Origin of the sequence: Comamonas testosteroni TK102 (assembly GCF_000739375.1) — a bacterium.
In the GTDB taxonomy this organism is placed as follows: Bacteria; Pseudomonadota; Gammaproteobacteria; order Burkholderiales; family Burkholderiaceae_C; genus Comamonas; species Comamonas brasiliensis.
Map to the genome: position 1 here is coordinate 684,482 of NZ_CP006704.1, position 910,235 is coordinate 1,594,716.

Below are 910,235 nucleotides of genomic sequence, written 5' to 3' on the forward strand. Positions count from 1 at the left end.
CATGAAGATGGAAATGCAGGTTTCGGCCCACAAGAGCGGCCGCATCACGCTGGCCGTGCAGCCAGGCACTGCTCAGGCCTTGAGCGCCGTGATCGCGCATATCCGGTAGGCCCGGCCAGGTCAGGTCAGGCCCGGCCAGGTCAGGCACGGCCCGCACAAAGCGCGACCTCCGTGTCGCGCTTTGTTTTTCTGGCCTTGCTGCACTCAAGCCAAACTCCGCCTGTTTGCACCCTGCCGAAAGAGGTTTTTGCCGGGGGCTTGACCTTTACATGATGTCAATCTCTACAGTGGCCTTCAACGTGAATGGAGAACGCGATGAATGCACTGACCAAAAGCGGAGCCTTTGAGCTGTCTGTGGAAGGAATGACCTGCGCTTCCTGCGTGGGCCGGGTGGAGCGGGCGCTCAAGAAAGTGCCCGGTGTGCAGGAGGCCGTGGTCAATCTGGCCACGGAAAAGGCCAGCCTCACCGTGGCCGATCCGGCGCAGGCTGCGGCCATCCTGCCGCAGGCTGTGGCGGCGATCGAAAAAGCGGGCTACGCGGTGCCCGCGCAAAGCGTGGATCTGCAGGTGAACGGCATGACCTGCGCGTCCTGCGTCGGCCGTGTGGAGCGTGCGCTCAAGAAGGTGCCCGGAGTGCAGGAGGCGGTGGTGAATCTCGCGACCGAACGTGCCAGCGTGCAGCTGCAGGGCGGCGTGACGGTGGGCGCCCTGATCGCGGCGATTGAAAAGGCCGGCTATGAAGCGCAGCCCGTGGCGCACAGCGCCGGCGCGACTGGCGAGGACGCCACAGCCCAGCGCCAGGCACAGGAGCTCGAATCGCTCAAGCGTTCCCTGATCTTTGCGACCCTGTTCGCACTGCCCGTGTTTCTGCTGGAAATGGGCGGTCACATGGTGCCCGCGTTTCACCACTGGATTGCGGGCAGCATCGGCACGCAGAACAGCTGGTACATCCAGTTCGCGCTGACGGCCGTGGTGCTGTTCGGGCCGGGGCGGCGCTTTTTCGAGAAAGGCGTGCCCGCGCTGCTGCGCGCAGCGCCCGACATGAATTCGCTGGTCGCGGTGGGCACCTCGGCGGCATTCACCTATTCGGTGGTCGCGACCTTTGTGCCGCAATGGCTGCCTGCAGGCACCGTGAATGTGTACTTCGAAGCCGCGGCCGTCATCGTGGCACTGATCCTGCTGGGCCGCTTTCTGGAGGCGCGTGCCAAGGGCAATACCTCGGAGGCCATTCGCCGCCTGGTGCAGCTGCAGGCCAAGACCGCGCGCGTGCGCAAGGGCGGCCATGTCCAGGAAATCGATATCGCCCAGGTGCGTGCCGGCGATCTGATCGAAGTGCGTCCCGGCGAGCGCATTCCCGTCGATGGTGAGGTCATTGAAGGCCGCAGCTTTGTCGACGAATCCATGATCAGCGGCGAGCCCGTGCCGGTCGAGAAGGTCGAGGGCGCCGAAGTGGTGGGCGGCACGGTCAATCAGAACGGTGCGCTGGCTTTCAGAGCCACCAAGGTGGGTGCCGATACGCTGTTGGCACAGATCATTCGCATGGTGGAGCAGGCCCAGGGCAGCAAGCTGCCGATCCAGGCGCTGGTGGACAAGATCACCATGTGGTTTGTGCCGGCCGTCATGGCCGCGGCCCTGCTGACCTTTGTCATATGGCTGATCTGGGGTCCCGACCCCGCGCTGAGCTTTGCCCTGGTCAATGCCGTGGCCGTGCTCATCATTGCCTGCCCCTGTGCCATGGGGCTGGCCACGCCGACTTCCATCATGGTGGGAACCGGGCGTGCCGCGCAAATGGGAGTGCTGCTGCGCAAGGGCGAGGCACTGCAGCAGCTCAAGGATGCCAGGGTGGTGGCGGTGGACAAGACCGGCACGCTGACCCGTGGCCGTCCCGAGCTGACCGATCTGGTGCTGGCCGACGGCTTTGAGCGCGGCGCCGTGCTGGCGCAGGTGGCTGCCGTGGAAGACCGTAGCGAGCACCCGATTGCGCGTGCCATTGTCGATGCGGCCAAGGCCGAAGGGCTGGAGATTCCGGCCATCAGCGATTTCGCATCGGTGACCGGTTTCGGCGTGCGTGCCGTGGTGCTGGGCGACCAGGTGGAGATCGGCGCCGACCGGTTCATGCGCGAAATTGGCCTGAGCGTTGACGGTTTTGCGGCCGAGGCCGAGCGCCTGGGCAGCGAAGGCAAGACGCCGCTGTATGCAGCCATCGGCGGACGGGTGGCGGCCATGATTGCCGTGGCCGATCCGATCAAGCCCACCAGCAAAGCCGCGATCGATGCCTTGCACGCTCTGGGCCTGAAGGTGGCCATGATCACCGGCGACAACCGTCACACGGCCGAGGCGATCGCCAGGCAGCTGGGCATTGACGAGGTGGTGGCCGAGGTGCTGCCCGGCGGCAAGGTCGAGAGCGTGAAGCGCCTCAAGGCCGAGCATGGCACGCTGGCCTATGTGGGCGATGGCATCAACGACGCACCGGCCCTGGCCGAAGCCGATGTGGGCATTGCCATAGGCACGGGCACCGATATCGCCATCGAGGCGGCCGATGTGGTGCTGATGTCGGGCGATCTCTCGGGTGTGCCGAATGCGATCGCGCTGTCCAAGGCCACCATGAAGAACATTGGCGAGAACCTGTTCTGGGCCTTTGCCTACAACGTGGCGCTGATACCGGTGGCGGCTGGGCTGCTCTATCCGTTCAACGGCATGCTGCTGTCGCCCGTGTTTGCCGCTGGGGCCATGGCGCTGTCCAGCGTATTCGTGCTCTCCAACGCACTGCGGCTCAAGCGCTTCAAACCCGCTCTCTGACAAGAGGGCCGGCAGCAACGGATGGACAGGCGCCGGAAGATGTTCCGGCGCTTATCCCTTGGCCAGGGCTATTGTCTGGGCAGTTGTGGCACGTCCACGAAGTCGTCAAGGCTCAGTCCTTTTTCCTGCAGCAGGGCTTCGAGCACGGGCTTGAGCCGGCCCAGGCTGGCTTCCACGGTTTCGCGCACGGTATCGACCACCACCTGGGTGCTGCGCTCGATCTCGATATTGACCAGATCGCCGACCTTCTTGTCGCCGAACACCGTCATGCGCAGGGTTTCGGGAATCAGCCAGACCTCGAACCAGCCCTCCTTGCGGTTCACCTCCGCCACCGTCAGGCTGGCGCCGTTGACGGCGATATAGCCCTTGGCAAACACATAGGGGCGAAAGGCCTCGGGAATGCCGAAGCGGATCTTGTGATTGGTCTCGGTCTGCATCACCTCCAGCAGCGGCGCCATGAAGTCCACATGGCCCGACAGCGGGTGGCCGCCAATCTCGGCACCGTCCTTGGCGGCGCGCTCCACATTGAGCGTGTCGCCGGCCTTGCAGCTGCCCAGCGTGGTGATGTTCAGGCTTTGCAGCATCACATCAAAGCTGGCGCTGGTGGGCGAGAGGTTTTCGGTCACCGTCAGGCAGACGCCGTCATGCGAGACGCTGGCGCCAATGGCCAGATCCTGGCAGAAGCCTTCGGGGAACTCCATGATGAAGGTGCGCAGGCCGTCCTGGTCGCGCAGCGCGGCAATCTTTGCCACGGCCTGAATGATGCCGGTAAACACGGGGCAGACTCTCTTATCAACAGGCGGGCGCCGGGCGCCAGCCTTGGGTCAAAACGGCTATTTTGCCTGTTTGCCCGGTAACCCGGCCAGCGTCTAGGCGAAGGTCGGTCGGCCTTCCCAGAAGCCGCTGATCAGCGCCTCGGGCTTTTTGAGCGCACGCACCCAGGCGCAGTCCGGCCAGGCCTGCATCTGCACATTCATGCCCGCAAACACGCCATAGCCCGGGCCTGCCGCGATTTCGCCAGCGGCCTGCAGGGTCTCGCCGCTGCGGATGCTGCAGGCCGCGCGGATATCGCCCTGGGCCTTGATGCCCCAGCCGGCCTGAATATGGTTGCCGCAGAGGATGGCGTCGTTGCCGGCAATGCCGTGGCCTACATCGAGCAGGCCCTGCACCTCGATGGCGCCGCCTGCTTTCAGGCCCTTGCCGCAGTGCATATCGCCTTGCACCTGCACCTCCTGGCCGATATGGGCATTGCCCTTGAGCTTTACATGGCCGCCGCCGCGCAGCTCCCAGCCACAGCGCAGGTCTTCGGCGCGCACCTCGCCTTGCACCTCCACGCTCCAGGCCGCCTTGATGCTGCCGCCGGCCTGCAGAAGTTCACTGGCAAAGATGGCGCCGCCGCATTGAATCTCTTCGCCCGCTTCGAGCTTGCCCGCCCGTATGCCGCCGCCCGCCTGCAGGCAGCGGCCTACCAGCAGCTGGCCGGTGACGCGCACATCGCCGTGCACGATCAGTGTGCCGGCATAGACGAAGTGGTCGGCCTCCAGATGCTCGAGCTCCAGCACGCTGTTGGTGGAGCCGAAGTTCTCCAGCAGCCAGCGTGCATCTTCCACACGGCCTGCGGCCACCTGGGTGTCCATGGCAGCCTGGTAGTCCCCGCCGGCCAGGTTGTTGCGCACAAACCAGCGGTAACCCATGGCACAGGGATTTTTGCCGCGCAAGAAATTTTGAGTGAGTTCCATGTCCATGGCTGACCTCCGGATCGTCCTTTGAGCAAGATGCGGTGCGCGTGGCAGTACAGGGCCGCGAAGGCGTGGACGTACCTCTCCCATGCACCAGGGAAATGCTGTTCTGGAAGGCCGTGCGGAGGATGTGAGCTGTGTGCTTCAAGCCTTCCGCACGGCGGCGGAAAGCATGGCCGTGACACCGCTCAGGCTCACGAATGCGGTGGGAATGCCATGGCGGCGGGTGTGTAGCGCACGCAGCACGCAGGCACGCGCGGACAGCTCTGCAGCAAGGGCAAAGCGGCGCAGGCGGGCGGCGGTGGACAGGTGCAGGCAGGCCATGGCAGGGAAGGTGTAAGAGCCCCGATTATGCCGCGCGGCCCGGGCTGGTGCAGATGACCCCCTGCTTGTCCGTTATTTCATGGCGCTGTGCATGGCCGGGCGCCGCGCAAGGGCCGCCCCGCAGCGTCGGTGCCGTCCCCCTCCGGCGAAGCCGGAGAGGGGGAAGACGCGCAGCGGCACAGGAGGGCTCTATCTCAGCGGCTTTGCGCTGCGGCCTGGCACAGACGCTCAACGGCCTGTGCGATCTGCGGCACTTCGGGTGCGGCAAACGACATGCGCAGCGTGTGCAGGTCGGGGTCGGCCGGATAGAAGGCCTTGCCTGGCACATAAATCACGCCCAGGGCCACGGCGGCGTCGAAGAGCTTTTGAGGATCGATGCGGCGGTCCAGCTCGGCCCAGACAAACATGCCGCCTGCGGGGCGCGAGCAGCGTATGCCGCTGTCCGGCGCCGCGTTCAAGCCCTGGACCAGGGCCTGCATGCGTCGCTGGTATTCCTGGCGCGCGCGCTGCACGGTGGCCGGGTAGCGCCCGCTGCCCAGATAGCAGGCGGCGACCGACTGCGTCAGCGGCGAGGTGCACAGGTCGGCGGTTTGCTTGGCCACCGTGCAGCGGCGCAGCAGCGGCGCGTCGGCCAGCATCCAGCCCACGCGCAGCGCGGGCGCAACGGTCTTGGACAGGCTGGACAGATAGACCACCGGGTTGCTGCCGCCCGCCGCCAGCCGCTCGCCCGCGGCGCGTACGGTGCCAGGCATGGCCTGGGGGAGACTGTCGGCATCGTCGAAGCGCAGCTCGCCATAGGGATCGTCCTCGACCACCCAGAAGCCGTGCTGCCTGGCCAGTTGCACCAGAGCCTCGCGGCGCTCGGCCGCCAGCAGCGTGCCGCGCGGGTTGGAGAAGTTCGGCACGGTGTAGAGCAGCTTGGGGTGCTGGTCGACGGGCAATGCGGCCAGCAGATCGGCCAGGGCTTTGGTCTGCAGGCCTTGCTCGTCCATGGGAATGGGCAGGATGCGCGCCTGCGCCAGACGCAGAGCCTGCAGCGTGGCCGGATAGGCGGGCACCTCGACCAGCACCGTGTCGCCGGGCTCGACGAGCACGCGCACCAGCAGGTCAAAGGCCTGCTGCGATCCGGTGGTCACGAGGATGTCGGCGGCCGTCGCCTGCATGCCGCGCTCGCGCGCCTGCTGCGCCAGGGCCTCACGCAGTTCGCTCAGGCCTTCGGTGGCGCCATATTGCAGCGCGCCCGGACCCTGTGTCATGGCCTGCGCGGCGGCCTGGGCCAGGCCTTCGGCATCGAAGAGGCTGGGCGATGGATAGCCGCCGGCCAGCGAGATCATGCCGGGGCGAGAAAGATAGGGAAACAGCTCGCGTATCGGCGATCCCGCAGGCTCGGCAAACACGGCGGCAAAGGGTGCCAGTGCGCTGTCCTGACTCATGCCGCAGCTCCCGACAGCAGCCCGAGAACCTGGGCCCTGGATTGTTGCTCGCTGGCCTCGTACAAGGCGATTTCGTCATGCACGCGTGCGCCCAGTGCGCTCTCGAAGACCTGCTGCGCGGCATGGGCCTGGTATTGCTTTTGCTCCTCGCCGCCGAGGTTGGACTGGAAGATGCCGGCCGCGCTCACGGGCAGGAAATCCTCATAGGTGATCGGCTCGGCCTGCACCAGTCCCTTGCCGATCAGCGCTTCCAGATCTGCCTCGGCAGCGTCCTGGGGCAACTGAGCCTGAGCATGTTCGGTCAGGCTGTAGCGGTAGAAGGCCAGACCCTGGCGGCGAAGTTCCTCGTGGGTGTCGGGAAACTGCGTGAAGACCTGTTGCAGGCGGTGTGCATAGTCGGGCGCGGCGCTGCCCGCGCTGTCTATGCCGCGCACCAGACCCAGCAGCTCGTCGTACAGAGCGCGGCCCTTGCGTGTCAGCGCGACGCCGCGCTGCTCGATCTCGCCAAAGCGGGCGGTATGGGCGCCGGCATTGTCCGCGTTGGCGTCGGCATCGGTAAAGCGCACGGCCTCCTTGAGCGCCTTGAAGCTGGTCTGGCGCAGCAGGATCGGGCAGGCGCGCTGCGGCGGGCCTTCGACCACGTCCTTGGCATCCATGCCGCGCGCGGGCATATCGGCCTGGGCCAGGTCGATGTCCAGCGTGCGCGGCGTCAGATGGTTGATGTGGGGTCCCTTGAAGCACACCACATCGGCCACCAGGCGGTGGGCTTTCTGCAGGGCGTTGTAGGTCGCGGCATCCACGGTGGCGTCGCTGTGCCAGCGGAAGGTCTCCAGGGCCTGCTGCACAAAGGCGTCGGCATCGCCGCTGTCCAGGCCGCCGTCACGCTCGGCCTGGGCAATGAGCTCCAGTGCGCGCGGCGTGAAGATGCGACGGCGCTGGAGGATCTCGGCGGCCTGCGCGCGCAGCGCCTCATCGGCGATCAGCTCCAGACGCAGCAGCGAGGTGAAGACGCGAAACGGGTTGGCCAGCAGTGCCTCGTCGTGAACGGGGCGAAAGGCGGTGGAGTGCACTGGAACGCCGGCCACCGAGAGGTCGTAATAGCCCACGGGCTCCATGCCCATCACGGCGAACAGGCGGCGCAGCGTGGCCAGTTCCTCGGCCGTGCCCACGCGGATGGCGCCATGGCGCTCCACATCCAGGCGTTCAAGCTCGCCGCTGCTGCTCATGCGCTGGCGCAGCTCGGGATCGGCCTGCAGCGTCAGAGCGTTGACATCGGCAACCAGGTCGATCAGCGTGCCGTACTGGGGCACTTCCTTGCGGTACATCTCGGACATGGCGCGCGAGAAGCGCGTGCGGATCTCGTTGGAGGAGACAAATCGGGCAGCTGTGGAAGAGGCGTGGGGCGTGGCGCTCATGACGGAACAGAAGGGTCTTGGGGGTCGTGGGATGGCCGCGCCGCTGGCGTGGCCGCAGGAATATGCAGGATGTTGTGCGTCGCCATGACTTTGGTCAAACGATAATCCTGCCTCCAGGTCATACCTAAACGGAATGAACCTGCTGGCAGCCCCCACACTTACCGGTTCGTTCCATGCAGCTATCCCGTCGCTTTCTGCCCCCCATGTCCCTGCTTTGCGCCTTCGAGGCTTCGGCGCGGCACCAGAGCTTTACTGCGGCGGCCGCCGAGCTGCACCTCACGCAAAGTGCCGTCAGCCGCCAGATCCGCGCGCTGGAAGAGCGGCTGGGCACGGAGCTGTTCGTGCGCGAGCGCCAGACCGTGCGCCTGAGCGCTGCGGGTCAGGTCTATGCGCAGGAGATTCGTGCGGCCCTGGCGCGCATCTCCAATGCCACGCTGGGCTTTCGCACCAATCCCCAAGGCGGGAGCCTGAACCTGGCCATCCTGCCGACCTTCGGCACGCGCTGGCTGGCGCCTCGGCTGCCGCAGTTCTTCAGTGCCCACCCGGGCATCACCATCAATCTGACCACGCGGCTGTCGCAGTTCGATTTCCAGCTCGAAGCCGTGGATGCCGCCATTCATTTCGGCCTGCCGAACTGGCCGGGCGCGGAGCTGGAGTTCCTCATGAGCGAGACCGTAGTGCCGGCCTGCAGCCCCGATGTGGCGGCCCGCCATGGTTTTGCCCGGCCCCAGGACCTGCTGCGCGCGCCGCTGCTGCATCTGGCGTCGCGTCCCGACGCGTGGCAGCGCTGGTTTGGCAGTCAGGGCTGCCAGGGCGGTGATATGCAGGGCATGCTGTTCGATCAGTTCGCCACGGCGGCGCAGGCGGCGATTGCCGGCGTGGGCGTGGCGCTGCTGCCCAAGTTTCTGATCCTGCGCGAGCTGCAGGCTGGCGATCTGGTCCAGGCCCTGCCGCAACTGCCCGAGGTGCAAAGCGCCGAACGCTACTACCTGGCCTGGCCGACCAGCCGCTCGGCCTATCCGCCACTGCAGGCCTTCCAGGGCTTGCTCAAGCAGGTCGCGCAGGAGTTCGCTTCCTCTGCACCGCTGTAATGTAAAAAAGGAGCTGCTAGCGCAGCTCCTTCAAGGGATTCAGCAATGAATATGTCTGAAGTGCTTTACCAGCATGCGCAACCAGCTATCAATAAAGCATGGATCCAAGCGCAGGCCGGTGGTTGCTTCAGCTGTTGTAGGCTTCCAGCGGCTTGTCATTGGGTGCTTGCAGCAGCTGCTTGAGCGTCTCGCTCATGGGCAGGTTCAGCGGCATCTCCTTGGGCGGAATGGGCTGCATAAACCATTTGTCGTAGATCTTTGCTACTTCGCCGGACTTCATCATGCGCACCAGGGCATCGTCCACGGCCTTCTTGAAGCCGGGATCGTCCTTGCGCATGAGCAGCGCGATGGGCTCCGATCCCAGCGCCTCGCCCACGATCTTGTAGCCCTTGGGGTCCTTGGCGTTGGCGATCACCCCGGCCAGCAGGTTGTCGTCGAGCACGAAGGCGTCCGCGCGGCCGGACTCCAGCATCAGAAAGCTCTCGAAGTGGTCCTTGCCCAGCTGGGTCGGCAGCTTGACATTGTTCTCATGGCTGTATTTGCGCAGCAGCTGCACGGCGGTGGTGCCGGCCGAGGCTGCCACGGTCTTGCCGTCGAGCTGCTTGAACGAGGTCACGGGCGAGTCCGCACGCACGGCCATGCGCACCTGGCTGACATAGGTGGTGACGGCAAAGGCGACCTGCTTCTGGCGGCTGAGGTTGTTGGTCGTGGGGCCGCAGCCCAGATCCACCGTGCCGTTCTGCACCAGAGGCATGGTGTTCTGCGCGGTAATGGCCATGTATTCGATCTTGGCGCTGGGCGCTATCTGGGCCAGAACCTTCTCGCACAGCTCCACGTGGTAGCCGGTGAAGCGGTGGTTGGCGCCTATGGCATAGGCCATGGGGGCGGAGCTCTCGCGCACGCCTATGACCACCTTGCCGGTCTTTTGCAGCTTCTCCAGCGTGCTGCCGGGGGCGGTCTGGGCCTGGGCACCGAAGGTGGTCATGGCGGCTACAAGGGCGGTACATGCCAGCGTCAGGTTCGCGGTCATCAGGCGCATGGGGGGTCTCCTCGGAAAGTGGGCGTATGGAAAACGCAATGCTGTTGTTGTTCGGTCGTTCCTGGTGCCGCGCATTGCTGCAGCCCGTGAACCGGCAGGACCTGTGGCCGCAACGGCCTGTCTGTCAATGTCCTGCAGCAACTATCCGGCAAATGGCGGCGGCTTCATAACGATGAAACGGAAGAAGGTCATGCTTGCGGCGTATGACCCTGCAGCGCGCGCTTCGGTGCGGCCGCAGGTGCGGCCACAGGCGCGGCAAAGCCATAGCGGGAAGGCAGATCGGGCTTTTTGGGTAATATCTGCGCCTATTGCACAGGCCCGCGCGCATCCATTTGCGACGCGTGCAGCCTTGTGTCGCCAGGGCCGGCCGTGCTGCTGCCGCCTGGTCAGGCTCCGTTTTCGGTTCGCGCAGCCCAGCCCGCAAGGGCGCCACAGAATGATTGTGCGTGCGTGAACCCGTTTTGAGACAGACTCCATGACTGCCAATACTCCCCCCTCATTCCTGAGCCGCATCGCCATCGCGATCGGCAGTTTCTTTGCCATCCTCGGTAACGGCCGTCTGGCCGCCGACGTGACCCGTGTGCGCGCCGGTGAGGCCTTTGCCGCCGACGTCGCGCCCAAGGAAGTGCGCGTGGAAGTGCCGGTCGAGAAGATCGTCGAGGTCCGCGTCGAAGTGCCGGTCGAGAAAATCGTGGAGAAGACCGTCGAGGTTCCGGTCGAAAAACGCGTCGAGGTGGAAAAACTCGTCGTCACCGACAGCGCCGCCCTGCAGTTGCTGGGACTGATGCAGCGCGAAGCCCGCTTTGTGGACTTCATCCAGGAAGACGTCGCCCCCTATACCGATGCCGAAATCGGCGCTGCCGCACGCGTGGTGCATGAAGGCTGCCGCAAGGTGCTGCGCGAGCATTTCACACTGAGCCCCGTGCGCAGCGAAGCCGAAGGTTCGCGCATCACATTGCTGGCCGGCTTTGACGCCGCTGCCGTGCGCCTGACAGGCAATGTGGTCGGTCATGCACCGTTCACCGGCACGCTGTCCCACCGTGGCTGGCTGGTGACGGAGGTCAAGCTGCCTCAGCTCATCGACAGCCAGGCCGCCAAGGTCATCGCCCAGGCCGAAGTGGAGCTGTAAACCATGAACATGTTTGCCTCCATCGCCGCATCCGGTGCGGCCCCCCAGGCCGCGCCCGTGGCTGCTGGCGCTCAGCCGCAAGGCGCTGCTGCACAGGTCGATGTTCCATCTGCCGGCGCTCGGTTCAGCATCGGCATCGATCTGGGCACCACGCACTGCGCGCTGTCCTATGTGAACAAGACCGCCAGCGATGGCGAGAAGGTGGTGCAGGGCGTGCTGGACATCCCCCAGCTCACGGCTCCCGGCAGTGTCGAGGCCAGGCCCCTGCTGCCGTCCTTTCTCTATCTGCCGCACCAGAGCGAGCTGACCGAGGCCGAGCGCAGCTTGCCCGGCGCGCCCGGCGATTTCATCACCGGTGAATTCGCCCGCAGCCGTGGCGCGGCCACGCCCATCCGTCTGGTGAGCAGCGCCAAGAGCTGGCTCTGCCACCCCGGCGTCGATCGCCGCGCCGGCATTCTCCCCGCCGATGCCCCCGAGGAAGTCAGCCGCATCTCGCCGCTGACCGCTTCCACCCGCTATCTCGAGCATCTGCGCCGCGCCTGGAAGCAAGCCCATCCAGAGGCCCCGTTCGAGCAGCAGGACATTACCGTCACCATCCCGGCATCGTTCGACCCCGCCGCGCGCGAGCTGACGGCCGAGGCCTGCAAGGCCGCAGGTTTTGCCAGACTGACGCTGCTCGAAGAACCCCAGGCCGCGCTGTACAGCTGGATCCAGGCCAGCGGCGGCCAATGGCGCAAGCAGGTCCGGCATGGTGACATCATCCTCGTCGTGGACGTGGGCGGCGGCACCACCGACCTGTCGCTGATCGCCGTGCTGGAGCGCGAAGGCAATCTGGAGCTGCAGCGCATTGCCGTGGGCGAGCACATTCTGCTGGGCGGCGACAACATGGATCTGGCCCTGGCCTATGGCGTGGCGCGCAAGCTGGCGGCCGAGGGCAAGCAGCTCGATGCCTGGCAAACCCGCGCGCTGGCCCATGGCTGCCGCGCTGCCAAGGAGCAGTTGCTGGCAGATAGCAACCTGCAGGCCGTGCCCGTGGTCGTGCCCAGCCGGGGCAGCAAGCTCATCGGCGGCAGCATCCGCACCGAAGTCACCAAGGACGAAGTGCTGGCCATGCTGGTCGAGGGCTTTTTCCCCAAGGTGGCCGTCAGCGACAAACCCAAGACCCGTGCGCGCGGCGCGCTCACGCAGCTGGGCCTGCCCTATGCGCAGGATGCCGCCGTCACGCGCCATCTGGCGGCCTTTCTGAGCCGCCAGGTTCATGCGCTGGCCGAGATCGAGGGCCTGAACGGCGATCAGATCGACGGCTCCACCTTTCTGCATCCCACGGCCATTCTGTTCAACGGCGGCGTGCTCAAGGCGCCGCAGATCGAGCAGCGCATTCTGGAAGTCATCAACGGCTGGCTGGACGACGAGGCCTGCGAGCCCGCGCGTCTGCTGGACGGTGCCAACCTCGATCTGGCCGTGGCGCGTGGCGCGGCCTATTACGGCCATATCGCCACCAGCGGCCGCGGCGTGCGCATTCGCGGCGGCACGGCCCAGTCCTACTACGTGGGCGTGGAGAGCAATATGCCCGCCATCCCCGGCATGGAGCCGCCCCTGTCCGCCCTGTGCCTGGCACCGTTCGGCATGGAAGAGGGCACGGAAGTCGCGCTGCCTGACGAAGAGTTCGGCCTGGTCGTGGGCGAGCCCGTGCGTCTGCGCTTCTTCGGCTCGTCCGTGCGCCGCACCGATCAGGTCGGCGCCATGCTGGACTTCTGGTCGCCCGAAGAGCTGGTGGAGCTGCAGGAGATCGAGCTGAATCTGCCCGCCGCCGGCCGTGCGGCCGGCGAGGTGGTGCCCGTGACCCTGGAGGCGCGCGTGACCGATATCGGCACCCTGGAACTCAATGCCGTTCCCGTGGGCGGAAGCGAGCGCTGGAAGGTGGAATTCGATGTGCGCGCGGAGACCTCTGCAGAGGTTGCCGAGTAAGGCCGTTGAGCCGCTTGGCTGCGAAAGCCCGCTGGTCGATTGGTTGGCGGGCTTTTTTGTTCTGGACACGGCTTACGCAGAAGCGGGTTCAGGCTGGGCGACTGCTTCTGCACCCAGGCCCTTGTTGCATTCTTGTTGGCGTAAGTTCTGCCGGAGTTTGCGGTCGCCTGTCTGCCCGTGTCCAAGGCATGTCGCCCAAACCAGCCAGTGGCAGAAGCGATCTGAAACAGAAACTTCAGGCCAGATCAGCCTCTGGCCCCGTCACAGAAAGCGCGATCAGCTCATTTTTTTGAGGAAGCAGGGCGCGCACCATGCCCACCAGCAACATGGCACGCGCCCGCCACTCAAGCAGAGGTCTAGAACGCGTGGCGCAGACCGATGCTCAGGCTGCTGGCATCCTGCCCATGGCCCACACCACCCTTGAAGTTATAGCCATAGGCCACGCCGGATCCGTTGTCGATGCGCGTGTAGGCCGCGTAGAGCTTGGTGCGCTTGCTCAGGTGGTGGTTGTAGCCAAGAATCCACTGGCGTGCGCTGCTGCCGGGCACATGGCTCCAGCGGCTGGCCCAGCCGTAGCCCAGGGCGACTTCCGAAGCGCCGGCCCGGTAAACCGCGGTCACGCGTGCCGCATCGCGGCTGCCGCAGCCGGCACCGCCATGGCTGCACAGCGAGCCTGAACCGTTGTCCGAACGCTGGTAGTAGGCGCCGATCTGCAGAGCGTTCCAGAGGTAGTGGCCGCGCAGGGCGAACTGCCTGTCGTCGCCCAGCTGGGTAAAGCCCGCCCCCAGGGCCAGCGCGCCGCGTTCCCAGTTGGCATAGAGGTCATAGCCGTTCTTCTGCACGGTGCCAGCCGTCTTTTCGTGCAGCGATGCCTGGGCTTCCACCGTCAGTCCGGCCATGACCGGGCTGCGGTAGGCAATCTTGTTGGTGTTGCGCATCACATAGTCGTAGAGCGCATCGGCGATGGCTCCGGTGTCGTGGTTGGGTTCGTCCAGCGCACCATAGTCGGCAATGCCGAAATAGGTGGCGGCACCGAAGCGGCCCAGACGCAGCTTGCCCAGGCTGCCCGATAGGTTGACTTCGCTCTGGCGCTGAAAGGCCAGCGCGCCGGTGCTGCCTGTGCCGGCACCGGTGTCGGACTCAAAGCCGGATTCGAGCTGAAAGCCGGCCCTGAGGCCGCCGCCCAGGTCTTCACTGCCCACAAAGCCAAAGCGCGAGTTGTTGTTGAGCAGTCCGGTCAGGCTGTTGGCGCCGACCTTCTGGTGCTCGAGCGAGGTGTTGAGACGGCCATAGATCTGCACGCTGCTTTGTGCGAGTGCGGCGGAAGCTCCGGCGGTGGCCAGAGCGGCGAAGAGGATACGAGACACAGTTGTTGTTTTGACTGGCATGTAGCGGCTAGCCTTCGATCTTTGCTATGAAACTTGCGCGAACCTGCGCGCTTGTAACAAGGCAAATCCCGTGCCAGCGGACATGCACCGGTTTGGACTGTGGTCTCCTTGAGGTCCTGCCCGCGCCTGCGTTCGGCAGCACTGCTGCGCAACAGGTTGACGGACTACGTGTGCTTTGGGGCAATCTCTCTGAGAGAGTCGGATACCTGCTCGGCCAGAGGCCGGCTGCGATTGTGTGCAGCTCTAGAAGACGCGACCCTCTTCCAGATGGGTACGTGTGCCATTGAGTTCATAGTCGCCCACGACCCGTGATTTGTGCAGCAAGGGGTTGTGGCTGAAGATGGTGCGCAGATTGCGCCAGTGCCTGTCCAGATTCAGCTTGCGTGAGGTGACCGAGGCTCCACCAACCTCGAACAGCCGCTCGGCGGCGTTGAGAGCCAGGCGGCTGACGACGAGCTGTGTCTTGGCCGTGGCCAGTGCGCCATGCAGCACGATGTTCTCGGTGTCGTCATGCTCCAGCAGCAGTGCCTCGGCGCCCAGGTCGAGCTGGCGGGCGTTTTCTGCCACCAACTGGTCTATGGCATAGCTGGCTGCGGCCAGCTCTCCCACCACGGCCTGCACGAAATGATCATCGCACGAACGCTCGGCAGGACTGTGCATGGCCGGGCGTCCGAGGTGCAGTACATAGTGACGTGCATCGCTGAAGAGGTTGCGCACTATGCCGGCTGCGGTGGCCACCAGAATCAGCTGTCGTAGTGCCGAAGCATGGCGGCCAGGCAATTGCTCACGGGAGCTGGGACTGATCTCGTCGTCGTAGACCAGCACATTGTCCAGCTCCACGCTGCCGCTGGCCGTCAGGCGCTGGCCCATGCCGTCCCAGTCGTCGAGCACGCGCACGCCTTCGCGCTGAACGGGTATCACAGCCGTGATGCCCTGCTCCTGTGCGTTGACGGCAAAGACATTGAAATAGTCCGCATAGGCGGTTCCGGTGGCGTAGTACTTTTTGCCATTGAGGCGGTGGTGTTCTCCCTCGCGCCGCAGTGTCGAGGTACTGATACCTGCGCGTGCCGTGCCCAGCTCGGTGAATGCACCGCCGAACAGCTTGCCTTCCAGCACCCAGCCGATCTGGCGCTGTGCGAGCGGCGAAGGGCTTCGGTCCAGGCGCAGCAGCTCGGTCGTGTTGAAGTGAGTGCGCAGTGCATGGGCAACGTTCGAATCTGCTGCAGCGAGCGTGGCAACCACCTCGATGACATCGGCGATGGATCCGCCGGGGCCGCCTTGCTCGCGACCTATGCGCAGTGCCCCTATGCCTGAAGCACGCAGCAGATCAAAAGCCGCAAAAGGGGCTTCGCGCTGCAGCTCGCGCTGCGCCGCGCCGGGAGCAATGGCTGCGGCGAGCTGCGGCAGACCCGAGAGTATGTCTGTGCGGCCTGGGCGAGCGGATGGCGCTGCAGATTCCTGTGCGGCCGCGGCTTGCCGCAGAGGTGTGACGAATGCATTCATCGGTGATGGCCTGTTTCGGACTTTGAGCGGCAGACGCCACCGTGAAAGCCAGGTCAGGCAGAAGTTTCACGATGGTGCCTGCAGAGGCGTCTGCCGGCCTATGCGGCGGCAACGTAGGGAATGCGGCCTTCCACAGGGTGACCGGGGTCGGTGAAGCCCAGTGTTGAAGGATGGCCCGCAGCTACCAGGCGGTTGACCAGGGCTTCGTCCTCGGCAGTGAACCGGTAGTTCAGGGCACGGATATAGCCTTCCCACTGCTCGGGAGTGCGGGGGCCGGCAATTGCAGAGGTGATCAGGCGGTTGTTGAGCACCCAGGCCAGAGCAAAATCGACGGTGCTGATGTCGCGCGCGTCGGTGTGCTGTTTGATTTCGGCAGCGATGTCGATGGATTCGGGACGCCACTCGGTCTCCAGCAGGCGTTTGTCCTTGCGTGCGGCGCGTGAGCCAGGATCGGCAGTTTCCAGGCTCGGGTACTTGGCCGTCAGCACGCCTCGCGCGAGAGGGCTGTAGGAGACCACGCCCAGTCCATAGGCTGCAGCCGCCGGCAACTGCTCTGCTTCGGCCGTGCGGTTGACGATGTTGTAGAGCGGCTGGCTGGCGATGGGGCGGTCTATGCCTTCGGCATCGGCCAGGTGCGCCACCTCGGCAATGCGCCAGCCGCGGAAGTTGGACAGGCCAAAGTAGCGCAGCTTACCGGCGCGGATCAGATCGCCGATGGCGCGGACTGCCTCGCCTAGCGGGGCATCGAAATCTGCGCGATGAAAGTACAGCAGGTCAATGTAGTCTGTGCCAAGGCGGCGCAGGCTGTTTTCCACCGATTCGATGATCCATTTGCGCGAGGTGCCGGCACGATTGGGGCCTTCGCCTAGCGGGTTGCCGAACTTGGTAGCCAGAACCCAGTCGTTGCGGTCTGCGGCCAGGGCACGACCCACAACCTGCTCGGTCACGCCCTTTTGATAGACGTCGGCGGTATCGATGAAGTTGATGCCCTGGGATTTGGCCCTGGCGATGATCTCATGCGAGGTCTTTTCATCGGTGGGGCCTCCAAACATCATGGTGCCCAGTGCGAGGCGGGAGACTTTGAGGCCGCTGCGGCCCAGATAGCGATAGGTCATGGAGATGGCTTTGATCGGTGGTTAGTGGAGAAAGGAAATCACAGAGGTCTGTGGATGGTGGCAAGCGACCTGGTGGCCGCCTCCCAGATCGGTCAATGCAGGCTCCTGCCTCAGGCACAGTTCGCTGGCCCTGGGGCAGCGAGGATGGAAACGGCAGCCCGACGGCAGGTTCTGCGGACTTGGGAGATCGCCGCTCAGCGGGGCTGCCTGCCGGTGGCGGGATGGGTCGGGCACGGCATCGATCAAGGCCTGGGTGTAGGGGTGGCGAGGAGTGCTCCAAAGGCTGCGGCGATCGGCGCTCTCGACGATGCGCCCCAGATACATGACTAGCACGCGGTCGGCAAAATACTGCACCACGGACAGATCGTGCGAGATGAACAGGTAGGAGAGACCGAACTCGCGTTTCATCTCGACCAGAAGGTTCAGAATCTGGGCCTGAATCGACAGGTCCAGGGCTGACACCGGCTCGTCGCAGACCACCAGATCTGGCTGCAGCATCAGAGCCCGTGCAATGCCCAGGCGCTGGCGCTGGCCGCCCGAGAATTCATGCGGGTAACGACTCAAAGCGCTGCGCGGCAGGCCTACGCGGTCGAGCAACTGCTCCACTTGCCTGCGGCGCTGGGAACGATCACCGAGGCCATGCACCTGCAACGGTGTCTCGAGAATGCTGCCAATGCTGTGGCGCGGATTCAGCGAGGCGAACGGGTCCTGGAAGATCATCTGCATGCGCTTGCGCAGGCCGCGCAACTGAGCGCCCTTGAGCGGCAGGATGTCCTGCCCGTCGAGCGTGATATGCCCTGCCGTCGGTGTTTCGAGCCGCAGCAGGCTGCGACCCAGGGTGGATTTGCCGCAACCCGACTCGCCCACCAGGCCCACGGTTTCGCCGCGTTCCACGGTGAAGGAAACGCCGTCCACGGCGCGCAGCACGCCCTTGGGCAATTTGAAATGGGTCTGAAGATCGCTGACGTTCAGCAGGCTCATGGCAATCCTAGGAAAAATTGGCGTTCTGCGTGGCAGCGGCAGGCAAGGTGACGGGGCAGGCACTGAGGCGCTTTGGTCCGGCATCCATCAGTGGCGGCACGGCGATGCGGCAATAGGCCTGGGTGTGCGGGCAGCGCGGGGCGAAGGCACAGCCTTGCTGGCCGATGGCCGAGGCGATACTGCCGCGAATTTCGCTCAGGGGGCCGTCCTGATAATGCGCTCCGGGCTGCAGCCGCGGCGATGCAGCCAGCAGACCCCGGGTATAGGGATGCAGGGGGTGCTCGAAAAGCGGGCCGGGGCTTGCCTGCTCGACCTCGCGGCCGGCATACATGACGACCACGCGATCGGCCCATTGCGACACCACGCCCAGGTCATGGGTGATCAAAATCAAACCTATGGACAGTTCCTTGCGCAGGCGATCCAGCAGATCCAGCACCTGGGCCTGGATGGTCACATCAAGGGCCGTTGTCGGCTCGTCCGCAATCAGCAGGCGCGGGCTGCAGGCAATGGCCATGGCGATCATCACGCGCTGGCGCATGCCACCTGAGAGCTGATGCGGAAAGTCGTCCACCCGCCGCTGGGGATCGGGGATGCGGACGGTGTCCAGCAGCTCCACGGCGCGCAGCCGCGCCGACCTGGCGGAAAGTCCCTCATGCTGGCGCAGCACCTCGGCGATCTGCCAGCCGACGGAGTAGACGGGGTTGAGCGATGTCATGGGCTCCTGAAAGATCATGCCGATCTCGCGCCCACGCAGACGTCGCATCGATTGCTCATTCAGCTGCAACAGATCGTGGCCGTTGAAACGGACTTCGCCCTCGGCGATACGCGCCGCGCGCGGCAGCAGCCTCATGAGCGCCAGTGCTGTCAGCGATTTCCCCGAGCCCGACTCGCCGACGATGGCCAGGGTCTCGCCAGCATTGACGTAAAAGCTCAGTCCACGCACCGGATCATGCTGCGGGAAACGGATGCTCAACCCGCGTACATCGAGCAAGGTCTGTCCGCTCATTCAGCGCTCCTGCGAAAAACGTGGGTTCAGCGCGTCGTTGAGGCCGTCGCCGATGAGGTTGAAGGCCAGCACGGCAAACACTATGGCCAGGCCCGGCGCGGCGGTCAGATACCAGGCGGTACGCAGCAGCTCGCGCCCCGCGCCGATCATGCTGCCCCAACTGACGACATTGGGGTCGCCCATGCCCATGAAGGACAGCGCGGATTCCAGCAGAATGGCCGAGGCCACCATGACCGAGGAGGTGACGATGATCGGGGGCAGGGCATTGGGAAGGATTTCGCGCAGGATGATGCGGGCATGCGAGTAGCCCAGGGCACGCGCGGCCAGCACAAAGTCCTTTTCGCGCAGCGAACGGAACTCGGCGCGCACCAGGCGAGCCACGGTCGGCCAGGTCACCAGACCTATGGCCATGACGATCGTGCCTATCGCCGGTTGTGCAATGGCGACCAGAACGACCAGCAGGATGAAGCCGGGAATGGTCTGGAACAGCACCACCACGCGCTGCAGCACGTCATCGACCCAGCCTCCGAAATAGCCGCTGATCGAGCCGATACCGATGCCCAGGCTCAGACCGATCAGGGTTGCCGAGATGCCTACCAGCAGCGAAATCCGGGCGCCGTGGGCAATGCCGGCCGCTACATCACGCCCCATGGAATCGGTGCCGAGCAGAAACTGCGAGTCCTGGCCTGGCCAGAGAAAGGGCTGGGCCACCATGTCCAGCGGATCGCCGGGATAAAGCCAGGGGGCAGCCAGGGCCAGCGCCAGAACCGCCAGCAAAAAGGCGCAGCCCAGCATGGCCGTTGGGTTGTGCAGAAAAATGCGCAGTGCTCGATGGCCCTGGCTTGTGCTGCCTGCACTGGCCTCGCTGGTGGTGGTACGCACTGCATCGGGTGCGTGCACATTGGGCCAGGGGGGCGCCGGCTCGGGCGCTGCGGCCTCGTTGCGCGCGGCAGTCGCAGCCGATGTAGCCGCGTTCGGTGCGGTCTGCAGCAGATCAGGTGTGGATGACAGGGACATCAGCGAACCTCGATGCGCGGGTCCAGCCACGCGTGCAGCAGATCGACCAGCACATTGGCGGCGATCACCAGCAGGGAAGAAAGAAACAGCACGCCCATCAGCACATTGAAGTCACGGCTGAGCACGGCTTCGAACGCGAGCCGACCCAGGCCAGGCCAGCTGTAGACGGTTTCGACGACCACGGCGCCGCCAAGCATGCCGCCCAGGTGCATGCCCGCCATGGTCGTGACGGGTAGCAGGGCGTTGCGCAATACATGGCGCAGCGTGATGCGCCAGGGAGAAAGGCCCTTGGCTGCTGCGGTGCGCACAAAGTCCTGGGACTGCACCTCCAGCATGGCCGCACGTGTCAGCCGCGCATAGATGGCGACAAAGAACAAGGCCAGCGAGGTGGCAGGCAGGACCATGTAGCGCAACTGGTCCAGCACGGCAGCCAGACCGCTGAGCTGCGAGCCAATGCTGGCCGATCCGCCGCTGGGCAACCAGCCCAGCTGCACCGAGAACAGCACGATCAGCATCAGCCCGACCCAGAAGCCCGGCACCGAATAGAACAGCAGGGACAGCACCGAGAGCAGGCGGTCGGGCAGGCGGCCTGCGAAGTACGCCATGGCCGCGCCCAGCGCGATGCCCAGCGTCAGCGCGATGGACAGGGCCAGCCCCATCAGCAGCAGCGTGCTTGGCAGGCGCTGAGCTATCAGAGCCATCACCGGCATGTTGTAGCGTGGCGAGAAGCCCAGGCTGAGATGGGCGAGGTTGCCCAGATAGGCCTGCAACTGCTCGAACACTGTCAGATCGAGCCCGAAGCGCGAGCGCAGTGCCGCCAGGGTCTCGGCCGTGGCCGCGCCGGCTTCACCAGCCATGACATCGGCGGCATCGCCCGGCGTCAGCTGCAGCAGCAGAAAGTTCAATACGGCGACGCCCAGCACGGTGGGGACCGCATATTTCGCATTGGACCAAAGCGAGCGTAATAAACGTGGAGTGGCACTCATGGGGATTCGTGTGTTAATCCATGAATGATAGAGGCGTAAATATTCAGTGAAATCTGTTTATTGAGCCTGATTTCTTATATCGATCATTGAAAAATAAATAAGAAAGATTTCATGAGTGAATTATTGGAGAAGTACAGATTATATTTTTGAGATTCTTGTTTATGTTTGAAAAATCTATAGGCGTGAGTATTCGGATTTGCTTGAGGGGCAAGGGCTTGGCATATTTCTGAATATGCAAATGCGAAATTATTGCTAGGGATATCAGAGTCGTCATGTGATTATTGGAAGGCGCTGTGATTCGGTATTTTCATTTCTATAGAAATATCTGCGTCACATATCAAGACCCCATGGCTGATCTATGACTTCTGCATTACGACCTGGCTCTCTCGTGGATTGGGAGAATTTCCCTTCACCTCTTGAATATTCCGAAAGCCCGCTTTCCAAGGCTTTCAATCAGCCGGTTCTGCTCGGCCTGTTTCTGCCCATACAGGCCGGTGGCTGGAGTGCTTCGACCTTGCCGCGCAGCACCGACTGGAGTTTTGACTACAACCGGGATCTGGTGCTTCACGCCGAGAAGCTGGGGTTCGACCTGGTGTTTGCCTTGTCGCAATGGCTGCCCAAGGGCGGGTATGGCGGAGTCTTCAATGGCCAGGCGCTGGATTCGTTTGCCACGACGGCGGCACTGACTTCTGTCACCAGCCGCATCATGCTGATCTCGACCATCCACGTGCTCTACGGACCTCTGCACCCCCTGCATCTGGCCAAGTGGGGCGCCACGCTGGATCACATCTCGGGAGGGCGCTGGGGCATCAATGTGGTGACGGGTCATCGCGAGGTGGAGCACAAGATGTTCGGCTGGGAGCAGATCGAGCATGACCAGCGCTATGCGCTGGCTTCGGAGTTCATCGAAGTGGTGCAGCGCCTGTGGGTCGATGAAGAGAATTTCTCGTTCTCGGGCCGCTCGCCCTGGAGGCTGGGCGGCGGCTTTGTGAGTCCCAAGCCGCGCTATGGCCGGCCGGTGCTGGTCAATGCCACGGGCTCGGAGGCGGGCATCGAATTCGCGGCCAGATACTCGGACCTGATTTTCATCACCAGCCCTGGCGCCTCGGACTTCGCGCGCGCCATCGAAGTGCTGCCCGACCATGCGGCGCGGGTCAAGCAGGTGGCGCGCAACGCGGGGCGATCAGTGCGCACCTTGCTCAATCCCATGGTGATCAGCCGTGAGACCGAGAAGGAGACCTGGGCCTATCACGATGCCATCGTGGCCCATCAGGACCTGCGCACACCCGAGGGCTTCAACAGCCACAAAAGCGATGCCCATGCCTGGAAGGGTCGTGCAGGTCTTGATGAGCCCAAGCGTCGGGCCATAGGTGGAAACATCGAAGTCATCGGCACGCCCGAGCAGGTGGTCGAGCAGTTCGTGCAGCTCAAGCGTGCAGGCATTGACGGCCTGCAGCTGAGCTTCTTCGACTTCAAGCCCGATCTGGAGTTTTTCGGTGATCGCATTCTGCCGCTCATGAAGCAGGCTGGTCTGCGCTTGTGAGCGCCGCCGTTCTGCATCGTCCTTCCTCTTTCTTGCTGATCTCTCCCATGCATACCATTTACAAGCCCATGTTCTGGGCTCTGCTGTCCGTGATTACTGCGGGCGCCCATGGCCAGACGCCGGCCACACCCGTCAAAGGGGGCACGGTGACTGCGGTGGTCGCCCAGGAACCCACCTCGCTGGTATCGTTTCTGGACACCAAGACCGACAACCGCGATATCAGTGCCAAGATCACCGAAGGCCTGTTGCGCTATGACGCTCAGTTCAAACCCCAGCCGTTGCTGGCCACATCCTGGAGCATCAGCGCTGACGGCCTCAGATACACCTTCAAGCTGCGCCAGGGAGTGAAGTTCCATGACGGCCAGGATTTCAGCTCGGCCGATGTACGCTATTCGCTGCTGACGCAGAAAAGGCTGGGGCCGCGCGGCCGCATCACGCTGCAGAGCCTGGAGCGTGTGGATACGCCAGATCCCCACACGGCCGTGCTAGTGCTCTCCAGACCGGCGCCTTTTCTGCTGAAGTCGCTGTCGTCGGCAGAGCTACCCATCGTTGCGGCCCGGCGCTACGGCGATGCAGATCCGCTGGCAAGCCCCAACATCACGGCCCCCGTGGGCACCGGTCCCTTTGTGTTCGAGCAATGGGTGCGCGGCAGCCATGTGATCCTCAAGCGCAATCCGAACTACTGGCGCCAGGGCGTGCCCCATGTGGATCGCGTGGTCTTCCGCTTTGTCCGCGATCCCTCGGCGATCTCTGCGGCCGTGGAAACAGGCGAGGCCGATATCGCCCAGAACCTGAGTCTGGCCGATCTCGGACGCCTGCTGCAAAAGCCCGCGCTCAAGCTGGACGCCAGCTATGACGCCTTTCTCAACAATGCGTCCTTTCTTGAATTCAATGTAGAGAACCCGGTGCTGGCCAAGGCCGAGGTGCGTCATGCGATCGCGCATGCAGTGGACCGCCAGTTCATCGTCAACAACGTCTACTACAAGCAGGCGGAGCTGGTGAACTCGCCGATTCCCAAGGTGCTCGCCGGCTATTACGACGACAGCAGCTTCAAGTATGGCTTCGATGTGAGCCGCGCCAACCAGCTGCTTGACGCGGCAGGTTACCCACGCCAGGCCAGCGGCCAGCGCTTCAGCCTCAGGCTCAGCTATATCCCAGGTGCCCAGTTCAAGCAGACGGCAGAGTACCTGCGCTCCGCACTCAACCGCGTGGGTATCAAGGTGGATATCCTCGATGGCGACCTGCCGACTTTTCTCAAGCGCGTCTACAGCTCGCGTGAGTTCGATCTGAACATCAACGGCCTGGGTCGATTGTTCGATCCCTCGGTGGGGGTGCAGCGTATCTACTGGTCCGACGGTATCAAGAACCCGTTGATCTGGATCAATGCCTCGCATTACAACAATCCCCAGGTCGACGAGCTGTTCCGCCAGGCGGCCGTCGAGTTGGACGACAGCCGGCGTGCCGCACAGTTCCGCCAGATCCAGCAGATCGTGGGACGGGATCTGCCCGTCTATCCGCTGGCCACCGTGCCATCGGCGCTGCGCGTGCACAGCACCCGCGTCCACGGGCTCAACAACAGCATCGACCTGACGGCAGGCGACTTCTCCGATCTCTGGCTGGAGCCCCGCAAATGACAGCCGTGAATCCGTCCCTTCCCACGCCGGCCGATGACGGGCTTGAATCCCTGGTCTTTGCCAGTGCACGCGAGCAGGCCCAGGCCCTGGCCGACGGCCGGGTCACGGCCGTGGCGCTGCTGGAGCAGGCGCTGGCGCGCATGGAGCGTCATGAGGCACAACTCAATGCAGTGCCCGTGCGCGCCGTGGCCCAGGCTCGCAGCGATGCGCTGCAGGCCGATGCCGCCTTGCAGCGCGGCGAGCGCAGACCGTTGCTGGGCGTGCCCATCACGGTCAAGGAGAACTTCGACGTGGCCGGCCTAGCCACCACCGTGGGCAACCCCGACTTCCAGGACAATATCGCGCGCCAGGATGCTTTGGCCGTGGCTGCGCTGCGCGCGGCGGGAGCCGTGCTCATCGGCAAGAGCAATGTGCCGCATTCCCTGGCTGATCTGCAAAGCTACAACACCATCTACGGCACCAGCCGCAATCCCTGGGATCTGCAGCGTACGCCGGGCGGATCTTCGGGTGGCGGCGCGGCTGCCGTGGCTGCAGGCTATGTGGCTCTCGAGCTGGGCACCGACATAGGTGGCTCGGTACGCATACCCGCGCATTTCAACGGCATCTTCGGGCACAAGACCAGCTATGGGCTGATCTCCATGCGCGGAGCCGGAGCGCCCCAGGGGCGCTTCAGTGCACGTGATCTGTCGGTGGCCGGGCCGCTGGCGCGCACCGCACAGGATCTGGAACTGGCACTGGACCTGTTGCTGAACCTTGACCCGCTGGAGGCCAAGGGCTGGAAATTCACACTGCCACCGGCGCGCCACCGGCAGCTCAGGGATTTCCGCGTACTGGTGATCGATGCCTGGCCCGGGACCAAGCCCAGCCTTTCCGAGCAGCTCGTCATAGACCGCGTACTCAAAGGACTGAAATCTGAGGGTGTGACGCCGGTGCTGTGGCGCGATCTTCCGGCGGCACTGCGCCCCGACCTCGGGGAGCAGCACCGCACCTATCGCAGCCTGCTGGGCGCGTCGGTGGCGAATCCGCCGCCGCTGTCGCCGGCCCAGCGCAAGCGCCTGGCCGAGTTGGCGGCGGATGATCGCAGCGCCGAGGCGGCCTTGCTGCGAGCGCCCAGCCTGCCGCATGCGACTTGGCTGCAGGACAACGAGCACCGCCATGCCCTGCGCCATCAGTGGGAGCAGCTGTTCACCCACTTCGATGTGCTGCTCAGCCCCGTCGCCCCCACGCCGGCCTTTGCGCACCAGCACCAGGAGCCCAAGGAGGAGCGCCGCTTTCCGGTGGCGTATGCCGACGGCATGCGCCAGCTGGGGTTTCGCGAGCTCTTCAACTGGGCGGGACTGCCCGTACTGCCCGGCTTGCCGGCGACCAGTTTCCCGCTGGGCCTGGACGACGACGGGCTGCCCGTCAGCGCACAGGCCGTGGGTCCGTATCTCGAGGACCGCACCACGATCGCTTTTGCCCATGCGTTCGAGCTCGCGCATGGCGGCTTTGTGGCACCGCCGCTCCACAGCCTGGAGGTCGTGGCATGAGCGAAATTGTGCAAATGGAGCGTGGGCATCTCTCGCCTGCCCAGGCCAGGGGCGCAGCACCGCTTGGCGTGACCGCGCTGCAGGCGCCGGAGCTGGTGGCCAGGGCCGCAGCGCTGGCCGTGCAACTGGCCGCGCTGGCCGCTGCTCACGATAGCAGCGGCGCATCGCCCGCGCCGCAGTTTGCGTTGTTGCACGAGGCCGACCTGCTGCGCCTGACGATTGCGAAAGAGGCTGGCGGCCATGGTGCGGGGCTGGCGACGGCACGCGCCGTGGTCGGAGCCGTGGCCCAGGGCGATCCTGCGGTGGCGCTGATTCTGTCCATGCACTACAGCATGCATGCGGCGATAGCGCGCTCCCAGCAGGCGGGTTCGGGGGAATGGTCTGCGGCACTGGCGACCGAGCTGATTGCTGCCAGTCTGCAAGGGCCTGCGCTGCTCAATGCAGCCCAGGTGGAACCTGAGCTGGGCTCGCCCTCCCATGGCGGTTTGCCTGCGGCAAGGGCCCGGCGTGTGCAAGGGGGCTGGCAGCTCAGCGGGCACAAGATCTATGTCACGGGCGGGCCGTTGCTGGCATGGATCAGCGTGCTGGCGGTGACCGACGAGGACAAGCCGCGCCTGGGCAGCTTTGTGCTGCCGCGCGGCACGCCGGGCTCGCGTCTGGTCGAGACCTGGGACCCCATGGGCATGCGTGCCACGGTCAGCCAGGATTTGCTGCTGGAAGAGGCCTGGGTGCCCGACCACCATGCGGTGGGCCTGCGCCCGGCCGCTCAGGGCCTGCAGCGCGAGGCGCATGGTATTGCCTGGTATTTCAGTCTGGTGGCCAGTGTCTACGATGGCGCGGCGCGCGCTGCACGCGACTGGCTGGCCGACTTTCTCAATCACCGGCGCCCCAGTGCACTGGGCGGTGCGTCCCTGGCTTCGCTGCCCACGGTGCAGGAGAAGTTTGGCGAGATCGAAGTGCTGCTGCAGGCCAGTGACTGCCTGCTGGACAGCCACGCACGCGCCTATGACGCGGGCTCTGCTCCCGACGGGCTGGCGGCAGTGGCCAAGCATGTCGCCGTGGAAAACGCCGTGCGTGCCGCCACGCTGGCTCTGGAGTTGGCCGGCAACCACGGTCTGGCGCGTCGCAATCCGCTGGAGCGCCATCTGCGCAATGTGCTTTGCAGCCAGATCCATTCACCGCCCAACAACCTGATTCGCAGCAATGCCGGCCGCGCAGGCCTGCAGCGCCGCTAGAGCGCGCTCTCCGTCTGTTTTCCACTCCGACTGCCTTCACCATGTCCGCTGATATCGACTCTTCTCCGGCCTCGCGCCGCAGCTTTGTGCTGGCCGCCGCAGCCTCCGGCCTGTCCTCCATCGTTCCCTCGGTCGGCTGGGCCCAGCAGGAAAAGCCGCAAAAAGGCGGCACGCTGACGCTGCTGCTGTTTCCCGAGCCGCCGACATTGACCACGATTGCACATACGGCGGGTTCGTCAGTGACGATCTCGGGCAAGGTCACCGAGGGCTTGCTGACCTATGACTTCAACCTCAACCCCCAGCCCCAGTTGGCGGTGTCGTGGACCATCAGTCCCGATGGCCTGCTCTACAGCTTCAAGCTGCGCCAGGGTGTGAAATGGCATGACGGCAAGCCGTTCACGTCGGCCGACGTGGCGCATTCCATCGCCTTGCTCAAGGAGTTCCATCCGCGTGGTCGCGCCACTTTTGCCAGCGTCTCAGAGGTCCAGACACCCGATGCGCACACCGTGGTGCTCAAGCTAAGCAAGCCGATTCCCTATCTGATCACGGCGCTGGCGGCCTCGGAATCGCCCATGGTGCCCAAGCATCTGTATTCCACGGGGCGTGCCGATGCCAATCCGGCCAACAATGCACCGGTGGGGACCGGGCCTTTCGTGTTCAAGGAATGGGTGCGCGGCAGCCATGTGATTTACGAGCGCAACCCCCATTACTGGGATGGCGACAAACCGTATATCGACCGGCTGATCGTACGCTTCATTCCCGATGCAGCGGCACGCACGGCAGCGATCGAAAGCGGGCAGGTGCAGATCGCTCCGAGTTCGCCGGTGCCCTTCTCCGAAGTCGATCGCCTGCGCACCAAGCCCGGCCTGAGCTTCGAGACCCGGGGTTATGAATACATCAACACCGTCTATCGTCTGGAGTTCAACCTGGAGCACGAGGCCTTGAAGGATCTGCGCGTGCGCCAGGCCATTGCCCACGCGATCCAGCGCGAAAACCTGCTCAAGGTCGCCTGGTACGGCCAGGGGCGGCTGACCTCGGGGCCGGTCCATCCCGCCCTCAAGAAATTCTATGTGCCCGACCTTCCCCTGCTGCCCCATGACCTCAGGGCTGCCGAAAAGCTGCTGGACGATGCCGGGCTGCGGCGCGGCAAGGCTGGTGGCAATTGGCGCATCAGGCTGCATCTGACGCCGATTCCCAACGAGGGCGGCCAGCGTACGGCAGATTTTCTCAAGCAGGCCCTGGGGCGCATAGGCATTGACGTGCAGATCAACGGCCAAGACTTCGCCACTTACATCAAGCGCGTCTACACCGATCGTGCTTTCGATCTGCATGTCAGCGCCATGAGCAACACCTTCGACCCTACCGTGGGCATACAGCGGCTGTACTGGTCAAAGAACTTCAAGCGCGGCCTTCCTTTCTCCAATGGAGCCCACTATGTCAGCCCCGAGGTGGACCGCTTGCTGGAGTCCGCAGCCGTCGAGGTCAACGAGCCGCAGCGCATCCGCGATATCGCCGAGTTCCAGAAGCGCATCGCCCTCGATCTGCCGGACATCACTCTGGTCGCGCCGCATATCTACACCATCGTCGACAAGCGTGTGCGTAACCACACGGTGGGCGCCGACGGCGTGGCCGGAAATCTGGCAAGCGTGTGGCTGGCGGCATCCTGATTCTTTCACCGTCTCAATCAAGGAGAAACGCATGAGTTCCACCCACAGCACGGCGGCTCAGCCGCAATCCCTCTGGTATACCCGCTGCCCCGTGCCGTCCCCGCTGGGGATTGCCGCGCAGCAAGGCTGGCTGCAGTCGGCCTTTGCTGAGCTGGGCATTGGTGTGGAGTCGATTTTCGACTCCAAGGACCGCAGCGTGCGAGAAAGCCATTTCGACCATCATCTGTCATGGTCCTTCCGGCAGGGCGGCAATATTCCCCCGATCTGGGCGCGCGCCAAAGGGCGCGATACCCGGCTCGTCGCCATCACCTGGACCGACGAATTCCAGGCACTGATCACGTTGCCTGGTCGCGGCATTCATGCGCCCGAGCAACTGGCCGGCAGGCGCTTTGGCGTACCAGCCCGCGTCAATGACCTGATCGACTTCCACCGCGCGACGGCACTCAAGGGGCTGGTCTCCGGCCTGTCGCTGGCTGGCCTCCGCCATCGCGATGTGGAGCTGGTCGACCTGGTGATCGAGGAGTCCATCATCCAGGAGCAGGGTACGCCCAGCCTGTTCGGTCTGCGTCGCCGCCACCCTTATTTCCGCGAAGTCGAGGCCCTGGTGCGCGGCGAAGTGGATGCGATCTTTGTCAAAGGTGCCGAAGGGGTGTTGGTGGCCAATCTGATTGGCGCCCAGATTGTCAGCGAGTTCGGCTCTCACCCCGACCCGCGTGTGCGCATCAACAATGGCACGCCACGTACGCTGACCGTGGATGCAGCCCTGGCCGGGCAACGCCCCGACCTGGTGGTGGAACTGCTGCGCGTGGTGCAGCGCGCAGGCCGCTGGGCCGAAGCCCATCCCGACGAGACGCTGCGCTTTGTAGCAAGGGAGATCGCCACCAGCGAGGAGGCGATCCTGGCTTCCAATGGGCCCGATGTGCACCGCCATCTGGACATCAGCCTGAAGCCAGAGCTGATTGATGCCATCGGCTATTTCAAGGACTTTCTGCTCGAGTGGGGATTTCTTGCAGCTGACTTTTCCCTCGCAGACTGGGTGGACCAGAGGCCGTTGGCCGCCTTGCTCGCCCAGCAGTCCGCTGCTGCCGAGTGGCCCGAGGCGGCAGTCAGCGCATGAACAAGAGAGCAGAACCCAGAGTTCTGGTCAGCGGTGCCAGTGGGCGGCTGGGGCAGTTGCTGGTGCCGCGTTTGCTGGCACGCCATGCGCGTGTGCGCGTGCTGGTGCGCTGCGCCGCCACGGCACGCTCGCTATGGGGTGATGCGGTGGAGATTGCAGAAGCCAGCTTCGATGAGCAGGCCTCCTTGTGCGAGGCCACGACCGGGGTGGACAGCCTGTTCCTGCTTTCGCCCATAGGCCCCGCGCTGGCCGCGCAGCAGTCGCGCGTGATCGAGGCCGCGCAGGCCGCCGGTCTGACTCATATCGTCAAGCTTTCGGGTTCGGACTGGACGATAAAGCCTTCTGGTCTCTCGCTGTCGGGCGATGCCCATGGCCATGTTGAGCAGTTTTTGCAGGGCAGCGGCATCTCGCATGTGGTGCTGCGCCCCAATGCCTGGATGCAGGTGGGCCTGAGCCGGGTGGCCGGCGATCTGCGCGAGGGCGATGCGATCCGCTGCCAGCATATCGGCGCCGCTGTGTCCTATATCGATGCCAGGGACATTGCCGACGTGGCCGTGCAGGCGCTGCTCAATCAGAGGCTGGTGCGCCAAATGCGCGAGCGCGCGCCCGGCCCGTGGGTGCTGACAGGTGGGCATGCGGTGGGCGCGCAGCAACTGGCGCAGATCGCCTCGCACCACCTGTCCCGGCAGATTCGGGTGGAGGCGCCATTGCCTGCGCTTGCGCAAGACCCGTTCATTGCTCGGGTGCATGGCCAGTTCTTTGCTCTGATGAGCGAGGGACATGCGGCCGCGGTGACCGATACCGTCAGACTTGTGCTGGGGCGCGAGCCACGCAACGTGGCGGATTTTCTGGCCGAACAGCTGCGTGCAGTGCCTATCGCTCCATTGTCCTGAGCAGGATCCGATACCGCAGGGATGGCGGGCTGCTCGTACCATTTCGCAATGCTTCTTGCATAGAGTTGCTACGATCAAGAATCCGGATGGCGTTTTCCGGGTTCTGCGTTTTTCGGCTCTCTATGAATTTACCGTCTCCCCTCTATGTCATCGGCATCGACCTGGGCACCAGTCACACGGTCGTGGCAAGCGTTGCGCTGGACGGTGCGACAAGCGATATCGCACTGCTCGACATTCCCCAGCGCAGCACGGCAGGCGAGGTCGTGGCCCAGCCGCTGTTGCCTTCGGTGCGCTACCAGGCGGCAAAGGGCGAGCTGGGCGAGGCCTGGCGGCAGCCCTGGTCGCCGCAGGGCGCAGATGCAGCGGCGCCTGCCGTCATCGGCCGCTGGGCGCGAGATCTGGGAGCAGCCGTGCCGGGGCGGCTGGTGGCCAGTGCCAAAAGCTGGCTCTCGCATACCGGTGTGGATCGCACGGCCGCCATCCTGCCCTGGGGGGCCGGCGAGGACGTGGCCAAGATATCGCCGCTGGCGGCCTCAAGCTCCTACCTGGCCCATGTGCGAGCAGCATGGGACCAAGCGCATCCCGAAGCGCCGCTGCACCAGCAAAGCGTGGTGCTGACGGTGCCTGCTTCATTTGACGAGGGCGCACGTGCGCTGACGCTGGAGGCCGCACAGATGGCGGGTCTGCCGCACGTGCAGCTGCTGGAGGAACCCAAGGCCGCGTTTCACGACTGGCTGGTGCTGCAGGGCGATGAGCTGGCCGCGCAACTGGCGGACAGCCGGCTGGTACTGGTGGTGGACGTGGGCGGGGGAACTACCGATCTGACGCTGATCCGCGTGGATGCATCGGCCGACGGCGGCCTGCCCACGCTGACGCGCACGGCCGTCGGCGAGCACCTGATGCTGGGCGGCGACAACATGGATCTGGCGCTGGCCCATCAGCTTGAGACGGCGTTTGCGGCCAAGGCCGGAGAGCAAAACCAGAGACTGTCCGCACAGCGCTTTGCCCAGCTGGTGCAGCGCTGCCGCATGGCCAAGGAGCAGTTGCTGGCGCAGAACGCGCCAGAGCAGATCGGCATTACCTTGCTGGGGGGCGGAAGCAGGCTGCTGGCAGCGACTCAAAGCGTCACGCTGACCCGCGAGCAGGTGCGGCAGTCGGTGGTCGACGGCTTTTTGCCGGTCGTTCAGATCAGCGATATGCCCGCCAGGCGGCAGGGTGCGCTGCGCGGCTTTGGTCTGCCCTATCCAGCCGATGCGGCCATCAGCCGTCATCTGGCGCAATTTCTCGTCCAGCATGCAAGCGGGGGGCTGCCCGATACCGTGTTGCTCAACGGCGGCGTGTTCCATGCCCATGCCATGGTGCAGCGTCTGACGGAACTGCTTGGCCGATGGCGCGGCAGCCCGGTGCGCGTGCTGCACAACCCGCACCCGGACTGGGCCGTGGCGCGCGGTGCGGCGGCCTATGGGCTGGCGCGCCATCAGGCCGAGCTGGTGGCGGCTCAGATTGCTGCACCCAACCGGCCTGAAGCACGGGCCGGGCAAGCGTCAGCAGTGGTCAAACCCGTGGTGCCGCGCATTGGCGGCGGTTCGGCGCGCAGCTACTGGCTGCTGCTGCCGGGCAAGAAGGGCGAGGCTCCGCAAGGCCTGTGCCTGCTGCCGCGCGGTACGGAAGAGGGCGTGCGCATGGTGCTCTCGGGCCGGCGCTTTGCGCTCAAGCTGGGCCAGGCCGTGCGCTTCAATTTGCTGGCCAACAGCCAGAGCCATGTACCTGCGCAGGCCGGCAAGATTGCAGCGCTGGCCGGCGATGGCTGGGTGGAGCTTCCGCCCCTGGCCACGGTGCTGCCCGCGCCCGAAGGCCGGGCTGCTGCCCAGGTCGAGGTGCAGCTGCAAGCCTGCATGAGCGAGGTCGGCACGCTGGAAGTGCGCTGCGTGGCCGTGCAGGACGCGGGCCGGTCCTGGTTGCTGCCATTCGCCGTGCGCGGTGCAGCGGCTTCTGAAACCATCGCTGACAACGAAGATGCACAAAGCGCTGAGGGCCAGAAGCAATCAGATTCCTTGCTGGCCAGGCTACCCGAAGCCGTGGCCCTGATGGACCGCATCTTCGGCACGCAGGCGCAGGCGGTGACGACCCGGGAAGTGCGCCAGCTGCGCCAGTTGCTCGAAAGAATCCTCGGCCCGCGCGAGGGCTGGGAGCTGGGCCTGCTGCGAGCCCTGTTCGATGCGCTGCTGGCCCGTGCCAGGCGCCGCCGCCGCACGGCCGACCATGAGCGCGTCTGGTTCAACCTTGCAGGCTGGTGCCTGCGCCCAGGCGTGGGGGCGGAACTCGATGGCTGGCGCATAGACCAGGTCTGGGCCTTGTATGGCCAGGGCCTGGGTCATGCCAAAGAGGCCGCCAACTGGACGGAGTGGTGGGTGTTCTGGCGCCGCGTGGCTGCGGGTCTGAACGAGGCCCGGCAGATGGAGCTGCTCGAAGACGTGGCCGGCCATATGCAGAAGGCCGTGCAACAGAACACGCGCGGCAAATCCAGCCATGGCAGCTATGACGACATGCTGCGGCTGTTCGCGGCCATGGAGGCCGTGCCCTGGCAGTACCGCCAGGAAATGGGGCAGTGGATGCTGCAGCGACTCAGGCGCGAGGATGAAACCGTGCAGACCTGGTGGGCCATAGGCCGCCTCGCGGCACGCCAGTCGCTGGCCGCGAACGCCCATCTGGTGATGCCGCCCGAGGCGGCGCTGGAGTTCCTGAACGCCACGCTGGCCCAGGACTGGCGCAGGAACGAAACCGCGATGTTTGCCGCCGTGCAGATGGCCCGCATGACGGGCGACCGCGCGCGTGACCTGCCCGATGCCATCAGAGCGCAGGTGCTGGAAAAGATGCGCAACAGCGGTGCGCCCGAACGCTGGATGACCATGGTCGAGCAGGTGGTGCAGATGGAGGCCGAGGATCACAAGCGCAGTCTGGGCGACAGCCTGCCGCCGGGCCTGGTGCTGTTGTGAAGAGTCCGTGCCGCTGCGGGCAGGTTTTGGGTCACGGCATTTGCAGGAGGCAGCCCCTGCCAAAGACGATGGCCGAACAGTGAGTGCCGTTCAGGCCGCCTGGTCAGTGATGCAAGAATGGCTTGTTGCATGGGACGACAGGCCGGCGTGGAGGGCTGGCAGCATCCATGTCCACCACCACAGGAAATGATTGCCATGAAGTTTGAAGAAGCTGCGCGCACCGAGGCTGTGCAAAACGCTGTTTTTATCTCCGGAACCCGACGTCGCCCGCTACTGCTGGCGGCACTGGCTGCCGTGGTGGCCGCTCCTCTGACGCAAGCATTGGCGCAGGGCGGCAACTGGCCCACCAAGCCGATTACCTTTGTCGTGCCCCAGGCACCGGGCGGTGCCAACGATGTGATTGCGCGAGCCGTGGCGCAGGGGTTGGAGAATTCGCTGGGCCAGCCCGTCATCGTGGAAAACCGCGCCGGTGCCAACGGCAATCTGGGCACGGGCCAGGTGGCGCGCAGCGCGGCCGACGGCTACACCTTTCTGGTGACGGCGCAAAGCGCCTACACCATCAATCCGGCGCTTTATTCCAGGGTGCCGTTCGATCCCATCAAGGATTTCACTCCCGTGATGCAGCTGGCCGTCGCGCCTTATCTGCTGGTGGTGAATCCGAACTTTCCGGCCAAAAATCTGGACGAACTGGTGGCCTATGCCAAGGCGCATCCAGGCAAGGTGGAATACGCTTCTGCCGGCAATGGCACGCTCAACCATCTGTTGGGCGAGATGCTGAAAAAGCAGAAGAACGTGAGCCTGCTGCATGTGCCTTACAAGGGGGCGTCGGCAGCCGCCACCGATGTGGTGGCCGGCCAGTTGCCGGTGACCTTTGGCAGCTTTCCCGGCGTGATGCCTTTTGTCAGCAGTGGCAAGCTGCGCGTGCTGGGCGTGGCGTCCGACAGGCCGACATCGCTGGCACCCGAGATACCCGTGCTGGGCAAGGGCCTGGCCGTGATCAGCTGGTACGGCTTGTTTGCACCGGCCGGTACGCCGCAGCCGGTGGTGGACAAGCTCCATCAGGCAGTGCAGACCGTGCTGGCCAGGCCCGAGATGGCAGAGCGCCTCAAGACTCTGGGCGCCGAGCGCGTGGAGTCCACGCCGCAAAGCTTCAAGGCCATGCTGCCGGCCGAGCTGGCGTACTGGAAGCAGGTGGTCAAGGACTCCGGCGCGCATATCGACTGAGGGGACGACAGCTTGTTGATACATCTGGCCGCTGGCGGATCCTTTCGTCGCTCACGGACGGGGTTGACCCTGCTCATTGTGGCGGTCATCGCCATCGGGCTGGCCTCGCGCCGGGGCTACGTGCCCTTTCCCGCCGTGCTGGGCAACTATCCGGGCGATGCGCTCTGGGCCTGGGTGGTGCTGCTGTGCGTGGCCTGGCTGCGGCCGGCCATCACGTGCGGCAAGCTCATGGCCTGGACCCTGGTCATCGCCTTTGCCATCGAGTTTCTGCAGCTCTATCAGGCCCCCTGGATGCAGGCCCTGCGCGCCAACAAGCTGGCCTATCTGGTTCTGGGCAATGGCTTCGATCCCCTGGATCTGCTGGCCTATGTCGTGGGAATCGGTGTGGGCGCCATGGTGGACCAGCTCTGGCAGAGGCGGCAGCGTCGCCTCGCCTGAGATGGCATGAATCGTGCTGATCGTCGATGGCATCAACATGACGACAAGCACTACCCCATGAAAACGCCTCTGCACTATCTGGTGGCTGCAAGGCAAAGCGAGATTGCCGAGCTGGAGCAGATCAGCCGCGCCAGCAGCCTGGTGGCGAGCATGTCCGAGCTCGTCCATGCGCTGCAAAAAGAGCGCGGTCTCTCGAATATCTTTCTGGTCAGCGGCGGCGCACAGGCGCAGCAGAGCCTGCTCGACCATGGCCTTCATGTGGACCAGGTCATGGGGCGGGTCTGTCTCGCCCTTGAAGAGCTGGGCGCGCGGGCGCCGGGTGCGCATGGCGCTCGCTTGTTCAATGCGATCGCCAATGCGCTGCAAGGCTTTGAAGCCCTGCCGCTGCTGCGCCGTCGGCGCAATGCGCTGCAGCTGAGTGCCGAGGACTGCACGCAGGCGCTGATCCGCATGATTGCGGCCTGCCTGACCGTGGTGTTCGAGGCGGCGGACAGCGCTTGCGATCCCGATATCGCGAAATTGCTGGTGGCGCTGTTTCATTTCATGCAGGGCAAGGAGCTGGCGGGCCAGGAGCGCGCCACAGGGGTCGCGGCGTTTACCGCAGGGGTCGGCAGGACAGAGCGTCAGCGCCATTGGCTGCATCTGATCGAGTCGCAGGAGCGCTGCTTTCAGGTGTTTGCAGACTTCGCCAGCCCCTCGGGGATGGAGCGCTGGCAGCAGCAATGCGGGGCCTGTCCCGATATGACGGTGATCGAGCGGCTGCGGCGCCTGGGCTGCACGGCCGGGGACGGCATGGCGCTGGACTGCAGCCTGAGCTCGCCATGGTTCGAAGCCTGTTCCAGCCGGCTCGATGCCATGCACCAGATTGAGGCATTCCTGGCCGAGGAGCTGCAGGCCCAATGTCTGCGCAAGCTGGAGCAGGCCGGTGCCGCTCTGAGTCAGCAAAAGGCGCTGCTGGAGATGCAGCCGCAGCCTGAGACTCGCGCCGAAGCGGCTGCAGCCTTTCTGGGAGCCACGCAGCCAGCCGCCTCCTTGCCTGCTGAGGGCGCATACGGGCTGCAGCTCGAGAAGAGCATCGTCTTGCTGGTGCAGGAGCAGTCCATGCGCCTGCAGGACATGCAGACCGAAATCGACAAGGCGCGCGCCACGCTCAAGGAGCGCAAGACCATAGAGCGGGCCAAGGGCGTGCTGATGAACTACCGCCAGCTCAGCGAGGGCGAGGCCTACAAGCTGATCCGCCAGACGGCCATGAACCAGAACCGGCGCATGCTGGATGTGGCCGAGGCGATTCTGGCCACAGTGGACCTGCTGCCTGGCAGCACCAATTCATCGCTTTGACAGCGTTGTGTTTGTTGCGCTGCACCAAATATGGGCCAAAACCGGGGGGCAAAGCCTGCTCCACCTCTGATCAGGGGCTGGCATGGTTTGTGCATGACTGTTGATGTCAAGCAGACCAAAGGCGGTCGCGCTTAAAGCGTTATTACGAGTGACCTGGGACAACGGCGTCCTTTTCTCCTCACACCCGAGGAGGGAAGGGCGCCTTTTTGTTTTCCGGATCGCCTTCACCACGATTCTTGATGGAGTTTTCTCATGAGCCAGCGCCTTTCTTCGACTACTGCTCCCGCGCCGGAGCCCGTATCTGCCGGTGGCCGGCGTGAGTTTCTGCGCGTGGCCGGTGCCGCGGCACTCTATGGCACGCTGGGCCACCATGGCGCCTGGGCCGCAGGCTCCGACGCGCCGGAGAAGAAAGAGGTCAAGATCGGCTTCATCCCGCTGACCGATTGCGCCAGCGTGGTCATGGCCTCGGTGCTGGGCCTGGACCAGAAATACGGCGTGAAGATCGTTCTCAGCAAGGAGGCGAGCTGGGCCGGCGTGCGCGACAAGCTGGTCAACGGCGAGCTGGACTTCGCCCATGTGCTCTACGGCCTGGTCTACGGCCTGCACCTGGGCGTGGGCGGCCCCAAGAAGGACATGGCCGTGCTCATGGGGCTGAACAACAACGGCCAGGCGGTCACGCTGTCCAAGGCCCTGGCCGACAAGGGGGCGGTCGACGGAGCCAGCCTGGCCAAGGTCATGGCCAAGGAAAAGCGCGAATACACCTTCGCCGGCACTTTCCCCACCGGCACCCACGCCATGTGGATGCATTACTGGCTGGCGGCAGCAGGCATCAACCCTTTGTCCGAGGCCAAGCTGATCACCGTGCCGCCGCCCCAGATGGTGGCCAATATGCGTGTGGGCAATATGGATGGCTTCTGCGTGGGCGAACCCTGGAACCATCGCGCCATCATGGACGGCATAGGCATCACGGCCAATACCACGCAGGACATCTGGAAGGACCATCCCGAGAAGGTGCTGGGCACCACGGGCGAGTTCGCGCAGAAGAATCCCAATACCTGCCGCGCCGTGATGATGGCGATTCTCGAAGCCGGCCGCTGGATCGACGCCAGCCTGCAGAACAAGACGAAGATGGCCGAGACGGTGGCCCAGAAGTCCTATATCAATACCAGCGTGGACGCCATCAACCAGCGCATTCTGGGGCGCTACCAGAATGGCCTGGGCAAGACCTGGGACGACCCCAACCACATGAAGTTCTTCAACGACGGGGCCGTGAACTTCCCCTATCTGTCGGACGGCATGTGGTTCCTCACCCAGCACAAGCGCTGGGGTCTGCTCAAGGCCCATCCCGACTATCTGTCCGTGGCCAAGCAGATCAACCGCATCGACCTCTACCAGCAGGCGGCCAGCCAGCTCAAGGTCAGTGTGCCCAAGGATGTGCTGCGCAGCAGCAAGCTCATGGACGGCGTGGTCTGGGATGGCAAGAACCCGGCCCAGTACGCTGACGGTTTCAAGATCAAGGCCTGAGGCCGCCCCACCTAACGGAGAGACATCATGGTCAGTGCCGCACTTCATTCGCCGCTGGAACTCGATCCCCCGCATGACCCCCAACTGGCCGCTCTGGCCGCCAACGATGCACAGCTGGAAACTGCAGAAAAGACCGCTGGCAACGCAGATATTTCAAGGGCTGAAGTGAAAAAAGATACCGGTGTCGTCAGGGCATCCCCGGCGGTGATCTCGACCCCGCCCGGCCACTGGCGCCGGCACGCGGAAGCGTTTGCTGGCCAGGTATTGCCGCCGCTGCTGGGGCTGGCGCTCCTGGTCGGCCTGTGGTCGCTGGTCTCCAGCACCACCGGCAAGAGCATTCCGACCCCGGCCGAGACCTGGGAACAGGCCTTGCAGGTGTTCAGCGATCCCTTCTACCGCAACGGACCCAATGACCAGGGCGTGGGCTGGAACGTGCTGTCCTCGCTGCAGCGCGTGGCCCTGGGTTTCGGTCTGGCGGCACTGGTCGGCATCCCTTTGGGGTTCGTGATCGGGCGCTTCAGCTTTCTGTCGCGCATGTTCAACCCCTTGATCAGCCTGCTGCGTCCGGTGTCGCCGCTGGCCTGGCTGCCGATAGGCCTGCTGGTGTTCAAGGGCGCCAATCCGGCAGCCATCTGGACCATCTTCATCTGCTCGATCTGGCCCATGGTCATCAACACCGCCGTGGGCGTGCAGCGTGTGCCCCAGGACTATATGAATGTGGCACGCGTGCTCAATCTGTCGGAGTGGAAGATCGCCACCACCATTCTGTTTCCTGCGGTGCTGCCCTATATGCTGACCGGCGTGCGCCTGGCCGTGGGCACGGCCTGGCTGGTGATCGTGGCCGCCGAGATGCTGACTGGCGGCGTGGGCATAGGCTTCTGGGTCTGGGACGAGTGGAACAACCTCAATGTCAAGAACATCATCATCGCCATCTTCGTGATCGGCATCGTGGGCCTGGTGCTGGAGTGGGCCCTGGTCAAGCTGGCCTCGGCCTTTACGTTTGAAGAGGTCAAGACTTAACCCACCCCTGAGCCGCGCCTTCGGGCGCGTCACCCCCTCAAGGGGGCACCACCGGTGGCCCGGCAAAGCCGGCGCCACGGTGGCCTCGGAAAAAACAAGGAGTACCTCATGCATACATCTCTCAGCACCAAGTACATCGAGATCCACGGGGTGGAGCAGACCTTCAAGACTGCCAAGGGACTGTTTCCCGCACTGCGCGACATCAATCTGAACATTGCCAAGGGCGAGTTTGTCAGTCTCATCGGGCACTCGGGCTGCGGCAAGTCGACACTGCTCAATCTGATTGCCGGCCTGACGATTCCCACGGGCGGTGCATTGCTGTGCGCCAACAAGGAAATCAAGGGCCCTGGCCCCGAGCGTGCGGTGGTCTTCCAGAACCATTCGCTGCTGCCATGGCTGACCTGCTGGGGCAATGTGCATCTGGCCGTGGAGCGCGTCTTCGGCAAGCGCGAAACCCGGGCGCAGCTGGCGCAGCGCACCGATGCAGCGCTGGCCATGGTGGGGCTCAGCCATGCGGCGCAAAAGCGCCCCGGAGAGATCTCGGGCGGCATGAAGCAGCGCGTGGGCATTGCCCGCGCCCTGTCCATGGAGCCCCAGGTGCTGCTCATGGACGAGCCCTTCGGTGCTCTCGACGCCCTCACGCGTGCCAAGCTGCAGGACGAGTTGCTGGAGATCGTGGCACGCACCCAGAGCACGGTGGTCATGGTCACGCATGATGTGGACGAGGCCGTGCTGCTGTCCGACAAGATCGTGATGATGACCAACGGGCCTGCGGCCACGATTGGCGAGGTGCTGCATGTGGCGCTGCCACGCCCGCGCAGCCGGGTGGAACTGGCCGAGGATGCCCGCTATCAGAGCTACCGCAAGGCGGTGATCGACTTTCTCTACACGCGCCAGGGCCACGTGGAGAAGGCGGCCTGAGCCTTTTTGATTTCAAGCTGCATGGCGCCTTGGGGCGCCATGTTTGTTTTGCACAGCAATAAAGCGGCCATGCACAAAAGCAGTGCATGCCGCAGGATGGAATAGTCTGTGCAGGCTGAGAAAAGCTGGCACAGCAATTGCGTGTTGTTCAGCGTGGCCAAGGTGGGTCACCGGGGGATGGTGCAAGGCTGGACCAGAACCCACAGACAAAGACGTCTACGCGTTCATGCAAGTCATGAAGCGCGCAGACGTCTTTTTTTTGGCTTTGCAAATGCCCACGGGGACTCAGATGAAAAAATCCAAACTGGTCATGATTGGAAACGGAATGGCAGGCGTGCGTGCGCTGGAAGAGCTGTTGGCCATTGCCCCCGATCTGTACGACATCACGGTCTTCGGCGCCGAGCCGCATCCCAACTACAACCGCATTCTGCTGTCGCCCGTGCTCGCCGGCGAGCAGACGCTCGGCGATATCGTGCTCAACGACTGGTCCTGGTACCAGGACCACCATATCCTGCTGCACGCCGGCTATACCGTGACGGCCGTCGACCGGGCCCGACGCACCGTGCATGCGGTCAATGCCCAGGGCGAGAACGCCAGCGCCGAGTACGACCGGCTGATCATGGCGACCGGCTCCAAGCCCTTCATCCTGCCCATTCCCGGCAAGGACCTGAAGGGCGTGCTAGCCTACCGCGACATTGCCGACACCGAGGCCATGATTGAAGCGGCAAAGACACTCAGGCATGCAGTGGTGATCGGCGGTGGCCTGCTGGGACTGGAAGCGGCCAACGGCCTCATGAAGCGCGGCATGCAGGTCACCGTGGTGCATGTCGGCGACTGGCTGATGGAGCGCCAGCTCGACGATCAGGCGGGCCGCATGCTGCAGAAATCGCTGGCCGAGCGCGGCATGCAGTTCTGCATGCAGGCGCAGACGCAGGAGCTGCTGGGCGATGCCGGCGGCCGCGTGCGCGCCGTGCGTTTCAAGGATGGCAGCGAGATCCCGGCCGAACTGGTGGTGATGGCCGTGGGCATTCGTCCCAGCACCGAACTGGCCGAGTCCATGCATCTGCATGTGAGCCGCGGCATCGTGGTCAGCGATACGCTGCAGACCGTGACCGATCCGCGCATCTATGCCGTGGGCGAATGCGCGGCGCACCGAGGCATTGCCTACGGACTGGTGGCGCCCCTGTTCGAGCAGGGCAAGGTACTGGCCAACCATCTGGCGGAGTTCGGCATCGGTCGCTATCTGGGTTCGCTGACCTCGACCAAGCTCAAGGTCACGGGCATTGATCTGTTCTCTGCAGGCGATTTCCAGGGCGGCGGCGATACTGAGGAAATTCTCATGAGCGATCCCTACGCGGGGGTCTACAAAAAGCTGGTCATCAAGGATGACAAGCTGGTCGGTGCCTGCCTGTACGGCGACACGGTGGACGGCAGCTGGTACTTCAAGCTGCTGCGCGAGGGCCGCAGCGTGGCCGATATCCGGGACAAGCTGATGTTCGGCGAATCCAATCTCGGCGATACCGGCCACCAGGGGCAGAGCAAGGCCGCGGCCATGGCCGATGGCGACGAGGTCTGCGGCTGCAACGGCGTGACCAAGGGCGCGATCTGCAAGGCCATCAAGGACAAGGGCCTGTTCACGCTCGACGATGTGCGCAAGCACACCAAGGCTAGTGCCAGCTGCGGCTCCTGCACCGGGCTGGTGGAGCAGATCATCATGTTCACGGCCGGCGGCGATTACTCGGCGGCCCCCAAGACCAAGGCCATGTGCGGCTGCACCGACCACGGGCACCAGGCCGTGCGCGATGCGATCCGCGAGCACAAGCTGCTGAGCACCAATGCGGTGTTCCGCTTCATGGAGTGGCGCACGCCCAATGGCTGTGCCTCCTGCCGCCCGGCTGTCAACTACTACCTGATCAGCACCTGGCCCAAGGAAGCCAGGGACGACCCGCAAAGCCGCTTCATCAACGAGCGCAGCCATGCCAACATCCAGAAGGACGGAACCTACAGCGTGATTCCGCGCATGTGGGGCGGCGAGACCACGGCCTCCGAGCTGCGCCGCATTGCTGATGTGGTGGACAAGTACCAGATCCCCACCGTGAAGGTCACGGGCGGTCAGCGCATCGATCTGCTGGGCGTGAAGAAGGAGGATCTGCAGGCCGTCTGGAACGATATCGGCATGCCCTGCGGTCATGCCTATGCCAAGGCACTGCGCACGGTCAAGACCTGTGTGGGCAGCGAATGGTGCCGCATGGGCACGCAGGACAGCACCCAGATGGGCAAGGACCTGGAGCGCGCCATGTGGCGCATGTACGCACCGCACAAGGTGAAGTTCGCGGTCAGCGGCTGCCCGCGCAACTGCGCGGAGTCCGGCATCAAGGATGTGGGAATCATCGGTGTGGACTCGGGCTGGGAGATGTATGTGGGCGGCAACGGTGGCATCAAGACCGAGGTTGCGCATTTCTTCACCAAGCTCAAGACCGCCGAAGAGGTGATGGAGTACACGGGCGCCTTCATGCAGCTGTACCGCCTGGAAGGCTGGTATCTGGAGCGCACGGTGCACTACATCAATCGCGTGGGCCTGGACTATGTCAAGCGACGCATTCTCGGCGATGCCGAGGGCCGCAGGGCGCTGTGGGAGCAGCTGCAGTTTGCACTGGACGGCGAGCCCGATCCCTGGTTCGAAGCCGACAAGGCGGCCGTGGATACGCGCCAGTTCCAGCCACTGACTGCGGCGCACACCGAAAGCGCCGGCGTCTGATCACAAGCACCGAGGAGCCAGAAATGAGCGAATGGATTTCTATCTGCACGATGGACGACATCCCCGTGCTGGGAGCACGCCGCGTGGCGCGCGCACAAGGGCTGGATGTGGCCGTGTTCCGCAATGCCGACGACGAGGTGTTCGCGCTGCTGGACCGCTGCCCGCACAAGGGCGGCCCGCTGTCGCAAGGCATTGTGTTCGGGCGCAGCGTGGCCTGCCCGCTGCACAACTGGACGATTGCGCTGAGCTCCGGCGAGGCGGCGGCGCCCGATGAGGGCTGCACGCCCTATTTCAGCGTGCGTGTGCAGGACGGCGAGGTGCAGCTGCGCGCCGACGAACTGGCCAGCCGCGCCCTGGAGCAGACCCGCCCGCATGCCGGTCCCGCACATTGCGCGGGCAAATCCGGCTGCGCCACGGCCTAGTGTCTCTGTTGATATGAAATGAATAGCTGCATGCGCTTATTCAGAAGGCGTTGCAGCATGATTTCACTGAAAGTCTGCCATGTGTGAGACCCAATCCAGCTGCCCTTGTTGCCGTGTGGGCTGCGAACCCGATTGTTGCGGTGAATGTCAATTCCGCATCTTCTGGGGGACACCATGAAAGAAACCAAGTCCACCTGTCCCTATTGCGGTGTCGGCTGCGGCGTGATCGTCGAGTCCGACGGCCTGCAGATTACCGGTGTGCGTGGTGATCCCGAGCATCCTGCCAACTTGGGCCGCCTGTGCACCAAGGGCAGCACCCTGCATCTGACGGCCGCGCCCGCCTATGCCCAGCAGGTCCGTTTGCTGCAGCCTATGCGCAGGCTGGAGCGTACAGCCGTACCGCAGGCGGTCAGCTGGGATCTGGCACTGGACGAACTGGCCGGGCGCATCGCCCGGATTCATGCAGCCCATGGCCCCGACGCGCTGGGTTTCTACCTCAGTGGCCAGTTGCTGACCGAGGACTACTACGTCTTCAACAAGCTGGTCAAAGGTCTGCTGGGCACCAACAATCTCGACACCAATTCGCGCCTGTGCATGAGCAGCGCCGTGGCCGGCTACAAGGCCACGCTGGGCGCCGATGCACCACCGGCCTGCTACGAGGACATCGATCTGGCCGGCTGCCTGTTCATCACGGGCAGCAATATGGCATGGGCGCATCCCATTCTGTTCAGGCGTGTCGAAGAGGCCAGGGAGCGCAATTCGCAACTCAGGATCATCGTGGCCGATCCGCGCCGTACCGAGACCGCCGAGCTGGCCGATCTCTATCTGCCGCTGCAGCCGGGCAGCGATGTGATGCTGTTTCACGGTCTGCTGCACATCATGCTGTGGGAGGGCTGGACGGACAGCGCCTTCATCGCGCAGCACACCAGCGGCTTTGCAGCGCTCAAGGAACTGGTGCGCGAAGCCACGCCCGAAAAGGTTGCTGCCCTCTGCGGCCTGCCAGTGGCGGACCTGTACCGGGCGGCGCGCTGGATGGCGCTGGGCGGTGCCGAGGAGCCGGCGGACGTGCGTCGTCCCACGCTCAGCCTGTACTGCCAGGGTCTGAACCAAAGCCGCAGCGGCACGGCCAACAATGCGGCGCTGATCAATCTGCATCTGGCGACGGGCCAGATCGGCAGGCCTGGCGCCGGGCCCCTGTCACTGACGGGCCAGCCCAATGCCATGGGAGGGCGCGAGGTGGGCGGGCTGTCCAATCTGCTGAGCGCGCATCGTGATCTTTCCAACGCAGCGCACAGGGCCGAAGTGGCGCGGCTATGGGGTGTGGAGTCGATTCCGCAGCAGCCAGGCAAGTCCGCGCTGGAGATGTTCGAGGCCGCCGCCGACGGCCAGATCAAGGCCTTGTGGATTGCCTGCACCAATCCCGCGCAAAGCATGCCCGAACAGGCCATGGTGCGCAGGGCGCTGGAGCGTGCCGAGCTGGTGGTGGTGCAGGAGGCTTTTGCCGCAACCGAGACCACGGCCTATGCCGACTGGTTGCTGCCCGCTTCCACCTGGGGCGAGAAGCTGGGCACGGTCACCAACAGCGAGCGACGCATCTCGCGGGTGCGCGCTGCCGTGGTCGCGCCGGGGGCGGCACGCCATGACTGGCAGATAGGCGTGCAGCTGGCGCGGCGCCTGGAGCAGCATCTGCGGCCCTCGCTGCCAAGCTTGTTTCCCTATGACACCGCGAATGCCGACGCGGGTGCCGAAGCTGTCTGGAACGAGCATCGCGAGTCCACACGCGGGCGCGATCTGGATATCACGGGTCTGAGCTGGGCGGTGCTGGAGGTCAAGGGACCCCAGCAATGGCCCATGCCTCAAGGCGCGAGCCAGGGGCGGCAGCGTCTGTATGGCGATGCGGTGTTTGCGACCGAGGACGGGCGCGCATGCTTTGATACCCAGCCCTGGCAGGCGCCAGCCGTGCCGCGCGATGCGCGGCATCCGTTCAGTCTCAACACCGGCCGCCTGCGCGATCAATGGCATGGCTTGACGCGCACCGGCCAGCTGGGGCGCCTGTTTGCCCATGTCAGCGAACCGCAGCTGCAGGTCAGTCCCCAGGACATGCAGCGCCTGCAGCTGCAGGATGGCGATCTGGTCCATGTCTCCAACCGCTATGGCGCCATCGTGTTGCCCGTTCAGTCGGACCCGGGCTTGCAGCCCGCACAGCTCTATCTGCCCATGCACTGGGGCAGCATGTACCTGAGCGGCATGGGCTCCAAGGGGCAGCGGCTTGCGGGCGTCAACGCCCTGACCACGCCCGAGCGCTGCCCGCGCTCCAAGCAGCCCGAGCTCAAGCATGTGGCCGTCAGGCTGCTCAAGGCCGAGCTGCCCTGGACCTGTCTGGGCATGGCCTGGCTGGATGAGCAGGATGTGCAGTCGGTTCGCCAGGCCTTGAGCGAATTGATGGCCGAGTTCGACTTTGCCAGCTGTGTGCTGTTCGGACGCGCCGTACCGCTGGAAAAAGCGGATCAGGGCCGCACCGGCGTGCAGTTCCGCGCGGCGGCCTATGCGCAGCCCGGCGCCGAGGTGCTGGCGCGGCTGCATGGACTGCTGCGGCTCGATGGCCCGCAGGCCATGCGCTATGCCGACGCGCGTCGCCAATGCAGCCGTGCCATGGCGATTGGCCGTCAGACCGGGGAGCCCAGGCTCGATGCCTTTTTGCTCTGCGGCGACGCCAGCGCCGGTCGCTGGCTGGGACCGGTACTGCGCGACGAGCAATCGGTGCAAAGCTATGGGCGCCTATTGCTGTCCTCGGGGGCCAGGCCACCCGCCGCCATGCCGGCCCGGTCGCCACAGATCTGTGCCTGCATGAATGTGGATGAGGCCCGCATCAACTCGGCACTGACCGCGTGCGAGGGCTCTGCCGACGAGCGGCTTGCGCAGCTCAAGTCTTCCCTGGGTTGTGGCACGCGCTGCGGCTCCTGCATCCCCAGGATCAAACAACTGGTGCATGCGACGCCTGCGCCGCAGTCGGCAGCCCTGCCGGTTGCCACCTAGATTTCGATGTCCGGCAATGCACATGAAAGGCCAGCCATGACAAACAGCCATGTCACTTCCCTGCCGCCCGTGGGCCGCTGCTATCTGGTCGGTGCCGGCCCCGGCGATCCGGAACTGCTCACGCTCAAGGCGCTGAGACTGATCCAGTCCGCCACGCTGCTGCTGGCTGACGACCTGGTGTCTGCCGACATCGTGAAGCTTGCCAGCGCAAGCGCCCGCATCGTTCATGTGGGCAAGCGCGGCGGGCGCGAGAGCACCTCGCAGGAGTTCATCGAAAAGCTCATGATCATGGCGGCCCGCCAGGGCGAGCTGGTGGTGCGCCTCAAGGGCGGCGACCCTTTCATCTTCGGCCGGGGCGGCGAAGAGGTCGAGCATCTGCGCGCAGCCGGAATCGCCGTGGAAGTGGTGAACGGCATCACCGCCGGGCTGGCGGCCGCCACCAGCCTGGGCGTTCCGCTGACCCATCGCGACCATGCCCATGGCGTGGTGTTTGTCACAGGTCATGCCAAGCCGGGCAGCGCCGGCCATGACTGGCAGCTGCTGGCCGGCACGGCCCGCATGCTGGGGCTGACACTGGTGATCTACATGGGGGTCGCCACTGCCGGCATCATCCAGCAGCAACTGCTGGCCGGCGGACTGCCGGCTACGACTCCCGTGGCCCTGGTCCAGAACGCCAGCCTGCCCGCACAGCAGCAGATACTGACCGATCTGGGGCAGATGACGCAGGCGCTGGCATGCAGCGGACTGGGCAGTCCCTGCGTGTTCGTGGTGGGTGACGTCGTCGGCCTTGCCGCATCGTCGGAAGCCGGCCTTGACGGTCTGCTGGAGCAGGTGCAGCTGCGCCGCGCCGTGGGGGCATAAAGGCCGATTGCTGACAGCTGTCTCCCTTTTGTCTGAGTGCCGGGCCTGCATGACTAGAATTTGTCCGGTAACCCCTGAACATTTGTCACACCCGGCCTCGTCAGTCTGCAGGGGGATAGCGGCGGCCGACACCTAAGAGTCATGCGATGAGCACTGCATATCCCGATACCCAGCTTTTGATCGACGGTCAGTGGCAGGACGCTGCCAGCGGCAAGAAAATTGATGTGCGCAACCCGGCAAGCGGCGAGGTGATTGGCCGTGTGGCCCATGCCGATATCGCCGATCTGGACCGCGCCCTGGCGGCGGCCGACAAGGGCTTTCAGGTCTGGCGCAAGGTGTCTGCCCATGAGCGCGGCGCCATCATGCGCCGTGCCGCAGCCCTGCTCAAGGAGCGTGCCGACGAGATCGCCGCGCTGCTGACGCAGGAGCAGGGCAAGCCGCTGGCCGAGGCCAAGGTGGAAATCATTGCCGGCGCCGGCATCATCGAATGGTTTGCCGACGAGGCTCTGCGTGTCTATGGCCGCATCGTGCCTTCGCGTCGCCCCGAGCAGCAGCAGCTGGTGATCAAGGAACCCGTGGGGCCCGTGGCTGCCTTCACGCCCTGGAACTTCCCCGTCAACCAGATCGTGCGCAAGATCGGCGCGGCCCTGGCTTCGGGCTGCTCCTTCCTGGTCAAGGCGCCCGAGGAGACTCCGGCCTCCCCCGCAGCCCTGCTCAAGTGCTTTGTCGATGCCGGCATTCCTGCCGGTGTGGTGGGCCTGGTCTATGGCAGCCCCGCACAGATTTCCGAATATCTGATTGCCCATCCCGTGATCCGCAAGGTGACCTTCACGGGCTCCACGGCCGTGGGCAAGCAGCTGGCAGCGCTGGCCGGCCAGCACATGAAGCGCTCCACCATGGAGCTCGGCGGTCATGCCCCCGTGATCGTGGCCGAGGATGCCGACGTGCAACTGGCCGTCAAGGCCGCTGGCGCTGCCAAGTTCCGCAACGCGGGCCAGGTCTGCATCTCGCCCACGCGCTTTCTGGTGCACAACAGCGTGCGCGAGGAGTTCACGCGCGCCATGGTGGCCCATGCCGAGGCATTGAAGGTCGGCAACGGCCTGGAGCAGGGCACGCAGATGGGCCCGCTGGCCAATCCGCGTCGCGTGACCGCGCTGACCCAGCTGATCCAGAACGCCGAGCAAAGCGGCGCCAAGCTGATGACGGGCGGCGAATCCTTTGGCTCCGCCGGCAACTTCTTTGCCCCCACGGTGCTGGCCGACGTGCCTCTGACGGCGGATATCTTCAACCAGGAGCCTTTCGGCCCCGTGGCGGCGATTCGCGGCTTCGACAGGATCGAAGATGCCATTCAGGAGGCCAATCGCCTGTCCTATGGCCTGGCCGCCTATGCCTTCACGCGCTCGCTGAAGACGACGCACCTGCTGTCTCAGGATGTGGAGGCAGGCATGCTGTGGATCAACCAGCCTGCCCTGCCATCGGCCGAGCTGCCCTTTGGCGGCATCAAGGATTCGGGCTATGGCTCCGAAGGCGGCCCGGAGGCGCTGGAGGCCTATCTGGTGGCCAAGGCCGTGGCGATCACTTGTGTGTAACCCCCTACTAAGGCGCTTTGAGCCTTCCCCCTTTCTCTACGCGCTGCGCGCGACGCCATCGTCGCGAGGCGGCGTGGCCGGCCAGGCTCTTGCTTGGCGCCTCCGAGATGGAGCATGCTTGGTTTGAGGTTTCGCTCTGAGAGGCAAAAAGCCGCTGTGTTTGCAGCGGCTTTTTTCATGGGCGATGGTGTTCAGGCAATCTTGGCGGTACTGGCAAAAAACTGCTGATGCGCTTCAATGTCCTGAGCCGCCAGTCGCAGCTGCAGCGCCTGCTCGGGCTGGCGCTGCTGTATGCGCCGGGCCAGGCCTTGCAGGAGCGGCACGGCCCTGGCGGGAGCGCTGGCCAATTGCTGCAGTCTCTGCAGCGCGCTGCGCACACCGCGCAAGGTGCTTTCGGACAGGAGTAAATCCGCCTGCAGCTGATGCAGGATCAGCACGGCCTTGCCCACCCGCAGCGCGGCCAGACCGCAGTCAGCTGCGTCCTGCACGGCGGGTGCGCTGACTTTTTCGCAGGCGCGCACCAGGCGCAGCAGGCGGTGGTAGAGGCGGGCGCGCCACACGCGCACGTCGCGGGCGTGCACCGGGGCGCAAGCCATGTCCTGCAGCTCGTGAACCATCATGGCGCGCAGGCCGTCCAGCCTGCCTTGCGCGGTGACGGGCAGGATGAAGCGATAGGCCGCCCAGCCGGCCAGCGGGCCGGTGACGATGGCAAACGCCATGGACAGCGAGTGGCCCACATCGAGCTGGTAGGGGAAGTGTGGCGACAGCGCCAGCAGGATCACCATATTGCAGTCGAACCCGTACAGCGTGGTGCGGCGGTGGCTGAGCAGCAGGGCGCCAAGAAAGATGAAGGGCAGCATCATCAGCACCATCTGCAGCTGACTGTTGGCAAACGGCCAGGCAAACCACTGGCAGGCCAGCGCCACGCCGGCGCCCATGGCCTGCCCCAGAATCACAAAGCGCATGGTGAAGACCGGGTTCTCGAACGAGGAGAACACGGTGATCATCACCGACAGGCCGAGCAGCATGTAGGCGCCGCCATGCCAGCCCGTGACCACCCAGACCAGGCCGACCAGAAAGATGGCGCTGAAGGCCCGCAGCATGGCCCGGCGCGCGCCCACCCAGTCGCTGTGCAGGACCACGGGCAGCTGGCGTGCGCGATGGTGGGCCGGCAGCCTCAGGTCGCTGGCGGCCACAAAATGGGCCTGCAGGGCCAGGCCGATATTGCCCAGGATTTCCTCGGCATGGCCCCAGCCTGCGGCGGCACTGCGGGCTGTGGCGATGGCGTCGATGGCTGCCAGCGGTGCGGGCTGGGTTTCCAGCAGCTTGGCGGCCTGCTCCAGCGCGGCCGTCATGATCCGGGCCTGCTCGGCCGTGAAGGCGGGGGTAAGGGTCTTGCCCGTGCTGTCGCGCAGCCAGAGCAGGGCCGAGATCTGGGTGTTGATCAGGCGGCGCAGCGCCCGCACGGCGCGGCGCGAACGCTGCGAGCCCGCGGCATGCGGGTCCAGTCCTTCTTCGATGGCGGCCATCACGGCCAGCCGCTCGGCCAGGTCCCTGGGGTTGAGGGCGCTATGGCCGCTGGCCGTGGCCTGTGCGGCGTCGGCGATGTCGCGCAGCAGGCGGGCGCAGAGTCGCCGTACCCTGCCGTCGCCGGGGATTTCAGCGCCCACGGGCGTGAACAGCCAGCCCACGACGAGGGCGGCAGCCACGCCGGTCAGCGCGGTAAACAAGCGATCCCAGCCCAGCGCGTAGACATGGGCGGGGTTGCCGTTGTCCAGCAAGGCCACCATGGAGGCCGAATAGCCGGCCAGCATGGTGCCGTAGGAGGCAAAGCTGCGCTGCAGATTGCCCAGGCCCGCGCAGATGCCGATCCACACCGCCAGCCCCGTGACCAGCCAGAGCAGATCGCCATCGGCCACCAGCACCAGCACCACGCCGGCGGCTGTGCCGACCAGCGTGCCCGTGGTACGGAAAAAGCTTTTCTCCAGCAGCTGGCCGCGCAGCGGCTGGGAGGCGGCCCAGACCGTCATGCCCGCCCATTGCGGATGTTCCAGCCCCAGGGCCCAGGCCGCGAACACGGCAATACAGGCTGCAAAGGCCGTGCGCAGATGCTGGCGCAGGCGGGCGCTGTCAAAGCCCCATAGCGTGGCGCTCTCCAGCAGGCGGTCGTAGGCAGCCACGCTCATGCGCGCTCCTCTGTGTCGGGGTGGGCCTGGGCTGAGCGCTGCCCGTGCATCTGCTCGATACGGGCACGAATCTTGTTCACGCCGTCCAGCATGGCCTCGACCTCGGAGTCCTGCAGGTCCTGCAGCAGACTGAGTTCGGCCTCCAGCATGGTGGCGCGGATGCTGTCCACGGCGCTATTGCCTGCGGCCGTGAGAAAGATGCGCTTGCTGCGGCGGTCGGCCGCATCGGCACGGCGCTCCACCCAGCCCTTGCCTTCGAGAATGTCCAGCAGACGCACCAGGCTGGAGCCGTCCAGGCCCACGCGCTCGGCCAGCTCCTTTTGCGTCACGCCGTCACCCCAGGCGCGCAGATGCAGAAGCGGCGTCCAGGTAGCGTCGGTCAGGCCGCTGGCGGCCAGCTGTTCTTCGACAAAACGCCGCCATTGGCGGGTCAGGGTGACCATGAGAAAGCCCAGGCGGTCGCGGGAGGGTGCATCAGTAAAAGACATGGCTGAATTTTGATGCCTGTCCAATTAATTTGCAATTCAAACTAATTGATTCTGCATTTATAGAAAGGGTATTCCCTGATCTGCGAGAGCAAAAAAAGGAGAGCGTCATGCGCTCTCCTTCAAATGGTTTCAGCTCTGTCTATGTTGTATTTCTAATCCGGTAAAGCGTAAGCTGCTATCAAAAAAGTGTAGGAATCCAGAGATTCAATACCAGGCCGGCGACCAGCAGCCAGACGAACAGCGCCAGGGCCAGAATCAGCGGCCTGGTGCCGGCAGCACGCACGGCGCGGATATGGGTGGTCAGTCCCAGGGCGGCCATGGCCAGGGCCAGCAGTGCGTTGTCGAGTTGAATGCCTATGCTGACCGCTTCCTTGGGCAGCACCCCCAGGGAGTTGACTCCGGCCATGGCCACGAAGCCCACGGCAAACCAGGGAATGGTGATCCGGTTGCCGGGCTGGCCGTCGTTCACGCCCAGGGCCCGTTCGCTGCGTGTCAGCCACATGGACAGCACCAGCAGGAAGGGCGCCAGCATCATCACGCGCACCATCTTGGCGATCACGGCCGTATCGGCGGCCTGGCTGCCGATGGCTTCGCCGGCGGCCACGACCTGGGCCACCTCATGCACGGTGGAGCCGACGAAAACGCCGTACTGCTGCATGCTGGTGTCTATCCAGCCGTACTCGGCATTCCAGTGGAACAGCGCCGGGTAGAGAAAGGTGCCGATGGTGCCGAACACCACCACGGTGGCCACGGCCACGGCCACGTCCTCTGCGCGGCCCTTGACCACGGGTTCGGTGGCCAGCACGGCGGCAGCGCCGCAGATGGAGGCGCCGGCCCCCACGAGCATGGTGGTGCGCTTGTCCATGCCCAGCAGCTTCTGGCCTATCCACTGCGCCAGCAAAAAGGTGCTGGACAGCACCAGCGCATCGATCACCACGCCGGCCATGCCGACCTGGCCGATGTCCTGGAAGGTCAGGCGCAGACCGTAGAGCACGATGCCGGTGCGCAGCAGGCGGGCCTTGGTGAAGGCGATGCCGCTGGCACACTGGCTGGCGATGGCCGGATAGACGGTGTTGCCGATCAGCAGACCGATGATGATGGCCAGCGTCAGCGCGCTCAGGCCGTTGTTCTTGATGGCCGGAAACTGTGCGGCCCAGGTGGCAACGGCAGCGATGGTACCTGCCAGCAGCAGGCCGGGAATCATCCCGCCGGTTTTGTGCATCCAGCCTTGCGAGGGTGCGGAGTTTTTCAGTGTTGTAGTGTTCATCGTGACCTTTCGCAGCAGGCAAGACAACAGGTCTGATTGCCGGCGTGGAGATCACTTTAGATTTCTTGGTTATATTTGTATAACTAATAGTTTTTGTAAGATCAACCTATAAAACAGGTAGATTGGGCTTTCTGGCGCCTGCAATTCGACTCAATCATTGACTCCATGAGTCGCTGATGGAATGGCTGGGCGGCCTGTTTTCTGCTGGCAGGCAGGGGCTGCTGGCGAGTCTGCTGTCATCGATACGAATATACGAATCATCGTCATGCTGCATCTCACCTTGCGTCAGTTCGAGATCTTCTGCGCCGTGGCCCAAAGCGGGACCACGGTGGCGGCCGCAGAGGCCGTAGCGCTCTCGCAGTCGGCCACCAGTGCCGCGCTGCAGCAGCTGGAGCAAGGTCTGGGCGTGCAGCTGTTCGAGCGCGTGGGCAAGCGCCTGGTGCTCAACGATGCGGGCCGTGCGCTGCTGCCCCAGGCCCTGGGCGTTCTGGAGCAGGCCAGAGGCATAGAGCAGACGTTTTCCGCGCGTGCAGCCAATATGCCGGTGCGCCTGCGCGTGGCGGCCAGCACCACCATCGGCACCTATGCGCTGCCCGAAGTGCTGGCGCGTCTGGCACGCTCGCATCCGCTGGTGCGCGTGGATCTGCAGATCGCCAATACCCAGGAAGTGGGCGAAGCCGTGCTGGCCATGGAGGTCGACATGGGCCTGATCGAGGGCAGCAGCCATTGGCAGGGGCTGGAGGTCGAGCCCTGGCTGCGCGACGAACTGGTCATCGTGGCATCTCCGCAGGACCCGTTGGCCGAGCAGGCGCGCAGCAAGCCGCTGGGCGTGGCAGCGCTGCGCAAGGCGGCATGGCTGTTGCGCGAGGCGGGCTCAGGCACGCGCGAGATGGTCGAGCATGCGCTGCTGCCGCATCTGCACCAGCTGCCTGCGAGCGCCACGCTGGGCAGCTCCGAGGCGATTGCACGCTGTGTCGAGCAGGGGCTGGGCATCAGTTGTCTGTCGCGCGTGCTGGTGCAGTCACAGCTGCAGGCCCGGGCGCTGGAAATTCTGCCCACCACCCTGCCGCGCATGTGGCGCAACTTCTCTCTGGTGCAGCGTGCCGGCAAGCGCCGCTCGCCCGCGCTGCAGGCCTTTGTCGATGCCTGCAAGGCCAGCGAACCGGCGCTGAGCGACCCCTCGGGTCCATCCAATGTCAAACACGCTGTAGCGCCTGAATGACAGACGTCGACAGCTATGGTTTTCTTAACAATGATTTGCTTGCGACACCGGTTTTTGCCCCTATATTGGGTAGACAAGTCGGGCGCGGGCTGTGCAGCGCCGGCTTTCTCAAGCAGGGAGGAACACCATGAAAACCATCGATGAAATGCTGCACCTGGACCTGCTCACTCACGAACAGCACCTGCAGATCAGCCACTGGATCGACGATGCGCAGTCCCCCGAGGCCATTTTGCAGATGCCTGCCGGACTCTGGCAGGCCGTGGAGCGCGCCAGCCAGGCCATGGGCGTGAACGAGGATTTGCTGCGCCCGCCCGCGCTGGACGCAGGCGGTCTGACTTTCAGTCAGTAGGTCGCCGGGCCTGAATCTCGGTCAAAACCGCCTCAAACGCAGGCTGCACAAGCGCAGTCTGCTCTGATTTTCATTTCAGCGGGATAGCCGTTCCCTGGGGCACGGCCACGGCGGTGACGCTGTTCTGGGGCGAGCCCTCGATCACCCGGTCCGAGTAGGTCATATAGATCAGGGCGTTGCGCTTGGCATCCACCATACGCACCACACGCAGGCGCTTGAACAGCAGCGAGGTGCGCTCGGTGAACACTTCTTCCTGCTGCCTGAGCGGCGCGGGGAACTGGATATTGCCCGTGGCCTGGCAGGAAATAGACGCTTCCGAGCGATCCTCGGCCAGGCCCAGGCCGCCCTTGATGCCGCCGGTCTTGGCACGCGAGACATAGCAGGTCACGCCCGGCACCTTGGGGTCGTCATAGGCATCGACCACAATTTTGTGATCCGGGCCAATCCACTTGAAGACGGTATCCACGGCGCCTATCTGTTCGGCATGGCTCATGCCTACAAAGGCCATGGTTCCTGCGGCGGCGGCCGCGACGGCCAGAACGGCGGAGATCAGTTTCATGGTGGTGCGCATACAGTGAGTTAAGGGTTAACCCTTGTCTTTTAACAGGGCATTGTGCCCCGGGCAAGGGACTGGCAGCCGGCCTGAAGACAATACCGGCTGCTGCAGAGCTTTCTGTATTGCATCACGGTTTGCCCCGGCCTGCTGGCGGGCACCGGCAGCTGAGACGCTGCCACAGGCATGACACAGCGCATGCCGGACTTCCGAACTCCCTCTTTGATCAGCGACGGCCCTCGGGCGGTGGCTTCATGCAAGCGCCGCATCCGCCGGATGTGGCTGTTATCTATGTCGGTGAACGTTTCCGCGCCCGGTCTGAGCGCTTCCTCCCTGTTGTTGATGGCACTGGCCTGTGGCCTGTGTGCGGGCGGCAACTATTTCAACCAGCCGCTGCTGCACTCGATTGCCGCTCATTTCTCGGTCAGCGAGTCGGCGGCCGCGACCAGCGTGACGCTGGCCCAGGTGGCCTATGCGGCGGGCCTTTTGTTGCTGGCTCCGCTGGGCGACAAGCTGCAGCGCCGCGGCCTGGCCGTGAGCCTGATGCTGCTGGCTGCCCTGGGGCAGGCGCTGTGCGGCCTGGCGGGCCAGTTCGATCTGTTTCTGCTGGGCACGCTGATGGCCGGTCTGTTCTCGGTTGCGGCCCAGGTGCTGGTGCCCATGGCGGCAGCCCTGGCCCAGCCGGGGCAAAGCGGGCGGGCCGTGGGTTGGGTGATGAGCGGTCTGCTGCTGGGCATTTTGCTGGCGCGCAGCGTGGCCGGCATGGTCTCGGAGGCCTGGGGCTGGCAGGCCGTCTACCAGGGCGCTGCGCTGGTGATGGCCGTGGTGGCGCTGTGGCTGTGGAAGGCGCTGCCGGCATCGCGCAACCCCAGTCCTGTCAGTTATCCACAGGTGCTCGGAAGCATGTGGCATCTGCTGCGCAGTCAGCCGGGTCTGCGCCAGCGCACCCTGGTCAGCGCGCTGGCGTTCGCCTCGGTCAGCGTGCTGTTCTCGACCATGGCGCTGCAGTTGTCCAGCGGCCCCCTGGGCCTGGACGACGGGCAGATCGGTTTGATCGGTCTGGCCGGCGCGGCGGGTGCCCTGGTGGCCACGCAGGCGGGGCGACTGGTGGACAAGGGCCTGGGCCGCGTGAGCTGCGCCATCGGGGCGCTGGCCCTGCTGCTGTCCTGGCCGCTGCTGTGGGTGGGCGGAGCGCATCTGGGCTGGTTCGTGCTGGGCATGGTGGTGATCGATCTGGGTCTGCAATGCCTGAACATCACCAACCAGGCCACGGTGGCCCAGTTGCTGCCCGCAGCGCGCGGCCGCATGAATGCCGTCTATATGACGGGCTATTTCACAGGCGCGGCGGCGGGCTCGGCGTTGGGGACTCTCGCCTGGCGCATTGACGGCTGGCAGGGTGCCTGCGTGCTGGGCCTGGCCCTGGCGCTGCTGGCCTGCCTGGGCACTTTCAGGATGCGCAAGACCCATGGCCTGGTGGCCAGGCTGGCCTAGAGCAGCCGGCGTCTAAAGATCCCATCGCAGGGAGGCGCTAAAGGTTCTCTGCGGATAGGGATGGAAGTTCCAGTACCTGGCATTGTTGGCGTTGTCTATGCCAAAGGCTGCCGATAGCTGTCTGTCGATCTGATAGCGGGCCCGCAGATCGACGCTGAAGTACTGGCTGGCACCCATATAGGTGTCGGCATGCACGTCGCTATTGTCCAGATTCGAGTACTGGCGCCCGCTGTAGCGCGCCGCCACGGTCAAGGCCCAACGCTCGTCGGGCTTGTAGGTGGCCCAGGCCGTGGCACGCCAGCGTGGTACGCGGGGCTGCCATTTGCCGACGCTGGCCGGGTTGGCGGCATTGGCCGTGATGCGCGAGTTGGCCCAGGTCAGGCTGCCGCCCAGATCCAGCCCGCGAATCCACACCGACTGCGCCGAGTAAGCCAGTTCCAGCCCCGAGGTACGGACCTGATCCACGTTCTGCACCGCAGAGATGGTGGTGCCGGCAATCAGCTGGCTGTAGAGCGCATCGCGCGTGCGCTCGTGGAACCAGGTGGCGCGCAGTAGACCGTTACCCAGGTCTTGCTCGGCCGTCAGCTCGCCCGTCCAGGACTTTTCGGGTTTCAGATTCGGGTCGTTGATGAAGGACAGCGCCCCGCCAGAGGTCGCGCCATACAGCTCGCCCACGGTGGGGAAGCGCACGGCCCGGCCCAGCGAGGCCTTGAGCGTGGTGTTGCGGGCCAGCTGGTAGGCCAGCGCGGCCTTGGGCGAGAAATGCGATTCACTGCGCTGGGCGTAACTCAGCTGGCTGCTGGCCGTGGCGGTGTGGCCCTGGCTGGCCGTCCAGTCCTCCCAGCGCAGGCCCAGAACGGCCTTCCAGTCCCTGGCCAGCTGCCAGCTGTCCTGTGCCCAGGCATAGCGGGTCTCGGCCCTGCCGCCGACCTGGCTGAGGATGGACTGCTCGTTGGCCGGGCCGGACTGCCAGTCGCCAACCACGTTGTATTTGCCGATGTTGAGCTTGTAGGCATCGCGGCCCAGGCCGAAGTCCACGATATGTGTGCCCTGCAGGCCCAGTATGTCGTTCTGTCGCCATGTGCCCCTGGCGGCCAGCGTGTTCCAGCCCGTGCCGTCCTGATCCTGCAGCGTGCCCTTGCCACCCAGATTGGCAGCCGGCTGGGCAATGGTGGGCACGCGCTGCTGATCCTTGCCGTAGTCATAGAGGCTGGCGCTGAGCTCCCAGTCGAACTCGCCCTGGGTATGGCTTTTGAGCGAGACGCCATGCATGGTGTGGGTCTGCTGGTCCTGGCTCAGTCCGAAGGCGGTGTCGGCCAGCTTGTAGGTCTTGCCGTCGATATGGATGTTGCCGCTGTACACCGGCTGGCCGTCCGGCCCGCGCAGATAGGTCTCGGAGCTGCCCTTGGCGCTGTTCTGCCACCAGCCCAGCGTGTAGCTGGCGCGCAGCGTGGGCGTGATGTCATAGGCCAGCTTGATCTTGGCGTGATCCTGCCGGGTGCGGTACTGCGTGCCCGCACCCAGGATGTACCAGGGCTGGTTGGTGGTGTTGAGCCCGGCAATCGCACCCGTCACGGGCGTGCCGGCGCTGCCCGCCACGCCTGCGGACTGCAGCACGGAGGGGAAGGTCATGGGCTGGCCCTGGCTGTCGCTGCGACTCAGGTTGATCCAGTACGACCAGTCGCCGCTTCTGCTGCCTATCGAAGCGCTGGTGTTCCAGCTGCGGTAATGGCCGCTGCTGCCCAGCACGTCGGCACTCTGGTGGGCATAGCCGGTGGCCACATGGGCTTCGAGCTTGTCGGGCATGCGCGTCACATAGTCCACCACGGCGCCGGCGGAATTGCCGGGATAGGCGGCCGAGAACGGCCCGTACATGACATCGACGCGCTCGATTTCCTCGGGCGTCACCAGGCCCCAGCGCGGCGCATAGTTGCTGCCGTTGGCAATGCCATTGCCCAGATAGTTGGACAGCAAAATGCCGTCGGCATAGACGGCCGAGCGCGCGCTATTGCCCGTGCCCGACGCACGGGTGGAGAGTATGGCGTGGTTGTAGTCGCCGATATAGCGCTTGCGCACCAGCAGGCTGGGCAGATATTTCAGGGCATCTTCGCTGTCGGTGGCGTTGATGCGGGTCTCGATCTCCTCGCGCGTGATGCCTTCGATGGTGGTCGGAATCTGCGTGGGCAGCGAGCTGGGCTGGCCGCCGTTGACGGTGACCACGCCCAGGGTCTTGGAGCGCTCAGGCGGGTCGGCGGAATCGGTTGAAGTCTGGGCCAGGCACGGCCATGCGATACCACTGACCACCAGTGGCAGAAAAATCTGTTTCATGAATGCTTACCTTGGGACGTAGTTGTCCCTATGAATCTGATAGCGGCCAGCGCAGATCGGATCTGCGCTAGAGCCAGAAATGGTTCAGAGGTAAGCGGGGGGCGGCCCGCGCGCAGGCAGAGGCGCGGCTGTGATGGCGGCGATGCGCGCCCGCTCCACGGGCTGCTGCGCATGCCACAGCGGTGACTCGGTAGGGGGCGGCAGTTGCAGCGCGGGCGGAGGCGGTGCTGCATGGGGCAGGCACATGGGGCAATCGAGATGACCCGCACCCAGGGCACTGCCGCCGTCTTCGCCCTTGACGATCAGCTTGACCGCGCCGGTGCTGGTGCAGATCAGCTCAAACCCCTGAGACTGGATCAGCGGCGCGGCTGCCGCCACCCCCATGGACAGTGCCAGCCATGCCAGCACGCACCGGCCCAGCAGGCAGGTGGCTATGCGGCGAAGCTGTTGCAAGGTCATGGGGTGGGCGCTGCGAATATGCGTCCGGATCATACGTCGTCTGCTGCCGCAGAGCATGCGTGAAAACCGCCGCGCAAGCCCTGCTGCAGGTGCAAAGTGCTGTGACTTCAAATACAAAACCCGGCGCAAGGCCGGGTCGGTATGGAGGTGCCGAGGGTTCACGCACGGCTCCTGGGCTGGAATATGGACACTCGCTCAAGCGAGAGATGGCAAGCAAGAGCCTGGCCGGCCGCGCCGCCTCGCGGCGAGGCCGTCGTCCCCCTGAGGGGGTCACTGTCCATTCACATGCTTGCGCAGATGCTCCAGCGCCTCCTCCACCTGATCCACCAGCACCAGGCACAGGTCGCCGGGTTGCAGGCGGGCCAGGGCATGGTCGATGGCGAGAAACTCGCCATGGATCTCGGTGCTGTAGCTGGTGCGGGGCGCGCCTTCCAGACCCTTTTTCAGCAGGGCCAGCACTTCGCCATCCACGCGGCCACGCTGGCAGGCGTCCTGATAGAGCACCACATCGTCGAACACCTTGCCCAGAATCTGGGTCTGTTCGGTGATGTCCTGGTCGCGACGGTCGCCGGCACCCGAGATCACCACGCTGCGGCGCTTGGCAGGCATGGCTTCCACGGCCTGGGACAGCGCGCGAATGGCGTCGGGGTTGTGGCCGTAGTCGGCAATGATGGTGGCGCCCTTGTAATCCATCACATTGAAGCGGGCAGGGGCGTTGTCGCTGTCGTTGAGGAAGCCAGCCAGACCGCGGCGGATGGTCTGCCAGGGCAGGCCCGCCGCCCAGGCGGCGCCGATGGAGGCCATGACGTTTTCCACCTGGAAGGTGATGGTGCCGTTACGGGTCAGCGGAATGTCGCGCAGCGCGATGCTCTCGCGCCAGGATCCTTCCGCGGCCACGATGGCGTCGCCATCGACATAGACCACGCGGCTGCCCTGGGCACGGTGCGTGGCCATGACGGGGTGGTGGCGGTCGGCGGCAAAGAAGATCACCTTGCCGGGGCAGACATGGGCCATGGCAGCGACCAGCGGGTCGGCGGCGTTGAGCACGGCATAGCCCGTGGGCGCCACGTTCTGCACGATGACGCGCTTGAGCACGCCGACATCTTCCTTGGTGGTGATGAAGTTGAGACCCAGGTGGTCGCCTTCGCCCACGTTGGTGACCACGGCGACCTGGCAGCGGTCAAAGCCCAGGCCTTCGCGCAAGATGCCGCCGCGTGCGCATTCCAGCACGGCTGCATCGGTCTCGGGGTGGGCCAGGGCGTTGCGCGCACTCTTGGGGCCGGAGCAGTCGCCGCTGTCGATCTGGCGGCCGTTGACGTACACGCCATCGGTGTTGGTCATGGCGGTGCGCCAGCCATGCGAGGTGAACAGATGGGCGATCACGCGGGTGGTCGTGGTCTTGCCGTTGGTGCCGGTGACGGCAACCAGGGGGATACGGCCGTCGTCGCCGGGCGCGAACAGCTCGTCCACCATGGGTACGCCCACATTGCGGGGACGGCCGAAGGAGGGGGCCAGGTGCATGCGCAGGCCGGGGGCGGCATTGACTTCCACGATGCCGCCGCTTTGCTCTTCCAGGGGCTTGAGCATGGTTTCGCAGACCACGTCCACGCCGCAGATATGCAGACCGATGGTCTGCGCGGCCTCGATGGCCCGGGCGGCGATTTCGGGATGCACGTCATCGGTCACGTCGGTGGCGCTGCCGCCGGTGGACAGATTGGCGTTGTTGCGCAGCACCACGCGCTGGCCCTGGGCGGGCACGCTGTCAGGCGTCAGGCCTTCGCTGGCAATGCGCGCGATGGCGATATCGTCCAGGCGCACCTTGGTCAATGCCGTGCCGTGGCCGGAGCCGCGGCGGGGGTCCTGGTTGACGATGTTCACGAGTTCGCGGATGGTGTGCTGGCCGTCGCCCAGCACCTGGGGTGGCTCGCGGCGGGCGGCTGCCACCAACTGGCCGCCGACGACCAGCATGCGGAAGTCATGGCCGGGCAAAAAGCGCTCGACGAGGATTTCGTCGCCAAACTCGCTGGCGGTCTTGTAAGCGGCTTCCAGACCTTCGCGGGTGGTGATGTTCACCACCACGCCCTTGCCCTGGTTGCCGTCCTGGGGCTTGACCACCACGGGCAGTCCCACTTCCAGGGCCACGGCCCAGGCGTCTTCCACGTCGGCGACGGGGCGGCCCATGGGCACGGGCACGCCGGCCGCGTGCAGCAGGCGCTTGGTCAGGTCCTTGTCCTGTGCAATGGATTCGGCCACGGCGCTGGTGGAGTCGATCTCGGCGGCCTGGAAGCGGCGCGCACGTGAACCCCAGCCCAGCTGCACCAGCGAACCGGTGGTCAGGCGACGGAAGGGAATGCCGCGTGCCACAGCGGCATCGACGATGGCACCGGTCGAGGGGCCGATACGGTCGTCCTCGTCCAGTTCGCGCAGTTCGGCAATCGTGGCGTCGGCATCGAAGGGGGTGTCGTTCAATGCGGCCTGAATCAGGGCCTCGGCACGCTCCATGGCCAGCTTGCCCACGGATTCTTCGGTGTACTCGACCACCACCTGGAAGGTGCCGTGCTCCACGGTCTCATGGGTGCGGCTGAAGGTGACGGGGCAGCCTGCCTGGGCCTGCAGCGACAGGGCGGCAACTTCCAGCACATGGGCCAGCGACAGGCGCTGGTCCGCGCCATGGGGCTGCAGCGTACCGATGGTGGGGAAACGCGCCCGCAGCTTTTCTTCAAAACCGGGCATGGCGGTGTACAGCAGCTCGCTGTCTTCACAGTGCACGATGGCTTCGATGGCGGTGCTGCGGGTCCAGAGGTTGGGGCCGCGCAAGGCTCGGTTGCGAGTGATCTGCATGGTGTTTCTTTCAGCTGAATTTCAAGCTTTTCTTGGTCTGACGCTTGTGTGGCAAGCGTCAGCAGCTATATCTGTTGAAGCGTTTTATGGGGCAATCAAGCCTGGTATTCAAAGGTCTTGATGCCGGCGCCGATCAGCTCGGGCGTGATGTCCAGCGCCCAGGCGGTGGCAATCGCGGCCAGCAGCGCGCTGGTCTCGGGGCGCTTGCCGCCGGCCAGGGACAGTGCCTCCAGCGTGCCCAGCACACGTTCCTGGGTGCCGGTGGCCAGCACCACGTTGTTGCCTTTGAGGAAGACAGCGCGGCCGCCTTCATGACGGGCTTCGGTGTTGGCGCGGTGTGCGGCGACAAACTCGTTGTCGGCGCTGGTGGCGTACAGAATGACTTCGCCGTCGCAGAGCTCGGCCAGATCGGCCACTTCGGGCAGGTCGGCGTTGAGCACGCCCGCGCCTTCGTCCAGCACCACATCGATCTGGGTGCGCATCACGCGGCGCATCTGGCCGGGCTCCAGCACATCGTGATCGGCAAGCTGCTCATAGCCGTCCATGTCGGTGACCACGCCGACCAGGCAGCGGTCGTAGGCCAGGCCTTCTTCCAGGATGGAGCGGGCCGTGGTCTGGATGACGGCGGCTTCGGCCAGACGGTTGGTCAGCAGGCGATGGGCACCGGCCCAGTTGGCGGTATTGGTCTTTTGCGTATGGCGATTGGCGAGGAACATTCCTTCACCGCTGGCCACGCCGGTCAGCTTGCCCGACAGCTGCAGCAGCCAGCCGACCAGACGCGAAATGAAGGCGTTGTTGCGCGTGCCAACGATACCGACCACGGGGATGCGACCGGCGCCGGCACCGTCTTCGCGGGGGAAGAGGTGGTCGGCAATGGCCATGCCAACGGGGCGCGGTGCGCCGCTGGTGGGCTTGAGGTGCATCAGCAGGCCGGGGCCGGCGTTGACTTCGAGAATCGCACCCTGGCCCTGCATGGGCTTGGAGACATCCTGCAGGATCATGTCCATGCCGGCGATATCGAGGCCAACGATCTTGGCGGCCAGCACGGCGTAGTAAGCCACGTCGGGGTGTACCTCGTCGAGGCAGTCGATGGCCATATTGCCGTTGCGCTGCAGCAGCACGCTCTGGCCCTGCGGAATCACGCTGTCGGGCGTCACATGCTGGCGATTGAGTTCCAGCTTCACGGCGCCGGCTTCCAGATTGATCCAGTCCAGCGGGTATTCCTGCTCGGGTCCGCGGCGCGGATCCTGGTTCAGCACTTCCACCAGTTCGCGCAGCGTGGCATTGCCATTGCCGTAGACGGAAACCGTTTCGCCCTTGGTGGCTGCCACCACCTTGCCGCCCACGACCAGCAGGCGGTGCTCCACGCCGTCGATGAATTTTTCGACGATCACGTCCGAGCCTTCGGGCTGGGCCAGTGCAAACGCGGCCTTGATGTCGGCTTCCTTGGACAGCTCCAGGGTCACGCCACGGGCATGGTTGCCGTCCGAAGGCTTGACGGTCACGGGAAAGCCGATGTCCTGCGCCACTTCCCAGGCCTCTTCGGGCGATGCCACGATCTGGCCTTCGGGCACGGGCACGCCGCAGGCGGCCAGCAGGCGCTTGGTGAAGTCCTTGTCCTGGGCAATGCCCTCAGCGATGGCGCTGGTCTGGTCGGACTCTGCCGTCCAGATGCGGCGCTGCGCCGCGCCATAACCCAGCTGCACCAGATTGCCGTCGTTCAGGCGGATATGGGGGATGCGGCGCTCGCTGGCGGCATCGACGATGCAGCCGGTCGAGGGGCCCAGGTAACGGTCATTGATGGCCGTCTTGATGGCATGCACGGCGGGCTTGATGTCGAATGGCTCGTCATTGATGGCCGCCATCAGCAGCTTGTGCCCATGCTCCAGCGCCACGCGAGCCACGGCCTCCTCGGGGCAGCGGAACACCATGCGGTACACGCCACGCCTGGAAATTTCCCGGGTCTGACCGAATTCGGCGGGCATGCCGGCCAGATTCAGCAACTCGATGATTACATGCTCCATCACATGACCCATCCAGGTGCCGCCTTCCAGGCGCTGGATGAAGCCACCGCGCTCGCCGACGCCGCAGGTGTGCTCGATCAGGTCGGGCAGCCAGCTGGTCAGGCGCTCGTTGAGGCCGGGGATCTTGTTGGACGGATAGTCTTCCAGCTCTCCCAGATCCAGCCAGACCTCCAGTACCGGGCGGTAGGTCCAGACACTGGGGCCACGCAGGAAAGTTGTGCGCAAGAGTTGGATGTCGTTGAATTTCGCCATGTTGATCAGCGGATAGGAATGAGGAGAGCAGGTTTTCTTAAACTCCTGCCCCTGATAGGTTGGCATTGTGCGCCCAGAATCTGCATTGTGAAGCTTGTCAGCCTAAATGCAGGTTCGCGCGTTAACCAGGGTGTATCGGACGTCAGGCGCAGCCATATTCACCATGCCGAAGCGGTTGCCCGCATGACTCTTGGAGCCGCCATCGGCGGAGAAAAATAACTCAACATGCAACATCACCATACTGTGGACGCCTCGGCAGTCTTTGCCGGCCCCCTGGGGGGCGAGCTACGAGCAAGACTCGCTGAACATGAAAACGTATTAGCCGTCGTCCCGGTTGACCTGAGTGCGGATTTGCAGTTTGGCAGCGGCCTGCTGGCGCTGACACAGGAGCGTCTGCTGGCCTGCGATCCCCAGACCCGGCAGTGGCGTGAATGGGCCCTGACCGTGGAGCAGAGCCTGCGCCTGCAGGACCATGGCGGCGTGGGCAATCTGGAGCTGCATGATCCTCGCGAGCGTTTGGCGCACTGGCTCATCACCTTGAAGCACCAGACCGCCATGCTGCAGCTGATGCAGCAGTTCGACCGCCAGCGCGAGCGCATCGCGCGCCAGGAGGTCTACAGCGCGGTCAGCGACGAGGATGTCCCGCATTGCCCGGTCTGCCACACGGCTCTGCCGCCCGATACCGAAGAATGCCCGGCCTGCGCACGTCAGCAGGCACCTCAGACCTCGACCTGGGTGCTGCTGCGCCTGTGGCGCTTTGCCAAGCCCTATCAGGGCCAGCTGCTGCTGGGTTTCCTGCTGACCGTGGCCAGCACGGGCGCGCAACTGGTGGCACCTTATCTGACCATCCCGCTGATGGACAAGATACTGATTCCGTTCCAGAACGGCGAAAAGATCAACCGGGATCTGGTTTTCTTCTATCTGGGCATGCTGCTGGTGTCGGCGCTGCTGGCCTGGGCGCTGGGCTGGGCACGCACCTTCGTGCTGGCCAAGGTGTCCGAGCGCATAGGCTCCAATCTGCGCACCACCACTTACAACCACTTGCTGAACCTGTCGGTGGACTACTACGGCAGCAAGCGCACAGGGGATCTGATGGCGCGCATCGGCGCTGAAACCGATCGTATCAATCTCTTTCTGTCGTTAAATGCACTCGATTTTGCGACCGATGTGATGATGATCGTGATGACCTCGGCCATCCTGTTCTCCATCAACCCCTGGCTGGCGCTGGTCACACTGGTGCCGTTGCCCTTCATCGCCTGGATGATCCATACCGTGCGCGACCGCCTGCGCACCGGCTTCGAGAAGATAGACCGCGTCTGGTCCGAGGTGACCAATGTGCTGGCCGACACCATCCCCGGCATCCGTGTGGTCAAGGCCTTCGCCCAGGAAAAGCGTGAAGCCGACCGCTTTGCCGACGCCAACCTGATCAATCTCCAGGCCAACGACAAGGTCAACAAGACCTGGTCGCTGTTCACCCCCACGGTGACGCTGCTGACCGAGGTCGGCATTCTGGTGGTCTGGGGCTTCGGCATCTATCTGGTGGCCGGCGGCTCCATCACCGTCGGTGTGCTGACGGCCTTTATCGCCTATATCGGCCGTTTCTATACCCGCCTGGATTCGATGAGCCGCATCGTCTCGGTCACGCAGAAGGCGGCAGCCGGTGCCAAGCGCATCTTCGACATCCTCGACCATGTCAGCAATGTGCCCGAGCCCAGCAACCCCGTGAAGCTGCCCGGCAAGGCCAAGGGTGCAATCACCATGGAAGATGTGGGCTTTCGCTACGGCAGCCGCGCCGTCATCAAGCATCTGAACCTGCAGATCAAGCCTGGCGAGATGATCGGCCTGGTCGGTCACAGCGGCTCGGGCAAGAGCACCCTGGTGAATCTGATCTGCCGCTTCTACGACGTCTCCGAGGGCTCCATCCAGCTCGACGGCGTGGACGTGCGTCGCATGTCCGTGTCCGACTACCGCAGCAATATCGGCCTGGTGCTGCAGGAGCCCTTCCTGTTCTTCGGCACGATTGCCGAGAACATTGCCTATGGCAAGCCCGACGCCACGCGCGAGGAAATCGTGGCCGCGGCGCGTGCCGCCCATGCCCACGAGTTCATCCTGCGCCTGCCCCACGGCTATGACTCCCTGGTCGGCGAGCGCGGCCAGGGCCTGTCGGGTGGCGAGCGCCAGCGTATTTCCATCGCGCGTGCGCTGCTGATCGATCCGCGCATCCTGATCCTCGACGAAGCCACCTCGGCCGTGGATACCGAGACCGAAAAGGAAATCCAGAAGGCACTGGACAATCTGGTGCAGGGTCGCACCACGATCGCCATTGCCCACCGTCTGTCCACCTTGCGCAAGGCCGACCGTCTGGTGGTCATGGATCGTGGCGAAATCGTCGAAGTGGGCCCGCACGACGAGCTCATGGACCTCAAGGGTCATTACTTCCGTCTGTACGACGCGCAGGCGCGCCGTGCCGAAGAGGATGCGCAAGCGGCCGGCCTGAAGTTGCAGACCAAGGAACCCCAATGATCGAAGCTCCCCAATCCAATCTGAACGGCATGCAGCTGGTGCGCAACGCCCATGGCCGTCTGGTGCTGACCCTGGGCAACGGCCTGGTCTACGAAGCAGTGGTTCCCGTGCGTGCGTTTCCGATTGCCGCGCCTGCCGAAGGGCTGTCGCTGATCGCAGCCGATGGCAAGGAAGCGCTGTGGGTGGCCCGCATGGCCGACCTGCAGCCCGAGCATCGTCAGCTGATCGAGCAGGACCTGGCCGTGCGGGAGTTCGTGCCGACCATCGAGCGCATCCTCAAGGTCTCCAGCTTTTCCACCCCCAGCACCTGGGAGCTGCAGACGGATCGTGGTCTGACGCAGATGGTGCTCAAGGCCGAAGAAGACATCCGCAAGCTGGCCGGCCGCACCAGACTGCAGATCACGGGCCAGGATGGCGTGCAATATCGGATTCCCGACAGCGGCAAGCTGGACCGGCATTCGCGCAAGCTGCTGGAGCGCTTTCTGTAAGCCGCGCAGCGCAACTATTTCAAGGGCCTCGCCTCATCGCGAAGCCCTTTTTTGTATCAAATTGCGCAGCGGTGCTTGATATATATAGACTAATAGCTATCAAAATAGGATTGAAAATAATCCTACAGTTTTCTCAAGCGTGGCCGATAACAGGGCGAGATAGCTGTTTTTCCGCCTGCACCTTTTTACTGCCGAGGGCCAAGCCATGCAAATTCCACCTCTAGACCGGACACAGACGCCCTGGCGTACCCAGGGTGCGGATTTGTACTCCACAGGGGCTTCGGGCGCCGCGCCGGTGCGCCCCGTGAACGCCGTGAATGCCACAGAGTCTGTGGACAAGATCGGCGAGGGCCGCACGGTGCGTGAACCCGAGAAGCCATCGGCTCCCGATACCGAGAACCGCGACTGGACCCTGGCCGAGGAGATCAAGCAAAAAGAAGAGGTGGAGGAGCCGCCCAAGGAGCCCATCTCCAAGCAGCTGATCGAGTTCATCCAGTCCATGTGGCGCGCCAGCGCCCAGGCGGTTGAACAGGCACAGGAAACCAGCAAGTCGGAGGATCTGCTGCAGAGCAAGCAGCAGGCGCGCAATGAGCCGCTGACTTATTCCGAGCCCCGGGTCAAGCGCAGCGGCAACGCCAAGTAAGCGATTGCTTTGATTTTGATAGCTTATTGCGCTTGATATTCAAGCATTTCAGCTATTTTTATACCTTATTTGCTTTCAGAGTCTGCGTTATAAGCTTCTGATTTGTGAGCATCGTCCTTGGCCGGTGCAGCAGCCACGGCTTCGGCGGCCTTGGCCTTTTCACGCGCTGCACGGTATTTGACGGCAAAGGCGCGCACTTCCTCATAGGTGACGAAGCCGTCCTTGTTGGTGTCGGTTTCGTCAAAGGCGGCGGCCAGCTTCGGGATGATGGCCACTTCCTTGCGGCTGAGCTTGCCATCCTGATTGAAGTCCAGCATCTTGAATTGCTGCTGGGCCTTGATCTCGCCCTTGGAGAGCTGGGTTCCCTGTCTTTCTCCGATCTTGTCGCCGGCGGTTTCCTCGGCGCGCACCGTGGGCAGCAGCAGCACGGCGCTGGTCAGCAGCACGCCCATGGCGGTCTTCATGACCGAGCTGCTGCGGGCGACGATGGGGTGGTTCTTGGCTTTTGACATAGCGGTACAGATGAGGGCCATGACGGCATTCTCAACCTCCGGCCCGCCGCACTTTCAAAGTTTTGCATTCGCTTGCCGGACTTTGCCAAGCTTTACGTAGGCAGCGCCGCCTTGTCATGGGCAATGCCGCTGCGCACATGGCCCGAGGGAACATGTCCGGCTGCATTGCGCACATGGCCGGTCTGGTCGTCGAAGAAGAAGTCGGGCTCGAACTCGCGCAGAAAACCGCCCTTGGCCAGTCCGCCGAGGAACATGGCTTCATCGACATCGATCTTCCAGTCCATCAGCGTATTGAGCGCACGCTCATGGGCCGGGGCGCTGCGCGCCGTGACCAGGGCCGTGCGCACGCGCATGCCGGCCACATCGGCCTGCTGCAGCCGGTGCAGGGCGGCCAGCAGCGGCTTGAACGGGCCTTCGGGCAGCGGCTGGGCGGCTTTTTCCAGTTCATGCTGCTGGAATGCCTCCAGGCCCTGGGCCTGGAAGATGCGCTCGGCCTCGTCGGAAAACAGCACGGCATCGCCGTCGAAAGCGATGCGCACTTCGCGCGGATGGCTGCTGCTGGCGCGCATGGAGTCGGTGAACACATGGGCGGCCGGGTAGCCCAGCTGCAGTGCCTGGGTCACGTCATCGGCATTCGCCGACAGGAACAGCTGAGCTCCCAGAGGGCGCAGATAGCCGAAAGGGTCACGCCCCTGGGTGAACACGCCGCGCTGTATGGAGTGCAGGCCGTGGGCCTTGGCCGAGCGGAAGACGCGCATGCCGCTGACGGGATCGTTGCGCGAGAGCAGCACTACCTCCACATGCTGCTGCCCCTCGGTGTTGAAGGCCAGCAGTTTCTTGACCAGCGAGAAGGCAACGCCCGGTGCGGCAGGCACGTCCAGCCGCTCGCGCTGCAGGCGCAGATAGCTCGCCGGGTCGCTGTCCTCGAAGAGGCGGTTTTCCTCCTCGAAATCGAACAGGGCTCGCGAGGAGATGGCGACGACGAGCTTGTCGTTCAGGGTCATGGCCATGGCGGTACGGTTTTGAGCGGAATTGCGGACAGGCTTCGATGATACGCAGGCCGCAGCTCCCTCACCAGTTGGCTTCGCGCTCTGGCGTGGCACTGATGTGGTGGATGGACAGATCGGCGCCGTCGAATTCCTGCTCCTGGCTCAGGCGCAGGCCCATGGTCTTCTTGAGCAGGCCGTAGACCAGCAGGCCGCCCAGCGCGGCCCAGGCCACGCCCATCAGTGTGCCTATGAGCTGGGCGACCGGATGCACGCCGCCAAGCCCGCCCAGAGCTTGCGTGCCGAAGATGCCGGCCGCAATGCCGCCCCAGGCACCGCACAGACCGTGCAACGGCCACACGCCCAGCACGTCGTCGATCTTCCATTTGTTCTGCGTCAGCGTGAACATGAAGACAAAGATGGCTCCGGCGGCAGCCCCCACGACCAGTGCTCCCAGAGGGTGCATCAGATCCGAGCCCGCGCAGACGGCAACCAGGCCGGCCAGCGGGCCGTTGTGCACAAAACCCGGGTCGTTTTTGCCCACCGCCAGGGCGGCCAGCGTGCCACCCACCATGGCCATCAGCGAGTTCACAGCGACCAGACCGGAGATCTTGTCCAGACTCTGGGCACTCATCACATTGAAGCCGAACCAGCCCACGATCAGAATCCAGGCGCCCAGCGCCAGGAAGGGAATGCTGGAGGGCGGTGTGGCGGCAATCGCTCCGCCCTGGCGGTAGCGATTGCTGCGCGGGCCCAGCAGCAGCACGGCTCCCAGGGCGATCCAGCCCCCCACGGCGTGAACGACCACGCTGCCGGCAAAGTCGTGGAACTCGGCGCCGGTCAGTGCCTTGATCCAGGCCTGCACGCCGAAATGCTGGTTCCAGGCAATGCCCTCGAAGAAGGGGTAGATCAGGCCCACGATCATGGCCGTGGCGATCAGCTGGGGCCAGAACTTGGCGCGTTCGGCAATGCCGCCCGAGATGATGGCGGGAATGGCGGCGGCGAAGGTCAGCAGAAAGAAGAACTTGACCAGGCCATAGCCGTTGAGTGCCGCCAGCTGCTCGGCGCCCACGAAAAAGTGCGTGCCGTAGGCCACGCCATAGCCGAGCGCGAAATAAACCACGGTGGAGACCGAGAAGTCGACCAGGATCTTGACCAGGGCATTGACCTGGTTCTTGCGGCGCACGGTGCCCAGCTCCAGAAAGGCGAAACCGGCGTGCATGGCCAGGACCATGACGGCGCCCATCAAAATGAACAGGGCATCCGCGCCCTGTTTTAGTGCTTGCATGAAAACGCTCCAGCTGAAATTTGCTATTTATTGGTGCGAAATTGCGGGAAAAACCCGCAATGCACTAAAAGAAAGCAAGAATTGCGCCAATCTGGAGTGGGTGCTTCCGCACCGGCACAGGCCTGTCAGGCCTATTTGACGAACTGGTTGAGCTGGATGATGGGCATGAGCACGGCCAGCACGATGAGCATGACCACCAGCCCCATGACGACGATGAGCAGGGGCTCGAGGATCGTGGCCAGGTGCATGGCACGGCGCTGAACCTCGGTGGACAGCTGGGTTGCGGCGCGCTGCAGCATCAGCGGCAGCTGGCCCGTCTGTTCGCCCAGTCGGGCGAACATGGCGACCAGACCCGGAAAGCGCTTCTTCTGCGCCAGGGCCGAGGCCAGTGGCGCGCCTTCGCGCACCAGCACCAGCGCATCCATGGCATCGGCGCGCAGGGCGCGGTTGTTGAGCGTCTCGGCGGCGGCCTGCAAGGCCTTGAGGATGGGCACGCCCGCTCCGGCCAGCATGGCCAGGGTGCCGGCAAAGCGCGCCGCGTTATAGCTGCGCGAGAGCCGGCCTATGAGCGGCAGATGCAGCCACTGGGCATCGAAGCGCTCGCGAAACGCCTCGTTCCTGAGCGCCAGCCGAAAACCCACGGCAGCCAGCAGCAGCACGGCCAGCATGAACCAGCCATAGCTGCGCACAAAGTCGCTGATGCCGAGCATGACCACGGTGAGAAACGGCAGTGCACGCTTGGTGCCGGCAAACACGCCAGCCACCTGCGGCACCACATAGCTGACCAGGAAGATCACGATGACGATGGCCACCAGCGTCACGATGGCAGGATACAGCGAGGCGCCGATGAGCTTGGACTGCAGCGCCTGACGCGCCTCCAGGTCGTCGGCCAGGTTCTCCAGCACCGGGCCCAGGCTGCCGCTGGATTCCCCGGCGCCGATCACGGCGCAGAAGATGTCGGAAAACTCGCGTGGATGCTGCTCCAGCGCCTTGGCAAAGCTGGAGCCGGCATTGACCTCTGCCCTCAGCGCCGCGACCAGCTGATGCTGGCGTTCGTCCTCGGCTTCCTCGGCCAGCGCGGCCAGTGCGCGCTCTATGGGCAGGCCGGAGCTGACCAGGCCCGAGAGCTGGCGGGTCCAGACCGCCAGGCTGGTGGAGTTGAAGACCGGGCGCGTGAGCCAGCCGGATGCGCCTGTCCGGCCCCGGCCTGCGGCGACGGGCTCGACCTGCAGCGGCACCAAGGCCTGGCTGCGCAGCTGGCTGCGCGCGGCACGGGCGTTGTCGGCTTCCAGGGTGCCCTTGCGGGTCTGGCCCTGGGCATCCAGGGCTTCAAAGGTAAAGGCAGGCATGCGCGAATCGATCTGACAGTGACGGTTTAGTGCAGATGGTAGCGACTAATGATGTCAGCCCTTCGTTGTTTGAGAGAGCGGATCCGGCTTGATGCAGGTCATGACTGCCGCGGTCGAGCTCGGCACAATGGTCTGCCGATTCAAGAACGGGAGGTTTCGATGCTCAAGGACAAGGTTGCATTGGTGACGGGGGCTGCATCCGGCATAGGCCGCTGTGTGGCGCTGACATGGGCCAGGGAGGGCGCGCGCGTGGTACTGGCCGACCTCAACGAGGAGCAGGGCCAGGAGACGGCCGCCCTGGTGCGCGAGCTGGGTGCCGAGGCACTGTATCTGCGCGCCGACGCCGGCAGCTCGGCGGATCATGAAGCACTGGTGGCCTTGACCATGCGCCACTTCGGCCGCCTGGATGCGGCCTGCAACAACGCCGGCATCGGCGGCGTCAGCGCGCCCACCGTCGACTATCCGCTGGATGCCTGGGAGCAGGTGCTGCGCGTCAATCTCTCGGGCGTGTTCTATGCCTGCAAATACCAGATCGCCGCCATGCTGCAGGGCGGCGGCGGCTCCATCATCAATATGGCGTCCATCCTCGGTGCCGTGGGCTTTGCCAACTCTGCGGCCTATACGGCCGCCAAGCACGGCGTGCTGGGTCTGACCAAGGCGGCAGCGCTCGAATATTCCGCCAGAGGCGTGCGCGTCAATGCCGTGGGGCCGGGCTTTATCCACACTCCCATGATCAGCGGTCTGGAGCAGGACCCGAGCACGCATGCGGCGCTGGTGGCGGCCCACCCCATGGGACGCCTGGGCCAGCCCGAGGAGATCGCCGAGCTGGTGGCCTGGCTGGCCAGTGACCGCGCGTCGTTTGTGACGGGCGCTTATTACCCGGTCGACGGCGGTTACTTGGCTCGCTGAGTGGTCTGCAGCGGTTTGCTGTAGGTCTTGATGGTCCTGCGCCTGACTGGCGGTCGCTGCAGGCCAAAACCTTTAAACGACTGGCGCCATGGCGGCGGCTTGCATATCGCCGTCGATCTCGTCGGCGCGCACCGAGGCTGCACGCTGCAGCAGCGGCGTGGCATAGGCCTCGAATTCGGGCCGCCTGGGCAAGCTGCCGTCCATCATGCTCCAGCCGATATAGCTGGCCAGATACAGATCGGCGGCCGTGAAGTGGTCGCCGCAGACATAGCGTTTGCCGGCCACCGCATGCAGCAAGGTGTTCAATACATCGTCAAAGCGGCCAAAGCCTGCGCTTATGGCCTGCTGATGAGTTTGCGATTGCAGCCAGCCTTCGTTGCGGGCGGTTGTGACGGCCTCCACCGGCCCGGCGACAAAGAACAGCCAGCGAAGGTAGCTGGCGCGCTCCGGGCTGCCCATCGCCGGGGCCAGTCGTTTCTCGGGGAAAAGCTCGGCCAGATAGGCGAGGATGGCTCCGGTCTCGGTGACCACGGCATCGCCATGCTGCAGCGCCGGGACCTTGCCCATGGGGTTGATGGACAGGTACTCGGGCGACTTCATCTCGGGTCCGAATTCCAGGTCAACGGTTTCATAGTCGGCACCGCATTCCTCCAGCATCCAGCGCACCATGCGGGCGCGTGATCTGGGGTTGCTGAAAAAGCGCAGCTTGGGTTGTTGCGGTGTGGACATTGCGGCTCTCCTTGGGGCGGGCTGTTGTGACATGGCAAAAACGCCATGCAGCCAATGTAGGAGCGAGGGCTGACAGTTTCTGTCAGCAGTGCCGTTCAATCCAGCGTGTAGCCGGTTTCGTCCAGCCAGCGCTGTATCAGCGCCTGGCGTCGCTGCGGATAGCGTTCGCCCAGATCCTCCAGCGCGTCCACGCGGTCGGCGCGAAAGTGACGAAAGGCCTGGCGCAACTCGCACCATGCCGAGACCACGCGGCTGCGCTCGAAGTAGGCCATGGCAAACGGCCAGACCCGGCGCTGGCTCGGCACGCCATGCTGATCCCGGTAATGCAGCACGACCTTGTGTTCGGCGCGGATGGCGCGGCGCAGCGCGGCCTGCCAGGGCTCGGGCGGCGGGTCGGTCTGCATATTGGGAACCAGCAGGCCGCTGGTATCGACGGCAATGCGCAGCTCCAGCGGCAGTGCCGCACGGATGCGGTCCATGGCGGCGGTAGCGGCCTGGGCCAGTTGCGGATCGGCCTGCAGGCTGGCCCAGCGAGCGCCCAGCAGCAGGGCCTCCAGCTCGTCGGCGTTGAACATCAGAGGCGGTAGCAGAAAGCCGGGCCGCATCTCGAAGCCTATGCCGGGGTCGCCCAGAATGTCGGCACCCTGGGTGCGCAAGGTGGCGATGTCGCGGTACAGCGTGCGCAGGCTGATGCCCAGCGCCCGGGCCAGCTCGGGTCCGGTCTGCGGCTGACGGGCGCGGCGCAGCGTATCCAGCAATTGCAGCAGACGGGCGGAACGGCTCATGGGCGAAATCTGAGAGGTGAACGACGCAGGAGTTTGGCATGCTCTCATGCCGGGACGCCGGTTTGTCGTTCTCTGTGCGCTCCCTCCTTTCGCACAGCGTGATAGCAGGTAACTGCCAGGACCGCTCAGGAGGCGCTGTTCATGGCGCCAGCCGTGATCTCCAGGCTGCGCAGGCGCAGCTCGGCGTCATAGACATCGCTGACGATCATGAATTCATCGGCCTGGGTTTCATCGGCCAGATTCTGCAGGCCCTGGCGCACGGTATCCGGGCCGCCGATGACGCCCACGGCCAGAAAATCGGCAATCGCCGCCTGGGCGCGCCCATCCAGCTGCTCCCAGAAGTCCGGTATCGGGGGCATGAGGCGGGTGCGGTTGCCGGTCAGAATGCCGAGCACGCGCTGATAGGTGCTGCTGGCCAGAAACCGGGCCTCTTCATCGCTGGGGGCCGCAATCACCGGCACGCCGACAATCGCGTAAGGCTTGGCCAGCGTGGCGCTGGGTTTGAAGGTCTGACGGTAGATGGCCAGGGCCTGGTGCAGCATGCGCGGGGCAAAGTGCGAGGCAAAGGCATAGGGCAGGCCCATGTGTGCAGCCAGTTGTGCCGAGAACAGGCTGGAGCCCAGCAGCCAGATGGGAACGTGGGTGCCGGCACCGGGCATGGCGATGATGCGTGCTCCATCCTGGTGATCGCCCAGCAGGCGCTGCAGCTCCTGCACGTCGCGTGGGAAGTCCTCCTCGGTCTCCACGCGGTCGCGGCGCAGGGCGCGCATGGTCGCTGCGTCGGTGCCCGGTGCGCGGCCCAGGCCCAGGTCGATGCGGCCCGGGTAGAGCTCGGCCAGCGTGCCGAAGGCCTCTGCCACCACCAGCGGTGCATGGTTGGGCAGCATGATGCCGCCCGAGCCCACACGAATCTTCTGCGTGGCACCTGCGATGTGGCCGATCAGCACGGCTGTGGCCGAACTCGCAATGCCCGGCATATTGTGGTGCTCGGCCAGCCAGTAGCGGGTGAAGCCCAGCTTTTCAGCCTGCTGCGCGGTGCGCACGGCAATCTGCAGAGCATCGGCCACCGTTGCGCCTTCGCGCACGGCGACCAGGTCCAGCATGGACAGCTTGACGTTGTTCAGGGATTTCATGGCGATTGATCTATAGGGTTTTGATAGCTTGCAGCGTTTTGCGGGTCAGCGTTTGCGGCCGATCTCACGCCCAAAGACAATGCCGACCAGTACACCCCAGGCCAGCAGCACGGCTGCCATGGCGTAGTAGGTGCTGCCGGCCTGCATGGCGAATACCGAGCCCAGCAAGGCCACCAGCGCCGCCATGCGGATCACGCGGCGCAACTGGTCCACGGGCAGACGGGCCTTGAGGTTGAACAGCACGGCGAGGCTGATGACCGCCAGGGCGATCAGCAGCAGAAACAGATCGCCGCCATAGGGCTGGACGGAGGTGCGAAGGTTTTCAAGCATGGCAACGATTCTGGCAAAGGCTCAATGACCGCTGCTGATTGAGGCCATGCATGAAAAAAGCCCACCGGGAGGTGGGCTGTGCAGCGAGGCGGGGAGTCAGTTCAGGCCGAGGGCGGCAAGCAGCGCATCGGCGGCAGTGCCATTGAGCCGCTGCTGATTGCTGACCATCTGCTTGTCCCGATAGCCGATATAGGTGATGCCGCCCCGTTCGACGAACAGGCGGTAGTTCTGGAAGTTGCTGACGTTGAGCTGGGTGGGCTCCTGCGTGAAGCGCAGCACCTTGGCATCTGCCTGGGTGGCGATGCTGTAGTTGCTGAGCAGGATCGCCTTGCAGGTGGACACTCCGTTGATGAACAGGGTCCGGTTGTTGGGCAGGGTGCTCATATCGCCCTCGCATTCATAAAAGCGTGCGCGCTGCTCGCCGCCGTTCTCGAAACCCACCATGTAGCGCTTGTAGGCCGCGCTGCCATCGGGCTTGAGATAGTCGCGGCGGCCGACCAGCACGCGTGCGTTGTTGCCATGCACATCGGCGGCCGAGACGTTGGGCGCGAAGTCGCCGGCGTTCCAGGCGATGAACTCCGCAAGCGTCGCGCTGCGCCAAGTGCTGGAGTCAGGGTTGTTCGGGGCGTCGGCACGGGCAATGGTGGCGCGGTTGGCGTTGTTGCTCAGGTAGTAGTCGCTGCCGCCCAGGTCGGTGACGGTGCGATAGCTGAGCGTGGAGCCGCTGGGGAAGGTCGTTTCGGCGGGAAGCTGATCGGGCCTGGGCCCCCAGTTGGCAAAGCTGCCGTCGGCAGAGTCCTGCCAGGGGGCGGAGCGGATCTCGGTGACGATGTCGCGCATCTTCAGGCCGGCGATATTGCGCACGCTTTGCTTGGCTCTGCTGACCAGGCTCTTGCAGTACAGGGATTCGGTTTCGCCGCTGGCGAGGCTGGTGGTCTGCTGTACGAAATCGGTGGGGCAGGCAAACCATTCGCTGCCCGTCCAATAGACCTGCGGCCGGCTCCAGGGCTGCTCCTGGCCGCCGACCACGCGCTCGCGAAATTCCGTGAAATAGCGTTTGCCGTTCGCATCGGGCGTGTTCTGCCCGGCCGTGGCCTCGAAGGCTCGAATGTAGTAGTTGCTGGCGTCGGTAAAGCTGAGCCAGCGCAGCTGCGTGCTCGGCGCGGGGGCACCGACCTCGGGGCTGGTGGTCTGCGCCTGCATGGCTGCGATCAGGCCCACATTGCCGGCCGTGACGCCCGAGGCGCTGGCCACCTGCTGGGCTGCGGTCTCCATGGCGGATTGCTTGTCCTTCATGGAGGTGCTGGTGTCGCTGAGGGCGGGATTGTCCAGCACGGCCGTGGCCAGGGTTTGCAACTGCTGCAGCAGCACGCTGTTGACGGCGGCATTGAGCTGCACCGAAGTCAGCGGCGCGCCGTCGACGCCTGTGGCGCCCGCCGTGTTGGTGAGCTGGGTCTGGGTGGTCACCACGATCAGGCGCGCCATGGTGGCGGTCAGCTTGCCTGCGTTGCTGCCGTCCTGGGTGAAATCCGCCAGCGCCGAAGTGCCCAGGCCCAGCTGGCTCTGGATGGCTGCTGCCGCATCGCTGGTGCTGCTGCCCGTGGCCTGGCTGTGCGCATGGACCAGGGTGCTCAGCGGGCTGACGACGCCAGGCTGATCGGCGGGCGCTCGCAGCATGAAGGCCACGGGAACGGCGCCGGTGTCGGCATCGACGGAGTCTTCGGTGACCAGGGCCAGAATCGGGTGCTTGCCCACATCGGCCTCGGGCACTTCCAGGCTTGCCTGGCCGGAGGCATTGGTGAGGGCACTGGGCTCTTCACTGTCACAGCTGCCGTTGTCATTTCTGTCCAGGCAGACCCTGACGTTCTGCAAGGCACCATCGATCACGGTGGTGGAGACCGAAGTGGTGGCGGGCGCCGGAGCGGGCGGGGGCGACGGTGCGGGAGAAGCGTTGTCGCTGCCGCCGCCACAGCCGGCAATGGAGGCAATCAGGACCAGGGAGCCCAGTGACACTGAGCGGCGGATGAATGGTGTGGTGGTGGGTGCTTGTGACATGGCAGCCTTTGGTTGAGAGTGGCTGCCTTGTTTGTAAGTACTTGTTGTCGCGAAAACATCACCAAAATGGGTGAAGGGTTTGCAGTGATTTCAAAGTGTGAGTAAATGAAATAAATCCCCGGCGAAGTGCCATCAGGCGCTTGCTGTGGCGAGCCTTGGAAGGGGGCTCTATGGCGGTAGCGCATCTGCCTTTGATGTTGCAGGATCGGGTTCCTGCCTTGATAGCGGCCATCTACGAGTCGGCACTGGAGCCGGCGCGCTGGCAGGGCTTTCTGGCCTTGTTCGGTGCGGCCCTGCGTTCACCGGCCAGCGTGATATGGGCCAACGATTTCGCACAGCGGACGGTGGATCTGGACGGGGGCTTCGGCACTTTCGGCACCAGCCAGGGCTTTGCCGCCGCCGAACTCGAAAGCTTTGCCGCGCACTACTGCCAGTGCAATGTCTGGCTGCAGGACCAGAGCCTGCACAGGTCGGGCACGGTGGTGAATTCCTCCACCCTGTTTCCCGACCGGAGCCTGCCGGGTACCGAATGGTATGGCGACTGGCTGCAGCCTCAGGATCTGTTCTATTCCTGCGCGGCCGTGGTCGACAACCAGCACGACCGCTCGTTCAACATCACTGTCGTCAGGCCGCATGCGGTGGGCGCCTACAGCGCCGAAGAGCTGGGCCTTGTGCAGCAGCTCATGCCGCATCTGCAGACCGCGTTTGCGATGCACCGACGCCTGTACCGTACCCAGGCATTGCTCAACGCATCACTGTCCGTGCTGGAGGATCTGCCGGTGGGTGTGGTTCTTCTGGATGAACGTGCGACGGTGATGCATGCCAGCAGCCGGGCGTTGCGCCTGATGGAGCAGAGTCAGCTGATGTATCGCAGGGCCGACGAGAGCCTGCATGCCACCAATGCCGCAGACCAGCGCTGGTTGCAGAAAGCCATGCGGGACTGTGTCGCCACAGGGCTGGGCAAGGGGCAGCACCACGGCCGGGCCAGCCGCTTCACGGGGCTGGCCGGACAGCAGTTGCAGGTCATGGTGTCGCCGCTGCCCGTGCACAGCAGTCCCTATGGCGAACGCAGTGCCGCCATGCTGCTGATCAGCGATCCGGCGCTGAGCATTCCCGCGCTGCAGGAGTTGCTGCGCAATCTGTACCGGCTCACGCTGGCGGAGGCTCAACTGGCCCAGGCGCTGATCAATGGCTGGACCCTGCAGGAGTTCGCCGAGAGACAGGGCCTGTCCATCCATACCGCGCGTTCGCAGTTCAAATCGGCGGCGGTCAAGGTGGGGGTGGGGCGGCAGGCCGATTTCGTGCGCGTGCTGCTCACGGGCCCGGCCATGCTGCGCTGGCGCGAGTGAGCTCGGGGCCGCTCAGTCCCGCGTGACGCGCATGACCTCGGCCTGGGTGGTGATGCCTTCGCGCACCAGGCGTTCGCCATCCTCGCGCATCAGCTGCATGCCTGCCGCCATGGCAGTCTCGCGAATCTCGGCCTCGCTGGCGCCGCGATGGATCTGGGCGCGAATGGCGTCGTCCACCGCCAGCAGCTCGAAGATGCCGGTCCGGCCCCGGTAGCCACTGGGCTCGCTCAGGTCGACCTTGCGCACCAGGCGCTGTGCCAGCACTCCCAGCAGCGAGGACGACAGCAGAAAAGGCTCGACTCCCATGTCGATCAGGCGGGTTACGGCGCTGGGCGCGTCATTGGTGTGCAGCGTGGCCAGCACCAGGTGGCCGGTGAGCGAAGCCTGGATGGCGATCTGCGCGGTTTCGAAGTCGCGGATTTCGCCGATCATGATCACGTCCGGGTCCTGACGCAGCAGGGCGCGCAAGGCCTTGGCAAAGGTCAGCTCGATCTTGGCATTGACCTGGGTCTGGCCCACGCCGGCGAGCTCATATTCGATGGGGTCTTCCACCGTCATGATGTTGCTGTGGCTGGCATCCATGCGCTGCAGAGCGGCATAGAGCGTGGTGGTCTTGCCCGAGCCCGTGGGGCCGGTGACCAGCACGATGCCGTGCGGCTGCGCCGTGAGATGGGTGAAGCGCCTGAGCGTCTCGCCGCCCATGCCCACGGCTTCCAGGCTGAGCTTGCTCTCGCTCTTGTCCAGCAGACGCAGCACGGCGCGCTCGCCGTGGGCACTGGGCAGGGTGGAGACGCGCACGTCAATGGCGCGCGTGCCCAGGCGCAGGCTGATGCGCCCGTCCTGGGGCAGACGCTTCTCGGCAATGTCCAGGTCGGCCATGATCTTCAGGCGGCTGATCAGGGCGGCGTGCAGGGCTCGGTTGGGCTGTACCACCTCGCGCAGATCGCCGTCCACGCGAAAGCGCACGCTGGAATGGCGCTCGTAGGGTTCGATGTGGATGTCCGACGCACCGTCGCGTGCCGCCTGCGTGAGCAGAGCGTTGAGCATGCGGATGATGGGCGCGTCGTCGGCGGTTTCCAGCAAGTCTTCCACGGCTGGCAGGTCCTGCATCATGCGTGTCAGATCGGCATCGGACTCGACCTCGCTGACTACCATGGCGGCGCTGGAGTCGCTTTGCGCATAGGCCGCGCTGATGCGGTGGGCCAGTGCGCCGCTGTCCAGTAGCTGCCAACGCTGCACCGCGTGTTTGCGCTGCACTTCGGAGATGGCCGCCCAGTCGGGCTGCGGACCATGCCAGAGCACGGGTTCCTGGCCGTCATCCTCGATCAGCAGCTGGCTGCTGCGGGCAAAGCCATAAGGCAGTGGATAGCGCATGCGTGGCCTTCGCTTACAGGGTGCCCGCAGGCAGGGTGGCGGGCGTCACAGGCGTCACGGTCACTGGCTGGCCGTCCACCGTCGGCTGGCCGGGACGCGTGAAATCCACGATCTCGGGCTTGGCGCCGGGCACGATGAGCACATTGGCCGCGCGAGCCGGCGCGGCGCCGCTGGAGGCGGGCAGCAAAGGCGCGGCATTGACATTGCGCATCAGCAGATTGGGGTCGGGCTGCACGGTTTGCTGCATGCCGCGAATCGACTCATAGCGGTCCTGCGAGAGCTGGCTGGTGGAGTTGGCGTCACGCAGCACGGTGGGGCGCAGAAACACCATCAGATTGGTCTTCTTGCGCGCGCGGCTGGTGTTGCGGAACAGATTGCCCAGCAGGGGAATGTCGCCCAGCAGCGGCACGCGCTCCTGGCTCTGGCTGTATTCGTCGGCAATCAGGCCGCCCAGCACCACGATGGCGCCGTCCTCGACCAGCACATTCGACTCGATGGAGCGCTTGGTGGTGGTGGCGCCGGACTGTGCATTCGCCGTTCCCTGCTTGACCGCAGAGTTCTCCTGGTAGACGGCCATCTTGATGGTGCCGTTCTCGTTGATCTGCGGACGAATCTTGAGCAGCGTACCCACGTCCTTGCGCTCATAGGTGGTGAATGGATTGACCGAGCCCGAGGTGCCTGCGGTGTTGGTGTAGGAGCCCGTGGGGAAGGGGACGTTCTCGCCCACCATGATGCTGGCTTCCTCGTTGTCCAGCGTCATCAGATTGGGCGTGGACAGAATATTCGTGTCGCCGTCGCCCTGCATCAGATTGACCAGGGCACCCAGGCTGGTGTTGCCGTTGACGCTCTGGGTGAAGCCCAGGTTCATGCCCTTCATGCTGCCGATGGCCGAGGCCTGGCTGTCGGTGAGGGCCGTGCCGTTGACCAGATTGCCCACGGCACCCGACAGGCCGAAGATGTTGGAGATGCCGCTGATGGAGGTGCCGTTGCCGAGCACGCCCAGCACGCGGCCGTTGTTGCGGATCACCGAGCTCCACTGCACGCCCAGCTGGGCGGCCTTGTCGGCGGAGACTTCGACGATCAGCGCTTCGATCAGCACCTGGGCGCGGCGGCCGTCGAGCTTGTCGATGACGGTGCGCAACTGGCGGTACAGCGGGCCGGGGGCCGTGATGATCAGCGAGTTGGTCGTGGGGTCGGCCTGGATCATGCCGCCCGTGGACGGTTGCTGGGCGGTGCCGAAGCGGGAGCTGGGGCCGCTGTTGCCGCCGCCCAGGCCCACGGTGGCACTGCCGTCCGTGCCGCGGGAAATCACGGGCTGGGCGCTGGTGGCAGCATTCGTGTTCGAGCCGGCCGCTGCCGTCATGCCCTGCTGGCCGCCCAGGGTGGTGCTGGCGCTGGTCTGGGCGTTGATGGCGGCGCGCAGCGTGGCGGCCAGGGACACCGCGTCGGCGTTCTTGAGATACACCACATGGATGTTGCCGTCGTCGCCATTGCCCGTCATGGCAGGCTGGTCCAGTCGCGCGATCAGCGAGCGGATCTGCGACAGCTTGGCGGGGTTGGCGGCGCGGACCAGTACCGAGTTGCTGCGCGGCTCGGCCAGTATCGAGGTGCGGAAACTGGTATCCGCCTGGCCAGCGGCCGCGCCGGCTCCGGCCTGGACCACGCCGCCGGCGGTGGCCGAGCCACCCTCCATCAGGCGATTGACCAGAGCCACCATGTCGGCAGCCACGGCATGGCGCAGCGAGATGACTTCCACATCGGTGGCGTTGGAGACATCGGTGCTGGCGATGATGCGCGAGATGCGCTGCAGATTGTCCGCGTAGTCGGTGATGATCAGCGAGTTGTTGCCGGGGTTGACATTGATGGTGTTGTTGGGGCTGATCAGCGGCCGCAGCACGGGCACCAGATTGTTGGCGTTCTCGTAGTTGAGCTTGAAGATCTGCGTGACGATCTGTCCGCCGCCCTGGCTGCCGCGTGCGCCCTGGCCGATGGCGACCTCGCTGGCCTGCAGCTTGGCATCGGCCTCGGGAATCACCTTGAACAGACCCGCCGACTCCGTCACCGTGAAGCCCTGCATGCGCAGCGCCGCCAGATATTGCTGGTAGGCCGTGGCCGGCGAGACGGCCTTGTCGGTCAGCAGCGTGATCTGGCCCTTGACGCGCGGATCCACCACCACATTGCGATTGGTGATGGCGGCCATGGCGCGCGACACGGCTTCGATGTCGGCATTGGTGAAGTTCAGCGTGACCGGCTCGCCTGGTCGCAGACTAGGGGTGGCATTCGCTTGTCCGCTCTGGGTTTGAGCATGAATTGGTGCTGAAATGCAGACGGCAAGCGAGGCAACAGCTATCGAATGCAGTGTGTTTTGCCAGGCGGTGCGTGAATGCTGAGTCATGGGTCAACCAAAGGTGATGATGGAGCGCGCACCCTGGCGGCGCCCCAAGATATTGAGCAAATTCGACAGAGCGGCTTCGCGCTCGGGGCTGGCAGAGGCTTCGCCCCTGAAGTGCAGGCGCGAGCCCACCCAATGGCCCTGGCCGCTGAGCTGCAGGTCGCCGCCCAGCGTGGTCAGATTCAGCTGGGCATTGTCTCCGCCCTGGATGTCGAGACGATAGCTGCCCAGGGGCCTGAGCGACGACAGTCTGGACGATACGGCCAATGCTTCCAGCCGCGTCAGGCCCTGGCTGGTAGCCCGACCGGCGCGATATTGCAGTGTCAGCCCGACGGTGGACAGGCGCAACTGGCCCTGCAGGGCCACGGTGTTCCAGGGCGTGCCAAGGCCGGCCAGCATGTCGGCGGGCAGTTGCAGAACGCTGTCCTTGAAGCGCACCGTCATGGCGTTCCAGCCCGGCTGCAGCTGCGCCAGCATCGGGGTGCTGGTGCAGCAATCGCTTTGCAGGCTGATGCTGGCGCCGCTCAGGCTGGGTCGCAGTGTCCAGTTCAGGCGCGTGGGCAAGCTGCTCTGGTCCTGGCTGTCCTTGCCGCCGGTCAGCACCAGTCGGGCCGAGCCACGCCAGAGCGTGCCGCGCGGCTCCTGCAGCAGTACCTGGTTGTCCGTGACCGATTGCACGCCGGCCGCCAGCCAGGCTGCCGGAGCCTGGACCAGCAGCGTCAGCAGCGCGCCCAGCAAGGCACCGCCCACTGCCCAGCGGCGCGGCGAACGCGGATCGCCCGCCTCGCGTGGTCTGCGCAGGGCTTGGCTGGCGGGGCGTGACCGGGACAGTTTCATGGCCTGGATTCAGTTCTGCCCGCCCGCGTTGCCGGGCAGGTCGAGCAGCAGAGTGCCGCTCCAGCGGGTGATGGCCGCGTCGTCGGCGGTTTCACCGAGGGTGCGGTTGAGCTTCATCTCGGCCACCGAAGCATGGCTGTTGTCGCGCACCTGGGCCAGCCATCGGGCCAGGGCCGGCGCGGCGGTCTGGGTCAGGCTGACCTGGGCGCGGTTGCCCAGCCACTGCAGCCGGGCGCTGTTGCCCAGCTCGGTCTTGAGCGACTGCTCCAGCTGAGAGCGTGCATCGGCGCTATTGCCTTGCGGCTGCTGACGCAGCAGCTCGGCCTGGGCCTGCATCTGCAGCATGTTCTGCAGTTCTAGCTCCGCTGCCGCATGGCGTGCCGGGGCCGTGCGCAGGCTGTGCAGCGCCGGTGCCAGCGCCACCCACCAGAGCAGGGCCAGCAGCACCACGCTGGCGGCGAGCAGCAACAGATTCTGTTCGCGCTGAGCCAGGGTGCTCCAGCGCTGGAGCAGCGGCGCCAGCGCGGTTTTCAAGGCATTTTTCTGCTTCATGGCTGAGCCTTTGCAGTGAGAACCAGCTCCGCCTCTTCGCGCCGCAGCAGATAGCCGTTGGCCTGCAGGCTTTGCTGCGCGTCGCTCAGCGCTTCGGGGCTCAGGTCCAGCCCCGAGATGCGCAGCTGCCTGTCCTGGTATTGCAGGCTCTTGGCGTTCTGCACGCCCTGGATGCCGGCACTGGCGGCCAGCAGTGCTTCGAGATCACCGGCGGACAGGGTGCCGGAGTTGCTGCGCAGCAGATCCAGTTCGCGCTGCATCTGTACCGGGGCATCGATGACCACGGGCACATGCGGGAAGGCAGTCTGCAGCACCTGCTTGGCCTGCTGCTGGCGCAGTGCGATGGCGCGGTTTTCCTTGAAGGCCCAGGCGTTGAGCCCGACCAACTGGGCGGCGACTGCAATGCCTGCAGCCCAGCGCGCGGCGCGCCATTGCGGGGCCTTGGCAAAGCCGTGCCAGGCATCGAGCAGGCGCCGCTTGGCGCGGGTGCTGCCGCCCAGGTCCAGATCGAACTGGGCCAGGTCGCCGGCATAGCCATGGCTTTGCAGCAGTCGCTGGGCGGCGGTGAAGATGCTGACCGGGCGCTGCAGCGCTTCCGCGCTGCGGGCCAGATGGGGCTCGGCCAGCACCGGCAGCTGCTCGGGCAGGCGCGCCAGCAGGGATTGCAGCACGATGGGATCCGCGTGCTGAGGAAGGATCGCGAGCCCGGCCTGTGCATCCAGTCCGGTGGCGCTGAGCTGGGGCTGCAGGCTGTCGCCCGACAGCAACAGCTGCGGATGGCTGCTGGGCCACTGCTCGGGCACCAGGCGGCTGACGGCATGGCCCTGGTGTTCCAGCGCCTGCAGATGGGATTGCAGCCAGCTCTTGTCGCAGGCTGCCACCCAGCAGGTCTGGCCTGCGGCGGAGCCGGCGTCAAGTGCCAGATGCATGGTGGACGGCTCGTCGAGCAGCCTTTCCTCCAGCAGACCTTCAAGCACGGCGCGCAGGCGCTGCTGGCGCCGGCCTTGGACGTTCAGGCCCGGGGGCAGGGTGACGCTGTGCCAGGACAGCTGAGCGGCCGGGATGACGGCGGTGACCTGGGTGGTGCGGCCCGTGGCCGGCAGCAGAGACACCGCAGCCTGGCCGCTGCGCTGAACGCTTTGACCATCATCGCTGAGGACGTAGAGATATTCCGTGGCGAAGTTGGCGGGCTTCGCCGACAGCTGTATTAGCAATGTGCTCATGAGGGAAGATGGAGCATTCTATGGGGTCAGTGTGACATCGGGGTGTCAGTGTCTGGCAACAGAGGGCATCCCCCAGTCGGCATGCTCCTGCCACAAGGTGTTGACGCTCATGTCCTTGCGCTGAATCAGTGAGCGCTGGCTCAGGACGTTGTCCCCGAGGCGAAGGCGGCCACGGGCTTCGAAATAGCCGGTGGTCACGGAGTGCGTGGCACTGTTGAAGACGCCGGTCAGTCCTATGGCCGCCGCTGCGGCACTCAGGGACTTGAAAGGTGAGGCGTCGCGCAGCTGCACCAGCTGGTTGGCGCGAGCCCAGTCCAGATCCTCGGTGCTGGCCCAGATGACCTCGGCGCTGGCGGTGTTGATATTGACCAGGGTGCGCTCGGGCAGCAGCGACACATAGGGCTCGATGCGCGCGATGATGCGCGGATCGACGCCCAGCCAGCCCAGCTGCCCGACCGTGCGCGGCATCAGCGGCGCAGCCTGGCTCTTGCCGCGCATGGCTTGCTGCAAGGCCGTGGCGATCTGCATGGCGGAGCTGCCGGGCAGTCCCAGGCGCTCGAACAGGCGCAGAAAAGGCTTGAGGTTTTCCTCCTTCACGCTCGAATCGGCACCGCTGAGCAGATTGCGCAGATTCAGGCGCGACTGCAGATCCACGATTTCGCCCGACAGAAAGGCGTCCTGCACGTCGGCAAGACCGTCGTCCACCTGGCTGACATTGTTCTTTGCGGCCAGGAATGTGGACAGGCGCGCTTCCTGCAGCGGCACGGCCCAGGGCTCGCCCAGATGATCGACCGGGTTGCTGCGGTTGGCACGCGAGTCCTCCTGCAGCACCACGCGCGACCAGTCCAGCGCGCCCAGCAGCAACCAGTTGGCCTGCACGCGATTGCGTTCGGCGGTCTCGATTTCCACATCGCGCCATTGCTGCCAGAGTGCGGCCGAGGCCAGGGTGGCGACCAGCACCACGGTCAGCATGGCCGCCAGCAGCGCTGCACCGCGCTGGCGCGTGCGCCCCAAGCCGCAAACCCCGAGCAAGGGCCGCCCCGCAGCGATGGGGTTGTCCCCCTGGGGGGAAGGCGCGAAGCGACTCAGGGGGGATTTCATGATCGTGAATTGGAGCGCAGCGGGTTGACCCAGTCCACCGTCATCACGCCGTTGAGCGCGCGGCCGGGCGGCAGGGTCAGCTCGATGCGTATGCCGTCGGGCACCGTGGGCAGCACGGGATTGCCGTCGCTGCCAACGCTGCTGCCGTCATCGCCGCCCTGATCGCTGGATTGCGGGTTGGTCCAGGCGTTGCTGCGGTAGTAGTAGACACGCCAGAGATCGAGCGGTATCAGCACGGTTTCGCGGCGCATCTGGTCGCTGGAGGGATTGCGGCCCCATTGGCCTGCCTGGTTCCAGGCATCGTTCCATTCGCTGACCGTGCGTGCGGGCAGCGATTGCCAGCGCACCCATTGTGAGCGGCCGTCCACATTGCGCCGGCTCCAGGCCACGACGAGCGCCCCGTTGTCGACGGCGGCGCTGGTCTTGCGCGTCAGGCGCAGCACTTGGCCATCCCAGTCCAGTACCTGGCGCCCCTGCAGCGGCATCAGTGCGTTGAGGTCGGCATTCCACTGGGCCAGCACGGTCTGCATGACAGCGTGCTGCTCGCCCTGCTCGCGCGTCACCTCCTGCGCGCGCAGCATGCCGTCGATGCCGCGCCAGCTCATGATGGACAGCAGGGCCATGGCGGCCAGGGCGACCAGCAGCTCGATCAGCGTGAAACCCTTGTTTCTGTTGCGCATGCTGCTCATGATTCAGTAGCGACCGACGATGGTGGAGACGCGCAGCACCGCAGCCGCTTCGGAAAACACCTGGGCATCCACGCGCCTGAAGCTGGGATTGGGCGTGGGGCGAACGCTGAGCTGTACCTGCATCTGTCTGCCGGCCTGCTGGCAGTTGATGGTGGAGTCGCCGACTGCCGGCATCTGATTGAACAGCCGCAGTCGCACCAGCTCGTTTTGCGCGCAGAGCTGGGCCAGGATGACGTCGGACTGGCGCTGGGCATTGCGCGTCAGCGCGCTGCTGGCCTGAAGGCCGGCCAGCAGGGTGACGCCGACAATGCCGACCGCGACCAGTACCTCGATCAGCGTGAAGCCGCGTTGCTGCAGGGCGGGTTTCATGGCGCCACCTGCGGGCTTTGAATGCTGAAAGGGCGCAGCCCGTCGGTGGCCAGTTGCAGCGGCGCCGAGTTGCTGCCAGGCAGCGACAGCGTGATGCTCTGCCTTGGAATCAGCGGCTCAGGCCCCAGCACCACGGGCGTGGCGGGTTGCACCAGCACGGCTGTCTGCAGCCATTGCGTGGGCATCTTGACGTTGGCCGGCAGGCCTTCGAAGCGAAAGCCTTGCGGCAGCGGACGCCAGACCACCAGCGTGCCATTGGTGCGGGCCTGGGCGCGGGCCGACTCCAGCAGCGTGGCCAGGCGCTGGGCTTCGCGCTCGAGCTGCTGCTCGCCGCTGTCGCGGATGGCCAGGCTCACGCCGGCCGTTGCCAGCGCCATGATGGAAATCACCACCAGCAACTCCAGCAAGGTAAATCCGGCGTGTTTGAGGTGAGCCATGAAGGAGTGAGCGGCCGAATTGCTGATGTGAAGCGGGTTAGACGGAGGACGTTTCGCCGCCGGGCAGCCCCAAGGCGAAACTCGGCTTTAGCCGGTCAGGGCACCTTGGGGGCTCATTGCTATTGCCAGGAGCCGATATCCGCATCCTTGCCTTCGCCGCCGGCCTTGCCGTCAGCGCCCAGGGACATGATGTCGATGGGGCCCTTCACGCCGGGGTTCAGGTATTGATAGGGATTGCCCCAGGGATCGTTGGGCAGCTTTTCCAGATAGGGCTTCCAGTTCTGCGGAGCCGGTCCGGTGGTGGGCTTGACCACCAGCGCCTGCAGACCCTGTTCGGCCGTGGGGTAGCGCTGGTTGTCCAGACGGTAGAGTTTGAGCGCCTGGTTGATATTGGCGATATCGGTCTTGGCGGCGGTCACGCGGGCATCGTCGGCACGGTCCAGTACATTGGGCACGATGAGGGCTGCCAGCACGCCAATGATGACCAGCACCACCATCAATTCGATCAGGGTAAAGCCGCGCGATGCGGCGTGGCGAATAGCAGACAGCGGGTGGCGGCAGTTGGTGCTCATTGGGAACTGTAGGAAAAATGCAGTATTGCACCATCATAATCGTCGAATGCGAACGCAATCTTTCAATCCAGGTCAAGGCATCCCCATGCAGGTCAAGCTCACCACCCTGCTGCTGTGGGCGATTGCCGCTGCGGTGCTGGTTTTCTGGACACTCCGGTTCGTTGGCAGCGCCAGTGAGCAGTTACCTTCGGTCCTGCCAGCGCAGCCGGTACAGGCCAATGCCCAGGCCATGGCCAAGGCTTTGGGAGCGGTCGCCGAGCCTGTCGCTGCCGTGGCTGCACCCGTGGCCAGCCGCTATGCGCTGCTCGGGGTTCTGGCCGGGCATGAAACCGGTGGCGGCGCCGCCGTGATTGCCGTGGAAGGCAAGGGCAGCAAGGCCGTGCGCGTGGGTGAAGCCGTGGAGGAGGGCGTGATTCTGCAATCTCTGGCGGCGCGCGAAGCGCGACTGGGTCCCGCCAACGGGCCGACCAGCACGGTGCTGCAATTGCCCAGGCCGCCCATGGCGTCATTCAACTGAGTTCGAGCCGCAGCCACTGCCCATAGGCGGGCGCCGGCAAGGTCCATTCATGGCTTTGCGGCAGCTGGCGGCCATGCTGCAGCAGCCATTGCGCGCAGCGCGCAACGCCTGCGTGGCAGATCCACACCATATGTGCGCTGTCGCCGGCGGCGGCGTCTTGCAGCGCTTCGTGAACGCGCTGCAGCATGTCTGCCAGGGATTCGCCGTCGCCGGGCGCGTGCAGCGCCAGATCCTGCGCCCAGGCACTGATGGCGCCTTCGCCGATGTCATTCCAGCGCATGCCTTCCCAATGGCCGAAATCCATCTCCAGCAATCTGCCGTCGGCGCTGGAGGCGAAATCGGGCTCCAGTGCCTGCAGATCCAACGCCAGCTGTCTGCATCTCTGCAGCGGCGAATGGCAGATCTGCAACTGGCCATGCAGGGGTCGCAGAGATCGCAGCAAGTCCTGTGCAGCCTGCCTGGTGGCTTGTGCATCGGCGGCGATATCGAGGCGGCCGTAACAGCGCTCGGTGTCGATCAAGGGGCGCGCGTGGCGCACCAGCCATAGTGTTTTCATGCCTCAGAACTTGTTTGCGATCTCTACGCAGCCGCGTTGGAGCGCAATCGGGATGAGTTCGAAGTGATGGCTCGCCGCTTGCACCGGGGTGCAAGCAAGAGACAGCACGCAGAAATCGCCCGATTTCGCTCCAACCCTGCGGGACAGTGGCTTTGCGGGCGCCCGGTCAGGGGCGGTCTGCGGCGTTGCCTCGCCGGCCGCGCGAATCCTCGCAACAGCACCGCTATGGCTGCGGTATCGCGCGCGGGGGGACGCCCCCTGGCATCCTATCCCGCAAAGCCTCTGTCGCGGCGCGAGGAGATCGTAAACACGTTCTAAAGCAACTGGCGCAGATAGATGCAGCTGGTCAGCAGCAGGGCCAGCTCATTGAGCTGCTGGCAGGCGCCCAGGCAGTCGCCCGTCATGCCGCCCAGACGCTTGCGCAGCCAGCGCTGCAGCAGCCAGGTGGTGAGCAGCATGGCCGCCAGCAGGCTGGGCACAAAGCTCCAGACGCCGAGCCAGCCCAGCAGGCCCAGTGCCGGCAGGCACCAGAGGCCGCCGGTCAGCAGCCCTTGCCAGCCCAGTTGTCTGCCCGCGATATGCAGGGTCTTGCTGCTCGCGGCCAGGCCGACATGGGGCAGGCTGTGCATCAGCACCAGCGGCGCAAAGCGTGACAGCACATGAATGCAGCACACGAGGATGAGCACCGGCACCGGTCCCCGGAACGGCTGCATGACGGATAGCAGCAGGGCGATCAGCACGACCTTGGTCAGCAGGGCCATGAGCAGCGCCATCACGCCATAGGCACCGATGCGGGAGTCCTTCATGATCTCCAGCGCGCGCTCGGCTGGCACCAGGCCGCCGAGCCCGTCGGCAACGTCGGCCAGGCCGTCTTCATGGAAACCGCCGGTCAGCCACAAGGTGCCGGCGGTACTGATGAGCGCCGCCGCCAGCGGCGACCAGGGACTTGCCGGCAGCAGCCAGAGCAGGGCTCCCAGCAGCAGCGCGGCCCACAGGCCCACCAGCCAGCCCACGCCAGGCAGATGTGCGGCGCTGGCACGCTGCATCTCGGGGCTCCAGCCCACCCAGGCCGCCAGACGTCCGGCCACGGGGATGCGGCTGAAGAACTGGACGGCCAGCAGATAGTGGCGCAGGGCTTGCATGGTGTTGCGAATAAAAAAGGAGCTGATCACGCTTGATATTCATGGATTTCAGGGTCTTTTTTATCTGAAACTCATGCTGGGAAAGCGGTAGTAGCTCCTGTTTTTTACTTCAGGAACAACTGGTACGCAGGATTGCCGGTTTCCTCTACCCAGGGGTAGCCGAGGTTCTTGAGGAAGCTGTCGAACTTCTTGTGGTCCTTGGCCGGTACTTGCATGCCCACCAGAATGCGGCCGTAGTCGGCGCCCTGGTTGCGGTAGTGGAACAGCGAGATATTCCAGGTCGGCGCCATCAGGCTCAGGAACTTGAACAGCGCGCCGGGACGTTCTGGGAAGACAAAGCGCAGCAGGCGCTCGTCCTGGGCCAGCGGCGAGTGGCCGCCCACCATATGGCGCAGATGCTCCTTGGCCATCTCGTCAAAGGTCAGGTCCAGCGCCTCGAAGCCGTTCTTCTGGAAGTTCTTGCAGATCTTCTCGGACTCGCCCCGGGTCGGCGTGGTCAGGCCCACGAACACATGGGCCTTGCTGTCGTGGCTGATGCGGTAGTTGAACTCGGTCACGTTGCGCGGGCCGCCGGGCAGCTTGCCCACCACCTCGCAGAAATGCTTGAAGCTACCGCGCTCTTCGGGGATGGTGACGGCGAACAGGGCTTCGCGCTCCTCGCCGACCTCGGCACGCTCGGCTACGAAGCGCAGGCGGTCGAAGTTCATATTGGCGCCGCTCAGTATGGCGGCGTAGGTTTCGCCCTTGGTCTTGTGCCTGGCCACGTACTGCTTGATGGCTGCCACGCCCAGGGCGCCCGAGGGCTCGACGATGGAGCGGGTGTCGGTGAAGATGTCCTTGATGGCGGCGCAGACGGCATCGGTGTCCACGGTCACATAGTCATCGACCAGGCCCTGGGTGACGCGGAAGGTTTCCGCCCCCACCAGCTTCACGGCCGTGCCGTCGGCGAACAGGCCCACATCGGCCAGCTCCACGCGCTCTCCCGCCTGCACGGACTGCATCATGGCGTTCGAGTCCTTGGTATGCACGCCGATCACCTTCACCTCGGGGCGCACGGCCTTGATGTAGTTGGCAATGCCGGCAATCAGGCCGCCGCCGCCGATCGGCACGAAGATGGCATCCAGACGCTGGCTGCCCAGCTTTTGCAGCTGGCGCAGCAACTCCATGGCGATGGTGCCCTGGCCGGCAATCACATCGGGGTCGTCAAAGGGGTGGACAAAGGTCAGACCCTCGGACTTTTGCAGCTTGACGGCGTGCTTGTAGGCGTCCGAGTAACTTTCTCCGGCCAGCACCGCCTCGCCGCCCAGCGCGATCACGGCATCGATCTTCACTTGGGGCGTGGTGGTGGGCATCACGATCACGGCGCGGCAGCCCAGCTTCTTGGCGCTCATCGCCGTGCCCTGGGCATGGTTGCCCGCGCTGGCGCAGATCACGCCCTTTTGCAGCTGCTCGGCCGTCAGATTGGCCATCTTGTTATAGGCGCCGCGCAACTTGAAGCTGAACACGGGCTGCTGGTCCTCGCGCTTCAGAAGCACTTTGTTGTGCAGGCGGCGGCTGAGATTCTTGGCAATGTCCAGATCCGACTCCACGGCCACGTCATAGACGCGTGCATTGAGGATGCGAGTCAGATAATCGGCAGGGGTCAGGGCTTGAGTCATGGTGCAAATCGAAAGCAGAGCACCGGAGCCAGGGTAGTCAGCCTGCCGGGTGCATGGAAGCCGACCATGATAGGCGCTTGCTTGCTGCGCTGCAGTACTCGCTCAAGAGGTGCATGCTGCTGCTCTGAGAAACGCGGGGAGCAGGCACGAAAAAAAGCCCCTAGCTCAAGAGCTAGGGGCTGAATCCACCATTAGAGGAGGTGGAGGAGACAAAGGGTGCGATACAGATCGGTGTTAACCAGTAATCTGCAGTCTGCCTGCGGGTTTGACCTCACAGGTAACGCTTGGGTTGTATTGTATGAGGCTTGTGTTTTCTGTGCATCAAAAGATTCGGGTTTTTATGTATTTGATGCAAAATTGCAACAGTTTCGAGAGGAAAAACAATGGAATGCACGGTTAGTTGGACAGGCGCGGCCACCGGAACGCGCTCGGGCATGGGTTTTGTGGCAGAGACCGGCAGCGGCCATGTGGTCAATATGGACGGCGCACCGGACGAGAAGAATCCGGCCAACGGCGGTCGCAATCAGGCTCCGCGCCCCATGGAGATGCTGCTGGCCGGCGCCGGCGGCTGCACGGCCTACGACGTGGTGCTCATCCTCAAGCGTGGCCGCCACGATGTGAAGGGCTGCAGCGTGCAGCTGACTTCCGAGCGCGCCGAGACCGACCCCAAGGTGTTCACCAGGATCCACATGCAGTTCACGGTCAGCGGCAAGAACCTGCCGGCCGGTGCCGTCGAGCGTGCCATCGCCATGAGCCACGACAAATACTGCTCGGCCACCATCATGCTGGGCAAGACCGCCGAAATCACGACGGGTTTCGACATCGTCGAAGCCTGAGGCGCACTCACGATCACAAAAAACGGGCCGCTAAGGCCCGTTTTTTTTGTTGAACAAAGGCCTGCCTCCGTGTGATGGGTCAGATGCGGTGCGCGGTAATCGTCATGACTTTGGCCGCCACACGCATCAGTCCCTGGGCAACCGGGGGCAGTTGCATCGCACCTTCATCGATCGCTGCAGCGGCATGACGTTCCTCGTCATCCTTCATGCGCTCGACCACGGCACGCGACGCCTCGTCCTCCTCGGGCAGGCGGCCCAGATGGCTGCCCAGGTGGGCGGAGACCTGGTTTTCGGTCTCGACCACAAAACCCAGGCTGGCGGCATCGCTGAACTTGGCGGCAATCGTGCCGATGGCAAAAGCGCCCGCAAACCACAGCGGGTTCAGCAGCGAAGGCCTGCCACCCAGGGCATGCAGGCGTTCCCGGGTCCATGCCAGGTGGTCCATTTCCTCGCGTGCGGCGTGCAGCAGATGCTCGCGCAGCTCCATGTCCTTGGTGACCATGGCCTGGGCGTTGTACAGGGCCTGGGCACACACCTCGCCCACATGGTTGACGCGCATCAAGGCTGCAGAGAGCCTGCGCTGCTCATCGCTCAAATCGGCTTCGGCGATTCCTGCAGCGGGCGAACGCTCGGAGGCAACCGGGTCGGCAAACAGAGTGCGAAGAGCTGCATCGGCAGCGGTCAGAAACTTGTCCATGGTGAAAAGAGCTCAGTGCGGCGCCCGTGTGGCGTCAATGCACATAAGGTACACCAGAGTGATTCATCCGCAACTTGCGCTGGGGCAATGCTAGGCTGAAACCCCTAAGGGTGTGCCCGCTAGTGCGGTCCGGAGTTTGTTGCGGTGGTGCAACGAAAACGCGCCGAATCGAGCAGTTTTGGGTGAATTCCTTTGCGCTGGGCTCGGGGGTCTGGTGCAATAGACCCAACTTCCCCACCAGGAGGTTGGCGCGGGAAACCGGTGGAGCTCGAGGCTCAAGTCTCTCTCCCATAGAACCGGCGCCCTTCTAAACCTTGGAGTAACTCGTAATGAAAAAATCTCTGATCGCCCTGGCAGTGCTGGCCGCTTCCGGCGCCGCAATGGCTCAATCTTCCGTGACTCTGTTCGGTATCGTTGACACTGGCGTTTCCTACGTGGACAACGCCTCCGGCAGCGACGCCAAGTACGGCGTGCACAGCAGCGGTAACGCAACCAGCCGTCTGGGCCTGCGCGGTACTGAAGACCTGGGTGGCGGTCTGAAGGCTGGCTTCTGGCTGGAAGGCGAAATCTTCGGTGACAACGGCAATGCTTCCGGTTTCGACTTCAAGCGCGAATCCACAGTGCGTCTGTCCGGCAACTTCGGTGAAGTTCGCCTGGGTCGTGAAACCACCCCCACTTTCCGTGCTGGTCTGAAGTATGACCTGTTCGGCGCTACCGGTATCGGCCAAAACATGGGCTTCAAGGCCTGGTCGACTGCTGGCGGTGCTTTCGGTGCTGACGCCAACACCATCCGTGCCAACAACATGGTGTCCTACTCTTCGCCCAACTTCAGCGGCTTCACCGCTAACGTGAGCTACGCTTTCGACGAGAAGGCTGTTGCTGGTACTAAGGGTGGCCGCTACGCCGGTGGTAACGTTGGCTATGACAACGGCCCCCTGAGCGTGACTGCTGCTTATGGCAACCTGAAGGGTGCTGCCGGCGACCGTGACGAAATGTCCATTGGCGCTTCTTACAACTTCGGCGTGGCCAAGGTTGTGGGTAACGTTCAGCAAATCAAGTACAAGCCCGATGCTGGCTCCAGCGCCAAGTTCCGTAACTACCTGCTGGGCGTGTCCGCTCCCGTGGGTGGCGTGGGCGAAGTGAAGGCTCAGTACGCTTACTACGACCAAGAAGGTCCTGCTAAGGCTCACCAACTGTCGCTGGGCTATGTGCACAACCTGTCCAAGCGCACTGCTGTGTACGGCACTGTTGCTTACCTGAAGAACCAAGACGGTTCCGCACTGGGTCTGCAAGCCAAGGGCGTGAGCGTGGATCCTGGCCTGAAGGCTGACGGTTCCGGCCGCAACCAAGCTGGCGTGCAAGTGGGTATCCGCCACGCTTTCTAATCAATTGCTGGTGTAAGCCAGTAACTGTTTAAAAGCCAAAGGCCTGTCGAAAGACAGGCCTTTTTTGTTTTTCCGGGTTAGACCTTAAAGGGTGATTGCTGAGAGGTTTGCCCCCAGAGGGAAAGGCCTGTGTTGCGCTTGTGCCAATGCTCGCGCGGTTGAGGAAAGCATTTCTAGAATGAATTTTCCACCAACTGTTTGCGAATTGAATTAAGAGAGAGGCAACACAATGGCAGCTTCATTTGTGAAAAAAACATTGGCCTTGGCTGTGCTGGGAACCATGGGAACTCTGGCATATGCACAAAGCAGCGTTCAGCTATATGGCATTGTGGATGCGGCAATTCGCCATACGAATAATGAGGGAGCGAATAAAAGCGGTCTGACCAAAATGATTGGTGGCGGCATGTCCGAGAGCCGCTGGGGTATCAATATCAAGGAAGATCTGGGCGGCGGCCTGTCGGCGATTGCCAATCTGGAAAATCGTTTCTGGACGGATTCCGGCACTCCCAGCACCGCACAGCCTTATTTCGCCCAGTCCTGGGTGGGCTTGCGCAGCACCAGCTTCGGCCAGCTGACCATGGGTCGCCAATACAACGTGTTGTTCGATCTGGTGACCTCCACCTACGCATCGTTCCCATATTCCCCATATATGGACGCCTACAAGCCTGAAATCGGCATGTCTCTGGGCGCGCGTGCAAACAATATGCTCAAGTACGTGGCCGAATTTGGCCCTGTTCGTGCGGGCTTGCAGTACTCGTTTGACGAGAGCAATACCTTTGCGAAGAAAGGGGCTGGAGTGGATATGACCCCGGGCGGTCTGGCATTGAAGACCGCAGGCGGCTATCTGCGTTATTCTGCCAACGGCATTTCTGTGGGTGGCGCTTTCCAGCGCTCGACCTTGCCGGCCGGCACCGATGTGGATGCCTGGACGCTGGGCGGCTCCTATCGCACCGGGCCTCTTTATCTGATGGCAGGCTACGGCCAGAACAAGGTCAAGGATAGTCTGGGGGCTGCGGGCGCGGGTGCGATTTTTGATGCTGGCTTGCTCAACGCATATTGGACAGGTTCGTCCAACGGTGGCTTTATCGCGGGCAATGCCCCTGGCAACTTTGCCAACAAGCGTGAGATGTTCAAGGTGGGCTTTGGCTACCAGGTCACGCCACAGCTCAATGCCGGCATGCATTACTACCATGCCAAGCAATCGGGATCGGCGACTGGCGCCTTCAACGGCAAGGCTGACTTTATCGTTGCCGTGGCCGACTACGCCTTCTCCAAGCGTACCGATGCCTATTTCGCGGTGGACCACACCAAGACCAAGGGCGGTGCGGGCGTGATGCTTGATGCCAATGGCGCGAAAAAGCGTACCGGCATCACCATCGGTCTGCGTCATCGCTTCTGAGGCGAACCTTCGGATACAAAAGCCAGCCGATATCGGGCTGGCTTTTTTGTTCTCGGAGCCGAGCAGCTCGTGAAGCGCGACACAAAAGGAAAAGGCCGCAGATGCGGCCTTTTCCTTTTGCGCATAACCGGATGGTGCAGACCATCCGGTAGCAGCAGAGCAATTACATGCCCATGCCGCCCATGCCACCCATGCCGCCCATGTCGGGCATGGCAGGAGCTGCGTCAGCCTTGGGGGCTTCAGCGATCATGCACTCGGTGGTCAACAGCAGGGAAGCCACGGAAGCAGCATTCTGCAGAGCAGTGCGAGTCACCTTGGTGGGATCCAGGATACCCATTTCCAGCATGTCGCCGTAGCTGTCGTTGGCAGCGTTGAAGCCGTAGTTGCCGGAGCCGTTCAGCACGGCGTTCACGACCACCGAAGGCTCGCCACCGGCGTTGGCCACGATTTCGCGCAGAGGGGCTTCGATAGCCTTGAGCACCAGCTTGATGCCGGCGTCTTGTTCGGCATTGCCGGTAGCCAGGGCACCAACGGCTTGCTTGGCGCGCAGCAGGGCCACGCCACCGCCGGCCACGATGCCTTCTTCCACAGCAGCGCGGGTAGCGTGCAGGGCGTCTTCCACGCGGGCCTTCTTTTCCTTCATTTCGACTTCGGTGGCAGCGCCAACCTTGATCACGGCAACACCGCCGGCCAGCTTGGCCACGCGCTCTTGCAGCTTTTCACGGTCGTAGTCGCTGGTCGCTTCTTCGATCTGGGCGCGGATTTGCTTGACGCGGGCTTCGATTTCAGCAGCTTGGCCAGCACCGTCGATGATGGTGGTGTTTTCCTTGCCGATTTCGACGCGTTGGGCTTGGCCCAGGTCTTCCAGGGTCACCTTTTCCAGCGACAGGCCCACTTCTTCAGCGATGACCTTGCCGCCAGTCAGGATGGCGATGTCTTCCAGCATGGCCTTGCGGCGGTCGCCGAAGCCAGGTGCCTTCACAGCCACAACCTTCAGGATGCCGCGGATGGTGTTGACCACCAGAGTCGCCAGGGCTTCGCCTTCGACGTCTTCGGCAATGATCAGCAGAGGACGGCCGGCCTTGGCCACAGCTTCCAGTGTGGGCAGCAGGTCGCGGATGTTGCTGATCTTCTTGTCGAACAGCAGCACGAAGGGGTTGTCGAGAACAGCGGCTTGCTTTTCGGGGTTGTTGATGAAGTAGGGCGACAGGTAGCCGCGGTCGAACTGCATGCCTTCGACGACGTCGAGCTCGTTGTCCAGCGACTTGCCTTCTTCAACCGTGATCACGCCTTCCTTGCCGACCTTGTCCATCGCGTCGGCAATGATCTTGCCCACGGATTCGTCGGAGTTGGCGGAAATCGAGCCGACCTGGGCGATTTCCTTGGAGGTGGTGGTGGCCTTGGATTGCTTCTTCAGCTCTTCCACCAGGGCGGCGACAGCCTTGTCGATGCCGCGCTTCAGATCCATGGGGTTCAGGCCGGAAGCCACGTACTTGGAGCCTTCGCGCACGATGGCCTGGGCCAGCACGGTAGCGGTGGTCGTGCCGTCACCAGCGATGTCGTTGGTCTTGGAGGCCACTTCCTTCACGAGCTGGGCGCCCATGTTCTGCAGCTTGTCCTTGAGTTCGATTTCCTTGGCCACGGACACGCCGTCCTTGGTCACGGTGGGGGCGCCGAAGGAGCGCTCCAGCACCACATTGCGACCCTTGGGGCCCAGGGTAACCTTGACTGCGTTAGCCAGGATGTTCACGCCTTCAACCATGCGTGCACGTGCTTCACCGCCGAAAACTACGTCTTTTGCTGCCATTTTTGGCTCCTAAAGAATGGGGTTCAATTGTTCTGCCGGCGCTTATCAATCAATCGCCGGCAGCTATGAATAGGGGAGGTGTTCGGGAAGGATTACTTCTCGACGACTGCGAACAGGTCGTCTTCCTTCATGACCAGCAGCTCGTCGCCGTGGATCTTCACGGTTTGGCCAGAGTACTTGCCGAACAGAACGCGGTCGCCGACCTTCACGTTCAGGGCGATCAGTTCGCCCTTGTCATTGCGCTTGCCGGGACCTACAGCCAGCACTTCGCCCTGGTCAGGCTTCTCGGTGGCAGCATCAGGGAGCACGATGCCCGAGGCTGTCTTGGTTTCGTTTTCGAGGCGCTTGACGATCACGCGATCGTGCAGGGGACGCAGGTTCATACCAACTCCTAAATACATCAACAAAGTTGAAACAAGACTTGCCAGCCATCCGGCTGACATTCGGATATCTAGGGTCAAGCTGTTAGCACTCAACCCCATCGAGTGCTAATAATAAGGCAATTTCCCGAGCTTTCAAGACCTCTCCCCAGCCGATCAGAGGGCAAATTGCTCAAGGAGCAGGGTTTGTTCTGGGTCATGTGTAACGTGTTTTTACAAATAGGCCTGGCTTTTGCTCTGCCAGAACATGCCTCTAGAAACCATGACTGCCCCGGCGCAGCGCGCCCAGGATCTGCTGCAGACAGACGTCTTCATTCCTCATATGCGCCAGGTCGGGCGCTGCGAGAGTTCGCTCAGGGAGCTGAATCTGATGTGGCGGCTCATAGAGTCCTCCGCCAAGATGAATTGCCCTCAGGAAGCACAGGCCTTGTTGCCCATGATGGCCGCCACGCGTGGCGGCTTCGAGCGGCTGGAGCAGGATCTGGTGCGCTCCATGGTCTTGCAGGCGGTGGCTGGAGTGACGGCAGGGCTGTCCAGTCAGGCACAGCATCTGATCGATACCCTGGTGCGCAATCTCTACGAGCGCACGGCCGATGTGGGGTTTCTGGCGACCGACGCCGTTCTGTGCGGTTTCATGGCAGGGCTGGATGGCGATGAGGCAGCCATTACCCAGCGTCTGCAGGCCTACCGGAGCAAATACACGGTCTATGCGGACATTCTGCTGCTGGATGCCGAAGGCCGGGTGCGAGCGAGTGCTCGCGAGAGGAGTCTGGCCACAGATCAGCCATGCCGGGATGCGTTGATTGCCCGTGCGCTGCAAAGCCCGGGCTTTGTGCAGAGCTTTGGTGCCACCGACCTGCTGCCGGGCCATGACAGCGGTCTGATCTATGCGCATCGCATGCTGGACCCGATCAACCGGCAAGCCATGGGCGTGCTGTGCCTGTGCTTCGACTTCGACGGCGAGATGCAAGGCATCTGGAGCGGACGCGACCAGATTGACGACAGTGGCGCACCAGAAGCGCAGACCAGCATTGCCCTGCTGCTGGATGAGCAGGGCCAGGTGCTGGCCAGCAGCGATCTGCACTGGATTGGTGTGGGTGCGAATGTGCGGCCTCACCGTGATGGTGCAAGCGCGCTGCATGTGTATGGAGGGCGCACCTATCTGGTGCAGTCTGCGGCATCGGCAGGCTATCAAGGCTATATGGGCCCCCAGGGCTGGCGGGCGCAGATCATGACCCCGCTGGAGCTGGCCTTCGGTCTTCAGTCGCAAGCGGGCCTGGATGGGCTGGATGCCGCGGTGGCCCAGGGCCTGCTGGCGCATGCGCACCGTTTCTGCCCGCCCCTGCACGCCATCCACAGCGCGGCGGACACCATACGCCGTGTGGTCTGGAACGGGCGGGTGATGACGGCAGGCAAGCAGATGGACAACACGCGGCTGCAAGCCGTGCTGGAGCAGATTGGCGAGACGGGGGCGCGGACGAACGAGGTCTTCTCTCAATCCATTGATGCGCTCTATGGCACGGTGCTCAATACCGCACTGCGGGACAACAGCCTGCTGACGAGTCTGCTGGTGGATCTGCTGGATCGAAATCTCTACGAGCGCGCCAACGACTGCCGCTGGTGGGCACTGACGCCGCAGCTGTCCGAATTGCTGGAGGCCCTTGCCTTGGGGGAGAGGGCCGGTGATCTGGTGAGCGAGGTGTGCGGGTTGCTTACCGGCATTCACGATCTCTATACGGTCTACCAGCAAATCATGGTCTATGACGCCCGCGGCAAAGTCGTGGCCGTCAGCCATAGAGGGCAGGCAGAGAGTCAGGAGCTGCTGGGCAGCCATATAGAGGCGGACAGCCTGCACCAGGTCCTGGCGCTGGCAGGGACCCAGGACTATCACGTGTCGCCATGGCGGCCCTGCGTGCAGCACGAGAATGACGGCCCGACCTATGTCTATCACGCGGCCATACGCAATGCCGACGGGATGGTGCTGGGCGGGATTGGCCTGGTGTTTCATGCACAGCGTGAGTTCAAGGCCATGCTGGAAGGTGTGACCGGCGTGCAGGCAGGAGGCGCAACCAACAGACAGGTGGCTTACCTGAACCGATCGGGCATGGTCATGTCGTCCTCGGATGTGCATCTGCAGCCGGGCATGCGGCTGGAGCTGCCGCCGCAGATGCTGGCCTTGGCGCCAGGCCAGAGCTTGGCCCGTGCCATGGTGTACCAAGGTCAGTACTGCGTGGTGGCGATCACAGCGGGCAGCGGCTACCGGGAGTTCAAGCGCAGCGACGGCTATCGCGAAGAGGTGCTTGCGCTGTCCGTGCAGGCTTTTGGTGCCGTGCAGGACGATGCGCTGGCGGCTGTAGGTCGCCGCAATACCAGGGTGCAAGGCCTGGCGGCGGCCAGTCAGGGCAGCGCATTGGGCATGGAGATGGCGACTTTTTTTGTGGGGCGCAGCGTGCTTGCCGTCGATGCGGCCTGCGTGCTCGAGGCTCAGAGTGCCTCGGCCATCGCTCCCGTTTCGGCCGGTCGCTTGCCGCACTGCGTGGGAACGCTGGCGCGGCGCAGCCAGGCAGTCGTGGCCGGCTATGTCTGGGTCTTCGATCTGGGAGCGCTGCTCTTTGGCAAGCCCGTGACCAGGACGGCGCAAAGCCAGGTGATCGTGCTGGAGCACCAGGGGCTCAAGCTGGGCGTGCTGGTCAGCGATCTCGAAGGTGTGGTGCGCTTCGAGAGCGGGCAGTTGCGACTGGCCCCTGCAATGGCGGGTGCGGCAGATCAGCTGGTTGACCGCTTGATCCGTGCCAATGACGGAGATCTGCTCATCCAATGCCTGAACGTGACGGCCTTGGTGCGCATGCTCAAGGCACCGCTGCCGGCGGAGCAGGCTGCTGGGGGCTGAAAGGGCCGGGCTGCTTACTGAACCGGGAACGGGTTCTTTTCGTCGCGAGGGGCGCTGAAGTCCACGGTAGGCGTGGTCTTGATCTCGTACTGGTTGCGGTCCTTGCCTTCGATCCACTTCGGAGGCTTGCCACGGCCGGTCCAGGTCGCGCCGCTTTCGGGGTCGTAGTACCTGGCCTCGACCTTTTTCTTTTCTTCAGGCTTCCAGGGGAAGACCTGCTGAGAGGTAAAGCCGAAGGTGGCGATCAGTTGCTTGACGGTGGCCAGGGCTTCCTTGGCTTCGGTGCTGCGCGCTTCCTCGATGCGCTTGTCCAGCGCACTTTTCTGGGCGATGAGTTCTTGATAGCTTGGCATTCTGGATTCCAGAGATAGTGTGAAAGGTCAGCACTGATTGCCGCCTTTGTTATTGTTTTGCAAAACCATTCATTTTGGCGCAAGCGCGAACGCACCGCATTGTTGATGTTGCGTACACTCAATCTGAAAAGGGATGCGCATCATTTTGAAGGGCTTCACACATCACTCTGGATGATCCGGCCTGCAGCTCAGTCCTATTGGTCGCCAGCGGCCATGGCCTGCAGGGCGGTGCCGGTCATGCGATAGCGGATCCACTCGGTCTGCGGCAGGGCGCCCAGGCTGTCATAGAACTTGATGGAGGGCGTGTTCCAGTCCAGGCAACTCCATTCAAAGCGGCCGCAGTCCTTTTCCAGGGCAATCCGGGCCAGATGCTGGAGCAGGGCCTTGCCGGCGCCGTGGCCGCGTGCGTCAGGCGTGATGTACAGGTCTTCCAGGTACAGGCCGTGCTGGCCCTGCCAGGTGGAATAGTTGAAGAAGTACACGGCAAAACCCACGGCCTGGCCGTCAATCTCGCAGATCAGGCCGAAGACGGCCGGGTTGGCGCAGAACAGCGTGCGACGCACATGGTCGGGCGTGGCCTTGACTTCATGCTCGGCCTTTTCATAGATGGCGAGTTCACGCACAAAGTGCAGGATCAGGTCGATGTCTTGCTCGGTGGCGGGGCGGATATGGAGCTGGCTCATAAAATAAGAGGAAAAAGTGGATCCGGCGCTTGATGGTAAAGCGCTTGCAGCTATGGTTTTGATGTATCAGGCGACCTGGCGCTCGGGCTCGCTCTGAGCCAGGGTCACGGGCAGGAACTGGCACAGGATCTGGAAATGGTCCTCGAAGAACTCGGCTTCCATGAGGGGCAGGTCGGCAACCGGCACCCAGCGGGCCAGGGCTGCGTCGTCCGCGCCCTGTACCGGGGGCAGACTGGGCTGCACGCCCAGATCCAGATAGTGCACATGGGTGATGGTACGCCCGCGCAGGCTGCGGTCCGGGTGATCGAAGACCTGAACGGCCTGCAGGGCTGCCAGCAGATCGGCCTCGCTGATGGAGGAGCAGGTTTCTTCACGCAGCTCGCGCATGCAGGATTGCCAGAGGCTGTCACGCTGCTCCAGAAAGCCGCCGGGCAGCGCCCACAGGCCCTGGCCCGGAGCATGGCCGCGCTGGATCAGCAGCACCTGGTCCTGGCCCTTGGCACGGCAGCGCAGCAGTGCATCCACGGTGACGAACACCGGTGCATAAGGTGCCTTGGCCCAGGCCCGCTTGTAGTCCTGCAGCATATGCCACTCTTTTTGCAGGCGCAGATACAGCGGTGTCTGGGCCCAGCGGCGCAAAAAGTCCAGCGTGCTCTCTGGCATCTGGGAGGAAAGCCTGACCAGGGCGGCCTCCATGGTCTCGGGCGAGGTGTCGCCCTCACCGAAGAAGATTTCGCGCAGCGGCGTGGCGTCGAACTGGCCCAGGCGCGGCAGGCTGATCAGCTCCCAGCCCGGAAAGCGTGCCAGATAGCTGCTGCTGGAGTCCTTGAAATGTCCGACCAGGGCCACGCTCGCGCCTTCGGGTACATGGGCCTGCACGGCTTCGCGCACGGCATGCACCCACAGCGGCTCGTTGTAATAGTCGCGCACGGGAACGCAGCGCACGCGCTCGGCATCCTCTTTCGATAGCGCATTGCGCAGCATCTGCGCACGCTCCTGCCAGCTGAACGGGTTTTTGGGATTGGGTGCCTGCCAGGCGCTGCCCAGTACCACCACGACCTGGCGAGCACGCTCCAGCGCGGCGTGCAGCAAAGCCATATGGCCGTTGTGCAGTGGCTGAAAGCGGCCGATCAGCACGGCGGTATGCAGGGGCACGGAGGTGGGCAGAGTCTCGGGTGCGGCGGCGATGACACGCTTGCTGGAGGTGTTGGGACTGGCTTGAGGCATGAGAGCGAAACCCGTACAGAAATCGGCGCCCGCAAGGGCAAATATGGGTAAAAACGCGCTAAATGCTTACTGGGTAAGCGAAGTTAGCTCACTTTTTAAATGTGTAACCAGGCCCGGCACGGTCAAAGTCGGCATTCGAGACAGGCCGCCAAGCGCTCGGCCGCACCCAGGGTGCTCCAAGGCTTTGCCAGCTTGTCTCAAACAGGTGCCGGGCATTGCTATTCGTAGTGTGCCGCAATCGGCATCTGCCGGCCCGTGCCAAAGGCCCGTGGGCGTACTCTGAGCATGGGCGGAGCCTGGCGGCGCTTGTATTCGCTGCGGAACACCAGCTTCTGTACGCGGGCAATGGTCTCGGGCCCGCCTGCTTCGGTGCGCAGCCTGTTCACAAAGGCGGCTGCCTGCGCATATTCCTTGCTGGACAGATGCTGGCCCTCGATATGCCATTTGAGAATCTCGTCGAGCACGGCATAGGGCGGCAGGCTGTCCTCGTCCTTCTGGCCGGGAGCCAGTTCGGCCGAGGGCGGCTTGTCGATGATGGCCTGCGGGATCAGCTCGCGGCCCGCATGGCGGTTGATATGGCGTGACAGCTCGAAGACCTCGGTCTTGTACAGATCGCCGATCAGTCCCAGACCGCCGTTGGTGTCGCCATACAGGGTGCAGTAGCCCACCGAGACTTCGGATTTGTTGCCCGTGGTCAGCAGCAGATGGCCGAAGGCATTGGAAAACTCCATCAGCGTCGTGCCGCGTGCGCGGGCCTGCAGATTCTCCAGCGCCAGGCCCTTGAGCGGTTCACCAAAGCTGGCCTCGAACTGGCGTGCATAGGTGGTGACCAGCTCCTTGATCGGATGCTCGTAGAGTCTGATACCCAGATTGCGGCACAGCAGCACGGAGTCGTCGACCGAGCCCGCCGAGGAGTAGCTCGACGGCATGGTGATTCCGACCACATTCTCCGCTCCCAGGGCATCGACGGCCAGGGCCAGTGTCAATGCCGAATCGATGCCTCCCGAGCTGCCGACCACCACCTGCTGGAAACCGCAGCGGCGCGCATAGTCGCGCAGGCCCAGCACGATCTGCTGGCGGTAGAACTCCATGGTGGCCAGGCCTTGCGCCGGCACGGTAGGCAAGGCCGAGCCGTCGCAGGCCTGAAACCGGCCCTGCGCATTCAGCTCCAGCGTGCAGACATCTTCCTCGAAGCGCCTGGCTTCGAAGACCAATCCTGCCTCGGGCTCCACGGCAAACGATGCGCCGTCGAACACGATCTGATCCTGGCCTCCGATCTGGTTGATATAGAGGATGGCCAGCTTGTGACGTGCCGCTGCCTGGGTGAAGACCTCGTGACGCTGCTCGCGCTTGCCCAGGTGGCTGGGGCTGGCGTTGATGCTGATGACCAGATCGGGGGCCGCATCGCCCATGCGCACAAAGGGGTTGGTGGCGTAGTCGGCACCCTGGTCGTTCCAGCCGTCCTCGCAGACCAGAAAACCCACCTGGCAGTTGCCCACGCGCAGCACCTTGGCCGTGTCGGATCCGGGCTCGAAGTGGCGGCGCTCGTCAAAGATGTTGTAGGTGGGAAGCAGTTGCTTGTCGTACTGCAGGCGGATCTGTCCGTTCTTGAGCACCAGCAGGCTGTTGTGCAGCGGTTTGCCGGGGCCATCGTGGCGCGTGGGTGCGCCCACGACCCAGTGCAGATCGGGAAACTGGCGCGTGGCCTGCAGCAGCTCCTGCAGACCTGCATCCAGTCTTTGCAGAAAGCTGGGCTCGTCCAGCAGGTCGCCGGGGTAGTAGCCGCACAGCGACAGTTCCGAAAACACCACCAGGTCGGCCTGCTCGGCCGCTGCCCTGGCTGCGGCCTCTCTCATGCGGCGGATATTGCCGCTGATGTCGCCCACCATGTAGTTGAGCTGGGCGAGGGTGACTTTCAGCATGGTTGCCTCCGAAGATTCAGGCTGCCTTGGCAGCAGGCTCAGTGATGTTGAAGACCTGGCGCAGATAGGCCAGATAGGTCTCGTCGTTGCACAGCGTCTTGCCGGGCGAGTCCGAAATCTTGGCCACGGGCTGGCCGTTGGCATGGGTCAGCTTCATCACGATATTGATCGTGGTCAGTCCCATGTCATTGGTCAATCGCGTGCCTATGCCGAAGCCGCACTGGATGCGATCGGCAAAGCGGTGGTAGAGCGCCAGGGCCGTGTCCAGATCCAGTCCGTCCGAGAACACCAGGCGCTTGCTCTGCGGGGCAATGCGCAGCTGGTCATAGTGGGCAATGGCCTTTTCGCCCCATTCGAAGGGATCGCCGGAGTCATGACGCAGGCCGTCGAACAGCTTGGCAAAGTACATGTCGAAGTCGGCCAGAAAGGCGTCCATGCCCACGGTATCGGTCAGGGCGATACCGAGATCGCCGCGATATTCCTGCACCCAGTCCTCGAGGGCGGCTACCTGGAAGTCGCGCAGGCGCACGCCCAGGGCTTGATAGGTCTGCAGATACTCATGGGCCATGGTGCCGATGGGCACCAGATTCAGATCGCGCGCCAGCAGCACATTGGAGGTGCCCTTGAACCACTGCGCGGTCTCCTGGGCAAAGGCCTGCACCACCTCGCGTTGCCAGGCTCCCGAGAAGCGGCGGCGAACGCCGAAGTCAAACAGCTCGAAGGGGTTGTGCAGCTTGGCCTCGACAGCCAGATGCTTGAGCTGGGCCAGCTTGATCTGCAGGCGCTTGCGGCCTTCGACCAGGGCGGCCTCGGCATCGAAGCGGCGGAAATACAGCTCGTTGACGATGGCCAGCACATAGATCTCGAAGCCCATCACATGGACTTGCGGGCCCTTGGCCACGATATGCAGCCGGTCGCCCTCGGCCCAGGCGCGGATGAAGGCACGCTGGAACTGGAAGATGCGCAGAAAGTCGATGAAGTCGCTTTTCATGAAGCGCAGACCGGCCAGATAGTCCAGCTCGCCCTGGTCAAAGCGCAGACTGCACAGGGCATCCAGCTCGCGCTCCACCTCGGGCAGCAGCTCGGCCAGCGGGAAGGCCGTGGGCGTGCGGCAGACAAATTCGTACTCAGCCTCGGTCTGGGGGTGGCGGTGCAGCATGGCCTGCCACATGGTGAACTTGTAGAGGTCGGTGTCCAGCAGACTGGTGATGATGGGCTTCATGCCGTTCTTCTTTTCAAAAAATATGAGCTGCTGGCGCTTTATCCATAAGTGCTAGCGGCTGATTTGTCTCATAAGCCAAAGCTGGCGCTGGTTTCGCAGCGTACACCGGTTGCACGCATGCGTTGCAGGAAGTCCTGGTGCGCGGCCTCGAATCCGGCGACCGGGCTCATGCAGTCCGTCAGCAGCACGATGCGCGAGTAGTCGCTGCTGCCCCAGTGCTCCACGATGTGCTCGGTGGTGGCGCGCACGCAGTGGCTGCTGGCCTCGCCCGCGATCACCAGTGTGCTGCTCTGGCACAACTGGGCCAGCAAGGCAGTGTTGAGTCCGGTTTCGCCGTCCTGCGGGTCGGGAACCTCGGCGCGAATGGCGCTGTAATGCTCGGTCCAGGGGTTCATGCCCTTGAAGACATGGCGGGTGGCACGATGCTGCAGTTCCTGCCACTGGCGGCAGGCCGCGAGCACGCTGGCATGCATGCCATGGCCCCAGCTGCCGATCTCGCAGTGCAGCGGCCAGACCATCAGGGTGTAGCTGCCTTGGGCCTCCAGCTGATCCAGGTATTGCAGCGTGCGTTCCCGTTCGGCAGCGTTGCGCGGTGCATAGTCGCCGGCACGGACCTGCGCTGCCGTGATCGGGGTGAATGGCAGGACGCAACGGCCATCGCGCTGCTGCCAGAAGGCCGGATGGGCAATGTCATAAGCCTGGTGCGAGTCCAGAGTAATGGTGATCTGGCCCAGCTTGTCTCCCTGGGCTGCCATCCAGCTGCTCAGGCGCTGCATATCGGCATGAGCGCCCGTCACCGCCAGGCGGGGTGCTGTCAGCTGATGAGTGTCTGGTGAGCGGGGGCACCAGTCGGCAGGCAGATCGCAGAAGTCGTTTTGCGGGTCAATGATGAGCAGCTGGGTTTGTGGATGACTCATGGTGTTCAGCTTTCATGCGAGATGCAATGTCTGCAGTCTAAAACACTTAAAATATTTTTGCAACTAAGTATTTTTGAGGTCTTATGAAATAATCAGGCGATAAAAACGAAGTTGGTAAAAAAATGAATCAAAGTGATGAGCGCAGGGAAACGGTGCAGGTCAGCGTGGATGTGGTGCTGCTGACCCTGGTGGAGCAGCAGTTGCATGCCGTGCTGCTGCGTCGTCAGGCCGCGCCTTTTGCCGGGGTGTGGGCATTGCCAGGCGGCTTCATTCATACCGGGGAAGACGCGGACGCCAAGGCCAGTGCGGCGCGCGTGCTCAGAACCAAGGTGGGCATAGAAGGTGCCTATCTTGAGCAGTTGGCTACTTTCAGCGGCCCGGCACGCGATCCGCGCGGCTGGTCGGTGGCAATCGCCTATTGCGCTCTGCTGCCCGTGCAGAACCTGCCGCCCGATCGTGCCGACATCAGCGTGGTGCCGCTCTCGGCCCTGCCGCAGCTGCCGTTCGATCATCGCGCCATTCTGGATGCTGCCCTGGAGCGAGTGCGCAGCAAAAGCCTGTATTCCTCCTTGCCCGTTCACCTGTGTGGCGAAACCTTCACGCTGCCGCAGCTGCAGCAGGTCTATGAAAACATTCTGGGCGAGCCGCTGAACAAGGTCAGCTTCAGGCGCAAGATGGATGAGATGGACTGGCTGGAGCCTGTGCCTGGGGCCATGCAGGGTGGCGGAGCGCACCGGCCTGCCCAGCTTTACCGGGCCAAACCCGGCTTCAGCCAGACGCTGGCGCTGACTGCCCGGGGGCTTTGAGGCCGTTCCGCATGAAAAAATGCCTGCACAAGGCAGGCATTCGGGTTGGCGTTTCGGGTCCGGCCGCGTCGACTAGCTGACTGCGCCAATGCCCAGCAGGGCCAGAATCACGAAGATCACGGCAACGGCAATGAAAATGAAGAACAGGATCTTGGCTATGCCGGCTGCGCCTGCGGCTACGCCGGTGAAGCCGAAAACACCGGCCACCAGGGAAACGATGGCAAAAATAATGGCCCACTTGAGCATCGGAACTCCTTTGTCTGAAGCGATGTCTCAAGACTAAGTCGCCGGACGCAGGCTTGCGGTGCTCATTTGGGGGAAATCCTTGTCGGCTTGATCCGACAACAAAAAAGCCACCGCAATGTGTTGCGATGGCTTCTTGACCAGGCTTGGGGGCTGAGGCCCTCAGATCCTCAGGTCCGCTGCGGGTGTCCGAATCACTTCAGACCTGCAGCGGCACGCAGCAGGGCTGCCTTGTCGGTGCGTTCCCAGGTGAACTCGGGCTCTTCGCGGCCGAAGTGACCATAAGCGGCGGTCTTGCTGTAGATGGGGCGCAGCAGATCCAGCATCTGGATGATGCCCTTGGGGCGCAGGTCGAAATGCGCGGCCACCAGCTTGGCGATTTCCGCATCGGGAATCACGCCTGTGCCTTCGGTGTACACGGTGATGTTCATGGGGCGGGCCACGCCGATGGCGTAAGCAACCTGCACCTGGCACTGGCGCGCCAGACCGGCAGCCACCACGTTCTTGGCCACATAGCGGGCGGCGTAGGCAGCCGAGCGGTCCACCTTGGTTGGATCCTTGCCGGAGAACGCACCGCCGCCATGGGGGCAGGCACCGCCGTAGGTGTCCACAATGATCTTGCGACCGGTCAGGCCGCAGTCGCCCTGAGGTCCGCCCACGACGAAGCGGCCGGTGGGATTGATCAGGTACTTGGTGTCCAGCAGCCACTCGGAGGGCAGCACGGGCTTGATGATCTCTTCGATGATGGCTTCGGTGAACGATGCCTTCATTTTGGTTGCCGTTTCCGACTGATCGGGGCTGTGCTGTGTGGACAGCACCACGGTGTCGATGCTGTGGGGCTTGCCGTCCACATAGCGCAGGGTCACCTGGCTCTTGGCGTCCGGGCGCAAGAAAGGCAGACGGCCGTCCTTGCGCAACTGGGCCTGGCGTTCCATCAGACGGTGTGCGTAATAGATGGGCGCGGGCATCAGCTCGGGCGTTTCGTCGCAGGCGTAGCCGAACATCAGGCCCTGGTCGCCAGCACCGGTATTCAGCTCGTCATCGCTGGCCTTGTCCACGCCCTGGGCGATGTCCTGGCTTTGCTTGTCGTAGGCGACGAGCACCGAGCAACCCTTGTAGTCGATGCCGTATTCGGTGTTGTCGTAGCCGATGCGCTTGATGGTGTCGCGTGCGACCTGGATGTAGTCCACATTCGCACCGGTGGTGATTTCACCGGCCAATACCACCAGACCGGTGTTGGTCAGTGTCTCGGCAGCCACGCGGCTATGCGGGTCTTGGGTGAAAATAGCGTCCAGAATCGCGTCAGAGATCTGGTCGGCAACCTTATCGGGGTGGCCTTCAGAAACCGATTCCGAGGTAAACAGAAAATCGCTGTTCGCCATTGATATAACTCCTTGTTGCTTGGGCAATTGCGTTGCCCGAGCTTCGAAGTCTGGCGAACGCTTTAGCAGTTTTGTTTTTACGTCGCCCTGCAAGTTGCTCTTTAACTCAGCGACCCCGCTATTCTAATGCCTTCCCTGTTTCGACTGTTTGCTGCACTGCCTTTATGGCTATTGCATGGCCTTGGCGCTGCCATGGGGTGGGTGACCTGGGCGCTATCTCCAACCTATCGGCGCCGATTTGCAGCCAATGCCGCACAGGCCGGCTATGCCTTTGCCCAGGTCAGGGCTGCGGTGGGGCATGCGGGGCGCATGGTGTTCGAGATGCCGCGCATCTGGCTGGGTCAGTTGCCGCAATGCGACATGGTCAACGAAGCCGTCGTCGAGCAGGCCTATGCGCGTGGCAAGGGCATTGTGTTTCTCACGCCTCATCTGGGCTGCTTCGAGATGTCCGTGCAGGCCGCGGCGCGACGCTGGTCGGACCGGCACGGCGCAATCACCGTGCTCTACCGCCCCGCACGCCAGGGCTGGCTGGCTCAAATTCTGGAAACCGCGCGCAATCGTCCCGGCGTCCAGGCCGTTCCCACCACCTTGGCGGGCGTGCGTCAGATGATCAAGGCCCTGCGCCAGGGCGCTGCCGTGGGGCTGCTGCCCGATCAGGTTCCGCCCAACGGGCTGGGTATCTGGTCGCCTTTTTTCGGCCGCGATGCGTATACGATGACATTGGCAGCGCGACTGGTGCTGCAAACCGGGGCCACGGTCATCGTGGCGCGGTGCGAGCGCAAGTCCTGGGGGCGGGGCTATACGCTGTATCTAGAGGAATTGCCTGTGCCCGAATCTCAATCGCTGGAAGCCACCGTGGCGCTGATCAACCGCGCCATGGAAACCACCATCCGCCAGTCTCCGCAGCAATACCTGTGGGGCTACGGCCGCTACAAGCAGCCGCGTGAAGACAAGCAACTCTCAGGGGAGAAGGCATGAGTGCCAGCAAGATCGCCATCGGCTGCATGCATTTGCTGGCCAAGCTGCCGCTGCCCCTGCTGCGCGGGCTGGGCAAGGTTGTGGGGCGTGTGCTGTTCGTGGTGGCGGGCCAGCGCCGGCGCATAGCGCTGCGCAACTTCGAGCTGTGCTTTCCCGATGTGCCTGAGGTGCAGCGCAAAGCCTGGGCGAAGGAGTCTTTTGAAGTCTTTTGCCAGACCTTTCTCGACAGAAGTTGGCTGTGGTTCGGCTCCGAGGAGCTGGTGCGCAGCCGTGTCAAGCTGGTCGGAGCCACGCATGAGTTGAAGGGCGATACGCCCACCATCGTCTTCGCGCCGCATTTCTACAGCATGGATGCCGGTGGCCTGGCCCTGCCGCTCAATACCGAGCGCGAGTTCACTTCCATCTTCGCCACCAATCCCGATCCGGATCTGGATCGCTGGTTCATGAATGGCCGCCAGCGCTTCGGCAATGTGAAGATGCTCAACCGTGCAGATGGCGTCAAACCCATCATCCAGTGCCTGCGCAAGGGCGGGCTGCTGTATCTGCTGCCCGATATGGACTACGGCAAGAATGACTCGGTGTTTGTGCCCTTTTTCGCGGTGCAGGACACTGCCACCATTCCCTCGCTTTCGCGCTTTGCGCGCCTGGGCAAGGCCAAGGTGGTGGCGCTTTACAACCGCATGACGCCTGAGGGCTATGTGGCCGAGCTGACGCCGGCCTGGGAGAACTTCCCGACGGACGACCATGTGGCCGACACCGCCCGCATGAACCGTGAGCTGCAGGCCGCCATCATGACCATGGTTCCGCAGTATTACTGGGTGCACAAACGCTTCAAGACGCGCCCGGACGGCGAGCCATCGCTGTACTCCGGGAAATAGGCGCCAAATCGTTCTCCATGCCATGATGGCTGGGCGCCAGAAGCTTTCTTTTCAGGAGCTGCCTGGCGTCTGAAGAAACTCGGTCAGTGCGCGCTGCACGGCCTCGGGCCTCTCATGGACCACCCAGTGGCTGCAGCCCTGGAGATGCTCTATCCCCAGCTGCGGCACCCATTGCTCCAGCCCATGCAGCAAGGCAGGCTGCAGTGCCAGGTCGCTATCCCCCCAGAGAATGCGCACCGGCACAGGAATATGCAGCATTTCATCGGGCAGGCTGAGCTCGCGAATGTCCTGCAGTTCATCGGCGCTGCCGCCGGGGCGGGGCGGCACCAGCGGGCTGGCAGCGTAGAACATGCAGGCGCCATGCACGCCCAGATCCCAATGCTCGCGGTATTGCTGCTTGCGCTCGGGCGTCAGCCATGCGGGCGTGCTGCCGTCGGGGTTCTGAAAGAATCCCAGCATGCGCTGCCAGCCGTTTTCGGCCAGCAGCTCGGGCGCATCGGGCCGGCGCAGGAAATGCATGTACTGGCTGGCGGACTGCTGCACCGGGTTGGACTGCAGCTCCCGCAGGAAGCTGCCCGGATGCGGGGAGTTGAGTATCAGCAGCCGCTCGAGTTGCTGCGGATAGCGGTTGGCCAGGCCCCAGGCTACGGCGCCTCCCCAGTCATGGGCAATCACGCAGGCAGCGCGCTTGTCGGCGCTTTCCAGCGCAATCAGGGCGGCCAGATCCTCCACCAGGTATTTGGCACGGTAGTCGCTGATGGCCGTGGGCTGGCTGGAGCGGCCATAGCCGCGCAGATTGGGGGCCACGCAGCGATAGCGGCTGCCGAATTGCGCAAGCAATGCATCCCAGATGAAGGCGCCTTCGGGAAAACCGTGCAGAAACAGCAACAGGGGCTGACCCGGCTCGCCGCTGACACGACATTCCAGTTCAACCCCTGTGGACAGGGTATGCGTGCAAGTCATGACCATGAAGCTCTCCTTTTTGTAGCTTCTGGCGCTTGCAAGATAAGCGCCTATGGCTGATTTTGCGCAGGCGTCCCGTCAGCGGGCGTCGCTTGGGTGACGGGAGCAGCCTGGGGCATTCCCGCCTGGGGCAAACCTGCCTGGGGCAATCCCTCGGGGTGGCACCAGTGCCACAGCAGTTGGGCCACATCGTCCACGCCCTGCTTTTTGAGGGCGGAGAACAGGCGCACCTCGCCACCGCCCGCATTGAGCTTGGTGATGGACAGAATCTTGGCCTGCTCGGCGCGGGTCAGCTTGTCGGCCTTGGTCAGCACGATGAGAAACTTCAGGCCTTGCTCCACGCGCGGACGGATGGCGTCCAGCAGGGCTTCGTCGAGCTCGGTCAGGCCCAGACGCGGGTCGCACAGCAGCACCACGGCGGACAGGCTTTCGCGGCTCATCAGGTAGCTGAGCATGACGCGCTGCCAGCGCTCTTTGTCGGTGCGGGAGACGGCAGCGTAGCCATAGCCGGGCAAGTCGGCCAGCACCGCATCGGTCACGCCCTGCTTGCCCAGTGCAAACAGATTGATGTGCTGGGTGCGGCCGGGCTTCTTGGAAGCGAAGGCCAGCTGCTTTTGCTGGGTCAGCGTATTGATGGCCGTGGACTTGCCGGCGTTGGAGCGGCCGACGAAGGCAATCTCGGGAACGTCGACCTTGGGTAGCTGGTTGAGCTGGGCCGCGGTCGTGAAAAAGCGTGCGGTGTGCATCCAGCCCATCGCAAGCTTGCTGTCGATCAAAGAAAGTGTTTTTCCGGCAGTGGTATCCGGGGAAGCATGGGTCATGACGGTAACTATTTCAGGGAGGCCCATTGTAGAATTTGATGGATTCGAGCTCTCAACAATAGACCCAGCCCCTTGATATGAAGTTGCTTGCCTCTTTGCTGACTGCTGCCATTTTCGCAGCACCTGCCTTCCCCGCATTTTCTGCGGGAGAAACACCTGTCAAGGCGGATGCTGCCAAAGGGCAAGCCAGTTATGGGGCGGTTTGCGTCGCCTGTCATGCCGCAGACGGCAATTCCACCATTCCTCTGCAGCCCAAGCTGGCAGGCCAGCACCCCGAGTATCTGGTCAAGCAGTTGCGCGAGTTCAAGGACGGCAAGCGCAACGACCCGGTGATGAAGGGCTTTGCCTCCACGCTCAGCGATGGCGATATGCAGAATATCGCGGCCTGGCTGCATACCCAGGCGCCCAAGAACGGCTTCTCCAAGGACAAGGACTCCATCGCCCTGGGTGAGCGCATTTTCCGCGGCGGCATTCAGGAGCGCCAGATTGCCGCCTGCGCGGGTTGCCACAGCCCCAACGGCTCCGGCATTCCGGCCCAGTACCCGCGTCTGTCGGGTCAGCATGCTGAATATACCGTGAAGTCCCTGACGGACTTTCGCGACGGCAAGCGCAGCAATAGCATTCCCATGGCCCAGGTTGCTGCCAAGCTTAATGATCGCGAAATCAAGGCCGTGGCAGACTATATAGCTGGCTTGCGTTAAAAATCCTTTTCACCAGATGCGCGGGTGACTCCGGGAACTTTCAGGCATCTGGCACCCCCCAAGTCAGGCGGGCCCATCGGCTAGTTCAGCAGATGGCCCGCCTTTTTGCGTTCGGCTCTATCTCATCCTCATGTCAGACCTTCCACTTCGCGATCGTGACTCCTCTCGCTCACAGGCAGTGCGCGCGACTCTGGAGTTGCTGGCCTCCATGCGCTTTGCGATTTCACTGCTCACGGTGATCTGCATCGCATCGGTCATCGGCACGGTGCTCAAGCAACATGAACCGCTGGTCAACTATGTCAACCAGTTCGGCCCCTTCTGGGCGCAGCTGTTTCTGGCGCTCAAGCTCAATGCGGTCTACAGCGCCTGGTGGTTTTTGCTGATTCTGACGTTTCTGGTCATCAGCACCTCGCTGTGCGTGAGCCGCCATGCTCCCAAATATCTGGCCGATATCCGCAATTACAAGGAAAACCTCCGCGAACAAAGCCTCAAGGCATTCCACCATCGCGCCGAGGCCGATGTGGCGGGCAGTACCGAAGAGGCGGCCAGGCGCCTCGGCCAGCAACTGGTGTCCGGTGGCTGGAAGGTCAAGATGCAGCAGCGCGACACGGCGGCCGGGCCTGGCACCGGCTGGATGCTGGCTGCCAAGGCCGGTGCGGTCAACAAGCTGGGCTATATTGCCGCGCATTGTGCAATCGTGCTGATCTGCATCGGCGGGCTGTTTGACGGCGACCTCATCGTGCGGGCTCAGATGCTGCTGGGCGGCAAAACGCCTTATACCGGCGGCGGCATGATCTCGGACGTGGCGCCCGAGCACCGTCTGTCCATCAAGAATCCGACCTTCCGCGGCAACCTCATGGTCTCCGAAGGCACGCAGTCCGGAACGGCTATCCTGAATCAATCGGACGGCATCTTGCTGCAAGATCTGCCATTTTCGGTGGAACTGAAGAAATTCATCGTGGAGTACTACTCCACCGGCATGCCCAAGCTGTTTGCCAGCGAGATCGTGATTCATGACCGTGCCACCGGCGAGAAGCTGGAAAAGCGCGTGGAGGTGAACCATCCGGCGAGCTACAAGGGCATCGAGATCTACCAGAGCAGCTTCGATGACGGCGGCTCCAGCGTCAAGCTGCATGCAGTGCCCATGGATGGCGTCTCCCAGCCCTTCGACGTGGAGGGCGTGATCGGCAACTCCACCGAGTTCGTGCGCAAGCTGGCCGATGGCCAGCAGGACAAGGTGACGCTGGAGTACACGGCGCTGCGCACCATCAATGTGGAGAACTTCGGCGGCCAGGACAAGGGCGCCGGCACCGATGTGCGCAAGGTTGATCTGAGGCAGGTCATCGACGAGCGCCTGGGCGCAGCTCACAAGACCACGGACAAGAAGGATTTGCGCAATATCGGCCCCAGCGTGGGCTACAAGCTGCGCGATGCCTCGGGCCAGGCGCGCGAGTTCCAGAATTACATGCTGCCCGTGGACACGGGCGATGGCCAGCCCGTCTTCCTGCTTGGCGTGCGTGAGAACCAGGCCGACCAGATGCGCTATCTGCGCGTGCCTGCCGACCCTGAGGGCACGATGAACACCTTCATGCAGCTGCGCCAGGCGATGCAGAGCAAGACCCAGGCCGAGAAGGCGGCGCGCGCTTATGTTCAGCGGGCGGTCGATGTCTCCAAGCCCGAACTGGCCGAGCCGCTGACGCAGTCCGCGCTCAAGGCGCTGGAGCTGTTCGCCGGTCAGGACAGCAAGCTCAAGGCTCCCGACGGCCGCCAGCTCGGTGGCCTGCAGGCGATATCGGGCTTCATGGACAGCAATGTGCCCGAGGCCGAGCGCGAGCGCGCCGGCGAGGTGCTGGTGCGGATTCTGAACGGCGTGCTGTTCGAGCTGGCCCAGCAGGTGCGCCAGCAGGCGGGACTCAAGCCTTTCGAGAACGACGAGAAGACCCAGGCCTTCATGACGCAATCGGTGTTCTCGCTCAGCGATGCGCAGTTCTACCCGGCGTCCGTGGTCTTCATGCTGCAGGACTTCAAGCAGGTCCAGGCCAGCGTGTTCCAGGTGGCGCGCGCTCCAGGTAAAAACATTGTTTACCTCGGTTGCCTCTTCCTGATCATTGGCGTTTTTGCCATGCTGTACGTGCGTGACCGCCGCATCTGGATCTGGCTGACCCCTGCGAATGGTGGCAGCCATGCGAACATGGCCTTGTCCACCAACCGCAAGACCATGGATGGCGACCGCGAGTTCGCCATGCTGGCCGACAAGCTGATCGGGGCCAAGCCCTTACAAAAGAAGACTCCCGGAGGTTCTGTATGAACACCGCAACCACGACATTGACTTTGAACGAAGGCTATTTCGCCCGCCGCAACTGGTTTGACTGGTTGTTCGCGGTCGTGGTGGCCGTGGGCCTGGGCTATGCGCTGCAGCGCTATGCCGCCTATATGGATGTATATGAGAAGGGCATTTTGCTGGCGACCATCCCGGCCATGATCTGGCTGGGATGGTTCTGGCGCCCGCTGGCGGTGCTGATGCTGAGCGTGGCGGGCTGCTCGCTCCTGGCCATCGGTCTTTATCAGGGAGCGGATGGCGGCGAGCTGGCACGCTCGGAGACCGTCTTCGGCCTGAAGTGCTTCCTCTCCAGCCAGTCCGCCATCCTTTGGATGAGCATGGTGTTCTTCATCAGCACGGCTTTCTACTGGATCGGCGTATTCGCCAAGGGCGAGCGCTCGGTCATGTCGCTGCTGGGTTCGCGCCTGGCCTGGCTGGCCGTCGCGATGGCGCTGATCGGCACCATGGTGCGCTGGTACGAGAGCTATCTGCTGGGCCCGGACATCGGCCATATCCCCGTCAGCAATCTCTACGAAGTATTCGTCATGTTCTGCTGGATGACGGCCATCTTCTATCTGTACTACGAGCAGCATTACGACACGCGTGCCCTGGGCGGCTTTGTGATGCTGGTGGTCAGCGCGGCCGTGGGCTTTCTGCTCTGGTACACGCTGGTGCGCCAGGCCCATGAGATTCAGCCCCTGGTGCCTGCCCTCAAGAGCTGGTGGATGAAGCTGCATGTGCCCGCCAACTTCATCGGCTACGGCACGTTTGCGCTGTCGGCCATGGTGGCGTTCGCCTATCTGATCAAGCAGCAGGCCACCGAGACCAAATGGTACAAGCTTGCGCCGCTGTGGCTGCTGGGCGTGGTCCTGTGCTTCGAGCCCATCGTCTTTCGCAAGGGCGCGACCGAGAACGGCGGCAGCTACTGGATGGTGTACTTCGGCATTTCGGCCCTGATCGTGGCCGGCATCCTGTTCTCGCGCAAGCGCATTGCGGCCCGTCTGCCTTCGTTTGAGATCCTGGACGACGTGATGTACAAGGCCATCGCCGTGGGCTTTGCCTTCTTCACCATCGCCACCGTGCTCGGCGCTCTGTGGGCGGCCGAGGCCTGGGGCGGCTACTGGAGCTGGGACCCCAAGGAAACCTGGGCGCTGATCGTCTGGCTCAACTATGCGGCCTGGCTGCATATGCGCTTGATGAAGGGGCTGCGTGGCACGGTGTCCGCCTGGTGGGCGCTGGCGGGTCTGGCCGTCACCACCTTTGCCTTCCTGGGGGTGAACATGTTTCTGTCGGGCCTGCACAGCTACGGCGAGCTGTAGGCCTCGCACCAGGTACTCCAAAAACAGGAGCTGCTTGCGCTGATTGAATAAGGATTTCAGGTTGAAAACAGTCTGAAATCGTTGATCATCAAGCGCTGGCAGCTCCTTTTTTATTGAAAAATTCGGAGGAACTTTGCTGACGCAGGGGGCTTCCAAATCGCACTACTCTTGATCGTCGTTTGGGAGCATTCCTATGCTGATACGTCACCGCAACCAAGGCTTTGAACATCCACTGGGCAGCGAGATCACGCCTCAGCCCCAATACCTGCAGCGCCGGGACTTTCTGCAGACCCTGGCCATGGGCGCTGCGGGCGCGACCCTGGCAGGCTGGGCCGGCCGTGACGCGCTGGCTGCGACCGATCGCGTGCATCTACCCGCCCTGAAGGGCGTGGCCAGCAAGGTGGCTGGCGCCATGACCGTGGAGGCGGCCACCAGTTACCAGGACGTGACCAGCTACAACAACTACTACGAGTTCGGTCTGGACAAGGACGAGCCCGCACGCAATGCGCACACGCTCAAGACCCGGCCCTGGACGGTGCGCATCGAAGGGCTGGTGCAAAAGCCACAGACCCTGGACATCGACAGCCTGCTCAAGCTCGCGCCCATGGAAGAGCGCATCTACCGCCTGCGCTGCGTGGAGGGCTGGTCCATGGTCATCCCCTGGGTGGGTTACTCGCTGTCCGAACTGCTCAAGAAAGTGCAGCCGCTATCCGGCGCCAAGTATGTGGAATTCGTCACCCTGGCCGACAAGGCCCAGATGCCCGGACTCAGAAGCGGGGTGCTGGACTGGCCCTATACCGAGGGCTTGCGGCTGGATGAGGCCATGCACCCGCTGACACTGCTGGCCTTTGGCATGTATGGCGAGGTTCTGCCCAACCAGAATGGTGCGCCGCTGCGCCTGGTCGTGCCCTGGAAATATGGTTTCAAGAGCGCCAAGTCGCTGGTGGCAATCCGCCTGACCGACAAGCAGCCCGGCACCGCCTGGAACAAGGCGGCACGCAACGAGTACGGCTTTTATTCGAATGTGAATCCCGAGGTCGATCATCCGCGCTGGAGCCAGGCCACCGAGCGGCGCATCGGCGAGGGCGGGCTGTTCGCCAAGCGACGCAAGACCTTGCTGTTCAACGGCTATGGCGATCAGGTGGCGTCGCTGTATGCGGGCATGGATCTGAAGAAGTTCTACTGATGCAGGCCTGGTTGCTCAAGCCCTGGGCCAAGCCACTGGTCTTCACGCTGTGCCTGCTGCCTTGCGCATGGCTGTTCTATGCGGCGTTCACCGACGGGCTGGGGGCGAATCCGGCCGAAGCCCTGCTGCGCAGCACGGGTGACTGGACTCTGCGTTTTCTCTGCATCGTGCTGGCGGTGACGCCGCTGCGCCAGATCAGCGGCTGGAATCTGCTGGTGCGCTGGCGGCGCATGCTGGGCCTGTACGTGTTCTTCTACGCCTGTCTGCACCTGCTTTGCTATGCCTGGTTCGACATGGGGCTGGATTGGGGCGATATCGTGGCCGATATCCCCAAGCGGCCCTTTATCCTGGTGGGTTTCAGCACCTGGCTGCTGCTGCTGGTGCTGGCGGTCACCTCGCCAAAGTTCATGCTCAAGGCCCTGGGCGGCAAGCGCTGGCAGTGGCTGCACCGCGCGGTCTATGTGGCGGTGCCGCTGGCCCTGCTGCATTTCTTCTGGATGCGCGCCGGCAAGAACAATTTTGCAGAGGTGGCGGTCTATGCCGCCATTCTCGGAGCCTTGCTGGGCTGGCGAGTGGTGCGTGCTCTCAGGAGCCGTCAGCCGGCTGCGGTACGCAGCTGACGCGAGACCGGGTCGATCTGCGCCGAAGGAAGCCGGTAGGCATCCTGGTCGAACAGGTCGATGCCGCACTGCAGGCCTTCGAGCCAATTGAACAGATCGCCAATCGCCTGCTTGCCCATGATGGGAGCGCCATGCTGGGGCACGATCATGTCGATGGACAGCTGGCGCGCCATCTGAACCCATAGGCGCAGAATCTTGTTGGAGACCATGTAGCGACGGTGAAAGCCTTCCATGCGTGCAATATGCGGGGCGAGATCGGTGACGGGCTTCCGGGCTTCTGCGCCAGTGGTCAGGGATACGCCCAGGTCGCCCGTGAACAGAATCTTGCTGATCGGGTCGTAGAAGTGGAAGTTGCCCTCGGCATGCAGGAAATGCGCGGGCAGCAGCACCAGTTCGCTATGGCCCAGCGGCAGGCGCCCGCCCGCATCGGGCACCCCGATGACGCGATTTTCCGTCTTGCCCACCTTGGTGAAGTGCGGTGCAAAGCGCTCCCAGATGCGCGATATGACCAGTTGCGCGCGCGTGCTGCTCATCCAGCGGTCCAGCGAGGCAATGATGTCCGGGTCGGCATGCGAGGCAATCAGATAGGCGAGCTTTTGCGGCGGAAAATGCCGCGACATGCCCATGAACAGCTCGTTGAAAGCCAGGTTGCCGCCGGGATCGATGATGGCTCCCGTGCCGTGGTCCACAATCAGGAACTGATTGGCCTGAATGGCCTGGCCGTCCTCCTCGATGAGGTCGGTGAACATCAGGCAGATGTGGTTTTTGTCGCGATAGAGCTCAATGGACATGGCGGTTTGTCAAAGGACAAGATGCCGTCACTCTAGAGAGTAAGTCCGGGCGCCATGTTGACGTGCATCAAGCCTCAGGGCTTGGGCTTGGCATCGGTCTGGGGTATCTCGTCCGCCTCTGTCGGCATGGCTTTCGTTGCGGGTGTTGCTGCGCTGGAGGGCTTGCTGGAAATGCCCAGCGTTTCTGGCAGCGTGGCGCGGCCCTGGGCGGCAGGATCGGTGGGCAGATAGAGCGGGCCTTTTTGTCCACAGGCCGAAAGTGCTGCGAGGGACGCCGCACAAGCCGCAAGGACAATGCTCCTGACTAGAATTTGGTTGGCTTTCAACATGGGCAAATTGTAATGACTGACCTTGAATATCTGGACCGCGCCGACCAACTTCTGCTGGCTGTGGAGAAATGCTGCGACCGCATCGATGACGAAACCGATGCCGACCTTGATGCCCAGCGCGTGGGGGGGATGGTGACACTGGTATTTGCCAATCGCAGCCAGATTGTCATCAACCAGCAAAAGCCCCTGCATGAAATCTGGCTGGCGGCCAAGGCTGGCGGCTTTCACTATCGCTTTGACGAAGACAAGAAGGTCTGGCTCGACACCAAGGGTGCTGGCGAGTTCTTTGCCAACCTGACGCAATACGCGAGCGAGCAGTCGGGCATGGCGCTGGAGTTCAAGGCCCTGGCCTGAGCATTCAGGGCGCTGGCATAAAAAAAGCCTGCCTCGACGAGAGGCAGGCTTTTTTGCTTTGCGAGGGCTTAGTTTCTGAACAGATCCAGAATGCGGCTGCGCTCTTCCGCAGCCGGTGGCTGGGTGGCGCCCGGACCGGCATTGCCGCCCGCATTCGGGTCAGAGGCGCCTTCCATGCCGAGGCTGGAGACGCCGCCGTTGCGGGCGTTTTCTTCGTAATACCAGTCGCCGCCCATATTGACCACGCCGGGCGGGGCCTGCACTTCGGCCACAGGCACGCCCTTGAGCGCGTGCTGCATGAAATTGATCCAGATGGGCAGGCTCAGGCCGCCACCGGTTTCACGCGAGCCCAGATTGCGCGGTGTGTCGTAGCCGATCCAGGAGACCGCTGCAAGGCTGGGCTGGTAGCCGGCAAACCAGGCATCCACCGAGTCATTGGTGGTGCCGGTCTTGCCATACAGGTCGGGGCGCTTGAGTGTGGCCTGCGCACGTGCAGCCGTGCCCACGCGTGCCACATCATTGAGCAAGGTGCCGGTGAGGAAGGCATTGCGCTCGGGAATGGCCTGGGGCAGTTCCTTCACCGCCGGAGGGGTGAACTCGGAGAGGATGCGGCCCTTGTGGTCGGTCACGCGGGCGATCAGCCAGGGGTTGATGCGATGGCCGCCATTGGCAAACACCGAGTAGGCACCTGCCATCTGCAGCGGCGTGACCGAGCCGGCGCCCAGGGCCATGGTCAGGTAGGCGGGCTGTTTGGAGGCTTCAAAGCCGAAGCGCGTCGCCCATTCCTGCCCGGTCTTGGGGCCGATGGCCTGCAGCAATCGGATGGAGATCATGTTCTTGGACTTGTTCAAGCCCGTGCGCATGGTCATGGGGCCGTCGTAGCGGCCGTCGTAGTTCTTGGGCTCCCAGGGCTGGCCACCGGTGGTTGCCGCACTGAAGAAGATCGGTGCGTCATTGATCATGGTGGAAGGCGAGAAACCGTGCTCCAGCGCCGCCGAGTAGATGAAGGGCTTGAAGCTGGAGCCGGGCTGGCGCCAGGCCTGGGTCACGTGGTTGAACTTGTTCTTTTCGAAGTCGAATCCACCGATCAGCGCACGGATGGCACCGGTTTGCGTGGACATGGCGACAAAAGCGCCCTCGACCTCGGGCAATTGGGTGATTTCCCAGGCTCCCTTGGCATTTTTGACGGCACGGATCACGGCACCGGGGCGGATCTTGATATTGGGCGGTGCCTTGGGGCTGAGGCCGGACTCGGCGGGCTTGAGGTTGTCGCCGGTGATTTCGAAATGGGTGCCGTCCGCACGGGCCGCGACAATCTTGCGTGGCGAGGCTTCCAGCACCACGGCCGCAACCACGTCGCCGTTGTCGGGGTGGTTGGCCAGGGCATCGTCAATGGCGTCTTCCAGTTCCTGCGCATTGCTGGGCAGGGTGATGAATTTCTCGGGGCCGCGGTACTTCTGGCGGCGCTCGTAGTTCATGATGCCTTCGCGCAAAGCCTTGTAGGCAGCCTCTTGTTCACCGGCATTGAGGGTGGTGTAGACGTTCAGGCCGCGGGTATAGGCGTCGCTTCCGTATTGGGCAAAGATCAGCTGGCGGGCCATTTCAGCCACGTACTCCGCATGTACGCGGGTCGAATTGGCGGCAGTACGCAGCTTGAGCGGCTCTTCGCGGGCCTGTCTGGCCTGCTCTGCGTTGATGAAGCCGTTTTCCTCCATGCGCTCGATGATGTAGAGCTGACGGATGCGGGCGCGCTTGGGGTTGCTGATCGGGTTGTAGGCCGAGGGGGCCTTGGGCAGGCCGGCCAGCATGGCGGCTTCGGCCACCGTGATGTCCTTGAGCGGGTGGCCGAAATAGGCTTCGCAGGCTGCTGCAAAGCCATAGGCACGGTTGCCCAGGAAAATCTGGTTCATGTAGATCTCGAGGATCTGCTCCTTGGTGAGCAAGTGCTCAAGCTTGAAGGTCAGCAGGATTTCGTAGATCTTGCGGGTATAGGTCTTCTCGGAAGAGAGGTAGACATTGCGCGCGACCTGCATGGTGATGGTGGAGGCACCCTGGCTCTTGACCTTGCCCAGGTTGGCCAGTGCGGCACGCAGCATGCCCTTGTAGTCCACGCCGCCATGCTCGAAGAAGCGGGTGTCCTCGATGGCCAGCACCGCATCCGTCATGACCTTGGGGATCTCGTTGATGGGCGTCAGGGTGCGACGTTCTTCACCGAATTCACCCAGCAGAGCCCCTTCGCTGGAATACACCCGCAGCGGGAGCTTGGGGCGGTAGTCTGCGAGCTCGGAGACATCGGGGAGGTTGGGGTAAGCCATGGCCAGCGCCACGGCCACAGCCAGCAAAGCGGCCAGGGCAGCGGCGACGGCAAGTCCGATCAGCCAGAAAATGGAGCGCAGCAGCCAGTGCATGCGTTTCTTGGGAGCTTGGGAGCCAGGCGCTGGGGCCTGGTGGGCAGAATGTTCTGATGGCGGCATTTCGCAGTATTGACAAGGGGTAGGGCATTATAGAAATGCCTCCCGGAAAAGCATCTCGGCGGCTGGGTGAGGGCCGCACTTTGATCGAATCCTAAATCACAGGGTAAGCACCACTCTGGGCGAGGGGCGGCTTTCTTGCTGTTTAACGTTACACAAGTTTGTCTTTTTTTGACCACGAAATATGGTGCAAAGCGCTGCAGCAAAGCATGTGCTGCTATAGCTTGCTGCTAGGATTCCGGGGTATTGCTGGCTTTTGTTTCCATTCTTACAAACCTGGGGGGGCATGTTGATTGCTCTGAGTTCTTTATTCAGCCGTCAGCCTGCACCTTTGCTTGGCATTGATGTCAGCTCCTCCAGCGTGAAGCTGGTCGAACTGGCCAAAAGCAAATCCGGCGAGTGGCAATTGGAGCGTTGTGCGATCGAGCCTCTTGAAAAAGGCTGGATCACCGACGGCAATATTGAAAAATTTGATGAAGTGGCTGAAGCGGTGCGCCGCCTGGTCAAGAAAAGCGGAACGCGTACCAAGCAGGTTGCCATGGCGTTGCCTGCCGCAGCCGTGATCACCAAGAAGATCACCTTGCCATCCGGTTTGACCGAGCTGGAAATGGAAGTTCAGGTCGAGTCCGAAGCCAACCAGTACATTCCCTTCTCGCTCGACGAGGTGAGCCTGGATTTCTGCATCATCGGTCCTTCGCTGGTCTCGCCCGGCGATGTGGATGTGCTGATCGCGGCATCGCGCAAGGAAAAAGTGCAGGACCGTCAGGGCCTGGCCGAGGCGGCCGGTCTCAAGCCCATCGTGATCGATATCGAGCCCTATGCCGCGCGCATGGCGGCCACGCGTCTGGTCTCGCGTCTGCCCAATGCCGGCCGTGACGCCGTCGTGGCGCTGTTCGAGGTGGGGGCCATGACCACCAGCATGCAGGTGCTTCGCAATGATGAAGTGCTGTATGAGCGTGATCAGGCTTTTGGCGGCGCGCAGCTGACGCAGCTGATCGCACGCCAGTATGGCTTCTCTCCGGAGGAAGCAGAAGCCAAGAAGCGCAGCGGTGAATTGCCAGACGACTATGCGGCAGGTGTGCTCAAGCCCTTTGTGCAAAGCCTGACCCAGGAAGTGGCGCGTGCGCTGCAGTTCTTCTTCACGAGCACTCCCTACAACCGCGTCGACCATGTTTTGCTGGCAGGCGGCTCTTCGTCCCTGCCGGGGCTGGTGGAAGCCGTCAGTCAGCAGACGGGTTGTGCCTGCAGTCTTGCCAATCCCTTCGATGGCATGGAAATTGGCAGCGGTGTGCGTCTGAAAAAGATGGCGCGTGAGGCACCGTCCTATCTGACCTCTTGCGGTCTGGCCATGCGGAGGTTTCAAGAGTGATATTGATCAACCTTTTACCGCACCGCGAGGCAGCCAAGAAGCGCCGCAAAGAGGCGTTCCAGGTCAATATGGTGCTGGCCGCGCTGGGCGGCCTGCTGATCGCCGCGCTGATCTACTGGTACTTCCAGATGATGATCGAGGGCCAGCAGAACAAGAACAATTTGCTGCGTTCCGAAATCAAGGTCCTGGAGACTCAGATCAAGGAAATCGAAGGACTCGAGGCAGAGATCACGGCATTGCGTGCACGCCAGAAGGCCGTGGAGGACTTGCAGTCCGACCGTAACCTGCCTGTCTACATGCTCAACGAGCTGGTCAAGCAGCTGCCGGAGGGTGTCTACATCAGCAGCATCAAGCAGGACGGCCTGTCGGTGACCATGCAGGGCACCGCACAGTCGAACGAGCGTATCTCCGAGATGCTGCGCAATCTGACAGATGGCTCACCCTGGTTCTCCAAGCCGGAACTGATGGAGATCGTGGCCAAGACCGTTGATGTGACCGCCAAGGACAAGCGCCGTGCGGCTGCTTTCACCTTGCGCTTCAATCTGACCCGGGCCAGCGATGCAGAGAAAAATCTGCTTGTTGCAAGCCCCTCCGTGAAGGCGCAGTGATGGCAAAGACCAAGAAATCTCTGGATATCGATTTCGCGGCGCTGCAAGACAGGATTCAGCGTCAATTCCGGAATCTGGATCCCAATGACCCATCGGTCTGGCCGGCGCTGCCCAAGGCATTGCTGTATGTTGCCGTTGCAGTCGCCGTCGCTGCCCTGCTGTGGTTCGTTATCTTGCAGGATTACGAAGCCGAGCTCGACTCCGAGCGAGCGACCGAAGTGACCTTGCGTGAGGACTATTCCAAGAAGGTGGTCAAGGCGGTGAGCCTCGATGGCTTGAAGAAGCAGCGCGAGCAGGTGCAGCAGTATGTGACGCAGCTGGAGAAGCAATTGCCCAGCAAGGCGGAGATGGCAGCCTTGCTTTCCGATATCAACCAGGCCGGTCTGGGTCGCAGCCTGCAGTTTGAAGTATTCCGTCCCGGTGCCATGGTGACCAAGGAGTACTACGCCGAGCTGCCGATTGCGCTGAAGGTGACGGGTCGCTACCACGACATCGGTGCTTTTGCCTCGGATATCGCTTTTCTGTCTCGTATTGTGACTTTGAACAATCTGTCCATCGCTCCTGGCGCTGGCGGCAAGGATACGGATGTGCTGTCCATGGAGGCCACGGCGCGCACCTTCCGGTATCTGGATGCGGACGAAGTCAAGGCGCAGCGTGACGCAGCCAAGGGGAAGAAATGAGCAAGGCATTCTTGGGCCCTGTCTGGCTGATTTTGATGGGCAGTGCCTTGCTGGCGGGTTGCACTTCCTCCGAAGAGGATCAGCTGCGTGAATGGATGGCGCAGGAGCGCGCCAATGCCAGGCCTCGCGTGACGCCACTGGAGGAGCCCAAGCCATTCAAGCCCCAGGCATATACAGGGGCTGACGGTATGGACCCCTTCAACCCGCTCAAGCTGATTCAGGTTTTGCGCAAGGAGTCGGCGCAATCCAATATCAGCACCGCCTTGCTGACACCGGAATTGAGCCGCCGCAAGGAACCGCTGGAGGCTGAGCCGCTGGACACCATGACCATGGTGGGCAGCCTGGACAAGAAGAATGTGCCCACGGCCCTGGTCAGAGTCGGTGGCCTGCTCTATCAGGTACGTGTCGGTAACTATCTGGGGCAGAACTACGGAAAGATCACCCGGATAACGGAAAACTCCATCCAGCTCAGAGAGATTGTCCAGGATGGCGGTGGTGACTGGATTGAAAGAACAAGCACTTTGGAGTTGCAGGAGGTTGGCAAATGATGGGTATTAACCGCAGCACTATGGCGAAGGCCCGTTGGGGTCTGACCCTGAGCAGCCTTTTGCTTTCTTCGGCAGCTTGGGCCCAGGCGCGCATCGAGACGGTGACAGGTACTTTGCAGTCAGGCTCCGAGGTCATCCGTGTCGAGATGTCCGAGCCGCTGGCAGCCGATCCGACCGGATTTGTCGTGCAATCTCCGGCGCGTATCGCGCTGGATTTTCCGGGCGTGAGCAATGGCTCCGGCAAGTCCCTGCTGGAATTCAACCAGGGCAATCTGCGCTCGGCGAATCTGGTGGAGGCATCGGGTCGCTCGCGTCTGGTACTGAACCTGAAGACGGCTACGACCTACCGCCTGCAGCGCCAGGGAAACTCTCTGCTGATTCTGCTTGATCCCGCCGGTGCTGCGGCATCTGCCACGGCTGCAGCGCCTGCCATGGCTCCGGTATTCGAGAGCAAGACAGCTTCCTCCGATGCAGCACCGATTCGTGGCATCGACTTTCGCCGTGGCAGTGATGGCTCCGGCCGGATTGTGGTCAGCCTTGGCAGCAGCCAGGTGGGAGTGGATCTGCGCCAGGAGGGCAAGGGCCTGACGGTGGACTTCTTGCGTACAGCCCTGCCTGAGAATCTGCGCAAGAAGCTGGATGTGGGAGATTTCGGCACGCCGGTGCAGACGATCTCGACCACCCAGCAAGGCGATCGGGTGCGTATGCGTATCGACCCCGTCGGCGACTGGGAGCATAGTGCCTACCAGAGCGACAACCAGTTTGTGGTGGAAGTGCGCCAGAAAAAGGTCGACACCAGCAAGCTGACCCAGGGCCCGGGCTACAGCGGCGAAAAACTCTCGCTCAATTTTCAGAATATTGAAGTGCGCTCCCTGCTGCAGGTCATTGCGGATTTCACCAACTTCAATATTGTCACCTCGGATACGGTCACAGGTGCTTTGACGCTACGCCTGAAGGATGTGCCCTGGGATCAGGCTCTGCAGATCATCATGGATGCCAAGGGGCTGGGCATGCGCAAATCCGGCTCCGTGCTCTGGATCGCTCCCAAGGACGAGATCGACGCACGCACCAAGCGCGACTACGAGGCGGCGATGGAGATTCAGAAGCTCGAGCCTTTGCGCACGCAGGGCTTCCAGCTCAACTATGCAAAAGCCGCAGACATTCTGCAGCAGATCACGACTTCGACAGGTGGCGGCGGCGGTACCGGGGCCAGCACGCGCTTTCTGTCGTCGCGTGGCTCCGCCATTTCCGAGCCCCGTACCAATCAGCTGTTTGTGACCGACACGCCAACCAAGCTGGAGGAGATGAAAGCTCTGCTGGCGACGCTGGATGTGCCAGTGCGTCAGGTCATGATCGAGGCTCGCATTGTCGAAGCACGTGACACGTTCGGGCGCAATCTGGGCGTGAAGTTTGGTGGTGGGGCGATTGGTAGCAATCGTGCCTTTGGCACAAATCAAAGCTCCATCCCTGGTGCGGGTGATTCGTCCACAACAACCTCAACCACAAACAGTAATTTTGTGAATCTGCCAGCGAGTGCGATTGGCGGCGCCGCCGCTGGCCAGGTGGCATTTTCCGTTTTCAATAGCTCGATGACGCGTTTTCTGTCCCTGGAGCTGTCCGCTCTGGAGGCTGAAGGTGATGGCAAGATCATCTCCAACCCTCGTCTGGTGACCGCAGACCAGAACAAGGCCTTGATCGAGCAAGGCACGGAATATCCGTATTCCGTCACGGCGCCGAATGGGGCGACAACGATTTCGTTCAAGAAGGCGGTGCTGAAGCTGGAGGTGACTCCGCAGATCACTCCTGAAGGCGACATCATTCTGGATCTGGATGTGAACAAGGACAGCCGTGGCGAGACCACGACCCAGGGCGTGGCCATCGATACCAAGCACATCAAGACCCAGGTGCTGGTCGAAAATGGTGGCACGGTGGTGATCGGCGGCATCTTTGAAATGGAGGAAACCAGCCAGCTCAACAAGGTGCCGCTGTTCGGGGATCTGCCGGTATTGGGGCATTTGTTCCGTAATACCAGCAAGGCCTCTACCAAGCGTGAAATGCTGGTTTTCATCACTCCGAAGATGCTGAACCAGGCGCGCAGCAGCAGCAAATAGCGCTTATCAGTTTTGACATAGGGCCCGCATGAATGAATGCGGGCCTTTTTGTTTGTACTATCTGCGGGCTGCGAGAATCATGGACTGGCCGGATTGGCGGATGACGGTAACGCGATGACTGTTACAAATAAATTTCATATTGCTCTTGTGGGCTTGCCGGGCTGCGGCAAATCCACCATCGGACGCTATCTGGCCAAGCGCTGGTCTATGCCCTTTGTGGACGTGGATACGGCCATTGAAGAACATATCGGCTGCACGATTCGCGAATTCTTTGCCAAGGAAGGCGAGCCCAGATTCCGGGATGTCGAGCAGGAGGTGCTGGCAGTGCTGCTTGCGCGCCCCGAGAAAACAGTGGTTGCCACAGGTGGAGGTGCGGTGTTGAAGGCTGAGAACCGACGGGAGCTGGCAGAGCATGCCCAGGTGGTCTATCTGAGCGCGTCACCGCATGAAATTGCCAAGCGTCTGCAGCGAGACACGCAGCGTCCCCTGTTGCATGTGGACAATCCCCTGCAGCGATTGCTGGATCTGCATGCCCTCAGGGATCCGTTCTACAAGGAGGTGGCGGACTTTGTGGTGGCGGGAAGCGGCCTGTCCGCTGCGCAGGTGGCCCAGCGAGTGGCCATGCAGATCGAACTTGGTCAGCATTCGTGATGGGGCTGAAACGCCGGCTGGCCAAGACGCTGCATGCCGTGCCTGCCATGTATTTTGAGAGAGGTTGAACGTGGAAATAGTGCGTATTGATCTGGGAGAGCGCAGCTATCCCATCGTGATTGCAGAGGGCCAGCTTGCCCTGGGCTCCACGTGGCAGGCATTGCCCAAGGCGGCGGCGGCTCTGGTGGTGACGAATGATGTGGTGGCTCCGCTTTATCTCTGCGCGCTCAAACAGGCCCTGAGCAGCCAATATGCCCAGGTCCATGAGGTGGTGCTGCCCGACGGCGAAGCGCACAAGGACTGGCAGACGCTGAACCTGATTTTCGACGCCCTGCTGCAACACGGCTGTGACCGCAAGACGGTTCTGTTTGCACTGGGTGGCGGGGTGGTGGGGGATATGACGGGTTTTGCTGCCGCCAGCTATATGCGCGGCGTGCCTTTTGTGCAGGTGCCGACCACGCTGCTGTCCCAGGTCGACTCCTCGGTGGGGGGCAAGACGGCCATCAACCACCCGCTGGGCAAGAACATGATTGGGGCCTTCTACCAGCCACAGCTGGTGCTCTGCGATCTGGCCACGCTGGATACCCTGGCAGAGCGCGAACTGAGCGCAGGTCTGGGTGAGATCATCAAATACGGCCCGATTGCCGATATGCAGTTCTTTGACTGGCTCGAGCAGAACATGGACGGCCTGTTGCGCCGTGATCGCGGCCTGCTTGCCCATGCCGTCAAGCGCAGTGTGGAGATCAAGGCCTGGGTGGTCGGGCAGGACGAGAAGGAGTCCGGTCTGCGCGCGATTCTCAATTTCGGTCACACCTTCGGCCATGCGATCGAGGCCGGCATGGGCTACGGCAACTGGCTGCACGGAGAGGGTGTGGCGGCCGGCATGGTGATGGCGGCAGAGCTCTCCCAGCGTCTGGGTATGGTGGATGCGGGCTTTGTGACTCGCCTGCGCACCCTGATCGGGCGTGCGGGTTTGCCGGTGCGCGGAGCGGTCATCGATGCCCGGGACAACGCCGGCCGATATCTGGAGCTGATGCGGGTCGACAAGAAATCCGAAGCCGGTGAAATCCGTTTTGTGCTGATCGATGGTCCGGGACAGGCCGTGACGCGCTCGGCCCCCGATGCGCTGGTGCGTGAGGTGATCGAGAGTTGCTGCGCTTGACGGATGGCCTGCTTTAGACAGGCTCTGCGGGTAAAGAGCGAGCCCTAGCTGTTAGAGTCATTGCATCGAGTTGTTGAGGCGATATGCATGACCGCTCTGGCTTCCTATGCCTGCCATCCCCTGCAAAGCCGTGGACGTCGCTTTGCCGAACCTCAGGCTCCCACGCGCAGCGATTTTCAGCGCGATCGGGACCGCATTGTTCACTCCTCGGCCTTCAGGCGACTGGTCTACAAGACCCAGGTCTTTGTCAACCATGAGGGAGATCTGTTTCGCACCCGGCTCACGCATTCTCTGGAGGTGGCTCAACTGGGGCGCTCCATCGCGCGGTCTTTGCGCCTGGACGAAGACCTGGTTGAAGCCATCTGTCTTGCGCATGACCTGGGTCACACCCCGTTTGGACACGCGGGGCAGGATGCGCTCAATGAGTGCATGCAGCCCCATGGCGGCTTTGAACACAATCTGCAAAGCCTGCGGGTGGTCGACAGGCTGGAGGAGCGCTATCCGGCCTTTGACGGCCTGAACCTGACTTTTGAGACGCGAGAAGGTATTCTCAAGCATTGTTCGCGCGGCAATGCGCAGCTATTGAATGCACGTGAGCCCGGCGGGGTGGCCCAGCGTTTTCTGGACGGAACCCAGCCTTCTCTGGAGGCCCAGCTATGCAATCTGGCGGATGCGATTGCCTATAACGCCCATGATGTCGACGATGGTGTTCGGTCAGGCTTGATCACCATGGCCCAGTTGCGCGATGCCGTGCCTTTGTTTGCCCGCTACCATGCGGCTACTTTGGCGCAGTGGCCCGATCTGGCAGTGCCGGATGCGCAGCGCAAGCTGCTCTATGAAAGCATTCGCCGCATGCTCAGCGACCAGGTCTATGACGTTATCCATCACTCATCTGCCAGCCTGGAGCAGGCGGGCGTGCGCTCGGTGCAGCAGGTGCGTCAGCATGGACGGGCGCTGATAGGCTTCAGCCAGGAGATGAAGATGCAGTCTCTGGAGCTCAAGCAGTTTCTGTTCGGGCAGCTTTACCGGCATCCCCAGGTCATGCAGACCATGAACCATGCCCAGCAGATGGTGAAAGAGCTGTTTGCCGCCTATATGCTGGAGCCCGAGCGCATGAAGCCGCGCTTTGTCCAGCGCGCCCACCTTGCCGATACCCTGCATGAGCGTGCGCGTGTGGTGGCCGACTTTGTTGCGGGTATGACGGACCGCTATGCGGCGCACGAGCATGAGCGCATCACCGGGATGAGACTGCTGACAGAGGCCTGAAGGACGCTCGCCAACGGTCTTGCGGCCGGCGGCAAGCATGGCCCAGGCCGGATCGCTAAAATATCGGCTCTGTGTATCTAGAGCCGGAATATTTCCCGCCCAGTGCGCATTCTTTGGGGGCGATAGCCCCCGTTTGCATTTTGGAGGGCCTTGTCATGACCGAAACTTCAACCATCGCCGATCAGGCCTTCCCGCCAGAGCTTGTGATTGCGGATACCGTGCGCTGGCTGGAAAAGGCAGTCATCGGCCTCAATCTTTGCCCCTTCGCAAAGGGCGTGCATGTCAAAGCCCAGATCCACTATGTCGTCAGCGATGCGAGCGATGCGCAGGGCGTGGCTGATGCCCTGCATCGCGAGCTCGAGGCACTGGCCGAAGCCAGTGCGGAAAAACGCGATACCACGCTGCTGATCCTGCCCCATGCCTTGCAGGATTTCCTGGACTTCAATGACTTTCTCGAAGTGGCCGACGCCATGGTCGAGGAGCTGGATCTGGGCGGTATCTTGCAGGTCGCCTCGTTTCATCCTCAGTTCCAGTTTGAGGGCACGGATGTGGACGATGTCACCAACTGCACCAACCGCTCTCCCTATCCCATCTTGCATTTGCTGCGCGAAGACAGCATCGACAAGGCGGTGGAAGTGTTTCCGGAGGCAGAAACGATTTACGAACGCAATATGGAAACGCTGGAAAAGATCGGCATCGAAGGTTGGCTGGATCTGGATGTCGGCGCCCGCTGCCCGATGAGCGGCCATGGTGAGGCAAAGGCAGGGAAGTGATGGCCAAGACCGAAAAAAAGCAGAGCCTGCAAAAGCCCGCCCAAGCAGGTGCGCAAGATATTGCCCAGCAACTGGGGCTCAAGCCCGGCCAGAGCATAGAGCTGCTCAAGGCCCTGCATATCCTCACGCGCGAGGGCAGGCTCAATCAGGATTCGCGCCGCAAGCTCAAGCAGGTCTATCACCTCTATCAGTTCATTGAGCCTCTGCTGACGGAGCTGTCCGGAAATGGGCAGGCCGTGACGCTGGCCGACCATGGGGCGGGCAAGTCCTATCTGGGCTTCATTCTTTACGACCTGTATTTCAAGGCCCTGGACCAGGGACGGATCTACGGTATCGAGACACGTGCGCCGCTGGTCGAGGCATCTCAGAAACTGGCCGCCGAGCTGGGCTTTGAGCGCATGGAGTTTCTCAATATGTCGGTGGCCGAGTCCACGCGAGCAGACTTCATGCCAGTGCAGTTCGATGTGGTCACGGCCTTGCACGCCTGCGATACGGCGACCGATGATGCGATCGCCTTCGGGCTGGAAAAGCAGGCCAGGGCCATGGTGCTCGTGCCTTGTTGCCAGGCCGAGGTGGCCGCATGCCTGCGCCAGACCAAGGCCATGAGCCTGGCGCGCACTCCGTTGGCCGAGCTGTGGCGCCACCCGATCCACACGCGCGAGATGGGCAGCCAGATTACCAATGTGCTGCGCTGTCTGTACCTGGAGGCTTGCGGCTACCAGGTCACGGTCACCGAGCTGGTGGGCTGGGAGCACAGCATGAAGAACGAGCTGATCGTGGCTCGTTACACGGGGCAGAAAAAGCGCAGTGCGGCGCAACGTCTGCGCCAGTTGCTCGCGGAGTTTGGGCTGGAAGGTCTGGCGGGCGTGCGCTATCCCCATTTGCCGCAAACCAGCGCGGTCTGAGCAGGCTTAAAGCATGGCCCTGTCGGGCCTGCGCTTTAGAGGCTCAGCGACTTTGCATCAGGCGCTTCATCAGTTCCTGCGTCGATACGTCCACTCCAGCCCAGTCATTGTGGCTCTGGCGGGCATGCAGCTGCTTGGCCAGATTCTTGCCCAGCTCCACGCCCCACTGGTCGAAGCTGTTGATGTCCCAGATGGAGCCCGAGACAAAAATGCGATGTTCATACAGCGCAATCAAGGCGCCCAGAGAGGCGGGGTCCAGTCTTTCAAGCATCAGGAAACTGCTGGGGCGATTGCCGTCGCAGTCTTTTTCCTGGCCTTCGTCGCAACGCCCCACCATCAGCGCCTGGGCCTGGGCAATCGCGTTGACCACCAGGCTTTGATGGTGCTCGCCCAGGTATTTGCCGCCGTCGCGCAGGGCGATGAACTCGACCGGTATGACATCCGGTCCCTGGTGCAGCATCTGGAAGAACGCATGCTGCCCATTGGTGCCGGGCTCGCCCCAGATCACCGGTGCAGTGGCAGCTGTGAGTCGAATGCCATTCTTGCTGATGCTTTTGCCATTGCTTTCCATCTCCAGCTGCTGCAGATAGGCTGTCAGGCGGCGCAGGCCATGGCTGTAAGGCGCAATGCAGCGGCTGGAGAAGTGACAGAAATTGCGATACCAGACGTCCAGCAGGCCCAGGCGCACCGGAAGATTGCTCTCCAGAGGCGCTGTAAAAAAGTGGGCGTCCATGGCGTGCGCACCGTCCAGTAGCGCTCTGAATTGTTCCGAGCCTATGGCGATGGCAATGGGCAGCCCGATGGCAGACCACAGCGAAAAGCGTCCACCCACCCAGTCCCAGAAGCCCAGAGTGCGTTGTATGCCGAACTCTGCGGCCGCCTGTGTATTGGTGGTGAGGGCCACAAAGTGGCGGTCGATTGAGCATGGGGCCTGCGGATCTTCACTGCCTCCATGAGCGAGAAACCACTGTCTTGCCGAGCGTGCATTCAGCATGGTCTCGGCCGTGGTGAAGGATTTGGAGGCAATCAGGAACAGCGTGCTTTCCGGTTTGACCCGGCGCAGCACATGTCCCAGTTCGTGGCCGTCCACATTGGAGACAAAGTGAAAGTTCTTGTCCTTGTCTATCCAGTCCTCAAGGGCATTGACCACGACTTCCGGACCCAGGTGCGAGCCGCCGATGCCGATATTGACGATATCGGTGATCTGCTGGCTGCCCTTGATCTGATCGGCCAGGGCGAGCATTCGATCCAGCGTGTCGTGCACGTCATGCAGAGCTGAGTGCATGTCCTGGGGCCAGGACCGAAGCACGGGGGACTGGGCGAGCTGCCCGCCGTCTGCAGGAGTGCGCAGCAGCCAGTGCATCGCGCTGCGCCGCTCGCTGGTATTGATGGCTGCGCCGGCCAGCATGGCGTCGCGCTTGCCTGCGAGCCGGCTCTCGACGGCGAGCTGTCTCAGCAAGGCCTCGGTCTCGCCAGTCCAGAGGTTCTTCGACAGATCGGCGAAGACATGCGGCGCCTGCATGCTCAGGGCATCAAGACGTTGTGGGTCTTGTGCAAAAGCCTGGCGCAAATCCAGATGCTGGATCTGCGACCGGTAATGGGTTTGCAAAGCCTGCCAGGCAGGCAGCTCGTGACAAAGAGTTGTCAAAGGAAATTCCCGTCAATCTGCAGCCGCTTGCTGCATCAATGCTTCCAGCTTCAGGGTGTCCGCGGTGAAAGCGCGAATGCCCTCGGCCAGCTTTTCCGTGGCCATGGCATCTTCGTTCAGCGCAAAGCGAAACGAGGCCTGGTCGTACAGAACGCGTTCCTGCGGCTGGGCTCTGGCCTTGTCCGGGTCCAGTGCGCGAGTCAAAGGCATGGCGTCGTCCTGCTGGGCGCGGAGCTGGGCCAGCAGCTCAGGTGCAATGGTAAGCAGATCGCAGCCCGCCAGAGCCAGAATCTGACCGGTATTACGAAAGCTTGCACCCATGACCTCGGTGGAAACATCGAAGTGCTTGTAGTAGTCGTAAATTTTCTGTACCGAGCGCACGCCCGGATCATTGGCGCCGGCCATGGCGGCTTCATCCCATTGCGAGCCGGCCTGCTTTTTGTACCAGTCGTAGATGCGGCCCACAAAGGGCGAGATCAGCTGGACCTTGGCCTGGCCGCAGGCAACGGCCTGGCAGAAGGAGAACAGCAGCGTCAGATTGGTGTGAATGCCGCGCTGCTCGAGAATGCGGGCCGCTTCAATTCCTTCCCAGGTGGCGGCGATCTTGATGAGCACGCGCTCGGTATGGACGCCGGCCGCCTGATACAGCTCGATCAGTCGCTCGGCGCGCGTGACCGTGGCCACGGTGTCGAAAGACAGGCGGGCGTCGACTTCGGTGGAAACCCGGCCGGGTATGGTGTTCAGAATCTCGCAGCCGAAGCGCACCAGCGTCCGGTCCATGATTTCGTCCAGTCCTCTGTCTTTGAATTGCGCCACGGTGGCGCGCATCAGCGGCGCATATTCGGTCTTTTGAACTGCTTTGAGAATCAGGGATGGATTGGTGGTGGCATCTTGCGGTTGAAACTGCGCCAACTGATGAAAATCACCGGTGTCCGCGACCACGGTCGTGAATTGCTTGAGCGCCTCCAACTGATTCATGTCCATCCTTTGCTGTGTTTCAAACTAACCAGCAAGTGTAGAGCGTGAATCCCTGATTGAAAACGAGCCTGCGGCCACTCTGTTTGATGTTGTATCAAGGCAAACCCTGCTGAATATCTGCGCCTGCCTATTTATTTGCGGAAATATTCAAGTTTTGCGGCCGGTGAGGCGCTTCGGTCTTATGCTCGCCCTTTTACGCACGCATTTATTGCCTCCACCTCATCCGCGCCAATATGCTCGATCGCATTACCGCCTCCCTTCCGTCCCTGGCGCCTGCAGAGCAGCGTGTTGCACGCTTGGTACTGGCCGATCCGCGGGCCTTCGCTCATCTGCCGGTGCGAGAGCTGGCAGTGCGGGCGCATGTCAGCAAACCCACGGTGGTGCGCTTTTGCCGCAGCATGGGCTATGACGGCCTGGCGGACTTCAAGCTCAAGCTCGCGGGCAGCGTCAGCGAGGGCGTGCCGTTCATCCATCGCAGTGTGGACAGCGATGACAAGACCAGCGATGTCATGGTCAAGGTGGTGGACAACGCGGTTGCCGCGTTTCTGCAGTATCGCAATGCGGCCAGCACGGCGGCCATAGAGCAGGCTGCGCAGGCGATTGCCGCGACCTGGCAGACCGGCAAGCGCATCGAGTTTTACGGCGCCGGGAATTCGGGCATCGTGGCGCTGGATGCCCAGCACAAGTTTTTCCGCCTCGGTGTGACCAGTCTGGCCACCAGCGATGGCCATATGCAGGTCATGAGCGCCACCTTGCTGGGTCCGGGCGATTGCGTGGTCATCATCTCGAACTCCGGGCGCACACGAGATCTGATGGATGCGGCGGATATCGCCCGCAAGAACGGGGCCACGACGATTGCCATCACGGCCAGCGGTTCGCCTCTGGCCTCGGCCTGCCAGGTGCATCTGGCCGCCGATCACCCCGAAGGCTACGACCGCTACAGCCCCATGGTGTCGCGGCTGCTGCACCTGCTCATCATCGACGTGCTGGCGACCTGCGTGGCACTGCGCATCGGGCCTGCCCTGCAGCCGGCGCTGGAGCAGATGAAGAACAATCTGCGCGCCAAGCGCTATACCTGAAGGCCTGTCTTTACGGCCCTGGCTGTACGCCCCCCGGGCTTGCACGCCCCTGGCCTTCGGATTGGCAACAGCTGGATGCTCTCTGAATGAGAGCTTCTGTCGCTTGTCTTTAAACGGTTTCAGTGGAAAAGTGCATTGAAATTCTTATAGAGAAGGAGCTGCAAGCTATCAAAAACAAAGCCCATGCGGCCAGGAGCTGCATGGGCTTTGTTATGGGCGGGCGCATGCCCGCCGCTGTCGTGCTTACTCCTGCACGATGGAGGAGGGGTGGTTGGCCAGGGGCTTGACCTTGATCTGCATATAAGGGAACAGCGGCAGGCCGCTGAGCAGGCCGTGCAGCTCGTCATTGCTCTGGACGTCGAAGATGCTGACGTTGGCGTATTCGCCCACCACGCGCCAGATATGGCGCCACTTGCCTTCGCGCTGCAGCTTTTGCGAGTATTCCTTCTCGTCCTGCTTGATCTGCGCGACCAGGGCAGGGTCCAGCGAGTGGGGGATCTGGACAATCATTTCGACCATGTACAGCATGGGTTCTCCTAGGTGAGGATGTGAACGGAAAAACGGAAAAAGAGCGCCGGCGCCCGGTTACAGATGCGGCCAGATCAGCATGGTGCTCGCGTAGATCACGCCGACCAGCATCATGGAAACCACGGTATAGCCCATGATGTCCTTGAGCTTGAGCTTGGACAAGGCCAGGGCCGGCAGGATCCAGAAGGGCTGGACCAGGTCGTTCCAGCCATTGCCCAGCATCACCGACATGGCGGTCTGGGCCTGAGAGGCGCCCAGGGTCTTGGCCGCGTCGATCATGAACGGGCCCTGCAGCACCCAGTGGCCGCCGCCCGAGGGCGCGAAGAAGTTGATCACGAAGGAGCTGACCAGCCCCCACAGCGGCAGCGTGTGCTCGCTGGCGATGCTCACGAAGATGTGGGCGATGGACTCCACCAGGCCCGAGCCATGCATGATGGCCATGATGCCGGCGTAGAAGGGGAACTGCAGGATGATGCCGCCGATGGTCTTGACGCCTTCATTGACCTTTTCCACGTAGAGCATGGGCGTCCTGAGCAGCAGCACGCCCAGGAACAGGATGAAGAAGTTGATCATGTTCAGGTCGAGGTTGCCGCCCTTGACGAAGTGCAGCACCACATACGCCATGCCGCACAGGCCGATCAGCAGATTGAGCACGCGGCTGTTGTTCAGGCGGTAGGCCAGGGTCTTCTGGTCGCCCAGCAGATCGTGGCCTGCGCCGCCCTTGCCTTCGTCGGCGGCCACGGCGGGGTCCAGCTCCACGATCTTCTCGCCGGCCTTGGGATGCATGGCGGCATTCAGAAGCGGCAGGGCGATGAGCACGGCCAGACTGGTCAGCAGCATGGGTGCGGAGAAGATGGTCTGTGTCAGCGGGATCAGGCCCATGCTGCTCTCGAAGGTGTGACCCTTGGTCGAGATCAGCACCGGAATCGTGGCCGAGAAGCCCAGGCTGTACATGGTGAAGCCGGTATAGGCCGAGGCGATGATCAGCGGATAGTGAACGCCCTTGACCTTGAGCGCCAGCTTGCGCGCCATGATGCCGCCGATCACCAGGCCGAAGCCCCAGTTCAGGTAGCTGCCCACGCAGCCCACGATGGTGGCCACGATGATGGCCTGGCGCGGTGTGTGCACGTGGCTGGCGATGCGGTCCAGGAAGCGGTTGATCAGGGGCGCGGCCGCCAGCACATAGCCCATGACCAGGATCACGGCCATCTGCGTGGTGAAGGCCAGCAGGCTCCAGAAGCCCTTGCCCCAGTCCTCGACCACGAGATTGACGGGCCGGCTTTCCACGGCAAAGGCCAGGACCATGGTCAACAGGGTCAGCAGGATGGCGAAGACGAAAGGGTCGGGCAGATACTTGCGCATCAGCTCGGTGAAGAAGGCGGTGATTTTCGACATGAAAGCCGGTCTCCGATGTTGTCTGGATTTGGGGAGAAAGCTGCCGTGACGCAGCGGATGCGGCACGGGTAGGTTAGGCGCGCGGCCAGGCAGGCCGCGAAGCGGCTCAGGGCCTGATCAGACCGAGGCCACGCCGACGGTCATGCCGCCGCAGACATAGAGCACCTGTCCGGTCACAAAGCCGCTGCGCTCGTCGAGCATGTAGGACACGGCATGGGCCACGTCTTCGGGCGTGCCCACGCGCTTGACGGGTACGGACTGGATGATCTTCTGCGTGCGCGGTGCATCGGGCGGGTTGGCCTTGTCGAACAGCTCGGTGCGGATGGGGCCGGGGCCTATGGCGTTGGCCGTGATGCCCCACTGTCCCAGCTCCAGCGCCCAGACGCGCGTCATGCCGATCAGGCCGGCCTTGGTGGCAGCGTAGGCGGTGCGCAGGTCCTTGCCCAGCGCGGCGCGCGAGGACATGTTGACGATGCGCCCGAAGCCCGCCTCCTTCATGCCGGGCAGCAGGGCCTGCATGCACTGGAAGGCGCAGCGCAGGTTCAGCGAGACGGCTAGATCGAACTCGGCCAGGGTCTGGGATGCGGCGTCATTGGGAACGACCACGCCGACGTTGTTGACCAGGCGCGTGATGGGGCCGCCTTCCAGGGCCAGACGCAGCGCGCGAGCCGTGTCCTCGGCATTGCTGAGGTCGGCCTGGATGCCGCCCGGAACGTGATCGACCACGCGGTCGATGATGATGGGCTCGTAGCCGTCGGCACGGCAGCGCTCGGCGGCGGCAGCACCGATGCCGGCACCGCCGCCGGTGATCAGCACGCGGGGACGGACGGGAAGGGAAGCGTTCAGGGAAGACATGGCAATACTTTCGGACGGAATGCGGGGAAAGGGCTGGGCTGCCGGGCGGGAGCTAGGCCGCCGCAGGCAGGTGGCTGGCGCCGGCCACATAGGCTTTGCGCCAGCGGGTGATGGACACGCGCTCGAACAGGCCGGCGGTGAAGAAGGGGTCGGACTCTATGAAGGACTGGGCTGCTTCGCGCGTGTCCAGTTCCACCACGTACAGGCCGCCGCCGAGGTCGCTGCCGTCGTCGGCCAGCTTGGCGCCGCAGGCCAGCAGCAGGTGCTTGTGGGTGTCCAGGAAGCCCAGGTGCGCGGGGCGATGGGCCTGGCGCACGGCCTGGTGACCGGGCTTGTCGAAGGTTTCGATGATGAAGGGCATAGAGGCTCCGGTGTTGGGCTCAGACCGTGGCAACAGGCGTGACCGGCGAGGCGATGGCGCCCGGCAGGTTCAGCGGCGGTGCCGTGAGCAGGAAGCGGTGGCGACCGTGCTCGCGCAGCCAGTGCGCCAGCGGCGTCAGGTGCCACAACTCGCCCAGGTGCACGCCCAGCTTGAACAGGCAATGCTCGTGCAGGGGCAGGGCCGCGCAGCAGGCAGCGCCGGGGCGCGCCGGGAAGGCCTCGACCGCGTAGTTGTCGGTGGCGATGACGGCGATCTGGCTGTCGGTGATCCACTGCAGCAGGCGCGCATCGCGCCCGTCGAGCACGGCGCAGGCGTGTTCCAGCACCTCGGGGTCGGGGTTTTTGTGCATGTCCAGTACCCGTTGGGCAAAACCGGTGTGCAGGCACAGCATGTCGCCGGGTTCGATCTGCACCCCGTCGGCGGCGATGACCTGCATCAGCTGCTCGTAGCCGACCACGGTGCGCGCGTCACCGAAATGGGCACGCAGATCCACCATCACCCCGCGGCCCTGCACGCCGTTGCGGGCCATGCCTTCGATGCCCAGGGCCTTGGCGCAGCTGGTGCTGGCGCTGTCGTCCAGGCGCGCGGGAATGCCGGTGCCGCTTACGTCGGCCGGGCCCACGATGTCGATACCCGCGGCAAAGCCGTTGTAGTACAGCGGCTCGGGCAGGCCGTCGCCGTTGGCATCGAACAGGGCACCCACGTGGGCCAGGCCGTCCCACTGCGTGGAGTACTGCAGCGACAGGATGACCATGTCGTCCGAGAGTACGTCGGTGCGGCCCGGTTCCAGCTCCTGCAGCAGGCAGTTGAAATTGACGCGGCCCTTGCGCTGCAGCGGACGCAGCACCGGGGGCTTGCGGTTGGGATTGAGGGCGCTGCCGCCCGGATAGTCCAGGGGCAGGCTCAGCGCAAAGCGCTGGCCGGTCTGCACTTCGGCCACGCCTTGGCGGACTTTCTCGGGGCTCAGCAGGTTCAGGCGGCCAAGCTGGTCGTCTTCACCGAAATCGCCCCAGGTCGAGCCTTCGGGGCGGTGTCTCCAGCGGCGGGAGGGAGTGGGCATGGCGGTCTCCGTATCACAGGCCGTGGCGGCCGCTGCCGGATGCGGGCAGCCGGTCGTCGCGGCGTCGGTCAGTGCTGGCGTGCAAAGCCGGCAAGGGCTTGTTCGAAGGCCTGGGGCGCCTCCAGGTTGGACAGGTGCGAGGCTTGCAGCTCGACCAGCCGCGAGCCCGCGATGGCGGCCTGCATGGCCTGGGCATCGGCCACCGTGGTCACGGGGTCGTGGGCGCCGGCCAGCAGCAGCGTGGGCGTGGCGATGGCGGCAATCGCAGCGCGCAGGTCTTCGCGGGCCAGTGCTTCGCAGCAGCTGGCATAGCCTTCGGGCGCGATGCCGGCGATCCAGCCCTGGGCGCGCTGCACCACGGCGGGCTGGGCAGCCGCAAAGCCGGGCGTGAACCAGCGGCCGGGCGACGATTCGGCCAGGGCCTGCATGCCGGCTGCGCCGCTGGCGCGCACCTGGGCGGCTCGCTCCAGCCAGGCCGACTCCACGCCGATCCTGGCGGCGCTGTTGGCCACGGTGAGGCTGCGCAGGCGCTGGTCGGCATTGACACCCAGCCACAGACCGGTCAGGCCGCCCATGGAGATGCCGCAGAAATGCGCCTGCTGCACCTGCAGCGCGTCGAGGATGGCCAGCACATCGCGGCCCAGCTGGTCAAAGCTGTAGGGGCCGTCGTTGCAGACGCTGGCGCCATGCCCGCGCGTGTCGTAGCGCAGTACGCGAAATTCGCTGCGGAGGGCGGCTGCCTGTGCATCCCACATCTCCAGCGTGGTGCCCAGGGAGTTGGACAGCACGAGCATGGGGGCGTCGGCAGGGCCTTGCAGATCAATGCGGAAATCGCCGGTGGCGGTGGAGAGTAGGGAGGTGGTCATACAGGCTTGCAGACGATGCGTGAAGTAGAGCGCGCAGCAGCGCATGAAACTGGCGTGGACCAAGCCAGGGACAGCCAGCAAGGGCCGTCCCGCAGCGGGGGCTGCCCCAGCGAGGCTGTCGTCCCCCTCCCGAAGGAGAGGGCGCCGTGCCACGGGGGAAGCCGCGCAGCGGCTCAGGGGGTGTGTTGGATCTCAGACGCTGGCGCCGGAGTCCTTGACGACCTTGCCCCACTTCTTGGTTTCGGCGTCGATGAACTTGGCAAAGCCGTCCTGGGTGTCGATCACGACTTCGCCGCCCTGGTCGTTGATCTTCTTGATCACGGCGGGGTCCTTGAGCACCTTGGCGATGGCGGCATGCAGTTTTTGCTGGATGTCGGCCGGTGTCTTGGCCGGCACGAAGAGACCGAACCAGGAGGTTGCCTCGTAGCCGGGCACGCCGGCTTCGGCCACGGTGGGCACATCGGGCAGCTCGGGCGAGCGCTTGGCCGTGGTCACGGCGATGGGGCGCAGCTTGCCCGAGCGCACATGCTGGATGGCCGAGGGCATGTTGTCGAACATGATGGCGATCTGGTTGCCCAGCAGGTCGGTGATGGCCGGCGCGCTGCCCTTGTAGGGCACATGCACCATGTCCAGACGGGTCATGGACTTGAACAGCTCGCCCGACAGATGGATGGAGCTGCCCGAGCCCGAGGAGCCGAAGTTCAGCTTGCCGGGATTGGCCTTGGCATAGGCCATCATTTCCTTGACCGTCTTGAAGGGCTGGCTGGGGTGGGCGACCAGCAGATTGGGCACGTTGGCAACCCGGGTCAGAGGGGCGAAGTCCTTGACCGGGTCGAAGGGCATCTTCTTGTACAGGGCTTCGTTGATGGCGTGCGTGCCCACCGTGCCCATGAACAGGGTGTAGCCGTCGCCGGCTGCGCGTGCAGCGGCCTGACCGCCGATATTGCCGCCTGCGCCGGGACGGTTGTCGATGATGATGCTCTGGCCCAGTTCGGTGTTCAGTGCCTGACCCACCACGCGCGCCAGGATGTCGGTCGTGCCGCCGGCCGAGAAGGGCACGATCATGGTGATGGGCTTGTTGGGATAGGGCGTCTGGGCCATGGCGGGAGCGGTGCCCAGAGCGAACAGGGCGGTTGCTGCCAGGGTCTGCAGGCTGCGGCGGCGAGACAGGGAAAGGGAATTGGACATCTGGGTCTCCGGAAAAAGGCAAGACACCGCCGGCCAGTGGCCGGGGCGCGGGCTGCCGCGGTGGCGCAGCTCCGAAAAGAGCTGCACTCCAGCGGTCGTTGTTTTGGTGTGAGAGGCAGGGGTGCGGCAGCAGGCCGGGCTTGGCCGGTCCCTGTCGCAGTCGGGATCAGACGCGTTCGAGCACCACGGCAATGCCCTGGCCCACGCCGATGCACATGGTGCACAGCGCGTATCGGCCGCCCAGGGTATGGAGCTGGTTCACGGCCGTGGTGGCCAGGCGGGCGCCCGATGCGCCCAGGGGGTGACCCAGAGCGATTGCGCCGCCCCACTGGTTGACGCGGCGGTCGTCATCGGCAATGCCCAGATCGCGCAGCACGGCCAGGCCTTGTGCGGCAAAGGCCTCGTTGAGCTCGATGACATCCATCTGGTCAAGAGTCAGGCCGGTCTGGGCCAGCACCTTGCGCACTGCGGGAGCGGGGCCGAAGCCCATGATGCGTGGCGCGACGCCGGCCACGGCCATGCCGACCACGCGGGCGCGCGGCACCAGACCATACTGGCTGGCCGCTTCCTCGTTGGCCAGCAGCAGGGCGCAGGCACCGTCGTTGACGCCGCTGGCGTTGCCAGCCGTGACCGTGCCATCGGGGCGTACCACGCCCTTGAGCTTGGCCAGTGCCTCTATGGTGGTGGCGCGGGGGTGCTCGTCCTGGCTCACGACGATGGGGTCACCCTTCTTCTGGGCGATGGATACGGGCACGATCTCGCGTGCCAGATGGCCGGCAGCAATCGCGGCCGCTGCCTTTTCCTGGCTGGCCAGGGCCATGCGGTCCTGGGCTTCGCGTTCGATCCTGAAGTCGTCGGCCACGTTTTCGGCAGTCTCGGGCATGGAGTCCACGCCGAACTGGGCTTTCATCAACTTGTTGACGAAGCGCCAGCCGATGGTGGTGTCGTAGACGGCATTGTTGCGGCTGAAGGCGGACTCGGCCTTGGGCATGACGAAGGGCGCGCGGCTCATGCTTTCCACGCCGCCGGCAATCATCAGGCGGGCTTCGCCGGACTTGATGGCACGCGCGGCCGTGCCGACAGCGTCCAGGCCCGAGCCGCACAGGCGGTTGATGGTGGCGCCGGGCACATCGATGGGCAGGCCAGCCAGCAACGCCGACATACGGGCCACGTTGCGGTTGTCCTCGCCTGCCTGGTTGGCACAGCCATAGAGCACATCGGCCACGGCAGTCCAGTCCACATTGGGGTTGCGCTGCATCAGCGCCTTGATGGGCAGGGCGCCCAGATCATCGGTGCGCACGCTCGACAGCGCGCCGCCGTAGCGACCGAAGGGGGTGCGGATGGCGTCGCAGATAAAGGCTTGGTTCTGGTTGCTCATGGCATGTCTCCGTTATGAAAATTGAGCTTCTGGTGCAGGCTGGATGGGCCTGAAGTTCAGGCCGCGATGGGCAGGCCCACGATGCGTTCAAGTTCGGCGTGCTCCAGGCCTTCGACCTTGTCGATCAGTCGCAGCCCCTCGGGTGTGCATGCCAGGGTGCACAGATCGGTATAGATGCGCTTGACGCAGCCCAGGCCGGTCAGCGGGTAGCTGCACTGGGCCACGACCTTGCTCTCTCCCTTTTTGGTGAGCAGATCCATCATCACCCAGGTCTGCTTGGCGCCAATGGCCAGGTCCATGGCTCCGCCCACGGCGGGAATGGCGCCGGGCTCGCCGGTGCTCCAGTTGGCCAGGTCGCCCGTGGCCGAAACCTGGAAGGCTCCGAGCACGCAGATGTCCAGGTGGCCTCCGCGCATCATGGCGAAGCTGTCGGCATGGTGGAAATAGCTGCCGCCGGGCAGCAGGGTCACGGGCTGTTTGCCGGCATTGGTCAGGTCGTAGTCTTCGGAGCCGGCCGCCGGTGCCGGGCCCATGCCCAGAATGCCGTTCTCGCTTTGCAGCACGATTTCGCGTCCTGCGGGGATGTGGTTGGCCACCAGGGTGGGCTGGCCTATGCCCAGATTCACATAGGCACCGTCATGAATGTCCTGGGCCACGCGCAGGGCCAGTTCGTCCTTGCTTCGTTTTTGATAGCTCACGCTTGTATCTCCTTGCTGGACCTTGGCTGGCTCAGGCCGCCTTCTTGAAGCCGCCGGCCTGGGTGGCCACGCGCTCGATCTTCACCACCTGGCTCACATAGATGCCCGGGGTGACCACGGATTCGGGATCAAGCTGACCGAGTTCCACGATGTCATGCACGGTGGCCACGGTGAACTTGGCGGCCGAGGCCATCACGGGGCCGAAGTTGCGCGCCGACATGCGGTAGGTCAGATTGCCCCAGCGGTCGCCTTTTTCTGCCTTGATCAGCGCCACATCGCCATGGATCGGGTACTCCAGCACATAGTGCTTGCCGTTGATCTCGCGCGTTTCCTTGCCTTTGGCGAGTTCGGTGCCATAGGCCGTGGGGCAGAAGAAAGCACCTATGCCTGCGGCGGCAGCGCGCATGCGCTCGGCCAGATTGCCCTGGGCCACCAGTTCGAGCTCGATCTTGCCGCTGCGGTACAGCTCGTCGAAGACCCAGCTGTCCACCTGGCGCGGGAAGCTGCAGATGATCTTGCGTACCTGGCCGGTCTTGAGCAGGGCGGCCAGGCCGGTGTCGCCATTGCCGGCGTTGTTGTTGACCACGGTGAGCTCGCGTGCACCCTGGGCGATCAGGCCGTCGATCAGCTCGCCGGGGATGCCCGAGGTGCCGAAGCCGCCGATGAGCACGGTGGAGCCGTCTTGAATGCCGGACAGGGCCTGAGCGACCGAGTCGGCGATCTTGTTGATCATGGGTGTCTCCAATTTTCTATACAAAGACTTGCGCTATTGGCGCTAAAATGTTCGCATATAGAACATTTGTTCGCTAAAAGAATTGTAGGAAAGGATGAGGAAAATGGAGACTGTAAAAACCACATCAGGGAAAACCCCTGGAGAAGCCGATGCGGCTCCGCTCAAGCCCGGCGACAGCTATGTGCAGTCCTTTGCCCGGGGGCTGGAAGTCATACGTTCGTTCAGTGCGAGGGCGCCGGAGCAGACGCTCAGCGAGGTGGCTGCCGCCACGGGTCTGACACGTGCCGGTGCCAGGCGCATCCTGCTGACGCTGCAGACGCTGGGCTATGTGCGCAGCGACGGAAAGTACTACGCACTCACTCCGCGCATCCTGGATCTGGGCTTTGCCTATCTGAGCTCCACGCCATTGTGGAATCTGGCTGAGCCGGCCATGGAGGCGCTGGTGGACGAGGTCAAGGAGTCATGCTCGGCCGCCGTTCTCGAAGGTCTGGACGTGGTCTATGTGCTGCGCGTGCACACACACAAGATCATGAGTACCAACCTGGGAGTGGGTTCGCGATTGCCTGCTTTCTGGACATCCATGGGCCGGGTGCTGCTGGCAGCGCTGCCCCCCGATGAACTGCGGGCGCTGATGGCCCGGCGCGAGCAGCGCGCCTTCACCCGCCACACGCTGACCGGCGACGACGCGTTGTATGCCGAGATTGCCCGCGTACGCGAGCAGGGCTGGGCCCTGCTCAATCAGGAGCTGGAGGAGGGCCTGATCTCGATTGCCGCTCCCATACGCAATGCGCGCGGCCAGACGGTGGCGGCGCTCAACATCAGTGGTCAGGCCAACCGCACCAGCGAGCAGATGATGCGCGAGCGGCTGCTGCCGCAACTGCTGGCTGCTACGCGCCACATCAGCCAGTTGCTGAGTGCTTCAGGCCGCATGCATCTGTGATGAGGAGGCGTCGGCCCTGGCGCGACGCTTCATAATGACCGAAACGCCTTCCCTGTCGCCCCTGTCCAAGTCCGCTCCATGGCCCGTCTTCCCCGTCTCACGCTGGCAAACATGCCGCACCACATCATCCAGCGTGGCAACAACAGCGGCGAGATCTTCGTGGACGCGCAGGATCGCCTGGTCATGCTGGATCTGATGCGCGAGATGGCGCGGCGCTTCGAGGTCGATGTGCATGCCTATGTGCTCATGCCCAATCACTTCCATCTGCTGCTGACGCCCAGGACGGAGCAGGGCGTGCCCCAGTTCATGCAGGCCGTGGGGCGCAGCTATGTGCGTTACTTCAACAATCGGCACGGGCGTACCGGCACCCTCTGGGAGGGGCGCTACCGCTGCACCGTGCTGCAGGCCGAGCAATGGCTGATGGCCACCATGGTCTCCATGGATCTCAACCCTGTGCGCGACGGGCTGGTGCAGCGTGCGGTGGACTGGCCCTGGTCCAGCTATGCGCACAACGCAGGCCTGCAAAGCGATGCGCTCATCAGCCCGCACGCGCTTTTCTGGGCTCTGGGCAACACGCCCTTTGCCCGGGATGCTGCTTATGTCAGGGCCGTGGAGGCCGGTCTGGATGCCGATACCCAGGCGCAGATCAGCCATGCCGCACTGCGTGGCTGGGCTCTGGGCGAGCCTGATTTCATTGAAGATTTGCAACAAAAAACCGAGAGACGCGTGAAGCGGCAGAAGGCTGGCAGGCCTTCTGCACGCACAGCTTCGGTGCACGAGCACTAGGGAGCTGTTCCAACTCCTTGTTTTTATTGGATGGATTTTTTCGATTTTTATATGTCCCTAATTAAATGCAAATAAAAAAAGTTGGGAATTAATTGGAATCTGACCCCAATTAATACTTATTGCATAACTTCATGTCATGTCGTAATCTTGCGTTCCCCGCGATTGATATAAGAGGATTCCCCATGACGACTGCTGCCGAGATCAAGTATCTCCAGGACCACGGTCTGTACTCCAAGAGCAACGAACACGATGCCTGCGGTCTGGGCTTTGTGGCCCATATCAAGGGTCAGAAGCGCCATGACATCGTGCTGGGGGCACTGAAGATCCTCGAAAACATCGACCATCGCGGTGCCGTGGGCGCAGACCCTCTGATGGGCGACGGCGCCGGTATCCTGATCCAGATTCCCGATCAGCTCTACCGTGAAGAAATGGCCAAGCAGGGCGTGGCTCTGCCTCCTGCTGGCGAATATGGCGTGGGCATGATCTTCCTGCCCAAGGAGCATGCTTCGCGCCTGGCTTGCGAGCAGGAGATGGAGCGCGCCATCAAGGCCGAAGGCCAGGTGCTGCTGGGCTGGCGCGATGTGCCGGTGAACCGCGACATGCCCATGTCGCCCACCGTGCAGGAAAAGGAACCCATCCTGCGCCAGGTCTTCATCGGCCGTGGTGCCGATGTCATCGTGCAGGACGCGCTGGAGCGCAAGCTGTACGTGATCCGCAAGACGGCCTCGGCCGCCATCCAGAACCTGGGCCTCAAGCACAGCAAGGAATACTACGTTCCCAGCATGAGCAGCCGCACCGTGGTCTACAAGGGCCTGCTGCTGGCCGACCAGGTGGGCGTTTACTACCGCGACCTGGCCGACGAGCGTTGCGTCTCGGCCATCGGTCTGGTGCACCAGCGTTTCTCCACCAACACCTTCCCCGAGTGGCCTCTGGCCCACCCCTACCGCTATGTGGCCCACAACGGTGAAATCAACACCGTGCGCGGCAACTACAACTGGATGCTGGCGCGCGAAGGCGTGATGGCCTCTCCCGTGCTGGGCGAAGACCTGCAGAAGCTCTATCCCATCAGCTTTGCCGGCCAGTCCGACACCGCCACCTTCGACAACTGCCTGGAACTGCTGACCATGGCCGGCTACCCCATCAGCCAGGCCGTGATGATGATGATTCCCGAGCCCTGGGAGCAGCACGAAGCCATGGACGAGCGCCGCCGCGCCTTCTATGAATACCACGCGGCGATGATCGAGCCCTGGGACGGCCCCGCCTCCATCGTGTTCACCGATGGCCGCCAGATCGGCGCCACGCTGGACCGCAACGGCCTGCGTCCCTCGCGCTACTGCATCACCGATGACGATATGGTGATCCTGGCTTCCGAAGCCGGCGTGCTGCCCGTGCCCGATAGCAAGATCGTGCGCAAGTGGCGCCTGCAGCCCGGCAAGATGCTGCTGATCGACCTGGAGCAGGGTCGCATGATCGAAGACGAAGAGCTCAAGGCCAACGTCGTCAACACCAAGCCTTACAAGCAGTGGATCGAGAACCTGCGCATCAAGCTCGACGAGGTGGAAATCCCCGCCGACTTCAAGGCACCCGCAGCCAAGACCGAGCTGTCCCTGCTGGACCGCCAGCAAGCCTTCGGCTTCACGCAGGAAGACATCAAGTTCCTGCTGACCCCCATGGCCGAAAAGGGCGAGGAAGGCATTGGTTCCATGGGCAACGACAGCCCGCTGGCCGTGCTGTCCGACAAGAACAAGCCGCTCTACAACTACTTCCGTCAGATGTTCGCCCAGGTGACGAACCCCCCCATCGACCCGATCCGCGAAGCGATCGTGATGTCGCTGGTGTCGTTCGTGGGTCCCAAGCCCAACCTGCTGGACATCAACCAGGTCAACCCGCCCATGCGCCTGGAGCTGCAGCAGCCCGTGCTCGACTTCGAAGGCATGGCCAGGCTGCGTGATATCGAGAAGCGCACCAACGGCAAGTTCAAGAGCTCGACGATCGACATCACCTACCCGCTTTCCTGGGGCAAGCAGGGCGTGGAAGCCAAGCTGGCCTCGCTGTGCGCCCACGCCGTGGACGAGATCAAGGGCGGTGCCAACATCCTGATCATCAGCGACCGCAACATGAGCGCCACGCAAGTGGCCATCCCTGCGCTGCTGGCTCTGTCCGCCATCCACCAGCATCTGGTGCGTGAAGGTCTGCGCACCACCGCCGGTCTGGTGGTGGAAACCGGCACGGCCCGCGAAGTGCATCACTTCGCCGTGCTGGCCGGCTATGGCGCTGAAGCCGTGCATCCCTATCTGGCGATGGAGACCCTGGTCGACATCTTCAGCCGCGAAGCTGCGCCCATCACTGCCGACAAGGCCATCTATCACTATGTGAAGGCCATCGGCAAGGGGCTGTCCAAGATCATGTCCAAGATGGGCGTGTCCACCTATATGTCCTACTGCGGCGCCCAGCTGTTCGAAGCAGTGGGCCTGAACAGCGAGACCGTGGACAAGTACTTCACGGGCACGGCCAGCCGTGTGGAAGGTATCGGCGTCTTCGAGATTGCCGAGGAAACCATCCGCAACCACGAGGCTGCCTTCAGCGACGACCCCGTGCTGGAAACCATGCTGGATGCCGGCGGCGAGTACGCCTGGCGTGCCCGTGGCGAAGAGCATATGTGGACGCCTGACGTGATCGCCAAGCTGCAGCACTCCACACGTGCCAACAACTTCAGCACCTACAAGGAATACGCCCAGCTGATCAACGACCAGACCAAGCGCCACATGACGCTGCGCGGCCTGTTCGAGTTCAAGTTCGATCCCGCCAAGGCGATTCCCGTGGACCAGGTCGAGTCGGCCAAGGAAATCGTGAAGCGCTTTGCCACGGGTGCCATGTCGCTGGGCTCCATCTCCACCGAAGCCCATGCCACGCTGGCTGTGGCCATGAACCGCATCGGCGGCAAGAGCAACACCGGCGAAGGCGGCGAAGATCCCAAGCGCTATCGCAACGAGCTCAAGGGGATCCCCATCAGCAAGGGCGAAACCCTGGCTTCCATCATCGGCAAGGACAAGGTCGAGTCCGATATCGAACTGCAGGCCGGCGACTCGCTGCGCTCCAAGATCAAGCAGGTCGCGTCCGGTCGTTTCGGCGTGACTGCCGAATATCTGGCCTCTTCGGACCAGATCCAGATCAAGATGGCTCAGGGGGCCAAGCCCGGTGAAGGCGGTCAGCTGCCCGGCGGCAAGGTCTCCGACTACATCGGTGCACTGCGTCACTCGGTGCCCGGTGTGGGCCTGATCTCGCCTCCTCCCCACCATGACATCTACTCGATCGAAGACCTGGCACAGCTGATCCACGATCTGAAGAACGTGGCTCCGCACGCCAGCATCAGCACCAAGCTGGTGTCCGAAGTCGGTGTGGGCACGATCGCCGCAGGCGTGACCAAGTGCAAGAGCGACCACCTGGTGATCGCCGGTCACGACGGCGGCACCGGTGCCTCGCCCTGGTCCTCCATCAAGCATGCTGGCGGTCCCTGGGAAATTGGCCTGGCCGAGACCCAGCAGACCCTGGTGCTGAACCGTCTGCGCGGCCGTGTGCGTGTGCAGGCCGACGGCCAGATGAAGACCGGTCGTGATGTGATCATCGGCGCTCTGCTGGGAGCCGACGAGTTCGGCTTTGCCACGGCTCCGCTGGTGGTGGAAGGCTGCATCATGATGCGCAAGTGCCACCTCAACACCTGCCCCGTGGGCGTGGCCACGCAAGACCCTGTGCTGCGTGCCAAGTTCACCGGCAAGCCCGAGCATGTGGTGAACTATTTCTTCTTCATCGCCGAAGAAGTGCGCCAGATCATGGCCCAGCTGGGTATCGCCAAGTTCGACGACCTGATCGGCCGCTCCGACCTGCTCGACACCCGCAAGGGCATTGAGCACTGGAAGGCTCAGGGCCTGGATTTCAGCCGTCTGTTCGCCCAGCCCGAAGTGCCTGCCGACGTGGCCCGCTACCACGTGGAAAGCCAGGATCACCTGCTGGACAAGGCGCTGGACGTCAAGCTCATCGAGCGCTGCAAGCCCGCCATCGAAAACGGCGAGAAGGTGCGCATCATGGAAGTGGCGCGCAACGTCAACCGCTCCGTCGGTGCCATGCTCTCGGGCGCGGTGACCAAGCATCACGCCGAAGGCCTGGCAGACGACACCATCCGTATCCACTTTGAAGGTACGGGCGGCCAGTCCTTCGGTGCCTTCCTGTGCAACGGCATCACGCTGAACCTCAGCGGCGAAGCCAACGACTACACCGGCAAGGGTCTGTCCGGCGGCCGTGTGGTGGTGCATCCCAGCCATGAGTTCCGTGGCTCGACCACCACCAACACCATCGTGGGCAACACCGTGATGTTCGGCGCCACCAGCGGTGAAGCCTTCTTCAGCGGCGTGGCCGGCGAGCGCTTTGCCGTGCGTCTGTCCGGCGCCACGGCGGTGGTCGAAGGCGTGGGTGACCACGGCTGTGAATACATGACCGGCGGTACCGTGGTCGTGCTGGGCAAGACCGGTCGCAACTTCGCGGCCGGCATGAGCGGCGGCGTGGCCTATGTCTACGACGAGGACGGCAAGTTTGCCGAGCGTTGCAACACCGCTTCGGTGAAGCTGGAGAAGGTGCTGCCGCACGACGAGTTTGTCTCGCGTGTCGATCCCGGCATCTGGCACCGCGGCCAGAGCGACGATCAGCAGCTGCGCAATATGGTGGAGGCTCACAGCCGCTGGACGGGTTCCAAGCGTGCCCGTGATCTGCTGGACAACTGGGCCGCAGCGCGTGCCAAGTTTGTCAAGGTGTTCCCGACCGAGTACCAGCGTGCACTCGGCGAGATCTTTGAACGCAAACAGAAGGAAAAGCAAGCTGCGAAAGCGCCAGCAGCTCCTCAAAAAGAAGCAGTAGCCGCCAAGTAAACATGGCTCGAAGCGGTGGCGGCCAGGCGGCCACCGCACTGCAAGCGAACACAGATTTCAAGGATTAAAGATCATGGGAAAGACCACCGGCTTCATGGAATACGAGCGCATCGAAGAGGGCTATGCCCCCGTTGCGGAACGTCTCAAGCACTACAAGGAATTCGTCATCGGCCTGACGACCGATCAGGCCAAGGTGCAGGCTGCACGCTGCATGGACTGCGGCACGCCGTTCTGCAACAACGGCTGCCCGGTCAACAACATCATTCCGGACTTCAACGACCTCGTGTACCAGGGTGACTGGAAGAACGCCATCACCACGCTGCACAGCACCAACAACTTCCCCGAGTTCACGGGCCGCATCTGCCCCGCGCCCTGCGAAGCTGCCTGTGTGGCCAATATCAATGGCGATGCCATCGGCATCAAGTCCATCGAGCACTCCATCATCGACCGTGCCTGGAGCGAAGGCTGGGTCAAGCCCCTGCCGTCCAAGCACAAGACAGGCAAGAAGGTGGCCGTGGTCGGTGCCGGCCCTGCAGGCATGGCAGCGGCCCAGCAGCTGGTGCGCGCCGGCCACGACGTGACCCTGTTCGAGAAGAACGACCGCGTGGGCGGCCTGCTGCGCTACGGCATCCCCGACTTCAAGCTGGACAAGGGCCTGATCGACCGCCGTGTCGAGCAGATGGTGGCCGAAGGCCTGAAGATCCGCACCGGCGTGCTGATCGCCGGCAAGGACGGTCTGGGCAAGGATTCCAAGGTCACCAACTGGGCCAAGGAAACCATCAGCCCCGAGCAGCTCAACGCCGAGTTCGATGCCGTGCTGCTGACCGGCGGCTCCGAGCAGTCGCGTGATCTGCCGGTGCCCGGCCGCGATCTTGAAGGCGTGCACTTCGCGATGGAATTCCTGCCCCAGCAGAACAAGGTCAATGCGGGCGACAAGCTCAAGGGCCAGATCCGTGCCGACGGCAAGCATGTCATCGTCATCGGCGGCGGCGACACCGGCTCCGACTGCGTAGGCACCTCCAACCGCCATGGCGCCAAGAGCGTGACCCAGTTCGAGGTCATGCCCATGCCGCCCGAGCAGGAGAACAAGCCCCTGGTCTGGCCTTACTGGCCGATCAAGCTGCGTACCTCGTCCAGTCACGACGAAGGCGTGGTGCGTGAGTTCGCGATCTCGACCAAGGAATTCGGCGGCGAAAAGGGCAAGGTCAAGAGCCTGACCACCGTCCAGGTCGAGTTCAAGGACGGCAAGCTGAGCGAAGTGCCCGGCACGGAAAAGGTCTGGCCTGCCGATCTGGTGTTGCTGGCCATGGGCTTTGTGAACCCGGTTGCCACCGTGCTCGAAGCCTTTGGCGTCGACAAGGATGCACGCGGCAACGCCAAGGCCAGCACCGACTTCATCGGCGGCTATGCCACCAGCGTGCCCAAGGTGTTCGCAGCCGGCGACATCCGCCGCGGCCAGTCGCTGGTCGTGTGGGCGATTCGCGAAGGCCGCCAGGCCGCGCGTGCCGTGGACGAGTTCCTGATGGGCGCCAGCGAACTGCCTCGCTGATCATTCACAGCGGGTCATCACACAAAAGGCATTCTTCAGAATGCCTTTTGTTTTTGATAGCTGCAAGCGCTTGCCTTAAATGGAATTCAGATAGATTTCAATAGGTTTTTGATTGCTGTAAAGCGCAAGGTGCTATCAAAAAAGTCAGCGCAGCCACAGAAGCCGGGGGCGGGCGTCGGCATCGCTCCACAGCACGGCGTTCTGCTGCCAGTGCCGGCCCCATTGCAGGGCCGTGCCGGCATCCATGCCCCAGATCAGCACGCTGTCTTCCGCGGGCCAATGGCCGAGGGGGTCCTGGCCGCAGCCGTCCAGATACTGCCAGCCCTCGCTGTCCAGTGCCTGGCGCAGGGCGCGCATGCGGCGGGCGTTCTCCGCCGGCTCCAGGATCTGTCCCCAGGGATTGCAGGCCGTGAGATAGCAGGCGGCCTGGATGAGCTGCCGTCCCAGCTGTTGCCCGAGCCAGTCGTTGTGTTCGCCTGCGCGTAGCGTCTGTGCGACAGCGCCCTGGGCGGCATCGACCCGGTAGAGCGCGCTGCGATAGGCCTGCTGCAAGGCGGCGGGGAGCTGGCTGGTGTCGGGTGACGGTGGTGACATGGTGTGGAGTTTGGCAAGCCTGCACATGATGAGGATTTGCGCCGACAAGAATGCAACAACGGCCTGCCCTCTGAGGTAACCGTCGTGCCTGAACCTGTTTTGCGTAAGTCGTGATGGTTTTGCGACCGGCGAGTGACGTTCTGTCCCGTCTGCGCGACAATAGCGGATTCGGCGCTGGCGGCAGCCCGGCTTCGGAGCGGCTGCGGTGGCCCCGGACGGGAGACAAAGCCTGCTGCCTCCGCTTTTTCCACTTCAAATTTTGACGCCATGAAAAAACGTACCCTGCTGGCCTCGGTGGCCCTGACTGCAATTTTGGCTGCCTGCGGCAAGAACGAGCCCGCAAGCAACACCGCTGCAGCTCCTGCGCCCGCTCCTGCGGCGGTTGCTGCCAAGCTGGTGGTGGGCCTGGACGACAACTTCCCGCCCATGGGTTTCCGTGACGAAAAGAACGAGCTGGTCGGTTTCGATATCGACATGGCCCGTGAAGTGGCCAAGCGCGCCAATATCGAAGTGCAGTTCAAGCCCATCGACTGGAATGCCAAGGAAGCCGAGTTGCTGGGCAAGCGCGTGGACGCTCTGTGGAACGGTCTGACCATTCTGGAAGAACGCAAGGAAAAGATCCTGTTCTCCGATCCCTACATGGTGAACAAGCAGATCATCATCGTGAAGGCTGGCTCGCCCATCAAGGGCAAGGCTGACATGGTCGGCAAGGTCGTGGGTGCCCAGGAAGGCTCCAGCGCCGTGACCGCCCTGACCAAGGACAAGGAACTGTCGGACAAGTTCAAGGAAACCAAGCTCTTCGGCGACAACATCGCTGCCATGATGGACCTGGAAGCCGGCCGTCTGGACGTGGTGGTGGTGGATGAGGTGGTGGGTCGCTACTACGTCAACAAGAAGCCCGACAACTACGTGGTGCTGGCCGAGGACTTCGGTACCGAAGACTACGGTGTGGGCTTCCGCAAGGACGACGAAGCCACTCGCAACAAGGTCAACGACGTGCTGACCGAAATGAAGAAGGACGGCAAGGCTGCTGAAATCGCCCAGAAGTGGTTCGGCGCCGACGTCATCAAGCACTAATCCCTTTTTGACGTACTGCACCGGCAATGCCTGGCATTGCCGGTTTTTTTTGCGACGACAATGCGTGCAAACACTTCCTCCTGCGCACGCCCGTGCCTGTGGCGGGCTTTCGATAGCTGCAGCGCCACACTGAAGGCCATTTGATGGACTATGTAATCTCGCTCCTGGGGCCCATGTCGGCTGGTGCCCTTGTCACACTCAAGCTGTTCTTCATCACGCTGGCGCTGTCCATTCCCATGGGCCTGGCGCTGGCGCTGATGCGCATCTCCAGCATCAAGCCGCTGAGCAGCGCCGTGGGCGCCTATATCTGGCTGATGCGCGGCACGCCGCTGATGCTGCAGCTGCTGTTCGTGTACTTCGCGCTGCCCTTTGTGCCCTACATCGGTGTGCGCCTGCCCGACTTTCCTGCTGCCGTGGTGGCGTTTGCGCTGAATTACGCGGCCTACTTCGCGGAGATCTTCCGCGCCGGCATCAAGTCCGTTGACCGCGGCCAGTACGAAGGTGCCAAGGTGCTGGGCATGACTTATGCACAGACCATGCGCCGCATCGTGCTGCCCCAGATGTGGGCCCGCATCCTGCCGCCCGTCAGCAACGAGACCATTACCCTGGTCAAGGACACTTCGCTGATCTATGTGCTGGCACTCAACGATCTGCTGCGCGTGGCGCGCGGCGTGGTGCAGCGCGACTTCAGCTTCACGCCCTTCATCGTGGCTGCGGCCTTCTATCTCATCATGACCCTGGTGCTGACCTGGGGCTTCCAATATCTTGAGAAAAAATATGCCAAGTACGACGCCTGACGTGATGATTTCCGCCCAGGGCATCCACAAGGCCTTTGGCAGCAACGAAGTGCTGCGCGGCGTTTCCCTGGACTTGCTGCGCGGCGAGGTGGTGGCCGTGATCGGCCCGTCCGGCTCGGGCAAGAGCACCTTCCTGCGCTGCCTCAACCACCTGGAGACGATTGACCGAGGCACCATCCGCATCGAAGGTGCGGTGCTGGCGCGCTCCGAGGGCGAGGCCAGGGCGCAGTATGTGAGCGAGGCCGAGATCCGCAAGATCGGCCGCAAGATGGGCATGGTGTTCCAGTCCTTCAATCTGTTTCCCCACCTCACGGTGCTGGAAAACATCATTGAGGCACCCGTCATCGTCAAGGGCATGAAGCGCGAAGACATCATCCCCAAGGCCGAGGCCCTGTTGGCCAAGGTGGGTCTGGCGGCCAAGCGCGATGCCTACCCCAACCACCTCTCCGGCGGTCAGAAGCAGCGCGTGGCAATTGCACGTGCGCTGGCCATGGAGCCGGACATTCTGCTGTTCGACGAGCCCACTTCGGCGCTGGACCCCGAGCTGACCGGCGAGGTGCTGCGCACCATGCGCGAACTGGCCGAGGAGCATATGACCATGCTGGTCGTGACCCACGAGATGGGTTTTGCACGCGAGGTGGCCAACCGCGTCATCTTCATGGACGGCGGCTACATCGTCGAGCAAGGCCCGTCCGAGGCGTTTTTTGCGGCGCCCCAGCATGAGCGCACCAAGGCATTTCTGCAGAATATGTTGTAAATAAGTCGCAGCTGTCGATGCGGTTTCATATCGCAAAAAAGGCAGTTTGCGCATACATCGCAAGCACTGGCAGCTCCTGAAACAGGAGTAAAGGCTCCATGATCCAGGCCAGGGCCTGAAGAAACATTCACGAATGTATGTTTACTTGGGGCTAACCCGAGCTTTTTACCGTGCTTGTCGGCACAATACCAGTTTGCTTTCTCTTGAGCGGCTATTCACGCATGTCACCCAACGCACCCTTTGTGGAACTGCGCAATGTCACCTTTGGCTATGGTGACCGCGTCATCCTGCGCGATCTGTCCCTGCAAGTGCCGCGCGGCAAGGTCACGGCGCTGATGGGTGCATCGGGTGGTGGCAAGACCACGGTGCTTCGTCTGATCGGCGGGCAGAACCACGCCCAGCAGGGCCAGGTGCTGTTTGACGGCCAGGATGTGACCACCATGAATGCGCAGCAGCTCTATGCCGCGCGTCGCCGCATGGGCATGCTGTTTCAGTTCGGTGCGCTGTTCACCGACATGAGCGTGTTCGACAACGTAGCCTTTCCGCTGCGCGAGCACACCGATCTGCCCGAAGAGCTGATTCGCGACATCGTGCTCATGAAGCTGCACGCCGTGGGCCTTCGCGGGGCGCGCGATCTGATGCCGTCCCAGGTCTCGGGCGGCATGGCCCGTCGCGTGGCGCTGGCCCGTGCGATTGCACTGGACCCCGAGCTCATCATGTACGACGAGCCTTTCGCGGGCCTGGACCCTATTTCGCTGGGTACCTCGGCGCAGCTGATCCGCCAGCTCAACGATGCCATGGGCCTGACTTCGATTCTGGTATCCCACGATCTGGAAGAAACCTTCCGCGTGGCCGACCATGTGGTGATTCTGGGGGCCGGCAGCGTTGCCGCCCAGGGCACGCCCGAAGAGGTGCGCGCCAGCAGCGATCCGCTGGTGCAGCAATTCATCCATGCCAGACCCACGGGGCCTGTGCCGTTCCACTATCCCGGAGTCAGTGCCGACGAGGACTTCGGCAGCAGGAGGCGTGCATGAACTTTCTCGCACGCATTGGCCTGGCAGTGCGCTGTCAGCTGGTCAACATGGGGATCGGTGCGCGCCTGCTGTGGCGCCTGCTGGGCTTGATGGGGCCGGCGCTCAGGCGTCCGCGCCTGATCGGCGACCAGATTCATTTTCTGGGCAATTATTCGCTGGCCATCATTGGCGTTTCCGGACTGTTCGTGGGCTTTGTGCTGGGTCTGCAGGGCTATTACATCCTGCAGCGCTATGGCTCGGCCGAGGCGCTGGGCATGATGGTGGCGCTGAGCCTGCTGCGCGAGCTGGGGCCCGTGGTCACGGCCCTGCTGTTTGCGGGCCGTGCCGGCACGGCCCTGACGGCCGAAATCGGCCTGATGAAAGCCGGTGAGCAGCTGTCGGCCATGGAGATGATGGCGGTTGACCCCGTCAAACGCATTCTGGCGCCGCGCTTCTGGGCCGGGCTGATCACCATGCCATTGCTGGCAGCGGTCTTCAGCGCCGTCGGCGTGCTGGGCGGCTGGCTGGTGGGCGTGGTGATGATCGGTGTCGACAGCGGTGCCTTCTGGGGTCAGATGCAGCAGGGCGTGGACTGGTGGAGCGATCTGGGCAATGGCGTGCTCAAGAGCTTTGTCTTCGGCCTGGCTGTGACCTTTGTGGCCCTGCTCCAAGGCTATGCGGCCAAGCCCACGCCTGAAGGGGTTTCCCGGGCCACCACCCGTACCGTGGTCGTGGCTTCGCTAGCGGTTCTGGGCCTGGACTTCCTGCTCACCGCAACCATGTTCAGCATTTGAGGCTGCACAGCAGATAGAGGTAAAAAATCATGCAGCAAAAGAAAAGTGATGTCTGGGTCGGCCTGTTTGTGCTGATCGGTGCTCTGGCCCTGGTGTTCCTGGCCTTGCAGTCGGCCAATCTGTTGAGCCTGAATTTCCAGAAGACCTATGCGATCACGGCGCGTTTTGACAATATCGGCGGGCTCAAGCCCAAGGCCGCGGTCAAGAGCGCCGGCGTGGTTGTGGGCCGTATCGAGTCCATCACCTTCAACGACCAGACCTTTCAGGCCGACGTGGCCATGAGCATGGAAAACCGCTATGCCTTTCCCAAGGACAGCTCGCTGAAAATTCTGACAAGCGGTCTGCTGGGCGATCAGTACATTGGTATCGAAGCGGGTGCCAGCGAAGAAAACCTCAAGGCCGGCGACCGCGTGACAGCCACCCAGTCTGCCGTGGTGCTGGAGAATCTGATCGGTCAGTTCCTCTACAGCAAGGCCGAGCAGGGCGGTGATTCCGGTGCTGGCGCAGCCAACGGAGCCAACGGGGGAGCGAAAGAATGATGACTACAACAAGCCCACAAACGAAACTGGCGTCGAACAAGACTCGGGCGCTCAAGCATGCAGCGCTGACAGCTGGCGTGTGCGCAGCGGCACTGCTGTCCGGCTGTGCAACCACCACAGGCTCCGGAAACCCGGCCGACCCGCTCGAGTCCATGAACCGCAGCATCTATTCCTTCAACGAAGGGGTGGACGAAGCCGTCTTCAAGCCCGTGGCCACGGCCTATCAGAACGTGACGCCGCGCGTGGCGCGCCAGGGCGTGACCAACTTCTTCGACAACCTCGGCGATGCCTGGTCCTTCGTCAACAACGTGCTGCAGGGTCAGGGCCAGGGTGCCTACAACTCCATGGTTCGCTTCAGCGTGAACACGGTGCTGGGCATAGGCGGCCTGTTCGATATTGCCAGCGAGGCAGGCATCGAGCGCCGCAAGCAGGACTTCGGCCAGACGCTGGGCCGCTGGGGCCTGCCGACGGGGCCGTATCTGGTGCTGCCCTTCTGGGGCCCTTCCACGGTGCGTGACTCGGCCGGTCTGGCGGTCGACGCCTTCGGCTATCCCGCCAACACCATGGACGATGTGCGCTGGCGCAACAGCCTGTTCGGCCTGCGCATGGTCAACAACCGGGCCAATCTGCTCAAGGCCGGCGATGTGCTGGACTCCGTTGCGCTCGACAAATACAGCCTGGTGCGCGATGTCTATCTGCGCTCACGCATTGGCGGCGCGGCGTCCGGCGGCGACGGTCGTCTCGAAAACTATGATGACGACAACGCCGGCAAGCTGCCTCCCGAAGGCCAGTGAGCCGGTAGAGCTTGGTTACAAACATGATGCACAGGCTGCGCGAGTGCGGTGACACTTGCGGGCCTAGGAGAAAAACGCAATGAAGATTACTCGTCGCATGTGGGGCATGGCAGCAGGTGCCATGCTCGCCCTGAATCTGGGTTTGCCTGCTCAGGCCGCTGAGGAGGCGCCCGATGCCCTGGTCAAGCGCGTCTCTGCCGATGTGCTGGAGACCATCAAGAAGGATGCCTCGCTGCGCAACGGCGACTCCGGCAAGATCAATGCGCTGGTCAACGAGAAGGTCATGCCCTATGTGGACTTTCGCCGCATGACATCGGCCGCAGTCGGTCCGGCCTGGCGCCAGGCCACGCCCGAGCAGCGTCAGAAGCTGCAGGACGAGTTCAAGGCCCTGTTGATTCGCACCTATGCGGGAGCCCTGTCCCAGGTCGGCGATCAGACCATTACCGTCAGGCCTGTGCGCATGGCTGCCGGTGACACCGATGTGCTGGTTCGCACCCAGGTCAACGGCCGTGGCGATCCCGTGCAGCTGGATTTCCGTCTGGAAAAGCAGGCTACGGGCTGGAAGCTCTACAACTTCAACGTGCTCGGCGTGTGGCTGGTGGAGACCTACCGCAACCAGTTTGCGCAGGAAATCAATGCCAACGGCATCGACGGCCTGATCAAGACCCTGGCCTCGCGCAGCTCCATGCCGGCCACGGCCACCAAGTAAGCAAAGCGCTTCAGACGTCATGGCCCGCTCAGCTAGCAACCCTCTGCAACTGCCCAAGGAACTGACCTATCGTCAGGGGCGCGACTGTCTGCTGCGCCTGCGCCCGCTGGTCACCGGCCATGCGGATGCCCTGGTGGTGGTGGATGCCAGCGCCGTCAAGGTCTTCGACTCGGCGGCCCTGGCCGTGCTGCTGGCCTGCCGGCGCGCTGCGCAGGAGGCGGGCAAGCAGCTCATCGTCGAGGGTCTGCCCAAGGGGTTGCAGTCCATGGCCGCGCTGTATGGCGTGGACGGCTTGCTGATGCCCGCTCCTATGCCCGATGCGGCCGCCACCGCTCAGCAGGGCTAGGCTGACGAATCACTGTGTCCGGCTAAGCCCCGCCAAGGCAGAGGCTGTGGGCAAGCCCTAGAATCATGGGCTCCATGTCCGCAGTCTCATTCCAATCCGTCTCCAAGACCTACCGCACCCCCAAGGGGGATTTCCAGGCCCTCAAATCGGTGAGCCTGGATATCGAGGAAGGTGAATTCTTCGGTCTGCTCGGCCCCAACGGTGCCGGCAAGACCACGATGATCAGCATCCTCGCCGGACTGGCGCAAGCCACGGGCGGGCGCGTGCTGGTGCAGGGCAGCGATGTGCAGGCCGATTACGCCGATGCACGCCGCAAGCTGGGCATCGTGCCGCAGGAGCTGGTGTTCGACCCCTTCTTCAATGTGCGCGAGGCCTTGAAGTTCCAGTCTGGATACTTCGGCGTCAAGAACAACGATGACTGGATAGACGAGCTGCTCGACAGCCTGGGCCTGACGGACAAGGCCCACAACAATATGCGTCAGCTCTCGGGCGGCATGAAGCGCCGCGTGCTGGTGGCCCAGGCCCTGGTGCACAAGCCGCCCATCATCGTGCTGGACGAACCCACGGCCGGCGTGGACGTGGAGCTGCGCCAGACGCTGTGGCATTTCATTGCCAAGCTCAACAAGCAGGGCCATACGGTGCTGCTGACCACTCACTATCTGGAAGAGGCCGAGGCACTGTGCAGCCGCGTGGCCATGCTCAAGCGCGGCGAGATCATCAAGCTCTCGCCCATGAGCGAGCTGCTCAAGTCGGCTTCAAGCAATGTGTTGCAGTTCAAGACCGATAGCGTCCTGCCCAAGGCCGTGGCCGACAGGGCGCGGGTCACCGGTCGAATCGTGCAGATTCCCGCCGCTCATGCCGGCGATGTGGAGCAGCTGCTGGCCGCTTTGCGCGAGGCGGGCGTGACCCCTGAGGATGTGGAGATCCGCCGTGCGGATCTGGAAGATGTGTTCATCCACATCATGAATGAAGGCTCCAGGACACAGGCTCCTGCAGGAGGTGTCCAATGAACGGCTGGCAGACCCTGCTCAAGAAGGAAGTGCTGCGCTTCTGGAAAGTGAGCTTTCAGACCGTCGCCGCACCGGTGCTCACGGCCGTGCTGTATCTGCTGGTTTTCGGCCATGTGCTCGAAGGCCGGGTCATGGTCTATGACCGCATCCCCTACACCGCGTTTCTGATTCCCGGTCTGGTGATGATGAGCATGTTGCAAAACGCGTTTGCCAACAGCTCGTCCAGCCTGGTGCAGAGCAAGATCATGGGCTCGCTGGTATTCGTGCTGCTCACGCCGCTGTCGCATTGGGCCTGGTTCAGCGCCTATGTGGGCGCGGCGATTCTGCGCGGCCTGCTGGTGGGGCTGGGCGTGTTTGTGGTCACCTTGTTCTTTGCGGTGCCCGACTTTGCCGCGCCGCTGTGGATTCTGGTGTTCGGCTTTCTGGGTTGTGCCCTGATGGGCACGCTGGGCCTGATCGCCGGCCTCTGGGCCGAGAAGTTCGACCAGATGGCTGCCTTCCAGAACTTTCTGATCATGCCCCTGACTTTTCTGTCCGGTGTCTTCTATTCCGTGCACTCGCTGCCCGGCTTCTGGCAGGCGGTCAGCCATGTCAACCCGTTCTTCTACATGATCGACGGCTTCCGCTATGGCTTCTTCGGCCAGAGCGATGTCTCGCCCTGGCTCAGCTTTGCCATCGTGGGCGCTGCCTGGCTGGCCGTGAGCGCGCTGGCCGTGCACCTGCTGCGCATCGGCTACAAGATTCGTAACTGATTTTTAGAATTGACGCAGGGCTGCTTGCGAGACAATGACCGGTTTCGCCAGCTTTTGCGCATAAAGGTTCCCCATGACTGCAGACCAACTCAAAGACCTGATCGCCGCCGGCCTGCCCTGCGAGCATATTGCGCTGGAAGGCGATGGCCGACATTGGTTTGCCACCATCGTGTCTGCGCAGTTCGAAGGCCAGCGTCTGCTGGGTCGTCAGCGCCTGGTCTATGCCACGCTGGGCAATCGCATGGCCACCGATGAAGTCCATGCGCTGTCCATGAAGACCTATACCCCGGCAGAATGGACGGCTGCCCAGGCATGAGGCGGCTTGCAAAGCAAGATTGATAGCTGTCAGCGCTTGATACACAAGCGCTGAGTGCATTTTTTACCTATAAACATTCAAGGCTTGAAGCCATGGACAAACTCAAGATCCACGGTGGTCGTCCCCTCAAGGGCGAAGTGATCATTTCCGGCGCCAAAAACGCCGCTCTGCCTGAAATGTGTGCCGCACTGCTCACCGCCGAGCCCGTGCATCTGCACAATGTGCCGCGTCTGCATGATGTGGCCACCATGCGCAAGCTGCTGGCCAACATGGGCGTGCAGACCGAGACCCATGGCGAACGCGGCGGCATGAGCTTTGTGGCTCCCGACAGCCTGACGCCTGAAGCGCCTTACGAGCTGGTCAAGACCATGCGCGCCTCGGTACTGGCCCTGGGCCCGTTGCTGGCCCGCTTCGGCCATGCCAAGGTGTCGCTGCCTGGCGGTTGCGCGATCGGCTCTCGCCCCGTGGATCAGCACATCAAGGGCCTGCAGGCCATGGGTGCCATCATCACCGTGGAAAACGGCTATATGCAGGCCAGCCTGCCCGAGGGCCGCAAGCGTCTGAAGGGCGCACGCATCACCACCGACATGGTGACCGTGACCGGTACCGAGAACTTCCTGATGGCCGCTGCGCTGGCCGAAGGCGAGACGGTGCTGGAAAATGCCGCCATGGAGCCCGAAATCACCGATCTGGCCGAGATGCTGATCAAGATGGGGGCCCGGATCACCGGCCACGGCACCAGCCATATCGTGATTCAGGGCGTGGACAAGCTGCATGGCTGCGAGCACCAGGTGGTGGCCGACCGTATCGAGGCCGGTACCTTCCTCTGTGCCGTGGCGGCCACCAGCGGAGAAGCCTTGCTGCACCACGCACGCGCCGATCATCTGGGCGCCGTGATCGACAAGCTCAAGGATGCGGGCGTGAGCGTGGACTGCGTGGACGGCGGCCTGAAGGTGGCGTCCTCCGGCAAGCTCAAGGCGCAGGGCTTTCGCACCACCGAATATCCGGGCTTTCCCACCGATATGCAGGCCCAGTTCATGGCGCTGAATCTGGTGGCCGAAGGCACCAGCATGGTGACCGAGACCATCTTCGAGAACCGCTTCATGCATGTCAACGAGATGGTGCGCCTGGGCGCGCGCATCACCACCGATGGCCGCGTGGCGACCATCGAAGGCGGCAAGCGCCTGTCCGGCGCCACCGTGATGGCGACCGATCTGCGCGCTTCGGCCAGCCTGGTGATTGCCGGTCTGGTGGCCGAGGGCGAGACCATCGTCGATCGCATCTACCACCTGGATCGTGGCTACGACCGCATGGAAGACAAGCTGCGCGCCCTGGGCGCCGATATCGAGAGAATTTCCGCATGAGCACCGCAACGCCTGTGACCATTGCCCTGTCCAAGGGCCGCATTTTTGAAGAAACCGTACCCCTGCTGGCAGCTGCCGGCATCGAGGTGACCGAGGATGTGGAAAAGTCGCGCAAGCTGATTTTCGACACCAACCGCTCCGATGTGCGCGTGGTGCTGGTGCGTGCTTCGGACGTGCCCGTCTATGTGCAATACGGCGGCGCGGATCTGGGCGTCTCGGGCCTGGATTCGCTGATCGAGCATGGCGGCCAGGGCCTGTACCAGCCGCTGGACCTGCAGATTGCCAAGTGCCGCGTCAGCGTGGCCGTGCGCAACGGCTTCGACTACCAACTGGCCGTCAAGCAGGGCGCGCGTCTGCGCATCGCCACCAAGTACCCCGAGATCGCCCGAAACTTCTTTGCCAAGAAGGGCGTGCACGTGGACATGGTCAAGCTCTACGGCTCCATGGAGCTGGCACCTTTGACCGGCATGGCCGATGCCATCGTCGACCTGGTGTCCACCGGCAACACGCTCAAGGCCAATGATCTGGTCGAGGTCGAGCCCATCATGGACATCAGCTCGCGCCTGGTCGTCAACCAGGCTTCGCTCAAGCTCAAACAGGCTCCGCTGCGTCACATCATCGATGCGTTTGCGCAGGCCGTTGCCGCCAAGAACAACTGATTTTCCCCACTGGTGAATACTATGGAATTCGTAGCTGCCCCCGCCCGTCTGTCAACAGTTGATGCCCAGTTCGAGCATGATTTCGCGCAGCGTCTGCACTGGTCGGCGGACACGGATGCAGCCATCGAGCAGCGGGTCGCCGACATCCTGGCCGATGTCCAGGCCCGCGGCGATGACGCCGTGCTGGAATACACGGCACGCTTTGACGGCCTGCAGGCCGATTCCATGGCGGCGCTGGAGCTGACCAAGCAGGAGCTGAAAGCCGCCTTCGACAGCCTGCCTGCTGCCGAGCGCGAAGCGCTGGAGTCGGCGGCACGCCGTGTGCGCAGCTACCACGAAGCGCAGAAGAAGGCCAATGGCGAGAGCTGGAGCTACCGTGACGAGGACGGCACGCTGCTGGGCCAGAAGGTCACGCCGCTGGATCGCGTGGGCATTTACGTGCCTGGCGGCAAGGCGGCCTATCCGTCGAGCGTGCTGATGAACGCCATTCCCGCCCATGTGGCCGGTGTGCAGGACATCATCATGGTCGTGCCGACGCCCCAGGGTCAGAAGAACCCGCTGGTGCTGGCTGCTGCCTATGTGGCGGGTGTGCACCGCGCCTTCACCGTCGGTGGCGCCCAGGCCGTGGCGGCGCTGGCCTACGGCACGGCCACCGTGCCCAAGGTGGACAAGATCACCGGCCCTGGCAATGCCTATGTGGCTAGCGCCAAGAAGCGCGTGTTCGGCATCGTGGGCATCGACATGATTGCCGGTCCTTCTGAAATCCTGGTGCTAGCCGACGGCACGACCCCACCCGACTGGGTGGCCATGGATCTGTTCAGTCAAGCCGAGCACGACGAGCTGGCCCAGTCCATCTTGCTGTGCCCCGATGCGGCCTATCTCGACGCCGTCCAGGCCGCGATCGACCGCCTGCTGCCCGAGATGCCGCGCAAGGCCATCATCGCCAAGAGCCTGAACGACCGCGGTGCACTGATTCTGACGCGCGACATGGAAGAAGCCTGTGCCATTTCCAACCGCATTGCGCCCGAGCATCTGGAAGTCTCCAGCCGCGACCCGCATCGCTGGGAGCCTCTGCTCAGGCACGCCGGCGCCATCTTCCTGGGCGCATATACGTCGGAGAGCCTGGGCGACTACTGCGCCGGCCCGAATCACGTGCTGCCCACCAGCGGCACGGCACGCTTTTCCTCGCCTCTGGGGGTGTATGACTTCCAGAAGCGCAGCTCCATCATCGAAGTCAGCGAGGCTGGCGCCCAGATCCTGGGCAAGACCGCTGCCGTGCTGGCCTATGGCGAAGGTCTGCAGGGTCACGCCCGTGCAGCCGAAATGCGTCTGAAGTAAATCGGCGAGCGCTTGTCCCTTGAAGCCGTGGCCAGCCCACGGCTTTTTTCATTGCCGGGCAGGTCGGCATGCCCCCCGTTCCGGGGCAAATCATCTCCAGATGTTTCATGGTGCAGGAAAGAGCGGGTTTGCTGTGACACTCGGCGGGCTGCGTGGCAGCGCAGCATTCAATAGCCAATCACAACAAGGGAGCGTGAAGATGAATCAGGCCATGAGTTTCTGGCGCCGAGGCGGCTGGCGGCTGCTGGGCGGACTGCTGCTGGTCGCGGGGCTGGCAGCCTGCGGTGCACCGCCTTCGTCCCAGGTCGCAGAGAGCGCGGCGGCAGCGCCGCGCACGCCCAGGGTCGAGTCCACGCTGGGCACGCAATGGGGGGAAGGGCGGGAGTCCGCCACCAAGGTGGTGCACGCATCGCGCCTGACGCCCGAGCGTCCGCGCGATGTGAGCCAGCTTCGCTATTCGGACGAGCACAGTATTCTGCGTGCGCTCGGCAACTCCGCTGAGCGGCAGACCAATGCGCTGCTGGCCGACGGTGATGTGGAGCTGCAGCTGCTCGACGGAAGCGGGTCGGTGCTGCGCATTTTTTCCGCACGCGGAGCCCGGGACTTCCATGTCGCGGGCCGCCATGGTGAGCGCTATGAGCTGGTCTACACCAACCGCAGCAATCGCTTCTACGAAGTGGTGGCGACGGTGGATGGTCTGGATGTGCTGAGCGGCCAGCCTGGCAGCGTGCACAGCAGCGGCTATCTGCTGCGCCCTGGTGAGCGACTGGTGATCGACGGCTTTCGCAAGAACGACCGCGAGGTGGCGGCATTTCGCTTTGCAGGCAAGGGCCGGGCCTATGCCAACAATACGCCCGCAGGCGATGCGCGCAATGTGGGTGTGATTGGTACGGCGCTGTTTGATGTGCGTCTTGACGAGCGCGACCCGGATCTGCCTCGCCGCTCTACGCCAGGGATGGAACCACGCGATTCCCGGGACCCCGTAGCCTTCCCGGCGGATGGCCGGCAGTATGCGCCGCCGCCGCAGTATCGGCGCTGAGGCCGGTTCTGCGCTGCCGTGGCCCGACACTGTCCGGCCTTTGACATGAGGCCTCAGGCCGCCGCTGCATTGGCCGGCACTGTGGGTGCTGCACCAGCGGCAGGAGACGATGAAGTTCGAACGCGAGCACGGCTCCAGCGCAGGGTTGCGTCCTGTGAGCCTTGTGTGCCGAGATAGAGTCGGGCGGGGCCGTCAAAGCGCAGTAATTCTCCGGCCTGCAGAAAGTAGTCCCTCGGCTGTCCTTCGCAGGTCAGCCAGACAATGCCGCTTTGTGCTTGCAAGCAGAGGCTGAGACCGGCACCCAGATGCATGGTCTGCACCGAGGCGGCGGCTTGCAGGGACAAGGTTTTCCAGGAGGAGGTGGCGAGAGCTGAGTTCATGCCTCCGACTTTGCCGAGCATAGATCTGTACTGCCAGCCACAGCGGCAGTGGATCTGGATGAGTACAGATACCTGGGGCAGGGCATCTGTACTGCTCGTCCTGGCTTTCATCTGTGCTGCATGAGCTTGTCTGTGCCAGTACAGAATCTGCCCATGGATTTTGATGCGTCGACACCGCTATATCTGCAGATTGCCGGGCAACTGAGTCAGGCCATACGACAGGGGGCGCTGGCCCATGGGCAAAAACTGCCTTCGGTGCGCATGCTGGCGCGGCAGTATGGTGTGGCGCAGACCACGGTGGTACAGGCCTATCACTGGCTGGAGGATGCCCGGCAGGTCACGGCGCGGCCGCGTTCGGGCTTTTTTGTGGCGCCGCGCGCCGTCCAACTGCCCGAGCCCAAGATTGCCCGGCCCATGCGTCGTCCACGGGCTGTGTCGCTGGACTGGCTGGGACAGCGCGTGCTGGGGCGGGAGCAGCCTGAAGGCATGGTGTCGTTCAGCAGCGGTACCCCGGGCATCGATCTGCTCAACCCCGACCGGGTACGCCGTGCTTTGACCCGTGCCGTGCAAAAGCACCGCCACCTGCTGTGTACCTATCCAGGCTCGGACGGTCATGAAGAGGCACGCCGTGCACTGGCGCGCTACGCCGTGGGCTTGGGCTGCAGTCTGGACCCGGATCGCATTCTCATTACTGGCGGCTGCATGGACAGTGTGGCCCTGTGTCTGCGTGCCGTGACCGAACCTGGCGATGTGGTGGCACTGGAGTCGCCCACACATTTTTCCTTTCTGGAGGTGCTGCAGGCCTTGCAGCTGAAGGCCCTGGAGATACCCTGCCACCCGCGCCACGGTCTGTCACTGGATGCTCTGCAACTGGCGCTGGAAACCCAGCCTGTCAAGGCCTTGCTGCTGGTGCCCACGCTCAGCAATCCGCTGGGCAGCTGCATGCCCCAGGCTGAACGCAAGAAGCTGGTGCAGCTTGCAGTTCAGCATGAGCTGCCGGTGATCGAGGATGCCATCTATGCCGATCTGGCCGAAGGCGATGCTGCCCGGCGCAGCCTCAAGTCCTATGACGGCACGGGCCAGGTGATGCTGTGCCATTCCTTTTCCAAAACATTGGCGCCGGGCCTGCGCCTGGGGTGGCTGGAGGCCGGGCGCTGGACGGACAAGGTGCGCAAGATCAAGGAAATGCAGGCAGGCGGTCAATCGGCAGTCCTGGAGCTGGCTCTGGCCGACCTGATCTCGCAGGCCGGCCATCATGCCGCCATGCGCCAGTTGCGTGCTGCCATTGCCGCTCGGGTCGAGCAAGCCAGACAAGTGATTGCGCAGAGCTTTCCTGCCGGCACGCGGGTCAGCGATCCTCCGGGCGGGTTGCTGCTGTGGCTGGAGCTGCCGGCGCCACTGGATGCCATGGCTCTGCATCAAGCCTGTCTGTCCCGGCAGATCCTGATCGCGCCCGGAATGTTGTTTGGTGCTGCCGGTCGCTTCCGGCACGGAGTCCGTGTGGGTCTGGGAGGCGACTGGACGGCGCAACATCTGCAGGCCTTGCGTCAGGTGGGAGCCATCGCCTGCTCCATGCTGGCTTCGGTGTGATTTCTGGGTACACGAATTTCGTGTTGCACGAAATTCGTGTACTATGCGTGGCATGAAGAACGTCACCATCACCGTCGAAGACAGCGTGCTTGACTGGGCGCGCATTGAAGCGGCCAGGCGCGGCAGCAGCGTCTCGCGCATGCTGGGTGACTTCATGGCCGAGCTGATGCAGCGCGAGGATGCCTACGAGCGTGCCTATCTGGCCTGGCGCACCGATGAGCGCACCTGGCAAGCTGCCGGCCAGTCGGCAAAATCCCTGGCGCGCAGTGCCAGCAGCAAACGGGCTGCGGTGCACAGCAATGCCGAAGCCGAGGTGGCCAAGTGAACCCTGTGTTTGTCGATACCTCGGTGCTGATTGCCGCGGAAGATGCGGCCGGAGGTGCGCTGTATGCGGCCACGCTGGAATGGCTGGATCTGCTGTGGCGCAGCCGCAGCGGCCGCACCAGCAATCAGGCCCTGGTGGAGTTCTATGACCAGGCAACCACGGCTGCCCATCCCCTGCCTCAGGGCGATGCCCGCGCTGCCATCCGCCGCTACCAGACCTGGACGCCCTGGAAGACCGACGCCGCCACGCTGGAGACTGCCTGGGCCGTACAGGCCCGCCATGCGCTGGATTTTGGCGACTGCCTGGCCGTGGCCTGCGCCCAGCACAGCGGCTGCAACCAGATGCTGAGCCTGTATCTGCCCCACGGCGCGGAGTTTGGCGGTGTGACCGTGGTGCACCCGCTGCAGCAATCTGCCCGTGAGAATCTTGAGGCTTGAGCGCCACGACCGTAGCGACCCGTATCGACTGCATTGGCCAACGCAAGCCTCGTGTGAAGGAGTGAACCCATGACTGCTCAAGACATCCAGACCAAAGCCCTGCAACGCATCCGCGCCGATGTGCGCGCCATGCAGGGCTACCATGTGCAGCCCGCGCAAGGCCTGCTCAAGATGGACACGATGGAGAACCCCTACCGTCTGCCGCCCGAGTTGCAGCAGAAGCTGGGCGAGCATCTGGGCGCGCTCGAAATCAACCGCTATCCCGGCGAGCGCCAGGAAGTGCTCAAGCAGATGCTGGCCGACTACGCAGGCGCCCCCGCCGGCACCTCGGTGCTGCTGGGCAATGGCTCGGACGAGATCATCACCCTGCTGGCGCTGGCCACGGCCCAGCCTTGCAACAATGCCCGAGCCAAGATGCTGGCTCCCATGCCGGGTTTTGTGATGTATCCGCTGTCTGCCAAGCTGCAGGGGCTGGATTTCGTGGGCGTGAATCTGACGTCCGACTTCGATCTGGATGTGCCGGCCATGAAGGCCGCCATCGCCGAGCACCAGCCTGCCATCACCTATATCGCCTATCCCAACAATCCCACGGCCACGCTGTGGGCCGAGGACAAAGTGCAGTCCGTGATCGATGCCGTGGCCGAGATCGGTGGTCTGGTCGTGATGGATGAGGCCTACCAGCCCTTCGCCAGCCGCAGCTGGATCACCCGCATGAAGGCCGATCCTGCGCGCAATGCCCATGTGCTGCTGATGCGCACGCTGTCCAAGTTCGGTCTGGCCGGTGCGCGCCTGGGCTATCTGATCGGCCCTTCGGCCATCGTCAACGAGATCGACAAGGTGCGCCCGCCCTACAACATCAGCGTGCTCAACTGCGAGACGGCGATTTTTGCGTTGCAGCACGAGTCCCTGTATGCCGAGCAGGCCGCTGCCATCCGCGCCGAACGCCAGCCGCTGATCGATGCCCTGGCCCTGCTGGACGGCGTGGAAAAAGTCTGGCCCTCCGAAGCCAATATGGTGCTGCTGCGCGTGCGCGACGCCGGCAAGGCCCAGATCGAGATGAAGCAGCGCGGCGTGCTGGTCAAGAACGTATCGGCCATGCACCCCTTGCTGCACAACTGCCTGCGCCTGACCGTGGGCACCCGCGAAGAAAACGCCCAGATGCTGGCGGCACTGAAAGAAAGCCTATGAGCAATATCGTCCCCTCCATCGCCCAGAACCTGCCGCGCATTGCCGAAGTGCAGCGCAACACGGCCGAGACCCGCGTCGCCGTGCGCGTCAACCTCGACGGCACGGGCAAGGCCAGCCTGAACTCCGGCATCGGCTTTCTCGACCACATGCTGGACCAGATCGCGCGCCACGGCCTGATCGACATGGACATCGAATGCGCGGGTGATCTGCACATCGACGGCCACCACACGGTGGAAGACATCGGCATCACCCTGGGCCAGGCCTTCGCCAAGGCCATCGGCGACAAGAAAGGCATTCGCCGCTACGGTCATGCCTATGTGCCGCTGGACGAAGCCCTGAGCCGCGTCGTCATCGACTTCTCGGGCCGTCCCGGTCTGCACATGGATGTGAAGTTCACCGCCGGCAGCATCGGTCAGCTCGATACACAACTGGTCTTCGAATTCTTCCAGGGCTTTGTCAACCACGCCGGCGTGACGCTGCACATTGACAACCTGAAGGGCTTCAATGCCCACCACCAGTGCGAAACCATCTTCAAGGCCTTTGCGCGCGCCATGCGCTTTGCGCTGGAGCATGATGAGCGCATGGCCGGCGTGATTCCCTCGACCAAGGGTGCTCTGTAATCAGGAGCTTCATGCGCCTGTTCACAGTGAATTTCAAAGCTCTTTGTCTGTAAAAACAAATCTCCATAAGCGGTAGCTGCTATGAGTTTGAAGAACAACACCGTGGCCGTGGTCGATTACGGCATGGGCAACCTGCGCTCGGTCTCGCAGGCGGTGCGCACGGCTGCGGCCGATACCGGCTGGGAAGTGGTCGTTACGGCCGATCCCGAGGTGGTCCATGCCGCCAACCGCGTGATCCTGCCAGGTCAGGGCGCCATGCCCGACTGCATGCGCGAGCTGCGCGAATCGGGCCTGCAGCAGGCCGTGCTCGATGCTGCTGTCAACAAGCCGCTGTTCGGCGTCTGCGTGGGCATGCAGATGCTGCTCGACCACAGCGATGAGGGCGATGTGCCGGGCCTGGGGCTGATTCCCGGCAATGTGCGCAAGTTCGACCTGGAAGGCAGGACACAAGCCGACGGCAGCCGCTTCAAGGTGCCGCAGATGGGCTGGAACCAGGTGCAGCAGACGCAGCAGGGCGGCAAGCCCCATGCACTGTGGGCCGGAATTCCCGACGGCAGCTTCTACTACTTTGTGCACAGCTTTTATGCGCTGGTGCAACAAAGCGCGCATTGCGCGGCCGAGACCGACTATGGCGGCCTCTTTGCATGTGCCGTCGCACGCGATAATATTTTCGCAACCCAGTTCCACCCCGAGAAAAGCTCGGACCAGGGACTGGCGCTGTTCCGCAACTTCCTGGGCTGGAAGCCCTAAAGGTCAACATTGAACCAGTCTTTGCGCGCATCGCATCCCTGGCTTGGGCGGTCTGCAGCGTTGCAAATCCTCGCCGGGCGATCAGCCCTGCTGTGGTTTGCGTCTCGCAGCCCATCCCAATCCAGTGCGCGCTGCATCGCAGGACTTATTCATTGTCAACCCGAGTTTTTTCAACCGGCCATTTCTGACGGCCAAACTTGCTAGCAGATCACCATCATGTTGCTCATCCCCGCTATCGACCTCAAGGACGGCCACTGCGTTCGCCTGATTCAGGGTGATATGGACCAGTCCACCACTTTCGGTGAAGACCCCGCAGCCATGGCCGCCAAATGGCTGGATGCCGGCGCCCGTCGCTTGCACCTGGTGGACCTGAACGGCGCCTTTGCGGGTCAGCCCAAGAACCTGTCTGCCATCAAGAGTATCCTCAAGGAAGTCGATGGCGAGATTCCCGTGCAGCTGGGCGGCGGCATCCGTGATCTGGACACCATCGAGCGCTATATCGATCTGGGCATCGAGTACCTGATCATCGGCACCGCTGCCGTGAAGAACCCCGGTTTCCTGCAGGATGCCTGCAGTGCCTTTCCCGGCCACATCATCGTGGGCCTGGACGCCAAGGACGGCAAGGTGGCCATCGATGGCTGGAGCAAGCTCACCGGCCAGGACGTGATCGAGACCGCCAAGCGCTTCGAGGACTGGGGCGTGGAATCCATCATCTACACCGACATCGGTCGTGACGGCATGCTCAGCGGCATCAATATCGACGCCACCGTCAAGCTGGCCCAGTCGCTGAAGATTCCGGTCATCGCCTCGGGTGGTCTGGCCGGCATGGCCGACATCGAAGCGCTGTGCAAGGTGCAGGACGAAGGCGTGGAAGGTGTGATCTGCGGCCGCGCCATCTATACCGGCGATCTGGACTTCGCCGCAGGCCAGGAGCGTGCGGACGAACTCACGGGTGAGTGATTTGGCGTTTCAGGCCCAGACTCTGGACTGGAAAGGGCTCCCCGCGATTGCCCTGAAGCTGGGCCGGGGGGATTCGGTGCTGATCTGCCTGCAGGGTGCCCAGGTGCTGTCCTGGGTCGGCCTGGGGCAGGAGCGCCTGTTCCTCAGTCCCCGCGCATCCCATGACGGCAAGAGCGCCATTCGTGGCGGCATTCCGGTCTGCTTTCCCCAGTTCAATCAACGCGGCCCGCTGGTCAAGCATGGCTTTGCGCGCCTCAGCCACTGGCAGGCCGATGCTGCGCAGCCTTCGGGCGAGGATGGTGCGCAGATCTCCCTGCGCCTGACGGACAGCGAAGCCACGCGCGCTGTCTGGCCGCATGCCTTTGAAGCCGTGCTCACGGTTGAGCTCAGGCCCGGCATGTTGCGTGTGGAGCTGGCCGTGCATAACCGTGGCTGGCAGGAGCTTTCTTTCACTGCAGCCTTGCACGGCTATCTGCGCGTGGCGCAGGTCGAGCAGGCCAGCTTGCACGGCCTTGAAGGGCTGAGCTACTGGGATGCTGCTGCGGCTCAGCCGGACACCCATGTCACGCAGGAGGGCTGTGTCAGCTTCGGTGCGGAGACCGATCGCGTCTATCCCCGTGCGGCGGCAGCCCTGCAGCTGCAAAGCTCGGGCCAGCCCTGGCTGCAGCTTGCCCAGGATATGCCCTGGAGCGAAACCGTGGTCTGGAATCCCGGACCCGCACTTTGCGCCACGCTCAAGGACATGGAAGCCGACAGCTGGCAGCAGATGCTGTGCGTGGAGGCGGCGGCCATTGATACGCCTGTGGTTCTTGCAGCCGACCAGCGCTGGCAGGCGGCGCAGACCTTCGAATGCTTTTGAAGCACTGAACGGGCAGGGGTGAGACCAGCCCGAGCCTGGATCGGTCCGTGTGCGCAGACCTGTGGGCGTGCGGGCTTGCAGCCTGTTCAATCCTGTCGCTGGCTCCATGAGCCCAAGCCGCAGTAGCAGGGCGCAAGGCTGCTCATCGGGGTTTGCTGCCCAGGGCATCCGCCAAGGCATCGACCAGAGGCGGGTTCAGGTAATGCGGGCCGTCGAAGGCGAAGACCGTCCAGCCCTGGTAGGCCGCCAGCTGCGGCAGAAACTCCTCTGCCATGGCGCTGCGAAAGCCGCCGCCCGGCGCAGGCCGGAAGGCTTCGGCAATCACGCGCACACGCGCATGCCCCAGATGGGCCGTCAGCATTTGCAGATACTCGCGTGCCACGGAAGGCGTGCGCGCATGCACGCCGACGCCGTCCTGGAAGAACACTCCCACGTCTTCCGGTATCCAGCGCATGATCCAGTCCACCAGCGCCTGAGGCCCCATATTGGCATTGTCATAGGCGCTGATCCACAGCGGACGCGGCAGCTTGTTGAGCACCTCGGTGAGCTGACTGGGGGCTGCCCAGGTCGGGTCGATCTCGACCGGAAAGTACCAGCCGGCAACCCGCAGCGGCAGCGCTGTGATGGCCGCCTTCAAGGCATAGGACTGCATCGCCAGATCCGCGAGGCTGGCGCGCGCCCTGGTCTCGTCATGCATGCCGGCCAGGCCAAGAATCAGTTCCTGCGCCCAGGGCTCGGCCGCGATGCGCTCCCAGTCCGGCAGGTTGCGGCTCATCGCGGGCAGATAGGTGCCGGGCACCAGGCTCAGATGGTCCACGGCCGTCCATTGCACCAGCAGGCGTCGAATGCCCAGGCGCTGCCATGCGCCATGGGGGCGCAGCGTGGCGGCACTGGGCTGCCAGACCATGCCGGGCAGGCGCAGGCCGGGCTTGGCCTTCGCCTCTGACAGACCGCAGGCCAGTGCCCAGCCCAGGCCCAGGGCCTCGCGTCTGCTGCATCGTTGCATCGTCATATCGATGGGGTGGAGCGCTTTCTCCCTGCGGAGAAAGCGCTTTTCCTTCATGGCAGCTGGCTCGGAACCGTCCAGGTGAAGCCCAGATTGGAGATGCCGCTGACAAGGCTCTTGAAGTCCGCCAGGCCAGGGGTTCCAACCTGCGGCTCCAGCCAGAACGGGTGGAAGAAGAACGAGGCATAACCGTCACGCACCGTCTTCACATACTGGGCATTGGTGAGAATGTCCTGCCATGTGTAGTTGTAGAAGGAAGTCGGGTCGATCTGGCTAATGTCGTACTCGATGTTTCCCAGGCTTTCAGGCAGCACCTTCTGGCCGTAGTAGTCGGTCTTGATGGGGTAGGGGAAGATCTGGCCCAAGGAAAAATCCTTTTCCACCGATGCGTTGAAATTGGGCTTGTCAGCCGTGAAGTACACGACGCGCTGATAGGTCTTGGCAAAGACCTGCGTACTGGCCTTGGAGGCCAGCGCCGAGCCATGGTAGTGCGGAGTCTCCCAGGCTGTCGGGCGGTAGCCGTTGAGATTCAGCTCCAGCAGGCCGGCCCGGTAGCGTCCCAATGCCCAGGCGGTGGAGTCTTCGGGTACCGGCTTGTTGTTGACGATGTCCCAGAACTCGTAGTCATCGCCACTCACGGCCGTATAGCGGTTGCGCACATTGCTGTACTGGTGCGTGTAGCCATGCATCACGATTTCGCCGCCGCGCGCCAGCGCATAGTTGAGCGCGGTCTTCAGATTGGTCGCCAGTGACAGGGGCACCTGCATCGGCACTCCTGCGTTGTAGACGCCCAGAGGATCCTTGTAGTACGGAATGGTCGCAATCGAAAACGGTATCCGCAGCTGGTAGAGATAGTCCGTCAGCGATTTCATCGCCGTCACGCTGACCAGTGCGCTCACGTCTTCAAGCCGGACCATGGCCTTGTGGCTTTCGGCATGGTTCACTCCCAGCATGTCGTGCAGGATGTCGGTGAGCACCAGATAGCGGTCTCGTGGCCCGATATAGCTGAACGGCAGGTCCGCCACGTACCAGAAGTTGCCCGACTTCACTATATAGGGTGCCTGCTCGCCAGTCTTGGGGTTGGACATGGAGACCAGGTTCTGCGCCTTGGTGGTATCGGTGATGGCCGTCAGCCCCACATCGGGATCCGCATTCACAGCGCCCGTGCTGCTGTCGTATGCGTAGTATTTGACAAAGGGCAGGCTCTTGTAGGTGATGGTGTCAAAGAACCCCGGCGTGGTGTTGCTGGAGGTCGGTGCGGCATTGAGGCCCCGCAGCGCCGTCAGGTTGAAGCCATAGCGGGACTGGAAGCCGTAGCTCGGGTCCCAGGCAAACTGCCAGAGGTTGTACTTGAACCAGACGATGGTCTTGCTCGAGCTGGCGGCATCGGCCATGAAGGCGGCGGGAACCGGGTTGTCGTAGTACGAGCCGAGGTAGAACGTGGCGTCGTAGCCGCTGAGCTGGCCTGCCGTGTAGTTCTGCACCGGGACCATATCGACCTTGCTGTCGAAATGTCCGAGCAGATTGCGCAGCATGATGGCGTAGCCGAATCCGAGCTTGGTGTAGGCCGTATTGGGCGGCGCGTCATAGAGGATCAGGGTGCGCGGGCCTGTTTGCGCAAAAGCGCCAGGGCTCGCAAAGAGCATGGCGAGCAGCCATGCCCCGAGAATGCGTCCTAGGGTTTTCATGAGACTCTCCTGAGATCTTTACACGATGGGGTCTATCGCTGCTGGCCACGGAAGGGTCCGCCCGGATTGGGCTTGTCCTTCGGTGGACTGCCGGGGGATGGGTTGCCGGGTTTGACCGGCAGCGCATCCAGCGTGTCATCCCGTGTGAAATCCTTCTTGAAATGTCCTTTGTGGTGGTGCGCACGTTCGTTGCGCTTGCGCTCTTCGGGAGATGCGCCGACATCCATGCGGATCTGGGTGCTTCCAGGTGGCAGGGGGGGGCGGCATGACGTTGGAGGCCTGGGACCAGTTGGCCCAGCTCAGCAGCGCCAGCGCGAGCAGCGCGCGCATGGCCTGCCTTTGATCGAGGGAGTGCATGAGAGTCTCCTTTCTGGGGGCAGAAAGAAAAAGTGTCAAAGAACACCATCTCCACAAACTCTAGAAATGGCGATGGGTTCCGGCCTTGCAGGCGTGCCGTCTCAAAAGACCAAGGCAGCACGTAGAAACACGCCTTTCCCTCGTTCGTCCCCGGCAAGCCGGGCGCGATACTGCAAGGAGAGGTCGAGGTAGGAGCGAGGAGCATGGTCACGGTCCTCGCGGAACCAGAAACGCATGTTCACACCAACGCCAGCGCCTACTGAGCTTTGCTTGCCCGAGGCTGTGCGTTCAGAGTTGTAATCAGCGCCCAGGACTGCGTGCGGAAACAGCACCAGTCTCGAGTCGCTCCCCCCCATACGGAAACTGCGCCCTGCTTGGGCTTCGAACGTCGCGTAGTTTTGCTTGCGATGAATAAAACGGCCCACTTCGGTGTACACATTGACGGTGTTCCAGCTGGGCACATCGACGCGCAGGTCGGTTCCCATGCCGCCCGAATACCCCATGCGCAGCAACCAGTCGTTGCTGGACAGCGAGCCGATGCGCACGCGCCGTTCGACCGCGAGGATGAGGTTGTGATCGCTCAGCGGTTTGGCACGAATGCCGAGGGCGCCCTGGGTGGTTTCGCCGCCGGTGGGTACATCGTGGCGGCTGTAGACGGTTTGCGCTGCGCCGCCATACAGCTCCCAGAAGCGGCCGTCGCCGAACTTCTGCGGGCGCCAGTACACCTCGCTGACGAGCTGTGCCACGTCGCCATACAAGCCAGGCTGGGCACCGGCTGCGCCCAGGGAAATGCCCCGATAGCCCAGCAAGGTGTTGACACCCCAGGAGCGGTCCCGGTCGGAGATTTCGCGCCGCGTTTCATATTGCTGCTGCGGCGTCATGTCCAGCCTGCCTTCATGGACCGCGCTGATCGCCTGTTTGAAGTAGCCTATGGACTGCTCGTTCTCGGCCAGCCTGCTGGCGGCGTAGGCGCCATCGCGCAGCGCCGTGTCCGGCAGGCGGCTCTGCTCCCGTGCGCGGTTGAAGATGGACAGGGCACGGCGATCATCGCCCACGCGGATGGCCATATAGGCCAGATCGGGATCGGCGCTCTGCTGCAGCTCGGGCTCCGAGGTGGCCTGGGCAAAACGTGCTGCCGCCTCCTCGCGCCGTCCCAGTTGCAGCAGCAGATCCACCTCGCTGGACAGAGACAGGCCGCCCATTTGCAAGGCTGTCTGTGCATCGGCATTGGCCGCCTCGGTCATGCCCTGCTCGCGACGCAGACGGCTGCGCAGGGCCAGCACTTCGACGGCATCGGGTTGCAGCTGCAGGGTTTGATCGGCTTCTTCAAGCGCCTGCGCCTTCTGGCCTGCAGCCAGCAGGGCCTGCAGGCGCAGCTGGCGATAGGGCAGATGCCTGGGGTTGAGCTCTATGGCGGCAGCGGCCTTGTCTGCCGCCAGCGCATATTGCCCATCGCCATAGGCCTGATAGGCCTCCTGTGCGACCTTGTAGGCAGGGTTCGGTACTTCCTGTCCGGGCCAGATTTCGCAGCCGGGCACATCGCCGGCGCTGAAGCAGTTGACCAGGGGCAAGGGCAGCTCATAGCCGCGTGAGAGGGTTGAGGAGCGCAGGGCCTTGAGCTGCTCGCGGCGGCTGCCGACATCGGCATTGCTGCCCGTCTCCAGCGCTTGCAGCAGCCGCTGGGCTCGTTCTGTCTGGCCGGCGGCCAGTGCTGCATCCAGGGCTATCACGCCGTAGTTCTGCCGCTCCGACCGCGACAGGTGGGGGGCGGCAAGCGCTGCGTCGAAGGCCTGTTCGGAGGCCATGCCGCGACCTTGGACATGCAGGGCCACGCCCTGCAGTACCTGCAGTGCCGGATCATGCTGCAGCGCCAGCCCTTGTTCCGCCACGCGCTGTGCCTGGGCGGCCTGCCCATCCTGAAGCAGCAGGCCCAGCCATTGCAGGCGCGGTGCCAGCGCCTGCGGTGCCAGACGCACGCTGGACTCGGCATGGCGCAGGGCCTTGGCCATGTCGCCTTGCTCGCGGGCCTGCAAGGCTTGCTCGAAGGGGCGCAGGGCCTGGCGCTGACGTATGGAGGTACGCAGCATCTGCCAATCGGCGTCCGACTGCAGCTGTTTCACATTGTCCAGTCTTGCTGCACGGGCCTCGGCCTCGTCGAAGCGTCCGTTCTCCACCAGCAGATAGACCAGCAGGCGCTGGTAGTCCAGACGCGCCGGGGCCGCCGCTACGGCTTGCCTGGCCAGAGGCAAGGCCGCGGCGAAATCGCGTCGCTCGGTGGCGGCATAGGCCTGGCTGGCCTTGGCGTAGCCCGGGGGCATGGCCGGTGGCGCCGGGTTCTTGCGCGGGCGCTGCGGGGCGTCCACAGCCGGTGCTGCAGCCTTCGCAGGCTGCGCTGTCGTGGCTGCGGCAGGCGCTGCAGCGCTGGGCGCCTTGGGCACTTCCTGGGCCAAGGGGGCTGGTACGGCTTGAGGTTCGGGCTGTCTGGCCGGTACGGCGCCCTGATGCATATCGCGCAGGGCCTGGGCCAGACGCGCATCGCCGGGGTGACGCTGAAGCTGGGCCTTCAATACGGCTTCGGCCTGCGCGGGTTGGCCAAAGCGGCGATGGGCTGCAGCCAGCTGCAGGGCGATCTCGGTGTTCTCCGGTGCCAGGCGCTGAGCCTGCTGCAGCTCGGAGATGGCGCGCTGGCCATCGCCGCGCGCCATGGCCTCATACGCCTTGTCGATCCGGGGATAGACCTGAAAGCGCTGTCTGGGGCTGATATCCGGACCCAGATCCACCACCTGCGCCACTCCATCGTAAGGGGTGGCACATGCAAGGGAAAGAACCAGAATGGGGCGAGAAAGCTTCATATATTGGCACCTAGGCAGCAACGGAAACGATCGGGGCGGCATCAAGGCGGCGCAGAAGCTGCGCCATGGTGACCTGCAACTGTTGTTGCAGGCGCAGAGCTTCATCCAGCGTGGCCTGCGTCAACGCCCCCTGGTTCACCAGGAACAGGCCCAGGCTGTCATCGCTTTGCTCATGCCTGAGCAGCAAGGCATTCAGCACGGCCGTGTCGATGCGGCCCAGGGCTTGCAGCACTTCGCCCAGCATCAGCTGTCGCGACACATAGAATTTCCACAGCTCTTTCGCCTGCTCGGCGGATACGCGCTTGCGTTCCACGGCCCAGGCAAGCAGTTCGCGAGCCGGCTCCCCATGCTGTCTTGCATACAGACGCCGCAGCTCGACCGTGACCTCTCCCTTGGGGGCAATGAGGTAGCGCACAGGCCTCTCGAGCTTGCGCTCCAGGGCCGCGTGCGAGACCGGGTCTATGACCGACTCGCTGGCCAGGACCAGCGTCTTTCCCTCCTCGCGCAGCGGCACCACGCTGTAATGCAGTGCCAGATGTGCCGGCAGCAGCGCCGCGACCTCGTCGGGGATCAGGCGCTCTCCCAGGAACTCCCAGGAAACGCCGGCCTGCTGGGCCACTGCAGCGGCCAGCTGTGCGGTGCTGATCAGGTCCTTGTGCACCAGCGCACTGCCCAGACGCAGGCCCGGAGTGGGGCGCACCAGGGCCTCCTGCAACTGGCTCTCGGTCAAGGCGCCTTGCGCGATCAGTATCTGCCCCAGGGGCTGGCGCAGTCGGGGTCCCTCTCCCAGCATGGGAAAGTCATGGTCGGTCTTGGCCCAGGCCATGCGCCGGATATCCTTGGCCTGCAGCGCCTGGGCGATGGCCCGCCAGTTGGCCAGAAAGTTCACCAGATTGCCCCACAGCAGGCGCGGAAGCGACATCAGTCCCTGGACGATGCCGTAGTAGCTGGTGACGAAGAACATGCGCTGGGCAATGCGGTTGAGCATCAGCACGAAGTTCGCGGCCAGCAGCGCGTACAGCCACCAGTCACCCTGGAAGATGGAGAGAAACCGGTAGCTGTCCGGTACCAGGCGCTGGTAGAGCCAGATGGCAATCAGCTGCATCGCCAGCAGCATGGCCAGGAAGCTGGCGAAATTGGTCAGAGCTCCCTTGCGGTCACGCCAGAGAAAATAGTTCAGCACGCCGCTATTGGTCCAGCGCAGGGTCTTGAAGCCCTGGATCACGATGCCGGTGATCCAGCGGGACTTCTGTCGCACCGCCGCATTCAGCGTATCGGGGAAGAATTCCCGCACGCAGATGACGCTGGCTTCGCGCGCGCTGCGCCCGGGTCGGCGTGGCTGGTCGGGATCGGCCGGCTGGTCCGCATCGTGCACGGGAAAGCGCACGAAGATCTCGCGCATGCCCAGCTGCTTGAGCCGGAAGCCGATGTCGTAGTCCTCGGTCAGGCTCTGGGTGTCGAAGGCCACGCCGTCGCCGAGCTCCAGCAGCGCCGTGATGGCGCGGCGGCTGAAGCAGGTGCCGACGCCGGCGCTGGGCACCTGGCCCACCATGGCCTCGCGTACCACGATGTCCTTGGCATGCAGCTCGGCAAACTCGTCCAGGTAATGCCCGCCGGTGAATTCGCGCAGCGGTCGCTCCAGGGGGTAGACCGGCAGCTGGATCAGATCCTTGCGATCCACGAGGAAATTGAACAGCCTCAGCTCCAGCTTGGACAGCACGTCTTCCGAGTCATGCAGGATGAAGCCCGCAAACTCGATGCCCGAGCGCTGCTCGAACTGGAAGATGGCATCAAGCACATTGTTGAGGCAGTCGGCCTTGCTGGTCGGCCCGGGGCGGGCGCAGACCACGCTGTGCACATTCGGGAAATGGGCTCTGACCTGCTCCACATCGGCATGGGTCTGGGGATCGTTGGGGTAGGTGCCGATGAAGATGTGGTAGTTCTCGTAGTCCAGCGTGGTGGCTGCCAGCTGCGCCATCTTGCCGATCACGCCATGCTCCTGCCAGGCGGGCACCATGATGGCCAGCGGCTTCTCGTCCACGCCCAGCAAGGCCTTGTAATTCATCTGCTCATGGCGCGAGTACACGGTCACTGCACGCCAGGCGCGTCGCACCCAGTACATGAGGTCGATGAACAGGTCGTCCAGGCCGCTGATGAAAATCACCACGGCGATGACGATGGCGATGCTCTTGAGCACATAGAGGTAGGCGGTGAACAGGTCAAGCCAGGACATGGGGCGTCCTTTCCCTGGCTTGCTGTGCCAGACCTGCATGCTCGGGCCTAAGCATCTGCTGCAGTCTTTTTTCGGTGCGCTGCGCTGCAGTCCCGTCGCCGAACGGGTTGGAGCTGGCCTGCATGTGGCGATACGCGGCATCGTCATGCATCAGCTGGCGCACGGACTGCACGATCTTGCTCCTGTCTGCGCCCACCAGGGCGGCGCAGCCAGCTTCCAGAACTTCGGGGCGCTCGGTTTCGTCGCGCAACACCAGCACCGGCACCTTGAAGGTGGGTGCTTCCTCCTGCAGCCCGCCCGAATCGGTCAGCACCAGCCAGGCATCGGCCAGGGCCTGCTGCATGGCCAGATAGTCCAGAGGCTCCGTCAGCTTGATATTGGGCAGTCCGCCCAGCAGCCGATGGACGGGCTCCTTGACCACCGGATTGAGGTGGACCGGGAACAGCACCGGCACCTGGGGAAACTCGCGCGCGATATCGGCAATGGCTTCGCACACATGGTCCACATCGGGGCCCCAGTTCTCGCGCCGGTGCATGGTGACCAGGATATGGCCTCGGCCCTGCATGCGGCGCTGGATGTGGTGATGCTGGCTGGCCCATAGCTGGGCATCGACGACGGTGTTGCCCGTCAGCTCGATATTTTCCGTGGCCACGTTTTCGCGCTCCAGCGCCTGCTGGGCTCTCAGCGTGGGGGCCAGATGCAGGCTGGCAATGCGCCCTATCATCTGCCGCAGACCTTCCTCGGGAAAAGGGCGGTGCAGGTTGTAGGTGCGCAGGCCGGCCTCGACATGGACGACCGGCACCTTGCGGTAGAAGCCGGCCAATGCCCCCTGGAAAGCACTCTCGGTGTCGCCCTGCACGATCACCGCCTCGCAGGCCGTTTCCATCAGCACGGATTCCAGTTGTGTGCGGCAGCCGGTGGCGAACTCCAGCAGCGAACTGCCTTGTCTTTGCAGCACATGGTCGGGCTGGATATGAAAGCACTCCAGCATCTGAGCGGCCATATCGCCATGCTGGCCGGTGTGCAGCCAGATGGGCCTGGCCCATGGCGACTGCTTCAAGGCGTGGTAGACGGGGGCCAGCTTGATGATTTCAGGCCTGGTCCCGGACACGATGAGCAACTGTGCGATATCCGGCTGTGCGCGAAGAGTCCCGGAGTCCTGATTCATGGCGTTCTCCCTTGAGTCAATCGGTAACAGACGTTTTCCATTCGTACCTGCTCAAAAATCATCTTTCACGCGCTGCTTTGGGTATGTCAGCCAGCTCCTCGTGCTGGCTGCGACCGGATCCGGCTTTCTCTATGGCATGAGCGAAGCCGTCGCGTCGGCGGACTAACCATCCCTGGCTGCGGAGACCAGCCGTTCGGCGCAGCGGCTGGCCTGATCGCCATCCTGTGCTTCCACCATCACATGCAGCATCGGCTCCGTGCCGCTGTGCCGCACCAGAACCCGTCCGGTGGAGCCCAGCTCCGCCTCGACCTGCGCCTGTACCCGTGCCAGCAAGGCATTGCTGCGCCAATCGCGCTCCGGCGGCAAGTGCACGTTGAGCAATGCCTGGGGATAGAGCTGCACCGGCAACAGCCATTGCGACAGCGTGCGGCCGGTGCGCACGCAGGCCTGCAATATCTGCAGCGCGTTGACCAGACCGTCGCCCGTGCTGTGCCGGTCAAGGATCAGCAGATGGCCAGAACCCTCGCCGCCGAAGGTCCAGCCCCGGCGGCTGAGCTCCTCGAGCACGTAGCGGTCACCGACCTTGGTACGCATGAAATCCACATCCAGCAGCCCGAAGGCCTGCTCCACGGCCATATTCGTCATCAGCGTGCCGACCGCGCCCGCAATACTCTCGTCATGCTCCAGGCGATCCGCGACGACCAGGTACAGCAACTCGTCCCCGTTGTAGAGCCGCCCGGCCGCATCCACGACCAGCAGGCGATCGGCATCGCCATCCAGAGCGATGCCGAAATCCGCACCGCAACCCGAGACGGTGGTGGCCAGTAGTTCAGGGTGAGCGGCTCCTGCGCCCTGGTTGATATTCAGACCATCGGGAGCGCAGCCGATGGCTACCACCTCGGCGCCGAGTTCATGAAAGACCATGGGCGCAATCTGATAGGCCGCGCCATGGCCTGCATCGACCACGATCTTCAGTCCGCGCAAGGTGAACGCATGGTCGCAGGTGCTCTTGCAGAACTCGATGTAGCGGCCGGCGGCGTCATCGAGGACCTGCGTTTTTCCGAGCGCGATCGCCGAGACCCAGTGCGGCTCGTCGAGCAGCATCTGCTCGACGGCCACTTCCCAGACATAGGGCAGCTTGGTGCCTTTGGCGCTGAAGAACTTGATGCCGTTGTCTTCGAAGGTGTTGTGGCTGGCGCTGATCACCACCCCCAGACTGGCCCGCAAGGCGCGTGTGAGGTAGGCCACGCCCGGTGTGGGCAGCGTGCCCACCAGCATCACATTCACTCCTGCGGAATTGAAGCCCGACACCAGCGCGCTTTCGAGCATATGGCCCGAGATGCGCGTGTCCTTGCCAATCAGCACGGTCGGGCGCTCTTCACTGCGGTGAAGCATCCGTCCGACCACATGGGCCAGGTGCAAGGCGAAGTCCGGCGTAATCGGGAAGTACCCAGCCCGCCCACGAATTCCGTCGGTACCGAAATATTGGCGTCTCATATCCATGATGATCACCTGCGCTTGAGTACGGTCATCGAGCGGGATGGCATTCCGATTCCGCCCATTGATTCAGAGGAATGTGGATTTAAAAATACTAAAACTATTGATTTATTTTTTTCATAGTTTCACTAATAAAAACAATCCAAACAAGAACGCCGCGTAAAAAATAACATCTTTTTACGTTATGTATATCTGGAAGCTAAATTGGTTTTCTATTTACATGATTCAGGGTATGCACGTCAGGGCCGAAAAATGGCTTGCAATCAAGCCAGGCTTGGCCTGGCGAGGGTTTTCGAAGTCCTGACCGATGCGGTGTCCTGCCGCATGGCTGCCGTCCATGGTCGGTAACAGGGTTTCTGTTATCGGGCTGGCCGGACATGGACGATGGCCCCGTGCCTGACAGTTAATAAGTGCTGGCGTACTGGTTTCGATAAGAAACAAAAGCTGAAAGTCCTGAATTTCGAAGCCGGCTCTGGGTTTTCTGTTACTCAATTGGAAGCAGCAGGAATCGGTGAATCCCAATGCCCCTGGCCGGTTTCTGAACCTGCGTGTTTCCAATCGTTCAGAAAATGGCCTGTGATCGGGTGGCGATGCAATGGTGCCGGCCCGCTTTCCGGCCCGGACGGTTTGCGCGGTGTGCAATGCCTGCACGGCAGGGCTGCGCAAGGGGATGGATGTCCAGGGCGGAGGCGGGGCCGTGGTATCTTTGGCCCCCTTGTTCCTAGATATTCCGAGACTTGTCCATGCTTGCCAAACGCATCATTCCCTGCCTTGACGTGACCGGCGGCCGCGTGGTCAAGGGCGTCAATTTTCTGGAGCTGCGTGATGCGGGCGACCCGGTGGAGATTGCCGCGCGCTACAACGCCCAGGGTGCGGACGAGCTGACTTTCCTGGACATCACGGCCACCAGCGATGGCCGTGACCTGATCCTGCCCATCATCGAGGCCGTGGCTTCGCAGGTCTTCATTCCGCTGACCGTGGGCGGTGGCGTGCGCAGCGTGGAAGATGTGCGCCGCCTGCTCAATGCCGGAGCCGACAAGACCAGCTTCAACTCCGCAGCCATTGCCAACCCGGACACCATCAATGCCTGCAGCGACAAGTACGGCGCGCAATGCATCGTGGTGGCCATTGACGCCAAGCGCCGCACGCCCGAGGACGAGCAGCGCATCGGCCCCGGCGGCACGCCCATGGGGCCGGGCTGGGATGTGTACAGCCACGGCGGGCGCAAGAACGTGGGGCTGGATGTGGTGCGTTGGGCCGAGGAGATGGCCAGGCGCGGTGCCGGCGAGATCTTGCTGACCAGCATGGACAAGGACGGCACCAAGAGCGGCTTCGATCTGAAGCTCACGCGTGCCGTGGCCGATGCCGTGGCCGTGCCCGTGATCGCCTCGGGCGGTGTCGGCAATCTGGAAGATCTGGCCGATGGCGTGACCATTGGCGGCGCCGATGCCGTGCTGGCTGCCAGCATCTTCCACTACGGCGAGTACACCGTGCAGCAGGCCAAGGAATGCATGCGCGCACGCGGCATTCCCGTGCGTTTATAAGATTATTTTGAGAGCGGCTTGCGCAGGGTACAAGCGGCTTTCCATATGTTTTGTGGTTGAAATAAGCTGCTGGCCTGCGCTGGCTGCTATACAAAACAAAGGTCTGCAATGAGCTGGCTGGATCAGGTCAAATGGGATGCGCAGGGGCTGGTGCCCGTGATTGCACAGGAGCAAAGCAGTGGCGACGTGGTCATGTTCGCCTGGATGAACCGCGAGGCACTGGAGAAGACCGCCGAGCTGGGGCGTGCCGTCTACTTCAGCCGCTCGCGCAACAAGCTGTGGTTCAAGGGTGAGGAGTCCGGCCATGTGCAGACCGTGCACGAGATGCGCATCGACTGCGACAACGACGTGGTTTTGCTCAAGATCACGCAAGAGGGGCATGATCCCGGTATCGCCTGCCATACCGGTCGCCACTCCTGCTTCTACAGCGTGTTCAAGGACGGACAGTGGCTGGCTGTCGATCCGGTCTTGAAAGATCCTGCTTCCATCTATAAATAAAGTCATGTCTGAACAAAACACCGCGTCGGTCGAGGGCGCACTGGCCCGTCTGGCCGCCGTGATCGAAAGCCGCAAGGTCGCCAATGGTGGTGACCCCGAAAAAAGCTATGTCGCGCGCCTGCTGCACAAGGGGCCCGACGCCTTTCTGAAGAAGATCGGCGAAGAGGCCACCGAAGTCGTGATGGCCGCCAAGGATGTCGATCATGGCGCGGACAAGGGCAAGATCCTCTATGAAGTGGCTGATCTGTGGTTTCACTCCATGATTGCGCTGTCGCACTACGGCCTGACACCCGCAGAGGTGGTGGCCGAGCTGGAGCGCCGCGAGGGCACCAGCGGTCTGGAGGAAAAAGCCCTGCGCAAGGCCCAGGAACGCGCTGCTCAGGAAGGGGCGGCCAAGTAACAAGGAAGCACGAATGAATGACGATCGCGACATCATCGATGTAGGCCCCGGCGGCTCTGCCGAGGTCGAGGGCCTGAAGGCCTGGGGCTGGGTCAGCTATCTGCTCCACCTGATCGTGGCCGTGGCCGCGGTGCTGCCGGGCGCGCAGGTCAGCGTGCTGCTGTTGCTGATTGCGGTTGTCATCGATCTGGTCAAGCGCGACGATGCGCGCGGCACCTGGCAGGAGAGCCATTTTTCCTGGCGTCTGCGCAGCGTGCTCTGGGCCATCGTGCTCTATGCGGTGACCTTCCCGTTCTTCCTGCTGGGCCTCCTGATCTTCAACCCTGCCTGGGTGTTGATCTCCATCTGGTTCCTCTACCGCATCGTCAGCGGCATGATCGCCATGAACAAGAATCGCGCGATCCGCTCCTGAGCCGGTTTTGCCCGACATCGAAGCCCCCGCTTTACGGCCGGGGCTTTTTTGTTTTGGCAAGCGGTTTTGCTGCACTGCAACAGATTCGGGCCGGCAGGCTGACACGGGTGCCGGGCCTGTGCAATGCTCGCGGTGCTGGATAAGCTGCGGAAATTGCGCAGATTCGCTGGATATGTCCGCTGTGCGTTCGCAGCGACAGTTCCAAGCCCCTTACCTGGTTCCTCAACCTTCACAGGATCGTGCCATGGCTGCAGAGACTTCCCACACCCTCAACCTGGCCCTGCAGGGCGGGGGATCGCATGGCGCGCTGACCTGGGGCGTGCTGGATGCATTGCTCGACGATGACGGCCTGATCTTTGAAGGCATCAGCGGCACCAGTGCCGGTGCCATGAATGCCGTGGCGCTGGCCCATGGCTTCGCGCAGGCGGCTGCGCAGGAAAAGAATCTGGACGATGCCCGTTACCTCGGGCGTCAGCTGGCGCGCCAGTCTCTGCGCGAGCTGTGGGAGGGCGTGGGCACCATGGGCAGTGTGGGCAAGATGTTCTGGGCTGCACCGCTGCCGGGTAGCAAGCAGTTCATGGGGGTGCTCAACCAGTTTCTGTCGCCCTATCAGACCAATCCGCTCAATATCAACCCGCTGCGGCAGCTGCTCACACGGGTGGTGGATTTCGAGACGCTGGCCCATCCCGCTCATCCTGGCGTGGTGCCCAAGCTCTTCATCTGCGCCACCAACGTGCGCACGGGCGGCGGCAAGATCTTCAAGGGCGAGCAGGTGACGGCAGACGCCATCATGGCCTCGGCCTGCCTGCCGCAGCTGTTCAAGGCGGTGGAGATTGACGGAGAGTGCTACTGGGATGGCGGGTTCTCGGGCAATCCGGCCCTGTATCCGCTGATCTACGAGACCCGGAGCCGCGACATCCTGCTGGTGCAGATCAATCCCAAGGAGTCCGATGTTTCGCCCGATACGGCCCGCGAGATCATGGACCGCATGAACGAGATCACCTTCAACGCCAGCTTGCTGGCCGAGCTGCGGGCCATCGAGTTCGTGGTCAAGCTGCTGGAGCAAAAGCGTCTGGACCCGGAGCGCTACAAGCATGTGCTGATGCACCGCATCGACGGCGGCTCGGTGCTCAAACCCTTTGGCGCCTCTAGCAAGGTGCGCGCAGACATGGGCATGGTGCGCAAGCTGTTCGAGCTGGGGCGCGAGCGCGGCCAGCAATGGCTGCAGCTCAACCGCGCGCACCTTGGCGTCAAGCAGACGCTGCGATTCAACGAGAATAGGGGATAGCCTCCGCAGGGGGCACGCCATTGCCTGCTTTCTGGCTTCCCGGGCCATGGGTAGGGCAGGGCGTCCGGAGTACTGAACCGTAGAGATACCAGAGACCATGCACGACCACGATTACGACGCCAATTGCATTTTCTGCCGCATCGCCAAGGGGGAGATTCCTTCGCGCAAGGTCTATGAAGACGAGGAGCTGTTCGCCTTCCATGACATCCACCCCGGTGCGCCCGTGCACTTTCTGCTGATTCCCAAGAAGCACATCCGCTCCATGGCCCAGGTTGGCGCCGGGGATGCGCCCCTGCTGGGCCGCATGATGGCGCTGGCTCCCCAACTGGCGCTGGAGCAGGGCTGCAACCCTTATCCCGATGGCGGTTTCCGCATCGTGGTCAACACCGGCAGCGAAGGCGGCCAGGAAGTGCACCATCTGCACCTGCATGTCATGGGCGGTCCGCGCCCCTGGCTCAAGGGCTGATCAGGCGGCGCAGCGGGCCTGCACGCGGCGATAGAGCTGTGCGCTGCAGGCTTTTTGGGTGATTGATTCGTATCTGTCACAAGCCCCGTCTAAAATGGTTTGCAATTTCTAGGAGATTCTCATGGGCTCGTTTTCTATCTGGCACTGGGCGATCGTGCTGCTCATCGTGGTTCTGGTGTTCGGCACCAAGAAGCTCAAGAACATCGGCTCCGACCTGGGCGGCGCCGTCAAGGGCTTCAAGGACGGCATGAAGGACGGCGCGACTGACGCCGACGCCAACGCTGCGACCGGCCAAGTGGCCAACCAGCAGGCCGCCGAAAAGGCCACCATCGACGTGGAAGCCAAGCAAAAGAGCTGATCGCGGCAGGACTGACATTTAGATGTTTGATATTGGCCTGTCCAAAATGGCGCTGATCGGTGCCGTGGCCCTGGTGGTCATCGGTCCCGAGAAGCTGCCGCGCGTGGCCCGCATGGTGGGCACCTTGCTTGGCAGGGCACAGCGCTATGTGTCCGACGTCAAGGCCGAGGTCAACCGCTCCATGGAGCTCGATGAGCTGCGCAAGATGAAGGACACGGTCGAGACCGCCGCGCGGGACGTGGAGTCCAGCATGCGCAATCAGGCCTCTGATCTTGAAAAGGACTGGAGCGATGCGACCAAGGACCTGCGCGACGACTCGAACATGACTTCGGCTTCGTCCTTCGGCTCCTATGACGCAGAAGGTGGCTACACCGGTCTGGATACGCACAGCAGCGTGGTGCCCAGCTACCGCCATCCGCGCAAGAACTGGCGCGTCAAGCGCGGAGCCGTGCCTCAGTGGTACAAGGCCCGTGCCGGGGTACGTAGCAAGGTCCAGTCGGGTGCGGCACGCGTGGCGCGCTTTCGCCCCAAGAAGTTCCATTGAACATGCAGCTCAGCAGCCTGCCGGCCGCAAGGTCGGCCATGGCCGACCCCAGGGGGCCGGCTTGGCTGCCCGCATGTCGCTCTTTGCCCGTGATTCACGGGCGTTGTTGTTTCTCAAGCGTGTGGAGCCGATCGGGCTCCGGCGCGGTTTTGCACCATGTCCGAACCCTCTAAAGAAGACGAACTCGCCGGTACGGAGCAGCCGTTTGTCCAGCACCTGATGGAGCTGCGTGATCGCCTGCTCTACAGCCTGTATGGCGTTTTGATCGGCGTAGGGCTGCTGATGTTCTGGCCGGGCCCCGACGGCCTGATCGACTTCATCGCCCTGCCCATCAAGGAGCACATGCCGCCCGGCGCCAAGCTGATTGCGGTGGGCGTTTTCTCGCCCTTCTTCGTGCCGCTCAAGGTGTTGATGATGGTGGCCGTGCTGCTGGCGCTGCCCTGGATCATGTACCAGATCTGGGCCTTTGTTGCGCCGGGTCTGTACAGCCACGAGAAGAAGTTCGCCCTGCCGCTGATCATGTTCGGCAGCCTGCTGGCTTATGCCGGCATTGCCTTCGTACAGTTCTTTGTGCTGGGCAATATGTTCAAGTTCATCCAGCACTTCACGCCGGCCAGCGTGGCGGCCACGCCCGACATCGCCTCGTATGTGGAAGCGATTCTCTCGCTCTACATCGCGTTTGCGGCGGCCTTTCAGGTGCCCATCGTGGTAATGCTGCTGGTGCGCTTTGGTCTGGTGGAGATCGAGAAGCTCAAGGCCTTCCGCGGCTATTTCGTGGTGCTGGCCTTCGTGATTGCTGCCGTCATCACGCCGCCCGATGTGATCTCCCAGCTGGCCCTGGCCTTGCCCATGTGCCTGCTCTACGAGATCGGCATTCTGGGGGCCGGCTGGTTCAGCAGGGTATCGCGTGCGCCCGATGCCGAGGACGGTACGGGCACGGAAGTGGAGAAATCCACGGACGGCCACTGATCTTCGTCTCCGACTCCTGGCAAAGCCCTTGAAGTGATTCAAGGGCTTTTGTTTTGATAGCTGTCAGCGCTTTACCTGCAAGCGTTTGAGCCGTATTCCTGATGATCTGTGATGGCGCGCTGCAGCCTGCAACCGGCCGCAGCATGAAAAAAGCCAGCGACGGGCGCTGGCTGGTGTGGTTGGCGGTAGCGTCCGTCAACGGCGGGGGCGGCTCTGCTGCTGCAGGGTGCTGGCTGCAGGGCGGGCGCCCGGAGTGATGTTCAGCACCACTTCGCTGTCGCCGCGGCGCACATCGAACTTGGCGGCTTCGCCGGGCTTGAGCGAGGCCACGGCCGTCAGCAGCTCGGAGACATTGCGGGTCGCGGTCTCGCCCACCTTGACGATCACATCGCCAGGACGCATGCCGGCCTGGGCGGCGGGGCCGGCCTGCAGCACGCCGGTGATGATGACGCCGGCATCGGCCTTGACGCCAAAGGTCTCGGCCAGCTCGGGCGAGAGTTCATTGGGCTCCACGCCGATCCAGCCGCGTGTGACCTTGCCGTCCTTGACGATGCCGTCCAGCACCATCTTGGCCGTGGAGACGGGAATCGCGAAACCGATGCCCATGCTGCCGCCCGAGCGTGAGTAGATGGCCGTGTTGATGCCCAGCAGATTGCCGTTGGCATCCACCAGGGCACCGCCGGAGTTGCCAGGGTTGATGGCGGCATCGGTCTGGATGAAGTTCTCGAAGGTGTTGATGCCCAGCTGGCTGCGGCCCAGAGCGCTGACGATGCCGCTGGTCACGGTCTGCCCCACACCGAAGGGGTTGCCGATGGCAAGCACGCGGTCGCCCACGGCGACCTGGTCGGAGTTGCCCAGCACGATGACGGGCAGCTTGTCGAGCTCGACCTTGAGAATGGCCAGATCGGTCTCGGGGTCCGTGCCGATGACCTTGGCCTTGGCCTGCCGGCTGTCGGTCAGCGTGACCTCGATATCGTCGGCGCCTTCCACCACATGGTTGTTGGTGAGGATGTAGCCATCTTGACTGATGATGACGCCGCTGCCCAAACCAGATTGCTCCTGCGGGCCCTGATCGCCAAAGAAGAACTGGAACCAGGGATCGTTGGCGCGTGGGTGGCGGACCGCCTTGCTCGTGTTGATGCTGACCACGGCGGGCGAGGCCTTGCGTGCGGCTGGCGCAAAGCTGCCCGGGGCGACTTCACCCGCCGGGGCAGTGGGGGCCTGCAGCAGCGAAACCCCGGCATTGCTGCGAATGTTTCCGCGCTGAAGCCAAGTGGGCTGTAGGGTAGCCACTACAAAATAGATAGCCACCAGCACGGTGACGACCTGCGAAAACAGCAACCAGGTGCGTTTCATGTAATGCGTATAGGTAGTAAGGAGAACAAGCCCACATTGTGAAGCATGGCTGCACCGGGCGTCGAAGCGAACATTTGCTTGCGCGCAATTGCATAACGCAAAGCTTTGCAGATTGCAGGAGCGATGGCTATAGGACTGTAGGCATCTAAAGTTTTGCACGGCCAGAAGCCATGAGTGAAAACCCTAGAATGTTTTTTCGACTGCGCTTACGCCGCCGTGACTGCCCACAAGGTGCTCATATTCGGCCTGGTGTGGCTTTGCATCTGAAGCCCGCTGCAATCGGTATGCCACTGCACGTTGACCCGTGATCAGCGGCCTTATCCGCGCTGTCCTGTTGTTCGATCTGGGAAACACCATGACTACGCTTGACCACGCTGCATCGGCCAAAGCGCCGGCTGCTGCGAAGAATCGCCTCCTGAACCGGGAGGACTACAAGACCCTGGGCTTATCGGCCCTGGGCGGAACGCTGGAGTTTTATGACTTTGTGGTGTTCGTCTTTTTTGCCAATGTGATCGGCAGCCTGTTCTTTCCGGCTTCGCTGCCCGAGTGGATGCGCCAGCTGCAGACGCTGGGCATTTTCGCGGCCGGCTACCTGGCACGACCCATCGGCGGCATCTTGATTGCCCACTTCGGCGACATCCTGGGCCGCAAGAAAATGTTCACGCTGTCGGTGTTCCTGATGGCCGTGCCCACGCTGGTCATCGGCCTGCTGCCGACCTATGAAACCATAGGCCTTGCCGCTCCCATCCTGCTGCTGCTGATGCGCGTGATGCAAGGTGCTGCCATCGGCGGTGAAATGCCTGGTGCCTGGGTGTTCGTGGCCGAGCATGCGCCCGAAAAGCGCTACGGCTTCGCCATCGGCGCACTGACTTCCGGCATTACCGGCGGTATTTTCCTGGGCTCCATCATCGGGGTCTGGCTCAACAGCACCTACAGCCAGGGCGAGATCCACGACTGGGCCTGGCGCCTGCCCTTCATCCTGGGCGGTGTCTTCGGTCTGGTGTCGGTGTATCTGCGCAAGTTCCTGCACGAGACCCCCATCTTCCAGGAGCTGCAGGCCCGCAAGGCCGCTGACCGCGAACTGCCGATCAAGACCATCTTGCGCGACCACCGCGAAGCCTGTGTTGTCGTGGCGCTGATGACCTGGGTGCTGTCCACGGCGATTGTGGTGGTGATTCTGTTCACGCCGGCCTATCTGCAGAAGGTGTTCCACATCGAGCCTGCCATGGCCCTGAAGGCCAATGCCGTGGCGACCGTGACGCTGACCATAGGCTGCGTGTTCTGGGGCTGGCTGTCCGACAGGATCGGCACCAAGCTGACCATGCTCGTCGGCTGGGGCGGCATGACGGCCACGGCCTATCTGTTCTACCTGAACCTGCCGGGCAACGAGGCGTCCCTGATCTGCAACTATGCGACCGTGGGCTTCTTCGTGGGCTCCATCTCGCTGCTGCCCGTGGTGGGCGTGCGGGCCTTCCCGCCCGAAGTGCGCTTTACCGGTCTGTCCTTTTCCTACAACATGGCCTATGCCGTGTTCGGCGGCCTGACTCCCATGCTGGTGTCCGTGTGGCAGCAGGTGGACGTGATGGCTCCTGCCCACTATGTGGCGGCCATGGGCGTGCTGGGCATGGCCATGGGCTTCTGGCCGCTGGCCTGCAAGGGCTGGCAGCCGCGCAAGGGGTGAGCCTGCACAGGCGGATGAGAAAAGGCAGTCAGCAGTGGTTGCCTTTTTTTTCGCTGCTCGCGCGTTTGCGACGGCGCGGCTGCATGACGGGCGCGGACACGGTGCTCAGCACCATGTCGGCAAAAGCGCTGCCGCCCGCCGATATATGGTTGCGCATGGCCTCGGCAGCGACTTCACTGTGGCCCGCCAGAATGGCGGCCACCACGGTTTCATGCTCGGCCTGGGAGTGCAGCAGGCGCTCCGGCTTTTCAAACATCTTGCTGCGATACGGCGCGACCCTGAGTCTGGCCTCGCGCGTCTGTTCGACGATAAAGGTGTTTCCGCTAGACTGATATATCAAATCATGCAGTCTGGCATTCGCCTGTTCGTAGCCAATGGAATCGGCTTTCTGGGCATGTGCAGCGGTCTGCGCCAGAGCGGCTTGCAGCAGCGTTCTCTGCTCGGCGTTGATGCGCCGGGCCGCAAGGCGCGCCAGCACGCCTTCCAGCTCGGCGAGCCCTTCCATCATCGCTATCAGCTCGCGGGGATCGAGGTGGCGCACGTAGATGCCCACGCGTGGAAGAATGCTCACCATCCCCTTGGCGGACAGCAGCAGCAAGGCCTCGCGGACCGGCGTGCGTGAAGCCTGGAAGCGCTCGCACAGTGCCTGTTCGTCGATGCCGGCACCCGGTCGCAATGCGCCGCTGCGCAGGTCTTGCTCCAGTGCCAGCCGGATGCGGTCCTGCATGCTGAGCGCGTCTAGGGTTTCTGCCGTTGGTGGATGTTTGGGGTTCATTGTTCAATATTAGATATATCTATTTATATTTCTGATACGCATGAATCCAAGACTGCATGTCCAAGACCGTGTTGCAACCATCACGCTCCAGCGCCCCACGGTGGCGAACCGTCTGGCGCCCGATGATTTGCCGGTGCTCATTGAATGCATAGCATGCGTCAATCAGAGGGAGGATGTGCGGGTGCTGGTATTGCGTAGCGAAGGCAAGCATTTCTGCAGTGGCTACGATATATCACAAATCGAAAACAGCCAGAGCGAAGGCAGCAGCTTCGGCGAGATGGTGGATGCGGTGGAGCAGTGCCGTGCGGTGACCATAGTCGCCATCCAGGGCGGCGTGTATGGCGGCGCGACCGATCTGGCGCTGGCTTGCGACTTTCGCGTGGGCTCGATGGCGGCGGACATGTTCATGCCCGCAGCAAGGCTGGGCCTGCATTTCTACACCTCGGGGCTGGAGCGCTATGTCAGCCGTCTGGGGCTCGATACCGCCAAGCGCCTGTTTCTGACCTGCGAGCGCCTGGATGCCGAGCAGATGAAGGCCTGCGGCTTTTTGACGCATCTGGTGGCGCAAACGGAGCTCGACGAGACCGTGGCGAATCTGGCCGGGACGCTGGCAGCGATGGCGCCCTTGCCCCTGTCCGGCATGAAGAAACACCTGAACCTGATTGCCTGCGGCCGTCAAGACCGCGAGGCGATTGCGCGCGACGTGCAGCGCTCGATCGAGTCCGTGGATCTGCGTGAAGGCGGTCTGGCCTGGCGCGAGAAGCGCGTACCGGTTTTCAAAGGCCGCTAGCGCCGCACTGGCGCCGAAGAAAAACAGCCCCACCTTCCATCAAGGAGACAAGCATGTTCAAGAAAGCATTGGTATCGGCCTGCCTGCTGAGCGCCAGCGCCTTGGCACTGGCGGACGCCTACCCGTCGCGCCCCATCACGCTGATGGTGGGCTTTCCGCCCGGCGGCGGTGCCGACGCGGTGGCGCGCATCGTCAGCGAGAAGCTGGGGCGGGTGTTGAACCAGGCGGTGCTGGTGGATAACCGCCCCGGCGCAGGCACGACGATTGCGTCGGATCTGGTGGCGCGGGCGCCTGCGGACGGCTATACCTTGCTGCTGGGTTCGGCCAATCTCTACGGCACGGACCAGATTCTCTACAAGAGTGCGCGCTATGACGGTGTCAAAAGTTTCACGCCCATCATGCGCTGGAGCGATTCGCCGATGCTGCTGGCGGTGAAAAAGGACTTTCCCGAGAAATCCGTGGCCGGCCTGATAGAGCGGGCGCGCAAGAACCCCGGCAAGCTCAGCTATTCCTCGTCTGGCACGGGCGTGGTCACGCATCTGGCAGGGGCTTCGTTTGCACATGCCGCCGGCATCGACATGCTGCATGTGCCGTTCAAGGGCGGCGCGCCGTCGATTCAGGCCGTGGGTGCGGGCGATGTGGACATGACCTTCGGCACGCCGCCTTCGGTGATGCCGATGGCCGCTGGCGGCAAGCTGCGCATCATGGCCGTGACGACGGCCCAGCGTTCGCAGCTGTTCCCCGATCTGCCGGCCATGCAGGAGTCCGGCATCGATGGGGCGGACTTCACGCTCTGGTTCGGTCTGTACGGGCCGGCCAAGCTGCCCAGGGAGATCACGCAAAAACTGTTTGAGGCCAGCCGTCAGGCCTTGAGCGACCCGGAAGTCAAGGCCAAGCTCGAAAAGCAAGGCGTTGTGGCCTATCCCTCGGCATCGCCCCAGGAGTTCGAGACCTGGGCCCAGGCCGACGGCAAGAAGCAAAAAGTCGTTGCCGAGCGCGCCATGGCCGGGCAATGAAGCGGTTTCCAGCAAAGAGAGTTATCCATATGTCTGACATGAATATGTTCGTCGCACTGCGCGCCGCATTCCCGGCCGATCTGGACGAAGTCGCCATCGAGGTCGTATCGCACGAGGTTCAGGCCGATGCGCCGCTTCTCTATACCTGGCGCGACCTGGACCGCATGAGCGCACGCATGGCGAATTGGCTGGCTTCGCTCGGTCTGCCCGCCGGCAGTCGTATTGCGGTGCAGGTGGAAAAGTCGGTCGAGGCGCTGATGCTGTACCTGGCCACATTGCGGGCGGGCCATGTGTTCTTGCCGCTCAATACCGCCTACCAGAGCGCCGAGATCGAATATTTCATCGGCAATGCCGAGCCCGCCGTGGTGGTGTGCACGCCCGGCAATGCGCACTGGGTGGCAAAGGTGGCTGCAGCCTGCGGCACGCAGCATGTCTTCACGCTGGGTGAAGCGCAGGACGGCAGCCTGCTGGAGCAGGCGCTGCGCTTCGACGAGGTGCAGGTGCCGGTGCCGTGCCGGGCCGACGATCTGGCTGCCATTCTCTACACCAGCGGCACCACGGGGCGCAGCAAGGGAGCGATGCTCTCGCATGGCAATCTGCTCTCGAACGCGCTCATGCTCAAGCAGTACTGGGGCTGGCGCACGCGCGAGCAGGGCGGCGACGTGCTGATCCACGCCTTGCCGATCTTTCATGCGCACGGGCTGTTCGTCGCCATCCATGGCGCGCTGATTAATGGCAGCAAGATCATCTGGATGGCCAAATTCGATGCCAGGGCCGTGATTGCGGCCATGCCGCGCGCCACCGTGTTCATGGGCGTGCCCACGCTGTATGTGCGCATGCTGGCCGAGCCGACGCTGACCAGGGAGGCAGCCAGCCGGATGCGGCTGTTCATCTCGGGCTCCGCACCGCTGCTCATCGAGACCTTTGGCGAGTGGCGCCAGCGCACCGGCCACACCATTCTCGAGCGCTATGGCATGAGCGAGACCATCATGCTTACCTCCAATCCCTACGGTCCCGATGCGCGCCACGGCGGGCAGGACGAGCGCCGCGGCGGCACCGTGGGCTTTGCGCTGCCCGATGTCGGAGTGCGTGTGGCAAGCGACAGCGGGCAGTCGCTGCCCACGGGCGAAGTCGGTGCCATCGAGGTCAGCGGGCCCAATATCTTCAAAGGCTATTGGCGCATGCCTGAAAAAACAGCGCAGGAGTTCACTGCAGACGGCTGGTTCAGGACCGGCGACGTCGGCAGGGTGGATGAGCGCGGCTATATCACTATTGTGGGTCGCAGCAAGGATTTGATCATCAGCGGCGGCTACAACGTTTACCCGGCGGAGGTCGAAGGCTTTATCAACGACATGCCCGGTGTGGCCGAGAGCGCCCTGGTCGGTGTGCCGCACCCGGATTTCGGTGAGGTGGGCGTGGCGGTGGTGGTCGCCAGGCCGGGGCATTCGCCCGGCAGCGAGGCGATCGTCGCGCAACTGAAAGCGCAGCTCGCCAACTTCAAGATTCCCAAGCGCTGCTTTGTCGTGACGGAGCTGCCGCGCAATGCCATGGGCAAGGTGCAGAAAAACCTGCTGCGTGACCAGTACCAAAGTCTGTTCACTTGAAAAGCATAGCTGCTGTCGCATGCTGTCCAATATTTTCAGCAATTATCAGTGTTGAAATGCTTGTACGGCATGCGATAGATGCTCCTTACTTTGAAACAATCAGGGTGCGACAATCATGGGCATGATGACCACCCGCCAAGACATGTTGCAGGCCTTCGATGCCTTGCTGCAGCCCGAACGCTTCAAGGACTACGGACCCAACGGCCTGCAGGTCGAAGGCAAGAGCGAGATTCGTCGCATCGTCAGCGGTGTGACGGCCAGCCGCGCCCTGATCGAAGCTGCGATCGAGGACGGGGCCGATGCCATCTTCGTGCACCATGGTCTGTTCTGGCGCGGCATGGATGGGCGCATCACGGGCTGGCTCAAGGAGCGCATCCGCCTGCTGCTGGCACATGACATCAATCTGTTTGCCTATCACCTGCCGCTGGATGCCCATGCCGAACTGGGCAATAACGCGCAACTCGGGGTGCGGCTCGGAGTGCAGGGACAGGCCGCATTCGGCGACCAGAACCTGGGCTGGCTGGCCGATGTGGACTTTGCCGATGCCGCCGCTCTGGCCGAGCATGTGCAAAGCGTGCTGGGGCGCAAGGTGACGCTGGCCGGTGCGCAAGAGAGCCAGCCGATCCGCAAGCTGGCCTGGTGCACCGGAGGGGCGCAGGGCTTTTTCGAGTCCGCGATTGCCGCCGGCGCCGATGCCTATATCACCGGCGAGATCTCCGAGCCCCAGATGCATCTGGCGCGCGAGATGGGTGTGAGCTTTATTGCTGCCGGCCATCATGCGACCGAGCGCTATGGCGCGCCGGCCGTGGCGGCCCATGTGGCCCAGGAGTGCGGGCTGGAGCACTGCTTCATCGATATCGACAACCCGGCCTGATCCGGTCCCGGACCTTCGTCTCTCACTTTTGATGGCTGCAAGCACTTGATAACAGGGGAGCTTGCGGCGACCCTGATGCCTATGTCCGTCAATGCTTCAACCCAAACCATCGCCATCACCCAGGGCGACTGCGCAGGCATAGGGCCTGAAATCATCGCCAAGGCCTTCCGGGCTGCGCCGCAGGCCATGCGCGGCTGCTTTGTGGTGGGCGAGTTGCAGACTCTGCGCCGTGCCACAGCGCTGGCCGCCCGTGCTGCTGACGGCGATCAGGGCATCGCTCAACCAGTGGTGGTGATCGATGAGCCGGGCCAAGCCTGGTCTGTGCCGGAGGGTGCTGTCGCGCTGCTGAACCTGCCGGGACTGGCGGGGCCTCAGCCCTATGGCCAGATTTGCGCAGCGGCCGGGCAGGCCGCAGCGCAATGCGTGGTCTGGGCCGCGCAAGCGGCTTTGCGCGGCGAGATTGCCGCCCTGGTCACGGCGCCCCTGCACAAGGAGGCGCTGCACCTTGCGGGAGTGACTTTCCCCGGGCACACGGAACTTCTGCAGGCCGAGGCGGCCGCCCATGCGGGCGTTTCGCTCGAGCAGATGCCGGTGCGCATGATGCTGGCCAATGACGAGTTACGCACCGTGCTGGTCAGCATCCATGTGTCGCTGCGCGAGGCCATCGAGGCCATGACCGGGCCGCAGATCCTGCAGACCTTGCGCATCACGCATCAGGCGCTGGGCAGGAACCTGGGACGCGCGCCGCGCATGGCCGTGGCCGGGCTCAATCCGCATGCGGGCGAGGGCGGCATCTTCGGGCGTGAGGAAATCGAGATCATTGCCCCGGCGATCGCCGCAGCGCAGGCCGAAGGCATGGATGTGCAGGGGCCGTTTGCGCCGGACACGGTCTTCATGCGGGCGCGAAATACGCCAGCCCACCCGGGTGAATTCGATGTGGTGTTGGCGATGTACCACGACCAAGGGTTGATCCCAGTCAAATATTTGGGTGTGGAAAAAGGCGTCAACGTGACCCTCGGTTTGCCGCTGGTACGCACCAGTCCCGACCATGGCACGGCCTTTGACATTGCGGGTCAGGGCGTGGCCGACGAGGCCAGCCTGCTCGAAGCCGTACACATGGCACGCAGTCTGGCGATCTGACGCGTCCTCAGCGGCGGTTCGGTGCGATTTCCGTCCGCATGCATGCACGGCAGCGCCCCATGAAAAAAGCCTGCCGGGGCCGGCAGGCTTGCAGTCATCGGACCTGAAGGATCTCAGGCCTTGCGATTGAGGCTGTCGCGGATCTCGCGCAGCAGCTGAATGTCTTCAGGCGTAGCGGGTGCTTGCTCCGGTGCCGCAGGTGCCTCGCGCTTGAGGCGGTTGATCTGCTTGACCATCATGAAAATGATGAAGGCCAGAATCACGAAGTTCACGGCAACGGTGATGAAGTTGCCGTAGGCAAATACAGGAATGCCGGCTTTTTTCAGCGCATCCAGGGTGCGTGGAACTCCCTCGGGCATGGTGCCCAGAACGACGAACAGATTGGAGAAATCCAGCTTGCCGAAGAACAGACCCACCAGAGGCATGATCAGGTCGTTGACCACGGAATCAACGATTTTCCCGAACGCGCCGCCGATGATCACGCCGACGGCAAGATCCATGACGTTTCCCTTGATTGCGAACTCACGGAATTCTTGCATCATGCCCATAAGCAGTTCCAGTCACTAAGAGTTTGAGATAGCGCAGTATTGCGTGACTTTGGCGGTTGTCAACGTCGGACTGGGGCTGGAATAACCATAACCCCGCCGCTAGAATTTGCAGCTGACCCCAAATCAAGCGATGTACTTCGAGGAAATCCATGAGTGACTCTCCAGTCGACTCCAGCAAGCGCACGTGGATCATCACGTCAGCATGTGCTGGTGCCGTGGGCGGTGTGGCAACGGCCGTCCCTTTTGTGAGCTCCTTCCAGCCTTCTGAAAAAGCCAAGGCAGCAGGTGCTGCGGTAGAGGTGGATATCTCCAGTCTCAAGGATGGTGAGAAGCTCACCGTCGAGTGGCGTGGCAAGCCGGTGTGGATCATCAAGCGCACACCCGAGCAGCTCAAGGACTTGCCTGGCCTCGATGGCGAACTGGCGGACCCGAAATCGGTGCGTCATCCCGAAGAGTTCACGCCGCCCTATGCGCAAAATGAAGCGCGCTCCATCAAGCCTGAAATCCTCGTGGTCGTGGGCATCTGCACCCACCTGGGCTGCTCTCCCTCCGACAAGTTCGTCGCGGGGCCTCAGCCTTCGCTGCCCGCAGACTGGAAGGGGGGGTTCCTGTGCCCCTGCCATGGTTCCACCTTCGACATGGCCGGCCGGGTGTTCAAGAACAAGCCAGCGCCGGACAACCTGCAGGTGCCGCCACATATGTATCTGTCCGACACCAAGCTGCTGATTGGTGAAGACACCAAGGCAGCCTGAGGGAGACAAGAACAATGGCCCACGAATTCAAGCAAATCGACCCGAACTCCACGACCGGAGCGAAGGCCATGAACTGGCTGGAGAACCGGTTTCCGACGGCATTCGATGCATACCGCGTCCATATGTCGGAGTACTACGCGCCCAAGAACTTCAACTTCTGGTACATCTTCGGCTCGCTGGCGCTGCTGGTACTGGTGATCCAGATCGTCACCGGCATCTTCCTGGTGATGCACTACAAGCCCGACGCCGAAAAGGCGTTTGCTTCGGTGGAATACATCATGCGTGATGTGCCCTGGGGCTGGCTGATCCGCTATATGCACTCGACGGGCGCCTCGGCGTTCTTTGTCGTGGTCTATCTGCATATGTTTCGCGGTCTTCTGTACGGTTCTTACCGCAAGCCGCGCGAACTGGTCTGGATCTTCGGTTGCGCCATCTTCCTGGTGCTGATGGCTGAAGCCTTCATGGGCTATCTGCTGCCCTGGGGTCAGATGTCGTACTGGGGCGCCCAGGTGATCGTGAACCTGTTCTCCGCCATCCCCTTTGTCGGCCCCGATCTGGCCTTGCTGATCCGTGGCGACTTTGTGGTGGGCGATGCGACGCTGAACCGCTTCTTCAGCTTCCACGTGATTGCCGTGCCCCTGGTGCTGCTGGGTCTGGTCGTGGCGCACTTGCTGGCGCTGCACGATGTGGGCTCCAACAATCCCGACGGTATCGAGATCAAGGGCCCGAATGCACCCAAGGATGAAAAGGGCCACCCTCTGGATGGCATTCCCTTCCACCCCTACTACACGGTGCATGACATCTTTGGCGTGACGGTGTTCCTGTTCCTGTTCTCGGCCGTGGTGTTCTTTGCGCCCGAGTTCGGCGGCTACTTCCTGGAGTACAACAACTTCATCCCCGCCGATCCTCTGCAGACGCCCAATCACATTGCGCCCGTCTGGTATTTCACGCCGTTTTACTCGATGCTGCGTGCCATCACCGGCGAGATGATGTATGTGCTGATCGCCTGCGTGGTGCTGGGTGCCGGCTACGGCATTCTCAAGTCGCGCCTGCCCGGTTTTGCCAAGGGCGCCGTCGCCATCGTGGCCCTGGGTGCCATCGCCATGATGCTGTCCATCGACGCCAAGTTCTGGGGTGTGGTCGTCATGGGCGGTGCGGTCATCATCCTGTTTGCCCTGCCCTGGCTCGATTGCAGCCCGGTCAAGTCGATCCGCTATCGTCCCAGCTGGCACAAGTATGTGTATGCCGTGTTTGTGGTGAATTTCGTCGTCCTGGCCTATCTGGGTGTGCAGCCTCCGTCGCCGATTGGCGAGAAGGTGTCTCAGGTCGGCACGCTGTTCTACTTCGGCTTCTTCCTGCTCATGCCCTGGTGGAGTCGCTTGGGCGAGACCAAGCCCGTGCCCGAGCGTGTGACCTTCAAGCCTCACTGAAGCAGGAGAGAACAAGAATGAAGAAACTGATTCTGACCCTGGTTGCGGCCCTGGGTATCGCCGGTGCTGCGCAAGCCTCCGAAGGCGGCATCCACTGGGACAAGGCGCCGGTCAACACCAGCAATACGGCATCCCTGCAAAATGGTGCCAAGATCTTTGTCAACTACTGCCTGAGCTGCCACTCCGCTGCCTTCATGCGTTTCAACCGCTTGAAGGACATCGGTCTGACCGAGCAGGACATCAAGGACAATCTGCTGTTTTCCACCGACAAGGTGGGTGAGACCATGAAGGCCGCCATCAATCCCAAGGAGGCCAAGGAGTGGTTCGGTGCCAATCCTCCCGATCTGACGGTGATTGCGCGCTCACGCGCCGGCTCGGGCGGCTCGGGTGCCGATTACCTGTATACCTTCTTGCGTACTTTCTACAGGGATGACACCAAGGCCACAGGCTGGAATAATCTCGCCTTTCCCAGCGTAGGCATGCCGCATGCGCTGTGGGAGCTGCAGGGCGAGCGTCGCGCCATCTTCGAAGAGCATGACGACCACGGAACTAAGACCCAGGTCTTCAAGGGTTGGGAGCAGGTGTCTCCTGGCAAGATGAGCGCAGTGCAGTACGATCAGGCAGTTGGCGATCTGGTGAATTACCTGCAATGGATGGGGGAGCCGGCTCAGAACACCCGAACCCGTATAGGGGTGGGCGTTTTGATTTTCCTGGGTATCTTCATCTTTATCGCTTGGCGCCTGAATGCCGCGTTCTGGAAAGACGTGAAATAAGCTTTGCCGCCGTGCAGCAGTTGTCTGCAGCCAAACCGTGTTAGTGCAGAGTGGGGTGCCGTGGGCAACCCACTCTTTTTGATTTTTAGGAGTCTCCACCATGATGGTGCTTTATTCGGGAACGACTTGCCCCTTCTCACACCGCTGCCGCTTTGTGCTGTTTGAAAAAGGCATGGATTTCGAGATCCGCGATGTGGACTTGTTCAGCAAGCCCGAAGAGATCGCCGTGATGAACCCCTATGGTCAAGTGCCAATCCTGGTCGAGCGCGACCTGATCCTGTACGAGTCCAACATCATCAACGAGTACATCGATGAGCGCTTTCCCCATCCCCAGCTGATGCCTGGCGACCCCGTGGATCGGGCCCGTGTGCGCCTGTTCCTGCTGAACTTCGAAAAGGAACTGTTCGTGCACGTGAGCGCACTCGAAGAGCGCAACGTCAAGGGCAATGAAAAGGCTCTGGAAAAGGCCCGTGCCCATATCCGCGATCGCCTGACCCAGATGGCTCCCATCTTCCTGAAGAACAAGTACATCATGGGCGAGAACTTCTCCATGCTGGACGTGGCCATTGCTCCGCTGCTGTGGCGCCTGGACTACTACGGCATCGAGCTGTCCAAGAATGCCGCTCCTTTGCTCAAGTATGCCGAGCGCATCTTCTCGCGTCCGGCTTACATTGAAGCGCTGACGCCTTCCGAAAAGGTCATGCGCAAGTAATTGCACATGAGCGCAGAGCGGGCATGCTGAAGGGATTTCCTTCATCTGCCCGCTTTTTTGTCTTTGCAATCTTCTGGATTTGATTCGTCAGGAAACGAGATGACAGCCCCTGAAACGACTTCAACCCGTCCGTATCTGCTGCGGGCTTTGTTTGAATGGTGTACCGACAATGGCTTGACGCCGCATATCGCCGTGCGTGTGGATCGCAGCACCCAGGTGCCCATGGAGTTTGTACGCGACGGCCAGATCGTGCTCAACATCAGCTACGACGCGACCAGCGGCCTGCTGATCGGCAACGAGTACGTGGAATTCAAGGCACGCTTTGGCGGCCAGTCTCGGGAAATCATGGTGCCCGTGGCAAACGTCATGGCCATCTATGCCCGCGAGACCGGCCAGGGCATGGCCTTCCCGCCTGAGGAGGACGAAGTCTCCGAGGATGGCGATGTGCCATTGATGGACGATAGCGAGCCCGATATGGAGTCGGATGAAGAATCCTCGGCCGAGCGTGTGGTGCAGCTGGTTCCCGTCAAGGCCGAAGCAGAGGCTTCCGGCGAAGAGGATGCTCCTCGCACGCCTCCGCCTGCAGGTGGCCGTCCGGCGCTCAAGCGTGTGAAATAAGCGCAGAGAAGTCCTGGAATCGGAGGCCCGAGGGCAAGCCAAGAAAATTCGGGTTTCTTCTTTTGGGGCTGTTTTTCTACGTTAGAATTCAGTCTTCGCCGGTTTAGCTCAGTTGGTAGAGCACCCGCCTTGTAAGCGGTAGGTCGTCAGTTCGAATCCGACAACCGGCACCAAACAAATAGGTCTCTTCGGAGGCCTTTTTTGTTTTTCAGTGCCTAAAAAGCCTTATCAGGCCTGAACCTTGATGCGTATGCTGGTGACGGCCCAGCCTTTGGTGCGCAGATGGGCGGCCATGGCGGGCAGCAGTTGGCGCACTTTGGCCGCCGCCGCATTATTTTTCACAATCAGGCACCAGCCGTCTTCCTCAATGGGCCCGGCCTGCAGGCTGGCCCGCAGCATGGGCGGCACCAGCGGCATGACCGCCTTGAGCCGGTTGCTGGAATCCTGCGTCAGCGCTGCCAGGCGCGCCAATGTGGGAGACGACTCCATGGCATGGATGGCGGTAACGGCGTGATGACGGCGAACAATGGTCATGCGGGTGGCGGCAGTTTGGCTGGGCGAAGCCCAAGCTTAGCGCAGTCGGCAATGCATGAGGCAGCGCGGGCCGTTTGCGCCAGCAATGCAATCCCGTAGCTACTCTGAAGTAGCGCAAAACCAGGACAGGCCTGCGCGGTTAGAATGATTTTTTTGGTCCTGTTCCTGTTTTGGAGGCGCCAGGAGGTTTTTCACCTATTTTGGGTGTGGCTCTTGACGGCCCCGGGGACGGCCCCATCTGAAGACCAACAATCAAGGAATTCTGGACACATTGCTTTGCGCAACCGGCAAAAAAGCGATGTGCCTTCGCACGCATGGCCACCAATTTCCTCACCAAACTGTTCGGCAGCCGCAATGACCGGTTGCTCAAGCAATACCGTAAGACAGTCGCTCGCATCAATGCGATGGAGCCTGAGTACGAAAAGCTCAGCGATGAGGCATTGCGCGCCAAGACGCAGGAGTTCAAGGATCGCGTTGCCAAGGGCGAGGCGCTGGACGAGCTGTTGCCCGAAGCCTTTGCCGTGGTGCGCGAAGGCTCCAAGCGCGTCATGAAGATGCGTCACTTTGACGTGCAGATGCTGGGCGCCATGGCGCTGCATGACGGCAAGATTGCCGAAATGCGCACCGGTGAAGGCAAGACGCTGACCGCGACGCTGCCCGTGTACCTCAATGCCCTGTCGGGAGAGGGCGTGCATGTGGTGACCGTCAACGATTACCTGGCCAACCGCGATGCCATGACCATGGCTCGCCTCTATAACTTCCTCGGTCTGTCGGTGGGCATCAACCTGCCCAATCTGTCGCGCGAGCAAAAGCAGCAGGCCTACAACTCCGACATCACCTACGGTACGAACAACGAGTACGGCTTCGACTACCTGCGTGACAACATGGTGTACGAGCCCGGCGACCGTGTGCAGCGCGTGCTGAACTACGCCATCGTCGACGAGGTGGACTCGATTCTGATCGACGAGGCGCGCACTCCGCTGATCATCTCCGGCCCGGCCGAGGATCACACGGCCATGTATGTGGCCATGAATCAGATCGTGCCGAATCTGGTGCGTCAGGAAGGCGAAGCCGATCCCCGCACGGGCGAAGGCGTGACCAAGCCCGGCGACTTTACGGTCGATGAAAAATCCCATCAGGTCTATCTGACCGACCAGGGCTATGAAGCGGCCGAGCGCCTGCTGAGCCATGCCGGCCTGATCACCGAAGGCTCGTCGCTCTACGATCCCTCCAATATCTCTCTGGTGCACCATCTGTACGCCGCGCTGCGTGCCAACCAGCTGTACTTCCGCGATCAGCACTATGTGGTGCAGAACGACGAAATCGTGATCGTGGACGAGTTCACCGGCCGCCTGATGGCAGGCCGCCGCTGGAGCGATGGCCTGCATCAGGCTGTGGAAGCCAAGGAAGGTGTGGCCATTCAGGCCGAGAACCAGACCATGGCCTCGATCACCTTCCAGAACTACTTCCGTCTGTACAAGAAGCTGTCGGGCATGACCGGGACGGCCGACACCGAAGCCTACGAATTCCAGGAAATCTATGGCCTGGAGACCGTGGTCGTGCCGCCCAACAAGCCCAGCAAGCGTCAGGATCAGCTCGATCGCGTCTACAAGACCACCAAGGAAAAGTACGATGCAGCGATCAAGGATATCCGCGAGTGCTACGAGCGCGGCCAGCCCGTGCTGGTCGGCACGACCTCGATCGAGAACTCCGAAATCATCGACCAGCTGCTGACCCGCGAGAAGCTGCCCCATCAGGTGCTCAACGCCAAGCAGCATGAGCGCGAGGCCGACATCATTGCCCAGGCGGGCAGTGAAGGCATGATCACCATCGCCACCAATATGGCCGGCCGTGGTACCGACATCGTGCTGGGCGGCAATATCGACAAGCAGCTCAAGGCCATCGAGAGCAACGAGGCGCTGAGCGAGGCAGAGCGCAATCAGCAGATCGAGCAACTGCGTGCCGACTGGCAAGTGGCCCACGACAAGATCGTGGCCCTGGGCGGTCTGCGCATCATCGCCACCGAGCGTCACGAGTCGCGCCGTATCGACAACCAGCTGCGCGGCCGTTCGGGCCGTCAGGGCGATCCCGGTTCCTCGCGCTTCTATCTGAGCCTGGACGACCAGCTGATGCGCATCTTCGCGGGCGACCGTGTCAAGGCCATCATGGACCGCCTGAAGATGCCCGAAGGCGAAGCCATCGAGGCTGGCATCGTGACCCGCTCCATCGAGTCTGCACAGCGCAAGGTGGAAGCCCGCAACTTCGACATGCGCAAGCAGCTGCTCGAATATGACGATGTGGCGAACGACCAGCGCAAGGTGATCTACCAGCAGCGCAACGACATTCTGGATTCGACCGATCTGAACGGCATGCTGGCCGCCATGCGCGAGGACGTGATCACCGACCTGGTGCGCCAGTATGTGCCGGCCGAGTCCATGGAAGAGCAGTGGGACGTGCCCGGCCTGGAAAAGGCGCTGGCCAGCGAATGGCAGATCGACCTGCCATTGCAGCAGGACGTGGCGGGTTCGGAATCCATCACCGACGAAGAGATTCTGGAAAAGGTCGTCAAGGCGGCCCACGATCTGTTCGATGCCAAGGTGGCTCTGATCGGTCAGGAGAACTTCACGCAGTTCCAGCGTGCCGTGCTGCTGCAGAGCTTCGACACCAACTGGCGCGACCATCTGGCCGCGCTGGACTATCTGCGCCAGGGCATTCACCTGCGCGGCTATGCCCAGAAGCAGCCCAAGCAGGAATACAAGCGCGAGGCATTCGAGCTGTTCCGCCAGCTGATCGATCAGGTCAAGACCGAAGTCACCCGCGTGCTGATGACGGTGCAGGTCCGCTCGCGCGAAGAGATGGACGAAGCTGCCGTCGCCATGAACGAGCGCGGTGCCCAGAGCCTGGAGCACATGAGCTATGCCTCGCCCTCGGATACCGAAGGCATGAGCATCGAGGACGACGTGACGCTCGCCGAGCCTCTGGCCATGCCCGAGGGCGTGCATGTGGGCCGCAACGACCCCTGCCCCTGCGGCAGCGGCAAGAAGTTCAAGCTTTGCCACGGCAAGCTGTCCTAACCCCCTGAGGCGCTTTGCGCCTTACCCCAGGAAGGGGACTCATGGCTGTGGGACGCTCCTTGCTAGCCGTCTCTGGCTTGGAGCATGCGTTATCGAACAACACGGGCTGCGGCCCGTGTTTGCATTGGGGCGCAGCTTTTTGCGCAACAAAATCCGGCAAGTCCGATCAGGCCTCTGTTTGTTCCGATAATGGGGAACGTTTTGCTTGCAGTCCGAACTTGCCCCGCGGACTGTGAATCAGTGGCGTGCTCCAGGCGAGAGACATCGAGCAAGAGCCGCCCCGCAGCGAGGATGTCGTCCCCCTCCCGCCAGGCGAGAGAGGGGGAAGCCGCGCAGTGGCTCAGGGGGTGTTTTCCACTTTTCTAGGAACATACAGAAATGTCCGTGAATCTTTCCGCTCCCGTCGCCGCTGATCTGCTGGCGATCAATGGCGTTCGCATTGGTGTGACCGAAGCCGGCGTGCGCAAGGCCAATCGCAAGGACCTGACGGTGTTTCTGCTCGACGAAGGTGCCTCGGTGGCCGGCGTGTTCACCCAGAACCGTTTCTGCGCCGCTCCCGTGCAGATCTGCCGCGAGCATCTGGCGGCCGGCACCGGTATCCGTGCCATGGTCGTCAACACCGGCAATGCCAATGCCGGCACCGGCGCCGCCGGTCTGGCCAATGCCCGCGCCACCTGCGCTGCGCTGGCCCGGGAGCTGGACCTGAGCGCAGGCCAGATCCTGCCTTTCTCCACCGGCGTGATCATGGAAGAGCTGCCCGTGGACCGCATCGTGGCGGGCATGCCCAAGGCCATTGCTGCCGCCAAGGCTGACAACTGGGCCACGGCTGCCGAAGGCATCATGACCACCGACACCTTGCCCAAGGCCTTCAGCCGCAGCATCGGCATTGGTGGCAAGACGGTCTCCATCACCGGCATCAGCAAGGGTGCGGGCATGATCCGTCCCAATATGGCGACCATGCTGGGCTTTCTGGCCACGGATGCGGCGATCGCACCCGAGCTGCTGCAGCCCCTGGTCAAGGAGCTGGCCGACGGCTCCTTCAACCGCGTGACCATCGACGGCGACACCTCCACCAATGACTCGTTCGTGCTGATCGCCACCCACAAGGCCGGCAATGCACAGATCACGGCGCTCTCCAGCGCCGAGGGCGAGCAGCTCAAGGCAGCATTGCTGGAAGTGGCACAAAAGCTCGCCCAAGCCATTGTGCGCGATGGCGAGGGCGCCACCAAGTTCATCAGCGTCAAGGTCGAGGGCGGCAGGAATGAGGAAGAGTGCCGTCTGGTCGCTTACTCCATTGCCCACTCGCCCCTGGTCAAGACGGCCTTTTTTGCTTCCGACCCCAACCTGGGCCGCATCCTGGCCGCTGTGGGCTATGCCGGCATTGCCGATCTGGATCAGACCCAAATCGATCTGTACCTGGACGATGTGCATGTGGTGGTCGACGGCGGCCGCAATCCTTCCTACAAGGAAGAAGACGGCCAGCGCGTGATGAAGCAGCAGGAGATCGTGGTGCGCGTGGTGCTGGGTCGTGGCGATGCCGCACAGACGGTATGGACCTGCGATCTGAGTCACGAATATGTGACGATCAATGCGGATTACCGGTCGTAAATGATCACCCCCTGAGCGGCGGCGCCTGGGCGGCCCCGCCGCTTCCCCCTCTGTCTACGCGCTGCGCGCTATGGGAGGGGGACGACAGCCTCGCTGCGCGGCGGCGCTTGCTTGCTGTCCCTTGCTGGTGAGCGCCCCCTATTTGGGTGCTTCAATTTCAGGAGCTGCTTGCGTTTGTCTGTATTGAGTTTTGATTGCTTTTTATTCTGAAATCAAGCTTAGGCAAGCGCAAGAAGCTATAAAAAATATGGAGATCTGGTCGTGCAAGATGTGATGAACCCTTTGGAGCGCTTGGTCGAGCGTGCCGAGCAATTGATGCAGCGCATCGAATCCGTGCTGCCCCAGCCCCTGCAGGCGCCCGCCGACTGGGATGCAGCGATTGCCTGGCGCTACCGCAAGCGCGCCAACGGCTGCGGTGTGCTGGAGCCGGTTCGCCATGTGGGCGCCATGCAGCTGTCCGATCTGCAGAACATCGATGTGCAAAAGGAAAAGATTGCCCGCAATACCGAGCAGTTCGTCAGCGGTCGCACGGCCAACAATGTGTTGCTGACGGGCGCGCGCGGCACGGGCAAGTCTTCGTTGATCCGCGCCTGCCTGCACAGCTATGCGCCCCAGGGCCTGCGTCTGATCGAGGTGGACAAGGCCGATCTGACCGATCTGCCCGACATCGTCGACGTGGTCGCTGGCCGGAGCGAGAAGTTCATCATCTATTGCGATGATCTGAGCTTTGAAGAGGGCGAGCCCGGCTACAAGGCCATGAAGTCCATGCTGGATGGCTCGGTTTCCGCAGCCACGGCCAATGTGCTGGTCTATGCCACCAGCAATCGCCGCCATCTGTTGCCCGAGTACATGACGGACAACCTGGCGCAGCAAAAAAGCGAGAACGGCGAGATCCATCCCGGTGAGGTGGTGGAGGAAAAGATTTCCCTGTCCGAGCGCTTCGGTCTCTGGGTGAGCTTCTACCCCTTCAGCCAGGACGAATACCTGCGCGTGGTGGCGCAGTGGCTGTCCGCGCTGGGCATGGATCAGGCCACCATCGAGGCGGCCAGGCCCGAAGCCCTGGTCTGGGCGCTGGAGCGCGGCTCGCGCAGCGGTCGTGTGGCCCACCAGTTCGCGCGCGACTATGCAGGCCGCAATGAGCGCCCTGTGACGGTCAAGAAGCGCATTGAAGATGTGGATGGTCTGGCTGAAGAAGCAGACCTGGAATGAAGAAAGAGTGTTGTGGAAGTGACGACTGCTGAAACACAGGCGCAGCGCAAGCACACGGAAGTGGCCGTGGGCGTGCTGTTGCGCGAATCCGATGGGGCGCTGCTGATTTCAAGCCGCCCTGCAGGCAAGCCTTATGCGGGCTACTGGGAGTTTCCTGGCGGCAAGCTGGAGGCCGGGGAAAGCGTGGAACAGGCTTTGCGCCGAGAGCTGATCGAAGAGCTGGGCGTGACCATCGGCCATGCCCATGCCTGGAAGGTGACCGAGCATGACTACCCGCATGCGCTGGTGCGTCTGCACTGGTGCAAGGTGACGCAATGGACGGGCGAGTTCGAGATGCGCGAGGGTCAGCAGATGGCCTGGCAGCAGTTGCCGCTTGATGTGCACCCGGTCCTGCCGGGCGCCTATCCTGTGCTGCAATGGCTGAGCGAGGAGCGCGGCTTGGTCTTTGATCAAAGCCATTACGAGGCGCAGCAACCCGTGGATTGAAGTGTTACGCTCCTGAATGGAGAGCGCCTTGCGTACGGTGAGTCTGGATTTGCTTGGGTAATCAAGCTGAAATCAAGAAATATCGGGCGAAAGTCGCTCTTGTTTTTGCTGAAGGCTATTGGTTTTCGGTGCGCGGATCGCCAAACGGCGCATCTTCGGGAGGCGTCTGAGCCGGAACGCGGAACTCTTCATTGCCCCAGGCGCCCAGGTCGATATTGCGGCAACGCTCGCTGCAGAAGGGGCGGAACTTGTTGCTGGGCAAAAAAACGCTGGGGCCGCCGCAGGTCGGGCATTTCACCATGGTGGGGGATTGCTTGTCAGTGCTCATGGCGTAGATGTATCACAGCTGGAAAACACGGGTGGCCGACCCTGAAAGACAGCGAGCCGCAAGCTGCGGCTCGATGGAGAGAGAAGACTGCCTGCGGCTCAGGCGCAGAGCGTCAGCTCGAAAGACGCGTCGTCATTGCTGGGCTGGGGCTTGCCGCCATTGGCCAGCCTGAGCAGGCGCACCGATACCAGCAGGCGGTTGCCGCTGATCTCCGGCACCAGATTCAGATGCGGGTCTATGCGCAGGCGCAGCAGCTGGAAGCTGCGGCCGGCCGGCATGGCCTGCTGGAACACGCCATGCTCGGCCACCACGCGCTGGGGAATGCCGGTCTCGCGCAGCAGCTGCAGAATCAGCTCCAGCGCCTGGCCCAGCGGGGTCAGCTCGCCGGCCCAGTCTTCGAGGTCGCGCTGGCGGTAACGCGGATCGAGGTTCTGCCAAGCGTGATAGGCCGGCAGGTCGAAACTGCAGGTGCCGCCGGGTATGCCCACGCGGCTGCGGATGGACATCAGCCATTCGTTCTCGGTCAGCGCCTGGCCGGTCTTGCCGGTCTGTGCATTGATGGTGGCAAAGCAGCCTTCCACCTGACGCGCCACCTGGTGCAGCATGTGCTGGGAAATATCGGGGTTGTCGCGCAGCACGTCCAGCAGGTGCTTCTGGCGTTCCAGATCCTTGATGACATCGGCGCGCAGATCGCTGCGCGAGGCCACATCCATGATCTCGAAGATGGTGATCAGGGCGAAGTGATGATCGACCGAATGTGCGCGGGTCAGCAGCTCGCGCAGACGGCGATACAGCTGCTCAAGGCGCAGATAAGTTCTCAGACGCTCGTTAAAAGGATATTCGTACAGGATCACGTTTGCTGGGCTCCTCGAGGCGCACAGGAATCAGCGGTCAACGTGCACATGCGGCGATCACACGCACAGGCCAAGCCATGGCCTGCATCATAGCCCGAACCATGCAGCGATTTGATCGGTATATGCGTGGAGAGTTTCGATTGTGACCCCGTCATCGTTGTAGACGACCCAGTCGGCCGCTGCCAGGCGCTGCGTGCGCGTGGCCTGGGCGTCGATGATGGCCTGAATGGCCTCGCGGCTCAGAGCGCTGCGCGCCATGACGCGCTCCGTCTGCGTGCTCTCGCGGCAGTCCACGACCAGCACGCCATCGAGCCTGGTTCGCCAGTGGCCGGATTCGACCAGCAGCGGGATGTCGTGCACGATCAGCTTGCTGCCGGCCGCCACGGCTGCTTCATGCTGCTGCCGGGTCTGCTCGGCGATCAGGGGGTGGAGTATGGCTTCCAGGCGCTGCCGCGCGGAGGAATCGGCAAAGACCAGCTCGCGCATGCGGGCGCGGTTGAGAGCGCCATGGGCGTCGATCAGGTCAGCGCCAAAAGCCTGAGCGATAAAAGGCAGGGCCATGCCGCCGCTTGCCGTCAGGCTGCGCGAGATATGGTCGGCATCGATCAGCGCTGCGCCGCATGTCTGCAGCCTGGCCGCAACCGTGCTTTTGCCACTGCCAATGCCGCCCGTCAGTCCCAGTCTGAATGGTGAGCGCTCGGGCAAGGCTTGCATGGCTTAAAGACCCGCAAAGCCGAGCACGGCCTGGGGACCCCAGATCAGGCTGACAAAACCGCCACCCGCGAGAAAAGGGCCGAAGGGTACATAGCCGCCTTCGCGCAGCTGGCTGTTGATCTTGAGCACGATGCCGATGACGGCACCCACGACCGATGCCATGAGAATGATGGGCACCAGTGCCTGCCAGCCGAACCAGGCACCGAGCGCGGCAAAGAGCTTGAAGTCGCCATAGCCCATGCCTTCCTTGCCGGTGGCCAGTTTGAAGGCCCAGAAGATCAGCCACAGCGACATATAGCCTGCGACGGCACCCCACAGCGATTGCTGCAGAGGTACGTTGGTCCACTGCAGTGCGGAGGCGATCAGGCTGGCCCAGAGCAGGGGCACAGTGATGGAGTCCGGCAGGAATGTGGTGTCCCAGTCTATCAAGGCAAGTGTCAGCAGCGCTGCGCTGAAGCCGCACCAGGCAAAGCCGGTAGCGCTCAGGCCGTCGCGGCCCAGGCAGAAGGCAAACAGGGCGGCGCAAATCAGCTCAACCAAGGGATAGCGCAGGCTGATGGGCTTTTTGCACTCGGCGCAGCGGCCGCGCAGAAACAGATAGCTGAGCACGGGAATGTTCTCGTACCAGGCGATCTGATGGCCGCAATGCGGGCAGCACGATCTGGGCTGACTCAGCGTGACGGCTGGCTTGGCGGGCGGCAACTCGATCCTGGCGCCCTTGTCCTTCTGTTCCTCGGCCCATTGCGCGCCTTCGGCATGCCATTCCTGCTCCATCATCAGCGGCAGGCGGTGGATCACCACATTCAGAAAGCTGCCGATCAGCAAGCCCAGGACGCCGCCGGCAGCGGCATTCAACACCAGTTCGGAAATCATCAGACCACTTGACCCAGCTTGAAGATAGGCAGATACATGGACACCACGATGCCGCCGATCAAGGTGCCCAGGAAGACGATGATGATGGGCTCCATCAGGCTGGACAGACCCGCCACCATTTCGTCCACTTCGCTTTCATAGAAGTCGGCGGCCTTGCCCAGCATATGGTCGATGGCGCCCGATTCCTCGCCGATGGCGCACATCTGCAGCACCATGGAAGGGAAGATATTGGCATTGGCCATGGCAACCGTGAGGCTGGTGCCCGTGGAGACCTCCGACTGAATCCTGTCGGTGGCGTTTCTGTAGAGATAGTTGCCCGAGGCACCTCCCACGGAGTCCAGCGCCTCGACCAGCGGCACGCCGGCTGCAAACATGGTGGATAGCGTGCGCGTCCAGCGGGCCACGCAGGATTTCTCGATCAGCACGCCGAAGATGGGCAGCTTGAGCATGGTCCGGTCCATGAACTGCTGCACGCGCTCGTTGCGCTTCCAGGCCTGCATGAAGAAATAGATGCCGCCGCCCAGCACGCCGAAGATCAGCCACCAGTACTGCACAAAGTACTCACTGATGCCCATCACCAGCAGCGTGGGTGCGGGCAGGTCGGCGCCAAAGGAGGTGAAGACCTCCTTGAAGGCCGGAATCACGAAAATCATGATCACGGTCACCACGACAAAGGCCACGATCATCACCGATGTGGGGTACATCAGCGCGGACTTGATCTTGGACTTGATGGCTTCCGTCTTCTCCATATAGGTGGCAAGACGGTCCAGCAGCGATTCCAGAATACCTGCGGCCTCGCCGGCCTCCACCAGGTTGCAGTAGAGACTGTTGAAATAGAGCGGAAACTTGCGAAAGGCAGCGCTCAGCGAGGTACCGGTCTCCACATCGGAGCGGATGTCGTTGAGCAGCTTGGTGACATTGGGGTTGGTATTGCCGCGGCCCACGATGTCGAAAGACTGCAGCAGCGGCACGCCGGCCTTCATCATGGTGGCCAGTTGGCGCGTGAAGAGTGCAATGTCCTTGGGCTTGATCTTCTTGCCGCCGCGGGTCCTGCGCTTCTTGATCTTGGACGGAGTCACGCCCTGGCGGCGCAGCATGGCCTGGATCTGGTTCTCCCCGCCGGCACGCGTTTCGCCGCGCATGATCTTGCCGTTGCGGTCCTTGCCTTCCCACTCGAAGAGATATTCCTTGATTCCCTTGGACGCTGCGCTTGCCATGGCGTTCCCTCACTGATTCTGTTTTACTCGTTGGTGACCGCCAGCACTTCTTCGAGTGAGGTCAGACCCAGCTTGACTTTATGCAGGCCCGAGCCGCGCAGAGAGCGTACTCCTTCGGCCTTGGCTTGTTCAGCAATTTCCAGCGCACTGCCGTCACGCAGGATGATGCGCTGAATCTCCTCGCTGATGGGCATCACCTGATAGATACCGACACGTCCCTTGTAGCCGTTGTTGCAGGCAGGGCAGCCCACAGGCTTGTAGCTGACCCAGCTGCCGTCGAGCTCCTCTTCAGCGTAGCCGGCTTCGATCAGGGCGTCGTGCGGTATGTCGGCGGGTTCCTTGCACTGAGCACACAGGCGTCGTGCCAGGCGCTGGGCGGTGATCAGAATCACGCTGGAAGCAATATTGAAAGGGGCGATGCCCATATTGCGCATGCGCGTCAGTGTGGTCGGAGCATCATTGGTGTGCAGCGTGGACAGCACCAGGTGCCCGGTCTGGGCGGCCTTGATCGAGATGTCGGCGGTTTCCAGGTCACGGATTTCACCGACCATGATGATGTCCGGGTCCTGACGCAGAAAGGATTTGAGCGCAGCGGCAAAGGTCAGGCCGGCCTTCTCGTTCACATTGACCTGATTGACGCCAGGCATGTTGATTTCGGAAGGGTCCTCGGCGGTGGCGATGTTCACGCCCGGCTGGTTGAGCAGGTTCAGGCAGGTGTAGAGTGACACGGTCTTGCCCGAGCCCGTGGGGCCGGTGACCAGGATCATGCCGTAGGGGCGGTTGATGGCCTTGAGCAGGCGCTCTTTTTCCTCGGGTTCGTAGCCGAGGGCATCGATGCCCATCTTGGCCGAGCTCGGGTCCAGAATACGGATCACGATCTTCTCGCCAAACAGCGTGGGCAAGGTGCTGACACGAAAGTCGATGACGCGGTCGGGGCCGACCTTGAGCTTCATGCGGCCGTCCTGCGGAACGCGCTTCTCCGAGATGTCCGGGCGCGAGATCACCTTGATGCGGGAAGCCAGCTTGTCCTTGATCGCAATCGGGGGCGAGGCGATCTCGCGCAGCTCGCCGTCGATACGAAAGCGCACGCGGTAATTGTGTTCGTAGGGCTCGAAGTGCAAGTCGGACGCGCGCATATTGAAGGCGTCCAGCAGCATCTTGTGCAGAAACTTGACGACCGGAGCATCCTCGACCTCGGCGCCGACGGCATTGTCTTTTTCCTCGGGGGCATCCTCGATCTTGACGTCGTCGAAGTCAAAGTCTCCGGAGCTGGAATAGGAGTCCAGAGACTCGCTGACGCTCTTGCCGGCCTGCTCTACCAGTTTTTGCAGCTTGTCGGCCTCGACAACTACCCAGTCCACCAGCAACTGGGTTGTGAACTTGATCTGCTCGGCCGCTTCCTGCTGCGTGGGGTCTGCCGTGGCAATGGTGAGCCGGTTGCCGCGCTTGCTGAGTGCCAGCACGCGGTAGGCGTTGCTGATCTTCGGGTCCAGCAGCTCGCGTGGCAGTTGCTGGGCGTCGATGGCATTGAGGTCCAGCAACGGTGTGCTGAACATCATGGAGATGGTTTCGGCAATTTCCAGTGCGCTGATTTCGCCGGACTGGCTCAGTTCGGTGATGAATGGAGTCTTGCCTGTGGCGGCTTTCTTGGCTGCGTTTTCGGCTGCTTGCTGCGAGACCTTGCCGGCGGAAATCAGGGCTCTGCCTAGACCAGGGATGGCAATGGGCGCAGGGGCGTTCTTTTGCAGATTGTCGGCAGCGGCCATGTATCCAAGTCTGGGTGGGGTAGGAGGAGTCCTATCCTACCATCCTTGTTGTTACCGACGGTATGCCGCCAGACCCGCATGTCGGCCTCAACACGGCGTCATTGAACCTAGCGCAAGAAACGGCGACAAAAATGAGATTGGTCGGGGTGAGAGGATTCGAACCTCCGGCCTCTACGTCCCGAACGTAGCGCTCTACCAGGCTAAGCTACACCCCGCAAGCTTTGTTTGTCGAGCACCCAGGTGCACCTGGCGATTCAGGTGCGGCGCTCCAAAAGCTGAGAGGCCAATTGTAGCAAACTTGCGGTGTATGCATTGCCTGGCAGAGCGGCCAAGGCATCAATGGCGCGCTGGGCTTCCGCATGTGCGGCTGCTCTGGCAATGTCCAGGGCGCCGGTGCTGCGCACGATATCCACCACGGCGTCGAGCTGATCGGTGGAGCCTTGCTCGATGGCGTTGCGCACAATGGCGGCCTGCTCGGCGCTGCCGCGCTGCATGGCTGCGATCAGGGGCAGGGTGCATTTGCCTTCGCGCAGGTCGTCGCCCAGGTTCTTGCCCATTTCCTGGGCGTTGCCGGTGTAGTCCAGCACATCGTCGATGATCTGGAAAGCCGTTCCCAGGGCCTGGCCATAGGTGGCGCAGGCCTGTTCCATTTCGGGCGTGGCGCCGGCCAGCACGGCAGCCAGCTGTGCGCTGGCCTCGAAGAGTTGGGCGGTCTTGGAACGGATCACATGCAGATAGCCGGCTTCATTCAGCGATGCATCATGGGTGTTGATGAGCTGCTGGACTTCGCCTTCCGCGATCACATTGGTGGCGTCGGACAGAATTTGCAGCACGCGCATGCTGCCCACTTCCACCATCATCTGGAACGAGCGGGTGTGCAGAAAGTCTCCGACCAGAACGCTGGCCGGGTTGCCGAAGGTCTCGTTGGCCGTAGCCCTGCCACGGCGCAGTGTGGACTCATCCACCACATCGTCGTGCAGCAAGGTTGCCGTGTGGATCAGTTCCACCACGGCGGCCAGAATGTATTTGTTCTTGCCCTGGTGGCCGAGTGCGCCGGCGATCAGCAGCAGCAGTGCCGGACGCAGGCGTTTGCCGCCTGCGGCAATGATGTATTGGGAGATCTGTGCGATCAGGGGGACGCTGGTTGTCAGTCGCTGAGCAATGACGATATCCACTTCGCGCATGTCATCTGCGATCAAGGCAAGCGGATTGGATGTGGAAATTTCTGTAGTCAAGGTGATGAACCGCCAAGTGGACTCTCGATTATAGAAAGATGCAACCAAGTTTTGCGTGGTGTCCTCAGAGCCCGTTCAAGTGAACGAAGGCTGCGACATTGCCGTCGCTCGCAAGGCGCAAGCCTCACCGCGCACCTGTACCTGCCATCTGTCCCGCGAGGCCACGGCCGCGGCGTGCGCGGATGCTGAAGCGCTTCCTAGGGGTATGGCAGCAGAAAAAATGCATGCGTGCTAGAATTGCCGGCTCCGTGGAAATCATTTCATGGAACTCTCAGACTTTAGAGGTTTTTAATGTACGCAGTCATAAAAACCGGCGGCAAGCAGTATCGCGTTGCAGCTGGCGAAAAGATCAAGGTAGAACAGATTGCTGCGGACGTAGGCCAGGAAATCGTGATCGACCAAGTTTTGGCCGTCGGCAACGGCGCTGAAATCAAGGTTGGTGCCCCCCTGGTGTCCGGTGCATCTGTAAAGGCAACTGTGGTTGCTCACGGCAAGCACGACAAGGTGCACATCTTCAAGATGCGCCGTCGTAAGCACTATCAAAAGCGCCAAGGCCATCGTCAGCAGTTCACCGAACTGCAAATCGTGGCAATCGCTGCTTAATTTTAGGAGCTAAGTCATGGCACAGAAAAAAGGCGGCGGCTCTACGCGTAACGGACGTGATTCCAAGCCAAAAATGCTGGGCGTGAAGGCCTTTGGTGGCGAGCTGGTGACAGCTGGTTCCATCATCGTGCGTCAGCGCGGCACCAAGTTCCACCCCGGTGAGAACGTTGGCGTGGGCAAGGATCACACCCTGTTTGCACTGGTTGACGGCCATGTGTCGTTCGGTGTGAAGGGCGCTCTGTCCAAGCAAACAGTCAACATCACGGCTGCATAAGTCGTCTGTGACTCCAACAAAGCCCCGACTTGTCGGGGCTTTGTTGTTTGAAAAGGCTCCAGGCAGCAGATTTCTGGCAGATGGGGCATGGTAATAAAGCACTCAAGTGTGGACCGGAGCTTCTGGTGCACACTGATTTTGTAGACTGGATGCCTCATGAAGTTCGTTGACGAAGCTTTTATCGACATTGCAGCTGGTGACGGCGGCAATGGCTGCGTGTCTTTCCGGCACGAGAAATACAAGGAATTTGGCGGCCCCGACGGTGGCGACGGCGGCCGTGGCGGTCATGTGTACGCAGTGGCCGATGTGAACCTGAACACGCTGGTGGATTACCGCTATTCGCGTCGCCACGAGGCCAAGCGCGGCCAGCACGGCATGGGCTCCGACATGTTCGGTGCAGCCGGTGACGACATCACGCTGAACATGCCTGTGGGCACCATCATCAGCGATGCGGATACCGGCGAAGTGCTGTTCGAGCTGCTGGAGCCCGGCCAGGTCATCACCATCGCCAAGGGAGGTGACGGCGGTTTCGGCAATCTGCGATTCAAGAGTGCCATCAACCGGGCGCCGCGCCAGAAGACTCCCGGCTATCCCGGCGAGCGCCGCAACCTGAAGCTGGAGCTCAAGGTGCTGGCCGATGTGGGCCTGCTGGGCATGCCCAATGCCGGCAAGTCCACTTTCATCACGGCCGTCTCCAACGCCCGGCCCAAGATTGCCGACTATCCCTTCACCACCTTGCATCCCAATCTGGGCGTGGTGCGCGTGGCCGCCGAGCAGAGCTTTGTGGTGGCCGACATACCGGGTCTGATCGAGGGCGCCTCCGAAGGTGCGGGCCTGGGTCACCAGTTCCTGCGCCATCTGCAGCGCACACGTCTGTTGCTGCATATCGTGGACATTGCACCGTTCGACGAGGGCGTGGACCCGGTCGAGCAGGCCAGGGCCATCGTGGCCGAACTCAAGAAGTACGACGCCGAGCTCTACGACAAGCCGCGCTGGCTGGTGCTCAACAAGCTGGACATGGTTCCCGCAGAGGAGCGTGCCGCCAAGGTCAAGGACTTCGTCAAGCGCTTCAAGTGGAAGGGCCCGGTCTTCGAGATCTCGGCGCTGACCCGTGAAGGCTGCGAGCCGCTGATCCGCAAGATCTTCGAGCATGTGCACAACCAGCAGCTGGCGGAGCAGGCCCCCAAGGAAATCGACCCTCGCTTTGCGGGAGGCGAGGATTCTGGTCTGGATATGACCGATCCGCGTTTCGCCTCCTACGATCCGGAATAAGCTAGAGGGTATAACCCAGCAGCGCACTTGGTGCGCTGTTTTGCTTTGAATTTAATAGCTGCTTGCGCTTTATTCATAGGCGTTAGAGGCCTAAAACACTGTAAATTCTCATGTCTTCCAATGTGCTGCGTGATGCCCGTCGCATCGTCGTCAAAGTCGGCTCCAGCCTGGTTACGAATGAAGGTCGTGGTCTGGATGAGGCCGCCATTGAAGAGTGGAGCCGCCAGCTGGCGGCATTGGTAAATGGTGAAGACGGCGTCAAGCGTGAAGTCATCATGGTCTCCAGTGGCGCCATTGCCGAAGGCATGAAGCGACTGGGCTGGGCCACGCGTCCGACCGAGGTGCATGAGTTGCAGGCCGCTGCTGCCGTCGGTCAGATGGGGCTGGCCCAGATGTACGAGACCAAGCTGCGCGGCGAAGGCGTGCCCAGTGCCCAGGTGCTGCTGACCCATGCGGATCTGGCCGATCGCGAGCGCTATCTGAACGCCCGCACCACGCTGCTGACGCTGTTGCAGCTGGGCGTGGTGCCCGTCATCAACGAGAACGACACGGTGGTGATCGACGAGATCCGCTTTGGCGACAACGACACCCTGGGCGCGCTGGTGGCCAACCTGGTCGAGGCCGATGCACTGGTCATCCTGACCGATCAGCGCGGCCTCTACAGTGCTGACCCGCGCAAGAACCCCGATGCCAGGTTCATCGACGTGGCCGAAGCCGGCAGCCCCGAGCTCGAAGCCATGGCCGGTGGTGCGGGCCTGTCCATCGGTACGGGCGGCATGATCACCAAGATTCTGGCGGCCAAGCGTGCGGCGGGCTCCGGTGCCTCCACCGTGATCGCCTGGGGGCGCGAAAAAGACGTGCTGCTGCGCCTGACGCGTGGCGAGTCCATAGGCACGCTGCTGGTTGCCAACACGCACAAGATGCAGGCGCGCAAGCAGTGGATTGCCGACCATCTGCAACTGCGTGGTTCGGTGACCGTGGATGCGGGTGCCGTCTCCAAGCTGCGTGATGAGGGCAAGAGCCTGCTGCCCATCGGCATGATCGCCGTGGAGGGTGATTTCTCGCGTGGCGAAGTGATTGCCGTGCGCGATGAGGACGGCGCCGAGATCGCCCGTGGCCTGGCCAGCTATGCCAGCGCCGAAGCGCGACTGCTGTGCCGCAAGAGCTCATCGGAGATTGAATCGCTGCTGGGCTACTCGGCCGGTCCCGAAATGATGCACCGCGACAATATGGTGGTGGCCGGACACTGAGTACCGGCGGTCATCAAAAAAGCCGTAATGCTGCGAGGCATTACGGCTTGGTTCATTGCAGAGGCTTGTGATCGGGCGGATTGTCTATGCCGGTCTGCGGGTCCGGGTCAAAACTGGCGCCGGGCGGCAGCTCTATGCCGGGGTTGATGCGAAAGCTTCCTGTACGGGCCGGGTACATGACCTGGTGGTGCTGCGTCAGATGCGCAGTGCCGCCAGTGCTCTGGCCTGCTTCCTGCTCGCGTGGCCGCATGCCACTGCGCAGATAGCGGTTGCGCTGCTGCTCGCCGCGCGGCAGAAAGCGCGCCAGCTCGGTCAGCGCCATTTCATAGACGCCGCGTTTGAATTCGACCACCACATCCAGAGGAACCCAGTAGTCATTCCAGCGCCAGGCATCGAACTCAGGGTGATCGGTGGCACGCAGGTTCAAGTCCCAGTCATGCCCGACCAGTTGAAGCAAAAACCATATCTGCTTCTGGCCTTTGTAATGCCCGCGCGCGTCGCGGCGGATGTACCTGTCTGGCACCTCGTAGCGCAACCAGTCCCTGGTGCGGGCAACCACGCGAACGTGATTGGGCTTCAGCCCCACTTCCTCGTGCAGTTCGCGGAACATGGCTTGCTCGGGTGTCTCACCCCGGTCAATGCCACCTTGCGGAAACTGCCAGCTGTGGGTGCGAATGCGTTTTCCCCAGAACACCTGGTTTCTTTGGTTGAGCAGGATGATGCCGACGTTCGGGCGAAATCCGTCCCGGTCAAGCATAATCAAACCCCAAATTTTTGAATTGTGTTCATTATGCATGGCCCCTTGTGATCGACAAGCGGGCCATGCCTATTTCCACTGAATTGCCAGTTCCATGAAAGCCACCCAATTTCTCATCTCCACCCTGAAAGAAGCTCCGGCCGACGCCGAAGTGGTCAGCCACAAGCTCATGATGCGGGCTGGCATGATCAAAAAGCTGGGTGCTGGCATTTACAACTACATGCCCATGGGCCTGCGCGTGATCCGCAAGGTCGAGGCCATCGTGCGCGAGGAAATGAACCGCGCCGGCGCCATCGAAACCACCATGCCCGTGGTCCAGCCTGCCGAGCTGTGGCAGGAAACCGGCCGCTTCGAGAAGATGGGCCCCGAGTTGCTGCGCATCCAGGACCGCCATGGCCGTGATTTCGTGATCCAGCCTACTTCCGAAGAGGTGGTCACCGATATCGCGCGTCAGGAGTTCAAGAGCTACAAGCAGCTGCCCAAGAACCTCTACCAGATCCAGACCAAGTTCCGCGACGAGCGCCGTCCGCGCTTCGGCCTGATGCGCGGTCGCGAGTTCATCATGAAGGACGCCTATTCCTTCGACAAGGACCGCGATGCGGCCCAGATCAGCTATCAGACCATGCGCGAAGCCTATAAGCGCATCTTCGACCGCTTCGGCCTGCAGTACCGCGCCGTGCGTGCCGACTCGGGCGCCATCGGCGGCGATCTGAGCGAAGAGTTCCAGGTCATCGCTTCCACGGGCGAGGACGCCATCGTCTACTGCCCGAACAGCGACTACGCGGCCAATATCGAGAAGGCCGAGAGCCTGGCGCCCACCCAGGCACGTCCTGCCGCCGCCCAGGCCCTGCAAAAGGTCGCCACTCCCGGCAACAGCACCTGCGAAGCCGTGGCCGAGCAGCTGGGTCTGCCCTTGGCGCAGACCGTGAAGTCGCTGGTGCTGGCCACGGACGAACTGGACGACAAGGGCCTGATCGTCAAGACGCAGGTGTGGCTGCTGCTGCTGCGCGGCGACCACGAGATGAACGAGATCAAGGTCGGCAAGGTCGAAGGCCTGGCGGGCTTCCGTTTCGCGACCGTGGGCGAGATCGAGGAGCACTTCGGTGCCAAGCCCGGCTATCTGGGTCCCATCGGCCTGAAGAAGCCCGTGAACATCGTGGTGGACCGCGATGTGGCCGTGATGGCCGACTGGGTCTGCGGTGCCAACGAGGAAGACTTCCACATCACCGGCGTGAACTTCGGCCGCGACCTGCCCGAGCCCGCCGTGGTGGCCGATCTGCGCAATGTGGTGGCTGGCGACCGCTCGCCCGACGGCGCGGGCGAACTGGCGATCGAGCGCGGCATTGAAATCGGTCATGTGTTCTACCTGGGCACCAAGTACTCCAAGGCCATGGACGCCACTTTCCTCGGCGACAACGGCAAGCCCCAGCACTTCGAGATGGGCTGCTACGGCATTGGCGTGACCCGCCTGCCCGCCGCTGCCGTGGAGCAGAACCACGACGAGCGCGGCATGATCTGGCCCGATGCGATTGCACCGTTCACAGTGGTGATCTGCCCCATCGGCATGGGCCGCAGCGAGGCCGTGAAGACCGAGGCCGAGAAGCTCTACGGCGAGCTGCTGGCACTGGGCGTGGACGTGATCCTGGACGACCGCGACGAGCGCCCCGGTGCCATGCTGGCCGACTGGGAGCTGATCGGCGTGCCCCACCGCGTGGTGCTGGGCGACCGTGGCCTGAAGGAAGGCGTGGTCGAGTACCAGCAGCGCCGTGACACAGAAGCTACAAAGCTGGCGACGAATGAGGTGCTGGGTCACCTCAAGAGCCGCCTGGGCTTGTAAGCTGCTGTTTCCATGCCCGAAACCCTGCTGAGCCGACGCCACTGCCTGAGGACTGCCGCTGCGCTTGCCGCCCCGGCGGCCGGCTGGCTGTGGCCGCAGGCGGCCTGGGCCGGGGGGCAGCTCGAAGAGCCGCTGGCCGACTCCGTGCGTACGGCGCTCAGCGCGGCCGTGGCGGGTTCGGGCGCGCCGCCCGAACTGGAGTTCGCCTCCACAGCGGCGCGCATGAGCTATCTGCGCTGGCTGGTGGCCAGCAGCGACAAGCTGGCCAAGCGCAAGCCCGACCTGCAGGCGCGGCGCGAGTTCCTGCAGACCGTCTGGTACGAGTCCAAGCGCGCGGGCCTCGATGTGTCCATGGTCATGGGTCTGATCCAGGTGGAGAGCGGCTATCGCAAGTACGCCATCTCCAGCGTGGGCGCGCGTGGCTATATGCAGATCATGCCGTTCTGGATGCGGCTGATCGGTGACGGCGATATCGGCAAGCTGTTCCACATGCAGACCAATCTGCGCTTCGGCTGCGTGATCCTGCGCCACTACATGGACCGCGAAAAAGGCGATGCCTATATGGCACTGGGCCGCTACAACGGCAGCCGGGGCCAGCCCCAGTATCCGAATGCCGTGTTCGGCGCCCAGCGGCGTTGGCTGGTGGAAGAGCCGCAGTCGGTCTGATACCGTGGAGATATAAAAAAGAGAGCGCTTGGCGCTCTCTTTTCATTGGTTTCAGCAAGAAAAGAACCTGAAGTCCTTTGAGGGTAAGCGCAAGAAGCTCCTGATTCAGGAGTGGCTGCTTTTGCTTGTCTGGGCCTGGGCAGCGCTGCCCTGTACCTTGGCCGCAGCGGCCGCCGAAGGTGCGGCAGATTCTGCAGCCGGCTCGGGAAGGTGGGTCACCATGACCTGGTCGATGCGGTAGCTGTCCACGTCCAGCACTTCAAACTTGTAGCCGCCCCAGATCACCGCATCGGTGCGGCGCGGCACGCGGCGCAGCATGACCATCAGGAAGCCGCCCAGGGTTTCGTATTCATCGTCATGCGGCATATCGTCCAGATGCAGTACACGCATCACGTCCTCGACGGGAGTGACGCCGTCGATCAGCCAGGAATGCTCGTCACGGCGGATGATCTGCTCTTCCTCGTCAGAAGGACTGACCAGATCGCCCATCACCGTGCTCATCACATCGTTCAGGGTGACGACACCGACGACGCGGCTGTACTCGTTGACGATGACGGCAAAGTCTTCGTGCACCATGCGGAACTGCTCCAGCACCTCTGCAAGACTCAGTCGGTCGGGCACGATGAGCACCTTGTGAATCAGCGATCCATCCTGCAGGGACAGAGGCTGGTTGTTGAGCGCGCGCTGGAACAGGTCCTTGGCGTCCACATAGCCGATCACATGGTCGATATCGCCGTCGCAGACCGGGTAGGTGGAGAAGGGCTCCTCGGCAATGCGGGCGCGGATGATGGCGTCGGCGTCATCCTTGAAGAAAAAGGCAATGCGCTCGCGCTGCGTCATGGCCGAGGCCACGATGCGCGAGTCCAGCTCGAAGACGTTGGCAATCACCTGCTGCTCGCGGGCGGCCAGCACGCCGGCCTTGGTGCCCGCTTCGGTCATGGCCAGGATGTCGTCGCTGGTGATGCGCTCGTCGCGCGTGGCCGGCAGGCCCAGCAGGCGAAACAGGGTGTCGGTCGCCAGGTTGTAGAACCAGATGACGGGCTTGAAGATCACCACAAACCAGCGCATGGGCGCGAGTACCCGCACCACATAGCGCTCGGGCTCGTTCATGCTGATGCGGCGCGGCAACAGGTCGGCCAGCAGGATGAAGGCCGAGGTGACTATGAAAAACGAGAGCAGGAACCCGAGGGTCGTCGAGAGGCTGGGCGAGAACCAGATCGAGAAAAACTCGGTCAGTGCGGGGCTGAACGCACCCTCGCCGACGATGCCGCCGAGGATGGCGACGGCATTCTGTCCCACTTGCACCACGGTGAAATATTCGCCCGGCTGCTCCTGTACGCGCAGGGCATGCTCGGCTCCCTCATTGCCATCGTCGGCCATCTGGCGCAGGCGCAGGCGACGCGAGGCGGCCAGAGAAATCTCCGCCACAGAGAAAAAGGCGCTGAGCAGAATCAGCAGAACAATCACCGCAAGGCTTTGGGACACACTCATAGGCAGGGCTGCTGCGGCACGTCGACGTGCCTGCGGCCGGTTATCAAGGAGTCTCTATTCGACCACATAAAGCCTGTGGCAGGCAGCTGTACTGGCTTCAGGACTGAAGCGCGGCTGCCGAATGGGCCATGCGTGCCAGCGCATCGGCCTCGGTATTGCGGTGTCTGGGCACCCATTGCAGAACCAGCTCCTCAAAGTCCTGCATCTGTGCACGGGCGGCCTCGAACAGCGTGGCGAGTCGGGCGATGGGCCGCGCCGGCTTGGCCGTCGGCGGGCCGAGCTGCTCCAGCAGGACCTGGGAGTCGGTGCGCACGGTCAGGCTGCGCGCGCCGAGATCGCGTGCCAGCTTCAGGGCGGCCATCAGGGCGCGCAGCTCTGCTTCGTTGTTGCAGCCGCTACGGTGCAGATTCTGCGACAGCGTATGGCGGCTGCCGTCGGGCAGCTGCAGCAACACGCCCAGGCTCATGGGGCCGGGGTTGGGCAGGGCGCTGCCATCGATATGGATGCAGCAGTGGTAGGGGGGGACGGGTCTGGGAGGCGGCATGAAAAAAGCCACCGGGGTGCCGGTGGCTTGCAGACGGGATGGGGCTTACTTGGCGGCCAGCACTTGCTGCAGTTCGCCCGATTCGTACATCTCCATCATGATGTCCGAGCCACCGATGAATTCGCCCTTGATGTAGAGCTGGGGAATCGTGGGCCACTGGCTGTAGTCCTTGATGCCCTGGCGGATTTCCTGATCTTCCAGCACGTTCACGGTGGCGATGGACTTGGCATCCACGCCGCAGGCCTTGAGGATCTGGATGGCGCGGCCGGAGAAGCCGCACTGAGGGAAGCTGGCGTTGCCCTTCATGAACAGCAGGATGTCGTTGTTCTTGACCAGGTCGTCGATGCGTTGTTGAGTGTTGCTCATAGTGGGCTCCGGATTTTGGAAATGGCGGTACCAGCCGCGATGTCTGCAATTATTTCACCGACCGCAAGGAATGCGATGCTGTGAGGAAATCTTGCTGACTGGATATTTTGGGGTGGAGGTCTGGAAATCAAGCCTTGCCGCTCCGGCAGGCGCCCGTGCAGCGCGCAATGCCGGCCAGGTCGTGGCGGTGCTGGACCTGTTCGAAGCCGGCCGCTTGCATGAGCCGCGCCACGTCTTCGGCCTGATCCCAGCCATGCTCGAAGAGCAGCCAGCCGCCGTCTTTCAGGCGGGCCGGAGCCTGGTCGATGATGCTGCGTATGTCCTCCAGCCCATCCGCGCCGCTGGCCAGGGCCGACAGCGGTTCGTGGGTCAGCGCCGCCAGGTGCGGGTCGTCGGCGCGGATATAGGGCGGATTGCTGACGATCAGATCGACGGGTTCCAGCCCGTCCAGAGGCTCCAGCCAGCTGCCATGGGCGAACTGCACGGGTAGCTGGAGCCGGGCGGCGTTGCTGCGGGCCACGGCCAGGGCATCGGCGCTGGCGTCCACGGCGATGACCCGGGCTGAGGGGCGCTGGCTTTGCAGGGCCAGAGCGATGGCGCCGCTGCCGGTGCCCAGGTCTACAACGCGAACCGGCTGCCCTTCAGGTATGAGCTCCAGCGCCCAGTCCACCAGGGTCTCGGTATCGGGGCGCGGGTCCAGCACCCTGCTGTCCACGGTCAGATCCAGGCCGTAGAACTCCTTGCTTCCGGTCAGGTAGGCGACAGGCATGCCTTGCTGGCGCAGGGCGCACAGCTGGCCCCAGCGCTGCTGCTGCTCCTGGCTCAGGGCATCGCTGTCATGGGTGATGAGCCAGGCACGGGCGTGCGCTGGCTGTCGCATCAAGTGCAGCAGCAGCATCTGTGCATCGACACGCGCCAGGCCTTGGCGGGCGGCTTGCTGCAGGGCTTGAGCGACGGAGAAAGTGGGGGGCGAGGGTTCGGTCATGGCTTGGCCGGTGGCCATCTTCTTCGGGAATTCAGCAAGGGTATATCTCGGGGTCGCCCGCCTTGTAGAGCGTGCCGTACAGCTGGGTCGACGACTGGCCGGGCTCCAGCATGGGGCGCGAACGTATACCCAGCAACAGATGTTCCAGCGCCTGCTGAATATTCTCGCCCTCGAAGCTCATGCCTACAAAGGACCAGGAAAAGCAGCGTCCATCGCCCGCCATCAGCAGCTGGCCGTGGGCATGGTGAACTTCGGCAACGGCTATCAGCCGGGTGTGCAGGCGCTGTTCCCAGGAGAGCAGGGCATCGTCTGCATCTTCCCCGGTGAAACACGCTTCAAGCCAGTCAAACTCTATATCGCTGCTGGCGCATTCCCGGCCCTTGCCCACCTGGCCTATGTGCAAACCCGCCAGGTTCTGCAGTGCCGCCACGGCAGGGTGGGTGGCCAGACTGGGCTGACGTCCCAGAGCGCTTTGCACAGGCACGGGAATGGCGACCTCTCGCTGCGGGGTCCAGCCCCGGGCTTGCAGCAGCTCAATGACGACAGGTGACTCGAAATTCAGCATGGCGGATCTTCAACGCCCGGGCGCCGAGATGAAGGGGCGCGCCTGCAGGATGATGAGCTGGTCGCCCTGCACGGCCCACTCGATGTCCTGGTCCCGGCCGCCAAAGCGTTGCTTGATGCCGGCTCCGGCGCGGGCCAGTCGCTGCACCAGTGCGTCGCTGAGCACGGCGCGACCGGCAGTCACCGCCACTTCACGCACCCCGCCCCTGGCATCCAGCTGCAGCGCCACATCGTCCTGGGAACGGTTGAGCACCTGCACGGCCTTGCTGCGGCTGGAGTAGAGGATTTGCTCTGCGACCCGTCGGCCCTCGACCACGCGGATGCCTATGCCGCGCTTGGCGGCGATATAGCTCATGTGGCGGTGCGAGGCGTCGAAGGGGTCGCGGGTGATCATCACGCCCGATGCGGAGGAGTCCACGGCTTTTTGCACAAACACCGACATCATCACCTGCGCGTCGTCGATGCCCGCTGCCTGTCTGGCTTCCCAGGCCTCGAAGTTGTAGACCGAGGCCCAGACCTTGCGCACGGCGGCGGCCAGATCCGTGCCGCTGCGCACATTGGGCACGGTGGTGTACAGGCCTGCTCCGCTGAAGTTGGGCAGGTCCTCGGAGCTGGAGGAGCTGCGTACGAACACGCCCTGGCTGCCCAGCTGGCCGGACCAGCGCTGTGCCCAGGCATCTGCCACGGCCGGGCTGACGGGCCATTGCTCGATTTCGGCCTGCAGCGCGGACAGGGCCTGCTTTCGAAGGCCTGCATCCGTCGGAAAACCGGGCTGCTGGCGCATGCGGGCAATGCGCTCGGTCAGGCCGTTGGCGCGCATGAAGTCGGCATAGGCGGCAAACGGAATGCAAAAGCCATCGGGCACGCTGACGTCCGCCAGGCCGGCGGACTGGATCTCGCCCAGATTGGCGGCCTTGGCACCGCAGCGGCGGCGATCCGCGCTGCGCAGGCCGGCCAGGGGCACCAGTTCGCTGCGACGCAGATCGGGCTGCAGCAAGACCTTGCTGCCCTTGGCGGGCTGGCGCAGTGCCTGCTGCTGCGCGCTCTGCTGTTCGGCAGCCGTGGCGGCGCGCAGCGCAAAGCTGGCGGGCTGAACGTCGATATGCACCCAGCGGCCGTTGAAGTCCGCGTAATGCTCGGCGGCTTTTTGCACATAGGCATTGGGTATGCCCCAGCCGCGCGCCAGCAGATTGACATGGGACAGCACCGTGGAGGGGCGCTCCGTCACCACACCGGCCACGGGCGGCAGGCTGATGGGCACTTCGCGCAGCAGCACGATGTCCCTGGGCTGGAGGTCATTCACCCCTTCGGCCTGGTTCAGGATGCGCAGCCGGCCCACGGCCTGGCCCTGGTTCAGCGGCAGATAGGTCTGGGCACCCAGCAGCTGGGCCTGCGTAACCGCTTCAACACCGGCCTGCCGGGCCACGGCTTCCTGCTGTGTGGAGTTGGCCTTGAAGCGAGCCGGCGCGAAAAATCCGGTGCTCAGCGCGGCGGCCGTGGTCTGCAGCAGCTCGGGCGTGAGCTGGTCGCCCTCCCAGAACTCGTAGCTGTAGTCCTTGAGCGCGGGCTGCCAGCTCAGCGTACCGAGAATGAAGCGACGACCCGGCTCGCGGTAATTGCGGTTGAGCGCCGGCTTTCCGCCCTGCAGCAGGCCTTTGGCGCGCAGAAAATCTTCGTGAAACGCGTATCGCGGCGTGTTGATGAAATGCAGCGGCGCACTCTTGCTGTGACGGTCGATCACAAACAGCACATGGGGCATGGCGCTGGCCGGGTCGAAGATGCGGGCCAGGCGATCGAAATCGGCGCGGCCGGCCAGCATGGGCAGGCTGGCGGGCGTGTTGCGGCTGCCCGCCGCATCGACCGGACGCCCCGCGCCCGAGTCATAGGCAGACGGCTTGCGCAGGGCCTGCGCCTGGGCGGCGGTCGATGCGAGCAAAAGACTGGAGAGCAGGGCCGAAACCAGAACCGGCAAAAAGCGCTTTGTCATCTTGAGATTGTCCCCATTTCTGGCGGAGCGTTCGAACGGACCCGGTTCGAGCCGGTGCAGCCTGTGCGGACTCAGGAAGCGGCCAGCTCCGCCAGCAGCTCGGCCTCGCGCGCATGTTGCAGGGCCTGGATCACATCACCCAGATCGCCTTCCATCACTGCCAGCAGCTTGTACAGCGTGAGGTTGATGCGATGGTCGGTGAGGCGACCCTGGGGAAAGTTGTAGGTGCGGATGCGATCGCTGCGGTCGCCCGAGCCGATCAGGCCCTTGCGCATGGCCGCTTCCTTGGCGGCCCGCTCGCTGCGTTCCTTTTCCTGGATGCGGGCCTGCAGCACCTGCAGGGCCTTGGCCTTGTTGCTGTGCTGGCTGCGGCCGTCCTGGCACTCGGCCACGATGCCCGTGGGCAGGTGGACCACGCGCACGGCGGAGTCGGTCTTGTTGATATGCTGGCCGCCGGCGCCGCTGGCGCGAAAGGTGTCGATGCGCAGATCGGCAGGATTGAGCGTGATGGCCTCGGCCTCGTCGGGCTCCGGCATCACGGCCACGGTGCAGGCGCTGGTGTGGATGCGCCCCTGGGTTTCGGTGGCGGGCACACGCTGCACGCGGTGGCCGCCCGACTCGAAGCGCAGTGCGCCGTACACGTTGTCGCCCTCGATGCGCAGCACCACTTCCTTGTAGCCGCCGATTTCGTTTTCGCTGGCGCTCATCACTTCCACCTTCCAGCCCACGTTGGCGGCGTAGCGGGTGTACATGCGGGTCAGGTCGCCGGCAAACAGGGCCGATTCGTCGCCACCCGTGCCGGCGCGGATTTCGACAAAGGCGGGGCGGGCATCGTCGGGGTCCTTGGGCAGCAGCAGGCGCTGCAGCTCGTCCTCGAGCTTGATCAGCTCGGCTTCGCCGCTGCCGATCTCTTCCTGCGCCATTTCGGCCATGTCGGGGTCGTCCAGCATTTCACGCGCGGCGGCAATGTCGGCTTCGGTCTGCAGGTAGCGCGTGTAGCGGCTGGCAATGGCCGTCACATCGGCATGTTCGCGCGAGATGGTGCGGTACTGCTTCATGTCGCCCATGATGTCTTCGCGCGAGAGCAGGAAATCCAGCTCCTGCAGGCGTTGGGCATAGCGTTCGAGCTGGTTGCGCAAAAAGTCTTGCATAGGGAGTAGCTAAGGCTTGGAAAGGGTGGCGCGCAGCGGCCACCTTGTTGGGGACAGGAAAGAGAGGGGGCAGGCCACGACCGGGCCATGCGCTGCACGAGGACGGCAGCGCCGAAGCGGGCGAGCGCCGCTAAAGCTTGCTGGGGTTGCGGCTGGCGCGCAGGAACAGACGGGAGACGGTGTCTGCGGTCTGGGCGCGTTCTTCGGCGTCGCCCTTGTGCAGCTCGGCCATGGTGCCGTGCAGCATTTTCTGTGTGAGACCGCGCGAGAGCGCTTCCAGCACGGTGTCGATGTCTTCGCCCTTGGCCAGCAGCTTCTTGGCACGGGCAATTTCCAGCGCGCGCCATTCGTCGGCCTGGGCGTTGACCTGCTGGATCAGCGAGACCGCGCCGCCCACGGGGTTGCGCTGGTCCATCCATTGCATGAAGCTTTGCACGCCGGTGTCGATGATGACCTCGGCCTGTTGCACGGCGGCCTGGCGCTGGGCCTGACCGGTGCGCACGACGGTTGCCAGATCATCCACGGTATAGAGATAGACGTCGTTGAGGTTCTTGACCTCGGATTCGATATCGCGCGGAACGGCCAGGTCCACCATGAAGATGGGGCGGCGCTTGCGTTTCTTGAGGGCGGACTCCACGGCACCCAGGCCGATGATGGGCAGGGTGGATGCCGTGCAACTGATGATGGCGTCGTATTCGTGCAGATGCTCGGGCAGGTCGGCCAGACGCATGGTGCCGGCGCCGAACTGGGCGGCCAGCTTCTCGCCACGCTCCATGGTGCGATTGGCGATGGTGATCTGCCTGGGGTTGCGGGCGGCAAAGTGGGTGGAGACCAGCTCGATCATCTCGCCCGCGCCCACGAACAGCACGCGAATCTTGCTCAGGTCTTCAAACAGCTGGCCGGCCAGGCGCACGGCAGCGGCAGCCATGGAGATGCTGTGCGCACCGATCTCGGTGGAGCTGCGCACTTCCTTGGCCACGGCAAAGCTGCGTTGAAACAGCTGGTTGAGCGTGGTGCCCAGGGCACCTGCGGTCTCGGCCGCACGCACGGCGTTCTTCATCTGGCCGAGGATCTGTGCCTCGCCCAGCACCATGGAGTCCAGCCCCGAGGCCACGCGGAAGGCGTGGCGGGCGACCAAGCCATCCTGCAGCAGATACGAGTGCTGGCGCAGAAGCTCAGGCGCCACGCCGCCGCTGTTGGCCAGCCAGTGCATGGTGTGATCCATGGCGGGGGCGTCGGCAGCGCAGTAGATCTCGGTGCGGTTGCAGGTGGAGAGGATGGCGGTTTCCACGGCGCTGTGAGCCCGGCCCGCGTGGGACAGGGATGCGCGCAGGCCTTGCAGCGTCGGCGCGATCTGATCGAGCGCGAACGCAAAACGGCCCCGCATATCGAGCGGAGCCGTGTGGTGATTGATACCTAAAGCCCAGACTGCCATAACAGGGGATTATAAAATTTAGAACCGGATTGGGCACCCCCCGGTCTCAAAGCCTTGGAATCGATTGTTGCCATGGATCTTGTTGCGAGCGTTAATCATTTACTCAACTTCGTCGCCCCGGCTTTTTTTCTCGCACTGGGCCTGGCGATCTGCGCTCGATGGTTCAAGCAAAACAAGGCTGGAGCCCAATCATTCATTGCACAAGTAGCTATTAATTTCATATTGGGTGTAGCGGTTTTGCTGGCCAGTCTCTGGCTGTTTTCACGCGATGGCAAGATGCTCGCCTATGCCGCGCTGGTCTGCGCAAGTGCCTGCTGCCAGTGGGTGCTTTCCAGAGCCTGGCGCTGATTGGCGCATTGGCTGGAAAGCTGTTTTGCGTGAAATCTTGATCTGACTCAAGAGTGTTTGTTGTATTCGCGCCAGTGTCCGGCCGGGCCTCAGTCACTGACGGCCCGGGGTTCGGCCTGCTCCAGTATCCAGCTGCGAAACTGTCTTAAGGCCTCCGTGGGAGGCCGGTTGCCTTGCTGGCACAGAAAGTAGCCGCGCTCGATATGCACCGGCGCATCCAGCGCCAGCGCCACGCGGCCCGATGCCAGATCCTCTTCCACCAGGCAGCGCTGCACCATGGCCACGCCCATGCCGGCTGCCACGGCCTGCACCAGCAGGGCCACGGTCTCAAAGTCCGCGACCGGGGCGGGGCAGGGCTGGCTCAGGCCCCGGGCCTGCATCCAGCTGGCCCAGTTGCCCGGGTAGTTGGTGTGGAACAGCAGCGGGCGGCTCAGCAGATCCTGCTCGCTGCAGATGGGGTTCGGCCCTTGCAGCTCGCGCGGGTGGCAGATGGGGATGAGGTCGCGGCCGATCACATACTCGGCTTCCACGCTCGCCGGCCATTGCTGGCTGCCGACGCGAATCCAGGCATCGATCTCCGGCGCATTGAGCGGATCGTCGCGCCGGTAGGGCGCGAAGGAGAGCATGATTTGCGGATGACGGCGGTTGAAGTCGGGCAGGCGCGGAATCAGCCAGTGGCTGAACAGCGTGGGAATGACCGACAGGCGCAGCTGGGGCCCATGGCGGCGCCTGCGTGCGGCGGCCGATGCGGATTCGATCGCCATCACGGCGGGCTCTATCGCCTGCAGATAGTCCTGTCCTGCCGCAGTGAGCGCGTTGCGTCTGCCCAGGCGCTCGAACAGGGCAAAGCCCAGATGCTCCTCAAGCCTGGCAATGGCTCGGCTGATGCCGCCCTGCGTCACATACAGCTCCTGGGCGGCGAGCGAGTAACTGCCCAGGCGGGCGGCTGCGGCAAAGGCGTGAAGTTCGGACAGGGACGGGGAGTGCATGCGCATGACGGCTTGAATTATGACGGCTGGTAATACTTGCGTGCCGTCTTGTCGCTTTTCGTGGCGCGGCCTGCGGCACAGAATGAAAAAAAGGTTGGAGTGCCAAGTCCTGAGCCCTTCGACCGATTCATAACCAGTCAAGGAGAAGCCGCATGGCTATTCGTCGTACCGTTCTGTCATCCATTGCCGCCTGCGCCGCAGCCGCCGCGCTGTCCCCCGCGTTCGCTGCGAATGCAGCAGCGGACTACCCCAATCGCCCCATCCGCCTGATCGTGCCCTTTGGAGCCGGTGGCTCCACCGACATGGTGGCGCGCCTGCTGGCCGACAAGATGGGCCAGATACTGGGCAAGGCCGTGGTGGTGGACAACCGTGGCGGAGCCGGCGGCTCCATCGGCGCTTCGGAAATCGCCAAGGCCGCTCCCGACGGCTACACCATCGGCATGGCCACGGTCTCCACCCATGGCTCCAACCCGGCCATCTTCCGCAAGCTGCCCTATGACGCGATCAAGGACTTTGCTCCCATCACCAATGTGATGAGCGTGCCCAGCGTCTTCGTCGTGAACGCCAGCGTGCCTGCCAAGACCATGAAGGAATTCATCGCGCTGGCCAAGGCCAACCCCGACAAGTACACCTTTGCCTCGCCGGGCACGGGTTCGCTGGGTCATGCCAATATCGAGAACTTCATGAATCTGGCTGGTATCCAGCTGCTGCACATTCCCTACAAGGGGGCGGGCCAGGCCATTACCGATGCACTGGGCGGACAGGTCAATGCCATGACGGACAACCTGCCTTCGACCCTGCCGCATATCAAGGCCGGCCAGCTGCGTCCCCTGGCCGTGCTGGCCCTCAAGCGCAGCGATGTGCTGCCCGATGTACCCACCTATACCGAGCTGGGCTACCCCCAGATGGGCGACGGCGGCTGGTTTGGCCTGGTGGCGCCTGCGGGCACACCCAAGCCCATCATCGACAAACTCAATGCTGCGGCCCACAAGGTCATGGCTTCGCCCGACTATCTGGAAAAGCAGAAGTCCATCTCCGGCGAGTCCATGGGCAACACGCCCGAGCAGTTTGCCAAGCAGATCAAGACTGCGATCGAGCGCTACACGGCCGTGGCCAAGCGCGCCAATATCAAGCTGGACTGATGAAGGCTTCAATGTCTGTGCCTGATTTTCTGCAAGCCAGACCGGCCGAGCCGGTGCTGGTGCACCCGGCCCGGGGCGAGGTTCTGCCCATAGTCTGCGACTCGCCGCACAGCGGCACGGCCTATCCCGAGGATTTCGGCACCGTCGTGCCCATGAGCCTGCTGCGCCGCGGCGAGGACACGCATGTGGCAGCGCTCTGGGACCGCTGGCCCGAGTTCGGCGCCACATTGCTGGAAGCGACTTTCCCGCGCACCTATGTCGACCCGAACCGCAACGAGTCCGACCTGGATCCCGCGCAGATCGAGGGCGAATGGCCGGTGCCGCTGTCGCCCAGCATCAAGACCCAGCAGGGGCTGGGCCTGATCTGGCAGCGCATCAGCAAGGCCGGCGTGGCCACTCCCCTGTATGAACGCAAGCGCACCGTGGCCGAGGTCCAGCACCGTATCGCCCGCTACTGGCGCCCCTATCACGCGGCGCTGGCGCAGGCCATCGACGACAGCGTGGCCCGCTTCGGGGCCGTGTGGCATCTGAATCTGCACTCCATGCCCAACGACGTGTACCAGCGACTGGGACGCAGCGATGCGCCACCGTTGGCCGACTTCGTGCTGGGCGACCGTGACGGCACGACCTGCGCGCCCGAGTTCATCCATCTGGTGGGCGATACGCTCAAGGGCTTTGGCTACAGCGTTGCCTATAACGAGCCCTACAAAGGTGTGGAACTGATCGGGCGCATCGGCCAGCCGCAGCTCAATCGCCACTCCATGCAGATCGAGATCCGTCGCCCCGTCTATATGGATGAGGACACGCGTGAACCGAATGCCGGCTTCGAGCCGCTGCGCGCGCATTTTGCCGAGCTCATGCAGGTGCTGGCGGACTATGTGCGCGAGCAGATGAGCAGGGGCTGAAACCTTTGCATCCTGTCAGGCCCGGCATTGCCGGGCTTTTTTCATGTCACGGCCAAATGTCAAAAAACTGTGGCGAGGATGCCGCGATTGAGGGATTCCTTATCGAAGCTGCTATCAGAATCAGTTACGCTCGCAGGCTGGTGTCATCGTATGTCTGATGTAACAACACGCGTCTAGGAATCGTACCGGAATGAAGTTCACTCCCATCGCAGCGCTGGTCATGTCGAGTCTGGCGGCCTTTGCCCAGAGCGCATCCGCGCAAACCGGTGCGGAAGGTCGCATGAATTTTTTGCGCGATTCCAGAGCCGCCACATCGGGTCCCCAGTTTGAATTCAGTCGTCTGCAATATGGCCCGCTGCCGATTGCAGGCTCGCGCGTGGCCTCCACGGCCGGTCCGCTGCAGGCGGCCGAGCGCGGCGATGCCAAGGCACAGAATCAGCTGGGCGAAATGTATGTGCATGGCCAGGGCGTGCCCCAGAATGCCGCCACGGCCGCGCAATGGTTCCGCAAGGCCGCGGCCCAGGGACATGCGGGTGCCCAGAACAGTCTGGGTGCGCTGTATGCCAACGGCCAGGGCCTGCCGCAGAACTACCGTGAGGCTGCCCAGTGGTACGGCCGCGCGGCGCAGCAGAACAATGCCGTGGCGCAGTACAACCTGTCCCACCTCTATCAGGAAGGTCTGGGCGTGCCCCAGAGCTTCAGCACCGCCGCCCAGTGGCTGGAGAAATCCGCCGCGCAAGGCCATGTGACGGCCCAGTTCGAGCTGGGCCAGCGCTACCTCAAGGGCAATGGCGTGGCCGTGAACTACATGACGGCCGCCGACTGGTTCAAGAAGGCGGCCGATCAAGGCCATGCGCAAGCGCAGAACCAGCTGGGCTCCATGCTGTCCGACGGGGTGGGCGTGAAGCTGGACCCCGTACAGGCTGCCCAGTGGCTGCAGCGCGCTGCCGAGCAGGGCGACGCCAGGGCCCAGAACAGCCTGGGCCGCATGTATATGGATGGCGTGGGCGTCCCGCGCGACTACAAGCTGGCGGCTTCCTGGTTCCAGAAGAGCGCCGAGCAATGGAATGCCGACGGCCAGAACCATCTGGGTCGTCTGTATCTCTACGGCCTGGGTGTGGAGCAAAGCCCTGCCTATGCGGCGCAATGGTTCCAGCGCGCGGCCGACCAGAATCATGCCGATGCCCAGTACAACCTGGGCACCATCTATGCCGAAGGTCTGGGCACGCCCCAGAACTACGGCACGGCGCTGCAGTGGTATCAGAAGGCGGCCGAGCAAGGCCATGCCGCCGCCATCAACAACGTGGGTACGCTGTACGCCGAAGGCCGTGGCGTGCCGCAGAACTATGCGACGGCCATGCAGTGGTTCCGCCGCGCGGCCGACAAGGGCGATGCCTCGGCCCAGTTCAACCTGGCGCGTCTGTATGCCGATGGCCAGGGCGGTGCCGCCAGCCCTGCTCAGGCGATGAAGTGGTATGCCGCGGCAGCCGAGCAAGGTCATTCCGGTGCACAGAATCGCCTGGGCGTGATGTACGCCGAAGGCCAGGGCGCTGCGCGCGACTACGGCAAGGCCGTGCAGTGGTACCAGCGTGCTGCCGAACAGGGTGACGCCGCCGCCCAGTACAACCTGGGCATGGTCTATGCACAGGGCCAGGGTGTGGCTCGTGACAATGCCAGGGCCTACTTCTGGTACAACCTTGCCGCCATGGAGCTGGGGGGCGACGCCGCCAAGCGCCGCGACGAAGCGGCCAACAAGCTCACCATTGCCCAGGTGGCCGAGCAGCAGAACAAGGCCTTGGCCTGGCAGCCCAAGCGCTGATTGCCGCTTGGCACCCTGGCAAGCAAGCGCTTCCCTCGAGAAGCGCTTTTTTATGCCGGCAGGCTCCCGTCATGGTTCAGAGCAAGGCTCGAATGCCGCTGCCCGGTGCAGGCTGGCCAAGCCGGGTTTGCCTGGGCAGTGCCTGGCGCGGCCGATGATTTTCAAAACCAAGGAGACAACAATGAACAAGATTTCAATGAATATGCTGGCCGGCCTGATGGCTGGCGCAGGCCTGCTTCTGTCTGCGGGCGCGCAGGCTCAGGACTCCTTTCCGACCAAGCCCATCCGTATCGTGCTGGGCTTTCCTGCCGGCGGCCCGCTGGACCAGCATGCCCGTCTGCTGACCGACAAGCTGCAGGGCGTGCTCGGTCAGCCGCTGGTGGTGGATTACAAGCCCGGAGCGGGCGGCTCGGTGGGGGCACAGGACGTGATGCGCTCGCCCGCCGATGGCTACACGCTGATGCTGGCCAATACCGGCGTGATGGTCATCAACCCTGCGCTCTACAGCAAGCTGCCCTACAACACACTCAAGGACTTCACGCCGATTGCCCGCACCGCCATGCAGCCGCTGGCGCTGCTGGTCAACAACAAGGTGCCGGCCAAGACGCTGACCGAGTTCACGACCTATGCCAAGGCCAACCCCGGCAAGATCAACTTCGGCTCGGCCGGCAACGGCGGCATCAGCCATCTGGTGCCCGAGATGTTCAAGAGCGCCGCAGGCGTGGATCTGGTGCACATTCCCTACAAGGGCAGCGCGCCTGCGTTCACCGACCTGATCGGTGGCCAGGTGCAGTTCATGGCCGAGAGCATTCCCCAGGCTGCGGCCTATCACAAGCAGGGCAAGGTGCGCGCCCTGGCCGTGACCAGCAAGGAGCGCAACCCCGCGCTGCCCGAAGTGCCGACCGCCATCGAGTCCGGTCTCAAGGGCTTCGAGGTGGTGGGCTTCTATGGCTTCCTGGCACCTGCCGGCCTGCCCAAGGAGGTGACGGCCAAGCTCAGCAATGCCTTCCAGCAGGTGATGAACATGCCCGACGTGAAGAGCCGCATGGTGGAGCAGGGCGCCGATCCGGCCTTCCTCGGCTCTGAAGCCTTCGGCAAGTTCCTGGCCGGCGAGACGCCGCGCTGGGCGGCAGCCGTCAAGGCCTCGGGCACGAAACTGGATTGACACCCCCTGAGGCGCTGTGCCTAGGCGGCCCCGCGCCTTCCCCCGCTCTCGCAGTGCTGCGCACTGCGCACTGCGGGCAGGGGACGCAGCCAGCGCGGCGGGGCGGCCCTTGCGCGGCTGCCCTGATTTGTCAGTGCCAGTATTGGAGGTGGTGAACGCAAAAAAGCCCGGTCACTGCAAAGGGGCCGGGCTTTTGTTTTGCTATGAATATAGAAGCTGCTTGCGCTTGATTTGAAGGGAATTCAGCATTGATTGATGCTGAGGTTCTTAGTGGATATGCATAAGCAGCTACTGATTTACAGCTGCTCGCCTGTCTGCGCGGGGCTGAACATATCCACGCGGTCGGTGATGATGCCGTCCGTGCCCAGGTCGATCAGGCGTTGTGCGGCCCATTGGTCGTTGACGGTATAGCTGCTGCAGCGCAGGCCTGCGCCATGCACCTTGGCCACCAGCTCGGGCGTCCACAGGGCGTGGTTGAGCACCATGGCGCTGCAGTCCAGCTCCATGGCCTGCTTCAGGTCGGCATCACCGTTGCCGTCGGCCAGCCTGTCCACCAGCAGGCCGCGTGGAATATGGGCTGCGGTCTCGCGGGCACCCTTGAGCGAGTCGGACTTGAACGAGGTGAACAGCGGCTGCACCTCGGTCTTCGGCCAGATGCGGTTCATCAGCTCGCCGCAGGCACGGCCGGTTTCCAGTTCCTGGCCCGGGGTCGGCTTGATTTCCACATTCAGGTGCAGATGGTTGGCCAGGCACCAGCGCGCCAGGGCTTCCAGCGTGGGCAGGGCCTCGCCCGCATAGGCGCGAGAGTGCCAGCTGCCGGCATCGAGCTGGGCGATCTCGCCCATGCTGAGTTCGCCGCCAATGCCGTGGCCGCTGGTGGTTCGCTCCAGCGTGGCGTCATGCATCAGAAACAGCACGCCGTCCTGGCTGAGCTTGGCATCGCATTCAAAGAATCGGTAGCCATGCTGCGCGCCCAGGCGGAAGGCGCTCATGGTGTTCTCCGGTGCCAGCTTGCCGGCGCCGCGGTGGGCGACCCAACGTGGGTAGGGCCAGGGTTTCAAAGCATTCGTCATAGTGAGTCCAACAAAGTTTGCGGCTTCATACTTCAGGGTAGCTTTGGGCGCGTCGATGAGAACTGGCGCAACCCATCTCAGAGACACCGAGCAAGAGCCGCCTTGCGGCGAAGGTGTCGTCCCCCTCCCGCGTAGCGAGAGAGGGGGAAGCGGCGCAGCCGCTCAGGGGGAGTTTCGATTTAGGCGCGTTTGCCGGTTTCGGCGTTGAACCAGTGCAGGCGGTCTTCACGCGCCGAGATGCGGGCGGTCTCGCCGGGCTTGGGATAGGGCTTGCCTTCTTCCACGCGCACGGTGACGTCTTCATCGCCCACCTTGCCGTGCAGCAGGCGTTCGGCGCCCAGCAGTTCCACGGTCTGCACCTTGAATTCCACGCCACCGGTTTCCACCAGGTCGATGTGTTCGGGGCGGATGCCCAGGATCAGGCCGGGCTTGCCATTGGGCGAGTGCTTGAGCAGGTTCATGGGAGGGGAGCCGATGAAGCCCGCCACAAAGGTGGAGGCTGGTGTGTGGTAGACCTCTTCGGGTGTGCCGAACTGCTCCACATTGCCGCCGTTCATCACGACCATGCGCTGGGCCAGGGTCATGGCCTCGACCTGGTCGTGGGTCACGAACAGGCTGGTGATGCCCAGCTCGGCATGCAGCTTCTGGATCTCCAGACGGGTCTGGCCGCGCAGCTTGGCGTCCAGATTGGACAGGGGTTCGTCAAACAGGAACACCTGGGGCTGACGCACGATGGCGCGGCCCATGGCCACGCGCTGGCGCTGGCCGCCCGACAGCTGGCGCGGCTTGCGGTCCAGAAGATGGCTCAGTTCCAGAATCTTGGCGGCCTTGTCCACACGACGCTTGATCTCGTCTTCGGGCACCTTGGCGAGCTTCAGGCCGTAGGCCATGTTCTCGTAGTTGCTCATGTGGGGGTAGAGCGCGTAGTTCTGGAACACCATGGCGATATTGCGCTTGGCGGGCTCCAGGTCGTTGACCTTGTTGGAGCCGATCAGCAGGTCGCCATCGGTGATTTCTTCCAGGCCGGCGATCATGCGCAGCAGGGTGGACTTGCCGCAGCCCGAGGGGCCGACCAGCACGATGAATTCGCCGTCGTTGATCTCGACGTTGATGCCGTGAATGACGGGCACGGCGGACTTGCCCGTGCCATAGCGCTTGACGATGTTCTTCAGGGAGATGGATGCCATGGGAGGTATTCCAGGTATTCGTTCAATGGGTCAAAAGAAGGTGGTGGAGGTCGTGGTCGAGAGCCTTACTTCTCGGTATCCACCAGGCCTTTGACAAACCACTTTTGCATCAGCATGACCACCAGTGTGGGTGGCAGCATGGCCAGGATGGCGGTCGCCATCACGATGTTCCAGTCGATGGCGGCTTCGCCACCGCCAGCGACCATCCGCTTGATGCCCACGACCACGGGATACATGTCTTCCGAGGTGGTCATCAGCAGGGGCCAGAGGTACTGGTTCCAGCCGTAGATGAACTGGATCACGAACAGCGCGGCAATCGAGGTCTTGGACAAGGGCACCAGGATGTCCTTGAAAAAGCGCATGGCGCCGGCGCCGTCGATGCGGGCGGCTTCCACCAGTTCATCGGGCACCGTCAGGAAGAACTGGCGGAACAGGAAGGTGGCGGTAGCCGAGGCAATCAGAGGCAGCGACAGACCGGCGTAGCTGTTCAGCAGGCCCAGTTCGGCCACGACCTTGTAGGTGGGCAGAATGCGCACTTCCACGGGCAGCATCAGGGTCAGGAAAATCGCCCAGAAGCAGATCATCTTGAACGGGAAGCGGAAGTACACGATGGCGAAGGCCGACAGCAGCGAGATGGCGATCTTGCCCACGGTGATGATCATGGCCACGACAAAGCTCACCCACATCATGTGGACGACGCTGGTGTTGGAGCCCAGCTTGCCGGAGCCCAGCAGTGCTTCCTTGTAGTTTTCCCACAGGTGGGTGCCGGGCAGCAGAGGCATGGGCGCCTGCACGATCTCGCTGGCCGTGTGGGTGGAGGCCACCAGTGCCAGATACAGCGGGAAGGCCACGATGGCCACGCCAACGACAAGCACTAGGTGCGAGAAGAAATTGAGCCAGGGGTTGCGGTCAACCATGATCAGTACTGCACTTTCTTTTCAACATAGCGGAACTGGATCACAGTCAGCACAACAACAATCAGCATCAGGATCACGGACTGCGCAGCCGAGCCGCCCAGGTCCAGCGCCTTGAAGCCGTCCAGATACACCTTGTAGACCAGGATCGACGTGGACTGGCCGGGGCCGCCGTGGGTGGCCGCATCGATGATGCCGAAGGTGTCGAAGAAGGCGTAAACGATGTTGATCACCAGCAGGAAGAAGGTGGTGGGCGAGAGCAGCGGCAGCTGGATGTTCCAGAAGCGGCGCCAGGGGCCGGCGCCATCAATCGAGGCTGCTTCGATCAGGGCCTTGGGAATGGACTGCAGTCCGGCGAGGAAGAACAGGAAGTTGTAGGAAATCTGCTTCCACACGGCGGCCAGCACAATCAGTGCCATGGCCTGGTTCTCGTTCATCAGGTGGTTCCAGTCATAGCCGAGCTTGCCCAGGAAATAAGCCACCACGCCGATGGACGGCGAGAACATGAAAATCCACAGCACGCCGGCAATCACGGGGGCCACGGCATAGGGAATGATCAGCAGGGTCTTGTAGACCATGGCGAAGCGCACGATGCGGTCCGCAAAAATGGCCAGGCCCAGCGATGTGGCAATGCCCACGCCCGCCACCAGCACCGAGAACAGCGCGGTGCGGTAGAAGGAGTCCAGATAGGTGGGGTCGGCGAACAACTGGCGGAAGTTGTCCAGGCCCACCCATTCGGTGCTCATGCCGAACGCGTCTTCCATCTGGAATGACTGGAGTACCGCCTGACCAGCGGGCCAGAAAAAGAAGATGCCGATGATGAGGAGCTGGGGTGCGATAAGCACCCAGGGCAGCCACCTGGATCGGAAAAGAACGCGTTTTTCCATGAGGAGTCACAAATAAAAAAACCACCGGAGCCTGGGTTCAGTCAACGTGGCATTCAAGGGGCTGTGCCTTGGGTGAAGGCACAGCGGGCCTGGGGGTGCCCTGCGGCACCCTCAGGATTACTTCTTGTAGGAACGCTCGAAACGGGCCAGCAGCTCGTCGCCACGGGTCACGATGGCGTCCAGAGCCTGCTTGCCGGTCTTCTTGCCAGCCCACACCTGTTCGAGTTCTTCGTCCTCGATGGTACGGATCTGCACATAGTTGCCCAGACGGATACCGCGCGAGTTGTTGGTCACCTTGCGGATCATCTGCGTCACGGCGGTATCGGTGCCGGGGTTCTTGGCGTAGAAGCCGGACTTGTCGGTCAGGTCATAGGCGGCCATGGTCACGGGCAGGTAGCCGGTGCGCTGGTGCGAAGCGGCCTGCACCTTGGTCTGCGACAGGAATTCGAAGAACTTGGCCACGCCCTTGTAGTGCTCGGCATTCTTGCCGGACATCACCCACAGCGAAGCGCCACCGATCACGGTGTTCTGGGGAGCGCCCTTGACATCGGGGTAGTAGGGCAGGGCAGCCAGGCCGTAGGCGAACTTGGCGTTCTTGGCCACATCGCCGTAGAAGCCGGACGAAGTCTGGATCATGGCGCATTCACCGGCGGTAAACGAAGCCTGGGGAATGGAGCCGCGGCCCTTGTAGACAAACTCGCCGGCCTTGGCGGCTGCAGCCAGATTGTCGATGTGCTTGACGTGCAGAGGCGAGTTCACCTTCATGCGTGCCTTGTAGCCGTTGGCGCTCAGGCCGTTTTGCTCGGTGGCGAACTCAACGTTGTGCCAGGTGGAGAAGGATTCCAGCTGGGTCCAGCCTTGCCAGGCCAGGGTCATGGGGCAGCTGTGGCCGCTTTCCTTGAGCTTCTTGGCGGCAGCAAAGACTTCGGGCCAGGTGGTGGGGGCCTTGTCGGGGTTCAGGCCGGCCTTCTTGAAGGCGTCCTTGTTGTAATAGAAGATGGTGGTCGAGCTGTTGAAGGGGAAGCTCAGCATCTGGCCGTTGGGGGCGGTGTAGTAACCGGCCACGGCGGGGATGTAGGCCTTGGGGTCGAAAGCGACACCGGCGTCCTGCATCACCTTGCCCACGGGCACGGTCGCGCCCTTGGAAGCCATCATGGTGGCAGTGCCCACTTCGAACACCTGCAGGATGTCCGGTGCGTTGCCCGAGCGGAAGGCTGCAATCGCGGCTGTCATGGACTCATCGTAGGCACCCTTGTAGGTGGGGACGATCTTAAAGTCCTTCTGGCTCTCGTTGAACTGCTTGGCCAGGTCATTGACCCATTCGTTGTTCACGGCAGTCATCGAGTGCCACCATTGGATTTCGGTGGTGGCTTGTGCCGAGAAGGCAGTTGCGGCGACGGCGGCGGCCATGGCCAGTTGCTTGAATTGCATGAAGGCTCCTCTAACTTTCGTTGACGAAATATGCGGTGATGCACATTAAGTCATTCGTATGACATATGGATGTCATTGTTTGCATGGGCTTGTGCGCTTCACCATGGGCAGAACCCGCAGTCAAAAGCCGTTGCATGACGATCTGGTGACAATTGATGGTGCGCGAAGCTGCGCCATTCTAGGTCAACGGCATTTCGTTTGTTGTTGGTAGTCTTTCGTATTGAGTTGTTTTTGATTCGGAAATGTATGATTTTTGTCTAAATAGCCTATGGAAGATTCATCGATGATTGGGAGGCGCGTGCCGTGCACGAATTCGCAGTGCCGCGCCGCGTTGTCATGCAGCGAAGCTGCCCGGGGCTTGCTGCTGCTTTGGCGATAGCAGGGCTGACCACTCAGAACCCATAGCAAAGCATGGCTGAGCCGCCGTCGCTTAAAATCGCCATCCCACTGGCTTAGGGGCGCCACACAGAGGGCGCCCGATACGGTCTACCCCATGAATGTACCGATTGCGTTGGCTGCCGCCCTCCAGGCCCAGGCTGCCGAACCCGCACGACTGCGCGAGATTCCCTATAACTACACATCGTTCTCTGACCGTGAGATCGTGATTCGTCTGCTGGGCTCATCCATGTGGGATGTGCTCAATCAGCTGCGTCAGGAACGCCGCACCGGCCGATCCGCCCGCATGCTCTACGAAGTGCTGGGGGATATCTGGGTTGTGCAGCGCAATCCCTATCTCCAGGACGATCTGATCCACAACCCCGACCGCCGCAAGTCGCTGGTCGAGGCGCTGGAACATCGCCTGGCCGAGATCGACAAGCGCCGCGAGCCCAACGAGGATGCCGTGCGCGATCAGCTGGTGGGCCAGCTGGTGGAGGCTGCCCATCGCGCCGTGCATGAATTCAATGCCACGTTTGTCGAAGCCGAGCAGCTGCGCCGTCGCGCGCAGAAGACACTGCGCCGCTATACCGCCAAGGACAACATCAAGTTTGACGGCCTGTCGCGCGTGGCTCATGTGACCGATGCGACCGACTGGCGCGTCGAGTACCCGTTTGTGGTGCTGACACCCGATACCGAAGCCGAGATGGCCGGCCTGGTCAAGGGCTGTATCGAGCTGGGCCTGACGATCATTCCGCGCGGAGGCGGCACGGGTTATACGGGTGGAGCCATTCCTTTGACATGGCGTTCGGTGGTCATCAACACCGAAAAGCTGGAGGCGCTGACCGAAGTCGAGATGCGCATGATTCCCGGCGTGGACCACGAAGTGCCCACCATCTACTCCGAAGCCGGTGTGGTGACTCAGCGCGTTGCCGACGCGGCCGAGCGCGGCGGTTTTGTGTTTGCCGTGGACCCGACCTCCATCGAGGCATCCTGCATCGGCGGCAATATCGCCATGAACGCGGGCGGCAAAAAGGCGGTGCTCTGGGGCACGGCCCTGGATAATCTGGTGTCCTGGCGCATGGTCACCCCGGATGCGCAGTGGCTGGAAGTCACGCGCCTGGACCACAACCTCGGCAAGATTCACGACGCCGAGATGGCCTGCTTCGAGCTGAAGTACTTCGAGGCGGACGGCAAGACCCCTGTGCGCACCGAGCGCCTGGACATTCCCGGCCACACCTTCCGCAAGGAAGGCCTGGGCAAGGATGTGACCGACAAATTCCTCTCGGGCCTGCCCGGCATTCAGAAGGAAGGCACGGACGGCCTGATCACCAGCGCACGCTGGGTGGTGCACCGCATGCCGGCGCACACGCGTACCGTGTGCATGGAGTTCTTCGGCAATGCCAAGGACGCCGTGCCCTCCATCGTCGAGATCAAGGACTATATGTTCGCCGAGCAAAAGCGCTCGGGCGTGCTGCTGGCCGGTCTCGAACACCTGGACGACCGCTACCTCAAGGCCGTGGGCTACGCGACCAAGAGCAAGAAGGGCAACGGCCGCCTGCCCAAGATGGTGCTGCTGGGCGATATCGCCGGTGACGACGCCGACGAAGTGGCCCGCGTGGCGGCCGAGGTGGTGCGCATCGCCAATTCGCGCAACGGCGAAGGCTTTACCGCCGTCAGCGCCGAGGCGCGCAAGAAGTTCTGGCTGGACCGCAAGCGCACGGCAGCTATCTCGCGCCATACCAACGCCTTCAAGATCAATGAAGACGTGGTGATTCCTCTGCCGCGCATGGCCGAGTACACCGATGGCATCGAGCGCATCAATATCGAGCTGTCGCTGCGCAACAAGCTCAAGCTATGCGACGAGCTGAGCGGCTTTTTCAAGCACTCAGACCTGCCCCTGGGCAAGAGCGACGATGCCGGCGACATCCCCAGTGCCGAGCTGCTGGAAGACCGCGTGCAGCAGGCTCTGACGCTGGTGGCCGAGGTGCGCGAGCTCTGGCAGGGCTGGCTGGACGGCGTGGCCACGCTGTTCCCCGAGCTGCAGGATCACCGCCTGCGTGCGAGCTGGAAGACCCAGCTCAAGGAGCCGCTGTCCAAGATTTTCGCGGGTGCTGCCTTCCAGCCGCTGCGCGAGTCCGTCAACGAGATTCACCAGAAGGTCCTCAAGGGCCGTGTCTGGGTGGCGCTGCACATGCACGCCGGCGACGGCAATGTGCACACCAACATCCCTGTCAACTCCGATGACTATGAAATGCTGCAGACCGCGCACGAAGCCGTGGCCCGCATCATGGAGCTGGCGCGCAGTCTGGACGGCGTGATCTCGGGTGAGCACGGCATCGGCATCACCAAGCTGGAATTCCTCTCGGATGCCGAACTGGCACCGTTTGCCGATTACAAGAAGCGTGTGGACCCCGAAGGCCGCTTCAACAAGGGCAAGCTGATCCGCAACGAAGAGTGGGATGCCCTGGCGCACCAGAGTCACGACGGGCGCTCGCCGCGCGAGTCGCTGATGTTTGCCGATCTGACCAATGCCTATACGCCCAGCTTTGGTCTGATGGGTTATGAATCCATCATCATGCAGCAGTCGGACATCGGTGCCATCGCCAATTCCGTCAAGGACTGCCTGCGCTGCGGCAAGTGCAAGCCGGTGTGCGCCACCCATGTGCCGCGCGCCAATCTGCTGTACTCGCCACGCAACAAGATTCTGGCCACCTCGCTGCTGGTGGAGGCCTTCCTCTACGAAGAGCAGACACGCCGTGGCGTGTCCATCAAGCACTGGCAGGAATTCGAGGATGTGGCCGACCACTGCACGGTCTGCCACAAGTGCTTCAACCCCTGCCCGGTCAAGATCGATTTCGGCGACGTGACCATGAATATGCGCAATCTGCTGCGCAAGATGGACAAGAAGAGCTTCCGCCCCGGCAACAAGCTGGCCATGGCCATGCTCAACGCCACCAATCCCGACACCATCAAGTTCATGCGCACGGCCATGGTGGGCGTGGGCTTCAAGGCCCAGCGCCTGGCGGCCGACGTGCTGGGAGCGGTTGCCAAGAAGCAGACTGCGCACCCGCCCGCATCGGTGGGTACGGCTCCCATCAAGGAGCAGGTGATCCACTTCATCAACAAGAAGCTGCCCGGCGGTCTGCCGACCAAGACGGCGCGCGCCTTGCTGGACATCGAGGACAAGGACTACGTGCCCATCATCCGCGACCCGCAGGCCACCAAGTCGGACACCGAGGCGGTGTTCTACTTCCCAGGTTGTGGCTCCGAGCGCCTGTTCAGCCAGGTGGGTCTGGCCACGCAGGCCATGCTCTGGCATGCCGGCGTGCAGACCGTGCTGCCGCCCGGCTATCTGTGCTGCGGCTATCCCCAGCGCGGCTCGGGCCAGTTCGACAAGGCCGAGAAGATGATCACGGACAACCGTGTGCTCTTCCACCGTGTGGCGACCACGCTCAACTATCTGGACATCAAGACCGTGGTGGTGAGCTGCGGTACCTGCTATGACCAGCTGCAGGGCTACCAGTTCGACAAGATCTTCCCCGGCTGCCGCATCATCGACATCCACGAATATCTGCTCGAAAAAGGCATTACGTTGCAGAACAAGGGCTCGTACCTGTACCACGACCCCTGCCACACGCCCATGAAGCAGCAGGACCCGATGAAGACCGTCAAGGCCTTGATGGGCGACAACGTGCTCAAGAGCGAGCGCTGCTGCGGCGAGTCCGGCACGCTGGGGGTGACGCGTCCCGACATCTCCACGCAGATCCGCTTCCGCAAGACCGAGGAAATCCGCAAGGGCGAGGCCGCGCTCCGGGACAACGGTCAGCTCGGCGCCCAGGACAACGTCAAGATCCTGACCAGCTGCCCCAGCTGCCTGCAGGGCCTGAGCCGCTACGGCAACGATCTGAACAACGGTCTGCTCGAAGCCGACTACATCGTGGTCGAGATGGCGCGCGACATCCTGGGCGAGAACTGGATGGCCGAGTATGTGAATCGCGCCAACCAGGGCGGTATCGAGCGCGTGCTGGTGTGATGCCCCCTGAGTCGCTTCGCGCCTTCCCCCAAGGGAGGCCGGGGCGGCCCTTCCTCGGTGTCTCTGGCCTGCGCTGGGGTCACGTCGATAAGCATTGCAATGGAGATTTCAGATGTTGGTTGAAAATTGTCCTCTGTGTGCAACCGATGGCGGCGCATTGATCTGGAGCGGTGAGAAGCTGCGCGTTATCCGCGCAGCGGAAGAAGGCTTCCCGGCCTTTTATCGCGTGGTCTGGAATGAACATGCGGCCGAGTTCTCGGATCTGAGCGCGGCGGATCGCATTGTCTGCATGGATGCCGTGGCCCTGGTGGAGCGCGTGCTGCGCGAGCAACTGGCCCCGACCAAGATCAATCTGGCGGCTCTCGGTAATATGGTGGCGCATCTGCACTGGCATGTGATTGCGCGCTATGACTGGGACAGCCACTTTCCCGCTTCGGTCTGGGCTGCGGCCCAGCGCGAGCGCGATGAAGCCCGCGAAGCTGCGATTGCCCGTCAGCTGCCGCAGGTGGATGAAGTGCTGCAAAAGGCACTGGCCCTCTGGGCCGCGTGATGTTTTTCATCTCCGTCGGGAGATCCAAAGGGCAGCTCCAGGCTGCCCTTTTACGCATTGATTAGGAGAAAACCATGGCAGGACTGCAAGCCAACACTCCCACCCCCCAGTCGCTGACCGTGCACGGTGCATCGCGCGTGCTGGAGGTCTCTTATTCGGACGGCAAGACTTTCCGCATCCCGTTCGAGCTGCTGCGCGTGTACTCGCCCTCGGCCGAAGTCCAGGGCCACGGCCCTGGCCAGGAAGTGCTGCAGACCGGCAAGCGCGATGTGGGCATCAGCACCATCGAGCCGGTGGGCAACTACGCCATCAAGCCCTTCTTCAGCGACGGGCACGAAAGCGGTCTTTACACCTGGGAATACCTCTACCAGCTGGGCAGCCAGCAGGACGCCCTGTGGCAGCAATATCTGCAGCGTCTCCAGGAGGCCGGACTGGAGCGCGACACGCCCATGCCCGAGAAAGGCGCCGGCGGCCATGGCTGCAGCGTGCATTGAGCTTTGACTCCCAGGGGCTTGCATGTCGGCCCAAAAGCCGGCAGCAGCGTCCCGCCCACGCCACAGCGCCCATGCGTGCAGCACAGGGTTATTGAGGCTGGTGCTATATTTCCAATAGCTGGCAGCGCATGTGAAATAAGCGCTCAAGGCGAATTCTTTCCAAAAACCATAGTGCTTCAAAGCCTGTAGCCATACGGGGTTGTCGCTGTACGCGCAAGCACTGCCTGCTTAGCATTCTTTGTTATGAGCTCCACACACTTCGGATTCCAGACTGTTGATGAAAGCGAGAAGGCATCGCGCGTACGCGGTGTGTTCGACTCCGTGGCTTCCAAGTACGACGTCATGAACGACGTGATGTCGGGCGGTCTGCACCGCGCCTGGAAGGCTTACGCACTGATGGTGGCCAACCTCAAGGAAGGCGACAAGGCGCTGGACATCGCGGGCGGCACAGGGGATCTGTCCCTGGCTTTTTCCAAGAAGGTCGGGGCCAGCGGTCAGGTGGTGCACACCGACATCAACGAAGCCATGCTGCGTGTGGGGCGCGACCGTCTGACCGACAAGGGGGTGATCCTGCCCACGCTGGTCTGCGATGCGGAGAAGCTGCCTTTTCCCGACAACTATTTCGATCTGGTCAGCGTGGCCTTCGGCCTGCGCAATATGACGCACAAGGATGCCGCGCTCAAGGAAATGAACCGCGTGCTGCGTCCTGGCGGCAAGCTGCTGGTGCTCGAATTCTCCAAGGTGGCCAAGCCCCTGGAGAAGGCCTATGACTGGTACTCGTTCAAGATTTTGCCGGCCATGGGCAAGATGATTGCCGGCGATGCCGAAAGCTATCGCTATCTGGCCGAATCCATACGCATGCATCCGGGACAGAAGGAGCTCAAGGCCTTGATGCAGCAATGCGGCTTTGGTCATGTGGACTATCACAACATGACGGGAGGCGTCTGTGCCTTGCATGTGGGAATCAAGTGTTAAGTGCGCCTGGTGCGCAGATTTGTAGCGACTTTCTAGAAGAAGGGAGATGAGATGAAGAAACTTTGGTCAATCGCCTTGGTGGCAATGCTGGTGGTGGCGCATGGTCAGGCCGATGCCAAGCGCATGGGCGGCGGCTCATCGTTCGGCAAGCAGTCGGGCAACGTCACTCAGCGTGAAGCTTCTCGTGCTCCCGCTCAGAATACCCAGCAGGCCGGGCAGCAGAATGCGGCGCAGCAAAACCGCGCGGCCCCGCCCGCAACTCCGGCCGCTGCACCCAAGAAACCCTGGGGTGCCATGCTGGGCGGCCTGGCTGCAGGCCTGGGTCTGGCCTGGCTGGCCAACTCGCTGGGCATGGGCGAAGCCTTTGCGAATATGCTGATGTTCGGTCTGCTGGCCATGGTGATCATGGTGGTGGTCGGCATGATCATGCGACGTCGCAAGCCCGCGCCTGCGATGCAGGGCAATCACAGCCCCTTCGCCTTTCAGGGCGCAGGCAACCTGGGCGGTGATGCCAACGCTCCCCAGGCTCGCCAGTACAACCCTGAAAAAGTGGGCAACGATGCGTCGGCTCGTCCCTGGGAACAGAACCATATTCCCGAAGCCGCAGCAGCAGCCGGTGGCTCCATGATCGGCTCTGCATTGTCGGGTTCGCAGAACTGGGGCGTGCCCGCAGACTTCGATGCCGAAGGCTTTCTCACGGCAGCCAAGCGCAACTTCGTGACGCTGCAATCGGCCTGGGACAGGTCCGACATCACAACCCTGCGCTCCATGATGACCGACGAGATGCTCTCGGAAATCCGCAGCCAGCTGTCCGAACGCGAGAGCCAGCGTGCCGGTGAACCCAACCACACCGATGTGCTGATGATCGATGCGCAGCTGCTGGGCATCGAGGACCTGGGCAATGGCTATATGGCCAGCGTCGAGTTCTCCGGCATGATCCGCGAAGAGGCATCGGCAGGCCCCAGCCCCTTCCGCGAAGTCTGGAACATGACCAAGCCCAAGAGCGGTGCCAGCGGCTGGCTGGTGGCAGGCGTGCAGGCGCTGCAATAAAGCCAGGGCTCGAACTGGCATTTCCCGACCCGGGACACCCAGCGAGAGCCTGGCCGGCCCTTTGCCTCGCAGCGAAGCCGGCGTCCCCTCAGGGCGAAGGTGCAAAGCGCCACAGGGGGGAATCAATTTCATGAATAATCGGGGACTATGGCAACACAGTCCCCTTTTTCTTTTCTGGGCGGTCTCGTCGAACGCGTGATGGCCGGCCCCCAAGCTCCCGAATGGCTGGTGAGTGAAATGCATCAGCGTCTGGTGCTTTTCCTCAACCATGTGCTGATGCAGGAAAAAGAGGCCAGGGATCGCCTCGTGCGCCAGAAAGGCCGTATTGCGCGCGTGCAGTGGCGCCAGTACTCGGTCGCCTTGCTGGTCACCCCTGCCGGCCTGTTCGATCTGGCTCCTGCCGAGGCGGCGCCCGATCTGATGCTGGAAGTCACGGAGACCTCTCCACTGTCGCTGGCCCAGACGGCCTTGCGTGGCGACAAGCCCAGCATTCGCATCGAAGGCGACGTGCAGTTTGCCGCCGAAATCAACTGGCTGGTGGATAACGTCAAGTGGGATGTGGAGGAAGACCTGGCCCGCCTGATCGGTGACGTGCCTGCCCACACCATCGCCAAGGTGGCTCGCACCGCTGCTCAGGGGCTGCGTCAGTTCGTCGGCGCACGCATGGGTGGCAAGTCCGCCTCTGCTGCCGATGCTGCCCATCCCGCCAGCACGGCCCCCGTGGCAGCCATGCCCGGCGCCGATTACACACAGCCATGAGCCGTTTTCTGCGAGGCTGGGCCATCCTCTGGGTGGTGTTTCGTTATGGGCTCGACGAGCTGGTGCTCTCCGGGATCCCGCATCCGCGACTGCGCAGCCTGCGCGGCGTGCTGACCTTCGGCCGCAAGCTGGACAAGCCACGTGGCGTACGCCTGCGCGAAGCGCTGGAAGAGCTGGGCCCGATCTTCGTGAAGTTCGGTCAGGTGCTGTCCACACGCAGCGACCTGATGCCGCCCGATGTGGCCGAGGAGCTGGCCAAGCTGCAGGATCGCGTGCCGCCGTTCGATTCCCAGATCGCGGTGGACACCATCGAGCGTTCCTTTCGCAAGCCGCTGGAGCAGATCTTCATCAGCTTCGAGCGCCAGCCCGTGGCCAGCGCATCGATTGCCCAGGTGCACTTTGCCCGGATCCGCGACAAGGACGGCATCGAGCACGACGTCGCTGTGAAGGTGCTGCGTCCGGGCATGAAGTCCGTGATCGACAAGGATCTGGCACTGATGCACATGATGGCGAGCTGGCTGGAAAAGCTCTCCCACGACGGCAAGCGTCTCAAGCCCAAGGAAGTGGTTGCCGAGTTCGACAACTATCTGCACGACGAGCTGGATCTGATCCGCGAAGCCTCCAATGCCGCGCAGCTGCGCCGCAATATGGAAGGGTTGGATCTGGTGCTGATCCCCGAGATCCACTGGGATTACTGCCACACCGATGTGATGGTGATGGAGCGCATGAAGGGCGTGCCCATCAGCCAGGTCGAGCGCCTGCGCGAAGCCGGGGTGGACATCCCCAAGCTGGCGCGCGACGGCGTGACCATCTTCTTTACCCAGGTGTTCCGTGACGGCTTCTTCCATGCCGACATGCACCCGGGCAACATCATGGTCAGCCTGGAGCCCGATACCTTCGGACGCTACATCTCGCTGGACTTCGGCATCGTCGGTACGCTGACCGAGTTCGACAAGGAATATCTGGCGCAGAACTTCCTGGCCTTCTTCCGCCGCGACTACAAGCGCGTTGCCGCCTTGCATGTGGAAAGCGGCTGGGTGCCTGCCACGACACGCGTCGAGGAGCTGGAGGCTGCCATCCGTGCCGTCTGCGAGCCTTATTTCGACCGGCCCCTGGCCGAAATCTCGCTGGGCATGGTGCTGATGCGCCTGTTCCAGACCTCGCGCCGTTTCCAGGTCGAGATCCAGCCCCAGCTGGTGCTGCTGCAAAAGACCTTGCTCAATATCGAAGGCCTGGGGCGCCAGCTCGACCCCAACCTCGACCTCTGGAGCACGGCCAAGCCGTTCCTCGAGAAATGGATGCTGGACCAGATGGGGCCGCAGCGCCTATGGCATGAGCTGCAGGCGCAGGCACCGCGTTACGCCAAGATCCTGCCCGACATTCCACGGGTGCTGCACCAGTATCTGTCCAGGCATGGCGCCGGCAATGACAGCGAGACCCTGCTCAAGGAACTGCTGCAGCAGCAGAAAACGACCAACCGTCTGCTGCAGGCCATCCTCTGTGGCGGCATCGGTTTCGTCATCGGTCTGGTGGTGCTGCAGGTTCTGCTGCGCATCCGCTTCTGAGCTTTCCCTTTCTTTAGAGTTCGAGGAGTGCCAGCGTGCTGCTCTCATTGGTGATCGTCTACCTGTTAGTGACCATCGGCATTGGCCTGTGGGCCGCCAGACGCGTGAAGAACACGGCGGATTTCGCCATTGCCGGCCGTCATCTGCTGCTCTACATGATCATCACCACCACCTTCGCGACCTGGTTCGGGTCCGAGCTGGTGCTGGGCGTGCCTGCCAAGTTCATCGAAGGCGGACTGCATGCGCTGGTGGAAGATCCGTTTGGCGCGGGCATGTGCCTGATCCTGGTGGGCGTGTTCTTTGCGGCCAAGCTCTACCGCATGAATCTGCTGACCATCAGCGACTACTACCGCTCGCGCTATGGCCGGGCCATCGAGGTGGTCTGCTCGCTGATCATCATGCTCAGCTATCTGGGCTGGGTCTCGGCCCAGGTCACGGCGCTGGGCCTGGTCTTCAACCTGCTCTCGGGCGGTGTCGTCAGCATTCCCATGGGCATGACGATAGGCGTGCTCTCCGTGCTGGTCTACACCCTGTTCGGCGGCATGTGGTCGGTGGCCGTGACGGATTTCGTGCAGATGATCATTCTGGTCGCCGGCCTGCTGATCCTGGCATTTTTTGCCGGTGACATGGCGGGCGGCGCGGGCAAGGTGGTCGATCTGGCCACCAGCCGCGATCTCTTCAAGTTCCTGCCCGAGCCTTCGCTGCACGAAATCGTCTTCTTCATCGGCGCTGCCGTGACCATGATGCTGGGCTCGATTCCGCAGCAGGACATCTTTCAGCGCGTGATGTCGGCAGACACCGAAAAGTCGGCCGTGCGCGGCACCATCATCGGCGGTGCCTGCTATGTGATCTTTGCCTTCGTGCCCATGTTTCTGGTGGCCAGTGCGCTCATCATCATGCCCGCCGAAGCCACGGCCCTGCTGGCCGATGATCCGCAGAAGGTGCTGCCCACCCTGGTGATGGACAAGATGCCGTTCGCCATGCAGGTGCTGTTCTTCGGTGCGCTGCTCTCGGCCATCAAGTCCTGCGCTTCCGCCACCTTGCTGGCCCCCAGCGTGACCTTCACCGAGAACATCTGGCGCCAGTTCCGCCCCTACACCTCGGACAAGGACAATCTCAGGACCATGCGCATCAGCGTGCTGGTGTTCGCGGCCTGTGTGCTGGCCTATTCGATCATCATGGAAGGCACGCCCATCTATGAACTGGTCGCCAGTGCCTATCAGGTGCCGCTGGTGGGGGCCTTCGTGCCGCTGGTGTTCGGTCTGTACTGGAAGCGCGCCACCACCCAGGGCGCCATCAGCGCCGTGGTGCTGGGCATCGGTGTGTGGCTCATCTTCATGGTCACGCCCGCGCTCAACCAGGCTTTTCCACAGCAGCTGGCTGGTCTTTTGGCTGCGGTCGCCGGCATGCTGGCAGGCTCGCTGCTGCCCCAGTGGATCAGCAACCATCACCGTGAAATAGAGTCCTTTGCCGAGATCAAGGCTTGAGGGTGCAAACCGGCGGCACCGGGGCTTGCTTGCGCAGCGCAGCAAAACCAGGGGCGGCGCCTATAATTGAGGGTTTTTGCACTTCCCCCGTTTTTAGCGCTATGCCTATCTATGCATACAAGTGTGGTTCCTGCGGCCACGCCAAGGATGTGCTGCAGAAAATCTCGGACGCGCCGCTGACCGTGTGCCCAGCTTGCGGGGCCGAGGCCTTTTCCAAGCAGCTCACCGCTCCGGGCTTTCAGCTCAAGGGTTCTGGCTGGTATGCCACGGACTTCAAGAACAGCGGCAGCAAGCCGGCTGCAAGCACCTCTTCATCCAGTGACAGTGCCGCTGCACCTGCAGCAGCTGCAGCTCCTGCCCCTGCCCCTGCCAATTCCTGAGGCTTACCCACACTATGTCTGCATTGCGCAAGTGGCTGATTGCCGGTTTGCTGGTCATCGTTCCCCTGGTGATCACGCTTGGCGTGCTCAACTGGATCATCGGAACGCTGGATCAGACGCTGGCCATTCTTCCCGAGGCCTGGCAGCCCGACAGATTGCTGGGCATGCATATTCCGGGCTTTGGCGTTATTCTGACCTTGCTGATTCTGCTGCTCGTGGGCGGTATTGCCAGCAATTTCATCGGCCGCAAGCTGGTGGGTTGGGGTGATGCGCTGGTGCGCCGCATTCCGGTGGTGCGCTCCATCTATTCCAGCGTCAAGCAGGTCTCGGACACCGTGTTCTCCGACAGCGGCAACGCTTTTCGCACGGCAGTGCTGGTGCAGTGGCCGCGCGAGGGCGTATGGACCGTGGCTTTCGTCACAGGCCAGCCCAGCGGTGAGGTGGCTGCCCTGTTGCGCGACGAATATGTGAGCGTCTTTGTGCCCACCACGCCCAACCCCACAGGGGGTTATTTCGTGCTGGTGCGCAAGAGCGAATGCATCGAGCTGGAAATGAGTGTGGATGCGGCGCTCAAATACATTGTTTCGATGGGCGTGGTGGCTCCGCCAGACCTCGCACTGATCGAAGAATCCAAACAAACAACCTTGTCGCACCCCTAAGGTGCAGGAAGAATTTTCATGGCAATGCGTTCTCAATACTGCGGTCTGGTGACCGAAGCCCAAATGGGCGAAACCGTGACCCTGTGCGGCTGGGTGAATCGCCGCCGTGACCATGGTGGCGTGATCTTCATCGACCTGCGCGACCGCGAAGGCTATGTGCAGGTGGTCTGCGATCCCGACCGCGCCGAGATGTTCAAGGTGGCCGAAGACGTGCGCAACGAGTTCTGCGTGCAGGTCAAGGGTGTGGTGCGTGCGCGTCCCGCCGGCACTACCAACGACAAGCTCAAGAGCGGCCAGATCGAAGTGCTGTGCCATGAGCTGAACGTCCTCAATGCGTCCGTCACGCCTCCTTTCCAGCTGGACGACGACAATCTGTCGGAAACCGTGCGCCTCACGAATCGCGTGATGGATCTGCGCCGTCCCGTGATGCAGCGCAATATGATGCTGCGCTACAAGACCGCCATCCAGGTGCGCAACTTCCTCGACAAGGAAGGCTTCATCGACATCGAGACTCCCATGCTGGGCAAGTCCACGCCCGAAGGCGCCCGCGACTATCTCGTGCCCTCGCGTGTGCATGATGGCGAGTTCTTCGCGCTGCCCCAGTCGCCCCAGCTGTACAAGCAGATGCTGATGGTCTCGGGTTTCGACCGCTACTACCAGATCACCAAGTGCTTCCGCGACGAAGACCTGCGTGCTGACCGCCAGCCCGAATTCACGCAGATCGACTGCGAAACTTCGTTCCTGAACGAAGAGGAAATCCGTGCCATCTTCCAGCGCATGATCAAGGAAGTGTTCCAGACCCAGCTGAACGTGGATCTGGGCGAGTTCCCCATCATGACCTACCAGGATGCGGCCTTCCGCTTCGGTTCGGACAAGCCCGACCTGCGCGTCAAGCTCGAGTTCACCGAACTGACCGACATCATGGGCGACGTGGACTTCAAGGTCTTCTCCACCCCCGCCACCACCAAGGGCGGCCGTGTCGTGGCCCTGCGCGTGCCCGGCGGCGCTGCCATCTCGCGTGGCGAGATCGACGGCTACACCGAGTTCGTCAAGATCTACGGTGCCAAGGGCCTGGCCTGGATCAAGGTCAACGAAGTGGCCAAGGGCCGCGAAGGCCTGCAGTCGCCCATCGTCAAGAACCTGCATGATGCTGCCTTGACCGAAATCCTCAAGCGCACCGGCGCCCAGGATGGCGACCTCATCTTCTTCGGCGCCGACAAGGAAAAGATCGTCAACGACTCCATCGGTGCCCTGCGCCTGAAGGTCGGCCACAGCGAATTCGGCAAGAAGAGCGGCCTGTTCGAAGACAAGTGGGCGCCTCTGTGGGTGGTGGACTTCCCCATGTTCGAGCATGACGAGGAATCCGGCCGCTGGGTGGCCGTGCACCACCCCTTCACCTCGCCCAAGGACGGTCACGAAGACCTGATGGACACCGATCCCGGCAAGTGCATAGCCAAGGCCTACGACATGGTCTTGAACGGCTGGGAACTGGGTGGCGGCTCGGTGCGTATCCACCGCGCCGACGTGCAGGCCAAGGTTTTCGAAGCCCTGAACATCACGCCCGAGCAGCAGCGCGCCAAGTTCGGCTATCTGCTGGACGCGCTGCAGTACGGTGCGCCTCCCCATGGCGGCCTGGCCTTCGGCCTGGATCGTCTGATCACGCTGATGACCGGCTCCGACTCCATCCGTGACGTGATTGCCTTCCCCAAGACACAGCGCGCCCAGGATCTGCTGACCCAGGCTCCCTCGCCCGTGGACGAGAAGCAGCTGCGCGAGCTGCACATCAAGCTGCGCAACCCCATGGTGGTCACCACCGAGGCTTGATTGCCAAGCTCCCCGTGAACAGCGCCGGTCGCTGTTCACACCCGGGCGCCAGTTCGCGAAAGCGGCTGGCGCTTTTTTATTGCTTTGAAATTGGGAGCTGCTTGCGCCTGTCAATCTTGGAATTCAGACGGTTATTGTTCTGAATTCAATGAATGGCAAGCGGTTGAAACTATGAATATTGATGGCTATCAAGCAGCAGGGCGACTCAGCCTGCTGTCATCCTGGCCGCGCTAATATGCTGCGATGGAAGTCAGGCCCTACAAGATTCCGCAGTCCGTGCTGGTCGTGATCTACCGTGAAGACGGGAAGGTGTTGCTGCTGCGTCGCAGCATTGCGGCGCCCGAGGGCGAGCCTTTCTGGCAATCCGTCACAGGCAGCAAGGACAGCCTGGACGAGGAATGGCATGAAACCGCGGTGCGCGAGGTGCTGGAGGAAACCGGCATCGACGCGCTGGCGCCGGACTGTTGCCTGACCGACTGGGAACTCGAGAACGTCTACGCCATCTATCCTCAATGGCTGCATCGTTACGCGCCGGGTGTCAGTCATAACCAGGAGCGTGTCTTCGGCCTCCGTGTGCCATCTCACCTGACCGTGCACTTGAATCCCAGGGAGCACACCGCACATGATTGGCATGATTGGCGTGAGGCAGCCCAGCGCTGCTTTTCTTCTTCCAACGCAGAAGCTATTTTGCTGTTGCCGCGCTTCGAGCCGGCGCTGGCCGAACGCCGGTGCAGGCAGCAGCCTTGAAACCATCAGTGCCTATGTCTGAAGTTCAGTTGTCTACACCGCCAGAGCCGCAGATCCTGCGCGTGGCCACCTACAACATTCACAAGGGTGTGCAGGGCCTGGGCCCTGCCAGGCGCCTGGAGATTCACAATCTGGGACTCGCGGTGGAGCAGCTCGATGCGGACATCGTCTGCCTGCAGGAAGTGCGCAAGATGAACCGCAAGGAGGAGCAGTATTTCGACCGCTGGCCCAATGTGCCCCAGGCCGAGTACCTGGCGCCCGAAGGCTACGAGTCCGTCTATCTGACTAATGCCTACACCCGGGACGGCGAGCACGGCAATGCGCTGCTCAGCCGCTGGCCCGTGATCGGCTACCAGCACGAGGACATCTCGGACCATCGCTTCGAGCAGCGCGGCCTGCTGCATGTGGAGCTGGACATCCATGGCAAGCGCGTGCACTCCATCGTCGTGCACCTGGGCCTGATTCCGGGCAGCCGCATTCGCCAGATTGCACTGCTGCAGCGTTTCATCGAGCGCGAGGTGCCGCCCAATGCGCCGCTGGTGGTGGCGGGCGACTTCAACGACTGGGGCAACCAGATCAAGCGCATGCTGGCGGGCTTCGGCCTGTTCGAGTACGAGGAGACGCAGGGCATTCTGACCTATCCCTCGCGGCTGCCGATTGCGCAGCTGGACCATATCTATGTGCGCGGCCTGACGCCGCTGGGGCTGCAGGTGCCCAAGGGGCGCATCTGGTGGCGCATGTCGGATCATCTGCCGCTGATCGCGGAGTTCAAGCTGTAGCAGCCCTGAGCCCGGCCCTGCGCCTTTCTCGCCATCTCTGGCTCCGGGTGCAGGCTGATTGAGTGATTGCTACTGAAACAATAGCTTTCGACGCCTTCCGAATCTGCCTCTGGATGCCAAATCCTTTGTAGCTTCGGGACGTTGATTCACTGGTACCATCCTTGGATGTTCAGAGATCTCGCCGATATGAAAAAAGACAACCAGGCCGAAGGCACGCCCGTCTCGGTCAAGATCCGCGAGCGGCTGCAGGCGGCGAACAAGCGTTTCCACGCCAACGACAATATTTCCGAATTCATCGAGCCCGGCGAGCTGGAGAAAATGCTGGACGAGGTGCAGGAGAAGATGCAGGGCGTGCTCGACTCCATGGTGATCGACACCGTGCACGACCACAACACCCGTGCCACGGCCCGCCGCGTGGCCAAGATGTATTTGAACGAGGTCTTCCGCGGGCGCTATGTGGCCCAGCCTGCGATCACCGAATTCCCCAATGCCGAGCACCTGAACGAGCTGATGATCGTCGGCCCGATCACCGTGCGCAGTGCCTGCAGCCACCACCTGTGCCCCGTGATCGGCAAGATCTGGATCGGCGTGCTGCCCAACAAGAACACCAATGTGATCGGCCTGTCCAAGTACGCGCGTCTGGTGGACTGGATCATGGGCCGTCCGCAGATTCAGGAAGAAGCCATCATCCAGCTGGCCGATCTGATCATGGACAAGACCCGTCCCGACGGACTGGCCGTGGTCATGGAAGCCTCGCATTTCTGCATGTCCTGGCGCGGCGTGCGCGAGATGGACTCCAAGATGCTGAACTCCGTCATGCGCGGTGCCTTCCTCACCAACTCCGAACTGCGCCGCGAATTCCTCTCGCTCATAGCAGCCCGAAAATAAATGATCCCCCTGTGGCGCTTCGCGCCTTCCCCCAGGGGGGGACGACGCCTTTGCTGCGGGTCAGCCCTTGCTTGGCGCCCCTCGCATGTGATGCGCCAGTCACATCACGCACTGGCCATACCTGGCCAGATGAGCGACTGAATTTTTCTTTTCAAAAGGCTGCGCATCGCGCGGCCTTTTGCATTTCCGGCTCCCATGTCCCTGCAAGCGTTCACTCTCATCATCCTGGCCGGCCTGATTCATTCGGGCTGGAACATCGTGGCCAAGAAGGCCGGCGGAGACGCCCGCTTTTCGCTCTACACCGCCATCTGCAACGCCGTCATCTGGCTGCCGCTGGGCTGGTGGCTGGGCAAGGATGTGGTGCCTGGCTGGGGCTGGATGGAGTGGGCATTCGTCACCGCCAGCGCCGTGCTGCATGTGGCTTATTTCATAGTGCTGCTGCGCGGCTATCGCGTGGCCGACCTGACGGTGGTCTATCCGCTGGCGCGCGGCAGCGGGCCGCTGATCTCCTCGCTGGTGGCCGTGATCTTTCTCGGCGAGCAGATCTCCACGCTGGGTGCTGCCGGCATTGCGGGCGTGGTGCTGGGCGTGTTTCTGATCGCGGGCGGCCCGCGCATGATTGTTGCCATCCGCGAGGGGCAGGATCTGGAGGCGCGCCAGCGCGTGCTGTCCGGTCTCTACTACGGCCTGCTGACGGGGCTGTTCATTGCCAGCTACACGGTGGTGGACAGCTATGCCGTCAAGATGCTGATGATGTCGCCGATTCTGTTGGACTATATGGGCAATCTGATCCGGCTGGTGATTCTGGCGCCGCTGGCCGCCCGGGACTGGCCCGAGACCAAGCGCCTGTGGCGTCTGCAGTGGCGCTATGCGGCCGTGGTGGCGTTTTTCAGTCCCATTGCCTATGTGCTGGTGCTGTATGCGGTGCAAAGCGCGCCCATCTCCCATGTCGCGCCTGCGCGCGAGGTGTCCATGCTGTTCGCGGCCCTGATCGGCGGCAGGCTGCTGGGCGAGGGCGACCGGGCCTTGCGCATCGCCGGCGCCATCATGATCGCTCTGGGCGTGACCGCTCTGGGGCTGGGTTGAAATGGGCGGATGTATCGAATCGGCCTGCAGCCTTTGACTATGGATCGCAAGCCGCTGTTTTTTTGAAGAGACCTGACAATGCCGACCTGGGAAGTCCTGATCACATTCTTTGGCGTGGCCCTGCTGCTGGGCCTGAGCCCCGGCCCCGACAATCTGTTTGTGCTGGTGCAGTCGGCCCAGCGCGGCTGGCGCGTGGGGCTGTGCGTGGTGGCGGGGCTGTGTCTGGGCATTGTCGGGCACACGGCGGCGGTGGCACTGGGCCTGGCGGCCGTGGTGGCCGCATCGCCCATGCTGTTCACGGTGCTCAAGCTCTGCGGTGCTGCCTATCTGGCCTATCTGGCCTGGGGGGCCTGGCGTGCGCCCGTGCATGTCGAGGAAACTGCCAGGGCGCAGACCGAGCGCGATGTGTTGGGCTTGAGAGCCGCCATGCGCTGGATGGGCCGCGGTGTGGTCATGAACCTCACCAATCCCAAGGTGCTGATCTTCTTTCTGGCCTTCCTGCCCCAGTTCACCGACCCGGCACGCGGCAGCGTCGCGCTTCAGGTCATGGTGCTGGGTTGCGTGTTCATGCTGGCGGCCTGGCTGGTGTTCGGCTCCATCGCCTGCTTTTCGGGTCTGTTCGGTCAGCTGCTGCAGCGCTCCGCCCGCGCCCAGTGCTGGCTCAACCGCATTGCCGCCACCGTCTTCGGTGCGCTGGCGCTGCGCCTGGTGATGGTGCAGAGGTAGCGAGGGACAGGGCCTAGCGATGCTGGTGGCGAAACTCCTGCGTTTTTCCTCCGTATCCATAGGCCGCGGCACGTGCATCGATCAGATGCACATAGGAGACCTCGTGCAGCCTGGGTAGCAAGCCCGCCATGGTCTGGTGAACGGCCTCCAGATAGAGCGCTTTTTCCGCCTTGGTATTGGTTTCGTCGGTGATGCTGATGTCCAGGTAGAACGAGCTATGGCCGGTTTCGGCCAGGGTCCGGCCGTCGATCCACCATGCATCGGAAGGAACATACCGAATGGAAATGGCGATGAGCTCGGGCTGCTTGTGCAGGATGTCCCGGGTCAGGCGCGCAATCTGCGAGCTGACTTCGCGGCTGAGCTGGGCATCGGCTTGTCCCGATAGCTGGATGTCGATATGTGGCATGGCATTGTCCCTGAATGGGTTGGTGAAGACAGCCTCATTCTGTGGACTCTCTATCCATTTGAAAAACGCAAAGATATGATCGATGTATCCGGTTTTTCCGATGGATAAAACATGGCCTCTCTCGAAATTTCCCAGTTGAGAACCCTGATTGCGGTGAGCGAGGCCGGCAGCCTGACGGCGGCTGCACCCCGATTGTTTCTCTCTCAGTCTGCGGTCAGCGAACAGATCAAGAAACTGGAGGACTGTGTGGGTCAGCAGCTGCTGCTGCGCGGCAAGGCCGGTGTGACGCCGACGGCCGGCGGTCTGCAGTTGCTCGAGCATGCCCGCCGCATCACGGCCATGGCCGACGAGGCGCTCCTGGACTTGCGTGGTGAGTCCCTGCGCGGACGGATCCGCCTGGCGGTGACGGACTACTTCAAGCCCGGCCTGCTGGCCCGGATGCTGAAGCAGCTGGCGCATATCCATCCTGGCGTGCGCATGGAGGTGAGCGTGTTGCGCAGCGTCGAGGTGCACGCAGCCGTGTCTTCAGGCAGTAGCGATCTCGGCCTGGTGATGTCGCTGGACAGCGCACAGACGCAGCTGCAGCCCATGGGCTCCAGCGAGGCGCTGGTGTGGGCCAGTGCGCCGGGCTGGCAGCAGGCAGGGCCGCTGCCGCTGCCGCTGCTGGTGCTGCCGCAGAGTTGCGCCTTGCATCAGCTGGCAATCCGGGAGCTGGAAAAGCGGGCCATTGCATATGAGATCGCGCATCAGGCCTCGGGCGTTGCAGGCCTGCAATCGGCCATCGCTGCAGGCCTGGGGGTGGCCTGCATCAATGTCTCGGCGCAGGCAGAGGGTGTGGTACAGGTTCCCGCGGGACTGAACCTGCCCGGCCTGCCCCGGGTCTGGTTTGGTTTGCTGCCGGCGAAAGGCGAGGAGCCGGAACTGCTGGGGCAGGTGCGCGCGCTGCTGCTGCAGCAGTGGTCGTTCTGAACCAGGGCTCCTGCGGGCAGGCCGGTGCTAGCCCCAGGACAGCGCCGAGAGATCGTTCACAAACACCGGCATGTCCTTCCACAGCCCGCGCAGCTTCTGGTTCGCCACGGTCACCCATTGCGGGGTGTAGAGAAAGCCGTGCACCGAGTCGTGGGCCAGCAGGCGCTGGGCATCGCCTAGCAGGCGTGCGCGATCGGCAGGGCGCGGTGTGCTCTTGATCTTGTCGAACAGCTCGTTGAACTCCTTGGACTGGTAGCCCCAGTAGTAGTCGGGCTTGGCGAAGTTGCCCAGATCAAACGGCTCGACATGCGAAATGATGGTCAGGTCGTAGTTCTTGTTGGTGTAGGTGCCAGACAGCCATTGCGCCCACTCCACGTTCTGCAGCTTGAGCTGGATGCCGATCTTGGCCAGCTGGGCCGCAACCAGCTCGCCGCCCTGACGCGCATAGGGCGCGGGCGGCAGCGTCATGGTCAGCGTCAGCGGCGTCTTGATGCCGGCTTCGGCCATCAGTGCCTTGGCTTTTTCCAGATCGAAAGGGTTCACGCCCGTGGTGTCCACATAGCCAAAGGCCGTGGGCACGTAGTAGCTGCCGATGGGCACGCCATAGCCGTCGGCGGCGCCGGCAATCACGGCCTTGCGGTCGATGGCGGCGGCAATGGCGCGGCGCACGCGGATGTCGTTCAAGGGCTTGCGTGCATTGTTGATGGCCAGAATGGTCTTGGCGCGCGAGTTGCTCACCACCACCTGAAAGCGGGCATTGGCCTTGAACTGAGGCACGCTGCGCGGCGAGACGCGCGGGAAGGCATCGACATCGCCGGCCAGCAGGGCGGCAACCTGTGCCGCGGGGTCGGGAATGAAGCGGAACACGGCGCGCTTGATGCGAATGCCCGTGGCCGAACGGTAGCCGGGCCAGGCGCTCAGCGTGACCGATGAACCCCTGGCCCAGGCCGCCAACTGGTAGGGGCCGGTGCCCACGGGCTTGCTGGCGTTGGTGGCGGCGCTCTTGGGCTCGACGATGATGGACGTGGCCTGTCCCATCATGAACAGAAAGTCGGGATCGATCTCCTGGCTGGTCAGCACCACCGTGTGCTCGTCGGCGACCTTGGTGCTCAGATTGGCAAAGGTGCGCTTGTCCTTGTTGGTGCTTTTGTCGGAGGCCGCGCGGTCGAACGAGAACTTGACGGCGGCAGCGTTGAAGGGCTCGCCGTTCTGGAACTTCACATCCTTGCGCAGGCGAAAGGTATAGGTCTTGAGGTCGGACGAGACCTCCCAGCTCTCGGCCAGCAGTGGCGAGACGCTGCCGTCGGCATTGATTTTGGTCAGGGTTTCGAACACGTTGTAGAGCACGACTTCAGCAATCGAGGAGGCGGCTCCGGCCGTGGGGTCGAGTCCTGGCGGCTCCAGGGTCATGGCCAGCGTGACACTGTCTTTCCTGGCCTGGGCGAGAGCTGGCCAGGTGGCGAACAAGGGCAAGCTGGCAGCCGAGCTGGCCAGCAAGGAGCGGCGATTGAGCATCAACAAAGTCTCCGATGGGGCAGGCCGCAAGCGGCCCGCAAAAGCGCTGCAAGTCATCGCGGGGAGCGGACTTGTTTCCCATGCGTTTTTACACCAGCCGCAACCGTCTTTGCGGGGGCTGCCGGTATATCGCTGCCGGGAGTGTGAACAACTGTTCGCCATACGACTTCAGAGGACTCGCGGCGCGGCCCGGACCAGGGCCTGGGTATACGGGTGAGCTGGGGTGGAAAACAGCTGGCGCGGCGTACCGCGCTCCACCACCAGGCCCTGATGGAGCACCAGAACCTGATCGCATACATGCTGGACCACGGCCAGATCATGGCTGATGAACAGATAGGACAGGCTCAGCTCGCGCTGCAAGTCCTGCATGAGATTGAGCACCTGGGCCTGCACGGAGACATCGAGCGCACTGACCGGCTCGTCTGCCACGATCAGGCGGGGCCGGGTGATCAGTGCGCGGGCAATCGCGATGCGCTGACGCTGGCCGCCGGAGAACTCGTGCGGATATTTGTCGGCATCCTGCGCGCGCAGACCTACCTGTTCCAGCACCTCCAGTACCTGGAGACGCCGCGCCTCGCGGCCGGGTTTCTCGTTCAGGGTTGCCAGCGGCTCGCTGACGATGCGCTCCACCGTCATGCGTGGGTCCAGCGACCCATAGGGGTCCTGAAACACCATCTGGAAGTCGCGCCGCGCCGCGCGCAGCGCCTGTTCGCCAAGCTGATGCAGATTGCGGCCCAGCAGCTCCACCGTGCCCTCGCTGGGGCGATCCAGTGCCATGACCAGGCGCGCCAGCGTGGATTTGCCCGAGCCTGATTCGCCGACCACGCCCAGGCTCTGTCCCGCGGGCAATTCAAAGCTCACGCCGCGCAGCGCCTGCAGCGGCTCGGGCTTGTGCCACAGCGATGTGCGAGGGCGCGAATAGGCTCGTTTCAGGCCGCTGGCCCTCAACAGCATTTCGCTGGCGACTCCTGTCACCCCGGTAGCGGCCGGCCCGTTCATGCCTTGGCTCCTTGCGTCAGTACCTGCTCATACAGGCAGCGCGCCACATGGGGCTGGCGCCAGAAGGCCAGAGAGGCCGGTGCCGCCATGCTGGGCTGGTGCAGGGTGCGGGCCGGTGGGGGCTGCACATAGCAGTCGTCCCGGGTGTGGGGGCAGCGGCCTGCAAACGGGCAGCCTGCGGGCAGGTCCACGAGCTCCGGCACGGCGCCTGCGATGGTGGGCAGATGGCCCGCAGCGGGCGCTGCCTGGAGTTGCGGTCGGGCTGCAAACAGGCCGCGCGTATAGGGGTGGGCGCGCCTGGCGAACACGGCTTCCGTCATGCCGGACTCAACCACGGTGCCGCCATACATGACCAGCAGCTGCTCCACATTCTGGGCAATCACCCCCAGGTCATGGCTGATGAGCACCAGCGCCATGGAATGCTCGGCCACCAGCTCCTGCAGCAGATCCAGAATGCGCTGCTGCACCGTCACATCCAGGGCCGTGGTGGGCTCGTCGGCCACCAGCAGATCGGGTCCGCAGGCCAGAGCCATGGCAATCATGATCCGCTGGCGCTGGCCGCCGGAGAACTGGTGCGGGTAGTCGTCCAGCCTCTGTGCGGCTTGTGCAATGCCCACACGCTCCAGCAGCTCGGTGGCGCGGGCGCGGGCCTGGGCGCGGCTCATTCCCAGATGCAGGCGCAGTGGCTCTGCCACCTGGCGGCCGATGCCGTGCACGGGGTTGAGGGCGCTCATGGGTTCCTGAAACACCATGGCCATGCGGTTGCCGCGCAGCGCACACAGCTGGCGCTCGCCCAGGCCCAGCAGCTCCTGGCCGTCCAGCTGGATGCTGCCGTCCACCTGGGCATGTTCGGGCAGCAGGCCCAGCAGCGCCAGTGCCGTCAGCGATTTGCCACAGCCCGATTCGCCGATCAGGCCCAGCGTGGCACCGCGCTCCAGCGTGAAGCTCACATCGCGCACGGCCTGGGCACGGCCACGATGGGTTTGCAGATTGATGCTGAGGTTGGAGACTTCAAGCAAAGCCATGTTGATTCAGCGCTCGCGTGTCAGTCGGGGGTCCAGCAGGTCGCGCAGACCGTCGCCCAGCAGGTTCAGGCCCAGTACCGACAGCGCTATCGCCACGCCGGGCCAGACGGCCAGCAGCGGTGCCTGGAACATCAGGGTCTGGGCTTCGCTGAGCATGCGCCCCCAGGAGGGCTCGGGCGGCTGCGTGCCCAGGCCCAGATAGGACAGGGCGGCCTCGGCCAGAATCGCCAGTGCGAACTGAATGGTGGCCTGCACGATCAGTACCGAGGCAATATTGGGCAGCACATGGCGCACGGTGATGGCCGTGCGGCTTTGCCCGCAGGCGCGTGCCGCCATCACATAGTCGCGCGACCAGACGGCATTGGCCGAGGCGCGGGTGATGCGCGCAAACGTGGGGATGTTGAAGATGCCGATGGCGATGATGGCATTGACCATGCCCGGCCCGTAGACGGCCGTGAGCATGATGGCGGACAGCAGGGCGGGGAAGGCAAAGGTGAAGTCCGCCAGCCGCATGATGATTTCCTCGATCCAGCCGCGGCGGGCGGCGGCGACCAGGCCCAGCAGCACGCCCAGCGCCAGTCCTATGCCCACGGCAATCAGGCCCACTGCAATCGAGGCGCGCGCGCCGACCAGAATCTGCGAGGCCAGGTCGCGCCCGAAGGCGTCGGTGCCCAGCCAGTGCCGGCTGCTGCTGGCCTGCAGGGCGGCATCCATGTCCATCTCGTAGGCCGAGCCCGGCGTCCAGACAAAAGACAGCAGTGCGGCGGCAATCAGCAAGGTCGTGAGCAGGGCTCCGAGCACAAAGCTGCGGTGCTGCCTGGCGCGCTGGCCAAGGCCGAGCGGCTTTGTGCGCGAGAAGGCGCGTGTCGGGTAGTCGGGCACGCGAACGCGGGTATCGGTCTGCCTGCTCATAGGTCGCTGGCTTTGAGGCGGGGGTCGATGGCGGCATAGAGCACATCGACGACAAAATTCACCACCACCACCATGGCCGCCAGCAGCAGCACGCAGTTGCGCACCACGATCACGTCCCGGTTGGAGATGGATTGAAAGATCAGCCGGCCCAGGCCCGGCAGATAGAACACGTTCTCCACCACGATGGTGCCGGCCAGCAGATTGGCGAACTGCAGGCCCATGACGGTGACGACGGGAATCATGGCGTTGCGCAGCACATGGCGCCAGAGCGCCGCGCCGCGTGACAGTCCCTTGGCGCGGGCGGTGCGCACAAAGTCCTCGCGCAGCACTTCCAGCACCGCAGAGCGCGTGATGCGCGCCAGGATGGCCGACTGCACCACGGCCAGCGACACGGCAGGCAGCAGCAGTGCCTGCAGCGCGGGCAGCAGGCCGCCACCGGCTTCCTCGCTCCAGCCCGGAAAGCCGCCGGCCGAGAACCATTGCAGCTTGACCGAAAACAGCAGGATCAGAAGAATCGCAAACCAGAAATTGGGAATCGCAATGCCGATCTGGGCCAGGCCCATCAGGCCCACATCGCCCCAGCGCTTGTGGTTGGCTGCGGCCAGCACGCCCGCCGCAATGGCCAGCACGGCGGTGATGCACATGGCCATGACGGCCAGCGGTACGGTCACCGCAAGGCGCTCCCAGACCAGCTCGGTCACGGCGGAGCCATAGGCATAGCTGTTGCCCATATCGCCCTGCAGCAGGCCGCTGATCCACTGCCAGTAGCGCGTCAGCGCGGGTTGGTCCAGGCCCAGCTGCTGCGTCATGGCGGCCACGGCCTCGGGCTCGGCATCGGGGCCCATGAGCATCTGGGCGGCATTGCCGGGCAGGACTTCCAGCACGGCAAACACCACGATGGAGGCGCCGATCAAGGTGGCAATCAGCGTGAGCAGGCGTTTGAGCAAGAAGATGCTCATGGCGTGAGGCGTTGTTTCATCGTGAAGTGGGCGCAGGCGGCGTGTGCGTGCTGCGCAGCATAGCGGCCATTGTGCCGCTTCCTGGAGGTGCAGGCTTTGTCCCGGGTGCAGCCATGTCTTGGGGAGCTTGGGATAATGTGGGCCGATACCGAGAACTGCACAGGAGCTGGCACATGGCATTGATGATTACCGATGAATGCATCAACTGTGATGTGTGCGAGCCCGAGTGCCCCAACGATGCCATCTACATGGGCGAGGAGTTCTACGAAATCGACCCGCACAAGTGCACCGAGTGCGTAGGCCATTTTGACGAGCCGCAGTGCGTGCAGATCTGTCCTGTGGCCTGCATACCGGTGAACCCCGAATACATCGAAAGCCATGAAGTGCTGTTCAAAAAATATGAGCAGCTTACGCACGCCAAGAAAGAAAGTTAAGGCTTTTTGAGTCTGAATTCTTTGTATATCAAGCGTAAATAGCTCCTGATTCAGGAGCTATTTTTCATTCTGCCTCAGGTTCAGGCTTCGCCACCTGCAGGCTGGGCGGCATCGGGCGCCGGCTTGCGTGCGGGCTTGGGGCGGGGCGCCTTGGTGGTGTGGATGGCGAGAGTGGCCTTGTCCATCTGGCCTGCCACCATCTCGGGCCAGGCCTTGAGCGAATGTGCGATGGCGTCTTCGATCAGCTTGAGCTGGTCGGGGGCCGGTTTCTTGAGCACCCAGCTGGCGACCTCGCCCTTGTGGCCGGGGTGGCCTATGCCCACGCGCAGACGCCAGTAATTGGGCGAGCCCAGCTGGGCATGGATATCGCGCAAACCGTTGTGGCCGCCATGGCTGCCGCCGAGCTTGAGCTTGACCACGCCGGGCTCGAAGTCCAGCTCGTCATGCACGACCAGGATTTCCTCGGGCTGGATCTTGAAGAAGCGCGCCAGCGCGCCTACCGACTTGCCCGAGAGATTCATGAAGGTCTGCGGCTCCAGCAGCCAGACGGTCTGGCCGTGGATGCTGGTGCGGGCCATCAGTTCCCAGTAGCTGCGTTCTGGAACCAGACTGACCTTGAGCTCGCGCGCCAGCGCATCAATCCACCAGAAGCCGGCATTGTGCCGGGTGTCTTCATATTCAGGGCCAGGATTGCCGAGGCCGACAAACAGTTTGATCATTGCTGGATTATCTTCTTGCTAGCAAAGCTGGGCTGGCACGCTGGTTCTGCGTGGCCCAAAGAAAAAGCCCACCGAGGTGGGCCTTTTCTTGGAGTACAGCGGCAGGCGCTGTACCGAAGACACAAGAATTACTTCTTGCCCTTCTTGGCGGGAGCCGCTGCGGGAGCAGGTGCGGCGCCTTCGGCAGGAGCCACTTCGGGCAGCTTGATGGAGATCAGCGAAGGGTTCTTGTTGGCGCCACGCACCACAGCCTTCACGCCGTTGGGCAGCTTCAGAGCTTGTAGGCCCAGCACGGACTTGGAAGTCAGGGCGCTCAGGTCCACCTTGATGAACTCGGGCAGGTTTGCGGGTTCGCAGATCACTTGCAGTTCGTGCATCAGAGGAGTCACGGTGCAGTTCTCGACCTTCACGGCGGGGGATTCAGCAGCGCCTTCGAAGTGCAGGGGCACGTTCATGTGCAGCTTGGTGTTGCCGTCCACGCGCTGGAAGTCGATGTGTTGCACCAGCTTCTTGTAGGGGTGGAACTGCACGTCGCGCAGCACGACCTTGGTCACTTGACCGTTGACTTCCATGTCCAGGACGCTGGAGTGGAAAGCTTCCTTGTGCACAGCGTGCCACAGGGCGTTGTGATCGATTTCGATCAGTTGGGCTTCACCAGCACCGTAGACGATACCGGGGGTCTTGCCCGACAGACGCAGACGGCGGCTCGCACCCGTACCTTGCTTGGCGCGCTCAGTAGCGACGAATTGCATAACTAACTCCTAGATGGGCGGACCGCGACCAGTCTCGCCCGATTGATAAAAGAATCTGCACCTTGCAGCAAGGCCGTGGATTCTTGCGGTGGCCTCGAAACGGTCAAACCTCCCGAAGGAGGTTTGCTTGGGCTCGAGGCCGAAAAACCAGAAATTTTAAGCGGTAAACAGACTGCTCACCGAATCACCTGTGGAAATGCGGTGAATTGTCTCGGCAAACAGGCCCGCCACGGACAGCTGGCGAATCTTGCCGCACTGCTGGGCTGCGGGGCTCAGAGGAATGGTGTTCGTCACAACCACTTCGTCCAGAGCGCTGCCGTTGCCGATGCGTTCCAGGGCCGGGCCCGAGAAGATGGGGTGCGAGCAGTAGGCGTACACGTTCTTGGCGCCGCGCTGCTTGAGCACTTCGGCAGCCTTCACCAGCGTGCCGGCGGTGTCGATCATGTCGTCCATGATCACGCAGTTGCGGCCGTCGATATCGCCAATCACGTGCATGACTTCGGACACGTTCGCCTTGGGGCGGCGCTTGTCGATGATGGCCAGATCGCAACCCAGTTCCTTGGCCAGGGCGCGAGCACGCACCACACCGCCAACATCGGGGGAGACGACGATCAGGTCTTCGTAGTTCTTCTGACGCAGATCACCCAGCAGCACAGGGGTGGCGTAGATGTTGTCCACGGGAATGTCGAAGAAGCCCTGGATCTGGTCGGCGTGCAGGTCCATGGTCAGGACGCGCTCGACGCCAACTGCCTGCAGCATATTGGCCACCACCTTGGCGGTGATGGGCACGCGGCTGGAGCGGGGGCGGCGATCCTGGCGGGCGTAGCCGAAGTAGGGGATCACGGCGCAGATGCGCTCGGCCGATGCGCGCTTGAGGGCATCGACCATGACCAGCAACTCCATCAGGTTGTCGTTGGTCGGTGCGCAGGTGGACTGAACCACGAAAACGTCGCGGGCGCGAACGTTCTGCTTGATCTCGACCGCGACTTCCCCATCGGAGAAACGGCCAACGTCGGCAGCACCCAGGGTGGTGCCGAGGTGCTTAACAATCTCTTCGGCCATGCCAGGATTGGCATTGCCCGTGAAGACCATGAAATCAGAGTGATGTGAATGCATTGTGCGTCCCAGTGCTGTGGGTTGCTATGACGCAAGAAGATGTTTGGCAGGGGAAGAAGGATTCGAACCTTCGCATGCCGGAATCAAAATCCGGTGCCTTAACCAACTTGGCGACTCCCCTACACAGGCCTTTTGTCGAAGACAAACAGCCTTATAACTTGTTCTCTGGAATCCAGCTGTGAAGTGGGTGTTTTTCCAGATTTTTGCAAACCTTGATTTGCCAGCTGCTTGGAGCACTGCTCAAATCAATATTTTGCGTGATCGGTGCAAATACTGCACTTCCTGAGCCCGTCATTGTAGCATGCAATTTCAGTGATTCGAGCCAGTCTCTGACTTTCTTCACTTCGGGCTGCAGACCTTTAGCGACGGGCTGCAAGTCGTTTCGGCCAAAACCGAAGTGATTCGCAGCGAAGTCCAAGATTCTAGCAGGCTTTGTATCGCGCTTAAGCGACTCGCTGGAAAAAATCCTTGCGGTCTCCAGGCCCTGTTCGGGTTTGACCACCAGAAACTGCTGCTGCGGCAGGGCGTCGCCGTCTGTCAGCGGGGTGATGACTTCGCCGATGCCGCTGACCCAGGCCGAGTGGCCGCAAAGAAAGAAGGGAACGTCGGCGCCGAGCTTCAGGCCAATGCGCTGCAGCTCCTGGCGCGAGAGCTTCAGATTCCAGAGGCGGTTCAGTGCCATCAGCGTGCTGGCTGCATCGGACGATCCGCCGCCCATGCCGGCCTGGGCCGGCAACTGCTTTTCGATCCCTATGCGCACGCCCTGGGTGCAGCCTGTGGCCTGCTGCAGGGCACGGGCCGCGCGGGTGATCAGGTCATCGGCGGGCAGGGTGATGCCGTTGAGGTCCTCGCGGCTGACCTGACCGCAGGCAGTGCGTTCGAAATGCAGCACATCATGCCAGTCGATGAGCATGAAGACGGATTCCAGCAGGTGATAGCCATCAGGCCTGCGGCCGGTGATGTGCAGGAAGAGGTTGAGCTTGGCCGGGGCCGGCACGTCATAGAGCGAGTGCATGGCGTGTATGTGTCAGTCAGAAAAACGGTGCGGCGATGGTGCCGGGCAGCTGGCGGGTCAGCGGGCGCCCTGGTCGAGAACAATGCGCAAGGAAGCCTCGGGGGGCGGGCTGGTGCGGTCGGCGCGCAGGCGGCCCTCGCCGATGCGGGAAAGATCGGTTTGCCAGCCGCTGACGGCAGTGTTTCTGCCTTGCAGCCAGTCGAACAGCGCTGCAACGGGGATTTCGCTGCCGGTCATCCGGCTGATGAGTTCGGGCAGGGAGTCGGACTGGGTGATCTGATCGCCCTGCTGCAAGGTGGCTCCGGCACGTGTCCATTGGAGCCGGGCCATGATGGAGCCCAGAGGATTGAAGACCAGCAAGGTGCCGCTCTCGGGCTGACCTTGCAACTCGAAGCCGGCGCTGAAGGATTGTTGCTGAGCATCCTGAACCTGTAGCGCCATGCGGCCGGACCAGTGGTGGCTGGCCGTCGCATCGAGCTGCAGCTGCCGCACGGGCTGGGCGCAGCCGCCGAGCATGACCGCTCCCAGGGCCAGCCCGAGGGCCGGAAGCATCTTCAAGAAGGTCGGGCCGCGCTTCATGGCGTCACTTTGAGGCGTTTGAGTGTTTCCAGCAGCGTGTCATTGCTGCTGTCCGCCTTCAGGCCTTGGCGCCATACGAGCTGGGCGCGGTCCTGCTTGCCCAGGGCCCACAGGACTTCGCCCAGGTGGGCGGCGATCTCTGCATCCTGGCGCTTGGCATAGGCCTGCTCCAGCAGCTTTTCGGCTTCGTTCAGATTGCCTCGGCGGAAATTCACCCAGCCCAGGCTGTCGGTGATGAACGGGTCGCCGGGTTCCATGTCCAGAGCCGTCTGTATCAGGGTCTGGGCTTCTTCCAGCTTGATATTGCGATCTGCATAGGAGTAGCCCAGTGCGTTGTATGCATGCTTGAAGTCGGGGGCGCGCTTGATGATGTCGCGCAGCAGGCGCTCCATCTCGCTGAAATTGCCGGCTCTCTCTGCCAGCATGGCGGTGTCGTAGGCCAGTTCCACATCATCGGGGAACTGGCTCAGCAACTGGGCCTGCAGTGCATAGGCGTCCTTGTTCAGGCCGGCATCGCGCAGCAACTGCACCTCGGCAATCTGCTTGAGGCGCTTCTGGTTGGGACCGTTGGCCGGAATGGCCTGGATCAGGGCGCGAGCTTCCTTCACCTTGCCCTGGCGGGCCAGCAGATCGGCGCGGCGGGCCTGCACGCTGAGCAGGTTGGCGGAGTCGGGGATGCGCTGCAGATAGATGTCGGCTTCATCGTAGCGCTGGCGTTTTTCTGCCAGATCGGCCCTGAGCAGATAGAGCTGGGATTCGCCGGCGGAGCGGCCCACGCCTTCAGGCAGTTTGGGCAGCAGGGAGCTGAACTGTGTCAGGGAAACGTCGGCCGCATCCAGCTCGTTGTCCTGCAGTTGCAGATTGGCGAGCATGGCCCAGGCTTCGGGGAATTCGGGCGCTTCGCGGGTGATGAGCTGCAACTGGTTCTTGGCATCGGCATTGCGCTTTTGTCCCAGCAGCACGCGGGTATAGGTCAGGCGCAGCTGCGGCGAATGATTTTTTTCCAGATAGCGCTTGACCAGCGGCTCCACTTCGGCGGAGCCCGATTCCAGCAGCTCCATGGCCAGCAAGGCGATGGCGCCCGATTCCGGGCTCAGCTTGGCGCCGTTCTGCAAGGCTTGCAGTGCGGCAGGCTTCTGGCCGGCAATCAGGCGCATATGACCTATGGTCGCCCAGGCCATGGGGCCATTCTGCGGGTCCTTGAGGTCGATCTCCAGCGCCTGCTCGACCACATCGGCGGCCAGGGGCTTGTCCGAGGCATTGTTGTAGAGCTGGGTGATGGCCAGAAAAGTGGCGCTGCGATTGGCTTGCGGGGTCAGCTCGACCTCGCGGCGCAGATAGCTGGCCGAGTCTGCGATGCGGTTCATCACCACCAGGATGCGCAGCACGGCGCGATTGGCGGCGCGTGACTCGGGGTAGGCCTCCAGCCAGGCGCGGGCATTGCGCAGGGCGCGGTCACCCGAGCGGGACTGGACGGCAAGCTCGGTGGCGCGGCGATAGAGGTTTTCGTTGTTGCTGCTGCGCGCCGCTTCCATCATCAGGGCCTGGGCGTCCGTGAGGGCGCCTTCCTGGGCGGCCATCTCCCCCACCAGGATCTCGTAGAACAGCTCGGCAGACAGGGCTGCTTGCTCATTCTCACGCTCGGCGGCCCGTTCGAGATCGGTGCTTTGCTCGATCTTGTCCTGCTGGGGCGGCGGGTCGGCAGGCTGGGCGGATGCGATTGCCGATCCCATGGCCACAACGGCAGCCACGGCGAGTCCCTGAAAACGTAGAGGATGAACCATCGGCCCATAATAATCCAAGCTTGTTGAACACTTGGCGAAGAAGAGATTGCATGCCTGAGTTACCCGAAGTCGAGGTCACGCGCCGCTCTTTTGCAGACCGTATTGCGGGCGCGCAGATTGAAGCCGCCACCTTGGGAAAGCCCCTGCGCTGGCCTCTGGGCCTGCAGCCGCAGGCGCTGGTCGGCAGGGTGGTGCTGGGGGTGCGCAGACGCGGCAAGTATCTGCTGCTGGACCTGAGCGAAGGCCTGCTGCTCATGCACCTGGGCATGTCGGGCAGTCTGCGCTTCGCGGGCCGCGACGAGGCGCCGCTGGGCGAGGGTGGGCCGCATGATCACTTCGACCTGCAGACATCGCGTGGCTTGCTGCGCCTGCATGATCCGCGCCGTTTCGGTGCCGTGGTCTATGTTACGGGCGAGAGCGATGCCCTGGCGCGCAAGCTGCTTGACCATCTCGGCATGGAGCCGTTGAGCGAGGGGTTCACGCTGGCGGCCTTCAAGGCCGGGCTGGCCGCCAGCCGTTCGCCCATCAAGCAGTTGCTGCTCAGCGGCAGCGTGGTTGTGGGTGTCGGCAATATCTATGCCTCCGAGGTGCTGTTTCTGTCGCGTATCCACCCGGCAACCCCGGCCCGCGATGTGGGGGCGCGCAAGGTCACGGCTTTGTATGAGGCCATTCGCGCCGTGCTGGCCATGGCGGTGGAAAAAGGCGGCACCACCTTGCGCGACTTTTCCGCTGCCAACGGCATGGAAGGGCATTTTCAGCTGCAGGCCCAGGTCTATGGCCGCGATGGCCTGCCTTGCACGCATTGCGGCGCAGCCATACGGCTCATGCGCCAGGGGCAGCGCAGTACCTATTACTGCTCCAGCTGTCAGAAAGCCGCGAAAGTTCTCTGAATTTGATAGCAAATACCTTAGCTTGAGTATGCGTTACACCCTGTTTTGACGTCACAATTCCAGGCGAGGCCTGATATGTTTCGTAGCTGTCGTCAATGCATCGGGACGGGCGCTGCTCCGTGCCACCGAGTGCAGATACTTCACAGTGACAAATATCAGGCCGGACTCTGGAAGAGCCGTAGATGCCGTCAAGGGGCAATGCTATATATTGATCAGGCGGCCAGCCTTGTCTGGCCTGCCGACTCAGACAAACAAGAGGGGTAGATGTGTCAGCTTCATTCAACGAGCAGTTCGGTCAGTATGGCGCGTGGCGACGAGGCTTTGCCACCCAGCTGCAGGAGTTGCGTGAATGGTTGATTGCCCAGGACTTGCTGGACGCCTCGGTACAGGAGCGCTTGCAGAGGCTGGAAGAGCAGATGCGCTCGGACAAGGTCATGGTGGCCTTTGTGGCCGAGTTCTCGCGTGGCAAGTCCGAGCTGATCAATGCCGTCTTCTTCGCCCATTACGGCCGCCGGCTGATGCCGGCCAGTGCCGGTCGCACCACCATGTGTCCGGCGGAGCTGGGCTGGGAGCCCGAGCTGCCGCCCTGCCTGCGTCTGCTGCCCATCGATACCAGAGAGTCGCCGGAGAGCCTGGGCCAGTGGCGCATGCGCGCCGATGCCTGGGTGCAGCACCCGCTGGATACCGCCAATGCGCAGCAGATTGCGGACACCCTGGCCAAGGTGGCCGAGGTGCGCAAGGTCTCCATCGACCAGGCCAGGGCCTGGGGCTTCTGGCATGACGACGAGATTGCCGACAACCCCATGGTCGATGCCGACGGCTGGGTCGAAGTGCCCATGTGGCGTCATGCGCTGATCAATATGCCTCACCCTCTGCTCAAGCAGGGGCTGGTGATTCTCGACACCCCCGGGCTGAATGCCGTGGGAGCCGAACCGGAGCTGACGGTCAATCTGATACCTCAGGCGCATGCCGTGGTCTTTGTGCTGGGCGCCGATACCGGCGTGACCAAGTCCGATCTGGCCATCTGGCGTGACCATGTGCTGCCGGCAGGAGCAGGCAAGGTCGGGGACGACGAAGCGCTGGCTGCGTCGCGTCTGGTGGTGCTCAACAAGGTGGATACGCTGTGGGACAGCCTGAGCTCCGGTGCCCAGGTGCAGGCTCAGCTGCGCCGCCAGCAGCAGGACTCGGCCCAGTTGCTGGGGGTGGCGCTGGAGCGCGTGCTGCCCGTCTCGGCACAGAAGGGGCTGGTGGCCAAGGTGGGGCACAACGACAGCCTGCTTCAGGCCAGCGGCCTGCCCGCCTTCGAGGACCTGCTGGCCAACGGCATCATGGGGCAGCGCCAGAAAGTGCTGCAGACCGCCATGCGCACCAATGTGCAGCAGCTGCAGTCGCAGGTGGAGCGCGTCATCAATATGCGCCGCGGCGATCTCGATGATCAGCTGGCCGAACTTTGCGGTCTGCGCGGCAAGAATGCGACGGTGATCGCCAGCATGCGCTCCCGCATCGAGGCCGAGCACAGGGAGTTCGACCAGAGTGCCAGCCGTATCCAGGCCATGCGCAACATCCATATGCGCATGCTCAAGGAGCTTTTCCAGCTGTTGAGTTCGACCACGTTGAAGGCCGAGCTGTCGGAGCTCAAAGAGACCCTGGATCAGCGCGGGCTCAAACTGGGCCTGCGCAATGTCTATGAGCAGACCTTCGGGCGTCTGCATGCCGTGGCGGCCAGGGTGCAGGTCCAGGCCGATGAAATCCAGACCATGATGAGTGCCTCGTTCAAGGAGCTCAATGCGGAGTTCGGTTTCTCCCTGCAGACGCCGCCGCAGCTGGTGCTGTCCGAGTTCAGGGACGACTTGCGCGGCATCGAGGGCAGCTACACCCAGTACCTTGGGTTGAGCAGCGCTCTCAAGCTCAGCAGCGCCGATTTTTCGCAGCGCCTGATCAAGGCGCTGGCGCTGCGTCTGCGCACGGTATTCGAAGCGGCATCGAACGATGTGGAGATGTGGAGCAAATCACTGACTGCGCCGGTCGATGCACAATTGCGCGAACGTAAACGCAGTTACACGCGCCGCCTGGAAGCGGTGGACCGCATCAGCGGCGCTGCCACGGAGCTGGAGGAGCGCATTGCCGACATGGAGAATGCGCAAACCCGCCTCGCAGCGCTGCAGACACAGCTGACCAGCGCATCGGCGCAGTTGCTGGATCCGCTCGGTGCCGGGCGGCCGCCAGTCGCTTCCATGCCGCTGGACATCAACCTGGTAGCCTGAAATCTTGACTCTCCCTTCGATTGCCACCGCCGTCGTGCAGTGGCAGGCCAGTCATGGCCGCAATCATCTGCCCTGGCAGCAGACCCGTGACCCTTACCGCGTCTGGCTGTCCGAAATCATGCTGCAGCAGACCCAGGTCAGCACCGTGCTGGGCTACTACCAGCGTTTCCTGGATGCCTTTCCCGATGTGGCCAGCCTGGCTGGGGCCCCTCAGGATGCCGTGCTGGCGCTGTGGAGCGGCCTGGGCTATTACAGCCGCGCGCGCAATCTGCACAAATGCGCACAGACCGTGATGCAGCAATGGGGCGGGGCCTTTCCGCAAACGGCCGAAGAGTTGGCGACCCTGCCAGGCATCGGCCGCTCCACGGCCGGTGCCATTTCATCGTTCTGCTTTTCAGAGCGGGTGCCGATTCTGGATGCCAACGTGCGCCGTGTTCTCACGCGGGTGCTGGCGTTTGATGGGGATCTGGCGCAGTCCCGAAATGAAAGGCAGCTGTGGGAATATGCCCAGCAACTGTGCCCCACCGAGAATCTGCACGAAGCCATGCCGCGCTACACCCAGGGCATGATGGATCTGGGCGCCAGCGTCTGCACATCGCGCAAGCCCACTTGCCTGGTGTGCCCCTTGGATTCCGAATGCCGGGCGGCCCGCGCCGGCAACCCGGAGAACTATCCTGTGCGCACGCGCAGGATCAAGCGCAGCTCCGAGTCCTGGTGGCTGCTGCTGGCGGTGGATGCGCGGCGCCGCGTATGGCTGCAAAAGCGTCCGCAAGCCGGTATCTGGGCCGGGCTTTACAGCCCGCCGGTCTTTGAAGACTATGCAGCACTGCAAAGCTATGCCCAGGCCGCCTGGTCTCAGGACGGGACCCGGAGCTGGCAGGATCTTCCCGGTTTTCTGCATGTGCTGACCCACAAGGATCTGCACCTGCATCCGGTTCTGGTGCCCGTCGATCAGGCCTATGGCGCCCTGGTGTCAGAGGCTGATGAATCCTGCTGGGCGGATGCAGCGGCATGGGCCGAGCTGGGTCTGCCGGCTCCGATCCGCAAGCTGCTCGACGCCGAGCTGGCCTGAGCGCCTGCCGCATGAATGAAAAAAGGTGACGGCCGACGTCACCTTTTTTCATGGCTGCAGATTTCAGAAGCGCAATCTGGGCATCAGCATGGAACAGCGCAGCCCCATCAAGGCCAGCCACAGGGCCCTGGCCTGCGGGTTGCTGCGCTGCGCTTGCAATTGCCGGCCCGCGGTCACCACCTGCTGGCGCAGGACTTGCTGTGCCCTGCGGTCGCCTTGGCGCTGTGCGCTCAGCCAGAGTTGCTGGTATTGCTGCACGCTGAGCTGGCAAGGCTCGCCGAGCAGATGGCGCGACGAAACGTTCAGCAAGGCCTGAGCCTGCGGGGTGTGTCGTGACTGGCTCATGCGGCCTCCTCTTGTTTCGAAGACTTGTCCGGCACGTCGCTCTCGCTGCGTCCAAACGCGTACCAGTCCACATGGCGGGTGCAGATCATGACCAGGGCCAGCACGCCGAACAGGGCGATGGAGCCGACGACCAGAGCGGTTTGCTCCAGCTGCAGCAGCACATACAGCAGGCCATACAGGGCCGAGATGGCAATCGCGAACGGCAGGCCGCGTCTGATGCTGCCCAGGATATGGCTGGCATAGAAAGCCAGCAGAGCCACGCAGGAGCTGGCCGCAATCGCATAGGCCGTGGCAAAGCCCAGGTGTTCGGACAGGCTGATGAGCAACAGGAAGAAGCTGCACAAGGCCGAGCCGACCAGCAGGTACTGCACGGGATGAACGCGCAGCTTTTTCATGACTTCGAAAAGGCCGACCGCGACAAAGGTCAGGATCACAAAAAGAATGCCGTACTTGGTGGCGCGCTCGCTCAGCGAGTAGACATTGACGGGGTTGACGAACTCCGTGTCCATGGTTTCGAGGCAGGGGCCGCTGTCGTCATGGCCGCGGGTTGCAGAGGCGGCATAGGTTTCCGAGCTGCCCCAGTAGCCGGGGCTGCAAAGACGTTGCTGGCGGGTAAAGGCCGTGCTGGCAGAGGTGGCCAGCGAGGACAGCTCCCAGCTGGCGGTGAAGCCGCTGTCCGTCACTTCGCGTCGACTGGGTAGAAAGCTGCCGCCAAACGAGGGATGAGGCCAGTCGGCAGTCAGCGTGACCTTGCTTTCCGTGGCGATGGGGCTGAAGGCGAGCTGCTCCGTGCCCAGCAGCTGCAGCTTGAGCTCCAGGTTCAGGGCTTCGCCTTTTTTCAGCAGGCTGGCATCAATCTCTGCCTGAATGCCTTTGCCGTAGCGCTCCAGCGGCGTGCCGGATTCGACCGCCAGATCCTGGCCGTTGGCCAGCAGCGTTGCGCTGCGGATGCCGCGCGGGTCGCTGAGCGCAAATGCCACAAGGACCTTCTTGCAGCGCACCACGGCATTGGGCTCGCTGGGCTTGGGCAGCTCGGCATACTGCGCGGCATTGGCAAAGCCAGCCGATATCTGGTCGTGCAGCACATAGGTGTTGATGTGATGCAGGCCGCGCGAGCGCTCCTCCATCTTGGCATTGGCATCGTGGTTGAGCGTGTCGGGCAGCAGCATGCGCTGGAATTCCCGTGTGCTGTATTCGATTTTCTTGCCATTGGTCGTGCTGGTGGTTTCCGTGCAGTTCTGCACCAGGGCCGGGCCGATCAGCGTCTGCGTGCCGGCCAGGCTGGAGACCACGCTTTGCACGGCGTAGTCGCGGTTGCGGATGCGGTCTTTGACCACATCCTGAATCATGGACAGGCCGGCCATGAGCAAGGCCAGAACGATCAGCAGTGAGACTGTCTTGAACAGCAGTCGGTTTTTCATGCGTGCTCCTGAATGAGGGATTTCAGGACGCAGTGTCGGCAGCGACTGTGTGGACCCAATGAAGTCTGTGAAGCGGGTGTGAAGTCCTGTCCGAAAGTCTTGATCGCTCAGCTCTGGGGAGCGAAATCCAGTGTCACGGCGAGACCGGGGTGACGATTGCGGACCTGGATGCTGCCGCCATGAAGATGCATGATGCGGGTGACGATGGACAGGCCCAGTCCGGTGCCGCTGCGCTCTCCGTTGGGTCTGGGAGTCGTGAAGAAGCGCTCGCCCAGGCGGGCCAGCAAGGGCTCGGCCACACCCGGGCCCCGATCGCTGACGGTGATGCGGTGCGGGGCCAGCTCAAGCTCGATCACGCTGTTCTCTGCAGAGAAATCCAGGGCGTTCTGCAGCAGATTGCTGATGGCCAGGGTCACCAGGCCGGCCTCCCAGGGGCCGCTGCTGTCCACGCCGCTCAGGCGCATGGCCATGCCGCGTTGCTCTGCATGGCTTTGCAGGGAGTTCATGGCTTGCCGGGCACATTCCATCAGGCTGCAGCCATGGCTGGTGTCCAGTTGCTGGCGCTGCTCGAGACGGCTGAGCTGGAGCAACTGGTCGATCAGGTTCTGCAGGCGCAGGCTCTGGTCTACCACCTGTCTGGCAAACATGGCCCGGTCCTGGGGCGGCAGCTCTTCCTGCAGCAACTCGCCGGCGCCGCGGATGGCGGCCACCGGGCTTTTGAGTTCGTGGGTCAGGGCGCGTACATAGCCCTCGATATAGTCGCGCCCTTCCAGGCGCTTGCGCATATTGTCCATGGCCTGGGCCAGCTCGCCAAGCTCGCCGGGCATGTCCGGTATGGCCGCAGGAGCCGAGGCCTGCGCGGGGTGGGCAGACTCGTTGAGCGTGGGGGCCTGCACCTGCTGTGCATAGTTGCGCAGCCGGCGCACGTGAAGCACAAACCACCAGGTCACCGCACAGCCGACGGCGGCGGACAGCAGCACAAACAGCAGGCCGCCGCGCAGAATTTTCTGCTCCGCGCTGTCGACGATTTTCTGTACCGAGCTGGAGGGCTTGGAGGCAGTCAGCACCCCGGCAATCTGGCCGTCCACCATGATGGGCGCCGAGACATACATGACGCTGCTGGATTCGTCCTCCTTGACGGCTCGCGTGGTGCGTGCACCGTATTCACCGCGCAGCGTCAGATAGACATCGCGCCAGCGCGAGTAGTCTGCGCCCTGGTCCTTGCCCTGCGAGTCGAACAGCACCATGCCCCGGGCGTCGGTGACGGTGATGCGCAGATCCAGCGTGGTCTTGCGTGTGTCCCAGATCCAGGCCTGTATCGGTTTTCGCGTGTAGCCCTGCAGCTGGGTGGCAAAGGCGCTGTCCGCACCGGCTTGCAGCCGGCCTTTTTCCATGTCGGCACTGGCCAGCGTGGCCAGCGCATAGGCGGTCTCCACCAGCGTGTCCTCGGTCACCTTGCGCACGCTGGGCTTGATCTCCACTATGAAGACGCGCAGCACGAAAAAGGCGGCCAGGCCGTTGATCAGGAAGAAGGCAAAGAAGAGACGCAGGCCCAGACGCATACCGGCTATCCGGGCTGGTTCAGGCTATAGCCCAGACCGCGGTGGGTGACGATGAGCTCCTGATCGGGCAAGCGCTCGCGCAGTTTGGCGCGCAGGGTCTTGATATGGGTGTCCACCGTGCGGTCCGTGCTCTCGCTGTCCAGCCCCCAGATTTGCTCCAGCAAGGCGTCGCGGCTCAGGATGCGGCCCGCTGCGTTGACCAGGCTTTGCAGCAGCTGATACTCGCGCCTGGTCAGATCCAGCGCCCTGCTGTGGATCAGAGCCCGTTGGCCTTGCTCATCTATTTGAAGTGCTTTCGCAAGCTGGGCCGGCGCTGCAGGCTGAAATTGCTTGGAGCGGCGCAGCAGGGCGCGGGTGCGCGCCAGTAGTTCGCGCGGGCTGAAGGGCTTGGTCAGATAGTCGTCCGCGCCCAGTTCCAGGCCCAGAACCTTGTCCATCTCCTCGCCTCTGGCACTGAGCACCAGTACCGGAACAATGGAGCCGGCAGAGCGCAGCTCGCGGCACCAGTCCAGGCCGTTGCCGTCGGGCAGGCCCACGTCCATGAGAAGCACATCAAACGTTGTCCTGCTCCATTGCTGACGCGCATCGGCGATCAGCAGGCTGTGGGTGACGGCAATGCCCTCGCGCTCCAGAGCGTAGCAAACCGTGCGTGCAATGGCCGGATCGTCTTCGAGCAGCAGCACATGCATGGCTGACGTCTGGGGGCTGAGCATGCGGGGTCAGAGGATCGGGGTTTCCGGGGCCAGAAACTGTTGAGAGACCTGAATGAACTTGTCGCGGAAATCCAGCGAGCGGTGGCGGCGCACGGTGGGCCACTGCTTCTCGAAATGCCTGGCCAGGGCTTCGACGAGAAAGACCGAGCGGTGCTGCCCGCCTGTGCAGCCTATGCCCACGGTGACATAGCTGCGGTGGTCTCTGGACAGCAGCGGCAGCCAGCGTTCGAGGAATTGCTGTATGTCCAGCTGCATCTGCTGCACCTCGGGCAGGGCTCCCAGATAGTCGGCAACCGGCTTGTCCAGGCCGGTCAAGGCACGCAGTTCCTTGTCGTAGAAGGGGTTGGGCAGCATGCGCACATCAAACACATAGTCCGAGTCGATGGGCATGCTGTGCTTGAATCCAAAGGACTGGAACATCAGCGTCATCTGCCCTGCCGGTGCTTCGATGATCTGCTTGATATAGCTTTGCAGCTGCGCCGACTTGAGATCGCTGGTGTCGATGACGATGGAGCGGTCGCGCAGCAGGCCCAGCAGCTCACGCTCCTTTTCGATATCGAGCTCCAGTGCCTGGCGCTCGTTCGTCAGGGAGCCGGGCGATAGAGGGTGGCGCCTGCGGGTTTCCGAAAAGCGTCTGATCAGCGTTCCGCTGTCGGCGTCGAGAAAAATCATGCGCGGCATCAGTCCCTGCTTTTTCAGGCGATGCAGCTGATCAGGCAGCTGAGGCAGGCCCTTGGCACTGCGCGCATCCATGGCAATGGCCACTTTCTCGTCCTGATGGGTGAGCTTGAGCTCCACAAAGGACTGCAGCAATTCCGGGGGCAGGTTGTCGACGCAGTAGTAGCCAGCATCCTCCAGCGCGTGCAGCGCAACGGATTTGCCCGATCCGGACATGCCGCTGATCAGAACAATCTCCATGGACATGATTTCACACTCCTCTGACTTTGCCGCTCTTGCGGACTGTCGTGCTGGCTTTGGCGCTTCGGGCCGGGGTGGCCGATGGACGCAGGGCGCTGTTGGCGGCCTGCTTGCCAGGCAATCTTGCCATGGCCAGCATTTCTCTGGCATGGGCCATGGTTGCTTCGGACAGGTGCTCGCCGCCCAGCATGCGGGCCATCTCCATCTCGCGCTCCTCGCCCGCCAGCGGGTCCACGCTGCTGATGGTGGTGTTGGATTTGGGGCGCTTGGTCACCCGGTAATGCTGGTCTGCATAGGCTGCGACCTGGGGCAGGTGGGTGACGGCCAGCACCTGGCGCGACCCGCCGAGAGAGTGCATGAGGCGGCCCACCGTTTCGGCCACGGCTCCGCCGACGCCGGAATCCACCTCGTCAAAGATCAAGGTTCCGGCCTGGCCCAGCTCGCTGGTGGTCACCGCAATGGCCAGCGAGATGCGCGACAACTCGCCGCCTGATGCCACCTTGGCCACCGGTTTGGGCGTGGCGCCGGTATGGCCGGCCACGAGAAAGGTGATGCCGTCCGTGCCGGCCGGGCTGGCGGCTTCGGCATGCTCCAGCTGCACTTCGAAACGGCCGCCCTTCATACCCAGACTTTGCATGGATTGGGTGATGGCGCGTGACAGGCGTGGTGCAGCCAGGGTGCGCTGCTGCGAAATTTTGCGCGCCTCGGCCTGATACTTGAGATGGGCAGCCTGCTCTTTGGCGCGCAGACCCTCGACATCGACGGCGGCATCCAGCTGGTGTAGCTCCTGCTTCCAGCCTTCGAGCAGGGCGGGCAACTCTTCGGGCGTGCGCTTGTAGCGGCGCGCCAGCTGCATCCACAGCGACAGGCGTTCGTCGAGATCGGCCAGCAGTTCGGGGTCCAGATCGGCGCGGCGCAGATAGGCCTGCAGCGAGTGGCGGGCATCGTGCAACTGGGCCACACAGGAGCCGAGCACGTCGGCAATGCTCTGAAACTCGGGCTCCAGATGCTCCTGATCCTGCAGCAGGTGGTGGGCTCTGCCCAATGGGGTGGCCGCTCCCGCATCGTCATCTTCCAGCAGCTGCAGGCAGGACTGGGCAGAGTCCATCAAGGTCTGCGCGTGCGACAGGCGCGTGTGCTGGGCGTTGAGCTCATCCCATTCTTCGGCGCGCGGCGACAGCTTGTCCAGCTCGGATATCTGCCATTGCAGTCGCTCTCGCTCGCGCTGCAGATTGTCCTGGGCCGAGAGCGCCTGCTCCAGAGCCTGATGGCTCTGGCGCCAGTCCTGCCACAACGACTTGAGCTGGGCGGTTTCAATACCGCCGTAGGTATCCAGCATGGCGCGTGCAGCGTCCGGGCGGGTCAGGCTTTGCCAGGCATGCTGGCCATGAACGTCGATCAGCTGATCGCCCAGATGGCGCAGCTGCGTGGCCGTGGCGGGCGAGCCATTGATCCAGGCGCGGCTGCGGCCCAGACTGTCTATGACGCGGCGCAGCAGCAAATCCTGCTCCTGCGCAAACCCCGACTCTTGCAGCCATTCGTGCAGATGGGGCGGGCAATCGAACTCGGCGCAGATATCGGCCTGGGGGCAGCCTTCGCGTACCACCTGTGCATCGGCGCGTGCGCCCAGCACCAGTTGCAGGGCGTCGAGCATGATGGATTTGCCGGCGCCGGTCTCGCCGGTAAGCACCGTGAAGCCGGTTTGCCAGTCCAGGTCGAGTGACTGAACAATCACAAAGTCCCGCAGGACGATGCGCTTCAAGGCCATGGTCAGACGCCTCCCTCGTTCCAGCCCAGCTTTTTGCGCAGGGTGTCGAAGTAATTCCAGCCCTTGGGGTGCAGAAAGTGCACGCTGTGATCGGCGCGGGTCACCAGGATGCGGTCGCCATGCTGCAGCGATTTCAGGGACTGCATGTCAAAGTTCGCGCTGGCATCGCCACGCCCGCCCACCACCTCGATAGTCACCTCCTGGGCGTCCGAGAGCACGATGGGGCGGTTGGAGAGGTTGTGCGGCGCGATGGGCACCATCACCCAGGCCGGAATCGAGGGGTGCAGCATGGGGCCGCCGGCCGAGAGCGCATAGGCGGTAGAGCCCGTGGGGGTGGCCACGATCAAGCCATCGGCGCGCTGGTTGGAGACAAAGCTGCCGCCGACCTCGATGCGCAGCTCCACCATGCCCGAGGTCGAGCCACGGTTGACCACCACGTCATTCATGGCCTGGGCTTCAAACACGCACTGGCCGTCGCGCATTACGCGAGCATTCATCAGCGTGCGTTCGTCTTCCTCGTACTCACCTTGCAGGATGGGCGTGATGGAGGCTTCGAATTCATCCAGGGCGATGTCGGTGACAAACCCGAGGCGGCCCTGGTTGATGCCGACCAGCGGGGTGCCATAGCGCGCCAGATGGCGGCACACGCCCAGCATGGTGCCGTCGCCGCCCACGACCAGGCCGAGGTCGCAATGCTTGCCCAGACCGTCCACGTCCATGCTCGGGTAATCGGGCAGGCCCGCATAGATGGCCGACTGGGTATCCAGAATCACCTCACAACCCATGCTGCGCACATAACCGGCAATCCGTTGCAGTGCTTCGCTGGCTGCATCGGACGGAACCCCTGCTGCCGGTGTGTGGTACTTGCCGATCAGGGCAATATGGTGGAACGTGGATGTCATCTGGGAAATTACATCATTAAAATGAAATCATGCTCGACGAACGTGCCAAGTTATTGCTCAAAGCGCTGATCGAGCGTTACATCGCTGACGGTCAACCAGTCGGCTCGCGCACTCTTTCACGTGCATCCGGGCTTGAATTGTCGCCTGCCACCATACGCAACGTGATGGCCGACCTGGAAGAGATGGGCCTGATCATCAGCCCTCACACATCGGCAGGCCGCGTGCCGACAGCCAGGGGATACCGCCTGTTTGTCGACACCATGCTGACCGTGGACCGCTCCGATCTTGTAACGCCCGGCCTGATGCCCGAACAGCCGCAGAAGGTGATCGCCAATGCGGCCAACCTGCTGTCCAACCTCTCCCAGTTTGTGGGCGTGGTCATGGTGCCGCGTCGCAGCTCCGTCTTCAAGCATATCGAGTTCGTGCGTCTGTCCGAGCGGCGCTTCCTGGTCATCATCGTCTCGCCCGAGGGCGATGTGCAAAACCGCGTGATCTTCACCGATGTGGATTACGAGTCCTCGCAACTGATAGAAGCCTCGAATTTCCTCAATCACCATTACGCCGGCTTGACAATGGAGGAGGTGCGCACGCGCCTGCAGACCGAAGTGGAGCAGTTGCGTGGTCAGGTGGCCAGCCTCATGCAGGCGGCGGTGAATGTCGGCGCCGAGGTCATGAGCCACCACGATCGCGAGGATGTGGTGATCGCCGGCGAGCGCAATCTGCTGTCCGTGAGCGATTTTTCCAGCGACATGGGAAATCTGCGCCGTGCTTTTGACCTGTTCGAGCAGAAAACGCAGATTCTCAGGCTGCTGGATTTCTCCAATCAGGCCGATGGCGTGCGCATCTATATCGGTGGAGAGAGCCAGACCGTTCCTTTCGAAGATCTATCCGTAGTGAGTGCTCCCTATGAGCTCGACGGCAAGGTGGTAGGCACTTTGGGAGTGATAGGCCCCACGCGCATGCACTATGACAAGATGATCCAGATTGTAGATATCACATCCAAACTGGTGAGCAATGCTCTGAGTCACAAGCGTTAGGCCCTACAATGGCAGAGTTTTTCTGATGGCGGCCATGGCTGTTGTCGGTGTTGGGGCGTTAGCTCAGTTGGTTAGAGCAGAGGACTCATAATCCTTTGGTCGTCGGTTCAAGTCCGCCACGCCCTACCATAAAACTGTTGTAAATAAAGAAAAGCTCGCTATATAAAATGTAGCAAGCTTTTTTGTTTTTATTTCTGGTTCCGGTTTGGTTCCGGAATTTTGCGAGATGTTGCTATGCTTCTTTGGACGTAGTGAGTCCAAATGGCTGATCTGGATGGAAGCCCTTCTGGAAATTTTTTCACAGACGCGGATGATGTTCTATGCGACTGATGTGCTGTTTTTATATGCGCAACACCGCTCGTTTTCGTCGAAAAATGTGAAGATTTTTCCATGCTTAAGGCATGATGGCTGCGAAAAAATGCTTTTCGTCGCCTCCAAATTTCCATGCCTACGACGCGCCTTACATCACTTGAACATGCTCAGTCAGATCAGGCATTGATCGCTGATTTTGAGGATGAGTTATCAACATCTGGAATGATGGCATCCGATTCGCTGCAATCTCAAATGAGCAAGGCGAAGTACAAGCCGCACTGGGCTAGCTGGAACGAGCGTCCCGTTGCAACGGTTAGGGAGGCGGTGTGCTTGGTTCATGGAGTAAATCCTCCAGCCTATTCCAGGCTCGATGACGAGGACTCTCGTCGGCTTCACTTTGGCCCACATCTTAAGACTTTGAAGCAGATGATCACCTACGTTGGTGGTGTCCGGATTGCGCCAGGGGAGGACTATGAGTGTGAGCCAGGAGATGGCACTCGTATCGTGCTGCGTGATTTCGTGGATCAGGTTCGCGCCGGAAGGTTGTTCAAAGGCTTTGTTTTTCCTGAAGAGTTTGTAGGGCTGAATCCCCCACTACCCTTCGAGTTTGAAGAGAGGGCGAGTGCGTCCTTCTTAAGTAGTGAAGCGGCCCTTGCCCCTCAACAAGAGGAGGGTACCAACGAAAGGCCAAGTAAATCTTGGGCACGGCTTTTGGTACTTATGGCTATTGAACACTACGGCTTCATCCCAGAATGGCCTCCAGAGAAGCTGTCGGAGCCAATGAAGGTTAGTGGGTTGTATCAGCCGCTCGCGACCCTGAGTGCAAAGCATGGGGTTCCTTACTTGAGGGATCGTGGAACGGTACGTGATGCTTTTATGGCCGCTGTTCAGAGGCTAGGTGAAGCTGAAATAGTCGCCATTCGAGACAAGCTTGATAAGAATGCGAAATCGGCCCAATCCTCTCCAGAGACGCGCACGTAGAAATTTGAAAAACCAACGTGGGAATTCATTTTCCCCAGTTCCAACGATTTCCAACGAATTCCAGAATGCAAGGCATCAGCACTCACAAAGCCTTGCATCATGAATCCTCCCCTCTCCGCGAACAGCGGTACCCGTATGTTGTTCGCTCAAGCTTCTGTGGCGGCTCGTTCTCGCGTCTTCCAACAGTTGAAGCGTGTGGGTAAATCGACGGTGTCGCAGAGCCTGCACTTCGATACTCAGACTGCCACGACTGCACTTCAGGTGGTTCAGGAGGCCTCCATAACTCCAGAGAGTGCTGCTGAGTTTGACCGAGACGCCCGCTATAAAAAACCAGTCCACAAGCCGTTTCCAGTGATCTGTTTGGATGGCGACGGCTATATACGTCTCAATGACGTTCTGACGGTATATCCGGTCTCGCGTGCGGCATGGTACGACGGCGTCCTCAAAGGCATCTATCCCGCAGGCGTAAAACTTGGCCCCCGCTCAGTCGGCTGGTCTCGTGCCGCCATCCGCGAGCTCATCGCAAATCCACCGAAGTTCTGATCCCAGCCTAGCGCTGGTTCGCTGAACAGCCTCTCACTTTTCATCTGGCATGTACCTGTTGATTAGGTGCAGGGGCTTTGCTTTGTCGATTTATCCACTTGCGAATCAATAAATTATGAATGAATCCAGATCAATTCAAAGTCATAGCTCCAAACCTGAAGTGTCCGTTGAGAAGGAGGAGAAGCAACGCAGTCCTCAGGCCGATATAGCAAGTTCTCGCAAAGCGACAAATTTGACGGAATCTCGTTGCTATGGATTTTCGGCAGGTGCAGGTGTTTCTGCCACGTTAGTCGCTTATGGGGCAGCTGTTGACCTGTGGGCAACAGGCTCGGTTCTCGGGCTAATCGTAGGTAAGCAAAAAACCATCGAGATATTCGTAGCTGATCATGTTTCCGCAGGTGATCTGAAGCTGCAAGTGCCGCGTTTGGTGGATAGCGAAACCATTATTTCCGTGGTCGCCCCGAAGACTCCGAATCCCCCGGACTACCGCAGCCAAGAAGGCCGCGCTCTCGTGAGTCCGTCGCAAGCAGGGGGCTGCCGCATAGTGATTGTTCCGGTATCTAACAAGAAGACTCGTTGGTCAGAGGCAGATTTGAATGCGTTTAAACGCGCTGTAGTTGGCAAGAGCTCCCAAACTATCGTCATATTTCAGGGCCTGAACAGTGAGGAAGAGTCTTATTTGACCTCCTACTTCAATAGCGTGCTCAGACTCTGCGGCTGTGAGCCTGATGAAGGCTACGCATCAGCACATATGGCATCAGCTTTGCCCGGTAGCTTTCTGGCAGTGACAGGCCACCAGCCTGTGATCGAAAACATCCGAATGGATGCCGATGGTCGCATTGAGCGCCAGTGCCAGCCTTGTGTCTCTCCAGACAAGTTGACTCGTGAAATCTATCGCTTGCGCAAACAGGAAAAGTCGTTGGAGGAGATCGGTCAAGAGCTGGGCTTCAACAAAAGCACGATCTCGCGCCGCCTGAGTGCACTGCCTTTCGATCTGCGTGGCGACCGCCTGTGATCCCTGTGTTGCACGTGTTGCGTGAATTTTGGCTTTTCATCACAGAAGCAGATTTCGCGCACCAACCGCAACAGTCCTTAGATTTCTAGAGAGATCAACATGACTATCGAGAAGACAGCGGTGTCTTGCTGCAGCCGCTATCGGCCTATTCATGGGGTCGACCGTTTGACGATTTGGACGGATCGAACAGTATCAGAAGCTGAGTTGGAGGAGCTGCATGAACATTGCACTGATCTGAAAGTCAAGCACGGGCAACCTAAGTTTCAGGCCAACCGCAAATGCAAGCTGGAACTGTTTCAGCCCTCACGCGAGTGTCTGTGCTTGCTTCGTCAAATTCTTGGCGCTGAGATTAATGCCGATCTGACTTATGTGGAGTTGGCTCGCGATGTGACTTCAACCAAGGCGATGCGCATGGCGCTGCGCTCAGTGTTCCTCGGCGCAGTAAAGGTGCCGCATCAGCGGTCATGCTTTATCAAATATGAAGGTACCTACTACTGCGGTGACAGGCGCTCAGAAAATGATGGTCGCGATGGCTGTGTCCTGGCTCTGTACACGGATCGCTCCAGCAAAATCAATAATGCGCGCCCTGAGGCAGGTGCCATGAAGTGCTTTCACGTTGAACTACGCTTGAGTGGCAAAGCGGCTTTGGCTAAGCATGGCATTCGCTCGCTGGATGACCTCATCCATTTCAATCATAAGCAGCACTGGCAAACAAGCCTGAAATTCTATGTGCTACCCAGCAAGACCGAGCTGGGTCGTCTTCTGGCTGCGTGCTGTGGTGGCCGCATGGATGCCTCGGATACGGCTTACCTCAAACGTGCAAATCGCTGGTTGGAAAAGCACAGCTTGGACGGCCAGTTCATCATGCATAACGCACTGAAGGCCACTCCAGAATTGGAGCGCCGTTTGGCTCAAACCGACTGGAGCAGCCTGTTGGAAAGCGCAAAAAAGCTGATCCAGAGCTACTGATATAGAAGCCAATTATTTCGGAAAACACATCAAAAAGTAGGGCCGCTAAGAGCTCAAATTTTTTCAAAAAACATGTGTTTTCTCGGTGATTTCTTGATCTGCATGGCACATGCAATCACTGAAATTCAGGCCGTAAAACCATAACCCAGATGAAGCTAACCACTCATCAGCGCCAGATAGTGCAGACCACGCGGACATACGTGGAAGTGCACGCCAGTCCTGGCAGTGGCAAGACCACCACGCTCATCCAGCGTGTCAAGCACTTGATGCGCAGTGGAGTATCTGCGGATCAGATTCTGGTACTGAGCTTTTCCAACAATTCGGTAGATGAGCTCAGTGATCGACTACAGCGGAGCTTTGAGCAGAAGGGCAACTCTGGCAAGAAGTCTTCAACCAACAAGAAGTCTGCCCATGAGAGTCTGCCTGCCATAAAAACCATCCATGCCTTTGCCCGGACCGTGGTTGTGCAGTCTGGTGGTAGCGTTGATGTAGTCGCTCCTGCGGATAGATTCGCGTTGTTGAAAGCGGCCCTGTGTAACTGCCGTAAAGATGCCATTGATCGCAAGCTGTGGTACAAGCTAGATGGCACCAAGCGCCGGGAGCGCCTTGATCTAGTTCGCGAGCTGCAGAAGGACATGCACCGCTTAAAGCAGTTGCTGGAGGCAATGAACGTGGCGCAGGCTCAAAAGCAGGGTCTCCGTGACGTGATGACCGCACCGCAATTTGCAGACAGTCTTGAGCCCTTTGCACCCATTGCAATAGCAGTGCAGAAACGCTTAGCCCGTGCCAAGACCGTAGCAGGCAAGCTGGACTTTGGAGACATGCTGGAGCAAGCGGTAGCCGCAATTGAAAGCGGCGCACGCATCCCCTATACCCATGTGCTAGTCGATGAGTTTCAAGACGGCAGCGCCGCACAGAATCTGCTGCTTGCTGCATTGGCTGCGCGCGGTTGTCAGCTGATGGTTTTTGGCGATCCTGAGCAGGCCATCTACGGCTTTGCTGGAAACCACTACACGCCGTTGGACGAGGTTGTTGAGGGTGCCGTGGTCATGCCTTTGCCTGAGTCTCATCGTCTGCACCGCCAGAATGCTGAGTTGGCAATGGCTGTTGCTGGCAAGAACACGCAGAAGATCGTGACCACACGCGAGGGCGCGAAGCCGGTGCTGGTGACCAGTGGTGGTCCCATAGAGCAGGCACGCGCCGTTGTCCGCGATGTTCAGCAACTGTTGGAGCAGGGCGTTGATCCGTCTTCAATTGCAGTGCTTGCTCGTACTCGTGCAACCTTGAAGGCCTTGGAACAGAGCTTGTTGGCCCCAGGCATAGATACCGCGAGGAAGGGCGCTGGCCGTGATGTACGGCATGTTCAGCGCGTGCTGCGACTGGTTCGTCTGGTTGAACGGTATGCAAAGACCCAACAGCCAATTGATCCTGATGCGGTGGCGCATGTGGTTCGCAAAGTGAAGCTGGCGGACGCGCAAGATTGGAAAAGTAGGGCGCGTGGTCTGCAGAAGGCTGCAAGCTCGTCATCGCTGGAGGGCCGCTACAAAGAATGCCGGGACATTTACTTGAAAGTTCTTGGCGGTGTGCGTAACCACCCCAAAGCTCAGCGCGATATAAATTCTTGGCTTGCGAAATGCCGTGACTATGCCAGTAGTATTGAAATGCTCCGAGCCACCAAGGAAGAGAAGCCCGTAGTACAGACCATGACCATCCACGCAGCCAAAGGTGGCGAGTGGGATCATGTGCTTGTAGTCGGTGTTGCGGACGGCGAGTTGCCCATCTTCCATGCAAAGTCGGAGGCTGCGCTGGCAGAGGAGCGCAGGTTGCTGTATGTAGCCATTACGCGGGCTCGCCATACTGTTCGGCTGTATTACGCACCTACGCAACATGCTCGCGGTCGTAAAGCGTTTGGAGGATCGAGCCGCTTGCTAGAGCCTGCAAAGGTTCGACGAACTATGACTCAGGCTCGGGGCTAGCTTTTTAATGCTCTTGACAGCATCACTGCTGAACTGATGGCCGGACGGTATGCGCTGTCCGGCCATTTTTCGTTCCAAGAGCGATTTTTTGTCGCCGAGCCACCATCACATAGCCGAGCTGCAAAAAACGCCGCAATGGCCGTTTTAGTGGCATTTCGCTGGCATTGCAGAACATGGCCGATCTGCGGAAATGAGCGTACAGATGTTGATCGTCTGATGCTGTCCAAACTATCCAGTTGGCATCAAGTTGGTGACTGCTGGCTGTAACCAAAAGACCTTGCTTGAATAGATTGTTGCCTCAGGCGTTTCGATGAATATTGGTTCGCACTGCTCAATGTGAGAACTTCAATCCACTTTAGTAGATTATCCGAAAATGGCTGTAGTCCAAAGATAAACCGGGGTTGTCTATCTGCCTATGGGCAGTGCAGTAAAGCAGCTATCTAGGAAAGAGGCCGCTTCAAGAGTTCCGGCTCTACCCAGTTGCTATGCCTTCACCTCAAACCGCAGGAAGTCAGTCAGCCGTTCCGACTCCTTGATTTCATCGTGTGGCACCAGTAGGTAACGCCACGGCTTGCCGCCGACCGTTGCCGCATGGCTTGAAGCGTGCGAGCACCAGCGCACGGCTGCTGCAGCCTTTGACTTCACTTCGTCCGATGCCAGATCGTCGCGCTTCTTGGTTTCCACCATGAAGATCATCGAATCGGTCTCGGCAACGAAGTCGGGGATGTACTCCGGTTGCTCACTGCCCAGCTTGTAGTAAATCTGGAACTGCCCTTTGGCGGGCTTGAACCACTTCAAGGCATCGCGCTCCAGGATCACCGCGAAGCGCCGCTCGGTGTCCGAGTCAAACTTTTGCAGTGGGTACAGACAGCGCGAGAACCCGCCGAACAACATCTGCTTGATCTTGCTCAGCTCAGTCACCGTTTCACGGTAGTTGTGTGCCGTCTGCCCTGCGACCGCCGTGTAGTTGCACGGTTTCAGTTCTGTGAAACCTCGGCTGACCTGTACCTCGTAGTCAGTGGCTTCTTCCCAGAAGTGAGCCATCATCTCCGCCCTGATTAGGCGGGCCAGCTCTGCACCATAGGTGTCGAACACTTCATGCAGCTCGTTTTCGGAGTAGTTCTGTGCTTGGTAGTGGGCTACCGCCTGACCGGCCAAATCATAGAGCAACTCGGCCTGCGTGAAGTAGTCGATGTCGTCATAGTCGATCAGCTTCTTGACGATGTAGTCCTCGAAGCGCTGCTCTCTGATACCCGCCTCGCGGCTTATGGTGAACTGATGATTCGTGCGCAGCTCTTGGCCGACGATCTCCCGTTGACCCGGCTGGAAGTTGGGTAGTGTGCCCAGCTTGAACGGGTGGAAGCCGGTGGTGACCTCTCCAGTGGGCACCACCGCTATTCGCGGAATATCGATGGTTTGCTGCACCACGATTTCAGTGGTCTTAGACACGACTGCCGACAAATCAAGAGCAGGTGCGGCATCGTCTACTTCAGTCAGCAACTCCCCTTGGGCAGGCTTCAGCCGCTCGGTCACTTCAGCCAAGATGGCCGATTGCACCTCCGGGGTGAGAAGCGCATTGCTCGTCGGCACGATGTCACGTCTCACCTCGTATTTGCCGATTACCTCCATCACCACGCGAGCGGCTTGGCGCTCGCGCTCCGTCGTAAACACGGGGGCAGGCGCAGCAGCCGATGTTGCCCCCGCGCTGATAGGGCTGGTGGCAACGGGTGGGGGCTCCGCGAGACCCAGCCGCGCCATTGCGCTTGAGCTGACCTGCACGCTCACCTTCTTGTCGTCAGCGCTTGGTGCTTCTAGGATCACCTGCTTCAGTCGGATCGGCGAATCACCACGATTGGCCTCGTCGATGATCTCCTGGAACTTGTCGTGGGCCACGATGTTCAGCCTATCCACCGCAGCGACACCCGTTCGCTTGCCGTAGGGCAGGCGCAAGCCGCGACCGATGGATTGCTCGACCAGCGTACGCGCGTTGGCCGCACGCAGGGGAACGATGGTGTAGAGGTTCGTCACGTCCCAGCCCTCTTTGAGCATGTTGACGTGGATGACGATCTCGGTGGGCTCATCCACGCTCTCCACTGCCAGGAGCTTGGAGATCATCTCCTCCTCTTCGGCACCTGTGCGGCTAGAGTCAACTTGGATCACCTTGTCCGCATAGCGCCCTTCGTAAAAGGCCGATGACTCAATCAGCGTCTTCAGCTGCGAGGCATGCGTGGTGTCCCGCGCGATCACGAGCATGAAAGGCTTGACCACCTTCACGCCGTTCTCTCGGGCATAGGTCAGCAGTTCGACCTTGGTGGTCTCGTGCAGACGAACACCATCTTCCAGCTTGATCTTCTCGATTTCATCCGCCGAGTGCGCCTTGGCGTCAAAGTTGCGCTGGGTCACGGCTGCAGGCTCTTTGACGAAGCCGTCTTCCATCGCAAGCGCCAGTGGGTAGTCCATCACCACGTTCTTGAACGGCACAGGGCCGCGCGTGGATTCGACGAACGGGGTGGCCGTCACCTCAAGGCCAAACAAGGGCTTCAGTTCGTTGATGGACCGAACGCCGGCACTGGCTCGGTAGCGGTGCGACTCGTCCATCAGCAGCACCAGATCGTCCAGGCTGGCTAGGTGGTTGAAGTAGCTGTCTCCCAGCACTTCCCGCATCCGCTTGATGCGAGGCTCTTTGCCACCGCGAACCTCGGAGTTGATCTTGGAGATGTTGAAGATGTTGATGCGAATCTCACCAAACAATTCGCCGCCGGAGATGTTCTGCTGGTCGTAGTTGTCGCCCGTGATGATGCGGGGGGCGTTGATCGCTAACTCACCGATACCCTTGAAGACGTACTTCGGGGTGTTGGGTGTGAAATCCGTGATCAGCTTGTTGTAGATCGTTAGGTTGGGTGCCAGAACGAAGAAATTGTTGATGCCATGCGCCAAGTGCAGATAGGCAATGAACGCGCCCATCAAGCGCGTTTTGCCTACGCCGGTGGCCAGCGAGAAGCACAATGAGGGGAACTCGCGTTCAAAGTCCTCTAGTGTCGAAAATTCAGCCTTCAATGTGGCAAGGATAGCCGACACATCTTGGTCGTGGCCGAGCAAGGCGGGCGCGGATTCGATGGCGCGTACGAGCTTGGCAAGGGACTCCGCTTGCGGAGGGCGCAGAGACAGTCGGCCGGTGACGGCGTTCTGGACGCGTGCATTCATTCTTCGTTCTCCCCGAACAGACCGCCTTGCCCTGCGTTCGTGGCGGCGGATTTCTTGGTTTTGCGTGTGGCAGTGCCGCTTGTAGCCTCGGGCTCTTTGGCCGGTTCAGCCTTCTCCGCAATCGGCAGATTGGCGACGTTGAGGCTGTAGTCGTCGTGCCCCCACTCACAGCGGGCCAGCACCATCTTCGGAATCTTCTTCAGCGTCAGGTTCGGCCAGCGCTCGGATGCCTTGGCTGCGCTTACACCATGGAAGGCCGCGCAGCAGACGAGCAGGCTCTGGTCGCTGCCCACTTCATCCGACAGCGCCTGAAGTTGATCTGCAGACAGGTTCTGGGTGGTGACATAGATGAAGTCGCGTTCGCTGGAATGCCCGTGCCGCCACCACTGCACTTCTGATGGGGCATAGGTGAAACCTTCCAGCTTGGCGAGCGCTTCCGCCAGCTGCGCGGCGTTGTATTCGGGGTTGATGACCGGATTACCCCAACGGTCGCTGACGATGAGGCTAGGGGCGAGCTTGTAGTAGCGGAAGCCGCCGCCACCGCTCCATTCAACTACCTTTGAAATGCCGCCCTGGTCTTCACCGTTGACCACCATCTTCAGCCGAGGAACGATGTGTGTATGGCAGTGCTCGCCGAGCTCAACCATGATCCATCGCCGCCCCATCTTGTGCGCCACTGCGCCGGTAGTCCCGGAGCCGGCAAACGAATCGAGAACCAAGTCTCCAGGATTGGTTGCAATCTCTAAAACTCGCTTGAGCAGTCGTTCGGGCTTCGGCGTGCTAAACACATCAGCGCTGTTGAAAGCACGAACTTCCAGCTTTGCCTCGTGGTTGTGGCCAACCTCCTCGTTCGGCCAGAACGTAGATGGCGGGCGAGTTGGGCTCTCCTCAAGGTATTGCTTGACATAGATCTCCCACCTTCCGTCTTTCTGGATGAACTCCAGCTGATCCATATTTGCTGGGACGTTCTCCTTCTTCCAGCGCCATCGACCTTCAGTCCCGTCTGGCTTTACGGGAAAAATATCTTTTCCATCTGGTGCCGGAATGGGATACCACATAGAAGGTCGATTTTGACGCAGCGACTCCGAGCCTTCTTTTCGGAGGGAGCGACGCCGGTAATATTTGTTTGCCTTTTTGTCGAAGAAGCCGAATTGCGCTGCATTTTGATCTTTGGGCAGCTGGATTGGGAAAAATGCGTCGGTCTTCTGATAAACGAGTAGATGATCATGAGAAACGCTAAATCCTCTGGCATCCATGCGCTCGCTGTACACCTTTTGCCACAAGCAATTGGCGACGAAGTTAGCCCTGCCAAAGACCTCATCACAAAGAACCTTCAGGTAATGGGCTTCATTGTCGTCAATCGTGATCCACAACGAGCCATCGTCCGTCAGTAGTCGCTTAATGAGCTCCAGGCGATCCCGCATTAAACCCAGCCAAATGGAATGCTCCAAGCCGTCGTCGTAATGCGCAAACGCGCTTCCGGTGTTGTAGGGTGGGTCAATAAATACGCATTTCACTTGGCCCGAGAATTCCTGCTCCAGCGCCTTAAGCGCGAGAAGGTTGTCGCCGAAGATCAGCCGGTTATCGAAGATGTCATTCTCGGTTACGCGATGTGTGGCGTGGTAAGACTTCTCCGGGTCTTCGAGCAGGATGCGCGGCTCCAGCTTAGGGTGCTTTTCCTTCCCGATCCAGGTGAGTTCTAGTTTTTGCTTGCTCATAGCGGTGCTCATAGTTGCGGCGCACGGCTCGACAAATAGTCAAGCAGGCGCTTGCGTGGATAGATGTCCGCAGCAGTCTGAATATTGCGCAATGGGGCTATCGCCTGGTCGGCGGTCAGCGCAAAGTGCGTCTCCATCAGATCCGCCAGGAACGCAGTCACATTGCTCTGATTGCGGAAGTAGGCCAGTGGCCCCTCAAAGGTCAGGCGCTTTTGCCCCAAGCTGAACGCCTGTTGTCGTAATTGGTCGAGCGTGTCCGCCTGGCTAAGTAGTGCATTTATTGCCGGCACGTTGACAACAGCTGCAGCGCCTATTCGATTGCGCAGGCGCTTCATCATGACCGCTGTGATGACGTGAATGCCGTGGCGGTAGATCAGGCGTTCTTGGCTGCGTGCCGGCGCTCGCAGCTCGTAATCAACAACCAAGGCGCGGATGGCGCGGTGGCACAAAACGGCATTGACCAGTGCCGCGCCCGTTAGCGTGTTGGCGAAGAGTGCTTGGTACTCGGCGGAATCAGGTTTGGCGAGCCTCGCTGGGTCGCTCTTGAGCCACACGGCGTATCGAGGATCGTGTTGCTGTGAGGCCAGGGCTCTCAGCGCCTCATCCAGCGTAATCGCTGTGGGGCCGGTCGCCAGCGCCTCGGGGCGATAGTGATACTCGAATCCCAGGTGGGCGATTTCCTGCCGCAGCCGCTCTTGGTTTTCATCGAGCGACGCAAAGTTGGCGGTCTGGACAGGGTTCTGGTGGTTGCGGGCTTTGGTTACCCGCTTACCGAATGGCCCGTCCGCTGGTGCCTTGATAAGGGTGAGCATCACCTTTGCGTCGTCGATGTTCCTGCCCGGATGCTGGCGCACGAACTCGGCTGCCGACGCCACCGTCTGTGCGCCATTGATGATGGACAGTCCGCGAACCTTGAATTTCTTGGCACCGTTCTTGGTGGCCTTCGGCTCGATCAGGTCACAGACGGCAGTGACGCCATTGTTGAGATAGAAAAAGTCGCCCGGAGCATCGTGCAGGGTGGTCTTGATGGCCTTGTTGACATCGGACTTGCTGCTACCGAGAAAGTACCGGATGTTCCTTTCGTACAGGGCTTTGCCATGTGTCTGATGGAGCGTCACCAAGTCGCCCAAGCGCGCGACGCCGTAATACGTGCTTCGTGGATGTTCGACCTTTTCGTGCTTCTGCAAGGCGATTTCGGCGTGCACCTGTGCATAAGCTTGCTCCGCCAGTAGGTCGCGGGTGATCTCGCTCGCTGTGTAGTACTCCACTTGCTTGACCAACCGCTCTTCATCTAAGTCTTCGTCGCCGAGCAACGCCTGCAACGCATCGCTGGCCGTCTTGGAGATGCCATCGCCCGTGAAAGGCACAACCAACTTGATGTGGCTGCATGAGTCGAGCGCACTTTCGATGTCAGGCTTGCGGGCCTGCACATTTGCGTTGAAGGCGCCGAAGTCCTGCTTCAGTAGCAGGCGGATGCCCTCGCAGAACGGCAGAGCATCTTCCTGCTTGAACTGCTCCGACTCCTTCAGCTTCGTCTGTAATAGATACAGCGTCTCGGTTGTGGCGTCATAGTGGATCGCATCGAGGCCTTTGTCCTGATAATCGTCCACCACGGATACGGCAGCCGCTTGTGGTGTGATGTCGAGGAGCTTGTGCAGGACGAAGGCGCTGAAGGCACGCGAGAGTTGTTTGGCGGCTTGGTCGGCTGCGCTGACTTTGCCAAGGAGCGGTGGCAGGTACGGGACGAAGCGTGTTGCCAGCACTGTCTTCAGGATGGCCAGGTAATGCGGTTCGAGTGCGGCCATATCGTCAGCTCGGCTTTCTCAATGGATGGAGGCGACGGGTTTCTCCAGACGTTGCCCAGTAGCTACCTGACTTAGAGCTTCGTGGCCAGCCGGCATCTTGGTCGATGACGGCATCTGCCAATGCAAGCACCTCCAGACCGAAGGTGAGCGCATCGCTGTCGAGCAGCTCGAAAGAAATCTGATTGAAATGGCAGCCAAACACGTTTCGTACTTGAGCGATCTGTACCAGCTTGCTCAGGTGTGGTTCGAGGGCGAATGGGGTGTAAGTGACTTGCCCGTGCTCATCCTCTTTGCGATGCTCAACGCGCAAGGCCTTCTTCAATTTGCCGTCTATGGCGGGCAGCAGATCACCGAGGGTGTAGTTGCTGCCGACGCGTCGAGGTACGCTGCACTCATACGTCATCGTGAGGAAATCCAGAATGGCTTCCAAGACCACTCCCGCCTTGGCGCAAATTGCCTGAAGGTCGGGGTCTGTGGCATTGACCGAAGCCCTAAGCCGAGTGGTTTCCGGCAAGCTGTTTGCGTACGCAATGCCAGCTCCTAGCGACCAGCGGCGCAGCTCTACGAACTGGCATTGACCGTGCTTTAGCCATCCCCATCTCAGCTTGTGTCGCCACGGACCGTAGTGGGTGGTGACTAGGCAATGGCGAAACCTAGCAGTGACGTCGTAAACCATCTCGATGACTCGATCAACATGGGGCTCGTCTACGCTGCCCAGGACGTCATCAAGAACCAAGATCTTTTGTTCTGGCGCATCTCGTTCGGCTAGGGCCAAGAAGACGCAAAGACCAAGGGTGTCCAGGTGAGAATCACTGAAATAGGCCTGAGGCGGCGTGTCTGACTTGCCGCCGAACTCGGTGGTGATGTCTAGTGAGGCGCGGCGCCCTTCATCGAGGGCCAAGGAAATTTTGTTCAGCCCCTCGCCTGGGTGAACCATGTCGTAGAGCTCACCAACACGTTGAGCGATGCCGGCCAGAACGGAATCGGTGAACTGCTTGCGCTGTCCTTCAACGATATCCAGCATCTTTTTCAGGTGCGGCAGAGTTTCTTCATGCTCGCCGGCAGCCTGAGCGTTTTGCTCATAGGCAGTCAGGGCATCTTTCAGCGTGCCAATGAAGCGGGCGTCTTCCGCTAGCGTTGTTGATTCCAACGCCCAACTATCTCTAAGAGGTTGATTCAGCGTAAGCCAATCAGGCCACAGTGCTACATCGGACGGTAGGGCGACGTTTGGAAGCGAAATATCTGCAGAGAGCTGGTCAGAGCTGAACAACTGGGAAAGGCCCTGCGCAGCCAGTCCCGCAGCATGAATGGCGTCTTGCAATCGCTGCTTGGCGCCATTAAGAGCGAGTTCCTTCGTGCTGACTTCAAGCCTGGCTGCTTCAAGTTGGCCATACGCACTTTGAGATTCGATCCTTCGATCTACTTCAGCGGCAAGACCTTTGGCTCGTTCGGCACTGCCACAAAGGGGGCAAGTAGATGGATCAGGATGACTTCTCAAATGAGCTTGTGCTGCTTTGAGAAGACCCAAAATCTCCAAGTAGTCGGCGGCAACTGAATCCTTGAGCCCCGCTAGCTTGGCATTCGCTCCATTCAGCGCTGCCTCGCATTGACTGTGTGCAGCTCGTAGCGATTGGATTGTTGCTGGATGATTCGACAGCGCGTCCCATTTGAGGATCAGCTGATCTAGCATCGCTTTTCGGGCAACCAGGCTACTTCGATCTTGGGCAACCAAAGCTTTGGCCCACTCAATTTGACTGCTAGCCTGAGGCTTTCCTGCACGCTCCCAGAAGGACTCGATTGCCCGTTTGTTTTCATCAATACGCGCAATGACAATCTTTTCGTTATCTTCCGTATCCTTCACCAGTTTGCGCAACGAGTTCTCTGACGCTTCTGCTAGAGCGACATCCACAAAGCGGCTGATTGCTTGGTATCTCTCTGCAGGCTTGGCCTCAACAAGCTTAAGAATTTGGGCGCGTCGCAGCACCTCGACGCTAGGTCGCAGTGCGGCGTTGGCGACGTTGACGTTCGATTTTTCGAGCGAAGCAATGCAGTCACCTGCTGAAGTCTTCAATGTCACTCGAACGTCGGACGCATTCTTGCCGACAGTGGGCCAGTACTTATGTATTGCGCTGCCTAGGCCTCTGGTGTCCAGAGAGCCGACTTTTCCGTTGCCAAGCAAGTCCAACGCATCGCAAATGGTGGATTTGCCAGTGCCGTTCTCGCCGTAGATGATGGTGAGCTTCTTTCCCTTCTCAAATGTCAGCTCGACCGGCCTGGCGGCTCCCCGCAGTCCTTCGATCTTTATGCCCCCCAATGAAACTTTGCTCATGCGGCGCCCTCCGCCGTTGCTTTCTTCTTGTCTAGCGATTTTTGCGCAGCAAGTAACCAGTCTTCGGCTTTCATAGTTCCGGCCGATAGCTTGGGGCCGTATTGCTTGGCATCTTCGGCCAATACCAGTCCTTCCTGTACTAGCAAAGGAAGGAATGTTTCAACTAACTGCTCTGATGGTGTTTTCAATTTGTCCCCCTGGAGAAACTTTAATTGGCTAGATGGAACTCAGATCAACTCCCACTCTACGGTGAATAGCGTCTGCTCGTTCACGTCCTGCTGAAGCTTGCCTTCCAACTGACTGATCAGCTCATTGCGCTCAGCCTCAATCGCATCCTGGCGGTTGAAAAGCTCGCGCCGCAGCTTCGCGCGCTTGGTTTCAAGCTCCCTTTGCTGCTTCTGCCAGGAGAGCTTCTCTTCCAGCGAGGGGGCACTGGCTGCCGTGCGACGTACTTCCTTGATCTGGCGGTCGATTTCTTTGATCTCGTGCTCAATACCCAGCTTCAGGTCATCGGCCCATGCATCAAGCTTCTGGACTTCTTGCTCGAAGTAACCCAGGTTGCGCTGGTTGATCTCGCGAAGCACAGCAGACATCCGCGTCGCTACGTCTTCACGGAGGTGGGCGACATCTGAGCCAACTTGCGCGGAAGGCTGTGTTCGCGCGGGCAAACGCAGGAGCTTTTCTGGGTCGTCTTCCGCCAGGGGCTGACCGTCTGAGGTGATGGCGGCCACAATCAGGCGCTGCTCTTCGTTTCCGAGGGACTCAACAGTCACAAGCTTCAAGGTCAGCCAGCCGGTCTTGCCACGATAGGGTTTGAGGGTACTGACTTGGATGCCGTGTGCATCGTAGTCAAAGACGAGCCGCGAGCCCGCAAGCACAAGGCCCTTTGCCTTATCTGTCACCCACTCGGCAAGCGGATGGCCGATGCGATAGAGGTGCGAGTCGCCAGAACGGCGAGGCAGCTCATAGCGACCGAGTTCAACGGAATTGAGGGTGTCGGCCGGGAGGCACTGAAGGAAGAAGCCATCTTCATCAAAATGGGCGCACTCCCCCAGCGCCGCCCGCGTTAGTTCGAGCAGCATGTTTTCGTACTTGTTGCGTGCAGCACGGCTATCAGCTGCACGCAGGCGCAGCTTGTCCTGGACTTCTTCATCAAAGTTCTCCAGCAGGATTTGCCGGGTCTTGACCATGGCCTCGTTGATCTCGCCAGACAAGTCACGTTGCAACTGCTCGAAGCTGGACTTGATCGCATCCGGATCACGGCAGTTTTGATAGATGTCCGCGATGCGCCGCTCGAAGTCCACGCCTGAGCCGATGGCCCCTAGCACCTCGTCGCTGGCTCCAAAAACGCCTTCAAACAGCTGAAATTTCTGATCCAGCAGCTCATAGACCCTGGCGTCGGCTTCATTGCTGCGGTCCACGAAGTTGACTACCACCACGTCGAACTTCTGCCCGTAACGGTGACAGCGGCCGATGCGTTGTTCGATGCGTTGTGGGTTCCACGGCAGGTCATAGTTGATGACCAGCGAGCAGAACTGAAGGTTGATACCTTCGGCACCTGCCTCGGTGGCGATCATCACTGTACCGCGCTCTTTGAAATGCTCCACCAGCGCGGCTCGTGTGTCGGCGGTCCTCGAACCCGTGATGCGATCCGTCCCCTCGTGGCGCTTGATCCAATCGGCATATACCGCTTGTGCGCGGGCATCACTATTCGTGCCGTTGAACAAGACGATGCCCTCGCCGTAGGGTGTGTCAGCCAAGAGCGATAGAAGGTATTCCTGGGTGCGCTTAGATTCCGTGAAGATGATGGCCTTTTTGGCTGCGCCGAGTCGATCAAGTTCGGTGAATGCCTTGTACAGGGCGGTCAGCAGCGCCGTCCCCTTGGCGTTCTCTCGGATGTTGGTCGCTAGTGTTTTGAAGTGCTGCAGTTCGGCAATTTCCTGGGCAACCGCATCACGCTGATTGGAGGGGAGCGACGCAGCGGAGCCCTCTTGCCCGTCCCATTCGTCAGCAGTTTCGTCAAGCGACTCATAGTCGTCGTCAAGCACCTCAGCAAGATCAGGGATGTCTGACGACTCGTCGAGTTCACTCTGAAGCCGTTTGGCCATGGTCTCCAGCGCGCCCGCAATGGCGTGGGTCGATGAGGCCAGCAGCTTCCACAGTACCAAGGAGATCAGTTGCCGTTGGCCTTCCGGCAGCGCCTTGAGGTTGGGCCGCCGGAGGTAGTCAGCGACAAGGTTGGACAGCTCTCGTTCCTCGTTCGAGGGGGAGAACTCTTCAACGATGGCCCGCCGTGCTGTGTAGGGCACGTACTGCTGAACCTGGCGGCGCAAAGTGCGTTTGCAGACGGTGGCAAGGCGGGCTCGCAGGGCTGTGAAAGCCTGTTCCCTGGGCTGTGCCGTGAACTGCGAGCGGAAGCTGTCGATGTCACCAAAAACGCGGTCATCGATCATGCTGACTAGGCCATAAAGCTCTAGCAGCGAGTTCTGCAAAGGCGTGGCCGTCAGCAGCACTTTAGAATGCACATGGGCCAGAGCTTCTTTCAGCGTCTTGGCGATCACGTTGCTGGTTTTGTAGACATTGCGCAGGCGGTGCGCTTCGTCGAACACAACCAAGTCCCAATCAACTGCCTTGATGTCGGCTGCCTTCGCCTTTGCGAACTGGTAAGAGCAGATGACAGGGCCGGACGCCCCTTGAAACGGATTCTGGCGGCCCTGTTTGCGCAGGGTGTTGAAGCTCTTGGCCTCTAGGAGGACGCTCTGCAGGTTGAACTTATCTTGCAACTCCTGGTGCCATTGCTTGCGCAGGTTGGCGGGCACGACGATCAGGATGCGGCGGCGGCGCTCGGCCCAGCGCTGAGAGATCACAAGCCCGGCCTCAATGGTTTTGCCGAGCCCCACTTCGTCAGCCAAGATGACTCCGTGCGACAAAGGATTGGCGCAGGCGAAGAGGGCAGCTTCCACTTGATGAGGGTTGAGATCAACCTGGGAATCAACGAGCGTTGATGCTAGAGACTCGACACTGTCTCCGCCGGTGCGTTTTGTAAGTTGCCAAGCATAAAAAAGACTTTGATGTGGCGTTAGAAGCTGCATTTGCTATTTCTCCCCAGCTTCAACACATCCATGCCATTCCTTGAAGCCTTAAAATTTAGAACGGCTGACCTTTTTCGAGAATGACGACCAAAAACCTTCTCGCAATGAAAAAAGGCATGAGGGCGTGCTTTCTAAAAGGCCATACCAACGGAAGATGACTACTAAAATAACATGTTTAAACAAAAAGCTTCGATTCTAAGCGACGTCTAAAGTGCCCATGCATGCAGAGCATGCCCACACAGAAGTTGCAGAAGTCAAACCGGGAGTCAAAGTAAGCTTGGAGTGGCCTTCCGCAAGTTGCGTCGGATGTATCGCGCCAGAGTTATATCGGACTTATGTCCGGTCTGCTGGCGTATCTGCCAAGACTGTTGGCCTTGCTCTGCCGCACTTGTGCAGTAGCCTGCTCGGAGGCTGTGGCCGCTGATGTTCTGTGCATCAACTCCAGTTTGCACCATGGCGGCTTTTACGATGAGCGCCACTGACTGTGGTGTCAGTCCTTGCTTGGCAATGCCGTCGTAACGGTTGACGGACCTAAAAACATGTCCTGTTCTGATGCCTGCTTGCTTGAGCCAGCGCATCAGTGCGGTGACTGGACAGTGACTGCCATTGGCTCTCGGAATGAAGACGGTGCGTCCGTGCTGCTCCTGATCCGTTTTGCTGACTGGCAACTCAATTTCAAGCCCGATAGGTGAGAAGCCCAGATGTTCCACACATACACCAACCAGCTCAGATCGCCGCATGGCCGACGCAAAACCAACCAGCAACAGTGCGGCATCACGGGCTGCTCTAATAGGCATGTGGATTTTCTCAACTGTCTCCACGGCGGTCAGTAGCTCATCTTTTGTCAGTGGCTTCACTTGTCGCTGTTTGGTGCCGAGTGTGCGACGTATGCCTTGCATAACTTGCCTGACGATTTCACTGTGTGCCGGTGATGCGTGCTTGTGATCGACATGTGCTTTGTGGATCGCAGTGATGCGGCGCTCAAGCGTGGCAACCGCCAGACCATCATTGGCAGACTCTGCCAGATACGTGGCCAGCCGTTTCGACGAGCAGGGAACAGCGCCGCCATGTGCCAGGAAGTGCCGTAAGTCCGAGGCGTAGGCGTGCTTGGTGGCACTGGCTTGGCTTGCATTCATATATTCTTGGACAGAGTTTTTATTAAGTAATTTATTTTTCTTGTGATTTTCCCGGGAGAAAATTTTCGTTTTTTTAGTATGTGATTTACCTTCGGCTGAAATGGTAGAACGTTTATTGCTCATGAAAGTTCCAGTTTGGTTATTGATAACGATTGATTATCGATAGTCAGGATTTGAATGGGATTCAGCCAGCTTCAAAGCACGCGCAGATGGGGTACGCCATTGCTACAGGCGCGTCTACTCCTGGTTTTGAGGGATGACTGGGGATTTGAGTCGCTACAACGAACGACTTGCAATTCAGCGTTTTTGCTGAGTTTATGTAGTTGTTCTGTATATATGGCTTAAATAGCCATAAAACCGCTAAAAATACGGTATTTTCTTATATTGTTGATATAATACCATCATGCACGGATAAATATGCATTATTTGTAGTACGGTGCAGCATTATTAGATATTGATGGTTTCAATATGAACGTGCAGAGCTTTAATCCCAATCCTTGTTTTCTCATTGGATTGAATTCGTCGGGCAATCTGGCGTTTCGCCGCCATCACCGCATGCAGATGCTGCAGCGCTTGCTGCCGGTGCTGCTGGGTATGTTGGGCGCGCAGCGACTGGCAGATGTGTCACGCGATTTGGAGCTGCTGTATTGGCCGGTACTGGGTCATTCCCGCAGCCCATGCTTCTTTGAAGTGCCAGCCTTCCTTGGCTCGGCGATGCCTGATCAGCCAATGGAGCCTGCTCTGGTGGTGGAACGCTTGATGGCCGAACCATGTCCACCACTGCCGGTGGATGTGGCGCCAGCGGCTCGTAATCTGGAGAGATTGCGCAAGCACCTGGATTTGTCTTTGGCGCAGTCGCTGCGGCTGCTGTGTGCGTATCTTAACTATGGCGGCGCAGCTTGGCCATGTTTTGAACTGCCTGTCCCGGCCTTGCATGCACTGCTGGCTGCATGGTGGGGTGTTGATCTGGCCGCTGTTGAGGTGGCACTGGATGAGCGGCTGACTCTGCTTGGCTTGCTGGATCGGCATGAGCCATGTGATGCCAATACTGATTTGAAATCGCTGCTGGGCATATGGCCTGCAACGGTTCAAGCACTCAGTCTCAGTCATGCGACAGACGCTGAGCTTTTCGCGGCACTGGAACTGTCGGTGTAGCGCAGCGCTGGTGGCTTGGCCTGTGCTGGCGATATGAAGTCGCTGCCACTTTCTCTTTCTTGATCTCTCGATGGACCGGCAAAGCGGTCCATTTTTTTATCCGTTTTCACGCATGCGGAGGACGTTGCTCGCCCATGTGGGGCGGCGGTGTCGGTGATTCGCACGTGGAGTTCTTGAGTCTGACGATTAACCAAGGAGTACTTCCATGTCAGCAAATTCTTCTCGTTCTGGTACGGCACGCCGCATGACTTTGATGAGCAATGCGCCGCGCTTTGCACTCGGCCAGTTGGTAGCGACACCTGGCGCATTGGAGCTGCTGGAGCAAACCGGCTTCAGTGCATTGGCTTTGGTATCACGCCATGTGCATGGCGATTGGGGTGACTGCTGTGATGAAGACAAAGCCACCAACGAGGCAGCCGTTCGGCAGCGCATGCGCGTGATGAGCGTTTACCGGCTGGTGGATGCTGAAGCACTGCTGCAGACACCACAAGACAAGCGAAGCGGCTTGCCCACCCTGTGGATCATCACCGAAGCTGACCGCTCGGCCACAACGCTACTGCTTCCATCGGAGTATTGATGCGTCCAGGAACGTCTATCTCTGCACCACAAAGTTATGGATTTCAGCGTGTGCATCCCGCATTGCAGACAGGCCATGCGCTGACCGTGCAGCAGCAGCGTCAAGAGCCAGTACGCTGCTTTATGCAGCAATCTATGCTCGATGGCGCTTGCGGAACGCATGTGCTGGCGATGCTCTTGGTGATCTTCGATTTGGCCAAGGCTTCAGCCATGTATGACATGAGCCAACGCAAGTACGGCGTGGCCGCAGCGGTCTGGAATGCATTTGGTCCCAAGTACTTCAGTGGCATCCATGCCAAAGAGTGGGTGGAATTGGTCAAAAGCCTAGAGCTGCCCCTGAAGCTGACTGCCAAGTACGGAGCCAAAGAGCATGTGGATAGACATGCGCTGGACTGGTTGATGCGCGGTGAGCTGGTGGCGGTGGCATTTGCATCGGTCAAACACCAGCGCACCAAGCACTGGGCATTGGCGGTCGGTGTGGAAGGCATGGCTTCTGGATCAAAGCATCAGCCGCAGCGCATCTTGCTGCTGGACCCAGGCGGTGGTGAGCCAAGCTTTCAAGCATTCAATGCACGGCTGCGATTGCCCACCACGGGCCTTGGTAGTCGCAGAGCCAAGCAACTGCATCTACCTGCTGGTGACGCCAAGCCATGGACAGTGTTCTGGCACTACGAATCGGAGTCGTGGTCTGCGGAGCTGGTGCGGCTGCTGGCAGCGGTGCGCGTGCGCAAGTTGCAGTGACCAGCCTATGCCTTGGAACGTTTGACGCGGTGATCGGCACCGACCACCTTGGACGGTGCTGGACTCTTCTCGGCATGTGCTTGGTTGCGGCGGCGCAAAGCACCGCCTTGCGAAGCGGGTGGCAGTGTGTCTGTCACGCCTTCAAAGAGTTGCTCCAGCGTGATGCTCAAGCAATGGCACAGCGTGGCGAGTGTGAGCAGCGATGGATTGATGTGGCCGTTCTCCAGTTTGGAGATACGCGATCGCTCCACTTCAGCATCATGCGCCAGTTGCTCTTGCGACTTTTGCGCCAGCTCTCGGTAGCTGCGCAGCTTGACCCCCAATGCTTTTGTGACGGCATTTGGCAGCTTCACCACTGGCGTGGTGTTCAGTTGCGACGGGGCAGACTCCTTGGCTCTCATGGCCGCTGAGGGTCTGCTAATGTGTCTTTTTAACCAACGTCTTATACGACACATTGCGCTAAGATTTGAGTCGTATAAAACACATACAACAGGAGAGAGGAATGATGAGAAAGACTTTTATAAGTAGCGTCTGTGCGGCTGTGGCCGTGCTTTCTGGGTGCGGCAGCAAGACACCGGCCTGCGCTGATGCACAGACCGTCAGCTTGGTCAAACAGATTTATCAGCAGCAGTTCGACAAGCAGCACAACGCCATGAGTGAAGAGCGTCAGCAGCGAGTGCAGTTCACGGTCAAAGACACGACTGTTGCGCTGGAGAACATCACCACCGATGCCAGCAACGCCAATACTGGCAAAGCCGTGTGCTCGGCACAGCTGGCAACGGTCTTCCCGGAAGATGCTGTGAAAGCAGAGCCGCAGATGGAGCAATACATGCGGGCCATCTATGAAAAGCAAGGCGCAGTGCTGGATGGCACCAAGCTCCGGGGCCAAGTGACATACACCGTGCAGCGCACCGAAGATACCGGAGCATTGCAGGTGGCACTCAACGGCTTCATGCCATTCATGGGCTACTTCCACGACATAGCCATGGATCGCTATGACCGCATGTTGCGTGAACAAGCAGCGGCAAAACAAGCTGCCGAAGCACAGGCAGCCGCGCAACCATCAGCAAGCCAGGCAAAGATGGAGGCAGAGTCCGAAGGCGCATCGTCAGATGCCTGCGCCTGTGGCAACGCCAGTGCCGGCATCACAGCAGCCCCCAGCGGCGGTAAGCCAGCAAGTTCTGCCAGCATTGGCAGCAGCAACACCTAGCCAGAATTCGATAGTGCCAACGCTGTGTTCAGCAGATGAGACGCCAGTGTTTGCATGCTCCACGGGCAAGAAGCGTGTATCGCTGTGTATGAGCGGCAGCGGCAATCAGCTGGCATACCGACTGGCTCCGATCGATGGAGTGCCAGAGATGCTCTATCCGGCCAGCGCAACCGCAGCTAGCCCTGCATTCAAGCAAGGTACGCAAGTTGGAGCCAATGGACAGGCAGTGCCGTATGTGTCGTTTGATAAAGGCATCTACCGTTATGCCGTTTATGGCAGCACGACGACGGCACAAGGTATCTTGGTAGAGCAAAACGGCAAGCGGATTGCAGACCTGCGCTGCCAAGCGGATCGTTTGTCTGAGCTGGGTACATCCAACCTGCAGAGCTTGGGCCTTGTCCAAGATCAACGTCCACTTCTGCTGTCTTGAAATCACGGCGTAAGCCAGTCGGTATCTGATCCGCACGGTGGCACGCACATCAAAGTCGTAGCCGCCGGCAAATAAATGATTTAGTGGAGAGGGAGATAGTTATGCGCAGTGGAAAATTTAGTGCTTGGGGCGTTCTGATATTGGCACTGTCACAGTCGCTGCTGGTTTCAAACGCTGGTGCTCAGCAGAGTCGCCAAGCTCCTGCTTATGACAAAGCACAGGCCCGAACGGTGCTTGACCGCAGCGTCTTCTATTTACCGTTGTTCGGGGCTGTATATCGCGAAAAGTTCACTGCGCTGATACCGCGCCATCCCACAGTGCGTGGACTTGTCATCCACAACCATGGCTGTGGCGGCATGTGGGGATGGGAAACCACGGTGGCGCAGTTCTACTACCGAGAAGGGTTTGCGGTCATAACGCCAGAATTCGTGGCGCGGGACGGCAACAAGCTCGGTTGTCCAGGCGGCTCAACTGAAGAAATGCTCAAGCAAGCCAGCGAGCGGGCACGCGAAGGCGTGTACACAGCAGTCAATCCGGCGCGCTTGGATGCACGCGGCGACGATATTGCAGAAGTCATTCGCTGGTTCAAGACCTTCTCAGACTTGCCCATTATCTTGAGCGGTCACAGCGAGGGCTGCCGCACCACTTACCACTGGGATCGTGCTGATCCCCAAATCGTTGGCGGGGTCTGCCACAAGCAGAGCGTGAACCGACAGTACGAGCATTTATGGAAATGGGACACGCGACTGCCGATGTGGTCATCTATCGAAGACGAAGACTCATGGGCTGGTGGCAGCAAGCAATATCCAGCGGTTGGTTTCACGGATAAATTCAAAGCCCACCCGGAAAACCTTACGGAGTTTCGCTACCACGGCAATAGCCACGATCCATTAGTGCGCCAAGGTGAAAGTCAAAGCTTGGCTACATGGCTCAACCAGCGAGTCACCAAGCCACTGCAGAAAGTGCAAAGTGGATTCAACTACGAAGATGTGTTGCCTGCCGTGCAGGATGCTATAAGCAAGCAACTACGCTGACTCCAAAACTCGATTTTGCGAGCGCTAGCTATTGCAGGGTTCGGTAATCGAAGTGCATTTAGTTAGGAGTAGCGCACCACCTCAAGTTGTAGATGGCTCGGCACAATTCTTGTTGACCAGCAGCAATGGCGCTTGGGTTGCCCTCTGCATGACTCTGGCGGAGAGGTCTGCCCCCGATACGTCTTCATACCTTGCTGGAATCCGTTCTTTGAGGCGTAAGAGTCGCTGATGTGCAGTTCGGGTGAGTTGCCCATAAGTGGTTGCCATCACCTTTCCGCGAAGAACGCTCTCTTCTTTGATTTCTTTTTCTCGAGCAGTCTTTGGTGCAATTTCGTAGCCAACGACAAAAGCCCGGAATATGGGGGTGCCGTCCAATGCTCCGCTGCCAAGAAAATCCTGTATATAACCATCGGCTTGGTTCATCTCATCGCGCCCGATGGTCGACTTCCCCTTCTTGAGTTCGATGATTAATACGTCTTGAATGCGCATCAAGTTGGAGTTCGCTGAATCAAACGTCTCGGTACCCACCACCGAGCAGGTCGCATCAGCAAGCGAGACTATGTCAGGCCTTTGCTTGGAGTTGACAAAAGCAGTGGTTGCGACACGTTTGCTGAATATCTTTGCTGTGGCTGTTCTCAGGCTTACATTGGAGGCATATTCACTGCTATCGAACTCGGGACCAAAGAGCCATCGTGCCTGAGTGACCAGTGGATGAAGTGTATGTAACTCGTCGGTCGCTGGATCGCCACAAAGCTTCTCTATTGCTGTGACAACCGCTAGGCGGTGGTCGATCTCGTCGAGTACAGACAGTGCGTCCCTGACTGTCCATTGACTGAGTAAGCGGTCGAGGCCCTCAATATCCGACTCATCGAGCTTGGTGAGCTTCTCGAGCAGGCCTGCTCCGCCCCTGGATTTCTCCAAATTTATCAAGGCCTGTACGGCAGCGGATAGTGTGTCCGGATTAACTGTCGGATTAGCTTTGACCAAGTCGCGAGCGAAGCTAGCAACTTCAATGCGTCGTAGCTGTGAGAGCCCTTTGAATTCCTCACGATTGCGAACCAAGGCATCCTCAGAACTCTCCTCTACCAAATCCGACGATAGCTTGCTGAAGACCTGTTGTGCGTATTTCTGCACAGCCGCGAAAAGCGCTTCGGCCTTCGTACTGGGCTTGAAGCGTGCCCAATCCGGTTCAATCTCACTGGCCCAGCCATCGTTAGTCTTAACAACGATTGAATAGCGTTTAGCAAATCGCGAACGGCCATCGATCACAGCTTCCGAGCCGACCACCCAACTCGGTGAGCCCACCAGTCGACCATTCACCCAAAAAGCGACCCCTTGATAGATCGTAGATTTAGCTGCTTTGGATGAGTCGACCACGAAGGCCTCAGCAGCGGGGCAACCTGGAATGTTTAGTGCGGTCTGTTCGATTAGTCCTGATTGATCAGCCAGTGATACTGACTGACCATTCACTCGCACTACGAACTGTGGGTCATGGAGAAACCGCGCCGATAAAATATCCCGAATCCGTCCTTCGTCAGGTAGATGCCGTTGAACGACAACCGATAGCCGAGTGCCGTGGCCCTGCCGCAGAAACGTAGTCTCCTTCATAATTTTGAAAGGTGTCTCACTGCTCTGGGTTCCGATCTCGAAGTTGGCTCCTTTTCCTTCGCGCCAAGTCTCAACATCGTAGTGATTGGCGAAGCATAGAAGGCCATGTCTACCGACCCCATTCCGGCCATAGGCTTTACGGCGCCAGTCAGCTCGCTCCGGAGGAAACTCTACATGTACGCCTTGGTGCTTGATCCGGTCGTAGCCTAGCCGCATCCATCGGCCCTTAAACTGGGCAGCACTCATGCCGTGCCCATCGTCTTGAACTACCAAGGCCGTTTCCCCTACGCTTGGCACCGTAATATCTACCAGAGACGCTCCTGCGTCCCATGCGTTGGCGACCAACTCCGTCAGTGCGACCTCTGGGTCATGTGCGATGCGTCCAAGCGTCCGAACAAGATAGTCCTCCTCGAAGAACGAGCCTGTTGATACATCCGCTTTTTTGGGCCTAGCCATGCTCAATTTCTCCAGAGGTGATGATGTTAAAAGCGCTTCGCTGGGCCGTGAAAAGTCAGGCTTCCTGCATTCTTGGCTTGTCAACGTTAGTTGTGCCCACTGAATTTAACTGAATCGCAGTCATGCTTTTAGCTAGCGGCGTTTTGCTTGCAGTGATCGGATCGAAGAGCGGTCTTTGACAGTCAGCCTACCATGGAGAATGGCAGAAGTGGAACGAGTAGAGCAGTTCGCCCGTTGGACGAGTTCGACGGCTGCGTTCGGTAATGCGTGCATCGTTGGCACACAACCGTGTGGTCTTCAATATCAAAGGCCACGACTACCGGCTCATTGTGACCATGGCGTGCAAGATGCAATGGGTTTACGTCAAATTCACAGGTACACACAAACAGCACGACGTGATAGGAGCAGCCACCGTCGATTGAACGAAATGAAGGGAAGTGCCATGGAAATCAGCCCCCTTCGCAGCGAAGCAGATTACAAGGCCATGCTGGCTGAAGTTTCGGCGCTGATTGAACTAGACCCGGATGGCGAATCCCCTGAGGGTGAGCGTCTGGAGGTGTTGGGGCTGCTGGTTGCAGTTTATGAAGCCAAGCACTATCCCATTTCTGCGCAGTCTCCTATCGAGGCCGCAACTCGGAGGTGAAAGTGAACATTTCTGGATGAACTGCGCAGACGACTTGAACGAAAGTCCTTCTGTGGCCGCACGAAGTAGGCCATGCACTTAACTTTAAAGGAGGCTCTATGTCTAAGTCATCTCGCAACAGCGCTCAGGTGTCACGTGGTACCGTCAAGTCGCCAACAACTCCAGCAGCAGTCGCCCGCGTTCAAAGCGCTGTTGCTAAACAAAGTGGGGGAGGGGTTCCGAAAGGTTCATATGTTGGCCGTATGCAGCAGACCCTTGCAAAGACCGCAAATTAATCTAGCCCTTCATCTACTGGAGAACAAAATGTCCCGCCAATCAGACAACGATAACCACGCCAATCAATGCAATCCAAACCACGACGAATATTGGCACTCACGCGGTGAAGATGATCGTCCCGATGACTGGGAAGACCGAATTACTCAGGATGACAACGAAGACTGACTGAGCATCCATGCAGGCCACTCGATAGGTTCCCCCTTCTTGGGGCTTGCATTGTGTAAAAACTCATGTTGCGCGGATTGCTGAGATTCCCACTGTTGGCGACGGTGGTTCCAAAAGAGGTTGTATCTCTCCAGGTCAGGTAGCAAAAACGATTTCCCTTTGTCTCGTACCAGCAAGGTCTGCCAATGAAGAGCGAGCATGACTATCGGAAACGGTAGTCCTGGCCCCTGCCCAGCTTTTTCAAGCGTGAAGTGTTGGCGCATCTGCACCCAGTGGTCATACACAAGATCAAGAGTAAGCTTTGTTGATCCGTCGAAATAGTTGCTTACGTCGCTGTTGCTCAATACTTCCTGCGCGCTAGGTTTGGAGAGAATGCTTGCGAGAACTTGAGGGCTTGGTGCCCCGTCGGGCCATTTTTTGTACCGCATGTAGAACAGCAAGGCGTACAGAAATTCCAGCAGTCGTCGAGACGGACGGAAGATGATGTTTTTTCTTGAAAGTGGTTTACGGCCTTCAAGCAAACCGTCTTGCACCCTTACCATGACAAGAGGAAACAGTGATCGTCTCTGGCGGCCGGAGAAATAGTGACTGTTCCATTCAGCGTCTAGCGTACTAATCATGTCCCAATACAGTGTGTCGCGAACTTTCTCGATAAAAACGGTAGTTTGCGCCCAGTCATTCAGGGTCTGTAGCTCTTTCAATTCCTGCTCTGTCGCGTGTTCAAAACCGGTTTCTCCAGCAATACTGACCGCTGATCCATGTCGCTCAATGTGACTCAGCAAAATCTGCTTGAATTTAGCTAGGTCGTCTTCGTCGCAGGCCGCTACCAGTGCCTCCGTCAAATCATCTATGGTCAACGCCACTGCTTTGCTCATAGGAAGAGGAACCTCTGGCGGAAATTCAAGCTGATGCATCCAACCAGTCCAAGATGCATAATTTCCAGACTTGGTTTTCGGTGCTGTCGCAATCTTTTCGTGAGCGTGAGCAAGTGCTTCGGGGTCTTCGAGGTAATTCGCTAACCACCGTTGCTGATGTTCATCTATCTTTTTCAGGGTGGATGGGCGAATCGTGTCTATGTTGCCCTTGGAGATTCGTGCTTTTGACAGCCCAGTTAGATCATGGATCAGGCTGGGAATGCTCTGATTCCGTCCTTCAGCCAACATATACAAGGGAATCAATGCAAGAGCTTCCAGAGCCAACCTTGTTGATGAAGCCGGTTTGGCCGTAGGTCTATTTTCTGAGCGACGGTTGATTTCCTTGGACAACGTTGACACAGCTTTTGCCTCTCTTATGGGTGGAAAACTGAACTTTGCTTGTGGCGACAAGCGCCAACGAAACAGATTCTTCTGTTTAACGAAAAATCAGTTGCTATTCTTGCTCCAACAGATCAAGCAGCTTCTCCAGAGCTTGGCGCTTCTCAGGCAGGTACTCATAGGCGTTGTAGTGCCGATTCTGAATGCCTGAAATGCCATGCGACTGTAGTCTTCCCCGAATGTCGGAGCTGACACTTGCACTTGCCAGCAGAGTCTCAACCCCGGATCGGATTTGCTTAGCTTGAAAGTCTGCAAGACCGGCTTCGGCTGCAGCAGCTTGCGCCCATGCACTCAGCGTGGTTCCCGTTAAATGAGTCTTTCCGCCATCGCTGGTGAAAGCAAATTCACCGGGCGCACGGCATTGCTCAAGGGCAAGGCGCGCCACGTTGGTGAGAGGAACCACATGTGTACGAGCCCGCTGGCCGGTTCGTCCCTTTGGATCATGCAGAACGATGTGGTCACTATGAATGTCTGCATTGGTGAGTCGCAGCAGTTGAGCTATGCGCTGACCGCCAGTTGCCAAATGAAAACGTAGCAGGGCGCTGCGGTAGTCGTTCTGACTATTGATGTGCTTCCAGTACCTCTGCAGTCCAAAAAAGTTGATGGGATTTTTGTCGGCTTGGTTGCCTTGCGGGTCCGGCGTTGTGTCTGAGACTGGATTGATGGAAATCGCAAAGCTTTTGAAGCTCAGCGGAATGCTGGGATTGGTCTTGGCAGACTTCGCACACTGGAAGGCGGCGCGCATATAGCTTCTCAGCTTGTTCGCACTGCGGCGCTTGCCATCCTGTATCAGTCTGCGCATCACATCAGCAACTTGCTCGGTAGTGATCTGCGATGCTGGCGATCTGGCAAGCTTCGGAAATGCTTCTATGACGTGGAGCCGCAGCACATTCCTTGCCTCTTGGTGAGAGATTTTTCCGAGATTTTGGAGATAGTCACAGTAGGCCAGCAGCAGCTTCTCAAGCGTTTGCTCTTCCAGCTCTTGTGCTCTTTCCCGCGCCTGAGCCAGCTCTTTTTTCTTAGCTTTCTTGAGGCTTTGGTAGCCGCCACCGTCAATGTTGCCAAGATGCTGTGTAGAGAGAACTTCAGCAGCTCTGACGGCAGCACTGAATGAATAGCCGCGTTCTGTTGGCTTGATGCTCTTTGGCGGTGCTGACGTGTCAAACGCGCCGATTGGCTCGCGTAGCTCTTTTCCGTTGTGCTCTGATCGCCAATAGAACATGCCGCTGCCATTTTTGAGCTTGCGAAGCAGCAGTGCTCCGCGTGGACTTATTTTTGCGAGCGTGGCGAATTTTCCGGCAGGTAAAGCTTGAAAAATCTGGCCTGGAGTCTGGGTCGTAGTCATTGAAGGGCGATTCCTGGTTCCGGTTTGGTTCCGGAATTTTCTTCGATGATACTGGATGCTGCTGGATTGCGTTGGAAAATTAAATGTTTAAAATCAACAAGTTATGATAAAATTTAAAATCCAGTGAAATCCAGTATTAGCTAAGCTATCATGACTCATAATCCTTTGGTCGTCGGTTCAAGTCCGCCACGCCCTACCAATGAATTCAACGGGTTACGAGCAATCGTAGCCCGTTTTTGTTGAGGCTCGTCAACCAAGTGTCAACCAGCACAAAGGGTTGAGCTTCACGACTTCTGGCTAGCACCGCTTCGCCAGAAGCCCCAGGGCCGTGATGCTCGCGGCCCCCATGGCAGCCGACCCGTCAGCACCGACTGTGGCGACAGCTGCAGCCCCTCATCCCTGCCTTCGTGCCTTCTGCCCAAGTCGGTGCGCGCAAGCTCGCAGTCAGCGATGAAGCTGCCCTCAACGGCCTCTTGTTCCTGCTTCGAGCCGGTGCTCCATGGCAAGACTTTCCCCCAATCCCTTGGATACGCAGCGGCAGGAGCGCCGCAGATGCCTTGGAGCATTGATACCGGCCATGCGGACCCGCTTGCCTGAACAGGAGCAGATCGATTGGAGCCCGGCCAGCATTGATGGCTCCTCGGCACCCAGCCTCCGGTAGACCAGTAGACAGCCACCACTCCAAGATGTTCGAGAAGTGCGTGGACGCGATTGCTGCGATTGCAGGCCTGCCAGGACGAGCTCGTAGAAGGCCCGCCAGGCTGCAGGTCGATTCAAGCGATGCCGAGCTCACCTGAGACCAGGGTGCATCGTCAGCCGCATCGCCAGACGGTGGTTGGAGGCGGCGAGCGGCTGGGCAAGCACCGCTGCGTGGTGGAGTGGACGACGGCTGGATATCCACCCGGGGTTGCTGAAATGGGCGGCAGCAGATCATCTGCGCACGCTTCGTGGATCGGTGGGGTTAGCCACTCTTTGTCTATGCAGTGCCGCCCGTTTGTCGTCGACCAGTTCGTCGCACTGCGCCAGGCGGACTAGCTTTTGTGCGCCAGAATGCCAAAAATTGGTGCTTGCGCGAATGCAACTGTGTCACCAACAGTGGTGAGTGGTCATCTGGAATTTCGGTAAGCGTACGTCGGGCGCTCGCACAGCGGGCGTTGAGCCAGTGCCGGCACCTGCAGCCACACAAGATGCTCAAGAAAAGGCCGCGACTGCTGCTCTATCTCTATCGGCTTTGATTCATCCGCTGCACGAGGGAGGTGATGTAGACCGTGAAGATTGGGAAGATCGTCATTCCACAGGTCGCCAGCAGCGCAGTGCAGACTTTGCCCAGCGTTGTCTCGGGAACGATGTTCGAGCCTACGGTGGTGACCGTCATGGAAGCCCACCACAGCGCGTCATAGTAGGTCTTTACCAAGGGGTTCACTCCGTTTTCAAAAACAAAAAAGATCAGCGTCTGGAAGTAAACCACAGAGAAAAAACTCACCAGGTACGCGACAAAGAGCCCCGTGATCTTGTTGGCGACCACCATTTTGACGAGTACCACCAGCGCAGCTCCTCCACGCATGATGGGCAGAAACTTCAGCACATACAGCACTTCCGCCGAGAACGACAGTGAAAACAGCTGGATCAGGCTCAGATAAGGAATCGACAGCAGCACCAGCAGAAAGTGGCGCAAGAGAAAACGCATCTTTTTGGGTGCCAACAGCATCAGCAAAAAGAAATCGATCAGAAAGTACAGACAGACCCACAGCTGGATGCGTTCATAGACTGTGCCCTCTACAAAGACCTGAGCGGAGAACGCCTCCAGTGAAATGCTGACGATCAGCAGCAACGCTGCGCACATGCTTAGAACGCTCAACACGTGAGCAAACGTGAAACGCCAGCCGCTCTCAGGTGATACGGGGAGTACTTTCGATTCTGAAACTGAAGATGTCACCACATCAGACCTTGATAACGGAAAACCCAAACATCGGTGCAGCCATGAACTTGGTAAATGTTACGGCTTGAAAGCTACCCGGCATCCTGGGGCCGGTATCGGGTCGTCCCGAGCTGCAGTGGTTTCGCTCAATGCCTGTTGGAGGCCTTCGGTTCTTGCAAACGACGGCACACCCAAGCCAGTTCCCACATCGTCATCATCACTCGCAGCTTCCAGTGCTCCGAGGAACGTTTCGACTGTAGCCAAGCACGGTTTGACTTGGCAAGCCCAAGCTGGCAGTTATTTCACAGGCGACTCAAACAGGACGCTGGCTTGCAGATATGCACACTCGGAAGGTCAGAAGGCGGATCCCCGGGAAACTCCATGGTGCAGCCCGACCGAGGCGCGCCATGATCGTCCAGAGAGAGTGTTGCGTGCGCACTGCGGATTGCTTTTGTCTTGCCGGGCTGCGAGCTTGCGGCCAAGACTTGCTGGGCAGACCCCATGGTGCGCAGCGAGACTGACCGGGGCGCAGACTGATGCGTACCCTGCCTGCGCCAGTGCCCGATATGCCTTGTGCAACTGGATGACCCATTCCGTGACCAGTAGCTTGCTCGCACGCTCCACCTCACAAGACACCAGAGCCGCAAGCGGGCCGCGCTGGCGATGTGCACCAGTTCCTGTGCCGCATCGTGGCTTTGCGACACAGTCTGCAATCCTTGGTCGGCTGAGAACGAGTCGCCAAGTGCATCCACAGCCTCATAGACCAGATGATTGACAGACGGGATCAGGGCTGGTGCGGGGACCTTGGTCGGTGCAGAACTACACAGGCCTTCGAAAAGATCGGACGTACCCCAGCTACTGCCTCAAGTACAAAGTAAACGAACTCTGCGGGGATATTGATATCCATCTCGACTTCTGACCAGAACAGCACAACGAACGCAACAGCCATTCAGAACCTGAATAGTGCGGTATCGGTGGGCGCCCAGGAACATCACGGAATACACACGGCAGGAGTGTCGTGGTGAATTTGTTAGCACAGAAGCGCACATAAAACTCAAGTTGGTGTTTTTTGTGTCGTTAACAAATGTGAAGAGACTTTTCTTCAAACGTTTCCTGAAAGTGGAGTAGCTATGAAAATCTGTCTATCAGTACTTGCTGTTGCGCTTCAAATGTGTGTTCCTTCTGTGACACAAGCAGCCACTGGAACCATCAAATTGGTCGGCTCGATTGTGGTGGCCCCGCACTGTCAAGCCTCCAGCCTTGGCGCAGGGCCGTTGATCAGTTGCACCAAACCTGCAAGCAAGTCTTTGCCTGACACCCCAAACATAGTCAGGACAAGCGTGACCGAAATACGATCATTGGCGGCCGCTGAGAAAGGGACCAAGCATCAGCTTCGTCTTTTGACAGTTGAATATCTGTAGTCAAGCCAATTCGTTCAGACATGGACTGCCCCTAGGCAGGTAGTCCATGAGCTGGAACCGCATCGGTTTGCAGGGGCAGTGAGAGAGGGAGCGGGCAGATTCATTGACGCTGTCAGAGGTCCCTGCCTTGCTGGCGCAGCGCTGGTGGCGTTCAGTTATTTCCACGAAATCGCTTGCTGCCTGATTTGAAAATGAGGCTCTCCCAGAGCTTGCGAACGCAGCAGAGCTTGCCTGCAGAGTTGATTTGTTCCAAAACCTGCTCGGGTTTGATGTGCCGCAGCAAGCGAGCAATTCGTTTGTCCTGCACCCAGGTGGTCGCTGAACCTGCAAACCGCCTGCGGGCACCGAAGGCGGTTCATGGGAGAGCCAATCTATCAACCACCCGAACCAGCTCTGCCAGGGTCCTGACCTGTAGCTTGCGCATCGCCTGGGCGCGGCGCACTTTGATGGTGATCTCGCTCACGCCCAATTCGGCAGCGACTTGCTTGTTCAGCAGCCCGGCGGTTACTCTGCGCACGACATCCTGCTCACCGGCGGTAAGACTGTCCCATTGCGCCTGCAGCGATTGCCTGCTCAGGGTTTGGGCTTGGCGGCAGCGTCCCAGCGCAATTCCCTGATGTATCGCATCCAGCAGCTCCTGCTCACGGAATGGCTTGGTCAGAAACTCGATGGCACCGCTCTTCATGGCTTGCACGCTCATGGGGATGTCGCCATGACCGGTGACAAAGATCACCGGCAGCCCTATGCCAAGGTCTTGCATCTGTCGCTGAAATTCCAAGCCGCTTTGGCCCGGCATGCGGATGTCCAGGACCAAGCATGCGGGGCGCTCCTGAGGGATGCGGTGCCAGTGTGCGATGAACTCGGCGGTAGAGCTAAAACCCAGGACGTCCAACCCGACGGAGGCGAGCAGATCTTCAATGGCGGTGCGTACCGAGCTGTCGTCGTCCACTACATAGACCATGGCGGTGGGTTTAGGGGTAGAGGGGATGCTGCTCATGGTCGGGAGCCCGTTGTTGCGGGCAGGCTGATATGAAACTGCGTGCCAGGCAGACCATCGTCTCGAGGTTCTGCCCAGATGCGGCCCCCATGGGCCTCGATCATATTGCGGCTGATGGTAAGCCCCAGTCCCATGCCATCTGATTTGGTGGTCCAGAAGGCATCGAATAAATGAGCCTGGACGGCGGGCGACAGACCGCTGCCACAGTCGGTGACCGTCAACTGCAGCTGTTGCTCGTCCAGGCGGCGTGCAGTGATGGTGATTTCAGCTTGCCGGTGTTCGGCCGTTATGGCCTCGATGGCGTTGAGCAGCAGATTGCCCACCACCTGCTGAATCTGTATGCGGTCGGCCCATGCCTCGGGCAGGTTGGGGGCAAATTCCCAGCGCAATCCAATGCCGCGTTTTTCCAGCACGCCCTGCGACAGCTGCGCCATTTCGCATACCGCATCTTCCAGCACAAAGCGCTGTCGCTGTGGGGCTTCGCCACCCGCCAAGCCGCGGATACGGGTGATGACATTGCTGGCGCGCTCGGCGTCGGCCTGAATTCGCAGCAGTGCTTGGTTGGCCTTCTCCAGCTGGGGAGGCTGTTGGCCCAGCCAGCGTTGGCCGGCCTGGCTGCTCGTGACAATGGCCGCCAGCGGCTGGTTGACTTCATGCGCAATGGAGGCCGTCAGTTCCCCCAGGCTGGTGGTCCGCGCAATGTGCAGCAACCGGGTCTGGGCCGCATGGGCTGCGGCCTGGGCTGCCACCATCTTCAGTCCCAGGTAGGCGGTGATGGCAATGGCGAGAACGCTGATCCCGGAGTTGACCAGTCCCACCCGGTACATCCCCGTGGGTGTGAGAACAAAGCTGACTACGGTCAGCACAATGCACAGCACTGTCAGCACCACCACGGTACGTGGAGTGAACCAGCGCACGGCCATCAGGATGACGGCGGTGTAGAAAACGGCTGCGGCTACCGCATATTCCGTCATGGTGTCGGCCACAAAAATGGCTGTCATGACCATTCCCAGCACCAAGGCGATCAGGCTGCGACGCAGCGACAGGGATTGGGGCAGTTGCGACATCATCAAGACAGTCAATGTGACAAGGCAAAAATGGCCGGGATACCTATATGGTAGATGAGTGGTCGGCAGCGCTTGTTTGCGCCATCGCATCGGTTAAGGGGGGAGCGTAAAAATGCAGCCAGCTCAGCCAGTGAGTAGGGCTGAAGGTCAATCCTCCGCCCTGGCATTCCAGAAGGCTTGCAGCACCCCATCCTCGGCTTCCAGCCGGGCCATGATCTTGTCGAGCTCGTCGCCTTCGACTGCTGTGGCATAGAGCGTGGCCTCGATTTCGGTATCGCCTTGGCCAAAGGCATGCTGCTCTATGTCTCGTACCGGGTAGCTGGCCTGGTCCAGCCACTGCAGCAATTTCTCGCGGATCTCGGGCTGCTGGGTGTGGCGGCATATCACATAGACCGCGTAGGTGGCTTCGCTCAATTCCTCCTGTATGGGTTGGCGGTTGATGCGATTGACCACGGGACGCAGCAAGGTGTTGGCTGCCAGGACGAACAACGCGGCCAAAATGGCTTCAGGCAGCAACTTGGCTCCCGCGCAGCAGCCCACGGCGGCCGAGCCCCACAGCGTGGCTGCCGTGTTCAGACCTGAGACATTGGCACCTTCTTTCATGATGGCGCCTGCGCCCAGAAAGCCAATGCCGGAGACCACATAGGCAATGACCTGCATGGGGCTGGGGGAGCCTCCATACAGGTCGTGGAAACGCACTGCCAGATCGACAAACACCGCCGCACCCACAGCCACCAGCGTGTTGGTGCGCAGACCGGCCGTGCGCTGGCGGATCTGGCGCTCAAAGCCAATCAGTGCGCCCAGGCTGAAGGCGATGACCAGGCTAGCAAGTGTGCCGAGCGTGGCGGAAATATCGAAGGCGGGCCAGTGGTTCATGAAAATCCTGGAGGAGGTCGAGGCCAAGCGTGGTGCCAGTGTGTGGCAGACGATCACATCGATCACTACCCAACTATGGCACGTCAGCAGCAGAGAGTGCAGAAAGACCGTGGTGTGGCCATCGCGCTGCACCATCCATGAGTTCAGGGCCTGTGCATGCTCAGGTCCTGAGCTCTCGCCGTCAGCGCTCCGGGACCTGGCTTACTGCCAGCCAAATCTGTGGATGTAGTGGCGTTTGACCACGGTGGTCAGCGCAGCGTAACCCAGCAAGATGGCCACCAGAAAAGGCCAGTACAGCGGTGGCAGTGCCTCCATCTTGAAGTAGCCGGCCACAGGCCCCATGGGAATGAACACTCCGATGGCCATGATGGCGGCAGTGGTCAGCAGCAGCGGCCAGGCGGCACGGCTTTCGACAAAGGGAATGCGGGGAGTGCGGATCATGTGCACGATCAGAGTCTGGGTCAGCAAGCCGACCACGAACCACCCAGACTGGAACAGTGTTTGGTGCTCAGGCGTGTTGGCCTGGAAGATCCACCACATCGTGCCAAAACACAGAATGTCGAACAGCGAGCTCAGCGGTCCAAAGCACAGCATGAAGCGCCCTATGTCCTGAGGATTCCAGCGCAGAGGCTGGTGCACCAGCTCGGGGTCCACCTTGTCAAAAGGAATGGCGATCTGCGAGATGTCGTACAGCAGGTTTTGCAGCAAAAGCTGCAGCGGCAGCATGGGCAAGAATGGCAGGAACACCGAGGCCACCAACACCGAGAACACGTTGCCGAAATTGGAGCTGGCCGTCATGCGGATGTACTTCAGCATATTGCAGAAGGTACGGCGACCTTCGATCACACCTTGCTCCAGTACCATCAGGCTTTTTTCCAGCAGGATGATGTCGGCAGCTTCCTTGGCGATGTCCACAGCGCTGTCCACGCTGATGCCTATGTCCGCAGCGCGCAGCGCAGGAGCATCGTTGATGCCGTCGCCCATGAAGCCCACTACCCGGCCCTGGGCGCGTAGCGCAAGGACAATGCGCTCCTTGTGCAACGGGGTGAGACGAGCGAACAGGTGATGCTTTTGGAGGGTGGCAGCTAGCGCAGAGTCGCTCATGCGCTCCAGCTGTGGCCCAGTGACGGGCTGCCCCACATGCAGACCTACCTGTTCGCAGACCCGCGCGGCGACCAGCTCGTTGTCACCGGTGAGCACCTTGACTTCGACGCCATGTTCGGCCAGGGCCTTCAAGGCTGGTGCGGTGGACTCCTTGGGGGGATCGAGAAAGGCGATATAGCCCACCAGGGTGAGCCCGGCTTCGTCAGCCACGCCGTAGTTGCGGCTGGACAGCGGGCTGACGGGCAGATGGCGGCTGGCTACTGCCACCGCGCGCAAGCCCTGTTTGTTCAGCCCTTCGGTCACTGCGCGCACGCGCGCCAGCATGGCGCTGTCCAGCGGCACCGTGGCATCGCCGTTGCGCACCCCGGTACAAACGGCCAGCATTTCCTCTATAGCGCCTTTGCACACCAGCAGCGTACTGCTGAGGTCGTTGTCGGGATGCAGCAGCACCGACATGCGCCGGCGGTCGAAATCGAAGGGTATTTCATCGATCTTCTGCCAGTTTTTTGCAGGTCTGGAGGCAGGGTTCTGGTCCATGTGTTCGACGACGGCGCGGTCCAGCAGGTTCTTCAGCCCGGTCTGGTGGTAGCTGTTGAGCCAGGCCAGCTGCAGCGTCTCGCGTGACTCGTTGCCGAACACGTCGGTGTGGCGTTCCAGTGCGATGCGGTCCTGCGTCAGCGTGCCCGTCTTGTCGGTACACAGAACATCCATGGCACCGAAATTCTGGATGGCATCGAGTTGCTTGACGATGACTTTTTGCCGTGACAGCACAACCGCTCCCTTGGCCAGGGTGGAGGTGACGATCATGGGCAGCATCTCCGGTGTCAGGCCCACGGCTACTGACAGTGCAAACAGAAATGCCTCCATCCAGTCGCCCTTGGTGAAGCCGTTGAGCAGCAGTACCAGCGGAGCCATGACCAGGGCAAAGCGGATCAGCAGCCAAGAGACGCTGTTGACCCCGGCCTGGAAGGCGGTGGGGGCGCGGCCGGCGGCAACGGCACGGTGGGCCACCTGTCCGAAATAGGTCTGGTTGCCGGTGGCCACTACCACGGCCGTGGCCACGCCAGAGACCACGTTGGTGCCCATGAACAGCAGATTGGATTGCTCCAGAATGCCGTTGGAGAGGTGCTTGCGACCGGTGAACTTCTCCACCGGCAGGGATTCACCCGTCATTGCCGCCTGGGCCACAAACAGGTCCTTGGCCGTCAGCACGCGGCAGTCGGCGGGCACCATGTCGCCGGCGGACAGCCAGATATGGTCGCCGGGTACCAGCTCGCGCATGGGGACTTCGCGTCGGACAGGGCGGCAGCAGGCATTGATGGGGTCATCAGTGCTGCGCCGGAGCGCTTCGCTGCCCTGAGGTCTCAGGTCACGGCGAATCACCGTGGCGGTGCTGCTCACCATGGCCTTGAGCTGCTCGGCGCTGCGCTGGGAGCGGCCTTCTTGCACAAAACGGATGATGGTGGACAGCAGCACCATGGCAGCAATGATGACGGTGGCCTGGATGTCTTCGGTGGCCCAGGACACGATGGCCAGCAAGGTCAGCAACACATTGAAGGGGTTGCGGTAGCACTGCCACAGGTGCTGCCACCAGGGCAGTGGTTTTTCGTGATCGACCTCGTTGGGTCCGATGCGTTGCAGGCGCTCTGCCGCTTGGCCGTCGCTGAGCCCGGCTTCGCTGGACTGCAAGCGCACCAAGGCGCCTGGAATGTCATCGCAGGCCGCACGCCACAGGGCTCGGGTCAGTTGCTCAGGCACGGGGCTCCGGGCGACGGGCTTGCCGCCAGGTCCGCGCTCGAGGCCCGGCAGCGCGCTGCGGCGGAACAGTCTCAGGTTGTGGCGCCGGCGCAGGAAATGACCGAACCAGAATGTGAAGAAATTCAAAATTCGTTCCTTGGCTGGTTTCAATACCTCACAGAGCGGGCTTTTGTCCCACGCTCAGCTGCAACTCGACCGTGGCGGTCGCCAGGTCCGCTTGGGCCTGCAGATAGTTTTGATAGGCTTCATCGGCCGAGTACTGCGCCGATAACAGCTCCAGCAGCGAGGCCGCGCCCTGGCGATAGGAGAGGCGCATGCCCTCCAGCACTTTCTGTGCATCGGCCAGCACGCCGTTGCGGTAGCGCTGCACGTTCTCGCGGGCAGACATGAAGCGCAGCTGTGCGGCGCGTACCTCGGCCTCGGTCTTGTAGCGGGCATGGTCCAGCTCCAGCATGGCCTGGGTCACCTCGGCTTCGGCCTGGATCAAGGCCCCCTTGTTCAGTCGCGAGAGCGGCAGCGGCACGCTGATCCCAACCTTGAACATGCGCGAGCGCACGGCTGCGTCATAAGGATCTCCATCGCTGCCTAGCCCGGCCGGATGACCGGGCGTGCGCGCTACGCCCACCGACACCGTGGGATTGACCCAGCGCTCTGCCTGGGCCAGATCGACCTTGTCACGGGCGTTGGCCAGCGTGGCTTCGGCGATGCGTATGGCATCGCGGGCGCGCAAGGCCTTTGGCAGCAGGCTTTGCAGGTCATCGCCCTGTGAGAAAGGTGTGAAATCGCAAAACAGGCGTACTTCTTCCTGAGCAGCTCCCAACGCCTCGGCCAGACGGCCACCCAGCGGGACTGACAGCGCCAGCATGGCCGCCTCGACATCGGCGCGGGCCGAGGTCACGTCGGCCGCGAACTGGTTGCGTTCAACACGAGATTGCAGCAACTCCACGCCACCCACATCACCCGCCTTGCGGCGCACTTCGTTGGCTTGCACCACATCGCTGAGAGCCTTCAGTGTCTGCTCCTTGCGCTTGAGCACCTCGCGGCTGCGACAGGCCTCAGCGAAGGCGGTGGCAGCATTGCTGAACAGCGTGTTGCGAAATCCTTCAAGCTCGGCCTGTGTCAGTTGAGCCTGGCTTTTGGCCGCGCGAATGCGGGCATTGCGCTTGCCACCAGTCTCCATTTCCCAGCTCAGGGTGGGCGTAAAGGTTGTGGGGCGGGGCTCACCGGTGTGTATGCGCTCGCGTTCCCATTCAAGGGACAACTCGGGATCGGGACGCAAGCCGGCTATGCCAATCTGGGCCTCGGCGGCAGTGATGGTGGTTTTCTGGGCTTTGAGTTCCAGGCTGTGGGATTCCACGGCCTGCAGGTAGTCGGCAAAGTGCACGGACTGTGGAGGCTGGGCACTGACCGGTGCTGGGGGCGTTGCCGGTTCGCTCGCGGCGAGCGTCGATGGCCCGGCCAGTGTGGCCATGGTGCAGGCCAGGCCAAGGCTGCCCAGGGACAGTCGGAGCGCCTGGGTCAGTGGGGCGTGGATGTAGACAAAACGCATGGGAGACCTCGCTGGCTTCAATGTCCGGTGTGGGGTTGCTCGGGGTGGTCTGCAGAGGCTTGTGTGTCCAGCAGGTCCCAGTCGATGTCGCCTTGGTTCGCAGCGCCGGCAGCGCGGCGCTGTGCCCGGCGCTCCGTCCACGCTTCGACCGCGTAGTAGATCGAGGGCAGCAGTAGCAGGGTCAGCGCGGTGGCACTGGTCAGGCCGTAGACCACCACCGTGGCCAGCGGGCGCTGCACATCGCTGCCCAGATCGGTCGCGAGCATGGCCGGCATCAGGCCAAAGGCGGCCACGGCTGCCGTCATCAGCACCGGACGCATGCGGTTGACTGCGCCCTCGATCACGGCCTCGCGCAGCGCCAGGCCTGCTTCCCGGCGCAATCGGTTGATCTGCGACACCAGCAGCACACCCGAGAGCACGGCCACACCGAACAGGGCGATGAAGCCCACGGCACTGGAGACATTCAGCGTCATGCCGCGCAGGTGCAGACCGGCCAGACCGCCAATCATGGCCAGAGGCACTGTGGCAAGCACCATCAGCGGCTGGCGCAGATTGCCGAAAGCACCAAACAGCAGCACCAGCATCAGGCTCAGCGTCAAAGGCAGGATCAGCGCCATTCGAGCCTCGGCGCGCTGCAGGTTTTCGAACTGGCCACCCCATTCCAGGCGGATGTGTTGCGGGTCTAACTGGATTTCTCGGTCGATGGTGGCATGTGCCTCGTCCAGAAAGCTGGCCAGGTCGCGGCCGCGGACGTTGAGCTTGACCAGAATGTGGCGTTCACCGCCTTCGCGCACGATCACGCTCTGGCCCTGGGTGGTGGAGATGCGTGCCACATCGGCCAGTGGCACCCGGGCACCGTTGGAGGAGCTCAGGCGAAGCTGGGAGATGGCGTCAACGCTGCCCCTGGCCGCCGGTGTGAAGCGCACGGCGATGTCGTAGCTTTTCTCGCCCACGTACAGATCGCCAATGCTGGCGCCGCCGATGCCGGTGGAGATCAGCTGGGCGACGTCGGCGGCGTTGACGCCCAGGCGGGCGGCAGCAGCACGGTCCAGCTCTATGCGCAGATTGGGCAGCGGCGGCTCGATGTCCACGGCCACATCGGCGGCACCTGGCACGGTCTTGAGCAGCGCTACCAGTTGATCGGCCACGCGGCGGTCATGGTCCAGGTCGTCGCCGAAGACCTTGAGTGTCAAGTCGCTATGGGCGCCTGAGAGCTTGTCCTGCACGCCGTCGATCATGGGCTGCATAAAGCCTACGCTGTAGCCCGGCATGCGGGCAAAGCGTGCTTCCATATGGCTGATCAGCTCCTGCTTGGTCCAGCCGGATTTCCAGCTCTTGTAGGGGTGCAGGCCTACGCTGGCCTCGATGTGAGAAGGAGTCCAGTAGTCGGTGCCGTCGTCATTGCGCCCGGTCTGGGTGACCACATAGGACACCTCGGGGAACTCGCGTGCTGCGCTGCGCAGCTCGTCCGCCATATGCTGGGCCTTGCTCAGTGTGATGCCGGGGGGCAATTGCACCTGCAGCCAGATGGAGCCTTCGTCCAGATAGGGCAGAAAGTCACGGCCGATGGTTGCTCCGAGGCCCAGCAGCGTCAACAGGGCCACGCTCAAGGTGACCGCCCACCAGCGACCCTGACCTACGGCGCGTTGCAGAAACCGTCCGTAACGTGTTTCCATTCTGTGCAGCACCGGGTTGTGGAAGATCTTGCGCGGATGGCGGAAAGCCAGCCAGGCCAGTGCCGGTGTCAGCAACAGGGCCACGGCCAGCGCACCGGCCAGCGCTGCAGACACGGCACTGGCCATCGGTGCGAACAGCTTGTATTCGATGCGCTCAAAAGCGAACAGTGGCAGATAGGCTGTGGCGATTACGCACATGCCGAAGAAAATGGGGCGGGCTACTTGCAAGGTGGCCGTGATCGCATCGCGTGGTGACAGTGGCCGACCGGCGCGCTGCTCACGCAGGCGCAGCATCCCTTCGACGACCACGACGGCCCCGTCCACCAAAATGCCGAAGTCGATGGCACCCAGCGACAGCAGATTGGCGGGGATGCGGGCGTGGTGCATGAAGACAAAGGCCAGCAGCAGCGACATGGGAATGGTCAGTGCCACGATCATTGCGGCGCGTGGGCTGCCCAGGAATAGCAGCAGCACCAAGGTGACGACCACCAGGCCTTCTATCAGCGTGTGGCCGACGGTGTCTATGGTGCGATCGATCAGTGTGGAACGGTCCAGATAGGGAACAACCTTGACATCGGCAGGCAGCAGACGGCCATTGAGTTCATCGACGGCGGCATGGATGCCTTGTAGTGCCTGAGAAGGGTTGGTGTCCTTGAGCAGCAGCACAATGCCGCTGACGGCATCGCTGTCATCGTCCTTGCCCAGCACGCCGCGGCGCTCCACTTCCCCATAGATCAAACGGCCCAGGTCCTTGACCAGCACCGGCACGCCGTCCTTGCTGGCCTTGACCACCACCTGGCCCATGTCCTCCAGCGAACGCAGCAGACCGACACCGCGAATCACATAGGAAACTTCACCGCGGTCCAGCACGCTGCCGCCACCGCTGGCATTGTTGGCATTGATGGCCTCCACCACCTCGGCAAGCGTCACGCCGTATTGCAGCAGGCGCTGAGGGGCCAGCTCCAGCATGTACTGCGTGGTCAGGCCGCCGAAATTGGTCACATCCGCTACGCCTGCCGCTTTTTTGAGCCGGGGAATCACGGTCCAGCTCTGCAGCTCGGACAGCTCGCGAAGACTGCGGACAGGGCTTTCCAGTGTGTAGCGGTAGACCTCGCCGGTCGGCGAGCTGTAAGGGTCCAGCTCAGCCTTGGCCTCATAGGGCAGGTTGACCTCGTTGATGCGTTCCTGCAGGCGTTGGCGCGCCCAGTAGCCGTCCACGCCGTCCTCAAACACCACGGTGATCAGCGACAGCGCAAACAGGCTGCGCGAGCGCAGCACATGCATGCCCGGCGTGGCCAGCAAGGCGCGCTCCAGTGGCACGGTGATCTGTTGTTCGATTTCCTCGGCCGCCAGCCCTGGCACCTGGACCACGATCTGGGAAGTGGTATCGGCGATGTCGGGATAGGCCTCGATGGGCAGTTGCTTCCAGCTGAATGCACCATACAGTGCGGCGAAGGCGAATACCAGCCAGACCAGGTTGCGCCGCTGAAAGCACAGGGAGACAAAACGCTCAATCATGGAAGAGCACTCCTCCGTTGACGACCACGCGCTCGCCCGGCTTCAGACCTGCGCTGATTTCTACCTGCTGGTCCTGCTGGGAGCCCACTTGCACATCACGCTGCACGAAGTGGCCGGCAGACTGCTCGACAAATACCCGGGTGCCCACGCTGCTTTGCAGCAGGGCCGAGACGGGCACCACAGTTGCCTGGCGAGCCGGACCGTCAAAACGCACCTGGGCAAACATGCCGGGGAGCAGGCGCCCATCCTGGTTGTCGACGGCCACGCGCACTTTCACAGTGCGGGTTTCGAGATCCAGCAGCTCGCCCACATAGCGCACCTTGCCCTGCAGGGGCTGGTTCGGGTAGGCATTGAGAATGATGTGCGCGTTCTGTCCCACGCTGATGCTGGCCAGGTCACGCTCGGCCACGCTGGCGCTGAGCCAGACGGTGGACAGATCCGCCACGGTCATCACGGATTCGTTGATGTCGTTCCAGTAGCCGCCTTGTGCTCCGTTCATTTCTACGACGCGACCATTGATCGGTGAGCGCAGCACATAGTTGCCACGGCCACTGCCCTTGGCGGGAGCGCCCATCTGTGCCAGATGGGCCGTGACGGCTGCCATATCAGCTCGCGCTCTGGCCAGTTCTAGCTCGGCGGCTTCGTAGTCCTTGCGTGGAGCAATATCGGCTTCCAGCAGCAGCTTTTGACGATCGGCTTCGCGCTGGGCATGAATCATTGCGGCCTGGGCCTTTGCTTGGTCGGCGCGTACATTGGCCATATCGGCCGAGTCCATGGCGAACAGCGGATCGCCCAGGTGCACGGTATCGCCAAGTACGCGGTGGATCTGCACCAGACGTCCGGGCAACGGAGGTGCCAGCTTCACCAGTTTCTCCGGCGCGGCTTCGATACTGGCTGGGGCAGTCACCGGTGTGGATAGATCGGCCAAGCCCACGACCTCCACCTGCAGCTTGCTCAGCAGAGGAGAGTTCGGGGGAACTTCGAGGATATTTCCCTGGCGGCGCAGTGCGGGCACTTCTGCAGGCCGGGAGTCGGTAGAGGCTGTATTGAGATCGCAGGCGCTGAGCAAGCTGCACAGGAGCAGGGCGGTGCCAGGTCGCGGCATGGCGGCCATACGGAAAGTCATGGGAGCTCCTTGCGGGAGAAGAAGGCGGCAAGAGCCGGCTTCACGTCGAGGGGGAATCGGCCCTGCAGAGTCAGGCTTGGATGTGCGCTGCGGTATCACCCCAGGCCAGCAGGTCCCAGCGTATGCGGCGGGGCGGATAGGGCGTGGCAACAGCGATTCCCAGCGGCAACAAGCTGTCGCACAGGTGGCGCGGCAGATGGCGCAGCACGGCATTGCGCTTGTCTTGAGGCAGCAGGCTCAGGGCATCGGCGGCAACGCGAGGAGAGCAAAGTGCCAAGGCCTTGGCGAAAGAAGGCAGACCATGGGTTGCCAGTAGGTCGCGGACTTGGTGCACATTGCGCGACATCAGGGCGGCGCGCAGTGCGATGTTGAGTGGTTGACGGGTCATGGGGGGCTCACTGTCAATGCGGCGAGCGAGAGCCCCTAGTCACAAAGGAATCAGAGGTTCTCGAGCGGCAGCCGAACGGGTGGGACATGGCAGTGCTTTTGCCATGCGTGGGTCGGGAAAAGGGCGGTGCACAAGCACCTATGAGGGTCGGGTTCCATAGACGTTTCTCCGTGGGATGGATAGACGTCAAGCAGTGCTGAGAAGCGATTGCTTGAGCGATGGGGGTGATTCTCTGGATTCCCCGTAGCAGCGTCTAGCCGCTTTTGGGAAGGAGCGGCTATACCTTGGTATAGATGCGGCTGCGACAGACGGCTTGCCAAGGCAACGGCGCTGAATGGCGACAACTTTGCCGGTGAGTTCCAGGGCAGCGCCAAGGGGCTGACTGGCGCGCGGCCTTGATTTGCATCGGGCCGGGCTCCCCCAAAAGCCGCAGCAGCACGGCACCAGCCTGCGACGGCGCATATGGCGCCACTGTCCATCCACCGCAAATACCGAAGCCGGTGCGCCGCAGGCGCATGAGCCGCTCAACCAAGCCGACGGTTCACGTCAGCAAGGATGCGCGCAAGTGCACGAGGGTGATGTCGTGCCGAGTGTTTACGCCTGTGAGGCTTCCATAGGTTGTGCCGGTTGTTCATCCGGATGGTCTTGAGCGACTGGCAGTCGCCACACACTCCGTGCGCGCATTGCCCTTCGCGCCATGCATTGCAGCGGGAAGATGCACGAAGCCGTCGCATTCCTGCACAACCGGGCGGCGCACAACGCAAGGCTGGGCAGGCGCATTGATAACCGGCAGCACCACTGCCACTGGCACAGAACGCACAGCAGCAGCGGCCATATCGATCCATGTCCAGACGCAAATCTGCAAATAGGCACTTGAAGCTACTCACCGACTCATCCAGGCAAGGGCTCCTGCCCATGACGGGAGGAGCGTGGCTTGCCTACACGGCCGGCTGTCGGAGAGCGAGAGATGGTGCCAACTGGTCGTCAACAGCATTGCAGACTGCTGCGGACGCAGAGCAGGCCTGTGGTTGCCAAGTGGTCGACTTGCATTCCGCTGCCGGGACGGCGCTGCCCTGTCCGTATAGTTGAGACTCATCGTCCCTTGATCGTCGTTTCAAGCCCGCCACACCCTGCCAGACTGCATGAAAGCCTGCCGTCTTCATCAATGACAGGCTTTTTCTTTGCCGGGTGCGAAAAAGTTGCCAGATTTGCCCGGGCAGCGGTTTTTGCGCTGCTACAATACAACCCTGTTGCGGCTGTAGCTCAGCTGGATAGAGTACTTGGCTACGAACCAAGGGGTCGTGGGTTCGATTCCTGCCAGCCGCACCACAAAACGTCAAACCTCAGAACTGCAAAGTTCTGAGGTTTTTTCGTTTTTACCCTCAGGTTTCCTGCGCGGTGCTGGGGCGCTTCAGACTTTGGGGATCAGCAAGGTGAAGCAACTGCCCTGGCCCGGCTGGCTGCTGATCTGCAGACGGCCGCCATGGCGCTGTGCCACGGTGCGCGTGAAGGCCAGTCCCAGGCCCACGCCATCCATGCGCTGGTGCTGCTGCAGACGCTCGAAGGGCTGGCTGAGTCTGGCCAGCGATTCCTCATCCATGCCGGGGCCGTGATCGCGCACGGCAATGCCCCAGTGGCCATCTTGCTCGACGATGCGGATGTCCACCACCGCGCCGGCATCCGCATCCTGCGGCTTGCCGTACTTGATGGCATTGGTCAGCAGGTTGATCACGGCGCGGTGCAGCAGGCCGGGGTCGCCATGCACGCAGGCTTCGGCATCCGGCAGTTCGAACGCCAGCTGCATGTTCTGCTGCTGGGCCTGGGCCCAGCAATCCGAGACGGCCTGATCTGCCAGAAGGCCCAGGTCCAGGACCTCGCTGCGGTATTGCTGCCGCTGGGCTCTGGCCAGATGCACAAAATCGTCCGCCAGTTGCAGGGACGACTGGGCATAGCCCTCGATGCGGGCAAACAGCGCATCTTCCGATTCGATGCGCTTGCCAGTGCGCTGCATCTCCAGCAAGGTGATGATGGAGCCGATGGGCGCGCGGATATCGTGCGAGATGAACTGCATGGCCTGGTCGCGCTGGGCCTGTGCACTGCGCAGGTCGCTGATATCGACCAGGGTGATGAGCCAGCCCGAGGTGGGCGGTGCCTCGAAGGTCTGGCTCAGCAGCATCAGATGGCGTCCCTGGGAGTCGCGTCCCTCGCTTTGGCGAGGCAGCGTTGCATTTTGCATGGCGCTGCGCGTCAGCAACGGGGTGTTGCCGTGTTCCTCGTCGCTGGCGGCATGGTGCAGTTCGGCCAGCAGGTTGACCAGGTCGTCGCCCTGCTGCAGGCTCAGGCCCAGGCTTTCGATATAGCGGTGGGCTGCGGTATTGGCCAGCAGTACCAGTCCGTTGCGGCCGCAGACAAAGGTGGCGGATGGCAGCTGGCGCAGGCTTTCGCTCACGAAGTGATGCAGGGAGCGCAGCTGGCGCGAGGCCTGCTCCACGGCCGAGATGCGCTGATCCAAGGCATCCCCCTTGAGAGCGCTGCGGCTGGCAGTCGGCAGCCCCTGGTCCTGCAGATCGCGCAGCTCCAGCGCCAGAAAGCGTGTCGCTGCGCGCAGGCGCAGCCAGCTCCACAGCGGATAGGCCAGCGCCAGACTCAGCAGCGCTGCCGCAGGCTCGGTCTGGATATGGCCCCAACGCGGTGCCAGGCCGGCAATCAGCAGACTGAGCAAGGCCAGCAGGATGCTGGAAATCAGCCCGCCGGAGGGTCCGAACCAGGCCAGGGCCAGCAGGCCCAGCAGCACGGGCAGCAGATTGAGGCTGCGGTTGAGTGCGGAAGATGCGGGTTCCAGATGTGCGCCCTGCAGGATGCCGTTGAGCACATGGCCCAGCATTTCCACATTGGAGATCAGGCGTGCATCCAGGCCGATGGGGGCGGTGAATTTTTCGCCGAGACCGGCAGCGGTTGCCCCGATCAGCACATATTTGCCGCGAAAGGCGGCCGCCGGAATGTCGCCGCGCAGGACGTCGATATAGGAGTAGGTGGTGAACGGCGAACCCAGGCTTTTCTGGCGGTCCTGCGAGGCCCGGGCAAAGGCGATGAAGCGCGGCTGCAGCTTTTGCCAGGAGTCGGCGGGCGCCGGGCCGGCTGGCGACTGGGCTGGTGGCGGGCAGGGCCCGGCGTTCTGGCCCACGCAGTGCAGGCTCAGTGCCATATGCCACCAGGGCTGGGTGGGCGTGCCTTCCTGTGCGTAAAAGCGCCGAACAACCCCGTCGGCATCCATCGGCATCTGCGTGTGGCCCAGTGCGGCAGCTTCGCTGGCAAGACCCTTGAGCGGAGCGGTGGCGCCGTTCTGCGCGGCGCGTGTGACGGGCAGCACCACATTGCCGCTTTTTTTCAGTGCTTGCTGCAGCAGCAGATCGTCGCCGGGGTAGTCCAGGTCTTCCTCGCTGAAGACCACATCCATGCCGATGGCGCGAGGCTTGCCCTGCTCGATGCGATCCAGCAAGGCCGCATGCAGTGCGCGGCGCCAGGGCCAGCGGCCTATGCTGGCGATGCTGTCATCGTCGATGGCCACAATGACGACCTCGGGCGAGGCCGGACGCTGGTGCAGCCAGACCGAGGTGTCCTGAAGAATGCCGTTGATGCGCGGTAGCTGGCCCGGGCCGCTGAGCCACCAGGTCAGGCCGAGCAGGAAGGCGCTGAGCAGCAGCCAGCTCAGGCGCAGATTCTGCAAGCGGCTTTTGCGCGGGCTGGGAGCTTCAACCATGTAGATGGTCCGGGTTGATGCTCATCAAACCATAGCTGCTAGCACTTGGCAGATATGAATTTGAGGAATGAATCCTTTGGAATATCATGAAGTACAAGCGCTGGCAGCTATTGTTTTTACTGGCGCATCAGACGCAGGCCATCGCCGGAAGTCAGTGTCTGTCCTTCGGAGGTGGTCACCCAGTTGCCGGTCTGGAACTGACGCGCGGCAGAGAGGTTGCTGCGCAGGCCGTTGGCATCCTCGACCTGCATCTGCAGATAGTAGGTGCCGGGGGGGGAGCTCCTGCGTGTTCCACTGCGGCTGGGTCACCCAGGTATCGACCAGGGGCGCGGCAAAACCGGCGTCGCTGGCCACCACGATGCGGTAGCGCTGGCCCTCTTCGCCTGTCCAGTGAATATGGCTGCTGCCCTCGCCGGGTGCGCCGCCGATCTGCAGTTCGGGCGATTGGGGGGGCAGGGCCAGCTTCATCTTTTGCGGGGCGGCGAAGGGGCCCGCATCCGGCTGGCCGTTGCCCAGCGTGCGGATGCTGCCCGCGCGCCACAGGTATTCGCCGACAGGCAGCCTGGCCAGCGCCTCGGCGGGCAGGGCGCAGTCCTTGAGCTCGCCGGCATCGATGAGGGGCTGGGCAAAGCTGCCGTTCGCCGCGACGACCTGGATACGGTAGGCCGAGGCTTCGGTCACCTGGGTGCACTTCAGGCCGTGCTGGCCCTGTCCGACGGTGGCGTCGGGGGCAGGCGACTCGTAGAGCGGAGGCACCGGATGGGCCTTCACGCGCAGCGCCTGCAGGCTGGGTTTGCCGGGAATGCCATTGGCATCGATGGCACGAATGGCGGCAATATAGCTGCCGTCCTCCACGCCCGTCAGGCGGGCCGGTGACTGGGTGAACAGGCCGCCGCGCACGATTTGCGTCAGATCCTTGTCCTGGGCCAGCAGCACCTGATAGCGCACGGCACCCGCCATGGCGGGCAGGGGCAGGCTGACCCAGCTGGCGTCTTCGACCAAGGCGGGCCAGGCCGCGATATCGGGAGCTGCCAGCATGGCCGTTGGCTTGCCGAGCTGGCCGTCGGCGGACACGGACAGGCCTTGACCGGGCTTGAGCAGGGCCGAGGGCTGGCCCGTATGCACGGCGACCGAGCCTTCGTCGACGGCAGCAGCCGTGCGGCCCTGCCCATCGCTCCACACCAGAAACCGGGTGCCGCGCACGCTGGTCGAGGCTGCCTGGGTGCGCACTTCGAAGCGGCGCTCGCCATTGGCTTGCCTGGGCACGTTGGCTTCGATAGCGCCCTCGCGCAGATCGATGACGGACTGCAGGCTGCCGGCACGGCCTTTGCGGCGCATCTGGCGCAGCTCGACATCGGACTCCGACTGCACGCGCACCAGTGAGCCATCGGCCAGGCGCACGGAGACAAAGGCGTTGGCGGGAACCTGGAGCGAATCGCCTTCCTGCAGCAGCTGGCCTTTTTGCACGGGCTGGGTCGGAACTTTGGCCGAGTCGGCGAGATGGTCGAGCGAGCGGGTGCTTTGCACATCGCCCTGCACAAATTCCACGGAGGCCATTGCCGCGCGCAGCAGGCGGGTGGGAATTTCCAGCACCGAGCCGGGGCGCAGGCGCAGCGGGTCCAGCACCTTGTTATGGCTTTGCAGCGCCGTCCAGCGCTTGTGGTCGCCCAGATAGCGGGCCGCCAGCACCTCCAGCGTATCTCCGCTCACCACGCGGTGGGCTATGGCATCGCTGGCGCGTGGCGTGATCTGGGCGTGGGCGACACCTGTCGCCGTCATCCCCCCGAACACCACCCAGAGCATGCCGGCGCCCAGCATGGGCAAAGGGGTGCGGGTGGAGCGGAGGGCGGGGCGTAAAGCAGGCATTTGAGGGTCAGGGGTATAGGGGCTGCTCAAACTCAAGCAGCCGGGGTTGCGGGCTCCGCGGTTTCGGGGGCATCCAGGCGGTAACCATAGCCATAAACGGCCGAGATGGCATAGGGCTGGCCAGCGCGCAGATTCAGCAGATTGCGCAGGCGCGAGACATGGGTGTCCAGCGAGCGCGACTGCACCTCGGCGTTATGGCCCCAGACGACTTCGCGCAGATGATCGCGCGAGAGCAATCGGCCCTGGTTCTGGAACAGCGTCAGCGCCAGCGTGTATTCACGGTGCGTGACCTCCACGGGCTTGCCTTGCATCTCAATGCCGTTGGTGGTGGTGAGAAACCGGTAGGGGCCGAAGTCCAGCACGCTTTGTGCCGTCAGCGGATAGGCGCGGCGCAGCAGTGCGGAGATGCGTGCGCGCAGCTCGCCCGCGCGGATGGGCTTGATCATGAAGTCATCGGCACCGCTGGCCAGGCCTTCGACAATGTCGGCCTCTTCGCTGCGGTGGGTCACGAAGATGATCGGCACTTCCTTGCTGATCTGCTCGCGCACCCAGCGCACGATGTCCGGCCCGCTGCTATCGGGCAGTTCCCAGTCGACAAGCAGCAGATCGAAGCTCTCACGCCGCAGGGCCTGCTGAAGGGCCGCCCCCTTGAGGTAAGAGTGACAGCTGTGCCCGGCTTCCGTCGCGACTTGTTGCAACAGTTCCAGTTGTAGTGGATCGTCATCCAGGGCCGCAATGCGCATCGGTCGTTCCTTTAGTGCGAAGGATTAAATCCGCGCTGCCTGTTGAATGCGCAGGCAGCGTCCCATAGGGGGTGAGGAGCTATTGCTCGGCGGCCTCACGCAGTTGTTCCAGAGCCTGGATCACCTGGTCGTCGCTGACGTCGGCCAGCGTCTGCAGGCGCGGCTTGAGGCCGGCCAGAGCCGTTGCGCCTTCGCGCTGCAGCTGGGCAATGCTCTGGCCCGCTTCCTTGGGCGCTGCAAAGCCAAGGCTTTGCAGCAGCAACTGGCCGTCAGCAGCCACCAGCTTGAAGTAGAACTGGCCGTCCGTCTCGCGATACTGCTTGAACTGGGGCAGCGCCGTCTTGGCAACCTTGGCCTTGGCCTTGCTGGCCTGCGCCAGATTGCGGATGCCCACGGCGGCGCGCAGCTGCTGCAGCAAAGGAGTCGCCAGCTTGCGGGCCTTGACCGCGCCGGCCTGAAGAATCTCTTCCAGCTCGGCGGGATGGGCAATCAGGTATTCGTAGCGCTCGCGCATGGGGGCGATTTCGCGGTCGATGCGCTCGAACAGGATCTGCTTGGCATCGCCCCAGGCAATGCCTTCGGCATATTGCTGGCGCAGTGCGGCACTTTCCTCTTCGCTGGCAAAGCCCTGGTAGATCTGGAACAGGGCCGAGCCCTCGACTTCCTTGGCTTCGCCGGGAGCACGCGAGTCTGTGGTGATGCTGTTGATGAGCTTCCTCAGCTGCTCGCGTGGTGCGAACAGCGGAATCGTGTTGTTGTAGCTCTTGCTCATCTTGCGGCCGTCAAGGCCGGGCAGGGTGGCGACGGATTCCTCCACCACGGCTTCGGGCAGGGTGAAGTACTCACTGCCGTAGATGTGGTTGAAGCTGGACGCCATATCGCGCGCCATCTCCAGATGCTGGACCTGGTCGCGGCCCACAGGAACCTTGCTGGCGTTGAAGATCAGGATGTCGGCACCCATGAGCACGGGGTACATGAAGAGACCGGCGGTCACGCCGTCGTCAGGTTCGGTGCCGGATGCATTGTTCTTGTCCACCGCCGCCTTGTAGGCATGGGCGCGGTTGAGCAGCCCCTTGCCGGTCACGCAGGTCAGGAACCAGGTCAGTTCCGGAATCTCGGGGATGTCCGACTGGCGGTAGAAGGTCACATGCTCGGGGTCCAGGCCCGCGGCCAGCCAGCTGGCGGCAATCTCGATGGTCGAGCGCTGCACGCGCTCGGGGTCCTGGCACTTGATGAGGGCGTGGTAGTCGGCCAGAAAGTAGAAGTTCTCCACATTCTTGTCGCGGCTGGCCTCGATGGCCGGGCGCATCATGCCTGCGTAGTTGCCCAGATGCGGGGTACCGCTGGGGGTGATGCCGGTCAGAAAACGGGTGGTGCTCATAGGGATCAACAACAGATATCAGTAGCAGACCAGGCGCTGGGTTCAGCGCAGCAAGGCCATGAAGGGGTAGAGGATCAGATCGATGGCCGAGTAGCCCAGGCTCATCAGCGGGCGCAGCCAGAAGCTGCCGACCACGCCGGCGATCACCAATGCCATGACGATGAAAAAGCCATAGGGCTCGATGCGCGCCAGCACCTGCGCCTGCTTCCAGGGCAGCAGGCCGACCAGGATGCGGCCGCCGTCCAGAGGTGGCAGCGGAAACAGATTGAAGGCCCACATCACCAGATTGACCAGGATGCCGGCACGGCACATCTCCAGGAAAAAGCGCTCCTGCAGACCTGTGCCTACCAGCACGATCAGCAGCAGGCCCCAGAACACGGCCTGCACGAAATTGGAGGCCGGGCCGGCCAGCGCGACCCAGATCATGTCGCGCTTGGGGTGGCGCAGATGGTCGAAGCGCACGGGCACGGGCTTGGCGTAGCCGAAAAGAAACGCGCCCGAAGTCGCGAAATACAGCAGCAGCGGCATCAGGATGGTGCCGATGGGGTCGATATGCTTGATGGGGTTGAGCGTGATGCGCCCCATCATGGCTGCGGTGTTGTCGCCAAAGTGACGCGCAGCATAGCCGTGCGCCGCCTCATGAATGGTGATGGCGAACAGCACGGGCAGTGCGTAGATCAGTACGGTTTGTATGAGTTCAGTGGGTTCCACGCGCTGATTGTCTCAGACGCCGCGTCAAGCTGCCATGTTGTGCCGGGACAAGCCGTGTGTGCTTGCAGAAATACGGGTTGCACATAGTTGTGTGGTAAACCAGATGTAGCAAAATGCAACTCGCGCAAATTCCCGGACATGGCCTGCTCGCAGGAACAGGTTGGTTCGGTTTGGCGACATCAACACATAACACGGCGTTCGGCAGGACAGGGCAAGGGGATCGATATGACGGTAAGCAAGCGACTGGTGATCGCATTTGTCAGCATCAGTGTTTTTGTGCTGGCTTTGATGGGAATTGCCTGGTCAGCAATGTCCGATGTGCTGGAGGTGCTCAAGGCGGGCTCGCTGACGGCGCAGCAGTCTGAGAGTCTGATGGCCGAGGTGGAGCGTTCGCGCTGGTGGCTGCTGGCACTGGGGGCCTGGGTCTGCATTTCCTGCGCCTGGTCCTGGGTCAGCCTGCGCCGACGCATCGTCGCGCCCCTGCAGGAGGCGATCCTGATTGCCGAGACCGTGGCGGCAGGGGACCTGAGCAAGGAGTTCTCTTCCAATGCCGAAGGCGAGTTCGGACGTTTGCTGACGGCGCTGAGCACCATGGAAGACACGCTGACCGAACTGGTGGGCCGTATCAAGCAGTCGACCGACTCGCTGGCCGTGTCGGCCTACGAGATTGATGCAGGCAACATCAATCTCTCCAGCCGTACCGAGCAGCAGGTCAGCGCGCTGACCGAAACTGCTGCCAGCATGGAGCAGCTCACCGTCACCGTGCGCCAGAATGCCGAGCGTGCCCATTCGGCCAGTTCCCTGGCCGTCACGGCTTCGGCCACGGCCGGGCGCGGTGGTGATGTGGTGGATCAGGTGGTTCACACCATGGACGCCATCAGCAGCAGCTCGCGCAAGATTGTGGACATCATTCAGGTGATCGAAGGCATTGCCTTCCAGACCAATATCCTGGCGCTCAACGCGGCCGTGGAAGCGGCGCGTGCCGGCGAGCAGGGACGCGGCTTCGCCGTGGTGGCCAGCGAGGTGCGCTCGCTGGCGCAGCGCAGTGCCGAGGCGGCCAAGCAGATCAAGGAGCTGATCACGGCCAGCGTGACCCAGGTCGAGAGCGGCTCGGGTCTGGTGGGCCAGGCCGGCAGCACCATGAAGGAGATCATGCAGTCCGTGGGCCAGGTCACCGGCTTGCTGAGTGAGATATCGGGCGCGCTGCAGCAGCAAAGCGAGGGCATTGCCCATGTGAATACGGCCGTGGCCCATATGGACAGCACCAATCAGGAGAATGCAGCCCTGGTCATGCAGGCGACGCAGGCCGCAGCGGCGCTCAATGCGCGCACGCAGGATCTGCAGCAGGCCGTGGGTGCCTTCAAGCTCGATGATGATGAGGCTCCGGGCCTGGCGCCTGCCGCCATGCCGGCGCCGCGCCGGGCTGCGACCGCTCAGGCTCAGCCAGCTCGCGCACCGGAGCTGGCCTACGAAGAGTTCTGATTCAGGACAGCTCGCGCAGACGCCCGTAGACGGCCATGGCTGTAAAGCCGCAGTGCAGGCAGATGGACGCCCCCAGCAGGACTCTGCGGCGCAGCATGGAGTCGCCCGCCTGTGCCGACAGGCCCGGAGAGACATGAAATGATTGGCATTTGCCATAGGCCCTGATCGCCCACGCCGTCCAGAGGGTGGCGAGGGCATAGATCAGCCATGACTGAGACGCCTGCCAGAACAGCACCGCCACCAGCACCGAGTAGGCGCACAAAAAGCCGATGAGCCAGGGCCAGTGGCGCTGAACAAAGTCTTGCGGCGGCTGTTTTTCCTGCATGAGGCCGCGCTTATTCGGGTTGCAGGCCGATGTCCTTCAGGCTGCCCATGCCCTGGCGCACCACGACAGGCGAATTGTTCAAGGCCATGGGCGTGAGGTCCAGCACCGTGGTGGGCTGCTGCGGGCAGGCGCCGGAGTCGACCACGGCATCCAGCTCATGGGGAAAGCGCTCCAGGATTGAATCGGCATCATTGAGCGGCTCGGTCTCGCCGGGCGCGATCAAGGTGGTGGCCAGCAAGGGCTCGCCCAGTTCTTCCAGCAGCAGTTGCAGGCCCTTGCGATCCGGCACGCGCAGGCCAATGGTCTTGCGCGAGGGGTGGCTCAGGCGCTTGGGCACTTCCTTGCTGGCTTCAAGAATAAAGGTGTAGGGGCCTGGTGTGGCCAGCTTGAGCAAGCGGTACTGGCGGTTGTCCACGCGGGCATAGTTGGCCAGCTCGGACAGATCGCGGCACAGCAGCGTCAGGTGGTGCTTGTCGTTGATCTGCCGGATGCGGCGCATGCGATCCACAGCGTTCTTGTCGTCCAGGTGGCAGACCAGGGCATAGCTGGAGTCGGTGGGAACGGCAAGAATGGCGCCCTTGCGCAGCATCTCCGCCGCCTGCTTGATGATGCGCGGCTGCGGGTTCTCTGGATAGACTTCAAAAACGGTGGTCATGCGGCTTCTCCCTGTTCTTTAGGACTTACGCAAACAAGAATGCAACAATGGCCCGCCTTTTGAGGCAGTCGCACGGCCTGAACCCGTTTTGCGTAAGTCGTGCTCTTTATGCACGCTGTATGCGGTCCTGCAGCAGCTCCCAGACCGGTGTGAGCTGGCTGGGTAGATAGGGCAACTGCCCCAGGTCTATCTGCGATTCATCGGGGCTGTGAAAGTCGCTGCCGCGCGAGGCTGCCAGGCCGAACTCCACAGCCAGATCGGCGTAGCTTGCATATTCATGCGGGCGGTGACTGCCTGTGACAACCTCCACGCCCTGGCCGCCGAGTTCCTTGAACTTGGAAAACAGTGCATATTCCTCGTTGCGGCTCAGGTCGTAGCGCGCCGGGTGGGCAATCACGGCCACGCCGCCGGCATCCACGATCCAGCGCACGGCATCATGCAGATTCGCCCAGACATGGGCGACATAGCCGGGCTTGCCTTCGGTCAGATAGCGTTTGAAGACCTCATAGGTATCGGCGCAGACCCCGGTCTCCACGAGAAAGCGTGCAAAGTGGGTGCGCGAGATCAGTTCGGGGTTGCCTGCATGGCGCAGCGCTCCTTCATAGGCGCCTGCAATGCCGGCCAGCTCCAGCTGCCTGGCCATTTCGCGGGCGCGCGGGCCGCGGCCATGGCGTGTGTCGTAGAGGCCTTGCGTGAGCGCGGCATCGTCGGCGTCAAAGCCCAGACCCACGATATGTACGCCGCAGCCCGAGAAGCTGACGGAAATTTCCGTGCCTGTCAGATAGTCCAGTCCTGCCGACTTCGCGGCGGCGGCCCGGTGCTGGCCGCCGACTTCGTCGTGGTCGGTCAGCGCCCACAGCTCCACTCCGCGCTCGGCCGCGCGCAGAGCCAGTTGCTCGGGCGTCAAGGTGCCGTCGGAGACGACGGAGTGACAGTGCAGATCGGCATTGAGATAGGTTTTGGGCACGGCCTCATTGTAGGCCGCTGCAGGCAATCATGACTTGGGTCATAGCACGAGCATGCTTGTGGCAGCGGCTTGTAACAAAGCTCAAATATGCCGCCCACATGCCGAAGAAGGATTGGCTACGGCGCTTGTGAGTTTTTGAATGCGTTAAGGCTGCCACGGTATTGCTTGATTTATTGAGATGGATAAAAAATGAAATTGAATCAGTTCTCGGTGTCACAAAAGCTGTGGGCTTTGGTGATTGGCCTGCTGGTGGGCTTGCTGCTGGTATCGGCAGGCAGTCTGATATACCTGGATCGCGTCTACGTGAGCATCTCCAAGGAGGCCACACGCACCCGGATGGCCGCCAACATCGCCAGCGAGTGGCGCCATCTGACCGAGCAAAGTGTGGATCGTTCCATCGTTGCTGCGATCTCTTCCGAAGAGAATCTGGTGGAGCAGCAGCGCAAGCTGATGAGCGACGGGATTGCGCATATCACCGAGCTGCAGAAAAAGCTCAACGAACTGGTCACCGACGAGGAATCGCGCAAGGTGCTGGATGAAGTCGCCGAGCGCAGGCGCGCGACGCTGGAGAGCAATGCCGCCGTGCAGGCCGCACGCAAGGACAATGACTTTGCAGCGGCCTTCGATCTGGTTGAAAAGCAGCTGCGTCCCAATGCCAAGGTCTACGTGGATGCGCAGCGCAAGTTCGTGCAACTGCAGGAGCAGCGCAGCCAGCGTGCGATTGCCGATGGCGAGGCACGCCAGTCTCAGGCCTATGTGGCTATCGGTCTGGTCTGCGGCCTGATCGTTCTGCTGGGTCTGGCGATGGCGGCTCTGATCCTGCGATCGATCATCGCTCCGTTGAATGAGGCGGTAGCTCTGGCCGACTCCATCGCTGCCGGCGATTTGACGGCGACCGTGCGCAATGACCGTCATGACGAACTGGGCCTGCTGCTCAAGTCCCTGAACGCCATGGCCGAGCGTCTGCGCTCCGTCGTCGGCCAGGTGCGTTCGGGCGTGGAGTCCGTCTCTTCGGCCTCGGGCCAGATTGCCACGGGCAACCAGGATCTGTCAGCACGTACCGAGCAGACGGCGGCCAATCTCGAGGAAACCGCAGCCAGCATGGAAGAGCTGACGGCCACCGTCACCCAGTCCGCCGACACTGCACGCCAGGCCAATCAGCTGGCCTCTACGGCTGCCCAGGCCGCCGAGCAAGGAGGCCGCGTGGTGCAGCAGGTGGTGCAGAGCATGGGCCAGATCACCGACAGCAGCCGCAAGATTGCCGACATCATCGGTGTGATCGACTCGATTGCCTTTCAGACCAATATCCTGGCCCTGAATGCGGCCGTGGAAGCGGCACGAGCCGGCGAGCAGGGCCGTGGCTTTGCCGTGGTGGCTGGCGAGGTGCGCAGCCTGGCGCAGCGCAGTGCCGAAGCCGCCAAGGAGATCAAGCAGCTCATCACCACCAGCGTGGACAATGTGCAGTCGGGCTCGCAGCAGGTGGAACTGGCGGGCCAGAGCATGAGCGAGATCGTGGCCAGCGTGCGCCGCGTCAGCGACCTGATCGGCGAGATCACGGCCTCGTCCACCGAGCAGCGCGACGGCATCAACCAGGTCAATCAGGCGGTGAGCAATCTGGACCAGATGACGCAGCAGAATGCGGCGCTGGTGGAGGAGTCCAGCGCGGCGGCGCTGTCCATGCAGGAGCAGGCGCGCCGCCTGGCCGAAGTGGTGTCCATCTTCAAGCTCGGTCATGAGACCAGTCATGCCAAGGTGGCTGCACCCCAGCGCCCGGCCAGCCGTGCCATGCCGGCCATGGCCCCGGTGAAGCAGACAGCCGCTGCAGCTCGGCCTGCGATCAGGAAAGCGCCTGCCGGCCCGGCTCCCTCGGCACTGAGCGCCAGCAAAGCCAAGCCTGCTGCGGACTCTGGCGATGGGGACTGGGAAACTTTCTAAATCAGCAAGTCGGCATCCGCTTGCAGGCCTGCCGCTTCTGACAGGAAGCGGCGGGCCTTTTCCGGGTGCCGCGTGAAACGGACAGCCGTCGCGTCCGCAGTGGCGGCCTCCCTGGCTGGAGCGGAGATCAGAAGCCCATGTTGCCGGCACCGCCCTCGAAGTCCTGCGCGGCTTCCACCAGAAACTGCACCTTGCGTTCACCGCGCCATTCGTTGATGTCCAGGCGATAGGCCAGGGTGGTGCGCGCGGGCAGCGGGTCGGTGTGGTTGAACCAGATGCCGTCGATCTTGGAGCCATGGTGCAGCAGCTCCAGCTTCAGATGCTTTTCGCCGACCAGGCGCTGCGAGGTGATTTCCAGCTCTTCGCTGAAAGTCGGCGCGGCAAAGCCCTGGCCCCAGACGGCCAGCTGCATTTGTTCGATCAGGCCGGTGTCCAGCCACTGGGGCGAAAGCGGCCCGTCGGTCTCCAGCCTGCGCGTCAGCGTCGCGGCATCCAGCCACTCCCTGGCGACCTGGGCAAAAGCCTTTTCGAACTCGTCAAAGTGCGCTTCCGTGATGGTGCAGCCTGCTGCCATGGCGTGACCGCCAAAACGCAGTATCAGACCGGGGTGGCGCTTGCTGACGAGGTCCAGCGCATCGCGTAGATGAAAGCCTGGAATGGAGCGGCCCGAGCCCTTGAGCTCATGCTCCTTGCCCGGAGCGCCACTGGCTGCAAAGACAAACGTGGGTCGGTGCAGCTTGTCCTTGATGCGCGAGGCCACCACACCGACCACGCCTTCGTGAAAGTCGGGGTCGAACACGCTGATGGCCGGTGGCGGCGTCATGCCGTCCTCGCACAGGCCTTCGGCCATGAGCAGGGCGTGCTCACGCATGCTGACTTCGATCTCGCGGCGCTCGCGGTTGATGCTGTCCAGCATGCGTGCCAGATTGTCGGCGCGGCTGACATCTTCCGTAGTCAGGCACTCGATGCCTATGGTCATGTCGGCAAGCCGTCCGGCGGCATTGATGCGCGGTCCCAGGGCAAAGCCGAAGTCGATGGTGGAGGCCATGTCGAAGCGGCGGCCCGATGCCTCGAACAGCGCGCGTATGCCGGGCTGCATGCTGCCTTTGCGAATCTGCTTGAGGCCCAGCGCCACCAGACGGCGGTTATTGGCATCGAGCTTGACCACATCGGCCACCGTGCCCAGCGCCACCAGGGGCAGCAATTGCTCCAGCCTGGGCTGGTTGTGGCGATCAAAGCGGCCGCGGTTGCGCAGCTCGGTGCGCAGGGCCAGCAGCACATAGAACATGACGCCCACGCCGGCCATGGACTTGCTTGCGAACTCGCAGCCAGGCTGGTTGGGGTTGACGATGGCGTCCGCTGGCGGCAGGTGGTCGCCCGGCAGATGGTGGTCGGTCACCACGACCGACATGCCCAGCTCCTTGGCTACGGCCACGCCTTCCACGCTGGCAATGCCGTTGTCCACGGTGATCAGCATGTCGGCGCCGGTCTCCTTGACGCGGCGCGAGATGGGGGCGGTCAGGCCGTAGCCGTCGACCACGCGGTCGGGCACGAGGTAGTCGGCATGGGTCGCGCCCAGCATGCGCAGGCCGCGCAGGCCCACGGCGCAGGCGGTTGCGCCATCGCAGTCGTAGTCGGCGACGATGCACAGGCGCTTTTGCGCGGCTATGGCATCGGCCAGCAGTTGCACGGCAGCATCGATGCCGCGCAGGCCCGAGGGTGGCAGCAGCCGGGCCGGGGCATCGTCCAGTTCGTCGGCCGAGCAGACGCCTCGCGCTGCATAGAGCTGGGCCAGCAAGGGATGAATCTTGGCCTGCAGCAGTGCAGAGACACTGTCGTTGGGGATGGATCTGGGAATTATCTTCATAGCATTTCCCGTAGATCTGGCAGGCGTTTCGTGCCAAAAACACGCTTTATCTTGTCCATCAGGCCGCGTGGCTGGCTTTGCCATTGCACGGCATTGCGCTCGCCGCAGAGCGTGAGCTTGACCGGTTCTCCGCGGGCAGCCCGCTGCTGCAGCTCGGCGATCAGGCTGCTGTCCAGTGACTGCCAGGCCTTTTGCCAGCCTTGCACATTGCCTTGCAGCGCAGTGTGGCGCAGATCATCCACGCACACGGTCCGGGAGTTCGCCGCAGGCAGGCTGGCAAGGTCTCCCGTGCCATGTACCCAGAAGGAGTTGATGGGCGGCAGACCGCGTTCGGCACGTCGGTCGTTGAAGACATGGGTGTAGAGCAGCATCTGCAGCTCGGTCTGCAGGCGCTGAATGATGGCTCCCTGAATCGGGTCGGGCATCCAGGGGCGCACGTCGCGGCCCAGCGCACGGTCCATCGAGGCGGTGGCCAGGCCCTTGAAGGCCGCACCGCGCGCCAGCCAGAGGTCGGCGCGCCGATATTCCAGCGTGATGCCGTCGTCGCTGAACCAGGGAGCGATCAGCGCCAGCAACTGGCGGGATTCGTCTTCGTCCAGTGGCGCGCCGGCCGGGTCGGTCTGATGGACCTGGTCCGGCGTGATATGCCAGTGGCAGGGCGTGATGAAGGCACAGGCCTGGCTGCTGTCTCCAGCCGCCAGCGCAGCCCAGGGAATCAGCCCGGGTGTATCGGGCAGTTGCATGCCACGGGCCAGGGCGCGCTCATGCGGAGGAGAGAAGTCCATCTCGTCGCCCTGCACCAGCGAGGCCGGCGTCAGCGTTGCCAGCAAGGCCTGCAGGTGAGGGAGTTGCAAACCGTCCCATGCCTGGGGAATGTCGGCAGGGCCGCTGGCATAGGCAACAATGATTTCGGAGGCGCCTGTGCCCAGGGCTTGGGCGGCAGGCAGCAAAGGCGCGGTCAAAGACATGGGCGCTATTGTCGGGCATGGCCGCCGCCTGGGCACGGAGCGGGGGGCTTTGTCACCTCGCGGGCATATTTTTCAGGGTGTAGACCAGGCTGTAGCTAGCGTCCTCGGCAATGGCGGGCATGCTGGCATTCCAGTCGTCCCAGCGCTGGCGCATGGCCTGCATGCGCTCGGGTTGCTGGCCGGCCAGATTGGCACGCTCGCGCTCGTCCTGCGCCAGATTGAACAGGTATTCGTTGTCCTCCACGCGCAGGTATTTCCATTCGCCTTCGCGCAGCGCACGCTGGTTGCGGTAGAGCATGCGCCAGTACAGCGGTCGGGCAAACTCAGCCCCGTCGGTGCGCAGCACGGGCAGCAGGGAGATGCCGTCCAGCGGGTAGTCGGGATCGGCGCTCACACCGGCGGCATCCAGCACCGTGGCCGACCAGTCCATGCTCATGCATGGCTGGGCACTGCTGCGATGGGCCTCGATCACGGCAGGCCAGTGGGCGATCCAGGGCACGCGGATGCCGCCTTCGGTCAGGTCCATCTTGCCGCCCACGAGAGGCCAGCTGTCCGAGAAGCGCTCGCCGCCGTTGTCGCTGGTGAAGACGATCAGCGTGTTGTCGAGCTGGCCGTTCCTGCGCAGGGCTTCGACGATCCAGCCTATGCCCTCATCCATGTGATGAATCATGCGCCGGTACTGGTGAATATTGCCTCCCGCCAGATGCGTGATGCCCGCTCCCAGCTGCTCGGCGGTTTCACGGTCATCACGGGTTTCCCAGGGCCAGTGCGGGGCCGTGTAGTGCAGGCTCAGGAAGAAGGGGGCATCGCCCTCGTTCATGCGGTTGACGAAGTCCACGCTGCGCTGGGACAGCAGATCGGTCAGATAGCCTTCGTCGTGATGCTCCTCTTCGCCGACCCACAGATCGTGCTGGCCCGAGCTGCTCAGATGGGTGAAGTAGTCCACGCCGCCCGACATGGGGCCGAAGTATTCCTCGTAGCCCGAGCGCAGCGGGCCGAAGTGGGGAGGGTAGCCCAGATGCCATTTGCCTATCAGTGCCGTGCGGTAGCCCGCGCCCTTGAGCAGCGAGGCAACGGTGGGGATTTCAGGCGGCAGGCCCAGCTTGGCGCCCAGCGGGGTGCCGCGCGTCTTGCTGTTGATGGGCTCCTCGGCCGCACCGCGCAGGCGGTATTGATAGCGGGCCGTGGCCAAGGCAAAACGCGTGGGCGAGCACACGGGTGAATTGGCATAGCCCTGGGTGAGCCTGAGGCCGTTGGCGGCCAGGCGGTCGAGCACCGGGGAGACCGGGCCGAAGTCGGCATCGCGGCCGCCGTAGCAGCCCAGGTCGGCATAGCCGAGATCGTCGGCGACGATAAAGATGATGTTGGGACGAGTCATGAAATACGGGTCGTTGTCATGGGGCTGATGGCTGGCGCAAGCGCTCATTCCATCTTCATGCCAGTGGCCTGGGCCAGCACCCGGTAGCGGTCGGCCAGGGCCTGAATGCGCCTGGCGGCTGCATCGCCTGTCAGTCCTTCGTAGACCATGTCGTTGACACGCATGCGCTCGCGCAGCGTGCCGTCCTTCATGGCCTTCTCGAAGAGGGCCTGGATTTTCTGCACCAGTGGCTCGGGTGTGCTGCTGGGCACCCAGGCGGCGAAAAGCACTTCCTGCTGCAGCTCCTTGTGCCCCAGTTCTGCCACCGAGGGGACTTCCGGCAGCAAGGGGTTGCGCTGGGCCGTAGTCACCGCCAGCGCGGTGATCTTTGCGGAGCTCACATGGGGCAGCATGGCGGTGGAGCTGATGACGCCGCCGTCCACTTCTCCAGAGAGCATCGCCAGCGTGGCTGGTGCATTGCCTTTGTAGGGCACGTGGTTGACCTTGGCTCCGGTGGCGTGGCTCAGGATGCTGGCGGCCAGGTGGCCGGGTGTTCCATAGCCGGCGGAGCCCAGGGTCAGGCCCTTGTCCTTGCCGCGGGCGATGAACTGCTCCAGCGTCTTGATATTGGTTTTGGGGCTGACAGCCATCAGCATGCCTTGCGAGGCGAACACCATGACGGGACGCAGGTCGCCATTCTTGAACGGCATGCTTTTGTAGATCAGCGGGTTGACCGTGAGACTGGTGTCCAGGCCAATCAGCATGGTGTATCCGTCGGCGGCAGCCTTGGCGACGTAATCGGCTCCGATGTTGCCGCCGGCGCCGGTGCGGTTTTCCACCACGAACGGCTGCCTGGTCTCGCGTTGGAGTACTTCCCCTACGCCGCGCGCCAATATGTCAACCGCCCCTCCGGGAGCGAAGGAGGCGATCAGTCGAACCGGCTTGCCGGGCCAGGCAGAGGCGGCGGCGCCATCGGCAGGCTGGCCTTGGGAGGCGAATGCCGTGCAGCCCAGCAGCAGAGCCAGGCTGGTTTGAAGAAGGCGGCGGGGTGCAATCAGGCGAGCCATGGAATCACTCTCTTGTCTGAGGAAAGTGCTGGCATTTGCGAAAATCCCAGCACTTCCCTTGTCTCTGTATGGGGAGCATCCACTGTAGAAGTGGCGGCCACAATTGATCTAATCAACTCATCTCCGTGAATACCCGACAACCCACCTCCATTCAGCAGATGCTGCTGTTTCGCATCAGCCGCTTCTTCGGCGTGGCGGGCGGCATGGCCATGCGCATGTGCGAGGCCCGTTTCGGCCTCACACGCCGCGAATGGGGCGTGATGGCGACGCTGGCGACCGAGGAGGGTTTGCTGTCATCCGAGCTGGCACAGAAGGCACAGCTGGACAGGGCGCGCACTTCGCGGGCGCTCAGCGGCCTGGAGGAAAAAGGCTGGGTGCTGCGCAAGCCTCTGGATGGAGACCGCCGGCGTGTGGCCATCTATCTGACCGAGGAGGGGCGGCGCATGTACGGTCTGATACTGCCCGAGATGGTCAAGATTCATGCCGATATCGTGTCCGTTCTCAGCGATGAGGAACTGGCCTTGTTTGACGGCCTGCTGGCAAAGCTCCAGGCCCATGCGGTGACGCTGGAGCAGCAGGATCAGTATGCGGATCTGCCGCGCATAGGGCGCAGCAGGCCGCCTCGGTAGAGGGGCGGCGGGCAGTCAGATCGCATAAGGCTGGCGCTGTCGGCAGGGCATTGCCGGCAATGCCACAATGCTGGCAACATGCAATTTCCCTACGAACTGGCCGTGGGCTGGCGCTATACCCGTGCAGGGCGCGCCACACGCCGCAATGGCTTCATCTCCTTTATCTCGGGTGTCTCCATGCTTGGCATTGCGCTGGGCGTGGCGGCGCTGATCATTGTGCTGAGCGTGATGAACGGCTTCCAGAAGGAAGTGCGCGATCGCATGCTCAGCGTCGTCTCCCATGTGGAAATCTACGCCCCGCAGGGCGCCCCCCTGCCCGATGTGGTGCGCACCATGCGCGAGGCCAGAGCCAACCCCGATGTGGTGGGGGCCGCGCCTTTTGTGGCGGCTCAGGCATTGCTGGCACGCGGCGAGGATATGAAAGGCGCCCTGGTGCGCGGTATCGATCCGGCGCGTGAGGGCGAGGTGACCGATCTGGCGGCCACCAGCGGCGAGGTGCTCAAGCGTCTGGTGCCCGGCGAGTTCAAGGTGGTGCTCGGCATCGAACTGGCGCGCAGTCTCGGTGTGAGCGAGGGCGATGTGATCACGCTGATCGCTCCCAGCGGACAGGTCACGCCGGCCGGCGTGCTGCCGCGCATGAAGCAGATGACGGTGGCCGGCACCTTCGATTCCGGCCACTACGAATATGACTCGGCGCTGGTGATGATGCATTACGAGGATGCCCAGCGCATCTTCCGCCTGGAAGGGCCGACCGGCATTCGTCTCAAGCTCAAGGACTTGCACGAGGCGCCGCGCGTGGCGCATGAACTCGCGGACACCCTGACGGACCGTTTGTTCATCCGTGACTGGACGCAGCAGAACAAGACCTGGTTTGCCGCCGTGCAGCTTGAAAAACGCATGATGTTCATCATCCTGACCCTGATCGTGGCCGTGGCGGCTTTCAATCTGGTGTCCACCCTGGTGATGAGCGTGCAGGACAAGCGTGCCGACATTGCCATCCTGCGCACCCTGGGCGCCTCGCCCTCGTCCATCATGGGCATCTTCATGGTGCAGGGCGCCATGGTCGGCGTCATCGGCACTTTGGCAGGTCTGGCGCTGGGGCTGGCGATTGCCTTCAATATCGACGTCATCGTGCCTGCCATTGAGCAGGCGCTGCATGCCAACTTCCTGCCCAAGGACATCTACCTGATCAGCAAGATGCCCAGCGAGCCGCAGTCCACGGACATCGTGCCGATCGCCGTGATTTCTCTGATTCTTTCTTTTGTGGCCACGATTTACCCCAGCTGGCGTGCCAGCCGCGTGAACCCTGCGGAGGCACTGCGTTATGAATGATGTTGTGATGGACCAGAGCGTTCTGGAGGCACGCGGCCTGACCAAGCGCTTTGCCGAAGGCAAGCTGGATGTGACCGTGCTGCAGGGTGTGGATCTGCGGGTTCAGGCGGGCGAGACACTGGCCATCGTCGGCGCCTCGGGCTCGGGCAAGTCCACCTTGCTGCACCTGCTGGGCGGGCTGGATGCGCCCACCACGGGCAGCGTCAGCCTCATGGGCCAGCCTCTGCACCAGCTCAGCCCGCAAAAGCAGGGCGCGTTGCGCAACCGGCACCTGGGCTTTATCTACCAGTTCCATCACCTGCTGGCCGAGTTCTCGGCCCAGGAGAATGTGGCCATGCCGCTGCGCATTCGACGCGACGCCAAGGAGGATTGCATGGACCGGGCGGCCGAGATGCTGCGCGCCGTGGGTCTGGGCCAGCGCATGGCGCATCGCCCGGCCGAGCTGTCGGGTGGAGAGCGTCAGCGCGTGGCCATTGCACGTGCGCTGGTTACACGTCCGGCCTGTGTGCTGGCCGACGAGCCCACGGGCAACCTGGATCGTGGCACGGCCGATACGGTGTTTGCGCTGATGCTGGAGCTGGCGCGCAGCCATGGCACGGCGTTTGTGATGGTCACCCATGACGAAGGACTGGCGGCGCGCTGCGACCGCATGGTCAGACTGGGGCGCGGGCAACTGGCCTGATCGTCGCCAAGCGACGGCGAGGCCCGGGTCGTTGCAGCTGCAGTGATTCGGGCCTTTTTTATGAAAAATACGCCTGAGACGATTGATCAGTAAGCGCTGACAGCTGCATTTCTGATCGCAATCGTGGCCTGCTCACGCGCCGAGGCCTGCAGCGGCACGGCAGGGCGCGGCCTGGCCGAGCCCTGCTTGGCCGAAACATCCTGCGCCGTCAGATCGTCGGTGACCTCGCGCAGCCTGGCGGACTGGGCCAGCGAGGTCTGCACCACCTCGCCCATGATCTGCGTGACCTGGCGCGAGGAGTTCACGATCTCCGCCATGGTGGTGCCGGCTTCGCGCACCTGGGTCACCCCCTGGGTGACCTGGGTGACCGAGGTCTGGATCAGCTGCTTGATCTCCTTGGCGGCCTCGGCGCTGTGCTGGGCCAGCTGGCGCACCTCATTGGCCACCACGGCAAAGCCGCGTCCCTGGTCACCGGCACGGGCCGCTTCCACGGCGGCGTTGAGTGCCAGCAGATTGGTCTGGAAGGCGATGGAGTCCATCATGCCGATGATGTCGCTGATCTTGCGCGAGCTGGCGCTGATGGATTCCATGGTGCTCACCACATCCTGCACGGTGCGGCCGCCGGCTTCGGCCACGCTGCAGGCGTCCTGGGCCAGTTCGTTGGCCTGGCGTGCATGGTTGGCACTCTCGGTCAGCCCTTCCACCGTGGCGCGCAGGGTTTGCGCCGCGGTCACGCGGCGTGTGATGTTGGTGGCGAACTTGACGACCTTGAAGGGCCGCCCTTCGGTGTCGAGGATGGGGTTGTAGCTGGCTTCGATCCAGACCTGACGACCGGCCTTGCCTATGCGCAGATACTGGCCTGCATCGTGATGACCGAGGGCCAGCTTGTGCCAGAAATGCTGATAGGCCGGGGATTGGCGCTCGTGCGGCTGGACAAACATGCTGTGGTGTCTGCCCACGACTTCGGCAAGGGAGTAGCCCATGGTCTGCAGAAACAGATCGTTGGCCGTGAGGATGTTGCCGTTCAGATCGAACTCGATGATGGCCTGCACCTTGGCAATGGCTTCGAGCTGGCCACGGGCATCGTCTTCATGCTGCTGCTGTTCGGTGATGTCGGTGGCGTACTTGATGACTTTGCGCGGCTGCCCCTGGCTGTCAAAGATCGGGTTGTAGCTGGCCTGCAGCCACACATCCTCGCCCTGGCTGTTGATGCGACGGTAGCGGCCGCTGTCATGCAGGCCTGCCGCCAGGCGCTGCCAGAACTGGGCGTACTCGGCAGAGGCCCGGGTCTCCTCATCCACAAACATGCGGTGATGCTGGCCGACGATCTGCTCGGCGCTGTAGCCCATGGTGCGCAGAAAGTTGTCATTGGCCGTCAGCACATGGCCTTGCAGATCGAACTCGATCACGGCCTGCACCTGATCGAGTGCAGCCAGCTTGCCCTGCATGTCGGCGCGCTGATGACTTTGACTCAGGCGTTGCCAGAGCGTGCTTTGCAGAAGTCCCGTCATAACTTGCTCCTTTGGCCGGTAGCGCAGGGCAGTGGGTGAAGTTGCTTAATGTTTTATTTGTTTCAATGTGTGTACCGTAGGACAAGGCTGGAAACTGTCTGTAGTCACTTGACGTGTCATATGCCGGGGCCAGCCTGCGCAAGCAGCCTAGCCGATGCATGATGTGCAGATGCCCACCTGGATAGATACCCATTGCCACCTGGATGCACCCGAATTTGCGCCTGACAGAGATGCCGTGCGCGCCGCTGCGCAGGCCGCAGGCGTCAAGCATCTGGTCATTCCCGCCGTGCAGCGCAGCCACTGGCTGGGCGTGATTGCGCTTGCGCATCGTCATGGCGACAGCTATGCGCTGGGCATTCATCCGCTTTACACGCCCGGCGCTCAGGAGTCCGATATCGCGGCGCTGCGCGAGTTGCTGAGCCGGCAGCGCGGAGACCCGCATCTGGTGGCGGTGGGCGAAATCGGTCTCGATTTTTTTGTCCCCGGACTGGACGAGCAGCGCCAGATCTGGTTTTACGAGCAGCAGATCCGGCTGGCTCGCGAGTTCGGGCTGCCCGTCATCCTGCATGTGCGCAAGAGCAGCGATCGTTTGCTCAAGACCTTGCGCCAGCACAGGGTTGTCGGTGGCATAGCCCATGCGTTCAACGGCAGCGTCCAGCAGGCGCAGGCGTTTATTGATCTGGGCTTCAAGCTGGGCTTTGGCGGCGCCATCACCTATGAGCGCGCGCTCAAGCTGCGCGAGCTGGCGGCCAGCCTGCCGCTGCAGGCTTTGGTGCTGGAGACCGATGCGCCCGATATCCCGCCGCACTGGCTCTACACCACGGCCGAGCAGCGCGCGGCCGGCCAGCCTCAGGGGCGCAACAGCTCCGCCGAGCTGCCGCGCATTGCGGCGGAGATTGCACAGTTGCGCGGCATGAGCATTGATCAGCTGGCGCAGGTCGGCACGGACAATGCACGCGCAGCGCTCTCAGGCTTGCCGGCGTTCTTGTAGGAAAAACAGCATCTGGCCTTTTCAGACCAAGTGGCGGCTGCTCATCTTTTCGAATATCAGCCCAAGGGCCTTGCCAAGCATGGCTGGGCGACAATAGGGCATGACCGAGGATTCTTCTGCCACCGTGACAGAGACAGGCCCGCGCTGGCAGGGGCTGGCGGCGGTGGCCGATGCGCGCACGCAGGCACTGGTGCTGGGCAGTTTTCCGGGCCTGAAGTCGCTGCAGCTGGCGCAGTACTACGCCCATCCGCAAAACCAGTTCTGGCCTTTGCTGCAGGCCTTGTGGCCCCGCCATCCACAGCCGTCACGTGCCGATTACGCGGGCCGTTGCGAGTGGCTGCTGGAGCGTGGCCTGGGCCTGTGGGACGTGTATGCGAGCTGCGAGCGCGAGGGCAGTCTGGACAGCGCCATTCGCTGTGCCCAGGTCAACGACTTTGCCGGGCTGCGCCAGCGCTGCCCGGATCTGCAGCTGGCATTGCACAACGGTGGCGAGAGCTACAAGCATGCGCGCCAGACCGAGGCGCTGGGGCTGACGGCGCTCAAGCTGCCATCGACCAGCCCGGCCAATGCCAGCTGGTCTTTCGATAAAAAACTGCAGGCCTGGCGCCATGCGCTGGCGGCCCATGGCCTGCTTTGAAGATTGGTGTGAAACGTGATCCGTAAAACCCGTGGCGGTGCCAAATCCGCGCAGGACAAGAATGTGGGCAGCGTGCAGGAGCTGCCCGAAGTCAGCGTCTCCGATGATGGCGTTATCCGCTATCTGCATCTCGGAACGCCCTGGGTGCAGGGCTCCATGCGCATTCGCGACCCTTTTGATATCGACCTGGAATATGTGCAGCGCATGATGGGCTGGCTGCTGTTTGCCGAGCCGGCCGAAGTGCCCCGGATGCACGCCATGCAATTGGGGCTGGGGGCGGCAGCCATCACCAAGTTCTGTCACAAGAAGCTGCGCATGAAGACCACGGCGGTCGAGCTCAATCCCCAGGTGCTGGCCGTGTGCCGCAGCTGGTTCAAGCTGCCGCCCGACAGCAGCACGCTGCAGGTGGTGCTGGCCGATGCGGCCCAGGAAATCAAAAAGCCCGAATGGCAGGGCACGGTCGATGCGTTGGCGGTCGATCTCTACGACCATGAGGCAGCGGCCCCGGTGCTCGACAGCGCCGAGTTCTATGCCGATTGCCGCAATCTGCTGACCGAGGACGGCATCATGACCGTCAATCTGTTTGGCCGCTCCTCAAGCTTTGACAAAAGCCTTGACCAGATGGCCCAGGCTTTTGGCGAGGACGCGCTCTGGGCCTTCCGCCCCACGCGCGAAGGCAATACCGTGGTGCTGGCCCAGCGCAGGCCGCGTGTGCTGCAGGGCACCGAGCTGGATCTGGCCTGTGACCAGGTGCAGGCGCGCTGGGATCTGAACACCACACGCTGGGCCAAGGTGTTCGTGCCGGCCCGCGATGCCGAGGCCGGCCGCAAGACGGCCAGATCCAAGGTCGTCCGAATCGACCGGAGTGCAGCCGAATGATTGCAAAGCCTGAGTAAAGCTGAGGGGGCGGCATTGATTGCAGCGGCGTTGTGCCGATGATGTTGACATGACGATCAGTGCCATCTCCTCCAGTTCTGCCAGTCCAGCCTCTTCGGGGGCCGGCGCGGCATCGCATATCCAGCAGCTGCAAAAGCAGATCAAGGATGCAACCAGCGAGCTCAAGGAAGTCGCCAGCAGCGACGCGGATGCCAAGACCAAGCAGCAGCAGACGCAGTTGCTGCAGGCCAAGATCCAGATGCTGCAGGCCCAGATCGAGGCCCTGCAGAACCAGCAGGCGCAGCAAGCCCAGCAGGCTGCTCAGCGTGGCACCGAAGCCGTTCAGTCAAAGCAGGACGGTGCGGTGCAGGGCAGAAGTCGCAGCAATCCGGGTCAGGGTGGGTTGGGTGGTCTGCTGGACGAATACGCCTGAGCTGCATCAGACAACAGGCCTTCATCTGCCTGTTATGCATCTTCCTGATCGGCAGCATGGGCCGATGGCGGTACAGTCAAGGCAGTTTTGTTGCTGCAGCCGCCCATGTCATTGACTGAATCCATTCTGCCCCGATCCGTCAAGCCAGCCCAGTACCAGGGGCCTCTGGACTGGCGTACGCTGGTGCAATGGCTGCAGGAAGACGGTGTGATCACGCCACAGGAGGCAGGGCGCACGGTGGCGCGCTGCTCGGCAGCCGAGAGTGCGCAGTTGCCGCTGGTGCGTCTGGCCAATGTGGGCGTTGTCGGCGCCCTGACGCACCAGCCGCTGGATCTGGAAACCCTGACCCAGTACCTGGCCCAGCGCAGCGGCCTGGCCTATCTGCGCATCGACCCGTTGCGCGTGGATGTGGGCCGCGTGGGCGAGATCATGAGCGCCAGCTACGCCGAGCGCCACAAGGTGCTGCCCGTGCAGGTCACGGCCAAGGAGGTGGTGATCGCCACGGCCGAGCCCTTCATCAAGGACTGGGTGAGCGAAGTCGAGCGGCAGGCGCACCGCAGCGTGCGCTGCGTGGTGGCCAATCCGCAGGATATCAAGCGCTATACGGCGGAGTTCTTTGCGCTGGCCAAATCCGTGCGTGCTGCAGAGAAGGCCGGCGGTGCGACCGGCGGCGCGAGCTTCGAGCAGCTGGTGGAGCTGGGCAAGAGCAACAAGCAGCTCGACGCCAACGACCAGGGCGTGGTGCGCGTGGTGGACTGGCTTTGGCAGTATGCCTTCGACCAGCGCGCCAGCGACATCCACCTGGAGCCCCGGCGCGAGCAGGGCGTGATCCGCTTTCGCATTGACGGTGTGCTGCATCCGGTCTATCAGATGCCCATGGGGGTACTGAACGCGATGGTGGCGCGCGTCAAGCTGCTGGGGCGCATGGACGTGGTGGAAAAGCGCCGCCCGCTGGACGGGCGCATCAAGACGCGCAACCCGCGCGGCGAAGAGGTGGAAATGCGCTTGTCCACCTTGCCCACGGCCTTTGGCGAGAAGATGGTGATGCGCATCTTCGATCCCGAGAACACGGTCAAGAATCTGGATGCGCTGGGCTTCAGCGCCCATGATGCCCAGCGCTGGGAAGACCTGGTCAAGCGTCCGCACGGCATCATCCTGGTCACCGGCCCCACGGGCTCGGGCAAGACCACCACGCTGTATTCCACGCTCAAGCGGGTGGCGACCGAGGAGGTCAATGTCAGCACGGTGGAAGACCCCATCGAAATGATCGAGCCGAGCTTCAACCAGACCCAGGTTCAGCCTCAGCTCGACTTCGGATTCACCGAAGGCCTGCGCGCGCTGATGCGCCAGGACCCGGACATCATCATGGTGGGCGAGATCCGCGATCTGGCCACGGCCGAAATGGCGGTTCAGGCCGCGCTGACCGGTCATCTGGTGTTCTCCACGCTGCACACCAACGATGCACCCAGCGCCGTCAGCCGCCTGATGGAGCTGGGCGTGCCCTCCTATCTGATCAATGCCACCTTGCTGGGCGTGCTGGCCCAGCGACTGGTACGCACGCTGTGCCCCAGCTGCAAGGTGCGCGATGAAGATGCCAAGCCCGAGGATCTGGCTGAATCGGTCAGACCCTGGAAGCTGACCGGCAGCTGCCAGCCCTACAAGCCCGTGGGTTGCGAGGACTGCCGCATGACAGGCTATCGCGGCCGCATGGGGCTGTACGAGCTGCTGATGGTCACCGAGACCCTCAAGAAGCAGATTCACGATGCCCCGTCGATGGACGTTCTGCGTCGCCAGGCCGTGCAGGACGGAATGCGTCCCCTGCGTCTTGCAGGGGCCTTGCGGGTCGCCGAAGGCCTGACCACCTTGCCCGAGGTGCTGGCCTGCACGCCGTTGATGAGCGAAATCTGAGGATCGGACGGCAGGTGCTTGCTGTCCTGCCAGGGCAGCCAGGCAAGGCCGGCATGCATCGGGTTTGCCCACGCTAGATGGATGCAGAACGTCAGCATTAGGGTATGCCCTTTGTAGGTGGAATCCACATCAATTTGGCATATCTATGACACGAGAATCGCCAAGTCGTGATTTCCGTAAGGAGACGTTTTGTGAAAATCAAGAGCCAAAAAGACTTTTTCTCCGGTCTGATGTTCTTGGCCGTCGGTCTCGCATTTGCGATCGGCGCGTCCAACTACACCATTGGCACCGGCGCCCGTATGGGTCCAGGTTACTTCCCTCTGATCCTGGGTGTGCTTATGTCCATCCTGGGTGCAGCCATCTGCGTCGGCGGCCTGACCAAGGGCCCCGAAGGTGGTGACAAGATCGGTAAGTGGGCCTGGAAGCCGGTGTTCTTCGTGCTGGCTGCCAACTTTGCCTTCGGCATTCTGTTGGTGGGTGTGCCGGCTGTGGGCATCCCCCAGTTCGGTCTGATCATTGCGATCTACGCTTTGGTCTTTATCGCCAGCATGGCCGGTCAGACCTTCAACCTCAAGGAAACAGCCATCCTGGCCACCATTTTGGCGGTCGGCAGCTATTTCGCTTTCGTGTGGGCGCTGAATCTGCAGTTCCCCGTGTGGCCTAGCTTCATCGCTGGCTAATCAGGAGCATCGTCCATGGATCTGATTCAGAACTTGTCGACGGGTTTTGGCGTGGCTTTCACGTTCCAGAACCTGATCTACTGCTTTGTGGGCTGTCTGCTCGGTACGCTGATTGGCGTGCTGCCCGGCATTGGCCCTGTGGCGACCATCGCCATGTTGCTGCCAGCGACTTATGCACTGCCTCCCGTGGCGGCGCTGATCATGCTGGCCGGTATTTACTACGGCGCCCAGTATGGAGGCTCTACCACCGCCATTCTGGTGAACCTGCCAGGTGAATCGTCCTCTGTGGTGACCGTGATCGACGGTTACCAGATGGCCCGAAAAGGCCGGGCGGGGCCCGCGTTGGCGGCAGCTGGTATCGGCTCCTTCTTCGCAGGCTGCGTGGGTACCGTGATTCTGGCTGCCTTCGCTCCTCCCCTGACCGAAGTCGCTTTCAAGTTCGGCCCTGCCGAGTACTTCTCGCTGATGACCCTGGGTCTGATCGGTGCCGTGGTGCTGGCTTCCGGCTCGCTGCTCAAGGCGATCGCGATGATCGTGCTGGGTCTGCTGCTGGGCATGGTCGGTACCGACGTGAACTCCGGTGTGGCCCGTTACAGCTTCGACATTCCTGAGCTGACCGACGGCATCGACTTCGTCGTGATCGCCATGGGTGTGTTCGGTTACGGCGAAATCATTGCCAACCTGTCCAAGCCCGACGACGAGCGCGAAGTGTTCGCTGCCAAGGTGACCGGTCTGATGCCCACAGGCGAAGACTTCAAGCGCATGATTCCTGCCATGCTGCGCGGCACGGCCCTGGGTTCGGCCCTGGGTATCTTGCCCGGTGGCGGTGCCATGCTGTCGGCCTTTGCTGCCTACACCATCGAAAAGAAGACCAAGCTGAAGCCCGGCGAAGTTCCTTTCGGTCAAGGCAATATCCGCGGCGTGTGCGCTCCCGAGTCGGCCAACAACGCCGGTTCGCAGACATCGTTCATTCCTCTGCTGACCCTGGGTATTCCTCCCAACGCCGTGATGGCGCTGATGGTGGGTGCCATGACGATTCACAACATCCAGCCCGGTCCTCAGGTGATGACCAGCAACCCAGAACTGTTCTGGGGTCTGATCGCCTCCATGTGGATTGGTAACCTGATGCTGATCATCTTGAACCTGCCGCTGATCGGCGTCTGGATCAAGCTGCTGACCGTGCCTTACCGCTGGCTGTTCCCGTCCATCGTGTTGTTCTGTGCTATCGGCGTGTACGGTACCAACAACAACGCCTGGGACGTGTGGATGGTGGGTATCTTCGGTTTCATCGGCTATGTGTTCCACAAGCTGGGTACCGAACCTGCTCCTCTGCTGCTGGGCTTCATCCTGGGCCCGATGATGGAAGAAAACCTGCGCCGTGCCCTGCTGCTGTCGCGTGGTGACTGGTCGGTCTTCGTGACCCGCCCCATCTCTGCCTGCCTGCTGGCCGCTGCCCTGGTGCTGCTGGTCGTGGTGCTGATGCCTGCAGTGAAGAACAAGCGTGAAGAAGCCTTCGTGGAAGACTGATGGTCTTGCCTGATTGCTGAATCAAGCGCAAAAGCGGCCCGCAAGGGCCGCTTTTTTGATATGAGGACCTTTGTTTCGGGGGCCATGGATTAGGGCGGCAAAATAGCTGCAGTTATTCGAAAGATTGCATGGCCTTGTCTCTATTGCCCGCGCAGCACCCCCAGCGGGTCTTGCTGCACAACGAAATTCACGCGCGTCCTGCGGAAATCATGCAGGCCCCTCTGGCCATCACGCATATCGTGATGCTCACCGATGCGGCCCAGCGCGAGGCCAGCCGCGAACATGTGGCGGCCCTGCTGCGCAACCACCACCGCCCCCTGCCCGATGCGGCAACCACCCATGTGCTGATCGACCTGGGCGCGTTTCGCCTGCGCTGGGAGCAGCACACCGAGTTTGTGGCCTGGACCTTCACCACGCCCATGGCGCAGGCCGGCGTGGCCGATGTGCGCGAGCCCGAGACCGCCATCGATGCCGTGCCGCGCGACTGGCTGGCCGCCCTGCCGGGGCAGTGCCTGAGCAGCCTGCACCTGTGGGCGCTGAACGAGCAGGATGTGGACCCGCACTATCTGATGCGTCACATGCTGCATGCCGATACCCTGGTCGGCTCACGTGTCTCCGGTGGCGCAGGCTCCATCTATACCGACTTTGCGATTCATCCCGACGGCTTCTCGCGCATGCTGCTGCTGGCGGGCGCCGATCTGTCGCCGCGCCGCCTGGGCCGTCTGGTGCAGCGGGTGCTGGAGATCGAGACCTATCGCATGGCGGCGCTGCTCGGCCTGCCGGCCGCGCGCAAGGCTGCAGCCGTGCTGGCCACGGCCGAGCGTGAGCTGGCCGAGCTGGCGAATGCCATTCGTGCGGCAGACCGCGACACCGAGCCGGCCCTGCTGGACCGCCTGACCCGGCTGGCCGGTCAGGTGGAGAGCGAGTACGCGGCCACGCATTCGCGCTTTTCGGCCAGCTCCGCCTATTTCGAGCTGGTGGACAGGCGCATTCAGGAAATTCAGGAGACGCGGGTGGATGGCATCCAGACCATTCGCGAATTCATGGACCGGCGCCTCACGCCTGCGCGCGCGACCTGCGAATGGGCGACACGCCGCCAGAATGCGCTGTCCGAGCGGGTCTCGCGCGTCAGCAGTCTGCTGCGCACGCGCGTCGAGATCGAGCAGCAGCAAAGCAGCCAGCAACTGCTGGGCACCATGAACGATCGCCAGGGCACGCAGCTCAAGCTGCAATCCACGGTGGAAGGTCTGTCGGTCGCGGCCATCACCTATTACATCACCGGCCTGATCAGCTATCTGGCCAAGGGCGGGCAGAAACTGGGCTGGCCCTGGTCGCCCGAGTCGACGGCGGCCATGGCCATTCCGGTCGTGGCCCTGGGTGTCTGGTGGTCGCTGCGCAGGCTGCACCACAAGCTGTTTCATGGTCGCAGTCATTGAACGTTGAAATGACTGCTGGTGCTTGGACAAAAAAAAGCGCTGGCAGCTATGGATTTTGATAGTGTCGGGCAGTTTGCCCGGCTTGGAAACTGTGTGAAAGGACACTGACATGGACTTTGGTATCTCCGGGCGCTGGGCTCTGGTCTGCGGCGCCAGCAAAGGTTTGGGTTTTGGCTGCGCCAAGGCCCTGGCCGAAGAGGGTGTGAATCTGGTCATCAATGCCAGAAACGCCGAGACATTGCAGCTGGCAGTGCAGAAGCTGCAAGCCATTGCTCCTCAGATCAAGGTCATCGGTGTGGCTGCAGACATCACCACGCCAGAAGGTCGCACGGCAGTGTTCGAGGCCGCCGGCGGCCCGGGCAAGGACTACGACATCGTCGTGACCAACGCCGGCGGCCCGCCTCCTGGCGACTTCCGCACCTGGGATCGTGAAGCCTGGATCAAGGCCGTGGACGCCAATATGCTGACCCCCATCGAGCTGATCAAGGCCACGGTGGACGGCATGGCAGCGCGTGGCTTCGGTCGCATCGTCAACATCACCTCGAGCGCGGTCAAGGCGCCTATCGACATCCTGGGACTGTCCAACGGCGCGCGCAGCGGTCTGACGGGCTTTGTAGCCGGCCTGGCGCGTTCGGGCATTGCTGCCAAGGGCGTGACCATCAACAGCATCCTGCCTGGCAAGTTCGACACCGATCGTCTGGTGGCCACCCATCAGGCAGCGGCCAACAAGACCGGCCAGGACCTGGATGCCGTGCGTCAGGCCCAGGCCGCTCAGATTCCTGCCAAGCGCTTTGGCACGGCCGAAGAATTCGGCGCCATCTGTGCCTTCCTGTGCAGCCGCCAGGCTGGCTATATGACGGGCCAGAACATCCTGCCTGACGGCGGTCTGTACCCCGGCACTTACTGATCGTTGATCGACGGCCGAAACGACAAAGCCCCGCAGTGCGGGGCTTTTGTCTGGGGCGGCGGGCTATTTGCGCGACGACACGACGATGCCGGTCACGATCAGCGCAAACGCAAGCGCGTGGTAGAGGTGCGGGGTTTCGCCGAGCACGGGAATCGACAGCAGGGCCGTGAACAGCGGAATCAGGTTGCCGAAGAAGCCTGCAATGGCGGGCGTGGCGCGCTGCACGCCCATGCCCCAGAAGCGGTAGGCCAGAATGGCCGGGCCCACGGCGATGAACAGCAGGCTGCCCAGCAACGGCCAGCCCGGCACCAGACGGAATTCGCCCAGCAAGGCTTCGCCGCCCGTGAAGAGACCGGACCAGAGCAGGCCGAAAACGATCTGAGCGAGCAAGAAGCTGGCCCAGTGCGACTTCACCTCCTGTGGGCCGCTGCTGCGCGACAACAGCCAGGTGTAGAAGGCCCAGGCGATGGTTGCCAGCACCATGAACAGGTCGCCGGGCACAAAGTGCAGATCGAGCAGCGTCTGCCAGTCGCCGCGCGACATCACCACCGCCACGCCCAGCACCGACAGCAAAGCCCCTCCCATCTGCCGGCGGCTGACGCGAATGCCCCAGCACAGCCGGCCTATGGCCAGCATCCACACCGGCATGCTGGAGCTCACCAGCGTCACATTCAGCGGGGTCGAGGTCTTGAGCGCCAGATACAGCAAGGCGTTGTAGCAGCCTATGCCCAGCAGCCCCAGCAGCATGTATTGCCGCCACAGGGGCCAGATCGGACTGTTCCTGCGCAGCACTCGCCATGCCAGCGGCAGCAGCAGCACAAAGGCGATGCACCAGCGAAAGAAGTTGAGTGCAAACGGCGAGATCAGATCGTGGGCGAGTCGGCCCACGATGGCATTGCCGGCCCACAGTGCCGGAGCCAGGCTGAGCATGGCGACCGTGGCGGGTTTCAAGGGGGAATTCATGGATTGTCACTGTAACCCGAGGCCGCTGGCGGGCAATCCAGCTGCGCCTTGCTGCGGTGGCTGGCGCTCCTCAATAGTGATGCAAGCCTTCCCGTTTTGCGAAGCTGAGCACAATGCAGGCCTGGGAGATTTTTCATGAAGCAGCAAACCACGCCGCCGCAGCAACAATGGCTGCAGGCACAGCAGGCCATGGCCAGCAGGCATCCTCTGCGCCTGCGCCAGCCGCTGTGCATTGACGAGCAGCAGATCGGCAGTATCGAGGCAGACTTTGCGCGCAAGCTGGGGGCCGATCTGCTGGCTGCGCACGGCATAGCGCTGAGGCTGCAGGCCGGGCAATGGCGGCTGGAAGGCCAGGGCGGGGCGACGGACAAGCTGAACCGGCTGGCACAGGCCATGCGCAGCGCCGGTCTTGCCGGTGCCTGGCGCAACGAGCAACTGGCGGTCTGCGATGCGCAGGGACGGCAACTGGCAACCGTCGAGCGTGGTGCCGTGCGGCCGCTGGGCATTGCCACCCGGGCCGTGCATCTGGTGGGCGTCTGCGCGGACGGCGCGCTCTGGGTGCAGCAGCGCGCAGAAAACAAGGCCAACAACCCCGGCATGTGGGACACCTTGATGGGGGGCATGGTCTCGGCAGCAGACAGTCTGGCCGAGGCGCTGGCGCGTGAGACCTGGGAAGAGGCCGGTCTGCGGGTGGCCGAGCTGGGCGAGCTCAGGCATGGTGGCGAGGTGGTGTTCGCAAGGCCCAGCGACGAAGCCGAGGGTCAGGGCTATATGGTCGAGCGCATAGACTGGTTCTCGGCGCTGGTGCCCGATGCGCTGCGGCCCGCGAACCAGGACGGCGAGGTGCAGCGTTTCGAGCGGCTGGATCTGGCCGAGGTTCAGAGCTGGATGCTGCAGGGCTATTTCACGCCCGAGGCCTCCCTGGTGCTTGCCGCCTACATGGACTGGTAGGACGGCAAGGCTGCTAGCGCTGGCTCTCCAGTGCAGTGGACTTGAGACGGCTGGGTGCCAGGGCTCCGGCCTGCTCGAGAATCGGATAGGCCACCGAGCACAGCAGGGAGTTGATGCGCTTGAGGTCGCTGATCATGTCGATATGCAGAGAGCTGGTCTCTATGCTCGATACCGTGTGCTGCGACAGGCGCTCCAGGTGGGTGGCCGAGTAGGCCAGCTCCAGATCGCGGAAGCGCGCTTTTTCCTCGAGCAGTTTTTGCGCTTCGCGCACGTTGCCATTGAGAAAGACGCTCATGGCCAGGCGCAGATTGTCCAGCAGATGCTGGGTCAGCTCGTGAATCTCCAGCTTGCCGGCGGCCGAGAACTGACGGCCCTTCTTGATCTTCTTGTCTTCCAGATCCAGCAGCACGCGCTCGATGATGTCTCCGATCTGCTCCATATTGATGGTGAAGCTGATGATTTCCGTCCAGCGCTGACCTTCGCGCTCGTCGAGTTCGGCGCGCGAGATCTTGGTCATGTAGTACTTGATGGCCGAATACAGATCGTCCACCGTCGATTCCAGGTGGCGCACTTCCTCGGAGAGCTTGGCATCGTCGGTCTCGGCGACCTTCTGCAGGCCGATCAGCATGGACTCCACCACGTCGGCCTGGTGCAGCGATTCGCGCACGGCGCAGGTGATGGCCAGCGAAGGCGTGGACAGGGCCGATGGGTCCAGGTGGCGAGGGCGCAGCAGCTTGGCCGCGCTTTCTTCCTCGGGCTTGGGCAGCATGGCGGTCACCCAGCGGGCCACGAGCTGGGTCAGGCCGATGAAGCACAGGCTGTTGAAGATGTTGAAGGCCAGGTGGAACATCACCACGTTCTGGCCGGCGTTGGACAGATAGGGCTGGGCGTACTGCGTCCACAGTCCGATGAAGGGCGCAACGATGGCCACGCCCATGATCTTGAACAGCAGATTGCCCACGGTGACCTGGCGCTCTTCCACCGCCGACTTGGCAGTGGTGAGCGCCGCGACCAGGCCGCTGCCCAGGTTGGCGCCCAGGGTCAGGCCCAGAGCCACATCCAGCGGAATGGCGCCGGAGCTGGCCATGGCCGCAATCAGCAGTACCACGGCCAGGCTGGAATAGGCCAGCACGGCCAGTACCGCGCCCAGCAGCAACTCCATGAACAGATCGCTGCTGACCGAGGCCAGCAGGGTGCGCACGGCCGGGGCCTGCAGCAAGGGCTCGGTGGCTTCCACCACCAGGCGCAGGGCCAGCAGCATCAGGCCCAGGCCGATGAGCACACGACCGATGCGCCCGGGCTTGGAATCCTTGCGCGAGATATAGAGCACCACGCCGACAAAAATGAACAGCGGCGAGAGCCAGGAAAGATCGGTGGAGAACAGCACGGCCATCAGGGCCGTGCCGACATCGGCGCCGCGCATCACGGCCAGGGCCGAGGGCAGGGTGATCAGACCCTGGCCGACGAAGGACGAGGTCATCAGCGAGGTGGCGGTGCTCGACTGCACGAGGGCCGTGACGCCCATGCCCGAGAGTGCTGCCGAGAAACGGTTGCTCATGCTGCGGGCAAGAATATTGCGCAGGTTGGCGCCGAAGACCTGCAGAACGCCGGTGCGAACCATCTGAGAGCCCCAGATCAACAGGGCAATGGCTGCTAAAAGATTCAATAAATGCTTCATGTTCTGCCCGCGAAGGAGCGACCTAATATACCCCTGAGTGAGGCGGTTCTGCCCGGAGTCCTCCCTCTTCTCGCACAAATAAGTGCGGAATAAGGAAAACAATAGAACAAAAACGAAATATTTAAAACATCGTTTCTACGGATGCGAAATAGGAAAAAACCGAAATTTTTTGAAGTCTGCATTGCCTATGCTGCTATCAAAAAGGTGGTTTCATGATTCCTTCACTGCCCGGCGCTGCGGCTGTGGGCTTTCTTTTGACGCTGCTGGCGGCCCTGGTGGCCGTCGGCCTGCTGCTGTGGTGGGGCTGGCGGCTGTGGCATGTGCGCTGCGGCCGGCCCAGGCCGCCGCTGCGCATCTGGCAGTGGGAACTGGCCGTATGGCTGTCCATACTGCCCATTGCAACACTCGTAGGGCTGGCGCAGATTACCTGGGTCGATCACCGGCAGGAGCGGCAGAGGACCGCGCAGCAGCGGCTCACGCACATCACGCTGGAGCGGCCCGTGGTCTGGGGCGACATCGTCTTGCCCGCAGGCAGCCATATTCAGCGCGAAGCGCCCCAGGGCGCAGAGAAGCGAGGCGGGCAGCCCGATCTGCGAGGCCTGAAGGAGATACGCTTTCCCCATCCCGTGCAACTGGGCGATATCTGGGTCAACGCCTTGAGCGTCTACCACCAGGTGCTGCTGGAGCTGGACCGGCCCTACGAATTCTCGGCACCGGGCCGGCAGAATGTGCGCTGCGAACCCGGAAACATGGTGCAGATGACTGCCGGCGAGCAGCCCCGCAGCTTCGACAAAAACCTGTTTCCCAGGCGCCTGAACGGCCTGGTGCTGGAGGACTGGGTGTTTGATGCCTGCTTCATCAGCACGCCCATCAGCGTGCGCTACTGGAAGGAAGACAGGCTGGTCTGGGCCGATGCGCCTGTCTATGCGTCGGCCGCATCCGTGCCGGTCACGGTGCAATGAAAAAGCCCGCTGTCTGCTTCAGAGACAGCGGGCCTTGCGCCTGGGGGGGCGGCCGGTGCCTAGGAGGTCCGGGCCTTGGCACGCCTTGCACGCAAGAGCTCGTCGAGTATCAGCAGGATGGCCCCCAGGGTGATGCCCATGTCGGCCACGTTGAAGGCCGGGAAATGGCTGCTGCCCCAGTAGAAGTCCAGAAAGTCCACCACATAGCCGTGCTGCAGGCGGTCCACCACATTGCCGATGGCCCCGCCCAGGATGCTGGACAGCGACAGGCAGAACATCTTCTCGCCGGGGTGCTTGCGCAGCTGCCAGACGATGAGCACGGTGGCAATCACGCCGATGGCCACGAACAACCAGCGCTGCCAGCCGCTGCCGCCCGCAAGGAAGGAGAAGGCAGCGCCCGTGTTGTGTGCGCGCACGATGTTGAAGAAGCCGGTGATGGGAGTCCAGTCCCCATGCTGGTAGTGGCTCAGAATCATCTGCTTGGTGATCTGATCCACGCCGATGATGACAAGCGCCCACAGCAGCCAGGGCCAGATACGGCCAAGGCCTGCGGAGGAGGTCTGGGTGTTGCTCATGGCAGCTCTTTGCTAAGTTTTTTTGATAGCGGTTAGCGCTTGATTTAAAAGGATTTCAGCATAAATCAATGCTGAAAATGGCTGCCAGAAAGCGCTGGCAGCTCACTTTTTGATGGATCAAGCCTTGGTGCGGACTTCGCCCGTGCCGTGCAGATTGCTGTCGCAGCGGCCGCAGATCGAGGGATGCTCGGGGTTCACGCCCACGTCTTCGCGGTAGTGCCAGCAGCGCTCGCACTTGGCGTGCTCGCTGGCCTTCACGGTGGTGGTCAGGGCATCGCCGGCCACGGCAGTCGCTGCCGAGGTGATGAAGACGAACTTCAGATCGTCCTTGAGGCTTTGCAGCAGGGCCAGGTCTTCGGGCTCGGCCGTGAGCGTGACTTCGGCCTGCAGGGACGAGCCCACGGCGCCGGTGGTGCGCACCACTTCGATGTCCTTGTTGACCAGGTTGCGGATCTCGCACAGGCGCGTCCACTTGGCCAGCAGGCCTTCGTCGCCGGCAGGCAGCTCGGTGAACTTCTCCAGGAAGATGGATTCGCTGTGGCCCACGATCTTCCAGGCTTCCTCGGCCGTGAAGGACAGGAAGGGCGACATCCAGCGCAGCAGCGCCTGGGTGATCTGGTAGAGCGCGGTCTGGGCCGAGCGGCGTGCCAGGCTCTTGGGGGCGCTGGTGTAGAGACGGTCCTTGAGCACGTCCAGGTAGAAGCCGCCCAGGTCTTCGGAGCAGAACAGCTGCAGCTTGGCGACCACGGGGTGGAACTCGTAGACCTTGTAGTGGGCCAGGATCTCCTGCTGCAGCTGGGCCGAACGCGCCAGCGCGAACTGGTCGATCTCCAGCATCTCGCCGTAGGCCACGGCGTCCTTGCTCGCGTCGAAGTCGCTGGTGTTGGCCAGCAGGAAACGCAGCGTGTTGCGGATGCGGCGATAGGCGTCCACCACGCGGGCCAGGATCTTGTCGTCGATGCCCAGGTCGCCCGAGTAGTCGGTCGAGGCCACCCACAGACGGATGATTTCCGCGCCCATCTTGCTGGACACATCCTGCGGGGCCACGGTGTTGCCCAGCGACTTGGACATCTTCTTGCCCTGGCCGTCCACGGTGAAGCCATGGGTCAGCAGGCCGCGGTAGGGCGCGCGGCCGAAGATGGCCGACGCCAGCAGCAGCGAGCTGTGGAACCAGCCGCGGTGCTGGTCGTGGCCTTCCAGGTACAGGTCGGCCTCGGGGCCGTGGTCGTGGTGGTGCTCGGGATGGGTGCCGCGCAGCACATGCCAGAAGGTGGAGCCCGAGTCGAACCAGACTTCCAGAATGTCGGTGCTCTTGGTGTAGTGCTTGGCTTCCTCGGCACCCAGGATGTCTTCGGTGCTCACGCGGCTCCAGGCTTCGATGCCGCCTTGCTCGATCATGGCCGCCGCCTGGTCGATGATCTCCATGGTGCGCGGGTGCAGGGCGCCCGTGTCCACATGCAGGAAGAAGGGGATGGGCACGCCCCAGCTGCGCTGGCGCGAGATGCACCAGTCGGGACGGCCGGCGATCATGGCGCGCAGGCGGTCCTGGCCGTTTTGCGGGTAGAAGTTGGTCTGCTCGATGGCGTCCAGCGCGATCTGGCGCAGGGTCTTCTCGGGCTTTTGCGCGGGATCGGTGAACACGCCTTCGCCCTCGTCCATGCGGATGAACCACTGGGCGGCCGCGCGATAGATGACGGGCGTCTTGTGGCGCCAGCAGTGCGGATAGCTGTGGCTGATGGTGGTGGTGTCCATCAGGCGGCCCGCGACCTTCAGGGCGTCGAGGATGACGGGCACGGCCTTCCAGATATGCTGGCCGCCGAACATGGGCAGGTCGGCCGCGTATACGCCGTTGCCTTGCACGGGGTTCAGGATCTGCTTGTAGTCCATGCCGTTGGACATGCAGCTGTTGAAGTCGTCCACGCCATAGGCAGGGGCCGAGTGCACGATGCCGGTACCGTCGTCGGCGGTGGCGTATTCGGCCAGGTACACGGGCGAGATGCGGTCAAAGCCCTTGTCCACATGGGCCAGCGGGTGCTTGAAGGGCATGTGGTCGAGCTTTTCGCCCTTGGCGGTGGCGAGCACGCGGCCCTCCAGCTTCCAGCGGGCCAGGCATTTCTCGACCAGTGCGGAGGCCACGATCAGCAGGCCGCGCTCGGTCTCCACCAGGCTGTATTCCAGGTCGGGGTTGACGTTCAGCGCCTGGTTGGCAGGGATGGTCCAGGCCGTGGTCGTCCAGATGACGATGAAGGCTTCCTTGTCGAGCTTGTCCAGGCCGAATGCTGTGGCCAGTCTGGCCGGCTCGGCCGCGGGGAACATCACGTCCAGCGTCTGGCTTTGCTTGTCGGCGTATTCGATCTCGAACTCGGCCAGCGAGGAGGCGCAGTCAAAGCACCAGTACACGGGCTTGAGGCCGCGGTAGACAAAGCCACGCTCCATCACCTTCTTCAAGGCGCGCAGCTCGGCGGCCTCGTTGGCGTAGTTCATGGTCTTGTAGGGGTGATCCCAGTCGCCGAGCACGCCCAGGCGCTTGAAGTCCACCATCTGCTGCTCGATCTGCTCGGCGGCAAAGGCGCGGCTCTTGGCCTGCATCTCGTCGCGCGGCAGATTGCGGCCATGCAGCTTCTCGATGGCGTTCTCGATGGGCAGACCGTGGCAGTCCCAGCCCGGTGCGTAGAGCGCGTCGAAGCCTTCGAGCTGGCGGCTCTTGACGATCATGTCCTTGAGGATCTTGTTCACCGCATGGCCGATATGCAGCTTGCCGTTGGCGTAAGGAGGGCCATCGTGCAGGATGAACTTGGGTGCGCCGCTGCGGGCGTCACGCAGCTTCTTGTAGATGCCCTTGTCGTCCCATTCCTTGGCCCAGGCGGGCTCGCGCTTGGGCAGGTCGCCGCGCATGGGGAAGGGGGTGTCGGGCATGTTCAGCGTGGCGCGGTAGGCGGACGCTTCGGGCTTGTTGGACTTCGAATCAGACATGGGAAACCTTGAAAGCAATGCAATGCTCGGGCAGTTCTGCCTGGGCGTGAATGGTGAGGTGAGCGCCAGTGCGCTGCTGCGCCTGGGACGTGCGAGCAGCGAGCGTCAAATTCGGTCGCGCGTGGTCTGGCGACGAGTCTCTGTGTGCGACGAGGTATGGGACGGTATGTGGGCCGAGGCGAAAAACGCGCGCGCGTCATCGCAGTCCTTGGCGATGCCGACCGTCAGGGCATCGAGACTGTCATACTTCAGCTCGTCGTGCAGTTTGTGCAGAAGTTCCACGCGGATGATTTTACCGTAGGCACCTTCTCCACCCAGTTGGGCGGGCCAATCGAAACAGTGGGTCTCCAGCAGCACTCGCCCGCCGTTGATGTCGTTGGGGTCCAGCGAGGGGCGCACGCCGAGGTTGGCCACGCCCTGCAGCGGCTTGTCCGTCAGCCCATGCACCAGCACGGCAAAAATGCCGCTGGCGGCAGGCTTCCAGTGGTCGAAGCGCAGATTCAGCGTGCGAAAGCCGTCCTCGGCGCCGTCTATGGATTCGGCCAGCTTGCGGCCCAGCTTGCGACCGTGCACCACATGGCCGGAGATGCGATAGGGGTGGCCCAGCAGCTTGGCGGCCTGCTGCATGTCGCCGGCGGCCAGCGCCTCGCGCACGGCCGTGCTGGAGACGCGCAGGCCATGGACTTCATAGCTGTTCATGCGGGCCACATCAAAGCCCAGGGCCTGACCGGCGTTGTCCAGCATGGCGTAATCACCGGCGCGCCTGGCGCCAAAACGGAAGTCGTCGCCCACCAGCACGTACTTGGCACCCAGGCCCGAGATCAGCACATCCTGAATGAAATCTTCGGGGCTCTGGCTGGCCAGGGCCTGATTGAAGGGCAGGATCACGACCTGATCGACGCCGCAGACCTCGAGCTGGCTGAGCTTGTCGCGCAACGTGCCCACGCGTGCCGGGGCCAGCTCCGGCTTGCCCAGCTTTTGCGCGAAGTAGTCGCGCGGGTGCGGCTCGAAGGTCATGGCGCAGCTGGGGATGCCGCGCTGGGCTGCCTCGGCCTTGAGCAGGCCCAGCATGGCTTGATGTCCCCGGTGTACACCATCAAAATTGCCGATTGTCACAGCGCAGGCCGGGGCCAGGCCGGGATGATTGATACCGCGGAAAATCTTCATGGACTGCTTCGTTCTTTATAGCAACTGGCGCCGATGCATGCGACACAAGCCGTCAATTTGACATAGTTTCAGAGTATATTGCTTCAAATCAGGCAGCCGTGGAGGCTGCATGAGTGTGCCCAAAAGCGCCAAGACGCTTGTCCGTTTTCCGTGGTCTAGGTTTGACTGTATGGAGGCTGGTTGTGAAAGTCTTGAAGCTGACAGCCCAGGGGCTGCCGCAGTCCTGGGTAACGCTGGAGCAGGCGGCGCTGCATTACGCAGCACAAGAGGTGCGCTGGGAAGCCGGTGTCGAAATCGCCTGCTTTCGTGGTGGCCACAATGCGGTGACGGGCAAGCAGTCAGTCATTCACATCAACTCCATCATCGGCACCAAGGGCATGCCGAACATCAACCCGCACGAGTTGCTGCCGGGGCTGACGAACGGCAAGCTCTTTGCGCGTGACCGCTGTGTCTGTGCCTATTGCGGGCGGCAATTCCACGAGAGCGATCTCACTCGCGAGCACATTGTCCCCGTGAGCACCGGCGGGCAGCACAGCTGGATGAATCTGGTCACGGCCTGCCGCGCCTGCAACCACCGCAAGGGGGCCAGAACGCCGGAGCAGGCCCGCATGCCCCTGCTCTACACGCCCTACACGCCTACGCTGTGGGAGGATTTCATCCTGAGAAACCGCCGCATTCTGGCCGATCAGATGGAGTTTCTCGTGGCCCATGTGCCGCGTGGATCGCGCTGGCGCAGCTGAAAAGGCATGAAAAAAGCCCCGGGCTGGAACGCGCGGGGCTGTGAAGAGAGGACGCAGGCAGGAGATCAGGCGTTGGTGGCGACGGCTTTTTGCCAGGCCTCGTAGAGGTCTTCGCCCGTATCGCGCACGCGCTGGCCGATCAGGGCCATCTCGCGCTGGTCTTCAGGCTTGGCCAGTTCCACATAGCCGCGCGCGGCCGACAGGTCGTAGGGCTCGCCGTCTTCGTTGGAGTAGGCGAAGTAGACCTGCTTCACGCCGGCCAGCAGCATGGCCGTGTAGCACATGGAGCAGGGGTAGCCGCTGGCATACATGACGGCTCCCGACAGATCGGTGCTGCCCTGGGCCTTGGCCCCTATGCGCAGGGCCTGCATCTCGGCGTGGGCCGAAGGGTCGCAGAGCTCATCGACCTGGTTGACGGCGCGCGCCAGGATCTGGCCGTCCCTGACCAGCACGGCGCCGAAGGGCCAGGTCGCGGATTCGCGGCCCCTGACATTGCCCATGGCCAGGCGGATGGATTCAAGCAGGTATTTGCCGCTGTCGTTTTCGTTGTTCATAGAGTTGTTCTCCTTGGTAAGAATCAGCTGCCGCGGTAGGTATTGAAGAACCAGGGCGAGCACAGCATGGGCACGTGGTAGTGCTGGGCCGCGTCGAAGATGGAAAAGCGCACCAGCACTTCTTCCGACAGCGCCGTGGGCTCCTTGAAGTGCTCGCCCGTGTAAAAGCGTAGCTCGAAGTCCCCGGTGCGGGCCGCGGCGGCGGGCAGCATGGGGGCGTCGGTGCGGCCGTCGGCATTGGTGCGGGTGCTGCTCAGGCGCTGCGCCGGGGTCTGCGCCACGTCGTAGAGTTCCACCCGCATGCCGGCGATGGGACGTCCGTTGGTGAGGTTGAGTGCATGGGTGCTGATGCCTGCCATGGTGGTCTTTCGGTGGGTTGCGATAGAGCGGTGTCGGGGCCTCAGCTGCCGCGCGAATAGGTGTAGCTCCAGGGGCCGAACTGAATGGGCAGGTGGATGCGCTCTGCCGTGTTCACGATCTGGAAGCGCACCGGCACCTTGGACAGAAAGGCCGGGCGCGGCAGCCTGGCGCCCTTGGCCGCAAAGTACTCGTCCACGTGCAGCAGCATTTCGTAGCGGCCGCTGCGGTAGCTGTCGTCGATCAACAGCGGTTCTTCGGCGCGGCCGTTGGCATTCACGACAAAGCTGCGTATCGGAACATAGGTCTCGCCGTCGAAGCGAGAGAAGTCGATGCGCAAGCCCGTGGCTGCAGAACCATGGAAGGTGTCCACGGCATGCATGGTCAGGCGCGGGCTGACGCCATGCAGCACGATGGGGCCGGTGGCCTGGGCGGGCGCTACCGGGGCCTTGTCGGCGGCCAGTGCGCCGTGTGTGCCCGTCGTCAGGGTCGAGGCGCCGAGCGCCAGGCCCGAGAGTGCGAACTGCCGGCGCGACGGGGTTGATGTGGGTGTGGAATGCATGCGGGATGACTCCTTCAGGCGTTCTTGCGGCGCTGGATGCGGGCGACGAAGGCGATGGCGAGAACGGCTGCCAGGGCTTCCACGATGGCCACCAGGTACAGGCCCGGAGCGACCTTGCCGGTAGAGGCCTTGATCACGCCCATCAGATAAGGGGCGCCGAAGCCGGCCAGATTGGCCACCGAATTGATCAGCGCCACGCCCACGGCGGCTGCGCCGCCGCTGAGCAGCATATTGGGCATCTGCCAGAAGACGGGAATCGCACTCATGGTGCCCACCAGCGCCAGAACCATGGCCGTCAGCGCCACGATCACGGGGATGCTGTCCATGCCCATGGTGACGGCCAGGGCCAGCATGCCCGCGGCGCCCAGCAGGACCGAGCCCGCGAAGTGCCAGCGTACCTCGCCACGGTGGTCGGAATGGCGACCGTTGATGATCATGCCGGCCGCGCCGAGCAGATAGGCGGCACCGGCGATCCAGCCCACCTGCATGGGCGAGGTGAAGCCCGCTTCGCGAATCACGGTGGGAATCCAGAAGGTCAGCGTGGAGTTGGCGCACAGCAGGCAGAAGAACACCGCGATCAGCAGCCACACCATGGGGTTGCCGAACAGGGTGCGCCAGTCGCTGTGGCGTTCGCCCTGGGCCTTCTGGTCGATCTCGAGCTGCTGGCGCACGACGGCGCGGTCCGTATCGGTGAGCCATTTGGCTTGCTCGGGACGGTCGGTCATGTAGAAGTAGGCAAAGATGCCGGCCAGCACCGAGGGGATACCTTCGATGATGAACAGCCATTGCCAGCCGTGCATGCCGTGCGCGCCTGCCGCCCAGGTCATGATGCCGCCGGCCAGCGGGCCGCCGATGACGCCGGCGATGGCCGAGGCCGACATGAAGGTACCGAAGGCCTTGGCGCGGCGCTTGGACGGGTACCAGTAGGTCAGGTAGAGGATGATGCCGGGGTAGAAGCCGGCCTCGAACACGCCCATCAGAAAGCGCAGGACGTAGAACTGGGTCGGTGTGGTCACCCAGGCCTGGAGGATGCAGATCAGGCCCCAGCCTATGGTGATGCGCATCACCGTCTTCTTGGCGCCTATCTTCTGCAGCAGCATGTTGGACGGCACTTCGAACAGGAAGTAGCCGATGAAGAAGATGCCGGCGCCCAGGCCGTAGACGGCTTCGCTGAACTTCAGGTCGTCGAGCATCTGCAGCTTGGCGAAGCCGATGTTGACGCGGTCCAGCCAGGCCAGCACCCACAGCACGCCCAGAAAGGGCAGCAGGCGCCAGGAGATCTTGGAATAGGTGGCGTCGACCTGATCGACGGAAGCAGCGGTGCCGCTGATCGGCACATGATGAGCACTCATGGCAAGTCCTTGTCTCGGAAATTTGTTGTTGGGTTTGCGGACACTTGCATGGTCGCGACTTGTGGCGATATGCGAAACTAAGCGCCTGCTATGAGCCGCATAGCAAAATGCATATCTCTAGGGAAAACACGTGTCTCGCAGCGAAGAACCGTTCGATACCTATTTGCTGCGCGTGCTGTGCACCTTGATCAGCGAGAAAAGCGTGTCGCGCGCGGCAATACGTCTCAATCAGTCACAGCCGGCCATCAGCGCGGCGCTGCGGCGCTTGCGGGCCATCTTCAATGACCCGCTGCTGGTGCGGGACAAGAACCGCATGGTGCCGACGGCGCGTGCACTCCAGGCCGTGGAGCAGGCACGTGCGGCGCTGGGGCTGATCGACGGTCTGCTGAGCGTCGGCAAGGAGTTTGTGGCCGAGACCACCCAGCTGCGCTTCACCATCGCCATGCCTGACTATCTGGCGCCGCCCTTCATGGCGCGCGTGGTCCAGCTCATGCGTGCGCAGGCGCCGGGCGCGAGGCTGGTCCTGCTGCCGCTGGGCCAGAACTTCGACTACGAGCAGGCCCTGCAAAGCGGCGAGGTGGATATCGTCATCGGCAACTGGCCGAGTCCACCCGAGCATTTGCACATGTCCACGCTGCTCGAGGACGAGGTGGTCTGCCTGCTCGATGCAAAGCACCCGCTGGCGCAGCCGGGACGGCTCACGGCCGAGCACTATCTGCAGGCCGCGCATGTGGTGTTCACGCCTTACTCGCCCGATCAGCGCGGCGTGGTGGAGAGCAGTCTGGGCACCATGCGCGTGAGCCGTGACGGCCGCGTTCAATGCTCGCATTTCTCGATGGCGCCGGACCTGCTGGTAGGCACCGACCTGCTGCTGACCACCAGCCGCCATTTCGCGGCCTACCACGCCAGGCGGCTGCCGCTGGCCATGGTGCCTCTGCCCATGGGCAACCGCGTCATGCGCTTCTACCAGCTCTGGCATTCGTCCCGGCACCGGGATGCCTCCCACATCTGGCTGCGCGCCCTGCTGAATCAGGCCTCGCAGGTGCTGACGACATCGACGTAGCCGGCTGCTATACGGGCTATAACAAGCCAGCACTGTGAGACGGGAAACGCGCTTCCTACACTGGCCTCATGACCAGCACCACTACCTCCTCCATCCCCACGCTCGACGAGCTCAACACCATGACGCAGGCGGCCTTTGCGGCGGCGCTCGGCGAGGTTTTCGAATACGCCCCCTGGGTGGCCGAGGCGGCCGCACAGCAGCGCCCCTTCGCCAGCCTGGACGCACTGCACCAGGCCATGCTGGCCACCGTGCATGGCAGCCCGCGCGAGCAGGCCCTGCGCTTTCTCTGTGGCCACCCCGAGCTATCGGTCAGCGCCGTGCGCTCCGGCACGTTGACCGTTGACTCCCAGCAGGAGCAGCAAAGCGCGGGGCTGGGAGATCTGGCGCAGGAGCAGGGCGAGCGCCTGGCTGCGCTGAACCAGGCCTACCGCACGCGCCACGGCTTTCCCTTCATCGCCTGCGTGCGCCATTACACGCGTGTCGGCCTGTTCGCCGAGCTGGCCTCGCGCGCCGAGCGCGACACCGAGCAGGAGTTCGCCGAAGCCCTGCGCCAGATCGGCTTCATCAGCCGTCTGCGCCTGTCGCAACGCGTGGGTGCTGGCCGCCTGCAGGCCGCCTGAGCGCCCGCATCGCCGCCCAAGCCCCGCAATGCGGGGCTTTCCTGCGCTTGCGGTGTTTTCAGGCCGGTTGGCGCCGGATGTCGGAGAGCGTGACTCGTTTGCCGGGCCGCACGGATGGCGCTGGCACGGGGCGGCCTGCCTACTGCCGCAGTGGGAGTTCTCAACGCTGGCTGAAATCCCCGCATGCTTGTGATTGAATTCGGGTTTAGACCTCATTTCTCGTTTTCATGATCGTCAGAGATCGCCCGTCGGGCTTCAAGCTGCTGTGGATTGTCCGGGGCTCGGTGCTGCAACGCATCAAAGGCGTGCTCGCCGTCAATATCGTGCTGGCCATCATCGTCACCGTGGCGCATGGCACGCTCTTCCACACCAAGATTCCCATTACGCCGATTCCGTTCACCCTGATCGGTCTGCCGCTGGCGATTTTTCTGGGCTTTCGCAACAACACCGCGTATGCGCGCTACTGGGAGGGGCGCAAGCTCTGGGGCGAGATCGTGATCTATGCGCGCACGCTGGCGCGCCAGTGCCTGAGCCTGATTGAACTCGACCACCCCATAGACCCGCGCCAGCGGGCCAACGATGTACGGGTGCGCATGGTGCACCGGGCCGTGGCTTTTTCTCATGTGCTGCGGGCCCAGCTGCGCGGCCTCAAGGACGATGTGGCAGCCCAGCAGTGGCTGACCCATGCCGAGTGGCAGCGCCTGCAGCTGCTGCCGCTGAATCAGCGCACCGATGCGCTGATGCTGTCCATGGGCCAGGATCTGGGGCAGTGCGTGCGCGACAGGCGCATAGACCCCTGCCTGGCCGTGGAGCTGGACCGCACGCTCAACGGCTTCACGACGGCCGCAGCCTCCTGCGAGCGCATCCGCAACACGCCGATTCCGTTTTCCTACACCTTGCTGCTGCACCGTACGGCCCATCTGTACTGCTTTTTGCTCCCGTTCGGCCTGGTCGACATCACGGGCTTCATGACGCCGTTTGTCGTGGCCATCGTGGCCTATACCTTCTACGGCCTCGATGTGCTGGGTGACGAGCTGGAGGAGCCGTTCGGCATGGAAAGCAACGATCTGGCGCTGGACAGCATCTGCCGCAGCATCGAGATCAGCCTCAGTCAGTCGCTGGGCGACCCCCAGGTGCCGGCACCGCTCAAGCCGGTGGACTATCTGCTGACCTGAGACTCTCCGCCATGCAAAGCCCTGAACTCATCATTCAGGGCTTTGTTCTTGATGGCGCCTAGACTGTGGCGCGATCCTCGTCCACGGCCTTTTGCCAGGCCTGGTACAGGTCCTCGCCGGCATCGCGCACGCGGTGGCCGATGACGGGCAGTTCGCGCCGGCCTTCGGGGCGGGCCAGCTCCTCATAGCCGCGCGCGGCCGACAGGTCGTAGGGCTCGCCGTCTTCGTTGGAGTAGGCGAAGTAGACCTGCTTCACGCCGGCCAGCAGCATGGCGGTGTGACACATGGAGCAGGGGTAGCCGCTGGCATACATGACAGCGCCGGACAGATCCGTGCTGCCCAGGGCCTTGGCGGCAATGCGCAGTGCCTGCATCTCGGCGTGGGCCGTGGGATCGCACAGATCATCAACCTGGTTGACGGCGCGCGCCAGGATCTTGCCGTCACGCACCAGCACGGCACCGAAGGGCCAGGTCGCGGATTCGCGGCCCTTGACATTGCCCATGGCCAGGCGGATGGACTCCAGCAGATACTGTTCGCTGTCTTGCTTGCTCATGCATGTCTTCTTTGATTCTTGTGAATGGCGCAAGAATCATAGGAAGAGCGATAGGGCCCATAGTGCATGCAGGAAGCAAAACAGCACGCCGAAGCGTGCTGTTGACTTTTAGTTTTGGGTTGAATGCAGTTGCCGTGATTTTGATGAATGTTGATGCAGGCTTTCAGGCAAAGACGCCGGCGCTGTCCTGCATATGGGCCGATACCGTGCCCAGGTGGTGCAAGGTGTCGCCGCCCGTCATCTCCATTTGCGTCAGACGCTTGAAATAGTGGCTGCCCACATATTCGTCCGTCACACCGATGCCGCCATGCAGCTGCACGGCCTGCTGGCCCACATACCGCATGGACTGACCCAACTGCACCTTGGCGCGGGCGATGGCGACATGGCGCTCCTCGGCAGGCGCCACCAGCTTGAGCGTGCCGTAGTAGCTCATGGAGCGTGCCAGCTCCAGCTGCATCTTCATGTCGGCCACGCGGTGGCGCAGGGCCTGGAAGCTGGAGATCACCACGCCGAACTGCTTGCGCTGATTCATGTACTCGGTGGTGAGCTTGAGCGTCTGTTCCATCACGCCCACACCTTCGGCGCACAGCGCGGCATTGGCCACATCCTGCGCCAGGGTGAGGGCCGCCACGCCGTTGGTGGTGATCAGGGTGGCCGATGCGGCATGGCAGACCAGGTCGGCCGCGCGTCCTTCGTCCTGGGTGGCATAGGGTTTGCTGCTCACGCCCTCGCGGCCGTTCTCGACGAGGAAGAGCGCAATCTTGCCGTCGAGCTGGGCCGGCACGATGAAGGCGTCGGCCTGGTCGCCTGCAGGAACAATGTTTTTCCTAGCATCTACCGTATAGCCATCGCCGGATTTAGACGCCTTTGCCGCGCAAACATCAATCTGGTAGCGCGCCTTGCGCTCCTGCGATGCGAGCACCACCAGCTTTTCACCGCTGGCGATACGGGGCAGCCAGGCTTGCTTGACGGCCTCGTCACCAAACTGGCCGAGCAGGGCGGAGGCCACAAAAGCCTGGGTCAGCGGCTCCACCACCAGGCCGCGGCCCAGCTCCTCCATGACCACCATCACATCGACTGCACCCTGGCCCAGGCCGCCATATTGCTCGGGCACCGTGAGGGCCGTCAGGCCCAGCTCGGCCAGCTCGTTCCAGACCTCGCGCGAGAAACCGCCCTGCTTGGCAATGCTCTGGCGGCGCTCGAAGGTATAGCCCTTGTCCACCCAGCGGGCGACGGCATCGCGCAGTTGCTGCTGGTCGTCGGAAAAATCGAAATCCATATTTGTCTCCTGCCACCGGGCCGCGATTGGCGCGAAGCGCCAAACCAGCCCAGCGAAGCTCAATCTAGAGCCCCCTCCCGGAGGGGGCACGGGGGAGTAGTCCTGTTTCGCAAGGCGAAGACGGTTCCTGGCTAGCCAAGAACCGTCTGCGCGACGATGTTTCGCTGCACCTCGTTGGAGCCGCCATAGATGGTGGTCTTGCGCATATTGAAGTAGGTCGCGGCCAGCGGCGCATTGCCCAGCACGTCGCCAGGAAAATCGCCCTGGTAGCCGGCTTCCATGGCTTCCTGGATATAGGGCAGGGCATAAGGGCCGGCGGCCAGCATCATCAGCTCGGAGTAGCGTTGCTGAATCTCGCTGCCCTTGATCTTGAGCAGGCCGGCAATGTCCAGCGGGTTCTTGCCCGATTTCATGGCCGACAGCACGCGCAGCACCAGCATTTCCAGCGCGATCACATCGATCTCCAGCAGGGCGATCTGATCACGGAAGCGCTGGTCTTCCCACACGCCTTCGGTCTTGGCGATGCGCTTGAGGCGCTCCAGCTCGCGCTTGGCACGGTTCACATCCGCGATGTTCGTGCGCTCGTGGCTGAGCAGGTGCTTGGCATAGGTCCAGCCCTTGTTTTCCTCGCCGATCAGCTGGTCGGCAGGCACTTCCACATTGTCGAAAAAGACCTCGTTGACCTCGTGCGAGCCGTCCAGCAGCTTGATGGGGCGCACGGTCACGCCAGGCGACTTCATGTCGACCAGCAGGAAGCTGATGCCGGTCTGGGGCTTGCCCTCGTTGCTGGTGCGCACCAGGCAGAAGATCCACTCGCCGTACTGGCCCAGTGTCGTCCAGGTCTTCTGGCCGTTGACGATGTATTTGTCACCCACGCGCTCTGCGCGGGTCTTGACGCTGGCCAGGTCCGAACCCGAACCTGGTTCGGAATAGCCCTGGCTCCACCAGACTTCGCCACTGGCGATGCCGGGCAGAAAGCGCCGATGCTGCTCCGGTGTGCCATAGGCCATGATCACCGGCGCCACCATCACGGGGCCGAAGGGCACGATGCGCGGCGTGCCGGCGAGTGCGCATTCTTCCTCGAACAGATGCTTCTGTACGGCGCTCCAGCCGGGGCCACCGAATTCCTTGGGCCAGCCGTAGCCGAGCCAGCCTTTCTTGCCCAGAATCTTTGCCCAGCGCTGCATGTCGTCGCGCGTCAGGTGCAGATCGTTGCGCACCTTGTGCGCAATATCCTCGGGCAGATTTGCCCGCACCCAGCTGCGGATCTCTTCGCGAAAAGCCTGTTCTTCGGGGGTGAATGCCAAGTCCATGCGTTGTCTCCTGCAAATGCTGGAGATTTGTAGCACGCACGTTCTTTTTCTGGCTGTCCGGGTTGCGACAAATGGTGGGAAACCCCAGGGATGAGCATCCCCTGAGCAGGCTGCGCCTGCCTGCCTTCCCTTGCTTGGCGTGCGCCAGTTTGGGCATTGGCGGGTCGTTTGTAATGAAACAGGCCGCCAGCGCTTATTGGATAAACGCTGGCAGCTATCAGTTTCTGTCTGGATCTATTCAGCCTGGGCTGCAGGCGGTTCCACGCCCAGCGATTCGCACAGCATCTGCACGGTGGCGCGCAGCTGGGCGACTTCGGTTTCGAGCGCATCCACTCGCTGCTGCAGGGCCGATGCATTGCCGCCCGTGCTGGCGCTGCTGGTGCTTGCCAGGGCGTTGACATCCACCGGGCCGCAAAGCAGGTGGGCCCAGCGCTGTTCACGGGCACCGGGAGCGCGCGGCAGCTGCACGACCAGCGGACCGCCTTTTTCCTCGCTGCGTTCGCGCAGTTCGTCAAGAAAGGCTTCGACCGAGGAAATGTCGGCAAAGCGGTGCCAGCGCTCGGAGTTGATGCGCAGCTCGCCAGCGGTCTGAGGGCCGCGCAGCATCAGCAGGGACAGCAGTACGGCGGACTGGTCGGGTACGCCAATGCCGCGCGGGAAGTTGTGCTCCCAGCGCGTGGAGCGCACGCTGCTGATCTGCACCGAAAGGGTCTTGAGGCGCAGGCTGTCCAGTGCCTCCTGGGCTTCACCCTCGCTGACCTCCATCACCGGGTCGCGGCTGGACTTCTGGTTGCAGCCCGTGACCAGGCTGTTGAGCGTGAGCGGATAGCTGTCGGGCACGGTGCGGGCCTTTTCCATCAGCGTGGCCAGAACGCGGGCTTCGATGGCGCTCAAAGGGGTGTTGCGTGGGTCAAACGGCATGGGATCTCCTCGAAAGTCTTAGGGCAGCGCACAGGAACTGGTGCAAACCCGATAGGGTTTGTCCGTCAATGCGACAATCGCCGCCCATGAAAAACATCGTGATCCTCATCTCGGGCGGCGGCTCGAACATGGCTGCCATTGTGCGTGCATCCCAGCAGCAGAACTGGGCAAAGCAGTACAACGCCCGCGTAAGCGCCGTGGTGAGCAACAAGGCCGATGCCCAAGGTCTGGTGTTCGCGCGGGACAACGGCATCGCCACCGAGGTGCTGGATCACAGGCAGTTCGACAGCCGCGAGGCCTTTGATGCCGAGCTGGCGCAGGTCATCGACCGCCATGCGCCCGATCTGGTGGTGCTGGCCGGTTTCATGCGTATTCTCACGCCGGGCTTTGTTGCGCACTATGAGGGCCGGCTGATCAACATCCATCCCTCGCTGCTGCCGGCCTTCACCGGTCTGCACACCCATCAGCGTGCCATCGATGCGGGCTGCAAGTTTGCGGGCTGCACCGTGCATCGCGTGACGGCCGAGCTCGATGTGGGACCGATTCTGGAGCAGGCCGTGGTGCCCGTGCTGCAGGGGGACACCGCCGAGCTGCTCGCCGCGCGCGTGCTGGAGCAGGAGCACATCATCTATCCGCAGGCCGTGCTCAATCTGATCAAGGGCTGATTCAGATTTGCTTGATGAGCAACGAGTCTCAGCCGATCTGAGAGGCGGAGGTGCCAAGGCCTCTTCGCACTACTGCCCAGTGCCCAAATCCCGCGCCAACTCAGGCAAAGACAAGCCGTGTTGAAACTGGATTCGGTCATGGGCATGGCGATAGCTCACGACTGCAGATATGCACGGCATCTTCCTAGGACTCTCACTCGTCTAGGAGTTCAGCTGGAGTTATCTGAAACACATTGCTGATCAAGCAGATTTGATAGCTGCTATCGCTTTATAGCTAAGCAATTGGGTCTGTTTTTATGCTGTTTTTTGCAGCTCGGCAGGCAGGCGGCGAAAGCGTGGCTGCTCCACGCCGTCGATCACCACCGTCTCGTTGAACATGGCCGCGGGGCGCACCCACAGGCCATGCTCGCCATAGAGCGCGCGGTAAAGCGTCATGGGCTCCAGCGTCTCGCTGTGGCGCACGGTGGCTATGACTTCATAGCGCATGCCTTTGTAGTGTTCGTAGAGACCGGGCTCGGTGGTGATGAGTGCAGGCAGATCGTGGTCGGACATGATGCTTTAAAAAGATGAGCTGTCAGCGCTTGAAGGAAAAGGGCTGGAGCCTGTTTTTACTATGAATCGCTTGGAGCAGGCCGGCGTCATAGATTTCTGGTGCCAGCCAGGGCCAGGGCGAGAGTGGGACAATTGCGCCCATGCATCCCAAAGCCCTTCTCGACGCTTGCTCTGAACTCGTCAAGCGTGCCCTGACATTTGAACACCCGGCCGATGCCGTGGTGTCCCGCTTTTTCCGCGAAAACCGCTATCTGGGCCCGCGCGAGCGCGCCACCCTGGCTGAAACCGTCTACACCGTGCTGCGCAAGAAGCTGCTGTTCGAAGCACTCGCGCATTCGGGCAGCGGCGCACGCGAGCGGCGGCTGGCCATTCTGGGCTTTGCCGCCGTGCTGCGCGAGCAGGCCAAGAAGGAAGGCAAGGTCAAGAACAAGGACGGCCAGGACAGTGAGACCTTTATCAAGGCCGCGCTGACGCCCCAGGAACTCAAGTGGCTGGCTGCCTGCGACGGCGTCAAGCCTGAAGAGCTGATGGAGGCGCACCGCCACAATCTGCCCGAATGGCTGGTCGAGCCGCTCAAGGCCCAGCTGGGCGATGAGTTCTGGACACTGGCTGCCAGCATGGAGCAGGCCGCTGCGCTGGATCTGCGCGTCAACACGCTCAACGACAAGCGCTCCGATCTGCGCAAGGAACTGGAAAAGGCCGGCATCAAGGCCGAGCCCACTCCGTTCTCGCCCATCGGTCTGCGTGTGGACGGCAAGCCCGCCCTGGCCAAGCTCGATGCCTTCAACCGCGGTGCCATCGAGGTGCAGGACGAAGGCTCGCAGCTGCTGGCCCTGATGCTGGATGCCAAGCGCGGCGAAATGGTGGTGGACTTTTGCGCTGGTGCCGGCGGCAAGACCCTGGCCATTGGCGCGGCCATGCGCAATACCGGTCGTCTGTATGCCTTCGACGTCTCGGGCCATCGCCTCGATGCGCTCAAGCCGCGTCTGGCGCGCTCGGGTCTGTCCAATGTGCACCCTGCCGCGATTGCCCACGAGCGCGACGAGCGCGTCAAGCGCCTGGCCGGCAAGATCGACCGCGTGCTGGTCGATGCTCCCTGCTCGGGCCTGGGTACGCTGCGCCGCAACCCCGACCTCAAGTGGCGCCAGAGCGTCAAGGCCGTGCAGGAGCTGACGCAGAAACAGGCAGCCATCCTCGAAAGCAGCGCCCGTTTGGTCAAGGCCGGCGGCCGCCTGATCTATGCCACCTGCTCCATCCTGCCGCAGGAGAACGAAGCCATTGCCGAAGCCTTTAGCGCCGCTCACCCAGAGTTTGTTCCGCTGGACGCGGGCGAGGTGCTGGAGCAGCTCAAGATTGCCGACGGCGACAAGCTCTGCAGCGGCGGCGACGAAGGTAGGCGCTATCTGCGCCTGTGGCCGCACCAGCACGAGACTGACGGATTTTTCGCCGCTGTTTGGGTGAAAAAGGCGTAACTTCGGTGCAAATCCGGTATCTGCTGCCGGGAAATCGGCAGCAGATCGGTCGGCGTCTCGCCTAAAATGGCACGACCGTTCTTATCGGGTGAGCGCGGTTTTTTGCCAAAGGCTTTGTTATTTATGTCGCTGGATATAGCCTCTATCGGGAATGCCGTCGTGGACTGGATGGCCAATGGCCTGTGGGATCTGTCGTGGTGGCAGCTGCTGCTCTACACCCTGATCACCACCCATTTCACGATTGCGGGTGTCACGATCTTTCTGCACCGCAGCCAGGCGCACCGGGCGCTGGATCTGGGGCCTGTTCCCTCGCATTTCTTCCGCTTCTGGCTCTGGCTGGGCACGGGCATGGTGACCAAGGAGTGGGTGGCCATCCACCGCAAGCACCACGCCAAGTGCGAGACCGCAGATGACCCGCACAGCCCGCAGACGCGCGGTCTGGCCAAGGTGATGCGCGAAGGTGCCGAACTCTACCGAGCCGAGGCCAGGAACGAGGAAACGCTCAGGAAATACGGTCACGGCACGCCTGACGACTGGATGGAGCGCAATATCTATCGCCATTCGGTGATGGGCCCTTCGCTGATGCTCATCCTCAATGTGGCGCTGTTCGGCGCGATCGGCCTGTCGATCTGGGCCGTACAGATGGTCTGGATTCCATTCTGGGCGGCGGGCGTGGTCAACGGTGTGGGGCATTTCTGGGGCTATCGCAACTATGAGGCGACGGATGCCTCCACCAATCTGGTGCCCTGGGGCATCATCATCGGCGGCGAAGAGCTGCACAACAACCACCATACCTTCCCCACTTCGGCCAAGTTCTCCGTCAAGCCCTACGAGTTCGATATCGGCTGGGTCTATATCAGCCTCATGCAGAAGCTGGGCTGGGCCAAGGTCAAGAAGACCCTGCCGCGCCTGCGCATGGGTGCCGTCAAGCCCGTGGCTGACGAGCTGACGCTGGAAGCCATCATTGCCAATCGCTACGAGGTCATGGCCCGTTATGCGCGCGGCGTGCGTACGGCGGTTCAGCATGAGCTGGATCTGCTCAAGCAGCGGCAGGCGCAGAAGTCGGATGTTTCGTTGCTCAAGGGCGTGCAGCGCTGGCTGCACCGCGATGCCGACAAGGTGCCCGAGCGTGCCCAGGGCCAGTTGGCGCAGGCGCGTGCTGCGCACCCGGTGATTGACCAGATGCTGGTCATGCGCGAAGAGCTGCGTCAGCTGTGGCTCAATACCAGCCTGAGCCGCGAGCAGCTGACCGGCCAGTTGCAGGCCTGGTGCCAGCGCGCCGAAGCCAGCGGCATTGCGGCACTCAAGGACTTTTCCGTCAAGCTGCGCGCTGCCCACGTCTGAGGCCGAGCTTGCCAAGCTGCTGCCAGATTCTGGCAAGCGCGAAGCTCAGGCCTTTTCCCTCTTCAAGCCGCCTGGCTGCCCTGTTCGGGTGGGGGCGGCTTTGCTGTGTCCGTGCCGCCGGATATTGAATCCAGGCCGCGCCCGCCGGCGCGCTCAGCTGCACCCAGGTGCGGCTGGGGCAACGCCAGCTTTGCCCGGTTTGCAGCACCATGAGCTGGCCGAAGTGATTGTCGGTAAAGCTCAGCGGCCCGATGGCCAGACGCAGCGGCCCTTGCTGGCAGAACAGTTCGCTGCCTGGCTCAAACAGCAGCGATGCGGCTTGGCCGCTGTTGAGGCTATGTGTTTTCGGGGGCAGGTCCGGCTGTGACATGGTGGCTAGAGGTCTGTGATTCAGACCCTCAAGCGTAGGCAAGCACGGCTTGGCAGAACAGGCACAGCAACCGTAATGTGCAGGCGTAGCAGCGCGGATTCCGGTGTATCTGTTCTGCTGTGTTTGCTGACAATCTGTATCTGTTGCAGAACAGGGCTTGCTGGCATGATGCCTGCCCGGCCCTGCGTTTTTGTCATCATGCTGACTTCCTCCCCCTCCGAACCACAGCCTGTCGATGATGCGGCAAGCGATGTGCTGCTGCCGCTATATCAACGGCTGGCAGCGCACTACAGTGCAGCCATAGAGCTGGGGAGCCTGAAGCCCGGGGAGCGCATGCCGTCGGTGCGCGAACTGATGGCGCGGCATGACATCAGTCTCTCGACGGCCTTGCAGGTGCTGCGCTTTCTGGAAGCGCAGGGCTGTCTGGAGGCCAGGCCCCGTGTGGGCTACTTTGTGTGCGCGACGAGAGCGGCCGATATCCCTCTGACCAGCGAGCCGGACCTGAGCCAGCCGCTGGCTCCGGGCGCACATGCGCATTTTGTGGGCATCAACGAGCATATTTCGCTGTTGCTCGAGCGCGGCCGCCAGGCCGAGGTATATATGGACATCGGCGGCTGCACGCCGCCTGCTTCCTTGTTCGATCATCACTATCTGAACAAGACTGTCACCAGGCTGCTGCGCGAGCATCCGACCCTGCTCTCGCAGGGGCGCTCACTGCTGGCCAATCAGGGCAATCACCCGCTGTTTCAGCAGACCATGGCCCGACGGGCGCTGGCCTCCGGTATCCGTGTGGCGCCTGCCGATGTGCTGGCAACCACCGGCAATTCCGAAGCGGTGAGCCTGGCGCTGGCTGCCGTCGCATCCCCCGGGGATATGGTGGCCGTCGAGTCGCCAACCTATTACGGCCTGCTGCAGGTGGTGGAGTCCCTGCAGCTGAAAACGCTGGAGATTCCCTGCAGCCCACGCTCCGGCATGTCCATCGAGGCGCTGGAGCTGGCCTTTCAGACCCAGCCGCGCCTGAAGGCCGTGGTGGTGGTGCCGGATCTGCAGATGCCCCTGGGCGCGCGCATGCCGGATGAGAAAAAGGCCAGACTCGTGGCCCTGTGCGCGTCCCATGGGGCGGCGCTGATCGAGGACGACTCCTACGGCCTGTTTGTCGAAGGGCCGCCGGTGAAGCCGCTCAAGGCCTGGGACAGTGTCTGCGGGCATGTGATCTATTGCCAGGCCTTCAACAAAAGTCTGGCGCCGGGCCTGCGCCAGGGCTGGATGAATGGCGGCCAATGGCATGGCCGCATCCAGATGCTGAAATTTGCGCAAAGCCGCAATACCCAGACGTTGGGGCAACTGGTCGTGGCCGAGGTGCTGGGCTCACCCACCCATCAGCGCAGCCTGGAAAAGCTCAGGCAGCAGCTCAAGCGACAGCGCGAGGCCATGGCCAGACTGGTGGCGCGCCATTTTCCGCTGGGCACGCGAATGAGTCTTCCAAGCGGCGGCCTGTGTCTGTGGCTGGAGTTCCCCGGGCAGATGTCCACCTCGGACTTGTTCACGGCAGCATTGGCGCGCGGCATACGCATTGCGCCGGGCAGCATGTTCTCCAACTCCGGCAGGTATGAGCACTGCATGCGGCTGGCCTGCACCCATCCGGTCAACGAACTCATGGACAGGGCGATGCAGGATCTGGGCGCTATGGCCTGCCGGCAGCTGGGGCAGAATCCGCGCAGCTAGCGCTGGCCGGGGTCCTTTATTTCGTCGGCTGACCGGCCATGCACTTGCTCAGGAACTCACGGGCCTTGCCGCCTTCCTTGTAGAAGGTGCTGATCACTTCCTTGCCTTCCATGGAGACCTTGAAACGGGCTTCCTCCTCTTCACCCAGCTCCTTGACCAGTGCTTCGGGGCCGCCCAGCGCGTAGACGATGGCTCCCCATTTGCCATTGGACGTGGTGTAGTTGATGGCACCAACCTCCTGGGGCCGGTCCTGGTTCTGGGTCAGAGTGGTTCTGATCTTGCGCGGGCTGGCGGGCTGGGGAATGTCCATGCCCAGAAAGGTCAGCAGGGCACCGTCGTGCTTGGCCGTGGGGCCGGAAAGCTGAACGGCACCGGACATGCTGCCAAAAATCGCCGCACATCCAAGACCCGAGCGCGGGTTTTTCTCGTCATGCGAGAACATCCAGTAGCCCTTGCGCAGCTTCTGGTACTGCGGGTCTTGTGCAATTCTCTGTCCTTCCTTGATCAGCTCCTGGCCTTCGCGCAGCAGCTCCAGCTGGCCGCGTGCCAAGCTACCCAGGGCATCGGCGGGCGATGGTTCGGCGCGTTGGGTGGCGGCGGGTGCGGAGCTGAACTGCTCGCACACGGGCACGGAGGCCAGACCCGGTGAGCCGCCTGTCATGCCGACCTGGCGCTGGCCGGGGCCGGGTCCCGTGGGGCAGATGAAGGTCTGGCCGAAGACGGCTGGCGACACGGCAAGCGAGAAAAGCAATGTGCTCAGCGTCTTGTGATTCATGTGATCCATCCCTGTTCGTTGCAAAGTGCCCAGTATAGGGAGGCTCGCCGCCTCAGCTCTTGCGCTGCGACAGGCGTCACTAAGGCATAAAAAAACCGCCTGCACTTGCGTGAGGCGGTTTTTCAGGAAACAGGCCGAATTACTTCAGCTTGGTTTCCTTGTACTCGACGTGCTTGCGAGCCTTGGGGTCGAACTTGATGATCGACATCTTTTCAGGCATCGTCTTCTTGTTCTTGGTCGTTGTGTAGAAGTGACCGGTACCAGCAGTGGAAGCCAGCTTGATCTTTTCGCGTCCGCCTTTAGCAGCCATGGTGTTTCTCCTTCAGGAAATTAAGCTTGGCCACGAGCGCGCATGTCTGCGAGCACGGAGTCGATACCGTTCTTGTCGATCAGGCGCAGAGCAGCGCTGGAAACGCGCAGGCGCACCCAACGGTTTTCGCTCTCCACCCAGAAGCGGCGGTATTGCAGGTTGGGGAGGAAACGACGCTTGGTCTTGTTGTTGGCGTGGGAAACATTGTTGCCCACCATGGGCTTCTTGCCCGTAACTTCACATACGCGTGCCATTGGGACACTCCGATAGTTGAATCGGCCGCCGGCTCTGGAATCCTGCAGGAGCAGGAGGTGCCGACAACCTCACCTCGCCAGTTTGTAATGGGTGGCGGTAGCCCGATTGCGGAAGTCCCGAAGCACGCTAAAGCGCGAACCTGGAATTCAGCAAAGTCTGCGATTATAGCGTTCTCGCAAAAAAGCCCCTGGTGCCGGCCAAAACTGGCCAAACCCAAGGGCTTTTGCGCCGAACATGCGCTAACAGCCGCTCAGACGCCGAAGCGGTCTGGCGTCATCAGGACTCCTGTTCCAGGAAGCGCTGGGCGTCCAGGGCCGCCATGCAGCCGGTGCCGGCGCTGGTGATGGCCTGGCGGTAGACATGATCCTGGCAGTCGCCAGCGGCGAACACGCCGGGCACGCTGGTCTGGGTGGCAAAGCCCTTGAGGCCGCCCTGGGTGACGATGTAGCCGTTTTCCAACTCCAGCTGACCCTGGAAGATGTCGGTGTTGGGGTGGTGGCCGATGGCGATGAAGGCGCCTTGCAGCTTGACCTCTTCTGTGTGGCCGTCCTGGGTGCTCTTGATGCGGATGCCGGTCACGCCGCTCTGGTCGCCCAGCACTTCATCCAGGGTGAAGTGGGTCTTGAGCTCGATCTTGCCTTCCTTGACCTTGTCCATCAGCTTGTCTACGAGGATGGGCTCGGCCTTGAACTTGTCGCGGCGGTGCACCAGGGTGACCTTGCTGGCGATATTGGACAGATACAGGGCTTCCTCCACAGCCGTGTTGCCGCCGCCGATCACGCAGACGGGCTGCTCGCGGTAGAAGAAGCCGTCGCAGGTGGCGCAGGCGGAGACACCGCGGCCCATGAAGGCCTCCTCGGAAGGCAGGCCCAGGTACTTGGCCGATGCGCCGGTGGCGATGATCAGCGAGTCGCAGGTGTAGACGCCGCTGTCGCCGGTCAGGGTGAAGGGACGCTTGGAGAAGTCGACCTGGTTGATGTGGTCGAAAACGATTTCGGTCTTGAAGCGCTCGGCATGTTCCTGAAACCGCTGCATCAGCTCGGGGCCCTGCACGCCCATGACGTCGGCAGGCCAGTTGTCCACTTCGGTGGTGGTCATCAGCTGGCCGCCCTGGGCCATGCCGGTGATCAGCAGAGGCTTGAGATTGGCACGGGCGGCGTAGACGGCGGCGGTGTAGCCGGCAGGGCCGGAGCCCAGGATGAGAACTTGTGCGTGTTTGGTAGAGGACATGGAGCGGAACTCTGGAAAAAGCAGGCCGACAACCGGCGCGCGGTCATGAAAACATTGGAAAGATGTGGGAGTATCGCTCCGGATCAAGGTCTGCGCGTGCAGCGGTTTTTAATCACCGGAATTGTTAAAAATGATAGTGATGAAGCGAATCTGGCTGCCGTATGGCTGTTTTGTTGCATGTGCTTGCATTACGCTGAGCGATCGTCTTGGCCGAATGTACCGCTTGGATAAGGGCCTAAGGTAAGCTTGCGCCTGCGTATGACATATACATTGAACGCTTCGAACGCGTCTTCTTCCAGCAAATCAAAATCCCGCGCTGCAGCTCCGCGCTATGGAGTGATTCGCTTCAGCCAGGAGGTTTTGCTGTTGATCGGCCTGCTGGCACTGGTGTTCTGGCTCATGGCCATGTTCACCTACTCGCCGCAAGACGCAGCCTGGTCCACCTCGGGCGCCGGACAGAGGCCGTTTGTGCATAACTGGATGGGCCGTGTGGGCGCCTGGCTGGCTGATGCCTGCTACTTCGGCTTCGGCATGTCCATCTGGTGGCTGGTGCTGGCCGCCGTGCAGACCTGGGTGACATCGCTGGTGCGCTGGATGCGTGGCGGGGTGAACAAGGATGGCAGTCCTCTGGCGCTGATGCCGCTGTGGCGTCGCCGCTTTCTGTTCTGGGGCGGTCTGGCCATTTTGATGATTGCCAGCTGCGCGCTGGAATGGACGCGCCTGTACCGTTTCGAGAATCTGCTGCCTGGCCCCGCTGGCGGTGTGTTCGGTTACATGATGGGCTTCAACGCCCTCAAGTGGCTGGGCTTTGCCGGCTCGGGCCTGATCGGCATCTGCCTGTTCGTGCTGGGCGCCGCCATGGTGTTCGGCTTTTCCTGGGGCAAGCTGGCCGAGGGCCTGGGCGCGCGCCTGGACGGCATGGTGCAGTTCGGGCGTGAGCGCCGAGAAATTGCCAAGGATGTCTCGGTGGGCAAGAAAGCCGCTCGTGAGCGCGAGGAAGTGGTGTTTGACCGAACCGAGGGCGCGATCACGGCACCGGTGCACCAGCCTGTGCAGATCATCGAGCCCGTGCTGCAGGAGGCCAGCCAGCCCAGCGCCCGGGTGGTCAAGGAGCGCCAGAAGCCGCTGTTCACCGATCATCTCGACAGCAAGCTGCCTCAGGTGGACCTGCTGGATCAGGCCCAGCAGCGCCAGGAGCTGGTGTCTGCCGAGACGCTGGAGATGACCAGCCGGCTGATTGAAAAGCGCCTCAAGGACTTTGGCGTGGAAGTGCGTGTGGTTGCGGCCATGCCCGGCCCTGTGATCACGCGCTACGAGATCGAACCCGCCACGGGCGTCAAGGGCTCGCAGATCGTCAATCTGGCCAAGGATCTGGCGCGTTCGCTGTCCCTGGTGTCGATCCGCGTGATCGAGACCATTCCCGGCAAGAACTTCATGGCGCTGGAGCTGCCCAATGCCAAGCGCCAATCGATCCGTTTGTCCGAGGTGCTGGGCTCGCAGGTCTATCACGACGCCAAGAGTCTGCTGACCATGGGCCTGGGCAAGGACATCGTGGGCAACTCCGTGGTCGCCGATCTGGCCAAGATGCCCCACGTGCTGGTCGCCGGCACGACCGGCTCGGGCAAGTCCGTGGGTATCAACGCCATGATTCTGTCCCTGCTCTACAAGGCAGAGGCGCGCGATGTGCGTCTGCTCATGATCGACCCCAAGATGCTTGAAATGTCGGTCTATGAAGGCATTCCCCATTTGCTGTGCCCCGTGGTCACCGACATGAAGCAGGCGGCCAACGGTCTGAACTGGTGCGTGGCCGAGATGGAGCGCCGCTACAAGCTCATGAGCAAGCTCGGCGTGCGCAATCTGGCCGGCTACAACAGCAAGATCGACGAGGCCAAGGCGCGCGAGGAGTCGATTCCCAATCCCTTCAGCCTGACGCCCGAGGAGCCCGAGCCGCTGCAGCGCCTGCCGCACATCGTCATCGTGATCGACGAGCTGGCCGATCTGATGATGGTGGTGGGCAAGAAGATCGAAGAACTCATCGCCCGCCTTGCGCAAAAGGCGCGTGCGGCCGGCATTCATCTGATTCTTGCGACCCAGCGCCCGAGCGTGGACGTGATCACCGGCCTGATCAAGGCCAATATTCCGACGCGTATTGCCTTCCAGGTCTCCAGCAAGATCGACAGCCGCACCGTGCTGGACCAGATGGGGGCCGAAACCTTGCTGGGCATGGGCGACATGCTCTACATGGCCAGCGGCACCGGCCTGCCGATTCGCGTGCATGGCGCTTTTGTCTCCGACGACGAGGTGCACCGTGTGGTCAGCTATCTCAAGGAGCAGGGCGATCCCGACTACATCGAAGGCATCCTGGAAGGCGGCTCTGTCGACGGCGAGGGGGGCGATGACGATGGGGAGGGCGGCGGCGAAAAGGACGAGCTGTACGATCAGGCTGTCGAAATCGTGCTGAAGGACCGCAAGGCCAGCATTTCCTATGTTCAGCGCAAACTGCGCATCGGCTACAACCGCTCGGCCAATCTGCTCGAGCAGATGGAAAAGGCCGGCCTGGTCAGCTCGCTCACATCCAGTGGGCAGCGCGATGTTCTAGTTCCGGCTCGCAGCGAGTGAGCCGTGCACAAGAAGGAGAGTCATGAAACGTCTTTTGACTGCAATTTTGATAGTTGGCAGCGCAAGTGCTGCAATGGCTGATGGTCTGAAAAGCCTTGAGTCCTTCATGAAGAATGCCCAGGCGGGCAAGGCCGACTTCACCCAGTCCGTGACCTCGCCCCCCAAGTCCGGGCAGGAGGCGCGTACCAAGGTGTCCAGCGGCAGCTTCGAATTCCAGCGGCCCGGCAAGTTCCGCTTCAACTACACCAAGCCTTTCGAGCAGCTCATCGTGGCCGACGGCAAGACGCTGTGGCTGTACGATGCCGACCTGAACCAGGTGACGGAGCGTGCCCAGGCCCAGGTGCTGGGCAGCACACCGGCGGCCATCCTGACCTCTGCCACCGATCTCAAGGCCTTGAAGGCCGATTTCGAGCTGGGCAACCAGCCTGATGCCGATGGTCTGGAATGGGTGCTGGCCAGTCCCAGGCAGAAAGGCGGTCAGCTCAAGAGTGTGCGCATAGGCTTCACACCCGAAGGCAAGCTGGCAGCGCTGGATATCGAGGACAGCTTTGGCCAGCGCTCGCTGATGCAGTTCAAGGGCCTGCAAACCCAGGCTTCCCTGCCGGCATCGACCTTCCACTTCACGGTGCCCAAGGGGGCCGACGTGCTCAAGCAGTAGAAGCGCGGCATGCATCGGCAAAAAGGCCTGCGGATGGTGTTCGCAGGCCTTTTTTATGTGAAACAAGGGTCAATCCCTTGTGAGTGAAGCACGGATAGCTATGCTTTTGGAAGCGATCCGCCAGCTTGAGATCAGGCTCGCGTGGCGTTTGCGGCAGCCCGCTTGTTGCCGAGGGCGAAATCCAGCAGGCCTGCCAGCACCAGCACGCAGACCACCGGGGTGACCCAGCCCATGCCCAGGGCGGCACCGGGCAGCATGTCCAGCCAGGCGGGCACCAGGAAGTCGAGCTTGGCAGCCCTGGCGGCATCAAACAGGCCGAAGACCAGGGAGGTGCTCATCACGGGGATGTAGACGAGCGCCGGCTGGTTCCAGCGGTGCAGCAGGCTCAGGGCGATCAGGGCGATGGCCACGGGATACAGGCCCACGAGCACAGGCACGGCCACGGCAATCAGCTGGGCCAGGCCCTGGTTGGCCACGGCAGTGCTGAAGATCGACAGGCCGATGACCATGGTGCGATAGGAGATGCCGGTCAGCTCGCTGAAGAAGCTGCTGCAGGCCGTGATCAGGCCCACGCCGGTGGTCAGGCAGGCCAGCATGATGACGGTGGCCAGCAGCCACAGACCTGCGGGGCCGAAGGTCTGCTGCACAAAGGCCGTGAGAATCTGCACGCCGGTGGAGGCGTTGGCGGCCAGCTGGCTGTTGGTGGCGCCCAGATACATCAGCGAGACATAGACCAGACCCAGGCAGGTCGCGGCAATGATCCCGGCATAGATGCAGTAGCGCGTATGAAGCCTGCTGTCGCTCACGCCGGCGGCCTTGATCGCGTTGACGATGACGATGCCGAAGATCAGCGAGGCCAGCGCGTCCATGGTCTGATAGCCCTGCAGAAAGCCTTCGGAGAAGGCGGCTGCCTGCGAGGCATAGGCCTCGGTGCTGACGCTGTAGCCATCCACGGGGGCCAGCACGGCAGAGCCGCCGAGCACGGCCAGCGCCAGGATCAGCACGGGCGTGATGATCTTGCCCACGTTGTCCATGAGCTTGCCGGGGAACAGCGACAGCAGCGCCACGGCCACGAAATAGGCGATGGTGAAGGCCAGCAGCATGGCGGGCGTGTTTCCGACGAAGGGGGCCAGGCCCATTTCGAAGGACACGGTGGCCGTGCGTGGCGTCGCAAACAGAGGGCCTATGGTCAGATAGATGGCCACGGCCAGCACCAGGCCGGCAATGCGGCCTATGGGGCTGGTCAGGGTGTCCAGACCGCCGCCCACGCGGGCCAGGGCGATCACCCCGAGCAGGGGCAGACCGACGCCGGTCAGCAGAAAGCCGGTCGAGGCTCCGAGCAGGTTTTCACCGGCGGCCAGGCCCACCATGGGAGGGAAGATGATGTTGCCTGCCCCGAGGAACAGGGCAAAGGTCATGAAACCAAGGGCAAAAATGTCCCAGGTCTTGAGTTTTTTCATACGCGTAGGCTCAGGCGTGCAGCGCTGGCACGCCCTGGAGCAGTGTGGAACCAAGGAAAGTTTGCGGATGCTTTCGATTGATTTCTGGCTGATGGCGGTAGCCCTATCAGGCACAGGCATTGCGCGGCGCAGATGAGGCGGCCCGCAATGAATCTAAACGCGCTGCCGGGCCTGGCTGGCCTGGTTTTTGGCAGGCCGGATGGGGGCAGTACCTCCATGGGGCGAGGGGTGGCCTCGTTAATGGAGAGATTGAATCCGTTAAAACGCTATTTTGTCCTATGAAAAATTCTGATAGGAGTGCTGGGGTTAAGCGCTATCGATGGTGGCTGCAATCCAGTGCGTAAAACAGTCCCGACCCATTTGGCTGCACGGGCGGCCGTAGCGTTGGATACTTGAGGGGCCATGGTTACGCACAACAACTCCTCATCTTCGGCCATTCCCCATCAGCCCCTGGCCGAGCGCCTGCGGCCGCGCACGCTGGCCGAAGTCATTGGCCAGCAGCATGTGCTGGGAGAGGGCATGCCGCTGCGTCTGGCCTTCGAGTCGGGCCGCCCGCACAGCTGCATACTCTGGGGGCCGCCCGGCGTGGGCAAGACCACGATTGCCCGGCTCATGGCCGATGCCTTTGATGCACAGTTCATTTCCATCAGCGCCGTACTGGGTGGCGTCAAGGACATCCGCGAGGCCGTGGAGCAGGCGCAGGCCGCGCGAAGCGGCCTGCTGCAGCAGCGCACCATCGTGTTCGTGGACGAGGTGCACCGCTTCAACAAAAGCCAGCAGGACGCTTTTCTGCCCCATGTGGAAAGCGGACTGTTCACCTTCATCGGTGCGACCACGGAGAACCCGTCGTTCGAGGTCAACTCGGCCCTGCTGTCGCGGGCAGCTGTCTATGTGCTGCAAAGTCTGACGACCGACGATCTGAAGCAGATTGTGGCCAAAGCCCAGGTCATCAAGGCGGTTCCCACTATCGAAGATGAAGCGCTGGATCGCTTGATTGCCTACGCTGACGGCGATGCACGCCGCTTGCTGAACACGCTGGAGACCCTGTCCATCACGGCCGAGCAGGCGGGGGTGGAAAGCATTACCGATGGCTGGCTGCTCAAGGTGCTGGGCGAGCGCATGCGCCGCTATGACAAGGGGGGCGAGCAGTTCTACGACACCATCAGCGCGCTGCACAAATCCGTGCGCGGCTCGGACCCCGATGCGGCGCTGTACTGGTTTTGCCGCATGCTGGACGGCGGGGCCGATCCGCGCTATCTGGCGCGCCGCATCGTGCGCATGGCCTGGGAAGACATCGGACTTGCCGACCCGCGCGCCATGCAGATGTGCAACGATGCCGCTGCGACCTATGAACGCCTGGGCAGCCCCGAGGGTGAACTGGCCCTGGCCCAGGCCGTGATCTACCTGGCTGTGGCGCCCAAGAGCAATGCCGGCTATATGGCCTACAACAAGGCCAAGGCCTTTGTGAAGGGCGACACCACAAGGCCTGTACCGCTGCATCTGCGCAACGCCCCAACCAAGCTGATGAAGCAGCTGGACTACGGTCGGGATTACCGCTATGCCCACAGCGAGGAGGGCGGCTTTGCGGCGGGAGAGCGCTATCTGCCTGAAGGAATGGAAGACCCCGGCTTCTACCAGCCCGTGGCGCGGGGGCTGGAAATCAAGATCGGCCAGAAGCTGGCAGAGCTCAAGGCGCTCAACGACGCCGCTCGCGCGGCAGATGATGAGCAGGCGGGCTTGTAAAGCGCGAGTTGCCCAGGTGTTGCACAACTGGCACTGGTTGAATGCTGCATTTTTTGCGGCGTTTCTAGGGTTTTTCGCTAGTTCGGGTGGCAAGTCGTGACTAAGTGCCTGTATTTATTGGGCTTGTGCTATCGATGAAATTATTGCGTTGCAGCATTTTGGGCCTGCGCACGGGAAACCCCGGCCCTGAGTCCTGAAAACAGCTCCCTAGAATCGATTCACTCTTTTGCGACAAGCAGCCCACAAAGCGGCGGACTGCAGAAGAGGAACCTTGGCATCGCTGGCTCCGTCGTTCGGGATGAGAGGCTCGCAGTGTCTCCGTCTTGGATCGAGGGAAGGGGAGCGCGCTTATGGATATCTTGCTGCAGCAGATCATCAATGGTCTGGTGTTAGGCAGCATGTACGCCTTGATAGCCCTGGGCTACACCATGGTGTACGGCATCATTCAGCTGATCAACTTCGCGCATGGCGAGGTGCTGATGGTAGGGGCTTTGACCAGCTGGAGCTGCATCGGCCTGATGCAGGAGGCAATGCCTTATCTGCCGGGCTGGCTCATGCTTTTGATCGCCGCCATCATCGCCTGCGTAGTGGCCGCATCGCTGAACTTCGTGATCGAGAAGGTGGCCTACCGGCCGCTGCGCAGCAGCCCGCGCCTTGCGCCGCTGATCACGGCCATCGGTGTCTCCATCCTGCTGCAGACCCTGGCCATGATCATCTGGAAGCCCAATTACAAGGCTTATCCCACGCTGCTGTCGTCCACGCCCTATGAGATCGGCACGGCAGTGATCACGCCCACGCAGATTCTGGTGCTGGCGGTCACGGCGATTGCGCTGGCCACGCTGATGTACCTGGTCAACTACACCAGGCTGGGGCGCGCCATGCGGGCCACGGCCGAAAACCCGCGTGTGGCAGCGCTGATGGGCGTCAAGCCCGATATGGTGATTTCCGCCACCTTCATCATCGGTGCCGTGCTGGCTGCGATTGCCGGCATCATGTATGCCTCCAACTACGGCACGGCTCATCACACCATGGGTTTCCTGCCGGGTCTCAAGGCCTTCACGGCGGCCGTATTCGGCGGCATCGGCAATCTGGCCGGAGCCGTGGTGGGCGGCCTGCTGCTGGGGCTGATCGAGTCCATCGGGTCAGGCTATATCGGCGATCTGACGGGCGGCGTGCTGGGCAGCCAGTACACCGATATCTTTGCCTTCATCGTGCTCATCATCATCCTGACGCTGCGCCCTTCGGGCCTGCTGGGTGAGCGTGTGGCGGACCGTGCCTGAGGGAGTGCCCATGAAGAACAACAAGACACTCCACTGGATCCTGGGCGGCATAGGCCTTCTGGTGCTGCCGCTGATCCTGCAGTATTTCGGCAATGCCTGGGTGCGCATCGCCGATCTGGCCCTGCTTTACGTGATGCTGGCGCTGGGCCTGAACATCGTGGTCGGTTACGCCGGCCTGCTGGATCTGGGCTATGTGGCTTTCTATGCCGTGGGCGCCTATATGTTTGCGCTCATGGCATCGCCGCATCTGGCCGAGACCTTCGAAGGCTTTGTAGCCATGTTTCCCAACGGGCTGCACACCTCGATCTGGCTGGTGATTCCGCTGGGTATGTTGCTGGCCGCCTGTACGGGGGTGTTGCTGGGGCTGCCGGTGCTGCGGCTGCGCGGAGACTATCTGGCCATCGTGACACTGGGCTTCGGCGAGATCATCCGCATCTTCCTGAACAACCTGGATCAGCCCGTCAACATCACCAACGGCCCCAAGGGCATCGGCCAGATCGATTCGGTCAAGATCTTCGGCTTCGACCTGGCCAAGCGGCATGAGATCTTCGGCTACGACATCTCCTCCGTCACGCTGTACTACTACCTGTTTCTGGTGCTGGTGCTGGCCACCATCGTGATCTGCTACCGCTTGCAGGATTCGCGCATAGGCCGTGCCTGGATGGCGATCCGGGAGGATGAAATCGCCGCCAAGGCCATGGGCATCAATGTGCGCAATATGAAGCTGCTGGCCTTCGGCATGGGGGCTTCGTTTGGTGGCGTGGCCGGCTCCATGTTTGCTGCCTTCCAGGGCTTTGTCTCGCCCGAGTCCTTCAGCCTCATGGAGTCCGTGATGATCGTGGCAATGGTCGTGCTCGGCGGTCTGGGCCATATTCCCGGCGTGATTCTGGGGGCGGTGCTGCTCTCGGCCCTGCCCGAAGTGCTGCGCTATGTGGCCGGGCCGCTGCAGCAGATGACCGATGGACGCCTCGATGCTTCCATCCTGCGCCAGCTGCTGATCGCCCTGGCCATGATCGTCATCATGCTGATGCGCCCGCGCGGCCTCTGGCCCACGCCCGAGCATGCCAAAAGCCTGGATCGCCAGTCCTGATGACTGCACAGACAAGGAATGTGAACTGATATGGCAGAGAGCACGACTTCCGCAGTCCTTCATGTCTCGGACATCTCCAAGCGCTTTGGCGGGTTGCAGGCGCTGTCCGGTGTGAGCATGAAGATTGAGAGAGGCCAGGTCTATGGCCTGATCGGCCCCAATGGCGCGGGCAAGACCACGTTTTTCAATGTGATCACCGGCCTCTATACGCCCGACACCGGCAAGTTCGAGCTGGCCGGAAAGCCCTATGAGCCGACGGCGGTGCACAAGGTGGCCAGGGCCGGCATTGCCCGGACCTTCCAGAACATCCGCCTGTTTGCCGAGATGACAGCACTGGAAAACGTCATGGTCGGGCGCCATGTGCGCACGCATTCGGGCCTGCTCGGAGCGGTGTTTCGCACCAAGGGTTTCAAGGCCGAGGAAGCCGCGATTCGGGCCCGCTCGCGCGAGCTGCTCGACTATGTCGGCATCGGCAAGTATGCGGACTTCAAGGCGCGTACCTTGTCCTATGGCGACCAGCGTCGGCTGGAGATTGCCCGTGCTCTGGCGACAGACCCGCAGCTGATTGCGCTGGATGAGCCGGCTGCCGGCATGAACGCAACCGAGAAGGTGCAATTGCGTGAGCTGATCGACCGCATTCGCAACGACCACCGCACCATCTTGTTGATTGAGCACGATGTGAAGCTGGTCATGGGCCTGTGCGACCGGGTGACGGTGCTGGACTATGGCAAGCCGATTGCCGAAGGCACGCCTGCCGAAGTGCAGAAGAATGAAAAAGTGATTGAAGCCTATCTGGGCACGGGAGGCCATTGAAGATGCAGGATCAAGTGCTGGAACAGGCGCAGGCCTCCAAGTCCACGGCCCCGGTGTTGCTGCAGGTGAAGGGCCTGAAGGTGGGCTATGGCGGCATTCAGGCTGTCAAGGGCGTGGACTTTCAGGTGCATCAGGGGGAGCTGGTTTCGTTGATCGGCTCCAACGGCGCGGGCAAAACCACGACCATGAAGGCCGTCACGCGAGGGCTGCCGATTGCCGATGGCGAAATTCTCTACCTGGGCCAAAGCATCAAGGGCAAGGGGGCTTGGGATCTGGTAGCCGAAGGATTGGTCATGGTGCCCGAGGGGCGCGGCGTGTTTGCCCGCATGACGATTACCGAAAATCTGCTCATGGGTGCCTACACCCGTAAGGACAAGGCCGGCATACAGGCGGATATCGAGCGCATGTTCGGCATCTTTCCGCGTCTGAAGGAGCGCAAGGATCAGCTGGCGGGCACCATGTCCGGGGGCGAGCAGCAGATGCTGGCCATGGCGCGCGCGCTCATGAGCCAGCCCAAGGTGCTGCTGCTGGACGAGCCGTCCATGGGCTTGTCGCCCATCATGGTGGACAAGATCTTCGAGGTGGTCAGCAATGTCTATGCGCTGGGTGTGACCATGGTGCTGGTGGAGCAGAACGCCAGTCGCGCGTTGGCGCTGGCCGATCGGGGTTATGTCATGGAGTCCGGCATCATCACCATGACGGGGCCGGGCCAGACCTTGCTGAGCGATCCGCGCGTGCGTGCGGCCTACCTGGGAGAGTAAGCCTCGACGAGGGGGCCTTCGATCGCTGTGCGCTGTACGATCGTGGCGCTCTCCCGCAGTCCAGGGCGAACCCTAATTCCCCTGAAATTCAAGAAAATGACAAAAAAATGACGTTTTTCATGGTTCTTTGATTGTTTTATTAATTTCTTTTTAGTTCCTTTTAATTCTTTTTTGTCGTTGCATAGAATTTGTATATTACAAAAAGAAGTATTTGGAACGTTTTCGCGTGGCAGAGTGACATGCTCCTGCGGTCGGTGCATTCGACGGGCGGATTTCTGCTTTGTGCTGCTGTCTGGAGGAATCACAGGCTTTGTGACAGTTCCTAACATGGCGCAGAGCTTGTATTTTATTTTTCGTGGTGCCCGAAGGGGTGTCTTGAAGACGCGCTGAAACGCACAATGACTCAAGAGTAAACTCCGCCCCGTTTGAGCCGGGAACCATGCACCTTTTTGCAGTGAGTCGCCTGGTTTCTTTTCCCCGGTAAGGAGCATTCATGCTGTTTGGCAAGCTATTGCCGCGCGAAGGCAATTTTTTCGAGATGTTCAATCAACATGCGGACCGCATCGTTGAAGCAGCTCATGCTTTCTCGCAACTCGTTGCAAATTACAACGATCCCCATCTACGCGAAAAATACAACGCCGATGTGGACAACGCCGAGCGCGCAGCCGACCGTGTGACCCATGATGTCACCAAGCTGCTGCACAAGACCTTCATCACGCCCCTGGATCGCGAACATATCCACTCGCTGATCAACACCATGGACGACGTGGCCGACCTGATTCAGGACTCGGCCGAGACCATGGCCCTGTATGACGTGCGTCACATGACAGACGAAATCACACGTCTGACCGATCTTTGCGTGCGCTGCTGCGAGCGTGTGCGTGATGCCGTCAAGCTGCTGGACCGCCTCTCGGACCCCACGATCGTGGACGCCGCCAGCAAGACCTGCGACGAGATCGACCGCCTGGAAGGCGATGCCGACCGCGTGATGCGTGCGGCCATGAGCAAGCTGTTCCGTGAAGAGCCCGATGTGCGTGAGGTGATCAAGCTCAAGGCTATCTATGAGCTGCTGGAAACCATCACGGACCGCTGCGAAGACGTGGCGAACCTGATCGAGGGCATCGTCCTCGAGAATTCCTGATTCTCGCTGGAGTCCGATCATGGAGCCGGTACAGGCAGCCCTCTGGGTTGTGATTTTGCTGGTGGTGCTCGCCTTGCTGTTCGATTTCATGAACGGCTTTCACGACGCTGCCAATTCGATTGCCACCGTGGTTTCCACGGGGGTTCTCAAACCTACTCAGGCCGTGGCATTTGCCGCGTTCTTCAACGTTGTGGCGGTTTTCGTCTTCCACCTCAGTGTGGCGGCAACCGTGGGCAAGGGTATTGTTCAGCCGGGCATCGTTGACACGCATGTCGTCTTCGGCGCTCTGGTGGGGGCCATCACCTGGAACATCATCACCTGGATCTACGGCATTCCCAGCAGTTCCTCGCATGCCCTGATAGGCGGCATCGTGGGTGCGGTGATCGCCAAGGCCGGCGCGGGCGCGCTGATCGCCAGCGGCATCTGGAAGACCGTGGCCTTCATCTTCGTCTCTCCCGTGCTGGGCTTTCTGCTGGGTTCGCTGATGATGGTGCTGGTGGCCTGGATTTTCCGCCGGGCCAGCCCGAATCGCGTGGACAAGTGGTTCCGCCGTCTGCAACTGGTATCTGCCGGTGCCTACAGTCTGGGTCACGGCGGCAACGATGCGCAAAAGACCATCGGCATCATCTGGCTGCTGCTGATTGCCACGGGTTATGCCAATGCCGGTGATGCCGAGCCACCCTTGTGGACCATCGTGAGCTGCTATCTGGCCATCGGTCTGGGCACCATGTTTGGCGGCTGGCGCATCGTCAAGACCATGGGTCAGAAGATCACCAAGCTCAAGCCCGTAGGTGGCTTCTGCGCCGAATCCGGTGGTGCACTGACCCTGTTCTTCGCCACCTTCCTGGGGGTTCCCGTCTCGACCACGCACACCATTACCGGTGCCATCGTGGGCGTGGGCTCCACGCAGCGCGCGAGTGCCGTGCGCTGGGGCGTGGCTGGCAATATCGTCTGGGCATGGATTCTGACGATTCCTGCCAGCGCCTTTGTGGCATCCATTGCCTACTGGGTCAGCCTGCAACTGTATTGAGCTTGTGTACTCCTTGATTGATGGCGGTTAGCGCTTGCCAATCAGGGGTGAAATGCCAAAAAGGCTTCGCATTGCGAAGCCTTTTTTCATGGCTGAAACACGGTCGTCAAGCTGCAGTTTCCTGCAGGCTGGATACGACCTGCCGCTGCAGCAGCGACCTGAGCTGGCCGACCGGTGCCGGGGGGCTGAGCAGATAGCCCATGAAATGCTCGCAGCCATACTGCGCCAGCAGGGCGCGCTGCTCCAGGGTTTCCACTCCTGCGCCGACTATCGTCATCTGATGGCGGGCGGCCAGCGCGATGGCCGCCTGCACGGCGGCTTCGGCGGCATTGTTGGGGCCCAGGCGCTGGACCAGGGAGTGCGAGAGCTTGAGCTGGTTCAGGGGAAGCTGCTGCAGCGCTTGCTGCATATGGAAACTGTCGCCAAAGTCGTCGAGTGACAGCCGCAGTCCCATGGTGCGAAGACGGGTGAGGGTCGGAACGATATCCGCGTGCGAGGGGCTCAGCGCTTGGGTGGAAAGCTCCAGCAGCAGCAAGGCCGGGTCGGCCCCTGTCTGGCTGATGATGTCCTGCAACTGCTCGGCCAGATCGGCCTGCCTGAGCTGCTTGGCGCTGATGTTGACGCAGATGGGCAGCTTGCCCAGTTGTGGATCGACTTTCCATCTGGCCAATTGCTCGCAGGCGGCTTGAATGCTCCAGCGGCCCAGCGGAACGATGATGTCGGTTTCCTCGGCCACGGACAGGAAGATGCTCGGTGGTACCAGTCCTCGCCTGGGATGGCGCCAGCGCAGCAGGGCTTCCAGACCGTTGACGTCACCGCCGGCGGAGTATTGGGCCTGGTAATGCAGCTCGAACTGGCCCAGACGCAGGGCTTCGCGCAGCTCCTGCTCAAGGTGCTGGCGATCATTGGCCAGGATGCGCTGCTCGGGGCTGAAGAAGTGCAGGCCCCGGGCTTCCTCGTCGCGCAGGCGGTACATGGCGATCTCTGCCTGCTGCAGCAATTCGGTGGCGGAGCGAGAGTGCGGGCCGAACAAAGTGGCGCCGATATTGGCCTCCAGCATCGCGCTTTTGTTGCCGAGCGGGTAGCTGCCATTCAGGCTTTCCTGCAGACGCTCTCCCAGACGTTCCACCAGTACCGTGCTCATCTCGATATCCGGAGAGAGATCCGAGACCATGATGACAAAGTGCGCAGCGTCCAGTCTGGCCACGGTATCGCAGGAGCGCACGCAGCCGAGAAGACGCTGCGCGATGTTCTGCGCCAGGCCGGCCTGGCTGTCTCCCGTGCTGGCGGGCGAGCCCGCCACCGGTTCCATGTCTATGGTCAGCAAGGCCCCGCGCCAGCCCGTGCGCTCGGACTGGATCATGGCCTGGGACAGCCGGTCCAGCAGCAGGCGCCGATTGGGCAGATTGGTCAGCACGTCGAAGAAGGAAAGGCTTTCAGCCTCGCTTGCATGAGGCAGCAGCTCCTTGCAGGCCAGCACGGTGTAATTGGCCGACAGGGCATGAGCCGACAGATTGAGCCTGCGTCCGTTGGGCAGCTGGAACTGGGCATGGGCCTGCTGGCGCGCAATCAGTGCTTGATGGCTTTGGGCGATATGGCCCAGGGCCGGGGCCAAGCTTGCCGGGGCTGCGCTTGCAGCTGTCTGCAGAGCGGTTTGCAGAGATGTGCCTACCTTGAGGGTGGGCCCCAGCCAGGGAAACAGCTGCAGATAACCATCATTCCAGCGCTGAGCCCGATTCTGGGCATCCAGCAGCACATAGCCGCTGCTGGTCTGCTCGAGAATGCGGAAAAGCTGCTCTCCGTACACGCCTACCAGACTGGTGGCGGCGGGAAAGGCGCTTTGCCCGTGCATGTCGGATCTGGCAGACTTTTCGTTAGTTGCAGACATAAGACCTCTTCAGGCTGGCGCAGCAAAGCCGTCGCATTGCGAAAACCGCCGGGATGCAGTCGTTGCAAGATGTTCCTCAGATCGGCATTGTGGGTTCTGTGGAATGTGCCGGCGGTGCTTTGGGGCCCAGAGGCGAAAAATTAGACTTTTGCTTACAAAAGCGGCGCGGCTGAATCAGCTTCGCAGTGCTTGAGACGCTGGGCCTATTGCGAAATCTTGCGTGCCTCTTCGACCTGATATTCGAAGTAGTGCTGGAAGCTGTAGGCAATACTGGCCATCAGCACGGTGGCCCCCAGCATCAGGGACAGGCTTACGGCAAAAATCGTGGCCCATTGGGTGCGTCCCGCAGGCGCGTCGGCCTCGATCGAGGGGTTGAAGAGCCGGTTCCAGTTTCCCTGCTCCATCAGGCCGTAGAGAATGGCGCGCAGGGCGCAGCCCGCAATGGTGAAGCCGAGCAGCGGGATCAGCAGCCAGCTCAGCCTGTCGTCCTGCCCCAGCTGCTGCACGCGCTCGATGCCGTAGATGCCGAGCGCCGTGGGAATGGGCAGCAGCCAGCCAAGCCAGTCCCCAAGTCCGTGCAGGTAAAAGCGATGCAGCCCCAGCGGCCCGCCGATCAAGGCCAGCCAGGCGGCAACCGTCTTGTTCTTGGGGCGAGCAGGCATGGTGGAGGTGGAGGCAAATGGGTTCATGTCCGGAGGGCAGGCAGAAAACGAAGCAACGCATCCATTATTCCCTGCACCCGACCTGGGCGGCTCAGGGCAATTGCGCTTCACATGCCGGGAAGCTTCAGTGAGGATTACGCCCATTTGCCACAGCTATAGGCAGCTTCGGCAGAACTCGATATAATTTCCGGTTTTACGGCGTGTCGCTGGCCGGGTGGTCATGTCGCGTGTCTCAAACGCTGTAAGAAAACCTGCGCAGCTGGTCAAATTTTTGATGGCACTGGCTGTAACCACCCGAAGGAAACATCATGGTTGTTATTCGTCTCTCCCGCGGCGGCTCTAAGGCTCGTCCTTTCTACAACATCGTTGCAGCTGACAAGCGCGTGCGTCGCGACGGTGCTTTCATCGAACGTCTGGGTTTCTACAACCCTAGCGCTCGTGGCGCCGAAGAAGGCCTGCGTCTGGCTCTGGACCGCGTGAACTACTGGAAGAGCGTTGGTGCTCAAACTTCCGATACGGCTGAACGCCTGATCAAGGAAGCTGCAAAGAAGGTTGCTGCCTAATTTAGGCGGTTGCTCTCTAGGCACCTTTATCAAAGCGGGTTCCGTTGGCTTGCCTGACGGGACCCGTTTTTTATTGAATTTCTGCAATTTTTCTGCTGATCCCATGAGCCACATGCCTGTTCTTCAAACCACGAGCTTGCCTGCTGATGCCATTGAAGTCGGTCGCATTGCCGATGCCTGGGGCATCAAGGGCTGGTTCAAGGTTCATGCCTTCAGCAGCGCCCCCGAGGCCCTGTTTGCCGCCAAGGACTGGTTCTTGCAGCCGGCGGAAAAAGGAGCCAAGCATTTCGCGGGCACCGTGGTTCTGCCCGTCAAGCAGGCCCGTTTCCATGCCGACACCATCGTGGCCACCTCGCAGGAGGTCGCCGACCGCAACGCCGCCGAGGCCCTGCGCGGTGCCCGCATCTTTGTGGCGCGTGAGCATTTCCCCAAGACCGATGATGGCGAGTTCTACTGGGTAGACCTGATGGGCCTGCAGGTGGTAAACCGCGAAGGCGTGGCGCTGGGCGTGGTCAGGGACTTGATGGCCACCGGCCCGCAGACCGTGCTGGTTCTGGGATATGAGCAGGATGGCAAGGAGCAGGAGCGCCTGATTCCCTTTGTCGATGCCTATGTGGACTCGGTGGATCTGGCCGGCAAGAAAATCGTGGCCGACTGGCAGCCCGACTATTGAATTGGAATGCGTGACAGCTATTGAATTTGTAGCTGTAAGCGCTTTTAGATCATGCGTTTTGACATCATTACACTGTTCCCTGAACTGTTCGCGCCGTTTCTTGAAAGCGGGGTGACACGCCGTGCCTACAGCTCGGGTCAGGTGGCGGTGCATCTGTGGAATCCGCGTGATTGGGCCGAGGGCAATTACCGCCGCGTGGATGACCGTCCGTTTGGCGGCGGCCCCGGCATGGTGATGATGGCAGAGCCGCTGCAGCATTGCCTGGAGGCGATTCGCGCAGCCCGCGTCGAGGCTGATGCGCGGGAGCAGGCCGAGCCGGCTCCTGTGGTGCTGTTCTCTCCCATAGGCACCACCCTCAGGCATGCGGTGGTGGCCGACTGGGCCGAAAGCCGTGGCGCGGTGCTGCTCTGCGGTCGCTACGAGGGCATCGACCAGCGCTTCATCGATGCCCATGTCAGCCATCAGATCAGCCTGGGCGACTTTGTGCTTTCCGGCGGCGAGCTGGCGGCCATGGTGTTGCTGGACTCTCTGGCGCGTCTGCAGCCCGGTGTGCTCAACGATGAAGGCAGCTTTCAGCAGGACAGCTTCAATCCTGCGCTGGACGGCTTGCTGGACTGCCCTCACTACACGCGTCCGGAAGTCTGGAATGGCCAGGACGTGCCACCGGAGCTGCTCTCCGGTCACCATGCCAATATCGAGCGCTGGCGCCGCGATCAGCGCCTGCGCATCACGGCCGAACATCGACCCGAGCTGATAGAGCAGGCCCGCGATCAGGGGCTGCTCAATGCCAAGGACGAAGGGTTTTTGGCAAAAACAGCGTCCAAGCTATAATCTCAGGCTCTTTGATCCTCTATCCGGCCGCTGCAAGGAATGGCGGAGCCGCTTTCGGCGGTTCTCGTAATGCAGCAATAGCACCAATCCCGGTGCTTGCCAATTCTGGCGCGGACAAGATCAAGGTGGACTAAATCATGAATCTGATCCAGACCCTCGAGCAAGAAGAAATCGCTCGCCTGAACAAGACCATCCCCGAATTCGCCCCCGGTGACACCGTCATCGTGAGCGTGAACGTGGTGGAAGGTAGCCGTAAGCGCGTGCAGGCTTACGAAGGCGTGGTGATTGCCAAGCGTAATCGCGGCCTGAACAGCGGCTTCACAGTGCGCAAGATCTCCAGCGGTGAAGGCGTGGAACGTACGTTCCAGACCTACTCTCCCCTGATCGCCAAGATCGAAGTCAAGCGTCGCGGTGATGTGCGTCGTGCCAAGCTGTACTACCTGCGTGAGCGCAGCGGCAAGTCTGCTCGTATCAAGGAAAAGCTGCCCCAACGCGTTAACAAGACTGCTGCTGCAGCCGAGTAATACGCGTATCGGAAGCGATTCCGTAAAAGCCGCTACAGTTCGCTGTGGCGGCTTTTTTTATGTCTGCCTTGGCTTCGTGATTCTTGCTTTCGGTTTTGGCTGAACACCTACATGCCTGCATCTGATAATTCTCCGCTCCCCGTGTTGGGCATTGTTGATCCTCGCCAGGCGCGCCTGCTGGGTGTCGATAGCCAGCTGCCGGCTGTTCCGCTGGATGCGCAGACGCCGCAGGCTCTGCGCACGCGCTTTGCCCAGCCGCCACAATGGCTGCCCGAGGCCATGCAGGAAAAACGCATCACGGCCAGGCAGCCTTCCGATGCGGCCGTGCTCGTGCCCATCGTCATGCGCGAGCAGCCCACGGTATTGCTGACCGTGCGCTCGGCCAGACTGTCCACCCACTCGGGTCAGGTGGCTTTTCCCGGCGGCAAGCGTGATCCCCAGGATGTATCTGCCGAGGCGACGGCATTGCGCGAGGCGCACGAGGAAGTCGGACTGGCCCCCAGGAATGTCGAGGTGCTCGGGCGCCTGCCTCTTTATGTGACGGGCACGGCGTTTCACATCACCCCTGTGGTGGCCTTGGTCCACCCTCAGGCCAGCTACTTTCCCAATCCCGGGGAGGTGGCGGATCTGTTCGAGGTCCCGCTGTCCTATCTGCTCAATCCCGCGCATCATGAGCGTCATGCCATGCAGTGGCAGGGCGTGGATCGCGAATGGTTTGCCATGCCCTATCAGGATGGTGAGCAGCAGCGCTATATCTGGGGTGCGACAGCGGGCATGTTGCGCAATCTTTACCGTTTTTTGGCGGCTTGAGACAGCAGTTGTAACGAGCCGACAAACAGCGCCGCTATGATGAAGCAATGAGCTTTTTTGCCATCCTGATCGCACTGCTGCTGGAGCAGGCACGTCCGCTGGCCCGGTCCAACCTGGTGCAGGCCGGTTACCGCGCCTGGACCGTGACCGTGCGCAGCAACTTCGATGCCGGCAAGCCCCATCACGGCTGGCTGGCCTGGGCCATGGCCGTGCTGCTGCCCAGTCTTATCGTGCTGGGCATATTCTGGGCGCTGATGGAGTTCATCGGCTGGCCCGTCGCGATGCTGTGGAACGTCGCCGTGCTCTATGTCACGCTGGGTTTTCGCCAGTTCAGCCACCATTTCACGCGGATTCGCGATGCGCTCGATGCGGGCGATGAATTTGCTGCCCGCCAGGCCCTGGCCGACTGGCAGCAGGTCGATGCCAGCGAGGTGCCGCGCAGCGAGGTGGTTCGCCATGTCATCGAGTACTCGGTGCTGGCCGCACACCGTCATGTATTTGGCGTGCTGTTCTGGTTTTCGATTCTCTCGGCCCTGGGGCTGGGGCCGCTAGGGGCCATCCTCTACCGTATGGCCGAATACCTGTCGCGTGCCTGGTCGCGCAAGGGGGCCGAAGGGCTGCGGGCGCCGACCAGCGAGCGCTTGCACTGGGCTGCCGCCAAGGCCTGGTATGTGATCGACTGGCTGCCGGCACGGCTGACGGCGCTTTCCTTTGCCATGGTGGGCAGCTTCGAGGAAGCCATAGACAACTGGCGCGTCTATGCCCAGCGCTTTCCCAATGACAATGACGGCGTGATTCTGGCGGCCACTGCGGGCGCCATCAATGTACGCCTCGGGGGCGAGGCCTTGCGCCGCCGCGATGCGGCTGACGGTGAAGAGGGCGACGATGCACAGTGGGCGGGCAGTGATGTCACTCCGGGGCGAGAGCCGGAAATGTCTCATCTTCGCAGCGTGGTGGGGCTGGTCTGGCGTTCGGTCGTGGTCTGGCTTCTGCTGCTGGCCTTGCTGACCTTTGCCCGTCTGCTCGGCTGAGTCTTCAGGCCTGGCTTTCGGCGGAGAAAAAGCCCGCCGCAGGGATGCCGGCCGCTCTGCCGGACTGGATCAGTGGGCAGGGCGCTCGTGGCGCCTGGCGCGATAGAAGCTCAGTATGCGTCGCACATATTCACGCGTCTCCGCATAAGGAGGCACTCCGCCATACTGCTGCACGGTTTTCTCGCCTGCGTTGTAGGCGGCCGATACCAGTGCCACATCGCCCTCGAAGCGCTCCAGCAGCCAGCGCAGATAGGCCAGGCCGCCGCGCACGTTCTGCTCGGGATTCCAGGCATCGCGCACGCCAAAGCGCTCGGCCGTCTCGGGAATGAGCTGCATGAGGCCCTGAGCGTTGCGCGGCGACAGCGCCTGCGCCTCGAAATTCGACTCCGAGCGCACGATGGCCAGTGCCAGCCGCGGATCGATCGAGAAGCGTGGCGCCAGGCGCTGCACCAGCTCGGCCATGCGCCGCTTCTGCCTGGGCAGACTGCTCACATAGCTGGCCACCAACTCGTGGGGCACGGCCTCCTGGCCGGAGTCGGCGAACTCCTGAGGCGGAGTCTCCCCCTGGGTCAGGCAGTCGGGCAGCCGGTCGCCGGGCAGCTTGCCGGCCAGCAGCAGCTGGGCTTTTTCATGTCCGCGCTGGGCAGCCAGGGCCAGCAGCGTCGTGCCCGTGGCAGGGTCGGGTGTCATGCCTAGGCCCTGCAACAGCAGCCGGCCCAGCAGGTATTGGGCCTCGAGGCTGCCATAGCGCGCCGCCGCGCAATAACGCTGGGCGGCGCGCCATGGCTGCTGGCGCTGCTCGGCCTTGTAACCCTCTTCGATCCAGCGAGACAGCGTGGGCGGCTCGTCGTCCCAGCTCGGGGCGGACTCCGTGCCCTGGGCCCAGCCCGGGCTCATGCCCGCAGACAGCGCGACGGCGAGGACGGCTTGCAGGCAGGGCTGAAAAACTCTGGGTCTCATGGCGTGAACACCGGGTTTGTGGCCGGCAGCCTATCCCGGATGCGGCGCAATCGTGCCGGCGCTCGTCGGGCTTGGAATGGCTGCGTGGCAAACGCTGAAATTGCTCTCATATGGCGCGGCCTTCCGGCTTGGCTGGCCTCGCGCTCAGTAGCGTGGTTCCTGACTCAGTTCCTCGAACAGCTCGCCATAGATCCGGTAGCGGTTGGCGTGGATGGCGTGGGGGCTGTCCTGTGCTTCTACCTGGGTCATGACGGCGCAGCCGGGCTCATGCAGATGGGTGCAGTTGTAGAACTTGCACTGGTCCGCCAGCGCACCGATGTCGGGCATGCAGGCGGCCAGCTGCGTGGGGGCGAGGTGATACAGGCCAAATTCCTGAAATCCCGGCGAGTCAATGATGGCGGTGGTGCGTGCCTCGTCCACCCAGTACAGGGTGGTGCTGGTCGTGGTGTGCTTGCCAGTGTTCAGCGCCTGCGAAATTTCGTTGGTCGCCACCTTGGCATCGGGCAGCAGCAAGTTGATCAAGGTGCTTTTGCCTACGCCCGAAGGACCGAGAACCAGGGTTGTCTTGCCTTGCAGCAGACCGATGATGGCGTCGCGATCCTCGTCGTCCGCATCTTCCAGCGACAGCGGCAGCACCATGTAGTGCGGCGCCGCATCCGCTGCATCGCGCATGGTCCGGTAGGGCTCGAGCCGCTGCCAGGCGCGCAGGAAAGGCTCTTCCAGGTCCATCTTGTTGAGCGCAATGATGGGCTTGATGTGCGCGGCCTCGGCGGCGATCAGCGCACGGGCGAGCTGCACTTCGCTGAATACCGGTTCGGCGGCTATCAGAATCAGGAGCTGGTCCAGGTTGGCTGCAAAAGTCTTGGTGCGAATGTCATCCTGGCGGTAGAAGACGTTGCGGCGCTCCACGATTTTCTCGATCGTGCCCTCATCGCCCTGGCCGGGCGGGGGGGCCAGCCATTGCACATGGTCGCCCACCACGGCCTGGCTTTTCTTGCCGCGCGGATGGCAGATGCGGCGCTCGCCGTCCGGGGTCTCGACCACGCAGTGGCGGCCATAGCTGGCTACCACCAGGCCTGTCTGGGTGCTGCCTGCTGCTTGGGCGCCTGGGCGCCGTCCTTGTTTTGCCATAGAGATCAGGCCGGCTTCAGCAGTGCTTCGATGCGGCGCGCGCAATCGATGTCGGTCTCGGAGATGCCGCCCACATCATGGGTGTTGAGGCTGACCTTGCAGCGGTTGTAGCCGACTTCCAGATCGGGGTGGTGGTCCTGCTGATGGGCAATTAGGGCCAGTGCATTCACAAAGGCCATGGTTTCGTAGAAGTTCACGAAACGGAAGGTCTTGCCGATGGCCGCAGGGCCGGCCGCCAGCTCCCAGCCCTCGAGGGCTGCCAGCTGCTCTTGCACTTGCTCTGTGCTCAAGGCGCTGCGCTTGAGCTGGGACCAGTCTTTCTGTTGCAGTGTGGGTGTGCTCATGTCTGAAACCGTTGTGGTGTTACAAGCTGCCTGCGGGAGCCGGCATGCGCGCCAGGCGATCCACGGCAGGAGGATGTGAATAGTAAAAGCTCACATACCAAGGGTCTGGCGTGAGTGTGGACGCATTGTCCTCGTAAAGCTTGAGCAGTGCCGAAGCCAGCTGTGCACCATCAGCCTGCTGCATGGCATAGGCATCGGCCTCGAACTCGTCGCGGCGCGACATCGCCGACATCAGCGGTGTGACGAAGAAGCTGAACACCGGCACGGCCAGCATGAACAGCAGCAGTGCCAGGGCATTGTTGTCGGTCGCGATGCCCATCTCCGGCCCCAGCAGCACCGAGACTCCGAGTCCGGTGTAGAACCACATTTGCTGGCTGAGCCAGCCCAGCAGCGCAAAGCCCAGCAGCGAGACGCCGAACATCAGGACCATGCGCTTGCTGATGTGCTTGTGCTTGAAGTGCCCTAGTTCGTGCGCCAGCACGGCTTCGACTTCACCGGGGCTGAGCTGTCTGAGCAGGGTGTCGAAGAAGACCACGCGCTTGGAATTGCCGAAGCCCGTGAAATAGGCGTTGGCATGCGCCGAGCGGCGGCTTCCGTCCATCACGAACAGTCCTTTGGCCGCAAAGCCGCAGCGCTCCATCAGCCGGGTCACGCGGCTCTTGAGGCTTTCATCGGCCAGCGGCTCGAACTTGTTGAACAGCGGTGCGATAAAGCTGGGGAAAATCCACATCAGCAGCAGATTGAAGGCCGTCCAGGCGCCCCAGGCCCAGAGCCACCACAGCGGCCCGGTCGATCCCATGAGCCAGAGAATCAGGGCCGCCAGCGGCAGGCCGATGATGGCAGCCACCAGCGTCGACTTGAGCAGATCGCCCAGCCACAGAGCTGGCGTCATCTGGTTGAAGCCGAAGCGCTGCTCCAGCCTGAAGGTCTGATAGAGCGACAAAGGCAGCTCGATCAGCGCCGAGATCACAGCAAAGCTGGTCAGCAGCGCCAGTTGCTGCCACAGGCCGGGGCCCATGGACTCAAGCAGCCAGCGGTCGAGCCAGTCCAGTCCGCCCAGCAGCGTCCAGCACAGCAGCACGGCGGCCGACAGCGTGATGTCGATCAGCGACACCTTGGCCTTGGCCAGCGTGTAGTCGGCCGCCTTCTGGTGGGCGGACAGGCTGATGCGATGGGCGAATGCCGGCGGCACGGCGCCGCGATGGCTGGCCACATGGCGCACCTGGCGCGAAACCAGCCACGCGCGCAGCAGCCATTGCAAGGCTACGGCCGTCGCAAACAGCAGCGAAAGTGCCAATGTGAAATCTAGTCTGGAACCCATGTATTGGCAGTGTAGGCGACAATTTGCGCCATGTCTGAAGCTTCCTGTACGAATTCCGTCAGCGCCGCACCCGTGGCCGCTACCCCACCGGTTCTGCCCAAATCCGATCTCAATATGGTGTGGCTGGACTGCGAAATGACGGGGCTGAACCCCGATCGCGACCGCATTATCGAGATTGCCGTGGTGGTCAGCAGCTCCGATCTGCAGATTCGCGTCGAAGGCCCGGTATTCGCCATTCATCAGTCTGACGAACTGCTTGGCGGCATGGATGCCTGGAACAAGGGCACGCATGGCAAAAGCGGTCTCATCGACAAGGTCAAGGCTTCGACCATCAGCGAAGCCGAGGCGGAGGCCGCGCTGATTGCCTTTCTGGGCAAATACGTGCCCAAGGGCAAGACGCCGCTGTGCGGCAACAGCATTGGTCAGGACCGGCGCTTCATGGAGCGCTACATGCCCAAGCTCAACAATTTCTTTCACTATCGCAATATCGACGTGAGCACGCTCAAGGAGCTGGCCAAGCGCTGGAAGCCCGAGGCCTATACCTCCTTCAAGAAGGCGCAGCGCCACACGGCCCTGGCCGATGTGCACGAGTCGATCGACGAGCTGCAGCATTACCGCCGCCAGCTGCTCAGCGTCTGATGGTGCGGTGGCGGGATGGTATAGCCTTGCCACTTGCGGGAAAACCCGGTGCGTGCGACAATGCACTGCTTACCCGATCAATGGGTAATTTTTGCGCATCTCCATCACACACCGGGTTCTTACTTGCGTGCAACGGCCTGCATACAGCCGACACGACAAGCCATAACGCCCATCTGCCCCGTTTTGCGAACGGGCCAGTCAAAGTCTGACGGTGGATGTTGATAACCAACCGTCAAAGAAGCGAGCAGCACGCTGACTGCGTCGCTTTTTGCGTGAGCTATTCATGACAGAAAACTCCCTGGAGCAGGGCCAAGTGGCCGCTGCTGATATTGCTTTGTCTTCGCCTGAAATCGATTCCCGTCTGGACGCCATTCTGGCTGACATGGACGCAGAAGACGCTGCTGCTGAAGAAAACACTGCAGAAGAAACTGCTGCTGAAGAAGTCCCTAACGGCTTCGTTGAACTGGGCCTGGCCCCAGAGCTGGTTCAGGCTGTGGCCGACCTGGGCTACACCCAGCCCACACAAGTGCAGCAAAAGGCCATTCCTCTGGCCATGGGCGAAGCCGCTGATGCCAGCGGTTTCATCGACCTGATGGTGTCCAGCCAGACCGGCTCCGGCAAGACCGCCGCTTTCCTGCTGCCCGTGCTGCACACCCTGATTGAGCAACGCGCCCAAGCCGATGCCGATGCCAAGGCCGAGTTCGAGCGCCTGTGCGCAGAAGCCACCGCCAAGGGCGAGCCTGTGCCCAAGCGCAACAAGCGCAAGGACCCTACCAACTCCCGCAATTTCAAGGCTGCCGTACCTGGCGCCCTGGTGCTGTGCCCCACGCGTGAGCTGGCCCAGCAGGTGGCGCATGACGCCATCGAGCTGGTCAAGCACTGCCGCGGCATCCGCATTGCCAACGTGGTGGGTGGCATTCCTTACCAGTTGCAGATCGCCAAGCTGCAGAACGCCGATCTGGTGGTGGCCACTCCCGGCCGTCTGCTGGACCTGCAGCGTTCCATGCAGATCAAGCTGGACAAGGTGCAGTTCCTGGTGGTCGACGAAGCCGACCGCATGCTGGATCTGGGCTTCTCCGACGATCTGGCTGAAGTCAATGTGATGACTGCCCAGCGCAAGCAAACCATGATGTTCAGCGCGACGTTTGCACCTCGCGTGCAACAGCTGGCCATGCGCGTGATGCACGACAACGGCTCCGGCGTGAAGAAGGTGACTGTTGATACGCCTCAGGAAAAGCACGCCAGCATCAAGCAAGTGCTGTTCTGGGCCGACAACGCTCAGCACAAGCGCAAGATGCTGGACCACTGGCTGCGTGACAGCAGCATCAACCAGGCCATCGTGTTTGCATCCACACAAGTGGAATGTGACGGCCTGGCTACCGACCTGCAGCAGGATGGCTTCTCTGCCGTGGCCCTGCACGGTGCTCTGAGCCAGGGTCTGCGCAATCGCCGCCTGATGGCGCTGCGCAACGGTCAGGTCCAGATCCTGGTGGCTACCGATGTGGCTGCTCGCGGTATCGACGTGCCCACCATCACCCACGTCTTCAACTACGGCCTGCCCATGAAGGCTGAAGACTACACCCACCGTATCGGTCGTACCGGCCGCGCTGGTCGCGAAGGTACTGCTGTGACGTTTGCGGAATTCCGTGACCGTCGCCGCGTGTTCGACATCGAAGGCTATACCCGCCAGCAGTTCAAGGCCGAGACCATTCCCGGCATGGAACCCCAGCAGCGTTTCCCCGCCTCCGGCGAGCGTGACGGTCGCCGTGGCGGCGGCGGCGCCGGTGGTCGCGGTGGCTTTGGTGGTCGCCGTGATGGCGACGGCTATGGCCGCAAGTCCGGCTTCGGCAGCTTCGGCGCCGGTCGTGGCAATGATCGCGGTGGTTTCGGTGGTGATCGTGGCGGTGACCGCTTCGGTGGTGATCGCGCCGGTTTTGGTGCACCTCGCGGCGAGCGCGGTGCGGATCGTGGCTTCGGCGGCGGTCGTCCCGGCTTTGGTGGTGGCGAGCAGCGCCCGGAGCGCAGCTTCGAGCGTCGTGATGACCGCGGCAGCTTCGGCGGCGGCGATCGCGGCGAGCAGCGCGGCGGCGGCTTCCGTGGTGGCGAATCGCGCGGCTTCGGCGGCGGTGAATCGCGTGGCGGCTTCGGTGGCGGCCAGCGCCGTGAAGGCGGCGACTTCGGCCGCAAGAGCTTCGGCGGTGGCCGTGAAGGCGCTCATGCAGGCGCTCCCCGCGAAGGCGGCTTCCGTGGTGGCGAATCGCGCGGCTTCGGCGGCGGCGAACGTCGTCCTGCCTTTGGTCAGGGTGCCGGCAAGCCTTACCAGCCCCATGGCGAACGTGGTGGCGAGCGCAGCTTCGAGCGCAAGCCCCGCGCACCGCGTCGCGACGAGCGTTGATCGCTGATTCGGGCTGCGGCCCGAAGCATGAAAAAAGCCGGCTCTCGAAGCCGGCTTTTTGTTGCCCGTACAGGGCTGGGATCGTTCTTGAAAAGTGAGCTGCTAGCGCATGTCATTCAAGGATTTCAGATACTTTTCAATCTGAAGTCTATATATTACAAGCGGTAGCTGCTCCTTTTTTTAATGTTCGGAGGCATGGCGGCCGATGTCCGGCCAGTGGTGGTGCAGATAGATCCAGGCGACCAGGCCGATCAGCATCATCAGAATCGAGCCGGTGGCCAGCAGTGCCGCCGAATGCATGACCAGCGGCGCGATCACACCGGCCACAAAGCCATTGGCCACCGAGCCCACCACAGCCTGCAGCGAGGAGGCCAGACCACGTCGCGCAGGGTGGATGTCCAGCACCAGCAGCGTCACCACGGGCACCATCAGCGCCCAGCCGTAGGCGAACAGGCTGATGGGAATCAAGGCCCAGCTCACATGTGCAGGCCAGATCAGATTGGCCACCAGATTGATGATGGAGGTCACGCACATCACCAGAAAGCCGTGGCGGATCTGGCGCTTGGGCGGAATGCGTCCGGCCAGGCGGCCGCTGGTCCAGCTGCCGGCCATGATGCCGCCGATGGTGGCGATGAAGAACCAGAAGAACTGCGTGGGCTCCAGCTGCAGGATATCGCCCAGAAAAGCCGGGGCCGACAGCAGATAGAGAAACATGCCGTTGAACGGAATGCCGCTGGCCAGGGCCAGCAGCAGAAAGCGCGGATCGGTGAGCAAGATGCCATAGCCCTGCATCAGTGGTCTGAACTGGAAGGGCTGGCGCTTTTGCGGCGGCAGCGATTCGGGCAGGAACTTGATGTTGATGAGCCAGAGCAGCACGCCCACGATGGTCAGGAACCAGAACACGGCCTGCCAGCTCAGGTGCACGAACAGCCAGCCGCCGATCACGGGAGCCAGTGCCGGCGCAACGCCGAAGAAGATGGTGATCTGCGCCATCACGCCCTGGGCCTGGGTCGGCGGAAAGATGTCGCGCACGATGGCGCGCGAGACCACGATGCCGGCACCGGTAGACAGGCCCTGCAGCGTGCGGAAGATCACCAGCTGGGTGATGTTCTGCGACAGCGCACAGCCGGCCGAGGCGATGGTGAACATCACCAATCCCCAGAGGATGACGGGGCGACGTCCGAAGCTGTCGGCCAGGGCCCCATGAAACAGGTTCATGAAGGCAAAACCCAGCAGGTAGGCCGACAGGGTCTGCTGCATTTCTACGGGGGTTGCGCCCAATGCCTTGGCAATGCCCGAGAAGGCGGGAATATAGGTGTCAACCGAGAACGGGCCCAGCATGCCGAGGATGGCAAGCAGCATGGCCAGAGTCCAACGCGGTCCGCGCCAGAACGTGGAGAGGTCGTTTTGCATAGTGAGTCTTGGGTGGGCAAATACTGCCCGGAGATGTCTGCATGATGCCTGATATGGCGCGGCTCTGATGTCGGCACCCATGCTTTTGCAGATTCGGCGGCGCTCGGGCGCGGCCAAGAAAAAAGCCAAAGTTCCTGAGAACTTTGGCTTTTGAATTTTGGTGGGCCCTGAGTGATTCGAACACTCGACCAACGGATTAAGAGTCCGCTGCTCTACCAACTGAGCTAAGAGCCCGCCGGATAAACCGGAGGATCAACCTGAAGAATCAGATCGAAGAAAATTTTGGTGGGCCCTGAGTGATTCGAACACTCGACCAACGGATTAAGAGTCCGCTGCTCTACCAACTGAGCTAAGAGCCCGCCGGATAAACCGGAGGATCAACCTGAAGAATCAGATCGAAGAAAATTTTGGTGGGCCCTGAGTGATTCGAACACTCGACCAACGGATTAAGAGTCCGCTGCTCTACCAACTGAGCTAAGAGCCCGCCGGAGTAAATCCGGAGGATCAATCTGAAGAATCAGACCGAAGAAATTTGGTGGGCCCTGAGTGATTCGAACACTCGACCAACGGATTAAGAGTCCGCTGCTCTACCAGCTGAGCTAAGAGCCCCACACAACGCCTGCCCTGCAAGCGAGACCGCAATTATGCGCTAATTCTGGAGGGCTTGCAGGAAAACCCGCGGGTTTTTTTAATCCAGTGCGTTGCGGCGTTGCAATTCCACGAACAGGCCCGCCTGGTCCAGGTCGCCCAGGCCGTTTTTCACGCCCTCGGCATAGAGCTGTTCCAGCAGGCCGGTGATGGGTGCGTCAAAGCCGATTTCCTCGGCCGTGGCGGTGGCGTTGCGCATGTCCTTGAGCTGTACCGTCATGCGCCCGCGAGGTGCAAAGTCGTGCTTGACCATGCGTTCGCCGTGCACTTGCAGGATGCGGCTGTCGGCAAAGCCGCCGGAGATGGCTTCACGCACCTTGGCCGGATCGGCCCCCCCGCGTTCGGCCAGCAGCAGGGCTTCGGCCACGGCACCGATGGTGATGCCCACGATCATCTGGTTGGCCAGTTTTGCGAGCTGGCCTGCGCCATGCGGGCCCACATGGGTGGCACGGCCCAGCGCCGCAAAGACGGGCAGGGCTTGTTCGAAATCCGCCGCCTCGCCGCCGGCCATGATGGCCAGGGTGCCGGCTTCTGCGCCTAGCGTGCCGCCCGAGACCGGAGCATCCAGATGGCGCAGGCCCAGCGCGGCAAGCTTGCCGGCATGTTCACGCGCCTCGCGCGGCTGGATGGAGGCCATGTCAATGAACAGCGAGCCTTTGGGCATGGCTTCGGCCACGCCCAGGTCGAACAGCACTTCGCCCACGATGGCGCCGCTTTCCAGCAGGCTCACGGCAAAGTCCACGCCGCGCACGGCATCTGCCGCGCTGTCGTGGATGTTCACGCCATCGGCAGCCAGCGGCTCGGCCTTGGCGCGGGTGCGGTTCCAGGCGTGGACCTCATGGCCGGCCTGGGCCAGGCGGCGGGCCATGGGCAGCCCCATCATGCCCGTGCCCAGAACGGCGATCTTCAGTGTGTTCATGGCGTTGTTTCCCTGGAGTTATGGAACGTCAGCACGTTCTTGTGAATGACGACATGCTAAGCCCTAAGAGCGTGTTTACGATCTCCTCGCGCCGCGACAGTGGCTTTGCGGGATGAGATGCTAGGGGGCGCCCCCCCGCGCGCGATACCGCAGCAATAGCGCGCTATTGCGAGGATTCGCGCGGCCGGCGAGGCAACGCCGCAGACCGCCCGCAAAGCCGCTGTCCCGAAGGGTTGGAGCGAAATCGGGCGATTTCTGCGCGCTGACTCTTGCTTGCACCCTGGTGCAAGCTGCGAGCCATCGCTTCGAACTCATCCCGATTGCGCTCCAACGCGGCTGCGTAGAGATCGTAAACACGTTCTGAAGCAGCCCGCAATCGCGGTCATGACCACAGATCAGTTGTGCGTGGGGGATGCGGAAAATGCAGGGCCACAAACAACAAGGGCAGCCTGAGCTGCCCTTGATGCTTTTTTTGGAGGTTCACCTTCGCGCTGGTGAGTCGCGCCTGGCGGCCTACATCAGCAGATGCTCGCCGGCGTTGTCGCCGCCGAGGATGACGTAGTTGACCTTGCGGATGTCCATGAGCTTGGTGCCGCCTGCGTAGCTGATGGAGGACTGTACGTCCTGCTGCATCTCGACCAGCGTGTTCATCAGCGGGCCCTTGACGGGCTCGAGAATGCGCTTGCCTTCCACATGCTTGTACTCGCCCTTGTTGAAGTCGGAGGCCGAGCCGTAGTACTCCTTGAACAGCTGGCCGTCCACTTCCACGGTCTTGCCGGGCGACTCTTCATGGCCCGCGAACAGGGAGCCGATCATCACCATGGTGGCACCGAAACGGATGCTCTTGGCAATGTCGCCGTGGCTGCGGATGCCGCCGTCGGCAATGATGGGCTTGGTCGCCACGCGGGCGCACCACTTGAGCGCCGACAGCTGCCAGCCGCCCGTGCCGAAGCCGGTCTTGAGCTTGGTGATGCAAACCTTGCCGGGGCCCACGCCGACCTTGGTGGCGTCCGCACCCCAGTTTTCGAGGTCGATCACTGCTTCAGGCGTGGCGACGTTGCCGGCAATCACAAAGGCCGCAGGGATCTTGGCCTTGATGTAGGCAATCATGTTCTTCACGCTCTCGGCATGGCCGTGGGCAATGTCGATGGTGATGTATTCGGGGCAGATGCCGTCGGCCACGAAGCGGTCTACCGTTTCGTAGTCGGGTTGCTTGACGCCCAAAGAAATGGAGGCAAACAGTCCCTTGGACTGCATGTCCTTGGTGAAGGCCACGTTGTCGATGTCAAAACGGTGCATCACATAGAAGAAACCGTTTTGTGCCAGATAAGTGCAGATCTTCTCGTCCACCACCGTCTTCATGTTGGCGGGCACCACGGGCAGCTTGAAGCTGCGGTTGCCCAGCACGACGCTGGTGTCACATTCCGAACGGCTTTCCACGCGGCATATGCGGGGCAGCAGAAGAATGTTGTCGTAGTCGAAGATTTCCATGGTTCCAAGCTCCGGAAAAGGTCACGGCGGGAATCTCACCCACCTCAATTTTCAAGGATAGGCGCTTGGCTTGGAGCCCGGTTTTCGGCAGTGCCGGCATGCAGCAGGCAAAAAAAACCGGACCTCAAAAAACTTGGGCCCGGTGATTGATTCTATACGGCGTCGGCGCAAATCGTATGTTCCGACATCGTTATGAGGGTTATAAGGATTTTCTTATAGGGCTGCCTTGTCCTGCGTCTCGCCGGCTGTGCCATAGACCCGCATGAAGGCATCCACAGCGTGCTCGGTGCACAGGGCAATCTCCTGCGCAGAAGGGGCGGGCAGATGCTGGAACATGAAGCGCGGCAGCAACTCGGCCTCCAGCAACGCCAGCAGGTGATGGCGCATGACCTCGGTGTCTGCATTGCGCAGCAGGCGGCGCTCGATGCCCTGCTGCAAAAAGGCATTGATGGCGGCGTTGCCGCGCGCCGGTCCCATGTCCCAGCAGCGCTGGCCGATATTGGCGCGCCCGCCTTCGCAGACCAGCAGGCGGCGCACGGCCATCACCTCCGGCGAGTACAGCAGGCCCAGGAAACGCTGGCCAAAGTTGCGCAGCGTCTGTGCCGCATCGTCATTGCTGGCCTGCAGCGCCAGCATGGTGTTCTGGAAGTCGGCCTCGGAGGCCTGGAACATCACCTCCAGGAACAGCGCTTCCTTGGACGGAAAGTAGTTGTAGAGCGTGGCCTTGGAGCCGCCCAGCCGCGTGCAGATCTCGGACATGGAAGTGCGCTCGAAGCCCAGTTCGCCAAAGGTGGCCGCTGCAACGTCAATGATGGCTTGTCGCTTTTCTTCCGTTTTGGTGCGCATGGAGCGAAATGTCCTCGGGTGGTTGTGATGTCTTTCAGTGTAGCGCTTGCGATCTTGAATCCTGAAAATATATACTGTACCGTACAGTTCATTATTAAAGTATTTCATGACTCAATGCATAGCCGCCGCGCCGCAGAGGACTCGGCGTGGGCGCCATGGCTGGTGGGTTCTGGGCTTGCCTGCGCTACTGGCAGCCTGCGCCCAGGTTCCCGAATGGGAGGGCAAGGCCGTGCTGGCGCAGCCCGTGCCCGAGACTCTGCAGGCTGCAAACCATGCCCCGCCCATGGACTGGCCCACCCAGCAATGGTGGCAGCGCTATGGCGATGCACAGCTCGATCAGCTGATCGCCCAGGCTCTGGAGGGCGCTCCCGATATGGCTGCCGCCGCAGCCCGCGTGCAGCAGGCCCGGGCCATGCTGGGTGTGAGCGAAGCGGCCTCTGCGCCGCAGCTTTCCGCCCGCGCCTCGGTCAGCGAGGACAAGCTCAGCTACCACCATCTGACGCCAGAGGCCTTCGCGCCGCGCGGCATGAATGACTATGGCCGCGCCACGCTGGACCTGAGCTGGTCGCTGGACCTGTGGGGCAAGCAGCGCGCCGCCGTGGCCGCCGCTGCCGGCGAGCTGGCAGCGCGCGAGGCCGATGCAGCCCAGGCGCGTCTCTTGCTGTCGAGCAATGTGGCCCTGGCCTATGCACAGCTGCTGCGCCTGGCTGCCAATGTGCAGACGCTTGAGCAATCGGTGCAGGTACGCCGGACCACGGCCGAGTTGTTTGAGCAGCGCTATGCCAACGGGCTCGAAAACCAGGGCAGCGTGCACAGCGCCAGGGCGCGTCAGGCCGCGGCACAGGCCGAACTGGCACAGATGCAGGAACAGGTCGCCTTGCAGCGCAACAGCATTGCTGCGCTGATGGGAGCCGCTCCCGATCGTGGTGCGGCTATCGCGCTGGATGCCGGGCGCCTGCAATCACCGTGGCAGCAGCAATGGGCCTTGCCGCCGCAGTTGCCGGCGCATCTGCTGGGCCGTCGCCCCGATGTGGTGGCCGCCCGCCTGCAGGCGCAGGCGCTGGAGTCGCGCGTGGCATCGCAGCAGGCCGAGTTCTATCCCGATGTGAATCTCAGCGCCTTTGTCGGCGTGCAGTCGCTGGGCCTGGACATGCTGACCCGAAGCGGCTCCGGCATCGCCAGCCTGGGTCCGGCCGTCAGCCTGCCGATCTTCAATGGCGGCCGTTTGCGCTCGCAGCTGGGGGCCGCGCGTGCCCGCTATGACGAGGCCGTGGCCCAGTACCGCAGCACGCTGAACCGGGCCTTGCAGGAGGTGGCGGACAACGCCGTCAGCCAGCGAGCGCTGCAGCAGCAGCTGACGGCCATGCAGCAGGCCGTGACGGCCGCGACCGAGGCACATCGTGTGGCGCGCAACCGCTATGAGGGCGGTCTGGCGCGCTATCTCGATGTGCTGTCGGCGGAAGACCAGCTGCTGGCCAGCGTGCGCCAGCTGGTCGATGTGCAGTCGCGTGCCCTGACGCTCGATATCGGTCTGCACCGCGCACTGGGCGGCGGCTGGAGCGAGTCCGCCGGCGCTCCTGATGCGACCGCGCCAAAGGCCTGAGCCGCTTTCCTGAACTGAATCACGACCTACGCACAACGGGTTCAGGCAAGACGACTGTCTCAGCAGGCAGACCGTGATTGCAATCCCGTTTGCGTAAGTCCCATGAATATTTCCAAGGTTTTGTATGACTGAAAACGCTTCTTCCGTGAACGCGAATCCTGCTGCGCGCGAACAGCGCCGCAACCGGCTGCTGGCCGCGCTGGCAGGTGTGGTGCTGCTTGCCGGTGGGGCCGCCGGCGCCTATTGGTGGCTGCATGCCTCCCACTTCGTCTCCACCGACAACGCCTATGCGGCGGCCGAGGTGGCACAGGTCACGCCGTCCATAGGCGGCACGGTGCTGGAGGTGCTGGTCAGGGACACCCAGGCCGTCAAGCAAGGCGATGTGCTGGTGCGCATCGATCCCACGGACGCCAGGCTGGCACTGGCCCAGGCCGAGGCCGAGCTGGCCCGCGCCACGCGCCGCGTCAAGGGCTATGTGGCCAACGATGGCGGGCTGAAAGCGCAGGTCACGGCACGCGAGGCCGACGAAAAACGCGCCGCCGCCCAGTTGCTGGCAGCCGAGGCCGATATGGAGCGTGCCACCATCGACCTGCAGCGCCGCCAGGCCCTGGCCAAGAGCGGTTCGGTCTCGGGCGAGGAACTGACGCAGGCGCAGAATGCTTTTGCCGCAGCCAAGGCACAGCTCGCATCGGCCGTGGCCGCGCAGGCACAGGCCAGGGCCAACCGCGAAGCCGCCATTGGCGCCAAGCAGGTCAACGCCACCTTGATCGAGGGCGCGGATGCCCAGACCAATCCCGAGGTGCAGCTGGCGCAGGCGCGGCGCGACCAGGCCCAGGTCGATCTGGATCGCAGCACGGTGCGTGCTCCCGTCGATGGCGTGGTGGCCAAGCGCAGCGTGCAGATCGGGCAGCGCGTGCAGGCCGGTGCGCCCCTGATGACGGTGGTGCCGGTGCAGCAGATCTATGTGGATGCCAACTTCAAGGAAGGCCAGCTGGGCAAGGTGCGTGTGGGCCAGCGCGTGCAGCTGCAGTCCGATCTGTACGGCAGCGATGTGAAGTACAGCGGCACTGTGGTGGGCTTCAGCGGCGGCTCCGGCTCGGCGTTTGCGGCCATTCCCGCGCAGAACGCCACGGGCAACTGGATCAAGGTGGTGCAGCGCCTGCCCGTGCGCATTCAGCTCGATGCCGCCGAGCTGGCCAGGAACCCGCTGCGCGTGGGCCTGTCCATGCAGGTGACGGTGGACACCCGCAGCGGCCCTGCCGACGCAGCCGGCGTGGCGACCACGGCCGCGCAGTGAGTGCCTCATGAGCGATCACAACGCAAGTGCGGCCGCAGCGGCCGATGCGCCTGCCGTGCCCATGGCCGCCGGCATGGTGCCGCTGACGGGGGGCACGCTGTGGCTGGCGGCCCTGGTGCTGGCTGCGGCCAATTTCATGGCCGTGCTGGACATGACGGTGGCCAATGTCTCCGTGCCCAGCATCGCCGGCAATCTGGGCGCGACCACCAGCCAGGGCACCTGGGTCATCACCAGCTATGCGGTGGCCGAGGCCATCACCGTGCCGCTGACCGGCTGGCTGGCGGCGCGCTTCGGCGCGGTGCGCGTGTTTGCCACGGCCATGGGCCTGTTCGGTCTGGCATCGCTGCTGTGCGGCCTGGCCAATTCCCTGGGCATGCTGGTGTTTGCGCGTATCTTGCAGGGTCTGGCCGGCGGCCCGCTGATGCCGCTGTCCCAGTCGCTGCTGCTGCGCATCTTCCCGCCGCGCATGGCGCCCGCAGCCATCGGCCTGTGGTCTATGACCACGCTGATTGCCCCCGTGCTGGGCCCCATCGTGGGCGGCTGGATCTGCGACGAGTACACCTGGCACTGGATCTTTCTGATCAACATCCCGGTGGCCCTGGTCTGCGCGTTTGCGGTCTGGCATCTGGTCAGGCGCTACGAGCAGCCGCTGCTCAAGAACCCCATAGACACCGTGGGCCTGCTTCTGCTCATCGTCTGGGTGGGCTCGCTGCAGCTGATGCTGGATGAAGGCAAGAACCTGGACTGGTTTGCCTCGCCCATGATCGTGGCGCTGGCTGCGGTGGCCGTGGTGGGCTTTGCGGCCTTCATGATCTGGGAGCTGCATGCCGAGCACCCGATCGTGGATCTGCGCGTCTTCAGGCACCGCGGCTTTTCCATGGCCGTGCTGACCATCAGTCTGGCGTTTGCGGCCTTCTTCGCCGTCAATGTGCTCACGCCGCTGTGGCTGCAGAGCTTCATGGGCTACACGGCCACGCTGGCGGGCCTGGTCACGGCATGGACGGGGCTGTTCGCGCTGTTCGTGGCGCCGGCCGCCGCCGGGCTGGCGGCCCGGGTGGACCCGCGCCGGCTGATCTTTGGCGGGGTGTTCTGGATGGGGGTGATCACCTGCTGGCGGGCGTTCGCCACGACGGACATGGGCTATTGGGACATCGCCCTGCCGCTGATGTTCATGGGGCTGGGTCTGCCGTTCTTCTTCATCCCGACCACCGGGCTGGCGCTGGCCAGCGTGGAGCCGCAGGAGATGGACAACGCCGCCGGCCTGATGAACTTTCTGCGCACCCTGTCGGGCGCGGCGGCGGTCTCCGTGGTCAACACGGCCTGGGAGAACGGCACGACGCGCAAGCATGCGGATCTGGTGGGTTTGAGCGATGCCGGCGGCGAGGTGCTGCACGGGCTGCAGCAGTCGGGCATGAGTGCCGATGCGGCGCTGTCGGCGCTTGATCAGCTCATCACCAGCCAGAGCGTGATGCTGGCCACCAATCAGATCATGTTCATCATCGCGGGCGGCTTTGTGCTCGCGGCCTGCGCGATCTGGCTGGCACCGAGGCCGACCCGCACGGTCGATCCCGGTGCGGGCGGCCACTGAGTGCCGTGGCTTGAATGAATTGATAGCTGCTTGCGTTTGATATTCATGAGTTTCAGATACAAAAGTATCTGAAATCCATATTTATCATGCGCAGGCAGCTTTTCTTTCAGGAGCACGAAGCCGCGAAAGCAGCAGCAAGTCGCAGGGAGTCGCCAGCATTTCTACAATGGGGGGCTATGTTCCCGATCGACCTGCTTGACTCCGCGCCAGACGGTGCAAATTCCGGCGCCAATCCCGCCTCTCACTCGCCCCTGCTGACCGGCCTCAACGATGAGCAGCTGGCCGCAGTGACCCTGCCTGCGGGCCATGCGCTGATTCTGGCGGGTGCCGGCTCGGGCAAGACGCGTGTGCTGACCACGCGCATCGCCTGGCTGCTGCAGACCGGGCAGGCCACGCCCGGCTCCATCATGGCGGTGACCTTCACCAACAAGGCCGCCAAGGAGATGCTCACGCGCCTGTCGGCCATGCTGCCCTACAACGTGCGCGGCATGTGGATCGGCACGTTCCACGGCCTGTGCAACCGACTGCTGCGCGCCCACTATCAGGCAGCCAGGCTGCCGCAGGCGTTCCAGATTCTGGATACCCAGGATCAGCTTTCGGCCATCAAGCGCCTGTGCAAGCAGTTCAATGTGGATGACGAGCGCTTTCCGCCCAAGCAGCTGATGTACTTCATTGCGGGCTGCAAGGAAGAGGGCATGCGCCCTGGCGATGTGGTGGCGACCGACCCCGACACTCGCAAGAAAGTGGAGCTGTACCAGCTCTACGAAGAGCAATGCCAGCGCGAAGGCGTGGTCGATTTTGGTGAGCTGATGCTGCGCAGCTACGAGCTGCTGCGTGACGATGTCCATCTGCGCCACCACTACCAGCGCCGCTTTCAGCATATTTTGGTGGACGAGTTCCAGGACACCAACAAGCTGCAGTACCAGTGGCTCAAGCAACTGGCGGGCGATGATGTGGGCGGGCGCTACGAGTCGGCTGCCAGCGTGATTGCCGTGGGCGACGACGACCAGAGCATCTATGCCTTTCGCGGCGCGCGCGTGGGCAATATGGCGGACTTCATCCGCGAGTTTGACGTCAAAAACCAGATCAAGCTGGAGCAGAACTACCGCAGCTACAGCAACATCCTCGACTGCGCCAACGCCCTCATCAGCCACAACAACAACCGCCTTGGCAAGAACCTGCGCACCAGCCAGGGCCCGGGCGAGCCGGTGCGCATCTACGAAGCGCCCAGCGATCTGGCCGAGGCTGCGTGGATGGTTGACGAAATCAAGCAGCTGGTCAAAAACGATGGCTTCACGCGCCAGGAAATTGCCGTGCTCTACCGCAGCAATGCGCAAAGCCGGGTGATCGAGTCGGCGCTGTTCAATTCCAGAATTCCCTACCGTGTGTATGGCGGCCTGCGCTTTTTCGAGCGCGCCGAAATCAAGCATGCCCTGGCCTATCTGCGCCTGCTGGAGAATCCGCACGACGACACCAGTTTCCTGCGCGTGGTGAATTTCCCCGCACGCGGGATCGGCGCGCGCACGATCGAAGTCCTGCAGGACACGGCGCGCAGCAGCGGCACTTCGCTGAGCGACGCCGTCACCGCCGTGGGCGGCGCGGCAGGCACCAAGCTGCAGGGCTTTGTGGCACAGATCGATGTGCTGCGCGAGCAGACGCAAGGGCGCACGCTGCGTGAAATCATCGAGACCGTGGAAGAGCAAAGCGGCCTGATCGAGCATTACCGCAACGAGAAAGAGGGCGCGGACCGCATCGAGAACTTGCAGGAACTGGTCACGGCTGCCGAGAGCTTTGTGACCCAGGAAGGCTTTGGCCGCGATGCCGTGGCCATGCCGCTGGACGAGCAGCAGAACGCGCCGCAGCTGAGCCAGTCGCCGGTCAGCCAGGGGCTGGACCCGAATCAGCCGCTGCTGGACGAGGCGCTCAGGGCGCCGGCCGGTACGGCGGCCTCCATGGTCAATGCCGATACCGGTGAGACGCTGTCGCCGCTGCAGGCCTTTCTCGTGCATGCGGCACTGGAAGCGGGCGACAACCAGGCCCAGGCAGGCCAGGATGCCGTGCAGCTGATGACCGTGCATGCTTCCAAGGGCCTGGAGTTCGATGCCGTGTTCATAGGCGGTGTGGAGGAGGGTCTGTTCCCGCACGAGAACGCCATGATGGATCGCGGCGGTCTGGAGGAGGAGCGGCGCCTGGCCTATGTGGCCATCACGCGTGCGCGCAAGCGTCTGTATCTGAGCCATTCGCAGACGCGCATGCTGCATGGCCAGACGCGCTACAACGTCAAGAGTCGCTTCTTTGACGAGCTGCCTGAAGAAGCGCTCAAGTGGATCACGCCCAGGCAGAGCGGCTTTGGCAGCTTCGCCCCTTCCTCAGGGGCTGGCGGCGCCTGGGGATCCAGGGGCGCAGGCCAGTTCGGCTCCGGCTCGGGCTGGGGCGGCAAGCAGACCGAAGTCTTTGCCAGCCCGCCCGTGCCGCAGCAAAAGGCCGAGCCCGCGCACGGCATCAAGGCCGGTATCGCGGTGTTCCACAACAAGTTCGGCGAGGGCAAGGTGCTGGCGGTCGAAGGCACGGGTGACGATACACGTGCCCAGGTCAGCTTCGGCCGCCATGGCACCAAGTGGCTGGCGCTGGCGATTGCCAAGCTGACAATCGTTGACTGAGTTGCCCTAGGTCCCTGGCGTATGAAAAAAGCCGCGGCCTTTTGCAAGGCGCGGCTTTTTTGTCGAGGCCCGGGTGCGGCGCTTACTTGGCGCTGAGCTTCATCTGGGCGGGCGAGGCCGTGATGTAGCCCACGGCGGAGCCGAACTTGTCCTTGTAGTTGGCCTTGATCAGCGGATCCAGCTGGGTCTTGACGTTGGCGTGGATGCCGCCCCAGTCACCGGCGTGCTGGAAGTTGCTCATGATGTAGGTCCAGCCGTTGATTTCGTCCACGGCATGCAGGCCCGTGGATTCGCCGCCGGCGGGCACGGACAGCACGCGCGACAGCTGCTTGGTGTCCACGTTGTAGGCCCACATGAAGTTGTTGACGTGCTGGCTGCTGTCCTCGCCGATGAACAGGGTGCGCATTTTTTCCGAGAACTTGAGGTTGTCGGGGTTGGCAATCTTGTTGGGGTTGGCGGTGTTGCCCAGGGCGTCGCCCTTGAGGGTCTTGCCGTCGGTGTCCAGCAGATCCTCGCCAGCCAGCAGGGCAGCCGTGTCCACGGGCATCCATTCGCTGTTGATGGCCGTGCCGGTCGTGTCCTTCTGGCCGCCCTTGAGGTTCAGCGCCATCACGACGCCGGCCACCAGCTGCTTGGGCACCGAGACGCCGTTGCCTGCCACGTTGGCGGCATTGCCGGCCACCATGGAGGACTGCACGTTCTGCAGTGCGGAGTAGGCAATCTTGTCCTTGGCATTGACGGTCGTGCCTTCCATCTTGGTGAAGCCCAGGCTGGCGCCCTTGAAGGCGGCATAGCGATGGGTTTCGAGGAAGGCTGCGGCCTTGTCCATGCCGGCGTTGATCTTGATCCACTTGGTCTTGTCGTTGGCCACGATCTTGGTGTAGCTGGAGTCGCTGGGGTCGGTCTTGGACACGGTCATGATGTCCGTGGGCTTGAGCGTGTTGGCCAGGTTTTCGATTTCGGCGCTGGTGGCCGAGCCCAGCTTGATCCAGGTCAGCGGCGCGGCGCTCTTGGCGGCGGGGTCGATGGAGAAGCCCGCGCCGACCTTGGCGGCGTACAGCGTGCCTGAGGACAGGTCTTTTTCCTTGTCGGCGACGAAGACGAAGTAGCCGCTGTTGGTGGCGTCGTCACCCATGAGCGCGGTGCGCTGGTCGGGCATGACCTGCACCAGCTCGTGCGAGATGCGGCCCATGCAGAAGTGCTTCTTGATGGTGGCCGTGCCGTCGACATTGACGATCACTTCGGGCATGTGGCCGTAGTGGTAGGGGTTGGCCTTGCTGGAGTCGCCGTAGAGGTTCTGGCTATAGGCCTGGAACATGGTGTTGCTGGCGATGCTGAAGGCATCGGGCTCGTACTCTTCCGAGGACAGATGAGTGCCCCAGGGCGACAGGCTGGCGCCGCAGGTGATCCACAGGCCGTGGACCTTGGAGGTGTCCACATTGTGGTACTTGACCAGGCTCAGCTTGCCCGTGGTCTGGTCCTGGTCCAGCGTCAGCACGGCGATGGGCGAGGGCAGCTTGCCGTACATATCGGTCGTGCCGTCCTGGGCCCAGGTGGTGTATTCGAACTGCACCACGGCAAACACGGGCTGGCCCTTGACGCCGTCGACCTTGGCATTGGGCACGGTCAGCAGCGAGGTGCCGTCGGGCGAGTCGGAGAAGAAGTGGCGCTCCTTGCCGGAGACGGTCTTGTCGATGATCTTGTTGTTGTAGATGTCGTAGTAGCCGCCGGCCAGCAGCTGGCCGCCCTTGCCGTCGGAGACCATGTCGCCGGTCACGAAGAAGGGCTGGTAGCCCAGGTCGTAGACCTGCTCGCTCTTGTCGTCGAATGCGACCTTGAGCTGGGAGGCCACATACATGGTGGCCATATTGGCGGGCGTGGTCAGCGAAGGCGCGGCCATGGCGGTGAAGCTGGCCGAGACATAGTTCTTGGTGACGGGAGGCGTCGTAGGCGTTGTCGGGGTGTCGTCATCGCCACCACCACATGCGGCCAGCAGGCTGGATGCGGACACGACCGAACCCAGGGGGAGCAGGGGAGCGCCGGAAAAGAGTTGCAGGGCCTTACGACGGCTGAGCAGATTTTGTGCCATGAGAGTTTCGCAGTGTGGGGTGAAGCGCAGACTTGGGGCCGCGCTGAATTGGATGAATGCCAGGACATGAGATGCATGCCCTGTTCAGTCCTGCGAATCCTAGGAAACGAATATGACAGCGGCGTGGCTGCTTGATGACATCGGCATGAATGATGGTTTGCGCCGCTGCCGGGCGCGGACCGGCGTGCGGCCCAAAAAAAAAGCCCCGACCTGGGAGGGCGGGGCTGCTGCGGTCTGCCGCTGGCGCTTACAAATCCGGCGCGGGCGGTGCGCTGTCGATCAGCGTCTGCTCGGCGTCGGGAGGGCTGAAGCTGTCACGGAAGGTAAACACGATGGAGGTAAAAAAGATGGCAGCCAGCATCAGGGCCGTTGCCACCATCAGACCCCCGGCAATGCTGCCGATGAGCATGGCCAGAATGCCGGTGACGATGGCCAGAGCCATGCCGGAGACGATGAACACACCGATCCAGCAGACACCGAACACCAGATAGGCACCGATATTGCGGATGCAACCGACAAAGCTGAAGAACAGCGATTTGACGGGGCTGATGCCATGCCAGTGAATGAGCGCCGGTGCATGCCAGAAGGCCAGCGACAGCGGCAGGTAGAGAAACATGCTCAGCCACATGGCGGACTGGAACTCGGGCTCCTCGGCGAGTTCGCGGGTCATGGGGGTCTGGCCCAGGTAGACACTGGCGAACGTGCCGCCATCGACCAGGCTGGAGGCACCGATGATGAGCAGAAAGCCGGCGGCATAGAGGCCGCCCAGGATCAGCATGGAGTGCAGGTGCTGGCTGCCGGAGCGAAAAGACACCAGCAGCAGCGCCGGTGTGGGCTTGCGGCCGTGGGCGGCTTCGGAGGCCGCGACCATCATGCTCAGCGAGATGCAGGGCAGCAGTGCCAACGCGATGACGGGGCCGATCAGCGGCACGGCCGAGATCAGCGACATGCTGGCCATGCCCAGAAAGAACAGGGCGGCCAGGGCCAGGGGCTGGCTTCTGAAGGTGCGCAGGCCCTGCAGCACCCATTGCAGACCGGTGCCGGGTGGAACGATTTGAAGTTTCATGGAAGAGGCTGAAATACTTTTGCGAGAGCGTGCAAAAGTCGCTCTTGCACTGTACCCGAGACGGCTGGGCGGGGCCATCAAAAGCCCCGGGGCACCCAACTTCTTGGCGCCGGGCTGGCGCTCAGTCCAGCGTCAACGGATGGGCGATGCGCTGGCTCAGCACGCGCTCGAAGTGGGTGGGGTCGTGGGGCTGCAGCAGGGCGGCTTCACGCGGCAGATGGAAGTCCCAGAGGCGGGAGATCCAGAAACGCAGGGCGCCGGCACGCAGCTGGGCGTTGAGCAGTTCGCGCTCGGCTGCGGCCAGCGGGCGCACGGCCTGGTAGGCCGCAAGCATGGCCTTGGCGCGCTCGGCATCATGGGCACCTGTTGCGTGATCGATACACCAGTCGTTGAGGCAGACCGCCAGATCGAAGAGCCAGGTGTCCACGCCCGCGAAATAGAAGTCGAAGAAACCGGTGAGCCGTTCGCCGTCGAACATCACGTTGTCACGGAACAGATCGGCATGGACGGGGCCACGCGGCAGGGCCGCATAGCTGGCCGAGGCGGCGACATGGTTCTGGTAGGCCAGTTCGGCGCGCAACATGGCGGCGGTTTCCTCGCCCAGATGCGGCAGGACCACGGGCACGGTTTCATTCCACCAGGGCAGGCCGCGCAGATTGGGCTGCTGGCGGTCGTAGTCCTGACCGGCCAGATGCATGCGCGCCAGCATGTCGCCCACGGCCGCGCAGTGCACGGCAGCCGGGGCCAGCTGGCTCTTGCCGGCCAGGCGGTTGACGATGGACGCAGGCTTGCCGCAGACCTTGAGCAGAATGTCGCCGCTGCGAGTCTCGCTTTGCGGGTCCGGCACGGGAATGCCGGCCCGTGCCAGATGCTTCATCAGGTACAGATAGAACGGCAGCTGTTCGGCGCTCAGGCGTTCGAACAGTGTCAGCACCCACTCACCCTGGTCGGTCGTCAGAAAGTAGTTGGTGTTTTCGATACCGCCTTGAATGCCGCGCAATTCCTTGAACGAGCCTAGGGACATGCGGCGCAGCAGGTCGCGCGCATCTTTATCGGAAACTTCGGTGAAAACAGCCATGGTGAGTGAATACGCCGGTCTGGGGCGACCGACCGAACTAGCAGGGAGAAGGTGTCTATATGCAACAGGGCAGTGCTCTGAAGCACTGCCCTGTCATGAATGGGGGAAAAGCGCGCCGCGCTTCAGAACTTGAGGAAATTCCAGACGCGCGTACCCGTGGTGTCGCCGCTGTTGCTGTCGCGGTTGCGGGCTGCGCGGGCGCCGTCGTTGGACTGCACCTCGTACTCGGGCATGGAGCCTACCTTGGGTTGCACGGTGATGCTCTGGGTCTGGCCGCCGACGCGGGTTTCATCGACTCGGCTGCCGGCGTCCTCCACGCGGATATGTTCGATCCGCTGGTTGTGCTTGCCGGTCGCCGCCGCATTGTCCTGCTGGCCCTGGGGCGCAGGAGCGATTGCGGCATCGGCCGGCGCAGGGGTGGGGGACTGGGCCAGAACGGATCCGGCGGCCAGGCTCAGCATAATGAAAAGTGGTGCAGCGCGCATAGTGTGGATTGTAGGGCGACTTCGAATTGTCCCACCAGGTGCTATCCGTCTCGGGTCTGCGGACCGGCGGAGCCGGGCTCGCGTGCACAATCCGGGGTATGAGCAATTCCAAGACCCTGGTGCTGGTGGACGGCTCCAGCTACCTCTACCGCGCCTACCATGCCATGCCCGACCTGAGGGCGATTCCCGGCGACCCGGCCAGCCCGGCCACGGGTGCCATCCGCGGCATGGTGAACATGATGCAGGCGCTGAGGAAGGACGTGCAGGCCGATTACGCCGTCTGCGTGTTCGATGCCTCGGGGCCGACCTTCCGGGACGAGATGTACACCGAGTACAAGGCCACGCGCTCGCCCATGCCCGACGATCTGCGCAGCCAGATCGAGCCCATCCACGAGGTGGTGGCCATGCTGGGCTGGAAGGTGGTGGCCGTGCCCGGCGTGGAAGCCGACGACGTGATCGCGACGCTGGCGCAGACCGCTGCGGCTCAGGGCATACAGGTCATCGTCTCCAGCGGCGACAAGGACTTGAGCCAGTTGGTCAACGAGCATGTGACCATCATCGACACCATGAACGGCAAGAAGCGCGACGTGGCCGGCGTGACGGCCGAGTTCGGCGTGCCGCCGGCGCTGATGATCGACTACCAGGCCCTGGTGGGCGACACCGTGGACAACGTGCCCGGCGTGACCAAGGTCGGGCCCAAGACCGCCGCCAAATGGCTGGAGGAGTTCGGCACGCTGGACAATCTGATTGCCAACGCGGCAGGCATCAAGGGCGTCGCGGGCCAGAACCTGCGCGATGCGATTGCCAGCGGCCAGCTGGCGCTGAGCCGCCAGCTGGTGACCATGAAAACCGATTGCGATCTGTCAGCCTACATTGGCGGCCTGCCGCAGCTCGATGTCGTCACGCTGGCCGAGCCCGATAGCGCCGCGCTCGCGCCGTTCTACGAGAAATACGGCTTCAAGGGCCTGGTGCGCACCCTGGGCGCCGCTGCGGCCGACGTCAAGGCGGCCAAGCCCGGCAAGGCTGCCAAGGCAGACAGTGCCCAGGGCGGCCTGTTCGATGCCGATGACGCGGCGGCCACCGAGGTGGCCGTGGCGGCCCAGCAGCGCGATGTGCTCTACACCACGATTCTGAGCGAGGCGCAACTCGATGAATGGCTGGCCAAGATCGAGGCCGCCGAGCTGACCGCGCTGGATACCGAGACCGATTCGCTGGACGAGATGGTGGCCCGCATCGTCGGCATTTCCTTCAGCGTGGCCGTGGGCGAGGCCGCCTATATTCCGCTGCGCCACGAGGGCATGGACGTGCCCGAGCAGCTCGATCTGGACAAGGTGCTGGCCAGGCTCAGGCCCTGGCTCGAGGATGCGTCCAGGAAGAAACTGGGCCAGCATGTCAAATATGACCAGCATGTGTTTGCCAACCACGGCATCACCGTGCGCGGCTATGCGCACGACACCATGCTGCAGTCCTATGTGCTCGAAGCCGACCGCCCGCACAATCTGACCAGCCTGGCGCTGCGCCATGTGAATCGCAGCGGCATCAGCTACGAAGACCTGTGCGGCAAGGGCAAGAGCCAGATTCCGTTTGCCCAGGTGCCCGTGGACAAGGCCGCAGCCTACAGCTGCGAGGACTCCGACCAGACGCTGGACGTGCACAACACCTTGTGGCCGCGCATCCAGGTCCAGGCCGGGCTGCTGCATATCTACGAGCTGGAAATGCAGACCAGCGAAGCGCTGTTTCGCATCGAGCGCAATGGCGTGAGCATCGACGCGGGTGAGCTGGCACGCCAGAGCAATGATCTGGGCGCACGCATCCTGAAGCTCGAGGAAGAGGCTTACGAGATTGCGGGCCAGCCCTTCAATCTGTCCTCGCCCAAGCAGCTGGGCGAGATCTTCTTCGACAAGCTGGGCATGCCCGTCGTGAAGAAGACCGCCACCGGCGCGCGCAGCACGGACGAGGAAGTGCTGGAAAAGCTGGCCGAGGACTATCCGCTGCCCGCCAAGCTGCTGGAGCACCGCAGCCTCTCCAAGCTCAAGGGAACCTACACCGACAAGCTGGCGCAGATGGCCTTGCCCAGCGACGGCCGCGTGCACACCCACTACGCCCAGGCCGTGGCGGTGACGGGGCGTCTGTCCAGCAACGACCCCAATCTGCAGAACATTCCCGTGCGCACGCCCGAAGGCCGCCGCGTGCGCGAAGCCTTTGTGGCCCCCGAGGGCAAGCTGATTGCCAGCGCCGACTATTCGCAGATCGAGCTGCGCATCATGGCCCATCTGTCGGGCGACGAAGCCTTGCTGAGCGCCTTCAAGAACGGCCTGGACGTGCACCGCGCCACGGCCGCCGAAGTCTTCGGCGTGAGTGTGGACGAGGTCAGCAGCGAGCAGCGCCGCTATGCCAAGGTGATCAACTTCGGCCTGATCTACGGCATGAGCAGCTTCGGCCTGGCCAAGAACCTGGGCATCGAAACCAAGGCGGCGGCCGCCTATATCGACAAATACTTCCAGCGCTATCCCGGCGTGAAGCGCTATATGGACCAGACCGTGGAGCTGGCCCATGCCCAGGGCTATGTGGAGACCGTCTTCGGTCGGCGCCTGGTGCTGCCCGAGATCAACGGCGGCAACGGCCCGCGCAAGAAAGCGGCCGAGCGCGCTGCCATCAACGCCCCCATGCAGGGCACGGCGGCCGATCTGATCAAGAAGGCCATGGTGGCCGTGCAGGCCAGGCTGGATGCCGAAAAGCCCGAGGTGCTGGTCATCATGCAGGTGCACGACGAGCTGGTGTTCGAGCTGCCCGAAGCCGCCAGGGACTGGGTGCAGGCCGAGATCCCTGCCATCATGGCCGGCGTGGCCGATCTGTCCGTGCCGCTGCTGGCCGAGATCGGCTTTGGCAGCAGCTGGGAAAAGGCGCATTGAGCTTTTCACCCAAAGGCGCACTGATACGCTTTCGTCCCGGGGGCGCCCAGGTCTTGCCGAGGTGGTCCCTTAAAAAAGAGAGCTGCTTGCGCTTTCTGAAAAAGCACTTCAGGTTGTTTTTGACCTAAAGTGCTTTGTTTACAAGCGCTGTCAGCTCCTGAATTGTTCTAGGTTGTTGCGGGAAATATCTTGTTCAAAGGCTTTGCAATGACGCCCGCCGTGCGCACGGGGCTGTCGATTTCGGTGGCGACGGGGCTGTACGGCATCTCCTTCGGCGCGCTGTCCGTGGCGGCCGGCCTCAACCTCTGGCAGACCATGGCGCTGAGCGCGCTGATGTTCACGGGCGGTTCGCAGTTCGCCTTCATCGGCGTGGTGGCGGGCGGCGGCAGCGGCATGGCGGCCGTGAGCGCGGCCTCGCTGCTGGGCGTGCGCAATGCCATCTACGGCATGCAGATGAGCCGTCTGCTGGGCGTCCAGGGGCTGCAGCGCTGGCTGGCGGCGCACTGGACGATCGACGAATCCGCGGCCACGGCATCGGGCCAGGAGGAACTGGCCGAGCAGCGGCTCGGCTTCTGGGTCGCCGGGGCGGGCGTGTTCCTGCTCTGGAACCTGTTCACCTTGCTGGGCGCGCTGATGGGCAACGCGCTGGGCGACACGCGCCGCTTCGGTCTCGACGGGGCTGCCGTGGCGGCCTTTCTCGGCCTGCTCTGGCCGCGCCTGAACGCGCGCGAGCCGGTGGCGCTGGCGCTGGGCTGCGGGCTGGTCACGGCCCTGGCCATACCCTGGGTGCCTGCAGGCGTGCCGATTCTGCTGGCCGCAGCCCTGGGCGCCTTCTGGGGCTGGGTGCGCCCTTCGGAGGCTGGGCAATGACGCTGTCCCTGTCCTTGTCCCTGTGGCAATGGATCTTGCTGGCCTGTGCGCTGGCCTTTGTGACCAAGCTGCTGGGCTACAGCCTGCCCGAGCGCTGGATGCGCAGCCCGCGCATGGCCCAGATCGCGGCCTGTCTGACGGTGGCGTTGCTGGCTTCGCTGACGGTGATGAACACCCTGGCCAGCGGCACGCGCATCAGCCTGGATGCGCGCCTGGGCGCCTTGCTGGTGGCGGCGCTGGCCCTGTGGCTGCGGGCACCATTCTTGCTGGTGGTGATTCTGGGGGCCGTGGCTGTGGCGCTGCTGCGCTGGCTGGCCTGAGGTGCCTGCAACGCACTGGCCTTAGACTGCATGGCCAGCCAGGCTTGAGATCGTCAACACGTTCTGAAATTCCATCAACCCAAGGAGGATCCATGAAGTACGAAGACATCGCTCAGGATATGCAGGGGCTGCTCGGCGCTCGCGCCGATGCCCAGCCCAGCCGCCGCACGGCCTTGCGCGCAGCCCTCGGGGCCGGCCTGGGCGTGGGCTATGCCTGCGCCGCCGGCCCGGTCATGGCTCAGACGGCCATCAAGACCCCGGTCGACGGCCTGACGGCAGGCGAGGTCAGCATCGATGTCAAAGGCTTCAAGCTGCCGGCCTACCGGGCCATGCCTGCGGGCAAGCAGAATCTGCCCGTGGTGCTGGTGATCTCCGAAATCTTCGGCGTGCATGAATACATTGCCGATACCTGCCGCCGCCTGGCGCGTGCGGGCTATCTGGCGATAGCGCCCGACCTGTTCGTGCGCCAGGGCGATCCCATGGCCTATGGCGAGATGGCCAAGCTCATGAGCGAGGTGATCGCCAAGGTGCCCGATGCCCAGGCCATGGGCGATCTGGACGCTGCCGTGCAATGGGCAGGCACCCAGGGCGGCGATGTCAGGAAGCTGGCCATCACCGGCTTTTGCTGGGGCGGGCGCATCACCTGGCTGTATGCCGCACATGCCCCGCTCAAGGCCGGCGTGGCCTGGTACGGGCGTCTGCAGGGCAACAAGAACGATTTGCAGCCCAGCTATCCGCTGGACCTGGTGGGACAGCTCAAGGCACCGGTGCTGGGCCTGTACGGCGGCAAGGACACGGGCATTCCGCTGGAGTCGGTCGAAGCCATGAAGGCCGCGCTCAAGACCGGCTCTGCGGCGGCCAGGGCCTCGGAGTTCGTGATCTTCCCCGAGGCGCCCCATGCCTTCCATGCCGACTACCGCCCCAGCTACCGCGAGCAGGCCGCGCAGGACGGCTGGGCCCGCATGCTGACCTGGTTCAACCAGCATGGCGTGGCTTGATGTCTCATTCGCTGAAATTTTCGGCCCGGGGGGCTTGACAGCTTTGCTAAGGTGAAAGAAGTCCCGGCGAGCCATGCATGTCATGCGCATCCGGGGCTGACGGTATGGGGATAGTCGCAAGCGGGCCGCGTTGGGCGGCGCATTCTGCGAAAATCCTCAAGATTCGCCTGTAAAAGGTTGCGGTTAAGCCATATAAAGCTATGACATTGGTAGCAATTATTCTGGCCACCCTGGCTGCTGGTATCGGCAGTGTCTGGGTGGCCGCGTTGTTGATGAGTCTGGGAGGGGGGCGCACGCCAGGGCTGATGCCCCAGCGTCTGCTGAGCCTGGCTGCGGGAGCCTTGCTCGCCACAGCCTTCATGCATTTGCTGCCCGAAGCGTTCGAGAGCCATGGCAAATCCCATGATCTGTTCGTGGTGCTGCTGATCGGGCTGGTGTTTTTCTTTCTGCTGTCCAAGGCCGAGCTATGGCACCACGGCCATGAGCATTCGCATGGCGACGCCCACCAGCCTGTTGCCGTGCACCATGCTCACAGTCATGGCCACGACCATCAGCATGGTCACGCCCACCATGACGACCATGGAGAGCACGCGCATGGTCACAGCCATGGCAAGGGCGGCTGGGCCATTCTGACGGGCGACAGCGTGCATTGCTTTGGCGATGGCGTGCTGATTGCATCGGCCTTCGTGGCCGATATCCGCCTGGGCCTGATTGCTGCCCTGTCGGTGCTGGCGCACGAGGTGCCTCACCACATGGGCGATATCGTGGTGCTGCGCCAGTCCAGCAGCAATCGCCGCGTGGCGCTGATCAAGGTGTCCATGGCGGGAGCCGTGACCACGCTGGGCGGGGTGGCCGGCTATTTCCTGATCGGACAGCTGCACGAGCTGCTGCCGTATTTCCTGGTCGTTGCGTCGAGCAGCTTCATCTATGTGGCGCTGGCCGACCTGATTCCCCAGCTGCAAAAGCGCCTGAGCGCCAAGGAAACCGCAGCCCAGGTCTTCTGGCTGCTGCTGGGCATCGTCATCGTGACGGTGATGAGCGGTGCCGCGCACAACCATGGACACGAGCATGACCACGATCATGGTGCCGAGGTCGGGCATTCGCACGAGCCCGCCCCCGCGCCTGCGGCTGTCCATGAAGCAGCGCACAAGCACGAGCATTGATTGCAACTGCAGTCGATAAAAAACCGGCTTCCAGCCGGTTTTTTCATTCAGGAAACATCTTTCAGTTCGGTCTTGACCGCCGCCAGCTGGCGGCGCGAGACCGGCAGCAGCTCGCTGACGCCCTGCAGGCGCAGGCCCCAGCCTTCGCCTTCCTGCGGATCGTCATATTTTTCGAGGCCGCGCAAGGCCGCACGCAGCACCAGGGCGTTGCGGTGTATGCGCAGCAGATGTTCGCCATGGCGGGTTTCGAGATCGGCCAGCGCTCCGTCGAGGATGTAGTTGCGCTGCACGGTGCGCACGGTGATGTATTTCTGCTCGGCCTTGAGAAAACGCACTTCGGACAGCGGCAGCCGCAGCGTGCCGCCGCGCTCCTGAATCAGCAGCACGGGGCCGCTGTCCACGACGCTGCGCGTGCTCAGCGCACGTTCTGCCTTCTGCAGCGATTGCTGCAGGCGTTCCAGGCGTACGGGCTTGGTCAGATAGTCCACGGCATCCAGCTCGAAAGCATGTACCGCATGGCTGGCATGCGCCGTCACGAACACGATGGCGGGCGGGTTGGCCAACTCCGCCAGGGACGCTGCCAGCTGCAGCCCGTTGTGGCCGGGCATGTGGATGTCCAGCAGCACCAGCTGGACGGGGGCGGGCTGTGCGGCCTGCAGCATCTGCAGGGCCTGGTCGGCATCGGCGGCTTCCTGAACATGGTGGGGGCCATGTGCGCAGTCGCCGAGCAGAGTGCGCAGTCTGGCGCGAGCCAGAGCTTCGTCATCAACGATCAGAATGTGCATGACGGGATTCTCCCGGTTTTGGCGCGGTCTGCTGCAAAGGCACGCTCAGGCGCACCACATACAGCCCGTCGCGCACCTTGGCGCTGAAACTGCCTTGCAGGTCGTGCAGCAGCGACAGCCTGGCCCTGACGTTGTCCAGGGCCATGCCATGGCCGGTGCTTTGATGCCCGGCACTGGCCGGCGGCAAGGTGTTGATGATCTGGATCAACGCTTCGTTGCCGCGCCTTTCGGTGCGTACCTGCAGCTTGCCGCCGCGCGCATTGGGCTCCACTCCATGGCGGATGGCGTTCTCCACCAGTGGCTGCAGCAGCAGCGGCGGCAGCAGCGCTCCATGCACGCTTTCATCGAGCTGCCACTGCATCTGCAGGCGCTCGCCAAAGCGTACCTGCTCTATGGACAGATAGCGCTGGGCCAGCTCTATCTCCTGCGCCAGCGTGGTGGTCAGATGGGGTTCGGCCAAGGCATAGCGAAACAGATCGCTGAGATCCTCGAGCAAGGCTTCTGCCTTGGCCGGCTCGGCGCGCACCAGCGCAATCGCGCTGTTGAGGGTGTTGAACAGAAAGTGCGGTCTGATGCGTGACTGCAGCTCGGTGAGACGGGCCTGGGTCTGCGCCGGCGTGTTGCCGCGCGCGCGCAGCACCAGCGCCGTCACGAGCAGCGCGGCCAGCAGGCCTCCCGTGACGGCACTGGCCAGCCAGGGGGCTTTGTCGATGCCGATGAAGAACAGCATGCCGCAGGCATAAAGCCCTGCGAGCGCGCCCAGCAGCACGCCGGCCAGATATTGGCCGCGCATGTCCAGACGCTGCAACTGGTGCTTGAGGCTGCAGGCGGCGATCAGCCAGACCAGGGTGCCTGGCAGGCAGGCACCGGTGAGCAGAGCCGCGCTGGCAAACCACTCCCAGAGCGAGTCCGCACCATAGATGGCAGCCGTGCCCACCACCACCTGTACAAACAGCACGGCGCGCAGCACCACGCCGGCATTGCAGGCGTCGAACACCAGGACCGGGCGGGCCGAGGTTGGTGTGGCAGCGATGAGCGGTGAGATGGGCACGGGCGGTATGGAGCAGGACGGTGTTCGGGATGCAGACTGGAGCGAGCTGAAAATGCACCAAGGGCATTCCTGTCGACAGGGCAGCATGCCCGGTCCGAACTGGCGCAAGTGCTGCGATTATTGGCCAGCAGCTGCGCTGCAGCGGCAATTCGCGCGGCATCTGTCGGTTCGATGCATCAGCTTTGTGCTGACTCAAACAGAGGCCGCTGCCCGGCTGGCGGCCTGATAGCGTCTGAGCGACCAGACCACGCCCGCAAGAATCAGCAGCATGGGGGCCAGTTCGGCGAGCAGTGGCAGGCGCTGTTCATAGAGGAAGTGGTAGGCCAGGGCAAACAGGGTCTCGAACACCAGCAGCTGGCCCACGAAGGTGATGGGCAGGCGCTGGCTGGCGGCATTCCACATCCAGTTGCCCAGCCAGGACGAGAGGATGGCCACGGCCAGATTCAACAGCCAGAACAGCTGCCAGCGCTGGGCCGGAATGTCGGGGCTGCCGGCGCCGCTGGCCTCAGGCGATATCAGCCAGAGCAGCACCCAGAGCAAGGCGCTGATCAGACCGACGACCAGACCCCAGAGCGTGGACCACTCCGTGCCGTTGAAGCGGCTTTGTGCCAGGTAACGGGTGTTGTCCAGCGCATAGCGGCTCCAGCAGAGCATGGCCAGCACGGCCATCAGCACGCCCAGCAGATAGCGCCCCTGGTTGCCTGCGGGCCCCGTGGTCAGCGCATGGGCGTTGACGAGCACGATGCCGGCCAGAATCAGCGCCATGGGGGCCAGCATGCGGCGCAGCGGAAGCGCGCCCTGGGTGTTGCGGCCCAGCAGCGGCACGGTGACGGGAACCAGGCCCACGATCAGCGAGGTCACGGCCATGCCTATCCATTGCACGGCGGTGGCGACCAGGGCGAAATAAACCACATTGCCCGTCAGGGCCAGCCATACCAGATGCCGGACATCGGCCGCTTGCAGCCTGGGCAGCAGCCTGGTGGCCCGGGGCAGAAAAACGCATAGGGCCACCACGCCGTAGAGCACGAAGCGGCCAAAGGTGATCTGCAGCGGCGAGAACTCCGGCAGCATGGCCGGCACGAGAAAAATCGCGCCCCAGAGCGCGCAGGCGGCCAGCGCAAAACCGAGGCCGGAAATCAGGGAAGAGCGGGAATGCATGCCGGGCGGCGCACCGGCCGCCTGGGCAGCGGCCGTGAAGGGAAGGTGAGCGGAGACGGCGTGATTGTCCGCGAAGGCCAGAAACCGGGTGGCTGCAGCCGGATTTGCCAGCTTGGCGAGATAAGGCTTGCAGGCCTTATCTATCAATCGCAGGGTGCTATTGAATCGTGAGTATGCGGAGCGCGAACAGCGCTTTGTCGCAGTGGCCGGCAATGGCTCTGGAACGCTGTGGCGCCCAAGCCGGGTCAGGCCGATAAAATCCCTGTTTCTGCTTTGCACAGCCGTCACGCCAAACTTCTGCATTGGGCGGCCTGTGGTTTTACGGGATTGTTGCCCTCACATGTCTACATCTGCTCCTTCGCACAACCAGCTCGATTCCAAGGCCGAAGCCTGGTCTGCCCTGTTCTCCGAACCCATGAGCGACCTGGTCAAGCGCTACACCTCCAGCGTGTTCTTTGACAAGCGCATGTGGCAGGCCGACATCCAGGGTTCTCTGGCGCATGCCGAAATGCTGTCGGCCCAGAAGATCATTGCGGCCGAAGATTTCGCCTCCATCCAGAAGGGCATGGCGCAGATCACGGCCGAAATCGAGGCCGGCACCTTCGAGTGGAAGCTGGATCTGGAAGACGTTCACCTGAATATCGAAGCGCGCCTGACCCAGCTGGTCGGCGATGCCGGCAAGCGCCTGCACACCGGCCGCAGCCGCAACGACCAGGTGGCCACCGACGTGCGCCTGTGGCTGCGCAGCGAGATCGACCTGATCGAAGGCCTGCTCAAGGAGCTGCAGCGCTCGCTGGTCGACGTGGCCGCGAAGAACGTGGAGGTGATCCTGCCCGGCTTCACCCATCTGCAGGTGGCTCAGCCCGTGAGCTTCGGCCATCATATGCTGGCCTATGTGGAAATGTTCAAGCGCGACGCCGAGCGCATGCTGGACGTGCGCAAGCGCGTCAACGTGCTGCCCCTGGGCTCTGCCGCGCTGGCCGGCACCACCTACCCGCTGGACCGCGAGCGCGTGGCCAAGACCCTGGGCATGGAAGGCGTGAGCCAGAACTCGCTGGACGGCGTGTCCGACCGCGACTTCGCCATCGAGTTCACTGCGGCGGCCTCGCTGTGCATGGTGCACGTGAGCCGTCTGTCGGAAGAGCTGATCATCTGGATGAGCCAGAACTTCGGCTTCATCAAGATCGCCGACCGCTTCACCACCGGCTCGTCCATCATGCCCCAGAAGAAGAACCCCGATGTGCCCGAACTGGCACGTGGCAAGACCGGCCGCGTGGTCGGCCATCTGATGGGTCTGATCACGCTGATGAAGGGCCAGCCCCTGGCCTACAACAAGGACAACCAGGAAGACAAGGAGCCGCTGTTCGACACGGTGGACACCCTCAAGGACACGCTGCGCATCTTCGCCGAGATGATCGGCGGCCAGCTCAACCCCGCCAGCGGCGTCAAGGAAGGCGGCATCACCGTGAATGCCGAGAACATGCGCGCTGCTGCCCTGAAGGGCTATGCCACGGCCACCGACCTGGCCGACTATCTGGTCAAGAAGGGGCTGCCCTTCCGCGACGCCCACGAAACCGTGGCTCACGCCGTGAAGCTGGCCACCATGAAGGGCGTGGACCTGACCGAGCTGCCACTGGCCGAGCTGCAGGCCTTCAATCCCAACATCGAGGCCGATGTGTTCGAGGCCCTGAGCCTGGAAGGCTCGCTCAACGCACGCAGCACGCTGGGCGGTACGGCACCGGCGCAGGTGCGTGCGCAACTGGCCAAGCATCAGGCTCGCCTGGCCTGATGGGCCCCGGCACTGTGGCGTAACGTTGACGCCTTGAAAGCGCCCTTTGCCGGGCGCTTTTGTTTTGGTTAGTCTGCAAAAGAGATAAGGAGAAAACACATGACGCAATCTCGTCGTCAATTGCTGAAAGCCGGTGCGGGAGCGGTTGCAGCATCGGCCCTGGGGCCGCTGGCCTGGGCCTCGTCGGGTCAGCCCATCCGCATTCTGGTGGGCTTTCCACCCGGTGGTGGCTCGGACGCGATTGCGCGCCTGCTGGCCGACAAGCTCAAGGACGAGCTGGGCGGCGTGACGGTGCTGGTGGAAAACCGCCCCGGAGCCGGCGGCCAGATTGCAGCGCAGCTGCTCAAGGCCTCGCCTGCCGATGGTCATACGCTGTTTCTCACGCATGACCACACCATCTCCATCCTGCCCAAGGTCGTGAAAAAGCCGGGCTTTGATCCGCAGCAGGACTTCATCCCCGTGGCCGGGGTCGCCACTTTCGTGAATGCGCTGGCCGTCTCCAGCAACACGCCGGCCAGGAATCTGGCCGAGTACGCGGCCTGGGCCAGAGGCAGTGCCAAGAACGGCACCATCGGCATTCCGGCGCCGGCATCGACCCCCGAATTTCTGGTCAAGATCCTGGCCGACCACTACCAGCTCGATCTGGTGGCCGCTCCGTATCGCGGCAGCGCCCCGCTGCTGGCCGATATGCTGGGCAATCAGATTCCGGCCGGCATTGCTTCGGTGCCCGACTTCATGGAGAACCAGAAGGCGGGCAAGCTGCGCGTGATCGGCGTGCTCGGCGCCAAGCGCCAGGCTTCCATGCCCGAGGTTCCGACCTTGCTGGAGCAGGGCATCAAGGGCTTTGAAGACATGCCTTACTACGGCATTTTTGCGCCCCGGGGCGTGCCCCAGGCCTTTGTCGAGCGCTTCTCGGCAGCGGTGGGCAATGTGCTCAAGCAGCGTGACGTCTACGCGCAGCTGACGGCACTGGGTCTTACAGTTGGATACATGAATCCCCGCCAGTTGGGGGAGCGCGAGGCCGCTTATTCCAAGGTCTGGGCCGGTATCATTCAGCGCAGCGGTTTCCAGCCGCAGTAGTTTCGCGCGTGCAGCACATGCTCAAGGCCCTGCTTCACCTGTGAGGCAGGGCTTTTGCATTCTGCCGCCCCGCACTGCTGCGTCGCTGATTCCAGACTTCAGATTCAAACAGCCAGGGCCGGCGGCATGCCTGCCCCAAAAGGAAGTGACTGTATGACTGTGCCTTATGCAGAGGGAAGGAAGAGGGAGCAGGTCGCGCCGCTTTGGCGCGGGCTGCTGAAGGCGGGCCTGTTATGGGGTCTGGCGGCCACGGCGGCGCACGCCGTCGGGGTGCGCCAGTTCAGCCCGCAAGGCGATGTGAGCAAGGTGGGGCAGGTGGTGGTGCAGTTCGATGCGCCTGCCGTGCGCTTTGGCGACCCCAAGGCTGAGGCGCCGGTCAACCTGCAGTGCAGCAATGCCCAGGCCGCCAAGGGCACGGGGCGCTGGAACAGCGAAAAGGAATGGGTCTTCGACTTTGCCCAGAACCTGCCCGCAGGCGTGCGCTGCACGGCCCAGCTCAACCCGCAGTTCAAGAGCGTCTCGGGCGGGGCACTGACAGGCGCGGCCAGCTATCAGTTCCAGACCGGCGGCCCGCAGGTGGCCGGCATTGCGCCCGACACCTATGAAGAGGTGGACGAGCAGCAGTATTTCGCGCTGCGCCTGACGGGCGCAGCATCCGTCGACAGCCTCAAGCAGCGCGTCTGGTGTACCTCCGAAGGCGTGGGCGAGCGCATTCCCGTGCAGCTGATCGAGGGCAAGGACCGCGAGGCCGTGCTCAAGCAGCGCCACTGGGACAAGGATGCGGCCCGGAATCCGCAGAACTATGCGGTGCTGGCCTGTAACCGCCGCCTGACCTCGGGCAGCAAGATGACCCTGGTCTATGGCAAGGGCGTGGCCATGGCCAACGGCCTGGCGAGCAAGGACGAGCAGCGCTACGAGTACCAGGTGCGCCAGCCGTTCAGTGCCGACTTCAGCTGCGAGCGCGAGAACGCCAATGCCGCCTGCCTGCCGATCCGCCCCATGCGGCTGTCCTTCAGCGCGCCGGTGCCGCGCAAGCTGATCGAAGGCATACGCCTCAAGAGCGGTGCCTCGGCCGTGGCACCGATCATCGAGCAGAACGGCGACAAGCTGGCCGAGGATTCGCTGGTGGATAGCGTGACCTTCCCCGCCACCATGCAGCCGAACTCCAAGTATGTGGTGGAGCTGCCGCCGCAGTTCAAGGATGCCGCGGGTCGCACGCTGAGCAATGCCAATATGTTCCCGCTGGCCACGGCCACGGGCAATATGCCGCCGCTGGTGAAGTTTGCCGCTGCGCCCTTCGGCATCGTCGAGCGCTTTGCCGAAGGCCCCAAGGGCCCGGCGCTGCTGCCCGTGACGCTGCGCAATGTGGAGCCGCAGCTTCTGGGCAAGTCGCTGGACGCCAGCGTGGTGCGCACCAAGAAAGGCGGCTCGGATGCCGACATCATCGCCTGGCTCAAAAAGGTCGAGCGCTATGACAGCTATAGCGTGGAGCGCAAGCGCGCTGCGCGCGATGTGAAGGTGCTGCCACCGGTCATCAACGACGACAAGCACTGGGTGCAGACCCGCATGCTGTCGCTGCTGGACGGCCAGAGCCAGACCCAGACGCTGGAGCTGCCCAAGGCTGCCAGGAACGATCCGCGTCCCTTCGAGGTCGTCGGCATTCCGCTGAACCCGGGCTTCCAGGTGGTGGAGATTGCCTCGCCCATGCTGGGCCAGTCGCTGCTCGACGAGGGCTATGGCGCGGGCCGCACCATGTATGTGCGCACCTCGGTGCTGGTGACCAATCTGGCCGTGCACTTCAAGCTGGGCCGCGAAAACTCCGTGGCCTGGGTGACGACGCTGGACAAGGGCAAGGTGGTGCCTGGCGCCACGGTGCAGGTCTCGGACTGCAATGGCCAGGCCATCGCATCGGCCGTGAGCGACGCGCAAGGCATTGTGACCTTCAACGGCCTCAACCCCAATCCGCCCTCCTGCAGCAACGAAGACGGCTACTACCGCAGCAGTTCCTATTTCGTGAGTGCGCGGGCCAAGACCGATGCCGGTGAGGAGCTGGCTTTCGTCTGGAGCAACTGGAACAAGGGCATAGAGTCCTGGCGCTTCAATGTGCCGACCAGCTCCAGCAACAAGCGCGATGAAGTCGCGCATACGGTGTTTGACCGCATGCTGTTCCGTGCCGGCGAAACCGTGTCCATGAAGCACTTTCTGCGTGCCCTGACCGGGCCAGGCAAGAACTCCAAGGGCTTTGAGCAGACCCAGGACAAGCCCGACCGCCTGACCATCACCCATCTGGGCAGCGGCCAGCGCTTCACCCAGGTCCTGAGCTGGAATGCCAATGGCAGCGCGACCAGCGAGTTTCCCATCTCCAAGGCCGCTAAGCTGGGCGAATATGCGGTGGAGCTGGGCTATGCCAATGGCAGCGGCCGCCGCTCCAGCTTCAGCACCGGCATCTTCCGTGTCGAGGAGTTCCGACTGCCCGTGATGGAAGGTCGCGTGGGGCCTGCCGGCAAGGATCAGCTCTATGCGGTCAGCAGCGTGCCTGCCGAGGTGCAGATCAACTATGTCTCCGGCGGTGCCGCCGCCAATCTGCCGGTCAAGGTTTCGGCGCTGCTGCGTTCCAAGTCGCTCAATTTCGCGGACTGGGACGGCTTCAGCTTCAACCCGCCGCGCAGCGCCCAGGACATGGGCAGCAGTGACGACGAGGAAAGCACGGCGGCCGACGAGACCAAGGTGGTGGCCGACAAGCTGCCCGTGACGCTGGACAAGAACGGTCTGGGCAAGGTGAGCATCGACAAGCTGCCCAAGTCCGGCGAGCCGCGCGAGCTGCTGATGGAAGCGACCTACGCCGACCCGAACGGCGAGGTGCAGACCCTGCGCAGCACGCGCACCATCTGGCCTGCCGCCGTGGTGGCGGGCGTGCGCTCCGAGAACTGGATCTTGGTGGATCGCAAGCTGCGCTTCCAGGCGCTGACACTGGATACGGCGGGCAAGGCCCAGGCCGGAGTGCCGGTCAAGGTCGATGCCGTGGCGCGCATCACCACCTCCAGCCGCAAGCGACTGGTGGGCGGCTTCTACAGCTACGACAACCAGACCACGCTCAAGAATCTGGGCACCGTGTGCTCGGGCACCAGCGACAGCCATGGCCTGGTGCAATGCGAGGCCCAGCTGTCCCAGCCCGGCGAGGTGGAGCTGATCGTCAAGGCTGCCGACAAGGATGGCCGCAGCAGCCAGGCCGCGACCTCGGTGTGGGTCACGGGCCAGGGCGAGCTCTGGTTCGGTGGCGAAGACCATGACCGCATGGACGTGCTGTCCGAGCGCAAGAGCTATGAGCCTGGCGAGACCGCGCGCTTCCAGGTGCGCATGCCCTTCCGCCGTGCCACCGCGCTGGTGGCCGTGGAGCGCGAAGGTGTCGTCAGCACCCAGGTGGTGGAGCTGACAGGCGAGAACCCCACGGTGGACGTCAAGGTCGAAGACAACTGGGGTCCCAACGCCTATGTCAGCGTGCTTGCGCTGCGCGGCCGCCTGATGGAAGTGCCCTGGTACAGCTTCTTCACCTGGGGCTTCAAGTCGCCGCTGGAGTGGTGGCGTGCCTTCTGGAATGACGGCAAGGAATTCATCGCGCCGACCTCCATGGTGGATCTCTCCAAGCCTGCCTTCCGTTTCGGCATGTCCGAAATTCGCGTGGGCCTGAAGAGCAATACGCTGGACGTCAAGGTGTCCTCGGACAAGTCCAGCTACAAGGTGCGCGGCACGGCCAAGGTCACCATCAAGGCCACGCTGCCCGATGGCAAGCCCGCTGCAGGTGCCCATGTGGCACTGGCGGCGGTGGACCAGGCCTTGCTGGAGCTGATGCCCAACAGCAGCTGGAATCTGCTCGATGCCATGCTGACACGCCGCGAATGGGGCGTGCAGACGGCCACGGCCCAGATGGAGGTGATTGGCAGGCGCCACTATGGCAAGAAGGCCGTGCCTGCGGGCGGTGGCGGTGGCCGCAGCCCCACACGCGAGCTGCTCGACACCTTGCTGCTGTGGAAGCCCGATGTGGTGCTGGACGGCAACGGCATGGCCCTGATCGAGGTGCCGCTCAACGATGCCCTGACCACCTTCCAGGTGGTGGCCGTGGCCGATGCGGGCGTGAGCCTGTTCGGCACCGGCCAGGCGGCGATCCGCACCACGCAGGATCTGCAGATCATCAGCGGCCTGCCGCCGCTGGTGCGCGAGGACGATCAGTTCCGTGCCCAGGTCACGCTGCGCAACACCTCGGCCAAGGCCATGAAGGTGGAGGTCACGCCGCGCGCCACCATGCTGGAGCTCAAGGCCCAGACCGTGGAAATTCCCGCCGGCGAGGCGCGTGAAGTAGCCTGGGATGTGAAGGCTCCGGCCCAGCTCTCCGGCACACGTGCCGAAGCGCTGATCTGGGAGATTTCCGCGCGCGATACCGCTGGCGGCGCCGACGCTGCGCAGGATGCGCTCAAGATCAGCCAGCGCATCGTGCCCGCCGTGCCGCTGTCGGTGCAGCAGGCCACGCTGGTGCAGGTCAACGGCAGCTACAGCGTGCCCGTGAATCCGCCCGCCGACGCGCTGCCCGGCCGTGGCGGCCTGCAGATGTCGCTGGTGCCTAAGCTGACCGAAGGTCTGCCCGGCGTGCGCGACTGGTGGGCCCGCTACCCCTACTCCTGCCTGGAGCAGACCACCAGCAAGGCCGTTGGCATGAACAACGCCGAGCTGTGGGGCAGCACCATGGCCCAGCTGCCCAACTATCTGGACGGTGACGGCCTGGCCAACTACTTCCCGCCGCAGGACGGCTCGGCCAGCCGAGGCAGCGACACGCTGACTGCGCATCTGCTCAATATGTCGGCCATGGCACAGGGCGTTGACAAGCGCTTCGTGATCCCGGCCGCAGAGCGCGCACGCATGGAGGACGGTCTGATCGCGTTTGTGGAAGGCCGCATCCAGCGCAACTTCTGGAGCCCGCGCAAGGATCTGGAAATGCGCAAGCTGGCCGCCATCAGCGCGCTTGCACTGTCAGGCAAGGCCACGCCGCGCATGCTGGACAGCATCAATGCCACGCCCAACCAGTGGCCCACGCACACGGTCATCGACTGGGTGATGCTGCTGCAACGCATGAGCGATGCGCCGCAGCGCGATGAGCGCCTGGCCCAGGCCATGCAGATCCTGCGCGCCCGTCTGACCTTCAACGGCACGCGTGCCGGCTTCTCGACCGATCAGGACGATGGCTGGTGGTGGCTGATGCAGGGCCCGGACGTGAATCTGGCGCGCCTGATTCTGGCGACCATCAACGATCCTGCCTGGACCGAGGACATGCCGCGTCTGGTCAGCGGCTTCATCGCGCGCCAGCAGGCCGGTGCCTGGAACACGACCACGGCCAACCTCTGGGGCGCTCTGGCGCTGCGCCGCTTCTCGCAGAAGTTCGAGTCCGAGCCCGTGGCCGGCAGCACCGTGGCCAGCATGAACGGCAACGAGGCCAAGGTGAACTGGGCCGATGTCAGGCGCGCCACTGCCGAGGATGCGCAGGGCTCTGCCCATGCCAACAGCGTCTTCGGTGAACCCGTGCGCGCCGGCGGCCTGATGAACAACACCATGTTCATGCCCTGGGCCAAGGCCGGCAAGGGTCAGCTCAGCGTGACGCAGCAAGGCACGGGCAAGCCCTGGCTGACCGTGCAGTCCGTGGCGGCCGTGGCCCTCAAGGCGCCGTTCAGCGCAGGCTACACCATCAAGAAGACCGTCACGCCCGTGGAGCAGGCGGACAAGGGTCTGTTTGGTGGCGGCCAGTACACGCGCGGCGATGTGCTGCGCGTGACGCTGGAAGTGCAGGCCAAGACCGATATGACCTGGGTGGCCATCACCGATCCCGTCCCCACGGGGGCGACCATTCTGGGCGGCGGCCTGGGCCGTGATTCGGAGATCGCGTCCAAGGGCGAGAAGCAGGAGGGAGCCGGCTGGCTGGCCTACGAGGAGCGCAGCTTCGAGTCCTACCGTGCCTACTACCAGTACCTGCCCGCAGGGACGACCAAGGTCGAATACACCGTGCGCCTGAACAATGCCGGTGAGTTTGCCCTGCCGCCCACGCGTGCCGAAGCGCTGTATGCGCCCGAGATGTTTGGCGAGATTCCCAATGCCAAGCTCAAGGTGGTGATGCCCAAGTAAGCCCTCTGCGGTTTCTCGGCCCGACGCCAAGCCCCGGTCTGCGCCTGCAGCCGGGGCTTTTTCATGTATTGGTGCTATGGATACAGAAGCTGCATTCGCCTTTGAAAACGATGATTCAAAGGTATTTCTATCTGAAATCAATGAATAGGGGACGATGGCAGCTCCTGTTTTTGAAAATTCCGGGATGACACGCGGTTTTCATCCAGTCTTTCTAGACTGGCGCGATGTCTTTGATCGAGCTGGAGAACGTCGCCAAATCCTGGGGTGACGCCACGGCCCTGCATGCCGTGAATCTGCGCATTGAACCAGGCTCGTTCTGCGTCCTGCTCGGTCCTTCGGGCTGCGGAAAATCCACCACCTTGCGCATGATTGCCGGGCTGGACATGCCCACTTCGGGGTCGGTGCGCATCGATGGTCGCGACGTCACCCATCTGCCGCCTGCGCAGCGCGGCATTGCCATGGTGTTCCAGAACTATGCGCTGTTCCCGCATCTGAGCGTGGCCGACAACATCCAGTTCGGTCTGCAGGTGCGCAAGGTTGGCAGGGCCGAGCGCAGGCAGCGTCTTGAGCAAACGGCCGAGCTGCTGGGGCTGACGCCATTGCTGGACCGTCGGCCAGCCCAGCTCTCGGGCGGCCAGCAGCAGCGCGTGGCACTGGGCCGTGCGCTGGTGGCGCAGGCCAGGGTCTGCCTGATGGACGAGCCGCTGTCCAATCTCGATGCCCAGTTGCGCCAGGAAATGCGCACCGAGCTGCGCGAGCTGCAGCAGCGTCTGGGTCTCACGGTGGTCTATGTGACCCACGATCAGGCCGAGGCCATGAGCATGGCCGATCAGGTGGTGCTGCTCAACAAGGGCCTGGTGGAACAGGCCGCCGGGCCGCGTGAAATCTATGCCCGGCCCGCAACCACGTTTGCCGCGCGCTTTATCGGCACACCCGCCATGAACATCGTTGCCCTGCAAGGCAACCGGATTGCCGGCAGCGATGTGGTCGCGGCCCCGGATCTGGTGGCGGGCGGCGCCTATCCGCAGGCACTGGGCGTGCGGCCCGAGTTGATTGCCGTGGCACGCGATGCCGATGGCGCCGTCGCGGGCGATGGCAAGCGCATTGCGGCCACCGTGCAGGGCTTTGAATATCTGGGCGCCGATCTGGTGCTGCGCTGCCGGGTGGGCAGCGAGCTGCTGACGGCGCGTGTGCCCGGCCATGCCCATGCCGACCTGCGGCCCGGGCAGGCCGTGTTCCTGTGCTGGCCGCAGCAGGCTGCGCACTGGTTCGATGCGCAGGGCGGGCGCATTCATGTGTGCGGGCAGGCGGTGGAATCCGCCCGCTCCTTGCTGGCCGCAGCCTGAGTCGCCAGCGTTTTTCATTGTCTGCAAATCCCGAGGAGAGATTCCCATGCGTCGTCAAACCTTTGTTCACGGCCTGTTCGCCGCTGCCGCCGGCCTTGGCCTGGCGGGCAATGCTCTTGCACAGTCCCCGCTGGAAGTGCCTTTCTATTACCCCGTGGCCGTGGGAGGCCCCATCACCAAGGTGATCGATGGCTATGCGGCGGACTTCAACAAGGCGCATCCGCAGTACAAGCTCACGCCCATCTATGCGGGCACCTATCAGGAAACCATCGTCAAGGCATTGACGGCGCACAAGGCGGGCAAGGCGCCTGCGACCTCGGTGCTGCTGTCCACCGATATGTTCACGCTGATGGACGAGGGCGCGATTGCGCCCATTGACGACTTCGTGAAGACCGATGCCGACAAGGCCTGGCTCAAGGGCTTCTACCCGGCCTTCATGGCCAACAGCCAGACCGGTGGCAAGACCTGGGGCGTGCCCTTTCAGCGCTCCACCGTGGTGATGTACTACAACAAGGAAGCTTTCAAGGAGGCCGGCCTGAACCCCGACAAGGCGCCCCAGAACTGGAAGGAGCTCAGGGAGGCCGCCCACAAGCTGACCAAGAAGGACGCCAGCGGCAAGGTCGTGCAATACGGCATCCAGATTCCGTCCACCGGCTTTGGCTACTGGATGCTGCAGACCCTGACCACGCCCAATGATGTGCTGCTGGCCAACGAGTCCGGCACCCGCGTCACGCTCAACAACCCCAAGGTGGTGGGAGCGCTGAACTTCTGGGTAAGTCTCGTCAGGGACGGCGTGCATCCGGCCGGCGTGGTGGAGTGGGGCACGACGCCCAGGGACTTCATGGAAAAGAAGGCTGTCATCATCGTGACGACCACGGGCAATCTCACCAATATCCGCGCCAATGCCAAGTTCGACTTCGGCGTGGGCCAGATCGCCGGCAATGTCCGCAAGGGATCGCCCACGGGCGGGGGCAATTTCTACATCTTCAAGAACGCGCCCAGGGAGCAGCAGCAGGCTGCATTCGAGTTTGCCAAATGGGTGACCCAGCCCGAGCGTGCAGCGCAGTGGAGCATGGACAGCGGCTATGTGGCGGTCTCGCCAGCGGCTTACGAGACGCCCGTACTCAAGAAGTACGGCCAGGAATTTCCCCAGGCCCTGGTGGCGCGCGATCAACTGCCCGTGTCGGTGGCCGAATATTCCACCCATGAGAACCAGCGCGTGACCAAGGTGCTCAACGATGCGATCCAGGCGGCCCTGAACGGCACCAAGACCGCAGCCCAGGCCATGGACGATGCGCAGAAGGAGTCCGACCGCATTCTGCGTCGCTACCAGTAATGAGCAGTCCGGCGCTTGACACCGGCAGTGGCGCCATGGCGGCGCCCCTGTCATCCAGGGCCGCCCGCAGGCTGGCGCAGGCCGCGGCACGCCAGCAGGCCGTGCATGCCTGGCTGCTGCTCATGCCGGCGCTGGTGCTGCTGCTGGGCTTTACGCACTGGCCGGCCTTGTCCACCCTGATCGACAGCCTGCATGCCACGGCGCGTGGCGGCCAGTCCGGCGAATGGGTGGGACTGGAAAACTATGCGCTCATGGTCGACGACCCCGTGTTCTGGCAGGCCGTGCGCAACAACCTCTGGTTTGCCGCTGCCACCATTCCGCTGTCCATGGGGCTGGCCTTGCTGATGGCGCTGTGGGTCAACGAGAAGCTCGCGGGGCGGGCCTGGCTGCGCATGGCGTATTTCACGCCCACGGTGCTGCCCATGATTGCCGTTGCCAATATCTGGCTGTTCTTCTACACGCCGCAGTACGGACTGCTGGAGCAGGTGCGCGGCGCACTGGGCCTGGACGCGCACAACTGGCTGGGCGATCCTTCCACGGCCCTGGCCTGCATCACGCTGGTGGCCGTGTGGAAGGAGGCCGGCTTTTTCATGATCTTCTATCTGGCCGCGCTGCAGACGCTCAATCCCAGCCTCAAGGAGGCGGCGGCCATCGAAGGCGCATCGCGCTGGTATTTCCTGCGCCGCGTGCAGTGGCCGCTGCTCATGCCGACCACGCTTTTCATTCTGGTCAACGCCGTGATCAATGCCTTCCGGCTGGTGGACCATGTGTTCATTCTCACGCGCGGCGGGCCGGACAATGCCTCCACGCTGCTGCTCTATCACCTCTACGAAGTGGGCTTCAAATTCTGGGATACCGGCTATGCCGCGGCCATCACCGTGGTGCTGGTCACGGTGCTGGCTGCCGTGGCGCTGTTGCAGTTCTTCGTGCTCGACAAGAAGGTGCACTATCAATGACCGCTGCTGCATTTCTGTCAGGGCGCAGCAGCGCCGGGACGGACCGGGGCCTGAGCTTTCATGGCACTTCATGGCTGGACACCCTGGCCGCCTGGACGCTGGCGCTGCTGTGGCTGCTGCCGCTGGCCTATGCGGTCTGGACGGCGTTTCACCCGTCCGATGCGTCCACGCGCCTGGATCTGTCCGCGCCCTGGACGCTGCAGAACTTCCGCCATGCCTGGGAAGCCGCGCCGTTTGCGCGCTATTTCCTCAACACCATCTTGCTGGTGGCCATGATTCTGGTGGTGCAGCTGCTGCTGTCCACGCTGGCTGCGTTTGCCTTTGCGCGCTTGCGCTTTCGCGGCAGCAATGTGGCGTTTGCGCTGGTGCTGGTACAGCTGATGATCATGCCGGACATTCTGCTGGTGGCGAACTATCAGACCATGTCCAGGCTGGGCGCGGTCGATACCCTGGTGGGCATGGGGCTGCCGTATTTTGCCTCGGCCTTTGCCATCTTCCTGCTGCGCCAGACCTTTATGGGCATACCCCGCGAGCTGGACGAGGCCGCGCGCGTGGAAGGTGCGAGCACGCTGCAGATTCTCTGGCGTGTCTACGTTCCGCTGGCCAGGCCGGTCTACACCGCGTTTGCGCTGGTTTCGGTGAGCTTTCACTGGAACAATTTCCTCTGGCCGCTGATCATCACCAACAGCGTGCAGGCGCGTCCGCTCACCGTGGGCCTGCAGGTTTTCTCCAGCGTGGAATCGGGCGTGGAATGGTCGACCATCTGCGCTGCCACGCTGATGACTTCGGGGCCGCTGCTGCTTGCCTTCCTCATCTTCCAGCGCCAGTTCGTGCAGAGCTTCATGCGCGCGGGCATCAAGTGAACGGGATACAGTCAGACTCTTTGAGGAGCTGACGATGCCCGGTCCCGCTGCTGCTGGTGTGCTGATCTATGCCAAGGACTTCCAGGCCCTGGCGCGCTTTTACGAGCAGGTGCTGGACATGCAGCGGCTGCATGAGGATGAGCACATCATCGTGCTGGAATCCGCGGCCCTGCAGCTGCTGATTCACGCCCTGCCTGCCGAGATCGCGGCGCGGGTCCAGGTCGGCAAGCCGCCGCAGCGCCGTGCCGATGTGGCACTCAAGTTCTTCGTCACCGTGCCCGCGATCGCCGAGGCCGCAAGCGTCGCGCAGGCGCTGGGCGGCCAGGTGTTCGACGAGCGCTGGCAAGGCCCCGGCTTTGCGGTCTGCAATGCCATGGACAGCGAAGGCAATGTGTTTCAGCTGCGCGAGACCCTGGCCTGATCGGCTGCTCTGAAAATAGCCGCTGCCAGCACTGCGCAGGCAGGCGCTGCAGTCTTTTTCGATGTGGAAAGAAGCGACAAGATGAATATCCTGAGCTGGAATGTGCAATGGTGCTGTGGCATGGATGGACAGGTCAGTGTGGAGCGCATCGTGCGCCACGCGCTGCAAATGGGCGAGCAGGCCGGCGGACTGGATGTGCTGTGCCTGCAGGAGATCGCCGTCAACTACCCCGATCTGCAGGGCCATCCCGGCGACCAGCCGGCCGAGTTGAAGGCGCTGCTGCCGGGCTGGCAGATTGTCTTTGGTGCCTCGGTCGACGAGTTCACCTCCCGGGGACATCAGAGCTTCGGCAATCTGGTCGCCACGCGCCTGCCGCTGCTGCAGCTGCAGCACCATCCGCTGCCCATGCCGGCCGATGCCGATGTGCGCTGCATGCAGCGCATGTGCTCGGTGGTCACGGTCGCTGACGCGGCACTGGGGCCGGTACGCATCATGACCACGCACCTCGAGTATTTTTCGAAGCGCCAGCGCATGGCCCAGGCCGGCGCCCTGCGCGACCTGCAGATGCAGGCCTGCGCACTGGCCGATGCCCCGCCGCAGCCGGCCAGCGACGGCTCGCCCTACCAGACCAAGCCGCATACCCGCCATGCCGTGCTTTGCGGGGACTTCAACTTCGAGCCGCACGAGCCCGAATATGCCGTCCTGTCTGCCCCGTGGGCGGCCGGTGAACAGGGCTGTCTGCAGGCCGGCCAGTGGCGCAATAGCTGGGATCTGCTGCACCCTGGCCAGCCGCAGCCACCCACCTTCAGACTGGTGGACCGGACCTGGGGCGCCGAGCCCGGAGCCTGCGATCTGCTGTGGGTGAGCGACAGCCTGTGCCAGCATGTGCAGGCCTGGCGTGTGGACAGCACCACAGAGGCGTCCGATCACCAGCCGGTGATGTTGACGCTGGGCTGAACTTGTTTTGGAACGTGTTTATGATCTCTACGCAGCCGCGTTGGAGCGCAATCGGGATGAGTTCGAAGCGATGGCTTGCCGCTTGCACCGGGGTGCAAGCAAGAGTCAGCGCACAGAAATCGTCCGATTTCGCTCCAACCCTTCGGGACAGTGTCTTTGCGGGCGGTCTGCGGCGTTGCGAATCCTCGCAATAGCAGAGCTATTGCTGCGGTATCGCGCCTTGCATCCCATCCCGCAAAGCCCTCTGTCGCGGCGCGAGGAGATCGTAAACACGTTCTAAGGGTCGGAGCTGGATTCGAGAGACCTGCTGCTGCGCAAGTCGCAGTGATGTGGAACCCTGAAAGAGAGGAGTCTTCATGCCTGTAGAAATTCCGTCCATGTCCATCATGCTGCACCGTAGCTGGTGGGTGCTGTTGCTGCGCGGTGCCGCCGCCATCATTTTCGGCGTGCTGACCTGGATGCAGCCCGCAGCATCCGCGGCCGCACTGGTGCTGGTGTTCGGCGCCTATGTGTTTGTCGATGGCCTGCTGGGCATCTACACCGCCATCAAGAGCCGCCAACAGTCGCGTCACTGGTGGTTGGTTCTGCTGTGGGGGCTGACGGGTGTGGTGGTGGGGGTGCTCACGGTCATCAACCCGGCGATCACCGCATTGGTGCTGACCATCTATATCGGTGTCTGGGCTCTGATGACCGGTGTGCTGCAGATCGTCGCAGCGCTGCGTTTGCGCAGGGAAATTCAGGGCGAATGGCTGCTGGTGCTCGGCGGGCTGCTATCGGTGCTCTTCGGCATCTTCGTGCTGATGCAGCCCGGCGCGGGCATGATGGCCATGCTGTGGGTGCTGGCGACCTATGCCGTGATCTTCGGCGTGCTGATGGTGATACTGGCGTTCAAGATCAAGAAGTTCACGGCCTGAGAACGTAAACTCGTTCCGAGAGGCAGTGACTTCGGGAGAAAGCGGCTTGCAGAAGCCGCTTTTTTGTTGCCGCTTGTCTGAGCAGTCTGTTCGCCGGGCCATCTTTGGGACAATGCCTGCTGACTTCCAACAGCGCACAACGACATGGAACAAGGCATGCAGCGGTATTTCCAGCCCCCGAGAGTGAAACAGTCCTGGCGGGCCGTCGGCATGACGGCCGCCTTGTGGCTGGGTCTTGCCTCCAGCAGCCATGCCGTGCCCAGCTACGACGAGGTGCGCAGCGAGCATCGCTCCTCGGAGACCCTGCTGCTGTCGCGCGAGGGCGAGCTGCTGCAGCGCCTGCGCACTGACAGCACGGTGCGCCGCGGGCCCTGGGTGGCACTGGCCGATGTCTCGCCGGCGCTGCGCACCGCCCTGGTGCTCAGCGAGGACAGGCGTTTCTACGAGCATAGCGGCGTGGACTGGGCTGCCGTCACCGCCGCCGCCTGGGGCAATCTCTGGAACACGCGCACGCGCGGCGCGAGCACCATCACCATGCAGCTCGCAGGTCTGCTCGACGGCGACTGGCGTCAGGGACCGGGTGGGCGCAGCGTGGTGCAGAAAGTGGGGCAGGCCGTGGCCGCCCAGGTGCTGGACAGGCGCTGGCGCAAGGACCAGATTCTCGAGGCCTATCTGAATATGGTGCCGTTTCGCGGCGAGATCGTGGGCATCGACGCGCTGTCGCAAAGCCTGTATGGCAAGGCAGCCCATGGGCTGGATGCGCGCGAGGCGGCCATTGCCGCGGCCCTGGTGCGTGCGCCCAATGCGTCGGTGGAGCGCGTCGCCCAGCGTGCCTGCGGCGTGCTGCAGGTGATGGTGCCCGACGATGTGGCGGCCAAGGATTGCTCGGCCATGCAGCTCTATACCTCCAGCGTGCTGCAGCGGCGCCAATGGCTGGCCAGCGAGGGTGTGGCTCCGCATTTTGCGCGGCGCTGGCTGGCGCTGCCGCAGAACCGGGGGCACGAGCAGGTGCGCTCGACCTTGAACGCTGCCTTGCAGCGCTTTGCCGTGGCCAGCCTGCAGCAGCATCTGCGCGAGCTGCAGGGCCGCAATGTGGAAGATGGTGCGGCCGTGGTGCTGGACAACCGCAGCGGCGAGATTCTGGCCTGGGTGGGCTCCTCGGGCACGCTGAGCCAGGCATCCGAGGTCGATGGCGTCACCGCTTTGCGCCAGCCCGGCTCCACGCTCAAGCCCTTTCTCTATGCGCAGGCGATGGCCGAAAAGCGCATCACGGCCGCCTCGCTGATCGAGGATTCGTCGGCCCATATCCCCACGCAGAACGGCCTCTACATTCCGCAGAACTACGACCGGCGCTTCAAGGGCTGGGTGTCGGCGCGCACGGCGCTGGCGTCCTCGCTCAATGTGCCGGCAGTGCGCACGCTGGTCATGGTCACGCCCGATGCGTTTTTCGAGCAACTCAAGAAGCTGGGCCTGCCGCTGCGTGAAAGCGGCGGCTACTATGGCTTCAGCCTGGCGCTGGGCAGCAGCGAGGTCGCGCTGCTCAATCTGACCAATGCCTACAGGGCGCTGGGCAATGGCGGTCAATACCGCCCCGTGAGCTGGGCCTTGCCCCGGACAGACAGCCGCAGATCCGGCGATGCAGCGCCGGGCAGCGAGGCACCGCTGCAGGCACTGGATGCGCGGGCCGCCTTCATCGTCGGCGACATTCTTTCCGACAATATGGCGCGGGCCCCGACCTTCGGTACCGACAGCGTGCTGGCCACGCGCTTCTGGACGGCCGTGAAAACCGGCACCAGCAAGGATATGCGCGACAACTGGGCCGTAGGCTGGTCCGAGCGTTACACCGTGGGCGTCTGGGTCGGCAATGCTGGTGGCGAAGCCATGCATTCCGTGAGCGGCACCAGCGGCGCAGCGCCCATCTGGGCCGAGATCATGGGCTTCCTGCATCGCAATGTGTCCAGTCATGCACCCCGGCCACCCGCTGGCGTGCTGCAGCAACAAGTGCAGTTTGGCGCGCTGGCCAGTGGCGGCACGCCCATCGAAAGCGCGCGTGGCGAATGGTTTGTGGAAGGCACGCAGCAGTCGCTGTTTGCCATGGATCACGTGGCGGGCAGTGCAGAGCAGAAAAGCCTGGCCAGGCAAAAAGGCAGCAAGTCCGGCAGCGCTGCGGCTGCGGCCGCTGTGCGTATCTCGCGCCCGGCCAATGGCACGATTCTGGCGCTGGACCCCGATATTCCACCCGACAGCCAGCGCGTGCAATTGGTGGCGCGTCAGGCCGGTATGGCGGCCGAGCAGGACTGGCGTGACGGCAGCTTGCGCTGGCGGCTGGTAACCCGGCAGTACGGCCCGCCTGCGGCTGCCGACAAGAATGCGCAACCCGTGATGCGGGAAGTGCAGCGCGAGCTGGGGCGTGGCAGTCAGCTGGGCTGGCTGCCCTGGCCGGGGCGCCACAAGCTGGAGCTGCTCGATGCCTCCGGCAAGGTGCTGGACAGCATCGCGCTGGAAGTGCGCGGCGCCGGTGCCCTGGTGGCCGGGCCGGAGCAGATCCAGAGCCAGCGCCGGCGCTGAATGCCGGCCGGTCAACCGGTCAACCGGTCAGGCGCTCGGTTGCCGGAATCGAACTGCGCTACCAGAAAGTCCAGCAGCGCCCGCAGCTTGGGCGTCATATGCTGGCGTGACGGATAAATGGCATAGAGCGCGGTCTGCACCGTGCTCCAGTCTTCCAGGGCGGCCTGCAACCGGCCCGTGCGCAGGTCTTCCTCGACATAGGGCAGCGGGATCAGGCTGACGCCAAAGCCCGCGCGCAATGCATCGCGCACCGCCAGGCTTGAGGACACCGAGTAGCGCGCATTGACCGCCACGCGCTCCATGCGCCCGCCTTGCTCAAATTCCCAGACATCTGCATGGCCGGAGAGGCTGAAGCGTATGTGCTCGAGGCCGCTGAGGTCGGCAGGCGTGTGCGGGCGGCCGCGCTTCTCGAAATAGCCGGGCGCGGCGCACAGTACATGCGGCATCGAGGTCAATGGTCGCGCAATCAGCGAGGAGTCCTCGAGCCGGTCACTGCCGCGTATGGCCAGATCGAAGCCTTCACGCACGATATCTACGCGTCTGTCGTCCAGGTGCAGGTCCAGCTGCAGCTCGGGGTGGCGCTCCAGGAAGGCGGGGAGGGCGCAAGAGATCTGCGTCAGCGTGAATGTCATGGGCGCGCTGACCTTGAGCAGGCCGCTGGGCGCAGCCTTGAACGGGCATAGTGCCGAGTCTGCATCGGCCAGCGCATCGAGCGCCCGCGTGACATGTTCGAGATACAGGCGGCCTTCTTCCGTCAGCGCCATGCGCCGCGTGGTGCGCTGAATGAGGCGCGTGCCCACATGGGCCTCCAGCTCGGCGATGTTCTTGCTGATCGCAGCCGGCGACAGGCCCAGGCTGCGGCCCGCCTCGGCAAAGCTGCCGCGCTGCGCGATGCGATGAAAGACTTGCAAGGCGGTCAGTCGGTCCATGTAATTCTTCTCTGCTGGTGAATGGTCTATTTTGATAAACGCCAATTATCAATTCATGGTGAATTATCTACAGTCATGCCATGACCGCACTTCATCCCACACTCACCCTCATCGAGCAGCGCATCTCGGCCAACCGCTTCGATACCTCGCACCATCTGGCGGATGCCGACATATCAAGGCTGGTGCAGCTGGCTACGCGCGCACCCACGGCCTACAACCTTCAGAACTGGCGCTTCATCGCAGTGCGCACGCCTGGGGCCAAGGCCAGGCTGCGGGCCGTGGCGCAGGACCAGGTCAAGGTGCAGGAAGCGGCCGTCTGCTTCATCGTCTGCGGCGTGCTGGCCGACCCCGAGGCGCTTGCCGAACGGCTGCAGCCCTGTGTGGACGCGGGCTTCATGCCTGCCTCCATGGCGCAGGGATGGCTGCAGGCCGCGCAGCAGCAGTACGCCAGCACGCAGGCGGTGCGCGACGAGGCCCTGCGTTCGGCCAGCTTCGGCGCCATGACGCTGATGCACGCGGCGCAGGCGCTGGGCCTGGCGTCCTGTGCGATGACCGGCTTCGACGCCGAAGGCGTGGCGGCGAGCTTCGGCCTGTCGAGCGAGGAGGTGCCGGTCATGCTCGTCACCGTGGGCCGTGCTGCGCCCGGCAACTGGCCGCAGAAGCCACGCCGGCCGCTGGATCAGGTGCTGGAGTTCGCATGAGCGCCGCTCAATCTGCGCTTGCGTTCAGGCGGACCCAGGCGCGCGATCTGCTGCTGACGGCGCTGGCACCCGCCATCTGGGGCAGCAGCTACATCGTCACCACCCAGCTGCTGCCGCAGGTGCCCGCGATGACCGTGGCCTTGCTGCGCGCGCTGCCCGCAGGCCTGTTGTTGCTGGTATTTGCACGGCGACTGCCGCAGGGCGTGTGGTGGCTGCGGGTGTTCATTCTGGGAGCGCTCAATTTCTCGGTGTTCTGGAGCATGCTGTTCGTCTCGGCCTACCGCCTGCCGGGAGGGGCGGCCGCCACCGTCGGGGCCGTGCAGCCGCTGGTGGTGGTGTTTCTTGCGGCCTGGGTGCTGGGCAGCGCGCTGCGGCCGGCCTCGGTGCTGGGAGCCCTGGCCGGTCTGGCGGGTGTGGCCTTGCTGGTGCTCACGCCTGGTGTGAGGCTGGATGCGACGGGGATTGCGGCGGGCCTGGCCGGAGCGGTTTCGATGGCCTGTGGCACGGTGCTCACGCGCAAGTGGCGTCCTCCCGTACCGCTGCTGACCTTCACCGCCTGGCAGCTCACGGCCGGCGGAGTGTTGCTGCTGCCGGTGGCGCTGTGGGCCGGACCGGATTTTCCGGCGCCCGCACCGGGCCATCTGATCGGACTGGCCTGGCTGGGTCTGGTGGGCGCGGCGTTGACCTATGTGCTGTGGTTTCGCGGTATTGCCCGGCTGGAGCCGAACATGGTGGCGCCGCTGGGTTTTCTGAGTCCGCTGACGGCGATTTTGCTGGGCTGGGCATTCCTGGACCAGACGCTGACGGCCGTGCAGATGGCTGGCGTGGCCCTGGTCCTGGGCGGCATCTGGCTGGGGCAGCGGGGCCCGGCGCGCTGATCCCAGCAAGGCCCGGCCCTGGGCCGGAGCCTGTGCGGGATCAGTCCCGTACCAGCAGATCGCCGGTGATCTCCGAGACGTTCTTGACGCTGGTCAGCGTCATGGCCACCCGCATTTCCTTTTCGAGCAGGTTCAACAGGTTGGTGACGCCGGCTTCGCCTTCAGCGGCCAGCGCGTAGACGAAGGCGCGGCCTATCATGGTGCAGTCTGCGCCCAGGGCCAGCAGTCGCACGATGTCCAGGCCGTTGCGCACGCCCGAGTCGGCCAGGATCTTGATCTGGCCCTTGACGGCATCGGCAATGGCAGGCAGGGCGCGTGCCGACGAGAGCACGCCGTCGAGCTGGCGCCCGCCGTGGTTGGAGACGATGATGCCGTCGGCCCCGAAACGCACGGCATCCCTGGCGTCCTCGGGATCGAGAATGCCCTTGATGAGCATGGGACCCTTCCAGAAGTCGCGGATCCATTCCAGGTCCGACCACGAGATGGAGGGGTCGAAGTTCGCGCCGAGATAGCCCATATAGTCTTCGAGCGAGACGTTCTGACCTTTGTAGGTGGAGATATTGCCCAGCGTGTGCGGGCGGCCCATCAGGCCCACGTCCAGGGCCCAGTGCGGATGGGTCACGGCCTGCAGGTAGCGGCGCATGGCGGCGTTGGGGCCGCTCATGCCCGAGTGTGCATCGCGGTAGCGGGCGCCGGGTACGGGCATGTCCACGGTGAAGACCAGGGTGGAGACGCCCGCAGCCTGGGCGCGCTCCAGCGCGTTCTTCATGAAGCCCCGGTCCTTGAGCACATAGAGCTGGAACCACATCGGGCGGCCCAGCCGGGGCGCGACTTCCTCGATGGGGCAGACCGAGACGCTGGACATGGTGAAGGGAATCCCCTTCTTGTCGGCAGCCATGGCGGCCTGCACTTCGCCGCGGCGGGCGAACATGCCGGTCAGCCCCACGGGAGCCAGCGCCACGGGAATCGAGAACTTCTCGCCGAACAGCTCGATGCTGGTGTCCAGCTGGCTCATGTTCTTGAGCACGCGCTGGCGCAGCGCCACGTCGGCCAGGTCGTCGACATTGCGCGCCAGCGTCTTCTCGGCATAGGCGCCGCCGTCAAGATAGTGGAACAGAAAGGGCGGCAGGCGCTTTTGCGCAGCCGCGCGGTAGTCGGTGGTGGAGGAGATGATCATGAAAAAATGGCGGAGGAAGAGGAGAAACGATCCAGCCGCTTGCGTCGGGCCGCTTCGGCATCCGACTCGGACAGCTTTTCGTGAACATAGGCCAGGTGCTGGCCGATAGCGCTTCTGGCCTGCTCTGGCTCGCCGTCGACAATGGCCTGCATGAGATTGCGGTGCTGCGCAGTCAGATGCTCCAGCGTCGAGGGATCATCATGCACGAACATCAGGCGCCGATTCTGGGCCACGGTACCCAGCACCAGCTCGAACAGGCTGCCCATGAGCTGTACCAGCACGGCATTGTGCGAGGCTTCGGCAATCGCCAGATGGAACTGGGCGTCGGAGCGGGCCGCGCTGGCGGCATCGCGCGCCTGCTGGTGGTGAAGCATGTCGTCGAAGCAGTGGCGGATGCGATCCCTGTCCTTGTCGGTGGCACGCTGGGCCGCATACCAGGCAGTGCTGAGCTCCAGCGCCTGGCGTGCTTCCAGCACGTCGTAGCGGTATTGGGGGTCGTCGCGCAGCAAGGACTCCAGCGGTGCGACGGCCTGCTCGTGCCACAAGGGCACGCGCGAGCCGACAAAGGTGCCGGCCCCCACGCGGCTTTCGAGCACGCCTCGGCTGGCAAGCTTCTGTATGGCCTCGCGCAGCGCCGTGCGCGAGACCCCCAACTGCTCGGCCAGCGCCCGCTCGGTCGGCAGCTTGGCGCCGCTCTGGAGCTGGGTGCTCTGGATCAGCTCCAGCAACTGCTGGGCAACGCGGTCGGACAGGCGGATGGCGGGCATGGGGTCTGGCAGGAGTTTCAGGTGGTAGGAATCATCCACGGAAACACATAAGCCTGCAGCGTGCAGATGATGCCGATCAGCACCAGGAAGGCCAGACTGTGCTTGACGGTAAATCGGAACAGGTCCGATTCCTTGCCGGCCAGGCCTACGGCCGCGCAAGCAATGGCGATGGACTGGGGCGAGATCATTTTGCCGGTCACGCCGCCGGTGGTGTTGGCTGTCACGGCCAGAACCTCGGGCAGACCCAGCTGTGCTGCCGTCGTGGCCTGCAGGGCGCCGAACAGCGCATTGGCCGAGGTGTCGGAGCCCGTGAGGAACACGCCGACCCAGCCCAGGAAGGGCGAGAAGAACGCAAAGGCCTTGCCTGTATGGGCCAGCGCCATGGCCAGCGTGGTGGACAGGCCGGAATAGTTGGCGATGAAGGCGAAGGCCAGCACCATGCCGATGGAGTAGATGGGCAGGGCGAGCTCCCTGAAGGTCTCGCCCAGGGTCCGGACTGCCACGGCTGGCTTGAGGCGCAGCAAAAGAATGGCGAGCACGGCGGCGATCAGGATCGCGGTCCCCGTGGCCGACAGCCAGTTGAAGGAGTAGACCGCGCCATAAGGCGTGGGTGTGGCAACGACGGGCGCCATCTTCTGCACCAGATTGTGCAGCATGGGCACGGGAATGCTGAAGACGGTGCCGGACAGTGCGCCACCCAAGGCAAACAGCGCCTTGAAGGGCTTGAGGCTCCAGATGGTCACCATGGCGGTGAGGATGATGAAGGGCGACCAGGCCTTGATCACCATGCCGGTCGTCAGCTTGATGGGGGCGGTCGTCTGGATCTTGGCTGCGCCCGGCTCGGTGTCGAAGCGGAAGATGCGCTTGGGTTGCCAGAACTTGAGAAAGGTGGTCAGCGTCACCAGGGCGAAGATGGCCGAAGTGATGTCCGGCAGTTCGGGGCCGATGTAGTTGGCCGTCAGGAACTGCACGAGTGCAAAGCTGCCGCCGCCGACCAGCACCGCAGGCCAGGTTTCCTTGACACCGCGCCAGCCGTCCATGATGGCCATGAGCCAGAACAGCACGATGATGGTCATGAACGGCAACTGGCGGCCTGCCATCTGGCTGATGGCCATGACATCGACGCCCGAGACCTGACCGGCCACGATGACGGGAATGCCCATGGCACCGAAGGCCACGGGGGCAGTATTGCCGATCAGGCACAGGCCGGCCGCATACAGTGGCCTGAAGCCCAGGCCCACCAGCAGCGCTGCCGTGATGGCCACGGGGGCGCCGAAACCGGCGGCTCCCTCGAGGAAGGCACCGAAGCAAAAGCCCACCAGGATCAGCTGCAGGCGCTGGTCTTCGGTGACCGAGAGAATCGACGAGCGGATGATGTCGAACTGCCCGGTCTTGACCGAGACCTTGTAGAGAAAGACCGCCGCGACAATGATCCAGGCAATCGGCCACAGGCCGTAGAAGAAGCCATAGACGCCTGCGGCCAGCGCATTGGCGACCGGCATGCGGTAGAACAGCAGCGCCACGGCCAGGGACAGCGCCACCGTGATGGTGCCCGCCACATAGCCCTTGAGGCGCAGCTTGGTCAGCGCGAGAAAGAAAAAGATGATGGGGATCAGCGCCACCAGCGCCGACACCCATACATTGCCTGCGGGGTCGTAGTTCTGCGACCAGATTTCTTGCATTGCCTTGATCTCCTGGATTTATGCGGGGAGGGCAACCCTCCTGAGCGACCAGAAGCTTCCCCGTCAAATTTTCAAAAATGACCGTGCGCAAAACCGGCTGTGCCGCGCCATAGGCGGGCCTGAGCTATTCCAGTCTTGCTTGCTAAATTGGTATTACCAATATCGGTCGATTTCAAGTGGGATGGATTGTATGAAGCGGAATAAATCTTGAATTTCATGGTTTTCCCTTGGTTTCTGTAATTAATTGGTAATACCAATTTAAAGAGGCATGGAATTTTGAGAGCATAAAAAAACCGCAGGCCTGGGGCGCTGCGGCTTTTATGGACAAGCTCATTGCCGGCCTGACGGCGGGTTTTGAGCGCGGTGCTTGAAACCTCCACGGCATAACCCTGGGGCAACGAGCAAGAGCCTGGGCGCCCCCGCCGCCTCGCGGCGGGGGCGCCTCGCCGAAGTTGCCGTCCCCCTGGGGGGACGCCGCAAAGCGGCTCACGGGGGCGCGTCAGTTCACCATCAGCTTGAACGGCCAGACATAGGCCTGCATGGTGACGAACAGACCCATCAGGCAGGCCAGGGCGATCGAGTGGAAGAACACATAGCGCAGGATGTCGCCCTCGCGGTTGAACCAGCGTGTGGCCGTCGAAGCCACGACAATGGATTGCGCATCGATCATCTTGCCCATCACGCCGCCCGAGCTGTTGGCGGCACCCATGAGGTTGGGCGACAGGCCCAGCTGGTCGGCGGCGACCTTCTGCATGCCGCCAAACAGCACGTTGGACGCCGTGTCCGAGCCCGTGAGCGCCACGCCCAGCCAGCCCATCAGCGTGCCGAAGAAGGGGTAGAACACGCCGGTATTGGCAAAGGCCAGGCCCAGGGTGGTATCGGTGCCCGAGTAGCGTGTCAGCGTGCCCAGGGCCAGCATCAGCACGATGGTCAGCAGCGAGTAGCGCACCAGCCAGGTGGTCTTGAAGAAGGTGCGCACGATGGTGACCGGGTTGTACTTCATGACGAAGGCGCTGACGATGGCCGACAGCAGAATGGCGGTTCCGGTGGCCGACAGCAGGTTCAGCGTGTAGACCGCGCCTTCCTTGGTCGGCTGGGGCACCACGGGCGGCATTTTCTCGATCAGATTGTGCAGGCCCGTCATGGGGAAGGCGGGGGCAAACAGGCTGTTGAGCCAGGCCTTGACCGGCGGCAGACCCCAGATGAAGACAAACACCGAGAGAATGATCCAGGGCGTCCAGGCGGCGATCAGCGCGCTCTTGCTGTGCTTGGCCACGGGCTGGGGCGGCTTGACTTCGGAGGCGCTGACATCCTTGCCGCGCAGCGAGGCCGAGGTCCAGATCTTCCTGGGCTGCCAGACGCGCAGGAACAGGATCAGGCTGGCCATGGAAACAATGGCCGCGATGATGTCCACCAGCTCGGGTCCGATGAAGTTGGAGACCAGATACTGAGGAATCGCAAACGACAGGCCGGTGACCAGAATCGCGGGCCAGATCTCCATCATGCCCTTGCGACCGGCAAAGGCCCAGATCAGCCAGAACGGCACCAGCACCGAGAAGAAGGGCAGCTGGCGGCCGATCATGGCGGTCACTTCCATCAGGTCGTAGCCATGGACCTTGGCCAGCGTGATGACGGGAGTGCCCAGGGCACCAAAGGCCACGGGAGCGGTATTGGCGATCAGCGACAGGCCGGATGCCGCCAGCGGCGAAAAGCCCAGGCCGATCAGGATGGCGGCCGTCACGGCCACGGGCGTGCCGAAGCCGGCAGCGCCTTCGAAAAAGGCACCGAAGGAGAAGGCAATCAGCAGCAGCTGGATGCGGCGGTCTTCGGTGATGCCCGAAAGCGAGTCCTGCAGCACCTTGAAGCTGCCGTTCTGCTCGGTCAGCTGATGCAGGAAGATGATGTTCAGCACGATCCAGCCAATGGGCAGCAGGCCGGTGAAGCCGCCGAACAAGGCTGCACGCCCCGCCATTTCGCCGGGCATGTTGTAGACAAAGACTGCAATCAGCAGCGCGGCAATCAGGCCTGCGCCTGCGGCCAGGTGGGCCTTCATGTGCAGAAAGCCCAGGCCCACCAGCATCACCACGACCGGAATGGCCGCAAGCAATGTGGACAGCCACATATTCGATAGGGGGTCGTAGACCTGTTGCCAAACCATCTCTCTTCTCTCCTGCTTGTTGTGATGACAAGGATGGTCGCTGGACGAATAGGCTTGCACACCTAGCATTAGCCCTTGATTTGCCCTCGCTGAAGAAAATTTCAAAAGTGGCATAAATCACTTCAAACCAGAGCACAACGCCGATAGCTGCGATGAGGGCTACCATCGGGCTCAACTCCCATTACAAGGCTAGAAGTCGTGAGCGATCTCTCCAAAATCACCTGTATCGAAGACCTGCGCGTGGTGGCCAAGCGCCGTGTGCCGCGCATGTTTTATGACTACGCCGATTCGGGCTCCTACACCCAGGGCACGTACCGGGCCAACGAAGACGAGTTCCAGACCATCAAGCTGCGTCAGCGTGTGGCCGTGAACATGGAAGGGCGCAGCACGCGTACCACCATGATCGGCGAGGAGGTCGCCATGCCGGTGGCGATTGCGCCTACGGGCCTGACCGGCATGCAGCATGCCGATGGCGAGATTCTCGGGGCCAAGGCCGCCAAGGCCTTTGGTGTGCCGTTCACGCTGTCCACCATGAGCATCTGCTCGCTGGAGGACATTGCCGAGCACACCGATCACCATCCGTTCTGGTTCCAGCTCTATGTGATGCGCGACAAGGCCTTCATGGAGCGCCTGATCAACCGCGCCAAGGCGGCCAACTGTTCGGCGCTGGTGGTGACGCTGGATCTGCAGATCCTGGGCCAGCGTCACAAGGACATCAAGAACGGACTGTCCACACCGCCCAAGCCCACGCTTGCCAATCTGCTCAATCTGGCGACCAAGCCGCACTGGTGCCTTGGAATGCTGGGTACCAAGCGCCGCAGCTTCGGCAATATCGTCGGCCATGTGGATGGCGTGGGTGATGTGTCCTCGCTGTCGTCCTGGACGGCAGATCAGTTCGACCCCTCGCTGAACTGGAACGATGTGGAATGGATCAAGAAGCTCTGGGGCGGCAAGATCATCCTCAAGGGCGTGATGGATGCCGAAGACGCGCGTCTGGCGGCACAAAGTGGTGCTGACGCGCTGGTGGTCAGCAACCATGGCGGCCGTCAGCTCGACGGTGCGCCGTCCTCGATTGCAGCCTTGCCGTCGATTGCCGAGGCCGCTGGCAAGGACATCGAAGTCTGGATGGATGGCGGCATTCGCAGCGGGCAGGACGTGCTCAAGGCCCGTGCCCTGGGCGCGCAGGGCACGATGATAGGTCGCAGCTTTCTCTACGGTCTGGGGGCCTATGGCCAGGCCGGCGTGAGCAAGGCGCTGCAGATCATCCACAAGGAGCTGGATACGACCATGGCCTTCTGCGGTCACACCCATATCGACCAGGTCGGCAAGGAGATCCTGTTGCCTGGCACCTACCCCAAGCCGTTTGCCGTGATCTGATCTGCGTTGTCGGCGGCTTGCTGCACTGCGAGCCGTCGCGACCTCTGCCCGGAGGTCAGGATCTACCGGTCTTGGGCTTCCATTCCTGAACCTGCAGCTGGATCTTGGCCCGTTGCGCCGGCTTCAATTTCTTGGCGATGATTTCCTGCTGCTTGGCCGAATCCTTCTCGCCATCTCTGGCTGCCAACAACGCCCAGAAGTAGGCCTGAGGCCAGCTTTGCCTGACACCGCGTCCCAAGGCATACATGGAGCCCACGTTGAACTGGCTGTTGGCATCCCCTTGTTCCGCCGCAGTCATATACCACCTGAAGGCCTCCTGGCTGTCTTGCGCCACGCCACGGCCATGGTCGTACATGTATCCGAGATTGCTCTGGCTCGACACATGGTTTTGTGCCACGGCAAGGCGATACAGCCTGACGGCCTCTTCCTGATTCTCAGCCACGCCACGGCCGTCGTCATACATCACCGCGAGGTTGAACAGACCGTCGGCATCGCCTTGTTCTGCGGCCAGGCGATACCATTTGACCGCTTCCTCATCGCTTTGCGGAACGCCGCGCCCGCGGCCGTACATCAGGCCGATATTGGACTGGCTCTCGGCGTGGCCCTGCTTTGCTGCCAGCATGAACCACCTGGCTGCTTCCTCATCGTTTTTGGGGGCTCCACGGCCTGTGAGGTAGGCGGCTGCGAGTTTGAACTGTGACTGGGCGTCGCCGCCCTCCGCTGCCTGCAGCAGGTCGGGCGATTGTGCGATGGACAAAGTGCTGCAGAGCAGCAAGGCGGCTGCGCAAAGGAGACGGCTGAAGGGCTTTTTCATGGCTTGCTTGTCAATGGGGAGTTGCGGCTTCGAGCGTGCAGATTCAGCGAATCTGCGGCTTGGGTTTCCAGCGGCTGATTCTTGAGTCCTGTGCAGCTCGCTCTGCGGGCTTGAGCTTGCGGGCCACAGCGTCGCGCAGCGATACGGTGTCTTCCAGGCCCTGGGCGGCCGCCAGGGCATACCAGAAATAGGCCTGAGACAGGCTGCGTCTGACGCCACGGCCTTCCTCGAACATCGTGCCGAGGTTGACCTGGGCCGTCGCATTGCCCTGTTCTGCGGCCAGGCCCAGCAGTCTGGCTGCTTCCTTTTCGTCGCGTGGCACACCGCGACCGGTGGCATACATCACGGCGAGGTTGGCCTGGCCCGAGTCATGGCCTCTTGCGGCCGTTATGCCGAACCATCTGGCGGCCTCCTGATCGCTTTGCTCCACGCCACGGCCGCTGACATACATCAGTCCCAGGTTGTACTGGGCATCGAGAAGGTTTTGCGCTGCAGCGAGCCGATACCACTTGACGGCCTCCTGATCACTTTGCTCGACGCCGCGCCCATCTTCATACATCACGCCCAGATTGAACTGGCCGTTGGCCTCTCCCTGCGCTGCCGAGAGGCGGTACCACTTGATGGCCTCCTGGTCGCTTTGCTTCACGCCACGGCCCCGGTCATACATCAAGCCGAGATTGCTCTGGCTCAACGCATTGCCTTGTGCTGCCGCAAGACCAAACCAATGAGCGGCTCTCTCATCGCTTTGTGCCACACCACGGCCTTCCACGTATATCTGGCCGAGATCCAGCTGCGCCTGTGCATCCCCCGCTTGCGCTTTGTGCAGCAGGTCCGCTGGCTGAGCCATTGCCAAGGTGCTGGCAAGCAACAATGCGGCAGCGGAGTAAAGGTGAAGCTTTTTTTTCTGCATTTCTTTTGATGTTCCTGCGATAGATGGGCTGTGCCCGGCCTGCAACGGCAAGGCGGCCCCTGATTTCAGGCTGCCCTGATGTCTTGCCCTGCATGCTCGGGCTGACCCACGGTCAGCAGTCGGCAGAGCGTGAGCGTGCTGCGAAGCAGCATGGCGAGAGCGCCGACCATCGGGCCATTGCTGATTCACGCCGGTTATGGGTCTGGAACCTCCGGAGCATCAGTCGGCGCCCTTCATGGCACAGGCATTCAGATGTCCGGACGGCCGGGCCAGGGCGAGGAGGCATTCTAGTCACCTAACGAACTGCAGCCGCCAGTCGCTCATCGCGTCTGGCGGCTGCAGTCCGTTGATCAGGGGCGCTTGTCAGCCCCGAGCTCGGCCGGGCATTGTGATCGGGAAGTGCTTATGCGCACTGCAGGCGCTTGCGCATGGCAAAGCCATAGCCCAGTCCCAGCAAGGCGGCGATGGCCGAGCCGGCCAGAATGCCCAGCTTGGCCGCCCCCAGCAGGGAGGCATCCGCAAAGGCCAGACCGCCGACAAAGATGGACATGGTAAAGCCGATGCCGGCCAGCAGGCCCACCAGCAGCACGCCGCGCCAGTTCAGGCCCTCGGGCAGGCTGCACAGCCCGCTTCTGACGGCCAGCCAGGTACAGATGAAGACCCCCAGGGGCTTGCCCAGCACCAGGGCCACCAGCACGGCCATGGCCGTGGTCTGCGGTGCGGCAGCGCTCAGGTCTATGCCCGAGAACTGCACGCCGGCATTGGCCAGTGCAAAGATGGGCATGATGCAGAAAGCCACCCAGGGATGAAGAATCATGGGCAGGCGCAGAGCAGGTGGCAGCAGGTCGCGCTGTGCGAACTGGGCGGTACGCAACTCCTGCAGCAGGTGTTGCGGATCGGGCCGCCCGCTGAGCACCTGCTCGCCGGCCTTGCGCATGGCCGTCTGTGCCGTGATCAGCTGCGGCATGGAAGCGGGGCGGGCAAACACGGGCGTCATCAGGCCCAGCACCACGCCTGCCAGGGTGGGATGTGCACCGGTCTTGAGCAGGCCGAACCAGAGAACCGCTCCGGGCAGCACATACAGAGGAGCGGCGGCAATGCCCATGCGGTTGAACAGCAGCACCAGCAGCACGCCGGCTGCGGCCACCACAAAGCCCATGGCCTGCAGCCCGCCCGAGTAGAAGAAGGCGATGATGAGCACGGCCACGATGTCGTCGATGATGGCCAGGGCCAGCAGGAAGATGCGCAGCGCCCCCGGAATATTGCGGCCCAGCAAGGCCAGCACGCCCACGGCAAACGCGATGTCGGTTGCCGTCGGGATTGCCCAGCCGTTGAGCAGTGTCCTGTCATTGCCCGCCAGGGCCATGTAAAGGAGTGCGGGCACGGCCACGCCGCCGATGGCAGCGATCAGCGGCAGACTGGCCTGGCGCAGGCTGGCCAGCGCGCCGTTGTGCAGCTCGCGACGGATCTCCATGCCCACGACCAGGAAGAACACCGTCATCAGCACATCGTTGACGATGAAATGCAGATCGGTGCTGAAGCTCCACGGGCCCAGCGTCAGCGCAACGGGCGCATGCCACAGTGCAAAGTAGCTTGGCGCCGCAGCGGAGTTGGCCCAGATCAGGGCGGCGGCGGCGGCCAGCATGAGCACCATGCCGGCAAAGGACTCGATATGCAGCAGGTGCGAGATTTGCGCCTGCACGCGTTCGGTGGCGGATTGCAGCGCGGGGATGCGGGGTGAATTCTGGGATGCAGAAGGCGCAGGGGCCTGCACAAGTGTTTGTGGGTCCATGTGTCGGTAGGTGTCTGAAGTCGTCTGCCGACAGGCGTATTGCACCCGAGCCCATGCCTCTTGGTGCAGTCAGCACTGCAAACGACTGGCGCGCTGGCGGCCCGACCTGCGCATGAACATTCACCTGCCATCGCCACCTTGTGTGACGGGCACCCGGCTGAAATTGTAGCTAAAGATGCAGCAATGGTCTGGATATGGGGTTTATTTGCGGGGAAACAGACCTCGCCATCAGGACGGTTGCCTCTCGCGCTTCGCGTCGCCTTGGCTCAAGCGGGTGGACTGCACGAATCACGTCAGCGCCGTCTGGCAGCCGGCGCTATGCTGGCGCGCTAACGAAAGAGAAGGCGTGTCATGTCGGGCATAGGAATGGAATATCTGTGGGTGGGCGTGGTGCTGTTTGCTGCGGCGGCGCAGACGGTACGCAACACGGCCCAGCGCTCGCTGACGGCGCAGGTCGGCACGCTGCCGGCCACGCTGGTGCGCTTTCTCTACGGCCTTCCGTTCGCCGCCGTCTATCTGCTGGCGCTGTATGTGCTGGGCGATCCGTCCCTGGTGCTGCCGAAGTTCAGTGCCGCCTATCTGGGCTGGATTGCGCTCGGAGCCTTCTTTCAGGTCACGGCCACGGCGGCCTTGCTGATGGCCATGAAGGAGCGCAACTTTGCCGTGGCGGTCACGCTGTCCAAGACCGAGGTGCTGCAGGTGGCCTTGTTTGCCGCCATGTTCCTGCACGAGCTGCCGACCCGCCTGGCACTTCTGGCCATGGTGCTGGCCACGGTGGGCGTGCTGATGCTGTCGCTGCCGCCGCGCGGGCAGCTCTTCACGCTCTCGGCCTGGACCAGCAAGTCCTCGGTATACGGTCTGATCTGCGGCGCCTGCTTTGCGCTGGCCACGGTGGGCTTTCGCGGCGGCGCGGTCGAGATCGCAACACTGGGCGTGAGCTCGCCCTGGCTGTCCGGGGCCTGGGGCGTGCTGATCGCGCAGACCATGCAGTCCGTCGTCATGAGCGCCTGGATTGCCAGAACCCATGAGCAGGGCCTGCGCCCCATCTTCAAGGCCTGGCGCATCTCGCTGCTGGCCGGCAGCATGGGCGCTGCGGCCTCGCTGGCCTGGTTCACCGCCTATGCCATGCAGGGGGCCGCTGCCGTGCGCACCCTGGGCATGGTGGAAGTGGTGTTCAGCTATATCGTCTCGCGCAAGGTGTTCAGCGAGAAGCTGTCGCTGACGGAAAAGCTGGGCATGGCGCTGATGATGCTGGGACTGGTGCTGATCTGTCTGCAGCTCTGATTTCAAGAGCTGCTTGCGCTTTCCAATGTTCATTTTCAAGGTAAAAAGTCATTGAAATTAAGCATGGAAAGGCGCAATAAGCGCCTGAAAAAATAGCTTCTTGTAGCGACGGTGCGCGATGCCGCGCCTGGCTTGTTGGTGCAGTGCCTTGAACCGCTGTCAGGCGCTGGCGGTGGTCAGCGTGGCCGGCCGGGACTGTCTGCTGGCGCTGCCCATGGACTGCAGCACGAGGTCGCCGACCATGTCGGCGGTGACGGCAGACAAGGTCCAGCCCAGATGGCCGTGGCCGGTGTTGTAGAACACGCAGGGCTTGATGCCAGGGCCCACGCGCGGCAGCATGTCCGGCATCATGGGGCGCAGGCCCGCCCAGGGCACGACGCTGCGCGTGCTGACGCCCGGGAAGCACTGCTGCACCCATTCGATGAGCGGTCGGATGCGGTCGGCGCGGATGTCCTTGTTGTAGCCGTTGAACTCCGCCGTGCCGGCCACGCGAAAGCGGTCTTCGCCGAGGCGGCTGGTGACCAGCTTGGTCTCGTCGTCCAGCAGGCTCACGACGGGAGCTGCGGCGCGGCTGGCTTCGTCCTGCAGATTGACCGTGATGGAATAGCCCTTGACCGGATAGATGTTGACGCTGTCGCCCAGCTGGGCGGCCATGGCGCGGCTGGCCGTGCCCGCGCAGACCACCATGGCGTCGAAGGTCGAGGTCTCGGCCTCCAGACCCTGGCGTACGGTCACGCTGGCCTGTTTGCCGTTGCTGTCCACCGACACGATTTCCTGGCCGTAGCGGCATTGCACGCCCAGTCGCTCGCAGGCGGCGGCAAGGCCGCTGGTGAACTTGTGGATGTCGCCGGTGGAGTCGCTCTCGGTGAAGTAGCCGCCATAGAAGGTTCCGGACAGGGTCGGCTCGATGGCCTTCATTTCATCGGGTGTGACGGCGCGGCGCTCCAGCCCGCCCAGGGCGAGCAGCTGCGAGACCTTGCCCGCATGTTCGAAGCCGTCGCGGTCGCGGTAGATATGCAGGATGCCCTTTTGCTTCAGATCGAAGTCAATGCCTTCGGCGGCTGCCCATTCGAACAGGTGCTCGCGTGCCGCAATCGCCAGCCTGGCGGTCTCCACGGTGTTCTTCTGGTAATGGGGGATGGCAGCGAGAAACTGGCAGAACCAGGAAATCTTGTGCCAGCCGGGCTTGGGGTTGAGCAGCAGCGGAGCATCGCTCTTGAGCATCCACTTGAGGCCTTTGACGATGGTGGACCAGTGGGTCCAGACCTCGGCATTCGAGGCCGAGAGCTGGCCGCCATTGGCGAACGAGGTCTCCATGGCGGCATAGCGCTGTTTCTCGAACAGGGTGACGGAAAATCCGCGGCGTGCGAGGGCGTAGGCGGTGGTCACGCCCGTGATGCCACCGCCGATGACGGCGATTGTCTTCATGATTCAGATTCCAGACACGTCAAGGGTGGAGCCCGTGCGCAACATGCGCAACGGACGCCCCCTCTGTTCTGGACCTGAGAGATTCACGAGGCAGCACCCTGGGGCGCTGCTCGCTTGCTCCTTCGGTATGTCCGGCGGACGATGGCGTCCGGACATTCTTCAGAGTGTGTGAAAGCGATGCCGATCCTTTGGCCTGAGAGTTTCCGGGGCGGTTGCTCCTTCGGCGCTGCATGTGCCAAGTTTGCGCTGCAGTCTCTCTCGGCATCACCGGGCTGAGAGCCTGTGGACGAATGTAGGAAGAATGGCGGCGCCTGGATATACGGGTTTTCTAGACTTCTGCACCGGGGCAGGCCGTGCTTCGTTTCTTTTATTTGATAGCGGCTCACGCCTGTTTTTGAAAGACTTCCTTATGTTTTCATAAGGAAAGTAAATTTATTCAAGCGCAAGCAGCTTCCGAATTCATAGCGTCAAGCGCTGTCAAGTGCCGCTGAGCAGCCCCAGAGTCAACCCCTGCATTGACATGACGGGCCATGGTCGGCGGTGGATTTGGGCAAAATATCGTCTTTGCCTGTCAATGGGCCCGGCGATATCACCGCTTTGCCATTGAAGCGCCCGACCGGGGTGGCTGCCGATTCAGGATGCAACTGGCCTATCCGCCATGGCGTTCTGCTGTCATGGCTTCGTTCCTTTGTCCTTGTTGCCCGCGACCGTCATGGTCGCCTTTTTGCGTTGCCTGTCGCAGCGCCTGCGGGATGGTTGGGTGTTTTGTCCGGACGGGCGCAAACCATTACAACAAGACATTTATGTCCCAACCCAACTCAAGCCAGCAGCTCGCGCCGACTGGCGATGGTGACGATAACCAGCCCCGCTTGCACCGGGTGCTCAAGCAGCGCCACCTGAGCATGATCGCCATTGGCGGTGCCATCGGCACGGGCCTGTTTGTGGCCTCCGGCTCGGCCATCGCCCAGATCGGCCCGGGCGGTGCCGTGCTCACCTATCTGCTCATCGGCATCATGGTCTACTACATCATGACCAGCCTGGGCGAGCTGGCCGCTTTCATGCCGGTGGCCGGTTCCTTCTCGACCTATGCCTCGCGCTATGTGGATCGCGGCTTCGGCTTTGCGCTGGGCTGGAACTTCTGGTTCAGCTGGGCCGTGGTGGTGGCGGTGGATCTGGTGGCCTCGCAGCTGGTCATGGCCTACTGGTTTCCCAATGTGCCGGGCATCCTCTGGAGCGGCCTGTTCCTGCTGCTGATGGTGGGGCTGAACGCGTTTTCCGCGCGCGGTTTTGCCGAGGCCGAATACTGGTTCGCGCTGATCAAGGTGCTGGCCGTGGTGGCCTTTCTGATCACCGGCGTGCTGATTCTGTTCGGCATCATCAGCAACGGCCATGTGCCCGGTTTCGAGAACTGGACCACGGGCGATGCGCCATTCGTCGGCAATTTCGCGACCTTTGTGGGCGTGGCCATGATCGTGGCCTATTCCTTCCAGGGAACGGAGCTGGTGGGCGTGGCGGCGGGCGAATCCGAGAATCCGCGCGAGAACGTGCCGCGTGCGATTCGCCAGGTCTTCTGGCGCATCCTGCTGTTCTATGTGCTGGCGATTGTCGTCATCGGCTTTCTGATTCCCTATACCGATCCGCAACTGCTGCGCACCGATGTGGCCGATATCGCCGTGAGTCCGTTCACGCTGGTGTTCCAGCATGCGGGTCTGCTGTCGGCGGCCACGGTGATGAATGCGGTGATCCTGACCTCGGTGCTGTCGGCCGGCAACTCGGGCATGTATGCGGCCACGCGCATGCTCTACAACATGGCAACCGAGGGCAATGCACCGCGCATCTTCTCCCGGCTGACCCAGAACGGCGTGCCGCTGGTGGCCTTGATCGGCAGCACGCTGGTCGCCAGCCTGTGCCTGTTTTCCTCGCTCTACAGCCCGCAGGCCGTCTATATCTGGCTGCTGAACCTGGCCGGCATGACGGAGTTCATCGTCTGGCTGGGCATTGCCGTCAGCCACTACCGCTTCCGTCGCGGCTATGTCATGCACGGCCATGATGTGGGCCTGCTGCCCTACAAGGCCGGCGCCTTCCCCTTCGGACCCATCTTTGCCTTTGTGCTGTGTCTGGTGGTGACGCTGGGCCAGAACTACCAGGCCTTCCTGGAAGATCGCATCGATTGGGGCGGCGTGGTCTCGACCTATCTGGGCATTCCGCTGTTCCTGCTGTTCTGGCTGGGTTACTGGCTGGTCAAGCGCAAGACCTGGATCAGCTATGCGGATATGCGCTTTGACGAGCTCGAAGACATCAAGCAGGGCAAGGTGTCGTCCTGAGGCGGTTTGAGCCTTCCCCTTATCCAGGCGGGTAGGGGTAGCGGCAGGGGCCGGCGCTGCTTGCTGTTTCCCGGTGCCCGTGTGCTTGTTTGACGCATGGCTGCTGTCTCTTGCCAGCGCAGGCAAAATTGGCACTGTGAGCGATCTACCCACCAGCCCCGAGTCCAGGCCCAGGCGCATAGCGCATCTGGACATGGATGCGTTCTACGCCTCCGTGGAACTGCTGCGCTACCCGCAGCTCAAGGGGCTGCCGGTGGTGATCGGCGGCGGGCGGCGCAGCTTTGACGAGGAGCTGCTGGCGCGGCATGCGGGGCGGCCGCTGTCCGAGATTCCGGTGGCGGATTTTCCGCTGCTGCGCGATTACACGGGGCGCGGCGTGATCACCACGGCCACCTATGCGGCCCGGCAGTTCGGCGTGGGCTCGGCCATGGGCATGATGAAGGCCGCCAGGCTGTGCCCGCAGGCGATTCTTCTGCCCGTGGACTTTGCCGAGTACCGGCGCTTTTCGCGGGCCTTCAAAGAGATCATCGTGTCGATTGCGCCGCTCATGGAAAACCGTGGCGTGGACGAGGTCTACATCGATTTCACCGACGTGCCTGGCGGCCAGCGCGAAGGCGGACGCGTGCTCGCCCGGCTGATCCAGAAATCCATCTTCGACGCCACGGGCCTGACCTGCTCGGTCGGTGTGGCGCCCAACAAGCTGCTGGCCAAGATGGCCAGCGAGTTCAACAAGCCCAACGGCATCTCCGTCGTCCAGCCCGAAGACCTGCAAAGCCGGATCTGGCCGCTGGCCTGCCGCAAGGTCAACGGCATAGGGCCCAAGGCCGATGCCAAGCTCAAGAGCCTGGGCATAGAAACCATTGGCGACCTGGCCGCGCAAAGCCTGCCGCAGCTGCTGCACTGGTTTGGCAGAAGCTATGGCCACTGGCTGCACGAGTCGGCCTGGGGGAGGGACGAGCGTGCCGTGGTGACCGAGAGCGAACCGGTGTCCATGAGCCGCGAGACCACCTTCGAGCGCGATCTGCATGCCGTGCGCGACAAGGCCGAGCTGGGTGCCATCTTCACGGACCTGTGCGAGCGGCTGGCCGAGGATCTGCGGCGCAAGGGCTATGTGGGGCGCACCGTGGGCATCAAGCTGCGCTATGACGATTTCAGGATCGCCACGCGGGATCAGACCCTGAACCTGCCGATACAGGATGCGGCCGCCATCCGTCTGGCCGCAGGCCAATGCCTCAAGCGCGTGCCGCTGGGCAAGCGCATCAGGCTGCTGGGGGTCAAGGTCTCGGGCCTGATCGCCGAGCAGCTCTGGCAGGCCAGTGCCCACGATCCGGTGGCGCGAGAGTTGCTGCTCAGGCCTCATGGTTTGATCTCCGTCAAGCATGCGGATCCCTATACCGCATCTCTGTTCTAAGCCTGGGGGCTCGGGAATCCTCACTGTGCGATGATCCAAGTGTGAATTTGTGTATCTGGTTAACCAGCTGCCTGCGGGATGCCTGATCGCTCACTCTCGAACAAAAACTACATAGGCCTATTGGAGGAGTGCAAAGCATGCGCCTGAACCTGCCGGTATCTCAACAAAACTACGACTTTCCGGGTGACGAGCTGCTGGTCTCCAGCACCAACACCAAGGGCGAGATCACGCATTGCAATCCCGCCTTCGTGCGCGTCAGCGGCTTTGGCTACGAAGAGCTGATCGGCCAGCCGCACAATCTGATTCGCCATCCCGACATGCCGGCCGCCGCCTTCAAGGACATGTGGCGCACCATCGCCCATGGCTATCCCTGGACGGCACTGGTCAAGAACCGCCGCAAGAACGGCGATCACTATTGGGTGCGCGCCAATGTCACGCCCATCATGGAAGGTGGCAAGCCAAGCGGCTATCTGTCGGTGCGCACCAAGCCTTCGGCCGCCGAAGTGGCCGCAGCCGAAGCGCTGTATGCGCGCATGCGCAACGAGGAAAAGCAGGCCCGGGCCAGCTTCCGGCTGCGTGCCGGCGCGGTGCGCCGTCTGGGGCTGATGGGCTGGTGGGACGGCCGCAAGGATGTGGGTCTGGTGGCGCGCATGGCCTGGCTGCTGGCCATCGTGGCCTTGATCGTCATGCTGCCCGATATGCTGGGCTGGCAGGGCGCGGCGGCCTGGGGCTGGCGTGCTGCCAGCCTGGTGGCCGGCGGCGCATTCGTGCTGTGGCGCTTTCAGCAGCGCTGCGTGGCGGGATTGGAGGAAGCCAGCCGCTTTGCGGCCGATGTGGCGGCCTGCAATCTGAGCACCGAATGCAGCCAGAGCTACAGCGGCGCCATGGGGGCGCTGATGCTGAGGCTGCAGCAGATTCAGATCAATCTGCGCGCCGTGGTGGGCGATGTGCGCACCGAGGTGCAAGGCTTTGCACAGACTGCCCATGAAATCGCCCAGAGCAGTTTCGATCTGGCAGGGCGTACCGAGTCGCAGGCCACCAGCTTGCAGCAGACGGCGGCCTCGATGGAGGAAATTTCGGGCACCGTGTCGCAGACGGCCGATACGGCTCAGTTCATGGCCGGCGCCAGCGACGAGAGCAGCAAGGTGGCCAGCCGCAGCGGCGCGGCCATCAGCGAAGTGGGGCTGGCCATGGAGCATATCCGCGGCTCCTCCACGCGCATGAGCGAGATCATTGGCGTGATCGAGAGCATTGCCTTCCAGACCAATCTGCTGGCGCTGAACGCGGCTGTGGAAGCGGCGCGGGCCGGCGAGCAGGGGCGCGGCTTTGCCGTGGTGGCGGGCGAGGTGCGGGCACTGGCCCAGCGCAGTGCCGAGGCGGCCAAGGAGATCAGCGTGCTCATCAACCGCACGGTCGATGGCATCAATGACGGCAATGCGCGCATGCGTGCCGCAGGCCAGACCATAGACGGCATGGTGCAGGCCGTGGACAAGGTCGGCTCCCTGGTGCACCAGATCAGCATTGCCACGCGTGAGCAGTCGATAGGCATCTCCCAGGTCAACGAGGCCGTGGCCCAGCTCGACTCCGTGACCCAGCAGAATGCGGCGCTGGTGGAGCAGTCGACCAGTGCCGCGCAATCGCTGCGCCAGAGTGCCAAGACACTGGAGCGTTCGGTGGACGTGTTCCATCTATAGGCTTTTGTGGTCTTGCTCTGAAAAGGCAGCCGTGGAGCTGCCTTTTTCGCATCGGCTTTCGGTAGGATTGCGGCATGAGTGTTGTGCTGACCCTGATCGCCATTGCGGCGCTGGCCCTGTGTTTGCTGATCTGGCTGATATCGCGTTTGCGCGCTGACGCCAGACCCGCGTCGTCTGCAACTGCCGGGCAGGAGGCCGAGCCGTCCGTGGCCCAGGCCAGAACGGCGTCGGAGGTTGCGGCGCAGACGCTCTCCGATCAAGAGCTTGCGGCGCAGGCGGATATGGCGTCAGAGGCCAGCAGGGATGTGAATTTTCGTCCCCAGGGCGAGCGCGGCATGGGCGGCCCCATCTATGGCGATGTGCTGTGTGCGGACGGCGTCTACCTGCCCCATGTCTGGGAGATGGACATGCACACCTCCTATGACGGGCGCTGGCTGCGCACGGGCTTTTATGACAGCGAGACCGCCCATCTGGTCGACCGCAAATCGCGTCGCAGCTGGGTGATCAGCAAGCCTGAAGGCGAGCTGCTGGATGCCATCCACTGGCGCATGCCGCGCTGGAGTGGCGAGAGCATCAACGAAAGCGGCATTGCCGACGATGCGCATGTGATCATGTCCGATGCCAGCTTCGAGGCCTGGCTGGGCGAGCATATGTCTGCGCAGCCGCAGCCCCTGCTGCAGGTGGTGGATCTCTGGGTACCGGCAGACTGCCTGCCGGCCGAAGTTGCCCGGCCCATGCCGACTCTGCCGCAACCGGCTCAGCCCACCCCGGTGCCGCCGGTGCTGCTGCAGCGCCACTGGCCGGCTTCGCTGCGCAAGCTGCGCTACCCCATGGCTCCGCTCCAGAATCCGCACTGGCAGCTGATGCTGGGTGAGACCGCCCAGCCCTGGGTGCTCGATGAGAGCCACAGCATGGTCTGGCGTGCCGATGCCCAGGCCTTTGCGCTCTATGCCTACCCTACCCAGGGCGATGCCAGCCAGGCCAGCCTGCGGCTGGCCGTCTGGATGATGGAGCGAGGCTGGCAGCAATGGCCGCAGCTGATGCCCGAGGATCGCAAGCCCTGGGCTCTGGGCCTGCCGGATCTTGAGCCGCCGAGCGAGCCGCAAGCGCCAGCGGTTTTGCCGCTGAGCTGGCTCAATGAACTGCTGCTGCAGAGAGTGCAGCTCGATAGGCCCGAGACCGAGCGCCTGCACGATGGCACCAGCATCAGCTGCGCCATGAGCGAGGTGGATGTCTGCGCTGCCCATCAGCGCGATGGACTGCCCATCCTCAAACCCTCGCTTCCCGTGAGCTTAGACTGGCTGCGTGATCCGGCGCAGCCCGCGCTGTGGCGCGCGCAGAGCGAGCCACTCAAGGGGCAGCGCCTGATCTGGACCCTGTCCAAGCCCGCCCGGGAGGAGCTGGGCGAAACGGCGGCCTACAACCTGCAATGGGGTGAACGCCATTTGCCCGGCACCTGGGCGCTGGAACATGTGATCGTGCAGGGGCGCTGGGCGATTCTCATGCCGCATGGCCGTGCACCGATTCGCGGTGGCAGCGGCAGCCTGCAGGTCTGGGACGGGGAGCGGCTGCAAAGCGTGGATCTGCCCTGGCCCGTGGTGCGGCTGGCCGCTGTGCCGTCGGTCAAGGGCGGCATGGCCGCTCGCCTGCGCGTGCTGGCGCTGACGGCCAGTCTGGCGGACAAGGACTGGGACCCCTCGACCGCATCCTGGCGCTGGCCTCTGCAGTCCGTATCGGCCAGCCATCTGGCAAGACCCGACTGGCGTCCGCTTTACTCCGAGCGTGAACTGGCGCCCGATGCGCAAGGGCGCTGGCAGTTGCTGCCGCGCTGGCGCGAGGTGAGACAGATCCAGCATCCCTGCTCCGACGGTGACTATGTCTGGCGCGACGATGTGCGCGGCGACACCGTCTGGTGGTGGGGCGGCGTGAACGAGCGCGTCAACCACTATTGGCAGCATGATGAACCTCGCAAGGACGGCGTGATCATGACGCGAAGCGGTCTGGCGTTCTGCGGTGTCGGGCCCTGCGCCTGTCCCCATCCTTCAGGCGAAGGCTGGGCCTTGCTGGAGCCGGTGGAGACACGCTACGGCGAACTGGGTCAATGGCAGCTGCACTGGCTCAACCCTGTGGAAAAGGAAGTGCGCACGCTGACGCTCAAGGCGCGCATGCCGGTGCTGCAGGGCTGGGATGCCCAGGGCCTGCATTGGCAGGATCTCCCCTTGCCTGACGAAGCGGCGCTGCAGGGCGAGGCCAGCGCGGTTCACAAGCCCCAGTCGGAGCCCGCAGCGGCGCGTCAGCTGGTGGTGGCGCAGACCTGGCAGCGTGCTGGCGTCGAGCCTCTGCGCCAGGGCATCAACGGGCTGTGGCTGCGCATTCAGGATCTGCGCTATGCAGAGGCTTTGCTGGGGCAGGATGACTGCCCTTGGAAGAATTGATCCCCCTGAGCCGCTTTGCGGCCTCCCCCTGAGGGGGGCGGCAGCCTTGCTGTGGGCCGCCCCTTGCTTGCTGCCCTTGACTGGGTAGTGCCGGTGCTACTGGCGTGCCGTACGCACATTGGCGGGCAGGGCGCCCGGGTGGCTGGTGCGCAAGGGGTTGATGTCCAGGCCGCCGCGGCGCGTGTAGCGGGCGTAGACGGCCAGCTTGATGGGTTGGCAGCGGGTCCAGATGTCCATGAAGATGCGCTCCACGCATTGCTCATGGAATTCGTTGTGGTTGCGAAAGCTCACCAGGTACTGCAGCAGACCTTCCTGCTCGATCTGCGCACCGCTGTATTGAATCTGCACGCTGCCCCAGTCGGGCTGGCCGGTGACCAGGCAGTTGCTCTTGAGCAGATTGCTGACCAGGGTCTCGCTGACGGGTGCTTCGTCGTGGTTGGCACGCAGCAGCTCGGGAGCCGGCGTGTACCGGGTGCACTCCACATCGAGGCGGTCCAGCAGCAGGCCGTCCAGCTCATGCACTTGCTGGGCATCGAACTGCTCTGCCTGCAGCAGCCGCACGCCCACGCTGCCCTGGGCCTCGCTGCCGCGCCAGGTGGCTTCGGACAGATCGGTGCGCAGGCGCGCCAGCACCTCGCTGGCATCGGCAAAGCGGGTGTTGTTGAAGCTGTTCAGATACAGCTTGAAGGACTTGCTTTCGATCAAGTTGGGCGTTTCACAGGGGATGGTGAAATGCGCCAACGCCACCTGGGGCTTGCCACGCAGATTGAGCCAGGAAACTTCGAATGAGGTCCACAGATCGGCGCCAAAGAACGGCGGGTTGATGGCAGCGCCGATTTCCTCGCGCTTGGTCAGGCGTGGCAGGGGAAAGAGCAGGGACGCGTCGTACTGGTCCACATAGGCCGAGCTTTTGCCCAGCTGCGATTGTTCAGGGGTGTGCATGATTCAAAAACAGAATGGCAAGCAGTAAAAAAGATAGCTGCTGGCGCTTTGTGAGTAAGGGCTGGAGCCTGTTTTACTTGAACTCTCGTTCGCGTAGCCACTTGGTGGCAATCCATTTTTCGCCCTCCATCACGGGAGCGCCGCCGTGCAGGGTCTTGGTCGCCGGGTCGGGCCGGTTGTAGCTGAAGAATACGGCATTGCCACGGCGGGGAACGACCTGCAGCCCTACATCGGGAAAGGTGGTTGCGCCGCCGCGCGCGGGCTCGTTGAGATACATGACCAGGGTTCCCACGCGCTGGCCGCCACGCTTGAGTATGGTCGGCGTGCCGGGCTCGTTGGGGGCGAAGTAATCGTAATGCGGCTTGTATTCGGCGCCTGGGCGGTAGTGCAGCACCTGCATGCCTTCGCCGTTTTCCAGCGGCCAGTTCAGCAGCCTGGCAATGCGCTGCTCCACACGGCAGATGAGGTCGTTTTCTCCACGCTGGAAGAACATGCCATTGCTGGTGCGGTCGTCGTTGACGGCCTCGCCACCGCTCTGGTTGTCCACGGTCAGCGAGCGCTGCATGCGCGGGCCGGCGGCGGCGATGATGGCATCGCACTCCTCGTCGGAGAGCAGGTTGCCGAACACCACGACCCGGGGGTGACGCATATTCATCAGCACATGGACCTCGCGATCGCCGGCGTTGATGCAACAGGGATCGGTCTGCAGATCGGGCTCGGGCACGCCGGACTCGTGAATCTGCACGTTCACCCCGGCCTCGGGCCTGGCCGCCGCGAACGCCTGGGGCAGCTCCCCTTCTTCGGGCAGGGCCAGTGCCCGGCGTGCCAGGTGCTCTGCCCAGCCAGCCTTGCGCATGGATTGCAGCAGCGATGGCAGCGGCACGCCGGAGGCGCTTTGCGTGCGTACCCATTGCATCAGCTCGGGTGTCAGGCCGGGAGGTGTGACGAACTCGTCTTGGGTGGAGGTGCTCATGCCGACAATGCTAGTGTGCACTGATGCCGATTTCAATGCGCGACGTCAGTCTTGCAGCTTGCGGCGGAACACCAGCTTGCCGGGCGTGCTGGCCTGCTCGGCCAGCGCATAGCCTTCCAGATCGAACTTGCGCAGGTCGGCCACCTTCCTGGCCTTGTGCCGTACGGCCCAGCGCACCATCAGCCCGCGCGCGCGCTTGGCATGGAAGCTGATGATCTTGTACTTGCCGCCCTTGAAGTCCTCGAAAACGCATTCGACCACGGGGGCCTTGAGCGTCTTGAGATCCACGGCCTTGAAATATTCCTGCGATGCCAGGTTGACGACAATGCGCTCGGCCTGGGCGGCACTGCGCTCGTTCAGATAGTCGGCAATCTGGGTTCCCCAGAACTGATAGAGGTTGCTGCCCTTGGCGTTTTCCAGCCGGGTGCCCATCTCCAGGCGATAAGGCTGCAGCAGGTCCAGCGGGCGCAGCACGCCATAGAGGCCGCTCAGGATCACGACATGCTCCTGGGCCCAGTCCAGTTCCCCGGGCTTGAGGCTGGCGGCATCCAGACCTTCGTAGACATCGCCATTGAAGGCCAGCACGGCCTGGCGCGAGTTCTTGGCGGTGAATCTGGCACTGAACGCTTCGTAGCGGCCCACATTGAGCACGGCCAGCTTGTCGCTGATGCTCATGAGCTCGGAAATCTGCTGGGGCGACTTCTCGCGCAGAACTTCAATCAGTTCCAGGGGCTGCTTTTTGAATACAGGCAGCGTGTGTGGCAGCTCGGCGGAAATAGGGCTTTCATAGTCCAGCGATTTGGCCGGAGAGATCAGAAACAACATGGCTTGACGTTCACTCAATCAAAGAAAGGGCGCATGAAAAAGGGCCAAGGCCCCATCCACGGAAGTGGACAGTCCCCTTGGCCCTGTGATGCCGCAAGGCAGTCTGCTTAGGCGTTGACGCCTGCAGCCTGTTCTTCCTTCTCGAACGGCAGCTGCATCAGGCTCAGATCCTTGCGGGTCTCGACCAGAATCAGCGGGCCTTCGTCGAGCACCACCACGGGCGGGCGCTCGCGCGGAATGCGCACGGGCTTGGGCTCGGCGGCAATCGCAGCCTGGACGGCGGCGATCTTTTCGGCATCGGAGTTGATCCATTCCAGACCCGATGCGGCTGCCAGGGCTTGCAGCTCTGCAATCGGCAGCGCATAGCTCTGTGCCTTGGGCGTTGCGGCTGCGGGAGCAGGAGCCTCGGTTTCAGCCACAGGTTCCACGGCGGCTACGGCTACGGCAGCAGCAGGCTCTGCCTGCACGGGCTGGGCGGGCTCTGCCGCAGGAGCGACAGCCGTCACGGCTTCTTCTGCAACCACGGGTGCCGGCACTTCTGCAGCAACAGGCGCATGTTCTGCCTGAGCCTGAGGTGCAACAGCATCAAAGTAGCTGCGGCGTGCCGGCTGCTCGCCAGCGTCTGCGGCAGGCACTTCGACGGGGGCCTGGGCTTCGGCTGTCTGCTCGGCAGCCTGGCCTTCTGCCTGGGCGTCGCGCGGTGCACGGTCGCGGCGGTCACGGCCATAGCGATCGCGCGAACGGCGCTGACGGGGCTCGCGAGCCTCGACGCCTTGTGCGCCATCCTGCACCTGAGCGTCAGAACCTTCGACCTGGGCGGTGTTAAGTGCCGCTTCGTCGGCCACGGCCTGCATGGCGGGCTGGGCATCGGGGTTGCGATTCTGGCGCTCGCGGCGGCCTTCACCGCGTTCGCCGCGCTCATTGCGTTCCGAACGTTCCCCGCGTTCCTGGCGGTTGCGCTCGGGCTTGGGGGCTGCGGCCTGAGTATTGAACTCTTCGCCATTCAGCGCGGCTTCTGCCACCTGGGGCTGGCGGTCGTCGCGGCGCTCGTTGCGTTCGCCACCGCGGCGGTTGCCGCGCTCGGGGCGGTCCTGGCGCTGTTGCTGCTCGGGACGCTCGTTGCGTTGCTGCTCATCACGGCCCTGGGCATTGCGGCGGTTGTTGCGGTCCGTGCGTTCGCTGCCATTGCGCTCCGCGCTGTTGCGGTCGCTGCGCTCGTTGCGGTCACCGCCACGGCGGTTGCGGTCACCGCCACGGCCTTCGCCTCGGCGGCCGTCGCGGCTGCCTTCACGGGCGGCAGGAGCGGCAGCCTCGGCTGCGGGAGCGGGTGCCGCCACGGGAGTCGGTGCGCCAAAGCCGAACAGATTCTTGAGCCAGGCAAAGAAGCCTTGCTCGCGCACCACGGGGCGGGCCGCTACGGGAGCGGGCGTTGCAGCGGCAGCGGCAGCGGCAGTGCGCGGCTGGCGCGGTGGGCGAGGCTCGGCAATCGGCGCGGGAGCATCGGGCAGCACCCCCTTGATGACGGGAGTCTGCTTGTTGGTGGGCTCCTGCGAGCGGCGGGTGACGGTGGTCACCTCTTCGGGCTCGTCGGCCAGCTTGTAGCTGGCTTCCATGGATTCCAGACGCGAGTCGTCGTGCTTGAGGCGCTCGAGCTTGTAGTGCGGCGTGTCCATGGACTTGTTGGGCACCATGATCACGTTGACGCGCTGCTTGAGCTCGATCTTGGTGATTTCGCTGCGCTTCTCGTTGAGCAGGAAGGAGGCCACTTCCACGGGCACCTGGCAGTGCACGGCGGCCGTGTTGTCCTTCATGGACTCTTCCTGGATGATGCGCAGAATCTGCAGTGCAGAGCTTTCCGTGTCGCGGATGTGGCCGGAGCCGCCGCAGCGCGGGCAGTTGATGTGGGCGCCCTCGGACAAGGCGGGCTTGAGGCGCTGGCGGCTCATTTCCATCAGGCCGAACTTGCTGATGGTGCCGAACTGCACGCGGGCGCGGTCCTGGCGCAGCGCATCGCGCAGGCGGTTTTCCACTTCGCGGCGGTTCTTGGCCTCTTCCATGTCGATGAAGTCGATCACGATCAGGCCGCCCAGGTCGCGCAGGCGCATCTGGCGCGCCACTTCGTCGGCTGCCTCAAGGTTGGTGCGGGTCGCGGTTTCCTCGATGTCGCCGCCCTTGATGGCGCGGGCCGAGTTCACGTCCACGGAGACCAGGGCTTCGGTGTGGTCGATCACGATGGCGCCGCCCGAGGGCAGGGTCACGGTGCGCGAATAGGCGGACTCGATCTGGTGCTCGATCTGGAAGCGCGAGAACAGGGGAGCGTCGTCGCGGTAGCGCTTGACGCGGGCAGCATGCTCGGGCATCACATGTGCCATGAACTGCTGGGCCTGTTCGTAGATGTCATCGGTGTCGATCAGGATGTCGCCGATGTCATTGTTGAAATAGTCGCGGATGGCGCGGATCACCAGGCTGGATTCCTGATAGATCAGGAAGGCGCCCTTGGAGGCCTTGGCGGCACCGTCGATGGCGCTCCACAGCTTGAGCAGGTAGTTCAGGTCCCACTGCAGCTCGGGAGCCGAGCGGCCGATGCCGGCGGTGCGCGCAATGATGGACATGCCCTTGGGGTACTCGAGCTGGTCCATGGCCTCCTTGAGCTCGGCGCGGTCCTCGCCCTCGATGCGGCGCGAAACGCCACCGCCACGGGGGTTGTTGGGCATCAGCACCACATAGCGGCCGGCCAGCGAGATGAAGGTGGTCAGGGCTGCGCCCTTGTTGCCGCGCTCTTCCTTTTCGACCTGGACGATCAGCTCCTGACCCTCGCGGATCACGTCGTTGATGCGGGCCTGGCTGGGCGAAACGCCTTCGGCAAAGTATTGCTTGGAGATTTCCTTGAAGGGCAGAAAGCCGTGGCGGTCTTCACCATAGTCCACGAAGCAGGCTTCGAGGGAAGGTTCGACGCGGGTCACGACGGCCTTGTAGATATTGCCCTTGCGTTGTTCGCGACCTTCGATTTCGATCTCGTAGTCCAGCAGCTTCTGGCCGTCCACAATGGCCAGGCGGCGTTCTTCAGACTGCGTCGCGTTAATCAGCATCCGTTTCATGATGCGCTTCCTTTATTCGTTTTATGGGGCACGCTGGTCACAGACCAACGTGCCTTTGACTGGTAATCAAAGACAGGCTCAACAGGAGCCGTGATGCCAGACGAACGCGTTGAAACGGATGAGGAATCTGGGGCGGTACAGGACGGAGCTACTGGCCTGATCTCAAGTCAGTAGCGGAGGTACAGGCCGGGGGACGAGCGGGAGAGGACGCGCATGCAGACAGGGTACAAAAGAAGCCGACGCGCGTGCTAGGGAGGTGGGTGGTTTCTTCGAGACATGACTCGTCCCGGGGGCCGGCCGTGCCTTGCCCCAGAGGTTGATCAGCAATGTCCAAAAGATCCACATGCTCGTTGAGAGAACCGGCAGTTGCAGGCTGCTTTTGCCTGGTCAACTGCGCGGTATGAGATTCCGTATCAGTGTTTCAATTCGTCAGCCTTTGCCAGGCTTTCACAGGCTGTTGCAGCTCTTCTTGACTGCAATTTGCGTGTGCAAAACTGGCGGGCATCGACCTGCCTGTGCGGTGGGAAATGATTGTTTGGACTAAACTCCATGCGAATCAATCACTTACAACTAAGCTCGGCACAGGTGAAACACATTATAGAGGGCAAACCGGCGCAGGACCGGTCACAGAATACGGCCACGGCCTCGGTACGGCTGATCGAGGTCGATGAAGACTCCGCCGGACAGCGACTTGACAACTTTCTCATGCGCCACCTCAAGGGGGTGCCCAAGACCCATGTCTACCGCATCATCCGCAGCGGTGAAGTGCGTATCAACAAGGGACGCGTGAGTGCCGAGACCCGGGTCCAGCCCGGTGATGTGGTGCGTCTTCCCCCGGTCCGGATTTCCGACAAAGTGGCTGAAAAGGCGGAACGCCCAGCGCCGGCTAAGGACTTTCCCGCCCTGTTGGATGACGAACACATGCTTGCATTGTCCAAGCCTGCCGGCGTGGCCGTGCATGGAGGCTCGGGCGTGAGCTTTGGCGTCATCGAGCAACTGCGCCAGGCACGTCCCGATGCCAAGTTTCTCGAGCTGGTGCACCGGCTGGATCGCGAAACTTCGGGCATTTTGCTGGTCGCCAAAAAGCGCTCCGCACTCATCAATCTGCAGGACCAGTTTCGCGAGCGCGAGACCGGCAAGACCTATCTGGCACTGGTGCAGGGGGCATGGCCGGCCAACAAGAAGGTCATCGACCTGCCGCTGCACAAGTATCTGCAGGCCGACGGCGAGCGCCGCGTGCGCGTGACCACGGCCGATGACCCGGATGGAATGCGTTCCATCACCCTGGTCAAGGTCAGAAAGCTGATCGAGCCGCGCCCTTTGCAGGGACTGCCAGCCATGAGTCTGCTGGAGGTGACCATCAAGACGGGGCGTACCCACCAGATTCGCGTGCATCTGTCATCGCAGGGCCATCCCATCGTGGGCGATGACAAATATGGCGATTTTGATCTCAACCGTCGTGTGCAAAAGCAGGGGCTCAAACGCATGTTTCTGCACGCCTGGCGGCTACAGTTCAATCATCCCGCCAGCGGCGAACGTGTCGAGCTGCGCGCCGAGCTGCCGCCGGAACTGGCGGATTTTGTGAACTGACTAGGCTTCATGACTACTGAAAACCATAGCGCCCGGCGACCACGCCGCTTCGATCTGATTGCATTCGACTGGGATGGGACCGTGGCGGACTCCACGGCCATCATCAGTCGCAGCATCCAGGAGGCGGTGCGTGATGTGGGCGGTACCGTACCCAGCGACGAGCAGGCAGCCTATGTGATCGGCATGGCGCTGATGCCGGCCCTGGCCCGCGCGGCACCCGATGTGCCGCCCGAAAAATATCCTGAGCTGGCCAATCGCTATCGCTTTCACTTCTTCAAGCATCAGGACGATATCTGCGTGTTTGACGGCATCCTGCCGTTGCTTGCCGAACTGCGCGAGCGCGGCCACTGGCTGACCGTGGCCACGGGCAAGAGCCGCATGGGGCTCAACCATGCGTTGCAGGACCCGCAGCTCAAGGGATTGTTCGACGGTTCGCGCACGGCCGACGAGACCGCCGGCAAGCCCAGTCCGCTGATGTTGCACGAGCTGATGGCCGAATTCGGTGTGGAGCCCGAGCGCACGCTGATGATTGGCGACACCACGCACGACTTGCAGATGGCGCAGAATGCCGGCTGTGCCTGTGTAGGGGTGTCCTATGGTGCCCATGCACCCGACGGCTTTGCCCAGTTCGATCCGCTGTTCGTGGCCGATTCCGCGGCGCAACTGCGGGCCTGGCTGTTGGCCAACGCGTGAAACCGGATATGACAGATGCCGTGGAGCTGTGCGCCAGTGCGGATCTGGTCGACGGTGGCCGGGCGGTGGGCTTTGATGTGCTGTATGCCGGTCAGAGCAGCCGCGCTTTTGCGATTCGCTACCAGGGGCAGGTTTATGCCTATCTGAATCGCTGCAGCCATATCCCCATGGAAATGGACTACCAGGAAGGTCAGTTTTTTGACGAGTCCGGTCGCTGGCTGTTGTGTTCTACCCACGCAGCGGCCTACGAACCTGACAGCGGTGCCTGTGCAGGCGGTCCTTGCCGGGGCGGGCTGGTAAAAATCGCCTTGAGCGAAAGCGGCGGCTTGGTGCACTGGCATACTGGGCCACAACTGAAACCTCTGAAGTTTTGAGATGAGTACTCCTGACAACCATGATTCCCAGTCGCATGTGACGCCGGGCGCGGACCTCTGGTCCAAGGCGCCTGCTGCGTCCGCTGAGGCGTCCGCCGCTGCGGCCAAGGCCTCCGGGAACGGGGGCTGGGAGCGCGATGTGCTGGAAAAGCTGGTGTTCGCCTCCATCAAGGAGCAGCGGGCGGCCCGGCGCTGGCGCTTTTTCAGCCGTCTGCTGTGGTCTGTGGTGGTGCTCCTGGTGCTGTGGGCCGTGTTCTTCAAGGATACGGCCACCAAGACCAGCACCTCACCCCATACTGCGGTGGTGGAGATCAAGGGCGAGATTGCCTCGGGAGCGGACGCCAGTGCCGAGTTCGTGGTGGCGGCCATGCGCAGCGCCTTTGAGGATTCGGGCTCGCGCGCCGTGGTGCTGCTGATCAACTCGCCCGGCGGCAGCCCCGTGCAGGCAGGCATCATCAACGACGAGATGACGCGTCTCAAGGCCAAGTACAACAAGCCTCTGTATGCGGTGGTCGAAGAGTCTTGCGCCTCGGCGGCCTACTACATTGCGGCGGCGGCCGACGAGATCTTCGTCGACAAGGCCAGCATCGTGGGCAGTATCGGCGTGCTCATGGACGGCTTTGGCTTCACCGGCGTGATGGACAAGGTCGGCGTGGAGCGCCGCCTGTTGACGGCCGGCGAGAACAAGGGCTTTCTCGACCCCTTCAGCCCCATGTCGTCGCAGCAAAAGGAATTTGCGCTGCAGATGCTGGAGCAGATTCACCAGCAGTTCATTGGCGTGGTCAAGGCCGGTCGCGGTGACCGCCTGCATGAGAGCCCCGAAATGTTCAGCGGACTGTTCTGGACCGGTCAGCAGGCCGTGGAGCTGGGTCTGGCCGACAAGCTGGGCAGCCTCGACTATGTGGCGCGTGAGGTGGTCAAGGCCGAGGAAGTCATCGACTACACCCGCCGCGACAACGTGGCCGAGCGTCTGGCCAAGCGCTTTGGCGCCGCCATCGGCGAGGGCTCGGTCAAAGCCATGCGCGGCCTGATGCCCAGTATTCGCTGATCAAGCGTTGAGAATGCCGCCAGCACTTTCGGAAGAAGCGCTGGTAGCTATCAAAAAAGCCTGCGGTATTGGCCGCAGGCTTTTTTGATTTCAGGCGCTTAGCGGCCTATGGCAAACACCACCGGTGTGCGGTTGTCGGGAGGTGTATTGCGCTGGCGCCATTCGCGCACCAGATGGCTTTCGATGCGCGCCGTCTCCAGCGTCAATCCGCTCGCCAGGGCCAGTCTGGTATTGGGCTGCAAGGTTTGCAACAGCGCCTGCCAGAGGGCAGCATTGCGGTAAGGCGTCTCGATGAACTGCTGGGTTTGGCCTTGTCGCAGGGCCAGGCTCTCCAGCTCCTTGATGCGGGCCGTGCGCTCGGCGCCATCCTGTGGCACATAACCGACAAAGGCGAAGTTCTGGCCATTGAGGCCGCTGGCCGCCAGGCCCAGCAGCAGCGAGACCGGTCCCGTCAGTGGTACGACGCGAATGCCCAGATCATGGGCGGCACGCACGATGGAGCTGCCCGGGTCGGCCACGGCGGGCATGCCCGCCTCGCTGATCAAGCCCATGTCCTGCCCGGCCAACGCCGGTGCCAGCAGGGGCTTGGGGTCGAAGACGGCGCCGCCCTTGTTGCCATGGTCGCCTTTTTTGTGGGCTTCGCGTGGCAGCTCGGCAATGTTCTGGGCCTGCAGCGGCGCAGCCAGCGGGAACAAGGCGTCGATGCGCTTGAGATAGGCGCGTGCCGTCTTGGCGTTTTCGCTGATCCAGTGAGTCAGGGAGGCGGCGCGGCGCAGTGTGCCCTCGGGCAGCACCTCGGTCAAAGCGGTCTGGCTTTCGCAACCGAAATCGAGTGGAGCCGGCACCAGATAAAGGGTGCCGGCCTTGCCCTTAGATGTTTCGCTCATGGCAGAACCACTCCTGCGGCACGCAGCAACTGGCAGGTGCGGATCAGCGGCAGGCCTATCAGTGCCGTGGGGTCGTCGCTGACGATGGCCTCCAGCAGGGCGATGCCCAGGCCTTCACTCTTGGCCGAGCCTGCGCAGTCATAAGGCTGCTCGGCACGCAGATAGCGCTCGATCTCGAGGTCGTTCAGCTCGCGAAAGCGCACTTGCACCGTGACCACGCTGGACTCTAAAAAGCCGGTTTCGGCACAGCTCACGCAGACGCCGGTGTGGAAATTCATCTGGCGGCCGCTCATCTGGCGCAACTGCTCGGTGGCGCGCTCGTGGGTGCCGGGCTTGGACAGGGGCTGGCCGTCGAGCTCGGGCACCTGGTCGGAGCCGATAACGATGGCGCCGGGGTGCAGCTGGGCCACGGCTTGTGCCTTGGCCACGGCCAGACGCAGGCTCAGCTCGTAGGGTGTTTCGCCGCTGAGCGGGGTTTCATCCACTTCGGGAGACACCGTCTCGAACGGCAGTTGCAGGCGGCTGAGCAGCTCGCGGCGGTAGCGCGAGGTGGAGCCAAGAATCAATGGACGCTCAAGTCGTCCGGCAATCAATAAGTCGGGCATTGCGGGATTCTCTTACACCGGCTGCATGAGCAAGGATTTTTCTGCGACCCGGCTGGACGTGCGTGCTTTCGCGCAGGCCGCAGGTCATCTGCATGGTCAGGCACCATTGTCGGACTTCAAGCGTCTGGCGGCCGATGCGCTGGCGATTACTGGCGAGCAGCCCCTGGTGCGCTGGGAAGCCGAAGGCGAGCTGGTCGAGCAAAAGGGCGGCAGCGGCCATGTGTGGCTGCACCTGAGTGCCGAGGTGGATTTACCGCTGACCTGCCAGCGCTGCCTGACCGAGGCCGATATTCCCCTTTATGTGGATCGGTCATTTCGCTTCGTTCCGGACGAAGCGACGGCAGAGCTGGAAGATGACGACAGCGATGAGGATGTGCTGGCATTGAGCAGCGAGTTCAATCTGCTGGAGCTGATCGAGGACGAGCTGCTGATGGAAGTTCCGGTGGTGCCTCGCCATGAGGTCTGCCCGGTGCCCGTCAAGCTGGAGGTCAGCGATGACGGCTTCGAGCAGGCCAACGAGCAGAAGGAGAACCCTTTTGCCGTGCTGCAATCTCTCAATGTAGGCAAGTCTGCCGACTGATCCAGCCCGGAGCACGGTGGGGATTTGATTTTGCGTAGGCCATGAAAAGCGTTTGCGCTATAATCGTGAGCTTCGCGCGAAACCCCCTCGTGTCTTTAATGGGCTGATCGCGTTTTTTTAGGACTTGCACAGACAAGAGCGCACTTACTCTCGGTAGGTGCGTCGAAAGGCAGAGTTTTTTGCCCGGTCTTGCTGTGTGGGTCGTGTTACCAACCCTTTCAAGATACACAGGAGCCATCATGGCTGTTCAGCAAAACAAGAAGTCTCCCTCCAAGCGCGGCATGCACCGTTCGCACAATGCACTGAATGTGCCTGGCATTGCTGTTGAAGCCACTACCGGCGAGACACATCTGCGCCACCACATCAGCCCCAACGGCGTGTACCGTGGCCGTCAAGTGCTGAAGAACAAGTCCGAAGCCTAAGCGACGACTGCATTCGCAAAGCCTGTTGCTACATTTTTTGTAGCAACAGGCTTTTGTTTTTATGGGAGATATTTGCAAAATCAGCCTTGGCTGGCCTTGCTGCACAATTCCAGGGCTGGTTTTGCAGATAACTCCTGTGGTGGTCCCTGGACCATTCAGTTCATTACCCCAAACCCGATTGGACCTGTCAGTCGCCCATGATTACTTTGGCTGTTGACTGCATGGGGGGCGATCATGGCCCCCGCGTCACGCTGGCCGCGTGTCGTCAGTTTCTGAATTTACACCCCGATGCGCATCTGTTGCTGGTCGGCAAGGCCGATGAATTGGCTGGCTTCAAGCACGAGCGTGTGACCGTCGTCCCCGCCACGGAAGTGGTGAGCATGGATGACCCCGTTGAAATAGCCCTGCGCAAGAAAAAGGACTCGTCCATGCGCGTGGCTGTGCAGCAGGTCAAGAATGGCGCGGCTCAGGCTGCAGTGTCTGCCGGCAATACCGGAGCGCTGATGGCGATCTCGCGCTATCTGCTCAAGACTCTGGATGGCATCGATCGTCCTGCCATTGCCTTTGGTTTGCCCAATGCCAAGGGCAGCGACACCACCATGCTGGATCTGGGAGCCAATGTGGACTGCACGGCGGAGCACCTGCTGCAGTTTGCGGTCATGGGCTCGGCCCTGGTGTCGGCGCTCAAGAACACCGAGGCGCCCAGCGTCGGCCTGCTCAATATCGGCGAAGAGCTGATCAAGGGCAGCGAAGTCATCAAGCGCGCCGGCGAGCTGCTGCGCACTGCTGGCGATGCGGGCAATCTCAACTTCTACGGCAATGTCGAGGGCAACGACACCTTCAAGGGTGTGGTGGACATTGTGGTGTGCGATGGTTTCGTTGGTAACGTTGCACTCAAGACCACCGAAGGGGTTGCCTCGATGATCTCGGGGATTCTCAAGGAAGAGTTCAAACGCAATATCTTCACCAAGATTGCCGCCATCATTGCCTATCCGGTGCTATCTGCGCTGATGAAGCGTGTCGATCACCGTCGTTACAACGGTGCTGCCTTGCTGGGTCTGCGCGGACTGGTCTTCAAAAGCCATGGCTCGGCCGATGCAATGGCATTCGAGCATGCTTTGAACCGCGCGTATGATGCGGCACGCAACAACCTGCTTGACCGTGTCCGCAGCCGTATTGCTGCTGCCGCCCCCTTGTTGCTGGCAGCGCAGACGGAATCTGGAACTTCGGCGCCCTGATAGAAGACATGAGACGCTACGCACGCATCATCGGCACCGGCAGTTACCTGCCGCCCCGCCGCCTGACCAATAACGACCTCGCAGCCGAGCTGGCTCAGCGTGGCCTGGAAACCTCGGACGAATGGATCGTCGAGCGCACCGGCATTCGTGCCCGCCACTTTGCCGAACCCGATGTGACCAGCAGCGATCTGGCCCTTGAAGCCAGCCGCAAGGCCATCGAGGCTGCAGGCATAGAGGCTTCGGACATCGATCTGATCATTGTCGCCACGTCCACCCCGGACATGGTGTTTCCCTCGACGGCGGCCATCCTTCAGCATAAGCTGGGCATCAGCAATGGTTGCCCTGCCTTTGATGTGCAGGCGGTGTGCAGCGGTTTCGTCTACGCCCTGACGGTGGCGGACTCCATGATCCAGTCCGGCGCTGCCAAGCGCGTGCTGGTGGTGGGCTCCGAAGTCTTCAGCCGCATCCTGGATTTCAACGACCGCACGACCTGCGTGCTGTTCGGCGATGGCGCCGGCGCCGTGGTGCTGGAGGCCTCCGACGAGCCCGGCATCCTGTCCACCGAGCTGCACGCCGATGGCAGCCATGTCGGCATTCTCTGCGTGCCGGGCAATGTCTCCGGCGGCAATGTGCTGGGCGATCCCTTGCTCAAGATGGACGGTCAGGCCGTGTTCAAGCTGGCAGTGAGCGTGCTGGACAAGGCTGCTCGCTCCGTGCTGGAAAAGGCGGGCCTGACGGATGCCGACATCGATTGGCTGATTCCGCACCAGGCCAATATCCGCATCATGCAAAGCACCGCGCGCAAGCTCAAGCTGTCCATGGACAAGGTGGTGGTGACCGTCGATCAGCATGGCAACACCTCGGCGGCCTCGATTCCCCTGGCGCTGGACCATGGCGTGCGCAGCGGCCAGGTCAAGAAAGGCCAGACGGTGCTGCTCGAAGGTGTGGGCGGTGGCTTCACCTGGGGGGCTGTGCTCCTCAAGATGTAGCTGTAGACGCAATATAAATAAGCGTTTCAGGCAATTTTTATACTAAGAAATATGAAGAAATTCGCATTTGTATTTCCTGGCCAGGGTTCGCAGTCCGTGGGCATGCTGGATGGCTGGGGGGATCATCCCGTCGTGGCCCAGACCGTGGCCGAAGCCTCCGAGGCTCTGGGCGAGGATGTGGGTCTGCTGATCAAGCAAGGCCCCAAGGAAGCTCTGGCGCTGACCACCAATACCCAGCCCGTGATGCTGGTGGCCGGTGTGGCGGCCTGGCGTGTCTGGCAGGCCGAAGGCGGCGCGCTGCCCGATGCCGTGGCCGGTCACTCCCTGGGTGAATACTCGGCGCTGGTCGCCTCCGGCGTACTGACGCTGGCTCAGGCCGCTCCACTTGTGCGTCTGCGCGCCGCAGCCATGCAGGATGCCGTGCCCGTGGGCACGGGCGGCATGGCGGCCGTGCTGGCCCTGGATGCCGAAAAGGTAAAGGCGGTCTGCGCAGAGGTGACGGCCCAGCTGGGCGGCGCCGAAGTGGTGGAAGCCGTGAACTTCAACGATCCCGGTCAGACCGTGATCGCCGGCAGCAAGCTGGCCGTGGAAAAGGCCTGTGAAGCGGTCAAGGCGGCCGGTGCCAAGCGCGCCCTGCCTCTGCCGGTCTCCGCGCCTTTCCACTCCAGCCTGATGAAGCCCGCTGCAGAAAAGCTCAAGACCGCGCTGGCCGAGCTGACGCTGGCTACCCCCTTGATTCCCGTCATCAACAATATCGACGTCACCGTCCAGACGGACGCTGATTCGATTCGTGATGCCCTGTATCGTCAGGCCTTTGGCCCGGTGCGCTGGGTGGAATGCGTGCAGTCCATCAAGGCGCGCGGCGTCACCCATATCGTGGAATGTGGACCCGGCAAGGTGCTGGCCGGCATGGTCAAGCGTATTGACGCCGACCTGACGGGTGCTCCCCTGTTTGATACAGCCACCCTGGCTGACGTGAAAGAATTGCTCGCATGACTGATAACCAGACCAAGCCCCAGGTTGCCCTGGTCACCGGCGCCACTCGTGGCATTGGTGCCGCCATCGCGCAGGAGCTGGCCTCCAAGGGCTATCAAGTGATCGGCACGGCCACCTCGGATGCCGGTGCCGAGAAGATCAGCCAGGCGCTGTCCGCCTTCGGCGGCCGCGGTGTCACGCTGAACGTGACCGACGGCGCTGCCGTGGATGCCCTGATCGACTCCATCGTCAAGAACGACGGCGGCCTGCATGTGCTGGTCAACAATGCCGGCATCACGCGCGACACCCTGGCGATGCGCATGAAGGATGACGACTGGGATGCCGTCACCGACACCAATCTGAAGGCTGTTTTCCGAGTCAGCCGTGCGGCTATTCGCCCCATGATGAAGCAGCGTTTCGGCCGCATCATCAGCATCACCAGCGTGGTCGGTGCCTCGGGCAATGCCGGTCAGGCCAACTACGCGGCAGCCAAGGCCGGCGTGGCAGGCATGACCCGTGCTCTGGCCAAGGAACTGGGCAGCCGCGGCATCACCGTGAACTGCGTGGCTCCCGGTTTCATCGCCACGGACATGACTGCAGACCTGCCAGAGGCGCAGAAGGCTGCGCTCAAGGCGCAGATCGCCATGGGCGATCTGGGTCAACCCAGCGACATCGCGCATGCCGTGGCCTATCTGGCCTCTGCCGGTGCCGGCTATGTGACGGGGCAGGAATTGCACGTCAACGGCGGCATGTACATGTAAGAGATTTCGGCAGCTTGCGTGGTGTCTGCCACACTTGCTGCCAGAGGCTGAACATTTTTGCAAGTTCAGTGGCCGTTTCCTCGCGACGGCCAGCCGCCAAGGGGCTTCTCCCGAAACGGCTAGAATCGCGGGTTCATTCACAACCCCCTGAGGGAAACCATGAGCGATATCGAAGCACGTGTCAAAAAAATCATTGCTGAACAACTCGGCGTTGAAGAGTCCCAAGTGACCAACGAAAAGGCCTTCGTGGCTGACCTGGGCGCTGACTCCCTGGACACAGTGGAACTGGTGATGGCCCTGGAAGATGAATTCGGCATCGAGATCCCTGACGAAGACGCAGAGAAGATCACGACGGTGCAAAACGCCATCGACTACGCCAATACCCACCAAAAGGCCTAAGGTCTTTTTTCAGCGATCAGTTAAAGGTTTGAACGCATGAGCCGTCGTCGCGTTGTCGTGACCGGTCTGGGCTGCATCTCCCCCGTGGGTAACACGGTGGGCGAAGCCTGGGCCAATCTTTTGGCCGGCCAGTCCGGTATTGACCTCATCACCAAGTTCGATGCGTCGAACTTCTCCTGCAAGATTGCGGGTGAGGTCAAGGGATTTGATGTGGAGAAGTACATGAGCGCCAAAGATGCGCGCTCCATGGATACCTTCATTCATTACGGCATCGCGGCTGCGGAGCAAGCCGTTCTGGACGCAGGCCTGCCCACAGGCGAAGCCCTGTCCGAAGACCTTGCCACACGCATTGCCTGCGTGATCGGCTCGGGCATTGGCGGCCTGCCGCTGATCGAGAACACTCACGCAGAACTGGCTGCCCGCGGTCCTCGCCGCATCACGCCGTTCTTCGTGCCTGCTTCCATCATCAATATGGTGGCAGGGCATGTGTCCATGCGATTTGGCTTCAAGGGGCCGAATCTGTCGATCGTGACTGCCTGCACCACAGGTCTGCACTGCATCGGCGAAGCCGGACGCATGATCGAATACGGCGATGCAGACATCGTCGTGGCCGGTGGCACGGAAGCCACTGTCTCGCCTCTGGGTGTCGGCGGCTTTGCTGCCATGCGTGCGCTGTCCACGCGCAACGACGACCCCAAGGCTGCCTCGCGCCCCTGGGACAAGGACCGTGACGGCTTTGTACTCGGTGAAGGTGCCGGTGTGCTGGTGCTCGAAGAGTACGAACACGCCAAGGCCCGTGGCGCCAAGATTTACGCGGAGCTGGCAGGCTTTGGCATGAGTGCCGATGCCGGTCACATGACGGCTCCCAACATGGACGGCCCCCGCCGCGCCATGCTCAATGCTTTGCGCAATGCCGGTGTGAACCAGGATCAGGTCAATTACCTGAATGCGCATGGCACGTCCACGCCGCTGGGCGATGCGAACGAGTCCAATGCCATCAAGGCAGCCATGGGCGAGTTTGCGAAGAAGAATCTGGTGGTCAGCTCGACCAAGTCCATGACGGGTCACCTGCTGGGTGGCGCGGGCGGCATCGAGAGCGTTTTCACCGTGATGGCGCTGCACGATCAGAAGATTCCTCCGACCATCAACCTGATCAACCAGGATCCCGAGTGCGATCTGGACTATTGCGCCAACACGGCGCGTGACGCCAAGCTGGAAGTTGCCGTGAAGAACAACTTCGGTTTCGGCGGCACCAACGGCACGCTGGTTTTCAAGCGCGTCTAAGTCGCTGCTAGCCCTTCTGTACAAGCCCGCACAGGCCCAGGCCTTGCGGGTTTTGTTCTATGTGCGGCTTGATCGTGCTTTCCCTAGCTTTGCGGCAGCCGGGTTTTCGCACATGGTCTGCCCATGAGTGCTCGCTACCATGCTCCCGCCGTTGCCTATGTCTTCGAGCGGCCAGTCTGGGCTGCCGGGGTGCTGCTGTTGATCGGGGCAGGCCTTTTGACGGTCCTGCTGGCCTGGTGCCTGCAGGCCAGGGAGAACGGTCTGCGGCTGCTGCTGACCCTACCGACTCTGACCTTGGCCGCAGCGCTGCTTTGCGCACAGTGGCGGAACTGGCCCCAAGGACGCCTGCTCTGGAATGGCGGGCATTGGTCGCTGGAGGCCAAAAACCTGTCAACTTCACAGTCATTGCCCGTGCAGCTGGGAGTGGGGCTTGATGGTGGCCACTGGCTTTGGCTCAGCGTTTCGGATGTCGTGGTGTTCAGAGCCAGGGGTGGCAGGCGCAGAGTGCTATGGATTTTCCTGTCCCAACGACACAGCCCCGAGCAATGGGGAGACTTGCGGCGTGCGGTATATTCCTCCATCGTGCCGCTGGCAGAGCAAGGCTAGGCCTTCGCCGGTTATGGCAGCACGCCGCTTGGCCTTTCATGACACCACCCGATTTTCCCACTCCCTCTGCCGACAGCGATCAGGCTCTGGTCGAACGAGCCAATGCTGGCGACACACGGGCTTTTGAGCTGCTGGTCATCAAATACCAGCGTCGCATCGAACGTCTGGTGGGCCGCATGGTGCGCGATGTCGATCTGGTGCCTGACATCACGCAGGAAACCTTCATACGCGCCTACAAGGCCTTGCACCAGTTTCGCGGCGAGGCCCAGTTCTATACCTGGCTGTACCGCATCGCCGTCAACACGGCCAAGAAGGCCTTGATGGAAATGCATCGCTCGCCGGTGATGACCGAGAGCGCGTTACACACTGGGGACGATGAGGATGAAACTTCTGTTCACAGACAGGAACTAACGACTCAGGAAACCCCGGAAACAGTATTGGCGGCGCGTGAAATTGCCGAAGCCGTCAATGCCGCCATGGAAGCTTTGCCCGAGGATTTGCGTCAGGCGGTTACGCTGCGTGAAATCGAAGGGCTCAGCTATGAAGAAATCGCTCAGGCGATGGACTGTCCCATAGGCACGGTGCGCTCGCGCATCTTTCGGGCACGCGAGGCGATCTCGGCCAGGGTCAAGCCCCTGCTGGAGCGCCAGGGCGGGAAGCGTTGGTAGTACAGGCAAGACGAGCAGGTGAACTTCATGAATGACGATCTGATCAAGCAGGAACAGTTGTCGGCCCTGGTGGATGGCGAGGCTTCCTCGGTCCAGATGCAGGCCGTGCTTTCCTATGCGGAAAGCGACGAAGGCCAGCAGTCCTGGGCCATGTATCACCTGATTGGCGATGTGCTGCGTTCTCCCGAGCTGGCCCATCACAGTCAGCACGATATTTTGAGCGGCGTGCGCGCCCATATGGAGCGCGAGCCTATCCGTGGCATTCATCTGCCCGGTGTGAGCGCAGATGCGGCCAGTTCCCTGGGTCTGGGCAGTCTGGAGCAGATTACCGCAGCCGAGGAACGCGAGCGGGCGCTGGGCAATGGCGCAGCCGTGGTCAGCCTGCCCGGTCGTCAGGCGGCCAATGCATCGGTCTTTCGCTGGAAGATGGCAGCCGGCTTTGCCTCGGTGGCTGCCGTGGCCGCCGTGGGATGGGGGGCGATGCTTGCCGGCTCGGGCGGCCTGTACGGTCGCCAGGGCGGCGCTCAGCTTGCGGCTCTGAGCCCGAATGTCGTCGTGGCCGCCGCGCCCGCTGCGTCGCTGGGTTTGAGCCAGCCGGTCTCCGGCGCTGAGGAAGCGGTCATGCCACTGAGCTCGGAAGCCCAGTCGTCCACCGTCGTGGCAGTTGCCAGCCCCAACGGCCAGACCGTGATGCTGCGTGATCCGCGCCTGGACGAGCTGCTGGCTTCGCACCCTCAGCAAAGCAGCGCACCGAATCTGCAGATGCCGGCCAGCTTCCTGCGCAATGCAAGCTTTGCCACGGCTACCCGCCATTGATGCTTCTCGGTATGGCAGTCCTCTGCCTGGATTCGTGGTTTTTCAGCCTTGAGTCTTGTGCAGACTACGCAAGCTGCTATTGATTTCAATACAGTTGACCGCAGATGCTGTCTCATCTGCGGTCAATTCGATGGGGCAGGGCACTTTCGGCCGATGCCGGCTTTTGCCAGAATGAACGTTCGACGCTCCTACCCGCTTTCTCTCATGGGTCTGATTTCACGACCGCTTGTGTCAGACGATTCGAACAAGGAATAGAAACGATGCGCACACCCGCCCGGATGACGCTCAAGTCCCGTGTTTCGGCTACAGCCCTGGCCAGCGCCATGGCAATCGCGGCCCTGGCCGCAGGAGCCGTGCTGCCGGTCACCGCCGCTCATGCCCAAAGTGCTGCAACGGCGCGCGGCCTGCCGGACTTCACGGATCTGGTCGATCAGGTCGGCCCTTCGGTGGTCAACATCCGTACGCTGGAGAAGGTCTCCAACAACAGCGCCGAAGCTCTGGGCATGGATGAAGACATGCTGGAGTTCTTCCGCCGCTTCGGCCTGCCCGTGCCCAATGTGCCGCGCCAGCGTTCGCCCAAGGGCGGTCAGTCCGAGGAAGAGCAGCCGCGTGGCGTGGGTTCGGGCTTCATCCTCACCGCCGACGGCTACGTGATGACCAATGCCCATGTGGTCGATGGCGCCGATGAGGTCATCGTCACGCTGACCGACAAACGCGAGTTCAAGGCAAAGATAGTCGGCGCGGACAAGCGCACCGATGTGGCCGTTGTCAAGATCGATGCCAAAGGCCTTCCCGCGGTCAAGATCGGTGATGTGAGCAAGCTGCGCGTGGGCGAGTGGGTCATGGCGATTGGCTCGCCCTTCGGACTCGAAAACTCGGTGACGGCCGGCATTGTCTCGGCCAAGCAGCGCGATACCGGCGACTATCTGCCCTTCATCCAGACCGATGTGGCCATCAACCCCGGCAACTCGGGTGGCCCGCTGATCAATATGCGGGGCGAGGTGGTGGGGATCAACAGCCAGATCTACTCGCGCTCGGGCGGCTTCATGGGCATCAGCTTTGCGATTCCTGTGGATGAAGCGATCCGTGTCAGCGATCAGCTGCGTGCCACCGGCAAGGTCACGCGCGGCCGTATCGGCGTGCAGATCGGCCCCGTGACCAAGGATGTGGCCGAGTCCATCGGCCTTGGCAAGCCCGAGGGCGCACTGGTGTCGGCTGTCGAGCCGGACTCTCCTGCGGCCAAGGCCGGTGTGGAGGCGGGCGACGTGATCACCAAGTTCGATGGCAAGGCCATCGAGAAGGTCTCCGATCTGCCGCGTCTCGTGGGCAATACCAAGCCCGGCACCAAGAGCACCATTACCGTGCTGCGCCGCGGCAAGCTCAAGGAACTGAGCATGGTGATTGCCGAAGTGCCTTCCGACGAATCTGCCAAGGCCAAGGCTGGCAGCGGTGGGGCAGGCAAGACTCCCCCCTCCGGCACGCTGGAGAACAAGGCTCTGGGCCTGACGCTGAGCGAGCTGACGGCTGCCCAGAAGAAGGAGCTGGCCATCAAGGGCGGCGTGCGCGTGTCGGCTGCGGTGGATGCCGCAGCCCGTGCCGGCCTGCGCGAGGGCGATGTGATCCTGCAACTGGCCAATGTGGAAGTCTCCGATCTCAAGAGCTTCGAGGCGGCCTGGGCCAAGGCCGACAAGTCCAAACCCGTGAATGTGCTGGTGCGCCGCGGTGACTGGGCGCAATATGTGCTCATTCGCCCAGCCAAATAAGGGTGACGAAAAGCCGGCAAGAGCTTGTTGTCATTTCGCGATCTGAAATGGCAACAAGCCCTCAGCCTGCCAGTGCCCCTATGCCATTGGGTAGAATCCCACGCAAATGCATGGTGGTTGGACGCAAAAAATCACGCTGACAAGCGGTTTTCAAGCGGTGCAAAAGCCTTTGCAATCTCCTGCTGCTGATGGCTAAACGGCGTTTTCCGGTCTGTGGATAATTTGTTGACAAATGAATTTGAGAATCACAAACCGGAACTTGTCAAGCCTTGCTGGGTCTTGGTTTGCGGCCAGTTTTGCCTACAATAAAGTCCCAACTATCGCAGTTGCCAGAGATTGTTGGTTAAGGGCGCGCCGCTTGAGGGACGCGCCCTTTTTTCTTGCTGCTGCAGGCCACTTTTTTCAATTCCAAGCTGTCTTTCTCGTTGATGAATCACATCCGTAATTTCTCCATCATTGCGCATATCGACCATGGCAAGTCCACGCTGGCGGACCGCCTGATCCAGCGCTGCGGAGGCCTCGCCGACCGCGATATGGAAGCCCAGGTGCTGGACTCGATGGACATCGAGAAAGAGCGCGGCATCACCATCAAGGCCCAGACCGCGGCCCTGCAATACAAGGCCAAGGACGGGCAGGTCTACAACCTGAACTTGATCGACACCCCCGGCCACGTGGACTTTTCCTACGAAGTCTCGCGCTCGCTGTCGGCCTGCGAAGGCGGTCTGCTGGTGGTTGATGCCTCTCAGGGCGTGGAAGCCCAGACCGTGGCCAATTGCTACACCGCGCTCGACCTGGGCGTGGAGGTGTTCGCCGTCCTCAACAAGATGGACCTGCCTCAGGCCGACCCCGAGAATGCCAAGGCCGAGATCGAGGACGTGATCGGTATCGATGCCAGCGACGCCATTCCCTGTTCGGCCAAGACCGGCATGGGCATCGACGAGATTCTGGAAGCCATCGTGGCCAAGGTGCCGGCTCCAAAGGGCAATCCCGATGGCCCTCTGCGTGCCATGATCGTGGACAGCTGGTTCGATCCCTATGTGGGCGTTGTGATGCTGGTGCGCGTGGTGGATGGCGAGCTCAAGAAGAATGAGCGCTTCAAGATGATGGCCAGCGGCGCTGCCTATGAAGCCAACAGCATCGGCGTGTTCACCCCGGCCAACCAGCCGCGCGAGATGCTCAGGGCCGGCGAGGTGGGCTACATCATTGCCGGCATCAAGGAGCTGAAGGCCGCCAAGGTCGGTGACACCATCACGCTGGAAAAAAAGCTGCCCAACAACCTGGGTCCTGCCGAGAAGCCTCTCCCGGGCTTCAAGGAAGTCAAGCCCCAGGTTTTCGCGGGTCTGTACCCCACCGAAGCCTCTGAATACGACCAGTTGCGTGATGCGCTGGAAAAGCTGCAGCTCAATGATGCGGCGCTGCAGTTCGAGCCCGAGGTCTCGCAGGCTCTGGGCTTTGGCTTCCGCTGCGGCTTCCTGGGTCTGCTGCACATGGAAATCGTGCAGGAGCGACTGGAGCGTGAATTCGACCAGGATCTGATCACCACGGCCCCCAGCGTGGTCTACCAGGTGATCAAGGGCGACGGCGAGCTGATCGACGTGGAGAACCCCTCCAAGATGCCCGATATCGGTCGCATCCAGGAGATCCGCGAGCCCATCGTGACCGTGCATCTCTACATGCCGCAAGACTATGTGGGTCCGGTGATGACGCTGGCCAACCAGAAGCGTGGCGTGCAGATGAATATGCAGTACCACGGTCGTCAGGTCATGCTGACCTACGAGATGCCGCTGGGCGAAATCGTGCTGGACTTCTTCGACAAGCTCAAGAGCGTCTCGCGCGGCTATGCCTCCATGGACTACGAGTTCAAGGAATATCGCGCGTCCGACGTGGTGAAGGTCGATATCTTGCTCAACGGCGAGAAGGTCGACGCCTTGTCCATCATCGTGCACCGTTCGCAGTCCGTGTATCGCGGCCGTGCCGTGGTGGCGAAGATGCGCGAGATCATCAGCCGCCAGATGTTCGACGTGGCCATTCAGGCCGCCATCGGCGCCAACATCATTGCGCGTGAGACCGTCAAGGCCATGCGCAAGAACGTGCTGGCCAAGTGCTACGGCGGCGACATCACGCGTAAGCGCAAGCTGCTCGAAAAGCAGAAGGCCGGCAAGAAGCGTATGAAGCAGATTGGTTCGGTAGAAGTGCCGCAGGAAGCCTTCCTGGCCATTCTGCAAGTGGAGGATTGATGCAAGTCATGCAGTGGATCACGGCCGCCATCCTGGCGGCCTTTGTAGGCTATATCGCGGCCTGGTACACCGGCTCCATCGAAGGCAACTTCGCGCTGCTGCTGTTTCTGGCAACCGTGGTGACCGGTGTGTACTGGCTGGCCGAACGCTTTTATTTCTGGCCACGGCGCCGAGCGGCTGCGGCCGCGCTGGAGCAGGCTGCCGTCGAGCGCCGCGCCGAGCTGGACCGCATGGGCATTGCCAAGACTGACATCGAAGTCTCCGAAGACGCCAAAGGTCGCATTCTCATGCAACCCTGGTGGCTGGACTGGACTGCCGGTCTGTTCCCGGTGATCGCCATCGTCTTCGTGCTGCGTTCCTTCCTGTTCGAGCCCTTCAAGATTCCCTCGGGCTCCATGATTCCGACGCTGATGGTGGGTGACCTGATCCTGGTGAACAAGTTCACCTACGGCATCCGTCTGCCTGTGATCAACAAGAAGATCACCGAAGGCAACAAGCCCCAGCGTGGCGATGTGATGGTGTTCCGCTATCCCCCCCAGCCCACGCTGGACTACATCAAGCGTGTGGTGGGTGTACCCGGTGATGAAGTGGCCTATATCAACAAGCGCCTGAGCATCAACGGCAAGGAGCTGCCCGTGCGCGATCTGCCGGACTTTCTGGACCGCGACGTGATGCGTTATTTCAAGCAGTTCGAGGAAACCCTGGGCGAGCAGCCGCACCGTGCCATCGTCAACAACGATGTACCGGCCTTCATCCAGGGGGCGAGCAACTTCGAGTACAAGGAAAACTGCCGCTATAGCGTTGAAGGCGTGACCTGCAAGGTGCCCGAAGGCTATTACTTCATGATGGGCGACAACCGCGACAACTCGCTGGATTCGCGCTACTGGGGCTTTGTGCCGGACCAGAACATCGTGGGCAAGGCTTTTTTTGTCTGGATGAACTTCGGTGATCTGAGCCGTATCGGCCGTTTCCACTGAGCACCGGCAAACGTTTCGTCATTTTTCGGGGATACACGGGCAGGAACATGCCCGGCTTGAGAGGGGAAAAGCATGAAAAATCTGGCATTGCGCTCCAGGCAGCGTGGTCTGTCCTTCATCGGTCTGGTGTTTCTCGTGGCCATCATCGTGGCGGTTGCCGCAATTGGCGCACAATCGGTGCCCGTCTTCCTGGAGTACCAGGCCATCACCAAGGCGGCCAACAAGGCCGCCGCTGAAGGCAGTACCGTTGCCGAAGTCAAGGCCAGCTTCGATCGTTCGGCCTCCATTGATGACTTCAAGTCCATCTCCGGCAACGATCTGAACGTGACCAAGGTCAACGACAAGATCGTCGTGGGCTTCGAGTATTCCCGTGAGATTCATCTGGCAGGCCCTGCCTACCTTGTTTACCGTTTCAAGAAATAGACCTTTCAGGTGGAACCTGCTCTAGTCGCTCTGCAGCAAAGGCTGCAACATCAATTTGCCAACCCGGCGCTGCTGCAGCGTGCCATCACGCACCGCAGCTTTTCGGCCGACAACAACGAGCGACTGGAGTTTCTGGGCGACTCGGTGCTCAGTCTGGCCATCTCCAGCCTGCTCTATGCCAAGCTGGCCTCCATGCCCGAAGGCGATCTCTCGCGTGTTCGGGCCAATCTCGTCAAGGAAGGCACGCTGCACAAGATTGCGCTGAAGTTGCAGCTGCCCGATCTGCTGCGTCTGGGCGAAGGCGAGGCCAAGTCCGGTGGCAAGCAGCGCCCGTCCATCCTGGCCGATGCCGTGGAGGCGCTGATCGGTGCCGTCTACCTCGATGCCGGCTTTGCCGCAGGCGAGAAAGTCGTCCACCACCTCTTCGAGGGCGTGGACATCAACCCCCATATGCGTGCGGCCGACAAAGACCCCAAGACCGCACTGCAGGAATTGCTACAGGGCAAGCGCATGAAGCTGCCGCAATACCATGTGGTGGAAATAAGTGGCGCGGCGCACAAGCAGACCTTCAAGGTCGAGTGCACGATTGCCGAATGGAATATCAGCGCCCAGGGCTCGGGAGCATCCCGTCGCATGGGCGAGCAGGCAGCCGCCGCTGCCTTGCTGGAAAAAGTGAAAGCCAAAAATCCATGACCGATGCTGCTAAGAAAAAGATAGCGGGCACCGCAGGTGCAGAAAAAGCCAAGGGCCAAAAAGGCCCCAAGTCTGTGACTACCGATATCAGCGACCCCAGCCTGGACTACATCAGCGCCATGCTGGCCGCTGCCAAGCCCGGCAGCACGCCGACCGCCATCCGCGACCAGGAGGAAGAGGCTCCGGCTCGCGTCTACGCGCCCGAAGAGCAGCGCTGCGGCCTGATCGCCATCGTCGGCAAGCCCAATGTGGGCAAGTCCACGCTGATGAACGCGCTGGTGGGCCAGAAGATCTCCATCACTTCGCGCAAGGCCCAGACCACGCGCCACCGCATCACCGGCATCCGCACCAAGGACGAGACCCAGTTCGTCTTTGTCGATACCCCCGGTTTCCAGACCAAGCATTCCACCGCCCTGAACAAGTCGCTCAACAAGACCGTGATGGGCGCGATCGGCGATGTGGACCTGATCCTGTTCGTGGTGGAGGCGGGCAGCTTCACGCTGGCCGATGCCAAGGTGCTGAGCCTGTTCAAGCCCGGCATTCCCACGCTGCTGATCGCCAACAAGCTCGACACCGTGGGTCGCCGTGCCGAGATCGCACCCTGGCTTCGCGACATGCAGGAGCGCCATCCTTTTGCCGAGTTCGTGCCCATGTCGGCCAAGAACAAGAAGGATATCGAGCGCATGTATGGCATCTGCGCCAAATACCTGCCGCAGCAGCCTTGGTTCTACGGCGAGGATGAACTGACCGACCGCAGCGAGAAATTCCTGGCTTCCGAAACCCTGCGCGAGAAACTGTTCCGCTTCACGGGCGACGAGCTGCCCTATACCTCCACCGTGGTCATCGATAAGTTCGAGGAGGAGCCCAGCCCCAAGTTCGGCCGCTTCATGCGCGTTGCCGCCACCATCGTGGTCGAGCGCGACGGCCACAAGGCCATGGTGATCGGCCAGGGCGGCGAGCGCCTCAAGCGTATCTCCACCGAAACCCGCCAGGAGCTGGAAAAGCTGCTCAATGCCAAGGTGTTCCTGGAAGTCTGGGTCAAGGTCAAGTCCGGCTGGGCCGACGACGAGGCCCGGGTCAAATCCTTCGGCTACGAGTAAAACTTTTTGACCCCCACGCTCGCTCACTGCGTGTGCTCGCTGCCCCCTGAGGGGGCCCTGACCCGGCTTAGGCCGGGTTTTGCCTTGGGGCGGCCCGGCGGCAAAACCGCCCCCTTCACATTTTTGTTGTGGTACGGAGCAAGTCATGGCTAGCGCCAAACGCGTCGGCGACGAACCCGCATACATCCTGCACCAGTACGACTGGAGCGAATCCAGCCTGATCCTGGAGGTGTTCACACGCCATCGCGGGCGTGTTGCGCTCGCGGCCAAGGGTGTCAAGCGTCATACCTCCAACTTTCGCCCTGTGCTGCTGCCGCTGCAGCCGCTCAAGCTCAGCTACACGCTGGGAGCAGAGGGCAATGCCGAGATTCACACGCTCAAGGGCGCGGAATGGGCGGGCGGCCATGTCATGCCCCAGGGCGATGCGCTGTGGTCGGGCATGTACCTGAACGAGCTGCTGCTGCGCCTGCTGGCGCGCGACGACCCGTATGCGGCGCTGTTCGACATCTATGCCGGGGTGGTGCGCGTGCTGGCGGGTCAGCATGGCGGCACGACCGAGGCCATCGAGCCGGTGCTGCGTGCCTTCGAGCTGGTGCTGCTGCGCGAGCTCGGCCATCTGCCCGATCTGAGGCAGGAAAGCGCCACGCTCAGCCAGCTCAACAGTGTTTTGCGCTACACGCTGGTGGCTGATGGCGGTCTGCGCCAGGCCGCCGGTTACGAGCGCGCGGCGCTGAGTGGCCAGCAGTGGCAGACCATAGAGCTGGCGCTGCAGGCCGAGCAGCCATTTCCGCGAACCCTGAACGCACTGGCTGAGCCCGAAGTGGCCCAGGCCCTGAAGCCGCAATTGCGCCATCTTCTGCAATACCATTGCGGCTCAACCATGCTGCGCACCCGCCAGCTGATGATGGATCTGCAATCGCTATGAATACCTCTGCCTCCCCCCGCACCGCGCTTTCGGTCAATGTCAACAAGGTGGCGCTGCTGCGCAATACCCGCCATCTGGGCATTCCATCGGTGACGCGTGCGGCGCAGATCTGCCTTGAAGCGGGAGCGCAGGGCATCACCATTCACCCGCGTCCCGATGAGCGCCATATCCGTGCGCAGGATGTGTTCGAGCTGCAAGATCTGCTCAAGAACTGGCCTGAGGCCGAGTTCAATATCGAAGGCAATCCCACGCAGAACCTGATGGATTTCATCCGCCAGACGCGCCCGCACCAGGCCACCTTCGTGCCCGACAGCGAAGACCAGTTCACCAGCGACCATGGTTGGAGCTTTCCCCAGGATGCCGAACGCCTCCAGCCGCTGATTGCCGAATGCAAGGCCCTGGGCGTGCGCGTGAGCCTGTTCATGGACCCCATCCCCGAGCAGATGGCGGCTGCCAAGGCAGTCGGCGCTGACCGCGTGGAGCTCTACACCGAGCCTTTTGCCGCCAACTGGGGCAAGGCCGAGCAGGAGCAGCAACTGCAAACCTATGCCAGGGCTGCGCAGGCCGCGCTGGAGGCCGGGCTGGGTATCAATGCCGGCCATGACTTGAATCGCGACAATCTGGCCGCCTTTGTAGCCCGGGTGCCGGGTCTGGCCGAAGTCTCTATCGGCCACGCCCTGATTGCCGATGCACTGGAGCTGGGCTATGCCGAGACCGTCAAGGCCTATCAGGCCTGCATCGACGCTGGCATGGCAGGCTGGAATTCCTGAAAAGATAGCTGCCATTGCTTTGTGGGTAAGCGTTTAAGGCCTTTTTCTCTGTAAGGAGCCATGGATGATTTACGGCATCGGCACCGATATCTGCGACGTGCGCCGCATTCGCGCCAGCCTGGAAAAGCATGGCGAGCGCTTTGCCCTCAAGGTGCTGGCCGAGGGTGAAATGGCGACCTGGAAGGCGCGCAGCGCCCGTTGGCCCGAGCGCGGCATCCGTTATCTGGCCACGCGCTTTTCGGCCAAGGAGGCGTTCAGCAAGGCCGTGGGAATGGGCATGGTCATGCCCATGACCTGGCGCCATTGCGAAGTCATCAAGCTGCCCAGCGGCCAGCCTGCGATTCGTCTGCATGGCGAACTCAAGGAATGGTTCGAGAAAAACAATCTGACGGCCCATCTTTCGGTCACCGATGAATCCGACTATGCAGCCAGCTTTTGCGTGGTCGAGAGAAAAGAATGAAATATGGAGCTGGCGCTTAATGGATTAGCGCTAGCAGCTATCAAAAACAAAGTACATCATGAGCATGCACGCCCCTCTCATCATCGATATTGCAGGTACATCGCTGACCGATGTGGACCGCGCGCGCCTGGCCCATCCTCTGGTCGGCGGCATCATTCTCTTCAAGCGCAACTGGCACGATCGCAGCGCGCTGGTCCAGTTGTGTGCCGATATCAAGGCCGTCAAGCCCGACCTGCTGATCAGCGTGGACCACGAGGGCGGCCGCGTGCAGCGCTTTCGCACCGATGGCTTCACGCATATTCCGCCGATGCGCGCCTTTGGCGAGATGTGGATGGACGACGGCGGCAAGGGCCGGAAATACCGCGAAGGCAGTGGCGCCATGCGGGCCATGAACGCCGCCACGGCCGCCGGCTATGTGCTGGGTACGGAGCTGCGCGCCTGCGGTGTGGATTTCAGCTTCACGCCCGTGCTGGATCTGGACTACGGCGAATCCTCGGTCATCGGTGACCGCAGCTTTCACCGCGACCCGCGGTTGGTGGCCACCCTGGCCAGGAGCCTGATGCAGGGTCTGCTGCAGGCCGGCATGGGCAATTGCGGCAAGCATTTCCCCGGCCATGGCTTTGTGAAGGCCGATTCGCATGTGGACATTCCCGTCGACAGGCGCAGCCTGACGGCCATTCTCGACGAAGACGCCGCTCCCTATCCCTGGCTCTCCAGCGTGCTTACCGCCGTCATGCCCGCCCATGTGATCTATCCCAAGGTGGACAAGCGCCCGGCAGGCTTCAGCGAGAAATGGCTCAAGGACATCCTGCGCGCCCGTCTGTGCTATGACGGAGCCATCTTCAGCGACGACCTCAGCATGGAGGGTGCACGCCGCATCGATGGCGCACTCATCAGCTACACCGATGCCGCGTTGACGGCCCTGAATGCGGGCTGCGACATGGTGCTGCTGTGCAACCAGAGCCTAGGTCTGGGAGAGCATGTGGATGAGTTGCTGGACGGCATGGATGCCGCGCTGCGCGATGGCCGCTGGGTGCCCGATATCGACTCCGAATCGCGCCGTGTCTCGCTGCTGCCCGACACCGAGCCCCAGGCCTGGGACGATCTGATGCGTCAGCCCGCCTATCTGCAGGCGCTGGATCTGTTGCCCTAGGCGGCACTGAGCCGGCCCCGCCATCCGCTGCCTTTGACGCAAGGGCAGCGGATTTTTTGATGTCTTTCGAAGGCCCGGCAGGGCGGCTGCCGGCATTTAAGTCTGGCCTCAGCTAGCCGGCTTAGGGTGAGTTCAGGAGCCTGGCCGCGGCATCGCCGCGGCGCCAGTTGTTCATGAATCACCGAAAGCCTGCATGACTTCCAAGAGCCTGGGACCTGAGTCCCGCAAACACCGGTCGGGCGTTCTGCGCCAGGCCTTTTCGCTGACCCGGCCCTATTTCCAGTCCGAGGAGAAATGGAAGGCCTGGGGGCTGCTGGCCGCCATCGTGGGCCTCAATCTCGCCGCGGTGTTCATGCTGGTTCAGATCAATGAATGGAACCGGGTGTTCTATGACGCATTGCAGAACAAGCAGGCCGAGGTGTTCTGGCAGCAGCTATGGCGCTTTCTCTGGCTGGCCTTGGTGTATATCGTCATCGCGGTCTACAAGTTCTATCTGACGCAGTTGCTGCAGCTCAACTGGCGGCGCTGGCTGACCGAGCACATGTTGCAGCGCTGGCTGTCGGCCAAGGCGTTCTACCGGCTGGAGCTGGGGCGCTATGGCGTGGACGGCAGTGCCAAGGCCCCCGACAACCCCGACCAGCGGATTCAGGAGGACCTGAATCTGTTCACCACCTATACCGTGTCGCTGTCCATGGGGCTGCTGAATGCGGCCGTCACCTTTGTGAGCTTTGTCGGCATTCTGTGGAGCCTGAGTTCCGTCGTCGATATCGGTCTGCCGGCACTGCTCGGCGGAGGGCAGCTGCAGGTTTCCGGTTTCATGGTCTGGATGGCCGTGCTGTACTGTCTGGTCGGCAGTGCAATCACCTTCTGGATCGGCAAACCCCAGGTCTGGCTCAACAGCCGCCAGCAGCAGTTGGAGGCCAACTTCCGCCATCACCTGATCCGCGTGCGCGAACATGCCGAAGCCATCGCCCTGGACGGTGGCGAGCGCGTGGAGGGTGCCCAGATCGGCCTGCGTTTCGGTGATGCCCTTGGCAACTATCTGAACCTGATCAAGAAGCAAAAGAGCCTGGGCTGGTTTACCAATTTCTTCGGCCAGGCAGCCGTGGTCTTTCCCTTCATCATTGCCGCACCGCGTTTTTTCAGTGGCGCCATCCAGCTGGGCCAGCTGATGCAGATAGGTTCGGCCTTCAATCAGGTGCAGGACTCGCTGAGCTGGATCGTCAACAACTACTCCGATATTGCCGCCTGGCGGGCCACGACCTTGCGCCTGGCCGGTTTTGATGAGAGCCTGCGCCAGCAGGAGGTGCATCCGGTCGGCGTGCAGCTTGCAGCTTCGAACCAGTTGCAGACCCGGAATCTCGATGTCTCCCTGCCCGCAGGAAGCCCCATCGTGGCGGACGCCAGGCTGCTGATACGCCCGGGCCAGAGGCTTTTGATCAGCGGGCCTTCGGGCAGCGGCAAGTCCACCTTGCTGCGGGCGTTTGCAGGCATCTGGCCCTATGCGCGAGGCCAGGTGGAGCGGCCTCTGGACGCAATGTTCATCCCTCAGCGCCCTTATTTTCCCGACGGCAGCCTGCGCGATGCCCTGGCCTATCCGGAGCCGGCGGCAAGCTACAGCGATGCACAGCTCAAACAGGTCTTGCGCGAGGCGCAGTTGCCGCAGCTGCAGGAGCGGCTGGACAGCCAGGCGGCCTGGAACAGCAGCCTGTCGGGAGGCGAGCAGCAGCGGCTGTCCGTGGCGCGTGTCTTGCTCAAGCGTCCGGCCTGGGTGTTTGCGGACGAGGCCACGAGCGCGCTGGACAATGCCGCCGAAGCGCAGATCTACAGCCGGCTGGTGCAACTGGTGCAGGGCAGAGGCGGGGCACTGGTTTCGGTGGCGCACCGCGACAGCGTGACGGAGTTCCACACGTCCCGCTGGCTGCTGCAGCCGCTGCAAGGGATCCGGGAGGCCGACCTGCCCGGGAGCCGCTGAAGCAGGCAGGTTCGGGGACAAGCAGTCTCAACCGGGGTGCAGGCATGGGAGGCGCTGGCAGCGGCTTTCTCGTGGGATGATGTGCATTCGAGAATCTTTGGAGAGCGAGCCCATGCGCGTTGGTGTGCTGACCGGTGGCGGCGATTGCCCCGGCCTCAATGCGGTGATCCGTGCGGTCACCAAGTCCCTGATCAACCATGGCCAGTGCGAGGTACTGGGCATTGCCGACGGCTTTGAAGGGCTGATGGATGCGAGCCCGCGCGTCAGAGCGCTGAGCTGGGACGAGGTCAGCGGCATTCTGCATATCGGCGGCACGATCCTGGGCACCAGCAACAGCGCCAATCCATTGCGCGATGCGGCCACGCTTGCCCAGGTGGGGCGCAATGTCAAGGCGCTGGCACTGGATGTGGTGGTCGCCATCGGCGGCGACGGCACCATGAGTCTGGCCCATGGCCTGGCGCAGGTGGGACTGCAATGCGTGGGCGTGCCCAAGACCATCGATAACGACATTGCCAACTGCGAGCGCAGCTTCGGCTTCGATACCGCCGTGGCCACGGTGACCGAAAGCCTGCGCCGCATCGAGAGTACGGCCATGAGCCACCATCGGGTGATGATCGTGGAGACCATGGGTCGCCACGCGGGCTGGCTGGCGCTGGAGTCCGGCATCGCCGGTGCTGCCGACATCATTTTGCTGCCCGAGATCGATTACGACCTGCAGTCCATCATCAAGGTCTGTCAGGAGCGCGAGCGGCGTCAGCGCTACACCATCATCTGCATCGGCGAGGGGGCCAAGGAAAGCGGCCAGAGCCTGACGGTGCGCGAGCGGATTGCGCACAGTCCCGACCCCGTGCGTCTGGGCGGCGTCGGCCATGTGCTGCGCGAGCGCCTGCAACCCCATCTCCAGAGCGAGGTGCGCACCACGGTGCTGGGGCATGTGCAGCGCGGCGGCGATCCGACCCCGTTTGACCGGGTGCTGGCCACGCAGTTCGGCCACCATGCGGCGCAGCTGGTGCTGGGCGGTCAGCTGGGCCATATGGTCACGCTGCAGAACGGCCGCATCGGCAGTGTGGCGATTGCCGATGTGGCCAATACCCAGCGCACCGTGCCGCTGGACAGCCCGCTGCTGACCATGGCGCGCGATATCGGAATTTGCTTCGGCGAGGCCTGAGCTGCGCTAAGGTGTGAACCTGCGCGCACTTTCGGCGCGCCGGAGAAATTCAGCATGGACCGACATGAAGAAGCCGTGATGCAGCTGCTCACGGCCAACGGTGAGACTTTTGTGGCCCCCAAGTACGAGGTGGCCGATGGCTGGCAATGTCCGGCTTTCGTGGCATTGCGCCCGGCTCGTCGCCAGGTCTATGTGGTCGAGGTATCGGCTTCCGGCTATCCGCTGGCACTGGTCAACCGTCTCAACGAGCGGGTCGAGAAATGGTATGCCCCGCTACTGTCGCAGCTGCACGGCCTGGGCATCACGCAGCCCGACTGGGAGATTGCCTGCCTGGTGTTTGTGCGCAGCGACCAGATCGACTGGCTCAAGGAACGCGTCAAGGACTTGAGCGGCGTGCATGTGCTGGGTCTGGAGCAGGCCAGCAGCCCCTGGGTCTGGGACGATGCGGTCTGGACTTCCGAGATGCGATTCGACGCGGGAGGAATTCCGCAGCGTGGCGGCAAGGCTGTCGGTCTGACGCACTGATACCCACCGAAAAATTTCAAGATATGGGCCTCAATCCCTTTTTCTTGAAGCGGTTGAAGCTATCTGTTTGGTAGAGATGCCGGCCCATGAACACCACTCAGTTGCAGGTAGGCAGATGACTCTTTTCCGAATTCTGATCGCGGCGGCTTTGACCGCCTGCGCCGCTGCCGTCCAGGCTGCAGACTGGCAGATCTGCGATCTCAAGGTGCAGGTGCGAGAAAAGCAAAGCGGTGGCCGCGCGCTGCAGACCCGCGTGCTCGAAGCCAAAGCCAGCGGCGATGCCGAATGTCCGCAACCAGGCACGGCGCTGAGCTTCAGGCCCGAAACGATGGACTATCAAAGCGAGCTGCCGCGCAGGCAGTGGCCCAGTCCCGGTGCTGCCGTGACGGTACGCTTTCGCTATCTGGACGGGCAATGCAAGAATCGCGGCGCCTGCCGCATCGAGCATTACTCGCCGATGCCGCATTGAATCTTCAATCAGCCGCGCCATGCGCTTCGTCGGTCGGCGCTGAAAGCGGCCGAATTGCCAAGCTGCAGTCACGAGAGGCTTGCCTGCTCGCCTATGATCGCAGGCTCGGCCCCATATATGCAGGATGCAACCATGACCACCCTAGGAACCCCTCTCTCCCCCAATGCCACCAAAGTCATGCTGCTGGGCAGCGGCGAGCTGGGCAAGGAAGTGCTGATTGCCCTGCAGCGCCTGGGTGTGGAAACCATTGCCGTGGACCGCTATGAAAACGCGCCTGGCCAGCAGGTGGCCCACCATGCGCGCACCATCACCATGAGCGATCCGGCCCAGCTCAAGGCACTGATCGAAGAGGTCAAACCCGATCTGGTCGTGCCCGAGATAGAGGCCATTGCCACGCCCATGCTGGAAGAGCTGGAGGCCGCAGGCGTCATCACCTGCATTCCCACGGCCCGCGCCGCGCGTCTGACCATGGACCGTGAAGGTATTCGCCGTCTGGCCGCAGAAACCCTGGGCCTGCCCACCAGCCCCTATCGTTTCTGCGACTCTCTGGCCGAGCTGCAAGCTGCGATCGACGGCAGCGACGGCCAGCCCGCCATCGGCTACCCCTGTGTGGTCAAGCCTGTGATGAGCAGCTCGGGCAAGGGCCAGAGCAAGATCGACGGCCCGGCCGATGTGGCCAAGGCCTGGGATTACGCCATGGCCGGCGGCCGTGTCGCCAAGGGTCGCGTGATCGTCGAAGGCTTTATCGACTTCGATTACGAAATCACCCAGCTGACCGTGCGCGCCAAAGGTGCGGATGCCCAGATCGAAACCCATTTCTGCGATCCCGTGGGCCATATCCAGCAGGCCGGCGACTATGTGGAGAGCTGGCAGCCTCACCCCATGCACCCTGCAGCGCTGGAGAAATCGCGCCAGATTGCCAAGGCGGTCACCGACGACCTGGGCGGCCTGGGCCTGTTTGGCGTGGAACTGTTTGTGAAGGGCGAGCAGGTCTGGTTCAGCGAAGTCTCGCCGCGTCCCCATGACACAGGTCTGGTGACGCTGTGCACGCAATGGCAAAGCGAGTTCGAACTGCATGCCCGCGCGATTCTGGGTCTGCCCGTGGATGCCAGCCTGCGCAACCCTGGTGCCAGTGCCGTGATCTACGGCGGTCAGGATGCAGAAGGCCTGGTGTTTGACGGCGTGGACCAGGCACTGGCCGTGCCCGATACCGATCTGCGCCTCTTCGGCAAGCCCGAGAGCTTCGTCAAGCGTCGCATGGGCGTGGCCCTGGCGCGCGCTGTCGATGTGGAGCAGGCTCGCGTGAATGCCAAGCTGGCCGCCAACAAGGTCAAGCCGCGCCTGCCTTGAGGGAGTCAAAAAAGGGCTTCTCAGGAAGCCCTTTTGCATGGATGCCGGGTATCAGCCGGTCTCAGCCCGAGGCAGCGGCGTTGCCTCCAGGAGTCGTGATGGCCACGGCGCAAGCTTCCTCCTGGCTGGTGGCCGGCGTGTTCTCCGTCACCACCGGCATGCCGCCTTTCCAGCGGCGAATGACGCGCTGGAAGATCAGGGAGTTGGGAATCTGCAGCAGATTGGGCATGCCCGCCGGTGCGCTGTCATCCTGCAAGGTGATGTAGAGCATATTGAGGTCGATCACGCGTCCCTTGGCTCCAGGCTTCTCGGCAGTGTCGAGCACCTCGATATAGTCGCCCAGCCTGAATGGGCCGACGGTGACGATCAATAACGCGCAGAACAGGTTGGAGAGCACGCTCCAGGCCGCGAAGAAGGCAACGGCGCCCACGGTGGCAAAGCCGGTGAAGGCCGTCCAGAGCACGGTGGCCGACATGCCCAGGCGCTCGAGAATCGCCAGCACGGCGGCGGCGATGATGATCCAGCGAAACACGCCGCGCAACGGCATGAGCAGCTCATGCGGCAGGTCATAGGCCTTGCCTGCGCGCGAGATGATGCGCTTGATGAGCCAGTTGATCAGCCAGGCCACCAGGATGATGAGAAAGATCTGAATCCCGGGAATCAGGATTTCAAGCCAGTCCTGCATCCAATCGGGCAGGTGCATTTGAAGACGACGCATAACCAGTCACTCGAGAAAAACGGCAGAGGTCAGCGCCGAAGGGCTGACAGGACAATGCATCAATCCTAGCGTCTCTTGAGAGCACAACCGGCAAGTGCAGACCGGACAGCTTGCGGGCAGGAGCGGGCAAGCCGCTGCAGGCTGCGACGCAGCGGCCTCAGATCTGCCTTTGCTCTATGGTGTCCATCTGCATCTCGAAGCTGAAGAAGCGGTTGCGCCCTTGTGACTTGGCAGCGTACAGGGCTTCGTCGGCGCGCATCAGCATGGATTCGGCGCTGGTGTGTTCGTCGGGAATGCAGGTGGTGATGCCGCCGGAGAGGGTCAGCGGAATGTCCTCGACCGTTCCTGGCGGACGAATCTTGAGGAACTTGAGCATCTGGCCAAGCGCACGTGCGAACGTCATCGAGCCGGAGCGCGGGGTGTTGGGCAGGACCAGGGCAAACTCTTCACCGCCGTAGCGTGCAGCGATGTCGCGCGGGCGCACGCAGACCTCGCGCAGCAGACGCCCGACCTGCTTGAGGCATTCGTCACCCTGGACATGGCCGTAGGTATCGTTGAAATGCTTGAAGTGATCGAGGTCGCAAAGCATCAGCGTCAGCGGCCTGCTCTCGCGCCTGGCCGCTGCAATTTCGGCATGCAGCATGCGGTCCAGCCCTCTGCGATTGACCAGGCCCGTGAGCGCATCGAGCTCCACCATCTCGTTGAGTTTCTGATTCGCCAGATGCAGCTCTGCAGATACGGAGACAAGGCGGCGACGCATGTCCAGCAGGCGGCGCATGGCACGCAGTTTGGCGACCAGCACAATGGGCTTGACGGGTTTGACCAGATAGTCGTCGCCGCCCGCTTCAATGCCGCGCCAGACATCCAGGTCGTTATCCAGCCCGGAGAGAAAGATGATGGGCGTCCACTCGCCGGGTTCGGCCTCGCGCAGCTGACGAGCGACCCAGTAGCCGTCCTCGCCGGGAAGGCGGATATCCAGCAGCACCAGATCGGGTCTTTCGCTGCGAAACAGTGCCAGCGCAGTGCGGCCGTTTTCGGCTTCCAGAACCTGCGTCACACCGGCCTGGCGCAGTTCGGTCACCAGGGCAGCGCGCATGACGGCCTGATCCTCGACAACCAGCACGGAGAACGGGGTCGCAGAATCGGGTGACGAGAACCGTGCCCCGCTGGATTCGATGGCAGACAAAGCTGATGCAGAAGATGGCAGAGCTGTCATGGGAGGAAGATCAGGGTCGGACGCATCTGTAGTTCAGGCATGTGCCGGGAAATATATTGTTACTTTATACGCCGGTTTCGAGCAACAGGCTTTGCGAATGGTCACGCAGAGACTCAGGCCAATGCCAGGGCGGAGTGCGCCTTGCTGGATTCATCGTGCCAGAGCACAAAAGTCCGTGCCGCCGAGCACTGCGTCGTTGCGCCCAGCTGATCGATATAGCGACAGGCCGCGAACCGTGCCGATCTGGCCTCATAGTCCGACACCCACTGCTGGCGCGAAGCCTGGGATGCGGCAGGCAGGGGCCAGCGCCTCTCCTGAGTGGACAGGCCGTTCAGGCCCATGCGCCAGGGTTTGCCGCTGACGCGAGCGCGAAAGCACTGCTGCTGCTGGCACAGCATGGCATACAGCGGGTCTACCTCGAGCTGCTGGAACAGCGCCTGAACCTCGGGGGAAGAGGGGCTGAATGCGGCGTGAGTGACGATGACGCGCAAGCCTTTGGGTGTTTCGTAGACGCGCAGACCCCAGTCAGGGTGGCTGGCGGAGAACGCCTGAATCTTTGCCAGCGCAAGATCGATAGGCGGTGGCTGCCGGGCATTGTTGCGTTGCGCCTTGCGGGCATGCAGCCATTGCGCAAGGCCCGACCAGAAGACCAGGCCGATGCTGGCCACCAGCAGCATCAACACCACAGGACCCAGACTCCAGGTCAGCGGGGTCACCCACAGCCAGGGCAGGGCCAGGGCCAGCAGCAGCGACGAGATGAGAGGGAAGCGGGCAGGCTTTTTCTGCGGTGGAAAGTCGATATCGGCAATGGCCACATGCTCTGTGTTCAGGCAGTGCGCGCCATAGCTGTTGCGGGTCATGACGGATTCATCACGCCGCTCCAGCACCTCTTCGCGAATGGGCGTGCCGCCGTCCAGGCCGTATTCACCACGCCATTCCATGCGCTCGAATCCCGCATCGAGGTGGCGTTGCGTGGGAGCGGCCAGCACGGCGTCCAGCGCTTCCTGGGCACGTTGCTGCGCATGGTTCTCGGCTTCCTGCTGGCTGTGGTCGGACCAGCCCCAACGCTGGACGGTCGCGCCGTGGCGTTGGCCGGTTGCATGGCGCAGCCGCGCTTGCGCCCAGTATTGAGGGATATGCATGGTGGGCCAGTATAGCCAAGGGGTTGATAACGCAGTTGCCGCCCGGATGGTGGCAGCGATTGGATGAACGTGCGCCGGGTTTGGGCTTGTGCGGCTGCGCACGCCCTCAGGGTTGAATGGGTGCGAACGGCAGGTAGTCGATCTGCGTGCCACGCACGACGATTGCCGTGGACTCGGGCACCTGGGTCCAGGCCTGCGGCAGATCGACCAGCGGCTCGGAAACGATCAAATAGGCATCGTAACCAACGGCCGCGATGCGCGGGTCGTCGGGGTAGAGCGCGTGAAGATGCTTGAAGGAGGTGCTGTGATAGAGCGAGCGCGGCGACTGGCCTTCGCTCGCGTAGCGCACCGCCACCAGTTGCTCGCCATCGCTGGCGCACACGGTCATGCTGAGCGGGTGTGCGATCCCGTGCCTGCGCGCCGTGGCCTCGACAAAACCCGCCATGCGCGCGATGGCCGGCACGGGAGTGTGCTCCAGCCCGAAACTCATGGCCAGAAGGAACATGGTCTCCGAGTCCGTCGAGCCTTCCAGCGAGGTGAAGAGCTGCGGATCGATGGCCATGAGCAGATCGCGCCTCACGCGCGGAAAGTCCTCGATCATGCCGTTGTGCATGAACATCCAGCGCCGGTGGCGGAACGGATGGCAGTTGGTCTCCTGCACCGGCGTGTGCGTTGCCGCGCGAACATGCGCAAGAAACATGGGCGCCGACACGGCGCGCGACAGCTCGCGCAGGTTGTGCTCGTGCCAGGCCGGCTGGATGCAGCGATAGCGAAAGGGCATGTCGTGCGGGTGCTGGTACCAGCCCAGTCCGAAGCCATCGCCATTGGTCGTCGTCGCTCCGAATCTCGAATGCAGGCTTTGGTCGATCAGCGAATGGCGTGCGTGGAACAGCATTGTTTCCAGGGAAACAGGATTGCCGGTATAGGCCAGCCAACGACACATGGCGCTCTCCTTGTGGACATGGAACCGAGGATTCATCCTATCGGCACCAGGCACCACCGGGGCAATACCGGTTTTTGCTGATTTTTTAATAGCTAATAACGCTTGCCCTGCTTGGTTTTCAGTAATAAAAATATCTGAAAACCAAGACAGTCAAGCGTTAATAGCTATCAATTTTCAGGCTTACTGTTCGCGACGCAGGGCAGGGAACAGAATCACGTCGCGGATGCTGGCGCTGTCGGTCAGCAGCATCATGAAGCGGTCGATACCGATACCGCAGCCACCGGTGGGAGGCATGCCGTATTCCAGGGCGCGCACAAAGTCGTGGTCGAAGTACATGGCTTCGTCGTCGCCGCCGTCCTTGGCTTCCACCTGGGCATTGAAGCGGGCCGCCTGGTCTTCTGCATCATTGAGCTCGGAGAAGCCGTTGCCGAATTCGCGGCCGGTGATGTAGAGCTCGAAGCGCTCGGTCACTTCGGGGCGCTCGTCGTTGGCACGCGCCAGCGGCGAGATCTCGGTGGGGTGCTCCATGATGAAGGTGGGGTTCCACAGCTTCTCTTCCACCACCTCCTCGAAGTACAGCACCTGCAGGCTGGCCAGGGTGCGGGTGGACAGCTTGTCCTTCTCTTCCTTCATGCCCAGCTTCTTCAGGGCATTGGTCAGCCATTCGCGGTTGGCCACGTTGTCGCCGGCTTCGGTGTACTTGATGATGGCTTCGGGGATGGTCAGGCGCTCGAAGGGCTTGGCCAGATCCACGGGCTTGCCGCCGTAGCTCAGCTCCAGCGTGCCTACGGCCTTGATGGCCGCGTCGCGGATCAGCTTTTCGGTGTAGTCCATCAGGTCCTGGTAGTTCCAGTAGGCCGCGTAGAACTCCATCATGGTGAACTCGGGGTTGTGGCGCACCGAGATGCCTTCGTTGCGGAAGTTGCGGTTGATCTCGAAGACGCGCTCGAAGCCGCCGACGATCAGGCGCTTGAGATACAGCTCGGGCGCGATGCGCAGGTACATCTCCTGATCCAGCGCATTGTGGTGGGTGATGAAGGGCTTGGCATTGGCACCGCCGGGAATGGGGTGCAGCATGGGGGTCTCGACTTCCAGGAAGCCGTGCTCGACCATGAAGTCGCGGATGCCGGCCACCGCCTTGCTGCGGGCCACGAAGCGCTTGCGGGCTTCTTCGTCGGTCATCAGGTCCACATAGCGCTGGCGCACCTTCTGCTCCAGGTCGGCCATGCCGTGGAACTTGTCGGGCATGGGGCGCAGGCTCTTGGTGAGCAGGCGGATTTTCGCGGCCTTGATCGACAGCTCGCCGGTCTTGGTCTTCATCAGCTGACCTTCGACAGCGATGATGTCGCCCAGATCCCACTTCTTGAAGTCGGCGTAGACCTCTTCACCCACGGCATCGCGGGTGACATAGGCCTGGATGCGACCCGTGGCGTCCTGCACGGTGGCAAAGCTGGCCTTGCCCATCACGCGCTTGAGCATCATGCGGCCCGCCACGCTGACAGCCACGCCAGCGGCGTCCAGGGCTTCGGCATCCTTGTCGCCGTGTTCGGCGATCAGGGCAGCTGCGCGATGCTCGGGCTTGAAGTCGTTGGGGAAGGCGACGCCGCCATGGGCCTTGGAAGACTCGCGCAGGGCCTTGAGTTTTTCGCGGCGCTCGGCGATGAGTTTGTTTTCGTCCTGAGGGGCGGTGTTTTCTGCCGCAGAAGAGGTGTTTTGTTCAGTCATGAAAAGAGAGCGCCAGCGACAAGCGCCGGTTGGAGGCCAGAAACAAGGGGCAGCCAAGATGGCAGCTGCCCGAAACCAGTGATTTTAAGTTTTTTGCCGAAGCAGCGGTAGGCGAGCGGGCAAAGCGCTGACGGGAGCTGCGGTATGCGGCCTCCACGGCTCAGGCTGCATTCGAGCAAGTCAGCTTCATGCGATCAAAAAAGTAGCCTTGTCGACCGTCAGCAAAGGGGTTAGACGTTTTCAGGCATCGTCCTGCGGGGGCGATCCGGTAATGCCGCTTTGCTCCAGCACATCGGCGATCAGCTCCAGCCGCAGCAGCGGGGCGTCCAGCGTCATCAGCTGCTGCTTGATCCGCACCGGCAGGGGCAGCATCTCGGCCCAGCGATTGGCAACCCAGGCGCAGTCGTGCATCTGCGCCGGAGTGGGCAGCTGCGCGTGATCGGGGTCGTGGTCGTGCAGGTTCAGCAAGGCCTGAGCCAGCGCATAGGAGGTGCTCAGCAAATGCTTGGGGACGGTGACCTTGGGGTCGTCGGGCAGCATGGCGACATCGGCCACCCACAGGCCATGCGGCAGCTGCCAGCAGCGCTGGATGTGAAAGCGCTGGGCACCCTTGCATTGCAGATGCAGCAGCCCGGGCTGGGGCGAGTCGAGCTGGGCGATACGGGCCAGCACGCCTTCCGAGTGCAGGCGCTCGGTCTGGGCGCCGGCCTTGCGCACCTCCTGTCCCGCCTGCAGCGCCACCACGCCGAAAGGGGCGTCGGCATGCTGGCATTTGCGGATCATGTCCAGATAACGCACCTCGAAGACCTGCAGACTCAGCAGGCCTTCGGGAAACAGCACCGTGTTCAGTGGGAACAGGGGCAGGGAATGCAGACTTTGCGTATCGGTCATGGTGCCCGGCTATCATCCCATGAATAGGTGAGTTGCTCACTGTTTTCTGAATTGGGTCACATGCTGTTCGAAATCGTTTTGTTTCTGCTGGATGTCGTCGTCGGGTTGATCAGCGGGGCCTGCCTGCTGCGCATGTATATGCAGGCGCAACGTGTGCCGTTTGGCAATCCCGTGGGGCAGCTGGTCTTTGCGCTGAGCGACTGGATCGTCATGCCGTTGCGCAAGGTCGTTCCGGCCAAGGGCCGCTGGGACAAGTCCAGCCTGATTGCGGCCTTGCTGCTGCAACTGGCGCAGGTGCTGCTGATCTGGCTGCTGCTCGGTGCCAAGGGATCGGTACTGGCGCTGCCATGGCTGGCTTTTTGCGGACTGGTCAAGGTCATTCTGTCCGGCATGATGGGCATCTTGCTGATCTACGCCATCCTGTCCTGGGTGCAGCCCTATTCCCCCATCTACGGCGTGCTGCAGCGCCTGGCCGATCCGCTGGTGGCACCGATACGCAAGGTGGTGCCCCTGATAGGCAATGTGGACTTTTCGGCGCTGATTGCCCTGATCGGGCTGCAGGTGCTGCTGATGGTGCTCAACTATGTGCAGGCTGGCGGCCTGTCCATGATTGCCGGTGTGCGCTAGTGGAGCTGCCCGGGCCGGCAAAGCTGTACCGCCTTGAGGTTTGCGGATGAAACCTCGTCAATTCCAAAGCCTGTTCTGAGCTGCTTTGTGAATGTCCCGAGGCATAAGAACCGATAAAAAAGGCTGACGCAGATGAATGCTGCGTCAGCCTTTTTGCTTGGGGTCGGGCGGTGCTTATTCCACGGCGTCCGCAGGCAGACGTTGCAGCATGGCCAGAGAGCTGGAGATGCGATCACGCAGCTCGCGGCGGTCGACGATCATGTCCACGGCGCCCTTGTCCTGCAGGAATTCGGCGCGCTGGAAGCCTTCGGGCAGCTTCACGCGCACGGTGGTTTCGATCACGCGAGGGCCGGCAAAGCCGATCAGGGCCTTGGGCTCGGCGATCACGATATCACCCACGAAGGCGAAGCCGGCGGACACACCGCCCATGGTCGGGTCGGTCAGCACGGAGATATAGGGCAGGCCCTTCTTGGCCAGACGTGTCAGCGCGGCATTGGTCTTGGCCATTTGCATCAGCGACAGCAGACCTTCCTGCATGCGGGCACCACCGGTGGCGGTGAAGCAGACGAAAGGCACTTTCTGCTCGATGGCGGTTTCCACGCCGCGCACAAAGCGTTCGCCGACCACGGAGCCCATGGAGCCGCCCATGAAGTCGAACTCGAAGCAGGCCACGACCACATTGATGCTCTTGACAGAGCCACCCATGACGATCAGTGCATCGGTCTCGCCGGTGTTCTCCAGCGCTTCCTTCAGGCGCTCGGGGTACTTGCGGCTGTCCTTGAATTTCAGCGGGTCGACAGGAATCACTTCCTGTGCGATTTCATAGCGGCCTTCGGCGTCAAGGAAATGGTTCAGACGCGCGCGCGCGCCGATGCGGTGGTGGTGGCCGCAGGTCGGGCAGACGTTCTGGTTCTTTTCCAGATCGGTCTTGTACAGAACCGTTTCGCAGCTGGGGCACTTGATCCACAGACCTTCGGGAATCTGCTGGTGGCGTTCCGTCGGATTGGTCTGCTGGATTTTTGCAGGCAGAAGTTTTTCAAGCCAGGACATGGTGTTTCCTTTTCAGTTTCCACTGCACTGCACGCTACTCACAACCCGTGAGAGCAGCATGGTACAGGCACTGGCGCAATCTCATCAGAGACAGCGAGCAAGGGCCGCCCCGCCGCGAAGCTGTCGTCCCCCTTCCAGGGGGAAGCGGCGCAGCCGCTCAGGGGGTGGCTAATTTCTAGGGGTGCATTATGCGTCGAGAGCCTTTCGCACACCACGCAGAAAGTCTATTGCCAGAGGCACGATCTTCTCGTGGGGCTGGTTGTCGAGCAGGTCAATGATGCGGCTGCCGATGATGACGGCGTCGGCTACCTGGCCCACGGTCTGTGCGGTCTGGGCATCGCGAATGCCGAAACCCACGCCCACGGGCACGCTGACATGCTGGCGAATGCGCGGCAGCATGGCCTCCACGGCCGAGGTGTCCAGAGCGCCCGAACCGGTCACGCCCTTGAGCGAGACATAGTAGACGTAGCCGCTGGCCACGCGCGCCACCTGTTGCATGCGCTCCTGCGTGCTGGTGGGCGCCAGCAGGAAGATCAGGTCCATGTCGCGGGCCTTGAGCTTGGCGGCGAACTCCTCGCATTCCTCGGGCGGATAGTCCACGATCAGTACGCCATCGACGCCGGCTGCGGCGGCATGGCTGACAAAGGCATCTTCGCCATGGATCTGGTCGTAGCGCTCCAAGGGGTTGGCATAGCCCATGAGCACCACGGGCGTGGTCTGGTCCTTTTTGCGGAACTCGGCCACATAGGCCAGCACCTGGCTCAGGCCCACGCCGTTGGCGATGGCCTTGTCGCCTGCGCGCTGGATGGTGGGGCCGTCGGCCATGGGGTCGGAGAAGGGCACGCCCAGCTCGATCACGTCGGCACCGGCTTCCACCATGCCGTGCATGAGGGGAGGGGTGATGGCGGCGAACGGGAAGCCTGCTGTCACATAGGGAATCAAGGCCTTGCGGCCTTCTTCCTTGAGCTTGCTGAAAGTGGCGGTGATTCGGCTCATAACTTGTTGCCCCCTGCGGCAGCCTTGGCTGCATCATGTCCGGGAGCGCCCTTGACGGTGAGACCGCGCATGGAAGGACGGTCGAAGTATTCGGCACCCGACAGGTCGGCCACGGTGCCGATGTCCTTGTCGCCGCGGCCGGAGAGGCTGACGAGAATGGACTGGTCGGCGCGCATGGTCTTGGCCAGCTTCATGGCATAGGCCACGGCGTGGCTGGACTCCAGAGCCGGGATGATGCCCTCGGCGCGGCACAGGTAGTGGAAGGCGTCCAGCGCTTCCTGGTCGGTAATGCCCACGTACTGGGCACGACCGATTTCCTGCAGCCAGGCATGTTCGGGACCCACGCCGGGGTAATCCAGGCCGGCGCTCACCGAGTGAGTCTCGGTGATCTGGCCGTTTTCGTCCTGCAGGATGAAGGTGCGGTTGCCATGCAGCACGCCCGAGCTGCCTTTTTGCAGCGAGGCCGAGTGCTTGCCGGATTCCAGGCCCTCGCCCGCCGCTTCCACGCCGAACAGCTTGGTGTTCTCGTAGGGGATATAAGGGTAGAAGATGCCCATGGCGTTGCTGCCGCCGCCCACGCAGGCGACCACGGCATCGGGCTGTGTGTCGGCGCCCAGGAACTCGGGCATCTGCGTCAGGCACTCGTTGCCGATGACCTTCTGGAAGTCGCGCACCATCATGGGGTAGGGGTGGGGGCCGGCCACGGTACCGATGATGTAGAAGGTGTTGTCCACATTGGCAACCCAGTCGCGCATGGCTTCGTTGAGCGCATCCTTGAGCGTTCGGGAGCCGGACTCCACGGGCACCACGGTCGCGCCCAGCAGCTTCATGCGGTAGACATTGGGGCTTTGGCGCTTCACGTCCTCGGCACCCATGTAGACGATGCACTCGAGGCCGTAACGCGCACAGATGGTGGCCGTGGCTACGCCGTGCTGGCCGGCGCCTGTCTCGGCAATGATGCGCGGCTTGCCCATGCGCTTGGCGAGCATGGCCTGGCCGATCACATTGTTGATCTTGTGTGCGCCCGTGTGGTTGAGGTCCTCGCGCTTCAGATAGATCTGCGCGCCGCCCATTTCTCGGCTCATGCGCGAGGCGTGATAGACGGGCGAGGGACGGCCTACGTAGTGGGCCAGCTCGGACTGGAATTCGGCAATGAATTCGGGGTCGTTCTGATACTTTGCGTAGGCCTCACGCAACTCGGTGAGGGCGTGGGTCAGGGTTTCGCTGGCGAAGCTGCCGCCGTAGCGGCCGAAATGGCCGTGGGCGTCGGGATACTGGTATTCAAACATGTGTCAGTCTGCAAAATTTGGGCATCAGCTGCGCGTACGGCAGCAATGAAGCGGTGAATCTTGTGGGCATCCTTGATGCCTTTGAGGGGCTTGCCGTCGGGGCCGTCGGCCTCGACACCAGAGCTCACATCAACGGCCAGAGACAACCCGCGAGGGCGCACTTGCAAGATGCCATCGGTCACGTTTGCAGGCGTGAGTCCACCAGACAAAACGAGGTGAGAGTCGACGCTTGTTGGCAGAAGTGACCAATTGAATGCCTTGCCGCCGCCACCATAACCATCGACATGGGCGTCGAGAAGGATGGCTTGGGCCTTTGAATAACGTTGGGCATATTCTACGAGGTCAAACTGGGCCGCATCGTCTCCAAGGGGTATGCGCGCCGCGCGCAACCAGGGCTGGACGCCCCGGGTGGAGGCTTCGCAATCCGTTGCCGATTCATCACCGTGAAATTGCACGCAGGCGTTTGGTATCTGGTCGCAGGCAGCTATCACATTGGTAGCTGTTTCATTCACAAAGAGCAAAACAGGTGTGACAAAGGGTGGCAGTCGCCGGGCCAGCTCGGCCGCGCGCTGCAGCGTCACGGCACGCGGGCTTGGCGCATAGAGCACGAAGCCGATGGCATCGGCGCCGGCGGCCACCGCGGTGTCGACATCCTGCTCGCGGGTCAGGCCGCAGATCTTGATGCGGGTGCGGGAGGCAAGTGAAGGCATGACTAATCCCTGGCGTTGCAGCAATCGTTGGCAGGTGGCCGCTCAGGGCAGCCAGGCAAACGGGGGTGTGTCGGCAGGCAGACCCCAGCGTGTATCGTAAATGGGGCCGAGAAAGTACAGGCCGTCAGGGGAGAAGGTGGGGGCGGCCACCTCGCGCGAGCGTGCTTCCAGCACCTGCTGCATCCATTCCACGGGCTTGGAGCCCTGGCCCACGTAGATCAGGCAGCCCATGATGTTGCGGATCATGTGGTGCAGAAAAGCGCTGCCCTCGAACTCGAAGCGCCAGTAGCCGCATTGCATCTGCGTGTCGCGCATGGGGGCCTGGCCAGCGGGGCGGTAGTGGATGTCGATGCGGCGCAGGGTCTTGACCGGGCTCTTGGCCTGGCAGCCCGCGGCGCGAAAGGACGAAAAATCATGCTCGCCCAGCAGCAGATCGGCGGCTGCGCGCATGCGCTGCGCATCCAGCGTCTGAAACACCCAGCCGACCCGGCCCTGGTCCACGCTGGGGCGCACGGGAGACTGCAGCAGCACATAGGCATAGCGACGTGCGGTGGCACAGGCGCGGGAATGGAAGCCATCCGGGCCGTCGGCCACCTCGGCCGCCCATTGCACGGCAATGTCCTTGGGCAGAAAGGTGTTGGTGCCGCGCACCCAGGAGTTGGGTGTGCGCTGCAGCCCGGTGTCAAAGTGCACGACCTGCATCAGGCCGTGCACACCCGAATCGGTGCGACCGGCACAGATGGTGGAGACTTCTTGAGCAGCAAAGCGGCCCAGGGCCGCTTCGAGTTTGTCTTGTACGGTGTTGCCATCGGGTTGGCTTTGCCAGCCGCGATAGGCCTGACCGTTGTAGCTGACGCCAAGAGCTATGCGCATGGCATGGCTCCCGGCGCGGGGTCTGAATGCATCAAATCAATCAACCAATCTGAGAGAGAAGGCTGTGAGCCTTGGCCTTGAGATCGCCATGGGCCTCGGCGATCACTTCCTCGATCAGTGTACGCGCTCCGTCGCTGTCGCCGATGGCATTGAACTCTTCGGCCAGGGCCAGCTTGGTTGCCAGCGGGTCCTCGGGTTCGGAGGGCGCCGGCACGGCATCGATGGTTGCGGTGTCGTCGGAGGTGCCCAGGTCCAGCGACAGGCCGCTGAGGTCGAAGGTCACCTCGGGTTGTGCAGAAGCGGCGGCGGGGCTGTCGCTCTCCTCGGCAGGCTGCTGCAAGGTCAGCGCTTCGATGTCCTGCTCTGCGCCAGGGCCCTCCTGGCTGGAAGAGAGCTCCAGCGGAGTCGTTTCCTGTCCGCTTTCCGGCTCAGGCTGGGATTGCGAGGGCAGGGCGAAGCTGTCGAGGTCGAACTCGAGGGCATTCAGGGGGCCTGGCTCGGCGGGAGCCGGGGCTGTGACGGGTGCCGGAGCCTGAGAGGCCGTGGCGGGCAGGCTGAACGAAGCCAGATCGTCGAGGTTGAGGTTCAGGCCATTGTCTGCTGCGGGTGCCGGCTCGGATGCGCTGACAGGGGTGTCCCACTGTGCCAGTGCCGCGAAATCCTGCTCGTTGGGCAAGGAAACGGGCTCGGAGGCCACGGGCGCTGCGCTGGCCGCGGTGTCGGGCAGGCCTGCTGGCAGTTCCAGATCCATGTCGAAGTCCATGCCGGCTGGCTCCGTCGGAGGGCCTTCGCGGCTGGCCGCCGCTTCGGCGGCCTGTGCAGCAGCCAATGCCGAACCGAAGCCTACGGCTGCGGCCACGCCGCCTTGCAGCGCGGTCGATGGGGCGGTGGGGCTGAAGGTGTTGGGCGCAGCCGCTGTGCCTGCTTGCGGCTGGGGAGCGCCGCCCAGCTGGTAGGTCAGATTGTCGGGGTCCAGGATGCGGCCCTGATCGGCCAGTCGCTGCCATTCGGGGCCCTTGCCCTGGGTCAGCGCAAAGACGTTGTTGGCAACCGAGGCGTAGGCCATGCGGTCATGGCGCTTGGCATAGATTTCAGCCAGCTTCTGGTGCAGCACCAGGCGGTTGGGGTCGGTGCGCAGCGCTTCCTTGAGGATTTCCTCGGCCTGCAGGTCGCGGCCATAGGCCAGGTAGACATCGGCTTCAGCCAGCGGGTCCACATCTCCGGCGTCGAGCTGGCTGGGAGAGTACTGCATGGACTGGCCCGACATCTGGCTGCTGCTGGTCGTGGTGTCCACGCGCTGGCCGCCGCTGGCGCCGAAGAAGGAGTCCGCCGACAGCTGGCTGTCGCCCAGCGTGCTGTCCGCGCTTGCCGCAGCGGCCTTGCGACGCTGGGAAACACGGTAGCCGCCATAGCCCAGCAGCAAGGCCAGCAGTGCCGCGCCTGCCAGCGGGATGGTGGGATCTTCCATCAGGCTGTCGATAAAGCTGGGCTCTTCGGGAATGGGGGCAGGTGCCGCCACAGGCTTGGGGGGGCAACCGGTGCCGGTGCAGGCGCTGCAGGCTCGGCTGCGGCTTGTGCCTCCGGTGCGGCCGCAGCGTCGCCAGGCTTGCCGGCCTCGGCTGGTGCAGCGCCAGCGGCCGCAGCTGTGGCTGCCACAGCATCGGCTGCCACAGCCGGCGCCGGGGCTGGTGCTGCAGGTGTTGCAGCGGCAACCGGAGCTGAAGCAGGCGCTGCCACATTGGCGGCACCGGTCGCTGGCACGGCGACGCTGGGGCCTGCCGCAGGCGCAGCTGCTGCCGGCGTGCCAGCCGCGGGAGCTGCAGCCGTACCGGCGGGTTTGGTGGCGGCCGCAATCTGGCTCAGCTCGGCCATATTGCGCTTGAGTTCATCGGCGCGCGCAGACTGGTCGGCAGCCTGCTTTTGCTGGGCCATCTGCTCGTCGGCGGCAACGCCCTTGACGGAACCCTTGGACAGGGTCAGCTTGTCGGGGGCGGCGGTAGCGGCCTTGGCATCTGCGACATGGGCCTGAACCTGGCCGGAGGCGCTGCGCGACGCGGCTTCCACGGTGGCCACAGGTGCAACGCCTGCGAGTTGACGGCGGAACTGGTTGAAATCCTGAGACTGGGCCGCCATGATCTGGCGTGCTTCCTTGGCCGAGGTGGCCTGGGCCGCTGCCTGATCGGGCATCTGAACCACGACGCCGCTGCGCATGCGGTTGATGTTGCCATTGACGAAGGCCTGGGGGTTGCTGCGCAGCATGGCCACCAGCATCTGGTCAAGCGAGACGCCTGCGGGCTTGTGTGCCGCAGCAAGGCGTCCGGCGGTGTCGCCGGTTCTGACGCGGACTTCGTCACCGCCAGCAGGTGCTGCAGCGGCGGCCTGGCGCTTGCGCAGCGGCTTCGCAGCGGCTTCGTCCTGGTCGCGGTCATTGCGCAGGTCCCGGCCGGTGGTGCCGACAGGGCTGGAGGCAGCCCGTGTGGTCACGGCGGCACGTGCTGGCGCTGGTGCAGGCACCGCGGCAGGCGTGGCCTGAGCCGCAGTGGTGGGCGCAGGAGCAGGGCGGCGCGTTGCCGGGGGGTCAAGCAGCAAGGTGTAGTTGCGCTGCAGCTTGCCCGATGCCCAGTTGGCATCGATCACCAGATCGACAAAGGGATCGTTGACCGGCTGAAAGCTGCTGAGCTTGAGCACGGCCGTGCCGTTGGCGCGCTTTTGCACCTGCACGCGCACCGAATTGGCAGTGCCTGTGAATTCCATGCCCTGGGCGCGGAAGGCGGCTGGCGATGCAATGGCCGCCTGCAGGCTGTCGGCTTCGGCAGCGCTGAGCTGAGGGATTTCAACCTCGGCACGCAGAGGCTCACCCAGAGCCGACTGCACCGTGATGCGCCCCAATGCCAATGCCCATGCATCGGTGGCCGAGAGGCTTGACAGTGCGAGGGTGGCTGCGGCTAGCGCAGAGAGTTTCCAGCGTTGCATAGGGCTCAGACTTGATTCGTGCAGCCTACAGCCCTCTTGTTCTTGATCGGGTTTGTGGCTGCGGTGCACATAAAAAATTGGAAATTCCAGCAGGCGGCAAAGGTCTCTCGGGCCGGCGGACACAGTTTGCATTGTCAACGACGCTATTGCAATGTGAGCAAAAGCATGGCTGGCAAGGCGCTGAATTGTTGTCGATTGGCAACGAGATGAAACCTAATGTAGGTTGGCTGACGGTTTGCATTCGCCCGAATAAGCGGGCAATTGTCGCCCAAGCCCGGAGCCCGGGGATGAAAAAAGCGCCAGTCATCACGGGGATGACCGGCGCTTTGCTGCGCTGGATCAAGCCGTCAGGCGGCTTGATGGCGGCCGGTATCAGGCTGCCAGCAGGATGCGCAGCATGCGGCGCAGAGGCTCTGCAGCACCCCACAGCAACTGGTCGCCGATCACGAAGGCCGAGACGTACTCGGGGCCCATGTTCAGCTTGCGCACGCGACCCACGGCCACTTCCAGGCCGCCGGTGGTGGCAGCAGGAGTCAGCTCCTTGACGGTCTCGGCGCGGTCGTTGGCCACGAACTTGACCCAGGGATTGCCGGCCTTGATCAGGGCTTCGATCTCTTCCAGGGGCAGATCCTTCTTCAGCTTCAGGGTCAGAGCCAGGCTGTGGCAGCGCATGGCGCCAATGCGCACGCACAGGCCGTCGACGGGGATGGTGGCTTCGGTGCCGAGAATCTTGTTGACTTCGGCCTGGCCCTTCCATTCTTCCTTGGACTGGCCGTTGGGCAGCTGCGCGTCGATCCAGGGGATCAGGCCGCCGGCCAGGGGCGCGCCGAAGAATTCGGTGGGTACATCTTCGCGGATGGTCTGGGCGACCTTGCGGTCGATTTCCAGAATCGCCGAAGCAGGAGTCGCCAGCTCGTCGGCGACGGCGGCGTGCACCACGCCCATGCCCTTGAGCAGCTCGCGCATATGGTTGGCACCACCGCCCGATGCGGCCTGGTAGGTCATGGAAGAGACCCATTCCACCAGACCGGCCTTGAACAGACCGCCCAGACCCATCAGCAGGATGGAGTTGGTGCAGTTGCCGCCGATCCAGTTCTTGCCGCCGGCGGCCAGCTTTTGCTGGATCAGGTCGTCGTTGACGGGGTCCAGCACGATGACGGCGTCGCCCTCCATGCGCAGCGAGGAGGCCGCGTCAATCCAGTGACCGTTCCAGCCGGCAGCGCGGATCTTGGGGAAGACTTCCTTGGTGTAGTCGCCACCCTGGCAGGTGATGATGATGTCGCACTTGGACAGCTCGGCGATGTCGTTGGCGTCCTTCAGCTCGGTGTGCACGGTGGCCATGGCCGGAGCCCTGCCGCCGGCATTGGAGGTGGAGAAGAACACGGGCTCGATCAGTGCGAAGTCGCCTTCGGCCTGCATACGGTCCATCAGCACGGAGCCGACCATGCCGCGCCAGCCCACCAAACCTACCAATTGCTTGCTCATTTGAAACGCCCTTTCAGTTTTGAAAACAGTAGCTTGAGACTGCTTCGGCCGGCTCGTCAGGGCCGGAAGGGGCGCGCGACGAACCGGGCTGGGTCAGCCTGTAATCGTCTTAATGGTGATTGCGCGCGCATTCACACCGGCAGTCTTTGCGGGTGTGACGATTTCGGGAGCGAAGGTGCGTGCGGCAAACATAAGAGTCGTCATTCTAGCGACTAGAGAAAAAGCTTGAAGAACTAAAAGCGCTTGAAACTCTAGTCAAAACGTCGAAATAAATGATTTATTTTTGACGTTTTGTTTTATTTGGTGCCGAAATTTGCGTCAAACCCAAAGCCGCCGCTTACGGCGGCGGCTGGGCTTCAGCGGTTTCGGTGCCTCAGACGCTGGCCAGGGCCTTGACCACGGCATCGCCCATTTCACGGGTGCTGACCTTGGTCGTGCCTTCGCTGTAGATGTCGGCAGTGCGCAGGCCGTCGGCCAGCACTTTTTGCACGGCGGCTTCGATCTTCTGGGCGGCTGCTTCCTGGCCCAGGCTGAAGCGCAGCATCATGGCGGCCGACAGAATGGTGGCCAGCGGGTTGGCGATGCCCTTGCCGGCGATGTCGGGAGCCGAGCCGTGGCTGGGTTCGTACAGGCCTTGCTTCTTGTCGTTCAGGCTGGCGCTGGGCAGCATGCCGATGGAGCCGGTCAGCATGGAGGCTTCGTCGGAGAGGATGTCGCCGAACATATTGCCGGTCACCACCACGTCGAAGCGCTTGGGTTCCTTGACCAGTTGCATGGCGGCGTTGTCCACATACATATGGTCCAGGGCCACGTCGGGGTACTGCTTGGCGACTTCGCTGACCACGTCCTTCCACAGCTGGAAGGTTTCCAGCACATTGGCCTTGTCCACGCTGGTCACGCGCTTGCTGCGCTTCTGGGCGGCCTGGAAGGCGACATGGGCGATGCGCTCGATCTCGGGGCGTGTGTAGCGCATGGTGTCGAAGGCTTCCTCGGCGCCGGGGAAATGGCCGTCGGGAGCCACACGGCGGCCGCGCGGCTGGCCGAAGTAGATGTCGCCGGTCAACTCGCGGATGATGAGGATGTCCAGGCCCGCCACCAGCTCGGGCTTGAGGCTGGAAGCGTGGGTCAGTTCCTTGTAGCAGATGGCGGGACGGAAGTTGGCGAACAGGCCCAGGGCCTTGCGCAGGCCCAGAATGGCCTGCTCGGGACGCAGGGGGCGGTCCAGCGTGTCGTACTTCCAGTCGCCCACGGCACCGAACAGGATCGCGTCGGCTTCCTGGGCCAGCTTCAGCGTGGCGGGAGGCAGGGGGTGGCCGGCAGCTTCGTAGCCGGCGCCGCCCACGGGAGCGGTTTCCATCTCCAGACCCAGATTCAGGGCCTCAAGCACCTTGACGGCTTCCGCGACGATTTCGGGACCGATGCCATCACCGGGCAAAACTGCAATCTTCATGATGTTCCTTTGATTAATTTGATAGCTACTAGCGCCTGTTATTCATAGATTTCAGATTGAATTAATGCTGATATGCATGAATAGAAGGCGCAAGCAGCTCATTTATGGGTAGCAACCTAAAAACAAGCACGCCCCAAACAAGGGGCATCAAGCAAGGGCCGCCCCGCAGCGAAGATGCCGTCCCCCTTCCGATGCAACGCATCGAGAAAGGGGGAAGCCGCGCAGCGGCTCAGGGGGTTACTTCTGAATCAACGTATGCGCCAGCCAGGGCTTTTGTGCCAGGCGCTCGGCTTCGAAGGCCTTGATCTTGTCGGCATGGCGCATGGTCAGGCCGATATCGTCGAAGCCGTTGAGCAGGCAGTACTTGCGAAAGGCGATGACGTCGAAGGCGATCTCTTCGCCCTGGGGCCTCAGGATCACCTGGCGCTCCAGGTCGATGGTCAGCTCGTAGCCGGGGAAGGCCGCGACGTCGTTGAACAGCTGGTCGATCGTGGCCTCGGGCAGCACGATGGGCAGCAGACCGTTCTTGAAGCTGTTGTTGAAGAAGATGTCGGCAAAGCTGGGGGCCAGGATGGCGCGGAAACCGTACTGGTCCAGGGCCCAGGGCGCGTGCTCGCGGCTGGAGCCGCAGCCGAAGTTCTTGCGCGCGATCAGGATGCTGGCGCCCTTGAAGCGGGGCTGGTTGAGCACGAAGTCGGGGTTGGGCTTGCGGTCGGCTTCGGGTACGCCGGGCTGGCCGGGCTGGTCCAGATAGCGCCATTCGTCAAACAGGTTGGGGCCGAAGCCGGTCTTCTTGATGGACTTCAGGAACTGCTTGGGAATGATGGCGTCGGTGTCGACGTTCTCGCGGTCCATGGGGGCGACAAGGCCCTTGTGCACGGTGAATTTTTGCATGGTGTGATTCCAGAATCTTCAGTCTTGGCGACGTTCGCGTCTTGCATCAGAGACGGCCAGCAAGGGCCGTCCCGCAGCAAAGGCCGTCGTCCCCCTTGGGGGAAGGCGCGCAGCGACTCAGGGGGTTACGCAAATTGACGGATGTCGACAAAGTGGCCGTGGATGGCTGCCGCAGCGGCCATGGCGGGGCTGACGAGGTGGGTGCGGCCACCGGCGCCCTGACGGCCTTCGAAGTTGCGGTTCGAGGTCGACGCACAGCGCTCGCCGGGCTCCAGGCGGTCGGCGTTCATGGCCAGGCACATGGAGCAGCCGGGTTCGCGCCATTCAAAGCCGGCGGCCTTGAAGATCTGGTCCAGGCCTTCGCGCTCGGCCTGTTCCTTGACCAGGCCGGAGCCGGGCACCACCATGGCCAGCTTGATGTTCTTGGCGACCTTCTGGCCCAGGTTCTTGACCATGGCCGCGGCTTCGCGCATGTCTTCGATGCGGCTGTTGGTGCAGGAGCCGATGAACACCTTGTCGACAAAGATGTCGTTGATGGGCTTGCCGGGTTCCAGTGCCATATAGGTCAGCGCACGTTCGATGGCACCGCGCTTGTTGGAGTCCTTTTCCTTGTCGGGATCGGGAACGGCGGCATCGATGCCCAGCACCATTTCAGGGCTGGTGCCCCAGGTCACCTGCGGCACGATGTCGGCGGCGTTCAGCTCCACCACGCGGTCGAACTTCGCATCGGCGTCGGAATGCAGTGTCTTCCAGTAGCTGACGGCGGCATCCCACTCGCCGCCCGTGGGCGCCAGGGGGCGGCCCTTGATGTAGTTGATGGTCTTGTCGTCCACGGCGACGAGACCGGCGCGAGCGCCGCCTTCGATGGCCATGTTGCAGACCGTCATGCGGCCTTCCACGCTCAGGTCGCGGATGGCTTCGCCGGCAAACTCGATGGTGTAGCCCGTGCCGCCGGCGGTGCCAATCTTGCCGATGATGGCCAGCACGATGTCCTTGGCGGTGATGCCGGGAGCGACCTTGCCGTTGACCTGCACCAGCATGTTCTTGGCCTTCTTGGCCAGCAGGGTCTGGGTGGCCATCACATGCTCGACCTCGGAGGTACCGATGCCATGGGCCAGCGCGCCGAAAGCACCATGGGTGGAGGTGTGGCTGTCGCCGCAGACCACGGTCATGCCGGGCAGGGTCGCGCCTTGCTCGGGGCCCATGACGTGAACAATGCCCTGGCCCTTGTCCATGAAGGGAAAGAAGGCCGCCAAGCCGAACTCGGCAATATTGCTGTTCAGCGTGGTGATCTGTTCCTTGCTGATGGGGTCGGCAATGCCGTCATAGCCGCGCTCCCAGCCGTCGGTGGGGGTGTTGTGGTCGGCCGTGGCCACGACCGAGCTGACGCGCCACAGCTTTCGCCCGGCCATGCGCAGGCCTTCGAAGGCCTGGGGGCTGGTGACTTCATGCACCAGATGGCGGTCGATATAGAGGACAGAGGTGCCGTCTTCCTCGGTGTGAACGACGTGCTCGTCAAAAATCTTGTCGTAGAGGGTGCGTCCCATGGTGGTCTCGTGAGGTTGGTTTGTTGGGAGAATTCTGTTGTTGCTTGATGCGATGTTTCAAGCTTTGGCACTGGCAGGGCAGAGGTGATCGACCAGCAGGCGGGTGGTCACCGGCAACGCTTCAAAGTCGCGCGCCACCACGCAGAGTTCGCGGTGTGCCCAGTCGTCGGTGAGCCGCAGGGCGCGCAGATGGCCCACGCCATGCATCAGCTCGAATGCGCGGTCGGGCAGCAGGCCCAGCCCCAGGCCGTTGTCGATCATGCGGCACATGGCGTCCAGGCTGGTGACCTGGATGCGCTGGTGCAGCGGGTGGCCGGCCTGAGCCGCGGCAGAGCGCATGGCCAGGCTGATGGAGGAGCCCGCATGCAGGCCGACGATGTCCCATTCCAGCACTTCCGTGAAGGCCACGCTCTCGCGATCGGCCAAGGCATGGCGCTCGGGCACGACGACGACCAGCCTGTCTTCGCGATAGCTGCGGTATTGCAGCGGCACATTGCCCTGGCTCAGTTGCACGGTGGCCTGCTGGCCTTCGCTGCTTCTGATATTGCCCAGCGTGCAGATGCCGATATCGGCCGTGCCCTCGGCCACCGCACTCAGCACGTCGGGGCTCAGGTGTTCCTGCGGGTCGATCTTGATCTGGCTGTGCTCGCGTGCAAACGCCCCCAGGTCCTCGGGCAGAAACTGCACGATGGCCGACATATTGGCGTGCATGCGCACATGGCCGCGCACGCCGTCGGCGTATTCGGAGAGCTCGCCCTGCATGCGCTCCAGCCCGTACAGCACATTGCGGGCATGGTGCAGCAGACTTTCGCCAGCCGGCGTCAGCGTCACGCCGCGGCTGTGGCGATAGAGCAGGGCGGTATCCACCGTCGCTTCCAGGTCGGACAGGCGCTTGCTGACGGCCGAGGCCGCAATGAACTCGCGTTCAGCGGCGCGGCCAATGCTGCCCAGTTCGCACACGGCGACGAACAGCTGAAGCGAGGTGAGATCGATGCGGCGCGCAAAACTGCGCTCTGAATTCTTCATGGGGTAGGCTCAAGTCTTCTCGTTTCGAGAAGTTTTCAGCATTTTTACCGATTAATTCAGGTGAATCCATCTTTGAATGAGATGTCTTGGTTGGCGATGGGTAAATTTTGACGATGGGTGATTTCTTGTTTTGCGATGACTTGGCATGAGCCGGAGCAGCAATGTGGCATTTGCCGGTTTCGCGTACTTGCATTTTCATAGCGCAGGCTCTAGATACTGGAATCGTGCAGGCCCGACCCGGCCTTGGGGCGCGGGAGGTCTTCCCGGCGCCAGGGTCCCGCATTTTTTACAAAGTAAATCGTCAGTAAAGCAGCCTGGAAGTACCGCTATTCGCTGCAAAAATGTGAGTTATGAGAGTTCCGAACCATCCGATGTCCGACAGTGAGCCTTCCGAGTTGCCAGCCCTGGCTTCGGCCGGGGCACCCCTCTTGAACCGCAGCCGCTGCTGGGGCCATGCCTGCCTGCTGGCGGCGGCCCTGGCGCTGGGTGGTGGCATGGCCCTGCCGGCTGCGGCCAAGGGCAAGACCCCGGCCAAGTCCAGCGCGGCCGCGCCAGCCAAATCGTCCAAGCCCGCCAAGAGCACGACTTCAGGCGCTGCCAAATCTTCAGCAGCCAAGGCCGGCAAGAAAGGGCGTGCCGGTCGCCATGCGGCGGCGGCCGGGGCTGCGGCAGCCGGTGCTGCGGCAGCCGCTCCGCTGGGCCGCGAGCATTGGACGCCGGAGGCCAGAAACAATCAGGCCGAGGATGCCAAGGAGCTGGCCGCCATGCGTGCCGAAGCCCAGACGGGCGATGCCAAGGCCCAGTATCTGCTGGGCTCGCGCTATCGTTTCGGCAAGGGCGTGAACCAGGATCTGGCCCAGGCCGTGCACTGGTACCGCCAGTCGGCCGAGCAGGGCTATGCGCCTGCGCAATCCGATCTGGGGGTGCTTTACGCGAATGGGCGGGGTGTGACGCTGGACGAGGCGCAGGCCGTGAGCTGGTACCGCAAGGCGGCAGATCAGGGCGATGGCATTGCGCAGAACAATCTGGGGCTGATGTATGCCGAGGGGCGTGGCGTGGCCGCAGACGATGCGCAGGCCGTGCAATGGTTCGAGCGCTCGGCCAAAAGTGGCGAGGCTGCGGGTCAGTACAGTCTGGGCGTGATGCTCTCCAGCGGCCGGGGCGTCAAGGAAGACGGGCGTGCCGCCCTGCAATGGTTTGAGCAGGCGGCCGAGAAAGGCCATGCCGATGCCCAGTACAACGCCGGCATGATTTATGCCGTGGGTGCTCTGGTGCCCCAGGATCTGACGCGCGCTGCACGCTGGCTGGAGAAGTCTGCCGGCCAGGGCAACGCGGCGGCGCAGTCGTCTCTGGGTTTTCTCTATGCCAACGGCCAGGGCGTGGCGCAGGATGCAGGCCAGGCGGCGCGCTGGTTCGATCGCGCAGCCAAGCAGGGCTACACGCTGGCGCAGTCGAATCTGGCGGCCATGTATGCCAGCGGCCAGGGAGTGCAGAAGGACATGGGCAGGGCCTATTTCTGGCTGACCATCGCCCAGGTCAAGGATCCCTCGCTGCAAAGCCGCATGCAGGTGGCCGAGCAGGCATTGAGCCCGTCGGAGCGGCTGAAGGTTCAGCGCGAGGTGCGCAGCTGGAAGCCGGGCAAGGAGTGATTCCCGTCCCCTGAAAAAAAGCCCATCAGGCGCATGGCCGATGGGCTTTTCTTGTGGAGCGTCAGTGCTTAGCTGAAGAAGCTCTTCAGGCGATCCGTCCAGCTCTCGCCACTGGGCGAATGCTTGGAGCCGCCTTTCTTGAGCGATTCATCCAGATCCTTGAGCAGCTTGCGCTGGTACTCGGTGAGCTTGACCGGGGTCTCCACCACGATGTGGCAGTAGAGATCGCCGGGGTAGCTGGAGCGAATGCCCTTGATGCCCTTGCCGCGCAGGCGGAACTGCTTGCCGGCTTGCGTGCCTTCGGGGATGTCGATCGCCGCCTTGCCCTGCAGCGTGGGCACTTCGATCTCGCCACCCAGGGCGGCGGTGATGAAGCTCACGGGGACATTGCAGTGCAGATCGTCGCCATCGCGCTCGAAGATGTCGTGATCCTTGACGCGAATCTCGATATAGAGGTCGCCTGCCGGGCCGCCATTGGTGCCGGGCTCGCCGTTGCCGGCCGAGCGGATGCGCATGCCGTCGTCGATGCCGGCGGGAATCTTCACTTCCAGCGTCTTCTGGCGCTTGACCTTGCCCTGGCCGCCGCAGGATGTGCAGGGCTCGGGAATGATCTTGCCCGTGCCACGGCAGTGCGGGCAGGTCTGCTGCACGCTGAAAAAGCCCTGGCGCATCTGCACCGTGCCCATGCCGTTGCAGGTGGAGCAGGTCTTGGTGCTGGTGCCGGGCTTGGCGCCGCTGCCACTGCAGGTGTCGCAGCTGTCCCAGCTCGGAATGCGGATCTGTGCATCCTTGCCCTTGGCGGCTTCTTCCAGGGTGATTTCCATGGAATAGCTGAGGTCGTTGCCACGGTAGACCTGACGGCCGCCGCGACCGCCGCGGCCGCCGCCGTTGAACATATCGCCAAAGATGTCGCCAAAGGCCTCGGCAAAGCCGCCGAAGCCCTCGCCGCCGCCCATGCCGCGGTTGGGGTCCACGCCGGCATGGCCGTACTGGTCGTAGGCCGCGCGTTTCTGGCTGTCGGAAAGCATCTCGTAGGCCTCTTTGACCTCCTTGAAGGTTTCCTCGGCTTCCTTGGCCTTGTCGCCCTGATTGCGGTCAGGGTGGTACTTCATCGCCAGCTTGCGATAGGCCTTCTTGATGTCATCGTCCGAGGCGCTTTTGGCAACGCCCAGAACTTCATAGTAGTCACGTTTGGACATGTGAGTTTTCGGTCGGATGGAACAGGAACGCCGCGCCAGCTCCTGGGAGCCCGGCGCGGCGGCAAGCGGTCAATGGTTTGAGGCCAGGACCTGCCCGCGCTTAGTCCTTCTTGACTTCCTTGACTTCGGCGTCAACCACGTTGTCGTCAGCGGCAGCCGAGGCGCCGGCACCGGCGGAGGCACCGGCTGCGGCAGCAGCGGCTTGGGCACCGCCAGCGGCCTGTGCGTCGGCGTACATCTTCTCGCCCAGCTTCTGGCTGGCCGTCATCAGGGCCGTGGTCTTGGCGTCGATGGCGTCCTTGTCCTCGCCCTTGAGCGCTTCTTCCAGTTCCTTGACGGCGGCTTCGATGGCGCCCTTTTCGGCGGCATCGAGCTTGTCGCCATGTTCGGCCAGGCTCTTGTTGACGCTGTGAACAGCAGCTTCGCCCTGGTTCTTGGCAGTCACCAGTTCCAGCTTCTTCTTGTCGTCGGCGGCGTTCAGTTCCGCATCCTTGACCATGTTCTGGATTTCTTCTTCCGACAGGCCGGAGTTCGCCTTGATGGTGATCTTGTTTTCCTTGCCGGAAGCCTTGTCCTTGGCCGACACGTTCAGGATGCCGTTGGCGTCGATGTCGAAGGTCACTTCGATCTGGGGCGTGCCACGCGAAGCGGGCGGGATGCCTTCCAGGTTGAACTCGCCCAGCATCTTGTTGGCGCTGGCGATCTCGCGCTCGCCCTGGAACACCTTGATGGTCACGGCAGGCTGGTTGTCTTCAGCCGTGGAGAAGGTCTGCGCGAACTTGGTGGGGATGGTCGTGTTCTTGCTGATCATCTTGGTCATGACGCCGCCCAGGGTCTCGATACCCAGGGACAGGGGAGTCACGTCCAGCAGCAGCACGTCGGAGCGCTCGCCACCCAGCACCTGGCCCTGCACGGCAGCGCCCACGGCCACGGCTTCGTCGGGGTTCACGTCCTTGCGGGGTTCCTTGCCGAAGAATTCCTTGACCTTTTCCTGCACCTTGGGCATGCGGCTCATGCCGCCGACCAGGATCACGTCGTTGATGTCGGAGACCGAGATGCCTGCATCCTTGATGGCGGTGCGGCAAGGCGCGATCGTGCGTTCGATCAGGTCGTCCACCAGCGACTCCAGCTTGGCGCGGGTCAGCTTGATGTTCAGGTGCTTGGGACCTGTGGCATCGGCGGTGATGTAGGGCAGGTTGATGTCGGTCTGTGCGGAGTTCGACAGCTCGATCTTGGCCTTTTCAGCGGCTTCCTTCAGGCGCTGCAGAGCCAGCACGTCCTTGGACAGATCAACGCCTTGTTCCTTCTTGAACTCGTCGATGATGTAGTTGATGATGCGCTGGTCGAAGTCTTCGCCGCCCAGGAAGGTGTCGCCGTTGGTCGACAGCACTTCGAACTGCTTTTCGCCGTCCACGTCGGCGATTTCGATGATGGAGACGTCAAAAGTGCCGCCGCCCAGGTCATACACGGCCACCTTGCGGTCGCCCTTGCCCACCTTGTCCAGGCCGAAGGCCAGGGCAGCAGCGGTAGGTTCGTTGATGATGCGCTTGACTTCCAGACCGGCGATGCGGCCGGCATCCTTGGTGGCCTGACGCTGGGCGTCGTTGAAGTAGGCGGGCACGGTGATGACGGCCTCGGTCACGGCTTCGCCCAGGAAGTCCTCGGCGGTCTTCTTCATCTTGCGCAGCACTTCGGCGCTGATCTGGGGGGGAGCCAGCTTCTGGTCACGCACTTGTACCCAGGCGTCGCCGTTGTCGGCCTTGACGATCTGGAAGGGCATCAGGTCGATGTCCTTTTGCACCTCGGCTTCGGCGAACTTGCGGCCGATCAGGCGCTTGGCAGCGTAAATGGTGTTCTTGGGGTTGGTGACGGCCTGGCGCTTGGCGGATGCGCCCACCAGGATTTCGCCGTCTTCTTGATAGGCGACGATGGAGGGGGTGGTACGGGCGCCTTCGCTGTTTTCGATCACGCGGGTGTTGTTACCCTCCATGATGGCGACGCAGCTGTTGGTGGTGCCCAGGTCAATACCGATGATTTTTCCCATAATTCTCTCCGTAATCTGTTGAATGTTTGCTTGATTCGTCACTTGTGGGCACTGCGGCCGGCTTCAAGAGCCGCCACTCACAAATTTTTGCCCTGACGGTGGGGTTATTGGTGTCTTTGCAGCTCAGCCCTGGGCCACGGTCACCAGCGCGGGACGCAGGATGCGGTCGGCGATCACATAGCCCTTTTGCAGCACGGCCACCACGGTGTTGGCGGGCTGGTCGGCGGGAACCATGGAGATGGCCTGGTGATGGTGAGGGTCGAACTTCTCGCCCGCAGCCGGGTTGATGGCCTGCACCTTGTTGCGTTCCAGGGCCGAAGTCAGCTGGCGCAGGGTGGCGTCCGAGCCTTCGCGCAACTGCTCGGGCGTGGCGTTCTGGATGGCCAGGGCGGCATCCAGGCTGTCGATCACGGGCAGCAGGCTTTCGGCAAAGCTCTCGATGCCGAACTTGCGGGCCTTGGTCACTTCTTCTTCGGCGCGGCGGCGCATGTTCTCGGCGTCGGCCTTGGCACGCAGGTATTGATCGGCCAGTTCGGCGCTCTTGGCCTTGAGTTCTTCCAGCTCGGCCTGCAGACGACCCAGTTCGTCCGACGCATTGGCTGCCAGGGCCGCTTCCAGCTCCTCGGGGCTGGCGTCGTTGATGGTGTTGGGGTTGTGGTTCTCGGTCATAGTCGGTGAAGGTTTCTCAAAACTTAAGACAATCTGTCTTCCAGATGCGCTCCGGCTGGTCTATTTCAAGACCTGTGCCGCCCGATAAGGGCGAAGGGCGCAGCGGCTGAAGTGAGCCTGCAGGATTTGCGGAGCATTCTAGGAGAGTAAGTGCTTGTGATTTCAGGACCTCTCGCCTTGATTGACCGATGGTAATCGCAGGTTTATAGGCCCCCGAGTGTACAGATAGTCCGCCACTCGGCTAGAATCTCACGTTTTGCCTTGCCGCACCGCTACAGACGCAGTGGGCGGCGTTTACCCAAAAGGAGTCGTTATGCGTCATTACGAAATCATTTTGTTGATCCATCCGGATCAAAGCGAACAAGTTCCCGCGATGCTGGAGCGCTACAAGGGCATGATTGCTGCTGGTGGCGGCAAGGTGCACCGCGAAGAAGATTGGGGCCGTCGTCAGCTGGCCTACATGATCAACAAGCTCGCCAAGGCCCACTACCTGTGCCTGAACATCGAAGCCGACCAGGCTGTGATGGCTGAACTGGAACACGCCTTCAAGTTCAATGATGCCGTGCTGCGTCACCTGACTGTGCAGAAGAAGAAGGCTGATACAGCTGCTTCCGCCATGATGAAGAGCGTTGAGCGCGAAGAAGCCCGCAAGGCCAACCAGGCTGAGCACGCTTAATAGCATCAGACACTGAAGGAGTGGAAAACCGCGTTGTATTGACGGGCCTTCTCGCAGAGCAAGCTGCTTTGCGCTACACGCCCGCCGGATTGCCTGCCCTGGATTTGCGAATTGAACACAGTTCGCAGCAACAAGAGCTGGGCAGTGCGCGCAACGTGAATGCATCTGTCAAGGCTGTTGCCTTTGGCGCCCTGGCTGAAAAGCTGGCCCGCCAAGCACCCGGTAGCCAATGGACCTTTCAAGGTTTTCTGGCCACGCCGCGCAATAGCAAGATGCTGGTTTTACACATTCAGGATATTCAACAAAATTAATTTTCAAGAGGTCCAGCAATGGCCACGTTCAAGAAATTCAACAAGGACAAGCGTCCTAAGCGCAACACCCAGTCGCTGCTGTTCAAGCGCAAGCGTTTCTGCCGCTTCACAGTCGCCGGCGTCGAAGAAATCGACTACAAGGATGTCGACACCCTGCGTGACTTCATCGCCGAAAACGGCAAGATTGTGCCCGCACGCCTGACCGGCACGCGCGCCATCTATCAGCGTCAGCTGAACACAGCCATCAAGCGCGCTCGCTTCCTGGCTATGCTGCCCTACTCTGACCAGCACAAGATCTAAGGAGCACGACAATGCAAATCATTCTGCTCGAAAAGGTTGTGAACCTGGGTAACCTGGGCGATATCGTCAAGGTCAAGGACGGTTACGCTCGTAACTTCCTGATCCCCTCCGGCGCTGCACGTCGTGCAACAGCTGCTGCCAAGGCTGAATTCGAAGCCAAGCGCGCTGAGCTGGAAAAGGCTGCTGCCGAGAAGCTGGCTGCCGCTCAAGAACTGAGCGAAAAGCTGAACGGCGCCAACGTGAAGATCACTCAGAAGGCCGGCGTTGACGGTCGTCTGTTCGGCTCCATCACCAACGCCGACATCGCTGAAGAACTGGTCAAGGCCGGTTTCGCAGTGAACAAGTCGCAAGTGCGCATGCCCAACGGCCCCATCAAGACCGTTGGCGACGCCACTGTGGTGGTGGCTCTGCACACCGACGTGGCTGCAGAAGTGGCTGTCTCCGTGCACGGCGACCACTCCTAATTCAGGCTCTGTTCTGAATTGGCAAAAAGCCGCCTTCGGGCGGTTTTTTGTTTTCCGGTAATTGTTTGTCTCGCCGGCGTTTTTCTCGTCGCCTGCCGTGACGTTGCCACCGCCTCCCGCTACGATGGAGGACTTGTCTCTAGGAGTCTCATGTCGTCAGTAATGCCCCCGCTTGATCTGCAAGATGATGCATTCGCCCCGGTTCCGCCTGCAGACCAGCAGGTGGCGCAACTGCGTGTGCCGCCGCACTCCATGGAGTCGGAATCTTCGGTGCTCGGTGGTCTGCTGCTGGACAACAATGCCTGGGAGCGCGTGGGCGACCTGCTGAGCGACGGCGACTTCTATCGGCACGAGCACAAGCTGATCTTCGAAGCCATAGGCAAGCTGATCAATGCCAGCAAGCCGGCCGACGTGATCACGGTCTACGAGCATCTGCAGGGCATGGGCAAGGCCGAGGAAGTCGGCGGCCTGATGTACCTGAACCAGTTGGCGCAATATGTGCCCAGTGCCAGCAATATCCGCCGCTATGCGGAAATCGTGCGTGAGCGCGCCATCTTGCGCAAGCTGGTCACGGCCAGCGACGACATCGCGACCAATGCCTTCAATCCTCAGGGCAAGACCGTGGAGCGCATCCTCGACGAGGCCGAGCAGAAGATCATGGCGATCGGCGAGGAGGGCGCTCGCAACAAGCAGGGCTTCCAGTCGCTGGATACGTTGGTGGTGGATCTGCTGGACCGGGTCCAGGAGATGGCCGACAACCCCATGGATGTGACCGGCGTCCCCACGGGCTTTGTCGATCTGGATCGCATGACCTCGGGTCTGCAGGCCGGCGACATGGTGGTGCTGGCGGCGCGTCCCTCCATGGGCAAGACCTCGTTTGCCGTGAATATTGCCGAGCATGTGGCACTCAACGAGGGTTTGCCGGTCGCCATCTTCTCCATGGAAATGGGCGCGGCGCAGCTGGCGGTTCGTATCGTCGGCTCCATCGGCCGCGTCAACCAGGGCAATCTGCGTACCGGCAAGCTCAGCGACGACGAGTGGCCGCGTCTGACCGAGGCCATCGAGCGCCTGCGCACGGTGTCGCTGCATATCGACGAAACTCCAGGCCTGTCCCCGACCGAGCTGCGTGCCAATGCACGTCGTCTGGCGCGCCAGTGCGGCAAGCTGGGCCTGATCGTGGTCGACTACCTGCAGCTGATGAGCGGCTCTGGATCGGCCGCCAGTTCCGACAATCGCGCGACCGAGCTGGGCGAGATCTCGCGGGGCTTGAAGATGCTGGCCAAGGAGCTGCAATGCCCGGTGATTGCGCTGTCCCAGCTCAACCGCTCGGTGGAGCAGCGTACCGACAAGCGCCCCATGATGTCCGACCTGCGTGAATCAGGCGCCATCGAGCAGGACGCGGACATCATCATGTTCATCTACCGCGACGACTACTACAACAAAGAGAGCAAGGAGCCCAATATTGCCGAGGTCATCATCGGTAAGCAGCGTAACGGGCCGACGGGGACGGTGAAGCTCTTCTTCCAGAAGAACCAGACGCGTTTCGAGAATCTGGCACAAGGCTACGGCACGGATGAATACTAAAAAGCATAGCTTCCAGCGCCTGTGGTTTATGGATTTCAGAACTCTATGAGTATTAAATCTATGAATAACGGGTGCTAGCAGCTATCAAATTGAATGTGGACATAAGAAAAGCCCGCAAGGCACAGGCCTTGCGGGCTTTGTTTTTGAGTGGCTGCGGCGCTAGCGGCTGAACAGGTAGATGCCAAGACCGATCATGCACAGTCCCAGCACGCCACAGGCCCAGGCCAGGCGCTGTGCGCCTATGCGCAGCGCCCCCACGGTCGCGACGATCTGGGCATTTTGCTGGGCCAGCTTCTCGATGATCTCCAGCGACTGGCGCTGCGACTGCTCCAGCTGGGCGATGCGCTCTTCCTGCCGCTGGATCAGCAGCAGCGCCTGCTCGCCGGCGGAAGCCGGTGGCGAAATGCGCTGCCTGGCGCCGTCCGCGCTGGCATCCTGCTCGCGCGCTTCGGCCTGGGCCTCTTTCTTCTTGAGCATGCCCTGGGCAGCCTTCACCACCTGGGGCGTGGCCTTGATGACCTCGCCCCAGGGCACGAGCTTGAGCGCCGCGATCCAGCTGGTCACTTACAGCACCTCGCTGGCGAAGTCCGCCAGGCGCGAGCGTTCGCCGCGCGCCAGGGTGATGTGGCCGCTGTGGGGCCAGCCCTTGAAGCGGTCCACCACATAGGTCAGGCCCGAGCTGCCTTCGGTCAGGTAGGGGGTGTCGATCTGGGCCAGATTGCCCATGCAGATGATCTTGGTGCCGGGGCCGGCACGGGTGATCAGGGTCTTCATCTGTTTGGGCGTCAGATTCTGGGCCTCGTCGATGATGACGTATTTGTTCAGGAAGGTGCGACCGCGCATGAAGTTCATGCTCTTGATCTTGATGCGGCTGCGGATCAGTTCATTGGTGGCGGCGCGCCCCCATTCGCCGGCATTGCCGCCGTCGCCCTTGGCCAGGAACTCCAGGTTGTCGTCCAGGGCACCCATCCAGGGACCCATTTTTTCCTCTTCGGTGCCGGGCAGGAAGCCGATATCCTCGCCCACGCTCACCGTGGCGCGCGTCATGATGATCTCGGTATAGCGGCGCTCGTCCAGCACCTGGGCCAGGCCGGCGGCCAGGGCCAGCAGGGTCTTGCCGGTGCCTGCCGTACCGGTCAGCGTGACAAAGTCGACTTCGGGGTTGACCAGCAGGTTCATCGCGAAGTTCTGCTCGCGATTGCGTGTGGAGACGCCCCAGACGGCATTCTTCGGATTGCCGAAGTCGCGCAGCGTCTTGAGCACGGCCGTCTTGTCGCGGATCTCGGTCACGCGCATGTAGAGGCTGGGCTCGCCCGGTGCCTCGTAGTAGACGAACTGGTTGATCATCAGCTGGTCGACGATGACGCCGCTGACGCGGTAGTAGGTGATGGCGCCTTCCTGCCAGCTCTCCACATTCTTGCCGGCCTTGGTCCAGAAGTCGTGCGGCAGGGCGAGGGCGCCCGAATACAGCAGATCGCCGTCTTCCAGCACCTTGTCGTTCTGGTAGTCCTCGGCAGCCAGGCCCAGTGCGCGCGCCTTGACGCGCATATTGATGTCCTTGGACACCAGCACCACTTCGCGGTCCTTGTGCTGCTCGCGCAAGGCCGCGACCACGCCCAGAATCTGGTTGTCGGCCTTGCCCTGGGGCAAGCTGTCGGGCAGGGATGCATCCAGGGGATTGGTCTGGAAGTACAGCGTGCCGGTGGCGCTGCGCTGGCCCGTGGCATTGAGCGGCAGGCCTTTTTCGAGGCCATCTGCGGGCTGGGAGGCAACCAGGGAGTCCAGCGTGCGGCTGACCTGGCGGCCGTTGCGCGCCACTTCGGTCATGCCCTTCTTGTGATTGTCCAGCTCTTCCAGCACGACCATGGGCAGGAAGATGTCGTGTTCCTCGAAGCGGAACAGGCTGCTGGGGTCGTGCAGCAGCACATTGGTGTCCAGCACGAACAGTGTGGTCGGGCCGGTGCGCGTATTGCGGGCGCGGCGGGCGGGCTTGGCAGCCGCGTCGGCGGGTTTGGCGGATGCTGCGGCGGCTGGCCCTGTCTTTGCGGCGGCAGCCGAAGCTGCGCCAGCCGAAGCTGCGGCAGTGGGTGTTGCAGCAGCAGTCGTTGTGGCGGTCTTGCGCGGCTTGGCGGTTGCAGTGGTCGAGGTGGCGGGCTTGCTGTTGCTGCGGCGCGGCCTGGTGGCTGCGGGAGCGGTCTCTGGAGCTGCGCTCAGGGCTGCTCCGGTGGAGGGGTTCAGATCCTCGTCAAGCTCTGCAGTCTGCCTGGCAGACTTGCGGATGGACGAAAAGGCTTCTGCGGGGAGCTTTGCGGCGCGGTGGCCGGGTGCGGGGGGCAGGGGCATAGTGGACGAACCGTTCTCAACAAGATTCAAAAAGCACAAAGCCGCCTGGAAACCGAGGCGGCTTTGGTGGGGTGAACAGAGAATACTGCGTAGCACTGAGGCATGCCCCATTATGCATAGGCCGCGAGGGCCTGAACGCAGTATTTCCTGTTTTGCCTTGTTTAAAGACTTTGAAATACTTTGCGTGTAGATAATTGCAAGGTTTTCAGTCCCGGCGGGGCTCAGGCCACCTTCTTGTCCTGAGTCTTCAGGCTTTTGACGGCCTTGAGCACTTCGTCCACGTGGCCGGGAACCTTCAGACCGCGCCATTCCTGCATCAGGATGCCGTCGGCGCCGATCAGGAAGGTGGAGCGCTCGATGCCCTTGACCTTCTTGCCGTACATGATCTTGTTCTTGACCACGCCAAACATGTGGCACATCTTCTCTTCAGTGTCGGCAATCAGCTCGAACGGCAGTTCCAGCTTTTCCTTGAAGTCGTTGTGCGAGTTCATGTTGTCGCGCGACACGCCGAACACGGTGGCGCCAGCCTTCACGAAATCCTTGTACTTATCGCGGAATTGCATTGCTTCCGTGGTACAACCCGGCGTGTTGTCCTTGGGGTAGAAATACAGGATCAGAATCTGGCCGTTGTGCGAGGTGTTGGACACCTTGACGCCGCCGGTGGCGTTGGCTTCAAATTCTGGGAGTGGTTTGTTGACAACGATCGCCATGCGCTTGTATCTCTCGGGTGTGTTCGTTGAAATGCCGAGGGCGTCGGTGGTATTTTTGTTTTTATCAATCGATCGCCCCCAACCGCAACCTGCGATTTTACCCTGAAATACGTATTTCTCTCAATGTAAGCTCAGAAGTCTATGCTAGCAGCAGGGCTGCGACCACGTTGCGGCCTTCGCTGGCCAGAACGTTATAGGTGCGGCAGGCCGATGCGGTGTCCATGCTCTCCAGGCCAATGCGTTTGGCGATCAGCGGCTTGAGCCAGGCCACAGGCGGAAAACGGTTCTTGCTGCCGCTGCCGAAGAGCACGACTTCCGCATCCAGCTTGGCAAGTTCCTCGAAATGCTCGGCCGTCAGGTCTTCGAAGCGGGTGCAGTTCCACTCGGTCAGCAGGCCGCGGGCTCCGACCAGCAGACTGGTTTCATGGTTTTGCTTGTCAACGGCGATCCAGCCCGGGCCATAGCCTGTGATGGTTTGCGCATCGGATTTGTCTGCATGAAATTTCATGATGGAGAGTGTGCGTAATCGGTGCGCTGGACGGGTGCGATGGCTGCTGTCTCCATACAGAGAGGGTGGGGACATTGCTGCAGCGCGGAACTGTGCTTAAATTATAGGTTTCACCATGGCATTTAATACGCCCTGGCGTGCCTGAAATCCTTTTGTATTGATTCGCATGAAAACCGTTCAAAAATCCGCCAAATTAGCAAACGTCTGTTACGACATCCGCGGGCCGATCATGGACGCGGCGAAGAAGATGGAGGACGACGGCCAGAAGATCATCAAGCTCAACATCGGCAATCTGGCCGTGTTCGGCTTCGATGCTCCCGAGGAAGTGCAGCAGGACATGATCCGCAACCTTCCCAACTCGGCAGGCTACTCCGACAGCAAGGGCATCTTCGCGGCGCGCAAGGCCGTGATGCACGAAACCCAGCGTCAGGGCATCAAGGGCGTGACACTGGACGATATCTATCTGGGCAACGGTGCTTCGGAGCTGATCAGCCTGGCCACCAACGCGCTGCTGGACAACGGCGACGAGATGCTGCTGCCTGCGCCCGACTATCCGCTGTGGACGGCTGCCACCAGCCTGTCCGGCGGCACGCCCGTGCATTACATGTGCGATGAGTCCAATGGCTGGATGCCCAATATGGACGACATCCGCGCCAAGATCACGCCGCGCACCAAGGGCATCGTCGTCATCAACCCCAACAACCCCACGGGTGCGCTTTACTCCAGGGAGCTGCTGCTGCAGATCGTGGAGCTGGCGCGCGAGCATGGCCTGGTCATCTTTGCGGACGAGGTCTACGACAAGGTGCTGTACGAGGATGCCAAGCACACGCCGCTGGGCAGCCTGTCCATCGATGTGCTGACCATCACCTTCAATTCCCTCTCCAAGGCCTATCGCTCGTGCGGCTACCGTGCCGGATGGATGGTGATCTCGGGCGACAAAAAGCCCGCCAAGGATTACATCGAGGGCCTGAACATGCTCTCCAATATGCGCCTGTGCGCCAATGTGCCCGGCCAATGGGCGGTGCAGACGGCACTGGGCGGTCATCAGAGCATCGATGCTCTGGTGCAGGAGGGCGGTCGACTGCGCGTGCAGCGCGATCTGGCCTGGGAGCTGATCAACGCCATTCCCGGCGTGAGCTGCGTCAAGCCTCAGGGCGCGCTGTACATGTTCCCGCGCCTGGATCCCGCCGTCTATCCGATCCAGGACGACCAGGAGTTCTTCCTCGAAGTGCTGCAGGAAACCAAGGTCATGCTGGTGCAGGGCACGGGTTTCAACTGGCCCGAGCCTGACCACTTCCGCATCGTGTTCCTGCCGCATGAGGCAGATCTGCGCGAGGCCATCAACCGGCTGGCAGCCTTCCTCGAGAAGTACCGCAAGCGCCATGGCACGGACAAGCCCAAGGCAGTGCCGGCAGAAAAGGCACTCAAGCCTGCCAAGGCTGAGAAAGCCGCGTAACTTATCTTTTTGATAGCTGGTGGCGCTTGATTTTCAAGCGCTCAGCGCTTTTTTGACCTTAGAACTTATGAAACCCATCCAAGTAGGCCTGTTGGGCATTGGCACCGTAGGCAGCGGTACTTTCAATGTGCTGGAACGCAATCAAGACGAGATTCGCCGTCGTGCGGGTCGCGGCATTGAAATTACCATGGTCGCCGACTTGGATACCGAACGCGCCAGGAGCGTGGTGGGTGACAAGGTCAAGGTGGTCGGCGACGCGCGTGAAGTCATCGCCAACCCCGATATCGATGTGGTGGTCGAGCTGATCGGCGGCTACGGCATTGCCAAGGCCCTGGTGCTGGAAGCCATCGCGGCCGGCAAGCATGTGGTGACCGCCAACAAGGCCCTGCTGGCCGTGCACGGCACGGAAATCTTCAAGGCTGCGGCCGAGAAGGGCGTGATGGTGGCCTATGAAGCCGCCGTGGCCGGTGGCATTCCCATCATCAAGGCCCTGCGTGAAGGCCTGACCGCCAACTCCATCCAGTGGGTGGCCGGCATCATCAACGGTACGACCAACTTCATCCTGTCCGAAATGCGCGACAAGGGCCTGGACTTCGACGTGGTGCTCAAGGAAGCACAGCGTCTGGGCTACGCCGAAGCCGACCCCACCTTCGACATCGAGGGTGTGGACGCTGCCCACAAGGCCACGCTGATGAGCGCGATTGCCTTCGGCATTCCCGTGCAGTTCGACAAGGCCTATGTGGAAGGCATCACCAAGCTGGCCGGCGTCGATATCCGTTACGCCGAGCAACTGGGCTACCGCATCAAGCTGCTGGGCATCACCAAGCGCACGGACAAGGGCATCGAGCTGCGCGTGCACCCCTCGCTGGTGCCTTCCAAGCGTTTGATTGCCAATGTGGAAGGCGCGATGAACGCCGTGGTGGTGAACGGCGATGCCGTGGGCACCACGCTGTACTACGGCAAGGGCGCCGGGTCCGAGCCCACCGCCTCCGCCGTGGTGGCCGACCTAGTGGATATCGCCCGCATGGACGGCTCCGATCCTGCCCACCGCGTGCCTGCGCTGGCCTTCCAGAGCAGCAGCCTGGCTGCCGCCGGCAGCGAGCTGCCCGTGCTGCCCATGGCCGAGGTCGTGACCAGCTACTACCTGCGCATCCGCGTGGCTGACGAAGCCGGAGTGCTGGCCAAGATCACCGGCTTGCTGGCCGGTGCCGGCATCAGCATCGATGCGGTGCTGCAGCGCGAGGCCGACGAAGTGGGCGGCGAAGGCTCGACCCAGACCGACCTGATCATCCTCACGCACGACACGCGCGAAGGGGATATGGACAAGGCGCTGGCCGAAATCCAGGGTCTGCCCACGGTGCTGGCTCCCATCACCCGCATCCGCAAGGAAGAGCTGAACTAAGGACTTGAGCATGTACCGTCGCACTCAAAGCGGTTTATTCCCTGTTCAGTGCGGTGTCGGTATTGCAAACTCCTTCAAAGGCTGGCGCCCTATGGCGCCAGCCTTTTTGCTTTTGGTGGCAGCGGGTGCGCAAGCGGCGCCCGTCGATGTCTATCGTGGCACGCTGGGCGGCTCGGCGGTGGTGATGGAGCTGGGCAAGCCGGGTGAGGATGGTGAACGCCAGGGGCGCTATTTCTATCTGCGGCATGGAGTGGATATTCCGCTGCGGGGCGCGCTGAATGCGCTGTCTGAGGCGCGTCCTTTGAATAACGACTGGGCGCGTGAAAGCGGCGGCGAGCCTCCCGTGTTGACCGACTCCCAACAGCGCCGCATCGTTTGGCAGCTGCGCCAGCAAGGCAATGCTTTGGCAGGTGAATGGGTGGATGATATTCATGGCAAAAAACTGCCGCTAGCCCTTACCCATATTGCGCAGTACGACCCTGAAAAGATAGCGCCATTCGGTGTGGAGGCCGTGACGTTGGCGATTGTGCAAGGTGCGGACAGCGGTATTGCATCGGGCGTTGCCATCTCGGCGCAGGCCACGCCCTACGACTATCTGAAAGTGGCCGAGCAAAAGCTGGAGCAGGGCAAGGAAGTGGTGGTCAGCCCCATGCTGGCCTGGAGGCCGGTGCGCGACGCGCGTACCCAGTTCTGGTATCCGCGCCTCACGCGCCATCCGGATGCCAAAATTCTGGCGCAGACCAATACCGTTCTGGAGCAGCGCCACTGGGGCATGAGTCTGGAGGCGCTGGCCTGTGTGGGCTCGATCTACCAGAACGCTGGCCCGGCGGCAGGCTCACTGGGGGACTTCAATAACGAGTCGATCAAGGTGACGTACCTCTCAAGCGCCTTGATGAGTGTGGTGGAGTCCGGTTCAACCGGTTGCGGCGGCGCGCACCCCAACAATCATTACGACCCCTTTGTGCTGGATTTGCTGCGGGGCGGCTATATGGACTTCACCCGCCTGCTCAAGGACGTGAAATATGGCGAGTACAAGCTGGAATACGGTGATCGGCTGTCACGTTTTCTGAGCAAGGCAGTGAGCCGGTATTCCGAGGATGACAAGGAGTGCACCGAGCTCCTGCCTCAGTACATGGCGCTGATGTTCGACAAGCCCGACAAGATGAGTTTTGTGATTTCAGGCATAGGCCATGCCATGGGAGTGTGCCTGGGCAGCGGCGTCAGTGTCCCGTTCAAGGAACTGAAGCCCTATATCAAGCCGGGGGCGCAGCGCTATTTCCAACCCTGAGTCCCCGTCGGCGCGATATGAGGCAATGGCGTTGGCCGGTCTCTGCATTCGCGCGCAGTCACATCGGGCTTGCTGACCGATAATGACTAGCTTGGCGGCACGACTTCTGTCCGTTTGGCTGCTGGTTCCGAATTTTAGTTTTTGGCGAGTTTGAGATGCTGTATCTGTCCACCCGCGGCCATGCTGACCGCAAGCGTTTTTGCGACATTTTGCTCGAAGGTCTGGCTCCCGATGGCGGCCTGTACCTGCCCGTCGAGTATCCCCGGATCGACGATGCCAAGCTGAGCCAGCTGCGCGAGACGCTGGCCACCAAGGGCTATGCGGCCCTGGCCTTCGAGATTCTGTCGCTCTACATTGACGACATTCCGGCCGAAGATCTTCGCGCCCTGTGTGCCAAGACCTATACCAAGGAAGTCTTTGGCAGCGACGCCATCGTGCCCGTGCGCCAGCTTGACGGCGTGCTGCACATCGAAGCCCTGTCCAACGGCCCCACGCTGGCCTTCAAGGACATGGCCATGCAGCTGCTGGGCAATCTGTTCGAGTACGAACTGGCCCGCCGCAACGAGGAGCTGAATATCCTGGGTGCCACCAGCGGGGACACCGGCAGCGCGGCCGAGTACGCCATGCGCGGCAAGAAGGGCGTGCGCGTCTTCATGACCAGCCCCCACGGCCGCATGAGCCCCTTCCAGCAGGCGCAGATGTTCAGCCTGCAGGACGAGAACATTCACAACATCGCCATCGAAGGTGTGTTCGACGACTGCCAGGACATCGTCAAGGCCGTCTCCAACGACCACGCCTTCAAGGCCCAGTACAAGATCGGTACGGTCAACTCCATCAACTGGGCACGTCTGCTGGCCCAGGTGGTCTACTACTTTGCCGGCTATCTGCAGGCCACCCGCTCCAATGACCAGAAGGTCAGCTTCACCGTGCCTTCCGGCAACTTCGGCAATATCTGCGCAGGCCATGTGGCGCGCCAGATGGGCCTGCCGATCGCCAAGCTGGTGGTGGCCACCAACGAAAACGATGTGCTGGACGAGTTCTTCCGCACCGGCGTCTACCAAGTGCGAGGCTCGGCCAATACCTACGAGACATCGAGCCCCTCGATGGACATCTCCAAGGCCAGCAATTTCGAGCGCTTTGTGTTCGACCTGGTGGGCCGCGACGGCGTGCGCACCCGGCAGCTGTTCGCCGAAGGCGTGGCCAAGGCGGGCAAGTTCGATCTGAGCACAGATCCCGCCTTCAAGGATGCGGCTGGCAAGTATGGTTTTGTGAGCGGCAAGAGCACCCATGCCGACCGTCTGGCCACCATCAAGGACACTTTCGAGCGCTTTGGTCAGATGATCGACACCCATACCGCCGACGGCGTGAAGGTGGCGCGCGAGCATCTGGGTGCCGAGCCCATGCTGGTGCTGGAAACCGCTCTGCCCATCAAGTTTGCGGCAACGATCGAAGAAGCATTGGGCCGCCAGCCCGACCGTCCCGCCAAGTTCAACGGCATCGAAGACCTGCCCAAGCGTGTGGTCGTCATGGCCTCCGACGTGGACCAGGTCAAGGCCTTTATTGCCGAAAACTGCAAATAAAGCCTTGCGGCGTTAAGCTTGAAAAGCACCTGTGGCTTGGCGACAGGTGCTTTTTTCTTTGAATAAAATAGTCGCTATTCGCTTATTCATCAAGCGTTAGTAGCTATCAAAATTATATTGAAATCAAGATGAAGGTCATAGGCTTTGCCGGATATTCGGGCGCGGGCAAGACGGCCCTGGTCGAGGCGCTGGTGATGCTGATGAGGCAGCGCGGGCTGCGGGTCTCGGTCATCAAGCATGCCCACCATGACTTTGATGTGGATCGCGAAGGCAAGGACAGCTGGCGCCACCGCAAGGCAGGAGCCTACGAGGTGCTGCTCGCGTCCGACAGGCGCATGGCGCTGATGCGCGAATACGAGCAGCCTGCGCAGCCCAGCGTGCACGACATGCTGGCGCAGCTGGACCCCAGCGTGGATTGGGTGCTGGTCGAAGGCTTCAAGCACGGCGAGCTGCCCAAGATCGAGGTCTGGCGGTTGCAGCAGGACAGGCTGGACAAGGGCAAGAGCCTGGAGCCGCTGTTTGCGCACGACCCTCGGGTGCTGGCCGTGGCCACCGATGCAGCCCGGGATCTGCCGCAAACGCCGGTCCAGCCCGTGCTGGACCTGAACCAGCCCCGGCTTGTGCTGCAATGGCTGCTTGCACATTCGGATTCTCTGCAATACAAGAACTAAGGAAAGACACAGCAATGCAAGCACCACAGACGCCCCGCAAGCCGCTCAAGCCTCTGGATGAAGCCCTGCAGGAGCTGCTGGCCCATGCCCGGCCCCAGGCCGGCGCACAGCTGGTGGACACCTTTGATGCCGATGGCCGCGTGCTGCTGCAGGCAGCCGTCTCGCCGCTGCAGGTGCCGCCTCAGGATAACTCGGCCATGGATGGCTATGCAGTGCGCGCCGCTGAATGCGCGGGCGGCATGGCGGTGCTGCCGGTGTCGCAGCGCATTCCCGCCGGCACCTCGCCTGAGGCCCTGGCTGCAGGCTCCGTCGCCCGCATCTTCACGGGCGCGCCCGTGCCGGCCGGGGCCGATGCCATCGTCATGCAGGAAGACTGCGAGCTGCTCGAAGACGGCCGCGTGCGCATCAAGGCCGAGCCCCGTGCCGGGCAGTGGATTCGCCGCGCGGGCGAGGACATCACGCAGGGAGCGACCGTGATCGAGGCCGGCACGCGCCTCACGCCGGCCCACCTGGGTCTGGCCGCCAGCATGGGCTTTGCCCGCCTGCAGGTGGCACGCAAGCCGCGTGTGGCCTTGTTCTCCACCGGCGATGAACTGGTCATGCCCGGCACCGTCGCTCCGCAGGACATGCCTGCGGGCAGCATCTACAACAGCAACCGCTTCTTCTTGCGTGCATTGCTGTTGCGCATGGGCTGCGAGGTGACGGATCTGGGCATTGTTCCCGACGACCGCGAGGCCACGATTGCCGCACTGGCCGATGCCGCCATGGACCACGATGTGATCGTCACCAGCGGCGGCGTCTCCGTGGGCGAGGAAGACCATATCAAGCCTGCCGTGCAGGAGCTGGGGCAGCTGGATCTCTGGCAGATCAGCATCAAGCCTGGCAAGCCTTTTGCCTATGGCCGCGTCAATCGCGAGTCCGGCACGGGCTTTGCGCATTTCATCGGGCTGCCTGGCAACCCGGTCTCCAGTTTTGTCACCTTCCAGGTGCTGGTGCGCCCCTTCCTGCTGCGTCTGCAGGGCGTGGAGAACGTGCTGCCGCGAGCCATAGAGGCGCGCGCCGATTTCGAGTGGCCAAAGGGCGACAAGCGCAGAGAGTTTCTGCGGGTGCGCTACAACGAGCGTGGGGGGCTGGAGTTGTTCAGAAACCAGAGCTCGGGGGTGCTGACTTCCACGGCCTGGGGCGATGGCGTGGTGGACAATCCCGCAGGCAGCACGATTGCCATGGGAGACAGCGTGCGCTTTATCCCGTTTGCCGAACTCATGGGCTGATGGAGTTGGAGATGAAGACCGTTACGATTCGATATTTCGCCTCGATTCGGGAGGCCCTGGGCACAGGCAGCGAAAGCCTGCAGACTCCGGCAGCCACCGTGGGAGCGTTGCGCGAGCAACTGATGAGCCGCGGCGATGCGGCTGCTCAGGCGCTGGCTGCTGGCAAGGCTGTGCGCATGGCGCTGAACCAGGATATCTGTGATGCCGATGCCGTGCTCAGCAATGGCGACGAAGTGGCGTTCTTCCCGCCTGTGACGGGCGGCTGATGAGCCTTGCCGCCTGTTGCCTCAGACACCGCTGCTGTGCTGCTCCCGCCATGGTTGCGGGGTCAGCCCCTGAGTCATATATCCATCTCTAATCACATGACCGAAACCGCCGACCCGTCCACGCCGGAAGTCAATCCCGAGATCAGCGCCCGCACCCGCAAGGCGTTGGCCCAAGCGCGTGAGCGCGGTGTCAAGCTTGGCACGGCCGGTGCGGCCAATATCCGCGCCACGGTGGAAAAGCGCAAATCGGCGGCCGATGCCTTTGCCAGACAGCATGAAGCGCTGTTTGCCGCTTTGCAGGAACAAGGACTGACCCACCGCGCCATGGCGGCCGAACTCAATGCACGGGGCATTGCGGCGGCCAAGGGCGGCGAGTGGACCCATGGTCAGGTGCAGCGCATTCTGAACCGCTATGCGGACTGGAAGGCCGCCGAGTCGGCCCCGGCCTGAGGCCGTCAGGCCGATCCCGAGCCGTGCTGCGTCTGCTGCAGGGCTTTTTTGATGGGACAGCAGAGAGGCTGTCAGGCCACGCGGCGCGCAGGCGGCAGCTCGGGGTTCAGGTGGCCTGCCGCACGACTGCTTGCTGCCTTGTGGCTGCCAGTGCCAGCAAGCCCAGCACAATCAGCATCAGGCCATAGCCATAGGTGGTGGGCACCAGCCCCAGGCTCTGGGTCAGCAGTCCTGCGGCGATGGCGGGCAGGCTGAAGGCCAGATAGCTCAGCACATAGATGGTGGACAGCAGGCCGCCGCGTTCGTGCGGCTCGGCCAGCGGCAGCACGCTGCGCAGCGCGCCCTGAAAGCCCACGCCAAAGCCCGCGCCGGCAATGATGGAGGCGGCCACCATCAGCGTCAGGCTGTGGCTGGCCACGCCCAGCAGCAGTATCACGATGCCCAGGGGCAGCACCGAGCCGCCAAAGCGCAGCATGCGCTGGGTCGTCCAGTGGCGCAGCAGCCAGATGGCCGCAGCGGCGCTCAGGGTGTTGATGCACACGGCCAGGCCTGCCATCAGGGTGGAGCCGGTGATCACGCGCAGCAGGGTGGGGCCTAGCGACAGGTAGAAGCCCGCCAGCGCCCAGGCGGCGATATCCAGCGGCGCCATGCGCAGGAAGGCCGGGCGGATATGCGCGGGAAGGCGGATGCGAGGGCGCATGGAGGCCAGGGCTCCGCTGCGGCGGCTGACGGTTTCAGGCATCACGGCGATGGCCCAGGCCGATGCCGCAAAGACCAGCAGCAGCCACCAGTAGATCTGGTGCAGCCCGTCATGGCCCTGGCTGGCCAACTGGTTGGCGCCGAACACTCCTGCTGCCATGCCGATCATGGGAGCCAGCGTGTTGATCAGCGCACCGCGTTCGCGGTCCATATCGAGCAGGGCCGCGCCCAGGGCCGCACTGGCCATGCCGGTGGCAAAGCCCTGCACCACGCGAGACCAGAGCAGGGCTTGCGCATCCTGTGCATGGGCAAACATCAGCATGGAAACTGCCTCCAGCCCCAGGGCGGCAAGAATGACGGGGCGTCGGCCCAGGTAATCGGACAGTGCGCCCATGGTGAGCAGGGCGACGAGCAGGCTGAAGGCGTAGACCGCGAAGATCAGGGTCAGCATGCCCGACGAAAAGCCCCAGGCCTGCTGGTAGAGGCGATACAAGGGCGTGGGAGCGCTGGAGGCCGCCAGAAAGCTGGCCAGGGTCAGGGCGACAGCAGCCATATTGCGGGTGCTGGACACCGCAGTCTGGGATACAGAGGATGTGGACATGGAAAAGCAGGCTCCGCTACCATAAAAGCAAATTTTTTGCGTTTGCGTATTCTGCGTTAACTTCTCATTAACGCAAATATTTAGCTTTAATGACCATGATTGCAAAAGACCCGGTCCAATCCCGGCCTGGCGGGCGCAGCTCCCGTGTACAGGCCAGCGTGCATCAGGCGGTGAGGAAACTGCTGGAGCGCATGCCGCGCGAGGAGCTGACCTTCCCCCTGATAGCCACCGAAGCCGGCGTCACGCCTTCCACGCTGTACCGCCACTGGGGCGATCTGCCGCAACTGCTGGCCGATGTGGCGCTGGAGCGCATCCGTCCCATTGCCGAGCCGGCGGACACGGGCAGCCTGCATGGCGATCTGCAGGCCTGGACCGAGCAATACATCGAGGAAATGGGCTCGCCTCTGGGGCGTACCTTGCTGCGCGATACCTTGGTGGCGACCCAGGAAGATCAGGTGACCTGCGCCTGCGTGGACATCATCCGGGAGCAGCTCGGCATTGTGCTGAGCAGGGCCCGGGCGCGCGGCGCTTCGGGTCCCGATGTGGACACCTTGCTGGATCAACTGGTGGCACCCATCGTCTATCGCATTCTCTATGGTCTGCAGCCCGATGTGGCTTTCGGGCGCAAGCTGGTCGAGCAGCTGACACCTGCGCAGATCTGAGGCGCTTGCACTAGAATCGCAGCTCACAGGTGCAAAAGGGGCGCCTGCCCGCACAAGAGGCTCTCACCCTTGCTTTAGGCAGCGTGTTCACGCTCGATTCGATGTTCTGTCAGACCATGGTTGTTCCAAGGGCCCAGCGCGGGGGCTCCGATGCAACCTGGAGCACTGTCATGACTTCATCTCTCCATCCCCAGGCGCGGCGCGCGCTGACGCGGGACTACAAACAGGCGTTTCCCGCCATGGGTGTCTACGCGGTGCGCTGCGATGCCGCCGATTTGTTGCGCCTGGGTGCCAGCCGCAATGTGGACGCAATACTCAACCGCCTGCGGTTCGAACTGAGCAATGGCTCCCGGCGCGATGCGGCACTGGCCCAGGCCTGGGCCCGCCATGGCGCACAGGCATTCCGTTTCGAGGTACTGGACCGCATCAAGGAACGCGACGACCCCTTGTTCGACTATGACGCCGAACTTCAGGCCCTGCTGTCTCTGTGGCAGCAAGAGCTGCAAGGGGTGCAGTCATGAGCAGCGAAACCGTGAATGCCATGAGCTCAGGCCAGGCGCTGCCCGCTGGTGCTGCAGCGATTGATCCACCGGGTCCGGCCATGGGGGCAAGTTCTGCTGCGGAACGCCTGTCGCCGCAGGCCCTGATCGACGAGATCAAGGTGCGTGCCCGCGTCCGCTTGAGCCGTGCGCGTCGCGAGGGGGCTGCAGGCTCGACCAGCTTGCGCGACCACTTGCATCAGGCTGCGCGCGAGGCCGGCTTTGCCGGCTGGGAGCAGGCGCGTCGGGTGCTGGGAGCGCTGGCGGCACCGGGAGATGACATGGGTAGCTTCTGGCATGTGCCGCGTAGCGGCATTCTTCTGCACATCTGGTTCAGCGAGTACGCACAGGCGCGCAGCGTGCTCGCACAGCAGGTGGATGGTTTTTTGCTGCCTTATCGGCGCCAGTGCTTCATCGTGCAAGCACCGTTCATCGAGGCCTTGGGTCTGAACCCAGCCGACCCGGCCTGGGCCGTCATCGGGCGCGATCTGGTCGCCGCCTATGGAACGCCTGCCTGGCGGTCCTTGGCCTGGCAGCGTCTGCATGCGCCTGCCGGAGCCTTCTGATCTAGCTCCGGCGTTTGAAGCGAAAAATGCTGGTCTGAAAGCGCTGAAAACCGCTTCTGTCCGGGCTTTCAGGTCGGTTCCGCAGGAGTGGGGAACTGCGGTGCACGCCATTCCAGCAGCTCGGCCAGGCGCTGCACGATCCAGCCCGCTTCAGGCTCCGTGACGACCGAGCCCTCCGCGGCCAGGCCCGCATGCATGCCCAGCAGTACCTGCTCTTCTGAGGAATTGCCCGAGTGATAAAGCGTCTGTGCCTGCTCGGCCAGATGGCTTGCCAGGTCTTCGCACAGCTCATAGCGCGCGACGACCTCGGCAATTGGGGCGGACAGCTTGCCGCTGCGAGTGCGAAACAGCTCGGCAAAGCTGGGCGGCGGCTGAATCTGGCTGGTGTCGTCCATGGCTTAGCTTGGCTCGAACAGGCGCTCGAAACGCTCGATGTCCACGGCCAGCTCGCAGGTGATGAGCTGGCCCGATTTGTTGTCGCGCTTGCGGTGGGCGGCAAACAGCGTGGCCTTGCCCTTGAAGTTGTAGTCGGGCAGATGGATCAGCTCGTAGGGATAGGGCACAAAGAGCTGGAACTCGAAAATCATCCGGTGCTCGTTGCGCGGAGAGGGGTACAGCGTGTACTCCGGCAGATTGATGGTTTGTGTGGCCATGGCGCAATGCTAATGCGCCGGACATGCCCATGCTGGCCTGCGACAATGCGGCTATGACTGCATCACGCGTATCCATTCGGATCCAGGACTTTGACCTCTCGGCCGAGATCGCCGCCTTGCGCGGCGGCGATGCACGCGTGGGCGCGGTCTGCAGCTTTGTCGGCACGGTACGCGACCGCAACGAGGGCGATGCCGTCTCCAGCATGGAACTCGAGCATTACCCCGGCATGACCGAGAAGTCGATCGAAGCCATCATCGATAAGGCCGTGGCGCGCTTTGGCATCTATGGCGCGCGCGTGATTCACCGTATCGGCCTGCTGCAGCCCATGGACCAGATCGTGCTGGTGGCCGTGACCAGCGCCCACCGCGGCAAATCCTTCGAGGCCTGCGAATACATCATGGACTATCTGAAGTCCGAAGCGCCGTTCTGGAAGAAAGAGCAGACCGGGCAGGGAGCTCGCTGGGTGGATGCGCGTGTCAGCGACGAACAGGCGCTGGCACGGTGGCAATAAGAACGGCCGCCTGAGCGTTGGCCGATATCGGAGCCCCGTCGGCGGGGGGGGGGCTGGTGGCACCCGGTCGTGTGCAGCGGCGCATGATCTTGGAACTCTATGAATAAAAGTGCTGCCAACGCTTATTTATCAAGCGCAAGTAGCTATGGTTTTTGGTAGTTTCCGTGCTGGCAAGCCCAGAGTGGTGTGCAGCCGCAATGGGGCGCATTGTGGGTTTGGGCCTACATGCGATGAGACTGTGAGGCGCCATGCTCGGGTCTGGCCTCGGGCGTAGAGCGCATTTGATTTTTCTCAAGAAGCAAGCTCTCTGCTGCCTTCTGCGCCGCTTTATTGCCCTTTCCGGTCTTGAAATTCACCACCTGGCTATCAGATAAATCAGCAATGAATCTGATTGGAGCGAAAGCGACAAACCATGCGAATTGACAAACTGACGACCAAATTCCAAGAAGCCTTGGCCGACGCGCAGTCCCTGGCGCTCGGTGCTGATCAATCCACCATCGACCCTCTGCACCTGCTGGTGGCGATGCTGCGCCAGGACGACGGCCCGCGTGCGCTGCTGCAGCGTGCCGGCGGCAATGTGCAGCAACTCAAGAACCTGGCAGAACAGGCCATGGCTGATCTGCCGCGCGTGCAGCAGCAAGGCGATGTGCAGGTCGGCTCCGAGCTGGCCCGCCTGCTGCAGGCCTCGGAGAAGGAAGCCCTCAAGCGCGGTGACCAGTTCATCGCCAGCGAGCTGTTTCTGCTGGCGCTGGCCGATGCCGCAGGCTCGGCCACGCGCGCCGGTGCCTTGCTCAAGCAAAGCGGCGTGAGCAAGTCCAGCCTGGAAGCGGCCATCAATGCCGTGCGAGGAGGTCAGAACGTGGACAGTGCGGAAGCCGAAGGCCAGCGCGAAGCGCTCAAGAAATACACGCTGGACCTGACCGAGCGTGCCCGCAGCGGCAAGCTGGACCCGGTGATTGGCCGCGACGATGAAATCCGCCGCGCCATCCAGGTACTGCAGCGCCGAAGCAAGAACAACCCCGTGCTCATCGGCGAGCCCGGCGTGGGCAAGACTGCCATTGTCGAAGGCCTGGCCCAGCGCATCGTGGCCGGCGAGGTGCCCGAGAGCCTGCAGAACAAGCGCGTGCTGTCGCTGGACATGGCCGGTCTGCTGGCCGGTGCCAAGTACCGCGGCGACTTCGAGGAGCGCCTCAAATCCGTGCTCAAGGAAATCGCACAGGACGAAGGCCGCATCATTCTTTTCATCGACGAAATCCACACCATGGTGGGCGCCGGCAAGGCCGATGGCGCCATGGACGCCGGCAATATGCTCAAGCCCGCACTGGCGCGCGGCGAGCTGCATTGCGTGGGCGCGACTACGCTCGATGAATACCGCAAATACATCGAAAAGGATGCAGCGCTGGAGCGCCGCTTCCAGAAGGTCATCGTGGACGAGCCTTCGGTGGAGGACACGATTGCCATTCTGCGCGGCTTGCAGGTGAAGTACGAGGCGCATCACAACGTCGATATCACCGACCCCGCCATCGTTGCCGCGGCGGAGCTGAGCCATCGCTACATCACCGACCGATTTCTGCCTGACAAGGCCATCGACCTGATCGACGAGGCTGCGGCCAAGATCAAGATCGAGATGGACTCCAAGCCCGAGGTGATGGACAAGCTCGAGCGCCGCATGATTCAGCTCAAGATCGAGCGTGAAGCCATGAAGCGCGAAAAGGATGAGGCTTCGCAAAAGCGTCTGCAGCTGATCGAGGAAGAGCTGGAGAGCCTGGAGCGCGAGTACGCCGACCTCGAGGAAATCTGGAAGGCCGAGAAAGCCAGCGCTCTGGGCTCGGAGCAGATCCGTAAGGAAGTGGACCAGTTGCGCATCCAGATCGAGGAGTTCAAGCGCAAGGGCGATTTCAACAAGGTGGCCGAGCTGCAGTACGGCAAGCTGCCCGCACTCGAAAAGCAGTTGCATGAAGCCCAGGCCAAGGAAGAAGGCCAGGATGGCGCGACGGCCAACAAGCTGCTGCGTACCCAGGTCGGAGCCGAAGAGATCGCCGAGGTGGTGAGCCGTGCCACGGGCATCCCCGTGGCCAAGATGATGCAGGGCGAAAAGGACAAGCTGCTGCACATGGAAGACAAGCTGCACGAGCGTGTGGTGGGCCAGGAGGAGGCGATCTCTGCCGTGGCCAATGCCATCCGCCGCTCGCGCTCCGGCCTGTCCGATCCCAACCGTCCCACCGGCTCCTTCCTGTTCCTGGGCCCCACGGGCGTGGGCAAGACCGAGCTGTGCAAGGCGCTGGCAGGATTCCTGTTCGACAGCGAGGACCATCTGGTGCGCATTGACATGAGTGAGTTCATGGAAAAGCACTCTGTGGCACGCTTGATCGGTGCGCCTCCCGGCTATGTGGGTTACGAAGAGGGCGGCTACCTGACGGAAGCCGTGCGTCGCAAGCCCTACAGCGTGCTGCTGCTGGACGAGGTGGAGAAAGCCCACCCCGACGTCTTCAATGTGTTGCTGCAGGTTCTGGACGATGGTCGCCTGACCGACGGTCAGGGGCGCACGGTGGATTTCAAGAACACTGTGATCGTGATGACCAGCAATATCGGCTCGCATCTGATACAGGCCATGGTTGGCGAGGATGCGGATGATGTGAAGGAAGCGGTCTGGGGGGAACTTAAAAACCATTTCCGACCCGAATTCTTGAACCGTATCGATGAAACCGTGGTCTTCCATGCACTGGATGCCAAGAACATCGAGGCGATTGCCAGAATTCAGCTGAAGTTGCTGGAAAGCCGTCTGCAGAAGATGGAACTGAGCATGCAGGTGTCCGAGCAGGCCCTGGCCGAGCTGGCCAAGGTGGGCTTCGATCCCGTGTTCGGTGCCCGTCCACTCAAGCGAGCCATCCAGCAGCGTATTGAAAACCCGCTGTCCAAGTTGTTACTCGAGGGAAAGTTCCCGCCCAAGAGTACGATAGCTGTGACAGTCGACCCGGTGAATGACCCCGGGGTGTTCCGGTTCGAGTCCGCAGGCACTGCCTGAGGTCCCGAACCCTAGAAAGAGGTATTGCTTTGAACGATTTCGCCGCCACTGCAACCCGTTGGGCCGTCCGCATCATGCTGATGCTGGTGGGCCTGGTGTTCTTCCTGTGCCTGATGGCCGTGGCCTGCCTCATCGCTCTGGCCTGGGGCGTGCGCGCCCTGTGGGCCAGACTCACGGGCCAGCCCGTGGTGCCCATGAGCATGGGGGCCATGAGTCCTTTTGCCGGTTGGCAGACGGTGTACCGCTCGGGAGCCGAGTGGATGGCGCAATCGTCGGGCAATGCCGATGCCAAGAAGGATGCGCGTGAAACCCGCGGGCGCCGCGGCGTTCTGCCCGGTACTGGCGATGTGACCGATGTGCAGCCGCGCGAGGTGCATGAGTCGTAATGACAAGCCCTTGGGCAGGCTTCATACTTTGGAGCCAGTGAGGCAAAAAGGCCGCAGGCTGGTTTCGCGGTCAACATACAAGAGCCTGTGCAGTGTTGCATCAGGCTCTTTTTTTACGCTGTGTTTACGCAGTCTCGCGGTATGGTCGGGATTGTGATCTTGGGATTTTCAGACAGGCATGAACTACATGGACTTGCACCGCATTTTTGACTTGCAGTACCAAGCCAGCCGCACGCAGGTCGATGTACCTTTGCTGGTGCGCCGGGAGAGGCTGCTGCGTCTGCAGAAGCTGCTGGACGAGAACGGTCCGGCCTTGTGCGCGGCGGTGGAGCAGGACTTTGGCGTGCGCTCCGAGCGCTGGACCGAGATGCTGGATCTGATGTTGGTGCGCAATATGCTCAGGCATACGCTCAAGCATCTGCCCAAGTGGAGCAAGCGCCAGCGGGTGCGAACGCCGCTGATGCTGCAGCCCGGCAAGGCCTGGGTGGAGCGCCAGCCTCTGGGCGTGGTGGGCATCATCTCCCCCTGGAACTATCCGCTGCAGCTGTCGCTGGCGCCGGCCATCACGGCGTTGGCGGCGGGCAATCGAGTGATGCTCAAGCCCAGCGAGCTGACGCCGCATACCTCGGCCAAAATGGCCGAGTTGGTCGCCCAGTTCTTTGCACCCGAAGAGTTCTGCGTGATCGAGGGCGATGTGGCCGTGGCCACGCAGTTCTCGGGCCTGCAGTTCGACCATCTGCTGTTCACCGGCTCCACGGCCGTGGGGCGGCGCGTGGCGCAGGCAGCGGCCGTGCACCTGACGCCCACCACGCTGGAGCTCGGGGGCAAATCGCCCTGCATCATTGCGCAGGACTGCGATATGCAGGCCGCTGCACTCAAGGTGGCCTATGGCAAGCTGGTCAATGCCGGGCAGACCTGCATCGCTCCCGACTATGTGCTGCTGCCGCGCGGCAAGGAGCAGGAGTTTGCCGAGGCCTACCAGGCGGCGGTCCAGCAGCTGTACCCGCGCATCTCGGGCAACCCGGACTACACGGCCATCATCAGCAAGCGCCATCTGGCCCGGCTCAAGCAGATGCTGCGTCAGGCGCAAAGCCTGGGAGCGCAGGTGCACTGGATGCATGAGGCCGCAGCCCCTGCGGTCGATGGCGACACCACGGCCTGGGGCGATGCGGTGGAGCGCCAGTTCGCTCCGGCGCTGGTGTTTGGCGCCACGGGCGAGATGCAGCTGATGCAGGAGGAAATCTTCGGCCCCATCCTGCCCGTGATCTCCTACGAGCATATCGAGGACGTGATCAATGCCATCAACGCCAGCCCGCGCCCGCTGGCGCTGTACTGGTTCGGCAATGGCGAGGCCGAGCGCGATGCGGTGCTGATGCGCACCGTCAGCGGAGGCGTCTGTGTGAACGACACCTTGCTGCATGTGGCGCATGAGAACTTGCCGTTCGGCGGTGTCGGCGACAGCGGCTGGGGTGCCTATCACGCAGAGCAGGGCTTTTTGCGCTTTGTGCACCAGAAGGCGGTTTTCGTACAGTCGCGCTGGGCGGCGACGTCCCTGCTGTACCCGCCATTCGGGGAGAAATTCGACCGGGTGATGGAATTCATGCGGCGCTGGCTCTGAATTTCCTTGACTGCGATCCAGGGATTGAGCGCTTGCATGCTGTGGTGAGCGCTTGCCATATTGTCATCAAATGTGACGCAAACCATTGATGGTTGCGGGCTTGCTGCTCTGCTTAGTGAAGCGCATAGCACATAGATTGCGCCATAGCAAGAAATAGCGAACAGCCGCAGTTGAGCAAATGGCTAACCACTGCACCGCGTGCCAAAACTCTGAATCTGTAGACAATTACGCCCTTCTATTCTTACATGTTTCCGCCCCGGTTTTTCCATGTCTAGTATCCAGGTCCGTCCCGCTACTCTTCGCGATGCAAAAGCGATTGCCCAGATCCATACTGCTTCCGCACTGGAGGCTTATCGAGGTCTGGTTCCCGATGATCAACTGAAGGCCATGTCCTCGGTTGAAAAGCGCCAGGCTTACTGGCGCGAAGCTATTGAATACTGCGAGCCGCAGGTCCAGGTCGCCATCGACGGCGACAAGATCGTCGGCTTTATCGGCTTTGACCGCTCCCGTGATGAAAAGTCCCGCCAGACCACCGGCGAGATTTGGGCCATCTATGCTGCCCCTTCCCACTGGAACCAAGGCGTTGGCGTTGCCCTGTGGGACGCTGCCCGTGACGGTTTGCTGGAAGAAGGCTGCACCAATGTGACTGCCTGGATTCCGCTGCGCAACGAGCGTGCCCTGCGTTTCCATGAAATGGCTGGCTTCAAGCGTGAAATGTCCACGGCCAAGACGGCTGTGATCGGCAGCATCAAGATCGAAGAAGTGCGCGTCAAGCGCCCTCTGAACGGCTGATCACAGCGGTTCAACCCTCACTGAAAGACAGGTCGTGACGTCTCTCCACAGCAAGCTCGCGGCCTCAGTCTGCGCTCCCACATCTGCTTTCGATCTACTGCAATGGCAGGAGCAAGCCCGCGCCCATACGGCCTTGTGGCGCAGCGAAAGCAGCCTGCCCAAGCCCCGCCGCATCGAAGTTGCCGATGACACCATGCCCGCTGATACGGCGTTTCGCCATATCAGCGAAGGTGCGTCACTTCTGTGGCGCGGTGATTTTCAGAATGCGCGCCAGCTGTTGCTGGCACTGGGCCGCCGGCTGGACAAGAAGTCGCGCCGCAAGAGCCCGCCAAAGAGCCCTGCTGCGGCAGGCTTTCCCCACGCGTTTCATCTGTACCGCCAGTCCCAGGCCCAGCGTGCACGCATGCTGGGCAGCATTCTGATCGAGCTGGATAGGCAATGGCATTGCGCCTTGCGCCGGGCCCCGGACTGGAGCCTGGCCTGCTCCGAGGCCTGGGGCGCTGCTCCGGCCCAAGCACATGCGCAGTCCGTGCTGGTGCCGCTGCGCGATCTGCTGGGGGTGGTCGGCGCCCATGAATGGCGCAAGAAGGGGGTGGAGATTACCGCCCTGGATGGCGCCCGCATTCATGCGCACTACGGTGTTTTCTCGCCCGTGCGCGGCGAGTATCTCGATCTGGTGGCGCGTGCGAGCATTCCTGCTGCCGGTCTGCAACAGGCCTGGGATATCGGTGTCGGTACGGGCGTGCTCTCGGCATTGCTGCTCAAGCGCGGCGTGAAGTCGGTGGTCGCCACCGATACCAGCGAGCGTGCGCTGGCCTGTGCCACCGAGAATCTGCAGCGTCTGGGTCATGCTTCCCGGGTGGAGCTGCAGCGTGCCGATCTGTTTGCGCAAGGACAGGCAGGCCTGATTGTGTGCAACCCGCCCTGGCTGCCGGGCAAGGCAGCATCGGTGCTCGATCAGGCCATTTATGACGAAGACAGCCGCATGCTGCGCGGCTTTCTGCAAGGGCTGTCAGCACACCTGCTGCCGGGTGGCGAAGGCTGGCTCATCCTATCGGACCTGGCCGAGCATCTGAAGTTGCGTACGCGTGACGAGTTGCTGGGCTGGATTGAAGCGGCCGGCCTCAAGGTACTGGGCCGCGATGACGTTCGCCCGCATCATGGCAAGGCGCAGGACCGCGAGGACCCCTTGCACACTGCGCGCGCGGCCGAAGTGACCTCGCTCTGGCGTCTGGCTGCTGCCGCTTGACCGCGGGCGTCGTCCGTCGGCCGTCGGAAAGCTAGGCCGTCGCGCCTTGCAGTTCCTGGCTGGACGGATCGGCTGCCTCGCCATGCGCCAGCAGGGCGGCCAGCCTTTCGCGCAGCGACCGGGCGCGCTCTTCGCCCGCATATTCCTCTACCGCTGTCAACAGGCTGATGCCTGCGCTGCGCAGACTGTTCAGGTCTCTGGCCTCGCGCAGCTGGGTGCGCAATGTCTGGGCCAGTGCCTCATGGCGGTTGGCAAACAGGCGCTCGCACATATCGAATAAATACATGCGCGTGCCTGCCATATTGATGGCTGGCACCGTGCTGGCGGCTTGCTCTGCTGGCGCCAGGGCCGGTACGGCAGGGCTTTCGCCGAGGGTGGCAAGAGCCACTGCAGGGTGGAGGGCCACGCCGCGCTCCCTGGGGGCGCTGGAGGACGCCACCAGTTGGAGATACCCCTGCTCCACCAATTGCTGGGCCAGTGCGGCATGATCGCTGCCCAGCATGGCGGCAAGTTCTTCCATGCTCTTGCCGCCGGCCAGCAACAGCAGGGAGCGCGCGCGCTGCGGCAGCTGGCGCGATCCGGGCTGAAGTTCCTCCTGGGCCTTGGCGGTTTTCTGCAAAATCATGGCTGGTTCTGTCTGGCGCATTACAAGTGCGGATGCGCTATTGCATGAGCTGACGATGACACTGGTGTGAATCTGCGCCAATTCGCAGTGGATCGGCCAGTCATTACTGCCCAAGCTTGCCAATTGCTTCTGAATTAATAGCTGCTGGCGTTTTCTGAATAAGCGCTACAGGTCAATCTGATTTGAATCTGAAATGAGACTGCTGCTTGCGCCCATGGAAGGGCTGCTGGATTTTGTGTTGCGCGATGTGCTGACCCGGGTGGGCGGCGCGGATCGCTGCGTGTCCGAGTTCATTCGCATCAGCGGCTCCCTGCTGCCGGACAAGGTCTATCTGCGCACCATGCCTGAGCTGCGCTACGGCAGCCGGACGCTGGCCGGAGTGCCGGTGCGGGCGCAGCTGCTGGGTTCTGACCCCGTCAGCATGGCCGAAAACGCGGCCAATCTGGCGCGTCTGGGGCCCGAGGGCATTGATCTGAATTTCGGCTGCCCGGCCAAGGTGGTCAACCGCCATGGCGGTGGTGCATCGCTGCTGCAGGACCCCATGCAGATTGCCCGCGTGGTCGAAGCCGTGCGCAAGGCGGTTCCGGCGCAGCTGCCGGTATCGGCCAAGATGCGGCTGGGTTTCAACGACCGGGCGCTGATGACCGAGTGCGCCCAGGCCATGGAAAGCGGCGGAGCCTGCGAAATCGTCGTCCATGCACGCACCAAGCTGGATGGCTATCGCCCCCCGGCCTACTGGGAGGAGATTCCGCGCATCCGCGAGGCGGTGGGCGTGAATGTGGTGGCCAATGGCGAGATCTGGACCGTGGAGGAGGCCTTGCGCTGCCGCGAAGTCTCGGGTTGTGACGATCTGATGCTGGGACGCGGCATCGTGGCCGACCCGGGTCTGGCACTGGCGGTGCGCCGCGCCGTGGAGCAGGGCAGTGGCACGGCGGCGGCGGGCATTGATTGGCTTGAGCTGGCGCCCCAGGTGCAGCGTTTCTGGCATATGGTCTGCGAGGATCTGGAGCCGCGTCAGCGTGCAGGTCGTCTCAAGCAATGGCTCAATCTCATGCGCAGACGCTTTCCCGAAGCCGAGCAGGCCTATCAGGAGGTGCGCACCCAGACCGATCAACGCGCCATCAGCGATTGGGTGCAGGCGCTGCCACTGCGCGATCTGCAGCAGGAATGGGCCTGGCCGCAGTCCGTGTCTAAAGCAGACTGTCCGGAGCCAGAGGCCCGAGCAGCTGCAGCATGAGGCGCAGTCCGAGGCTGGCATCGGGCTCCGAGTAGGAGTCCTCGAGACCGCTTTCCTGGGGGGCGCGCCAGACCAGCTTTCCCTTGGGGTCCAGGTCCACCCGCCAGCTGTTTTCGGGCAGGCTTTCGTCGATGCTGTCGCTGGCCAGCTGGCTGAAGCGGCGGCTGCCGATCAGCACGGCGATCTCGGTGTTCTGCAGCTGTGAGCGCATGTCCAGATTCATGGAGCCCACGGCGACCAGGCGCCCGTCCATGACCAGCAGCTTGGTGTGCAGCATGGCCCGCGAAGCCCCGGCGCTGCCCCCGCTGGAGCCCGTGGTGCCTGCGCGCAATGCGGAGCGTACATTGGCCGCTTCGCTGCGCATTTCATGCAGTTCTATGCCCATCTCCAGCAGCGCCTTGCGATGACGTGCATAGCCGGCATGGGCCAGCGGCGCATCGTTGGAAGCCAGGGAATTGGTCAGCACCCGGATGCGCACGCCCTTGCTGCGCGCGGCGCGAAAGGCATCCATGATCTCCGGCCCCGGCACGAAGTAGGGCGAAACCACCAGCAGGTCCTGCCTGGCGGAGCGGATCAGTGCCAACAGACCATCGACCACCGATTCGGCATTCAGCGCCGGCGTGGCCGAGGAGGGCAGGCTGTGGGCGTCGTCCGCCTTAAGCACGGCTGTTCCGACGGGCTCGCTGGCCGCCGATCGTTCCGCACCTTCGACGGGAATCTTGGTCGGGCTGTCCGCCAGCACCATGGCCTGGGCCCAGATCCATGGGATCCGGTTCAGATTCATGGACTTGTCCTCGGACTCCGGTCCTGCGATTCCGGTGCCCGGGGCTGGCGCGGCTTCGGTTTTGGCGTCTTCCTGGTCGAACTGCGTCTTGAGCTTGAGCAAATCCGGCTCGCTGATCAGCGACTGTACGGGGTAGGCGCGCACATTGTTCCAGTAGCGGTCGAAGCTGCGCGACAAATCCTTGACGACGGGGCCGCCGGCCAGGACATCGAGATCGACAAAATTGCCCACATTGGAGGCGTCAAAATAGGCATCGCCCAGGTTGCGTCCGCCGATCACGGCCAGGGTGTTGTCGGCCACGAACAGCTTGTTGTGCATGCGCTGCTGGGCGCGCTGAAAGTCGGTCAGCAGCGTCCAGGCCCGGCCGATGGTGGAGGCGCGCGAGCCGGCCAGCGGGTTGAACATGCGCATCTCCACATTGGGCACAAAAGCCGGGCGCATGACCTGCGCGTCGGGCCCGGTGCTGTGAAAATCGTCCAGCAGCACGCGTACGCGCACGCCGCGCCGGGCCGCCTGCACGACGGCGCGCAGCAGTCGCCCGGTGCTTTGGTCTGCATGGATGGCGTAGTACTGCAGATCCAGCGTTTTCTGTGCGTTTTCCACCAGCGCCATGCGGCTGCTGAGCGCATGCCTGGGGCCGGAGATCAAGGCAAAAGCCGAGGCATCGGGCTTGGCCTTGGCAGGCCGGGTCTGGGAGATGAACAGGCCCAGGTCCGTGCTTTGGGGTTGGCTCAGGGCCGTGCTGACGGGGCGCTCCACATGCTTGGGCAGCGGTGCTGCGCAACCCGTGAGCAGCATCACGACAAAAGCGCCGGCAAGCAGTGCCGGACACTTGGGCCGCCGCAACGGCTGCAGGCGTGACGATGTAGAGATAGGAGCCGTCATTGCTGCTTTGTAACCCATGATGACCGAGTTCACATGTCGGACACAGACTGCGCTAGAACTGCTCTCGGCCCTGGATTCTGGCAACAATGCGCAGATCCGGTCCCATGCGGGCGACATCATGGAACTCCAGTGGCAGGCCTTGCTCCAGGCTGTCGAGCGGGCCGAAGTTGGCAATGCCCATGGCTCCCGTGCCTAGCAGCTTGGGGGCTTGATAGAAGAGGAGCTCATCGACCAGACCTTCGTGAATCAGTGAGCCGTTGAGTTTGAAGCCTGCTTCCACATGCAGCTCATTCGTGCCGCGCTGGGCCAGATCGCGCAGCAGGGCTGCCAGATCGACCTTGCCCGCTGCATTCGGCATAGCAATAACCGTAGCACCTAGCGCTCGCAGTTTCTCGATCTTGGACTGGTTTATGCTGCAGGTGTATATGAAGCAACCGCTAGGTGCTTTCAAAACATGAGCGTCCGGCGGGATGTCCAGCTTGCTGTCCACCACCGCAATACGCGGCTGGCGTGGCGTGGGCTGGTCGCGCACGTTCAGGCGCGGGTTGTCTTCCAGCACCGTGCCTATGCCGGTCAAGATCGTGCAGGCGCGGGCACGCCAGGCATGTCCATCGGCGCGGGCAGCCGCCGAGGTGATCCACTGGCTTTGACCATTGTGCAAGGCCGTGACGCCATCCAGCGAGCTGGCCGCCTTCATGCGCACCCAGGGCGTGCCGCGAATCATGCGGCTGAAAAAACCGATATTGAGCTCGCGTGATTCGGCTGCGCCGGGGCCAATCTCCACATCAACACCCGCGGCGCGCAGCCGCTCGAAGCCCTGGCCGGCCACTTGCGGATTGGGATCCGTCAGCGCCCCCACCACCTTGGCTATGCCGGCTGCGATCAAGGCGTCGCAGCAGGGGCCGGTACGGCCATGGTGCGAGCAGGGCTCCAGCGTCACATAGGCCGTGGCTCCACGCACATCGTTGCCCTTGGCCGCCGCATCGCGCAATGCCATCACCTCGGCGTGGGGGCCACCGGCCTGCAGGGTAAAGCCCTGGCCGATGATACGGTCCGAGGCATCGACGATCACGCAGCCAACGCGCGGGTTGGGTGAGGAAAGAAAAAGCGCCTGAGCAGCCTGCTCAAGCGCCTTGTTCATGAAATGGGCAGAGGGTGTCATGCCCAGGATGGTAATGCAGAGGCGTAGGGCCTACTTGCCCCAGCAGTCGGCGTTGTAGCCCGTGTCTCCTTGTACCTTGCTGTTGGCGCCGGTAACACCTGCCTGGTTCAAGGTAAGAGTCTTGCATTTGTCAACTGCTTGACCTCCTTGAGGGGCTGCTTGGATGACATAGGCAGATGTGCTGGAGCTTGCGAAGCTGAAGGTATACCTGCTTGTACCGTACTGGGCCAGCATCTTGTCCATGGCTGTCTTCTGGGTGCTGTCACCAGTGATCGGGTAGACGCCGTTGGCAGTTGCTGCACGCTCCATCCATAGGGCCGCTTGCTGCAAGCCGGCTTTGGCTTCATTTCTAAATCCTCGTTGCGTGTATTCAGCGTAGCTCGGGTAAGCAATCGCAGCCAGAATACCTATGACAGCAACCGTAATCATTAGCTCGATGAGTGTAAAGCCCTTTTGTTTTTCCATGCTGTTCATTGAGCGATTCCTTATTGAAGCTGTCGCCAGTTCAGAGAGGTCACTGGGTTGCTGAGCTTTCCTGTATTGGAGGTTTGCTGAGTACCAATATTAATCTTCCCTCCTCGCGTACCTAAAGATATTTCTCGCGGAGAGGAGGTGGTTCTATTCGTACCACTGTCGGCGCTATTATAAAGACCATCTCCATTGGTATCCAGGAGCTGCTGAACAGGTTTAAGCCCGAATTCGATACCTAAAAGACTGCGCCAGGCTTTGGCTGGGGTGGAGGTTGGTTCGCATGTTTCCCCTTCTACATTTCCGCCGGAGGCAGGTACATCTGAAAGAATGTCTATGATGTTGCTTGCTGCTGAATAGAATCTTGGATTTCTAAGAACTCGCTCACCAGTTACCGGGAAATTAAAGTACCAACCCTTGCTGTTGAGATAATTTAGCTCGGATTGAGTTCCCATACCCCAGAAATTCTGGCCTTGGCTATTTCCGGTGCCTGCCGTTGCGGTGCTTGAGAATGTTCTTGCAACCAGATTTGACTTTGCAACGACAGTCGGGGTTGCTGCATTGGTATCGATAATTACCTTTCCGGCAGTGCATGATGTTTGATCGGCCGCGCACAGCTTATAGCGTGTATTGTCAACCACAGAATAGAAACTTTGGACAGATGCGTCTGTTCTATCACCTTCGGTCACATTTATTCCGGTGCCAAAGGCGACCATGAGACCGGCCGTGCTTTCACTGACTCTAACCAGTGGTGCTGTAGTGATGGGTTGCAAGGTTGTCGCATTATTGGCTGTATAGCTCGCTGTAAAAAGTGGCTGACCTGAAAATGCAATCCCCCAGTTCTGCGGATTTGAACTAGAAAGATCAAATTTCCACAGATTTCCGCGAAGATCTCCTGCATAAATGATGTCAGGTGTGCCGTCGCCATTCAGGTCAACCAGACGAGGAGCGGATAAACCATTGCTGCTGGCATTGGTTCCTGATGAGGCTGCGGTGATTTTTACCAATTCCTTTTGCCCGTCAAGATATTGGACCAGCAGAACAGGGCGCTCATTGGTGCTATTTATGCCATTGCCCATGACAACGGCCCATCGGTCATTGTTCATTTTGACAATTTGCGTCGAAATTTGAGGGCTATACTCACTTACGACTGGGGTGCTGAAAATATATCCAATATCTGCATCTGTTGTCGCAGTTTTATCTAGGACAACGATACTTCCCGCATTTGCGGTTGAAAAGTTACTGGCATATCCCGTGTTGATAGTGGGGCCGGGCTGGGTTACATCGAGAACGAAATAACCTTTTCCGCCGGCGCCGAGGCTTCCAACAAGCATGGTGCGCCATCGGTCCGCAAGGTCTGTGCTTGTGGAGTTGATGACAATGTCACCAGTGAATGCAGAGCCATCTACATAATATTGATGAGTATATGAGCTGCTTGCAAGCTGCGGAAGTCTGAATATTATTCCTTCTGGGATATAAGAGATTTTCTCTTGGCCATCCACTGCAGAAAATCCATGTAGCATTCCGTCATTTCCGCCTACATAAAGCATGGGTATTCGTGTTTTATAGCGCGCTGCAAATGCGGAGTATCCTGGCTGATTGTAGCCTTGACTTGGAGATCCCGTATACCATATGGCTGAATTGACGATGTCGCCTTGAATGGAGCTGCGTGTTCTAAAATTGAAATTCTGAACAGTCCCTCCATTGTTGGTGATATCTCCACGTATGAAATCCGCTATGGCTGTTCCAAGACTTGTTTTGTTTGCGGTTGTCGCATTGGTTCCCAGAGACGTGGTCAAGCTAGATTTTTGTGCATCCGACAGGTTTGCATAGTTAAAGCTGATGCCGGCGCTGCCATTGCTTGTCAATACTAATCTATTTGCTATCTGTCCTGTACGGGCATCAAGCTTGTCTGCCGTAGTAGGTAGGCGGTTGTTTATATTGTTTCCCCAAGCTGAGTTTGCGGAAAGGACTCCCGTATCCGTTGCAGCAATCTGGGAATAAATAGCTCCCTTCCATCCACTTGCGTCGTAGGTTGCTGTATAGAGTTTGGCATCCTGCGTGCTGATGGAACTGGATGAGCTTGCATATCCAGTGAGGGGTTGAGACGTGTCTTCAATAATATTGCTGACAATATCCTTGAACGCATTTTTCAGATCTTCACTGGTCGAGGCAGGAATGAACTTGCCGCGTCCATTGATGGCCATGTGCCATAGCTCTTTTTTTCTATTATTTTCGTTTACGTTGTACCCGGAGGTTGTTCTGTTGTAAACACCATCGCAAGAAAATGTCCCAGTATCAGAAGAGGTGTTATCGGATTTACAAAGTGGGCTTGGCCAAGATAAATCTCCTGTAATCAATTTACTGTAGTCGCCAGAGAAGGTGTCTCCTCCCCAGGTCGGGGTGCCTGTCCAGGTTGCTGCGCCACTAAATCCAATGGTATATGTTGTCAAGCTTTGCCATGTTGCTGGATTATTCTTTGGATTCCAATACTCTTCAATTTCAATGTTCTGATTTCTGGAGTTCTTGAATATTTCTGAACCACTCTTTTTTATGATTGGTTTGACTTGATTTGGGATATCGTCTCTCAGGTCGGTCGCCCAATAATAAAATGAAAGATCGGCTAAGGTATTAATACCATCTGTTGAGCAACTGGTTCTGTTAGAGCAGGTTTGACTGGTTGATCCCCAGGAGTCTGAGTATATTTTTGTTTGAGTGGAACTTGCTACGTATGATTTTTGATCTGCAAATGTTGCATTTGTTCCATCAATATTCCCTGGGGATATGGTTTTGTAGCCCGTAAGGTTTCTGTCTCCATCTATATTTGTAGTCGTGCTGCTGGTGGAGCTGTTCCAGCCACCATCTGTCATGAAAATATGGAAGGATTTCCGGCAAGAGAGTACATTGCCCAACCGGGTTCCGGGTACCTCTGCCCACGGGGAATCACTATTCAGCGGTGTATTTTTTAAATAATCTCCGGCATTTCTTACCATCTGATGAGATGGAGTTCCATCCTTTGCGGTGAGCGTATCCACCCAAGTCAAGAAATTGGTGCGATGTGCTCCCTCCAGGATTTTCAGGGAGTTTCTATTACCACAAGATGTGCTATTGCTAGGGATGCCATTGCATCGATTCATGGATTGCCAAGCAATACGGAGTCTTTTGTCGGGAATATTGCTTACTGCAAATGTGTCTTTTAATGCCGTTTTGAGTGCACTAATGCCAGAGTCGCCCATACTTCCAGAGTCGTCAACCGAAATGATGACATTAGGGGCAGGTTCTATGCTTGCGCTGCCTGCAGGGTATGTTGCGAAATTAAGTGGCGTTGCATTTGTGTAAATATGTGTGGCAAGACCTGCGATAGCCAAAGAATAGGCGAGGTTCTTGATAATTATTTTTCTTTTCATATTATTCACCTTTAATCACAGGCATGGAGATGACTGTCTGGATTACGGCCATGGTCGGGGAATGGTCGCTAAAATCAGTGCTGCTGCTCGATCCTTTGATGCCAAAGGCCAGGGCTGTAATTCTGAAAATCATTTCTGCGTTTGTCGCCGGTGTCGTTGTGCCTTGCACTATTTTTCCAATATTTCCGCCGGGACTCAATCCAAGTGTCCCATATGGCATCGGCTCTATCCAATACCAAGCTCCTTTATTGGCATCGGTCAATGCCAAAATTGGATTGGGAGGTGTAATTGTTTCCGAGCCGCTTTGGTTGGCACCAGAAAATTGCCCATATCTCGCCCCTAGGCTAAGCATGGCTTGCAAGGTGCTGGGGTCATTCCAGAAATCCTCCGCGATGGTTCGCCTCAAACAAATGGCATTCTTGCATTGATTGGTTTGAGCTGCGAGGCTGTCGCTCCACGGTCCAAAAAAAACATCTTGGCTACCAGGGAACTGCTGGGTGCTACCTGTTCTTAGTGAAGTTTTTGTGTTGTCATAAAGATGCCGGTATATATCATCCTGAGCATCTTGAACCATGGCTTGTGCGGATTCCATGGCTCTTTGATAATCGGCATCATTGCCAGCTACCAATTCATTGAAAATTGCTGAACGAGAAGCCCATAGAGCAACGAGCATAGAAAGTAGAATAAAAATTACAACAATATAGAGAGCGGCTCCCTGTTGCAGATTTTTGTTTGGTGTCTTCATATTTAGCTGCTTGTTGGCCAGGCATGGCTACGAGAACGGAAAGTGTTTCTGAAAACCATGCGTAATCGATTTCCGCGGGATACCGTTTGATTGCTGCAGTTGATATAGTTGCTGCCCGCAGTGTCAATGCTGTCGGAGCCTTCCAATTCAATACACACCTCTACCGACTGAACTTTTGACCAAGCTGCATTGTCAGTGAATGCAGAAGCAGTAGAGTAGGCGAAAGTCGGATTGGTATAGCCTTGCTGGCTCACAAAGCGAACAATGAAATCCTTGACTTTGATGTCGCTTGCCTGGGACCCTCCAATAATAGGTTGTTTGGAGCTTGTGCCGGCGCAATACAGAATATTGCTGTCCAGCTTGAATGCGCTTTGAAGAGCCTCTGGTGGAGAGCTGGACGGATTTTCTCCCAGGCAATTTCTTAGCAAGGAGCCTGTGCTTGCAGTTCCGTCTGCTGCAAGTGGATAAATTTTATCAATCGGAGCATTTTGATAGGTTACAGTCAACTTATATTCATTGCTTCCGGGGCTGTCCTTTCCTGAGATAGGCGGATAGCTTGCTATAGCAAGGTTATTTCGAAAATATGCAGATTCCAGATAGCTGGTGGATGGCTCCAGAGAGAGGCTACCTGCTTGTCGAATCTGTTGTCCAATCACACGAAATGCATAAGCCGCTTGCTGCTGCATTGTTGTGCTGTCGCTGGTGGATATGCTTGCATTTTTTGAGGCCAGCAATGCGCCAATTGCAATCGCGACAGTTAGAAGTCCAATTGCAATACCTACCATCAACTCGATAAGAGTCACGCCTTGCTGGTGTAGACGATTGGAGGACCTAAAGGAATGAGGATCTTTCTGCATATCAATATTGGTGACTATTGTGAGCAGTAGGCTGTAGAGGCAACGGTTTGGCAGCGTTCATCAAGGCTGATATATTGCAGATGGCAACTCATATAAGGGCTCTGCGAGTTATTGGCGTCGATCTTTGGGCATTGAACGGCTGTACCGGTCGAGTCCGTGGCACTGATTGATGAAGAAACCCCAGCAGAATCTTCATTGGAACGCCAGGCAAGCATCACTCCTAGGGCCTTCCCATCGGCGGTGGCGAAAATCCTTGCTTTCCCCAGTGGGAGTGTATTCTTTGCTGAGTTTAGCCAAATATATTTGTCGTAAGCGGCGAGCTGTGTAGCTGTGCAAGAGGCTCCACTCGAAGAGCAGTCCACCGATGGCTCCGTAATTGATTGAGTAAGATCTGTCCAGGTGGTTGTGTACTGATTGGCATTTGCTATGCCACTGGTTTGATTCTTTATTCTTTCACTTAAATCATTGACCAAACGAATGCTTTGGGTTCTTCGCATGGTATCTTGAGTATTGGAAAGAGTGCGCATCTGAACACCCAATATGCCTAATATTCCAAGTGCAGTTAATAAGATTGCTATTAATGACTCAAGTAAGGTGAAGCCATTCTGTTTATTTAAGCGCATGGAGGGTCCCCGATTACCTGAATTCTTCCTCCGGAACTTGTGCATATGCCTTGAGCGGGAGGATTTAAGTTTCCTCCTGCGGGAAGTATGTATATGCCTTTTGCGTTAATTCCGCTCATCTTTCCCCAGCGATCTAAGGAGATGGTTCCACTACTGCTTTTTACTGTTACTTCTATTCCTTTGGGTGGAGGTATATTTTTTATGCTAATTGAGTTTCCAGCCGAGTCAGAATAAAAGATGCTCCAGCCGCATCCCCAGTCTTCATTGGTGCTGGCGGCTGTACAGCCATTGGTATTATTTGGGGTTTTCTTTATGGTGACCCCCCCGCCGCGTTTTATGGCTTCTGTGCGGGCCAAATACAGTGTGCTCACCATGCTTTCAGTAGTCGATTTGACATTCCAACGCTGGATCATGGGTGTAAAACTGGGTGCGGCAACTGCGGTAAGCACGGCCAGCACGGCAATCACGGTCAGCAGCTCGATCAATGTGAAGCCGTGGGCTCGCCTTCGCAGGCAGAAAGGCCGATCTAAAAAATACGAAGAAAGGTGCATGCTTGGATGGTAGATGGATGCAGCACTTTGTAACCACGGGCGGGACTGGCGGTTGATTTTGCTAGACCTGCGGTGCCTCTCAGCGCCTTCCCGGTTGTGGCCTCTGTGTATACCCCGCGCATGCCCCGGAGTTGGGTCTTCCCTGGCATTCCCGGTACAGCCGTCTGTCGCGTTCGGCGGTGGTCTCTTCCGAGCTGCTCCGGGTGTTCAGGATCTTGACCTTGTGTCTTCGCTTTCTGGCAGCCTTGTGGCTGCGTTCAACGGCTGCATTGGCTGGGAATGCCGGCAGATGGGCGAGCGCGACAGCCGCCAGGGCCGCAGTGCAGAGACGGGCAAGCGAGTCTCGTCGAGACAGTCGGAGCATGGCGAATCCTTGGTCGAAGGTGATGAGGCATTGTCAGTGTCTGGTCCTGGCATCGGCAAGCGGGGTTTGCCTGACTGGATCCGAGGCTGGTCGTGCTGCTGTATGGGGAATAAATCAGCTCTTGATATAATCGCCAGGTTTTGCATGGTGCAAGACGCACGCTGAGGCCTTTCCAGTCTTGGCGCAAGTAACCAAGGTGCTCCCCGCTGAGTGCCAAATCCTAAGGAAAACAAAATGATCGCTGCCGATAAGAAGGCTGAAGTTGTCAAGGCCAATGCCCGTTCCGAAAACGACACTGGTAGCCCCGAAGTGCAAGTGGCTCTGCTGACAGCTCGCATCAACGAACTGACTCCCCACTTCAAGGCTAACGCCAAGGACCACCACGGTCGCCGCGGTCTGCTGCGCATGGTGAGCCGTCGCCGCAAGCTGCTGGACTACCTGAAGTCCAAGGACGCTGACCGCTACACAGCACTGATCGCCAAGCTGGGCCTGCGCAAGTAAGCACGGTGAAAGATCGAAACGCCTGAGTTAGATTGCCTAGCTCAGGCGTTTTTTACTTCGGAGTTCGCAAAACAGAGCGAAGCTGTGTCATTCCAGTGCTGCACTGCGTGCTGCAATTTGTATAGCGCGTAGCGCAGCACTGGAATGGCATCGTGTTCTGTTTGCACTCCAAATCAAGACTGGATAAGCGCATCCAGCTATTCATGAAGGAGTCAATATGACCATGTTCAACAAAGTTACCAAGACCTTCCAGTGGGGCCAGCATACGGTCACCATGGAAACCGGCGAAATCGCCCGTCAGGCCTCCGGCGCCGTGCTGGTTAACATCGACGACACTGTGGTGCTGGCCACTGTCGTGGGTTCCAAGATCGCCAAGGCCGGCCAGGACTTCTTCCCCCTGACCGTTGACTACATCGAGAAGACTTATGCCGCCGGCAAGATCCCCGGCAGCTTCTTCAAGCGCGAAGCCAAGCCTTCCGAGCTGGAGACTCTGACCTCGCGTCTGATCGACCGCCCCATCCGTCCCCTGTTCCCCGAAGGCTTCTACAACGACGTGCATGTGGTCATCCACACCATTTCGTTGAACCCCGAAGTCGACGCCGACATCGCTGCCATGATTGCTGTCTCCGCTGCTCTGGCAGTGTCGGGTCTGCCTTTCAACGGTCCTATTGGCGCAGCCCGCGTGGGTTACATCAACGGCGAATACGTGCTGAACCCCGGTCAGACCCAGCGCAAGGATTCGCAGATGGATCTGGTCGTTGCCGGCACCGAATCCGCCGTGCTGATGGTGGAGTCCGAAGCCCAGCAACTGCCTGAGGAAGTGATGCTGGGCGCCGTGGTGTTCGGCCACGAGCAAGGCAAGATCGCGATCGACGCCATCCATGATCTGGTGCGCGAAGGCGGCAAGCCCGCATGGGACTGGACTGCTCCCGCCAAGGACGAAGCGCTGATCGCCAAGGTGGTCGAGCTGGGTGAAGCCAAGCTGCGCGCCGCTTACCAGGAGCGCAACAAGCAGGTGCGTACCCTGGCTTGCCGCACGGCCTACGCCGACGTCAAGGCTGCCTTGACCGAGCAAGGCGTGGCGTTCGACGGCGTCAAGGTTGAAGGCATGCTGTTCGACATCGAAGCCGGCATCGTGCGTTCGCAGATCCTGGCGGGCGAGCCCCGTATCGACGGCCGTGACACCCGTACCGTGCGCCCCATCGAGATCCGCTCCTCGGTGCTGCCCCGCACCCACGGCTCCGCGCTGTTCACGCGTGGTGAAACCCAGGCCCTGGTGATCTCCACGCTGGGTACCGAGCGCGATGCCCAGAAGATCGACGCACTGGCTGGCGAGTTCGAAGACCGCTTCCTGTTCCACTACAACATGCCTCCCTTTGCCACCGGCGAAGTGGGCCGCATGGGCTCGACCAAGCGCCGTGAAATCGGCCACGGCCGTCTGGCCAAGCGCGCTCTGGCCGCTTGCCTGCCGACCAAGGAGGAGTTCCCCTACACCATCCGCGTGGTGTCGGAAATCACCGAGTCCAACGGTTCCTCGTCCATGGCTTCGGTCTGCGGCGGCTGCCTGTCCATGATGGATGCCGGCGTGCCCATGAAGGCGCATGTGGCCGGTATCGCCATGGGTCTGATCAAGGAAGACAACAAGTTCGCCGTGCTGACCGACATCCTGGGTGACGAAGATCACCTGGGTGACATGGACTTCAAGGTGGCCGGTACCACCAACGGCATCACCGCCCTGCAGATGGACATCAAGATCCAGGGCATCACCAAGGAAATCATGCAGGTCGCCCTGGCTCAGGCCAAGGAAGCGCGCATGCACATCCTGGGCAAGATGCAGGAAGCCATGGGCGAAGCCAAGGCCGAAGTCTCCAGCTTCGCGCCCAAGCTCTACACCATGAAGATCAACCCCGAGAAGATTCGCGACGTGATCGGCAAGGGCGGCGCCACCATCCGTGCGCTGACCGAAGAGACCGGCACCCAGATCAACATCGAGGAAGACGGCACCATCACCATTGCCGCCACCGATGGCGCCAAGGCCGAAGCCGCCAAGCTGCGCATCGAGCAGATCACGGCCGAAGTCGAGATCGGCAAGATCTACGAAGGCCCCATCGTCAAGATCCTGGAATTCGGTGCCCTGGTCAATCTGCTGCCCGGCAAGGACGGTCTGCTGCACATCAGCCAGATCGCCCACGAGCGCGTGGAAAAGGTCACCGACTACCTGCAAGAAGGCCAGGTGGTCAAGGTCAAGGTGCTGGAGACCGACGACAAGGGCCGTGTCAAGCTGTCGATGAAGGCGCTGACCGAGCGTCCCGCCGGCATGCCCGAGCGCGAGCCCCGCGAGCCGCGTGAACCCCGTGGCGATCGCGAGTACCGCGAACGTGCTCCTCGCCAGAATCGCGAGCCCCGCGAAAACCGCGAGCCGCGCGACAACCGTGCAGCCGCTGACGAGCAGCAGCAACAGCAGCAGTAATGGCTGAGCAGGAGGCCGCCGTGAGGCGGTCTCCTGTTTTGTCGTTTGCTGGCTAATCCTGATTTAGTAGCTGCCAGCGCTTTCTGCATAAGCGTTTGAGCCTGATTTCTTTGATGAAGCAAAGCCTGACTATGGAAGCCAACACAATGCGAGCGGTGGAAATCACCAGCTATGGTGCGCCAGACGTGCTGCGCATGGGTGTACGTCCCATGCCGGTGGCGGTTGAGGGGGAGGTGCTGATTCGCGTAGCCGCGAGCGGTATCAATCGCCCCGATGTGCTGCAGCGCAAAGGTCATTACGCACCACCTCCTGGGGCTTCGGATTTGCCAGGGCTGGAGGTTGCGGGGGTGATTGTTGCCGGCGATGAGGCCGCCATGGCGCAAGCTGGCTTCAAGCTCGGCGACCGCGTCTGTGCGTTGGTGGCAGGTGGCGGCTATGCGAGTTTCTGCGCTGCGCCTGTGGCCCAGTGTCTGCCGGTGCCGGCGGGTTTCAGCGACGTCCAGGCGGCGGCCTTGCCCGAGACCTTTTTCACGGTCTGGAGCAATGTGTTCGATCGCGGTGCTCTGCAGCCCGGCGAAACCTTGCTGGTGCAGGGTGGCAGCAGTGGCATTGGCGTGACGGCGATCCAGCTGGCCAAGGCCTGGGGCGCGAAGGTCATTGTCACGGTGGGCAGCGATGCCAAGTGCGATGACTGCCTCAAGCTCGGAGCCGACCACGCCATCAACTACAAGACCCAGGACTTTGCCGCGGAAGTGCAGCGCATCACGGCAGGCGAAGGCGTCAATGTCATTCTCGACATGGTCGCCGGCAGCTATGTGGCGCGCGAGGTGCAATGCCTGGCTCCCGACGGCCGCCTGGTCATCATTGCGGTGCAGGGCGGCGTCAAGGCCGAGTTCGATGCCGGCCTGGTGCTGCGCAAGCGACTGACCGTGACCGGCTCCACGCTGCGCCCGCGTTCAGTGGCCTTCAAGGCGGCGATCGCCGAGGCGCTCAAGCGCAATGTCTGGCCCCTGCTGGAGTCCGGCAAGGTGCGCCCAGCCATTTATCGTGAATTCGATGCTGCTGACGCAGCGCAGGCTCATGCGCTGATGGAATCCAGCCAGCACACCGGAAAAATCGTTTTGACTTGGGAAACATGAAGCAAAAACTCATTGTTGGCAACTGGAAGATGAACGGCAGCCTGGCTGCCAATGCCGCTTTGCTGCAGGCCATCAAGCAGGGCTTGCCTGCTGGAAACAAGGCGGGTGTGGCCGTGGCTGCTCCTGCGCCTTATCTGGCTCAGGTCCAGGCGGAACTTGCGGGTACTTCCATCGGTGTGGGCGCGCAGGACGTGTCCCAGCACGAGCAGGGTGCATTCACGGGCGAGGTTTCGGCCATCATGCTCAAGGAGTTCGGCGTGCGCTACGCGCTGGTCGGTCACTCCGAGCGTCGTCAGTATCATGGCGAGACTGATGCCGTGGTGGCTGCCAAAGCCCAGGCCGCGCTGGCCAAGGGCATTACGCCCATCGTCTGCGTGGGCGAGACCCTGGCGGAGCGTGAAGCCGGTCAGACAGAAGTCGTGGTCAAGCGTCAGCTGGCAGCCGTGATTCACCAGGTCGGTCCATGCGTGAGCGAGCTGGTGGTGGCCTATGAGCCTGTCTGGGCCATAGGCACTGGCAAGACCGCCTCGCCCGAGCAGGCCCAGCAGGTTCATGCCGTGCTGCGTGCGCAACTGGCTGCAGCCAGCGACAAGGCCGCTCGCGTGCCTGTGCTTTACGGCGGCAGCATGAATGCGGGCAATGCGGCGCAGTTGCTGGCTCAGGCCGATATTGACGGTGGCCTGATCGGTGGCGCGGCTCTCAAGGCCCCGGATTTCCTCACCATTATTGCGGCAGCGCAATAATTCGTCTGCGCCGCACTCCGGTGCGGTGCGCAATGATTCAGACTTTTAGGTTTTGATATGAACGTCTTTTCCAGCGTCATTCTCGCGGTCCAGATGCTGGCCGCTCTGGGCATGATCGGCCTCATCCTCATGCAGCACGGCAAGGGTGCCGATATGGGGGCTTCCTTTGGCAGCGGTTCGTCGGGCAGCCTGTTTGGCGCCTCGGGCAGTGCCAACTTCCTGTCGCGCTCCACGGCGGCTCTGGCCACGGTGTTCTTTGTGGCGACATTGGCACTGGCTTATCTGGGCAATGCCCGTCCGGTGAGCTCGGGCAGCGTGCTTGAGGGCGCTGCTGTGTCGGCTCCTGCGCCTGCTGGCGCTGTGCCACCTGCAACTACCGGTGATGCTGCCGTGCCTCCTGCTGCTCCTGCAGAGGGTGCCGCCCAGATCCCAACAAAATAATTTGAGAAAATCCTGAAGAACCCCGAAGAGTGGGGTTTTTCAGGCTAGAATCTAGGGATTGTCTGGGGATCAGAATCTTTGCAATGAAGGTTCCAGAGATTGCCGGACTTTGAGACGAAGCCGTCGTGGTGGAATTGGTAGACACGCTATCTTGAGGGGGTAGTGGCGAAAGCTGTGCGAGTTCGAGTCTCGCCGACGGCACCAACACATAACTAAAAACCTGCCCTGCTGATCAGGCAGTGATCGGTGAGGCATGTTTTCATAACAAGGCCCACTCGATGAACATCGATCAGTACCTTCCCGTTCTTCTGTTCATTCTTATCGGCATGGCTGTGGGTGTTGTACCCCTGGCTCTCGGCTACGTGCTGGGTCCCAATCGCCCTGATGCTGCCAAGAACTCTTCCTACGAATGCGGTTTCGAGGCGTTTGACGACGCTCGGATGAAATTTGATGTGCGCTATTACCTGGTTGCCATCCTGTTCATTCTGTTTGACTTGGAAATCGCATTTCTGCTGCCCTGGGCTGTCGCACTCAAAGATGTTGGCGGCGTGGGTTTTGTTGCTGTCCTGATTTTCCTGGCCATTCTGGTCGTGGGCTTTGCCTACGAGTGGAAAAAAGGCGCCCTGGATTGGGAATAAGCAGCTTTTCTGAGGAAACACGATGATCGAAGGCGTGATGAAGGAAGGCTTCGTCACCACCAGTTATGACACGGTGGTGAACTGGGCCAAGACAGGGTCGATCTGGCCCATGACATTTGGCCTGGCCTGCTGTGCGGTGGAGATGATGCACGCAGCTGCTGCCCGCTATGACATCGGTCGCTTCGGCTCCGAAGTGTTCCGTGCCAGCCCCCGCCACTCTGACCTGATGATTGTTGCCGGTACGCTGTGCAACAAGATGGCTCCCGCGATGCGCAAGGTCTATGACCAGATGTCCGAGCCGCGCTGGGTCATCTCCATGGGCTCCTGTGCCAATGGTGGTGGTTACTATCACTACAGCTACTCGGTGGTGCGCGGTTGCGATCGCATCGTTCCCGTCGACGTCTATGTGCCTGGTTGCCCTCCGACAGCGGAAGCGCTGATCTACGGCATCATCCAGCTGCAGCAGAAGATTCGTCGTACCCACACCATCGCTCGCGTTTAAAGGGCTGAGATGACTGCAATTGCTATTCACCCCGAAAAGCTTCGGGATGTGGTTACGGCTGCCTTGGGTGACAAGGTGCGCTCTGTCACTCTGGCCTACGGCGAAGTGACGGTGGAAGTGTCTGCTGGCCAGTATCTGGACGTGATGCAGATCCTGCGCAACGCGCCGGACTGCCAGTTCGAGATGCTGCTGGATCTGTGCGGCGTGGACTACTCCACTTATGCGGAAGTCGGCAAGGACGGTCCACGTTTTGCCGTGGTGTCTCACCTGATGTCCCTGACGCTGAACCAGCGTCTGCGTGTGCGCGTGTACTGTGCCGATGACGATTTCCCCGTAGTGGCTTCGATCAATCCGATCTGGAATTCGGCCAACTGGTTCGAGCGCGAAGCGTTCGATCTGTTCGGTATCGTGTTCGAAGGTCATGAAGACCTGCGCCGCATCCTGACCGACTATGGCTTCATCGGCCATCCGTTTCGCAAGGATTTCCCCCTGTCCGGTCACGTGGAAATGCGCTACGACGCCGAACAGCAACGTGTGGTGTACCAGCCCGTCACGATCGAGCCGCGCGAAATCACGCCGCGCATCATTCGTGAAGAAAACTATGGCGGAGGCCTGCACTAAAGGCGCGCGTCGCCTTTGACGGAAGACCATGGCTGAAATCAAGAACTATTCCCTGAACTTTGGTCCGCAGCACCCGGCAGCGCACGGTGTGCTGCGTCTGGTGTTGGAGCTCGATGGCGAAGTGGTGCAGCGCGCCGACCCGCACATCGGCCTGCTGCACCGTGCGACCGAAAAGCTGGCCGAAAGCAAGACCTATATCCAGTCGCTGCCCTATATGGACCGCCTGGATTACTGCTCGATGATGAGCAACGAGCATGCTTACTGCCTGGCCATCGAAAAGCTGATGGGCATCGAAGTGCCCATCCGAGCCCAGTACATCCGCGTGATGTTCTCGGAAATCACCCGCATCATGAATCACCTGATGTGGCTGGGTTCCTCGGGCAACGATGCCGGCAGCTCGACCATCCTGATCTACAGCTTCCGCGAGCGTGAAGCGCTGATGGACATGTACGAAGCGGTGTCGGGTGCACGCATGCACGCGGCCTACTTCCGTCCCGGTGGTGTGTACCGCGATCTGCCGGACAGCATGCCTCAGTACAAGGCCAGCAAGGTGCGCAATGTGCGCTCCATGGAGGCCATGAACGAAGACCGCAAGGGTTCGATGCTGGACTTCATCGATGCTTTCACGCAGCGCTTCCCCAAGTGCGCGGACGAGTACGAAACCTTGCTGACCGACAACCGTATCTGGAAGCAGCGTAATGTCGGCATCGGCGTGGTGTCTGCAGAGCGCGCCATCAATCTGGGTCTGACCGGTCCCATGCTGCGCGCCTCGGGCCTGCCCTGGGACATGCGCAAGACCCAGCCCTACGAGGTCTACGACAAGCTGGACTTCGATATTCCGGTGGGTGCCACGGGCGACTGCTACGACCGCTATCTGGTTCGCATGGCCGAAATGCGCGAGTCCAACAAGATCATCAAGCAATGCGTGGACTGGCTGCGTGTCAATCCCGGCCCGGTGATCACGGACAATCACAAGGTTGCGCCCGCCAGCCGTGAAGCCATGAAGTCCAACATGGAAGAGCTGATTCACCACTTCAAGCTCTTTACCGAAGGCTTCAAGGTTCCCGAAGGCGAGGCTTACGCTTCCGTCGAGCATCCCAAGGGTGAGTTCGGCATTTATTTGATCAGCGATGGCGCCAACAAGCCCTATCGACTGAAGATTCGTCCACCAGGATTTGCGCACATGGCTGCTCTCGATGAACTGAGCCGTGGCCATATGCTGGCTGACGCCGTGATGGTGCTCAGTACCCTGGACATCGTGTTTGGAGACGTTGACCGATGATTACCGAAGCGACCAGAGAACGCTTTGCGCGTGAGGTGGCAAAGTATCCGGCTGACCAGAAACAGTCTGCCGTCATGGCTTGCCTGTCTATCGTGCAGCAGGAGCAGGGCTGGGTCAGCCAGGAAAGTGAGGCAGTGATTGCCGAAGTCCTGGGAATGGCCGAGATTGCGGTGCACGAAGTCACCACCTTCTACAACATGTACAACCAGCAACCCGTTGGCAAGTACAAGCTGAATGTCTGCACCAATCTGCCATGCCAGCTGCGCGACGGCTACAAGGCTTTGCACCACCTGGAGCACAAGCTGGGCATCAAGATGGGCGAGACCACCAAGGATGGCCTGTTCACGCTGCAGCAGTCCGAGTGCCTGGGCGCCTGCGCCGATTCGCCCGTGATGCTGGTCAATGACCGTTGCATGTGCAGCTTCATGAGCAACGAAAAGCTCGACGAGCTGGTCGACGGTCTGCGTGCAGCGGAGGGTAAGGCATGAGCACGATTCTGAACAATCCTGCCGCCAATGCCGTACTGGCCAAGTTCGCATCGACCGGCAACGAAACCTGCTTCCACGACCGTCACATCAACCCCCAGATCTATGCGGATCTGAACGGCAGCAACTGGTCCATCAAGGACTATGAAGCACGCGGCGGCTATCAGGCCCTGCGCAAGCTGCTGGGCAAGGATGGCGGCGAGGGTCTGACGCAGGATCAGGTCATCGCGACGCTCAAGGAATCCGGTCTGCGCGGCCGTGGCGGTGCGGGCTTCCCCACGGGTCTGAAGTGGAGCTTCATGCCCCGCCAGTTCCCCGGTCAGAAGCATCTGGTCTGCAACTCCGATGAGGGCGAACCCGGTACCTGCAAGGACCGCGACATCCTGATGTTCAACCCGCACATCGTGATCGAAGGCATGATCATTGCCGCTTTCGCGATGGGCATCAGCATCGGCTACAACTACATCCACGGTGAAATCTTCGAAGTCTATGATCGCTTCGAGGCAGCCCTGGAAGAAGCCCGCGCAGCCGGCTACCTGGGTGACAACATCCTGGGCAGCAGCTTCAGCTTTCAGCTGCATGCCCACCATGGCTTTGGCGCCTACATCTGCGGCGAGGAAACCGCGCTGCTGGAATCGCTGGAAGGCAAGAAGGGCCAGCCCCGCTTCAAGCCGCCGTTCCCCGCCAGCTTCGGTCTGTACGGCAAGCCCACGACCATCAACAACACCGAGACTTTCGCGGCCGTTCCCTGGATCATCCGCAACGGTGGCCAGGCCTACCTGGAGTGCGGCAAGCCCAATAACGGCGGCACCAAGATCTTCTCGGTCAGCGGCGACGTGAACCTGCCCGGCAACTACGAAGTTCCCATGGGCACGCCTTTCAGCAAGCTGCTGGAACTGGCGGGCGGCGTGCGCACCGGTCGCAAGCTCAAGGCGGTGATCCCCGGCGGCTCTTCGTCGCCCGTGCTGCCTGCCGACATCATCATGGACTGCACGATGGACTATGACTCCATCTCCAAGGCGGGCTCCATGCTGGGTTCGGGCGCCGTGATCGTGATGGATGATTCGCGCGACATGGTCGAGTGCCTGCTGCGTCTGTCGTACTTCTATTCGCACGAGTCCTGCGGCCAGTGCACGCCCTGCCGTGAAGGTACGGGCTGGCTGTGGCGCGTGGTGAACCGTATTCAGCACGGCGAAGGCCGTCCGGAAGATATCGAGCTGTTGGACTCGGTATCCGTGAACATCATGGGCCGCACCATCTGTGCGCTCGGCGACGCGGCAGCCATGCCGGTTCGCGCCATGATCAAGCACTTCCGCCACGAGTTCGAAGCGAAGATCCAGAACGCTTCCAAACAGGCTGCATGAGCGCCTGATCGCGAGACAAGCATATGGTTGAAATTGAACTGGACGGAAAAAAGGTCGAGGTGACGGAAGGCAGCATGGTCATGCATGCAGCCGAGAAGGCCGGCACCTACATTCCTCACTTCTGCTACCACAAGAAGCTATCCATTGCGGCCAACTGCCGCATGTGCCTTGTGGATGTGGAAAAGGCTCCCAAGCCCATGCCCGCCTGCGCCACGCCAGTGACGCAGGGCATGATCGTGCGCACCAAGAGCGAGAAGGCCATCAAGGCACAACAGTCGGTGATGGAGTTCCTGCTCATCAATCACCCGCTGGACTGCCCCATCTGCGACCAGGGCGGCGAATGCCAGCTCCAGGATCTGGCAGTGGGTTATGGCAGCAGCTCTTCGCGCTACGAAGAAGAAAAGCGTGTGGTCTTCCACAAGAACGTGGGCCCGCTGATTTCCATGGAGGAAATGAGCCGCTGTATTCACTGCACACGTTGCGTGCGCTTTGGCCAGGAAGTGGCCGGCGTCATGGAGCTGGGCATGATTCACCGCGGCGAGCATTCCGAGATCACCACCGTGGTGGGCGATAGCGTGGATTCCGAGCTGTCGGGCAATATGATCGACATCTGCCCCGTGGGCGCCTTGACCAGCAAGCCCTTCCGCTACAGCGCCCGTACCTGGGAACTGTCGCGCCGCAAGTCGGTGGCTCCGCACGACTCCACGGGTTCCAACCTGATTGTTCAGGTCAAGAACCACAAGGTCATGCGCGTTGTGCCCTTCGAGAACGAAGAAGTCAACGAATGCTGGATTGCCGACCGCGACCGCTTCTCCTACGAAGCGCTGAACAGCGACGAACGCCTCACCAAGCCCATGCTCAAGCAGGGCGGCGAGTGGAAGGAAGTCGACTGGCAGACCGCCCTCGAATATGTGGCCAACGGCCTGCAGCAGATCAAGAGCAACCATGGCGCCAGCGCCATCGGTGCTCTGGTCAGCCCGCACAGCACGCTGGAAGAGCTGTTCCTGGCCGGCAAGCTGGTGCGCGGCATCGGCAGCGACAATATCGACTACCGTCTGCGCAATGCCGAGTTCGCTGCCCCGCAAGGCGTGCAGTGGCTGGGTCTGCCCATCGCTGCACTGAGCACTCTGCAGTCGGCTCTGATCGTGGGCTCCAACCTGCGCAAGGACCATCCGCTGTTCGCACAGCGCATCCGCCAGGCAGCCAAGAAGGGCTGCAAGGTTTTCGCCATCAACGATCGCGTCTATGACTGGGCCTTGCCCGTCAACGCCTCGGTGGTCGCAGCCGGCGACTGGGCTCAGGCTCTGGCCGATGTGGCCGCTGCCGTGGCCGAGGCCAAGGGTGTCTCGGCTCCCGTGGCTGGTCAGGTCCATGACGAAGCCAAGGCGATTGCCGCCGCCCTGCTGGCCGGCGAGCAAAAGGCCGTGCTGCTTGGCAATGCCGCGGCGCACCATGCTCAGGCTTCCGCACTGCTGGCTCTGGCCAACTGGGTTGCCGAGCAGACCGGCGCAGCCGTGGGCTATCTGACCGAGGCCGCCAACACCGTGGGCGCGCAATGGGTCAAGGCCATGCCTGCTGGCAACGGTCTGAATGCAGCTCAGATGATTGATGGTGGCCTGAAGGCGGCCATCTTGCTGAACAACGAGCCCGAGTTCGACAGCGCTGCCGGCAAGGCCGCCATCGCAGGTCTGAACAAGGCCGAGATGGTGGTGACTCTGAGCCCCTTCAAGGCCAACCTGGAATTCAGCGATGTGCTGTTGCCCATTGCTCCGTTCACGGAAACCTCGGGCAGCTTCGTCAACGCCGAAGGCCGTCTGCAGAGCTTCCATGCCGTGGTCAAGCCTCTGGCGGACACACGCCCCGCATGGAAGGTGCTGCGCGTGCTGGCCAACCTGATGGGTGTTCCGGGCGTGGACTATGAAACGTCGCAAGACGTGCTGGCTGAGGCCACTGGCGGCGTTGCCCAAGTGCCCGCCAATGTGCTGAGCAACGCGGCCCAGGCCGTGAGCGCAGTGCCTGCCGGCACTGCGACTGCGCCTGCAGTCGCCAGCATTTACCAGCTCGACAGCATCGTGCGCCGCGCTACGTCGCTGCAATTGACGGCTGACGCTCGTCAGGTTCGTGAGGGAGGCGCCGCATGATCGACGCATTGAAAGCCTGGGGCGCGGGCCTGTCCGCCGCTCCTTTCTGGACCGATGTGGCCTGGCCCGTCATCTGGATTCTGCTCGGCATCGTGGCCATCGTGGCTCCCCTGATGGGTGCCGTGGCCTACCTCACGCTGTGGGAACGCAAGCTGCTGGGTTTCATGCAAATCCGTCTGGGCCCCAACCGCGTGGGTCCTTCGGGTCTGCTGCAGCCTCTGGCTGACGGCCTGAAGCTGCTGACCAAGGAACTGATTCAGCCCACGGCTGCAGCCAAGGGCCTGTTCTATGTGGGCCCCGTCATGGCCATCATGCCGGCCCTGGCGGCCTGGGTGGTGATTCCCTTCGCTCCCGATGTGGCCCTGGCCAACGTGAACGCAGGTCTGCTGCTGCTGATGGCCATCACTTCCATTGAAGTCTATGGCGTGATCATTGCGGGCTGGGCTTCCAACTCCAAGTACGCGTTCCTGGGCGCACTGCGCGCCTCGGCTCAGATGGTGAGCTACGAAATCGCGCTGGGCTTCTGTTTCCTGGTGGTCATCATGGTCACGGGCAGCATGAATCTGTCGGCCATCGTGATGAGCCAGGGTCAAGGTCAGTTTGCATCCATGGGCATGAGCATCCTGTCCTGGAACTGGCTGCCTCTGCTGCCCATCTTCATCGTCTACCTGATCTCGGTCGTTGCCGAAACCAATCGTCACCCGTTTGACGTGGTCGAAGGCGAAGCCGAAATCGTGGCCGGTCACATGGTCGAGTACTCGGGCATGGGCTTTGCGGTCTTCTTCCTGGCCGAATACGCGAGCATGTGGCTGGTCTCCATCCTGGCCGTGATCATGTTCCTGGGCGGCTGGCTGCCTCCGTTCGACTTCCTGGGCTTCATCCCCGGTTGGATCTGGCTGGCGATCAAGACCTTCCTGGTGGTGTCGTGCTTCATCTGGATTCGCGCTACCTTCCCGCGCTTCCGTTATGACCAGATCATGCGTCTGGGTTGGAAGATCTTCATTCCCGTCACCCTGGTGTGGCTGGTGGTTGTGGGTGCTTGGCTGTACTCGCCCTGGAACATCTGGAAATAAGCGGAGTACGTATGTCTGCAGTAGCTGCAACACCTTTCTCCTTCAAGGATTTCCTCAAGAGCTTCATGCTCTGGGAACTGGCCAAGGGCATGGCCCTGACTGGCCGCTACACCTTCCGTCGCAAGATCACGGTGCAGTTCCCTGAGGAAAAAACACCTCAGTCGCCACGCTTCCGTGGTCTGCACGCCCTGCGCCGTTATGAAAACGGCGAAGAGCGCTGCATTGCCTGCAAGCTTTGCGAGGCCGTGTGCCCTGCCATGGCCATCACCATCGAGTCCGATGTGCGTGACGACGGCTCGCGCCGTACCACGCGCTACGACATCGATCTGACCAAGTGCATCTTCTGTGGCTTCTGCGAAGAAAGCTGCCCGGTGGACTCCATCGTGGAGACGCACATCTTCGAATACCACGGCGAAAAGCGCGGTGATCTCTACTTCACCAAGGACATGCTCCTGGCAGTGGGTGACCGTTATGAAGCCGAGATCGCTGCCAACAAGGCGGCAGATGCCAAGTACCGCTGAAGCGGCTCCTTGATCACTTGAAAAGATTCGATCCATGGACGCCAAAACTGGTTTTTTCTATCTGTTCTCGGTCGTGCTGCTGTTTGCAGCCTTCCGGGTTGTCACGGCCCGCAATCCTGTGCATGCCGTGCTCAATCTGATTCTGGCCTTCTCGCAAGCGGCTGCCATCTGGCTGCTGCTCAAGGCTGAATTCCTCGGCATCGCTCTGGTGCTGGTCTATCTGGGCGCTGTGATGGTGCTGTTCCTGTTCGTGGTGATGATGCTCGATATCCGTATCGACGCCATGCGCCGCGGCTTCTGGAAGCATTTTCCGTTCGCCGCCCTGATCGGTGTGCTGATCGCCTTTGAAATGGGCATGGTGCTGATGGGCGGCTTCGGCGACGTCGAAGACGCCAAGGCCGTTGGCACGACCATGGTCAATGCCGCCGGTCAGACCGTTCCTTACTCGAACACACAGGCTCTGGGCAAGCTGCTGTACACGGAATACCTGTATCCCGTGGAAATCGCAGCCGTGATCCTGCTGGTGGCCATGATTGCCGCAATTGCCCTGACGCTGCGCAAGCGCAAGGACAGCAAGGCCATGAATCCTGCAGATCAAATTCGTGTGCGCGCCTCCGACCGCATCAAGCTGGTCAAGGTCGACAGCACCAAGCCTGCACAAAAACCTGACGCTGAAGCCGCGGCTGCAGCGCCTGCTGTGGAGACAAAAGCATGACGCTGACTTTGGGCCACTTCCTGACGCTGGGTGCCATGCTGTTTGCACTCTCCGTGGTTGGCATCTTTCTGAACCGCAAGAACCTGATCGTCTTGCTCATGGCCATCGAGCTGATGCTGCTGGCCGTGAACATGAACTTTGTCGCGTTTTCCAGCTATCTGGGCGACATGCACGGCCAGGTGTTCGTGTTTTTCATCCTGACAGTGGCTGCTGCTGAATCGGCCATCGGTCTGGCGATCTTGGTGCTGCTGTTCCGTAACAAGACAAGCATCGATGCGGAAGATCTCAACGCCCTCAAGGGTTGAGTCCGCCGTAACTTGCAAGGTTCTCAAGAAATGAGTCAAACCCTTTCTGCATCCATGCTGCTTGCGGTGCCTTTGGCACCGCTGGTCGGCTCCGCGCTCGCGGGTATCTGGGGCACGGCCTTTGGCGGCAACAAGATTGGTCGCACCGGCAGCAGCTCCCTGACGATTCTGGGCGTGCTCGTGGCCTTCGTTCTGTCGGCCCTCACGTTCCAGGCTGTCGTGTTCGACGGCGCAACGTTCAACGAGACCATCTACACCTGGATGGTCGTCGGCGGTCTGAAGATGGAAGTCGGTTTCCTGATCGACTCCATCACGGTGATGATGATGTGCGTGGTGACCTTTGTGTCGCTGATGGTGCACATCTACACCATGGGCTACATGGAGGAAGACGACGGCTACAACCGTTTCTTCTCCTATATCTCGCTGTTCACCTTCTCCATGTTGATGCTCGTCATGAGCAACAACCTGCTGCAGCTGTTCTTCGGCTGGGAAGCCGTGGGTCTGGTGTCCTATCTGCTGATCGGCTTCTACTACAAGAAGCCCACGGCCATCTTCGCCAACATGAAGGCCTTCCTGGTCAACCGTGTGGGTGACTTCGGCTTCATTCTGGGCATTGGTCTGATCGCTGCCTACACCGGCACGCTGAACTATTCTGAAATCTTCGCCAAGCTGCCCGAGATCCAGAACACCCAGCTGCCCGGCACGGGCTGGCTGCTGGTGACCGTGACTGCCATCTGCCTGTTCATCGGCGCGATGGGCAAGTCGGCCCAGTTCCCGCTGCACGCCTGGCTGCCGGACTCTATGGAAGGCCCCACGCCTATCTCTGCGCTGATTCACGCGGCGACCATGGTGACGGCCGGCATCTTCATGGTGTCGCGCATGTCTCCCCTGTACGAGCTGTCGGACGTTGCGCTGAACTTCATCCTGGTGATCGGCTCCATCACGGCGCTGTTCATGGGTATCCTGGGCATCATCCAGAACGACATCAAGCGTGTGATTGCGTACTCCACGCTGTCCCAGCTGGGCTATATGACCATCGCTCTGGGCGTTTCGGCCTACTCGGTGTCCGTGTTCCACCTGATGACCCACGCCTTCTTCAAGGCGCTGCTGTTCCTCGGTGCCGGCTCCGTCATCATGGGCATGCACCACAACCAGGACATCCGCTGGATGGGCGGCGTGCGCAAGTACATGCCCATCACCTGGATCACCTTCCTGCTGGGTAACCTCGCGCTGATCGGCACGCCTTTCTTCTCGGGCTTCTACTCCAAGGACGCCATCATCGAGGCGGTTCACGCTTCCAACCTGCCTGCAGCCGGCTTTGCAAACTTTGCCGTGCTGGCCGGTGTGTTCATCACGGCTTTCTATTCCTTCCGCCTGTACTTCATCGTCTTCCACGGCAAGGAACGCTACGACCAGAACCCCGATGCGCACCATGATGACCACCATGGTCATGACGACCACGGCCACGGCCATGACGCCAAGCCCCATGAGTCGCCTCTGGTGGTGACCGGTCCCCTGATGCTGCTGGCCATTCCTTCGGTGGTGATCGGTGCGATTGCGCTGATGCCCATGCTGTTTGGCGACTTCTTCAAGGGCGTGATCCACGTCGATGGCTCCAAGCACGGTGCCATGGCCGAACTGGCCGAGCAGATTCACGGCTGGGTGCCGATGGCACTGCACGGCTTCACGGCTGCGCCGTTCTGGCTGGCCCTGGCCGGTGTGGTGGTGTCCTATGTGTTCTACATGGTCAAGCCCGAGATTCCTGCCGCCATCATGGCTTTCTCCAAGAAGATTGGTCTGTACCAGGTTCTGGAAGGCAAGTACGGCGTGGACTGGGTGTACGAGAACATCTTCGCCCGCGGCGCCCGTGCCTTCGGTACCTTCTTCTGGAAGGCCGGCGATCAGGCCATCATCGATGGCGCCATCGTCAACGGCTCCTGGAAGCTCATGGCCAAGTTCGGTCAGTGGGTGCGCGGCCTGCAAACAGGCTATCTCTATCACTACGCGTTGGTCATGCTGTTGGGTATCGTTGCCCTCATGACGTACTTCGTGTGGCTCAACAAGTAGTAGGGGAAAAACAAAAATGGGTTTGTTGAGTCTTTCTATCTGGGTGCCGATTGCTTTCGGCGCCCTCCTGCTGGCCTTCAGCAAAGAAGGGCAGGCCAACGCGGTGCGCTGGCTGGCCCTGATCGGTGCGCTGATCGGCTTCGCGGTGACCATTCCTCTGATCACCGGCTTCGACACCACGACTGCCAATATGCAGTTTGTGGAAAATGCACTCTGGATTGAGCGCTTCAACATCCACTACCACCTGGGCGTGGATGGCATCTCCATGTGGTTTGTGCCACTGACGGCTTTCATCACCGTCATCGTGGTGATCGCCTCCTGGGCCAACATCACCGAGCGCGTGAACCAGTACATGGGCGCGTTCCTGATCCTGTCGGGTCTGATGATCGGTGTGTTCGCCGCCATGGACGGCATGCTGTTCTACGTGTTCTTCGAAGCCACCCTGATCCCGATGTATCTGATCATCGGTATCTGGGGCGGCCCGAACCGTATCTACGCGGCCTTCAAGTTCTTCCTGTACACCTTGATGGGCTCGCTGCTCACGCTGGTCGCGCTGATCTATCTGTACACCCAGTCGGGCGGCAGCTTCGAGATCCTGGACTGGCACAAGCTGCCCCTGTCCGGTACTGCACAGACGCTGATCTTCTTCGCCTTCTTCGCCGCTTTTGCCGTGAAGGTGCCCATGTTCCCGGTTCACACCTGGCTGCCCGACGTTCACGTCGAAGCGCCTACCGGCGGTTCCGCCGTGCTGGCCGCGATCATGCTGAAGCTGGGTGCCTATGGCTTCCTGCGCTTCTCGCTGCCCATCGCTCCCGATGCGGCGCATGAGTGGTCGGGCCTGATGATCACGCTGTCGCTGATTGCCGTGATCTATGTGGGTGTGGTGGCTCTGGTGCAAAAGGACATGAAGAAGCTGGTGGCTTATTCGTCCGTGGCGCACATGGGTTTCGTGACCCTGGGCTTCTTCATGTTCAACAGCCTGGGCATTGCTGGCGGCCTGGTGCAGATGATCGCCCACGGCTTCGTGTCCGGCGCGATGTTCCTGTGCATTGGCGTGCTGTACGACCGCGTTCACTCGCGTGAGATCGCCGCTTACGGCGGCGTGGTCAACACCATGCCCAAGTTCGCTGCCTTTGCCCTGCTGTTTGCCATGGCCAACTGCGGTCTGCCCGCCACTGCCGGCTTCGTCGGCGAGTGGATGGTGATCCTGGGCGCCGTGCAATACAACTTCTGGATTGGTCTGGGCGCTGCAACCGCCCTGATCTTCGGCGCTGCCTACACCCTGTGGATGTACAAGCGCGTGTACCTGGGTGACGTGGCCAACGACCATGTGGCTGAACTCAAGGACATCAACTGCCGCGAATTCCTGGTGCTGGGCGTGCTGGCTGCGGCTGTGCTGGTCATGGGTCTGTATCCCAAGCCCTTCACCGATGTGATGGATGTGTCTGTGGCAGAGCTCATCAAGCATGTGGCTGTGAGCAAGCTCAACTGACCAGACTGAAACGAGAGACACGAGATGATTGACAACATCAGCTGGCTGGCGATCTACCCGGAGATCACTCTCCTGGTCATGGCCTGCGTCATTGCCTTGGTGGACCTGGGCATCAATAGTGCCCGTCGCACCGGCACCTATGTTCTGACCATGCTCACCCTGCTTGTCGTAGCGGTGATGCAGGGCATGTACGCCGCAAGCGGCAATACCTTCTACGGCTGGGGCAACATGGTTGTCTCGGACGCCATGGGCAACTGGCTCAAGTGCTTTGCCACTATCGCCATGATGATCACCATGGTCTACGGTCGCCCCTATGCGGCAGAGCGCGACATGCTGCGTGGCGGTGAGTTCTTCACGCTGTCCATGCTGGCCCTGCTGGGCATGTTCATCATGATCAGCGGCAACAACTTCCTGGTTCTGTACCTGGGCCTGGAGCTGCTGACCCTGTCGAGCTATGCGCTGGTGGCTCTGCGCCGCGACCACACCGTGGCCGTCGAAGCCGCCATGAAGTACTTCGTGCTGGGTGCCATGGCTTCCGGTTTCCTGCTGTACGGCATGTCCATGCTCTACGGTGCCACCGGTTCGCTGGATATCGGTCAGGTCTTCAAGGCCATCAATTCCGGTGAAATCAAGCACCAGGTGCTGGTCTTCGGTCTGGTCTTCGTGGTCGCCGGTCTGGCCTTCAAGCTGGGCGTCGTTCCCTTCCACATGTGGGTGCCCGACGTCTACCAGGGGGCACCTACTGCCATCACCGCCCTGATCGGCGGCGCGCCCAAGCTGGCTGCCTTTGCCATGACCATCCGCCTGCTGGTGGACGGCCTGCTGCCCCTGGCCATCGACTGGCAGCAGATGCTGATGGTTCTGGCTGTCTGCTCCCTGCTCATCGGCAATCTGGCTGGTCTGCAGCAGACCAGCCTCAAGCGCATGCTGGCTTATTCGACGATTTCCCAGATGGGCTTTGTGCTGCTGGGCCTGATGTCGGGTGTGGTGGATGGCAAGGTCGATCCTGCCACCGTCGAAAACGCCTACAGCTCGGCGATGTTCTACATCGTGACCTATGTGCTGACCGCTCTGGCGTCCTTCGGCGTGATCCTGCTGCTGGCCCGTGAAGGCTTTGAAAGCGAAGAGATTGCCGATCTGGCAGGCCTGAACCAGCGCAGCCCGCTGTACGCCGGCGTGATGGCCATCTGCCTGTTCTCCATGGCCGGTATTCCTCCGCTGGTCGGCTTCTACGCCAAGCTGTCCGTGCTGCAGGCCCTGGTCGCTTCGGGCAGCAGCCTGTACATCGGCCTGGCCGTGTTTGCCGTGATCATGTCGCTGATCGGCGCCTTCTATTACCTGCGCGTGGTCAAGGTCATGTACTTTGATGCTCCAATCACTGCTACCAGCGTGTCCGCTCCTCTGGATGTGCGCGTTGTGCTGACGATCAACGGTGCGCTGGTTCTGCTGCTGGGCATTCTGCCCGGCGGGCTGATGGCCTTGTGCGCTGACGCCGTTGTGCGTGCCCTGGCTTCCTGATAAGACGAACGTGATGAGGGCTTGATGCCCTCATCGCTTTTTCTAGGAATGGCTTTGTGTCTATAACCGCCTCTATCTGGCTCATCATCTTGGCTGCCCTTGTGGCAGCCAATTTGCCTTTTATCAACCAGCGTCTGGGCATTGTCGGCCCCGTCATGGCCGGTCGCAAACCGCTGTGGGTGCGCCTGCTGGAAATGATTGCCCTGTATCTGCTGGTGGGCGGCCTGGGCTTGCTGCTGGAGCGCCGCGCCGGCCAGATATCTCCCCAAGGCTGGGAGTTCTATGCCATCACTGCTACGCTGTTTCTGACGCTGGCATTTCCCGGCTTTGTTTATCGCTATCTGGTTCACCGCAAGGGTTGAGTGGCGCCATGAAAGTGCTTGATCTTCACTGCCCGGCAGGCCATGTCTTCGAAGGCTGGTTTGCTTCGGAAGATGATTTTCAGAATCAGCTGCAGCGCAAGCTGGTGCAATGCCCTGTTTGCGGCGACAGCGATGTGACCAAGCGCTTGAGTGCTCCCCGTCTCAATCTGGGCGCACAGCCGCCCAAAGCTGCCCAGGCTTCGCAACCGGCCCCTGCCGCAGCGCCGGTACTTCCTGCGGCCAGTCCCGAAATCAGCGCCGAGGCGCGCGCGCATCTTCAGTCCATGCAGGCAGCATGGATGCAGTGGTCGCGCAAGGTCGCTCAAAGCAGCGAGGATGTCGGCAAAAAATTTGCCGAAGAGGCGCGCCGCATTCACTACGGCGAAACCGAGGAACGCGCCATTCGCGGTCAGACCAGTGCCCGGGAGGCCATGGAGCTGATCGAAGAGGGCATTGGCGTCCTGCCCCTGGCCCTGCCCGAGTCGGCCAGCGGTGAAGGCGGAAGCGGCAGCCTGCAATAGGACAACCCTGCCTCCGATCGGAGGCCTGCGGCTTCAGTTCAGTTGCTGATAGACCGCGTTGGCCAGAGCCTGCAGGCGCTCGCGCGGCAGGGAAGCACTCAGGGCATAGCCTTGCCGGCCCTCTATCCAGTAAAAGCCATGGCTTGCGCCGTCGCTGCTCCACTGAAAGGAGGCAGGGGCGGAAGCGGCTGCCGTCTCGGGATCGAGCACCGAGACATACAGGGTGACGCGCTGGCCCGCCTGATCCTCGTACATGAACTGGGCGCGGGCCTGGCCGGTCTCTCCGGGCAGCAGCCGCCCGCCCATGAGATGAAAGCCCTGGGCTTCCAGCACCGGGGGCTTGAGCGCAACGCCCAGCCGCTTGGACAGCCACTGCACCAGATGCGCCTGCTGCTGCGCTGCTACCTCGACGGGGTGTCGCTGCTCGGGCACATAGACGGCATGGGCAGCCGCCGCCTCGCGCACAAAGCCTGGCAATTGAGCGGCTGTATCGGCCGACAGCGAGCCGGATTTTTGCTGGCCTGCACCATAGCCCAGTCCCAGGCCCACGCTGAGCATGATGCCTGCGGCCAGCGCATGTGGCCAGCGCCACTGCAGCGCCGGCTTTTGCAGCGATCGCATGAGCTGGGGCGGGACCGGCTCTTCGAGCAATTGCGCATGCAGAGCCTGAAGGCCGGCGTTCTGGGCCTGAATGGCAGCCATGCGCGCTGCTTCTTCGGGGTGTTCGGCCAGCCATTGCGCCACCGCCGCAGCGGCATCGGGCTGCAGCTCTCCATCCACCCAGGCATGCAGCGTGGTTTCATCGGGGCGCTGGGGTGTCATTGCACTTTCCTTCATTTGACAGCCCTCAACACGGTCGTCACGGGTCTTTCTCCTTCCATGAGGCGCCTGAGCTGCTCGCGGGCGCGCGAGAGGCGCGACATCACCGTTCCCACGGGAACGCCCAGCATCTGCGCGGCTTCGCCATAGCTGAACTGCTCCATGCCGATCAGCAGCAATACCTCGCGGGCCTGCGGCGTGAGATGGGACAGGGCCCGCTCCAGATCCAGCTGCAGCGCCAGCCTGGGCATGGGGTCGTGGGGCGTGTCCTGGGCCTCGTCAAGCGCCACCATGCGATGCCGCGAGGACTGCTGCCACTGATTGGCGTAGAGGTTGTGCATCAAGGTCAGCAGCCAGCTGAGCAAGGCCTTTTGCACCTGCTCGGCCGAGGCGGCGACCGGCGGCTGCCACAGGGCCCACTTCTGGCAGGCGCGCTCCAGGGTGTCCTGGACCAGATCGTCTGCCTGCGCAGCATCGCCCGCCAGCGCGCGCGCATAGCGGCGCAGGCGGGGAATATGGACCAGGGCGGCGTCGACCTTCACTCAAGGCTTGGCGACATGCCAGCTATTGTTGAGGAAGCCGTCACCCGTCATGTCGCCGGGTTTGGCATCCTTGACCCAGTGATACAGGGGGCGGCCCTTGTAGGCCCATTGCTTGCTGCCGTCGTCGCGCATCACCACGGTCCAGTCGCCGATCGGCGCTGCATTCGCCGGTGCCATCAGAGGCGGCCAGTTGGTGGCGCAGCCGCCGTTGCAGACGCTTTTTCCGGAGCCTGCAGCATCCTTGTCAAAGACGTAGAGCGTCATCTGGGTCGGTCCTACCAGCACGCCATTGAGGGTGGTGGCAGGAGACTTGGCCGGGGCGACCGGGCCGGTCGAGCAGGCCGCCAGCAGGGCGGCAGAAGCGAGCGTCAGCGAAGCGATGCGAAACATGAGGTCTCTCCTTGTGGTTGACCAGCAGTAAACAGTTCTGCACGGGGTTTTATTCCATGCGTTTTCACGCCGGAACTCAAGAGCAGCGCAGCCGGTTTTTCAGACACGCGCTTCTGCATCGATGAAAAAATATTTTGATAGCTGCTATCGCAAGTTCGCTATGTGTTTCAAAAATAAAACGATTTGAAACTCATATAAATAAAGCGCAAGAAGCTTCTGAATCAATAGCGCGATGGCTGATCTTTGTCGTCCTGGGTTTTTGAGGGCGACAAATAGCAAGCATATTTGCGCGCATTGGGCTAGTAACCCAGTTACTCCAGTGGGCATTGAGAAACTCAGGGTTTACGGCATCAGGGGCAATCTGGGGAGCGCTGTGCTGCGGGGGCATATTCCATTTCGTCTCATTAATATTGATAGCGCAATACATATAAGGGATAAGCTTTTTGCAGCTTCCGAGGTGGATGCTGACATCCTTTGGAGTGCCGCTGTCTCCTGTGCGACCGCTTTGCTGTCGGGATTCTGAAGTTTGTAATTACTCCTGCTTTGGATGCTTGTTTTACAAGGGATTAGGGAAAGCCTAAGTCTCGCCGGGCACCACTCCTAGGAGTTTCCCGCTGCGGCACTGCAGCATGAAAGACCAAGATGCCGCTCAGGCAGAGGAAGCACGGCAAGGTGCTGCCCTCTTTGTTTTGCAGCATTCAGGACTGATGGCCAGCGCATGAGCGACCTTATTCTCGAAACCAGGCAACTCACCAAAGAGTTCAAAGGCTTTACCGCGGTCAGCAAGGTGGATCTGGCCGTGCAGCGTGGCTCCATTCATGCGCTGATCGGGCCCAATGGCGCGGGCAAGACCACTTGCTTCAATCTGCTGACCAAGTTTCTGGAGCCCACTTCCGGGAGCATTCAGTTCAACGGGGCAGACATTACCCGCGAGGCGCCGGCACAGATTGCGCGACGCGGCGTGATTCGCTCGTTTCAGATTTCCGCCGTCTTCCCGCATTGCACCCTGCTGGAGAACGTGCGCATCGGCCTGCAGCGCAAGCTGGGCACGGCCTACCAGTTCTGGACCAGCGAAAAGACGCTCAATCAGCTCAATGACCGCGCCATGGAGTTGCTGACCGAAGTCGGTCTGCAGGACCTGGCCGATGAAGTGACCGTGAACCTGCCCTATGGACGCAAGCGTGCCCTGGAAATTGCGACCACGCTGGCCATGGAGCCCGAGCTGATGCTGCTGGACGAGCCCACTCAGGGCATGGGCCATGAAGACGTGGACCGCGTGACCCAGCTCATCAAGAAGGTCTCGGCCGGTCGCACCATCCTGATGGTGGAGCACAACATGAAGGTGATCGCCACCATCGCCGATCGCATCACCGTGCTGCAGCGCGGCGCGGTTCTGGCCGAAGGTCGCTATGAAGAGGTTTCCCGCAATCCGCAGGTGATGGAGGCCTATATGGGGACCACGGACGGGCAGCTTCAGGGGGCGCATTGAAGGCTCCCCCTGTGCCGCTCACGCGGCTTTCCCCTGAGGGGGACAACACCATCGCTGCGGGGCGGCCCTTGCTTGGTGTTTCTGACTTGGGTTCGTGCCAGTTTTGAGATCAGATGAACAATGAATAAGACAAGTACTCCGGCGCTGGAAATTTCGGGACTCAATGCCTGGTATGGCGAATCCCATGTGCTGCATGGCATGGATCTGGTGGTCAATCCCGGCGAGGTGGTGACCTTGCTGGGCCGCAATGGTGCGGGGCGCACTTCCACGCTGCGCGCCATCATGGGGCTGACCGGCTCGCGCAAGGGCTCGATCAGGATCAACGGCGTCGAAACCATTCACATGCCCACGCACAAGATCGCCCACCTGGGCGTGGGCTACTGCCCGGAGGAGCGCGGCATTTTCTCCAGCCTCTCCTGCGAAGAGAACCTGATGCTGCCGCCGCCGCTCAAGACCGGCCAGCCGGGGATGAGCATCGACGAGATCTACCAGATGTTCCCCAATCTCTATGAGCGCAGGAACAGCCAGGGCACACGCCTGTCGGGCGGCGAGCAGCAGATGCTGGCCGTGGCGCGCATTCTGCGCACGGGCGCGCGCCTGTTGCTGCTCGACGAGATTTCCGAAGGTCTGGCCCCCGTCATCGTCCAGACCCTGGCTCGCATGATCACCACGCTGCGCGAGAAAGGCTACACCGTGGTGATGGTGGAGCAGAACTTCCGCTTTGCCGCCCCGCTGGCCGACCGCTTCTATGTGGTCGAGCACGGCCATGTCGCCCTGCGCTTCGGAGCCAGCGAACTGGACGAGAAGATGTCCGTGCTCAACGAGCTGCTGGGCGTCTGAGCCTTCAAGCACCTCCCATTCGTTCACAACAGAGATCCAACCCGTGGAGATAAAGATGAAAGCACAACTGAGCGTTCTCTCTTGCATGCTGGCCGTGGCCGGTCTGTCCAGCCCCCTGGCCCAGGCCCAGGAAAAGGTGAAGATCGGTTTCGTCACCGATATGTCCAGCCTGTACGCCGACGTGGAGGGCAAGAACGGTGCGGTCGCCATGCAGATGGCGATCGACGACTTCGGCGGCAAGGCCCTGGGCCAGCCCATCGAGCTGGTCAGCGCAGACCATCAGAACAAGGCAGACATCGCTGCCTCCAAGGTGCGCGAATGGATTGATACGCAGGGTATCTCCATGGTCTTCAGCGGCACCAACTCCGGCACGGCACTGGCGGTTTCCCAGATCGCCAACGAGAAAAAGCGCGTTCACTTCAACAGCGGCGCGGGCTCTTCCGCGCTGACCAACGAGCAGTGCAACCCCTATACCGTGCACTACGCCTACGACACCGTCGCCCTGGCCAAGGGCACGGGCGGTGCCGTGGTGGATCGCGGCGGCAAGGACTGGTTCTTCCTGACTGCCGACTACGCATTCGGCCAGGCTCTGGAGGCCGACACCACCAAGGTCATCAACGCCAAGGGCGGCAAGGTGCTGGGCTCGGTCAAGCATCCGCTCAATGCCTCGGACTTCTCGTCCTTCCTGCTGCAGGCGCAAAGCTCCAAGGCCCATATCCTGGGTCTGGCCAATGCGGGCGGCGACACCATCAATGCCATCAAGGCTGCCAAGGAGTTCGGCATCAACAAGACCATGAAGACCGCCGGTCTGCTGGTCTTCCTGACCGACATCCACAGCCTGGGTCTGAAGAACACCGAAGGCCTGCTGCACACCACCAGCTGGTACTGGGACATGAACGACGAATCGCGCAAGTTCGCCAACAAGTTCTTCGCCAAGACCAAGCGCATGCCTACCGATGTGCAGGCCGCCGACTACTCGGCCGTGATGAATTATCTGAAGGCTGTCGAAGCGGTGAAGACCACCAATGCCGACAAGGTGATGGCCCACCTCAAGAGCACGCCCATCAACGATTTCTACGGCAAGGGCGTGATCCGTCCCGACGGCACGTTTGCCCACGACATGTATCTGGTCGAAGCCAAGAAGCCCAGCGAATCCACCAAGCCCTGGGACTACCTCAAGGTACTGACCAAGCTGCCTGCCGAGACGGTCTGGACGACCAAGGCCGAAAACAAGTGCGCGCTCTGGAAGTAATAGCACTACCGGTTTGATGCAGACCTCACCCTCACCAGCGTATCTCTCATGGAAATCTTCGGCGTTTCATTGCCCGGCCTGATGAGCCAGCTCCTTCTGGGGCTGGTCAACGGTTCGTTCTACGCAATTCTGAGTCTGGGCCTGGCCGTGATCTTCGGCCTGCTCAATGTCATCAACTTTGCGCATGGCGCCCTGTTCATGCTGGGGGCCATGTGCACCTGGATGGCCATGAGCTATTTCGGCATCAACTACTGGGTGATGCTGATCCTGTCGCCGGTGCTGGTGGGGATTCTGGGGGTGTTGATCGAGCGCTTTTTGCTGCGCTGGATCTACAAGCTCGATCATCTCTACGGCCTGCTGCTGACGCTGGGGCTGTCGCTGCTGATCGAGGGGGTGTTCCGCTCCGTGTATGGCGTCTCGGGCCTGGGCTATGACACGCCCGAGCTACTGGAAGGCGCGACCAATCTGGGCTTCATGATCCTGCCCAATTACCGTGCCTGGGTGGTCGTGGCTTCCATCGTGGTGTGCGTGGCAACCTGGTTCGTGATCGAGAAGACGCGCATCGGCGCCTATCTGCGTGCCGGCACCGAAAACCCGCGTCTGGTCGAGGCGTTCGGCGTCAACGTGCCCGTGATGATCACGCTGACCTATGCCTTCGGTGCCGCGCTGGCTGCCTTTGCAGGCGTGCTGGCCGCTCCGGTCTATCAGGTCACTCCGCTGATGGGGCAGAACCTCATCATCGTGGTGTTTGCCGTGGTGGTGATCGGCGGCATGGGCTCCATCATGGGCTCCATCCTCACCGGTCTGGCCTTGGGCGTCATCGAAGGACTGACCAAGGTTTTCTGGCCCGAGGCCTCGTCCACCGTCGTGTTTTTCATCATGGTCATTGTTTTGCTGATTCGCCCCGCTGGCTTGTTCGGTAAAGAAAAATAAGAGGGGCACGACATGAAATCCAAGACGCTTGTTCAACGCATTGCCCCCGTGGGCTACGGCCTGCTGCTGCTGGGCCTGATCGTCGCGCCCTTCCTCGGTGCCTATCCCGTTTTCGTCATGAAGCTGATGTGCTTTGCACTGTTCGCTTCAGCCTTCAATCTCTTGCTGGGCTATACGGGGCTGCTGTCCTTTGGTCATGCGGCTTTTCTGGGCGGCGCGGCCTATGTGGCGGGCTACAGCATCAAGGCCTGGGGCTTCACCCCCGAGATCGGCATGCTGCTGGGCACGCTGGTCGGCGCTCTGCTGGGCCTGATCTTCGGCTGGCTGGCCATTCGCCGCCAGGGCATTTATTTCTCCATGATCACGCTGGCGCTGGCGCAGATGCTGTTCTTTGTCGCGCTGCAGGCCAAGTTCACCGGCGGAGAGGACGGACTACAGGGCGTGCCGCGCGGCAAGTTGTTCGGCGTGATCGATCTGAGCAGCGATATGGTCATGTACTACGTGGCGCTGGTCATCGTGGTGGCGGCCTTTCTGCTCATCGTGCGCACCATCCACTCGCCGTTCGGCCAAGTGCTCAAGGCCATCAAGGAAAACGAGCCGCGCGCCATTTCGCTGGGCTATGACGTCAACCGCTTCAAGCTGCTGGCCTTTGTCATCTCTGCGGCCCTGACGGGTCTGGCCGGTTCCCTCAAGACCCTGGTGCTGGGCTTTGCCACCCTGTCCGATGTGCACTGGACCACCTCCGGGCATGTGATTCTGATGACGCTGATGGGTGGTCTGGGCACGCTGTCGGGCCCGCTGCTGGGTTCGGCCGTCGTCGTGGCGCTGGAAAACAAGATCGGCGAGGTCGGTACCTTTCTTGCGCACACCACGGGAGTGGAATGGTTTGGCACGCTGGGCGAGTCCGTCACCATCGTCACCGGCCTGATCTTCGTGCTGTGTGTGCTGCTGTTCCGCAAGGGCATCATGGGCGAGCTGATCGCCTGGCTGCAGCGTCGCAAATAAGGCGTTTCGCCCTCTCTCCAAAGGCCGCATCTGCGGCCTTTTTTGTTGCCCGGATTCCTGCGTGGAAATGGAAATTTCAGAGATTCCTGAAATTTCTGGTACACGTTTGCAAGCGATGGACTTTATTTCTCACAACAATGGACTTTTTTTCTCATTCAAGAAATGCCTAGCCGTCACCGGAGGCCGGTGCGCGCGCGGGCTCATACAGTTCGAGGTTCGATATGACACATCAGGAGCAGGCGCAGCCCTTGGCTGCGCGCATCTGGCTCTGGGTTCTGGGGGCGGCGCTGGCGCTTGCCGGCCTGTTCTTCTTGATAGGCGGTGGCAAGCTCATCAGCCTGGGCGGCAGCTGGTACTTCTTGCTCGCTGGCCTGGGGCTGCTGCTGTCCGGCCTGCAACTGATTCGCCGCCGGGTGAGCGGAGCATGGTTCTATCTGGCCACTTTTGCCGCCACCGTGCTGTGGGCGCTGGCCGAAGTGGGCCTGGATTACTGGAGCCTGATTTCGCGTCTGCTGGCCCTGACTTTTGCTGCGGTGGCGGTGCTGGCCAGCATGCCCTTGCTGCGCAAGGCAGGCGGGTCGGGCAAGGCCTCGGCCAGCAAGGCACCGTTTGCAGGCGCAGCGGTCCTGCTTCTGGCTGGCATGGCGGCCTTTGTGTCCATGTTCCAGATCCACCCCGAGGTACAGACCCAGTCTGCCGTGACCCGCAGGCCCGTGGATGCAGCCAGTGAGCAAAAGGACTGGAGCCATTACGGCAACAGCAGCAACAATGACCGCTTTGCCGCACTGGATCAGATCAACGCGGACAACGTGAACCGGTTGCAGGTGGCCTGGACTTTCCACACCGGCGATGTGCCCCAATCCACGGGTGCCGGTGCCGAGGACCAGACCACGCCGCTGCAGGTGGGCGACAAGGTGTTTGTCTGCACGCCCAGCAACAATGTGATCGCGCTTGACGCCGATACCGGCAAGCAGCTGTGGCGTCATGACACCAACTCCCATGTGGGCGGTGTGTGGGAGCGCTGCCGTGGCCTGGCCTACTTTGATGCGGATGCCGCGCTGGCCCAGCCCAGCGTGCCGGGATCGACTCCCGTGCAGGCGGTGAGCCTGCCGGCCGGTGCAGCCTGCAAGCGCCGCATTCTCATGAACACCATCGACGCACGCCTGTTTGCCATCAATGCAGACAACGGCGAGCTCTGTGACGAGTTCGGCGATCATGGCGTGGTCGACCTCAAGCAGGGCGTCGGCACTGTTTCCAATCCCGCGTTCTACACCCTGACATCGGCCCCCACGGTGGCCGGCACCACGGTGGTGGTTGGTGGTCGCGTGGCCGACAACGTGCAGGTGGACATGCCTGGTGGCGTGATCCGTGGCTTCGATGTGGTGAGCGGTGCGCAGCGCTGGGCGTTCGACTCCGGATCGGCCACGCCCAATGAAGTGCTCAAGCCCGGCCAGACCTACACCCGCTCCTCGGCCAATGTCTGGGCAGGCACGACCTACGACCCCGGCTCCAACACCGTCTACCTGCCCATGGGATCGCCTTCGGTGGACCTGTATGGCGCCACGCGTTCTGCGGCGGACCTGAAGTACGGCGCCTCCATCCTCGCGCTGGATGCCGCCACGGGCAAGGAAAAATGGGTGTACCAGACCGTGCACAACGATCTGTGGGACTTCGACATTCCCATGGCGCCAACGCTGATCGACTTCCCTCGGCAGGACGGCACAAGCACCCCCGCGCTGGTGGTCGGCACCAAGGCCGGTCAGATCTTTGTGCTGGACCGCCACAGCGGCCAGCCGCTGACCAAGGTGGAAGACATTGCCGTCAAGCCCGGTCATATTCCCGGCGAAAAATATGCTCCGACCCAGCCTCTTTCCGTGGGCATGCCGCAGATCGGCACCAAGACCCTGACCGAAGCCGATATGTGGGGCGCGACGCCGGTGGACCAACTGATCTGCCGCATCAAGTTCAGGTCCATGCGCTATGAAGGCCTGTTCACCGCGCCAGGCACCGATGTGTCGCTGAGCTTTCCGGGCTCGCTGGGCGGCATGAACTGGGGCGGTCTGTCGGCGGACCCCGGCAACAATCTGATCTTTGTGAACGACATGCGTCTGGGCCTGTGGGTGCAGATGATGCCCCAGCAGAAAAAGGACAAGCTGTCCGACGGCGGCGAGGCGCCGAACACCGGCATGGGCCAGGTGCCGCTGGGCGGCACTCCCTATGCGGTGATCAAGGACCGCTTCATGTCGCCGCTGGGTATCCCTTGCCAGAAACCCCCGTTCGGCACGCTGACAGCCATCGACATGAAGACTCAGCAAGTGGTCTGGCAGGTGCCTGTGGGCACGGTGCAGGATCAGGGTCCCATGGGCATCAAGATGCGCATGCCCATGCCGGTGGGCTTGCCCACGCTGGGTGGTACGCTGGCGACGCAAGGCGGCCTGGTGTTCTTTGCCGGCACGCAGGATTACTATCTGCGCGCCTGGGATAGCGCCACTGGCCGGGAAATCTGGAAGAGCCGTCTGCCTGTGGGCAGCCAGGGCGGCCCCATGACCTACAAGTCGCCCAGAACCGGCAAGCAATACGTGGTGATCTCGGCCGGCGGTGCCCGCCAGTCGCCCGACCGCGGTGACTATGTGATTGCCTACGCGCTGCCGGATAGCGGCAAATAAGCGCCGCAGGCATTGATCCGACCAGCCATGGCTCGCCAGAGCCATGGCTTTTTTCATCGCCGGGCCGCCCCAAGATGAAAAGCGCCCCTCTCGGAGGGGCCGCGACCACACGCAGTGGGAAGCGTGGGGGGGGCTTTTTTCATGTACGCTGGCGCGCTTGAGTCAATGGAGATGTGGTCGTGAGCGAGCAGCAAGGTCCTGAAAATTCACTGAGCCAGCAGCCTTCGGCAGACGAGGCCTCGGCCGACATGCGCCAGGCCCTGCTGGACGCGGGCAAGACCGAGTTTGCCAACTACGGCTATGACGGGGCTCGGCTGGAGCGCATTGCCGCCAGAGCGGGCTGCGCCAAGCGCATGCTGTACTACTACTTCGGTAACAAGAAGGATGTGTATCTCGCGGTCATAGAGCAGAGCTATTCGGATATCCGCGAGTCCGAGGAGCAGCTCAATCTCGATGCGCTGGAGCCCTTGCAGGCGCTGCATGCTCTGGCGCGCAAGAGCTTCGAGTATCACGAGCAGAACCGGGAGTTCACGCGTCTGGTGCTGCAGGAGAATTTCCAGAGCGGAGAGATGCTGGGTCAGATCTCCAAGACCGAGCTGTTGCGCAAGGCGGCGCTGGAGCCGATCGAGCGCATCCTGCAGCGCGGCGTGGCGCAGGGCCTGTTCAGGGAGCAGCCGACCGCTGTCGATGTCCACTATCTGATTTCGGCCCTGTCCGGCTTCCGCGTGGATCATGCCGCGACCTGGCAGAGCCTGCTGCAGGTCGATCTGCTGGGCGAGAACTTGCGCGAGCGCCATCTGCAGCTGTTGCTCGATCAGCTCGGTGCTCTGGTGTGCAAGTCCTAGGTCCTAAAGCCGTAGCGCGTTCGCATAGCCTGTCATCTCCAGGTAGCCCTGGCCCGCGCGACGGCTTGTTCCATCGGCGCCTATGCGGCGCAGCTCGCACAGACCTTCCCAGTAAATGGCGCCGGTGCTGGCGCGGCTGTCCAGTTCCTGGTCGTCCACCAGGGCCTGAACTTCGAAACGGCCCGCCGGTGTCCGCACGCTCCAGGCCACGGGGTAACTGGCCTTGCTGTGCGGGCTGTTCCAGTGGCGCAGCGGCTCGAACCGTACCTGATCGGCGCCAAAGATTTGCGCGCTCTGGTTCGGTGCGCGAAATGAGCCGCCTGCCCAGAGTGCCGATCCATTGCGTCGGCGCAGATGAAAGGCAGTGAGTGCGCTGCCGTCATCGAGATTCATGCCTATCCAGTCCCAGCCTTGGGCCTCTGGGTCCATGATGGCAGCGCTGCATTCATGGTCGAGCCAGGCGTGGTTGTGTGCGCTGGCTTGCACAGGCAGCGACTGGCCGGCCACGGCGATGGAGCCGCCGACCTTGAGCTGGGGCTGGCTGTAGTAATAGCTGGCCTGTTCCTCACGTGGGCCTTTGCGTGACAGACCGTTCAGGCCCTGCAGCAGCAATGGCTGTGTGCTGTCAAATTCAAGATCCAGCGTGAAGTCCTTGGTTGTCAGCAGCGCCTGGTAACGGCTGGCCTGCACGGCGTTTTGGCCTTGCACGGGGCGACGCTGGAGATACCAGTCGTTGATACGCACATCGGTATCGCTCTCGCTGGCTCCTGCCAGACCCAGGCCCGCGCGCGCCATGCGCTGATCGTGGAGCAGCTTGCGGCCCTCGACATCGCACAAGGCCGCATGGGCAAAGATCAGTTGCTTGGCTGCGAGTGTCGATTGCAGGCTTTGGGCAGCTTCGATGCGAGAGCGAAAGAAGGTCAGCTGAAAGCCCCAGGGCTTGCCGCCGGCCTGCAGTCGGCCGGTGATGTACCACCACTCGGTCTGGAGATCCGGGTGGCTGCCGAAGTCGCGCGGAAACTGCAGGGTCTTGAGTGGCAAAGCCATGCCTGGCAGAGGCAGGCCCAGAGCCGCCCAGCCCAGACCGGCCGCAGCCAGCGTCTGCAGGGACTGCCTGCGTGACAGGGCCAGCAGTGCCGGTTGTTGAGGCTGGGAGGGCGTGGGCTGATAAGGCATCGTCCATTGTCGCCCAGCCGATCAGCACAATGCCCTGATCCCGAGGTGCTGCTTTGCGCCGCCTCAGCCTATATCGACCAGGGGAACGATCACCATCCAGCTGACCCCGAAGCGGTCGGTCACCACGCCAAAACGACGCGCAAAAAACGTGGTGTCCAGCGCCATCTGTACCTTGCCGCCCTGGCCGATGGCGGCAAAGATGCGGTCGGCCTCATTCTCGCTGGGCGCGGTGATGGACAGAGAAAATCCCTTGAAGTCGGGCTTGCCGCCGTTCATGCCGTCAGATGCCATGATCTGCGTCTCGCCAATCTGGACATTGGCGTGCATGATTTTTTCGGGATCCATCTGGCCCGGGCCACAGCCTTGCTGTGTCGATGGCTCGGGCTGCGGCGGAGCATCCTTGTAGCGCATCAGCATGGTGACCTCGGCGCCCAGAGCGGCCTGGTAGAAATCCAGAGCCTCTTCGCAGCGGCCATCGAAAAAGAGATAGGGCTGGATTTGCATACGAACTCCTCACAGCGGTGAAGGTTTCATTGTGCGCTGCGCAATGGCGCAATCATGTGAAAAACGCTGACAGGGGTGCAGGTATAGCTACCAGTCCTCCTTGACGGCCAGCACGGCGTCGGCACTGGCGGCGCGGCGCCCGGCCAGCCACGCGGTGATGACGCCGGCCAGTACCACGGCAGCGCCCAGCGCCAGCAGGCGCAGCAGGGGCAGGCGCAACTCCATGGTCCAGTGAAAGCTCTGCGGATTGACCACATGCACCAGGATCACTGCCACGCCCAGGCCCAGCAGCGTGCCGGCGATGGTGCCCAGCATGGTCCAGGCCAGTCCCTCGGCGGCGACCACGCTCAGCACATTGCGGCGCGTCAGGCCCAGATGGGCCAGCAGCCCGAATTCCTTGCGTCTGGCCAGCACCTGTGCGCTGAAGCTGGCGGCAATGCCGAACAGGCCTATGCCTATGGCCACGGCCTGCAGCCAGTAGGTGACGGCAAAGCTGCGATCGAAAATGCGCAGGGAGCGCTCGCGCAGCGCCTGGCTGCTGACAAACTCCAGCGCCGGGGGGGACTGCCCCGGCGTGCCGAGGGCCTGCTCTATCGCCGCTTGCAGATCGGGGCCCGGGGTCTCCGGCCAGATGGCAATTTCGCTGATCTGAGCCGCATTGCCAGCTTTGCCCACCAGCGCCAGATAGTCCTGCCAGTCCAGGGCGACAGCACCGAACTGACGCACATAGTCGCGCCACACGGATGCTATGTAAAAGGAAGCTGCTGGCGCTTGATGGTCCTGAGTTTGAAGGCTGAAAGCCTTGGAGAGCAGCGGCCAGTTGTCACCGGGCTTCAGGCCATAGAGCTGGGCAACGGCTTCGCTGATGTGCACGGCTATGCCCGGGCGGGCCTGATGGAGCGGCCCCTGCACCCAGGGAAGCTGCATGGCCTGCTCACCTTGAAGCGGGCGAATCAGCAGGCTCAGGGCCGGGCGCTCGGGGCTGAGTACCAACTGGCTGCTGCGCATGGCCTGGGCACGCGCTATGCCGGGCAACCGTTCCAGGCGCCGCGCCGCGTCGGCGGGCAGCAGGGCAGCATCGACACGGCTGGAGCCGCCTGCGGCGCGTACATACAGGGGCGCGGGCAACACGGCATCCAGCCACTCCATCATGCTGCCTCGAAAGCTGGTGACCATCACCGTCAGGGCCACCGCCAGGCTCAGGCTGGCCACCACGCCGCCCACGGCCACGGTAGTGGCGTGGCGCATGCGCCGCGCGCGCTCCAGCGCCAGCATGGCCAGCGGCTGGCGCGAAAAGGCGTTGGGTACCAGTGCCAGTACCGCACCCAGCAGCCAGGGCAGGGCCGACATGCCGCCCAGCAACAGCAGGCCCACGGCCATATAGGCGGCCAGCGGGACACCTGCGACCGGCGGCATAAAGGCCAGCACCAGGCTGGCTGCGAGCAGTGTGACAGCGGGCCACAGACGCGGAGCGCTCTCGTGCGTGCTGCCCAGCCCCTTGAGCGTGGCCGCAGGTGGCAGATCCATGGCGGCACGTGCGGGCCACCAGGCGCCGGCCAGCGTGGCTGCAAGGCCCAGCAGACCGAAGATCAGCGCTGCCGCAGGACTCCAGTGCAGGGCGGGCTGCACGCCGTCGAAGAATCCGCCGCCCAGATCGCCGCCCAGCACCTGCAGCGCCAGCCAGGCCAGCGCCGTACCCAACGCAATACCAGCCAAGCTTCCCAGAGTCCCCAGCGCCAGCGCTTCCAGCAGCACCAGTGCCATGCGCTGGCGCGGCGTGGCTCCGAGTACGGCCAGCAGCGCAAACTGCGGCGCGCGCTGAGCCACGCTGAGCGCCAGTACCGAGAACACCAGGAACGCTCCCGTGAACAAGGCCACCAGCGCCAGCACCGTGAGGTTGACGCGGTAGGCGCGCGACATCTCGCCCACGCGCTGCTGATCGTCGCTGGGCTGCTGGATCAGTATCTGGTCTTGCCAGGCCGCCAATGCGTGCAGGGCGGCGCCTACCTGGCTGCGGCTGGCGCTGTCGGTCAGCAATAGGTCCAGCCGGTCGATGCGGTCAAACAGGCCGAGCTTCTGCTGTAGTGCGGCAATGTCCATGACTGCGAGCGGTACGCCGCTGGCGGCGACCGTGCCCGCAATGCGCAACTGCTGGGCCTGGCCGTTGAGCAGCCATCGTATGGGGGCGTTGACGGCCTGCTCAGGACTCAGCCGCAGGGCCTGCAAGGCAGCGGCATTGAGAAACACGGCGTCGGGAGCAAACAGATCGAGACGGTCGCCGTCTTCAAACAAACGCGGCATCAGTGCCGGGGCGACAGGGGCGAGCTTGAGGGCATCGCTGCCGAGCACGCGCAAGCTCACGCCCTGAGCTGCCCCTTGCGTGCTGCGCGTCTGCGGGTCTGCGCTGCTGCCGGGCAGCAGCACCGTGGTTTCGACCCAGGGCACGGCGCTGGCGACGCCCGGGGTCTGAGCCACCTGGGGGTAGAGCGCCAGCGGCAGGCCGCCTTGCATGGCGTGCAGCTGCAGATCAGGCTGGCCGTTGACGCTGCGCACCGCCCTGGAGAATTCGTCCAGTGCGGACTGGTTGATCACATGGACGGCAAAGCCCAACGCCACGCCCAGCATGATGGCAATCAGCGCCGTGGCCGTACGCCAGGGGTGCTGGCGCAACTCCTGCCAGGAGAAGCTGGTCAGCAGCAGAAGAAGCGGGGAGCGTGAAGTCACAGGCCCAGGGAGGTTTGCTGGGAGGCGGATAGTTCGGCCTCCATGCCGCCTGCCGTCAGCCGCAGCACGCGATCGGCGCGCCTGGCCGCTTCTGCGGAATGGGTGACCAGCACCAGCGCCGTGCCGTTGTCGCGGGTTTGCTGCAGCAGCAAATCCATGATCTGCTGAGCAGTGGACGGGTCGAGATTGCCCGTAGGCTCATCGGCCAGCAGCAGAGGCGGTGAATGAACCAGGGCACGCGCAATGGCTACGCGCTGCAGCTGGCCGCCGCTGAGCTGCTGGGGCAGGCGCTGGCCCAGACCCGCGAGTCCCACGGCTTGCAGCACCTGCTGCACGCGCTGTTGACCCTGGTCATCCATGCGGCCCAGCAGCATCAGCGGCAGGGCAATGTTCTGCCCCACATCGAGATGGGGCAGGACATGAAAGGCCTGGAACACAAAGCCCAGATGCGCGCGCCGCCAGATGGCGCGCCGGGCTTCATCGAGCGTGGACAGATCCGTGCCGCTGTGCAGAACCCGGCCTTGCTGCCAGCTGTCCAGCCCGGCCAGGCAGTTGAGAAAGGTGGACTTGCCCACGCCGGAGTTACCGACGATGGCGACAAATTCGCCGGCGGCGATCTCGCAGCTCACCTGCGCGAAGACCGTGGTCTGGGCCTCGCCCTCGCCATAGCGTTTGGCAAGGTCGCTGACCTGCAACAGCGGATGGGCGTGGGATGAGTCGGTGGCAGTCATGCAGCGATCTTAACGATGGACGCTGCTGCGGAAGGTCCTTAGCCTGCGGCCTGCTGTGCTGCCTCAATGGCTGCCAAGGCAGCATCCAGCAATTGCTGCTGGGCGCTGGGCGCATCGCAGGCAATGGCACGGCGCTGGGGCATGGAGCGCAACCAGGTGATCTGGCGCTTGGCCAGCTGGCGTGTGGAGGCGATGCCGCGCTCGCGCAGGCCTGCCATGTCCAGCGGTTTGCCGGGATCGGCCTCCAGCGCGTCCAGCACTTCCCAGGCCTGGCGATAGCCCACGCAGCGCATCGAGGGCAGGTCCAGATGCAGATCGCCGCGCGCGCGTAGGCTGCGCACCTCGTCGAGGAAGCCTTGCTCCAGCATCAGATCAAAGCGCAGCGCAATGCGCTGGTGCAGCCAGGCTCGCTCTGCAGGCTCCAGAGAGAAAAGCGTTGCAAGTCCCATTTGTTCGGCGGGGCCCGTCTTTTTCCTGGTCGTGTGAAAGCTTGAAAGCGGTTGGCCCGAGACATGCCAGACCTCGAGTGCGCGCTGGATGCGCTGGCTGTCGCCGGGGGCCAGGCGTGCTGCCGTGACGGGGTCCACCTGGGCCAGTCTTGCATGCATGGCGGGCCAGCCCAGCTCGGCGGCCTGCGCGTCCAGCATGGCGCGCACGTCGGGGTTGGCTGCGGGCATATCGTCGAGCCCGTCCGTCAGCGCCTTGAAATACAGCATGGTGCCGCCCACCAGCAGAGGTATGGCCTGGCGGGCGCGGATTTCATCGACCAGCTTCTGCGTGTCGCGCACGAACTCGGCCGCGCTGTAGGCCTGCAACGGATCGAGGATGTCGATGAGGTGATGGGGTACTGCAGCCAACTCGTCCCTCGTGGGCTTGGCCGTGCCGATGTCCATGCCTTTGTAGACCAGGGCCGAATCCACGCTGATGATCTCGGCCTTCTGACCGCGTTGCGCCAGCCGCTCGGTCAGGGCCAGCGCTGCCGCAGTCTTGCCCGAGGCAGTGGGGCCGGCAATGGCGATACAGGGCAGGGCGTGGGCAGCAGTCATGGGGCGAAATCCGTACAGGTCAAAGCACAAGAACCAATGACCGTCGGTCATTGGTTCTTGCTGGTTGTGAAGGATAACGCAGCCTGCGCGCCTTGCGGCAGCGGCGGGGCTTAGTGCGCCCTGCCTAGCCCTGGCTCAGCCGTGCCGGCACATAGCGGTCGGCCTGAATATCGGGCGAGAGGCCGTGGCTGTAGCTTTCGGCGCTGATCGGCAGCAGTTGCTCGTTCCATTCCTCCCATTGCCTGCGCAGTCCGGCAAAGATTTCTGGCTGATGCTCCTTGAGGTTGGCGCGCTCGCGGGCGTCCTCCTCCACATTGAACAAGAACTCGTTGTCGTTGATCTTGAGGTATTTCCAGGGGCCCTGACGCACGGCACGCTGGGTCTGTGATTTGTAGCGCCAGAACAGGCTGCGCTCGGTATTGGCTGCAATGCCCTGCAGGATGGGCAGAATGTTCTGGCCGTCGCTGGGGAAGTCGGGGTGAGGTCTGGCGCCTGCTGCGGCCAGCAGCGTGGGCAGCCAGTCGAAGCTGGCGGTGACCTGTTCCTGGACCTGGGGCCGGATGCGGGCGCTCCAGCGCAGCAGCGTAGGTACGCGGATGCCGCCTTCCAGCAGCTCGGTCTTCTGGCCCGTGAAGGGCCAGGTCTTGGAAAAGCGCTCGCCGCCGTTGTCGCTGGTGAAGATGACGATGGTGTTGTCGGCCTGGCCGGTGTCATCGAGCGCCTGCAGCACCTGGCCCACGGCCTTGTCCAGGGCCTCGACGATCTCGCCGTATTTCTTCAGGCTGCCGCCGTCGTAGTGGAAAAGATCCTTGATGCTGCGCGCGACATGCTCGTCACCGGGGCCTTCCCAGGGCCAGTGCGGTGCAGTGAAGTGCAGCGACAGGAAAAAAGGCTTGTCCTGGTCCTTGCGCTCATGCACATAGCGCGTTGCTTCATCGCCCAGGATATAGGTGTAGTAGCCCGTGCGCTCCACGGGCTCGTTGCCTTGCCAGAGGTCGGGGCTGAACTGCTCGCCCACGCCGGGCTTGTGCGTGAAGTAGTCGATGGCACCGCTGTGGTTGCCGAAGAAATAGTCGTAGCCGCTGCGCTGCGGGCCGTAGGCGGGCGGCTTGCCCAGATGCCATTTGCCTATCAGTGCCGTGTCGTATCCGGCCTGCTTGAGCAGCGATGGCAGCGTGGGGTGATCGGCAGGCAGGCCGAGTTGCGCGCCATGGCGGGCCAGCGGTTCTTCGAGCCCGGCCTGCAGCCGGTACTGATAGCGTCCGGTGATCAGCGCAATGCGTGTGGCCGAGCAGACTGCCGAGCTGGCATAGGCCTGATTGAAGCGCACGCCCTGGGACGCGAGGTGGTCCAGATGCGGGGTCTTGAAATCGGTGGCGCCATAGACGCCCAGGTCGGCCCAGCCCAGATCGTCGGCCAGGATGAAAACGATGTTCGGTGTGGTCATGCGTCGCTCAGCTCGCTTATTCGATGGCAAAGCCGGAGTTGGTGATCACGGGACGCCACTTGGCGACTTCGGCCACGCGCAACTGCTCCAGGGCCTGTGGCGTGCGTGGGTCGGGCTGCAGGGACAGCTCGGCCCATTTGGTCTGCAGCTTGGGGTCCAGCAACGCGTGGTTGACGGCGCGGTTGACGGTGGCAATGGCTTCGGGCGAAGTGCCTTTGCGTGCCCACAGGCTGTACCAGCCGCTGCCTGTGGCCTTGGGGTAGCCGGCTTCGGCAAAGGTCGGCACATCGGGCAGTTCGCGGCCGCGCTGGCTGCCGAAAGTGCCCAGAATGCGGACCTTGCCTTCCTTGTGCAGCGGCGCCAGCTCGCTGGTGGTCTGGATGGCGGAGGCCAGTTGGCCGCTGATCAGATCGGTCATCATGGCCGGGCCACCCTTGTAGGGCACATGCACGATGTTGACGCCGGCCGCTTCGCCCAGCAGCAGACCGAAGAAATGCGGCAGGCTGCCCACGGCAGGGCTGCCGAAGTTGGCCTTTTCGGGGTTGGCCTTGAGCCAGGCCACATATTCCTGAATATTGCGCGCCGGGTGCCTGGCGGGGACGGCCAGACCGAACTGGAAATGCGCGAGCAGACCCACGGGGGAAAAGTCGCGTGCTGGATCGTAGCCAGGCTTTTTGTAGACGATCTGCGAGAGCACCGGGGTGATCAGCGGTGCGATCAGATAGGTGCTGCCGTCGCTAGGGGCGTTGAGCAGGGTCTGTGCGGCAATCTGGCCGTTGGCGCCGGGCTTGTTGTCCACCACCACATAGTGGCTCTTGCCCAGCTGTGCGGCGATGCTTTCGGCCAGCACGCGTGCCAGCAGATCGATGCCACCGCCTGCGCCAAAGCCCACCAGAATGCGGCTGGCCTGAGGAACGGCGGAGAACTCGGCGGCCTTGGCCAGAGAGTTCAGGGAAAAGCCAGCAGAGCTGGCGGCGAGCAGCGATTGCTGCAGAAAGGAGCGGTGGGAATGCATGGCTGGAGATCACAAAAAGTGCGGCGCGTTGGCCAGTCCAGGCATTCTCGAAAAATCTCTATAAAAAGAAAAATAATAAAAATTGGTTTTTAAATAACCCAAACATCTTATTTCAAATCATGATTTGCTGATGCCAAAACGCTGTACCAGCGTCCATGCCGTGATGGCCGTGCAGGCTGACCAGAACCAGATGCCGAAGGCCAGCGGCATGGTGGAATCCGCATCCAGATTCAGTCCCAGCCAATGTCCCATGGCAAACGCCATGAGCATCATCACCAGGCCGTTGATGGCCGAGGCCGTACCCGCTGCCTGGGGAAAAGGCGCGATGGCATTGCTTTGTCCGCAGGGCATGTGTATGCCGTGGGCGATCTGGTAGAGACAGAAGGGCAGGGCATAGGCCCAGATGCTGCGCAGATCGGCCAGGGCCGCCAGGCCCATGATGGAGCCGGCCGTCAGCGACAGCACCCCCGCTACGGCCACGGCGCGCCGCACGCTCATGCTGCGCAGCAGACGGCGGCAGGCAAAGGTGCCTGCGACATAGCACAGCGCGTTGCCGCCCAGCATCAGTCCGTATTGCGTACGCTCCATATGCAGCACGTTGATGTAGGTGAACGAAGAGGCCGCCAGATTGGTGAACAGGCCTGCATAGCTGAAGCAGGTCAGCAGGTTGTAGGCCTGGAACATGGGGTTGCGCACAATGCGCGACCAGGTGCGCAGCAGATTGCCCGCTTGCAGCGCCTGCGGGTTGCGCTGGGGAATCGATTCCCTGAAGCGCAGCACCACCAGCAGCCAGGCCAGACAGCCCATGAAGGCCTGTGCCAGCATGGTGGAGCGCCAGCCCAGCCAACCCACGAGCAGGCTGCCGCTGATGGGCGCCAGAAAAGCCAGCACACCCAGGCCCGTCAGTGCCTTGGACATGACTTGCGCGCCCATGTGCGGTGCGTAGAGATCGCGGACCACGGCTCTCGCGCACATCACACCGGCGCCCAGTGCTGCGCCTTGCAGGCTGCGCCAGGCAATCAAGGCCTCCATGCTCTGTGCGCTGGCGCAGCCCAGAGCGGCGATCACATAGCCGCTGATGCCCAGCAGCAAGACCGGGCGGCGGCCCAGCCGGTCCGACAGCGGGCCCCAGAGAATCTGCGAGCAGCCAAAGGCCAGCAAAAAGCCGGTCAGTGTCAGCTGGGTCTGCGAGACATGGGCGCCAAAGCCTTGCTGCAGCTGAGGCAGGGCGGGCAGATAGAGGTCGGTTGCCAGCGGCTGAAGACCGAGCAGCAGCCCCAGCGTGAGAATCACGAACACTGCAGATTCAGGAGCATTCTTCGCTTGCTCATCAAGGGATTGAGCGGAATCTGGTTCTGTGTTCAGGGCAGGCGGAGCAGACATAGCCAGACAGACTATCAGAAGCTGTCCATTGATCCGTATGCTGACGAGACAGTATGTGACGATGTCGCTCAGCGCGGATTCAGGCCGAACAGCTCATGCAGTGCCTGGCGATATTGCACCAGTGCCTTGGACTGGGTGTTGTGATGGCTGGCGCCCTCGACCAGGATCAGGCGCTTGGGCTCGCGCGCCGCATCGAACAGCTGCCGGCCCAGCCGGGCCGGAATCAGCGGGTCTGCCGTGCCGTGCACGACCAGCAGCGGCGAGCCGATGTCTGCCACCCTGTCGACCGAATTGAAGCGCTGCGTGATCAACCAGTTCACGGGCAGCCAGCCCCAGCGCATGGAGTCGAAGACATCGGGAATGCTGGTGAAGGTGGACTCGACCAGCACCCCGCTTTCGTCCTTGACGGAGCTGGCCAGATCGATGGCGACGGCGCCGCCCAGCGAGTGGCCAAAGACATAGCGCGGCCTGCCTGCGGCCTGTCGGCCCAGCCATTCCCAGGCGGCACGAGCGTCCTCCGCGGCCGAGGCCTGCGAGGGCAGGGCCGGGCTGCTCTTGCCAAAGCCGCGGTAGTCCACGGCCAGCACCGAAAAGCCCATGGCCTGCAGGCGCCGTATGCGTGGCGAGGAGCCTGTCACATTCCAGCGCGCTCCATGCAGAAAAAGCAGCAGCGGGGCACGTGCATTGCCGGATGGCATCCAGAGGGCGTGCAGCCTGGCGGCGCTGCCGTCGCGGCTGCGAAAGTCTATCCATTGTTCCTGCATGCCGGCCGTGTTGGCTCCGGGCCAGCTGCGGTCGCTGGGCTGAAAAATCCAGACCCGCTGCCGGGCATCGATCTCGCGCATGCCCCAGATCGCGAGCGCCAGCAGCAAGGCAAGACCGAGTGCTGCCGCGAGGCGGCGGGGGCTGCAGAAGCGTGAGGTCTTGGGCATGGAAGGAGTGCGACGGAAGAGGGCGGCTGTCAAGTGCTGTGCAAGTATGGCTGTCTGACCTGGCCCCAGTCATCTGCAGTGCATGAATTGGCGATATTCTTGCGGGTGTTTCAAACCGCAAATGCATAGCTGGTTGCGCAGAGTTTGCGAGCGTTTGAAGCCTGTTTGAAGGATTAGTTCACTATGTCGATCTGCCTGGGTCTTGCCGCCAACAAACTCCACCACCAAACCGAGGACGCCGCGCTGTTTGCCCTGCTGCGCGCATGCGAGGCCGGAATTCGCGAGCTCAAGCTGGGCTTTCATACCGTGGGCCGCACCTATGACGCCATCACGGCGGCCAGCATGCTCCAGGGCTACAGAGGCCTGGTGCGCTACCCCTATGGCCGCGAGGGCGGGCTCATGAGGCTGGTGGCCGAAGTGGTGGGCATGGAGGGGGACGAGCGCACTCTTGATGGCGCCATCTATCTGATGGACCCCGTGGACCCCTCGTCCATTTTCCCCGAAGCCCTGGCCTTGAAGCGCCAGTGCGTGATTCACGGCAAGCCTTTTCTTTCCACGGTCGCCTCCACGCGCGACTGGATCGAGATGGAGCGCATTCACGCCGGTCTGGCGCGTGACCGCAATGCCGACCGCTTTCACGACTATGAGAACCAGACGCTGGCGCTGATCGCCCACGATGCCATGAAGCCCACCATGCTGGACTTTGCTGCGCGCAACTTCGAGCTGCTCAGTCGCTACCGCCGCCGCGTGGGCACGGGCACCACGGGTCAGAAGCTCAACGAGATGGCCTGGAGCAAGGGCTGGCCTGCCGACAAGCCCTGGGTGGATCGTTACAACAGCGGCCCGCTGGGCGGCGATGCGCAGATTGCCGATCTGGTGCTGGAAAAGCGCTGCCACCGCGCCATCTTCTTCGAAGACCCGCATGTGGCACGCCAGCACGAAGCCGATATCCAGCTGCTGGAGCGCGCCGTGACCACGGTCACGCACGATGCCGTCTGCAGCACCTCACCCCAGGTGGCGCAGCGCTGGTGCGATGCGGCCGTCAAGCGCGCTGGCTGAAGCCAGCTGCTGAGCGCTACTGGCGGCTGCGGTAGCGCTTGAGTTCGGCCTGCAGCCAGCTGGCGCTGGTTTCCGCTTCCTTGCCGCTGCAGCGGACCAGATAGGGCTTTTGGCTGATGCTGCTTTGCGTGCCTGCGCGGGCAATGAAGTCCTCGGCCGTCGCCACCCAGCCCTTTTTGAGCAGATAGTCGTATTTGCTGCGCAGATGCTCGGCGGCCTTGTTGCTGTCATGCCAGCTGCCGTTGCGCTGGAACTCGCAGCCCGAGCTTTTGAGATGGCCGATCAGGTGCTCGATCTCCTGGGTCGCCGCAGGTACGGGCGATGCGGCAAGGCTCAAGGCGCTGGCTGCAGACAGCAGCAAGGCGGTAATGGTGTGCTTCATGGAGCAGATCGTACAAAAGTCCGGAAAGCACCAGGCTTGCAATAGCGTGCGGCGGCCTTTGGCGTCACTTCACTTTCGCTGGTGCATCGCCGGACTTTCGTTTTTCTGGCCGCCAGGCTCAGGAGGCATCAGTGCCTCAGTCCGGCTGGGAAAGGGGTGAGCTCCATCCGGTCCCGCCCCTTGCGCTTCGATGCGTAGAGCGCGTCATCGGCCCGCTTGAGCCAGTGCGACAACTCCATGTCGGGCTGATCGAACAGGGAAGCGCCTATGCTCAGGGATACCGGCTCCGGGGTCGCGAACATCGTGCGCGCCTGCTGCGCGAACGCCTCGCGCAAGTCCTGGCCCAGTGCCTGCGCGGCGGCGCCCGAGATGCCGCGCAGCAGAATCACGAACTCGTCCCCGCCCAGTCGCGCGGCCAGCGAGCCGTGGGGCAGCGCGCCACGGATGAGGTCAGCGAGGCTCACCAGCAGCCGGTCGCCGGCGTCGTGCCCGTGCAGGTCGTTGACCTGCTTGAAGTGGTCTATGTCTATCAGCAGCAGGGCGCCAGGACTGGCCGGTGAGGCCTGCTTTAGAAGCTGCGGTGCGCGCAGATAGAGAGCGCGACGGTTGTCCAGCGCGGTCAGCGGGTCGCGGGCGGCGATCTGTGCAATGCGTTCCTCGCGGCGATGGCGCTCGGTGCCGATCATGGACATTGCGAGCAGCATGATCGCCATCGCGCCTTCCACCAGTGACACCAGAATGACCGTGCCGCGGAAACCGGCCAGGTTGACAAAAGTGTCCAGCACCACGGGCGAGGCGGCCTTGGCGAGGTAGAACAGTCCGTGTGCCAGCAGCACGAAGCGCAGCTGCGCCGCCCCCACGCTCAGCGCGCCGCCCTGTGGGCGCAGCAGCAGGCCGGCGCGCAAGGTGATGATGGCAATGAGCAGCGACTGGATGCCCAGCATCGCCCTGGACCACCAGGGCCCCTCGGGCAGAAACAGCATCGCCAGCCAGATGACGGCCAGCAGCCACCAGGCGCGCGGCAGCCGGACGCGCGTGAATCCAGCGACGCCTGCCAGGAACAGCCAGTGGGCGACGATCAGCATGCCGTTGGGAAACCAGATGCCGAACAGCACATAGCCACGGGAACGCAGCAGGGCCAGCACACAGCCCACGGCGATGATGGCAAACCCTGCGCTCCAGAGCAGCAGCGAGCGTTCGCGTACGCTGCTCCATTCGGCGGCCAGGTACAACGCCGAGGCGGCAGCCATGGCCGAGGTGAGGACGAGCAGGGTGAAGGGGTCGAGAGCCATGGACGATGAATGTATCGACACAGGCGGCTCCGTGTGAGAGCCGACTGGCCAGGAGCAATGCACGGCAGCGGATCCGCCGCTCGGCGATGGTCGGGGCCGTGGCACTGCAATAGAGCGGCGCCGCAGGCGCGGCGAATTGTCGCAGGATGCGGATTTTCTGGCATCCACTGTGGACCGGGCCGGCAGGGTAAATCGGATCGAGGCGGAGTGTCTGACGCCGCAGCTGCGGCTATCAGCAGGGCTTTCTCGCTGACCAGCCGCATCAGGCCCTGCCGCCTGAGCTAGCCATGGCGGCAGCATATTCAGCGCGCCTGCGACCGATTCGGCGGAGGCAGTCCAATAATGCAGGTCTGACCCCGTTCATGCAGCCAAGGCCTCGGCCATGCCGGAGGCCGGAAGTGCGGCGCTGTTCCGCCGCCGGGCACCGTCGTTTGGCGCTCAGGGGGCCGGTGTGGCCAGCGGCTTGCCCTTCTCCACCACATACACGCCAATCAGCTTGACCGTGCCATTGCTGGCATTGTGTGCGTCATGAATCACGCCAGCCGGCACGACAAAACTCTCGCCGGCCTTGAGCGTGCGCGGCGGCTGGCCGTCGATCAGCAGGTCGACCTCGCCCTCGCTGATATAGCTGATCTCGTCGCCGGGGTGGGTATGGCGGCCCGCGCGCGAGCCTGGGGCGACCTCCACCTTGGCCACCACGGCTTCGCGGCCCGGTACCGAAACATCGGCCTTGCCGACCATGGTCCGGGACAGGCCTCCGGTTTGGGCCGCACCCGGCTGGGCCGCACCCGGCTGGGGCATACCCGCCTGGGGCGTACCCGCCTGGGGCATACCCGCCTGGGCCAGGGCGCTCTGGCTGAACAGCATGAAGGCGCTGCTGCAAAGCAGGCTGGAAAAGCTGGCGCGGCGAATCAAGGACATGAAATTACCCTCCAAGGTTTGTGACGGAGACAAGTGGTGAAACCTGTCACTTGTACCGGGAAGGAGTGCGGCCATGCCATGGGGGCAGCCCTAGTCGCAGGGCCGCCGAAAAACAGCCCGGGCCCCACTGCACAAGAGCATTCGGGCAGGAAAGCGCCTGACGTCGCAGGCCGCCGCTTCAGTTGTCTGCGCTGATCCTCGCGAACTTCACCAGCTCGGCGTATTTGTCCATGTCGGTGCGCATCACCTGGGCAAGGCTTTCATGGCCCTTGGCGGGCGGGGTTCCGGCTGCTTCGAGCTTCTGGCGGATGGCCGGGTCGGCAAGACCTGCCTGTATCGCTTTTTGCAGCTTGGCCAGCACTTCCGGAGGCAGACCCTTGGGGGCGGCCAGGGCAAACCAGCCGCTCAGGGAATAGCCCTTGAGCGCGGGATGTTCCGCCAGCGCCGGAATCTCCTTGAGCGTGGCGATGCGGGTGGCCGTGGTGGCCCCCAGAATCCGGATCTTTCCGGTCTGCACCAGCGGCGCTGCGGCCATGGGCGAGAGGATGGCGAAGTCCAGGTTGCCGCCGCCCAGATCGCTGGTCATGGCCGGAGAACCCTTGTAGGGGATGTGCACGAGGTAGACACCCGCAGTCTTCTTGATCAGCTCTCCCGAAAAATGCGGTGTCGAGCCAATGCCGGGGCTGCCGTAGCTGTATTTGCCAGGGTTGGCCTTGGCCAGTTTGACGAAGTCATCCACGGTTTTGACAGGGACATGCGCTCCGGCCACCCACAGATTGGGGGCCTGCGCGGTCAGGCTCACCGGAGTCAGGTCCGTTGCCGGATCGTACTTTTGCGCCGCATTCACAAATTTGGTGCCCGCCATTTCGTTGCTCGAGCCGGCCAGCAAGGTGTAGCCATCGGGCTTGGCCGATACCACGCGCTGTGCTCCCACCACGCCTGCGGCGCCCGGCACGTTCTCGACCACGACGGTGGCGTTCAACTGCCTGGCCAGTATGTCCCCGACCACGCGGCCGACCATGTCGACGGAGCCGCCCGGGGCATAGCCAATCACGATGCGGATGGGCTTGCCGGGATAGGCATCCTGTGCCTGCACCGCGACGGTGAATAGGCTGGTCATGGCACAGCCGATGCAAAGGCGGCGGGAAAGAAAGGCGCGATCTGGATTCATGGGGCTCCACAGAGGTGTGGCTAAGGTTGATTCGGTGATTGATGTTGGATTGCTCAACAAAATTAAATGAATTGTCATGAAATCTTTGCTAAGAAAGAATCCATGAAAACCAGCAGTTCGCATGATTTCCAGCTCGTGTGCGGTGCCGCATAGCTTGATCCGGGAGGCTTGCAAATTCAGAATTTGCGGCCGCTGCCTTGGGCGGTGAAGCTCTGGCCAGCAGTCGACCCGCCCTTCAGAACCGCCAGAAAAACAGCCCTTGCAACCGTGCTGGAAGGCGGTACGAGACAGTCCCTGGTAGCCATCGAGCTATCGAAAATCCTGCACATAGTCGGTTGCAAAGCGTTTCAAGCGCATACCATGCAAGCGTCAAGCCAACCGGGCGCAGATCCGGCTCACAAGCGTTTCAGTTGAATCGTCAGGGAGTCTCAGATGCAGGAACAGACCCGCGTTGCCGCCTGGCACGCGTTGCCGACCGATGCCGTACTCACTCAATTGCAATCGACTGCCGCCGGACTGAGCTCCGACCAGGCCCGCGAGCGTTTGCAGCAGCAGGGCCCCAATGCCTTGCCTGCCGCCGCTTCACGCGGCATGCTGGCCCGCTTTCTGTCGCAATTCAACAATCTGCTGATCTATGTCCTGCTGGGCTCGGCCGTCGTTACCGCACTGCTGCAGCATTGGGTCGATACGGGGGTGATCCTCGCAGTGGTGCTGATCAATGCGGTCTTCGGATTCGTGCAGGAAGGCCGCGCCGAAAAGGCGCTGGATGCCGTGAAGGCCATGGTTTCCAGCCGCGCCAATGTGCTGCGCGACGGTTTGCGCATGGCGGTGTCTGCAGAGGAGCTGGTCGCCGGCGACTGCGTGCTGCTCGAAGCCGGCGACCGCGTCCCGGCCGATGTGCGGCTGCTGCGCGCCAGCAGCCTGAAGCTGGACGAAGCCATGCTGACCGGTGAATCGGTCGCGGTCGACAAGTCGGTTGATCCGGTGGCCGCCGATGCTGCTCTCGGTGACCGCTTCTCCATGGCCTATTCCGGCACCCTGGTGGCTGCCGGGCAGGGCCTGGGTGTGGTGGTGGCCACCGGCCCGCGCACCGAGCTGGGCCTGATCAGCACCATGCTGGGTTCGGTGCAGACACTGGCCACCCCGCTGACGCGGCTCATGGACCGTTTCGCGCGCCAGCTCACCATCACCATACTGAGCCTGTCCGCGCTGATGTTCTGCTTCGCACTATGGGGGCGCGGCTACGACACGGCCGACGCCTTCATCGCCGTGGTGGGTATTGCCGTATCTGCCATCCCCGAAGGCCTGCCCGTGGTCATGACGATTGCGCTGGCCATTGGCGTGCAGCGCATGGCCGCACGCTATGCCATCGTGCGCAATCTGCCGGCGGTGGAGACACTGGGCGCGGTCTCCGTCATCTGCTCCGACAAGACCGGCACTCTGACGCGCAATGAAATGAGCGTGCGTGCCGTGGTGCTGCCCGGGGCCAGCTTCGACATAGATGGCGAGGGCTATGCGCCCCAGGGGCGTTTCAGCCTGAAGGGCGAGGAGACCGAGCCTGCGCTGCATCCGCAACTGCTGCACTTCGCCACAGGTGCGGCGCTTTGCAACGACGCCCATGTCAGACATGCCGAAGGCAAGGTCTGGGCGGTCGAAGGCGACCCCATGGAGGGTGCTTTGGTGACGCTGGCAGCACGGGCCGGCCTGGATGTCGATCAGCTGCGCCAGGACTGGCATCGGCTGGATGAGGTGCCGTTTGATGCCGTTCACCGCTTTATGGCCACGCTGCACCGGCCGCTGGCTGCTGCTCCCGTGGTGTTTGTCAAAGGGGCTCCAGAGCAGGTGCTGGCCATGTGCCGAGATCAGCAGGGCGCCGAGGGCGTGCAGGCGCTGGATGTTGCCTACTGGCTGGAGCAGATCGATGCCCTGGCTGCCAAAGGCTATCGCGTGCTGGGTCTGGCCAGCGGTGTCCCGGCAGATGGCAAGGACAGCGTGGACATGGCCGACGTCAAGGACCTCAGCCTTCTTGGCGTGCTGGGCATGATAGATCCGCCGCGCGACTCGGCGAAGACGGCCGTGCGCGAATGCCGTAGCGCCGGCATTGCCGTGAAGATGATTACCGGCGACCACGCCGCCACGGCCGCCGCCATTGCCCGGGAACTCGCGCTGGCCGACACCATCCGCGTCACCTCGGGCCATGAGCTGGACGGGCTCAACGATGCCCAGCTGATCGATGTGGCCCGTGCCTCCACGGTATTCGCGCGCACCAGCCCCGAACACAAGCTGCGCCTGGTGCAGGCCCTGCAGGCCGATCGCAGCGTCATCGCCATGACCGGGGATGGCGTCAACGACGCACCGGCGCTCAAGCGGGCCGATATCGGCGTGGCCATGGGCGTTACCGGCACGGCCGCGGCCAAGGAGGCCGCAGGCATGGTGCTGGCCGACGACAACTTCGCCACCATCGTCGCCGCCGTCAAGGAAGGGCGCACCGTCTACGAAAACCTGCGCAAGGTCATTGCCTGGACCCTGCCGACCAACGGCGGCCAGGCGATCGTCATCGTCGTGGCGATTCTGCTGGGCCTGTCACTGCCCGTCACTCCGGTGCAGATTCTCTGGGTCAACCTGGTCACTGCCGTGGCTCTGGGACTGACGCTGGCCTTCGAACCACCCGAGGCCACGCTGATGCAGCGCAAGCCGCGTTCGCCGGACGAGCAGCTGCTGCAGCCCTATCTGCTCTGGCGCGTCGCCCTGGTCTCGGTGCTGTTTGCCTTGGGCTGCTTCGGCATGTTCGAGTGGTCGCTGCGCCGCGGCGACTCGGTCGAACTGGCTCGCACCATCGTGGTCAATGCGCTGGTGATCATGGAGATCTTCTATCTGTTCAGCGTGCGCTACACGCAAGGAACCTCGCTCAGCCTGCGCGGCGTCCTGGGAACCCCGGCAGTGCTGCTGGGCGTGGCCGGCGTCACCCTGGTGCAACTGCTGTTCACCTATACCGCGCCCATGCAGGCACTGTTCGACAGCCGTCCTGTCGACCTGGAGGCCGGACTGCTGGCGATAGGGCTGGGTGTTGCCCTGCTGCTGTTGCTGGAGGTCGAGAAGTTCTTGGTACGCTGGATGAGATTGGGCGTGAGGGCCTAGGGCACTGTGCACGCAAGGCATTCAAGCCGTCGTTTCACTGCCAGGCCGAGGGCATGAAAAAAGGCCCCGAAGGGCCTTTCTTGCGAGTGCTGAGCGCTTGGCGCTTAGATCACGCCTTGTGCCAGCATGGCGTCGGCCACCTTCACAAAGCCGGCGATGTTGGCGCCGTCGATGTAGCTGATAGTGCCGTCTTCGCGCTTGCCGTGCTTCACGCAAGCAGCGTGGATGCTTTGCATGATTTGCAGCAGACGTGCATCCACTTCTTCGGCAGGCCAGGACAGGCGGGCCGAGTTTTGCGACATTTCCAGACCCGAAGTGGCCACGCCACCGGCGTTGGATGCCTTGCCGGGTGCGTACAGCACGCCGGCAGCTTCGAAGGCGCGGGCGGCTTCGTTGGTGGAGGGCATATTCGCGCCTTCAGCCACGCACAGCACGCCATTGGCGATCAGGGTCTTGGCATCGGCTTCGGTCAGCTCGTTCTGAGTGGCGCAAGGCAGGGCCACGTCCACCTTGATGGACCAGGGGCTCTTGCCTGCCAGGAATTCCACCCCGGAAACCAGCTTGGCGTAGTCGCTGACGCGGCCGTACTTGTGGTTCTTCACATCCATCAGGATGGCCAGCTTTTCGGTGGTGAAACCGGCGGCGTCATACACGGTGCCCGAGGAGTCGGACACGGTCACGACCTTGGCGCCCAGCTCCATGGCCTTTTCCACGGCGTACTGAGCCACATTGCCCGAGCCGGACACGGACACGGTCTTGCCTTCAAAGGACTGGCCGCGAGTGGCCAGCATTTCACGGGCGAAGTACACGGTGCCGTAGCCAGTGGCTTCGGGACGAATCAGCGATCCGCCGAAGGACAGGCCCTTGCCCGTGAACACGGAAGCTGCAGTGTTCGACAGCTTCTTGTACATACCGGCCATATAGCCCACTTCACGGCCGCCCACGCCGATGTCACCTGCGGGCACATCGGTGTCGGGACCCACGTGGCGGAACAGCTCGGACACGAAAGCCTGGCAGAAGCGCATGACTTCGGCAGGGCTCTTGCCCTTGGGGTCGAAGTCCGAGCCGCCCTTGCCGCCGCCCATGGGCAGAGTGGTCAGTGCGTTCTTGAAGGTCTGCTCGAAAGCCAGGAACTTCAGCACGGACTGGTTGACCGATGGGTGGAAGCGCAGACCGCCCTTGAAGGGGCCGATGGCCATGCTGTGCTGGATGCGGAAGCCGCGGTTCACCTGCACCTGACCCTTGTCGTCAGTCCAGCTCACGCAGAACTGGATGATGCGCTCGGGCTCGACCAGGCGCTCCAGCAGGGCGTGCTCGGCGTACTTGGGATTCTTCTCGATGAAGGGCCACAGGCTTTCCATCACTTCGGTGACGGCTTGCAGGAATTCGGGCTGACCGGGGTTGCGTTGTGCCACTTCTTCCAGGAATTGGCCTACGGACTCGTACTTCATAGAGAACTTTCTGACAGGGACAGGGAATGCGCTGAACTCGCGAAACCAAAATTATGCCAAAAAGTTATGCCGTCATGCATGGATTCGGTGCATGAGAGCGCAATTCTGGTGCGTCCATGCCCGAATTTGGAACACTTATTCTGTATTTGTTCTTAGTTTTCAGGCACTTGGATGGTGCATTTGAAGTAAAGGATTTTTCATCCTGGTGTCGTAAAAACATTTTTGCGGCTTGTCACACCAGCGTTTTTGTCTCGTGATGTCCGGCTTCATCCGCCCGCAATGTCTTATCTGTGCTAGCACCATCGTGGTGCATGTGATTTCAGGCACGAAATCTGCAATTGTGAAAACTGATTTTCATGAGCCCGGCCGCACGACTCAGCGGGTGGACTGCGCAGCCAGCTGCAGGGCCTGGGTAAATCTGGATTTGAAATTTAAATTTCATATTCTTTAATAAGAAAACTTAATTTCAATTGGCTTGCCGGCCCAGCGCCAGGCCAGCCCTCACCAAGAGGAGGTGGATATGGCAGCTGAGATTCCCGTGACGCCCTCGGCGTCAGGCAAGGCCAGTGCGGCGCAGATGCAGCAGCTCGAAAACGCGCTCAACCAGATCGGCGTGACGCGCTCGCACAAAAGCATCATCTTTCTGGTGGTCTGCGGCGTGCTCTTCGATGTGTTCGAACAGAACGCGGTCGGCCTGGTCGGGCCTCTGCTGCGACAGCAATGGGGGCTGGACGCGACGGACATTGCCTTTCTCAACACCATCACTTTCTTTGCCGCCGCCATGGGGCGCCTGCTTTCGGGCTACCTGGCCGATCGCATGGGACGGCGCTTCATGCTCAATGTGAACCTGGCGCTGTTCACGCTGGGTGCCGTCGGCTGCGCACTGGCACCCGATTACGCTTTCCTCGCCGTGGCACGTGCCATCGTGGGCTTTGGTCTGGGCGGTGAAATCACCACGGCCGTGACCATGCTGGCCGAGTTCTGCTCGGCCCGCTTTCGCGGCACGGCAGTCGGTCTTATCAACGTCGGTGGTGGCGGTCTGGGCAATATGCTGGCGCCAGCGTTCGCGCTGGGCGTGTTCACGCTGTTCCCGGGCGATGATTCCTGGCGCTGGCTGTTCGGCTGTCTGGTCATGCCGGCCATCTTCATCGTGTTCTACCGCCGCTTCGTTCCGGAGACGCCGCGCTTTCTGCTCTCCAAGGGGCGGGTCGAGGAAGCCAATCAGGTGCTGAGCATGCTGGCGGCGGGCAAGCTGGCCAATGCGCAGTATGAACTGCGCGAGTTCATCAGCCCAGGCAGTGCGCAGGCGCAGACGGCTGCCGCGCAGACGGTGCAGCGCAGTTCCTTCACCGACATCTTCAGGGGCGGCTATGCGCGGCGCACGATTGCCGTGGGTGTGGCTTCGTGGATGACGTTTGGCGCGCAGCTCTCGGTGCTCACGCTGATGCCGACGATTCTGGTCGCACAGGGCTACTCCATCACCAAGAGCTTCAGCTTCACCATCGTCATGCAGATGGGCAGCCTCGCCGGCGCGATCGCGGCATCGACCATGGGCTATTACTTCCCGCGCAAACGGGTGCTGACGGTAGGGGCGATTGCTGCCTGTCTGGCGGGCCTGGCGTTCGGCAACTTCACCGATAGCGTGGCCATGATCCTGGTCTGCGGTGCGCTGTTCCAGTTCTGCGTACTGACGCTCAACACCTCCATCTGGATCTTTGCGCCCGAGCTGTATCCCACGCGCATTCGTGCGCTGGGCACCTCCTTCCTGCTGGCCCTGGGCACGATCGGCGGAGCCATGTCCCAGGTGCTGGCAGGCAAGATGTTCGATCTGCACGGCGTCTCCGGAATGTTCGGCATGATCGCCGCCATGTATTTCATCTTTGCGATTGCCGTGCAGTTTGCCCCCGAGACCTTTGGCCGTTCCATCGAGGAAGGTGCGGGCGGCGAATCCCCCGCCGGGCAGGAGTCTGCAGTCGCTGCAGGCGTGCATGCCGGCAGTCAGGAGCGCACGGCATGAAGGCTGGTATGCATGTTCTGCTGATCAACCCCAATACCTCGCAGCAGACCACGGCGCTGATGCTGAGACAGGCGCGGGCCTGTCTGTCGCCCGGCGTGCTGCTGCACGGCGCGACGGCCGAAAGGGGCGCGGCCATGATTACCGACGAGGCAGGGCTGAAGATCGCCGAGCAGGAGGTGCTGCGTCTGGGCCTGGCCTTTGCCCAGGGCGATGACAGCCAGGCCGGCCGGGCCATCATCGTGGCCGCCTTCGGCAATCCCGGGCTGGAGTTGCTGCGTGCGGCGCTGCCGCAGCGGGTTGCCGCCTTTGGCATCGGCGAAGCCGCCATGCTGCAGGCCGCACGGGATGAGCAGGGCCTGCCGCGTCGCTTCGGCATTGCGACGACCACGCCGGGGCTGGAGGCTTCGATTGCCGCCTCGGTCGCGGCACTGGGCCTGACGCCCTGGTTCTGCGGCACGCGCATTGCTGCGGGCGAGCCGCTGGCCTTGGCTGCAGACCCGGCCCTGCAATGCGAGCGCCTGGGCGATGCCGTGGCCCAATGCGTGCAAAGCGATGGCGCGCAGGCCGTGGTGATCGGCGGCGGCCCGCTGTCCGAAGCCGCGCTGTGGCTGGCGCCACGCTTTCAGGTGCCGGTGCTGTCGCCGGTGGTGGCCGCAGTGCAGGCGGCGCTGGCGGGCCTGGCGCTCGCCGTCACCCACTGAATGCTATTGGATGCGGATGCGGATGCGGATGCGGTTGGATGCTATTGATTGGAGAGCTTTAATCGCCAGTAAATCATAGATTTCAGATTGAAAAGCATCTGAAATCTATGACTAACAAGCGCAGCAAGCTTTTGATTTCATAGCATCTCGTCCAGCGCATCGTGGCTGGTCTCGATGGCAGCCATATGTCTGCGCCCCGGCTGCCCGCTTTGCTGCAAGGTGGCCGTGGCAATCAGGTGGCAGAGCATGAAAAGCGCCGTGTGGTTGTCCAGCGGTCCCGGGGCCGAGGTCTGCACGCGCAGCAGCCAGTCCGCCTCGGGGGCCGGGCTGGCATGGTCGGTGATACAGATCAGGCGTGCGCCCAGCAGCCTGGCCTGGCGCGCGAACTCGCTGACCACACGCACGCTGCGTCGCAGGGCAAAGATCACTACCACATCGTTTTCTCCGATCTGGGCCGCATATTCGCCCAGGGTCTCACCCGCGCCGGGAATGACCTGGCTGGGCATCTCGAGTGCCTGTAGCAGCTGCCAGCGCAGATAGGCCGCAAAGTTACGGTTCTGGCGATAGCCCACGAAGAACAGCTGTCGGGCGCCGATCAGCGCCAGGGCGATGTCCTCCAGCTGCTGTGCCGAGATCTGTCCGATGGTGATGGCCAGATTCTCCGAGGCCTGGCGCAGATGTGTGGCAATCACATCCGCCGTGGGCCTGCCCTGGGCCGATGCGGCGGCCAGAAACAGCGGCGAGCCGTTGTCGCCCTGCGCGCGGGCATGGCGGCGTGCATCCTCGTAGCCTTCATAGCCCAGCCGCTGTATGAAACGCGTGACCGTGGCATTCGATACCCCCGTGAGCTTGGCCATCTCGGCGGCCGCGTAGCTCGACAGATTACCGGGGAAGTCCAGCAGGAATTCCGCCAGCCGCCGCTCCGACGGCGGCAGTTGCGGCAGGGCCGCACGCACGCGGGCGATGAAGGAATGGTCCGGGGCGGAGGAGCTGGGGTTCATGACGGCGGATGGCAGGCGGGTGCGCAGATCTCCCGGCCCGCTGTTTTTTGTCGATATCGGCAATGTAGCGGCTATTTGGCGGCCATTGCCGAGCTGCCGTCAGCGTCCGCGCAGAAACAGCGCATCCAGCTCCTTCATGCTGAGCTGGCGCCAGGTGGGGCGGCCGTGATTGCACTGGTCGGAGCGCTCGGTCACCTCCATCTGACGCAGCAGCGCATTCATCTCGTCCAGCGTGAGCTTGCGGTTGGCGCGCACTGCGCCGTGGCAGGCCATGGTGGCCAGAATCTCGTTGCGCGCGCGCTGCACCACGGTGCTGGCGTCATGCTGGGCCAGTTCGGCCAGCACGCTGCGCGCCAGCTCCACGGCATCCCCCTGGGCCAGCGTGGCCGGCACGGCGCGCACGGCCAGAGTCTTGGGCGAGAAGGGCGAGACCTCCATGCCCAGGGTCAGCAAGGTCTCGGCATGGGCCTCGGCCGTGGCGACTTCCTCGGGCGTGGCGGCAAAGGTGGCGGGAATCAGCAGCGGCTGGCTCGGAATCTGCTGGTCGCCATTTTCCTTATTCACGGCATTCTTGAGCTGCTCGTAGACGATGCGCTCATGCGCGGCATGCATGTCCACGATGACCATGCCCTGGCTGTTTTCGGCCAGGATATAGACGCCGTGCAGCTGGGCCACGGCACGGCCCAGCGGCCAGACCGGGGCCGAGTCAGCCGCGGCGGTTGTGGGCTGCTGTGGTGCAACAGCGGCGGGCACGGCGGCTTCTGCCGTCGGCCTGGCTGTCGCTGATGGTTGTGCAGCGGCAACGATCACTGTGGCGGCTGGCGCTTCCTGCATCCGGGGGGGGCAGGCGCTTTGCGCTGAAAGTAGCTGGACTGGCCCGAAGGGCGCAGTCTGATGCCTTCATCCTCGGGTTGAGGCACGGGGCTTGGCATGGCCGTGGTGTTGGTGATCGTGGTCGCGCCGGTGGCCGATTCAGGTACCTCAGCTGCAGCACTCGCGGGGGCCGGGGCCGCAGTCGCCACCTGGGGCGCGGGTGCGGGCGTGGTTTCCGCGGTGGCCTCGCGCATGGGTTCCCAGAGCTTGGCCAGATCGCGCACGGGATTTCCGATGGCGGGCTCGCCAAAGCTCATGCGGGTTTGCGGCCAGGCCGGGGCTGCGGCGGGCTTGGTGGCGGCCTTAGCCGGGACAGGCGTGGCAGTGCTCTCGTCGATCAGGCCGGGCTGGCGTGCGGCTTCCTGAGCCGCCGCCTCGACCACGGCTGCGGCGCGCGGCGTGGCCAGCGCGTTCTCGATCGCGTGGCGCACCGCCTGGTGGACTTCGCGGCTGTCGCGAAAGCGCACCTCGATCTTGGTGGGGTGCACGTTCACGTCCACACGCGCGGGGTCGATCTCGATATAGAGCGCGTAGACCGGCTGCTTGTTGCCGTGCAGCACGTCCTCGTAAGCAGAGCGGGCCGCATGCGTCAATACCTTGTCGCGCACAAAGCGGCCGTTGACATAGCAGAACTGCTGGTCGGGGCGCGAGCGCGCCGCGTCGGGAATGCCGGCGCGGCCCGTGACGTGGACGGGGCCGGCCCAGTGATCGACGGCCACCGAGTTGTCGACAAACTTGTCGTTCAGCACATCGGCCAGGCGGCGCGACAAGGCTTCGTCGGGCGTGCTGCCGGCGGCGCGCCATTGCTCGACCAGCTTGCCTTCATGCCAGATGGCAAAGCCCACATCGGGGCGTGCCAGCGCATGGCGACGCACGGACTCTATGCAATGCGCGAGTTCGGTGGCATCGGTCTTGAGGAATTTGCGGCGCGCAGGCGTTGAGAAGAACAGCTCCTTGACCTCCACGGTCGTGCCCTGGTTGCGAGCGGCGGGGCGCAGCTCGCCGCTGCGCGCGTCCAGCAGATAGGCCGAGTCCTGACCTGCGGGACGCGAGAAGATGGACGTTTCCGATACGGAGGCAATGGCGGCCAGTGCCTCGCCGCGAAAGCCCATGGTGGCCACGGTTTCCAGATCGTGCAGATCGCTGATCTTGCTGGTGGCATGGCGGCGCAGGGCCACGGGCAGTTCGTCGCGCGGGATGCCGCAGCCGTCGTCTTCCACCGCGATCAGGCGCACACCGCCGGCCAACAGGCGCACGGTGATCTGGCCGGCGCCCGAGTCCAGAGCGTTGTCCACCAGTTCGCGCACCACGGAGGCGGGGCGCTCGACCACTTCGCCGGCAGCGATCTGGCTGATCAGCTCGTCGGGCAGATCGCGAATCGGCCGGCGCACGGGAGCAGCCTGGTCGGTGGTTTCGGTAGGGGAGGGGGAGAGTTCGGGGCTGGATGCGTTCACGACAACCATTCTAGGCCGGTGCACAAACCGGCCAGGAAGTGAGTTTTTTGAACGCTGAAAACACAAAGAGCTGCCGGCATCGCTCAGGCAGCTCTTTGTTCAGCCCGCGGCGGGCGCCGGGCTTAGCGGCGGCGATAGCCGCCCTTGGTCAGTTCGTTACCGATCAGAGCACCGGCGGCTGCACCGCCGATGGTGCCGACAGGGCCGCCAAACAGCACATTGCCCACTGCACCGCCGGCCACGGCGCCAGCACCGATACCGACTTGCTGACGGCTGGGGCCGTGTGCGCAGCCACCCAGGGCCAGGGCGCCGGTCAGTGCGGCAGCCAGAGTCAGGGCCTTGCCATAGCGCATGGTGAATGTCTTCATGTTCGTATTCCTCTCGTCGTGCTAGTTATGGAAAGCGGTCTGGTCTCTGCGCCGAGGGAGGCTGGAGACGGCGGACTTTGTTGGCCAGGGGGCCGATGTCGTGATTTGCAATGCACGGCTTGCGGCGACACAGCTCTACTGTGCCAGCAGAATGGGCAAGCTGACGTATTGTTGACGTTTAGTTTTATCAAAACTTGTAACAAACCACCTTGAACCGGCTGCTCTTGTTGCAGTCTGCAAGCAGCTGTGAGTTTGCTCTCAAAAACATGGCACTCCAGCAAGGGGGGGAGCGTCTGCGGGCTTTGGGGGCGCAGTACATTACTGGCCGGCATACGCCGGTATGCCAATCCATTTTCAAGGACCGTGTTTTGGAAATCATTCAGTTTCTGATCGACTTCATACTGCATATCGACAAGCATCTGGAAGCCTTTGTCGTGGCCTATGGGCCCTGGGTATATGCCCTGCTGTTCATCATCGTGTTTGTCGAAACCGGTGTGGTGGTCATGCCTTTTCTGCCCGGCGACTCGCTGATGTTCATCGTCGGTGCGCTGTGCGGTGCCGGCTATATGAGCTATCCGCTGGCGGTGGTGGTGTTGCTGGCAGCGGCCATCCTGGGCGACCAGAGCAATTACACGATAGGCCGCTACCTGGGGCCCAAGGTGTTCCAGTGGGAGGATTCGCGCTGGTTCAACCGCAAGGCCTTCGACCAGGCCCACAACTTCTATGAGCGCTATGGCGGCGTGACCATCATTCTGGCGCGCTTCATGCCGTTTATCCGCACCTTTGCACCCTTTGTGGCCGGAGTCGCCCATATGAGCCGTGCCAAGTTCAGCCTGTTCAACGTCGTGGGTGCCGTGCTGTGGGTGGTAGGCATCAGCGCTGCAGGCTACTTCTTCGGCAATATGGAGTGGGTGAAGAACAATCTTGAAAAAATCATCTGGGGTCTGATCCTGGTGCCGGGCCTGATCGCCATCTTCGGAGCCTGGCGCGCCGGTAAGGCCGAAAAGGCCAGGGCTGCCTGATTTGCGCGCTTGACGGCATCTGGCACCGATCGCCAAAGCGCTGCCCCATGAAAAAGCCCCGGCATGCCGGGGCTTTTTCATTGGACATTCAGATCGGATCGGGGCGCTTATTTGCGCTTACCTACCTCGTTACCGATCAGCGCGCCTGCTGCAGCGCCGCCTACGGTGCCCAAAGTGGAACCAAACAGTGCATCACCGACCACGCCGCCGGCAACGGCGCCGACACCGGTGCCGATCTGGGCATTGGTGGGCGAGGTGGAGCAGCCAGCCATGGCAAGCGTGAAGGCTGCAGATACGGTGACGGCAAGAGTTCGCAGTTTCATGAGGTCTCTCCTGTACAGCTGCCAAACAGGCCAGCTTTCATAAGAACACACCTTGATCTTGAACCTTTTGCCCCGGCTTTCAGGTAGGAGAGAGGGCCAAGCCCGTGTCATTCAGGCTTGGCGACTGTCATCAAGCCGGCTTGCCGGCTGACAGCCGGTGCGGCGGTTTTGTGTAAGTGCGTACTTAAACCGATCGGCTGCGTGCCAGGGGCGGGTTGTGGGCGAAATACTTGCGGATGCCCGTCATCAGCGCATCGGCCAGTTGTTCGCGGTAGGCGGCAGAGGCCAGCTTGGCTTCCTCTTCGGGGTTGCTGATGAAAGCGGTTTCCACCAGCACGCTGGGAATATCGGGCGCTTTCAGCACGGCAAAGCCGGCCTGCTCCACGCGGGCCTTGTGCAGCTTGGCCATGCCGCCGATTTCGCCCAGCAGCGAAGTGCCCAGCTTGAGGCTGTCCTTGATCTGGGCGGTGGTGCTCATGTCCAGCAGCATGCGCTGCACATGCTGATCCTGCAGTCCGCCCACGTTCAGGCCGCCCACCAGGTCGGCCTGATTTTCCTTGTTGGCCAGCCAGCGTGCGGCCGTGCTCGAGGCGCCTCTCTCGCTGAGCGCAAACACGCTGGCACCGCGCGCTGCAGGGGTGGTGAAGGCATCGGCATGGATGCTGATGAACAGATCGGCCTGGACGCGGCGGGCTTTTTCCACACGCGTGGCCAGGGGCACGAAGAAGTCGGCATCGCGTGTCATGAAGGCGCGCATGGGACTGCCGCCGATGCGCGAGTTGTTGATGCGCTCGCGCAGCAGATGGGCGACCTTGAGCACCACATCCTTCTCGCGCAGACCGCTGGGGCCGGTGGCACCAGGGTCTTCGCCGCCATGGCCGGGGTCCAGCGCCACGATGATGATGCGGTCCGTGCTTTGCGAGGTGGCGATATTGGGTGCAGGCCTTGGGGCCGGTGCCGGGCGTGGCGCGGGAGCCGGTGGCGGCGGCACGGGCGCTGGTGCCTGAGCAATCACCGCAGGAGCCGGTGCCGGAGCGCTGGGGCGCTGGTTGCGCTGGGCAATCAGGTCACCGAGAGGGTCGGCCTGGGGGGCTGTTGCAATCGCCACCGGCGGCGGTGTCGTGATGGCGGGATTGTTCGCAGCTGGCGCAGTGGCCGAGCTGCCGGCGTCGCGCAGGCGCTCGCTGATCAGGGCTTCCAGCGGATCCACGGCCTTGGCGGGATAGAGATCCAGTACCAGCCGATGCTTGTAGGGCGCAATCGGGGCCAGCGTGAAGACCTGGGGCCTGGCTTCCTGCTTGAGGTCGATCACCAGGCGCACCACGCCGGGTGCAAATTGGCCGACACGGATGCTGGCGATATTGGGATCGTCGGAGCGGACCTTGGCCACGAGCTCCTTGAGTGCCGGGTTCAGATCCAGGCCCCCGATATCGACGGCCAGCCGTGGCGGGCTGGGCACGAAGACTGGCTTGGCCGTCAACGGAATATCGGATTCCAGCGTGACGCGCGAGTAGTCGGGTGCAGGCCAGACGCGCACGGCCACGATGCTCGCGCCCTGCGCAATATGCTGGCGGCCCAGCAGCAGAACCACGCCGCCTGCCTGCAGCAGATTGCGGCGGGAAAGACCCGGTCGGGAAAGACCCGGTCGGGAAAGACCCGGTCGGGGCAGGTCCGGAAAAGCCGTGGAGGAAGTTGTTTTGCTCATGCCGTCAATGCTTCAAGCACGGTGCAGCCTGCGGGGGTGCCAGCCTTGAGCGTCACCTGCCGTTGCACATCGTCAATTGCTTCGATATGGATAGCTATATCTGCAACAGGTGTAACCGCTGCAGCCTTTTCGGGCCATTCTGCCAGCTTGAGCCCGGGACTGGCAAAAATGTCACGAAAACCGGCATCTTCCCATTCACGCGGATCATCGAAGCGGTAGAAGTCGAAGTGCCAGATCGAGAGGTCGCCGGCCTCGTGCGGCTCCACCACCGCATAGGTAGGGCTCTTGATGCGGCCCTGCACGCCCAAGGCGCGCAACCAGTGGCGCACCAGCGTGGTCTTGCCCGCACCCAGGTCGCCATGCAGGGTCACATAGGCGTTGCGCAGCTCGGGCAGGGCGGCCAGTTGCTGGGCGAAGCGCTCGGTATCCTGTTCGCTCTGCCAGAGTATCTGGCGCTGCGCCAGCGCCGGTGTGGGCTCGCTTCCTACAATTCGGGGTGTATGTTGAGCAGCAGTCAATTGGTTCCTTTGATGCAAGCCTGGGCTCGCGAGCTGGGATTCTCCCAAATCGGCGTGGCTGGCGTGGATTTGTCCTCGGCAGAGCCCGGTTTGCTGCAATGGTTGGCGCAGGGCTTCCATGGCGAGATGCATTACATGCAGGCCCATGGTTTGAAACGAGCCCGGCCTGCAGAATTAGTTCCCGGCACGGTGAGCGTGATCACCGCGCGCATGGATTATCTGCCGCGCGACACCGGGGACGGCTGGCAGACTGTGGAATGGGACAGGCTCCGACGTCCCGAGGAAGGCATTGTCTCCCTCTACGCCAGAGGCCGCGACTATCACAAGGTGCTGCGCAATCGCCTGCAGAAACTGGCCGAGCGCATCGCGCAGGAAATGGGTCCGTTCGGCCACCGCGCCTTTACCGACTCCGCGCCAGTGCTGGAGGCCGAACTGGCCAGCCGCAGCGGGCAGGGCTGGCGCGGCAAGCACACGCTGGTGCTGAGCCGCGAAGCCGGATCGATGTTCTTTCTGGGCGAAATCTATGTGGACTTTGCGCTTGAACCCACGGCCCCGGTCACGGCGCACTGCGGCAGTTGCTCCTCATGCATGGATGCCTGCCCCACGGGCGCCATCATCGCGCCGCACAAGGTCGATGCGCGGCGCTGCATCTCCTATCTGACCATCGAGCATGCGGGCAGCATTCCCGAGGAGCTGCGTCCCTTGATGGCCAACCGCATCTATGGCTGCGATGACTGTCAGCTGGCATGCCCCTGGAACAAGTTTGCCCATCCCAGCGTCTTGCCCGACTTTGATGCCCGCGCCGGACTGGCGGGCACGCAGCTGGTGCATTTCTTTGCCTGGGATGAAGCCACGTTTTTGCGGGTGACCGAGGGCAGCCCGATTCGCCGCATCGGACATGCGCGCTGGCTGCGCAATGTGGCCGTTGCTCTGGGCAATGCCTGGCGCGAAACCGGCAACCCTGCACTCAGTGCCGCGCTGCAAAGCCGGGCCGCCGATTCCGATCCCGTGGTGGCCGAACATGTGGCCTGGGCGCTGGCCCAGCGTGCCTGAATTTCATTGAAATTGGTCTGAAGCGCTTACCCCATAAGTGCAGGCAGCTATCAAATTCAGATTCCGATCAGCCAGAGCCCGAAGGGCAGGCTGAGCACGCCAAGCATGGTGGACAGTGAAATCAGGCTGGCCACAAACGAGCCCTCATAGCCCATGCGCACGGCCAGCACATAGCACGATGAGGCCGTGGGCAGGCTGGAGAATGCCATCAGCGCAATCGCCTGCGGCTGGTTCAGCTGGAACAGCCGCACCATGGCAAAGGCGATCAGCGGCTGGATGGCATGGCGTATCAGCAGCAGCTCGCCTGCCAGCAGCTTGTTGCTGGTCAGGGCGCTGAGCTTGAGGCCGGCGCCGGCGGCCATCAGGCCCAGGGCAATCGAGGCTGCGCCGATACGGGCCACGGGTGCTTCCAGCAGTGCTGGAATCTTCAGTCCGGCGGCATTGAACAGCAAGGCGCTGATGGTGGCGATGATCAGCGGGTTGCGCAGCAGATGCCCGACAAAATGCTGGCCGCTGCCGCGCACCATGGGCCAGACCGCGGCCACATTGAACAGCGGCACGGACACGCCGATCAGCACCGAGACATAGAGCAGCCCGTCGGGCCCTGCCAGGCGTGAAACCAGCGCCAGTGCGATGAACGAGTTGAAACGAAACGCCACCTGCGCTGCACCCGCATAGCTGCGGGCATCGATGCGTCGGCCCAGAAGCGGCAGGCGCGGCAGGCTGTAGGTCAGCGCAATACCCAGCAGGCCTCCCAGCACGCCAGCGGCCAGCAACTGGCTGGCCTCGCCCCATTGGATGGGGTTGCGCGTGATGGAGTGAAACAGCAGCACCGGAAACAGCAGGTAGTAGACGAGCTGTTCCACGGGTTGCCAGACGCTGCGATTGATGGGCGTGAAGCGGCACAGCACATAGCCCAGCACGATGAGCGCGAAATCGGGGAAAAGCAGTTCTAGATAGTTCACGGCCCGCAAGCATAGAGCCGGTTGCGAATTTGCTGGGAGAAACCTGTCACCAAGTTTCTATCTGGTAGTACTTGCTGTCGCCGCTTGGCCGCTTTGTATCCAGGCTTGATGCAGTTCAAGGAAACGGCATGAATCTAGGGTAATTACTGATAAATCAGGGCTAACAAGAATATGTCGGGTTTTTTGCGGCACGTACTATCAACCGTTAATTTCAGAACTCATAGGGAGACCCCTTCATGAATCGTCGTATGTGCTTGGGCCTGACAATGGCTCTGGCAACTGTAGGTTTTTCCACCGGCGTGATGGCCGAGGCCAATTACCCCACCAAGCCCATCAAGCTGCTGGTGCCCTTCGCCGCAGGCGGCACGACCGACATCATTGCGCGAGTGATTGCCGAGCCACTGAGCAGGGAGCTGGGCCAGTCCGTGGTGGTGGACAACAAGGGCGGTGGCGGCGGCGTCATCGGTGCACAGGAAACCGCGCGTCAGAAGCCCGATGGCTACAACCTGGGCATTTCCACCCTGTCGACCATGGCCACCAATCCGGCCATCAACCCCAAGACTCCCTACAACCCGCTGACCGACTTCACGCCCATCATCAATATTGCGGCCACGCCCAATGTGATCGCCGTGAATCCCAAGTTCCCCGGTGCGGCCAGCTACAAGGCTTTCGAGGCCGAACTCAAGGCCAATCCCGGCAAGTACTCCTATGGCTCGTCTGGCACGGGCGGCATCCAGCACATGCTGATGGAGCTGTACAAATCGCTGACCGGCATCCAGATGACCCACGTGCCCTACCGCGGCGCGGGCCCGGCCCTGAACGACGCGGTTGCCGGCCAGATCCCCATGATTCTGGACAACCTGCCGTCGGCACTGCCTTTCATCAAGGACAACCGCCTCAAGGCCATTGCCGTGGCCGCTCCCCAGCGTCTGGCTGTGCTGCCTGATGTGCCCACCTTCAAGGAAGTGGGTCTGCCCCAGGTCAATCGCATGGCTTCCTACGGCATCCTGGGTCCCAAGGGCATGGACAAGGCCATCGTCGACAAGATCAACGCCGCCGTGAAGAAGGTGCTGCAGGACCCCGCAGTCAAGAAGCGCATCGAAGACACCGGTTCGCTGGTGGTGGGCAACTCGCCTCAGGAATTCGCCAAGGAACTGAAGGAAGAGTACGAAACCTACAAGCAGGTCGTGGCCAAGCAGAAGCTGACCCTGGACTAAGCTGCTGATCCGCTGCTGATGCAGTAGCGGACGCCGCAAGCCCGAATTGCCGTCGAGGCCATTCGGGCTTTGTTTTTTATTATTCGCCGCTCCCGGGCAGCAACAGAATCTTGCCGATGCTGACCCCGGACTCCATATGCCTGTGCGCCCGGGCAGCGTCTGCCAAAGCGAAGGAGCTATCGATCACGGGCCGTATCGCTCCACTCTCCAATGCGCCAAGCCATCGCTGGGCAAAGCGCTGGACCATCGCCTGCTTGACTTCGGGCGAGCGTGACTTCATCACGGTTCCGAAGATCCGCAGATGGCGGTACAGCACCAGGTCCATGGGCAATGCAGCGCCCTGGGAGCCGCCCAGCAGGCCCACCATCACCATGCGCCCGCCGACGGCCAGCGATCGCACATTGGGCTCCAGGTAGGGGGCACCGACGAAATCGATCACGATGTCCACGCCTTTGCCGCTGGTGGCCTGGGCCACCAAGGTCTGGAAGTCCTCGCTGCGATAGTCGATGAAGACATCGGCTCCGAAACCCAGCACCGCTTCGCGCTTGTCGCCGCTGGCCGTCGCAAAAACCCGGGCGCCCGCAGCATGTGCAAGCTGAACGGCAGCCGATCCGACACCACCCGCTGCCGCATGGATCAGCACCGACTCGCCCGCGCGCAAGTCAGCCAGATGAAACAGGGCCTCGTGTGCGGTCACGAACACCTCGGGTATCGCACCGGCATCCACCAGGTCCAGATTCCCAGGGACATGTATCGCCATGCGGTGGTCTATGCGCGAAAGCTCGGCATAAGCGCCGCCGCCCACGATACCCATGACCCGGTCGCCCACGGAGAAGCCCTGCACCAAGGGACCGGCCTCGATCACGGTTCCGGCGATCTCCAGGCCCATGGTGTCTGCGTCACCAAAGTAAGCTCGTCCGTAGGCGCCCTTGCGGTGATAGAGGTCGGCACGATTGACGCCGATGGAGGCGTTGCGTACCAGCAAGTCGTGGGGGCGAAGCTCAGGAGCCGGCAGCTCGCGGGCCACCAGCACCTCGGGCCCGCCAAAGTCGTCAAAAACAATGGCCTGCATGGTGGCGGGCTGTGCTGCGGGGATGGAGTCTGTCAAAAAGGTGGGCATATGCGTCGTTCTCGAAATATCTTTGAGCGCTGAAGATTACGACGCAAAGCTTTGTTTGCAATGCAGCGATTTCGCTCTACATTGATGCAAATTTGCATCAACTGATGAGCCATGAACTGGGACGATACCCGCATCTTTCTCGCCCTGAGCCGCACGCACTCATTGCGCGCCGCAGCGCGCAGCCTGGGCATTGATCAGGCAACGGTAGGGCGACGCCTGAATGCGCTGGAGTCCGAGCTCGGAGCCAAGCTGTTTCTGCGCGCCAAGGATGGATACCTGCTCACGGCCGCTGGCGAGGTGGCACTGGCTGCGGCAAAGCGTATGGAGAGTGCAGCTCTGGACTTGCGCACCAAGATCGAGGGTCAGGATGAAAATCCCGGCGGGCTGGTGCGCGTGACAAGCACCGATTCCATCGCGATTGACCTGTTGCTGCCCGCTGTCGAGCGTTTGCAGCGGCACTGGCCGAATATCCGCGTGGATCTGGAAGTCTCCACCCAGTTGCTCAGCCTCGGTCGCCGGCAGGCGGATATTGCTTTTCGCAACGTCAGGCCTGATACCCCGGAGCTGGTGGTTCGCCGTGTGGCTTCGTGGCCTGTGGGGCTGTTCGCAAGCACGAGCTATCTGGCTCGCTTTGGCGAGCCCGCCCCTGAAGACGAGTTGCGCGGTCACCATCTGGTCGCATACGGGCCTTATCTGGAGCAGAGTCCGTTTCTGAGCATGGCCGGAGTGCCGGCTCGTCAGGCCAAGATTGCCATGTCGGTCCGCTCCAGTCTCCTGGTGCGCAAGGCGGTTGCTGCAGGCATCGGGATTGGGGAAATGCCGTTGTGGATGGGGGAACGAGAAGGGCTGGTGCGTATCTGGCCGCAACGCCGACGCCCGAACGACTACGAAGTCTGGCAGGTCATGCATCCCGATCTCCAGCGCACGGCCAGGGTGAGAGCGGTTGCGCAGTTCCTGGCCGAGGCTTTCGATGGCCCATCGGCCGGCATCAGCTGAAGCAGGCACAGCGCTTGCCATGGCCGGTGTCTGACCCTGATCTCCATGGTCCGCCGAGCTGATTTCAGCTCGGCTGGGCCCCTCTCCAGCGTGTACGCTAGCCGCATGTCAGAAGCCCTTAAAAAAGCACGCAAGTCCCAGATTCCCGAAGACTGGCCGCAGCCCCTGCCGCAGAGTCAGGATGCGCTCGATGAGTTCATTGATGCCCTGCTGCTGGAGGACGGGCTTTCGCGCAATACCTTGTCCGCCTACCGCCGTGATCTGACGGCGGCTGCGCGCTGGCTGGCGCAGTTGCAGCCGCCCAAGGTGCTGGATGCAGCGCTGGAAGCGGATTTGCAGGGCTACTTCACGGCCCGAGTGGAGGGCACCAAGGCCACTTCCTCGAACCGGCGGCTGACGGTCCTGCGCCGCTACTTTCACTGGGCGCTGCGCGAAAAGCGCATCGCTGCCGACCCCACGGTGCGCATGCTGGCTGCCAAGCAACCGCCGCGCACGCCCAAGACCCTGACCCAGGAGCAGGTCGAGGCCCTGCTTGATGCACCCGATGTGGAGACTGCGCTGGGTTTGCGCGATCGCGCCATGCTGGAGCTGATGTATGCCAGCGGACTGCGCGTCAGCGAGCTGGTGGGTGTGCGCATGCATGAGCTGGACTTGCGCTCAGGCGTGTTGCGCGTGACGGGCAAGGGGCGCAAGGAGCGGCTGGTGCCGTTCGGTCAGGAGGCGCAGCACTGGCTGGAGCGCTATCTGCAGCAGGCGCGAGCGGCGATTCTGGGAGGGCAGCAGACCGAGGAGGTGTTTGTGACCCAGCGCGGCGCGGGCATGAGCCGCGTGATGTTCTGGGTCATCGTCAAGAAATGTGCGCAGATCGCGGGGATCAACTCGCCCCTCTCACCGCATACGCTGCGCCATGCATTTGCCACGCATTTGCTCAACCATGGCGCCGATCTGCGTGTGGTGCAGATGCTGCTGGGACATGCCGATATCTCCACCACCACCATCTACACCCATGTGGCGCGCGAGCGGCTCAAGGCCCTGCACGCCGAGCATCACCCGCGAGGCTGAGCAGGCCTAGGCAGCCGCGCTGCCCAGCTGCAGGTGGTACAACCCCCAGACGGCGGCAGGAAAGCGTTGCTTGACGGGCAACTGGCCGAGCTCCGGAATCTGATGGGCAGCAAAAATGGCCCAGAGCGGGCCCACGCCGCCCATGGCCAACGGCACGCCGTCCAGCTGAGTGGCGATCAGCATGCGCCAGCGCACGGCCTGGGCGAGCGGTATCTGGCTGCGATAGCCGTCTATGCCCTGCAAGGTCAGCTGCAGGCCTTGAGCCATGGCCTGGCCCACATCCACGCCGGCGGCCTGCAGCACCTGCTCCAGCAGCGGGCCCTGCAGGCTGTGCTCGGCTTCGTCGTATTCAAGCGTGGTCCTGAGCGTCTGCTGCTCCAGGCTGTTGAGCGCGTCCATGCCGCAGGACCAGGCTGCATCGAACAGATAGCCATGCATGATCAGCATGCGGTCCGCCACGGCCTGAGGCTTGCCACGATTGGCTTGCACGCCGGGGCCGCTGATGGTGAGCACCGCGGGTTGCAGACCATCGAGCACGCAGGTGCGCGAGGCCTTGCGCGTGGTCGTGGCCGAGGCGGGCAGGGCCATGGCGCCCAGTGCAGCGCCCGCAGCACCGCCTTGCAGCAGCAGGGAGCGACGTGATAGTGGGTTTTGTTCTGCCATGGGTGCTTTCTCTGTGGTGATGGCTGCAGTCTAGCGGCAAGGCCTGCGGCCGTCATTGCGGCATGCCGACCAAGATGCTGGCCAGCTGCAGTGTTGGTCTATTTGAATGTTTGAAGTTTTATTTTGATGTTTTCTGCCCAATGAATTGACGAATCGTCGTTCAAATCAACCTGGGAATTCACTTTGGTCAAAAATGCGGGTCTTGATTTTTGGATTTCGAGTGATGACTAACTTTCTGCGTCGCAGCATGCTGACCTGTGCCCTGGCAGCCATGCTGCCTGCCACCTTGTCCCTGAATGTCCAGGCGGCCGACAAAGCCGACGCGGCTGGCTGGCCCAGCCGTCCCATTCGTCTGGTGGTGTCCTACCCTGCCGGGGGTGTGAGCGATGTGGTGGCCCGTGCTCTGGGTGAAAAGCTGTCGCAGTCGCTGGGCCAGTCGGTGGTGATCGACAACAAGGCCGGTGCGGGTGGCGCGATTGGCCTGGATCAGGTCGCCAAGTCCAACCCCGATGGCTACACGCTGGGCTTTTCGTCCATCAGCCCGCTGACGCTGAGTCCCCATCTGGGCAAGCCGCTGTTCGACCCGCACAAGGATATCGTTCCGGTGGTCAGCGTGATGTACTCGCCCGTGCTGTTGCTGGGCACGACCCGCCTGACTGCCAAGAGCTTTCCCGAGCTGATGACCCAGGCCAAGGCCCATCCCGGCGATGTGCGCTGGGCCACGGCCGGTCTGGCGTCGCTGGGTCACATCATGCTCGAGCAGATTGCCGATCAGGGCAAGGTGCAGATCACCCATGTGCCTTACAAGGGCGGCGGCCAGCAGCTCAATGACGGCCTGAGCGCACAGTTCGAGGTGTTGTCAACGAATGCCGGCCCGGCCGTGATGCAGCATATCAAGGCCGGCAAGTTCAAGGCCCTGGCCGTGGGTGCTCCGGCGCGTCTGGACTCGCTGCCCCAGGTGCCCACGCTGGCCGAGCTGGGCTACAAGAACGCCAACACCACGTCTGTCTTCGGTATCTTCGCTCCTGCGGGTGTGCCCGCTGCCGTGCTGGCTCGCCTGAATGCCGAGGTGAACAAGGCGCTGGCGCTGCCCGAGATCCGTCAGCGTCTGGAGGCCACGGACAATGTGCCTACCGGCGGCAAGGCTGCGGACTTTGCCAAGCAGATCGAGGCCGAGTCCAGGTCCAATGCACAGATCATCAAGGCTGCAGGCATTCAGACCAACTGATCGAGACACTCTGCAATGACAAAGGGCTTGCGGTCACATCGGCCGCAAGCCCTTTGTCCTTGTGCGCAGCAAGCGCACTGAAGTGTCGCCAGGCGGACTGGCTCAGAGTACTTCGCTGGCCAGGTTGTCGGCCCAGCTCAGCGCCTGCAGATGGGCCCAGTTGACCTGATGGTTGGACAGCTGCAGTGCGTTGGCCGCGCGGGCAAAGGCCGCTTCGTCGCCCGACTCGCAAGCGCGTGTCAGATCCAGGAAGGGCGCAAAAACGCCCCGGTTGTGTACCAGTGCATCGACCACGGACTGGGGCAGCGCAACGGATTCAAGGGCCTTGGCCATGGGCTGGCTCAGCATCACATCGAGCAGCGAGAAAACGCCCACGACGAAAGCGTGGTCGCATTCTTCGGGTGGCAGCAGCTCGGCGGTCAGCAGCTCCATGAGCCGGCCGCGCACCACGGCGGTCTGGCCCACGGCTGGCGGTGTGCCGCCGGCGCGTGAGGTGGTCAGCAGCAGGGCCGCCCAGCGGAACAGTTTCTTGAGCCCCAGAATCATTACCGCATGGCGGAAGGAGGTGATCTCGCAGGACAGGCCGAAGCCCGAGCTGTTGATGAAGCGCAGCAGGTTGAAGGACAGCGTGGGGTCCTTCTTGAGCAGCTCTTCGATTTCTTCCGTGCTGGCCTGCTGGCGCACCAGGTTGATGAGCTGGATGATGGTGGTCTGCGTGGGGCGGATGGTGCGCGCCTGCACGAGCTGGGGCTGGGCGAACCAGTAGCCCTGGAACAGCTTCACGCCCAGGCCCAGCATATGCTCGAACTGCTCGGCCGTCTCGACCTTCTCGGCCACGATCTGGGCACGCGTGTAGGTCTGGGCAAACTTCACCAGCTTTTCGGCATGCTCGATCGCGAAGCTCTGCATGTCCAGCTTGACGAAGGAGGCCATGGGCAGCCAGGACGCATAGTTGCGGCGCAGCAGGTTCTGGTCGAAAGCCAGGCGAAAGCCGCGCTGGCGCAGGGCCGCGAACGTGGGCAGGCAGGCTTCGATGTTTTCCTGTGTGGCCTCGGCGGGCAGGGCCGGCACCTCCAGTACCACGCGGTCGGGGTGAATCAGCTCCAGGTGGCCGCCGCTCAGGCTGTCATGGGTGCAGTTGATGAAAACCGTCTTCTTGCCCACCAGGGCCTCGGCGCCGGCATAGGACAGGGCGTTGAACAGCAGCGCCGCATCGGATGCCGCGGTGTGCGCGTTATGTGCCACCGAGCGGTCAAACAGCTCGTAGCCATACACATCCCGTTTTTCATCGACGATGGCCTGGCGCGCAATGCTGGCCATATTGGCCTCGTCCCTGTCTGTAACGGGGCTGGCAGCCGGTGAAGAGGCGTTTGTGTCAGAGGTATCCATGTCGGTTATCGCTTGGGTGTGGGGTGGGGGAGCGCCGTCACTCGGACAGGCACTCCGTCCAGCTCAGCGCCTGCAGATGTGCTTGATTGATGTCCCGGTGCTCCAGCTCCAGGCTGCAGGCGCTGCGGTCGAACTGCTCCTGGTCATGACTCTCGCAGGCCTTGGTGAGCATCAGCAACTCGCCCAGAATGCCTTCGTGATGCAGCAGGGCGGCGGACACCGATTCGGATACCGGAATCAGTGCCAGTGCCGCGGGCAAGGGCATGCCCAGCATGCGGTCCAGCATGGAGAACATGCCGCAGATGAAGGCCAGATCGGCATCGGTTTCGGTCAGCGAGTGCTTGGCCAGCAGCTCCATCAGGCGGCCGCGAATCACGGCGGTCTGGCCTACGGCCGGTGGCGGGCCGCCATCGCGGGCGGCTGTCAGCAGCATGGCGGCCCAGCGGAACAGCTTGTTCAGGCCGAGCATCATCACGGCCTGCTTGAACGAGGTGATCTGGCGATGGGCCCCAAAGCTGGCCGAGTTGATGAGGCGCAGCAGGTTGAAGGCCAGGGCTGCGTCCTTCTTGAGAACTTCCTCGATCGCATCGGTGCTGGCCTGCTCGCGCACCAGTGTCAGCAACTGGATGATGCTTTGCTGCGTGGGAGTCAGCAGGCGGGTCTGCATCACTGTTGGGCGGGCAAACCAGAAACCCTGGAAAAGCTCGATGCCCAGGCGCTGGCCCAGCTCATGCTGGTGGGCACTTTCAACCTTCTCGGCAATCAGTTCGGCGCGGGTGTGGCGGTTGGCAAACTTGACCAGCACCGTGAGCTGGTCCGGCGCCAGCGTGGAAAGATCGAGCTTGATGTAGTCGGCCAGCGGCAGCCAGGCCGCATACACCGACTCCAGCACCGTGTGGTTGAAGGCCAGATGAAAGCCCTGCTCCTTGAGTGCCAAGAGCGTGGGCAGGCGGGCCGCAACCTCATGCACGGCGGCATGGCCCAGAGGAGGGATCTCCAGCACCACCTTGTCGGCCGGCAGCAGCTCCAGATGCTCGCCGGTCAGACCTTCGTGGGTGCAGTTCACGAACATGAGCTTGGTGCCGACCAGATCTTCCTCGCCCGCATGCGTGAGGGCCGCAAAGATCAGCGTCGCGTCTGAGGCCATGGTGTGACCATAGGGCGAGCGCGAGCGGTTGAACAGCTCGTAGCCAATGATTTGCTGCAGCCCGTTGACGATGGGCTGACGTGCAATCATGCCTTTGGACAGGTTGCGCGGCGAGGCGAATGCCTGGTCCTCTATGGTTTGTTCACTCATTGCTGCATGACATCGGTGTGAGAAATGGTTGGCGGTGCCGGTTATTGTAAGAATGAGCCGATCATAGTGTCAGCTTCATTCGTTCAGGCAGTTTGCGCAAACAACTTCGGCAGGCGGCCCCGAACTCACTGTCGATTTTTGATTCGAGTCAAGAAAAGAGCCTAGATCTGTTGCAGCCAGGCGATTTCGGTCGCAGTGAAGCCTGCGGCGCGGCGCGCCTTCTCGTTGAAGGGCGGTCGCAGGCGCGGCGCTTCATAGCGGGCCGTCAGCTCCAGATACCAGGACTCGGGGTCGAGGCCGTTTTTCTCGCACAGCCAGCGATACCAGTGATTGCCTATGGCGACATGGCCGACTTCCTCGCGCAGGATGATGTCCAGGATGTCGCAGGCCGCCAGCGCATCGGGCGCATGGGTGTTGCGCAGCTTGTTCTGGATTTGCGGCGTGGCGTCCAGGCCGCGCGCTTCCAGGGTTCTGGGAACCAGGGCCATGCGGGCCACGATGTCTCCCGAGGTTTTCTCGCACATGGTCCACAGGCCCTGGTGGGCCGGGTGGTCGCCATAGTCCTGTCCGTGGTGCTGGCGCAGGTGGTCGCGCAGCAGGCGGAAATGCTTGGCTTCCTCGGCGGCCACCTGCAGCCAGTCGTGGTAGTACTGCCCGGGCATGCCGTCGAAGCGCCAGACGGCATCCAGTGCGAGGTTGATGGCATTGAACTCGATGTGCGCTATGGCGTGGATGAGCACGGCCCGGCCTTCGAGGGTGGCCGGCGAGCGGCGCGCCACGGCTGTGTGGTGCCTGAGCTCGGGCCGGGCCGGACGGCCGGGCAGCTCGGACTCGGCAACCACCGGTACCGGGGCGGTTTCTGCTATTGAATAGAGAGCTTTTTGCGTATGCAGTTCAATGGCTGCGGCGGCTTTCTGCTCTGGGTCTGCAAGACACAAGACCTCTAGCGCGCGATGACGTAACTCCATCCCTACAATTCTAGGTTCTATAAAGAAGCAGCCCACTGGGAGACAAGCACATGGCAATTTACGAACTCGACGGCGTTGCGCCGCAGATCGACGAGACCGCCTGGGTGGCCGACAGCGCCGAGGTCATGGGCCGCGTCAAGCTGGACCGGGACGCCAGCGTCTGGTTCGGAGTCGTCATTCGTGGGGACACCGAAAACATCAGCATCGGTGCGGGCTCCAACATCCAGGATGCCAGCGTGCTGCATGCCGATTTCGGCAAACCGCTGACGGTGGGTTGCAATGTGACGGTTGGCCACCAAGTAATGCTGCATGGCTGCACGATTGGCGATGGCTCGCTCATCGGTATAGGTGCAGTGGTGCTCAACGGCGCCAGGATCGGCAGGAACTGCCTGGTGGGCGCTGGCTCGCTGGTGACCGAGGGCAAGGAGTTCCCCGACGGCTCCATGATCCTCGGCAGTCCTGCCAAGGTCGTGCGCGAGCTCTCGCCGCAGCAGATCGAAGGTCTGGGCCAGAGCGCCAGAAACTATGTTGAAAATGCTCGCCGCTTCAAGCGCGGCTTGCGCAAGCTGGGCTGAGGGCCCGGCTTTTTACCGGAATCGATTAGCGTGTCTGAACTGCATAAATTCATTTTTGACGGCCTGCCCGTGCGTGGTGCCATCGTCCGCCTGACTGACTCCTGGCAGGATATCCTGCGGCGCCGTGCCGGCAACAAGGACACCGGTGCCTACCCCGAGGCCGTCAGCACCTTGCTTGGCGAGATGACGGCAGCCGGTGTGCTCATGCAGTCCAACATCAAGTTCAATGGCGCGCTGGTGTTTCAGGTCATGGGTGACGGTCCGGTCAAACTGGCCGTGGCCGAAGTGCAGTCGGATCTGAGCATGCGCGCCACGGCATCGCTGGTGGGCGAGGCCAATCTGCCCCTGCGCGGCCAGCTGGCTCCGCTGGCAGAGCTGGTCAACGCCCATGGCGCGGGCCGCTGTGCCGTCACGCTGGACCCCAAGGACCGTCAGCCCGGTCAGAACCCCTATCAGGGCGTGGTGCCGCTCAACGATGCTGCCGGTGGCCGCTTCGAGCGCCTGTCGGATGCGCTGCAGTTCTACATGATGCAGTCCGAGCAGCTCGACACCGTGATGGTGCTGGCCGCCAATGACCAGATTGCCGCCGGCCTGATGCTGCAGCGCATGCCTGTGAAGGGCGAGGCGAATCTGGCCGCAGCTACCGAAAGCGGTGATGCCGAGCACGATGCCCAGGGCCTGAACGAGGAATACAACCGCATTGCCACACTGGCCTCCAGCCTGACGCAGCAAGAGCTGTTGACGCTGGATGTGGAAACCATTTTGCGGCGCCTGTTCTGGGAGGAGAAGCTGCTGCGCTTCGCTCCTCAGGCCGACGAGCAGGCACCGCGTTTCGCCTGCACCTGCAGCCGTGACCGGGTGGCTGCCATGCTGACATCGCTGGGCGAGGAAGAGGTGGATTCCATCGTGGCCGAGCGCGGCAGGATCGAAGTGGGTTGCGACTTCTGCGGCCAGCAGTACCAGTTCGATGCCATCGACGCGGCACGTCTGTTCACCGACGTGCAAAAGCAGCCTCCCAGCTCCAGCTCGGTGCAGTAAGGCTCGCTGCCTGGTGCCTGCTGTCGCAGCAGGCCTTTGAGCTGGGACAGCATACGGGCATGGCGCAAGACCCGCCAGTCTCTGCGCCGGGATGCGCCTCAGCAGGCGTTTTTCAGGGCTTCGAACAGCGCCAGTTCGCACTCGGGATCGCCGCATTGCTCACAGGCCCTGCGGCGTATTTTCTGGCTGGAATTCCAGGGGTTCTGGCTTGAGATCCAGTCCCAGTCTGCGGTTGGGGCCGTGAACTTGAGAGATGCGGCCAGTTGCTGCCATTGGGCAGACGGCCTGCCGTAGAGCATCACATAGCTTTGTGCACGTGCGTGCAGCAGTTCACGCCACCGGCTGATCTGCTGCGCGATGGCCGGATCCGGGTCGGCATCGCGCCAATCCTGTCCCAGCACATAGACCAGGGCATCGGTCGGCCATTCGTCGCCGGCCGCAGGGGCCATGCATTGCCAGGGGCTGGCCAGGCCGGCATCCAGACGGGCCTGCAGCAAGCCATGCGCCATGCTGCGCGCCAGGGCATGGGGAGCGCCCAGCAGCACCACCGTAGGCGCAGGAACAGCAAAGCCAGCGCGGGGCTGGCTTCGGGACGGAGCGGGCGCTGGATCAGCGCCTGGAAACCTGAATATAGATTTCATTGGGTTTGACCATGCCCAGCTCGTAGCGGGCCTTTTCTTCCACGGTGGACAGGCCGTCCTTGAGGTCGTTGACCTCGGACTGCAATCTGTCGTTTTCCGTTTTTTCGAGGGCGTTGGCCGCGTACTGGTCATTGATCTGCTGCTGCAGCTCGTGCACATAGGCCATGCTGCCATTGCCCAGCCAGAGCTGGGCATGAATGGCGGTCAGCAAGACCAGCAATGTGACACAGACGACGCGGTTGACCATACAAAAACCTGGTGGAATCAAGGGTAAGCGCCCTGGCCGCAAAGCGGCTGCCGGGCACTTACTTCAGCTGCGCACTTTAGCGCAGGTTGTAGAAGGCAGCGCGGCCGGGGTACTCGGCGACATCGCCCAGGTCTTCCTCGATGCGCAGCAGCTGGTTGTACTTGGCGATACGGTCGGAGCGGCTCATGGAGCCGGTCTTGATTTGACCAGCATTCAGGCCCACGGCGATGTCGGCAATGGTGCTGTCTTCGGTTTCGCCCGAACGGTGCGAGATCACGGCGGTGTAGCCGGCGCGCTTGGCCATTTCGATGGCGGCGAAGGTCTCGGTCAGGGTGCCGATCTGGTTGATCTTGATCAGGATCGAGTTGGCGATGCGCTTTTCGATGCCTTCCTTGAGGATCTTGGTGTTGGTCACGAACAGGTCGTCACCCACCAGCTGAACCTTGGCGCCCAGGCGCTCGGTCAGGATCTTCCAGCCATCCCAGTCGCCTTCGTGCATGCCGTCTTCGATGGAGATGATGGGGTACTTGTCGCACCAGCCGGCCAGCATGTCGGTCCACTGGGTCGAAGTCAGTGTCATATTGCCTTCGCCGGCCAGCACGTACATGCCGTCCTTGTAGAACTCGGATGCTGCGCAGTCCAGGCCCAGGGCGATCTGCTCGCCGGGCTTGTAGCCGGCCTTTTCGATGGCTTCGATGATCAGCTGGATCGCGGCTTCGTGGTTTTCCACGGAAGGTGCGAAACCGCCTTCGTCGCCCACGGCGGTGGACATGCCATTGTGGTGGATGATGGCCTTCAGCGCGTGGAAGACTTCGGCGCCCCAGCGCACGGCTTCACGGAAGGTGGGGGCACCCACGGGGATGATCATGAACTCTTGCAGGTCCAGCGAGTTGTTCGCGTGGGCGCCGCCGTTGATCACGTTCATCATGGGCACGGGCAGCTGCACACCGCCCATGCCGCCGAAGTAGCGGTACAGGGGCAGACCGGCTTCTTCGGCTGCGGCGCGTGCCACGGCCATGGAGACGGCCAGCATGGCGTTGGCGCCCAGGCGGCTCTTGTTGTCGGTGCCGTCCAGATCGATCAGCGTCTTGTCCAGGAAAGCCTGCTCCGAAGCATCCAGGCCCAGCACGGCTTCGGAGATTTCGGTGTTGATGTGCTCAACAGCCTTCAGGACACCCTTGCCCAGGTAACGGCTCTTGTCGCCATCACGCAGTTCAATGGCTTCGCGCGAGCCGGTGGATGCGCCCGAGGGTACGGCGGCACGGCCCATCACGCCGGATTCCAGCAGCACGTCGCACTCAACGGTGGGGTTGCCGCGGCTGTCCAGCACTTCGCGGCCTACGATGTCAACAATGGCACTCATTGCATTTCCTTTGGGTTTCTGAAATCGGTACGTGCAGGCTGACTTCTTTCATGAAATCACGCCCAAGCGCTTGTGCATGAAGCCCAAGCTGCTATCAAAATTGTGAAGCCGACTCTTCTCCACATGCTGCGCGCGCGCCATGCACGCGACGAGTATGGAAGAGGCTGCGGCGGCTATTGTGCACAAATTTGGTGGGCCGCTTTTGCCTTGACGTGTTGCAGCCGTCGAATTTCTTGTGCAAGACGTTTCTGTGCAAGCATTCAGACACAAAAGCGGATACAAAAAAGGCATGACGCCACGCTTCATCGTGTCGTCATGCCGGGGTGCACCATCTGCTCAGACGCCGGGGGCCGCCTTGGGGCGGCCCGGGCGTATGGACATGCAGGCCTGCGGTGAGGCCTTCATGCCGGTGCTGATGCGCTGTGGTTGCATGCTCAGGCCTGGAAGTGGTCTTCCAGGAAGCCGTTGCGCTTGGTCACATCGTCCAGCGCCACCAGGGTTTCGAGCAGGGCCTTCATGTGCTTGAGCGGCACGGCATTGGGGCCGTCCGACAGGGCGTTGCAGGGATCGGGATGGGTTTCCATGAACAGGCCTGCCACGCCCACGGCCACGGCCGCACGCGAGAGCACGGGCACCATCTCGCGCATGCCGCCGCTGGAGGTGCCGTTGCCGCCGGGCAACTGCACGCTGTGGGTGGCGTCGAACACGACAGGGGCGCCGGTTTCGCGCATGATGGCCAGCGAGCGCATGTCGCTGACCAGATTGTTGTAGCCAAAGCTGGCGCCGCGTTCGCAGGCCGTGAAGCTGTCTGCGGGCAGGCCCGCTTCCACAGCCGCAGCACGGGCCTTGTCGATGACATTCTTCATGTCATGCGGGGCCAGGAACTGGCCCTTCTTGATGTTCACGGGCTTGCCCGACTGGGCCACGGCGCGGATGAAGTCCGTCTGGCGGCACAGGAAGGCGGGGGTCTGCAGCATGTCGACGACAGACGCCACATAAGGCACTTCGGCTTCGGTGTGCACATCGGTGAGGATGGGCACGTTCAATTCCTTCTTCACCTTGGCGAGGATTTCCAGGCCTTTTTCCATGCCGGGGCCGCGAAAGCTGGTGCCCGAGGAACGGTTGGCCTTGTCGAAGCTGCTCTTGAAGATGAAGTGGATTCCCAGCGAGGAGGTGATTTCCTTGAGTTGCCCGGCCACATCCATCTGCAGCTGTTCGGATTCGACCACGCAAGGGCCGGCGATCAGAAAGAAGCGCTTGTCCAGACCAATATCAAAGCCGCAGAGTTTCATGGGGGTTCCTTTTTGCACGCCGTGCATGCTTCAAAAACTGAAGCTGCCAGCGCTCTATGTTGAATGAATTCAACATCATTTGATGCTGAAGTCATTGATTTTCAAGCGCTGGCAGCTCCTATTTCAGGATTGATTCCGGAGGAAGGGAATCAGGCCTTCTTGCCCGACTGGGCCTTGTTGTCCATGGCCGCCTTGATGAAGGCGTTGAACAGCGGGTGACCATCCCAGGGAGTGGACTTGAACTCGGGGTGGAACTGCACGCCGATGTACCAGGGGTGGACCTTGGCGGGCAGCTCGACGATTTCGGTCAGCTGTTCGCGCTGGGTCAGGGCCGAGATCACCAGGCCGGCGTCGCGCAGCTGGTCCAGGTACTGGGTGTTGGCTTCATAGCGGTGGCGGTGACGCTCGGTCACCACGTCGCCGTAGATGCTGTGCGCCAGCGTGCCCTTTTGCACGTCGGAAGACTGCGCGCCCAGACGCATGGTGCCGCCCAGGTCGGAGTTCTCGTCACGGGTCTTGATCGTGCCGTCCGCATCCTTCCACTCGGTGATCAGTGCGATCACGGGGTTGGGGGTGGCGGAATCGAACTCGGTGGAGTTGGCGCCAGCGAGGCCGGCCACATGGCGGGCGTACTCGATGGTGGCGACCTGCATGCCCAGGCAGATGCCCAGGTAGGGCACCTTGTTTTCGCGGGCGAACTTGGCCGTAGAGATCTTGCCTTCCACGCCGCGCGAGCCGAAGCCGCCGGGCACCAGAATGCCGTCGTAGTCCTTGAGCAGCTTGGAGGCATCCGCGTCATGGATGGTCTCCGAGTCCACATGCGTGATCTTCACGCGCACATGGTTGCGCATGCCGGCGTGCTTGAGCGCTTCGTTGACCGACTTGTAGGCGTCGGACAGTTCCACGTACTTGCCCACCATGGCAATCTTGACTTCGCCCTGGGGGTGCTCGGTCTCATAGACCAGATCGTCCCAGCGCTTGAGATTGGTGGGAGGCGTGTTCAGGCGCAGCTTGTCGCAGATCAGGCCGTCCAGACCCTGCTCGTGCAGCATGCGCGGCACCTTGTAGATGGTGTCCACGTCCCACATGGAGATCACGCCCCACTCGGGCACGTTGGTGAAGAGGGAGATTTTTTCCTTCTCTTCATCAGGCACCTGGTGCTTGGCGCGGCACAGCAGCGCATCGGGCTGGATACCGATTTCGCGCAGCTTCTGCACGGTGTGCTGGGTGGGCTTGGTCTTGAGCTCGCCGGCCGTTTCGATGAAAGGCAGGTAGGTCAGGTGCACAAAGGCGGAGTTGTTGGGGCCGAGCTTGAGCGCCAGCTGGCGCGCGGCTTCCAGGAAGGGCAGGGACTCGATGTCGCCCACGGTGCCGCCGACTTCGCAGATGGCCACATCCACTTCGTGGTCGGTGCCAAGGCCCGCGCCGCGCTTGATGTATTCCTGAATCTCGTTGGTGACATGGGGGATGACCTGCACGGTCTTGCCCAGATAGTCGCCACGGCGTTCTTTTTCCAGCACGGACTGATAGATGCGACCCGTGGTGAAGTTGTTGCTCTGACGCATGCGCGTTTCGATGAAACGCTCATAGTGGCCCAGGTCCAGATCGGTCTCTGCTCCGTCATCGGTCACGAACACTTCGCCGTGCTGGAAGGGCGACATGGTGCCCGGGTCCACATTGATGTAGGGATCGAGCTTGATGAGGGTGACTTTGAGACCGCGCGATTCCAAAATCGCTGCAAGGGAGGCTGAGGCGATTCCCTTACCGAGGGAAGACACCACACCGCCGGTGACGAAGACGAACTTGGTCATGTCTTTTTTTGGTGGTGGTAAAACAGGATTATAGGTTCGCCACGAATTTCGGCGTGGCGTACAGGGATGCTTGTGCGGCGGCAAAGCCGCTCAGGTCTGATAAATTGCGCAGCATGAATGACGTGTTCGCAGGCAAACATCTGGTGCTGGGTCTCTCCGGAGGCGTGGCTTGTTACAAATCGGCCATGCTGTGCCGCTTGCTGGTCCAGGCCGGTGCCACGGTGCAGGTGGTCATGACGGAGGCGGCCGAGCAGTTCATGACGGCCGTCACCATGCAGGCGCTTTCTGGGCGCGCAGTCTACACCTCCCAGTGGGATGTGCGCGAACCCAACAACATGCCCCACATCAATCTGAGCCGGGACGCCGATGCCATTCTCATCGCGCCTTGCAGTGCGGACTTCATCGCGCGCCTGGTGCAGGGCCGCTCGGACGAGCTGCTCAGCCTGATGTGTCTGGCCCGCCCCATGGAGAGTGTGCCTCTGCTGCTGGCCCCGGCCATGAACCGCGAGATGTGGGCCCACCCCGCGACCCAGCGCAATCTGGCTCAGGTACAAGCCGACGGTGCCCAGGTGCTGGGCGTGGGCAACGGCAGCCAGGCCTGCGGCGAGACCGGCGACGGTCGCATGCTGGAGCCCGAGGAAATCATGGAAGAGCTGGCGGCGCACTTCACGGCCAAGAGCCTGCAGGGCCAGCATCTGCTGGTGACGGCAGGCCCGACCTTCGAGGCGATCGATCCGGTGCGCGGCATCACCAATCTTTCGAGTGGCAAGATGGGCTTTGCGATTGCCCGAGCGGCGCGCGAGGCCGGTGCCCAGGTCACGCTGGTGGCCGGCCCGGTACATCTGCCCACGCCGCGCGGAGTGACGCGCATCGACGTGCAGTCGGCGCGCCAGATGCAGGCCGCCGTGCAGTCGCTGGTGGCAGGGGCCTCGATCTTCATTGCCACGGCCGCTGTTGCCGACTGGCGCCCGGCCGAGTTTTCCGATCAGAAGATCAAGAAGGACGGATCGGGCGATGTGCCGGCCATGGACTTTGTCGAGAACCCCGACATTCTTGCCGGCGTGGCCCAGTCCGACCAGGCCCGCTCGGGCAGGCTGTACTGCGTGGGCTTTGCGGCCGAAAGCCATGATCTGCTCAGGCACGCCAGCGCCAAGCGCCTGCGCAAGAGCGTGCCGCTGCTGGTGGGCAATATCGGCCCCGCCACCTTTGGCAAGGACGACAATGCCCTGCTGCTGATCGACGATCAGGGCTCCAAGGAGCTGCCCCATGCCAGCAAGGACGTGCTGGCACGCCAGCTGGTCGATGAAATTGCGCAGCGCCTGAGCGCCAAGCGTCCCTGACCCGTGACCCCAGGAGTCCGAACATGAAACTCTCCAGCTATGAAGGCCCGCGCAATGGCGACTATGTGGCCTATGTGGATCAGCTGATGCGAGCCAGTCCCGAGTACCGCCGCACGCTGCGCAGCATCGACGGAGCGATTCAGACCGCGGTCGTCACGCCCGGCTCCCAGGCTGCCTCGCCCATGTCCCAGCTGCGCAGCACCTTGCAGAAGGCGCGCGACATGGCGGAGCAGGCACAGCAGGTGCCGGGAGCGCGAACCACGGCGGCCGGCCAAGCGGCCCAGCGCACGGCTGCTGCTCGGCGCCCCAATACGGCCGTGACCAAGCAGGAGGCGCAGCAGCGCTTCAAGGCCATGGAGCGCCAGATCGAGGCCCAGAAGGCCCAGACCGGCCGCAAGCCCTGGGTGTCTCCGGGCTCGCTGGCGCTGATCGTGGGCGGGGTAATCCTCTCCCAGTTCATCCAGGGCTTTGGCGTGCTGCTCGCCATCATGGGCCTGATGTCGGCGGTGGGCGGCGTGCTCAGGCGCCTGCAAGGCCGCTGACAGGCACCAGGCGCCGGCTCTTGCCCGGCAGAGGGCACAATGGCGCCCTTCAGGAAAACCGCTGGCGGCTGCATGGCAGCTGCCGCAATGGATGCAAGGCCCGGTTCACGGGCCTTGTTTCAAGACAGACAAGACTAGCCAGATCCTTATGAATGTTGATGTAAAGATTCTCGATGCGCGCCTGCGCGACAACCTGCCCGCCTACGCGACTCCCGGCAGCGCCGGCCTGGACCTGCGTGCCTGCATCGATGCGCCGGTGACGCTGGAGCCCGGCCAGTGGCAGCTGATTCCCACCGGCATGGCCATGCATCTCAAGGATCCCCATTACGCAGCGCTGATCCTGCCGCGCTCGGGCATGGGCCACAAGCACGGCATCGTGCTGGGCAATCTGGTCGGTCTGATCGACTCCGATTACCAGGGCCAGCTCATGGTCAGCGCCTGGAACCGCTCGCAGACCGCCTTCACGCTGCAGCCCATGGACCGTCTGGCCCAGCTGGTCATCGTGCCCGTGGTGCAGGCACAGTTCAATCTGGTGGATGACTTTGCCGACGCCAGCGAGCGTGGCGAAGGCGGCTACGGCTCCACCGGCAAGCAGTAAGCCTGCCAAAAGGCCCGCACCTCGCGTGACATGAGCCGCCAGACCCGCCGTCGCTCTGCCTCCTGGACCAGGGTGCAACTGGGCCGTGATCAGCCCATGCGGCGTCGCCTGCAAAAACGCCACTGGCTGCGTCTGCATGCCGCTCTGACCGGCGGCCTGAGTCTGGCTGCCATGTCCTTGATCAGTCTGTGCCTGCTGCATGCCGGCGTGCACAGCATGGGGCTGCGCTATGGGCTGGCGCTGGCCTGCGGCTATCTGCTTTATCTGATGCTGGTGCGCCTGTGGGCGGGCTGCATGCTGCGCCGCGACTGGGATGCGGGCGATGTAGGAGCCGATGTTTCCGGCTCCGGCGGTAAATCAGGCAGTGCCGACGCTGCGGGCTTTGAAAGCGGGCAGGGAGGCTCCTACGGCGGCGGCGGTGCCGGCGGCCACTGGGACGATGGCACCGCCGTGCCTGATATTGCGCCTGCGTCTGCGGGCCTGGAGCTGCCCGATGTCGATGTGTCGGGGCTGGACGCGCTCGATGAAGGCGCCGTGGTGCTCGTGCCGGTGCTGCTGGTCTTTGCCGCCCTGCTGTTGGCGGTCACGGGCATGGGCTCGCTGGTGTGGCTGGTGTTCGGTGCCGATCTGTTTCTGACCGTGGCGGTAGAGGTGGCGTTTGCGCTGCTGATGACGCGAACCCTCTATGTGGTGGAGCGCGAAGGCTGGCTGCTGGCCGCGCTGCGCATCAGCTGGAAGCCCGTGCTGGGCGCCCTGGTCGCGGCCGTGGCGCTGGGGCTGCTCGCCGACTGGCTGTTTCCCCAGGCCGATACCCTGGCACAGGTGCTGCGCAGTCTTTGATCGGCCTCAGTCCTGGTGCCTGGCGCCAGGCAGTTGCAGCTTCATGCGCAGCCCGCCCAGCGGCGATGGCAGCGCCTGGATGCTGCCGCCATAGGTCTGAACCAGATCGCGCACGATGTCCAGGCCCAGACCGGCGCCGGGTCGCTGTTCGTCAAGCCGTTCTCCGCGGGCAAAGATGCGCTCGCGCAACTCGGGGGCAATGCCCGGGCCGTCGTCGTCTATGCACAGTGTCAGTTGCTGGCTGTCCTCGCTGGCCGCCTCAATCTTCAACACCACCTGCCAGCGCGCCCATTTGCCGGCGTTGTCCAGCAGATTGCCCAGCATCTCCATCAGGTCCTGGGAGTCGCCCTTGAAGTCCCATTGGGTGGCATCCCCCTGCAGCTCGAAGCGTATGCCGCGCGCCGCATGCAGCTTGTCCATGGTGTGCACCAGGGAGTGCAGCGGGCCGGCCAGCGCGGTGCGCAGGCCATGGCCCTGCTGCGCCGCTGCGGCGGCGGCGCGGGCACGGGCCAGGTGATATTCGACCTGGCGGCTGGCACTGGCGACCTGCTCGCGCACCAGGGTCGCCAGCGGGCTGTCCTGCTGCGCCGCCGCGTTGCCCATGATGCTCAGCGGGGTGTTGACCGCATGGGCCAGATTGCCCGCCTGGGTACGGGCCCGCTCCACCATCTCGGCATTCATGCGCAGCACATGGTTGAACTCCTGAACCAGAGGCATGATCTCGGCAGGGTGCTCGCCCCTGATTTCCGGAGCTTCCCCCTGGCTCACGGCGGCCAGCTGACGGCGCAGAGCGGCCAGCGGAGCCAGCGCCAGCTGCAGCTGCACGACCACGGCGGCGATCAGTCCCGCTGCCAGCATGCACAGCGCGGCCACCAGCATCTTGGTGAAGCGCTGCAGCGGCGTGGCCAGCATGGCCGCGTCGGCGGCAATCATCAGTCGCAGTGGCGGGGCATCGGCCTCGGGCAGCTGTACGGTACGCGTCACGATCACCAGGGTGTTGCCATTGCCGTCCGACATATGGCCATAGCTTGCCGGTGCATGCAGGGGCAGGGTGGGCTCCCAGACCTTGTCGGCCTGGAAGAAGGGCCAGTCCAGGGTCTGGTCCCAGAGCGATCGCGAACGCTGGATGCCGGCCTGAACCGTCTGTTTGCCGGCCGCATCGAGCTGGTCCACCTGCCAGTACATGCCCGACAGTGGCTGCTGCAGCAAGGGGTCGCCGGAGAAGGGCGAGACCGTGACCGGGACGGCCTGATCGGGCTGATAGTTGACGGCGCCGCTGAGCCGGTCGAGCTTGGCCACCAGCTGGCTGCGCAGCTGCTGGGTCAGATGCTCGGCAAACAGCGTGCGCAGACCCCAGCCCGTGAGCAGCAGTGCTGCCAGCATCCAGATCAGGGCACCCGCCAGCAGTCGCAGGCGCAGCGAGTTCTTCCAGGAGCCCGCGCTCAGCGGTGGCGGCTGCTGGGTCATGGGGGAGTTCAGGGTGTGCTCGGACATAGGCTTTATTCTTGGTTGGATGGCACGACCAGGCGATAGCCCAGGCCGCGCACGGTTTCGATCGAGCCAGCGGGCAGCTTTTTTCTCAGGCGCCCGACAAAGACCTCGATGGTGTTGGAGTCGCGGTCGCTGTCCTGCGGGTAGATATGCTCGGACAGCTCGGTGCGCGAGACCACGGCGCCCATGCGCTGCATCAGCAGGGCCAGCACTTTGAATTCATGGCTGGTCAGCGTCAGAGCCTGACCTTCGACGGTGACACGGGCCTGGCGCGAATCCAGGGTGATGGCCCCGCATTGCCACAGCGCGCTGGCATGCGGGCTTAGGCGTCGCAGCAGCGCCCTCAGACGCGCCAGCAGCTCTTCCATGTGGAAGGGTTTGGCCAGATAGTCGTCGGCTCCGGCATCCATGCCTGCGACTTTTTCATGCCAGGCGGCTCTGGCGGTGAGGATCAGCACCGGCATGGAGCGGCCCTGAGCGCGCCAGGCGCGCAGCACGCTCAGCCCGTCGCGCACCGGCAGGCCCAGGTCCAGCACCGCAGCGTCGAAGCTCTCCACCTCGCCCAGGTATTGCGCCGTCTCGCCATCGGCGGCCGTCTCCACGGTGTGGCCGGCCTGCAGCAGGGCCTGATGCAGCTGCTCGCGCAGCGTGGGTTCGTCTTCAATCAGCAGGATTCGCATGCTCTACAACCTTCCTGAGTGCCGGGGTTCACTTCTTGCGCTTCATGCTGATGAGGCTGCCGTTGCTGGCATCGATCTCCAGCTTGACCACCTTGCCATCGCTTTGCAGCAGCCGGATCTCGTAGACAAAGCGGCCGTCCTCACGGTCGAACTCCACCTTGATGACCTGGCCCTGGTACTGCTGCTCGACCTGGTCCAGAACGGTGCGCAGCGGCAGCACCTGACCCTGGCGCAGGGCCTGACGGGCAAGCTCGTGGTCGTTGTCACCGGCATCCGAGGTGGCGGGCCACAGGCTCAGCGCGGCAAAGCCTGCCGTTGCCAGCAGCATGGCCAGCATGGTATGGAGGGTGCGCCGGCGTGGGCGGTACGCAGATTGCGGGTCATTCGAGGCATTGGATAAAGACATGGCGAGCGGGCTGCAGTGGGTGGTGATGAGGTCTGGTTGCGTTCTGCAGCCAAGGTTATAGGTCTGCATCGATGAACGAAAGCTGAATGGCGGCTTCAGAAACGGTTCAGGAGGGAATGCGAACAATCGGCCACAACCCGCCACAGCGCAGCTTTCGCCCGGCGGGCCGTCTTTTTTGTCCCCATCGTTGCCAACCTGCTGCAGGAGTTTCCATGTCTCGTCTTCAAGCCCCCGTCTTTCCGGTGTCCGATCGCGTCTTGTCGCTATACCGGTCCATGCAGCGCCGCAGCGGCATCGCCTTGCTGGGGGGCGCTGCGCTGCTGTCCGCAGGCACCTGCCTGGCCGCGGAAAACTCCCTGGCGGATCGTGCCTCGGCCTCGGTGGCCGGCGTGCGCGGCATGGCGCTCGGGCCAACCCTGTCCATCCGCGATGTCTGCGACCGGCTGGAGAAGGCCGGCTATCGCGAATTCCAGGAGGTGGAATGGGACGACGGCCTCTACAAGGTCAAGGCCACGGCCAGCGATGGGCGCTTTGTGAAGCTCTATGTGGATGGGCGCAGCGGTGAAGTGCTGCGCGTACGCAGCAAAAGCTAATTTTGCTATCTGCTTGATAGCTTCTGGCGCTTTGTGATGGCGGTTTCAAATGATATTTATATCGAAAATGAGTGCTGCAAAGGGCAAGGCGCTAGGGTTTGAAGACTTGTAAACGGCTGCGCTTTACTCAAAGTATTGTGAGCAAATGTGAAACCTGTCGTCCTGGCGAGCCGGTGCTGCGTTGCAATGGAAAGGCAGACCGTGCAAGGTTTGCAGAGCAACTCATAACAGGGACTGCGGCGCATGGAATGTGCATGCGCCAATCAGGAGATTTCCATGCAAATCAATCAACGCTGGGGCCGGTTGGCCATGGTGAGCGCAATCGTTGCGGCTCTGTCGGCCTGCGCGGCCTATCCACAGGGTGGCTACCAGACCGGCGGCTATCAGAACAGTGGCTACCAGGGAGGCTACTCCCAAGGTGCTTATTCTGGCTCGGGCTACCCCGGCAGCACCCAGGCCTATCCCGTGGGCAACAACCAGGCCCAGACCTATCCCGCCAATAACTGCGGCTACAACAATCCCAACTGCTACTCGCAACAGCCTCAGCAATACGCCCAGCAGGGCCGTGTGATGAATATCGAGACCGTGCGCGTGCAGGACGGCAGCGGTGTGGGCGCGGGCGGCGCGATTGCCGGCGGCGTGATCGGCGGCGTGCTGGGCAACCAGGTGGGCAAGGGCTCCGGCCGTACGCTGGCCACGATTGCCGGTGTGGTGGGCGGCGCATTGGCCGGCAACGCCGTGCAGAACAGTGTGGGTGGCGGCAGCGTGCGCGATATCTACCGCGTCACCGTGCAGCTGCAGGATGGCAGCGTGCGCGCTCTGGACTACCAGCAGCCTCCGCAGCTGAGCATCGGCGAATACGTGCGCGTGGAAGGCAACCAGATCTTCCGCCGCTGAGCACTCAGGCGCGCATGACAAAAGGGACTCCTCGGAGTCCCTTTTTATTTCTTTGCCTGAAGCGATGAGCGATGCTTGAGTCTGTGGCGCAGCATCACTCAGTGACAGCAAGCAAGAGGCCTAGGCGGCCCCGCCGCCTCGCAGCGAAGCTGTCGTCCCCCGGTGGGGAGGGCGCAAAGCGCCTCAGGGGTCAGTGAAGTGTTTCATTGCCCGGGGCCATGGGCTCGATACGGAAAAAGCCCGTACCGGCCGTGCCGCGGCCGATTTCTTCCTCGGTGGCCTCGCGCACGGCTTCGATCTTGAGGTGCAGGCGGATGGCGATTCCGGCCAGCGGGTGGTTGCCGTCCAGCACCACATGCTCGGGATAGATTTCGGTGACCGTGTAGAGCCGGTCGGCCGGCACGGGGTTGGTGCCCTTGGGCATGGCCGTGCTCTCGAAACTCATGCCTTCCTCGATCTCTTCGGGGAACAGCTCGCGCTTTTCCAGGAAGATCAGGCTCTCGTCATAGTCGCCGAATGCTTCTTCGGGCTCCAGGTGCAGATCCAGCTGGTCGCCGACCACATGGCCTTGCAGAGCCTCTTCGATGCGCTTGAAGAGGTCATCGCCGCCGACGAGAAATTCCACGGGCTCGTCCAGCACGTCCAGCTCCTCGCCCAGGGTGTCTTTCAGTGTCCAGGTCAGGGCGACCACGCATTGTTGGGTAACTTCCATGGTGTGTGTATGCAGTTGGTGGGCCGCGGGCCAGTCCCGCAGCCGAAATTGAAACGCCGCCACGGCCGTGGCGCAATGGCAGGCATTGTCCCATGCGCTGCCCGCAACTGCAGCACAGGCCTTTTGTTACACCCTGCAAAAAGCACTTGCACGGCCTTCACATTGGCACTCTTGCAGGCCTGCATACTGGCCCCATCTCTGCTGCAAGTAATTTGCGGGCTTAAAGGAAGGCACCATGACCCCTCAGGAACAACAACTGCTGCAAGACCTGTGCGCCAGGCTGACGCTGACCCAGGGCCAGCCCAAGGACGCGCAGGCCGATGCCGAGCTGCGCCGCGGATTGGGCACCGCGCCCGATGCGGTCTACTGGCTGGCCCAGCGCACCTTGATGCTGGAGCAAGCCATTGAGCAGGCCCAGCAGCAGATCGGCGAGCTGCAGCAGCAGCTGAAACAGGCCCAGCAAAGCCAGAGCCAGAGCCAGGGCGCAGGCAGCTTTCTCTCGGGCGGCCTGGGCACGCACTTCGGCCGCGCTCCCGAGCGTTATGCCGAGGACGGCGGCTACGCTGCCAGTACCCAGCCTCCCTATCAGCCCCAGTATCAGCCTCAGTACCAGCCGCAAGCAGCGCCTCAGCCCTCCAGCTGGCGCGACCGTTTCTTTGGTGGCGGCTCGGCGCCCCGTGCTGCAGCGCCGCAGGCCTACGGCCAGCCAGCTGCCGCGACCGGCAGCAGCTTCCTGGGCAATGCCGCAGCGGCCGCAGCCGGTGTGGCGGGCGGCATGTTTCTGTTCAACGGGCTGGAGAATCTGATGGGCGGCCATCACGCCAGCTCGGGCAGCCAGAGCGGCGGCAGCGAAAGCAAGTCGCTGGCGCAGGACAGCAGCAGTCAGGGCCTGCATGGCGACAGCGGCAATACCTCGAGCCTGGCCAACGATGCAGGCCTGGGCAGCATCGATAGCGCAGACAACGACAGCTGGGGCGATGGCGGCGACTTCTTCAACGATGACTTTGCCTGATTACATGCTTTGAGATTTTTGAGGCTCAAGCCCTTTCCCATCAAACGCTAGCAGCTATGGATTAGATAGTGAGAAGGAAAAAAGAAAGCCACCTGGCGTTTTCAAATCAGGTGGCTTTTTTAATTTCAGTAGCGATGGGCGCGAGCTTCAACTAGGGTGCGACCTAAGTGTGGGACAGCAAGCAAGCGCCACCGCGCAGCAAAGCTGTCGTCCCCCTCCGCGAAGCAGAGAGGGGGAAGCGGCGGGGCCGCCCAGGCAAAGCCGCTCAGGGGGTCTTTAGAACGGATAGTGGCGTTCTGCGGTCTGCATGGTCACCCAGCGGGTTTCGGTAAAGGCATTGATGCCCTGCTGGCCGCCGAAATGGCCATAGCCCGAGGCCTTGACGCCGCCAAACGGCATCTGGGCTTCGTCATGCACCGTGGGGCCGTTGATATGGCAGATGCCGGCCTCGATGCGCGCAGCCACACGCCAGCCGCGGGCCGTGTCCCGGGTGAAGACTGCGGAGGACAGACCGAACTCGTTGTCATTGGCCGTGGCAATGGCTTCTTCCTCGCCGTTCACGCGCACGATGCCCTTGACCGGGCCGAAGGTCTCCTCGTGGAAGATGCGCATCGCGGGCGTCACATGGTCGATCAGCGTGGCAGGCATCAGTGTGCTCTCGGCCTTGCCGCCGCAGACCAGTTTTCCGCCCTTGGCCAGCGCGTCATCGATCATGGCATTGCAGCGCTCCACCGTTGCCAGATCGATCACCGAGCCCAGCACCACGGGGCCCTTGCGCGGGTCACCCAGTGGCAGGCTCCGGGCCTTGGCGGCAAACTTGGCGATGAACTCGTCGGCCACCTTGTGATCCACCACGAAGCGTTCGGTGGACATGCAGATCTGGCCCGAGTTGGCAAACGCGCCAAAGGTGGCGGCGTTCACGGCCGCATCGATATCGGCATCGTCCAGCACCAGGAAGGGGGCCTTGCCGCCAAGCTCCAGCAGCGCGGGCTTGAGATGTCTGGCGCAGGTCTGGCCGATGATGCGGCCCACACGTGTGGAGCCGGTAAAGCTCACGCGGCGCACGGCGGGATGGGCCACGATGGCTTCGACCACGCTGCCTGCATCGGCGGGCGCATTGGTCACAAAGTTCACCACGCCGGCGGGCAGGCCTGCGTCCTGCAGCGCCTCGATGATCAGGCCGTGGGTGGCGGGGCAGAGTTCCGATCCCTTGAGAATCACGGTATTGCCGCAGGCCAGGGCCGTGGAGATGCTGCGCACGGCCAGAATCACGGGGGCATTCCAGGGTGCGATACCGAGCACCACGCCGGCGGGCTGGCGCACGGCCATGGCCACGCTGCCGGGCACGTCGGAGGGAATGATCTCGCCATTGATCTGCGTGGTCAGCGAAGCCGCTTCCAGCAGCATGCTGGCGGCCAGATGCACGTTGAAGCCGGCCCAGATGCCCGAGGCGCCGGTCTCGGCAGCCATGGCCGCGGCAATCGCTTCGCCCTTGGCTTCCAGCGCCTGCGAGGCCTTCATCAGCATGGCGCGGCGGGCGTTCGGCCCTAGTTGCGACCAGGCGGGGAAGGCTGCTGCCGCTGCATCGCAGGCGCGGATCGCATCCTCGGTCGTGGCTGCCGGGGCACGTGTGGCCACGCTGCCATCCAGCGGGTTTTTGCGTTCAAAAGTCGCGCCATTGCCGGCTGCGCATTCCTGGCCGGCTATCAGCATTTTTTGTTCGATCATGTGTGTCTCCTTTGAAGTGTTGAGCCAGTCAATATGACTGGTGAATGTTCAGGGCTTTCAATGAAGTGCGCCCTGGTAAAGGGCCGCCGAGCAAGGGTCTAGGCGGCCCCGCCGCCCCGCCGTGAGGGTGCCGTCCCCCTCAGGGGGATTCATCTCAGTGTTCACCGCCCAAGTAAGCGCGGCGCACGGCGGGGCTGTTGCTGAGTTCCGTGGCCGAGCCTTCGCCCACGATGCGCCCGGTTTCCAGCAAGTAGCCACGGTCGGCAATAGCCAGACTCTGGCGCGCGTTCTGCTCCACCAGCAGCACGCCCATGCCCAGTGTCTTGATGCGCGCAAGGGCGGCGAACAGCTCTTTGCACATCAGCGGCGACAGGCCCAGCGAAGGCTCGTCCAGCAGCAGGATATCGGGTTGGCTCATCAGCGCGCGGCCCACGGCCACCATCTGCTGCTCGCCGCCGCTCATGGTGCGCACGGCCTGGGCCAGACGATCACGCAGCTTGGGAAAGAGGGCGAAGACCTGCTCCAGATTCCGGGCTTCATTGGTGCGTGCGCGCCGGGGCTGGGCACCCAGCAGCAGGTTTTCCTTGACGCTGAGATCGCCGAACACGCCGCGCCCCTCGGGCACCAGGGCCAGGCCCGATTGCACGATGGCATGCGGCGGCAGCTGCATCAGCTCCTGACCGGCCAGTTGCGCGCTGGCACCGGCCTGCGGCGTGACCATGCCGCCCAGCGCCTTGAGCAGGCTGGACTTGCCCGCTCCGTTGGCGCCCAGCATGACGACCAGCTCGCCGGGCCGAACCTGCAGGCTGACTTGGTGCAGCGCCTCATGCTTGCCGTAGCTCACCGAGATATTGCGCACTTCAAGCATGGCTGGCCTCCGCTGACCGGTCTTCATCTGCACTCGCTTCTTCCCCCAGATAGGCACGCACCACCTCGGGCTCTTTGAGCACCTGGGCCGTGGGACCGTCGGCTATTTTTGTGCCCGCGTTCATCACCACGCAGCGGCTGCACAGCGCGTGCACGGCGTCCATCACATGTTCAACCATGAGAATCGTCAGCCCCGTGGCCTGCAGCTGCCGGATCAGTGCAATGCCCTGCTGCAGCTCCGTGGGGTTGAGTCCGGCCAGCCATTCGTCGAGCAGCAGGATCTGCGGCTCCAGCGCCAGTGCGCGGGCCAGCTCCAGGCGCTTCTGGTTGATATAGGTGAGGTCGCCTGCGGGAGTATTCGCAACTTCGGCCAGACCCACCTGATTCAGCAGTTGCAGGGCACGCGCAGCGGCAGGTTTGCCGAACAATGGTCGGAGCTTGAAGGCCATGCCGGCAATGACGTTGTCGATGCAGCTCATGGAGCCCAGCACCTTGACCAGCTGGAAGGTGCGCGCCACGCCCAGGCGGGCGATCTGGTGGCTTTTGAGCTGCTGGATGGGCTTGCCGTTGAATACGATCTCGCCGCCGTTGGCGGGCAGGGCGCCCGAGATCAGATTCATGGCCGTGGTCTTGCCCGAGCCATTGGGGCCGAGCAGGCCCACGACCTCGCCCGGGTAGACGTCAAAGCTCAGTTCGTTGACGGCCACCAGGCCGCCGAAGCGCTTGGTGGCGCCGCGCACGGAAAGCAGGGTGGCGGTCTTCATGGCTGGCCTCCCTTTTTGTGGAACAACTTGGCCAGCACACCAGACAGGCCCTGGGGAATGAAGTACACGATCACGATGAACACCAGGCCCAGCAGAATCGAGAAATGGTTGGGGAAGTTGGCAGCCAGGTACTCGAACAGCAGCACCAGCGGCACGGCCCCCAGAATCGGGCCGAACAGCGCGCCGGCACCGCCGAGCAAGGCCATGATCAGGGTCTGGAACGAGACGGCTGGAGCAAAGGCAATGCTGGGGTCGATATAGGTCCAGCGCGGAGCCATGATGGCGCCGGTGACGGTGATGAACACGGCGCTGACGGCGAACAGCAGCAGCTTGGCCGTGGTGGTGTTGATGCCCACATGGGTGGCCACGGTCTCGTCCTCGCCGATCACGCGCAGCGCCAGACCCAGGCGCGAGCGGTTGATGAGGGCACGCAGCGCCAGCACCAGGGCCAGCATGGCCAGCAGTTGCCAGTAGATATCGAGCTGGGTGATCTCCACGAAAACATAGCGGCCCAGATCCTTGGTGATGTTGACTTCCCACCAGGTGACGAGCTGCTTGACCAGCTCGGCCAGGCCGAAGCTGAAGATCACAAAGTACACGCCCGACAGCCGCAGCGTGGACAGCCCCACGATCAAGGCCATGACCAGACCCACGCCGGCCGCAATCCCCAGTACGGCGGCCCAGGGCAGGGACTCGCCGAACACGGCGGTGACATAGGCGCCCATGCCGAAGAAGGCGACGGTGGCCAGCGAGATATAGCGCGTCGGTCCCGAGAACAGCGCCCAGGCCGTGGCCAGCACGCAGTACATCAGGATGCTGATCATGAGCGAGAGGTAGTACTCGTCCGTCAGCCAGCGTGGCAGCAGGGCCAGGCCCAGCAGGGCGACGGCGCTGACGGCCCAGATCAGGATTTCCTTGCGATGCTGATTCATCGTGCGGCCCTCCCGAACAAGCCTGTGGGCTTGAACAGCAGCACCAGCAGGAACACCGCGTAATTGACGGCCAGCGTCAGGCCGGGGTCGACAAAGGAGGCCACCAGCGTTTCGGCAAAGCCCAGCAGCATGCCGGCGACCAGGCAACCCATGAGATTGCCCACGCCGCCCATGATGACGACGATCAGCGCCTTCATGGCAAACATGGTGCCCATGCCGGCCGAGAAGGGCAGAAACATGCTGACCAGCACGCCGCAGATCGCCACCAGTGCGCCGCCCAGACCATAGGCCAGGGCCGCCGTGCTGCGCACATTGATGCCGACCAGATGGGCGAACTGCGGTGCCACGGACACGGCGCGTACCACGGCGCCGGCGCGGGTGCGCGTCAGAAGCAGGTACAGGCCGCCGCCCAGCACGATCGCAAAGCCCAGCACCAGCAGACGGTTGGCCGCAACCTTGCTGCCCAGAATCTCCACGGGTTCGGACAGATAGCTGTAGCTGTGATAGTCGCCGCCGAACATCACCAGCATGACGCCCTGCACGACGAACAGCATGCCGAAGGTGGCCAGAATCGAATCCACCTCCAGCGCCGGTCCGCCCCTGGCGCGACGCACCAGCGGGGTCAGCAGCAGCTGATAGATCAGCCACTGGATGGCAAAGCCCAGCGGCACCACCAGCAGCACCAGAAGCAGCGGTGAAATACCCCAGCTGCTCACCGCAAAAAAGGCCAGAAAGGCCGGCGCAATCAGAAACTCCCCATACGAGAGATTCATGATGCGCGCCACGCCATACTGCAGCGTCAGCCCCATGGCCACCAGGCCGTAGAGCCCGCCCAGCATGGCGCCAGCGAGAAGGATGTCTATTAAATTCATAGCGTATACCGCTGGTGATTCATTGTTCTTGTTATGAAATCAATGCAAAGTGAAAGCGAGACATGCGCAACCAGCTCTTGTTTTGATAGTTCTTGCGGAGCTGGACACACATGGCGGCCATGGGGTATCAGAGATGCCGAGCAAGAGCCGCCTCGCGGCGATGGCATCGTCCCCCTCCCATAGCGCGAAGCGCGTAGAGAGAGGGGGAAGGCGCGCAGCGCCTCAGGGGGAGCTACGGGGGATCACCGCAGGCTTGACCCCCGCCCGTGTAGTTGGCGCAATCGCATTGAATTCGCCGTTCTGCCACTGGCCCACATGCCAGAGCTTGGTCAGCATCTGGCCTTCAAGCTTGACGGGGCCGAGCACGGTCTCGAAGCTGCCGCTCTTGAGCTCCTGGGTCACGGCGGCGCGATCGATCTTGCCCACGCGCTCGATGGCCTGCTGCAGCATCTGCAGCGAGGTGTAGACGATGGGGCTGGCAAAGCGGTCCGATTCCTGGCCAGTCACCTCCTTGAAGCGCTTCAGATAGGCCTGCATCTGCGGGTTGCCGGCATCGATGCCGCCCGGCGCCATCACGCCTTCGGCCGCTGCGCCGAACTTGCCCTTGAACATGGGGAACTGCGTGCCCACGCCGGTGAACAGCACCTTGGGAGCCAGGCCCAGCGTCCTGGCCTGTTCGTTGATCAGCATGGTGTCGGGCGGGTAGGAGTAGGCCACGAAGGTGTCGGCACCCTTGCCCTTGGCTTCGTTGATGATGGGCGTCATGTCCTGCGTGCCGATCGGATAGCTCTTGTCGTAGACCAGCTCGAAGCCATGCTGCTTGGCAGCCTTGCGCGTGGCGTTGGCCAACTCGACGCCAAAGCCGTCGGCGATGTTGATCATGGCGATCTTGTGGTTGATCTTACCGTCCTTCTTGGCCTTTTCCAGCATGGCGACCAGGCCCTCGGCATATTCGCCGCCCGTGCCCAGGAAGAAGAAGGCATGTTTCCAGCGCTTGGCCAGATCGGGGGCCTTGTCGGTCACCGAGGTGGCGGCCAGCAGCGGGTATTTGTGCTTTTCGTAGGTCGGCCCCACAGCCAGATTGGAGCCCGTGCCCCAGGGCGGCAGCACGAAGTCGACCTTGTCCTGGGTGATCAGGCGCTCGGTGGCGCGCACGGCCTCCTCGGTGCTGGAGCGGTCGTCGTATTCGATGACCTCGATGGGCACGCGCTTGTTGTAGGCCTTGAGCATGATGCCGCCGGCGTCGTTGATCTCCTTGACCCAGAGCTTGTAGTTGGGCGCCGTGGTCACGGAGGTGCCGCCCGCGTTGACGCCCGTCTTGGCAATGGCCCAGCCGATGCGGATGGATTGGGGCGCTTCCTGGGCCAGGGCCTGGCCGCACAGGCCCGCCAGGGCTGCGGCTGCGGCCAGGCTCTTGAGAACAAAACGCTTGTCGGCGAATGTCATGCTTGTCTCCTTTTTGATGGACGGGTGTCCGGGTTCTTCGGCCATCGTAGGAAAGTGCGTCGGCAGGTGTTTGTCTGGGCGTGCATTGCGTCTTGTCTGAGCATGCAAGTGTCTGTGGGTAAACACTGATTTCCCTGCGAGGCGCCGGTTTTGCCCGGACCCGGGTCCGGGTCGCTATGGATAATGAAGCATCCTGTTACTTCTTCAGGAGCCGAGATGCGGCCAGACATTCCTGCCAACCAAGTGATCGAGAAGATGACCGAGATGCAAGGCGCTCAAGCCGTGGGTGCCTGGCAGCACTGGATGTCCACGCTCTATGGCCTGGAGAGCGATGTCTATGGCGACCAGCATTTCTCGGCGCGACTGGGCACCTTCGAGCTGGGGCCGGTGGGCATGACCCGAATCGAGGCCAGCCGCCATCGCGTGCGGCGCACTTCGGCCAGCATGGCACGCCACAGCACCGACTTTCTCAAGATCGTGGCCCCCTGGCATGGCGAGGCCCGCGTCTGCCAGAACGGGCGCGAAGCCGTGGCGCGCAGCGGCCAGTGGCTGATCTATGACACCACGCAGGAGTACGAGGTGCTCAACCCGGAGTGGTGCGAGCATCTGATCATCACCCTGCCCAAAAGCCGCTTCGAAGACCATGGCCGCGCCGTCGATGCCCTTATGGGGCGCTATGTGGGCGGCAGCGAAGGCGTGTCCCGCATTGCACTTGACATGATGCGCGGCACTTTTGCCGAATGCCGGGCCATGGGCCAGGGCCTGGCCCAGCATGTGACGGATTCGCTGCTGCAGCTGATCCAGCTGTCCCTGCTCGACGCCTGCGGCCGTGCGGCCTCGCTGAGCGCCAGCGAGCTGTTGCTGGGCCGCATCAAGGCCTATGTGCGCCAGCACCTGCGCGATCCGGCCCTGAGCGTCGATGCCGTGGCCGCAGCGCTCAACTGCAGCAAGCGACATCTCTACAACGCCTTTGCCGATGAGCGGCTGTCCATCAGCCAGCATATCTGGGTCGAGCGCGTGGCCCTGTTCCAGCGCGAACTGCTCAGTCCTGCCAATCGCCATTGCACCTTGACGGAGCTGGCGCTGGCCAGCGGCTTTGCCAGCGGCGCGCATCTGAGCCGCCTGTTCAAGCAGCACACGGGGCAGACGCCTGCGCAGTTCAGGGCCGGCGTACAGGCATCGAGTCTGTTGAATTGAGCACCGAGCTGGCCTCGGGCTCAATCCGCCACGGCGCTGACTGCGATTGGTGAAACCGCAAGCCGGAAACAGCAAAGCCGACAGGCGCTTTCCTGCCAGGCGGTGTTCATGGCCGACGCAAGGTGCAAGGTCGGCCATCGAGGTTTCGGGCGCGAGATACAGGCACGGCTGCCGGGCTGTGCCTGCCGCCCCATCGCGCTTCAGAAGGGGTAGTGACGTGGGCTGGTCTGCATGGTGATCCAGCGGGTATCGGTGAAGGCATCGATGCCGGCCTGGCCGCCGAAGTGACCGTAGCCCGAGTTCTTCACGCCGCCGAAAGGCATTTGTGCTTCATCGTGCACCGTGGGACCGTTGACATGGCAGATGCCCGCCTCGATGCGACCGGCCACGCGCCAGCCGCGGGCCGTGTCCCTGGTGTAGACGGCGGAGGACAGGCCGAACTCGTTGTCGTTGGCCATGGCGATGGCCTGCTCTTCGCCATGCACGCGCACGATGGCCTTCACCGGGGCAAAGGTCTCTTCGCGGAAGATGCGCATCTCGGGGGTCACGCCGTCGATCAGCGTGGCCGCCATCAGGGTGTCGTTGGCCTTGCCTCCGCACAGAATCCTGGCGCCCCTGCTCACGGCATCGTCGATGAGTTCGTTGACGCGGTGCACGGTGTTCATGTCCACGACGGAGCCCAGCACCACCGGTCCCTGGCGCGGGTCGCCCAGAGGCAGGGTCTTGGCGCGGCCCACCAGCTTGGCGATGAATTCCTCGGCCACGGCCTCGTCCACGATGATGCGCTCGGTGGACATGCAGATCTGGCCCGAGTTGGCAAAGGCGCCGAAGGTGCAGCCGGCCACGGCGGCGTCGATGTCGGCATCGTCCAGCACCAGGAACGGGGCCTTGCCGCCCAGTTCCAGGATGACGGGCTTGAGGTATTTGGCGCAGGTCTGGCCGATGATGCGGCCTACGCGCGTGGAGCCGGTGAAATTCACACGGCGCACGGCAGGGTGGGCCACCATGGCCTCGACCACGGCCCCGGCGTCTTCGGGCGCATTCGTCACGAAGTTCACCACACCAGGCGGCAGGCCGCCTTCCTGCAGGGCTTCGATGATCAGACCATGGGTGGCGGGGCACAGTTCCGAGCCCTTGAGAACCACGGTATTGCCGCAGGCCAGGGGCGTGGCGATGGCACGCACGGCCAGGATGATGGGGGCATTCCAGGGGGCGATGCCCAGCACCACGCCGGCAGGCTGGCGCACGGCCATGGCCAGGCTGCCGGGAATGTCGGAAGGAATCAGCTGGCCGTTGATCTGGGTGGTCAGCGATGCGGCTTCGAGAAACATATTGGCGGCCAGATGCACATTGAAGCCGGCCCAGATGCCCGAGGCACCGGTTTCGGCCGCCATGGCTGCGGCAAAGGCCTCGGCCTTGGCTTCCAGGGCCTGAGAGGCCTTCATCAGCATCAGTCGGCGCTCGGTGGGGCCCAGGGCCGCCCAGGCGGGAAAGGCTGCCTCGGCGGCTTGCACGGCACGCACGGCATCGGCCTTGGTGGCGGCCGGAGCGCGCGTGGCGACCGAGCCGTCCAGAGGGTTTTTGCGCTCGAAAGTGGCGCCGTTGCTGGCCTGGGCGGTCTGGCCGCCGATGAGCATGCTTTGTTCAATCATCTTCGCTTCCTTCACCACCAGGGGCGCGTGAGCACAGTCACTGCTGGTGGATGCCGTTTGAAAAGCGGGGGCATCGCGCAAGGCTTGCGTCGCCGGGCTGGCCCCCTCTGTCCTGATGTGCCGCCGGTCAAGGGCGTGGAAGTGATCGTAGAAAAAGCCCGGGCGGGATGCTGTGCGCAATGTGCACAAACCGTTTGACGAATCGTGCACCTGGCCTAGGGTTTGCACTAGATCGAGGTGCTGGCGGGAGATTCTCCGCGCTGCGAGCGCCAGGGCGCGCACTTGCCGATAATTGCCATACTTTGCCGGCACAGGCAGGGATCGATGCAACGAGGAGTCAAGGCCCATGACCGCGCCCATGGTACTGAGTACCGATGGTCTTCCCGAGAAGGAAACTGCAGCTGCCTGGCAAGGCTGGATGGCGCAGCTGTTTTCGGGGCTGGACACGGATCTCTATGGCGACACCTGTTTTGACGGGCATCTGAGCGTGGCGTACGCAGGCGATGTCATGCTCACCAAGCTGGAGGCCGGACGTCATCGCGTCATACGCGGCAGCCACCGCCAGCGCGACAGCGAAGCCGCCTATCTCAAGATCGTCGCACCCTGGAGCGGTCACGCCGAGGTGGAGCAATGCGGCAGCCGGACCCGGGTGGGCAACGGCAGCTGGGCCATCTATGACACCTCGCAGCCCTATGTGGTGGACAACCCTCTGCGCACCGAGCACCTGATCATGATGGTGCCCAAGCAGAGCATTGCCGAGCGAGGTCTGCGCCTGGAAAACCTCATGGGGCTATCCGTGGGAGGCAGCACCGGCATGGCGCGCATTGCGCTGCAGACCATGCGCAGCACCTATCAGGAGCTCGATAATATGACGGCGCCGCTGGCGCGCCGCGCCGGGGAGCTGCTGGTGGACATGGTGCACCTGTCCTTGCAGGCACTTGGCGGGCAGGCCACGGCGGTGACGCAGAAGCAGGCCTTGTACGAGCGCATCTGCGACCATGTGGCCAGCCATGTGCGCGATCCAGGGCTGTCGGTCGACCAGGTGGCCCAGGCGCTCAACTGCAGCCGCCGTCATCTGCACAATGCCTTTGCGGGGCGTGAACAGTCGCTGGGCGCTTTCATCCAGCAAAGCCGGCTGGAGCTTTGCATGCGGGAGCTGCATTCCGCAGCGCTTGCGCATCGCACCATCACCGAGATCGCCATGGGCTGCGGTTTTGGCAACAGCGCTCACTTCAGCCGGGCCTTCAAGGCCTACACCGGCATGTCGCCTTCCGAGTTCAGAGCGCTCGGTCATTGATCTGTGCCGACCAGCGATATCGAGGCCTATAGGACAATGCAGTCCGTTGCTTAGAAAGCAGGACTGGATTCATGGACATCAATACGCCGCTCACCCTGCTGGGTGGACTTACCGCTTCTCAATTCATGCGCAAGCACTGGCATAAAAAGCCTTTGCTGGTGCGCCAGGCCATTCCCGGCTTCAAGGCCCCGATTCCGCGTGCTCGCCTGCTGGCCATGGCGGGCGAAGAGGGCGTGGAGTCGCGCCTGATCCAGCAGCTGGAAGGCGACAACTGGAAGCTCAGTCACGGCCCGCTGTCCCGGCGCAGCCTGCCCGCATTGACCAAGCCGGGCTGGACGGTGCTGGTGCAGGGCGTGGACATGCATGACGCCAAGGCGCACGAGCTGCTGCAGCAATTCCGCTTTGTGCCCGAGGCGCGTCTCGATGATCTGATGATCAGCTTTGCCACCGATCAAGGCGGTGTGGGGCCCCACTTCGACAGCTATGACGTGTTCCTGCTACAGGCCCATGGCAAGCGCCGCTGGCGCATCGGCCGTCAGAAAGACCTGTCCCTGCAGCCGGGCAAGCCATTGAAAGTTCTCTCCCATTTCGAGCCCGAAGAGGAGTTCGTGCTGGAGCCGGGCGACATGCTTTATCTGCCGCCCAAATGGGCGCATGACGGTGTGGCCGAAGGCGAGTGCATGACCTATTCGATCGGTTTTCGCTCGCCCGATCGCAGTGAGCTGGGGCGCGAGCTGCTGCTGCGCATGTCGGATGAGCCCGACGAGCCCGAAACTCCGGTCATCTATCGCGACCCCAAGCAGGAGGCCGTGAGCAACCCGGCGCTGATTCCTGAAGCCATGTATGACTTTGCCCGCGAGGCACTGAAGAAGGCCATGGCCGAGCCGCTGGCGCTGGAACGCGCGCTGGGCGAGTATCTGAGCGACCCCAAGCCCAATGTCTGGTTCGAGCATGGCGATGAAAACGGCATGTTCGAAAGCGTGGTGCTGGATCGTCGCACGCGCATGATGTATGACGCCAAGCACATCTTCATCAATGGCGAGAGCTATCTGGCGGGCGGCCGTGACGCCACGCTGATGCGCAAGCTGGCTGACACCCGGGCGCTGTCGCGCAAGGATCTGGCAACAGCCAGCGATGATGCGCTGGAGTTGCTGTCATCGTGGTTCGATGCGGGCTGGGTTCGCTCAGGCGACTGAAACAGGGTGGACTTGTAACAGCGATCGTGCTAACTTACGGGTTTGTCCTCTGTGGCTGCTGTCGATTTGGAGAGCTTTGTATAGATTATGTAAATCTTCGTCAAAGCTCTGTCAGGGATTTGACAGGAAGAAATTTATGCTCCACAGTGTGACTCAAGGCAAGCGTGGGCTTGCCCGGTAAATGAGAACGCACCGATTTGTGCAGAATTGTTTAGTTGCTGTCAGTATCAGTCAGCAATGGGCAAAACTACTTATAATGCGGTCTGAGTCGAATTTATCGTTTGACCTGATCTGCCATAGCGATCAATAGCTGCAAAAGGCTGACCGTAATGGCAATCTGCATACCGTCTGCTGAACCTACCATTTAGGAAATCGTCATGAAGAACTCTCTGATTCTGGCTACCGTGATCGCTGCTGCTGCTCTGGCTGCTTGCGGCAAGAAGGAAGAAGCTCCTGCTGCTCCCGCTCCTGCTGTGGAAGCTCCTGCTGCTCCCGCTCCTGCTGCTGAAGCTCCTGCTGCTCCCGCCGCTGACGCTGCTGCTCCTGCCGCTGACGCTCCTGCTGCCCCCGCCGCTGACGCTCCTGCTGCTCCTGCCGCTGACGCTCCTGCTGCTCCCGCCGCTGAAGCTCCTGCTGCCAAGTAATTCGCTGCACCAGCCAGCTTGAGGCCCAGGCCTCGGGCATGAAAAAACCGCACTCAGGTGCGGTTTTTTTGCGTCTGGATTTTGCAGCGGATTCTTGAGCTGTGTATGCGTGTCGCCACACAAGGTCTGCACTTGCACTTGCACTTGTCTTGCACTCGCATCTCAACGGATTCCGGCGTCATGAGCATGAGGGCCTCAAGCCGGAGTTGCTCGATTCGCTCGGACATGAAAAAAGCCACCAGGGCCGAGCCTGGTGGCTTTTGCTTGGGAGCAGAGCTCTTTACTTCAGATCATCGGTGATGATGCGCACGATGCGCTGGCCGTTGGCGCTGCTGTCGGGCTGGCCCTGCTCATTGAGCACGCTGACCTGGGACTTGTTGCCATCGCCCTTGACCTGGATCTGGTACTTCTGAGGCGCAGCGGCTTCCTTGCCCTGGCTGAAGATCTTGCTGAAGAAGCCCTTGGACTCCTGCTTGGCATTGGGGTCCACGTAGCGCACATAGTAGAGGCCACGGCTGCGGTCGCGGTCTTCCACGGTGAAGCCGGTGCGGTCCAGTGCCACGCCAACGCGGCGCCATGCGCGCTCAAAGCCTTCTTCCAGCTGCAGTGTGGGCACACCGTTGACGGTGTCCATGCGTGCGCTGGTCGAGGTGGTGGCCGCAGACCTGTCGGCCTTGGCGACGGCAGAAGCCTGCTCTTCGCTCACGCCCAGCTTGACCATGATGCGGCGCAGGAACTCGGTCTCCAGCTCGGGGTCGCGAGGACGCGGTTGCCAGATGGTGTTGTCCTTGCGCTCGCTGGTATAGACCTCCTGCATGCCACGGTGGGTGACATAGATGCGGGTCTTGCCATCGGGTTCGCGCTCCAGGCGGGTGCGGAACTTGTCGCGCTCGCTGGTGGAGTAGAGCGAGTCGAACACCTTGCCCAGGCTTCTGCGGATGATGTCCTGAGGCAGCTTGGCGCGGTTTTCGGCCCAGTCGGTCTCGAGAATGCCCAGCTGGCGGTCTTCCATCGCATAGATGAAGCCGTTTTCCAGCCAGAAATCGCGAGTCGGCTCCCAGAGCTTGTCGGCTCCGCGATCCACCACCAGCCAGTGCTCGGCGCCGTCACGCTCGATGCGGACGTCGCCAATCTTGTTGGCCGCGGTGTTGTTGTCGGTCGGCTTGGCTGCCTGGGCATTGGCCTGCATGGCAGCAGCGGATACCACGCCACCAGGGACGGTATAGCGCGAGTCTTGCGACAGCTGCGTCAGATCCGGAGGAACTTCGAGAGAGGGAGCTTGATTCTTGCCCGCGCTCTTGTAGTCGATCTTGGTCTCTTGGAACGTGGTCGTGCAGGCAGACAGGCCCAGCGCGATGCTGAGCAGGCTCAAACGTGCTGTTTGTTGTTTCACGCGGATTGTCCTTGGGTAGCGTTCAAGCTATGTGCGAAAAACCGCTAGCTTAGCGCAACTCGATCAGAGTACGCCAACTTTACGCAGAGCATCCTCAACAACTGCTTCGCATTGCTCGCTCAGCTGCGTCATGGGCAGGCGCATGGCGGGGCCGCACAAACCCATGCGGGCGGCTGCCCATTTCACGGGAATGGGATTGGCTTCCACAAACAGGCTCTTGTGCAGGGGCATGAGCTTGAACTGGATTTCCATGGCGCGCTTGGTATCGCCGGCCATGGCGGCCTTGCACAGCTCGCTCATCAGACGGGGGGCGACGTTGGCCGTCACGCTGATATTGCCGTGGCCGCCGCACAGCATCAGTGCCACGGCGGTGGGGTCGTCACCGGAGTAGACGCCGAAGCCGGCGGGCACATCGCGGATCAGCCACTGTGCACGCTCGATGTTGCCGGTGGCTTCCTTGATGCCGATGATGCCGGGGATCCGGGCCAGACGCAGCACGGTGTCATGCTGCATGTCGGCGACCGAGCGACCGGGCACGTTGTACAGAACCACGGGCAGGTCGCCAGTGGCTTCGGCGATGGCCTTGAAGTGCTGGTACTGGCCTTCCTGCGTGGGCTTGTTGTAGTAGGGAACGACCTGCAGCTGGCTGTCTGCACCCACCTTCTTGGCGTACCTGGCCAGCTCGATGGCTTCGTGCGTGCTGTTGGCGCCGCAGCCAGCCATGATGGAGACACGGCCAGCGGCCTGTTCCACGGCGACGCGGATGATTTCGCAGTGCTCCTCGACATTCACGGTGGGCGATTCACCGGTGGTGCCGACCACACCGATGCAGTTGGTGCCTTCGGCCACATGCCAGTCGATGAGTTTGCGCAGCGACGGGTAGTCGACGCTACCGTCTTCGAGCATGGGCGTAATGAGGGCAACAATGCTGCCAGTGAGAGCAACGGAGGGTGATGTCATATCCGCAATCAGAAAACGGTAAAAATGAATTCTACAAACAGGGACAGGGTGCAGGCAGTGGTTTGCTGTCAACAGTGTCTAGCAAAACTCTGTTTTTGTCGAAGTGTTGTTGATAAATGACGAAATGACGAAATATTTAAAATTTGTGCGTCATATTGTTTGTTGAAGTCGGGTCTGTTTTAGACGGCATGCAGGCTATTGCACGGGTTTGCCGCTGCTGACTGTGCTGCAGCCGGCCGCCCCCAGGCAAGGCCGGAGAGCGCGGCTGGGAGCCGTTGCCGTTATCAGTGCGTGCCGTAGTTCGAGGCGCTGATATGGGCCTGCGCCAGCCGCTGCATGAAGTCCTCTGCATCTGCCGCGCGCACCACGGTCACGCGCAGGCTGTCGTCATCGGTGGCCAGCTTGATCAAGGCCAGCTGGCGGTCCGCCAGATGTTCGGCCATGTTCTCCAGACCTGATTCCACGCCATCGGCTGGTGAGTCCCACTGCCAGTCATCGGTGCCGGGCAGCCAGTGGGTGCCGGCAATGCTGTCGGCGTCCTTCCAGTCAAAGCGGGCAAACTGGCTGCCGATGGCCAGCAGATGCACCCAGTACAGGGTCAACGCGTTCTCGCCTGCGGGCAGGTGCATGACATCGGGATCGATCTCCTCATCTTCGTCCCAGCCCATGTCGTCAGGATCAGGCGCCGCCACACAGTCGCGCCACTGCTGCAGCAGCTGTGCGGCCTGGCTCTCGTCGTTCAGACAGAGAATGCGCGATAGATCCTGCATCCAGGCTTCGTCTTCGGCCTCTATCAGCTGCGCGCGGGTCATGGTCGTGACCTCGCCCGCCTGGCCCTTGAACATGCCGCGCAGTGCATTGCGGTAGTCCTCCCAGGTTTCCCCGGTGCGGGTGATGCTGAAATCCTGGATGGAGAACAGGACCAGTTCGGCCTGCGGACCCTCGCCCATAAAGCTCAGCAGTTCATTTTTCTTCGGGCTGTAGTTCAGCGGCGGGCACCAGATATCAGGGGCAGCCACCAGCTTGCCCTGGGTGCTGAAGATGCGCGGCTCGCCTTTTTCGGTGATGGCCAGCAGCTTGCGGCCGGGAAACACCTTGGGGGGCGAGTGGCTGAAGCCGCGCTCTATGGTCTTGAACTGGCAGGGAATGATTTCCTGGCCGCGGATGTCGATCACGCCTTCGAGCACGCGGAACTCCTGCTCGCCCTGGTCGCTGACAGAGGGCGCACGAATGCAGGCAACGGCCAGGCCGCTCTTGGCGTTGAAATCGTTGACATGCCAGTAGCGGCTGGCATCGAACAGCGGCAGGCCATCGGCCTTGAGCAGCAACTGGCGCGAGTGGCCGTACGGGCCTTTTTCGGCACGGATGAATTCGTCCTGTTCCTCGTTGTAGTCGATGCTGCTGAGCCCTTGGTGCAGCAGCGCGAGGCCGGGCAGGCTGCGCAGGTCCTGCATGTTTTCCTGCCCGGGTGATCGGCAGGCCATGACCTGGGGCGTGACGGCATAGGCGTCGCGATAGCCCAGGGAGGGCGCTACCTGCCAGATGCCGTTCAAATCCTTGATGCCGGATCTCGCGCCTTCGCCCGGCGTGGTCTCGGGATAGTGCACGCTCAGATGGCCGCCAGAGACAAAAGCCATGCTCGCGCCTTCCACGGGGCGCTGCAGCCAGCGACCATATGGCGTGACCATGCCCACGGGCCAGTGGTCGCGCTCGGCGTCGTTTTGCGGCTCCAGGCCGCTGCGCGGGTGCAGCCTGGGCATGACGTAATAGCTTTCGGTGGCTTCGTCCCAGGCGCCGTGGTGGCGCAGCTCGTAGTGATCGGCCAGCCAGGCGGGCCAGTCTTCTTCGCTTTCCTGCTCGATGACCTCGGTGCGGGCGATGACCGCGTCGCTCCACCACCCCAGATGGGACTGCGGTGCCTGCTTCAAGGCCAGCAGTGAGTCCGCCAGCTCGTCGCCGCTGCAGTTCCATTGGCGGCATCGCTCGCGCTGGGTCTGCAAAAAGGCCGTGAACTCGGCTTCGTCAAAGTCATGTGGGCATAGCGTGGCGCAGTCCAGCAACAGCCATTGGCGCGTGCTGGTGCTGATGGCGTGATCGATTTGCTGCCATTGCTTTTGCATGGAACCGGGCCAATGCGCGGGCAGTGGCTCCATCACGCTCCTGAGCCATTGCCAGCGCGCCCTGACCTGGTCCATGGGCGCGGCCAGGGCCGAGAGGCTTTGCTTGTCCTGATAGGCGCTGCAGGGCACCAGCTCGGGCAGATGCCGTGCATCGCCGAGCAGCACGCTGAACAGCAGCGGCGTGCTGCTGAACCATTCGGCCCAGCCGTCGCAGCTGCCGCCGGGCTCTGCGGGCCAGTCGGTCTCCGGGCCGGGGCGTTCGTCGTGGGCAAGCAGCAGGGCGTAGGCGGGCATGGCAGTCGGGCAGATCGGGGGGCGGAAGAAGGGCGTCAGGCTTGCAGCAGTGCGGCTGGTACGGCCGCTCCATCGGGCCGGATGGCGGCGATGCGCTGCACCACGCGCGCGGGCTGGCCAAGCAGACCATGCTCGTAGGCGACGATGTTCCAGCCGGCGCAGACCTGCAGCAGCTCGCCGGGAGTCAGCAGGAAGTCCGGGCGCGAGGGCTTGCCATAGGCCTCGTTGCCCTGGGCAAAGGTTTCGTAGATCAGGACGCCGCCGGGCTTGACGCTGTCCAGAATCAGCGGCCACAGCGGACGCCACAGATAGTTGGTGACGACCACGCCATCAAAGCTGCGGCCCGTCAGGGGCCAGGCGTTGTTCTCGATGTCGGCGGTAATCGTCTCGGCGATATCCGCCACGCACCGGGTCGCCTCCGGCGCCTTGTCCACGCTGGTCAGCGTGTGATCCAGGGCCGAGAAGAAACGGGTATGGCGGCCCATGCCGCAGGCCAGATCCAGCACCGAGCCCTGCGGGCGTACCAGATGGGCAAAGCGGACAATCCAGGCGGAGGGCGCCGGCGCGCAGTGGCTGGCGGAAATCGCAGGAATGGTGTCGGCTGTGGGAGGCAGGGTGTGGCTGGTCATCTTGCGAAAACTATGGTTAATGCGAGCATCAAAATTCATAGCAAAATGCACACTATAACCATAGAAACCCACTGTCTAAGTGGGTTTTTTGTTGTCGTAAAGCCACCGACGAATCTGCCCAAAGCGGCGTGTCTTGTACCCCACGGCCTCGTCATAGAACCGTCGCACTGTGCTTTCGTGGACTCCATAAGCATCGGCAATGTCGCGCAATGAGATGCCACAGCCCACCAGCTGAATCATTTCGTTTTGGTCATTAAGTGGAATCCTGCTGGGCCTTCCAATCATCTTTCCGCGTTTAACGGCTTCAAGTTGGCCGGCCATGCAGCGCTCACGAATCAAGCTGCGCTCAAACTCGGCAACGACTCCCAAGATTTGCAGCACCATTCGGCCCATGGGGGTGCCTATGTCTATAGGCTCTGTAAGGCTCAAAAGCTTGGCTCCACTCGCCTGAACGTGCTCGGCAATACGGATCAAATCGCGCAGGCTCCGTGCCAGTCGATCAAGCTTGTAGACGATCAAGGTGTCTCCAGGCTTTAAAGACTGCAGCAACGCTTCGAGCTCGGGACGCTTCTTGACTGCAGAACGCTTTTCTCTGACTACCTTGTCACACCTGGCATTGGCAAGAGCTGTGTCCTGCAGAGCCGTATCTTGTTCAATGGTGCTGACGCGGGCATAGCCGTATCTCATCTATCTCTCCCTCTTCTAGTAAAACAGCCTGTTTATCAAGCGAGTGATCCACCCGCATTGGTTCTTATGGGGTACGCCTTCCGTCTATGCGCTTCGCCATGCGAGGGCTGCGGGACGCGGCATGCTGTTGGATTTGTGTTTCGACCTGGTCAAACACCGGCGCGCTGCCTGGCGGTTTGCATCTTGACGTCCGGTCTGTCGCGCGGCGTGAGGCGAACTGCGAAGTCCTGAGCCTCAAACGAGGCATGCGCGCACCTGGTGCAACTCCCTCAAGCTCTCCTGAGCTGGGTTTTGCCCAGACCCTCCCCCTCTTTTTCTCTTTGCCCTGCTTTCATGCTGCGGTTTCACCGTGAAGACTGTTCCAGTCTCCCCGCCGAAATCCTCCCATGACCGCTGACAACCTTCTGTTTCCGCCTCTCGGCCTAACTTCCGGGGTTCAGTGACTACCCAGAGACCGCCCTGCGGTTTCACCGAGAAGGTCTACGAACTCCCCGGCAAAATCCTCTGGCTTCGCACCCTGTGCTATTGTTTCAGGAATCCAAACGACCATTTGGCGAGGCTTCTGGCGTCGATCGCTGCGATGATTTTGCTCGATCACGACCATGCCTGGTCAAAGCGCGGCCCTGCGGTTTCATCGTAAAAATCTGCGATTTCCCCGACGAAATCCTCAAGCCTGTTTTACCTGTGGCAAAATCCACTCAATCCCGCGCCAATCATGTAATGTTTGCTACATTGTTTGTAGTAAATATTACGTGCGAATTCATACATCTCCGAATCACTCCATGAGATTCGACCGAACCTGAGCATTGCGCATTGCCAGGCTCTCCAGATACCCCAAGTCCTTTTTCTGCTGCGGCTGCTGCTGGGCCAGCTGGACGGGCTGCGCGACCGGCATGGGCTGCTGGTGCGCCTGGCGCGTTTCGTCCTTCGCCGCGGTCTGCTGCGGCCGCTCTGGCGCCTGGCGAAGCGGCATGCGCCAGTCGACGAAGTAGCCCTTCTCCACGATCAGCCTGCAAACTTCCTCACTCGTGCTCATGAGCGTGGCCTGCTGCGTGAAGCATTTGCAGCCCTTGGACTTCATAACGACGCATGCTGCCGGGTACGGTGCCTCTACGGGCTGCGTGACCTGGTCGTAAGCCGGTGCGGTGTGCGGGAAGTCTTGCAGGCGCGGCTTGTAATCGGCCAGGTATTGCGCGGTAGTTCTGGGTGCAGCCTTGGACGATGCACCAGCCTGGCCAGGCTGACCAGGTGCAGCAGCTGGTGCACCTGGCGCGGTGGCCACAGCTTGACCAGGTGCACTGCCTTTAGCCTTGTCGAGCGTCTTTCCAAAAAGTGTGATTCCACCCCAGACAGCTAACGCAGCGAGTACCAATACGCCTGGTATAGCCCAGACCTTGAGCGGGATCTGCCGCTTGATGTTGTGCACATCGGCACTCTTGTACCAAGGCTTGGATATCCAGTTTCCGGCTTTGTCCTTTTTTCCAAACGCTTCCTTTGGATATCGCCAGGGGAGCTTCTCGCTCTTTTTTTTTACCTTCTCTGGGTCGGTCTGCATGCGGCTGAACTTGTGCGCAACGGCGTTTTCTGAACCGAAGGCACGCACCACATGCCAGTGGATCTCGCAGAGCTTACGCGGCGTTGCATGAACGAGCGTCGGATCCTGCGTGATGAAGTAAAAGTCAATGCCGCGCTTGCCGTGCTTGGACAACTCCAGAATCGGCAGCGGCACCTTTGCGCCTGACGAAGTCAAGCCCCAAAAGTCCTGCAACTCGTCAACGACGATGATGGAGTCATTGGGGCAGTTCATCCATTCGTCAGGATGCGCAATCTCCGTCCAGCCTGGCAGCGTGACCTCTGGAATGTTGCAGTAGTAAACCGGGCGGTTTTCCTTGGCTGCGCGTTCCTTGACCTGGATGAATGTGAACAGCGTTTTGCCTTGACGGGGCAGGCCCGTCACAAAGTTGATAGGCATGTCGATCCCCTCTTATTTTTTTACCAGGCGGCGAATCTTGTCGCCTCCCAAGGCATTGAGCATCACCTTGACGCCAATGGCTGACAAGATGATGGACAGATGCACATCGATGCGGAAGAAGCCGGCCCACGCCGCGAGCTCAGAGCTGCCGACCGCGCCTATCAGGCTACTGGCCTGGCTCTTGATGTTGTCGATGAGTGCGCTGAAGCCCACGTATTCGACAAAGCCAAAGCCGAGCGCGAGCAACACGCGACCAACCAAGCTGCCTGCAATCTGAATCAAACCGGCGAGGATCCACGAAACAAACATTGGCATGGTTTAGCCCTCTTTCTTCCCACCTAGAACCCACACACCGCAGCCGAGTAGGGTGATGCCTACCCCAGCCAAAGAAAGCACGCCCAGAGGCCCGCAAATGCGGCTGAATGGGATCGTGAAAGAGCTTTGGCTGCCAAAGTTGAGCTGAATTTCTGGATCAGCTGGACATGAGCTACCCCAACCCAGTCCGGACTGGTCGAAAGTGCTGCCAACGTTGACCTGGCCTGCGCTGGCCTTGAGTGCGTCGGCCGACTTGTCGTCGGTACCGTTGAGCGCTTTATTGGTCAGGCTGTTGGCGTCGGTGTCCTTCTCCATCATTTCGCAGTTGCGCTTGTGTTGCTCCTTGAGCTGAGCGCACTGCAATGCATCGCCTTCACAGGTGAAACCACTCTGGCAGCTACCACCAAAGCTGCCTTCTTTCTCTTCATCGTCCTTGCACTGAGCTGCGCTCGCGTTGGCCTTGCAGTAGTCCTCTTTGCTCTCCGTTTTGGTCGTGGTCGAGCTGCTAGAGGTGTTATTCGTAGTGGTGTTGGTGGTGGTCTTTTCCGTGGTGCAGGTGTTGCCCTTGCAGGTGGTTTTTTCAGTCACCTTGTCGGTACTGCCATCCTCGTTTTTCTTGATGGTGTCTTTGCTGGTTTCAATGACGTTGCCGCCCTTGTCCTTGATGCAAACTTCGCCACCGAGATAGGACACGGTGCCCATGAAACCGCCTTCACATTTGGGCGCGTCAAGGCACAAGCTGTGGGTGCCTTTTGAGTCGGTATAGGAGCCGCTTTGCTCGCACTTTTCTTCGACCGTCGAACCAGGGTCTTGCGGAGCCTCCAGCGTGCATGCCTTGCCTCCTACGCCGCCCTTGTACATGGTGAACGACCCGCCGCTTTGAATGGAGCCGTCGGGCATGGTGGTCAAGCTGGTGCGGTCGAAGTTGACCAGGCAGCCGCTCGTTGCGCTCTCGTGAGGCCAGCACATCTCACCAGAGGGAACAACGCCGGACATGGTCTTTGTATCGCGGATGGTTCCCAAGCCCTGACCGATACCAAACCCGGCCATTGCAAAATCAGTTGCGCATTTCTCATCCTTCGTGTTTGGAACGACGCATTGGTTTCCCACTTGATTCGCTCCAGCGTCGCAGTCGCAATAACCCGAACTATTAAGTGTCGAATTCGCCGGACACCCCGCACGTTTGTCCAAGCCGAAAGGGCCAAACGCCTTCGGATTTCCGCTGTACGACCCCCAACATTGATGCACACCCTCACGTGGCGATTCATACCAACCAGTAGTACCTGACTGACCCTTGTAAATATCTGCGCAAGCCTCGTCTGCCGTATAAAAGGAATGGCCCAAGTGATTCACCCATCTGTCCACAAGCGGAACAGTGGCCCACGACGCAGAGCTAAAAATAAACAGCGCCAAGCATAAAAACGTACGCGCAAATAGCCTTCGCATGAAGCACCTCACGGCCAAAAGATGATGCAGCCGCACAGCACCATCGTGATAACGATCCAGAACCCCATGTCGTAGCCCTCCCTGGCATGAAAAAAGGCGCCCACACATCAGCGTGAGCGCCCCAGAAACCAGCAGGCCATCAAGGCCCGCCGCACGCGCTTACAGCACGCGCTGGACCCACTTGTAGAGCTTGATCACGACAACCAGCGAGATCACAGCCACACCGATAGCGGAGATAGCTGTCACGCCACCTGTGATGGTCGAAACAATGTCAGTCGTGTCGATCGTCACACCGGCAGCATGCGCACCAGATGCCAATGCCAAGGTCGAGCCGGCCGCCACAGCCTTGCCAGCAGTTGCCAGCTTGGTTGCAGGAGCCTGAGCACGGCGCTTCACAGCGTTGATAAGGGTCTTCATTCTTCTTCCTTTTCCAGGTATTTACGGACTTGGCGGAGCACAAACGCCGCCGCCATAGCCATCAGCATGGCCCCTGAGATTTCCACGGCTGATTCGTTATCCATGTAGAACGGGCTGTGTTGAGCCAGCTCCACATGGGTCATGACCACATACGCATCAGGCGTGTCGCAGGACACTTCCTGATAGGTCTGGTTGGTCACAGATACGCAGTACACAAACAGCCTTCAGACTTGCTTGCATTGCAGCGATGCAACCGCTTGAGCACTGGCGCTTGCAGCGTCGTGTGTCTCGCAAGCTCGCCTCACGCCGCCGCCAGCGGCTGACGCTTGGCCGTTCGCCAACTCCACCAGCAAGCGGTCGTATTCGGCTTGAGACTTGACTGCCAGGCGCGAGAGCAGCGCGGCACGCTTGCGGGCGTTTTCGATGCGGTTGCGGCGCTCAAAAAATGCGATGACAACTGAGGCCAGACCTTCAACAAGAAGCAGCACGCAGCTGATCGCGCAGGCACCCAAGATGCCGCCACCGAAAGCAACCCAGAAGACCTGAGTCACGAGGAAATCAAGCTGCGCCTGATCCATGTCAGTCCTCTACCGCATCAACGGTGTGATCCACAGGCGTGACCATGGCGGTCTCGCCGGTCTCCTTGTCTGTGGCCCGGAACGCTTTGCGCGTGTAGCCGCCCACGACGCAGAGCTGCGTGATGGTGTCGCCCTTCTGGCCCAGACGCGATTTGCTGCGAATCTCCAGTGTCTGAGGACGGCTGTATTCGTCGGCCGCAGGGCACAGAACGCGCGTGTAGCTGGTGTTGCCATGACGGCGTGTTTCTTCAACGCGGCCACGCACCATCATCTGGTTGAAGCCCATTTGGCGACCGGCCTTAGGCGCGGCAGTTGCTGCATCACTCATCGTCATTTCTCCATCAAGCGGCTAAGCGCAGTTCGTCCCGGCTGTAGTTGAGTTCGGGACGATTTCTGGCCGGGGCATTGCAGAAACGCCTGTCCACGCGCATAGGCGTGAAGTCGTGAATGAGGCTGTCATTCGCAGTGACATGGATGTCAGAAGAGCGCCAGGACACACCGGCCTCCTCGAGGAGCTTGCGATTGCGAAAGAAGGTCGCGCGGCTGTACTTTTCGCGCATGACGTTTTCATTGAGCGTGCACATGGCCGCCCAGAACCCGTACAGGCGTTGGCCTGGTGTTCCGCCGTAGACGTTCTGCAGGCGGGTCATGACTGCCGTGGTCGTGCGTACTGTTTCCATGGACTGCTTTCCTTCGCGCAGCAGGCGCTCTACTTCCTTGTCGTGAATCGTTTCCAGGTAGGCGTCGTCCACCTCGCTCACTAGCGGGTTACGCCCAAAGTCGTACTGGAACTTGTCGGAGTGCACTTCGACCTCAACCCGCAGGCGGCTGTCGGCCAGGCGTTGCAATGCCTTGAGCTTGTTTTCTGCGCGCTCGAAGTTGCGCAGATCCTTCTTTCCGTACATGAGCGCGAAGGCCTGACGGAAGTAGTTCCGCAGCCTGGCCTTGTCATGCAGGCCGAACTCAGAACCCTTGTGATAGAACTTGACGGTCGTGGTCTTGCCTGGGAAGTACACCGCCATGTCGTACTTAGCTGCCTTCTTCTGGCGGCGCGGGAAATTGCGCAGCTGGATGCTGTCGAAAAACTCTTTGCAGGCCGGCTTCGTGAGCGCGAAGACGTGGGCCACGTCCACACGGTGAACCGTCCAATTGCCCGACGGCGGCAGATCCACGCCCAGCAGCTTTTCAACCAGGTTGACGAAGAACGAGCAAGCCTTCTGGAAGTTGCGCGGCCCGCCATAGACGTTGTGGCCCATCATGGCCTTATGAACGGAGCCTTCGACCAGGATGTAAGGCTCGCAGGGAGCCAGGCGCGGCCTGCCGTTCTTGTCCGTGACCCAATCCTCGTACATGGGACGCACACTGATGCGCGAATCCCAGGAACCCAGCAGCTCGCCGGTGTGCAGCTCGTACAGCATCGCACCCGTAGCCAGGTCAACACCGGAGCGCAAAACACACTGCTGCTCAATCGCACGGACGAAGGATTCGTCCATGGATGGACTTTTCAGCTTGAGGGTGTCATAGGCCATTTTGTGACCCCTTCCCCAAAACTGTCGAAATCTCAGAATTGAGACTCTCAGGCGGTGCTACCACGCCCGCCTGAGAAAAAACCTGCTTTGCGAGAGCCTGCGACGAATACGTTCGGCCAGCGGCCTTTTCCCGGCCCAGGAAGGCCAGGAAATCGAGGTCCAGCGTGCTCGTGGACAAAAGCGAAAGGCCCTCCACGCGGATACGATTGGAGAGCTCATAGAGGCGCAAATCGTCAATGCGATTAGGGCGGCGCATCATGTCCGTGACCTGGTCGTGTGCGTCATTGAGGCGTGCCGCCGAAAACGACATGCCCTGACCTAGTTTGCCGTCGTAGAACGTGATGCTCATGCGCCCTGCTCCAGCATGCGAAGCGCCAAAGCACGCAACATGCCCTCAAGGTCAGGCCACATAGCCCAGCCAAACCTGTCGCACAAGAAATAGCCCTCACCACGCACATAGCCGAACGGGTACTTGAAGCCATCGTCTTGCTCTGCAAAGCCCGTAACGATGGAGTTTTCCGGCACTTCGCTGATGCCAACGTCGATCAAGCGAGGCTGGCTGATGACGTTCAAGTCCTTGTCCATGCCGCAGCCGCAATCTGTGCAGCGGAAACGCACGAAGGGAGGCTCGTGACAGAACTCTTCAAGCAGGCCATTGCCGCAGTGGCTGCAGAGATTGGTGCCCTCCACCTGGCCGACCTCGGCGGAAGCCGCCAGGCGAGCGCTTTGGTCTTGCTGACCAGGTGGAGGACTTATCGAAGATGTGCGAACGGTTTTAGACATGCTGGCGGCTCCTAGGTTTTTCTCAGGAGCCGCCTAGCTCTGCTTCTGGCGGTAGGGCGTGCTGTTGATCACTGCATCTGCCCGAGCTGGGTGGCTCCGTCTGATAACGAGTTGTTATCAAACGGGATAATAACGAGTCGTTACCCAAAGCAGTAACGAGTCGTCATATCATCGAAACAGCTTGACGAACAGGAGAAAAAATGGCCTCGACACTCGAACTGCTTGAAATGGCACTGAAATCGAAGCGAGCAGCCGCATGGTGCCGCGATCTAAATATCACCACAGCGGCGTTTGCACAAGCAAAAAAGCGAGGCCGCCTAAGCCCCTTGCTTGCTGGAAATATTGCTATCGATTTAGGAGAAAACCCGGATCGATGGATGGCGATAGCAGCCATGGAAGCAGAACGCAAAGGCCCTCTGCTGGACCGTCTAAAAAGCAGCCTGGCCTTGCATAAACCATAGCAGTGCCCGCAGCCCTGTTTCTGCATGGCCTGCCTCCACCTCAGCAGCCTCGCGTCGGCTCAGTGCGGCTTTACATCGTCCTTGAGCGCGGCCAGGGCCATGTCTTCCACCATGCCCGGGGCGATCAGCTTGATGAAGCGGCCCAGCTTGCCCTTGCCTGTCATCACCACCTCGCGCTGACGGCGCTTCAGGCCGTCGAGGATGAGGCGCGCGCATTCGGCCACCGTCATCGCGCCGTCTTCCTTGAGGCCGCTGACGCCTGCGGCTTCGCCTCTGGCGTTGTAGCCGTGGTAGCGGATGCGCGTATCCACCACGCCGGGGTAGGCGGTGGTCACGCTCACGCCGGCGGGTTTGAGCTCGATGCGCAGGGCTTCGAAGAAGCCGGCCATGGCGAACTTGCTGGCGCTGTAGGCCGTGCGGCCCGGCACGCCTATCAGACCGGCCAGCGAAGACACGGCGACGATGGAGCCGTGGCTGGCCTTGAGGTGCGGCAGCGCCGCATGGCTGCACCAGACGCTGCCCCAGAGGTTGATGCGCATCAACCTCTCATACCAGCCCAGGTCTTGCGCGCTGACCTGTTCGAACAGCGCATGGGCCGAGACCCCGGCGTTGTTGATCAGGACGTCCAGCCCGCCGAACTGGTGCACGGCGGCGTTGATCAGCGCGCGGCACTGGGCCTCTTCGCTCACATCGGTGGGCACTTCCAGCACCTGTGCCCCCAGAGCCCGGCATTGTTCTGCCACGGCCTGCAGATTGCCGGCATTGCGCGCGGCCAGCGTCAGCTGCAGCCGGCTCTGATGGGTTTGTGCCAGCTGGCGGGCCATTTCGGCGCCTATGCCGTCCGAGGCACCGGTGATGATGATGCGAGCCATGCTCTCTCCCGGCCATGCCGCCCGGGCGGCTTGCCCAAGAGCTCAGAAGCAGGCCCAGACCTGGTCTGCCAGTGTGAGCATGAATTCCGGTTGCAGATACAGGGCAAACACCGCCAGCAGCAGCACGAGCACGGCACACCAGATGGAGATGCGTTGCCAGAGTTTGAGCTGCATGGGCCTGTCTCCGGTATCAGGCGGCACTGGGTGTGCGGCGCACAATGGCAGCCTCGCGCACGGGCAGGTTGACGACGGCGGCAAAAATGCCAAGGGCAATCGAGATGTACCAAACCATGTCGTAGTTGCCGTTGATATCGTAGAGATAGCCGCCCAGCCATACGCCCAGGAAACTCCCGATCTGGTGGCTGAAGAAGACAAAGCCGCCCAGCATGGACAGATGCTGCACGCCGAAGATCTGGGCGATGGTGGCATTGGTCAGCGGCACGGTGGACAGCCACAGAAAACCCATGGCGGCGCAGAAGGCATAGACCGACCAGGGCGATAGCGGCGCCAGCAAAAAGGCCACGGTGGCCACCGAGCGCAGACCGTAGATGCCCGATAGCAGATAGCGCTTGGGCAGCTTCTGGCCCAGATTGCCGGCCAGATAGGTGCCGAAGATATTGAACAGGCCTACCAGGGCCAGCGAATAGCTGGCCACATGGGGCGCCATGCCGAAGTCCTTCAGATAGCTGGGCACGTGCACGCCGATGAACATGACCTGGAAGCCGCAGACAAAGTAGCCCGCCATCAGCAGCAGAAAGCTGGGGTAGGTCCAGGCCTCCCTGAGTGCCTGGCCCACGGTCTGCTCGCGCTTGATGGGCGTGCTGCCGCCAAAGCCCGGCTCGCGCAGGCCGAAGGCCAGGGCGGCAATCAGCAGCGCGAACAGCGCCAGTATCAGCAAGGCATTGGACCAGCCGAATTGAGCGATCAGCTTGCCTTCCACCGGCACCATGAAGAACTGGCCGAACGAGCCTGCCGCCGCGGCCACGCCCATGGCCCAGCTGCGCCGCGCCACGGGAATCTGCCGGCCCAGCACGCCGTAGATCACGGCATAGGTGGTGCCGGCCTGGGCCGCGCCGATCAGCACGCCGGCGGTCAGCAGGAACACCGTGGAGCTGGGGGACAGCGCCATGCCGACCAGACCCAGGGCATAGAGGATGGAGCCGCCGATCAGCACCTTGAAGGCACCGATGCGGTCGGCCAGCATGCCGACGAAGATGCCCAGGATGCCCCAGGACAGGTTCTGCACGGCAATGGCCAGGGAAAAGTTTTCGCGCGTCCAGCCCATGTCCTGGGTGATGGGCTGCAGCCAGAGGCCGAAGCCGTGGCGTATGCCCATGGAGAGCGTGACGATGGCGCCACCGCACAGAAGAATCTGCGCCATGGACATGGGGGCTGGAGTTGTCTTTGTTGTCATGCCGTGCGTGCGAAAAAAGGCCTGGGGTGCGGTCAGCACACCACTGTAACCAAACCTGCTGTTTTGCGCCTGCACAGCTCGTCACATGCGTGACAGTGCGGCCTGCCAGAATGCGGGAGCGGCGCCGGGCCCTGCGAGCGTGCAGCAAGTCGCGACCAATAAAAAGTGAGCGCCTTGCGCAAGGATTGCAATAAAAACTGATTTATATCTATCTGAAACTATTGAATGGCATGCGGTGAAAGCTATCTTTTTGAGAGTTGTCGCAGCGGGCAAGATGCGCCGAAAACACGTTGCCAAGACAGATGTTCGGGCTTTGTGCAAGAGTATTGGGAGTAAACAACTGTGAATTTATCCAGCTCTCATCCGCAGAGGCCACTACAATCCGCCCCCATGGCAGTCAAACCGTCCAACGAATATTCCGAAGGCTCGATCCGCGTTCTCAAGGGTCTTGAGCCTGTCAAACAGCGTCCCGGCATGTATACGCGCACCGACAACCCCCTGCACATCCTGCAGGAGGTGATCGACAACGCGGCCGACGAGGCGCTTGCCGGCTATGGCAAGAAAATCAAGTTCACCATACACGCCGACGGCTCCTACAGCGTGGAGGACGACGGCCGCGGCATTCCCTTCGGTCTGCATCCCGAGGAGAAGGCGCCCGTGGTGGAGCTGGTCTTCACGCGCTTGCATGCGGGCGGCAAGTTCGACAAGGGCAATGGCGGCGCCTACAGCTTCTCGGGCGGTCTGCACGGCGTGGGCGTATCGGTGACGAATGCGCTGGCCACGCGTCTGGAGGTGCAGGTGCACCGCGACGGCCAGGTGGCCACGCTGGTGTTCTCGGGCGGCGATGTGATCGAGCCGCTCAAGGTGCGCCCTCTGCAGGCCGGCGAGCGCAAGCAGGGCACGACGGTACGTGCCTGGCCCGATGCCAAATACTTCGAATCCTCGGCACTGCCCATGGGCGAGCTGGTGCATCTGCTGCGCAGCAAGGCCGTGCTCATGCCCGGCGTGGCCGTTTCGCTGATCAACGAAAAATCGCGTGACACCCAGAGCTGGCAGTTCAAGGGCGGTCTGCGCGACTATCTGGCGCAGAGCCTGCATGGCGAGCCCGTCATCCCCCTGTTCGAAGGCGAGGGCTTTGCCGACAAGAACAACGACAGCTTTGCCGAAGGCGAGGGCGCTGCCTGGTGCGTGGCCTTCACCGAAGACGGCGCGCCGCTGCGCGAAAGCTATGTCAACCTGATTCCCACCACGGCGGGCGGCACGCATGACAGCGGCCTTCGCGACGGCCTGTTCCAGGCCGTCAAGGCCTTCATCGACATGCACTCGCTGCTGCCCAAGGGCGTCAAGCTCATGCCTGACGACGTTTTTGCGCGCGCCAGCTATGTGCTCAATGCCAAGGTGCTGGACCCGCAGTTCCAGGGTCAGATCAAGGAGCGCCTGAACTCGCGCGATGCCGTGCGTCTGGTCTCGGGCTTTGTGCGCCCGGCGCTGGAGCTATGGCTCAACGAGCATGTGGACTGGGGCAAGAAGCTGGCCGAGATCGCCATCAAGGCTGCCCAGACCCGCCAGAAGGCCGGCCAGAAGGTGGAAAAGCGCAAGGGCAGCGGCGTGGCCGTGCTGCCCGGCAAGCTGACCGATTGCGAGAGCAAGGACATAGCCGTCAACGAGGTGTTTCTGGTCGAGGGCGACTCTGCCGGCGGCAGCGCCAAGATGGGCCGCGACAAGGAGACCCAGGCCATCCTGCCGCTGCGCGGCAAGGTGCTCAACACCTGGGAGGTGGACCGCGACCGGCTGTTCGCCAACAACGAAATCCACGATATCTCGGTGGCGATCGGCGTGGACCCGCATGGCCCCAATGACGAGCCCGACCTGTCCGGCCTGCGCTACGGCAAGATCTGCATTCTCTCGGATGCGGACGTGGACGGCTCGCACATCCAGGTGCTGCTGCTGACGCTGTTCTTCAAGCATTTCCCCAAGCTCATCGAGGCCGGTCACATCCATGTGGCGCTGCCGCCGCTGTTCCGTGTGGACGTGCCGGCGCGCGGCAAGAAGCCCGCCATCAAGGTCTATGCGCTCGATGCGGGCGAGCTGGATGCCATCATTGAAAAATGCGCCAAGGACGGCGTGCCGCGCGAGAAATGCCAGGTCAGCCGTTTCAAGGGCCTGGGCGAGATGAATGCCGAACAGCTGTGGGAAACCACGCTGAACCCCGATACGCGTCGTCTGCTGCCGGTGCAGTTCATGAACATGGACTTTGCACAGTCGGAAGCCGTGGTCACCAAGCTCATGGGCAAGGGCGAAGCCGCCGCCCGCCGCGAGCTGATGGAGCTGCATGGCGATGCCGTGGAGGTCGATATCTAGGCGGGCGTTGCAACGCCTGCACTAGCGGTCACTAGCGGTCGATGGAGCCAGCCATGCACAAGCCCATGTTCGATGCCTCACCCAGCCAGCTGCCTGCGCGCGGCGGGTTCGCGTCTGTGCGTTTGCGACGTGCGGTGGCAGCTGCCCTGCTGGCGGGCTCGGGCTGGCTGGCCCTGGCGCCGGCGGCGCATGCCGATCTCTGGGCCTATGTCGACGAATTCGGCGTCACGCACTTTGCGGCCGAGGCGCTGGACGAACGCTACAAGCTGTTCTTCAGGGGCGAGCTCTACGACAGCAGCCAGCCGGGTCTGCAGCTGAAGCCGGATTCAGCGGCCGAGGGGCTCAACGCCCGCACGCGCATGCAGAGCTTTTTCGAGGTCTCGCCGCGCTACAAGAGCGTGAGGCCGCATCTGCAGAAGGCGGCCGAGAGAACCGGCGTGGACTATGACCTGATCAAGGCCGTGATCGCCGTGGAGTCCGGCTTTGATGCCCAGGCAGTCTCACCCAAGGGCGCTGTCGGTCTGATGCAGCTGATGCCAGCCACGGCCGAGCGCTTTGGCGTGGCGGCCAGCAAAAAGCGCAGCCTGCAGCAGCAGCTGGTCGACCCGGCCGTGAACGTGCCTGCCGGCGCGCGCTATCTGAGCTATCTGATGGACTTGTTCCCGGGCCGGCTCGATCTGGTGCTGGCCGCCTATAACGCGGGCGAAGGTGCGGTGCAGAAGTTTGGCAAGGCGATTCCGCCCTACAAAGAAACAATGAATTACGTCAAGGCCGTCACGGGCATTTACGAGCAGCTGCAGGCAGCCAGGCCCCTGAGCGGCCGGCTGGCTGCGGCCGGCTCGGCTGGCCGCGGCGGCTCCCGCATACGCATGACTCTGCCGGGCGCGGCCCCTGCGGCCGCGGACGCGCAAATACCTTGAGTCGCCGGATCGGCGCAATTTGGAAAATCACAAAGAATTCATGAGCGATCAAACCACACTGGATTTGTCTCAACAAGCCGCTGGCGATGCACTGGACCTAGGTCAATACGCACAGCGCGCCTATCTCGAATACGCTTTATCGGTGGTCAAGGGACGTGCCCTGCCGGATGTCAGCGATGGCCTCAAGCCCGTGCAGCGCCGCATTCTCTATGCCATGGAGCGCATGGGCCTGAGCTATAGCGGCCCGAACGGCAATACGGCGGCCAAGCCGGTCAAGAGCGCCCGAGTCGTCGGCGACGTGCTGGGCCGCTTTCACCCGCACGGCGACCAGTCGGCCTATGACGCACTGGTGCGCATGGCGCAGGACTTCAACCAGCGCTACCCGCTGGTCGACGGCCAGGGCAACTTCGGCAGCCGCGACGGCGACGGCGCTGCGGCCATGCGTTACACCGAGGCGCGCCTGTCCAAGATCACCGGCCTGCTGCTTGACGAAATCGATATGGGCACGGTGGACTTTGTGCCCAACTACGACGGCAGCACCCAGGAGCCCAAGCAGCTCCCGGCCCGCCTGCCGTTCTCGCTGCTCAATGGCGCCAGCGGCATTGCCGTGGGTCTGGCAACGGAAATCCCCAGCCACAATCTGCCCGAAGTGGCAGCGGCCTGCGTGGCCTTGATCAAGAAGCCGCAGCTGCCCGAAGAAGAGCTGCTGGCGCTGATTCCCGGCCCCGACTATCCGGGCGGCGGCCAGATCATTTCGTCCAGCAGCGATATCGCCGATGCCTACCGTACGGGCCGCGGCAGTCTCAAGGTGCGTGCGCGCTGGAAGATCGAAGAGCTGGCACGCGGCCAGTGGCAGCTGGTGGTGACCGAGCTGCCGCCCGGCGTGTCGGCCCAGAAGGTGCTCGAAGAGATCGAGGACATCACCAATCCCAAGGTCAAGACCGGCAAGAAGGCGCTGAGCCAGGAGCAGACCCAGCTCAAGGCCAGCATGCTGGCCGTGCTGGACTGCGTGCGCGACGAATCGAGCAAGGATGCGCCGGTGCGCATCGTGTTCGAACCCAAGACCGGCAAGATTCCGCAGTCTGAGCTGATCACGGCGCTGCTGGCCCACACCAGCCTGGAGTCTTCGAGCTCGATCAACCTGACCAGCATCGGCCTCGATGGCCGCCCGGTGCAGAAATCGCTGCGCCAGATGCTGGAGGAATGGATTGCCTTCCGCTTCCAGACCGTGACGCGACGCAGCCAGCACCGGCTGGAAAAGGTGCTCGATCGCATCCACATCCTCGAAGGCCGTCAGGCCGTGCTGCTCAATATCGACAAGGTCATTGCCATCATCCGCGCCAGCGATGAACCCAAGCAGGCCCTGATCGAAGCCTTCAATCTCTCCGAGCGTCAGGCCGAGGACATTCTTGAAATCCGCCTGCGCCAATTGGCGCGCCTGGAGGCCATCAAGATCGAGCAGGAGCTCAAGGAGCTGCGCAGCGAGCAGGGCAAGCTCGAGGACATCCTGGGCAGCGAAGCGACCATGCGCCGCCTGATCTGCAAGGAAATCGAAGCCGATGCCAAGACCTTCGGCGATGCCCGACGCACGCTGATCCACGAGGAGAAAAAGGTGGTGGCCGAGGTCAAGGTGGTGGATGAACCCACGACCGTGATCATTTCCGAAAAAGGCTGGGTGCGCACGCGCCAAGGCCATGGTGTGGACGCTGCCACGCTGAGCTTCAAGGCCGGCGACAGTCTGTATGGCACGTTCGAGTGCCGCACGGTCGATCAGCTGCTGGCCTTTGGCAGCAACGGCCGGGTCTACTCGGTGCCGGTATCGGCCCTGCCGGGCGGACGCGGCGACGGCCAGCCCGTGACGACGATGATCGAACTCGAAGCCGGTACACAGCTGCTGTACTACTTTGCCGGCAGCGAAGGCACACAGCTGCTGCTGTCGGGCTCGGGCGCCTATGGCTTCACGGCGAATGTGGGCGATATGGTCTCGCGCCAGAAGGCCGGCAAGGCGTTTGTCACGCTGGGCGAGGGCGAGACCCTGTGTGCGCCTTCGGTGGTGCATGGCGTGCCCATGAATGCGCGTGCCGAAACTGTGGAAGGCGGCGAGCAGGGGGCCGGATTGCTCAATCCCGCCAGCCATGTGATCTGCGCCTCGGTGGGCGGTCGCATTCTGACCTTCGAGATCGCTGAACTCAAGGCCATGCCCAAGGGCGGGCGCGGCCTGATGCTGATCAGCCTGGAAGACAAGGACCAGCTGGCCGGCGCTGCCGCCTATACGCGCAGCATTCGCCTGGATGGCGTGGGGCGCGGTGGCAAGGCACGTACCGAGACGCTGGAGATCCGCAGCCTCAACAATGCCCGCGGCAACCGCGGTCGCAAGGGCAAGGCCGCAGACCTGGGCTTCAAGCCCCAGGCGGTGACGCGCGTGGAATAAGCCGGCTTCTGCCGCCTGCCGACAAGCCGCGCCAGGCCGGTCCTGGGCGGCTTTTTGTTTTCTGCGGCGCAGACATGGGCTTGAGACGACGCGCTACAAAGGGAAATTCCTGCTGCTGACCTGGGTTCGGCCTCGATACATTTTGTCTCAATGCGTGGCAATGTCTGCGCGCAGCCCTTTGCAGCTTTGTTGGCAGGATGTTTTATGCAGCGACTCAAGATGGCCCACAAACTCTGGGCGGCAGTGTTACTCATCGTGGTGGTGCTGACTGCAGTGATCGCATTTGCGGGCTACCGCTCCTCGGTCACGCAGCAGGCATCGGACCAGGCAGCGCAGCAAATGCGCTCACGCACCGAGCTGGCGATCGAGTGGATGGGCCTGACCGAAGCCAATGCCGTGCGCACGCTGGCGCTGGCACTGAGCAGCGAGACTTCGGTGGAGGAGAGCTTCAAGCCCGCGATGGCCGAGACCTCGGACCGCATTTCCATGGTGCAAAAGTCGCTGCAGGCGCTGGCGGTGTCTGCCGAGGACAAGGCCCAGATGGAGCAGGTGGCTGCAGCGCGCCAGCAGGTGCTGAAGCTGCGCCAGCAGATTGCCCAGCTCAAGGCCCAGGGGGATGCGGCCCGGGCTCTCGCGCTGGCCGAGCAAAGCTTCAAGCCCGCGATTGCGGCCTATTTGCAGTCGCTGCAGGCCTTTGTCGAGCTGCAGAAAAAAGCTGCTGCCGGCAGCCAGCTGCAGATGGCCGAGCTGCGCATGGCGACCGTGAGGATGGCCGGTGTGGCTGTACTGCTTGTGGTACTGGGCATTGCCGTCGGCGCGTTCTTTCTGATCCGCAGCATGCAGTCGCCGCTGTTGGCCGCGCAGGCCATGGCCGAGCGCATTGCCGGCGGCGATCTGCGGCTGGGCGAAACTGTGCAGCGCCATGACGAATTCGGCGCGTTGCTGCGCACGCAGCAGGACATGTGCCGGGCGCTCAACGGCATGGTGGCCCAGGTTCGCCACAGCGCCGACAGCATTGCCACGGCCAGTGCCGAGATCGCTGTCGGCAACCAGGACCTGTCGGCGCGCACCGAGCAGACTTCCAGCAATCTGCAGCAAACCGCCGCAGCCATGGAGGAGTTCACCAGCACTATCCAGAACAGCGCCAGCAGCGCAGAGCAGGCACGCAGCACGGCATCGGGCGCGGTCGCCCTGGCCCGGCGCGGCGGCGAGGTCGTGGCCTCGATGGTGGTGACCATGGAGGAGATTCGCCAGAGCAGCCAGAAGATTGGCGACATCATCGGTGTCATCGACGGCATTGCCTTCCAGACCAATATCCTCGCGCTCAATGCGGCGGTGGAGGCGGCGCGTGCCGGCGAGCAAGGCCGCGGCTTTGCCGTGGTGGCCAGCGAGGTGCGTTCCCTGGCCCGGCGCAGCGGCGATGCGGCCAAGGAAATCCGCACCCTGATCGGTACCTCGGAGGCGCGCGTGCAAAACGGCATCCGTTTGGTGCAGAGCGTGGGCGAATCCATGGACGATATCGTCAAATCGGTGCAGAACGCCAGCACCATGATTGCAGAGGTGACCGAAGCCTCGGTCCAGCAAAGTGCAGGCGTGACCCAGGTCAACCAGGCCATCAGCCATCTCGATCAGATGACGCAGCAGAACGCGGCCCTGGTCGAAGAATCGGCCGCTGCTGCGCAAAGCCTGCGCGAGCAGGCCGAGCATCTGACGCAGACGGTCAGCATGTTCCGCATGGAGGACCTCAGAAGCAGCCACGGATATTCCCAGGCTGCTCTTGCATCGGTAGCAAGAGGGTCTGCCTCGACGGCCCGGCCAGCGCCGGCTGCCGCCGCGCGCCAGCCGGCGCTGGCGCACCCGGAGTGAATCGGGTCGCGCCGCTTCAGCGCATCACCGGCACGGCGGCAAAGATTTGCGCCGCTGCCGTGATCTGATCGCGGCTGGCGACCAGGGGCAGGTCGCGCTGCCCCGATTCGGTGCGCGAGACCAGGGCATACAGGGTGCTTACGGCCCGGGACACGGCATCGGCCACGGTGCGCCCTTGAATCAGATGGCCCAGCAGCACGGCGGAGAACACATCGCCCATGCCGTTGGGCAGGGGGTGCAGGTCGATATAGGGCGTCTGTACCAGCCAGGACTTGTCGGCAGTCACGGCCAGTGTGGCCAGTTGATCGGCTGGTAGATCATCGGTACGCAGGCTGGTGATGACGATCAGCGCAGACTGGCTGTCATGCATCTGCGCGAGCATGGTGCGTGCCGCCTGCGTGGCGGCCTGCACCGTGGTCAGCGGGCCGCCGCACAGCAGCTCGAACTCGTAATGGTTGGGCGTGATGACGCTGGCCTGGGACAGTGCCCGCTTGCGCAGAAAGTCAGGGATGCCGGGGCGCACAAACACGCCGCGCCCCACATCGCCCATGACCGGGTCGCACAGATAGTGTGCCCCGGGCTGGGCGGCGCGCACCTCCTGCACGGCGGCCAGAATGGCTTCGCCCACGCCGGCATCGCCCAGATAGCCCGAGAGCACGGCCGTGCAGCGCGCCAGCACGCCGCGGGCGCGCAGGCCGTCCAGCACATCCTGTACATGGGCGGGCGTGAAGACCTGGCCCTTGTACTCGCCGTAGCCGGTATGGTTGGAGAACTGCACCGTATGCACGGCCACGGGCTCTATGCCCAGCAGTTGCAGCGGCAGCATGGCGGCGTCGTTGCCCACATGGCCGTAGGCGACATGGGATTGAATGCTGAGAACCAGCGGGGGGGGGCTGCGTGCCGGGCATGGGGGCTCTTTCGTGAGTGGTCGGGATGCGTGCGGCAAGCATCGCGCTGAAAAGATAAAGTGAGCTGCTTGCGCTTGCCAGTCAATCAATTCAGATAGTTTTGTATCTGAAATCTATGAATAGCAAGCGGTATTAGCTCACTTTATGTGCATGAGCGAGAGTCTTAGCCCAGCTCGGCCATCAGCTCGATTTCCACGCAGCAACCCAGGGGAATCTGGGCCACGCCGAAGGCGCTGCGCGCGTGCTTGCCGGCTTCGCCGAAGACGTCGCCCAGCAGTTCGCTGCAGCCGTTGGTGACCAGATGCTGCTCGGTATAGCTGGTGCTGGAGTTGACCAGGCTCATGACCTTGACGATGCGCTTGACGCGATTCAGGTCGCCGCCGCAGGCATGCTGCAGCGTGCCCATCAGATCCACGGCCACGGCGCGGGCCGCCTGCTTGCCTTCTTCGGTCGTCATGTTCTCGCCCAGCTTGCCAACCCAGGGCTGGCCGTTCTGCTTGGCGATATGGCCGCTGAGGAGCACCAGATTGCCGGTCTGCATATAGGGCAGGTAGGCGGCCGCGGGCATGGCCACTTCTGGCAGGGTGATGTTCAGTGCTTTGAGTTTCTCGTAGACGCTCATGACGGGCTCCAAAAAAGTGCGGGGGCTAAAGGGGGACAAGTTTGACACAGCAGCGCGACCGGGCCGTCATTGTCCTGGCACGGCGGCCATAGCTTTTGAACTTGGGACTTACGCAAGCAAGAAGGCCGCAACGGCCTGCCTCCTGAGGCAGCCGTCATGCCTGAACCCGTTTTGCGTAAGTCGTGGAATTGATAGCTGCTCGCGCAACGAGAGTCGGCATCCGCTGCGATTTTGGGGCCGCAAGCAGGGCAGGGATAGCCGCAATGCTGGGGGCAGGCCCTCGCTCCTAGCATGGCAGCATGTCGCACCAGCAGACTTCCGCCTCTCCGCATCGCCGCCTGTCCTGGCTGGCGCCGCTGTGGGGCTGTGTGCTGGGCGCTGCCTGGCAGGTGACCCAGGCCGGACTCTGGCATCTGGCGCTCTATCAGTTGTTACTGGCCCTAGGATTGCTGACGCTGCTGCTGGCTTGCAGATGGCGCGGCCGGCCGAGACTGGGCTGGTGGCTGCTGCTGACGGGCGCGGCCTGCTGTGTGGCGGGGCTGACGGGCTGGCGCGCCCATGCCTATCTGCAGCAGACCCTGCCCCCGGCGCTGGAGGCCGTGGATTTGCAGGTGGAGGGCCACATTGCCTCGATGCTGCAGAACCAGGCCAACGGCCAGCGCTGGCGCTTTGTGGTGGAGCACGCGGATGCCGGCGTGCCGCAAGTGCTGGAGCTGTCCTGGTACGGCCCGTTCGGGCAACTGGCGGATGCCGGCCAGGCTCTGGTTCCTGCCTGGGCCCAGGGCGTGGCGCTGAGCCCCGGTCAGCGCTGGCGTCTGACGGTGCGCATCAAGCGCCCGCATGGCTCGCGCAATCCGCATGGCTTTGACTATGAGCTGCTGGCCTGGGAGCAGGGCGTGCAGGCCACGGGCTATGTGCGCGACAAGCCCGCGCCCGAGCTGCTGGCCGTGACTGCCCGGCATCCCTTGCAGCGCTGGCGGCAGTGGCTGCGCGATCGCATCCAGGACGAGATGGGGCGACTGCAGCGCTGGCTGCCCGGCGGCGATGCGGCGCGTGCCCAGGCAGCGCTGGGCGTGGTGGCAGCGCTGGCCGTGGGCGATCAGCAGGCGATAGAGCGCAAGGACTGGACGCTGTTTCGCCAGACGGGCGTGGCGCATCTGATGAGCATCTCGGGCCTGCACATCACGATGTTTGCCTGGCTGGCCGCCTTGCTGGTGGGCCGCTTGTGGAGGCTCAGTGCCGGCGCCTGCCGCTGGGTGCCGGCTCCGCGTGCGGCCCTGGCCGTGGGCGTGATGCTGGCGGCCGCCTATGCCTTGTTCAGCGGCTGGGGGCTGCCCGCGCAGCGCACGATCTGCATGCTGGCCGTGGTGGCGCTGCTGCAATGGCTGGGCGTGCGCTGGCCCTGGGCCTGTGTCTGGCTGCTGGCGCTGGCGGTGATTGTCGTGGCCGACCCGTGGGCGCTGTGGCAGGCCGGGTTCTGGCTCAGTTTCATCGCGGTCGGGGTATTGCTGGCTTCGGGCTCGGGCGCTGCGGATGCGAAGGGACAAAGCGCTGTGCGCCGCTGGATGGCCAAGCTGCATGCCCTGTGGCGTGAGCAATGGCTGATCTCCCTGGCCCTGGCACCTCTGGGGCTGCTGCTGTTCGGTCAGGTGTCCGTCGTGGGACTGCTGGCCAATCTGCTGGCCATTCCCTGGGTGACCCTGGTGGTCACGCCGCTGGCCTTGCTCGCGGCTGCGCTGCCCATGGCGGCAAGCGCTGCCGCTGTCGCCATGCTGCCCTTGATGGGTCTGTTGCAGTGGCTGGCTGCGCTGCCCTGGGCGGTGTGGGTTCTGCCGCAGCCCGCCTGGTGGGCCAGCGTGCTGGCGATAGCTGCCGGACTGCTGGTGATCGCGCCCTTGCCGGGGCGGTTGCGGCTGGTGGCCGCGCTGTTCGCGCTGCCTGCCTTGTTCTGGCCTCAGGCACGGCCGCGTGTCGGCGAGTTCGAGCTGCTGGCGGCGGATATCGGTCAGGGAAACGCCGTCATCATCAGCACTGCCAGCCATCGTCTGCTCTATGACGCAGGGCCGCAGTACGGCCGCCACAGCGATGCCGGTGAGCGTGTGCTCTTGCCCTTGCTGGCCGCGCAGGGCATGCAGCTCGATGCCATGATGCTCAGTCACAGCGATATGGATCACACCGGCGGAGCCCTGGCCGTGAAGGCGGCTCAGCCCGGTGCCAGAGTCTGGGGTTCGGACTCGGTGATCCAGGCACCGCAACTGGCGGGCCTGGCTCCGGTGCAGCGCTGTACCCAGGGGCAGCACTGGCAATGGGATGGCGTGACGTTCGAAGTGCTGCACCCGCCAGCAGGAGAGGCCTGGCTCAATGGCCGCAAGGCCAGGCCCAATTTCGGCAGTTGCGTGCTGCGCCTGCGCTCGGCCAGCGGCCAGGTGGCCCTGCTGGCCGGAGACATCGAGGCTGCACAGGAGCAGCAGTTGCTGCAGACCCATCTGGACGAGCCCGTGGAATGGCTGCTGGTGCCGCACCATGGCAGCAAGACCTCGTCGACCGAGCCCTGGGTCGGCACGCTGCGCCCGCGCTGGGCGGTGGTCCAGGCGGGCTATCTGAATCGCTTCGGGCACCCGGTGGCGGCCGTGGTGCAGCGCTATCGGTCGGTGGGCAGCCAGCTGGTGGCACAGGATCGCTGCGGTGCGGCCTACTGGAGCTCTGCCAAGCCGGAAAAACTGGAATGCGAGCGCCTGATTCGGGCGCATTATTGGGATGTTCATGCGGTTTCGACGGGCCCGCCCTGAGAAACTGGCATGGGGCTTGCATTGATGCTGTACCGCCCTTGGGGCGGAGGCTGAGATGCAAGGTTGCGTGCGCGTTGCCAGGCAGCTTGCCTGGCGCGGCGTCGCTAAACTGAAACCCGTGGTCTGCATGCGCAGGCCATGGCAGAAATAGGGAGGACAGGATGCGCACATTCGATGAGATGTATCTGAACTCGCCCGCCGAAGGTGCAGCGGTGCGAGACCACTATCGGGACTATGCGCAGTGGCTGGGCAAGCAACCGCAGGACTATCTGCGTGCCCGCAGTGCCGAGGCGGAAATCGTGTTTCGACGCGTGGGCATCACCTTTGCCGTCTATGGCGACAAGGACGAGAGCGGTGCCGGTACGGAGCGCCTGATTCCGTTCGATCTGATCCCGCGCATCATCCCGGCCCATGAGTGGGCCGGCATGCAGGCCGGTCTGGCCCAGCGCGTGAAGGCGCTCAACTGCTTCATCCGCGACGCCTACCATGGCCAGGACATGGTGCGCGCCGGACTGATTCCGACGGAGCTGGTGCGCGGCAACAGCCAGTACCGGCCAGAGATGGAAGGCATCCAGGTACCCAACGATGTCTATGCCAATATTGCCGGCATCGACATCGTGCGCGCACCCGATGAACAGGGCAACGGCATCTATTACGTGCTGGAAGACAATCTGCGCGTGCCATCGGGCGTTTCCTACATGCTGGAGAACCGCCGCATGACCATGCGCCTGTTTCCCGAGCTGTTCGGCAAGCACGCCGTGGCGCCCGTGGCCCACTATCCCGACATGCTGCTCGACACCCTGCGTGCCAGCGCGCCGTCGGGCGTGCTGGAGCCGACGGTGGTGGTGCTGACGCCGGGCATGTACAACAGCGCCTATTTCGAGCATGCCTTCCTGGCCCAGCAGATGGGGGTGGAGCTGGTCGAAGGGCAGGATCTGGTGGTCGAGAAAGACGTGGTCTATATGCGCACCACCCAGGGCCTGCACCGTGTGGATGTGATCTATCGCCGCGTGGACGACGATTTTCTCGACCCCGAAGTCTTTCGGCCCACATCGACGCTGGGCTGCAAGGGCCTGATGCGCGCCTACCGCGCTGGCAACGTCAATATCTGCAATGCCGTGGGCACGGGCCTGGCCGATGACAAATCGGTGTACCCCTATGTGCCGGAGATGATCCGCTTCTATCTGGGCGAGGAGCCCATTTTGCAGAACGTCCCGACCTGGCTGTGCCGCAAGGAGGACGACCTCAAATACGTGCTCGACCATCTGCATGAACTGGTGGTCAAGGAGGTGCACGGTGCCGGCGGCTACGGCATGCTGATCGGCCCGGCGGCGACCAAGGCCGAGATCGAAGCCTTCCGCCGGATGCTGGTCGGCAATCCATCGGGCTATATCGCGCAGCCCACGCTCTCCCTGTCCACCTGCCCGACCATGGTGGAAAAAGGCATAGCGCCGCGTCACATCGACCTGCGGCCCTTCGTGCTCACGGGCACCGATGTCAATATGGTGGCCGGTGGACTGACGCGCGTGGCGCTCAAGCAGGGATCGCTGGTGGTGAATTCATCCCAGGGCGGGGGAACCAAGGACACCTGGGTGCTGGAAGATCAAGAGGGAGGCCATTGATGCTGTCACGTACCGCAGATCATTTGTACTGGATGTCCCGCTGCACCGGGCGGGCAGAAAAAAAGGCTGCAAGCATTTTTTCAACAGAATACGGCGTGCGCGTGCAGCGCGTGCGGGGTTCCCTGCCCAAGGAGGGCCTATGCTGAGCCGCACCGCCGATCATCTTTACTGGATGTCCCGCTACACCGAGCGGGCAGAGAACACCGCGCGCATGCTCAGCGTTGCCTATGAAACCGCCATGCTGCCGCAGGCCATCCACGATGCCCATCGTGGCTGGCAGAGCGTGCTGTCCATCAGCGAGCTGATCCCGGCCTTCAAGGCGCAGTTTCCGGTGGTGGATCGTGAATCCGTGCTGCAGTTCATGGTGTCGGACGAGGCCAATCCGTCCTCCATCTTTGCCTGCCTCAAGGCGGCGCGCGAGAACGCGCGTGCCGTGCGCGGGGCGCTGACCACGGAATCCTGGGAAACGCAGAACCAGACCTGGCTGGCGCTGCAGCGCCACTTCGGCAAGGATGCCTGGAAGAAGGATCCGGCGCAGTTCTTCGAATGGGTCAAATACCGCTCGCACCTGTGGCGCGGTGTGTCGCTGGGCACCATGCTCAAGGACGAGGCGCTGCACTTTGTGCGCCTGGGCACTTTTGTCGAGCGGGCCGACAACACGGCGCGCTTGCTGGATGTGAAGTTCCATTCCATAGAGCGCGACTACCACGGCATGCCGCGCGGTCGCGCCCTGATGAACTTCGACTTCTATCACTGGAGCGCCTTGCTGCGCAGCGTCTCGGCCTTCGAGGTCTACCGCAAGGTCTATCGCGATGTGATCACGCCCGAACGCGTGGCAGAGCTGCTGATGCTGCGCGCCGACATGCCGCGCTCGCTGCTGGCCAGCATGCATGAGGTGGTCAAGAACCTGGAGCGGGTGGCCAACGACCATTCGCAGGAAACCACGCGCAAGGCCGGGCGCCTGCTGGCCGATCTGCAGTACGGCCGCATCGACGAGATCCTGACCACCGGTCTGCACGCCTATCTGACGCAGTTCCTCGACCGCGTCAACGATCTGGGCTCGGGCATCAGCAGGGACTTCCTGATGCCGACCTGAGACAGGCGGCGCTCAAAACAAAAGCGGCCCTGAGGCCGCTTTTGTTTTTCGACGCGAAGCCGGACTTACTCGATCTCGCCCATCAGCGACTGCAGATAGTTCTGCGTGCCGACCTTGTCGATCAGGTCGAGCTGGGTTTCGAGGAAGTCGATGTGCTCTTCGGTGTCGTCCAGGATCTTCTGCAGCAGATCGCGCGACACATAGTCGCGCACGGATTCGCAGTGCGCGATGCCGTCCTTGATGGTCTGCTGCGCGGCTTGCTCCAGGCGCAGGTCGCAGGCCAGGGCTTCCGGCACGTCCTCGCCGATCTGCAGCTTGCCCAGATCCTGCAGATTGGGCAGGCCGTCGAGCATGAAGATGCGGTCCATCAGCGCGTCGGCATGCTTCATCTCGCCGATGGATTCCTCGTATTCCTTCTTGGCCAGCTTGTCGAAGCCCCAGTGCTTGTACATGCGGTAATGCACAAAGTACTGGTTGATGGCGGTCAGTTCGTTCTTGAGCTGGGCTTGCAGCCAGGAAATGACTTGTGCATCACCTTTCATGGGGGACTCCTTCTCGGGCAGTTGTTGTTCGCGTCGATTGTCCATGCTTTATGAGGCAAATCAAACAAAGCCCATGCCCGCTCGAATTGGCTGCATCTGATGCGCGTTCTCGTTTAGCTTTGGGGTTCGCTTCCCAGCTTTGACGCAGTGATGACAACAAAAGCTATGAGCGCGATTGAAGGACTATTGGCTGGAACTGCCTGGTTTCGGCCCACAATAGAAAGCCGAGCTGCACAGCGGTGCGGCTTGACTTCAGAAGCCGGGACTCTGGTCTGATAGTTTTTGTAAATCAATTTAATGAAATCAATCGATTGGTTTTATTAAGCGGGCCGCTCTAAACTTCATCCTGTCTTCAAACACCAACCACAAGGAAACAGCAAATGTCTCTGATCAACACTCAAGTTCAACCTTTCAAGACCGAAGCCTATGTGAACCGCAACGGCAAGGGTGAATTCATCACCGTGACTGAAGAGAGCCTGAAGGGCAAGTGGTCTGTGGTGATCTTCATGCCCGCCGCCTTCACCTTCAACTGCCCCACCGAAATCGAAGACGCAGCCAACAACTACGCCGAGTTCCAGAAGGCCGGTGCCGAGGTCTACATCGTGACCACCGACACCCACTTCTCGCACAAGGTGTGGCACGAAACTTCCGACGCAGTGGGCAAGGCCAAGTTCCCCCTGGTCGGCGACCCCACACACCAGCTGACCAACGCTTTCGGCGTGCACATCCCCGAAGAAGGCCTGGCTCTGCGCGGCACCTTCGTGATCAACCCCGAAGGCGTGATCAAGACCATGGAAGTGCATTCCAACGAAATCGCTCGTGACGTGTCTGAAACCCTGCGCAAGCTCAAGGCTGCCCAGTTCACCGCTGCCAACCCTGGCCAGGTGTGCCCCGCCAAGTGGAAGGAAGGCGCCAGCACGATCACTCCTTCGCTGGATCTGGTCGGCAAGATCTAAGCCTGATATCTATCGGCTGAGCGTGCAAGCGCTCTGAAAGCCGGACGACGTTCAGGCGAGTACTGCCCGTCCGTCCGGCTTTTTTTCGCCCAGTTTTTGCTTTCATGGGCGGGCAAAGGCCTCAAAAGCACTTTGCTGCATTGCATCAACAACTCTAAATTCAAAGGAATCCACCATGCTTGACGATCAACTCAAAGCCCAACTCGCCGCCTACCTGGAACGCGTGCAGCAGCCGTTTGAGCTGGTGGCTTCTCTGGATGACAGCGAGACCAGTGCACAGATGCACGATCTGCTGAAAACCATCCAGTCCCTGCGCAGCGACAAGATTTCCCTGCGCACCGACGGCAGCGATGCCCGCAAGCCTTCGTTCACGCTGCAGCGCCAGGGCACAGCCACCCAGCTGCGCTTTGCCGGTCTGCCTCTGGGCCATGAATTCACCTCGCTGGTGCTGGCCCTGCTGTGGACGGGCGGCCATCCTCCCAAGGTGGAGCAGGACGTGATCGACCAGATCAAGGCGCTCGATGGCGACTTCAACTTCGAGGTCTACATGAGCCTGAGCTGCCACAACTGCCCCGATGTGGTTCAGGCACTGTCGCTGATGGCGATTCTCAACCCCAGGGTCAAGACCACGGTGATCGAAGGCGGCGCCTTCCAGAAGGAAGTGACCGAGCGCGAAATCATGGCCGTGCCCATGGTGTTCATGAATGGCAGCGTGTTCGGCTCCGGGCGCATGAGCATCGAGGAAATCGTGGCCAAGCTGGACACCGGTGCCGCCTCGCGTGACGCCGCCAAGCTGTCGGCCAAGGAAGCCTTCGACGTGCTGATCATCGGCGGCGGCCCTGCCGGCGCGGCAGCCGCTGTGTACGCCGCTCGCAAGGGCATTCGTACCGGCGTGGCTGCCGAGCGCTTCGGCGGTCAGGTCAACGACACGCTGGCGATCGAGAACTACATCTCCGTGCTGGAAACCGACGGCCCCAAGTTCGCTGCGGCCCTGGAAGCCCACACCCGCGCCTATGACGTGGACATCATGAACCTGCAGCGCGCCGAGAAGCTGATTCCCGCAGCGCAGCCCGGCGGTCTGGTGGAGGTGCAACTGGCCAATGGCGGCTCGCTCAAGGCCAAGACCGTGATCCTGTCCACCGGTGCGCGCTGGCGCAATGTGAACGTGCCAGGCGAAGCCGAGTACAAGAACAAGGGCGTGGCCTACTGCCCGCACTGCGACGGTCCGCTGTTCAAGGGCAAGCGCGTGTCGGTGATCGGCGGCGGCAACTCCGGCATTGAAGCTGCGATTGACCTGGCGGGTCTGGTGGCTCATGTGACGGTGGTGGAGTTCGCCGATCAGCTCAAGGCCGATGCCGTGCTGGTCAAGAAGCTGCACAGCCTGCCCAATGTGACCGTCATCACCAATGCGCAGACCACCGAGATCACCGGTGCCAACGGCAAGGTCAACGGCTTGAGCTACAAGGACAGGGCAACGGGCACCGAGCACCATGTGGAGCTCGAGGGCGTGTTTGTGCAGATCGGCCTGGTGCCGAACACCGAATGGCTCAAGGGCTCGGTGGAGCTGAGCAAGTTTGGCGAAATCATTGTGGATGCCAAGGGGCAGACCAATCTGCCAGGGGTGTTCGCCGCCGGTGACTGCACCACGGTGCCTTACAAGCAGATCGTGATCGCCGCCGGTGCTGGCGCTACCGCAGCACTGTCGGCCTTTGATCATCTGATCCGTCACTGAACTGTCTTCAACGCCTGCGGGGCAAGCGTTGGCAGCTATTGAAAAGGACTGCTTCGGCAGTCCTTTTCTGCTTTTGAATGGCCGCGAAGAGGGTGACATTGCCGCCTGGGTCGTCACTTGAACGTTGGCGTTCAACACACCGGATTGGGGACATCGCAGCCCTGAAATCAGGCAGCGATGCAAGCTGCAGCCTTACGTCAGGACGCAATTCCCGGTTTGTAACGAAGTTATTTGCGGTTGAGAATTATTCGCATATACTGAGCGCCATTCAGCCAGCCAATGCCGTGCCAGCTACAGGCCGCGAAGCCTCTGACGTTTCGACCTGTGGCCATTGACGTACCTATCAGAAGCCAGCTCTTTTCCATTTCTATGAATAAAGAGGGTTTCTGGTATGGCTTCCGCCACCGCTTTGCACGCCCGCGCCTCGCTGGCGCCACGCTCCAATCTCCGCCCGCTGGCGCTGGCCTGCGCACTGGCCTGCGCCGCCATCTCGGCCCAGGCCCAGCAGCAATCCTCCGAATCCGTCCAGGTCGCGGCGGCCCGTGCCGACCGCAGCACGCCCGTGCTGCGCGATGTGGTCATCAGTGCCTCGCGCGACGAGCAGGACGCCGACAGCCTGCCCATGACGGTGGACGTCATCGATGCCAAGCAGATGGAGGAGGAGCAGGTCGGCGACATCCGCGAGCTTGCAGCCAAGCTGCCCAATGTGACCGTGCCGCGCAGTCCGGCGCGGTTCACACTGGCCGGCTCTCCTACCGGGCGTGACCAGAACAGCGGCTTCAATATCCGTGGCCTCGAAGGCAACCGTGTGCTGATGCTGGTCGATGGCGTGCGCCTGCCGCGCAGCTATACCTTCAGCGCCAATGCCTTTGGCCGTGACTATCTGGATCTGGGGCTGGTGCAGCGCGTGGAGATTCTGCGCGGCGCCGTGCCCGCGCTCTATGGCTCGGACGGCATGGGCGGCCTGGTCAATTTCATCACCGTGCAGCCCGACGATCTGCTCAAGGACGGCAAGACCATTGGCGGTCGCGTCTCGGCCAGCTATGACGGCTCGGACAACGGCAAGCGCGTGGGGGCGACGTTGGCGGGTTGTGCCAGCCAGGAATGGAGCTGGCTGCTGTCGGCCGGCATAGGCCGCTACAGTGCGCTGGAAAACATGGGCAGTAACAACAGCGTAGGTGCTTTGCGCACCACGCCCAACCCCGAAACGGACAAGAGCCATTCTTTGCTGGGCAAGTTGGTCTACACGCCATCGGCGGTGCAAAAACATGTGTTCGTCCTGGAGGGCGTGGACAAGCGAGCCGACTATGACCTGTTGTCGGCACGCAGCGCCACGGTGACGGATTCCAAGTCGAACACCTCGATGAAGCGCTGGCGCGCTACCTGGCAGGGGCAGTGGCAGCAGCTGGATACGGCACTGGCCGACGAGCTCAAGCTGATGGCCAGCTATCAAAGCACGAGTTCGCGCGAGTTCGTGACCGAAACCCGCACCCCGCCCTTGGCCTATCGCGAGCGTGATGTGACCTATGACGAGGACGCGCTGCAACTGCATGCCCAGGCCGGCAAGACGCTGCGCTGGAGCAATGGCCTGAGCGGCAAGTTCAGCTATGGCGTCGACTATCTGCGCGGCAAGGTGGTCAACGAGCAGAACGGCATCACGCCACCGGCAGGCGAGAGCTTTCCGCTCAAGCGCTTCCCCGACACCACGGAAACTTCGACGGCGCTGTTTGCCCAGGCCGAGCTGCACTATGGTGCTTTCAGCCTGACGCCCGGATTGCGGGCCGAGCACTACAGCATCAAGCCCAAGCAGCAGGGCTTTGGCGGCACGGTGGTCAGCAATTCGGACTCTGCCGTCTCCCCCAAGCTGGGCGCCATGTTCCAGATGAACGATGCCTGGTCGGTCTACGGCAACTATGCCGCCGGTTTCCGCGCGCCCAATGCAGGCCAGGTGAATGCCTTCTTCGAGAACCCGCTGGCCTTCTATCGCAGCATTCCCAACCCCGATCTCAAGGCGGAAAAAAGCAATACCTTCGAGCTGGGCCTGCGTGGCCGCGTGAATGCGCTGCGACTTGATGCCGCAGTCTTCACGGGCCGCTACAAGGACTTCATCCAGGATCAGGTGCTGGTTTCCGGCAACTATGGTGACCGCAACAATCCGGCCACCTTCCAGTCCGTCAACCTGAATCGCGTGCATATCAGCGGCTTCGAGCTCAAGGCCGACTACGACTGGGGCAAGTTTGCCGGTGGCGACTGGCGCACCAATGCCGCCTATGGCTACACCAAGGGCACGGACAAGAGCACCGACCTGCCCGTGGACACCATCTCGCCGCAGCAACTGGTGCTGGGCGTGCGCTACGACCGCTCGAATGTGGGCGTGCAGTTCAGCGCCTCGCACTGGGCCGGCAAAAAGGCCGGGGATGCAGCGGCCAATGCCTGGCTCAGCCCCAGCGCCACGGTGCTGGATCTGAGCGCTCAATGGCGCATCCGTCCCGGCACCCGCCTGAACGTGGGCGTCTACAACCTGACCGACAAGAAGTACTGGCGCTGGTCCGATGTGCGCAGCCTGACCAACACCACGCAGATTGCCGATGCCTATAGCCAGGCCGGCCGCTATGTGCGTGTGTCCCTGGTTCAGGACTTCTGATTTTGTAGCTGAAAGCGCTTGTTTGGTAAGCGCTTGAGATCTGTTTGACTCAAAAACTGCGGGAGTGTGCCATGTCTGTTTATGAGAACACCGCCAATGCCCAGAGTGCCTCTGGCAGCCGCGATGAGGAATATCTGCTGACCGAGGGCGAAGCCCAGCTGGCCACGGTGCTGGCGTTGATGACCGGTTTCAGCCAGGGCTGCTGTGCGGTGCACCGCGCGCCCATGGCCCAGCGCGTGGCGGACCAGCTGGTGCGCATGACCGAAGGCCTGGACGGCAGCGAGCGCTCTGACGACATGCGTCACTTTCTGCAGCGGCTGGGGCAGCGCTGGGCCACCGTGGCCCAGGTGCTGGCCCAGTCCGAGACTGATTCCGAAGTCCAAGCCCAGGCTTCGGCTCCCCGTTCCGATGACGAATTTTCCAACCCACAACCACACTGGCATCACAGCCCGGAGACCCTGCAATGAACGCCATCACTTCCCCTGAAATCCAGACCATGACCGCCGTGCAGATTCGTGAGCAATTTGCCCAGAAACGCCTGCAAGGCCTGCGCGCCAAGGATGCCGCCGAAGCCCTGCAGCTGAGCGAAGGCGCTGTGATTGCCGCACATGGCGGCGAGCATGAGCGCGCGCTGCAGGCGCTGCCGCTGCGCGCCGAATGGCTGGACATCCTCAAGGCCCTGGAGGCCTGCGGCCCGGTGATGGCGCTGACGCGCAACGAATCCACCGTGCATGAAAAGGACGGCATCTATCAAAACGTCTCGGCCCAAGGGCCGGTCGGTCTGGCGCTGAGCCGGGAAATCGATCTGCGCCTGTTCTTCATGCACTGGCATGCCGGCTTTGCCGTGACCGAGGAGTCCGCCAATGGCGGCCGCCCCGCCATGCGCAGCCTGCAGTTCTATGACGCGGCCGGCCGTGCCGTGCACAAGGTGTTTGCACGCGAGGGCACGGACATGGCGGCCTGGAATGCGCTGGTCGAGCGCTTTGCCGAGCCGTCGGCAGGCTATGTGTTCCGCGAGCCTGCGGCCAAGCCCGCGATCAAGGCTGACGCCCAGATCGACGTGCCCGCGCTGAGCCAGGCCTGGACCGCTATGAAGGACACCCATGAGTTCTTCGAGATGCTGCGCAGGTTCGGAGCCGAGCGCCAGCAGGCCTTCCGTCTGGTGCCCCAGTACTGCGAGCGCCTGAGCACCGACGCAGTCGCGCAGCTGCTGGGCGATGCGGCGGTGGACGGCGTCTCCATCATGGTGTTTGTGGGCAGCAGCGGCTGCATCCAGATCCACACCGGCCCCGTGAGCAATATTCAGCCCATGGACGGCAAGGATGGCGTGCGCTGGATCAATGTGCTGGACAAGGGCTTCAACCTGCATCTGCGCACCGACCTGATCGCCAATGTCTGGGTGGTGCGCAAACCCACCAGCGATGGCGTGGTGACCTCGGTCGAGGCCTTTGATGCCGAAGGCAACAACATGGCCATGTTCTTTGGCGAGCGCAAGCCTGGTCAGCCCGAGCTGCAAGGCTGGCGCGATCTGGTGGCCGGCCTGCCGCGCAAGGCAGCCGTGGCGGAGGCTGCATGAGCACGGCCAGCATTTCCCGGCGCCAGGGTCTGCAGTGGCTGGGTGCGGCTGTGGCGGGCACGGCCCTGCCGGCCCTGGCTCAGACCGCCGCTTCCGCGTCTGGAGCGAAACGGCTGGTGTCTCTCAGTGGCGCATTGACCGAGGTGGTCTATCTGCTCAATGCCCAGAACCTGCTGGTGGGCACCGACACCACCAGTCTGTTTCCCGAAGCGGCGCAAAAAACCGCCAAGGTCGGCTATGTGCGCCAGCTCTCGGCCGAAGGCCTGCTCTCGCTCAAGCCCGATGCGGTGATCGCAACCAGTGAGGCCGGTCCGCCCGTGGTGCTCGATCAGATCCGCCAGGCGGGCGTGCGTGTATCGCTGGTTGCGGCCAGGCACAACTGGGCCGAAGTGCAGGAAAAGGTCAAGGTCGTGGGCCGCGAAACCGGCCGCATGGCCGAGGCCGACCAACTGCTGGCCCAGCTCGAAGCGCAGTGGAGCAGTGTGCAGGCCCAGGTGGCCAAGGCCCAGCGCAAGCCGCGCGTGCTGTTTGTGCTCTCGCACAGCGGCAGTCCGCAAGTGGCGGGCAGGGGCACGGCAGCCAATGCACTGATCCAGTACGCGGGCTGCGTCAATGCCATCGACCAGTTCGACGGCTACAAGCCGCTGACCGCCGAAGCCATGGCCAGCGCCGCGCCCGAAGTCATCATCAACACCACCCAGGGCATCGAGGCTCTGGGCGGCGAGGCCGCCTTCTGGAAGCGGCCCGAGCTGGCCCTGACGCCGGCCTTTGCCAAGAAGGCACTGGTGACGCTGGAAGCCAGCCATCTGCTGGGCTTCGGCCCGCGCCTGCCCAGTGCCGTGCAGGCTCTGCATATGCGCGCACTGCAGTGGGTGGCCTGATGAGCGGGCTGTCTGGTGTCATGGGCACCAAGCCGGTGCCGGGCGCGTCCGCGACTCCATCCCGCTGGCGCACGCCGGCCGGCCGGCTCAGCCGCAGTGCCACGCTGCTGCTGGGCCTGGCGCTGGTGTTGCTGGCCATGGTCTGGGGCGCGGCCAGCGGTGCCTATGCGATTGCGCCTGCGCAGTTGCCCGGCATCGTCTGGGACGGAGTTCGCAGCCTTTGGGGCGGCGATGTGCAAGCCGGGCCCGAACATCTGGTCTTTCTCAATATCCGCCTGCCTCGCCTGCTCATGGGTGTGGCGGCCGGCGCCGGACTGGGGCTGGCCGGAGCGCTGATGCAGGGGCTGTTTCGCAATCCGCTGGCCGACCCCGGGCTGATCGGCGTGAGCAGCGGCGCGGCGCTGGCCGCCGGCATCACCATCGTGCTGGGCGGACTGTATCTGCCCTGGCTGCCGCGTCATCTGGGCAGCTGGGCCCTGGTGGCCATGGCTTTTGGCGGCGGCCTTGCCGTGACGGCGGTGGTCTATGTGCTGGGTCAGGTCCAGGGCACGACCCGCATCGGCCTGATGCTGCTGGCCGGCATTGCCATCAATGCGCTGGCCGGTGCCGGACTGGGCTTTCTGAGTTTTGAGTCCACGGACGAGCAGCTGCGCAATCTGCAGATGTGGCTGCTGGGTAGCCTGGGCGCCTCGCGCTGGAGTGCGGTGGCCCTGGTATCGGCGGCCGTGGCCGTCAGCGCGGCGGCGGCGCTGGCACTGGCCAGGCCGCTGAACGCGATTGCCCTGGGTGAAGCCCAGGCCAATCTGCTGGGCGTGGCCGTCGAGAAAACCAAGCGCCGCGCCGTGATGGTGGCTGCGCTCGCCGTGGGCGCCGTGACCGCGACCACCGGCATCATCGGCTTCATCGGTCTGGTCGCGCCGCACTGGGTGCGGCTGATGGCAGGGCCTGATCATCGCGTGGTGCTGCCGGGATCGGCCCTGCTGGGGGCGGCGCTGGTGGTCAGCGCCGATGCCGTGGCGCGCACCATCGTCAAGCCGGCCGAGCTGCCGCTGGGCGTGCTCACCGCGTTTATCGGTGTGCCGCTGTTTCTGGCCATGCTGCGCCAGTTCAGGAGCAAGGTATGAGTGCGCACCAAGGGTTGTCCAGCCTCGAATGCCGCAATCTGGGTGTCGGCGTAGCCAAGGGGCCGCGTCTGGCGACGGTGGATGTGCGGATTCCGGCCGGGCGCTTTACCGCCATCCTCGGCCCCAACGGCGCCGGCAAGTCCACGCTGATGTCCATGCTGGTGGGCGAGCGCGCTCCGCAGTCGGGGCAGGTCCTGCTCGACGGGCAGGCGCTTTACGCGCATGCGATGGAGGGTCTGGCACGGCGTCGCTCCGTCATGCCCCAGGATTGCAGCGTGGCCTTTGACTTCACAGCTCAGGAGGTGGTGGAGCTGGGACGTTATCCGCATCGTCATCAGCCCGGCACCGGGGAGGCGCAGATTCCGGCGCAGGCCATGGAGTTGACCGGGGTCGATCATCTGGCGCAGCGCAGCATCAACACGCTGTCGGGCGGCGAGCGGGCGCGCACCCATCTGGCCAGGGCACTGGCACAGATCTGGCAGCCGCCCGCCGACGGCGCGGCGCGCTGGCTGCTGCTGGACGAGCCCACCGCTGCTCTCGACCTGGCCCATCAGCACCATGCCATGCGCCTGCTGCGCCAGTGGGCCGGGCAGCAGGGCGCAGGGGTGGTGGCGGTGATTCACGATCTGAACCTGGCCTTGCGCTATGCCGACGATGTGCTGGTGCTGGGCGGTGATGCCGGAGTGCATCACGGCGCGGTGCTGGATGTGCTGCAGCCTGCGCTAGTGCGCCAGGTCTGGGGCATGCAGTGCGATCCGGTGCGCAGCAGCGACGGTGCACTGCAATATATTTTTGTAGCTGATACCACTTTACCTGCTTGAAATTTCAGCAGATTGAATTGAATTCTGAAGCCAGTCATACGCAGGCTGCTTCAAATTCAATAGCTAATGACCTGGCTGTCACTGGCTGTCAATGTGTATGCACCGTCAGCGCAACCAGCTTGAGTACCAGCGGTCGCACCATCATCACGCAGAAGAACGCCACCGGCATGGCCAGCGCATAGGCGCTGAATACGCGACGGACGTAGCCGGCATCAAAGCCGGTATTGGCCGCTACGATGGTGCAGCACATCAGGAAGGCCATGATGCCGGCCATGAAAAACGCAAAGACAAATGGCGTGTAGCGCCGGTGCAGCTTGAACGTCGAAAGCCTGGATGGGGAAGAGCTGGTGGAGGAATTCATGAAAGCGATGTCGGAAATGCATTCCGCGTTGTCGCGGCGGGAGTAGGGCGCTGCCAGCGGTTCGGGCCGAATGCATGGATGGAAAACAGGGTTGAACTGTAAGCACCACAGGCGGCCTGCGGTAGAGGCCCGGGACTTGTGGCACTCATAAGCAGAACTTTCGAATGCAATTGGGGATACATTCGCAGATATGCCGAATCTGCGAGCCATAGAAACTTTTGTCAAAGCGCTGGAGGGCGGCTCCATCGCCTCGGCCGCGCGCCAGCTGGGCATTTCGCCCGCTGCCGCGAGCCAGAACATCGCGCGGCTGGAGCGCGAACTGGGCACGCGGCTGATCACCCGCACTACCCGGTCCATGGCCCTGACCGAGGCCGGCGAGCGCTATCTGGCGCGCGTTGCTCCGGTGCTCGGCGAGCTCGAAAAAGCCCAGTCCGATCTCTCGCTGATTCATGGAGAGCTGCAAGGCCGCTTGCGTATTGCCTGCATGTCCGCCTTCGGTCGCCATATGCTGGCGCCGCTGCTGCCGGCGTTTACCGCGCTGCATCCGCGGCTGGAGCTGGAGCTCCTGATCACGGACCGGCATGTGGACGTGCTCAAGGAAGACGTGGACATCAGCGTGCGCTACCGCGATGTGCTGGAGCCCGGCATGTCGGTGCGGCTGCTGGCCTCGGCGCCGCGCATTCTGTGTGCCTCGCCCCAGTATCTGCAGCAGCACGGCAGACCGCAGACGGCACAGGAGCTGCTCGAGCATGCCTGTCTGCTGTATCGGCGCGAGCGCGACGGCCGGCTCATGCGCTGGCCCTTTCTGCGCGATGGCCAGCGCACCGATCCGCAGCAGAAGATTGCGGCCATCGGCAGCGATATCGATGCCCTGGTGGAGTTCGCCGCTGCCGGTGGCGGCATCGCCTGGGCCGGCAGCTTTATCGTCCATGAGGAGCTGCGCAGAGGGCGGCTGGTGCCGCTGGCACTCAAGCCGGCGCGCAAGGGCCAGTTGCAGTTCGAGGATGTTCCGCTGGACTTCTTCGCCTGCTTCAAGGACCGCCAATATGTGCCCGCCAAGGTCCGCGCGCTGGTGGACTATCTGCTGCAGGTGCTGCCGCAGCAGGCGCAGCTGAACTGGCCCTTGCCAGACTGAGGTGGTGTAAGTGCACCTGGGGTCGGCCGGCTCTTGCGGTCCAGGCTGTTTGCGCTGGCGCAAGAAAGCAGTGTTTGTGGTGCGCTGCAGCGCCAGGGGCTCTTGATGACAATCTATAAAAAAATATACTATTTATTAATAGATTGAATCAGGCATTCCCTCCGGATGCCTGCCAAGCAGGGAGTCAGCATGAAATTCAATGTCGGCGGTCTGGACCGCATGCTTCGTATCGCTTTGGGCCTATTCCTCATCGTCCTGGCGGCGATGGGCATCATTGGCTGGTGGGGATGGCTTGGGGTGATCCCCCTGGCCACCGGCTTGCTGCGCTTCTGCCCGCTGTATCTGCCGCTGGGCATGAACACCTGCCCGCTGGATGCGCGAAAAAAATAGGCCGCCGGTCGCTCACCCTCGAAAGGCCCAGGCGAACAAGTCGGGCCTTTCCGGGTGACGTCAACCTTCAGTGGCCCAGGTGCTGGGGCAGCACTTCCTGCAAGATGGTGGTGGCAATCTCTTCGATCGACTTGGTGGTGCTGGACAGCCACTCGATGCCGCTTCTGCGCATCATGGCCTCGGCCTCGGCCACCTCGTAGCGGCAGTTGGGCAGGCTGGCGTACTTGGAGTCGGGGCGGCGTTCGTTGCGGATGCTGGACAGGCGCTCGGGCTGAATCGTGAGGCCAAACAGCTTTTTGCGGTAGGGCTCCAGCGCGGGCGGCAACTGCTTGCGCTCGAAGTCTTCGGGAATCAGTGGATAGTTGGCCACCTTGAGGCCGAACTGCATGGCCAGGTACAGACTGGTGGGCGTCTTGCCCGAGCGGCTCACGCCCACCAGGATCACGTCGGCGCCGCTCAGGTCGGCATGGGTCTGGCCGTCATCGTGAGCCAACGTGTAGTTGATGGCCTCCATGCGCTCCAGATATTCCTTGCTCTCGCTGATATCGGCAAAGCGGCCCACGCGGTGCAGCGACTTCTGGCCCAGTTCCACCTCCAGCGGGCGCACAAAGGTGCCGAACATGTCGAACAGCTTGCCCTTGCAGTTGGCTTCAAGGAATTCCAGCATCTCCTGATTGACCAGGGTGGTGAAGATGATGGGCTTGCGCTTCTCCACCTCGGCCACATGGTTGATCTGGCGCACGGCCTGATGAATCTTGTCCATCGAGTCCACAAAGGGGATGCGAATCAGCCTCGGCTTGCTCTCGAACTGGGCCATGATGGCCGTGCCGAAGGTCTCGGCCGTGATGCCTGTGCCGTCAGAAATGACAAAAATCGTATGGGTATGCATGGTGCGCGCAGTGATTAGGTGGAGGCGGGGCTGGCAATGCCATGCCCTGAAGTCTGAAACAGGTTTGAGCCGCGCCAGGGTTCATGGCTAGGCCTACAATTGCGCCCATTATTCCCAAATTCCACCCATGCTCGTTGACGGTCAACATCCAGAACAGCAAAGCACTGCATCGATGCAGCGTGGGTTCGCGTGCCCTGGCCATTCAGCCCAGTCGCCGCAAGCGTGCCGGTTTTTTACCTTTGGAGCTTTCCCATGTCTCAACTCTTCGAAGCGACCGCATTAGTCGTTCCGTTCGAAAAACTGCGCATGACCGACGTCGAGTCGGTCGGCGGCAAGAACGCCTCGCTCGGCGAGATGATTTCGCAACTGCCCCAGGGCGTGCGCGTGCCTACCGGCTTTGCCACCACGGCCCATGCCTTCCGCGAGTTCCTGGCCTTTGAAGGTCTGGCCGGCAAGATCTCTGCCAAGCTGGCCGCTCTGGACGTGGACGATGTCCGCGCCCTCGCCGCTGTCGGCGCGGAAATTCGTGCCATGGTGGAAAGCCAGCCTTTCCCTGCCGATCTGGAACAGGCCATCCGCGAGGAATTTGTCCGTCTGCAAGGCGGCAATGCCGAGGCATCGTTTGCGGTGCGCTCTTCGGCCACTGCAGAAGACCTGCCCGATGCCTCGTTTGCCGGCCAGCAGGAAACCTTCCTGAACGTGGTGGGCATCGAAGACGTGCTGCACAAGATGAAGGAAGTGTTCGCCTCGCTTTACAACGACCGCGCCATCTCCTACCGCGTGCACAAGGGCTTCGAGCACGATGTGGTGGCCCTGTCCGCCGGCGTGCAGCGCATGGTGCGTTCCGACAAGGGCGCTGCCGGCGTGATGTTCACCATCGACACCGAATCCGGTTTCGAGGAAGTGGTCTTCATTACCTCCAGCTACGGCCTGGGCGAGACCGTGGTGCAGGGCGCGGTGAACCCCGACGAGTTCTATGTGCACAAGCCCATGCTCAAGGCTGGCAACAAGGCACTGATCCGCCGCAATCTGGGCTCCAAGCTGATCCAGATGATCTTTGCCACGCCCGAGGAAAAGGCGGCCGACGGCAAGCTGGTCAAGACCACCGATGTGGCCCACGAACTGCGCAACCGCTATTCGCTGACCGACGAGGAAGTGCAGCAACTGGCGCATTACGCGCTGGTGATCGAGCAGCATTACGGCCGTCCCATGGATATCGAATGGGGTAAGGACGGCACCGACGGCCAGCTCTACATCCTGCAGGCGCGCCCTGAAACCGTGAAGAGCCAGTCCAAGGGACAGGCCGAGCTGCGCTACAAGCTCAAGGGCACGGGCACCGTGCTGGCCGAAGGCCGCGCCATCGGTCAGAAGATCGGTACCGGCCCCGTGCGCCTGGTGTCCGACATCTCGCAGATGGATCAGGTGCAGGCCGGCGACGTGCTGGTGACCGACATGACCGATCCCAACTGGGAGCCCGTCATGAAGAAGGCTTCGGCCATCGTCACCAACCGCGGTGGCCGTACCTGCCACGCCGCCATCATTGCACGCGAGCTGGGTATCCCCGCCGTTGTGGGCTGCGGCAATGCAACCGATCTGCTCAAGGCCGAAACACTGGTTACCGTGTCCTGCGCGGAAGGCGATACCGGCAAGATCTATGATGGTCTGCTGGAAACCGAAGTGACCGAGGTCAAGCGTGGCGAGATGCCCAGCATCCCCACCAAGATCATGATGAACGTGGGCAATCCCCAGCTGGCTTTCGACTTTGCCCAGCTGCCCAACGAAGGCGTGGGTCTGGCCCGCCTGGAATTCATCATCAACAACAATATCGGTGTCCACCCCAAGGCCATCCTGGACTACCCCGCCGTTGACGCCGATCTGAAGAAGGCCGTCGAGTCCGTGGCCCGCGGCCATGCATCTCCCCGCGCGTTCTACGTGGACAAGGTGACCGAAGGCGTGGCAACGATTGCCGCCGCTTTCTGGCCCAAGCCCGTGATCGTGCGCATGTCCGACTTCAAGTCCAACGAATACCGCAAGCTCATCGGCGGCAGCCGTTACGAGCCCGAGGAAGAGAACCCCATGCTGGGCTTCCGCGGTGCAGCGCGTTACATCTCGGCCGAGTTCGGCGAAGCCTTCAAGATGGAATGCGAAGCCCTGCTTCGCGTGCGTGAGGACATGGGTCTGACCAACGTCAAGATCATGATCCCCTTCGTGCGTACCCTGGGCCAGGCCAAGCGCGTGACTGAGCTGCTGGCCGAAAACGGCCTCAAGCGCGGCGAAAATGGCCTGCAGCTGATCATGATGTGCGAAGTGCCTTCCAACGCCGTGCTGGCCGAGGAGTTCCTCGAATACTTCGACGGCTTCTCCGTGGGCTCCAACGACCTGACCCAGCTGACCCTGGGCCTGGATCGCGACTCCGGTCTGGAGCTGCTGGCCGCCGACTTCGACGAGCGCGACCCCGCCGTCAAGAAGCTGCTGGCTCGCGCCATCAAGGCCTGCCGCGATCAGAACAAGTATGTGGGCATCTGCGGCCAAGGCCCTTCGGACCACCCCGACTTCGCCAAGTGGCTGGCCGATGAGGGCATCTCCTCCATCTCCCTGAACCCTGACAGCGTGGTCTCCACCTGGCAGAAGCTGGCTGAATAAGCCTGGGCATCGCCGTGCGGACGCATCACGCGCCTATGCATGACGATGCCGCGTCGGATGCCCCGCGACAGGCATTCGATGCTTTCGGCAATCCGGTGGAGGTGACCTTCCCGCCGGATCTGCACGATACACACCACCTGAGACTCAAGGCCTTGCTGCTGAGCGTCTGGGTGGTGTCTTCATTTGGGACCTGCTACTTTGCGCGCGATATCCAGGCGCTGATGCCGGACTGGCCCGTGGCCTACTGGATGGCCGCCCAAGGGGCGGTCCTGATGTTCCTGTTGATCATCGTGGTCTATTGTGTGGTCATGGATTATTTCGAACGCCAACAGGCGCGTGACGAAGCGCGCAAGCGGGCTGCGGCTCATCAAGCCTCTCTCGCCGCATCCGACCCTCATGCCTGAGCGGCCCGTTCTGAGCCGCGCCTACCACTGGCGGCTGCATCGCATTCTGTTTCTCTATGTGCTGGGAACGGCGGCCTTTTTGCTGACCATGCTCTGGGCCGAGGAGCGCGGGCTGTCGCGGCACTGGATCGGGCCTATTTTTCTGTTCTCCACGGTGATGGTGTATGCGGCCATCGGTGTGTATTCGCGCACCAGTGATGCCGAGGAGTATTTCGTCGCCGGCCGGCGTATTCCGCCTTTCTACAACGGCATGGCTGCCGCTGCCGACTGGATGAGTGCAGCCTCGTTCATCAGTCTCTCCGGCGCGCTCTATCTGCAAGGTTTTTCGGGGACCGGCACACAGCCTGGCGGGCTGGCCTATGTGCTGGGATGGACGGGCGGGTTCTGCCTGGTCGGCATGCTGATTGCTCCCTATCTGCGGGCCATGAATCTCTATACCGTGCCGGATTTCTTCCAGGCGCGCTATGGCGGGCGCTGGCCGCGCATCATTGCCGCGCTGGCCGCCATTACCTGTTCCTTCACCTATGTGGTGGCGCAGATCTATGGCGTGGGGCTGATTGCCGCACGCCTGACCGGCGTGCAGTTCGAGATCGGCATCATGCTGGGTCTGGGCGGCGTGCTGCTGTGCTCGTTCCTGGGCGGCATGCGGGCTATCACCTGGACCCAGGTGGCGCAATATGTGGTCATACTGCTGGCATTCATGCTGCCGGTTTCCTGGCTGGCCTACAAGCAGCTGGGCAACCCCTGGGCGCAGCTGGCCTACAGCCAGCAACTGGGCAAGATTGGCGCCATGGAGCAGCAGCTGCTGTCCTCAGAGGCTGAGCAGTCGGTGCTGGAGGCCTACCGCACCCGCGCCCAGGTGCTGCAGGCCAAGCTGCGCGATGTGCCCAATGTGCTGGCGGCGGAACGCCAAGCACTGAGCGAGCATATCCGCGAGCTGCGCACCAGCAGCGGCAATATCGGCGCCATCATGACCGCCAGCCGGGAGCTGGCCGCCATGCCCAAGGATGAGGTGGCGGCACGCGAACTCTGGAGCCGCGAGCTGCACGAGGCCTATGAACGGGCCAAGCCGCTGGGCGGCATGCCGCTGCAAAGTCAGCCTTTTGCCGGGGATCCGGATGGTTCGCCGGCCGAGCGCAAGGCCTACGAGGAAAGCCGGCGCAATTTTCTGGCGCTGATGTTCTGCCTGATGGTCGGCACGGCCGGGCTGCCGCATCTGCTGACACGCTACTTCACGGTTCCCTCGGTGTCGGCGGCGCGTACCTCGGTGGCCTGGTCGCTGTTCTTTATCGGTCTGCTGTATCTGGGCGCACCGGCCTTGGCCGTGCTGGTCAAGTTCGAGGTCATGAGCAATCTTGTGGGCACGCATTTCGATGCCTTGCCCAACTGGATAGCGCAGTGGTCCAGGGTCGACAGCTCGTTGCTGGCCGTCGAGGACATCAATGGCGATGGCATCTTGCAGTTCGGCGAGATCCGCATGGGGGCTGACCTCATCATGCTGGCCACGCCGGAGCTGGGCGGCATGCCTTATGTGCTCTCCGGTCTGGTGGCTGCGGGCGGGTTGGCGGCGGCATTGTCCACGGCCGACGGTCTGCTGCTGACGATCAGCAATGCCCTGGTGCGGGATCTCTATTTCCAGGAGCGTCAGCGCCTGGATACGCGCAAGCGGCGTGTCTCGCCCGAGCAGCGTGTGATTCTCTCCAAGTTCGCATTGCTGCTGGTGGCGCTGTCGGCGGCCTTTGTGGCTGCCCGGCGCTCTTCGGACATTCTTCCAATGGTTTCGGCCTCGTTCTCGCTGGCCGGCTCGGCTTTTGTGCCGGCCATGGTGCTGGGCATCTTCTGGCGCGGCACCACGCGCCGTGGCGCGGTGGCTGGCATGTTGCTGGGCCTGGCCGTGACGGTGTACTACATGGTCTCTCATGTGCCGGGTCTGCAGGGTGTGCTGCCTTCGGCACTGCGCGGCGAGGCACTCTGGTGGGGCATTCAGCCCATCTCGGCCGGTGTGTTTGGCGTGCCGGCAGGCTTGCTCACCATATTGCTGGTCAGCTGGTGGGAGCAGCGGCGAGCAGGCATTCGGAAGAACCCTTGATTCGATAGCTGTCAGCGCTCTTCCACGAAGGGCTTGAGATGGTTTCCGGGTGGTTTTTTGGTGGAGTCTGATCTGGCTCAGCCCGGAGCAAGCTTGCAGGAAAACCCGCTTTTCAGGCGCCGCCACAGCTGCCACTCTGCATGTCTAAAAGCAATTCAATGCATAGAGGGGCGGGGGCGATGTATCTAGTCAAAACACCCGAGGGCCAGCAGGCCTTCAAGGAGCGCCATTCCGATCTGAGCCAGAGGCTGCGCTCGGCCTTTTTGCTGTTTGACGGTCAACGCAGCCTGATGCAGGTGCTGGAGGCGACCTCGGCGCTGGGAGTGGTCAAGGACGATATTCTGACCCTGGTCGACAGAGGCTGGCTGGCCACGAGGGAGTCTTCCGCCGCAGCGCCGGCTTCGGAGAGCGGCTCCCCCTCTCTGGCCCCAGCCGAGCTCGCGTCAGGCGTCGGCCAGAAGCGCTTCCAGAAGGCCTACCCCATGGCCGTGTCCATCACGGGCGCATTGGGGCTCAAGGGCTTCAGGCTGAATCTGGCCGTGGAGGCCGCCATGGGCTATGAGCAACTGGCGGAGCTGGCGCCGCGCATACGCGATGCGGCGGGTGAAAAAGCCTACATGCCACTGCACAGAGCGCTGTTCGAGGCCGATGCATAAACAGCCGATGCAGGGCATTTCCCAAAGAAAAGCGGCCTTGCAGGGCCGCTTTTTCGTGGACGGAGCCTGGGGTTCAGACCGCCAGCAATTCCACATCGAACTTCAGCGTGGCGTTGGGGGGGATCACGCCGCCGGCGCCGCGCGCGCCATAGCCCAGGGCTGCTGGGATCAGCAGCGTGCGCTGACCGCCGACCTTCATGCCTTGCACGCCTTCGTCCCAGCCCTTGATGACCATGCCGGCGCCCAGGGGGAAGACGAAAGGATCGTTGCGGTCCTTGCTGGAGTCGAACTTGGCGCCTTGCACGCCATTGTTGTAGAGCCAGCCGGTGTAGTGCACGGTCACGTTCTGACCGGCCTTGGCTTCGGTGCCTTCGCCAACGACGGTGTCTTCATATTGCAGGCCGGAGGCAGTAGTGTTGAATGCCATGGTGGATTTCCTTTCAGCACAAAGCAGAAAAAGGCGATGGAAAAAAGGGCCGGCCAAGCTCGCTTGGGGCCCTTGGATGATAGTGGTGTCCGCCTGCCGCCAGTTCCCTGGCCGCAACAACGGCAAGGTTTACTTCTTGGCGCGCGCCGCAACCCAGCGGTTGGCAAAGGCCTGCACGTCGGACAGGCGCTTGAGCAGATCTTGTCCGGTCAAGGTCACGGTGTAGCCGTCGCTGCCATGTTCGAGCAGGCCGCATTCGCGCAGTTCCTTGATGCGGGTGTTCAGCGTGTTGGGAGTGATGCCGCCCACGCTGTCTTGCAGCAGTCGGAAGGTCTGGGGATGACCATCCCGCAAAGCCCACAGCACGCGCAGCGCATAGCGGCATTCGAGCTTCTCGAACAGCTGGTTGATGGCGGCGTTTTCCTTGGAGCTCATGGACGCTTCTCCTTGCGCAATGATGTTGTCGAGCTGGGCGCACTGGGCGCTTTCAGTGCCATGTCCGATGGACTATAGCGGTTAATTTATTTTGCTACAAGTTTAGTAGCTTCAAATCTTCAACTGCAACGCCTTGAGGTGATAAACGCGACAAACAGCACGCAAGTGTTGCGGGTCAGCCACGAATCCGGGCTAAGGCGCGCGTGCTTCAGGGTTTGTAGCAGTGGTGAGAGTGCTGGAGCAGCCTGCGCGACAGGCTGGCGTGGTTTGCCGGCTGTGTTAGTGCTGGCTTAGGTGTTTCCAGGTGTAAAAATGGAGTCAAGCCATTGACCTGCCGACGCAGGCAGCTATGAAAATCATAGTTCCTGTTTGGGCGCCTGTATTTGCTTGAGTTGCACCAGCACTTGCAACAGGCGATTGGCCGGCGCGGCAATGCCCAGGGCCTGGGCGCGCCGCACTACATAGCCGTTGAGATGGTCGATCTCCGTGGGCTTGCCGCGCGCCAGATCCTGGGCCGTGGAAGAGAGCTGGCCGGGCATGGTGCGTGCGATGGCCGCTACCGCCTCGTCCACGGTAGCGGGAAGGATCACGCCGTCGGCCATGGCCACAGTCTTGCATTCGGCGGCAATGTCCTGCATCACGGCGGGTATGCCCTGCTGCGCGACCAGCCAGCCATAGGGCTGCTGGGTGAGGGCGGAGAGCGCGTTGTAGACGCAGTTGATGATGAGCTTTTGCCAGAGTGCGGCCAGCACGCCATCCGAGACTTGTGTGGGAATGCCGGCGGTGCTGAACTGGCCCGCGATCGCATCGCCCTGGGGGCAGGCAGCGATGACCAGCTCGCCCAGGCCAAAGTGACGCACATGGCCCGGGCCTGCCATGGCAGTGGCCACATAGACCACGGCAGCTGCCACCGGCTGCCGACCCAGCACCTGGCGCAGGCGCTGGTCGTTGTCCACGCCATTCTGCAGGCTCAGTATCTGGGTATGTGCAGCCAGGTGGGGTTTGATCTGTGCAGCCGCTGCTTCGGTGTCGGTGGATTTCACGCAGAACAGCACCACATCGGCGCCCGCCACGGCACGGGGCTCGGTGCTGGTGGCGACGGGGAGATGCAGATCTTCTGTTGCCGTCTGCAGTCTCAGCCCGTGCTCGCTGACCGCCTGCATATGCGATGCTCTACCGATCAGCGTGACCGGGTGGCCGGCGCGTGCCAGCAGAGCTCCAAAGTAGCAGCCCACCGAGCCCGCGCCCATGACGGCAACGGAAAGGCGGGAGGGGGCAGCGGTGTGGTCGACCAGATTCATGGGGCTATCCTGCAAGGTGGCTTAGCTCTTGAGCTTGAGCAGATAGGTCATCAGCTGGGCAGTGGAGGTCTCGACCTCCAGAAACTCCTGCAGCGCCTTGCCGGTTTGCCAAGAGGAGCTCCAATTATTGCTGGCCAGGGCTTGTTTCCAGTGCTCCTGATTGCTCGCATGGTCGATAGCAGCCAGCAGTTGCTGGATGCGCTCTGCAGGCAGATTTCTGCCTGTAAAGACGGCACGCCAATTGGACATTTCGGCGTCCATGCCCTGGTCGCGCATGGAGGCGATGCCGAACATAGCGCGCCGCGAGGAAACACCGAGAGCGCGCAGCTTGCCAGCCTGCAAGGCATCCCTGAGCTCGCTGTAGCCCGAGATTCCCACCTGTACCTGTTTTTGCAGCAGGGCCTGCAGCACCTCGTTACCGCCGGGGAAGGCCTTGTACTGCAGCTGCTCCGCATTGGCCTTGGACAGGCGGGCCAGCATGCCCGCATACATATGGTCCACGCCGCCGGCGGAGCCTCCGGCAATCGCCAGTGCGGGCAGGTTTTCGCGCATGGCCTTGGCCAGTGCCTTGGGGTTGGCGATCGGTGAGTCGAAAGGCACGGCCACCACCAGGTAGTCACTGGTCAGTCGCGCCAGGGCTTGCACCTGATGCAGCTCTGCCGATTTCTTGTTCAGCGCCAGAGCGCCGACCATGACCATGCCGCCGATCAGCAGGCTGTTGGGGTCGTTGCCGTAGCGCTTGGTGTATTCGGCCAAGCCTATGGTGCCACCCTTGCCGCCGATGTTTTCATAAATGACCTTGTCCACCATGCCGCTGCCGATCAGCGCTGCGCCCAGGGCGCGACCGGTCTGGTCCCAGCCGCCGCCGGGGTTGGCGGGGATCACGATGCGCAACTGCGTCCCCAGGCGCTGAGGCGGGTTGGCCATGGCTGCCAAAGGCGTGGCCAGCAAGGCTCCGGAATAGCCCAGCCACTGGCGCCGTGTCGGAAGGCGGTGTGCTTGGATGGTGTTCATGTCTGTCTCCGCTGTTATGTGTCTTTTGGTGTGTTTGGCCGCAAGCGAAGGCTTGCTGACCTGGGCTGCATACGAAAAAGCCCCGACCTGGAGCAGGTCGGGGCTTGGAGTCGCAGGGAGCCGGCGTGCCGGTTCCTCGGGCTGGCTTTACAGCGAGTCGATGAAGCTGCGCAGCTTGTCGGAGCGCGAAGGGTGCTTGAGCTTGCGCAGCGCCTTGGCTTCGATCTGACGGATACGCTCGCGCGTCACGTCAAACTGCTTGCCGACTTCTTCCAGCGTGTGATCGGTGGACATTTCGATACCGAAGCGCATGCGCAGCACCTTGGCTTCGCGAGGCGTCAGGCCGTCAAGGATGTCCTTTACCACATCGCGCAGACCGGCCTGCATGGCGGCATCGATGGGCGCCGTGTTGTTGCCGTCCTCGATGAAATCGCCCAGGTGGGAGTCGTCGTCGTCGCCGATGGGGGTTTCCATCGAGATCGGCTCCTTGGCGATCTTCATGATCTTACGGATCTTGTCCTCGGGGATCTCCATCTTGGCTGCCAGGATGGACGCATCGGGCTCGAAACCAAACTCTTGCAAGTGCTGGCGCGAGATGCGGTTCATCTTGTTGATGGTCTCGATCATGTGCACGGGGATGCGGATCGTGCGGGCCTGGTCGGCGATGGAGCGCGTGATGGCCTGACGAATCCACCAGGTCGCATAGGTCGAGAACTTGTAGCCGCGACGGTATTCGAACTTGTCCACGGCCTTCATCAGGCCGATATTGCCTTCCTGGATCAGATCCAGGAACTGCAGACCTCGGTTGGTGTACTTCTTGGCGATGGAGATCACGAGACGCAGATTGGCCTCGATCATTTCCTTCTTGGCGTCACGGCTGGCGCGCTCGCCGCTGTTCATGCGCTTGTTGATGTGCTTGAGCTCTTCCAGAGGCACAACCACGCGGGCCTGCAGGTCGATCAGGTTCTGCTGCAGCTCCTGCACGGGCGGGATGTTGCGCTCCAGCACGGCGCTGTAGTTCTTGCCTGCCGCCACTTGCTTGATGACCCAGTCCAGGTTCAGCAGGTTGGGCGGGAAGTCCTTGATGAACTGCTCCTGCGGCATGCCGCACTTGTCCACGATGATCTTGCGCAGCTCGCGTTCCTTCTTGCGCACGTCGTCCACCTGGGCGCGTACCAGATCGCAGAGCTTTTCAATCGTCTTGGCCGTGAAGCGAATGGTCATCAGCTCTTCGGTGATGGCCTTCTGCACCTTCATGTATGCCTCGGTGCCGTAGCCCTCCTTGTCATACACCTTGTGCATCTTGTCGAAAAGCTCGCGCATGGAGTCAAAGCGACCCAGGGCTTCGTTCTTCAGCTCTTCGAGCTTCTTGGTCAGGGCCTTGGAGCCACCCTTGCCGTCATCGTCATCTTCTTCGTCGTATTCGTCGAAGTCTTCTTCGGCCACATAGTCGTCGTTCTCGTTGGCATTGACGAAGCCGTCCACCACGGTGGAGATGACAACCTTGCCTTCGCGGATCTCCTCGGCCATATTGAGGATCTCGGCGATGGTCGCGGGGGAAGCCGAGATGGCTTCCATCATGTCCATCAGGCCGCCTTCGATGCGCTTGGCGATTTCGATTTCGCCTTCGCGTGTCAGCAGTTCGACGGTACCCATTTCACGCATGTACATGCGCACGGGGTCGGTGGTGCGGCCGAATTCGGAGTCCACGGTAGACAGCGCCGCTTCGGCTTCTTCTTCCGCTTCCTCTTCGGTGGTGGCTGACTGGCCGGTGTTGTTCAGCAGCAGGGTTTCCGCATCGGGAGTCTGCTCGTACACGGCTACGCCCATGTCGTTCAACATGGAGATCACGACTTCCAGCGTTTCGGCATCGACCAGCTTGTCGGGCAGGTGGTCGTTGATTTCGGCGTGGGTCAGGTAGCCGCGGGTCTTGCCCAGCTTGATCAGCATCTTCAGACGCTGACGGCGGGTGTTCATTTCCTCTTCGGTCAGAACGGTCTCGTCCAAGCCGAATTCCTTCATCAAGGCGCGTTCCTTCGCCTTGCTGATTTTCATGCGCAGAGGCTTGGCCTTTTCGGCAGGAGCAGCAGACGCTTCAGCGACTGTCTCCTCTTCGATTTCGCCTTCCAGATCGCTGTCGATATCCGACAGGTCGGCATCATCCATGTCCTCGTCGGCTTCCTTGGCCTTGGGCTTGCGACCGCGCTTGGCGGGAGTCTTGTCGGCATCGGCGCTGGCAGCGGGGGCCTTGACGGCTGCAGCCTTCTTGGCGGGAGCAGCCTTCTTGGCGACGGTCTTCTTGGCGGCAGGAGCGGCAGCTGTGTCGTCGTCTTCTTCGGCCTTCTTGCGGCCGCGCTTGGGAGTTGCCTGCGCCAGCAGCGCATCGGCCATGGCTTTGAGTTCGGCTTGTGACTTGGTAACCACGGTGGTGTCTTTCTTGGCTTCGGCTGCAGATGCAGCACTCTTCTTCACAGCAGGCTTGCTGGCACTGGCCTTTTTCGCGGACTCTGCTGCGGAAGTGGAAGTTTTAGAGGTCTTGGGCTTTGCTGAAGCTTCTGGGGCCTGCTTGGACTTCACGGACTTTGAAACGGGCATGAACACCTCTCACGGTACGAACACACACAAACACACAAAGGAAAACGGAAAATGCAAACAAACGCCATCAAAGCTGGCGCAAGAACAGGCCTAGCCTGTCCGGTGGAGCACAAAGACTCCATGGCAAGATGTTGGGGCGATCATTTGGTATGCAATCCTTGCGAGAAATGGGCCATGCAGTTGCTGCCATCACGTGATTTCTTCACGGGGCCCGGGTCGGAGGTGTTGCTGTCGCTCTTGCCTGTATCCTCTAAATTATACCTTTTTTAAAGATGTCAAGAGGTGGAGCTAATAATTACAGATAAATTTTTTCGCCGCTGTTGAAACTCTATGTAACGCCTTGCCGCCGTGGGGTCGGTGGCGATCTCCTTGAGCGCCTGGGCCTCCTCGCGCTTGAGGTGATCCACAAGGATCAGATTCAGCGTGCCGCGCAATTCCTTGCGCAACTCGTCGACTTCGCCCTCGGGGTTGGCATGGGCGCCGCTCATGAGCTTGCTGGCCAGCGGCTCGCAGGGCGAGCCTTGCAATTGCTCGCGCAGCACCGCCCAGGAGCGCGGTCCGGACTCGGTGAACTGGGCTTCCAGCCAGCGGAACAAGGGGGCATGGCTTTGGTTGCAGCGCGCCAGGGCATCGAAATCCTCATGGGTCATCTCTTCCATGAACTCCATGTGACACATCAGCAGGCGAGCGGCCTGGTCTTCGCGGCTGACCGGCGTGGGGCGCGGGCCCAGCTGCGGCGGGTTCCAGTCCTCTCCCTTCTTGCCCCAGGGCTTGCGCTGGCGGCCGAATTCCTTGCGACCCGACCAGTTGCCGCCGCCGCCCTGGCTTGGGTAGGAGGAGGGGGACGGTGCCGGGGCATCGGCCCAGTCGGGGGCGCTTTCCCAGCTGGCCGGGGGCGCATCCCATTCCGGTGCCTGAGGGCCGGAGGGCGCAGCCGCAGGCGCGCGGCGGGAAATGGGGGCTGTGCGTGCGGCTTCCTGCGCCCAGATATCGGTGAGGTCGCGCGAGTCCAGCTGGGCCAGGGCTGCGATTTCGGAGAGCAGCTGGCGCTTGAGCGCGCCGTCGGGCAGCAGTGACCACAGCGGCCGCGCGTTGCTGGCCATGTGGGCACGGCCTTCGGTCTGGCCCAGATCGCAGCCCTCGCTGGCCGATTCGATGAGAAAGCGGCTCAGCGGCGTGGCATCGCCCACATAGCGCGAGAAGGCCTCGGGGCCGAATTCGCGGATGAAGCTGTCGGGGTCGTGCTCCGAAGGCAGGAACAGGAATTTGATGGAGCGCGTGTCGGTCGCCAGCGGCAGGGCCGCATCCAGTGCCTTGCGGGCGGCGCGTCGGCCCGCACCGTCACCGTCGAAGCTGAAGACCACGGCATCGGTGAAGCGAAACAGCTTTTGAACATGCTCCGGCGTGCAGGCCGTTCCCAGCGTGGCCACGGCATTGGCAAAGCCAAGCTGGGCCAGCGCCACCACGTCCATATAGCCTTCGGTGACCAGGGCGTAGCCCATGTCGCGCAGGGCCTGGCGGGCCTCGTAAAGGCCGTAGAGTTCGCGGCCCTTGTGGAAGACCGGGGTTTCGGGGGAGTTCAGGTATTTGGGTTTCTCATCGCCAAACACCCGGCCGCCAAAGCCTATGCATTCGCCTTTGACATTGCGAATCGGGAACATCAGCCGGTCGCGGAAACGGTCGTAGCGGCGGCTGTCGTCCTTGCCCACGATGACCAGCCCGCACTCTTCAAGCTGCGGGTTGTCGTACTCGGCGAATACGCTGGCCAGGCCATGCCAGCCTGCAGGCGCATAGCCCAGGCCGAAGCGCTTGGAGACCTCGCCCGAGACGCCGCGCTTTTTCAGATACTCGATGGCCTTGGGTGCGGCCTTGAGCTGTTTGCGATAGGACTCGCCGGCTTTTTCCAGCAGGTCGCTCAGGGTCTCGGCTTTCTGCTTTTGCTGGGCCTGGCGCTGGCGCTCGGCCGGACTGATGTCGTCCTGCGGCACCTGCAGGCCGCATTGATTGGCAAGCTCCTGCACGGCTTCGACAAAGCCCATGCCGGCATGCTCCATCAGAAAGCCGATGGCATTGCCGTTCTTGCCGCAGCCAAAGCAGTGAAAAAACTGCTTGCTGGGGCTGACCGTGAAAGAGGGCGACTTTTCGCCATGGAATGGGCATAGGCCCATGAAGTTGGCGCCGCCCTTTTTGAGCTGCACATAGCGGCCCACGATGTCGACCACGTCGACGCGGGAGAGCAACTCTTGGATGAATGATTGGGGAATGGCCACCCGTGTATTTTGCCTTTTTCGGCAATGGCCGATGGCGGGGCAGGAATGAGGAGGGCGGACAAAAAAAAGCCTGCACCGATGGGTGCAGGCTCAGGTCTCCTGATGCCTGGATCATTGCCAGGCTCTCCTCTAAAACGTCTCCTCCGCCACACAGTTTTGAGGCATGTGACCGGCTCCGTGCGGGAGAGATGCCGGTCTGGCCTGCCCGCGTGAGCAGTCAGATCCTCAAAAACATGTGCGCATTCTAAAAGCGATTCACGGTCTGGGTGATTGGTCTGTCAGATAAATGATGTCTTATAGATGACTTGCATGAGATGCCACTGCTTGAGGAATGATGGTGTTTTTGATTGCTCTCATAAGTATTTGATTTTGAATTAATTTATTGATTTTCAGAAGCTGTTGAAAGTATTGGTTTGCTCAATGACCTTTTGCGTTGCTCTGGTTTCTATGTGCGAGAGCCAAGCGGAATCAGGCTTGACCTGGATCACAACAGGCTTGCATGGCGCTCGGTTGTAAGCCTGGCGTGACGGATGCTGGAGTACAAGACGCTCAGGAGACAAACATGACAAGTTCTTTCGATCTGAACCTCACCCCGAATACCGCCAACCATGCCGCGCTGACGCCGCTGGGATTTATTGCCCGCACGGCCGAGGTCTATCCCGAGCGCCTGGCCATTGTTCATGGTGACCTGCGCCAGAACTGGGCACGGACCTATGCACGTTGCCGCCAACTGGCCAGCAGTCTGCAGAAAATCGGCATTGGCAAGAACGATACCGTGGCCGTGATGCTGCCCAATACGCCGCCCATGGTGGAGGCCCACTTTGGCGTGCCCATGGCCGGTGCCGTGCTCAACACGCTCAACACCCGGCTGGATGCCGAGACTCTGGCCTTCATGCTCGACCATGGCGAAGCCAAGGCCTTGATCGTGGACCCCGAGTTCGCGCCTCTGATGGCCAGGGCGCTCAAGCTGCGCCAGAGCACCGCGCCCATCTATGTCATCCAGGTCGAAGACCCGGTTTACGGCGAGGCGGCCGAGCAAATCGGTGTCACCGACTACGAGAGCTTTGTGGCCCAGGGCGATGCCGGTTTCGACTGGCAATGGCCCGGCGACGAATGGGATGCGATTGCACTGAACTACACCAGCGGAACCACGGGCAATCCCAAGGGCGTGGTCTACCACCATCGCGGAGCGCACAACAATGCCATCAGCAATGTGCTGGAGTGGGACATGCCCAAGCACGCTGTCTATCTGTGGACGCTGCCCATGTTCCACTGCAACGGCTGGTGCTTCCCCTGGACGGTGGCTGCACGCGCGGCGGTCAATGTCTGTCTGCGACGGGTGGATGCGCAGGCGATTTTTGATGCCATCCGCAACCATGGCGTGAGCCATTACTGCGGTGCGCCCATTGTGCACAGCCTGCTGGTGAATGCGCCGGCTGCCATGAAGCAGGGCGTGCCCGCCGGCGTCAAGGCCATGGTGGCTGGGGCAGCGCCGCCCGCATCGATGATCGAGGGTATGGAGGCCATGGGCTTTGACATCACCCATGTCTACGGCCTGACCGAAACCTATGGCCCGGCCACGGTCTGCGCCAAGCATGAGGGCTGGAATGCGCTCGATATCGGCGAGCGTGCCCGCCTGAACTCGCGCCAGGGCGTGCGCTACCACCTGCAGCGCTCTGCGGCCGTGCTGGACCCCGAAACCATGCAGCCCGTGCCGCGCGACGGCCAGACCATGGGCGAGATCATGTTCCAGGGCAATATCGCCATGAAGGGCTATCTCAAGAACCCGCAGGCGACGCAGGAAGCCTTCCGCGGCGGCTGGTTCCACAGCGGCGACCTGGCCGTACAACATCCCGACGGCTATATCCAGATCAAGGATCGCAGCAAGGACATCATCATCTCGGGAGGCGAGAACATCTCGTCCATCGAAGTGGAGGATGTGCTCTATCGCCACCCCGCTGTGCTGGCTGCGGCCGTGGTGGCCAAGCCCGACCCCAAATGGGGCGAGACTCCCTGCGCCTTCATCGAACTCAAGGCCGGAGCCGAGACCACGGCCGAAGACATCATGGCCCACTGCAAAAAGCATCTGGCCGGCTACAAGGTGCCGCGCGCCGTGGTGTTTGGCGAGCTGCCCAAGACCAGCACGGGCAAGATCCAGAAGTTCGAGCTGCGCAAGCAGGCAGGCTCGGCTTCCGCCATCTCGGTCTGAGATCCCGCCGCCGCACCCAAGGTGCGATGCCTCAGCTATTTGGGCAGCGGGCTCTTCGTGTCTGCCAGTTCAGCAAATTTGATAGCTGCTAGCGCTTGTTATTCATAGAACTTGGATAACTTTTAATCTGAAATCTATGAATAGCCTGCGTAAGAAGCTCTGAATGAGATAGCGGCAACTGGTTGGTGCGTCAGGCCAATTCGGGCGGCATGCGCTGCCAGCCTTCAGGCGTCACACGCAGCACCTCGCTGCGCTGTGTCTGAGCATCGATATGCCAGTCGCTGAGCACGATGCGCCACTGCCCGTCGCCCAGCGCGTGGTCGGCGGGCTGATGGGTATGGCCGTGAATCAGCCAGGGCGCTTGCGCGGCCTGCATCCAGGTGCTGCTCATCTGCGCGTCGGCATCCGCGTAGGGCGCGCCGCCTTGCTTGCGTTGCTCGCTTTCGCTGCGTGCCGATCTGCCGATCGCGCGGCGCACGGCCAGGGGCTGGGCCAGCAACTGCTGCTGCCAGGCGGCGGAGCGCGAAACAGCGCGGAATTGCTGGTACTCCACATCGTCCAGGCACAGCGCATCGCCATGGCTGATCAGGATGCTGGGGCCTGCCCACAGCAATACCGTGGGGTCGGAAAGCCCGCTCATGCCGCTGCGGCGCAGAAATTCGTCGCCGGCCAGAAAGTCGCGGTTGCCGACCATGAAGAACAGCGGGCGCTGCTGCGCCGCCTCGCGCAGCACGGCGGCGCATTCGGCCTCGAAGCTGCCGGGTTCATCGAGCGCATCGTCGCCGACCCAGACTTCAAACAGATCGCCGAGGATGAAGATGGCATCGGCCGTGCTGCGCGCCAGATAGTCTCGCCAGGCTTCGACCGTCTGCGGCTCCGAAGGCTGCAGATGCAGATCGGAAATAAAGTCGATAGCTTGCCAGCCGGGTGCGCCTTGCAGCTGCGCCACCTGGGGAGCCGCCGTGCGGGGATCTGAAGAATCAGTCATGTGATGATGGTACGCAGCCTGAAAACAATAACGGCCCCGAGCGAGAGACGGCAAGCAAGAGCCGCCTCGCAGCGAGGCCGTCGTCCCCCTTGGGGGAAGGCGCGCAGCGCCTCCGGGATTAGATCGCGATCGCCTTGTCGATCACCACGGCGTCGAAGGGCACGTCGTCGTGGAAGCCCTTGCGTGTGGTGCGCACCTTCTTGATGGCGTCCACGACTTCCTCACCCTTGACCACCTTGCCGAACACGGCATAGCCCCAGCCCTGGCCGGTGGGAGCGGTGTGGTTCAGGAAGCCGTTGTCCACGGTGTTGATGAAGAACTGTGCAGTTGCGCTGTGGGGATCGCTGGTGCGAGCCATGGCAATCGTGTACTTGTCGTTCTTCAGGCCGTTCTTGGCTTCGTTCTCGATGGGAGCCGCAGTGTCCTTTTGCTTCATGTCGGCCGCAAAACCGCCGCCCTGGATCATGAAGTTCTTGATCACGCGGTGGAAGATGGTGCCGTTGTAGAAGCCCTGGTTCACGTAGTTCAGGAAGTTCTCGGTGGACTTGGGCGCGTTCACGGCGTCCAGTTCCAGGGTGATCACGCCCTGGGTGGCGGTATCGGCCACGTTGATGGTCACGTGCAGTTCGACTTGGGGATTGCTCATGTCTGTGCTTTCTAGAGGATGGAGTAAGGAGGCTGGCGCCGCCCGGTTGTTCACTTGATTTCGGTGGCGGAGAGGATTGTTACCGGCGTCGTGGGCACATTCTGGTGCATGCCGCGGTTGCCCGTAGCCACGGCGCGGATTTTGTCCACCACATCCATGCCCTTGATGACCTTGCCGAAGACGGTATAGCCATAGCCATCGGGCTTGGGTGCGTTGAGCATGTCGTTGTTCACCACATTGATGAAGAACTGCGAGGTGGCGGAGTTGGGGTTGCCGGTGCGCGCCATGGCAATCGTGCCGCGGTCGTTCTTGAGGCCGTTGCCGGCTTCCAGCGGGATCGCGGCGCGTGTGGGCTTTTCGCTCAGATTGGCGTCCATGCCGCCGCCCTGGATCATGAAGCCGTCGATGACGCGGTGGAACACCGTTCCGTCATAGTGCTTATCACGCACATACTGCAGGAAATTGGCCGCGCTCTTGGGGGCCTTGGCATCGTTGAGCTCGACCACGATATCGCCCATGCTGGTCTTGAGCTGCACCTTGGATTGCGCCTGGGCCAGGCCGGGGATTGCGAAAACAGTGGCTGTCAGTGCAATCGCCGACAGGGCCTTGAGGCTGTTTCGACGGAAATTCAGCATGGTCATATTCCTGGGTAAGTGGGTCTTGGGCAGGGCCGCTGGACAGCGGCTGCAAAAAACCGGCTTGAGGCAGCTGAGGGCGCCGGCCGGCTTCACAAGAGGGAGGTGGGCGGGATGACAAAAAACGGATTCAGCGGGCCGGGGCAGGTGTTGCAAGAGAGGCTGCGGGTTGCAGCAAGTCCTTGAGCTGCTTGAGCTTGGGGTTCAGGGCTGCGGGGTGGCCGCCCTTGGCCAGGGACTGCGCATAGGACTGATAGGCCAGGCGGGCATAGATATCGCCCAGGTTCTCGTGCGCCACGGCATAGTTCGGATTGTTGCGCACGGCGGCTTCGAGTGCGGAGCGGGCGCGATCCAGATCGCCCTGGCGTGCATAGATCACTGCCAGATTGTTATAGGGCTCTGGCAGCTCGGGATAGTCCTCGGTCAGCTGGCGAAAAGCCGTGATCGCGTCTTCGGTCTTGCCGTCATTGCTCAGCGCGATGCCGCGCAGAAAACGCATTTGCGGGTCGCGTGAATTCTTGACCAGATAGGTGTCCGCTTTTTGCAGTGCCTGCTGGGTCTTGCCGCTTTTGAGCAACTGGGCAACATCCGTGTAATCGTCGGCGTGGGCGCTACCTGCAGCGAGCAAGGCAGCCAGGGCTGCCGCACGCGCTGCGGTACTGAACAAGTTGCGTACAGGCATGTAGGTGCTTTCATGGCGCCGCAAAACTGCGCTGCGGCGGGAGCTTATACTGCGGGGAATTGTAGCTGAGGGGTGTGCGGCGCTTAGGCGTCTGGCCGGACCGGGATGTGTCTGGATGCTAGTGCGCATTTTTCAGCCTCAGGGAATGGCAGGCACGGTTTATGCATCGCAGGCATGACCAGTGCTGCTGCTCGCCACCCTCTCTCCCTATTTCAAGATTCATGAGTTTGCGTATCTACAACACGCTGTCGCGTGCACTGGAATCGTTTTCGCCGCTTGAGCCGGGCCATGTGCGTATGTACGTCTGTGGCATGACGGTCTATGACCTCTGCCACCTGGGCCATGCACGCTCCATGGTGGCTTTCGACGTGGTGCAGCGCTGGCTGCGCGCCAGCGGCTACAAGGTGACCTATGTGCGCAACATCACCGACATCGATGACAAGATCATCCGACGTGCGGTGGAAAACGGCGAGACCATACGCAGCCTCACCGATCGCATGATCGATGCGCTGCACCAGGACGCGGATGCGCTCGGTATCGAGCGCCCCACGCTGGAGCCGCGCGCCACCGAATACGTGCCGCAGATGCTCGGCATGATCGCAAAGCTTCAGGACAAGGGCCTGGCCTATCAGGCCGGCAATGGCGATGTGAACTATGCGGTGCGCAAGTTTGCAGGCTACGGCAAGCTCTCGGGCAAGTCGCTGGACGAACTCAACGCCGGCGAGCGCGTGGCCGTGGCCGACGGCAAGCTTGATCCGCTGGACTTTGTGCTGTGGAAGTCGGCCAAGGCCGACGAGCCGGCCGATGTGAAATGGCAGAGTCCGTTTGGCGAAGGCCGCCCCGGCTGGCATATCGAATGCTCGGCCATGGGCTGCGAGCTGCTGGGCGAGAGCTTTGACATCCATGGTGGCGGCGCAGACCTGCAGTTCCCTCACCACGAGAATGAGATTGCCCAGAGCGAAGGTGCGACCGGCAAGCCGTTTGCCCAGACCTGGATGCACAACGGCTTCATCAACGTGGACAACGAGAAGATGTCCAAGTCGCTGGGCAACTTCTTCACTATTCGCGACGTGCTCAAGGAATACGACGCCGAGACCATCCGCTTCTTCGTCGTGCGCAGCCATTACCGCAGCCCGCTGAACTACTCCAACGTGCATCTCGATGATGCGCGTGGAGCGCTCAAGCGCCTCTACACCGCGCTGGATCTGGTGGCGCCCGCCGAGGTGCAGGTCGACTGGAGCAATCCCTATGCCGCTCGCTTCAAGGCGGCGATGGATGAAGACTTCGGAACGCCCGAGGCAGTGGCCGTGCTGTTCGAGCTGGCCGCTGAAGTCAATCGCAGCAAGTCGCCCGAGGTGGCGGGCTTGCTCAAGGCGCTGGGGGCATGTCTGGGGCTGCTGCAGGCCGAGCCGCAGAAATTTCTGCAGGCGGGTTCCGAAGGTGTGGACGCTGCCGCGATCGAGGCGCAGATTGCCGCACGCGCGCAGGCCAAAGCCGCCAAGAACTGGGCCGAGGCCGACCGCATCCGCAAGGAACTGCTTGAGCAGGGCATCGTCCTCAAGGACTCTGCCGCAGGTACGACCTGGGAATCGGCCGCCAAGGGCTGAGACTGCATGCAATATTCCATCAACTGTGTGAACAGTGCGAAGGGGCGTGCATGAGCGCGGTCAAGCATCTGGACACCATGGAGTTCGAGCAGCTGCCGCTGGTTGCCGATCTGCCCGTGCCCATGGGGCCGGCAGCGCCTTTGCCTGTCGCTCCTTTGGGGGCAGCGGCCATGGTTCAGTCCGCGGGCCCGGCCGGCAAAGACCTGGCGCCAGCCAAGCTGGCTGCTGCGCCCAAGGCGGTTGCACCCAAGGTCCATCTGGATCTGCCCGAGGGCGTGCCTGCCTACTGGGCCGAGGCCTGCCGCCAGCTCATGCGCCGCGATCGCGTGCTCAAGCGACTGATTCCGCAGCTCGGCAGCCAGGCGCTGCTGCCTTGCGGGCAGGAGCAGGCCTTTGCCACCTTGGCTCGCTCCATCATCGGGCAGCAGATCTCGGCAAAGTCGGCCAAGACCTTGTGGAACAAGTTTGCCAAGCTGCCTGCTGCCATGCAGCCCGAGCAGGTGCTCAGGCTCAAGGTGGACGATATGCGTGGTGCGGGGCTGTCGGCCCGCAAGGTCGACTATCTGGTCGATCTGGCGCTGCACTTCACCGAGCATCGCCTGCACATGGATGAATGGGCCCAGATGAGCGATGAGGTCATCATTGCCGAGCTGATGTCCATACGCGGTCTCAGTCGCTGGACGGCCGAGAATTTTCTGATTTACTGCCTGGGGCGGCCCAATGTGCTGCCTCTGGACGATGCCGGTTTGATACAGGGCATCTCCCTCAATCATTTTTCGGGCGATCCTGTCAGTCGCAGTGATGCCCGTGAAGTTGCCGAGGCTTGGAAACCGTGGTGTACGGTTGCAACTTGGTATATTTGGCGCTCGCTCGAGGCGCAGCCTGTGGCTTGATGACATCTGTCCACTGGCCGATTGCAAGGATTGCAACAGGCTGGCACAAGGAGAAATACGTTGGCGAAAAAGAACTTTCTGGATTTTGAGCAGCCCATTGCAGAACTCGAATCCAAAATCGAAGAACTGCGCTATGTGCAGACTGAAAGCGCAGTAGATATCTCGGAAGAGATCGACCAGCTCAGCAAGAAAAGCTTGCAGCTGACCAAGGACATCTACAGCGACCTGACCCCCTGGCAGATCACCAAGATCGCCCGCCATACCGAGCGCCCCTATACGCTCGACTATGTGCGCGAGTGCTTTACCGACTTTGTCGAAATGCATGGCGACCGCCACTTTGCGGATGACCAGTCCATCATCGGTGGCCTGGCACGCTTCAATGGCCAGCCCTGCATGGTGATCGGTCATCAAAAGGGCCGCGATACCAAGGAGCGCACGCTGCGCAACTTTGGCATGACGCGTCCCGAGGGCTATCGCAAGGCCTTGCGTCTGATGAAGACGGCCGAGAAGTTCAAGCTGCCCGTGTTCACTTTCGTGGACACGCCCGGTGCCTTCCCCGGTATCGATGCCGAGGAGCGTGGTCAGTCCGAGGCCATCGGTCGCAACATCTACGAAATGGCGCAACTGCAGACCCCCATCATCACCACCATCATCGGTGAAGGTGGCTCGGGCGGTGCGCTGGCGATTGCCGTGGCCGACCAGGTGCTGATGCTGCAGTATTCCGTGTACTCGGTGATCAGCCCCGAAGGCTGCGCCTCGATTCTGTGGAAGACCGGTGAAAAGGCCCAGGAAGCAGCGGATGCCATGGGCATCACCGCCCACCGCCTCAAGGCGCTGGGTCTGGTGGACAAAATCGTCAACGAGCCTGTGGGTGGTGCTCACCGTGACCACAAGCAAATGGGCGCCTTCCTCAAGCGCGCGTTGGGCGATGCCTATCGCCAGTTGACCGATCTCAAGCCCAAGGAGCTGCAGGATCGTCGCTACGACCGCATTCAGAGCTACGGCAAGTTTGCCGACACCAAGGCCGACAACCGCTGATCGGGCGGGCTTGATGCCGCTTGCGCACAATGGCTCCTTCGGGAGCCATTTGTTTTTGCCGAGAGTTTATGAGCGAAATACGCCTTAAGCCCTTTCTGATTAATCGTTGGCCGCTATTGAATTTGAAAGATGGAGTCTGTTGTTCATGCAAGCCCAGTCAGATGCTGACTTGTTGGCGGCTTCGGCCGGCCGGGTGGATGCCGCAGTGGCTGCATTCAATCCAGCACTGCCCCTGGCTGTGGCCTTCAGCGGCGGAGCCGATTCGTCGGCTCTGCTGCTGGCCTGCCATGCGCGCTGGCCGGGGCGGGTGAGGGCGATCCATGTACACCATGGTTTGCAGTCTGCGGCCGATGGTTTTCAGCAGCACTGCGAGCAACTGTGCGCCCGGCACGGCATTGCCCTCAAGGTTTGCGCCATCGATGCGCGCAATGTGCAGGGGCAAAGCCCTGAAGACGCGGCGCGCCAGGGGCGCTATGCGGCCTTGATTCAGGCGGTCGGCCAGCCTTGGCTGGCTGCAGATGGTGCGCCGCTGGATGCGGTGCGCTCCATGGCGCTGGCCCAGCATGCCGACGACCAGGTCGAGACCTTGCTGCTGGCGCTCTCGCGCGGTGCTGGTGTGGCCGGTCTGGCGGCCATGCCCGGGCATTGGCAAAGAGCGGGGCTGCAGTGGTTCCGGCCCTTGTTGGCGGTGCCGGGCCAGGCGCTGCGCGACTGGTTGCGGCTCAGGGGGGTGAGCTGGGTCGAGGATCCGACGAATACCGATCAGGGCTACACGCGCAACCGCATCCGGGCTCAGTTGCTGCCGGTGCTGGAGCAGGTCTTTCCTCAGTTCCGCAGCACGTTCGCACGCAGCTGCGCCCATTGCGCCCAGGCGTCCGAGCTGCTGGACGAGCAGGCGGCGGCAGACCTGCAGATGGTCGGGCTGCCGCCAGCTATCAAGGCGCTGCAACGTTTGAGTGAGGCACGTCTGGGCAATGTTCTGCGCTATTGGCTGCGTGTCGCACATGACACCACGCCGACGGCTGCCCAGCTTGCGCAGCTCATGGCGCAGGTCGGCGTTTGCACTACGCGAGGGCACCACATCCACATCAAGGTGGGGCGGGGTTTTGTGGAGCGCCAGGGGGTAAGTCTCGGTTGGTACAATTCCTAGGTTTTGGTTTTTTACCTGTACGAAAACCGCCGGCGCGCCAAAACCTTTGTGATCTGCGCCGTGGCTGCTGTTTCGTCACCCTTTAGTATCCAATGGCACTGATCGTTCATAAATACGGCGGCACCTCGATGGGCTCGACAGAGCGCATCCGCAACGTCGCCAAGCGTGTGGCCAAATGGGCTCGGGCAGGTCACCAGTTGGTGGTTGTGCCCAGCGCCATGAGTGGCGAAACCAACCGTTTGCTGGGTCTGGCCAGCGAACTGGCTCCCAGCCACGCCAAGAGTTCGTACTATCGTGAGCTCGATATGCTGGCCGCCACTGGCGAGCAGGCCTCCTCGGCTCTGCTGGCCATTGCGCTGCAGGCCGAAGGCATGGAATCCGTCAGCTATGCAGGCTGGCAAGTGCCCGTGCGCACCGATAGCAGCTATACCAAGGCTCGTATCGAGTCCATCGACGACAAGCGCGTGCGCGCCGACCTCGAGGCAGGTCGTGTCGTGATCGTGACCGGCTTCCAGGGTATCGATCCCGAAGGCAATATCACCACGTTGGGACGTGGCGGCTCCGATACTTCGGCCGTGGCCGTGGCGGCCGCCCTGAAGGCTGCCGAATGCCTGATCTATACCGATGTGGATGGCGTCTACACCACCGACCCCCGTGTGGTGCCTGCTGCCAAGCGCCTGGGTACGGTGAGCTTCGAGGAAATGCTGGAAATGGCCAGCCTGGGCTCCAAGGTACTGCAAATCCGCTCCGTGGAGTTTGCAGGCAAGTACAAGGTGCCCATGCGCGTGCTGTCGAGCTTCACGCCCTGGGATATCGATCTGGAAGAAGAGGCCAAGTCCGGCACGCTGATTACTTTTGAGGAAGACGAAAAAATGGAAAAGGCTGTCGTATCCGGCATCGCTTTCAACCGTGGCGAGGCCAAGATTTCCGTGCTGGGCGTGCCCGATACCCCCGGCGTGGCCGCTGCCATCCTGGGTCCCGTGGCTGATGCCAACATCGAAGTCGATGTGATCATCCAGAACATCTCAAAGGACGGCAAGACCGACTTCAGCTTCACCGTGAGTCAGGGCGACTACCAGCGTGCCATGGAGCTGCTGCGTGAAAGCGTTGTTCCTGCACTGGGTGCGTCCGAAGTGGTGGGCAATCCCAATATCGCCAAGGTCAGCATTGTCGGTATCGGCATGCGCAGCCATGTGGGCGTGGCCTCCACCATGTTCCGTGCCCTGAGCAAGGAAGGCGTGAACATCCAGATGATCTCGACTTCCGAGATCAAGACTTCGGTCGTGATCGACGAGAAGTACCTGGAGCTGGCCGTGCGCTCCCTGCACACTGCCTTCGGTTTGGACAAAAGCGAATAATTTTCGCAACTTTCCAAAAACGAACAAAAAAGCTGTTTACAATAGCGTCATTCCGGAAACGTGACCGAGTGGCCGAAGGTGCTCCCCTGCTAAGGGAGTATGGGGTGTAGAGCCTCATCGAGGGTTCGAATCCCTCCGTTTCCGCCAAATCAAAGAAAAAGCCGCAAGGCTTTTTCTTTTTGTCAAGATCCCTTGGGTGTTGACAAAAAGTTTCAAACTTTGATTTGAGTCTGGTAAAAACAGGCTACAATGCAAGGCTTCGCTGATCGCAGCAAGCAACGAGGTTCAAAGTCAAGCATCTTGATTTTGCGCTTGGCTCCTTAAAAAAATACAGCCGATAAGCGTGGGCGTTTGAGGGCAAGCAGCCAGTTCTTCGGAACAAACTCTTCGGAGTTATCAAACGCTCACAAAAACAGTAATGAGGAAGAATTGATTCTTCTTGATTCCGTCAAGTGAGTGAGCAGTCGAAAGACTTTAAATTCAAGATCGAACTATAGAGTTTGATCCTGGCTCAGATTGAACGCTGGCGGCATGCTTTACACATGCAAGTCGAACGGTAACAGGTCTTTGGATGCTGACGAGTGGCGAACGGGTGAGTAATACATCGGAACGTGCCTAGTAGTGGGGGATAACTACTCGAAAGAGTAGCTAATACCGCATGAGATCTACGGATGAAAGCAGGGGACCTTCGGGCCTTGTGCTACTAGAGCGGCTGATGGCAGATTAGGTAGTTGGTGGGGTAAAGGCTTACCAAGCCTGCGATCTGTAGCTGGTCTGAGAGGACGACCAGCCACACTGGGACTGAGACACGGCCCAGACTCCTACGGGAGGCAGCAGTGGGGAATTTTGGACAATGGGCGAAAGCCTGATCCAGCAATGCCGCGTGCAGGATGAAGGCCCTCGGGTTGTAAACTGCTTTTGTACGGAACGAAAAGCCTGGGGCTAATATCCCCGGGTCATGACGGTACCGTAAGAATAAGCACCGGCTAACTACGTGCCAGCAGCCGCGGTAATACGTAGGGTGCAAGCGTTAATCGGAATTACTGGGCGTAAAGCGTGCGCAGGCGGTTTTGTAAGACAGTGGTGAAATCCCCGGGCTCAACCTGGGAACTGCCATTGTGACTGCAAAGCTAGAGTGCGGCAGAGGGGGATGGAATTCCGCGTGTAGCAGTGAAATGCGTAGATATGCGGAGGAACACCGATGGCGAAGGCAATCCCCTGGGCCTGCACTGACGCTCATGCACGAAAGCGTGGGGAGCAAACAGGATTAGATACCCTGGTAGTCCACGCCCTAAACGATGTCAACTGGTTGTTGGGTCTTAACTGACTCAGTAACGAAGCTAACGCGTGAAGTTGACCGCCTGGGGAGTACGGCCGCAAGGTTGAAACTCAAAGGAATTGACGGGGACCCGCACAAGCGGTGGATGATGTGGTTTAATTCGATGCAACGCGAAAAACCTTACCCACCTTTGACATGGCAGGAACTTACCAGAGATGGTTTGGTGCTCGAAAGAGAACCTGCACACAGGTGCTGCATGGCTGTCGTCAGCTCGTGTCGTGAGATGTTGGGTTAAGTCCCGCAACGAGCGCAACCCTTGCCATTAGTTGCTACATTCAGTTGAGCACTCTAATGGGACTGCCGGTGACAAACCGGAGGAAGGTGGGGATGACGTCAAGTCCTCATGGCCCTTATAGGTGGGGCTACACACGTCATACAATGGCTGGTACAAAGGGTTGCCAACCCGCGAGGGGGAGCTAATCCCATAAAGCCAGTCGTAGTCCGGATCGCAGTCTGCAACTCGACTGCGTGAAGTCGGAATCGCTAGTAATCGTGGATCAGAATGTCACGGTGAATACGTTCCCGGGTCTTGTACACACCGCCCGTCACACCATGGGAGCGGGTCTCGCCAGAAGTAGGTAGCCTAACCGCAAGGAGGGCGCTTACCACGGCGGGGTTCGTGACTGGGGTGAAGTCGTAACAAGGTAGCCGTATCGGAAGGTGCGGCTGGATCACCTCCTTTCTGGAAAAATGCTGCTTCAAATTGAACGTCCACACTTATCGGTTGTTGGAACAAGCCAGGTGGCCTGCTGAGTGACAGCGGGCTGCATGGAATGGGTCTGTAGCTCAGCTGGTTAGAGCACTGTGTTGATAACGCAGGGGTCGTTGGTTCGAGCCCAACTAGACCCACCAAGATTCCAATATCTGGTTCGAGGATCCCGGGGGATTAGCTCAGCTGGGAGAGCACCTGCTTTGCAAGCAGGGGGTCGTCGGTTCGATCCCGTCATCCTCCACCAAAAATGATAGCGCCGAAAGGTGCTATAATCGTTGGCTCAGCAGATGTGAAGCGCAAGCGGATCGGAAGCAGAAAAAAACCAAATTCAATATAAAAGCAGTCTGCTTCAGACTGCTTTTATATTGATCTTTGATCAATAGGCTGTTCTTTAAAAATTCATAGAGTCGAAATCAGCGTTGCTGGTGGAAAGCACAAACCAAGGTTTGTGCACCGTGCCGCCAGCAACATTTTGATTGCGTCAAAACAGATATTTTGCGAATGCAAATTTATCTAGTAATGACGAATATTCTCTAAGCTGTATCGAAAGATGCAGCCAAAGATATTCACATTACGGCATAACGCGTGAGGTGCAAGACCTCACCAGTCTTTGAATACCAGGCTTTGATTCTCGCTAAGAGAATCCAAAGTTATAGGGTCAAGTGACTAAGAGCATATGGTGGATGCCTTGGCGATGATAGGCGACGAAAGACGTGATAGCCTGCGATAAGCTTCGGGGAGCTGGCAAATAAGCTTTGATCCGGAGATTTCTGAATGGGGGAACCCACCTCGCAAGAGGTATCGTGCACTGAATACATAGGTGCTCGAAGCGAACCTGGAGAACTGAAACATCTAAGTACCCAGAGGAAAAGACATCAACCGAGATTCCGATAGTAGTGGCGAGCGAATTCGGAAGAGCCTTGCAGTGATAGTCGATCAGTTAACAAAACGGCATGGAAAGGCCGACCATAGTGGGTGATAGTCCCGTATGTGAAAACCGATCGGTGGTACTAGGCTGCAGACAAGTAGGGCGGGGCACGAGAAACCCTGTCTGAATATGGGGGGACCATCCTCCAAGGCTAAATACTCATCATCGACCGATAGTGAACCAGTACCGTGAGGGAAAGGCGAAAAGAACCCCGGGAGGGGAGTGAAATAGATCCTGAAACCGTATGCTTACAAAAAGTCGGAGCCCTTCGGGGTGACGGCGTACCTTTTGTATAATGGGTCAGCGACTTACATTCAGTGGCAAGCTTAACCGAATAGGGGAGGCGAAGAGAAATCGAGTCCGAATAGGGCGATTAGTCGCTGGGTGTAGACCCGAAACCAAGTGATCTATCCATGGCCAGGATGAAGGTGCCGTAACAGGTACTGGAGGTCCGAACCCACTAATGTTGCAAAATTAGGGGATGAGCTGTGGATAGGGGTGAAAGGCTAAACAAACTTGGAAATAGCTGGTTCTCTCCGAAAACTATTTAGGTAGTGCCTCAAGTATTACCGTCGGGGGTAGAGCACTGTTTAGGCTAGGGGGTCATGGCGACTTACCAAACCTATGCAAACTCCGAATACCGACGAGTACAGCTTGGGAGACAGAGCACCGGGTGCTAACGTCCGGACTCAAGAGGGAAACAACCCAGACCGCCAGCTAAGGTCCCTAAAACGGGCTAAGTGGGAAACGAAGTGGGAAGGCTAAAACAGTCAGGATGTTGGCTTAGAAGCAGCCATCATTTAAAGAAAGCGTAATAGCTCACTGATCGAGTCGTCCTGCGCGGAAGATGTAACGGGGCTAAGCCAGTTACCGAAGCTGCGGATGTGCCATTTATGGCACGTGGTAGGAGAGCGTTCTGTAAGCCTGTGAAGGTGTCTGGTAACGGATGCTGGAGGTATCAGAAGTGCGAATGCTGACATGAGTAGCGTTAAAGGGGGTGAAAAGCCCCCTCGCCGTAAGCGCAAGGTTTCCTACGCAACGTTCATCGGCGTAGGGTGAGTCGGCCCCTAAGGCGAGGCAGAGATGCGTAGCTGATGGGAAACAGGTCAATATTCCTGTACCGATCAATAGTGCGATGTGGGGACGGAGAAGGTTAGCTCAGCCAACTGTTGGAATAGTTGGTTCAAGCGTGTAGTCGTGCTCTTTAGGCAAATCCGGAGAGCTGAGATGAGGCGTGATAACGAGTGTGCTTGCACACGAAGTGAGTGATACCCTGCTTCCAGGAAAAGCCACTAAGCTTCAGCTATTGACGACCGTACCGCAAACCGACACTGGTGCGCGAGATGAGTATTCTAAGGCGCTTGAGAGAACTCAGGAGAAGGAACTCGGCAAATTGACACCGTAACTTCGGGAGAAGGTGTACCCCAAGTAAGTGAAGTTGTACAAACGGAGCTCAAAGGGGTTGCAAAAAATTGGTGGCTGCGACTGTTTAATAAAAACACAGCACTCTGCAAACACGAAAGTGGACGTATAGGGTGTGACGCCTGCCCGGTGCTGGAAGATTAAATGATGGGGTGCAAGCTCTTGATTGAAGTCCCAGTAAACGGCGGCCGTAACTATAACGGTCCTAAGGTAGCGAAATTCCTTGTCGGGTAAGTTCCGACCTGCACGAATGGCGTAACGATGGCCACACTGTCTCCTCCTGAGACTCAGCGAAGTTGAAATGTTTGTGATGATGCAATCTCCCCGCGGAAAGACGGAAAGACCCCATGAACCTTTACTGTAGCTTTGTATTGGACTTTGAACGGATCTGTGTAGGATAGGTGGGAGGCTTTGAAGTGAGGTCGCTAGATCTCATGGAGCCGACGTTGAAATACCACCCTGGTGCGTTTGAGGTTCTAACCTGGATCCATTATCTGGATCGGGGACAGTGCATGGTAGGCAGTTTGACTGGGGCGGTCTCCTCCCAAAGCGTAACGGAGGAGTTCGAAGGTGCGCTAGTTACGGTCGGACATCGTGACGATAGTGCAATGGCATAAGCGTGCTTAACTGCGAGACTGACAAGTCGAGCAGATGCGAAAGCAGGACATAGTGATCCGGTGGTTCTGTATGGAAGGGCCATCGCTCAACGGATAAAAGGTACTCTGGGGATAACAGGCTGATACCGCCCAAGAGTTCATATCGACGGCGGTGTTTGGCACCTCGATGTCGGCTCATCTCATCCTGGGGCTGTAGTCGGTCCCAAGGGTATGGCTGTTCGCCATTTAAAGAGGTACGTGAGCTGGGTTTAAAACGTCGTGAGACAGTTTGGTCCCTATCTTCCGTGGGCGCTGCAGATTTGAGGAAGCCTGCTCCTAGTACGAGAGGACCGGAGTGGACACACCTCTGGTGTACCTGTTGTCACGCCAGTGGCATCGCAGGGTAGCTAAGTGTGGAAGAGATAACCGCTGAAAGCATCTAAGCGGGAAACTCGTTTCAAGATGAGATCTGCCGGGGCCTTGAGCCCCCTGAAGGGTCGTTGTAGACCACGACGTTGATAGGCTGGGTGTGGAAGCGCAGTAATGCGTTAAGCTAACCAGTACTAATTGCCCGTGCGGCTTGACCCTATAACTTTGGGCAAGTCTGGAAAAATGAAAGACAGAACGCAAGTTCTAGTTATGCCGAAAAGGCGCAATCGAAAAGCTGATTGAAGACTCTATGAATTCGTTGGATTGAAGGTGAGCGAGATTAAGAAGTTAATCGAGGCGCTGTCAATCTGACAAAAAGTTTATGCCTGATGACCATAGCAAGTTGGTACCACTCCTTCCCATCCCGAACAGGACAGTGAAACGACTTTGCGCCGATGATAGTGCGGGTTCCCGTGTGAAAGTAGGTCATCGTCAGGCTCTTACGCCAAAACGCCTGGCTCACGCCAGGCGTTTTCTTCTCCCTCCTTGTTCTGAGGGGTGAGAAGAAAACGCAAAAACGTTTTAAAAGTACTGTGAAAACAGTGCTACAATTGAAAGCTTCGCTGATCGCAGCAAGCAACGAGATTCAAAGTCAAGCTTCTTGATTTTGCGCTCGGCTCCTTAAAAAAATACAGCCGATAAGCGTGGGCGTTTGAGGGCAAGCAGCCAGTTCTTCGGAACAAACTCTTCGGAGTTATCAAACGCTCACAAAAACAGTAATGAGGAAGAATTGATTCTTCTTGATTCCGTCAAGTGAGTGAGCAGTCGAAAGACTTTAAATTCAAGATCGAACTATAGAGTTTGATCCTGGCTCAGATTGAACGCTGGCGGCATGCTTTACACATGCAAGTCGAACGGTAACAGGTCTTCGGATGCTGACGAGTGGCGAACGGGTGAGTAATACATCGGAACGTGCCTAGTAGTGGGGGATAACTACTCGAAAGAGTAGCTAATACCGCATGAGATCTACGGATGAAAGCAGGGGACCTTCGGGCCTTGTGCTACTAGAGCGGCTGATGGCAGATTAGGTAGTTGGTGGGGTAAAGGCTTACCAAGCCTGCGATCTGTAGCTGGTCTGAGAGGACGACCAGCCACACTGGGACTGAGACACGGCCCAGACTCCTACGGGAGGCAGCAGTGGGGAATTTTGGACAATGGGCGAAAGCCTGATCCAGCAATGCCGCGTGCAGGATGAAGGCCCTCGGGTTGTAAACTGCTTTTGTACGGAACGAAAAGCCTGGGGCTAATATCCCCGGGTCATGACGGTACCGTAAGAATAAGCACCGGCTAACTACGTGCCAGCAGCCGCGGTAATACGTAGGGTGCAAGCGTTAATCGGAATTACTGGGCGTAAAGCGTGCGCAGGCGGTTTTGTAAGACAGTGGTGAAATCCCCGGGCTCAACCTGGGAACTGCCATTGTGACTGCAAAGCTAGAGTGCGGCTGAGGGGGATGGAATTCCGCGTGTAGCAGTGAAATGCGTAGATATGCGGAGGAACACCGATGGCGAAGGCAATCCCCTGGGCCTGCACTGACGCTCATGCACGAAAGCGTGGGGAGCAAACAGGATTAGATACCCTGGTAGTCCACGCCCTAAACGATGTCAACTGGTTGTTGGGTCTTAACTGACTCAGTAACGAAGCTAACGCGTGAAGTTGACCGCCTGGGGAGTACGGCCGCAAGGTTGAAACTCAAAGGAATTGACGGGGACCCGCACAAGCGGTGGATGATGTGGTTTAATTCGATGCAACGCGAAAAACCTTACCCACCTTTGACATGGCAGGAACTTACCAGAGATGGTTTGGTGCTCGAAAGAGAACCTGCACACAGGTGCTGCATGGCTGTCGTCAGCTCGTGTCGTGAGATGTTGGGTTAAGTCCCGCAACGAGCGCAACCCTTGCCATTAGTTGCTACATTCAGTTGAGCACTCTAATGGGACTGCCGGTGACAAACCGGAGGAAGGTGGGGATGACGTCAAGTCCTCATGGCCCTTATAGGTGGGGCTACACACGTCATACAATGGCTGGTACAAAGGGTTGCCAACCCGCGAGGGGGAGCTAATCCCATAAAGCCAGTCGTAGTCCGGATCGCAGTCTGCAACTCGACTGCGTGAAGTCGGAATCGCTAGTAATCGTGGATCAGAATGTCACGGTGAATACGTTCCCGGGTCTTGTACACACCGCCCGTCACACCATGGGAGCGGGTCTCGCCAGAAGTAGGTAGCCTAACCGCAAGGAGGGCGCTTACCACGGCGGGGTTCGTGACTGGGGTGAAGTCGTAACAAGGTAGCCGTATCGGAAGGTGCGGCTGGATCACCTCCTTTCTGGAAAAATGCTGCTTCAAATTGAACGTCCACACTTATCGGTTGTTGGAACAAGCCAGGTGGCCTGCTGAGTGACAGCGGGCTGCATGGAATGGGTCTGTAGCTCAGCTGGTTAGAGCACTGTGTTGATAACGCAGGGGTCGTTGGTTCGAGCCCAACTAGACCCACCAAGATTCCAATATCTGGTTCGAGGATCCCGGGGGATTAGCTCAGCTGGGAGAGCACCTGCTTTGCAAGCAGGGGGTCGTCGGTTCGATCCCGTCATCCTCCACCAAAAATGATAGCGCCGAAAGGTGCTATAATCGTTGGCTCAGCAGATGTGAAGCGCAAGCGGATCGGAAGCAGAAAAAAACCAAATTCAATATAAAAGCAGTCTGCTTCAGACTGCTTTTATATTGATCTTTGATCAATAGGCTGTTCTTTAAAAATTCATAGAGTCGAAATCAGCGTTGCTGGTGGAAAGCACAAACCAAGGTTTGTGCACCGTGCCGCCAGCAACATTTTGATTGCGTCAAAACAGATATTTTGCGAATGCAAATTTATCTAGTAATGACGAATATTCTCTAAGCTGTATCGAAAGATGCAGCCAAAGATATTCACATTACGGCATAACGCGTGAGGTGCAAGACCTCACCAGTCTTTGAATACCAGGCTTTGATTCTCGCTAAGAGAATCCAAAGTTATAGGGTCAAGTGACTAAGAGCATATGGTGGATGCCTTGGCGATGATAGGCGACGAAAGACGTGATAGCCTGCGATAAGCTTCGGGGAGCTGGCAAATAAGCTTTGATCCGGAGATTTCTGAATGGGGGAACCCACCTCGCAAGAGGTATCGTGCACTGAATACATAGGTGCTCGAAGCGAACCTGGAGAACTGAAACATCTAAGTACCCAGAGGAAAAGACATCAACCGAGATTCCGATAGTAGTGGCGAGCGAATTCGGAAGAGCCTTGCAGTGATAGTCGATCAGTTAACAAAACGGCATGGAAAGGCCGACCATAGTGGGTGATAGTCCCGTATGTGAAAACCGATCGGTGGTACTAGGCTGCAGACAAGTAGGGCGGGGCACGAGAAACCCTGTCTGAATATGGGGGGACCATCCTCCAAGGCTAAATACTCATCATCGACCGATAGTGAACCAGTACCGTGAGGGAAAGGCGAAAAGAACCCCGGGAGGGGAGTGAAATAGATCCTGAAACCGTATGCTTACAAAAAGTCGGAGCCCTTCGGGGTGACGGCGTACCTTTTGTATAATGGGTCAGCGACTTACATTCAGTGGCAAGCTTAACCGAATAGGGGAGGCGAAGAGAAATCGAGTCCGAATAGGGCGATTAGTCGCTGGGTGTAGACCCGAAACCAAGTGATCTATCCATGGCCAGGATGAAGGTGCCGTAACAGGTACTGGAGGTCCGAACCCACTAATGTTGCAAAATTAGGGGATGAGCTGTGGATAGGGGTGAAAGGCTAAACAAACTTGGAAATAGCTGGTTCTCTCCGAAAACTATTTAGGTAGTGCCTCAAGTATTACCGTCGGGGGTAGAGCACTGTTTAGGCTAGGGGGTCATGGCGACTTACCAAACCTATGCAAACTCCGAATACCGACGAGTACAGCTTGGGAGACAGAGCACCGGGTGCTAACGTCCGGACTCAAGAGGGAAACAACCCAGACCGCCAGCTAAGGTCCCTAAAACGGGCTAAGTGGGAAACGAAGTGGGAAGGCTAAAACAGTCAGGATGTTGGCTTAGAAGCAGCCATCATTTAAAGAAAGCGTAATAGCTCACTGATCGAGTCGTCCTGCGCGGAAGATGTAACGGGGCTAAGCCAGTTACCGAAGCTGCGGATGTGCCATTTATGGCACGTGGTAGGAGAGCGTTCTGTAAGCCTGTGAAGGTGTCTGGTAACGGATGCTGGAGGTATCAGAAGTGCGAATGCTGACATGAGTAGCGTTAAAGGGGGTGAAAAGCCCCCTCGCCGTAAGCGCAAGGTTTCCTACGCAACGTTCATCGGCGTAGGGTGAGTCGGCCCCTAAGGCGAGGCAGAGATGCGTAGCTGATGGGAAACAGGTCAATATTCCTGTACCGATCAATAGTGCGATGTGGGGACGGAGAAGGTTAGCTCAGCCAACTGTTGGAATAGTTGGTTCAAGCGTGTAGTCGTGCTCTTTAGGCAAATCCGGAGAGCTGAGATGAGGCGTGATAACGAGTGTGCTTGCACACGAAGTGAGTGATACCCTGCTTCCAGGAAAAGCCACTAAGCTTCAGCTATTGACGACCGTACCGCAAACCGACACTGGTGCGCGAGATGAGTATTCTAAGGCGCTTGAGAGAACTCAGGAGAAGGAACTCGGCAAATTGACACCGTAACTTCGGGAGAAGGTGTACCCCAAGTAAGTGAAGTTGTACAAACGGAGCTCAAAGGGGTTGCAAAAAATTGGTGGCTGCGACTGTTTAATAAAAACACAGCACTCTGCAAACACGAAAGTGGACGTATAGGGTGTGACGCCTGCCCGGTGCTGGAAGATTAAATGATGGGGTGCAAGCTCTTGATTGAAGTCCCAGTAAACGGCGGCCGTAACTATAACGGTCCTAAGGTAGCGAAATTCCTTGTCGGGTAAGTTCCGACCTGCACGAATGGCGTAACGATGGCCACACTGTCTCCTCCTGAGACTCAGCGAAGTTGAAATGTTTGTGATGATGCAATCTCCCCGCGGAAAGACGGAAAGACCCCATGAACCTTTACTGTAGCTTTGTATTGGACTTTGAACGGATCTGTGTAGGATAGGTGGGAGGCTTTGAAGTGAGGTCGCTAGATCTCATGGAGCCGACGTTGAAATACCACCCTGGTGCGTTTGAGGTTCTAACCTGGATCCATTATCTGGATCGGGGACAGTGCATGGTAGGCAGTTTGACTGGGGCGGTCTCCTCCCAAAGCGTAACGGAGGAGTTCGAAGGTACGCTAGTTACGGTCGGACATCGTGACGATAGTGCAATGGCATAAGCGTGCTTAACTGCGAGACTGACAAGTCGAGCAGATGCGAAAGCAGGACATAGTGATCCGGTGGTTCTGTATGGAAGGGCCATCGCTCAACGGATAAAAGGTACTCTGGGGATAACAGGCTGATACCGCCCAAGAGTTCATATCGACGGCGGTGTTTGGCACCTCGATGTCGGCTCATCTCATCCTGGGGCTGTAGTCGGTCCCAAGGGTATGGCTGTTCGCCATTTAAAGAGGTACGTGAGCTGGGTTTAAAACGTCGTGAGACAGTTTGGTCCCTATCTTCCGTGGGCGCTGCAGATTTGAGGAAGCCTGCTCCTAGTACGAGAGGACCGGAGTGGACACACCTCTGGTGTACCTGTTGTCACGCCAGTGGCATCGCAGGGTAGCTAAGTGTGGAAGAGATAACCGCTGAAAGCATCTAAGCGGGAAACTCGTTTCAAGATGAGATCTGCCGGGGCCTTGAGCCCCCTGAAGGGTCGTTGTAGACCACGACGTTGATAGGCTGGGTGTGGAAGCGCAGTAATGCGTTAAGCTAACCAGTACTAATTGCCCGTGCGGCTTGACCCTATAACTTTGGGCAAGCCTGGAAAAATAAAAGACAGAACGCAAGTTCTAGTTATGCCGAAAAGGCGCAATCGAAAAGCTGATTGAAGACTCTATGAATTCGTTGGACTGAAGGTGAGCGAGATTAAGAAGTTAATCGAGGCGCCATCAATCTGACAAAAAGTTTATGCCTGATGACCATAGCAAGTTGGTACCACTCCTTCCCATCCCGAACAGGACAGTGAAACGACTTTGCGCCGATGATAGTGCGGGTTCCCGTGTGAAAGTAGGTCATCGTCAGGCTCTTACAGTGAAAACCCCGTAGTCGCAAGATTACGGGGTTTTTTATTTGATCAATCGGTATTCTTGATATTGCTTGCGCAGTAGCGGACAAGGAAAGGATGAGCATGCAGCTGCAGGACATGTTGTATTCACAGGGCTTTGGCATTCGCCGCGTGTGCTCAGGCTTGGTGCAGCAAGGCTGGGTGGAGCTATGGAACCCGCAGACCTCTGACTGGGAGAAGGTCCTGGATTCCACCCAGCAGGTGGATCCTGAAGGTCTGCGCTTCAGGGTGCAAGGCGTGGAGTGGGAGTATCACGAGCTGGGTTATGTGCTGCTGAACAAGCCCGCCGGCACCGAGTGCTCGCAAAAGCCATCGGCCTATCCCAGCATCTATACCTTGCTGCCGGCTCCGCTGCGTCAACGACCCAACAAAGGGGCGGTACAAGGTGTTCAGGCGGTGGGGCGCCTGGATCAGGATACGACCGGTATGCTGCTGCTCAGCGACGATGGCCAGTTCATCCACCGCATGTCGTCGCCCAAAAAGCATGTCTCCAAGGTTTACCGGGTGACCTGCAAGCATCCGGTGGATGCCAAGCAGATACAGCGGCTGCTGGATGGCGTCGTTCTCGACGATGATCCCAAGCCCGTCAAGGCAGCGGCCTGCGAGCAGGTGGACAGCCATGTGCTGGATCTGACGCTGACCGAGGGCAAGTATCACCAGGTCAAGCGCATGATTGCGGCCGTGAGCAACCGGGTCGAAGGTCTGCATCGCAGAAGAATCGGCGGCATGGAGTTGCCTGCCGATCTGGAGCCTGGCCAATGGCGCTGGCTGACGGCACATGAGCTGGAATTGTTCAAGCCGGGCAAGTAAAACCGAGCAAGATAAAAAGCCTGCTGGCTTGCGCCAGCAGGCTTTTTGATTGGGGACACGGGCAATCAGTGTCGCTGCGCAGGGAGCATGGACGTCTGCTGGAGCTTGCCCGAGGCTTGCAGCGCAGCGCCAGGCAGGAATTCGATGCCGGTGCGGCGCACCAGCTCTGCGTAGCTGATGGGTTCGGTGACACGGGCCGCATCATCATTGGCCTGCCAGTGCGCCCAGGCACGCTGGCTCTGAGCGTCGTAAACCAGCTTGTAGAGAAAGCTGGGCACACGCACCTGGTTGTGGCCGACGGAGGCGGCGCCAGCATCAAAGACCGGGCCGGTGATGATGTAGACATCGCCCTGAGCTCGTTGTGCGTAGCTGCGCGTGTCTTTTTCGATGCGGGCCCAGGGGCCGCCGTTCTGCTTGATGGACTGGGGCACCATATTGGCCAGCGAGAAGCTCTGGGCCATGGCCTGTGCGGTCGGCATGTCGCCAGCGGGAGCCATGTGGCCGCGTGAGTAGCCGGAGCGCTTGTAGTCGTCCAGCTCGGCGCGTTCATCGCGGGGCAGGCGGGCGTCGCTGTAGAACTTGTTGGTGCGCTTTTCGTCGGCATCGGCGACCAGGGCCTTGTTCAGACGTTGAGCAACGAAGACGGGAGTCTTGCTCTGGCCGCTGTGCAGCACGGCAAACGCGTCATAGCACAGCGCACGCAGCTTGGGCTGATCGCTGAGCACGGGAGCTTTGCCATTGGCAAAGAACTGCGGGCATTGCTCAAAGCCCTGGGTGCTGCGCGTGGGATTCTTGACCTGGACGAGCGATGTGGGGCTGACCGCTGCCGAGGGTGCAGGCATCCGGGCGGAGCAGGCCACGCTGCTGATGGCCAGCATTGTGATGCCGGCATGGCGCAGCCATCGGGGGGAGCGTGAGGAGAAAGAGGAAAGCGGTGCTGAAAAAGCGGAAGACATGCGCGAGGAAGGCCGAGGGAGATGAAAAGAGTGCCAGCAGCCCAGGCGCAAGAGCGAGTCTGGCCGTCATCGAAGAGGATTGATTGCTACTTGAATAAGAGCTGCTTAAGCAAGCTTTGAAAGCTTTTCAAGGTAAAAGTTTCCTGAAAAGCTTTGTAATAAAGCGCTAAGTGCTCATATTTTATAAGGGCTAGACTTTGCAACAGTCCTGACCCTGCTTACGTCGCCAAGCTTCGGATCCCCGATGGCGTTCCATGCATGAGCAGGATCTGCAGCGCGGCTTGGGTTTGCAGATGCAGCTGCTTGAGCGCCTCATCTTTCTGGGGCGGCAAAATGTACTGGCCCTGTGCGTTCCTCGCATAGGGCTTGCCCAGAATGTCGGCCATATCGATCTGGTAGTAGCTGCGGTCGCCGTATGGCCGCTTGCCGTCGATATAGGGCAAGGGCCAGATCGCCTGGCCGTCTTCCTCCTCGGCCAAAACATAAGGCAGGTCATCGGTACCGACTTCTCGCCACAGGGCGGCATGCAGCAGCGTCAGGTGTTCGGGACGAAAGTCGAAGCTGCTGTCTGGCGCCTGATCTGAGAAGTCGGGCGGCAAGGCATAGCGACCGGGCGCCAAGGTGGCGTTTGCCACAAACTCCGGCAGCCAAAGGCAGACCTCGGCCAGGAGCCTGGTGGACAGAGCAGGATCGTGACTGCGCAGCACCTGCTGGGCAGTGTCGAGGGTGGACAGATCGCCGCCAAAGGGCTGCACGGGATCGAAGCCGGGTGCTCCCGACTCTATGGGCATCCACTGCACCCGCAGCAGGCGTATCAGCTGCAGATGCTGGGCGCTCAGTGGCGGCAGCGCCTGGCTGAAGACGGTCTGGATCACGGATCGACGTTCGGTACTGCCCGGACGCTTGCGCAGCCACGACCAGCTCAAAGAGCCGGTTGCCGCAACTGCCAGGGTGGAGAGTGTGGAGATCAGCAGCCTGCGCTTCATGGGCGGAGGCTTTCAGTCATCGATGGAAGCGCTCCAGCGGTCGCCCCAGCCGCTGCTGCGTTGCACGCGGTCGATATCCCGGCGGTCACGCTTGGTGGGGCGGCCGGTGTGCTGCGCCGCCAGTGTCGCTGCAGGTTCGGGAGCCAGACGGCGCTGCTCGGCCAGCTGTTCTCGCTGGGCAATGCTTTGCGCTGTTTCCTCGTATAGCTGCTGGGCCACGGGGGCCGGGCCGCGCATGCCGCTCAGCCCACGCACTATGACTTCCCTGGGAATATTACCCTGGCGCAGGTGGATATGGTCGCCCGGACGGATTTCACGCGAGGCCTTGGCATTGGCGTTGTTGACCGTGACCCGGCCTTTGCCAATTTCCTCCACAGCCAGGCTGCGGGTCTTGTAGAACCGCGCGCACCACAGCCATTTGTCCAGACGCATGGATTCAGTTTCACTCATGTCGGTATTTTGCGGCGTGAAGGGATGGCGATTCAAGTCAGAGCAGTATCCATGTCCTGGGCATCGCCATTGTGCAGGGGCAGCTGAATCAGCGCCTGCAGGCCACGCACGCGGCCGAGTCCGTCATGCAGATTGCGCAGCTCGATCTGGCCGCCCAGGGTTTGGACGATCTCCTGGCAGATGGCCAGGCCCAGGCCCGAGCCGCTGCGCGCGTTGCCCGCCGAAAAAGGCTGAAACAGCCGCTGGGCCAGTTCATCGTCGATGCCGCTGCCGCTGTCTTCGATACTCAGCTGCGCCATGCCGTTGTGCGCGCGCACATCGACTTGCAGACTCCCGTGCCTGGGTGTGTGGCGTATGGCGTTGTGCAGCAGGTTGCGGGTCAGCTCGCGCAGCATCCATTCATGGGCGGCCACGCAGCAGGCCTGGGTTTCGATGCCGAAGTCCATGTCGTGATCGGCAATCAGCGGCGATAGCTCCAGCGCCACGTCGCGTACGATATCGTCGAGCTGGGCGAGCATGGCGCTGCTCTGGCTGCTGTCTTCCTGGCGCAGCTGCTCGACCTTGGCCAGGGCCAGCATCTGGTTGGCGACGCGGGTGGCGCGGTCCACCGTGTCGTCGATCTCGGCAAAGGCCTGGGCCGGTGGAATATCGCCGCGCTTGGCCGACTGCACCTGGACCTTGAGCACCGCCAGCGGCGTGCGCAACTGGTGCGAGGCGTCGCGCACAAAGCGCTTCTGGTTGCTCAGCAGACCTTGCAGGCGCTGCATGGTCTGGTTGGTGGCCTCCAGCAGGGGCTGGATTTCGCGCGGGGCCTCGGGGGCCGCCAGCGGGCTCAGATCCCCCTGGGCCCGGCCTTGCAGGTCCTGGCTGAGCTGGCGTATGGGCTGGGTGGCGCGCTGCACGACGATGATGACGATCAGCGCGACGACCAGCACCAGCAGGGCCTGTCGAATCAGGGTGTCGCGCAGAATCTGCAAGGCCAGGGATTCGCGCAGCTCCAGGGTTTCGGCGACCTGGATCACGGCCATGCCGCGCCCGTCGGCACTGGCAACCGGCTGCAGCAGCACGGCGACGCGCACGGGGTGGCCGCGAAACTCGTCGTCATAGAAGTCCACCAGCGCCGCATAGGGCGGGCGCTGCGGAATCCTGCCGTTCCAGACAGGCAGCTCCGCAAAGCCCGAAATCAGTTGTCCATCCAGCGTGGAGACGCGGTAGAACATGCGGCTCTGGTTGTCGGCCTCGAAGATTTCCAGCGCCGAATAGGGGACGATGGCGCGCAGCTGTGCGTGCTCGTCGTATCCGGTAACGCCGATCTGTTCGCTGATGCTCTTGGCCGAGGCCAGCAGGGTTCTGTCGTAAGCCGTGTGCAGCGATGCCAGCGTCTGCTGATAGAGGCTCCAGGCATTGAGGGCAATCAGCGCCAGCACGGGCAGCAGGATGCCGGTGAGCAGCAGGCGCCTCAGCGACCAGGCTGTCTTCGGCCGCGTCCTTGCCGGATTGGCTGTCATGCTGCCGCCTCGGCTTTGACCAGATAGCCCAGACCGCGCAGGGTGACCAGCTGCACGCCGGTGCCGCCCAGCTTTTTGCGCAGACGGTAGGCCACGACTTCCACGGCCTCGTATTGCACATCGACCTCGCCGGGGAAGACCAGGCTGAACAGCCTCTCCTTGGTGACCGCATGGCCGGGGCGCGCCAGCAGCGCATGCATCATGGACAGCTCGCGCGGGGTCAGCTCCAGGACCTTGTCGTCGAGATAGATCGCGCCGCTTTCCTTCTCATAGCGCAATGCGCCCAGGGCGATTGCCTCGGAACCTGACCGGGGTGTGAAGCTATCCTGACTGCGGCGCAGCAGGGCGCGCAGGCGCGCTTCCAGCTCGTCGAGGTCAAAGGGTTTGGCCAGATAGTCGTCGGCGCCGGCATTCAGGCCCATGACGCGGTCGCCCACGGTGCCGCGCGCGGTCAGGATCAGCACCGGCGTGCGCAGGCCCAGGGCGCGGGCGCGCTCCAGCACCTGCAGGCCGTCGAGACCGGGCAGACTCAGGTCCAGCACCACGGCATCGGGTTCGCGGGTTTGCCAATGGGCCAGGGCACTGGGGCCGTCGGCCGCCACATCCACATTCAGGCCGCGACGCATCAGTGTGCGCTGCAGCGTGGTGCGCATGGCGGAGTCATCTTCAACAAGCAGTAGTTGCATGTTGCCGAACATAGCACTGCGCTGCGAATGCGCAGACAAGTCGTGAAACTACCGGGGCTGCTTAAGGGATAGCCCTAGGTGATTGGACAGCTGTTTGACAGGCAGGCTGTCCATGATTGCATCCACTAACTACATAAGGAGTACATCATGCGTCGTGATACGTTTCTGAAGTCTCTGGCAGCCCTGGCGGCAGCCGGTGCTTTGCCCCTGTCGGCCCAGGCCGCGGCAGCCATCAAGATGATGCTGCCCGCCAACCCGGGTGGCGGCTGGGACACGACAGGCCGTGCCCTGGGCAAGGCCTTGCAGGACGCAGGTGTGGCTTCTTCCGTCACTTATGACAACAAGGGCGGTGCTGCCGGTGCCATCGGCCTGGCCCAGTTCGTCAACGGCAGCAAGGGTGATCCCAATGCCATGATGGTCATGGGCGCCGTGATGCTGGGCGGCATCATTACCGGCAAGCCTCCCGTCAATCTGAGCCAGGCCACGCCTCTGGCGCGCCTGACCAGCGAGTACAACGTGTTTGTGCTGCCCGCCAACTCGCCGTTCAAGAACATGGCGGAAGTGGTGGCCCAGCTCAAGAAGGATCCCGGCTCCGTCAAGTGGGGCGGTGGCTCGCGCGGCTCCACCGAGCACATTGCCGCGGCCATGATCGCCCGTGAAGTGGGCGTGGACCCCGCCAAGATCAACTACGTGGCTTTCCGTGGGGGCGGCGAGGCCATCTCCGCCATCCTGGGCGGCAACGTCACCGTGGGCGGCAGCGGCTTCAGCGAGTTCGCCGAATACATCGCGACCGGCAAGATGAAGCCCATCGGCGTGACCTCGGCCCAGCGCCTCAAGGGTGCAGCGTCCAGCGTTCCCACGCTCAAGGAGCAGGGCATCAACGTGGAAATCGGCAACTGGCGCGGTGTGTATGGCGCTCCCGGCATCTCCAAGGCCCAGCGCGACGAGCTGGTCGCCCAGATCGAAAAGGCCACCAAGAGCAAGGCCTGGGCCGAAGCGCTGCAGAAGAACGACTGGACACCTGCCTGGCTGGGCGGCGATGCCTTTGGCAAGTTCGTGGACGATGAGTTCGCCAGCCTGCGCGCCACCATGGCCAAGTCCGGCATGATCTGACGATCACCAGGCCGCTGCGTTCTGCAGCGGCCTTTTCAGGGCATGGCACAGGGCTGGCGACTTCAGCCCTGATCGCGTTGTGTCCTGCTGTTTTCCCCCGCACTGATTGATGGCCTGCCCCTGACGGCGCAAGCCAGGGTTTGTGCAACCCCATGATGCCGTGGGAGCTGCCGCAAGGCGACTCTGGCGGGTTCCGAAAACCATTGAAATCACACACATTCATCATGTCTGATTCCTTCCAAGATCTGGCCCGGGCAGCGGAGGCCGCACAGGTTTCGGCCTATGCAGACCCCGACGAGCCGCAGAGCCCCAACGTGCCGTCCAAGAGAGCGCAAACCATTGTCGGTGCGGGCGTGCTGCTGGTCGCTGCGGGACTGGCCCTTGGCTCACTGCAAATTCCTTCGGACTCCGGCTACGGCGGCGTCGGCCCCAATTTCCTGCCCTGGGTCTGCGCAGTGGTGCTGGGTATCTGCGGTGCCCTGCTGATCTGGGAAGCACGCAGCGGTGGTTTTCGCCATGCGGCCGACCCGGGCGGCCAGCCCAAGGTCGACATCCTGCCCTTTGCCTGGGTCTCGGCCGGTCTGCTGGTGAATGCGGCCTTGATCGGTACCCTGGGCTTTATTTTCAGCTGCACCATCTGCTATGTGCTGGCCGTGCAGGGCCTGCGCCGAGCCGCGCATCAGTCGCAGGCGTCCGCACCGGGCACCTGGGTCAAGGATGTGATCACGGGGCTGCTGATTGCGGCACCGGTGTTCTGGATGTTTACCAAGTTCCTGGCCATCAATCTGCCTGGTCTGACTGAAACGGGGTGGCTGTAATGGATATTTTCAATGCTTTGATGGCTGGCTTTGCCACGGCCATCACGCCCGCCAATCTGCTGTGGGCTCTGGTGGGCTGTGCCCTGGGTACGGCCGTGGGCGTGCTGCCCGGTATCGGCCCGGCCGTGGCCGTGGCCATGCTGCTGCCCATCACCGCCAAGGTGGATGTGACGGCATCCATGATCTTTTTCGCCGGCATCTACTACGGTGCCATGTATGGCGGTTCGACCACCTCGATTCTGCTGAACACACCTGGCGAGACGGCATCCATGGTCACTGCCATGGAAGGCAACAAGATGGCCAAGAGCGGCCGAGCCGGGGCGGCGCTGGCAACTGCCGCGATCGGCTCGTTTTTCGCGGGTACCTTTGCCACCGTGGTGGTGACCCTGTTCGCTCCCTATGTGGCCGACTTCGCCGTGAAATTGGGCCCGCCCGAGTACTTCATGCTCATGGTGCTGGCCTTCACCACCGTGAGTGCCGTGCTGGGTCAGAGCACGCTGCGCGGCATGACGGCGCTGTTTGTCGGTCTGGCTGCGGGTTGCATCGGCATGGACCAGATCTCCGGTGCGGCGCGCTATACCGGCGGCAAGATGGAGTTGCTGGATGGCATCGATATCGTGCTGGTGGCCGTGGGTCTGTTTGCCGTGGCCGAAGTGCTGTATGCCGCCATGTATGAAGGCAAGGTCGAGGAGTCGCAGAACAAGCTGACGCGTGTGCACATGACCAAGCGCGACTGGAAGCGTTCCTGGCCCGCCTGGATGCGCGGTACGCTGCTGGGGACACCGTTCGGTTGCATTCCTGCCGGCGGTACCGAGATCCCGACCTTTCTGAGCTACGCGACCGAAAAGAAGCTGGCCAAGGGCGAAGACAAGGCCGAGTTCGGCGGCAAGGGCGCCATCGAAGGCGTGGCCGGTCCGGAAGCCGCCAACAATGCGACCGTGACCGCGGCTCTGATTCCGCTGCTGACTCTGGGCATTCCCACCAGCAACACCACGGCCGTGCTGCTGGGCGCTTTCCAGAACTACGGCATCAACCCCGGCCCCCAGCTGTTTACCAGCTCTGCGGCCCTGGTCTGGGCGCTGATCGCCTCGCTGTACATCGGCAACGTGATGCTGCTGGTGCTCAACCTGCCCATGGTGGGCCTGTGGGTCAAGCTGCTGAAGATTCCGCGTCCCCAGCTGTATGCCGGCATTCTGATCTTCGCAACCGTCGGTGCCTACGGCATGCGCCAGAGCGCATTCGATCTGTTCCTGCTCTACGGCATCGGCGTGCTGGGCGTGATCATGCGCCGCTTCGACTTCCCCACCGCTCCCGTGGTGGTGGGCATGATCCTCGGCCCACTGGCCGAAGCCCAGATGCGCAACGCCGTGTCTATCGGCGAGGGCAGCTGGTGGATCTTCCTGCAGCGCCCCATGTCGCTGACGCTGATCATCATCGTGCTGGCTGTGCTGATCATTCCCCGCGTGCTCAAGCGCCTGTCGCAGGCCAAGCATGCCCGGGAGGCAAGCACCGCCTGAGTCCGCTTTCCTAGCCTGCTGCGGGTGCTTCACGCATGGAGCCCGTTGCATTCACATCCCCTGTCCGGTGAGCCGGACAGGGGATTTTTTTATGGAGGCAGGCTCAGTTCATGGGCGTGGATGCGTTGTCCGCTCAGGCATGGGGGGCGCCAGGAGCGCGGCTACAGGTCTGTGCTGATGGTTGGGCTTCAATGTCGCCCTACCATGACGCGATGGAAATGAGCCAACTGCTACCCCACGATTTCGCTTGTGAGCTACCCGAAGATGCCGACGGCATCTATGCCCTGGCGGCACGGTCCATGTTTCAGCTGTTCTCTTCAATGAGCCAGGGCATGTTTCTGGTCGACAGAAGCGGGCGCATCGTCTGGGTCAACAAAGGCTACGAGCGTTTTTTGCCGCGCCTGGGTGTGGCCGGTGTGGGCGACTTTCTCGGGCATATGGTGGAGGAGGTCATCCCCAACACCCAGATGCGGGGCGTGCTGGAGACCGGCAAGCCGGTCCTGATCGATCTGCTGACCAATAGCGCCGGAACCTTTGTCGTCAGCCGCCTGCCGCTGCATGACGATGAAGGAGGCGTGATCGGTGCCATCGGCATTGTGCTGTTCGACCAGCCAGAAACGACCTTGCAGCCGCTGATCAGCAAGTTCGCGATGCTGCAGCGCGATCTCGATGAGGCGAGGCGCGAGCTGGCTGCCCAGCGCAGCCGCAGCTTGCACGCGTCCGTACAGGGGTCGCGCCGCAGCAAATACAGCTTTGCCAGCTTTGTGGGCAGCAGCCCGGCCGCGGTCGAGGTCAAGCGCCAGGCACGGCGGGCGGCCCAGTCCATGAGCCCGGTGCTGTTGCTGGGCGAGACAGGTACCGGCAAGGAGGTGCTGGCTCATGCCATCCATGCCGCATCGGCGCGGTCTGCCGGTCCTTTTGTGAGCGTCAATATCGCGGCCATTCCCGAGACGCTGCTGGAGGCAGAATTCTTCGGTGTGGCACCGGGCGCATTTACCGGAGCCGAGCGCAAGACACGCGATGGAAAGTTCAAGCTCGCCGATGGCGGTACCCTGTTTCTGGATGAAATCGGCGACATGCCCGCCAGCCTGCAGGCCAAGCTGCTGCGGGCCTTGCAGGAGGGCGAGATCGAGCCGCTGGGCTCCAATCAGATCGTGCATTTCGATGTGCGTGTGGTGGCCGCGACTTCTCGCGATCTGCTGCAGATGGTACGCGACGGGCGCTTCCGCGAAGACCTGTTCTACCGGCTGCATGTGCTGCCCGTGCGCGTGCCGCCGCTGCGCGAGCGCAGCAGCGATATCCCGGCCCTGGTGGAAATGCTCTGCGAGGACCTGGCACTGCGCAACGACATGGTTCCGCCGGAGCTGGGCAAGGGCGCGCTGGAACTGCTGGTTGCGCAGGCTTGGCGCGGCAATATTCGCGAGCTGCGCAATGTGCTGGAGCAAGCCGCCATGCGCTGCGATGACTCGCACATCGATGCCGGCCTGCTGGCACAGGTGCTGCGCTCGTCCGGGGTCGAGCCTCAGGCTCCGCATCTGCAGCCCCCAGCTCAGGAGACCATGGCGGCAATGCCGGCAACGGGTGATCTTCTCAAGCCGCTGGCCGAGCAAATGGCCGATCTCGAAACCCGCGCCATACGGGCCGCGATGCAGGCCCATGGGGGTAACAAGCTGGCGGTGGCAAGGACGCTCGGCATATCGCGCGCCAAGCTGTACGACCGGCTCGAGAGGCTGAATTTCTGAGCCATGCTAGGGATTGCCCTTGGTGGGTAGGACTTGGTTTGTTTTTATAGTTATAAAAAATATCTAATTTAAGTCCGGAGACAGCATGGCATTGGTACAAGGGCAGGAAGTGTGGAGGCCCACCCAGCAACGGCAGGAGCAAAGCGGCCTGTGGCATTACATGAACTGGCTGCGCGACAGCCGTGGCCGTGACTTCTCCGACTATGAGGCGCTGTGGCAATGGTCGGCAACCGATATCGAAGGTTTCTGGCGCTCCATCTGGGACTACTTCGACGTTCAGGCCGATGGTGACCCCACGCAGGTGCTGGCCAGCCGCAGGATGCCCGGTGCCGAGTGGTTTCCCGGCACCCGGCTGAACTACGCAGAGCACATCTTCCGCCAGGCCAGCGATCAGCGTCCGGCCATCATTGCGCGCTGCGAGGGCCAGACTCCGGTCGAAGTCTCCTGGCAGCAGTTGCAGCGCGATGTGGGCGCCCTGGCGGCAAGCCTGCGCGGTCTGGGCATAGGGCGTGGCGATCGCGTGGTGGCCTATCTGCCCAATGTGCCGCAGACCGTGGTGGCGTTTCTGGCCTGCGCCAGCATTGGCGCCATCTGGTCTAGCTGCGCGCCGGAGATGGGTGTTTCCGTGGTGCTGGACCGCTTCCAGCAGATTGCGCCCAAGCTGATTTTTGCGACCGACAGCTATACCTACGCCGGCAGGCAGTTCGATCGCCGTGAAGTGCTGGACGAAGTGCTCCAGGGTCTGCCCGATATCGCCCAGGTGATTCATGTGCCGGGGCCCTTGTTCGGCAGCGATGCCGAGCATGCTGCCGTGCCCTGGCGTGACTGCTTGAGCTGGGACGAGGCAACGCGCCATGCAGTGCCACTGCAGTTCGAGCGCCTGCCGTTCTCCCATCCGCTATGGGTGGTGTACTCCTCGGGAACCACCGGCCTGCCCAAGGCCATGGTGCACAGCCATGGTGGCATCGTGCTCACCCACCTCAAGACCAATCGCCTGCAGCACGATGTCTTGCCCGGCGATCGCTTCATGTTCCTGGGCAGCACGGGCTGGATTGTCTGGAATCTGATGATAGGCAGCCTGCTGGCCGGTGCGACCGTGGTCCTGTCCGACGGCAACCCGACGGCGCCCCATGATGATGCGCTCTGGGACTTCATCGACCAATACCAGGTCAGCATCTTTGGTTGCGGCGCGGCCTTCCTCATCAAGAGCATGAAGGATGGTGTCTCGCCGAAGAAGGGGCGCCAGTTCGAGAAGCTGCGTGCCATCAACTCCACGGGCTCGCCGCTGCCTCTCGATGCCTATGCCTGGGTCTATGAGAGCGTCAAGGGCGATCTGTGGCTGGCTTCGATCAGCGGCGGCACGGATATCGCCTCGGGCTTTGTGGCCTGCGCTCCCATACTGCCCGTCAACGCGGGCGAGATCCAGTGCCGCGAACTGGGCGTGGCCGCCCATGCCTTCAACGAGCAGGGCCAGAAGGTGGTTGCCGAAGTCGGCGAGCTGGTGATTACCGAGCCCATGCCCTCCATGCCCGTGTTCTTCTGGAGCGACGAGAGCGGGGCGCGCTACCACGACAGCTATTTCGATGTGTTTGCCGGCTACTGGCGCCATGGCGACTGGATCGAGTTCAGCGAGCGCGGCACGGCCGTGATCTACGGGCGCTCGGACAGCACCATCAACCGCTTCGGCATACGCATGGGCACGGCGGAGATCTACCGTGTCGTCGAGGAGCTCGACGCCGTCAAGGACAGCCTGGTGGTCGACCTCGAATACCTGGGCCGACCTTCCTTCATGCCGCTGTTCGTGACTCTGGCCGAAGGCCAGGCATTGACGGGCGAGCTGACCGCCCAGATCAAGAACGCCATCAAGACCAAGGCTTCGGCACGCCATGTACCCAATGTGGTGGTACAGGTGGCCGAGATTCCGCGCACCCTCACCGGCAAGAAGATGGAGGTACCTGTGCGCAAGCTGCTGCTGGGCGCGGACGCCGCCAAGGTGGCCAGCCCCGATGCCATGGCCAATCCATCCAGCATTGATTTCTTCATTCAATTTCGAGAGCAGGTGCCGCAGGCGTGACAAGCGCTTGAGGCTGATTTGACTCAATACCCAAAGCAGACCCACCCATGAACCATCAAGATCTGATCGCCATCGACTTCCACACCCATGCGGAAGTCAGCTGCCGCAATCCCTTTGACAGCTATGGCGAGGAGTACGACCGCGCGGCCGACAAATACTTCGGCAGCTCGCTGCGTCCGACGATCGCCGAAACCATTGCCTATTACCGCGAGCGCAAGATCGGTCTGGTGATGTTCACGGTGGACAGCGAGGCGCAACTGGGTCGTCGCCGCATCCCCAATGAAGAGATTGCCGATGCTGCGCGCGAGAACAGCGACATGATGGTGGCATTCGCCAGCATCGACCCACACAAGGGCAAGATGGGCGCGCGCGAGGCCGAGCGCCTGATCACCGAATGCGGCGTCAAGGGCTTCAAGTTCCATCCCACGGTGCAGGGCTTTCATCCCTACGACCGCATGGCCTGGCCCATCTACGAGGTCATCAACCACTACAAGCTGCCCGCCATCTTCCACACCGGCCACAGTGGTATCGGCAGCGGCATGAAGTGCGGCGGCGGCCTGCGTCTGGCCTATAGCAACCCCATGCTGCTGGACGATGTGGCCGTGGACTTCGGCGATATGCAGATCGTCATGGCCCACCCGAGCTTTCCCTGGCAGGACGAGGCGATCTCGGTGGCGCTGCACAAGCCCAATGTCTGGATCGATCTTTCGGGCTGGAGCCCCAAGTATTTCCCCAAGCAGCTGGTGCAGTACGCCAACACCTTGCTCAAGGACCGTGTGTTGTTCGGCAGCGACTTCCCGTTGATCACGCCGGAGCGCTGGATGAAGGACTTCGAGGTCGCCGGCTTCAAGCCCGAGGTCATGCCGGGCATTCTCAAGGACAACGCCGTGCGGCTGCTGGAATTCGACAAAAAGCGCGATGCCGCGTAAAGAACACAAGGATCACCGCAGTGATCCTTTTTTCATGGCGCTTGAACCTTGGCCGAGGCTAAGCCTGAAGCAGTGTATGGAAAACGCGCAGTGTCTTTTTTGAAGACACTTTCTGTCTGATTTTCAGGCAATAGGGGCGCTGACCATCACAGTCCTCAGAGGAAAACCAGACTGGCACGAAGACTGCTAACTGCACACCATACAAAGACAAGCGGAACCACCGCAAACACCGTCAAGGAGACAAACCATGCACAAGCGCAGCCTGCTGCAGTTCGCGGCCCTGGCCGCCATGGCCGCCCATGTTCCGGGGGCTCTGGCTCAATCCGAAATCCGCATCGCCCATGTCTACAGCAAGACCGGGCCGCTGGAGGCCTACGGCAAGCAGACGCAGGCCGGGCTGCTGATGGGACTGGAATACGCCACAGGCGGCAGCATGACGGTGGCAGGCAAGAAGCTGGTACTCATCGAAAAGGATGACCAGGGCAGGCCCGACCTGGGCAAGAGCCTGCTGGCCGCCGCCTATTCGGACGACAAGGCCGATCTGGCGGTCGGCCCCAGCGCGTCGGGCGTGGCGCTGGCCATGCTGCCCGTGGCCGAGGAGTACAAGAAGATCCTGATCGTCGAGCCCGCCGTGGCCGACTCCATCACCGGCGACAAGTGGAACAAGTACATCTTCCGCACCGGCCGCAACTCCAGCCAGGATGCGATCAGCAATGCCGTGGCCATCGACAAGCCCGGAGTGACGATTGCGACACTGGCCCAGGACAATGCCTTCGGCCGCGACGGCGTCAAGGCCTTCAAGGAGGCGGTCAAGAAGGGCAAGCTGGTGCACGAGGAGTATCTGCCAGCGGCCACCACCGATTTCACGGCCGGCGCCCAGCGCCTGATCGACAGGCTCAAGGATGTTCCAGGCAAGAAGGTGATCTGGATTGTCTGGGCCGGTGCCGGCAATCCCTTCAAGATCGCCGACATGGACCTCAAGCGCTACGGCATCGAGATTGCCACGGGCGGTAACATCCTGCCGGCCATGGCTGCCTACAAGAATCTGCCGGGCATGGAGGGCGCCACCTACTATTACTTCGGCATCCCCAAGAACCCGGTGAACGAAGCCATGGTCTCCATGAGCTACAAGCAGTTCAAGGCTCCGCCGGACTTCTTCACGGCGGGCGGCTTCTCGGCCGCGATGGCTATCGTTACGGCACTCAAGAAGACCGGTGGCGACACCAAGACCAACGCCTTGATCAAGGCCATGGAAGGCATGAGCTTCGATACACCCAAGGGCGTCATGACCTTCCGCAAGGAAGATCACCAGGCCATGCAGAGCATGTACCACTTCAGGATCAAGAACGATCCGGCCATGGCCTGGGGCGTTCCCGAGCTGGTGCGCGAGATCAAGCCTGAGGAAATGAACGTTCCCGTGCGCAACCAGCGCTGATCCGGCAGGGAGATCTTCCCGCGCCCACCCGTCCTCTCAATTGATGAACCCTCGGAAACACGAGGGCTGGCATTGCTCATTCCTATTTCAACGATTCACGGAGACAAAGCATGCGAGTTCAATCCTGGAGAAGCGGCGTTGCCGCGCTGGCGCTATGGGGCGGCGTGAACCTGGCCGCGGGGGCGGCCGTGCCGCTGGGGCAATACAACATTGCCACCGACCAGATCAGCGTTTCGGGCCTGTCGTCGGGCGGCTTCATGGCCAATCAGCTGGGCAATGCCTATTCGGCAAGCTTCATGGGGGTGGGGATCTTCGCGGCAGGCCCGTATATGTGCGCCGGCCTGAACAATTACACGGCCTGCATGTACAACGCCAGCATCAGCAGCGCGCAGCTCAATGCCATGCAGTCCAGCATCGACAGTTACAGCAGCGCTGCCAGCATCGACGCCAAGAGCCGAATCGCGGCACAGAAGATCTATATCTTCACGGGCACCAGCGACTACACGGTGGGGCCGAATCTCACCGATGCGCTGCAGACCCAGTATCTGAACAATGGCGTGCCGCAGGGCAATATCGCCTATGTCAAGCGATCGGGGGCTGCCCATGTGCTGCCCACCGACTTCGACAGCAGCGGCAACAATGCCTGCAGCAGCAGCGCTTCGCCCTATATCAGCAATTGCGGCTATGACGGCGCCAAGGCTGCACTCACGCATTTCTATGGTGCGCTCAATCCGCGCAACGATGCTCCGGCCACCGGCAACTACATAGAGTTCAACCAGGCCAGCTATACCAATGCCAATCCTGGCATGGCCAGCACCGGTTGGCTCTATGTGCCGCAGAGCTGCGCCAGCGGCACGCAGTGCAGGCTGCATGTGGTGCTGCACGGCTGCCAGCAGAGCACGGACAAGATTGGCGACAAGTTCGTCAGGAACACGGGCTTCAGCCGCTGGGCGGATACCAACAACATCATCGTGCTGTATCCGCAGACCCAGGTGGACAACAACAACCGCAGCACGAGCAAGAGCGGTTCGCTGGCCAATCCCAATGCCTGCTGGGACTGGATAGGCTGGTATGGCAATAACTTTGCGCAAAAGAGCGGCGTGCAGATGACGGCCATCAAGGCCATGATCGATCGCATTGCCTCCGGCGCGGGCTCCGGCACCGGTGGCGGCAACGGCGGAGGAACCCCGACCCAGCCAGCCCTGGCGGCTCCTACGGGACTGGGTGCGTCGGCTGCCACCAGCACCAGCATGCAGCTGGACTGGGCTCCTGTGACCAGCGCTGCGGGCTATAACGTCTATCGCAACGGCAACAAGGCCAATGCGCTCACGGTCTATGCCACCAGCTATGTCGATGCGGCGCTGAACCCTGCCACCAGCTACAGCTGGACGGTGCGGGCCGTGGACGGCAATGGCGCAGAAAGTGCCGACTCTGCCGCAGTGAGCGCCTCGACGCTGACCGGCAGCAATCCTGCGGGCACTTGCACGACGGCCAGCAATTACGCCCATGTACAGGCCAACCGCGCCTATCAGCAAGGCGGCTATGCCTATGCCAACGGCTCGGGCCAGAACATGGGCTTGTGGAATGTGTTCTACACCACCACGCTGAAGCAGACCGGCAGCAACTACTACGTGATCGGTACCTGCCCCTGAGCAGCGACCGCACGCATTCGAGAAGGAAAGATCCGCTTCCATGGGCATTCTGGCAACGCAAGATCTCACCATCCGCTTTGGGGGCCATGTGGCCGTGAACGCTGTGACCTGCTCGTTCGAGCCGGGCACGCTCACGGCCATCGTGGGCCCCAATGGGGCCGGGAAGACCACTTATTTCAACCTGATCTCGGGCCAGCTCAAGGCCAGCTCCGGTACGGTCACCCTGGGGGGGCGCGATCTGAGCGGCCTACCCGCGTCGGCGCGTACGCGAGCCGGGCTGGGCAGGGCCTTTCAACTCACGAATCTCTTTCCGAATCTGAGCGTGCAGGAGAACGTGCGGCTGGCGGTGCAGGCCAGCATGACGGGAGCGCATCGCCGCGGCTTGAACCTCTGGAGCATCTGGAGCGATCACCGGGCGGTTACGCAGCGTGCGCGACAAATCCTGGAGCGGGTCTCCATGTCCGAGCGTGCCGACACCATCGTCGCCAGCCTGCCGCACGGCGATCAGCGCAAGCTGGAGGTGGCTCTGCTGATGGCGCTGGAGCCGCAGGTCTATATGTTTGACGAGCCCACGGCGGGCATGAGCCATGACGAGGCACCGGTGATTCTGGACCTGATACGCGAACTCAAAAAAGACCGCAGCAAGATCATCCTGCTGGTGGAGCACAAGATGGATGTGGTGCGCGAGCTAGCCGATCGCATCATCGTGCTGACCAACGGGCAGCTGGTGGCCGACGGCAAGCCTGCCGAGGTCATCGCCTCGCCCGTGGTGCAGCAGGCCTATCTCGGCAATGCCGTGAAGGAGGACGCATGAGCCAGACATCCGCCCCTTTGCTGCAACTGTCCGGCGTCCATACCCATATTGGCGGCTATCACATACTGCATGGCGTGGACCTGATCGTGCCGCAGGGCGAGGTCACCATGCTGCTGGGCCGCAACGGCGCCGGCAAGACTACCACGCTGCGCACCATCATGGGCCTGTGGCAGGCCAGCCGGGGCCGCATCCAGTTTGCGCAGAAGGACATTGCCCAGCTGTCCACGCCGGCCATTGCACGCCTGAATATCGCCTATGTGCCCGAGAACATGGGCATCTTTGCCGATCTCACGGTCAAGGAAAACCTGTTGCTGGCGGCACGCGCCGCCGCCCATGCGGGCCAGATGGATGCCGCCCGGCTGGACTGGATCTACCAGCTGTTCCCGGCCGTGCAGAAGTTCTGGAATGCGCCTGCGGGCAAGCTCAGCGGCGGGCAGAAGCAGATGGTGGCCGTGGCGCGCGCCATTGTCGAGCCGCGCGATCTGCTGATCGTCGATGAGCCCAGCAAGGGCCTGGCTCCCGCCATCATCAACAACATGATCGAGGCCTTTGCCCAGCTCAAGGCCGGCGGCGTGAGCATCTTGCTGGTGGAGCAGAACATCGACTTCGCCAAACGCCTGGGCGACGGCGTGGCCGTGATGGACAACGGCCGTGTCATCCACGCGGGCCGCATGGCCGATCTGGCGGCCGATGCGCAGCTGCAGCAGACGCTGCTGGGGCTGTCCTTATGAAGGGAGTCGCATCCGACATGCCATCCGTCTTTATGTCTCACTCGCAAGCCGCCATGGATCTGGCCGTGTTGGCGGGCAATCGGAGGGAGCCTGCATGAGCTTCAAGGATATGGATTACAAGCCGCTGTTGCTGGTGCCGCTGCTGGCGCTGGTGACGCTGCCGCTGGTGGGATCGCCCAGCACCTGGCTGACGCTGACGGTTGCAGGTTTGGCCATGGGCATGATCGTCTTCATCATCGCTTCGGGTCTGACGCTGGTGTTCGGCCTCATGGATGTGCTGAACTTCGGGCACGGCGTGTTTATCGCGCTCGGCGCCTTTGTGGCCACCAGCGTGCTTGGCGTCATGGGCGACTGGACGGGCTCGGACCAGCTCTGGCGCAATCTGGCCGCCGTCTTTCCGGCCATGCTGGTGGCGATGCTGGTGGCCGGCGCCGTGGGTCTGGCGTTCGAGCGCTTCATCGTGCGCCCGGTCTATGGCCAGCATCTCAAGCAGATTCTCATCACCATGGGCGGCATGATCATCGGCGAGGAGCTGATCAAGGTCATCTGGGGCCCGCAGCAGATACCGCTGCCCCTGCCCGATGCCATGAAGGGGGCGTGGTTGCTGGGCGATGCGGCCGTGGAGAAGTACCGCGTGTTCGCCGTGCTGGTGGGCGCGCTGGTGTTTGCAGGGCTGGCCTGGACGCTTGCTCGAACCAAGCTGGGCCTGCTGATCCGCGCCGGCGTGCAGGATCGCGAGATGGTCGAGGCGCTTGGCTACCGGGTGCGCAGCCTGTTCATTGGCGTGTTTGTGGCCGGCTCGGCCCTGGCCGGGCTGGGCGGCGTGATGTGGGGGCTGTACCAGCAGAACGTGATTCCGCAGATGGGTGCCCAGGTCAATGTGCTGATCTTCATCGTCATCATCATCGGCGGGCTGGGCAGCACCGGTGGCGCTCTCATCGGAGCGCTGCTGGTGGGGCTGATGGCCAACTACACGGGCTTTCTCGTGCCCAAGGTGGCGTTGTTTTCCAATATCGCACTGATGGTCGCCATCCTGCTCTGGCGGCCCCAAGGTGTCTATCCGGTGGCGAACCGATGAGATATCCCCTGAGTCGTTTAGCGCCTTTGCCTGGCCGGGCGCCCCAAGGGGACGCAACCCTCGCTGCGAGGCGGCCCCTGCTTGTTGGCCGCTGGCCGGGGGCATGCTCAGTTCGAGCAACTCGCCACCAAAGAGATGAAAGGTTGATTGGATGTTGAACCGTTTGCTCTCCGGCGATCTGCCGCGCAGTCGCATCCTGGCACTGATGCTGCTGGCGATCTTCCTCGGTCTTGCCGTGGCGCCGTTTGCCTTTCCCGGTGTCAAGGCGCTCAATGTGGCGGCCAAGGTGCTGATCTTTGTGGTGCTGGTGGCCAGCTTTGACCTGCTGCTGGGCTATACCGGCATCGTCAGCTTTGCCCACACCATGTTCTTCGGCATAGGTGCCTATGGCGTGGCGATTGCCTCCGGCAAGCTGGGGGCGGGCTGGGGGGCGCTGGCCCTGGGGCTGGGGGCGGCGCTGCTGTTGTCGCTGCTCCTGTCCCTGGCCATCGGCCTGTTTTCCCTGCGCGTGCGCGCCATCTTCTTTGCCATGATCACGCTGGCCGTGGCGGCCGCATTTCAGACCCTGGCTTCGCAGCTGTCCGACTGGACGGGAGGCGAGGACGGCCTGACCTTCAAGATGCCCGAATGGCTGTCGCCCAGTTTCGAGCCCTTCGAGAACGAGATCTTCGGCACCCTCATCGACGGCCGCATCATCAGCTACTACCTGCTGTTTGTGCTGGCGCTGGTGCTGGTGCTGATGCTGCTGCGCATCGTCAATTCGCCCTTCGGCCGCGTGCTGCAGGCGATTCGCGAGAACGAGTTCCGTGCCGAGGCCATCGGCTACCGCGTGGTGATCTATCGCACCACATCCAGCGTGCTCTCGGCCCTGTTCGCCTGCGTGGCCGGTGCCATGCTTGCGGTCTGGCTGCGCTACAACGGGCCGGACACCACGCTGTCCTTCGAGATCATGATGGACTGCCTGCTCATCGTCGTCATCGGCGGCATGGGCACGATTTATGGCGCGGTGATCGGCTCCGTCATCTTTCTGGTCGCGCAAAGCTATCTGCAGGATTTGCTGCGGCTAGGCAGCGAGGCCACCGCCAGCCTGCCATGGCTGTCGGCCCTGCTGTCGCCGGACCGCTGGCTGCTGTGGCTGGGGCTGCTGTTTGTGCTCTCGGTCTATTACTTCCCCACGGGCGTTGTCGGGCGGCTGCGTGCTGCGGCATCGCTCAAGGAGTGATCATTTCAATTTTTATAGCTTAAAGCGCTTGATGCATAAGCGTTAAAGGCCAATTCATCCAAAAAATCATGAGCCAGACATCTCCCGCCTTGCCCCTGCCCGCATCTTGCTATGCTCTTTGCGCGGGCTATGAGATTCATTACCTTGACTGGCAGCCGCAAGGCCCCACCAAGGCCACGGTGATCGCCTGGCATGGCCTGGCACGCACGGGCCGCGACATGGATGCACTGGCGCAGTTTCTCGTGGCGCAAGGCTATCGCGTCATCTGCCCGGATACGCTGGGCCGCGGCCTGAGCCAGTGGAGCCGCAACCCGCGCGAGGAATATCGGCTGCGCTTCTATGCCCGTCTGGCGCACGAGCTGATGGATGCGCTGGCGCTGCAGCAGGTGCACTGGGTGGGGACCAGCATGGGCGGTGCGATAGGCACAGTCTGCGCATCCGGCCTGTTCGAGCCGGATCTCAGGCACCGCATTCTCACGCTTACGCTCAACGACAATGCGCCCGAGCTGGCCGAGCCTGCACTGGCCCGCATCAAGAGCTACGCCGGCCGGCCACCGGTGTTCGACACCGTCGCCGAGCTGGAAGGCTTTTTCCGCGCGGCCTACAAGCCCTATGGCTGGCTCAGCGATTTCGAGTGGCGCAAGCTGACCGAGACCAGCACGCGCCGTTGCGACGACGGCCGCGTCACCCCGCATTACGACCCGCGCATGATCGAGCAGTTCACCGAGCATGACAACGACTATCTGCTCTGGGATCACTATGACGCGTTGCAACTGCCCGTGCTGTTGCTGCGCGGCGAGGAGTCCGATCTGGTGCTCAGGCCGGTGGCCGAGCAGATGGAGCAGCGCGGCCCCGGTGTCCGAGGTCTGCTGACCTGGCTGGAAGTGCCGGACTGCGGCCATGCGCCGGCGCTCAATGTGAGCACGCATTTCGAGGCCGTTCTGTCCCATCTGCACCAGGCTTGAAGCGCAACAACCTCGCAGCCCCGGGGATGTTCACGTCTCGCTAGCATCGGTGGCTAAGCCCGGTCGGGGTAAGGAGCGTGGGTCATGGGTTTTGTCGTCGATCTGATTCGGGAATACGGCTTCGGCATTGTCTTTCTCAACGTGCTGGTGGAGCAACTGGGCGCTCCCATCCCGGCCTATCCGGTGCTGGTGGTGACCGGAGCGCTGGAAGGCGGCAGCCTGGCACGCCTGGGCTGGCTCACCGTGATTGCGGTGGCCGCAGCGCTGATTGCCGATGTGCTTTGGTACCACGCAGGCAGAGCCTATGGGCACCGGGTGCTGGGACGTATCTGCCGCATTTCGCTCTCGCCCGATGCCTGCATCCGTCAGACAGAGTCCGTCTATGGTCGCTGGGGCGCCAGGTCTTTGCTGGTGGCCAAGTTCGTGCCGGGCTTTGCCTCCATCGCCAGCGCGCTGGCCGGCGTGGTGGGCACACCGCTGCGCACCTTCGTGCTGTTCGATACGCTGGGGGCCCTGATCTGGGTGGGCTCGGCGGTGTTTCTGGGCTCGCTGTTCAGTTCCACGGTGCAGGATCTGCTCGATGTGCTGACGGCCCTGGGCAAATGGGGGCTGCTGCTGCTGTGCGTGGCGTTCGCGGTCTTCGTGGCGCGCAAGTGGTGGCAGAGGCAGCGCGTGGTGCGTTCGCTGAAGATGCCGCGAATGTCAGTCGAGGAACTGGCGGGGCTCAACGCCCAGGGCATCACGCCGACGGTGATCGATGTGCGCGAACCCCTGCTCTTCGGTCGGAGTCATATTCCCGGTGCCAGCTCCTGGCTGGAGCATCAGGGCAAGGGCAGGGCGGCCTACGAGCACTTGCTGCCGCGTGAGCGGCATGAGCATGGCCTGGTCGTGTATTGCGACTGCCCCGACGAGATCTCCGCCGCGCGCGTGGCCAGGCAATTGCAGCGTGCGGGATTTCGCAACGTCCGGCCATTGTCCGGTGGCCTGACGGCCTGGGAGGCGGCCGGCTTCGAGCTGGAAAAGCCCGAGGCCTGAGCAGTTCCCAAAGAAAAACGCCCTGACCATTTCTCGGGCAGGGCGTCGGGTGGGGTCGAGGCGCTTACTTGCCGGCAGGCATGGAGCAATGCCCGCCCTGTGCGGCCTGGCCGGAGCCGGCGGCAATCAGCGGTGCTTCGAAGCGAAGGTCAATGGCCGGCGATGTATGAAAGTCCCAGGCCAGAAAGACGAGCAGCACGGCCCAGAATACGGTGCGCAAGGTGCTTGGTGAGGTCATGGTGGTTCCTTGCTCAGAAGCCGAAATGGCGGCGGATGCGCAGGCCGAAGATGGTGCCTGCAAATGCCAGTGGGACCCAGATCCAGCCGTGGATGGAGCCGGTGGAGATGCCCGAGAGCATGGCGCCCACATTGCAGCCGAAAGCCAGGCGCGAGCTGTAGCCGAGCACCAGTCCCGCCACCAGGGCCACGACCCATTGTGTGCCTGTCAGTGCCTTGGCTGCCGCGGGCTTGCCGGCGGCAATCCACAATGCGCCGCCCAGAATCCCGATATTGGTGATGCTGGTCACGTCCAGCAGCACGGTCTCGTGCAGGCGCGCCGCATTGCCGGGCTGGCTCCAGAACCAGTTGCTGGCCAGATCGACGGCGCCAGAGGCATTGGCGATCTTGGCGGCCCACAGACCAAAGCCGTAGACCACGCCCCAGGGCTGGCCCGCAATGATCAGGTTGAGCGTAGCCAGGATGGCCAGCAGCACGGCACCCACCAGCCATTTACGCACCATCAGCGGCTTGGCCGGGCGGCTCAGGGCGGCATTGGCCTTTTTCACATACAGGGCCACGCCTGCCGCGATCACGGCCAGCGCGACCAGCGTGGCGATCAGCGCTGGAGCCCAGCCCCATTGAGTGACCAGGCCCACGGGTGCCGTATTGCCCAGGTCCAGCCACCAGCCAAGGTGCAGGCTGCCCAGAAAGCTGCCGATCGCGAACAAGGGCAGTATGGCCGTGTTCATGGGGATGCCCATGCCGGCTTTGTACAGCGTGCCGCTGCCGCAACCGTCGGCGATCTGCATGCACAGGCCGAAGACAAAGGCTCCAACCAGCAGGCTGATGCTGGGTGGGCCGAGAGCTGCCGTCAGCTCCGGGAAATGGCCCAGCAAAGGCATGGCCAGTGCCGCAGCCAGCGCCAGCAGCAGCAACTGGCCAAAGATGCCGCTGCCGTCCTTTTCCTCGACCAGCATGCGCCAGCCCGTGGTGAAGCCAAATCGCTTGCCGGCCAGCACCGCGCCCAGGCCTATGCCCACGGCAAACAGCGCAGCCTGACGCACCGAGACCGACCAAAGCAGCCAGCCAAAGAAAACCGCCAGCAAGGCGGTTATGGGAAGTCGTTTCATGTGTCTTTATGGAATTGATGGGTAAGGACTGCGACGCACTTTCCGCAAAGGGCATGCACCCAGATCAGAGACAACGAGCAAAGGCCGCCCTGCAGCGAAGTTGTCGTCCCCCTTGGGGGCGCCCGGCTTGGGGAAGGCGCGAAGCGACTCAGGGGAGTCATTTAAAAGTTTTTTCCCACCATTTTTGGGCGTCATAGGCCAATGACTGGGCGCGGCCCGGCTGGTTGGCCATGCGCGGCGCGTCCTTGGATTGCGTCCAGTCCACCATGGACCCCGCATACAGCTTCACATTGGGCAGGCCTGCCATTTCGGAGAGGCCGAACCAGTCGGTGGCCGCCCAGTGACCGGTGTTGCAGAAGGCCACCATGTCCTGGCCTTGCGGGCGCTGGACCTTGGCAGCGATTTCCCGGGCCTTGGCTGCATCCACGAACCGCGAGGTACCGGGCACAAACCATTGATTGAAATCCAGTTGCTGGGCACCGGGCAAGGTGCCCGAGAGCTTGGCGGCTGGCGCGCGGGTCTTGCCCAGATAGAAGGCGTCGGGGCGCGAGTCCACCAGGGCTGCGTTGGAGAGGTCGATATGCTTGCCCACGTCCTGCTGGGTGGCCAGCCAGTTGGCGTCAAAAGTCGGGGCGTAGCTGCTGGGCGCAATCTGCACCTGGGTCTTGCCCAGCGGCTTGCCTGCACCCTCCCAGGCCTTCATGCCGCCGTTGACGATGGACAGCTCCTTGAGGCCCAGGCTCTTGAGCGTCCAGTACACACGCGCCGCGGCACCGAAGTCCGTGGCATCGGCACCGCTGGAGATCACGATGGCATGCGTGGCTGGCGTCAGGCCCAGGGACTGGACCAGCGCTACCAGCTTGGCCTGGTCGGGCAGCTCGCCAGGATTGGTGGCTGGGCCGCGCCATTTGCCGTAGGGGGCGTTGGCAGCCTGGGCGATATGGCCGGCCTCGAAGGCTTTGGGGTCGCGGATATCGATGAGGCGGACATCGGTCTGCTGCAGCAGTGGCGGCAGCTGTTCGGGGTTGAGCAGGGGTTGGGCCGCGAGTGCCCAACCGGTGGCGCCCAGGCTCAAGCCCAGACCCAGTGCATAGCGTGTCAGAGAGTTTTTCATGGCAGGAGTCGGCAAAGCCGATTCGTCAGGGGCATGGCTATGCCCAGGGCCTCTATTGTCCGGCCTTGCCGCGAGAGGGCCAACCAAGAAAAACTTGTCTGCTTATTGCCTGGGGTCATGAACCGACGAACAAACAGCGTGATTTCTGATAAATGTGGTTAAAAGTGGCTGAGTCGCCTTGTGAGTAAGCGATTGCAGCTATTAATCTTGAACAATCATGCGCGTTGCCCGGCCGCAAACAGCTCCTGCACCGCCCTTCGGATACCGCCATAGCCCGTACAGCGGCAAAGGTTTCCGCACATCTGGGCCTCGGCCTCGGCGGCCGTGGGGCGGGGCTGCTGCTGGTGCAGCCAGCTCATGCTCATGACCATGCCGGAGGTGCAATAGCCGCATTGCACGCCGCCGCAGCGCGCCAGCGCGTCGCGCACCGGTTCGCTGGCGCTGTCCTGTGCCACGGACTCGATGGTGCGCACCGTCTGGCCCTGGATCTGATAGGCCATCAGCAGGCATGCGTTCACGGGCTCCGCATTGAGCCAGACCATGCAGGCGCCGCAGCGCCCCACTTCGCAGCCGGGCTTGGCCCCGGTGAGGTGCCAGTGCTCGCGCAGCAAGGTCAGCAGCCGGGTATCGGGGCTGCAGCTGGCGCTGACCGGCTGGCCGTTCAGATTCAGCTGCAGCGCAAAAGCCGAGGCCTCCTTTGCGCTGGCTGCGGGTGGCTTGCCGCCGTGCTCGGGGATGTGGGTCGTCGTCATGGTGTGGAGGACTCCGCGCCCGCTTCCAGCAGCGCGATCACGCGCTCCGGGGTCATGGGCAGTTGCGTGATGGGGCGCTGCAGTGCGGCAGCCAGGGCATTGGCCACTGCGGGCAGGGCCAGGTTGACGCTGATCTCGCCGGCTCCGCGCGGTCCTATGGGATCGCCCTCGGGAATGTTCTCGATCGCCAGCACCTGCATTTCAGGGGCATCGGCCAGCGTGGGGATCAGATAGCCGTCGAGATTGCGTGCCTGGTAGTGGCCGTCCAGGCAAGCCAGCTCCTCCTGCGTGCCCATGGCCAGGCCCATGAGGGCGCCGCCTTCCATCTGGCCCAGATAGCCCTGGGCCGATGCCACGGGGCCCAGGGCCGTGCACATCACCAGCCGCTGCACCCGGACCATGCCGCTCCAGGTGTCGACGCGTACCTGGGCAATGGCGGCGCAGGCTCCGAAGACGAAGTGGGTGTCATGCGCGTTGCCCTCCGGGTCCTCTGCGCGCAGGTCTAAGGAGATACAGGGCGCTTGTTCGCCCGATGCCTTTGCCAGATCGGCGTAGCTCAGGCACAGGCCCGCAGCGCTTTCCAGGCCCCATGCGCCGCAGCGCAGAGGGATATCGGGCAGCAGTCTTGCGGCGGCCAGGAGCAAGGCTTGCTGCCAGGGCTGGGCCGCCTCCTGCAAGGCGCGCCATACCAGCGTGGTGGCGCGCGAGGCGGCGACCGGGCCCGAGTCGGGTGTCAGCCGGGTATCGCCCAGCACCGGCCGGATCGCGTCGGCGGAACAGCCCAGATGCTGCGCGCCCAGGCTCTGTATGGTTCCGACCAGGTTCTGTCCCAGTTCGGTGAAGCCACAGCGCAGCTCGATCGCACCGTCGGCGGCCAGGGCCAGCTCCATGCGGCAGTCGCTGGGCCCGCCCTTGCCAAAGCCGTCGCTGCGATGGATCAGCGTGAGGCCCACGCCGTGCAGATGGCGGCCGTCCGCGCTGGCCCAGCGATGCGGCCCGCGCCACAGCGGCTGCTGGCGGGCGACATCGAGTGCGCGTTGGGCGCCGTCAAACGGCACGACATGCTGGCCCAGCGGGCCGGGCGCCTCGGGAGCGGCGAGATTGAGGGCGCGAAACGCGTCAGCTGTCATGCCGACCAGCGCAGCCAGTCTGTCCATCTGCTGCTCGAGTGCAAATTGCACCTGCACGGCGCCGAAGCCGCGGAACGCACCGGCGATACCGTTGTTCGTATAGGCCAGCCTGGCGCCGAGGTCCAGAGCCAGATATCGGTAGGGGCCGGGGGCATGCTCGAGCGCGGCATCCAGCACCTCGGGGCCATGCGTGGCATAGGCTCCGGTGTCGGCCACTATCTGCACCTGGTGGTAGGTGAGCCGCCCCTGTGCATCGCAGCCGGTCTGCATTTCGATCTGCATGGGATGTCGCTTGACACCCAGATCCACGGATTGCGGACGTGTAAGGTGCAGCCGCACGGGGCGCTGCGCCCTCCAGGCCAGCAGGGCCGCGATGGGTTGAATCGTCAGCTCGTCCTTGCCGCCGTAGGAGCCGCCCACGGGCGTGGCCACGGCGTGAACCCTGTCGTGCGGCAGGCCCAGCATGTCGGCGATGACCTGCTTTTCCCGCGCGGGGTTGTGGCCGCCGAAGAACAGGCGCAGCCCGCCCGCGCCATCGGGCTCGGCCACACCGCCTTCGGTCTCGAGAAAGGCATGCATCTGGCGTGGCGTGACATAGCTGTCCTGTACCCGGTGCACTGTGCTTGCCCGGGCCGCAGACATGTCGCCCTGGCGGTGGCTGGCGGCATGCAGCAGATTGCCGTCCTGATGGACCGGCTGCTCGGAGGCCGCCGTGCCGTCAAGGGCGGCGCCCGGGTCGCAGACCGGGGGCAGGGGTTCGTAGTCAACCCGGATCAGCGCCAGAGCCTGCTGCGCCGTCTCCATGTCCACGGCCGCAACGGCGGCGACCGGGTCGCCCACATGGCGCACCTTGTCGATGCAGAGCACAGGCCGGTCCACCTTGCGCAAGCCATAGTGCTTGATGCCGGGGATATCGGCATGGGTAACCACGGCATGGACGCCTGGCAGGGCTTGGGCGGCGCTGGTATCGATACGCAGAATGCGCGCATGGGGATGAGGGCTGCCGAGAATCGCTCCACGCAGCTGACCCGGCTGAATGCGGTCGCTCAGAAAGCCCGGGTTGCCGCCGAGCTTGGCCCTGGCATCGGGCCGGACCGGCAAAGCCTCCAGGCCCAGCTCGCGGATGTGATGAGGGGTGTGGAATTCCATGATGGCTCAGGCCAGCAGCCCGCAATGTCCGGCAATCAGGCGGCTGGCAATCCGGGCCAGATCGGGAGGCAGGCTTTGCTCGCAGGTGGTGCGTATATCGCCGAGGGAGGGACGGATCTGCAGCTCCTGCGCATAGCTCAGCAGCTTTTCCGTGGCTTGCAGGCGGTGCACGCCTATGCCCGGGGCTGCCGCCGCAATGCGGTCCAGGTTCAGGCGCTTTTGTGCATCGCTCCAGCGCAAGGCCATGCGCAGGCGCGCGGGGGAGAATGCCGCGCGATAGCCGACCTTCTCGAATACCAGTGGCCGGGACTCCATCACATCGCCGCGCGGCAGCAGGAACGAGAGCATCAGGGGCCGGTCCATGAGCTTGAGCGTCTGCGCCAGCGACTGCAGGTTGCCGTCCGTCAACTCGACCTGCGCATCCATGGCCAGCAATACCGGGCAGCAGTCGCCTTCGCCCCAGCCTACATTGCCGCCCAGAGTTCCCAGGCGGCGTATTCCCATGGCCCCTAGCTGATCCAGGGTCTGGACGAGCACGGGGGCGTGCTGCTGAACCCAGGGGTGACAGCGGACGGCCTCCAGCCGCATGCCTGCACCGATGTGCAGATATTGCGGGCCGAGGCTGATCTGCTGCATCTCGGGCCAGTGCATCACATTGATGAAATGCGTGGCCGACGGCGCCAGGCGAGGCTCTGCCCATGACTGCTGCAGCAGCGTGCCCCCGGCGATGAAGCAGGCAGCGTTGCCGAGCTTGCGGGCCAGGGCCTGCGCGGCCTGGGGTGACGAGGGATGGGTTAGCAGCATGGTAGCGTCCTGCTGGCGTGGTTCTCAGCGCTGCGCCCAGAAGGCTTGCTGCTGGGCGGCGATCTCGGCCTCCATCTCGGGTACGGGGCCGATCAGTTCCACGGCCTTCTGGCAATGATCGAAGACATAGCGCGACGAGACGCTCATGGTCGGATTCTCGCCATGGCTGCCCGTGCACTCCAGCAATCGGTGCTCGGTCATGCCGAACACGATGCGGCCGATATTGGCCCAGTAGGCCGTGCCGGCGCACATGCAGCAGGGCTCCACATTGGTGTAGAGCGTGCAGCCCCAGAGAAACTCGGCCGTGTAATTGGTGGCCGCCATGCGAGCCAAGGTCGATTCCGCGTGGTTGACGGTGTCGATATTGCACTGCTCCATGAGCACGGTCTCCTGATCGGGGCCCACCAGCACGGCGCCGAAGGGGTGGTGGCCCATCTGGGTGGCGCGCTGGGCCACGTCCTGGGCGCGACGCAGATTGCGCTGGATTTGCTCGGCAGAGGGCGTCAGGCCCTGAGGGGGGAAGTTCTTGTCTGTCATGGTGGCGGTCCTTGTGTTGATCAGGCTGGAGTGCTCTGGCTCCAGGGAAAGAAGCGCTTGTGCAACTGCTGCACGCCACCATAGAGCAGCAGGCTGCACAGCACCAGCAGTGCCAGTGCGGCAAAGGCCACGGGCACCTTGAAGGAGGAGGTGGCAAACAGAATCAGATAGCCCAGGCCCTTTTCCGCAGCCACGAACTCGGCGACCACGGCTCCCACAATCGCCAGCGTGATGGAGACCTTGAGGGCCGAAAACACATAGGGCACGGCAAACGGCATGCGAATCTGCCAGTACTGGCGGCTGGTGGTGGCGCGCAGCGAGCGCGACAGCTCCACCAGCTCAGCCGGCACCGAGGCCAGGCCCAGGGCGGTGGAAACCACCAGCGGGAAAAAGGCAATCAGCGTAGTGATGACCACGCGGGGCAGCAGGCCGGCGCCCAGAGTGACGACGATGATGGGGGCGACGGCCACGATGGGGGTGGACTGGATCACCACCAGCCAGGGCATGATGATTTTCGAGAGCAGCTGCGATCGCGTGATGGCGATGGCCAGCGGAATGGCCAGTGCGATCGCCAGCGCATAGCCGATGAGCGCGACCTGCAAGGTGGCCGTGACATGCTCCAGCCAGCGCTGCAGCCCCATCTCGGAAGCAGCCAGCCAGATCTGGCTGGGAGCGGGAAAAATGTACTCGGGTATATGCGCCAGGCGGCAGGTGCCCTCCCAGAACAGCAGGACGGCGAGGAAAACCAGCAGCGAAGCATGGCGTTGTATGAGGGCAGACATAGGGGCCTCTTGGGGCTGCGGGAGGATCTTCAGGCGTGTGCGGGGTGTTTGCTGAAGACCTGGAGACGAATCTCGTTGGCCATTTCGGTGAACACGGGATCGGCCAGAGTGGCCATGCTGCGCGGGCGTGCCAGCGGCACATCGAGGATGTCGGCCACGCGGCCCGGGCGGGCGCTCATGACCACGATGCGGTCGGATAGCAGCAAGGCCTCCTGGATGGAGTGGGTCACAAAGACCACGGTCTTGGGGCGCTCGTTCCAGATGCGCAGCAGCTCCAGGCTCATTTCGTCGCGGGTGAGTGCGTCCAGCGCCGAAAAGGGCTCGTCCATCAGCAAGATGTCCGGGTCGTGGAGCAAGGAGCGTGCAATCGCGACGCGCTGCTGCATGCCGCCCGAGAGTTCGTGGGGCCGCTTGTGGCCGAAATCCCTGAGGCCGATCATCTCCAGCAACTGCTGGGCGCGGGCCTCTTCCTTCATTTCCACATGGCCGTATTTGTGGCGCATGGGGAAGGTGATGTTGTCAAGCACCGAGAGCCAGGGCAGCAGCGTGGGCTTCTGGAACACCATGCCGATCTCGTCGCGTGGTTCGGTCACGGGCAGATCGAAGATGCGTACCTCGCCGCTGCTGGGGCGGATCAGGCCCGCAATCAGGCGCAATATGGTGGACTTGCCGCAGCCCGAGGGGCCGATCAGCGAGACGAATTCGTGGCGGCGCAGATGCAGGTCCACGCCCTGCAGGGCCGTGACGGGGCTGCCATCGCTGGAGACAAAGGTCTGGGTGACCGCGTTCAGATCGATTACGTATTGCATGGCAGGCGATCAAGGAAAGAACAAGGGCGGGAGCGCGAGGGCGGCGCAGCGACGCCCTCGCATGGGATTTACTGGCTCAGAAAGCGGCGATCCACCAGCGTTTCCGGGTCGACCTTCTTGAGGTCGTAACTCATGGACTGTGCCACCCAGCCCCAGGTGGCAGCCAGCAGCCGGGGCTCGAATTTGCCAAGGCCGTCGCGCTGGCTGATCTCGTTCCTGAGCAGCGGGATGGAGGCTTCAAATTCGGCCTTGACCACGGCAAGGTCGGCTTCGGGCACCTGGGCCTTCAGCGACTCGGCCGCCTTTTGCGGGTTCTGGATGGAGAACTCCAGCGACTTTCCCAGTGCCCGCACATAGCGCTTGAGCACTTCGGGGCGCTCCTTGATGGTCCTGTCGCTGGCCATGACGGACCAGCCATAGCCGTCCAGACCGAACTGCGTCCAGGGCAGGACCGAAAGCTCCTTGCCGGCCTGCTTGAGCACGGCGCCGAAGGCCGGACCCACGGTCACCCAGTTGATGGTCGCATCCACGCGGCCCTGGGCCAGCATGGGAGCCAGCGTGGCCGGGTCCGACTTGATGACCTTGATCTTGCTGGCGTCCACGCCGTTCTTCTGCAGCACGATGGGCCACAAGGCATTCGACGAGGAGAAGGTGGGCATGGCCACCGTCTTGCCTTCCATGTCCTTGAGGCTCCTGATCTTGCTGTCGGCGCGCGTGAACAGCGCATCGGGCTGTTTGGAATACAGCGACATCACGGCCTTGACGGGAATCCTGCCTTCGGCAGCGGCCATCATCAGCGCTGAGATACCGCCAAAACCGACATCGGCAGAGCCCGAGGCCACCTTGGTCACGGCATCGGCCGAGCCTCGGCCGGGAACGATCTTCACGTCCAGGCCTTCGTCCTTGAAAAAGCCTTGCTGCACGCCGGCATAGACAAAGGACTTGTCGCCCCCGGGCAGCCAGTCGAGCTGTACCGTGAGCTTGTCGGCTGCCTGGGCCGCTGCGCCACAGGCGACGAGCATGGCGAAAAGGGCGGAGCGTTTGAAGTAGGTGGCGGGGCGCGTCATGAATAACTCCTGAAGAATGCGAATTCGGGCGGAATGGTTGCTATACATTGATGAGCGGCATGCGCAAGCTCATAAAAGGTTTCGATTGGATTTCATCTAAAGCCGGCAGCAAGGCGTCGCTCAGGGCCTGAGGGCAGGCCAGCTGGGGCACATGGCCGCAATCGAGGCTGATGCGCCGGGCGCCCGGCGTGAGCTGCTGCATGCGTTGCTGCAGCGGCAGCGTCACGGAGCGGTCCTGGCGACATTCCACATAGATCCGTGGCACCTGGCCAAAACGCTCGGCGCTGAGCCGGTTCACCATGGCCCGGCCCGCTTCGGGCTGGACGCAGAGACGGCTTGCCGCCTTGAGCGCTGCGGTCGGCGGGCAGTCATGCAGGAACAAGGCCATGGCGGCTTCCAGCGGCACGCTGCTGGCATTGCGCTGCTCGTTCCAGGCCAGATGCGGGCCTATGCCTTGGTAGTCAAAGCCCGGATCGGCGGCGCGGCATTGCGCGATTACATCGTCATAGCTCATGCCGCTGGGCAGCATCATTCCGGCCAGGTAGACCAGTGCGCTGACCCGCTCCGGGGCTGCCTGGGCGACCTGAGATGCCGTCATGCCGCCACCGCTGTGACCGACCACCACCGCAGGGCCGTCCAGCGATTCCAGCACGCGCAGCACATGGGCGGTGTAGCCGTCGAGATTGGCGCAGCTGTCATCTTCGGCGGCTGCATCGCTGCCCGGCAGATTGACGGCAAGCACCTTCCAGCCTCGGGCCTGCAGCAGCGGCGTCCAGGCCGCAAAAGCCCAACTGCCCTGCCAGGCCCCGTGGATCAGCACCATATTGCGTGAGCTTTTCATCGTGGCCTCCGTCAACCGTAGGTGCGGCGATAGCATTCGATCTGGTGCTGCTCCACCGTGACAGCCGGGTATCTGGGCTGCTCACCCTCGTCCAGGCAGGTGGGAATGCATTCCACCTTGTGCAGCGGGTTGCCCGTGAAGAAAAAGGGCACGGAATAGCGTTCGCGACCCGAGACATTGATGACCCGGTGCAAGGTAGAGACATAGCGGTCGTTGGTCCAGCGTGCGAACAGATCGCCGATGTTGACGACGAAGGCGCCGGGCACGGGGGGCGCGTCGATCCAGCTGCCGAGATCCTTGTCCCAGACCTGCAGGCCGCCGGCCTCGTCCTGCAGCAGCAAGGTCACGCCGCCGAAGTCCGTGTGCTCGCCGCAGCCTTTCTCGCCGGGTTCAGGGTTGGCTGGCTGGGGCGGGTAATGCAGCAGGCGCAGGGTCGCGGCGGCCTCCTTGAGATAGCCGTCGAAGTGGCTGACCGGCACGCCCAGCGACAAGGCCAGGCCGCGCACAATGGTCGCGCCCAGACCGTAGGCGGCCTGGTAATAGTTCTGCATCACGGCGCGGAAGTCGGGCAGGGTTTCGGGCCATTGGTTGGGGCCGGTATTGAAGCGGCCGGCCAGCACGCGCGCATCATTGGCCGCGACCTCGGCGCCGGCGTAAAAGCTTTCCTTGAGATCGGGCGGTGCGCCGCTCTCCAGCGTCTGGGCGCGCAGCGGCTCATAGCCGCGATTGCAGCGGGAGAGCTTTTTGTCCACGGCCAGCTTTTCGGTCATGGGCAGGTCAAAGAAGCGCTGGCTGGCGGCAAACAGGCTGCTGATCAGCGCCGGGTCTATGCCATGGCCGGTGATATAGAAGAAGCCGCGCTGTTCGCAAGCCTGGCGCAGCTGCTCGGCCACCAGGTGCTGATCCACAGGGTCATGGCTGCGCAGGCCGCTGATGTCGATGAGGGGGAGGGCAGAGGTGCTCACAAATGGCGTCCAGAAACTGAAGAACTGGAGTCAGTTTAGAAAGCGCAGTCCGTGCTGGATAGCGCAGCTTTTGCTGCAGGGTGATCTAAAAATGTGAGCGCTAATCGCTGACGGGGAAAGCTTTGCACGGCATTGGTGCATTCGCGAGAAGCGATGTGCACAATGCCGGTGCAGGCACAGGCCGAGGGTGGTCTCAGCTCCTGGCGGAAGCCGCCGCAGCAGCGGTCTGCGTGCGTGCCACCCATTCACGCAGGGCGACGCTTTCCTCGTCCTCGCGGCTTTCTATGGCATCGGCCGCGATGCGGTTGAAGGCGTCGAGTGCCGATGGCAGCGTGCGTCCTGCACGCACATAGACGCCGAGTTCGGAGTACAGCGTGGTGGGGGTATCCAGCGGCACATGGACCAGCCGGCCTTCGCGCAGCTCGCGCTCCAGCCCCAGGCGGCTCTGGAAGAAAATGCCCACGCCGCGTTCGGCAAGACTCTTTGCCAGCTCGATGGACGAGGTTTCCAGCAACACCTGCAATGCACGCTTGTGGTGCGCCAGCAAGGGTTGCAGCAAGTCGTGCATGGAGAGTTCGGGCGTGGGCAGAATCAGCGGAAAGGTCGCGCATTGCGCAAAGTCCACACGCTCCAGCTGGGCAATCGGGTGCTTGGGCGGCACGATGGCACCCAGCGCAAAGCGGCCCATGGTGCATTGGCGCAGATTGTCGTGGCGCTTGACCGAAAAGCCTATGCCCACGTCCGCATCGCCCTGAATCACGGCCTGTGCCGCCTGCTGGGAGCCGCAGGTGCGCACATGAATCTGAATCGTGGGGTAGCGCCTGTGCATCTGCGTGAGCACGGCCGGCATCAGGTCGGCGTTCAGGCCTTCCACGGCGGCCACGCTGACCGAGCCGCGACGCACGCCGCGCAGCAGCTCCAGTTCGGTGCTGAGGCGGTGCTCGTCCTGCAGCACCGTGATCACATGGCGCGAAAACACTTCGCCAGCGGCCGTGAGCCGCAGGCCCGAGCTCAGGCGCTCGAACAGCGGGCTGCCGATTTCGTCCTCAAGCTGCAGCAACTGGCGGTTGACTGCCGACGAAGCCACATGCAGATGGCGTGCGGCCTCGCGTATGGAGCCGCAACGGCGAATCATGTCGAAATAGCGAATGGAGCGGGCGTGAATATGCATGCTGCCGGAGGCAGCATATGCCGTGCCAGTTCGCTGGATGGCCGCCTACAGCGGCGCGCCGGCCGCCTACAGCGGCGCGCCGGCCGCCTTGGCGTGCTGGGCGCGGGCATTGAGCTCGGCATCGTCCTCGCGCCCGGTGGGCCAGCCTTGCATATGCCGCTGGGCAATATCGCTGAGTGCGGTGATCCAGGGTGCACTGTCGTTGAGGCAGTCTATGTACTCGAACTGCTGGCCGCCCGCATGCAAAAAGGCTTCACGCGCTTCCTGCTTGATTTCCTCCAGCGTCTCCAGACAGTCGCTGGTAAAGCCGGGGCAGACCACATCGACACGCCGGGTGCCGGCCTGGGCCATGGCAATCAGCGAGGGTTCGGTATAGGGCTCCAGCCATTTGGCCTTGCCAAAGCGCGACTGGAAGGTCACCAGATACTGCTCCTTGCCGAGCTTGAGCCGCTCGGCCAGCAGGCGTGCCGTCTTGTGCGATTCGCAGTGATAGGGGTCGCCCAGATGCAGGGTGCGCTCTGGCACACCATGAAAGCTCATGACCAGCTTGTCCCCGCGACCATGGCCGCGCCAGTGGGCTTCGATGCGCTGTGCCAGCGCTTCGATGTAGCCGGCATCGTCGTGGTAGCGGTTGACAAAACGCAGTTCGGGAATGTGGCGCTGGGTCCTGGCCCATTCATAGACGGCATCGAACACGCTGGCCGTGGTCGTGCCAGAATACTGGGGGTACAGCGGCAGGATCAGGATGCGCGTCGCGCCGTCTTTCTTGAGTGCATCCAGCTGGGCCGCAATGGACGGCGTGCCGTAGCGCATGGCCGGCAGCACCAGCACATTGTGGCCGCGCTCGCCCAGCCAGCCGCGCAGCAAGGTGGCCTGGCGCGTGGTCCAGTGCAGCAGCGGGGAGCCGTCCTTTTCATGCCAGACGGTGGCGTACTTGGCGGCCGACTTGGCCGGACGGGTGCGCAGGATGATGCCGTGCAGAATCGGCCACCAGGCGAGCTTGGGAATCTCGACCACGCGATCGTCACCGAGAAACTCCGCCAGATAAGGGCGCACTGCCGCAGCCGTGGGGGCGGTCGGCGTGCCCAGATTGCACAGCAGGATTCCGGTGCGTGCGGATTGGTCGTGACGGAAGCGGGGTTCGGGCGCAAAGCGTGATGGCATGGCGCAATTGTGTCAGCTAATCGGATAGGCGCAGCCGCTCTGCGGCATTAGCCGGGCCGCTATTCTTCGGGGCATGCAATCCCAAGACACCACAGCCCCTGCCATTGAAACCCTTCAGCGCCTGCGCCACAGCGGACAGATTCGCGCCATCAGCCTGGATCTGGACGACACGCTCTGGCCCATCTGGCCCACGATTGCCAAGGCAGAGGGCGTTTTGCTGCAGTGGCTCGCGCAGCATGCCCCCTGTACGGCCGAGCACCTGGGCGATACGGACAAGGTGCGCGCCTTGCGCCATGAAATCGTGACATTGCGCCCGGATCTGAAAGCCGACCTCAGCGGCCTGCGCCGCGAGTCCATCCGGCTGGCGCTGACCCGCGCCGGCGACGATCCTGCCCTGGCCGAACCGGCCTTTGACGAGTTCTTTGCCGCTCGCCAGCGGGTCGAACTGTTTGACGACGCCTTGCCGGCCTTGCAGTTTCTCTCGCAGCGCTGGCCGGTGGTGGCCCTGTCCAACGGCAATGCGAATGTGCATGTGGTGGGTATCGGCGAGCATTTTCGCGCCTCGCTGTCTGCCAGCACAGCCGGCATGGCCAAACCCGATACGCGGTTTTTCCAGGCCGCAGCGGATGCGGCCGGCGTGGCCCCCGAGCATGTGCTGCACATCGGCGACGATGCGCAGCTGGATGCCCGGGGCGCCATGGATGCGGGTATGCACGCAGTCTGGCTCAACCGCGGGCAGGTAGCATGGCCTTGCGTGGGTCCTGAACCCCACGTCACAGTCGCCAGCCTTTGGCAGTTGTGTCAGGGGCTGGCAGATCGTTGACCGGGACGAGCGGGAGCTTTGCGGGTCAGCGAACAAGGACCGCCTATGCCTACCTGTCTGTCTGCCTGCCTTCTCACGCCACCTCCGCTGGCACCTGTGCGAACCATTGCCTGGAGCCGGCCTCTGGTGTGGCTGTCCAGAGCCTTGCAGGACATTTCTAAGGCTCCGTTAATCAGTCTGGCTCATGGTCTGGCCTTGATCCTGATCGGTGCAGCAATCCTGACCCTGGGGCACAATCGCTTCTGGTTGATGGCAGGAGCCTTGTCGGGCTTTCTGGTGGTGGGGCCTCTGGTGGCCACCAGCCTCTATGCCATCAGCCGGGCCATCGAGCGCGGTGAGGTGGCAGACTGGGGTCTGATCCGCCGCACCTGGACGCAATGGCAGAGCTGCCATGCCACGGGCCGGGGAGGGTACTGGTGCATGGTTCGGTTCGGCGCCTTGCTGGCGCTGGCGGCCACGGGCTGGGTGCTGATTTCTGCGTCGCTGATCACCGTGATGTCGCCCGTGCGTGTGCAAACCCTGCAGGATTTCATTGCGCATGTGGTGCTGGCCAGAGATGGTCAGCTGTTTGTGCAATGGATGGCTTTGGGCAGCTTTCTGGCTGCTCCGATTTTTGCGTCCAGCGTGGTGGCCATGCCGCTGATGCTGGACAGGCGAGTGACCGTGCGCCAGGCCGTGCTGACCAGTTGGTCCGTGGTGCTGGCCAACCCGGGCCCGATGGCCTTGTGGGCGGCGCTGATTGTGATGTTGACTTTGCTGGGCCTTGGCAGCTATCTGCTGGGGCTGGTGGTTGTGATGCCCCTGCTGGGCCATGCCAGCTGGCATGCCTATTGGGACCTGGTGGATGCCGCTGCATTCCCCGCCAGGGATGACGCGATGGTGCGTGCCGTCTGAGCGCTGCGCGACCAGGGCCTGGCAAAGGCTGTAAGGACCTGGTTGTCGTGATATTCGGCTATACGGAAGAGCAGATTGCCCACTTTTTCCTGACCTGGGGCGTGGGCGCCTTCATCTTGTTCATGGTGTTCATCATCCTGCAGTTGGCGCGTCAGTCCAAGGCAGGCAAGTTCGGCACCTTTGTGATTTTTCTGGGTCTGGGCGTGGGCTTTGTCGGCTATCTTGCCAAAATCATCATCCAGTGGTGGATAGAGAGCCACTGAGCCCTGCCCCGCAGCCAGGCCCAATGGCCCGAGCAGATCTTCCCTCCTGCAACGAGAAAGAGGGAAGGCCTGTGGCGCCCCGGGCGCTCAACCCGGTTTCACCTGTGCGCGCTTGAGCACTTTTTGCCAGCGGTTCTGCTCGATGCTGATGAACTGGGCAAACTGCTCAGGCGTGCTGCCAATGGGTTCGGCCGCATCGCCTTGGAGGCGCTTGAGCGCATCGGGTGCCTTGACGGCCTTGGCGCATTCTGCGGCCAGCTTGTCCACATGGGCGCGGGGCAGGCTGGAAGGGGCCAGCATGCCGTACCACTGGGTCATCTCGAAGCCCGCAAAACCCTGCTCTGCCACCGTAGGCACATCAGGCAGTTGCGTCAGGCGCTTGGTCGAGCCGGTGGCAATGCAGCGCACCTTGCCGGCCTTGATGAAGGGCAGCAGCGCGGCGGCGCCGACCGAGGCCGCATCAAGACGGCCCGAGAGCAGGTCTGTCATCATGGGGCCGGTGCCGCGATAAGGCACGTGGAGCATGAAGATGTCGGCCGTCATCTTCAGATACTCGAATGCCAGATGACCTGCACTGCCATTGCCGGCCGAGCCATAGCTGAGCTTGCCGGGATTCTTCTTGGCATAGGCCACCAGATCGGCAATGTTTTTGACGGGCAGATCGGGGTGCACCACATAGAGGCTTGGCACCTTGGCCAGCAGGCTCACGGGCACAAAGTCCTTTTTGGGGTCCCAGGGCAGCTTGTCAAAAATATAGGGGTTGACGGCCAGTGTGCCGATATGGCCGAGGATGACCGTGCTCTGGTCATCGGCGCGAGCCACTTCCTGCATGGCGATATTGCCTGCGGCGCCGGGCTTGTTGTCCACGAATACGTTCTGACCGATGGTCTTGGACAGCTCGGCTGCGGTGGAGCGGGCCACGATCTCAGAGCTGCCGCCAGGCGCAAACGGCACGACAAAGCGAATCGGGCGGTTGGGCCAGCTGTCATCGGCAGCGCGGGCCATGCCGGGCAGCATGCTGCTGCAGGCCAGGGCTCCGGCGCCGGTCAGCAGGTGACGGCGCGAGATGCTCAGAATTTCGCGAGTGGACTTGTCGAACGTGGATGCCATGTTGTCTCCGTTGCTTTTGGCTTTATGCGGCTGAGAGATTGCCTCTCAAGCCATGGTTGCAACTGTGGCTGTCAAATCGCTGTCAAACCGCCTGCGGCAGCGCGATCCGGGCATCAGGATTGTGCTGATAGGGTTTGCGCTAGAGCTACTCAGTCCTGGTCCTTGCGGACCAGCTCGTCGGCAGCCGTCATCCCGCAACGCACCGCACCTTCAAGCGTCGCCGGGTAGGGCCCGCTCACATAGTCGCCGCAAGCCCAGAGGCCATGGCCTAGCTTCATGCCTGGGCGCTTAACGTCGGGTCTGCAGGCAAATGTGGCGCGCTTTTCAACCACGGTCAGCACGGCTTGAATGTCTTGCCAGCCCAGCTGTTGACGGGCTTGTTCCAGCACCTGCCGCTCCAGGGTCTCGCGGTCTGTGCGGCAGTCGCTGACGACAAATGCCATCAGACCTTGCTGGGCACCATCGGCGGGCTGCAGATGACTGCGGTCGAACACAAATTGGGCTGGAGCCTGGGCGTCGGGTTGCAGTGCCAGCCACGGCAGCCCGATTGCAAGGCGATGGCTGCTGCGCGTATAGACCGTGGCAATGGCCGTGTGCTCCAGCGCCTGCGCGCTCTGTGCCCAGTGCTGGTAATGCACGCCGTCGCGGGCGGGAAGTCGCTGGTCTTCGGCCGCCAGCAGGGCCAGTCGAGCGGCTTCTTGAGGCGGGCAGGCCAGCAGCACGGCATCAAAGCGCGATTGCTCCAACTCTGCGGCAGTGGCGGGGTTGGAGCTGCGCAGCAGCCATTGCTGGCCCTGGGGAATCAGCTCCTGAATGCGGCTGGCCGTATGCACGGCATGCCCTCGGTCTTGCAGCCATTGCGCGGCCGGGTTCGGAAACAGATCTCCGAGTCCGCAGCGCGGCAGCAGAAAATGGGAGCCGCCCGTGCCCGCGAACAGCGCGTCATGCAGCACGCGCAGGAAGATGCTGCCGCTGGCCTGTGCGGCTGGCAGATTGAGGGCTGACACGCACAGCGGCTCGATGAATTCATCGAGCAGGCGATTTGGTAGACCGCTGCAGATATCGGCAACGGTTGCAGCATCTGCGCATCGAAAGCCCTGAAGGCGCCAGCGTAGGGCACGGCCCAGCAGGGCGGCACGTTCGCGTAGCGACCAGCCTCTGGCGCTGACAATTCCGACCAGGGCGTCGAGAGGCGAGGGCAGTTCGGGAAAGCTCAGGCCGCTGCCATCGGCATGGCGCATGGCCAGTGGCCTGCGCAGCAGGGCTTGTTCCGGCGCCACGCCCACGGCGCGCATGAGTCGCAGGCATTCGGCATAGGCGCCGATCAGAATATGCTGGCCGTTGTCGGCGCAGGTGCCGCCCGGCAGTTCCAGATTGCGGGCCCGGCCACCGAGCTGGCGGCCGGCTTCGAAAACCGTGGGCTGATGGCCGCCTAGCGAGAGCTGTACTGCGGCAGCCATGCCGGCCCAGCCGCCACCGATGATGGCAACTTGCATGGCGCGCTTACATGCGGCCCAGTGCCTGCATCTTCCAGACCAGCCAGAATTTGCGCAGCGGTGTGAGGCTGATGCGCTGGTGCAGCACCTGGAAGTTCTCGGACTCGATTTCGCGCAGCAGGGTGCGGTAGATGCTGGCCATCATGAGGCCGGGCTTTTGTGCGTGGCGATCGGCATCGGGCAGCAGGCCCAGTGCCTTGTCATAGAGGCTGTGGGCACGCTCGGCCTGAAAGCGCATCAGCGCCGTGAAGCGATCAGAATACTCGCGCTTGTTGATCTCGTGGGCCTTGACGTCGAACTGCTGCAGCTCGCTGATGGGCAGGTAGATACGGCCGCGCATGGCGTCTTCGCCCACGTCGCGGATGATATTGGTCAGCTGCAGGGCCTGACCCAGCGTGTGGGCGTATTCGGTGGTGCGCTCGTCGGTCTGGCCGAAGATGCGGGCGGCGACTTCGCCGACCACGCCGGCGACCAGATGGCAGTAGCGCTGCAGGCCGGCAAAGTCCAGATAGCGGGTCTGATCCAGATCCATCTGGCAGCCTTCGATGACGGCCTGCAGATGGCGCTCTTCGATGCCATAGGTCTTGGCGTGGGGCATCAGTGCCTGCATCACAGGATGGGCGGACTGGCTGGTGAAGGCCCTGTGCACCTCGGTCTTCCACCAGGCCAGCTTGGTGGCGGCCACGCCGGGGTCCGTGACCTCGTCGACCACGTCATCCACTTCGCGGCAGAAGGCATAGAAAGCCGTGATGGCGGCGCGGCGCTCCTTGGGCAAGAAGAGAAAGGCGTAATAGAAGCTGCTGCCCGAAGAGGCGGCTTTGTCTTGGACGTACTGATCCGGATTCATAGGGGGAGCATTGTCCCATGATGCGGGTTGTCGGCCGACACAATAGTGAAATGCGCGGCATGCACCTGGTTGGACTTCAAATTCAATAGCGACCTGCGCAGGTAAAGCAAGGGTTCAGGGTTATCTTGCTTCGATCACATGCGCAGGGCTTGCCAGAGCATGACTGCCATGTCGAGCTTGCCCAGCTTGATGCGCTGATAGAGGTTGCGCCCCTGCATGGCGTCCAGTCTGTCCAGCATGCGCAGGCCGCCTTGCACGACCAGACGCAGCTCCCAGCCCGTACGGCCGGGCAGTTGATGTACCAGGGGCGCACCATGGTTCATCAGGCTGCGGGCCTGGCGGTTGAGCTCGCCCAGCAAAGATTGAAGCTCGGGCGTCAATGCCGTTGCTTCGGGCTTGATGGCTCGGCGCACCAGGCCGTGGCGGGTCAGATCGGCATCCGGCAGGTAGTGGCGCTGGCGCGGCAAGTCCTGGCTCAGATCCTGCCAGAAGTTGATGAGCTGCAGTGCGGTGCAGATGGCGTCACTCTGAATCAGTGCCTTGGCGTTGACCACGCCATACAGATGCAGCAGCAGGCGGCCGACCGGGTTGGCAGAGCGGCGGCAGTAATCCAGCAACTGGGCCATGTCGGTGTAGTGGGCCTGGGCGGCCGTCATGCGCACATCCTGCTCGAAGGCGCTGAGCAGGTCGGCCAGCAATGGCTTGGGCAGGCCATGGGCCTGAACCTGAACTGCCAGCGGGCCGAAGATATGGGGCCAGGAGGTTCGCGTCAGCATGGCGGCTTCGCCGGCGCTGCCTAGCTGCTGCAGATCGGCGGCATATTGCTGCAACTGTGCCCGGCGCTTTTCTGCGCAATGATCCCCTTCGTCGGCCAGGTCGTCGGCGGTGCGTGCAAAGTGGTAGATGGCGGCAATGGGCGCGCGCAGCCGTGGCGGGCACAGCCAGGAGGCGACGGGAAAATTTTCGTAATGGTTGATGCTGGCCGGCGCATTGGCGACGGTGCTTGCTGGGGGCATATGGTTCACGCCCGTATTGTGGACCGGGCGGGCTTGCCGGCTTGCGGCAGCCCATAAAAAGACGGCGCAAAAGCGCACGTGCGTGCACAATCAGCGCTGACTTTGGTGCAGCGGCCTGCCCGGCGGCTGCGCTTTTCCTATTTTTACAAGCCCAGAACACCATGGCTGTTTCGTCTTCTCGTCGTTTTGCAATGTTGTCTTTGCCGCGCCGGCCTGCCGTGCCCTTGGCTGCGCTGTCCATCGTGGCGGCTGCTGTCATGTTGTCGGCCTGTTCCAAGAAGGAGGCTGCGCCCGAGCCGGTGCGTGCAGTCAAGCTGGTGACCGTGGGTGAGGGGCAGATCGAATCTGCCCAGGAATATTCGGGCGATGTGCGGGCCCGTGTGGAGTCTCGCCTCGGCTTTCGCGTGGCGGGCAAGATCACCAGGCGCGAGGTGGAGCTGGGCCAGCATGTGAAGGCCGGACAGGTGCTGGCGCGCCTGGATGCGCGTGACTATCAGCTCGGTGCCGATGCCGCGCGCGCCCAGCTGGCCTCGGCCACCACGCAGCGCGATCTGGCCGAGGCCAATGCCAAGCGTTTTCGCACGCTGCGAGCCCAGAACTTCATCAGCGCCGCAGAGATGGAGCGCTACGAGGCCAATCTGAAGGCGGCTCAGGCCTCGCTCGACCAGGCGCGAGCCCAGCTCTCCAGCCAGTCCAATCAGGAGAACTACACCCAGTTGCTGGCCGATGCCGATGGCGTGGTCACCGCCGTGGAGGCCGAACCCGGTCAGGTGGTTGCGGCCGGCACGCCCGTGGTGCGGATCGCCCAGGATGGCGCGCGCGATGCGGTGTTCAGCGTGCCGGAAGACCGGCGCAGCGCCATCAAGCCTGGGCAAGGCGTCAAGGTCAGGCCCTGGTCGGATGAGTCGCGCGTGATCAACGCCCTGGTGCGTGAGGTGGCGGCCAGCGCCGATCCGGCCACACGCACCTATGTGGTCAAGGCCGCTCTGCAGGGAACGGACCTGCCCGCATTGGGAGCCACCGTGCATGTCATGCCAGAGGGCATGGGCGTCAGCGGCGAAGCCGTAGGCAGCCAGGTCATCAAGTTGCCAACCACGGCCTTGCGCCAGGAGGGCGGTAACGGTCAGGGTACGGCCGTCTGGCTCTATGACGCGGCCAGCAGCTCGGTGAAGCTGCAGCCGGTGCAGATTGCCAGCGCCGACGGTAATGAGGCGGTGATTGCCTCGGGTCTGCAACCCGGCATGCAGGTGGTGGCCACAGGCGCCCATGTGCTGACCCCTGGCCAGAAGGTGACGGTATATCGCGATAAATACGCCAAGCCGCCACAAAACTCTGTATCAGATCAGCACAAAACGCAGGTGGATAGAATGCAGAATGCTCCTGAATCTGGAGCGTCTCAGCCTGCAGTCGCTGCGGAGGCGGGCAAATGAGCGGCACTGGACACAAAAAGACCGGTGGTGCGCATTTCAATCTTTCCCGCTGGGCGCTCGATCATGTGGCGCTGACGCGCTACTTCATCGTCGTGCTGATGCTGCTGGGCTTTGCGGCCTTTTTTCAGCTGGGGCAGGACGAGGACCCTCCATTCACCTTCCGGGCCATGGTCATTCGTACCTACTGGCCTGGCGCGACGGCCGAGCAGGTGGCTCAGCAGGTGACGGACAAGATCGAGCGCACGCTGCAGGAAGTGCCTTATGCCGACAAGATCAGCAGCTATTCCAAGCCCGGCGAGTCGCAAGTCATCTTCCAGGTCAAGGACTACTCTCCCCCCAAGGAAGTGCCACAGCTCTGGTATACGGTGCGCAAGAAAGTGGGGGATATGCGCTACACCCTGCCTCAGGGCGTGCAGGGGCCGTTCTTCAATGACGACTTTGGCGACGTCTATGGCGTGATCTATGCGCTGCAGGCCAAGGGCTTCAGCTACGCGGAACTCAAGACTCTGGCCGACGATGTGCGTCAGCAACTGCTGCAGGTGCCCGATGTGGCCAAGGTCGAGCAGTTCGGCGTGCAGGACGAAAAGGTCTATGTGGAGCTGTCGCACAAAGCCACGCAGATGGGGCTGAACCTCAAGCAGGTACTCGACCAGCTCAACCAGCAAAATGCCGTGGCCTCGGCCGGTACCTTGCAGACGCCTGCCGAAACCATTGTGTTGCGTGTGCAGGGCCAGTTCAACGACCTGGAGCAATTGCGTGCCATGCCCATCATCGGCCAGGGCGGGGCACAGTTCAGGCTGGGGGATATCGCCGAAGTGCGCCGTGGCTATGCCGATCCGGCCAATGTCATGGTGCGTTTTCAGGGCGAGCCTACGGTGGCCCTGGGAGTTTCCATGGTCAAGGGCGGCGACATCATTGCCCTGGGCAAGGCGCTGACACAGGCCACGGAGCGCATCGCCAAAAGCCTGCCCGTGGGCGTGACGCTGAGCAATATGCAGAACCAGCCCAAGGCGGTGGCGGATTCGGTCAGCGAGTTTCTCCAGGTGCTGGTCGAAGCCGTGGTCGTGGTGCTGGCCGTGAGTTTTCTGAGCCTGGGCCTGCACAAGCGCCCGGGGCAGCATCCGCTGTGGAAGCGCTGGTATATCGACCCGCGTCCCGGACTGGTGGTGGGCATCACCATTCCGCTGGTGCTCGCCGCGACCTTCCTGGCCATGTGGTACTGGAATATCGGTCTGCACAAGGTGTCGCTGGGCTCGCTCATCATTGCGCTGGGCCTGCTGGTGGACGACGCCATCATTGCCGTGGAGATGATGGTGCGCAAGATGGAGGAAGGCTACGACAAGTACCGCGCTGCCACCTTTGCCTATGAGATTACCTCCAAGCCCATGCTGACCGGCACGCTGATCACGGCTGCCGGCTTTCTGCCCATTGGCATGGCCAAATCCATGACGGGTGAATACACCTTCGCCATCTTCGCGGTGACGGTGATTGCCCTGGTGCTCAGCTGGTTCGCCTCCGTGTACTTCGTGCCCTATCTGGGCCTGCTGCTGCTCAAGAAGCCGCCGCATGCGGCCAAGCTGCCGCCCGAGGTGGCGTCCGGAGAGGTGTCGGCCGAGGAGGCGGGAATCAACACCGATGCGGGCGAGCATGAGCTGTTCGACACGCCGTTCTACAACCGCTTCCGCCGCACGGTGAACTGGTGCGTGCAGCACCGCTGGCTGACGATAGCCGCCACGGTGCTGGTGTTCGTGCTGGGCCTGGCCGGCATGGGCAAGGTGCAGCAGCAGTTCTTCCCCGATTCCAGCCGTCCGGAAGTGCTGGTCGATATATGGTTCCCCGAAGGCACTTCCCTTCAGGCCAACAAGGACGTGACACTGCGCGTGGAAAAGCGCTTCTTGCAGCTCGACGGCGTGGAGTCCGTCAGCGAATGGATAGGCTCCGGAGCGCCGCGCTTCTATCTGCCGCTGGACCAGGTTTTTCCGCAGAACAACGTCTCCCAGTTCATTCTGGTGACCAAGGACCTGAAGGCGCGCGAGGAAATCCGCAAGCAGCTGCCGGCGCTGATGGCCGAGGAGTTCCCCGAGGTGCGGGCGCGTTCCAAGCTGCTGCCCAATGGGCCGCCCGTGCAATATCCGGTGCAGTTCCGTGTCATGGGCTCGGACCCTGCCAAGCTGCGCACCTACGCCGATGAAGTCAAGGCGCTCATGCAAGCCAATGCGGATATGCGTGGCGTCAACGACAACTGGAACGAGTCTGTCAAGGTCATACGCCTGAAGGTTGATCAGGACAAGGCGCGTGCCCTGGGTGTGACCAGCCAGTCGATCGCCGAAGCCACGGGCATGAATTTCAGCGGCACCACCGTGGGGCAGTTCCGTGAAGGCGACAAGCTGATCGATATCGTGATGCGCCCGCCCAAGCAGGACCGCGATGCCATTACGGATATCGCGACTGTCTATGTCACCACGGCGAACGGGCAGTCCATTCCACTCACGCAGATTGCCAAGCCCGTCATGGTCTGGGAGCCGGGCGTGATGTGGCGCGAGAAGCGCAACTTCGCGATCACCGTTCAAGGCGATGTGCGTGAGGGCCTGCAGGGCGCCACGCTGACCAACGAGCTGTTGCCGCAACTGCGCAAGATGGAAGCCGGCTGGCATGCGGCCGGTGACACCGGTTATCGCATCGAGGTGGCCGGTGCCGTGGAAGAAAGCTCCAAGGGCTCCGGCGCCATCGTGGCAGGTATCCCGGTGCTGCTGTTCCTGACCTTCACATTGCTCATGCTGCAGTTGCGCAGCGTCAGCCGTTCGCTGCTGGTGTTCATCACCGGCCCCTTGGGCATTCCCGGTGTGGCGGCGGCCTTGCTGCTGCTGAATCGCCCCTTCGGCTTTGTGGCGCTGCTGGGCGTCGTGGCCTTGATGGGCATGATTCAGCGCAATTCGGTGATTCTGATCGACCAGATCGAAAGCGGGCGTGCCCGCGGCGTGCCGGCCTGGGATGCGATTGTGGAGGCGGCCGTGCACAGGCTGCGTCCCATCGTGCTGACGGCGGCAGCAGCCGTACTGGCCATGATTCCACTGTCGCGCAGCGTGTTCTGGGGTCCCATGGCGGTTGCCATCATGGGTGGCCTCATCGTGGCGACCGTGCTGACCCTGCTGGCCTTGCCCGCCATGTATGCGGCGGCATTCCGCATCAGAAAGGACACGGCCTGAGCCTGGATTGTGCGAAAGACTGCCGATTTTGCGGCTAGAATCTGCGTCTTGACCTCAGTAGGCGTAGATTTGCGCATTGCTGACCGCGCGGGTGGCGAAATTGGTAGACGCACCAGGTTTAGGTCCTGACGGTGGCAACACCGTGCCGGTTCGAGTCCGGCTCCGCGCACCAGATACAGGCACTCTCTGCTGCCCAAGCCCGTAACCCCAAGCCGTTACGGGCTTTTTCTTTTCCCGGCCCCTGCTGTGCAGCTGCGGTGTCAGCTTTTAAGGCAAACCCCTGTAGGGCGATGGCGGAGCCTGCGCGGCGCCTCGTTATAATGGTCGGCTTCGCCTGTTCCTGAATTGAACAAATGCCCGGCGCCAGACGCGGGTGCCAATGACCGGGGCAGGCTCTGGAAATTTGTGGTGCCGCATGTCCCAGGCGATCCCGGGCGTGCGCGCACTGTGACTTTGCGCAACACGGTGCGGGTTGTTAGTCAATCTGCACGGTCCTCATCCCTCTTAGGAAAAATCATGGCCGTTAACGTTGAAACTCTTGAAAAGCTCGAGCGCAAGATCACGCTGAGCGTGCCCCTGTCGGCAATCCAGTCCGAAGTGGATGCCCGCCTGAAGAAGGTGGCGCGCACGGTGAAGATGGACGGTTTCCGTCCCGGCAAGGTGCCCATGAGCGTCGTGGCTCAGCGTTATGGCTACTCCGTGCAATACGAAGTGCTGAACGACAAGGTGGGCGAGGCTTTTGCCGCTGCCGTGAACGAAGCCGATCTGCGCGTTGCCGGTCAGCCCAAGATCACCGAAAAGGAAGGCGCTGCCGAAGGCGAAGCGCAATTCGAAGCCGTGTTCGAAGTCATGCCCGAAGTCAAGATCGGCGACCTGACTGCTGCCGAAGTGGAAAAGCTGACCACCAGCGTGGACGACGCGGCCATCGACAAGACCGTGGACATCCTGCGCAAGCAGCGTCGCACCTTCACCGAGCGCGCTGCCGGTGAAGCCGCTGTGGACGGCGACCGCGTGACCGTGGACTTCGAAGGCAAGATCGACGGCGAGACTTTCTCGGGCGGCAAGGCTGAAGACTTCCAGTTCCTGGTCGGCGAAGGCCAGATGCTCAAGGAATTCGAAGACGCAACCCGTGGCATGAAGGCCGGCGAGTCCAAGACTTTCCCCCTGGCTTTCCCCGCTGACTACCACGGTGCTGACGTGGCCGGCAAGACTGCCGACTTCCTGGTGACCGTCAAGAAGGTGGAAGCTCCCAACCTGCCCGAAGTGAACGAAGAGTTCGTCAAGACCCTGGGCGTGGAAGGCGGCTCCGTCGAAGCCCTGCGCGACGACATCAAGAAGAACCTGGAGCGCGAAGTGAAGTTCCGCGTTCAAGGCCGCAACAAGCAAGCCGTGATGGACGCTCTGGTGTCCGTGTCCGAGCTGGATCTGCCCAAGGCTTCCGTGCAAGCCGAAGTTGGCCGTCTGCTGGAAGGCGCGCGCGCCGAGCTGGAACAGCGAGGCATCAAGGATGCTGCCAAGGCTGAGATCCCCGAAGACATCTTCCTGCCCCAGGCCGAGCGTCGCGTGCGTCTGGGTCTGGTGGTGGCCGAGCTGGTCAAGAGCAACAATCTGCAGGCTACTGCCGAGCAGATCAAGGCTCATGTCGAAGAGCTGGCTTCCAGCTACGAGAAGCCCGAAGACGTGGTGCGCTGGTACTTCGGCGATCGCAACCGCCTGGCCGAAGTGGAAGCCGTTGTGATCGAAAACAACGTCACCGACTTCGTTCTGGGCAAGGCCAAGGTCACCGACAAGGCCGTTTCCTTCGACGAGCTGATGGGCCAGGCCTAAGGGCTGAACCTTTTATCGGTGCTTGCCCTAGGCAAGTTCCGATAACTTAAATTGCGGGGCTTGTGCTTTTGCGCGCAAGCCCCATTTTCTTTTCAGAATGCGGCTACAGTAGGCGCATAGCACTGGAGAAAACATGAGCGCATTGGATACATTGGGTTTGGGCATGGTGCCCATGGTCATTGAACAGTCGGGTCGCGGTGAGCGCTCCTACGACATTTATTCGCGTCTGCTCAAGGAGCGCGTGATTTTCCTGGTGGGCGAGGTCAACGACCAGACCGCCAATCTGGTGGTGGCTCAGCTGTTGTTCCTGGAAAGCGAAAATCCCGACAAGGATATTTCCTTCTACATCAACTCCCCCGGTGGCAGCGTGACGGCGGGCATGGCGATTTTCGACACCATGAACTTCATCAAGCCCGACGTCTCGACACTGTGCACCGGCATGGCCGCGAGCATGGGGGCTTTCCTGTTGTCGGCTGGAGCCAAGGGCAAGCGCTATGCACTGCCCAATGCCCAGGTCATGATTCACCAGCCTCTGGGCGGTGCACGTGGTCAGGCGACCGAGATCGAAATTCATGCCCGCGAAATCCTCAAGACCCGCGAACGCCTGAACAAGATCCTCGCCGAGCGCACCGGCCAGCCCCTGGAAAAGATCCAGAACGACACCGAGCGCGACTATTTCCTTTCCGCCGATGAGGCTAAGGACTACGGTCTGGTTGACCAGGTAATTAGCAAGCGTTCCTGAAATGCATAGCACCCAGGCCCCTGTCTGATTGGGCTTGCGGATGCCGGCAATGAAGATCCCGGGAGTTGCTGACTGGCTCCCGGGACTTGCTCGGCGGCGTTTGTCCCTGAAGGGCTACGCCGCCTTGTCTTTGGTTATCATTAATTTTCGTTTTTTCGTAACGAGGCACAGCCCCCATGGCCGATAAAAAAGGCTCTTCCACCGAAAAGAATTTGTATTGCACCTTCTGCGGCAAAAGCCAGCACGAGGTCAAAAAGCTGATCGCCGGCCCGTCCGTGTTCATCTGCGACGAGTGCATCGACTTGTGCAATGAGATCATTCGCGACGAACAGCCTGCCGCCGATGCCAAGGAAGGCCGCGGCGATCTGCCTACGCCTGCCGAAATCAAGGCCAATCTCGACAACTATGTGATCGGTCAGGAACAGGCAAAGCGCACGCTGGCCGTGGCGGTCTACAACCACTACAAGCGACTGAACCACAAGGACAAGGCCGGCAAGGACGATGTGGAGCTCAGCAAGAGCAATATCTTGCTGATCGGTCCCACTGGGTCGGGCAAGACCTTGCTGGCCCAGACGCTGGCGCGTCAGCTCAATGTCCCCTTCGTGATGGCTGATGCCACCACGTTGACTGAGGCTGGCTATGTGGGCGAGGACGTCGAAAACATCATTCAGAAGCTGTTGCAAAGCTGCGAGTACGACGTCGAGCGCGCGCAGCGCGGCATTGTCTACATCGACGAAATCGACAAGATATCCCGCAAGTCGGACAACCCCAGCATCACGCGCGATGTCTCGGGTGAGGGCGTGCAGCAGGCGCTGCTCAAGCTGATCGAAGGCACGATGGCCAGCATTCCGCCACAGGGTGGGCGCAAGCATCCCAATCAGGACTTTCTGCAGATCGACACCACGAACATCCTGTTCATCTGCAGCGGCGCGTTTGCGGGGCTGGAGAAGGTCATCGAGAACCGCACCGAGGCTTCAGGCATCGGCTTTGGCGCTACCGTCAAGAGCAAGAAACAGCGTTCCATCTCGGAAATGTTCCTCGAGATCGAGCCCGAAGATCTGATCAAGTTCGGCATCATCCCCGAGCTGGTCGGCCGCATGCCTGTGGTGACGGCGCTGGCCGAGCTCAGCGAAGAGGCTCTGGTCCAGATCCTGACCGAGCCCAAGAACGCGCTGGTCAAGCAATACAGCAAGCTGCTGGCCATGGAAGGTGTGGAGCTGGAAATCCGCCCGGCGGCACTGAAGGCGATTGCCCGCAAGGCTCTGGCCCGCAAGACCGGCGCCCGTGGCCTGCGCTCCATCGTTGAGCAGGCACTGATCAGCACCATGTTCGAGTTGCCAACGGCCGAGAACGTGGAAAAGGTGGTGGTGGAAGAGGCCACCATTGAAGACGGCAAGGAGCCGCTGCTGGTTTACCGTGAGGCGGCCAAAAAGGCCTGATACTGTGCTTGCGTGCGAGGCGCTTCTGTGATGGGGCGCCTTGCTGCATGAGACGGAAAGGCAATGCCCCTGCGGTGGCAAAAACAATTTGCACGCAGGGGTTGAAATACACCGGTAAGCGGACCATCTTCCGCTGATAAACCGAGGATACCTATGTCTGGACAAACCCCTTTGCCTTCCACCGAGCTGGATCTGCCGCTGCTGCCCTTGCGGGACGTGGTGGTGTTCCCGCATATGGTGATTCCGCTGTTTGTGGGGCGTGCCAAGAGCATCAAGGCTCTGGAGCTGGCCATGGAAGGCGATCGCCGCATCATGCTGGTGGCGCAGAAGACGGCCTCCAAGGACGAGCCCGCAGCGGAAGACATGTTTGATGTGGGCTGCGTGTCCACCATCTTGCAGATGCTCAAGCTGCCCGACGGCACCGTGAAGGTGCTGGTCGAGGGCCAGCAGCGTGCCCTGGTCAAGCAGATCACCGACGAAGAGTCTCATTTCACGGCGTCTGTGACGCCCGTGGAGGCTGATGACAATGCCCATGAGCAAAGCGAGATCGAAGCGCTGCGCCGTGCTGTGACCCAGCAGTTTGACCAGTATGTCAAGCTCAACAAGAAGATCCCCCAGGAGATTCTGACCTCGATCGCCAGCATTGACGATGCCGGTCGTCTGACTGACACTATCGCGGCGCACCTGCCTCTCAAGCTGGAGAGCAAGCAGGCAGTGCTGGATCTGGTGGACATCAAGGAGCGTCTGGAAAACCTGTTCGAGCAGCTCGAGCGCGAGGTGGACATCCTCAATGTCGACAAGCGCATCCGTGGTCGCGTCAAGCGTCAGATGGAGAAGAATCAGCGCGACTTCTATCTGAATGAGCAGGTCAAGGCCATCCAGAAGGAACTGGGCGAGGGCGAGGATGGTGCCGACATCGAGGAGATCGAGAAAAAGATCAAGCTCGCCAAGATGCCTGCCGAGGCCCGCAAGAAGGCCGAGGCCGAGCTCAAGAAGCTCAAGCTGATGTCGCCCATGTCGGCGGAAGCTTCGGTGGTGCGCAACTACATCGAAGTGCTGACCGGTCTGCCCTGGAGCAAGAAGACCAAGATCAAGCACAACCTGGCGAATGCCGAGGAAGTGCTGAACGAAGATCACTTCGGCCTGGAAAAGGTCAAGGATCGCATCCTCGAATATCTTGCCGTGCAGCAACGTGTGGACAAGGTCAAGGCCCCCATTCTGTGCCTGGTCGGACCTCCCGGCGTGGGCAAGACCTCGCTGGGGCAGTCCATTGCCAAGGCCACGGGCCGCAAGTACGTGCGCATGGCGCTGGGCGGCATGCGTGACGAGGCGGAAATCCGCGGTCACCGCCGTACCTATATCGGTGCCATGCCCGGTAAGGTGCTCCAGAGCCTGGAGAAGGTCGGCACGCGCAACCCTCTGTTCCTGCTGGACGAGATCGACAAGCTGGGCATGGATTTCCGTGGCGATCCATCGAGCGCACTGCTGGAGGTGCTGGACCCTGAGCAGAACAACAAGTTCGGCGACCACTATGTGGAGGTCGACTTCGACCTGTCCGACGTGATGTTTGTGGCGACCTCCAACTCCATGAACATTCCCTCGGCCTTGCTGGATCGCATGGAGGTGATTCGTCTGTCGGGCTACACCGAAGACGAAAAGACCAATATTGCCATCCGCTACCTGCTGCCCAAGCAACTCACCAACAATGGTGTCAAGGAGGGCGAGCTGGAGGTGACCGAAGCCGCTATCCGCGACATCGTGCGCTACTACACCCGCGAAGCTGGTGTGCGCTCGCTGGAGCGCGAGCTGTCCAAGATCTGCCGCAAGGTGGTCAAGGGCTTGCAGCTCGGCAAGCTCCAGCCCAAGGTGGAGGTGAATGCCGATAACCTCAACGACTATCTGGGCGTGCGCAAGTTCAGCTACGGCCGCGCAGAGCATGCCAATCAGGTGGGGCAGGTTGTGGGCCTGGCCTGGACCGAAGTCGGTGGCGATCTGCTGACCATCGAAGCCGCAACCATGCCTGGCAAGGGTGTCATCACCCGTACCGGTTCACTGGGCGACGTGATGAAGGAGTCGGTGGAAGCTGCCCGTACCGTGGTGCGCAGCCGCGCTCGTCTGCTCGGAATCAAGGATGAAGCCTTTGAGAAAAAGGACATCCATGTGCACGTGCCCGATGGCGCCACGCCCAAGGACGGTCCCAGTGCTGGTGCCGCCATGACGACGGCGTTTGTCTCGGCGCTCACGGGCATTCCCGTGCGTGCCGACGTGGCCATGACCGGTGAAATCACCTTGCGTGGCGAAGTCACGGCGATTGGTGGCCTCAAGGAAAAGCTGCTGGCGGCTCTGCGTGGTGGCATCAAGACCGTGCTGATTCCCGAAGAGAACGTCAAGGATTTGCAGGACATTCCCGATAACGTGAAGAGCGGTCTGGAGATCGTTCCTGTGAAGTGGATCGATCAGGTTCTCAAGGTGGCCCTGGAGCGTGTGCCCGATCCTTTGTCCGAGGAAGCGGTAGCCGCTGTAGCGGCCACCGATGCCAAGCCGGCCGAGGCAGCCATCAAGCATTAAGCTTGTTTTGTGAAAATTGTGGCGTTTTTTCTGGGAGGGCTCAGAACTGCGCTACAATTCATCCATCGCAGCAAACAACGTTGTACAATGTTGGGCTTCGGTAGATATGCGGGAATAGCTCAGTTGGTAGAGCGATACCTTGCCAAGGTATAGGTCGACGGTTCGAACCCGTTTTCCCGCTCCAGGTTTTCAGAGCCTGTAGCAATACAGGTTCGCATCGGAAAGCGAAAGCTTTCTGAATGCGGGAATAGCTCAGTTGGTAGAGCGATACCTTGCCAAGGTATAGGTCGACGGTTCGAACCCGTTTTCCCGCTCCAGGTTTTCAGAGCCTGTAGCAATACAGGTTCGCATCGGAAAGCGAGAGCTTTCTGAATGCGGGAATAGCTCAGTTGGTAGAGCGATACCTTGCCAAGGTATAGGTCGACGGTTCGAACCCGTTTTCCCGCTCCAGGTTTTCAGGACCTGTAGCAATACAGGTTCGCATCGGAAAGCGAGAGCTTTCTGAATGCGGGAATAGCTCAGTTGGTAGAGCGATACCTTGCCAAGGTATAGGTCGACGGTTCGAACCCGTTTTCCCGCTCCAGGTTTTTGTGATAGCGGCGCGATAGCAAAGCGGTTATGCCCCGGATTGCAAATCCGGTTAGACCAGTTCGACTCTGGTTCGCGCCTCCAGATTTCTCTAAAGAAATCAACAAGTTAGGCCACCCTTGCGGGTGGCCTTTTTGTTTTTACACGCGCAAAACCCCCGCAAAAACGATGCTGACCGCGCGTCATTCGCGGTCAAACCACGCGTGGAACTTCATTCTTGCCGTCCACACGAGTACACTTTATATGACTGTTGTTTTATACAGTGTTAGAGGTGTATATGGCGAGTGTGCGGGAGACGCGGACGGGCCGCTTTGAGCTGACCATCAGAAACAAGCTGCTGCCCAAGCCGGTGTATCTGACTTTTGAAACGCGTGAAGAGGCCGATGCTTATGGCAAGCAGGTCGACATGCTGCTTGCTGCCGGTGTCGTGCCTGCAGATCTGGCCAGGACAGACGCCGAGCCCAAGCCAACTGAAAAACTGCGCTTCATCATCGGTGCGTGGATGAATACAGGCCAGCCCGCCAAGAGTGACATGGAGATACTGCGGCTGCTGCAGATCGAGCTGGGCAAGGTGCTCATTGCCGATATCACCTACAAGTGGGCCGAGGCTTGGGTGAAGAGCATGAAGCTCGATGCGAGCAAGAACTACGCGCCCAGCACCATCCGCAAGCGCATTGGCTCACTCTCGCGCTGCTTTGACTGGTGGCTGCGGCAGGCGGACGGGGTTAACTTTGGCAACCCGCTCAAGTTGCTGCCCCGTGGCCTGGCCTCCTACAACGGCAAGGACCGTGAGGAGATCGCGCAAGCCAACGCCGCCGGCGTGCCTGGTGCGCAGGCCTTGTCTGTGCGTGTGGACGTGAGCCGCGAGCGGCGCCTCTTCCCTGGAGAGCAGGAGAAGATCGAGCGGGCTATGGCGGGTGAAAAGCGGCCTGACCGCGAGCGCGCCCTGGATGCGCCAGACATGCCCGCGCTCTCTGTGCTCTTTAGGTTGATCGTCTGGACGGGGTTGCGGTTGCGAGAGGCCTACACCTTGACGCGTGGCCAGGTCCAGCTCGATGCGCTCAAGCTGCGTGTGCGAACCAGCAAGCAGTGGCACGGGAATGTGAAGTGGCGGGAGGTGCCGGTGCGGCCGGAGCTATTGCCCGTGCTACGTGAATATCTGGAAGTGCTGCCGAATGAGGGCGCAGAGCAATTGATTTTCCCGTTCTGGGATGGTGACCCTGATGAGATGGATCGTGTGTCACACAAGCTGTCAAACCGTTTCAGGACGGTGTTTGCTTATGCTGATTGCCAGGGACTGGCTGAGCATGATTTGCGGCATGAGGCGACCTGCCGCTGGTATGAGATGCGTCACCCTAAAACGGGTGACTGGATGTTCCGTGAAGTGGAGATACCTGGAATGATGGGCTGGGCTCCGGGGAGCAAGATGCCGCAGCGCTACGCCAGCTTCCGTGCGGAGGATCTGGCCGCGCGCATGTACGGCTAGCACGGCATCCCATGGCTGGCCAGCAGGCCGCCGAGCTCCGGCGGCTTGCGGCTCTGGCCGCGTCTGCGAGGCTGTTCGCTGGTCGGCAGCATCGGTGAGGGTGCGGCCGCAGCTTTGGCGGGGGTCTTGCCCTTTTCAAGTGCGGCTGCACGGGTGCCCTGCAGGTCTGCTTTCCGCTGGGCGGCTTCGCTCAGTGCCATTTCATTCAGGCACTGGAGCAGCGCCTGGCGCGGGATGACCCAGCTCTTACCGAACTTGACACCTGGCAGGTCGCCGCTGCGGATACGCGCCTCTGCCGTTTCTTTATCGCATTTCAGAAGAGAGGCAATCTGCTCGGCCGTATAGATATCGCTGTCGATGATTTGATCCGTGGCTTCCATGGTCAGGCTCGCTTTCTTTGTTCTTGTTTGTGGGGTGTCAGGGTGGTCATGCTGTTGTCTGCCTGGTAGACATCGCCGCCGGCGGACTTGGTGCGGGCCACCAGGCGCTGTGCAGCCAGGTGCACCTCGCGTGCGGTGAGTTGCTGCAGCTGGTACTCGTGCAGATCCAGCATCGCGCCCAGTGCATCCAGCTCGTGGAAGTGGATATCGCTGGGCACCCAGTTCTCGGCATAGCCGCTGCGCTCCTGGTAGGAGGCGCAGGCCTGGAGCGCGGCCGTGATGTGCTCCTGCAGGCCGCGCACGACGCCCATCTGCTCAATCTCTTGTGCAATTAGCATGCTGGAGTGCAGAACCACGTATTCGTTGTGGGTGGCCACGCCTTCGCGCATGTGTGCAAAGGCTGTGCGCAGTGAGCCCATGGTCTCGGCAACCTCGGCAGGCGTGAGCTTGCTGTTGTGCTGGTTGAAGACCATCAGGGGGTTGCGCCCATGCTGTCGGGGTTGCTGGTAGAAGTGACGGCGGCTCATGCTTGGCCTTTCTGCGCTTGGTCGCGCCTTTCTTCTTCAGCGCGCTTCCAGTAGCCATCAACTCGTCCGATACAGTAAGCAGCCGCCAGAGCAATTGCGCCGAGGCTGATAAATAGGAATGTCTCGCCCATCACTCACCCTCCTGCGCTGTTGGGACGACACGCTTCATCCTGCGCAGTTGCTCGCGAGTCCCTTGTATGTCGCAAACTTCATCTTTGATGGGTGTTCCTCCGTTCATGCCTCGGCCTTCGCCAGATGCGCTAATGAACGCAGCGATAAGCCGCGCCTCCGCTGACTCATGGCCGCACCATTTGTCGATTGCATCCACGGCTGTTCGATAGCGCCTGATTCGTGAATCGGCGGCCTTCATGTCGCTGCGGAGGTCTCGAAGTGCAAAGTGCAGATTGAAGGCCCATATGAAGCAGACGCAGAACCCTATGAAATAGATTGCTTCAGCCATCACTCCCCCTTTGCTGCCGCGATAGCTGCAGCAGCTCGAACGATGGCGCGGCGCACAGCGTGTTCATGGCTTGGCTGCGCTCCCTCTTCAAACAAGAGACTCCCTAAGTGATCCTGCATATCGAATAGAACCTTGGTTGCCACCGCCAGCCGCAGCGCGTCACCGTCGTCATTCAAAGGGTTCCAAATTACGGGAGAATTTCTATCGCGCAGAAATACACCGCCGTAGTTCTCCGTCCACCAGACCTCAATCCCAGCAGCCTTGGCCGCCAGCTCCAACAATTCACGATCTGTCATGATTGCTGCGCTCCTTCCTTGGCTGCTGACTCGCGTAGGCGCTCCATGTCCGCACTGGCTGCTGCGCGCCAGCCATCAGGCCCGCTGCGAAAGTAGTGGCCCAGCATCCAGTGCAGCACAGCCGCCTGTTCGTCCTCGGCGCGCTTCTTTATGCTGTAGCCGCCTGCTCGTAGCGCGTGGGCGAAGCTGATGCACTGGAAGCACATCAACCCTAAGATACTGGCAAGCTCCTCCGTCATCGCGGGGAAAGCGGGCGGCGCATCCTCTGCAGGTGCAATGCCTTCGCCGCGTGCAGAGAGGAATGCGCAGAAATTGGCAACGTCCACGGGGTCGCCTTTGTCAACGTGTTCGCGCAGCAGATTCGACAGCCACTCACGAGTGCACTCAGAATCATCCCAGCCGCGATACCCTTTGGCGCGCTGCTTTGCCAGCTTGGCTTTCATTGCCGCAGACAGTTGGTCCACCGCAACGTCGTCAGAGTGCTGCGGGGCTGCTGCAGTGGCCATCTTGTCTTCTACTTCTAAAAGCGCGTCGGCGCGGCCGTAGCGGCTTGTCCATTCGTGACGGTCAGTGCCGAGAACCAGGTCGAGGATCTTGTCTGCGAATTCTTCGGCTTCATCGCGATCCGTCAGCAGATCCGGCTCTGCGGTAAACAGCGGGCGTACTACCCAGCGGGCGGCGCTTGCTACGCCATCGAGCTGTGCATCCTTGATGTGATCATGGCCGAAGCTACGACCAAGGTCTGCGGTATATGTGTGATGGACGATGCCTTCTTTTGGGTCCAGCACGATGAAGTAGTCGGCGCCCTCTGATTGGGGCAGCTTTTCAAGATTGGCTTTGTTCATTGGATCACCTCAACTTCAGAGATATGGAAGGCCACGCGGATGGGCTTGCAGCGCGGGGCGCGCACGATGGAGACGTCTACGGACTCGGGGCCGATCTGGGCCACGACCGTGCCCTCGTAGCCAATCCAGGGCTTCTGTTGCTTGCCGGTGGCGCTCTTCAGGATCTGCACGCGCTCGGCCACCAATTCCTCGGCCGTCCACTGGCGGGTGGCAGCCGCAGGCTGCTGCTTGTCATCGTCTTCGGCCTGGTCATCAGCTGAGGCCGTCGAGGAGTGCGGCAGATCCTGCGATGCCACAGCATCGACAGGAGCTGCTTCGTTGCTCTGCGCGTCAGCGCCTGTAGTAGGTGCCTGGGCGTCAGCCACAGGCGCCCCATCGACGCCCTGCGCGGCTGCGGCCGCGCCTGATCCTTCCAACTCTTGCAACGCCTCGGCGATTTGTGCAGACGCATGCGCAGCGCTTGTTTTCGGCACCTCGTTGGCTCCAGCTGCAGAGCCCTTGCCCGCCACCTTTTTGCTTCGCGCAGCACCCCCGCCAGCACGCGCAGCCGGTTGTTGGGGTAGATCGGCCTTCGGGGCAGCAGAGTTGACGGGGTCGGGCTTGGGCAGGTGCTCGTCAGCAGCTGCGGCTTTGACTTCCTTGATGACTGTCTGCAGCTGGTCCTTCAACACCCCGCCAGATACCAGCATCAGTCCTTCATTGGCAACGCGGTCCCCATAGCTATGGTCATTCACGCGGCTGTCTGTCTGCATGATGCAGAGCATGTGCAACTGGTCAGGGGCGCTTGTTTCCTTCGCGTGTTGAATCAATGCGTTGTGCGCGCCGACGCGATCCAGACCCAGCACATCGGCCACGGCCGCAGCATCGTCGCTGGACAGGCTTCTGACCGTGCGCAGCATCAGATAGCGGTGAAGATCGGTGGTGAAACCCGCACCCGTGTTGCTGGTGATTTCAGTCCAGGTGCGATCAATCAAGCCATCGCGCCAGGCGCGTTCAAACTTGGCATCGGCTTTGGCTTTCGCCTTGACTTTTTTCTCATAGGCAAAGGCGCGAACTTCCTTGGCTACTTCCTTTGACGCCTTGGCCTGGCCGTCCACGATCTTGAGCAGGCGCAACACTGTTTCATTGGGCAGCACGTCGATCAGCTCGCCCTTTTTGCGGGGGTGCTCAACCTTGGTGGGCTGGATGCCTTCGGCCTCCATCTGCGCGCCAATGATCTTGCGCAGCGGTGCGTCGGTCGGGCTGTCTTCGGTGGAGTCCAGGCGGCGATAGCCCTTGAGCTTTGAGTTGCCCCAGTGGTCCGAGGCCAGCTCTGCAGCTTCGGCGCCGGTGATGACGTTCTGCCCCTTGTCCTGGGCGTCACGCACCAACTGGGCAGTGTGCGCATCGGCCTTCTTGTGGAAGCAGGTTGGGTCTGTGCACACGTCTGCACTCTTGATGTCACTCCACAGCTCTTGGTCGGCGCCTGTGCGCTTCTTGCAATCGGTGCAACTGCCTGCTTCGGGCAGCAGGCTCGCATCGGTGATCTTGAAGCGCGCGCTGTCCAGCCGCAGCATGAACTCGTTTTGCACATGCTGGGCACAAGCGCGGTAGCTCGGAAATTCGCCGCGCCAGTCATCGTCTGTCATGAAGTCGAGAGCCTTGATCTGCAGCTGCTCGTTGGGGATGCGGGCCACCAGCAACGCCTTGCTGAAATCAATCTTGCCTTCGCGCAATGCCTCGCGTGCCTGCTGGCATAGGTCCAGCAGCTTGAGCCGACCATAGACATAGCCCCGGCTCTTGCCGATTTTTGCGCCGACTTGATCAGCGTTGAGCTTGCTGTGCTTCATCAGCGATTCATAGCCCTCGGCCTCCTCCAGCTCGGTCACATCCTCGCGCTGCAGGTTCTCGATGACCTGGACTTCCAGGGCCTGCTCGTCGGTCATCGGACGGATCATGGCTGGGATCTGTGCGACCTTGGCCAGTTGGCAGGCACGCCAGCGGCGCTCGCCAGCCACCAGCTCATACTCGGGCGCGGGCTGCTTGAGTGCGCGGGCTTCGCGGTGCGTGTCTTCCAGGCGGTGGCCTGGGAGCGGGCGAATCAAGATAGGCTGATGCACACCGCTGGCCGCGATGCTGTCTGCCAGCTCCTGCAGCTTGGTCGGGTCGAAGCGCTTGCGCGGGTTGGTCAGACTGCGGGCAATGCTGGCGATGGCCACGTGGTCCATACGCTCGCCGGCTGCGGGCATTGGCAGCGCCTGGGTGGCGGTGTCGTGGGTGTTGGTCATTCTTCAGACTCCAGGACAAGCTGCAGCTGCTGGCGGCATTCGTCGCCCCATTTGCAGGCGTGCTGCCATGCTTCTTCAATGGTCTCGGCGTAGATCCACTGTGTGTGGAAGCTGCCGAAGTTGGGGTGATCGGTGTTGTTGCCCGAGGGGGCATGGAACTGGATCGCATAGCCTGTGAAGCCAGAGGCCCAGAGCGCTGCCAGGCACTCGCTGACATCGTTCTGGTCCTCCTCGCACAGGTTCACCAGCTCCTGGCGCAGCGGCAGCAGAGTGGGGTGCAGATCAATCACTGGTGCCAGCAGATCGTCCAGCAGCTCATCGCCCTTGAGGTCGATGTCATAGGTGAACGTGGCGCATGCCAGGTCAATGATCTGCCCTGCGCGGATGAAATGCTTGAGGATCAGCTCAGCGCGTTGGTGGCCGTTCATGCAGCACCCCCGTTCATGCTTTTGTTGGTCCAAAGCACCTTGGCCTCAACCAAGCAGCGAGACGCCGTCCACTTCGGGTGTTCACGTTGGATCTGTTGCGCCAACTTCTGGATGCCTGGCCTGCGTACCCCATCTGGCAGGGTCTGGGTTCCGCCCTGCATCATCTTCAGCGCATTGGCAAAGGAGATGGTGCGGATCTTGCTCAGAGGGGCGCTGTGACTGCGGGCCACGATCAGGTGGTCGTTTGCAGGCAGAGACACGGTTTGATGCTCGAAGACCTCCCGCTCATAGATGCGGGTGAGTCCAAAGTGCTTGCGCAGCTTGTCGGTCATGACGTCGCCCAAGCCAGAGCCCTGGGGTGCCCAGATGATGATGCTTGCGGTCATGCTGCTGCTCCCGAAGTGACGTGCTTCAAGGCCTTGGCCAGTTGCTTGGCCTCGTGGCGTGCATCGTGCAGCGCGTGGTGCTTGATGCCCTCAAACGGGCCAACGTCCTTGGCGGCCTTGTGCATGTCCAGGACGGTGCGCATATCGCGGTCATTCCACCAGGCCCAAGGGCGTGTCAATTCAGGGTAGTCGGCATAAAGCGAGGACAGAATCACGTTGTCAAAGCTGCTGCCATTGCCCCAGACCTTTACGCACTTGGGATCGGCATAGGCATTCACCCATCGGCTGAACGCTTGCAGCGCCTCACTGGCCGGGATGGAGTTGGCAGACAGGAAGCTCGCAGCCTTGGCTTCATCACTCTGTTTGAGCCACCAGTCGTTGGTTTCTTGATCAATGCCCCGAACGGGCTGACTTGCATGCGTGACGGACTCGTGAAACTCGGCCACGAACTGCCCATTTGCGGTGAGCGCTACTGCTCCGATGGAGATGACGGCGGCATTGGGCTTGGTGCTCAAGGTTTCCAAGTCCAGGACGATGTGCGCGGCATGCAGGCGCTCGGTTGCGGGCTCCATGCCATAGATGAATCCGGCTACTGCAGGCTGCTTGCCCAGCCAGCCCACGGCATCAATCGCCAGGGAGTGGGCGGGAGTCTCCAGGCGCATGCCTGGAAGCGGGGCTGGAATGTTGACGTGCACCTGGGCGCGGCCCTCGGGCAGGCTGTCGATGATCAGGGTGATGCGATTCAGATCAGGCATGTGCTGCCTCCTTTGGTGGGGTTGCTTTTGGCTGCTTGGCGCGGCCGTGGACTTGGATGTTTGTGGTCATGCCCATGGTCATCCGCAGATGCGCCACGGGTGAGGTGACAGTCACGCGGGTGCCGCGCTTCATGCCGCGTGCGGCTTGCTCGGCTTCATGGCGTAAAGCGGCTGGGTAGACCTGTTCGGAGCGGACTAGGCTGTTGTTGCAGCGGTCGGCCTTGATGAGCAGGCACAGCACGGGCATGGGGGTTTGGTCGTCGCCCATGACCACGGTGCGTACTTCGGCGTCATGGACCAGCTCGCCGCTGAGTTCCATCAGGCCATCCGGATGGGTGTTGTTCATCACAGCACCCCAGCGTCAAGCGGCACGCGCAGCGCAGCCAAGGTCAGGGCCGCTGCACAGAATGCCGCCCAGCGGATATAGGCGCGCCGGTTGCGTTTGCGCATGCGGGGTGTGGGTGCTCCGTCCAGTTGAATGATTGGTGTGCTCATGTCCGCCCCCAAAATGGATAGGGGTTGCTCTCTTCGATCAACTCGCGGACAAAGCCGGTGTACTGCTTTGCTCGGTCGTAGCTGTCGTAGGCGCAGTGGTTGATGGCCTCGTGCGCGTCGTCCTCGATGCGATGGCGCAGTCGCTCGCGGGCCTGCCTGCACATCGCGTCCAGATCCAGCGCGGGGCGTGCTGCGGCAGTCAGCGGGGCGATCAACCGGAAGACCTGGGTATCGGTCCCATCAGGCAGATCGACGGTCATGCGGACGGTCACTTCAGGCAGTTGACGAGGGCGCAGCGCGACATCGACGGAATGAATGAACTTCATGTCGTCCAGGCCTAGCACGCGCAGCAGGGCCTTGTTGGTGTTGTGGATGGTCTTCATGCTGCGGCCCTCCGCGCGCTGATGGGGTGGGCATTGCCGAAGCGGACCATTGCGCGAGCGATGGCGTCGCAGCTGCCGGTTGCCAGGGTGGTGCGGCGCTTGCCGCCACTGGTGACGATGTAGCGGGTCAGCATTCGGGAACCTCCACCAGCCAGCCGTGGTCGTCCATTGCGCACAAGGCTGTGCGCTTCCATATGCGGCCTGCTTCGTCAGCGCGTTGCAGCAGGACGACCCATTTGCCAGTTCGCTCAGGGCAGTGCTCTAGCTCGTGCTTCATGCGATGCCGATCTATGCATGCCAAGCCACCGCCATGCAGATAAGAGAGTTGGCTGTTGTTCCTGGGAACAAATCTAGGCGCGGATACCGGAGATGCTTCAGGCAGAAGCACGTCATCGAGCTGCAATGCATTCGGCGGCGGGATGTCGGACGGTGCGCGGGTATCGACAACCCAGAAGCGGCGCTCTCCGGCTTCTGCATTTGCAAATCCCACGAATCCTGTGACCGGGATCAGTCTTTTCTGGTTGACCGTGCACACGTGTGCACAGGCTTGTGTGGTGCTCATCCTCTGCTCCTTGGGCAAGAAAAAGCCCGCCTGGTCGGGGCGGGCAGATCCTGCTGAGCACATGCGGCACCACTCGGGCGCGACAAAAAAGGCCGCATAGCCCGTGGCAAGTAAGAGAGGGAGGGAGGAGAAGAACCACGGGCGCGGCACAAACCTAAGCGCATTGCCCGGGGTGGCAAAACGCTTAGGTTTGCCCTGCAGGGGGGCAGGGCAAGGCACCAAGGGGTGCCGTATGTGCTCAGCAGGTTGTTAACGACCGGGGCTGGCCCGGTCGATGCCGTGGAGCCCGACGCATTGCTGCGACGGTTTGAATTATGCGCAAAAGAATATTCAAGCGCAAGCGTTAAGGAATATTCTCTATTCTGATAGGAATAAAAAATCGCCCGAAGGCGATCATGTGTTGTGTATTTGCTAAGTCAGTTCTTACTTAGAACTGCCAGCCCGCGTACTTCAGGCGCCCAGTGATGCGGTCACCCTGGCGCAGCTCGATGAACTTCGTCGGCCAGTGCGGGTTGAGAGAGTGGAGAAACCACTTGCCGTCAATCAGCAGGATCTGCTTAAAGATTGCATTCGTTTCGCCTTCGCGCACGATGCACACAAAGTCTTTGTTGTTGATTTCGGCCCCTGCCTTGAAGCAAACGTTCATGCCATTCGGGAAGCTGTATGGCCCCTCGGGGTTCGTCATGGAGTCGCCATCAACCTGAAGGCAGAAGCCTTCATCGCCCAGCTCGACAGGGCAAACAACATAGTCATCAATTTCTGATGGGGCGATATCGACAACGCCCCAAAACCCAGCTTGCACGCTGCTCAGCAATGGATATCTCCGTTCTTTGTATTCAATGATTGTGGGCTTGGCGTTGCCGTTGCCTTGGGCAATTTCCTGAGTTGCTGAATCATATCCCCCATCAACCTTGTCCCAAGGCGCATTGCCGTCGCCAGTGTCGAGCCAGCGAGGGTCACATTTGAGGGCTGTGGCCAGACCTATTAGGTGGGTCGTGCGTTCTATCTCGCCGCGTTCAATTTTTGATATGTCGGATTGGTTCGCGCCTGCGGCCTTCGCCAGGGCGGCCTGAGTCATTCCGCTGTGCTTGCGGGCGGCCTTAACTCGTTCAGCTAGTGTGTCCATAGCGCTAGTTAAGCGTAATTGCATATTCTTCTGCGCCTGCTAGAATAGTCGTCATTGAATAAATGGTGGCGATCATGGACTGCAGAGAACTTCTAGCTGAAATCCGTCGCGCAGGTCTTACACAGACCGAAGTGGCAGAAGAACTTGGAATTCGTCAAGCCAGTGTCTCCAAGCTGGAGCGTGGCTTAACGAAGGAGCTTCGGGCAGGCGCGTACTCGAAGCTCTTGGCGCTCCATAGCCGCATTTCTTCGCAGGAAGCAGCCAATGGCTGACGGCCTGACTTGCACCCATCGCCCAAATCGGAGCTGCACAGCTGCCGGGCGTTTTGTCTCCCCGCTCCATCAAGGTGCTGCACGCATTGGCAGTTGCGTGCAGCTTGTTGTGCAGCGGGCGGTGGGCTTTTTTATTCATGGGGGCAGTGTCGCTGCCGGCGCTTCCCTGATCAACGCTGAAATTTCAGCCATTCAAGGGGAAGCCCAATGACGCGGCGTTACTCCAGCATCGACTGGCGCGATGTTTTCTACAACTCGGTGCGCAAGGCCAGCGGCGGCGTGGCGGCAGCAGCTGCATACCTGACGGACAGGCGTGAGAAGTCAATCCATCGTGAAGATCTCCGCCGCCGCCTGCGAGGTGCTGACGGTGAAAGCTTGACTCTGGAAATGGCCGAGCTGCTGACTGAGTGGATGCAGGAGATCCGCGAGCCTGGTTGGCGAGATTGGCTCAAGGCGCTCAATAGCCAGTTTGGACTGGTAACGATGGAGCTGCCTCCTCCCCCTGCTGGCGGGTGGGCGTGCGAGGCATCAGCCATCCGGGAAAAGGCTCTCCAGCTGAACGTGCAGGGCGGCCAGCTGACTGAGTTGGTCATGAAGGCCACTGACGACAAGCGGATCTCGAAGGCCGAGGCCGAGGCCATCGAGAAGCAGGCCATGGCAGAGATAGAGCTGCTGTATCGCACGGTGCGTAATGCCCGCCGCGCTGCAGGCCTGGAGGTGTCGCCATGAGACCCGCAGGAGAAACCAACAAGGCACTGCTGCAGGCCTTGGCATCAGCGTGTGCCAAAGGTGGAGGCCTGACTCTACGCGAGCTGGCAGCAGCTGCACAGGTGGGGCTGGATGCCGCCACCCAAACCATCAAGAACATGAATCGCCGGGGGCGTGTGTGCGTGCTGAAAACGCGTCGCGTCCCTGGTCGCAATCGTCCGGTAGCGGTCTATTCGCTGCCGGTTCCACAGGATGCCGCCAATGAGGCGGTGATCCATCTTTCTGCAGCAATGCGCGTCTGGGGGTAAATGGATGGAGTTGGTTCGCGTTGTCGGTGTTCGGGACGCCGGCGTGAGTTGTTTTTATCTGCGGGGAGGTGCGCATGACTGACGATAAGCCAGCAGTGCCCCAGTCCCCAGTCCCTGCGTGGGACAAGATACCTGCAGAGCTTGCCCAGCGGCAGCAGTGGGTGCTGTGGCGGTTTGAGTGGGACGAAAAGCGTTCTGCCTGGTTGAAGGTTCCCTATTACGTGGGGGGCGGTCGTCGCTCTGGCGATCAAGGCAGCGACCGCGACCGCCAGCGCCTGGCCACGCTGCCAGTGGTGCGCACTGCGTTTCAACGCAAAGAAGGCCTGCCCGACGCCTGGAGCGGGATAGGCTTTGGCTTTCTGCCTGGTGATGGCCTGATCGGCATCGATCTGGACAAGCATGTGGACCCGGAGACGGGCGCAATGTCCGACCGCTGCAAGAAGATCATTGCGGCCTTCAACACCTTCACCGAAATCTCACCCAGCGGGACGGGTGTGCACCTGTACCTGCAGGGGCACACGCATACGGCCAAGGACAACGGCATCGGCGTTGAGATGTTCTGCGAGAAGCAGTATTTCACCGTCACCGGCAAGCATGTTGATGGCACTCCCCTTGAGGTGGTCGCAGCTGATGACGCAGCCATTCGTCGCATGCATGTGACGATTCAGGAGGCCAAGGACAAGCGCGCGGCCGCAGCCCAGCCGGCCCAGCCAGCGCAGCGTGCTGCAGGGGGTGGAGAGTCGTCCGGCGGCAATGACTTCGCAAAGGTGAATGCTGCGGCCATGGCCGCCCTGCACACCTGGGTGCCTGCATTGTTTGGTGGGCGCGAGCGAGCCACCAGCGAGGGCTACCGTATTACCTCCAAAGCCTTGGGCCGTGATCTGCAGGAGGATTTGTCGATCCACGCCCGCGAAGGCATCATGGATTGGGGTGTGGCCGACATGGGCGACAAGCGCCAGGGCAAGCGCTCGCCCATCGATCTGGTCATGGAATGGGGGCCAGGAACAAGCAAGGCCGTCGATGCACTCAAATGGCTGGCCGGAAAGGTTGGCGTTCAACTGGAGCAGCAGCCACCGCGCGCAAACCAGCAGGCTACCGCGGGGGGAGGTGGGTCTACGCCGCCGCCTGCAGATCCTCCAGCTCAAGCTACTGGCGATGGTGGTGGCGATGAGAAGCCCAAGAAGAAGGGGAAGAAGCGCAGCCACGACGAAAGCCTGGATGCGCTCTACGACAGGCTGGTGACGGGCAAGAACGGCCTGATGGATTGCCGGCCGAATGTGATGTATTGCATGCAGCTCGACCCGGAGCTGGCCGGCCTGGCCCGGTACAACACCTTCACCATGCAGCTTGACCGCAGCCGTGAGGCGCCATGGGGCCGCGAAGCGGGCGTGTGGGAGGAGGAGGACGACATGATGCTGGGCGAGTACCTGCTGCGGGTACATGGCCTGAACATCGCTGCCAAGAGCACGTTGCGTGATGGTGTGCAGATGGCGGCCCGCCTGGACAAGTACAACCCGATTGAGGACTTGATCCGGGCCGAGGAGTGGGACAAGACCCCGCGCCTGGAGCACTGGCTTACCAAGGTCTATGGGATCGAGGAGCGGCCGTACACAAGGCTGATTGGCAAGTGCTTCATGATGGGCTTGGTCAATCGCGCCATCAATCCTGGCTGCAAGTTCGATTACATGCTGATCCTGAAGGGTGAGCAGGGCTTGAAGAAGTCATCAGCCTTCCGGGCGCTGGCTTATCCGTACTTCACCGACAACGCCATCAAGGTGGGCGACAAGGATTCGCAGCTGGCCCAGCAGATGGCCTGGCTGGTGGAGTCGGCCGAGCTGGAGTCGATGAACAAGGCAGATGCAACTGCCATCAAGCAGTATCTGTCGGCGCAGGAAGACTGGTTCCGTCCGCCTTATGGCGCGCAGATGATCAAGGCCAAGCGCCACTTTGTGAACGTGGGCACGACCAACGCAGATGCCTTCTTGCGCGATGCCACGGGCGATCGTCGCTTCTGGCCTTTGGAGATTCATCAGGTCAATCCTGATGTGCTGGTGGAGATGCGCGGCCAGTTGTTGGCAGAGGCGCTGCACCGCCTGAATGAGGGCGAGCGTTACTGGCCCGACCGTGAGGAAGAGAAAACGCTGATCTTCCCCGAGCAAGAGCCGTTCAAGCGCTCCGACCCTTGGGAAGACTTGCTGGATACCTTTGTCAATGGCGTGGAGGGTCTGCACGTCAACGACCCAGCGCCGAAGCATCGTGAGTTCTTCTCGCGCATTGAGCTGTACCAGGTGCTGCAGATCAAGCCCGACCGCGTGGACAACGCAGGGCAGATGGATACGCGCATCAGCAATGCCATGAAGGCGCTGGGCTTCAGGGTGCAGCGTGAGACCACCGGCAAGCGCAGGCGCGGCTTTCTGCGCGTGCCCAAGGAGGACATCAGCACGGTACAGGTGCCTGCTCAGGCGCAGCCTGGAGCACAGCAAGAGGCCCCTGAATGGCCGTATGACCTGGACGCGGCAGGGGGCGCTGATGACCTGCCGATTTGATTTGAACGCCGTGGAACGCGGTAGGATGCTACGCGGGCTGGTCACGCCCCGTCTGGGTGGATGCGCATGCATCCGCGCAGCCGGTCATGTCGCCACCGCCGTCCTCCCCGTCCACCTCCGTCCACCCTCCGTCCATGGGGGGTGGACGGCGCAAGCTGTTGAAATTCAACAGTTTTTAGAGATCCGTCCACCCGTCCACCTCAAGGCGCGTACCCACACACATGAGCGTGTGTGCGGACAGGCGCACGCGTGTCTGTGCGCGTACGCGGAACATTTTTTTTATTTTTTGGGTGGTCAGTATGGACGAATGGACGGATTGAGGATTGGCGCGGGTTTGCGCCGTCCACCCTCCGTCCACCCCTCGTCCACACGTATGCACAGTTGGGGAGTTGCGGCATGAATAAACCAGCCAGTTTGAGAGACGCCATGCCGGAAACGGCGGATTGGGTGGACCAAAAGCGTGTGGAGTGGGGCCGGGACTATGTGGACCAGTGCATCCGCCGCGCACTCAAGGGCGAGCCCGGATGGTTCTATGCCATCGAGAACGGCAAGGTGCTTGGCACGCCGTGGCCTGTGGATGCAGTTGGTGCGGTGATTGATGGCGGCAAGCGCACGGTCGCACAGATTCAGCAGGCAGCCATCTTGCTGGGGGCCAGCTTTGCCGGGTTCATGCGTGAGCCCGTGAAGGGAGGCAACTGATGGCGCGTATCGAGCACATCAAGCGCAGGCTGGATAACTGGGCGCTGTGGAAAGCTCGGCTCAACAGCACCGGGCTGGGCTTTCATTCGGTGAATGTGCTGGCTGTGGATGTGTGGAGCCGCAACAGCTACAACGGCAGCATGATCCCGCACATCGACCAGGAAGGCGAAGAGACTGACCAGGCGGTGGAGGCGTTGAAGCCAGGAAAGATCCACCTGTATCAGACGCTTCATGCCTACTATCTGCAGGATCTGGGCGTGCAGCTGATCGCCCGCAGCACAGGCAAAAGCCCTAGCACCATTCACGCGCACTTCGACCAGGCAGACCACTTCATTGCTGGCTGGTTGCAGGAGCAGGCCAGGATGAGGGAAGAGAAGGAGGCACTGGCCCGTGGCCGCGAGTACATGGCAAAGCAGGGGAGTTTGACACCATAGAGAGTTGCGCTACATTTCAGGCAAGCTAGTGCTCAGTGACCCGAACCACTGAACGCATGCCCCGATAACCCCGCCAGTTTGTGCTGTGCGGGGTTTTCTTTTGGGTGCGCTTGAGCCGGAATCCTCAAGCCCCAATAGCTCGCTGAGGTACGAGCAATAAAAACCAACTGGCACCACAGAGGTGGAGCAATGCCGGGCCTTCCCATTACCGCGATGCCTAGAGCGCTAGGGGCCGTGTGTCTGGGTGAACGACACAGCATTTGAGGTTGGCACTTGAATGCGAGACCACTCAACGGTTGCGCCATCAACGCTGGAGCCGTAACCAGCAAATATTCAGGAGACATCACCGTGCCGTCAGCTGCCCCGCGCCCTTGCTCTCATCCTGGCTGTGGCGTGCTGGTCCGCGATGGCACGGGCCGATGTCCAAAGCACCCGAAGCAGTCGTGGACCAAGAAGCCCACCGCTGCCAAGCGCATCACGGGCAGGCCTCTGCAGCGTCTACGCGCCGAACTGTTTGCGCGCGAGCCGCTGTGCCGTGAGTGTCGGCGCAATGGCGTGGTCAAGCTGGCGACCCAGCGCGATCACATCCAGTCCCTGGAAGAGGGCGGCACCGACACCGAGGACAACGTGCAGCCCCTGTGTGACGACTGCCACGACATCAAGTCCAAGGCCGAGCGGGCGCGCGGCGTCAAACGGTCATGGGCCGGATATCGAGGCGAATGAGAGGGATTCTCATTTGAAAACGCGGGCAGGGGGAGGGGGGTGAAAAAAGTTCACCTCGACCCGACCGGAAACCGAGCCCCCAGACGAACTTTTATGGGAATCAATAACTACCCCCCGGGGGTTTAGTGGAGTAGTCATGGCAGATAACGCTGACGAGTTCGCGGTCCAGCCCCCAGCTGTAGGTGCTGGGTTCGTGGCTGGCCAGCCAGGAAAAATCGAATCTCCTGCTGCGCCGGAGCTGATCAGGCTCAGCGAGGACGAGCAGCAGCTTTACGAGTACATCTGCGAGTCGCTCCGCCGTGCCGGCATCGAGCACCTGACCGCAGGACTTCCCATCGCGGTCATTGTTCGCACCTTCGCCAACTGGCTGAAAGCCTGTGCGCTGTGTGAAGAGAAGGGCAGGACCCAGACCTCGAAGACTGGATGGGTGACAGAGATGCCCTGGGCCAAGGATGAGGCCCGCTTGAAAATGGAGCTAGGCCAGTGGCTACCCAAGGCATGTTTGACAATCCCGTCGCTGGCGCGCGTGCGCAAGGACGTGGGGCCGGGAGTGCAGCAGGACGATCTGTTCGGCGCGCTCGTAAGCCACGCTACCAGCTTACCCGGCGACAAGTCGATGCACTGATCCCGGAGCAGTTGCAGCAGTTTGATGTTGAGTACGGATTGCCCGTTCTGCGCAATGAAATCCCGACAGGTAAGTTCACTTACTTGGCAGTGTTGAGGCATTACCGTGACCTGAAAGAAGGAGGTGCGCGCGGTCTGGTTTTTCGCCCAGATTTTGGTTGGCATGCCGTTGAGTACATCGAGAAGTTCTTTGTTCATATCAAAGGGCCATTGGCGGGCAAGCCCATCCTGTTGGACCCATGGCAGAAGTTCTGGACGGCGGTGTTGTATGGCTGGCGTCGCGAAGGAACTCTGCTGCGCAGGTTCACGCGGGCCTATGAGGAGGTGGCACGAAAGAATGGCAAGAGCACATGGAAGGGGCCGCAGGGGGCTTACCTGTTCTCGATGGCGGGCCAGGGTGGCGCAGAGGTTTATGCAGTAGCAACCACCCGCGCACAGGCCATGACTGTGTTCAAGCCTGCGTTCGACAACATCAAACGCTGGTGCCGTCGCAGTCCTGGTGCGAAGCGATCCTTCAAGGTCTTCGAGGGCCTGAACCAAGAGAAGGTGCAGTGCGGCGACAGCAATGTCTTCGCCCCCTTGCCAGCGAACGCCGAGCACCTGGACGGCCTGAACCCTTACGCCATCCTGTACGACGAGCTGCACGCTGCGGCCACGCGCGAGGTTTGGGACGTGATGGAGTCCGCTCTTGGCGCCCGGGAAGATCCTCTGCTGTCGGCTATCACCACGGCAGGGTTCATCCTCAACGGCATCTGCGTGGAGATCCGCACCTACCTGGTGGGAGTGCTGGAGGGCCGGCGGCTGGACGACTCCATGTTCGGCTACATCTACACGCTGGACGCGGGAGACGACTACTACGACGAGCGTAACTGGCCGAAGGCGAATCCAGGTCTGGGCCGCAGCAAGATGTGGGACTACATGCGCACGCAGGCCCGCAAGGCCAAGGCGCTGCCTGGTGCCCGCGCCAACTTCCTGACCAAAGACCTGAACATCTGGTGCAACAACGCCGAAGGCTGGTTTGACATCCAGGTCTGGGACAAGGGCGGCAAGCCATTCAACCGCGACATGCTCAAGGGCCGGCGCTGCTTTGGCGGCTTGGACCTGGCTAGCGTGCGCGACCTGACTGCATTCGTGCTTGTGTTCCCGCCACTCGAAGGCGAAACCACGGTGCACATCCTGGCGTGGTTCTGGGTTCCAGAGTCCAAGCTGGAGCATGAAGAGGAGGACGAGGCTGCGTACAAGCAGTGGGCCGAAGAAGGCTGGCTCACTGTGACGCCCGGCAACGTCACCGACTACGACGCGGTGCATGACGTGGTTGTGCAGGCCGGCAAGGACTACGACATCGAGCAACTGGGCTTTGACGACTGGAACGCCCAGCAGCTGGTCAACGATCTGCTGGCCGAAGACCTCCCCATGGTCAACATCCCGCAGAACACGGGCGGCATGGGGCCCGGTAGCAAAGAGCTGGAGCGCTTGGTCTATGGCGGCCTGCTCGCCCATGGCGGCAATCCGGTGCTGCGCTACTGCGCGGGCAACGTGTCGCTGCTGTTCGATACCAATGGCAACTACCGGCCCAACAAAAAGGCCAGCAAGGAAAACGGCCGCATTGACGGCATCGTGGCCGCAGTGATGGCCCTGGGGCGTATGGCTGCACCCGACGACAGCGGGGACGAGGACGGCTTCTTCTCCAGCCCAACAACGAAATGAGCGATCAATGAAATCACAACTGCATCAGCGGCGGCATGGCCGCGTTCGCGCTGCTGTCGATGCGCTGCTGGGCAAGTCCGTGAGCATCAGCGACGCACCAGGCACGGCGGCCATCTTCGGCGTGGATCTCGATACGGGCATGACAGTCAGCCCGCGCACGATGCTGCAGCTCTCGGCTGTCTGGTCGTGCGTGCGGCTGATTGCGGAGACGATTGCCACGCTGCCACTCAGCATCTATGAGAAGGACAGCAAGGGTAAGCGTGTCGCTCCTCAGCATCCGCTGCACCTGATCGTCCACGACATGCCGAACCCGGATGCGACGGCTGCCGTATTCTGGGAAGCCATGGTGGCCGCCATGCTGCTGCGCGGTGCTGGCCGGGCCGAGCGCCTGGAGTTCAACGGCCGCCTGGTCGGCCTGGTGTACCTTGACCCAGACCGCCTGGCGCCAAACAGAAAGGATGGCAGCGTCGTGACCGAATGGCGCTACAGGGATAAGTGGAATCGGCAGCGGCTGATTCCTGCCAGCAAGGTGTGGACGGTTCCCGGCTTCTCGCTGGATGGTGAGAACGGTGTCAGCGTCGTGCAGTACGGCTCTGCAGTGTTCGGTCAGGCGGGTGCTGCAGAGCGCGCGGCAGGACGGGCGTTCCGCAACGGTGCCCTGCAGAACCTCTACTACTCCTTCAAGGATTGGCTCAAAGAAGATCGGCGCAAGGAATTCCGCGAGAACGTAATGGGCCTGATCGACCAGGGCATGACACCTCTGCTGGAAGGCGGCATCGAAGCCAAGACACTGAGCATCAATCCCAAAGATGTGCAGTTGCTGGAGTCCAGGGGCTGGAGTGTTGAGGAAATCTGTCGCTGGTTCCGCGTGCCGCCCTGGATGGTCGGTCATACCGAAAAGACTACCAGTTGGGGCAGCGGCATCGAGCAGCAAATGATTGCCTTCCTGGTCTTCACGCTGGCGCCCTGGTTGCGCCGCATTGAACAGTCGATCAGCAAGGACCTACTCAACCCCGCTGAGCGCTTGCGCTACTACGCCAAGTTTGCCGTGGAGGGTCTGCTGCGCGGCGACAGTGCGGCGCGTGCTGCCTTCTACACGGCCATGGTCAACAACGGCATCCTCACCCGCGATGAGGTCCGGGCGCTGGAGGACCGTGAACCGATGGGCGGCAACGCCGCCGTGCTGACCGTGCAGTCAGCCATGACGACCCTGGACGGCCTCGGCCAAGTCAACCCTGATGCGCAGGCGGTTGCGCTGTTACGGCAGCTGCTGGCTGCTGAACCTGAGCCCCTGAAAGGCTAAACACCATGAGCATGAAATCCCTTCCGGGCGCCCCAACGGGCCGCCCGAGCGCCGGCGTGCGCAGCGAAATCCTTCCCCGTGCGTTCGATCGTTGGAATCCTGGCGTGCAGGCTGCGGTTGATGAAGGTGAGGATCGCAGCATCAGCATCTATGACGTCATCGGCTACGACTACTGGACGGGCGATGGCGTGACGGCACGGCGAATCGCTGGGGCGCTTCGCTCCCTTGGTGCCGGCCCTGTCACCGTGAACGTCAACAGCCCCGGCGGCGATGTCTTCGAGGGCTTGGCCATCTACAACCTGCTGCGCGAGCACCAGGGCGAAGTGACGGTCAAAGTGCTGGGCCTGGCCGCTTCGGCCGCCAGCATCATCGCCATGGCCGGCGACACGGTGCAGATTGCGCGGGCCGGCTTCTTCATGGTGCACAACGTCTGGACCGTCGCGGCAGGCAATCGCAACGATTACCGCGAGCTGGCAGACTGGCTGGAGCCATTCGATTCGGCTCTGGCTGATATCTACTCGGCGCGCACCGGCGCTGACGTCAAAGCCATGGGCAAGCTCATGGACGCGGAGTCCTGGATCGGTGGCAGCAGCGCCATAGACCAGGGCTTTGCTGATGAGCTGCTGCCGTCCGACCAGGTTAGCCAGGGCGGTGCGAAGGCACAAGCCAATGCTGCCCGCCGGCTGGAGGCGGCCCTGCGGGCCAGCGGCTTGCCTAAGTCCGAGGCCATGCGCCTCATCAGCGAGTTCAAGTCCGGCGTGGGTGATCCCGCCGGCAGCGGTGAGGGAGATCCCACCGAGCGCGGCTCCCCAACAGCTGCTTTTGCCACCGGTGGAGCGTCCGCACTGTCGGGCTCTCTTGCCAATTGCTTCGCCTCACTCTGAAAGGTACTACCGTGAAAAAGTCTCGTTTTATCTCCGTCGCGGTCCTCGCCGCACTCACCGTCGCATCTGTGGCAGCTCAGGCTGCTGGCGTGGATGTTCCCGGCTTTATCGCTGCTCACCCCGATGTCTTCGCAGGCCTGTCGATGCTCGGCTTTGCCGGCTCGGTCAGCGTGGAGCAGGAATACAAGCAGGTCCAGGCGGACCTCAAAAGCGTGGGCGACCAGCTCAAAGCCTACGCGGAAACAACCCAGAAGGAGCTGAAAAATCACGGCACCATGACGGCTGAGACCAAGGCCAGCGTGGACAAGATGCTGGTGGAGCAAGGCTCTTTGCAAGCGCGGCTGCAGGCCGCAGAGCAAGCACTTGCAACGCTGCAAAACGGCGGAAGTGGTTCTGGTCGACCTCAGACCCTGGGCGAGAAGGTCATCAGCAATGAAGCGCTGATTGGCTTCAACCCCAGCCTGCGCGGCGCTGTCTCGGTCAAGATCGGCTCTATCCACAACGCAGTGTCTGGTGCCCCGGACTCTGCGGGTAGCCTGATTCAGCCCACTCGCGTGCCTGGCATCGTTGCCGCGCCGCAGCAGCGACTGTTTGTTCGCGATCTGCTGAACTGGGGTACTACAACGTCGCCTGATATCGAATACGTTCGTGAAACGGGCTTCACGAACAATGCCGATGTCGTTGCCGAGAACCCGAGCAATCCGAAGCCACAGTCTGATCTGGCGTTCGAGATGGACTCGGCCAAGGTGGCGACCATCGCTCACTGGATCAAGGCTTCCAAGCAGGTCCTGTCTGATGTGCCCATGCTCCAGGCGTATGTCGATGGGCGCCTGATCTACGGCCTGAAGCTGAAAGAAGAGGCTCAACTGCTCAAGGGCTCTGGCGTCGGCCTGAACATCAATGGCATCTGGACCCAGGCTTCGGCTTACTCCAATCCGGGCGTCGTCGTGCAGGATGAAACCATGCTGGACCGTCTGCGCATCGCGATGCTGCAGGCTGAGCTGGCCGAGTACACCGCTGACGGTCTCGTGCTCAACCCCATCGACTGGACCCAGATCGAGCTGACCAAGACCAAGGACAACGCCTACCTGTTCGCTACGCCGCATGGTCTGGCCGTGCCTGGTCTGTGGGGTCGCCCTGTGGTCTCTTCGCAGAGCATGACCAAGAACGATTTCCTGGCCGGTGCGTTTGCACTGGGCGCGCAGGGCTGGGACCGTGAAGACGCGAACGTCTCTGTGAGCAACCAGGACGGCGACAACTTCGTCAAGAACATGGTCACCATCCTGGCCGAAGAGCGCGTTGGCCTGACGGTCTTCCGTCCTGAGGCATTCGTCAAGGGCGACTTCACGGGCGTCGGTCCCACTCCCACCCCTTGATTGAAGCGGTAGAGCAGTGCACACGTGTGCACTGCTCGCAAGTACAGGAGAGTTTCATGAAACAAGTAACTGTGAAGGCCGTGTCGGGCTTTGAACACAACGGCAGCAAAAAGCCAGGCGATGTGTTTTCTGTCAGCGAAATGCATGCTGCTCAGCTCAAGGCCAAGGGCTTGATCGAGATTGAAGGTGAGGGCGGCACAGGCGTATCTGCGGATACGCTGAAGCCCGAAGCGCCCGAAGCGCCCGAAGCGCCCGAAGCGCCCGAAGCGCCCGATGCGGCCGATGCAGCTGAACCTGTCGCCCCGGCTGTCGAGGCCGAGAAGCCTGCAGGCGGCAAGAGGAGCGGTAAGTAATGGCCATTGAGCTTGTCACCCTGGGGCAGGCCAAGGCCCATCTGCGTGTCACGCATGCCCATGAAGACAGCGATATCCAGCTCAAGCTTAATGCCGCTACTCGGATGGCCTTGGCATTCCTGGATCGTGATGTCTTCTCCACGCAGGCCGAGCTGGACGCTGCTGTAGCTGCGGGTACTGCTCGGCCATGTCCGCTCCTAGCGGCGGATGACGATATGGACATGGTCCGGGCCGGCATCCTGTTGACGTTGGGCGATCTATTTGCCAACCGCGAAGAGGTCGTGACTGGGACTATCACTTCGCAGTTGCCTACGGGCGCCAAAGCATGTTTGCTGCCTCTGCGCCGCATGGGAGCTTGATCATGGCTTGTGCTGATTGCGAAGCCCGCCGGCAGTGGATGCTGAAGTGGGGGAAAGAGAGTTTGAATCGTGCGAAACAAATCCTCGGCATTGCAGATGCGCCAGCTCCTGCAGAGCCAGCAGCAACTGGTGATGCAGATCCAGGCTCAGACGCAGGCGGTCAATCGCCTGGCCCAGTCGATTGAGCAACTGGCCGAAGTCATTGCGCTGGACTACGCAGAGCAGGAACTGCCCACCAATGTGGGCCTTGATGGGAGGACGCTCGGATGATTCGCGCCGGCTCTCTCACCCATCTGCTCAGTCTGCAGCAGCGGCAGACCGGCCGTGACCCTGACTCCGGTGCAGTCATCAATGAGGCCTGGATCGAGATCGGAAAGCTCTGGGCGCGCATTGAGCCCCTGAGTGTCCGGGCATTCATTGCGGCTGCAGCAGAGCAGAGCGAAATATCGGCTCACATCGTCACGTACCGCGACCCGCGCGTGAAACGCGGCATGCGCTTTGTCGGCGATGACGGCAGCATCTATCGCATCGCGGCCGCACTTTCTGACAAGAAGAACGGCCACGAGTATCAGACCCACCCAGTCAGCGAGGGCGTGAACGATGGCAAATGACGTTCAATTCACTCTGAGCGGCGCGGGTGAGCTGCGCAAGCGATTGCTTGCATTGCCGCGCGAGCTGCAGCTCAAGCCTGGTAGGTCTGCGCTGGGCAAGGCAGCAAGCGTGGTGCGCAGGCAAGCCAAGGTCAATGCTGAGAGCATTGATGATGCTGAAACGGGCCGCAAGATCTCGGACAACATCATCCAGCGATTTCGCAGCCGCCACTACAAGCGCACTGGCGACCTGATGATCAGCGTGGGCGTTGGCACTGAAAAGGGCCGCATCCCGAAGGGGAACCCCGACACAGGGCCCAAGGGCAACACCCCGCACTGGCATTTGATTGAGCTGGGCACTGAGGTGGCAAAGCCTCAGCCATTCCTAGTGCCAGCGGCGCAGGCCACGGCTGAGCAGGCCATCAATCTGTTTGGTACCGAGCTGGACAAGCAGATCACCAAGATCGTGAGCAAGCTGAGATGACGGTGCCTTTTTACCGAGTGGCGAAGGCGTCACCTGCCGTGCTTGCCGTGCTTGGTGACCCTGAGCCTCGTATCTACCCCTGGGGCGAGAACGACGATGAAGAGTGTGCCTACCCCTATGTGACGTTCCGCACCGACTTGCTGCCCAGCAACGTGCTGGCCGGCCGTGCATGCGCCGATGAGGGGCAGCTCTCAATCGACATCTGGGCACAGTCCGACCAATCGGCCAAGGCAGTGAGGGATGCCCTGCGCAACGCGATTGAGCTGCACTGCTACATCAACACCATCCGCGATATGGGGCGTGACCCCTCAACGCGTAGCTACCGCATCAGCCTGGACGTGAGCTGGTGGGTTCGCCGTACCTGATTTTTTCACCTATCCCGCCACGCGCGGAAACCACCGAAAGGAACCGCCATGCCTATGTTGCCCCAAGGCACGCAACTCTATGCGCTCGTGCCCAAAGATGCAGGCGCTGCTGAAGTCATCAAAATCGCCTGTGCCCTGACCGTCGATACCGGCGAGGACGAGCGTGCCGAGCACGAAGACACTTGCCTGGACGAGATGGAGTCGACCTCCACATTTCCTGGCTTGATCACTCCTGGCGATGCCACGTTCACGGTGCGCATCGATCCAGCTGATGAGAGCCATGTCAAGCTCTGGGCGTTGTTCAAAGCGCGTACCAAAGTGATGTGGGCTATGGGCTGGGGCGACGGTGTGGACGTCGACCCTACCGCTCCTGCGGCAGCTGGTGAAGATTGGGAGCTGCCTTTGACACGTACCTGGAGTACCTGGCGCGGCCACATCTCTGCCATGAACTTCACCGGCTTTGAAGCGGGTGGCGCACCTGTGCAGGGCTCCGTCAAGATCAAGCGCTCCACCGCAACGGAATGGCTGGTCAAGGGCCGTACACCATGAACATTCAAGACCTGATGGAAAAGGGCGGCTTTGTTGATACAAAGCCGGTACGCAAAGAGATCACTTGGCGCGGACCTGATGGCGTGGAGCGCAGCGGCCACATCTGGGTTGTGCGGCAGCCATTTGGCGTGATGGAGGGCTTCGCCTTGAATGGGGAGCCTGATCGGAGCCAGGGTGCCAAGATGATCAGCGTCTGTGTTCGCCTGGGCGACGGAGCTGAGAAGGAGCAACTGAGCTACGACCAAGCCTTCAACCTGTGGCCTTTGCTGGCCTGGGCCATGGTGGTCGCCATCAATGAGGTGAATTCCCCAAAAAACTCTCAGCCGCCGACGAGTTCTTCCACGAGCTTGTCCTTGCCGGCGTCGGCGGCTGGACGGTCGCGCAAGCGAAGTGCAACCTCAGCTTCGAAGAGGTCCAGGCCTGGCAAGAGTACAGAAGGCTCCATGGCCCACTGACTCTTGCACCGCATGTTGCCAATGCCGGGGCCACGATGGCTCTGGCGGTCAGCTGTACAGTGCCGCGCAAGAACTCAAGCACTGCACCCAAGTTCAAGGACTTCTTGCCGCAATGGGGGCAGCGCTCTGCGAACGATGGTGTGCTGACCCTGGAAGAGGCCATGCGCATACTGTGAAGCGGAACTTGCCGGACTGATCATTTAACTATCCATGGCACTGATCGTGCTGCCGCCTTCGGGCGGTTTTTTTATGGGCGCTTGAAACATGGCACGGCAACTTGGCACACTGACAATCGACCTGATCGCCAAAATCGGTGGCTTTGTCAAAGGCATGACCGATGCTGAGCGTGCCGCAGATCGCAAGACCAGAGATATAGAACGCAAGCTCAAGGCAGGTGCAGAGGCAGTCGAGAAGGCCTGGACCGGGATTGGCACCGTGTTGACGGCTACGCTGGCGGGTATCAGCGTGGGCAGCATTTTCTCCAAGGTCATTACCGAGTCGCGCAATGCAGAGCAAGAGCAGGCGCTTCTGGCCGCCGCGCTCAAATCCACCGGCAATCAAGCGGGCTACTCGCAGGACCGCTTGAACGAGATGGCAGATGCAATGGAGTCTGTCACCACCATCTCGGCCGGTGACTTTAACCAGGCGCAGACCGTGCTCTTGGGGTTCACCAATATTGTGGGAGAGCAACTCCCCAAGGCTCTCAAGATTGCAGCTGACTACTCAATCCGCACAGGCGCGGATATGAAGTCCGCCGCCGAGACCATGGGCCGTGCGTTGGACGTGCCCAGCGCAGGCATGTCCAGCCTGCAAAAGCAGGGTTTCAAATTCAGCGAGTCACAGATTGAGGCCGCTAAGCAGCTTGAAGAAACAGGCCGTATCGCCGAAGCGCAGCAGATTGTCTTTGATGCACTGGAAGAAACGTATGGAGGGGCTGCTGAGGCTGCCCGCGATACCTTCGGCGGCGCCCTGGACGGCTTGCGCAACACCCTGAATGGGCTGCTGACTGGAGACGATGGCAGCTTGGCTGAAGCCAAAAAGGCGGTCAACGAGCTTTCGGAGACCCTTTCATCGCAATCCACCAAAGATGCATTTGCGCAGCTCACCAAGTGGGTGTTTGACCTTGCGAGTGCTTTGGTCACGGCAACTACGCACTTCATCAATTTCGGAAAGTTTGTCGGGGAAACTTTCGCAAAGGCGCTTCACGGCAGTGCAGATCCGATTGAGCGGCTGGGGGAAAGTATCAAGGACGCTCAGGTTGAGCTGGCAGCCTTGAATAAGGAAATCGCGCGGCCAGGGAAGTTTGTTGCAGGTAATGGATACGACTCGCCAGAGGCTCTGAAGCAGCGGCGTGATGCGCTGGACAAGCAGATCAAGGCAATGCAAAAGTCCCAGCAGGACTTTATCCGGCTGGCAAACAATCCGCCTCCGATAGCGGCACCGTCCACAGCTCCTGACATGACGCCCCGGACTGTCGGGCCAGTCAAATTGAAGGATGGCGAAAAGAAGTCCTCCACAGGCAAGACCCAGGCCCAGAAGGATCAGGAGGCAGCTGAGAAGTTCCTGCAGACCCTACGCGATCAAGTTTTCAAGATTGAGCAGAAGTCTGCGTACGAGCAGCTTTTCTACGACATTCAAAGCAAGGGTGTAAAGCTGTCGTCGGAGCAGCTTGATTCGGCTATTGGCCTTGCCACGGCCATCGATATGGCAAAGGAGGCTGAGCTTACGCGTGCGGCCGCTGTTGAGCGCAACAACGTTCTTTATGAGCAGCAAAACCGTTTGATCGCCAAAGAGCAGCAACTGCAGTTGGAGCTTCTGACCTATGGGATGGGCGACAAGTCTGCCGCAGAGCTGCGCGAAAAGATCTCGCTGATGCAGCAGCACCAGGCAGAGCTGAGAAAGCTGCAGCAGGATCAGGCAAGTGCGGTCATTGGTGCGGACACTGAGAAAGAGCGTCAACGTATTCAGGCCGCGTTTGCTGAGCGGATTCGGATCACGCAGACCGCCCAGCAGCAGGAGCTGCAGCTGTATGAAGACTTTCTGCAGCAAAAGCGCGAGCGCGAGGGGAACTGGCTGCTTGGTGCTCAGTCGGGGTTGGCAACCTATCTGGAAAATGCCCGCGACATGTACTCGCAGGCACAGGGCATCGCGTCCAGGGCTTTCACGGGCATGGAGGACATGCTGGTCAACTTCGTCAAGACCGGCAAGATGGATGTGGGGAGCCTGTTCGCTTCGATTGGCGAGGAGGTGCTGCGCATGCTGATCCGCATGGGCATCCAGATGGTGGCCAATAAGCTGCTGGGTGATACGTTGCAGGCGGCCGGCGTGGCCACTTCTGTGGCTGCTGGTGCTGCGACAGCTGCAGCATGGGCGCCTGCTGCAGCCATGGCTTCGCTCGCATCGTTTGGTGCGAATGCGGCACCTGCCAGTGCGGGCATTGCCAGTACGGTCGCCCTGAGCCAAGGTCTTGCAATGATCCCGGGCTTCGATCAGGGTGGTTATACCGGTCCTGGTGCGCGGCTGCAGATTGCAGGCTGGGTGCATGCGGGCGAGGGCGTTCTCAACCAGGACGACATGGCCGCGCTTGGTGGGCCTGCAGCGTTTGAGGCATTCCGGCGCGGTCTGCATAGCATGCCGGGCTATGCCAATGGAGGCGTTGTCGGTGCGCCGCGTATCGCAACCCGTGCTGACTATGCAGCACAGCTTGCAGGCAGCGCGCCCATCGTCAACGTCATCGAGGACGCCAGCAAGGCCGGCCAGGTCGAGCAGACGCAGAACGCTGACGGCAGCTATAGCACGAACGTGTTTGTTCGCAATATCCGCAATGGCAGCGACGAAGCGACTGTGCTGGAGACAACTTACGGGCTGACACGTCGAGGACGATAGATGGCACTCACTTCAAACATTGATTGGCCGCAGGGGTTCCCCTGCGTGCTGCGTGAAGGGCATACCACCCGGCACGCCAGCCCCTTGTTGCGTACCACCATGGCATCGGGCCGGGCACGGCAGCGCCGCAAATTCAAGAGCGTTCCGAGTGTGCACACGTGTGCATGGCTGATGACTCAGGCGCAGGCGCAGGCCTTTGAGTCATGGTTTGCTGAGACCCTGGTCGATGGAGTGCAGTGGTTCAACATGCCGCTCAGGACGCCCATGGGGTCGGGAAAGCTGCTCTGCCGTTTCATGGACATGTATGAAGGCCCCGACTTGGTGGGGATCGATCGCTGGCAGATCTCCGCTCCTATTGAGGTATGGGCGCGTCCGCTGCTGCCGCCTGGCTGGGGTCTGCTACCGGAACTGGTGATCGGCTCCAGCATCATCGACCGGGCCGTCAATCAAGAGTGGCCGGAGGGGTAGCGATGGCAACCAGTACAGCTTTGAAGCTGCTTTATGCCGGCGACGATGTGACGACCGTGCGCATCTGTACGCTGGACATCGAGCTGCCGGGTGGCGAGCACATACGTCTTGCGCACAGCTATGAAGATCTCATGCTGGGGGTGGACGGTGTGCCGCAACTCTTCGAGGCCTGCGGCCTGGAGATCTCCCTGCCGGAGCGCAGCACCGTCGGAAACCAGTCCCTGCGCTTTGGTCTGGGGGTGGTCGATGGTCGGGCGCATCGCCTGATCAGTGACGCGCTCGACTCTGGCCTGCCTTCGTATGTGGTCTACCGCGAGTATGTGTCGACTGACGCATCGGCGCCGGCGGCCGCACCCAAGCGGATGCTGATCCAGGGTGGCGATCTGAATAGCAATGCTCTGCAGATTGAGGCCAGTTACTTCGACCTGCTCAATCTGGCCTGGCCGCGTGATCGCTACACGGCGGACAAGGCGCCTGGCGTCAAGTACCAATGAGGCAGTTCCTGCGGACGCGCTATGTGCGCGGCGGGCGCGGCCCTGTGGACTACGACTGCTGGGGCCTGGTGCGCGATGCGCGATCGGCACTGTTCGGTCGGGCCTTGCTGCCGACCCTGCAGGAAGCCCGGCCGGGTGAGCTGCGCGGTATCACGCGCGCGGTCGATCAGGTCATAGCCCTGCATGGCTTCGCGCCATGTGCCCCTCGGGCCGGAGCGGTTGCCACGGCCTGGAGGGCGAGCCTGTGCGTGCACGTGGGGCTGGTTGTCGAGGTGGACGGACAGATGCGAATACTCGAAACCGATGAGCCCGATGGGCCTTGTCTAACTGCTCTCAACCGATTTCAGGCCCGCTACACGCGGGTTTTGTTTTATGACGATCAAGATTTACCCCGGACAGATGCCGAGCCAGCCTGTGGAGTCGCACCCATGGGCGGGCACGATTGCGGACTGGTTTGAGGCGGTTGGCATTGACTATGCGGCGCGCGAGATCCAGCCCATCACGCTGCACCTGAATGGCGTGCTGCTGCCGGCGGAGGCCTGGGCCGAGACGGTGATCAGCAATGAAGACCAGGTTGATATTCGCCCCATCCCTCACGGCGGCGTCTTCAAGCTGGTGGGCAGCATCTTCAACTTCTTCTTTGGCTGGCTGCTCCCGTCCACCAGCAATCAGCGCTACGACACGCCGCAGGGAAAGCAGCTGAGCTCGGCCGAGGGCAAGGCCAACACGGCAAAGCTCAATGGCGTAGTGCCTGAGCTGCTGGGCCAGTTCATCCGCTACCCCGACTATCTGACCCCGCCGCGCCGCTACTTCAGCACGCCGCGTGAGCAATGGCTGGAGATGCTGCTCTGTGTCGGCCCCGGCCAGTACCAGATCGATCCGGCCACGGTCAAGATCGGCAACACGCCGCTGAGCACGCTGGAGGGCGCTGAGTTCACGGTGCATGGCCCTGGCGCCGATATCGGCGGCATCACCCAGCATGAAAACTGGTACAGCTGTCCCGAGGTCGGCGGCACCAGCGCAGGCACGGCGGGGCTTGAGCTGAGCGCCATTGACTCGGGCAACGTCAATCCCACGGGCAGCAGCTATGCGCTCAACGGCGCGCAGATCACTGCCGATGTGGATTGGCCCAATGCCTGGGGCTCTGGCACGGCGATGTCGCTGATGTTCGAGCAGGATGTGACGGTCGCCACGGTGCTGCTGACGGGGGAGGAGGGCGGCTCCTACAACACCTTCACTGCGGACTGGCGCGAGATTGCGCCATCCCTGTGGATGCTGCTCACGGCTTCGGGTGCGCTGACTGGCTCGCTGCGTGTGGAATCCGTGGCCGGCAACATGATCACCCTGGCTGAGCCTGTCAGCGACGGAGAGGGTGGCTTCACCTATAGGCTGATCAGCGGCCTGCCCGATGGAGTGATATCGCTGGCCGTGTGCCGTGCCGGACGTACTTACACGGCGACGGCAGTGGCCGGCCAGCTGCTGACGGTGGTGCCCAGCGAGGGCGGCAGCTGGGCAGGCTTTGCGCCGCGCACGGTGCCGGCGGCAAAGGCCATCTTTACGGTGCAGGCAGATACCGTCTACGGCGAGCAGGCCGGCCCCTTTGTAAGCTGCCCGGCCGCTGAGGTCTCCAGCACGCTGGAAGTGGATATCTTCTTCAGCCAAGGCCTTTGCTATGTCTCCGACAAGGGGGAAGTGCAGGGCAGATCCGTGGGGGTGGAGATCCAGTACCGGGACTACGCCGCCGGCGGTGCCTGGCAGAGCGTGGTCAAGTGGTACACCGATGCCACTATGGACCAGATCGGCTACACCGAGCGCATCGCCTTGCCCTATGCCATGCGGCCGCAGGTGCGAGTGCGGCGCCGGGGGGCCAAGAGCACCAGCACGCAGGTGCACGATGAGGTGCAGTGGTACGCCATGCGCACCCGGCTGCCCACGCGCACCAGCTACCCGGACTGGACCACGCTGAGCGTGCGTGTGCGGGGCCTGGGGCAGATCGCTGCCAGGTCGGAGAACCAGCTGAACCTGGTGGCCACACGCATGCTGCCCGTGCTGCAGGGCGATGGCTCCTGGAGCGCAGAGCAGCCTACGAGGGATATCTCGGCCGCTCTGCGGCACATCTGCAGCACGGTGGGCTATGGGCTGGACAGCATCGACATGGCCGAGCTGCAGCGCCTGCATGGGATCTGGATAGCTCGCGGTGAAACGGCAGACCATGTGTTTGACGAAACCACGGTGCTTGCGGCCCTACAGGCGGTGCTGGCGGCCGGCATGGCTGAGCTGACTATTGATGACGGCCTGCTGCGCCCCGTGCGAGCTGGCGTGCGCACGGTCGAGGACGGTCATGCCTACAGCGCGCAGAACACTACGGAGGGCATTGCGCGGTCGTTCAGCGGTATCCGGCCCGACGACAACGATGGCGTGGAGGTGGAATTCAGCGACGCGGGCGACAACTGGAACACCAAGACGGTGAACTGTGTGCTACCTGGCTCGCTGGGCATCAAGCTGGAAAAGCTCAAGGTACTGGGGGTGACAGACCGCACGCGCGCCTGGCGTATCGGCATGCGCCGCGCCCGGCAGCTACGGTATGAGCGCTGGACTTACAGCTTCACCACGGAGCTGGATGCGCTGAACAACAGCTATGGCGACTTTGTCAGCCTGGTCGATGACATCCCCGGCTTCGGCCAGTCGGCCCTGCTCACCGGCATCAGCAATGCCGGCGGCCAGGCCCGGCTGGAGGTGACGGAGCCGCTGCGCTGGGAGTCCGCAGATCCGCATGTTGTGGCATTCCGCAGGCCTGACGGCACGCTGGCCGGCCCGTGGCCAGCAGCCCAAGGTGCAAGCGCTTATGAGGTGCTGGCCCCGATCCCGGTCGAGGAGTGGCCGCAGATCAAGCTGCCGGAGCCGCCCCATGTGTATTTCGGGCCGGTCACCCGTTGGAGCTTCCCGGCCATCGTCAAGAAGGTCAGCCCCAGCGGCACCGATGGAGCCAGCGTGCAGTGCGTGAACTACGACGCACGCATCTTTGACGACGACAACAACGCACCGCCACCGCTTTGAGTAGGCGGCCACCTGGCCGCAGAGATCTTCAACACCCGCCCGCATGGTTCGCCCAGCGGGCTTTTTGTTTTGTGCGAGGACACATGACCACTTACCACACAGGCAACCCTTTGGGAAGCGAGGATCCGCGCGATCTGTTTGATAACGCCCAGAACTTGGATCGTGCTGCAAACTCTCAGTCGGATGAGGTTTGGGTTGACCGAAAAGGAGCTGTGCGCAAAACGTGGCACGGCATTGAGCAGCAGGCGCAGTTAGACATCGGCCAAGCCGTAGCGCAAGCAACAGAAGAGGCCGGCAGTTATCGGGATCAGGCCCAGGAAGCGCGCGATGGTGCAGTTGCTGCGGCCAGCGCTGTGGGTCCTGTCAAAGCCTTCGAAACCTATGCTCAAGCTGAGCAGGGTCTAACAGAGCTCAACGAAGGCGACATTGTTGAAGTGTTGCGCGACGAGATGCGCCATAGCTCTCGTACACGCTATCGCGTTGATCAAGGTGCGCTTACTTTCTTGATTGCGCTTGAGCAGTTTCAGCCAGGCTTTCCAGGGGCGGTTTCCCGTCCAGTTCAAAGCAAGCTGGAGGAGGTGGCAATAAGTGCTGCGGATATCGGCACCACAGGCGATGGCACCACCGACGATACGGCACGTTTTACAGTACTGGAAGGTCATGTGACTGGTCGCCCGGTTGACCTGCTTGGGCGTACATATTCGGTGACTGCGCTGCCTAACGGAAACGACTATTTCAACGGGGCGTTTCTCGTTGGCGGTCGCTACATACCCCAACACAACTTACCGCAAGCTCATCCTTGGGCAAACCCTGCGCCACATTTCAAGGCAATTAGTGCTGGGTATGACGCCGTTCGTGGCCTGAATGCCGCGTTCTTGCCATTGCCCTCAACGGTGCCCGTTGCGTATCGATCGCAGGGGCTTTTGATTTGGCGTGAAGGGCGCTATCACACGTTCGAGACAACTTCCTCTATCAAGATGGCTCGGACATTTGATGCCGGTTCCACCCTTTTTGATGAGAAGGTGATTTTCAAAGATCCGGCGGGCTTGGATGCGCGCAACATGAACTTTGCGTTTATGGGCGGAACGCGAATTGGAGTATTTGCCGGTCGATACAGCGCCAGTGCTCCGTCTGCCCAATACGCCCCAGTGTTTCTATACTCAGACGATTGGGGCACGACCTGGAGCTCAGCAATCCTGACTCTTCCCGAGGGCGCATTGGGCGGATCGCCGTGCTCTCCATCAGCAGACGGCGGTGTCATACATCACTACCCTGCTTCCGTTGGAGGGCACGATACTGACGGCTGGATTACCTATGTTTATGGTCAGACGGGAAGTAACACCGCGACTGGCTATTTCGTCACGCTGGACAACGGGCTGAGTTGGACCTACGGATCGATCTTCAGTCACGCTGGGCCTGAGCGCTTGACCGAAACTTCCGTGTGTCGAGTGGGTAGCGAGGACAAGTGGTTGATGGTGATGCGGGACAACCGAGTCGCCACCGCACCTGCCTACCTGGTAAGCACCTCGACCAACATGGTCGACTGGGCCCCCTGGGCTGCGAGTGCCAGTGCAGCTGGACGCAATCCCCCCGCCCTGATCTACGATCGTGGATCGTTCTATCTTTTCGCGCCATCTCGCCAGGCGCGCGAGATCCTGATGGATCGTGGAAGCCAACTGCTCTACATGAAAGTTAATGCACGAGCAGCATTTGAAGATCCGATTGGAGTCTGGAACACCCCTTGGCGAGATCTAGGAACCATGACGTACTGGCCCACGGGGCCGCTTTACATGCACTGCGACGAGCGGGGCCGCTGGTGGGGTCTATTTCAGACGGGGGAAACTGGGCAGGCGGGTGCGGACCAGGACAGCCTGCAGATGGTCCTGATATCGAACAGCCCGACAGTAGCGGCCGATGTGAAAGAAGTGGTTCGACTCATACCGAAGCGGAACATCTTCGTGAACGGAGATTTCCAGATCTGGAACGAAGGCACGACTCGAAACTCTGCAGCAGGCAGGGTCTTCGGGCCAGAGCGTTGGAGCCTTGGGCGCACGAGTTCGCCGTCGACAGGCGTGACTGTCTCTCAGGTGGCCGGCGTAAAGCGTCGGTTTGCCACCAGAATCCAGCGCGCCGCAGGAGATACCAATGCAGCTGGCGCGATTAACTTCGGCTATACGTTTGAGCAGGACGAGACGGTGGAGTATGCGGGCAAGGCGATCACTATCGGGTTTGATATTCGTCGCGGAGCCGGTATGGATTCGGGCATTTTCGTGCGGTTCGGATATTCCACAAGTGCCAGCGAACAGGCCGTGACGGCGTTGAATGGTGCATTCACGACTTCAAACGTAACGGTTTCGGATCTGGCCGTGCCTGTTGATTCTTACTCGCGCCACGCTCTTCTTCGATACGACATTCCACCGGACGCGAAGCAGATGAGGTTCTCCGTCCTTATGACAGGGGGAGCTTCGGTTGCAGGAGCGGAGCACTGGATCGACATTGAAGGGTTCTACGGAGTCCTTGGGCAAGTGGATAGCCAGCCGCTGCCGCGTTCAGTGGCTGAGGATTCGATTCTGTGCGCCAGACACTGCAATAAGACCTATGGCGCTCCTGATGCCCCAGGGGCTGTCTCGGATGCAGGAGCGTTGCAGGAACGGTCTCGCGGTACAGAGGCGTCGGCTGCAGTGAATATGGCTTGGAGGTTCCCTGTGTCCATGCGTGCCAAGCCAACAGTGACAGTTTTTTCTACCACCGGCACCAGCGGGAATCTACGCAATGTGACTTCAGGTGCGGATGTGGCAGCTATCGCAGACGCGATCGGCCAAAGCGGGGTAATCATCATCAACAATGCTGCTGTGACAAGCGGCGCTATCTGCCGGGTACATGCTCTGGCAACTGCGAGGCTCTGATATGTACATTGTTTTATCTACAGGTTCGGTGTGCCGGACTACCGACAATGCGGTCATCCCAGAGGACGCCTCTAACGGTGACTACGCTGAGTACCTTGCATGGTTGGCACAGGGGAATAGCCCTGCTCCAGTGGCAGGGGAAGGAAAAACAGACCGCTTAGCTGCCATTAACGAACGATTGGCTGAAATCGACCTTTCAAGCCTTCGACTGTTGAGATCCATCGTCGCGGGCACTGCCCAACAAGAAGATCGCCACCTTCTTGCTGGGCTGGATTCAGAGGCTACAGACCTTCGATCGGAACTGGAGGGGGTTATGCCGGCAGCTTCTGAACGATATTGATAACGGCACCGCTGAGGTTGGACGGCAGCTTTGACGCAACAGCAGCCTGGAACCACGACATGAACTTGCGCACCTCAGGATGGTCTGTGTGTGCGGCAAGTTCACTGTCATAAGTGGCGATGTCTGAGGCATGTGCCGCAAACAATGGATTGCGGTGAAAAAATGCGGACGCATGGCGTGCAACAAGCGAAAGATTGTTGTCCGAGCAGAATTTTTCAAGTTCTGAATCGGAGAAGTTCGCTAAGGTGCCGAATACTTTGCTTGAGATTTCGTCAGCAGGTTTATCAAGAAGCGTAGAGGCATTCTCGATGGCTTCGCTGGCGAAGGTGTCAAAGATCATGTAACCGCCTGGGCGAACGTACTCGGATATTTTTCCTAGCAGTAAGCCGAAGTCTTGGTAGTGCGAAAAAACATAGCGGCAGGTAATTGCATCGAATTTCTGCTCGGGTGCCTTCATTTCAAAGATATCGCCAATGATGAGGGGGATATCGCGATGACCTGAATTCTCCTTGAACACCTCAAGCATGCCTTTTGAGATGTCGAGACCCGTCACCTCATAGCCTGCGTCATGAATGGCGACCGTGACATCTCCGGTGCCGCAGCCGACATCCAGAACTCGCCCTTTCTCCAGCACTGAGGACAGCGCCGAAACCATGACGTTCCGTGCATGTGCATCGGTGGGGTGGGTCTTGTAGAAACCATCGATACGCCGAGCCTTTGTCGTCGGATATGTGCTCCAGTGTCCAGTCCGTGTCTTCCGTGCGGCTTCTGTGTCTTGCTGCGTCATGTCGGTTTTGCTTATGTTGAGTAATGCTCAATTCTAGATACCTCTGAGTAGAGATCTTCCGCCGCCTTCGGGCGGTTGCTTGTTGCCACCTGCGGGTGGCTTTTTTTATGCCCGAGGGAGGGCGACAGATGGCAGAACCTTCATCGACCGCGACGGCAGTGACCATCGTCGGCGCAGCCGTCTCCACGCAAGCGCTCACGGCATTTGGGGTGCCGCTGGGGCTACGTGCTGACGTGCTGCTCGCCGGCTTTTTGGGCAGCCTGATCGCAATCATTTTGCTGAACACCGTGCCGGGCAGCAACGACACATTGCGGGACATGGTGCGCTTGGCTTTTCGCCGCATGGCCGTGGCCGGAGCCAGCTCTCTCACGGCGGGCTATCTCACGCCTCTGGTGCTGCTTGTGGCCAACGTGCCTGAGTCCGTCCTGCTGTCGATGGCTTGCATTGTCGGGGCTGGCGCGCAGAGCTTTCTGCGGTCGTTCATTGGCAAGTACCTGCCGAAGCAGGGCCAAGCGGAAGGGGGCTGACCATGTTCTATCCCGTGATTACTTTGCTCAGCGTGCTGCACTGGCTCTGCGGCCTGGTCGTTGTGGCCGAGGCGCTCAACAAGCTGGAGCGCACCGCGCCCTGCATGCCAGGGCTCGCTCCACGCACTCGCCTGGTGGCCTGGCTCAAAGCCATCGCCTGGGCGCTGCTCGCTCTCGGTGGTGCCGGCGCCCTGGTGGCGCCATGGCTGCGGCCGACACCCCCAACCCTTGCCGATGTCTGCGTCATCGCAGGCTTCACTTTTCTCATCATTCGCACCCGTTTTAAGGAGGGTTGAAGTATGAAGTTGACAGAACATTTCACCTTGGCCGAGCTGGTGGCCAGCAGCTCGGCGCGCAAGCTCGGGGTGGACAACACCCCAACCGCGGATGCACTGCAGCAGCTGCATCGCACCGCCCAGATGCTGGAGCGCGTGCGCAGCTTTCTCGGTGGCAAGGCGGTCATCGTCACCAGTGGCTATCGCAATCGCCAAGTGAATGCCGCTGTGGGCGGTGTGACATCGAGCGACCACGCGCAGGGCATGGCGGCGGATGTGAAGGTTCCCACATACGGAACGCCCTATGAGGTGGCCAAGGCTCTGGCGCCGCAGATCTCTGCGCTGGGCATCGGCCAGATCATCTATGAAAGCGTGGGCGGCGCTCAGTGGGTGCATCTCTCTACGCGCATTCCGCTGCAGGCGGTCAATCGCGTGATAACGGTCCACGGCAAAGCCACTTTGGTGGGGATTCAGTCGGTATGACGGCCGCAGCAAAGATTGCTGCAGCGCTTGCCCTGGCGCTGCTGCTGAGCTTGGCGGGCAATGTGGGCCTTGTCTTGATGTACGTGGGGCAGCGTGACGCTGCAACCCTGGCCAGATCCGATGCCAATCATGCGGCCGACAAGGAGTCTTTGGCGCGCGCGGGTGCAGACGTGTGCACAAAGGCGGTCGATGCATTGCTTCTGGCCGGTGAAGGTCTCAAGCAGGAGCGCGACCAGGCCCGCGCACAGGCTGCTGCGATTGCTGCTGGCCACAAGGCCCGCGCAGACAAGATCCTGAGCACGCCGGCCGCTGTGCCAGGCGATGCATGCGCGAGCGCACAGGCCCGAGTGGCTGAGCTGCTGGCGTCCCGGAAGACTGGAGGAGGTCAGTAATGCGCCGTCTACCCCTACTCTCGGCTGCGCTGGCGGCCGCTGTCCTCCTGGCTGGTTGCGGTGCTGCGCCGCCGGCGAAGGTCGAGATTCAGCAGGTAAAGGTCGCTGTGCCGGTGCCCTGCGATGAATCTGAGCCTGAGCGTCCCAATATGCCGACCGAGCATCTGCCGGCCGGTGCTGACGTGGACATGTACGTCCAAGCTTCCGGCGCCGAGCTTGAGCGCCGCGAGGGCTATGAGATCCAACTGCGGACGGCCCTGGCCAACTGCAAGCGGCCGCTGCGAGCGGTAGAAAAATGAAAGCCTCCCCTGGTGCTTCGGCACTGGGGGAGGCTTTTTTTGCTTACCGCGTATTTTGGGTAATTTTTACTCGTCTTGAAAACTAGCGCGGAAAGCTAGGCTTCAAGGTACTGAAATTATCAGTAATCCATTTTTTCACGTTATCCCGTCCTTGGATGTTCGAGGGTAAATGTTCGTGAATCATCCATTCGATGATTTGACGTCCTCTTTTGATTCCAGCTTCTGTGGTGCCCTTTGTGAAACTTATGGAGTTAATAAGTGTCACAACCTCATAAGACTCATGACGGCTGACGCGTGTGCGGTCTTCTTTAGTTTTCTTGGGATCATCTCCAGGCACTGCACTGTCGGAGTAGTCGGTATAAAACAAATCGGATTTTGTGAAATCAGTCACTATGGAAGCCTTTTTGTGGAAGGATTCCCATCCTAGCTCACGAATTGATTTGTTACAAATATAAGGAGTCCCAAACCGATGACTTGTAGATGTTAGGAACTAATGCACCGTTAGTGCAGCCGGTGGCTTGGATGCTTTGCCTCAAGGTGCTTTCTGTGGTGCTGAGCGGTTTGAACCTAAGTCTTTGATTCTTAATCTGCTTCATGGATTGCAAATCCGGTTAGACCAGTTCGACTCTGGTTCGCGCCTCCAAACTTGTGGCACAAGCCCTGCAGATAACAGTCTGCAGGGCTTTTTGCTTTATGTGCCTGCTTTCGTGTGGTTGAAGAGCTGCATATGGCTGCACATGGGGCAGCGGGCGGCCGCGTTCTTGCCACCGGGCGCTCATGCGGCCGCTGCAGGCTGTCTGCCGCTCGCCATGAAAAAGCCCAGGCAATGCCTGGGCCGAACGCCAAAGGCCGCAGGGCCTCGGTTCAGACGGTTTCGGTCAGCGCGACACCTTGGCGCAAGGTCTTGGCGGCGTCTACCATATGCTGCAGAGCGGGAATCACTTCGGCCCATTGGCGTGTCTTGAGGCCGCAGTCGGGATTGACCCAGAGGCGTTCGGCGGGAATGCGCTCTGCGGCCTTCTGCATGAGCTGCAGAATGTCTGCCTTGGTGGGAATATTGGGCGAGTGGATGTCGTAGACCCCCGGGCCGATCTCATTGGGGTAGTCGAAGTGCTCGAAAGCCTTCAGCAACTCCATGTCCGAGCGCGAAGTCTCTATGGTGATCACGTCGGCATCCATGGCCGCAATCGACGCCATGATGTCGTTGAACTCCGAATAGCACATATGGGTGTGAATCTGGGTTGCATCGGCAACGCCATTGGCGCTGATGCGGAATGACTCCACGGCCCAGTGCAGGTATTCCTGCCATTGTGATTTGCGCAATGGCAAGCCCTCGCGCAATGCGGCCTCGTCGATCTGGATCACGCGCACGCCGGCTCTTTCCAGATCCAGCACTTCTGCGCGAATCGCCAGAGCCAGCTGATAGCAGGATGTGGCGCGCGGCTGGTCGTCGCGCACGAATGACCAGTTCAGAATGGTGACCGGGCCTGTCAGCATGCCTTTCATGGGTTTGCGGGTCAAGGACTGGGCGTACTGGATCCATTCCGTCGTCATCGCCTTGGGGCGGCTGATGTCGCCGAACAGAATGGGCGGCTTGACGCAGCGTGAGCCATAGGACTGGACCCAGCCGAACTGGCTGAAGGCATAACCGTCGAGCTGTTCGCCGAAATATTCGACCATGTCGTTGCGCTCGGCCTCGCCATGCACGAGCACGTCCAGCCCCAGGGCCTCCTGCTCTTGCACGCAGCGTTCGATCTCGGCGCGCATGGCGCCTTGGTAGCGGGCGAAATCCAGGCGACCGGCCTTGAATTCGCTGCGTGCCTGGCGGATCTCTGCCGTCTGTGGGAAAGAGCCGATGGTGGTGGTCGGGAAGGCTGGCAGCTTGAGCAGGCGGGCTTGCTTGGGGGCGCGTGCTTCGTAGCTGCTCTGGCGCTGGCCCTGCTCGGGGCTGATCTGCCTGATTGCCGCTTGCACCGCAGGGCTGTGGACGCGGGGAGAGCTGCGGCGGGCGGCCAGAGCGGCAGCGTTATCGGCCAGTTCGGGCTTGACGCAATCTCGGCCATGGCGCAAAGCATTGCCCAGCACGCGCAGCTCATCGAGCTTTTGCAGCGCATAGGCCAGCCAGGACTTGATGTCGGGATCCAGCCTTTGCTCGCTGTTCAGATCCACGGGTACATGCAGCAAGGAGCACGATGGCGCAATCCAGAGACGCTCGCCTAGGCGCTCGGCCAGCGGCTCCACCCAGTCGAGCACGGCATTCAGATCGGTTTTCCAGATATTGCGGCCGTTGATCACCCCCAGGGACAACACCTTGTGTGCAGGAAGCAGACCCAGCAGTTGCCGCACATCGTCCTGACCATTGACGGCATCGATGTGCAGGCCGGCCACGGGCAGGTTTGCTGCCAGATACTTGTTCTCGGCCAACTGGCCGAAATAGGTCGCCAGCAGCAGCTTGACCCTGCAGCTCTTGAGGTGGTGGTAGGCAGTGTTGAACGCATGTTGCCAGTCGCCATCGAGCTCGGTGACCAGAATGGGCTCGTCCATCTGCACCCATTCCACGCCCTGGGTCGCCAGCACATCCAGCAGCTGGGCATAGACTGGCAGCAGGCGTTGCAGCAGCTCCAGCTTGCCGGCGCCGTCCTTGGCCTTGCCCAGCGCCAGATAGGTGACGGGGCCGATGAGAACCGGTTTGGCCTGTATGCCTTGTGCCCTGGCTTCGGCCAGTTGTTCCAGCAGGCGCGATGCATCGAGCTTGAATTCGGTGGTCGAGCTGAACTCGGGCACGATGTAGTGGTAGTTGGTGTCAAACCACTTGGTCATCTCGCCAGCGGCGACGCCAGCGCAGCAGTGGGTGTGGCCGGTACTGCGGAATTCGGCCGTGATGGCCGAACGGCCGCGGGCCACGCGAAAGTAGTTGTCCAGCGCATCGCCTTCGAAGCCTTGCACCCGTTCGGGCAGATTGCCCAGCGTAAAGCTCATGTCCAGTACCTGGTCGTAGAAAGCGAAGTCGCCCACGGGCACCCAGTCCAGCTCTTGCTGGGCACCCCAGTGGCGTTGGCGCAGCTCGGCGCCCAGCGCCTTGAGCGCATCGCGCGAGGTCTCGCCTCTCCAGTAGGACTCCAGCGCGAACTTCAATTCGCGCTTTGCGCCGATGCGAGGAAAGCCCAGGTTGTGAATAGTCGTCATGCAGAAATCCAGTCTTTTGATCTTTGGCCCATGGCCAGAGTGGCTCGGGTCAGCGGGCTGGATGTTCTTTGAATCGATGCATGAAGTAAAATGGTTTTTTCTCATGTATCCATGAATTGTGTTCACAGATGATTGAGCGTATCCATCTCGCCATCGTGCAACAGGTTGAAAAACAAGGCTCTTTGACTGCGGCAGCCGATGTGTTGTGCGTCACACAGTCCGCCCTGAGCCACAGCATGAGAAAGCTGGAAGCCCAGCTCGGCACCGATGTCTGGCTGCGTGAAGGGCGCAGCCTGCGCTTGACGCAGGCGGGTCAATACCTGCTGGCGGTGGCCAATCGCGTGCTGCCTCAGCTGGATCTGGCCGAGTCACGTTTGCAGCAATTTGCCCAGGGAGAGCGTGGCAGCTTGCGCATCGGCATGGAATGCCATCCTTGCTACCAGTGGCTGCTGAAAATCGTCTCACCCTATCTGGCCGCCTGGCCCGATGTGGACGTGGACGTGAAGCAGAAGTTTCAGTTTGGCGGCATCGGTGCGCTGTTCGGCTATGAGATCGACATGCTGGTCACCCCCGATCCGCTGTTCAAGCCGGGTCTGCACTTTGAGCCCGTCTTTGACTATGAGCAGGTGCTGGTGGTGGCTGCGGATCACGCCCTGGCCCAGGCCGGCCATGTCAAGCCAGGTGATCTGTCTCGCGAGGTGCTGATTACCTATCCCGTGGCCGTAGACCGGCTCGATATCTATACCCAGTTTTTGCTGCCCAAAGGCATTGCCCCCAGGCGCCATAAAACCATAGAGACCACCGACATCATGATGCAGATGGTCGCCAGCGGCCGGGGTGTCGCGGCCCTGCCGCGCTGGCTGGCTCTGGAATATGCCGAAAAGATGGCCGTCGTACCCGTGAAGCTGGGCAGCAAGGGGATAGCCAAGCAGATCTACCTCGGCGCGCGCGAGGCAGAGTTGCATACCGACTATCTACAGGCCTTTATTGCGCTGGCACGAGCACCTGGCCTGGCTCTGCCTGCTGCGGCACCTCCTCAGAAAGACTCCTGAAAAGATAGCTTAAATCTATTGCTGGATAATCGATGACGGCTGATTCACATGTTGATGGCCGTCATGCCCGGTGCCGACGCCCGGTCGGCTTGCCGTCCGGCTTGCACGCCCCACAGCCACATGGCGCCGCCCGCCAGCAGTGTCAGCACAAACGATTGCTGTGCGCCCCAGTGGTCGATCAGCCAGCCGGCAGCGGCTGCACCCAGGGCCACGCCGCTGGCGAGGCCGGTCAGCAGCCAGGTCATGCCCTCGGTCAGGCGGTTGGTGTGTACCTGCTGCTCCACCAGGCTCATGGCCACGGTAATCGTCGGGCCAAAGGTAATGCCTGCCAGCAGTACGGCCAGCGTGAGTGCGGTCAGATTGCTGGCCAGCAGCAGGGGCAGGGCGGAGATGGCGACCGATGCCCCGACCCAGACGATCTGGCGGCTGAGCGGCATCTGCAGGCGTAGCGTGCCAAACAGCAAGCCCATGGCGCAGGAGCCCAGTGCATAGAAGGACAGCACCACACTGGCCATGCCAGGCTGGCCCTGTGCCGTGGCAAAGGCCACGCTGGCCACATCGATCACGCCCACGATGACGCCTTGCGCCAGCATGAACAGCGCCAGCGTGCGCACCACAGGCTGGCGCAGCATCGACGAAGTCCTGCCTTTTTCCGAGTCGGTATGCGGGCTGACAGGTGGTTCGGTGCGGCGTTGCACCACAAACAGGCCCACGCCGATGATGAGGAACAGCGCCGCAGCCAGCGGGCCGGCCTCAGGGAACAGCAGCATGCTGAGGCCCACCGACAGTGGCGGGCCGACGATAAAGGCCAGATCATCGAGCACGCCCTCCAGGGCAAACGCTGTCTGCAACTGAGGCGTACCGCTGTAGATTGCCGTCCAGCGGGCGCGAACCATCGCTGGCATGCTGGGCAGGCTGCCGACGGCAGCGGCCAGTACCAGCAGCAGCCAGTCCGGTCCCTGCCAGTGGGCACAGGCAAGCAGCGCCAGCATGGACAGCGCACTGCTGGCGGCCGCAAACGGCAGCACCCTGAACTGGCCGTAACGGTCAACCAACGCCGAGATGCGCGGTGCCAGAACGGCAATCGAGAGCGCGAAACAGGCCGACACCATGCCTGCCAGCGTATAGGCGCCGCGCTGCTGCGACAGCATGGTGATCAAGCCGATCCCCGTCATGGACAGCGGAAGTCGCGCCAACAGCCCGGCCAGCACAAAACCCGTGCTGCCCGGCGCCGTAAACAGCTTGCGGTAAGCATTCAACATGGAAACCCTTGCATAGATTCATTTGCATACATTGTGTATGCGAGTGACATTCTAGGAGCTTGGGAGGTAGCGCGTATGATTGGCATACGCTTTGTATGTGAATATTGCCGGGAGTTCGCAGTGACCCAAGTTCGCCAGAGTCGTGCCAGCATGATCGAAGCCACCAGAGCCAAGCTGATCAGCGCGGCGCGCAGCGCTTTCGCCGAGCATGGCTATGCCCAGGCAGCGATGGACGAGTTGACCGCGCAGGCCGGTTTGACGCGCGGCGCGCTCTATCACCACTTTGGTGGCAAGCCTGGTCTGCTGGCTGCCGTGGTGGCGCAGATGGATGAAGAAATGGACCAGCGGCTGGAGCTCGTGCTGCGAGGCCATGCCGATCCATGGGAAGGCTTTCTGGCCTATTGCCGGGCCTATCTGGCCATGGCGCAGGAGGCTGAGATTCGTCGCATCGTGCTGCAGGATGCGCGCTCTGTGCTCACCGGTACCGATCAGGGGCAGCAGCATCAGCAATGCATTGCTTTTATCGCGGGCTTTTTGCAGCAGCTCATCGACGAGGGCATCATCGTGAATGCCAGTGCAGCGGCGCTGGCAAGGTTGCTCAACGGCTGCCTGATCGAAGCGGCTTTCTGGATTGCCGAGGAGGGTGCCCCGCCCGAGCGCCTGAGCGAGGCCCTGCAGGCGCTGGAGCTGATGCTGCAGGGCTGGAAGGCGGCCTGAGCTGGTGCCCAAGCGGGTATCTTCGATGTCTGCAGGCTGACCACCGAAGACGGGTTCAGGAAGACACAGTGGCGGCGCTGCTGTATCTGTTGCATGCGGCGCAATCCTGATGGAAAAGTGGCCGGGCTTCGGTGATGCTTTGCGCATGACTCTTCACCCAAACCTTGGAGCTGCACATGACAACTGAACCGAAGATCAAAGGCCCGGCCTCCTACTTTCCCTCCATCGAGAAAACCTACGGCCAGCCGGTCACGCACTGGATCAAGATTCTCGAAGGCCTGCACGACAAGAAACATATGGAGCAGGTCACGTATCTCAAGGTCGAGCATGGCATCGGCCATGGACATGCGAACGCGCTGGTCGCATACCATCGGGCGCAATCCGGGGCCCAGTGAGAGTGCATCGTGCCGAGTCGCGGGCGTCAGAAGTGACGTGCGACCTGGCACTGTCTATCCGTCGCGAGCCCTGCACCTCCAGCGATCCCCATGAAATTCAAGAAAGTGCTCCGTGAAGCGTTGCGGCTCTGGCCATCGCAAATATGGATTTCTGACGGACGCCGCATGGCCGGCGACGGGGCGGATGTTTCCCCAACTGTCCGAACACTGGGAGATGGCGCAAGCCCATGCCAAAGCGTGGAGTGAGGCGCGTCAGCTGATGGTCTGGGCGATCTTCTGCGCATGGCACAAAGCTGCGGTTGCAGACTTCAAGGCGGGTCGGGGCCGGATTGCCACATCGGACCTGGATATGCGGCATCTCCGCCAGAAGTACGAAGAAAGCCTGTTCGCGGATGGCAGCCGCTACCCACGCCAGATGCTGCGCGCCTGTCGCCGTGAGCTGAAGGTCAGGCCAGGACCTGCTCCATAGGCTCTGCCTCCAGGCGGGATGATCAAAAAAACAGCGTGCAACGCTTGATGTCCAGGCGTTGCACGCTGCCTGCTCCTCGGGACATGCCCTGGGGTTACTGGTACTTCTGCTCCAGCCCATCCCAGAAGTCCTTGCTCACCAGGCGCTGGCGCTCAAGAAACGGAGCAACGATGGCAGGGTCCTCATCAACCTTGTGATCGTCACGCAGCAGCGTCAGGCACTTTTGCATGCCGGCCACGGCGCCTTGCAGTGCGGCGTTGGCGTAGAGCACAAAGCCATAGCCCAGCTCGCCCAGTTCGTCGGCGTTGAAGATGGGGGTCTTGCCGCCGATGACCATATTCATGAGCTGCGGGGCTTGCAGACGCAGCGGCAGGGCGCGCACTTCTTCGGCCTGGGTGACCGCCTCGACAAACAGGATGTCGGCGCCGGCTTCCTGGAACTGCTGGGCGCGTTCGATGGCGGCCTCAAAACCATGGACGGCTGCAGCGTCGGTACGGGCCATGATGAGGGTGCCGCTATCGCGGCGCGCATCGACGGCGGCGCGGATCTTGCCCAGCATTTCGCTGGTTTCGATCACGGCCTTGCCATTGAAGTGGCCGCAGCGCTTGGGGCTGACCTGGTCTTCGAGCTGAATGCAGTCGGCACCGGCACGCTCCAGCGTGCGCACGGTATGGTAGGTATTGACGGCGTTGCCAAAGCCGGTGTCGGCATCGACCAGCAGCGGCACCTCCACGGCGTCGCGGATGCGGGCCGTATGGTCGGCGATATCGCTGAGACCCATAAAACCCTGGTCGGGCATGCCGAACCACATATTGGTCACGCCGGCACCGGTCACATAGATGGCTTCAAAGCCCAGGTCGGCGATCAGCCGCGCCGACATGGCGTTGAAGGCTCCGGGCACGATGACGCCGCGGCGGGCATCGGCCAGGGCCTTGAGTTGTTGTTTCGGGTTCATGAGATTTCTTGTTGAAAAGGACTTTGACGCTTATCTGATGGCTGTATCCAGCTATCAGGTTTGATAGCAGCATGCACTTCTGGCGGGTGCAGTCAGGCAGAGCTGCCTCGCAGCTCCGCTGAGGATTAGTCCAGCGAAATATTCGCGTTCTTGATCACCGGTCCCCACTTGGCGCGCTCGGCCTCCAGGTATTTGCCATAGGCCTGAGGCGTGCCGCCCATGATCTGGCCGCCGCTGCTTTCGATCATCTGGCGCAGCGACTTGTCGTTCTTGAGCGCTTCGTTGACGGCCTGGTTGAGCTTGGCCACCACGGAGTCGGGCGTACCGGCCGGCGCAATCATGCCCAGCCAGTTGTACGACTCAAAGCCCTTGACCCCGGCTTCGTCCAGAGTAGGCACGTCGGGCAGCACGGCCAGGCGGGTCTTGCTGGAGACGGCCAGGGCATTGATTTTTTTGGCCTTGATCGAAGGCAGGGCCGAGTAGCCCATCTCGAACATCATGGCCAGATGGCCGCCCATGAGGTCGGAGGCCGCCAGCGAGCCGCCCTTGTAGGGCACATGGGTCAGCTGGGTCTGGGTCTGGTAGGCCAGCAGCTCGCCCGACAGATGGTGGGCCCCGCCCACGCCCGAGGAGCCATAGGTCAGATCGCCGGGCTTGGCCTTGGCATGGGCCAGCAGTTGCTGGACGCTCTTGAAGGGCTGGTTGGGAGCCGTGGTCAGAAACAGGGGGGCCTGCTCGATGAGGATGATGGGCTTGAACGCCGTCCTGGCGTCATAGGGCATCTTCTTCATCAGCATGGGGTTGGTGACCAGGGGGCCGGGAGAGCCGAAGCCGAAGGTGTGGCCGTCGTTGGCCTTGGCGATGGCATCCGTGCCCGTCACGCCACCGGCACCGCCACGGTTGTCGATGATCACGGGCTGGCCCAGCACCTTGCCCAGCGAGTCGGCAATCAGGCGTGCGCGGGTGTCGGCATAGCCGCCTGCTGCATAGGGGACGATGAGCTTGACGGTGCGGGTGGGCCAAGCTTCAGAGCCCTGGGCCAGAGCGGCAGGGGCAGCGCCCAGCAAGGCGGTGGTGGCAGCGGCGCAGGCAGTGGCGCCGAGCAAGGCGTTTCTACGGGAAATCATGAATCAGGTCTCGGTATTGTTATAAGGATCCAGCGTATATGAGGCATGCGCTGGCTGCTATGTTTTTTGCGCAGCTCACTTTTCCTGCATATGAGCTGCCTTGACGATCTCGCCCAGGCGCTTGCGCTCGGCATCGGCAAACTTCACGAACTCCGCACGTGTGCCGCCGACCGGCTCGATGCCCAGGCCCTTGAGCTTTTCCACGGTGGCGGGCTCCTTCATGGCCTTGTCCACGGCAGCAGCCAGCTTGTCCAGAATGGCGGGTGGTGTGCCCTTGGGGGCGTGAATGCCGGCCCAATGCGCGATCTGCAGGTCGGCAAAGCCTTGCTCCACGGCGGTGGAGAGCTGGGGGTAGGCGGAGATGCGCTGGGTCCAGGTCGTGGCCAGAGGCTTGAACTTGCCCTCATGAATGATGTGCGGCAGTGCGATGATGCTGGCTTCGGACGTGCCTTCAACCTGGCCGCCCAGCACGGCCGTGGTGCTCTCCGAACCGCTCTTGTAGGGCACGGGCTGCAGCTTGGCACCGTATTTCACATTCAGCATCTCGGCCACGAAGTGCGGCGTGCTGCCCGTGCCGGCGGTGGCAAAGTTGAAGCCTGCGCCCTTCTTCGAGGCTTCGACGAAGTCGCGCAGATTGTTGTAGGGCGCGTTCTTGGGCACCACGATCACCGAAGGTGCCAGGCCAATCATCACCACGGGCTGCAGAGCATCATCCTTGAAAGGCATGGTCTTCTTGATCATGCTGTTGGAGATGACGCCTGCCGCACTGACCAGCAGCGTGTAGCCATCGGGCTGGGCCTTGGCCACGATATCGGCACCCACGGTGCCACCTGCGCCGGGGCGGTTGTCGATCACCACGGGTTGGCCGAGGATCTTGGAGGCGCCTTCGGCCGCCGATCTGGCCATCAAGTCATTGGCGCCGCCTGCGGAAAACGGCACCACGAGGCGAATCGGGCGCGTGGGCCAGTCGGCGGCATGGGCCAGGCCAGTTGCGCCCAGCACGGAAAGAGTCAAGGCCTGGACAAGCAGATTGCGACGGTTCAAAAACATGGATATCTCCTGGATCCAAATCCCTATTGGTATGGGCTGTTACCGCAAGCACTGTGCCAGACGGATCTAGGGAAAACCCTTTGCATCTCAAGTGATTGAAATCATTGGAGTTTCTGTGGTTTTGTGGAATGCCTGCCTGCGGTGGTGTGTGGCTTCTGTTTTGAGAATGAAATAATCGTTTTCATGAATGAAACAAATGCGATATCGAACGATGGCGTCAAACGTATGCCGACAGCTGGCCAGCCGCATTTGCCTCACATCGTCACCGTAGGCCGTTACCGTGTGGGGCGGGTGCTGGAGCGGCTGGCACAGCTCTGGTCGGGTGAGGCCAGGTTCTCGCATATCTCGGCTTCTTTCGACGATGCGGTGGCCCAGGTGTAGGCGCTCAATCTGCGCCAGCCCATCGATGCCCTGGTGGGGGCGGGAGCCAGTGGTGCCTGGATTCGAGAACGCGTGGACATTCCAATGGCCATGGTCGAAGTGCGTGGCCTGGATTTGCTGCAGGCGCTGCGCCAGGCCAAGTTGCAGGCCACCGAAGAAGCTCCGCGCGTGGGTCTGGTCAACTTCGAGGTGCCGTCGCCGGTGGTGGCGCAGTTCGACAGCCTGTTCGGCCTGGGTCTGGTCCAGATCGCCTATCAAGGTCCGCATGACGCGCAGGCCTGCGTGCAGAAACTCAGGGAGTCGGGCGTTGGCGCCGTGGTGGCGCCGGGCCTGGTGGCCGATCTGGCAGAGCAGGCGGGCATGGCCAGCGTGTTGCTGTATTCCGACATTTCGGTGCGCCAGGCGCTCAGCGACGCCATGCTGCTGGCCCGGCATCGCCGCGCCGAGCGTGACCGGCATCAACGGCTGGAAACCGTGTTGCATCAGTTGCAGGACGGTGTGGCGGCCGTGGACGAGCGTGGCCGCATTTGCGCGCTGAACCCACGCATGGCCGCCTTGCTCGGGGGCCCGGTCGAGGCCTTGCACGGCCGCATGCTGGACGAGGTGGCTCCGACCCTGGGCACGGCCCGGGCACTGGCGGGTGAGGAGGGGGGGGGAAGAGGTGGTGCAACTGGCCCTGCGTACCCTGGTGGTGCGACGTGCGCCCATTGTGGAGAACGGGCTGGTGAGCGGTGCTTTGCTGGTCTGCCGCGATCCCGCCGTGATCCAGCGGGCCGATCGCAGCCTGCGCGCCAGTCAGCGGCAAAGAGCTGCCGGTGTGCGCTGGCGCATTGAGGACTATCTGGGCAGCAGCCCCGCTGCCCAGCGCGTGCGACTGCTGGCCAGGCAGTATGCGAACAGCGATGCGACGGTGCTCGTTCTGGGCGAAAGCGGGACCGGCAAGGAGCTGGTGGCGCAAGGCATTCACAGCGCGGGACGGCGTGCAGAGCAGCCATTTCTGGCGGTCAACTGCGCAGCGCTCAGCGAAAGCTTGCTGGAGAGCGAGCTTTTCGGTTACGAGGAAGGCGCTTTTACCGGAGCCAGGCGCGGCGGCAAGATCGGCTTGATAGAGGCTGCGCATACCGGGACCCTGTTTCTCGATGAAATTGGCGACATGCCGCTGGCGCTGCAATCACGCTTGTTGCGCGTGCTGCAGGAGCGCGAGGTATTGCGCGTGGGTTCCACCACGCCGATTCCCGTGGATGTGCGCGTGATTGCCGCCACCCATGCGGATCTGGCCGGTCAGGTCGGGCGTGGCCAGTTCCGCCGCGACCTCTATTACCGGCTGGCGGTGCTGCGGCTGAGCACGCCTTCGCTGCAAATGCGTGGCACTGCCGATATTGCGCAACTGGGCCGCGCCATGCTGGCTCAGCGCCTGAGCGCTGCAAGCGGGTTGCCCCGCGCACTGCATGACAGGGTGGAGCAGCAGCTCGATGCACTGCTGGCCAGGGCCGCGGCGCATGACTGGCCCGGCAACGTCCGTGAACTCGACAACTGGGTGGAGCGTCTGCTGGCCTGCAGCGACTATCTGGGCTCAGGCCGGGGCGGCTTTCTGGATAAGGCGCGCTTGCTTGAGGTCTTCCCGGAGTGTGCCGATGGCCTGGCTCTGGCCGAGCCTGCCGCACCCCGGCAGGCACAGCTCAGAGACGCGGGTCGCCTTGCCGAACAGAAGCGATTGCGCGAGGTGCTGGAGTCGGTCGGGGGCGATCAGCGCCGGGCCTGTGAAATTCTCGGCATCAGCCGGGCCACTCTGTGGCGGCGCATGAAGGCTTAGCCGGGGTCCCGCGCTGTCGTACGTATTATTTTCGCCAATGGCTGGGATGCACGGCCTGAAATCCGGCGTCTGGCGCAACAATCTCCTGCCAGCCTCGGGCTTTCGAGGTCTCGAAGACTGCAGGCGCGGCAAGGCCGGGACGGACCACAAGGCAGGCTGGAGTTTTATCGATTGGGATCGGGAGAGACGGGTTATGTCCGACGTGAGCGAGCTTGAGAACGAGAGTGCGGTCTATAGAACCTTGCTGGAGTCCACCAAGGCCATTCCCTGGAAGATCGACTGGGCGACCATGAAGTTCGCCTATATCGGCCCTCAGATCGAGAGCCTGCTTGGCTGGAGCCGTGAGAGCTGGGTCAGCGTCGAGGACTGGGCCATGCGCATGCACCCCGATGACCGCGAATATGTGGTGAATTTCTGCGTGAGCCAGTCCCAGGCTGGCGTGGACCATGAGGCTGACTATCGCGCTCTGACCAAGGACAACGGCTATGTCTGGATTCGCGATGTGGTCCATGTGGTGCGCAATGCGCAAGGCGAGGCCCAGGCGCTGATCGGCTTCATGTTCGACATCAGCGAACGCAAGAAGACCGAGGAAAGGCTGCTCAGTCTGCAGAAGGAGCTGGAGGTGCTCTCCTTCAAGGATGGTCTGACCAGCATTGCCAACCGGCGCTGCTTCGATACCAGCTTCGAGCGGGAATGGGAGCGCACGCGCAGCGATGGCAAGCCCCTGTCCATGCTGCTGTTCGATGTTGATTTCTTCAAGCAATACAACGATTTGTACGGCCATATCCAGGGCGACAAATGTCTGGTGGATATTGCGCAGACCCTGCGTCTGGCGCTGGACGGTCAGCGTGACCTGGTGGCGCGTTACGGTGGCGAGGAGTTTGTGGTGCTGCTGCCCGAAGCCGATGCAGAAACCGCGCAAAAAGTGGCCGAGCGCTGCCAGCGCCTGATCCAGAAACAGTCCATCGTGCATGCGCTGTCGCCCCATGGCCGGCGGGTCACCATGAGCATTGGTGCGGGCACGGTGCTGCCGGCAGAGCATGATCGACCTGCCGGCTTTATAGAGGCCGTGGACCGGCAGCTCTATGCGGCCAAGAACAAGGGCCGCCACCGGATTGAAAGCGTCATCTTGGGCGCTTGAACCCTGCCCAGGCCTGCGTGCGGCAGGCGCCCGGCAGGGCATACCCGGTGTCAGGCCTGCAGCACCTCGCCCGGCACCCGTACCCAGCCTTCCATCAGAATGCGGGCGCTGCGGCTCATCAAGGCCTTGGTGACCAGCCATTGACCATGCTCGCTCCTGGCTTCGGCCCCCACACGCAGGGTGCCGCTGGGATGGCCAAAGCGCACGGACTGGCGCTCGCCGCCGCCCGCCGCCAGATTGACCAGCGTGCCGGGAATGGCGGCAGCCGTGCCGATGGCGACGGCGGCCGTGCCCATCATGGCGTGATGCAGCTTGCCCATGGAAAGCGCCCGCACCACGAGATCGATGTCCCGGGCGGCAATGGTTTTGCCGCTTGAGGCGATATAGCTTTGCGCAGGGGCCACAAAGCCTATCTTGGGCGTGTGCTGGCGCGTGGCGGCTTCGTCCAGATGCTTGATCAGACCCATCCTGAGTGCGCCATGGGCGCGGATGGCTTCGAACCTGGCCAGGGCGGGGCCATCGCCGTTGATGGCATCCTGCAGTTCGCAGCCGGTATAGCCCAGCTCTCTGGCATCGAGAAAGATGGTCGGAATGCCGGCATTGATGAGGGTTGCGCAAAAGCGGCCGACACCGGGCACGTCCAGCTCGTCGCAGACATTGCCGGTGGGAAACATGGCCGCTCCGCCCTCACCTTCATCGGCGGGATCCAGGAACTCCAGGGCCACTTCGGCAGCGGCAAAGGTCACGCCGTCCAATTCGAAGTCCCCGGTCTCCTGCACCTGGCCATCGCGGATCTGCACATGGTTGACGATGGTCTTGCCGATATTGGCTTGCCAGATGCGAATGGTGGCCACGCCGTTGAGCGGAATGCGCTCGGCCGGAATCAGGCCCATGTGAATGGCGCAGGGGCCGACGGCAGCGCTCAGGTTGCCGCAGTTGCCGCTCCAGTCCACAAAAGGCTGATCGATGGAAACCTGGCCAAACAGATAGTCCACATCGTGATCGGCGCTTGCGCTCTGGCTGAGGATCACGCCCTTGCTGGTGGAGGATGAGGCATTGCCCATGCCGTCAATCTGTTTGCCATAGGGGTCGGGGCTGCCCAGGGTGCGCAGAAAGATGGCGTCGCGAACAGGGCCGGGCTGTCGGGCCGCTTCGGGTAGATCCTGAAGCTTGAAGAACACACCTTTGCTGGTGCCTCCGCGCATATAGGTGGCGGGAATGCGGATTTGCGAAGTGAGGGACATGGAATGGCAAACAAACAAGGTATTCAAGGCTCAAGCCAGGGCTTGAGCCTTGAATCAGTGAAACAGGCGTAGCTGTTGAGGACGAGGCGGAGAGCCGGAAGCCAATGGCCAGCGATGCAGTACCTGGTAGCGTAACTGCTTGCCTGTGTCGGTTCGCTCGACCAGCTGGATCTCATCGATCAGCCAGTCGACGGGGTCGATACGCCTAGTGGGCAGGGCATGCAGAGCTCTGTAGCTGATGGTGATATGCGGTCCATGGCCGCCATCCTTGAAGCCGTGGGATTCCAACGCTGTCTGTAGCGTTGTCAGCAGTCGGTTGAAAGGCTCTGGACGTCCGCGGGTGCGCAAAGACCAGTGAATGCGCTCGCCCACCTCACCGCGAACGCGGTTGAAGCTGAGCTCGAAGGCCTTCAGCTGCGCCTCTTGCACGGCATTGCCTGCGGCCAACAAGGCGAGCATTGCCTCTTGCCCCGAGTCAAACGGGCCACACCAGGTCTGGTGCCAGTTGTCTGGAGAGAACAGCCGCTCGCCCAGCTCCTCATCCAGGCCCAAAGCGCTGATCCGGGCACGCAGGCGATCACGTACCGGGCTTTTGGGCTGGGTGACAATCAGTATGCGTGCCTGGCTCATCGCTGCTCCTTAGTTCACAAGTTCAGCCGTCGATGCGGAATCGGCCGCTGCGCTGTCCGCCAGGAAGTCCTGGGCAAAGCGCTGCAGCACGCCACCGGCCTCGTAAATCGAGACTTCCTCAGCGGTATCTAGGCGACACAGCACCGGCACTTCGGTGCGGGCACCAGTTGTTCGGTGGATATGAAGTGTAAGCGTGGCCTGGGGGCTACGCTGGCCGATGACATCAAAGATCTCGGTGCCATTCAACCCCAGTGTGTGGCGGCTTGTGCCGGGCAGGAACTCCAGCGGCAACACCCCCATACCGATCAGATTGGTGCGGTGAATGCGCTCGAAGCCCTCGGCCACGATGGCCTCCACACCGGCCAGGCGCACGCCCTTGGCGGCCCAGTCGCGGCTTGATCCCTGGCCATAGTCGGCTCCGGCGATGATGACCAGCGGCTGCTTGCGCTCCATATAGGTCTCTATGGCTTCCCACATGCGCAGCGTCCGGCCTTCGGGTTCGACGCGGGCGAGAGAGCCCTGGCGCACCTTGCCCTGGTCGTCCACCACCATTTCGTTGAAGAGCTTGGGGTTGGCAAAGGTAGCGCGCTGTGCGGTCAGGTGGTCGCCGCGATGCGTGGCATAGGAGTTGAAGTCCTCCTCGGGCAGACCCATTTTGTGCAGATACTCTCCTGCGGCCGAGTCCATCAGAATGGCGTTGGACGGCGAGAGATGATCGGTGGTGATGTTGTCGGGCAGTATGGCCAGTGGGCGCATGCCGCGCAGCGTGCGCTTAGCGGCCAGCGCACCCTCCCAGTAGGGCGGGCGGCGGATATAGGTGCTCTGCGGGCGCCAGTCATACAGTGCCCCGACCTTTTCGCCCTGGTCTGCGCGGATGGCAAACATGGGCTCATAGACCGCGCGGAACTGCTCGGGGTGGACGGCGGCCTTGGCCACGGCATCGATTTCCTCGTCGCTGGGCCAGATGTCCTTCAAGCGGATCTCGCGGCCCTGGAAGAGGCCCAGCACATCGTTCTCGATATCGAAGCGGATGGTGCCCGCAATCGCATAGGCCACGACCAGCGGCGGCGAAGCCAGGAAGGCCTGCCTGGCTTGGGGGTGGATGCGGCCATCGAAGTTGCGATTGCCGGAGAGCACGGCGGTGGTGTGGAGGTCGCGATCCACGATTTCCTGCTGAATGGCGGGATCGAGTGCGCCGCTCATGCCGTTGCAGGTGGTGCAGGCAAAGGCCACCACGCCAAAGCCCAGCGCCTCCAGGTCATGCAGCAGACCGGCGTGTTCCAGATACAGCGGCACGGTCCTGGAGCCGGGAGCCAGAGAGGTCTTGACCCAGGGCTTGCGCGTCAGACCCAGATTGCGCGCATTGCGCGCCAGCAGGCCGGCCGCGATCACATTGCGTGGATTGCTGGTATTGGTGCAGCTGGTAATGGCTGCAATGATGACCGCTCCATCGGGCATCCTGCCATCGGTTTGCGTCCATTCACCGGCAATGCCTCTTGCCGCAAGCTCGCTGGTTGCCAGGCGGGCGTGTGGATTGGAAGGGCCGGCCATATTGCGCACCACGCCGGACAGGTCAAAGCTCAGCGTACGTTCGTACTCGGCATTCTCCAGACTGTCTGCCCACAGACCTGCCTGTTTGGCGTAGCGCTCTACCAGTTGCACCTGCTCGGGCTCGCGCCCCGTCAGGCGCAGATAGTCGATCGTCTGTTCGTCGATCGCAAACATGGCCGCCGTGGCGCCGTATTCGGGCGCCATGTTCGAGATGGTGGCGCGGTCGCCGATGGAGAGGCTGCGTGCGCCTTCGCCATGGAACTCCAGATAGCTGCCCACCACTTTTTGCTGACGCAGGAATTGGGTCAGGGCCAGCACGATATCGGTGGCGGTAATGCCTTTCTGACGCTTGCCGCTCAGCTGCACGCCAACGATTTCGGGCAGGCGCATCCACGATGCGCGACCCAGCATCACGCTCTCGGCCTCCAGCCCGCCCACGCCCACGGCGATCACGCCCAGGGCATCGACATGCGGCGTGTGACTGTCCGTGCCCACCAGAGTATCGGGATATGCTTCACCATCGATAGCATGGATCACAGGGCTCATGCGCTCCAGATTGATCTGGTGCATGATCCCGTTGCCCGGCGGAATCACCTCCACATTCTTGAAGGCCTGTTTGCACCACTCGATGAAATGAAAGCGGTCTTCATTGCGCCGGTCTTCGATGGCGCGGTTTTTCTCAAAGGCTTGAGGATCGTCGCCACCGCACTCCACGGCCAGCGAGTGGTCCACGATCAGCTGCACGGGCACCACGGGATTGACGGCGGCAGGATCGCCACCTTGCCCGGCAATCGCATCACGCAGGCCGGCCAGATCCACGAGAGCCGTCTGGCCCAGGATGTCATGACAGACCACGCGGGCCGGAAACCAGGGAAAGTCGCGCTCGCGCTTGCGGTCAATGATTTGCGTGAGGCATTCGTCCAGAATGGCCGGGCTGCAACGGCGCACCAGGTTTTCGGCATGGACGCGGCTGGTATAGGGTAAGGTGGCCCAAGCGCCGGGAGAGATCTCTTCCACAGCAGCCTGCGCATCGAAGTAGTGAAGCTGACTGCCTGGCAGGGGCTTGCGGTAAGGCTGGAATTGGGGCGTGTTCATTGTCTTGTCTGTTCGCGGTTCTCAGAGCGCCGGAGCTGTGCGCTGGTGCTCGATCAGTGGGGCGGAAAACGTCAGGGGAGTGCGCGGTGCGGGACCCAAGGCCAGTTGCAGCCTTGCTTGTGCGATGGCATACAGGCGCTCGGTCAGCTCTGTGCCGCCCCGGGGCTGCTGGCATTGCAACTGCGCAAGGTGGTGTGCAAGCAAGGAGCACAGCTGCTGGGCCTCGGCCACCTGAGCCGTCGTGAGCCGAGTGACCGTCATGCCCCGCCTTGGCTGGGCCGTCAGCAGGCCTTCGTGGCATAGCAGCTTCATGGCTTCGCGCACGGGGGTGCGGCTCACGCCAAACTCCCGCGCCAGCGCACCATCGTTGGTGTCCGAGCCGGGCGGCAAGCGGTGGCTCAGAATGCGTTCACGCAGTTTGTCGGCGATGGCAATGCACAGTGAATGGGATTGCATGGGCTTGGCGGTCATGGCGCTCGGAAGAGATTTACTGGCGTTCGTCGATAGGAACGAACTTCAAATCATCCGGGCCTGTGTAGTTGGCGCTGGGGCGAATGATCTTGTTGTCCTGGCGCTGCTCGATGATGTGCGCTGCCCAGCCACTGGTGCGCGCAATCACGAACAGCGGCGTGAACATGGCAGTGGGAACGCCCATCATGTGGTAGCTGACGGCGCTGAACCAGTCGAGGTTGGGGAACATGTTCTTGACTTCCCACATCACCGACTCCAGACGCGCGGCAATGTCGTACATCTTGGTGCTGCCGGCTTCGTCCGACAGCTTCCTGGCTACGCCCTTGATCACAACATTGCGGGGGTCGCTCACGGTGTAGACCGGGTGGCCGAAGCCGATCACGACCTCCCTGGCATCCACGCGGCGGCGGATGTCGGCCTCGGCTTCGGCCGGGTTGTCATAGCGCTTCTGTATCTCGAATGCCACTTCGTTGGCTCCACCATGCTTGGGACCACGCAGCGCACCAATCGCCCCAGTGATCGCCGAATACATATCGCTGCCCGTGCCAGCCACCACGCGGGCCGTGAAGGTCGAGGCGTTGAACTCATGCTCGGCATACAGATTGAGCGAGGTATGCATGGCACGTACCCAGCTCTCGGATGGCTTGGCACCATGCAAAAGATGCAGAAAGTGCCCGCCGATGGAGTCGTCCCCGGTTTCGACCTCGATGCGGCGGCCCGAGTTGCTGAAGTGATACCAGTACAGCAGCATGGAGCCCAGGCTGGCCATCAGGCGGTCGGCAATATCGCGTGCGCCAGGAAGGTTGTGGTCATCTTTCTCCGGCAGTGCGCAGCCCAGGGCAGAGACGCCAGTGCGCATCACGTCCATGGGGTGGCTGGCGGCTGGCAGTTGTTCCAGCGCAGCCTTCACGCTGCCAGGCAGTCCGCGCAAGGCCTTGAGCTTGGCTCTGTAGGCCTTGAGTTCGGCCTGTGTGGGCAGCTTGCCATGTACCAGCAGATGGGCGATCTCTTCGAATTCACAGACCTCGGCAATGTCCAGAATGTCGTAGCCCCGGTAGTGCAAATCGTTGCCGGTCTTGCCCACGGTGCAGAGCGCCGTATTGCCTGCCGTGACGCCGGAGAGGGCGACTGATTTCTTGGCTTTGAAACCGGCGGTGGTGCTTGCCGGAATCTGCTGGCTGGCGCCGGTGGTGGTGGCAGATGCCGTGGCTGCGGTACTCATGGGTGTCTCCTGGAAGTTGTGGACTCTGAGGTGGTTTGGTCTGCGATACTTCGCAATCTACGCATTTGCTTTCTCTGCGTATAGAACTGAATTGGTGAATGCTTGCGAAACTGAATGCATGCATTTGCGAATGTTGCGAATTTCTGAGATCAACAAACAAGGAGCAAGCCAATGGCCAAGACCTTCATGGGCGTACGCCTGCGCAGCCTGCGTGCCGAGCGTGGGCTCACGCAGGTGGCGCTGGCACAGGCGCTGGAGCTGTCACCGAGTTATCTGAACCAGATCGAGCAGGATCAGCGCCCGCTCACGGTGTCTGTGCTGCTCCGGATTCACAGGGTTCTGGGCGTCGATATTCAGCAGTTCTCAGAGGACGAGGAGGCTCGCCTGCTGGCACAGCTGCGCGATGTAGTGGCAGCCATGCCGCTGCCCGAAGCTGCGGTGCCGCTGCCCGAGTTGCGCGAGGTTGCGGCCAGGCTGCCGCAACTGGCGCAGGCACTATTGGCCATGCACCAGCGCCACCTGGCCGATGCCCAGCGGCTGGAGGCCTTGAGCGCCCATCTGGGCGATGGCCGTGCCGGGCAGGACGGAGGCGGGGCGGTCAATGGCAAGGCGGCAATGGCAGGCTTGCTGACGCAACCCTCGCGCCAGATGCCGTTCGAGGCCGTGCGTGACTTCTTTTTTGCCCGCCGCAATCACTTCGATGGGCTCGACAGAGCTGCCGAATCACTGGCTCGACAGGCCGCGGAGCAAGGCGGTCATCTGCAGGATTGGCTGCAATACCGTCTGCAGGCGCGACATGGGGTGCTGGTCCTGCGTTCCCATGCCGCAAACGCAGAGACGGCCAGCAGCCATAGGCGATACGATGCGTCCACTCGCACCCTGTATGTGGCAGCGCAGCTCAGTCCCATGCAGCAGGCATTTCAGCTGGCCACACAGCTGGCACTGCTGGAGTTTGATGCACTGATTGCCACGGAGCTGCAAGGCGCGCCCTGGCAGGATGAGGCCACGCGGCGGCTGGCGCGCGTGGGTCTGGCCAACTATGTGGCTGGTGCATTCGTGCTGCCTTATGGCGAATTCCTGCGCGCGGCCGAAAGTCTGCGCTACGACATCGACCTGCTGGCCAGCCGTTTCGGCGTGGGCTTCGAGACCGTATGCCACCGCCTCTCCACCTTGCAGCGCGCTGATGCACCGGGGGTTCCGTTTTTCTTCATTCGCGTGGACCGGGCAGGCAATATCAGCAAGCGTCAGTCGGCCACGCATTTCCACTTCTCCAAGACTGGCGGCACCTGCCCGCTGTGGGGGGTGTATGAGGCGTTTACCCAGCCGGGCCGCATCGTTCCCCAGCTCGCCAGCATGCCGGACGGGCGGATCTACCTATGGATTGCCCGCACCATCAGCCAGGCCGGCCCGGGCTGGGGTGCGCCGGGCAAGACTTTTTCCATCGGTCTGGGCTGTGACCTGCAGCACGCTGCACGGCTGGTGTATTCCCAAGGCATGGATTTGCGCAATACCGCTGCTGCGACTCCCATCGGCATGGGCTGCAAGGTTTGTGAGCGCGGGGCTTGCCCGCAACGCGCCTTTCCCTATGTGGCCACACCGCTCCAGGTCAACGAAAACGAGAGCGGCTTTGTTCCCTATGGTGGCTAGTGCTTGCTGCCATGCGATGCGAAGCTGGGGCCAAGGCCGCCGAGGCCGGATGGCTGCAAACCGCTGACTGAAAGCCATGAAAATTCACTGAAACGCAATCCTGCATGGCGTCTGAAGCTATTGAGGCAATAGCGATGCGCGCCAATTTACTTAGTCTTGTTGGACGATGGGCCGGGGCTGATTTCTTCATACGCTGTCTCCACGTTTTGATTGCACATCAACCAGGAGACAAAAAATGCGTTTAGCGGGAAAAGTGGCTGTGGTCACGGGAGCAGGCCAGGGCATGGGGCGCGCGATCGCTCAGCGCTATGCCGATGAAGGCGCCACCGTGGTGGCCGTGGACCTGAACGAAGAAGCCGCCAGGCAGACCCTGGAAGGCAAGGACGGCAAGCATCTGGCCCGTTCCGTCAACGTGGCCGACAGCGCAGCGGTCGACACGCTGTTTGTCGAGATCCGCGAAAAGCTGGGTGCCGTCGACGTGCTGGTGAACAACGCCGGTGTGGGCTCGGTGGACCAGTTTGCCGATATTCCCGACGCGACCTGGGAGCGCGTGATCGGTGTGAACCTGAACGGCGCGTTCTACTGCGCTCGTGCGGCGGTCAGGCAGATGCAGCAAGGAAAGGGCGGAGCCATCGTCAACATCTCCAGCACCTCGGCAGTCAGCGGTGACGGCCCTGCCCATTACTGCGCTTCCAAGGCGGCCCTGATGGGCTTGACCCGCGGCATGGCCAAGGAACTGGCGTCCAAGAAGATCCGCGTGAACACCTTGGTTCCTGGTCCCACCAACACGCCCATGATGCAGGGCATTCCCCAGGAATGGGCCGATGCCATCATCGCCGGCGTGCCCATGGGTCGCATGGCTGAGCCCGAAGACATCGCCAAGGTGGCCGTGTTCCTGGCCAGCGACGACAGTGGCTTTGTGACAGGGCAGAACCTGGCCGTCAACGGCGGCAGCGCCTTCCTGTAAGGAGAGAAAAACATGAACAAGCGTCTGCAAGGCAAGATTGCATTTGTGTCGGGTGGCGGCTCCGGTATCGGTGCAGCAACGGCCGAGCGTTTCGCACAGGAGGGCGCGACCGTGGTGGTCTGCGGTCGCCGCAAGGAGCCTCTCGATGACGTCGTGGCCAGGATCAAGGCTGGCGGCGGCAGTGCCGAGGCCATCGTGGCCGACGTGGGCAACGAAGCCCAGTTTGTCGGAGCGCTTGAGCAGACGGCCAAAAAGCATGGCAGCCTGGACATCCTCGTCAACAACGCCATGGCCTATACCTGGGGCGGCATCGACGGCATGACCACGGCGGACTGGCATGCCAATTTCACCACGTCGGTGGACGGCACTTTCTGGGGCACCCGCACGGCGCTGAAGCTGATGGCCGGCAAGGGCGGCTCCATCGTCAATATCAGCTCCATCTGCGGCACGCTGGGCACGCCCTATATGTCGGGTTACTCGGCGGCCAAGGCAGCCATCATCAACTTCTCGCGTGCGGCGGCTGCCGAAGGTGCTGCAGCAGGCATCCGTGTGAACGTCGTGATCCCCGCCGTGGTGGAAACGCCTGCCACGGCCGGCATGCTGGCCGATGAAGCCTCGCGCAAGAACACCGAAAAACTCATTCCCATGGGGCGCGTGGGGCAGTCCCGCGAGCTGGCCAATGCCGTGCTGTTCCTGGCCAGCGACGAAGCCAGCTATGTGACAGGTGCCGCCCTGCCCGTGGACGGCGGTCGTTCCGCCGTGCTGGTGACCGCGCTGTAAGAAAGAGTCTGAAGAGATGAGTGAACCCGTGAATCAGTGGCCACAAACGCTCGAAGAGCGTATCGACAGGCTGGAGTCGCTGGATGCGATTCGTCAGTTGGCCGGCAAGTACTCCCTGTCGCTGGACATGCGTGACATGGACGCCCATGTGAACCTGTTTGCTCCCGATATCAAGGTAGGCAAGGAAAAAGTGGGGCGCGCGCATTTCATGGCCTGGCAGGACAGCACGCTGCGTGACCAGTTCACGGGGACCTCGCACCACCTGGGCCAGCACATCATCGAGTTCGTGGACCGCGATCACGCCACCGGCGTGGTCTATTCAAAGAACGAGCATGAGTGCGGTGCCGAGTGGGTCATCATGCAGATGCTGTACTGGGACGATTACGAGCGCATCGACGGTCAGTGGTACTTCCGCCGCCGTCTGCCCTGCTACTGGTATGCCACGGATCTGAACAAGCCGCCGATTGGCGACATGAAGATGCGCTGGCCCGGCCGGGAGCCCTACCATGGCGCCTTCCACGAGCTGTTCCCGAGCTGGAAGGAGTTCTGGGCCCAGCGTCCCGACAAGGACCAGCTGCCGCAGGTGGCCGCACCCGCGCCACTGGAGCAATTCCTCAGAACCATGCGCCGCGGTACACCGGCGCCGCGCATGCGTGTGCGCTAAGGAGAGCCGGCATGAGTCAAATGCTTTTCACACCTGTCCAGCTGGGCCGGATTGCCCTGCAGAACCGCGTGGTCATGGCTCCCATGACGCGCAACCGTGCCGATGCCGATGGCACGCCCACGGACATCATGGCCGAGCACTACGGCCAGCGTGGTGATGCCGGCCTGATCGTGGCCGAAGGGGCCTGGCCCGAGGTCACGGGTCAGGCCTACTGCCGCCAGCCCGGCATCGAGACCGCGGCCCATGTGCGCGCCTGGCGCCGTGTGACGGATGCGGTGCATGCCCGTGGCGGATCCATCGTGCTGCAGATCATGCACTCCGGTCGCATCGGCAGCTGCCATATCAAGCCCGCAGGCGTGCGCTCGGTGTCGGCCTGCGCCATTCAGGCACAAGGCAAGATCTGGACCGATGCCGCGGGCATGCAGGATTTCGACCTGCCCCAGGCACTGACCACCGAAGAGGTGCGCAAGGCGATTGCCGAGCATGCCGCCGCTGCCAGACGCGCCATGGATGCGGGCTTTGACGGTGTCGAGCTGCATGGCACCAGCGGTTACCTGAGTCTGCAGTTCCTGCACTCCAGCACCAACCGGCGTACCGACGAATATGGTGGCAACGCCAGCAGTCGCTCACGTTTCGCCGTGGAATGTCTGGGCGCAATGGGAGAAGCCATCGGCGTCGAGCGCGTGGGGCTGCGCCTGAATCCCGGCAACACCTTCAATGACACGGCGGATGAAAACTCCGCAGCCACGCATGCTGAGCTGATGCGTCAGGCCGCCAAGCTGGGCATTGCCTATCTGCATGTGATGCGTTCGGTCTTCGATCCCTCCATCGATGCCTTCAAGCTGGCGCGAGAGAACTTTGGCGAGAGCCTGATTCTCAACGACGGCTTTGATGCACAAAGTGCCGAAGCTGCGCTGCAGGCGGGCGAGGGGCTGGCAGTGTCTTTTGCGCGGCATTTCATTGCCAACCCGGATCTGGTGCAGCGCATGCGCCAGGGCCTGCCTCTGTCCAGGTTTGACCGCAACACGCTCTATACCCCCGGCGCCCGGGGCTACAACGACTATGCACCGGCACAGGAGGCGCAGACCGCCTGATCCGTCCGGAAACCGAGTTCATCGTGTTGGCCGCATTTCCTTCGGGGATGCGGCCTTTTTTTGTTCTCCGGGTTTTCACGGCTGTTGCAGGCCTGCCGGAGCAGTCTGCTCGCAAGGGCGGAAAGCGCTCTAGTCTGTTGCGCTGAATCGCATGTCGAATATGGTACGGATGCTATGAAATTTGGGTAAATCGGCCACAAATCGTTAGTCTCAATGGACGATGTTTGCCAAGACTCTCCTCTTCAGAATCCTCAGCATCACTACAGGATTTGGGTTGGAGGCCCCGACATCATGATGGAAATACGTGGACTTGCGTACGTTGTCGCCGAGAGCTCTGATTTGGATCGCTGGGTCAGCTACGCACGCGATGTGCTTGGCATGATGCCCAGCACCACTGCCGATGGCGATCTGCTGATCAAGATGGACGAGCGTCAGTTCCGCTTCCAGGTGCAGCCTGGCAGCATGGACAAGTACGCTGCATCCGGCTGGGAAGTGGCCGACAAGGAGGCTTTCGAACAGGCGCTCAAGGTGTTGCAGGCCGCTGATGTGCACTACGAAATGGGTAGCTCCGAACTGTGTACCAAGCGCCGTGTGCAGGAGTTGGCCATCGTGATGGATCCGTCCGGAAACCGTCATGAGATCGTCTGGGGCTTCAAGTCCGACTTCAGCCATTTCGCATCGCCCCAGGGGGTGTCGCGCTTTATCACCGGCGACTATGGTCTGGGCCACACCGTGCTGCCCGCTCCCGACTTCGAAAAGACGGTGGCCTTTGTGCGCAATGTGCTGGGCTTTGGTCTTTCGGATATCTACAACTTCAAGCCTGCAGGCGATGCCGGTCCCACGGTCCGCATCCATTTCTTCCACTGCGCCAACGGCCGTCACCACAGCCTGGCCTTGGCCGAGTTCCCTTGCGCATCGGGCTGCGTGCACGTGATGGTGGAAGTGGACAACATGCCCGAAGTGGGCCGTGCCATGGACCGCATGCAAAAGAGCCAGGTCAAGCTGTCGGCCACCCTGGGTCAGCACACCAACGACAAGATGATCTCGTTCTACATGAAGACGCCCTCCAATTTCGACCTGGAGTTCGGTTATGGCGGCGCCATCATCGACTGGGATCACCACATCACGCATGAGTTCACGACCGTAAGCCTCTGGGGGCACGACTTCAGCGTGGGCCGCCCTGAAAACAACTGATAGGAGGCTTGGAGACATGGCCAATAAATTGATGACAGCGAAGGACGTTGTGGCATCCATCAAGGATGGCATGACGATTGGTATCGGTGGCTGGGGTCCCAGGCGCAAGCCCATGGCCCTGGTGCGCGAGCTGTTGCGCAGCCCCGTCAAGGATCTGACCGTGGTGGCCTATGGCGGCGCCGATGTGGGCATGCTGTGCGCGGCCGGCAAGGTCAGCAAGCTGATCTTCGCCTTCGTGTCGCTGGACTTCATTCCGCTGGAGCCCTATTTCCGCAAGGCGCGCCAGAGCGGCGAGATCGAAGTCATGGAAATTGACGAGGGTCATATGGTGCTGGGCCTGAAGGCGGCCGGCATGCGCATTCCCTATATCCCGACCCGGGTCGGCCTGGGTACCGATGTGCTCAAGCACAACCGCTCCATCCGCCTGATCGAGTCGCCTTACGACGGCAAGGAATGGGTGGCGATGCCCGCCATCGATCTCGATGTGGCCCTGCTGCATGTGGATCGCGCGGACTCCCGCGGCGTCTGCCAGATTGCCGGCCCCGACATCTATATGGACGACCTGTTTGCGCGCGCCGCGACCAACACCTTTGTGAGCTGCGACGAACTGGTCGAGAGCAGCAGCTTCGAGTCGGAGCAAGCCGCGCGACTGGTGTTCTGGGAGCGTTCCGAAACCACGGGCGTGGTGCACCTGCCAGGTGGTGCCCACCCATCGTCCTGCGCGCCCCTGTATGGCTTTGATGTCAAGCACTTCAAGGAATACGTGGCCAGCAGCAAGGAAGAGGGCGGCTGGGACAGCTACCAGCAGAAATACGTGCAGTGCACGGAGCAGGAATATCTGGAAAAAGTGGGTGGCATGGAAGCAATCAAGCGCCTGCCCCTGCCTGTGTTCTGAGGAGGCCAAGAGATGAGTGAAATTGCATTGGTAGATCGCGTCATCTGCGCCGCGGCACGTGCCTGGGAAAACGACGGCGAGGTACTGGCCACCGGCATCGGCCTGGTGCCGCGACTGGCGGCCTCGCTGTGCATGCGGTCCATCAACACCGATCTGATCATGACGGACTCCGAGGCCTGGGTGGTCAACGAGCCCGTGCCCGTAGGCCCTCGCGGAGACTACAAGATCAAGCGTGAAAACTGGATGGGCTTCTCGCGCATCTTCGACAACGTCTGGGGAGGCAAGCGCCACGCCATGGTGGGGCCCGTGCAGGTCGACCGCTTCGGTCAGGGCAATATCTCCATGGTGGGCAGCGACTACGCACGCCCCAAGTCCATGATGCTGGGCGTGCGCGGCTTTCCCGGCAACTCCATCAATCACGCGAACTCCTTCTTCGTGCCCAATCACAGCACCAAGGTTTTTGTGTCGGGCGAGGTCGATGCCGTGGGCAGTGTGGGCTACAACAGCGCGCGCCTGGCCAAGGGCTGGACGCTGGAGGAGACCACGGACATCCGCTTCATCTTCACCAATCTGTGTGTGATGGACTTTGGCGGTCCCAGTCATCAGATGCGCCTGGTGTCGCTGCATCCCGGCGTGACTGCGGCACAGGTCAGGGAAGCCACCGGCTTTCCGATTCACGTTCCCGAGGACGTGGGCGTGACGCCTGATCCCACACCCGAGCAACTGGCCTTGCTGGCCCAGCTCGATCCGCACAATCTGCGCGCTACGGCCATGGGAGCCTGATATGCAGCATGCATCCAGCGAATTTGTGACGCGTGAGGACATGGCCGTCTATGAAACCGGCGAGCCCGTGCTCTACAGCGTGGACAACGGCATTGCCACGGTCACCATGAATCGGCCCACGTTCAACAACGTGCAGAACTCGCAGATGACCTATGCGCTGGATGCAGTCTTGCGCAAGGCGACCGATGACGACAGCGTCAAGGTCATCGTGCTGCGCGGCGAGGGCCGGCACTTCAGCGCGGGTCATGACATCGGCACGCCCGGCCGCGACATCAACAAGCCGTTCGACCGCGTTCACCTGTGGTGGGATCACACCAACAAACCCGGGGGAGAGCAGCTGTTTGCCCGCGAGCAGGAGGTATATCTGGGCATGTGCCGGCGCTGGCGCGAGATCCCCAAACCCATGATTGCCATGGTGCAGGGAGCATGCGTGGCGGGCGGCCTGATGCTGGCCTGGGTCTGCGATCTGATCGTGGCCAGCGATGATGCGTTTTTCCAGGACCCCGTGGTGCGCATGGGCATTCCCGGCGTGGAGTACTTCGCCCATGCCCACGAGCTGCATCCGCGCATTGCCAAGGAGTTTCTGCTGCTGGGCGAGCGCATGCCGGCAGAGCGCGCCTATCAGATGGGCATGGTCAACCGCGTGGTGCCGCGTGCCGAGCTTGAGGACCAGGTCTATGCCATGGCCCAGCGCATGGCGGCCCAGCCGCGTCTGGGCATGGCGCTGACCAAATTGGTCGTCAACAAGGCCGAGGAACTGCAGGGCCTGCGCTCCACCATGGACATGGCTTTTGGCTACCACCACTTTGCCCACGCGCACAGCCAGGCGATGGGCATGGGGCAACTGGGCGGCCAGGACGCCAGGTCCATGGCCAAGGCCAACAAAGAAGAGTCAAAGGCATGAGCAATATGAACGACATGGGCAGTCTGCGCACTCCTCTTTGCGACCTGCTGGGGTGCCGCTATCCCGTCATCCAGACGGCCATGGGCTATGTGGCGGGGGCCGATCTGGTGATAGGGACTACCAATGCCGGCGGCTTCGGCTTCCTGGCCGGTGCCACCATTGCTGCCGACAGGATCGAGGCCGAAATCCTGCGCGTCAAGCGCGAGACCGACGACCAGCCTTTCGGGCTGAACTTTCACATGTTCCAGCCCAACGCCCAGCAGCTGCTGGACCTGGCCGTGAAGCATCGGCTGCGTGCGGTCAGCTACGGCCGTGGCCCGGACAAGAAGGTGATAGGCCGGCTGCGCGAGGCCGGCATTGTCTGCATGCCCACCGTGGGAGCCCTGAAGCACGCCCAGAAGGCGATCGAGATGGGAGCCAATGCCATCACCGTGCAGGGCGGCGAAGGGGGCGGCCATACCGGCAGCGTGCCCACCACGGTGCTGCTGCCCCAGGTGGTGGATGCTGTCCAGGTTCCGGTGGTCGCCGCCGGAGGCTTCTATGACGGGCGCGGTCTGCTGGCTGCGCTGGCCTACGGCGCATCGGGCATTGCCATGGGCACGCGGTTTTTGATGACCAGTGATTCCAAGGTGCCCGCTGCCACGCTGCAGCGCTATCTGGCCGCCAGGGATGCGGAAAAGATCACCGTCTCGCATCTGGTCGATGGCATGCCGCAGCGAATGATTCCCAACGAGTACCTGGCCATGCTGGAAAAGGCCAGTCCCATGAAACGCTTGCGCATTGCCCTGAGCCTGGCACTTCAGTGGAAGGCCGAGACCGGCATGACCACCGGCCAGGCCCTGAGCATCTTCATGAAAGCCCTGCGCGAGGATTCTTCTTCGGTGGCTCAGACCGTGATGGCCGCCAACGCACCCATGTTGCTGCAGCGCTCCATGGTCGATGGAAACCCGGCCGACGGCGTGATGTCCGCCGGGCAGGTGGCCGCGCTGATCGGCAGGCTCGACAGCTGCGAGGAAGTGATAGGCGGCATCGTCCGCCAGGCCATGGACCGTCGCAACGCATTGAACGCATTGACTCCCGCATAACAACAAGCCAACGAGACCGGATATGTCCACTCAACAATTTCATTCCACTATTCATGACAACGGCGTGGCAGAGCTGGTGATCGACCGCGCTCCGGTGAATGCCCTGAATGCCGCCGGCTGGAGTGGTCTGGCCCGGGAAATCCAGGCGCTGGGCGACAGGCCCGAGGTGCGCGTGATCGTCATTCGCGCCGAGAACCGGGGCTTTTGCGCCGGTGTGGACATCAAGGAGCTGGCCGAGAACGACAAGCTCATTCTTGAGGTGAACGCAGGCAACTACGCCACCTTCAAGGCCGTGCATCTGAACAAGGTGCCGGTGATCACCGCCGTGCACGGCTTTGTGCTGGGCGGCGGCATCGGTATCTGCGGCGCATCCGACATCGTGATCGCGGCCGAAGACGCTACCTTCGGCCTGCCCGAAGTGGACCGCGGCGCCATGGGCGGGGCCGCCCATCTGCAGCGCATGTTCGGCGTGCAGAAAACCCGCTACCTGTTCTTCACGGGCGAGATGATAGCTGCGGCAGAGGCCCAGCGCCTGGGGGCCATCGAGCGTGTGGTTCCCCGCGAGCAGCTGCGCGACACCGCCATGGACATCGCCAACCGGATTGCTGCCAAGAGCCCCGCCATGATCCGCATCGCCAAGGAGGCGCTGACTGGCATCGAGGACGGCAATCTCGAAGACAAGTACCGCTGGGAGCAGGGCTTCACCCTGCAAGCCTATATGAGCCCCGACTCCGCCGAGACGCGCAGCGCCTTCGTGGAAAAGCGCGACGCCAAGTTCTGAGCACCGATAGCGCGAAGAGGAGACAACCATGGATTTGACATACACCCCAGCGCAGAAGGCCTTCCGTGCCCAGGTACGTGAATGGCTCAGGGACAACGTGCCCAGGCAGCGTCTGCAAAGCTATGACACCCGCGAGGGCTTCGAGCAGCACCGCCAGTGGGAAGCCAGGCTGGCAAGCGCGGGCTACAGCGCCGTGACCTGGCCCAAGGATCTGGGCGGCAGCGGCTGCGACCTGACGGAGTGGCTGATCTTCGAGGAGGAGTACTGGGCGGTCGATGCGCCAGCCCGCGTGAACCAGAACGGCATCCTGCTGCTGGGCTCCACGCTGATGGAGTTCGGCACACCCGAGCAGAAGGCCCGCTTTCTGCCCCGCATGGCGCGCTGCGACGATATGTGGGCCCAGGGCTGGTCCGAGCCCAATGCCGGCTCCGACATGGCGGCCATCAGCAGTCGCGCCATCCGCAAGGGCGACAAGTTCATACTGAACGGCCAGAAAATCTGGTCCACCCGCGCCATCTTTGCCGACTGGGTGTTCGGCCTGTTTCGCAGCGACCCTACATCGAGCCGCCACCATGGACTGAGCTACATCCTGGTGCCCTTGAACACGCCCGGCATCACCGTGCGTCCGATCCGCGCCATCAACGGCCGTGAACACTTCGCCGAAATCTTCTTCGACGATGTCGAGGTACCTGCGGAGAACCTGCTGGGCGCGGAGGGCAAGGGCTGGCATGTGGCGATGGCCACTGCGGGCTTCGAGCGCGGCCTGCTGTTGCGCTCTCCCGCCCGCTATCAGCGCAGCGCGCAGAAGCTGGTGGACCTGTATCTGCGCAACCAGGTCGATGCCGACCGCGATCATTCCATTCTCGATGCTGTTCTGCGTGCCTGGCAGGGGGCGGAGGCGTACACGCTGTCCTCCTATCACACGGTGGGTCGCCTGCACAAGGGTGCGCAGATCGGGGCCGAGGCCAGCACCAACAAGATCGTCTGGTCCGAGCTGGACATCATGATTCACGAGACCGCAATGCGCATTCTGGGCGCGCGGGCCGAGCTCATCGATGACGCCGAGGCCAACGAATGGCTGGAAGGCTTTCTGTTCTCGCAGGCCGGCCCCATCTACGCGGGCAGCAACGAGATCCAGCGCAACATCATCGCCCAGCGCATGCTGGGCCTGCCCAAATCCTGACCGGCAGAGAGACAATCATGGACTTCACCTTTACCGAAGATCAGATCGCATTCCGCGACTCGATCAGCCGCTTTCTGATGACCGAAGCGGCTCCCGAGCTGTTGCGCGACATCTGGGAAACTCCGAGCGGCCGCAGCCCCGAGCTGTGGGCCAGGATTGCCGAGCAGGGCCTGATGGGCCTGTCGGCACCCGAAGCCGATGGCGGCATGGGTCTGGCCGATGTGGACTGGGCGCTGCTGCTGCAGGAGGTGGGCTATTACGCCTTGCCCGATTCCCTGAGCGACACCGCCTATGTGGCTGTGGGCATGCTGGGCGCCTTGCATGATGGGCATGAAAGCCGTGTCTGGCTCTCCAGGATTGCTGCGGGCAACTGCCGCGTGGCCGTGGGTCATCCCGTCAATCCCCATGTGGCGGATGCCGCGCTGGCCGATGTGCTGCTGCTGCCGCACGCCACGGCCACTGGCCTGGAACTGCATCTGCTCAAGCCCGAGCAGTGCGAGATCACGGCGCTGAGCAGCATCGACTCTTCGCGCCGCCTGTCGCAGGTACGCTGGACACCATCCGATACCACTCGCCTGCTCGACGGCACTCAGGGCCAGAAGGTCTGGGACACTGCAGGCGAGCGCGGCGCGCTCGCTGCCGCTGCCCAGATGCTGGGCCTGGCCCAGCGCATGCTTGACCTGTCCGTGGACTACGTGGCACAGCGCAAGCAGTTCGACAAGGTCATCGGCAGCTTCCAGGCCGTGCAGCATCACCTGTCCGATATCGTCACCAGGATCGAGTTTGCCAAACCCGTGCTCTACCGCGCCTTCTATGCGCTGCAGCATGGCGAACCCGATCTGGCCGTACGTATCTCGCACGCCAAGCTCCAGTGCAGTGAAGCGAGCTGGTTTGCCGCGCGCAACAGCCTGCAGGTGCATGGCGCCATGGGCTACACCTGGGAAGTCGATCTGCAGATGTTCATGAAGCGTGCCTGGGTGCTGGATGCCGCCTGGGGCGATAAGGCATACCACGCGGCGCGCCTGACCCAGGGCCTGCTGCGCAGTCCCAATGCTCCCGTGGGGCCTGGCGCGACCTTTGATCGGGAAGTCGATTCATGCGGCTCCTGCTCTGCGCAAGATGCCATCAGAAACATGGATGAAGAGGTGGCTGCATGAGCGCCCAGGCCTATATCGTTGATGCACTGCGCTCGCCCACCGGCAAGCGCAAGGGCTCTCTTGCCGCCGTGCACGGCGCCGATCTCGGCGCCCATGTGATCAAGGCGCTGGTCGAGCGCAACGACATTCCCGCAGCCGATTACGACGACGTGATCTTTGGCTGCGTGGACACCATCGGCGCCCTGGCCGGCGACATCGCCCGTACTTCCTGGCTGGCGGCCGGCATGCCCCTGAATGTGCCCGGCACCACGATCGACCGCCAGTGCGGATCGTCCCAGCAAGCCATTCATTTTGCGGCCCAGGCCGTGATGAGCGGCACGCAGGATGTGGTGCTGGCCGGTGGCGTGCAGACCATGAGCGCGATTCCGATCTCGTCGGCCATGCTGGCCGGTCAGCCTCTGGGCTTTAGCACGCCGTTTGCCGAGAGCAAGGGCTGGCAGGCCCGCTTCGGCAGCGCGCCCGTCAACCAGTTCTATGCCGCCCAGCGCATTGCCGATCACTGGGGCCTGAGCCGCGGCGACATGGAGGTGTTTGCCAAGGAAAGCCATGACCGGGCCCTGAAGGCGATTGCCGAGGGACGCTTCGACCGTGAAATCGTGCCATTCGGCGATTTCGGGATGGACGAAACGGCACGCCTTTCGACCCTGGAGAAGATGGCCACGCTGGAGCCGGTGGATCCGACCTATCCCTCGATCACCGCTGCCGTGTCCAGCTCCACTTGCGATGCCGCAGCGGCCGTGCTGGTGGTGTCGGAGGCTGCGCTTAAACGCTACCACCTCACGCCTCGCGCCCGCATTCACCATATGAGCGTGCGCGCCGATGATCCCATCTGGCATCTGACGGCACCGATTCCCGCCACCGAACATGCGCTCAAGAAGGCGGGCATGACGATGTCCGACATCGACCTGGTCGAGATCAACGAGGCTTTCGCTTCCGTGGTCATGGCCTGGCTCAAGGAAACCGGCTACGACCCAGCCAGGACCAATGTCAACGGCGGCGCGATTGCGCTGGGCCATCCGCTGGGGGCCTCGGGCGCCAAGCTCATGACCACGCTGCTGCACGAGCTGGAGCGCACCGGCGGCCGCTTCGGTCTGCAGACCATGTGCGAAGGCGGAGGTCAGGCCAACGTCACCATCATCGAACGTCTCTGATGGCCGCCCTGCGGGCGCTCGGGCGCCTGCTGCAAAACCCTGGGCCAGCGCCCCCAAGGCAGTGGGCACGCGGCGCTTGAATCTCGAACAACAAAAGGATGGAGACCATGGAATCAGTGAATCAGGGTGTGGATCGTCGCGGCTTTATTCAGGGCGCAGGTGCCGTGGCCGCAGCGGCGACCATGCCGGCGATGGCCGCGCAGAAGAAGAGTTCGGCAGTCGCTGTGGACGGCTATGCCTGGGCAGAGCAGCTCCGCCGGGGCGATATCACGCCGCTGGAAGCGTTGGAGGCCGCGATTGCGCGCACCGAGGCCCTGCCCAAGCTCAACGCGGTGGTCATCAAGGACTACGAGCTGGCACGCGATCAGGCCAGGCAGATGTCGGCACTGGGCAGCGCTGCGCGTGCCGAGGCTACTGCCAGGGCGCCGATGTGGGGTGTGCCCTTTTTGCTCAAGGACCTGAACCAGTATCTGAAGGGTACGGTCACCACCAATGGCTGCCGTTTCTTCAAGGGGGCGGTGGCAGAGCACGACAGCACTCTGGTGGCACGCTACAAGGCGGCCGGCCTCAATATCTTCGGCAAGACGGCGTCGCCCGAGTTCGGCCAGACGCCCACGACCGAGTCCCTGCTCTACGGGCAGTCGCCCAATCCCTGGAATGCGGCCCACACCACGGGCGGCTCCTCGGGGGGCGCGGCATCGGTGGTGGCCGCAGGCATTGTGCCCGTGGCCCATGCCAGCGACGGCGGTGGCTCCATCCGCATTCCCGCTTCGCACTGCGGCCTGTTCGGCCTCAAGCCCAGCCGTGGGCGTCTGCCTGCCGGCCCGGCCAACATGGAAGGCTGGATGGGCCTGTCCATGAACCATGTCATCAGCCGCAGCGTGCGCGACAGCGCCCATCTGCTCGATCTGACGCAGGGGCGCGAGCCGGGCTCGCGCACCGTACCGCCGCGCGATGTGGAGGGCAGCTACCTGGAGGCCCTCAGGCAGGCGCCCAAAAAGCTCAAGATCGCCGTCTGGACCAGAAACTACTTTGGCATTCCCGTGCATGCGGACTGTCAGGCGGCGGTGGACAAGGCCATCAAGGCCTGCCTGGCGCTGGGCCATGAAATCGTCGAGGACATGCCCGAGCTGCCGGTGGCAGAGGTGTTCTCGGGTCTGGGCGTGGTGACCTCGGTGGGCATGATGGCCAGCATCCGCGCCCGCGAAAAGCTGCTGGGTCGCGCCGTGCGCCAGGACGAACTCGAGCAGATGGACTGGCTGTACCTGGAAAAGGCCAGGTCCTATACCGCCGAGCAGATGCTGATGGCGCGCACCAACTTCGATACCGCCGGCCAGATTCTGGACCGCTTCTTTCTCAAGTACGACCTGATCCTGACTCCCGTGATGGCCGTGCCGCCACCGCTGCTGGGCGTTCTGACGCTGGACCAGCCCTATGACTCGTTTGCACGCGAGGCCGTCAAGGCGTCGCCCTATACCGCCCTTTTCAATATGACGGGTCAGCCCGCCATGTCCGTGCCCATGCACTGGACGGCGGACAGGCTGCCGATCGGCGCGCACTTTGCGGCGCCGTTCGGCCGCGAAGGTCGTCTGCTGGCGCTGGCAGCGCAGCTGGAGCAATCCGTGCCCTGGGCCCATCGTCAGCCCGATCTGTCGGTTTTCAAAGCGTGATTTCAAGAGCGCAGACAGGCTGCGGGCCTGTTCTGCACAGCAAGCAAAAGGGGAAACAAATGGGTATTTGCAACCAGAGAACCGTCGTCATCACCGGTGCAGGCGGTGGCCTGGGCCGCGCCTATGCGCTGGCCTTCGCGCAAGAAGGTGCAAATGTGGTGGTCAACGACATCCGCGCCGAAGCCGCCCAGGCCGTGGCCGAGGAAGTCAGGACTGCCGGCGGCAAGGCGCTGGCCAACACCGGTGACATCACCACCGTGGCCGGTGCGCAATCGATTCTGGAGGCCACGCTGGCTGCCTTTGGCGATGTGCAGGTCATCGTCAACAACGCCGGCGTGTTGCGCGACCGCATGTTCCTGAGCCTGTCCGAGGAGGACTGGGACATGGTCATGCGCGTGCATCTGCGCGGCCACTTCTGCATGGCCAAGGTCTTTGGCGGCTACTGGCGCGACCAGAAGAAGGCCGGCAAGGAAGTGGATGCCCGCATCATCAACACCAGCTCCGGCGCCGGTCTGCAAGGCTCCATAGGCCAGAGCAACTATGCCGCGGCCAAGGCCGGCATCGCCGGTCTGACCCTGGTGCAGGCCGCCGAGCTGGCGCGCTACGGCATCACCGCCAACTGCCTGGCGCCCGCCGCACGCACTTCCATGACCGAAGGCGCCATGCCCGATATGGTCAAGAAGCCCGAGTCCGGCTTCGACGTCTGGGACCCGATGAACGTGGCCTCCATCGTCGTCTGGCTGGGTAGCGCCCAGTCTGCCCATGTGACGGGCCGCTGCTTCGAGGCCAAGGGCGGCGAGCTGTCCGTGGCCGACGGCTGGTTCACCGGCAAGGTCAATGACAAGCAGGCGCGCTGGGAGCCCGCCGAGCTGTCTGGCGTCGTCGATCAGCTGATCGCCGCGGGCAAGGCGCCTCAGAAAGTCTACGGGACCTGAGCCCGAGAAGCGGCCGGGCCGTGGTGCCCGGCCTTCCCATTCGATGAAGAACTCAGGACGCGAGCCATCATGGATTTAAGTCTGAACGAAGAACAAAAAATGATCGCCGAAAGCGCCGCGGTGTTTCTGCAGGAAAAAAGCAGCACGGCACGGGTGCGCAAGGTCTGCGAAACCGAGGGCGGCCTGGACCGCGCCCTGTGGCAGGAAGTGCAGGACATGGGCTGGTGCAGCGTGGCCCTGCCTGAAGCGGCGGGCGGCATGGGCCTGGGATGGCGCGAGCTGGTGCTGCTGCAGGAGCAGATGGGCTACCACCTCGCCTGCGTACCGTTCTTTGACGCCGTCGTTGCGGTGACGCCGTTGTGGCAGGCGCTGAGCCAGACCGAGCAGGGCCTGGGCGTGGTGGAGCGCCTGGCGGCCTCGGGCCGGATCTGCGTGCTGGGCATGACGGTGCGCGGCGAGCTGCCAGCCACGGCTGTCACCAGGGTGGATGGCGATGCTCTGGTGCTCGATGGCCAGTGGCACCAGGTAGGCTCCGGCGCGCATGCCGATGTATTTCTGCTGCCAGCCACGCTGCCTTGCGGATCTCTGGGCCTGCTGGAGGTGAATGCCGCGGCTGAAGGCCTGAGCGTGCAGGCGCTGGCGACGATGGACGCCACGCGCAGCAGCGCCGATGTCTCGGCCGTGAATGTGAGGCTCACCGGCTCTGCCGTGCTGATGCATGGCGATGCACTCGAGCAACTGTGGGCGCAGACGCGCAATCTGGCCGCCATCGGCCTGGCGGCCGAGCAGGTCGGCGTGGCCGAGCGCGCGCTGGATCTGGCCGTGGACTACACCAAGGAGCGCCAGCAGTTCGGCAAGGCCGTGGGCAGCTTTCAGGGCGTCAAGCACCGCGCAGCGCAGATGCTGGTGAAGGTGGAGACCGCGCGCTCTGCCGTCTATGCAGCAGCTTTCATAGCAGATACCGCAGGTCATACAAGCGATCTGAGCTATTTTGCTGCTCAATGCCGCACGGATGCTACGGAAGCAGCTCTCTTTTCCACAGGTGAAAGCATTCAGCTGCATGGCGGCGTGGGCTTTACCTGGGAGTTCGATCCGCATCTGTTCTTCCGGCGCGCGCAGGCATCGAGCCAGCGCCTGGGTACGGTGGAGCAGTGGCGCGAGCAGGTGGCAGCGCGTTTGTTGGACGAGAGTGTGACGGAGGCAGCATGAAGATGCAGGAATCGGAAATCAACGAGGCCTTTCGCGCCGAGGTGCGTGAATGGATGGCGCAGCATCTGACAGGGCGCTTCGCGCCGCTCAAGCACGCCAGCGGCCTGGGCGCCGAAGGCTATGACGCGCAGCTGGCCAAGGAATGGGAGCAGGAACTGGCCAAGGGCGGCTGGACCGGTCTGGGCTGGGAGACTCGGTACGGCGGCCGCAATGCGCCGCTGGCCCAGCAAGTCATTTTTCACGAGGAATATGTGCGCTGCGGCGGCCCGGGCCGTATCGGCCATATCGGAGAGACCCTGCTGGCCCCCACGCTGATGGCTTTCGGCACGCCCGAGCAGAAACAGCGTTTCCTGCCTGGCATTCTGGCCGGCACCGACTATTGGGCTCAGGGCTACTCCGAGCCCGGCGCGGGCTCCGACCTGGCCGGCATCCGCACCAGGGCCTGCCGTGATGCGGACACGGGTGAATGGGTGATCCACGGCCAGAAGGTCTGGACCTCCTGGGCGCATGAATCCGAATGGGTGTTTGTGCTGGCCCGCACCGACGAGGCCGCAGGCAGCGCAGCCAGCGCGCGCCACGCCGGCATGGTGCTGCTGCTGGTGCCCCTCAGGCAGCCGGGCGTGGAAGTGCGCCCGATTCGCCAGATCACCGGCACCTCGGAGTTCAACGAAGTCTTCTTCGACGGCGCACGCACCGAGGGCGGTCTGCATCTGGGCCCCGTGGGCGACGGCTGGAAGGTCGCCATGTACTTGCTGGGCTGCGAGCGCGGTGCGTCAACGCTGGGCCAGCAGGCGCATTTCCGCCATGAGCTGGATCTGATCGTCGCTCTGGCCAGACGCAATGGAGCGGCACAGGACCCGCTGTTGCGCCAGCGCCTGGCCAAGGCCGATATGGGGCTGCAGACCCTGCGCGCCCATGCGCTGCGCTCCAGCGACGAGAACACGTCGTTTCGCGTGGCCTCGGTCTCCAAGTACGCCTGGTCCAACTGGCACCGCGATCTGGGCGAGCTGGCCATGGATGTGCTCGGCGAGCAGGGCGGGTTGGTGCTCAGGGACCCGGCACTGGCCGCGCTGCA

The 910,235-nt window shown here is 62.3% G+C and carries 814 protein-coding genes, 21 tRNA genes, 6 rRNA genes, 5 pseudogenes and 1 riboswitch (2 of these 847 running past the window's edge); of the genes and pseudogenes, 462 read left to right on the plus strand and 384 right to left on the minus strand.

Annotated elements, in window-relative coordinates:
* Together O987_RS03075 and O987_RS03080 are read left to right on the plus strand one after the other, a co-directional pair.
* Positions 1-109: the final stretch of an acetyl/propionyl/methylcrotonyl-CoA carboxylase subunit alpha gene (locus O987_RS03075; RefSeq protein ID WP_419177852.1), read on the plus strand. It extends 1,619 nt beyond the left edge of the window; the window shows 109 of its 1,728 coding nt (coding positions 1,620-1,728); the start codon falls outside the window, past its left edge; the stop codon is at positions 107-109.
* A 206-nt stretch (positions 110-315) separates the two neighbouring features.
* Positions 316-2,799 carry a heavy metal translocating P-type ATPase gene (locus O987_RS03080; protein WP_043370793.1) on the plus strand — a complete coding sequence of 828 codons (2,484 nt, stop codon included), beginning with the start codon at positions 316-318 and terminating at the stop codon, positions 2,797-2,799.
* A 68-nt stretch (positions 2,800-2,867) separates the two neighbouring features.
* Here O987_RS03080 and O987_RS03085 read toward each other — a convergent pair whose 3' ends face one another.
* The 5 genes from O987_RS03085 to O987_RS03105 form a co-directional block, all read right to left on the minus strand.
* Positions 2,868-3,575: a riboflavin synthase gene (locus O987_RS03085; RefSeq protein WP_003058924.1), complete on the minus strand. Its 708-nt coding sequence runs from the start codon at positions 3,573-3,575 to the stop codon at positions 2,868-2,870.
* Positions 3,576-3,668: 93 nt separating this feature from the next.
* Complete coding sequence (locus tag O987_RS03090; RefSeq protein ID WP_043376041.1) at positions 3,669-4,538, minus strand: hypothetical protein; 870 nt, start codon at positions 4,536-4,538, stop codon at positions 3,669-3,671.
* 144 nt (positions 4,539-4,682) lie between these two features.
* Complete coding sequence (locus tag O987_RS03095) at positions 4,683-4,862, minus strand: hypothetical protein (protein WP_003058919.1); 180 nt, start codon at positions 4,860-4,862, stop codon at positions 4,683-4,685.
* 194 nt (positions 4,863-5,056) lie between these two features.
* A complete protein-coding gene (locus O987_RS03100) occupies positions 5,057-6,295 on the minus strand; it encodes a PLP-dependent aminotransferase family protein (RefSeq protein ID WP_043370795.1) in 1,239 nt (412 codons plus the stop codon).
* On the minus strand, positions 6,292-7,710 hold the full coding sequence (locus O987_RS03105) for a VOC family protein (protein ID WP_043370796.1): 1,419 nt from the start codon (positions 7,708-7,710) through the stop codon (positions 6,292-6,294). Before O987_RS03105 ends, O987_RS03100 begins: the two co-directional genes overlap by 4 nt.
* A 173-nt stretch (positions 7,711-7,883) precedes the next feature.
* Here O987_RS03105 and O987_RS03110 point away from each other — a divergent pair, with 173 nt between their 5' ends.
* Positions 7,884-8,801 (plus strand): LysR family transcriptional regulator, encoded by a 918-nt coding sequence (locus O987_RS03110; protein ID WP_043370798.1) that lies wholly within the window; start codon positions 7,884-7,886, stop codon positions 8,799-8,801.
* 127 nt (positions 8,802-8,928) lie between these two features.
* Here O987_RS03110 and O987_RS03115 read toward each other — a convergent pair whose 3' ends face one another.
* Positions 8,929-9,840: a transporter substrate-binding domain-containing protein gene (locus tag O987_RS03115; RefSeq protein WP_043003626.1), complete on the minus strand. Its 912-nt coding sequence runs from the start codon at positions 9,838-9,840 to the stop codon at positions 8,929-8,931.
* A gap of 475 nt (positions 9,841-10,315) precedes the next feature.
* Here O987_RS03115 and O987_RS03120 point away from each other — a divergent pair, with 475 nt between their 5' ends.
* Both O987_RS03120 and O987_RS03125 read left to right on the plus strand, forming a co-directional pair.
* Positions 10,316-10,969 (plus strand): DUF2760 domain-containing protein, encoded by a 654-nt coding sequence (locus tag O987_RS03120; protein ID WP_003058908.1) that lies wholly within the window; start codon positions 10,316-10,318, stop codon positions 10,967-10,969.
* A 3-nt stretch (positions 10,970-10,972) separates the two neighbouring features.
* On the plus strand, positions 10,973-12,937 hold the full coding sequence (locus O987_RS03125; RefSeq protein ID WP_043370800.1) for an Hsp70 family protein: 1,965 nt from the start codon (positions 10,973-10,975) through the stop codon (positions 12,935-12,937).
* A gap of 356 nt (positions 12,938-13,293) precedes the next feature.
* On the opposite strand, the gene O987_RS03130 is transcribed toward O987_RS03125, so the two are convergent.
* The 7 genes from O987_RS03130 to O987_RS03160 all read right to left on the minus strand — a co-directional run bounded on the left by O987_RS03130 (position 13,294) and on the right by O987_RS03160 (position 20,933).
* Entirely contained in the window at positions 13,294-14,325 is a 1,032-nt protein-coding gene (locus O987_RS03130; RefSeq protein ID WP_043370801.1) for a porin, read from the minus strand.
* Between the two features lie 243 nt (positions 14,326-14,568).
* Entirely contained in the window at positions 14,569-15,828 is a 1,260-nt protein-coding gene (locus O987_RS03135) for an acyl-CoA dehydrogenase family protein (protein ID WP_043370802.1), read from the minus strand.
* Positions 15,829-15,926: 98 nt separating this feature from the next.
* Entirely contained in the window at positions 15,927-16,943 is a 1,017-nt protein-coding gene (locus tag O987_RS03140) for an aldo/keto reductase (RefSeq protein ID WP_003058894.1), read from the minus strand.
* Positions 16,944-16,964: 21 nt separating this feature from the next.
* A complete protein-coding gene (locus O987_RS29800; protein ID WP_043370803.1) occupies positions 16,965-17,924 on the minus strand; it encodes an ABC transporter ATP-binding protein in 960 nt (319 codons plus the stop codon).
* A 7-nt stretch (positions 17,925-17,931) separates the two neighbouring features.
* The gene (locus O987_RS29805) at positions 17,932-18,930 is read right to left on the minus strand and encodes an ABC transporter ATP-binding protein (protein WP_043370804.1); all 999 of its coding nucleotides are present in this window, start codon (positions 18,928-18,930) and stop codon (positions 17,932-17,934) included.
* Entirely contained in the window at positions 18,931-19,947 is a 1,017-nt protein-coding gene (locus O987_RS03155) for an ABC transporter permease (protein ID WP_003058889.1), read from the minus strand.
* Positions 19,947-20,933: an ABC transporter permease gene (locus O987_RS03160; protein ID WP_034364225.1), complete on the minus strand. Its 987-nt coding sequence runs from the start codon at positions 20,931-20,933 to the stop codon at positions 19,947-19,949. The genes O987_RS03155 and O987_RS03160 overlap by 1 nt, the downstream gene beginning before the upstream one ends.
* Positions 20,934-21,291: 358 nt before the next feature.
* On the opposite strand from O987_RS03160, the gene O987_RS03165 reads away from it, so the two are divergent.
* The 19 genes from O987_RS03165 to O987_RS03255 all read left to right on the plus strand — a co-directional run bounded on the left by O987_RS03165 (position 21,292) and on the right by O987_RS03255 (position 48,678).
* Complete coding sequence (locus tag O987_RS03165; protein ID WP_043370806.1) at positions 21,292-22,476, plus strand: LLM class flavin-dependent oxidoreductase; 1,185 nt, start codon at positions 21,292-21,294, stop codon at positions 22,474-22,476.
* A 47-nt stretch (positions 22,477-22,523) separates the two neighbouring features.
* On the plus strand, positions 22,524-24,110 hold the full coding sequence (locus tag O987_RS03170; RefSeq protein WP_144244884.1) for an ABC transporter substrate-binding protein: 1,587 nt from the start codon (positions 22,524-22,526) through the stop codon (positions 24,108-24,110).
* Positions 24,107-25,639, plus strand: coding sequence for an amidase (locus O987_RS03175; protein WP_051962108.1), 1,533 nt, complete (start codon positions 24,107-24,109; stop codon positions 25,637-25,639). Before O987_RS03170 ends, O987_RS03175 begins: the two co-directional genes overlap by 4 nt.
* Positions 25,636-26,874: an acyl-CoA dehydrogenase family protein gene (locus tag O987_RS03180; protein WP_043370808.1), complete on the plus strand. Its 1,239-nt coding sequence runs from the start codon at positions 25,636-25,638 to the stop codon at positions 26,872-26,874. Before O987_RS03175 ends, O987_RS03180 begins: the two co-directional genes overlap by 4 nt.
* 41 nt (positions 26,875-26,915) lie before the next feature.
* The gene (locus tag O987_RS03185) at positions 26,916-28,541 is read left to right on the plus strand and encodes an ABC transporter substrate-binding protein (protein WP_003058878.1); all 1,626 of its coding nucleotides are present in this window, start codon (positions 26,916-26,918) and stop codon (positions 28,539-28,541) included.
* A 31-nt stretch (positions 28,542-28,572) separates the two neighbouring features.
* Positions 28,573-29,658: an ABC transporter substrate-binding protein gene (locus O987_RS03190; RefSeq protein WP_043370810.1), complete on the plus strand. Its 1,086-nt coding sequence runs from the start codon at positions 28,573-28,575 to the stop codon at positions 29,656-29,658.
* Positions 29,655-30,551, plus strand: coding sequence for an NAD(P)H-binding protein (locus tag O987_RS03195; protein ID WP_043370811.1), 897 nt, complete (start codon positions 29,655-29,657; stop codon positions 30,549-30,551). Before O987_RS03190 ends, O987_RS03195 begins: the two co-directional genes overlap by 4 nt.
* 122 nt (positions 30,552-30,673) lie before the next feature.
* Positions 30,674-33,547, plus strand: a complete 2,874-nt coding sequence (locus tag O987_RS03200; RefSeq protein ID WP_043370812.1) for an Hsp70 family protein — start codon at positions 30,674-30,676, stop codon at positions 33,545-33,547.
* A gap of 195 nt (positions 33,548-33,742) precedes the next feature.
* Complete coding sequence (locus tag O987_RS03205; RefSeq protein WP_043376045.1) at positions 33,743-34,771, plus strand: Bug family tripartite tricarboxylate transporter substrate binding protein; 1,029 nt, start codon at positions 33,743-33,745, stop codon at positions 34,769-34,771.
* Positions 34,772-34,834: 63 nt separating this feature from the next.
* Positions 34,835-35,209, plus strand: coding sequence for a DUF2809 domain-containing protein (locus O987_RS03210; RefSeq protein WP_019042728.1), 375 nt, complete (start codon positions 34,835-34,837; stop codon positions 35,207-35,209).
* 6 nt (positions 35,210-35,215) lie between these two features.
* Positions 35,216-36,547 carry a nitrate regulatory protein gene (locus O987_RS03215; protein WP_235214239.1) on the plus strand — a complete coding sequence of 444 codons (1,332 nt, stop codon included), beginning with the start codon at positions 35,216-35,218 and terminating at the stop codon, positions 36,545-36,547.
* A gap of 252 nt (positions 36,548-36,799) precedes the next feature.
* Positions 36,800-38,071, plus strand: coding sequence for a CmpA/NrtA family ABC transporter substrate-binding protein (locus O987_RS03220; protein ID WP_003058866.1), 1,272 nt, complete (start codon positions 36,800-36,802; stop codon positions 38,069-38,071).
* A 27-nt stretch (positions 38,072-38,098) separates the two neighbouring features.
* The gene (gene ntrB / locus O987_RS03225; RefSeq protein ID WP_043370815.1) at positions 38,099-39,091 is read left to right on the plus strand and encodes a nitrate ABC transporter permease; all 993 of its coding nucleotides are present in this window, start codon (positions 38,099-38,101) and stop codon (positions 39,089-39,091) included.
* Positions 39,092-39,199: 108 nt separating this feature from the next.
* A complete protein-coding gene (locus O987_RS03230; protein WP_043370817.1) occupies positions 39,200-40,012 on the plus strand; it encodes an ABC transporter ATP-binding protein in 813 nt (270 codons plus the stop codon).
* Between the two features lie 289 nt (positions 40,013-40,301).
* The gene (gene nirB / locus O987_RS03235; RefSeq protein WP_043376047.1) at positions 40,302-42,770 is read left to right on the plus strand and encodes a nitrite reductase large subunit NirB; all 2,469 of its coding nucleotides are present in this window, start codon (positions 40,302-40,304) and stop codon (positions 42,768-42,770) included.
* Between the two features lie 23 nt (positions 42,771-42,793).
* On the plus strand, positions 42,794-43,192 hold the full coding sequence (gene nirD, locus O987_RS03240) for a nitrite reductase small subunit NirD (RefSeq protein ID WP_003058862.1): 399 nt from the start codon (positions 42,794-42,796) through the stop codon (positions 43,190-43,192).
* 174 nt (positions 43,193-43,366) lie between these two features.
* A complete protein-coding gene (locus O987_RS03245; protein WP_043370818.1) occupies positions 43,367-46,228 on the plus strand; it encodes a nitrate reductase in 2,862 nt (953 codons plus the stop codon).
* 36 nt (positions 46,229-46,264) lie between these two features.
* Positions 46,265-47,089 (plus strand): uroporphyrinogen-III C-methyltransferase, encoded by an 825-nt coding sequence (cobA, locus tag O987_RS03250; RefSeq protein WP_043370819.1) that lies wholly within the window; start codon positions 46,265-46,267, stop codon positions 47,087-47,089.
* A gap of 146 nt (positions 47,090-47,235) precedes the next feature.
* Positions 47,236-48,678, plus strand: a complete 1,443-nt coding sequence (locus O987_RS03255; RefSeq protein ID WP_043370821.1) for an NAD-dependent succinate-semialdehyde dehydrogenase — start codon at positions 47,236-47,238, stop codon at positions 48,676-48,678.
* Positions 48,679-48,869: 191 nt separating this feature from the next.
* On the opposite strand, the gene O987_RS03260 is transcribed toward O987_RS03255, so the two are convergent.
* The 3 genes from O987_RS03260 to O987_RS03270 all read right to left on the minus strand — a co-directional run bounded on the left by O987_RS03260 (position 48,870) and on the right by O987_RS03270 (position 52,619).
* Positions 48,870-50,864 carry an FUSC family protein gene (locus O987_RS03260; protein ID WP_043370823.1) on the minus strand — a complete coding sequence of 665 codons (1,995 nt, stop codon included), beginning with the start codon at positions 50,862-50,864 and terminating at the stop codon, positions 48,870-48,872.
* A complete protein-coding gene (locus tag O987_RS03265; RefSeq protein ID WP_003058855.1) occupies positions 50,861-51,352 on the minus strand; it encodes a MarR family winged helix-turn-helix transcriptional regulator in 492 nt (163 codons plus the stop codon). The genes O987_RS03260 and O987_RS03265 overlap by 4 nt, the downstream gene beginning before the upstream one ends.
* A 178-nt stretch (positions 51,353-51,530) precedes the next feature.
* Entirely contained in the window at positions 51,531-52,619 is a 1,089-nt protein-coding gene (locus tag O987_RS03270; RefSeq protein ID WP_043370824.1) for a YeiH family protein, read from the minus strand.
* A gap of 265 nt (positions 52,620-52,884) precedes the next feature.
* Between O987_RS03270 and O987_RS03275 the strand changes: the two genes are divergently transcribed.
* Both O987_RS03275 and O987_RS03280 read left to right on the plus strand, forming a co-directional pair.
* Positions 52,885-53,841: a LysR family transcriptional regulator gene (locus tag O987_RS03275; RefSeq protein WP_043376049.1), complete on the plus strand. Its 957-nt coding sequence runs from the start codon at positions 52,885-52,887 to the stop codon at positions 53,839-53,841.
* 127 nt (positions 53,842-53,968) lie between these two features.
* Positions 53,969-54,190 (plus strand): hypothetical protein, encoded by a 222-nt coding sequence (locus O987_RS03280; RefSeq protein ID WP_003058848.1) that lies wholly within the window; start codon positions 53,969-53,971, stop codon positions 54,188-54,190.
* Between the two features lie 70 nt (positions 54,191-54,260).
* Here the strand turns inward: O987_RS03280 and O987_RS03285 are convergent, their stop codons facing one another.
* Positions 54,261-54,761, minus strand: coding sequence for a CreA family protein (locus O987_RS03285; protein WP_043370826.1), 501 nt, complete (start codon positions 54,759-54,761; stop codon positions 54,261-54,263).
* Positions 54,762-55,034: 273 nt separating this feature from the next.
* Between O987_RS03285 and O987_RS03290 the strand changes: the two genes are divergently transcribed.
* Positions 55,035-56,234 carry an MFS transporter gene (locus tag O987_RS03290; protein ID WP_043370827.1) on the plus strand — a complete coding sequence of 400 codons (1,200 nt, stop codon included), beginning with the start codon at positions 55,035-55,037 and terminating at the stop codon, positions 56,232-56,234.
* Between the two features lie 12 nt (positions 56,235-56,246).
* Here the strand turns inward: O987_RS03290 and O987_RS03295 are convergent, their stop codons facing one another.
* The 4 genes from O987_RS03295 to cphA (O987_RS03310) all read right to left on the minus strand — a co-directional run bounded on the left by O987_RS03295 (position 56,247) and on the right by cphA (O987_RS03310) (position 64,138).
* A complete protein-coding gene (locus O987_RS03295) occupies positions 56,247-58,562 on the minus strand; it encodes a TonB-dependent receptor (protein ID WP_043370829.1) in 2,316 nt (771 codons plus the stop codon).
* Positions 58,563-58,646: 84 nt separating this feature from the next.
* The gene (locus tag O987_RS03300; protein ID WP_043376051.1) at positions 58,647-59,021 is read right to left on the minus strand and encodes a DUF2946 family protein; all 375 of its coding nucleotides are present in this window, start codon (positions 59,019-59,021) and stop codon (positions 58,647-58,649) included.
* 270 nt (positions 59,022-59,291) lie between these two features.
* The gene (gene cphA, locus O987_RS03305) at positions 59,292-61,862 is read right to left on the minus strand and encodes a cyanophycin synthetase (protein WP_043370830.1); all 2,571 of its coding nucleotides are present in this window, start codon (positions 61,860-61,862) and stop codon (positions 59,292-59,294) included.
* Between the two features lie 95 nt (positions 61,863-61,957).
* Entirely contained in the window at positions 61,958-64,138 is a 2,181-nt protein-coding gene (gene cphA, locus O987_RS03310) for a cyanophycin synthetase (RefSeq protein WP_029158446.1), read from the minus strand.
* Between the two features lie 225 nt (positions 64,139-64,363).
* Here cphA (O987_RS03310) and O987_RS03315 point away from each other — a divergent pair, with 225 nt between their 5' ends.
* The 3 genes from O987_RS03315 to O987_RS03325 all read left to right on the plus strand — a co-directional run bounded on the left by O987_RS03315 (position 64,364) and on the right by O987_RS03325 (position 67,792).
* Positions 64,364-66,661 (plus strand): ABC transporter ATP-binding protein, encoded by a 2,298-nt coding sequence (locus O987_RS03315; protein ID WP_029158447.1) that lies wholly within the window; start codon positions 64,364-64,366, stop codon positions 66,659-66,661.
* Complete coding sequence (locus O987_RS03320) at positions 66,658-67,149, plus strand: DUF1854 domain-containing protein (protein ID WP_019042744.1); 492 nt, start codon at positions 66,658-66,660, stop codon at positions 67,147-67,149. The genes O987_RS03315 and O987_RS03320 overlap by 4 nt, the downstream gene beginning before the upstream one ends.
* A 205-nt stretch (positions 67,150-67,354) precedes the next feature.
* Complete coding sequence (locus O987_RS03325; RefSeq protein WP_029158448.1) at positions 67,355-67,792, plus strand: hypothetical protein; 438 nt, start codon at positions 67,355-67,357, stop codon at positions 67,790-67,792.
* A 65-nt stretch (positions 67,793-67,857) separates the two neighbouring features.
* Here O987_RS03325 and O987_RS03330 read toward each other — a convergent pair whose 3' ends face one another.
* The 4 genes from O987_RS03330 to gspF all read right to left on the minus strand — a co-directional run bounded on the left by O987_RS03330 (position 67,858) and on the right by gspF (position 71,927).
* The gene (locus tag O987_RS03330) at positions 67,858-68,325 is read right to left on the minus strand and encodes an EF-hand domain-containing protein (protein ID WP_043370832.1); all 468 of its coding nucleotides are present in this window, start codon (positions 68,323-68,325) and stop codon (positions 67,858-67,860) included.
* 71 nt (positions 68,326-68,396) lie between these two features.
* A complete protein-coding gene (locus tag O987_RS03335; protein WP_003074223.1) occupies positions 68,397-69,314 on the minus strand; it encodes a 5'-nucleotidase in 918 nt (305 codons plus the stop codon).
* Between the two features lie 61 nt (positions 69,315-69,375).
* On the minus strand, positions 69,376-70,578 hold the full coding sequence (locus O987_RS03340) for an ammonium transporter (RefSeq protein WP_019042747.1): 1,203 nt from the start codon (positions 70,576-70,578) through the stop codon (positions 69,376-69,378).
* A gap of 131 nt (positions 70,579-70,709) precedes the next feature.
* Entirely contained in the window at positions 70,710-71,927 is a 1,218-nt protein-coding gene (gene gspF / locus O987_RS03345) for a type II secretion system inner membrane protein GspF (RefSeq protein WP_043370835.1), read from the minus strand.
* Between the two features lie 159 nt (positions 71,928-72,086).
* On the opposite strand from gspF, the gene O987_RS03350 reads away from it, so the two are divergent.
* Positions 72,087-72,836: an SDR family NAD(P)-dependent oxidoreductase gene (locus tag O987_RS03350; RefSeq protein WP_043370837.1), complete on the plus strand. Its 750-nt coding sequence runs from the start codon at positions 72,087-72,089 to the stop codon at positions 72,834-72,836.
* Positions 72,837-72,908: 72 nt separating this feature from the next.
* Here the strand turns inward: O987_RS03350 and O987_RS03355 are convergent, their stop codons facing one another.
* From O987_RS03355 to O987_RS03375, 5 genes are all read right to left on the minus strand, one after another.
* On the minus strand, positions 72,909-73,565 hold the full coding sequence (locus tag O987_RS03355; RefSeq protein ID WP_019042750.1) for a glutathione S-transferase family protein: 657 nt from the start codon (positions 73,563-73,565) through the stop codon (positions 72,909-72,911).
* A gap of 95 nt (positions 73,566-73,660) precedes the next feature.
* Positions 73,661-74,350, minus strand: coding sequence for a helix-turn-helix transcriptional regulator (locus tag O987_RS03360; protein WP_019042751.1), 690 nt, complete (start codon positions 74,348-74,350; stop codon positions 73,661-73,663).
* A gap of 125 nt (positions 74,351-74,475) precedes the next feature.
* Positions 74,476-75,483 (minus strand): LLM class flavin-dependent oxidoreductase, encoded by a 1,008-nt coding sequence (locus tag O987_RS03365; RefSeq protein WP_019042752.1) that lies wholly within the window; start codon positions 75,481-75,483, stop codon positions 74,476-74,478.
* 45 nt (positions 75,484-75,528) lie between these two features.
* Positions 75,529-75,813 (minus strand): hypothetical protein, encoded by a 285-nt coding sequence (locus O987_RS03370; protein ID WP_003058824.1) that lies wholly within the window; start codon positions 75,811-75,813, stop codon positions 75,529-75,531.
* 96 nt (positions 75,814-75,909) lie between these two features.
* Positions 75,910-77,868 (minus strand): hypothetical protein, encoded by a 1,959-nt coding sequence (locus O987_RS03375; protein WP_043370839.1) that lies wholly within the window; start codon positions 77,866-77,868, stop codon positions 75,910-75,912.
* Positions 77,869-78,038: 170 nt separating this feature from the next.
* Between O987_RS03375 and O987_RS03380 the strand changes: the two genes are divergently transcribed.
* Complete coding sequence (locus O987_RS03380; protein ID WP_043370840.1) at positions 78,039-79,217, plus strand: helix-turn-helix transcriptional regulator; 1,179 nt, start codon at positions 78,039-78,041, stop codon at positions 79,215-79,217.
* 12 nt (positions 79,218-79,229) lie between these two features.
* On the opposite strand, the gene O987_RS03385 is transcribed toward O987_RS03380, so the two are convergent.
* The 10 genes from O987_RS03385 to gspG all read right to left on the minus strand — a co-directional run bounded on the left by O987_RS03385 (position 79,230) and on the right by gspG (position 88,763).
* Positions 79,230-80,591, minus strand: coding sequence for a GspE/PulE family protein (locus O987_RS03385; RefSeq protein WP_043370842.1), 1,362 nt, complete (start codon positions 80,589-80,591; stop codon positions 79,230-79,232).
* A 13-nt stretch (positions 80,592-80,604) separates the two neighbouring features.
* The gene (gene gspD, locus O987_RS03390; RefSeq protein WP_043370845.1) at positions 80,605-82,986 is read right to left on the minus strand and encodes a type II secretion system secretin GspD; all 2,382 of its coding nucleotides are present in this window, start codon (positions 82,984-82,986) and stop codon (positions 80,605-80,607) included.
* Positions 82,987-82,989: 3 nt separating this feature from the next.
* Positions 82,990-83,820 carry a type II secretion system protein N gene (gspN, locus tag O987_RS03395; RefSeq protein ID WP_051962110.1) on the minus strand — a complete coding sequence of 277 codons (831 nt, stop codon included), beginning with the start codon at positions 83,818-83,820 and terminating at the stop codon, positions 82,990-82,992.
* A gap of 9 nt (positions 83,821-83,829) precedes the next feature.
* Positions 83,830-84,372 carry a type II secretion system protein GspM gene (gene gspM, locus O987_RS03400; protein WP_043370846.1) on the minus strand — a complete coding sequence of 181 codons (543 nt, stop codon included), beginning with the start codon at positions 84,370-84,372 and terminating at the stop codon, positions 83,830-83,832.
* Positions 84,369-85,595: a type II secretion system protein GspL gene (gene gspL, locus O987_RS03405; protein WP_019042759.1), complete on the minus strand. Its 1,227-nt coding sequence runs from the start codon at positions 85,593-85,595 to the stop codon at positions 84,369-84,371. Before gspL ends, gspM begins: the two co-directional genes overlap by 4 nt.
* 45 nt (positions 85,596-85,640) lie before the next feature.
* The gene (gene gspK, locus O987_RS03410) at positions 85,641-86,696 is read right to left on the minus strand and encodes a type II secretion system minor pseudopilin GspK (RefSeq protein ID WP_235214240.1); all 1,056 of its coding nucleotides are present in this window, start codon (positions 86,694-86,696) and stop codon (positions 85,641-85,643) included.
* A complete protein-coding gene (locus tag O987_RS03415) occupies positions 86,693-87,385 on the minus strand; it encodes a PulJ/GspJ family protein (RefSeq protein ID WP_080731434.1) in 693 nt (230 codons plus the stop codon). The genes gspK and O987_RS03415 overlap by 4 nt, the downstream gene beginning before the upstream one ends.
* A 3-nt stretch (positions 87,386-87,388) precedes the next feature.
* Entirely contained in the window at positions 87,389-87,754 is a 366-nt protein-coding gene (gspI, locus tag O987_RS03420) for a type II secretion system minor pseudopilin GspI (RefSeq protein WP_043370848.1), read from the minus strand.
* Positions 87,751-88,191, minus strand: coding sequence for a prepilin-type N-terminal cleavage/methylation domain-containing protein (locus tag O987_RS03425; protein WP_043370849.1), 441 nt, complete (start codon positions 88,189-88,191; stop codon positions 87,751-87,753). The genes gspI and O987_RS03425 overlap by 4 nt, the downstream gene beginning before the upstream one ends.
* A 119-nt stretch (positions 88,192-88,310) precedes the next feature.
* Positions 88,311-88,763, minus strand: a complete 453-nt coding sequence (gene gspG / locus O987_RS03430; RefSeq protein WP_043003586.1) for a type II secretion system major pseudopilin GspG — start codon at positions 88,761-88,763, stop codon at positions 88,311-88,313.
* A gap of 46 nt (positions 88,764-88,809) precedes the next feature.
* On the opposite strand from gspG, the gene O987_RS03435 reads away from it, so the two are divergent.
* Positions 88,810-89,280 carry a general secretion pathway protein GspC gene (locus O987_RS03435; protein WP_043370850.1) on the plus strand — a complete coding sequence of 157 codons (471 nt, stop codon included), beginning with the start codon at positions 88,810-88,812 and terminating at the stop codon, positions 89,278-89,280.
* On the opposite strand, the gene O987_RS03440 is transcribed toward O987_RS03435, so the two are convergent.
* The 3 genes from O987_RS03440 to ilvA form a co-directional block, all read right to left on the minus strand.
* Complete coding sequence (locus O987_RS03440; protein WP_019043006.1) at positions 89,273-89,836, minus strand: histidine phosphatase family protein; 564 nt, start codon at positions 89,834-89,836, stop codon at positions 89,273-89,275. The genes O987_RS03435 and O987_RS03440 overlap by 8 nt on opposite strands.
* Positions 89,837-90,150: 314 nt before the next feature.
* Positions 90,151-90,978 carry an adenosylcobinamide-GDP ribazoletransferase gene (locus tag O987_RS03445; RefSeq protein ID WP_043376057.1) on the minus strand — a complete coding sequence of 276 codons (828 nt, stop codon included), beginning with the start codon at positions 90,976-90,978 and terminating at the stop codon, positions 90,151-90,153.
* Between the two features lie 104 nt (positions 90,979-91,082).
* The gene (gene ilvA, locus O987_RS03450; RefSeq protein ID WP_019043008.1) at positions 91,083-92,636 is read right to left on the minus strand and encodes a threonine ammonia-lyase, biosynthetic; all 1,554 of its coding nucleotides are present in this window, start codon (positions 92,634-92,636) and stop codon (positions 91,083-91,085) included.
* Between the two features lie 383 nt (positions 92,637-93,019).
* On the opposite strand from ilvA, the gene O987_RS03455 reads away from it, so the two are divergent.
* A complete protein-coding gene (locus O987_RS03455) occupies positions 93,020-93,472 on the plus strand; it encodes an OsmC family protein (RefSeq protein ID WP_019043009.1) in 453 nt (150 codons plus the stop codon).
* Positions 93,473-93,551: 79 nt separating this feature from the next.
* On the opposite strand, the gene coq7 is transcribed toward O987_RS03455, so the two are convergent.
* Positions 93,552-94,169 carry a 2-polyprenyl-3-methyl-6-methoxy-1,4-benzoquinone monooxygenase gene (coq7, locus tag O987_RS03460; RefSeq protein ID WP_019043010.1) on the minus strand — a complete coding sequence of 206 codons (618 nt, stop codon included), beginning with the start codon at positions 94,167-94,169 and terminating at the stop codon, positions 93,552-93,554.
* Positions 94,170-94,498: 329 nt separating this feature from the next.
* Between coq7 and O987_RS03465 the strand changes: the two genes are divergently transcribed.
* Both O987_RS03465 and O987_RS03470 read left to right on the plus strand, forming a co-directional pair.
* The gene (locus tag O987_RS03465) at positions 94,499-95,554 is read left to right on the plus strand and encodes a porin (protein ID WP_043370852.1); all 1,056 of its coding nucleotides are present in this window, start codon (positions 94,499-94,501) and stop codon (positions 95,552-95,554) included.
* A gap of 229 nt (positions 95,555-95,783) precedes the next feature.
* Positions 95,784-96,953: a porin gene (locus O987_RS03470; protein ID WP_019043012.1), complete on the plus strand. Its 1,170-nt coding sequence runs from the start codon at positions 95,784-95,786 to the stop codon at positions 96,951-96,953.
* 163 nt (positions 96,954-97,116) lie between these two features.
* Here the strand turns inward: O987_RS03470 and groL are convergent, their stop codons facing one another.
* Positions 97,117-98,760 carry a chaperonin GroEL gene (groL, locus tag O987_RS03475; RefSeq protein ID WP_019043013.1) on the minus strand — a complete coding sequence of 548 codons (1,644 nt, stop codon included), beginning with the start codon at positions 98,758-98,760 and terminating at the stop codon, positions 97,117-97,119.
* Between the two features lie 92 nt (positions 98,761-98,852).
* The gene (groES, locus tag O987_RS03480; protein ID WP_003058782.1) at positions 98,853-99,143 is read right to left on the minus strand and encodes a co-chaperone GroES; all 291 of its coding nucleotides are present in this window, start codon (positions 99,141-99,143) and stop codon (positions 98,853-98,855) included.
* A gap of 259 nt (positions 99,144-99,402) precedes the next feature.
* Here groES and O987_RS03485 point away from each other — a divergent pair, with 259 nt between their 5' ends.
* On the plus strand, positions 99,403-102,030 hold the full coding sequence (locus tag O987_RS03485) for a chemotaxis protein CheW (protein ID WP_043370853.1): 2,628 nt from the start codon (positions 99,403-99,405) through the stop codon (positions 102,028-102,030).
* Between the two features lie 14 nt (positions 102,031-102,044).
* Here O987_RS03485 and O987_RS03490 read toward each other — a convergent pair whose 3' ends face one another.
* From O987_RS03490 to O987_RS03515, 6 genes are all read right to left on the minus strand, one after another.
* A complete protein-coding gene (locus O987_RS03490; RefSeq protein WP_019043015.1) occupies positions 102,045-102,383 on the minus strand; it encodes an H-NS family nucleoid-associated regulatory protein in 339 nt (112 codons plus the stop codon).
* Between the two features lie 194 nt (positions 102,384-102,577).
* A complete protein-coding gene (locus O987_RS03495) occupies positions 102,578-103,066 on the minus strand; it encodes a GNAT family N-acetyltransferase (RefSeq protein WP_019043016.1) in 489 nt (162 codons plus the stop codon).
* A gap of 66 nt (positions 103,067-103,132) precedes the next feature.
* On the minus strand, positions 103,133-104,293 hold the full coding sequence (locus tag O987_RS03500) for a bifunctional nicotinamide-nucleotide adenylyltransferase/Nudix hydroxylase (protein ID WP_019043017.1): 1,161 nt from the start codon (positions 104,291-104,293) through the stop codon (positions 103,133-103,135).
* Positions 104,294-104,511: 218 nt separating this feature from the next.
* The gene (locus O987_RS03505) at positions 104,512-106,215 is read right to left on the minus strand and encodes an NAD+ synthase (protein ID WP_043370855.1); all 1,704 of its coding nucleotides are present in this window, start codon (positions 106,213-106,215) and stop codon (positions 104,512-104,514) included.
* A 16-nt stretch (positions 106,216-106,231) separates the two neighbouring features.
* On the minus strand, positions 106,232-107,437 hold the full coding sequence (pncB, locus tag O987_RS03510) for a nicotinate phosphoribosyltransferase (protein ID WP_043370856.1): 1,206 nt from the start codon (positions 107,435-107,437) through the stop codon (positions 106,232-106,234).
* 68 nt (positions 107,438-107,505) lie between these two features.
* Positions 107,506-108,354, minus strand: coding sequence for a cysteine hydrolase (locus O987_RS03515; protein ID WP_043370858.1), 849 nt, complete (start codon positions 108,352-108,354; stop codon positions 107,506-107,508).
* A 122-nt stretch (positions 108,355-108,476) separates the two neighbouring features.
* Here O987_RS03515 and O987_RS03520 point away from each other — a divergent pair, with 122 nt between their 5' ends.
* Positions 108,477-109,160 (plus strand): NUDIX hydrolase, encoded by a 684-nt coding sequence (locus O987_RS03520; protein WP_043370859.1) that lies wholly within the window; start codon positions 108,477-108,479, stop codon positions 109,158-109,160.
* Between the two features lie 72 nt (positions 109,161-109,232).
* Here O987_RS03520 and O987_RS27695 read toward each other — a convergent pair whose 3' ends face one another.
* Both O987_RS27695 and metK read right to left on the minus strand, forming a co-directional pair.
* A complete protein-coding gene (locus O987_RS27695; RefSeq protein ID WP_019043022.1) occupies positions 109,233-109,406 on the minus strand; it encodes a DUF1328 domain-containing protein in 174 nt (57 codons plus the stop codon).
* Between the two features lie 191 nt (positions 109,407-109,597).
* Entirely contained in the window at positions 109,598-110,785 is a 1,188-nt protein-coding gene (metK, locus tag O987_RS03530; RefSeq protein ID WP_003061970.1) for a methionine adenosyltransferase, read from the minus strand.
* 126 nt (positions 110,786-110,911) lie between these two features.
* Here metK and O987_RS03535 point away from each other — a divergent pair, with 126 nt between their 5' ends.
* Positions 110,912-111,763: a lysophospholipid acyltransferase family protein gene (locus tag O987_RS03535; protein ID WP_080731435.1), complete on the plus strand. Its 852-nt coding sequence runs from the start codon at positions 110,912-110,914 to the stop codon at positions 111,761-111,763.
* On the plus strand, positions 111,760-112,641 hold the full coding sequence (locus O987_RS03540) for a lysophospholipid acyltransferase family protein (RefSeq protein WP_043370862.1): 882 nt from the start codon (positions 111,760-111,762) through the stop codon (positions 112,639-112,641). Before O987_RS03535 ends, O987_RS03540 begins: the two co-directional genes overlap by 4 nt.
* Before the next feature lie 51 nt (positions 112,642-112,692).
* On the opposite strand, the gene O987_RS03545 is transcribed toward O987_RS03540, so the two are convergent.
* Together O987_RS03545 and yihA are read right to left on the minus strand one after the other, a co-directional pair.
* Positions 112,693-113,610 carry an alpha/beta fold hydrolase gene (locus O987_RS03545; protein WP_043370863.1) on the minus strand — a complete coding sequence of 306 codons (918 nt, stop codon included), beginning with the start codon at positions 113,608-113,610 and terminating at the stop codon, positions 112,693-112,695.
* A gap of 44 nt (positions 113,611-113,654) precedes the next feature.
* A complete protein-coding gene (gene yihA, locus O987_RS03550; protein ID WP_050871723.1) occupies positions 113,655-114,425 on the minus strand; it encodes a ribosome biogenesis GTP-binding protein YihA/YsxC in 771 nt (256 codons plus the stop codon).
* Positions 114,426-114,502: 77 nt separating this feature from the next.
* Here yihA and O987_RS03555 point away from each other — a divergent pair, with 77 nt between their 5' ends.
* From O987_RS03555 to O987_RS03575, 5 genes are all read left to right on the plus strand, one after another.
* Positions 114,503-115,126, plus strand: coding sequence for a c-type cytochrome (locus tag O987_RS03555; RefSeq protein ID WP_019043027.1), 624 nt, complete (start codon positions 114,503-114,505; stop codon positions 115,124-115,126).
* Between the two features lie 130 nt (positions 115,127-115,256).
* The gene (locus O987_RS03560) at positions 115,257-117,434 is read left to right on the plus strand and encodes a cytochrome c biogenesis protein ResB (RefSeq protein ID WP_043370864.1); all 2,178 of its coding nucleotides are present in this window, start codon (positions 115,257-115,259) and stop codon (positions 117,432-117,434) included.
* Entirely contained in the window at positions 117,431-118,765 is a 1,335-nt protein-coding gene (gene ccsB, locus O987_RS03565; protein WP_043370865.1) for a c-type cytochrome biogenesis protein CcsB, read from the plus strand. Before O987_RS03560 ends, ccsB begins: the two co-directional genes overlap by 4 nt.
* A gap of 193 nt (positions 118,766-118,958) precedes the next feature.
* Positions 118,959-119,951: a protein-methionine-sulfoxide reductase catalytic subunit MsrP gene (msrP, locus tag O987_RS03570; RefSeq protein WP_003058737.1), complete on the plus strand. Its 993-nt coding sequence runs from the start codon at positions 118,959-118,961 to the stop codon at positions 119,949-119,951.
* Positions 119,951-120,571 carry a sulfite oxidase heme-binding subunit YedZ gene (locus O987_RS03575; RefSeq protein WP_003058735.1) on the plus strand — a complete coding sequence of 207 codons (621 nt, stop codon included), beginning with the start codon at positions 119,951-119,953 and terminating at the stop codon, positions 120,569-120,571. The genes msrP and O987_RS03575 overlap by 1 nt, the downstream gene beginning before the upstream one ends.
* On the opposite strand, the gene O987_RS03580 is transcribed toward O987_RS03575, so the two are convergent.
* Both O987_RS03580 and lptM read right to left on the minus strand, forming a co-directional pair.
* Positions 120,547-121,362, minus strand: coding sequence for an MBL fold metallo-hydrolase (locus O987_RS03580; RefSeq protein ID WP_043370867.1), 816 nt, complete (start codon positions 121,360-121,362; stop codon positions 120,547-120,549). The two genes, O987_RS03575 and O987_RS03580, sit on opposite strands and share 25 nt — an antisense overlap.
* Before the next feature lie 74 nt (positions 121,363-121,436).
* Positions 121,437-121,691 (minus strand): LPS translocon maturation chaperone LptM, encoded by a 255-nt coding sequence (gene lptM / locus O987_RS03585; protein WP_019043030.1) that lies wholly within the window; start codon positions 121,689-121,691, stop codon positions 121,437-121,439.
* A gap of 12 nt (positions 121,692-121,703) precedes the next feature.
* Between lptM and cyaY the strand changes: the two genes are divergently transcribed.
* Complete coding sequence (gene cyaY, locus O987_RS03590) at positions 121,704-122,045, plus strand: iron donor protein CyaY (RefSeq protein ID WP_003058729.1); 342 nt, start codon at positions 121,704-121,706, stop codon at positions 122,043-122,045.
* Between the two features lie 68 nt (positions 122,046-122,113).
* Here the strand turns inward: cyaY and O987_RS03595 are convergent, their stop codons facing one another.
* Complete coding sequence (locus tag O987_RS03595; protein ID WP_043370868.1) at positions 122,114-124,453, minus strand: penicillin-binding protein 1A; 2,340 nt, start codon at positions 124,451-124,453, stop codon at positions 122,114-122,116.
* Positions 124,454-124,802: 349 nt separating this feature from the next.
* Between O987_RS03595 and O987_RS03600 the strand changes: the two genes are divergently transcribed.
* From O987_RS03600 to O987_RS03645, 10 genes are all read left to right on the plus strand, one after another.
* On the plus strand, positions 124,803-125,885 hold the full coding sequence (locus O987_RS03600) for a pilus assembly protein PilM (RefSeq protein ID WP_003058726.1): 1,083 nt from the start codon (positions 124,803-124,805) through the stop codon (positions 125,883-125,885).
* Complete coding sequence (locus O987_RS03605) at positions 125,882-126,493, plus strand: PilN domain-containing protein (protein WP_003058724.1); 612 nt, start codon at positions 125,882-125,884, stop codon at positions 126,491-126,493. The genes O987_RS03600 and O987_RS03605 overlap by 4 nt, the downstream gene beginning before the upstream one ends.
* Positions 126,493-127,173, plus strand: a complete 681-nt coding sequence (locus O987_RS03610; protein ID WP_043370869.1) for a type 4a pilus biogenesis protein PilO — start codon at positions 126,493-126,495, stop codon at positions 127,171-127,173. Before O987_RS03605 ends, O987_RS03610 begins: the two co-directional genes overlap by 1 nt.
* A complete protein-coding gene (locus O987_RS03615) occupies positions 127,170-127,721 on the plus strand; it encodes a pilus assembly protein PilP (protein WP_043370871.1) in 552 nt (183 codons plus the stop codon). The genes O987_RS03610 and O987_RS03615 overlap by 4 nt, the downstream gene beginning before the upstream one ends.
* A complete protein-coding gene (pilQ, locus tag O987_RS03620) occupies positions 127,718-129,832 on the plus strand; it encodes a type IV pilus secretin PilQ (RefSeq protein WP_043370872.1) in 2,115 nt (704 codons plus the stop codon). Before O987_RS03615 ends, pilQ begins: the two co-directional genes overlap by 4 nt.
* Before the next feature lie 114 nt (positions 129,833-129,946).
* Positions 129,947-130,483, plus strand: coding sequence for a shikimate kinase (locus O987_RS03625; RefSeq protein ID WP_043370873.1), 537 nt, complete (start codon positions 129,947-129,949; stop codon positions 130,481-130,483).
* Positions 130,484-130,547: 64 nt separating this feature from the next.
* Positions 130,548-131,645, plus strand: coding sequence for a 3-dehydroquinate synthase (gene aroB, locus O987_RS03630; protein ID WP_043370875.1), 1,098 nt, complete (start codon positions 130,548-130,550; stop codon positions 131,643-131,645).
* 87 nt (positions 131,646-131,732) lie between these two features.
* The gene (locus tag O987_RS03635) at positions 131,733-132,911 is read left to right on the plus strand and encodes a deoxyguanosinetriphosphate triphosphohydrolase (protein WP_043370876.1); all 1,179 of its coding nucleotides are present in this window, start codon (positions 131,733-131,735) and stop codon (positions 132,909-132,911) included.
* A gap of 155 nt (positions 132,912-133,066) precedes the next feature.
* The gene (locus O987_RS03640; protein WP_043370877.1) at positions 133,067-133,684 is read left to right on the plus strand and encodes a DUF1415 domain-containing protein; all 618 of its coding nucleotides are present in this window, start codon (positions 133,067-133,069) and stop codon (positions 133,682-133,684) included.
* On the plus strand, positions 133,684-134,589 hold the full coding sequence (locus O987_RS03645) for a class I SAM-dependent methyltransferase (protein ID WP_003058709.1): 906 nt from the start codon (positions 133,684-133,686) through the stop codon (positions 134,587-134,589). The genes O987_RS03640 and O987_RS03645 overlap by 1 nt, the downstream gene beginning before the upstream one ends.
* Positions 134,590-134,632: 43 nt before the next feature.
* Here the strand turns inward: O987_RS03645 and pgi are convergent, their stop codons facing one another.
* Both pgi and tal read right to left on the minus strand, forming a co-directional pair.
* The gene (pgi, locus tag O987_RS03650) at positions 134,633-136,237 is read right to left on the minus strand and encodes a glucose-6-phosphate isomerase (RefSeq protein WP_043370879.1); all 1,605 of its coding nucleotides are present in this window, start codon (positions 136,235-136,237) and stop codon (positions 134,633-134,635) included.
* A 12-nt stretch (positions 136,238-136,249) separates the two neighbouring features.
* On the minus strand, positions 136,250-137,215 hold the full coding sequence (gene tal, locus O987_RS03655; protein WP_003058705.1) for a transaldolase: 966 nt from the start codon (positions 137,213-137,215) through the stop codon (positions 136,250-136,252).
* A 233-nt stretch (positions 137,216-137,448) separates the two neighbouring features.
* On the opposite strand from tal, the gene O987_RS03660 reads away from it, so the two are divergent.
* On the plus strand, positions 137,449-138,294 hold the full coding sequence (locus O987_RS03660) for an SIS domain-containing protein (RefSeq protein ID WP_003058703.1): 846 nt from the start codon (positions 137,449-137,451) through the stop codon (positions 138,292-138,294).
* Between the two features lie 243 nt (positions 138,295-138,537).
* On the opposite strand, the gene catC is transcribed toward O987_RS03660, so the two are convergent.
* The 10 genes from catC to O987_RS03710 form a co-directional block, all read right to left on the minus strand.
* Entirely contained in the window at positions 138,538-138,822 is a 285-nt protein-coding gene (gene catC, locus O987_RS03665) for a muconolactone Delta-isomerase (RefSeq protein WP_003058701.1), read from the minus strand.
* Between the two features lie 57 nt (positions 138,823-138,879).
* Positions 138,880-140,217: a short-chain fatty acid transporter gene (locus O987_RS03670; RefSeq protein ID WP_043370880.1), complete on the minus strand. Its 1,338-nt coding sequence runs from the start codon at positions 140,215-140,217 to the stop codon at positions 138,880-138,882.
* A 117-nt stretch (positions 140,218-140,334) separates the two neighbouring features.
* Positions 140,335-141,072, minus strand: coding sequence for an SDR family oxidoreductase (locus O987_RS03675; RefSeq protein WP_003058699.1), 738 nt, complete (start codon positions 141,070-141,072; stop codon positions 140,335-140,337).
* Positions 141,073-141,124: 52 nt separating this feature from the next.
* Positions 141,125-141,433, minus strand: a complete 309-nt coding sequence (locus O987_RS03680) for a YciI family protein (protein ID WP_003058698.1) — start codon at positions 141,431-141,433, stop codon at positions 141,125-141,127.
* 19 nt (positions 141,434-141,452) lie between these two features.
* On the minus strand, positions 141,453-142,514 hold the full coding sequence (locus O987_RS03685; protein WP_043370882.1) for a cyclase family protein: 1,062 nt from the start codon (positions 142,512-142,514) through the stop codon (positions 141,453-141,455).
* Positions 142,515-142,582: 68 nt separating this feature from the next.
* Complete coding sequence (gene pcaD, locus O987_RS03690) at positions 142,583-143,380, minus strand: 3-oxoadipate enol-lactonase (RefSeq protein ID WP_043370884.1); 798 nt, start codon at positions 143,378-143,380, stop codon at positions 142,583-142,585.
* A 192-nt stretch (positions 143,381-143,572) separates the two neighbouring features.
* Complete coding sequence (locus tag O987_RS03695; RefSeq protein WP_003058695.1) at positions 143,573-144,568, minus strand: Bug family tripartite tricarboxylate transporter substrate binding protein; 996 nt, start codon at positions 144,566-144,568, stop codon at positions 143,573-143,575.
* Between the two features lie 166 nt (positions 144,569-144,734).
* Positions 144,735-145,946: a 3-oxoadipyl-CoA thiolase gene (gene pcaF, locus O987_RS03700; RefSeq protein ID WP_043370885.1), complete on the minus strand. Its 1,212-nt coding sequence runs from the start codon at positions 145,944-145,946 to the stop codon at positions 144,735-144,737.
* A 56-nt stretch (positions 145,947-146,002) separates the two neighbouring features.
* Entirely contained in the window at positions 146,003-146,644 is a 642-nt protein-coding gene (locus O987_RS03705) for a 3-oxoacid CoA-transferase subunit B (RefSeq protein ID WP_003058693.1), read from the minus strand.
* Positions 146,645-146,675: 31 nt separating this feature from the next.
* Complete coding sequence (locus O987_RS03710; RefSeq protein ID WP_003058692.1) at positions 146,676-147,377, minus strand: 3-oxoacid CoA-transferase subunit A; 702 nt, start codon at positions 147,375-147,377, stop codon at positions 146,676-146,678.
* Positions 147,378-147,480: 103 nt separating this feature from the next.
* On the opposite strand from O987_RS03710, the gene O987_RS03715 reads away from it, so the two are divergent.
* The 4 genes from O987_RS03715 to O987_RS03730 all read left to right on the plus strand — a co-directional run bounded on the left by O987_RS03715 (position 147,481) and on the right by O987_RS03730 (position 155,571).
* Positions 147,481-148,317 (plus strand): IclR family transcriptional regulator, encoded by an 837-nt coding sequence (locus tag O987_RS03715; protein WP_003058691.1) that lies wholly within the window; start codon positions 147,481-147,483, stop codon positions 148,315-148,317.
* Positions 148,318-148,395: 78 nt separating this feature from the next.
* Positions 148,396-149,103 (plus strand): transposase, encoded by a 708-nt coding sequence (locus tag O987_RS03720; RefSeq protein WP_003058690.1) that lies wholly within the window; start codon positions 148,396-148,398, stop codon positions 149,101-149,103.
* Between the two features lie 182 nt (positions 149,104-149,285).
* Positions 149,286-154,022 (plus strand): glutamate synthase-related protein, encoded by a 4,737-nt coding sequence (locus O987_RS03725; RefSeq protein WP_043370887.1) that lies wholly within the window; start codon positions 149,286-149,288, stop codon positions 154,020-154,022.
* A 73-nt stretch (positions 154,023-154,095) separates the two neighbouring features.
* A complete protein-coding gene (locus O987_RS03730) occupies positions 154,096-155,571 on the plus strand; it encodes a glutamate synthase subunit beta (protein WP_003058685.1) in 1,476 nt (491 codons plus the stop codon).
* 144 nt (positions 155,572-155,715) lie between these two features.
* Here O987_RS03730 and O987_RS03735 read toward each other — a convergent pair whose 3' ends face one another.
* A complete protein-coding gene (locus tag O987_RS03735) occupies positions 155,716-156,165 on the minus strand; it encodes a DUF3293 domain-containing protein (RefSeq protein WP_043370888.1) in 450 nt (149 codons plus the stop codon).
* A 267-nt stretch (positions 156,166-156,432) separates the two neighbouring features.
* On the opposite strand from O987_RS03735, the gene O987_RS03740 reads away from it, so the two are divergent.
* The 16 genes from O987_RS03740 to O987_RS03815 all read left to right on the plus strand — a co-directional run bounded on the left by O987_RS03740 (position 156,433) and on the right by O987_RS03815 (position 169,469).
* Complete coding sequence (locus O987_RS03740; protein WP_003058680.1) at positions 156,433-157,242, plus strand: amino acid ABC transporter substrate-binding protein; 810 nt, start codon at positions 156,433-156,435, stop codon at positions 157,240-157,242.
* A gap of 143 nt (positions 157,243-157,385) precedes the next feature.
* Positions 157,386-158,039: an amino acid ABC transporter permease gene (locus O987_RS03745; RefSeq protein ID WP_003058677.1), complete on the plus strand. Its 654-nt coding sequence runs from the start codon at positions 157,386-157,388 to the stop codon at positions 158,037-158,039.
* Positions 158,020-158,796 carry an amino acid ABC transporter ATP-binding protein gene (locus O987_RS03750; protein ID WP_291607602.1) on the plus strand — a complete coding sequence of 259 codons (777 nt, stop codon included), beginning with the start codon at positions 158,020-158,022 and terminating at the stop codon, positions 158,794-158,796. Before O987_RS03745 ends, O987_RS03750 begins: the two co-directional genes overlap by 20 nt.
* Before the next feature lie 221 nt (positions 158,797-159,017).
* Positions 159,018-159,830, plus strand: coding sequence for an ABC transporter ATP-binding protein (locus tag O987_RS03755; protein ID WP_043003542.1), 813 nt, complete (start codon positions 159,018-159,020; stop codon positions 159,828-159,830).
* The gene (gene mlaE / locus O987_RS03760; RefSeq protein ID WP_003058669.1) at positions 159,827-160,603 is read left to right on the plus strand and encodes a lipid asymmetry maintenance ABC transporter permease subunit MlaE; all 777 of its coding nucleotides are present in this window, start codon (positions 159,827-159,829) and stop codon (positions 160,601-160,603) included. The genes O987_RS03755 and mlaE overlap by 4 nt, the downstream gene beginning before the upstream one ends.
* 29 nt (positions 160,604-160,632) lie before the next feature.
* On the plus strand, positions 160,633-161,142 hold the full coding sequence (mlaD, locus tag O987_RS03765; RefSeq protein ID WP_003058666.1) for an outer membrane lipid asymmetry maintenance protein MlaD: 510 nt from the start codon (positions 160,633-160,635) through the stop codon (positions 161,140-161,142).
* Positions 161,139-161,936: a VacJ family lipoprotein gene (locus O987_RS03770; protein WP_080731436.1), complete on the plus strand. Its 798-nt coding sequence runs from the start codon at positions 161,139-161,141 to the stop codon at positions 161,934-161,936. Before mlaD ends, O987_RS03770 begins: the two co-directional genes overlap by 4 nt.
* A gap of 79 nt (positions 161,937-162,015) precedes the next feature.
* The gene (locus O987_RS03775) at positions 162,016-162,645 is read left to right on the plus strand and encodes an MlaC/ttg2D family ABC transporter substrate-binding protein (protein WP_003058662.1); all 630 of its coding nucleotides are present in this window, start codon (positions 162,016-162,018) and stop codon (positions 162,643-162,645) included.
* Positions 162,646-162,664: 19 nt separating this feature from the next.
* The gene (locus O987_RS03780; RefSeq protein ID WP_043370890.1) at positions 162,665-162,991 is read left to right on the plus strand and encodes an STAS domain-containing protein; all 327 of its coding nucleotides are present in this window, start codon (positions 162,665-162,667) and stop codon (positions 162,989-162,991) included.
* A gap of 74 nt (positions 162,992-163,065) precedes the next feature.
* The gene (locus tag O987_RS03785; protein ID WP_029158508.1) at positions 163,066-164,001 is read left to right on the plus strand and encodes an ABC transporter ATP-binding protein; all 936 of its coding nucleotides are present in this window, start codon (positions 163,066-163,068) and stop codon (positions 163,999-164,001) included.
* On the plus strand, positions 163,998-164,753 hold the full coding sequence (locus O987_RS03790) for an ABC transporter permease (protein ID WP_003058656.1): 756 nt from the start codon (positions 163,998-164,000) through the stop codon (positions 164,751-164,753). The genes O987_RS03785 and O987_RS03790 overlap by 4 nt, the downstream gene beginning before the upstream one ends.
* Before the next feature lie 73 nt (positions 164,754-164,826).
* Positions 164,827-165,069, plus strand: coding sequence for a BolA family protein (locus tag O987_RS03795; protein ID WP_003058653.1), 243 nt, complete (start codon positions 164,827-164,829; stop codon positions 165,067-165,069).
* A gap of 92 nt (positions 165,070-165,161) precedes the next feature.
* Entirely contained in the window at positions 165,162-166,433 is a 1,272-nt protein-coding gene (gene murA, locus O987_RS03800; RefSeq protein ID WP_043370892.1) for a UDP-N-acetylglucosamine 1-carboxyvinyltransferase, read from the plus strand.
* Positions 166,430-167,092: an ATP phosphoribosyltransferase gene (gene hisG / locus O987_RS03805; protein WP_003058649.1), complete on the plus strand. Its 663-nt coding sequence runs from the start codon at positions 166,430-166,432 to the stop codon at positions 167,090-167,092. The genes murA and hisG overlap by 4 nt, the downstream gene beginning before the upstream one ends.
* A gap of 21 nt (positions 167,093-167,113) precedes the next feature.
* Positions 167,114-168,430 (plus strand): histidinol dehydrogenase, encoded by a 1,317-nt coding sequence (gene hisD / locus O987_RS03810; protein WP_043370893.1) that lies wholly within the window; start codon positions 167,114-167,116, stop codon positions 168,428-168,430.
* Between the two features lie 211 nt (positions 168,431-168,641).
* Positions 168,642-169,469 (plus strand): hypothetical protein, encoded by an 828-nt coding sequence (locus O987_RS03815; protein ID WP_235214241.1) that lies wholly within the window; start codon positions 168,642-168,644, stop codon positions 169,467-169,469.
* Positions 169,470-169,522: 53 nt separating this feature from the next.
* Here the strand turns inward: O987_RS03815 and O987_RS27700 are convergent, their stop codons facing one another.
* Positions 169,523-169,849: a DUF2917 domain-containing protein gene (locus O987_RS27700; protein ID WP_158407663.1), complete on the minus strand. Its 327-nt coding sequence runs from the start codon at positions 169,847-169,849 to the stop codon at positions 169,523-169,525.
* 153 nt (positions 169,850-170,002) lie between these two features.
* Here O987_RS27700 and O987_RS03825 point away from each other — a divergent pair, with 153 nt between their 5' ends.
* From O987_RS03825 to O987_RS03860, 8 genes are all read left to right on the plus strand, one after another.
* The gene (locus tag O987_RS03825; protein ID WP_043376064.1) at positions 170,003-171,439 is read left to right on the plus strand and encodes a PLP-dependent aminotransferase family protein; all 1,437 of its coding nucleotides are present in this window, start codon (positions 170,003-170,005) and stop codon (positions 171,437-171,439) included.
* 52 nt (positions 171,440-171,491) lie between these two features.
* A complete protein-coding gene (locus tag O987_RS03830) occupies positions 171,492-171,764 on the plus strand; it encodes a hypothetical protein (protein WP_043370898.1) in 273 nt (90 codons plus the stop codon).
* Positions 171,761-172,201: a PIN domain-containing protein gene (locus O987_RS03835; RefSeq protein WP_043370899.1), complete on the plus strand. Its 441-nt coding sequence runs from the start codon at positions 171,761-171,763 to the stop codon at positions 172,199-172,201. Before O987_RS03830 ends, O987_RS03835 begins: the two co-directional genes overlap by 4 nt.
* 69 nt (positions 172,202-172,270) lie before the next feature.
* Complete coding sequence (hisC, locus tag O987_RS03840) at positions 172,271-173,389, plus strand: histidinol-phosphate transaminase (protein WP_043370900.1); 1,119 nt, start codon at positions 172,271-172,273, stop codon at positions 173,387-173,389.
* On the plus strand, positions 173,386-174,009 hold the full coding sequence (gene hisB / locus O987_RS03845) for an imidazoleglycerol-phosphate dehydratase HisB (RefSeq protein ID WP_003058637.1): 624 nt from the start codon (positions 173,386-173,388) through the stop codon (positions 174,007-174,009). Before hisC ends, hisB begins: the two co-directional genes overlap by 4 nt.
* 81 nt (positions 174,010-174,090) lie before the next feature.
* Positions 174,091-174,759, plus strand: coding sequence for an imidazole glycerol phosphate synthase subunit HisH (hisH, locus tag O987_RS03850; protein ID WP_043370902.1), 669 nt, complete (start codon positions 174,091-174,093; stop codon positions 174,757-174,759).
* Positions 174,760-174,975: 216 nt separating this feature from the next.
* Complete coding sequence (gene hisA, locus O987_RS03855) at positions 174,976-175,719, plus strand: 1-(5-phosphoribosyl)-5-[(5-phosphoribosylamino)methylideneamino]imidazole-4-carboxamide isomerase (protein WP_003058631.1); 744 nt, start codon at positions 174,976-174,978, stop codon at positions 175,717-175,719.
* The gene (locus O987_RS03860) at positions 175,712-176,578 is read left to right on the plus strand and encodes a D-hexose-6-phosphate mutarotase (RefSeq protein ID WP_043370903.1); all 867 of its coding nucleotides are present in this window, start codon (positions 175,712-175,714) and stop codon (positions 176,576-176,578) included. Before hisA ends, O987_RS03860 begins: the two co-directional genes overlap by 8 nt.
* A gap of 142 nt (positions 176,579-176,720) precedes the next feature.
* On the opposite strand, the gene O987_RS03865 is transcribed toward O987_RS03860, so the two are convergent.
* The 6 genes from O987_RS03865 to wecB all read right to left on the minus strand — a co-directional run bounded on the left by O987_RS03865 (position 176,721) and on the right by wecB (position 185,882).
* Positions 176,721-177,590, minus strand: a complete 870-nt coding sequence (locus tag O987_RS03865; RefSeq protein ID WP_172671621.1) for a hypothetical protein — start codon at positions 177,588-177,590, stop codon at positions 176,721-176,723.
* A 47-nt stretch (positions 177,591-177,637) separates the two neighbouring features.
* Positions 177,638-179,272, minus strand: coding sequence for a DUF2334 domain-containing protein (locus O987_RS03870; RefSeq protein ID WP_043370905.1), 1,635 nt, complete (start codon positions 179,270-179,272; stop codon positions 177,638-177,640).
* A gap of 32 nt (positions 179,273-179,304) precedes the next feature.
* Positions 179,305-179,499: a hypothetical protein gene (locus O987_RS29335; RefSeq protein ID WP_235214242.1), complete on the minus strand. Its 195-nt coding sequence runs from the start codon at positions 179,497-179,499 to the stop codon at positions 179,305-179,307.
* 231 nt (positions 179,500-179,730) lie between these two features.
* A complete protein-coding gene (locus O987_RS03880) occupies positions 179,731-182,481 on the minus strand; it encodes an NfrA family protein (protein ID WP_043370906.1) in 2,751 nt (916 codons plus the stop codon).
* A gap of 10 nt (positions 182,482-182,491) precedes the next feature.
* Positions 182,492-184,714, minus strand: coding sequence for a cyclic di-3',5'-guanylate-activated glycosyltransferase NrfB (gene nrfB, locus O987_RS03885; RefSeq protein ID WP_043370908.1), 2,223 nt, complete (start codon positions 184,712-184,714; stop codon positions 182,492-182,494).
* Positions 184,701-185,882 carry a non-hydrolyzing UDP-N-acetylglucosamine 2-epimerase gene (gene wecB, locus O987_RS03890; RefSeq protein ID WP_043370909.1) on the minus strand — a complete coding sequence of 394 codons (1,182 nt, stop codon included), beginning with the start codon at positions 185,880-185,882 and terminating at the stop codon, positions 184,701-184,703. The genes nrfB and wecB overlap by 14 nt, the downstream gene beginning before the upstream one ends.
* On the opposite strand from wecB, the gene O987_RS29025 reads away from it, so the two are divergent.
* The gene (locus O987_RS29025; RefSeq protein ID WP_155496307.1) at positions 185,881-186,048 is read left to right on the plus strand and encodes a hypothetical protein; all 168 of its coding nucleotides are present in this window, start codon (positions 185,881-185,883) and stop codon (positions 186,046-186,048) included. The genes wecB and O987_RS29025 overlap by 2 nt on opposite strands.
* On the opposite strand, the gene glmM is transcribed toward O987_RS29025, so the two are convergent.
* Entirely contained in the window at positions 186,045-187,379 is a 1,335-nt protein-coding gene (gene glmM / locus O987_RS03895; RefSeq protein ID WP_029158510.1) for a phosphoglucosamine mutase, read from the minus strand. The genes O987_RS29025 and glmM overlap by 4 nt on opposite strands.
* A gap of 743 nt (positions 187,380-188,122) precedes the next feature.
* On the opposite strand from glmM, the gene hisF reads away from it, so the two are divergent.
* From hisF to tatC, 9 genes are all read left to right on the plus strand, one after another.
* On the plus strand, positions 188,123-188,923 hold the full coding sequence (gene hisF, locus O987_RS03900; RefSeq protein WP_003058607.1) for an imidazole glycerol phosphate synthase subunit HisF: 801 nt from the start codon (positions 188,123-188,125) through the stop codon (positions 188,921-188,923).
* Positions 188,924-188,992: 69 nt separating this feature from the next.
* Positions 188,993-189,421 (plus strand): phosphoribosyl-AMP cyclohydrolase, encoded by a 429-nt coding sequence (hisI, locus tag O987_RS03905; protein ID WP_255265028.1) that lies wholly within the window; start codon positions 188,993-188,995, stop codon positions 189,419-189,421.
* A 4-nt stretch (positions 189,422-189,425) separates the two neighbouring features.
* Positions 189,426-189,821 carry a phosphoribosyl-ATP diphosphatase gene (locus O987_RS03910; protein ID WP_003058603.1) on the plus strand — a complete coding sequence of 132 codons (396 nt, stop codon included), beginning with the start codon at positions 189,426-189,428 and terminating at the stop codon, positions 189,819-189,821.
* Positions 189,822-189,834: 13 nt separating this feature from the next.
* Positions 189,835-190,233, plus strand: coding sequence for a DUF4870 family protein (locus O987_RS03915; RefSeq protein WP_003058601.1), 399 nt, complete (start codon positions 189,835-189,837; stop codon positions 190,231-190,233).
* Between the two features lie 244 nt (positions 190,234-190,477).
* Complete coding sequence (locus O987_RS03920) at positions 190,478-191,521, plus strand: patatin-like phospholipase family protein (RefSeq protein ID WP_003058599.1); 1,044 nt, start codon at positions 190,478-190,480, stop codon at positions 191,519-191,521.
* Between the two features lie 97 nt (positions 191,522-191,618).
* On the plus strand, positions 191,619-191,987 hold the full coding sequence (locus O987_RS03925; protein WP_043370911.1) for a histidine triad nucleotide-binding protein: 369 nt from the start codon (positions 191,619-191,621) through the stop codon (positions 191,985-191,987).
* Between the two features lie 121 nt (positions 191,988-192,108).
* On the plus strand, positions 192,109-192,345 hold the full coding sequence (gene tatA / locus O987_RS03930; protein WP_003058595.1) for a Sec-independent protein translocase subunit TatA: 237 nt from the start codon (positions 192,109-192,111) through the stop codon (positions 192,343-192,345).
* Between the two features lie 22 nt (positions 192,346-192,367).
* A complete protein-coding gene (gene tatB, locus O987_RS03935; RefSeq protein ID WP_003062149.1) occupies positions 192,368-192,889 on the plus strand; it encodes a Sec-independent protein translocase protein TatB in 522 nt (173 codons plus the stop codon).
* A 156-nt stretch (positions 192,890-193,045) separates the two neighbouring features.
* Positions 193,046-193,858, plus strand: a complete 813-nt coding sequence (tatC, locus tag O987_RS03940; protein WP_003058591.1) for a twin-arginine translocase subunit TatC — start codon at positions 193,046-193,048, stop codon at positions 193,856-193,858.
* 195 nt (positions 193,859-194,053) lie between these two features.
* Here tatC and O987_RS03945 read toward each other — a convergent pair whose 3' ends face one another.
* Positions 194,054-195,214, minus strand: a complete 1,161-nt coding sequence (locus tag O987_RS03945; protein WP_003058589.1) for a trypsin-like peptidase domain-containing protein — start codon at positions 195,212-195,214, stop codon at positions 194,054-194,056.
* A 355-nt stretch (positions 195,215-195,569) separates the two neighbouring features.
* Here O987_RS03945 and O987_RS03950 point away from each other — a divergent pair, with 355 nt between their 5' ends.
* The gene (locus O987_RS03950) at positions 195,570-196,895 is read left to right on the plus strand and encodes an MFS transporter (RefSeq protein WP_003058587.1); all 1,326 of its coding nucleotides are present in this window, start codon (positions 195,570-195,572) and stop codon (positions 196,893-196,895) included.
* A gap of 28 nt (positions 196,896-196,923) precedes the next feature.
* Here the strand turns inward: O987_RS03950 and O987_RS03955 are convergent, their stop codons facing one another.
* The gene (locus tag O987_RS03955) at positions 196,924-197,622 is read right to left on the minus strand and encodes a GntR family transcriptional regulator (protein WP_080731438.1); all 699 of its coding nucleotides are present in this window, start codon (positions 197,620-197,622) and stop codon (positions 196,924-196,926) included.
* Between the two features lie 88 nt (positions 197,623-197,710).
* Between O987_RS03955 and O987_RS03960 the strand changes: the two genes are divergently transcribed.
* From O987_RS03960 to pdxA, 5 genes are all read left to right on the plus strand, one after another.
* Positions 197,711-198,460, plus strand: coding sequence for an enoyl-CoA hydratase/isomerase family protein (locus O987_RS03960; protein ID WP_043370913.1), 750 nt, complete (start codon positions 197,711-197,713; stop codon positions 198,458-198,460).
* A 53-nt stretch (positions 198,461-198,513) separates the two neighbouring features.
* The gene (locus O987_RS03965) at positions 198,514-199,476 is read left to right on the plus strand and encodes a tripartite tricarboxylate transporter substrate binding protein (protein ID WP_043370915.1); all 963 of its coding nucleotides are present in this window, start codon (positions 198,514-198,516) and stop codon (positions 199,474-199,476) included.
* Between the two features lie 29 nt (positions 199,477-199,505).
* Positions 199,506-201,080: a malonate--CoA ligase gene (locus O987_RS03970; RefSeq protein ID WP_043370916.1), complete on the plus strand. Its 1,575-nt coding sequence runs from the start codon at positions 199,506-199,508 to the stop codon at positions 201,078-201,080.
* Positions 201,081-201,195: 115 nt separating this feature from the next.
* Complete coding sequence (locus O987_RS03975) at positions 201,196-201,954, plus strand: Nif3-like dinuclear metal center hexameric protein (protein WP_080731439.1); 759 nt, start codon at positions 201,196-201,198, stop codon at positions 201,952-201,954.
* Between the two features lie 81 nt (positions 201,955-202,035).
* Complete coding sequence (pdxA, locus tag O987_RS03980) at positions 202,036-203,094, plus strand: 4-hydroxythreonine-4-phosphate dehydrogenase PdxA (protein ID WP_080731440.1); 1,059 nt, start codon at positions 202,036-202,038, stop codon at positions 203,092-203,094.
* Positions 203,095-203,207: 113 nt separating this feature from the next.
* On the opposite strand, the gene mscL is transcribed toward pdxA, so the two are convergent.
* Together mscL and O987_RS29030 are read right to left on the minus strand one after the other, a co-directional pair.
* Entirely contained in the window at positions 203,208-203,642 is a 435-nt protein-coding gene (gene mscL, locus O987_RS03985) for a large conductance mechanosensitive channel protein MscL (RefSeq protein ID WP_003058572.1), read from the minus strand.
* Positions 203,617-203,793 carry a hypothetical protein gene (locus tag O987_RS29030; protein ID WP_155496306.1) on the minus strand — a complete coding sequence of 59 codons (177 nt, stop codon included), beginning with the start codon at positions 203,791-203,793 and terminating at the stop codon, positions 203,617-203,619. The genes mscL and O987_RS29030 overlap by 26 nt, the downstream gene beginning before the upstream one ends.
* On the opposite strand from O987_RS29030, the gene petA reads away from it, so the two are divergent.
* The 6 genes from petA to O987_RS04015 all read left to right on the plus strand — a co-directional run bounded on the left by petA (position 203,792) and on the right by O987_RS04015 (position 208,100).
* Positions 203,792-204,394, plus strand: coding sequence for a ubiquinol-cytochrome c reductase iron-sulfur subunit (petA, locus tag O987_RS03990; protein WP_003058571.1), 603 nt, complete (start codon positions 203,792-203,794; stop codon positions 204,392-204,394). The genes O987_RS29030 and petA overlap by 2 nt on opposite strands.
* Positions 204,395-204,408: 14 nt before the next feature.
* Positions 204,409-205,824, plus strand: a complete 1,416-nt coding sequence (locus tag O987_RS03995) for a cytochrome b (protein WP_003058568.1) — start codon at positions 204,409-204,411, stop codon at positions 205,822-205,824.
* A gap of 17 nt (positions 205,825-205,841) precedes the next feature.
* Positions 205,842-206,597 carry a cytochrome c1 gene (locus tag O987_RS04000; protein WP_003058566.1) on the plus strand — a complete coding sequence of 252 codons (756 nt, stop codon included), beginning with the start codon at positions 205,842-205,844 and terminating at the stop codon, positions 206,595-206,597.
* A 100-nt stretch (positions 206,598-206,697) separates the two neighbouring features.
* Positions 206,698-207,309, plus strand: a complete 612-nt coding sequence (locus O987_RS04005; RefSeq protein ID WP_003058564.1) for a glutathione S-transferase N-terminal domain-containing protein — start codon at positions 206,698-206,700, stop codon at positions 207,307-207,309.
* Positions 207,310-207,408: 99 nt separating this feature from the next.
* On the plus strand, positions 207,409-207,927 hold the full coding sequence (locus O987_RS04010; RefSeq protein ID WP_003058563.1) for a ClpXP protease specificity-enhancing factor: 519 nt from the start codon (positions 207,409-207,411) through the stop codon (positions 207,925-207,927).
* 97 nt (positions 207,928-208,024) lie between these two features.
* Positions 208,025-208,100 (plus strand) — tRNA-Thr (locus O987_RS04015).
* 55 nt (positions 208,101-208,155) lie between these two features.
* Here O987_RS04015 and O987_RS04020 read toward each other — a convergent pair.
* Positions 208,156-208,461 carry a hypothetical protein gene (locus tag O987_RS04020; protein WP_080731441.1) on the minus strand — a complete coding sequence of 102 codons (306 nt, stop codon included), beginning with the start codon at positions 208,459-208,461 and terminating at the stop codon, positions 208,156-208,158.
* A gap of 314 nt (positions 208,462-208,775) precedes the next feature.
* Here O987_RS04020 and secA point away from each other — a divergent pair, with 314 nt between their 5' ends.
* From secA to O987_RS04040, 4 genes are all read left to right on the plus strand, one after another.
* Positions 208,776-211,535, plus strand: coding sequence for a preprotein translocase subunit SecA (secA, locus tag O987_RS04025; protein WP_003058559.1), 2,760 nt, complete (start codon positions 208,776-208,778; stop codon positions 211,533-211,535).
* A 378-nt stretch (positions 211,536-211,913) separates the two neighbouring features.
* On the plus strand, positions 211,914-213,143 hold the full coding sequence (gene argJ / locus O987_RS04030) for a bifunctional glutamate N-acetyltransferase/amino-acid acetyltransferase ArgJ (RefSeq protein ID WP_003058557.1): 1,230 nt from the start codon (positions 211,914-211,916) through the stop codon (positions 213,141-213,143).
* A gap of 273 nt (positions 213,144-213,416) precedes the next feature.
* A complete protein-coding gene (locus O987_RS04035) occupies positions 213,417-214,352 on the plus strand; it encodes an ATP-binding protein (RefSeq protein WP_003058555.1) in 936 nt (311 codons plus the stop codon).
* A 12-nt stretch (positions 214,353-214,364) separates the two neighbouring features.
* Positions 214,365-214,838, plus strand: a complete 474-nt coding sequence (locus O987_RS04040; RefSeq protein WP_200879588.1) for an NUDIX domain-containing protein — start codon at positions 214,365-214,367, stop codon at positions 214,836-214,838.
* A 115-nt stretch (positions 214,839-214,953) separates the two neighbouring features.
* On the opposite strand, the gene O987_RS04045 is transcribed toward O987_RS04040, so the two are convergent.
* The 8 genes from O987_RS04045 to O987_RS04080 all read right to left on the minus strand — a co-directional run bounded on the left by O987_RS04045 (position 214,954) and on the right by O987_RS04080 (position 221,774).
* Entirely contained in the window at positions 214,954-215,166 is a 213-nt protein-coding gene (locus O987_RS04045; protein ID WP_003058551.1) for a DNA gyrase inhibitor YacG, read from the minus strand.
* Between the two features lie 98 nt (positions 215,167-215,264).
* The gene (gene zapD / locus O987_RS04050) at positions 215,265-216,020 is read right to left on the minus strand and encodes a cell division protein ZapD (protein WP_043370920.1); all 756 of its coding nucleotides are present in this window, start codon (positions 216,018-216,020) and stop codon (positions 215,265-215,267) included.
* Positions 216,021-216,107: 87 nt separating this feature from the next.
* Positions 216,108-216,734 (minus strand): dephospho-CoA kinase, encoded by a 627-nt coding sequence (gene coaE / locus O987_RS04055; protein WP_003058547.1) that lies wholly within the window; start codon positions 216,732-216,734, stop codon positions 216,108-216,110.
* A 3-nt stretch (positions 216,735-216,737) separates the two neighbouring features.
* Entirely contained in the window at positions 216,738-217,607 is an 870-nt protein-coding gene (locus tag O987_RS04060; protein WP_043370921.1) for a prepilin peptidase, read from the minus strand.
* Positions 217,607-218,824: a type II secretion system F family protein gene (locus O987_RS04065; RefSeq protein WP_043370923.1), complete on the minus strand. Its 1,218-nt coding sequence runs from the start codon at positions 218,822-218,824 to the stop codon at positions 217,607-217,609. Before O987_RS04065 ends, O987_RS04060 begins: the two co-directional genes overlap by 1 nt.
* A gap of 23 nt (positions 218,825-218,847) precedes the next feature.
* Positions 218,848-220,590 carry a type IV-A pilus assembly ATPase PilB gene (gene pilB / locus O987_RS04070; RefSeq protein WP_043370924.1) on the minus strand — a complete coding sequence of 581 codons (1,743 nt, stop codon included), beginning with the start codon at positions 220,588-220,590 and terminating at the stop codon, positions 218,848-218,850.
* A 138-nt stretch (positions 220,591-220,728) separates the two neighbouring features.
* A tRNA-Pro gene (locus O987_RS04075) sits at positions 220,729-220,805 on the minus strand.
* A 39-nt stretch (positions 220,806-220,844) separates the two neighbouring features.
* Positions 220,845-221,774, minus strand: coding sequence for a polyprenyl synthetase family protein (locus O987_RS04080; RefSeq protein ID WP_003058538.1), 930 nt, complete (start codon positions 221,772-221,774; stop codon positions 220,845-220,847).
* 342 nt (positions 221,775-222,116) lie between these two features.
* Here O987_RS04080 and rplU point away from each other — a divergent pair, with 342 nt between their 5' ends.
* From rplU to proB, 4 genes are all read left to right on the plus strand, one after another.
* The gene (rplU, locus tag O987_RS04085; RefSeq protein WP_003058536.1) at positions 222,117-222,428 is read left to right on the plus strand and encodes a 50S ribosomal protein L21; all 312 of its coding nucleotides are present in this window, start codon (positions 222,117-222,119) and stop codon (positions 222,426-222,428) included.
* 16 nt (positions 222,429-222,444) lie between these two features.
* Positions 222,445-222,702 carry a 50S ribosomal protein L27 gene (gene rpmA, locus O987_RS04090; RefSeq protein WP_003058534.1) on the plus strand — a complete coding sequence of 86 codons (258 nt, stop codon included), beginning with the start codon at positions 222,445-222,447 and terminating at the stop codon, positions 222,700-222,702.
* Positions 222,703-222,858: 156 nt separating this feature from the next.
* Complete coding sequence (gene cgtA, locus O987_RS04095; RefSeq protein WP_003058532.1) at positions 222,859-223,974, plus strand: Obg family GTPase CgtA; 1,116 nt, start codon at positions 222,859-222,861, stop codon at positions 223,972-223,974.
* A gap of 110 nt (positions 223,975-224,084) precedes the next feature.
* Positions 224,085-225,224: a glutamate 5-kinase gene (gene proB / locus O987_RS04100; RefSeq protein ID WP_043370925.1), complete on the plus strand. Its 1,140-nt coding sequence runs from the start codon at positions 224,085-224,087 to the stop codon at positions 225,222-225,224.
* A gap of 52 nt (positions 225,225-225,276) precedes the next feature.
* Here proB and O987_RS04105 read toward each other — a convergent pair whose 3' ends face one another.
* Entirely contained in the window at positions 225,277-225,981 is a 705-nt protein-coding gene (locus tag O987_RS04105; protein WP_019043050.1) for an RNA pyrophosphohydrolase, read from the minus strand.
* Between the two features lie 94 nt (positions 225,982-226,075).
* Here O987_RS04105 and O987_RS04110 point away from each other — a divergent pair, with 94 nt between their 5' ends.
* Together O987_RS04110 and O987_RS04115 are read left to right on the plus strand one after the other, a co-directional pair.
* Positions 226,076-227,818 (plus strand): proline--tRNA ligase, encoded by a 1,743-nt coding sequence (locus O987_RS04110; protein ID WP_043370927.1) that lies wholly within the window; start codon positions 226,076-226,078, stop codon positions 227,816-227,818.
* A 12-nt stretch (positions 227,819-227,830) separates the two neighbouring features.
* On the plus strand, positions 227,831-228,484 hold the full coding sequence (locus tag O987_RS04115) for a lytic transglycosylase domain-containing protein (protein WP_043370928.1): 654 nt from the start codon (positions 227,831-227,833) through the stop codon (positions 228,482-228,484).
* A gap of 105 nt (positions 228,485-228,589) precedes the next feature.
* Here the strand turns inward: O987_RS04115 and O987_RS04120 are convergent, their stop codons facing one another.
* The 8 genes from O987_RS04120 to hemA all read right to left on the minus strand — a co-directional run bounded on the left by O987_RS04120 (position 228,590) and on the right by hemA (position 237,007).
* On the minus strand, positions 228,590-229,975 hold the full coding sequence (locus O987_RS04120) for a hemolysin family protein (protein ID WP_043370929.1): 1,386 nt from the start codon (positions 229,973-229,975) through the stop codon (positions 228,590-228,592).
* A 97-nt stretch (positions 229,976-230,072) separates the two neighbouring features.
* Complete coding sequence (locus tag O987_RS04125; protein WP_043370930.1) at positions 230,073-230,531, minus strand: ribonuclease HI family protein; 459 nt, start codon at positions 230,529-230,531, stop codon at positions 230,073-230,075.
* Positions 230,532-230,564: 33 nt separating this feature from the next.
* Positions 230,565-230,885, minus strand: a complete 321-nt coding sequence (grxD, locus tag O987_RS04130; protein WP_003058519.1) for a Grx4 family monothiol glutaredoxin — start codon at positions 230,883-230,885, stop codon at positions 230,565-230,567.
* 127 nt (positions 230,886-231,012) lie between these two features.
* Positions 231,013-231,888 (minus strand): peptide chain release factor N(5)-glutamine methyltransferase, encoded by an 876-nt coding sequence (prmC, locus tag O987_RS04135; RefSeq protein WP_050871702.1) that lies wholly within the window; start codon positions 231,886-231,888, stop codon positions 231,013-231,015.
* 13 nt (positions 231,889-231,901) lie between these two features.
* Positions 231,902-232,435, minus strand: coding sequence for an SUKH-3 domain-containing protein (locus O987_RS04140; RefSeq protein WP_003058515.1), 534 nt, complete (start codon positions 232,433-232,435; stop codon positions 231,902-231,904).
* Positions 232,436-232,444: 9 nt separating this feature from the next.
* A complete protein-coding gene (locus O987_RS04145; RefSeq protein ID WP_043370932.1) occupies positions 232,445-234,421 on the minus strand; it encodes a PEP/pyruvate-binding domain-containing protein in 1,977 nt (658 codons plus the stop codon).
* Between the two features lie 71 nt (positions 234,422-234,492).
* Positions 234,493-235,572: a peptide chain release factor 1 gene (gene prfA, locus O987_RS04150; protein WP_003058512.1), complete on the minus strand. Its 1,080-nt coding sequence runs from the start codon at positions 235,570-235,572 to the stop codon at positions 234,493-234,495.
* A 130-nt stretch (positions 235,573-235,702) separates the two neighbouring features.
* Positions 235,703-237,007 (minus strand): glutamyl-tRNA reductase, encoded by a 1,305-nt coding sequence (gene hemA, locus O987_RS04155; protein ID WP_043003492.1) that lies wholly within the window; start codon positions 237,005-237,007, stop codon positions 235,703-235,705.
* Positions 237,008-237,079: 72 nt separating this feature from the next.
* Between hemA and O987_RS04160 the strand changes: the two genes are divergently transcribed.
* Positions 237,080-237,355, plus strand: a complete 276-nt coding sequence (locus O987_RS04160) for a hypothetical protein (RefSeq protein WP_034400790.1) — start codon at positions 237,080-237,082, stop codon at positions 237,353-237,355.
* A gap of 89 nt (positions 237,356-237,444) precedes the next feature.
* Here the strand turns inward: O987_RS04160 and O987_RS04165 are convergent, their stop codons facing one another.
* Positions 237,445-238,350, minus strand: a complete 906-nt coding sequence (locus O987_RS04165; RefSeq protein WP_043370935.1) for a LysR substrate-binding domain-containing protein — start codon at positions 238,348-238,350, stop codon at positions 237,445-237,447.
* A gap of 146 nt (positions 238,351-238,496) precedes the next feature.
* Here O987_RS04165 and O987_RS04170 point away from each other — a divergent pair, with 146 nt between their 5' ends.
* From O987_RS04170 to O987_RS04185, 4 genes are all read left to right on the plus strand, one after another.
* Positions 238,497-239,486: a tripartite tricarboxylate transporter substrate binding protein BugE gene (locus O987_RS04170; protein WP_003058506.1), complete on the plus strand. Its 990-nt coding sequence runs from the start codon at positions 238,497-238,499 to the stop codon at positions 239,484-239,486.
* Between the two features lie 11 nt (positions 239,487-239,497).
* Entirely contained in the window at positions 239,498-240,391 is an 894-nt protein-coding gene (locus O987_RS04175) for an N-formylglutamate amidohydrolase (protein ID WP_043376078.1), read from the plus strand.
* Between the two features lie 190 nt (positions 240,392-240,581).
* On the plus strand, positions 240,582-242,210 hold the full coding sequence (locus tag O987_RS04180) for an SEL1-like repeat protein (RefSeq protein WP_043003488.1): 1,629 nt from the start codon (positions 240,582-240,584) through the stop codon (positions 242,208-242,210).
* A 181-nt stretch (positions 242,211-242,391) separates the two neighbouring features.
* Positions 242,392-243,375, plus strand: coding sequence for a Bug family tripartite tricarboxylate transporter substrate binding protein (locus O987_RS04185; RefSeq protein WP_235214243.1), 984 nt, complete (start codon positions 242,392-242,394; stop codon positions 243,373-243,375).
* 296 nt (positions 243,376-243,671) lie between these two features.
* On the opposite strand, the gene ugpQ is transcribed toward O987_RS04185, so the two are convergent.
* The 5 genes from ugpQ to ugpB all read right to left on the minus strand — a co-directional run bounded on the left by ugpQ (position 243,672) and on the right by ugpB (position 248,867).
* A complete protein-coding gene (gene ugpQ / locus O987_RS04190) occupies positions 243,672-244,448 on the minus strand; it encodes a glycerophosphodiester phosphodiesterase (RefSeq protein WP_003058497.1) in 777 nt (258 codons plus the stop codon).
* A gap of 179 nt (positions 244,449-244,627) precedes the next feature.
* The gene (locus O987_RS04195; protein WP_003058495.1) at positions 244,628-245,635 is read right to left on the minus strand and encodes a sn-glycerol-3-phosphate import ATP-binding protein UgpC; all 1,008 of its coding nucleotides are present in this window, start codon (positions 245,633-245,635) and stop codon (positions 244,628-244,630) included.
* 65 nt (positions 245,636-245,700) lie between these two features.
* Positions 245,701-246,552: a sn-glycerol-3-phosphate ABC transporter permease UgpE gene (ugpE, locus tag O987_RS04200; RefSeq protein WP_003058493.1), complete on the minus strand. Its 852-nt coding sequence runs from the start codon at positions 246,550-246,552 to the stop codon at positions 245,701-245,703.
* A 2-nt stretch (positions 246,553-246,554) separates the two neighbouring features.
* A complete protein-coding gene (ugpA, locus tag O987_RS04205; protein ID WP_003058492.1) occupies positions 246,555-247,436 on the minus strand; it encodes a sn-glycerol-3-phosphate ABC transporter permease UgpA in 882 nt (293 codons plus the stop codon).
* 117 nt (positions 247,437-247,553) lie between these two features.
* Positions 247,554-248,867 (minus strand): sn-glycerol-3-phosphate ABC transporter substrate-binding protein UgpB, encoded by a 1,314-nt coding sequence (gene ugpB / locus O987_RS04210; RefSeq protein WP_003058490.1) that lies wholly within the window; start codon positions 248,865-248,867, stop codon positions 247,554-247,556.
* A 493-nt stretch (positions 248,868-249,360) separates the two neighbouring features.
* On the opposite strand from ugpB, the gene O987_RS04215 reads away from it, so the two are divergent.
* From O987_RS04215 to O987_RS04290, 16 genes are all read left to right on the plus strand, one after another.
* Positions 249,361-253,278 (plus strand): DUF3683 domain-containing protein, encoded by a 3,918-nt coding sequence (locus tag O987_RS04215; RefSeq protein WP_003058488.1) that lies wholly within the window; start codon positions 249,361-249,363, stop codon positions 253,276-253,278.
* Between the two features lie 112 nt (positions 253,279-253,390).
* A complete protein-coding gene (locus O987_RS04220) occupies positions 253,391-253,828 on the plus strand; it encodes an HIT family protein (protein ID WP_003058486.1) in 438 nt (145 codons plus the stop codon).
* 74 nt (positions 253,829-253,902) lie between these two features.
* A complete protein-coding gene (locus O987_RS04225; RefSeq protein WP_003058483.1) occupies positions 253,903-254,322 on the plus strand; it encodes a gamma-butyrobetaine hydroxylase-like domain-containing protein in 420 nt (139 codons plus the stop codon).
* Positions 254,323-254,565: 243 nt separating this feature from the next.
* On the plus strand, positions 254,566-255,297 hold the full coding sequence (gene ubiE / locus O987_RS04230) for a bifunctional demethylmenaquinone methyltransferase/2-methoxy-6-polyprenyl-1,4-benzoquinol methylase UbiE (protein WP_003058482.1): 732 nt from the start codon (positions 254,566-254,568) through the stop codon (positions 255,295-255,297).
* Between the two features lie 51 nt (positions 255,298-255,348).
* Positions 255,349-256,347: a Tim44 domain-containing protein gene (locus O987_RS04235; protein ID WP_043370936.1), complete on the plus strand. Its 999-nt coding sequence runs from the start codon at positions 255,349-255,351 to the stop codon at positions 256,345-256,347.
* A 147-nt stretch (positions 256,348-256,494) separates the two neighbouring features.
* Positions 256,495-257,106 (plus strand): ubiquinone biosynthesis accessory factor UbiJ, encoded by a 612-nt coding sequence (locus O987_RS04240; protein ID WP_003058478.1) that lies wholly within the window; start codon positions 256,495-256,497, stop codon positions 257,104-257,106.
* Entirely contained in the window at positions 257,103-258,671 is a 1,569-nt protein-coding gene (gene ubiB, locus O987_RS04245; protein WP_003058476.1) for a ubiquinone biosynthesis regulatory protein kinase UbiB, read from the plus strand. The genes O987_RS04240 and ubiB overlap by 4 nt, the downstream gene beginning before the upstream one ends.
* Positions 258,672-258,706: 35 nt before the next feature.
* The gene (locus O987_RS04250) at positions 258,707-260,158 is read left to right on the plus strand and encodes a sodium:solute symporter family protein (RefSeq protein ID WP_043370937.1); all 1,452 of its coding nucleotides are present in this window, start codon (positions 258,707-258,709) and stop codon (positions 260,156-260,158) included.
* Positions 260,159-260,259: 101 nt separating this feature from the next.
* On the plus strand, positions 260,260-260,538 hold the full coding sequence (locus O987_RS04255) for an FmdB family zinc ribbon protein (protein ID WP_043370938.1): 279 nt from the start codon (positions 260,260-260,262) through the stop codon (positions 260,536-260,538).
* A gap of 14 nt (positions 260,539-260,552) precedes the next feature.
* Positions 260,553-261,197, plus strand: coding sequence for a DUF502 domain-containing protein (locus tag O987_RS04260; RefSeq protein ID WP_003058473.1), 645 nt, complete (start codon positions 260,553-260,555; stop codon positions 261,195-261,197).
* Between the two features lie 18 nt (positions 261,198-261,215).
* Positions 261,216-263,021 (plus strand): aspartate--tRNA ligase, encoded by a 1,806-nt coding sequence (aspS, locus tag O987_RS04265; protein ID WP_003058472.1) that lies wholly within the window; start codon positions 261,216-261,218, stop codon positions 263,019-263,021.
* A 243-nt stretch (positions 263,022-263,264) separates the two neighbouring features.
* Positions 263,265-263,768 carry a dihydroneopterin triphosphate diphosphatase gene (nudB, locus tag O987_RS04270; RefSeq protein ID WP_003058471.1) on the plus strand — a complete coding sequence of 168 codons (504 nt, stop codon included), beginning with the start codon at positions 263,265-263,267 and terminating at the stop codon, positions 263,766-263,768.
* 14 nt (positions 263,769-263,782) lie between these two features.
* Complete coding sequence (locus tag O987_RS04275; protein ID WP_043370940.1) at positions 263,783-264,547, plus strand: endonuclease/exonuclease/phosphatase family protein; 765 nt, start codon at positions 263,783-263,785, stop codon at positions 264,545-264,547.
* 165 nt (positions 264,548-264,712) lie between these two features.
* The gene (folE, locus tag O987_RS04280) at positions 264,713-265,435 is read left to right on the plus strand and encodes a GTP cyclohydrolase I (protein ID WP_003058469.1); all 723 of its coding nucleotides are present in this window, start codon (positions 264,713-264,715) and stop codon (positions 265,433-265,435) included.
* A gap of 195 nt (positions 265,436-265,630) precedes the next feature.
* Complete coding sequence (locus O987_RS04285; protein WP_043370942.1) at positions 265,631-266,521, plus strand: DMT family transporter; 891 nt, start codon at positions 265,631-265,633, stop codon at positions 266,519-266,521.
* Between the two features lie 78 nt (positions 266,522-266,599).
* Positions 266,600-267,247 carry a LysE family translocator gene (locus O987_RS04290; protein ID WP_043370943.1) on the plus strand — a complete coding sequence of 216 codons (648 nt, stop codon included), beginning with the start codon at positions 266,600-266,602 and terminating at the stop codon, positions 267,245-267,247.
* A gap of 13 nt (positions 267,248-267,260) precedes the next feature.
* On the opposite strand, the gene O987_RS04295 is transcribed toward O987_RS04290, so the two are convergent.
* Positions 267,261-267,653 carry a tautomerase family protein gene (locus O987_RS04295; RefSeq protein ID WP_043370944.1) on the minus strand — a complete coding sequence of 131 codons (393 nt, stop codon included), beginning with the start codon at positions 267,651-267,653 and terminating at the stop codon, positions 267,261-267,263.
* A 111-nt stretch (positions 267,654-267,764) separates the two neighbouring features.
* Between O987_RS04295 and O987_RS04300 the strand changes: the two genes are divergently transcribed.
* The gene (locus O987_RS04300; RefSeq protein WP_043370945.1) at positions 267,765-268,622 is read left to right on the plus strand and encodes a LysR family transcriptional regulator; all 858 of its coding nucleotides are present in this window, start codon (positions 267,765-267,767) and stop codon (positions 268,620-268,622) included.
* 27 nt (positions 268,623-268,649) lie between these two features.
* Here the strand turns inward: O987_RS04300 and O987_RS04305 are convergent, their stop codons facing one another.
* The 5 genes from O987_RS04305 to O987_RS04325 form a co-directional block, all read right to left on the minus strand.
* Positions 268,650-270,137: an ABC transporter substrate-binding protein gene (locus tag O987_RS04305; protein ID WP_003058462.1), complete on the minus strand. Its 1,488-nt coding sequence runs from the start codon at positions 270,135-270,137 to the stop codon at positions 268,650-268,652.
* Positions 270,138-270,305: 168 nt separating this feature from the next.
* A complete protein-coding gene (locus tag O987_RS04310) occupies positions 270,306-271,136 on the minus strand; it encodes an ATP-binding cassette domain-containing protein (protein WP_043370947.1) in 831 nt (276 codons plus the stop codon).
* Positions 271,133-272,161: an ABC transporter ATP-binding protein gene (locus O987_RS04315; protein WP_043370949.1), complete on the minus strand. Its 1,029-nt coding sequence runs from the start codon at positions 272,159-272,161 to the stop codon at positions 271,133-271,135. Before O987_RS04315 ends, O987_RS04310 begins: the two co-directional genes overlap by 4 nt.
* 6 nt (positions 272,162-272,167) lie before the next feature.
* Positions 272,168-273,073: an ABC transporter permease gene (locus O987_RS04320; protein ID WP_003058459.1), complete on the minus strand. Its 906-nt coding sequence runs from the start codon at positions 273,071-273,073 to the stop codon at positions 272,168-272,170.
* Positions 273,070-274,032 (minus strand): ABC transporter permease, encoded by a 963-nt coding sequence (locus O987_RS04325; protein ID WP_003058458.1) that lies wholly within the window; start codon positions 274,030-274,032, stop codon positions 273,070-273,072. The genes O987_RS04320 and O987_RS04325 overlap by 4 nt, the downstream gene beginning before the upstream one ends.
* 173 nt (positions 274,033-274,205) lie before the next feature.
* On the opposite strand from O987_RS04325, the gene O987_RS04330 reads away from it, so the two are divergent.
* Positions 274,206-274,466: a YfhL family 4Fe-4S dicluster ferredoxin gene (locus O987_RS04330; protein ID WP_003058457.1), complete on the plus strand. Its 261-nt coding sequence runs from the start codon at positions 274,206-274,208 to the stop codon at positions 274,464-274,466.
* 80 nt (positions 274,467-274,546) lie between these two features.
* Here O987_RS04330 and pth read toward each other — a convergent pair whose 3' ends face one another.
* From pth to O987_RS04365, 7 genes are all read right to left on the minus strand, one after another.
* Positions 274,547-275,185 (minus strand): aminoacyl-tRNA hydrolase, encoded by a 639-nt coding sequence (gene pth, locus O987_RS04335; RefSeq protein WP_043370950.1) that lies wholly within the window; start codon positions 275,183-275,185, stop codon positions 274,547-274,549.
* A 128-nt stretch (positions 275,186-275,313) separates the two neighbouring features.
* On the minus strand, positions 275,314-275,937 hold the full coding sequence (locus tag O987_RS04340) for a 50S ribosomal protein L25/general stress protein Ctc (RefSeq protein ID WP_003058454.1): 624 nt from the start codon (positions 275,935-275,937) through the stop codon (positions 275,314-275,316).
* 156 nt (positions 275,938-276,093) lie between these two features.
* Entirely contained in the window at positions 276,094-277,053 is a 960-nt protein-coding gene (locus tag O987_RS04345; RefSeq protein ID WP_003058452.1) for a ribose-phosphate pyrophosphokinase, read from the minus strand.
* 44 nt (positions 277,054-277,097) lie between these two features.
* Positions 277,098-277,174, minus strand: a tRNA-Gln gene (locus tag O987_RS04350).
* A 30-nt stretch (positions 277,175-277,204) separates the two neighbouring features.
* A complete protein-coding gene (ispE, locus tag O987_RS04355) occupies positions 277,205-278,068 on the minus strand; it encodes a 4-(cytidine 5'-diphospho)-2-C-methyl-D-erythritol kinase (RefSeq protein WP_043370952.1) in 864 nt (287 codons plus the stop codon).
* Between the two features lie 57 nt (positions 278,069-278,125).
* Complete coding sequence (locus tag O987_RS04360) at positions 278,126-278,647, minus strand: lipoprotein insertase outer membrane protein LolB (protein WP_003058447.1); 522 nt, start codon at positions 278,645-278,647, stop codon at positions 278,126-278,128.
* Positions 278,644-280,431: a tetratricopeptide repeat protein gene (locus tag O987_RS04365; RefSeq protein WP_003058445.1), complete on the minus strand. Its 1,788-nt coding sequence runs from the start codon at positions 280,429-280,431 to the stop codon at positions 278,644-278,646. Before O987_RS04365 ends, O987_RS04360 begins: the two co-directional genes overlap by 4 nt.
* A 50-nt stretch (positions 280,432-280,481) precedes the next feature.
* Between O987_RS04365 and mutM the strand changes: the two genes are divergently transcribed.
* From mutM to mutY, 3 genes are all read left to right on the plus strand, one after another.
* A complete protein-coding gene (mutM, locus tag O987_RS04370; protein WP_043370953.1) occupies positions 280,482-281,321 on the plus strand; it encodes a bifunctional DNA-formamidopyrimidine glycosylase/DNA-(apurinic or apyrimidinic site) lyase in 840 nt (279 codons plus the stop codon).
* Positions 281,322-281,587: 266 nt separating this feature from the next.
* The gene (locus O987_RS04375) at positions 281,588-283,585 is read left to right on the plus strand and encodes a dynamin family protein (RefSeq protein ID WP_043370955.1); all 1,998 of its coding nucleotides are present in this window, start codon (positions 281,588-281,590) and stop codon (positions 283,583-283,585) included.
* A gap of 4 nt (positions 283,586-283,589) precedes the next feature.
* Positions 283,590-284,657 carry an A/G-specific adenine glycosylase gene (gene mutY / locus O987_RS04380; RefSeq protein WP_043370956.1) on the plus strand — a complete coding sequence of 356 codons (1,068 nt, stop codon included), beginning with the start codon at positions 283,590-283,592 and terminating at the stop codon, positions 284,655-284,657.
* Positions 284,658-284,720: 63 nt separating this feature from the next.
* Here the strand turns inward: mutY and O987_RS04385 are convergent, their stop codons facing one another.
* From O987_RS04385 to O987_RS04415, 7 genes are all read right to left on the minus strand, one after another.
* Positions 284,721-285,002, minus strand: a complete 282-nt coding sequence (locus tag O987_RS04385; RefSeq protein WP_003058435.1) for a hypothetical protein — start codon at positions 285,000-285,002, stop codon at positions 284,721-284,723.
* A complete protein-coding gene (gene creD / locus O987_RS04390) occupies positions 284,999-286,423 on the minus strand; it encodes a cell envelope integrity protein CreD (RefSeq protein WP_003058433.1) in 1,425 nt (474 codons plus the stop codon). The genes O987_RS04385 and creD overlap by 4 nt, the downstream gene beginning before the upstream one ends.
* 107 nt (positions 286,424-286,530) lie before the next feature.
* Complete coding sequence (gene creC, locus O987_RS04395; RefSeq protein ID WP_003058432.1) at positions 286,531-287,985, minus strand: two-component system sensor histidine kinase CreC; 1,455 nt, start codon at positions 287,983-287,985, stop codon at positions 286,531-286,533.
* A 5-nt stretch (positions 287,986-287,990) separates the two neighbouring features.
* Positions 287,991-288,674: a winged helix-turn-helix domain-containing protein gene (locus O987_RS04400; RefSeq protein WP_019043280.1), complete on the minus strand. Its 684-nt coding sequence runs from the start codon at positions 288,672-288,674 to the stop codon at positions 287,991-287,993.
* A gap of 30 nt (positions 288,675-288,704) precedes the next feature.
* Positions 288,705-289,622 (minus strand): RNase adapter RapZ, encoded by a 918-nt coding sequence (gene rapZ, locus O987_RS04405; protein ID WP_003058428.1) that lies wholly within the window; start codon positions 289,620-289,622, stop codon positions 288,705-288,707.
* Positions 289,623-289,626: 4 nt separating this feature from the next.
* A complete protein-coding gene (gene recN / locus O987_RS04410) occupies positions 289,627-291,384 on the minus strand; it encodes a DNA repair protein RecN (RefSeq protein ID WP_003058427.1) in 1,758 nt (585 codons plus the stop codon).
* Between the two features lie 2 nt (positions 291,385-291,386).
* Positions 291,387-292,286 carry an NAD kinase gene (locus O987_RS04415; RefSeq protein WP_003058424.1) on the minus strand — a complete coding sequence of 300 codons (900 nt, stop codon included), beginning with the start codon at positions 292,284-292,286 and terminating at the stop codon, positions 291,387-291,389.
* 29 nt (positions 292,287-292,315) lie between these two features.
* Here O987_RS04415 and hrcA point away from each other — a divergent pair, with 29 nt between their 5' ends.
* The 7 genes from hrcA to O987_RS04455 all read left to right on the plus strand — a co-directional run bounded on the left by hrcA (position 292,316) and on the right by O987_RS04455 (position 299,119).
* A complete protein-coding gene (gene hrcA, locus O987_RS04420) occupies positions 292,316-293,323 on the plus strand; it encodes a heat-inducible transcriptional repressor HrcA (RefSeq protein WP_003058393.1) in 1,008 nt (335 codons plus the stop codon).
* A gap of 52 nt (positions 293,324-293,375) precedes the next feature.
* Positions 293,376-293,452 (plus strand) — tRNA-Ile (locus O987_RS04425).
* Positions 293,453-293,767: 315 nt separating this feature from the next.
* Positions 293,768-294,616 carry a hypothetical protein gene (locus tag O987_RS04435; protein WP_144244885.1) on the plus strand — a complete coding sequence of 283 codons (849 nt, stop codon included), beginning with the start codon at positions 293,768-293,770 and terminating at the stop codon, positions 294,614-294,616.
* 99 nt (positions 294,617-294,715) lie between these two features.
* A complete protein-coding gene (locus tag O987_RS27710) occupies positions 294,716-295,159 on the plus strand; it encodes a helix-turn-helix transcriptional regulator (protein WP_235214244.1) in 444 nt (147 codons plus the stop codon).
* Between the two features lie 115 nt (positions 295,160-295,274).
* A complete protein-coding gene (locus O987_RS28605; protein ID WP_144244886.1) occupies positions 295,275-296,174 on the plus strand; it encodes a helix-turn-helix domain-containing protein in 900 nt (299 codons plus the stop codon).
* Between the two features lie 99 nt (positions 296,175-296,273).
* Positions 296,274-297,143, plus strand: a complete 870-nt coding sequence (locus tag O987_RS27505; protein WP_144244887.1) for a hypothetical protein — start codon at positions 296,274-296,276, stop codon at positions 297,141-297,143.
* A 149-nt stretch (positions 297,144-297,292) separates the two neighbouring features.
* Positions 297,293-299,119: a UvrD-helicase domain-containing protein gene (locus O987_RS04455; protein WP_043370961.1), complete on the plus strand. Its 1,827-nt coding sequence runs from the start codon at positions 297,293-297,295 to the stop codon at positions 299,117-299,119.
* A gap of 483 nt (positions 299,120-299,602) precedes the next feature.
* Here O987_RS04455 and O987_RS04460 read toward each other — a convergent pair whose 3' ends face one another.
* The 7 genes from O987_RS04460 to O987_RS04485 form a co-directional block, all read right to left on the minus strand.
* Positions 299,603-302,323: a DEAD/DEAH box helicase gene (locus tag O987_RS04460; RefSeq protein ID WP_043370962.1), complete on the minus strand. Its 2,721-nt coding sequence runs from the start codon at positions 302,321-302,323 to the stop codon at positions 299,603-299,605.
* Entirely contained in the window at positions 302,320-304,041 is a 1,722-nt protein-coding gene (locus tag O987_RS04465) for a site-specific DNA-methyltransferase (RefSeq protein ID WP_043376086.1), read from the minus strand. The genes O987_RS04460 and O987_RS04465 overlap by 4 nt, the downstream gene beginning before the upstream one ends.
* Before the next feature lie 8 nt (positions 304,042-304,049).
* A complete protein-coding gene (locus O987_RS04470; RefSeq protein WP_043370963.1) occupies positions 304,050-305,846 on the minus strand; it encodes an AIPR family protein in 1,797 nt (598 codons plus the stop codon).
* 4 nt (positions 305,847-305,850) lie between these two features.
* Positions 305,851-308,175, minus strand: a complete 2,325-nt coding sequence (locus tag O987_RS27510; protein WP_051962112.1) for an AAA family ATPase — start codon at positions 308,173-308,175, stop codon at positions 305,851-305,853.
* Positions 308,172-308,363, minus strand: coding sequence for a hypothetical protein (locus tag O987_RS28610; protein ID WP_144244888.1), 192 nt, complete (start codon positions 308,361-308,363; stop codon positions 308,172-308,174). Before O987_RS28610 ends, O987_RS27510 begins: the two co-directional genes overlap by 4 nt.
* 39 nt (positions 308,364-308,402) lie before the next feature.
* On the minus strand, positions 308,403-311,267 hold the full coding sequence (locus tag O987_RS04480; RefSeq protein ID WP_043370964.1) for an SNF2-related protein: 2,865 nt from the start codon (positions 311,265-311,267) through the stop codon (positions 308,403-308,405).
* Positions 311,268-311,533: 266 nt separating this feature from the next.
* A complete protein-coding gene (locus tag O987_RS04485; protein ID WP_043370966.1) occupies positions 311,534-312,526 on the minus strand; it encodes a site-specific integrase in 993 nt (330 codons plus the stop codon).
* Positions 312,527-312,871: 345 nt separating this feature from the next.
* Between O987_RS04485 and O987_RS04490 the strand changes: the two genes are divergently transcribed.
* From O987_RS04490 to O987_RS04500, 3 genes are all read left to right on the plus strand, one after another.
* Positions 312,872-313,558 carry a hypothetical protein gene (locus tag O987_RS04490; protein ID WP_043370967.1) on the plus strand — a complete coding sequence of 229 codons (687 nt, stop codon included), beginning with the start codon at positions 312,872-312,874 and terminating at the stop codon, positions 313,556-313,558.
* A gap of 244 nt (positions 313,559-313,802) precedes the next feature.
* Positions 313,803-314,135 (plus strand): hypothetical protein, encoded by a 333-nt coding sequence (locus tag O987_RS04495; RefSeq protein ID WP_043370968.1) that lies wholly within the window; start codon positions 313,803-313,805, stop codon positions 314,133-314,135.
* Between the two features lie 122 nt (positions 314,136-314,257).
* The gene (locus tag O987_RS04500; RefSeq protein WP_235214245.1) at positions 314,258-314,875 is read left to right on the plus strand and encodes a hypothetical protein; all 618 of its coding nucleotides are present in this window, start codon (positions 314,258-314,260) and stop codon (positions 314,873-314,875) included.
* Between the two features lie 5 nt (positions 314,876-314,880).
* Here O987_RS04500 and O987_RS04505 read toward each other — a convergent pair whose 3' ends face one another.
* Positions 314,881-315,276 (minus strand): helix-turn-helix domain-containing protein, encoded by a 396-nt coding sequence (locus O987_RS04505; protein WP_043370970.1) that lies wholly within the window; start codon positions 315,274-315,276, stop codon positions 314,881-314,883.
* A 101-nt stretch (positions 315,277-315,377) separates the two neighbouring features.
* Between O987_RS04505 and O987_RS29340 the strand changes: the two genes are divergently transcribed.
* From O987_RS29340 to O987_RS04520, 3 genes are all read left to right on the plus strand, one after another.
* Entirely contained in the window at positions 315,378-316,085 is a 708-nt protein-coding gene (locus tag O987_RS29340) for a hypothetical protein (protein ID WP_235214246.1), read from the plus strand.
* A gap of 46 nt (positions 316,086-316,131) precedes the next feature.
* Positions 316,132-316,515: a hypothetical protein gene (locus O987_RS29345; protein ID WP_235214247.1), complete on the plus strand. Its 384-nt coding sequence runs from the start codon at positions 316,132-316,134 to the stop codon at positions 316,513-316,515.
* A 101-nt stretch (positions 316,516-316,616) separates the two neighbouring features.
* Positions 316,617-317,549, plus strand: coding sequence for a hypothetical protein (locus tag O987_RS04520; protein ID WP_043376092.1), 933 nt, complete (start codon positions 316,617-316,619; stop codon positions 317,547-317,549).
* A gap of 81 nt (positions 317,550-317,630) precedes the next feature.
* Here the strand turns inward: O987_RS04520 and O987_RS04525 are convergent, their stop codons facing one another.
* A complete protein-coding gene (locus tag O987_RS04525; RefSeq protein WP_051962114.1) occupies positions 317,631-319,613 on the minus strand; it encodes an ATP-binding protein in 1,983 nt (660 codons plus the stop codon).
* A 263-nt stretch (positions 319,614-319,876) separates the two neighbouring features.
* On the opposite strand from O987_RS04525, the gene O987_RS27720 reads away from it, so the two are divergent.
* Positions 319,877-320,035 (plus strand): type II toxin-antitoxin system HigB family toxin, encoded by a 159-nt coding sequence (locus O987_RS27720; protein WP_235214248.1) that lies wholly within the window; start codon positions 319,877-319,879, stop codon positions 320,033-320,035.
* 20 nt (positions 320,036-320,055) lie between these two features.
* Positions 320,056-320,256, plus strand: a complete 201-nt coding sequence (locus tag O987_RS04535) for a hypothetical protein (protein ID WP_144244889.1) — start codon at positions 320,056-320,058, stop codon at positions 320,254-320,256.
* 419 nt (positions 320,257-320,675) lie between these two features.
* On the opposite strand, the gene O987_RS04540 is transcribed toward O987_RS04535, so the two are convergent.
* Together O987_RS04540 and O987_RS04545 are read right to left on the minus strand one after the other, a co-directional pair.
* Positions 320,676-321,962 carry a hypothetical protein gene (locus O987_RS04540; RefSeq protein WP_144244890.1) on the minus strand — a complete coding sequence of 429 codons (1,287 nt, stop codon included), beginning with the start codon at positions 321,960-321,962 and terminating at the stop codon, positions 320,676-320,678.
* A gap of 103 nt (positions 321,963-322,065) precedes the next feature.
* Positions 322,066-323,355 (minus strand): tyrosine-type recombinase/integrase, encoded by a 1,290-nt coding sequence (locus tag O987_RS04545; protein WP_235214249.1) that lies wholly within the window; start codon positions 323,353-323,355, stop codon positions 322,066-322,068.
* A 331-nt stretch (positions 323,356-323,686) separates the two neighbouring features.
* On the opposite strand from O987_RS04545, the pseudogene O987_RS29180 reads away from it, so the two are divergent.
* Positions 323,687-324,320 (plus strand): annotated as a pseudogene (locus tag O987_RS29180) (IS5/IS1182 family transposase).
* A 257-nt stretch (positions 324,321-324,577) separates the two neighbouring features.
* Here the strand turns inward: O987_RS29180 and O987_RS04555 are convergent.
* The 9 genes from O987_RS04555 to O987_RS04595 form a co-directional block, all read right to left on the minus strand.
* On the minus strand, positions 324,578-325,186 hold the full coding sequence (locus O987_RS04555) for an ion channel (protein ID WP_232536079.1): 609 nt from the start codon (positions 325,184-325,186) through the stop codon (positions 324,578-324,580).
* Between the two features lie 1,863 nt (positions 325,187-327,049).
* Entirely contained in the window at positions 327,050-327,691 is a 642-nt protein-coding gene (locus tag O987_RS04560) for a response regulator transcription factor (RefSeq protein WP_003058337.1), read from the minus strand.
* Positions 327,688-328,761 carry a sensor histidine kinase gene (locus O987_RS04565; protein WP_043370977.1) on the minus strand — a complete coding sequence of 358 codons (1,074 nt, stop codon included), beginning with the start codon at positions 328,759-328,761 and terminating at the stop codon, positions 327,688-327,690. Before O987_RS04565 ends, O987_RS04560 begins: the two co-directional genes overlap by 4 nt.
* Positions 328,762-328,905: 144 nt before the next feature.
* Entirely contained in the window at positions 328,906-329,634 is a 729-nt protein-coding gene (locus tag O987_RS04570) for an MgtC/SapB family protein (RefSeq protein WP_029158589.1), read from the minus strand.
* A gap of 201 nt (positions 329,635-329,835) precedes the next feature.
* Positions 329,836-332,622 carry a magnesium-translocating P-type ATPase gene (gene mgtA, locus O987_RS04575; RefSeq protein ID WP_043370978.1) on the minus strand — a complete coding sequence of 929 codons (2,787 nt, stop codon included), beginning with the start codon at positions 332,620-332,622 and terminating at the stop codon, positions 329,836-329,838.
* A 28-nt stretch (positions 332,623-332,650) separates the two neighbouring features.
* On the minus strand, positions 332,651-334,045 hold the full coding sequence (locus O987_RS04580) for a TolC family protein (RefSeq protein WP_043370979.1): 1,395 nt from the start codon (positions 334,043-334,045) through the stop codon (positions 332,651-332,653).
* 17 nt (positions 334,046-334,062) lie between these two features.
* Positions 334,063-337,239: an efflux RND transporter permease subunit gene (locus O987_RS04585; protein WP_043370980.1), complete on the minus strand. Its 3,177-nt coding sequence runs from the start codon at positions 337,237-337,239 to the stop codon at positions 334,063-334,065.
* The gene (locus tag O987_RS04590; RefSeq protein ID WP_043370982.1) at positions 337,232-338,365 is read right to left on the minus strand and encodes an efflux RND transporter periplasmic adaptor subunit; all 1,134 of its coding nucleotides are present in this window, start codon (positions 338,363-338,365) and stop codon (positions 337,232-337,234) included. Before O987_RS04590 ends, O987_RS04585 begins: the two co-directional genes overlap by 8 nt.
* Before the next feature lie 70 nt (positions 338,366-338,435).
* The gene (locus O987_RS04595; RefSeq protein ID WP_043370984.1) at positions 338,436-338,753 is read right to left on the minus strand and encodes a hypothetical protein; all 318 of its coding nucleotides are present in this window, start codon (positions 338,751-338,753) and stop codon (positions 338,436-338,438) included.
* Between the two features lie 1,252 nt (positions 338,754-340,005).
* Here O987_RS04595 and O987_RS04600 point away from each other — a divergent pair.
* Positions 340,006-340,082 (plus strand) — tRNA-Arg (locus tag O987_RS04600).
* 82 nt (positions 340,083-340,164) lie between these two features.
* Here the strand turns inward: O987_RS04600 and O987_RS04605 are convergent.
* The 5 genes and pseudogenes from O987_RS04605 to O987_RS04625 form a co-directional block, all read right to left on the minus strand.
* Positions 340,165-342,513 (minus strand): CHASE2 domain-containing protein, encoded by a 2,349-nt coding sequence (locus tag O987_RS04605; protein ID WP_043370985.1) that lies wholly within the window; start codon positions 342,511-342,513, stop codon positions 340,165-340,167.
* Positions 342,514-342,629: 116 nt separating this feature from the next.
* A pseudogene (locus tag O987_RS04610) lies at positions 342,630-344,337 on the minus strand (FecR family protein).
* Between the two features lie 74 nt (positions 344,338-344,411).
* A complete protein-coding gene (locus O987_RS04615; RefSeq protein WP_003058316.1) occupies positions 344,412-345,122 on the minus strand; it encodes a response regulator transcription factor in 711 nt (236 codons plus the stop codon).
* Positions 345,123-345,201: 79 nt separating this feature from the next.
* Positions 345,202-346,503: a tryptophan--tRNA ligase gene (locus O987_RS04620; RefSeq protein WP_043370986.1), complete on the minus strand. Its 1,302-nt coding sequence runs from the start codon at positions 346,501-346,503 to the stop codon at positions 345,202-345,204.
* Positions 346,504-346,545: 42 nt separating this feature from the next.
* A complete protein-coding gene (locus O987_RS04625; RefSeq protein WP_003058314.1) occupies positions 346,546-347,214 on the minus strand; it encodes a site-2 protease family protein in 669 nt (222 codons plus the stop codon).
* A gap of 225 nt (positions 347,215-347,439) precedes the next feature.
* Between O987_RS04625 and O987_RS04630 the strand changes: the two genes are divergently transcribed.
* On the plus strand, positions 347,440-348,696 hold the full coding sequence (locus tag O987_RS04630) for a methyl-accepting chemotaxis protein (protein ID WP_003058313.1): 1,257 nt from the start codon (positions 347,440-347,442) through the stop codon (positions 348,694-348,696).
* Position 348,697: 1 nt separating this feature from the next.
* Here the strand turns inward: O987_RS04630 and O987_RS04635 are convergent, their stop codons facing one another.
* The 3 genes from O987_RS04635 to O987_RS04645 form a co-directional block, all read right to left on the minus strand.
* Positions 348,698-349,021, minus strand: a complete 324-nt coding sequence (locus O987_RS04635; protein WP_003058311.1) for a hypothetical protein — start codon at positions 349,019-349,021, stop codon at positions 348,698-348,700.
* Positions 349,022-349,031: 10 nt separating this feature from the next.
* A complete protein-coding gene (locus O987_RS04640; protein WP_003058308.1) occupies positions 349,032-349,676 on the minus strand; it encodes an L-threonylcarbamoyladenylate synthase in 645 nt (214 codons plus the stop codon).
* 106 nt (positions 349,677-349,782) lie between these two features.
* Positions 349,783-350,643, minus strand: coding sequence for a 3',5'-nucleoside bisphosphate phosphatase (locus O987_RS04645; RefSeq protein ID WP_043376101.1), 861 nt, complete (start codon positions 350,641-350,643; stop codon positions 349,783-349,785).
* A gap of 189 nt (positions 350,644-350,832) precedes the next feature.
* On the opposite strand from O987_RS04645, the gene O987_RS04650 reads away from it, so the two are divergent.
* Positions 350,833-352,578, plus strand: coding sequence for a methyl-accepting chemotaxis protein (locus O987_RS04650; protein ID WP_003058301.1), 1,746 nt, complete (start codon positions 350,833-350,835; stop codon positions 352,576-352,578).
* 127 nt (positions 352,579-352,705) lie between these two features.
* Here the strand turns inward: O987_RS04650 and recJ are convergent, their stop codons facing one another.
* From recJ to O987_RS04670, 4 genes are read right to left on the minus strand one after another with little or no spacing between them, the layout of a single operon-like run.
* Complete coding sequence (gene recJ, locus O987_RS04655; protein ID WP_003058299.1) at positions 352,706-354,445, minus strand: single-stranded-DNA-specific exonuclease RecJ; 1,740 nt, start codon at positions 354,443-354,445, stop codon at positions 352,706-352,708.
* Positions 354,442-355,413 (minus strand): hypothetical protein, encoded by a 972-nt coding sequence (locus O987_RS04660; RefSeq protein ID WP_003058297.1) that lies wholly within the window; start codon positions 355,411-355,413, stop codon positions 354,442-354,444. The genes recJ and O987_RS04660 overlap by 4 nt, the downstream gene beginning before the upstream one ends.
* Positions 355,414-355,465: 52 nt before the next feature.
* Entirely contained in the window at positions 355,466-356,839 is a 1,374-nt protein-coding gene (locus tag O987_RS04665) for a sulfatase (RefSeq protein ID WP_235214251.1), read from the minus strand.
* Complete coding sequence (locus O987_RS04670) at positions 356,836-357,837, minus strand: Bug family tripartite tricarboxylate transporter substrate binding protein (RefSeq protein WP_003058291.1); 1,002 nt, start codon at positions 357,835-357,837, stop codon at positions 356,836-356,838. The genes O987_RS04665 and O987_RS04670 overlap by 4 nt, the downstream gene beginning before the upstream one ends.
* Before the next feature lie 158 nt (positions 357,838-357,995).
* Here O987_RS04670 and O987_RS04675 point away from each other — a divergent pair, with 158 nt between their 5' ends.
* The 3 genes from O987_RS04675 to lolD all read left to right on the plus strand — a co-directional run bounded on the left by O987_RS04675 (position 357,996) and on the right by lolD (position 360,480).
* Positions 357,996-358,466, plus strand: a complete 471-nt coding sequence (locus tag O987_RS04675; protein WP_003058288.1) for a MarR family winged helix-turn-helix transcriptional regulator — start codon at positions 357,996-357,998, stop codon at positions 358,464-358,466.
* A gap of 78 nt (positions 358,467-358,544) precedes the next feature.
* Positions 358,545-359,798 carry a lipoprotein-releasing ABC transporter permease subunit gene (locus tag O987_RS04680; protein ID WP_003058286.1) on the plus strand — a complete coding sequence of 418 codons (1,254 nt, stop codon included), beginning with the start codon at positions 358,545-358,547 and terminating at the stop codon, positions 359,796-359,798.
* On the plus strand, positions 359,791-360,480 hold the full coding sequence (lolD, locus tag O987_RS04685) for a lipoprotein-releasing ABC transporter ATP-binding protein LolD (protein ID WP_003058285.1): 690 nt from the start codon (positions 359,791-359,793) through the stop codon (positions 360,478-360,480). The genes O987_RS04680 and lolD overlap by 8 nt, the downstream gene beginning before the upstream one ends.
* Before the next feature lie 86 nt (positions 360,481-360,566).
* On the opposite strand, the gene O987_RS04690 is transcribed toward lolD, so the two are convergent.
* The gene (locus O987_RS04690) at positions 360,567-361,991 is read right to left on the minus strand and encodes a methyl-accepting chemotaxis protein (RefSeq protein WP_003058284.1); all 1,425 of its coding nucleotides are present in this window, start codon (positions 361,989-361,991) and stop codon (positions 360,567-360,569) included.
* A 169-nt stretch (positions 361,992-362,160) separates the two neighbouring features.
* Between O987_RS04690 and O987_RS04695 the strand changes: the two genes are divergently transcribed.
* The 9 genes from O987_RS04695 to O987_RS04735 all read left to right on the plus strand — a co-directional run bounded on the left by O987_RS04695 (position 362,161) and on the right by O987_RS04735 (position 371,386).
* Entirely contained in the window at positions 362,161-362,982 is an 822-nt protein-coding gene (locus tag O987_RS04695) for a TatD family hydrolase (RefSeq protein WP_029158592.1), read from the plus strand.
* 100 nt (positions 362,983-363,082) lie between these two features.
* Positions 363,083-363,619: a DNA-deoxyinosine glycosylase gene (locus O987_RS04700; protein ID WP_050872100.1), complete on the plus strand. Its 537-nt coding sequence runs from the start codon at positions 363,083-363,085 to the stop codon at positions 363,617-363,619.
* Positions 363,620-363,634: 15 nt separating this feature from the next.
* The gene (locus tag O987_RS04705) at positions 363,635-364,498 is read left to right on the plus strand and encodes a spermidine synthase (RefSeq protein ID WP_043370987.1); all 864 of its coding nucleotides are present in this window, start codon (positions 363,635-363,637) and stop codon (positions 364,496-364,498) included.
* Between the two features lie 67 nt (positions 364,499-364,565).
* Positions 364,566-364,928, plus strand: coding sequence for a FlxA-like family protein (locus tag O987_RS04710; RefSeq protein ID WP_043370988.1), 363 nt, complete (start codon positions 364,566-364,568; stop codon positions 364,926-364,928).
* A 105-nt stretch (positions 364,929-365,033) separates the two neighbouring features.
* A complete protein-coding gene (locus tag O987_RS04715; protein ID WP_043376105.1) occupies positions 365,034-366,836 on the plus strand; it encodes a GspE/PulE family protein in 1,803 nt (600 codons plus the stop codon).
* Between the two features lie 191 nt (positions 366,837-367,027).
* Complete coding sequence (locus O987_RS04720; protein WP_043370989.1) at positions 367,028-367,516, plus strand: tripartite tricarboxylate transporter TctB family protein; 489 nt, start codon at positions 367,028-367,030, stop codon at positions 367,514-367,516.
* Between the two features lie 15 nt (positions 367,517-367,531).
* On the plus strand, positions 367,532-369,043 hold the full coding sequence (locus O987_RS04725) for a tripartite tricarboxylate transporter permease (RefSeq protein WP_043370990.1): 1,512 nt from the start codon (positions 367,532-367,534) through the stop codon (positions 369,041-369,043).
* 128 nt (positions 369,044-369,171) lie between these two features.
* A complete protein-coding gene (locus O987_RS04730; RefSeq protein WP_003058273.1) occupies positions 369,172-370,479 on the plus strand; it encodes a DUF3422 family protein in 1,308 nt (435 codons plus the stop codon).
* A gap of 109 nt (positions 370,480-370,588) precedes the next feature.
* The gene (locus O987_RS04735; RefSeq protein WP_003058272.1) at positions 370,589-371,386 is read left to right on the plus strand and encodes an SDR family oxidoreductase; all 798 of its coding nucleotides are present in this window, start codon (positions 370,589-370,591) and stop codon (positions 371,384-371,386) included.
* A 63-nt stretch (positions 371,387-371,449) separates the two neighbouring features.
* Here the strand turns inward: O987_RS04735 and O987_RS04740 are convergent, their stop codons facing one another.
* Entirely contained in the window at positions 371,450-372,349 is a 900-nt protein-coding gene (locus tag O987_RS04740) for a DMT family transporter (RefSeq protein ID WP_003058271.1), read from the minus strand.
* Positions 372,350-372,484: 135 nt separating this feature from the next.
* Here O987_RS04740 and O987_RS04745 point away from each other — a divergent pair, with 135 nt between their 5' ends.
* On the plus strand, positions 372,485-373,300 hold the full coding sequence (locus O987_RS04745; RefSeq protein ID WP_043370991.1) for an NUDIX hydrolase: 816 nt from the start codon (positions 372,485-372,487) through the stop codon (positions 373,298-373,300).
* A gap of 13 nt (positions 373,301-373,313) precedes the next feature.
* Here O987_RS04745 and O987_RS04750 read toward each other — a convergent pair whose 3' ends face one another.
* On the minus strand, positions 373,314-374,978 hold the full coding sequence (locus O987_RS04750; protein ID WP_003058269.1) for a Na/Pi cotransporter family protein: 1,665 nt from the start codon (positions 374,976-374,978) through the stop codon (positions 373,314-373,316).
* 212 nt (positions 374,979-375,190) lie between these two features.
* Between O987_RS04750 and O987_RS04755 the strand changes: the two genes are divergently transcribed.
* Positions 375,191-375,940, plus strand: coding sequence for a hypothetical protein (locus tag O987_RS04755; RefSeq protein ID WP_043370993.1), 750 nt, complete (start codon positions 375,191-375,193; stop codon positions 375,938-375,940).
* A 59-nt stretch (positions 375,941-375,999) separates the two neighbouring features.
* Here the strand turns inward: O987_RS04755 and lspA are convergent, their stop codons facing one another.
* From lspA to O987_RS04770, 3 genes are all read right to left on the minus strand, one after another.
* Positions 376,000-376,515 carry a signal peptidase II gene (gene lspA, locus O987_RS04760; protein ID WP_003058265.1) on the minus strand — a complete coding sequence of 172 codons (516 nt, stop codon included), beginning with the start codon at positions 376,513-376,515 and terminating at the stop codon, positions 376,000-376,002.
* Positions 376,516-376,632: 117 nt separating this feature from the next.
* Positions 376,633-379,488 (minus strand): isoleucine--tRNA ligase, encoded by a 2,856-nt coding sequence (gene ileS / locus O987_RS04765; RefSeq protein WP_003058264.1) that lies wholly within the window; start codon positions 379,486-379,488, stop codon positions 376,633-376,635.
* A gap of 105 nt (positions 379,489-379,593) precedes the next feature.
* On the minus strand, positions 379,594-380,655 hold the full coding sequence (locus O987_RS04770; protein WP_043370995.1) for a bifunctional riboflavin kinase/FAD synthetase: 1,062 nt from the start codon (positions 380,653-380,655) through the stop codon (positions 379,594-379,596).
* Positions 380,656-380,837: 182 nt separating this feature from the next.
* On the opposite strand from O987_RS04770, the gene O987_RS04775 reads away from it, so the two are divergent.
* Positions 380,838-381,395 carry an HNH endonuclease gene (locus tag O987_RS04775; protein WP_003058259.1) on the plus strand — a complete coding sequence of 186 codons (558 nt, stop codon included), beginning with the start codon at positions 380,838-380,840 and terminating at the stop codon, positions 381,393-381,395.
* Between the two features lie 65 nt (positions 381,396-381,460).
* On the opposite strand, the gene O987_RS04780 is transcribed toward O987_RS04775, so the two are convergent.
* From O987_RS04780 to O987_RS04795, 4 genes are read right to left on the minus strand one after another with little or no spacing between them, the layout of a single operon-like run.
* On the minus strand, positions 381,461-381,949 hold the full coding sequence (locus O987_RS04780) for a nucleoside deaminase (protein ID WP_003058258.1): 489 nt from the start codon (positions 381,947-381,949) through the stop codon (positions 381,461-381,463).
* Positions 381,950-381,972: 23 nt separating this feature from the next.
* Entirely contained in the window at positions 381,973-382,308 is a 336-nt protein-coding gene (uraH, locus tag O987_RS04785) for a hydroxyisourate hydrolase (RefSeq protein ID WP_003058256.1), read from the minus strand.
* A 41-nt stretch (positions 382,309-382,349) separates the two neighbouring features.
* On the minus strand, positions 382,350-382,868 hold the full coding sequence (locus O987_RS04790) for a hydroxyisourate hydrolase (RefSeq protein ID WP_003058255.1): 519 nt from the start codon (positions 382,866-382,868) through the stop codon (positions 382,350-382,352).
* A gap of 14 nt (positions 382,869-382,882) precedes the next feature.
* Positions 382,883-384,220 (minus strand): MFS transporter, encoded by a 1,338-nt coding sequence (locus O987_RS04795; RefSeq protein ID WP_003058254.1) that lies wholly within the window; start codon positions 384,218-384,220, stop codon positions 382,883-382,885.
* Between the two features lie 130 nt (positions 384,221-384,350).
* Between O987_RS04795 and O987_RS04800 the strand changes: the two genes are divergently transcribed.
* From O987_RS04800 to O987_RS04810, 3 genes are all read left to right on the plus strand, one after another.
* A complete protein-coding gene (locus tag O987_RS04800; RefSeq protein ID WP_003058253.1) occupies positions 384,351-385,283 on the plus strand; it encodes a LysR family transcriptional regulator in 933 nt (310 codons plus the stop codon).
* A 68-nt stretch (positions 385,284-385,351) separates the two neighbouring features.
* Positions 385,352-385,903 carry a 2-oxo-4-hydroxy-4-carboxy-5-ureidoimidazoline decarboxylase gene (uraD, locus tag O987_RS04805; RefSeq protein WP_043370997.1) on the plus strand — a complete coding sequence of 184 codons (552 nt, stop codon included), beginning with the start codon at positions 385,352-385,354 and terminating at the stop codon, positions 385,901-385,903.
* Between the two features lie 227 nt (positions 385,904-386,130).
* On the plus strand, positions 386,131-387,078 hold the full coding sequence (locus O987_RS04810; RefSeq protein ID WP_003058251.1) for a bestrophin family protein: 948 nt from the start codon (positions 386,131-386,133) through the stop codon (positions 387,076-387,078).
* A 58-nt stretch (positions 387,079-387,136) separates the two neighbouring features.
* Here O987_RS04810 and O987_RS04815 read toward each other — a convergent pair whose 3' ends face one another.
* From O987_RS04815 to O987_RS04830, 4 genes are all read right to left on the minus strand, one after another.
* Complete coding sequence (locus O987_RS04815) at positions 387,137-387,631, minus strand: nucleoside deaminase (RefSeq protein WP_043370998.1); 495 nt, start codon at positions 387,629-387,631, stop codon at positions 387,137-387,139.
* 163 nt (positions 387,632-387,794) lie between these two features.
* Positions 387,795-388,910 carry an acyl-CoA dehydrogenase family protein gene (locus tag O987_RS04820; protein WP_003058247.1) on the minus strand — a complete coding sequence of 372 codons (1,116 nt, stop codon included), beginning with the start codon at positions 388,908-388,910 and terminating at the stop codon, positions 387,795-387,797.
* Between the two features lie 131 nt (positions 388,911-389,041).
* Positions 389,042-390,223 carry an acyl-CoA dehydrogenase family protein gene (locus tag O987_RS04825; protein WP_003058245.1) on the minus strand — a complete coding sequence of 394 codons (1,182 nt, stop codon included), beginning with the start codon at positions 390,221-390,223 and terminating at the stop codon, positions 389,042-389,044.
* Between the two features lie 234 nt (positions 390,224-390,457).
* A complete protein-coding gene (locus tag O987_RS04830) occupies positions 390,458-391,144 on the minus strand; it encodes a YceH family protein (RefSeq protein ID WP_003058243.1) in 687 nt (228 codons plus the stop codon).
* A gap of 86 nt (positions 391,145-391,230) precedes the next feature.
* On the opposite strand from O987_RS04830, the gene purN reads away from it, so the two are divergent.
* Complete coding sequence (gene purN / locus O987_RS04835; protein ID WP_043370999.1) at positions 391,231-391,809, plus strand: phosphoribosylglycinamide formyltransferase; 579 nt, start codon at positions 391,231-391,233, stop codon at positions 391,807-391,809.
* 294 nt (positions 391,810-392,103) lie between these two features.
* Here the strand turns inward: purN and O987_RS04840 are convergent, their stop codons facing one another.
* Positions 392,104-392,361 (minus strand): DUF1653 domain-containing protein, encoded by a 258-nt coding sequence (locus O987_RS04840; RefSeq protein ID WP_043371001.1) that lies wholly within the window; start codon positions 392,359-392,361, stop codon positions 392,104-392,106.
* 140 nt (positions 392,362-392,501) lie between these two features.
* Here O987_RS04840 and O987_RS04845 point away from each other — a divergent pair, with 140 nt between their 5' ends.
* Positions 392,502-393,833, plus strand: coding sequence for an RsmB/NOP family class I SAM-dependent RNA methyltransferase (locus tag O987_RS04845; RefSeq protein ID WP_003058240.1), 1,332 nt, complete (start codon positions 392,502-392,504; stop codon positions 393,831-393,833).
* Positions 393,834-393,956: 123 nt separating this feature from the next.
* Positions 393,957-395,177 carry a fatty acid desaturase gene (locus O987_RS04850; protein WP_043371002.1) on the plus strand — a complete coding sequence of 407 codons (1,221 nt, stop codon included), beginning with the start codon at positions 393,957-393,959 and terminating at the stop codon, positions 395,175-395,177.
* Here O987_RS04850 and O987_RS04855 read toward each other — a convergent pair.
* On the minus strand, positions 395,152-395,547 hold the full coding sequence (locus O987_RS04855) for a hypothetical protein (protein WP_043371004.1): 396 nt from the start codon (positions 395,545-395,547) through the stop codon (positions 395,152-395,154). The two genes, O987_RS04850 and O987_RS04855, sit on opposite strands and share 26 nt — an antisense overlap.
* 198 nt (positions 395,548-395,745) lie before the next feature.
* Between O987_RS04855 and O987_RS04860 the strand changes: the two genes are divergently transcribed.
* Positions 395,746-397,272, plus strand: coding sequence for a PLP-dependent aminotransferase family protein (locus O987_RS04860; protein WP_235214252.1), 1,527 nt, complete (start codon positions 395,746-395,748; stop codon positions 397,270-397,272).
* Positions 397,273-397,288: 16 nt separating this feature from the next.
* Here the strand turns inward: O987_RS04860 and O987_RS04865 are convergent, their stop codons facing one another.
* The 4 genes from O987_RS04865 to trxB all read right to left on the minus strand — a co-directional run bounded on the left by O987_RS04865 (position 397,289) and on the right by trxB (position 399,842).
* The gene (locus O987_RS04865; protein WP_043376109.1) at positions 397,289-398,047 is read right to left on the minus strand and encodes a hypothetical protein; all 759 of its coding nucleotides are present in this window, start codon (positions 398,045-398,047) and stop codon (positions 397,289-397,291) included.
* 139 nt (positions 398,048-398,186) lie between these two features.
* Complete coding sequence (gene rpmG, locus O987_RS04870; protein WP_003058233.1) at positions 398,187-398,357, minus strand: 50S ribosomal protein L33; 171 nt, start codon at positions 398,355-398,357, stop codon at positions 398,187-398,189.
* A gap of 20 nt (positions 398,358-398,377) precedes the next feature.
* Positions 398,378-398,611 (minus strand): 50S ribosomal protein L28, encoded by a 234-nt coding sequence (gene rpmB / locus O987_RS04875; RefSeq protein ID WP_003058229.1) that lies wholly within the window; start codon positions 398,609-398,611, stop codon positions 398,378-398,380.
* A gap of 277 nt (positions 398,612-398,888) precedes the next feature.
* On the minus strand, positions 398,889-399,842 hold the full coding sequence (gene trxB / locus O987_RS04880) for a thioredoxin-disulfide reductase (protein ID WP_003058226.1): 954 nt from the start codon (positions 399,840-399,842) through the stop codon (positions 398,889-398,891).
* Between the two features lie 258 nt (positions 399,843-400,100).
* Here trxB and O987_RS04885 point away from each other — a divergent pair, with 258 nt between their 5' ends.
* The gene (locus O987_RS04885; RefSeq protein WP_043371006.1) at positions 400,101-402,461 is read left to right on the plus strand and encodes a DNA translocase FtsK; all 2,361 of its coding nucleotides are present in this window, start codon (positions 400,101-400,103) and stop codon (positions 402,459-402,461) included.
* Between the two features lie 22 nt (positions 402,462-402,483).
* On the plus strand, positions 402,484-403,119 hold the full coding sequence (gene lolA / locus O987_RS04890) for an outer membrane lipoprotein chaperone LolA (RefSeq protein WP_043371007.1): 636 nt from the start codon (positions 402,484-402,486) through the stop codon (positions 403,117-403,119).
* A 131-nt stretch (positions 403,120-403,250) separates the two neighbouring features.
* Here lolA and brnQ read toward each other — a convergent pair whose 3' ends face one another.
* A complete protein-coding gene (gene brnQ / locus O987_RS04895) occupies positions 403,251-404,579 on the minus strand; it encodes a branched-chain amino acid transport system II carrier protein (RefSeq protein ID WP_003058223.1) in 1,329 nt (442 codons plus the stop codon).
* A gap of 402 nt (positions 404,580-404,981) precedes the next feature.
* On the opposite strand from brnQ, the gene O987_RS04900 reads away from it, so the two are divergent.
* From O987_RS04900 to O987_RS04930, 7 genes are all read left to right on the plus strand, one after another.
* Positions 404,982-406,322, plus strand: coding sequence for a replication-associated recombination protein A (locus O987_RS04900; RefSeq protein WP_003058221.1), 1,341 nt, complete (start codon positions 404,982-404,984; stop codon positions 406,320-406,322).
* A gap of 350 nt (positions 406,323-406,672) precedes the next feature.
* Entirely contained in the window at positions 406,673-407,602 is a 930-nt protein-coding gene (locus O987_RS04905) for a branched-chain amino acid ABC transporter permease (RefSeq protein ID WP_003058220.1), read from the plus strand.
* Positions 407,603-407,612: 10 nt separating this feature from the next.
* Positions 407,613-408,692 (plus strand): ABC transporter permease subunit, encoded by a 1,080-nt coding sequence (locus O987_RS04910; RefSeq protein WP_003058219.1) that lies wholly within the window; start codon positions 407,613-407,615, stop codon positions 408,690-408,692.
* 30 nt (positions 408,693-408,722) lie between these two features.
* Positions 408,723-409,505 (plus strand): ABC transporter ATP-binding protein, encoded by a 783-nt coding sequence (locus O987_RS04915; RefSeq protein ID WP_003058217.1) that lies wholly within the window; start codon positions 408,723-408,725, stop codon positions 409,503-409,505.
* 2 nt (positions 409,506-409,507) lie between these two features.
* Entirely contained in the window at positions 409,508-410,266 is a 759-nt protein-coding gene (locus O987_RS04920; RefSeq protein ID WP_003058215.1) for an ABC transporter ATP-binding protein, read from the plus strand.
* Between the two features lie 493 nt (positions 410,267-410,759).
* Entirely contained in the window at positions 410,760-411,407 is a 648-nt protein-coding gene (locus tag O987_RS04925; protein ID WP_003058214.1) for a DUF47 domain-containing protein, read from the plus strand.
* A gap of 19 nt (positions 411,408-411,426) precedes the next feature.
* Positions 411,427-412,437 (plus strand): inorganic phosphate transporter, encoded by a 1,011-nt coding sequence (locus O987_RS04930; protein ID WP_003058213.1) that lies wholly within the window; start codon positions 411,427-411,429, stop codon positions 412,435-412,437.
* Positions 412,438-412,543: 106 nt separating this feature from the next.
* Here O987_RS04930 and O987_RS04935 read toward each other — a convergent pair whose 3' ends face one another.
* Both O987_RS04935 and O987_RS04940 read right to left on the minus strand, forming a co-directional pair.
* Positions 412,544-414,325, minus strand: coding sequence for a putative bifunctional diguanylate cyclase/phosphodiesterase (locus O987_RS04935; protein ID WP_043371010.1), 1,782 nt, complete (start codon positions 414,323-414,325; stop codon positions 412,544-412,546).
* Between the two features lie 203 nt (positions 414,326-414,528).
* Positions 414,529-415,014, minus strand: coding sequence for an NINE protein (locus tag O987_RS04940; RefSeq protein ID WP_003058211.1), 486 nt, complete (start codon positions 415,012-415,014; stop codon positions 414,529-414,531).
* 281 nt (positions 415,015-415,295) lie between these two features.
* Here O987_RS04940 and rpsP point away from each other — a divergent pair, with 281 nt between their 5' ends.
* From rpsP to O987_RS04970, 6 genes are all read left to right on the plus strand, one after another.
* Entirely contained in the window at positions 415,296-415,550 is a 255-nt protein-coding gene (gene rpsP / locus O987_RS04945; protein WP_003058210.1) for a 30S ribosomal protein S16, read from the plus strand.
* Between the two features lie 103 nt (positions 415,551-415,653).
* Positions 415,654-416,223, plus strand: coding sequence for a ribosome maturation factor RimM (gene rimM, locus O987_RS04950; RefSeq protein ID WP_003058209.1), 570 nt, complete (start codon positions 415,654-415,656; stop codon positions 416,221-416,223).
* A 51-nt stretch (positions 416,224-416,274) separates the two neighbouring features.
* Complete coding sequence (gene trmD / locus O987_RS04955; RefSeq protein WP_003058208.1) at positions 416,275-417,054, plus strand: tRNA (guanosine(37)-N1)-methyltransferase TrmD; 780 nt, start codon at positions 416,275-416,277, stop codon at positions 417,052-417,054.
* 137 nt (positions 417,055-417,191) lie between these two features.
* Complete coding sequence (gene rplS / locus O987_RS04960; protein ID WP_003058206.1) at positions 417,192-417,578, plus strand: 50S ribosomal protein L19; 387 nt, start codon at positions 417,192-417,194, stop codon at positions 417,576-417,578.
* Between the two features lie 111 nt (positions 417,579-417,689).
* The gene (locus O987_RS04965; protein WP_003058204.1) at positions 417,690-418,388 is read left to right on the plus strand and encodes a CoA pyrophosphatase; all 699 of its coding nucleotides are present in this window, start codon (positions 417,690-417,692) and stop codon (positions 418,386-418,388) included.
* A 47-nt stretch (positions 418,389-418,435) separates the two neighbouring features.
* Positions 418,436-419,419: a CobD/CbiB family protein gene (locus O987_RS04970; RefSeq protein WP_003058202.1), complete on the plus strand. Its 984-nt coding sequence runs from the start codon at positions 418,436-418,438 to the stop codon at positions 419,417-419,419.
* A gap of 69 nt (positions 419,420-419,488) precedes the next feature.
* On the opposite strand, the gene O987_RS04975 is transcribed toward O987_RS04970, so the two are convergent.
* From O987_RS04975 to O987_RS04990, 4 genes are all read right to left on the minus strand, one after another.
* Positions 419,489-420,379, minus strand: coding sequence for a lytic transglycosylase domain-containing protein (locus O987_RS04975; protein ID WP_043371011.1), 891 nt, complete (start codon positions 420,377-420,379; stop codon positions 419,489-419,491).
* A gap of 144 nt (positions 420,380-420,523) precedes the next feature.
* Positions 420,524-421,510, minus strand: coding sequence for a ribosome small subunit-dependent GTPase A (gene rsgA / locus O987_RS04980; RefSeq protein WP_051962116.1), 987 nt, complete (start codon positions 421,508-421,510; stop codon positions 420,524-420,526).
* A 5-nt stretch (positions 421,511-421,515) separates the two neighbouring features.
* Positions 421,516-421,854, minus strand: a complete 339-nt coding sequence (locus O987_RS04985; RefSeq protein WP_003058195.1) for a 4a-hydroxytetrahydrobiopterin dehydratase — start codon at positions 421,852-421,854, stop codon at positions 421,516-421,518.
* 19 nt (positions 421,855-421,873) lie between these two features.
* Complete coding sequence (locus O987_RS04990; RefSeq protein WP_043371012.1) at positions 421,874-423,175, minus strand: M48 family metallopeptidase; 1,302 nt, start codon at positions 423,173-423,175, stop codon at positions 421,874-421,876.
* A gap of 30 nt (positions 423,176-423,205) precedes the next feature.
* On the opposite strand from O987_RS04990, the gene orn reads away from it, so the two are divergent.
* Together orn and O987_RS05000 are read left to right on the plus strand one after the other, a co-directional pair.
* Complete coding sequence (gene orn / locus O987_RS04995) at positions 423,206-423,814, plus strand: oligoribonuclease (protein WP_003058191.1); 609 nt, start codon at positions 423,206-423,208, stop codon at positions 423,812-423,814.
* Between the two features lie 283 nt (positions 423,815-424,097).
* Positions 424,098-426,209 carry a DEAD/DEAH box helicase gene (locus O987_RS05000; RefSeq protein ID WP_043371014.1) on the plus strand — a complete coding sequence of 704 codons (2,112 nt, stop codon included), beginning with the start codon at positions 424,098-424,100 and terminating at the stop codon, positions 426,207-426,209.
* Between the two features lie 180 nt (positions 426,210-426,389).
* Here the strand turns inward: O987_RS05000 and O987_RS05005 are convergent, their stop codons facing one another.
* From O987_RS05005 to O987_RS05040, 8 genes are all read right to left on the minus strand, one after another.
* Positions 426,390-427,622: a multidrug effflux MFS transporter gene (locus O987_RS05005; protein WP_003058187.1), complete on the minus strand. Its 1,233-nt coding sequence runs from the start codon at positions 427,620-427,622 to the stop codon at positions 426,390-426,392.
* Positions 427,623-427,780: 158 nt separating this feature from the next.
* A tRNA-Lys gene (locus O987_RS05010) sits at positions 427,781-427,856 on the minus strand.
* 49 nt (positions 427,857-427,905) lie between these two features.
* A tRNA-Lys gene (locus O987_RS05015) sits at positions 427,906-427,981 on the minus strand.
* A 49-nt stretch (positions 427,982-428,030) separates the two neighbouring features.
* Positions 428,031-428,106: transfer RNA gene (locus O987_RS05020), tRNA-Lys, on the minus strand.
* Between the two features lie 49 nt (positions 428,107-428,155).
* Positions 428,156-428,231: transfer RNA gene (locus tag O987_RS05025), tRNA-Lys, on the minus strand.
* 79 nt (positions 428,232-428,310) lie between these two features.
* Positions 428,311-429,189, minus strand: coding sequence for an NAD(P)-dependent oxidoreductase (locus O987_RS05030; protein WP_003058186.1), 879 nt, complete (start codon positions 429,187-429,189; stop codon positions 428,311-428,313).
* A gap of 513 nt (positions 429,190-429,702) precedes the next feature.
* Positions 429,703-430,680 (minus strand): GMP reductase, encoded by a 978-nt coding sequence (locus O987_RS05035; RefSeq protein ID WP_003058185.1) that lies wholly within the window; start codon positions 430,678-430,680, stop codon positions 429,703-429,705.
* A 213-nt stretch (positions 430,681-430,893) separates the two neighbouring features.
* Positions 430,894-431,526, minus strand: a complete 633-nt coding sequence (locus O987_RS05040; protein ID WP_043371015.1) for a TetR/AcrR family transcriptional regulator — start codon at positions 431,524-431,526, stop codon at positions 430,894-430,896.
* Between the two features lie 106 nt (positions 431,527-431,632).
* Here O987_RS05040 and O987_RS05045 point away from each other — a divergent pair, with 106 nt between their 5' ends.
* The 4 genes from O987_RS05045 (at position 431,633) to O987_RS05060 (ending at position 438,674) form a co-directional block, all read left to right on the plus strand.
* Complete coding sequence (locus O987_RS05045; RefSeq protein ID WP_003058183.1) at positions 431,633-433,129, plus strand: efflux transporter outer membrane subunit; 1,497 nt, start codon at positions 431,633-431,635, stop codon at positions 433,127-433,129.
* Positions 433,130-433,253: 124 nt separating this feature from the next.
* Positions 433,254-434,426: an HlyD family secretion protein gene (locus O987_RS05050; protein ID WP_043371017.1), complete on the plus strand. Its 1,173-nt coding sequence runs from the start codon at positions 433,254-433,256 to the stop codon at positions 434,424-434,426.
* 7 nt (positions 434,427-434,433) lie between these two features.
* Positions 434,434-436,014 carry a DHA2 family efflux MFS transporter permease subunit gene (locus tag O987_RS05055; protein WP_003058181.1) on the plus strand — a complete coding sequence of 527 codons (1,581 nt, stop codon included), beginning with the start codon at positions 434,434-434,436 and terminating at the stop codon, positions 436,012-436,014.
* A 176-nt stretch (positions 436,015-436,190) separates the two neighbouring features.
* Entirely contained in the window at positions 436,191-438,674 is a 2,484-nt protein-coding gene (locus tag O987_RS05060) for a UvrD-helicase domain-containing protein (RefSeq protein ID WP_043371019.1), read from the plus strand.
* Between the two features lie 82 nt (positions 438,675-438,756).
* Here O987_RS05060 and O987_RS05065 read toward each other — a convergent pair whose 3' ends face one another.
* The 4 genes from O987_RS05065 to O987_RS05080 all read right to left on the minus strand — a co-directional run bounded on the left by O987_RS05065 (position 438,757) and on the right by O987_RS05080 (position 443,392).
* Positions 438,757-440,763, minus strand: a complete 2,007-nt coding sequence (locus O987_RS05065) for a PhoX family protein (RefSeq protein ID WP_043371020.1) — start codon at positions 440,761-440,763, stop codon at positions 438,757-438,759.
* Between the two features lie 247 nt (positions 440,764-441,010).
* Positions 441,011-441,829 carry a BPSS1780 family membrane protein gene (locus O987_RS05070; RefSeq protein ID WP_003058177.1) on the minus strand — a complete coding sequence of 273 codons (819 nt, stop codon included), beginning with the start codon at positions 441,827-441,829 and terminating at the stop codon, positions 441,011-441,013.
* A 121-nt stretch (positions 441,830-441,950) separates the two neighbouring features.
* Positions 441,951-442,907, minus strand: a complete 957-nt coding sequence (locus O987_RS05075) for a homoserine kinase (RefSeq protein ID WP_003058175.1) — start codon at positions 442,905-442,907, stop codon at positions 441,951-441,953.
* A gap of 122 nt (positions 442,908-443,029) precedes the next feature.
* Complete coding sequence (locus O987_RS05080) at positions 443,030-443,392, minus strand: hypothetical protein (protein ID WP_019043610.1); 363 nt, start codon at positions 443,390-443,392, stop codon at positions 443,030-443,032.
* A 98-nt stretch (positions 443,393-443,490) separates the two neighbouring features.
* Between O987_RS05080 and polA the strand changes: the two genes are divergently transcribed.
* From polA to O987_RS05105, 5 genes are all read left to right on the plus strand, one after another.
* Positions 443,491-446,304 carry a DNA polymerase I gene (gene polA, locus O987_RS05085; protein WP_043371022.1) on the plus strand — a complete coding sequence of 938 codons (2,814 nt, stop codon included), beginning with the start codon at positions 443,491-443,493 and terminating at the stop codon, positions 446,302-446,304.
* A 207-nt stretch (positions 446,305-446,511) separates the two neighbouring features.
* Positions 446,512-447,174, plus strand: coding sequence for an AzlC family ABC transporter permease (locus O987_RS05090; protein WP_043371024.1), 663 nt, complete (start codon positions 446,512-446,514; stop codon positions 447,172-447,174).
* The gene (locus O987_RS05095) at positions 447,171-447,494 is read left to right on the plus strand and encodes an AzlD domain-containing protein (RefSeq protein ID WP_080731444.1); all 324 of its coding nucleotides are present in this window, start codon (positions 447,171-447,173) and stop codon (positions 447,492-447,494) included. The genes O987_RS05090 and O987_RS05095 overlap by 4 nt, the downstream gene beginning before the upstream one ends.
* A 92-nt stretch (positions 447,495-447,586) precedes the next feature.
* Complete coding sequence (locus O987_RS05100) at positions 447,587-448,492, plus strand: dienelactone hydrolase family protein (RefSeq protein ID WP_003058164.1); 906 nt, start codon at positions 447,587-447,589, stop codon at positions 448,490-448,492.
* Between the two features lie 200 nt (positions 448,493-448,692).
* The gene (locus tag O987_RS05105) at positions 448,693-449,655 is read left to right on the plus strand and encodes a ZIP family metal transporter (protein ID WP_003058162.1); all 963 of its coding nucleotides are present in this window, start codon (positions 448,693-448,695) and stop codon (positions 449,653-449,655) included.
* Between the two features lie 47 nt (positions 449,656-449,702).
* Here O987_RS05105 and O987_RS05110 read toward each other — a convergent pair whose 3' ends face one another.
* The 3 genes from O987_RS05110 to O987_RS05125 all read right to left on the minus strand — a co-directional run bounded on the left by O987_RS05110 (position 449,703) and on the right by O987_RS05125 (position 452,649).
* Positions 449,703-450,440, minus strand: coding sequence for a LytR/AlgR family response regulator transcription factor (locus O987_RS05110; RefSeq protein WP_003058160.1), 738 nt, complete (start codon positions 450,438-450,440; stop codon positions 449,703-449,705).
* Positions 450,421-451,491, minus strand: coding sequence for a sensor histidine kinase (locus O987_RS05115; RefSeq protein ID WP_019043814.1), 1,071 nt, complete (start codon positions 451,489-451,491; stop codon positions 450,421-450,423). The genes O987_RS05110 and O987_RS05115 overlap by 20 nt, the downstream gene beginning before the upstream one ends.
* Before the next feature lie 192 nt (positions 451,492-451,683).
* On the minus strand, positions 451,684-452,649 hold the full coding sequence (locus O987_RS05125) for a DMT family transporter (protein ID WP_043376114.1): 966 nt from the start codon (positions 452,647-452,649) through the stop codon (positions 451,684-451,686).
* Positions 452,650-452,989: 340 nt separating this feature from the next.
* Here O987_RS05125 and argH point away from each other — a divergent pair, with 340 nt between their 5' ends.
* The 11 genes from argH to pbpC all read left to right on the plus strand — a co-directional run bounded on the left by argH (position 452,990) and on the right by pbpC (position 471,044).
* Positions 452,990-454,438, plus strand: a complete 1,449-nt coding sequence (gene argH / locus O987_RS05130; RefSeq protein WP_043371027.1) for an argininosuccinate lyase — start codon at positions 452,990-452,992, stop codon at positions 454,436-454,438.
* A gap of 99 nt (positions 454,439-454,537) precedes the next feature.
* Entirely contained in the window at positions 454,538-455,518 is a 981-nt protein-coding gene (locus tag O987_RS05135) for a Bug family tripartite tricarboxylate transporter substrate binding protein (protein WP_003058151.1), read from the plus strand.
* Between the two features lie 153 nt (positions 455,519-455,671).
* On the plus strand, positions 455,672-461,683 hold the full coding sequence (locus O987_RS05140; RefSeq protein WP_043371029.1) for an alpha-2-macroglobulin family protein: 6,012 nt from the start codon (positions 455,672-455,674) through the stop codon (positions 461,681-461,683).
* A 224-nt stretch (positions 461,684-461,907) separates the two neighbouring features.
* The gene (locus O987_RS05145) at positions 461,908-463,029 is read left to right on the plus strand and encodes an ABC transporter ATP-binding protein (RefSeq protein ID WP_043371030.1); all 1,122 of its coding nucleotides are present in this window, start codon (positions 461,908-461,910) and stop codon (positions 463,027-463,029) included.
* A 46-nt stretch (positions 463,030-463,075) separates the two neighbouring features.
* Positions 463,076-464,365 (plus strand): ABC transporter substrate-binding protein, encoded by a 1,290-nt coding sequence (locus O987_RS05150; protein ID WP_043371032.1) that lies wholly within the window; start codon positions 463,076-463,078, stop codon positions 464,363-464,365.
* A gap of 35 nt (positions 464,366-464,400) precedes the next feature.
* Positions 464,401-465,321, plus strand: a complete 921-nt coding sequence (locus O987_RS05155) for a carbohydrate ABC transporter permease (RefSeq protein ID WP_050785878.1) — start codon at positions 464,401-464,403, stop codon at positions 465,319-465,321.
* On the plus strand, positions 465,318-466,184 hold the full coding sequence (locus O987_RS05160; protein ID WP_003058139.1) for a carbohydrate ABC transporter permease: 867 nt from the start codon (positions 465,318-465,320) through the stop codon (positions 466,182-466,184). The genes O987_RS05155 and O987_RS05160 overlap by 4 nt, the downstream gene beginning before the upstream one ends.
* 34 nt (positions 466,185-466,218) lie before the next feature.
* On the plus strand, positions 466,219-466,605 hold the full coding sequence (locus O987_RS05165; RefSeq protein ID WP_003058136.1) for a VOC family protein: 387 nt from the start codon (positions 466,219-466,221) through the stop codon (positions 466,603-466,605).
* Positions 466,606-466,686: 81 nt separating this feature from the next.
* Positions 466,687-467,562, plus strand: coding sequence for an endonuclease/exonuclease/phosphatase family protein (locus O987_RS05170; RefSeq protein ID WP_043371034.1), 876 nt, complete (start codon positions 466,687-466,689; stop codon positions 467,560-467,562).
* A gap of 356 nt (positions 467,563-467,918) precedes the next feature.
* On the plus strand, positions 467,919-468,476 hold the full coding sequence (locus O987_RS05175) for an HdeD family acid-resistance protein (protein WP_043371036.1): 558 nt from the start codon (positions 467,919-467,921) through the stop codon (positions 468,474-468,476).
* A gap of 156 nt (positions 468,477-468,632) precedes the next feature.
* Complete coding sequence (gene pbpC / locus O987_RS05180; protein ID WP_043376116.1) at positions 468,633-471,044, plus strand: penicillin-binding protein 1C; 2,412 nt, start codon at positions 468,633-468,635, stop codon at positions 471,042-471,044.
* A gap of 11 nt (positions 471,045-471,055) precedes the next feature.
* On the opposite strand, the gene O987_RS05185 is transcribed toward pbpC, so the two are convergent.
* Positions 471,056-471,973, minus strand: a complete 918-nt coding sequence (locus tag O987_RS05185; protein WP_003058129.1) for a LysR family transcriptional regulator — start codon at positions 471,971-471,973, stop codon at positions 471,056-471,058.
* Between the two features lie 80 nt (positions 471,974-472,053).
* Between O987_RS05185 and O987_RS05190 the strand changes: the two genes are divergently transcribed.
* Entirely contained in the window at positions 472,054-472,674 is a 621-nt protein-coding gene (locus O987_RS05190) for a nitroreductase family protein (protein WP_003058127.1), read from the plus strand.
* Positions 472,671-473,552, plus strand: a complete 882-nt coding sequence (locus O987_RS05195) for an EamA family transporter (RefSeq protein ID WP_043371038.1) — start codon at positions 472,671-472,673, stop codon at positions 473,550-473,552. Before O987_RS05190 ends, O987_RS05195 begins: the two co-directional genes overlap by 4 nt.
* Positions 473,553-473,592: 40 nt before the next feature.
* On the opposite strand, the gene lldD is transcribed toward O987_RS05195, so the two are convergent.
* The 5 genes from lldD to O987_RS05215 form a co-directional block, all read right to left on the minus strand.
* Entirely contained in the window at positions 473,593-474,729 is a 1,137-nt protein-coding gene (lldD, locus tag O987_RS05200) for an FMN-dependent L-lactate dehydrogenase LldD (RefSeq protein WP_003058124.1), read from the minus strand.
* Positions 474,726-475,496: a transcriptional regulator LldR gene (gene lldR / locus O987_RS05205; protein ID WP_003058121.1), complete on the minus strand. Its 771-nt coding sequence runs from the start codon at positions 475,494-475,496 to the stop codon at positions 474,726-474,728. The genes lldD and lldR overlap by 4 nt, the downstream gene beginning before the upstream one ends.
* 17 nt (positions 475,497-475,513) lie before the next feature.
* Complete coding sequence (gene lldP, locus O987_RS05210) at positions 475,514-477,178, minus strand: L-lactate permease (protein ID WP_043371040.1); 1,665 nt, start codon at positions 477,176-477,178, stop codon at positions 475,514-475,516.
* Positions 477,179-477,249: 71 nt separating this feature from the next.
* Positions 477,250-477,558 (minus strand): hypothetical protein, encoded by a 309-nt coding sequence (locus O987_RS28615; RefSeq protein ID WP_144244892.1) that lies wholly within the window; start codon positions 477,556-477,558, stop codon positions 477,250-477,252.
* 119 nt (positions 477,559-477,677) lie between these two features.
* Positions 477,678-479,336 carry an L-lactate permease gene (locus O987_RS05215; RefSeq protein ID WP_043371041.1) on the minus strand — a complete coding sequence of 553 codons (1,659 nt, stop codon included), beginning with the start codon at positions 479,334-479,336 and terminating at the stop codon, positions 477,678-477,680.
* 198 nt (positions 479,337-479,534) lie between these two features.
* On the opposite strand from O987_RS05215, the gene O987_RS05220 reads away from it, so the two are divergent.
* The gene (locus O987_RS05220; protein WP_003058113.1) at positions 479,535-480,713 is read left to right on the plus strand and encodes an alpha-hydroxy acid oxidase; all 1,179 of its coding nucleotides are present in this window, start codon (positions 479,535-479,537) and stop codon (positions 480,711-480,713) included.
* Between the two features lie 55 nt (positions 480,714-480,768).
* Here O987_RS05220 and O987_RS05225 read toward each other — a convergent pair whose 3' ends face one another.
* From O987_RS05225 to nhaA, 3 genes are all read right to left on the minus strand, one after another.
* A complete protein-coding gene (locus O987_RS05225) occupies positions 480,769-481,527 on the minus strand; it encodes a tetratricopeptide repeat protein (protein ID WP_043371042.1) in 759 nt (252 codons plus the stop codon).
* A gap of 43 nt (positions 481,528-481,570) precedes the next feature.
* Positions 481,571-482,374 (minus strand): tetratricopeptide repeat protein, encoded by an 804-nt coding sequence (locus O987_RS05230; protein ID WP_080731627.1) that lies wholly within the window; start codon positions 482,372-482,374, stop codon positions 481,571-481,573.
* A 466-nt stretch (positions 482,375-482,840) separates the two neighbouring features.
* Positions 482,841-484,229 (minus strand): Na+/H+ antiporter NhaA, encoded by a 1,389-nt coding sequence (gene nhaA, locus O987_RS05235; RefSeq protein WP_043371044.1) that lies wholly within the window; start codon positions 484,227-484,229, stop codon positions 482,841-482,843.
* Positions 484,230-484,580: 351 nt separating this feature from the next.
* Here nhaA and O987_RS05240 point away from each other — a divergent pair, with 351 nt between their 5' ends.
* Positions 484,581-485,513: a DMT family transporter gene (locus O987_RS05240; RefSeq protein WP_043371045.1), complete on the plus strand. Its 933-nt coding sequence runs from the start codon at positions 484,581-484,583 to the stop codon at positions 485,511-485,513.
* Between the two features lie 159 nt (positions 485,514-485,672).
* On the opposite strand, the gene O987_RS05245 is transcribed toward O987_RS05240, so the two are convergent.
* Positions 485,673-486,941, minus strand: coding sequence for a D-amino acid dehydrogenase (locus tag O987_RS05245; RefSeq protein ID WP_003058106.1), 1,269 nt, complete (start codon positions 486,939-486,941; stop codon positions 485,673-485,675).
* 171 nt (positions 486,942-487,112) lie between these two features.
* Positions 487,113-487,212, minus strand: a riboswitch (glycine riboswitch).
* Positions 487,213-487,744: 532 nt separating this feature from the next.
* Between O987_RS05245 and O987_RS05250 the strand changes: the two genes are divergently transcribed.
* The 4 genes from O987_RS05250 (at position 487,745) to O987_RS05265 (ending at position 494,805) form a co-directional block, all read left to right on the plus strand.
* Positions 487,745-489,265 carry an amino acid permease gene (locus O987_RS05250; protein ID WP_019043807.1) on the plus strand — a complete coding sequence of 507 codons (1,521 nt, stop codon included), beginning with the start codon at positions 487,745-487,747 and terminating at the stop codon, positions 489,263-489,265.
* Between the two features lie 193 nt (positions 489,266-489,458).
* Positions 489,459-490,676 (plus strand): DNA polymerase IV, encoded by a 1,218-nt coding sequence (dinB, locus tag O987_RS05255; protein ID WP_235214381.1) that lies wholly within the window; start codon positions 489,459-489,461, stop codon positions 490,674-490,676.
* A gap of 137 nt (positions 490,677-490,813) precedes the next feature.
* Positions 490,814-492,370, plus strand: coding sequence for a methyl-accepting chemotaxis protein (locus tag O987_RS05260; protein WP_043371047.1), 1,557 nt, complete (start codon positions 490,814-490,816; stop codon positions 492,368-492,370).
* A gap of 74 nt (positions 492,371-492,444) precedes the next feature.
* Complete coding sequence (locus O987_RS05265; protein ID WP_043371048.1) at positions 492,445-494,805, plus strand: hypothetical protein; 2,361 nt, start codon at positions 492,445-492,447, stop codon at positions 494,803-494,805.
* Between the two features lie 96 nt (positions 494,806-494,901).
* Here the strand turns inward: O987_RS05265 and queF are convergent, their stop codons facing one another.
* The 4 genes from queF to O987_RS05285 all read right to left on the minus strand — a co-directional run bounded on the left by queF (position 494,902) and on the right by O987_RS05285 (position 500,643).
* On the minus strand, positions 494,902-495,747 hold the full coding sequence (gene queF, locus O987_RS05270) for an NADPH-dependent 7-cyano-7-deazaguanine reductase QueF (RefSeq protein WP_003058093.1): 846 nt from the start codon (positions 495,745-495,747) through the stop codon (positions 494,902-494,904).
* A gap of 73 nt (positions 495,748-495,820) precedes the next feature.
* Positions 495,821-496,720: a 2OG-Fe(II) oxygenase gene (locus tag O987_RS05275; protein WP_043371050.1), complete on the minus strand. Its 900-nt coding sequence runs from the start codon at positions 496,718-496,720 to the stop codon at positions 495,821-495,823.
* Between the two features lie 45 nt (positions 496,721-496,765).
* Positions 496,766-497,545, minus strand: a complete 780-nt coding sequence (yaaA, locus tag O987_RS05280) for a peroxide stress protein YaaA (RefSeq protein ID WP_003058087.1) — start codon at positions 497,543-497,545, stop codon at positions 496,766-496,768.
* Between the two features lie 107 nt (positions 497,546-497,652).
* Positions 497,653-500,643, minus strand: coding sequence for an Rne/Rng family ribonuclease (locus tag O987_RS05285; RefSeq protein WP_043371051.1), 2,991 nt, complete (start codon positions 500,641-500,643; stop codon positions 497,653-497,655).
* 585 nt (positions 500,644-501,228) lie between these two features.
* Here O987_RS05285 and O987_RS05290 point away from each other — a divergent pair.
* Genes O987_RS05290 through O987_RS05305 form a run of 4 tightly spaced genes read left to right on the plus strand, consistent with a single transcriptional unit; the run spans position 501,229 to position 504,348 of the window.
* Positions 501,229-502,233 (plus strand): RluA family pseudouridine synthase, encoded by a 1,005-nt coding sequence (locus tag O987_RS05290; RefSeq protein ID WP_034400767.1) that lies wholly within the window; start codon positions 501,229-501,231, stop codon positions 502,231-502,233.
* A gap of 9 nt (positions 502,234-502,242) precedes the next feature.
* The gene (locus O987_RS05295; RefSeq protein ID WP_003058077.1) at positions 502,243-502,926 is read left to right on the plus strand and encodes an HAD family hydrolase; all 684 of its coding nucleotides are present in this window, start codon (positions 502,243-502,245) and stop codon (positions 502,924-502,926) included.
* An 8-nt stretch (positions 502,927-502,934) separates the two neighbouring features.
* Complete coding sequence (locus O987_RS05300; protein WP_043371053.1) at positions 502,935-503,300, plus strand: Rieske (2Fe-2S) protein; 366 nt, start codon at positions 502,935-502,937, stop codon at positions 503,298-503,300.
* Between the two features lies 1 nt (position 503,301).
* Positions 503,302-504,348, plus strand: a complete 1,047-nt coding sequence (locus O987_RS05305; RefSeq protein WP_003058072.1) for a S49 family peptidase — start codon at positions 503,302-503,304, stop codon at positions 504,346-504,348.
* Between the two features lie 98 nt (positions 504,349-504,446).
* Here O987_RS05305 and O987_RS05310 read toward each other — a convergent pair whose 3' ends face one another.
* Complete coding sequence (locus tag O987_RS05310) at positions 504,447-505,235, minus strand: SAM-dependent methyltransferase (protein WP_043371054.1); 789 nt, start codon at positions 505,233-505,235, stop codon at positions 504,447-504,449.
* Complete coding sequence (locus O987_RS05315) at positions 505,232-505,840, minus strand: Maf family nucleotide pyrophosphatase (protein WP_003058068.1); 609 nt, start codon at positions 505,838-505,840, stop codon at positions 505,232-505,234. Before O987_RS05315 ends, O987_RS05310 begins: the two co-directional genes overlap by 4 nt.
* 25 nt (positions 505,841-505,865) lie before the next feature.
* On the opposite strand from O987_RS05315, the gene O987_RS05320 reads away from it, so the two are divergent.
* The 26 genes from O987_RS05320 (at position 505,866) to purT (ending at position 530,566) form a co-directional block, all read left to right on the plus strand.
* On the plus strand, positions 505,866-506,420 hold the full coding sequence (locus tag O987_RS05320) for a YceD family protein (protein ID WP_043371056.1): 555 nt from the start codon (positions 505,866-505,868) through the stop codon (positions 506,418-506,420).
* 239 nt (positions 506,421-506,659) lie between these two features.
* A complete protein-coding gene (gene rpmF, locus O987_RS05325; RefSeq protein ID WP_003058062.1) occupies positions 506,660-506,842 on the plus strand; it encodes a 50S ribosomal protein L32 in 183 nt (60 codons plus the stop codon).
* A gap of 197 nt (positions 506,843-507,039) precedes the next feature.
* A complete protein-coding gene (gene plsX / locus O987_RS05330) occupies positions 507,040-508,080 on the plus strand; it encodes a phosphate acyltransferase PlsX (protein WP_043371057.1) in 1,041 nt (346 codons plus the stop codon).
* 8 nt (positions 508,081-508,088) lie between these two features.
* Positions 508,089-509,069, plus strand: a complete 981-nt coding sequence (locus tag O987_RS05335) for a beta-ketoacyl-ACP synthase III (protein ID WP_003058057.1) — start codon at positions 508,089-508,091, stop codon at positions 509,067-509,069.
* A gap of 51 nt (positions 509,070-509,120) precedes the next feature.
* Entirely contained in the window at positions 509,121-510,065 is a 945-nt protein-coding gene (gene fabD / locus O987_RS05340) for an ACP S-malonyltransferase (protein WP_003058055.1), read from the plus strand.
* Positions 510,062-510,805: a 3-oxoacyl-ACP reductase FabG gene (fabG, locus tag O987_RS05345; protein WP_003058052.1), complete on the plus strand. Its 744-nt coding sequence runs from the start codon at positions 510,062-510,064 to the stop codon at positions 510,803-510,805. The genes fabD and fabG overlap by 4 nt, the downstream gene beginning before the upstream one ends.
* Before the next feature lie 159 nt (positions 510,806-510,964).
* Positions 510,965-511,204, plus strand: coding sequence for an acyl carrier protein (acpP, locus tag O987_RS05350; protein ID WP_003058049.1), 240 nt, complete (start codon positions 510,965-510,967; stop codon positions 511,202-511,204).
* Positions 511,205-511,240: 36 nt separating this feature from the next.
* Entirely contained in the window at positions 511,241-512,488 is a 1,248-nt protein-coding gene (fabF, locus tag O987_RS05355; RefSeq protein WP_003057981.1) for a beta-ketoacyl-ACP synthase II, read from the plus strand.
* A gap of 123 nt (positions 512,489-512,611) precedes the next feature.
* On the plus strand, positions 512,612-513,094 hold the full coding sequence (locus O987_RS05360; RefSeq protein WP_043371058.1) for a hypothetical protein: 483 nt from the start codon (positions 512,612-512,614) through the stop codon (positions 513,092-513,094).
* A gap of 38 nt (positions 513,095-513,132) precedes the next feature.
* Positions 513,133-513,762, plus strand: a complete 630-nt coding sequence (rpoE, locus tag O987_RS05365; protein WP_003057978.1) for an RNA polymerase sigma factor RpoE — start codon at positions 513,133-513,135, stop codon at positions 513,760-513,762.
* Positions 513,763-513,789: 27 nt separating this feature from the next.
* A complete protein-coding gene (locus O987_RS05370; RefSeq protein WP_003057976.1) occupies positions 513,790-514,578 on the plus strand; it encodes a sigma-E factor negative regulatory protein in 789 nt (262 codons plus the stop codon).
* 260 nt (positions 514,579-514,838) lie between these two features.
* Positions 514,839-516,341, plus strand: coding sequence for a DegQ family serine endoprotease (locus O987_RS05375; protein ID WP_003057974.1), 1,503 nt, complete (start codon positions 514,839-514,841; stop codon positions 516,339-516,341).
* Between the two features lie 428 nt (positions 516,342-516,769).
* Positions 516,770-518,578 (plus strand): translation elongation factor 4, encoded by a 1,809-nt coding sequence (gene lepA, locus O987_RS05380; protein ID WP_003057972.1) that lies wholly within the window; start codon positions 516,770-516,772, stop codon positions 518,576-518,578.
* Positions 518,578-519,555, plus strand: coding sequence for a signal peptidase I (gene lepB / locus O987_RS05385; protein WP_003057970.1), 978 nt, complete (start codon positions 518,578-518,580; stop codon positions 519,553-519,555). The genes lepA and lepB overlap by 1 nt, the downstream gene beginning before the upstream one ends.
* A 72-nt stretch (positions 519,556-519,627) precedes the next feature.
* On the plus strand, positions 519,628-519,978 hold the full coding sequence (locus tag O987_RS05390; RefSeq protein WP_003057968.1) for a DUF4845 domain-containing protein: 351 nt from the start codon (positions 519,628-519,630) through the stop codon (positions 519,976-519,978).
* 9 nt (positions 519,979-519,987) lie between these two features.
* Entirely contained in the window at positions 519,988-520,671 is a 684-nt protein-coding gene (gene rnc, locus O987_RS05395; protein ID WP_003057967.1) for a ribonuclease III, read from the plus strand.
* A complete protein-coding gene (era, locus tag O987_RS05400) occupies positions 520,668-521,771 on the plus strand; it encodes a GTPase Era (RefSeq protein WP_003057966.1) in 1,104 nt (367 codons plus the stop codon). The genes rnc and era overlap by 4 nt, the downstream gene beginning before the upstream one ends.
* Before the next feature lie 145 nt (positions 521,772-521,916).
* Positions 521,917-522,696, plus strand: coding sequence for a DNA repair protein RecO (recO, locus tag O987_RS05405; RefSeq protein WP_003057965.1), 780 nt, complete (start codon positions 521,917-521,919; stop codon positions 522,694-522,696).
* Positions 522,693-523,466, plus strand: a complete 774-nt coding sequence (locus tag O987_RS05410; RefSeq protein WP_043371060.1) for a pyridoxine 5'-phosphate synthase — start codon at positions 522,693-522,695, stop codon at positions 523,464-523,466. Before recO ends, O987_RS05410 begins: the two co-directional genes overlap by 4 nt.
* A gap of 64 nt (positions 523,467-523,530) precedes the next feature.
* Positions 523,531-523,926, plus strand: coding sequence for a holo-ACP synthase (gene acpS / locus O987_RS05415; RefSeq protein WP_003057963.1), 396 nt, complete (start codon positions 523,531-523,533; stop codon positions 523,924-523,926).
* Between the two features lie 58 nt (positions 523,927-523,984).
* A complete protein-coding gene (gene nagZ / locus O987_RS05420) occupies positions 523,985-525,079 on the plus strand; it encodes a beta-N-acetylhexosaminidase (RefSeq protein ID WP_043371062.1) in 1,095 nt (364 codons plus the stop codon).
* A 193-nt stretch (positions 525,080-525,272) separates the two neighbouring features.
* Positions 525,273-527,054, plus strand: coding sequence for an ABC transporter ATP-binding protein/permease (locus O987_RS05425; RefSeq protein ID WP_043371064.1), 1,782 nt, complete (start codon positions 525,273-525,275; stop codon positions 527,052-527,054).
* A gap of 112 nt (positions 527,055-527,166) precedes the next feature.
* On the plus strand, positions 527,167-528,222 hold the full coding sequence (locus tag O987_RS05430; RefSeq protein WP_003057959.1) for a 6-phosphofructokinase: 1,056 nt from the start codon (positions 527,167-527,169) through the stop codon (positions 528,220-528,222).
* Positions 528,223-528,276: 54 nt separating this feature from the next.
* The gene (locus O987_RS05435) at positions 528,277-528,747 is read left to right on the plus strand and encodes a hypothetical protein (protein ID WP_043371066.1); all 471 of its coding nucleotides are present in this window, start codon (positions 528,277-528,279) and stop codon (positions 528,745-528,747) included.
* 115 nt (positions 528,748-528,862) lie between these two features.
* Positions 528,863-529,216 (plus strand): hypothetical protein, encoded by a 354-nt coding sequence (locus tag O987_RS05440; RefSeq protein ID WP_043371067.1) that lies wholly within the window; start codon positions 528,863-528,865, stop codon positions 529,214-529,216.
* 132 nt (positions 529,217-529,348) lie between these two features.
* Positions 529,349-530,566 carry a formate-dependent phosphoribosylglycinamide formyltransferase gene (gene purT, locus O987_RS05445; protein WP_043376120.1) on the plus strand — a complete coding sequence of 406 codons (1,218 nt, stop codon included), beginning with the start codon at positions 529,349-529,351 and terminating at the stop codon, positions 530,564-530,566.
* Positions 530,567-530,627: 61 nt separating this feature from the next.
* Here the strand turns inward: purT and O987_RS05450 are convergent, their stop codons facing one another.
* From O987_RS05450 to O987_RS05475, 6 genes are all read right to left on the minus strand, one after another.
* Positions 530,628-531,284 carry a mechanosensitive ion channel family protein gene (locus O987_RS05450; RefSeq protein ID WP_003057955.1) on the minus strand — a complete coding sequence of 219 codons (657 nt, stop codon included), beginning with the start codon at positions 531,282-531,284 and terminating at the stop codon, positions 530,628-530,630.
* Positions 531,285-531,441: 157 nt separating this feature from the next.
* Positions 531,442-532,500, minus strand: coding sequence for a diguanylate cyclase domain-containing protein (locus O987_RS05455; RefSeq protein WP_019043798.1), 1,059 nt, complete (start codon positions 532,498-532,500; stop codon positions 531,442-531,444).
* A 113-nt stretch (positions 532,501-532,613) separates the two neighbouring features.
* Positions 532,614-533,642: a hypothetical protein gene (locus O987_RS05460; RefSeq protein WP_043371069.1), complete on the minus strand. Its 1,029-nt coding sequence runs from the start codon at positions 533,640-533,642 to the stop codon at positions 532,614-532,616.
* Positions 533,643-533,748: 106 nt separating this feature from the next.
* Positions 533,749-534,585 (minus strand): class II glutamine amidotransferase, encoded by an 837-nt coding sequence (locus tag O987_RS05465; RefSeq protein WP_043371070.1) that lies wholly within the window; start codon positions 534,583-534,585, stop codon positions 533,749-533,751.
* Between the two features lie 180 nt (positions 534,586-534,765).
* Complete coding sequence (lysS, locus tag O987_RS05470) at positions 534,766-536,310, minus strand: lysine--tRNA ligase (protein ID WP_043371072.1); 1,545 nt, start codon at positions 536,308-536,310, stop codon at positions 534,766-534,768.
* Positions 536,311-536,550: 240 nt separating this feature from the next.
* Positions 536,551-537,201 carry an LON peptidase substrate-binding domain-containing protein gene (locus tag O987_RS05475; protein ID WP_003057947.1) on the minus strand — a complete coding sequence of 217 codons (651 nt, stop codon included), beginning with the start codon at positions 537,199-537,201 and terminating at the stop codon, positions 536,551-536,553.
* Between the two features lie 60 nt (positions 537,202-537,261).
* On the opposite strand from O987_RS05475, the gene O987_RS05480 reads away from it, so the two are divergent.
* Positions 537,262-537,828: a YggT family protein gene (locus tag O987_RS05480; protein WP_043371073.1), complete on the plus strand. Its 567-nt coding sequence runs from the start codon at positions 537,262-537,264 to the stop codon at positions 537,826-537,828.
* 174 nt (positions 537,829-538,002) lie between these two features.
* Here O987_RS05480 and accD read toward each other — a convergent pair whose 3' ends face one another.
* The 11 genes and pseudogenes from accD to O987_RS05535 form a co-directional block, all read right to left on the minus strand.
* Entirely contained in the window at positions 538,003-538,878 is an 876-nt protein-coding gene (accD, locus tag O987_RS05485; protein ID WP_003057944.1) for an acetyl-CoA carboxylase, carboxyltransferase subunit beta, read from the minus strand.
* Between the two features lie 186 nt (positions 538,879-539,064).
* The gene (trpA, locus tag O987_RS05490; protein ID WP_003057943.1) at positions 539,065-539,874 is read right to left on the minus strand and encodes a tryptophan synthase subunit alpha; all 810 of its coding nucleotides are present in this window, start codon (positions 539,872-539,874) and stop codon (positions 539,065-539,067) included.
* Entirely contained in the window at positions 539,871-541,163 is a 1,293-nt protein-coding gene (gene trpB, locus O987_RS05495) for a tryptophan synthase subunit beta (protein ID WP_043371074.1), read from the minus strand. The genes trpA and trpB overlap by 4 nt, the downstream gene beginning before the upstream one ends.
* Positions 541,088-541,873, minus strand: coding sequence for a phosphoribosylanthranilate isomerase (locus O987_RS05500; RefSeq protein ID WP_043371076.1), 786 nt, complete (start codon positions 541,871-541,873; stop codon positions 541,088-541,090). Before O987_RS05500 ends, trpB begins: the two co-directional genes overlap by 76 nt.
* A gap of 42 nt (positions 541,874-541,915) precedes the next feature.
* Entirely contained in the window at positions 541,916-542,746 is an 831-nt protein-coding gene (truA, locus tag O987_RS05505; protein WP_003057941.1) for a tRNA pseudouridine(38-40) synthase TruA, read from the minus strand.
* 40 nt (positions 542,747-542,786) lie between these two features.
* A pseudogene (locus tag O987_RS05510) lies at positions 542,787-545,719 on the minus strand (FimV/HubP family polar landmark protein).
* Positions 545,720-546,091: 372 nt separating this feature from the next.
* On the minus strand, positions 546,092-547,204 hold the full coding sequence (asd, locus tag O987_RS05515; RefSeq protein ID WP_043371077.1) for an aspartate-semialdehyde dehydrogenase: 1,113 nt from the start codon (positions 547,202-547,204) through the stop codon (positions 546,092-546,094).
* A 373-nt stretch (positions 547,205-547,577) separates the two neighbouring features.
* A complete protein-coding gene (gene leuB, locus O987_RS05520; RefSeq protein WP_003057936.1) occupies positions 547,578-548,654 on the minus strand; it encodes a 3-isopropylmalate dehydrogenase in 1,077 nt (358 codons plus the stop codon).
* Positions 548,655-548,891: 237 nt separating this feature from the next.
* Positions 548,892-549,548, minus strand: coding sequence for a 3-isopropylmalate dehydratase small subunit (gene leuD / locus O987_RS05525; RefSeq protein WP_003057935.1), 657 nt, complete (start codon positions 549,546-549,548; stop codon positions 548,892-548,894).
* A gap of 125 nt (positions 549,549-549,673) precedes the next feature.
* Positions 549,674-551,095, minus strand: a complete 1,422-nt coding sequence (gene leuC, locus O987_RS05530) for a 3-isopropylmalate dehydratase large subunit (protein WP_043371079.1) — start codon at positions 551,093-551,095, stop codon at positions 549,674-549,676.
* A 57-nt stretch (positions 551,096-551,152) separates the two neighbouring features.
* Positions 551,153-552,121: a LysR substrate-binding domain-containing protein gene (locus tag O987_RS05535; RefSeq protein ID WP_043371081.1), complete on the minus strand. Its 969-nt coding sequence runs from the start codon at positions 552,119-552,121 to the stop codon at positions 551,153-551,155.
* 371 nt (positions 552,122-552,492) lie between these two features.
* Between O987_RS05535 and O987_RS05540 the strand changes: the two genes are divergently transcribed.
* Complete coding sequence (locus O987_RS05540) at positions 552,493-553,770, plus strand: tetratricopeptide repeat protein (RefSeq protein WP_172671639.1); 1,278 nt, start codon at positions 552,493-552,495, stop codon at positions 553,768-553,770.
* A 68-nt stretch (positions 553,771-553,838) separates the two neighbouring features.
* Here the strand turns inward: O987_RS05540 and dnaJ are convergent, their stop codons facing one another.
* The 3 genes from dnaJ to grpE form a co-directional block, all read right to left on the minus strand.
* Positions 553,839-554,969, minus strand: a complete 1,131-nt coding sequence (gene dnaJ, locus O987_RS05545; RefSeq protein ID WP_003057927.1) for a molecular chaperone DnaJ — start codon at positions 554,967-554,969, stop codon at positions 553,839-553,841.
* A gap of 100 nt (positions 554,970-555,069) precedes the next feature.
* Positions 555,070-557,013, minus strand: a complete 1,944-nt coding sequence (gene dnaK, locus O987_RS05550) for a molecular chaperone DnaK (protein ID WP_003057925.1) — start codon at positions 557,011-557,013, stop codon at positions 555,070-555,072.
* Between the two features lie 123 nt (positions 557,014-557,136).
* Entirely contained in the window at positions 557,137-557,682 is a 546-nt protein-coding gene (gene grpE, locus O987_RS05555) for a nucleotide exchange factor GrpE (RefSeq protein ID WP_003057924.1), read from the minus strand.
* A gap of 313 nt (positions 557,683-557,995) precedes the next feature.
* Here grpE and rpsF point away from each other — a divergent pair, with 313 nt between their 5' ends.
* From rpsF to dnaB, 5 genes are all read left to right on the plus strand, one after another.
* Positions 557,996-558,358 carry a 30S ribosomal protein S6 gene (gene rpsF, locus O987_RS05560; protein WP_003057922.1) on the plus strand — a complete coding sequence of 121 codons (363 nt, stop codon included), beginning with the start codon at positions 557,996-557,998 and terminating at the stop codon, positions 558,356-558,358.
* 20 nt (positions 558,359-558,378) lie between these two features.
* Positions 558,379-558,669, plus strand: a complete 291-nt coding sequence (gene priB, locus O987_RS05565) for a primosomal replication protein N (protein ID WP_003076580.1) — start codon at positions 558,379-558,381, stop codon at positions 558,667-558,669.
* Positions 558,670-558,687: 18 nt separating this feature from the next.
* On the plus strand, positions 558,688-558,969 hold the full coding sequence (gene rpsR, locus O987_RS05570; RefSeq protein WP_003057920.1) for a 30S ribosomal protein S18: 282 nt from the start codon (positions 558,688-558,690) through the stop codon (positions 558,967-558,969).
* 11 nt (positions 558,970-558,980) lie between these two features.
* Positions 558,981-559,433 (plus strand): 50S ribosomal protein L9, encoded by a 453-nt coding sequence (gene rplI / locus O987_RS05575; protein WP_043371083.1) that lies wholly within the window; start codon positions 558,981-558,983, stop codon positions 559,431-559,433.
* Positions 559,434-559,583: 150 nt separating this feature from the next.
* A complete protein-coding gene (gene dnaB, locus O987_RS05580) occupies positions 559,584-561,017 on the plus strand; it encodes a replicative DNA helicase (protein ID WP_003057916.1) in 1,434 nt (477 codons plus the stop codon).
* A gap of 159 nt (positions 561,018-561,176) precedes the next feature.
* Here the strand turns inward: dnaB and O987_RS05585 are convergent, their stop codons facing one another.
* The 4 genes from O987_RS05585 to O987_RS05600 all read right to left on the minus strand — a co-directional run bounded on the left by O987_RS05585 (position 561,177) and on the right by O987_RS05600 (position 564,578).
* Positions 561,177-561,581 carry a hypothetical protein gene (locus O987_RS05585; RefSeq protein WP_043371084.1) on the minus strand — a complete coding sequence of 135 codons (405 nt, stop codon included), beginning with the start codon at positions 561,579-561,581 and terminating at the stop codon, positions 561,177-561,179.
* Positions 561,582-563,360: a PhoH family protein gene (locus O987_RS05590; protein ID WP_043371085.1), complete on the minus strand. Its 1,779-nt coding sequence runs from the start codon at positions 563,358-563,360 to the stop codon at positions 561,582-561,584. It abuts the gene before it with no gap.
* 221 nt (positions 563,361-563,581) lie between these two features.
* A complete protein-coding gene (locus O987_RS05595; protein ID WP_003057908.1) occupies positions 563,582-564,070 on the minus strand; it encodes a peroxiredoxin in 489 nt (162 codons plus the stop codon).
* 139 nt (positions 564,071-564,209) lie between these two features.
* On the minus strand, positions 564,210-564,578 hold the full coding sequence (locus O987_RS05600; RefSeq protein WP_003057904.1) for an Mth938-like domain-containing protein: 369 nt from the start codon (positions 564,576-564,578) through the stop codon (positions 564,210-564,212).
* A 166-nt stretch (positions 564,579-564,744) separates the two neighbouring features.
* On the opposite strand from O987_RS05600, the gene O987_RS05605 reads away from it, so the two are divergent.
* From O987_RS05605 to O987_RS05640, 8 genes are all read left to right on the plus strand, one after another.
* The gene (locus tag O987_RS05605; RefSeq protein WP_003057902.1) at positions 564,745-566,034 is read left to right on the plus strand and encodes a pyridoxal phosphate-dependent aminotransferase; all 1,290 of its coding nucleotides are present in this window, start codon (positions 564,745-564,747) and stop codon (positions 566,032-566,034) included.
* Between the two features lie 67 nt (positions 566,035-566,101).
* A complete protein-coding gene (locus tag O987_RS05610; protein ID WP_003057897.1) occupies positions 566,102-567,436 on the plus strand; it encodes a homoserine dehydrogenase in 1,335 nt (444 codons plus the stop codon).
* Between the two features lie 91 nt (positions 567,437-567,527).
* Complete coding sequence (locus O987_RS05615) at positions 567,528-568,724, plus strand: hypothetical protein (RefSeq protein WP_043371086.1); 1,197 nt, start codon at positions 567,528-567,530, stop codon at positions 568,722-568,724.
* A 155-nt stretch (positions 568,725-568,879) separates the two neighbouring features.
* The gene (gene thrC / locus O987_RS05620; protein WP_043371088.1) at positions 568,880-570,304 is read left to right on the plus strand and encodes a threonine synthase; all 1,425 of its coding nucleotides are present in this window, start codon (positions 568,880-568,882) and stop codon (positions 570,302-570,304) included.
* 128 nt (positions 570,305-570,432) lie between these two features.
* Positions 570,433-570,975, plus strand: a complete 543-nt coding sequence (gene mobB, locus O987_RS05625; RefSeq protein ID WP_043371090.1) for a molybdopterin-guanine dinucleotide biosynthesis protein B — start codon at positions 570,433-570,435, stop codon at positions 570,973-570,975.
* A gap of 14 nt (positions 570,976-570,989) precedes the next feature.
* The gene (gene glp / locus O987_RS05630) at positions 570,990-572,246 is read left to right on the plus strand and encodes a gephyrin-like molybdotransferase Glp (RefSeq protein WP_043371092.1); all 1,257 of its coding nucleotides are present in this window, start codon (positions 570,990-570,992) and stop codon (positions 572,244-572,246) included.
* Between the two features lie 11 nt (positions 572,247-572,257).
* Complete coding sequence (gene moaD / locus O987_RS05635; protein WP_043376124.1) at positions 572,258-572,512, plus strand: molybdopterin converting factor subunit 1; 255 nt, start codon at positions 572,258-572,260, stop codon at positions 572,510-572,512.
* A 96-nt stretch (positions 572,513-572,608) separates the two neighbouring features.
* Positions 572,609-572,962 carry a recombinase family protein gene (locus O987_RS05640; protein ID WP_003057881.1) on the plus strand — a complete coding sequence of 118 codons (354 nt, stop codon included), beginning with the start codon at positions 572,609-572,611 and terminating at the stop codon, positions 572,960-572,962.
* Between the two features lie 106 nt (positions 572,963-573,068).
* Here O987_RS05640 and O987_RS05645 read toward each other — a convergent pair whose 3' ends face one another.
* A complete protein-coding gene (locus O987_RS05645; RefSeq protein WP_051962117.1) occupies positions 573,069-574,262 on the minus strand; it encodes an MFS transporter in 1,194 nt (397 codons plus the stop codon).
* A gap of 89 nt (positions 574,263-574,351) precedes the next feature.
* On the opposite strand from O987_RS05645, the gene O987_RS05650 reads away from it, so the two are divergent.
* The 3 genes from O987_RS05650 (at position 574,352) to O987_RS05660 (ending at position 576,029) form a co-directional block, all read left to right on the plus strand.
* Positions 574,352-574,924: a TetR/AcrR family transcriptional regulator gene (locus O987_RS05650; RefSeq protein ID WP_200879591.1), complete on the plus strand. Its 573-nt coding sequence runs from the start codon at positions 574,352-574,354 to the stop codon at positions 574,922-574,924.
* 170 nt (positions 574,925-575,094) lie between these two features.
* Complete coding sequence (locus O987_RS05655) at positions 575,095-575,445, plus strand: GIY-YIG nuclease family protein (protein WP_003057875.1); 351 nt, start codon at positions 575,095-575,097, stop codon at positions 575,443-575,445.
* The gene (locus O987_RS05660) at positions 575,442-576,029 is read left to right on the plus strand and encodes a hypothetical protein (RefSeq protein ID WP_043371094.1); all 588 of its coding nucleotides are present in this window, start codon (positions 575,442-575,444) and stop codon (positions 576,027-576,029) included. The genes O987_RS05655 and O987_RS05660 overlap by 4 nt, the downstream gene beginning before the upstream one ends.
* Before the next feature lie 68 nt (positions 576,030-576,097).
* On the opposite strand, the gene O987_RS05665 is transcribed toward O987_RS05660, so the two are convergent.
* Both O987_RS05665 and O987_RS05670 read right to left on the minus strand, forming a co-directional pair.
* Positions 576,098-576,424 (minus strand): hypothetical protein, encoded by a 327-nt coding sequence (locus O987_RS05665; protein ID WP_043371095.1) that lies wholly within the window; start codon positions 576,422-576,424, stop codon positions 576,098-576,100.
* Positions 576,425-576,427: 3 nt separating this feature from the next.
* On the minus strand, positions 576,428-576,682 hold the full coding sequence (locus O987_RS05670) for a hypothetical protein (protein ID WP_003057869.1): 255 nt from the start codon (positions 576,680-576,682) through the stop codon (positions 576,428-576,430).
* 53 nt (positions 576,683-576,735) lie between these two features.
* Here O987_RS05670 and O987_RS05675 point away from each other — a divergent pair, with 53 nt between their 5' ends.
* From O987_RS05675 to O987_RS05700, 6 genes are all read left to right on the plus strand, one after another.
* Positions 576,736-577,194: a molybdenum cofactor biosynthesis protein MoaE gene (locus O987_RS05675; protein ID WP_043376129.1), complete on the plus strand. Its 459-nt coding sequence runs from the start codon at positions 576,736-576,738 to the stop codon at positions 577,192-577,194.
* Between the two features lie 412 nt (positions 577,195-577,606).
* Entirely contained in the window at positions 577,607-580,219 is a 2,613-nt protein-coding gene (clpB, locus tag O987_RS05680; RefSeq protein ID WP_003057865.1) for an ATP-dependent chaperone ClpB, read from the plus strand.
* A 29-nt stretch (positions 580,220-580,248) separates the two neighbouring features.
* Positions 580,249-580,605, plus strand: coding sequence for a hypothetical protein (locus O987_RS05685; protein ID WP_043371096.1), 357 nt, complete (start codon positions 580,249-580,251; stop codon positions 580,603-580,605).
* Between the two features lie 178 nt (positions 580,606-580,783).
* Positions 580,784-582,223: a coniferyl aldehyde dehydrogenase gene (locus O987_RS05690; protein ID WP_019043786.1), complete on the plus strand. Its 1,440-nt coding sequence runs from the start codon at positions 580,784-580,786 to the stop codon at positions 582,221-582,223.
* A gap of 267 nt (positions 582,224-582,490) precedes the next feature.
* Complete coding sequence (locus tag O987_RS05695; protein ID WP_003057859.1) at positions 582,491-583,015, plus strand: GNAT family N-acetyltransferase; 525 nt, start codon at positions 582,491-582,493, stop codon at positions 583,013-583,015.
* A gap of 34 nt (positions 583,016-583,049) precedes the next feature.
* Positions 583,050-584,264 (plus strand): methyltransferase, encoded by a 1,215-nt coding sequence (locus tag O987_RS05700; protein ID WP_051962118.1) that lies wholly within the window; start codon positions 583,050-583,052, stop codon positions 584,262-584,264.
* A 31-nt stretch (positions 584,265-584,295) separates the two neighbouring features.
* Here O987_RS05700 and O987_RS05705 read toward each other — a convergent pair whose 3' ends face one another.
* Positions 584,296-584,910, minus strand: a complete 615-nt coding sequence (locus O987_RS05705) for a hypothetical protein (RefSeq protein WP_080731446.1) — start codon at positions 584,908-584,910, stop codon at positions 584,296-584,298.
* Between the two features lie 172 nt (positions 584,911-585,082).
* On the opposite strand from O987_RS05705, the gene O987_RS05710 reads away from it, so the two are divergent.
* Positions 585,083-586,126 (plus strand): tRNA dihydrouridine synthase, encoded by a 1,044-nt coding sequence (locus O987_RS05710; RefSeq protein WP_043371099.1) that lies wholly within the window; start codon positions 585,083-585,085, stop codon positions 586,124-586,126.
* Here O987_RS05710 and O987_RS05715 read toward each other — a convergent pair.
* From O987_RS05715 to O987_RS29810, 9 genes are all read right to left on the minus strand, one after another.
* Positions 586,080-587,813: a phospholipase D-like domain-containing protein gene (locus O987_RS05715; RefSeq protein ID WP_235214254.1), complete on the minus strand. Its 1,734-nt coding sequence runs from the start codon at positions 587,811-587,813 to the stop codon at positions 586,080-586,082. The genes O987_RS05710 and O987_RS05715 overlap by 47 nt on opposite strands.
* Positions 587,814-587,847: 34 nt before the next feature.
* On the minus strand, positions 587,848-588,957 hold the full coding sequence (ribD, locus tag O987_RS05720) for a bifunctional diaminohydroxyphosphoribosylaminopyrimidine deaminase/5-amino-6-(5-phosphoribosylamino)uracil reductase RibD (protein WP_043371102.1): 1,110 nt from the start codon (positions 588,955-588,957) through the stop codon (positions 587,848-587,850).
* Positions 588,958-588,987: 30 nt separating this feature from the next.
* The gene (locus tag O987_RS05725) at positions 588,988-589,431 is read right to left on the minus strand and encodes a type IV pilin protein (RefSeq protein WP_158407664.1); all 444 of its coding nucleotides are present in this window, start codon (positions 589,429-589,431) and stop codon (positions 588,988-588,990) included.
* Between the two features lie 11 nt (positions 589,432-589,442).
* The gene (locus O987_RS27730) at positions 589,443-592,832 is read right to left on the minus strand and encodes a pilus assembly protein (RefSeq protein ID WP_080731447.1); all 3,390 of its coding nucleotides are present in this window, start codon (positions 592,830-592,832) and stop codon (positions 589,443-589,445) included.
* Between the two features lies 1 nt (position 592,833).
* Positions 592,834-593,577 carry a pilus assembly PilX family protein gene (locus tag O987_RS27735; protein ID WP_080731448.1) on the minus strand — a complete coding sequence of 248 codons (744 nt, stop codon included), beginning with the start codon at positions 593,575-593,577 and terminating at the stop codon, positions 592,834-592,836.
* A 2-nt stretch (positions 593,578-593,579) separates the two neighbouring features.
* Positions 593,580-594,434, minus strand: coding sequence for a PilW family protein (locus tag O987_RS28620; protein WP_144244893.1), 855 nt, complete (start codon positions 594,432-594,434; stop codon positions 593,580-593,582).
* 14 nt (positions 594,435-594,448) lie between these two features.
* Entirely contained in the window at positions 594,449-595,057 is a 609-nt protein-coding gene (pilV, locus tag O987_RS27740; protein ID WP_158407665.1) for a type IV pilus modification protein PilV, read from the minus strand.
* Complete coding sequence (locus O987_RS27745) at positions 595,048-595,608, minus strand: GspH/FimT family pseudopilin (protein ID WP_080731450.1); 561 nt, start codon at positions 595,606-595,608, stop codon at positions 595,048-595,050. Before O987_RS27745 ends, pilV begins: the two co-directional genes overlap by 10 nt.
* 79 nt (positions 595,609-595,687) lie before the next feature.
* Positions 595,688-595,972, minus strand: a complete 285-nt coding sequence (locus tag O987_RS29810) for a hypothetical protein (protein ID WP_080731451.1) — start codon at positions 595,970-595,972, stop codon at positions 595,688-595,690.
* Between the two features lie 234 nt (positions 595,973-596,206).
* Here O987_RS29810 and rpsO point away from each other — a divergent pair, with 234 nt between their 5' ends.
* The 22 genes from rpsO to O987_RS05840 all read left to right on the plus strand — a co-directional run bounded on the left by rpsO (position 596,207) and on the right by O987_RS05840 (position 616,873).
* On the plus strand, positions 596,207-596,473 hold the full coding sequence (rpsO, locus tag O987_RS05735; protein WP_003057844.1) for a 30S ribosomal protein S15: 267 nt from the start codon (positions 596,207-596,209) through the stop codon (positions 596,471-596,473).
* Positions 596,474-596,690: 217 nt separating this feature from the next.
* On the plus strand, positions 596,691-598,943 hold the full coding sequence (pnp, locus tag O987_RS05740) for a polyribonucleotide nucleotidyltransferase (RefSeq protein WP_043371105.1): 2,253 nt from the start codon (positions 596,691-596,693) through the stop codon (positions 598,941-598,943).
* A gap of 131 nt (positions 598,944-599,074) precedes the next feature.
* Complete coding sequence (locus O987_RS05745) at positions 599,075-600,082, plus strand: NAD(P)H-quinone oxidoreductase (protein WP_043371106.1); 1,008 nt, start codon at positions 599,075-599,077, stop codon at positions 600,080-600,082.
* Entirely contained in the window at positions 600,079-600,825 is a 747-nt protein-coding gene (gene tpiA, locus O987_RS05750) for a triose-phosphate isomerase (RefSeq protein ID WP_003057838.1), read from the plus strand. The genes O987_RS05745 and tpiA overlap by 4 nt, the downstream gene beginning before the upstream one ends.
* A gap of 57 nt (positions 600,826-600,882) precedes the next feature.
* Positions 600,883-601,266, plus strand: coding sequence for a preprotein translocase subunit SecG (gene secG / locus O987_RS05755; RefSeq protein WP_003057836.1), 384 nt, complete (start codon positions 600,883-600,885; stop codon positions 601,264-601,266).
* Positions 601,267-601,385: 119 nt separating this feature from the next.
* Positions 601,386-601,470: transfer RNA gene (locus O987_RS05760), tRNA-Leu, on the plus strand.
* A gap of 74 nt (positions 601,471-601,544) precedes the next feature.
* Complete coding sequence (locus O987_RS05765) at positions 601,545-601,904, plus strand: NADH-quinone oxidoreductase subunit A (protein WP_043371108.1); 360 nt, start codon at positions 601,545-601,547, stop codon at positions 601,902-601,904.
* Positions 601,905-601,926: 22 nt separating this feature from the next.
* Positions 601,927-602,406: a NuoB/complex I 20 kDa subunit family protein gene (locus O987_RS05770; RefSeq protein ID WP_003057832.1), complete on the plus strand. Its 480-nt coding sequence runs from the start codon at positions 601,927-601,929 to the stop codon at positions 602,404-602,406.
* Between the two features lie 9 nt (positions 602,407-602,415).
* Entirely contained in the window at positions 602,416-603,027 is a 612-nt protein-coding gene (locus O987_RS05775; RefSeq protein ID WP_003057831.1) for an NADH-quinone oxidoreductase subunit C, read from the plus strand.
* A 28-nt stretch (positions 603,028-603,055) separates the two neighbouring features.
* Positions 603,056-604,309, plus strand: coding sequence for an NADH-quinone oxidoreductase subunit D (locus tag O987_RS05780; protein ID WP_003057830.1), 1,254 nt, complete (start codon positions 603,056-603,058; stop codon positions 604,307-604,309).
* Positions 604,306-604,797 carry an NADH-quinone oxidoreductase subunit NuoE gene (nuoE, locus tag O987_RS05785; protein WP_003057829.1) on the plus strand — a complete coding sequence of 164 codons (492 nt, stop codon included), beginning with the start codon at positions 604,306-604,308 and terminating at the stop codon, positions 604,795-604,797. The genes O987_RS05780 and nuoE overlap by 4 nt, the downstream gene beginning before the upstream one ends.
* Positions 604,794-606,158, plus strand: a complete 1,365-nt coding sequence (gene nuoF, locus O987_RS05790) for an NADH-quinone oxidoreductase subunit NuoF (protein WP_003057828.1) — start codon at positions 604,794-604,796, stop codon at positions 606,156-606,158. The genes nuoE and nuoF overlap by 4 nt, the downstream gene beginning before the upstream one ends.
* Before the next feature lie 23 nt (positions 606,159-606,181).
* Complete coding sequence (gene nuoG, locus O987_RS05795) at positions 606,182-608,299, plus strand: NADH-quinone oxidoreductase subunit NuoG (protein WP_003057827.1); 2,118 nt, start codon at positions 606,182-606,184, stop codon at positions 608,297-608,299.
* Positions 608,296-609,372 carry an NADH-quinone oxidoreductase subunit NuoH gene (gene nuoH / locus O987_RS05800; RefSeq protein ID WP_003057825.1) on the plus strand — a complete coding sequence of 359 codons (1,077 nt, stop codon included), beginning with the start codon at positions 608,296-608,298 and terminating at the stop codon, positions 609,370-609,372. Before nuoG ends, nuoH begins: the two co-directional genes overlap by 4 nt.
* An 11-nt stretch (positions 609,373-609,383) precedes the next feature.
* Complete coding sequence (gene nuoI / locus O987_RS05805) at positions 609,384-609,893, plus strand: NADH-quinone oxidoreductase subunit NuoI (RefSeq protein ID WP_003057824.1); 510 nt, start codon at positions 609,384-609,386, stop codon at positions 609,891-609,893.
* 34 nt (positions 609,894-609,927) lie between these two features.
* Positions 609,928-610,608 (plus strand): NADH-quinone oxidoreductase subunit J, encoded by a 681-nt coding sequence (locus tag O987_RS05810; RefSeq protein WP_003057823.1) that lies wholly within the window; start codon positions 609,928-609,930, stop codon positions 610,606-610,608.
* Positions 610,605-610,913, plus strand: coding sequence for an NADH-quinone oxidoreductase subunit NuoK (gene nuoK, locus O987_RS05815; protein WP_003057821.1), 309 nt, complete (start codon positions 610,605-610,607; stop codon positions 610,911-610,913). Before O987_RS05810 ends, nuoK begins: the two co-directional genes overlap by 4 nt.
* Positions 610,914-610,943: 30 nt before the next feature.
* Positions 610,944-612,980, plus strand: coding sequence for an NADH-quinone oxidoreductase subunit L (gene nuoL, locus O987_RS05820; RefSeq protein WP_003057818.1), 2,037 nt, complete (start codon positions 610,944-610,946; stop codon positions 612,978-612,980).
* Positions 612,981-612,996: 16 nt separating this feature from the next.
* Positions 612,997-614,472, plus strand: coding sequence for an NADH-quinone oxidoreductase subunit M (locus O987_RS05825; RefSeq protein ID WP_019043772.1), 1,476 nt, complete (start codon positions 612,997-612,999; stop codon positions 614,470-614,472).
* Positions 614,473-614,496: 24 nt separating this feature from the next.
* Complete coding sequence (gene nuoN, locus O987_RS05830; RefSeq protein WP_003057815.1) at positions 614,497-615,990, plus strand: NADH-quinone oxidoreductase subunit NuoN; 1,494 nt, start codon at positions 614,497-614,499, stop codon at positions 615,988-615,990.
* Between the two features lie 56 nt (positions 615,991-616,046).
* Positions 616,047-616,352, plus strand: coding sequence for a DUF2818 family protein (locus tag O987_RS05835; protein ID WP_003057814.1), 306 nt, complete (start codon positions 616,047-616,049; stop codon positions 616,350-616,352).
* Positions 616,353-616,360: 8 nt separating this feature from the next.
* Complete coding sequence (locus tag O987_RS05840) at positions 616,361-616,873, plus strand: DUF1178 family protein (RefSeq protein WP_043371110.1); 513 nt, start codon at positions 616,361-616,363, stop codon at positions 616,871-616,873.
* 33 nt (positions 616,874-616,906) lie between these two features.
* Here the strand turns inward: O987_RS05840 and O987_RS05845 are convergent, their stop codons facing one another.
* From O987_RS05845 to O987_RS05855, 3 genes are read right to left on the minus strand one after another with little or no spacing between them, the layout of a single operon-like run.
* On the minus strand, positions 616,907-617,695 hold the full coding sequence (locus O987_RS05845; RefSeq protein ID WP_043376136.1) for an anti-sigma factor family protein: 789 nt from the start codon (positions 617,693-617,695) through the stop codon (positions 616,907-616,909).
* An 11-nt stretch (positions 617,696-617,706) separates the two neighbouring features.
* Positions 617,707-618,234, minus strand: a complete 528-nt coding sequence (locus tag O987_RS05850; protein WP_003057811.1) for an RNA polymerase sigma factor — start codon at positions 618,232-618,234, stop codon at positions 617,707-617,709.
* Complete coding sequence (locus O987_RS05855; RefSeq protein ID WP_043371111.1) at positions 618,235-618,624, minus strand: hypothetical protein; 390 nt, start codon at positions 618,622-618,624, stop codon at positions 618,235-618,237.
* Positions 618,625-619,342: 718 nt separating this feature from the next.
* Here O987_RS05855 and O987_RS05860 point away from each other — a divergent pair.
* From O987_RS05860 to O987_RS05890, 7 genes are all read left to right on the plus strand, one after another.
* Positions 619,343-620,113, plus strand: a complete 771-nt coding sequence (locus O987_RS05860) for an ABC transporter ATP-binding protein (RefSeq protein WP_003057809.1) — start codon at positions 619,343-619,345, stop codon at positions 620,111-620,113.
* A gap of 120 nt (positions 620,114-620,233) precedes the next feature.
* On the plus strand, positions 620,234-620,953 hold the full coding sequence (locus tag O987_RS05865; protein WP_003057808.1) for an ABC transporter ATP-binding protein: 720 nt from the start codon (positions 620,234-620,236) through the stop codon (positions 620,951-620,953).
* 55 nt (positions 620,954-621,008) lie between these two features.
* The gene (locus O987_RS05870; protein WP_043371114.1) at positions 621,009-622,205 is read left to right on the plus strand and encodes an ABC transporter substrate-binding protein; all 1,197 of its coding nucleotides are present in this window, start codon (positions 621,009-621,011) and stop codon (positions 622,203-622,205) included.
* Between the two features lie 48 nt (positions 622,206-622,253).
* Positions 622,254-623,138, plus strand: a complete 885-nt coding sequence (locus tag O987_RS05875) for a branched-chain amino acid ABC transporter permease (protein ID WP_003057801.1) — start codon at positions 622,254-622,256, stop codon at positions 623,136-623,138.
* A 12-nt stretch (positions 623,139-623,150) separates the two neighbouring features.
* On the plus strand, positions 623,151-624,143 hold the full coding sequence (locus O987_RS05880; RefSeq protein WP_003057798.1) for a branched-chain amino acid ABC transporter permease: 993 nt from the start codon (positions 623,151-623,153) through the stop codon (positions 624,141-624,143).
* A 221-nt stretch (positions 624,144-624,364) separates the two neighbouring features.
* Positions 624,365-626,809: a membrane-bound PQQ-dependent dehydrogenase, glucose/quinate/shikimate family gene (locus O987_RS05885; RefSeq protein ID WP_003057794.1), complete on the plus strand. Its 2,445-nt coding sequence runs from the start codon at positions 624,365-624,367 to the stop codon at positions 626,807-626,809.
* Between the two features lie 179 nt (positions 626,810-626,988).
* On the plus strand, positions 626,989-627,654 hold the full coding sequence (locus O987_RS05890; RefSeq protein ID WP_043376138.1) for a TetR/AcrR family transcriptional regulator: 666 nt from the start codon (positions 626,989-626,991) through the stop codon (positions 627,652-627,654).
* Between the two features lie 3 nt (positions 627,655-627,657).
* On the opposite strand, the gene O987_RS05895 is transcribed toward O987_RS05890, so the two are convergent.
* The 9 genes from O987_RS05895 to O987_RS05935 all read right to left on the minus strand — a co-directional run bounded on the left by O987_RS05895 (position 627,658) and on the right by O987_RS05935 (position 638,612).
* Positions 627,658-628,830 (minus strand): lipocalin-like domain-containing protein, encoded by a 1,173-nt coding sequence (locus O987_RS05895; protein WP_051962119.1) that lies wholly within the window; start codon positions 628,828-628,830, stop codon positions 627,658-627,660.
* A gap of 63 nt (positions 628,831-628,893) precedes the next feature.
* Positions 628,894-629,334, minus strand: coding sequence for a VOC family protein (locus tag O987_RS05900; protein ID WP_003057786.1), 441 nt, complete (start codon positions 629,332-629,334; stop codon positions 628,894-628,896).
* Positions 629,335-629,421: 87 nt separating this feature from the next.
* The gene (locus O987_RS05905; RefSeq protein ID WP_043371115.1) at positions 629,422-632,058 is read right to left on the minus strand and encodes an ABC transporter permease; all 2,637 of its coding nucleotides are present in this window, start codon (positions 632,056-632,058) and stop codon (positions 629,422-629,424) included.
* Positions 632,055-632,789: an ABC transporter ATP-binding protein gene (locus O987_RS05910; RefSeq protein ID WP_003057784.1), complete on the minus strand. Its 735-nt coding sequence runs from the start codon at positions 632,787-632,789 to the stop codon at positions 632,055-632,057. Before O987_RS05910 ends, O987_RS05905 begins: the two co-directional genes overlap by 4 nt.
* A gap of 38 nt (positions 632,790-632,827) precedes the next feature.
* Complete coding sequence (gene miaA / locus O987_RS05915; protein ID WP_043376142.1) at positions 632,828-633,835, minus strand: tRNA (adenosine(37)-N6)-dimethylallyltransferase MiaA; 1,008 nt, start codon at positions 633,833-633,835, stop codon at positions 632,828-632,830.
* Positions 633,836-633,959: 124 nt separating this feature from the next.
* Positions 633,960-635,282, minus strand: a complete 1,323-nt coding sequence (locus O987_RS05920; protein WP_043371117.1) for a sulfatase — start codon at positions 635,280-635,282, stop codon at positions 633,960-633,962.
* Positions 635,283-635,298: 16 nt separating this feature from the next.
* Positions 635,299-636,297, minus strand: coding sequence for a tripartite tricarboxylate transporter substrate-binding protein (locus tag O987_RS05925; RefSeq protein WP_043371118.1), 999 nt, complete (start codon positions 636,295-636,297; stop codon positions 635,299-635,301).
* Between the two features lie 117 nt (positions 636,298-636,414).
* Positions 636,415-637,590, minus strand: coding sequence for a multidrug effflux MFS transporter (locus O987_RS05930; RefSeq protein WP_029158718.1), 1,176 nt, complete (start codon positions 637,588-637,590; stop codon positions 636,415-636,417).
* 158 nt (positions 637,591-637,748) lie between these two features.
* Complete coding sequence (locus O987_RS05935) at positions 637,749-638,612, minus strand: alpha/beta hydrolase (RefSeq protein ID WP_003057779.1); 864 nt, start codon at positions 638,610-638,612, stop codon at positions 637,749-637,751.
* 183 nt (positions 638,613-638,795) lie between these two features.
* Here O987_RS05935 and O987_RS05940 point away from each other — a divergent pair, with 183 nt between their 5' ends.
* Positions 638,796-639,671 (plus strand): methylglyoxal synthase, encoded by an 876-nt coding sequence (locus tag O987_RS05940; protein ID WP_019043766.1) that lies wholly within the window; start codon positions 638,796-638,798, stop codon positions 639,669-639,671.
* Between the two features lie 16 nt (positions 639,672-639,687).
* On the opposite strand, the gene O987_RS05945 is transcribed toward O987_RS05940, so the two are convergent.
* From O987_RS05945 to O987_RS05960, 4 genes are all read right to left on the minus strand, one after another.
* On the minus strand, positions 639,688-640,053 hold the full coding sequence (locus O987_RS05945; RefSeq protein ID WP_043371120.1) for a DUF5329 domain-containing protein: 366 nt from the start codon (positions 640,051-640,053) through the stop codon (positions 639,688-639,690).
* A gap of 128 nt (positions 640,054-640,181) precedes the next feature.
* Complete coding sequence (locus tag O987_RS05950; RefSeq protein ID WP_043371122.1) at positions 640,182-641,345, minus strand: GGDEF domain-containing protein; 1,164 nt, start codon at positions 641,343-641,345, stop codon at positions 640,182-640,184.
* Between the two features lie 438 nt (positions 641,346-641,783).
* Positions 641,784-642,266 (minus strand): cupin domain-containing protein, encoded by a 483-nt coding sequence (locus O987_RS05955; protein ID WP_080731452.1) that lies wholly within the window; start codon positions 642,264-642,266, stop codon positions 641,784-641,786.
* 178 nt (positions 642,267-642,444) lie between these two features.
* The gene (locus O987_RS05960; protein WP_043371123.1) at positions 642,445-643,386 is read right to left on the minus strand and encodes a Bug family tripartite tricarboxylate transporter substrate binding protein; all 942 of its coding nucleotides are present in this window, start codon (positions 643,384-643,386) and stop codon (positions 642,445-642,447) included.
* Between the two features lie 483 nt (positions 643,387-643,869).
* Here O987_RS05960 and O987_RS05965 point away from each other — a divergent pair, with 483 nt between their 5' ends.
* Positions 643,870-646,575: an HAD-IC family P-type ATPase gene (locus tag O987_RS05965; protein ID WP_043371124.1), complete on the plus strand. Its 2,706-nt coding sequence runs from the start codon at positions 643,870-643,872 to the stop codon at positions 646,573-646,575.
* A 104-nt stretch (positions 646,576-646,679) separates the two neighbouring features.
* Here the strand turns inward: O987_RS05965 and gdhA are convergent, their stop codons facing one another.
* Positions 646,680-648,026 (minus strand): NADP-specific glutamate dehydrogenase, encoded by a 1,347-nt coding sequence (gene gdhA, locus O987_RS05970; RefSeq protein ID WP_043371125.1) that lies wholly within the window; start codon positions 648,024-648,026, stop codon positions 646,680-646,682.
* 520 nt (positions 648,027-648,546) lie between these two features.
* On the opposite strand from gdhA, the gene O987_RS05975 reads away from it, so the two are divergent.
* Positions 648,547-650,043 carry an MFS transporter gene (locus O987_RS05975; RefSeq protein ID WP_003057761.1) on the plus strand — a complete coding sequence of 499 codons (1,497 nt, stop codon included), beginning with the start codon at positions 648,547-648,549 and terminating at the stop codon, positions 650,041-650,043.
* The gene (locus O987_RS05980; protein WP_003057759.1) at positions 650,040-650,744 is read left to right on the plus strand and encodes an aspartate/glutamate racemase family protein; all 705 of its coding nucleotides are present in this window, start codon (positions 650,040-650,042) and stop codon (positions 650,742-650,744) included. Before O987_RS05975 ends, O987_RS05980 begins: the two co-directional genes overlap by 4 nt.
* A gap of 137 nt (positions 650,745-650,881) precedes the next feature.
* On the opposite strand, the gene O987_RS05985 is transcribed toward O987_RS05980, so the two are convergent.
* The 3 genes and pseudogenes from O987_RS05985 to O987_RS06000 all read right to left on the minus strand — a co-directional run bounded on the left by O987_RS05985 (position 650,882) and on the right by O987_RS06000 (position 654,440).
* Positions 650,882-651,745: a MurR/RpiR family transcriptional regulator gene (locus O987_RS05985; RefSeq protein ID WP_043371127.1), complete on the minus strand. Its 864-nt coding sequence runs from the start codon at positions 651,743-651,745 to the stop codon at positions 650,882-650,884.
* 99 nt (positions 651,746-651,844) lie between these two features.
* Positions 651,845-654,081: pseudogene (mutL, locus tag O987_RS27515) on the minus strand (DNA mismatch repair endonuclease MutL).
* A gap of 113 nt (positions 654,082-654,194) precedes the next feature.
* Entirely contained in the window at positions 654,195-654,440 is a 246-nt protein-coding gene (locus O987_RS06000) for a hypothetical protein (RefSeq protein ID WP_003057754.1), read from the minus strand.
* Positions 654,441-654,808: 368 nt separating this feature from the next.
* On the opposite strand from O987_RS06000, the gene O987_RS06005 reads away from it, so the two are divergent.
* Positions 654,809-655,462 (plus strand): DedA family protein, encoded by a 654-nt coding sequence (locus O987_RS06005; RefSeq protein WP_019043757.1) that lies wholly within the window; start codon positions 654,809-654,811, stop codon positions 655,460-655,462.
* A 107-nt stretch (positions 655,463-655,569) separates the two neighbouring features.
* On the opposite strand, the gene O987_RS06010 is transcribed toward O987_RS06005, so the two are convergent.
* The 3 genes from O987_RS06010 to tsaE form a co-directional block, all read right to left on the minus strand.
* The gene (locus O987_RS06010; RefSeq protein WP_003057750.1) at positions 655,570-655,785 is read right to left on the minus strand and encodes a glycine zipper 2TM domain-containing protein; all 216 of its coding nucleotides are present in this window, start codon (positions 655,783-655,785) and stop codon (positions 655,570-655,572) included.
* A gap of 184 nt (positions 655,786-655,969) precedes the next feature.
* Positions 655,970-657,490: an N-acetylmuramoyl-L-alanine amidase gene (locus O987_RS06015; RefSeq protein ID WP_043371130.1), complete on the minus strand. Its 1,521-nt coding sequence runs from the start codon at positions 657,488-657,490 to the stop codon at positions 655,970-655,972.
* The gene (gene tsaE, locus O987_RS06020; RefSeq protein ID WP_003057746.1) at positions 657,487-658,008 is read right to left on the minus strand and encodes a tRNA (adenosine(37)-N6)-threonylcarbamoyltransferase complex ATPase subunit type 1 TsaE; all 522 of its coding nucleotides are present in this window, start codon (positions 658,006-658,008) and stop codon (positions 657,487-657,489) included. The genes O987_RS06015 and tsaE overlap by 4 nt, the downstream gene beginning before the upstream one ends.
* A 12-nt stretch (positions 658,009-658,020) precedes the next feature.
* Here tsaE and queG point away from each other — a divergent pair, with 12 nt between their 5' ends.
* On the plus strand, positions 658,021-659,061 hold the full coding sequence (gene queG, locus O987_RS06025) for a tRNA epoxyqueuosine(34) reductase QueG (protein WP_029158715.1): 1,041 nt from the start codon (positions 658,021-658,023) through the stop codon (positions 659,059-659,061).
* 56 nt (positions 659,062-659,117) lie between these two features.
* Here queG and O987_RS06030 read toward each other — a convergent pair whose 3' ends face one another.
* Positions 659,118-660,026 carry an AEC family transporter gene (locus tag O987_RS06030; RefSeq protein WP_003057742.1) on the minus strand — a complete coding sequence of 303 codons (909 nt, stop codon included), beginning with the start codon at positions 660,024-660,026 and terminating at the stop codon, positions 659,118-659,120.
* Positions 660,027-660,262: 236 nt separating this feature from the next.
* Between O987_RS06030 and O987_RS06035 the strand changes: the two genes are divergently transcribed.
* Positions 660,263-661,243, plus strand: a complete 981-nt coding sequence (locus tag O987_RS06035; protein ID WP_043371132.1) for a tripartite tricarboxylate transporter substrate binding protein BugE — start codon at positions 660,263-660,265, stop codon at positions 661,241-661,243.
* Between the two features lie 79 nt (positions 661,244-661,322).
* On the opposite strand, the gene O987_RS06040 is transcribed toward O987_RS06035, so the two are convergent.
* A complete protein-coding gene (locus tag O987_RS06040; protein ID WP_051962120.1) occupies positions 661,323-662,363 on the minus strand; it encodes an NAD(P)H-quinone oxidoreductase in 1,041 nt (346 codons plus the stop codon).
* Between the two features lie 111 nt (positions 662,364-662,474).
* Here O987_RS06040 and O987_RS06045 point away from each other — a divergent pair, with 111 nt between their 5' ends.
* Positions 662,475-663,359, plus strand: coding sequence for a LysR family transcriptional regulator (locus O987_RS06045; RefSeq protein ID WP_003057736.1), 885 nt, complete (start codon positions 662,475-662,477; stop codon positions 663,357-663,359).
* Between the two features lie 105 nt (positions 663,360-663,464).
* A complete protein-coding gene (xerD, locus tag O987_RS06050; protein ID WP_051962121.1) occupies positions 663,465-664,421 on the plus strand; it encodes a site-specific tyrosine recombinase XerD in 957 nt (318 codons plus the stop codon).
* A gap of 6 nt (positions 664,422-664,427) precedes the next feature.
* Here the strand turns inward: xerD and O987_RS06055 are convergent, their stop codons facing one another.
* Positions 664,428-665,084 carry a molybdopterin-dependent oxidoreductase gene (locus tag O987_RS06055; RefSeq protein WP_003057731.1) on the minus strand — a complete coding sequence of 219 codons (657 nt, stop codon included), beginning with the start codon at positions 665,082-665,084 and terminating at the stop codon, positions 664,428-664,430.
* Positions 665,085-665,307: 223 nt separating this feature from the next.
* Here O987_RS06055 and O987_RS06060 point away from each other — a divergent pair, with 223 nt between their 5' ends.
* A complete protein-coding gene (locus O987_RS06060; RefSeq protein ID WP_003057729.1) occupies positions 665,308-666,312 on the plus strand; it encodes a Bug family tripartite tricarboxylate transporter substrate binding protein in 1,005 nt (334 codons plus the stop codon).
* Between the two features lie 102 nt (positions 666,313-666,414).
* Here O987_RS06060 and O987_RS06065 read toward each other — a convergent pair whose 3' ends face one another.
* From O987_RS06065 to O987_RS06075, 3 genes are all read right to left on the minus strand, one after another.
* Positions 666,415-667,701 carry an EAL and HDOD domain-containing protein gene (locus O987_RS06065; RefSeq protein ID WP_043371133.1) on the minus strand — a complete coding sequence of 429 codons (1,287 nt, stop codon included), beginning with the start codon at positions 667,699-667,701 and terminating at the stop codon, positions 666,415-666,417.
* A 37-nt stretch (positions 667,702-667,738) separates the two neighbouring features.
* Positions 667,739-668,998, minus strand: coding sequence for an EAL and HDOD domain-containing protein (locus O987_RS06070; protein WP_003057726.1), 1,260 nt, complete (start codon positions 668,996-668,998; stop codon positions 667,739-667,741).
* A gap of 161 nt (positions 668,999-669,159) precedes the next feature.
* On the minus strand, positions 669,160-669,966 hold the full coding sequence (locus O987_RS06075) for a ferritin-like domain-containing protein (RefSeq protein WP_043371134.1): 807 nt from the start codon (positions 669,964-669,966) through the stop codon (positions 669,160-669,162).
* A 50-nt stretch (positions 669,967-670,016) separates the two neighbouring features.
* Here O987_RS06075 and O987_RS06080 point away from each other — a divergent pair, with 50 nt between their 5' ends.
* Positions 670,017-670,541, plus strand: a complete 525-nt coding sequence (locus O987_RS06080) for a gamma carbonic anhydrase family protein (RefSeq protein ID WP_003057724.1) — start codon at positions 670,017-670,019, stop codon at positions 670,539-670,541.
* Positions 670,542-670,571: 30 nt separating this feature from the next.
* Complete coding sequence (locus O987_RS06085) at positions 670,572-671,579, plus strand: Hsp33 family molecular chaperone HslO (protein ID WP_043371136.1); 1,008 nt, start codon at positions 670,572-670,574, stop codon at positions 671,577-671,579.
* Positions 671,580-671,677: 98 nt separating this feature from the next.
* Here the strand turns inward: O987_RS06085 and O987_RS06090 are convergent, their stop codons facing one another.
* The 5 genes from O987_RS06090 to O987_RS06110 form a co-directional block, all read right to left on the minus strand.
* Positions 671,678-672,220, minus strand: coding sequence for a hypothetical protein (locus tag O987_RS06090; RefSeq protein ID WP_232536082.1), 543 nt, complete (start codon positions 672,218-672,220; stop codon positions 671,678-671,680).
* Positions 672,189-672,467 carry a septum formation initiator family protein gene (locus O987_RS06095; RefSeq protein WP_003057721.1) on the minus strand — a complete coding sequence of 93 codons (279 nt, stop codon included), beginning with the start codon at positions 672,465-672,467 and terminating at the stop codon, positions 672,189-672,191. The genes O987_RS06090 and O987_RS06095 overlap by 32 nt, the downstream gene beginning before the upstream one ends.
* A 76-nt stretch (positions 672,468-672,543) precedes the next feature.
* Positions 672,544-673,830: a phosphopyruvate hydratase gene (eno, locus tag O987_RS06100; protein WP_003057720.1), complete on the minus strand. Its 1,287-nt coding sequence runs from the start codon at positions 673,828-673,830 to the stop codon at positions 672,544-672,546.
* 434 nt (positions 673,831-674,264) lie between these two features.
* Positions 674,265-675,122, minus strand: a complete 858-nt coding sequence (gene kdsA / locus O987_RS06105; protein WP_003057718.1) for a 3-deoxy-8-phosphooctulonate synthase — start codon at positions 675,120-675,122, stop codon at positions 674,265-674,267.
* Positions 675,123-675,271: 149 nt separating this feature from the next.
* A complete protein-coding gene (locus O987_RS06110) occupies positions 675,272-676,933 on the minus strand; it encodes a CTP synthase (RefSeq protein WP_019043749.1) in 1,662 nt (553 codons plus the stop codon).
* A gap of 113 nt (positions 676,934-677,046) precedes the next feature.
* Between O987_RS06110 and coaBC the strand changes: the two genes are divergently transcribed.
* The 4 genes from coaBC to O987_RS06130 all read left to right on the plus strand — a co-directional run bounded on the left by coaBC (position 677,047) and on the right by O987_RS06130 (position 680,253).
* The gene (gene coaBC / locus O987_RS06115; protein WP_043371137.1) at positions 677,047-678,273 is read left to right on the plus strand and encodes a bifunctional phosphopantothenoylcysteine decarboxylase/phosphopantothenate--cysteine ligase CoaBC; all 1,227 of its coding nucleotides are present in this window, start codon (positions 677,047-677,049) and stop codon (positions 678,271-678,273) included.
* Positions 678,274-678,296: 23 nt separating this feature from the next.
* Entirely contained in the window at positions 678,297-678,815 is a 519-nt protein-coding gene (locus O987_RS06120) for a hypothetical protein (RefSeq protein WP_043371138.1), read from the plus strand.
* Positions 678,816-678,963: 148 nt separating this feature from the next.
* The gene (dut, locus tag O987_RS06125; RefSeq protein WP_003057711.1) at positions 678,964-679,413 is read left to right on the plus strand and encodes a dUTP diphosphatase; all 450 of its coding nucleotides are present in this window, start codon (positions 678,964-678,966) and stop codon (positions 679,411-679,413) included.
* Between the two features lie 30 nt (positions 679,414-679,443).
* On the plus strand, positions 679,444-680,253 hold the full coding sequence (locus O987_RS06130) for a hypothetical protein (protein ID WP_043371140.1): 810 nt from the start codon (positions 679,444-679,446) through the stop codon (positions 680,251-680,253).
* A gap of 6 nt (positions 680,254-680,259) precedes the next feature.
* On the opposite strand, the gene O987_RS06135 is transcribed toward O987_RS06130, so the two are convergent.
* From O987_RS06135 to O987_RS06145, 3 genes are read right to left on the minus strand one after another with little or no spacing between them, the layout of a single operon-like run.
* Positions 680,260-681,747 carry a sensor histidine kinase gene (locus O987_RS06135; protein WP_043371141.1) on the minus strand — a complete coding sequence of 496 codons (1,488 nt, stop codon included), beginning with the start codon at positions 681,745-681,747 and terminating at the stop codon, positions 680,260-680,262.
* Positions 681,748-681,752: 5 nt separating this feature from the next.
* Positions 681,753-682,424 (minus strand): response regulator transcription factor, encoded by a 672-nt coding sequence (locus tag O987_RS06140; RefSeq protein WP_043371142.1) that lies wholly within the window; start codon positions 682,422-682,424, stop codon positions 681,753-681,755.
* A gap of 28 nt (positions 682,425-682,452) precedes the next feature.
* Positions 682,453-682,761, minus strand: coding sequence for a PepSY domain-containing protein (locus tag O987_RS06145; protein ID WP_003057703.1), 309 nt, complete (start codon positions 682,759-682,761; stop codon positions 682,453-682,455).
* Positions 682,762-683,042: 281 nt separating this feature from the next.
* Between O987_RS06145 and O987_RS06150 the strand changes: the two genes are divergently transcribed.
* Together O987_RS06150 and O987_RS06155 are read left to right on the plus strand one after the other, a co-directional pair.
* On the plus strand, positions 683,043-683,423 hold the full coding sequence (locus tag O987_RS06150; RefSeq protein ID WP_003057701.1) for a PepSY domain-containing protein: 381 nt from the start codon (positions 683,043-683,045) through the stop codon (positions 683,421-683,423).
* Between the two features lie 276 nt (positions 683,424-683,699).
* Positions 683,700-684,320 carry a glycine zipper 2TM domain-containing protein gene (locus O987_RS06155; protein ID WP_003057699.1) on the plus strand — a complete coding sequence of 207 codons (621 nt, stop codon included), beginning with the start codon at positions 683,700-683,702 and terminating at the stop codon, positions 684,318-684,320.
* A 190-nt stretch (positions 684,321-684,510) separates the two neighbouring features.
* Here the strand turns inward: O987_RS06155 and O987_RS06160 are convergent, their stop codons facing one another.
* Entirely contained in the window at positions 684,511-685,032 is a 522-nt protein-coding gene (locus O987_RS06160) for an FKBP-type peptidyl-prolyl cis-trans isomerase (RefSeq protein ID WP_003057696.1), read from the minus strand.
* Between the two features lie 235 nt (positions 685,033-685,267).
* On the opposite strand from O987_RS06160, the gene O987_RS06165 reads away from it, so the two are divergent.
* Positions 685,268-686,044, plus strand: coding sequence for a DUF2076 family protein (locus O987_RS06165; RefSeq protein WP_043371143.1), 777 nt, complete (start codon positions 685,268-685,270; stop codon positions 686,042-686,044).
* Positions 686,045-686,320: 276 nt separating this feature from the next.
* Here O987_RS06165 and O987_RS06170 read toward each other — a convergent pair whose 3' ends face one another.
* The 6 genes from O987_RS06170 to O987_RS06195 all read right to left on the minus strand — a co-directional run bounded on the left by O987_RS06170 (position 686,321) and on the right by O987_RS06195 (position 692,653).
* Entirely contained in the window at positions 686,321-687,772 is a 1,452-nt protein-coding gene (locus O987_RS06170; protein WP_043371144.1) for an aldehyde dehydrogenase, read from the minus strand.
* A 154-nt stretch (positions 687,773-687,926) separates the two neighbouring features.
* Entirely contained in the window at positions 687,927-688,640 is a 714-nt protein-coding gene (locus O987_RS06175; RefSeq protein WP_043371146.1) for an ABC transporter ATP-binding protein, read from the minus strand.
* Positions 688,633-689,403: an ABC transporter ATP-binding protein gene (locus O987_RS06180; RefSeq protein WP_043371147.1), complete on the minus strand. Its 771-nt coding sequence runs from the start codon at positions 689,401-689,403 to the stop codon at positions 688,633-688,635. Before O987_RS06180 ends, O987_RS06175 begins: the two co-directional genes overlap by 8 nt.
* The gene (locus O987_RS06185) at positions 689,400-690,335 is read right to left on the minus strand and encodes a branched-chain amino acid ABC transporter permease (protein ID WP_043371149.1); all 936 of its coding nucleotides are present in this window, start codon (positions 690,333-690,335) and stop codon (positions 689,400-689,402) included. The genes O987_RS06180 and O987_RS06185 overlap by 4 nt, the downstream gene beginning before the upstream one ends.
* Complete coding sequence (locus tag O987_RS06190) at positions 690,332-691,207, minus strand: branched-chain amino acid ABC transporter permease (protein ID WP_003057689.1); 876 nt, start codon at positions 691,205-691,207, stop codon at positions 690,332-690,334. The genes O987_RS06185 and O987_RS06190 overlap by 4 nt, the downstream gene beginning before the upstream one ends.
* A gap of 222 nt (positions 691,208-691,429) precedes the next feature.
* Positions 691,430-692,653: an amino acid ABC transporter substrate-binding protein gene (locus O987_RS06195; protein WP_043371151.1), complete on the minus strand. Its 1,224-nt coding sequence runs from the start codon at positions 692,651-692,653 to the stop codon at positions 691,430-691,432.
* Positions 692,654-692,869: 216 nt separating this feature from the next.
* Here O987_RS06195 and O987_RS06200 point away from each other — a divergent pair, with 216 nt between their 5' ends.
* On the plus strand, positions 692,870-693,850 hold the full coding sequence (locus O987_RS06200) for an AraC family transcriptional regulator (protein ID WP_043371153.1): 981 nt from the start codon (positions 692,870-692,872) through the stop codon (positions 693,848-693,850).
* A gap of 200 nt (positions 693,851-694,050) precedes the next feature.
* Here the strand turns inward: O987_RS06200 and O987_RS06205 are convergent, their stop codons facing one another.
* Positions 694,051-695,502, minus strand: a complete 1,452-nt coding sequence (locus tag O987_RS06205; RefSeq protein WP_043376153.1) for an aldehyde dehydrogenase — start codon at positions 695,500-695,502, stop codon at positions 694,051-694,053.
* Positions 695,503-695,848: 346 nt separating this feature from the next.
* On the opposite strand from O987_RS06205, the gene O987_RS06210 reads away from it, so the two are divergent.
* From O987_RS06210 to O987_RS27755, 3 genes are all read left to right on the plus strand, one after another.
* The gene (locus tag O987_RS06210; protein WP_043371154.1) at positions 695,849-696,799 is read left to right on the plus strand and encodes a helix-turn-helix domain-containing protein; all 951 of its coding nucleotides are present in this window, start codon (positions 695,849-695,851) and stop codon (positions 696,797-696,799) included.
* Between the two features lie 71 nt (positions 696,800-696,870).
* Positions 696,871-697,995, plus strand: a complete 1,125-nt coding sequence (locus tag O987_RS06215) for a JmjC domain-containing protein (protein ID WP_003057679.1) — start codon at positions 696,871-696,873, stop codon at positions 697,993-697,995.
* Between the two features lie 377 nt (positions 697,996-698,372).
* The gene (locus O987_RS27755; protein WP_034359978.1) at positions 698,373-698,639 is read left to right on the plus strand and encodes a hypothetical protein; all 267 of its coding nucleotides are present in this window, start codon (positions 698,373-698,375) and stop codon (positions 698,637-698,639) included.
* Positions 698,640-698,919: 280 nt separating this feature from the next.
* On the opposite strand, the gene bamC is transcribed toward O987_RS27755, so the two are convergent.
* From bamC to O987_RS06305, 15 genes are all read right to left on the minus strand, one after another.
* Entirely contained in the window at positions 698,920-700,032 is a 1,113-nt protein-coding gene (bamC, locus tag O987_RS06225; protein WP_003057678.1) for an outer membrane protein assembly factor BamC, read from the minus strand.
* Positions 700,033-700,095: 63 nt separating this feature from the next.
* Complete coding sequence (dapA, locus tag O987_RS06230; protein ID WP_003057677.1) at positions 700,096-700,992, minus strand: 4-hydroxy-tetrahydrodipicolinate synthase; 897 nt, start codon at positions 700,990-700,992, stop codon at positions 700,096-700,098.
* Positions 700,993-701,276: 284 nt separating this feature from the next.
* Positions 701,277-703,406 carry a DUF6630 family protein gene (locus O987_RS06235; RefSeq protein ID WP_043371156.1) on the minus strand — a complete coding sequence of 710 codons (2,130 nt, stop codon included), beginning with the start codon at positions 703,404-703,406 and terminating at the stop codon, positions 701,277-701,279.
* A gap of 35 nt (positions 703,407-703,441) precedes the next feature.
* Positions 703,442-704,035 (minus strand): class I SAM-dependent methyltransferase, encoded by a 594-nt coding sequence (locus O987_RS06240; RefSeq protein ID WP_051962122.1) that lies wholly within the window; start codon positions 704,033-704,035, stop codon positions 703,442-703,444.
* 75 nt (positions 704,036-704,110) lie between these two features.
* Positions 704,111-704,722, minus strand: a complete 612-nt coding sequence (locus tag O987_RS06245; protein ID WP_043371157.1) for a recombinase family protein — start codon at positions 704,720-704,722, stop codon at positions 704,111-704,113.
* Positions 704,723-705,497: 775 nt separating this feature from the next.
* A complete protein-coding gene (locus tag O987_RS06255; RefSeq protein WP_235214255.1) occupies positions 705,498-706,679 on the minus strand; it encodes a zonular occludens toxin domain-containing protein in 1,182 nt (393 codons plus the stop codon).
* A gap of 27 nt (positions 706,680-706,706) precedes the next feature.
* On the minus strand, positions 706,707-707,009 hold the full coding sequence (locus O987_RS06260) for a DUF2523 domain-containing protein (protein ID WP_043371162.1): 303 nt from the start codon (positions 707,007-707,009) through the stop codon (positions 706,707-706,709).
* 3 nt (positions 707,010-707,012) lie between these two features.
* Positions 707,013-708,119, minus strand: coding sequence for a hypothetical protein (locus O987_RS27525; RefSeq protein ID WP_144244894.1), 1,107 nt, complete (start codon positions 708,117-708,119; stop codon positions 707,013-707,015).
* A 495-nt stretch (positions 708,120-708,614) separates the two neighbouring features.
* A complete protein-coding gene (locus tag O987_RS06275; protein ID WP_043371167.1) occupies positions 708,615-708,872 on the minus strand; it encodes a major capsid protein in 258 nt (85 codons plus the stop codon).
* Positions 708,869-709,072: a hypothetical protein gene (locus O987_RS06280; protein WP_235214257.1), complete on the minus strand. Its 204-nt coding sequence runs from the start codon at positions 709,070-709,072 to the stop codon at positions 708,869-708,871. Before O987_RS06280 ends, O987_RS06275 begins: the two co-directional genes overlap by 4 nt.
* 24 nt (positions 709,073-709,096) lie before the next feature.
* A complete protein-coding gene (locus O987_RS06285; protein WP_043371170.1) occupies positions 709,097-709,450 on the minus strand; it encodes a hypothetical protein in 354 nt (117 codons plus the stop codon).
* Position 709,451: 1 nt separating this feature from the next.
* Complete coding sequence (locus tag O987_RS06290; protein ID WP_043371172.1) at positions 709,452-709,778, minus strand: hypothetical protein; 327 nt, start codon at positions 709,776-709,778, stop codon at positions 709,452-709,454.
* A gap of 13 nt (positions 709,779-709,791) precedes the next feature.
* Positions 709,792-710,979 carry a phage/plasmid replication protein, II/X family gene (locus O987_RS06295; protein ID WP_003058417.1) on the minus strand — a complete coding sequence of 396 codons (1,188 nt, stop codon included), beginning with the start codon at positions 710,977-710,979 and terminating at the stop codon, positions 709,792-709,794.
* Positions 710,969-711,328, minus strand: a complete 360-nt coding sequence (locus O987_RS06300) for a hypothetical protein (protein WP_043371173.1) — start codon at positions 711,326-711,328, stop codon at positions 710,969-710,971. Before O987_RS06300 ends, O987_RS06295 begins: the two co-directional genes overlap by 11 nt.
* Complete coding sequence (locus O987_RS06305) at positions 711,325-711,762, minus strand: hypothetical protein (RefSeq protein ID WP_144244895.1); 438 nt, start codon at positions 711,760-711,762, stop codon at positions 711,325-711,327. The genes O987_RS06300 and O987_RS06305 overlap by 4 nt, the downstream gene beginning before the upstream one ends.
* A gap of 200 nt (positions 711,763-711,962) precedes the next feature.
* Between O987_RS06305 and O987_RS28625 the strand changes: the two genes are divergently transcribed.
* Positions 711,963-712,223, plus strand: a complete 261-nt coding sequence (locus O987_RS28625; protein ID WP_144244896.1) for a hypothetical protein — start codon at positions 711,963-711,965, stop codon at positions 712,221-712,223.
* A 59-nt stretch (positions 712,224-712,282) separates the two neighbouring features.
* Here O987_RS28625 and O987_RS06310 read toward each other — a convergent pair whose 3' ends face one another.
* The 3 genes from O987_RS06310 to O987_RS06315 are packed head-to-tail and all read right to left on the minus strand — an operon-like array spanning position 712,283 to position 714,482.
* Positions 712,283-713,095, minus strand: a complete 813-nt coding sequence (locus O987_RS06310) for an SDR family oxidoreductase (protein ID WP_019043740.1) — start codon at positions 713,093-713,095, stop codon at positions 712,283-712,285.
* A 42-nt stretch (positions 713,096-713,137) separates the two neighbouring features.
* Complete coding sequence (locus O987_RS29640; protein ID WP_003057673.1) at positions 713,138-713,269, minus strand: hypothetical protein; 132 nt, start codon at positions 713,267-713,269, stop codon at positions 713,138-713,140.
* A 16-nt stretch (positions 713,270-713,285) separates the two neighbouring features.
* On the minus strand, positions 713,286-714,482 hold the full coding sequence (locus O987_RS06315; protein WP_043371176.1) for an MFS transporter: 1,197 nt from the start codon (positions 714,480-714,482) through the stop codon (positions 713,286-713,288).
* Positions 714,483-714,899: 417 nt separating this feature from the next.
* Between O987_RS06315 and O987_RS06320 the strand changes: the two genes are divergently transcribed.
* From O987_RS06320 to O987_RS06335, 4 genes are all read left to right on the plus strand, one after another.
* Positions 714,900-716,870 carry a DNA topoisomerase IV subunit B gene (locus tag O987_RS06320; RefSeq protein WP_019043739.1) on the plus strand — a complete coding sequence of 657 codons (1,971 nt, stop codon included), beginning with the start codon at positions 714,900-714,902 and terminating at the stop codon, positions 716,868-716,870.
* 53 nt (positions 716,871-716,923) lie between these two features.
* On the plus strand, positions 716,924-717,790 hold the full coding sequence (locus tag O987_RS06325; protein WP_003057666.1) for a lytic transglycosylase domain-containing protein: 867 nt from the start codon (positions 716,924-716,926) through the stop codon (positions 717,788-717,790).
* A gap of 40 nt (positions 717,791-717,830) precedes the next feature.
* A complete protein-coding gene (gene parC, locus O987_RS06330) occupies positions 717,831-720,221 on the plus strand; it encodes a DNA topoisomerase IV subunit A (protein WP_043371177.1) in 2,391 nt (796 codons plus the stop codon).
* Between the two features lie 204 nt (positions 720,222-720,425).
* Complete coding sequence (locus O987_RS06335; RefSeq protein ID WP_043371178.1) at positions 720,426-722,087, plus strand: methyl-accepting chemotaxis protein; 1,662 nt, start codon at positions 720,426-720,428, stop codon at positions 722,085-722,087.
* Positions 722,088-722,103: 16 nt separating this feature from the next.
* Here O987_RS06335 and pdxY read toward each other — a convergent pair whose 3' ends face one another.
* Together pdxY and O987_RS06345 are read right to left on the minus strand one after the other, a co-directional pair.
* Positions 722,104-722,931 (minus strand): pyridoxal kinase, encoded by an 828-nt coding sequence (gene pdxY, locus O987_RS06340; RefSeq protein WP_235214259.1) that lies wholly within the window; start codon positions 722,929-722,931, stop codon positions 722,104-722,106.
* A 227-nt stretch (positions 722,932-723,158) separates the two neighbouring features.
* Positions 723,159-723,617, minus strand: coding sequence for a RidA family protein (locus O987_RS06345; protein ID WP_043371180.1), 459 nt, complete (start codon positions 723,615-723,617; stop codon positions 723,159-723,161).
* Between the two features lie 299 nt (positions 723,618-723,916).
* Here O987_RS06345 and O987_RS06350 point away from each other — a divergent pair, with 299 nt between their 5' ends.
* The 4 genes from O987_RS06350 (at position 723,917) to O987_RS06360 (ending at position 729,124) form a co-directional block, all read left to right on the plus strand.
* Positions 723,917-726,406: a DNA internalization-related competence protein ComEC/Rec2 gene (locus O987_RS06350; RefSeq protein WP_043371182.1), complete on the plus strand. Its 2,490-nt coding sequence runs from the start codon at positions 723,917-723,919 to the stop codon at positions 726,404-726,406.
* Between the two features lie 161 nt (positions 726,407-726,567).
* Positions 726,568-728,028 (plus strand): circularly permuted type 2 ATP-grasp protein, encoded by a 1,461-nt coding sequence (locus tag O987_RS06355; RefSeq protein WP_003057655.1) that lies wholly within the window; start codon positions 726,568-726,570, stop codon positions 728,026-728,028.
* Positions 728,028-728,174, plus strand: coding sequence for an alpha-E domain-containing protein (locus O987_RS28630; RefSeq protein ID WP_003057654.1), 147 nt, complete (start codon positions 728,028-728,030; stop codon positions 728,172-728,174). The genes O987_RS06355 and O987_RS28630 overlap by 1 nt, the downstream gene beginning before the upstream one ends.
* A complete protein-coding gene (locus O987_RS06360) occupies positions 728,168-729,124 on the plus strand; it encodes an alpha-E domain-containing protein (protein WP_003057653.1) in 957 nt (318 codons plus the stop codon). Before O987_RS28630 ends, O987_RS06360 begins: the two co-directional genes overlap by 7 nt.
* A 65-nt stretch (positions 729,125-729,189) precedes the next feature.
* Here the strand turns inward: O987_RS06360 and bfr are convergent, their stop codons facing one another.
* The gene (bfr, locus tag O987_RS06365; RefSeq protein ID WP_003057652.1) at positions 729,190-729,666 is read right to left on the minus strand and encodes a bacterioferritin; all 477 of its coding nucleotides are present in this window, start codon (positions 729,664-729,666) and stop codon (positions 729,190-729,192) included.
* Between the two features lie 380 nt (positions 729,667-730,046).
* Here bfr and ahpC point away from each other — a divergent pair, with 380 nt between their 5' ends.
* The 8 genes from ahpC to O987_RS06405 all read left to right on the plus strand — a co-directional run bounded on the left by ahpC (position 730,047) and on the right by O987_RS06405 (position 739,400).
* Positions 730,047-730,622 (plus strand): alkyl hydroperoxide reductase subunit C, encoded by a 576-nt coding sequence (ahpC, locus tag O987_RS06370; protein WP_003057651.1) that lies wholly within the window; start codon positions 730,047-730,049, stop codon positions 730,620-730,622.
* 175 nt (positions 730,623-730,797) lie between these two features.
* Entirely contained in the window at positions 730,798-732,354 is a 1,557-nt protein-coding gene (ahpF, locus tag O987_RS06375) for an alkyl hydroperoxide reductase subunit F (protein WP_043371183.1), read from the plus strand.
* Positions 732,355-732,745: 391 nt separating this feature from the next.
* Positions 732,746-734,998 (plus strand): TonB-dependent hemoglobin/transferrin/lactoferrin family receptor, encoded by a 2,253-nt coding sequence (locus O987_RS06380; RefSeq protein WP_043371184.1) that lies wholly within the window; start codon positions 732,746-732,748, stop codon positions 734,996-734,998.
* A 71-nt stretch (positions 734,999-735,069) separates the two neighbouring features.
* Positions 735,070-735,465 (plus strand): hypothetical protein, encoded by a 396-nt coding sequence (locus tag O987_RS06385; protein ID WP_003057648.1) that lies wholly within the window; start codon positions 735,070-735,072, stop codon positions 735,463-735,465.
* Positions 735,462-736,574: a hemin-degrading factor gene (locus O987_RS06390; protein ID WP_003057646.1), complete on the plus strand. Its 1,113-nt coding sequence runs from the start codon at positions 735,462-735,464 to the stop codon at positions 736,572-736,574. The genes O987_RS06385 and O987_RS06390 overlap by 4 nt, the downstream gene beginning before the upstream one ends.
* Positions 736,571-737,455 (plus strand): heme/hemin ABC transporter substrate-binding protein, encoded by an 885-nt coding sequence (locus O987_RS06395; protein WP_043371186.1) that lies wholly within the window; start codon positions 736,571-736,573, stop codon positions 737,453-737,455. The genes O987_RS06390 and O987_RS06395 overlap by 4 nt, the downstream gene beginning before the upstream one ends.
* Complete coding sequence (locus tag O987_RS06400; RefSeq protein ID WP_043371187.1) at positions 737,455-738,579, plus strand: FecCD family ABC transporter permease; 1,125 nt, start codon at positions 737,455-737,457, stop codon at positions 738,577-738,579. Before O987_RS06395 ends, O987_RS06400 begins: the two co-directional genes overlap by 1 nt.
* Positions 738,576-739,400, plus strand: a complete 825-nt coding sequence (locus O987_RS06405; protein ID WP_003057643.1) for a heme ABC transporter ATP-binding protein — start codon at positions 738,576-738,578, stop codon at positions 739,398-739,400. Before O987_RS06400 ends, O987_RS06405 begins: the two co-directional genes overlap by 4 nt.
* An 88-nt stretch (positions 739,401-739,488) precedes the next feature.
* Here the strand turns inward: O987_RS06405 and O987_RS06410 are convergent, their stop codons facing one another.
* The gene (locus tag O987_RS06410) at positions 739,489-739,761 is read right to left on the minus strand and encodes a DUF2798 domain-containing protein (protein ID WP_043371188.1); all 273 of its coding nucleotides are present in this window, start codon (positions 739,759-739,761) and stop codon (positions 739,489-739,491) included.
* Positions 739,762-739,951: 190 nt separating this feature from the next.
* Here O987_RS06410 and O987_RS06415 point away from each other — a divergent pair, with 190 nt between their 5' ends.
* Both O987_RS06415 and O987_RS06420 read left to right on the plus strand, forming a co-directional pair.
* Complete coding sequence (locus O987_RS06415) at positions 739,952-740,896, plus strand: LysR family transcriptional regulator (RefSeq protein WP_003057641.1); 945 nt, start codon at positions 739,952-739,954, stop codon at positions 740,894-740,896.
* A 189-nt stretch (positions 740,897-741,085) separates the two neighbouring features.
* Positions 741,086-741,286, plus strand: coding sequence for a YgaP family membrane protein (locus O987_RS06420; protein WP_043376159.1), 201 nt, complete (start codon positions 741,086-741,088; stop codon positions 741,284-741,286).
* Positions 741,287-741,353: 67 nt separating this feature from the next.
* On the opposite strand, the gene O987_RS06425 is transcribed toward O987_RS06420, so the two are convergent.
* Positions 741,354-742,175 (minus strand): pyruvate, water dikinase regulatory protein, encoded by an 822-nt coding sequence (locus tag O987_RS06425; RefSeq protein WP_003057637.1) that lies wholly within the window; start codon positions 742,173-742,175, stop codon positions 741,354-741,356.
* Positions 742,176-742,427: 252 nt separating this feature from the next.
* On the opposite strand from O987_RS06425, the gene ppsA reads away from it, so the two are divergent.
* The 4 genes from ppsA to O987_RS06445 all read left to right on the plus strand — a co-directional run bounded on the left by ppsA (position 742,428) and on the right by O987_RS06445 (position 747,967).
* Positions 742,428-744,818 (plus strand): phosphoenolpyruvate synthase, encoded by a 2,391-nt coding sequence (ppsA, locus tag O987_RS06430; protein WP_043371190.1) that lies wholly within the window; start codon positions 742,428-742,430, stop codon positions 744,816-744,818.
* Positions 744,819-744,853: 35 nt separating this feature from the next.
* Positions 744,854-745,222 (plus strand): DUF4212 domain-containing protein, encoded by a 369-nt coding sequence (locus O987_RS06435; protein ID WP_235214263.1) that lies wholly within the window; start codon positions 744,854-744,856, stop codon positions 745,220-745,222.
* On the plus strand, positions 745,215-747,311 hold the full coding sequence (locus O987_RS06440) for a VC_2705 family sodium/solute symporter (RefSeq protein ID WP_003057630.1): 2,097 nt from the start codon (positions 745,215-745,217) through the stop codon (positions 747,309-747,311). The genes O987_RS06435 and O987_RS06440 overlap by 8 nt, the downstream gene beginning before the upstream one ends.
* A gap of 179 nt (positions 747,312-747,490) precedes the next feature.
* A complete protein-coding gene (locus O987_RS06445) occupies positions 747,491-747,967 on the plus strand; it encodes a hypothetical protein (protein ID WP_003057628.1) in 477 nt (158 codons plus the stop codon).
* Positions 747,968-748,040: 73 nt separating this feature from the next.
* On the opposite strand, the gene O987_RS06450 is transcribed toward O987_RS06445, so the two are convergent.
* The 6 genes from O987_RS06450 to dnaG form a co-directional block, all read right to left on the minus strand.
* Positions 748,041-748,394, minus strand: a complete 354-nt coding sequence (locus O987_RS06450; protein WP_003057626.1) for an FKBP-type peptidyl-prolyl cis-trans isomerase — start codon at positions 748,392-748,394, stop codon at positions 748,041-748,043.
* A gap of 129 nt (positions 748,395-748,523) precedes the next feature.
* On the minus strand, positions 748,524-748,829 hold the full coding sequence (locus O987_RS06455) for a winged helix-turn-helix transcriptional regulator (protein ID WP_003057624.1): 306 nt from the start codon (positions 748,827-748,829) through the stop codon (positions 748,524-748,526).
* 356 nt (positions 748,830-749,185) lie between these two features.
* Positions 749,186-750,130 carry a ketopantoate reductase family protein gene (locus tag O987_RS06460; protein ID WP_043371194.1) on the minus strand — a complete coding sequence of 315 codons (945 nt, stop codon included), beginning with the start codon at positions 750,128-750,130 and terminating at the stop codon, positions 749,186-749,188.
* A gap of 21 nt (positions 750,131-750,151) precedes the next feature.
* The gene (locus O987_RS06465; RefSeq protein WP_043371195.1) at positions 750,152-751,144 is read right to left on the minus strand and encodes a Bug family tripartite tricarboxylate transporter substrate binding protein; all 993 of its coding nucleotides are present in this window, start codon (positions 751,142-751,144) and stop codon (positions 750,152-750,154) included.
* Positions 751,145-751,291: 147 nt separating this feature from the next.
* Complete coding sequence (rpoD, locus tag O987_RS06470; protein ID WP_043371196.1) at positions 751,292-753,739, minus strand: RNA polymerase sigma factor RpoD; 2,448 nt, start codon at positions 753,737-753,739, stop codon at positions 751,292-751,294.
* Between the two features lie 275 nt (positions 753,740-754,014).
* The gene (dnaG, locus tag O987_RS06475) at positions 754,015-756,009 is read right to left on the minus strand and encodes a DNA primase (protein WP_043371198.1); all 1,995 of its coding nucleotides are present in this window, start codon (positions 756,007-756,009) and stop codon (positions 754,015-754,017) included.
* Between the two features lie 562 nt (positions 756,010-756,571).
* Between dnaG and O987_RS06480 the strand changes: the two genes are divergently transcribed.
* Complete coding sequence (locus O987_RS06480) at positions 756,572-758,218, plus strand: acyl-CoA synthetase (protein ID WP_043371200.1); 1,647 nt, start codon at positions 756,572-756,574, stop codon at positions 758,216-758,218.
* Positions 758,219-758,408: 190 nt separating this feature from the next.
* On the opposite strand, the gene O987_RS06485 is transcribed toward O987_RS06480, so the two are convergent.
* The 4 genes from O987_RS06485 to O987_RS06500 all read right to left on the minus strand — a co-directional run bounded on the left by O987_RS06485 (position 758,409) and on the right by O987_RS06500 (position 761,169).
* The gene (locus O987_RS06485) at positions 758,409-759,206 is read right to left on the minus strand and encodes a UDP-2,3-diacylglucosamine diphosphatase (RefSeq protein ID WP_003057610.1); all 798 of its coding nucleotides are present in this window, start codon (positions 759,204-759,206) and stop codon (positions 758,409-758,411) included.
* 118 nt (positions 759,207-759,324) lie between these two features.
* The gene (locus O987_RS06490; RefSeq protein WP_003057608.1) at positions 759,325-759,852 is read right to left on the minus strand and encodes a peptidylprolyl isomerase; all 528 of its coding nucleotides are present in this window, start codon (positions 759,850-759,852) and stop codon (positions 759,325-759,327) included.
* Between the two features lie 50 nt (positions 759,853-759,902).
* The gene (locus tag O987_RS06495) at positions 759,903-760,487 is read right to left on the minus strand and encodes a peptidylprolyl isomerase (protein ID WP_003057606.1); all 585 of its coding nucleotides are present in this window, start codon (positions 760,485-760,487) and stop codon (positions 759,903-759,905) included.
* A gap of 130 nt (positions 760,488-760,617) precedes the next feature.
* Positions 760,618-761,169, minus strand: a complete 552-nt coding sequence (locus O987_RS06500; protein ID WP_043371201.1) for a tetratricopeptide repeat protein — start codon at positions 761,167-761,169, stop codon at positions 760,618-760,620.
* Between the two features lie 221 nt (positions 761,170-761,390).
* On the opposite strand from O987_RS06500, the gene cysS reads away from it, so the two are divergent.
* From cysS to O987_RS06585, 17 genes are all read left to right on the plus strand, one after another.
* Entirely contained in the window at positions 761,391-762,776 is a 1,386-nt protein-coding gene (gene cysS / locus O987_RS06505; RefSeq protein ID WP_043371202.1) for a cysteine--tRNA ligase, read from the plus strand.
* Positions 762,777-762,826: 50 nt separating this feature from the next.
* Positions 762,827-763,669, plus strand: coding sequence for a DNA-3-methyladenine glycosylase family protein (locus O987_RS06510; protein ID WP_043371203.1), 843 nt, complete (start codon positions 762,827-762,829; stop codon positions 763,667-763,669).
* A gap of 60 nt (positions 763,670-763,729) precedes the next feature.
* Entirely contained in the window at positions 763,730-764,707 is a 978-nt protein-coding gene (locus tag O987_RS06515; protein ID WP_003057594.1) for an acetyl-CoA carboxylase carboxyltransferase subunit alpha, read from the plus strand.
* Between the two features lie 139 nt (positions 764,708-764,846).
* Positions 764,847-765,857 carry a tRNA lysidine(34) synthetase TilS gene (gene tilS, locus O987_RS06520; protein ID WP_080731454.1) on the plus strand — a complete coding sequence of 337 codons (1,011 nt, stop codon included), beginning with the start codon at positions 764,847-764,849 and terminating at the stop codon, positions 765,855-765,857.
* Between the two features lie 92 nt (positions 765,858-765,949).
* Entirely contained in the window at positions 765,950-767,215 is a 1,266-nt protein-coding gene (locus O987_RS06525; RefSeq protein ID WP_003057587.1) for an aspartate kinase, read from the plus strand.
* A gap of 54 nt (positions 767,216-767,269) precedes the next feature.
* Positions 767,270-767,362 (plus strand) — tRNA-Ser (locus O987_RS06530).
* A gap of 341 nt (positions 767,363-767,703) precedes the next feature.
* A 16S ribosomal RNA gene (locus O987_RS06535) occupies positions 767,704-769,236 on the plus strand.
* A 93-nt stretch (positions 769,237-769,329) separates the two neighbouring features.
* Positions 769,330-769,406, plus strand: a tRNA-Ile gene (locus O987_RS06540).
* Between the two features lie 28 nt (positions 769,407-769,434).
* Positions 769,435-769,510: transfer RNA gene (locus O987_RS06545), tRNA-Ala, on the plus strand.
* A 412-nt stretch (positions 769,511-769,922) separates the two neighbouring features.
* A 23S ribosomal RNA gene (locus tag O987_RS06550) occupies positions 769,923-772,800 on the plus strand.
* Positions 772,801-772,966: 166 nt separating this feature from the next.
* A 5S ribosomal RNA gene (gene rrf, locus O987_RS06555) occupies positions 772,967-773,079 on the plus strand.
* 351 nt (positions 773,080-773,430) lie between these two features.
* A 16S ribosomal RNA gene (locus O987_RS06560) occupies positions 773,431-774,963 on the plus strand.
* Positions 774,964-775,056: 93 nt separating this feature from the next.
* Positions 775,057-775,133 (plus strand) — tRNA-Ile (locus O987_RS06565).
* A 28-nt stretch (positions 775,134-775,161) separates the two neighbouring features.
* Positions 775,162-775,237, plus strand: a tRNA-Ala gene (locus O987_RS06570).
* Positions 775,238-775,649: 412 nt separating this feature from the next.
* Positions 775,650-778,527 (plus strand): 23S ribosomal RNA (locus O987_RS06575).
* A 166-nt stretch (positions 778,528-778,693) separates the two neighbouring features.
* Positions 778,694-778,806 (plus strand): 5S ribosomal RNA (gene rrf, locus O987_RS06580).
* Together the 16S, 23S and 5S rRNA genes with 5 tRNA genes alongside form the textbook arrangement of a ribosomal RNA operon.
* A gap of 104 nt (positions 778,807-778,910) precedes the next feature.
* Entirely contained in the window at positions 778,911-779,657 is a 747-nt protein-coding gene (locus tag O987_RS06585; RefSeq protein ID WP_003057583.1) for a 16S rRNA pseudouridine(516) synthase, read from the plus strand.
* A 65-nt stretch (positions 779,658-779,722) separates the two neighbouring features.
* Here O987_RS06585 and O987_RS06590 read toward each other — a convergent pair whose 3' ends face one another.
* From O987_RS06590 to O987_RS06610, 5 genes are all read right to left on the minus strand, one after another.
* Positions 779,723-780,535 (minus strand): DNA/RNA non-specific endonuclease, encoded by an 813-nt coding sequence (locus O987_RS06590; protein WP_043371204.1) that lies wholly within the window; start codon positions 780,533-780,535, stop codon positions 779,723-779,725.
* A gap of 296 nt (positions 780,536-780,831) precedes the next feature.
* Positions 780,832-781,599, minus strand: a complete 768-nt coding sequence (locus O987_RS06595; RefSeq protein ID WP_043371205.1) for a hypothetical protein — start codon at positions 781,597-781,599, stop codon at positions 780,832-780,834.
* Between the two features lie 12 nt (positions 781,600-781,611).
* The gene (locus tag O987_RS06600) at positions 781,612-782,049 is read right to left on the minus strand and encodes an RNA-binding S4 domain-containing protein (protein WP_043376163.1); all 438 of its coding nucleotides are present in this window, start codon (positions 782,047-782,049) and stop codon (positions 781,612-781,614) included.
* Positions 782,050-782,081: 32 nt separating this feature from the next.
* Positions 782,082-783,557: a sensor histidine kinase gene (locus O987_RS06605; protein ID WP_003057576.1), complete on the minus strand. Its 1,476-nt coding sequence runs from the start codon at positions 783,555-783,557 to the stop codon at positions 782,082-782,084.
* Positions 783,554-784,255 carry a response regulator gene (locus O987_RS06610; RefSeq protein WP_003057573.1) on the minus strand — a complete coding sequence of 234 codons (702 nt, stop codon included), beginning with the start codon at positions 784,253-784,255 and terminating at the stop codon, positions 783,554-783,556. The genes O987_RS06605 and O987_RS06610 overlap by 4 nt, the downstream gene beginning before the upstream one ends.
* 135 nt (positions 784,256-784,390) lie before the next feature.
* Between O987_RS06610 and O987_RS06615 the strand changes: the two genes are divergently transcribed.
* From O987_RS06615 to O987_RS06680, 14 genes are all read left to right on the plus strand, one after another.
* Positions 784,391-785,356, plus strand: coding sequence for a Bug family tripartite tricarboxylate transporter substrate binding protein (locus tag O987_RS06615; protein WP_003057571.1), 966 nt, complete (start codon positions 784,391-784,393; stop codon positions 785,354-785,356).
* A gap of 224 nt (positions 785,357-785,580) precedes the next feature.
* Positions 785,581-786,174 carry a tripartite tricarboxylate transporter TctB family protein gene (locus O987_RS06620; protein WP_043371206.1) on the plus strand — a complete coding sequence of 198 codons (594 nt, stop codon included), beginning with the start codon at positions 785,581-785,583 and terminating at the stop codon, positions 786,172-786,174.
* Positions 786,174-787,691 (plus strand): tripartite tricarboxylate transporter permease, encoded by a 1,518-nt coding sequence (locus O987_RS06625; protein ID WP_003057567.1) that lies wholly within the window; start codon positions 786,174-786,176, stop codon positions 787,689-787,691. Before O987_RS06620 ends, O987_RS06625 begins: the two co-directional genes overlap by 1 nt.
* A gap of 218 nt (positions 787,692-787,909) precedes the next feature.
* A complete protein-coding gene (locus O987_RS06630; RefSeq protein WP_051962286.1) occupies positions 787,910-789,433 on the plus strand; it encodes a sigma-54 interaction domain-containing protein in 1,524 nt (507 codons plus the stop codon).
* An 85-nt stretch (positions 789,434-789,518) separates the two neighbouring features.
* Positions 789,519-791,507 (plus strand): acetoacetate--CoA ligase, encoded by a 1,989-nt coding sequence (locus tag O987_RS06635; RefSeq protein ID WP_043371207.1) that lies wholly within the window; start codon positions 789,519-789,521, stop codon positions 791,505-791,507.
* Positions 791,508-791,554: 47 nt separating this feature from the next.
* On the plus strand, positions 791,555-792,436 hold the full coding sequence (locus O987_RS06640) for a 4-hydroxyphenyl-beta-ketoacyl-CoA hydrolase (protein WP_003057560.1): 882 nt from the start codon (positions 791,555-791,557) through the stop codon (positions 792,434-792,436).
* Between the two features lie 247 nt (positions 792,437-792,683).
* Entirely contained in the window at positions 792,684-793,871 is a 1,188-nt protein-coding gene (locus O987_RS06645) for a substrate-binding domain-containing protein (RefSeq protein ID WP_043371208.1), read from the plus strand.
* 110 nt (positions 793,872-793,981) lie between these two features.
* Positions 793,982-795,523, plus strand: a complete 1,542-nt coding sequence (locus O987_RS06650; RefSeq protein WP_043371210.1) for a fibronectin type III domain-containing protein — start codon at positions 793,982-793,984, stop codon at positions 795,521-795,523.
* A gap of 40 nt (positions 795,524-795,563) precedes the next feature.
* A complete protein-coding gene (locus O987_RS06655; RefSeq protein WP_003057553.1) occupies positions 795,564-796,337 on the plus strand; it encodes an ABC transporter ATP-binding protein in 774 nt (257 codons plus the stop codon).
* Positions 796,334-797,068 carry an ABC transporter ATP-binding protein gene (locus O987_RS06660; protein ID WP_043371212.1) on the plus strand — a complete coding sequence of 245 codons (735 nt, stop codon included), beginning with the start codon at positions 796,334-796,336 and terminating at the stop codon, positions 797,066-797,068. Before O987_RS06655 ends, O987_RS06660 begins: the two co-directional genes overlap by 4 nt.
* A gap of 94 nt (positions 797,069-797,162) precedes the next feature.
* Positions 797,163-798,146, plus strand: coding sequence for a branched-chain amino acid ABC transporter permease (locus tag O987_RS06665; protein ID WP_003057547.1), 984 nt, complete (start codon positions 797,163-797,165; stop codon positions 798,144-798,146).
* A gap of 151 nt (positions 798,147-798,297) precedes the next feature.
* Positions 798,298-799,368, plus strand: coding sequence for a branched-chain amino acid ABC transporter permease (locus tag O987_RS06670; RefSeq protein ID WP_043371213.1), 1,071 nt, complete (start codon positions 798,298-798,300; stop codon positions 799,366-799,368).
* A 68-nt stretch (positions 799,369-799,436) separates the two neighbouring features.
* A complete protein-coding gene (locus O987_RS06675; RefSeq protein ID WP_043371215.1) occupies positions 799,437-800,333 on the plus strand; it encodes an alpha/beta fold hydrolase in 897 nt (298 codons plus the stop codon).
* Between the two features lie 84 nt (positions 800,334-800,417).
* Positions 800,418-801,368 (plus strand): VTT domain-containing protein, encoded by a 951-nt coding sequence (locus tag O987_RS06680; protein WP_043371216.1) that lies wholly within the window; start codon positions 800,418-800,420, stop codon positions 801,366-801,368.
* Positions 801,369-801,432: 64 nt separating this feature from the next.
* Here the strand turns inward: O987_RS06680 and O987_RS29185 are convergent, their stop codons facing one another.
* The 14 genes from O987_RS29185 to hemH form a co-directional block, all read right to left on the minus strand.
* Positions 801,433-801,606, minus strand: a complete 174-nt coding sequence (locus O987_RS29185) for a hypothetical protein (protein WP_003057543.1) — start codon at positions 801,604-801,606, stop codon at positions 801,433-801,435.
* Between the two features lie 13 nt (positions 801,607-801,619).
* Positions 801,620-802,717, minus strand: a complete 1,098-nt coding sequence (locus O987_RS06685; protein WP_043371218.1) for a YeeE/YedE thiosulfate transporter family protein — start codon at positions 802,715-802,717, stop codon at positions 801,620-801,622.
* Between the two features lie 157 nt (positions 802,718-802,874).
* Positions 802,875-803,831, minus strand: coding sequence for a sulfurtransferase (locus tag O987_RS06690; RefSeq protein WP_043371221.1), 957 nt, complete (start codon positions 803,829-803,831; stop codon positions 802,875-802,877).
* A 215-nt stretch (positions 803,832-804,046) separates the two neighbouring features.
* A complete protein-coding gene (locus O987_RS06695; protein ID WP_043371222.1) occupies positions 804,047-804,583 on the minus strand; it encodes a (2Fe-2S)-binding protein in 537 nt (178 codons plus the stop codon).
* On the minus strand, positions 804,580-806,862 hold the full coding sequence (locus O987_RS06700) for a xanthine dehydrogenase family protein molybdopterin-binding subunit (RefSeq protein WP_043371223.1): 2,283 nt from the start codon (positions 806,860-806,862) through the stop codon (positions 804,580-804,582). The genes O987_RS06695 and O987_RS06700 overlap by 4 nt, the downstream gene beginning before the upstream one ends.
* A gap of 6 nt (positions 806,863-806,868) precedes the next feature.
* The gene (locus O987_RS06705; protein ID WP_043371225.1) at positions 806,869-807,666 is read right to left on the minus strand and encodes an FAD binding domain-containing protein; all 798 of its coding nucleotides are present in this window, start codon (positions 807,664-807,666) and stop codon (positions 806,869-806,871) included.
* A gap of 24 nt (positions 807,667-807,690) precedes the next feature.
* Positions 807,691-808,203, minus strand: coding sequence for a nucleoside deaminase (locus tag O987_RS06710; RefSeq protein WP_003057535.1), 513 nt, complete (start codon positions 808,201-808,203; stop codon positions 807,691-807,693).
* 20 nt (positions 808,204-808,223) lie between these two features.
* Positions 808,224-808,985, minus strand: coding sequence for an ABC transporter permease (locus O987_RS06715; protein WP_043371226.1), 762 nt, complete (start codon positions 808,983-808,985; stop codon positions 808,224-808,226).
* 29 nt (positions 808,986-809,014) lie between these two features.
* A complete protein-coding gene (locus tag O987_RS06720; protein WP_043371228.1) occupies positions 809,015-809,794 on the minus strand; it encodes an ABC transporter ATP-binding protein in 780 nt (259 codons plus the stop codon).
* Between the two features lie 68 nt (positions 809,795-809,862).
* Positions 809,863-810,861: an ABC transporter substrate-binding protein gene (locus tag O987_RS06725; RefSeq protein ID WP_003057529.1), complete on the minus strand. Its 999-nt coding sequence runs from the start codon at positions 810,859-810,861 to the stop codon at positions 809,863-809,865.
* Between the two features lie 40 nt (positions 810,862-810,901).
* The gene (locus O987_RS06730; RefSeq protein WP_043371230.1) at positions 810,902-811,702 is read right to left on the minus strand and encodes an alpha/beta fold hydrolase; all 801 of its coding nucleotides are present in this window, start codon (positions 811,700-811,702) and stop codon (positions 810,902-810,904) included.
* Between the two features lie 11 nt (positions 811,703-811,713).
* Positions 811,714-812,667, minus strand: coding sequence for an isopenicillin N synthase family dioxygenase (locus tag O987_RS06735; RefSeq protein WP_003057525.1), 954 nt, complete (start codon positions 812,665-812,667; stop codon positions 811,714-811,716).
* Between the two features lie 193 nt (positions 812,668-812,860).
* Complete coding sequence (locus O987_RS06740; RefSeq protein ID WP_003057523.1) at positions 812,861-813,838, minus strand: LysR family transcriptional regulator; 978 nt, start codon at positions 813,836-813,838, stop codon at positions 812,861-812,863.
* 66 nt (positions 813,839-813,904) lie between these two features.
* Entirely contained in the window at positions 813,905-815,002 is a 1,098-nt protein-coding gene (gene hemH / locus O987_RS06745) for a ferrochelatase (RefSeq protein WP_043371231.1), read from the minus strand.
* A 73-nt stretch (positions 815,003-815,075) separates the two neighbouring features.
* Between hemH and O987_RS06750 the strand changes: the two genes are divergently transcribed.
* From O987_RS06750 to O987_RS06760, 3 genes are read left to right on the plus strand one after another with little or no spacing between them, the layout of a single operon-like run.
* Positions 815,076-815,825, plus strand: coding sequence for an HAD family hydrolase (locus O987_RS06750; protein WP_080731455.1), 750 nt, complete (start codon positions 815,076-815,078; stop codon positions 815,823-815,825).
* 45 nt (positions 815,826-815,870) lie between these two features.
* Positions 815,871-816,719 (plus strand): DUF2189 domain-containing protein, encoded by an 849-nt coding sequence (locus O987_RS06755; protein WP_043371234.1) that lies wholly within the window; start codon positions 815,871-815,873, stop codon positions 816,717-816,719.
* Between the two features lie 47 nt (positions 816,720-816,766).
* Positions 816,767-816,982, plus strand: a complete 216-nt coding sequence (locus tag O987_RS06760; protein WP_003057514.1) for a DUF2788 domain-containing protein — start codon at positions 816,767-816,769, stop codon at positions 816,980-816,982.
* 87 nt (positions 816,983-817,069) lie between these two features.
* On the opposite strand, the gene O987_RS06765 is transcribed toward O987_RS06760, so the two are convergent.
* The 4 genes from O987_RS06765 to hpnC all read right to left on the minus strand — a co-directional run bounded on the left by O987_RS06765 (position 817,070) and on the right by hpnC (position 821,451).
* The gene (locus tag O987_RS06765) at positions 817,070-818,092 is read right to left on the minus strand and encodes a Bug family tripartite tricarboxylate transporter substrate binding protein (RefSeq protein ID WP_003057513.1); all 1,023 of its coding nucleotides are present in this window, start codon (positions 818,090-818,092) and stop codon (positions 817,070-817,072) included.
* Positions 818,093-818,241: 149 nt separating this feature from the next.
* Complete coding sequence (gene hpnE, locus O987_RS06770) at positions 818,242-819,588, minus strand: hydroxysqualene dehydroxylase HpnE (RefSeq protein WP_043371235.1); 1,347 nt, start codon at positions 819,586-819,588, stop codon at positions 818,242-818,244.
* A gap of 7 nt (positions 819,589-819,595) precedes the next feature.
* On the minus strand, positions 819,596-820,435 hold the full coding sequence (hpnD, locus tag O987_RS06775) for a presqualene diphosphate synthase HpnD (RefSeq protein WP_003057509.1): 840 nt from the start codon (positions 820,433-820,435) through the stop codon (positions 819,596-819,598).
* Positions 820,436-820,569: 134 nt separating this feature from the next.
* Positions 820,570-821,451, minus strand: a complete 882-nt coding sequence (gene hpnC / locus O987_RS06780; protein ID WP_043371236.1) for a squalene synthase HpnC — start codon at positions 821,449-821,451, stop codon at positions 820,570-820,572.
* A 191-nt stretch (positions 821,452-821,642) separates the two neighbouring features.
* Between hpnC and O987_RS06785 the strand changes: the two genes are divergently transcribed.
* The 13 genes from O987_RS06785 (at position 821,643) to O987_RS06845 (ending at position 834,737) form a co-directional block, all read left to right on the plus strand.
* Positions 821,643-822,881, plus strand: a complete 1,239-nt coding sequence (locus O987_RS06785; protein WP_043371238.1) for an efflux RND transporter periplasmic adaptor subunit — start codon at positions 821,643-821,645, stop codon at positions 822,879-822,881.
* Positions 822,878-826,087 carry an efflux RND transporter permease subunit gene (locus O987_RS06790; protein ID WP_043371239.1) on the plus strand — a complete coding sequence of 1,070 codons (3,210 nt, stop codon included), beginning with the start codon at positions 822,878-822,880 and terminating at the stop codon, positions 826,085-826,087. Before O987_RS06785 ends, O987_RS06790 begins: the two co-directional genes overlap by 4 nt.
* Before the next feature lie 85 nt (positions 826,088-826,172).
* A tRNA-Leu gene (locus tag O987_RS06795) sits at positions 826,173-826,259 on the plus strand.
* Between the two features lie 344 nt (positions 826,260-826,603).
* Positions 826,604-827,914 carry a trigger factor gene (tig, locus tag O987_RS06800; RefSeq protein WP_003057505.1) on the plus strand — a complete coding sequence of 437 codons (1,311 nt, stop codon included), beginning with the start codon at positions 826,604-826,606 and terminating at the stop codon, positions 827,912-827,914.
* Between the two features lie 133 nt (positions 827,915-828,047).
* A complete protein-coding gene (clpP, locus tag O987_RS06805; RefSeq protein WP_003057504.1) occupies positions 828,048-828,656 on the plus strand; it encodes an ATP-dependent Clp endopeptidase proteolytic subunit ClpP in 609 nt (202 codons plus the stop codon).
* A gap of 176 nt (positions 828,657-828,832) precedes the next feature.
* A complete protein-coding gene (gene clpX / locus O987_RS06810; protein WP_003057503.1) occupies positions 828,833-830,095 on the plus strand; it encodes an ATP-dependent Clp protease ATP-binding subunit ClpX in 1,263 nt (420 codons plus the stop codon).
* Positions 830,096-830,248: 153 nt separating this feature from the next.
* Positions 830,249-832,663, plus strand: coding sequence for an endopeptidase La (gene lon, locus O987_RS06815; protein ID WP_003057502.1), 2,415 nt, complete (start codon positions 830,249-830,251; stop codon positions 832,661-832,663).
* Positions 832,664-832,771: 108 nt separating this feature from the next.
* Positions 832,772-832,847 (plus strand) — tRNA-Gly (locus tag O987_RS06820).
* Positions 832,848-832,904: 57 nt separating this feature from the next.
* A tRNA-Gly gene (locus O987_RS06825) sits at positions 832,905-832,980 on the plus strand.
* 57 nt (positions 832,981-833,037) lie between these two features.
* Positions 833,038-833,113, plus strand: a tRNA-Gly gene (locus O987_RS06830).
* 57 nt (positions 833,114-833,170) lie between these two features.
* A tRNA-Gly gene (locus O987_RS06835) sits at positions 833,171-833,246 on the plus strand.
* A gap of 15 nt (positions 833,247-833,261) precedes the next feature.
* A tRNA-Cys gene (locus O987_RS06840) sits at positions 833,262-833,335 on the plus strand.
* A 193-nt stretch (positions 833,336-833,528) separates the two neighbouring features.
* A complete protein-coding gene (locus O987_RS06845; RefSeq protein ID WP_043371241.1) occupies positions 833,529-834,737 on the plus strand; it encodes a tyrosine-type recombinase/integrase in 1,209 nt (402 codons plus the stop codon).
* Here O987_RS06845 and O987_RS06850 read toward each other — a convergent pair.
* The 16 genes from O987_RS06850 to O987_RS27540 all read right to left on the minus strand — a co-directional run bounded on the left by O987_RS06850 (position 834,734) and on the right by O987_RS27540 (position 843,671).
* Positions 834,734-835,117 carry a helix-turn-helix domain-containing protein gene (locus tag O987_RS06850; RefSeq protein ID WP_043371242.1) on the minus strand — a complete coding sequence of 128 codons (384 nt, stop codon included), beginning with the start codon at positions 835,115-835,117 and terminating at the stop codon, positions 834,734-834,736. The two genes, O987_RS06845 and O987_RS06850, sit on opposite strands and share 4 nt — an antisense overlap.
* Before the next feature lie 2 nt (positions 835,118-835,119).
* Positions 835,120-835,644, minus strand: a complete 525-nt coding sequence (locus tag O987_RS06855; RefSeq protein WP_043371243.1) for a hypothetical protein — start codon at positions 835,642-835,644, stop codon at positions 835,120-835,122.
* The gene (locus O987_RS29645) at positions 835,641-835,775 is read right to left on the minus strand and encodes a hypothetical protein (RefSeq protein ID WP_268746946.1); all 135 of its coding nucleotides are present in this window, start codon (positions 835,773-835,775) and stop codon (positions 835,641-835,643) included. The genes O987_RS06855 and O987_RS29645 overlap by 4 nt, the downstream gene beginning before the upstream one ends.
* Positions 835,775-836,104: a hypothetical protein gene (locus O987_RS06860; RefSeq protein WP_043371244.1), complete on the minus strand. Its 330-nt coding sequence runs from the start codon at positions 836,102-836,104 to the stop codon at positions 835,775-835,777. Before O987_RS06860 ends, O987_RS29645 begins: the two co-directional genes overlap by 1 nt.
* Positions 836,104-836,400, minus strand: a complete 297-nt coding sequence (locus O987_RS27530; protein WP_051962125.1) for a hypothetical protein — start codon at positions 836,398-836,400, stop codon at positions 836,104-836,106. Before O987_RS27530 ends, O987_RS06860 begins: the two co-directional genes overlap by 1 nt.
* Positions 836,397-837,245: a hypothetical protein gene (locus O987_RS29190; protein ID WP_051962126.1), complete on the minus strand. Its 849-nt coding sequence runs from the start codon at positions 837,243-837,245 to the stop codon at positions 836,397-836,399. The genes O987_RS27530 and O987_RS29190 overlap by 4 nt, the downstream gene beginning before the upstream one ends.
* Entirely contained in the window at positions 837,242-839,512 is a 2,271-nt protein-coding gene (locus O987_RS06875) for a ParB/RepB/Spo0J family partition protein (RefSeq protein WP_043371246.1), read from the minus strand. The genes O987_RS29190 and O987_RS06875 overlap by 4 nt, the downstream gene beginning before the upstream one ends.
* Entirely contained in the window at positions 839,509-839,940 is a 432-nt protein-coding gene (locus O987_RS06880; protein WP_043371247.1) for a hypothetical protein, read from the minus strand. The genes O987_RS06875 and O987_RS06880 overlap by 4 nt, the downstream gene beginning before the upstream one ends.
* A complete protein-coding gene (locus O987_RS06885) occupies positions 839,937-840,326 on the minus strand; it encodes a hypothetical protein (protein ID WP_043371249.1) in 390 nt (129 codons plus the stop codon). The genes O987_RS06880 and O987_RS06885 overlap by 4 nt, the downstream gene beginning before the upstream one ends.
* On the minus strand, positions 840,323-841,081 hold the full coding sequence (locus O987_RS06890) for a 3'-5' exonuclease (RefSeq protein WP_051962127.1): 759 nt from the start codon (positions 841,079-841,081) through the stop codon (positions 840,323-840,325). The genes O987_RS06885 and O987_RS06890 overlap by 4 nt, the downstream gene beginning before the upstream one ends.
* Entirely contained in the window at positions 841,074-841,427 is a 354-nt protein-coding gene (locus O987_RS06895; protein WP_043371250.1) for a hypothetical protein, read from the minus strand. The genes O987_RS06890 and O987_RS06895 overlap by 8 nt, the downstream gene beginning before the upstream one ends.
* Positions 841,427-841,576: a hypothetical protein gene (locus O987_RS29035; RefSeq protein WP_158407666.1), complete on the minus strand. Its 150-nt coding sequence runs from the start codon at positions 841,574-841,576 to the stop codon at positions 841,427-841,429. The genes O987_RS06895 and O987_RS29035 overlap by 1 nt, the downstream gene beginning before the upstream one ends.
* Positions 841,573-841,959, minus strand: coding sequence for a hypothetical protein (locus O987_RS06900; protein ID WP_043371251.1), 387 nt, complete (start codon positions 841,957-841,959; stop codon positions 841,573-841,575). Before O987_RS06900 ends, O987_RS29035 begins: the two co-directional genes overlap by 4 nt.
* The gene (locus O987_RS29195) at positions 841,956-842,093 is read right to left on the minus strand and encodes a hypothetical protein (RefSeq protein WP_200879593.1); all 138 of its coding nucleotides are present in this window, start codon (positions 842,091-842,093) and stop codon (positions 841,956-841,958) included. Before O987_RS29195 ends, O987_RS06900 begins: the two co-directional genes overlap by 4 nt.
* Positions 842,087-842,521, minus strand: a complete 435-nt coding sequence (locus O987_RS28635; protein ID WP_144244897.1) for a hypothetical protein — start codon at positions 842,519-842,521, stop codon at positions 842,087-842,089. Before O987_RS28635 ends, O987_RS29195 begins: the two co-directional genes overlap by 7 nt.
* A 427-nt stretch (positions 842,522-842,948) precedes the next feature.
* Positions 842,949-843,671: a helix-turn-helix domain-containing protein gene (locus tag O987_RS27540; RefSeq protein WP_051962128.1), complete on the minus strand. Its 723-nt coding sequence runs from the start codon at positions 843,669-843,671 to the stop codon at positions 842,949-842,951.
* A gap of 50 nt (positions 843,672-843,721) precedes the next feature.
* On the opposite strand from O987_RS27540, the gene O987_RS06915 reads away from it, so the two are divergent.
* From O987_RS06915 to O987_RS07030, 26 genes are all read left to right on the plus strand, one after another.
* The gene (locus O987_RS06915; RefSeq protein WP_235214383.1) at positions 843,722-843,919 is read left to right on the plus strand and encodes a helix-turn-helix domain-containing protein; all 198 of its coding nucleotides are present in this window, start codon (positions 843,722-843,724) and stop codon (positions 843,917-843,919) included.
* A gap of 207 nt (positions 843,920-844,126) precedes the next feature.
* Complete coding sequence (locus tag O987_RS06920) at positions 844,127-844,648, plus strand: phage regulatory CII family protein (RefSeq protein ID WP_043371254.1); 522 nt, start codon at positions 844,127-844,129, stop codon at positions 844,646-844,648.
* Positions 844,645-844,935, plus strand: a complete 291-nt coding sequence (locus tag O987_RS06925) for a hypothetical protein (RefSeq protein WP_043371255.1) — start codon at positions 844,645-844,647, stop codon at positions 844,933-844,935. The genes O987_RS06920 and O987_RS06925 overlap by 4 nt, the downstream gene beginning before the upstream one ends.
* 74 nt (positions 844,936-845,009) lie before the next feature.
* The gene (locus O987_RS06930) at positions 845,010-847,481 is read left to right on the plus strand and encodes a VapE domain-containing protein (RefSeq protein ID WP_080731456.1); all 2,472 of its coding nucleotides are present in this window, start codon (positions 845,010-845,012) and stop codon (positions 847,479-847,481) included.
* Positions 847,482-847,877: 396 nt separating this feature from the next.
* The gene (locus O987_RS06935; protein WP_144244898.1) at positions 847,878-848,180 is read left to right on the plus strand and encodes a hypothetical protein; all 303 of its coding nucleotides are present in this window, start codon (positions 847,878-847,880) and stop codon (positions 848,178-848,180) included.
* On the plus strand, positions 848,180-848,614 hold the full coding sequence (locus O987_RS06940; RefSeq protein WP_043371260.1) for a hypothetical protein: 435 nt from the start codon (positions 848,180-848,182) through the stop codon (positions 848,612-848,614). Before O987_RS06935 ends, O987_RS06940 begins: the two co-directional genes overlap by 1 nt.
* A 348-nt stretch (positions 848,615-848,962) precedes the next feature.
* Entirely contained in the window at positions 848,963-849,337 is a 375-nt protein-coding gene (locus O987_RS29355) for an HNH endonuclease (protein ID WP_043371261.1), read from the plus strand.
* A gap of 136 nt (positions 849,338-849,473) precedes the next feature.
* Positions 849,474-849,962, plus strand: coding sequence for a hypothetical protein (locus tag O987_RS06950; protein WP_051962129.1), 489 nt, complete (start codon positions 849,474-849,476; stop codon positions 849,960-849,962).
* A gap of 209 nt (positions 849,963-850,171) precedes the next feature.
* A complete protein-coding gene (locus O987_RS06955) occupies positions 850,172-851,668 on the plus strand; it encodes a terminase large subunit (protein ID WP_235214271.1) in 1,497 nt (498 codons plus the stop codon).
* 7 nt (positions 851,669-851,675) lie between these two features.
* Positions 851,676-852,971 carry a phage portal protein gene (locus tag O987_RS06960; protein ID WP_043371263.1) on the plus strand — a complete coding sequence of 432 codons (1,296 nt, stop codon included), beginning with the start codon at positions 851,676-851,678 and terminating at the stop codon, positions 852,969-852,971.
* 5 nt (positions 852,972-852,976) lie between these two features.
* Positions 852,977-853,855, plus strand: coding sequence for a head maturation protease, ClpP-related (locus O987_RS06965; RefSeq protein WP_043371264.1), 879 nt, complete (start codon positions 852,977-852,979; stop codon positions 853,853-853,855).
* Positions 853,856-853,866: 11 nt separating this feature from the next.
* Positions 853,867-855,231 carry a phage major capsid protein gene (locus tag O987_RS06970; RefSeq protein WP_043371265.1) on the plus strand — a complete coding sequence of 455 codons (1,365 nt, stop codon included), beginning with the start codon at positions 853,867-853,869 and terminating at the stop codon, positions 855,229-855,231.
* Between the two features lie 56 nt (positions 855,232-855,287).
* A complete protein-coding gene (locus tag O987_RS29135) occupies positions 855,288-855,584 on the plus strand; it encodes a hypothetical protein (protein WP_162473292.1) in 297 nt (98 codons plus the stop codon).
* The gene (locus O987_RS06980) at positions 855,584-855,943 is read left to right on the plus strand and encodes a head-tail connector protein (RefSeq protein WP_043371267.1); all 360 of its coding nucleotides are present in this window, start codon (positions 855,584-855,586) and stop codon (positions 855,941-855,943) included. The genes O987_RS29135 and O987_RS06980 overlap by 1 nt, the downstream gene beginning before the upstream one ends.
* A 69-nt stretch (positions 855,944-856,012) precedes the next feature.
* Positions 856,013-856,213, plus strand: coding sequence for a hypothetical protein (locus O987_RS28645; protein WP_144244900.1), 201 nt, complete (start codon positions 856,013-856,015; stop codon positions 856,211-856,213).
* Positions 856,210-856,554: a phage head closure protein gene (locus O987_RS06985; protein WP_051962131.1), complete on the plus strand. Its 345-nt coding sequence runs from the start codon at positions 856,210-856,212 to the stop codon at positions 856,552-856,554. The genes O987_RS28645 and O987_RS06985 overlap by 4 nt, the downstream gene beginning before the upstream one ends.
* Positions 856,544-857,017, plus strand: coding sequence for an HK97-gp10 family putative phage morphogenesis protein (locus O987_RS06990; protein ID WP_043371268.1), 474 nt, complete (start codon positions 856,544-856,546; stop codon positions 857,015-857,017). Before O987_RS06985 ends, O987_RS06990 begins: the two co-directional genes overlap by 11 nt.
* On the plus strand, positions 857,014-857,382 hold the full coding sequence (gene gp17 / locus O987_RS06995) for a tail completion protein gp17 (protein WP_043371269.1): 369 nt from the start codon (positions 857,014-857,016) through the stop codon (positions 857,380-857,382). The genes O987_RS06990 and gp17 overlap by 4 nt, the downstream gene beginning before the upstream one ends.
* Before the next feature lie 48 nt (positions 857,383-857,430).
* On the plus strand, positions 857,431-857,931 hold the full coding sequence (locus tag O987_RS07000; RefSeq protein ID WP_080731457.1) for a phage tail tube protein: 501 nt from the start codon (positions 857,431-857,433) through the stop codon (positions 857,929-857,931).
* Positions 857,928-858,386, plus strand: a complete 459-nt coding sequence (locus O987_RS07005) for a phage tail assembly chaperone family protein, TAC (protein ID WP_043376182.1) — start codon at positions 857,928-857,930, stop codon at positions 858,384-858,386. Before O987_RS07000 ends, O987_RS07005 begins: the two co-directional genes overlap by 4 nt.
* Positions 858,383-858,562, plus strand: a complete 180-nt coding sequence (locus tag O987_RS29815) for a hypothetical protein (RefSeq protein WP_419177859.1) — start codon at positions 858,383-858,385, stop codon at positions 858,560-858,562. Before O987_RS07005 ends, O987_RS29815 begins: the two co-directional genes overlap by 4 nt.
* An 88-nt stretch (positions 858,563-858,650) precedes the next feature.
* Positions 858,651-861,272, plus strand: a complete 2,622-nt coding sequence (locus O987_RS07010) for a phage tail tape measure C-terminal domain-containing protein (RefSeq protein ID WP_043371270.1) — start codon at positions 858,651-858,653, stop codon at positions 861,270-861,272.
* Positions 861,273-861,740: a hypothetical protein gene (locus O987_RS07015; RefSeq protein WP_043371271.1), complete on the plus strand. Its 468-nt coding sequence runs from the start codon at positions 861,273-861,275 to the stop codon at positions 861,738-861,740.
* 2 nt (positions 861,741-861,742) lie between these two features.
* Complete coding sequence (locus tag O987_RS07020) at positions 861,743-862,234, plus strand: DUF1833 family protein (RefSeq protein ID WP_043371272.1); 492 nt, start codon at positions 861,743-861,745, stop codon at positions 862,232-862,234.
* A gap of 372 nt (positions 862,235-862,606) precedes the next feature.
* Positions 862,607-865,291 carry a host specificity factor TipJ family phage tail protein gene (locus O987_RS07025; RefSeq protein ID WP_043371273.1) on the plus strand — a complete coding sequence of 895 codons (2,685 nt, stop codon included), beginning with the start codon at positions 862,607-862,609 and terminating at the stop codon, positions 865,289-865,291.
* Positions 865,292-865,374: 83 nt separating this feature from the next.
* Positions 865,375-868,197: a sialidase family protein gene (locus tag O987_RS07030; RefSeq protein ID WP_144244901.1), complete on the plus strand. Its 2,823-nt coding sequence runs from the start codon at positions 865,375-865,377 to the stop codon at positions 868,195-868,197.
* 311 nt (positions 868,198-868,508) lie between these two features.
* On the opposite strand, the gene O987_RS07040 is transcribed toward O987_RS07030, so the two are convergent.
* On the minus strand, positions 868,509-869,324 hold the full coding sequence (locus tag O987_RS07040) for a class I SAM-dependent methyltransferase (protein WP_043371276.1): 816 nt from the start codon (positions 869,322-869,324) through the stop codon (positions 868,509-868,511).
* A 128-nt stretch (positions 869,325-869,452) separates the two neighbouring features.
* Between O987_RS07040 and O987_RS07045 the strand changes: the two genes are divergently transcribed.
* Genes O987_RS07045 through O987_RS07065 form a run of 5 tightly spaced genes read left to right on the plus strand, consistent with a single transcriptional unit; the run spans position 869,453 to position 871,300 of the window.
* Entirely contained in the window at positions 869,453-869,851 is a 399-nt protein-coding gene (locus O987_RS07045; protein ID WP_043371277.1) for a hypothetical protein, read from the plus strand.
* Between the two features lie 2 nt (positions 869,852-869,853).
* A complete protein-coding gene (locus O987_RS07050; protein ID WP_045839860.1) occupies positions 869,854-870,147 on the plus strand; it encodes a hypothetical protein in 294 nt (97 codons plus the stop codon).
* A gap of 3 nt (positions 870,148-870,150) precedes the next feature.
* Positions 870,151-870,609 (plus strand): D-Ala-D-Ala carboxypeptidase family metallohydrolase, encoded by a 459-nt coding sequence (locus tag O987_RS07055; RefSeq protein ID WP_043371279.1) that lies wholly within the window; start codon positions 870,151-870,153, stop codon positions 870,607-870,609.
* Positions 870,606-871,001 carry a hypothetical protein gene (locus O987_RS07060; RefSeq protein ID WP_051962133.1) on the plus strand — a complete coding sequence of 132 codons (396 nt, stop codon included), beginning with the start codon at positions 870,606-870,608 and terminating at the stop codon, positions 870,999-871,001. Before O987_RS07055 ends, O987_RS07060 begins: the two co-directional genes overlap by 4 nt.
* The gene (locus tag O987_RS07065) at positions 871,001-871,300 is read left to right on the plus strand and encodes a hypothetical protein (protein WP_043371280.1); all 300 of its coding nucleotides are present in this window, start codon (positions 871,001-871,003) and stop codon (positions 871,298-871,300) included. Before O987_RS07060 ends, O987_RS07065 begins: the two co-directional genes overlap by 1 nt.
* An 82-nt stretch (positions 871,301-871,382) precedes the next feature.
* Here O987_RS07065 and O987_RS27775 read toward each other — a convergent pair whose 3' ends face one another.
* Both O987_RS27775 and metE read right to left on the minus strand, forming a co-directional pair.
* Entirely contained in the window at positions 871,383-871,691 is a 309-nt protein-coding gene (locus O987_RS27775) for a hypothetical protein (RefSeq protein ID WP_080731459.1), read from the minus strand.
* 473 nt (positions 871,692-872,164) lie between these two features.
* Positions 872,165-874,486 carry a 5-methyltetrahydropteroyltriglutamate--homocysteine S-methyltransferase gene (metE, locus tag O987_RS07070; protein ID WP_043371281.1) on the minus strand — a complete coding sequence of 774 codons (2,322 nt, stop codon included), beginning with the start codon at positions 874,484-874,486 and terminating at the stop codon, positions 872,165-872,167.
* Positions 874,487-874,614: 128 nt separating this feature from the next.
* Here metE and O987_RS07075 point away from each other — a divergent pair, with 128 nt between their 5' ends.
* On the plus strand, positions 874,615-875,538 hold the full coding sequence (locus O987_RS07075; protein ID WP_043371283.1) for a LysR family transcriptional regulator: 924 nt from the start codon (positions 874,615-874,617) through the stop codon (positions 875,536-875,538).
* 44 nt (positions 875,539-875,582) lie between these two features.
* On the opposite strand, the gene O987_RS07080 is transcribed toward O987_RS07075, so the two are convergent.
* Positions 875,583-876,800, minus strand: coding sequence for an MFS transporter (locus O987_RS07080; protein WP_003057499.1), 1,218 nt, complete (start codon positions 876,798-876,800; stop codon positions 875,583-875,585).
* Between the two features lie 150 nt (positions 876,801-876,950).
* Here O987_RS07080 and O987_RS07085 point away from each other — a divergent pair, with 150 nt between their 5' ends.
* From O987_RS07085 to O987_RS07095, 3 genes are all read left to right on the plus strand, one after another.
* A complete protein-coding gene (locus tag O987_RS07085; RefSeq protein WP_019043269.1) occupies positions 876,951-877,517 on the plus strand; it encodes a TetR/AcrR family transcriptional regulator in 567 nt (188 codons plus the stop codon).
* 176 nt (positions 877,518-877,693) lie between these two features.
* On the plus strand, positions 877,694-877,912 hold the full coding sequence (locus tag O987_RS07090) for a DUF4287 domain-containing protein (RefSeq protein WP_003057496.1): 219 nt from the start codon (positions 877,694-877,696) through the stop codon (positions 877,910-877,912).
* Between the two features lie 184 nt (positions 877,913-878,096).
* Positions 878,097-878,381 carry a hypothetical protein gene (locus tag O987_RS07095; RefSeq protein ID WP_043371285.1) on the plus strand — a complete coding sequence of 95 codons (285 nt, stop codon included), beginning with the start codon at positions 878,097-878,099 and terminating at the stop codon, positions 878,379-878,381.
* 94 nt (positions 878,382-878,475) lie between these two features.
* Here the strand turns inward: O987_RS07095 and O987_RS07100 are convergent, their stop codons facing one another.
* The 3 genes from O987_RS07100 to O987_RS07110 form a co-directional block, all read right to left on the minus strand.
* On the minus strand, positions 878,476-879,336 hold the full coding sequence (locus O987_RS07100) for an isocitrate lyase/PEP mutase family protein (protein ID WP_043371287.1): 861 nt from the start codon (positions 879,334-879,336) through the stop codon (positions 878,476-878,478).
* Positions 879,337-879,461: 125 nt separating this feature from the next.
* Positions 879,462-880,463, minus strand: coding sequence for a Bug family tripartite tricarboxylate transporter substrate binding protein (locus O987_RS07105; RefSeq protein ID WP_043371289.1), 1,002 nt, complete (start codon positions 880,461-880,463; stop codon positions 879,462-879,464).
* A 75-nt stretch (positions 880,464-880,538) separates the two neighbouring features.
* Positions 880,539-881,513 (minus strand): Bug family tripartite tricarboxylate transporter substrate binding protein, encoded by a 975-nt coding sequence (locus O987_RS07110; RefSeq protein WP_043371290.1) that lies wholly within the window; start codon positions 881,511-881,513, stop codon positions 880,539-880,541.
* A gap of 183 nt (positions 881,514-881,696) precedes the next feature.
* Here O987_RS07110 and prpR point away from each other — a divergent pair.
* Positions 881,697-883,707: pseudogene (gene prpR, locus O987_RS29750) on the plus strand (propionate catabolism operon regulatory protein PrpR).
* Between the two features lie 193 nt (positions 883,708-883,900).
* Entirely contained in the window at positions 883,901-884,848 is a 948-nt protein-coding gene (locus O987_RS07120) for a sensor domain-containing diguanylate cyclase (RefSeq protein ID WP_003057483.1), read from the plus strand.
* Between the two features lie 50 nt (positions 884,849-884,898).
* On the opposite strand, the gene prpF is transcribed toward O987_RS07120, so the two are convergent.
* From prpF to prpC, 5 genes are read right to left on the minus strand one after another with little or no spacing between them, the layout of a single operon-like run.
* The gene (gene prpF, locus O987_RS07125) at positions 884,899-886,092 is read right to left on the minus strand and encodes a 2-methylaconitate cis-trans isomerase PrpF (protein WP_003057481.1); all 1,194 of its coding nucleotides are present in this window, start codon (positions 886,090-886,092) and stop codon (positions 884,899-884,901) included.
* 54 nt (positions 886,093-886,146) lie between these two features.
* Positions 886,147-886,722 carry a 2'-5' RNA ligase family protein gene (locus O987_RS07130; RefSeq protein WP_043371292.1) on the minus strand — a complete coding sequence of 192 codons (576 nt, stop codon included), beginning with the start codon at positions 886,720-886,722 and terminating at the stop codon, positions 886,147-886,149.
* A 9-nt stretch (positions 886,723-886,731) separates the two neighbouring features.
* Positions 886,732-889,368, minus strand: a complete 2,637-nt coding sequence (gene acnD, locus O987_RS07135) for a Fe/S-dependent 2-methylisocitrate dehydratase AcnD (protein WP_043371293.1) — start codon at positions 889,366-889,368, stop codon at positions 886,732-886,734.
* Positions 889,369-889,389: 21 nt separating this feature from the next.
* Positions 889,390-889,824 carry a GntR family transcriptional regulator gene (locus tag O987_RS07140; protein WP_232536090.1) on the minus strand — a complete coding sequence of 145 codons (435 nt, stop codon included), beginning with the start codon at positions 889,822-889,824 and terminating at the stop codon, positions 889,390-889,392.
* 31 nt (positions 889,825-889,855) lie between these two features.
* Positions 889,856-891,061 carry a bifunctional 2-methylcitrate synthase/citrate synthase gene (prpC, locus tag O987_RS07145; RefSeq protein ID WP_043371294.1) on the minus strand — a complete coding sequence of 402 codons (1,206 nt, stop codon included), beginning with the start codon at positions 891,059-891,061 and terminating at the stop codon, positions 889,856-889,858.
* Positions 891,062-891,232: 171 nt separating this feature from the next.
* On the opposite strand from prpC, the gene O987_RS07150 reads away from it, so the two are divergent.
* From O987_RS07150 to O987_RS07235, 18 genes are all read left to right on the plus strand, one after another.
* Complete coding sequence (locus O987_RS07150; RefSeq protein WP_043371296.1) at positions 891,233-892,708, plus strand: short-chain fatty acyl-CoA regulator family protein; 1,476 nt, start codon at positions 891,233-891,235, stop codon at positions 892,706-892,708.
* Positions 892,709-892,943: 235 nt separating this feature from the next.
* Positions 892,944-893,675 (plus strand): SDR family NAD(P)-dependent oxidoreductase, encoded by a 732-nt coding sequence (locus O987_RS07155; RefSeq protein WP_019043258.1) that lies wholly within the window; start codon positions 892,944-892,946, stop codon positions 893,673-893,675.
* A gap of 12 nt (positions 893,676-893,687) precedes the next feature.
* Entirely contained in the window at positions 893,688-894,455 is a 768-nt protein-coding gene (locus tag O987_RS07160) for an SDR family NAD(P)-dependent oxidoreductase (protein ID WP_043371299.1), read from the plus strand.
* Between the two features lie 16 nt (positions 894,456-894,471).
* Positions 894,472-895,119 (plus strand): nuclear transport factor 2 family protein, encoded by a 648-nt coding sequence (locus O987_RS07165; RefSeq protein WP_043371301.1) that lies wholly within the window; start codon positions 894,472-894,474, stop codon positions 895,117-895,119.
* An 11-nt stretch (positions 895,120-895,130) separates the two neighbouring features.
* Positions 895,131-896,213: an alkene reductase gene (locus O987_RS07170; RefSeq protein WP_043371303.1), complete on the plus strand. Its 1,083-nt coding sequence runs from the start codon at positions 895,131-895,133 to the stop codon at positions 896,211-896,213.
* A 291-nt stretch (positions 896,214-896,504) separates the two neighbouring features.
* Complete coding sequence (locus tag O987_RS07175; RefSeq protein ID WP_003057456.1) at positions 896,505-897,407, plus strand: VOC family protein; 903 nt, start codon at positions 896,505-896,507, stop codon at positions 897,405-897,407.
* A gap of 16 nt (positions 897,408-897,423) precedes the next feature.
* A complete protein-coding gene (locus O987_RS07180; RefSeq protein WP_003057453.1) occupies positions 897,424-898,302 on the plus strand; it encodes a CoA transferase subunit A in 879 nt (292 codons plus the stop codon).
* Between the two features lie 12 nt (positions 898,303-898,314).
* Positions 898,315-899,085, plus strand: a complete 771-nt coding sequence (locus O987_RS07185; protein WP_019043253.1) for an acyl CoA--acetate/3-ketoacid CoA transferase subunit beta — start codon at positions 898,315-898,317, stop codon at positions 899,083-899,085.
* Between the two features lies 1 nt (position 899,086).
* Positions 899,087-899,989, plus strand: a complete 903-nt coding sequence (locus O987_RS07190) for an enoyl-CoA hydratase (protein WP_003057447.1) — start codon at positions 899,087-899,089, stop codon at positions 899,987-899,989.
* The gene (locus O987_RS07195; RefSeq protein WP_043371306.1) at positions 899,986-901,074 is read left to right on the plus strand and encodes an NAD(P)H-dependent flavin oxidoreductase; all 1,089 of its coding nucleotides are present in this window, start codon (positions 899,986-899,988) and stop codon (positions 901,072-901,074) included. Before O987_RS07190 ends, O987_RS07195 begins: the two co-directional genes overlap by 4 nt.
* A gap of 22 nt (positions 901,075-901,096) precedes the next feature.
* Positions 901,097-901,855 (plus strand): enoyl-CoA hydratase family protein, encoded by a 759-nt coding sequence (locus O987_RS07200; protein WP_029158576.1) that lies wholly within the window; start codon positions 901,097-901,099, stop codon positions 901,853-901,855.
* A 28-nt stretch (positions 901,856-901,883) separates the two neighbouring features.
* A complete protein-coding gene (locus tag O987_RS07205) occupies positions 901,884-903,038 on the plus strand; it encodes an acyl-CoA dehydrogenase family protein (protein WP_043371308.1) in 1,155 nt (384 codons plus the stop codon).
* 17 nt (positions 903,039-903,055) lie between these two features.
* A complete protein-coding gene (locus tag O987_RS07210) occupies positions 903,056-904,195 on the plus strand; it encodes an acyl-CoA dehydrogenase family protein (protein ID WP_019043250.1) in 1,140 nt (379 codons plus the stop codon).
* The gene (locus O987_RS07215; RefSeq protein ID WP_043371309.1) at positions 904,192-905,346 is read left to right on the plus strand and encodes an acetyl-CoA C-acetyltransferase; all 1,155 of its coding nucleotides are present in this window, start codon (positions 904,192-904,194) and stop codon (positions 905,344-905,346) included. The genes O987_RS07210 and O987_RS07215 overlap by 4 nt, the downstream gene beginning before the upstream one ends.
* A 107-nt stretch (positions 905,347-905,453) precedes the next feature.
* Complete coding sequence (locus O987_RS07220; protein WP_043376190.1) at positions 905,454-907,016, plus strand: amidase; 1,563 nt, start codon at positions 905,454-905,456, stop codon at positions 907,014-907,016.
* Between the two features lie 59 nt (positions 907,017-907,075).
* Positions 907,076-907,951 carry an SDR family oxidoreductase gene (locus O987_RS07225; protein ID WP_019043248.1) on the plus strand — a complete coding sequence of 292 codons (876 nt, stop codon included), beginning with the start codon at positions 907,076-907,078 and terminating at the stop codon, positions 907,949-907,951.
* A gap of 69 nt (positions 907,952-908,020) precedes the next feature.
* On the plus strand, positions 908,021-909,160 hold the full coding sequence (locus O987_RS07230) for an acyl-CoA dehydrogenase family protein (protein ID WP_235214281.1): 1,140 nt from the start codon (positions 908,021-908,023) through the stop codon (positions 909,158-909,160).
* Positions 909,157-910,235, plus strand: the 5' portion of a protein-coding gene (locus O987_RS07235) for an acyl-CoA dehydrogenase family protein (protein WP_051962134.1). 100 nt of this gene lie beyond the right edge of the window; 1,079 of the gene's 1,179 nt are visible here — the first part of the coding sequence; its start codon is at positions 909,157-909,159; the stop codon falls past the right edge of the window. The genes O987_RS07230 and O987_RS07235 overlap by 4 nt, the downstream gene beginning before the upstream one ends.

Excerpts from the sequence above, each read along its gene's own strand:
- O987_RS04735 (WP_003058272.1), top strand. The coding sequence starts at position 370,589 with ATGGACTTTGGTATCTCCGGGCGCTGGGCTCTGGTCTGCGGCGCCAGC.
- O987_RS05860 (WP_003057809.1), top strand. The coding sequence starts at position 619,343 with ATGAGCGACCTTATTCTCGAAACCAGGCAACTCACCAAAGAGTTCAAA.
- O987_RS06090 (WP_232536082.1), bottom strand. The coding sequence starts at position 672,220 with ATGAAATCTATATTCAGGTTTCCAGGCGCTGATCCAGCGCCCGCTCCG.
- O987_RS05975 (WP_003057761.1), top strand. The coding sequence starts at position 648,547 with ATGGCAGCTGAGATTCCCGTGACGCCCTCGGCGTCAGGCAAGGCCAGT.
- O987_RS03260 (WP_043370823.1), bottom strand. The coding sequence starts at position 50,864 with ATGAGCGTGGCTGCCTACGACCGCCTGCTGGAGAGCGCCACGCTATGG.
- cphA (WP_043370830.1), bottom strand. The coding sequence starts at position 61,862 with ATGCAGATCACTCGCAACCGAGCCTTGCGCGGCCCCAACCTCTGGACC.
- rplU (WP_003058536.1), top strand. The coding sequence starts at position 222,117 with ATGTACGCAGTCATAAAAACCGGCGGCAAGCAGTATCGCGTTGCAGCT.
- O987_RS06755 (WP_043371234.1), top strand. The coding sequence starts at position 815,871 with ATGCCTACCTGTCTGTCTGCCTGCCTTCTCACGCCACCTCCGCTGGCA.
- O987_RS04140 (WP_003058515.1), bottom strand. The coding sequence starts at position 232,435 with ATGCTGAATTTCGAGTCACCTGTCGTCATTGAGCTGCTGCAAGCCCGG.
- argH (WP_043371027.1), top strand. The coding sequence starts at position 452,990 with ATGTCTACATCTGCTCCTTCGCACAACCAGCTCGATTCCAAGGCCGAA.
- O987_RS04345 (WP_003058452.1), bottom strand. The coding sequence starts at position 277,053 with ATGCATTCACATCACTCTGATTTCATGGTCTTCACGGGCAATGCCAAT.
- O987_RS06860 (WP_043371244.1), bottom strand. The coding sequence starts at position 836,104 with ATGGCTGAAGCAATCTATTTCATAGGGTTCTGCGTCTGCTTCATATGG.
- O987_RS06610 (WP_003057573.1), bottom strand. The coding sequence starts at position 784,255 with ATGTTCGGCAACATGCAACTACTGCTTGTTGAAGATGACTCCGCCATG.
- O987_RS06700 (WP_043371223.1), bottom strand. The coding sequence starts at position 806,862 with ATGGAATTCCACACCCCTCATCACATCCGCGAGCTGGGCCTGGAGGCT.
- O987_RS07105 (WP_043371289.1), bottom strand. The coding sequence starts at position 880,463 with ATGATTTCCCGTAGAAACGCCTTGCTCGGCGCCACTGCCTGCGCCGCT.
- O987_RS03960 (WP_043370913.1), top strand. The coding sequence starts at position 197,711 with ATGAATCCAAGACTGCATGTCCAAGACCGTGTTGCAACCATCACGCTC.
- O987_RS04925 (WP_003058214.1), top strand. The coding sequence starts at position 410,760 with ATGCTGTTTGGCAAGCTATTGCCGCGCGAAGGCAATTTTTTCGAGATG.
- parC (WP_043371177.1), top strand. The coding sequence starts at position 717,831 with ATGAGCGATCAAACCACACTGGATTTGTCTCAACAAGCCGCTGGCGAT.
- O987_RS06000 (WP_003057754.1), bottom strand. The coding sequence starts at position 654,440 with ATGAAGACATTCACCATGCGCTATGGCAAGGCCCTGACTCTGGCTGCC.
- O987_RS06040 (WP_051962120.1), bottom strand. The coding sequence starts at position 662,363 with ATGCCCACCTTTTTGACAGACTCCATCCCCGCAGCACAGCCCGCCACC.
- O987_RS04740 (WP_003058271.1), bottom strand. The coding sequence starts at position 372,349 with ATGAATTCCCCCTTGAAACCCGCCACGGTCGCCATGCTCAGCCTGGCT.
- O987_RS05945 (WP_043371120.1), bottom strand. The coding sequence starts at position 640,053 with ATGAAGCACACCATTACCGCCTTGCTGCTGTCTGCAGCCAGCGCCTTG.
- O987_RS06135 (WP_043371141.1), bottom strand. The coding sequence starts at position 681,747 with ATGTCCGAGCACACCCTGAACTCCCCCATGACCCAGCAGCCGCCACCG.
- O987_RS03365 (WP_019042752.1), bottom strand. The coding sequence starts at position 75,483 with ATGAAATCCCTGAACAACGTCAAGCTGTCCATGCTGGACCTGGTCGCC.
- grpE (WP_003057924.1), bottom strand. The coding sequence starts at position 557,682 with ATGACCGAGAACCACAACCCCAACACCATCAACGACGCCAGCCCCGAG.
- era (WP_003057966.1), top strand. The coding sequence starts at position 520,668 with ATGACCGATGCTGCTAAGAAAAAGATAGCGGGCACCGCAGGTGCAGAA.
- O987_RS05110 (WP_003058160.1), bottom strand. The coding sequence starts at position 450,440 with ATGCACATTCTGATCGTTGATGACGAAGCTCTGGCTCGCGCCAGACTG.
- O987_RS05955 (WP_080731452.1), bottom strand. The coding sequence starts at position 642,266 with ATGTCCTTGATTCGCCGCGCCAGCTTTTCCAGCCTGCTTTGCAGCAGC.
- O987_RS04635 (WP_003058311.1), bottom strand. The coding sequence starts at position 349,021 with ATGCAGGAAAAACAGCCGCCGCAAGACTTTGTTCAGCGCCACTGGCCC.
- lysS (WP_043371072.1), bottom strand. The coding sequence starts at position 536,310 with ATGACTGAACAAAACACCTCTTCTGCGGCAGAAAACACCGCCCCTCAG.
- folE (WP_003058469.1), top strand. The coding sequence starts at position 264,713 with ATGTTCAGAGATCTCGCCGATATGAAAAAAGACAACCAGGCCGAAGGC.
- ileS (WP_003058264.1), bottom strand. The coding sequence starts at position 379,488 with ATGTCTGATTCGAAGTCCAACAAGCCCGAAGCGTCCGCCTACCGCGCC.
- queG (WP_029158715.1), top strand. The coding sequence starts at position 658,021 with ATGCAAGCCTGGGCTCGCGAGCTGGGATTCTCCCAAATCGGCGTGGCT.
- O987_RS06215 (WP_003057679.1), top strand. The coding sequence starts at position 696,871 with ATGGACATCAATACGCCGCTCACCCTGCTGGGTGGACTTACCGCTTCT.
- trpB (WP_043371074.1), bottom strand. The coding sequence starts at position 541,163 with ATGTTTGAATACCAGTATCCCGACGCCCACGGCCATTTCGGCCGCTAC.
- O987_RS05695 (WP_003057859.1), top strand. The coding sequence starts at position 582,491 with ATGTCTAGTATCCAGGTCCGTCCCGCTACTCTTCGCGATGCAAAAGCG.
- O987_RS07090 (WP_003057496.1), top strand. The coding sequence starts at position 877,694 with ATGACAACTGAACCGAAGATCAAAGGCCCGGCCTCCTACTTTCCCTCC.
- O987_RS04175 (WP_043376078.1), top strand. The coding sequence starts at position 239,498 with ATGTCTGTGCCTGATTTTCTGCAAGCCAGACCGGCCGAGCCGGTGCTG.
- purT (WP_043376120.1), top strand. The coding sequence starts at position 529,349 with ATGACCACCCTAGGAACCCCTCTCTCCCCCAATGCCACCAAAGTCATG.
- O987_RS06640 (WP_003057560.1), top strand. The coding sequence starts at position 791,555 with ATGAACCATCAAGATCTGATCGCCATCGACTTCCACACCCATGCGGAA.
- O987_RS04790 (WP_003058255.1), bottom strand. The coding sequence starts at position 382,868 with ATGCATTCCACACCCACATCAACCCCGTCGCGCCGGCAGTTCGCACTC.
- O987_RS27505 (WP_144244887.1), top strand. The coding sequence starts at position 296,274 with ATGACTATCGAGAAGACAGCGGTGTCTTGCTGCAGCCGCTATCGGCCT.
- O987_RS06685 (WP_043371218.1), bottom strand. The coding sequence starts at position 802,717 with ATGAAACGACTTCCCATAACCGCCTTGCTGGCGGTTTTCTTTGGCTGG.
- O987_RS06175 (WP_043371146.1), bottom strand. The coding sequence starts at position 688,640 with ATGCTTGAAGTGCGCAATATCTCGGTGAGCTACGGCAAGCATGAGGCG.
- O987_RS06200 (WP_043371153.1), top strand. The coding sequence starts at position 692,870 with ATGCGGCCAGACATTCCTGCCAACCAAGTGATCGAGAAGATGACCGAG.
- O987_RS03195 (WP_043370811.1), top strand. The coding sequence starts at position 29,655 with ATGAACAAGAGAGCAGAACCCAGAGTTCTGGTCAGCGGTGCCAGTGGG.
- O987_RS04435 (WP_144244885.1), top strand. The coding sequence starts at position 293,768 with ATGCCTACGACGCGCCTTACATCACTTGAACATGCTCAGTCAGATCAG.
- O987_RS03185 (WP_003058878.1), top strand. The coding sequence starts at position 26,916 with ATGTCCGCTGATATCGACTCTTCTCCGGCCTCGCGCCGCAGCTTTGTG.
- O987_RS04885 (WP_043371006.1), top strand. The coding sequence starts at position 400,101 with ATGACATATACATTGAACGCTTCGAACGCGTCTTCTTCCAGCAAATCA.
- secA (WP_003058559.1), top strand. The coding sequence starts at position 208,776 with ATGGCCACCAATTTCCTCACCAAACTGTTCGGCAGCCGCAATGACCGG.
- O987_RS03815 (WP_235214241.1), top strand. The coding sequence starts at position 168,642 with ATGAGTTTCTGGCGCCGAGGCGGCTGGCGGCTGCTGGGCGGACTGCTG.
- O987_RS05460 (WP_043371069.1), bottom strand. The coding sequence starts at position 533,642 with ATGCATATCCCTCAATACTGGGCGCAAGCGCGGCTGCGCCATGCAACC.
- O987_RS03215 (WP_235214239.1), top strand. The coding sequence starts at position 35,216 with ATGAATCGTGCTGATCGTCGATGGCATCAACATGACGACAAGCACTAC.
- gspL (WP_019042759.1), bottom strand. The coding sequence starts at position 85,595 with ATGAGCACATTGCTAATACAGCTGTCGGCGAAGCCCGCCAACTTCGCC.
- O987_RS04460 (WP_043370962.1), bottom strand. The coding sequence starts at position 302,323 with ATGAATGCACGCGTCCAGAACGCCGTCACCGGCCGACTGTCTCTGCGC.
- O987_RS06965 (WP_043371264.1), top strand. The coding sequence starts at position 852,977 with ATGAGCATGAAATCCCTTCCGGGCGCCCCAACGGGCCGCCCGAGCGCC.
- O987_RS04290 (WP_043370943.1), top strand. The coding sequence starts at position 266,600 with ATGCCGACCTGGGAAGTCCTGATCACATTCTTTGGCGTGGCCCTGCTG.
- O987_RS05615 (WP_043371086.1), top strand. The coding sequence starts at position 567,528 with ATGGCGCCAGCCTTTTTGCTTTTGGTGGCAGCGGGTGCGCAAGCGGCG.
- creD (WP_003058433.1), bottom strand. The coding sequence starts at position 286,423 with ATGAAAAACCGACTGCTGTTCAAGACAGTCTCACTGCTGATCGTTCTG.
- O987_RS06415 (WP_003057641.1), top strand. The coding sequence starts at position 739,952 with ATGCCGAATCTGCGAGCCATAGAAACTTTTGTCAAAGCGCTGGAGGGC.
- O987_RS05065 (WP_043371020.1), bottom strand. The coding sequence starts at position 440,763 with ATGGCACAAAATCTGCTCAGCCGTCGTAAGGCCCTGCAACTCTTTTCC.
- ppsA (WP_043371190.1), top strand. The coding sequence starts at position 742,428 with ATGTCTCAACTCTTCGAAGCGACCGCATTAGTCGTTCCGTTCGAAAAA.
- miaA (WP_043376142.1), bottom strand. The coding sequence starts at position 633,835 with ATGACTGCTGCCCACGCCCTGCCCTGTATCGCCATTGCCGGCCCCACT.
- O987_RS03375 (WP_043370839.1), bottom strand. The coding sequence starts at position 77,868 with ATGTCACAAGCACCCACCACCACACCATTCATCCGCCGCTCAGTGTCA.
- O987_RS03190 (WP_043370810.1), top strand. The coding sequence starts at position 28,573 with ATGAGTTCCACCCACAGCACGGCGGCTCAGCCGCAATCCCTCTGGTAT.
- O987_RS06785 (WP_043371238.1), top strand. The coding sequence starts at position 821,643 with ATGTTGTCTTTGCCGCGCCGGCCTGCCGTGCCCTTGGCTGCGCTGTCC.
- O987_RS03725 (WP_043370887.1), top strand. The coding sequence starts at position 149,286 with ATGACGACTGCTGCCGAGATCAAGTATCTCCAGGACCACGGTCTGTAC.
- O987_RS06390 (WP_003057646.1), top strand. The coding sequence starts at position 735,462 with ATGAACGCCATCACTTCCCCTGAAATCCAGACCATGACCGCCGTGCAG.
- bfr (WP_003057652.1), bottom strand. The coding sequence starts at position 729,666 with ATGAAAGGTGATGCACAAGTCATTTCCTGGCTGCAAGCCCAGCTCAAG.
- O987_RS03955 (WP_080731438.1), bottom strand. The coding sequence starts at position 197,622 with ATGCAGGACCGCATCCGGCTGGCACTGGAGCAAGACCTGCGCAGCGGC.
- gdhA (WP_043371125.1), bottom strand. The coding sequence starts at position 648,026 with ATGAAGTACGAGTCCGTAGGCCAATTCCTGGAAGAAGTGGCACAACGC.
- O987_RS06485 (WP_003057610.1), bottom strand. The coding sequence starts at position 759,206 with ATGACTGATTCTTCAGATCCCCGCACGGCGGCTCCCCAGGTGGCGCAG.
- O987_RS29185 (WP_003057543.1), bottom strand. The coding sequence starts at position 801,606 with ATGACCTCACCAAGCACCTTGCGCACCGTATTCTGGGCCGTGCTGCTC.
- O987_RS04710 (WP_043370988.1), top strand. The coding sequence starts at position 364,566 with ATGACGATCAGTGCCATCTCCTCCAGTTCTGCCAGTCCAGCCTCTTCG.
- O987_RS05825 (WP_019043772.1), top strand. The coding sequence starts at position 612,997 with ATGGGTTTGTTGAGTCTTTCTATCTGGGTGCCGATTGCTTTCGGCGCC.
- O987_RS05435 (WP_043371066.1), top strand. The coding sequence starts at position 528,277 with ATGGACCGACATGAAGAAGCCGTGATGCAGCTGCTCACGGCCAACGGT.
- O987_RS04315 (WP_043370949.1), bottom strand. The coding sequence starts at position 272,161 with ATGGCTTTGCTTGAAGTCTCCAACCTCAGCATCAATCTGCAAACCCAT.
- O987_RS29335 (WP_235214242.1), bottom strand. The coding sequence starts at position 179,499 with ATGGATGTCGGCGCATCTCCCGAAGAGCGCAAGCGCAACGAACGTGCG.
- O987_RS06950 (WP_051962129.1), top strand. The coding sequence starts at position 849,474 with ATGGCAGATAACGCTGACGAGTTCGCGGTCCAGCCCCCAGCTGTAGGT.
- O987_RS03730 (WP_003058685.1), top strand. The coding sequence starts at position 154,096 with ATGGGAAAGACCACCGGCTTCATGGAATACGAGCGCATCGAAGAGGGC.
- O987_RS06850 (WP_043371242.1), bottom strand. The coding sequence starts at position 835,117 with ATGGAAGCCACGGATCAAATCATCGACAGCGATATCTATACGGCCGAG.
- O987_RS04920 (WP_003058215.1), top strand. The coding sequence starts at position 409,508 with ATGCAGGATCAAGTGCTGGAACAGGCGCAGGCCTCCAAGTCCACGGCC.
- O987_RS06500 (WP_043371201.1), bottom strand. The coding sequence starts at position 761,169 with ATGCCTGTACGCAACTTGTTCAGTACCGCAGCGCGTGCGGCAGCCCTG.
- O987_RS03645 (WP_003058709.1), top strand. The coding sequence starts at position 133,684 with ATGGCCAAGACCGAAAAAAAGCAGAGCCTGCAAAAGCCCGCCCAAGCA.
- O987_RS06960 (WP_043371263.1), top strand. The coding sequence starts at position 851,676 with ATGAAATCACAACTGCATCAGCGGCGGCATGGCCGCGTTCGCGCTGCT.
- O987_RS04325 (WP_003058458.1), bottom strand. The coding sequence starts at position 274,032 with ATGAGCATCTTCTTGCTCAAACGCCTGCTCACGCTGATTGCCACCTTG.
- O987_RS03270 (WP_043370824.1), bottom strand. The coding sequence starts at position 52,619 with ATGAACACTACAACACTGAAAAACTCCGCACCCTCGCAAGGCTGGATG.
- O987_RS05195 (WP_043371038.1), top strand. The coding sequence starts at position 472,671 with ATGAGCGCCGCTCAATCTGCGCTTGCGTTCAGGCGGACCCAGGCGCGC.
- O987_RS04120 (WP_043370929.1), bottom strand. The coding sequence starts at position 229,975 with ATGAGTGTGTCCCAAAGCCTTGCGGTGATTGTTCTGCTGATTCTGCTC.
- O987_RS05360 (WP_043371058.1), top strand. The coding sequence starts at position 512,612 with ATGAGTGCTCGCTACCATGCTCCCGCCGTTGCCTATGTCTTCGAGCGG.
- O987_RS04970 (WP_003058202.1), top strand. The coding sequence starts at position 418,436 with ATGAGCTTTTTTGCCATCCTGATCGCACTGCTGCTGGAGCAGGCACGT.
- O987_RS07185 (WP_019043253.1), top strand. The coding sequence starts at position 898,315 with ATGAGTGAAATTGCATTGGTAGATCGCGTCATCTGCGCCGCGGCACGT.
- cyaY (WP_003058729.1), top strand. The coding sequence starts at position 121,704 with ATGACTGACCTTGAATATCTGGACCGCGCCGACCAACTTCTGCTGGCT.
- O987_RS06845 (WP_043371241.1), top strand. The coding sequence starts at position 833,529 with ATGGCGAGTGTGCGGGAGACGCGGACGGGCCGCTTTGAGCTGACCATC.
- acpP (WP_003058049.1), top strand. The coding sequence starts at position 510,965 with ATGAGCGATATCGAAGCACGTGTCAAAAAAATCATTGCTGAACAACTC.
- gspF (WP_043370835.1), bottom strand. The coding sequence starts at position 71,927 with ATGCCTGCCTTTACCTTTGAAGCCCTGGATGCCCAGGGCCAGACCCGC.
- O987_RS03470 (WP_019043012.1), top strand. The coding sequence starts at position 95,784 with ATGGCAGCTTCATTTGTGAAAAAAACATTGGCCTTGGCTGTGCTGGGA.
- truA (WP_003057941.1), bottom strand. The coding sequence starts at position 542,746 with ATGCGCATAGCTCTTGGCGTCAGCTACAACGGTCAGGCCTATCGCGGC.
- O987_RS04300 (WP_043370945.1), top strand. The coding sequence starts at position 267,765 with ATGGCCTCTCTCGAAATTTCCCAGTTGAGAACCCTGATTGCGGTGAGC.
- O987_RS05080 (WP_019043610.1), bottom strand. The coding sequence starts at position 443,392 with ATGCGCGCTGCACCACTTTTCATTATGCTGAGCCTGGCCGCCGGATCC.
- O987_RS03695 (WP_003058695.1), bottom strand. The coding sequence starts at position 144,568 with ATGTCCAATTCCCTTTCCCTGTCTCGCCGCCGCAGCCTGCAGACCCTG.
- O987_RS06150 (WP_003057701.1), top strand. The coding sequence starts at position 683,043 with ATGTCTCGTCTTCAAGCCCCCGTCTTTCCGGTGTCCGATCGCGTCTTG.
- O987_RS04500 (WP_235214245.1), top strand. The coding sequence starts at position 314,258 with ATGCAGCAATCTATGCTCGATGGCGCTTGCGGAACGCATGTGCTGGCG.
- O987_RS06730 (WP_043371230.1), bottom strand. The coding sequence starts at position 811,702 with ATGAAAAGCTCACGCAATATGGTGCTGATCCACGGGGCCTGGCAGGGC.
- O987_RS04160 (WP_034400790.1), top strand. The coding sequence starts at position 237,080 with ATGGATCTTGTTGCGAGCGTTAATCATTTACTCAACTTCGTCGCCCCG.
- O987_RS05670 (WP_003057869.1), bottom strand. The coding sequence starts at position 576,682 with ATGGCCACACAAACCATCAATCTGCCGGAGTACACGCTGTACCCCTCT.
- dnaJ (WP_003057927.1), bottom strand. The coding sequence starts at position 554,969 with ATGTCCAAACGTGACTACTATGAAGTTCTGGGCGTTGCCAAAAGCGCC.
- O987_RS06990 (WP_043371268.1), top strand. The coding sequence starts at position 856,544 with ATGGCAAATGACGTTCAATTCACTCTGAGCGGCGCGGGTGAGCTGCGC.
- O987_RS05875 (WP_003057801.1), top strand. The coding sequence starts at position 622,254 with ATGGAAATCTTCGGCGTTTCATTGCCCGGCCTGATGAGCCAGCTCCTT.
- O987_RS06925 (WP_043371255.1), top strand. The coding sequence starts at position 844,645 with ATGAGACCCGCAGGAGAAACCAACAAGGCACTGCTGCAGGCCTTGGCA.
- O987_RS06750 (WP_080731455.1), top strand. The coding sequence starts at position 815,076 with ATGCAATCCCAAGACACCACAGCCCCTGCCATTGAAACCCTTCAGCGC.
- O987_RS07010 (WP_043371270.1), top strand. The coding sequence starts at position 858,651 with ATGGCACGGCAACTTGGCACACTGACAATCGACCTGATCGCCAAAATC.
- ugpA (WP_003058492.1), bottom strand. The coding sequence starts at position 247,436 with ATGGAAAAACGCGTTCTTTTCCGATCCAGGTGGCTGCCCTGGGTGCTT.
- O987_RS03095 (WP_003058919.1), bottom strand. The coding sequence starts at position 4,862 with ATGGCCTGCCTGCACCTGTCCACCGCCGCCCGCCTGCGCCGCTTTGCC.
- O987_RS04900 (WP_003058221.1), top strand. The coding sequence starts at position 404,982 with ATGGTTACGCACAACAACTCCTCATCTTCGGCCATTCCCCATCAGCCC.
- O987_RS05150 (WP_043371032.1), top strand. The coding sequence starts at position 463,076 with ATGCGTCGTCAAACCTTTGTTCACGGCCTGTTCGCCGCTGCCGCCGGC.
- rpmG (WP_003058233.1), bottom strand. The coding sequence starts at position 398,357 with ATGGCTGCTAAAGGCGGACGCGAAAAGATCAAGCTGGCTTCCACTGCT.
- O987_RS29190 (WP_051962126.1), bottom strand. The coding sequence starts at position 837,245 with ATGAACAAAGCCAATCTTGAAAAGCTGCCCCAATCAGAGGGCGCCGAC.
- O987_RS03755 (WP_043003542.1), top strand. The coding sequence starts at position 159,018 with ATGTCACCCAACGCACCCTTTGTGGAACTGCGCAATGTCACCTTTGGC.
- rpsF (WP_003057922.1), top strand. The coding sequence starts at position 557,996 with ATGCGTCATTACGAAATCATTTTGTTGATCCATCCGGATCAAAGCGAA.
- coaBC (WP_043371137.1), top strand. The coding sequence starts at position 677,047 with ATGAATGACGTGTTCGCAGGCAAACATCTGGTGCTGGGTCTCTCCGGA.
- O987_RS06350 (WP_043371182.1), top strand. The coding sequence starts at position 723,917 with ATGTCGCACCAGCAGACTTCCGCCTCTCCGCATCGCCGCCTGTCCTGG.
- O987_RS05095 (WP_080731444.1), top strand. The coding sequence starts at position 447,171 with ATGACGCTGTCCCTGTCCTTGTCCCTGTGGCAATGGATCTTGCTGGCC.
- leuC (WP_043371079.1), bottom strand. The coding sequence starts at position 551,095 with ATGGGACGCACCCTCTACGACAAGATTTTTGACGAGCACGTCGTTCAC.
- O987_RS03830 (WP_043370898.1), top strand. The coding sequence starts at position 171,492 with ATGAAGAACGTCACCATCACCGTCGAAGACAGCGTGCTTGACTGGGCG.
- O987_RS05305 (WP_003058072.1), top strand. The coding sequence starts at position 503,302 with ATGAGTACTCCTGACAACCATGATTCCCAGTCGCATGTGACGCCGGGC.
- O987_RS27540 (WP_051962128.1), bottom strand. The coding sequence starts at position 843,671 with ATGCAATTACGCTTAACTAGCGCTATGGACACACTAGCTGAACGAGTT.
- O987_RS03335 (WP_003074223.1), bottom strand. The coding sequence starts at position 69,314 with ATGGCCATGACCCTGAACGACAAGCTCGTCGTCGCCATCTCCTCGCGA.
- O987_RS07215 (WP_043371309.1), top strand. The coding sequence starts at position 904,192 with ATGAGCGCCCAGGCCTATATCGTTGATGCACTGCGCTCGCCCACCGGC.
- clpB (WP_003057865.1), top strand. The coding sequence starts at position 577,607 with ATGCGAATTGACAAACTGACGACCAAATTCCAAGAAGCCTTGGCCGAC.
- O987_RS04620 (WP_043370986.1), bottom strand. The coding sequence starts at position 346,503 with ATGAGCACCACCCGTTTTCTGACCGGCATCACCCCCAGCGGTACCCCG.
- O987_RS06345 (WP_043371180.1), bottom strand. The coding sequence starts at position 723,617 with ATGAGCGTCTACGAGAAACTCAAAGCACTGAACATCACCCTGCCAGAA.
- rpmB (WP_003058229.1), bottom strand. The coding sequence starts at position 398,611 with ATGGCACGCGTATGTGAAGTTACGGGCAAGAAGCCCATGGTGGGCAAC.
- O987_RS04110 (WP_043370927.1), top strand. The coding sequence starts at position 226,076 with ATGAAAGCCACCCAATTTCTCATCTCCACCCTGAAAGAAGCTCCGGCC.
- O987_RS05135 (WP_003058151.1), top strand. The coding sequence starts at position 454,538 with ATGACGCAATCTCGTCGTCAATTGCTGAAAGCCGGTGCGGGAGCGGTT.
- nuoN (WP_003057815.1), top strand. The coding sequence starts at position 614,497 with ATGATTGACAACATCAGCTGGCTGGCGATCTACCCGGAGATCACTCTC.
- O987_RS06210 (WP_043371154.1), top strand. The coding sequence starts at position 695,849 with ATGACCGCGCCCATGGTACTGAGTACCGATGGTCTTCCCGAGAAGGAA.
- O987_RS05980 (WP_003057759.1), top strand. The coding sequence starts at position 650,040 with ATGAAGGCTGGTATGCATGTTCTGCTGATCAACCCCAATACCTCGCAG.
- O987_RS27695 (WP_019043022.1), bottom strand. The coding sequence starts at position 109,406 with ATGCTCAAGTGGGCCATTATTTTTGCCATCGTTTCCCTGGTGGCCGGT.
- O987_RS05705 (WP_080731446.1), bottom strand. The coding sequence starts at position 584,910 with ATGCGCCAGACAGAACCAGCCATGATTTTGCAGAAAACCGCCAAGGCC.
- O987_RS04650 (WP_003058301.1), top strand. The coding sequence starts at position 350,833 with ATGAAATTGAATCAGTTCTCGGTGTCACAAAAGCTGTGGGCTTTGGTG.
- ugpB (WP_003058490.1), bottom strand. The coding sequence starts at position 248,867 with ATGCAATTCAAGCAACTGGCCATGGCCGCCGCCGTCGCCGCAACTGCC.
- O987_RS05985 (WP_043371127.1), bottom strand. The coding sequence starts at position 651,745 with ATGAACCCCAGCTCCTCCGCCCCGGACCATTCCTTCATCGCCCGCGTG.
- O987_RS04480 (WP_043370964.1), bottom strand. The coding sequence starts at position 311,267 with ATGCAGCTTCTAACGCCACATCAAAGTCTTTTTTATGCTTGGCAACTT.
- O987_RS05215 (WP_043371041.1), bottom strand. The coding sequence starts at position 479,336 with ATGGTTTGGCAACAGGTCTACGACCCCCTATCGAATATGTGGCTGTCC.
- O987_RS06075 (WP_043371134.1), bottom strand. The coding sequence starts at position 669,966 with ATGGAGTTACGTCATCGCGCGCTAGAGGTCTTGTGTCTTGCAGACCCA.
- O987_RS06420 (WP_043376159.1), top strand. The coding sequence starts at position 741,086 with ATGAAATTCAATGTCGGCGGTCTGGACCGCATGCTTCGTATCGCTTTG.
- lspA (WP_003058265.1), bottom strand. The coding sequence starts at position 376,515 with ATGAGCAACACCCAGACCTCCTCCGCAGGCCTTGGCCGTATCTGGCCC.
- O987_RS29035 (WP_158407666.1), bottom strand. The coding sequence starts at position 841,576 with ATGAGCACACCAATCATTCAACTGGACGGAGCACCCACACCCCGCATG.
- accD (WP_003057944.1), bottom strand. The coding sequence starts at position 538,878 with ATGTCCTGGCTTGAAAAACTTCTGCCTGCAAAAATCCAGCAGACCAAT.
- nuoG (WP_003057827.1), top strand. The coding sequence starts at position 606,182 with ATGGTTGAAATTGAACTGGACGGAAAAAAGGTCGAGGTGACGGAAGGC.
- mscL (WP_003058572.1), bottom strand. The coding sequence starts at position 203,642 with ATGGGCATGATGCAAGAATTCCGTGAGTTCGCAATCAAGGGAAACGTC.
- O987_RS29640 (WP_003057673.1), bottom strand. The coding sequence starts at position 713,269 with ATGCAGCTCAAACTCTGGCAACGCATCTCCATCTGGTGTGCCGTGCTC.
- O987_RS05845 (WP_043376136.1), bottom strand. The coding sequence starts at position 617,695 with ATGACACCCCAGCGCCCCGATGAAACCACGCTGCATGCCTGGGTGGAT.
- O987_RS03635 (WP_043370876.1), top strand. The coding sequence starts at position 131,733 with ATGACCGCTCTGGCTTCCTATGCCTGCCATCCCCTGCAAAGCCGTGGA.
- leuB (WP_003057936.1), bottom strand. The coding sequence starts at position 548,654 with ATGAAGATTGCAGTTTTGCCCGGTGATGGCATCGGTCCCGAAATCGTC.
- gspK (WP_235214240.1), bottom strand. The coding sequence starts at position 86,696 with ATGAAATCCCCCCTGAGTCGCTTCGCGCCTTCCCCCCAGGGGGACAAC.
- thrC (WP_043371088.1), top strand. The coding sequence starts at position 568,880 with ATGCTGTATCTGTCCACCCGCGGCCATGCTGACCGCAAGCGTTTTTGC.
- hisA (WP_003058631.1), top strand. The coding sequence starts at position 174,976 with ATGTTGCTCATCCCCGCTATCGACCTCAAGGACGGCCACTGCGTTCGC.
- O987_RS05070 (WP_003058177.1), bottom strand. The coding sequence starts at position 441,829 with ATGAAACTTCAAATCGTTCCACCCGGCACCGGTCTGCAATGGGTGCTG.
- O987_RS06260 (WP_043371162.1), bottom strand. The coding sequence starts at position 707,009 with ATGCCAATGTTTGTTTCGTGGATCCTCGCCGGTTTGATTCAGATTGCA.
- O987_RS06460 (WP_043371194.1), bottom strand. The coding sequence starts at position 750,130 with ATGAATCTGGTCGACCACACCGCTGCCCCCTCCCGCCTTTCCGTTGCC.
- O987_RS03105 (WP_043370796.1), bottom strand. The coding sequence starts at position 7,710 with ATGAGCGCCACGCCCCACGCCTCTTCCACAGCTGCCCGATTTGTCTCC.
- O987_RS07025 (WP_043371273.1), top strand. The coding sequence starts at position 862,607 with ATGACGATCAAGATTTACCCCGGACAGATGCCGAGCCAGCCTGTGGAG.
- nuoI (WP_003057824.1), top strand. The coding sequence starts at position 609,384 with ATGTCTGCAGTAGCTGCAACACCTTTCTCCTTCAAGGATTTCCTCAAG.
- O987_RS07180 (WP_003057453.1), top strand. The coding sequence starts at position 897,424 with ATGGCCAATAAATTGATGACAGCGAAGGACGTTGTGGCATCCATCAAG.
- O987_RS04080 (WP_003058538.1), bottom strand. The coding sequence starts at position 221,774 with ATGCGCGAAGTGGATATCGTCATTGCTCAGCGACTGACAACCAGCGTC.
- O987_RS29800 (WP_043370803.1), bottom strand. The coding sequence starts at position 17,924 with ATGAGCCTGCTGAACGTCAGCGATCTTCAGACCCATTTCAAATTGCCC.
- rpsO (WP_003057844.1), top strand. The coding sequence starts at position 596,207 with ATGATCGCTGCCGATAAGAAGGCTGAAGTTGTCAAGGCCAATGCCCGT.
- nagZ (WP_043371062.1), top strand. The coding sequence starts at position 523,985 with ATGAGCATGCACGCCCCTCTCATCATCGATATTGCAGGTACATCGCTG.
- O987_RS04275 (WP_043370940.1), top strand. The coding sequence starts at position 263,783 with ATGTCTGAAGTTCAGTTGTCTACACCGCCAGAGCCGCAGATCCTGCGC.
- O987_RS06045 (WP_003057736.1), top strand. The coding sequence starts at position 662,475 with ATGAACTGGGACGATACCCGCATCTTTCTCGCCCTGAGCCGCACGCAC.
- ahpF (WP_043371183.1), top strand. The coding sequence starts at position 730,798 with ATGCTTGACGATCAACTCAAAGCCCAACTCGCCGCCTACCTGGAACGC.
- hisG (WP_003058649.1), top strand. The coding sequence starts at position 166,430 with ATGAGCACCGCAACGCCTGTGACCATTGCCCTGTCCAAGGGCCGCATT.
- O987_RS05300 (WP_043371053.1), top strand. The coding sequence starts at position 502,935 with ATGACAGATGCCGTGGAGCTGTGCGCCAGTGCGGATCTGGTCGACGGT.
- O987_RS05600 (WP_003057904.1), bottom strand. The coding sequence starts at position 564,578 with ATGAAATTTCATGCAGACAAATCCGATGCGCAAACCATCACAGGCTAT.
- O987_RS03495 (WP_019043016.1), bottom strand. The coding sequence starts at position 103,066 with ATGAGCCAGCTCCATATCCGCCCCGCCACCGAGCAAGACATCGACCTG.
- O987_RS06435 (WP_235214263.1), top strand. The coding sequence starts at position 744,854 with ATGCATGACGATGCCGCGTCGGATGCCCCGCGACAGGCATTCGATGCT.
- petA (WP_003058571.1), top strand. The coding sequence starts at position 203,792 with ATGAGTGACTCTCCAGTCGACTCCAGCAAGCGCACGTGGATCATCACG.
- ispE (WP_043370952.1), bottom strand. The coding sequence starts at position 278,068 with ATGCACTCGCTCTATGACGTGCCGGCCCCGGCCAAGCTCAACCTCTTC.
- O987_RS03535 (WP_080731435.1), top strand. The coding sequence starts at position 110,912 with ATGCCTTCCCTGTTTCGACTGTTTGCTGCACTGCCTTTATGGCTATTG.
- O987_RS06875 (WP_043371246.1), bottom strand. The coding sequence starts at position 839,512 with ATGACCAACACCCACGACACCGCCACCCAGGCGCTGCCAATGCCCGCA.
- creC (WP_003058432.1), bottom strand. The coding sequence starts at position 287,985 with ATGCGTCTGGGCCTGCGTCTCTTCTTTGCCTTCTTCCTGATCAACGGC.
- O987_RS03600 (WP_003058726.1), top strand. The coding sequence starts at position 124,803 with ATGTTGATTGCTCTGAGTTCTTTATTCAGCCGTCAGCCTGCACCTTTG.
- O987_RS06940 (WP_043371260.1), top strand. The coding sequence starts at position 848,180 with ATGGCGCGTATCGAGCACATCAAGCGCAGGCTGGATAACTGGGCGCTG.
- O987_RS04000 (WP_003058566.1), top strand. The coding sequence starts at position 205,842 with ATGAAGAAACTGATTCTGACCCTGGTTGCGGCCCTGGGTATCGCCGGT.
- O987_RS06160 (WP_003057696.1), bottom strand. The coding sequence starts at position 685,032 with ATGGAAGTTACCCAACAATGCGTGGTCGCCCTGACCTGGACACTGAAA.
- O987_RS04690 (WP_003058284.1), bottom strand. The coding sequence starts at position 361,991 with ATGACGGGACTTCTGCAAAGCACGCTCTGGCAACGCCTGAGTCAAAGT.
- mlaD (WP_003058666.1), top strand. The coding sequence starts at position 160,633 with ATGCAGCAAAAGAAAAGTGATGTCTGGGTCGGCCTGTTTGTGCTGATC.
- O987_RS05275 (WP_043371050.1), bottom strand. The coding sequence starts at position 496,720 with ATGAGCACCTCCACCCAAGACGAGTTCGTCACACCTCCCGGCCTGACA.
- O987_RS05900 (WP_003057786.1), bottom strand. The coding sequence starts at position 629,334 with ATGCAAATCCAGCCCTATCTCTTTTTCGATGGCCGCTGCGAAGAGGCT.
- O987_RS03995 (WP_003058568.1), top strand. The coding sequence starts at position 204,409 with ATGGCCCACGAATTCAAGCAAATCGACCCGAACTCCACGACCGGAGCG.
- nirB (WP_043376047.1), top strand. The coding sequence starts at position 40,302 with ATGAAAAAATCCAAACTGGTCATGATTGGAAACGGAATGGCAGGCGTG.
- O987_RS04005 (WP_003058564.1), top strand. The coding sequence starts at position 206,698 with ATGATGGTGCTTTATTCGGGAACGACTTGCCCCTTCTCACACCGCTGC.
- ntrB (WP_043370815.1), top strand. The coding sequence starts at position 38,099 with ATGGTCAGTGCCGCACTTCATTCGCCGCTGGAACTCGATCCCCCGCAT.
- O987_RS05675 (WP_043376129.1), top strand. The coding sequence starts at position 576,736 with ATGACTGCATCACGCGTATCCATTCGGATCCAGGACTTTGACCTCTCG.
- O987_RS06710 (WP_003057535.1), bottom strand. The coding sequence starts at position 808,203 with ATGACAGACAAGAACTTCCCCCCTCAGGGCCTGACGCCCTCTGCCGAG.
- O987_RS06525 (WP_003057587.1), top strand. The coding sequence starts at position 765,950 with ATGGCACTGATCGTTCATAAATACGGCGGCACCTCGATGGGCTCGACA.
- O987_RS04965 (WP_003058204.1), top strand. The coding sequence starts at position 417,690 with ATGCCTGCATCTGATAATTCTCCGCTCCCCGTGTTGGGCATTGTTGAT.
- O987_RS04505 (WP_043370970.1), bottom strand. The coding sequence starts at position 315,276 with ATGAGAGCCAAGGAGTCTGCCCCGTCGCAACTGAACACCACGCCAGTG.
- O987_RS04560 (WP_003058337.1), bottom strand. The coding sequence starts at position 327,691 with ATGAGCAGCATCCCCTCTACCCCTAAACCCACCGCCATGGTCTATGTA.
- hpnE (WP_043371235.1), bottom strand. The coding sequence starts at position 819,588 with ATGCAAGTTGCCATCATCGGTGGCGGCTGGGCCGGCATGGCTGCCGCA.
- O987_RS05690 (WP_019043786.1), top strand. The coding sequence starts at position 580,784 with ATGAACTACATGGACTTGCACCGCATTTTTGACTTGCAGTACCAAGCC.
- O987_RS05315 (WP_003058068.1), bottom strand. The coding sequence starts at position 505,840 with ATGCCCGACTTATTGATTGCCGGACGACTTGAGCGTCCATTGATTCTT.
- O987_RS05660 (WP_043371094.1), top strand. The coding sequence starts at position 575,442 with ATGAGCAGCGAAACCGTGAATGCCATGAGCTCAGGCCAGGCGCTGCCC.
- nuoH (WP_003057825.1), top strand. The coding sequence starts at position 608,296 with ATGATCGACGCATTGAAAGCCTGGGGCGCGGGCCTGTCCGCCGCTCCT.
- O987_RS04580 (WP_043370979.1), bottom strand. The coding sequence starts at position 334,045 with ATGCGTTTTGTCTACATCCACGCCCCACTGACCCAGGCGCTCCGACTG.
- O987_RS04495 (WP_043370968.1), top strand. The coding sequence starts at position 313,803 with ATGACTTTGATGAGCAATGCGCCGCGCTTTGCACTCGGCCAGTTGGTA.
- O987_RS04340 (WP_003058454.1), bottom strand. The coding sequence starts at position 275,937 with ATGCAATTCGTCGCTACTGAGCGCGCCAAGCAAGGTACGGGTGCGAGC.
- O987_RS06600 (WP_043376163.1), bottom strand. The coding sequence starts at position 782,049 with ATGAGTGAAACTGAATCCATGCGTCTGGACAAATGGCTGTGGTGCGCG.
- O987_RS06120 (WP_043371138.1), top strand. The coding sequence starts at position 678,297 with ATGAAACTCTCCAGCTATGAAGGCCCGCGCAATGGCGACTATGTGGCC.
- O987_RS07055 (WP_043371279.1), top strand. The coding sequence starts at position 870,151 with ATGAAGTTGACAGAACATTTCACCTTGGCCGAGCTGGTGGCCAGCAGC.
- O987_RS03285 (WP_043370826.1), bottom strand. The coding sequence starts at position 54,761 with ATGCGCACCACCATGAAACTGATCTCCGCCGTTCTGGCCGTCGCGGCC.
- tatB (WP_003062149.1), top strand. The coding sequence starts at position 192,368 with ATGTTTGATATTGGCCTGTCCAAAATGGCGCTGATCGGTGCCGTGGCC.
- O987_RS03100 (WP_043370795.1), bottom strand. The coding sequence starts at position 6,295 with ATGAGTCAGGACAGCGCACTGGCACCCTTTGCCGCCGTGTTTGCCGAG.
- O987_RS05320 (WP_043371056.1), top strand. The coding sequence starts at position 505,866 with ATGAGCAAGGATTTTTCTGCGACCCGGCTGGACGTGCGTGCTTTCGCG.
- O987_RS03325 (WP_029158448.1), top strand. The coding sequence starts at position 67,355 with ATGCAAATTCCACCTCTAGACCGGACACAGACGCCCTGGCGTACCCAG.
- O987_RS06930 (WP_080731456.1), top strand. The coding sequence starts at position 845,010 with ATGACTGACGATAAGCCAGCAGTGCCCCAGTCCCCAGTCCCTGCGTGG.
- O987_RS07175 (WP_003057456.1), top strand. The coding sequence starts at position 896,505 with ATGATGGAAATACGTGGACTTGCGTACGTTGTCGCCGAGAGCTCTGAT.
- O987_RS05725 (WP_158407664.1), bottom strand. The coding sequence starts at position 589,431 with ATGAACAGCATGGAAAAACAAAAGGGCTTTACACTCATCGAGCTAATG.
- O987_RS05335 (WP_003058057.1), top strand. The coding sequence starts at position 508,089 with ATGAGACGCTACGCACGCATCATCGGCACCGGCAGTTACCTGCCGCCC.
- O987_RS03560 (WP_043370864.1), top strand. The coding sequence starts at position 115,257 with ATGTCAGACCTTCCACTTCGCGATCGTGACTCCTCTCGCTCACAGGCA.
- O987_RS04820 (WP_003058247.1), bottom strand. The coding sequence starts at position 388,910 with ATGGATTTCGATTTTTCCGACGACCAGCAGCAACTGCGCGATGCCGTC.
- O987_RS05960 (WP_043371123.1), bottom strand. The coding sequence starts at position 643,386 with ATGACCAGCCTATTCACCGTCGCGGTGCAGGCACAGGATGCCTATCCC.
- O987_RS06790 (WP_043371239.1), top strand. The coding sequence starts at position 822,878 with ATGAGCGGCACTGGACACAAAAAGACCGGTGGTGCGCATTTCAATCTT.
- O987_RS06445 (WP_003057628.1), top strand. The coding sequence starts at position 747,491 with ATGTATCTAGTCAAAACACCCGAGGGCCAGCAGGCCTTCAAGGAGCGC.
- O987_RS06725 (WP_003057529.1), bottom strand. The coding sequence starts at position 810,861 with ATGACGCGCCCCGCCACCTACTTCAAACGCTCCGCCCTTTTCGCCATG.
- O987_RS05840 (WP_043371110.1), top strand. The coding sequence starts at position 616,361 with ATGAAAGTGCTTGATCTTCACTGCCCGGCAGGCCATGTCTTCGAAGGC.
- O987_RS06165 (WP_043371143.1), top strand. The coding sequence starts at position 685,268 with ATGACCCCTCAGGAACAACAACTGCTGCAAGACCTGTGCGCCAGGCTG.
- O987_RS04815 (WP_043370998.1), bottom strand. The coding sequence starts at position 387,631 with ATGAGCAAGCAAGACAGCGAACAGTATCTGCTGGAGTCCATCCGCCTG.
- O987_RS06620 (WP_043371206.1), top strand. The coding sequence starts at position 785,581 with ATGTCTGATTCCTTCCAAGATCTGGCCCGGGCAGCGGAGGCCGCACAG.
- O987_RS05965 (WP_043371124.1), top strand. The coding sequence starts at position 643,870 with ATGCAGGAACAGACCCGCGTTGCCGCCTGGCACGCGTTGCCGACCGAT.
- murA (WP_043370892.1), top strand. The coding sequence starts at position 165,162 with ATGGACAAACTCAAGATCCACGGTGGTCGTCCCCTCAAGGGCGAAGTG.
- O987_RS05455 (WP_019043798.1), bottom strand. The coding sequence starts at position 532,500 with ATGACAGCTCTGCCATCTTCTGCATCAGCTTTGTCTGCCATCGAATCC.
- O987_RS04320 (WP_003058459.1), bottom strand. The coding sequence starts at position 273,073 with ATGAGCAGGCAGACCGATACCCGCGTTCGCGTGCCCGACTACCCGACA.
- O987_RS06490 (WP_003057608.1), bottom strand. The coding sequence starts at position 759,852 with ATGAGCAATCCCCAAGTCGAACTGCACGTGACCATCAACGTGGCCGAT.
- O987_RS03975 (WP_080731439.1), top strand. The coding sequence starts at position 201,196 with ATGGGCATGATGACCACCCGCCAAGACATGTTGCAGGCCTTCGATGCC.
- O987_RS03675 (WP_003058699.1), bottom strand. The coding sequence starts at position 141,072 with ATGTCTTCCCTGAACGCTTCCCTTCCCGTCCGTCCCCGCGTGCTGATC.
- kdsA (WP_003057718.1), bottom strand. The coding sequence starts at position 675,122 with ATGAAACTCTGCGGCTTTGATATTGGTCTGGACAAGCGCTTCTTTCTG.
- uraH (WP_003058256.1), bottom strand. The coding sequence starts at position 382,308 with ATGGCAGGCATCAGCACCCATGCACTCAACCTCACCAACGGACGTCCC.
- ugpQ (WP_003058497.1), bottom strand. The coding sequence starts at position 244,448 with ATGACGAATGCTTTGAAACCCTGGCCCTACCCACGTTGGGTCGCCCAC.
- O987_RS03315 (WP_029158447.1), top strand. The coding sequence starts at position 64,364 with ATGCAACATCACCATACTGTGGACGCCTCGGCAGTCTTTGCCGGCCCC.
- O987_RS03435 (WP_043370850.1), top strand. The coding sequence starts at position 88,810 with ATGCGAACGCAATCTTTCAATCCAGGTCAAGGCATCCCCATGCAGGTC.
- ribD (WP_043371102.1), bottom strand. The coding sequence starts at position 588,957 with ATGACACCCTCTGCCCATTTCATGAACAAGGCGCTTGAGCAGGCTGCT.
- O987_RS03640 (WP_043370877.1), top strand. The coding sequence starts at position 133,067 with ATGACCGAAACTTCAACCATCGCCGATCAGGCCTTCCCGCCAGAGCTT.
- O987_RS06380 (WP_043371184.1), top strand. The coding sequence starts at position 732,746 with ATGGCTTCCGCCACCGCTTTGCACGCCCGCGCCTCGCTGGCGCCACGC.
- O987_RS06495 (WP_003057606.1), bottom strand. The coding sequence starts at position 760,487 with ATGCTGAATTTCCGTCGAAACAGCCTCAAGGCCCTGTCGGCGATTGCA.
- recJ (WP_003058299.1), bottom strand. The coding sequence starts at position 354,445 with ATGAAGATAATTCCCAGATCCATCCCCAACGACAGTGTCTCTGCACTG.
- metE (WP_043371281.1), bottom strand. The coding sequence starts at position 874,486 with ATGACGACTATTCACAACCTGGGCTTTCCTCGCATCGGCGCAAAGCGC.
- orn (WP_003058191.1), top strand. The coding sequence starts at position 423,206 with ATGTCTGAAGCTTCCTGTACGAATTCCGTCAGCGCCGCACCCGTGGCC.
- O987_RS05645 (WP_051962117.1), bottom strand. The coding sequence starts at position 574,262 with ATGTCCACATCCTCTGTATCCCAGACTGCGGTGTCCAGCACCCGCAAT.
- O987_RS04545 (WP_235214249.1), bottom strand. The coding sequence starts at position 323,355 with ATGACTACGACCCAGACTCCAGGCCAGATTTTTCAAGCTTTACCTGCC.
- O987_RS06145 (WP_003057703.1), bottom strand. The coding sequence starts at position 682,761 with ATGCTGGCCATGCTGCTGGCAACGGCAGGCTTTGCCGCGCTGAGCCTG.
- brnQ (WP_003058223.1), bottom strand. The coding sequence starts at position 404,579 with ATGAAAAAACTCAAGACCTGGGACATTTTTGCCCTTGGTTTCATGACC.
- O987_RS05090 (WP_043371024.1), top strand. The coding sequence starts at position 446,512 with ATGACGCCCGCCGTGCGCACGGGGCTGTCGATTTCGGTGGCGACGGGG.
- O987_RS07040 (WP_043371276.1), bottom strand. The coding sequence starts at position 869,324 with ATGACGCAGCAAGACACAGAAGCCGCACGGAAGACACGGACTGGACAC.
- O987_RS04490 (WP_043370967.1), top strand. The coding sequence starts at position 312,872 with ATGAACGTGCAGAGCTTTAATCCCAATCCTTGTTTTCTCATTGGATTG.
- O987_RS06295 (WP_003058417.1), bottom strand. The coding sequence starts at position 710,979 with ATGGCCTATGACACCCTCAAGCTGAAAAGTCCATCCATGGACGAATCC.
- O987_RS28605 (WP_144244886.1), top strand. The coding sequence starts at position 295,275 with ATGAATGAATCCAGATCAATTCAAAGTCATAGCTCCAAACCTGAAGTG.
- O987_RS03685 (WP_043370882.1), bottom strand. The coding sequence starts at position 142,514 with ATGCCCACTCCCTCCCGCCGCTGGAGACACCGCCCCGAAGGCTCGACC.
- rimM (WP_003058209.1), top strand. The coding sequence starts at position 415,654 with ATGAGCCACATGCCTGTTCTTCAAACCACGAGCTTGCCTGCTGATGCC.
- O987_RS03230 (WP_043370817.1), top strand. The coding sequence starts at position 39,200 with ATGCATACATCTCTCAGCACCAAGTACATCGAGATCCACGGGGTGGAG.
- O987_RS04455 (WP_043370961.1), top strand. The coding sequence starts at position 297,293 with ATGAAGCTAACCACTCATCAGCGCCAGATAGTGCAGACCACGCGGACA.
- O987_RS05035 (WP_003058185.1), bottom strand. The coding sequence starts at position 430,680 with ATGGAAATCTTCGACTACGACAACATTCTTCTGCTGCCCCGCATATGC.
- O987_RS03740 (WP_003058680.1), top strand. The coding sequence starts at position 156,433 with ATGAAAAAACGTACCCTGCTGGCCTCGGTGGCCCTGACTGCAATTTTG.
- O987_RS04310 (WP_043370947.1), bottom strand. The coding sequence starts at position 271,136 with ATGAACGGGCCGGCCGCTACCGGGGTGACAGGAGTCGCCAGCGAAATG.
- O987_RS04585 (WP_043370980.1), bottom strand. The coding sequence starts at position 337,239 with ATGATTGAGCGTTTTGTCTCCCTGTGCTTTCAGCGGCGCAACCTGGTC.
- O987_RS05140 (WP_043371029.1), top strand. The coding sequence starts at position 455,672 with ATGACTGTGCCTTATGCAGAGGGAAGGAAGAGGGAGCAGGTCGCGCCG.
- O987_RS03255 (WP_043370821.1), top strand. The coding sequence starts at position 47,236 with ATGAGCACTGCATATCCCGATACCCAGCTTTTGATCGACGGTCAGTGG.
- tatA (WP_003058595.1), top strand. The coding sequence starts at position 192,109 with ATGGGCTCGTTTTCTATCTGGCACTGGGCGATCGTGCTGCTCATCGTG.
- O987_RS05665 (WP_043371095.1), bottom strand. The coding sequence starts at position 576,424 with ATGGACGACACCAGCCAGATTCAGCCGCCGCCCAGCTTTGCCGAGCTG.
- metK (WP_003061970.1), bottom strand. The coding sequence starts at position 110,785 with ATGGCGAACAGCGATTTTCTGTTTACCTCGGAATCGGTTTCTGAAGGC.
- O987_RS03870 (WP_043370905.1), bottom strand. The coding sequence starts at position 179,272 with ATGAAAACCCTAGGACGCATTCTCGGGGCATGGCTGCTCGCCATGCTC.
- O987_RS06720 (WP_043371228.1), bottom strand. The coding sequence starts at position 809,794 with ATGCAATACGTAATCGATCTGAACGCGGTCACCCAGACCTTTGTCTCC.
- hisH (WP_043370902.1), top strand. The coding sequence starts at position 174,091 with ATGAGTTTGAAGAACAACACCGTGGCCGTGGTCGATTACGGCATGGGC.
- O987_RS07195 (WP_043371306.1), top strand. The coding sequence starts at position 899,986 with ATGAGCAATATGAACGACATGGGCAGTCTGCGCACTCCTCTTTGCGAC.
- O987_RS05590 (WP_043371085.1), bottom strand. The coding sequence starts at position 563,360 with ATGCCCCTGCCCCCCGCACCCGGCCACCGCGCCGCAAAGCTCCCCGCA.
- O987_RS03090 (WP_043376041.1), bottom strand. The coding sequence starts at position 4,538 with ATGGAACTCACTCAAAATTTCTTGCGCGGCAAAAATCCCTGTGCCATG.
- O987_RS05040 (WP_043371015.1), bottom strand. The coding sequence starts at position 431,526 with ATGCGCACCAAAACGGAAGAAAAGCGACAAGCCATCATTGACGTTGCA.
- hpnC (WP_043371236.1), bottom strand. The coding sequence starts at position 821,451 with ATGCCCCCAGCAAGCACCGTCGCCAATGCGCCGGCCAGCATCAACCAT.
- O987_RS04115 (WP_043370928.1), top strand. The coding sequence starts at position 227,831 with ATGCCCGAAACCCTGCTGAGCCGACGCCACTGCCTGAGGACTGCCGCT.
- O987_RS05605 (WP_003057902.1), top strand. The coding sequence starts at position 564,745 with ATGAAAACCGTTCAAAAATCCGCCAAATTAGCAAACGTCTGTTACGAC.
- O987_RS06400 (WP_043371187.1), top strand. The coding sequence starts at position 737,455 with ATGAGCGGGCTGTCTGGTGTCATGGGCACCAAGCCGGTGCCGGGCGCG.
- O987_RS03445 (WP_043376057.1), bottom strand. The coding sequence starts at position 90,978 with ATGCAAGCCCTGCGCCACTATCTGCTGGCCGTCCAGTTCTTCAGCCGC.
- hisF (WP_003058607.1), top strand. The coding sequence starts at position 188,123 with ATGCTTGCCAAACGCATCATTCCCTGCCTTGACGTGACCGGCGGCCGC.
- O987_RS07205 (WP_043371308.1), top strand. The coding sequence starts at position 901,884 with ATGGATTTGACATACACCCCAGCGCAGAAGGCCTTCCGTGCCCAGGTA.
- O987_RS29805 (WP_043370804.1), bottom strand. The coding sequence starts at position 18,930 with ATGAGCGGACAGACCTTGCTCGATGTACGCGGGTTGAGCATCCGTTTC.
- O987_RS07085 (WP_019043269.1), top strand. The coding sequence starts at position 876,951 with ATGATCGAAGCCACCAGAGCCAAGCTGATCAGCGCGGCGCGCAGCGCT.
- O987_RS07030 (WP_144244901.1), top strand. The coding sequence starts at position 865,375 with ATGACCACTTACCACACAGGCAACCCTTTGGGAAGCGAGGATCCGCGC.
- O987_RS05715 (WP_235214254.1), bottom strand. The coding sequence starts at position 587,813 with ATGGGTTACAAAGCAGCAATGACGGCTCCTATCTCTACATCGTCACGC.
- O987_RS03265 (WP_003058855.1), bottom strand. The coding sequence starts at position 51,352 with ATGTCTTTTACTGATGCACCCTCCCGCGACCGCCTGGGCTTTCTCATG.
- ugpE (WP_003058493.1), bottom strand. The coding sequence starts at position 246,552 with ATGGTTGACCGCAACCCCTGGCTCAATTTCTTCTCGCACCTAGTGCTT.
- clpP (WP_003057504.1), top strand. The coding sequence starts at position 828,048 with ATGAGCGCATTGGATACATTGGGTTTGGGCATGGTGCCCATGGTCATT.
- O987_RS06070 (WP_003057726.1), bottom strand. The coding sequence starts at position 668,998 with ATGAGTGAACAAACCATAGAGGACCAGGCATTCGCCTCGCCGCGCAAC.
- O987_RS03715 (WP_003058691.1), top strand. The coding sequence starts at position 147,481 with ATGGAGACTGTAAAAACCACATCAGGGAAAACCCCTGGAGAAGCCGAT.
- hemA (WP_043003492.1), bottom strand. The coding sequence starts at position 237,007 with ATGGCAGTCTGGGCTTTAGGTATCAATCACCACACGGCTCCGCTCGAT.
- O987_RS04145 (WP_043370932.1), bottom strand. The coding sequence starts at position 234,421 with ATGACAAAGCGCTTTTTGCCGGTTCTGGTTTCGGCCCTGCTCTCCAGT.
- O987_RS06205 (WP_043376153.1), bottom strand. The coding sequence starts at position 695,502 with ATGATTGAACAAAGCATGCTCATCGGCGGCCAGACCGCCCAGGCCAGC.
- O987_RS05265 (WP_043371048.1), top strand. The coding sequence starts at position 492,445 with ATGAGTGTTGTGCTGACCCTGATCGCCATTGCGGCGCTGGCCCTGTGT.
- O987_RS06440 (WP_003057630.1), top strand. The coding sequence starts at position 745,215 with ATGCCTGAGCGGCCCGTTCTGAGCCGCGCCTACCACTGGCGGCTGCAT.
- O987_RS03775 (WP_003058662.1), top strand. The coding sequence starts at position 162,016 with ATGAAGATTACTCGTCGCATGTGGGGCATGGCAGCAGGTGCCATGCTC.
- O987_RS04830 (WP_003058243.1), bottom strand. The coding sequence starts at position 391,144 with ATGCCGTTTGACCCACGCAACACCCCTTTGAGCGCCATCGAAGCCCGC.
- O987_RS04660 (WP_003058297.1), bottom strand. The coding sequence starts at position 355,413 with ATGTCTTTGACCGCGCCTTTGCTGCCTGCCGCCCAAGCCCTGGGCACA.
- O987_RS06275 (WP_043371167.1), bottom strand. The coding sequence starts at position 708,872 with ATGAAGACCCTTATCAACGCTGTGAAGCGCCGTGCTCAGGCTCCTGCA.
- O987_RS03340 (WP_019042747.1), bottom strand. The coding sequence starts at position 70,578 with ATGCAAGCACTAAAACAGGGCGCGGATGCCCTGTTCATTTTGATGGGC.
- O987_RS06895 (WP_043371250.1), bottom strand. The coding sequence starts at position 841,427 with ATGAACAACACCCATCCGGATGGCCTGATGGAACTCAGCGGCGAGCTG.
- grxD (WP_003058519.1), bottom strand. The coding sequence starts at position 230,885 with ATGAGCAACACTCAACAACGCATCGACGACCTGGTCAAGAACAACGAC.
- O987_RS05870 (WP_043371114.1), top strand. The coding sequence starts at position 621,009 with ATGAAAGCACAACTGAGCGTTCTCTCTTGCATGCTGGCCGTGGCCGGT.
- O987_RS07110 (WP_043371290.1), bottom strand. The coding sequence starts at position 881,513 with ATGTTTTTGAACCGTCGCAATCTGCTTGTCCAGGCCTTGACTCTTTCC.
- pth (WP_043370950.1), bottom strand. The coding sequence starts at position 275,185 with ATGATCAAACTGTTTGTCGGCCTCGGCAATCCTGGCCCTGAATATGAA.
- O987_RS03660 (WP_003058703.1), top strand. The coding sequence starts at position 137,449 with ATGCTCGATCGCATTACCGCCTCCCTTCCGTCCCTGGCGCCTGCAGAG.
- nuoF (WP_003057828.1), top strand. The coding sequence starts at position 604,794 with ATGAGCACGATTCTGAACAATCCTGCCGCCAATGCCGTACTGGCCAAG.
- O987_RS04665 (WP_235214251.1), bottom strand. The coding sequence starts at position 356,839 with ATGAGCGCTTGCGCCAGCCATCAGCCCCATGACAACGACCCGTATTTC.
- O987_RS05865 (WP_003057808.1), top strand. The coding sequence starts at position 620,234 with ATGAATAAGACAAGTACTCCGGCGCTGGAAATTTCGGGACTCAATGCC.
- O987_RS07065 (WP_043371280.1), top strand. The coding sequence starts at position 871,001 with ATGCGCCGTCTACCCCTACTCTCGGCTGCGCTGGCGGCCGCTGTCCTC.
- O987_RS04855 (WP_043371004.1), bottom strand. The coding sequence starts at position 395,547 with ATGTCACAGCCGGACCTGCCCCCGAAAACACATAGCCTCAACAGCGGC.
- pcaD (WP_043370884.1), bottom strand. The coding sequence starts at position 143,380 with ATGACCACCTCCCTACTCTCCACCGCCACCGGCGATTTCCGCATTGAT.
- O987_RS03780 (WP_043370890.1), top strand. The coding sequence starts at position 162,665 with ATGGCCCGCTCAGCTAGCAACCCTCTGCAACTGCCCAAGGAACTGACC.
- O987_RS05160 (WP_003058139.1), top strand. The coding sequence starts at position 465,318 with ATGACCGCTGCTGCATTTCTGTCAGGGCGCAGCAGCGCCGGGACGGAC.
- O987_RS04865 (WP_043376109.1), bottom strand. The coding sequence starts at position 398,047 with ATGAATCACAAGACGCTGAGCACATTGCTTTTCTCGCTTGCCGTGTCG.
- O987_RS05030 (WP_003058186.1), bottom strand. The coding sequence starts at position 429,189 with ATGAACACACTGAAGATCGCCGTTCTGGGCACGGGCATGATGGGGCTG.
- O987_RS05780 (WP_003057830.1), top strand. The coding sequence starts at position 603,056 with ATGGCTGAAATCAAGAACTATTCCCTGAACTTTGGTCCGCAGCACCCG.
- O987_RS07045 (WP_043371277.1), top strand. The coding sequence starts at position 869,453 with ATGGCAGAACCTTCATCGACCGCGACGGCAGTGACCATCGTCGGCGCA.
- nuoL (WP_003057818.1), top strand. The coding sequence starts at position 610,944 with ATGAGTCAAACCCTTTCTGCATCCATGCTGCTTGCGGTGCCTTTGGCA.
- O987_RS03505 (WP_043370855.1), bottom strand. The coding sequence starts at position 106,215 with ATGCTGAAAGTCACCCTCGCCCAGCTCAACTACATGGTGGGCGACATC.
- O987_RS06305 (WP_144244895.1), bottom strand. The coding sequence starts at position 711,762 with ATGTCTAAAACCGTTCGCACATCTTCGATAAGTCCTCCACCTGGTCAG.
- O987_RS07075 (WP_043371283.1), top strand. The coding sequence starts at position 874,615 with ATGATTGAGCGTATCCATCTCGCCATCGTGCAACAGGTTGAAAAACAA.
- O987_RS05895 (WP_051962119.1), bottom strand. The coding sequence starts at position 628,830 with ATGCCTTATCAGCCCACGCCCTCCCAGCCTCAACAACCGGCACTGCTG.
- O987_RS06655 (WP_003057553.1), top strand. The coding sequence starts at position 795,564 with ATGGGCATTCTGGCAACGCAAGATCTCACCATCCGCTTTGGGGGCCAT.
- O987_RS05450 (WP_003057955.1), bottom strand. The coding sequence starts at position 531,284 with ATGCGTCGTCTTCAAATGCACCTGCCCGATTGGATGCAGGACTGGCTT.
- O987_RS03970 (WP_043370916.1), top strand. The coding sequence starts at position 199,506 with ATGTCTGACATGAATATGTTCGTCGCACTGCGCGCCGCATTCCCGGCC.
- O987_RS03485 (WP_043370853.1), top strand. The coding sequence starts at position 99,403 with ATGACTGCCCCGGCGCAGCGCGCCCAGGATCTGCTGCAGACAGACGTC.
- O987_RS03165 (WP_043370806.1), top strand. The coding sequence starts at position 21,292 with ATGACTTCTGCATTACGACCTGGCTCTCTCGTGGATTGGGAGAATTTC.
- secG (WP_003057836.1), top strand. The coding sequence starts at position 600,883 with ATGAACGTCTTTTCCAGCGTCATTCTCGCGGTCCAGATGCTGGCCGCT.
- O987_RS06740 (WP_003057523.1), bottom strand. The coding sequence starts at position 813,838 with ATGCATATTCACGCCCGCTCCATTCGCTATTTCGACATGATTCGCCGT.
- O987_RS07080 (WP_003057499.1), bottom strand. The coding sequence starts at position 876,800 with ATGTTGAATGCTTACCGCAAGCTGTTTACGGCGCCGGGCAGCACGGGT.
- O987_RS03720 (WP_003058690.1), top strand. The coding sequence starts at position 148,396 with ATGGCCCGTCTTCCCCGTCTCACGCTGGCAAACATGCCGCACCACATC.
- gp17 (WP_043371269.1), top strand. The coding sequence starts at position 857,014 with ATGACGGTGCCTTTTTACCGAGTGGCGAAGGCGTCACCTGCCGTGCTT.
- O987_RS06595 (WP_043371205.1), bottom strand. The coding sequence starts at position 781,599 with ATGAAGCGCAGGCTGCTGATCTCCACACTCTCCACCCTGGCAGTTGCG.
- O987_RS05940 (WP_019043766.1), top strand. The coding sequence starts at position 638,796 with ATGTCGATCTGCCTGGGTCTTGCCGCCAACAAACTCCACCACCAAACC.
- O987_RS04165 (WP_043370935.1), bottom strand. The coding sequence starts at position 238,350 with ATGCGCATGCACTCCCCGTCCCTGTCCGAACTTCACGCCTTTGCCGCA.
- O987_RS07060 (WP_051962133.1), top strand. The coding sequence starts at position 870,606 with ATGACGGCCGCAGCAAAGATTGCTGCAGCGCTTGCCCTGGCGCTGCTG.
- O987_RS07120 (WP_003057483.1), top strand. The coding sequence starts at position 883,901 with ATGTCCGACGTGAGCGAGCTTGAGAACGAGAGTGCGGTCTATAGAACC.
- O987_RS05145 (WP_043371030.1), top strand. The coding sequence starts at position 461,908 with ATGTCTTTGATCGAGCTGGAGAACGTCGCCAAATCCTGGGGTGACGCC.
- O987_RS06185 (WP_043371149.1), bottom strand. The coding sequence starts at position 690,335 with ATGAATCAGCATCGCAAGGAAATCCTGATCTGGGCCGTCAGCGCCGTC.
- nuoK (WP_003057821.1), top strand. The coding sequence starts at position 610,605 with ATGACGCTGACTTTGGGCCACTTCCTGACGCTGGGTGCCATGCTGTTT.
- prmC (WP_050871702.1), bottom strand. The coding sequence starts at position 231,888 with ATGGCCACCGGCCAAGCCATGACCGAACCCTCGCCCCCCACTTTCTCC.
- O987_RS03610 (WP_043370869.1), top strand. The coding sequence starts at position 126,493 with ATGGCAAAGACCAAGAAATCTCTGGATATCGATTTCGCGGCGCTGCAA.
- O987_RS06130 (WP_043371140.1), top strand. The coding sequence starts at position 679,444 with ATGAGCCGCCAGACCCGCCGTCGCTCTGCCTCCTGGACCAGGGTGCAA.
- O987_RS03350 (WP_043370837.1), top strand. The coding sequence starts at position 72,087 with ATGCTCAAGGACAAGGTTGCATTGGTGACGGGGGCTGCATCCGGCATA.
- O987_RS04525 (WP_051962114.1), bottom strand. The coding sequence starts at position 319,613 with ATGGCTAGGCCCAAAAAAGCGGATGTATCAACAGGCTCGTTCTTCGAG.
- O987_RS04780 (WP_003058258.1), bottom strand. The coding sequence starts at position 381,949 with ATGAACAACGAAAACGACAGCGGCAAATACCTGCTTGAATCCATCCGC.
- O987_RS06480 (WP_043371200.1), top strand. The coding sequence starts at position 756,572 with ATGACAAGTTCTTTCGATCTGAACCTCACCCCGAATACCGCCAACCAT.
- O987_RS03500 (WP_019043017.1), bottom strand. The coding sequence starts at position 104,293 with ATGCCTCAAGCCAGTCCCAACACCTCCAGCAAGCGTGTCATCGCCGCC.
- dinB (WP_235214381.1), top strand. The coding sequence starts at position 489,459 with ATGGATGCGTTCTACGCCTCCGTGGAACTGCTGCGCTACCCGCAGCTC.
- O987_RS03200 (WP_043370812.1), top strand. The coding sequence starts at position 30,674 with ATGAATTTACCGTCTCCCCTCTATGTCATCGGCATCGACCTGGGCACC.
- O987_RS05165 (WP_003058136.1), top strand. The coding sequence starts at position 466,219 with ATGCCCGGTCCCGCTGCTGCTGGTGTGCTGATCTATGCCAAGGACTTC.
- eno (WP_003057720.1), bottom strand. The coding sequence starts at position 673,830 with ATGAGTGCCATTGTTGACATCGTAGGCCGCGAAGTGCTGGACAGCCGC.
- O987_RS05610 (WP_003057897.1), top strand. The coding sequence starts at position 566,102 with ATGAAACCCATCCAAGTAGGCCTGTTGGGCATTGGCACCGTAGGCAGC.
- dnaK (WP_003057925.1), bottom strand. The coding sequence starts at position 557,013 with ATGGGAAAAATCATCGGTATTGACCTGGGCACCACCAACAGCTGCGTC.
- O987_RS07220 (WP_043376190.1), top strand. The coding sequence starts at position 905,454 with ATGGAATCAGTGAATCAGGGTGTGGATCGTCGCGGCTTTATTCAGGGC.
- O987_RS05100 (WP_003058164.1), top strand. The coding sequence starts at position 447,587 with ATGAAGTACGAAGACATCGCTCAGGATATGCAGGGGCTGCTCGGCGCT.
- prpF (WP_003057481.1), bottom strand. The coding sequence starts at position 886,092 with ATGTCCCTCACTTCGCAAATCCGCATTCCCGCCACCTATATGCGCGGA.
- O987_RS05375 (WP_003057974.1), top strand. The coding sequence starts at position 514,839 with ATGCGCACACCCGCCCGGATGACGCTCAAGTCCCGTGTTTCGGCTACA.
- O987_RS03950 (WP_003058587.1), top strand. The coding sequence starts at position 195,570 with ATGACTACGCTTGACCACGCTGCATCGGCCAAAGCGCCGGCTGCTGCG.
- O987_RS04400 (WP_019043280.1), bottom strand. The coding sequence starts at position 288,674 with ATGCATGTGCTGCTGCTCGAAGACGATCCGGCCATTGCACGCACGGTT.
- O987_RS05045 (WP_003058183.1), top strand. The coding sequence starts at position 431,633 with ATGACTCAATGCATAGCCGCCGCGCCGCAGAGGACTCGGCGTGGGCGC.
- O987_RS03205 (WP_043376045.1), top strand. The coding sequence starts at position 33,743 with ATGAAGTTTGAAGAAGCTGCGCGCACCGAGGCTGTGCAAAACGCTGTT.
- O987_RS07155 (WP_019043258.1), top strand. The coding sequence starts at position 892,944 with ATGCGTTTAGCGGGAAAAGTGGCTGTGGTCACGGGAGCAGGCCAGGGC.
- O987_RS06335 (WP_043371178.1), top strand. The coding sequence starts at position 720,426 with ATGCAGCGACTCAAGATGGCCCACAAACTCTGGGCGGCAGTGTTACTC.
- O987_RS05775 (WP_003057831.1), top strand. The coding sequence starts at position 602,416 with ATGACTGCAATTGCTATTCACCCCGAAAAGCTTCGGGATGTGGTTACG.
- O987_RS07190 (WP_003057447.1), top strand. The coding sequence starts at position 899,087 with ATGCAGCATGCATCCAGCGAATTTGTGACGCGTGAGGACATGGCCGTC.
- O987_RS03110 (WP_043370798.1), top strand. The coding sequence starts at position 7,884 with ATGCAGCTATCCCGTCGCTTTCTGCCCCCCATGTCCCTGCTTTGCGCC.
- O987_RS05745 (WP_043371106.1), top strand. The coding sequence starts at position 599,075 with ATGGAAGCCAACACAATGCGAGCGGTGGAAATCACCAGCTATGGTGCG.
- O987_RS06680 (WP_043371216.1), top strand. The coding sequence starts at position 800,418 with ATGGGTTTTGTCGTCGATCTGATTCGGGAATACGGCTTCGGCATTGTC.
- O987_RS27720 (WP_235214248.1), top strand. The coding sequence starts at position 319,877 with ATGCGTGCATCGTTGGCACACAACCGTGTGGTCTTCAATATCAAAGGC.
- O987_RS05910 (WP_003057784.1), bottom strand. The coding sequence starts at position 632,789 with ATGACTGCCACCGACTCATCCCACGCCCATCCGCTGTTGCAGGTCAGC.
- O987_RS04415 (WP_003058424.1), bottom strand. The coding sequence starts at position 292,286 with ATGACATCCACGTTCCACCATATTGCCCTGATCGGCAAGTACCACACA.
- O987_RS03455 (WP_019043009.1), top strand. The coding sequence starts at position 93,020 with ATGGAATGCACGGTTAGTTGGACAGGCGCGGCCACCGGAACGCGCTCG.
- O987_RS04990 (WP_043371012.1), bottom strand. The coding sequence starts at position 423,175 with ATGGGTTCCAGACTAGATTTCACATTGGCACTTTCGCTGCTGTTTGCG.
- O987_RS04590 (WP_043370982.1), bottom strand. The coding sequence starts at position 338,365 with ATGACTTTCCGTATGGCCGCCATGCCGCGACCTGGCACCGCCCTGCTC.
- O987_RS05770 (WP_003057832.1), top strand. The coding sequence starts at position 601,927 with ATGATCGAAGGCGTGATGAAGGAAGGCTTCGTCACCACCAGTTATGAC.
- O987_RS05005 (WP_003058187.1), bottom strand. The coding sequence starts at position 427,622 with ATGCAAAACGACCTCTCCACGTTCTGGCGCGGACCGCGTTGGACTCTG.
- O987_RS03295 (WP_043370829.1), bottom strand. The coding sequence starts at position 58,562 with ATGAAACAGATTTTTCTGCCACTGGTGGTCAGTGGTATCGCATGGCCG.
- O987_RS07020 (WP_043371272.1), top strand. The coding sequence starts at position 861,743 with ATGGCAACCAGTACAGCTTTGAAGCTGCTTTATGCCGGCGACGATGTG.
- xerD (WP_051962121.1), top strand. The coding sequence starts at position 663,465 with ATGTCAGAAGCCCTTAAAAAAGCACGCAAGTCCCAGATTCCCGAAGAC.
- nirD (WP_003058862.1), top strand. The coding sequence starts at position 42,794 with ATGAGCGAATGGATTTCTATCTGCACGATGGACGACATCCCCGTGCTG.
- O987_RS06705 (WP_043371225.1), bottom strand. The coding sequence starts at position 807,666 with ATGCTGCTAACCCATCCCTCGTCACCCCAGGCCGCGCAGGCCCTGGCC.
- O987_RS04915 (WP_003058217.1), top strand. The coding sequence starts at position 408,723 with ATGGCAGAGAGCACGACTTCCGCAGTCCTTCATGTCTCGGACATCTCC.
- O987_RS05390 (WP_003057968.1), top strand. The coding sequence starts at position 519,628 with ATGAAAAATCTGGCATTGCGCTCCAGGCAGCGTGGTCTGTCCTTCATC.
- O987_RS05055 (WP_003058181.1), top strand. The coding sequence starts at position 434,434 with ATGAGCGATCACAACGCAAGTGCGGCCGCAGCGGCCGATGCGCCTGCC.
- O987_RS03440 (WP_019043006.1), bottom strand. The coding sequence starts at position 89,836 with ATGAAAACACTATGGCTGGTGCGCCACGCGCGCCCCTTGATCGACACC.
- O987_RS03710 (WP_003058692.1), bottom strand. The coding sequence starts at position 147,377 with ATGATCAACAAGATCGCCGACTCGGTCGCTCAGGCCCTGTCCGGCATT.
- ubiB (WP_003058476.1), top strand. The coding sequence starts at position 257,103 with ATGAGCCGTTTTCTGCGAGGCTGGGCCATCCTCTGGGTGGTGTTTCGT.
- O987_RS03795 (WP_003058653.1), top strand. The coding sequence starts at position 164,827 with ATGACTGCAGACCAACTCAAAGACCTGATCGCCGCCGGCCTGCCCTGC.
- O987_RS06140 (WP_043371142.1), bottom strand. The coding sequence starts at position 682,424 with ATGCGAATCCTGCTGATTGAAGACGAACCCACGCTGCGCGAGCAGCTG.
- hpnD (WP_003057509.1), bottom strand. The coding sequence starts at position 820,435 with ATGAATCCGGATCAGTACGTCCAAGACAAAGCCGCCTCTTCGGGCAGC.
- O987_RS06015 (WP_043371130.1), bottom strand. The coding sequence starts at position 657,490 with ATGAGCAAAACAACTTCCTCCACGGCTTTTCCGGACCTGCCCCGACCG.
- O987_RS06095 (WP_003057721.1), bottom strand. The coding sequence starts at position 672,467 with ATGGTCAACCGCGTCGTCTGTGTCACATTGCTGGTCTTGCTGACCGCC.
- O987_RS04750 (WP_003058269.1), bottom strand. The coding sequence starts at position 374,978 with ATGAAGCATTTATTGAATCTTTTAGCAGCCATTGCCCTGTTGATCTGG.
- O987_RS03880 (WP_043370906.1), bottom strand. The coding sequence starts at position 182,481 with ATGAAGCTTTCTCGCCCCATTCTGGTTCTTTCCCTTGCATGTGCCACC.
- asd (WP_043371077.1), bottom strand. The coding sequence starts at position 547,204 with ATGAGCAAGCAATTGGTAGGTTTGGTGGGCTGGCGCGGCATGGTCGGC.
- rpsR (WP_003057920.1), top strand. The coding sequence starts at position 558,688 with ATGGCCACGTTCAAGAAATTCAACAAGGACAAGCGTCCTAAGCGCAAC.
- O987_RS03300 (WP_043376051.1), bottom strand. The coding sequence starts at position 59,021 with ATGACCTTGCAACAGCTTCGCCGCATAGCCACCTGCCTGCTGGGCCGG.
- O987_RS04235 (WP_043370936.1), top strand. The coding sequence starts at position 255,349 with ATGAAGAAACTTTGGTCAATCGCCTTGGTGGCAATGCTGGTGGTGGCG.
- O987_RS06590 (WP_043371204.1), bottom strand. The coding sequence starts at position 780,535 with ATGCTGGCCATCAGCAGCGTGGCCTGCTCCGCCCGGATGCCTGCACCC.
- cgtA (WP_003058532.1), top strand. The coding sequence starts at position 222,859 with ATGAAGTTCGTTGACGAAGCTTTTATCGACATTGCAGCTGGTGACGGC.
- O987_RS06065 (WP_043371133.1), bottom strand. The coding sequence starts at position 667,701 with ATGGATACCTCTGACACAAACGCCTCTTCACCGGCTGCCAGCCCCGTT.
- O987_RS07005 (WP_043376182.1), top strand. The coding sequence starts at position 857,928 with ATGAACATTCAAGACCTGATGGAAAAGGGCGGCTTTGTTGATACAAAG.
- rpoD (WP_043371196.1), bottom strand. The coding sequence starts at position 753,739 with ATGCCCGTTTCAAAGTCCGTGAAGTCCAAGCAGGCCCCAGAAGCTTCA.
- O987_RS06285 (WP_043371170.1), bottom strand. The coding sequence starts at position 709,450 with ATGGATCAGGCGCAGCTTGATTTCCTCGTGACTCAGGTCTTCTGGGTT.
- O987_RS04220 (WP_003058486.1), top strand. The coding sequence starts at position 253,391 with ATGTTGGTTGAAAATTGTCCTCTGTGTGCAACCGATGGCGGCGCATTG.
- O987_RS05125 (WP_043376114.1), bottom strand. The coding sequence starts at position 452,649 with ATGCATTCCCGCTCTTCCCTGATTTCCGGCCTCGGTTTTGCGCTGGCC.
- nhaA (WP_043371044.1), bottom strand. The coding sequence starts at position 484,229 with ATGGACCCACAAACACTTGTGCAGGCCCCTGCGCCTTCTGCATCCCAG.
- O987_RS06625 (WP_003057567.1), top strand. The coding sequence starts at position 786,174 with ATGGATATTTTCAATGCTTTGATGGCTGGCTTTGCCACGGCCATCACG.
- wecB (WP_043370909.1), bottom strand. The coding sequence starts at position 185,882 with ATGAATCAGGACTCCGGGACTCTTCGCGCACAGCCGGATATCGCACAG.
- O987_RS05105 (WP_003058162.1), top strand. The coding sequence starts at position 448,693 with ATGACATTGGTAGCAATTATTCTGGCCACCCTGGCTGCTGGTATCGGC.
- O987_RS27510 (WP_051962112.1), bottom strand. The coding sequence starts at position 308,175 with ATGAGCAAAGTTTCATTGGGGGGCATAAAGATCGAAGGACTGCGGGGA.
- trmD (WP_003058208.1), top strand. The coding sequence starts at position 416,275 with ATGCGTTTTGACATCATTACACTGTTCCCTGAACTGTTCGCGCCGTTT.
- O987_RS29030 (WP_155496306.1), bottom strand. The coding sequence starts at position 203,793 with ATGGATTTCCTCGAAGTACATCGCTTGATTTGGGGTCAGCTGCAAATT.
- O987_RS06465 (WP_043371195.1), bottom strand. The coding sequence starts at position 751,144 with ATGAACACCATCCAAGCACACCGCCTTCCGACACGGCGCCAGTGGCTG.
- O987_RS29340 (WP_235214246.1), top strand. The coding sequence starts at position 315,378 with ATGATGAGAAAGACTTTTATAAGTAGCGTCTGTGCGGCTGTGGCCGTG.
- O987_RS04810 (WP_003058251.1), top strand. The coding sequence starts at position 386,131 with ATGATCGTCAGAGATCGCCCGTCGGGCTTCAAGCTGCTGTGGATTGTC.
- O987_RS03520 (WP_043370859.1), top strand. The coding sequence starts at position 108,477 with ATGAATCAAAGTGATGAGCGCAGGGAAACGGTGCAGGTCAGCGTGGAT.
- O987_RS03425 (WP_043370849.1), bottom strand. The coding sequence starts at position 88,191 with ATGGCTCACCTCAAACACGCCGGATTTACCTTGCTGGAGTTGCTGGTG.
- prpC (WP_043371294.1), bottom strand. The coding sequence starts at position 891,061 with ATGAGTACCGCAGCCACGGCATCTGCCACCACCACCGGCGCCAGCCAG.
- O987_RS07050 (WP_045839860.1), top strand. The coding sequence starts at position 869,854 with ATGTTCTATCCCGTGATTACTTTGCTCAGCGTGCTGCACTGGCTCTGC.
- hisD (WP_043370893.1), top strand. The coding sequence starts at position 167,114 with ATGGAATTCGTAGCTGCCCCCGCCCGTCTGTCAACAGTTGATGCCCAG.
- ccsB (WP_043370865.1), top strand. The coding sequence starts at position 117,431 with ATGAACACCGCAACCACGACATTGACTTTGAACGAAGGCTATTTCGCC.
- O987_RS07210 (WP_019043250.1), top strand. The coding sequence starts at position 903,056 with ATGGACTTCACCTTTACCGAAGATCAGATCGCATTCCGCGACTCGATC.
- O987_RS04535 (WP_144244889.1), top strand. The coding sequence starts at position 320,056 with ATGGAAATCAGCCCCCTTCGCAGCGAAGCAGATTACAAGGCCATGCTG.
- O987_RS04985 (WP_003058195.1), bottom strand. The coding sequence starts at position 421,854 with ATGAGCACACCCACACTGCAACAGAAAGACTGGTCCCAGCTCAAGCGC.
- glmM (WP_029158510.1), bottom strand. The coding sequence starts at position 187,379 with ATGAGACGCCAATATTTCGGTACCGACGGAATTCGTGGGCGGGCTGGG.
- O987_RS06450 (WP_003057626.1), bottom strand. The coding sequence starts at position 748,394 with ATGGCATTCAACACTACTGCCTCCGGCCTGCAATATGAAGACACCGTC.
- O987_RS07130 (WP_043371292.1), bottom strand. The coding sequence starts at position 886,722 with ATGAGCCAGGCACGCATACTGATTGTCACCCAGCCCAAAAGCCCGGTA.
- O987_RS06935 (WP_144244898.1), top strand. The coding sequence starts at position 847,878 with ATGAATAAACCAGCCAGTTTGAGAGACGCCATGCCGGAAACGGCGGAT.
- O987_RS06360 (WP_003057653.1), top strand. The coding sequence starts at position 728,168 with ATGCTGAGCCGCACCGCCGATCATCTTTACTGGATGTCCCGCTACACC.
- O987_RS06615 (WP_003057571.1), top strand. The coding sequence starts at position 784,391 with ATGCGTCGTGATACGTTTCTGAAGTCTCTGGCAGCCCTGGCGGCAGCC.
- O987_RS28620 (WP_144244893.1), bottom strand. The coding sequence starts at position 594,434 with ATGCAGAAAGATCCTCATTCCTTTAGGTCCTCCAATCGTCTACACCAG.
- O987_RS04630 (WP_003058313.1), top strand. The coding sequence starts at position 347,440 with ATGACGGTAAGCAAGCGACTGGTGATCGCATTTGTCAGCATCAGTGTT.
- O987_RS05465 (WP_043371070.1), bottom strand. The coding sequence starts at position 534,585 with ATGTGTCGTTGGCTGGCCTATACCGGCAATCCTGTTTCCCTGGAAACA.
- O987_RS04520 (WP_043376092.1), top strand. The coding sequence starts at position 316,617 with ATGCGCAGTGGAAAATTTAGTGCTTGGGGCGTTCTGATATTGGCACTG.
- nuoE (WP_003057829.1), top strand. The coding sequence starts at position 604,306 with ATGATTACCGAAGCGACCAGAGAACGCTTTGCGCGTGAGGTGGCAAAG.
- gspG (WP_043003586.1), bottom strand. The coding sequence starts at position 88,763 with ATGAGCACCAACTGCCGCCACCCGCTGTCTGCTATTCGCCACGCCGCA.
- mutM (WP_043370953.1), top strand. The coding sequence starts at position 280,482 with ATGCCTGAGTTACCCGAAGTCGAGGTCACGCGCCGCTCTTTTGCAGAC.
- moaD (WP_043376124.1), top strand. The coding sequence starts at position 572,258 with ATGAAGACCGTTACGATTCGATATTTCGCCTCGATTCGGGAGGCCCTG.
- O987_RS03615 (WP_043370871.1), top strand. The coding sequence starts at position 127,170 with ATGAGCAAGGCATTCTTGGGCCCTGTCTGGCTGATTTTGATGGGCAGT.
- O987_RS03130 (WP_043370801.1), bottom strand. The coding sequence starts at position 14,325 with ATGCCAGTCAAAACAACAACTGTGTCTCGTATCCTCTTCGCCGCTCTG.
- O987_RS03245 (WP_043370818.1), top strand. The coding sequence starts at position 43,367 with ATGAAAGAAACCAAGTCCACCTGTCCCTATTGCGGTGTCGGCTGCGGC.
- O987_RS27530 (WP_051962125.1), bottom strand. The coding sequence starts at position 836,400 with ATGACAGATCGTGAATTGTTGGAGCTGGCGGCCAAGGCTGCTGGGATT.
- tatC (WP_003058591.1), top strand. The coding sequence starts at position 193,046 with ATGTCCGAACCCTCTAAAGAAGACGAACTCGCCGGTACGGAGCAGCCG.
- O987_RS06645 (WP_043371208.1), top strand. The coding sequence starts at position 792,684 with ATGCACAAGCGCAGCCTGCTGCAGTTCGCGGCCCTGGCCGCCATGGCC.
- O987_RS03785 (WP_029158508.1), top strand. The coding sequence starts at position 163,066 with ATGTCCGCAGTCTCATTCCAATCCGTCTCCAAGACCTACCGCACCCCC.
- O987_RS05285 (WP_043371051.1), bottom strand. The coding sequence starts at position 500,643 with ATGAAACGGATGCTGATTAACGCGACGCAGTCTGAAGAACGCCGCCTG.
- O987_RS06395 (WP_043371186.1), top strand. The coding sequence starts at position 736,571 with ATGAGCACGGCCAGCATTTCCCGGCGCCAGGGTCTGCAGTGGCTGGGT.
- O987_RS06855 (WP_043371243.1), bottom strand. The coding sequence starts at position 835,644 with ATGAGCCGCCGTCACTTCTACCAGCAACCCCGACAGCATGGGCGCAAC.
- coaE (WP_003058547.1), bottom strand. The coding sequence starts at position 216,734 with ATGCAAGCCTTGCCCGAGCGCTCACCATTCAGACTGGGACTGACGGGC.
- recO (WP_003057965.1), top strand. The coding sequence starts at position 521,917 with ATGGCTAGCGCCAAACGCGTCGGCGACGAACCCGCATACATCCTGCAC.
- O987_RS06405 (WP_003057643.1), top strand. The coding sequence starts at position 738,576 with ATGAGTGCGCACCAAGGGTTGTCCAGCCTCGAATGCCGCAATCTGGGT.
- O987_RS06055 (WP_003057731.1), bottom strand. The coding sequence starts at position 665,084 with ATGGCAGAACAAAACCCACTATCACGTCGCTCCCTGCTGCTGCAAGGC.
- leuD (WP_003057935.1), bottom strand. The coding sequence starts at position 549,548 with ATGCAAAAATTCACCGTGCACAAGGGCCTTGTCGCCCCCATGGACCGC.
- O987_RS03580 (WP_043370867.1), bottom strand. The coding sequence starts at position 121,362 with ATGTCCATTGAGCTCTATCGCGACAAAAACCACATCTGCCTGATGTTC.
- trpA (WP_003057943.1), bottom strand. The coding sequence starts at position 539,874 with ATGAGCCGAATCACCGCCACTTTCAGCAAGCTCAAGGAAGAAGGCCGC.
- O987_RS05245 (WP_003058106.1), bottom strand. The coding sequence starts at position 486,941 with ATGAAGACAATCGCCGTCATCGGCGGTGGCATCACGGGCGTGACCACC.
- O987_RS05295 (WP_003058077.1), top strand. The coding sequence starts at position 502,243 with ATGACTACTGAAAACCATAGCGCCCGGCGACCACGCCGCTTCGATCTG.
- rplS (WP_003058206.1), top strand. The coding sequence starts at position 417,192 with ATGAATCTGATCCAGACCCTCGAGCAAGAAGAAATCGCTCGCCTGAAC.
- O987_RS04910 (WP_003058219.1), top strand. The coding sequence starts at position 407,613 with ATGAAGAACAACAAGACACTCCACTGGATCCTGGGCGGCATAGGCCTT.
- O987_RS05475 (WP_003057947.1), bottom strand. The coding sequence starts at position 537,201 with ATGACCGATACGCAAAGTCTGCATTCCCTGCCCCTGTTCCCACTGAAC.
- O987_RS05880 (WP_003057798.1), top strand. The coding sequence starts at position 623,151 with ATGAAATCCAAGACGCTTGTTCAACGCATTGCCCCCGTGGGCTACGGC.
- O987_RS04185 (WP_235214243.1), top strand. The coding sequence starts at position 242,392 with ATGAACAAGATTTCAATGAATATGCTGGCCGGCCTGATGGCTGGCGCA.
- O987_RS04170 (WP_003058506.1), top strand. The coding sequence starts at position 238,497 with ATGGCTATTCGTCGTACCGTTCTGTCATCCATTGCCGCCTGCGCCGCA.
- rpmF (WP_003058062.1), top strand. The coding sequence starts at position 506,660 with ATGGCTGTTCAGCAAAACAAGAAGTCTCCCTCCAAGCGCGGCATGCAC.
- rpsP (WP_003058210.1), top strand. The coding sequence starts at position 415,296 with ATGGTTGTTATTCGTCTCTCCCGCGGCGGCTCTAAGGCTCGTCCTTTC.
- O987_RS27745 (WP_080731450.1), bottom strand. The coding sequence starts at position 595,608 with ATGCACCTTTCTTCGTATTTTTTAGATCGGCCTTTCTGCCTGCGAAGG.
- O987_RS04360 (WP_003058447.1), bottom strand. The coding sequence starts at position 278,647 with ATGAAGCGCGGCCCGACCTTCTTGAAGATGCTTCCGGCCCTCGGGCTG.
- O987_RS06325 (WP_003057666.1), top strand. The coding sequence starts at position 716,924 with ATGCACAAGCCCATGTTCGATGCCTCACCCAGCCAGCTGCCTGCGCGC.
- O987_RS07150 (WP_043371296.1), top strand. The coding sequence starts at position 891,233 with ATGGCCAAGACCTTCATGGGCGTACGCCTGCGCAGCCTGCGTGCCGAG.
- O987_RS04305 (WP_003058462.1), bottom strand. The coding sequence starts at position 270,137 with ATGCTCAATCGCCGCTCCTTGCTGGCCAGCTCGGCTGCCAGCTTGCCC.
- O987_RS07230 (WP_235214281.1), top strand. The coding sequence starts at position 908,021 with ATGGATTTAAGTCTGAACGAAGAACAAAAAATGATCGCCGAAAGCGCC.
- O987_RS05260 (WP_043371047.1), top strand. The coding sequence starts at position 490,814 with ATGCGCCTGAACCTGCCGGTATCTCAACAAAACTACGACTTTCCGGGT.
- O987_RS03120 (WP_003058908.1), top strand. The coding sequence starts at position 10,316 with ATGACTGCCAATACTCCCCCCTCATTCCTGAGCCGCATCGCCATCGCG.
- O987_RS04465 (WP_043376086.1), bottom strand. The coding sequence starts at position 304,041 with ATGAGCAAGCAAAAACTAGAACTCACCTGGATCGGGAAGGAAAAGCAC.
- O987_RS05310 (WP_043371054.1), bottom strand. The coding sequence starts at position 505,235 with ATGAGCGAAACATCTAAGGGCAAGGCCGGCACCCTTTATCTGGTGCCG.
- O987_RS04905 (WP_003058220.1), top strand. The coding sequence starts at position 406,673 with ATGGATATCTTGCTGCAGCAGATCATCAATGGTCTGGTGTTAGGCAGC.
- O987_RS07140 (WP_232536090.1), bottom strand. The coding sequence starts at position 889,824 with ATGCAATCCCATTCACTGTGCATTGCCATCGCCGACAAACTGCGTGAA.
- O987_RS06630 (WP_051962286.1), top strand. The coding sequence starts at position 787,910 with ATGAGCCAACTGCTACCCCACGATTTCGCTTGTGAGCTACCCGAAGAT.
- pilB (WP_043370924.1), bottom strand. The coding sequence starts at position 220,590 with ATGGCCGCTGCCGACAATCTGCAAAAGAACGCCCCTGCGCCCATTGCC.
- O987_RS06665 (WP_003057547.1), top strand. The coding sequence starts at position 797,163 with ATGAGCTTCAAGGATATGGATTACAAGCCGCTGTTGCTGGTGCCGCTG.
- O987_RS03945 (WP_003058589.1), bottom strand. The coding sequence starts at position 195,214 with ATGAAACGCACCTGGTTGCTGTTTTCGCAGGTCGTCACCGTGCTGGTG.
- O987_RS05765 (WP_043371108.1), top strand. The coding sequence starts at position 601,545 with ATGAACATCGATCAGTACCTTCCCGTTCTTCTGTTCATTCTTATCGGC.
- dut (WP_003057711.1), top strand. The coding sequence starts at position 678,964 with ATGAATGTTGATGTAAAGATTCTCGATGCGCGCCTGCGCGACAACCTG.
- O987_RS06900 (WP_043371251.1), bottom strand. The coding sequence starts at position 841,959 with ATGAAGACCATCCACAACACCAACAAGGCCCTGCTGCGCGTGCTAGGC.
- O987_RS03920 (WP_003058599.1), top strand. The coding sequence starts at position 190,478 with ATGGCTGCAGAGACTTCCCACACCCTCAACCTGGCCCTGCAGGGCGGG.
- acpS (WP_003057963.1), top strand. The coding sequence starts at position 523,531 with ATGATTTACGGCATCGGCACCGATATCTGCGACGTGCGCCGCATTCGC.
- O987_RS03370 (WP_003058824.1), bottom strand. The coding sequence starts at position 75,813 with ATGCTTGAAAACCTTCGCACCTCCGTCCAGCCCTATGGCGGCGATCTG.
- O987_RS27730 (WP_080731447.1), bottom strand. The coding sequence starts at position 592,832 with ATGAAAAGAAAAATAATTATCAAGAACCTCGCCTATTCTTTGGCTATC.
- O987_RS05920 (WP_043371117.1), bottom strand. The coding sequence starts at position 635,282 with ATGACCACACCGAACATCGTTTTCATCCTGGCCGACGATCTGGGCTGG.
- O987_RS03825 (WP_043376064.1), top strand. The coding sequence starts at position 170,003 with ATGGATTTTGATGCGTCGACACCGCTATATCTGCAGATTGCCGGGCAA.
- O987_RS03515 (WP_043370858.1), bottom strand. The coding sequence starts at position 108,354 with ATGAGTCATCCACAAACCCAGCTGCTCATCATTGACCCGCAAAACGAC.
- O987_RS28625 (WP_144244896.1), top strand. The coding sequence starts at position 711,963 with ATGGCCTCGACACTCGAACTGCTTGAAATGGCACTGAAATCGAAGCGA.
- O987_RS04045 (WP_003058551.1), bottom strand. The coding sequence starts at position 215,166 with ATGAGCACTGACAAGCAATCCCCCACCATGGTGAAATGCCCGACCTGC.
- catC (WP_003058701.1), bottom strand. The coding sequence starts at position 138,822 with ATGCTGTACATGGTCGAAATGATTGTCCAGATCCCCCACTCGCTGGAC.
- O987_RS06670 (WP_043371213.1), top strand. The coding sequence starts at position 798,298 with ATGTTGAACCGTTTGCTCTCCGGCGATCTGCCGCGCAGTCGCATCCTG.
- uraD (WP_043370997.1), top strand. The coding sequence starts at position 385,352 with ATGACCAGCACCACTACCTCCTCCATCCCCACGCTCGACGAGCTCAAC.
- O987_RS05640 (WP_003057881.1), top strand. The coding sequence starts at position 572,609 with ATGACCGAAACCGCCGACCCGTCCACGCCGGAAGTCAATCCCGAGATC.
- O987_RS03220 (WP_003058866.1), top strand. The coding sequence starts at position 36,800 with ATGAGCCAGCGCCTTTCTTCGACTACTGCTCCCGCGCCGGAGCCCGTA.
- O987_RS06980 (WP_043371267.1), top strand. The coding sequence starts at position 855,584 with ATGGCCATTGAGCTTGTCACCCTGGGGCAGGCCAAGGCCCATCTGCGT.
- O987_RS04850 (WP_043371002.1), top strand. The coding sequence starts at position 393,957 with ATGTCGCTGGATATAGCCTCTATCGGGAATGCCGTCGTGGACTGGATG.
- O987_RS04035 (WP_003058555.1), top strand. The coding sequence starts at position 213,417 with ATGAACCCTTTGGAGCGCTTGGTCGAGCGTGCCGAGCAATTGATGCAG.
- O987_RS05885 (WP_003057794.1), top strand. The coding sequence starts at position 624,365 with ATGACACATCAGGAGCAGGCGCAGCCCTTGGCTGCGCGCATCTGGCTC.
- O987_RS03170 (WP_144244884.1), top strand. The coding sequence starts at position 22,524 with ATGCATACCATTTACAAGCCCATGTTCTGGGCTCTGCTGTCCGTGATT.
- O987_RS03680 (WP_003058698.1), bottom strand. The coding sequence starts at position 141,433 with ATGCCCTTCATCATCGAAACCTTCGACAAGCCCGGTCACCAGGCCGTG.
- lolA (WP_043371007.1), top strand. The coding sequence starts at position 402,484 with ATGAAACGTCTTTTGACTGCAATTTTGATAGTTGGCAGCGCAAGTGCT.
- O987_RS29810 (WP_080731451.1), bottom strand. The coding sequence starts at position 595,972 with ATGCTCCGACTGTCTCGACGAGACTCGCTTGCCCGTCTCTGCACTGCG.
- O987_RS05060 (WP_043371019.1), top strand. The coding sequence starts at position 436,191 with ATGTTCCCGATCGACCTGCTTGACTCCGCGCCAGACGGTGCAAATTCC.
- O987_RS03540 (WP_043370862.1), top strand. The coding sequence starts at position 111,760 with ATGAGTGCCAGCAAGATCGCCATCGGCTGCATGCATTTGCTGGCCAAG.
- lldP (WP_043371040.1), bottom strand. The coding sequence starts at position 477,178 with ATGCAAGAAATCTGGTCGCAGAACTACGACCCCGCAGGCAATGTATGG.
- O987_RS03790 (WP_003058656.1), top strand. The coding sequence starts at position 163,998 with ATGAACGGCTGGCAGACCCTGCTCAAGAAGGAAGTGCTGCGCTTCTGG.
- trxB (WP_003058226.1), bottom strand. The coding sequence starts at position 399,842 with ATGTCCTCTACCAAACACGCACAAGTTCTCATCCTGGGCTCCGGCCCT.
- O987_RS05430 (WP_003057959.1), top strand. The coding sequence starts at position 527,167 with ATGCGCGTTGGTGTGCTGACCGGTGGCGGCGATTGCCCCGGCCTCAAT.
- argJ (WP_003058557.1), top strand. The coding sequence starts at position 211,914 with ATGTCCGTGAATCTTTCCGCTCCCGTCGCCGCTGATCTGCTGGCGATC.
- rpoE (WP_003057978.1), top strand. The coding sequence starts at position 513,133 with ATGACACCACCCGATTTTCCCACTCCCTCTGCCGACAGCGATCAGGCT.
- rapZ (WP_003058428.1), bottom strand. The coding sequence starts at position 289,622 with ATGTCCATGGAGATTGTTCTGATCAGCGGCATGTCCGGATCGGGCAAA.
- O987_RS04860 (WP_235214252.1), top strand. The coding sequence starts at position 395,746 with ATGCTGACTTCCTCCCCCTCCGAACCACAGCCTGTCGATGATGCGGCA.
- acnD (WP_043371293.1), bottom strand. The coding sequence starts at position 889,368 with ATGAACACGCCCCAATTCCAGCCTTACCGCAAGCCCCTGCCAGGCAGT.
- O987_RS04595 (WP_043370984.1), bottom strand. The coding sequence starts at position 338,753 with ATGACCCGTCAACCACTCAACATCGCACTGCGCGCCGCCCTGATGTCG.
- O987_RS06455 (WP_003057624.1), bottom strand. The coding sequence starts at position 748,829 with ATGAGCTCCAAGGAAAACGCCGCCATCAACCAGCTGTTCGAGAAGCTC.
- queF (WP_003058093.1), bottom strand. The coding sequence starts at position 495,747 with ATGCACACCCCTGAACAATCGCAGCTGGGCAAAAGCTCGGCCTATGTG.
- O987_RS06310 (WP_019043740.1), bottom strand. The coding sequence starts at position 713,095 with ATGGCTCGCATCATCATCACCGGTGCCTCGGACGGCATAGGCGCCGAA.
- O987_RS03160 (WP_034364225.1), bottom strand. The coding sequence starts at position 20,933 with ATGAGTGCCACTCCACGTTTATTACGCTCGCTTTGGTCCAATGCGAAA.
- O987_RS06410 (WP_043371188.1), bottom strand. The coding sequence starts at position 739,761 with ATGAATTCCTCCACCAGCTCTTCCCCATCCAGGCTTTCGACGTTCAAG.
- O987_RS03910 (WP_003058603.1), top strand. The coding sequence starts at position 189,426 with ATGTCTGAACAAAACACCGCGTCGGTCGAGGGCGCACTGGCCCGTCTG.
- O987_RS06605 (WP_003057576.1), bottom strand. The coding sequence starts at position 783,557 with ATGACAGCCAATCCGGCAAGGACGCGGCCGAAGACAGCCTGGTCGCTG.
- O987_RS05410 (WP_043371060.1), top strand. The coding sequence starts at position 522,693 with ATGAATACCTCTGCCTCCCCCCGCACCGCGCTTTCGGTCAATGTCAAC.
- O987_RS07100 (WP_043371287.1), bottom strand. The coding sequence starts at position 879,336 with ATGAACCCGAAACAACAACTCAAGGCCCTGGCCGATGCCCGCCGCGGC.
- O987_RS05175 (WP_043371036.1), top strand. The coding sequence starts at position 467,919 with ATGCCTGTAGAAATTCCGTCCATGTCCATCATGCTGCACCGTAGCTGG.
- ilvA (WP_019043008.1), bottom strand. The coding sequence starts at position 92,636 with ATGACTCAAGCCCTGACCCCTGCCGATTATCTGACTCGCATCCTCAAT.
- fabF (WP_003057981.1), top strand. The coding sequence starts at position 511,241 with ATGAGCCGTCGTCGCGTTGTCGTGACCGGTCTGGGCTGCATCTCCCCC.
- O987_RS04755 (WP_043370993.1), top strand. The coding sequence starts at position 375,191 with ATGATTCCTTCACTGCCCGGCGCTGCGGCTGTGGGCTTTCTTTTGACG.
- O987_RS04260 (WP_003058473.1), top strand. The coding sequence starts at position 260,553 with ATGTCTGCATTGCGCAAGTGGCTGATTGCCGGTTTGCTGGTCATCGTT.
- O987_RS05535 (WP_043371081.1), bottom strand. The coding sequence starts at position 552,121 with ATGAAGAATTCAGAGCGCAGTTTTGCGCGCCGCATCGATCTCACCTCG.
- O987_RS07200 (WP_029158576.1), top strand. The coding sequence starts at position 901,097 with ATGTCCACTCAACAATTTCATTCCACTATTCATGACAACGGCGTGGCA.
- O987_RS07160 (WP_043371299.1), top strand. The coding sequence starts at position 893,688 with ATGAACAAGCGTCTGCAAGGCAAGATTGCATTTGTGTCGGGTGGCGGC.
- O987_RS04670 (WP_003058291.1), bottom strand. The coding sequence starts at position 357,837 with ATGGCTCGCCTGATTGCACCCCGCCGCCTTCTTCAAACCAGCCTGGCT.
- hisB (WP_003058637.1), top strand. The coding sequence starts at position 173,386 with ATGAGCAATATCGTCCCCTCCATCGCCCAGAACCTGCCGCGCATTGCC.
- O987_RS04365 (WP_003058445.1), bottom strand. The coding sequence starts at position 280,431 with ATGGTTCATCCTCTACGTTTTCAGGGACTCGCCGTGGCTGCCGTTGTG.
- rplI (WP_043371083.1), top strand. The coding sequence starts at position 558,981 with ATGCAAATCATTCTGCTCGAAAAGGTTGTGAACCTGGGTAACCTGGGC.
- O987_RS03140 (WP_003058894.1), bottom strand. The coding sequence starts at position 16,943 with ATGACCTATCGCTATCTGGGCCGCAGCGGCCTCAAAGTCTCCCGCCTC.
- O987_RS05185 (WP_003058129.1), bottom strand. The coding sequence starts at position 471,973 with ATGGACCGACTGACCGCCTTGCAAGTCTTTCATCGCATCGCGCAGCGC.
- O987_RS05500 (WP_043371076.1), bottom strand. The coding sequence starts at position 541,873 with ATGCCTTCACTTGCCTCCCGCACCCGCATCAAGATCTGCGGCCTGACC.
- O987_RS06890 (WP_051962127.1), bottom strand. The coding sequence starts at position 841,081 with ATGCCTGATCTGAATCGCATCACCCTGATCATCGACAGCCTGCCCGAG.
- O987_RS03490 (WP_019043015.1), bottom strand. The coding sequence starts at position 102,383 with ATGCCAAGCTATCAAGAACTCATCGCCCAGAAAAGTGCGCTGGACAAG.
- O987_RS06155 (WP_003057699.1), top strand. The coding sequence starts at position 683,700 with ATGCAAATCAATCAACGCTGGGGCCGGTTGGCCATGGTGAGCGCAATC.
- O987_RS06675 (WP_043371215.1), top strand. The coding sequence starts at position 799,437 with ATGAGCCAGACATCTCCCGCCTTGCCCCTGCCCGCATCTTGCTATGCT.
- pbpC (WP_043376116.1), top strand. The coding sequence starts at position 468,633 with ATGCAGCGGTATTTCCAGCCCCCGAGAGTGAAACAGTCCTGGCGGGCC.
- O987_RS03670 (WP_043370880.1), bottom strand. The coding sequence starts at position 140,217 with ATGTCGAAAATCACCGCCTTCTTCACCGAGCTGATGCGCAAGTATCTG.
- O987_RS04700 (WP_050872100.1), top strand. The coding sequence starts at position 363,083 with ATGACCGAGGATTCTTCTGCCACCGTGACAGAGACAGGCCCGCGCTGG.
- pcaF (WP_043370885.1), bottom strand. The coding sequence starts at position 145,946 with ATGAGCAACCAGAACCAAGCCTTTATCTGCGACGCCATCCGCACCCCC.
- O987_RS06240 (WP_051962122.1), bottom strand. The coding sequence starts at position 704,035 with ATGACCAGCCACACCCTGCCTCCCACAGCCGACACCATTCCTGCGATT.
- gspM (WP_043370846.1), bottom strand. The coding sequence starts at position 84,372 with ATGAAGCAGAAAAATGCCTTGAAAACCGCGCTGGCGCCGCTGCTCCAG.
- cphA (WP_029158446.1), bottom strand. The coding sequence starts at position 64,138 with ATGGCGAAATTCAACGACATCCAACTCTTGCGCACAACTTTCCTGCGT.
- hemH (WP_043371231.1), bottom strand. The coding sequence starts at position 815,002 with ATGCCATCACGCTTTGCGCCCGAACCCCGCTTCCGTCACGACCAATCC.
- O987_RS05440 (WP_043371067.1), top strand. The coding sequence starts at position 528,863 with ATGACTCTTTTCCGAATTCTGATCGCGGCGGCTTTGACCGCCTGCGCC.
- O987_RS03865 (WP_172671621.1), bottom strand. The coding sequence starts at position 177,590 with ATGACGATGCAACGATGCAGCAGACGCGAGGCCCTGGGCCTGGGCTGG.
- O987_RS03360 (WP_019042751.1), bottom strand. The coding sequence starts at position 74,350 with ATGAGCCGTTCCGCCCGTCTGCTGCAATTGCTGGATACGCTGCGCCGC.
- O987_RS03770 (WP_080731436.1), top strand. The coding sequence starts at position 161,139 with ATGATGACTACAACAAGCCCACAAACGAAACTGGCGTCGAACAAGACT.
- O987_RS06010 (WP_003057750.1), bottom strand. The coding sequence starts at position 655,785 with ATGAAACTGCGAACTCTTGCCGTCACCGTATCTGCAGCCTTCACGCTT.
- O987_RS05810 (WP_003057823.1), top strand. The coding sequence starts at position 609,928 with ATGGACGCCAAAACTGGTTTTTTCTATCTGTTCTCGGTCGTGCTGCTG.
- O987_RS05370 (WP_003057976.1), top strand. The coding sequence starts at position 513,790 with ATGAATGACGATCTGATCAAGCAGGAACAGTTGTCGGCCCTGGTGGAT.
- O987_RS07095 (WP_043371285.1), top strand. The coding sequence starts at position 878,097 with ATGTTTCCCCAACTGTCCGAACACTGGGAGATGGCGCAAGCCCATGCC.
- O987_RS03380 (WP_043370840.1), top strand. The coding sequence starts at position 78,039 with ATGGCGGTAGCGCATCTGCCTTTGATGTTGCAGGATCGGGTTCCTGCC.
- O987_RS04215 (WP_003058488.1), top strand. The coding sequence starts at position 249,361 with ATGAATGTACCGATTGCGTTGGCTGCCGCCCTCCAGGCCCAGGCTGCC.
- O987_RS03385 (WP_043370842.1), bottom strand. The coding sequence starts at position 80,591 with ATGCGCTATCCACTGCCTTATGGCTTTGCCCGCAGCAGCCAGCTGCTG.
- cobA (WP_043370819.1), top strand. The coding sequence starts at position 46,265 with ATGACAAACAGCCATGTCACTTCCCTGCCGCCCGTGGGCCGCTGCTAT.
- O987_RS03155 (WP_003058889.1), bottom strand. The coding sequence starts at position 19,947 with ATGTCCCTGTCATCCACACCTGATCTGCTGCAGACCGCACCGAACGCG.
- O987_RS05650 (WP_200879591.1), top strand. The coding sequence starts at position 574,352 with ATGACCATGATTGCAAAAGACCCGGTCCAATCCCGGCCTGGCGGGCGC.
- lldD (WP_003058124.1), bottom strand. The coding sequence starts at position 474,729 with ATGATCATCTCCTCCACCACCGACTACCGCGCGGCTGCGCAAAAGCGC.
- O987_RS27735 (WP_080731448.1), bottom strand. The coding sequence starts at position 593,577 with ATGAAGACACCAAACAAAAATCTGCAACAGGGAGCCGCTCTCTATATT.
- O987_RS27700 (WP_158407663.1), bottom strand. The coding sequence starts at position 169,849 with ATGAACTCAGCTCTCGCCACCTCCTCCTGGAAAACCTTGTCCCTGCAA.
- O987_RS05540 (WP_172671639.1), top strand. The coding sequence starts at position 552,493 with ATGTCCGACAGTGAGCCTTCCGAGTTGCCAGCCCTGGCTTCGGCCGGG.
- O987_RS07170 (WP_043371303.1), top strand. The coding sequence starts at position 895,131 with ATGAGTCAAATGCTTTTCACACCTGTCCAGCTGGGCCGGATTGCCCTG.
- groES (WP_003058782.1), bottom strand. The coding sequence starts at position 99,143 with ATGAACCTGCGTCCCCTGCACGATCGCGTGATCGTCAAGCGCCTCGAA.
- O987_RS04725 (WP_043370990.1), top strand. The coding sequence starts at position 367,532 with ATGGATCTGATTCAGAACTTGTCGACGGGTTTTGGCGTGGCTTTCACG.
- O987_RS04485 (WP_043370966.1), bottom strand. The coding sequence starts at position 312,526 with ATGAGCAATAAACGTTCTACCATTTCAGCCGAAGGTAAATCACATACT.
- O987_RS07015 (WP_043371271.1), top strand. The coding sequence starts at position 861,273 with ATGGCACTCACTTCAAACATTGATTGGCCGCAGGGGTTCCCCTGCGTG.
- lon (WP_003057502.1), top strand. The coding sequence starts at position 830,249 with ATGTCTGGACAAACCCCTTTGCCTTCCACCGAGCTGGATCTGCCGCTG.
- O987_RS04285 (WP_043370942.1), top strand. The coding sequence starts at position 265,631 with ATGTCCCTGCAAGCGTTCACTCTCATCATCCTGGCCGGCCTGATTCAT.
- O987_RS03115 (WP_043003626.1), bottom strand. The coding sequence starts at position 9,840 with ATGCGCCTGATGACCGCGAACCTGACGCTGGCATGTACCGCCCTTGTA.
- yaaA (WP_003058087.1), bottom strand. The coding sequence starts at position 497,545 with ATGTTGTTTCTGATCTCTCCGGCCAAATCGCTGGACTATGAAAGCCCT.
- O987_RS04675 (WP_003058288.1), top strand. The coding sequence starts at position 357,996 with ATGCTGCTGTTTCGCATCAGCCGCTTCTTCGGCGTGGCGGGCGGCATG.
- hisC (WP_043370900.1), top strand. The coding sequence starts at position 172,271 with ATGACTGCTCAAGACATCCAGACCAAAGCCCTGCAACGCATCCGCGCC.
- O987_RS05855 (WP_043371111.1), bottom strand. The coding sequence starts at position 618,624 with ATGTTTCGCATCGCTTCGCTGACGCTCGCTTCTGCCGCCCTGCTGGCG.
- O987_RS06060 (WP_003057729.1), top strand. The coding sequence starts at position 665,308 with ATGACTAACTTTCTGCGTCGCAGCATGCTGACCTGTGCCCTGGCAGCC.
- O987_RS05480 (WP_043371073.1), top strand. The coding sequence starts at position 537,262 with ATGCTGTTCGAAATCGTTTTGTTTCTGCTGGATGTCGTCGTCGGGTTG.
- O987_RS07225 (WP_019043248.1), top strand. The coding sequence starts at position 907,076 with ATGGGTATTTGCAACCAGAGAACCGTCGTCATCACCGGTGCAGGCGGT.
- O987_RS04640 (WP_003058308.1), bottom strand. The coding sequence starts at position 349,676 with ATGACCACCGTTTTTGAAGTCTATCCAGAGAACCCGCAGCCGCGCATC.
- O987_RS06985 (WP_051962131.1), top strand. The coding sequence starts at position 856,210 with ATGATTCGCGCCGGCTCTCTCACCCATCTGCTCAGTCTGCAGCAGCGG.
- O987_RS05950 (WP_043371122.1), bottom strand. The coding sequence starts at position 641,345 with ATGGCTCTCGACCCCTTCACCCTGCTCGTCCTCACCTCGGCCATGGCT.
- O987_RS06880 (WP_043371247.1), bottom strand. The coding sequence starts at position 839,940 with ATGAACGGCCACCAACGCGCTGAGCTGATCCTCAAGCATTTCATCCGC.
- O987_RS03625 (WP_043370873.1), top strand. The coding sequence starts at position 129,947 with ATGACTGTTACAAATAAATTTCATATTGCTCTTGTGGGCTTGCCGGGC.
- O987_RS04930 (WP_003058213.1), top strand. The coding sequence starts at position 411,427 with ATGGAGCCGGTACAGGCAGCCCTCTGGGTTGTGATTTTGCTGGTGGTG.
- O987_RS06315 (WP_043371176.1), bottom strand. The coding sequence starts at position 714,482 with ATGTCCATGGCGCAGATTCTTCTGTGCGGTGGCGCCATCGTCACGCTC.
- O987_RS29025 (WP_155496307.1), top strand. The coding sequence starts at position 185,881 with ATGGCGTTCTCCCTTGAGTCAATCGGTAACAGACGTTTTCCATTCGTA.
- O987_RS04975 (WP_043371011.1), bottom strand. The coding sequence starts at position 420,379 with ATGAGACCCAGAGTTTTTCAGCCCTGCCTGCAAGCCGTCCTCGCCGTC.
- O987_RS06195 (WP_043371151.1), bottom strand. The coding sequence starts at position 692,653 with ATGACATTCGCCGACAAGCGTTTTGTTCTCAAGAGCCTGGCCGCAGCC.
- recN (WP_003058427.1), bottom strand. The coding sequence starts at position 291,384 with ATGGCCTTGAAGCGCATCGTCCTGCGGGACTTTGTGATTGTTCAGTCA.
- msrP (WP_003058737.1), top strand. The coding sequence starts at position 118,959 with ATGCTGATACGTCACCGCAACCAAGGCTTTGAACATCCACTGGGCAGC.
- O987_RS05225 (WP_043371042.1), bottom strand. The coding sequence starts at position 481,527 with ATGAAAAAGCCCTTCAGCCGTCTCCTTTGCGCAGCCGCCTTGCTGCTC.
- O987_RS06080 (WP_003057724.1), top strand. The coding sequence starts at position 670,017 with ATGGCAATTTACGAACTCGACGGCGTTGCGCCGCAGATCGACGAGACC.
- O987_RS04060 (WP_043370921.1), bottom strand. The coding sequence starts at position 217,607 with ATGATTTCCGAACTGGTGTTGAATGCCGCTGCCGGCGGCGTCCTGGGC.
- mlaE (WP_003058669.1), top strand. The coding sequence starts at position 159,827 with ATGAACTTTCTCGCACGCATTGGCCTGGCAGTGCGCTGTCAGCTGGTC.
- rpmA (WP_003058534.1), top strand. The coding sequence starts at position 222,445 with ATGGCACAGAAAAAAGGCGGCGGCTCTACGCGTAACGGACGTGATTCC.
- dnaB (WP_003057916.1), top strand. The coding sequence starts at position 559,584 with ATGTCGTCAGTAATGCCCCCGCTTGATCTGCAAGATGATGCATTCGCC.
- O987_RS03555 (WP_019043027.1), top strand. The coding sequence starts at position 114,503 with ATGAAGTTGCTTGCCTCTTTGCTGACTGCTGCCATTTTCGCAGCACCT.
- O987_RS06355 (WP_003057655.1), top strand. The coding sequence starts at position 726,568 with ATGCGCACATTCGATGAGATGTATCTGAACTCGCCCGCCGAAGGTGCA.
- coq7 (WP_019043010.1), bottom strand. The coding sequence starts at position 94,169 with ATGGACAAGTTTCTGACCGCTGCCGATGCAGCTCTTCGCACTCTGTTT.
- O987_RS06635 (WP_043371207.1), top strand. The coding sequence starts at position 789,519 with ATGGCATTGGTACAAGGGCAGGAAGTGTGGAGGCCCACCCAGCAACGG.
- polA (WP_043371022.1), top strand. The coding sequence starts at position 443,491 with ATGAGCAATTCCAAGACCCTGGTGCTGGTGGACGGCTCCAGCTACCTC.
- cysS (WP_043371202.1), top strand. The coding sequence starts at position 761,391 with ATGAGTTTGCGTATCTACAACACGCTGTCGCGTGCACTGGAATCGTTT.
- O987_RS05230 (WP_080731627.1), bottom strand. The coding sequence starts at position 482,374 with ATGGCTCAGCCAGCGGACCTGCTGCACAAAGCGCAAGCGGGGGATGCA.
- tpiA (WP_003057838.1), top strand. The coding sequence starts at position 600,079 with ATGAAGCAAAAACTCATTGTTGGCAACTGGAAGATGAACGGCAGCCTG.
- pncB (WP_043370856.1), bottom strand. The coding sequence starts at position 107,437 with ATGAAGCCCATCATCACCAGTCTGCTGGACACCGACCTCTACAAGTTC.
- O987_RS29135 (WP_162473292.1), top strand. The coding sequence starts at position 855,288 with ATGAAACAAGTAACTGTGAAGGCCGTGTCGGGCTTTGAACACAACGGC.
- O987_RS04240 (WP_003058478.1), top strand. The coding sequence starts at position 256,495 with ATGGCAACACAGTCCCCTTTTTCTTTTCTGGGCGGTCTCGTCGAACGC.
- O987_RS05170 (WP_043371034.1), top strand. The coding sequence starts at position 466,687 with ATGAATATCCTGAGCTGGAATGTGCAATGGTGCTGTGGCATGGATGGA.
- O987_RS05655 (WP_003057875.1), top strand. The coding sequence starts at position 575,095 with ATGACTTCATCTCTCCATCCCCAGGCGCGGCGCGCGCTGACGCGGGAC.
- O987_RS06110 (WP_019043749.1), bottom strand. The coding sequence starts at position 676,933 with ATGACCAAGTTCGTCTTCGTCACCGGCGGTGTGGTGTCTTCCCTCGGT.
- O987_RS04065 (WP_043370923.1), bottom strand. The coding sequence starts at position 218,824 with ATGGCAAGCGCAGCGTCCAAGGGAATCAAGGAATATCTCTTCGAGTGG.
- O987_RS06765 (WP_003057513.1), bottom strand. The coding sequence starts at position 818,092 with ATGGCATCCACGTTCGACAAGTCCACTCGCGAAATTCTGAGCATCTCG.
- O987_RS03735 (WP_043370888.1), bottom strand. The coding sequence starts at position 156,165 with ATGTCACCACCGTCACCCGACACCAGCCAGCTCCCCGCCGCCTTGCAG.
- O987_RS05595 (WP_003057908.1), bottom strand. The coding sequence starts at position 564,070 with ATGGCGATCGTTGTCAACAAACCACTCCCAGAATTTGAAGCCAACGCC.
- O987_RS06510 (WP_043371203.1), top strand. The coding sequence starts at position 762,827 with ATGAGCGCGGTCAAGCATCTGGACACCATGGAGTTCGAGCAGCTGCCG.
- dapA (WP_003057677.1), bottom strand. The coding sequence starts at position 700,992 with ATGACATCACCCTCCGTTGCTCTCACTGGCAGCATTGTTGCCCTCATT.
- O987_RS03925 (WP_043370911.1), top strand. The coding sequence starts at position 191,619 with ATGCACGACCACGATTACGACGCCAATTGCATTTTCTGCCGCATCGCC.
- O987_RS06660 (WP_043371212.1), top strand. The coding sequence starts at position 796,334 with ATGAGCCAGACATCCGCCCCTTTGCTGCAACTGTCCGGCGTCCATACC.
- O987_RS04715 (WP_043376105.1), top strand. The coding sequence starts at position 365,034 with ATGTCATTGACTGAATCCATTCTGCCCCGATCCGTCAAGCCAGCCCAG.
- lolD (WP_003058285.1), top strand. The coding sequence starts at position 359,791 with ATGAATGATGTTGTGATGGACCAGAGCGTTCTGGAGGCACGCGGCCTG.
- O987_RS03595 (WP_043370868.1), bottom strand. The coding sequence starts at position 124,453 with ATGCACTGGCTGCTGCGCTCCATTTTCTGGCTGATCGGACTTGCCGTC.
- O987_RS06915 (WP_235214383.1), top strand. The coding sequence starts at position 843,722 with ATGGACTGCAGAGAACTTCTAGCTGAAATCCGTCGCGCAGGTCTTACA.
- O987_RS04935 (WP_043371010.1), bottom strand. The coding sequence starts at position 414,325 with ATGTCTGCAACTAACGAAAAGTCTGCCAGATCCGACATGCACGGGCAA.
- O987_RS03275 (WP_043376049.1), top strand. The coding sequence starts at position 52,885 with ATGCTGCATCTCACCTTGCGTCAGTTCGAGATCTTCTGCGCCGTGGCC.
- purN (WP_043370999.1), top strand. The coding sequence starts at position 391,231 with ATGAAAAACATCGTGATCCTCATCTCGGGCGGCGGCTCGAACATGGCT.
- O987_RS06245 (WP_043371157.1), bottom strand. The coding sequence starts at position 704,722 with ATGAGATACGGCTATGCCCGCGTCAGCACCATTGAACAAGATACGGCT.
- O987_RS04225 (WP_003058483.1), top strand. The coding sequence starts at position 253,903 with ATGGCAGGACTGCAAGCCAACACTCCCACCCCCCAGTCGCTGACCGTG.
- O987_RS04730 (WP_003058273.1), top strand. The coding sequence starts at position 369,172 with ATGGCCTTGTCTCTATTGCCCGCGCAGCACCCCCAGCGGGTCTTGCTG.
- O987_RS29195 (WP_200879593.1), bottom strand. The coding sequence starts at position 842,093 with ATGCTGACCCGCTACATCGTCACCAGTGGCGGCAAGCGCCGCACCACC.
- O987_RS03280 (WP_003058848.1), top strand. The coding sequence starts at position 53,969 with ATGAAAACCATCGATGAAATGCTGCACCTGGACCTGCTCACTCACGAA.
- gspN (WP_051962110.1), bottom strand. The coding sequence starts at position 83,820 with ATGAAACTGTCCCGGTCACGCCCCGCCAGCCAAGCCCTGCGCAGACCA.
- O987_RS07165 (WP_043371301.1), top strand. The coding sequence starts at position 894,472 with ATGAGTGAACCCGTGAATCAGTGGCCACAAACGCTCGAAGAGCGTATC.
- O987_RS07000 (WP_080731457.1), top strand. The coding sequence starts at position 857,431 with ATGCCTATGTTGCCCCAAGGCACGCAACTCTATGCGCTCGTGCCCAAA.
- O987_RS06320 (WP_019043739.1), top strand. The coding sequence starts at position 714,900 with ATGGCAGTCAAACCGTCCAACGAATATTCCGAAGGCTCGATCCGCGTT.
- O987_RS27755 (WP_034359978.1), top strand. The coding sequence starts at position 698,373 with ATGAAGAACTCTCTGATTCTGGCTACCGTGATCGCTGCTGCTGCTCTG.
- O987_RS05155 (WP_050785878.1), top strand. The coding sequence starts at position 464,401 with ATGGCGGCGCCCCTGTCATCCAGGGCCGCCCGCAGGCTGGCGCAGGCC.
- O987_RS06180 (WP_043371147.1), bottom strand. The coding sequence starts at position 689,403 with ATGAAGACCGCCACCCTGCTTTCCGTGCGCGGCGCCACCAAGCGCTTC.
- rsgA (WP_051962116.1), bottom strand. The coding sequence starts at position 421,510 with ATGGCAAAACAAGGACGGCGCCCAGGCGCCCAAGCAGCAGGCAGCACC.
- O987_RS03965 (WP_043370915.1), top strand. The coding sequence starts at position 198,514 with ATGTTCAAGAAAGCATTGGTATCGGCCTGCCTGCTGAGCGCCAGCGCC.
- O987_RS28635 (WP_144244897.1), bottom strand. The coding sequence starts at position 842,521 with ATGAGCACCACACAAGCCTGTGCACACGTGTGCACGGTCAACCAGAAA.
- O987_RS04010 (WP_003058563.1), top strand. The coding sequence starts at position 207,409 with ATGACAGCCCCTGAAACGACTTCAACCCGTCCGTATCTGCTGCGGGCT.
- aspS (WP_003058472.1), top strand. The coding sequence starts at position 261,216 with ATGGCAATGCGTTCTCAATACTGCGGTCTGGTGACCGAAGCCCAAATG.
- O987_RS05190 (WP_003058127.1), top strand. The coding sequence starts at position 472,054 with ATGACCGCACTTCATCCCACACTCACCCTCATCGAGCAGCGCATCTCG.
- pdxA (WP_080731440.1), top strand. The coding sequence starts at position 202,036 with ATGTCCGTCAATGCTTCAACCCAAACCATCGCCATCACCCAGGGCGAC.
- O987_RS04570 (WP_029158589.1), bottom strand. The coding sequence starts at position 329,634 with ATGAACCACTGGCCCGCCTTCGATATTTCCGCCACGCTCGGCACACTT.
- O987_RS03180 (WP_043370808.1), top strand. The coding sequence starts at position 25,636 with ATGAGCGAAATTGTGCAAATGGAGCGTGGGCATCTCTCGCCTGCCCAG.
- O987_RS05250 (WP_019043807.1), top strand. The coding sequence starts at position 487,745 with ATGTCCCAACCCAACTCAAGCCAGCAGCTCGCGCCGACTGGCGATGGT.
- O987_RS06385 (WP_003057648.1), top strand. The coding sequence starts at position 735,070 with ATGTCTGTTTATGAGAACACCGCCAATGCCCAGAGTGCCTCTGGCAGC.
- O987_RS03465 (WP_043370852.1), top strand. The coding sequence starts at position 94,499 with ATGAAAAAATCTCTGATCGCCCTGGCAGTGCTGGCCGCTTCCGGCGCC.
- tal (WP_003058705.1), bottom strand. The coding sequence starts at position 137,215 with ATGAATCAGTTGGAGGCGCTCAAGCAATTCACGACCGTGGTCGCGGAC.
- O987_RS04470 (WP_043370963.1), bottom strand. The coding sequence starts at position 305,846 with ATGGCCGCACTCGAACCGCATTACCTGGCCATCCTGAAGACAGTGCTG.
- pilV (WP_158407665.1), bottom strand. The coding sequence starts at position 595,057 with ATGCGCTTAAATAAACAGAATGGCTTCACCTTACTTGAGTCATTAATA.
- O987_RS04330 (WP_003058457.1), top strand. The coding sequence starts at position 274,206 with ATGGCATTGATGATTACCGATGAATGCATCAACTGTGATGTGTGCGAG.
- fabD (WP_003058055.1), top strand. The coding sequence starts at position 509,121 with ATGAAGAAATTCGCATTTGTATTTCCTGGCCAGGGTTCGCAGTCCGTG.
- pnp (WP_043371105.1), top strand. The coding sequence starts at position 596,691 with ATGACCATGTTCAACAAAGTTACCAAGACCTTCCAGTGGGGCCAGCAT.
- gspD (WP_043370845.1), bottom strand. The coding sequence starts at position 82,986 with ATGACTCAGCATTCACGCACCGCCTGGCAAAACACACTGCATTCGATA.
- O987_RS06690 (WP_043371221.1), bottom strand. The coding sequence starts at position 803,831 with ATGAAAAACTCTCTGACACGCTATGCACTGGGTCTGGGCTTGAGCCTG.
- O987_RS06170 (WP_043371144.1), bottom strand. The coding sequence starts at position 687,772 with ATGATCGAACAAAAAATGCTGATAGCCGGCCAGGAATGCGCAGCCGGC.
- O987_RS03135 (WP_043370802.1), bottom strand. The coding sequence starts at position 15,828 with ATGAATGCATTCGTCACACCTCTGCGGCAAGCCGCGGCCGCACAGGAA.
- O987_RS04745 (WP_043370991.1), top strand. The coding sequence starts at position 372,485 with ATGAAGCAGCAAACCACGCCGCCGCAGCAACAATGGCTGCAGGCACAG.
- tig (WP_003057505.1), top strand. The coding sequence starts at position 826,604 with ATGGCCGTTAACGTTGAAACTCTTGAAAAGCTCGAGCGCAAGATCACG.
- O987_RS06885 (WP_043371249.1), bottom strand. The coding sequence starts at position 840,326 with ATGACCGCAAGCATCATCATCTGGGCACCCCAGGGCTCTGGCTTGGGC.
- O987_RS04825 (WP_003058245.1), bottom strand. The coding sequence starts at position 390,223 with ATGGACTTGGCATTCACCCCCGAAGAACAGGCTTTTCGCGAAGAGATC.
- O987_RS05000 (WP_043371014.1), top strand. The coding sequence starts at position 424,098 with ATGACAGAAAACTCCCTGGAGCAGGGCCAAGTGGCCGCTGCTGATATT.
- lldR (WP_003058121.1), bottom strand. The coding sequence starts at position 475,496 with ATGCCCGCCATCCGCCTGTCCGACCGCGTTGCCCAGCAGTTGCTGGAG.
- O987_RS04385 (WP_003058435.1), bottom strand. The coding sequence starts at position 285,002 with ATGAGCCAGTCACGACACACCCCGCAGGCTCAGGCCTTGCTGAACGTT.
- O987_RS04845 (WP_003058240.1), top strand. The coding sequence starts at position 392,502 with ATGCATCCCAAAGCCCTTCTCGACGCTTGCTCTGAACTCGTCAAGCGT.
- hrcA (WP_003058393.1), top strand. The coding sequence starts at position 292,316 with ATGCTCGACGAACGTGCCAAGTTATTGCTCAAAGCGCTGATCGAGCGT.
- lepB (WP_003057970.1), top strand. The coding sequence starts at position 518,578 with ATGCAAGTCATGCAGTGGATCACGGCCGCCATCCTGGCGGCCTTTGTA.
- ubiE (WP_003058482.1), top strand. The coding sequence starts at position 254,566 with ATGAGCTCCACACACTTCGGATTCCAGACTGTTGATGAAAGCGAGAAG.
- O987_RS04695 (WP_029158592.1), top strand. The coding sequence starts at position 362,161 with ATGCCCACCTGGATAGATACCCATTGCCACCTGGATGCACCCGAATTT.
- mobB (WP_043371090.1), top strand. The coding sequence starts at position 570,433 with ATGAAGGTCATAGGCTTTGCCGGATATTCGGGCGCGGGCAAGACGGCC.
- O987_RS03355 (WP_019042750.1), bottom strand. The coding sequence starts at position 73,565 with ATGTCCACACCGCAACAACCCAAGCTGCGCTTTTTCAGCAACCCCAGA.
- O987_RS05425 (WP_043371064.1), top strand. The coding sequence starts at position 525,273 with ATGACTTCCAAGAGCCTGGGACCTGAGTCCCGCAAACACCGGTCGGGC.
- O987_RS06425 (WP_003057637.1), bottom strand. The coding sequence starts at position 742,175 with ATGCATACCCATACGATTTTTGTCATTTCTGACGGCACAGGCATCACG.
- gspI (WP_043370848.1), bottom strand. The coding sequence starts at position 87,754 with ATGAAACCCGCCCTGCAGCAACGCGGCTTCACGCTGATCGAGGTACTG.
- groL (WP_019043013.1), bottom strand. The coding sequence starts at position 98,760 with ATGGCAGCAAAAGACGTAGTTTTCGGCGGTGAAGCACGTGCACGCATG.
- O987_RS06235 (WP_043371156.1), bottom strand. The coding sequence starts at position 703,406 with ATGCCCGCCTACGCCCTGCTGCTTGCCCACGACGAACGCCCCGGCCCG.
- O987_RS28630 (WP_003057654.1), top strand. The coding sequence starts at position 728,028 with ATGCTGTCACGTACCGCAGATCATTTGTACTGGATGTCCCGCTGCACC.
- yihA (WP_050871723.1), bottom strand. The coding sequence starts at position 114,425 with ATGACCCATGCTTCCCCGGATACCACTGCCGGAAAAACACTTTCTTTG.
- O987_RS04180 (WP_043003488.1), top strand. The coding sequence starts at position 240,582 with ATGAAGTTCACTCCCATCGCAGCGCTGGTCATGTCGAGTCTGGCGGCC.
- O987_RS05240 (WP_043371045.1), top strand. The coding sequence starts at position 484,581 with ATGTCGGGCATAGGAATGGAATATCTGTGGGTGGGCGTGGTGCTGTTT.
- O987_RS04605 (WP_043370985.1), bottom strand. The coding sequence starts at position 342,513 with ATGGTTGAAGCTCCCAGCCCGCGCAAAAGCCGCTTGCAGAATCTGCGC.
- O987_RS03415 (WP_080731434.1), bottom strand. The coding sequence starts at position 87,385 with ATGAGCAGCATGCGCAACAGAAACAAGGGTTTCACGCTGATCGAGCTG.
- O987_RS05050 (WP_043371017.1), top strand. The coding sequence starts at position 433,254 with ATGACTGAAAACGCTTCTTCCGTGAACGCGAATCCTGCTGCGCGCGAA.
- O987_RS05075 (WP_003058175.1), bottom strand. The coding sequence starts at position 442,907 with ATGGCTGTTTTCACCGAAGTTTCCGATAAAGATGCGCGCGACCTGCTG.
- O987_RS06190 (WP_003057689.1), bottom strand. The coding sequence starts at position 691,207 with ATGAATTTAATAGACATCCTTCTCGCTGGCGCCATGCTGGGCGGGCTC.
- O987_RS04105 (WP_019043050.1), bottom strand. The coding sequence starts at position 225,981 with ATGCTTGACCGGGACGGATTTCGCCCGAACGTCGGCATCATCCTGCTC.
- O987_RS05935 (WP_003057779.1), bottom strand. The coding sequence starts at position 638,612 with ATGCCCAAGACCTCACGCTTCTGCAGCCCCCGCCGCCTCGCGGCAGCA.
- plsX (WP_043371057.1), top strand. The coding sequence starts at position 507,040 with ATGATTACTTTGGCTGTTGACTGCATGGGGGGCGATCATGGCCCCCGC.
- glp (WP_043371092.1), top strand. The coding sequence starts at position 570,990 with ATGCAAGCACCACAGACGCCCCGCAAGCCGCTCAAGCCTCTGGATGAA.
- O987_RS04565 (WP_043370977.1), bottom strand. The coding sequence starts at position 328,761 with ATGATGTCGCAACTGCCCCAATCCCTGTCGCTGCGTCGCAGCCTGATC.
- O987_RS04795 (WP_003058254.1), bottom strand. The coding sequence starts at position 384,220 with ATGAGTGCTCATCATGTGCCGATCAGCGGCACCGCTGCTTCCGTCGAT.
- O987_RS06290 (WP_043371172.1), bottom strand. The coding sequence starts at position 709,778 with ATGAGTGATGCAGCAACTGCCGCGCCTAAGGCCGGTCGCCAAATGGGC.
- O987_RS03125 (WP_043370800.1), top strand. The coding sequence starts at position 10,973 with ATGAACATGTTTGCCTCCATCGCCGCATCCGGTGCGGCCCCCCAGGCC.
- O987_RS04940 (WP_003058211.1), bottom strand. The coding sequence starts at position 415,014 with ATGAACCCATTTGCCTCCACCTCCACCATGCCTGCTCGCCCCAAGAAC.
- O987_RS04295 (WP_043370944.1), bottom strand. The coding sequence starts at position 267,653 with ATGCCACATATCGACATCCAGCTATCGGGACAAGCCGATGCCCAGCTC.
- O987_RS27710 (WP_235214244.1), top strand. The coding sequence starts at position 294,716 with ATGAATCCTCCCCTCTCCGCGAACAGCGGTACCCGTATGTTGTTCGCT.
- O987_RS04615 (WP_003058316.1), bottom strand. The coding sequence starts at position 345,122 with ATGCGCATTGCGGCCCTGGATGACGATCCACTACAACTGGAACTGTTG.
- nudB (WP_003058471.1), top strand. The coding sequence starts at position 263,265 with ATGGAAGTCAGGCCCTACAAGATTCCGCAGTCCGTGCTGGTCGTGATC.
- O987_RS03330 (WP_043370832.1), bottom strand. The coding sequence starts at position 68,325 with ATGGCCCTCATCTGTACCGCTATGTCAAAAGCCAAGAACCACCCCATC.
- O987_RS05925 (WP_043371118.1), bottom strand. The coding sequence starts at position 636,297 with ATGCATTCCCACCGCTCCTTTCTGCAGCAATCGCTGCTCGCCGCCAGC.
- O987_RS04195 (WP_003058495.1), bottom strand. The coding sequence starts at position 245,635 with ATGGCATCCATCTCCCTGAAGAACATCGTCAAGCGCTATGGCACGGGC.
- O987_RS03080 (WP_043370793.1), top strand. The coding sequence starts at position 316 with ATGAATGCACTGACCAAAAGCGGAGCCTTTGAGCTGTCTGTGGAAGGA.
- O987_RS03175 (WP_051962108.1), top strand. The coding sequence starts at position 24,107 with ATGACAGCCGTGAATCCGTCCCTTCCCACGCCGGCCGATGACGGGCTT.
- O987_RS06920 (WP_043371254.1), top strand. The coding sequence starts at position 844,127 with ATGACGCGGCGTTACTCCAGCATCGACTGGCGCGATGTTTTCTACAAC.
- O987_RS03320 (WP_019042744.1), top strand. The coding sequence starts at position 66,658 with ATGATCGAAGCTCCCCAATCCAATCTGAACGGCATGCAGCTGGTGCGC.
- O987_RS04020 (WP_080731441.1), bottom strand. The coding sequence starts at position 208,461 with ATGACCATTGTTCGCCGTCATCACGCCGTTACCGCCATCCATGCCATG.
- clpX (WP_003057503.1), top strand. The coding sequence starts at position 828,833 with ATGGCCGATAAAAAAGGCTCTTCCACCGAAAAGAATTTGTATTGCACC.
- O987_RS05710 (WP_043371099.1), top strand. The coding sequence starts at position 585,083 with ATGAGACTGCTGCTTGCGCCCATGGAAGGGCTGCTGGATTTTGTGTTG.
- O987_RS03915 (WP_003058601.1), top strand. The coding sequence starts at position 189,835 with ATGAATGACGATCGCGACATCATCGATGTAGGCCCCGGCGGCTCTGCC.
- O987_RS06715 (WP_043371226.1), bottom strand. The coding sequence starts at position 808,985 with ATGTCTGCCCTCATACAACGCCATGCTTCGCTGCTGGTTTTCCTCGCC.
- lepA (WP_003057972.1), top strand. The coding sequence starts at position 516,770 with ATGAATCACATCCGTAATTTCTCCATCATTGCGCATATCGACCATGGC.
- ahpC (WP_003057651.1), top strand. The coding sequence starts at position 730,047 with ATGTCTCTGATCAACACTCAAGTTCAACCTTTCAAGACCGAAGCCTAT.
- O987_RS04770 (WP_043370995.1), bottom strand. The coding sequence starts at position 380,655 with ATGAAGATTTTCCGCGGTATCAATCATCCCGGCCTGGCCCCGGCCTGC.
- O987_RS29645 (WP_268746946.1), bottom strand. The coding sequence starts at position 835,775 with ATGGGCGAGACATTCCTATTTATCAGCCTCGGCGCAATTGCTCTGGCG.
- O987_RS03745 (WP_003058677.1), top strand. The coding sequence starts at position 157,386 with ATGGACTATGTAATCTCGCTCCTGGGGCCCATGTCGGCTGGTGCCCTT.
- fabG (WP_003058052.1), top strand. The coding sequence starts at position 510,062 with ATGACTGATAACCAGACCAAGCCCCAGGTTGCCCTGGTCACCGGCGCC.
- lptM (WP_019043030.1), bottom strand. The coding sequence starts at position 121,691 with ATGTTGAAAGCCAACCAAATTCTAGTCAGGAGCATTGTCCTTGCGGCT.
- O987_RS06650 (WP_043371210.1), top strand. The coding sequence starts at position 793,982 with ATGCGAGTTCAATCCTGGAGAAGCGGCGTTGCCGCGCTGGCGCTATGG.
- nrfB (WP_043370908.1), bottom strand. The coding sequence starts at position 184,714 with ATGTCCTGGCTTGACCTGTTCACCGCCTACCTCTATGTGCTCAAGAGC.
- proB (WP_043370925.1), top strand. The coding sequence starts at position 224,085 with ATGTCTTCCAATGTGCTGCGTGATGCCCGTCGCATCGTCGTCAAAGTC.
- O987_RS04255 (WP_043370938.1), top strand. The coding sequence starts at position 260,260 with ATGCCTATCTATGCATACAAGTGTGGTTCCTGCGGCCACGCCAAGGAT.
- prfA (WP_003058512.1), bottom strand. The coding sequence starts at position 235,572 with ATGCAAGACTTTTTGCGCAACCAGCTCGAACGCTATGCCCAACGCCTG.
- pilQ (WP_043370872.1), top strand. The coding sequence starts at position 127,718 with ATGATGGGTATTAACCGCAGCACTATGGCGAAGGCCCGTTGGGGTCTG.
- O987_RS03545 (WP_043370863.1), bottom strand. The coding sequence starts at position 113,610 with ATGGTCATGACTTGCACGCATACCCTGTCCACAGGGGTTGAACTGGAA.
- O987_RS06300 (WP_043371173.1), bottom strand. The coding sequence starts at position 711,328 with ATGAGCATCACGTTCTACGACGGCAAACTAGGTCAGGGCATGTCGTTT.
- O987_RS03290 (WP_043370827.1), top strand. The coding sequence starts at position 55,035 with ATGTCGGTGAACGTTTCCGCGCCCGGTCTGAGCGCTTCCTCCCTGTTG.
- O987_RS03750 (WP_291607602.1), top strand. The coding sequence starts at position 158,020 with ATGCCAAGTACGACGCCTGACGTGATGATTTCCGCCCAGGGCATCCAC.
- O987_RS03575 (WP_003058735.1), top strand. The coding sequence starts at position 119,951 with ATGCAGGCCTGGTTGCTCAAGCCCTGGGCCAAGCCACTGGTCTTCACG.
- O987_RS06695 (WP_043371222.1), bottom strand. The coding sequence starts at position 804,583 with ATGACGACGACCCACATCCCCGAGCACGGCGGCAAGCCACCCGCAGCC.
- O987_RS04680 (WP_003058286.1), top strand. The coding sequence starts at position 358,545 with ATGCAATTTCCCTACGAACTGGCCGTGGGCTGGCGCTATACCCGTGCA.
- O987_RS06035 (WP_043371132.1), top strand. The coding sequence starts at position 660,263 with ATGAATCGTCGTATGTGCTTGGGCCTGACAATGGCTCTGGCAACTGTA.
- O987_RS06585 (WP_003057583.1), top strand. The coding sequence starts at position 778,911 with ATGCAGCTGCAGGACATGTTGTATTCACAGGGCTTTGGCATTCGCCGC.
- O987_RS04840 (WP_043371001.1), bottom strand. The coding sequence starts at position 392,361 with ATGTCCGACCACGATCTGCCTGCACTCATCACCACCGAGCCCGGTCTC.